We start from the raw sequence: 910276 nt of genomic DNA, 5'->3' as shown, positions 1-910276 counted from the left end.
ACTGGTGCGCCGCAACCAGATTGGTGACATCGTCCACCTGCACTCGGCGCCCACCGAGGCCGACGTGATGTTCCGCGGCGAGCTGGCCGCCCTGGCGAACGAGCACCCCGGCTATCGCCTGCAGTTGCGGGAGACCCGCACCCGCGGCCGGCTCGACCTGTCCCTGCTGGACCGCGAGGTGCCCGACTGGCGCGAGCGCCAGACCTGGGCCTGCGGTCCGGAAGGGATGCTCAACGCCGCCGAGCGGGTATGGTCGGCCGCGGGCATCGGCGAGCAGTTGCATCTGGAGCGCTTCGCGGTGTCCAAGGCCGCACCCGCCGGCGCCGGCGGCATGGTCACCTTCGCCAGGAGCGGGCGCAGCGTCGACGCCGACGCGGCGACCTCGTTGATGGATGCGGGCGAAGCCGCCGGGGTGCAGATGCCCTTCGGCTGCCGGATGGGTATCTGTCAGTCGTGTGTGGTCGGCCTGGTCGAGGGGCACGTCCGCGATCTGCGCACCGGCGCCGAACACGAGCCGGGGACCCGGGTGCAGACCTGCGTGTCGGCCGCATCCGGGGATTGCGTGCTCGACATTTAAAGGCTACTCACAGGTAACCTACGGCGTCGTAGGTTACGATAGCGTAGGTCTGGGACGGATGAACGGACCGAACAATACGACCGCAGGGAGATGACGACGATGGCGATCACAGACGTCGACGTATTCGCCCATCTGACGGACGCCGATATCGAAAACCTGGCCGTTGAGCTCGATGCCATCCGCCAGGACGTGGAGGACTCGCGCGGCGAGCGGGACGCCCGCTACATCCGCCGCACCATCGCGGCCCAGCGCGCGCTGGAGGTGACCGGCCGGCTGCTGCTGGCCGCGGGCTCGCGGCGCTCGGCCTGGTGGGCGGGGACGGTGACCCTGGGCGTGGCCAAGATCATCGAGAACATGGAGATCGGCCACAACGTCATGCACGGGCAGTGGGACTGGATGAACGACCCCGAGATCCACTCCTCGACGTGGGAGTGGGACATGAGCGGGTCGTCCAAGCACTGGCGATACACCCACAACTTCGTGCACCACAAGTACACCAACATTCTCGGGATGGACGACGACGTCGGCTACGGCATGCTGCGCGTCACCCGCGACCAGCGTTGGAAGCGCTTCAACCTGTTCAATCTGGTGTGGAACACGTTGCTGGCCTTGCTTTTTGAATGGGGAGTGGGCCTGCAGCACGTGGAGATCGGCAAGATCCTCAAGCGCCGGATGGACCACGAGGAAGCCCGGCAGCGGATCGACGAGTTCCTGGCCAAGGCGGGTCGCCAGGTGGTCAAGGACTACGTCGCGTTCCCGGCGCTGACGTCACTGTCGCCCGGCGCGACCTTCCTGTCCACCTTGAAGGCCAACGCGATGGCCAACGTGATCCGCAACGTGTGGGCCAACGCTGTCATCTTCTGCGGCCATTTCCCGGACGGCGCAGAGAAATTCACCAAGACCGACATGATCGGCGAGACCAAGGGACAGTGGTACCTGCGCCAGATGCTGGGCAGCGCCAATTTCGAGGCCGGCCCGGTGTTGCGGTTCATGAGCGGCAACCTGTGTCACCAGATCGAGCACCACCTGTACCCCGATCTGCCCAGCAACCGGTTGCACGAGATCTCGGTGCGGGTACGCCAGGTCTGTGACAAGTACGACTTGCCTTACACCACAGGATCTTTCCTGTTCCAGTACGCGAAGACATGGCGCACGCTGGCCAAGCTCTCGCTGCCGAACAAGTATCTGCGCGACGACGCCGACAACGCTCCGGAGACCCGCAGCGAGCGGATGTTCGCCGAGCTGGATCCCGATTTCCTGGGCACCGATCCGGCTACCGGCCGTCGCCGCGGGCTCAAGTCCGCGATCGCGGCCGTGCGCGGTTGGCGGCGCGGCAAGCGGGCGTCCGTGGCGCGCCGCACCGGCGGCGAGCTGGCGGCCTAACCGCCCGTTGGCTTTTAGCGCCGGCCCAGCCTTCGCCGCAGCGCGCCGAACGTGTTCTCACGGCGAATATTTCGCTGATCTGTCGCACTCAGTGCACGCTCGGCGCGACGTTGTTTGCGGGGTCCGCCGTCGAGTCCGGGGTCACGGGTGGGCGACGAGGTAGGTTTCGTTGTCCAGCCCCGCGGTGAGTTCGTCGACGTCGAAGGGTCGGTCGAGCCTGGCGCGCAACGCTTTCGGGTCGACGAGCAGGCTGATCTCGGCGGTCTGCCGCGCGAACAGCCGACCGATCAGCGGATAGAGGCGGCGCATGATCGCCCGCTCCGCGGTGCTGCAGCGCGAGGCGCAGTAGCCGACGTGCCCGATCTCGTCGGTGAGGATTTCGCTGTAGAGCAGTTCGATGCGCTCGGCGACCTGCGGCTCGTCGGCGAACAGTGCACTGCCGACCCGGCGAAGTTCGTCGAACAGGATGCAGCCGGCCATCTCGGCGGCTCCGACGAACATGAAGCCGAGCCGTTCCGGAAGAAACACTCCGGTCTTGACGAACTGGCGCATCACGAACGGCGGCGGGACCACCTGAAAGGTCAGGTCGAACACGTCCAGGGCGTACGCCAGCAGCCGAGTGTGATAGTGCTCCTCGAGTTCGAGATAGACATTCTCGGGCGGCAGGCTCTCGTCGCTGTTGCGCCCGTAGGTTTCGCCGAGCCCGACGCCGAATCGCTCGGCCTGGTTGAGCTTCGCGGTGGCCAGCAGAAACAGCATCTTGTCGTCCAGGCCGGGTTCGGGTTTCCGGCGGCGCAGGTTGCGCAGGAAGGTGGCTCGGTCGGCGGGACGCGCCGAGCGCACCGGGTTGGCTTCGATCTGGGTGAAGAACTGCTCGCGATTGGCCAGTCGCCTGTTGAGCAGGTCGGCCTCGCCGTCACGTCGCGCCAGGAAGGCTCGGTAGCCCTCGATACCGGTGGCAGTCATCGTTTCTCCATCCCTTTGACAATCGTTGTCACGTAATGACTTAACAGCGCACCGTCGTGTGCGCCGGTGGCCAGCAGCGCGAACAGCCCGGTGAGGAAGAACGTCGCGAGTTCGGCCGCGTCGACGTCGGAGGCGACCTGCCCGGCGTCCTGGGCCCGGCCGATGACGCCCACCAGGAACTGTCCGAGCGGGTGCTGCGCCAACTCGTCTTCGACCGGCCGCGTCGAGCAGAAGTGCAGTCCGAGCATGTCCCGGAAAACCGCTGGGCCCAAACGTTTTTCCGCGCTGAGCACGTGCTGCACGAGTTGGTTGAGCACCGCCGCCAGATCGCCGGTGGCGCCGCCGAGTTCGCTGACGATCCGGGTTTCCTCGGCGCGCTCCACCTCGACGAGGACGTGCTCCTTGGTCGGGAAGTGGAAGTAGAAGGTCCCGCGGGCCACGCCCGCGTCGGCGACGATGGCGCTGACGTCGGCGGCGGCCAGGCCCCGTTGTGAAATCTCGGCCAGCGCCGCGTCGAACAACCGGGCGCGGGTTTCCCGCCGGCGTGCCTCACGGACACCGCCGCCGCTCGCGGACGGCGTCGCTGGTGACTGCATGGACGCACCGTACGGCATTTCGCTGACGCTCGTCAATGACGAGTGTCAGCGAATGTCACACCATCGTCCCCGCCGCCGCCTGTTGCACCCATTGCCTGATCGCCGGGGCCAGCCAGCGTCGCAGGTAGCCGCGAAGCTGGTCCGCGTCGCGCGGCGGATCGCTGGGGTTGGCCAGAAAGGAGTGCACGGCGCGCAGCGACCATTCGACCAGTTCGTCGAGGGTCCGCGACGCCATCGGCGTGCGCTCCCAGTCGACCGAGGTGTGCTCGACCAGGACCTGTTGCCCGACGCGGCGCGCTGTCTCCGACGTGATGCTGCGCAGCAGCGCGTGGGACGGCTCCTCCAGCAGGAGCTGGAGGTAGGGCTCGTCGGGCACCGCGGTGACGGTCAGGACGACGCCCTCGACGACGGCCTCGGCGATGTCGTCGATCGTGCTCAGGCGTTCGGCCATGGCTTCCAAGAACTTTCGGGTGCCCTCGGTGGCCACCGCCCGCAGCAGCGCGGTGGTGCTGGGGAAGTATCGGTACACGGTCTTCCGGCTGACCCCGAGCTCGGCGGCGACGTCGGCGATGGTGGTCTGCCCGCCGCGGCGCCGCACGCACCGGTCGGCCGCCGCCACGATCCGCGCGACGGCATCCTCGTCGCTGCGCGGCGGCTCGCCCTGCCAGCCGTGAGTCCGCATGCCTGCAAATGTAGTCAAAGCTGGACAGTGGCGATACACATTTGTTAGACATGTATCGTCAATCTTTCGGTAAGCGCGTGCAGCTTGTGCGTGCGCCTGGAACTGAGGACGCCCGACGATGAGCGGTCAATGTAGCGACGACATCGAGCGCATCGCCAACCGGCTCGGGTTCGGCTGTGAGCACGCCGCACCGTGGGTGACGCTGAGAAACCCGTTCGGACTGGCGAATTGGACGCTGCCGGTGCTCGAGCTGCTGATGGTCGCGGGCGCGGTGCTGGCGCTGTGGTGGGCGATCCGCCGGCTGCGGCGCGACCGCGATCCCGTCAACATCGTGATCTGGTTCGCCACGGTGATCTACCTGCTGATCGTGGAGCCGCCGCTGTACTTCCCGACGGTCTTCCGCGTCGACGGCACCATCGGTGCGGTCTTCGCGCACAACGTCTTCACGGTGCAGTTCATGTACGACCGGCTGCCGCTCTACATCGTCGGGCTCTATCCCGCGATGCTGACCCTGGCCTACGAAGTGGTGCGCAGCCTCGGCGTGTTCCGGGACTGGGGCGCGATCGTCGGCGCGGTGTGCGTGGGGTTCGTGCACAACTGCTACTACGAGATCTTCGACCAGCTGGGTCCGCAACTGCGCTGGTGGGCGTGGAACGCCGACAACGCGATCAACCGCCCGATGCTGGCGTCGGTGCCGCTGAGCAGCGTCCTGCTCTTCGCCACGGTCGGGCCGGCCTGCGTTGCGCTGTTCGCCCAGCTGCTGGTGACCCGCCCGATCGAGCGGGGCCGCCGGCTGAGCCGAATTGCCTTGACCGGCCGCACATTCGGCGTGGCCGTGCTGGTGCCGGTCGGACTGGTCGTCGCCAACGTCCCGATACTGCTGACCGGCGGCCAGCATCCCGACGGTGGGTTGCGGCGGGCGCTGTACTTCGCTCTTCTGGGCGTGTTCGCCGTGGTGGCCATCCCGGTGCTGTTGCGGCAGTGGCGCAATGCCGCGTTCACACCGAGCGCGCCCAACACCTTCGTCGCGATCTTCGGATCCGCGTATTTGCTTGTTCTCGGGTCGCTGTGGGTGTCGGCCATGCCCGCCTACCTGAACGCCGCGCACGGGCTCACCCGTGACGGAACGCCGACCGGCAGCCTGGCCTACGCACTGGTGTGCTTCGTGCTCGCGGTGGCGCTGACCGTTTCGGTGACGGTCCCCGTGGGCCGTCTAAGCGCGCTCCTTCGGCGACCCGACCGGCGCGAGGTAATGCCATGACAGAACTACAGATTCGGCGCATCCGCTTCGACCTCGACGGCGAGGTCCCGTTCAATTGGAACGCGGGCAATCCCGCCTTCTCCACCTACATGAACATGGTCTCGATGATGGCGATCTGCTTCGAGAAGATGCTCGTCTCGGCGGTGCGAGAGGCCATGCCCCGCATCACCGACCCCGCGGTCGCCGACGAGGCGGAGGCGTTTCTGTGCCAGGAGGCCCAACACGCCAACGCGCACCGCCAGCACCTGCGTGCCCTGATCCGGAGCCACCCCGGGCTGCGGGAAATCCTCGACGCGGCCGTCGCGTCCTATGACCACCTCACGGAGTCCACCCCGCTGAACTTCCGGCTGGCCTACATCGCCGATCTGGAAGCAACTTTCACGCCGTTCTTCAAGATGCTGCTCGACAACGAGGCCACGCTGTTTCGCCCCGGCGACGAACGCGTGGCATCGCTGCTGATGTGGCACTTCGTCGAGGAGGTGGAGCATCGCAGCTCGGCCCTGGTCGTCTACGACGCGGTCGTCGGCGACAAGTGGTACCGGTTGCGGATGCTGCCCCGCGTCGTCAAACACCTGATGCAGGTCGCCACCAGGCTGTTCGACGGCATCGACGCCGCCGTGCCGCGATCGGAACGCGGCGTGGACGCACGGGATTTCGCCCCGTGGCGCGGCCTGACGCCGAGGCGTGATGCCGGTCCCGGTCCGCGGGTGCGGCCCGCGCTGCACACGGCGCCCTGGAAGCAGAAGCTCGGCACCGCCGCCCGCGTCCTGATGAGCCAGACGCCACTGCACGATCCCGCCAAGGAGCCACTTCCGGTGTTCGCCGATCGCTGGTTCCAGCGGTACAGCCAGGGGGATGACGTATGCCACTGGTACTCAAGCGAACTCTGATACCGAGCCGGTCACCTTGACGGCCAGCGCGGCCAATCTCTCGTCCAGCGCTTCCGCGGCGGCGAGCAATTCCGGATTGGGCGCCGGGTCCCTCTCCGGAACCATCAGTGACGACGGTTTGACGTAGGTCAGGCTGCTGCCGGAACCCTCCTCGGCGAGCAGCAGTTCGACCGGGGCGAACAACCCGGCCGTCACGTCGTGGCGCAGCATGGTGATCGCGATCAGCGGGTTGCCGAGGATCACGCGCAGCGCCCTGCGCTCGATGCCGGCCTTGGTGATCCAAGCGCCATGATCGATGAGGCCTATCAGCATGAATCCGCTTGGGCCGACGTGGGATTCGACGCGTTTGCGGTACACTCCCAGTCGCCGGTGTCGGTGGCGATGTCGTTGAGCGGCACCGGTTGCTCGCCGATGTCGGCGAGCAGCGCGGCACGCAGTTGGTCGTAGCTCTTGGCGCTGTCGTAGTGCACCCGCACGCCGTGAAAGGGGATGTACCGGGTCTCGGTCACGGGCCTAACTCAACCGCTCGATGATGGTGGCGTTGGCCATGCCGCCGCCCTCGCACATCGTCTGCAGGCCATACCTTCCGCCGCGTTGCTCCAGCGCGTTGACCAGAGTGGTCATGATGCGGGCGCCGCTGGCCCCCAACGGATGTCCGATCGCGATCGCCCCGCCGTTGACGTTGGTCTTGTCCAGATCCGCGCCGGTGTCCTGCGCCCAGGCCAGCACGACGGGGGCGAACGCCTCGTTCACCTCGAACAGGTCGATGTCGGCCAGCGTCAGGCCCGCCTTCGACAGCACCTTCTCGGTGGCCGGAATCACGCCGGTCAGCATGTAGAGCGGGTCGGAGCCGACCACGGCGGTGGTGTGGATCCGGGCCAGCGGCCGCAGACCCAGTCGTGCGGCGGTCTCGCTGCTGGTGATCAGCACCGCGGCGCTGCCGTCGGACAGCGGCGAGGAGTTGCCGGCCGTGATCTCCCAATTGATCTGCGGGAAGCGGGCTTCGGTGGCTTCGCTGTAGAACGCGGGCTGTAGTCCGGCCAGCGTCTGCACCGTGGTCCCGGGCCGGATGAACTCGTCGGTGGCCAGCCCGGCGATCGGGATGAGCTCGTTGTCGAACAGCCCGTCCTTGGTGGCGCGGGCGGCCTTCTCGTGGCTGGCGGCGGAGAACTCGTCGAGCTGGGTGCGCGAGAATCCCCACTTCGCGGCGATCAGTTCGGCGCTGATCCCTTGCGGCACCAGGCCTTCGGGATAGCGGGCGTTCATCGCCTCGCCGAACGGGTTGCTGCCGGGCAGCACCTGGGAGCCCATCGGGACGCGGCCCGTCGACTCCACCCCGGCGGCGATCACCACGTCATAGGCGCCGGCGATGACGCCCTGGGCCGCGAAGCTGATCGCCTGCTGGCTGCTGCCGCACTGGCGGTCGATGGTGACACCGGGAACCGACTCCGGGAAACCCGCTCCCAGCAACGCGTTTCGTGCGATGTTGACCGCCTGGTCGCCGACCTGGGTGACGGCGCCGGCGATGACGTCGTCGATCTGCGCCGGATCGACTCCGGTGCGCGCCACCAGCTCCCGCAGGCTGTGGGCCAGCAGGTCGGCGGGCAACACGTCGTGCAGCGCACCACTGGCCTTGCCCTTGCCGATCGGGGTGCGGACGGCTCCGACGATGACGGCGTCGCGGTTCATGGCTCCTCCTCGAGTCCAGGTCTGGATATATTCGACTATACTCAGATAAGCACCTCGGTATGCTTAAAGCAACTCAGCCGAGGAGGTGATTTGGATGACACTGCTGCAGGGGCCGCTGGCCGACCGCGATGCCTGGTCGGCGGTGGGGGAGTGCGCGATCGAGAAGACGATGGCCGTCGTCGGCACCAAGTCCGCGATGCTGATCATGCGCGAGGCGTACTACGGCACCACCCGGTTCGACGACTTCGCCCGGCGGGTGGGCATCACCAAGGCGGCCACTTCCGCGCGGCTGGCGGAGCTGGTCGAGCTCGGGCTGCTGAAACGGCGGCCGTATCGGGAACCCGGGCAGCGCAGCCGCGACGAGTACGTGCTCACCCAGGCCGGAATCGACTTCATGCCGGTGGTGTGGGCGATGTTCGAGTGGGGCCGGCGTCATCTGCCGGGGCGTCACCGGTTGCAGCTGACCCACGTGGGCTGCGGCACCGAGGTCGGCGTCGAAATCCGTTGCGCCGAAGGGCATTTGGTGCCGCCCGACGAACTGGGTATGCGGTTGGCTAAGAAGTCTGGTTGAGCGCGTCCAGCAGCCGTCGGGCGGCGGCGACGCGGCGGGCGGCGGGTCCGGTCAGCGTGTCCAGGGCGCATTCGGGGTCGGCGGGCGGTCCCATGTGCCCGCAGCCGCGCGGGCAGTCCGCGATGGCCTCCGCCAGGTCCGAGAACGCCATCACGACGTCGTCGGGCTGGATGTGGGCCAGGCCGAAGGACCGGATGCCCGGCGTGTCGATCACCCAGCCGGTGGTGCCCAGCCGCTCGGTCAACGGCAGCGCCACCGACTGTGTCGAGGTGTGCCGCCCCTTGCCGATCTCGGTCACCGCGCCGACGGCCCGGTCCGCGTCGGGCACCAGGCGGTTCACCAACGTCGACTTGCCGACGCCGGAATGCCCGAGCAGCACGGTGATCTTGCCCGCGAGCAGGTCGGCCACCGCGGGCAGGGGATCGTCGCGGCCCGCGGCCACCACGGTCAGGTCGAGGTCGGCGAACTGCTGCGCGAACGGCTCCGGCGGGGCCAGGTCGGTCTTGGTCAGGCACAGGATCGGCACCAGCCCGCCGGCGTAGGCGGCGATCAGCGCCCGGTCCACCAGGCCGGTGCGCGGCGGCGGATCGGCCAGCGCCACCACGATCAGCAGCTGGTCGGCGTTGGCGACCACCACCCGCTCGGTCGGATCGGTGTCATCGGCGGTGCGCCGCAACACCGTTCGGCGCTCGCCGCGACGCACGATGCGGGCCAGCGTGTCCGGCCGCCCGGACAGGTCGCCCACGACGTCGACGTCATCGCCGACCACGATCGGCGTGCGACCGAGTTCGCGCGCCCGCATCGCGGTGACCCGGCGGTCCGGGTCGCCGCCCAGCACGCATCCCCAGCGGCCGCGGTCGACGCTGACCACCATGGCGGCCCGCGCGTCGGCGTGCTCGGGACGGGTCTTGGTGCGCGGCCGGGAACCGCGGCCGGAGCGGATCTTGACGTCGGACTCGTCGTAGTCGCCGGGCCTCACATGCCGTGCTCTTCCCCGTCCGGCAGGCTGGTGTCCAGCATGCGGGCCCACAGCCGCGGAAAGTCCGGCAGCGTCTTGCTGGTGGCGCCGATGTCGTCGACTCGGACCCCGGCCACCCGCAGCCCGACGATCGCACCGGCCATCGCCATCCGGTGATCGGCGTAGGCGTGCCACACCCCGGAGTGCAACGGCGTCGCGGTGATCACCAGGCCGTCGGGTGTTTCGGTGCAGTCGCCGCCGAGGCGGTTGATCTCGGCGCTCAGCGCGGCCAGCCGGTCGGTCTCGTGGCCGCGCAGGTGCGCGATGCCGGACAGCCGCGACACCGATCCCGGCGTGGCCAGCGCCGCCAGGGCGGCCACCGACGGTGTCAGCTCGCCGACCGCGCGCAGGTCGACGTCGAAACCGTCATAGCTCCCGGAGCCGCGCACCTCCAGAGACGAATCAGTCCGGGAGACAACGGCATTCAGCTTGCCCAACACGCTCAGGATATTGTCGGCGGGTTGCACGCTGTCGGCCGGCCAGCCGGTGATGCGCACGGTGCCGCCGCTGACCACGGCCGCCGCCAGGAACGGAACGGCGTTGGTCAGGTCCGGTTCCACCTCCCAGTGCCGGGCCGCGACCGGCCCCGGCCGTACCTGCCAGCGGTTGGGGACCGAGTCGTCGACGTCGACGCCGGCCTGGCGCAGCATCGCCACCGTCATCGCGATGTGCGGGGCCGACGGCAGCGCCGCGCCGGTGTGCTGCACGGTCAGGCCCTCGGTGAAGGAGGCCGCGCAGAGCAACAGCCCGGAGACGAACTGCGAGGAGGCCGACGCGTCGATGGCCACGGTGCCCCCGGCGAGCGCGCCGCTGCCGTGCACCCGGAACGGCAGGGCGGTGCCTTCGATGCGCACGCCGAGCCCGCGCAGCGCGTCCAGCAGCGGCGCGATCGGCCGGGCCCGGGCCTGCTCGTCGCCGTCAAACTCCACCACCGCGTCGGCCAGCGCCGCCAGGGGCGGAACGAACCGCAGCACCGTTCCGGCCAGCCCGCAGTCGACTCGGGCGTGTGGTCCGGGCGCGATATGGCCGCTGACGGTCAGTGCCGGGCCTGTCCCGTCGACGCGCAGGCCCAGGGTGCGCAGCGCGCCGATCATCAGGTCGGTGTCGCGGCTGCGCAGCGCCCCGCTGAGGGTCGGGGTGCCCCGGCCCTGGGCGGCGGCCAGCGCCGCCAGCACCAGGGCCCGGTTGGTCTGCGACTTCGAACCCGGAACGGTCACGGTCGCGTGCACCGGTTGCGGTGCGAGGGGGGCCGTCCACGTAGTCACCGGTCCATCATCGCCTGTCACCGTTTTCGGGCCCAATAGCACTGCGTGGCTCTGCCACGGATAGCACTGCGTGGCTCTGCCACGGACCCGTACCCGGTGGCTCTGCCACCATGGGAGTCATGTGCGGACGGTTTGCGGTCACCACCGATCCGGCGCAGCTGGCCCAGAAGATCAAGGCGATCGACGAGACCACCGGCGCCGCCCCGAGCGACACGGCTCCCAACTACAACGTGGCGCCGACGTCGACCATCGCCACGGTGGTCAGCCGCCATTCCGAGCCCGAGGACGAGCCGACGCGACGGGTGCGGCTGATGCGCTGGGGATTGGTGCCGCCGTGGGCCAAAGCCGGACGGGACGGTGCGCCCGAGACCAAGGGGCCGATGCTGATCAACGCCCGCGCCGACAAGGTCACCAGCTCACCCGCCTTCCGGGTCAGCGCCAAGTCCAAGCGGTGCCTGATCCCGATGGACGGCTACTACGAGTGGCGGATCAACTCCGACGCCGCGGCCGGTAAAAAGCCCCGCAAGACGCCGTTCTTCATGTACTCCGAGGACGGCGAGCCGCTGTTCATGGCGGGCCTGTGGTCGGTCTGGAAGCCGGCCAAGGACGCACCGCCCCTGTTGAGCTGCACGATCATCACCACCGACGCGCCCGGGGAACTCGCGCAGATCCACGATCGGATGCCGTTGGTGATGCCCGAGCGGGACTGGGACCGCTGGCTCGATCCCGACGCCCCGGTCGACGAGGAGCTGCTGACCCGCCCGCCCGACGTGCACGCCATCCGCATGCGCGAGGTCTCCACGCTGGTCAACAACGTCCGCAACAACGGCCCGGAGTTGCTCGAGCCGGCCAAGCCGGAGCCCGAGCAGGCTCGGCTTCTCTAGCGCCGTCGAGCGCTACGCCGCCTCGTCGTCATCGCCGTCGTCGTCTTCACCCCCGTCCTCACCCTGTAGGAGTTTTTCGGGGTGGTGGAAGGTGTTGGTGCGGGGTTGGTTTCGGTCTAGGTGGGGTGGTGGGAGCCATTGGGTTTCGCCGCGTGTGTTTTTGTGGGTGGTCCAGGCGCCGGGTTGCAGGAGGCGGTGGTGGGGTCCGCAGGCGAAGGTCAGGTCGTTGATGTTGGTGGTGTGGCAGGTGGCGTAGTCGGTGCAGTGGTGCACTTCGGCGTAGTAGCCGGGGACGGTGCAGCCGGGGGCGGTGCAGCCGCGGTCTTTGGCGTATAACACGATGCGCTGTGCGGGGGAGGCCAGGCGTTTGGTGTGATACAGGGCCAGGGCTTTGCCGTGGTCGAAGATCGCGAGGTAGTGGTGGGCGTGGCGGGATAGCCGGATCACATCGGACATGGGCAGCAGGGTGCCCCCGCCGGTGAGGCCCCGCCCGGCGGCGGTTTCGAGGTCGGCCAGGGTGGTGGTGACGATGATGGAGGCCGGTAGCCCGTTGTGTTGGCCGAGGTTTCCTGAGGCCAGCAGGGCGCGCAGGCCGGCCAGCAGCCCATCGTGGTTGCGCTGGGCCGCCGAGCGGGTGTCCCCGTCGATGGCCTGCTCGGTAGGCGTGCCGTCCACGCACGGGTTTTCGTCGAGGGGGTTGCACATGCCGGGGGCGGCGAGTTTGGCCAGCACGGCTTCGAGGGTGGCACGTAGTTCGGGGGTCAGTAGTCCGCGGAGTTCGGACATGCCGTCGGCGTGTTGGTTGCCGAGGGTGAGGCTGCGGCGGCGGGCGCGGTCTTCGTCGCGGTAGAGGCCGTCGGGGTTGAGGCAATCGGCCAGCGTGCCGGCCAACGCGGCGAGGTGTTCGGGCCGATACCGGGTGCCTTCCCTGGCCAGGTCGGTTTCGGCGCGCTCGCGGGTTGCCTGGTCGATCCAGCCGGGCAGCTGGTGGCAGAACTTACGGATCACGGCCACCTGCTCGGGACCCAACGACCCCTCTCGTTGCCGCGCGGCGGTGGCCGCCAGCAGCGGCGGCAACGGTTCCCCGGTCAGCCCGACGCGGGGGCTCAGGTCGGCGGCGGTGTGTACCCGCCGGGCGGCCTCGGCGCGGCTGATCAGGGTGGCCTCGGCGATCGCGTGCGAAAGCCGGCCACCCAACTCCGCCGGGCTGGCGTCGCGGGCCAGCGCGTTGATCAGTGGATGCTCGACCGCGGGCAGCCGCCGGCGCAGTTCCTCGCAGCGGGTCAGCAACGCCAACTTCTCGCGCGTGGCCAACGCGGCGTAGTCGCAGTCGAGCAGATCGTCCAAGGCGGCATCGATGGCGTCGAACGCCGCCGACACCGCCTCCCGATCACTACTCATACCTCGCAAACTAGGCGAGCCCACCGACATTTAGGTTTAGTGGGCGTCCGCGGACGGCCGAGGCCACCGACCGGAACACCTGGTGATTCCTGATTTTTGAGTGGTCGTCCGCGGCGCGTCTCAGGTGCCGACCGGTGTCCCTGTTCGGGAACTTGGAGCCGCTCGGGAGCGGACTTCTGCTTGCGGAATGTCTGGGCCATGCCCGTCGGAGCCGGGGACTGACCTGGATCCGTCGAAAGGATGTGCGTGGAACTGATTTTGGGTATCGACGTGGCGTGCCGGGCTGCTCATCAAGCATCGCTGGCCCGTCCCGATGGGACGTATGTGTGGACCGGACGAAAGTTCTTCACCCGGCCCGCCGACCTCGAAAAGCTCTGGAAAGTAATCGGACTCAGCGAGCAAGACACCGTGCGGGTGGTGATGGAGCCCACCCGCAACGCATGGGTTCCGCTGGCATCCTGGTTTCGTCATCACGGCGCCCGGATCTCGATGGTGCCCACCACCCAGTCAGCAGACCTGCGCGCCTACTACTCCAAGCACACCAAAAATGACCATCTGGACTCCAAGCTGTTGGCCCGGTTGCCCTTGCTGCATCCAGAGGGGCTGCGTGACCACAGCGGCGACGGGCCCGGCGAACCGCTGCGGCGCCTGGTCAAGATCCGCTCCTCGATCGTCAAGCGCCGCACCGCAGTCTTCCAGCGCCTTGACGCCCAGCTCGAGCTCCTCGGTCCAGCCTGGTACGACGCGCTGGGATCCAACTATGGCAAGGCCGCGCTGGCACTGCTGGCCCGCTACGCCGACCCGCACAGCCTGATCCGTCTCGGCCATGCCCGCCTGACCCGCTTCCTGATCCGCCACTCCCGCGGCGCCTGGCGCGAACCACACGCCACCCTGCTGTTGACCGCCGCCCAAGAATCGCTGCAGCTATGGGGATCTGGCGCTAATGCCCGCATCGACTTCGCCGAACTGGCCGCCGACATCGCTACCGAAGCCGAGCAAGCCCAGATGCTCACCGAGCAGATCGACGACCTCGACGAGCGCGCCGCCAACCTCTACGCCGAGGCCGACCCGCGCGGCATCATCGCCTCAGCACCCGGCGTCGGGCCCGTCACCTGTGCGGTCATCGCCGGCCGCATCGGCGACCCGCACCGGTTCCACTCCCTAGCCGCCATCCGCGCCTACTCCGGCCTCGTCCCCAAGGTCAACCAGTCCGGACAAGCAGAACAGCGCCACGGACTCACCAAAGCCGGTGACCCGCTGCTGCGCGAAGCCCTCTTCGCCGCCGCTGACCAAGCCCGCAAGAGCGACCCGCAACTGGCCGCGAAATACAAACGCCTGATGAGCACCGAGCGCCACCACGATTCGGCGATCTGCCACATTGCCACCATCCTGCTCACCCGCATCGCCACCTGCTGGCGCGCCGGAGCGCACTACGTGCTGCGCGACACCGACGGACGACCCATCACCTTCGAAGAAGGACGCCGCATCGTCCGCGCCCACCACACCGTCGACAAGAAGACTCGCATCAACGCTGCCTCCAAGCGCTACTCCCAGCGCCAAAAAGGCAGGACGGGCCGGGAACAACAGGAGTCGCTACGCGCTCCAATTCACCGGCCCGTCCACCCCAGCATAAAACCCACCGAAGTAGCTTGACTCCCCTTAGGAACTCAAAAAACCCCGCAATGTGACCACAGAAACCAAAGTGACACAAGGAATTTAGGCAGCGGCAGGACGCGTGCGCCGACTGCCCGGCCGGTGCGCCGACGCCCTGAGGTTTGGCCAGCCGGCCCGCCACCAACCGGCGCGGAATCAGTTGCTCAGCACCAACTTCCAGTTGCCGTTGACGTTCCGGTCCGGAACGCACCAGAAGTTGTTCCAGTTCCCCGGCGTGGACGCCTTCACGCCCGGGCCGGCGTCTTGACATGCCTCCCGGGTGGGATAGTTGCCCTCGGTCTGAATCGTCTCGGCGGTGCTGACGCCCACGCCGATCGTCACCAGCCCGGCCAACGCCAGCACGCCGGCACCGGCAATACGCTTGGCACAACGCTTCATGTCCATCGAATCCTCCTGTGGGCGCGCGAATCGGCATCAACGGTATGCCGAAGCGGGGGACCCCGGAGCGCTTTTCGCCGCCAAGCTAACTTCGCTGCGCCCGCAGTGCCACCGCGGTGGCCACCGCCTCCAGCAGATGGGCGAGTTGCTCGGCGTCGCCGACGTTGCGGTCACCGGCCGCCAGCCGGGTGAAGACGCCGGCGATGAACGTCGTCACGGCGGTGGTCTGCGCGTCCAACAGCGCGGGGTCGCGGATGTCGGGCTGGAGGTGAGCGATGGCATCCCGGGCCATCGAGTTGATCCGGCCGGCGAAAATCTGCGAGGTTTCGGCCAGACCGGGATCGCGGGCGGCGCCCAGCAGCAGCTCGTGGCGCGCCCGGTTCAACATCAGCCCGGGCCCACTGGCCTGCATCATGGTGAGCCGCGCCAGGTGCGCGAACGGCGACAGCGGATCGAGCGGCTCGTCGATCACCGACTGCAGGTTGGCGACGTCGATCTCGGCCACCCGCTTGCCGACTCCCTGCAGCAGCGCGGCACGGGTGCGGTAGTAGTACGACGTGGTGCCCTCGGGGACGCCGGCGTAACGGTCGACCTGCCCGTGCGTCAGTCCGCGCGAGCCGTCCTCGGCGAGCACCCGGATCGCGGCGTCACACAGCTGGCGGCGGCGTTCGTCGCCGTCACGCCTGCGGGATCGGGAGTCGGATGCCATGAGTCAGCGAAGGACGGTGCCGCCGTCGATGTTGATGACCTGACCGTTGATCCAATCACCCTCGGCGGAGAGCAGAAACGCGACCAACGCGGCGACGTCGGCCGGGTCGCCGACGCGCGGCCCACGAATTCGCTTGAGCGCGGCGGCTTCCAGCTCCGGCCATTGCGGCACCGACCGGATGGTCTCGGTGGCGGTGAACCCGGGCGCGACCGCGTTGCACCGGATGTTGTCCTTGCCCCACCGCGACGCGACGTGGCGGGTGAGAGCGCCGATGCCGGCTTTCGCGGTGGCATAGGCCGGCCGGGCGGGCTCACCCTGAAACGCCGCGGCCGATGACATGTTGACGATGGCCCCTCCGCCGCGGTCCAGCATGCGCGGGATGGCGTATTTCATGGCGGCCACATAACCGCGCAGGCTGACCGTCATCACCCGGTCCCAGACGTCGAAGTCGATATCGACCACGTCGGTGTCGGCCCGGATGGTGCTCATGTCGGCGCCCACGTTGAACAGCAGGTCCATGCCGCCGTAAGTCGTTGTGGCACGGTCGATCAGGGCGGCGACCGACGCCGGGTCGGCGAGGTCGAAGGCCACCTGGGTCGCCGTGCCGCCGGCGGCGGCGATGCGGTCGGCCGTCTGCCGCGCGGCGTCGACTGCCACGTCGCCGATGATCACGCGGCAGCCTTCCCCGGCCAGCCGGGCGGCCGTCGCCGCACCGATGCCGGTGGCCCCACCGACCACGACAGCGACCTTGTCCGCCAGACCGCGAAGACCCATGGAAATCCCCTTCACCGCCGCAACCCGCCGCAACCCGCCGCAACCCGCCGCAACATATTGACTTTACCTCTAGAACTGTAGAGGATCGCCAGTCATGGCTGGGATTCACCGGGAGCGACCCGGAGCCGGCGATCTGGCGGCCGCCACCGGCGCCCCGGCGACGCCGCTGGGCGACGACGTCTGGATGTCACCCGGGGTCTCGAACTCCTATGCGGTGGCCACCGACGACGGGCGGGTGATCGTCAACACCGGCCTGGTCTTCGAAGGGCCGTTGCACCGCAAGGCATTTGCCGACGTCCCCGGTCCGGCGCGGGCCATCATCGTCACCCAGGGACACGCCGACCACTGGGGTGGCGTGAACGCGCTGCGCGACCGCGCCGACGACGGCGACGACGGCGACGACCGTGGCACCGACATCGTCATGCATCGCAACTATCGGTACTGGCGCGACGACAACGCGCTGCTGATGGGCTACCGGGTGCCCAAGACGTCGTTCGCGTTCCAGAAGTTCTCCGACGCCATGCTCGAGCACTTCAAGACCATCGAGCCCGCCGCGCTCGACTTCACCTTCCCCGAGCCGACCGTTACCTTCGACCAGCGCATGAACCTGCGTGTCGGCGGGCGCGCCTTCGAGCTGGCGTGGACGCCGGGCGGGGAGACCACCGACGCGTTGGTGGTGTGGCTGCCCGAGGAGCGAATCCTGTTCACCGGCAACCTGTTCGGGCCGCTGTTCGGCCATGTGCCGAACCTGATGACCATCCGCGGCGACCGGTACCGCGACCCCATTCTCTACATCGAGTCGTTGAACACCGTGCTGGAGTTCGGGCCGCAGCGACTGATCACCGGTCACTTCGCCCCCATCGAGGGCGCCGACCGCATCGCCGAGGAAGTCACCGCGATGCGCGACGCCATGCGGGCCGTGCACGACCGCACCGCCGAGCTGATGAATTCCGGCGCCGACCTGTACACGGCCATGCGCGAGGTCAGGGTGCCCGAGCGGTTCGACATCGGCGAGGGGTACGGCAAGACCTCGTGGAATGTGCGGGCCATCTGGGAGATGTACACCGGATGGTTCCGGCACCGCTCCACTACCGAGTTGTACGGTGTGCCACCGGATTCCGTCGCGGCCGACCTGGTCGACGCCGCCGGCGCCGAAACGCTGGCCGAGGCGGCCCGCGCTCACCTGGACGCCGGGCGGCCGGTGCAGGCGCTGCATCTCACCGACCTCGTCCTGGCCGCCGAACCGGCGCACGCCCGGGCGCGTGCGGTCGCCGCCGACGCCCACGAGGCGCTGCTGGCCGGCACCGAAAACTTCTGGGAGAAAGCCTGGCTCACCAAATCGATCCGCGAATTGAGGGACCCGGAATGAACACCGTCCACTTCGACTTCACCGACGCCCAGGTGCTGGTGACCGGCGGCACCAGCGGCATCGGCAACGCGATCGCCACCGCCTTCGCCGACTCCGGGGCCGCCGTCACGGTGACCGGAACCCGCGCCGCGGCCACCGACTATCCTGGCATCGACCTCGGTGCGTTCAGCTACCGGCAGTGCCACATCCAGGATCCGGAATCCGTTGACGCTCTGGCGAACTCACTGTCAGGTCTGGACATACTGGTCAACAACGCCGGCGGGCCCTACCCTGCGGGCGACGAATACGACCCGGACGGCTACGTCGCCTCGGTGGCGCAGAACATGTTCGGCCCGATGCGGCTGACCATGCGCTGTCATGACCTGCTCAAGTCCAGCCGGGCCGCCGGCGGCGCCAGTGTGGTCAACGTCGTCTCGATGTCGGCGTTCCGCTCGGCGGTCTTCGTCCCCGGCTACGCGTCGTCGAAGATGGGCTTGGTCGCCCTGACCATGAACCTGTCCCGCCGCTGGGCCGGCGACGGGATCCGGGTCAACGCCATCGCCCCCGGGCTGATCGACACCCGAATGACCCACCCCGCCATGGGAATTCCCGAAGTGATGGACGTCGAGATCGGCTTTCACACCCCGCTGGGGCGGCCGGGCACGCCCGCGGACTGCGCCGGGGCCACGCTGTTTTTGTGTACCGAGGCGGCGTCGTACATCACGGGCAGCACGATTGCGGTCGACGGCGGATACCTGACGGTCTAGGGCCATGAGCGACTTCGACAACATCACCACCGCCGACGACGTCTTTAAGCTGGCCGCGCAGCGCACCGGCCTCAGCGAAATCGACTCCGACTCTTGGCGAGAGGGCCTGGCGCTGATCGTCGACGAGGTCAACACCTCGCCGGTCTTCACGCCGTTCGGGCGCCAGCGAGTCCTCGACGACGCCACCAACGCGCTGGGCCGGCGCCTACAGGTGCACGCCTACATCCAGGACCACCCCGAGGTGCTCGACGCGCCGGTCGAGCGGCCGCTCATCGTGCTCGGCATGCCGCGCACCGGCACCACGGTCATCAGTTACCTGCTCGACCAGGACCCGGCCCGGCGGTCGCTGCTGCACTGGCAGTGCGTGCATCCGATCCCGCCGGCGAGCACCGAGACGCTGCGCACCGACCCGCGCTGCCTGGCCCTGCTGGACGAGCAGCGCAAGATCCTGGATGCCGTGACGCGGGCGAAAATGCCGCTGCCGCACTGGGAAGATGCCGACGGCCCGACCGAGGACATGTTCATCCACAACCAGGACTTCAAGGGCCTGTCCTGGGATTCCTTCCTGCCCACGGACCGCTACGCGCGGTGGCTGTTCGACGAGGCCGACATGAGCAGCACTTACGAGTACCAGAAGCGATACCTGCAGGTGCTGCAGTCCACCGCCCCGGGCAGCTGGAGCCTGAAGATGCCGTCGCATTCGGTGCACATCGAGGCGCTGCTCAAGGTGTTCCCGGACGCCCGGCTGATCTGGGCCCACCGCGACCCGTACAAGGCGACCGGTTCGCTGTGCAACCTGTGGCGGCTGCCGCAGAGCCTGGTGATGAACACCGAGCTTCTCGATCAGACGGAGATGGGCCGGCTGGCGATGTGGCAGATGCGCTACCACGTCGACCGGCCGCTGCGGGCCCGCGAGCGCATCGGCGACGAGCGCTTCTTCCACATGTACTACCACGAGATGATGCGCGACCCGATGGACGTCATGCGGCGCATCTACGAGTGGGCCGACGAGCCGTTGACCGCCGAAACCGAAGCGCGCATGCGCAATTGGCTCGCTCACCACCCGCAGGACCGGTTCGCGCTCAACGCCTATCGCCTCGACGAATACGGCCTGACCGTCGAAGCGCTCCAGCCGATCTTCGCCGAATACCTCGACACCTTCGACATTGAACTGGAAGGCACGCCGTGAAAGCATCCGTGGTCACCGGCCCGGACCGGGCCGAGGTCATCGACGTCGAGCGCCCCGGTGTGGGCCCGCGCGACGTCCTGGTGCGGATGCGTGCCTGCGGCATCTGCGGTTCCGACGCGTTCTACATCAGCATCGGCGGCGTCCCGCCGCGGCAGGGACACACCCCGCTCGGGCACGAACCGGCCGGCGAGGTCGTCGAGGTCGGCGCCGAGGTGACCGGGCTGGCCGTCGGTGACCACGTCGTCATCAACCCGATGGCCGCGCCCAGCGGCATCATCGGCAACGGCGGAGCCAGCGGGGCGCTCGCCGACTACCTGCTGATCGAAAACGCCGTCCGCGGAACAAGTCTCGAGGTCATTCCGGACCACATCCCGTGGGAGGTGGCGGCGCTCAACGAACCGATGGCCGTCGCGCGCCACGGCGTCAACCGCTGTCAACCCCGACCCACGGACAAGGTCGTCGTCTTCGGCGCCGGCCCGATCGGGCTGGGCGCCACGCTGGCCTTCAAATCCCTCGGCGTGCAGCACATCGTGGTCATCGATCTGATTCCCGGGCGCCTGGACAAGGCAGTGCGGATCGGCGCCGACGCGGTCGTCAACTCCGCCGAAGAAGACGTGGCGGCGCGCCTGGTCGAGCTGCACGGCCCGGGCGAGAGCATGTTCCCCGGCAAGGCCGGCACCGACATCTACCTCGACGCTGCCGGCGCGCCGGCCGTCGTCAGCACCGCGCTGGCCGCCGCCAAGAAGGGCGCCACGTTGGGAATCGTTGGCGTGCACAAGGAACCGGTGCCCGTCGACCTGATCAACGTGATGAGCAACGAGATCACCATCGTCGGGAGCATGGGTTATCCGGACGAAATCTTCGAAGTGACCGGCGATCTGGTGAGGAACTGGGAGAAGTACGCGCTGATCGTCAGCCACACCATTCCGTTCGACCGCGTCGGCGAGGCGCTCGAACTGGCCCGTACTCCCGGCGCCGCCGACAAGGTCGTCGTCACCTTCTGCTGACCGGCCTACGAACGGCCGCTCCTAGGGGCCGGTGTATCCCGGCGGGTTGACGCCGTCCACCCAAAAGTCCACGCCCAGTTGGGATCCCGGCACGCAGTTGTACACCGACAGGTCGGTGACACCGGATTCCACCAGCACGTCCTCGCACAGCAGCATGTTGCCGGTGAACTCGCGGGCCGGCTTGTTGAGGATGACGTAGGCGGCGTCCGAATACACCTCGGGCTTGCGGGCCCGGCCCATGGCCTCGTCCCCGCCGAGCAGGTTCTGCACCGCGGCCGTCGCCACCAGCGTGCGCGGCCACAGCGTGTTCGAGGCGATGCCGGCCTCGCGCATCTCCTCGGCGATGCCCAACGCGCACAACGTCATACCGAATTTGGCCATCATGTAGGCCGTCGGCTTCAACCACTCCTTGCCGAGCAGCACCGGCGGCGACAGCGTCAGGATGTGCGGGTTCTCCCGGCCCTCCAGGTGCGGGATGCACGCCTGCGACACCGCGTAGGTGCCGCGCACCTGGATGCCGTTCATCAGGTCGAACCGCTTCATCGGCACCTCGGTGATGGAACCCAGGTTGATCGCGGAGGCGTTGTTGACGCAGATGTCGATACCGCCGAACTGCTCGACGGTCTTGGCGACGGCGGCCTCCACCGACTCCGGGTCGCGGACGTCGCCCACGATCGGCAACGCCTGTCCGCCCGCTTCCTCCAGCTCCTTGGCCGCTGTGTAGACCGTCCCCGGCAGCTTCGGGTGCGGCTCGGCCGTCTTGGCGATCAGCGCGATGTTGGCGCCGTCCTGGGCGGCGCGCTTGGCGATCGCCAGGCCGATTCCGCGACTGGCGCCGGAGATGAACATGGTCTTGCCATTCAGGGACATGGCGTCACACTAACGCCACGGCGGATCCGGTCCGATCGGGGTCTGATCGGGCCCGGAAAGCCGCGGGAAATGCGGCCGGAAACCGGCGGGAAATAGCCCGGTCGCGCGCACTGTTGATCCAATCGGTCTTTGGATCGGTATTGGGATCGGTCTTTGGTGCGGTGGGCCACACCCGGGCAGACACTGTCGGGGGCAGCCTTTAGATTGGGAGGAGCAGCGTGGTGTCAACGGCGACGAGCCTGTTAGGCGAGGAGCAGTTGGCTGGCTTCCTTGCGAGTCCGGGGGCGCTTTCGGTGCTTTCCGGTGACACCGCAGCAGAAGGGACCGGGTTTATCGAAATGGCCGATTCTCCAGATGGCCCAGACGGCGTGACCAGCCCGGAAGTCCCCGAGGTGCACGCAGAACCGGCGGCGCACGAAGAGACGCGCGAAGAGGCCCACGAAGAGGCCCGCGAAGAGACCGACGCCGAATTGACGGCGCGGTTCGAGCGCGACGCGATTCCCCTGCTGGACCAGCTGTACGGCGGTGCGCTGCGGATGACGCGCAATCCGGCCGACGCCGAGGATTTGCTGCAGGAAACGATGGTGAAGGCCTACGCGGGGTTCCGCTCGTTTCGCGCCGGCACCAATCTCAAGGCGTGGCTCTACCGCATTCTGACCAACACCTACATCAACAGCTACCGCAAGAAGCAGCGCCAGCCCGCGGAGTATCCGACCGAGGAAATCACCGATTGGCAGCTGGCGTCGAATGCGGAGCATTCCTCGACCGGGCTGCGTTCGGCCGAGGTCGAGGCGCTGGAATCGCTGCCGGATTCCGAAATCAAAGACGCGCTGCAGGCTTTGCCGGAAGAATTCCGGATGGCGGTGTATTACGCCGATGTCGAGGGTTTCCCGTACAAGGAAATCGCCGAGATCATGGATACGCCGATTGGAACGGTAATGTCACGGCTGCACCGCGGCCGACGGCAGCTGCGTGGCCTGCTGGCCGACGTGGCCAAGGAGCGCGGTTTCAACCGCGGGCAGCAGACGCACGAGGAGGTGTCGTCATGAGTGAGTCATCCGGGCAAGGCGACGCCTTGTCCGAATCCTGCCCGAACGACGATTCCCACGGCGCCGTCGGCTGCGCGGAGGTGATCCGCCAGGTCTGGCTGCTGCTCGACGGCGAATGCGGCCCGGACACCCGGGAGCAACTGCGCCGGCACCTCGAGGCGTGTCCCGGCTGCTTCAAGCACTACGGGCTCGAGGAGCGGATCAAGGCGTTGATCGCCACGAAATGCAAGGGCGAGAAGGCCCCGGAGGGCTTGCGCGAGCGGCTGCGGTTGGAAATCCGGCGCACCACCATCATCCGGGGCACGCAGTAGCGTCCGTCAGGAGTTGGGCCGCTTGCCGTGGTTGGCCTTGCTGTGCTTGCGGTCGCGCTTCTTGCGGCCTCGTTTGGCCATCGGTCGAAAACCTCCGTCGATTGCTTGTCACACCGGCCGTCGCGCGCCGGTTGGCTTGCTGCACAGTGTCTCACGAGCGCCGCCGCGCACCGACTTCGCCCTCGTCGGAGCCCTCGTCGGACCCCGGTGCGAGCCTTCGCCGGGACCCGTCGGGACCGGTGTGCCGCCGTCGCGGCCGGTGCTGTGGTTCGATGTAGGTGAGCCTGACGGGGCCTGATAGAACCTTGATGAACCAGCAGCCAGCCTGCGCAGAGGCCGAAAACGAGTGGGGTGAAGATGGCCGAGGATGTGCGCGCCGAGATCGTGGCCAGCGTGCTCGAAGTCGTTGTGAACGAGGGTGACCAGATCGGCAAGGGCGACACCCTGGTGCTGCTGGAGTCGATGAAGATGGAGATTCCCGTGCTGGCCGAAGTCGGTGGCACCGTCAGCAAGGTCAGCGTGTCGGTGGGTGACGTCATTCAGGCGGGCGACCTCATCGCGGTGATCAGCTAGCCCCGGGGAACCACTCGGGAGTTATTCGATGTCCACTCTCGGTGATCTGCTCGCCGAGCACACCATGCTGCCGGGCAACGCGGTCGACCACCTGCACGCGGTGGTCGGGGAGTGGCAGCTGCTGGCCGACCTGTCCTTCGCCGACTATCTGATGTGGGTGTGCCGCGACGACGGCATGCTGGTGTGCGTGGCGCAGTGCCGGCCGAACACGGCGCCGACCGTGCTGCAAACCGACGCGGTGGGCACCGTCGTGGCCTCCGAGCGGCTGACGCTGGTCGCCGAGACCTTCGCCTCCGGCGCCGCCAAAGCCGATGACGTTGCGGCCCAACAAGATTCGTGGTTGCCCGGCACTCACGTCGAGGCGTCCCCGGTGCGCTACGGCGGGCGCGTGGTGGCGGTGCTGACCCGGCATCAGACCGCGGTGGCCGCCGACCGCGCGTCGGGCCAGCTGGAGATCGCCTACCGGGAGTGCGCCGCGGACCTCGTCCACATGCTCGCCGAGGGCACCTTTCCCGACGTGGGGGACGTGGCCATGTCGCGCTCCACCCCGCGCGCCGGCGACGGCTTCATCCGCCTCGACGTCAACGGCGTCGTCGCCTACGCCAGCCCCAACGCGCTGTCGGCCTACCACCGGATGGGGCTCACCACCGAGCTGGAGGGCCACAACCTCATCGAGATCACCCGGCCGCTGATCTCCGATTCGTTCGAGGCCCAGGAGATGGCCGAGCACGTCAAGGACCTGCTGGCCGGCGGCAAGAGCATGCGGATGGAGGTCGACGCCGGCGGGGCGACCGTGCTGCTGCGCACCCTGCCGCTGGTGGTCAACGGCGCCAGCGCCGGCGCGGCGGTGCTGATCCGCGACGTCACCGAGGTGAAGCGCCGCGACCGCGCGCTGATCTCCAAGGACGCCACCATCCGCGAGATCCACCACCGGGTCAAGAACAACCTGCAGACCGTGGCCGCGCTGTTGCGGCTGCAGGCCCGCCGCACGACCAACCCCGAGGGGCGCGAAGCCCTGATCGAGTCGGTGCGCCGGGTGTCGTCGATCGCGCTGGTGCACGACGCGCTGTCGATGTCGGTGGACGAACAGGTCAACCTCGACGAGGTGATCGACCGGATCCTGCCGATCATGAACGACGTGGCGTCGGTGGACCGCCCGATCCGGATCAACCGGGTCGGCGATCTGGGCGTGCTGGACTCCGACCGGGCCACGGCGCTGATCATGGTGATCACCGAGCTGGTGCAGAACGCGATCGAGCACGCCTTCGATCCGGCGGCCGCCGAGGGGTCGGTGACGATCCGCGCCGAACGCTCGGCCCGCTGGCTCGACGTCGTGGTGCACGACGACGGCCGCGGCCTGCCGGAGGGATTCAGCCTGGAGGCCTCCGACAGCCTCGGCCTGCAGATCGTCCGCACCCTGGTGTCGGCGGAGCTGGACGGCACGCTGGGGATGAGCGAAGCCTCCGAACGCGGCACCGACGTGGTGTTGCGGGTGCCGATCGGGCGCCGGACCAGGATGTTGCTGTAGCCGCGCGACCCGCACGCAAGAGTGCGGCCCCGACAATCGTCGAGGCCGCACCGTTTTGCGTTATCCGGGTTAAACCCCGCTGCGGGCCTTTGTCCGGGCGTTGCGACGCTTCAGGGCGCGCCGCTCGTCTTCGCTCATGCCGCCCCAGACGCCCGAGTCCTGGCCCGTGTTCAGGGCCCAACCGAGGCACTCTGTGGTCACCGGGCACCGATTACAGACCAGTTTCGCGTCAGCGATCTGCGCGAGCGCCGGGCCGCTGTTCCCCACCGGGAAAAACAGCTCCGGGTCCTCGTCGCGACAGACCGCCTTGTGGCGCCAATCCATACGTCTTTACTCCTTACTGAGTGCGCAGCAAGGCGCACGGCCATTTTCTTCGGCTGTTTAACGCGTGCAGAAGAAAAGGGGCCGTACCCCCACGAAATTTCTGCATGCAACCTTTTGATCGTTTCACAGGCTCAACAGATGTCAATAGTGTGAGTTCGCTCGTGGGCTATCTCACTTTGATCATCTCGTAGCCGAACCCTTACTCCATTGTACTACACTGACGGGCCTCTTCGCCGAAACCCCGTTTTCCGGCCGCCCTGGGGCCGAGGTGTTGTAGCTGGTCAGAGACGTTTTTGCCGCGGCGGCGCGACGACCGCCAGCGCGTCCGGAACGGACTTGAACGTCATGGTTTCGCGCACGCCGAGGTAATCGCCGTCGAACTGGCAGGCGAGGGGGCCGCCGGTCGAGGTAACTCGCAGGCAGGGCAGGTCGTCTTCGGTGATCAGTTGCTTGAAGTTGAAGGCGGGGCGTTTGGCGAACATCTGCCGGACGATCCGCAGGGTGGGAATCGGCTTGAGGGTGGTGGGCGCGAACACCCCCAGGCCGGATTCGAAGCTGCAGCCGGGGTTGGTCCACACCGGCCGCTCGTTGGCGAACGTCCACGGGCTCGAGTTCGACACGAACGCGAAGCTGACCCCGGTGATGGGTTCGCGGCCCGGCAGTTCGAGCGTCAGCATCGGTTCGCGGCGGGTGTAGCCCCACACGGCGGGCACCGCGGCGCGGATGTAGCGCCAGGCGGTCACCTTGCCGCCCTTGTCGCGTTCGGCCTCGACGGCGGCCACCACCTCGGCGTCGACGCCCATGCCGGTGTTGAACACGGCCCACCGCTCGCCGCAGTCGATAAGTCCGATGCGGCGCCAGGTGTGGTGGCGCTGGTAGTCGTCGAGCAGTTGGATGAGCTGGTTGGTGGCCGCGACCGGGTCGCGGGAGATGCCCAGCGACCGCGCCAGCACGTTCGCGGAGCCGCCGGGGACCACCGCCACCGCCGGCACCGGTCCGGTCGGCAGCGATCCGGGACGGCCGAGCAGGCCGTTGACCACCCCGCTCACCGTGCCGTCGCCGCCGTGCACGACGACCAGGTCGACGCCGTCGGCGAGCGCCTTCTGCGCGAGTTCGGTGCCGTGACCGCGGTGGTTGGTGTGCTCGACGGCGAGCTGCAGGCGGCTCTTCAGCGCGTGGGCCAGCAGATCGCGCCCGGCCGCGGTGGTCGAAGTCGCTGTTGGGTTGACGATCAGCACGGCCCGCATGAGCCACGAGCTTATGCGGTGCGACGATGCGCGCCGCAGCGCGGCGCGAGGAGGAGTGCCGCGATCGAACCGAGCGGTGCGACGATGCGCGCCGCAGCGCGGCGCGAGGAGGAGTGCCGCGATCGAACCATGCGGTGCGACGATGCGCGCCGCAGCGCGGCGCGAGGAGGAGTCGGACGGGTGTCGTGGCTACGCTGACGCTGTGACGACGCCCGCCGCCCCGACCACCGTTCGCCGTGCCGGCCTGATCGTCCTGCTGCAAGGGGTGGCCGCGCTGGTCGTGGCGGTGGTGCTGGTGGTGCGCGGGATCGCCGGCGCCGACCAGCATGTGGTCAACGGCCTGGCCACCGCGGGCTGGTTCGTGCTGGTCGGCGCCGCGGTGATCGGCGCGGGGCGCGCGTTGACCCGCGGCAAGCGGTGGGGCCGCGGGCTGGCGGTGATCACCCAGCTGCTGTTGTTGCCGGTCGCCTGGTATCTGGCGGTGGGGTCGCATCAGCCGGGCTTCGGGATCCCGGCCGGCGCGGTGGCCCTGGTCGTGCTGGGCTTGCTGTTCAGTCCGGCCGCGGTGCGCTGGGCCGCCGGCGGTCAGGACGACTCCGCCAGCTCCGCCAACCGCGGCCCGGACAGCCGGTAGGTGGTCCATTCCCGCTGCGGCCGGGCGCCGATCCCGTCGTAGAGGGCGATGGCGTCGGTGTTCCAGTTCAACACCGCCCAACTCAGCCGCGTGTAGCCCCGTCGCACGCACTCGGCGGCCAGCGCAGCCAGCAATGCCCGGGCCAGTCCGCGGCGGCGAAACCCCGGTCGTACGAACAGATCTTCCAGGTAGATCCCCGCCACGCCGTCCCAGGTGGAGAAGTTGACGAACCACAGCGCCATCCCCGCGACGGTGCCGTCTACCTCGGCCACATGCCCGTGCACCGTCGGGGCCGCATCGAAAAGCGCTGCGGCGAGCCGTGTTTCGGTGACCGTGCACTGATCGGCGGCGCGCTCGAATTCGGCCAGCGCATGGATCATTTCGGTGATGGCAGCAGCGTCGTGCGGTGCGGCGCGGCGGATTCGGTGGCTCATCGGACGTCCAGGGCGTTGAGTATGGTGGCGAATTTCGTTGTGGTTTCCGCGACTTCGTCGTCGGGATCGGATTCGGCGACGATACCGCCGCCGGCCCGCGCCAGCGCGCTGCGCCGGTCGGCCGACAACTGCGCGCAGCGGATGGACACCACCCAGCGGCCGTCGCCGCGGGCGTCACACCATCCCACCGCGCCGGCGTAGAAGCCGCGGTCGCCCTCCAGTTGGGCGATCAGCTCGACGGCGGCGTCGGTCGGCACCCCGCCGACCGCCGGTGTGGGGTGCAGCGCCAGCGCCAAATCCATTGCGGTGGTTGACCTATCGCGCAGCCGCCCGCTGATCGGCGTGCACAGGTGCCACACCGTGGCGGTGCGGCTCAGCTGCGGTTCGGCCGCGATGGACAGGTCGTCGCACAGCGGCTCCAAGGCGGCCCTGATGGTCTCGATCACCAGCTGATGCTCGTGGCGGTTCTTGGCCGACGACGCCAGCGCGGCACCGTTGGCCGCGTCGGTGTCCGGATCGGCGGCACGCGGGGCCGACCCGGCGAACGGCCGGCACTCGACCCGGTCGCCGGTGCGCGCCACCAGAAGCTCGGGGCTGGCGCCCACCAGCGCCACGCCCGCATGGTCGTGGCCGGCGGCGCTGAGGTCGACGAGATAGCCGTACGCGCCCGGGTCTGCGGCGATCAGCCGGCGCAGGATGGTGCGGGCATCCAGCGGGGCGTCGGCGACCAGGTGCAGGGCGCGGGCCAGCACCACCTTGTGCAGCGGGTTGTCGGTTGCGGCGAGCTGCTCGCGGGCCCGGCAGATCCGGTCCCGGTAGTCGATCGGCGGGGGGAGGGCGGCGGCAACCCGCATCGACGGCAGCTTCCGGGCCGGCCAGTCCGGTGGGCCGTCGCTGACGCTCACGGTATCCGGGGTCAGCAGGGCGGCCGGTCGGCGCACGTCGAAAGGCAACGCGCCCAACACAATTGACACTTCTTGGGAGCGCAGCGCGGCCTGCGCGGCGGCCACGTCGCGGTAGCTTCGCCGCACGCCGTCGGCGACCAGGGTTTGCGTCGGCCCGCACAGCGCGAACGTCGGTTCGTCGTTCACGTCAACCCGAGCGCCCGCAGTTGCCGCACCCCGTGCTCGAATCCGCAGACCGCGATCGACGCGGTGATCATGGCGAAGCGGCTGCCTTCGGCGAGCGGCAGTTCCACCCAGCGTGTCATCACCGCCCTGCAGAAGTGGCCGTGGCTGACGAAGACCACGTCGCGCGACTCCATCTGCCGCAGCGCCGCGGTGACGGCCGCGTCGGCGCGACCGCTGACCTGCGCGACGCTCTCGCCGCCAGGACAGCCGTGCATCCACACCAGCCAGTCGGGCACCGACTGGCGGATCTGCTCAGTGGTCAGGCCCTCGTAGGAGCCGTAATCCCATTCCGCGAGCTGCTCGGACACCTCGTCGACGTTCAGCCCGGCCAGCTCCGCGGTGGCCAGCGAGCGTTGCCGCGGGCTGCTGATCACCAGTGGCTCAACGAGTTTCAGCTCGCTCAGCGCCCGGCCGGCGCGCTCGGCCTGCGTCCGGCCGGCCTCGGTCAGCTCCACCTCGGTGCGGCCGGTGTGCCGACCCGTTTTCGACCACTCGGTCTCGCCGTGGCGCAGCAGCACCAGACGGTGGTTGTGCAAGCCCATGTGCAGTGATTCTGCCGGACGACATGCTGGGGCCGCTGGGCCCAAGCGTCTGGCGGGCGAACATGCCAGGATGGCACTGTAAAGGCGGGGCGATGAAAAGGGGCGGGCGCTGGTGAGTAAGACCCGGGTACTGGCGGTGGCCAACCAGAAGGGCGGCGTAGCCAAGACGACGACGGTCGCCTCGCTGGGCGCGGCGATGGTCGACGAGGGCAAGCGGGTGCTGCTGGTCGACCTCGACCCGCAGGGTTGCCTGACCTTCTCGCTGGGCCACGATCCCGACAAGCTGCCGGTGTCCGTGCACGAGGTGCTGCTCGGCGAGGTCGAGCCCAACGCCGCGCTGGTGGACACCGCGGAGGGAATGACGCTGCTGCCGGCCAACATCGACCTGGCCGGGGCCGAAGCGATGCTGCTGATGCGGGCCGGGCGCGAGTACGCGCTCAAGCGGGCGCTGGCCAAACTCGCCGACCGGTTCGACGTGGTAATCGTCGACTGTCCGCCGTCGCTGGGGGTGTTGACCCTCAACGGGCTGACCGCCGCCGACGAGGTCATCGTGCCGCTGCAGTGCGAGACGCTGGCGCATCGCGGGGTGGGGCAGTTCCTGCGCACGGTGACCGACGTCCAGCAGATCACCAACCCGGACCTGCGGCTGCTGGGCGCCCTGCCGACGCTGTACGACTCGCGCACCACGCACACCCGCGACGTGCTCGTCGACGTCGCCGACCGCTACAGCCTGCCGGTGCTGGCCCCGCCGATTCCGCGCACCGTGCGGTTCGCCGAGGCCAGCGCCTCGGGGTCGTCGGTGATGGCCGGCCGCAAGAACAAGGGCGCGGCGGCCTACGGCGAACTGGCCGCGGCGCTGCTCAAGCACTGGAAGTCCGGCAAGCCGCTGCCCACGTTCACCGTCGAGGTCTAGCCTCGGCGCGCGGCCGAGTCGCTGGGCTTTGAGTGTGCGCTGACGGCGAGCCCGCTCGGCGTGTCGCCGCCGCAGATACACACGCAAGGCCAACGATTCACACTCGACGGCCCGAACCGAAGCGACGGCCCGAACCGAAGCGACGGCCCAGATCGCGATCAGCCCAGCGCGACCACGGTGTCGCCGCGCTGCTCGAACACCCGCGACCCGGACACGGCCGGCACCACCGCGGCCCCGGGTGGCGCGCCGCCGGTCGCCCGGTCCACCGGAATGTAGCGTTCGCTGGCGCCGCTGATCGGGTCGTAGACGCCGATCGCCCCGGTGACGGGCACCAGCAACCGGCCCGCCATCATCGCCCCCGGCCCCAGCGGCGCGGTCTTGTCCCCGGCGGCGATGGTGTAGCGCAGCGCCAAGGTGTTGACGTCGAAGACCATCAGCGAATCGCCGGTCCACCAGGTCATCACGCTGCCCGCGTGCGAGACCGCCGCCGACGGCGACGGCGGTCTGGGCAGCGGCGTGCTCGACACGGTCGTCCCGGTTTCGTCGATCACGTCGACCCGCGGCCGCGGCGCCGGCAGATACACCGCGGTGGTGGCCTCCCGGACGGCCAGCACCCGGGCGCCCGAATCCGGTGCGATGCCCGGCTCGGCCACGATGTGTTGCTGGGGCTCGTCGTCGTCCTTGCCGGGCCGCAGCAGCACCAGCCGCAGGTCGGCCTGATTTGCACAGCTCTCCAGCACCGAGACCGCCGACGAGCTGGCCGCGGCGGAGATCAGCCGGCAGCCCGAGTGCAGTCCGCGCGCCGACGGTTTCACCCGGGCGTCGGTCTCGCCGTAGGTGAGCATCCGCACCATGTCCGAGCGCCAGAGCTCCAGCCGGGTGTCGCCGACCGACAGCACGGTCATGCCGTCGGAGGACAGCCGCACCCGCGGGTCGGCGTAGCCGCTGCGGGCCGGCCCGCGGCGGCCGGTGGAACCGTCGAGGGTGCTCACCTGGCCGCAGCCACGGTCGTCGCGGTACACCCCGACGGCGTAGCGGTACAACCAGGACAGTCCGCACAGGTCGGTGTCGCGGGCATAGCTCCAGCGGGACTGCCCGGTCGCGGGGTCGCGGCCGTCGATCCGCCGGCCCGCACCGGTGGCGACCACCCCACCCACCACCACCGGCTCGGTGGTGGCCGGGCTGGCCGCGGTCCACAACTGTTTGAGGCTGGCCGGCACTTGCCGGGCGGGGCTCGGGTTGGGCGCCGGCACGGCCGCCGGGCGGCTGACGGTTGCCCGGGCGTCGCTGGTCCACCAGATCAGCGCGGCGGTCGCGGCGACGACGACGGCGATGGTCGCGGCGGCCACGATGTCGCCCCTGGTCCGCCGCTCGGGTCTGACCATGCGTCGGCGCCGGGGCGTTAGTTGCTCTGCGCGGTGGCGTCCGCGGGCTTGCGACGCCGGCGTCGGCGCCGGCTCGAGCCGGGGTTGCCCGGCGGGGAGCCGGCCGGTGCGTCCGCGGCCGCCTCGCCGTTACTGCTCGCGGCTCCGTTGCCCGACGGGTGCCCGCTGACCGGCTGGCCGCCGCGGGTGCGTCGGCGCCGGGTGCCCGAGCGCCGCGTGGCTGTCTCCGACTTCTGATCCGGCTTTGCGGTCGCTCGCTCGGCGCTGCGGCGCGGGCCCTGCGGCTTGCGGGCGGCGCCCACCCGGCCCCCGGCACCGGCCGGGATGCCCAGCTCTTCGTACAGGTGCGGCGAATTGGAGTAGGTCTCGGCGGGCTCGGGAACGTCCAGCCCCAGCGCCTTGTCGATCAGCGCCCAGCGGGCCAGCTCGTCCCAGTCCACCAGGGTGACCGCGACCCCGGCCTTGCCGGCGCGGCCGGTGCGGCCGATGCGGTGCACGTAGGCCTGCTCGTCCTCGGGAATCTGGTAGTTGATGACGTGCGTGACGTCGTCGATGTCGATGCCCCGGGCCGCCACGTCGGTGGCCACCAGCACGTCGATGTCGCCGGTCCGGAAGGCCTTGAGCGCCTTCTCGCGTGCCACCTGTCCGAGGTCCCCGTGCACCGCACCGACCTTGAAGCCGCGTTCGGCCAGCTCGTCGGCGACCTTCTGCGCAGTGCGCTTGGTGCGGGTGAAGATCATCGTGGCGCCGCGGCTCTCGGCCTGCAGCACCCGGCTGACCAGCTCCACCTTGTCCAGGGCGTGCGCCCGGTAGACGTACTGGACCGTGGTGTCGTGGGTGGCCGCCGAATGCGGCGCCTCGGCCCGGATGTGGGTGGGCTGGTTCATGAAGGTGCGGGCCAGCGTGATGATCGGGTCCGGCATGGTCGCCGAGAACAGCATCGACTGCCGGTCGTCGGGGATCTGCCGCAGGATGCGCTCGATGTCGGGCAGGAAGCCCAGGTCGAGCATCTCGTCGGCCTCGTCGAGCACCAGCACGGACAGCCCGCCCAGCTGCAGGTGGCCCTGCTGCGCAAGGTCGAGCAGCCGGCCCGGGGTGCCCACCACGACGTCGGCGCCGGCGCGCAGCGCGTCGATCTGCGGCTCGTAGGGGCGGCCGCCGTAGATGGGAACCACCGACAACGGGCGGCCGCCGTCGGCGGTCAGGTGCTTGGCCGCCAGCGTGAGGTCATCGGTCACCTGCAGGCACAGCTCGCGGGTGGGCACCACGACCAGCGCGCGCGGGGTGCCGTTGAGCGCCCGCGGGGCGGTGCCGGCCGTGATGCGCTGCAGCAGCGGCACCCCGAAGGCGAAGGTCTTGCCCATGCCGGTGCGGGCCTGGCCGATCAGGTCGTCGCCGGCCAGCGCCAGCGGCAGGGTCAGTTCTTGGATCGCAAAAGAGTGTTGAATCCCTTTTTCGTCGAGCGCGCGGACGATTTCGTCGCGGACGCCGAGTTGAGCAAAAGTGAGTTCAGTTGTGCTGGTGGGTGTGGTCATGCGTGGGTAGATAGCCTCTCGGTGACGTATCGGATTGTGTCGGTGTTTTTCTGTTGCGGTCACGCGCGCACCAGTTCCGACTCCGAATACGTCGCCGAGCCGCCGGCTCCGGCTCGGGCTGGAGGAACCCAGTCCGGGCGGGCCAACTGTGCACGCACATTTCCCCGATGGTGGCAATTGAAGACAAATACAACCGCCATCTACCTACATGATAGCCGGTCGACAGCTGGCTCCCATTTTGCGCTAAGTCAGCCGACTACAGTGTTGCCATGACCCGGTCCTCTTGCCAGTCCTCCGAAGCAGCCAGAGAAGCCGACCGAGCAGCCGATTCACCCGCCCCCCGACTGTCGGCCGACCACCCGGGCGTCAACGAGCTGTTCGCGGTGCTGGCCTACGGCGAGATCGCCGCGTTCTACCGGCTCACCGACGAGGCCAAGATGGCTCCCGACCTGCGCGGACGGATCTCGATGGCGAGCATGGCCGCCGCCGAGATGCAGCACTACGAGCAGCTGCGCGACGCGCTGGAGAGCCGGGGCGTCGACGTGGTGTCCGCGATGTCGAAGTACGTCTCGGCGCTGGAGAACTACCACCGGCTGACGATGCCCAGCACCTGGCTGGAGGCGCTGGTCAAGACCTACGTCGGCGACGCGTTGGCCGCCGACCTGTACCTGGAGATCGCCGACGGGCTGCCCGACGAGGTCGCCGACGTGGTGCGCGCCGCGCTGGCGGAGACCGGGCACTCGCAGTTCGTCGTCGCCGAGGTGCGCGCCGCCGTCACCTCCAGCAGCAAGCAGCGCAGCCGGCTGGCGCTGTGGGCGCGCCGCCTGTTGGGCGAGGCGATCACCCAGGCGCAGTACCTGCTGGCCGACCACGACGAGCTGGTCGATCTGGTGGTGTCCGGCGCCGGCGGGCTGGGCCAGCTCAACGCGTTCTTCGACCGGCTGCAGCAGACCCACGAGCGGCGCATGCGGGAACTGGGCCTGGGCTGAACGGCGGCGCCGCCCTGGGGCTCAGCGGGCGCAGGTCGCCATGTTCGAGGCGTTGGCCGAGGCGACCACCCGCTGGCCGGCGGCGTTGAAGATCGAGCAGCTGAGCCGGCCGTAGAAGCTGGTCGCCACCACGGATTCGGTCTGCACGCCGGGTTCCAGCACCACCACTTTCGACCACGGCAGCGACACGTTGAACTCGGTCTGCGGCACCCCGTGCGCGTCGGTGTAGACGACGTTGACCAAATCCAGCAGCTGCTTGCTTCCGCTCACGCTGTAGACGACGGTGCGCGGATCCACCGTGACCGTCGGCGCCGCCGCCAGAGGCGGTGCGGCCGTGGGGGTTTGGGCCGGGGCGACGCCGGGGGTCAGGCTGGGCGCGACGCTGGGCGCCGCGCTGGGTGAGGTGACCGTGGTGAACGTCTCGGCCGGCAGCGGGCGCGACGGGCTGGGGGAGGCGCTGGGCGGGACGGACGCCTTGGTGGTCGCGGGCGCCGAGGTCACCGAGTGCGGAGCCGACGCCCCCACCGTGGCCTTGGTGGACGCGCTGTCCCCGCTGTTGATGATGACGGCGGTGGCGATGGCGCCCAGGGCCACCACGGCGCCGACGATCGCGGTGGCCGGCCGCCAGCGCGAGTCGGCGGGCCAGCCGGTCCAGTTGTAGTCGGCGTTCAGGTAGGGGTCGGTGTCGCAGGCGTCGTCAGCGTCGTCGTCCGGGTAACCCCGGATCCGGTCGTCGAGGTGCGGCAGTGTGGTACCCATGGGGCCGAAGTTAGCCATGTGACAACACGGATCGGGTATCGCGCGGGTGGCCGAGACAACCTGCAAGCGAATCGTTATCGCACCGCGACCGCAGTTTCGCTGACCGCGAAGTGTGGGACTGTCTCGGGTGGGGTCCGGCCGCGTCCACTAGCCTGCTGCTGACGGGGCGCGACGGCAATGTCGACGACAGACTTCGAATACCTACGGAAGGGGTGACCGTGGAGGTCAAGATCGGTATCACGGATAGTCCACGCGAGCTGGTCCTGACCAGCACCCAGACACCCGACGAAGTCGAAGAACTGGTCAGCGCCGCGTTGAGCGACGGGTCGGACCTGCTGCGCCTCAGCGACGAGCGGGGCCGCCGCTTCCTGGTGCACACCTCCAAGATCGCCTACGTCGAGATCGGCATCGCCGACGTGCGCCGGGTCGGCTTCGGGGTGGGCGCCGAGGTGGTCGGCAAGCACGCCGGCAAGGGGCGTTGAGGGGCGCCTACGAGCGGGTGAGCGGCACGTGTGACAGCCCGCCCCAGGCGAACGCGACGGTGCCCTCCACGGCGTCGGCCTTGGAGATCGGGCGGTCGGAGTCAAGCCAATAGCGGGCGCAGTCGACGCTGATGCCGACCAGCCCGACCGCGATCATCCGCGCCCGGTGCGGGTCCAGCCCGGAGTCCTCACTGATCAACGCGTAGACCGCGTCGATGCAGGATTCGGTGGCCACCCGCACCTGGGCGGCCACCTCGGGTTCGGTGACGTAGTCGTTCTCGAAGATCAGCCGGTAGCCCTGGCTGTCGTGCTCGATGAAGTCGAAAAACGCTTGCACCGCGGCGTGCAACCGCCGCCGGTTGTCCTTGGTGGTGCTCAGGGCCTGCTGCACGCCGGAGACCAGGTTCTCCACATGCCGGGCCAGCACCGCGAGGTACAGCTCAAGCTTGCTCGTAAAGTGTTGGTACAGAACGGGTTTGCTGACCCCGGCCCGGTCGGCGATCTCGTCCATGCCGGCCGCGTGGTAGCCGCGGTCGACGAACACGTCACTGGCGACGACGAGCAGCTGGCCGCGCCGCTCGTCGCGGGGCAACCGGTTGCCTCGCCGGTTGGAAGCCGCGGCGCCGTCCGTCGGCCGACCGCGGTCAGCCGATTTGACGGCACGCCGTGCCGGCATCTTGGCGAGTTCGCTCATCGAGTCCTCATCTGATCGTCACCTGATCGCCGAGGGCCGGCCGTCGGTAAACCGGGGCCAGCCGCTCGCAGCTCGTTGCACAGACCTTACTACCCGCGGGGTTGATGCGACCGTGATCGACGTCGTCGTCGCTGGCAGAAGCGGTGTCCGGCGGCCGATTCGGGCGCGCCACCGACGGCGCGGCCGGGCGGCTGTGTAATCCTGGGAAAATGACGTCGCAGCGGCCCCCGCGCAGCACGGGTCGTGTGCCGGTGCTGCGCGACGAGTGGCGCGAACCGTTGCGCGCGCTTCGCGACCCGCTGGCCCGGGAAGCCGGGCGGACCCGCGCGGACCGGGAACGGCCGCGGCAGTGGCGCAAACAGACCTGGCTGGGGCGGTTCGTCTCCACCTACGGCTGGCGCGCATACGCCCTGCCCGCGCTGGTGGTGCTCACCGCCGTGGTCATCTACCAGACCGTGACCGGCACCAGCTCGCCGAAACCGACCGCCAGCCAGCCGATCCAGAGCCCGACCGCGATCGGCGCGGTGGGCACCACGATCATCGACGCCCCGCCGCGCGGGCTCGCCGCGTTCGACGCCAACCTGCCGGCCGGCACATTGCCCGACGGCGGCCCGTTCACCGAAGCCGGCGACAAGACCTGGCACGTGGTGCCCGGCGTCACACCGCAGATCGGTCAGGGCACCGCCAAGGTGTTCAAGTACAGCGTCGAGGTGGAGAACGGCATCGACCCGACCATGTTCGGCGGCGACGACGCGTTCGCTCAGATGGTCGACCAGACGCTGGCCAACCCGAAGGGCTGGACGCACAACCCGCAGTTCGCGTTCATCCGGGTCGACGCGACCGCCGGCGCCAAGCCGGACTTTCGCATTTCGCTGGTGTCGCCGGTGACGGTCCGCGAGGGCTGCGGCTACGAATTCCGGCTCGAAACCTCTTGTTACAACCCGGTATTCGGGGCCAACCGGGAGGCGCGGGTCTTCATCAACGAGGCGCGTTGGGTGCGCGGCGCGGTGCCGTTCGAAGGGGACGTCGGCTCCTACCGCCAATACGTGATCAACCACGAGGTCGGCCACGCCATCGGCTACCTGCACCACGAGCCGTGCGAACAGCAGGGCGCGCTGGCGCCGGTGATGATGCAGCAGACGTTCTCCACGTCCAACAACGACGCCGCCCAGTTCGACCCCGACGTCGTCAAGGCCGACGGCAAGACCTGCCGCTTCAATCCCTGGCCGTACCCGATCGCCTAGCGGCCTCGTTGCCGCGCCGTGGGCGGGCTGCTGTGATGGTGGTAGACGGCTCGAATCGCTGAGCCGACCGACCTGCAGGAGACGTTTCCCGTGTCCACGCCGCTGCCGCCGCTGGTGGCGCCCGCAGACCAGCTGACCGCCGACGAGATGGCCCGCTACAGCCGGCAGCTGATCATCCCCGGCCTCGGCGTCGACGGGCAGAAGCGGCTCAAGAACGCCCGGGTGCTGGTGATCGGGGCCGGTGGGCTGGGCGCGCCGACGCTGCTCTACCTGGCCGCGGCGGGGGTGGGCACCATCGGCATCGTCGAGTTCGACGCGGTCGAGGAGTCCAACCTGCAGCGCCAGATCATTCACGGGGTGGCCGACGTCGGGCGGTCCAAGGCCGCCTCGGCGCGCGACTCGATCGCCGCGATCAACCCGCTGGTCGACGTGCGGCTGCACGAGTTCCGGCTGGACGCGTCCAACGCCGTCGAGCTGTTCGGCCACTACGACCTGATCGTCGACGGCACCGACAACTTCGCCACCCGCTACCTGATCAACGACGCGGCGGTGCTGGCCGGCAAGCCGTACGTGTGGGGGTCCATCTACCGGTTCGAGGGCCAGGTCTCGGTGTGCTGGGAGGACGCCCCGGACGGCCGCGGACTCAACTACCGCGACCTCTACCCCGAACCCCCGCCGCCCGGCGCGGTCCCGTCCTGCGCCGAGGGCGGGGTGCTGGGCGTCGTCTGCGCCTCCATCGCCTCGGTGATGAGCACCGAAGTGATCAAACTCATCACCGGGATCGGCGAATCCCTGCTGGGCCGGTTGATGATCTACGACGCGCTCGAGATGAGCTATCGCACCATCGCGATCCGCCGCGACCCCTGCGACGCGTCGCGGCCCGCCATCACCACGCTGGTCGACTACGAGCAGCTGTGCGGCGCCGCGCCGGCCGCCTCCACCGACGCCGCCACCGGCGGGGCCGAGGCGGCCATCACCCCGCGGCAGCTGCGCGAGCTGCTGGACTCCGGCGCCAAGCTGGCGCTGATCGACGTGCGCGAACCGGTGGAGTTCGACATCGTTCACCTCGACGGGGCGCAGCTGATCCCGCAGTCGTCGATCAACTCCGGGGAGGGCCTGGCAAAGCTGCCGGCCGACCGCATGCCGGTGCTGTACTGCAAGACCGGGGTGCGGTCGGCCCAGGCGTTGGCGGTGGTGCGCCAGGCCGGATTCAGCGACGCGGTGCATCTGCAGGGCGGGATCGTGGCCTGGGCGCAACAGATGCAGCCCGACATGATCCTGTACTGACCAACCTGCTTGTTGGACTCGTTTAGAGTACCGGTGTGACAGTCGAGCCACCGCCGGATCATGTGTTGTCGGCGTTCGGTTTGGCCGGCGTTAAACCCGTCTATCTGGGTGCCAGCTGGGAGGGCGGCTGGCGGTGCGGCGAAGTCGTCCTGTCACTGGTGGCCGACAACGCGCGCGCGGCCTGGTCCGCCCGGGTCCGCGAGACGCTGTTCGTCGACGGGGTGCGGCTGGCCCGCCCGGTCCGTTCCACCGACGGCCGCTACGTGGTGTCCGGGTGGCGCGCCGACACCTTCGTCGCGGGGACGCCGGAGCCCCGGCACGACGAAGTCGTCTCGGCGGCGGTGCGCCTGCATGAGGCGACGGGCAAACTCGAGCGGCCCCGCTTCCTGACCCAGGGGCCCACGGCGCCCTGGGGCGACGTGGACATCTTCATCGCCGCCGACCGCGCCGCCTGGGAGGAACGGCCGCTGGCCTCGGTGCCGCCGGGGGCGCGGGTGGCCCCCGCGACGGCGGACGCCCAGCGATCGGTGGAGCTGCTCAACCAGCTCGCCACGCTGCGCAAGCCCACCAAGAGCCCCAACCAGCTGGTGCACGGCGACCTTTACGGCACAGTGCTTTTCGTGGGTTCGGCGGCGCCGGGGATCACCGACATCACCCCCTACTGGCGGCCCGCGTCGTGGGCGGCCGGAGTGGTGGTCATCGACGCGTTGTCCTGGGGGGAGGCCGACGACGGACTCATCGAACGTTGGAACGCCCTGCCGGAGTGGCCGCAGATGTTGTTGCGCGCGTTGATGTTTCGGCTGGCCGTGCACGCGCTGCACCCCAGGTCTACCGCCGAGGCGTTTCCGGGGCTGGCCCGCACCGCAGCGCTGGTCCGGCTGGTGCTCTAAGCGCCGAACCGGTGCCGGACCTCGGGCAGCGGGATCCTGCCGTCGGTGGCCAGCACGCCTTCGGCGCGCAGCAGTTCCAGCTGCCGGGTCCGCAGATGCCGCGCCGGGCGCCCGGAGGCGGTGATCACCCGGTGCCACGGCAGGTCGGAGGAGTCGGTCCGCATGATCCAGCCGACGATGCGGGCACTGGAAAGCCCTGCGACAGCGGCGATGTCGCCGTAGGTGGCGACCCTGCCGGGCGGGATGGCCGCGACCAGCGCCCGCACCCGCTCCACCTGCTCGTCGGTCACCGGCGCCACGTCAGCGCGCCTTGAGCAGCTCGCGAGCCAGCGCGGCGACGTCGTCGGGCTTGGCGTAGGGCACCATGTGGTTGCAGTCGAAATCCAGCAGCCGGAACCGCGATCCCAGCCGGTCCTGCAGCGCCGCGATGAGTTCGTCGCCGACGTACGGCGGCGCGGTTCGCTTGGCGCGCACCAGGATCGTCGCCGTCTGCGCCGGCGGCAGCACCGGGTCGCGGGCCAACTCGCTCCAGTACGACATCATCGCCGGCAGACACACCCGCCAGCCGTACCGCCCGTTGGGCAGCTCGATCAGGTGCTCGTCGATCTCGGCGTCCAGCAGCGCGGGCTCGACATCCGACCACGAGCCGTGCAGCTTCTCCAGCCGCGCCTCCTCGGCGTCGGGATAGTCCGGCGAGGACAGCATCGCCTCGGCGATCTCGCGCATCCAAGCGCCGTCCAGCCCGATCGCCGGGTCCAGCAGCAGCAGCCCCGCCACCCGGTCCGGGCGCACGGCCGCCAGGTGCATCGCCAGCCCGGCCCCGAAGGAGTGGCCGACCACCAGCACCGGCGCGCCGGCCTGCGCGTCGAGCAGGTCGGTCAGCGCCGAGATGTTGGCGTCGATGGTCCACGGCGCCGACCAGCTGGACCGGCCATGGCCCACCAAATCCGGTGCGGCCAAAGCGAATTCGGGCAGCAAGCCGGCCAGGTGCTGCCAGCGCTGCCCGTGCCCGGTCAACCCGTGCAGCGCCAGGATCCGCGCCGGACCGGGCGGGCCGTAGCGGTGCACATGCAATGTCGCGGTCACCCGTCGATGGTGCCAGCCGCCGCGGTCGCGGTGCGCGGGCGGCCCGCCGCGGTGCCGCGCTCAGCGGTCGTCATCCCACTCGTCCTCGGTGGAGACGATGTAGGCCTGGTCGATCACGTCGGCCTCGTTGGCCTCGCGATCGCCCGCACTCACGTACTCGGTGTCCAGGCCGGTCTCGTCGTCGGTATCGACGGGCCGCTGTTGCTCGGCGACGTCGCCTTCGGGCGGCTCGTCGATGGGAAAGCCGCGTTCGTCCTTCATGGTCCTGGACCCCTCCTTCGGTTGTTGAAGCACCATTGTTCGCGCTGCGCCGCCTTCCAGGGTAGGGAGGTGGTGTCGGTGCAGGTCACGCTCGCTTGTCACACCCCGGTGATTGCATGCAGCCATGTCATTCACCTGGGATGCGCAGGCGGGCGCCGTGCTGGCGCCCGGTGTCCGCGGGACCGTCCGGGTGCTCGGCGGGCCGGGCACCGGCAAGAGCAGCCTGCTCGTCGACGCCGCGGTCGCCCAGATCGAGGCCGGCGTCAACCCGGAATCGGTGCTGCTGCTCACCGGTTCCGGCCGGCTCCCGATGGCCGAGCGCAGCGCCTTGACGACGGCGCTGCTGCGGTCGGCGGGCGCCGGCCCGGCCGTCCGCGAACCGTTGGTGCGCACCGTGCACGGTTACGCGTACGCGGTGTTGCGCCGCGCCGCCGAGCGCGCCGGCGAGGCGCCGCCGCGGCTGGTCACCAGCGCCGAACAGGACGCGATCATCCGGGAACTGCTGGCCGGGGATCTAGCCGACGGCCCGCGCGCGGCGACGGCCTGGCCGGCCGCGCTGCGTCCGGCGCTGAGCACCGCGGGTTTCGCCACCGAACTGCGAAACCTGTTGGCGCGCTGCGCCGAACGCGGTGTCGACCCTCAGGCATTGGAGCGGCTCGGCCGGCGCTGCCGACGGCCGGAATGGGTGGCCGCCGGTCAGTTCGCGCGCCAGTACGAACAGGTGATGTTGCTGCGCGCGGCGGTGGGGACGGCCGCCCCGGAGGCGACGACGCCCGCGCTGGGTGCCGCCGAACTGGTGGGTGCGGCGCTGGAGGCCTTCGCCGTCGACGCCGAGCTGCTGGCTGCCGAGCGTGGCCGGATCCGGGTGCTGTTGGTCGACGACGCCCAGCAGCTGGATCCGCAGGCCGCGCGGCTGGTGCGGGTGCTGGCCGCGGGCGCCGATCTGGCGCTGATCGCCGGGGACCCCAACCAGGCGGTGTTCGGCTTCCGCGGTGGCGATCCCGGCTCGCTGCTCGACGGCGCGGCGCCGGCGGTGACGCTGACCAGGTCGCACCGCTGCGCCCCGGCCGTCGCGCGTGCGGTCAGCGGCGTCGCGGGCCGGCTGCCCGGCAGCAGCGCCGGCCGCCGCATCGAGGGCGCCGGACCGGGGGAGGGCTCGGTCGCGGTGCGGCTGGCCGCGTCCGCGCACGCCGAGGCGGCCGCCATCGCCGACGCGCTGCGGCGCGCCCACCTGGTCGACGGCGTGCCCTGGTCGCAGATGGCGGTGATCGTGCGTTCGGTGCCGCGGGCCGGCGCGCGGTTGCCGCGGGCGCTGGCCGCCGCCGGGGTGCCGGTGACCGCGCCGGCGGCGAGCGGGCCGTTGGCCGAGCAGCCGGCGGTGCGCGCGCTGCTGACCGTGCTGCTGGCCACCGCCGACGGCCTGGACGGGCAGCGGGCACTGGCGTTGCTGACCGGCCCGATCGGCCGCGTCGACCCGGTGTCGCTGCGGCAGCTGCGGCGAAACCTGCAGCGCGCCAACGCCGGACGCCCGCCCGGTGATTTCGCCGAGCTGTTGGTCGAGGCGCTCACCGGTACCGCGCCGCCGCCCGGTGCACCGTTCCGGGCGCTGCGCCGGGTTCGCGCGGTGCTGGACGCGGCCGGGTGCTGCCACCGCGACGGTCAGGACCCGCGCTACATCCTGTGGGCCGCCTGGCACCAGTCGGGGCTGCAGCGCCGCTGGCTGTCGGTCAGCGAGCGCGGCGGCCCCGCCGCCGCCCAGGCCGGCCGGGACCTCGACTCGGTGACCGCGCTGTTCGACATCACCGACGACTACGTGTCGCGCACCTCGGGCGCGTCGCTGCGCGGGCTGGTCGAGCACGTCGCCGCGCTGCAGCTGCCCGGCGCCGGCCCCGAGTCGGTGGCCACCGCCGAGCAGGTCAGCGTGCTCAGCGCGCACGCCGCGCTGGGCCGCGAATGGGATTTCGTGGTGATCGCCGGGCTGCAGGACGGGTTGTGGCCCAACACCGTTCCGCGCGGCGGGGTGCTGGGAACCCAGCGGCTGCTGGACGTGCTGGACGGGGTCAGCGCCGACGCGTCCGTGCGGGCGCCGCTGCTGGCCGAGGAGCGCAGGTTGCTGGTGGCGGCCATGGGCCGGGCCCGGCGGCGGCTGCTGGTGACGGCGGTGGACAGCGACACCGACGGGTCGGATCGCGAGGCGGCGCTGCCGTCGCCGTTCTGCTACGAAATCGCGCAGTGGGCCGGCGAAGACGCCGAACCCGCTGCCCTGCAGCCTGTTTCGGCGCCCCGGGTGTTGTCGGCGGCCGCGCTGGTGGGGCGGCTGCGCGGGGTGGTGTGCGCGCCGGACGGCGCCGTGGACGAGCTCGAACGTCGTTGCGCGGCAACGCAATTGGCCCGACTGGCCCAAGCCGGGGTGCCCGGCGCCGACCCGGCCAGCTGGCACGGCCTGATCCCGGTCAGCACCGCCGAACCGCTGCGCGGCGGTGGCGACGTCGTCACCTTGACACCGTCGACCATGCAGACGCTCACCGACTGCCCGCTGCGCTGGCTGGCCGAACGGCATGGCGGCACCGACCCGCGCGACCTGCGCTCGGCCATCGGTTCGGTGGTGCACGCGCTGATCGCCCAACCGCACCGCAGCCCGGCCGAACTGGTGGCCGAGCTGGACCGCGCCTGGCGGCACTTACCCTTTGCCGCGCAATGGCATTCGGACAACGAGCTGGCCCGCCACCGCGCGATGCTGGAGGCGTTCGCGCAGTGGCGGGCGAACACCCGCGGCGCGCTGACCGAGGTCGGCGTCGAGGTCGAGATCGACGGCACGCTGTCCACCGGTGACGGCCGCGAGGTCCGGCTGCGCGGCCGGGTGGACCGGGTGGAGCGCGACGCCGCCGGTCGGCTGGTGATCGTCGACGTCAAAACCGGCAAGACCCCGGTCAGCAAGGACGACGCCCAGCAACACGCGCAGCTGGCGTTGTATCAGCTGGCGGTGGCGCACGGCTTGCTCGGCGCCGCCGGCGGCGACGCCGAACCCGGTGGGGCGCGGCTGGTTTACGTCGGCAAGACCGCGGCATCGGGGGTGGTCGAGCGCGAGCAGGATCCGCTGACGGCGGCCGCCGCCGACCAGTGGCGCGAGGCGCTGCGGCGGGCGGCGGACGCGACGGCCGGTCCGCAGTTCATCGCGCGGCGCAACGACGGCTGCACCCACTGCCCCCTGCGGCCCTGCTGCCCCGCCCACGCCGACGGGTCCGGCCGATGAGCGACCGCTACAGCCCCCGCGAATTGGCTTGCGCCCTGGCGCTTTTCCCGCCAACCGAGGAGCAGGCCGCCGTCATCGCCGCGCCGCCGGGGCCGCTGGTCGTCATCGCGGGAGCCGGTGCCGGCAAGACCGAGACCATGGCCGCCCGGGTGGTGTGGCTGATCGCCAACGGCTACGCCCACCCCGGCCAGGTGCTGGGGCTGACGTTCACCCGCAAGGCCGCCGGCCAGCTGTTGCGCCGGGTCCGCTCCCGGCTGGCCCGGTTGGCCGGCGTCGGGTTGGGGGCGGCGAGCCCGAACCACGGTGCCGTCGACCCCGAAGCCGCCCCGGTGGTCAGCACCTATCACGCCTTCGCCGGCTCGCTGCTGCGCGACTACGGCCTGCTGCTGCCGGTCGAGCCGGACACCCGGCTGCTCAGCGAAACCGAGTTGTGGCAGCTGGCTTTCGACGTGGTGAACCGATACCGCGGGCCGCTGCGGACCGACAAGACGCCGGCCGCGGTCACCTCGATGGTGCTGCGGCTGTGGGGACAGCTGGCCGAACACCTGGTGGACACCTCCCAGCTGCGCGAGACCCACCTGGAACTGGAGCGGCTCGTGCATGCCCTGCCCGCCGGCCCGTACCAGCGTGACCGCGGCCCCAGCCAATGGCTGCTGCGGCTGTCGGGCACCCAGTCGGAGCGGGCCGAGCTGGTCCCGCTGCTGGAGGCGCTCGACGAGCGGATGCGCGCGGTCAAGGTGATGGACTTCGGCATGCAGATGGCGTCCGCGGCGCGGCTGGCCGCGGCCTTCCCGCAGGTCGGCGCCGACCTGCGCGGCCGCTACCGGGTGGTGCTGCTGGACGAATACCAGGACACCGGCCACGCCCAGCGCATCGCGCTGTCGGCGCTGTTCGGCGGCGGTGTCGACGACGGGCTGGCCTTGACCGCCGTCGGCGACCCCATCCAGTCGATCTACGGCTGGCGCGGCGCCTCGGCGACCAACCTGCCCCGGTTCACCACCGACTTCCCCCGGTCCGACGGCACCCCCGCGCCGGTGCTCGAGCTGCGGACCAGCTGGCGCAATCCGCCCCGCACGCTGCGGGTGGCCAACGCGATCTCGGCCGAGGCGCGCCGGCGTTCGGTGGCCGTGCATGCCCTGCGCCCGCGGCCGGACGCCCCGCCGGGCACCGTGCGCTGCGCACTGCTGCCCGACGTGGTCGCCGAACGCCAATGGATCGCCGACCACATCGACGCCCACTACCGCCGGGCCCGGGCGGACGGCGTCAGCCCGCCCACGGCCGCGGTGCTGGTGCGCCGCAACGCCGACGCCGCGCCCATCGCCGACGCGCTGCGGGCCCGCGGGATCCCGGTAGAGGTCGTCGGGCTGGCCGGGTTGCTGTCCGTGCCCGAGGTCGCCGAGCTGGTGGCCATGCTGCGGCTGGTCGCCGATCCGACCGCCGGGGCGGCCGCGATGCGGGTGCTAACCGGCCCGCGCTGGCGCCTCGGCGCCCGCGACCTGGCCGCGCTGTGGCAACGCGCCCGCGCCCTCGGTGGCGCCGGGGCGGCCGGCGGGCCGGCCACGGCCGAGGCGATCGCCAGCGCCGCCGATCCCCGCAACGTCGAAGCCGACGCCGTGTGTCTGGCCGACGCGATCGCCGATCCCGGCCCGGCCGAAGGGTATTCGGCTGCGGGGTATGCGCGCATCGCCGCGCTGGCCGCCGAGCTGAGCGCTCTGCGCGCCCACCTCGACCAGCCGCTCGGCGACCTGGTGGCCGAGGTGCGTCGGGTGGTGGGCCTGGATTGCGAAGTCCGCGCCGCGGCCGCGGCGGGCTGGGCCGGCACCGAGCATCTGGACGCGTTCGCCGACGTCGTCGCCGGCTACGCCGAACGCGCCGACACCGGCGGCACCGACGCGTCGGCCTCCGCCTCCGTGGCCGGTCTGCTGGCCTTCCTGGATGTCGCCGAGTCGGTCGAAAATGGCTTGCCGGCAGCACCATTGGCGGTCGCACGTGACCGCGTCCAGGTGCTGACCGTGCACTCGGCGAAGGGGCTGGAGTGGCAGCTGGTGGCGGTGGCGCGCCTGTCGGGCGGCGTCTTTCCCTCCACCACCGCCAAGACCACCTGGCTCACCGACGCCGCGGAGCTGCCGCCGCTGCTGCGCGGCGACCGCGCCCGCCCGGGCGCGTTGGGCATCCCGGTGCTCGACACCTCCGACGTCACCAACCGCAAGCAGTTGTCGGACAAGATCTCCGAGCACCGCCGCCAGCTCGAGCAGCGGCGCGTCGACGAGGAACGCCGCCTGTTGTACGTCGCGGTCACCCGGGCCGAAGACACCCTGCTGGTATCCGGGCACCACTGGGCGGCCACCGGCATCAAACCGCGCGGCCCGTCGGACTTCCTCTGCGAGATCAAGGACGTCATCGACGCCTCGGCCGCGGCCGGCGACCCCTGCGGAACGGTGGAGCAGTGGGCGTCGGCGCCCGCCGACGGCGAACGAAACCCGCTGCGCGACAACGTCGTCGAGGCTGTATGGCCGGCCGATCCGCTGGCGTCCCGGCGCGGTGAGGTCGAGCGCGGTGCGGCGCTGGTGCGGCAGGCGATGGCGGCCGAACCGGGTGATCCGGGCGCCGACGTCGAGGGCTGGGCCGCCGACGTCGACGCGCTGCTGGCCGAGCGGGCCCGAGTGACTGGGCCGCCGCCGCAGGTCCTGCCGGGCCAGCTGTCGGTCAGCTCGCTGGTCGGCCTGGCCCGCGACCCGGCCGGGGCCGCGCAGCGGCTGAGGCACCGGCTGCCGTCCCGGCCGGAGCCGCATGCGTTGCTGGGCAACGCGTTTCACGCGTGGGTTCAGAAGTTCTACGGCGCCGAGTGCCTGTTCGAGCTCGGCGACCTGCCGGGCGCGGCGGACTCCGACGTCGGCGACACCGCGGAATTGGCCGAGCTGCAGGCCGCATTCCTCGAATCACCTTGGGCTGCAAGGACTCCCGTCGCCGTCGAGGTGCCGTTCGAAATGCCGATCGGTGACACGCTGGTCCGCGGCCGCATCGACGCGGTGTTCGCCGAATCGGACGGCGGCGCCACCGTGGTGGACTGGAAAACCGGTGCGCCACCGGACAGCCCGGAAGCGATGCGCCAGGCCGCCGTCCAGCTCGCCGTGTACCGCCTGGCCTGGGCGGCGCTGGCGAAGGTGCCCGAGTCGTCGGTGCGCACCGCCTTCCACTACGTGCGGGCGCGCACCACGGTGGTTCCCGAGGCGCTGCCGACGTCCGACGAGTTGGCCGGTCTGCTCGCACCGACCGCGCCGGTGTGACCCGCGCCGCCCGAGTATTGGGCGACCGGTTCCCGTGGTTACATAAGACCCGTGTCCCGAGCGCAGCAGTCAAGGCGATGACGGACCGCCGTGCGCAACGGTAGGTCGCGAAAGCTGAGCGGTCTGAATCAGACGCTGGCCGCCCAGCGCGGCCACCAGTTGGTCGGCGTGGTGCGCATTCCCGAGGAGCACGCCAGCCCCATCCGCGTCATCACCCGGCGCCTGGCCATCGCGCTGGTGGTGCTGTTCGCCGCCGCCGTCATCGTCTACGCCGACCGGTCCGGCTACCGGGATCTTAGGGGCGGGTCGCTGACCTTTCTGGACTGCGTGTATTTCTCGGCGGTGTCCCTGTCGACCACCGGCTACGGCGACATCACGCCCTACACCGAGACCGCCCGCCTGGTGCACACCCTGATCTTCACCGCGCTGCGGATCGCCTTTTTGGCCGTGTTGGTCGGCACCACGCTGGAAGTGCTCTCCGAGCGGTCCCGCCAAGGGTGGAAGATTCAGCGTTGGAGGAGCAGAGTGCGCAACCACACCATCGTGATCGGCTACGGCACCAAGGGCAAAACCGCCGTCGCCGCCATCCTGGGCGACGAGACCACCCAGGCCGAGGTCGTCGTCGTCGACACCGATCGCAGCACCCTCGAGCACGCCGAGAGCGCGGACCTGGTCACCGTGCACGGCGACGCCACCAAGGCCGACGTGCTGCGGCTGGCCGGGGCCCAGCACGCGGCGTCCATCATCGTGGCCACCAGCCGCGACGACACCGCCGTGCTGGTGACGCTGACCGCGCGCGAGATCGCGCCGCACGCCAAGATCGTCGCCTCGATCCGGGAGGCCGAGAATCAGCACCTGCTGCAGCAGTCGGGCGCGGACTCGGTGGTGGTGTCGTCGGCGACGGCGGGCCGGCTGCTCGGCCTGGCCACCACCACCCCGAGCGTGGTGGAGATGATCGAGGACCTGCTGACGCCCGACGTCGGGTTGGCGATCGCCGAGCGGGAGGTCGAGCAGTCCGAGATCGGCGGCTCGCCCCGGCACCTGCGCGACATCGTGCTCGGCGTGGTGCGCGACGGCCGGCTGCTGCGCATCGACGCCCCCGAGGTGGACGCGGTCGAGGCCAACGACCGGTTGCTCTACATCCGCAGCGCGGGGCATTGATGGCGATCGCGGACTTTCAGCTGCGCAGCGTTCCGCTGCTGTCGCGGGTGGGCGCCGATCGGGCCGACCAGTTGCGCACCGATGTCGAGGCCGCCGCGGCGGGCTGGGCCGACGCGGCGCTGCTGCGGGTGGACTCGCGCAACCAGGTGCTCGTCGCCGACGGCCGGGTGGTGCTGGGCGCCGCCGCCGAACTGGGTGACAAGCCCCCGCCGGAGGCGGTGTTTTTGGGGCGCCTCGAGGACGGCCGGCACGTGTGGGCCATCCGCGGCGCGCTGCAGGCACCGGATGATCCCGAGGTGCGCGCCGAGGTGGTGAACCTGCGCAGCCTCGGCCCGATCTTCGACGACACCAGCAGCCAGCTGATGTCCTCGGCCGTCGCGCTGCTGAACTGGCACGAGCGGTCGCGGTTCAGCTCGGTGGACGGCTCGCCGACCAGGCCGGCCCGGGCGGGCTGGTCGCGGGTCAACCCGGTCACCGGGCACGAGGAGTTCCCGCGCATCGACCCGGCGGTGATCTGCCTGGTGCACGACGGCGGCGACCGCGCGGTGCTGGCCCGTCAGGCGGTGTGGCCGGAGCGGATGTTCTCGCTGCTGGCCGGATTCGTCGAGGCCGGGGAGTCGTTCGAGGTGTGTGTCGCCCGCGAGGTCCGCGAGGAGATCGGGCTGACCGTGCGCGACGTGCGCTACCTGGGCAGCCAGCCGTGGCCGTTCCCGCGCTCGCTGATGGTCGGCTTCCACGCCGTCGCCGACCCGGCGCAGGACTTCGCGTTCAACGACGGCGAGATCGCCGAGGCGGCGTGGTTCACCCGCGACGAGGTGCGCGCCGCACTGGCGGCCGGGGACTGGTCGTCCGACTCGGAGTCGAAACTCCTTCTGCCCGGGTCGATTTCGATCGCGCGGGTGATCATCGAATCCTGGGCCGCGCTCGACTGACCCGGTGGTCAGTTGCCGGCTTCGGCCAGCTTGGCCTTAACCTGCGCGGCGCTGGGGTTGGTCAGTGTGGAACCGTCGGCGAACTTCACCGTCGGAACCGTCTTGTTGCCGCCGTTGACCGAGCTGACGAAGTCGGCGGCGGCGGGGTCGTGTTCGATGTCGACCGCCTCGTAGGGGATGCCGTTGGACTTGAGCACGGTCATCAGCCGGTGGCAGTAGCCGCACCACGACGTGGTGTAAACGGTGAGCGGGGCAGAGGTCATAGCCGGATAACGTAGCCCGGCGACGAAGCATTCCGCGCAGCGGGATGCGCAGGAGCGGGCCGACTCGCCGGGGCGCGATGCACCGCGTTCGTCACCGACTTGTCAGTATGGGAAGCCAAGATGGACGCCATGCCGACCCTCGCCGATCCCTTGACCGCCGGGCTGGACGACGAGCAACGCGAAGCCGTGCTGGCCCCGCGCGGGCCGGTCTGTGTGCTGGCCGGCGCCGGCACCGGCAAGACCCGCACCATCACCCACCGGATCGCCCAGCTGGTCGCGGGCGGTCATGTCGCCGCCAATCAGGTGCTGGCGGTCACCTTCACCCAGCGCGCGGCGGGGGAGATGCGCTCGCGGCTGCGGGCGCTCGCCGCCGCGGCGGGCACCGACGCGGCGGTGGGCTCGGTCTCGGCGCTGACCTTTCACGCCGCCGCCCACCGGCAGCTGCGCTATTTCTGGCCGCGGGTGGTCGGCGACACCGGCTGGCAGCTGCTGGACAGCAAGTTCGCGGTGGTGGCCCGGGCGGCCAGCCGCACCCGGATCAACGCCAGCACCGACGACGTGCGCGACCTGGCCGGCGAGATCGAGTGGGCCAAGGCGTCGCTGATCGGCCCGGAGGAATACCCGGCCGCGGTGGCCGCCGCCGGGCGGGACATTCCGCTGGACGCCGCGAGGGTCGCCGGCGTGTACGCCGCCTACGAAGCCCTCAAGGCCCGCGGCGACCACGTCACCCTGCTCGATTTCGACGACCTGCTGCTGCACACCGCGGCGGCGATCGAAAACGACCCGGCGGTCGCCGAGGAGTTCCGCGACCGCTACCGCTGCTTCGTGGTCGACGAATATCAGGACGTCACCCCGTTGCAGCAGCGGGTGCTGGCCGCCTGGCTGGGTGATCGCGACGACCTGACCGTGGTGGGGGACGCCAACCAGACCATCTACTCGTTCACCGGGGCCTCCCCGAGGTTCCTGCTCGACTTCTCCCGCCGGTTCCCCGACGCGACCGTGGTGCGGCTGGAACGCGACTACCGCTCCACCCCGCAGGTGGTGTCGCTGGCCAACCAGGTGATCGCCGCGGCCCGCGGCCGGGTGGCCGGCAGCAAGCTGCACCTGGTCGGGCAGCGGCCGCCGGGTCCGGTGCCGACCTTCCACGAGCATCCCGACGAACCGGCCGAGGCCGCCGCCGTCGCCAAATCGATTGCGCGGCTGATCGAATCGGGCACCCCCGCCTCGGAGATCGCGGTGCTCTACCGGGTCAACGCCCAGTCGGAGATCTACGAGGAGGCGCTGACCGAGGTCGGCATCCCCTATCAGGTTCGCGGCGGCGAGGGGTTCTTCAACCGCCAGGAGATCAAGCAGGCCCTGCTGGCGCTGCAGCGCGCCGCCGAGCGCGAGGGCGAGGGCGCCCGAGAAGAGCCGCTGCCGGCGGTGGTGCGCGCGGTGCTGGAACCGCTGGGGCTGACGGCCGACGAGCCGGTCGGCACCCGGGCCCGGGAGCGCTGGGAGGCGCTGCGCGCGCTGGCCGAACTGGTCGACGACGAGGTGGCGCGGCGTCCGCAGCTGGACTTCGCCGGCCTGCTGACCGAACTGCGGATGCGCGCCGACGCACGGCACCCACCCGTGGTGCAGGGCGTCGCGCTGGCGTCGCTGCACGCCGCCAAGGGACTCGAGTGGGACGCGGTGTTTCTGGTCGGCCTGGCCGACGGCACGCTACCCATCTCGCACGCGCTGGCGCACGGCGCCGACAGCGAGGCGGTCGAGGAGGAGCGGCGGCTGCTCTACGTCGGAATCACCAGGGCCAGAACATATTTGGCGCTCAGCTGGGCGTTGGCCCGCAGCCCGGGCGGGCGGCAGAGCCGCAAGCCGTCGCGATTCCTCAACGGCATCGCACCCCAGACCCGGGCCGAGGCGGCGCCGACCAGGTCCCGCCGCAACCGCAACGCCGCCACCCGCTGCCGGATCTGCAACAACAACCTGACCACCCCGGCGGCCGTCATGCTGCGACGTTGCGAGACGTGTGCCGCCGACATCGACGAGGACCTGCTGGTGCGGCTCAAGGCGTGGCGGCTGGACGTCGCCAAGGAACAGAAGGTGCCCGCCTACGTCGTGTTCACCGACAACACCCTGATCGCCATCGCCGAGCTGCGGCCCGGCGACGAACAGGCGCTGATCGCGATTCCCGGCATCGGCGCGCGCAAGCTCGAGCAGTACGGCCCCGACGTGCTGGAGCTGGTCCGCGGTCGCTGACCCGGCGAATCCGCAGGTCACAAAATCGGTTGTGGTGACCGACGGGCACCGTTTACCCTCGATACCGCAACCCGGCAGTACGGAAACTCAGCGGGACGGAAAAGAGGGCGGCCACGATGATCGGCAACGCGTTCGGCGTAGGCGTGGCTCGCGCGACCCGTCCCGCCCCGTCCGCGGCCGGCCTTCCCGCCGCGCACGCCGCGCACGCCGCCGCCCTGGCGGCCGCGCGTAAGCATCGCGCCGCCGCCGCGACCGACGCGTCCGTACGAGTCGGGGGCCCGCCGAAGGCAAGGTAAGCACCAGCCCGGTTTTCCCCAGATGGCCACGGACCCGAAGTCACCAGGATCCGTGGCCATAGTTGTTGGGTCGACCACCTTTCGACCCGGTCCGGATCACTACCAGCAGAGCAATCCGAACCAGGAAGAAGGTGATAGGACATGTCGGCACCGACGGTCCCCAGACAAGCCCTGCCGTGCCACGTCGGCGACCCCGATCTGTGGTTCGCCGAAGCGCCGGCGGATCTCGAGCGGGCCAAGCAGCTGTGCGCCGGCTGCCCGGTGCGCCGCCAGTGCCTGGCGGCCGCGCTGGAGCGCGCCGAACCCTGGGGCGTGTGGGGCGGCGAAATCCTCGACCGCGGCGCGGTGCTGGGCTTCAAACGACCCCGCGGGCGTCCCCGCAAGGACGGCCGGCGCGCCGGAGCGGCGGCCTAGCAGCCAGCGTTTCTAGACGATGGCGTTGTCGGGTTCGGCGAAGCCGGGCACCAGCTCTTCGGACAGCGCCTTGATCGGCACGTGGGCGTCCAGCTGGCACAAGATGGCGGCCACCGACATGATCACCCGCATCGGGATCACGAGCTTGGGCGGCAGGTCCATCTGCCGGGCGGTGCGGATCTGCGACACCGACCGGTCGATCTCGATGGCGGACATCTTCTGCAGCCACTTGCGGGTGTAGTGGAACACCTCGACCTCGACCGGCTCGACGTACTGACGCAGCATGTCGTCGATGTCGCGCACGGACACCTGCTGGCCCTTCTGGATGAACCCGGCCTTCTCCATCGTCGGCAACAGCAGGTCGTAGTTCTTGTCGCGGGCCAACCGGATCGTCATGCCGAGTTCGACGGGCAAGCCGTCGGGCAGTGGCGCGACGGCGCCGAAGTCGATCACGCCCATCCGGCCGTCGGGCAGCAGCATGAAGTTGCCCGGGTGCGCGTCGCCGTGCAGCATGCCCAGCCGCCGCGGCGCGTCGAAGGTGAGCTCCAGCAGCCGGGTGCCCATCAGGTCGCGCTGCTCGGTGGTGCCGTGCCGGATGATCTCGGCCATCGGGATGCCCTGCATCCACTCCTGGATCACCACCTTGGGCGCGCTGGCCACGATCCGCGGCACCGCGAAGTGCGGGTGGTCCTGGTACGCCTTGGCGAAGGCGCGCTGGTTCTCGGCCTCCAGCCGGTAGTCCAGCTCCATCTCGGTGCGCTCGATCAGCTCGTCGACCACGCCCTGGACGTCGGCGCCGGGCGCGAGCTGCTTGAACACCCCGACCAGGCGCTGCATGGTCTTGAGGTCGGCCCGCAGCGCCTCGTCGGCGCCCGGGTACTGGATCTTGACGGCGACCTCGCGGCCGTCGGACCACACCCCCTTGTGCACCTGGCCGATGCTGGCCGAGGCCACCGGGGTGTCGTCGAACGAACTGAACCGCTCCCGCCACTTGGTGCCCAGCTGCGCGTCGAGCACCCGGTGCACCTTCGCCGCGGGCAGCGGCGGGGCGTCCTTCTGCAGCTTGGTCAGCGCTTCGCGGTAGGGCTCGCCGAATTCCTCGGGAACCGCGGCCTCGAGCACCGACAGCGCCTGACCCACCTTCATCGCGCCGCCCTTGAGCTCACCCAGCACGGTGAACAACTGGTTGGCGGCCTTTTCCAGGAGCTCGGCCTGGACCTCGTCCCTGGACTTACCGGTCAGGCGTTTACCGAATCCGATCGCCGCCCGGCCGGCGAATCCGACCGGAATGCTGGCCAGCTTCGCGTTGCGCGCGGCACGTCCCCGTTTGATATCCGACACGTAACCATCATCCATGATGGCCAGCGCGATGGGGAGAGACGGCGACAACGGAGGTTGTCACACCTCGGTGGCGCAGGTCAGCGTGATAGGGCCGGCCCGAGTGCGCCCGCATCAGCAGGGACACAAGGGATGCCGGTCCCACCGGCGGGCGACGATGGCGCCGGCGTGCAGGTCGAATTCGAGGGTCGCGTTGAGCGTCTGGGGTGGGGCCGGATCGGACGCCGCCGGCTGCCCGCGCACCGCCGCGATCACCCGGTTCACCTGGCTGAGCGCCAGCGCGCCGGTCGCCAGCACGGTGGCCCGGTCGGCGACTCCGACGGTGTCGCGCAGCTGCGCGCAGATCACCGGCCAGGCCGCGTCGCGGTCCCGGCGGTGCAGATCCGCGCACGACAGGCAGCTGGTCACGCCCGGGATCACCAACGGGCCCACCAGCCCGACGCCGTCGCGCACCCGCACCGGCAGATGCGCGACGCCCTGCTCGTGCAGGTCGCGCACCAGGCGCGGGTCGGCCACCAGGTAGTCCGAGAGCACCACCAGGTCGACGTCGTCGCCCGACACCGCGGCGTGCGGCTGGCTGCTGTGCGCGATCCGGGCGCCCGAGCAGCGCAACGACTCCACCAGCAGCTCCGACAGCGGGCCGCGGCCGTGGATGCGCACCGACGGCGCCCGCCCGCCCGACCGCCCGCATTCGCTCGCCACCCCGGCGCCGACCAGTTGGGTGACGAGATTTTTCAGGCCGTCGGCGTCGGTCAGGCCGTGCTCGAGCGCACGGTGCTGCAGCTCCGACAGCGGGGTGGGCGAGCACATGGACCGCAGCAGCGTGGCCAGTTCGGCGGCGGCCAGGCCCCGCGGTGGACGCACCAGCACCGCGCGGCGGGGATCCCAGCCAACCTGCACGGCGCCGTCGGGCCGCAACAGCACCGGCATCGCCGGATCCAGCGCGTAGGTGGTTGCGGGGGTGGAAACGGCGGCTGCGGGCACCGCTGCACTGTGGCACGCCGGCAGCGACCGCGCGGCTCAGTTATCCACAGCCGAACCGACGAGACGCTGAGAACATCCGGTGCCCGCCAGGAGCGAGCCAACTGATAATCAGGCGGGTCCTTGTCATCAGTTCCGGGATATCCGTTCCGCGGTGCTCAGGTATCGCCGCCGCCGGAACCGGGGCTGTCCGGGCCCTCCTGCTCGAGCCGGGCGATCGCCTCGTCGATGCCGCTGGTGTCGCCGCCGATCACCCGGTCGATGAACGCCGCGGGGTCGTCGAGGTCGTCGGCGTCGGGCAGCAGGTCGGGGTGTTGCCAGATGCCGTCGCGGGCGTCCACCCCGGCGGCCTCGGTGAGGCGCTCCCACAACGCGGCGGCTTCGCGCATCTTGCGGGGCCGCAGCTCCAGCCCGACCAGCGTGGCGAACGTCTGCTCGGCCGGGCCGCCGCTGGCCCGGCGCCGGCGCAGCGTCTCGGCCAGCGCGGCCGCGCCCGGGATCCGGTCGCCCAGCGCGGCGGCCACCACCACCTGCACCCAGCCCTCGATCAGGGCCAGCAGCGTTTCCAGACGCTCCAGTGCCTGCGTCTGAGCCGGCGTCGCCTTGGGCTCGAAAACGCCTTGGCCGAGCAGGTTTTCGATCGCCGCGGGATCCGACAGCGACGCGGGGTTGAAGTCGCGGGCCAGCTCCTCGATGCCGGACATGTCGATCTGCATGCCCATCGCATAGGCCTCGACGGCGCCCAGCAGCTGGCTGGCCAGCCAGGGGACGTGACTGAACAGCCGGTGATGCGCGGCCTCCCGCGCGGCCAGGAACGTCAGGATCTCGCTGCGCGGGCGCTCCAGGCCGGAGGCGAACGACTCCACGGCGTCGGGCAGTATCGCGGCAATTCCCTTGGGCCCCAACGGTAAACCGATGTCCGTTGAGGTCAGCACCTCGCGGGACAAGCGGCCCAGCGCCTGCCCGAGCTGCGAGCCGAACGCCATCCCACCCATCTGCGACATCATCTGCAGCAGCGGCCCGGCCATGCTCTTGGCCTCTTCGGGCAGCGAGGCGGCCCACACCGTCGAAATCTGTTGGGCCATCGGATCGCACAGCCGCTTCCAGGTTCCCAGCGTGTTGTCCACCCAGTCGGCCGGCGTCCAACCCACCGCCTTGGCGGTGCCCGCCGGCAGCGCCGTCGCGCCGTCCAGCCAGGTTTCGGCGAGGTGCACGGCATCGGCGATCGCCGAGTTGGTGGTGGCCGGGATCGGCGCCACGAAGCCGATCGAGTTCGACGCCACCCGGCGCGCCAACTCGTAATTGACCGGCCCCGAATCGCTTCCGCCGGCCGAAGCGCTGCCGGCGCTGGAAAACATCTGACCCAGTTGGGTGAAGATCTGCCCCAGATCGCCCATGCCGAACTCGCCGCTGATGCCGAACGCGGCGAACGGGTCGGACGGGTTCGAGCCCGAATCCGGGTCTTTCTTCCCGGGCTTGTCGGGGTCCTCCCCGGAGGAGAAACCGAAAGGCAGGTCAGCCATAACCTCAACGGTACTCACCGTGGCATCGCAACGTGCGGCCTCGGGTCAGCTTGTAGCTGAACGGTGTAGCGGGCCCTTGTGGCTGACAGCGAGACGGCGGGCTCCGTCTAGTGTAATCGGCGTGAACAGGCGCATCCTGACCTTGATGGTCGCGCTGGTGCCGATCGTGGTGTTCGGCGTGTTGCTGGCGGTGGTGACGGTCCCGTTCGTGTCGCTGGGGCCCGGCCCCACCTTCGACACGCTCGGTGAGGTCGACGGCAAGCAGGTGGTGGCGATCGAGGGCACCATGACGCACCCGACCACCGGCCACCTCAACATGACGACGGTGTCCCAGCGCGACGATCTGACCCTGGGCGAGGCGCTGACGCTGTGGCTTTCGGACACCGAGCAGCTGGTGCCGCGCGACCTCATCTACCCGCCCGGCAAGTCGCGCGAGGATGTCGACAAGGCCAACAACGCCGACTTCAAGCAATCCGAGGACAGCGCCGCCTACGCCGCCCTGGGCTACCTGAAGTACCCGTCGGCGGTGACGGTGGCCAAGGTCCCCGAGCCCGGCCCGTCGGCCGGCAAGCTGAAGGTCGGCGACGCCATCGACGCAGTCAACGGCACCCCGGTTGCCACGGTCGAGGAGTTCACCGGGCTGTTGAAGAACACCAAGCCCGGCCAGACCGTGACGATCGACTACCGGCGCAAGAACGAGCCCGCCGGTGTGGCGCAGATCACGCTCGGCGCCAACAAGGACCGCGATTACGGCTTCCTGGGTGTCGCCGTGCTCGACGCGCCCTGGGCGCCGTTCGTGGTGAACTTCAACCTCGCGAACGTGGGCGGGCCGTCCGCCGGGCTGATGTTCAGCCTGGCGGTGGTCGACAAGCTCACCACCGGCGACTTGGCCGGCTCCAATTTCGTCGCCGGGACGGGAACGATCTCCGCCGACGGCAAGGTCGGCCAGATCGGCGGCATCACCCACAAGATGGTCGCCGCGCACGCGGCCGGGGCCACCGTCTTCCTGGTGCCGGCGAAGAACTGTTACGAGGCCAGCTCGGACAATCCGTCCGGGCTGCGCCTGGTGAAGGTGGAGACGCTCGCCCAGGCGGTGGATGCGCTGCACGCGATCACCGCGGGCGGGCAACCGCCGAGCTGCTAGCCGCGATCACCGGTTTTCCCAGTGCGTAGAGTTGTCACCGTCTAGCAATCGATCAGGGAGCGTAGCCAGTGGGGATGCGGCCCACCGCAAGGATGCCGAAGCTGACCCGGCGTAGCCGGATTCTGATCCTGATCGCACTGGGTGTGATCGCATTGCTGCTCGCGGGTCCCCGGCTGATCGACGCCTACGTGGACTGGCTGTGGTTCGGCGAGCTCGGCTACCGCTCGGTGTTCTCCACCGTGCTGGTCACCCGCTTCGTGGTCTTTTTTATCGCCGGTCTGCTGGTGGGCGGCATCGTGTTCGCCGGCCTGGCGGTGGCCTACCGCACCCGCCCGGTGTTCGTGCCCAGCAACGACAACGATCCGGTGGCGCGCTACCGCGCCCTGGTCCTTTCCCGGCTGCGGCTGGTCAGCGTCGGCGTCCCGGTGGCGATCGGCCTGCTGGCCGGCATCATCGCGCAGAGCTATTGGGTGCGCATCCAATTGTTCTTGCACGGCGGCGATTTCGGCATCAAGGATCCGCAGTTCGGCAAGGACCTCGGCTTCTACGCGTTCGAGCTGCCGTTCTACCGGCTGCTGCTGTCCTACCTGTTCGTCGCGGTGTTCCTGGCCTTCGTGGCCAACCTGTTGGCCCACTACATCTTCGGTGGCATCCGGCTGTCCGGGCGCACCGGCGCGCTGAGCCGGTCGGCGCGCATCCAGCTGGTCACCCTGGTCGGCTTGCTGGTGCTGCTCAAGGCGGTTGCCTACTGGCTGGACCGCTACGAGCTGTTGTCGCACACCCGCGGCGGCAAGCCGTTCACCGGCGCCGGGTACACCGACATCAACGCGGTGCTGCCGGCGAAGCTGATCCTGATGGCGATCGCGCTGATCTGCGCGGCCGCGGTGTTCTCGGCGATCACCATGCGGGACTTGAGGATTCCCGCGATCGGCCTGGTGCTGCTGCTGCTGTCGTCGTTGATCGTGGGCGCCGGGTGGCCGTTGATCGTCGAGCAGATCAGCGTCAAACCCAATGCCGCGCAAAAGGAAAGCGAATACATCAGCCGCAGCATCACCGCCACCCGGCAGGCCTACGGCCTGACCAGCGACGTGGTCACCTATCGCAACTACACCGGTGACGCGCAGGCCACCGCCCAGCAGGTCGCCGACGACCGGGCGACCACCTCCAACATCCGGCTGCTCGATCCGACGATCGTCAGCCCGGCCTTCACCCAGTTCCAGCAGGGCAAGAACTTCTACTACTTTCCCGACCAGCTGTCCATCGACCGCTACCTGGACCGCAACGGGGCGTTGCGTGACTACGTGGTGGCGGCCCGCGAGCTCAACCCCGACCGGCTGATCGACAACCAGCGGGACTGGATCAACCGGCACACCGTCTACACCCACGGCAACGGATTCATCGCCTCGCCGGCCAACACGGTGCGCGGAATCGCCAACGACCCCAACCAAAACGGCGGCTATCCCGAATTCCTGGTGAACGTCGTCGGCGCCAACGGCAACGTGGTGTCCGACGGTCCCGCGCCACTCGACCAGCCCCGCGTCTACTTCGGCCCGGTCATCTCCAACACCTCCGCCGACTACGCGATCGTCGGGCGCAACGGCGCCGATCGCGAATACGACTACGAGACCAGCACCGAAACCAAGAACTACACCTACACCGGGCTGGGTGGGGTGCCGATCGGCGACTGGTTGTCGCGCAGCGTGTTCGCCGCCAAGTTCGCCGAGCGAAACTTCTTGTTCTCCAACGTGATCGGCTCGAACAGCAAGATCCTGTTCAACCGTGACCCGGCGCGGCGGGTGGAGGCGGTGGCACCGTGGCTGACCACCGACAGCTCGGTTTACCCGGCCATCGTCAACAAGCGGCTGGTGTGGATCATCGACGGCTACACCACCCTGGACAACTACCCGTATTCCGAACTGACCTCGCTGGAGTCGGCCACCGCGGACTCCAACGAGGTGGCGTTCAACAAGCTGGCGCCCGACAAGCGGGTCTCCTACATCCGCAACTCGGTCAAGGCGACGGTGGACGCCTACGACGGCACCGTTACGCTGTACCAGCAAGACGAGCAGGACCCGGTGCTCAAGGCGTGGATGCAGGTCTTCCCGGGCACCGTCAAACCCAAGAGCGACATCAGCCCGGAGCTGGCCGAGCACCTGCGCTATCCCGAGGACCTGTTCAAAGTGCAGCGGATGCTGCTGGCGAAGTATCACGTCAACGACCCGGTGACGTTCTTCTCCACCTCGGATTTCTGGGACGTGCCGCTGGATCCCAACCCGACGGCCAGCAGTTACCAGCCGCCCTACTACATCGTCGCGAAAAACATTGCGAAGAACGACAATTCGTCGTCGTATCAGCTGACCAGCGCGATGAACCGGTTCAAGCGCGACTACCTGGCGGCCTACATCAGCGCCAGCTCCGACCCGGCGACGTACGGGCGGATCACCGTGCTGACCATCCCGGGCCAAGTCAACGGGCCGAAGCTGGCCAACAACGCGATCACCACCGACCCGGCGGTGTCGCAGGACCTCGGGGTGATCGGGCGCGACAACCAGAACCGGATCCGGTGGGGCAACTTGCTCACGTTGCCCGTGGGGCAGGGCGGGTTGCTCTACGTCGAACCCGTGTACGCCTCCCCGGGGGCCAGCGACGCGGCGTCGTCCTATCCGCGGCTGATCCGGGTGGCGATGATGTACAACGACAAGATCGGGTACGGCCCGACGGTGCGCGACGCGCTCACCGGGCTGTTCGGCCCCGGCGCGGGGGCGGCGGCGACCAACATTCAGCCCACCGAAGGCGGGGCGCCCGCGGCGAGTCCGCCGGCAAACGCGCCGGCGCCCGCTGTGGCGCCGGGATCGGCACCGCCGGTGGCCGCGCCGCCGGTTCCCGACGGTTCGGTGACGCTGTCTCCCGCCAAAGCCGCTGTGCTGCAAGAGATTCAGGCGGCGATCGGCGCGGCCAAGGACGCCCAGAAGAAGGGCGATTTCGCCGGCTACGGCGCGGCGCTGCAGCGGTTGGACGACGCGATCACCAAGTACAACAACACCAAATAGCGGCGGCCACGGCCGGGGCGGCACCGGTGCTAAATTTGGACGTCGCCAAGATTGCCGCCATCGCTGTAGGCGCGGCTCCTGTCGCAAACATGGCGGCAATCTGGCCGTGGATACCCCCGATGACCGCGCGATTTGGTCGCCGCGACTCGCGTTCGGTAACCTGGCATTTACCCGACGCGGGGTGGAGCAGCTCGGTAGCTCGCTGGGCTCATAACCCAGAGGTCGCAGGTTCGAATCCTGTCCCCGCTACTAAAGTTCGAAAGTTCGAACTTGTGTCCTGATACCAGGGACCCAGGTTCGAACTTTTCGACATTTCAAGGCCAGTTTTCCCTGTTCTGGACATCGCAGGCCCTGACGTCAGCGTTGGGTCCATCGAAGCGAGTTCGGTGTCAAGGTTGTCTTTGAGCTTCGGATCGAGCAGGCGCTCGAAGAGTTCCGTCAACGCCGAGCACGCGGGCCGCCGCGACAACGTTCCTGCGACACGCTTGCGCGGTCCGTGGAGCTCCGTTGCGGCGTACGACGACCTGATGGCTAACTGGCAACGCCTGAATGACTACGAAATCGATGACACCGAGGAGGTGGCCGCCGGAGAGGTATTCGACGGGCTGATCCCGAAAGAAGTTGCTACCTATTACGATTCGTTCGTCCGTAATGGGGCGACGGTGCGGGATAGTGATGCACTGGAGCGGCTGATGCGTCAGCCGATGAGCGACATCTTGGAGCAAGTCCAGTGGTTCAAGCGCGACGACGTATTGGAACTATCTGCAGAAGGCACGCTGCTGATTGCCCGACACGCCTGCGCCGCGAATCCCGTGCCGATCCTGGACCGGATCACCGCTGAGGAAGCCGAGATCCGGGAGCACTGCAAGCGAGGCCGGGAGTACAAAGCGCTTGACGGATCTGGCAAGGACACCTCTCCGCCCGAGAGGGAATACGAGTTGTATCGGAAGCACTACCGTCCAGTCCACGAACTGCTCCGTGGCTGGTGCGGCCACCGGTCAGTCACGTTCTGTGAGCGGCTTACTGCCGCTGACGCTGAAGTGCGTCGGCTCAATATTCTTCTTGCCGAGGTGATCGACGAGCTAAGGCAGCACAACGCGATTCACGCTGAAGGTTATGAGCGCGAGCACAACGACGAGCGCATCCGCCCCGAGACGGTTAGGCCGGTGGTCGACCGGCCCCTGGCACCGTGGGAGATACCCGCGCGGGAGGTTCGCGTGCGGGCGCCCCGCTGGTAGCGGCCAAGCCAACGCGATTACACGAGATCCGTCGGGTCGACCTGGTAGCCGGCGCAAGTGCAGTCGTCGAGGTCACCGAACACGTGGCAGCCGTCGCCATCGTGCTCAATGGCGGGGTGTTCGCAGGCCGAGCAGCAGAGGGTGCCGTGCTTGGCGCTCTGGGGACCGACCTCGGGACCGTATTGGATGACCGGGATACCGGCGATGTCGGCGCGCGTCATGCAGTCAATGGATCCGCGCGACCGCTGACCGATGAAGGCCAGGCACACATCGGCGCCGCGATCGACCATGCGCTGATTACGCGTTGCGATACCGGCGAATCCTTCGGCCCTCAGGTCGACGGGATAGCTCTCCTCGAGTTGCTGCATCAGGCGCATGTTCTCAGGATCGCAGCACGGAAGGTCGCACGCCGGATCCTCAATCGACAGCCATTCGTGGGCCAGGGCGTCAACGCCCACCGGCAATCCGCCGTGCACCAATACGAACGGGCCGTGCTCCCGTACCTGCTCCGAGAGCACACCCCACACGATATGGTCGTCGGGCCAGTCGCGCGCACCGGTCACCAACACAACGCGCATGAATAGCAATGGTGGCCGATCACGCCTTCAGGGGCAATCGGATTACATCCGTCGAGCGTCGTCATCAAAAGCGTCTGGGGTCCGACCATGTGAGGTCATCGAAGGCGTCATCGTCTCCCTGCCGCCACGGGCGGAGTGCTGCGCGCGCCGACACCCTGTCGCGCTGGCGCGCGATGCGGTTGGATCGGCGTGCTTCCCAACCCGAGTGGCACATCCAGCACGAACAGATCGCGGTGCCTGTGTAGCGAAATGTCCAGTGGCACTTTGTAGTGGGCCGCCATGGCGGACGAATGGCGGGTGGCCGCGCGGGCAGATCGCAATCAACATGGTCAGGAGACGTCGATCCGGAACTACGCACCTACATGCGCAAGCAGTCAGAGCTACTCGAACCCAACGGGCTGTTCCACACTTTGGAATATAAGCTTCTCGACGAGCTCGACGAGCGACATCCGGTGTTCGGCCGCATCAAGCAAGACGTTCCATCCGAGCCTTGTTAAATCCACCAACGCTAGACATCTAGTCTCCCAGCCGCGCAGAGTCGTCTCTACGTCTAGCTCTTGCCCCTTGTGCCCGGACGAGCTGGATACGACTATCCGCAGACGATGAGTCTGGTGTACCTCTGATGCGGAACAGGCCCGCCTCCTGGAGCGTCGTGCGCAAATCTGTCGGACCGTCCGTCTAAGCTTCGCCTCGACCGTGATTGGACGATGCAAGAAAGGGTTTTCAAGTGTTGAAAGCATATGCTTGTTTACTGCCTTCTTGCATTAGGCAGGAGAGTTTTAGGAATCGCGCCCGTCAACCAATATACTAGTATCTAAACGCAAATAAGCCGATGCAATTAATAATGATAAGAAGAAGTAGCAGTAAGCGTAATGATATTAACCGATAATGAAGTTAAGCTGATCGTCGCTGGTGCCGCAGCTGCCAGCGCCATTGTGGTGGCCCTACTGTCTGCCTTCATTGCTCGTGTATTTGTAGGACGAGATCGTCGGCGAGGGATGTATGGCCAAGCGTTTCGCGCAGCGTTGGAGTGGCAAGAAATGTTGCACAGGGTTCGGCGGCGCAACAATACGGAGGAGAACGATCGGGTCATCGTTGATAAGTTTCATGATCTCCAAGAACGATTGGATTTTCATGAGGGCTGGATCGGCAGCGAATCGAAATACATGCGTCGCAGTTACCGCAAGCTTGTGCACGCATCGAAGTCGGCCATGTTGTCCCATATCCAGGCCGCCTGGGACAAGCCGGGCAAGAACGGAAACGCTGATCCAGACGCTACCCACCCCGCGATCGATCAAGAAATGATCGATGGCTACCTGCGCGATGTACGCGCTCACCTTTCGCTCCAGCCTTGGCGCTGGGTCGCGGGCGCCTGGCGAAACCGTGAGGCAACGAAGAAATGATCGACGCGTCAGAGCAGTTTCAAGAGTTTCTGGAGGCCATCGAACTCAAGCAGAAGCAGGTGGATCGGATTCAGAGCGCACAAAAATCCCTCTCGGACCTGCTCAAGGAGTCCTATGGCCTAACTGACAACGAGGTGTTCCTGCAGGGCTCCTTTGCCAACGGGACGGCAGTTCGGCCGGTTGAAGGTGGCGAGTACGACATCGACCTTGTCGCGGTGACCGCTACCGACGATGACGGTGCCACAGACGCAATTCGAGATCTTTTCGGCACACTTGAGAACAGCCGTTACAAGAACATGATCGCAGAGCGTAAACCCTGCGTGCGCGTAACCTACGCCGACGATGAAATCGGCGGATTCCACGTCGATGTTGTGCCACTACGCGTTTCAACAACAGATGACAGCGATGCACCGTACGAGGCACCGCGCAAAGGCAGCGGCTGGCATGACACCGCGCCGACTGAGTACACCGCATGGTGTGCTGAGCAAAGCGAAGACTTCCGGCGGACGGTACGGATGTTCAAGCGCTGGCGCGATGAACAGCAAGACGTCCGAAAAGCGGTGAAGTCGATTGTCCTTCAGGTGCTGGTGTCTCAACACATGCCTGTGGGTGTCGATGACGATGCCGACCGGGTGGCGACCACCTTCATCAATATGAACGCCGACCTTGAATCGATGGATTCAGCACCCGAAGTGCTCAACCCCGTCCTGGAGTCGGAGAACCTCACGGCGCTCTGGTCCGACGGTGACTTCTCCAACTTCAAGAAAGAACTAAAGGAGGCGGCAACCCTTGCCGCCGAGGCTATCGACGCCGACAATCTCGTAGAGGCCTGCGAGAAATGGGGTGAGATCTTCGGCGATGCATTCCCGGTCGTATCAAGCGAGAAACTCAGCATGCGAGTCGCGGATCGGTCGCATGCCAAACCCCCGGAGAGCCAGGGCTGGGTTCTTAACCGTGATTCCCGTTATAGCGTGCGAATCCTCGCCCGGGAGGTACATGGGCGTAGAGGGAAGTCTCGTGAATACCCAAGCGACGGCCATGCCATCTTCGCATCGCGATTCAATAATCTGAGGTTCAAAGCTGTCGTCTCTGGTCCGTCTGGCGTCGATGTTTGGTGGCGGGTAACTAATACCGGTGAGCACGCCAGGGTCCAGTCAGGGTTGCGTGGCGATTTCTTCAAAGGCAAGGAACTTAACGGCCGTGAAACGACCGATCAAACCATCAACTTCGAACGAACCGCTTACACAGGCTCACACATTATTGAAGCCTTCGCGCTGGTCGGCGGCAATGTGGTGGCAACATCCGATCCGTTCGTCGTGAACATCTTCTCTCCATTGCGTCAGATTTGGCGCCCGTAGAAACTCCATCAACTCATCAGTACTTGCGTCCACGCGGACGGATAGGGACGCCCGCATCCTTCAAGATCCCGAGAACAGTTGTACGTCCGAGCCGGAGCGTGGCGGCGACTCGCCGCGTGCTCATGCCGGCCACATAGTGCTCTACTACCTCGACCGGCAACCGGGCGGTGATCCGTCGCCGTCGAGGAACTGGTGAGGGTAGATGGTTACGCCGACCAGTTGCAGGAGCATCATCTTGCAAGTTGTGCAACCTTATGTTCGAACTGAACTGACTGAGGGCTACCAGGTGAAACGGCCCCCGGAGGAATCTCCGGGGGCCGTTTCCATGCCGCTTGTCAACCGGTGCTGCCCTGCGGCCCGTTGGCCCACGGGCCCGTGCGGGAAGTCCGGCAAGCAGGGCCGGCGGCGCGATGGCTTATCTTTAGCTCAATTCCGTCGCATCGGTAGCGTGAGTTCTCGGGGAGGGATCCAACATGCGCAGTTTCAGCGTGGCAGCGTTCGCCGCGGCCCTCGTTCTCGTCGGCCCTGCCGGTGCCGCCGCCGCCGCGCCGAAGGACTACTGCGCCGACCTCAAGGGCGCCAACACCGGCCAGACGTGCCAGATCCAGATGGCCGACCCCGGCTACAACGTCGACATCAGCTTCCCGGCCAACTACCCCGATGAGCAGCCGGTGGCCGACTTCATCAGCAAGCAGCGCGACGATTTCCTCAACGCCGCCAAATCCTCCGCACCCCGCGATCAGCCCTACCAGCTGACCATCACATCGGCGAAGTACGGGTCGGCGATACCGCCGCGCGGCACCGAGGCGGTGGTGCTCAAGGTCGTCCAGAACACCGGCGCCGGCCCGCACACGACCTACAAGTCGTTCAACTGGGACCAGGCGTATCGCAAGGAGATCGTGTGGACCGCGGCGGCGGACGACAAGAAGAACACGCCGCTGTGGCGCGTCGACGACCCGCTGGCGACCGTCGCGCCGATCGTGCAGAGCGAGCTGCAGAAGCAGACCGCACCCCCGGCGAACCCGAACCAGCCGGCACCGCCGGCCAACCAGCCGGCGAGCCCCACGCCCACGGCACCGCCGGTGACCGTAGCGTCGGCCGCCGCCTACGACCCGGCGAACTATCAGAGCTTCGCCATCACCAACGACGGCGTGATCTTCTTCTTCGACCAGGGTCGTCTGCTGCCCGACTCGGCGGGCGCCCCTCAGGTCCTGGTGCCGCGTTCCGCGATCGACCCGATGCTCGCCTAGCGGGCGCACCGGCCGAACGCCGCGCTAGCGGGGCAGCACGGCCTCGATGGCGCTGATCACCTCGGGCGCGTCGGGTTCGGTGCGGGGCCGGAAGCGGCGCACCACCTCACCGTCGGGGGAGATGAGGAACTTCTCGAAGTTCCACTGGATGTCCCCGGCCCGGCCGTCGGAGTCGGCGGCCTTGGTCAGCTCGGCGTACAGCGGGTGCCGGTCGTCGCCGTTGACGTCGGTCTTGGCCAGCAGCGGGAACGTCACACCGTAGTTGGTCGAGCAGAACTCCCGGATCTCCTCGGGCGTGCCGGGCTCCTGACCCATGAACTGGTTGCACGGCACCCCCACGACGGTCAGGCCGCGCGCGGCGTAGTCCTCGGCCAGCTTCTCCAGGGCCGTGTATTGCGGAGTCAGCCCGCATTTGGAGGCGACGTTGACGACCAGCGTTGCGCCGTCGGACAATTCGGCCAGCGTGGTGGGCCGGCCGTCGAGTGTGGTCAGCGGGATGTTTTTCACAGTCACGCCGACGACGCTAACGCAACGCGCTACAGCCAGCCGGTGCGGGCGGCGGCAACCGGTTTTTCCGGTGCCGGCGCCAACGTCCCGTCCCGCACGCCGTCCAGCAACCGTTTCACCGCGGCGACGATCTCGGGGGCCGCGGCCGCCAGCCCCGACTGGTCGGCCCGGCTGACCTCGTCGGGGTCGACGCCGGCCCGGGCCAGCACCGCGGCCGGGTCGGCGAGCTGCCCCGCCAGCCAGGACAGCGGGTCGGCCGAGAGCTCGGGAACGAAGTGGCGGCGGCTGGGTTCCCAGCCGTTGAAACGCGGATGGTGATGGGCCCGGTCCAGCGTCCCGGGCGGGCTCTCGGTGGAGCCGAACAGGTCGACCCGCCACACCGGGCGGCCGAAGGTGATCGGGACGCCGGCGTAGATCGAACCCTGCGGCTCGTCGCGGTCCACCAGCCGCAGTTCCAGCCTGACGCCCCGTTCCGGAGTCTCCTGACCTTCCAGCGGATCGGGGTCGATGAAATACATGTCGCCGACCACCACACCCAGGGATTCGAATCCGAACGCTGTCAGCATCGCGTACCTTTCCGGGTCCTTATCGAGGCCTGTACCGAGCCTAGCCGCGGCTCAGTCGGCCGACAGATCGCGGGAACGCTTGTTGGCGTACATGTGCTCGTCGGCCAGGCGCATCAGATCCTGCGCGCCGGCGGCGATCCCGGCGCTGAAGCCGACCGGCTCGCCGAGCTCAGCCCAGCGGCCGCGGAGGCGGTCGAGCACCCGCTCCGCCTGCTCGCGATCGGCGCCGACGAGCATGATGAGGAACTCGTCGCCGCCGATCCGGAACACGGCGTCGTCGGCGCCGACCGACCAGCGCAGCGCGTCGGCGAACGCCACCAAAAGTTCGTCGCCGGCGCTGTGGCCGTGAGTGTCGTTGTAGCGGTTGAAGTTATCGAGATCGATGACGACGACGGCCGACTCGCTGGCGTGCGCCGAGAGACGGGGCCCGAGCGTGCTGCGGTCCAACAGTTGAGTCAGCGCGTCGGTGTGGGCCACCTTGCGCAGCAGCGCGCTCTGCTCTTCGAGCCGGGCGATCAGCCAGGCCGGCACCTCGGCGACGATGACCCACATTGCCGCCGCCAGCAGCACGCTGGTCGACCCGTCCGGCAGCGCCTTGGCGCCGCCCACCACGAAGGCCGCCACGCCCAGCGGGACGAAGGCCAGCGAACGCCAGCGCGGGCAGGTGAGGCCGATGTAGGCGAACGTGATCGTGATGGTGCCGGGAAAGTCGCGGGTGACCGCCGGGTCGACGGCACCGACCACGGTGGTGAGCAGCAGCGAGGCCACCGGCCATCCGGCCAGCAGCGCCCGGCTCTCCTGCCGGCCGCGCAGCCGGCCGACCAATGCGGCGGCCACCGCCGCCAGTGCCGCGCCGCCCAGCAGCCCGTACAGCCGCGGGTCGCCCGCACCGCCCAAGCGCGCCTTGACCGAGTAGATGCCGACCAGCCACAGGAATGCGATCAGGCCGATCGCATGCCAGCGCCCCGCCGACGGCTGGGACGCGAGATGGCCGGACATTCGCCAAGAATAAGGTGAGTGGGTGCCCGATGGTGGTGGCGATGACGAGAATCCGTGCCCGGCAGGCCGCGGCGTCGGCATCGCCTCCCCCTGGCCGACACGGCCCACTGGCAGTGCGAACAACGGTTCGCATGTGTGCGGCCGCCGCGGTACATTTCAGAGGTCTGAACCAGAGGTGAGGTTGCCTACAACGCGGGAAACGGGTGCGCAAAGCGAGCACAAGGGGCGGCGGTGAGGTCGAGAGACTCGAATAGCGATTCACTTGTTCAGATCAATTCCCCGCGCATCCCGCCGTACAAGTTGCTCGCCGTCGCCGTGCTGCTGGTGCTGGCGCTGATTCTGGCGCTGATCTACGGCCAGTTCCGCGGCGCCTTCACCGAGAAGACCCAGCCTGACGATGTTGGCGTCGCGGGCGGGGTTGGTGATGGATCCGGGGTCGAAGGTGACCTACAACGGGGTCGAGATCGGGCGGGTGGGTTCGATTTCGGAGACGGTGCGCGACGGCAAGCCGGCGGCGAGGTTCACCTTGGAGGTGTATCCGCGGTATCTCAAGCTGATCCCGTCGAACGTGAACGCCGACATCAAGGCGACGACGGTGTTCGGCGGCAAGTACGTGTCGCTGACGACGCCGGCGCACCCGTCGCCGCAGAAGATCACCCCGCACACCATCATCGACGCCCGCTCGGTCACCACCGAGATCAACACCCTGTTCCAGACGATCACCTCGATCGCGGAGAAGGTGGATCCGGTCAAGCTGAATCTGACCTTGAGCGCGGCCGCGCAGTCGTTGTCGGGTCTGGGCGAGAAGTTCGGCCAGTCGGTGGTCAACGCGAATGCGTTGCTCGATGACGTGAACCCACGAATGCCGCAGGCGCGCAAGGACATTCAGGGGTTGGCGGCGCTTGGCGACACCTATGCGGACGCGTCGCCGGACCTGTTCGACTTCCTCAACAATGCGGTGATCACCTCGCGCACGATCAACGCCCAGCAGAAGGATCTGGACCAGGCGCTGTTGTCGGCGGCCGGATTCGGCAACACCGGGGCCGAGCTGTTCACCAAGGGCGGGCCGTATCTGGCGCGCGGCGCCCAAGACCTGATCCCCACCGCTCAACTGCTGGACACCTACAGCCCCGAGATCTACTGCCTGATGCGCAACGAACACGACGCGCTGCCCGCCACCGGCGCGGCCGAGGGTGGTTTCAACGGCTACTCACTGAACATGAACACCGAGGCGCTCTCCGGGCTGGGCCTCATCGCGAACCCGGTGTCCGCGGTGCCCGTCATCGCCTCAATGGTGGGCGGGATCGTCGGCGTGGTCGGCGGCGCGCCCAACCCCTACATCTATCCCGAGAACCTGCCCCGGGTGAACGCCCGCGGCGGGCCGGGCGGCGCGCCGGGCTGCTGGCAGAAGATCACCCGGGACCTGTGGCCGGCGCCCGAGCTGATCATGGACACCGGCAACAGCATCGCGCCCTACAACCACCTGGACACCGGATCGCCCTATGCGCTCGAGTACGTCTGGGGCCGCCAGGTCGGCGACAACACCATCAACCCGTAGGCCGTCAGGCCTGGGAGGCCGCCTTGGGCCGGTCGGTCGGCCGCACGTCCCGCCCGGCGCCGGCCGACATGGACGCGGCCTCACCGCGGGCCAGGCCCACCGTCGCCACGATCACCACCACCGCCGTCACCGCCAGGACCACCCACTCCCAGCCGCCGGCCACCAGGGTCTCGCGCAGCACGATGATCCCGAGGATGCCGCCCACCACCGGCTTGGCCACGATGATCGTCGGCAGCGACGCGGTGAGCGCGCCGGCCCGATAGGCCGACTGGTGATAGATCATCCCGGCCACCCCGCAGAACACCAGCGCATACAACTCGAAGCTGCGCCACAACTGGCCTGGATTGTGCTCCAGGATGTCGACGACACCCTTCATCAGCACCGCGAACATCGCCAGCAACGACCCGGCCACCGCCGCCAGCAGCAGCGCCGCCACCGGCCGGTCCGCCCAGACGCGGGCGCCCAGCAAACCCAGCACCAACAGCGGCCCGATCACCGCCGCCACCACGAGCCAGGTCTGCAGCGGCGCCCGCTGCTGACCGCCGGTCGGGTCGCCGACGGCGATCAGCACCGCCAGCGCCACGGCCAGCAACAGCGCCCACGCCCACTCCCGCCCGGTGATCGGGTGATGCGTCATCCGCGCATAGATCGGCAGCGCGAACAGCAGCGCCGTCACCTGCAGCGACATCACCAGCAGCACCGAACCCCGGTCCAGGGCCGCGGCAAGCAACACATAACTGCCGATGTCGCCCAAACCGCCCAGCCACCAACGGGTGTCGCGCAGCAACATGCCGAACAACGCCAGATGGCCCACCGGTTTGTCGGTGACCTCCTGCGCCGACCGCTGCCGGACCACGTTGCCGACCGCGGACGCCAGTGCCGCGCACAGGGCAAGGACGGCGGCCAGATTCGCGTCCGACATGGCATAACCTCCTACCCCCCGCGGGGTTGCGCTCAGTACCAATTTAGTCACCGCCCCGGGCGGCCGGCGCGGCGACGGCGGCCCGGCCGCGCGCCCACGCCGCAAATCCGGGTCAGAGCGGAAACTTGGTCCCGGTCAGTTCCTCGGACAGCTCCCACAGCGCGGCGGCGGTGCCGGCCCGCTTGGCCGGCCAATTCCGCCACGTCGGCTGGGTCCGCCCGTACAGCCCGAACCGCGGGCCGACGAAGGTGTCGCCCGGCAAATCCTGCGAGACGGCGTACAACGTCTGGCGGGCACCGAAGTCGGCGTCGGTGGACACGATGCGGTCGACCGCGAGGACGGCCGCATCGCCCAGTTTGCGGCCCGAGTTCCCCTGCAGGTTGGTGTGCGACCAGCCCGGGTGGGCGGCCAGGGCGCGCAGCGACGACGGCACGGCGTCCAGACGCCGCTGTAACTCGCTGGTGAACAGCAGGTTGGCCAGCTTCGACTGGCTGTAGGCCAGCCATGCCGAGTACGGCCGCGACCGGAAGTTCAGGTCCTTGAGGCTGATGTAGCCGAAGTGGTGCATCAGCGAGGACACCGTCACCACCCGGTCGGTCAGCTTGGGCAGCAGCAGGTTGGTCAGCGCGAAGTGGCCGAGGTGGTTGGTGCCGATCTGGCCCTCGAAACCGTCGACGGTCACCGCGTGCTTGGTGGCCATGATGCCCGCGTTGTTGACCAGGACGTCGACCGTGTCGATGCCGTCGGCGAAGCGGCGCACCGACGCCAGGTCCTGCAGGTCGAGCTCACGCACCTCGACCCGGCCGGTCGCCACGCCGGCCATCCGGTCGGCGGCGGCGCGGCCCTTGTCGGTGTTGCGCACGGCCAGGATGACGTGGCCGCCGACCCGCGCCAACTCGCGCGCGGTGACCTCACCCAGCCCGGCGTTGGCACCGGTGACGATGACGGTCCGGCCGGCGAAGGAGGGCAGTTGCGCTGCGGTCCAATCGGGCATGACAGACACCCTAACTTCGCACCTGCGCAGGGCGCCGACGGGCCAACGGCCGCCCCCGCGGCGCACCGGACGCATTGCCCGCCCAGCGGTACGCGCGGGTATCGTGCCTGGGATGACCAGCGACATCCCACCGGAGCGGTCGCCGAAACGGCGGTGTTTTGTCAGGTACGCGCGGGGGATCGCCGGATGTATCTAGGCGTCATCGTCAATCCGAAAGCGCGGAGGAATCGCGGCGCGTCGCCGGCGCGCATCGCCGAGTTGCGGCGCATCGTCGGCCCGTGGGGCGAGGTGCACGAGACCGCCTCCATCGAGGAACTCCGGGACACCCTCGGCCGGATCGGCCCCCGGGTCACCCACCTGGTGGGCGACGGCGGCGACGGCGCGCTGCACTGGCTGATCAACGAGATCGAACGCGGCGTCGCCGACCCGGACAGCTGGCCGGCGTTCGTGCCGACCAACGGCGGCAGCGTCAACGCCGTCGCGCGCAAGGCCGGGGTGCGCGGACGCCCCGAGGCGATCATCCGCGCGTTGGTGGCCGCGGCCGAATCCGATCGGCCGCCGGCCGAGGTTCGGCTGGACACCCTGCGGCTCGACGGCGCCACCGCCGACGGCGCCGCGTTCCACCGGCTCTGCTTCGGGCTGGCCGCCGGGGGCGTCGGCAACCGCTTCTACGACCGCTACTACGACGCCCCCGATCACGGCCGCCTGGCCGTCGCCCGGGTGATCGCCCGCAGCTTCGGCGACTACATCACCTCCAAGGTCGCCCCGAGCCGGGTGAGGACCCCGAACTACGCCTCGATCCTGTTCACCCCGACGCTCGCCCGGGTGGTCATCGACGGCGACGAGGTGCCGTCGCGCACCCACCGGCTGCTGCACGCCGGGGCGATCGACCTGCGCATCGGCGGTCCACTGCGGCTGTTCCCCAAGGCGGCCCAACCCGGTGCGCTGCACTTTCAGGCCGGAGACCTGCGGCCGTCGAAGATCGTGGTGCAGCTGCCGCTGGCGCTGACCAACGGCATGCTGCGCGGTGCCGAGCTGCGCGACGTCACCGGCCACGAGATGATCATCGAGGCCCTCGACGAGCCGCTGTCGCCGATCATCGACGGGGAACGCTTCGTGGGCATCGTGCAACTGGTGGCCCGCGCCGGACCGCGCATCCGCATCGCCCCGGTCGGGTCGGCCACCGTCGGCCGGGCCCGGGCCGTGGCGCCGACGTGACGAGGTTCACGGCCCCGCCCGGGTCAGTAGATCAGGGGCGCGCCGGGTGGCTCACCCGTCGCCCCGCCGCGGGACCCGGACGCGCCGGCGACCCGCCGAATCCACGTCGGAATTTACAATTCCCCGCTTTGCGATTTCGTTATTGAGCGCCGCCTCCATGGCAATCGATTCGCGCCGGAACCGGAATATGAAATGCGGGAATTCGTAGATCAGCAGATCAGTATTCTCGGATCAGGGAGCGCCGTTCCTCCTGGTAAATCAGCACGTATGTACTGAAGTACGTATCGGCGTAGCTCAGGATCGGCGTATTCAATTCGGGTGCTTCAATTCAAGCTGTGAATGCAATGTGTAATGGCCATTAAGGCCCTCAACTGCTTTGCTCCGCACCGGCCGGCGGGACTACATTGGTTTCATATTCATGATTGCAAGTCGTACTCGGCTGAGCCCAGCCTGGAAAGGGGATAGCTCGACTATGGAGACGCTGATCGATTACCTGCACCTGTGGGAAGAGCGCAGGCCCGAGCAAACCCTCTTCCGGTTCGTCGACGTCGACGGCCGCGAACTCGAGCACTACACCTACCGCAGCTTCGCCGAGCGCACCCGCGAGCTGGCCGCCTACCTGTCCACCGAGGCCGGGCTGCGGGCGGGTGACCGTGCGCTGCTGGTCTACCCGCCGGGCCTGGAGATGGTGGCGGCCCTGTACGCCTGCGCCCGCATCGGCGTGATCGCCGTTCCAGTCAGCCCGCCGCTGCCGATGTCGTTCGAGTCCGGGCTGGCCAAGCTCGGCTTCATCGCGCGCGACTGCCAGGCCCGGGCGGTGCTGTCGACCAAGCAGTTCGAGTACGACTTCCGGATGCTGCTCGGTCAGCGCCACGGCGGGCAACCCTGGTCCGACGCCGGCCTGCCGGAGCTGCCCTGGTTCGCCACCGACGGCGCCCAGGAATTCGGCGGCGCCCCGGTGCCCGACACCCCTGGCGACGTGCTGTTCCTGCAGTACACCTCGGGCTCCACCAGCGATCCCAAGGGCGTCATCGTCAGCCACAAAAACGTCATCGCCAACGTCTCCGCCTTCACCGGCGGCAGCGAGGTGCTGGTCTCCTGGCTGCCGCAGCACCACGACATGGGCCTGATCTCGGCCTACATGTTCATCCTGCTGCAGGGCGGGACGACGCACGCCATGTCGCCGCTGGACTTTTTGGCCCGGCCGTCGGCCTGGCTGCGGCTGATCAGCGACGTGCGCGCCACCCACACGCCGGTGCCGAACTTCGCGCTCGAATACTGCCTGCGTGAGGACAAGGTGCCCGCGGCCGAGCTGGCCGGCATCGACCTGAGCAGCCTGGAATGCATCGTCGTCGGTGCGGAACCGTTGCGCGCCAACACCTTCCACCAATTCCGTGAGCGGTTCGCCCCGTACGGCCTGCGGCCCGAGGCGCTGACGGGCGCCTACGGCATGGCCGAATCCACCCTGATCGTGTCCATCCGCGGGCGCCAGACGCTGACGGTGAACAAGCGCGGCCTGGAAAAGAACGTCGCGCGGGTGGAAAAGGCGCTGCCGGAGAACAGTAACCAGGTGCCGCTGGTCAGCTGCGGCAAGCCCCTCGAGGAAACCGTGGTCCGGGTGGTCGACCCGCAGACGCGCCAGGCGCTGGGTGAGGGCCGAGTCGGCGAGGTGTGGCTGGCAGGACCGTCCAAGGGCCGCGGCTACTGGAACCGTCCGCAGCTCACCGCCGAGATGTTCGAAGCCCGCCTGGCCGGCGACGACGAGCACAGCTATCTGCGCACCGGCGACCTGGGCTTCCTCTACGAGGGCGAGCTGTTCGTCTGCGGCCGCAGCAAGGACCTGATCATCGTCCGCGGCGTCAACTGCTACCCCTCCGACATCGAGGCCGTCGTCGAGCGCTCGGCCAAGCAGGTCCGTGGCGGCTGCGTCGCCGCGCTGTCCGTCGAGCAGGACGACCAGGAGGCGCTGGTGGTGGTCGCCGAGGTGCGCGACGAGCACAACCTGCCGGACGCCCGGGCGTTGGCCCGCGCGATCCGCCGGCACTGCCACATCGATCCGCACACCATCGTGTTCGCGCCGCCGCGCAGCATCCCCAAGACCACGTCGGGCAAGATCCGCCGGGCCAGCACCCGTCAGCTGTGGCTGGACGGCGCCCTGCCGACGTTCTCCAGCTGGGTGAACCCGGCGGCCACCCGCGGCCACGACGGGACGGCCGCCGGGGCGGGCCCGCTGGAACGCTTCGCCAACCTCATCGAGAGCTACGACCTGACCGGCGACGAGGACTGCTCGTTCGCCGACCTGGGCATCGATTCGTTGGCGCTGGCCGAACTGCGCAACGACATGCAGGCCCTGCTGGCCGAGCACGGCGCGGCGGAGTTGGCCGACGAGGTCAACACCCGCCTGCTGCAGCGCCTGACGGTGGCCGAATTCTTCTCTCTGATAAGGCAATTCAGCGAGGGTTCCGGGCAGCCGCTGGACGCGTTGCGCCGGGCGCTGGATCAGATCTCCGCCGAGTACGAGGCGCACGAGGCCGCCCAGATGCGCGCCGACGCGGCGCTGCCGCTGCCCGACCCGGCGCCCGCCCGCGCGGGCACGCCCACCGACATCCTGCTGACCGGGGCGACCGGCTTCCTGGGGCCGTTCCTGCTGAGCAGCCTGTTGGCGCGGACGCCCTACACGGTGCACGCGCTGGTCCGGGCCACCGACCCCGGGCACGGGCTGGACCGCATCGTCGCCTCGCTGCGCAAGGCCCAGCTGTGGACACCGGCGCTGGAAGCCGAGGTGCGCGCCCGGGTGCGGGTGATCTGCGGTGATCTCGCCGAGCCCGCGCTGGGCATCGGGGAGCCGGCCTTCGCGCGGCTGGCGCGCGACGTCGACGCCGTCGTGCACAACGGCGCGTTGGTCAACTACGTGCGCACCTACGATGCGCTGCGGCCCACCAACGTGGAGGGCACCCGAGAGTTGTTGCGGCTGGCCATGACCGACCACGCCAAGACCTTCCACCTGGTCTCCAGCACCTTCATCTACGGCTGGAGCACCCAGCCGGTGGTGGGAGAGTGGGACGCCAACGAGAAGATGGCGGGCCTGGACTTCGGCTACTCGCAGACCAAGTGGGTGGCCGAGCAGTTGGCGCTGGTCGCGCAGCGGAAGGGACTCGACGTCCGCATCTACCGGCCGTCGCTGATCTCGCCGACCCGCAGCGGCTTCGGCAGCCAGGACGACATCCTGGTGCGGCTGACCGCCTTCATGATCGAGCACGGGCTGGCCGTCAACGCGCTCAACCAGATCAGCCTGCTGCCGGCGGATTTGATCGCCGATCACATCGTCGCGCTGATGGATCTGCCGGACGAGTCGGGCAGCGTGTTCAACATGACCGCCGACGACTACTACAACCTCACCGACGTGACGCGGATCCTGTCCGAGCGGTACGGGTACCGCTTCGACTACCACGACATCGATTCGTTCGCCGAGCAGCTCAACCGGCGCTGCACGCCGGAGGACCAGATGTATCCGCTGGTCGATTTCCTCACCCGCTCGGCGGACAAGATCGCCGCGATGCGCGACAAGCGCTACGACAACACCCAGTACCGGCACCGGCGCGGGCTGGTCCCGGTGCGGCTGCGGGAGCCGGCGCTGACCGAAACGGTCGACCACCTGGTGCGGTTCTTGCGCACCGAGCGGATGATCACTGAGGTGGAGGACGAGGCGCAACGCAGCGCCTGACCGGCGCGCTACTCGGAAGGGAAGACGACGATGTTCACCGTCGACGACAAGGCAACCGGCCCGCATGACGCCGCCCTCGATCACGAGCGGATCGTCCTGCAGGCCCGCGACGTCGACTTCGACTGGTCGGCGCTGCCGTTCTACTACGTGCCGGGGGAGCCCTTCACCACGCACTTCTGCAACGTGTTGCACCTGCTGCTGCCGGCCGGTGAGGAGTTCATCGTCGAGGCGTTCAAGGACACCCTGCCGCTGATCAAGGACGATCAACTGCGGCGCGACGTGCAGGGCTTCATCAGCCAGGAGGCCATGCACTCCCAGGCGCACGCCGGGGTGCTCGGGCACTTCGCGGCCAAGGGCATCGACGTGACCCCGTTCACCGACCAAATGCGTTGGCTGTTCGGCCAACTCATCGGTGACCGGCCGCGCTGGAGCCCGCGCCGACGGCAGAGCTGGCTGCTGGAGCGGGTCTCGATGGTGGCCGCGCTCGAGCACTACACCGCGATCCTCGGCGAATGGATCCTGGACACCCCGCAACACGACGCGCTGGGCACCGATCCGGTGATGCTGGACCTGCTGCGCTGGCACGGCGCCGAGGAGGTCGAGCACAAGGCGGTCGCCTTCGACACCATGAAGCACCTGCGCGCCGGGTACTGGCGGCAGGTGCGCACCCAGCTGCTGGTCACCCCCGCGTTGCTGTGGCTGTTCATCCGCGGCGTGCGGTTCATGTACTCGGTCGACCCGCACCTGCCGCCGGGCAGCAAACCGCGCTGGCGCGACTACTTCTCGGCGGCGCGCCGCGGTCTGGTGCCGGGGCCGTTCGAGTTCCTGCGGGTGATCGGCGCGTACTACACGCCGGGCTTTCACCCGTCGCAGCTGGGCGGGGTGGGGCGCGCGGTCGACTACCTGGCCCGCTCACCGGCCGCCCGGGCCGCACACTGACCATGACCACCGAAGTGGCCTCCACCACGGTCACCGCCACCGACGGCGTGCGACTGGCGGTGCACACCTACACCGGGATCGACCCCGCACGGCTGACCGTCCTGGCCATCCACGGCTATCCCGACAACCACCACGTGTGGGACGGGGTGGCCGCGGTGCTGCGCCGCCGTTTCAACGTGGTGGCCTACGACGTGCGCGGCGCGGGCCAATCGTCAACGCCGCCAGAGCGTTCCGGCTACCGGCTGGAGCAGCTGGTCGCCGACGTCGACGCGGTGATCGGCCGGCTCGGCGTGGACAGCGTGCACCTGCTGGCCCACGACTGGGGCTCCATCCAGGGTTGGGCGGCCATCACCGACGAGTCGGTGATGGGCAAGATCGCCTCGTTCACCTCGATCTCCGGCCCGCACCTGAACTACGCCGGCCGGTTCCTGCGCTCGGCGCGCACGCCGGGCGGCGTCCTCGACGTCGTCAAGCAGGTCCTGGCGTCGTCCTACATCTGGTTCTTTTTGGCCCCGGGTGCACCGGAGTGGGCGATCCGGTCCGGGGCGACCGTGAAAGTCTTTGAGGCAGTTGAACGTATCGGCGGCTCGACCGCCGGCGCCCAGCGCGGGTCCGGGTACCGGTCGACCGAGGACTACCTCAACGGGCTCAACCTGTACCGGGCGAACATGCCGGGACCGATCCTGTCGCCGCCGGCGCGGCTGCCGCAGACCTCGGTTCCGGTGCAGGTGCTCGTCGCCCGCCGGGACTACTTCGTATCGCCTGCCCTGCAACGGTTCACCGGCTCCATCCCGGACGGCAGTCGGGTCGTCCCGATCGACGGCGGACATTGGGTGGTCAACTCCCATCCCGACGTCATCGCCCGGCTCACCGGCGACTGGGTCGACCTGACGACGCGGCCGGCGGGCGGCCACCACGCGGGACAGACGTGAGGATGACTATGGCACAAGCGATTTGGGAAAGCATTCCGGCCGACCTGTACGGCCGCCGCAAACGCGACCGGATGTACACGGCGTTGTACGGCGTAGGTGCGCTGTTCGGCGGCCTGGCGTCGGCGTCGCGGTGGACACCCGCGCGGGTGGTTCCGGTGCGCCGGACCACCACCGCGGTGGTCACCCAGCGCGAGGAGCTCGCACCCGACGTGGTCGCCTTCACGCTGGCCGACCCGCACGGCGGCCTGTTGCCGTCCTGGACGCCGGGCGCGCACATCGACGTCCGGTTGCCGTCGGGCCGGCGCCGGCAGTATTCGCTGTGCGGCCCGCCGGGACGGCGCACCGACTACCGAATCGCGGTGCGGCGCATCGAAGACGGCGGTGGCGGCTCGATCGAGATGCACGACACCTTCAGGGTGGGCGACGCCCTCGAGTTCGAGGGTCCCCGCAACGCGTTCTATCTCGTCACCGACGAGCGTGACGTGTTGTTCGTGATCGGCGGCATCGGGGTGACGCCGATCCTGCCGATGATCCAGACCGCCCAGCAGCACGGGATCGATTGGCGCGCCGTGTACGCCGGGCGCAGCCGCGACTACATGCCGCTGCTGGACGAGGTCGTGGCCGTGGCGCCCGAGCGGGTCAGCGTGTGGGCCGACGACGAGCGCGGCCGAATCCCTACCGCCGCAGACCTGCTCGCCGAGGCCGGGCCGGCGACCGCCGTGTACGTGTGCGGGCCCACCGCCATGCTGGAAGCGGTGCGCACCGCGCGCGACGAACACGCCGACGCGCCACTGCACTACGAGCGGTTCGGGCCGCCGCCGGTGGTCGACGGCGTCCCGTTCGAGCTGGAGCTGGCCCGCTCGCGGCGGGTACTCACGGTGCCGGGGAACCGCTCGGCGCTGGACGTCATGCTCGACCGCGATCCGGCCACCCCGTATTCCTGCCAGCAGGGATTCTGCGGCACCTGCAAGGTGAAAGTGCTTGCCGGGCAAGTGGATCGGCGCGGGCGCACCGTCGAGGGCGACGACGAAATGCTGGTCTGCGTCTCCCGGGCGAAAAACGACCGCCTGGTCATCGACGCCTGATCTATCCGCCCGCGCCCCGGTGTTGCGCCGCCGGTTCTGCGTGGCGTGCAGAATGAGCGGGTGCAGGGATTCGGCTTCCACACCCTGGCGCTGCTGACCGCCGTCGGTTTCGCCGGTCCGTTGTTGGCTTCGGCGAAGCGATTTCGCATACCGGTGGTCATCGGTGAGCTGATCGCGGGCCTGGCGATCGGCCGGACCGGCTTCGGTGTCGTCGACGTCGCCGACCCGACGTTCCAGCTGTTGGCGAACATCGGCTTCGCGTTGGTGATGTTCGTGGTGGGCACCCATGTTCCGCTGCGCGCCCGGCTGATGCGCTCGGCGTTGCCGGCGGCGCTGGCCCGCGCCGCGCTGGCGGGCGGCATCGCGGCGGTGCTGGGTGTCGCGCTGGCGGTGCAGTTCGACACCGGGCACGCGGCGCTGTACGCGGTGCTGATGGCGTCCTCGTCGGCGGCGCTGGCGCTGCCGGTGATCGATTCGCTACGGCTGCGCGGACCGCGGGTGCTGTCGGTGACCACGCAGATCGCCATCGCCGATGCCGCCTGTATCGTGTTGCTGCCGTTGGTGATTGACATCCGACGGGCGCCGACGGCGGCGCTGGGCGCGCTGGCGGTGGCGGGTTGCGCGGCGGCGCTGTTCGTGTTGCTGCGCGCGGCCGACCGCAAGGGCTGGCGCAGACGTCTGCACGCCTACTCCGAGCAGCACCGGTTCGCGCTGGAATTGCGGACCAGCCTGCTGGTGCTGTTCGCGCTGGCGGCGCTGGCGGTGGCCACCCAGGTGTCGATCATGTTGGCGGGCTTCGCGGTGGGCCTGGTGGTCGGCGCGGTCGGCGAGCCGCATCGGTTGGCCCGTCAGCTCTTCGGCATCACCGAAGGGTTTTTCAGCCCGCTGTTCTTCGTGTGGCTGGGCGCCTCGCTGCAGGTGCGGGAGCTGGGGGCGCACCCGCAGCTGATCCTGCTGGGCGCCGGCCTGGGATGCGGTGCGGTGCTGGCACATTGCGCCGGCAGGCTGCTCGGCCAGCCGCTCACCCTGGCGGTGCCCTCGGCCGCGCAGCTCGGGGTGCCGGTGGCGGCGGCCACCATCGGCACCCAGCAGCACCTGCTGGCCCCGGGTGAAGCCTCGGCGCTGATGTTCGGTGCGCTGCTGACCATCGCCGCCGCATCGATCGCGGCCGGGCTCGCGGCGCGCCGCCAGGGTGCTCCCGAACCGGGCGAGCCCGCCGAGTAACCGCGGGCGCCACCGATTCTGTTCGAGCGCAGCCGGTCTCGATGGCCTACATCGGCCCGGGAAGCTCTCCCAAACTGGAAAGCTCGGCATGGACGGGTTCGATGGCGGCCCGGTACTGCTCCTCGCTGAGGGTTTTTGTGTAGTAGCGGTTCATGCGCAGCTGGTATTGCTGGTCGCGCAGTTGCCGGATGCGGTCGAGCCTGGCGCTGTCGGCCTCGGAAAGTTCGAGTTGCTCGATGCCGATGTGGCCGGCCATGACCTGCTCGATCGGCGAGAGCCGGTAGCCGCAATGGGCGAGCAGCTCGAGATAGGCCTTGCGGTACGGTCGTTCGCCGACGCGCCACGTGTCGCGCTCGGTTCTCCATTCGAACGCGGCCAGCACCATCGCCAGGATCACGACGTTGGGCCGGGCCTCCGCGTGGGCCCGGGCCGCGAAGTCCTCCGGAGGGGACTCGTTGACGCCCAACAACTTTGCGGCCAGAGCCATGCTGGCCGGGCAGTGCAGCTCGGTCAGGTAGTGAAAGTTGCGTGCGATGAAGACATCGATCCACGGCGGGGGAGCGGCCAGCAGGGTGCGCCGAACCCAGTCCCGGCGCGTGCCGGCGACGGCGGCGGCGCGCCGGTCCAGCTCACGCAACATCACCCAATCCCGCTTGGCGTCGGCGGCCGCCTCGGATTCCAGTTTGTCCGGTCGGCAGCCGGTGAAGGTGGGGCACCCTATGATCTCGTCGAGCGGCAAAGGCCGGGCCCGGTCGAAGGTGAGGTACGACGCATAGACGTCCAGCTCGGGTAGTCCAGTGCGTCGGGCCAACTCACCCAGCGTTGTTTTGCCGGCCGACAACCGACAGATTTGGTCCTGCTGTCCGAGGTCGTCGCGGGTGTAGATGAGGCCGATCTCCTGCTGCTCATCGCGACGAGTCCCGAGGTACACGCGCCAACCGGCCGGTCCGGCGATTCCCGGCAAGAAGTGCGAGGAAATCTCGACCAGTAGGTCGTCGACGGTGGCCGATTCGGGGAAAACCCAGAATTCGCGGTGCGACTCGACATCGTCGCCCATGGCGACCGAGCTGCGGTCCACGGACACCTTGACCGTGTCAGTCATATCTGAGCCCTCACTGCCGTTGGACCTACAAAAGTATCGAAACCGCGCCGCGTTCCGGGATCAATTGCGTGGCCGCTGCGTCATGCTTAGGCGATGCCGAAGAAATCGCTACTGGCGCAAGCGCGGCCGGAATCCGGGTCGGGGGAGTACGTGCTGGGGACGTGGCGGGCCGCCGCGCTGAGCATGGCGGTGATCGCGCCCGCGGCGTGGTACGGGCTGGGCGCGCTGCTCGGCGCGGCGGTGATGATTCCGGTGATCTACGCGCTGGCGCGGTTGCGTCGCCATGCGCCGCAGGCGCGCAGTACCGCCGAGTTGATCGGTGCCACCCTGGGCCGGAAAGCGGGGACGGCCGCGGGCATCGTTCAGTTGCTCGCCTACCTGGTGCTGGCCGCGCAATTCGCGGCCACGCTCGGATTGCAGCTGCTGCAGCTGCTTTCGCCCGGCGACGATCCCGCCGCGATCGTGTCGTGGCTGCCGGTCGGCGCCGCGGCCGCGGCGCTCGTCGTCGGCGCCGCCGCCTGTTGGGCGTCGACCCGCGCCGTGGCGTCACTGGCGATGCCGCTCGTGCTCGCGGGCCTGCTGCTCTACGTCTGCCTCGCGGTGGCGGTGACCGCCCTCGTCACGCTCAGCACCGATCCCGTCGTCATCGGGTCGGCGGCAACGCCGCGCCCGCCGTCCGGCCAGCTCGTCGGCTTCGGCCTGGGGATGGTCGGCGTCGAACTGCTCACGGTCCGCACCCCGCGCATCGCCAGGCCGGGACGGTCCATGTCGCTGGCCACCGCGGTGGTGGCAGCGGCGGCGGTCGTGTTGTGGGTGGGCGATCACCGCGGTGTGGCGGGGCCGTGGCGATGGAGCGCCACGATGCTGGCCGAGGCGGTGCCCGAGTTCTACACCGACGAGGGCCGGCGGTGGATGGCGGCGGCCGGCATCGCGTTGGCCGTGGCCGCTGCGCTGGTCACGGGATGGGCCGCGACGCGCGCCGCCGCGGGCCTGGCGGCCATGCGCGGGGCGACACCGAACGCGGGTCTGCGACTGGCGGTGATGGGGCTCGTCGCGGTGGTTGCCGTCGTGGTATCGGCGCACGGCATGCGCTCGATCGGAATGGTCATCCTGGGCGCGGCACCCCTACTCCTGATGGCGCTGTACGTGCTTGTCGCAGAGGCTAATTCGCGAATCCCCGGCGACAGCGTGGTGGCCTGGTGGGTGCGGCTGGTGATGCCCGCGCTGGCGGTGGTGGCGGTGGTCAAACCGCTGGTGGACTCCCAGTTCGCGCCGGTCCAGGTGGCGACGGTGGTCGCCGCGGCGATCGGGGTAGGCGCCGCGGGCGCGGCGCCCCTGCTGGCGCGGCACCGCGAACGCACCGCGAAATCTGAGTAGTCTTACGGATCCCCGCGGGCGGTGCGCTGCCGCAGGCTTATCGGCATGACCGTTCCCCACACCATGCCGAAAACCACCGCCGCCTTCTTCGTTCAGGCCGCCGTCGCGTTCGCGATCAGCTTCGTGGCCGCGCTCGGCGGGATCTACTTCCTCCCGCTCGACCCGTGGCCCCGGTTGTTCCTCGGCGTCACGTTCCTGTTCCTGGTGTCGAGCGCGTTCACCCTGGCCAAGGTGATCCGTGACCAGCAGGAGGCCGCCACCGTGCGGGTACGACTCGACGAGGCCCGCATCGAACGGCTGCTCGCCGATTACGACCCGCTCAACACCGCGAACTGAGTAGTACCACTGCGCCGTAACGCGTAGAACCGCGCAGGTCCGCGCCCGCGCCATCGGCGACGCTTCCCTCATTGCACGACTTGTGCTCCACCACAACGCATCCGCATCAGCAGAAGGGCATTTCGCTTCCATGACAACTCCTGTGAGATTTCCCGACGCGGCCGAGGTGGCCGCGCGCACACCGGCCGACCGCGATCGCGTGCTGGACGTCATCCGCATCGTCTCCCTGGGCGGCGTGGTGCTCGGCCATACCGTGATGGCGGCCAGCATCATTCGCGACCACGTCTTGATCTGGGACAACCTGCTCACCACCTCGGCGCTGTTCCAGGCGATGACCTGGTTGCTGCAGATCATGCCGCTGTTCTTCTTCGCCGGCGCGGCGGCCTGCGTGTCCTCCTGGACACCCGGCACCAACTGGGGAGGCTGGTTGATGAGGCGCTGCACCCGGCTGTTCCGCCCGGTGTTCTACTATCTGGCGTTCTGGGCGGTGACGCTGACGGTGCTGTATCAGGGTCTGCCGCAACACATCTACGAGCCGATCGCCGGCGTCAGCACACAGCTGCTGTGGTTCCTGGGGGCCTACGTCCTGGTGCTGGCCGCCATGCCCGTGCTGTACCGCATCACCAGCACCGGGCGCCTTGCCGCCGGCGTGGCGGCGGTCTACGGGGCTATCGCGCTGATCGACGTGATCCGGTTGCACTGGCCGGCGCTGATGCCGCTGGGTTACCTCAATCTGGCCGTCTGGCTGATTCCGGCCATGTTCGGGGTGGCCTACCGTCGCGGCCTGCTCGGTGGGCGTGCCGCGCTGGCCGTCGCCGCCGCCTTCTTCGCCGCGGATGTCGCCCTGGTGCGCTGGGGCCCGTATCAGCTCAGCATGGTCGGCACCGGCGACCACCACCTGTCCAACACCAGCCCGCCGTCGCTGCTGCTGGCCGGGCACGCAATCATCTTGAGCGCGTTGGCGATCGCGGCCGCACCGGCGATCGCGCGCTGGGCGCAGCGGCCGCGGGTGTGGTGGTGGACCGCCATCGGCAACTCCGGCGCGATGACCCTGTACCTGTGGCACATGCCGGTGCTGCTCGGCGTGCACCTGGCCTTCGATTACCTCGGCTGCCCGCGCTTTCCGGGCGCGCCGGACTTCCTCGCCATCAGCGTCGCGCAGGTGCTCCTGGTGGTCGTCGCCGTGGCGGTGCTGTTCGTCGCGCTGCGGCCGCTGGAGAACAACCCGCTGTCCGGCTGGGACGGCGCGCCCGCGGTGATGTCGCGCGGGTGGGGTGCGGCCGTCGGTGCCCTGCTGTGCGTGGCCGGCGTCGCGCTGCTCGCCGCGATCAGGTGGGGGCTCAAGGACGACGGGCTGGTCCGCATGGCCGTGGTGGTGGCCGCGCTGGTGGCCGCGCGGATCGTGGCCCAGCACGCCGGCCCCGCGGGTCACGGCTCTTCGTCGAGGCCGTGTTCGATGGCGTAGCGGGCCAATTCCACCCGGTTGGCGACCTGCAGTTTGCGAAACGTCGCCTGCACATGGTTTTCCACCGTGCGGTGGCTCAGCGAGAGCTTCTCGGCGATCTGCTTGGCGGACAGCCCTTTTGCGACATACCGCAACACCTCCGTCTCGCGGTCGGTGAGCCGGGGGCGGGTGGGGCCGTCGTCCTTGCTCTGCGCGATGCGCCGGTATTCGCCCAGCACCAGCCCGGCCAGGCTCGGGGTGAACACGGCCCGCCCGGCGGCGGTGTCCGTCACCGCCTGCGCCAGTTCGGCTTTCGAGGCGCTCTTCACCAGGTAGCCGGCCGCGCCTGCCTTGACAGCCTGCAGGACGTCGTCGCGTTCGTCGGAGGCCGACAGCACCAGCACCCGCGACGAGGCCGAGACCGCCAGCACCGCGGCGGTGGCCTGCGCACCGTCGCCGTCGGGCAGCTGCATGTCCATCACCACCACATCGGGCCTGACCACGCCCGCCGCTGGGCGGTGGCCACCCCGTCGGCGGTGGCGACCACCGCGAAGCCGCTTTCGGCCAGGTCGCGAGCCACCGCGTCACGCCAGATCGGATGGTCGTCGACCACCATCACCGTCGTGGGCGTCGCGTCATCCGTCATGGCTTCCCTCCCGGCGCGGCACGCACAACTCCCATTCGGCGCCGGCCCCGGGCTCGCTGTGCCGTTCGGCGGTGCCGCCCAGCGACGCCAACCGTCCCACGATCGATTGGGAGATGCCCAGGCGCCCCTGGCGCGCCGCTTCCTCGACCCGGCCGGCGGCGATCCCCACACCGTCGTCGCGGACACTGACCAACACGGAATCGCCGAGGTCCTCCACGAGCACGAACGCGTGCGCCCCCGGGCCGGCGTGGGCGACCACGTTGTCCAACGCGTTGCCCACCGCGGCGTCGAGTTCGGTTGCGGCCCAACGCCCCAACCTCACCGGCGTGCCGGGCAGGCTGATCGACACCCGATCGGATTCCCGGCGTCGCAGCAGCGTGCGCAGGTCGACGGTATCGCCGTCGGCGTCCCGATCGATATCCGTACACGCCAGCCAGCGCCGCAGCGCGCGTTCCTGCTCGCTCGCCAGGTCGGCGAGTTCGGTTGTGGCGCCGCCGATTTCGTGCCCCTTCTTGGCGACCAGCGCCAGCACCTGGATGGCCCCGTCGTGCACCTGGCGGGCCAGCCGGTCGCGCTCTTGCGCCGCGGCGGTCAATCGGGCCGCGCGTTGCAGCTCGTTGTGGGCGCGCCGCGCGGTCTGCGCGGCCATCCCGATCGCCATGCCGATCGCCAGTTCGATGATGACGGTGGCGTTGTGCCCGAGGTTGAGCGCGAAGTAGTTCTTGACGGCGAAATTGGCGGTCATCACCGCCAGGCCCGTCAGCATGCCGCCCACCGGGCCGAACTGGATGGCGGCCGAGATGGTGGGATTGCTGGCCCACAACGTCGTCGGCCAGGTCTGGTTGTCGGCCGCCCAGTGCGGGCTCGCAACGAGGTTGTTCGACCACATCAGCAAGACGACGACCACCAGCTCGGCCAGCACCCACGCCGGCTTGCGGCCGAAGCCCCGCAGATAGGCCAGCGCGCAGGCCGCGCTCCAGCCGATCAGCCCGGCGAAAAGCACTCAACCCAGCACGGGGCGAAGCAGATCCGGGTTGATGGCGATCTGGAAGCCGGTGGCGTAGAGGCAGCTCAGCAGGCGGAACACTTGCGCCGCGCGCCACAGCGGCGTGGTGGGATCGGGGCCGTGATTCGCCATCGTGGTCAGCATAAGGGCGGATCGGCCGGCGGCGGGCCGGCCACGGATATCGGCCGAAAGTCCCTCCGGCTAGAGCCGTCGGGCCCTCGCGGTGCCGCCGAGGACGCGTGATCGTGGATACCGCAGGGCGCCAGGCGAGAAGAGGGGGAATCTCATGAACACCGGCTTCCCGGATCCGGAAACGGTCCGCACGGCACTGGCGCTGGCGTCTCGAGCCCCCTCGGTGCACAACACCCAACCGTGGCGGTGGCGCATCGATCCGGCCGGCCTGCACCTGTACGCCGACCCCGCCCGGCAACTGCCCCACACCGACCCCGACGGCCGCGACTTGATCCTGAGTTGCGGCATCGCCCTGCAGCACTGCGTCACCGCGTTCGCCGCCGTCGGCTGGCGGTCCAGGGTGCGCAGGCTGCCGGATCCCGACGACCCGGATCACCTTGCGACGCTTGAGTTTTCGCCCCAGACCGCCGACTACGTCGACGTCGCGCTCGCCGCCGCGATCCCGCGCCGGCGCACCGACCGGCGCCACTACAGCTGTTGGCCGGTGCCGGTCGGCGACATCGCGCTGATGGCGGCCCGGGCGGCCCGCGCCGGGGTGACGCTGTACCAGGTGCAGGACGTCGGCGGCCTGCACGACATCGTCGCGCAATCGATCCGCGACCACCTGACCAAGGACTATCTGGCCGAGCTGACCACCTGGAGCGGGCGCTACTTCTCGGTGTCCGGGGTGCCCGCCCGCAACACCCCGTTCCCGGATCCGGCCGCCAAGATCCCGACCCGGTTGTTCGCCGGCGCGGCGCTGCCGATGGCGCCGGGCTCGTCGGCCGGCGACGACAACGCCGTGGTGCTCGCGCTGGGCACCCGTCACGACGACCGGCTGGCGCGGCTGCGCGCCGGCGAGGCCACCGGGGTGGTGCTGCTCACCGCCACCTCGGCGGGGCTTGCCAGCTGCCCGGTCACCGAACCGCTGGAGACGCCGCAGACGCGCGCGGCGGTGCGCGCCGACATCTTCGGTGACGGCCACCATCCGCAGATGCTGCTGCGGGTGGGTTGGGCGCCGATCAACGCGGACCCGTTGCCGGCGACCCCGCGCCGCGACCTCGCCGACTTCGTCGAGTGGGTCGGCTGATCAGCCCGCCGGTGACCTGAACCGGAAGCGGCGGCCGGTGACGCTCTCGGGAACGATGCGTACATAGTGCGTCTTCTCCGACCTGGTCCACGGCAGCACCTGCGCGCGCTCGGCCTCCTCGATCTCCTCGGTAGTGCGCAGCGAGCGGGCGATGCCCCGGATGATCACGGTCCACGCCCCGGCGACGTTGTGGTCGTCGACCTCGAACAGCACCCGGTTGTTGATCGCCGCGCTGATCAGCTTGGTGCCCTCCGCGGTGCGGAACAGCACGGTGCGGCGCTGCACGACGTAGTTGACCGGGAAGATGTCGGGCTGACCGTCGGCGTGGGTGACCAGCCGGCCCAGCGTCAGGCCGCGCAGCAGATCCCAGCACTCGTGCACCGGCAGGATCTCCACCCCGTCATCGGTCACCGGCATCGCGTCGTCCCTTTCCGCGCCCGCGGTGTTGAGCCGCAATGAATCACTGCCGCAATGGGTCACTGCCGCAACGCTATTGGCCGGCCCCGGGTCGACGCGGCGGCCGAAGGTCCTCTGCGGTCGGGACCAAAGTCGTTGAACCAGTTACGCCCCGACCCGCAGGGAGCCGAGAATGTGGGATATTGGACTGGTCTGCCGACAGGAAGGCTCGCCATGGTCAAGGTGTTCCTGGTCGACGACCACGAAGTCGTCCGCCGCGGACTGTGCGATCTGCTCTCCTCGGATCCCGATCTGCGGATCGTCGGCGAGGCCGGCACGGTGGCCGAGGCCAAGGCGCGGATACCGGCGGCGCGGCCCGACGTGGCCGTGCTCGACGTGCGGCTGCCCGACGGCAACGGCATCGAGTTGTGCCGCGACCTGCTCTCCGAGCATCCCGACCTGCGCTGCCTGATGCTGACGTCGTTCACCTCCGACGAGGCGATGCTGGAGGCCATCCTGGCCGGCGCCAGCGGGTTCGTCATCAAGGACATCAAGGGCATGGAGCTGGCCCGGGCGATCAAAGACGTGGGCGCCGGGAAATCGCTGCTGGACAACCGGGCCGCCGCCGCGTTGATGGCCAAGCTGCGCGGCAGCGCCGCGCAGGCGGACCCGCTGTCGGGCCTGACCGAACAGGAACGAACGCTGCTCGGGCTGCTCAGCGAGGGCCTGACCAACCGGCAGATCGCCGCGCGAATGTTCCTCGCGGAGAAGACGGTCAAGAACTACGTGTCCCGGCTGCTGGCCAAACTCGGCATGGAGCGCCGGACCCAGGCGGCGGTGTTCGCGTCGAAACTCAACCAGCAGGCCGGCCGTCCGCCGACCCCACCGGACTGGCCGGGGTGACCGGGAACCGGTTCGACGAACTGGCGGCCGCGCGCGATCAAACCGAGAAACTGCTGCGGGTGATCGCCGAGATCGGCGCGGGCCTGGATCTCGACGCGACGCTGCACCGGATCATCAGCGCGGCAAGGGAATTGACGTCGGCCCCGTACGGTGCCCTGGCCGTGCGCGACCGGCATGCCAACCTGATCTCCTTTGTGCACGAAGGCATGGACGCCGAGACGGTGCGGCGCATCGGGCACCACCCGGTCGGCAAGGGGCTGCTCAGTCTGTCCCTGCTGGACACCCCGGCGCTGCGGATGGACGACCTGACCGCCCACCCCGCCGCCGCCGGATTCCCCGAGCACCATCCGGCGATGCGGGCCTTTCTCGCGGTGCCGATCACCATCCGCGGCGCGGTGTTCGGCAACCTGTATCTGACCCACGTCGATGAGGCGCGGGTGTTCTCCGACGCCGACGAGATGGCCGCGCGCGCCCTGGCTTTCGCGGCGGCGGTCGCCATCGACAACGCGCAGGTCTTCGAGCGCGAGCGGATGTCGGTGAAATGGATCGAAGCCAGCCGCGAGATCACCACCGCGCTGCTGTCGCGCACCGAGCCGCACCGGCGCCCGATGCAGCTGATCGCCGAACGCGCCTGCGCGTTGACCGACGCCGAACAGGCCATCGTGCTGGTGCCCGCCGACCCCGGGGAGCCCGGCAACCCGGAGGTGGACACCCTGGTGGTCTCGGCGGCGGTGGGCCTGCCCGCCGCCGACGTGCTCGGGCAGCGGGTCCCGGTGCGCGGCTCCACCAGCGGCGCGGTCTTCAAGTCCGGCGAACCGCTGATCACCGACGAATTCCGTTATCCCATCCAGGCTTTCACCGATGCCGGGCGGCGACCGGCGATCGTGATGCCGCTGCGCGCCCGCGACGAAGTGGTCGGGGTGATCGCGATCGCCCGCGGCACCGAGCAGCCGCCGTTCGACGAGAGCTATCTGGACCTGGTGCGCGACTTCGCCACCCACGCCGCCATCGCGCTGGTGCTCGCCGCGGCGCGCGAGGACGCGCGGCAGCTGGCCGTTTTGGCCGAGCGGGAGCGCATCGCGCACGACCTGCACGACCACGTCATCCAGCGGCTGTTCGCCGCCGGCATGGATCTGCAGGGCACGCTGGCCCGGGCGCGGTCGCCCGAGGTGGCCGACCGGCTCAACCGGACGCTCGACGACCTGCAGACGATCATCGAGGAGATCCGCACCACGATCTTCGCGCTGCGCTCCCCGGCGGCCGTCGCCGGCGACTTCCGGCACCGCATTCAGCGGGTCATCGCCGAGCTGACCGAGAATCGCGACCTGGTCACCACGGTGCGCATGGACGGTCCGATGACGGCGGTCGGCGCCGAGCTCGCCGAGCACGCCGAGGCGGTGACCGTCGAAGCCGTCAGCAACGCCGTCCGCCACTCGGGCGCGTCGCGGCTGACGGTGCAGATCGGTGTCGCCGACATGTTCACCCTGGACGTGATCGACAACGGCCGCGGCATCGCGTCCGGCAACACCCGTCGCAGCGGGCTGGCCAACATGACACGGCGGGCCGAGCAACTCGGCGGCAGCTGCGAGATCAGCAGCCCGCCCGGCGGCGGCACCCGGGTGCATTGGACCGCCCCGCTGCTCGACCACTGAGCACCAAAAGCCTTGGCCCGCAACAGATCATCTGCGGGTGTCGGAGGCCTTCAGGCGTTGGTGCGCGGTCAGCAGCAGGTGGTCGAATTCCGACCGCGTGGGCAGCGGCACGTCGGCGCCGCGGAAGTCCTCGGCGATCTGCTCGGCCAGCGGTCGCAGCTTGACGTTTCCTTCCTGCGAAAGCCATTTGAGCAACTCGAAGGCCGCGCTGTCGCTGATGCCGTAGATCAGCATCAGCATGCCCTTGGTTTGTTCGATGCGGGCCCGATTCCGGCTGATCTCAGCCAGTCTCGCGCTCATCATCTCCTCCTGCACCTGCTGGTGCGGGGTGGAGACGTCGATGTAGAAGCCCTGCGCCCCGATCACCTCGCCCTGTTCGTCGGTCAGCCGATCACCGACGACGACGACGTGACGGACGTTTCCGGCGGTGTCGATGATCCGGTGCCGGGTGCTGAACGCCTGATGGTTGGTGACGATCTCATCGATCGTGGCGGCGACCCGTGCCCGGTCGTCGGGGTGCTTGTGCGAGAGCACCAGCTCGGTGGTCGGAGTGATGCTGCCCGGTTCGTATCCGTGCATGCGCTGCACCTGCTCCGACCATTCCCACCGCTGGTCGGCGAAGTAGAACCGAAACCAGCCCGCGGGCTGTGTGTGGCCGCCGGCCAGCGCCTGCTCGACGTTGGCGGTCTGGCCGTCGAGATTCCAAGTCATCGTCAATCCCTCCCTCTCACTGGGCTCACCGGGCGAGAGGTGCACGCCCGAGCCCTGGAGCCGCAGGCGGGCGACGGGCGCGCGAAAGCGCCTGGCGCGTGCGGCCGCCGCCCGCCTCCGGGCGGTCAGGCGTTGACGACCTCTCGCGCGGTTTCGGTGACGGCCCGGGGTGCCTCGCCGCGGCCGACGGCGATCTTGCGCGGCTTGGCCTTCTCGGCCACCGGGATGTGCAGGCTCAGCACGCCGTCGCGGTACGAGGCCTCGATCTTGTCGGTGTCGAGGTTGTCGCCGAGCACCAGCTCGCGGCTGAACACGCCGCGCGGCCGCTCGGTGGCCAGCATCTCGCGGTTGGGGTCGAGGGCCGGCCGTTCGGCGCGCACGGTCAACACATTGCGCTCGATGTCGATGTCGAGCGACTCGGCATCGATACCGGGCAGGTCGAATTCGACCACGAAGTGCTCGCCTTCCCGCCAGGCGTCCATCGGCATCACCGCCGGCCGGGTGGCGGTGCCCAGGACCTGGTTGGTCAGTCGGTCGAGTTCGCGGAACGGGTCCGAACGCATCAGCATGATGTTCACCCCTCAGTGTGATCTAGGTGACGTGTATGTGGTTTTCTATGTTCAACAATATAGATTTGATATATCATCCTCGACAATATGACGCAACTGTGCTAAACAGATTTTCTGGGCGTTATCAGGGCATGAGCGAGGGAGATGCGCGATGGCCGACCGCCGCGGCAACGCGGGTGCTCCGGCGTCCGACCAGGGTGTTTACGGCATCTCGGTGGCCGCCGAGCTGTCCGGGATCGCGGTGCAGTCGCTGCGGCTCTACGAACGCCACGGCCTGGTCACACCGGCCCGAAGCCGGGGCGGAACCCGCCGGTACAGCGCCGACGACCTGGCCCGGCTCAAGCGGATCAGCAAGCTGGTCGACGCCGGGGTCAACCTGGCCGGCGTGGCCCGCATCCTCGCCCTGGAGGACGACAACGCCACGCTGTCGGCGGCCAACACCGACCTGCGGTCGACCAACCGAGCGTTGCGGGAAGCCGCGAAGACCGCCGACGGCGACGCGGCCACCGGCTGAGCCGCCGTCCCGGGTTGCGCCGGTCGAGTCCGGGTACCCGACGGGCTATGCCTTCCAAGCCTCGAGGTGAAGCGATGGGTGAGTTGGCCGACACCGGCGCCCAGGTGGTCGACGGTGCGCGGCGCGAAGCGCAGGCCTACCGCGGCGACAATCCCCGCCCGCTGGGCGGCTACCTGGCGGTGCTGGTCGTCTACGGCCTGGTGGTGACGGCCGCGACGCTGGCCGCCCTGGCCAGTGGCCGCAGCCTGCCGACCCGATGGCGCGCCCAGGACCTGCTGATCCTCACCCTGGGCACCCACAAGCTGTCGCGCACCCTGACCAAGGACGCGGTGACCAGCCCGCTGCGCGCGCCGTTCACCCACTACGCGGGCACCGGCGGCCCGGCCGAGGTGCAGGAGGAGGTCCGCGAGCAGAGCCAGCTGCGGCACAGCCTGGGCGAGCTGCTGACCTGCCCGTTCTGCCTGGACATGTGGGTTGCCACCGGGTTCGCCATCGGCCTGGTGTTCGCGCCGCGCTACACCCGGCTGGTCGCGGGCGTGTTCAGCGCGCTGACCGGTGCGGACTTTCTTCAGCTCGGCTACGCGATCGCGCAGCAGGCGGCGCAGGGCTGAGCCGTCGCGCGCTCAGCCCGTCTTCGGCATCGGAATGCCCTCGCTGGCGGTGAATTGCGCGTCGTCCTCGGAGGACAGCCCGATGGATACGACGGAGCGGGCGAACAGCGCGTCGGTGAGGTAGGCCAGCGACACCGCCCACCGGTTCACGCCGCGCGGAATCGCATACAGGTGATAGCCGCGGGTGACGGCCTTGGCGGGCAGCCCCGACAAGTGAATGTTGAGCGGGTTGGCCACCGCGTAACGCGGTCCGAGGTCGACCACCAGACCCAGGTTGCGGTGCTTGTATTCCTTGGCGCTGCCGTGACCCAGGCTGGCGGCCACGTTGCGGGCCAGCACCTTGCCCTGCCGGGTCGCGTGCTGGGCGGTCGGCCGGGTGATCTTGCCGGGCTGGGTGAGGTCGGGAACCGCGGCGGCGTCCCCGGCCGCGAACACGCCGGGATGGCCGGGGACCTGCAGATCGGGCTGCACCTTCAGCCGGCCCTTCTCGGTCGGCAGCCCCAGGTCCTGGATCAGCGGCGCGCCGGTCACCCCGGTCACCCAGGCGATGGTGTGCGTGTCGATCCGCGAATCATCGCTGAGCACAACGTGATCCGCGTGCGCCTCCTTGAGGGTGGTGCCGAGCCGGACGTCGATGCCGCGGCGGCGCAGCACCTTCAGCGCGGCGTCGCCCAGCTTCTTGCCCACCTCGGGCATCACCTGCTCGGCCAGGTCCAGCAGCAGGAACCGCACCGCGCCGGGATCAAAGCCCATCTGCCGGGCCGCCGCGTCGGCCAGCGCCCGCAGCTGCGCCACCAGTTCGGTGCCCGAATACGACGCGCCGACCACCACGACGGTGCGCCGGGCCGCCGCCACTCGGGGGTCGTCCTCGATGTTGGCCAGCTCCAGTTGTTCGACGAAGTGGTCCCGCAGATACAGCGCCTCGGCGGTGGTTTTCAACCCGCGGGCATGCCGGGCCAGCCCCGGGACGTCGAACAGCTTGGTGACCGATCCCGGCGTGAGCACCAGCCGGTCCCAGGACATGGAATGGCTGCGTTCCTCGGGGTCGCGGTAGGTCAGCGTGCGTCCGGCGAAGTCGACCGCGTCCACCCGGCCGCGCACGGCGTGCACGCCGCGCAGCGAATTGGCCAGCGGCACAGCGACGAACCGCGCGTCGACCACCCCGCCGGCGACGTCGGGCAGCAACGGTGTGTACAGCATGTAGTCGACGGGGGAGATCATCGTGATGTCCACCGGCGCCCGGCGCAGCGTTTTGGCCAGCCGGCGGGCGCAGGTGAATCCGGTGAAGCCGCTTCCCACGATCACAATGGAGGTCACCGCCCCGAGTGTAGGCGCCGGCCGGCCGGGTCGGAGCCCGTGCGCGATCGGGCCGCGACCGGCCCCCGGTGAAACCCGTTGAGCAGCAATGATTTCGGACCGGCGGCCGGGGCGGAGGTCGCCGTCGGGCGCGGCCGCGCGGCCCGGCCGGCCCGGCTGGGCCGTCGTTTCCGGGGCGCCGCCCGGCCGCCCGTTTCGTTATCCGGCCTTGCGCTTCGTTGTCTGGCTCATAGACTTCTGGGGTGGGTGTTGGCAGCCACGAAAATGTCAATGCCTCCCGTGATGCCGGCAGGGAAGGGCCTTGCCGCCAGACGGCTCCGGGGGTGATGTGATGCGCGAGGCCAGCACCACGATCGTCACTCAGCTGGTGGAGCTGGTGACCAGTTTGGAGCGGGAGAACAGCGACACCGCGGCCGGGCTGCACGAACTCATCGACAACGGCGTCCACCACGTCACCGGCTCCCAGTACGCGGGGATCACCCTGGCCGAGAAGAGCAAATCGGTCAACAGCGTGGCGGCCACGCATCGCTACCCGATGGTGCTGGACGCCAGAACAAGTACGGCGAGGGGCCGTGCCTGGCCGCGGCCTGGGAACACCACGTCATGCACATCGCCGACCTGGCCGCCGAACAGCGCTGGCAGCGCTACCGGCGGCACGCGCTCGAGCAGACCCCGATCCGCTCCATCCTGTCGTTCGAGCTGTTCGTCGACCGCACCAGCATGGCCGCCCTCAACTTCTATGCCGACCCGCCGCACGCGTTCACCGAGGAGTCGGTCGAGCTCGGCACCGTCTACGCCACCCACATCGCCCTGGCCTGGTCGATGATGCGCCGCCAGGACCAGTTCCGCAGCGCCCTGGCCTCCCGCGACATCATCGGGCAGGCCAAGGGCGTGATCATGGAGCGCTTCGACCTCGACGCGGTGGAAGCCTTCGAGCTGCTCACCCGGCTCTCGCAGCAGTCCAACACCCGGGTGGTCGACATCGCGGCCGCACTCATCGACAGCGAACACCCGCTCAAGCAGCGCCGGCGCTAGCCCATCGCCACCGGCGCCGGCCGGTGCTGTGCGATCAGCCGCTCGCCCAGCTCGTAGTCGTCGTCGGCGTTGTGGGTCAGCACCCCGACGACGGGTGGTACCCGCGCTGCGCGGGCTCAACCGCGGCTGCCGTTTCGGCGCCGAGCGGGCGGGTATGCGCCCCCGGCATGAAGGCTGTCACGTGGCACGGCAAACGCGATGTGCGGGTGGACTCGGTGCCCGATCCCAAGATCGAGCAGCCCACCGACGCGATCATCGAGGTCACCTCGACCAACATCTGCGGTTCGGATCTGCACCTCTACGAGATCCTCGGGGCTTTCATGAAGCCCGGGGACATCCTGGGGCACGAACCGATGGGCGTCGTGCGCGAGGTCGGCACCGAAACAGGCGACCTGCGCGTCGGCGACCGCGTGGTCATCCCCTTCCAAATCTGTTGCGGCAGTTGCTACATGTGCGGCCAGCAGCTGTACACCCAGTGCGAGACCACCCAGGTGCGCGACCAGGGCATGGGGGCGGCGCTGTTCGGCTATTCCGAGCTCTACGGTGAAGTCCCCGGCGGGCAGGCCGAGCTGCTGCGGGTGCCGCAGGCCCAGTTCACCCACATCAAAGTGCCTGTGGGACCGCCGGATTCGCGGTTCGTCTACCTCTCCGACGTGCTGCCCACCGCGTGGCAGGCGGTGGCCTACGCCGACATCCCCGATGGCGGCACGGTCGCGGTGCTCGGCCTGGGGCCGATCGGCGACATGGCCGCCCGCATCGCCGATCACCTCGGCTACCGGGTCATCGCGGTCGACCTGGTGCCCGAGCGGCTGGGCCGGGCCGCGCAACGCGGAATCCACACCATCGACCTGGCACGGCTGGACGCCGGGCTCGGTGACGCGATCCGGGACCTGACCGACGGCCGCGGCGCCGACTCGGTGATCGACGCGGTGGGCATGGAGGCGCACGGCTCGCCGGCGGCCAAGCTGGCCCAGCAGGTGGCCGGCGTGCTGCCGGACGCGCTCGGCAAGCGGCTGATGCAGACCGCGGGCGTGGACCGGCTGTCGGCGCTGTACTCGGCGATCGATGCCGTGCGGCGCGGCGGCACGATCTCGCTGATCGGGGTGTACGGCGGGATGGCCGACCCGCTGCCGATGCTCACCCTGTTCGACAAGCAGGTGACGCTGCGGATGGGGCAGGCCAACGTCAAGCGCTGGGTCGACGACATCATGCCGCTGCTCACCGACGACGATCCGCTGGGCGTGGACGACTTCGCCACCCACGTGCTGCCGCTGGAGCGGGCCCCGCACGCCTATGAGATCTTCCAGAAGAAGCAGGACGGAGCGGTCAAAGTCATACTCAAGCCGTGATCGCTTCTGCGGCAACGCATTCCGCTTCTCACCGGCAACGCCGCCACGGGCGCCCGAGTTTGACGGGCGGACCGGCAGGGTATTGAATGCGCCATGACCTCTGCAAAGGCTGCCGCTCCCACGCCCACCGGAGAGGTGTGGCCTGGCAAGGCCTACCCGCTGGGCGCCAGCTACGACGGCGCCGGCACCAACTTCGCCGTGTTCAGCGAGGTGGCCGAGCGGGTCGAGTTGTGCCTGTTCGACGGCGACGGCACCGAGAGCCGGGTGGCGCTGCCCGAGGTCGACGGCTTCGTCTGGCACGCCTACATCCCCGGCATCGAACCGGGGCAGCGCTACGGGTATCGGGTACACGGCCCCTACGACCCGGCGGCCGGGCAGCGGTGCAACCCGAACAAGCTGCTGCTGGACCCGTATTCGAAGGCCATCGACGGCACCTTCGAGTGGAACCAGTCGCTGTTCGGCTACAACTTCGGTGACCCGGACAGCCGCAACGACGACGACTCGGCGCCCAGCATGCCCAAGTCGGTGGTGATCAACCCGTACTTCGACTGGGGCAACGACCGCCCGCCGGACCACCACTACGCCGACACCGTCGTCTACGAGGCGCACGTCAAGGGCCTCACCCAGACCCACCCCGACATCCCCGAACAGATGCGCGGCAGCTACGGCGCGGTGGCGCACCCGGTGATCATCGAGCACCTGCAGAGCATCGGGGTCACCGCGATCGAACTGATGCCGGTGCATCACTTCGCCAACGACTCCACCCTGATCGAGAAGGGCCTGTCCAACTACTGGGGCTACAACACCATCGGCTTCTTCGCCCCGGACACGAAATACTCCAGCGCCGCCACGCCGGGCGGGCAGGTGCAGGAGTTCAAGGCCATGGTGCGCTCGCTGCACGAGGCCGGCATCGAGGTCATCCTCGACGTGGTCTACAACCACACCGCCGAGGGCAATCACCTGGGCCCCACCCTGTCGATGCGCGGCATCGACAACGCCGCCTACTACCGGCTGGTCGACGACGACAAGCGGTACTACATGGACTACACCGGCACCGGCAACAGCCTCAACGTCGGGCACCCGCACGCTCTGCAGCTGATCATGGACTCGCTGCGCTACTGGGTGACCGAGATGCACGTCGACGGATTCCGCTTCGACCTGGCCGCCACCCTGGCCCGCGAGTTCTACGACGTCGACCGGCTGGCGACGTTTTTCGAACTGGTGCAACAGGATCCGACGGTCAGCCAGGTCAAGCTGATCGCCGAACCGTGGGACGTCGGGCCGGGCGGCTACCAGGTGGGCAACTTCCCGCCGCAGTGGACGGAGTGGAACGGCAAGTACCGCGACACCGTCCGCGACTTCTGGCGCGGCGAACCCGCCACCCTCGACGAGTTCGCCTACCGGCTGTCCGGTTCGGCCGACCTGTACGAACACACCGGGCGCCGGCCGGTCGCCTCGATCAACTTCGTCACCGCCCACGATGGGTTCACGCTGCGTGACCTGGTGTCCTACAACGAGAAGCACAACGAGGCCAACGGCGAGGACAACAACGACGGCGAGAGCCACAACCGGTCCTGGAACTGCGGCGCCGAGGGACCGACCGACGACGAGCAGGTCAACGCGCTGCGGGCCCGCCAGCAGCGCAATTTCCTGACCACGCTGCTGCTGTCGCAGGGCGTGCCGATGATCTGCCACGGCGACGAGCTGGGCCGCACCCAGAACGGCAACAACAACGGCTACTGCCAGGACAACGAGCTCACCTGGATCGACTGGGCCAACGCGGACGTGGACCTGCTGGCCTTCACCCGGGTGGTGTCGGCGCTGCGCGCCGAGCACGCGGTGTTCCGCCGGCGCCGGTTCTTCTCCGGCAAGCCGGTGGGCCGGCGCGGCCAGGACGGGCTGCGCGACATCGCCTGGTTCACCCCCGACGGCACCGAGATGACCGACGAGGATTGGGGCGCCAATTTCGCCAAGTCCGTCACGGTGTTCCTCAACGGCCACGGCATCCCCGACCGCGACGCCCGCGGTCAACGGCTGCTGGACGACCCGTTCCTGCTGTGCTTCAACGCCCACCACGAGTCCATCGAATTCACCCTTCCGCCAAAGGAATTCGGTGCATCATGGCAGGTCGTGGTGTACACCGGGCCGGAGGAGACCACGCCAGCCGACGAGGTGCCCGGTGCCGGCGTGCTCAACGTCGACGCCCACACCGCGGTGGTGCTGCGGGCACCCGACGGCGGCTGAGCACCTTGACACGAATCCGCCCGAACGTCACGTAGCGCGCCGCCGCCCGATACGCTGTGGCTGCAGCGGGCTCGTTACAAGAGAGGGCGAATATGTCAAGGACAGTGGTGGTCGGCGCCTCCAGCGGGTTGGGGCGCTGCATCGGGGTCGGTCTGGCGCAGCGCGGCGACCGGGTGGCGCTGCTGGCCCGGCGCCGGCAGCGCATCGAGGCCGCGGCCGCGGACGCCGGCCCGGGTGCGGTCGCCATCGAGTGCGATGTCACCGACCAGGCGTCCTGCGCCTCGGCGATCGGCGAGGCCGCCGACGCGCTGGGCGGGATCGACAACATCGTCTACACCCCCGCGGTGGGCCCGCTGGTGCGCATGGTGGACACCGACGCCGACACCTGGCGGCGCATCTTCGACACCAACGTCATCGGCGCGTCGCTGGTCACCGCCGCCGCGGTGCCGCACCTGAGCGCCTCGGCCGGCAAGGCGGTGTACCTGTCGTCGGACGCCGGCGCGTTCGGGCCGCCGTGGCCGGGGCTGGGCGCCTACGGCGTCAGCAAGGCCGCGCTGGAGCGCCTGGTCGAAGCGTGGCGGGCCGAACACCCCGACATCGGCTTCACCTGCCTGATCGTCGGGGAGTGCGCGGGCGGCGAGGGCGACGGGCAGACCGGCATGAACCAGGGCTGGGACATGGATCTGGCGATGAAGGCGGTTCCGCTGTGGTCGTCGCGCGGCTGCATGCCCGGCAAGCTGATGCCGGTGGAGGACCTCATCGACGTGGTGCACACCATCCTGCGCACCAACGCCTCGACCTCGATGCCGCTGGTGGTGGCGCGCGGCGCGCCTGCCAGCCAGGCCGCGTTCGCCGAGGCCAATCAGTCCTGAGTCAGTCGTAAGCCAGAGCTAGCCCCGGCCGGGGATCCGCTCCCGGGCCAGGTCGGTCAGGAACCGCGCGGCCGACGTGGGCCGGAAGGCCAGCGCCGCGTCGGTGAGCGCGTCCCGCGACTCGGCGGGCAGCTCGATGTCGGCGGCGGCCACGTTGAATTCCAGCTGCTCGACGCTGGAGGCGCCGGGAATGGCGACCACCCCCGGGTAGCTGATCAGCCAGGCCAGCGCCACCTGGGCGGGCTTGGCGTCGACCTGGGCCGCGACGTCGCGCAGCAGCTGTAGCAGCGGCTCGATGCGGCGCAGGTTCTCGGTGCCGAACAGCGCGTTGACCGCGCGCACGCCGCCCGGCCGGTTGTCGACGCCGTACTTGCCGCCCAGCAGACCCTGTTCCAGCGGGCTGTAGGCGATGACGATGCGGTTCTCCCGTTCGGCGAACGGCACCAGGTTCTTCAGCGCCTTGGGGTAGGCGAGCGAGAAGTGCACCTGGTTGCTGATCACCGGCCGGCCCAGCGCCGCGTCGGCCTTCCGCCAGCGCTGCAGCGAATAGTTGGAGACCCCGGCGGCGCCGATCTCGCCGCTGTCCAGCAGGTCGCGCATGCCGGGCATGATCACCGAATCGGGGAACACCGGGTTGGGCTGGTGCACCTGGTAGAGCGGGATGCGGTCCAGCCCGAGCCGCCGGGCGCTGGCCCGCGCGCGTTGCCTGACCACCGCGGGGAAGGGGGCCACCGGCATGATCTTGCTGGCCACCGCCACCTCGGCGCGCTGCTCGCCGAGCGCGTCGCCCAGGATCCGCTCGCTCTTGCCGAACCCGTAGATCTCGGCGGTGTCGAACAGAGTCACACCCAACGCCAGCGCGCGGCGCACGATGTCGCCCGCGGCACCCGCGGCGTAGCTGTCCCCGTAGCCCCACTCGCGGGAGCCGAACTGCCAGGTGCCCAACCCGATCCGGCTGAGACGGCCGACCCCGTCGACGTCGACGTATTTCATCCGCCCAGCCTACTGATCGGTGGGCGGGCCGCTCAGCCGGGAATCTTGCCGAGGATGTAGTTGGCGATGCTGACCGCGGCCAGCCGGGGCCGCTCGCTGTCGGTCGTGCCGCTGGCCGACACGTTCAGGTCGACGACGACGTTGGCCTTGGCCGCGACCGCCCGCGCGGAGCGCACCTGAATTCCCTTGGGCGTCAGGTCCAACGTGGTGATCCCGTTGCCGGCGTCGGCCGGTGTGCTCAACGCCATCGCGATCGGCTGCCCGCCCGGCGCCGTCACGGTGACCGTCGAGCCGCCGCACTGGCGCCACCCGGCCAGCAGCGCGTCCAGTTGCGCCTGCGCGCCGGGCGCGTCGCGGAACGCCGCCACGCCCTGGATGACCTGGATCGACTTCAGCATGCTGCGGGTGTCGGTGAATTCGCCGGCGTGATAGCCGGTGAAGGCGCCGGGGGTGTAGGCGTCCGGGCTGCCGGCGGCGATGCTGCCCCAGCATTCGGGGCGGTCGATGCTGCCGTCCTGCGCCGAGCGGCCCGGGCTGTTCCAGGTCGGGCCGACGTCGAGGTTGGCGTCGGCGGTGATGTTGCGCAGCGCGTCCAGCCCGGGCAGCAGGGTGGTGATGGTGTCCGGCGGCACCGTGGGCGGCGGCGGCCCGGCCGACGTGGTGGCCTCGTGCGCGGCCCGGTGGGCGGCGGTGGAACCGCCCAGCGTGGCCCACCCGGCCAGCGCGACCACCGCCAGCAGGATGAACACGTACGACAGGGTGACGCCCACCAGCGCGCGGTCCCGGCCGAGTTCGCCGGTGCGGCGGATCTGCGCCAGCCCGAGGTGACCCAGCACCGCGCCCGCGGGCGCGAACAGGAACGCGAAGACCAGCGACAGCGTCGCCAACGTGTTGACGCCCGGGCGGTACGGCGGTGCGAGCGTGGCTGGTTGCGTCGGCGGCGGGCCGACGGGCTCGGGTTCGGGCGGCGGGACCCGGCCGAGCGGGTCGTAACTCAGCGGGTTGCGCCAATACGGATCCTGCTGGTTGGTCACGCAGCGCCTCCTTAGGGGCCTCCTCGGCGGCCGAACCTGCCCGAAATGTAGCCGAGCGGGCCCGGTGCCCAAACCGAACCCGTCACAGCCGCGGCTTGGCGATGCCGACCACAAAGGGCGCCTGGGCCAAGGTCAGGTAGACCCGATGCGGCCCGACGGCCATGCCGGAGAGTGGGGCTCGGCGCGCGGACTCGGGCAGCGCCGAGCGGTAGTCGACGGTGCGCAGCACCGGAATGTGCCGGGCCGGAAACCCGGTGAAGCTCGCCGTTTCCAGGGTCACCAGCTGCCGGTCGGTGGCCGCGTAGATGCGGGTGTCGTCGGTGCCCAGCGCCCGGATCGGGGCGGGCAGCCGGGTGCTGGCCAGCACCTGTATCCCTTGCCCGCCGCGGCGCGAGTCCACCGCGTACAGCACGGCGTCGTCGTGGCCGGCCACATAGCTGCGGGTCACCGCGGTGCCGTCGCCGGCGGAGACCGCGACGTCGATGTCCAGCGAACCGCGTTGCGGCGCCGGGGAATCGGGGCCCTGGTAATGCCGGATTCCGGACGGCGCGTAGATGTGGTAGTCGATTTCGCGGCCGCGGTTGGCGCCGTCGATGACCTCGGCGGGGGCGCCGCCGATCGGCGCGGTCGCCAGCTTGCGGTAGCCGTACTGATCGACCGGGGTCACCGACCGGCCGTCCGACGACAGCGTCAGCAGCATCCGCAACCCGGCGTCCTCGGACAGGTAGGCCGGGGCGGGCCCGGCGTCGAAATCGCCCACCTGGCGCAGACTTTGCAGATCGACGACGACCACCCGGCCGCGCGTGGGCTGCGGCACGAAAACCACCGCCGGATCCTTGGTGCTGATCTGCAGATTGCGTCCCGCCGCCAGCGGCGCCGACAGCCGGGTGGTCGCCGCCGCGGCGCGATCTTCGGCGACCTCGGCCACCCGCTGATCCTCGGTGACGGCCACCAGGGCGTGCCCGCGATACGACCACACCGGCTGGTGCAGCGCCGTGCCGACCGGCCAGACCGTCAGCTCGGGCGCGCTTTCGGTCGCCGCGCCGGGCCGCGAGCAGGCCACGCTCATGACCAGCGCGCCGACGCTCACCGCCAGCACGCCCGTCAGCGCGCCACCGCGCAGCACCACACCGGAACCCACTCCCGCGCGCAACTTTTGCCTCCCGCCCTGGTTTTCCAGGGCATACCCCGCCTGGCCACCGCCACACCCGTTTGACCCCCGAGTGGCTCGGGTAGCCGCAACCAGAGCGCGCAACAGCCCTGCGCGCCGAACCAGAGCAGATGGGAGGGACAGCATGGCACCGACCGCCATCAAGTCGCCCACCGATGTGGTCGACTTTCTGGTCAGCCAGCACCAGCAGATCAAGGCGATGTTCGCCAACACGTTGGCGGCGTCCGGAAAGGCGCGCGAGGAGGCCTTCATCGAACTGCGGCGCCTGCTTGCCGTGCACGAGACCGCCGAAGAGGAGATCGTGCATCCGCGCGCCAAGCGCAAGATCGCCGGCGGGGCAGGTGTGGTCGAGGAACGGCTGCACGAAGAGCACGAGGCCAAGACCGCGCTGCAGAAGCTGGAAAAGCTCGACGTCGACAGCGAGGAGTTCACCCGCGAGCTCACCAAGCTGCGGGACGCGGTGATCGACCACGCCGAGCACGAGGAGCACGACGAGTTCGCCAAGCTGGGCCAGGAATTGAGCGGCGACGAGCTGGAACGGATGGGCCGCGCCGCCAAACTGGCCGAAGCGATCGCGCCCACCCGGCCGCACGCCGGGGTGGAATCGCAACTGGCCAACCTGGCCGCCGGCCCGTTCGCCGCGATGCTCGACCGAGCCCGCGACGTCATCGTCGGCAAGGGCTGACGGCCATCCCAGGCGAGGTACCCCCGCTCGGTGGGGGAGTGGGGGCACCTCGCCGCCCCCTACCATGACCGCGACTTCGAAGGCCCCGGGTGCCGACCGCTACCTCCCCGAGCAGCGGGACATTGAGGCGCTCAAGCATGCGGCCGAAACATGCCGCGGCTGTTCACTTTTCGCCGACGCCACCCAGACGGTGTTCGGCAACGGACATCCGGGTGCCCCGATCATGCTGGTGGGTGAGCAGCCCGGCGACCAGGAGGACCGCGCCGGTGCCCCCTTCGTCGGCCCGGCCGGGCGGCTGCTGGCCCGGGCGCTGCAGGACGCCGGCATCGATCCCGGGCTGACGTATCAGACCAACGCGGTCAAGCATTTCAAGTTCACCCGCAAGGACGGCAAGCGGCGGATCCACCAGAAGCCGGGCCGCACCGAGATCGTCGCCTGCCGGCCCTGGCTGATCACCGAGATCGAGGCGGTGCACCCCCGGATCATCGTGTGCCTGGGGGCCACCGCCGCACAATCGTTGCTGGGCACCAGCTTTCGGGTCTCCACCCAACGCGGCCAACCGCTCAAGCTGCCGGCTTCGCCCGAGGTGATACCCGACGTGTCGCCCGAGCCGGTGCTGGTGGCGACGGTGCACCCGTCGTCGGTGCTGCGCGACCGCAGCGAACGGCACGACGAGGTCTACCGGTTGTTCGTCGACGACCTGCGCAGCGCCCGCTCCGCGCTGGGCTGAACGGCCGCGGTCAGCTTTTCTTGTGCGGCAAGAACTCCTGCATCTTGGTTTTCAGGCCGACCTTGACGAAGCCGGTGCGGTCCTCGTCGCCGGAGAGCACCGCCGCGGTCGCCGACTTGAACTGCTCCCAGGTGGCGTGCGGCGGGATCGGCGGCATGTCGGGATCGGTGTAGACGTCCAGCACGGTGGGACGGTCGGCCGACAGGGCGCTGCGCCACGCGTCGGACAACTCGTCGGGATCCTTGATGGCCATCGCGTTCAACCCCAGCCCGGCCGCGAACGCGGCGAAGTCGACATCCGGAAGGTTTTGCGATTCAGCGAATTTCGGCGCTCCGGCCATCGCCCGCATCTCCCAGGTGACCTGGTTGAGGTCGTTGTTGTGCAGCACCGCGATGATCAGCCGCGGATCTTTCCATTCGTTCCAGTACCGTTTGACGGTGATCAGTTCGGCCATGCCGTTCATCTGCATGGCGCCGTCACCGCTGAACACGATGACGGGCCGGTCCGGCTGGCCGAACTTGGCGCCGATGCCGTACGGGACCCCGGGGCCCATCGTCGCCAGCGTGCCCGACAGCGAGCCGCGCATGTTGCCGCGGAAGCGCAGATTGCGGGCGTACCAGTTGGCCGACGAGCCGGAATCGGCTGTCACGATGGCGTTGTCGGGCAGCAGCGGGGACAGCTCGGAGAACAGCCGCAGCGGGTTGATCGGGTCCGCACCGACCATCGCCTCCTTGTCCATGGTCTCCCACCAGCGGGCCACGTTCTTCTCGATGCCTTCCCGCCAGGACCGGTCCTCCTTGCGCTTCAGGTGCGGAATCAGCGCGCGCAGTGCGGCCTTCGCGTCGGCGACCAGGTTCACCTCGTAGGGGTAGCGCATCCCGATGAGCCGGCCGTCGATGTCGATCTGCACCGCCCGACACTGCCCGAACTCCGGCAGGAACTGCGTGTAGGGGAAGCTGGATCCGACCGTGAGCAACGTGTCGCAGTCGCGCATCAGCTCATAGCTGGGCCGCGTGCCCAAAAGCCCGATAGAGCCGGTGACCCAAGGCAATTCGTCGGACAGCACGTCCTTGCCCAACAGCGCCTTGGCCGCGCCGGCGCCGAGCAGGTCGGCGACCTCGGCCAGCTCCTGGTGCGCCCCGCGGGCGCCGGTGCCGACCAGCATGGCCACCTTCTTGCCCGCGTTGAGGATCTCGGCCGCGCGGGCGATGGCGGCGTCCTCCGGGGCGATGGCCGGGTATTCGATGCCCAGGCTGGAGGGCACCATCTTGAACGCGTGCTCGGGCGGCGAGTACGGCAGCTCCTGCACGTCGGCCGGGATGATCAGCGCCGTCGGGGCCCGCTGGGGCATCGCGATGCGGATCGCGCGGTCAAGCACGTTGGGCAGTTGCTCGGGCACGGTGACCATTTGGACGTAGTCGCTGGCGACGTCCTTGAAAAGGCTGAGCAGGTCGACCTCTTGCTGGTAGTTGCCGCCCATCGCGGTGCGGTTGGTCTGGCCGACGATGGCCACCACCGGGACGTGGTCGAGTTTGGCGTCGTAGAGGCCGTTGAGCAGATGGATGGCGCCGGGGCCGGAGGTCGCCGCGCACACGCCCACCCGGCCGGTGAACTTCGCGTAGCCGACCGCCTGGAAGGCGCTCATCTCCTCGTGCCGCGACTGGATGAACTGCGGCTTGTTGTCGGCGCGGCCCCACGCGGCGAGCAGCCCGTTGATGCCGTCGCCGGGGTACCCGAATACATGCTCGACGCCCCACGCCCGCAAACGCTCGAGCAGATAGTCGGAAACCTCTTGTTTGGACATGTCTTCCCTCCTCGGCAAACGGCCGACCGTGCTGGCGGGTGGGTGTGTGGCTGGTGGTTGAACCAGGCAGGCTGCCACCCGCGGCGGCGGCCTCGGCACGTCCCACACGAGCCGGGTTACCCGGATTCGCCGGTGTTATGCGCTGCCGCCCGCCCGGTCAGCCGACTCCCAGCCACCTGCCAGCAACCGGCGCGGCGCCGACGGCCGCCGGCGCCCGCCACGAACAGTCAAAACCCTTGTCGCACACCGTTTCCCAGATAGCGCAGGCCGGCTTCCCGCACGGTGGCCGGGTCCAGCGAATTCCTGGCGTCCAGCACCACCGCCAGCGGCGCGTCCTGTGCGACCGCCCGCCAGTCGAGGCTGCGGAACTGCGGCCATTCGGTCAGCACCACGACCGCGTCGGCGGCCTTGGCCGCCCGGTACGGGTCGTCGACCGCGGTCACCCGGTATTGCTGCAGGACGGCGGGGTCGATGTTGGGCAACTGCGGGTCGTAGCCGGCCACCTGGGCGCCGGCCGCGGCCAGTTCGCGGCATGCCGCCAGCGCCGGCGACTCCCGGGTGTCACTGGTGGCGGCCTTGAAGGTGAGCCCCAGCGCGGTGATCCGGCAGCCCGACAACGGCCGGCCGAGGGTGTGCCGCAGCGCGGTGACGATCCGTCGCGCCTGCGCGGTGTTGGTCTGCCGGGCGGCCTCCACTTCGGCGAAGGACACCCGGTGCCGGTGCGCGATGTCCAGCAGCGCCGCGGTGTCCTTGGGCAGGCAGGAACCGCCCCAACCCGGGCCCGGGCGCAAGAACTCCGCGCCGATCCGCCGGTCGGCGCCCATGCAGCAGGTGACGTCGTCGATGTCGGCGCCCACCCGCGCGCACAGCGCCGCCAGCGAATTCGTGTAGGACAGCTTGACGGCCAGAAAGGCGTTGCTGGCGTACTTGGCCAGCTCGGCGCTTTCCGGGCTCATCCGCAGCACCCGGTGTCCGGCCAGGCCGTAGGCCTGGTGCACCAGCTGGGCCGCCAGTTCGTCGTGGCTGCCGATCACCAGCCGGTCCGGGTTGCGGAAGTCGTCGACCGCGCGTCCCTCGCGCAGGAACTCGGGGGTGGAGACGACACGAATCCCCTTGTGGCACAGCCGCTGTGCCATGGTCGACGTGGTGCCGACCGGAACGGTCGATTTCAGCGCCACCACGGCGCCGCGGCGCAGCACGCGGCCGAGCCGGTCGATCACCGACTCCACCGCGGCCAGGTCCGCGTGTCCGTCCGGGGCGCTGGGCGTGGGCACGCACACGAAGACGACGTCGCGGTCGGCCAGCTCGGCGAAATCGGCGCTGAAGCGCAGCACGCCGCCGGCCAGCCCGTCACCCAGCAGCTCGGACAGCCCGGGTTCGTCGATCACCGCCACCCCGGCGCGCAGCCTGCCCACCCGGTCCGGGTTGATGTCCACCGCAACGGTCTTGCGCCCCGCAGCGGCCACGCAGACCGCGGTGGTCAGGCCCACGTAGCCGACACCGACCACGCCGACCAGCGGCTCGGTGCTCATGCCGTCTCCCCCAGCACCCCGCGGCAGGCCGACAGCACCTGCGCGACGGTCAGCGCGAGCAGTCCGGGGTGCGGCGTCGCGGCGTGCGGGTCGCCGCTGCGGCCGGCCCACAGCGCGGCGTGCGGCGCCGGCCCGCGCGGTCCCCACCGCCGCGGGGAGGTGGGGCCGAACAGCACCACCGAGGCGGTGCCGGTCGCGGCGGCCAGGTGCGCCACGCCGGTGTCGCCGCAGATCACCATCCGGCTGTCGGCGACCAGCGCGGTCAGCGCCGGCAGGTCGAGGACTCCGGACACCACGGCGGTGCGCGGCAACCGGGCGGCGCGGGCGACGGTGTGCGCGAGGTCGAACTCGTTCGGTGATCCGGTGATCAGGATCTCGTGGCCGTCGTCGCGCAGCGCCGTGGCCACCGCCGCGAACCGGTCCGGCGGCCACTGCCGGGCCGGCGCGGACGCCCCGGGGTGGATCAGCACGGCACCGGTCTCGTCCCGCGGGATGGACGGGCGTTCAAGGAGGATATCGGTTGAGTCGCAAGGGATTCCGGCCCACTCCAACAGGGCGCACCAGCGCTGCACCTCGTGCAGGTCGGCGCGCCACCGCGGCCCGGGCAGGCCGGGATGGCAGTCGTGGCAATGGCTGATCACCGACCGGGGTTCCCAGGCCAGCAGGTGGTCGATGCTCTGCGGGCCGCAGCCGTGCAGGTTGACCGCCAGCGCCGGCGCGTCGGTGAGCGGCTGCACGTCGCCGAGTCCGGCGGTGGGCAGCAGCTCGTCCACGGCGCCGGTGAGCATGGCCAGCTCGCGGTAGCGGTCCGGAGCGGCCAGCATCACCCGGGCGTCGGGGTAGTGCCGGCGCAGCCCGCGCAGGGCGGGCACCGCGGTCAGCAGGTCGCCGAGTCCCAGGGCGCGCAACACCACGATGCGCTCCCGCGGCCCGGCCCGGGTGGCGCCGGCCGCTAGGGCCACGACGACTCCGTCGAGGCGCACACCACCATCTCGCGCACCTCGCAGCCGGCCGGTTGACAGAGCGCGAAGAGCACCGTTTGGGCGACGTCCTCGGGCTGGTTGAGTTTGGCGTCGGCCGGCGGCTTGTACTGTTCGGGCCGCCCGTCGAAGAACGGGGTGTGCATTCCGCCGGGGATGAGCAGCGTCACGCCGACCTGGCCCGCCAGCTCGGCCGCCAGCGCGCGGGTGAAGCCGACCACCCCGAACTTGGATGCGCAGTAGGCGGTGGCGTCGCTGACCGCCTTGATGCCCAGCGTCGACGCGCAGGTGACGATGCGGCCCCCGGTGGCCTTCAGGTACGGCAGGGCGGCCCGGATCACCGCGGCGGTCCCGACCAGATTGACGGCGATCACCTGCTCCCAGTCCTTGGCCGGGACCTGTTCCAGGGTGCCGCACGAGTCGATGCCGGCCGGGGTGAACACCCCGGTGATGCGGCCGCCCACCTTGCCGGCCAGCGACTCGACGGCGCTGGCCACCGCGTCGGTGTCGGCCAGATCGCAACCGACGTAGGGCACGTCGGCGGCCGGCGGTTTCCGGTCGATCACCAGCGGCACCCCGCCGCGGTCGGCCACCGCGGCCACCGTGGCCGCGCCCAGGCCGGAAGAACCGCCGGAGATCAATACGCCTTCCAGTGATTGTGCTTTCATATCAACACCTTTCGCTACTCTGGGCGGCGGGTGGCCGCCGCGGCGATCAAGCGGGACGACGAATAACCGGCCACCGTGGGCAGGATCACCACCTCGCCGCCGTGCCGGTACACCACGTCGGCCTCCGGCAGCTCGGCGGCCACGTAGTCGCCGCCCTTGACCCAGATGTCGGGACGCAAATCCTCCAGCATGCGTTCGGGGGTGAGGCCGTCGAAGACGGCCACCGCGTCGACGCAGGCCAGCGCGGCCAGGACGCGGGCCCGGTCCGCATCGCGCATCACCGGACGCCCGCTGCCCTTCAGCGCGCGCACCGACGCGTCGGAATTGACCAGCACGATCAGGGCGTCGCCCAGCTCGCGGGCCTGCCGGAGCAGCCGGATGTGCCCGGTGTGCAGCAGGTCGAAGCAGCCGCCGGTGGCCACCACGGTGCGGCCCTGCCGGCGCAGCCGCGCGGCCAGGCCAAGCGCGTCCACCGCGCTGGCGTCCGCGGGCCGCGACCGGCTGGTCAGCGGGTCGGATCCGGTGTCGGACACCGGGATCGAGACCGCGGCCGCGCCGCCGGCGGCGACGAAACGCGCCGCGTCGCCGACCGCGGCCCGCACCGCGGCGACGGCGTCGTTGCCCGCGGCCAGCGCCACCGCCGCGGCGACGGCGAACCGATCGCCGGCGCCGCAGACATCGCCGGCGGCGGGCGCGGCCCGCTGCGGGATCGCGACCTGATGCACGCCGGCCCGCGGCTCGTACACCCGGGCCCCCTGGGCGCCGCGGGTGATGCACACCGCGTCGGCGGCCCAGGTCCGCAGCAGCGCCTCACCGCCGTCACCCGAGCCGTCGTCGTGGCAAAAGCCCCGCGCCTCTTCGTGATTCGGTGTCACCAGCGCGCATCCCGGCACCGGCGGCGCGCCGCGCGGATGCGGGTCCCAGACCACCGGGACGCGACGGGCCGACTCGGTCAGCGCCGCCCGGACCGCCGGCAACGCGGTCACCCCCGCGCCGTAGTCGGCGACGCAGATCGCCCGGGCATCGGCCAGGGCGTCGGCCGCCGCGGCCGGCAGCGGCCCGTCGACCGGGGTCGCGTCGCCGCGATCGAGCCGCAGCACCGACTGGCCGCGGGCCCGGATCCTGATCTTGCACACCGTCGTTCCGCTCACCGGCAGCGCCAGCACCCGAACCCCCGAGCAGCTCAGCAGATCGTGCAGCGCCCGGCCGGCGTCGTCGTCGGCGATGCCGGTGATCAACACCACCGGCGCCTCGGTCCGGGCCGCGAGCAGGGCGGCCAGCCCCGCCCCGCCCGGCCGTTGCACGTGCCGTTCGGCGTCCACCACCGGCACCGGCGCCTCCGGGCTGAGCCTGGTCGCCGAACCCAGGATGTCGATGTCCAGCATCGAATCACCCACGACGACAAGAGGTTTCGATGTGCTCATGATGCTTCCCGTCGTAAAAGGTGGTCGTCGAGCGCCATGCACAGCCCGTGGATCAGCAGCAGATGGACCTCCTGCACCGTCGCGGTGCCGGCGGCGTCCACGCAGATCGCCTCGTCGCACATGCCGGCCAGCTCGTTGGGGGCCGGTCCGGTCAGCGCCCAGGTCACCATGCCGACGTCGTGCGCGGCCTTGACCGCCGCGATCACGTTGCGGCTGGCGCCGCTGGTGGACAGCGCCACCAGCACGTCGCCCGGCCGGCCGTGCGCCCGCACCCCGCGGGCGAACACCTCGTCGTCACCGTAGTCGTTGGCGATCGCGGTCAGCGCCGAGGTGTCGGCGTGTAAGGCGGTGGCGGACATGGGAACTCGCTCCTCGCGGAATCGGCCCACCAATTCGGCGGTGAGGTGCTGGGCCTCGGCGGCGCTGCCCCCGTTCCCGCAGGCCAACAACCGGCCTCCGGCGGGCAGCACCGTGGCCAGCCGTCCGCCCCACCCGCGCAACCGGGGGGCCTGGATGCTGGTGCGCCGCACCGCTTCCCGCAGCGCGTCGAAGTGGACCTCGATCATGGCTTCCCTCCTTCTGCCACGGCGCCTTCTGCCACGGCGGCGAGCAACTCCGCGTCGGTGATGCGGTCCAGGCAGGGGTGACCCGGCACCGGGCACACCCGGGCGCGGCTGGCCCGGCAGGGCGCGAACTGGTCGCCGAGCACGCGGACCCGCCGCCCGTAGGGGCGCCACTGGCCGGCGGGCACCACCGGGGCGAACAGCGACACCACCGGTGTGCCCACCGCGGCGGCCAGGTGTGCGGGTCCGGTGTTGGGGACGACCACGACGCGGGCCGCCGCGAACACCGCCGCGAGTTCGGCGAAGCTGGTGCGCCCGCCCAGATCGACGGCGACGTCGCCCGCCACCGCCGCGGTCAGCGCGGCCTCGTCGGGGCTTCCGGTGACGACGACCCGGTGGCCGGCGCCGGCCAGCGCGGCCACCATCGCCGCGCTGCGGGACGGGCTGGGCCGGCGGGCCGGTACCGCGGCGCCGGGGTGGAACACCACGAACGGCCGGGGCGCGAGTTGCTCGGCCAGCCGCGCCGGCAGCGGGTCGACGGCCCGGATCCGCAGCGCGCCGTCGTCGCCGGCGGGCAGGGCGCAGCCGGCGGCCTCGGCCAGCGACAGCGCCCGCTGCGGCTCGGGAATCCCGTCCGGCACCCGATGCCGCAGGTTCAGCAGCGCGCCGGGGTAGTCGACGCTGACCGCTCCCACCCAGGGCACCGCGGCCATTCGGCACAGCAGCGCCAGCGGCAGTGGCGACTGGTGAAACGACGTGCAGATGTAGACCCGGTCGGGCGCGAGGTCGCGCAGCTGTTTGATCAGCGCCTCGGCGTGCGCGGCGGTCAGCTCGGGCGCCTCGAAGTCCACCCACGGCGCCTGCCATTCGATCAGCTCGTCCACACCGGGCAGTAGCTCGGCGGCGGCCCGCCCGCGCGGGCCGACCAGCATGGTCACCCGGTCGTGCCGGGCGGCCACCGCGCGCACCGCCGGCCCGGTGATCAGCACGTCACCGGCGCTGTCCAGGCGGGCCACCACCGCGGTACTCATCGGCACTCCGAAAGCACAAGGGAGACAGCGTCGTTCAGCGTCGCGGCCACCCGGGCGTGGGCGCGCGCGTGCTCGACCTCGGCGGGCAGGATGCGGTCGGTGGGCACCAGCACGGCCGCGGCGCCGGCGGCCAGGGCGGCGCGCACGTCGGCGCCGGTGTCGCCGATCATCACGCAGCGCCGGGCCGGCACCCCCAGCGCCTCGGCGGCCGCCAGGATCAGGCCGGGCCGCGGCTTGCGGCAGCCGCAGCCGTCGGACGCGCCGTGCATGCACACCTGCCAGGAATCGAACGGGCCGAGCACCTCGTCGACCCGGTCGTTGACGGCGGCCAGCTGGCCGGCGCTGATCAGCCCGCGCGCCACGCCGGACTGGTTGGTCACCACCGCCAGCAGCAGGCCGCGGCGGCGCAGCCGGGTCAGCGACTTGGCGGCGTCGTGGGTGGGCCGCACGCCCGCGGGGTCGTTGAGGTAGGGCCGGTCGACGATCAGGGTGTCGTCGCGGTCCAGCAGCACGGCCAGTGGCGGCTCGGGACGCGCGCGCCGAAAGGTCCATTCCCCGGCCAGCCGGTGCGCCACCGCGACCGGCGGGATGAGCACGCTGCTGGCCGAAAGGCCAAGTGCCTCACGCATATTGCGTGGCCCGCTGAGCCAGCGCCGCGCCGCGAACTCGATCGTGCACAGCAGCCACAGCGCGGCGGCGCGGCGGGCGGTGGCGCGCCGGCCCAGCAGCCCGGCCAGCAGCGCGGCGGTGCCGGCCGCGGTGGTGGCGGCGTGCGCCGGCATCCGGCCTGGTCCCTCGCCGATCCGGGTCCGCCAGCGGCGGCCGTGCTTGCGCCGCATCAGCGCGTTGTCGCGGTTGCCGATCTGGGCCCGCACGCTCGAGTGCCAGGTCGCCGGCGCCACCGGGTGGGTGCAGCGACGCTCGCCGCGTAGGATGGTTCCGCCGGCCGACACGATCCGCAGCGCCAGGTCGGAGTCCTCCCGGTAGGCGCGGGGGAACCGCTCGTCGAAACCGCCTGCGGCGACCAGTATGTCGCGGCGATAGGCCATGTCCGCGGTGATCCATTGCGCGGTGGCCAGCCGCGCGGTCCGGCGTTGGTCGTCCCTGGGCCGCCGCGGTGTCGGCACCTCGAGCACCGCCTGGGAGCCGGCGGCGCCGCACGCGTCGGCGGCCTTCAGGTCGAGGCACAACGCCGATATCCAGTCGCGGTCGGGCAGCACGTCGTCGTCCAGGAAGCACACCCAGCGGCTGCGGCTGGCGCGCCAGCCGACGTTTCGGGCGGCCGCCGGTCCGCGCCCGCCGCTGCGCAACACCCGCACCGGCGGGTCGTCCGGCAGCGGCAGACCGTCGCCCGGGCGGGGCCGGTCGTCGACCACCACAACCTCCGGCGGCTGCGGACCCATGCTCGAGCGCAGCGCAATCAGCAAGCGGCGCAACGATTCCCGACCCACCGTGGGTATCACCAGCGTGTAGTCGTCGTGCCTCACTGATACCGCCTGACCAGGTAGGGGCCGACGGCCAGCACGTCGATCGGGGAGCTGCCGAACACCTCGAGGGCGTCGCGCGGGGTGTCCACCATCGGCCGTCCGGCGGTGTTGAAGCTGGTGTTGACGACCACCGGCACCCCGGTGTGCTGCGCGAACCGGTTGATGGTGGCGTGCAGCAGCGGGTCCGCATCCGCGTCCACGGTCTGGATCCGCGCCGTGCCGTCGACGTGGGTGACCGCGGGAATCCGGCTGCGCCAGTGCTCGGCGACGTCGTGCACGAACAGCATGTACGGGCTGGGAAGCGGTCCGCGGGAAAAGATCTCGGCGGCGCGCTCGGCCAGCACCATGGGGGCGACCGGCCGGAACTGTTCGCGGCCCTTGACGGCGTTGAGCCGTTCGGCGTTGGCCGGATAGCGCGGATCGGCCAGCAGCGAGCGGCCGCCGAGTGCGCGCGGCCCGAACTCGGCGCGGCCCTGGAACCAGCCGATCAACTGGTTCTCGGCCAGCGCGTCGCCGACGGCCGACGGAAGATCGTGCGGGCGTTCGTAACTGACCGCCGCGTCGTCGAGCGCCGCCCTGACCGCCGCGTCGGACCAGCCGCGGCCCAGCTGTGCGCCGGGCATCGGTGCGATCGGCTCGTCGAAGGATGCGGCCAGGTGCAGCGCCGCGCCGAGCGCGGTGCCCGCATCGCCGGCGGCCGGCTGCACCCACACCCGGTCGAAACCGCCCTCGGCGTGGATGCGGGTGTTGGCAACGCAATTCAGCGCCACCCCGCCGGCCAGGCACAGCGCGTCGCCGTCGGTGCGGTCGCGCAGCCAGCCGACCAGCTCGAGCAACACGTCCTCGACGACGCGCTGCACGCTGCAGGCCAGGTCGGCGTGCACCGGGTCGAGCGTCGCCGCGTGCGGCGGCCGGGGCGGGGCGAGTCGCTCCCAGTCGATCGGCTCGGTGCAGAACCCGCCGTCGCCGCGCGCGTACACCCGCCCGCGCAGTCGGTCGGCGAAGCGGGGCCGGCCGTAGGAGGCCATCGCCATCACCTTGTATTCGTCGCTGGAGCGGGTGAAACCCAGGTGCTCGGTGAGGCTTTCGTACAGCAGCCCCAGCGAGTGCGGCAGCTGCTGGACGGCCAGCACGTCGAGCTTGTGCTCCCGGTACACCCCGGCCAGCATGGAGGCGCGCTCACCGCGCCCGTCGACCACCAGCACCGCGGTCTCGGGATGCGGGGAGGCCAGCGCCGTCGACGCCGCGTGCGCGACATGGTGGCGCACGTGATGCACCACCGCGGGGTTGAGGCCGGGCAGCGCGGTCTTCAGAAAGCCCGGCGCCCGTTCGGCGTACAGGGTGCGCAGGTGCTCCCAGTCCCGGTCCAGCCCGGCGGGGTCGAGCGGTTCCTCGTACATCAGTGCCGGGTCGTAGGAATAGCCGACCGCGTCGATGTCCTCGGCCCGCACGCCGGCGTGATCCAGGCACCAGCGGATGGCCGCGACGGGCAGCTCCCAGGTGGCGAAGGGGACCGCCGGTTTGCCGTGCTTGCGGCGGGAGAACCGCTCTTCCTCGGCGGCCGCCACCACCCGGCCGTCGATCACCAGCGCGGCGGCCGGATCGTGAAATACCGCATTGACTCCGAGTATTCGCACTCTGCTGCCTCCTACCGGGTCCGCCGGTCAGTGGTCGCGACGAGCTGTTGCGTCGACTCACCGGTGCGCCCGGCCCGCTCGGCGAACCACGCCAGGGTGGTGCTCAAGCCGGTGCGATAGTCGACCCGCGGCCGCCAGCCCAGCCTTTGGCGGGCCAGCCGGATGTCCGGGCAGCGGCGCTGCGGGTCGTCGGTGGCCGGCGGGGTGAACTGGATGGTCGACGTGCTGCCGGCCAGCTCCCGGATCAACTCGGCGGCGGACAGCACGGTCAGCTCGGTCGGATTGCCGATGTTCACCGGGCCCGCGAAGTCGCTGTGCGCCAACGCGATCAGCCCGGTGATGGTGTCGTCGACGTAGCACAGCGACCGGGTCTGCAGCCCGGCGCCGGACACCGTCAGCGGATCGCCGCGCAGCGCCTGCAAGCAGAACGTCGGCACCATCCGGCCGTCGTCCGCCCGCATGCCGGGCCCGTACGTGTTGAAGATCCGGGCCACCCCGACATCGGCGCGGCCGAGGCGGTGATAGGCGAACGTCAACGCTTCGGCGTACCGCTTGGCTTCGTCGTATACGCTGCGCGGGCCCACCGGATTGACGTTGCCCCAATAGCTTTCGCGCTGCGGATGCGACTCGGGGTCGCCGTACACCTCGCTGGTGGACGCCAACACGAACCGGGCGCCGGCGCGCTCGGCGATCTCCAGCGCGGTCGCGGTGCCCGCCGAGCCGGTGCGCAGCGTCTGGATCGGGCGGCGCTGGTAGTCGACCGGGGAAGCCGCTGAGGCCAAATGGAATACGGCGTCGAAGCCGCTGCCGACCTCGTCGATCAACCCGGGGTCGCAGACGTCGCGCTGCACGAACCGGTATCCGGGCCGGTCGCCGAATCGGACCGCAGGCCCGCTGGTGGACAGGTCGTCCACGCTGACCACCTCGACGCCGTCGTCGAGTAGCCGCGCGCACAGGTGCGCGCCCAAAAAGCCGGCGCCGCCGGTGATCAGCACCCGGGTCAGTGATCGCATCGGGCTCTGGTACCCGTCAGGTCTGGGGTGAAACCCCGTTTCACCGTTGCCCTTCGGGGTAGTCGCCCCGGTCATGTCGACCATGCCGCGCACCTCCTTCGTCATCGCCACCCGGGACCGCTCGGCGGAGCTGACCGGCACGCTGACCCGCCTGCTGGACACCACCGGGTGCCCGATCATCGTGGTGGACAACGCATCCCGCGACGACTCGGTCGCCGCCGCCAGCCGCATCGCCGCCGCCGGCCGGGTGACCGTCATACCGCTGAGCCGCAACGCCGGCGCAGCGGCGCGCAACATCGGTGTGGCGCGGTGCGGCACACCGTACGTGGCGTTCTGCGACGACGACTCGTGGTGGGCGCCGGACGCGATCGCGCGGGCCGAGCAGATCTTCGACACGTTCGGCACCGTCGCGCTGTTGGCCGCGCGCACCGTGTTACTGCCGGCGCGCCGCGACGACGAGTTCACCGAGCAGCTCGCCCACAGCCCACTCGGGCACCGCGCGGGCCTGCCCGGGCCGTCCATTCTCGGGTTCCAGGCCTGCTCGGCACTGGTGCGCGCGTGGGCGTTCCGACGCGTCGGCGGGTTCAGCCCGATCCTGCACTTCCGCGGTGAGGAAACCCTGCTGGCCTGCGATCTGGCCGCCGACGGCTGGGACCTGTGCTTCTGCCCCGAGCTGGTGGCATACCACCGGCCGTCGCAGATCCGCTCGGCGAGCCGGGCGCAGCGTGCCCGGATCCTGCGCAACGCGCTGCTCACGGCCTGCCTGCGCCGCCCCGTCGACCGGTGCGCCCGGGCGGGTGCGGCGCTGGCCTGGGCGGCGCTGCACGACGCGGCCCACGCCAAGGCGTTGCTCGAGGCGACGGCGGCGTTGCCGGCCGCACTGCGGGAACGCCGGCGGCTGCCCGATGCCGTCGAGCGTTCGCTGCGGATGCTGGAAAGTGGTTGAGCCACAAGATCACCCGGATCGCGTGCTCGGGGTGCCGACCCCGCGCCGGGCGGGGGACAGCCGTTCGTAGATGCGTTCGGTGTCGGCCGCCACCCGGTCCCAGCTGTAGCGGGCCCGGGCCCGCTCCCGCCCGGCCTCGCCCAGCGTCCGGCCGCGGCGGCCGTCGCGCAGCAGGGCGGCGACGGCCTCACCCAGAGCGTCCGGGTCCTTGGGCGGCACCAGCCGGCCGGTGGCGCCGTCGACGACGGTGTCGCGGATCCCGCCCACCGCGGTGGCCACCACCGGGACCCCGCACGCCATGGCTTCCAGCGGCACGATGCCGAACGGCTCGTACCACGGCGTGCAGGCCACCACGTCGGCCGAGCGCAGCAACGCCGGCATCTGCGCGCGGGTGACCCCGCCCAGCAGCCGCACCCGGTCGGCGACGCCGAGCTCGCCGGCCAGTCGTTGCAGCCGCCGCGCCTGCTCGTCGCCGGCCAGTTCGGCCGCCGGCGGCCCGCCCACGATCACCAACTCGGCGTCCGGGATGCGGGGCAGGGCGCGCACGATGGTGTCAAAACCCTTGCGCGGCACCAGCCGTCCCACCGTGACAATGCGCGGCCGCGCACCGCGGGCAGCGACCGGGCCGTCGGGGGTGAACGCATCGAGGTCCACTCCGCACGGCACCACCGAGGTGCGGGATCGGGCCCGGCCCATGCGCACCAGCTCGAAGACCTCGTCGGTGCTGGTGGCCGCCACCCAGTCGGCTTCCCGGGCGACCCGGGCTTCGACGTCGATCCGGCAGTCCGGGCTGGTGTCGTCGCTGCCCTGGTGCAGCCGCTTGGTCAGCCCGAGCGCGTGGAAGGTCTGCACGGTCGGTATCGAATGCGCGCGGGCGGCCCGCTGGGTGGCCACCCCCGACATCCAGAAGTGCGCATGGGCCACATCGGGCCCGTCCGAGCACCACTGCTGGCGCAGGAACTGCGCGAAGCCGTACATGTATTGCAGCAACTCGTCTTTGGGCAGCACCCGCGCCGGTCCCGCCGGCACGTGCACCACGCTGTAGCCGTGCGGGGTTTCGACCGAGTCGGGAAGCCGCGGGTCGTCGCGGCGCGTGTAGACCACCACGTCGTGGCCGCGCCGCGCCAGCGCGCAGGACAGCTCGGCGACGTGGACGTTCTGTCCGCCCGCGTCCACGCCGCCCAAATGTGCCAGCGGGCTGGCGTGTTCGGAGATCATCGCGATTCTCATGCGGGTTCCTTCCCTGCTCATCTGCACAGCTCCCCGATCACTCGGTCCCAGTCGGCCAGAAAGCGTTTGAGTCCGAACCGGGCGGTGGCGAAGTCCCGGGCGGCCTTGCCGGCGGCCACCGCCCTGGCCTGGTCGTCCAGGAAGCCCCGCAACCCCTCACCCAGTCTGGCTGGGTCGGCGCTGACAACTCCTGCCTCGCAAGGGATTACGAACGGCGCCATGGTCGAGCCGACGGCCACCACCGGCATGCCCAGCAGCATGGCCTCGATCAGGGACAGCCCGAGTGAGGTCCAGCGGGCGGTGTGCAGGTAGACCCGCCGGCGCGCGACGTCTCCGAACAGCCGCGGGGTGGGCACGTCGCCGCGGCCGCGCACCGCGCCGCGGTTGGCGCACAACCCCTCGGTGCCGATGCCCCATACGTCGATCTGGGCGTAGGCCGACAACGGTTCCAGCAGATCGGCGCCGACGATGCGGCCGCGGCGCCCCGGCTCGTTGATCATGGTGGCCACCCGGGGAATCTCGCCGCTGTACAGCGGCCCCGGATCGGCCACCCCGTGGTCGATGACCCGGGTCGGCGCAATCCCGTTGTCCCACATCAACCGGTTGAAGTCGGTGACGTGCACCAGGGGGATGTCGGCGCGGTCGGCCAGCGGATGCCGGGTCTGTGCCGCGCTGGGGCGCGGGGTGTTGTGCTCGACGTAGACCGCCGGCACGTCGACCCCGACCCGGCGGCCCGCCCAGCGGGCGACCAGCTCGGCCTCGTGCGGGCGTTGCAGCACCACCAGGTCGATATCGCGGTCGGCCAGGTCCTCGAATGCCACCTCGCGGGCGTTGGGCCAGCACCGGCCGGCCAGTCCGATGCCGTCCGGGCCGCGGTCGGGGGCCACCGGGATCAGGTAGCGGTGCCGGCCCGCGACGAAGGACTGCGTCCACGACCCGTGCACATGCCACACCAGGACGCTCTTTGCTCGGACAGGATCCAACATGGCGGGCCAAATACCCTGTAGGTACTGGCATAAACAGCGCCGGGCCCGACGTTTTCCCCGGGCGCACGGTCCCGGCGAGGCGCAGCGAACCTCTGTAAACCGTTAGTGGGCAAGTGATTCCACGCGTAGGGAACCGATTCTCCGGCGCCCGCGGCGCGCGCCGGTTCTGTCCAGTAAGCGAATCGCCGGGGACATTTGACGAACGGTTGTCGGTGTCGAACCGGTTTGCCCGGCCGCCGGCCCCGCGCGGGTGCCGGGCCGCGCGGACAAACCTGCCGGGCGGCGCTAGGCCGATTTCGGCAGCGCGGATGCTCCGGAGGCGCTGTGGCCCTTGGCCACTCGCCGGATCAGCATCCGGGTGGCCTTGTCCAGGATCTCCTGGGCGGCGTCGGGGTCGCGGGCGCGGCCCGCGCGCCGCGTCGCCGCGCCGATGGTCAGTCCCCGCTCATACCCGGTGATCACCCGCGGGTCCACATAGGAGCCGCGCGCCACCGCCGGGGTGTTGCCCAGCTCCTCGGCCACCTCTTTCATCACCGCCGCCTCGACCCGCCTGGCGACCCGCCGCGACACCGCGGGATCGGCCTCGGCGAACGCCGCCGCCGCCAGCACCGTGCCGTGCCAGGTGCGCAAGTCCTTGACCGTGTACTGGTCGCCGACCAGCTCCTTGAACCGGTCGTTGAGGTCGTCGGCGCGCACCTCCGACCATCCGGATGCGGTGCGGCACACCAACAACCGGTCTCCGCGGTGCCGCCGTCGCATCAGCGCACGCACCGCCCTGACCACTTCGCGATCCTCGACCCGCACGGTGCGCCGGACCCCGCTCTTGGCCGGGAAGTCGAACTCCACCGCGTCACGCCGGACCGTCACGTGCTCGCACAGCAGGGTGGACAACCCGTAGGACTCGTTCTCCTCGGCGTACTGCTCGCCGCCGGAACGGAAGTAGCCGCGATCGAGCAGCCGCAGCCCCAGCGCCAGCACCCGCTCGCGGGTCAAACCCCGGGCGGCCAGGTCCTCGGCGATTCGGGCCCGCCAGGCCGGCAGCTCGGTGGACAGCTCCAGCACCCGGTCGAACTTCTCCTCCGCGCGTTCCTGCTGCCACGCGCAGTGGTACAGGTACTGGCGGCGACCGGCCGCGTCGACGCCGACGGCCTGGATGTGGCCGTTGGGGTGGGGCGAGATCCACACTTTCTTCCACGCCGGCGGAATGACCAGATCCTTGATGCGCTGCAGGGTTTCGGGATCGCGCACCGTGGTGCCGTCCGGCGCGTGATAAGAAAATCCCTTACCGCGCCGTTTGCGGGTGATCCCCGGTTTGCTCAGCACGCTGCGACGGAGCCGCATTCGGAACCCTCCAGTTTTCTTGGCTGTCCGCAACGGCCGGCCGCAACGCAATTGCGGGCCGGGGCCATTCGCCTCAGATACCCACCCGAGAAGTCGTTCACACCGCGGCGGCGCCGGCAGGCGAATGCGAAAACGACCCGCCACGGCGTTGTGGCGGGTCGTCTCCGATGGCGTCAGCCGGCCATGAACTCCTGGTACGCCGACTCCAGATACGGCGGCAGCGCGGTGACATTGCACTGCCGTTCGGTGTCGCCGATCGGCGCCAGGATGCCGCGCAGGTCGTTGTACTCCTGCGGGTGACCGGTGAAATAGCTGCGCAGGCTGGATTCGGCCTGCGGCCTCGGCTGGCCGTAGGCGGCGGTCACCACTTGGTTGGCGTCCGGGTGTGCCGCCAGGTACTGCTGGGCCGAGCCCTCCACCGCGGACACGGTGGAGTTCACACCGCTGGGACTGCAGTCGGGTGCGGCGGCCGCCGACGGTGCGCCGACGATGCCCATGGCCATTCCCCCGAGCAGACAGCCGGCGCTGACCCCGGCCACTTTCCGGCGCGCGACGATACTGCTGATTTTCATGTGCTTTGTTGTCCTTCGAATTCGAAGCGAAATGTTCTCGACTGAGGCTCCCGATCCTCGAAATCCAAAGTAGCGGAGGCCAACAGTGGCCGTGTTCGCTGACAACGAACCCACCGTGCCGGTAAGGGCCGTGGGACGGGTGTTTGCTAAGCGAATGATCAACCGAGCCGCGAATCTTTAAGAAATGGCGCCGCGCTCTTAGGCAATGGTGAGGGTGATTGTGACGGAATCGTTATCCGCGCCGGGGCTTTCCGTCCCCGTCGGGGCCCCGATGTCCGTCCCCGCCAGCGCCCCGATGGCCGTCGCCGCCGGGCGGCGCCAGGGTCTGCAGCCAGGTGTCGACGTCGGGCCCGACGACCACCGCGTGCCCGGAGGCCAGCAGCGCCCCGGCACCGAGCGCGGACACCGCGGGCTCGACACTGCGCACCGCCCGGCGATCGCCTTGCCGCACAAGCAGTTTCGAGGTCAGTTCGGGAAGCCGGATGGCGTCCGGGCCGGTGATGGTGCGCGGCGTGTGGGTCTGCGCCAGGGCAGTCTCGACCAACACGTCGGCGACGGTGTCGGCGGCGATGGGCTGGATCAGCCAGTCCTCGACGATCACCTCGTTGTCGTCACAGCTCACCGCGTCGTGGTTGGTGGCGAATTCGTACCACTGCGTCGACTTCACGACGGTGGTCGGGACCGGGCCGTCCAGCAGGATCTCCTTCGCCTCCCGTTTGGCCTGGTAGTAGGGGAATTCGTCGAACACCGGGTCCTCGATGCCGGCGATCGTCAATACCACCAGGCGCTGTACTTCCTGGGTGGCGCACGCCCCCATGATGTTGCGGGCGGCGGTGGCCAGCGTCTGCCGGATGTCGGATCGCCCGTCGGGCGGCACCGGATTGGAGACGTCGATGACGACGTCGACGCCCTCGAGCGCCCGGGTGAGCCCGGGTGCGTCGAATACGTCGACGCCCTGCGTCCGGGAGATCTCGACCACCGCGACGTCACGCGGCCTCAGCCGGGCGACGACGCGGGAGCCGGCCGTGCCGGTTGCCCCTATCACGGCGATGGTGGTCAGTGCTCTCACCTGCCTTCTGCTCCGTGCCGCGGGGGAGCTACCCAGTAACGGCCCGTTCAAACCCGCCGACCGCCGGTCCGCGGCGTGACCTGCGCCGGCCGCCGGGCCCGCGGTGACGGCCCGCACATCCGCGGGCGCGATACCGGGGCGAACCGTTTGACACCGCCCGCGGCGGGAACGCCTTGGATGCCATCGAGCGCAAGCTCACTCACCAGCTACCAGAGAGGTCGAACCCATGGGGGACCAGCAGAGCGGGCCGCAGGAAGCGGTCAAGGGCGCCGTCGAGGGCGTGAAGGGCAAGGCCAAGGAGGTCGGCGGGACCATCCTCGGCCGCGACGACCTGACCGAAGAGGGTCAGGCCCAGCAGGACAAGGCCGACGCCCAGCGCGACGCGGGCAAGAAGGAAGCCGAGGCCGAGTCGGCGCGGGCCGGCGCGGAGGCCGCCGAGGAGCGCCAGAAGAAGAACCAATAGGCTGCCCGCCAAGGGGAGGGGCCCGGTCCGATCGGCGGACCGGGCCCTTTCCGTGCGCGTGGGTTTCAACCGATCGGGTCCGGCTATTCGGGGTGCAACGGCGCTGTCGGCGTGCAGTGAGGTAGCGAGGTGAGACATGGGCCTGGTGCAGCTGGTGGGCGGCGTGGTCGGGTTTTTGCGCGCGGGCTATCCCCGGCAGGCGCCCGCCGTCGGCTACGTGCCGGCGCTGGCGCTGCTGCCGCGGCGCACTCCCGACGACGACATCGCCACCGTCGCGAGAATTCTTGCGCCGCAAGGTATCACGCGCACAGCGCGGATCGACGCGGCCGAGATCGGCGCGCAGATCGTCCGCATCGCCGACGAGCTGCCCGCCCCGGGCGACGTCGAGCGGGTGCTGGCGGCGATGAGCCGTCACACCCGCTGCAGGTCCACCACCAACGGGCGGTGATCCGAGATCGGCATCAGGTCGGCCTGCACGGCGGCGCAGCGCAGCCGGCGATCATCGGTCAGGATGTGGTCGAGCTGGCGGTTGGGGTTGTCCGCCGGAAAGGTTTTGGCGTTGCCCAGCGCCCGCATCCCCGACCAGCGGCGCACGGTCTGCGGCGTCATGTTCAGGTCCCCGGTCAGCAGCCGCGGCCCGGGCAAGCCGCGCAGGTCGCGAATCAGCCGGCGCAGCTGGCGCCGGTTCCAGCCGGGAACGAAGGACAGGTGGGTGTTGGCCACCGTGAGTTCGCCGATCGGGGTGCCCAGCTGCGCGATGACGGCGGCGCGCGGTTCCTCGTCGACGATCATCACCCGGTTGGGGCCGGGCAGGTACATCGGAAATCGCATCGGAATGCGGGGTAACCGCAGCACCTGCCAGCTGGCCACCGGATACCGGGACAGCAGCGCGATCCCGTAGGCGGCGGTGCCGGGTTGCTCGTCGCCGGTGGCCGCCATCCAGGTGGCCCCCGGCGTGCCCGAAATCGCGGCCACGAACCGGTGTTCCACCGCGCCCATGGCCTCGGCCGCCGCGCCGGTCAGATCGGCGTGTTCGGACCGGGGTTGGTCGCAGTCCACCTCCTGCAGGCTGAGCACGTCCGGATCGAGCCGGCGTATGCAGTCCCGCAGCCGCTCCACGATGACGCCGTCGCCGACGGTGCGACCGTGCAGGATGTTGAAGGTCGCCACACGCATAGCTTTTCGGCTGCTCACTTTCCCCTCGTACGGTCACCCCCCGCGCCGTGCGCCCCAGCGGGTTACCGAAAAACCACCTCGCCCACCGCCAGCAACCGCGCCAGCACGAACCCCGGCAGCGCGGGGGCCGAGCCGCCGGTGGGCTCGAATCGGCTGCGATACCGTTGCGCGGCAAGGCGTTTGCGACTCACCGCCCAGGCCGGCGCGGGCACCGCATGGGCCCGGTCCCACGGTACCGCCGGGTCGCCCGGAACGGCCCAGTGCCACATCCACACCGGATATTCCAGCAGCGCGGCCCCGGTGTGCGCGCAGGCGGCCCACGTGGCGTGTCCCACGGCCTCGTGATCGGGATGCCCGTCGCCGCGCCACGGCGCCGCACACCAGGCGCCGGGCGCGGCGGCGCGCAGGATCTCGGTCAACGCCCCGGTGAGACGTTCCTCGTGAGCGGTCAACTCGCCGCCCGGAAGGCCCAGCGACAGCGGGGGAGGAGCGTTCAATGTGTTTGTCGCCGACCGTAATTCGAATCTGCGGATGGTCTGGGCGCGAAGCCGCTCCGAGGCTGCGGAGCCGGGCCGTGCCCCGCCGTCGCTGACGCAGACCACCTGCACGCGAACGCCGATCGCCACCAGCTGGGTGATCATCGCGCCCACACCGAGTGTTTCGTCGTCGGGGTGGGCGGCGACGACGACCAGGCCGGGACAGCCGGCCAGGTTCAGGGCGGGCAGCGGCGCCTCTTGAAAAGCGGCCAGCCACAACGGGACCGGGGTGCCGCTGTGGGTCAGCGGCTTGGCGGCGAACCTGGCCCGGTTGCCCGCCGGCACGGTCGTCACGGCGCCCGCACCGCCCGCCGTCCGGCCAGCCGGCCGAGTTCGGCCAGGTCGCGCTCGGCATGGCTTTGCCGGATGTAGATGCTCAGGTCGGCGACGCGCTGGGCATGCCGGCCGTCCTGGCACAGCGGGCCGGGCCCCAGGGCCCGGCCGGTGCGGGTGATCGCCTCGTCCACGGCGTGTTCCACCACCGTGCGCACCCGGCGGGCCAGCAGCTGTGCGGTACCGGCCCGGTCGAACGGGTCGGCGTCGACCTGCGCCGCGGCCGCGGCCAGCATCGCGTCCCCCGCGGCCAGCGCGGCGTCCACGGCGCCCAGGTGCGCCAGCGAATACGCGTCAGCGGATTGGCTTGCCGCGCAACGATACAGCGGATCGGCGACCCGGCGCGCGCCGCCCAGCCAGCAGGCGGCCACGCCGATGGCGCCGTGCCAGAAGCCGGGCCGGATCAGATAGTCGCCCGGGTCGCCGACGGCGACGGCGTGGGTGTTGGTGAACTGCACCGGCCTGGTGTCGCTGCCGGCCATCCCCGCGTTCCACCAGGTGCTGGGCAACGCCTTGACGGTCGGGTCGGTCACGGTCACCGCGAACAGGCCCGGTGTTCCGTCGTCGCGGCGCGCGGTCACCAGCGCATGCGTGCAGAACCCGGCGCCCGGGCACCACACCTTGGTGCCGTTCAACAGGTACGCGCCGCGGATGTCGGTGGCGGTCAGCACCGCGTCCGGGGCCTCGGCCGCCCACACGCTCCACAACTGCCCCGGTTCCGGGGGCTTGCCGCCCAGTTCGTGCAGGATCGCGACGGCGTCGACGTGCGCCTCGGCCACCCTGGCCGCCACGATGTTCTCCGCGGCCAGCTCGGCCAGGCGTTGCCAGCGTTCGGCGGTGCGCCCCGAGGCGGGTAGCGGCAACTCGAGCCGCCCCGACTCCAGCCAGTGCTTGACCAACCCCGCCGTCACGCGCAATCACCCGCCACCGATCCCCCCAATTGGCCAAAGCGACAGACGATTCCGTCGAGCCGGCCGGCGCCGGGCCGACCGGCCAGCCAGCCCGCATCCACCCGGCTCCCGGCGCCGGTGCACGTCGCCGGCTTGGCTGCCTCGTTGTGCGCGGGAATCACCACGGCGACAGCATCATAGGCGCATGGCACAGGAGTTGACATAACCCACGATTTCCCAATCGGCCGCAAGTTAAACGGTCTTGACAACCGCGCGGCGCCGTGACCAGGGGTCAACGGGTTGGCCGCCCTGCGGGCGGGGTATGACTATGCACCATGACATCCGGCGACGCGCGCGCCGACACCGCCGCGGCCGCCCCGCGGCTGCGGGAGGCGCTGCGCGCGGCGGCATCGGCGCTCAAGGAGAAGGGCCCGCGTTTCGCCCTGGCCGGCAGCTACGCGTTATGGGCTTACGGCGCACCGGAACCCAGCCACGACGCCGACCTGGTGGTGGCCGAGGCGGACGTGGAGACCGCGGTGACCACCCTGGCCAGCGCCGGGTTCGAAATCGAACGCCCGCCGGAGGACTGGCTCTTCAAGGCCCGCACCGGCGACATGCGGGTCGATGTGCTGCACCGCCTCAACGGCGTGCCCGTCGATGCGCAGACCCTGGACCGCGCCGAGCACCACGACGTGCTGGCGATCGGCATGCCGGTGCTGCCACCCACCATGGTGCTCGTCCAGCAGCTGCGCTCGCTGGGCGAGCACCACTGCGACTTCGCCAAGCTGCTGCCCGCGGTGCGCGCCGTGCGCGAACGGCTGGACTGGGACGAAATCCGGGCTCAGACCGCCGACAACGACTACGCGGTCGCCTTCCTGGTGCTGGCCGAACGACTGCGGTTGACGAGATGACGGATCAGTGGTTGCGCAGTTTGGCGACCAGCTTGTCCTTGGTCAGGCCCGAATAGCCGGAAATGCCAAGCTCTTTGGCCCGCTTCTTCAATTCCGGCACGGTCCAGTCCTGATAGGACCCGGACTTGCCGCCGCGGCGGCCCACCGACGACTTGCCTTGGCCGGCGGCCGCATTGGAGATGCGCGCGGCCTTCTCCTTGGATTCGCCCTTCTTGCGCAGATCCTGATACATCTTTTCGTTCTTGATCGACGAGCGCGGCATGACTTGTCCTCCTGTCCACGATGACGCCTTCTGAGCCGGATGCCCGTCCCGGCGGCCGGGAAAACCTTTTGGCGGTCTTCGGCCGGCTTTCAGGCCGGCACCGCGTCGGTGCGCCGCTGCCAGCACCGGTGCTGCGCGAGCGCGGCGGCGAATTCCTCGGCGAAGCGCTCGGGCAGCTCGTCGGCGGCGGCCTTGGTGGTGACCACCGCTTGGTCGTTGAGCACGTCGGTGTCCTCGGCGAGCCGGTTGTCGATGCCGGCCTTGCGGAGCAGGTCGACACCGGCCCCGTAGGCGCCGATCGGCTTGAGGTGTTTGTAGGCCTCGGTGACGAAGTGCACGGCGTAGCCGTCGTCGGACAGCGTCGACACCGACCGCGGTCCGCACGCCACCACCACCGCGTCGTAGAGCACCGACGCCATCGTCGTGAAGGACCGGTCCACCCGCAGCTCGCCGCCGGACCCACCCGCCAGCGTGCCGCCGGCCACCGGGGCCAGCACCTCGACCACCGCGCCGCGCTGCTCCATCAGCTCGGTGAAGCGTTGCGTGCCCACCACGTCGACGCCGTCGGCGGCCAGCACCGCGATCCGGCGCGACGCGATGGTGTCGCCGCCGTCGGTGACCTGCGAAAGCGCCGGGGAAACTGGTGCCGACTCGTCCACCTGCTCCTCGGGCGGCTCGGGCAGCCCCAGTTTCGCCGCGACCTGGGCGGCCAGCTGGTCATCGACGCGGGCGAGTTGTGCCACCACCGCGGAACGGATTTCGGGCATCTCCACCTTGCCGAGTTCGAAGGCGAAGGCGGCCACGATGTGTTCGGCCTCCACCGGCGACATGCTCTTGAAGAACATCCGCGCCTGGCCGTAGTGGTTCTGGAACGCCTCGGCGCGCTTGCGCATCGTCTGCCCGTCCACCCGCTGGGTGTAGTGCCGGAACACGTCCTCGTCGGCCAGTGCGGGACAACCGCCGCCGATGCTGTTCTTGAAGTAACTGGACCGGCCCTGCGGAATCGCGTGCTGCCCGTAACCGTCGTGCTGGTTGGTCCGCACCTGCGCCACCGGGCGGTTGACCGGCAGCTGCGCGAAGTTGGGGCCGCCCAACCGGATCAGCTGCGTGTCCAGATAGGAGAAGTTGCGGAACTGCAGCAACGGGTCGTTGGTGAAATCGATGCCCGGCACCACGTTGGCGGTGTGGAACGCGACCTGCTCGGTCTCGGCGAAAAAGTTGTCGGGGTTGCGGTTCAACACCATCTTGCCCACCGGCAATACCGGAACCTGTTCTTCCGGAATGATTTTCGTCGCGTCCAGCAGATCGAAGTCGAAGCTGAACTCGTCGTCCTCGGCGACCAGCTGCACGCCCAGCTCCCACTCCGGGTACTGGCCGGATTCGATGGCCTCCCACAGGTCGCGGCGGTTGTAATCGGGGTCTTTGCCGGCGATCTTCTGGCATTCGTCCCAGATCAGCGAGTGCACGCCGAGTCGGGGCTTCCAGTGGAACTTCACGAAAGTCCCCTCGCCGCGGGCGTTCACCAGCCGGAAGGTGTGCACCCCGAACCCCTGCATCATGCGGTAGCTGCGCGGCAGCGCCCGGTCCGACATCAGCCACATGATGGCGTGCAACGTCTCGGGCTGCAGCGACACGAAGTCCCACAGCGTGTCGTGCGCCGACTGCGCCTGCGGAATCTCGTTGTGCGGCTCGGGTTTCACCGCGTGCACGAAGTCGGGGAACTTGATGCCGTCCTGGATGAAGAACACCGGGAAGTTGTTGCCCACCAAGTCGTAATTGCCTTGTTCGGTATAGAACTTGGTGGCGAACCCGCGCACGTCGCGGACGGTGTCGGCCGAACCGCGCGATCCGGCGACCGTCGAGAAACGCACGAACACCGGCGTCCTGGTGCCCGGCGAGGTCAGGAACTTCGCCGCCGTGTACTGCGCCAACCGGTCGTCGTACGGTTCGAAATAGCCGTAGGCGCCGGCCCCGCGCGCATGCACCACACGCTCCGGGATGCGCTCGTGGTCGAAGTGGGTGATCTTCTCCCGGGCGTGGAAATCCTCGAGCAGCGTCGGACCCCGCTCGCCGACGGTGAGCGCATCGTCGGTGTGGTCGACGCGCACGCCCTGCTGCGTGGTCAGGTATCCGGTGTCGCGGCGGAACCGCGCGGACTCCAGATCGCGCTGCTTGGGATCGGGCGCACCCGAAGTGTGGTCGGTGGCCATGTGTTGCCTCCTTAGGGTTGAAGGGGTCTGGGATTGGATGTCCTGGATGCCCAGGACGGTGGGGTGTGGCTAATGTGTTGTTGCAACGGTTGTTGCTTGAAAGGAATGGCCGCCCTGCCGTTTTGGACGGTCCTGGCCACTGATTGAGATCTGACGCGTACTCGATGACGCTGCTCTAAGGACCTGTTGGCGGGGTTGTCCGCGGGGACTGCGACGACAGGAGTAGCGGTATGGCCGAACCCGACCGAGTGTGGGTGGGTATCGACGTCGGTAAGTCCACTCATCATGCGTGCGCGATCGATGACACCGGAAAGGTGGTGTGGTCGAAGAAAATCCCGAACGAACAGGCCGCGATCGAAGACCTGATCGCCCAGGGCGGCCGGATTGCTAACCACGTGGTGTGGGCGATCGATTTGACCTCGCCGCCGGCGGCGCTGCTGATCGCCGTACTGCTGAGCGCGAAAGCCGAGGTGGTGTATGTGCCGGGCCGCACGGTTAACACGATGAGTCATGCGTTCCGCGGCGAAGGCAAGACCGACGCCAAAGACGCGCGGGTAATCGCCGAAACCGCTCGGCACCGACGAGATCTGTCCCCGGTCGTACCCGGCGAAGACCTGGTTGCCGAATTGCGGTCGCTGACCGCATACCGGTCGGATCTGATGGCTGACTGGGTGCGAGGCGTGAACCGGCTGCGCTCGATGCTCACCGCCATCTTCCCTGCTCTGGAAGCTGCGTTCGACTACTCCACCCGCGCGCCGTTGATCCTGGTATCCGCTATGTGCACTCCGGGCGAAATCCGGTCGGCAAAAAGAGCTGGCGTGATCAAGCACCTTCGGAAAAACCGGGCATGGCCCAACAACATCGACACGATCGCCGACAAGGCGCTCGCCGCGGCAGCAGGCCAGATAATCACCCTTCCCGGCGAAGCCGGAACCGCCGCGCTCATCAAGCAACTCGCAGCACGGCTGCTGGACTTGGATCGGCAGATCAAGGACATCGATAAGCAAATCACCAACAAATTTCGTGAGCATCCCAGCGCCGCCATCATCGAGTCGATGCCCGGCATGGGGCCACACCTGGGCGCTGAGTTCCTCGTAATCACCGGCGGCAACATGGCCGCCTTCACCAACCCCGGCCGACTGGCATCGTTCGCCGGATTGGTACCCGTCCCACGCGATTCCGGCCGTATCACCGGCAATCTGCATCGGCCCAAGCGCTACAACCGGCGCCTGCGCCGCGTGTTCTACCTCGCCGCCCTGTCCAGCCTCAAGATCGAAGGTCCCTCGCGGGCTTTCTACGACCGCAAACGATCCGAGAACCATATCCACACCCAGGCCCTGCTTGCCCTGGCACGCCGCCACGTCGACGTCCTGTGGGCACTGCTGCGCGACAACAGAACCTGGCAACCCCAGCAACCAACCGTGGCAGCTGCCTGACGCACTCACCGGGCGTCCTCACCGCTTGACACGCTCATTGAGATTCCGTTCGGCGGGTCGTTTGGTCGAAATGGCAATGCAGTACCACTTTGGCTGGCACGATGGCTACTCGTGACTGCAGCGGTTACTCCAAAAGGAGAACGCCGGCGGTACGCGCTCGTGAGCGCCGCCGCCGAGCTGCTGGCCGAGGGTGGGTTCGAGGCGGTACGGCACCGGGCGGTCGCCCGGCGGGCCGGATTGCCGCTGGCATCCACCACCTATTACTTCTCCTCCCTGGACGACCTGATCGCCCGCGCGGTCGAGCACATCGCCATGATCGAGGTGGCCCAGCTGCGGTCCCGGGTCAGCGCCTTGTCGCGGCGCCGCCGCGGACCGGAGACCATCGCCGAGGTGCTGGCCGACCTGCTGGTCGGCGACGTCTCCGGCCCGGGCCTGACCGAGCAGCTGATCTCGCGCTACGAACGGCACATCGCCTGTACCCGGCTGCCCGCGCTGCGCGAGACGATGCGCCGCAGCCTGCGCCAGCGCGCCGAGGCGGTGGCGGAGGCCATCGAACGCTCGGGCCGCTCGGTGCACATCGACCTGGTGTGCACCCTGATCTGCGCGGTGGACGGCTCGGTGGTGTCGGCCCTGGTGGAGGGCCGGGATCCGCGGGCGGCGGCCCAGGGTGCGGTGGTCGACCTCATCGAGGTGCTGGCCCCGATCGATCAGCGGCCGGTGCAGATCTGAGCGATTGCCGGCGGGCCGCCGGCAGCGACGGCGTCACGATGCAGCCGGTGCCGGGGTCGCCGTAGCTGGTTACCGCGTCCGGGCGGCGCTGGGCGAACAGCGCCACATAGGCGCAGACGACGGCGTCGACGGGATCCTCGGCGCGGCGCAGCTCGCTCTTGCGCTGCGCGCATTCGACGGCCCGGCGCAGCGCGCGCCAACCGGCGTGGCCGCCGACCCGCACCGGGACCGGGGCGTGCGCCAGCCGCTCCACGCCCGCCATCAGCAGCAGCAGCTCGGACTTGAGCCGCTCCAGGCTGCGGCCGGGCTTGGCCTTGTATTTCAGGGTTTGCTGTAACCCGAACAGGGCGACGGTCGCGGCGTGCGGGTAGACCTCGATGGCGCGCCGGGGCCGCGGCGAACGCGGGTCCAGCGCGAGGCCCAGCGCCGCGGCCAGCCGGGCCGCCCGCGGGCCGTCGGCGAATTCAGGTTTCCCGGTGTTGCACGGGTGGGTGCCGGCCTGGAACCGGCGGAAGTCGCGGTTGAGCGCGGTCTCGGCGGGACGCTGGCCGGTCGGGTTGTTCACCACCAGCGGCGCGTCGAAGGCGACCAGGCACTCCCCGCGCACGTACGGGTCGAGCGCGGCCAGGATCTCGTCGTCGTCGCGGACCGCGGCCACGCTCACCAGCTCGCCGCCGGAGTCGATGACGGCGACGCCCGTCGGGTTCCGCCCCGCCCAGGCGAGGTCGACGCCGGCGAAGTACATGGGTCCAGACTGCCGCCAAACCGCGACCGCGGACGCCGTTACCCGGTGAATCCGTTGCCCGCCGCGGTCTCGCGGTGCTCGATGAACCGTAAGCTCTATGTCTGTGAGCATTCCGAATGTGCTGGCTGCCCGGTACGCCAGTGCCGAGATGGTTGCGATCTGGTCGCCGGAAGCCAAGGTGGTCGCCGAGCGGCGGCTGTGGCTCGCGGTGCTGCGCGCGCAGCAACAGTTGGGTGTCGCGGTTCCCGCCGAGGCGATCGCGGACTACGAGCGGGTGCTCGAGGACGTCGATCTGGCCTCGATCGCGGACCGCGAACGCCTGCTGCGCCACGACGTCAAGGCCCGCATCGAGGAATTCAACGCGCTGGCCGGCCACGAGCACGTGCACAAGGGCATGACCAGCCGGGATCTGACCGAGAACGTCGAGCAGCTGCAGATCCGGCGCTCGCTGGAACTGGTCTTCGCCCACGGCGTCGCGGTCGCCGCGCGGCTGGCCGAACGGGCGGTGGCCTACCGCGACCTGGTGATGGCCGGGCGCAGCCACAACGTCGCCGCCCAGGCCACCACCTTGGGCAAGCGATTCGCCTCGGCCGCCCAGGAGACGCTGATCGCGTTGGCCCGGCTGCGCGAGTTGATCGACCGTTACCCGTTGCGCGGCATCAAGGGCCCGATGGGCACGTCGCAGGACATGCTTGACCTGCTCGGCGGCGACCCGGCCAAGCTCGCCGAACTCGAGCGGCGGGTCGCCGAATTCCTGGGTTTCTCAACGGTTTTGACCAGCGTCGGGCAGGTGTACCCGCGGTCGCTGGACCACGACGTGATCTCCGCGCTGGTGCAGCTGGGCGCGGGCCCCTCGTCGATGGCGCACACCATCCGGTTGATGGCCGGGCACGAACTGGTCACCGAGGGATTCGCGCCGGGTCAGGTCGGGTCGTCGGCGATGCCGCACAAGATGAACACCCGCAGCTGCGAACGGGTCAACGGCCTGCAGGTGGTGCTGCGCGGCTACGCCTCGATGGCCGCCGAACTGGCCGGCGCGCAGTGGAACGAGGGCGACGTGTTCTGCTCGGTGGTGCGCCGAGTTGCATTGCCGGACAGCTTCTTTGCCATCGACGGGCAGATCGAGACGTTTCTGACGGTGCTCGACGAGTTCGGCGCCTACCCGGCGGTGATCGGTCGCGAGCTGGACCGCTACCTGCCGTTCTTGGCCACCACCAAGGTGTTGATCGCCGCGGTGCGCGCCGGGATGGGCCGCGAGGCCGCGCATCACGTGATCCGCGAGCACGCGGTGGCCACCGCGCTGGCGATGCGGGAACACGGCGCCGAGCCCGACCTGTTGGAGCGGCTGGCCGCCGACGAGCGGCTGCCGCTGGACCGGGCGGCCCTGGACGCCGCGCTGGCCGACAGGCGGGCGTTCACCGGCGCCGCCGCCGACCAGGTGGACGAGGTGGCCGCCCAGGTGGACGCCCTGGTGAGCCGCTACCCGGACGCGGCCAAGTACACCCCGGGGGCCATCCTGTGACTCTCGCCGGCACGCTTTCGCAGATCGACTTCACCGATCTGGACAACTTCGCCAACGGATTTCCGCACCACCTGTTCGCCGTGCATCGGCGCGAGGCGCCGGTGTACTGGCATGAGCCGACGGACAACACCCCGGACGGCGAGGGCTTCTGGTCGGTGGCCTCCTATGCGGAAACCCTTGAGGTGCTCAAGGATCCGGCGACCTACTCGTCGGTGACCGGTGGTGAACGCCCGTACGGCGGGACGCTGCTGCAGGACCTGGCGATCGCCGGCCAGGTGCTGAACATGATGGACGATCCGCGGCATTCCCAGATCCGGCGGCTGGTCAGCTCCGGCTTGACGCCGCGGATGATCCGCCTGGTCGAAGACGACCTGCGGGCCAGGGCGCGCCGGCTGCTGGACGCGGTGGTGCCGGGCGAGCCGTTCGACTTTCTGGTCGACATCGCCGCCGAGCTGCCGATGCAGATGATCTGCATCCTGCTGGGAGTGCCCGAGTCCGAACGGCATTGGTTGTTTCAGGCGATCGAGCCGCAGTTCGATTTCGGCGGCTCCCGCAAGGCGGCGTTGTCGCAGCTGTCCGAGGCAGAAGCCGGTTCGCGGATGTACGAGTACGGCCAGCAGTTGATCGCCGCCAAGCGCGCCGAGCCGACCGACGACATGTTGTCGGTGGTCGCCAACGCGACGCTGGATGACGCTGCGGCGCCGGCCCTTTCCGACCTCGAGCTGTACCTGTTCTTCAGCCTGTTGTTCAGCGCCGGGGCGGAAACCACCCGCAACGCGGTTGCGGGCGGGCTGCTGGCGCTGGCCGAGCATCCGGAGCAATTGCGTTGGCTGCGTGACGATCTGGGGGCGCTGCCGAGGGCCGTCGAGGAGATGGTGCGCTGGACCTCGCCCTCGCCGTCCAAGCGGCGCACCGCCACCCGCGATGCCACGCTCGGCGGCCAATCGATCAAGGCCGGGCAGAAGGTGCAGATCTGGGAGGGCTCGGCGAATCGCGACGCCAGCGTGTTCGACCGCGCCGACGAATTCGACGTCACCCGAAAACCCAACCCGCACTTGGGTTTTGGTCAGGGTGTGCACTACTGCCTGGGCGCCAACCTGGCCCGGCTGGAGCTGCGGGTGCTGTTCGAGGAGTTGCTGTCCCGGTTCGGCGCGGTGCGGGTGGTCCGGCCGGTCGAATGGGCCCGCAGCAATCGGCACACCGGCATCCGGCACCTGGTCGTGGAACTCCGCGAAGAACAGTGACGGGCCGGTTCGCCGACGTCGAGGCGCGGGCGCTGCCGCTACATCCCGCGGATCGCGATACCGGCCGACTGTAATTCCAGCGCGGCCAGCGCCCGGATGGTGGCGGGATCCTCGCGTCGCCAACCGCCGACCGGGTCCGCGCTGACGGCGGTCAACTTCCGTGGCGGGCGGTTCGCCAGCGCGCGCAGCGCCAGCAATTGGGCGCCGGCCGGGGTGGCGGCCAACGCGGTGACCGTCAGCTTGCGCCGAAAGAAGCGAAGCCGCAGGAACAACCACGGCCCCACCGCGACCAGGATCGGCAGCGCCACCACTGCCATCGCCAGCAGCACCGCCAGCCAGCTCGCCGCCACGTCCAGGTCGTGACCGGCGCCGGCCATGTCCAGCGCGGCCTGGCTGGCGGAGTTGAGCGGCTTGCTGACGGTGTCGCCCACCACCGGAATGTGCTGGGCGCCGTGACCGGCGGAGGCCAGGTTGCCGGCGACGCCGTGCGCGCCGCTCTCGACCTGCCGGCCGGCGTCGGCGATGGTGGCGATGGCGTCGTAAACCGCCAGCCCGACCAGGATCCACAGTCCGGTCCAGATGACGACGGCGAGGTCGCTGAACAGCTGGGCGGCCAGCCGCCCGGGCCTGGTGGAGTAGGGCAGAAACCGCGGTGTCATAGCCTCGATCCCAGCACACGGCCGGCGTCCCGGTGCCCGATAGGCTGACCGGATGCCTGCACTGTCGGACTACCAGCATCTGGTCAGCGGCAAGGTCCGTGAGCTGTATCGCGTCGACGACGAGCACCTGCTGTTGGTCGCCACCGACCGGATCTCGGCGTACGACTTCGTGCTGGACAGCACCATCCCGGACAAGGGCCGCATCCTGACGGCGATGAGCGTCTTTTTCTTCGGCCTCGTCGATGCCCCCAACCACCTGGCCGGACCGCCCGACGACCCGCGCATTCCCGACGAGGTGCTGGGCCGCGCGCTGGTGGTGCGCCAGCTCGAGATGCTCCCGGTGGAATGCGTGGCGCGCGGCTACCTGACCGGCTCGGGGCTACTGGACTACCAGGCGACCGGCAAGGTCTGCGGCATTGCGTTGCCGCCCGGACTGGTCGAGGCGAGCAAGTTCGCCGAGCCGCTGTTCACCCCGGCGACCAAGGCCGCCCTGGGCGACCACGACGAGAACATCTCCTTTGCCCGGGTGATCGAGATGGTCGGCGGGGTGCGGGCCAACCAGCTGCGCGACCGCACGTTGCAGATCTACGTCCAGGCCGCCGACCACGCGCTACGGAAGGGAATCATCATCGCGGACACCAAGTTCGAGTTCGGCACCGACCCGGATGGCAATCTTCTGCTGGCCGACGAGATCTTCACCCCGGACTCGTCGCGGTACTGGCCGGCCGACGAATACCGGGTCGGCGTGCCACAGACCAGCTTCGACAAACAGTTCGTCCGCAACTGGCTCACCAGCCCCGAATCCGGCTGGGACCGGCACGGCACCGAACCGCCCCCACCCCTGCCCGACCACATCATCGAGGCCACCCGCAACCGCTATATCGAAGCCTACGAACGCATTTCCGGGCTGCGTTTCGACGACTGGATCGGTCCGCGCGCATGACCGAGACCCACCTGGCCACCTCCGTGCCGCCCGTCGCCAAGCGGGTGGACACCCGGCGCGAGCATCACGGCGACGTCTTCGTCGACCCCTACGAGTGGTTGCGGGAGAAGACCGACCCCGACGTCATCGCCCACCTCGAGGCGGAGAGCGACTACGCCGACCGGATGACCGCCCACCTGGCCCCGCTGCGCCAGCAGATCTTCGACGAGATCAAGGCGCGCACCAAAGAGACCGACCTGTCCGTGCCGACCCGGCAGGGCCGGTGGTGGTACTACGCCCGCACCTATGAAGGCAAGCAGTATCGCGTCCAATGCCGTTGTCCCGTAGCCGATCCCGATGACTGGAATCCGCCGAACCTGGACGAGGACACCGACATCCCGGGCGAGCAGATCATGCTCGATTCGAACGTCGAAGCCGAGGGTCACGAGTTCTTCGCGCTCGGCGCCGCCACCGTCAGCCTGGACGGGAACCTGCTGGCGTATTCCGTCGACACCGTCGGCGACGAACGTTATACGTTGCGGTTCAAGGACTTACGGACCGGTGAACTGTATCCGGACGAGATCGCCGACATCGCGGCGGGAGCCACCTGGGCCGCCGACAACCGCACCGTGTACTACCTCACCCTGGATGCGGCACACCGCCCCGACAAGGTGTGGCGGTACCGGGCAGGCTCCGGCGAGGCACCCGAGCTGGTCTATCACGAAGCTGACGAGAAGTTCTGGCTCGGCGTGGGTCTCACCCGAAGCGAGGCCTACGTCATGATCGCCTCGGGCTCCTCGATCACCTCCGAATTCCGCTACGCCGACGCCGCCGACCCGCACGCGCAGTTCACCGTGGTGCTGCCGCGCCGCGAAGGTGTCGAGTACTCGGTCGAGCATGCGGTGGTCGGCGGGCAGGACCGGTTTTTGATCCTGCACAACGACGGCGCGGTGAACTTCACCCTCACCGAGGCCCCGGTCAGCGATCCGACCCGGCAGCGCACCCTGATCCCGCACCGCGACGACGTCCGGCTCGACGCGGTGGACGCCTTCGAAGGCCACCTGGTCATCAGCTACCGGCGTGCGGCGCTGCCGCGGCTGCAGCTGTGGCGCATCGACGCCGACGGCACATACGCGCGGCCCGAAGAGATTTCGTTCGACTCCGAGCTGATGTCGGCCGGGCTGGCCGGCAACCCGAACTGGTCGGCGCCCCGGCTGCGGATCAGGGCCGGCTCGTTGGTCATCCCGGCGCGGGTCTACGACATCGACTTCGTCACCGGGGAGCGGAGCCTGCTGCGCGAGCAACCCGTACTGGGGGATTACCGGCCCGCCGACTACGTCGAACGGCGCGACTGGGCCGTCGCCGACGACGGCACCCGCGTACCGGTGTCCATCGTGCACCGTGTCGACATTGAATTCCCTTCTCCCGCACTGATTTACGGCTACGGCGCCTACGAGATCTGCATCGATCCGAGCTTCTCCATCGCCCGGCTGTCGCTGCTGGACCGCGGCATGGTGTTCGCGATCGCACACGTGCGCGGTGGCGGCGAGATGGGCCGGCTGTGGTACGAGCACGGCAAGCTTCTGGAGAAGAAGAACACCTTCACCGACTTCGTCTCGGCGGCAAGGCATTTGGTGGAGTCGAATGTCACCCGGCCGGATCGGCTGGTGGCGCTGGGCGGCAGTGCCGGCGGCTTGCTGGTGGGGGCGGTGGCCAACCTGGCTCCGGAGCTGTTCGCCGGGATACTCGCGCAGGTGCCGTTCGTCGATCCGCTGACCACCATCCTGGATCCGTCGCTGCCGCTGACCGTCACCGAGTGGGACGAATGGGGAAACCCACTGGCGGACAAGGACGTCTACTTCTACATGAAGTCCTACTCGCCCTATGAGAACGTCGAGGCCAGGCGGTATCCGGCGATCATGGCGATGACGTCGCTCAACGACACCAGGGTGTACTACGTGGAGCCGGCGAAATGGGTTGCCGCACTGCGGCATGCCAACCCGGCCGGCGGCCCGTTCCTGTTGAAGACCCAGATGAACGCCGGGCACGGTGGCGTCAGCGGCCGCTACAAGGCATGGGAGGAAACCGCCTACCAGTACGCGTGGCTGCTAGCGGCCGCCGAGGGCGACCGCTACGGCGGCGGCCAGAAAGACGATCTCCATCCCGATCCGCAGGGGTAGTCGGGTCGTCATCGATTTGGGCGGGTCGGGCATCCGCGAGGCGTGGATGTTGGCCGGGAACATGGCCAGCATCAACACCAGCAGGCAGCCGGCCGCGGCCGCCCGGGTTGCCGGCAGCAACAGGCCGAGCGCGCCCAGCAGCTCGAGCACCCCGGTGAGACTGACCAGCAGGCCGGGTGCGGGCAACCGGGGCGGAACGATGGCGACCAGGTCCGCGCGCAGTGGCGGCGCGAAGTGCGCGATCCCGGTCAGCACGAACATCGCGGCCAGTCCGACGGCCAGCGCCGGGGCCCAACCGTCGACGTAGCCCACGCCCAGTCGGCCCACCACCCACGCCACCAGGCTGCCCACCACCAGGGTGATCAACGGCGCCATCCCAACCTCCCGCAATCTAGACACTGACAAGAGCTCAGACCGCCGAAGCTACCCTCGGTATCTAGTCATTGTCAAGATAGGCGGTATGCTGGCCGGATGACTCGCCACAGCTACCACCACGGCGACCTGCCCGCGGTGATCCTGGCCGAAGCCGCGCGGCTGGTGGCCGAGCGCGGCGCCGAGCGCGTCTCGCTGCGCGAGCTGGCCCGCTGCGCCGGCGTCTCGCACGCCGCGCCGGCGCATCACTTCACCGATCGGCGCGGGCTGTTCACGGCGCTGGCCACCCAGGGCTTTGAGCTGTTGACCCAGGCGCTGGCCGACGCGCGGGGCGATTTCGCCGATGCCGCCCTGGCGTATGTGCGGTTCGCCCTCGACCACCCCGGCCACTACCAGGTGATGTTCAACAGGTCGCTGCTCGATGCGTCCGACGGCGGCCTGGCCGCCGCCGAGGCGGCGGCCGGCGCGGAGCTTTCCCGCGGCGTGGCGACGTTGCGCGACCCGCACGCCCGGGCCGACCCGGGCGGCGCCGAACTGGCGGCGTGGTCGCTGGTGCACGGTTTCGCCACGCTGTGGCTCAACGACGCCGTCGACGCCGCGGTCCGGGCGGCCGACCCGATGGACACGGTCCGGCGGATCGCGACGATGCTGTTCGCCGGCTGACCGGGTCAGTCGCCGGCGGGCGGGCTCGGCGGCTTCCGGGGGAGGAAGGACGCCGGAATGATGGTGCAGGCCACCAGCACGACGGCCAGCACGAAGACGGCCGTGTAGGCGTGCGACAAGTGGTGCGACACGTGGCCGGCCAGCTCGGGGGTCATGGCCGGGCGCGGCGCGGCCGACGGATCCACCGGCAGGCCGCGCTTGCCGGTGACCGGGTGCATCCCGGCCGCCTCGTTCGCCGCCATCAGGGCCGGATTGCGGTTGAACTGGTTGGTCAGGATGACCGCCATGAGCGCGGCCCCGATCGACCCGCCGACCTGCTGGTTCACGCTGATCAGCGTGGTCCCGCGGGCGACCTGATGCGGCGCCAGCGCCTGCATCAGCGCCGCCGACAGCGGCGTGGTGGTCAGGCCGATGCCCAGGCCCATGATCGCGAGTCCGCACACCAGGACCGGGGAATACGCGGCCTGCCTGGCCACGCCGTAGGTGAACACCGCCAGACCCACCGCCATCAGCGGCAGACCGGTCAGCACGATCTTGCCGGGCCCGTGCTTGTCCATGACGGCCCCACCGAGCGGCATGGTCAACACGGCGCCGACACCGATCGGCAGCATGTGCAGGCCCGACTGCATCGGCGTCTCATGGCCGACGATCTGGAAGTAGCTCGGGACCAGCAACCCGACGCCCACCGAGGCGGCCGCGAACACCAGCAGCGTCACATTGACCTGCGTCACCACCGGGTTCCGGAACAGCCGCAGGTCGATCAGGGGGTGCTCGGTGCGATACCAGGCGTGCAGGATGAACGCCGCGATCAAGACCAGGCCGACCAGCGCCGGCACCAGCACATAGCGGTCGGCCACCGTGTGCCGTCCCGGAATGGAACACACCCCGCATAAAAAGATCGCCACGCCCGGTGACAGCAGCAGCGCGCCGGTGATGTCGAGCGCCTCCGACGGGGCCGAGCGGTCCTTGGGGAACAAGAGCGCCGCCAGCGCGAAGGCGGTCAGCCCGATCGGCAGGTTGATCAGGAAGATCCACTTCCAGCCATAGGCCCCGATCAGCCAGCCGCCCAGGATAGGGCCCCCGATCGGGCCGAGCAGGATCGGGATTCCGCCGACCGCCATCAGCCGGCCGACCCGCTTGGGTCCGGCCTCCCGCGTCAGGATGACGAAGCTGAGCGGCAACAACATGCCGCCACCGACGCCTTGCACCACGCGAAACAGGATGAGCAGCAATATGTTTGGCGCCACCGCGCACAGCAGCGAGCCCAGCGTGAAAATCAGCACCGAGCCCATGAACAGGCGTTTGGTGCCGAACCGGTCGGCCGCCCAGCCGGTGATCGGGATGACCGTGGCGAAGGCCAGCATGTAGCCGGCGATCGTCCACGAGACGATGGCCTGGTTGGCGCCGAACTGTGCGATGAACGTTCGTTGGGCGACGGCCACGACGGTGCTGTCCAGCACGGCCATGATGCAGGCCAGCCCGCAGACCCCGGCGATCCGGAACAGCGCGGCATCGAGCTTGTCGGGGTACTCGTCGTCGCGCAGGGACGGTCCCGAGGCGGTGGCCAACGGGACGCTGAAAGCTGCAGAACGGGTCTTCTCCATGGCGCCGCTGAGCATATCCGCAGGGTTGCCCCGGCTGAGGCGTTTTACCCCTATTCGCTTATTCGCACGCGTGTAATTCGTTTTCTGTGGTTAAGCGATAAACGCGCTGGTGCTGATCCGGCGGCGCGATTATGTCATTTGCCGGCGGTTTCGGTGGCGGGCTTTTTCGGCAGAAACGACGCCGGAATGATGGTGCAAACCACCAGCACAACGGCGATCACGAATACCGCGGTATAGGCGTGCGAAAGATCATGCAACACATTGCCCCAAAAACCGGGAGCAAGCGATTGCCGGGGTATTGCGGATTGGTCGATCGGCGTCCCACCGGCGGCCGCCTTCTGGTGCAGGGCGGCCAGCTTGTTGGCGGCGACGATGTTGGGGCTGCGGTTGAACTGGTTGGTCAGGATCATCGACATCAGCGCGGTGCCCATCGAGCCACCCACTTGATGGCTGACGCTCATCAGCGTCGTCCCGCGCGCGATTTGGTGCGGGGCCAGCGCCTGCACCGACGCGACGGACAGCGGCATCATGGTGCAGCCCATGCCTAGGCCGGTGATCGCCAGCCCGGCCAGCAGCGTCGGCAGGTAGGGGGCCTGCCTGGCCACCCCGAAGGCGAAGGCGCCCAGGCCGGCGGTGATCAGCGCGATGCCGACCAGCACCACCTTGCCCGGCCCCTGCCTGTCCACCAGCGGTCCGGTCAACCGCATGGTCAGCATGGCGCCGAGTCCCTGGGGAATCATGTGCACGCCGGCCTGCATCGGCGTTTGGTGCAGCACCTGCTGGAAATAGCTCGGCAGCAGCAGCCCGGCGCCGAAGAAGGCGGTGGCGAAGACCAGCATCGTCACGTTGGCGTGGGTGAGCACCGGATTGCGGAACAGCCGCAGGTCGATCAGCGGATGATCGGCGCGATGCCAGGCGTGCCCGACGAACCCGGCGATCAGCGTCAGCCCCATCGCCGCCGGTATCAGCACATGCCGGTCCGCGACGGTGCCGCGGCCGGGGATGGAGGACACCGCGAACAGGAACGTGGCCAGGCCCGGCGAGAGCAGCAGCACGCCCACGGCGTCGAAGGTCTCCGAGCGGGCCGGGTGATCGCGGGGAAACACGACGGCGGCCAGGGCGACGGTGACCAGCCCGATCGGCACGTTGATCAAGAAGATCCACCGCCAACTCGAGGTGTCGATCAGCCATCCGCCCAGGATCGGGCCGCCGATCGGGGCGAGCAGCATCGGGATGCTCAGGATCGACATCAGCCGCCCGAGCCGCCGCGGCCCCGCTTCCCGGGTCAAGATCATGAAACCCAACGGCAGCAACATGCCGCCGCCGATGCCCTGAACCACCCGAAAGACGATGAGCTGCAAGATGTTTGCCGCTAGCGCGCACAGCAGCGAGCCCAGCATGAAGGCCAGCACCGAGCCGATGAACAGTCGTTTGGTGCCGAACCGGTCCGCCGCCCACCCGGTGATCGGGATGACGGTGGCCAGGGCGAGCGTGTAGCCGGTCATCGTCCAGGCCACCACGGCCTGCGAGGAGGAGAACTGGTCGATGAAGGTGCGCTGGGCGACGCTGACGACCGTGACGTCCAGGATCGCCATCACGGTGGCCAAGATGCACACACCGGAGATCCGCAGCAGCGCGGCGTCCAGCTTGTCGGGGTATTCCCGTTCGGTGCCGCCCGGCTGCCCGGTCGGGGCATGCGGCGGCGTTTTGGCCGCTGCGTACGGGGCCTCATCCATGGCGTTGCTTAGCATATCGAACAGACCGGATTCGCCGGCCCCGGCGGCCGCCAATTCGGTTATCGCGCTGGGTGAGCGCATATACGCCTGCTGTCTGCGTGTCCTTCACCATTCCGACACCTGAGATCGTCAAACTGCTGGTGTGTCTGGAAAATTGATCGTCTCCGTCTCGGGCATCGGCGAACGCACCCTGCCCGACGTGGAGGCGTTCTGCGCACAAATGGACGCGCGCAACGTGCCGGTGTCATTGCTGGTGGCTCCCCGGCTGTCCGGCGACTACCGGCTCGACCGCGACCCGCGAACCGTCGAATGGCTGACCGGGCGCCGGGCCGGTGGGGACGCCATCGTGCTGCACGGCTACGACGACGCTGCCACCAAGAAGCGGCGCGGCGAGTTCGCGATCCTGCGGGCGCACGAGGCCAACCTGAGGCTGATGGCCGCCGACCGGGTGCTCGAGCATCTCGGGCTGCGCACCCGGCTGTTCGCCGCGCCCGGCTGGGTGGTGTCACCCGGGGTCGTCAAGGCGTTGCCGGGCAACGGATTCCGCTTGCTGGCCGACCTGCACGGGATCACCGACCTGGTCCGGCACAGCACCGTGCGCGCCCGGGTCCTCGGCATCGGCGAGGGCTTCCTCAGCGAGCCGTGGTGGTGCCGGATGGTGGTGCTGTCCGCCGAGCGGATCGCCCGCCGCCACGGCGTGGTGCGGGTGGCGGTCGCGGCTCGCCATCTCCGCAAACCCGGCCCGTTGCAGGCCATGCTGGACGCCGTCGACCTGGCCCTGATGCACAACTGCGAACCGACGGTGTATCGCTGGCGCTCCGACCGGGCCGCCCTGGACGCCGCCTGACCAAGCGAGTCGCGCGCGGCGGCCGGGGCACTACCCTGGTCCGACATGAGCGATTCATCGGTGGCGGGTTTCGGCGCGGATGCCATTGTGGTCGGGGCCGGACTGGCGGGCCTGGTCGCCGCCTGCGAACTGGTGGACCGCGGCCTGCGGGTGCTCGTCCTGGACCAGGAGAACAGCGCCAACCTGGGCGGGCAGGCCTTCTGGTCGTTCGGCGGCCTGTTCTTCGTCGACAGCCCCGAGCAGCGCCGGCTGGGCATCCGCGACAGCCATGAACTCGCGCTGCAGGATTGGCTGGGCACCGCGGCGTTCGACCGCCCCGAGGACTTCTGGCCGCGCCAATGGGCGCACGCCTATGTCGATTTCGCCGCGGGCGAGAAACGCAGTTGGTTGCGTGCCCGGGGGTTGAAGCTTTTCCCGTTGGTCGGCTGGGCCGAGCGCGGCGGCTATGGCGCACAGGGACACGGCAATTCGGTCCCCCGCTTCCACATCACCTGGGGTACCGGCCCGGCGCTGGTCGAGATCTTCGCCCGCCGATTGCGGGATCGCTCGACCGTGCGTTTCGCGCACCGCCATCGGGTCGACGAACTGATCGTCGAGGGCGGCGCGGTGACCGGCGTCCGGGGCAGCGTGCTGGAGCCCTCCGCCGCGCCACGCGGTGTCGCGTCGTCACGAAACACCATAGCGCAGTTCGAGTTTCGCGCCGACGCGGTGATTGTGACCAGTGGCGGCATCGGCGGCAACCACGAGTTGGTGCGCAAGAATTGGCCGAAGCGGATGGGCCGCGTCCCCGAACAATTGCTCAGCGGTGTGCCGGCACATGTCGACGGCCGGATGATCGAGATCACCCAGCGGGCCGGTGCGCGGGTGATCAACCCGGACCGGATGTGGCACTACACCGAGGGCATCACCAACTACGAGCCGATCTGGCCGCGGCACGGCATCCGCATCATCCCGGGCCCGTCCTCGCTGTGGCTGGACGCCAACGGCAAGCGGCTGCCGGTTCCGCTCTACCCGGGGTTCGACACCCTCGGCACGTTGGAGTACATCACCAAATCGGGCTTCGACTACACCTGGTTCGTGTTGAACGCCAAGATCATCGAGAAGGAATTCGCGCTTTCCGGCCAGGAGCAGAACCCCGACCTGACCGGGCAGAGCGTGCGCGAACTGCTGCGCAACCGGGCGCGCTCCGGGCCGCCCGGACCGGTGCAGGCGTTCGTCGACCGGGGGGTGGACTTCGTCAGCGCGAATTCCTTGCGTGAGTTGGTGACCGCGATGAACAAGCTGCCCGACGTGGCGCCGCTGGACTACGCCACGGTGGAGGCCGAGGTCACCGCCCGCGACCGCGAGGTGGCCAACAGGTTCAGCAAGGACGGCCAGATCACCGCGATCCGCGCCGCCCGCGGCTATCTGGGCGACCGGCTGGGCCGGGTGGTGGCGCCACACCGGCTGACCGACGCGAAGGCCGGACCGCTGATCGCGGTCAAACTGCATATCCTGACGCGAAAGACGTTGGGCGGCATCGAAACCGACCTCGCCTCGCGGGTGCTGGGCGCCGACGGCACCCCGCTCACCGGACTGTACGCGGCCGGCGAGGCGGCCGGATTCGGCGGCGGCGGGGTGCACGGCTATCGCGCGTTGGAAGGCACCTTCCTCGGCGGTTGCATCTTCTCCGGCCGCGCTGCCGGTCGCGGCGTCGCCGACGACATCACCTAAGAGGCCGAGCGCTAGAAGGTGACGGCGTCCTCTTCGGGCAGCACCTGGAAGTCGGTGCTGGTCATCTCCGAGAGCCGGCCGTAGTAGATGCCGCGCGCGTCCGGGGCGATGATGCCCTGGTGGATGGGGACGGCGCGGGCGGGCGCCACGGCGCGCAGGTAGTCCACCGCCTCGGACACCTTCATCCACGGGGCCGCGGCCGGGGTGGCCAGCACGTCCACCGGCTCGTCGGGCACGAACAGCGCGTCGCCGGGATGCATCAACCGGGCGCGATGGCCGCCGTCGCCCACCAGAAACGAAATGTTCTCTATCACAGGGATTTCCGGGTGGATCACCGCATGTTTACCACCGACCGCGCGAACCGTCAGCTCGCCGATCTGCAGCTCGTCGCCGACGTGCACCGCCCGGCAGGGTGCGCCCAGTTGGGCGGTGGTCTGTGGGTCGGCGTACAGCGCGGCATCCGGGTTACCCTCGAGCAATGCCGGCAGCCGGGTGGCGTCGATGTGGTCGGGGTGCTGATGGGTGATCAAGATGGCGGTGAGGCCGGTGATGCCCTCGAAACCGTGTGCGAAGGTACCGGGGTCAAAGAGCACTCGGGTGTGGTCGAACTCGGCAAGTAGGCACGAATGGCCGAAATGCGTCAGTTGCATATCTACGATTGTGCCTTGATGGACAAGCTGCCGATGCGCGTCTTCCTGGCCACCATGGTGGTCGCCGGCAGCTTCGCGGTTGCCCTGATCGTCGTCATTCCTGCGTACGGCGAGCCCGAGACTTGCCCGGGGATATGCGACCGGATCCCCAACACCGCGTGGATCGATCAGCATGCGGTGCCGCTGGATGCGGTGTACCACTGGCCCGCGCTCGCCGGTCAGGCGGCGCACACCACCGGCGCGGCGCCCGGCCCGCGTTTCCGGTTCGAGGAGCTCTGCGGCGCGCCGGCCCTGCCGCAGGACCCGCGCGACTCGGCGGTGGTGGCGCGTTCGACGGTTGCCCATCCCGACGGGCAGTGGCAGCTGCAGGCGCAGGTGCTGCACTGGCGCGGCGACACCGCCCACGGCGGCGCCGTCGCGGCCACGGTGTTCGGCAACGCCGTCGCCGCGCTGCGCGGCTGCCAGCAGCGCGCGCCGCAGGAATCGCCGTCACTGACCAGCGACGAGCCGACCCGGATGGCCGCCGTGATCAGCGGCCCGGTGGTGATGCACACCTATCTGCTGGCGCACCCGGCCAGCAGCACCATCAGCGAGCTGACGCTGTGGTCGTCGGCGCCGCCGCAGACGCTGTGGCCGGCGATGGCGGACGACCCGGTGCTGAGCGCCATGAACGCGTCGTTGTGCGAGGCCTACATCGCCTCGTGCCCGTGATCCCGAGCTGCGCTTTCGCCGGTAGAGTTGGCGCGGAAAACGCCAACACAGGAGGAGCGCCGGTGGCCCGGGTGATCGTGAGTGTGATGCCCAAAGCGGAGATCTTGGACCCGCAGGGTCAGGCGATTGTCGGCGCACTGGGCCGGCTCGGGCATTCCGGGATCTCAGATGTGCGGCAGGGCAAGCGATTTGAGCTCGAGGTCGATGACAGCGTCGACGATGCGGCGCTCGCCGAGATCGCCGAAACGCTGTTGGCCAACACCGTGATCGAGGACTGGACGATCAGCCGGGAGACGCAGTGACCGCACGCATCGGGATCATCACCTTCCCCGGGACGCTCGACGACGTGGACGCCGCGCGGGCGGCGCGACGGGTCGGCGCGCAGCCGGTCAGCCTCTGGCACGCCGACGCCGACCTCAAGGGCGTCGACGCGGTGGTGGTGCCCGGCGGCTTCTCCTACGGCGACTACCTGCGGGCCGGCGCGATCGCCCGGTTCGCCCCGGTGATGACCGAAGTCGTCGACGCCGCCCGCCGCGGAATGCCGGTGTTGGGTATTTGCAACGGTTTTCAGGTGCTCTGCGAGGCCGGGCTGCTGCCCGGCGCGTTGACCCGCAACGTGGGTCTGCACTTCATCTGCCGCGACGTGTGGCTGCGGGTGGCCTCGACGTCGACGGCATGGACGTCGAGGTTCGAACCCGACGCCGATCTGCTGGTGCCGCTGAAATCCGGTGAGGGCCGCTACGTCGCCCCCGCCGACGTGCTCGACGAACTCGAGGGCGAGGGACGGGTGGTTTTCCGCTACCACGAGAACCTCAACGGGTCCCAGCGCGACATCGCCGGCGTCAGCTCCGCCGACGGCCGCGTGGTGGGGCTGATGCCGCATCCCGAACATGCCATCGAGGCGCTGACCGGGCCTTCCGACGACGGCCTGGGCCTGTTCTATTCGGTGCTGGACGGCGTGCTCGCCGGCTGAGCGCCGGGACGTCAGCCCGCGTCGCGCAGCAATGGTGCGTGCGCCGGCGGTGCGGCGGGGTTCAACTCCTCGAAGAGTTGGGTCGCGTCCGCGATCGTCTCGTCGAGAAAAGCGGCGAAATCGGTGAAGCCGACACCGTTTCGGATCCATTGCGACTTGCGCGCGGTGACGCCGATCCGCTGCGGATCCGACGAACCGTGCACGATCGCGGTGACGCGCCGGCCCAGACGGTTCCACCGGTCGGAAAAGTGGGTCAGCCACGGGCGGTCGGACGCGGGGAAGTAGCACCCCGGACTGACCCGGATGATCAACACGTCGTCGTGCGCGGGCGAAATCTCGAAGTGGACATGCAGCCGCCGCGGAGCGGCGGTGACGAAGAAGTATTCGCCGTCGTGGTGGCCGCGAAAATACCGCCGGCCGCGCGTGCGCAAGTAGCGCTCCACCAGGTTCGCGCAGCTCTGCTCGTTCGTCATGACGAACATGCTGCCGCCGGCGAATTTGCGGACGCTGGGAGCCAACCGGTGCGCCACCGAAGAATCTGTTGAGAATTCGCTGAGTCAGCCGCTCCGCTCCACGATCCCGGCGCCCGGTCCGGGCACCGTGCGCGGCAGCGTGACCGAAAACCGGTACCGCTCCGGGCGATAGTGGAACTCCACCACCTCAAGGGGCGTGTCGTCATGGCCGTAACTGGTGCGTTCGAGCACCAGCACCGGTGACCCCAACGGCAGGTTCAGGGCGCCGGCCACTTCCACCGAGGCGCCGGCGGCGTGGATCTCGTAGCTGGCTCGGGCGATCGGGGTGTCGAGTCGCCGCTCCCACATGGTGTAGGTGCTTTCCATCGCCCGCCCGGTCTGCGTGTCGGTCGCGCTCTTCAGCAACGGTTCGACGGCCTCGCCCAACCCCGGCGGCAGGTAGGCGATCATCAGGGCCAGCGGCTGCTCGCCGTCGCGGAAACGCCGGTGCACGCAAAGGACTTTGGTCAGATGCAGCGTTTCGGCGATGCGTTGCGGGGCGTCCTCGACGCGATGCGACAGCACGTCGACGTTCGGAGTGATGCCCGAGGCGGCCAGCACCTCGGTGATGGTGCGCACGCCGGGACCGAGTTCCTGCTTGACCGGGTTGGCCACGAAGGTGCCCAGGCCCTGGCGGCGCACCAGCCAGCCCTGGCGTTCGAGCAGCCCGACCGCCGCGCGCACGGTGACCCGGCTCACCCGGGTGCGATCGACCAGCTCTCGCTCGGTGGGCAGCCGCGCACCGCGAGGCAGCCGCTGTTTGACGATGGCCGCCTTGAGCGCTTCGGCGAGCTGGGTGCTGGCCGGCACGCTGCCCCGGGAGATCCGCAGGTCGGCGGCGTCGAGGTCGAGCTGGTCGGGGACCACGAGATGTATTAAAATGTCTCATTTGCTGGCCGTAAAGCGCGAGCACCGCAAGCACGACCGCCGTCACCAACCGACTAGGCGGAAAATATTGGCGCACAACGGGTTTCGGGTCGCCGTGGCGTCAGTCGGGATCGGTCAGCGGATACAGCGCGGGCAGGTTGACCACGATGGCCTCCTGGGTGCTGCGCGCGATCACCACCTCGGCGGTGGTGTGCGGGTCGGGGTTTTCCTCCCGGTGCGGCAGGTAAGGCGGGATGAAGACGTAGTCACCGGGCGCGGTGGCGATGCGGACTTCATGGACGCCGTCGTGAAAGACGAACTCCGGGTTGCCGGTTCGCACATAGATCGCCGTCTCGGATTCGCCGTGGTGATGGTTGTCCGACGCCGATCCGGGGAACGCGTGCGTCTCACCCATCCACAGCTTTTCCGACCCGACCGAGTTGCCGGACAGCGCGGCGAAGCGCCGCAGGCCCTCCGACTGTGCGGTATCGGAGCTGAGCTGTGACGCCTTGACGTGATACACGCGGTTGCGCGCGACGTGCGGTGTCGCGTCGTCGAAGTCCGGGTGAAATCCGTCCGCGGTGGCCATTGGTTCTCACGAAGTGAGCGGGACGGCGGCCTCGGCGGTGTAGCACAAGAAGGTCAGCGTCTCCTGCAGGTACAGCTGCACGGTGTCCGCGTCGTGACTGGTGTAGCCGATCGACACGTCGGTCCCGAGTTGCAGGTCGAAGTCGCCGCCGCGGGTGGTCAGCACGAAAGCACCGTCGATGGCCGGCGCCCAGATGATGTCGCCGGGAACCAGCCGGTCGATGTGTTCGAGGATCGGATAGCCGTGTTCGGTGGTCTCGCTGACCTTGGTGTAGACGTCGGCGGACAGCAGCACCGAGTAGGGGCCGTCGACACCGGCCAGCCGGAGTTCGGAGATCGCCTGGGTGATCACGTCCGGAATCTCGCGGGGGTCTGCCGGCAGGGCCAGCGGCTTGTTCGAGCTGGCCGAACGGATGCCGTCGATCGATGCGGCCGCGTAGCCCTCGAAGATGGCCCGGTCTTCCACGAACGCCAACTTCTTGGCGGCCTCCTTGACCGGATCCCAGTCCGAGTCGTTGGCGCCGCGCTCGACGTTGTCGATCTCGTAACGCGACAAGGTGAACGGAACCCGCAGCCGGACAAGGGGTTTGCTGGCCCGCAGGTGGGCCACCACACCGCTGGTGGGTGCCTCGACGTCGATCAGTCGGCCGGTGCTGACCGCCGCGGCGGCCGGACCGCCGGGCTCGCTCACGTCGACCACCCGCCGGCCGGCGACATGGCGCTTGAAGGTCCGGCTGGCCTCCAATTCGATTTCACCCCAAGCGGCTTCGGTGACCGGTGCCAGATCGCGGTAGAGGTTGTTCATCGAGTTGTTCCTTAGGGTTGAAGGGGTCTGGGATTGGATGTCCTGGATGCCCAGGACGGTGGGGTGTGGCTAATGTGTTGTTGCAACGGTTGTTGCTTGAAAGGAATGGCCGCCCTGCCGTTTTGGACGGTCCTGGCCACTGATTGAGATCTGACGCGTACTCGATGACGCTGCTCTAAGGACCTGTTGGCGGGGTTGTCCGCGGGGACTGCGACGACAGGAGTAGCGGTATGGCCGAACCCGACCGAGTGTGGGTGGGTATCGACGTCGGTAAGTCCACTCATCATGCGTGCGCGATCGATGACACCGGAAAGGTGGTGTGGTCGAAGAAAATCCCGAACGAACAGGCCGCGATCGAAGACCTGATCGCCCAGGGCGGCCGGATTGCTAACCACGTGGTGTGGGCGATCGATTTGACCTCGCCGCCGGCGGCGCTGCTGATCGCCGTACTGCTGAGCGCGAAAGCCGAGGTGGTGTATGTGCCGGGCCGCACGGTTAACACGATGAGTCATGCGTTCCGCGGCGAAGGCAAGACCGACGCCAAAGACGCGCGGGTAATCGCCGAAACCGCTCGGCACCGACGAGATCTGTCCCCGGTCGTACCCGGCGAAGACCTGGTTGCCGAATTGCGGTCGCTGACCGCATACCGGTCGGATCTGATGGCTGACTGGGTGCGAGGCGTGAACCGGCTGCGCTCGATGCTCACCGCCATCTTCCCTGCTCTGGAAGCTGCGTTCGACTACTCCACCCGCGCGCCGTTGATCCTGGTATCCGCTATGTGCACTCCGGGCGAAATCCGGTCGGCAAAAAGAGCTGGCGTGATCAAGCACCTTCGGAAAAACCGGGCATGGCCCAACAACATCGACACGATCGCCGACAAGGCGCTCGCCGCGGCAGCAGGCCAGATAATCACCCTTCCCGGCGAAGCCGGAACCGCCGCGCTCATCAAGCAACTCGCAGCACGGCTGCTGGACTTGGATCGGCAGATCAAGGACATCGATAAGCAAATCACCAACAAATTTCGTGAGCATCCCAGCGCCGCCATCATCGAGTCGATGCCCGGCATGGGGCCACACCTGGGCGCTGAGTTCCTCGTAATCACCGGCGGCAACATGGCCGCCTTCACCAACCCCGGCCGACTGGCATCGTTCGCCGGATTGGTACCCGTCCCACGCGATTCCGGCCGTATCACCGGCAATCTGCATCGGCCCAAGCGCTACAACCGGCGCCTGCGCCGCGTGTTCTACCTCGCCGCCCTGTCCAGCCTCAAGATCGAAGGTCCCTCGCGGGCTTTCTACGACCGCAAACGATCCGAGAACCATATCCACACCCAGGCCCTGCTTGCCCTGGCACGCCGCCACGTCGACGTCCTGTGGGCACTGCTGCGCGACAACAGAACCTGGCAACCCCAGCAACCAACCGTGGCAGCTGCCTGACGCACTCACCGGGCGTCCTCACCGCTTGACACGCTCATTGAGATTCCTTTCAAGCTGCCGATCGACAGTGAGCCGTTCCGCGCCGGGGGTGCCGCCGGCGTCCCAGGCGCGGGCAGGGGTGGCGGGTCGTCGAGGAAATCGACGGTGGGAGAGAAGAACAGTCCACCGGTGACCGCGGTGGAGAAATCGAGGATGCGATCGGTGTTGCCGGGCGGGGCGCCGAGGAACATGTTGCGGAGCATCTGTTCGGTGACTCGCGGGGTGCGCGAGTAGCCGATGAAATAGGTGCCGTATTCGCTCTTGCCGAGTTCGCCGAAGGGCATGTTGTGCCGGACGATTTTCAGCTCGGTGCCGTCGTCGTCGGTGATGACGTTGAGCGCGATGTGGGCGTCGGCGGGTTTGACGTCGTCGTCGAGTTCGATGTCATCGAGCTTGGTGCGCCCGATCACGTTCTCCTGCTCGGTGACCGACAGCGCGGTCCACGCCGACATGTCGTGCAGGTACTTCTGCACGTGGACGTAGCAGGAGCCGGCGAAGTCGGGGTCCTCGTCGCCGATCGCGGTGGAGCTGACGGCCAGTGCGCCGTCGGGGTTTTCGGTGCCGTCGACGAACCCGAGCAGGTCGCGGTTGTCGAAGTACCGGAAGCCGTGCACCTCGTCGACGACGGTGACGGCGCCGGCCATCGATTTCAGGATCCGGTCGGCCAGTTCGAAACAGACGTCCAGGCTTTCGGCCCGGATGTGGAACAACAGGTCCCCGGGTGTGGCGGGAGCGGTGTGCCGCGGCCCGTGCAGCTCGACGAAGCGGTGCAGCTCGGCGGGGCGCGGCCCGGAGAACAAACGGTCCCAGACGTCCGAGCCGATCGAGGCGATCGCCGACAACCGCTTCTGCGGCTCGCGGAAACCGATCGCGCGCACCAGCCCCGAGATGTCCTGCAGCGCCTCGTGCACGGTCGCCTCGCCGCCGTCGTCGACGGTCAGCACGAGGAAGATCGCCGCCGGGGTGAGCGGCGCGAGGATGGGCTGTGGCTGGACGGGGGGCACGTGGATGACCCTAACGTGAACGCCGTGACGGCGGACAGCCATGATGTTCACCATGTCCGGCGGGCCTCGAAACCAGACGAAGTCCTCAGCGAGTGCGCAAGGGCTCTGCGAGTTCATCGACGCCTCTCCGTCGCCGTTTCACGTCTGCGCCGCGGTGGCCGCTCGGCTGATCGCTGCCGGGTACACCGAACTGGACGAGGCTAAACACTGGCCATCGCAGCCCGGCCGCTACTTCACCGTGCGGGCCGGCTCCCTGGTGGCCTGGAATTCAACCGGCGCCGACGGCCCGTTCCGGATCGTCGGCGCGCACACCGACAGCCCGAACCTGCGGGTCAAGCAGCATCCCGACCGGACGGTCGCCGGGTGGCGGGTGGTGGCGCTGCAGCCCTATGGCGGCGCCTGGCTCAACTCGTGGCTGGACCGCGACCTGGGCATCAGCGGACGCCTGTCGGTGCGCGACGGTTCCGGGCTCAGCCACCGGCTGGTCCGCATCGACGAGCCGATCCTGCGGGTGCCGCAGCTGGCCATCCATTTGGCCGAGGACCGCAAGTCGGTGACGCTGGATCCACAGCGGCACGTCAACGCGGTGTGGGGCGTCGGCGAGTCGGCGCGGTCGTTCGTCGACTACGTCGCGGCACGGGCCGCGGTGGCGCCGGACGACGTGCTGGCCGCCGACCTGATGACCCACGACCTGACGCCCTCGACGCTGATCGGCGCCTCGGAGAACGGAACTGCCGACCTGCTCAGCGCGCCCCGGCTGGACAACCAGGCCAGCTGCTACGCGGGCCTGGAGGCGCTGCTGGCGACCGAGCCGAGCGGGCCGCTGCCCGTCCTGGTCCTCTTCGACCACGAGGAGGTCGGGTCGTCCTCGGACCACGGCGCGCAATCCGACTTGTTGAGCACCGTGCTGGAGCGAATTGTGTTGGCGGCCGGCGGTACTCGGGAGGACTACCTGTCCCGGCTGCCGGCCTCGCTGCTCGCCTCGGCGGACATGGCACACGCCACCCACCCCAACTACCCGGAGCGCCACGAGCCCGGCCACCCGATCGCCGTCAACGCCGGACCGGTGCTCAAGGTGCACCCGAACCTGCGCTACGCCACCGACAGCCGCACCGCCGCGGCCTTCGCGCTGGCCTGCCGGCAGGCCGGGGTGACGCTGCAGCGCTACGAGCACCGGGCCGATCTGCCGTGCGGGTCGACGATCGGCCCGCTGGCCGCGGCGCGCACCGGCATCCCGACGGTCGACGTGGGCGCGGCGCAGCTGGCGATGCACTCCGCGCGCGAGCTGATGGGCGCGCACGACGTCGCCGCGTACTCGGCCGCGATGCACGCGTTCCTTTCTCCCGGCTAGCGGCATAGGCTCGGCCGGTATGGGGCTCAACGTGGAGATGGTGACCTTCGACTGCCGGGACCCCGCGCGGCTGGCCGGCTGGTGGGCCGAGCAGTTCGGCGGCACGACGCACGACATCCTCGCCGGCGAGTTCACCGCGGTGAGCTTCCCCGAGGGGCTGCGGCTGGGGTTTCAGAAGGTGTCCGATCCCACGCCCGGGAAGAACCGCGTGCACCTCGATCTCGGTGTCGTCGATCTCGACGCCGAGGTGTCGCGGCTGACGGCGGCTGGAGCGAACGAGGTCGGCCGGCACCAGTTCGGTGAGAGCTTTCGCTGGGTGGTGCTGGCCGACCCCGAGGGCAATGTGTTCTGCCTGGTGCGCCCGTAGCTAGAGGCGCTTGGCCAACAACTGCTCGGCCATCTGGGCGCCCTTGCGGCTGTCCGACTGCGCTTTACGGAACAGCTCGGCGACGTCGTTGTCCCCGTCGCGCTCGGCGTCCTGAATGTAGGTTTCCAGCCGCAAGGCGTTGTCGAGACACTTCTCGGTGAACCAAATGAGGTTGTAGTTCTTGTCTTTGGTGCCGGTGACATGTCCGGTTTCGACTGTCATTGTCTCCTCCGTTTTGCGTTCGTCCTCGGACACAGGGCGGCTACCCGCCCACCCTGCGGACAAACCTTCGCCGCGGGCTGGCCCCGGCAGCGGCGCCGGCAGGGCCGGTGCGCCATAGACTGGCGGGCGTGACTGTCTCCCCGACGAGTGCGCCCACCCAGGCGATCGACACCGTCGAGCGCGCCGCGACCACCCCCGACGAGCCGCAGCCATTCGGCGAGTTGGGCCTCAAAGACGACGAATACCAGCGCATCCGCGAAATCCTGGGCCGCCGGCCCACCGACACCGAGCTGGCGATGTACTCGGTGATGTGGAGCGAGCACTGCTCCTACAAGTCGTCCAAGGTGCACCTGCGCTACTTCGGGGAGACCACCACCGACGAGATGCGCGCCGGCATGCTGGCCGGCATCGGCGAGAACGCCGGCGTCGTCGACATCGGCGACGGCTGGGCGGTCACCTTCAAGGTGGAATCGCACAACCACCCCTCCTACGTCGAGCCCTATCAGGGGGCGGCCACCGGCGTCGGCGGCATCGTGCGCGACATCATGGCGATGGGCGCGCGCCCGGTGGCGGTGATGGACCAGCTTCGGTTCGGCGCCGCCGATGCGCCGGACACCCGCCGCGTGCTCGACGGCGTGGTGCGCGGCATCGGCGGCTACGGCAACTCGCTGGGCCTGCCCAACATCGGCGGCGAGACCGTCTTCGACGCCTGCTACGCCGGCAACCCGCTGGTGAACGCCATGTGCGTCGGCGTGTTACGCCAGGAGGACCTGCACCTGGCCTTCGCCTCCGGCGCGGGCAACAAGATCATCCTGTTCGGCGCCCGCACCGGGCTGGACGGCATCGGCGGGGTATCGGTGCTGGCGTCGGACACCTTCGATGCGGAGAACTCGCGCAAGAAGCTGCCCTCGGTTCAGGTGGGCGACCCGTTCATGGAGAAGGTGCTCATCGAGTGCTGCCTGGAGCTCTACGCCGGTGGGCTGGTGGTCGGCATCCAAGACCTGGGCGGTGCCGGATTAGCTTGTGCCACTTCTGAATTGGCGTCCGCCGGGGACGGGGGGATGGAGGTCCGGCTGGAGGCCGTGCCGCTGCGCACCGCCGGCATGACGCCCGCGGAGGTGCTGTGCAGCGAATCCCAGGAGCGGATGTGCGCGGTGGTCACACCGGAAAACGTCGACGCCTTCCTGGCGGTGTGCCGCAAGTGGGACGTGCTGGCCACCGTGATCGGCGAGGTCACCGACGGCGACCGGCTGCGGATCACCTGGCACGGACAGACGGTGGTCGACGTGCCGCCGCGCACCGTCGCCCACGAAGGCCCGGTGTACCAGCGACCGCTCGCCCGCCCCGACACCCAGGACGCCCTGAACGCCGACAGCTCGGCACGCCTGCCCCGCCCGGCCACCGGCGCCGAGCTGCGGGCCACTTTGCTTGCGCTGCTTGGCAGTCCGCACCTGTGCAGCCGCGCGTTCATCACCGAGCAGTACGACCGGTATGTGCGCGGCAACACCGTGCTGGCCGAACACGCCGACGGCGGCGTGCTGCGCGTCGACGAGACCACCGGCCGCGGCATCGCCGTGTCCACCGACGCCTCGGGCCGCTACACCATGCTCGACCCCTACGCCGGTGCGCAGCTCGCGCTCGCGGAGGCGTACCGCAACGTCGCCGTCACCGGCGCCACCCCGGTCGCGGTCACCAACTGCCTCAATTTCGGCTCGCCCGAAGACCCCGCGGTGATGTGGCAATTCGCCCAGGCGGTACGCGGATTGGCGGATGGCTGTGTGGCCCTGGGGATTCCGGTGACCGGCGGCAACGTCAGCTTCTACAACCAAACCGGATCGGCGGCGATCCTGCCCACCCCGGTGGTGGGAGTACTCGGCGTCCTCGACGATGTGAGCCGACGGCTGCCCACCGCCCTGGGCACCGAGCCCGGCGAAACCCTGATGCTGCTCGGCGAGACCCGCGACGAGTTCGACGGCTCGGTGTGGGCACAGGTGACCGCCGACCATCTGGGCGGCCTGCCGCCCAAGGTCGACCTGGCCCGCGAGAAGCTGCTCGCCGAGGTGCTGCGCGCGGCGTCGCGCGACGGCCTGGTGTCCGCGGCGCACGACCTGTCCGAGGGCGGCCTGGCCCAGGCCGTCGTCGAGGCCGCCCTGGCGGGCGAAACCGGTTGTCGCATCGTGCTTCCCGAGGACGCCGACCCGTTCGTGACGTTGTTCTCCGAGTCGGCGGGCCGGGTGCTGGTGGCGGTGCCGCGCACCGAGGAGAGCCGGTTCCGTTCCATGTGCGAAGCGCGGGGACTGCCGGCGGTGCGCATCGGCGTCGTCGACCAGGCCTCCGACGAGGTCGAGGTGCAGGGGCTGTTCACGGTTCCGCTGGCCGAATTGCGGCAGACCTCCGAGTCGGTGCTGCCCCGGCTGTTCGGATGAACACCCGCCGCCAAACCTGATGCGGCCCAGTATTTTTCATCGAACCGCCGCGCTGTCGTTGGCCGGCGCCCTGGTCGGCTGGAGCTTCGCCGGCCCGCGGCTGCCGGCCGGGGCTCGCACGCTGCTGCAGGCCGGGATGGGTGCCGCGCTGGTGGCGCTGACGCGGGCGCCGCTGGGCCTGCACCCGCCGCGGCTGTGGGCCGGGTTGCGGTGCGGGGCGGCGGTCGCCGGCTGTGCGGCGGGTGCGGTCGCCGCGACCACCCTGGTGCCCGCGGTGCGCGAGTCGATGGCCGGGCGCGAGCCGCCGGCCCCGGCGCCGGACTGGCTGCTGCTGCGCATACCGGTGGGCACCGTCTGGTCGGAAGAGGCCGCCTTTCGCGCGGCGCTGACCGCCGCCGGCTCCGCCGCGTTCGGCAGACGCAGCGCAATGTTGTTGCAGGCCATAGCCTTTGGGCTCTCACACATCGCCGACGCCCGTGCCATCGGCGAGCCGGTGGCCGGCACCGTGTTGGTCACTGCCGTCGGGGGCTGGTTCTTCGGCTGGCTCACCGACCGTTGCGGCAGCCTCGCCGCCCCCATGCTGGCGCACCTGGTCGTCAACGAGGCCGGGGCGATCGCGGTGCTCGCGGTGCGGCATCGTTCCGGGCGAAACGCGGCCCCACGAATCTGAGACCCTGGGTCTATGGCGCCCCGCGACAAGCCCGACCCGGCCAAGACCCGGCACGCGGTACTGGCCGTCGCGCAGTGGCTGCGGGACGAGTCCGCTCCCGAGCCCGCCCGCGACGAGGTGGCGTCGGCCGTTCGGCTCACTGCCCGCACCCTGGCCGCGGCGGCGCCCGGCCGCAGCGTGGAGCTGCGCATCCCGCCGTTCGCCGCGGTGCAGTGCATCCCCGGGCCCGCCCACACCCGCGGCACGCCGCCCAACGTGGTGGAAACCGAACCGCGGACCTGGCTGCTGCTGGTCACCGGCAAGCTGGCGTTCGCCGACGCCAGGCGCACCGGTGCGCTGCGCCTTTCCGGCTCCCGCGCCGGTGAGATCGAACACTGCCTGCCCCTGTTCGACGTGGGCTGAACATAACCCTGAAGTGCAGGTTTACCCCGGCGGGCCGGGATTTCGCCGGTCAACACGCCCGGTGGATTCGGCGGCGCGGCCGCGCTGCCCGTAGACTCCGTTACGTCACCAACCGTTCCCCGGGGAGCCGCCCAATCGTGACCGTCGCCGAACCCGAGCAGGACTTCAACGCACCCCGCGAGGAATGCGGTGTATTCGGGGTCTGGGCCCCGGGCGAGGAAGTCGCCAAACTCACCTACTACGGCCTCTACGCGCTGCAGCATCGCGGGCAGGAGGCCGCCGGCATCGCCGTCGCCGACGGATCCCAAGTGCTGGTGTTCAAGGACCTGGGCCTGGTCAGCCAGGTGTTCGACGAGCAGACGCTGGCCGCGATGCAGGGCCACGTCGCCATCGGGCACTGCCGCTACTCCACCACCGGCGACACCACCTGGGAGAACGCCCAGCCGGTGTTCCGCAACACCGCCGCGGGCACCGGGGTTGCCTTGGGGCACAACGGAAATCTGGTCAACACCGCCGAGCTGGCCGCGCGGGCCCGCGACGCCGGGCTGATCGCCAAGCGCGCGCCGGCCCCGGCGACCACCGACTCCGACATCCTGGGCGCGCTGCTGGCGCACGGCGCCGCCGACTCCACGTTGGAGCAGGCCGCGCTGGACCTGCTGCCGACGGTGCGCGGCGCCTTCTGTCTGACCTTCATGGACGAGAACACGCTCTATGCGTGCCGCGATCCGCATGGGGTGCGGCCACTTTCGCTGGGACGGCTGGACCGCGGCTGGGTGGTGGCCTCCGAGACCGCCGCGCTCGACATCGTCGGCGCCTCGTTCGTGCGCGACATCGAACCGGGCGAACTGCTGGCGATCGACGCCGACGGGGTGCGCTCCACCCGGTTCGCCAATCCCACCCCGAAGGGCTGCGTCTTCGAGTACGTCTATTTGGCGAGACCGGACAGCACCATCGCCGGCCGGTCCGTGCACGCCACCCGGGTCGAGATCGGCCGGCGGCTGGCCCGGGAACGCCCCGTCGAGGCCGACCTGGTGATCGGGGTGCCGGAGTCGGGCACCCCCGCCGCCGTCGGCTACGCCCAGGAGTCCGGCATCCCCTACGGGCAGGGGCTGATGAAGAACGCCTACGTGGGGCGCACCTTCATCCAGCCGTCGCAGACCATCCGTCAACTCGGTATCCGGCTCAAGCTCAACCCACTTCGCGAGGTGATCCGCGGCAAACGGCTCATCGTCGTCGACGACTCCATCGTGCGCGGCAACACCCAGCGGGCGCTGCTGCGGATGCTGCGCGAGGCCGGCGCCGTCGAGGTGCACGTGCGCATCGCCTCGCCGCCGGTCAAATGGCCCTGCTTCTACGGCATCGACTTCCCGTCGCCGGCCGAACTGATCGCCAACGCGGTCGAGGACAAACACGAGATGCTCGAGGCGGTGCGGCACGCCATCGGCGCCGACTCGCTGGGCTACATCTCGCTGCGTGGCCTGATCGCAGCCTCCGAGCAGCCGGCGTCGCGGCTGTGCACCGCCTGCTTCGACGGCCAGTACCCGATCGAACTGCCCGGCGAGACGGCGTTGGGCAAGAACGTCATCGAGCACATGCTCGCCAACGCGGCCCGGGGCGCCGGGCTCGACGACCTGGCGGCCGACGAAGTGCCCGTCGTCCACTGAGCGGCTCGTTCGCCGACGTTTGATACCGGCGGTCAGCGCCGACCGGTAGCCTTTATCGCGATGACGGATCCCGGAAAAAGCCCCGGACGCCACTCGGGCAGTCAGGGCATCACCTACGCGTCGGCCGGGGTGGACATTGAAGCCGGCGATCGCGCTGTCGAATTGTTCAAGCCGCTGGCGACCAAGGCCACGCGACCCGAGGTGCGCGGCGGCCTGGGCGGATTCGCCGGCTTGTTCGCGCTACGCGGCGAATACCGCGAGCCGCTGCTGGCGGCCTCCACCGACGGCGTCGGGACCAAGCTGGCGGTCGCCCAGGCGATGGACAAGCACGACACCGTCGGGCTGGACCTGGTGGCGATGGTGGTCGACGACCTGGTGGTGTGCGGTGCCGAGCCGCTGTTCTTGCAGGACTACATCGCGGTGGGCCGCACGGTGCCGGAACGGTTGAGCGCCATCGTCAGTGGCATCGCCGAGGGCTGCGTGCGGGCCGGCTGCGCGCTGCTGGGCGGGGAGACGGCCGAACACCCGGGCCTGATGGAACCCGACCACTACGACATCTCGGCCACCGGCGTCGGCGTGGTCGAGGCCGACGACGTGCTGGGGCCGGATCGGGTCAAACCCGGCGACGTCATCATCGCGATGGGCTCGTCGGGTCTGCACTCCAACGGATACTCGTTGGCCCGCGCGGTGTTGCTCGAGATCGACCGGATGAACCTGGAAGGCTATGTCGAGGAGTTCGGCCGCACGCTGGGCGAAGAGCTGCTCGAACCCACCCGCATCTACGCCAAGGACTGCCTGGCGCTGGCCGCCGAAACCCACGTGCGCACATTCTGCCACGTCACCGGTGGGGGACTGGCCGGCAACCTGGCGCGCGTCATCCCGCATGGGCTGGTCGCCGAGTTGGACCGCGGCACCTGGACCCCTGCGCCGGTGTTCGCCATGATCGCCCAGCGCGGCCGGGTGACCCGCGAGGAGATGGAGAAGACGTTCAACATGGGTGTCGGCATGATCGCCGTCGTCGCCCCCGAGGACACCGACCGGGCCCTGGCCATCCTGACGGCCCGGCACCTGGACTGCTGGGTGCTGGGCACCGTGGGCAAAGGCGGCAAGGCGGGGCCGCGGGCCAAACTCGTGGGCCAACACCCGAGATTTTGAACGAGATTTTGCAATAGCCGCGCCGCGGTAGAACCAACGCGGCGCCGGTGCAGTACGCATCGGCGCCGGATTGTCGCTGTTAGCCTCGCCAGCCGTCCTGGTCGTCCCAGGGTTGGTCGGAGCCGTCGGTGTCCAGGTCGTTGGAGTCGTCCGAACCCGTTCCCGACAGCTCGCGCTGAAGCCGCTGGAAGTCGGTCTGCGGAGAACTGTATTTGAGTTCTCGTGCAACCTTGGTCTGCTTTGCCTTAGCCCGGCCGCGGCCCATGGGGGAACCCCCTCGCGCAATAACGGAGCGGCCTAACGAGTAGGCGGCTCCGATCTCCTGGTGTCGTATTGTCCTGTCGACAGTTTACCGTGCCTCGCCACTGGGCGTCGGCGCCCCCTGCTCGCTGTGGCGGACGTTACCGTTCATTATCCCGCACCGCCCCGCAACCGTTCAACGGCCAACCGCCCGGCGCCGATCTGCTCGGCTGCAGGCAGCGAATCGGGGTCGATCACCGCGGCCACCGCGGCCTGCGGACCGGTTGCCAGCGCGGTGTCGGCGGGCAGCCCGCGCTTGAGCAGCGCCAGGGCGATCGGCCCGAGATCGACGTGGTCGACCACGGTGCCCAGCCGGCCGACCGCGCGCCCGCCGGCCTGCACCGGATCACCCGTCGCGGGCCGATCCACCGAGCCGTCGAGGTGCAGCAGCACCAGCATGCGGGGCGGTCGGCCCAGGTTGTGCACCCGCGCGACGGTCTCCTGCCCGCGGTAACAGCCCTTGTCCAGGTGGACGGCGCCCTGGCCGGGGCCGCCGATCCAACCCACTTCGTGCGGGATCGTGCGCTCGTCGGTGTCCACGCCGAGCCGCGGCCGCCGGGCGGCCACCCGGTGGGCCTCGTACGCCCATACGCCGCCGGGGAGTACTCCGGCCTGCGCCAAGCGATTCCGCCAGTCGGCGGCCTCGGCGCGCGGAACCACGAGGTCCAGTTCCAGCCGGCCGGCGGGGCCGGCCGGCATCCGGCGCAGGAAGCCGCCGCGGGTGGGCACCGCGGCCGCCTCGGCGGGCAGCGCATCCACCCCGAGCGCGTCGAGCACGGCCCGCTCCGCCAGCTTCGGGCCGAGCAGCGAGAGCACCGCCAGATCGGCGGCGGCCGGGGTGACGTCGGACCAGAACACCATCTTGCGCAGGTAGTCCAGCAGCGGCCCGGCCCGCCACGGCTCGGTGTCGAGGTAGGTGGTGCCCGCCAGCTCGGTCTGGATCCAGTGGTCCTCGACCCGGCCCTGGCCGTCGAGGCTCAGGTTCTGGGTGCTGGCCCCCTCGGGCAGGTCGCTGACGTATTGCGTCGAGATGCTGTGCAACCAGGTCTGCCGGTCGGCGCCGGTCAGGGTGAGCACACCGCGGTGTGACCGGTCGATGACCAGCGCCTCGGTCTCGGCCGCGCGCTGCTCGCCCAAGGGGTCGCCGTAATGCCAGACGGCGCCCGCGTCGGGTCCGGTGTCGGGGGCGGGGACTGGGTGGGTCACGAGTCAACTCTACGGACCGCGCGCGGCCCGCCTCGGGTGTGCGGCCGGCTTCACACTCGGCGGGCGACCGCGAGCCGATAGGCTTCACGACCATGGCTGGCCGGACGGGAGTGATCGTCACGCTGGACGGCGAGGTGCATGCGCCGGACGCGCCGCTGCTGCACGCCGACGACCTGGCGGCGGTGCGCGGCGACGGTGTCTTCGAGACGCTGTTGGTGCGCGACGGCCGGGCCTGCCTGATCGAATCGCACCTGCAGCGGCTGACCCAGTCGGCCGCGCTGACCGAGCTGCCGGAGCCGGATCTGCCGCGCTGGCGGAGCGCGATCGAGGCGGCCACCCGGCGGTGGTGTGCGGGCGGCGCCGACGAAGGCGCGATGCGGTTGATCTACAGCCGCGGTCGGGAGGGCGGTTCGGTGCCGACGGCCTACGTCATGGTCACCGCCGTCCCCGACCGCGTCACCGCGGTCCGGCGCGACGGGTTGGCCGCGATCACCCTCGATCGCGGGCTGCCCGCCACCGGTGTCGACGCAATGCCGTGGCTGCTGGCCGGCGCCAAGACGCTGTCGTACGCGATCAACATGGCGGCCCTCCGTCACGCCGCCCGCCACGACGCCGGCGACGTCGTCTTCGTCAGCACCGACGGCTACGTCCTGGAAGGCCCGCGCTCGACCGTGGTGATCGCCACCGACTCCGAGGCGCCCGGCGGCGGCCCGTGCCTGCTGACGCCGCCGCCGTGGTATCCGATCCTGCGCGGCACCACCCAGCAGACGCTGTTCGAGGTGGCCCGGGCCAAGGGCTACGACTGCGACTACCGGGCGCTGCGGGTCGCGGATTTGTTTGCCGCCCAAGGTGTTTGGCTGATCTCCAGCATGACGTTGGCCGCAAGGGTGCACACCCTCGACGGGCGCCCGCTGCCGCGCGCGCCGATGGCGGCCGAGTTCGCCGAGTTGGTCGACGCCGCCATCGTCAGCGATCGCTGAGCGCTGAATTCTGTTGTCGGCTCGCCGATCCGCGGGTACGGTCGGCCGTACACAAGGAAGGAGGTGGTCCGCGAAATTGATAGCTTCATGGACATGTGAGGTGGCTGCGCGCTAGCTGCGCCGGCTTTCGAAGAGCCGGCGTTATTTGTGCGCTGGCGAATTCCCCGTAGTCACCCGGCCCCCGAGCTTCCGGTTTTTGTCCGACCAGGAACACGGCTCGGGGGCCGCTCCATGTTCGGGGCGGACGTGCCTGGCCCAGACAGGCCGGCCGCTACCCGGCAAACCGGGACAGTCGCGCCGACAGATGCGGCACCAGCCCGCCGTCGGCATCCACCCGTTCCTCGACGTAGGCCAGATCTCCGCCTTCGACGATGCCGTAGAGCCGTTTGGCGCCGCCCACCAGCACACCGGATCGGCTGCGGGCCAGCGCATCGGTCACCAGCTCCCACGACGACTGGGTGCGCGGGCGCCCGTAGAACAGTTCGACGTAGCCCGCCGAATGCGCCAGCAGCAGTTCGATCGCCTGGGATTCGCTGGGATCGTCGGGATCGCGGACAAACCGCCAGAAACCGGTCTCGCGCAGGCCGCGCTCCTGGTAGTCACCCGTCTCGTTCAGCCGCCAGGACCTGGCCTCCCAATTCAGGTAGTCGCCGCCGTCGTGGGAGACCACGATCTGCTGCCCGAACCGGTAGTCGCCGTCATGGCCCCGCCCCTCGCCCTCGCCGCGCCACACCCCGACCAGCGGCAGCAGCGCCAGCAGCGCGTCGCTGAGGTTGGCGCCCTCGCGCAGGTTCGCGGTGTCCGCGGGCAGGGGCAGGTCGTCGAAGGACGGGATGTTACGCCCGGCGGTCAGCTTGGCGCGCTCCGCGGCGGCGGCCACCGCCCGGTCGCCGGAGCCCGCCGGCCCCGACGGATCGTCGCCGGCGGGAGTCACGACTCGTCAGTGATGAGCCGGTACAGCGTGTAGAGCGCAAACCAGGAAATCACCACGACCGCCACGACCAGCATGATCTCGAAGAACAACACCACGGGGACAAGTCTATTCGTCCCCCGCTGTCCCGATCGGGTCAGCCGGTGCGTCAGGCGATCTTGACGTCGACCTCGTGGATGCCCGCACCCGACGGGGTGACCACGGCGTTGCCGTTACCGGCCGCCGAGAGTGCGCGCAGCGTCCAGGATCCCGGAGCGGCGAAGAAGCGGAAATCGCCGGTGGCCGACGCCACCACCTCGGCGGTGAACTCGTCGGACGAGTCCAGCAGGCGCACGAACGCGCCGCCCACCGCCTGGCCGTCGCTGTCCACCACGCGGCCGGTGATCACCGTTTCCTTCTCCAGGTCGACGCTGGCGGGCAGCGTCACTCCTTGCTTCGGTGCAGAGCACATATCAGCTTCCCAACTCGATCGGGGCACCCACCAGGGAGCCGTATTCCGTCCAACTGCCGTCGTAGTTCTTCACATTCCGATGCCCGAGCAATTCATAAAGAACGAACCAGGTGTGCGACGACCGCTCGCCGATCCGGCAGTAGGCGATCGTCTCCTTGCCGGTGTCCAGGCCGGCCGCGGCGTACAGCGCGGCCAGTTCCTCGTCGGACTTGAAGGTGCCGTCCTCGTTGGCGGCCTTGCTCCACGGCACGTTGATGGCGCCGGGGATGTGGCCGGGCCGCTGGCTTTGTTCCTGCGGCAGGTGCGCCGGCGCGAGGATCTTGCCGGAGAACTCGTCCGGGGAGCGTACGTCGACCAGGTTCTTGACGTTGATCGCGGCGATCACCTCGTCCCGGAACGCCCGGATGCTGTTGTCCGGTGCGGCCGCGGTGTAGGAGGTCGCCGGCCTGCTGACGGGGTCGCTGGACAGGGTGCGGCCGTCCAGCTCCCACTTCTTGCGGCCGCCGTCGAGCAGCTTGACCTTCTCGTGGCCGTACAGCTTGAAGTACCAGTACGCGTAGGCGGCGAACCAGTTGTTGTTGCCGCCGTAGAGGATCACGGTGTCGTCGTTGGCGATGCCCCGCTCCGAGAGCAGCTTGGAGAACTGCTGCGCGTCGACGAAGTCGCGTTTGACCGGGTCCTGCAGATCGGAGCGCCAGTCCAACTTGATGGCGCCGGGGATGTGCCCGGCGTGATAAGCGCTGGTGTCCTCGTCGACTTCGACGAAGACGACGCCCGGGGTGTCGAGATTGCTCTCGGCCCAGTCGGTGGAGACCAGGACGTCGGAGCGTGCCATGGAGTGGATCCTTTCGATCGCTTTGGTTACGGCGGGTCAGGTGGAGCGCGCCGGGCGCCGGAAGCGGGCCACCAGCGGGTAGAGCTGGCAGCCCAGGCAGATGCCGAAGGCGGCGTTGAGGAACGCGGCGGCCAGGGCGGCGGCGGTGGCGACGAGGCCGAACAGCGAAGCGCCCGCGGCGAATCCGGCGGCGCCGAGCACCGCGAAGATCAGGCCGACGAGTTGGGCGAACTTCAACGGCGGGATGGGCTCGCGCTCCCGCACCGGGCCCAGCCGCGGCGCGACGACGGCGGCGAATACCCGCCCGTAGGGGTGCTTGCGCGGTCCGCCGACCGCGCCGATCGCGAAGACGACGGCCTGGCCGGCCAGGATCACCGCCGCGGCGGGCGGACTGACCGCGGACACGGCCAGGGCCAGCACCAGCACTGCGGTGGTGACCCAAGCGGCGAATCGCGGTCCACGCACGTCGACCAGGTCGGGCTGCGTGGTGGTGTTGCTGCTCGGCAAGGTACTACTCCTCGATGCCCTGTTGCTCACGGAAACGATGATGGGAGAGACGCCACGGTCGGGATCCGGGGCCGCTCCGAGTGCTACGCGAAAGCGCGGCCACTCAGCAGCAACAGCAACAACAACAACCCGCGGTGCGGCGCAGGTCGACTGCGCGGCGCTTGGTGAGCATGGGCTCGAGGCGGGCTAACACGTCGGTCAGCTTACCTAATGACACCGTGGTCAGGCCAACAGCGGTTTCAGGGCGGAGCGCAGGTCGGCGGCGCCGGGCACTCCGGAGCTGCGGTAGCGCTGCCGGCCGTCGGCGTCGAAGATCAGCGTGGTGGGCAGCGACAGCACCGCATAGCGGCGGGCGGTGTCCGGGTGGGCGTCCAGGTCGATCTCGACGTGCGCCACGCCGCCCAGGTCGGCGCAGACCTGGTCGACCACCCGGCGCACCCGATCGCACGGCCCGCACCACGGCGCGCTGAAGTGCACGACGGTCGGTCCGTCGCGGGACAGCCCCAGCGCGGCGACGTCGTCGCCGGTGTCGCGCTGCGGCCCCGCGTCGATTTCCCGGATGCGTCCGGAGCGACGGGTCAACAGCCAGCCGGCCAGGGTTGCCGCGGCAAGCACCGCGAGGATCACGACGAGGGTGGTCATGATTGTTTGAACCCTTCGAGGGTCACGGTTACTCCGTACGTGATGCCCTCGATGATCACGTCGGAGCCGCGGGCCCCCTCGGTAGTGGGCGCGACGCCGAAGGGCAGCCGCTGATTGGGCAGCCTGCCGCTGAAGGCGTGCAGCACCGCGTCGTGCTTGTCGGCGGGCACGCTCTGGTCGGCGGTGTCCGATCCGGTCAGGACACCGGTCGGGGTGAACACCAGGGTCGCGGGGTCGTCGGGGGCGATGGACAGGTCGACCGAAACGCTCACCCGGTGGTCGAAGCCGGCCGATTTGGGGGTGCCGGTGAACACCAGCCCGTGACTGCCGGAGATGCCCGAGGCGGTGATGCCCCCGGTGGCGGTGTTGGTCTCCTTGGGCGGCGCCTCCACCATCAGGTCGCTGATGTTCAGATACCGGCCCAGGTGGGTGGAGTCGATGATGATGCGGCTCTCCAGCTTGCGCACCGCGAGCTTGGCGTCGGGTGCGATCAGCCAGGACGCCTGCGCCAGGTCCACCGAGTACATGGTGGCTTCCAGGGTGGCCTTGCCGGTCATCGCATGGCTGACGGCGGTGGCCTTGATCTCCAGCTGGTTGTAGTTGCCGCGCAGGGCCTGCGGAAGGAACGGAAACGCCACGATCGCCACGAACGGGTCGGTGCCCAGGTCGGCGGCCCTGCGCACGCTGGACGACAGCCGGTATTCGGCATAGATGCTGGTCCCGTAGTCGACGCCGATCGCGCCGAGGGCGACCACAGCCACTAGGATCGCCGTCGCGGCCACACCGATCAGCACCTTGCGCACCCGCATATTGTGGCGTAATCCCCGGGAGACGGTCGCCGGCGGACCGCCGGTGGCAGGGCTCACACCGGCTCATGTGCCACGCGAAAAAACCAGGTGACACGTTATCGTTAGATGACCTGGTCATGATGGCGTTGAGAATTGGGAGATGCCGTTCCCCCGAACTGGAGGGACTAGTTGGAGCTACTACTGCTGACCCCGGAGCTGCATCCCGATCCGGTCCTGCCGTCGTTGTCGCTGCTGGCGCACACCGTGCGAACCGCGCCGCCCGAACCTTCCTCGCTGCTCGAGGCCGGAACGGCCGACGCCGTCATCGTCGACGCGCGCACCGATTTGTCGTCGGCGCGCGGGCTGTGCCGGCTGCTGAGCACGGCCGGCCGGTCGGTTCCGGTGTTGGCGGTGGTCAGCGAGGGCGGGCTGGTGGCCGTCAACTCGGACTGGGGTCTGGACGAGATCCTGCTGCCCACCACCGGGCCCGCCGAGGTCGATGCGCGGCTGCGGCTGGTGGTCGGGCGCCGGGGCGGGCTGGCGGACCAGGAAAGCGCCGGCAAGGTCACCCTGGGCGAGTTGGTGATCGACGAGGGCACCTATACCGCCCGGTTGCGCGGCCGCCCGCTTGACCTCACCTACAAGGAATTCGAGTTGCTCAAATACCTGGCCCAGCACGCCGGCCGGGTGTTCACCCGCGCTCAGCTGCTGCACGAGGTGTGGGGATACGACTTCTTCGGCGGCACCCGCACCGTCGACGTGCACGTGCGCCGGCTGCGGGCCAAGCTGGGGCCCGAGTACGAGGCGCTGATCGGCACCGTGCGCAACGTCGGCTACAAGGCCGTGCGCCCGGCCCGCGGCCGTCCGCCGGTGGCCGAGGCCGACGACGCCGAGTCCGAGTCCGACTCCGCGTCCGAATCCGACGCCGAGGACGTCCACGATCCGCTGGTCGATCCGTTGCACACTCAGTGACCGCGGCTGACTGGCGCCGCACGCTGAATCCGCAGGAGCAGCTCGAGGTGCGCGAACTCGTCGGTGCGGCAACCGAATTCGATGCGGTGGCGCCCGTCGGCGAGCAGGTGCTGCGCGAGCTTGGGCACGACCGCACCGAGCACCTGCTGATTCGCGGATCGGTGTCCGGCGGCGCCGCCGACGCCGTCGTCGGCTACCTCAATCTCACCCCGCCCCGCGACGCGCAGCCCCAGATGGCCGAACTCGTGGTGCACCCGCGGGCCCGTCGGCGCGGCATCGGATCCGCCTTGGCGCGCGCGGCGTTGGCGAAAACCGGTGCGGCCAACCGGTTTTGGGCGCACGGCACGCTCGAGCCGGCCCGGGCGACCGCGGCGACGCTGGGCCTGTCGCCGGTGCGCGAACTGATGCAGATGCGACGCTCGCTGCGCGACCTCCCCGACAGCGTGCCCGCGGTGCCCGGGGTGCGCATCCGCACCTACGCGGGCCCGGCCGACGACGCCGAGCTGCTGCGGGTCAACAACGCCGCGTTCGCCTACCACCCCGAGCAGGGCGGCTGGACCGACGTCGAGCTGGCCGAGCGGCGCGCGGAACCGTGGTTCGACCCGGCGGGCCTGTTCCTCGCGTTCGGCGACGACGACAGCGATCGGCCGGGCCGGCTGCTGGGCTTCCACTGGACCAAGGTGCACCTCGACCAGCCCGGCCTGGGGGAGGTGTACGTCGTCGGCGTCGACCCCTGCGCGCAGGGCCGCGGGCTCGGGCAGGCGCTGACGGCCGTCGGGATCGAATGGCTGGCGCGGCGGCTGGGTGCCGGCGACTCCGCGGCCGACCCCACCGTGATGCTCTACGTGGAGGCGGACAACGTCGCCGCGGTGCGCACCTACCAGCGCTTGGGCTTCACCACCTACAGCGTCGACACCGCATACGCGGTCCCACCGGCGGCCCACTGACCGCGGGTACGAACCCCGGCCGCCCAGATCGTTAATCTGGTCCTTACTACCCAGACGTTGCTGTGCGCCGCGTCGGCGCATATTTTCGCCGCGAGTTGGCAACCTGACAGTCATGCCCGCGGCGCCCGCACGCGTCGGTGAACGTGTCAAGAAAGCGAGATCGTGAGGCTGGACAGGCAGGGCGGGGCGCTGGCCGCCGCGGCGTTGGCGACGGCACTGGGCGCCGCGGCGCTGACCGGCTGCGGGAGCGACGAGAACCACCGCGGGACCGCCGCGCCGAGCATCAGCGGGACCACCGGCACCGCGGGCTGCGGCGGCAAGAACAAGCTGACCGCGGAGGGCTCGACCGCGCAGGAAAACGCGATCACGATGTTCAACCAGGTGTGGGGCCAGTACTGCCCGGGCAAGGGCCTGGCCTACAACCCGACCGGGTCGGGCGCCGGCCGCGAGCAGTTCATCGCCGGGCACGTGGATTTCGCGGGCGCGGACTCGCCGTTGGTCGCCGACCAGATCGGCCCGGCCGCCCAGCGCTGCGGCGGCAACCCGGCGTGGGACCTGCCGCTGGTGTTCGGGCCGATCGCGATCACCTACAACCTGCCCGGCAACCCGGCCCTGGTGGTCAGCAGTGACGCGGTGGCCAAGATCTTCACCGGCAAGATCACCAACTGGAACGACCCGATCCTGGCGGCCCTCAATCCCGGGGTGGCCCTTCCCGACACAAAGATCACCCCGATCTACCGGACCGACTCGTCGGGAACCACCGATAACGTGCAGAAGTATCTGACCGCCGCCGCGCCGCAGAGCTGGGCCAAGGGCGTCGGCACCGAATTCCAGGGCGGCGTCGGCGAGGGCGCCGCGAAGTCGGCGGGAGTCATCCAGGCGGTGCGGGCCACCACCGGGGCCATCGGCTACGTGGAGAAGGGCTTCGCCGACCAGGCCGGCATGCCCTACGCCAAGATCGCCACCCGCGGTGGGGTGGTCCCGCTGACCAACGAGACCGCCGGAAACGCCGTCAACGCGGCCAAATTCCTGTCCGAGGGCGACGACCTGGTGCTCGACCTCCACGCCATGTACGCCTCCCAGGAGCCGGGCGTCTACCCGTTGCTGCTGGTGACGTACGAGATCGTGTGTTCGAAGGGGTACGACCCCGAGACGCTGGCGGCCGTGAAATCGTTTCTCGGCGTGGCCGCCACCAGCGGGCAGGACGGCCTTTCCACCGCCGGCTACATCCCGCTGCCCGATAAGGTCAGACAACGACTGGTTACCGCGATCAATGCGTTGCAGTAGCCGGCGGGCCGGGGTTTCAGGGAGCGACGGCAGGACTGTGGTGGGCGCACCGTGACGGGGTTTTCCGGGCCGAATCCCACCGACGCGGGCTCGGGCGCGGTGGTCGCCGCGCCGTTCCCGGAGCCGTCGGCGACCCCCATCAGCCCCTGGGGGCAGGGGCGACCGCATGCGGGAGACCGGATTTTCCGCCGACTGGCGCAGGCCTCCGGGGTGCTGATCGTGCTGGTGATCGCCGCGATCGCGGTGTTTTTGCTCGACCGCGCGGTGCCGGCGCTGCAGCGCAACCGCGAGAACTTCTTCGGCTACGGCGGTAACTGGGTCACCACCGACACCTCGGCGATGCATTTCGGGATCGCCAGCCTGCTGCCGGTCACCGTGTTCGTGTCGCTGTTCGCGTTGATCCTGGCGATGCCGGTCGCGCTGGGCGTCGCCATCTTCATCACCCACTACGCGCCGCGCCGCGCCGCCACCCCGCTGGCCTACGCCGTCGACCTGCTGGCCGCGGTGCCCTCGATCATCTACGGCGCCTGGGGCCTGTACGTGTTGGCGCCGCAGCTTCGACCCGTCGCCACTTGGCTCAACCACTCGATGGGCTGGTGTTTCCTGTTCGCCGACGGCAACACCTCTGCGGGCGGCGGCGGCACCATCTTCACCGGCGGAATCGTGCTCGCGGTGATGATCCTGCCGATCATCACCGCCGTCACCCGCGAAGTGTTCATCCAGACCCCGCACGACCAGATCGAGGCCGCGCTGGCGCTGGGCGCGACCCGCTGGGAAGTGGTCCGGACGGTCACGCTGCCGTTCGGCCGGTCCGGCTACATCAGCGGCGGGATGCTGGGGCTGGGCCGCGCCCTGGGTGAGACTGTCGCGCTGCTGATCATCCTGCGGGGCACCCAGTCGGCGTTCGGCTGGTCGCTGTTCGACGGCGGCTCCACCTTCGCCACCAAGATCGCGGGCGCCGCGGCGGAATTGGACGACCGCTTCAAGGCCGGCGCCTACATCGCGGCGGGGCTGACGCTGTTCGTGCTCACCTTCGTGGTCGACGCCCTGGCGCGCGGCGCCGTCGCCGGGGTGGGCAGGCGGGCGGGCCCATGACCTCGATGCTGGACCGCCCGCTCAAGTCGCGGACGTTCTCGCCGCTGTCCCGACGCCGTCGAGCCGCGAATTCCGTTGCGACCGTGCTGGTTTCGTTGTCGTTGCTGGTCGCGGTGACCCCGCTGGTGATGGTGCTGTGCTCGGTGGTCGTCAAGGGGTTCAGGGCGATCACCTCGACCGTGTGGTGGTCGCACTCGCAGGCCGGGATGACCGCGTTCGTGACCGGGGGCGGTGCCTATCACGCGCTGGTCGGCACCGTGCTGCAGGGATTGGTGTGCGCGGCGATCTCCATCCCGATCGGCCTGATGGTGGCCATCTATCTGGTCGAGTACGGCGGCGGCACCCCGCTGGGCCGGCTGGCCTCGTTCATGGTGGACATCCTGAGCGGGGTGCCCTCGATCGTGGCGGCGTTGTTCGTCTATGCGCTGTGCGTGGCCACGCTGGGGCTGCCGCGCTCGGAGTTCGCGGTGTCGCTGGCGCTGGTCCTGCTGATGCTGCCGGTGATCGTGCGGGCCACCGAGGAGATGCTGCGGATCGTCCCGGTGGATCTGCGCGAGGCCAGTTACGCGCTGGGCATCACCAAGTGGAAGACCATCGCCCGGGTGGTCCTGCCCACCGGGCTGTCCGGCATCGTCACCGGCATCTTGCTGGCGATGGCCCGGGTGATGGGGGAGACGGCGCCGCTGCTGATCCTGGTCGGCTATGCACAGTCGATGAACTTCGACATCTTCAGCGGATTCATGGGGACGTTGCCCGGCATGATGTACAACCAGGCGTCGGCCGGCGCGGGCATCAACCCCATCCCCACGGATCGGTTGTGGGGTGCCGCGTTGACCCTCATCCTGGTGATCGCCACGATCAATATCGTGGCCCGGGTGATAACCAAGTTCCTTGGCGCCAGAAAGTCATAGGCAGGAGCACGAGTGGCCAAACGGTTGGACCTCAAGGGTGTCAACATCTACTACGGGTCGTTTCACGCCGTCGCGGAGGTGACGCTGTCGGTGCTTCCGCGCAGCGTCACGGCGTTCATCGGCCCGTCGGGTTGCGGCAAGACGACGGTGTTGCGCACCCTCAACCGGATGCACGAGGTGGTGCCCGGCGGGCGGGTCGAGGGAAGCGTGCTGCTCGACGACGAAGACATCTACGGCCCCGGTGTCGACCCTGTCGGGGTGCGCCGGGCCATCGGTATGGTGTTCCAACGGCCGAACCCGTTCCCCGCCATGTCAATTCGCGACAACGTGGTCGCGGGCCTGAAGCTGCAAGGGGTCCGCAACCGCAAGGTGCTCGACGAGACGGCCGAGTACTCGCTGCGCGGCGCCAACCTGTGGGACGAGGTCAAGGACCGGCTGGACAGGCCCGGCGGCGGACTCTCGGGCGGGCAGCAGCAGCGGTTGTGCATCGCGCGGGCCATCGCGGTGCAACCGGATGTGCTGCTGATGGACGAGCCGTGCTCGGCGCTGGACCCGATTTCGACGATGGCCATCGAAGAGCTGATCAGCGAGCTGAAGCAGGACTACACCATCGTCATCGTCACCCACAACATGCAGCAGGCCGCCCGGGTCAGCGACTACACCGCGTTTTTCAACCTGGAAGCCGTCGGAAAGCCGGGACGACTGATCGAGGTCGACGACACCGAGAAGATCTTCTCCAACCCCAGCCAGAAGGCGACGGAGGACTACATCTCGGGCCGCTTCGGTTAACTGAGCCCGGCGACGAAGCAGCTCGCGTAGCGAGGTGTGAGGAGTGGGGCAATCGGACCCAGCCCGATTCGCTTACTGCGAGGCGGGTTTCGTCTCTTCCTCGGGCAGTCTGCCGGTGGCCTGGAAGATGACCCGCCTGGCCACCTCGACGGCGTGGTCGGCGAAGCGTTCGTAGAACCGGCCCAGCAGCGTCACGTCGACGGCCGCCGCGACGCCGTGCTTCCATTCACGGTCCATCAGCACCGAGAACAGATGCCGGTGCAGATCGTCCATCGCGTCGTCCTCTTCGCGGATCCGGGCCGCCTTCTCCGGGTCGCGGGACAACACCACCTCTTGGGCGCTGTTGCCCAATTCGACTGCGATGCTTCCCATTTCGGCGAAATAACCGTTCACCTCTTCGGGCAGCGCGTGCTGGGGGTGGCGTCGACGGGCGATCTTGGCGACGTGCAGCGCCAGCGCGCCCATCCGGTCGATGTCCGCCACCATCTGGATGGCGCTCACGATGGCCCGCAGATCGCCGGCCACCGGCGCCTGTAATGCCAACAGTACGAAGGCGGTTTCCTCGGCGCGCGCGCTCATCGCGGCGATCGCTTCGTGGTCGCTGATCACTTGTTCGGCCAGCACCAGGTCGGCCTGCAGCAGCGCCTGGGTGGCCCGCTCCATGGCGACCCCCGCCAAGCCGCACATCTCGCCGAGCCGCTCGGACAACTCCGAGAGCTGCTCGTGGTAGGCGGTTCGCATGTGGTCCAGCGTACGTTCTTCGCACCCGAAACAGTCGGCGGAACGCCGTCAAAACCGGTTACTCGCAGGTGGTGTCGGCCGCGTTGGTGACCGTCAGGTCCTCGGGCAGCTTGGCCGGCGCGTTGCTCGAGCCACGTTCGATCTGCAGGCTCATCGTCGAGCCGCTGGGTGAGGGAGCGGTGACCGACTTGAAATCGGGGCCCAGCACCACCTGCACGACCTGTCCGTAGCCGGACACCCGCTGCACCTTCGCGTTGGCGAACGAGGACGCCACCGTCGCCGCGGCCTCCTCGTTGCCCGGCGAGAACAACACCGTCGTCGTGTTCACCGAACTCGGATAGTCATCGGGGGTCATCACGTTGAAGCCGTCGCGCTTGAGCTGGCTGGTCGCCGTGGCCGCCAGTCCGCTCTGCGTGGTCGCGTTGGAAACCCGCACCGTCACACCGCTCGGCGAGGTCGTGGTGACCTGCTCGCGCTGCGGCTCCGGCGTCGGGGTGGGCGACTTGCGGGTGGTGGGCGCCTTCGGCGCGCCGGTGGTCGAACCGGAAGCGCTCAAATTCTGTGCGTTCTGGTCGTTTTCCTCGGGCAGCGGGTCGTCGTTGATGATGGCGTCGAACAGCGCGCGCATGTCCGACATCCGGGGCGGCTCGTCGCCGTTCTGGTCGGTGACGCCGGTCGGCACCGTCACGAAGGTGACGTGGCCGGCCGCCATGCCCTGCAACGACTGGCCGAGCTGGACGAGGTCCTTGGACTTCACGTTGTCGACGACGGTGTCGTTGATCACGAGGTTGACGACGTTGTTGAGCTTGTTGAGGTCGAGCAGGGTGTCCGCGGAGATCAGTGACCGCAGCAGCGAGGACAGGAACAACTGCTGGCGTTTGATGCGGCCGTAGTCGCCGTTGACCTCGGTGGTGACCTGGCGGGCCCGCACGTAGTTCAGGGCCGTGTCGCCGTCGAGGACCTGGCGACCGCCGTGCTCGAGCACCGTGCCCAGCTCGTAGTCGTGCAGCGGGGTGCTCGAGCACACCTCGACACCACCCAGGGCGTCGACCATCTTCGCGAACCCGGCGAAGTCGACGGCGATGAAGTGGTTGATGCTCAGACCGGAGAGCTTCTGGATTTCCTTCACCAGACACTTGGGGCCGCCGAACGCGAACGCCGAGTTCAATTTGGTCTCGGTGTAGACCATCTTCGGGCCCCAGCTCTTGGTCTTCGGGTCATAGATGGGCCCGTACTTGCCGGTGCTGGGGTCCCACGCCTCGCACTGCATCGGGGTGATCGCCAGGTCGCGGGGGAACGACACCGCCACCACGCGTTTGCGGTTGGCCGGGATGTTGACCAGCATCACGGTGTCCGAGCGGGCGCCGTCGGCGTCGTCGGTGCTGCCGGCACCCATGTTGGCGTTGTCGCCGGCGCGCGAGTCCAGGCCGACGATCAGGAAGTCTTCGTCGCCGTACTGTCCGCCCGGGTCCCGGATGTCGCTGGAATTGCGGTCGAGCGCGTTGATCGTGTTGAGCCGGGCGTTTTTCGACGCGCTCCACTGCCACGCCCCGCCGGTCGTCGCCAGGGCGAGCACGGCGGCCAGGGCCGCCACCGACCGCCCGGCCATCAGCATCGGACGGCGCCGGCGCCGGGGTTCCCCGGCGGCGTCGGCGCTCTGCTGGTCGGAGTCCCCGTCGTTCGGGTAGTCGGTGGCCATCAGCTCGCGAAGCTCGAAGACCGCGTCCACCGAGTAGGCCAGGTCGTCGATCACCTGGGTCTGCTGCAGCTCGAGCGGCAGCCCCGACGCGGGCCCGGGCGGCTCGGGCTCGGGTTCGACAGGCTCGGGTTCGAACGGCTCGGTCTCCTCCGGAGCCGCGCGACGGTGCACGGGCCGGTTCGGGGCGCCGACCTTGGCGATCAGATCGGCGACGGTGACGCCGCCGCCGGTGTGGCATCCGCCCGGCTCGTCGTCGTCCTCGGGTGCGGCGACGGGCTCGAGGGCGGCGGCGTCCGGCCGCCACCGGTGCAGGCGGTCGTCGGGCGGGGGTTCGAAGAAGCGCTCCCAGGGAGCGGCGGCCAAGCTGGGCGACGGGCCGACCGGGATCGGTTGAACGCGAGCCGCGCCCGGTCCGTGCCGACCGTTACGAGTGCCGTCGCTCTCGGCGTCACTCATGTCCTACCGGCCTCCGAAGCTCTGATGCAGACGTCAGCGTGTTGGCGTGCCCTCAGCGCGGCACCGCATCCCCGGTGCCGCCGCTGGTGCCACCCTCTTCGTCGCGTTCGCCCGGTGCGTGCCAACCTCATCCGCCACCCATGCGCATGCAACAAAGCCCACATCGTACTGAGTTCTCGGTCCGGACGCGATTCCGCGCGGTGACTCAGCCGCCGGAGTGCATGACGTCGGCGCCGGCCGGCACCGTGCAGTCGTCCGGGTCGTCGAGCCAGCCCTCCGGCAGCACCACCCGGGCGGGTGAACCCTGCCGCCCCCGGGGCCCGGTCGCCTCGTCCGGGAACGGTACCGAGCCGTCCAACCGGTCGAGCAGGCGGTCCAGCTCGTCGAGCGTCTTGACCATCGCCAGCGCGCGCCGCAGCTCGGAACCGGCCGGGAAGCCGTGCAGGTACCAGGCGATGTGCTTGCGGATGTCGCGCATGCCCTTGTCCTCGCCGAAGTGGGCGGCCAGCAGCCGCCCGTGCCGGCGCACGATGTCGGCCACCTGCCCCAGGGTGGGCGGCGTGGGCGGCGGGCTGCCGGTGAACGCGGCCGACAGCTCGGCGAACAGCCACGGCCGGCCCAGACAGCCGCGGCCGATGACCACGCCGTCGCACCCGGTGGCGGCCATCATGGTCAGCGCGTCGCTGGCGTCGTAGATGTCGCCGTTGCCCAGCACCGGAATGGTGCGCACCTGCTGCTTGAGCAGGGCGATCTGTTCCCAGTCCGCGGTGCCGGAATACCGCTGCGCCGCGGTGCGGGCGTGCAGCGCGACCGCCGCGGCACCCTCGGCCTCGGCGATGCGCCCGGCATCCAGATGCGTGTGGTGCTCTTCGTCGATACCGATGCGGAACTTGACGGTCACCGGTATCTCGGTGCCCTGCGTGGCGCGCACCGCCGCGGCCACGATCTGCCCGAACAGGCGTCGTTTGTAGGGCAGCGCCGAGCCGCCGCCGCGCTTGGTCACCTTGGGCACCGGACAGCCGAAGTTCATGTCGATGTGATCGGCCAGGCCCTCGTTGGCGATCATCTTGGCCGCCGCGTAGGTGGTGGCCGGGTCGACGGTGTAGAGCTGCAGCGACCGCGGCGACTCGTCCGGGGCGAACGTGGTCATGTGCATGGTGGCCGGGTGCCGCTCGACGAGCGCGCGTGCCGTCACCATTTCGCAGACGTAGAGTCCGCTGACCGTCCCGACCAGCTCCCGCTCCAGCTCACGGCACAGGGTGCGAAACGCGACGTTGGTGACCCCGGCCATGGGAGCCAGCACCACCGGGCTGGCCAGCTCGATGGGGCCGATACGCAACGCTGGTTACCGCCGGCTCATGGTCAGCGTGCCCGCGGTGGTGTGCAGCTCCAGCGCGGTGGTCCGCTTGCCGGTGCGGGCTTCCCGCTCGAGCTGGCGCCGCTTGGAGATCTCGAACTTGTCGCACGTCGTCTCGAGCTCCTTGATCAGCAGCGCCAGGTCGTCGCGCAGCGCGGCGGCCTCGCCGGTGAAGTCCTCGCGCTCGAAGATGCGCCACTTCTTGAGCACCGGCATGACGACGTCGTCGAGGTGGATGCGCGGGTCGTAGACGCCGCCGACGGCGATCATCACGGCCTTGCGCCGGAACTCGGGCACCTGGTAGCCGGGCATCTGGAAGTTGCGCAGCACCTTGTGCAGCGACTTCATCGCCTGGTTGGGCGCGATCGCGAAGCCGGCCTCGCTGACGTCGCGGTAGAAGATCATGTGCAGGTTCTCGTCGGCCGAGATCTTGGCCAGCATCTGGTCGGCGATCGTCTCGTTGCAGGCCTTGCCGGTGTTGCGGTGCGAGATCCGGGTGGCCAGTTCCTGGAAGGTGACGTAGATGACCGAGTCGAACAGGCTCTCGGCGAACAGGTCCTCGCGCACCTGGTGGTTCTGGCCCGGGCTGAAGCCACGGTTGACCACCTCGATGCGCAGCTTCTCCAGCTCGACCGGATCGACCGCGCGGGTGACCACCAGGTAGTCGCGCAGCGCGATCCCGTGCCGGTTCTCCTCGGCGGTCCAGCGGTTGACCCACTGCCCCCACGGGCCGTCCATGCCGAAGTTCATCGCGATCTCGCGGTGGTACGACGGCAGGTTGTCCTCGGTCATCAGGTTCTGCACCATCGCCACCTGGGCGACGTCGGAAAGCTTGGACTGGCCGGGTTCCCAGTCCTGCCCACCGAGCGCGTAGAAGTTCTTGCCGTCCGACCACGGGATGTAGTCGTGCGGGTTCCAGTTCTTGTGCATGCTCTCGTGCCGGTTCAGGTATTTCTCGACGAACGGCTCGAGCTCCTGCAGCAGCTGTAGGTTTGTCAGCTCGGCTGACATAAGGCCTCCAGTTATCTGTGTCGATGGGTAGCACTCAATATATCTGTGTACCTCAGTAGCATCAAGTTCCTCGTCCGGCGCGGCAAACGGCGATTTTGGTGCCGGTTTCCGGGCCAGTCCGGCCCCGTGCGGCCGTGCCGGACCCAGCGATACGGCTTGCCGATCCGGCCGAGATGCAAACCCGCTACTGCGATTTGCCGAGCTCGCCGGCCGACACATACGGGGCGGCGGTGATGTAGAGCATGTTGGTGCAGTAGTCGATGAACTGCTTGCGGGTGGCTCCGAGCTGACCGTGCAGGTAGGCGGTGAACAGGCTGGACAGCCCGCCCACCAGGCTGGTAGCGATCATCTTCTGCAGCACCGCGTCGCCGATCCGGGACAGCTTGCGCTGCAGCAGGTCGATGAAGTTGGGCATCCACTCCGCGCCGGAGCGGGTCAGCACCGGTTCCACCGCCGGCGCCAGCAACAACACCCGGCCGCGCACCGGGTCGTCCACCATCAGCTCGACGAACCGTTCGACCGCCTCCCGCGGGGTGGTCGCCGACGTCAGGGTGTTCATCGCGCGGGTGCACACGTCGTCGTAGACCGCGCGCACGAACTCGTCACGGTCGGTGAAGCTTTCGTAGAAGTAGCGCTCGGTCAGCGCGGCCTTGCGGCACACCGCGCGCACGGTCAGCGCCGGGCCGCCGGAACCGCCGAGCAACTGCACCCCGGCGTTGATGAGGTTGTCGCGGCGAAGCGCGAGGCGACTCTCCAGGGGCACGCCGGTCCAGCGGCCCCGTCGTTGACCCGTCTGCACATCGCTCCTAAGCTGAAAACTTGACAACGGTTGTAGTCAAAAATTCACATACCCACAGGAATCCAATAGTGACTCAAGATACGTCCGCATCGCGCCCCCTGACCAGCGACGTAACGGGCAGCGATGCGGCCGGTCGCACTGAGCAGTCGATTTCGGCCCGGCCGGCGGATGCCGGCGCCGCGCTCGCCGTCGGCTGCCCGGTTTCGCCGCTGGGCTATGAGGCCCCGCCCGCGCCGCTCGGCCCTGACTCGCTGACCTGGAAGTACTTCGGGGACTGGCGGGGCATGCTGCAGGGCCCGTGGGCCGGTTCGATGCAGAACATGCACCCGCAATTGGGCGCGGCCGTGCTGGACCATTCCACCTTCTTCCGCGAGCGCTGGCCGCGGCTGCTGCGCTCGTTGTATCCCATCGGCGGCGTCGTGTTCGACGGCGACCGCGCCCCGATCACCGGCGCCGAGGTGCGCGACTACCACACCGACATCAAGGGCGTCGACGAGCAGGGCCGGCGTTATCACGCGTTGAACCCCGACGTCTTCTACTGGGCGCACTCCACCTTCTTCGTCGGCACCATCCATGTGGCCGAACGGTTCTGCGGCGGCATCACCGAGGAGCAGAAGCGGCAGCTGTTCGACGAACACGTGCAGTGGTACCGGATGTACGGCATGAGCATGCGCCCGGTGCCCAAGTCGTGGGAGGAGTTCCAGGCCTACTGGGATCACATGTGCCGCAACGTGTTGGAGAACAACGAGGCGGCCCGGGCCGTGCTGGATCTGACCGAGTTGCCCAAACCGCCGTTCGCGCAATGGCTTCCGGACCGTCTGTGGGCCGCGCAGCGCAAACTGTTGGCGCCGTTCTTCGTCTGGGTGACGGTCGGCCTGTACGACCCGCCGGTGCGGGAGCTGATGGGCTACCGGTGGTCGGCCCGCGACGAGTGGTTGCACCGGCGCTTCGGCGACCTGGTTCGTATCGTGTTCGCCTTGGTGCCCAGCAGATTCCGCAAGCACCCGCGGGCCCGCGCCGGACTGGACCGCGCCAGCGGCCGGATCCCGCTCGACGCCCCGCTGGTGCAGACCCCGGCGCGCAACCTGCCGCCCGAGGACGAACGCGGAAATCCCAAGCACTACTGCCCGATGGTGTCGTAGCCGGGCGCCGACGGGCTTAGGCGTGGGCGTGCTGGTGCACGTCCTCGAGGCCCGCCTGATGCACGTGCCGATGGGTGTGTTCGGTGCCGTCGGTGTGCGCGTGGCTGTGCTCGTGCTCGACGTGGTCGTGCTCGTGCGTGGTGTGCGCGTGCGCGTGCGTCACGCCGCCGTGCTGATGTTCGTGCGTGTGCGGTGCGTCGTGGGTGTGCTGTTCGCTCATCATGTTCTCCGTTGCGTGAAATACCTTGCGTGATACGTTGTGCCGCCGGCTGACTCAGCGCGCGGCGCCGCGCGGCCGGTGGCGTGACGATGCGGCCACCGACTTGAGCCCGCCCTCGCCGCGGTGGTGGCCCGGCACCCCGGGACCGGCGTGCTCGGCGTTGAACACCGCGTCGATCACCAGTTGGCGAACATGCTCGTTCTCCAGGCTGTAGAAGATCGTGGTGCCCTCCCGGCGGGTGCGGACCAGACGGGCCATCCGCAGCTTGGCCAGGTGTTGGGACACCGACGGTGCCGGCTTGCCCACGTACTCGGCGAGTTCGTTGACCGACATCTCGCGGTCGGTCAACGACCAGAGCACCTGCACGCGAGTGGCATCGGCCAGCATCCGGAAGACCTCGACGACCAGACGTACCTGGTCGTCGGGCAGCCGACCTGCACTACTACCTGCATGCATACGCAAATACTAGCGAAGCTCGGCCGGTCTGCCAAGGCGCGGCTCAGTCCGACGGCACCACCGTCGACCGGCGCCGGCCGCCGTTGCGCTCGTTCCACAGCCGGTAGACGTCCACGGCGTCCGGGTGCGGCTGGTAGCGCATCGGAAGCCGGCGCTCGTCGAACGGCTTGGCGAATTCGGCGTAGAAATTCGCCAATTCGAAGTACTTGCGGTTGTCCACGTAATACGGCTCGTAGCTTTCCCGGGTGGTCAGAAAAACGACTTCTCTGGGCGAGCAGTAGTACAGCGCGCCCAGGCACATCGGGCACGGATGCGCCAGCACATAGATGGTGGCGTCGACGAGATGCTCGGTGCCCAGCTTCAGGCAGGCCGCACGGATGGCCAGGATCTCCGCGTGGGCGGTGGGGTCGTTGGTCTGGGCCGCCTTGTTGGCGCTCTCGGCGAGGACCTCGCCGTCCTGGACGATCACCGTGGCGAACGGGCGGCCGCCTTCGGCCACGTTTTGGCGGGCCAGGTCGATGGTCCGCCGGGCGAAATCGGTCACGAATTGCAGGGTAGTCCGCGCGGCCTCGTGCAATCGGCCCTGTTTTACTGACTAGATCGTCTATTCAAATCCGGGATGAGGAACACCATGGCGCGCACCGACCGTGATCGTTGGGATCTGGCGACCAGCGTCGGGGCGACCGCGACCATGGTGGCGGCCCAGCGGGCGCTGTCCTCGGATGCGAACTTGATCGACGACCCCTACGCCGCGCCGCTGGTGCGGGCGGTCGGCATCGACGTCTACGTCCGGTTGGTGAACGGGGAGATAAAGCCCGGGACGTCCGAGTTCGACCCGCATCGCATGGCGAAGGGGATGGCTTGCCGGACAAGGTTTTACGACGACTTCTTCCTTGACGCCGCCCGCGCCGGCGTCGGCCAGGCGGTGATCCTGGCCTCGGGACTGGACGCGCGCGCCTACCGCCTGCCCTGGCCGGCCGGCACCGTCGTCTACGAGGTCGACATGCCCGACGTGATCGAGTTCAAGACCCTGACGCTGGCCGACCTCGGCGCGCAGCCGACCGCGCAGCGGCGCACGGTCGCGATCGACCTGCGCGACGACTGGGCCGCCGCGTTACGGGAAGAGGGGTTCGACCCGCAGGCTCCCGCCGCGTGGAGCGCCGAGGGCCTGCTGGTGTATCTGCCGGAACAGGCCCAGGACGCGCTGTTCGACAACATCACCGCGTTGAGCGCCCCGGGCAGCCGGCTGGCTTTCGACTTCGTGCCCGACACCGCCGTTTTCGCCGACCCGCGCTGGCGCGCCCACCACGACCGGATGAGTGAGCTCGGGTTCGAGGTCGATTTCAATAACCTGGTCTATCACGGCGAGCGCAGCCACATCGTCGACCACTTGAGCGGGCGGGGCTGGCGGGTCACCTCGAGGACGATCGCCGAGCTGCATGCGGCCAACGGCTTCGCCTACGCAGCCGACGACGTCGCCGCGGCCTTCGCCGACGTCACCTACAGCAGCGCCGTGCTCGGCGGGTAATACCGAGGCCGCCGGCGTGCAACTGTCACGCATCAGCCGACGTCATATGCGTCTGGTGCCCCCACTAGGACTCGAACCTAGGACCTGCGGATTAAAAGTCCGTAGCTCTACCAACTGAGCTATAGGGGCCGCGGAGTTTCAGGATACTTGGACCCAAAACCGGGCTCGTTTGAGGATTGGGCCCACGGTGACCTAAGCTGACGTGGCTCCCAACGAAACCACGTTGCGAGTACCCCGGAGAGATTCGGTTCTGGCCCCCTTCGTCTAGCGGCCTAGGACGCCGCCCTTTCAAGGCGGTAGCGCGGGTTCGAATCCCGTAGGGGGTACGCAACGCGGCGACGCGGAGCAGCAGCAAGGCCCTGTGGCGCAGTTGGTTAGCGCGCCGCCCTGTCACGGCGGAGGTCGCGGGTTCGAGTCCCGTCAGGGTCGCCAGCGCGGCGAGGCACTCGCTGCCTTCCGGCCAGGTAGCTCAGTCGGTACGAGCGTCCGCCTGAAAAGCGGAAGGTCGCCGGTTCGATCCCGGCCCTGGCCACCATTCTTCACCTGCATCGACACGGGTCTTGCACTCGGTTGTCAGTTGGATTCGTCCGGTTCTTGTCCGGTCTTAGGTGTGTGAGTCTCCGTCGCGTGAAGCTGATCGAGGTTGGTTGCCACCTGATCCAGTTCGTCGGAGTAAAGGTCGCTGTAGATGTTCGCGGTGACAGTCGGCGTCGAGTGGCCCATCGTTTTCTGCACATATCGAAGGTCTGCGCCGGATTTGCGGGCCAAGCTGGCATAGGTATGGCGCAGATCATGGATGGTCAGCGGCGCCAGGTTGGTCTTCTTGAGGGCTTTGTTCCAGTGGGTGTGTCGACGCCAGTTGTTCGATCGGAGCATCGCGCCGTTGGGTGAGGTGACGGCGGGTTCATCAGGTGCCCGCCCGCTGATCCGTGTCTTGAAGATGTCGACGACGACTTGGGGGAGCGGGACCGTACGAATGCCCGCGCGGGTCTTGGGAGGTCCGATGACGATGCGGCCTTCGACTTCGGGTGCGGCCCGTCGGACATAGAGGCGACGAGCCACGAGGTCGATGTCCTTGACGCGGAGGCCGACGAGTTCGGACCAGCGGAGGCCCGTGTAGGCCAGGATGGTCACGACGTCGCCCTGATCCCCGCACGCGGTAGCGAGCGTCTGCACTTCCTGAGCGGTGAGATAGCGGTGCCGTTCCCGCTCAGGAATGCGACCCGCTGAGACGCCGAGGGCGGGGTTGCGGTGGATGCGGCCGTCCTGGTGTGCGACGTCGAGAATCGACCGCAGGAGACGCAGTGTCGACACCTTCGCCCACGGGCCGACCGTCAGGTCGTCAACGAAGGCTTGGACGTCGCCGCGGCTGATTTCATCTACGGGCACGTGCCCGAACCGCGGCTTGATGCGTAGCTCCCAGTGCTGGGTGTAGCCGCTCCAGGTCTTCGGCGAGACCGCCGGCTTCTTGGAGTCGGAGAACTGCACCCAGATCCGTTGCAGCGGTGTCCGACCTAGGCGAGGGTCGAACCGACGTGCGCCGAGGGCCGCTTCGTTGTCACGTTCGGACTTGAACGCCTTTGCCTCGCGCAGAGTTGGGAATGTGGCCGACGTTTCGACCCAGCCTGATGGTGCGGCCGGATCACGGATCAAGTAGCGGACTTGGTAGCGGGGCTCCCCGGCGGCGTTGAGTCGCTTTCGGATGCCGCGCGGGGTGTTGCCGGCCATTACCGACGCACCTGCTTCAGCCAGGACCGGACTTCGGCGCAGTCCCAGCGGCGTACCCGCTCTGACAGCGTGTAGCAGGGCGGGCCGATCTGCTCGCCGGTCGTTTCGCGTATCGCTGCCCAGCGGTTGAGGGTCGCGGCGGAGACGCCGAGCAGTGCTGACACCTGCTCCGCAGTCAGCAGCTCAGGGAAGTTGCCTGCGGCGACGAGAGCGTCCCGGAGGCCATGAGTGACCATCGCTTCACCTCGCTGCACGGATCGAGTTGAACCATGCGCGCGTGCGTAACAATCCGCTGTCGACCTCGGACTGGCCGCCGGTGATTCCCCACAGGTCGAATGCCCATCGCTCCAGAGCGGAGACCGTGGTTTCGCCGCAGCGTAGGAGTTCGGCGTCGTCGTGGAGGACCAACGCGGTGCCGATGACTTCGCCGCACGACCATCGATGCCGATACCCATCCCATCCGTGACTGCGGACGAGGTTGGCACGGTGGATCAGATCATCGGCATGCCGCGCCAGCTGATCCTTGTCGGGTGGTTCGAAGATGGACCAGCCGTCATTCATTTACACTGCCCTCCAGTGGTCCGTGACCTTCCGTATTGCTTTGCAGTGGAGCGGATTTGCTCGTCAGACCAGAAGTCGGATCGCACCTTGGTCACTTGCCCGTCCTCGGCGACGACGTAACCGGTACCTGGCTTTTCTGGGCTGATTCGATGCGCGGGTGCGGCATCTGCTATCCCGTCGCCGAGCACCATCGCGACTTCGTCTCGGGACCGCAGTCGAAGCGCGATGGTTTGGGTGAACAGGCCCCGCATCGGCAGGACTTCTTTGCGTGGGTCTTGAAGGAAAGCCGATACCACGATTCCCAGTGCTCGGCCCTTCGTGAGGATCCGCGATAACGAGGCAGCGGCTTCTTTGCGCAACGACGGATCGCTCATGTAAGCGGTCACGCCGGCAAGTTCGTCGATCAGCAGCACTACGAGCGGTGAGGTCTTGCTCGGACTGTGCTCGCGTGTGCGACCCGCCATCGCGTTGCCGCGCTTGTTCATCAACTTCTCCAGCGCGGCAAGGGTTTCGACGGCGTCGGACTCCGTGGTGGCGATCTTGGTGAACAAGCCGGAACCAACAGACAATTCGATGCCGTACTTCAGGTCGATTCCCACGAGGCGAACCGTTCCAGCGGCAACAGCGGGCCCGAGTCCACCAGCGATGCTCCAGAACACGGAGCCTTTTCCGGAGCCTGAACAGCCGACAGTGAGTGTGTGCCGACCAATCAGTGGCAAGCGCCAGGCTGATCCGTTTTCGCACCGTCCGAGCGTGACTCGCGTTGTCGCTACCGCTGTCGGCGGCGAGGCGTGGCCTACCGTCGACAGCTGGTCACGCATCACCAGCTCGATCCGGAGTGTCCCAGGCGAGACGACAACCGACCGCGCCGAGTGTGCCCCGGCAGCATCGCGTATCGCTGGAACGGCGCGCTCCAGGTCTTCGACCGTCTGCCCCATGCGTGCCCGCACTGTCAGTAGCAGGGTGGTGCGAGATACGTCTGTTCCCAACAGCTTTGGATGAAACCAACGTGTCGACATGACTTGACGGCCTTCGTTGTCGCGGCGCGTGACCTGCTCCGAGGCGGACAAACCGCAGCGCTTGCATAGCTTTTGCCACGACATATGCGCCCAGAAGCGCCAGCGCAGGAGCCGAGCTGGTGTCGCGAATCGTTCCTCGTACGTCTCTGGTGAGCGCAGCCGCCAGAAGATGAGGGCTGCGCCGATCGCGCCGACAGTGACAGCCACGCACAGGGCGAGGTTGGTGAGGAAGTCCAGTACATGGTCGAGCCGGAACGGGGTATCAATATCGACTGGCGCGAACGGGTCGGGATTCATGCCGATTCCCGGCTTGTCGTTGCGCCAGCGGATGACTTACCCGGTGCCCTCATGTTGGAGGCTCGAAACGACCAGGCGATCCGAGAGAAGTCGCCCGACTTCTCGACGTACGGCAGCGCCATGAGCCCATCGAAAAACACTGGGGTAAAGGGTGTCCCGCTGGAGTTGGCGGGCACAGACGGCTGCGTCGGAGAGGCGAACTTGACCGTCACCGTTCGGCTGCGCTTCGGTGCCGCCGGATCGCCGTCAAGCACTTCGACCTGCCACATCGGCAAGCCGGTATCGCGATCTCTCGCCTGCACGCGATTATCGCCGGAGGACTTGTCGAAGTCGATCATCGGCGTCACCTCGGATACGAGGAACGCGCCGAAGGAGAACACCTGGTCGTGTCCGATTTGGAGCCACTTGGGGATGGACATTGCTGAACCTTTCGAGTGGGTTGAACTAGATGACTATTTAACCTAGTCGTCTAGAGGAGTAAGTCAAGCGTTGCGCCTCAATTGGTCGCTTCGCGGGGGTTCAGCGCGCTGAAAAGTCGTATTCGAGCAGGTAGGCCGATGCCACCTTCACGGTGTCGCACACCTCGACAGCCACGTCATGAGTGTCGTAGGCCGTACGAACCACTGTCAGAACAGGAGCCCCTGCCGGGAGTTGTAAGGCGCGGCGCTCTTCAGGGGTGGGCATTCGCGCGCCGACTTCCTCGGTGAATCGCGCAAGCGTGTGGCCAGCCTCTTCGAGGCGCGCGTATATGCCACCTGGCCCGGTATCGGTCTGTTCGATCTTCGTGCCCTGAGCGAATGCGGCAGGAATATATGAGGTAGCCGTTTCGACCGGCCTTCCATCGGCAAGGTAACGCCGGGATCGAACGACAACGTCGTCCTCTGGAGTCAAACGAAGACGTTCGGCGACAGCGTGATTCGGCCTTTCTCGTGTCACGGTGATGTTGTCCACCTGCGGCGTGTAACCCGACTTCTCCGCCTCGACCGTGAACGCCGCTTTGCCGCTGGCGCGATGTCGCCCCGCAAACCGATCGGAAGCGAGCCGCCGAATGGGGGGCGCGGGGCGAACGAACACGCCGCGGCCGTGCTCGGAGATCACGAGGCCCTCTGAGCGCAGTTCCTGCACGGCCTGGCGGACCGTCATCCGTGCGACCCGGAAGTGCTCTATCAACGCGGCCTCGGAGGGCAGGCGTCCCCCTGCTTCTAACTGGCCAGAGGTGATGGCCTCACGCAACATGCTGGCGATCTGCCGATACGGCGGCTTATCGTCTGCCCGATCGATCTGGCCAAGTTGTAGCACCTGTGAGCCTTCCCTTACATGTCTAGGCGACTAGTCTAGGGAAGCGACACGCCCATGTCACGACTGGAGTCGGGCCGAGAGTAGGAGTCTCGCATGGCAGCCACACCGAAGCACTCGGTCAGCGTCGCTGGCATCGTTGTCCGAGATGACGGCCGGGTTCTGGTCATCAAGCGCGACGACAACGGCCATTGGGAAGCGCCTGGCGGCGTCTTGGAACTTGGCGAATCGTTCGAAGCTGGCGTGCAGCGTGAGGTGCTGGAAGAGACTGGCCTTGAAGTCGCCGTGGAGCGGCTCACCGGCGTCTACAAGAATCTGACCCGTGGAATCGTTGCGCTGGTGTATCGCTGTCGGCCAGCCGGGGGAAAGCCGCATTCGACCGAGGAAGCACGCGAAATCCGTTGGATGACAAAGGAAGAAGTGCAGTCAGCGATGGTGCCGGCGTTCGGGGTGCGGGTCTTAGATGCGTTTGAGGAATCACCGCAGTCGCGGGCGCATGACGGAGTAAATCTCGTATTCGGATAATGTCAGTTGTCATCACTGGGACGTCCTGGCTTGTACGCCCTCGCGAACCCGATGACATCGGCGGCAATACTGGTGTAGCTGAAACGGAATCCAGCTATCAGTTCGGGGCTTTGCTCATGGACGAGTGCTCGGGTACCGGGACGCTGCTCGAAAAGATCATCGAATTCGATTATCGTCTTGCACGCCTCGGTCAGGTCTGGATGCACGATATCGCGTAGGCTCCGGTTCGCGTCGACGAGCGGTTGGGTGATCAAGGCGAACGTCTGCTCGCCAGGTCGGATATCGCGGCTCGAAGTACTTTGTCAGCCATCTCTGCCGTGAACATGCGCGGAGTGAAGTTCTCGCGAATCTGCTGTCGTGGGTGGATGTAGTTGCGGAAATCGCGAACTGCGTCAGCGTGTTTCAGGACATCTTGACCGACAAGGCCGAGTTCACGTGACACTGCGATGAGGTTCTGTAGAGTCCACTCGGCGAATGGCCTCACTTTGCCGTCTTTGGTTGGTGCCGCAGTCGCCTGATTGAATTGCTTCGGGTTGCCCTCAGCGACGGCGAAAAGCAAGCCCTCAAGGGTGCTTCCGCACAGGAAAATCACTGCGAGAGGCGCCTTCGCCTTTAAGCATCGCTCAATCTCGTCTCGACGCTGTTGAATGACTTCCTGGAACGTCAGGGGTAGTGGAACGCAAGTCAGGTCAATATTGCCGAGATCTTTTTCCAGGAAGGCGATTTCATCAGCGGTTGGTGTCGATTCGTCGGGAATGAGTGCATTCAGCTCTGCCACGGCTTCGTCGTAAACCTGCTGGTCGGAGGGCGACGGCCCACCGCTCAGCAGTTGGTTTGTCCGCCAGCGTTCAAGCATTTCGATCATGAGTGTTGCAACGACCACATCGGCCTCACTCTGCCAAAATGATCTGAGACGAACAGCTTTCGAACCTTCTGGGTACTTCTCATCGACATCGATCCCGACACTGGTGACGATGAAGTCTTGAAACGTGGAGTTGGTGAAATCCAGGACGTAGCCAGTCCGCATGTTCAGCAGGTGCTCGAGCTTCTGCTTCGTGGGGTTCTTCAGGTTTGCCATCGGGGCTATTCCTGGTCCCGAGCTGGAGGGCGGATCATCAACACGTTCGAGATCCCACCTTGGTTTACACAGTCTTGAGCAAGGTCGTGGACATGCCAAAAGTAGTCCACGTCAGGCGCGTTGGCGTTCACGGTCATTTCGACGGGCGTGTAGTGGTGCAGCGGGGTAGACACGCCGTCGTAAGTGAAGCCCTGGTTGTCCTTCGTCAGTATCGTCAGCGGGTTACCACCCGTCCACACGATCCCCACTCGTACGTCGTACTCGTCATTGCCGGTCGCCTCTGCAGTAGTTCTGATGAGCGCCATGAGGTCTGCGATCGCGCACTCGATCGCAGAGGATTCGACCTGCCATCCTTCGAAATGGCCGGCCTGAATGCGATGTGCACCAACTGCGGTCGCCAAAGTGACCGAGCCATCATCGTGGATGCTTGCCCAGGCCTCTTTCCAGATTGTGCGATCGCTCGTGGCCGTGTTTACGGCAACCCAACGTCGCAGCCCTGGGCGCGGGTTGAGTCGGTCGACGCTCTCCAACGGATGAATGCCGCCTCTGCCCGCATATACCAATGCCAGACCCTCGGCCTCGGACAGAACGTCGCGAGCCGCCTCACGGGTCAGCCGATCGCGAAAGCGGGGCATACGTGGATGGGCAACTGCGATCATCCATGAACGGGTGTCGGTGTTTCTTCCCGCGGCCGCTTCGCTGAATAGAGCGTTCAGCACCTCGGTGGCGTGGCGCCGTTCCTCGAAGCGTGCGCGATACATGGCTTCGATCTGGCGTTCCTTCATCCACACGGTGTCGGAGTCGTTGCGGACAGGTGCGGCGAAGTAGTCATTCTTGTAGATGAGATGGGGGCCGTCGAGGCTGGAGGGAACCTCGACGATGACGGTCCGGCTTCCTGGGGCCCCCACACGGTGTACGTTCAGGCCGAACACAGGCGGTGCGATGGCGGTGATCGCCGCGTTGCGCAGGGAACGTTCGTGGGCCTCGTCGAACTTGCCGACATCTACCCGCTCGACTGCCGCTTTCTGGTCCTCACGAACGCCGTAGACGATCAGGCCGCCGCCGCTGTTGGCCATCGCCGCTACGTCCTTCGGGAAGTCAGTCTGCGGAATGCCCTTAGCGGGAGGCAACTCAGACTTCCAGTCCAAGCCATCGGTTTCCGCTACGCCGGCTGCAACTGCTTCGCTCAGTAACTCGTCGGTCAGTGGACCCGGCGCGACTCCGAGAGCACGATGGAGCTCGGTGAAGCTCACGTTTCCTCAAACCCCGACTGATCGAACTTCAGCGTCTGCGCATTTTCCGATACCGTCCGGATCTTGCCCTCGTCGAAACCGCCCGCGTCAATGGCTTCGATCTCGACCTTCACGACGAGCGTCGCGCCAGTGTCACGAAGATGGGCAAGGATTTCCTCGGCGACGTTCTTGAAATCCAGGGCGACCTTGTCGGAACTGAGAGTCTTGACCCCGTAGAAGCGGGTCTTCGGCGGGGGAAACGCGACGTCGACTGGTGGTTTCGTTGTCGTATCCACGGCCGGCGTGGTCTCGTCATCCGGATCTGATGGCGGCTTCACCTCGGTGTCGCGCTGCGTGACTGCGATGTCGGGGCGCACCAGCAGCAGCGAGTCGGTGGCCGCCGGAGCCGCGCTGCTGTCGTCGGGCGTCCACAGACCGATGTAGCGACTCGCCGCTTCATCGAAGCCGGTGGCCAGCGCGAAGGCGTCTGTCTGCCAGATCATTGGCATGTCGATGATGCCTTCGTCGAGCACCCGGCGGTCGCGCAAGCGCGGCATGTACGGATACTGGCTGTAGAGCCGCCATAGCGCTCCGAGGGAGACGTGGCCGTCCTTCCAGATCTGCGGCACCTTGCCGATCGCGAGCCGGATGGTCGCCGCGGCCTGCCCGATCGACAGGTCGCCGTCGTTGCCTAGCCGGCGGGATACCCGTTCTGCCAACGACTCCGACTGCCCCTCGACCTTGGTCTCACGCACGATGAACGGCGCCCCGGCATCGGGTTGGGAAGGCACCAGCGCCCACGTAAATGTCTGCAACAGACGCGATTTCACCGTTCCATCGGCCTGGGACTGACGTTGGGTGGCCTGATTCTTCTGATTCTGCGTCAGATCGAGATCGGCCTCGTTGTCCAGGACATGCGTCCAGCCCAGGTAGTCCCGCACCGCGGAATCAAGCTCCTGCAGGCGCGCCTCGTCGGCGGCCAGGTACACCAGCATGTTGCGGTTGGTCCGGTTAGCGGTACCGCGGTGCTCGGTGGCCTGCTTCGCGAATTTCTTTGCCTCTGAATCAGATCCCCGCTTGTGGGCGACCTTCGGGTGCAGGATCACCAGCCGTGCTTCGTCAGTGTCGGGGATGTCGGCGTTGGTCTCCGGGCACACGTGCACGCCGGCGAAATCACCGCGTATCTTGGCCTGGTTCTGCAGGCGATGCACCATCTCGGCCCACACGTCCTCTTTGTGCAGACACTCGGCCTGGTCTTTGGCGGTGCGGGTGATGTTGGCCTGCAGGTCATACCAGTACTTGCCGGAGCCGGAATAGAAGTACGTGGCGCGGTCACCGAGCTGTGTGAGAGCGGAGTGAAAGTTACCCGGCACATCACCGGGCACTGCGGTGCCGAGGAAGACCCGTTGCGTCTCGATGCCTTTGTGGGCTGACCCGATGGTCGGGGCGGCGCCGAAGAACACCGTCCGGGCCAAGCGTTTGGTCAACGACCGCTGGCCGAAGAGCGGCTTCTCCTTGTCGATGCGTGCTGGCTCTGAATGGGGTCCGTCAACGTCGGCATCGATGATTGTTTTCCACGAGTCGTGGAGGTACTGGGTGAGTTCTTGGTTCACGGTGGCGGTGGCAATCGGGATTGATCCGGGCATGATCAGCGGTGAGGCGTCTTCACCGGTCCAGAGTGCATGGATGACGGTGCTCATCAGCCGCAAGACACCGCGGGTGCGCTGGAAGCGCTCCAGCGACGACCATTCCTCGTAGAGCCGGTCGAACAACTCGGGGTGGATCGGGTACGTGCGTTTGATCCGGTCCTCGTAGGCGGTGTCTCGGGAGTCGCGGGGAAAATCATCGGCGTACTTGCGGTACATGTCGACGTAGGCCCGTGCGGTCGCGCCGATCGCGGCCAGTGCTGCCGCATCCGGTTGCTTGAATAAGCGCTGCCGCACAATCTGATACGCCTCGGTAGACGACGCTGGCCGCCACTGGTCGGCAACACGGCGCACCACATTCTGCAGCCTTTTCAGCGCTTCCAATCCGTGTGCGCCGCCGACCTCTTCGGCGTTGCCCGCGACGACCTCGGAGTCATCGCCGGACTCCGACGCGGGAATGGAGATCACCAGCAGGATCCCAGGAGTGCCCTTGGCGGCCTCGGTCAGTGATTGCGCGAAGGTGAACTGGTCATCGAAAGTTCCGCCCGCCAGGTCATCACGGCCGAGCAGCGACCGCGCATACGCCACCCATTCGTCGATGAGGATGACGGCGGGGGCGTACTTCGCCAGCAGATCGTGCAGCGCCTCACCCGGCGTGGTGCGGTCCGCATCAGCCTTGGCGACGAGCGCGAACGCTTCGGCGCCGCCCAGCTGCCAGGCCAGCTCACCCCAGATCGTGTTGATGCGGGTGCCGTCGTCTTTGGGCGGTGCCCCGGCAGGGCTGAAGTGGTTACCGACGATGGCAACCCGATTGACCTTGTGGCCGGTGTAGCCATTCTTGGTGAGCAGCTCCTGGGTGTCCTGAGGGAACTCTCCGACCGGCAGCCCGGCGGCCACATGCCACAGCGCCAGCATGGAATGGGTCTTGCCGCCGCCGAAGTTCGTTTGCAGGTTGATGACCGGGGGAGCGTTGTCATCGCCGGAGAGGCGGCGCACTGCTCGCCCAACCAGATCGGTCAGGCCTTCGGTGAGGTAGGTGCGGCGGAAAAAATCAACCGGGTCGGCGTAGTCGGCGTCCTGCTCGCCGCCGAAGGCGACCTTGTAGAGGTCGGCGGCGAACTCCGAGGCGGCGAAGTTTCCGGTGGCGACGTCATCGTGCGGCGGCAGAACTTCGCGCCACGGTTTGAGTCCGGCGGACTCGGGATTATCGACGGCGGCTTTGAGGACCTTCTTGTCATCCTTATCGGCGGTGACGCGGCGCAGGTTGAGCCGGATAGCCTGCAGCTCGGCGGCTTCGTCGGAGGCGTTGATCAGTCTGAGTAGTCGCTCGCCGGTGTCGAGGGCTCGGTAAGCGTCGTCGTCGGTGAAAGTTCCGTTGTGCGCCCAGGTGTTCCGTATCTCGCGCAGTTCGATGGCGAACGATTCACCGGCCTTGCCCAGCGTCTTGTTGAAGGGATACCAGCCCTTCCTGAATCCCGAGGTGATGTTCGACTCGGTCAGGATGCGGAACTGCACTTGGGGGTCGTGAGCGCTGTAGGTTTTCGTGCTGGATGCCCCGTCTTTGGCCTGCACGAGTTTCGGCCAGGCCGCGCCGACTGCTGGGTCGCCCTGCCCAATCACCAAGGAGATGAAGTCATCCAGCGGTGGCGCGATGATCTCGAACATCTTGTTGATGCGGTCGCGATTGCTCAGTGCCATGTCAGTCTGTGTCTTCCTCGAAATCGAATGAGCCCTGGGAGGTTGTCGGCATTTCCGACCGTGCGGCGTCAATGATCTCCGGCCAGCTGGTGACCAGGCTGTTGAAGCTCAATGCGTCCTTGGTCCAGCCGTTGGCCTCGGCGACCCGGAACAGCAGGTGCGCGAGCTCCTTGACGAGGTCGGCGTCAACCGCACCGTCCGGGCGCGACAGCGCGGTGCGCAAGAAGTCGCCAGCCGGGGTGATGCCATCACCTTCCAGACGCTGGATGAGATGGTGCAGCGCTTCCCAGTTGCTGGTGTGGAGGTCGGCGAGAACGTCGTAGTCGGCGCTCAAGTCCGACGGCTTGATGAGGTGCACCTTGCCAGCTCGGCTGGAGAGGATCCCGCCGCGATCCATCGCATCAACCGTGGTGTTGCGCGCGTTGGCAAGGTTGTTGGCATCGCCGAAAGCGCCAGTACCATAACCATGTTGGCGATACCAGGCAATCGCGAACCGGCTGGTGGCGTCGAAATCGCCCTCCTGCTCATTGAGCACCTGGTCAAGGATCTCGTTAATCCGCGCCAACGCCGATCGAACCGACATCTTCGATCCGTCCGGTTCCAATACACCCGAATATCGGGAGAACACCGCCATACCCGGACCAATCGCAGCCTGAGGCAGATCGACTGGCGCAATCGCCCCCTGCTGCAAGTCCTTAAGCGCCACAGGCAGCTCAGCCTTGAGAGTCTCGACAAACTGGCGGCGGTCAGTTGGCGGCGCGTCCGCGGGGCGGGGGCGCAGTGCCAATACGATGGACGAGGCAAGCGCATTCTTTCCCGCGCCGATCATTCGGTTGCCGAGCTCGCTCCGTATCGGCCACGTCGCAGTGACTTCCCAGCCCGAGTGAATCATGCCCTCTAACAGCGTTTCCCAGCCGGTAGACGCCTCACCGGAATCAGTCATTTCTGACTGTTTGAACGCGTAGTAGACAGTGATTGGGAAATCTGGCAGCGCAGACTTGCGTGCGCGGCGGAACACCTCTCGGAATCCGTTCTCGAAGAATTCGTGTGCGCCGTCTTTGCCGCCGTGGCGGTAAGGGTTAGCGACGAGTTCCTCTGCCTTTGGCACGAGCATTGTGCTCAATAGCCGTGGGTGGACCGAGCGTAGCGAGCGGCGTAGCCAGACGTAAAAGTAATCTGACAGGTCCGAGTAGCCGATGTTGTCGTAGTAGGGCGGATCGGTGGAGATCAGTAAGCCGGACAAACGACAGTCGTTGGCGGACGCTTGTTGCACAGCGCCGCGTAGACCACCTGTGCACCTATCCAGCACACGGCTGACCCACGCAAGATCCTCGGTGAAGTCGCCGCCGGAACCACCCCACGGGGTCGACTCGGCATAGTCCCAACTCATGGGAAGCGCTTGGCGTGCAAAGACGCTTCGAACCGCCTCCATCTTTGTGCTTGAATCCCATGAGCAGATTGTGCTTGCCTTGTTGGTCATACGGCTGATGGCGAAACCCAGATATGTTGCGACAGCGTCAGCATAGGAGGCAGCATCCGCGCCGCCGGCTTCGAGGCGATTGCCTTCTGACATACCTGCGGCGAGGGCGTTAGCCAGCACGCGTTCGTGGGCTTCACCAACAAGGTCGCTGAACGTGGTGAGTGCGGTGAGTTGCCGCGCCGTAAACAGGTCGGCGAATGTAGTCATACCGTAGTTCGGCGTTTTGAAATCGCGTGGATTGTTGGGCAGGTCTCCACCTGGCACGTTATCTGGCCGCGGAACCTGTGCAGCTGCTTCGTGTTCGGGTGTTGGTTCCAGATAGATGCGGGTTCGGTTGCCTTCAGCGACGATAGCCATGAGTTGCGAGCCCATGCGTCCGGCCCGGCCCTCGGCGCGGATATATTTCAGCTCAACGGCCGATCCGCAGCCGATGCAAGTTGCGCCAGTGCGGCCCACAGTGCCATCGGTATGAACGGTGGGTGCGTCCTTGGGGTCGCGGCCAATGCTGAATTGCACCTTGCCGTCAACTACGGATGGGACGACATACGCTTCCTTTCCCTTCTTCTTACCGAGCCACCAGGAGCGCACGAGCGGCATGGCGATACCGCAAGCAGGGTTGGGGCAGGTAACGGTGCGGGCCCAGATCCACGCGATCACTGTTGCCCGCGACCCGTCGGGCAGTGTGGCTTTCGGGTAAAGGTGCCCTATGCGCTTCTCGGCTTCGTCGCGCATCCATTGCCCGTAGCGGCGCACATCTTCGGCCAGTCCGGTGGCCCGCGGCCACGGATGGGCGAGCTGGTCCTTGGCGACATCCGGAGACACCGGCGGTTGCCCGGAGAACTTCGGCGGAATCTCGATCAGTGCTTTATTGATCAGTACCGCAACGGGATTCAGATCGGACGCGTGGGCTTCGAGTCCGAGGCGCTGAGCTTCGAGCGGGATAGTACCGCCGCCGGCGAACGGGTCGAGGATCGGTGGGGGATTGCCGTCGGTGGATTTAAGTATCTCGGCGTGCGCCTCGGCGAGCAGCTTCCCATCCTGGATGTTTTCCCACACGACGAGGCGCTCGATGAGCTTGTGCAGCCGCTCGCGTTCCTTGCGCTGTAGTTCTTCGGTGGGGAACTCTTCGGGATGTGATGAGGGATCGTCGACGAGTTGAGCGAACAGCACCGCGCGGGCGGCGGCGAGTGGTCGTCGCGCCCACCATAGGTGCAGTGTGGACGGGTGGCCGTGGCGGATCGACTTTTCACGGGCGGACTCCCGGTTGATCGCCTCCAGTGGCAGCGCCACCTCGATCAGCTTGCGTTTCTGGACCACGTCGACCCTTCTAACTAGCTCTCGGGCATGTCCACATGGCGCCGCAGCGCCATTCTTGTCGAATAGATCTATCGGGACTGCATGACAAAACCCCAGGCGTCGCGCAGGTTCGCCCCGCTGTGCATGCGAGTATCTGGCCATGGTGGCGGTCGAGACGGCGTTCAGGCGGGCGCGCGAACATTCCGTGCAACATATGGCGGCGTGTGGGCGAGCACACCTGCGGTGGGGTGAAACGGCGGTCAGCGAGATCGTGATGTCCCGCGCCGCCACAGCGGTGAGCGTGGTGCCGTTTACCCAGCGTGCCGAAGCCCTCAGTGGTGCCGACTGGGTCTGGTGGTGGGTGGACTCCACGTCGGCTTACGGGATGCTGGTGCAGGCGAAGCGCCTGATCATGCACCAGGGCAGGTGGTGCTTCGACTTCGGATATCGCGGCGGTGCAGGCAGTCAGCACGCGAATCTGAGGTCGACGGCCGCGAGCCTCGACCTCATACCGGTGTACGCGCTCTACTTGGGCACAGGCGACTATCGGAACTGGGAGCCGTGCCCCGACAACCACCGAGGTCGGCTCTGCCCCTCGTGCGTGAAGCGGTCTATTTCCCTGATGCCTGCGCTGTTGGCTGACGCGGCGATCGTCAACGATTCCGCGATCACGTACGAACGTTCGGTTGCGCTCGAAGATCTGTGGTTGCCGAGTTCGACACGGGCGTTGCTCATCCCGACGCTGACGAAGCAGATAGACCCGGAGCTCGTAGACTTTCTCCTGCGCCCGCAGAAGGGTGCTCGGGCGGTGGCGAGATCGACGATAGATCGTGTGCTCAGGGTGCGCGCGGGACAGTTCAGTGCAGTTTCGCTCTCTGATCCGAGCATGATGGCCGACGGCGGGCATGACCAGCTCGGACCCGTGTTTCCGAACCTGCCCTCCGACACCGGTCACTGGGGTGTGCCTTACTTCAATCACGCGCTCGATCCGCTGCGTCACGTCCCACCCGACTATATACTCGAAATCGAATCTGACGAATTCGATGCCGACGAGATGGCGTCGACCATGCCAGAGGATGTGGCAGGTGTCGTCGTTGTGCGGCTGCCTCAGAATGGTTGAGCCCCCTTTGCCCACATTTTCGCCCAATCCCCGCGGATACCGGTTGAGTCGAAATCGCCCAGATCTGTTGTTGCGAAAGGATTATCGAGGTAGCAGACCTCGTCGTACTGCGGCCCACGCGGGTCGACAGTCACCAGCGCGAGTCGGTAACGAGGCACCGCGTTCTTACCGACCATCACTTCGTTGTGGGTGACGAAGAAGTCCTTCGCGCCGTCGATGCGCGCCTTGACTTCGATGCGGTACGTGTCACCGTTCGGTGCGTGCGACAGGATGTCGAATCCCTTGTTGTTGAAAGGCTGCTCCACCGGGGTGCGGCCAAGCTCTCGCTCGCGAGTGAGTACCAAGTCCACGCCTCGACGTTCGACTTCCTTGGTTTCCTTGGCATGGATCGGTGCCGTCGAAGGCAGGTCTGCTTCGAGCATCCCTATCGGCAAGACGAGCGCCGCAGTGAGGATGCGCGGCGGCTTCGTCGACATCAGCGCCTGCTGATCGACAATCGCCAACCGTCTGCGCATCCGCGCATCAAGCTCGACCGCTTTTCGGTTGAGGCTCTCCGCGGACTCCTTGGGCTTGTCGCCGGCTTGTTCCTTCTCGGCGGCAACCGCCGCATCGAGGAGCAGTCGATCTCGTTCGTGCTCAAGGCGTTTCGTGACCAGTTCGCGGGTCTTGGCCAACTCTGCGGAGCGTCGGGGCTGCACCTCGGCCAGGTATTCGGGGAGCTGGTTGGCGATAATCCAACTGATCGCCCGATCCTCGGCCTCAGCCAGCCACGGCAGCTGCCGCGATGCCGTCACCGCCGGCACCTCGGGTGCGGCCACGCAGTCAAGGTAGGGCGCCGGGCCGGCAGCACTCACAGTGCCCATGCTGTCGACGTAGGCGTACCCGAACCGGCGTGACACCGTGGCCCCGGTCGCGTCGGCAACCTCCTCGATGACACCGACCAGCAGGTGCGGTTCCTCCAGCGTGGACGACACCAACACGGCGCCGCTGTTGAGGACACTGCCGTGGCGGCGGATCGCCTCGTCCATCACCGCGTCATGCAGCGGATGTCCGGGGGCGAGCAGATCAGCCCGGACCAGCCCGTCGGGCAGGACGTGGTCGAGGTCGAACGTGACTCGATCGTATTTGGTGGCGATCGGCCCGAACTTGCCGGACCGGATCTGTGCCGGAACGTTGGCGATCTCGTAGCGGCCCTGTTCACGTTTGGCGATGCGCCCGCCTAACCGGGTGAAGGCGGCCTTGAAGGCCAACTCGATGTAGTGCGGCTGCAGGCGGCGGGCTCGGGCCTCGTCCATCGCCGCGCGCAGCTTCTCCAGGTCGGCTTCGGCGAGATGCTCCGATGCCAGGGAACGTTCTTCGAGAAGTTCTTTCAGCCCTTCGGACACCTGGCCGTCGATGACCTCGTGCATCTTGGCCTTCACCTCGGGCTGATCGCCGTAGCGAATGGCGTGCAGCAGCAGATCCCGCAGCGACGTCTCGGCGAAAACTTCACCGAGGACATCGAACACCTTGCCGCCATATGCTTTTCGCTGTTCCTCGACCTTCAGCAGTAGCTGTACGAACACGTCGCCTTCGCGGGTGTTGCTCGCGACCAGGTTCCACAGTCGGCAGACTTCCTCTTGGCCGATGCGGTGGATGCGGCCGAAGCGTTGCTCGATGCGGTTCGGATTCCACGGCAGGTCGTAGTTGACCATCAGGTGCGCGGCCTGAAGGTTCAGACCTTCACCGGCGGCGTCGGTGGCCAGCAGGATCTGGCAGCCACGGTTCTTGGTGAACTCCTCGGTGATCACGCGGCGTTCCAGCCGGCGAACACCACCGTGAATGGCCTGCACCGCATCCGGTTTGCCCAGCAGCGACCGAATCCGGACGGCCAGGTAGTCCAGGGTGTCGCGGTGCTCGGTGAAGATGATGAACTTGCGCGGTACTCCGTCCTTGTCAGTGGTCAGCGCGTTGTCCTGCAGAATTTTGGACAGTTCGGTCCATTTGCGGTCGGTGCCGGCGTCGCGGACCTGCTTGGCGACCTTGATCAGCTCTGCCAGTTCGAGTAGCTCTCCGTCGAGTTCTTCGACCGTCTGGGCCGCGGTGGCGGCGTCGAGCAACTCTTCCTCGATGTCCTCGATTTCCTCGGCGTTGTATTCGTCAGCATCCAGTGCGCTGACATCGATGCTGGGCTCCTTCTCCACGTAGGTGCCGTTGAGGATCTCCTGTTTCTTGCGTTCCAGCCGCTCGCTGCGGCGGACCAGGCTGCGGTAGATGGCTTCCGGGCTGGAGGCCAGGCGGCGCTGCAACACGGTCAGGGCGAACCCGACAGTGTTCTTGCGTTTGCCGCCGATCTTGTCGGCGCGGTTCATGCCCTCGCGTACATAGGCGGTGACCTGTTCGTAGAGGTCGTATTCCAACGCCGTCAACTCATAGGGCACGGTCTCGGCGATCCGCTCCGGGAACAACTTTTTGCCCTCGAAGGTGAGCAGTTCCTCCTTGACCATGCGGCGCATGATGTCCTTGGTGTAGGCCGCCTTCTTCTGCTTGCCCTCGAAGCGATCGCGATCCAGCAGGGTCAGGAACAGTTGGAAGTCCTCTTCCTTGCCGGAATGCGGCGTGGCCGTCATCAACAGCAGGTGGCGAGTGATCGAGCCGAGCAGCTCGCCGAGCAGGAAGCGCTTCGTCTTCTCCAGCTTGGCGCCGAAGTAGTGGGCACCCATCCGGTGCGCCTCGTCGACGATCACCAGGTCCCACTCGGTGTCCTTGAGCTGGGCTTGGAGTTCCTCGTTGCGGGACAGCTGGTCCATGCGGGCGATCAGCAGCGGGTTGGTCTCGAAGACGTTGAGGTTCACGTTGGCGTCGATCAGCTGATTGGTCAGCAGGTCGAAGCGCAGCCCGAACTTGAAGAACAGCTCGTCCTGCCACTGCTCCACCAGTCCGCCTGGCGCGACGATCAGACACTGCTTGACGTCGTCGCGGAGAATCAGCTCCTTGATGTAGAGACCAGCCATGATCGTCTTACCGGCGCCCGGATCGTCGGCGAGCAGGAACCGCAGAGGGGTGCGGGGGAGTAGCTCGCCGTAGACCGCGCGAATCTGGTGGGGGAGGGGACGTACGTCGCTGGTGGCCACGGCGAGCATCGGGTCGAACAGACCGGCCAGCTGGATGCGCTGGGCCTCGGCGACGAGTTTGAAGTCTGCGGCTGGGGCGTCGAAGGCTCGGCTGCCTGTCGCGGCGATGTTGAGGCTGTCTTGATCCTTACGGAAGACAACCTGCTGGCCGAGCGCCCCGGCGGCCGTCTTGTAGGTGAGTTCAAGCGCGTCCGTGCCATGCCACTGTGCAGCGACGACGGTGACCACCGCGGCAGGGATCAACCCGTCGACACGCAGCCCCGGCTTGAGTTCCTCAAGCAGCACGTTCGCCTCCCATCTCGACAGCCAAACTACGGTAGTCGAAGGGGCCGACAGGAACGATGTCGTTTGCCGGTTTCCTGGTTTGTTGCTCGTTGACAGGTCCCAGGGCTAGGTCTATCGGACGGTGTCCATCTCCACGATGCCGCCGAAGCCGAGTTCGTCGACCGCGTGGATCACCTCGCTCGACGGGATGCCGCGATAGAAGGGTGCGGCGTTCGGTCCGGTTCCGGTCGATGGTGCTTCTGCAGAATCCTCGACCACGAGACCTATCACACGGCCATCCTGCGCAACGATCGGACCGCCACTGTTGCCCGGCCGCGCGATGGCCGAGTACAGGAAGATCTTCTGGCGGTTGGGATGGTCGTGGTGGCCGGGTTGACCACCTCGCCGGGCTGCACCGTGATTGCCATCTCCGCAGTCATCGGCACCCGCGGGTAACCGAACACGTAGACCTCATCGGCCCAGTCGGGATCACGGAACGCCAGGCCGCCAAGCCGCGGGATGTACTTGCCTTCGGGCATCTCGAATTTGATCACCGCGACGTCGAGCGTGGGGTGTGGATGAGCGGTGGCCGAGAAGTTCACCAGCTCGGCTTCATCGTGGTTGCGTGCCGGGTAGACGGACAGACCTGAGCTGGTGCCCGCGAGTCCGGTCACAACATGTTTGTTGGTGATGACGTGATTGTGGTCGACGACCAGGCCGGTCCCCCAGCTGTCGACCGGGTTACCGTCCTTATCGTGACCGGCGAGTTGAACGGTCACGGCGTTGTAGCTCGGGATGATGAGCTCGGCACCGAAGACGTCGGACAGCCATAGGTTGCCGCCGCGCTGTCCCTTCGATATCGCGCCCTGCGAGATGTACTGCTGGCCCATGATTGGCAATCGCGGGTTCCAGCCGAGTGGCAGAAGAAGCCCGGCGCGTTCCATCGAGCTGAGGATGCGGTGGAGTGTGACGGCCTCGCCTGCGGCGGGCAGGCCGAGGGTGTGCAGGTACTTGGAGAAGTCGGCGACCGACCACGGCTCGAAGGGCACGGTCTTGGGCGGGCCGCTATCCGGGTCGGCCGGTGGTGGTTCGGGTTTGCCGATCTCCGCCGCAACTTCAGGGTTGTGGACCAAACCGAAGAACTGGTGAGCACACATCGCCACGTTTACGCGCCACGCAGGAGTGCCCGGCTTTAGGTCGGCAGGTGTGAGCTGACGTGGCGACGTGGATTTGTCGTCGCCTGTGCCAACCTCTGTCATAGTCCATCGATGCTAGCGGTGGTGGGTACGGTCACCGTGATCCGACATGCTGAGTCCGTGTTCGCTTCGAGCAGACAGGGCAGGGTAGCGGGGCAGCCGTGAGGGTGTTAGCGGCCTTCGGCACGAGCTCGGGCGGCGCCGCGGATTGCGATGAGGAACGGTGCGTCTTCTTTTTGGACCGAGGGCGCCAGTTGGTCGTAGGGGCGGACTGATTCGTGGTCCGGTTCGGTGCGAGACATCCACGCCGACCAGGCGTCGTGCACATCGGATGCCTGCGTGGCTTCGCCCTTGGCACGCATAAGCACGGCGTAGAGGATGAATAGGTCATCAGCATCCCCGGGTACGCCGGTGCCAGTGGGCAGGTAGCTCCGGATCAGTTCAGCGTCGGCGTCGAGGTAACTCATGCCAGCAGTCTGCCGACCAGTAGGACGATGTACAGCAGTCCGAAGACGATTGGCACAATGCGCTCGACGCCACCCAATTCGCGGAAGGCCTTGCCGAGCCGCGCGCGGCGGGTGGTCTCCTCGTCGTCGGGCATCAGCTCTGTCCACTCGTCGGAATAGGGCCTGACCGGCAGATGCGCTGCTTCTATCTGGTTGATCACTGTGAACTTGGCGGTGTTCAGCCTGCGGTAGACGCGTAACAGGAGCCACCAGCACACCGAGACGGCGACACCGGCCAGGCACACGGCGGTGAACCGCACCGTGGAGTCCGGCTGCGTCGTGGATAGGCCCACCACTGCGACCAGTGTGGTGTTCACCGTGAGGAAGAAGGCATTGGCCACTGCGCGCCGGGCCGAGACACGGTCAGCCATCTCGACGGCCAGCTTGTAGATGTCCAGGACCCGCGGGTCAGGCAGTGCTTCGGTTGGTTCGCTCACCGTGCGCCGTTCACAAGTTTCTTGAGGTTCTCCCAGGTCCAGTCGTACATCTTGTCGGTCGCCCTCGCCGTCGTCGGGCGGGTCGAGCCTTCCTTGTATCCGGCGAGGAGGAAGTAGTCCACGCCCTCCGCCTGGGTGATGCCGAGCTCAACGCCAACACCAGTCGCAAGGTGGGTGTACTTGCCGCATAGGACGATCACCAACCCGCTCGCACGGATGCGGCGTCGGGCCTCTTCACGCCATGTCGGTGAGGCCGTCTTGATGGACCAGTCGTGCACCTCGAACGGCGAGTCGGGATTCTTCGACTGGCCGATCAGCAGGTCTTTCAACCGTGCGTCGTTGTCGTAGTCGAAGCTGATGAAGGCTCGTTGAACCACGCTGTGTGCCACCCTTGACTGGAGGTCCTCCCGGCGTCGCGGCCGGCTTACCGGAAGACACTGCCAGAGGCCCCCGACAGGTGCGGGCGTCTCGTCGCCGCTTTGTTTCAGCGACCCTATCGGTTTAGGTGCCCAGAGCGAACCGCAGTTTCTGCTCAGCCAGCGTCAGACGGCTGCCGCGGTTCGTCTCTGCGTTGCAATGCCTGAGTCGCACTTCCGAAGCGCTCGCCCAACCGGCGACGGGCGGCGCGTCGGCGTCTGCGGTTGCATATGGTCTCCGCCGGCGATACTCGGTCAGCTGCCGCGATTACCATCGCCAGGACACTTTGGTTGTACTGATCGGCGAGCACCCTGATGCCTTCAACGTAGTGCTCTATCTCCTCGGGGCTCTGCATATCGGGCGCGTCAACTCTCGCAGCCATCGTGCGGCGCAAGCTGTTGAGCGCGACGTAGGCAGCCCCCATCGCTTCCCAACACGGCGCGTCGACAATGGTCAACCTTTCAATCTGGAGTGCCCGTTCGGCGTCGAGGGTCGCTTTACCCAACGCTGCGGCGGTGGCCCAAAGCTGCCCTACGAGCTGGCCGCTAGGAAGTACGTCCTGGCGAATGTGCTGGATCATTTCGGCCTGGGCGTCCGCGATTCGAGCTCGCGCAGCATGAGTTCGTGGGTCGCGGCGACGATGTCGCCGATAGCTTGGCGCTGCGGAGCGCGGTAAGCGTCGAGGGTGCGCCGCCGTTCACGAACCCAGGTGAGCCCATACGTCACCGCAGCACCGAAAACGCCCCCGCCGACGTACGGCAGAGCAGCTGAGAGCCACGTCATCAGCTGCGAGCCTAGCGACTCATGCGACGGTTGATGCTCGGCCTCGGCGAGACGGCCGAGCCCCCGCTCGTTGATTCAACGAGCTAGCCCGGTGCCGTTTGACCGTGCCCACAGCGTGCAGGTCAGTGTCGCCGGGTGTTTTCCGCCAGCAGCGGCAGCAGGATCTCGGCAACCTCGGTCATGTTGTACCGTGTCGTCAGCAACCTGAGGATCTGCTCCGGGGTCTGCGGCGGGTTGGCTCGGCGATTCGACATCTCTCGCAACGCACGCACTCCGGCTTGCGGGTGCGCCGACACTGTGTTGGCGGCGAACTGATGTGGGTGCACGGTCTCGATATCGGCCTCCACGAGCACGCTTGCCGTACTGAACCCGGCACGCCGATCGTCAGTGACGATGGCGTCGGCTCTGCCGATGATCGCGGCGTGGGCGACGTGGCCGTCATCGGGATCGTTGAGCCCGTAGCTGTACCCCCGGTCCTTGGGGGCTTGGACCTCCGAGCCTGGAAACGCCTGCTTCAGCTGATCGAAAAGGTGCTGACGGCGACTGGCGCTATCGGTGATCCCGCGCTTGTCGTGGAGGCCGGCCAGTACGTAGTCCAGCTCGAAGAGGATCCCAGACCCCCACACGGGCGCGTACGCCTCCTCGGTGGCCAGCTGCAACAGGAAGTCGCGCTGAAGGCTCGGCACAAGGGCACAGGTGTCGAGGACAGCGCGATACACGTGGGCGAGTCTTTCAGACGCCGCGGACGGTCAACGCTTGCGTTTCGCCTCGGCGAGTAACTCGGCGACCTCGTCGGCGTCGGCGTCGGCGAACTCCGCCGAGCTCTCGGTGATGAACCGGTTGCGCCGGGCGTGAAGCTCCTCGCGGTAAGCAAGGACATCAGCAAGCCGCAGCTTGCGCCGGATTGCACCGGGCACGTGCGCGCGCAACTCTCCGTTCTCGATGAGGCGAACCACCGTGGGGCGGCTCAGGCCGAGGATCTCGGCGGCCTGCTGGGTGGAGATTTCCTGGTCGCGGGTCAGGATGCTGATCGACTGGCCGTGGCTGAGGGCGTGGGCGGCACGCTTGAGGACCTCGTGAAGCTGTTCGGTTAGTTCGACGCGGTCGTGTTCGCTCGCACCAGACAGGAAGAAAGCAGGCTCAGGAGAGGTCCCATGACGGGCTTCGTGCGCCTCGATGAAGCTCAGGACATCGGCAAGCCCATTGGCATCGGCCGGAACCGGGCTGACAATGTCCGCGGAGTCGGTGCTCATGGGTCTCACTTCCTTTCATCTCATCTCACCGCTGGAACTCGACCAAGAGTAGCAGAGTTACGAAAGTTACGAAAGGATGAGATGTCGGGCGTTGGCCGGTCGGCCTGCAACGCAGCGGCAAGCTGCACGGCAAATTCCGGTCCGTTGTTCACGAGTGCGTACCCGCCGGCCAGCCCACCTTGGTCGCAGAGCACTCGTCGTCGTCGCACTCGCCGGTGTTTCACCACATCGGTTTGGCGGTCGACGCGCGGAACCAGGCGGGAGGCCGTGCGTGGCACTACAGCGGTGGGGAAGCGGCTGTCGGAGTCGCCGTACACCGCTTGGCTGCGCGACCACCGCCGCACGATCCGACGCGCGGTCAGGTACGCATCCTGTGCAACCTCAGCGACGGCAATCGCTTTCTTGAGTCCGTACACGCCCCAGAACCGGCCTGGACCTCGTCCCGGCTGTCGCCAAAGCTCCGGCACTGCGTGTTGATATTCCTTGTCGCCGTGCATGTTTGGTGATGAGTGCTTGGTGAAGTAGATCGCCAGCCGTTTGGGATCGCAGGCCTTCAGCCCGTTCCGTACGTCGATGGCAGTGCCGGCAAGCCGGTGCCGCGCCTTATGCTCGGCGTCGGGATGGTCGACAACCTGAGCCCACGTCTCGGACAGCCACTGCGCGAAGCCGCGACCCGAGCGGCCGGGCGAGATCGGGGGAGCCATCCACAGGTGAATATGGGGCGCACCACGGCGCTGAAACTCCAGCTTCCAGATATAGCGTGCCGGTTCGCCGTACTCTCGTTGAAACCGTTTGCGCCACAACACCATATGCCGCTTCACGCTGGCGCCGTCTGGAGCGACGGTTTCCCAGTCGCCGGGGTAGGTGAGGGTGACCATGGCGGGCACGCGACCGGAGTCCACCAATGGGCTGTAATCGAGTTCGGCGAAGGTGCGGCACATCGACGAACGAGACTTTCGGGACCACTCAGTGATGACACTGCCAGTACCAGACTGGTCGCTTCCCGTAGGACTCCGTCGTGTCAAAGACGCGACGGCCCGATCACCGTGCCCGGCCTCGCATTCGAGGTCATTCCGGACATGGAACTTCGCATCGTCAACGTCACGTTGGTGATGACCAACGGCGCGTTCGGCGGCCTTCTCTACACGAACAGGATTGGTCCAACTGAGTCGCACGACCCCAGGCCCAACGGTGATGCGAAACCGTCCGGATTCAGGTTCAACACCGCGACGCCCAGAACCACAGGCCCACGACGCCGCGGGCTCGAACAGTGCCGCGGCTGCGGTGACCATCTCGGGACTCGGAAACCGCAACCCCAATGCGTCGATCGCCCGCAGCTCGCCGGTCGCGATCCCGTCGCCAACCGACTCGCGGACATTTTCGGCACATATAACAAGCCCGCCGGCCGCGGCCGGGTTGAGGCCGGGTGCCTCGGTTGACGTCCGGCCGACCGCTGGCGCTCTCCCGCCCTGCGGCCTGGCGGCCTCGGGCGCTCGCGACGTCCCGTCCACCGCGGCACCCGCGGAACCGAGCCCGAATGGCGGGACATCAGGTGCCGATGAGCCGCCCGCCGGTGATGTCGAGTCGGTGGCTTGGTTTGCGAATCTGGGCATCGGGATGCCTGCTCCCCGGAGCCCCGAGGCTGCCCACAACGCAAGCGGCAGCGCCGAAGCTCCTGGTCAGGAGCGCAAGCACCGTGTCCGGTTTATGTCCGTTCGCCGGACAGCCCTGATGCGTCAGCCCAGCTCAATGCGGCGCATACGACGCACAGAAATCAAATAACCCGCAGGTCAGTGGCTATCCCGTCCGCCTGAAAAGCGGAAGGTCGGCGGTTCGATCCCGCCCCTGGCCACCGGGACGAACTTCACCGCCGGTGAGCGAGATGCCGGCGCAGCTACTTGAGCATGCTGCCGGCGTCGACGGTGACCGGAAGACCTGTGATGTAACGCGATTCGTCGGAGGCCAGGAACAGCACGGCGTTGCTGATGTCCACCGGCTCCACCCAGCCGACCGGCAGCACATGCATGAACTGCGCGGCGACCTTCAGGTCGTCCGGGCCGGGGTTCTTCAGGTCCGGCCGGAACAGCCTCATCGTCCCCTCGTTCATGAACATCGGTGTGTTCACGTTGGTGGGGTGCACGGAATTCACCCGGATGAAGTGCTGGCCGAGCTCGACGGCGAACGTCCGCATCAACCCGACGACACCGTGTTTGGCGGCGATGTAGTGGCCGGTGTGCGGGTAGGCCTTGAGTCCGCCGACCGAGCTGGTCAAGATGATCGATCCACCTTGCCCTTGCGAAATCAGATGCGGCACACCGGCTTTGACCGTCTTCCAGACACCGGAAAGGTTGACGTCGATCATGTCTCGCCAGTCGTCTTCGCTGGTTTTGTCCAGGGTCTGGCCGCCGTTGCCGATTCCGGCGTTGGCGCAGATGATGTCCAGCCGTCCGAGCTGTTCGACGCCGCTGTCCACCGCCGCTTTCAGCGCGTCGTAGTCACGGACGTCGACCTCGGCGGTCACGATGCGCCGATCGAGCCCCTTGATGAGGTCGGCCGTCTCGGCCAGGTCGTCCGGCGTCGAGGGCGGGATCTGGCTGTTGCTGCTGATCGGGGCGCAGATGTCGACGGCGATGATGTCGGCGCCCTCCTGCGCCAGCCGTACCGCGTGACTGCGACCCTGACCCCGCGCCGCCCCGGTGATGAACGCGACCTTGCCCTCGACTCTTCCGCCCATGATTGTCCTCACTGATTTCAGAGGCCGGGATGACGATGGCCCGGCGCGCACCTGTTGGTCGACGAGAAATTATTTGTCGATCGATCAGGAGGGTGGCACCGTTTGGCCACAGTGTCAACAGATGCCGGTGCTAGCCGCTGGTGGTCGACGCGGTCGCGGGTGCGGTGAGCCGACTCAGCTGGCGTTGCACGAATGCACGCAATTCGTCGTGTCCCTGGGTGACACCGACGGCCTTCTCGTTGCACAGGCTGCGCGCGGCCTGCGCGATCAGCATGGAGATCGCGACCGGGGGATACTCCTCGAGGTCGATGCCGTTGGCGCGCAGCACCATGGTCGCCGCCGCGGTCTCAATGTCGCGGACCCGCTCCGCGTAGCCCTTGAGTTCGGCGCCAATTGCCTTGCGGTGGTTGGCCAACGCCATGAACTCGGCATTCAGCGCGGTCAGCGCCGTGTCGCTGTTCATCAGCCACAGCGCTTGCAGCGGATCGTCCTCGGTCAGTAGCGCCCGCATCCGGGTCAGCGCGCTCTCGGCCCCCGCCCGCAGCACCTCCACGAAAAGGTCGTCCATCGTCGGGAAGTAGTAATAGACCAGCGCCTGCTTGACGCCCGCCTCGGCGGCCACCCGCCGCGACGTCGCCGCGGCATAGCCTTCTTCGCGCATCAGCCGGGCGGTGGCCTCGATCAATTTGGTGCGCGCTCCCGCGTCGGTATTCCGCCGGGAGCGCCGGGTGGCCGTGCCCGTTTTGCTTGACCGGCCTGCGCGGTCCGTGGTAGGCATACCGCATCCTAGCAATTTGGTCGATCGATCAGTATCGCAGGCGGTTCGGAGGGTGAAGGGGGTCAAGACATGCGCGTTCGGGTGGATCCGCGGCTGTGTGAGGCCCATGCCCTGTGCGTGGAGATCGCCCCGGAGGTTTTCCGGCTGGACGACGACACGGCGAGCTGCGCGGACGACCCGGCCGAATCGTTGCGCCACAGCGTGCAGGCGGCGGTGGCGGCTTGTCCACGCCAAGCCATCAGCGTGCTGACCGAACAACCGCCGTACGCGCCCGACGAAGGAAATTGAGCTCATGACCGATCTCGCCCAGGTCGACTACTTCACCGACGCCGACGTCGCCCAGGATCCCTATGACTACTGGGATTATCTGCGCGAGCAGGGGCCGGTGTTCCGTGAGCCGCATTACGGCGTGGTGGCCGTCACGGGCTACCAGGAAGTCCAGGCCGCGTTCAAAGACGTCGAATCCTTCTCCGCGGTCAACGCGATCGGCGGCCCGTTCCCGCCGCTGCCGTTCACCCCGGAAGGTGACGACATCAGCGAACTGATCGAGGCGCATCGCCACGAGTTCCCGATCTTCGAGCACATGGTGGTCATGGACCCACCCGAGCACGACAAGGCGCGGTCGCTGCTCGGTCGCCTGCTCACGCCGCGCCGACTGCAGGAAAACAAGGATTACATCTGGCAATTGGCCGACCGGCAGTTCGACGAGTTCATCGCCAACGGCTACTGCGAGTTCCTCAGCGAGTACGCCAAGCCGTTCGCGACACTGGCCATCGCCGACCTGCTGGGGGTGCCCGACGAGGACCGGCCACAGATCCGCCGCAATCTGGGCGCCGGTAACGCGCCGGGCGCCCGGGTGGGCGCGCTGGATCACGAACCGGTGGGCAGCAACCCGCTGCAGTACCTCGACGACCTGTTCAGCGGCTACATCGCCGACCGGCGCGAGCGTCCCCGCGACGACGTGCTGACCGGCCTGGCGACCGCCACCTATCCCGACGGCTCCACCCCGCCGTTGTTGGAGGTGGTCAGACCGGCCACCTTCTTGTTCGCCGCCGGGCAGGAGACGGTGACCAAGCTGCTCAGCGCCGCCGTGCAGGTGCTCGGCGACCAGCCGGAGCTGCAGGCGCAGCTACGCGCCGACCGCGGCCTGATCGGCCCGTTCATTGAAGAAGCGCTTCGGATGCAAAGCCCGACCAAGGTCGATTTCCGGCTGGCGCGCAAGACGACCACCCTGGGCGGGGTGCACATCCCGGCCGGCACGGTCATCATGCTGTGTCTCGGGGCGGCCAACCGCGACCCGCGAAAATTCGAGAGCCCCAACGAGTTTCGTATCGACCGGAAGAATGTCCGCGAACACATCGCCTTCGGCCGCGGGATCCACACCTGCGCCGGCGCGCCGCTGGCCCGGGTCGAGGGCCAGATCACCATCAACCGGCTGCTGGACCGCACCAGCGAGCTCAGGATCAATGAGGCCAAGCACGGGCCGGCGTCCAGCCGCCAATACCGCTACGACTCGACGTTCTTGCTGCGGGGGCTGACCGAGCTGCACATCGAGTTCACCCAGGCCGGCTGACGGCGCCTGCGAATTCGCCCGGCAGCTGAGCCCGGTCGTCGCACACCACGACAATTCCCTTGTAGCACAACGGTTTTAGAGACGACGCGCGGTATCCGCCCCTTCGCGCCGGAGGGCGGGTAGGGTGGTGGCAACGGCGAGGAACGGATTCCATGGCAATACAGAACTGGTGCGACGCGGTCGAGATTCACCCATCGCAGATACGGGTCGGCGACATCATCGGCACGCGGCGTCCCACCGAATTGCGGCTGACGGTCCGGATGATCAGCGGTCCGCAGAGCGGTCCGGGTCAGTGGACATTTTTCAGTCGAGACGACAACGGTCAGCAGCGAACCAGTACGTTCGGAGAAGGCGAATTGGTCCGCAGGTACGCCAAGGCGTCCTGACGCCCGGGCGCTTCAAGCCGATCAGCGCCGTTGATTTGTGGATCCGCCGGCGTCGGGCCGATCGGAAAACGTCGGGTACTCGACGGGTTTCGCGGAGGTTTCCCCCGACGCGACATACTTCGGCTCCTCGGGGTGGGAAAACAGGTTCGACTGGTCCATGGTTGTCCTTCCGGATGAAGAGTTCGGCCGATACGCATCGCTGCTTGGCGTCGGACGACGATCGAATCGCACGGCGCTCTGATTCGTGGTTCGTCGGCGATTCGCGGTGACCGTAAGAATGCGGTTCCACTCCACTCTACAGGCAGCCCGAGCCGCGCCTGGCGCGTCGGGTCAGACGGAGCCCGGGCGTGGCCGCAGTCCAGGTGCACAGCTAATGAATCGGCAAGTGAGGCAACTATTTTCAATATATGGTCGGTCTCATGCTACCCTGAACCCGCACGGATGTGATTGGTACATCCGCATTTGATGAGAGAAGTAAGTAAATGGCACAGGGAACTGTGAAATGGTTCAACGGTGAAAAGGGCTTCGGCTTCATCACCCCTGACGACGGCACGAAGGACCTCTTCGTCCACTACTCCGAGATCCAGGGAAGCGGCTATCGCTCGCTCGACGAGAACCAGCGTGTTCAGTTCGACGTTGAGCAGGGAGCCAAGGGACCCCAGGCGGTAGGAGTCAGCACCGTCTGAGAACGTCACAAACGTCACGGTGGGGCTGGTGCGATTGACTTCGCACCAGCCCCACTGGTTTTTCCGACCTCTGAACGGTCGGTGGCGACAACACCCGGCGGCTGACCCCGGCGCGGCCGACCAACCGGGATAATGACCGCATGCGTCTCGCGTGGGTGCTGCGACTGACGATTGCGGCGTCGTTGGTCGCGGCGGGCGGGACGCGTACCGCCGAGGCCAGCCCGGATGTCCCGCCGGTCAGCGAGGCCGCGAAAGCGGCCGGCTTCGTGGACATCCGCAGCGTCATTCCCGATGCGGTGCTCGACCTGCGCTATGCGACGTCCAACAATTTCACCCATACGCAGCTGTATCCCTCCGACGCCAGATGCCTTGTGCACCAATCGATGGCTCCCGGCCTTGCCGCGGCCGCCGGTGCGCTGCGCCCACAGGGTCACCTGCTGGTGTTCTGGGACTGCTATCGCCCGCATGACGTCCAGGTAAAGATGTTCAGCCTGGTCCCCAACCCCGCCTGGGTGGCCCGCCCGGGCGCGTATGCCCGCAGCCACGAGTCGGGGCGTTCGGTGGACGTGACCTTCACGACGGCACAGCAGGCTTGCTCGTCCGGGTTGCACGCCGGCGGGCTGTGTCTGGCCGACATGGGCACTGACTTCGACGACTTCACCTCGAGGGCAACGGCTTTCAACACGCAGGGCATCAGTGCCGACGCGGTGGCGAACCGGGCCGCGCTGCGCAACGCCATGAATTACGGCGGATTGACGGTGTACTCGGGGGAGTGGTGGCATTTCGACGGCCCGGGGGCCGGTGTGGACCAACCGATCCTCAACGTCCCCGTCGACTAGGTGTCTCATATCCCGAGACGAGAGTTTCATTATATGGCGCGCCGTCGGTAGCCTGGCCGAACAAGGACGCGCGAGCCGAGGGGCCACAGTGAACGACCAACATCGAGCGACGTATACGCACGGGCACCACGAGTCGGTGCTGCGCAGTCACCGGCGGCGTACCGCCGAGGACTCCGCGGGTTACCTGCTGGCGCACCTGACACCGGGCCTGTCGGTGCTCGACGTCGGTTGCGGTCCCGGCACCATCACCGCCGACCTGGCCGCGCGGGTCGCGCCCGGGCAGGTCACCGCCGTCGACCAGGCGGCGGACGTCCTGGAAGTGGCCCGCGCCGAAGCCGAGCAACGGAATCTGTCCAACGTCTCGTTCGGCACCGCCGACGTGCACCGTCTCGACTTCGCCGATGATACGTTCGATGTCGTCCACGCCCATCAGGTGCTCCAGCACCTGTCCGATCCGGTCGCCGCCCTGCGCGAGATGCGGCGCGTGTGCAGGCCGGGCGGCATCGTGGCGGTGCGCGACGCCGACTACGCGGGGTTCATCTGGTATCCCGAACTGCCGGCGCTCGACCTGTGGCGAGACCTCTACCGACGGGTCGCGCGCGCCAACCGCGGCGAACCGGACGCCGGCCGGCGGCTGCTGTCCTGGGCGCGGCAGGCGGGCTTCGACGACATCACGCCCACCGGCAGCCTGTGGTGCTATGCGACACCCGAGACGCGCGACTGGTGGGGCGGAATGTGGGCCGACCGCATCCTGCATTCCACCGTGGCCCGCGACTTGGTGAGCCTCGGGCTGGCCGCCCGCGAGCAGCTCGAGGAGATCTCCGCCGCCTGGCGAGAATGGGCCGCCGCCCCGGATGGCTGGATCGCCATCCCGCACGGCGAAATCATCTGCCGCGCATAGGCCTTCAGTCGAGGAACAGGTCCGGAATCGGTTGCTCGCCGCCGCCGTAGACAGACAGGTCGTCGCCCCCGGCAGAGTGCAACACCTCCGCGTCGATGTAGCAGTCGCCGGTGGCTTCCCGCGCGGGGCGGGAAACGATCTCGACGGCCGCGTCGGCCATGATCTCCGGGCTGCGCGACGACTCGGCCAGCTTGTCGCCGTCGGCCATGTTGGCCACCGCGGCCGTCGCGATATAGGTCTGCGGCCAAAGGCAATTCACGCCGATGCCGTCGTCGGCGAACTCGGCCGCCCAACCCAGCGACAGCAGCGTCATCCCATACTTGGACAGCGTGTAGGCCGGGTGGGCGCCCAGCCAGCGCGGGTTCATGTTGATCGGCGGCGAAATGGTGAGCACATGCGGGTTGGCGGCCCGGCGCAGGTGCGGCAGGCACGCCTTGGTGAGCAGGAAGGTGCCGCGGATGTTCACCTCCTGCATCAGGTCGAACTTCTTGGCCGACAGCTCCGCCGTCGGCTCCACCGCGATGGCGCTGGCGTTGTTCACGCACACGTCGACGCCGCCGAACCGCTGCACCGTGGCCTCGACCGCGCGCCGCACGTCCTCTTCGCGGCGCACGTCCCCGATCACCGCGAGCGCCTTCCCGCCGGCGGCCTCCACGTCGGCGGCGGCGGTGTGCACCGTCCCGGGCAGGCGTGGGTGCGGGGTGTCGGTCTTGGCCAGCAGCACCACGTTGGCGCCCCGCCGGGCGGCGGCGATACCGATGGCGAGGCCGATGCCGCGGCTGCCGCCGGAGATCACCACCGTGCGGTCGGTGAGCGAGTTGTCAGCCATCTGTCTCCTTTGACCTGGTCAAGCCACCCGCTTGACCAGGTCAAACGAGTGGTATTGGCATTCTCTTTTTTTGCAAGTACGTTATTCATCGATGGATAATACGGCCCACACTCCGTCTGGCATTCCGCTGCAGCCCGTCTACGGGCCGGCGGACCGAAGCGCTGAGCCCCCGCAACCGGGCGAGTTCCCCTTCACCAGGGGTAACTTCGCCTCCGGCTATCGCGGCAAGCTCTGGACCTTCCGCCAATATTCGGGATTCGGCACCGCCGAGGAGTCCAACCGCCGCTACCGCTACCTGCTCGAGCAGGGCGGGACCGGGCTGTCGGTGGCGCTGGACCTGCCGACCCAGTGCGGCTACGACTCCGACGATCCCGAGTTCGGCGAGGAGGTCGGCCGGGTCGGCGTCGCGGTGGACACCCTGGCCGACTTCGAGATCCTGTTCGACGGCATTCCGCTGGACAAGCTCAGCACCAGCATGACGATCAACGGAACGGCGGCGATCCTGCTGGCGTTCTACGTCGCCGCGGCGGAAAAGAAGGGCATACCGCGGGCCAATCTCACCGGCACCATCCAGAACGACATCCTCAAGGAGTACGCCTCGCGCGGGACGTGGATCTGGCCGCCGGAGCCGTCGCTGCGGCTGATCGCCGACACCATCGAGTTCTGCGCGGCCGAGGTGCCCAAGTTCAACGCGATCTCGGTGGCCGGCGCGCATTTCCGCGATGCCGGCGCCAACGCGGTGCAGGAGATGGCGTTCACGCTGGCCGATGGTGTGACCTACTGCGACACGGTGGTGGAGCGGGGCCGGATAACGATCGACCAGTTCGCCCCGCAGATCTCGTTCTTCTTCTACACCCACGGGGATTTCTTCGAGGAGATCGCCAAATACCGTGCGGGACGGCGGCGTTGGGCGACGATCGTGCGGGAGCGGTACGGTGCGACGACGGCCAAGGCATCGATGTTCCGGTTCGGCTGCGTCTGCGGCGGCGCCTCCCTGTATGCGCCGCAGGCCCACAACAACATCGTCCGGGTGGCCTACGAGGCGATGGCCGCGGTGCTCGGCGGCGTGCAGTCGATGTTCACCGCCGCTTGGGACGAGCCGTTCGCGCTGCCCACCGAGGAAACCACCACCCTGGCGCTGCGCACCCAGCAGATCCTGGCCTACGAAACCGGGGTGGCCAGTGTCGCCGACCCGCTGGGCGGCTCCTACTTCGTCGAGGCGCTCACCGACGAGACCGAGGCCCGCATCATCGAGATCATGGCCGACCTCGACCGCCATGGCGGCATGGTGTCCGCGATCGAGGACGGCTACCTGCAGGGGCTGATCGCCGACGAAGCGTTCCGGCTGCATCAAGACATCGAAGCCGGGACCCGTCCCGTCGTCGGCGTCAACCGGTTCGTGACCGAGGAGCCCGAACACGATGTGGTCACCTATGAGCTCGACGCCGAAGGGCGCGACCTGCAACTCAAACGGCTGTCGAAGGTGAAGGCCGAAAGGGATTCGGCCGCAGTGAAATCCAGTCTCGCGGCGCTGTCGCGTGCCGCCGAAGGAGACGACAACCTGATGCACAAGCTCATCGACTGCGCCAACGCGTACTGCACGGTCGGGGAGATGGTCTCCGCGCTCAAGGCGGTGTGGGGCGAATTCCAGCAACCGGTGGTGTTCTAGTGGCCGTCCGGATTCTGGTTGCCAAACCCGGGTTGGACGGACACGACCGGGGCGCCAAGATCGTGGCCCGCACCTTGCGGGACGCCGGATTCGAGGTCATCTACACCGGCATCCGGCAGCGCATCGAGGACATCGCCTCGATCGCCGTCCAGGAGGACGTGGCGGTGGTCGGCCTGAGCATCCTGTCCGGCGCCCACCTGGCGCTCACCGCGCGCACCGTCGAGGCGCTGCGCGCCTGCGACGCCGCGGACATCGCCGTCGTCGTCGGCGGAACCATCCCGCACGCCGACGTCCCCAAGCTGCTCGCGGCCGGTGCCGCGGCCGTATTCCCCACCGGCACGCCGCTGGACAAACTGGTGCGTGAGATCCGCGCACTGACCGGCACCGGGGAGCCGGACGACAAGGAAGCGATCACGGAGGAACAGTGCGCGTCGGAGTGATGATCGGCGCCGAGCGCGGCGACATGGCCCGCAAGGTGAACAAGCTGGTCTCCGACATCGAATGGGCCGAGTCGGCGGGACTGGACACGGCGTGGATGCCGCAGGTGCCCAACGACTTCGACTGCCTGACCATGGTGTCGCTGATGGCCGCGCACAGCTCCCGCATCGAGCTGGGCACCGCGGTGGTGCCGTTGCAGGCCCAGCATCCGATCGCCCTTGCCCGTCAAGCGCTTTCGACGCACGCGGTGGCCCGTGGCCGGCTGGCGCTGGGTGTCGGGCCGTCGCACCACTGGATCATCCGGGACATGCTCGGCCTGCCGTACCAGAAACCGGCCGCCTACACCCGCGACTACCTGCAGGTGCTCAACGCCGCCATCGCCGGGCCGGGACCGGTTGACGTCGAGAACGATTCGTTCACCGTCCACAATCCCATGGTGATCGGGGCCGACACCCCGATGCCGGTACTGGTGGCCGCATTGGGGCCGGTGATGCTGCAGATCGCCGGTGAACTCGCCGACGGCACCGTGCTGTGGATGGCCGACGAGCGCGCCATCGGCGAGCACATCGCGCCGAAGATCACCAAGGCCGCCGCCGACGCCGGCCGCCCCGCGCCGCGGATCGTCGCCGGCATCCCGGTATGCCTATGTGCGCCAAGCCAGGTCGACGAGGCCAAGGAGCGGGCCAACCGCATCCTGGGCGAGGCCGAGGTGTCGCCCAACTACCAGCGGCTGCTCGAACGCGGCGATGCCCGCGACGTCGGCGACCTGTGCGCGGCCGGCGAACCCGAACAGATTCTGGCCCGGATGCGACGCTTCGCCGACGCCGGCGTCACGGATCTGTCGGTGCGGCTGCTGCCCATCGGCGACAACCGCGACGAGCTGGTGGCCTCCAAGCGCCGGACCCGCGAGATGATCGCCTCACTTGCCGCGGAGTTGCGTTGAGCGGCAACAACACCGGGCCGTTGGCGGGGATCCGTATTCTCGAGGTCGGCACCATGCTGGCGGGCCCGTACTCCACCATGCTGCTCGCCGATCTCGGCGCCGAGGTCACCAAGATCGAACCCGCCGGCGGCGAGATCTCCCGCAGCGTCGGCGCCACCTACTTCGCCAGCCTCAACCGCAACAAGTCCAGCATCTGCCTGGACCTCAATTCCGATGCGGGACAACGTCGGCTGGGTGAGCTCTCCGCCGAATCCCACGCACTGCTGGTGAACCTGAAACCGTCCGCGATCCGCCGGCTCCGGCTCACCTACGACGACCTGCGGCGGCACAACGAGAAGATCGTCTGCGTCGCCATCACCGGTTTCGGGCTGTACGGCGGCGACGATCCGGCCTTCGACTACGTGGTTCAGGCGGGCGTGGGCACCGCCGCGCTGACCGGCGACCCGGATGGCCCGCCGACGCTGCCCGGCTATTCGTCGGCCGACAACTCCACCGGGATGTGCGCGGCACTGGGGTTGCTGGCCAAGATCATCTCGGGCACCGGCGGCCAGGTGGACGTGTCGCTGCGCGACGTCATGCTGTCGCAGCTGAACTACCACGCGTCGGCGTACCTCAACAGCGGCGTCGAGCCGCAGCGCCGCCCACACGGGGCGCACTCCTATTACGTTCCGGCGCAGCTGTTTCCGACCGCCGAAGGGTATCTGGCGCTGTTCATCACCCACGACGGCTTCTGGAAGTCGTTCGCGGCGGAGGCGGGTATCGGGGGGTTTGAAACCATGGCGGAGCGGGTGGCCCGCCGCGACGAGGTGCTCGCCGTCGTCACCGCGATGCTGTCCACCGACAGCGCCGCCGGGTGGGAACGGCGGCTGCGTCCGCTCGGGGTGCCGGCGGCGGCGGTCAGAACACTGCCCGAGGCGCTCGAGGCCACTCCGGAAGTCGTTGTGACCGCGGGGGAATTCCGTCTGGTCGGCAGCCCGATCCACGTGTCGGGATACCAGCCCGAGTACCGTCCGCCGCCCCAGCTGCCGCAGTCGTAGGGCATCACGCCGCCGAGCGTGAAACTAAGTGCACACTCGCGCGGCGGCCACGCGCCCGCGGCGGCTGCGCCCGCCTCGCCTACGTCTGCCCCGCCAGCTGCTTCTCGTGGTAGCGCCGCGCCCACTCGGCGCGCGACCGGATGGACACGTCGACGTCAAGAGCCTTGGCGCGCAATGCTTTGACGGTCGCTTGATCGCGGGGCGTGCGGGCGAACGGGTCCCAGCTGAAGAACCGGCAGGCATTCGCCCAGGTGATCTTGTTGATGTCGGCGTCATCGGCGCCGGCGGCGGTCAGTTCGGCCAGCACCTGCTCGGGCGCATCCGGCCAGAAGCAGTCCGAGTGCGGGTAGTCGCACTCCCAGGCGATGATGTCGATGCCGATCTCGTGGCGCAGCTTCAGCGACGTCTTGTCGGTCACGTAGCAGGCCAGCGAGTGCTCCCGGAACACCTCGCTGGGCAGTTGAGAGCCGAAGTCGCGGCGCAGCCATTTCTGGTTGCTGTAGTGCCGGTCGCTGCGGTCCAAGTAGAACGGAATCCAGCCGATACCGCCTTCGGAGAAGGCGAATTTCAGGTCGGGGTAGTTGCGCATGGCCGGACCCCACAGCAGGTCCTGGGCGCACATCGCCGAGACCTGGGTGGCCAGGATGATCATGTTGTCGATCGGCGCGTTGGGGGCCATGCTGATCGCCCCGAACCCGGTGCCGATGTGCAGGCACATCACCACGTTCTCTTCGGACAGGGTGCGAAACACCGGGCCCCAATAGTCCTCGTCGTGATAGCTCGGAAGTCCTTCCAAATGCGGCAATTCCGGCATGGTGACCGCCCGGCAGCCCTTGGCCGCCACCCGGCGGATCTCGGCGCACATCGCCTCGGGATTCCACGTCGGCAAGATGGCGATCGGGATGAACCGGTCGGGATAGGAACCCGCCCACTCGTCGATGTGCCAATCGTTGTAGGCCGACACCATCACCAGCGTCACCTCTTCGCGGTGCATGTTCAGGTGCCGGGCCGAGAAGCCGGTGAACGTCGGGAAACACATCGACGCCAGGATGCCGTTGCGGTTCATGTCCCGCACCCGCTCGTGGACGTCGTAGACGCCGGGCCGCATCTCGGCGAACCCGGCCGGGTCGCGGCCCCACTCCTCGGCCGGCCACGACACCACGGCGTTCAGTCCGCTGACGCCCTGCGGCCTGCCCTGGTACATCCACTGGTCGACGCCCTTGTCGTCGGTGACGACGATCGGCGCCTCGTCCCGGTATTTGGCGGGCACGTGGCGCAGGAACATGTCCGGCGGCTCGACGACGTGGTCGTCGATGCTCACCAGGATCAGGTCATCGGCCTTCATGGGCTAGCCTCCGCACTCGGTGGTCACTTCGAGCAGTCGTGGGATCGGCGCCGGATCCAGCTGCAGGGCATCCGACATGTGCAGCTGCCCGGCGCTGGCGATCATGTTGTCCAGAATCGCCTGCAGGTCGTCGCCCTCGATCTCGTAGATGGCGACGTAGGGGCCGTCGCCGTCCACCGGCCGCAGCCGGCGCGCGGAGACGAATCCGTCCAGGGCCACCAGCTCACCCAGGTGCACCTCGTCGTACCAGGTGTTGTATTCCTGTTCCCGCTCAGGCGAACTGGGTCGACTCTCCACGAGGATGATGCCCTTGGCCATTGCCGCCACCTCTCTGGCTACTCGTAGCGCACCGTGACCGAGTCCGTGTCCGGAACGCCCTGGCACGTCAGAATGTAGCCCTCGGCGACTTCGTCGGGTTCCAGCGCGTCGTTGGCCCGCATGGTCGCGTGGCCCTCTTCGAGCTTGGCCATACACGTGCCGCAGTTGCCGGCCTCGCAGCTGAACGGCGGTTCCAGCCCGGCCCGCCGCGCGGTCTCCAGCAGGGTCTCGCCGGGCACCATGGGCACCGAGACCTTCTTGCGGTCCAGATGAATCGTCACCGTTCCGGCGCTCGAGCCGTTGGTTGCCGGATCTGTCACCCGTGGGGTCTCCTCGATGATCCGGGTGACCGTCACTTTGACCGCCCCCTCCCGTACTTGCATTCTTCAGTATAGAGAATACTATTCTCACGGAGCGATAGCATCTTCTCAAGACTGTATGGATGTCGGGTCTGCCCGGCCTGTCAGGGAAGGACGGGACGTGACCGAGCCGGCAGCGCTCGTGTTCGAGGAACGGCGATTCAGCGTGCCCGAACTCGACGCATTGGCCGACGGCTGGGCCGCCGCGCTGGCCAAAGACGGTGTCACGGCCGGTCGACGGGTCGCGGTGATGACCTCCAACCGGCCCGAATTCCTGGCCGTGCTGCTCGCCATCTGGCGGTTGGCCGCCACGGCCGTGCTCATCAGCCCGGCGTGGAAGCGCGACGAGGTCGAGCATGCGCTCGCGTTGACCGATCCCGGGCACGCCGTCGGGGACCATCCGGTGCTGGCCGGCCTGATGCCGATGCTGCACCTGGACGAGCCGGTCCCGCCCGCGCAGCCGACGGCCGGTGCACCGCCGCGCGCCGGCGACGCGGTGCTGGTGTTCAGCTCCGGCACCACCGGCCTGCCGAAGGCCGTCCGGCACACCCACGCCTCGCTCGACGAGGCGGTGCGGCACTGGCGCGAGGCGCTGCGGCTGACACGCCGCGACCGAATCCAGGTGGCGACGCCGCCGTCGCACATCCTGGGCCTGCTGAATCTGCTGACCGCGCTCAAGACCGGCGCCTGCGTGCGGCTGCACCCCCGCTTCGACATCGACAAGGTGTTGCACCACATCGAAAGTGACCGCATCACAGTCGAAATGGCGGTGGCGCCGATCGCACTGGCCATCGCCTCCCATCCGGATCTCGAGTCCTATGACCTGTCCTCGCTGCGCTACATCGTGTGGGGGGCAACTCCCGTCAACGCTGAGGTCGCCCAGACGGTGACCCGGCGCACCGGGGTGGGTTGGCTGCCCGCCTACGGGACCACGGAATTGCCGGTGATCGCGTGTAATCCGATCGAGGACGCGCGGCTGGACACCGTCGGACGGCCGGTGCCCGGCGTCGAGGTGCGGGTCGTCTCGCTCGCGAGCGGCGAGCCGGCCGGAGCGGGCGAGGTCGGTGAGATACAGGCCCGGTCGGCGTCGCTGATGGCCGGCTATCTGCCGGGCGAGGCGACGGGCGAGGCGATCCGCGACGGGTGGTACCGGACCGGAGACGCCGGCTGGCTGGACACCGGCGGGTGGCTGCGCATCACCGACCGTCTCAAGGAGATGATCAAGGTGCGCGGCTTCCAGGTGGCGCCGGCCGAGATCGAGGCGGTGCTGCAGGGGCATCCCGCCGTCGCGGACTGCGCGGTGTTCGGCGTGCCCGACGGGCTCAACGGCGAAGCCGTCGTCGCCGCGGTCGCGGTGTCCGCACCGGTGGACGTGACCGAGTTGACCGCCCTGGTGCGCCAAAAGCTGGCGTCCTACAAACATCTGAGCCGAGTGGTGGTCGTGCCCGAAATCCCCCGCCTGCCTTCGGGCAAGGTGCTGCGCCGAGTGCTGAAGGAGCGCCATGGATGTACGTCTGACAGCTGAACAACAGCAATTGCGTGATGCCGCCGCCAAGCTGGCCGACGACCTCGGCCCGGCAACGGTGCAGGATCTCGACGACCAGGGCCGAATCAGCCGGCTGGACAAGCAGATCGAGATGTCCGGCTGGCGGTCGTTGCGCTCCGACGGCGCCTCGGGTGTCGAAGTGGCCATCGTGGCCGAGGAATTCGGCCGCCGGCTGGTCGACACGCCGTTTCTGGGTCCGGCGCTCGCCGACGACCTGCTCCGCCACGTCGGCGCCGACGCGGCGGCGACGACGGTGGCCGTCGACGATCGGGCGGTCGATGCCCGGGGCGCTCGGCGCGCCGTCTCGCTGTCGGGTGGCGCGGTCCTGGCCGTCGATGTGCAGCCCGCGCCGGACAACGTCGACCTGACCCGGGCCGACGCGACGACGGTGGGCGCTCCGGAGACACTGGGGGAGGTGGGTTCCGACGTGGCCGGGCAGTGGCGGGCGCTGGCGCTGGTCACCACGACGGCCGACCTGGTCGGCGTCGCCCGGGGCGCGCACGCGCTGGCCTGCGACTACGCGAAAATCCGTGAGCAGTACGGTAATCCGATCGGGTCGTATCAAGCCATCGCGCACCTGCTGGCGGAAAGCCTTGCGCTGATCGAGGGTTCGATCAGCGTGGCCCGGCACGCCGCGTGGGCGGTGGACGCGCTGGCACCCGCCGAGGCCATCCGGGCGGCCCAGATCGCCAAGGTCTACTGTGCGCGTGCCGCCCGAACGGTCTGTGAGACGGCGATTCAGGTGCACGGCGGTATCGGCAACACCTGGGAGTGCGCGGCGCACGTCTACCTGCGCCGGGCCCTGACCTCGACCGAGCTGTGGCCGGTCGCGTTGAAGGAGATCGATCTTGGACTTTCGTGATTCACCCGACGAGGCCGCCTTCCGGGAGCGGCTGCGCTCTTGGCTTTCGGTGCACGCCAAGGAGTTTGCCAGTTCCGGTGACGACTACTGGGCCCGGCAGGCCGAGTGGCACCAGGCCCTGTACCGCGAGGGCTTCTTCGGGTTGTCGTGGCCCCGCGAGTACGGCGGCCAGGAGCTGGCGCCGGTGTACGACGTCATCGTGGACGAGGAACTGGCCCGGGCCGGGGCGCCGCCGCGGCCCAGCGTGGGCTATCTGATCTACGGCATCGGCCGGCACGCCAGCGACGAACTGCGCCGGCGCTTCCTGCCCGGCATCATCAATGGCACCGAGCGCTGGTGTCAGGGCTTCAGCGAGCCGGGCGCCGGTTCGGACCTGGCGTCGCTGACCACCACCGCCCGGCTGGAGGGCGACACCTACGTCGTCGACGGGCACAAGATCTGGACCAGTTACTCCGATGTCGCCGACTGGTGTCTGCTGCTGGCCCGCACCGATCCGCAGGCCAAGCGTCACCGCGGCCTGTCGGCGTTCATCCTCGAGATGAAACAGCCTGGCGTACAACAGCGTCCGCTCCGCATGATCAACGGGGTGACCAACGAATTCGGTCAGGTGTTCTTCGACGGCGCCAAGGTTCCCGCGGACCGGATGGTCGGTGCCCCCGGGGACGGGTGGGCGGTGGCCATGACGGTGGTCGGACACGAACGCGAGCCCTCCACGCTGGGGTATGCGGCCCGCTACGGCAAGATCGTCCGCAGCCTGTACGCGCGCACCGACGGCCCGGTGTGCGAGGAATTAGCTTGGGCGGCAGTGCAATCGGAGATGCTCACGCATCACGTCCGGCGACGGCTGTCCGAGCAGCTGGACGGCGTGTCGCACGGGCCCGAGGGATCGCTTGACAAGCTGCTGATGACCTGGGTCGAACAATCCGTCGGCCATGCCGCGCTGGCCGTCGCGGGCACCCGGGACCCCGATCTGCTCAGCGCCTACCTGTACAGCCGGGCGCAAAGCGTCATGGGCGGGACATCACAAATACAGAAGAACATCATCGCTTCACGGATCTTGGGATTGTAGGAGTGATCGCGAGCGCGGGCGAAGCCCGGGTGAAGCGGGTCACGACCATTAAACAAGGAGTGATCGCGAGCGTGGGCGAAGCCCGGGTGAAGCGGGTCACGACCATTAAACAAGGAGTGATCGCGAGCGTGGGCGAAGCCCGGGTGAAGCGGGTCACGACCATGAAACAAGGAGTGATCGCGAGCGCGGGCGGAGCCCGGGTGAAGCGGGTCACGACCATCTAAAGGAGTCTGACGTGTACGACATGCCTACCGAAATCGATGTCCGGGCCGACGGTGCGCTGCGCATCATCACGCTGAACCGGCCGGACTCGCTCAACTCGGTCAACGACGACCTGCACGTGGGGCTGGCGCGGCTGTGGCAGCGGTTGACCGATGACCCCACCGCGCGTGCCGCCGTGATCACCGGTGCCGGCCGGGCTTTTTCGGCGGGCGGCGATTTCGGGTATCTCAAGGAGCTGTCCGCCGACGCCGACCTGCGTGCCAAGACCATCCGGGACGGGCGCGAGATCGTGCTCGGCATGGCGCGCTGCCGGATTCCGGTGGTGGCGGCCGTCAATGGCCCCGCGGTAGGGCTGGGCTGCAGCCTGGTGGCGCTGAGCGACATCGTCTACATCGCCGAGAACGCCTACCTGGCCGACCCGCATGTGCAGGTGGGTCTGGTGGCCGCCGACGGTGGGCCGTTGACCTGGCCGCTGCACATCAGCCTGTTGCTGGCCAAGGAGTACGCGCTGACCGGCACCCGGATCAGCGCGCAGCGCGCCGTCGAGCTCGGGTTGGCCAATCACGTGGCCGACGATCCCGTCGCCGAGGCAATCGCCTGCGCCAAAAAGATTTTGGAGCTGCCGCAGCAGGCGGTGGAAAGCACCAAGCGGGTGCTCAACATCCATCTGGAGCGGGCCGTGCTGGCCAGTCTGGACTATGCGTTGTCGGCCGAGAGCCAGTCGTTCGTCACCGAGGATTTCCGGTCGATCGTCACCAAACTGGCGGACAAGAACTGAGTCGATCAGTCGTGCAGCCGTAGGAAGTCACGCATCACCGCGTCGAACTTCTCCGGTTCCTCGATGAACGGCATGTGGGCGCTGGACTCGAACAGCTCGAAGCGCGAGCCCGGTATGCGCCGGTGCATCTCCCACATGTGCTCCGGCACGCATTCGTCGTAGCGGCCCGCGAGTACCAGTGTGGGCACGGCGATTTCGCCCAGCCGGTCGAAGACGTCCCAGTCCCGCACCGTGCCGACGATGTGAAAGTCGCTGGCGCCGAACATCGTCTCGAACACCTCGGCGCTCATTTTGCGGAAGGCGTCCTCGAGGTCGCGCGGCCAGGGCCGCACCCGGCACAGGTAGGTTTCATTCCAGGTGCGTATCGCGGCCTGGTATTCGGGGTCATGCGTGGTGCCGGCGGCCTCGTGACGGTCGATGGCCGCCTGTGTGGCGGGGTCCAGCTCAGACTTCAAGCGCGCCACCATCTTCGCGAACTGCGGGATGGAGGCAATGCTGTTCGAGATGGTGAGGCTGGCGGCGCCGGCCGGAGCCGCGTCGAGAACGTACTGCTGGGCCAGCATGCCGCCCCAGGAATTTCCGAACAGATGGAAGCGGTCCAGCCGCAGGGCGCGCACCACGGCATCCACCTCGGCCACCGAGCGTTCCATGGTCCAAAGGCCGGGGTTCGGTGGGCATTTGGAGTTGCCGCAGCCGAGCTGATCCCAGAAGATGACCTCGCGGTCGGTGGCCAACCGCCGCAGCGACCGCAGGTAGTCGTGCGGTAGACCCGGCCCGCCGTGGATGACGAGCAGCGGAAGCCCGGCGCCGCCGCCGGTGCGCTGGAACCACACCTGGCCACCCGGGACCGCGACCATTCCCTCAGTCATCCACCCACCATCCCAAATCGGACCGATTCCCGCAGCTCCCGGGGGAGTGCGGTTCTGGCAAGATCGCCCCTGAGCGCGGCCCGCGCGGCCGGACCGAGATGGGAGGCACGACCATGACCAGCGTCGCGAACCAGATTCCCCCGCAAGACTTCTCGGGGATCGTCGGACACCGCTTCATCTACACCTACGCCAACGGTTGGCGGTACGAAATGTATGTCAAGAACGCCACCACCATCGACTACCGCATCCACTCGGGGCATGTCGGCGGGCGCTGGGTCAAAGGCCAGGAGGTCAACCTCGTCCAGCTCGACGACGACAGTTTCAAGATCTCGTGGACCGAGCCCACCGGCACCTGCGTCGCGGTCAACGTCCTGCCGTCGAAACGCCGCATTCACGGCGTCATCTTCTTCCCGCAGTGGATTCGCCAGCACGGCGAGCGCACGGTCTGCTTCCAGAACGAACACCTCGACGAGATGCGGGCCTACCGCGACCGCGGCCCGACCTACCCGATCTACGAAGTCCCGGAGTTCGCCTACATCACCCTGTTCGAATACGTCGGCACCGACGACGAGACCGTCATCGACACCGCTCCCGGCGACCTCCCGCGGGGATGGTCCGACCGCACCAACTGACCCGCCGGCCGCCACCCCGCGCTGGTTGCAACTGACGCTCTCCTGCTGCGAGAATAATATTCTCGTGAGGTGCGGATGGCGCACGGGCGCTGCACCTGCTGGTTGAACTGGAGAAGACTGTGGCTGAAGCCGTCATCGTGTCCGCGCTGCGCACACCCATCGGAACCGCCCGCAAGGGCACCCTGCGAGACACCAGCGCATTCGATCTGGCCCACCACGTCGTCAGCGAAGCGGTGAAGGATATCGACCCGACCCAGGTCGACGACGTGATCCTGGGCGAGGGCCTCTACGGCGGCGGCGTGCTGGCCCGCCACGCGGCCATCACAGCGGGGCTGACCCAGGTGCCCGGCCTGGCCAACAACCGGCACTGCGCGGCGGGTCAGGCGGCCGTACAGAGCGCCGCGGCCAGCGTGCGCGCCGGAATGGATCAACTGGTCATCGCCGGCGGCGTCAACTCGGCTTCCACGTCGCCGCGATCGCGGATGCAGGTCGACGGCGAGTGGGTCGACTGGTTCCCGCCGACCCACCCGGACCGGCCCGACGCCCCGAACATGGACATGTCGATCACCGTCGGCTGGAACGCTGCCGTCAAAGCCGGGGTGAGCCGCGAGGAGATGGACGCCTGGGCGCTGCGGTCGCACCGCAACGCCATCGCCGCCATCGACGAGGGCCGCTTCAAAGAGGAGATCGTGCCCATCGACACCCCGCACGGGCTGTTCTCGGTCGACGAACACCCGCGCCGCGACACCAGCATGGAGAAGTTGGCCGCGCTCAAGCCGTTACATCCGGAAATCGAGGGCTTCTCCATCACCGCCGGCAACGCCTGCGGCGCCAACGACGGTGCCGCGGTGCTGACGATCGCCAGCGACCGGCTCGGGCTGCGGCCGTTGGCCACCATCCGGTCCTGGGCGTCGGTCGGGGTCGACCCGGCGATCACCGGCCTGGCGCCGGTGGAGGCGATACCGAAAGCCCTTGGACGCGCTGGGCTTTCGATCTCCGATGTGGACCTCTTCGAGATCAACGAGGCCTTCGCGGCGATGTGTGTGGCCACGGTCAAGCTGCTTGAACTCGACCCCGACAAGGTCAACGTCAGCGGCAGCGGCTGCTCGCTGGGGCATCCCGTGGCGGCGACCGGGGCACGGATGCTGGTCACCCTGGTGCACGAATTGCGCCGCCGCGGCGGCGGTATCGGCGTCGCGGCGATGTGCGCGGGCGGGGGCATGGGTTCGGCGACGGTGATCGAGGTCGCGGGCGAATAATGCGCACATGACCATCGGAGAGCTGATCGACCGAGCGCGCAACGGATCTCCCCGGGCGGCCGGTCGGCTGCTCAGCCTCGTGGAGGGCGAGCAGCGCGACGAGGTCTTGACGGCGATCGGTCCCGCGCCCCGCGACACGGGCCCGGTGATCGGCATCACCGGACCGCCGGGTGCGGGGAAGTCGACGACGGTGGCCGCCCTGGTCGGCGCCTACCGCCGACGCGGATGCCGGGTGGCGGTGCTGGCGGTGGACCCGTCGTCGCCGTTCAGCGGGGGCGCGCTGCTGGGCGACCGGATCCGAATGGCCGCGCATATCAACGACTCCGACGTGCTGATCCGCTCCGTGGCGACCCGCGGGCATCTCGGCGGCCTGGCCGCCGCGGTTCCGGCGGCCATCCGGCTGTTGGCGGCGATCGGCTACGACGTCGTCCTGCTCGAGACGGTCGGGGTGGGCCAGTCCGAGATCGAGATCGCCGCCGTGGCCGACCCGACCGTCGTCATCCTCAATCCCGGTGCCGGCGACGCGGTCCAGGCCGCCAAGGCGGGGGTGTTGGAGGTCGCCGACATCGTGGCCGTCAACAAGGCGGACCGCGACGGCGCCGAGCAGACGGTCCGGGATCTTCGTGCCGAAACCAGCGCCCCCATCGTGTCGTTGATCGCCGCCCGGGGCGAGGGCATCGAGGACCTGATGGCGGCCATCGAGGACCATCGCCGCACCGACAGCCGCGCCCGTCGACTGGCGCGCGCCCGGGCCCAGATCCTGTCGCTGGCGCAGACCCGGCTGCGCACCCAGCCGGCCCTCGACCGGCTCGCCGAGGCCGTCGTCGACGGCACCCAGGATCCCTACACCGCCGCCGACCGGCTGCTCTCGCCGTCGAGGACCGAGACGGACTGACCGCCAGCGGTGTCCCCCAATCGGGGGAACCGGCATTCATCACGTTTGCGGACCGATCGGCGGAGGCGCGCCGCGGGCCATCCCCCTACCTTGAGGACCAAGCAAATCGCTTGCGACTCAGGAGGTCCGGCACATGACAGCACCCGAACACGACGACCGGCTGGAGCCCTACCGCCGGATGTGGGTCTTGCGGCTGCTCGACATGGCGCTGGACGAATCAGCCGTCGGCGCCGCGGTCGACGACGACGCGCCGGTGGACTTCGGGCAGGAGGCGGTCGCTGTCGGGGCCGTCGCCGCACTTCGACCGGGAGACCTGGTCAACGCGACCACCCCGCGATTCCGGCACGCCCAGCAGATCGGCCTGGGCCTGCCGCTGGGCCCGGCGATCGCGGAATTGCTCGGAACCACGCGCGGAGGCGCCGGCGGATCGCGGAAAAGCGGTGCGGCTGACTGGAAGCAGGCGCTGGCCAACGAAAGCGCGTTGGGGCAATCGACCCTGTTTGCGCTCGGCGACGCCAACGCTCAGCGGATGGCCGGTGACGGCAGGGTCACGCTGTGTGCCATCGCGGGTAGTGACACGCACTCCGTCGAGTTCGCCACGGCCGCAAAGATCGCCGCGTCGTGGCGGTTGCCGGTGGTGTTCGTCGTGCAGAATGTCCGCGGCGGGCCGGATGCCCGGCGGTGCGCCTACCGGTCCGAGACGATGCCCATGGCGTTGGTCGACGGCAGAGACGTTGTGGCCGTGGGTGATTCGGTGGGCCAAGCGGTACGGCACGCCAGCGCCGGCGACGGGCCAAGCCTGGTCGAGGCCATCACCTACCGGACGAACCACCCCGTCGCCATCGACCCGCTGGTCCTGGCGCGACGGCAGCTGATGGCCGACGGGGTCGACCCCGACCGGCTCGTGGAGGTCGAACGCGGAGCCCGGCATCTGGTGGCCGAGGCGATGGCGTGCGCGAAAGCGCTGGTGCGAGCGCGGCGGTCCGATGCGGTGAGCGCACCCGACCGCTGGTCGGCTGCTAGCTGAGCAGACCTTGGCGCATTGCCTCGGCGACGGCGGCCGCGCGGTCGCTGACCCCCAGCTTCTCGTAGAGGCGTTGCACGTGGGTCTTGACCGTCGACGGCGCCACGTAGAGCTCGCCCGCGATCGCGGGGATGCTTTGACCGCGCGCGATCCGGTGGAGCACCTCGCGCTCGCGCGCGCTCAGCACCGGCCCCGTCGGTTCCGCGCGCTGGCGGATCTCGGCGGCAAGACCGCCGACGAGCGCGGGTGCCACGACGTCGCGGCCCTGCGCGCAGTCGAGCACGGCCTTGACGATCTCGCTGCGCGTCGAGTCCTTCAACACGAACCCGGCCGCACCCTGCTGCAGCGCCTGGTAGACGATCGCCGATTCGTCGTGCGCCGAGATCAGCAACACCCGGGTCGCCAGCCCGTCGGCGCGCACCGCCGCGGCCACCTGGGCGCCGTCCATGCCGGGCATCCGGTAGTCGAGCAGCGCGACGTCGGGCTGGTGCGACTTGATCAATTCCAGTGCCGCAGAACCGTCTTCCGCCTCACCGACGACGTTCACCGCGCCGCTCGACACCAGCGCGCGCACCACACCTTCGCGAAACAGCGGGTGGTCGTCGGCGACGACCACCCGCACCGTCTCGCGGGTAGCCGGGTCAGCCATGGCCGACAGTGTAGCTCTTTGCCGAACAACGGCGTTCGCCACGATTGGGCGCCCCGATGAGTCGTCTTCTCGTTTGCTTGGGGTCGACCGGCGCGGATGAGTACGGTGATCGGGTGGCGGTAGCTGGGGACGCAGAGCTGGAGCGGGTACGGGCGGTTCACCAAATGCGCTCGTACCGAATCGGCTCGGTGCTGCGGGTCGGCGTGGTGGGCCTGATGGTCGCGGCGATGATCATCGGCACCGCCCGATCCGAGTGGCCGCAGGAAAGCGTGTTGATCCTGCTGTACGGAATCATCGCCCTCGGTGCTGTGGCGCTCGCGTTCGCGTCGTTTCGCCGCTGGATCAGGATCGGCAGATTGGCCGGGGTCGGCCGGCTGGAGCCGTTCGCGTTCACGGTCGTCGACATCATGGCGTTGACCATCTTTCAGCTGCTGTCCACCAACGGGATCTATCCGCTGCTCATCATGGCCATGCTGCCGGTCCTGTTGGGACTCGACGTCTCCTCCCGCCGGGCGGCCGTGGTGCTGATCTTCTCCATGCTCGGGTTCGCGATTGCCGTGCTGCAAGATCCGGTGATGTCGAGCTCGGTGCGTTTGCCGGAGGCGGGTTTTCGGTTCCTGCTCTACGGCTTTCTCTGTTGTGCGGCATTTTTGGTGGTGCGCATCGAGGAGCGCCATACCCGCTCGGTGGCCGGGCTCAGCGCGTTGCGGGAGGAATTGCTCGCCCAGACCATGAACGCGTCGGATGTGTCCCAGCGCAGGATCTCGGAGTTCATTCACGACGGGCCGCTGCAAGACATCCTGGCGGTGCGCCAAGAGCTCGTCGAGCTGGATGCGGCCGTGCCCGATGACGAACGTATCGGCCGGGCGCTGGCCGGTCTGCAGCTGGCCTCGGAGCGGTTGCGGCAGGCGACGTTCGAGCTGCATCCCGCGGTGCTCGAACAGGTCGGGCTGGGTGCTGCCGTGCAGCAGCTGGCCGAATTCACCGCGCAGCGGTCCGGGATCGAAATCTCCACCGACATCGACTATTCGGGGCGCAGCGCCATCGACGCGGTGGTGTTCGGCGTGGTGCGCGAGCTGCTGTCCAACGTCGTGCAGCATTCGCGGGCCCGCACCGCGGCGATCATGCTCGGCCGCACCGACGGGACGTGCGTCCTGCACGTCGTCGACGACGGCGTGGGCTTCAACCAGGAGACGGTGGCGCGCCGCTTGGGCGAGGGGCACATCGGGCTGGCCTCGCATCGCGCCCGGGTGGAGGCCGCCGGGGGAGAGCTGGTATTCCTGGATGTTCCGGTGGGCACACACGTGTGCGTCGAGGTACCGCTGAGAAACTAACCGCGCCGATCGCTGCTGCGGGTCACATTGGTCACGTGCGCACCAATTTGGCTGGCATGAAGTGAGTTTGGATTGCGCTAGCACCGGCGCTATCGGTTGCCGCTCACCGCACCGCGATTCCCCGTCGAGCGTGGGGCCTATGGTCGTCCAGCCGGCAGTTTCGGGACGTAAGGCCCACGCTCGGCGCGCAGCGGGGGCGCGAAACCGGGCCCACTCGCTCGGCGCGAAGCGGGGGCGCGAAGCGCCCAAGCCGCCGCTATTGCAAGTCGACCGATTTGCCGGTGGCCGCGGCGTGGCCGGCGCGGTACCCGAAAACCATTGCCGGGCCAAGTGTTCCGCCGGCGCCGCCGTACGCGCGTCCGGTCACCCCGCCCATCGCGTTGCCCGCGGCGAAGAGGCCCGGGATCGGCTCACCGCCCACATGCAGCACGCGCGCGTCGCGATCGGTGCGCGGGCCGCCCTTGGTGCCCATCGCGCCGATGCTCACCGGCACCGCGTAATACGGGGCGGTGTCGATCGGCCCGAGCGTCTTGCCCGCCTGAGTGGCCGCGCCGTCGTCGCCCCAGTAGCCGTCGTAGGCACTGGAGCCGCGGCCGAAGTCGGGGTCGACGCCGGCCGCCACATACCGGTTCCAGTTCTCGACGGTGCGGGTCAATCCGTCGGCGTCGATACCGGTCTTGGCGGCCAGCTCGGCGAGATCTGCCGACTCGCAGAACCAGTCCGGAACCGGTTGTCCCGGTTCGACACCCAGGAATCCGTAGCGCTGCAGGTGAACCGAGTCGAACACCATCCACCCGCGGTCGTTGACGTATCCGCCGCGCGGATCCAGGTAGTGGAACGCGCCGGCCATCGAGTTGTAGTCGCACGCCTCGTTGACGAAGCGGCGGCCCGCCGCGTTGACGATGATGCTGCGCGGCCGCGTCCTTTCCAGCCGCACACTGCGGCTGCGCGGCTTGCCGTCGATGGTGTCGCCCGGGATCTGGACGATGGGCACCCACCACGCTTCGCCCATGTTGGCCAGATCCGCGCCGTGCGCCATCGCCATCCGCAGCCCGTCCCCGGTGTTGTTGGGTGGCGAGACCGCGCCATGCATGGGGCCGCGCAGAAACGCCTGCACCAGAACGGGATCCCACTCGAAACCGCCCGTGCCCAGGATGACTCCGCGCCGCGCGCGAACGCCGATGCGGCCCTCGGCCGAGGCGATGCGCACCCCGGTGATCTCCCCGTCCTCGGCGACGAGCTCTTCGGCCCGCGCGTTCACCCGCGGCGTCACCCCGAGGTCCAGCAGGCCCTTGAGCAGGCCGGCGATCAGCGCGGTGCCGGCCACGCACAGGTGACCTGTTCGTTCGTCGATCGCGGTGTGCAGCCGCGCCCGGGTCTCGGCGTCGAACCCGACGTTGGACCAGTCGGCAGGGAAAGACGTTATCCGCGTTGCCCATTCGCCCAGTCGGGCAAGGTCGAAGGGCACCGCGCTCAGCGATCGGCCACCCCTGGGGCGACCTCCCGGCAGCTCGGGCCGGTAGTCGGGGAAGCCGGTCGCGATCTCGAAGTGAAGGCCGCTGTGCGCCTCGATGAAGTCGAGCATCGCCGGGCCGGTGCGCACGAACGTCTCGACCAACTCGTCGTCCATCGAACCGAGGGACTGCGCGCGCAGATACTTCAACGCGTCGGCGGCCGTCAATTCCCCGTCGGGACAACGGTTGTGGGCCGGTATCCACACGATGCCGCCGGACACGGCGGTGGTGCCGCCGACGGTCGGTGCCTTCTCGTAAACCTGCACCGAGGCGCCCGCCACGGCCGCGGTCAGCGCGGCGGTGAGACCGGCGCCGCCACTGCCGAGCACGACGACGTCGACTTCGTGGTCCCATGACATGGACTGCAATCCCTTCAGCTCAACAGCTTTGATAACTGCTCCGCGGCCCGCATGACCGCATCCTTGCCGCGCATCACGACGTCTTCGCGGTGCGAGATGAGGTTGATACAGGTGGGTGGAGACGGCGCCGGGCGGCGCACACCGACGGCCAGGCCGTAGGTGTTCGGTTCGATCTCGCCGTACGTCGTCACCCAACCACGCTCGCGTGCCCGCGACACCAGCTCACGTTCCCCCGGCCGCGGCGGCATGCACGCGAGCAGGGCGATGCCGGCGGCGCCGCGGTCGAGCGGGTACCGGCTGCCTTCGTGAAAGGACAGCTGGTAGGCGACGTGGCTGGGGACGATCACCGCGATCGCCACCTGCTGGTCGCCCTCGGCAACGAGCAGGGACACCGTGGTGCCCAGCTCGTCGGCCAGCGCGCGCAGCGTCGGCAGGCACAGCTGCCGCACGTTGCGGTCGAAGGACGCGCCGAGCACGGCCAGACCGGCCGCGGGGCGGTAGCGGCCGTCCTCGCCCTTGGCCACCAGCCGGAACTCCGCCAACGTCGTCAGCAACCGGTAGGCGATCGTGCGATGCACGCCGACCTGATCGGCAAGCTGCTGCACCGTGAGTCCGGCGGGGGCATCCGCCACCATCTGCAGCGCGGTCAGACCCCTGGCCAGGGTCTGCGAACCGGTCCCAGAATCCGTCACAGCCTTGACAGACCTTCCCGTGAGAGCGAAGCTCTATATATAGCGCACGTCACTGTGCGATATTAGCACACACGTAGGTCGAAAACGAGAACGAGATTTCCCCGATCTGGAGGCCGGACGGAACCGTGGCGGAGTTCGAGAGCATATGGAGTGACCTCCAGGGCGTCGCGTTCGAGCAGGGCTACCTCGATGCCGGCGGCATCCGGACCCGCTACCTGCGCGCCGGCGATCCCGGCAAGCCCGTGCTGGTCCTGTTGCACGGGTCCGGCGGTCACGCCGAGGCGTACGTCCGCAACCTGGCCGCGCACGCCGACCATTTCTGGACCTGGTCGATCGACATGCTGGGCCACGGCTACACCGACAAGCCCGGCCATCCGCTGGAGGTCCGCCACTACGTCGAGCACCTGATGACCGTGCTGCGCACCATCGGTGTCGAGCGCGCCAGCATCAGCGGCGAATCCCTGGGCGGCTGGGTGGCCGCCCGCGCGGCCATCGACCATCCCGACGTGGTAGACCGGCTGGTCCTCAACACCGCCGGCGGGTCGCAGGCCGATCCCGTTGTGATGCAACGGATTATCGCGCTGTCGATGGCCGCCGCCGAAAACCCCACCTGGGAGACGGTGCAAGCGCGGATCAAATGGCTGATGGCCGACAAGTCCCGCGACTACGACGACCTGGTCGCCAGCCGCCAGCGCGTCTACCGCCAACCGGGGTTCGTCGCCGCCATGCGCGACATCATGGCGTTGCAGGACCCCGAGATTCGGGCGCGCAACATTCTGGGCCCGGCCGAATACGGCTCGATCATCGCGCCGACGCTGGTGTTGTGGACAAGCGACGACCCGACCGCCGATGTCAGCGAGGGCCGCCGCATCGCGTCGATGATTCCGGGCGCGCGTTTCGAAGTGATGCCCGGCTGCGGTCATTGGCCGCAGTACGAGGACGCCAAGACGTTCAATCGGCTGCATCTCGATTTCCTGCTGGGCCGCTGATGATCGCGCCGGGGCCACGGGCAACCGACCACGACACCGACGTCCTGGTGGTGGGTGCGGGTCCGGTCGGCCTGACGCTCGCCAATATCCTTGGCCTGCAAGGCATCCGCACCGTGGTGGTCGAGGAGCGGGACACCCTGATCGACTACCCGCGCGGGGTGGGCCTGGACGACGAGGCGCTGCGCACCTTCCAGTCGATCGGGCTTGTCGAGCGGGTGCTGCCGCACACCGTGCCCAACCAGATCCTGCGGTTCATGGACGCCAAACGCCGGGTGCTCGCCGAAATGGCCCCGCCCGACGCGCGTTTCGGCTGGCCGAAGCGAAACGGATTCGTGCAACCGCTCGTCGACGCCGAACTGCTGGCCGGACTGGACCGGTTCGCGCACGTGCAGGTGCGCTGGGGCAGCCCGATGACGGGCTGCCGGGAAGACGCCGACGGGGTGAACGTCGAACTCGGCGCCGACGGCGGCAATGTCGGCGACGGCGGCGGTGACGGCCACCCCGCCCGGCTGCGCGCCCGCTACGTCGTCGGTTGCGACGGCGGGCGCAGCATGACCCGGCGGGTGATGGGGGTGTCCTTCGACGGCACGACGTCGTCGACGCGGTGGCTGGTGGTCGACATCGCCAACGATCCGCTCGGGCATCCCAACAGTGAGGTCGGCGCCGACCCCGAACGTCCGTACGCCTCGATCTCGATCGCGCACGGAATTCGCCGCTTCGAGTTCATGATTCACGCCGACGAGTCCGACGAACAGGCCGAAGACCCGGAATTCCTGACGCGGATGCTGGCCCGGATGGTGCCGCACCCCGACCGGGTCGACGTGATCCGGCGCCGGGTGTACACCCACCATTCGCGGATCGCCGGCGAGTTCCGCCGAGGCCGGCTGCTGCTGGCCGGCGACGCCGCGCACCTGATGCCGGTCTGGCAGGGACAGGGCTACAACAGCGGGATCCGCGACGCGGCGAACCTGGGCTGGAAGCTCGCCGCCGTGGTGAGCGGGCGGGCCGGCGACAAGCTGCTGGACACCTACGACATGGAGCGCCGCAAGCATGCCCGCGCGATGATCGACCTGTCCACGATGGTGGGCCGGGTCATCTCACCCACCAACCGCCGGGTGGCCGGCGCCCGCGACCTGCTGGTGCGCTCGGCGTCGATCGTGCCGACGCTCAAGCGGTATGTGCTGGAGATGCGGTTCAAGCCCATGCCGCGTTACGAGCACGGCGCCGTCGTGCACGCCAACCCCGGCCGGGCCGACTCCCCGGTGGGCACGCTGTTCATCCAGCCGCGGGTGGACACCCGCGACCAGCAGGACGTGCTGCTCGACGACGTGCTGGGCCCCTGGTTCGCCGTGCTGTGCTGGAACAACAACCCGCGCAAGATCCTCGGCGAGACGGCATTCGCGAACTGGAAAGCCTTGGGCGCCCGCTTCTTTGCGCTGCGCCCGGCCACACAGTTGCACTGGACCGGGCACGACGATCCCGACGTCGTGGTCGTCGGCGACCGGCGCGGTGACCTCAAATCCTGGTTCGACATCCACGCTGAATCGGTGCTGTTCCTGCGTCCCGATCGATGCATCGCCGGCGCCTGCATCGCACAGCGCGCGCCCGACCTGAGCGCGGCGCTGTTCGACGCGCTGACGCTCACGCCGCGAGGAGGTGATCCGCAAAGTGGCACTGGCTCTGTGCTGTATGTCGCACAGCCCGCTCCTGAATCTTCCGGGGCCGTCGCGGGACCTGCTTGACGACATCGACGCCGCCATCGCCCGGGCGCGAGGCTTCGTCGAAGACTACGACCCGCAGCTCGTGGTCATCTTTTCACCGGACCACTACAACGGGTTCTTCTACAAGGTGATGCCGCCCTTCTGCATCGGCACCAGCGCCAGCGGCGTCGGCGATTACGGCACCCACGCCGGACCGCTGGACGTCCCGGAGAAGCTGGCGGTCGACTGCGCGCAAGCCGTCCTCGACGCCGGGGTCGACATCGCCGTGTCAGCCAGCATGGACGTCGACCACGGGACCGTCCAGCCGCTGGAAAAGCTGTTCGGCACGGCCATTTCGCGTCCGGTGATACCGTTCTTCGTCAACGCGATCGGGGTGCCGCTGGGGCCGATGCACCGGTGCCGGGCGCTGGGCGCCGCCGTCGGCACCTATCTGGCCACGCTGGACAAGCGGGTGCTGGTGATGGGATCCGGTGGGCTCTCGCACAGTCCGCCGGTACCCACCCTGGCCACCGCACCCGAGCCCGTGCTGCAGCGGATCGTGCACGGCGCGCCGATGACGGCCGAGCAGCGCCAGGCCCGGCAGGCCGCGGTGATCGACGCGGCCAGGAGCTTCGCCGCCGGCGACAGTGCACTGCAGCCGCTCAACCCGACCTGGGATCACCGGTTCCTGGAAATCATCGACCGCGGCTCGCTGAGCGAATTGGACCGCTGGTCGAATTCGTTCGTGACGCACGAGGGCGGCGGCTCCGCGCACGAAATCCGCACCTGGGTGGCCGCATTCGCCGCACTGCAGGCGGCCGGTCCCTACGAGACGACCATGCGCTACTACAAGCCCGCCCCCGAACTGATCGCCGGATTCGCCATCAGAACGGCAAGACCGAAATGACCGATTTCGACCACGTCGTCGACGTACTCATCGTCGGCTCGGGCGGCGGCGGGATGACGGCCGCGCTCACCGCCCAGGCCGCCGGGCTGGATGCGCTGATCGTCGAAAAGTCCTCCCACTTCGGGGGTTCCACCGCCCTGTCCGGAGGCGGCATCTGGGTGCCCGGCGCGCCCGCGCAGCGGCGGGAGGGCTACTCGCCCTCGCCGGAAGGGGTGGTGGAATACCTCAAAAACATCACCGACGGGCTGGTCAGCGAGGCGCGGATACGGCAATACGTCGAGACCGCGCCGCAGATGCTGGCATTCTTGGAAAACCTCTCCGGATGGTTCGAATTCGTCTGGAAGCCCGGATATGCTGACTACTATCCCGAGCTGCCCGGCGGCTCCGAACTCGGCAGCACCATCAACGTGCCACCCATCGACCTGCGCAAGCTCGGGCCCGACGAGCACAAGCTGCTGCAGCCGCTGGCCCTGGCCCCCAAGGGAATCTGGCTGGGCCCCAAGGAGTTACGCACCTTCTACCGGATCCGGCAGTCCTGGGCGGGCAAAGCCGTGCTGCTCAAGCTGATCGCCCGGATGGTCAGGGCGCGGGTGTTCGGCGAGCGGATGGCCGCGATCGGGCAGTCGCTGGCCGCCCGGATGCGGCTGGCGCTGCGCGACCGCGGTGTCCCGCTGTGGCTGGACTCGCCGATGGTGCGGTTGCTCACCGACCCGCAGGGAGCGGTCAGCGGCGCGGTGGTGGAACGCGAAGGCAAGCCGCAGCGCATCGGCGCACGGTTCGGCGTGATCCTGGCCTCCGGTGGCTTCGACCACGACCTCGCCTGGCGCAAGGAGCTGCTGCCCGAGGTGGACCAGGACTGGAGCTTCGGTAACCCGGCCGCGATGGGGGACGGCATCCGGGCCGGCCAAAACGTGGGCGCCGCAACGGACTTGCTCGACGAGGCGTGGTGGTTCCCGGCCATCCAATGGCCGGACGGGCGCATGCAATTCATGCTCAACGAGCGGATGATGCCGGCGCAATTCATCGTCAACGGCGCCGGCCGACGGTTCATCAACGAGGCGGCCCCGTACATGGACTTCGGCCACGCCATGATCGAGGGCCAGCGGTCCGGTGTCACCCACATCCCGTGCTGGCTGATCACCGACCACAGGTCGTGGAACCGCTACGTCATCGGCGGGCACCTGCCGCTGCCGAAGATCCCCGGGGCGCCGGTGCCTACCGGCCGCAAGATCCCGCCGGCCTGGCTGGAATCGGGTGTCGTCAAGGCCGCGATGACGTGGGACGAGATGGCGGCGCAGATCGGGGTGCCCGCCGGGGAGCTCGCCGAAACCGCGCGACGGTTCAACGAACTCGCCCGCAAGGGCCACGACGACGACTTCAACCGCGGCGACAGCGTCTACGACAACTACTACGGCGACCCGACCCTGCCCAACCCCAACCTGTATCCGCTGGGCGATCCGCCGTATTACGCCTTCCGAATCGTGCTCGGGGACCTCGGAACCTCGGGCGGCCTGCGCACCGACGAACACGCCCGCGTGCTGCGGGCCGACGACACCGTGGTGCCGGGACTCTACGCGGTGGGTAACACCTCCGCGCCGGTGATGGGCCGCAGCTATGCCGGTGCGGGGGCCACCATCGGCCCCGCCATGACCTTCGGCTACGTCGCGGCGAAACACGTTGCGGCCCAAGTCGCCAACCGAGCCGCTAATACTCATAGGAGGTAGCACATGAAAATCTCGCTGTTCTACGAATTCGCCCTGCCGCGGCCCTGGGCCCCCGACGACGAGCACGTCCTGCTGCAGGAATGCCTGGACGAGGTGGAGGCGGCCGACAAGGCGGGTTTCTCCACCGTCTGGCTGACCGAGCACCACTTCCTCGAGGAGTACTGTCACTCCACGGCGCCGGAGATCTTCCTGGCCGCCGCCAGCCAGCGGACCAAGAACATCCGGCTCGGTTTCGGCATCATGCATCTGCCGCCGGCGGTCAACCACCCCGCCCGGGTCGCCGAACGCATCGCCATCCTGGACCTGCTGTCCAACGGCCGCGTCGAGTTCGGCACCGGTGAATCGTCGTCGGTCGGTGAGCTCGGCGGGTTCAACATCGACCCCGCCGACAAGCGGGCCCAGTGGGAGGAGGCCCTCGAGGTCGCGATCCGCTGCATGGTCGAGGAACCGTTCAGCGGATTCCACGGCGAGCACGTCCAGATGCCGGCGCGCAACGTCATTCCCAAGCCGCTGCAAAAGCCGCACCCACCGGTGTGGGTGGCCTGCACGCGGCCGGCCAGCGTACAGATGGCCGCCCAAAAGGCAATCGGCGCCTTGAGTTTCGCCTACACCGGCCCCGGCCCGCTCACCGAGCGCGTCAACGGCTACTACAAGGAGTTCGAGGAGAACGGCGTGCCCGTCACGCCGGCGATCAACCCGAACATCCTGGCCATCGGCGGTGACCTGTCGATGATGGTGGCAAAGACCGACGAGGAGGCGCTGCAGCGGCTCGGCAAGGGCGGCGGTTTCTTCTCGTTCGGGATCATGCACTACTACATGACCGGCGTGCACACGCCCGGGCGAACCGGTGTGTGGAAGCGGTATCTCGAAGAGGTGGAAAAGGATCCGACGCTGGCCTACGGCCCCGGGCGGGGCGCGATCGGATCGCCGGCCACGGTGCGCGAGTTCCTGCGCGGCTACGAGGAAAGCGGCGTCGACGAGATCATCCTGCTGCTCAACCCGCGCAGCCACGAGGGCACCATGGAATCGATCGAACTGATGGGCAAAGAGGTGCTCCCTGAATTCATCGAGCGGGATGCAAAAGCCGTGGCCGACAAGGCCACCAGGCTGGCGCCGGTGATCGAAAAGGTGGAGGCGCGCCGGCCGAAGTCTACCGCGCCGCAGTTCGACGAGAATTACTCGTTCGGTGGACTGCCCACCGGCCGGGGCGGTAAGTTCACCGCCAGCGAGATCCCCGAGGCCATGGCGGAGATCAACGAAGGCCGGGTCCAGGCCGCGCAGCGGGCGAAGGAACAACAGCAGCAGAAGAAGTAGTTCTCAACGGATTTCGGGGCGAAACGTGGCAGAGATCGACGCGCTGTGGCGCTATGACGGCCGCCGCGCGGTGGTGACCGGATGCGCGTCGGGCATCGGCGAGCAGGTGGTGCGCCAGCTCGGCCAACTCGGCGCCGACGTGATCGGGTTGGACCAGCGCCGGCCCGGCTGCGCACTCGGCGAGTTCCACGAGGTGGACCTGGCCGATCCCGAGTCCATCGATCGCGCCGCGGCCGGCATCGACGGCCCCGTCGACGCGCTGTTCAACATCGCGGGCGTGTCTTCGGGGATCGGCAACCCGCCGCTGGTAGTGACCGTCAACTTCCTGGGCACGCGCCAACTCACCGAGGCGCTGATCCCGAAGATGGTGGCGGGGTCGTCCATCGTGAGCGTGTCCTCGCTCGCCGCCGCCGGGTACCGCGAGCACCTGCGGCAGGTGGCGCCGCTGCTGGACACCGCCACCATGCGGGAGGGTATCGACTGGTGCACAAGCCATCCCGAAGAGCTGGGCACCGGCTATCAACTGTCCAAGGAAGCCCTGATTCTCTACACCATGCGCAGCGTCACCCCGCTGGGTGCTCGTGGTATCCGCATCAACTGCACCGGCCCCGGGGTCACCGAGACGCCGATCTTGGATCAGCTGCGCACCGCCTACGGGCAGGGCTTCCTGGACGACATCCCCAAACCGCTGGGCCGGGTCAGCCGGCCCGCCGAGCAAGCAGCGGTGCTGCTGTTCCTCAATAGCGATGCGGCCAGCTATATTTCGGGCCAGGTGGTGTGGGTCGACGGCGGAAACGTGGGCGCCGCGATCGCTCGCGAACTCGAGGAAGGGCGTACCCCGTGGCCAGTGTGACCGACTTCCGCCGGGCCGCCCGCGACGTCAGCAACTGGGGCCGCTGGGGCGATGACGACGAGCTCGGCACACTGAACTTCATCACCGAGGAAAAGATCGCCCAGGCCGCCAGCCTGGTACAGCACGGAAAAGTGTTTCCGCTCGGTGTGGACTTCGGCTCGTCAGGACCGCAGGGCGCCTTCGGTTTTCGGCACAACCCGATCCACGTGATGACCGTGGACGGCGGCGACGCCGCCACGCTGGCCCAGTACGGACCCGGCTGGGACCGCAACCCGACGGCGGCGCAGATGGGCCCCTACTTCGTCGACAACCTGTTCCGGTTCAACGACGACATGATCATCATGCCGCTGCAGGCGGCCACCCAATGGGATGCGCTGTCGCACGTCTACTACGACGACCTGCTCTACAACGGCGTCCCCGCCGGCTCGGTGACCAGCCTGGGCGCCCGCCGCTTGGGCATCGAGAAGGTGGACGGCAAGGGCATCACGTCGCGCGGGGTGCTGCTGGATCTGGTGCGCCATCGCGGCGCGGAGGTCTTCTTGGAGCACGGAAACCCGATCACCCCAGAGGAATTGGATGACGTCGTGCGCGCCCAGGGCGTGACGATCGAGCGCGGCGACATCCTGCTCATCCGGACCGGTTGGTGGACAAGATATTTGGAAACAGGGAACAAGACCGAACCGTATTCCGGGCTGGACTGGCGATGCGCCCAGTGGCTGCATGACCACGAGGTCGCCGCGGTCGCCTCGGACAACCTGCAGGTCGAAGACCCGGTGTCCGGCGTCGACGGGGTGTTTTTGCCCTTCCACCTGCTGACCCTGCGCGACATGGGGCTGATGCTCGGCGAGTACTGGGACCTCAGCGCGCTGGCGGCCGATTGCGCGGCCGACGGCGTCTACGAATTCCAGCTTGTCGCACCGCCGTTGAGGTTTGTGGGGGCAGTGGGTTCGCCGGTGAACCCGATCGCGATCAAATAGAGAAGGCGGGCGATGGAGATTCATCGCAAAACGATGTCGGTCGATGGCCTGGTCACCAGCTACCTTGAGGCGGGCGAGGGCGACCCGGTGGTGTTGCTGCACGGCGGGGAGTTCGGGGCCAGCGCCGAGCTCGGCTGGGAACGCAACATCGCCGCACTCGCCGCGCGCTACCGGGTGTTGGCGCCCGACCAGTTGGGCTTCGGCGGGTCCGCCAAGGTCATCGACTTCGTCGACGGTCGCGGCATGCGGATCCGGCACGTGGCCCGGTTCTGCGAACTGCTAGGCGTCGAGTCGGCGCACTTCGTCGGCAATTCGATGGGCGCCATCAATCTGCTCACCGACGCCACGTCGGACAGCCCGCTGTGGCCGGTCCGCAGTGCCGTGATCATCTGCGGCGGCGGCGAAATCCAGCAGAACGAGTATTTCGAGGCGCTGCAGAACTACGACGCCACGCTGCCCGCGATGCGCCGCATCGTCGAAGCGCTGTTCTTCGACCCGGCCTATCCTGCCGACGACGACTACGTGCGCCGCCGGCACGAGTCCAGCACCGCGCCGGGGGCGTGGGAGGCCATCGCCGCGGCCAGGTTCCGGCGGCCGGGTGCCACGCCGTCCCCGACGCCGTCGAGCGCCCGGGCCTACGAACGCATTGGTGTGCCAACGCTTGTCGTGGAGGGCGGAGGCGACAAACTCCTTCCCGCCGGCTGGTCGGCTCAGATCGCCAAGCAGATCGACGGCGCGCGCTCCGTCGTGGTGGACGATGCCGGGCACTGTCCGCAGATCGAGCAGCCGTCCGTGGTCAACCAGTTGCTGATGGATTTTCTGGCGACCGCCTGAGCGTAAGCAGTGGCGTCACAGGCAGCGTCACAGGACATAGTCCAGCCGGGTCTCCATTCCGGCGACCTGGTGATAGGTGTTGTGGCAGTGCATCACCCAGGTGCCGGGGTTGTCGGCGGACAGGACAGCGGCGAGTTTCTGCTTGGGCAGCACCATGACGGTGTCCTTGCGGGCGCCCGGGCTGCCGTCGGGCTTGATCACCTGGAATGTGTGCCCGTGCAGGTGAATCGGGTGATACATCATCGTGGTGTTCTCGAAAGAGAGGGTGGGCCGTTGGCCCTCGTGCACGAGCAGCGGATTCGTCTTGCTGTACGGCTCGCCGTTGATCGTCCAGTTGTACTGGATCATGTTGCCGCCCAACACGATCGGCAGGTCGAGACCGGGATCGGGGCGGCCCAAGTTGACCGGCGTGGTGGCGGTGAACATCTCCACCGTGCCCACCCGTTTGGTGAGTTCGCCCGGCTGGAACTGCGGGTCGGGTGTGCTGCCCGCGGCGGTGGACAGCAGGGCCCGCCCCAGCGCGTTCTTGCCTTCGGCGACGGCGACCAGTGGGAAGACACCGTCGCCCGCGGTCACCGTGACGTCGTAGCGCTCGGCCATGCCGATCAGCAGGGCATCGACCCGAGCGGGCACCACGGGATAGCCGTCGGTGTGCGTCACCGTCATCGAGTGCCCGGCCAGTGCGACCCGGAACGCGGTGTCCGAGGCCGTGTTGATCAGACGAATCCGTATCCGCTGGCCGGGCTTGGCGTTGAATATCTTGGGGGAAGCCGCAATTCGACCGTTGACCAGATAGTAGGGGTAGGCGATGTCGCCGGCGTCGCCGCCGAGCAGCTCGCTGCTGCCCACGCCGGGCGGAGCCGCGGCGGCCGTCGTCGGGGTGGTCGACGTGGTCTCGGTCGTCGTGACCGGGGATGTCTCGGTCGTGGTGGGGTTCGTCGTCGTCGTCTCGGGCGGGTTGCGTGGCGGCTTGTTCGGATTGCTCAATTCGCCGTACAACTGGGCCGGGCTCTTGCCGACGCCGTCGGTCCAGTCGTCGAGCACGACGATCCACTCGGCGTCGTAGTCGGCCTCGGCCGGGTCGTCGACGATGACCGGCAGATAAAGACCCGTGTCCTCGTCCAGGCCGGTGTGCGGATGTGCCCAGTAGGTACCGGGATTGGGCACCGAGAACCGGTAGGTGAAGTCGTGTCCGGCCGCGATGTTGGGGGTGGCGGGCTCGGCGCCGTCCATGTCGTTGCGCAGCGAGATGCCGTGCCAATGCACCGATGTCGGATGGTCAAGCCGGTTCGCCACCGTCACCGCGACCTCGTCGCCGATGGCGGCGCGGATCACCGGCCCGGGGATGGAGTCGCCGAAGGCCAGCGTGCGCACGACGGGTCCGCCCAAATCGATCTGCACCGGTTGCGGTGTCAGGTGCGCGGTTACGGTGCGGCCGCTGTGCGGCCGGGCGGCCTCGGCCGTGGCGATGGCGGCGGCCATCCGCGTGTTGCGCGACGGGTCCGGCTTGGACTGGCCGCAGCCCGCGAGCGCCAATCCGCCGGCCATACCGGCGGCCATGAAACCGCGCCTGCTGAGCCGCCTTCGTTCCGACGGGGTATCACCGGCCGGCGGCACAGGCATTGGTCGCTCCCCGTCTTCGTCGAGTGGGCCTCGGGCGCCCTAATACCGTGCTCGTGTGTCGGCCGGAATGCAAGCGCCGTCATCGATTCCGGCCGTGTCGCGCGGGTCGGGTCCGACCGATCGGCCGCCGCATTCCCGGCCACCCTTAAATCAGTTGCTTGACTTAACACCGTTGCCGCCGATTAACTCGTCGTGTGGTCAACGAACTGGCTGGCAAGGTTGCCATCGTCACCGGCGGGGCGTCCGGCATCGGTCGCGGAATCGTGGAACGTTTTGTGGCCGAAGGGGCGCGGGTCGTCATCGCCGACATCGAGACCGAGCGGGGAGAGCGGCTGGCCGCCGAGCTGGGCGGTGAGGCCGTGTTCCGCCGCACCGACGTCTCCGACATCGAACAGGTCGGGGCTCTGGTCGCAGCCGCCGTCGAGAAATTCGGCGGTCTGCACGTGATGGTGAACAACGCCGGAATCTCCAGCCCGTTGCGCCGGCTGCTCGACGACGACCTCGCCGACTTCCACCGGGTGATGGGCGTCAACGTGCTGGGCGTGATGGCCGGTACCCGAGACGCGGCGCGCCACATGGCCGACAACGGCGGCGGGACGATCATCAACCTGACCTCGATCGGAGGGATCCAGGCCGGCGGGGGAGTGATGACCTACCGCGCCTCCAAGGCAGCGGTCATCCAGTTCACCAAGGCCGCGGCAATTGAGCTGGCGCGCTATGACATTCGCGTCAACGCCATCGCGCCCGGCAACATACCGACGCCGATTCTCGGGAAGTCGGCGGGCGACATGGACCCCGAGCAGCGGGAGTGGTTCGAGGCGCGGATCCGCGAGGGAATGCGCGAGGACCGGCCGCTCAAGCGCGAGGGCACACCCGACGACGTCGCGGAGGCGGCGCTGTATTTCGCCACCGAGCGCTCGCGCTACGTCACCGGGACGGTGCTGCCGGTGGACGGCGGGACCTCGGCCGGCAAGGCGATGCGCTCGAAGCGGCAGGAATGACACCCGCCGAAATTTTAAATCAATCGCTTGACTTAAAGGCGCGGGCGCGGTTGACTGGCGCAATGACCACCATCGGACGGCCCGTGCGCACCGAGCGGGCCAGCTCCACCCAGGAGGCGATCCTGGTGGCCGCCGAGCGGCTCTATGCCGAGCACGGCATGTTCGCCGTCTCCAATCGACAGGTCAGCGAGGCCGCCGGACAGGGCAACAACGCCGCGGTCGGTTACCACTTCGGCACCAAGGCCGATTTGGTGCGCGCCATCGAGCACAAGCACCGCGGGCCCGTCGAGCAGCTGCGCGAGCAGATGGTCGCCGAGCTGCTGGAGTCCGGCGCCGGGGGCGGCCGGGACGCCGAATTGCGCAGCTGGGTGGCCTGTTTGGTGCGCCCCCTCACCGACCACCTCGAGGAGCTGGGAAATCCGACCTGGTATGCGCGGTTCGCGGCGCAGGCGATGACCGATCCCGCCTACTACAACATCATCGTCAAGGGCGCGCTCAGCTCGCCGTCGCTGGTGCAGGTCGTCGAGGGCATCAACCGCTGCCTGCCCGACCTGCCGGCCGAAGTGCACTTCGAACGCAACATCATGGCTCGAAACCTGTTGATGCACACCTGCGCCGACCGTGAACGTGCGCTCGCCGCGGGCACGTCGACCTCCCACCGTTCCTGGCGGGCCGCGGCATCCGGCCTCATCGACGCGATCGTGGGCCTGTGGCTGGCGCCCGTGACGCCGTACGAGTGAAGGACTGGGCAGATGAAAGTGACCGTCGACCAAGACCTTTGCGCATCGTCGGGGAACTGCGTGATGAATGCCCCCGAGGTGTTCGACCAGCGCGACGACGACGGCGTCGTCGTCCTGCTCAACCCCCATCCCACGGCCGAGCAGGCGCAAGGCGCGCGGCGCGCGGCGGCGGCTTGCCCCGCCCTGGCCATCCGCGTTGAAGAATGACGACACGGCGAGGAACAACACCATGTCAGACACCCTGACGAGCACCGCGACCGAGCAGACCGCCGACATTCCGGACTACCCGATGCCGCGGCAGGCCGGCTGCCCGTTCGCGCCGCCACCGGACGTCATGGCGCTGGCCCACGACAAGCCGTTGTCGCGGGTGCGGATCTGGGACGGCAGCACACCGTGGCTCATCACAGGCTATGAGCAAGTGCGCGAACTGTTTTCGGACTCGCGGGTCAGCGTCGACGACCGGCTGCCCGGCTTCCCGCACTGGAACGCGGGCATGCTGTCCACGGTGCACAAGCGTCCGCGGTCGGTCTTCACCGCCGACGGCGAAGAACACACCCGGTTCCGGCGCATGCTGTCAAAACCCTTCACGTTCAAGCGTGTTGAGGGTTTACGCCCGACCATCCAGCAGATCACCGACGAGCACATCGACGCGATACTGGCCGGACCGAAACCCGCCGACATCGTCAGCGCGCTGGCCCTGCCGGTGCCCTCGCTGGTGATCAGCCAGCTGCTCGGGGTCCCGTACGAGGACGCCGACATGTTCCAGCACCACGCCAACGTCGGCCTCGCGCGCTACGCCACCGGTGAGGACACCGTCAAAGGCGCGATGAGCCTGAACAAATACCTCGCCCAACTGGTCGAGGCCAAGATGGAGAACCCCGCCGAGGACGCGGTGTCCGATCTGGCCGAGCGGGTCAAGGCCGGGGAGCTCAGCGTGAAGGAGGCCGCGCAGCTGGGCACCGGCCTGCTGATCGCCGGGCACGAAACCACCTCGAACATGATCGGTCTCGGCGTGCTCGCCCTGCTGGAAAACCCCGACCAGCTGGCCGTCATCCGGGACGCCGAAGACCCCAAGGTGATCGCCAGCGCAGTCGAGGAATTGCTGCGCTACCTCAGCATCATTCAGAACGGCCAGCGCCGCGTCGCGCTCGAAGACATCCACATCGCCGGGGAGACCATCCGGGCCGGTGAGGGGATCATCATCGACCTGGCCCCGGCGAACTGGGATGCGCGCGTCTTCCCCGAACCCGACCGGCTCTACCTGCATCGCTCCGGCGCCGACCGCAACGTCGCATTCGGCTACGGCCGCCATCAATGCGTGGGCCAGCAGCTGGCGCGCGCCGAGCTGCAGATCGTGTTCCACACCCTGGTACGCCGCATTCCCACACTGCAACTTGCGATTCCGATCGAGGAGGTCCCGTTCAAGGACGACCGCCTCGCCTACGGCGTCTACGAACTCCCGGTGACCTGGTAGCCCACGAAAGATTGCGGATCCGAATGGAGGGTCAATGATGACGACTCAAACAAGCCCCGTTTCCCTGTACCCGCCCGGAGGATACGGCGCCCCCAAGAATCGGCGCGGTCACGCCGTAGGCAGCGATGTCGGCCTGCCGGAGGGCACGGTGGTCTTCTCGGCGGACAACCACATCTCGCTGGCCGATGACATCTTCTACCAACGCTTTCCGGACGACCTGAAGGACAAGGCGCCGCGGATCTGGTACGAGGACGGCGCCTACCAGGTCGGGCGCAAGGGACAGTCTTTCCTGCCCGGCGACTTCAGCGCCGTGCTGATGCAGTACGACGACCTCCCCGGTGCGGCGAGCACCAACATCGAGGCGCGGATTCAGGAGTTGCACGAGGACGGGGTGGAAAAGGAACTGGCCTTCCCCAACGCGGTGCTGGCGCTGTTCCACTACCCCGACAAGACACTTCGCGAGCTCGCCTTCCGCATCTACAACGAATACATCGCCGAGCTGCAGGAGCGCTCGAACGGGCACTTCTACGGCGCCGGGCTGATCAACTGGTGGGACCCGCAGGGCACCAGAAAGACCCTGGACGAGCTGAAAGCATTGGGGCTCAAGACTTTCCTGATGCCGCTCAATCCCGGCAAGGACGACGACGGCAACATGATCGACTACTCCAGCACCGCCATGAGACCGGTCTGGGACGAGATCGAGGCCGCGGGCCTGCCCGTCACGCACCACATCGGGGAAACGCCGCCGAAGAGCCCGACCGAGTTCAACAGCGTCGTCGTCGGGATGATGATCAACATCGACGGATTCCGGGAGACGTTCTCCAAATACATCTTCGGCGGCATCCTCGACGATCACCCCGGGCTGCGGATCGGCTGGTTCGAGGGCGGCATCTCCTGGGTGCCGTGGGCGCTGCAGGATGCCGAGCACCTGGTCGCGTCCTACCAACACATGTTCAACCGGCCGCTGCAGCACGACGTGCGCTACTACTGGGACACCCACATGAGCGCCTCGTTCATGGTCGACCCGCTCGGCCTGCGGCTGATCGACCAGATCGGGGTGGACAAGGTGATGTGGTCCAGCGACTACCCGCACAACGAGAGCACCTACGGCTATTCCGAGAAGTCGCTGAAGGCCGTCGTCGACGCCGTCGGGCCGGCGAACGCGGCGCAGATCGTCAGCGGCAATGTGACGAAATTCCTGGGTTTGTAGTGACGACACTCGCGCATCTGGACACCAAAACCGGTGAAGGGCTCGTGATTCCGGAGACACCGGACTTGACCCGGCTGCGCCGCGACACCGGAACCCGGCTCCGGGCGGCGATGGCCGAGCGCGGCGTCGACGCGATGATCCTGCTCGGCAACAACGCCGTCGTCTATGCCACCGGCGCCAGTTGGCCACTCGGCGACGCCGGGCTGTCCTATGTCGAACGGCCGGTGGCCGTGGTGCTCGCCGACGACGAATGGCCGCACCTGTTCCTGCCGTTCCGCGAGGGCGCCGCACACGAGTCGGACCTGCCCGCCGACCATCTGCACGGGCCGGTCTATCTCGAATTCGACGAAGGCGTCGCGGCTTTCGCGCGCACGGTCGCCGACCTGATTCCGGCCAACGCCGTGATCGCGGTCGACGAATGCACCGGCGCAATGTCCCGCGCGGCCGCGACGCTGTTCCCCTGCGGCGCCCCCGTCGACGCGGCGGCCATCGTCGGCGCCGCCAAGGCGGTCAAGACACCGGACGAGTTGTCGTGCATCCGCACCGCCATCCGGATCACCGACGAGGCGATGGTCGAGGTGCAGAAGCGGCTGGCCCCCGGTATCCGCCAAATCGACTTGTCGGCAAGCTTTTTGCGTCGCGCCTTCGAGCTGGGCGCCACGGCCAGCATGCTGGAACCGATCTGGCAGGTGATGCCGCCGAGCAAGGCCGAGGGGGTATGGACCACGCACGGCGACCTGGCGCTGCCGCTGCTGTCCACCGCGCGCGAGCTCGACGAAGGCGACGTGCTGTGGACCGACGTCAGCATCACCTACCAGGGCTACTGCTCGGACTTCGGCCGCACCTGGATCGTCGGGCGGGACCCGTCGCCGCGCCAACAGGCTCAGTTCGACAAGTGGTTCGAAATCATGACCGCGGTTCTGGACGTCGCCAAGGCCGGCGCCACCGCGGCCGATCTGGGCCGGGCCGCGATCGGGGCCAACGGCGGTGCGAAGCCGTGGCTGCCGCACTTCTACCTGGGCCACGGCATCGGCGTCAACGCCGCCGAAATGCCCATGATCGGAACCGATCTCGGCCAGGAGTTCGACGAGAACTTCGTCCTGCAAGCCGGGATGGTGCTGGTGCTGGAGCCGGTGGTGTGGGAGGACGGCACCGGCGGCTACCGCAGCGAAGAGGTTCTGGTGATCACCGAGGAGGGCTGGATCCGCTTGACCGACTACCCCTATGACCCGTATGGCCGTCATGTCAGTTGAAGTCTGCCCCGACGAGCGCACGCTGCGCTCGGGGCGCCGCCGGCGGGCGCTGGACCAGATGGCCGCCCACGACCTCGACGTGCTGGTGCTCGGTCGGCAGGCCAACGTTCGCTACGTCTCCGGGGCGCCGCAACTGTGGGTCGCGGGCACCCGGCCGTTCGGCCCGACCTGCGTGCTGGTGCGCGAGACCGGCGCGGTTCACCTGCTCAGCACCTGGGACGAGGGCGTGCCCGAGGACATCCCGCACGAAAACCTCTACGGCATCTCGTGGAACCCGGCCAACACCGTGGCGGCGCTGCGCCGCATCGACGGCACCCAAACCGCCCGGCGCGTCGGAACCGACGCACTCTCACCGGTTTTCGCGCAGCTGCTGCCCACCGTGTTCCCCAACGCGCAACTGGTCGACGGAGAACTGGCCATGCGGGCCGCCCGCCGCGTCAAGACCGCCGAGGAGATCGTGGCGCTGCGGGAATCCATCGCGGTCGCCGAGTCGGCGCTGGCGGCCGCGGTCTCGGAGTTGCGCCCCGGGGTCAGCGAGCAGGCGCTGGCCGGCGTCCTGCTGGAGGCCTCTGCGGCGGGCGGGGTGAGCACCCCGTCGAATCAGGATGTGGCGTGGGCGACCTCGCGCAGCCATCCGTGGCGGCGCGCCGACGGGGACGGTCGTATCCAGGACGGCGACCTGGTGGCATTCTCCGCCGGCGTGCTGGCCGGCGGCTACGTCGGGGAAGTGGGACGCACCTGGCCGGCCGACAAGAAGCACGCCCCCAGCGGCGCCGAGGCCCTGCACCGGCGCTGGGACGCCTTGTGGGACAAGCTGATCGCGGCCTGCCATCCGGGCGTGCGGGCGGACGAGCTGATGACGGCCTACCGGGCCGCGGGAGAGCCGGCACCGCCGATGCCGGTGGCCCGCGGACTGGGCATGGGTTTCGACCCCCCGGTGGTCTCCCAGCACCTGCCCGCGACCGCCGCCGGCGAACGGCTGGAGCCGGGGATGGTGCTCGCCGTGACGGGATATGTGTGGGAGGAAGGAGTCGGCGCGGTGTTCGGCCGGGAAGCGGTCCTGATCACCGCCGACGGACCCGAAGTGCTCACCGCGAGCCCGTTCTGGCAGCCCTGACCATGCCCCGCCCCGGCGAAGCGAACGAAGCAGTGACGCAACCCCCGCTGGCCGGCTATACGGTGATCGATCTGTCCACCGGCATCGCCGGAGCCTACTGCACCAAGCTCCTGGCCGACGGCGGCGCCGTCGTGGTCAAGGTCGAACCGCCGCAAGGCGATCCGCTGCGTACCTGGTCGGCCTCCGGTGCCCCCGTCCCGGCCGGTGGTGACGGCGCCCTGTTCAGCTTCCTGGCCGGCGCCAAACACAGCGTCGTCGCCGACCCCGCCAACGAGGACGACACCGCGCTGGTGCAGCGGTTACTGGCCGCGGCGGACGCGGTGGTCTGGTCGGGCGGGTCCACGGTGGCCGAGCACCACGACTTCACGCCGCGGGCGATCCACGCCCGCCACCCCCATCTCACCGTCACCTCGATCACCCCGTTCGGGCTGGAAGGCCCTTGGCGGGACCGGGCGGCCACCGAGTTCACCCTGCAGGCCTGGTCGGGAGGAATCATCGGCCTCGGGCGCGGCGAGCAGCACCGCCCGCCCGTCTTCGTCGGCGGTCAGGTCGGCGAATATCTGGCCGGGGCCTATGCCAGCGCGGCCACCCTGGCGTCGCGCTGGCGCCACATCCACGGCGGCCCAGGAGAATTGCTGGACCTGTCCATGCTGGAGACACAGATCCTGTGCCTCACCTACTACCCGGTCACCTACTTCGAGGTGCTCGGCCGGCCCTGGCGTGACACCCGGCGGCCGACCGTGCCGGGCGTGGCGCAGGCCAAGGACGGCCTGGTGGACGTCGGCTGCGGCACCGCCCAGCAGTGGTTCGACCTGTGCGCCATGGTGGGGCACCCGGAGTGGATCGACGAGGACTCGCCGCTGTCGATCACTGAGCTGGCCAACATCTACGCCGACGAGATCTTCGCCTGGATGGCCCACACTCCCGTCGACGAGATCCGGGAACTGGCAACGGCCTTCCGCATCCCGTACGCCCCGGTGGCCAACGGGGCGAATGTCACGTCGTTCGATCAGTTCCGTGAGCGCGGGTCCTTCGTGCGCAATCCGCGCGACGGCTTCCTGCAGCCGGCACACCCCTACCGGATGCACCCGGCGCAGCTACGCGCGCCGCATCCTGCGCCGCGCCTCGGTGAGCACACCGAGGGCTACCGCGGCGCGGAACTGACGCCACGGCCCGCACCCGACGGAGGTCGAACGGCGTTGCCGTTCAACGGACTTCGGGTGCTTGACCTCACCACATTCTGGGCGGGCCCCTGCTGCACCCACTTTATGGCCATGCTCGGCGCCGAGGTCATCCACGTCGAGTCCACCCGCCGTCCCGACGGCACCCGGCTGATCGCCGGGGTGCCCGTCAGCGAGGACCGGTGGTGGGAGAAGTCCCCCATCTTCGAGGCCCTGAACACCAACAAGAAGGGCCTGACCCTGGACCTGCAGAGCCCACGCGGCCGGGACGTGTTGCGGCGGCTCATCGCCACCTGCGACGTGATCGTGGAGAACTTCACCCCGCGGGTGCTGGATGCGATCGGACTGGATTTCGCCACCGTGCAATCGATTCGCGCCGACGCGGTCATGGTGCGGATGCCCGGCTTCGGGCTCACCGGGCCGTGGCGGGACAACCCGGCATTCGCCTACGTCATCGAATCCGCGTCCGGCTTGAGTTGGCTCACCGGCTACCCGGATCGCACCCCCTATGACCCGTACTCGATCGGCGACCCGTGCGCGGGGGTGCACGCCCTCAACGCGATACTGCTGGCGCTCGAGCACCGGCGCCGCACCGGCGAGGGGGTGTTCGTCGAGGCGGCGATGGTCGATGCCGCGCTGAGCATCGCCGCCGAGCAGGTCATCGAGTACTCGGCCTACGGCGCGCTGCTCGAGCGGGCCGGCAACCGGGGGCCCACCGCCGCCCCGCAGAACCTCTACCTCAGCGCCGACGTCGACGAATTCGGCCGGCTCGACAGCTGGGTCGCCATCGCCGTGGCCACCGACGACCAGTGGCACCGATTGTGCCGCGCGCTCGGATCCCCTTCGTGGGCAATGGATCCCGAGCTGTCGACCGCTTCGGGCCGGCGCACGCATCAGGATTTCATCGACAAGCAGCTCGCGGCGTGGTGCGAGTGCCGCGGCCGCGACGACATCGTCGCCACCCTCTGGGACGCCGGGGTGCCGGTGGCCAAGGTCATGCAACCCCACCGGCAATCCGAGCTGGAACAGCTGACGTTCCGGGGCTTTTTCGAAGAGGTCGACCACCCGGTCAACGGCCCGGCTAGGCTCAGCACCGTGCCGATGAGATCCTCCGCCGGCCCCGATCGGTTCCACACCGCACCCGCGCCGCTGCTCGGGCAGCACAACCAGGAACTGCTGTCCGGGCTGGGCTTGTCCGACGCGGACATCGCGACGCTGCGGGCCGAAGGTGTCATCGGCAGCGCGCCGGCCATGCACCCGGCGGGCTGACCGGCGATGGCCATCGATCCCTCGGACATCCTGCTCACCGACCGGGTCGCGGTGGTGACCGGGGCGGGGGCGGGCATCGGCCGCGGCATCGCCGCCGGGCTGGCCGCATTCGGCGCGCGGGTGGCGATCTGGGAGCGCGACGCGCAAACCTGCACGCGGGCAGCCGAATCCATCGGAGGACTGGGCATCGTCACCGACGTGCGGGACAGCGGCCAGGTCGACACCGCGCTGCAGCGCACCATCACCGAACTGGGCACGCCCACCATCCTGGTGAACAATGCCGGCGGGGTGTTCTCCTCGCCGCTGCTGGAAACCAGCGAGAACGGCTGGGATGCGCTCTACCGCGCCAATCTTCGGCACGTGCTGCTGTGCACCCAGCGGATCGCCCGGCAGCTGGTGTCGGTGGGCGCCGGCGGCAGCATCATCTCGCTGACCTCCATCGAAGGCGTGCGCGCGGCACCGGGCTATGCCGCCTACGCGGCAGCCAAGGCCGGCGTCATCAACTACACCAAGACCGCGGCGCTGGAACTGGCGCCGCACGGCATCCGGGTCAACGCGATCGCGCCCGACATCACGCTCACCGAAGGGCTCCAACAGCTGGGCGGTGAGGCCGCCACCACCGCGATGGGGAACATCGTTCCGCTGGGCCGTCCCGGTCATGTCGACGAAATCGCCAGTGCCGCAGTCTTTTTGGCTTCCGACATGTCGGGGTACCTGACGGGGCAGACGCTGCACGTCGACGGCGGCACCCAGGCCTCCAGCGGGTGGTATCACGATCCGCGGACCGGCGACTACCGACTGGGCCCGGCCGGTTAGCTCACCGACGCCGCCGCAACAGCCCCGAGGGCCCGGCCCCATTTATCTAGTGCGTCCAGCCCTCGGCGGCCTGCTCGTCGAAGGTCCGGTCGATGCGTTCGAACCGGCGGCGGATCGACTCCCGGGCGGCCGCGTGCGGCAGGATGTAGAGCCGATTGGCCAGGATCGCGTCGGCGGTGAGCCGCGCGACGTCGTCGGCGCTGACGCTCTCGTCCTGGGTGGGCAGCGGCCCGAAGGCCCCCTCCGGCGTCGCCGACATCCCATAGTCGGCGCCGCGAATCCGTTCCGAGTTGGAGACCAGCTTGGTCTCCACCACCATCGGGCACAACACCGATACGCCGATGCCGTTGGGCTTGACTTCGCGCGCCAACGTTTCGGCGAGCCCGACGACCCCGTACTTGGCAACGCCGTAGGTGCCGAGGCCGGCGTTGGGCACCAGACCGGCGAAGGAAGCGGTGAACGCGATGTGCCCGCCGGTGCCCTGCTCGAGCAGCCTGGGCAGGAACGCCTCGACGGCATGGATGGAGCCCCACAGGTCGATGTCGATCACCCAGCGCCAGTCGTCATGGTTCATCTGGGCCAGCGGGCCCGCGACGACGATGCCGGCGTTGCTGAAGACGACGTCGACGCCGCCCAGCAGCCGGAAGGCCTCATCGGCGAGACGGACCATTTCGTCGAGATGCCGGACGTCGCACACCACGCCGTGCGCGTCGAACCCCTGGCCGCGCAGCCCGTTGACCGCCTGTTCCAGCGCCGGCTGGTCGACGTCGGAGAGCACCAGACGCGCCCCCCGGCGGGCGAATTCGGTGGCGGTGGCCAATCCGATGCCGCTGGCGCCGCCGGTGACCACCGCCGCGCGGCCGTCGAAACCAGACAGGAATCCGTCCATGGGACGGAACTCTATTTCAGGCAGCTACCCGCATCGATGGGCAGGGTCACGCCGGTGATGTAGCGGGCTTCGTCCGAGGCGAAGAACAGCACCGCGTTGCTGATGTCGATCGGCTCGACCCACGGGATGGGCAGCGTGTGGAACATCTGGCAGATCGGCGCCATGTCGTCGGGACCCGGGTTCTCCAGATCCGGACGGAACATCTTGAAGGTGCCCTCGTTGTGCAGCATCGGGGTCTTGACGTGCGTCGGGTGTACCGAATTGACGCGAATCATGTGCTGTCCCAACTCGACTCCGAAGGCGCGCATCAGCCCGACCACGCCGTGCTTGGCCGCGACGTAGTGGCCGGTGTGCGGGTAGGCCTTGAGCCCGCCGACCGAGCTGGTCAGGATGATGGATCCGCCGCGGCCGCCGGCGATCATATGCGGCACACCGGCTTTCACGGTTTTCCACACCCCGGCCAGGTTGATGTCGATCATCTCGGTCCAGTCTTCTTCGCTGGTCTTGTCCAAAGTGTCGCCGCCGTTGCCGATTCCGGCGTTGGCCACGATGATGTCCAGCCGGCCCAGCTGCTCGACGCCGCTGTCGACCGCGGCTTTGAGCGCGTCGTAGTCGCGCACGTCGACCTCGGCGGTGACGATTCTGCGGTTGTGCCCCTTGACCAGATCGGCGGTCTCGGCCAGGTCCTCGGGCGTGGAGGCCGGGATGGCGGTGTCCACCACGCCCGCCCGGATGGGCTTGCAGATGTCGACGGCGATGATGTCGGCGCCCTCCTGGGCCAACCTCACCGCGTGGCTGCGGCCCTGACCGCGTGCCGCCCCGGTGACGAAAGCGACTTTGCCCTCAACACGTCCGGTCATGGCTACCTCAACTCCTGACTTGATCGGATCGGCGCGCCTCAGCGGAGAACACACGCGCTTCCCCGGACCGCGGGTCTTGCCGACTTTGAACTCTGTCATTCAGCCAACACGGGTGTCAACGACGAATCCGTTTCGGCTATTCGTGATTCTAGATATTAGAGAATCTCATTCTCACCGGCAAACAGCGTGCGGTATTTGCTCAACCCGGGGAGGGCGCGGGAGGGGTCCGGTCGGGAAGCTAGGCGACGAAGCCGCGCGAGCAGAAGTCCCACACCTCTTCGGCGGTGATGGGGTGGGTGGTCGCGTCGTCGGGACCGCCGCTGGATTGCGCGATGAACATGACCGTTTGCATGGTCATCGCGGCCACCCGCTTCGGGTTGATGGTGGCGCGCAGCTTGCCGGCCTCGCCGGCCGCCTCCATCAGCTCCGTCAGCAACGCGAGCAAGGGCGCATGCGCGACCTTGACCTCAGCGGGGTGTGTCACCAGCAAACGCGGTGCGAAGTCGGTGAACAGCGGCCGCTTGGCGGTCGGGTCCGGGCGGGACGCCTCGTACAGCAGCTGAACGGCGACTTGGAGCCGCTCCAGCGGATCGGTGTGGCTTTCGGTGGCGGCCCGGATCTGGTCGGCGGATCGGCTCAGCGCGTCCTCGAAGAGCGCCAGCAACAGCTCGTGCTTGCCGTCGAACTGCAGGTAGAAGCTGCGCAGCGACTGGCGGGAGCGGTCCACCACCTCCTGCACGGTAAAGTCGGTGCTGCCCTTTTCGATGATGATGGCCTGGGCCGCGTCGAGGAAACGCTGAACGCGTTGCGCCGCACGCAATTTCGCCGTTTTGATGGAGCGCTCGACGGCGCGCTGCTTCCAGGCCGGCTCTTCGCTCGGATTGGTCACGGCCGACTCGGGTGATTGCCGCGAGGGGAGAACATGATTGGACTCTACCGGAGAACGCCGTGACATCGCTGCGCTCGACCCCCTCACGGATCACGTGTCGGAGATTGTAACTTTCTTACGGCGAGAATACTATTCTCTTAGACGTGTGTAGGGAAGCGTAATCGCAAAGAGCGAACCGTGCCGTCGGCGGAAAGCATGATCTACCGACGGTGCGCGAGGCCAGTTCGGGAAGCCGGGGAAGTGCTGTGCAGCTGACGTTTGACGCCGACGTGGAGGCGTTCCGGGCCGAATTCGTCGCCTTCCTCGATGCGCATTTGCCCGCCGAGGCCGAGGCGCTGGAGCGGCCGCGGTCCAGCTCACACGTACCGGAGTGGGCGCGCCGCTGGCAACGGCTGCTGTTCGACAGCGGCTGGTTGCTGCCCGGCAATCCGCCCGAGTTCGGCGGCCGCAACGCGACGTTGCTGCAGCAGTACGTGTACTTCGAGGAGCTGGGGCGGCGGCGCATCTATCAGAGCTTCAATCCGCAGGGCGTCGGGATCATCGCGGCGTCGTTGTTGAGCTTCGGCACCCCCGAACAAAAGCAGCGTTGGGCGGTGCCGATTCTGCGCGCGGAGATGACCGCCTCGCTGGGCATGAGCGAACCGGGCGCGGGTTCGGATCTGGCGTCACTGAAAACCCGCGCCGTGCTCGACGGCGACCACTTCGTGGTCAACGGCCAGAAGGTGTGGACCTCCGGCGCCCACGACGCCGACGTGCTGCTGACATTTGTGCGCACCGATCCGAATGCGCCCAAGCACAAGGGCATCAGCGTGCTGCTGATCCCGACCGACACTCCGGGCGTGGTGCGCCGCCCGTTCGCGTCGATGTGCGATATCGACGAAATCGATTTCAACGAGGTGTTCTTCACCGACGCGCGGGTGCCGGCGGAGAACCTGGTGGGCGAGCTCAACGAGGGCTGGCGGGTGGCCACCGGTTCGCTGGGCCACGAACGCGTCATGCTGTGGATGGGTTATGTCGACCTGCTGCACGAATTGAGCGCCGACTTCCGTCCGGCCGATGCGCTGCAGCGGGACCGCTACGCCACCCTGGTGATGGACGCGCACGCCCTGCGGTTGCTGGGATCGGCGGCGCTGGCCGCCGCCGCCCGCGGCGAAGAGGACGTGCCCGCCCAGTCCGTGCTCAAGCTGCTGGGCTCCGAGGCGCTGCAACGCGCGTCCGAGGACGCGCTGGAGGCGGCGGGGTCCGCCGGGCTGGTGCGCCGGGCGGTGACCGCGCAGGTCGCGCCGCTGAATCTGGACAGCCACTACCGCAGCTGGTTCGACCGCTACGCGCGCACCTTCGCCGCCACCATCGCCGGTGGCACGTCGGAGATCCAGCGCAATATCATCGCCGAACGCGTCCTCGGGCTGCCGCGCAATTGAGCTGCGCGTCAACGGTTTTGGGCATCCATGCGGGCGTAGTAGCTGATCGCCACCAGCCCCGCAAGGATCGCGACGGCCCCTAACACGATGCCCGTCATCGCGGTTCGGGGATTGCTCGCTTCGCCGCGGGCGACTCGCCGCCGGGCGATGTCGCCCGTCACCACCGCCGCGATGCCGAAGGGCACCCCCAGCAGCAGCCAGCAGGTGACGAGCCCGACCAGACCCAGCAGCACCGACGCGACGCCGAACTCGTTTCGCGGCGGCTGCGGGTCACTCATCGCCTCTCACCTTCGCGGTTCCGCGCATCTGCGAAGCATCTCACGGCCGGCCACGGTGAGGGGGCGGGCCGGGTGCTAGAGCTGGGCGAGCCGCGGCGCCGATCCGGTCGTCACCAGCGTCTTTCCCGCTTGGCGGGTCAATTCCCGGGCGCTGCCCAGCAAGCCGTCCAGGATCAGCGAGCGCTTGATGTGGTGATGCAGCGGGTGCTCGGCGGTGAACCCGATACCGCCCAGCACCTGCTGGCAGTGGCGTGCGGTGGTCAGCGCCGCCTGCCCGGCCGCGGCCTTGGCCAGCAGGGCGGCCAGGCCCGGGTCCTCGTCGCATTCCGCGGCGGCCTGCAGGGTGGCCTCGGCGCCCTCGACCGCTACCAGGGCCTCGGCCAGCCGATGCCGGATCGCCTGGAACGAGCTGATGTGCCGACCGAACTGCACGCGGTCGACGGCGTGCCGGCGGCCCAGCGTGAGCATGGCCCGGCTGGTGCCGACCAGCCACCAGCCCAGCGCCCGCCACCCCGCGTGCAGCGCGGCGGCCGGCAATGGATCGCCCTGCGGCACACGGTGTATCGGCAGCAGCTCGTCGATCGCCGAGTCGCAGCTGTCGCGGCGCTCCCACAGCACCCAGGACCCGCCGGTGAACGGCAACGCCAGGGTGCCCCCGGGTGCTTCGCCGGCCGCGCACAGCAGCACGTCGTTGAGCAGCGGGGCGTGCGCTCCCGTCTCGCCGAGCAGTGTGAACACCAAAGGGATTGCGATGTCCGGCATTTCGTCGAGCATGTCGCGCCAGCCCACATCGGTCAGCGCGGCGTCCAGCTTGGCTCCCGAGGCGGCGCTCATCGTGGTGCGCAGCGAGTCGGTCAGCAGGCGCAGCGACTCGGCGTCAGCCGAAGGTGCCACGGTTCACTCCTTCCCGAGATCGAGCAGCCGGCGGGCGATGATGTTGCGCTGGATCTCGGCGGTACCGCCGTAGATGGTGGCCGCGCGCGAGTACAGGTATTCCGAGCGCCACGGCGTGTTTTCGAGCTCCAGGGTGCCCGGCAACAGGTCGCGCACGGTGTCGTAGAGCCGCTGCTCGGCGGTGGCCAGCAGCACCTTGTCGATCGAGGTGTCGGGCCCCAGCCGGGCCCCGTCGCGCATCCGGTGCTGGGTGGCGCGCGACCGGCAGCGCAACGTGTGCAGCGCCAAATAGGCCGCGCCCAGGGAGGATTCGTCGGGCTCCCCGGCCGCCGAGACCTCGGCGATCAGATCGTCGAAACGCGAGTAGAGGTAGGCGATGCGCTGCCAGAAGCAGGAGGACCGTTCATACGGCAGCAGATCCATGGCCAGGCGCCAGCCGTCGCCGGGCCGGCCGAGCATGCGGCTCGACGGAATCGCCACGTCGTCGTAGTACACCTCGCAGAATTCGTCGACGCCGTGCATGGTGCGCAGCGGCCGGATGGTGATACCCGGCGTGTCCAGGTCGACGAAGAAGGCGGTGATCCCGTCGTAGCCGGGCGCGGTGCGGGTCAGCAGCACGCACCGGGTGGAGAACTGCGCGAAGCTGGTCCAGACCTTCTGCCCGTTGACGATCCAGTGGTCGCCGTCCTGGGTCGCGCGGGTGGTCAGCGACGCCAGGTCGCTGCCCGACCCCGGCTCGGAAAAGCCTTGACACCAGTGCTCTTCGCCGCGCAGCAGCCGCGGCACCATCTCCGCGGCCAGTTCGGCGGGGGCGTAGTCGATCATGGTGGGGGCCAGCACCTCGAGCATCGAGTAGGGTCCGGGTTCGGCCAGCCGGCGGCCCACCACTTCCTCGCCGACGACCGCCCGCAGCACCGCGGGTCCGCCCAGGCCACCGACTTCGGCCGGCCACCCGTACCGCATCCAGTCGGCGTCGTAGAGCGCGCGGCTGACCCGGGCGAACTGCTTCATGTGGCCCTGCAGGGAATGGTCGGGCCCGGGGGTCAGATCGTTGTCGTCGAGCCACGCGCGCAGGTCGGCCCGGAACTGCTCGACATTCACACCGTCGATGGGTCGGCTCCTTAGGTCGCTGCCTGGGCCGCGGAGTCGCCGGCCGGACGCCCGATGGCGTGCGGGCGCCCGGAGTCGTGCACACCGCTGCGGCGGATGAAGGTCATGGCGCGGGTCTTGAGGCGCCAGCCGTCGGGGGTCCGCACGTAGGTGTCGCGGTAGTAGCCGATCCGCATGTCGTGCGTGGCGTGATCGATGAAGCACAACGGCTGGGTGCCGCTCGCCTGGTCGCCGTCGAGGTCGACCACCGCGGTTCCGGTGAGAAACAAGCCCTTTGGGGCCGCCGCCACCAATTCGGGGAATCGGTTCAGGCTGTACGTCTCGCCGAAGGCGCTGTAGGTTCCGTCCGGCGTGAAGACGGCGACCAGCCCGTCGATGTCTTCCTGGGTGATGGTGACCGCGTAGCGCGCGAGCAGCTGCTGGATCTCGACCAGGTCGTCAGTTCTGGTTGTGGACATAGACCTTGCCGCCTTTCATGACGAAGCTGACGTGCTGGGTTACCGTGATGTCCTCCAACGGATTTCCCGGAACGGCGATGACGTCGGCGAGGTAGCCCTCGGCCAGCCGGCCGCGGTCGCTGGAGTTGATCAACTCGGCCGCGGTGACGGTGGCGGCCCGCAGCACCGCCACCGGCGGCAGCCCCCACTCGACGAGCGTGACGAGTTCATCGGCGTTGCGGCCGTGCGGGATTGCGGGCGCGTCGGTGCCGACGGCGATCTTCACCCCGGCCCGGTGCGCGGCCAGGATCGAGGTGCGCGACTTCGGGAACATCTGGGCGGCCTTGGCCTGCAGCTCGGGCGGGGCGTGCGAGACGTCCATCCCCTCGGCCAGACGACGGGTGCTCACCAGGAAGGTGCCGTGCTCGACCATGCTGGCGATCGCCTCGTCGTCGATCAGAAAACCGTGCTCGATGCAGTCGATGCCGGCGGCGACGGCGTGCTTGACCGCGTCGGCGCCGTGGGTGTGGGCGGCGACGCGCATCCCGCGCCGATGCGCCTCATCGACGATCGCGCGCAGCTCCTCGTCCGAATAGTGCTGTGCGCCAGGCGGTCCCGTCAATGACATGATGCCACCCGAGCAGCAAACCTTGATCAGCTCGGCGCCGTGCTTGATCTGGTAGCGCACCGCCTTGCGGATCTCGTCGATGCCGTTGGCGATGCCTTCCTCGACGGTCAGTTCCAGGGCGTGCGGCGCGAACGCGGCGAACATCGTCGGGTCCAGGTGGCCGCCCGTCGGGGTGATGGCGTGCCCGGCCGGCACCACCCGGGGCCCGTCGATCCAGCCCGCGTCGATGGCCTTGGCCAGCGCCACGTCCAGTAGATATCCGCCGGTCTTGACGAACAGGCCCAGGTTGCGCACCGTGGTGAACCCGGCGCGCAGCGTGCGCCGGGCATTGCCGACCGCGCGCAGCACCCGGGTCGGCGGGTCGTCCTGCACCTGAGACAGACCGGGTTTCTCCCCGCGCCCGCCCATCAGCAGGTTGACCTCCATGTCCATCAACCCGGGCAACAGGATCGCCTCGCCCAGGTCGATCACGTTGTCGTCCGCGCCCGTCGGGCCCGAGTCCCCGACTCCGACGATCCGGTCCCCGTCGACCCGCAGAATCCCGGGCCGAACGATCTCGCCGGCGTCGACGTCGAACAGCCCGGCGGCCTTGATCGTCTGCAACGTCAGATCACCGGCTCCCTGATCAGCTCCACCCACGCGGCCCCGCTGTCGGGGACGCGGGGCTGCTTCCACGCCTCGATCGGAAACGACACCATGACCAACGACTGCATCATGTGCATGAGCGTCTTCGCGTCCTCGGGTAGGTCGTCGAGCGGGTACTGGTCACAGTAGGCGATCACGTCGTTGAGGCGCGGAAAGGCCGCGTCGTAGAACGCCTGCATCTCGCTCATGCTCGAGGCCAGCCGCTTGGCATAGCGCTCGGGCTCGGTGGCGAGGTCCCACTCCAAATACGGCTCTAAATCGGCGAATTCAGCGGGCAGCGACGTGGCCATTGTTCTGGTACTCCTTCACGTAGTCGCCGGTCGTCTTGTGCAGGTGACGGATCAGGACTTCCTGGTCGCACAGCAGGAACTCCTTGACGGCCCGGGTGCCGATCATGGTCTGGGTCGCTTCCAGGGTGTTGGCGTCCTGCAGTGCGTACTCCTTGAACGTCACCGCGGCCAGCTCCTGGGCCAGGCGTTCCCGCGCGTTGCGCGGCGGCACGAAATACAGCGTGGACTCGAAGATGTGCCGGTCCACCGCGGTGGGCCAGTAGTGGTAGGTCAAAAACCAGCCGGGCTCCCAGATCAGCAGCATGAAGTTCGGGTAGAACAGCCACGAGTCGATGCCCCACTGCGGCACCCGCTTGACGTTGACACCCGGTGGCAGGTCCAGCTTTTCGATGATCTCCGGCTTGTCCCACGGACCGAACAACCCGCTGCGCAACACCTGGTCCATCGGCTTGACCATGGACATGTCCGGGGGCGGTGCCTGACCGCCCCAGGTCGACTGCAGGCTGTGCGGCCCGGCCAGCTCGTAGTGCAGTGCCTCGTAGCCGAACTTCTGGATCTTGGCGGCTTCCTCCTTGGTGTACTGCCCCTGGTGCAGGATCGGCGCGTGGTAGAACTCGACGAACGCGTCGATGAACAGCTTCCAGTTGCTGCCCACCTCGGCCCGGTAGGAATACGTCTCGGTCATCTCCCCGAAGGGGTAGCCCTCGATGCTCTTGGCCAGCGGCCCCAGGTAGTCGGTGAGCGGGGCCGCGTTGTCGTCGAAGTTGATGAAGATGAAGCCTTCCCACACCTCGCAACGCACCGGCGCCAGGCCGTAGTTGCTCTTGTCGAGGTCGAAGAACTCCTCTTCCTGTTGCACGAAGGTCAGGTCGCCGTCCAGGCTGTAGCGCCAGGCGTGGTATTTGCACGTGAACTGGCGGCAGGTGCCGGACGTCTCCTCGTTGGGAAAGTCGTTCCACACCAACTTGTTTCCGCGATGACGGCAGACGTTGTGGTACGCCTTGACCGACCCGTCCTTGGTCTTGACGATGATCACCGAGGTGCCCTTGCCGGCCGACGGGAGCTCCCGGGTGAAGTAGCTGCCGGTGCGGGGCAGTCGATTGACGCGGCCGACGTTGAGCCAGGTCTTCTTGAAGATCGCCTCGCGTTCGGCTTCGAAGAAGGCCGGGTCGATCGAGTCGGTGTAATCGACTGGGCCGGTTCCGAGTTCGGGGTAATTCTCTGTCCAGCTGCCTGCGGCTGGCTTGGGGAAGTGAGGCACCGTTGTTACTCCTCTTTCTCAATGCTGTTCGGCATGTTCGAGCTGGATGCCAAAAGTGTTGAAGGCCATGGCCAGCAGGGTGTAGCAGCCCACCGTGAAGACGTAGTCCATGCGTTGCCGGTCGTCGAGGCGCTCGCCCAGCGCCGCCCAGGTCCGGTCGGACAGTTCCGATTTCTCGTCGAGCTCGTCGACCCCGGCGAGCACCGCGTGGTCGAACGCGTCGAATGGGCCGGCGCCGTCGCCGGCAAAACAGCGCACCGCCGCGATCTGCTCGTCCGTGATTCCCTCATCCTTGGCCATGCCGACGTGATGCGACCACTCGTAGGCGCACTGCCGGCGATGGGCCACCCGCAGGATGGCCAGTTCGCGCACCCGCGGCGGCAGCGTGGAAGCCGTCAGCAGGTGGACGTTGAATCGAAGAAACGCCTTGGCCAGCGCCGGGTGGTGGGCCAGCGTGGACAGCGCGTTGTTGGTGTCGGCTCCGCGCATCGCCGCGAGCGCCTGCCGGGTCGCCTCGTCCCACTGCTCGGCGGGGAGCGGCTGCAAGCGCATTAGCAGTGTCCTCTCGGTGGAAGAGAATCAGATTCTCATTTGCAACTAACAGACTGGCACGAAACGTGCGCTCGGTCAATGCCGGCGTGCGGGGCGGCCCCGCGGCGCTCGGCGTGCGCCTCAGCGCGTCGACCGCCGCGGGCCAGAAATTTGGTTCGCGGTCAAGGGCCTGGTCAGGCGGCGGCGCGCGGCCGGGGCAACCGCTGGATGTTGATTCTCACCTGACGAGAAGATAGTTTTCATTTTAGTGATCTTGGCACGGGACAGCGATTCGCCGCGGCCGTAATCGACCCGGCGGATCCAACGGAAGGGCAACGGCCATGAACAAAGAGGACATGATCCTGATCAGCGTCGACGACCACACCGTCGAGCCGCCCGACATGTTCAAGAACCATCTGCCGAAGAAGTACCTGGACGACGCGCCGCGGCTGGTGCACAACCCGGACGGCTCGGACATGTGGAAGTTCCGCGACACCGTCATCCCCAACGTGGCGCTCAACGCGGTCGCCGGCCGGCCGAAGGAGGAATACGGCATCGAGCCGACCGGGCTCGACGAGATCCGGCCGGGTTGCTACAACGTCGACGAGCGCGTCAAGGACATGAACGCCGGCGGCATCCTGGCCTCGATCTGCTTCCCGTCGTTCCCCGGCTTCGCCGGTCGGCTGTTCGCCACCGAGGACAACGACTTCTCGATCGCGCTGGTGCAGGCCTACAACGACTGGCACATCGACGAGTGGTGTGGGGCCTACCCGGCACGCTTCATCCCGATGGCGATCCCGGTGATCTGGGATGCCGAGGAGTGCGCCAAAGAGGTGCGCCGGGTGTCCAAGAAGGGCGTGCACGCGCTGACCTTCACCGAGAACCCGGCCGCGATGGGATATCCCAGCTTCCACGACGAGTACTGGAACCCGCTGTGGAAAGCGTTGGTGGACACCAACACCGTGATGAACGTGCACATCGGTTCCTCGAGGCGGTTGGCCATCACCGCGCCCGATGCGCCGATGGACGTGATGATCACGCTGCAGCCGATGAACATCGTGCAGGCCGCCGCCGACCTGTTGTGGTCGCGGCCGATCAAGGAGTTCCCGGACCTCAAGATCGCGCTCTCCGAGGGCGGGACGGGCTGGATTCCCTACTTCCTGGAGCGCGCGGACCGGACCTTCGAGATGCACTCCGCGTGGACGCACCAGGACTTCAAGGGCAAGCTGCCCAGCGAGGTTTTCCGCGAGCACTTTTTGACCTGCTTCATCAGCGACAAGGTCGGCGTGGCGCTGCGCAACGAGATCGGGATCGACAACATCTGCTGGGAGGCCGACTACCCGCACAGCGACTCGATGTGGCCCGGCGCCCCCGAGGAGCTGTGGGATGTGTTGTCCATCAACAACGTTCCCGACGACGAGATCAACAAGATGACCTACCAGAACGCCATGCGGTGGTATTCGTTCGACCCGTTCACCCACATTTCGCGGGAACAGGCCACCGTCGGTGCGCTGCGCAAGGCCGCCGAGGGGCACGACGTGTCCATCAAGGCGCAGGGCCACGACAAGGACAGCCGGGGCGGCTCGTCGTTCGCGGAGTTCGCGGCCAACGCGAAAGCGCTCACCGGCAACAAGGACTGAGCACCGTACTGTCGCCGAGCAGACGCAAAAGCCCCCGATCCATCGGCGTGTCGGGTGCTTTTGTGTCTGCTCGCGCTCGAGAAAGGGGCGTGGCATGGATTTCGCGCTGACCGAGGACCAGGAGCTGATCCGCCGGTCCGTCGCGGAGTTGGCCGGGAAATTCGACGACCAGTACTGGATGGAGAAGGACCAGGCGCACGAATTTCCGACTGAGTTCTACAACGCCATCGCTGAGGGCGGCTGGTTGGGGATGACCATTCCCACCGAGTACGGCGGTCACGGTCTCGGCACCACCGAAGCCACCATTCTGCTGGAGGAGGTCGCCAAGTCCGGCGGCGCCATGAACGCGGCCAGCTCGATCCACCTGTCCATCTTCGGCATGCAACCGGTGGTGGTGCACGGCTCCGACGAACTCAAGGCCCGTACCCTGCCCGCCGTCGCCACCGGTCAGGTGCACGTCTGCTTCGGCGTCACCGAACCCGGTGCCGGACTTGACACTTCACGCATCACCACGTTCGCCAAGCGGGATGGGGACCGTTACATCGTCAACGGCCGCAAGGTGTGGATCTCCAAAGCGATGGAGTCCGACAAGATCCTGTTGCTGACCCGCACCCAGGCCTACGACGAGGTCACCAAGAAGACAGACGGGATGACGCTGTTCATCACCGACCTCGACCGCAGCCGGGTCGACATCCGCCCGATCCGCAAGATGGGCCGCAACGCCGTCAGCTCCAACGAGTTGTTCATCGACAATCTCGAGGTGCCGGTCGAGGACCGAATCGGCGAGGAGGGCAAGGGATTCCAGTACATCCTCGACGGCCTGAACCCGGAGCGGATGCTGATCGCGGCCGAGGCGCTGGGCATCGGCCGGGTGGCGCTGGACAAGGCGGTGAAATACGGCAACGAGCGTGAGGTCTTCGGCCGTCCCATCGGCATGAACCAGGGCCTGCAGTTCCCGCTCGCCGATTCGCTTGCCCGCCTCGATGCGGCCGAACTGATGCTGCGCAAGGCCACCTGGCTCTACGACAACGGCAAACCCTGTGGACGCGAGGCGAATACGGCCAAATACCTGTGCGCCGACGCCGGCTTCACCGCGGCCGACCAGGCGTTGCAGACGCACGGCGGCATGGGGTACGCCGAGGAGTACCACATCACCCGCTACTTCCGCGAGGCCCGGCTGATGAAGATCGCGCCGGTGAGCCAGGAGATGATCTTGAATTTCCTGGGCGCCAACGTGCTGAAGTTGCCGCGCAGCTACTAGGCCCGGCGTCGAACGTGTACTCACGGCTGATTTTTGGCGATTTTTTCGCTACCAGTACACGTTCGGCAATGATGGGACGGTCGGGCATGAGGAATCGGAGTAACAGTTATGCGTGAAACAGTCATCGTCGAGGCCGTGCGCACCCCGGTGGGTAAACGCAACGGCGCGCTGTCCGGCATGCACGCCGCCGACCTGTCCGCGATCGTGCTCAACGAACTCGTCGAACGCACGGGCATCGGACCCGAGCTCATCGACGACGTGGTCTGGGGCTGCGTCTCCCAGGTGGGCGACCAGTCCAGCAACATCGGCCGCTACGCGGTGCTGGCCGCGGGCTGGCCGGAAAGCATTCCCGGGACCACCGTCAACCGGGCCTGCGGCTCCAGCCAGCAGGCGCTGGACTTCGCCGTGCAGGCGGTGATGTCGGGTCAGCAGGACGTCGTGGTGGCCGGCGGGGTGGAGGTGATGAGCCGCGTCCCGCTCGGTGCGGCCCGGGCGACCGGCACGCCGTACGGCCCCAAAGTGCTTGCCCGCTATGACGACTTCTCCTTCAACCAGGGCCTGTCGGCGGAGATGATCGCCAAGAAGTGGGGGTTCTCGCGCACCCAGCTCGACGAGTACTCAGTCCGCTCGCACGAGCGGGCGGCCGCCGCCCAGGACGCCGGCGCCTTCACCGACCAGATCGTCCCGGTGTTCGTCGAGGACGCCGAGAACAAGGTCGTCGCCGCCGACGAGGGCGTGCGGCGGGGAAGCAGCGTGGAGAAGCTGGCCGCGCTCAAACCGGCCTTCGCCGAGGACGGTGTGATCCATGCCGGGAATTCCTCGCAGATCTCCGACGGTGCGGCCGCGCTGCTGGTGACCACCGCCGAGATGGCCGTCGAGCTGGGACTGACGCCGATCGTGCGGTATGTGGCCGGCGCGGTCACCGGCGCCGACCCGGTGCTGATGCTCACCGGCCCGATCCCGGCGACCGAGAAGGTGTTGAAGAAGGCCGGCGTCGCGCTGTCGGATGTGGGCGTGTTCGAGGTCAACGAGGCGTTCGCGCCGGTGCCGCTGGCCTGGCTGGCCGAGACCGGGGCCGATGCGGCCCGGACGAATCCGCTGGGCGGCGCCATCGCGCTTGGGCACCCGCTGGGCGCGTCCGGGGCCGTGCTGATGACGCGCATGGCACATCACATGCGCGACAACGGAATTCGTTACGGGCTGCAGACCATGTGCGAGGGCGGGGGCACCGCCAACGCCACCCCGGTCGAGCTGGTGAGCTGACCGCGGAAAAACACCGATGGGTGACCCTTGTCGCAGCCGCCAAACTAACCTACTGTGTGTTCACTAGGTTGGTTTTCCCACGTCACCCGGCCCGAGGAGTTGCATTTGCCCGTCGCACGGCGCTACGACACGCTGCTGGCCAAGGGCGAGGACCGCAAGCAGCGGATTCTCGACGTCGCGCAGCGCCTGCTCACCCGCAACGGCTGGCGCAACACCACCCTCGCCCAGATCGCCGGGGAGGCCGGCGTCACCCCGGCGGGCCTGCTGCATCACTTCGAATCGAAGGAGCAGCTGCTGCACGCCGTGCTCGACGCCCGCGACCTCGACGACGACACCCACGCCGACCGGACCGGCGACCTGTTCGACCAGATCGCCGCGGTCGCCGACCGGTTCTACCGGGCGCCCGAACTGGTGGGCACCTTCACGGTGCTACTGGTGGAGAACATCCTGCCCGAGGCGCCGCTGCACGACCGCATGCTGGCCAGGCACCGGGCCGCGACCGACATCGTCGCCGACCTGATCCGCCGCGGCCAGGCCGATGGCCGCTACCGCGCCGACATAGACCCCGCCGTCAAGGCCGTTGAGATTCTCGCCTTCGTCCACGGAATGGAAACGACATGGTTGCTCGATCCTTCGATACCGCTGCCCGAGGTGTTCAAGCAGTACGCCGAGACACTGGCGCGGGACTTCGCGCCTCCGAAGAGGGCCGAGACGACATGAGATACCGGCTCGACGTCGTCGCCGCCACCGCCGTCGACGTGGTGCGATTCGCCGGCGGCTGGATCTTCGACCGGTCGATGGCCGGATGGGACGTCACGGTGCTGCTGATGGACCTCGCCGAGGAACCCGACCCCCGGCCGCTGCAAATCGTCGGCGCCCAGGTACTCGACCTGGAAGAGGCGCTGGCGTCGGTGCACGCGCGTCCCCGTCCGCAGGCGCTGGCGGCCGGCGCCGACCTGTTCGGCTGCGACGCACGGGTGCGTCAGGGCGTGCTGCAGGCCCTCGACCACGGCGTCACCGAGGTCACGCTGTGGGGCGAGACCTGGCCGTCCGAACTCGACGACAGCGTCGGCCTGGTGCAGCACCGGCTGAGCATGGCGGCGCAGACGTTCAAGGCCAAGGCCCTGGCGGCCGCCTCGGGCGTCGACGGGGCGCCGCAGGTGGCCGTCGATCGCGTCGAGACCTTCCGCAGCGGGTTGCTGGCCTGGCCGTCGGTGGCCGCCGACCTGGTGCCCGCCAGCTGATCCGGCGCCGGGCCTGGCTGTGACCGGCGCCGGCCGGTTCCCGCCGGGGGCCGCGTTGACGACCACCTTGGCGTATGGAAATGTAATGCTCATTCGCGAGAGGCACGTTCTCACTAGCCGAGATTCAAGGAGCAGGAGATGACGAACGAATTCTCCGAGTTGGACTTCTTCCGCGGCAGCGAGCTCATCGAGAACCCGTACCCCTACTACGAGGCGCTGCGCCAGCGGTGCCCCGTCACCAAGGAAAGCCACCACAACGTCACCATGATCACCGGCTGGGACGAGGCCTGCGCGGTGCTCAACGACGCCGAGACGTGGTCCTCGTGCATCTCGGTCACCGGCCCCTTTCCCGGCTTTCCGGTGCCGCTGGAAGGTGACGACGTCACCGAGCTGATCGAGCGGCACCGCGACGAGCTGCCCTTCAGTGACCAGCTGCCCACCCTCGACCCGCCCACCCACACCAACCACCGCTCCCTGCTGATGCGGCTGATCACCCCCAAGCGGCTCAAGGAGAACGAGGACGCCATGTGGGTGCTCGCCGACCAGGCGCTGGACACCTTCCTGGCGCCGGGGCACGGCGAGTTCATCAAGGGCTTCGCCGGCCCGTTCACGCTGCTGGTGATCGCCGATCTGCTCGGCGTGCCGGAGGAGGACCGGGACAAGTTCGTCAAGGGCATCCGCCAGCACTCGGGCGGCGGGGTCGGCGGCACCGGCGAGGAAACGCTGGCGCACAGCCCGCTGGAATTCCTCTACGGCCTGTTCTCCGACTACGTCCGCGACCGCCGTCGGCAACCGCGCGAGGACGTGCTGACCGGGCTGGCCACCGCGACGTATCCGGATGGCTCCATCCCGGAGGTCGAAGACGTGGCCCGGGTCGCCAGCAACGTCTTCTCGGCGGGCCAGGAAACCACCGTGCGGCTGTTGGGGGCGGCGCTGCAGACGCTCGGCGAGCGCCCGGACATCCAGGCGCAGTTGCGCAAGGACCGCAGCTTGATTCCCAACTTCATCGAGGAGTCGCTGCGCCACGAGAGCCCGGTCAAGGGCGACTTCCGGTTGAACCGAAGGCCGGTCACCGTCGGCGGCGTCGACCTACCCGCCGGGACCACGGTGATGGTGGTGCAGGCGGCGGCCAACCGGGACCCGCGCCGGTTCGACGACCCCGCCACCTTCGACCCGGCCCGCAAGAACGCCCGCCAGCACATCTCCTTCGGCCGCGGCATCCACAGCTGCCCGGGCGCGCCGCTGGCGCGCGCCGAGACCCGGGTGGCCATCGAACGGCTGCTCGACCGCACCACCGACATCAGGATCAACGAGAACATCCACGGCCCGGCGAATGACCGCCGCTACCAATATGTTCCGACCTACATCCTGCGCGGCCTGACCGAATTGCACCTGGAGTTCACGCTGGCATGAGGGTTTGGGTAGACGACCAGCGCTGTCGCGGCCACGGGATGTGCCTGACGCTGTGTCCCGAGGTGTTCAGCCTGACCGACGACGGCTACGCCGAAGCGATAGATGCCGATGTCCCAACGGAATTGGAGTCGGCCGCCCAAGAGGCCATCGAATGCTGTCCCGAGCAGGCGATCAGCGAAAAGTAAACGCGAGTAAGGAGATTCGAGTGGCCGACGGGCGAAAAGGCTATGTCATCCTCACCGAGGCCATCAAAGATCCGGAGGGCATGAAGGCCTACGCGAAGGCCGCCGGATCGGCGATGAGCGGCGCCACCGTGCTTGCCGTGGACACCGCGCCCACCGTCATCGAGGGCACCTGGCACGGCGACCAGACCGTCGTCCTGGAATTCGAATCGGTGGACGCGGCCCGGGCGTGGTACGAATCCGAGGGCTACCAGAAAGCCGCGAAGCTGCGCCAGGCGGCGGCCGACTGCAACGCGGTCATCCTCGCCGGCTTCTGACGGCTACTCGCCGACGATGGAGATCGCCTGCCGGGGGCATTGACGGACGGCCTCGCGCACGTCGTGTTCGTTCTCCGGGGTGACTTCTTCCTGGTGCACGGTCAGCATGTCGTCATCGCCGAGCTCGAAGATGTCCGGGTTGATGCCCATGCAGACGCCGTTGCTCTCGCAGAGCCCCCAATCGACCTCGATCTTCTTCGTCACCGTGACCCCCTTACCGAAGCACCTTGACGGGCACGTTCTTCCAGCCCGCCACGTTTTGCATGGTCACTCGTCTGCAGCCCGCCCAGTCGACCTCGTAGCGCGGCATGAAGTCGAGCAGCCGCTCCAGCGCGATCCGGCTCTCCAGGCGGGCCAGCGCGGCACCCAGGCAGCTGTGGATGCCGTATCCCAGGCCGAGGTGCTGGGCCTCGGTCTGGTCCCGCTCGATGTCGAAGGTGTCGGCGTCGGTGAAGGCCTCTGGGTCGCGGTTGGCCGCGGCACCGCACAGGAACACCGGCTTGCCCGCCGGGATCACGCCCCCGCTGACGTGCGCCTCCTTCAGCGTGTAGCGGACGTTGTATTGCACCGGGCCCTCGTAGCGCAGTAGCTCTTCGACCGCCCCGGGGATCTTGTCGCGATCGTCTTGCAGCTTCTGCCACTGGTCGGGGTGGCGGGCGAAGATCACCGCCGCGTTGCCGAGCAGCTTGGTGACGGTCTCGGCGCCCGCGCCGCCCAGCAGGGTCGCGAAGCCGGTGATCTCGATGTCGTCGAGCTTGCGCATCTGGCCGTTTTCGCCGGGGATTTCGGCGGCGATCAGCCGGCTGATCATGTCGTCCTGCGGGTTCTGGCGGCGCTCCTGGACCAGGCCGAAGTAGTACATCGCCGTGTCGATGTTGGCCTGCATGCCGGCCTCGCTGACCTCGATCTGCCCCGGCTCGTGGTGCAGGCTGGTGTCGATCCAGTGGCGGACCTGCTGGCGGTATTCCTCAGGCACGCCCGCCATCCGGGTGATGACCTCCACCGGGAACGGCCCGGAGAAGTCCTGCACCACGTCGAAGTTGTCGGGGTCGGCGGCGCTCAGATACTTGTCGACCACCTCGATGATGGTCTCGCGCTGCGACTGGATCGCCCGCGGGGTGAACGCCTTGTTGAGCAGGCTGCGCATGTGGCGGTGCTCGGGCGGGTCCATGAAGATGATGGACTTCTGTTCCGGCGAGATGCCGCGGCGCACCATCGCCAGGTCGCAGCCGCGTGCCGAGGAGTACGTCTCGTAGTCCTTGAACGCGGCCGCGACGTCCACGTGGCGGGTCAGCGCGTAGAAATCCTCTTTTTCGTCGTAATACAGGGGCGCTTCCTCGCGCATCCGCCGATAGATCTCGTACGGGTTGTTGAAGTAGTCCTCGGAGTACGGATCGAAGACGAGCTTCGGTTTGGTCACTGAATCCTCCTCAGCGGCGAGGTCGGGCTGAAACCTTTACAGCGGAGTCCCTGACTGTAACGGTAACGGTAATACCTTCATGACGAACCGAAAAGACCAAAACGCTGGTATTTCAAACCCTGTTCGCGATCATCGGCCCCACCCGGTCAACCGCTTGGTCGGGCCCAGCCGGGGAATCATCGGGGATGGCCCATCAGCGCCAGGGCCGCATCGGCCGCGTCGAGCACCGCGCCGCCGGCCGCCCCAGCCTGCTCGGCGAGGTCGACGACCAGCCGGACGTCCTTGCGCAGTAACGCTCCGGCCACGCCGGCCAGCTGATCCAGCCCGCCGATGCCGCCAAGCGCGTTGAGCGCGAAGCTGTTTCCGCTGCTGCGCGAGACGACTTCGGTGAGCCGCTCGGGGCGGACACCGAGCTGCTCGGCCAGCGACAGGGCGGTGGCCGCGGTGGCCAGGTTCGCGGTGAACAGCAAGTTGTTGAGCAGCTTGGTGGTTTGCCCGGATCCCAGCTCACCGAGGTGAACCACCGGATCGGCGTAGGTTTCGAACACCGGACGGCAGCGCTCGACCACGTCGGCGTCGCCGCCGGCCATCACCAGCAGCCGGCCCTCGGCCGCCGCGCCACCGCCGCCGCTGACCGGCGCATCGACGACCGAAACCCCGAGCGCCGCAGCCCGTTTGGTAAGTTTTCGGCAGGTGTCGGGGTGCACCGTGCTGTGCACCGCGATGACCCCGCCGGGTTGCATCGCCGACAGCAGTCCATGCTCGCCGTCGGTGAGTTCGTCGATGTCGGCGTCGCCGATGACGCACAGGCAGACCAGGTCACTGGCCGCGGCGAGTTCGGCCGGAGAGCCGGCCACCTTCGCGTCGGTGTCGGCGAATACCTCGAGCGTCGCGGGTCGGCGCGCCCACAGCGTGGTGGGGTAGCCGCCTTCGACGATCCGGCGCGCCATCGGCCCGCCCTGGCTGCCCAACCCGATGAATCCCACGCGCATCAACCCGCCTCCTCCTGCGCCGCCGTCGTTTCGTGCGCCGCCTGCTCCCTGTCCTCCGCCTGCTCCCCGTCCTCCGCCGGCTCCCCGTCGGCCGCCGGCTCCCCGTCGGCCGCCGAGCGTGAAGCTAATTTCACGTTCGACGCCGAGCGTGAAGCTAATTTCACGTTCGGCGCCGGGCCGGCGGTCGCGCAGGCGTTCGCGAAGGACAACACCGTCGCGTGATAGTCGGCCGCCGTGTACCCGAGGCTGATGTTGTGCCCGGCGCCGGGTTGCCGGTGCACGGTGAATTCCGGCGCACCGGTGAACAGCGCCGCGATCTCGTCCATCGCCGAAGCGTCGTTCTGCCAGACCTTTTCGTGTTCGGCGATGCTGAAGTGCACCGGGACACGCACGGCCGGGGCGAGCGCCGGAAAATCCCGGCGGGCCCAGTTCGACACCATCTGGTCCTCGTAGGACGGGGCGCTCGGGGAGACCGTCGCACCGCCGAGAACCTCAGGCGGATAAAGGTTTTCCGGGTGCCACAACAGTTCGCGCAGTCCGGCGGGACGACGCTCGCGCGTCGCGGTCTTGAGGATCTCCCGGGCGGCGGGGTGGTAGTGCCGACCGGTGCCGGCCAGCTCGATGCCGAGCAGGTCCGCCCCCCGCTCGTCGGCCGCCATCCGCAGCACAAGCTCGCAACCGCCGGAGTGGCCCATCAAGAACAGCCCGGCGCCGCGCGGCCGCTGCCCGAGGATGCGATCCACCGCCCCGTAGGCGAGCTCGACGCGCTGCTCGGGCCGCGTCATCGCCCCCGGATAGGGGGCCGAGCTGCCGTAGCCCGGCCGGTCGAGCGCCACCACGGTGAATCCCGCTGTGGCGCCGGCCCGCAGCAGCGAGAACGACGGGTGGCCCGGGCAGTCGAAATAGACCGCGGTGGTGCCGCCGCCGTGGATGGCCACCAGCACGGCCTTGGGATCCTCGGCCTCGGCCACCAGTGCCGACATCGGCACACCGTCCACGATGACGAGTCGGGGACGCGGCGCGGCGCCGTTCACCGGTCGGCCCGCAGCAGGATCACGCCGCTCGGGGTCAGGCCGCCGCTGCTGACGACGCCGACGCGGGCGTCGGCGACTTGGCGGTCGCCGGCCTCGCCGCGCAGCTGGGTGATGGCTTCGTGCAGCAGACCCATGCCGTGGGTGCGGCCGTGCGAAAGCTGACCGCCGTGCGTGTTGAGCGGTAGCTGGCCGTCGCGGGCGATGTTCTTGCCGCCGTCCAAAAACTCCTTCGCCTCACCGATTCCGCAGAATCCCAGCGCCTCGATCCAGGACAGGCAGTTGAACGAGAACCCGTCGTACAACTCGGCCACATCGACGTCCGACGGGCGCAGCGATGTGCGCGTCCATACGTGTGCCGCCTGGCCCAACACCTGCGGCTCGTGGGTGAGAGTGCTTTGGTCCCAATCGGTTCGCTCGATGATCTGGGTGCCCACCGCCTCCACCAGCACCGGCGGCTTAGCCAGATCGCGGGCGGCGTCGACGGCCGAGACGATGACGGCGATCGCGCCGTCGCAGGGCACGTCGCAGTCGTAGAGGCCGAAGGGCGTGGTGATGGGCCGCGCGCCCAGGTAGTCCTCCATGGTCATCGGCGAGCGGTAGATCGCGGTCGGGTTGAGCTCGGCGTTGGCCCGCTGGTTCAACGCGATCCAGCCCAGCGTCTCCTTGGTGGTGCCGTAGCGGTGAAAGTGCCGCTGGGCGTTCATCGCCAGGGTGTGCGCCGCCGAGGTGGCGCCGAACGGCATCTGCCAGCCTTGCATCCGGCCCATCGACGGGGTGATCTTGCCCTGCTTCATCAGCTCGGTGTGGGTGGCCTCCCACAGCGTGCGGAAGCACAACACGTGGCGCGCCAAACCGCCTGCGACAGCAAGCATTGCGGCGATCACCGAGCCGCCGGGCCCGAACGTCTCCATGGCGCCGTTGTGCCACGTCGGCCGGATGCCCAACGCGGCCTCCAGGGCGGTGACGCCGCCCTCGCCCATCCCGGCGACATTGATCGCGCCGGGATAGGTGGACAGGCCGTCGATGTCGGCGTACGTCAGGCCGGCGTCGGCGATGGCCGCCTCGCAGGCCTGCACGGTCAGCGCCAGCGGCAGCTGCATCAACCGGCGCCCGATCGGTGACATGCCGATCCCGGTGAGGGCGACCTTGTCCTCGAACTTGTCGGTGGTGAGCATGGGCCGGACGTGGTCGCCGAACCGCTCGGGGGCGATTTCGTCGGCCGGCAGCGGGCTCGGCTCACCATCCGCGCTAGGCCGAAACAGGGGGAACCACACGTCGTCGGCCTGTTCGAAGACGACCTCGACGGCCTGGCCGAGCTCGAGCCGGTCGGGATCGCACTCCACGATGTTGGTGGTCAGCCGGACCCGTGGGTCCTCCGCGATCGCCACCTGCGCGATCACGTACGGCGCCGGCATTCCCGGCAGGCTGAAGCGGTGGTTGACGGTGAATCCGGCCAGCGTCGCCCTGCCCGAGACGGCCCGCACCCCGATGTCGCGGGACCGGCAGTACCGGCACACCGGCGCGGGCGGGTGGATCAGCGATGCGCAGCTCCGACATTCCTGCAGGCGCAGCTTTCCGTCGGCGCCCGACGTCCAGAAGAACTCGTTCTCCTCGGTGACCAGGGGCAGTGGGCGTCCGGGTGCTGACACGTCACCTCCGCGAGTAGCACGGTAGGACCGTTATACGATTCGGAGAATCACGTTATCACTACTTGCGGACGCGCTGAATGACACCGTCAAGACGGCACCGAGGTGCCGGATCAAAATGGCACCCAGGTGCCGCCGATATAGGTGCCCCATTGGTGAAAGCGCACACTCCACATGGGTTCGTTGGGTGACCACCAGGGCCGCGGCGGCGGGGGCGGCACGTCCTGCCCGGCAAACGACGGCGCGTATGGCGGCGGGGGCCGGTACCAGTCCGGCGGCGCCGGTGGCACCCTGCACTCACCCGTCGTCCGATTCCACGACATGTTGCGATCGCACTCCGCGGAGCTGACTCCCGGCGTCGCTGTCGCCGCTACCGCCATACCGATGAACGCGACCGCAACGACAACCGTCGAACGACGGACAAACCATCTCATGGTGGGCCTCCCGTGGGGCCGTCCCGACGACGTTGGGAGTCTTAGCTTATTCCGGTGCCACCGCGACGACCAGGTTCGTTTCGCCGACGCCACGACCACCGAGCGCTGTCATGGCGTTTCGTGTCGCGCCGGGGTTATGCTCCAACCGCGATATCAAGTACTTCACATTGGGAGGTCCGTTGCTCGAGGCGGAGAAGATTCTGATCACCGGGGCGACGGGCAAAATCGCCTTTCCGATCGCGCGCGCCCTGGCCGCGGCCGGCAACGAGGTGTGGGGCGTGGCCCGGCTGAAAGACCCCGCGGCCCGCGAGAAACTCGTCGCCGCCGGTGTCAAACCCGTCTCCCTGGACGTCGGCGCGGGCGACTTCTCCGGTCTCCCTGAGGATTTCAGCTACGTCTTGCACGCCGCGGTGGACACCGGCGCGGGTGACTGGAACCGCTGCCTCGAAACCAACGCGCAGCGGTCGGGCGAGCTGCTCTACCACTGCCGCGCCGCCAAGGGTTTCGTGTTCTGCTCCACCGGCTCGGTGTACGCCTATCAGGGGCGCCGGCCGCTGACCGAATCCGACCCGCCGGGGGTGCCGCTGCGGGCCAACTACAGCATCTCCAAGGTGGCGGCCGAAGCGGTGTGCACCTGGGTCGCCCGGCATTTTCAGATTCCGCTGACCATCATCCGGATCTGTTCCACCTACGGGCCGCAGGGCGGTGCGCCCGCCGATCGTCTGGAAGCGATGCTGGCGGGCAAGCCCATTCGGTTGCACCCGGACAAGCCCAACAACTACAACCCGATCTACGAAGACGACTACGTGGAGCTGGGCATCCGCGCCATGGAGGTGGCCGCCACGCCACCGGTCGTGGTGAACTGGGCGGGAAGCGAAACGGTCAGCGTGGAGGAGTACTGCACATTCATGGGCCAATTGATCGGTGTGGAGCCGAAATTCGAGTACACCGAGCGGGCGCACACGCCGCTGTGGCCCGATGTCACCCGGATGCATGCAGTGCTGGGCCGGACGAAAGTGCCCTGGCGCGACGGATTTCGGCGCATGATCGAGGCCCGTCACCCGGAAATCACACTGCGCCAAGCCGATCCGGCAACATCCTGAGGACTGCTGCGATGCAACTTTCCGGAAGGCCATCCGACGAAGTCGCCGAGGTCCTCGCGACCGGGCGGGGCGAGATCACCACGTTGTTCGTCTCGATGGCGACCCGCCATCCCGACGGGAACGACGCCGACTACCTGCGCTGGCACACCCTTGACCACCGCCCGGAGCAGCATCGCCTGGCCGCGGTGCGGGCCTCGCTGCGGCTGGTGTCGACTCCGGCGTGCCGGGCGGCGCGCGCGGTCGGCGACGGGCCGCTGGACGCGGTCGATCACGTGATGACGTACTTCTTCACCGACGGGTCCGGGCTGCGCGGCTTCAACGAACTGTCCACCGCGCTGGGCGACGCCGGCCGCAAGGTCCCGTTGCTGCCCCCGGTGCAGCGCGGCGTGTACGACGTGGGGCGCAAGGTGGCCGCGCCGCGGGTCAAGGTCGGCGCCGATGTGCTGCCCTGGCTGCCGGTGCGCGGCGCGGTGCTGCTGGTCGAGCGGGGATCGGCGCCGGTCGATCCGCTGGTCGAGGTCGACGGCGTCGCCGGGGCGTGGTCGGCGTCGTCCCGGCGGATTTTCGCCGATTCCAGCAACGCGCAAGAAGCCCAGTCGATCACCTATTGCTTTGTCGACGACGACCCGGTCGCGACCGCCCAGCGGATGCGGCCGGCGCTGACCGCGCGCTGGGCCGATGCGGGCGTCGAACCCCTGTTTGCCGCATCGTTTTTCGCGGTGGTGCCCTACGAATGGGATCGCTATGTCCCGTAGCCGGGGGGCGGCGTGCGAATCGGATTGATGGTCGGCTCCGACAAGGAGCGGACGCGTGCCGAGCGGCTGGCCGGGCTGGTCGACGACGCGGCCGCCGCCGAACGCGGCGGTTTCACCGCGTTCTGGATGCCCCAGGTGCCCGGCTACCTCGACGCGCTCACCGCGGTGACGCTGATCGGGCAGGCCACCGAGCGCATCGAGATCGGAACGGCGGTGGTCCCGATCCAGACCCGCCACCCGATGGCCCTGGCGCAGCAGGCATTGACCACCCAGGTCGCCTGCGGCGGGCGGTTCACGCTGGGCATCGGGCCCTCGCATCACTGGATCGTCAACGGCCAACTGGGACTGCCCTATGAACGTCCGGCACGCCTGACGAGGAACTACCTGCAGGTGCTCGGCGCGGCGTTCGCCGGACCGGGCAGCGTCGACGTCGACAACGAAAGTTATTGCGTGCATTCGCCGGTCGACGTCACGGATTCATTCGGTGTCTCGATCCTGTTGTCGGCGCTGGGGCCGACGATGCTGCAACTGGCGGGCGAGCGCGCCGACGGCACCATACTGTGGATGGCCGACGAGCGGGCGATCGGCGAGCATGTGGTGCCGCGGATCACCGCGGCGGCCGGCGGTGCCGGACGGCCGGCGCCTCGAGTCGTCGCCGGGGTTCCGGTCGCAGTCTGCTCGAACAGCGAGATCGACGATGCGCGAGCCTATGCCGGCGAGATGCTCGGTCACGCGGAGTTCTCCCCGAATTACGTCCGGCTGCTGCAGCACGGCGACGCCGAAGACGTCGGCGACACCATGGCGGCCGGCGACGAGTCGGCCGTGCTGCGCAGGTTGCGGCGGTACCGCGACGCGGGCGCTACCGACCTGGCGGCGCGGATCGTGCCGCTGGGCAACGACGCGCGCGAGCGGGCCGAATCGCGGCGCCGCACTCACGAGTTCCTGTCGGCGGTGTGCCCGGCGTTGTGAGGCTCAGCGGGTGAAGCCCCACTCTGCTTCGTTCTCTTCGGTTTTCAGGTGCTCGGCCGGATCCGTCGCCTCGGCCAGCGGTGGGCGGTGGGAAGGGGCGGTGCGCTCGCCGATCTCGGCGATGGCGTGCACCGGGCAGTCCAGCAGGGCGCGCATCACCGCGTCGCGATCCGCCTCGGCCACCGTGCCGTCGCCGATCAGCGACGCGTACCCCCAGTCGTCCAGCGAGAAGTATCCCGGCGCGTGCTTGGCGCAGATGCCGAAGCCGTCGCACACGGTGCGGTCCAACCGGATTCTCATGCCTGCCTCGCAACTTCCGCCTGGTAGGGACGGTCGGCGCGGAACGCGCCGCGGGTGCAATCCGGGCACGACCCGTCGAGATGGGCCGTGACGTCGTCCGGGAACTGGTCGAGCAGGCTGGCGGCCACATTGGTGGCGGCGTCCAGCGTCGCGCAGGCGCCGCGGCCCCGCAGCAGCACCGACCAGCGCCGCAACCGGTCGACGCCTTCGGTCGTCGCGGCGCCGTCGCGCAGCGCACCGCCGGCGGCGGCCATCGCCGCCGTCCCGTTGAAGCACGACCCGCACTGGCCGGCGTTTTCGCGATCGAAGTAGGCCAGCACCGACGCCGCGACCGCGACGGGGCAGTCGTCGGTGAGGACCGAGATCGCACCGCAGCCCAGTCCACTGCCGAAGCGCCGCATCGTCTCGTGGTCCAGCGTGGTCTGCAGCACGGAGCGATTCAGTAGGCCGGCGAAGTAGCCGCCCATCAACGCGCCGCGCACTGCGTTGGCCGAGACACCGTGCAGGGCAAGGAGTTCGGTGAAGGGCGTGCCGTGGGCGAGCTCGTAGAGCACCGGTGGCCGGCCGGCCCCGCTGATGGTGGCCAGGAAGGTGCCCGGCGACAGGGGGGTGCCTTGCGCGCGGAACGCGGATGCGCCGTGGGACTGCAGGAAGGGCAGGTTGGCCAGGGTTTCCACATTGCTCACCAGGGTGGGCCGGTCGCCGACGCCGGCCTCGAAGGGGCGCGGCGGCTTGTCGGTCGGCTTGGCCGGACCGCCGTTGAGCGCGCGGACGGCGGCGGTCTCCTCGCCGGCCACGTATCCGGCCGGCACCGTCGACAGCGTGACCGTCACACCGTCGAGCGTGTCGGGATCCAGCTCGCCCAGCGCGGATTCGACGCTGTGCGCGGCTTCCGGGTCGGACACGTACACGTAGCCACGCTCGGCGCCGACCACCGCGGCCGCCAGCCGCAACCCGTCCAGCACCAGGTGCGGGCGGTTGCGCAGCAGCCAACGGTCCTTGATCGAAGCCGGTTCTCCCTCTTCGCCATTCGCGACGACGACGGTGCCGCCGGCCCCGGGCGCCGCGCGGCCGTTGTCGCGGACGGTGCGCAACTTCACCCCGAGCGGGAACGCCGCGCCGCCGCGTCCGACCAGGCCACTGGCCTCGACCTCGCTGAGCAACTGCTCGCCGTCGGCGAGCGGGCGATAGCCGCCGAGCCCGCGGTACGCGGCGAGGTCTTCACGCCCGGGCTGTCCGGTCAGCAACCGCGGCCGGCAGCTCGGCGCGATTGCGGTGACGACGGTGGTGGACTGTGTGGTGTTCACGGCTGGCCTGCCAAGGTGTTAGTTAGGCTTGCGCACATGCGAACTGCGGTGGTGCGCGTCAATGTCGACCCGAAGAGTGAGTGCACGGCTGCACAACTACGCGACGGCATGGCAGCGCTCCTCGGGCTCGCGCGCGCGGCGGGCGCCGACGTCGTCGACAACGACCTGGCCGCCATGCCGGCGAGCCGCCGCGAGGTGGAGTTGCTCATCGCCGCCGACCACGGCGATGCGGCCAGGGACGTCGCTGTCACCCTGTGCGCCAAAGCGTTTCAGTCCACTCCGGTCCCGGGGGTGGTCACCTTCATCAGCCGGGGAACCGACGACGACGCGCACGGGGTGCTGTCGGGGTTCGGGCTCACCGGGGACATCGAAAGGACCGCCGGGGACGAGGGATTCGACATCGTCTACGTGACGCTGCGCGAGCAGGACCTGGAGCGGATTCCGGAAAGCCGCATCCACACCGCCCTGGAAGCGTCGCTGAACTGCGAAGTCCACATCCGCACTCGGTAAAGCCATCACGACCCCAAAAATTCCAGGATCGCGGGTGCGGCCTGCACCCAGGTGTCGAACATGTTGAAGTGCTGCACCCGGCCCGCGGCGCGGTCCTCGGACGCGCGCTCCCATGCGTCCTCTGGCCAGGGCGGATCGATGAGTTTGGACCCCTTGATCAGGCAGCTGACTTCCAGCGACGTCCGTTTCGGGTGATCCATGTCGTTCTCGCCGCCGCGAATGATCAAGGTGGGCACCGTGATTCGGTCGAACATCTCGTCCTCGACGCCCGGGATGGTCTGGCCCGGCTTGGACACGAAAGCGTTGAGCCAGCGCAGCATCACCTTGAGGAACTCGCCGGAGTCGAAATCGAGGAACCGCTGCTTGTTGGCCGGGTTCTCCTCGATGCGTTCGCGCCATTCCTGCACCTTGATCACACCGTCCATCCCGGTGCCCCGCACCGCGAGGATGCTGGGGATGATGTAGAAGGAGCCGAGCACAAAGGTGCCGTAGATGCCGCCGACGATGTTCCACACCACGAGTTTGGTCACCATTTCGGGGTAGAGCATCGTGGTCAGCATGGAATCCCTTGCCCCACCGGAGCCTCCGGCCAGGATGCAGCGCTCGAAGCCCAGCCCGGTCACCAGCTTGTGCAGCGTTTCGGCGCGCATGTGCGATTCGCTTTGCCCGTAGAACTGCACATCGGAAGCGCCGCAATTGGGCCGGTCCCACAGCAGCACCCGATAGCCGCCGGCGACCAGCGCATCGGCGAGCGGCCGCAGGCCGGGGATCTGCATGCTGAACCGTCCGCCCGGCGTCAGCGCGATGAGATCACCTGAGTCACCGAGGATTTCGTAGACCACATTCCCGCCGTTGACCTCGATAGAAGGCACCCGATTCTCCTGTAGCTAGGCCTGCACCACGACGTCGTTGCCGACGACGCGCACCGGGTAGGTGCGGATACTCCACTCCGGCTTGACCGCGGTGGTTCCGGTCGCCAGCTCGAAACCCCATTGGTGCCAAGGGCAGTAGATGTACTCGAGGTCGCGCACCATGACCGAGTCACCGGGCGCGGTCTCGTCGACGATGGTGCGCCCCCGGGGCCGCCCCGAACACAGCGGGCCGCCCTGGTGTGGGCAGTAGTTCGCGATCGCGTAAAAGGTTCCGTTGACGTTGTACACGCCGACGCCGTGGCGACCGATCGGCACCAGTTTGTGTGTGCCCGGGGGGATTTCGTCTACCGTGGCGACGACGTGCTCGCGGCCCTGGGCGAGTCGGGGTTCGGGCCGCTTGGTCTGGGCCCCCTCGGTTTCGGATGCCAATTCAGAGCACCCGGACCTGACCCTCGAGCACCGGCACCGTCTCGGGCAGGTGATAGGTCGCGATGCCGTTCTTGTACATCACCGCGTCGCGGGCCGCCTTGGGAAGGTGCTTGACCAGCCAGCGCGGGTCGTCGAACGTCCAGTGCGGGTAGTCCGAGGAGTAGAGCAGGATCTTGTCGCACTCCATCCATTCCAGCGCCCGGGTCAGCTCGGTCTTGTCCTCGGGGTAGTCCAGCGGCTGGGTGGTGAATTTGATGTGGTCCTTGACGTATTCGCTTGGCTTGCGCTTGATCTCCACCCGCGACTTGCGGGCCTCGTAGATCGCGTCCATCCGCCACATCAGCGGCAGGATCCAGGTGAACGCGTGCTCGACGAACACGATCCGCAGGGTCGGGAACCGGTCGAAGACACCGTCGAAGATCAGGCTCATCACCTGGTTGGCGGCCAGCAGCGAGTAGGTGACCATGAAATCGTGGTTGTAGCTGGGGAATCCGACCGGAGGCGTCGGCAGCATCTCGTAATTGCTGCGCGACAGGTGGCAGCTGACCACGATGTCGTGCTTGGTGGCCGCGGCCCAGATGGGGTCGTACTTGGGGTGTCCCCAGGACGGCCGCGGTTCGGCCTTGATGAGGGTCTGCGCCATGTAGGGATGGCCGGCCCACTTCTCGATCTGCTCGACGGCGCCCTCGGGGTCCTCGATGGCGGCGCAGATCGAGCCGCGCCAGCGTTCGTGCCAGTTGTTGCGGCTGTCCAGCCAGTGGTTGGCCTGCCAGTCGTTGAGCGCGCTGCAGTACGCCTGGTGCGCCTCGCCGATCCGCGGGGTGCGCCCGGCGGGCTCGAGGATGGCGATGTCGGAGCCCGCCTCCATGATCAGCTGGCGGAAGGCCATGTCCGGGTCGCTGCCGGGGAACTCGCCGTCCGGCGGGAAGGTGTCGGTGCGCATCGCGAAGGCGTGCGCGTAGTCGGGGGCGTCGTAGTAGATGAGTTCGCCGACTCGGTGTTCGAAGAAGAATTTGCGCCACCGCTCGGGGATGTACGGGGTGATCTCGCCCCGCTTGGGCACCGGGTGCACATCCGAGTCCACGCACCGGACGGCGATGCGTTCGGCGGCGGGGACCCGCTCCTGCATGTGGGTGAGCGTCATGGCGACCTCCTCCGTATCCCTTTCCCTATTCTGCGACTAGCTCGCGGCCAGGTCGACAGAAATGTCGATCCCGTACAGATCCGCCGCGGTGCGCCAGCACAGCTTCTCGCGCTGCTCGGCGGACAGCGCCGGGGGCAGCTTGTGCACGTCGGCGCACTGCCAGTGCGGATAGCTGGAGCCGAACATCACCATGTCTTCCTTGCCGGTGAAGCCGAACCACTCCGCCGCGAAGTCGGCGTCGCCGGGCCCGTCCAGGCTGCCCTGCACGAAATACACGTGCCCGGGGATGTAATCGCTGGGAATGCGCGGTGCCCACGGTGTCTGCTCGAGGTGCGGCCGGCCGAAGGTGTCCATCCGCCACATGAACGGCGTCAGGAAGTCGGCGGCGCCGTCGGCCCACACGAATTTCAGTGCGGGGAACCGCTCGAACACGCCCTCGGCGATCATGTTCATCAGGTGGTACAGGTAGTTCAGCGCCATGAAGCTGACGTACTGCTCGTAGGTCTGGGTGTGCCCGGACGGGGTGGGCGGAAACCCGATGCCTTCTCCGGTCTCGATGTGCACGGCCACCGGAAGGTTGGCGTCGGCGGCGGCCTCCCAGAGCGGCCAGAACTGCGGTTTGCCGTACAGTTCCCGCGACTGCAGCGGGATGCCGAGCTGCACGACGCGCGGATGCGACCGCCATCTCTCCAGCTCGCGCAGCGCGCCGGCGATGTCGTCGGGGTTGACCCGGATGGTGCCGCGGAACTTCTCGCCGAATTCAGGTGAGTCCAGCCAGCGCGACACCATCATCTCGTTGTGCGCGGCGTGCAGCGCGCTGCCCAGATGCCGGTCCGGCATGATGCCGCGCCCCATCGGATGCAGCACGGCGACGTCGACGCCGCGTTTCGAAAACAGTTCCTGGGCAACGAATTCCGGGTCGGAACCGGGGTACTGGCCGTCGGGCCCGTCGGTGTTGGGCGCGTACTCGCTGCCCGGCGCGCCGTACCAGTCCATTTCGTAGTCGGGGAAACCGCGGCTCTTGAACGGCTCGCGCAGGAAGGAACGCAGGTCCTTGTTGGACGGGAAGAAGATGTGCACGCTGGCATCGCTGACGGGCGTGCGTGTTCCGTCAGCGTGTTCGATCACGAGAGCCACCCTTCGGCTCCGGCAGCCGAAGCGAGCCGGGCAAGATCATCTGATAGGCAATCTAACATTCTCGTCGGCGCCGCATCAATGGGTTTCCGGTAAGCATTTCGTCTAATCGTCTTCCCTGGTGAGAGGGCATTTATCGGCTGGCTGGGCCACTTGGGTTCTTCAATTAGGATAATAACATTCTCGTGCAGATTAGTAACGGCGCGTCGCCCCGGCCGGGCCGTCGCGGTTACCGCGCGGACCGGCCCACCGTGACGCCGGCGGCCCGCTCCAGCGGTTTGATCACCGTCGTGAAATCGGCCTCCGGCCCTTCCTCGCGCGCCGCGGTCTCCCACAGCCGCGCGATCGTCTCGGCCACCTCGGCGGGCACGCCGAGCGCCTTCGCCTCGTCGAGATAGAGGCGCACATCCTTGACCATCAGGCCGGTGGCAAAGCCGTAGTCGAAGCTGCGCGGCAGGATCGCGCGGGGGAACTTGTCGCGGCTGGCGCTCGTCGCGCCGGATCCGGCGTTGAGCACCTCGATCATCACGGCGGGGTCCAGCCCGGCTTTGACCCCCATCACGACGACCTCGGCCGTGGCGGCCAAGACGTTGGCGGCCAGCATGTTGTTGGCCAGCTTCATCGTCTGCGCCGCGCCCGGTTTGTCGCCGACGTAGAAGGGTCGGCCCAGGGCTTCGAGTGTGGTTCGTATGACGTCGAATTCGCCGCGCGGGCCGGACACCATGAGCGCCAGCGTGCCCTGCTCGGCGCCGCCGACGCCGCCGCTGACCGGGCTGTCGATGGCCACGATGTTCCGCCGCGCCAGCAGGTCGTGGATCCGCATCGCCGTCCGGCTGCCGACGGTGGACAGGTCGACATAACGCTTCACCCGCGCGCCTTCGATCACGCCCGCGGTGCCGGTGGCCACCTCGAGTGACGCGCCCGGGGTGGGAAGGCTGGCCAGCACCGTTTCGGCGCCGTCGGCCACCTCTTTCGGCGACGAGGCGGGGCGCGCCCCGGCGGCGACGAGGCGTTCGAGGGCCTCGCGGCGGCTGTCGAAGGCGACGACGTCGTGCTGTTCGCGAATGAGCCGAGATGCCATGGGAAATCCCATGTTTCCCAGCCCGATGAAGCCGATCGTCATGAGTTCTCCCGATCGAGTTCGGCGAACGCCTCGCGGGCGATGCGGAAGCTGTCAACCGCCGCCGGCACACCGGCGTAGATGGCCACCTGCAGGAACACCTCGCGGATCTCCTCGCGGGTCACACCGTTGGTCAGGGCCGCCTTGATGTGCATCCGCAATTCGTTGGGCCGGTTGAGCACCGCGATCATCGCCAGGTTGAGCATGCTGCGGGTCTTGCGGGGCAGCTCCTCGCGGCCCCACACGGCACCCCAGCAGTATTCGGTGACGAGATCTTGCAGGGGCCGGGTGAACTCGTCCGCGTCGGCCAACGCCCGGTTGACGTACTGCTCGCCCAGAACGTCGGAGCGAATTCGCAACCCCCGCTCGTATCTTTCGCGATCCAATGCACTTCTCCTTCGCTGAGGTCCTTCGCTGAGGCTCCGATTGCCTGAGCGCAGTCTTACACCGTGCCCCGGGTCCGCAGGTCTACAGTCGAGGGTCAAACGGACCGTCCCCGTCCGCGGTGGCGGACTGCCGGGCCGCATTGACGGCTAATTGGCTTGTGGGGGACGGTAATACGTTTTCGGATGACCGGGGAAAGGTGAGGAGAGGCAGTGGCTCAAGCAACCGCTGACGTCTGGGAAGTGATGTCGACCGCCCGCACCATCCGGCGCTTCACCGACGAACCGGTGGACGATGCGACGCTGGCGCGCTGCCTCGGGGCCGCCAGGTGGGCACCCTCCGGCGCCAACGCGCAGGGCTGGCGGTTCGTGGTGCTGCGCTCTCCCGAACAACGGGCGGTGGTGGCCAAAGCCGCGGCCCAGGCGCTGGAAGTGATCGAGCCGGTCTACGGAATGAGCCGGCCCGCCCCCGACGACCACAGCCGTCGCGCCCGCACCTACCGGGCCACCTACGAATTGCACGACCGCGCAGGCGAATTCACCTCCGTGCTGTTCGCCCAGGCGCACTACCCGACGGCCTCGGAGCTGCTGCTCGGCGGGTCCATCTTCCCGGCCATGCAGAACTTCCTGCTCGCCGCCCGCGCCCAGGGGCTCGGCGCCTGCCTGACCAGCTGGGCGTCCTATGGCGGGGAACAACTGCTGCGCGAGGCCGTCGGGGTGCCCGAGGGCTGGATGATCGCCGGTCACATCGTCGTCGGCTGGCCCAAGGGCAAGCACGGGCCGCTGCGCCGCCGTCCGCTCGCCGAGTTCGTCAACCTCGACCGCTGGGACGCCCCGGCCGACGGCCTGCTCAGCGGCCTCTAACGCACGGGAATTCCGGCCCGCCACCGGCGTCGCGTGAGTGCATGCCCGGATTTCGAGATTATTACTTCCGCAACCGAGAATGTTATTCTCGCCGGGACGGTCACGACGAGAGGCGGCGCCGATGCTGTTGGAATTCGATGCTGATCAGCGGCTGTGGCAGAGCACGGTGCGCGACGCCGTCACCAAGCAATGCCCGCCGTCGCTGGTGCGCAGCGTGGCCGAGGAGGGCGTCGACCCCAGCCCGCTGTGGAAGTCCTACGTGGACCAGGGCTGGACGGAGCTCAACGACCCGGAGAGCACCGTCGAGCTGGCCATCGTTCTCGAAGAGCTGGGCCACGCCACCGACCCCACACCCTTCCTGGCGACGATGAGCCAGTTCGCGCCGCTGGTGGGCGAGCACTTCGATCCGCACCAGTCCGGGACCGCCGTATACGGCGGGGTCTGCGCCTACCGGGACGCCGACGGTTGGGTGTTGGACGGCACCGCGCGCCACGTGCTCGACGGCGACCGCGTCGACCGCCTCGCGGTGGTGACCGACGCCGGGGTGTTCATCACCGCGGCCAATCAGGTGTCGGCAAGGCGCACGGCGGTGTTCGACCCGGTGCTGCACGTGGCCGACCTGTCGTTCGCCGAGGTGCGGGTGCCCGACAGCGCCCGGCTGAGCGTCGATCCCGAGCGCGCACACCATGTGGCGCTGACCGGCATGGCGATCACCATGGTCGGCGCCTGCCAGCGCATCCTCGATCTGGTGCTCGAGCACGTCAAAAGCCGTCAGCAGTTCGGCGTGCCGATCGGCTCGTTCCAGGCCGTGCAGCACAAGGTCGCCGACATGCACGTCGCCGTGCAACGGGCCCGCGCGCTGGCCTATTTCGCCGCGCTGACGATCGCGGCCGATGACCCCCGGCGCCGGCTGGCCGCCGCAATGGCCAAGGCGTCGGCGGGGGAGTGCCAGTCGCTGGCCTTCCGGCACGGCCTGCAGCTGCACGGCGCCATGGGATTCACCTGGGAGAACGACCTGCAGTTCGCGCTCAAGCGGGCCAAGGCGGGTGAGCTGATGTTGGGCGGCGCGGCGGAGCACCGGGCGCGGATCGCAGAGGAATACCGTGCAGCTGACTTTTGATCCCGACGTCGAGGCGTTCCGCGCCGAGTTCGCGGCGTTCCTGGACGAAAACCTGCCCCCGGCAAGCGAAACCCTGGAACGTCCGCGATCGGTCTCGCACATGCCCCAGTGGGCGCGCCGCTGGCAACGGCTGCTCTTCGACAACGGCTGGCTGCTGCCCAGCCAGCCGCCGGAGTACGGCGGCCGCAACGCCACGGTGCTGCAACAGTTCGTCTATCTCGAGGAACTCAGCCGCCGCCGGATCTACCACAGCTTCAACCCGCAGGGCGTGAATATCGTTGCGGCGTCGCTGTTGTCGTTCGGCAGCGACGAACAAAAGCAGCGCTGGGCGGTGCCGATCCTGCGCGCCGAGATCACCGCGTCGCTGGGCATGAGCGAGCCCAGCGCCGGTTCGGATCTCGCCTCGCTGCGCACCCGCGCGGTGCTGGACGGCGACCACTTCGTGGTCAACGGGCAAAAGGTGTGGACCTCCGGGGCGCATGACGCCGACGTCCTGCTGACCTTCGTGCGAACCGATCCAGATGCGCCCAAGCACAAGGGAATCAGCGCCCTGGTGATCCCCACCGACACCCCGGGCCTGGTCCGCCGGCCGTTCCCGTCGATCTGTTCGATCGACGACAAGGACTTCAACGAGGTGTTCTTCACCGACGTGCGGGTGCCGGCCGAGAACCTGGTCGGTGGACTCAACCAAGGGTGGCTGGTGGCCAACGGTTCGCTGGGTCACGAGCGCACCATGATGTGGCTGGGGTTCGCGGACCGCCTGGAGAACATGATCGCCGACTTCCAGCCCGGCACCGAGGTGGAGCGCGACCAGTACGCCACCACGATCATGGACAGACAGGCGCTGCGGCTGCTCGGCTCGGCGGCGCTGGCCCGCGCCGCCCGCGGCGAAGACGACGTCGCCGCCATCTCGGTGCTCAAGCTGCTCGGTTCGGAAGCCGAGCTGCGCGCCATGGAATTGGCGCTCACCTCCGCGGGCGCCGACGGACTCGTGCACCCCGGGCAGACCGGGCCGTACGCGCACATGAACCTCGACCACTACTTCGCCAGCTGGTTCGAGCGCTACGCGCGCAGCTTCTCCGGGACCATCGCCGGGGGCACCTCGGAGATCCAGCGCAACATCATCGCCCAGCGGGTGCTCGGCCTGCCGCGCGGTTAGCGCCGTCACAGCGCTTGCCGAGAGGCGTTGCCGGGCAAGGAAATCCGGCTCGCCCCCGGAGTGCCCAGCTGGCCGGCCAGCCACGGCAACGCGGTGGCGAAGGCCGTGCCGGCGGTCGGCCAGTCGTGGTGTCCGCCCTGGGCGACGACCGCGCAGTCGATGCCGTTGGCCCGGCCCAGCGCGCACAGCGAGGCGGCAGCGGCGGCCTGGTCACCCGGATCGGCGGCGGCCCGGCCCGCGACCGCCATCGCGGTGGAGTCGACGTCGCGGCGCGGTGACGGCGAGCCGGTCGAGGAGATCGCGAACCATCCGGACACGCCGGTGTAGCGGCCGTGGCGGGCGATCACCGTCGCCGGATCGAATGTCGCCCACGCGTCGGCACTGCCGTCGAACAGGTCGGCGATGGTCTGCTCCCTGGTTCCCGTGTTGGGGGTCAGGTCGCCGTCGATGTCGACGAACGCGCTGAACAGCGCCGGATGCATGACGGTCAGGTCCACCGAGCAGGTCCCGCCCATGGACCAGCCGACGATGCCCCAGCGGGACGGGTCCTTACTGACGCCGAAAGTCGAAATCATATAGGGCACAACATCTTTGGTCAGGTGGTCGGCGGCGTTGCCGCGGCTGCCGTTGACGCATTCGGTGTCGTTGTCCAACGCGCCGCCCGGGTCCGCGAACACCAGCACCGGCGAGTTGCCACCGTGGGCGGCCGCGAACGCGTCGACGGTGTCCACCGCATTGCCGGCGCGCACCCAGTCGGCGGGGGTGTTGACCATGCCGCCGATCATCAGCACCGTCGGCAGTTGCGGCGGCGGATAGCTCGCGAACCACGCCGGCGGTAGGTACACCAGCTCCTCGCGATGCTTGAAATGCGATGCGTCCTCGGGGATCTGCACCGGCACCAGGCTGCCGTGCGGCGGTTTGGCGCCCCGCGCCGCCAGTGTGGTGACGGTGGCCCTGTCGGTCTGGTCGGGCAGCGGACCGGAGGTGAACTGGCTCCACGCACTCTGCACGGTCTGGAAGTAGCCGACCCACTGGTTGAGCACCAGCAGCGAGCAGAGCAGGCACAGCGGTACGGCCAGGATGGACAGCCCGCGTCGCCACCACCGCGCACCGCGCCAGCCCAGGAGCAGGATCGCGATCGCCATGCCGGCCAACGCGATCCAGACGAACAGCGCCTGCGGGGCCCGCGTGCTGATGCAGCGGTGCGCCCCGACGGCCGTCGTCACCCCCAAAACCGCGGCGGACGGCAGCCACAACAGCCGCCAGCGCCACGACCGCCATCCGGCGGCCAGGCTCAGCGTTATCCCGGCCACGGCCTGGATCGCCACCGGCAGCCACCCATGCACCAGCGAAATGTGGTTGCTCGGCATGGCGATTCCTCCTCGGCGCATCGATGGTTCGGCTGAGAAGAGGATCGAATGCCGGCCTCGCGGAATCCTTGACGGATTCTTGGAGGCCGTCTGGGTGGCCCGCGGGCCGCAGCGCGAAGTCACCGCGTTGACTGTCACGCCACGGCGGCCGTTGTCAGCGTGTCGTCGCCGTCAGCGCACAGTGAATGCCGGCGGCGCAACGGCATTCACCGGGCGCCTAGACCGGGTCGAATTTGGTGATGAGCCACTTGCCGTTGACCTTGGTCAGACTCACCAGCACGCTGCTGGACGCCATCGCCGGGTCGGGGTTGTCCTTGCTGGTGGTGCTCTGGTCGACCAGCACCAGCACGACGGCCGAGTCCGGACGTAGATCCGAAACCGCGGCCCCCAACACCCGAGCGTTGGTTTTCAGCGATTTCTGCTTGGCGGCCGGAGCCACGATCTGCTCGGTGAATTGGTTGTAGTACGACAGGAAATCTCCGGACAGGTGCGACTTGGCGGCGGCGAAGTCCTTGTCGAGCGTGTCGGGCGAGTAGGACAGCAGCGCGACCGTTCCGTCGGACGCCGCATTGACCACCGCGCTCGCGACCCGGGCGTCAGTGCGCTTGTCCGGCAGGTACTCCTTGAAGTAGAGCCAGGCCGTCCCGGCGCCGGAAATCAGCAGAAGCGAAATCAAAACGATCGGAACAACTTTCACGTTGCGTCGCGCGCGGGGCCGACCGGGTTCGGGCCGGTCGGCAGAGTCGTCGGCGGCGTCGCTGCTGCGGTTGTCCTCGCTCATGGAACGAACTCCAGTTTGGACATCTTGTACTGTCCGCCCTCGTCGGTGACGGTCACCTTGAGCCGCCAGTTGCGCGGCTCGTCTTTGGCGCCGGCGGCGTTGGTGATCCGCGACGTCGCCGCGACGAGCACCAATGCGGAATTCCCGTCGATGGATTGCACGGCCGCCGCGTTCACGGTGCCCTGGGTGACCACCTTGGACTGCTCGACGACGGTGGTGAAATCCTTTGCACGCTGCTGGAAGTCGTCGCGGAACTGGCCGGTCGAGCTGTCGATCACCCGCTGGACGTCCTCCTTGGCCTTGTTGAAGTCCAGGGACGTCATGTTGACCACCCCTTGCCGGGCTGCCGCCAGGAAGTTCGCGATGCGCTGGTTGCGCTCGGAGGTTTGATGGCGCTCCCACATCATGTATCCGCTGGCGGCGACGAAAGCACAGATGAGGGCGATGACGGCCGCTTTCCACGCCACGGACCACGACGGCAACCGCAGGCGGCGCCGGGAGCGGGCCTTGGATTCCGATTCTGCGTCCTCTGCGGTTTCCTCGGCGGCTTCCTCGTTGGGCTCGGCTTCCTTGGCCGCCTCCTTGGTCTGCGCTTGCGTGGTCTCCGTGTCGTCGGCGTCGGTTGCTTCCACGCTGTCGGAGACCTCATCGTCGGTCTCCGCCGGCTCGTCGTCGGCCGCATGCTCGTCGGCTTCGGAGGTTTCTGCAGCGGCCTTCGCCGCCTGAGCCTGCGCTTCCCGCCGGAGCCGGGCGGCACGGGCGCGGGCGCGCGCCGCCGCGGCCAGCGCTTCGGCTTCGGCCGCTTCGGCCTCGGCCTCCTCGAGCAAGGCCTTCACGTCCTCGTCGGAGGTGGCCGAATCGTGCGGCGGCTTCTTCGCATCAGCCATGGTGCTCGCTGCCCGTCGCCCTCATGATCGACTGACTCCTATAGGTCTCACGCGGCTACCATCGCACGAGCGAGAACGGCCAACTGTTGCTGCCCCCCGGTCCGCCGCCGCAACCGGTGTCGAACGTCGAATCGACCTGACCCGACATCGTCGCCGGGTCCCACGAGTAAACATCGTGCGAGGGAAAGAACTGGACCACGCAGCGCACACCATCGGGAACGTCAACTGCCATGGTGTAGCGGCCGTTGGACAGATGTGCGTCCGACTTCCACCACGCCGCTTGTCCGTTCGGTTGCGGAATCGCTTCAACCGTCAGACATTCCGGTCCTCGATCGTAGCTGCAGGGTCTGATCGCCCAGATCCAGCTGTGGCCGGGATCCCGGGCCGTGTCCACCCGGTAGTTGCCGACCTGCATGTCGGCGTGCGCGGTCGGCGTAAGAGTCAACGCGGCGGTGGCAAGCGCAAGGCCCACGGCGAAAGGCTTCACCGATCCGTCTCCCATCTCTGCACAGGTTCGTGGCCCGAATATAAGGCGCGGTCACGCTGAACAGGGCCTACTCCGAAAAATCGCGACAGTCAACGGTTCGTCGAGACCCTAGTCGATGACGGCGGCCTCCTTGCGCTCGGTGATCGGCCGGGCGAGCTCCTGCTCGTCGCAGATGCGTTGCAGTTTCTCCAGCGTCTCGTCCAGTCCGGCGCCGATCCGGCGGCCCGGGGTGAATGTGGCCGGCAGCTTGCGCATGCCCTGGATGACGCCGATGGTCTCGTAGTGCACGGTGCCCTCGGGGTCGCAGCGGTAGTCCGGCATCCGGTCGAGCACCGCGATGAGCATCGACTTGAACACGGTGCGCGCCACGTTCGACCCGATGCAGCGGTGGATGCCCAGCCCAAAGCTGAAGTGCCGGTTGCCCTTACGGTCGAGGATCACCTCGTCCGGGTCGTGGAAGACCGCCGGGTCGCGGTTGGCCATCGCCCAGGAGATCCACAGCCGCTCGCCCTCCTTGAACACGGTGCCGTCGAGTTCGAAGTCCTCGGAGAAGGTCCGGCCGTCGCCGGGCGCCGGGGTGAAGTAGCGCAGGAACTCTTCGGTGGCGGGATCGAGCAGCGTTTTGCGTTCGTCGCTGAGCAGCTGTCGTTGTTCGGGATGCTCGGACAGCCATTCCAGCGAATGGGCGGTCAGGGCGGTCGTGGTGTCGAACCCGCCGCCGATGACCAGCCCCAGGTTGCCGAGGATTTCCAGGTCCGGCGCGGGTTCGCCGTCAATGCGCATCTGCAGCAGCGCATTCACGATGCCGGGGCGCGGGTTCTCGCGGATCTCGAGCATGTTGTTGACCATGTCGAGGCCCATCTCGCGGTGCATGGCGGTGACGCGCTCGATGTCGGGAGAGTGCTCGGGCGTGTAGACCGCGGCGTGCACCGGCTCGCTGTACATCTTCCACTTCTTCAGCGGAATGCCCAGCATCGCCAGCGTCAGGACGGCCGGCACGATGTTGGCCAGGTCGTCGACGAAGTCGATGCTGCCCTCTTCGATCTTCTCGTCCAGCGCGGCGCGGGTCACCTCGTCGATGAACGGCTCCCAGCGCTTGACCGCCGCCGGCGACAGGTACGGGTTGAGCACCGTGCGATAGATGCGGTGCTCGGGGTCGTCCATTTCCAGGATGCCGCCGCGCACTGCGCTGACGCGGCTGGCCGTGGGGATCGAAATGCCTTTGTAGCCACGGCGTTCGCCGTTGATGTCATGGTCGTTGGACACGGCGGGGCAACGGGCGAGTTCGAAGACCTCGTGGCTGCCGGCCGCCACCCAGTGCCCGCCGTAGGTGTCCGTCCACGCCATCGGGCACTTCGCGTGCATCTCCTCGGTGATCGCCTTGAACCGCGACCGATAGTCCGGGGAATGCCGGTCGAAGTGATACCGGTTCTTCTTGCGGTCGCTGTCATTGACGCCGTCGTCGACACTCAACGCTTCGTCTCCCTCGATGTCTGTTGGTCGGTGCCGGCTCAGGCGTCGTCGGTGATCATGATGGCCTGCTCCGGACACGATTGCGCGGCTTCGCGAACCTGGTCCTCGCGGTCGGCGGGCACCACTTCGTCGATCGCCGATGAACTGCCGTCGATGTCGCTGAGCTGGAACGAATCCGGGGCGATCATCGAACACAGGGTGTGGCCCTGGCATCGCTGCGAATCCACCCAAACCTTCACGGGCTGTCTCCTCTCACCTGGTGCTTGTTGCCGGGCGCCGCTGACCGATCCCCACCGCTCAGGTGTTGCGGCCGCCGTTGACGCCCAAGATCTGACCGGTGATGTAGCCGGCTTCCTCGGACACCAGGAATGCGCATGCCGCCGCGATGTCCTGGGGCGTGCCCATCCGGCGCACCGGGGTCCGGGCGATGGTCTCCTCGATGTCGCCCAGGAACCCGTTCTTCTCGGCGGCGCGCAGCATCGGGGTGTCGATGAAGCCCGGCGGCACGGCGTTGACCGTGATGCCCTTGGGCCCGTACTCCAGCGCCAACGACTTCGTGAGGCCGTTGACCGCCGACTTGGCCGCCACGTAATGACTCATGTAGGGCGCACCCGAATGGGTGCTCGACGAAGAGATGTTGACGATGCGTCCCCAGCCCGCCTCGATCATGTCGGGCAACACCGCTTGGGTGGTGTGGAAGACGCCATTGAGGTTGACGTCGATCACCCGCTGCCAGTCCTCGAACGTGATGTTGTTGAACTTCTTGAAGCCGTCCAGGCCCGCCGCGTTCACCAGCACCGTCACCGGCCCGAGTTGGGCGCGGATGGCCGACAGCGCGGCGTCCACCTGCGACCGGTCGGTGACGTCGGCGGTGAAAGCCAGCTCCGCATCCGACGGCCGCAGGTCGATGGAGGCGACGTTCAAGCCGTCGGCGCGCAACCGCTCGACGACGGCCAGCCCGATGCCGGATCCGCCGCCGGTGACCACCGCAGTCTTCATCTCGAGGCCTCTGCTCCGAAGGACGCCATTTCAGTCACAAAGAATCTCCCTTACAATTATGAGAACCTTACTCTCCGTTCGGAGCGGCGTGCAACACGCGCACAACACCGCGTCCAGCCTGCATGGAGAGGCCGGGATCCACAGCGTACGGCCGTTCGCGCCGCTGGTCAGCAGCTCGATCTCATTCCTGAGACTTTCTTGAATTATCGAAACTCGAATGTAAGATTCGCCGGGGAAGAGAATGAAATTATCGTGACCGCCACCACATCAGGGGGTACCGGAATGCCTGCCCAGGACACGGCAGAGCCCGTCACGGGGAGCTCAGCGACCGCCGCGACGGCCGACGCCGCGCCCGCCGCCCATGTCGACCGCCGGCTGTTGATCGACGGCCGGCTGGTCACCGCCGGCACGACATTCCCCTCGATCAATCCCGCGACGGGCGCGGTGATCGGGCACGCCCCCGACGCCGGCACGGCCGAGGCCGAAGCGGCCATCGCGGCGGCCCGCCGGGCATTCGACGGCACCGGATGGGCCACCGATGTCGAGCTGCGGATCCGCTGCCTCGACCAGCTGCACCGGGCGCTGCTCGAGCACGCCGACGAGCTGCGGGAGCTCACCATCGCCGAAGTCGGCGCAACCCGTGCGCTGACCCACGGCGCTCAGCTCGACGAGCCGATCGGAATCGTGCGCTTCTACGCCGACCTGCTGCGCAGCTATCCGTTCACCGAAGACCTCGGCGAGAAGGAGTCGCGCGGCCTGCGCCACCACCGCTGGGTGGAAAAGGAAGCCGCCGGAGTGGTGGGCGCCATCATCGCCTACAACTATCCGAACCAGTTGGCGCTGGCCAAGCTGGCGCCGGCGCTGGCCGCCGGCTGCACCGTGGTGCTCAAGGGCGCCCCGGACACGCCGCTGGTCACCCTGGCGCTGGGCGAACTGATCGCCAACCACACCGACATCCCCGCCGGCGTGGTCAACGTGCTCAGTTCGTCGGACCCGGCCGCGGGCGTCGCCCTGACCACCAGCCCGGACGTCGACGTCATCACCTTCACCGGGTCGACCGCCGTCGGGCGGGAGATCATGGCCGCCGCGAGCCAGACCGTCAAGCGCGTCTTCCTGGAACTGGGCGGCAAATCGGCGGCCATCATCCTCGACGACGCCGACTTCGCCGGCGCGGCCCTGTTCGCGGCCTTCAGCATGGTCACCCACGCGGGCCAGGGCTGCGCGCTCACTTCCCGGCTGCTGGTGCCCCGCTCGCATCACGACGAGATCGTCGAACTGATCGCGCAGAACTTCGCCAAGGTCCGGCACGGCGATCCGGCCGACCCCAAGACCTACATGGGCCCGCTGATCAACGAGCGGCAGCGCGACAAGGTCGACGGCATGGTCCGGCGGGCGGTGGCCGCCGGCGCCACCCTGGTCACCGGCGGCAAGCGGCTGGATCCCGGCTTCTTCTATGCGCCGACGCTGCTGACCAATGTCGACCCGGACAGCGAGATCGCCCAAGAGGAGATCTTCGGGCCGGTGCTCGTGGTGATCGCGTTCGACGATGACGACGACGCGGTGCGCATCGCCAACAATTCGATCTACGGACTGGCCGGCGCGGTGTTCAGCGGCGACCAGGAACGGGCGCTGGCCGTGGCGCGCCGGATCCGCACCGGATCCTTTTCGATCAACGGCGGCAACTACTTTGGCGCCGACAGCCCGTTCGGGGGTTTCAAGCAGTCCGGCGTGGGCCGCGAGATGGGGGTTGCGGGATTGGAAGAGTTCTTGGAGCGCAAGACCTTTGCCGTTGTCGCGGGGCCGGCCGAGGGGGCGCTCGCATGAGGCCGCTGGAAGGCATCCGCGTCCTGGAAGTCGCCATGTACGGGTTCGTCCCGTCGGCGGGCGCCGTGCTGGCCGAGTGGGGCGCCGAGGTGGTCAAGGTCGAGCACGCGGTGACCGGTGACCCGCAGCGTGGGCTCCGCCAGACCGGGATGCTGCGCGTCGAGGGCGATCCCAACCCCAACATCGAGCACGCCAACCGCGGCAAGCGCAGCATCGGGCTGGACATATCGGTGCCGGAGGGCAAGGAAGTGCTCTACGAGTTGGCCCGCCGCTCGGATGTGTTCCTCACGAGCTTCCTTCCCGCTCACCGGAAGAAGTTCGGCATCGACGTCGACGACATTCGTACGGTCAATCCGAAGATCGTCTACGCCCGAGGGAGCGCGCTCGGCCCCCGGGGCGCCGAATCGGAAAAGGGTGGCTACGACATGACCGCCTTCTGGTGCCGGGCGGGAACCGCTGCGACGATCACGCCCGCCGGCATGCCGGGAATGATCGCCCCGCCCGGACCGGCCTACGGTGACACCATCTCGGGCACCAACCTGGCCGGCGGGATCGCGGCGGCACTGCTCAAGCGGGAGCGCACCGGCGAACCGTCCGTCGTCGACGTCTCGCTGCTGGGCAGCGGTCTGTGGTCGCTGGGCCACACCGTCGCGCTGACCAATCATCTGCACCAGCGGCTGGAATCACCGCCGCCCGGAGTGCACGGCGCGCCGAACAATCCGTTGGTGGGGCTATACACGACCTCCGACGGCCGCTATATCTCCTTCGTGATGATGCAGCCCACCAAGTTCTGGGCCGACGTGTGCCGGCATGTCGACCTGCCCGAGCTGGCCGACGACCCGCGCTTCGACACGGCCGAAAACATCGCCGCCAACACGGGGGACGCGGTGGAACTGCTGACCAAGGCCATCGCCACCCGGACGTTGGCCGAATGGACCGAGCGCTTCGCCACCCTCGCCGGGCCGTGGGCGCCGGTCCAGGACACCCTGCAAGCGGCCGACGATGCCCAGATCCGGGCGAACGAGTACATCGTGCGGGCGGGCGAGCTGGAGCTCGTCGCCAACCCGGTACAGTTCGACGTCGCAGCACCGCAGACCGGGCCGGCCCCCGGATTCGCCGAGCAGACCGACGAGATCCTGATGGAGCTCGGCCTCGACTGGGACCGCATCATCGAACTCAAGACGGCCGGCGCCGTCACCTGAGCACTACCGGACTGGAGCAGCCCCTGACATGCCTGAGCGGACTGTCGCATGTGTTGGCACGCGGGTGCCTTACGCGTTTGCGCAAAGCGCCGAGCGCGCGATAACGGTTATGCATTTTTCGCTCCGCCTGGACGCGGCATGAGTCATAATCGCCGGACGCTTCAAGACGTGGAGCCCCTCGTTTTGCGGCGCCAACTCACGCGACAGAACGGAGGTCTGGCGTGAGCGAAGCAGCGGCCATCGGTGCCGAAAACCAGCTGCCCGCCGGGCATTTCGCCGTCGCCGGTACGAATTCACAGCCGTCAATTCTGCTGAATTTACCGCAGCCGTTGCCCAAGAACAAGACTGACGGTCTCGTAACGCTGGGGAGGGTCTGAGGCCGATGGCGGATTTGCGTGCCGAGCGATGGTCTACGGGGTTGCCCGCGCTGCGACTGAAGGTCGACGTGTCCGGGGCGATGCAGGCCGTCGGAGCCTTGTTCGCCATGTCGGCCGACGCGGTCAAGTACTTGTTCCGCCGGCCGTTCCAGTGGCGGGAGTTCCTGGAGCAATCCTGGTTCGTCGCGCGGGTGTCGTTGGCCCCAACCCTGTTGGTAGCCATCCCGTTTACCGTGCTCGTCAGCTTCACGCTCAACATCCTGTTGCGTGAACTTGGCGCGGCGGATCTGTCCGGCGCGGGCGCCGCGTTCGGTGCGGTCACCCAGCTCGGCCCGCTGGTCACGGTGTTGATCGTGGCCGGTGCGGGTGCCACCGCCATGTGTGCGGACCTGGGGTCGCGCACGATTCGTGAAGAGATCGACGCGATGGAAGTGCTGGGCATCAATCCGATTCAGCGCCTGGTGACGCCGCGCATGCTGGCTTCCGGTTTGGTGGCCTTCTTGCTCAACAGCCTGGTCGTCATCATCGGCGTCCTCGGTGGCTACGTCTTTTCGGTGTTTGTCCAAGACGTCAATCCCGGTGCGTTCGCCGCCGGTATCACCTTGCTGACGGGCGTGCCCGAGGTCGTCATTTCCTGTATCAAGGCCGCTCTTTTCGGCCTCATCGCCGGTTTGGTCGCCTGTTATCGGGGCCTGTCGATCACCGGTGGCGGCGCGAAGGCGGTCGGCAACGCGGTGAACGAAACCGTGGTGTATGCGTTCATGTCCCTGTTCGTCGTCAACGTGGTCGTCACGGCGATCGGCATCAAGATGACGGCGAAGTAGGAGGCTGTCGGTGGCGCTGAGGGCTGCATACCCACGACTGACCCGCCAACTCGAGCGGCCGGACGCCCTGCTGGCGGGGATCGGCGATCATGCGCTGTTCTACGGCAAAGCGCTCGCCGGGATGCCCTTCGCGGCTACCCGCTACACGCGCGAGGTCGTCCGCTTGGTCGCCGAGATCAGCATGGGCGCAGGCACTTTGGCGATGATCGGCGGAACGGTGGTGATCGTCGGCTTCCTGACGCTGGCAGCGGGCGGCACGCTGGCCATTCAGGGGTACACCTCGCTGGGAAACATCGGCATCGAGGCGCTGACCGGCTTTTTGGCCGCGTTCATCAACGTGCGCATCGCGGCGCCGGTGGTCGCCGGGATCGGGCTGGCGGCCACCTTCGGCGCCGGCGTGACGGCTCAGTTGGGCGCCATGCGGATCAACGAGGAAGTCGATGCGTTGGAGAGCATGGCAATTCGGCCGGTTGCCTACCTGGTGAGCACCAGGATCCTGGCCGGGATGCTGGCGATCACGCCGTTGTACAGCATCGCCGTGATCCTGTCGTTCGTGGCCAGTCAGTTCACCACGACGTTCCTGCTGGGGCAGTCACAGGGTTTGTACCAGCACTACTTCAACACGTTCCTGAACCCCATCGACTTGTTGTGGTCCTTCCTGCAGGCGATTTTGATGGCGCTGACCATCCTGTTGATCCACACGTACTACGGCTATTTCGCTTCCGGCGGGCCGGCCGGTGTCGGCAACGCCACCGGCAACGCGGTGCGCACGTCGCTCATCGTCGTGGTGTCGGTGACGCTGTTGGTCTCGCTGTCTATCTACGGTACGAACGGCAACTTCAACCTTTCCGGTTAGCAGAGGAGGTGAAACGGCAGTGACGCAGAATGTGCCAGCCGGTCGCGGCGCGATCGCCGGTCGACCCCCGCGGCCGGGCCATGCCCACCCGCCCGCGGGGCGGAATTACCTGCCGCCCCTGCTCGGACTGGCCACCATCCTCATCATCGGCCTGATCTTCGCCGTGGCGGTGGGCCTGTTTCAGGGTTCGTTCACTGAAACCGTTCCGGTGACGGTGATTTCGCAACGAGCCGGTCTGGTCATGAACCCGGACGCCAAGGTCAAGATGCGCGGCGTGCAGGTGGGCAAGGTCGCCTCCATCGAATCACTGCCCAACGGCCAAGCGGCCATTCACCTCGCGATGGACCCGTCGCAGATGCACTTCATCCCGAGCAACGTGCTGGTCGACATCGCGTCGTCGACGGTGTTCGGCGCCAAGTCGATCCAACTGGTGGAACCCGCCCAACCCTCGGCCCAGCGGCTGCGCGCCGGTCAGACGCTGCAGGGCCAGCACGTCATGGTCGAGATCAACACGGTGTTCCAGGAATTGGTGTCGGTGCTGTCGCACATCGACCCGCCGAAACTCAACGAGTCCCTGGGTGCGCTTGCCCAAGCGTTCAGTGGGCGCGGCCCACAGCTGGGCCAGTCGCTCAGCGACCTGGATTCGTTCCTCGCCCGGCTGGAGCCGAGCCTTCCCGCGTTCCGCCATGACCTCTCCGTCCTGCCGACGGTGTCGAACGCCTATGCCGACGCGGCGCCCGACCTGGTGAAGACCGCGGCCAACGCGACCCGGATCAGCAAGACACTGGTCGACGAACAGCACAACCTGGACGCGCTGCTGATCAGCGCGATCGGCTTGGCCGACATCGGCAATGACGTCTTGTCGACGAACCGCCAACCGCTGACGAACGTGCTGCATCTACTCGTGCCGACGACCGATCTGACCAACGAGTACGCGCCGGCGCTCACTTGCAGTTTCGGCGGGCTGATAACCATCGCGCACGGTCCGCCGCTGTCGGAACCGAGCATCAACATCTCGGCGAGCCTCACCTGGGGCGGCGAACGCTATCGCTACCCGACGAACCTGCCCAAGGTCGCGGCCACCGGCGGCCCCAAGTGCATGGGCCTGCCGACCCTGCCGTTCAACACCAACCCGCCGCAATTCATCACCGACATCGGGGCCAACCCGGTCGGATACGGAAACCCGCAGCTGCTGATCAACTCCGATCTGCTCAAACAGCTGTTGTACGGGCCGATCGCGGGCCCGCCGCGCAACTCCGCACAGGTGGGGATGCCCGGATGAGAACACGCGCCACACTGATCAAGTTCGCCGTCTTCGCGGTTGTGATGGCGATGCTGACCGCCTTCCTGTTCTTCATCTTCGGCCAGTACCGCACGGGTGCGACGAACGGCTATTCGGCGGTGTTCACCGACGTGTCGCGGCTCAAGCCGGGGCAGTCGGTGCGGGTCGCCGGGATCCGGGTGGGCACGGTCAACAGCGTTTCGTTGCAGCCGGACAAAAAGGTCGTGGTGAAGTTCGACGCCGACCGCAACATCGTCCTCACCGAGGGCACCCGGGCGGCGGTCCGCTACCTCAACCTGGTCGGCGATCGCTACCTGGAACTGGTCGACGGTCCGGGCTCGCCCAAGCGGCTGCCGGCCGGCGGTCAGATCCCCGTCAGTCGCACCGCGCCGGCGCTCGATCTCGACCTGCTGCTCGGCGGGCTCAAACCCGTTACCCAGGGCCTGAATGCGCGCGACGTCAACGCGTTGACCTCAGGACTCCTGCAGGTCTTCCAGGGGCAGGGCGGCACTCTCGACTCGCTGTTCACCAAGGCGACGTCGTTCTCGAATGCCCTGGCCGACAACGACCAAACCGTGCAGCAACTGATCGACAACCTCAACATCGTGATCGGCACGATCTCCAAAGACGGCAAACAGTTTTCCGGCGCGGTCGATCGCCTCGAGCGTCTCGTCAGCGGACTGTCCGATGACCGCAACACCATCGGTTCCGCCATCGACGCCCTGGACCGGGGAACCGCCTCGCTGGCGGATCTGCTTGCCCAGGCGCGGCCGCCGCTGACCGGAACCATCGATCAGTTGAATCGGCTGGCGCCGATTCTCGACAACGACAAGGACCGCCTCGACGCGGCAATTGGCAAGGCGCCCAAGAACTATCGCAAGCTGGTTCGGCTCGGCGCGAACGGCGCCACCATCCCCTACTACCTATGCATGTTGGAGCTGCGCGGCACGGACCTTCAGGGCAAGACGGTGCGAGCTCCCATATTCCGTTCAGATGCTGGAAGGTGCACGGAACCCTGATGCTCAAGTATCGCGGATCTGGGCTCGTCAAGGCTGGGCTCATCGGTGTCGTCCTGGCGGTGATGGTGATCCTGGTGGGACTGTCGCCGGACCGGTTCATCGCGTGGGCGACCATGGTCAGGTACCAGGCGCTGTTCACCGAGGCCGGCGGCCTTGCCACGGGCAATCCGGTGGTGGTGTCGGGAATGAAGGTCGGCACCGTGTCGGACGTGAAGCTGCATCGCGGCGACGCCCTGGTGACCTTTGCGCTGAAGGGCAACATCCTGCTCGGGTCGGAGACCACCGCGCACATCCGCACCGGGACGCTGCTGGGTGAGCGGATGCTGACGCTGGAGTCCGCCGGCACCGGCACCATGCACCCGATGGCACTGATTCCGGTGTCGCGCACGTCGTCGCCGTACTCGCTGACCGAAGCGGTCAGCGACTTGACCACCGACACCGCCGGGACGAACACCACGGCGCTGAACCAGTCTTTGGACACGCTGGCTGCGACGCTCGACCAGATCGCACCCCAGATGGGGCCGGCCTTCGACGCGCTCACCCGCTTGTCGCGAACCCTCAACAGCCGCAACAAGAACCTCGGCGAGTTGTTCAAGAGCGCCGGCGATGTCACCGGAGTCCTTTCCGAACGCAGCCAGCAGGTCAACAAGCTCATCCTCAACTCCGACGTGCTGCTCCAAGTCCTGGTGGCGCGCCGGCAGGAGATCGTGGACCTGCTGGCCAACACGTCGGCGGTGGCCAAGCAGCTGACGGCGTTGGTGCACGACAACGAAAGCAAGCTGGCGCCGACGCTGGAGAGACTGAACTCGGTCACCGCGATGCTGGAAAAGAACCGCGACAACATCAGCAAGGCGCTGCCGGGCCTCAAGAAATTCGAGATCACGGTGGGTGAGGCGATCTCGAGCATGTACGCCTACTCGGCGTTCGTCCCGAACTTCCTTGCACCGCAACTCTTCCAGCCGTTCCTGGACTACCTGTGGGGATTCCGCACCTTCGACACGGCTCGCGGTCCGGGCCACCCCTCGCCGGTTCCTCGGTCGCTGATTCCCTGGCCGTACAACGGGATTCCGGTATGCCCCGGCTGCACGTTGGGTGGCCGGGTCGGAGGGTCGCAATGAGCTCCCGGGTCCCCCGCAACAGGCTGGCGGCGCTGGCGGCCGTTGTCCTGGTCGGACTCATCCTCGCCGGCGCCGCGGTGCTCGTCCGCAACACGTTTTTCGGGCAAAAGACGATCACCGCCTACTTCACCACCGCCACCGCGATTTACCCCAACGACGAGGTGCGGGTATCGGGTGTCAAGGTCGGCAACATCAAATCCATTGAGCCCCAAGGCACCCAGGCCAAGATGACGCTCAAGGTCGACCATGACGTGCCGATTCCGGCGGACGCCAAGGCGGTTATCGTCGCCTCGAACCTGGTGTCCGCCCGCTACGTGCAACTCTCGCCGGCCTACCGCGACAGCGGGCCGGTCATGCCCGACGGCGCGGTGATCCCGGTGGAACGGACCGCCGTGCCGGTCGAGTGGGACGAGGTCAAGACCCAATTGATGAGGCTGGCAACGGATTTGGGGCCCAAGAGTGGCGTGTCGGGGACGTCGGTGGGCCGGTTCATCGACAGCGCCGCCAATGCGCTCGACGGCAACGGCGACAAGCTCCGGCAGACCCTGGCTCAACTGTCAGGCGTGGGCCGCATCCTTGCCAACGGCAGCGGCAACATCGTCGACATCATCAAAAACCTGCAGACCTTCGTCGGCGCGTTGCGCGACAGCAACGTCCAGATCGTGCAGTTCAACGACCGACTGGCCACGCTCACCAGCGTCGTCAATGACAGCAAGTCGGACCTGGACGCGGCGCTGACCGATCTGTCGACGGCGGTCGGCGAGGTGCAGCGTTTCATCGCCGGAACGCGTAACCAGACCAGCGAGCAGATTGCCCGGTTGGCCGATGTCACACAGATTTTGGTGGATCACCACATGGATCTGGAAAACATCCTGCACGCGGCGCCGAACGCGCTGGGCAACTTCTTCAACGACTACAACGCCGACACCGGAACCATCGTCGGCGGGTTCGGGATCATGAACTTCGCGAACCCGACGTTCTCGGGCCTCATGGTTCCGCTGCCCGTGCCCGGCTGCACGGCAGTCGGTGCCATCGAGAACATCACCGCGGTCGAATCGGGCAAGCTGTGCTCGCTGTTCCTCGGGCCCGGGTTGCGGGTGCTCAACTTCAACAACCTGCCGATTCCGATCAATATCTTCCTGCAGAAGTCGGTGGACCCGTCCAAGATCCTCTACAGCGAACCGCGCCTCGCCCCCGGCGGCGAGGGCCCGAAGCCCGGACCGCCCGAGATCCCGCCCGCGGTGTCGGCCTACACCGGCCTGCCCGGTGATCCCGTGGGACCGCCGGGGGCGGAGCCGCCCGCGCGGATACCGGGCGCAGCGATGCCGCTGCCGCCGCCGCCATCGACACCGATGCCGCCGCCACCGCCCCCGGAGCCGGGCGTGTCCGGCATGCTGCTGCCGGCGCAAGGGCCACAACAATGATCGCCCGAGTAGCGGCCCGCCGGGTGTTCGCCATCGGCTGTTGCGTGATGGTGACCGCCACAGGATGCGCATTCCACGGCCTGAATTCACTACCGTTGCCCGGCGCGGTCGGGCGCGGGCCGGGGGGCCAACATCTACCATGTCGAGCTCCCGAATGTCGGCACGATGGAGTCGAATTCGCCGGTGATGATCGACGACGTCGTGGTCGGCAGCGTCGGTCAGATGAGGGTGCAGGGCTGGCATGCCGACGTCGAGATCTCGGTGAAGCGCGACGTCGTCGTCCCGGCCAACGTGGTGGCCACCGTCGGCCAGACCAGCCTGCTGGGGTCGATGCACGTCGAACTCAATACGCCGCTCGGCCAGCAGGGGAGCGGGCGGTTGCAGCCGGGTGCCACCATCCCGCTCAGCCGGTCGTCGGCCTACCCGTCGACCGAGCAGACGCTGTCGTCGCTGGGTGCGGTCGTCAACGGGGGAGGGCTGGGACAGATCGGCGAGATCATCCACAACTTCTCCGCCGCGCTGTCCGGGCGCGAGGGCGCGGTGCGTGACCTGATCACTCGCCTCGACACGTTCGTCGGAACGCTGGACGATCAACGCGACAACATCGTCGACTCCATCCAGGCGCTCAACCGCCTCGCCGGCACATTCGCCGAGCAACGCGATGTTGTCAGCCAGGCGCTGCAAAAGGTACCGCCGGCACTCGATGTGCTGATCAAGGAGCGGCCACGCCTGACCGCCGCCCTGGACAAGCTGCGCGTCTTCAGCAACACCGCCACCCGGTTGGTCAACGACTCCCAGGCCGACCTGGTGCAGAACCTCAAGAACCTGGAGCCGACCATCCGCGCGCTCGCCGACGTCGGACCGGAGTTCGGCACGGCGATCGCGGCGGGGTTCGTATTCCCGTTCACCCAGAACTTCGTCGACCGGGCGGTCCGTGGCGACTACTTCAACCTGCACGTTGATTTGGACCTGTCGATCCCACGGCTCAAGCGTGGCCTGATGTTGGGAACCCACTGGGGCCAGCTGGACCAGCCGCTGGTGCCGGAGCCCGGCGACCCGTATTACCTGCAATACACCCACGATCCGCTGCACGACCCGCTGCGGCCGCCGTGGGTCGGTCCGGGACCCAGGCAGATCGTGGGTGATCCGCTGCCCGGGCCTCCGCCGGGCGCGGCTCCGCTGCCGGGGCCTCCGCCGGGCGCGGCACCGCTGCCCGACGCGGGTCTCGGCCAAACACCGCCTGCGGCAACGGCACCGACGGAAGGTGGCGGATAGATGCTGACGCGCTTCGTCCGGATCCAGCTGGCGATCTTCCTGATCGCCGGGACCATCGGCGTGATCTCGATGGTGCTCTTCTACATTCAGGCGCCGACCCTGCTGGGCATCGGCCGGATGACGGTGACGCTGGAGTTGCCGGCCACCGGCGGCCTGTACCGGTTTTCCAACGTGACCTACCGCGGGGTTCAGCTCGGTAAGGTCACCGCGGTGGGGCTGACCCCGAGCGGTGTGAAAGCGACTCTGTCGCTTAGCACTTCACCGAAGGTCCCCGCGGACCTGACCGCGGAGGTGCTCAGCGTGTCCGCGGTGGGTGAGCAGTACGTGGACTTGCGGCCGAGGACCAATTCACCGCCCTACCTGCACGACGGATCGGTGATCGCCATGCGCGACACCAAGATTCCGCAGCCGGTCGGGCCAATGCTGGATCAGGTCAATGCCCTGGTCCAGAGCATCCCGAAGACCAAACTCGGCCAATTGCTCGACGAGTCGTTCCAGGGCTTCAATGGTTCCGGTTACGACCTTGGATCGCTGATCGACTCCTCGCAGACGTTGTCCCGCGACGCCAACGGCGTCGTCGATCGCACCCGCGCCCTCACCGAAGACACCGGGCCGTTGCTGGATACCCAGGCACAAACCACCGATTCGATCCGAACCTGGGCGCGTAGCTTCGCCGGCATCTCGGATGTGATGGTGAACAACGATTCCCACTTCCGCACCATCCTGGAAAAGGGTCCCGAGACCGCGAACGAAGCGTCGCGACTGCTCGATCAGATCAAGCCGACCCTGCCGGTGCTGCTCGCCAACCTGACCACCATCGGTCAGATCGGCATCACCTACCATCCTTCGCTCGAGCAACTGCTGGTGTTGCTGCCGTCCGCGGTTGCCATCGAGCAGGCGGCCGCGGCCCCGAACCATCCCGAGGGCACCGCCCAGGGTGACTTCGCGCTGACGATCGACGACCCGCCGATCTGCACCGTCGGCTTCATGCCTCCCAACACCTGGCGATCCCCGGACGACCTCAGTGACATCGACACGCCGGACGGGTTGTATTGCAAACTCCCGCAGGATTCGCCGCTCTCGGTCCGCGGTGCCCGCAACTATCCCTGCATGGGGCACCCGGGCAAGCGGGCGCCCACCGTCGAAATCTGCAACAGCGACCAGCCTTTCATGCCGCTGGCGATGAAACAGCATGTCCTGGGTCCCTACCCACTGGATCCGAATCTGCTTGCCCAGGGCGTCCCGCCCGATGACCGGGTCACCGTCAACGACAGGATCTTCGGACCCGTCGAGGGGACGCCGCTGCCGCCGGGGGCCGTGCCGCGCGGTGCGCCGGCTGGGCCTCGAGGGGAGAATCCGCCACCGGGTTCGGTCGGGGCGGCCGTGCCGCCGGTGCCGTCGTCGGGACCACCGGCGCTGGCGCCCATGTCGAGAATGTCGGCCGACCTGCCGCCCATAGCGCCGCTCGACGTCCCGACGCCGACGGAACTTCCCCCGCCGCCCCCGCCACCGCCGGCGCCCGCGGCACCGGATCAGGTCGACGGCGCAGCGCCCCAGGCCGCGCCAAGCGCGTTCGCAGGCAAGGCATCCAAGCCGGCGCCGTCGGTCGTGGTGGCCAAATACGATCCGCGCACCGGTCGTTACGTCGGGCCGGACGGAAAGCTGTATCAGCAGTCGGATTTGGTGACCCAGAAAGCGCCCAAGACATGGAAGGACATGCTGCCCACGTAACACCGCGCAGCGGTCAAGGCGCTACGCACCAAAAGCAGTGCAGGGTAAGCGTATTGGCGCCGCGGTGCTCGCTCAGCTCAGCTTGTCCAGGCGCAGCGGCATCGCGATATCGAGCCACTGGTTTTGCCCGCACGCGCCGCTCGGGCCGACCGTCTTGTCCTTTCCGGCGAAGGTCGATGACCCGAGCTGATAGCCGCCGTATTCGTTCACCGGGTAGAAATAGAAGGTCTGCTGCCCGGTGAACGCGGTGCCGTCCTCGCACCGCTCCCAATTCGGCACCTCGTGTTTCACCTTCCACATCTGCCCGTCGCTCATATAAAGGGGGGCAGTCCATCCCAGGTCGCTGGTCACCGTGCCATGGCATTCCTGAAAGGTGTCGCACGTCGAGCTGATGGTCCAGGTCTGGACGACCGTCGGCTCTTCGAAGTACTGGTCGTTGCGCTGGGCCCAGTCGCCGATGGACGTGGCGCGGAACGTTCCGTTTACGGCCACTTCTTCCTTGGTTGTCGCCCCGGCTGTGGCCGCGGCGCCGAGACCGCCGAATGCGGTGGCAGCGACCAGCGTTGCGGTGGTGAGAGTTCGAACTGAACGCATCAGGTGCTCCTCGGCGGGAATGAACCGACAGTGCCTACGGCAGCTTTTCGGCATCGGTTGCCGGCGTTCTCGCGGGCTGAGAATAACACCGGAGCCGGCGGCGCGGAATCGATTGAGCCAAAGACGGACGCGGTCACGACAGCGGATCCAACTTCGAGATCAGCCAGGAACCCTTGACTTTCGTCAACGTCACGCGGGCGCTGCTCGCGGTCGTCTGCGGTTCGGGCTTCTGCTTGCTGGTGGCCGTCTGGTTGATGAACACCAGTACGACGGCCGAGTCCGGATGCAACTCCGAGACGGCGGCCCGCACCACCTTCGCGGTTTCGGTGACCTGCTTCTGCTGCGCCAGCGCCGCGATCTGCTCGGTGAACTTGGTGTAGTAGGCGAGAAAATCACCGGTGAGATACGACTGCGCCTTCGCGAAATCACGGTTCAAGCTTTCGGGCGCATAGGACAGCACCGCCGCGGCACCGTCCGACGCCGCTTGCACTGCCCGGTGTGCCGCCGCGTCGCCGACGCGCTGATCCGGCCGGTACAGAACGAAGTACAGGCTGACGGTGACGCCGACCGCGCCGGCGACCAACGCCGTCGCGACGATGGAACGCCACCGCGCCGCGCACCGGCCGGCCCAGAGCTTGATGGTGGCAAGCCTGCCGGCGCGAGCAGATCCCGCGGACGGCGATCCGTCCTGTCGGTGGTCTCCACGTCGTCCAGCGACGAACCATGCTCGACAGTCATTGCAGGAAATCGACTTTCGACATTTTGAGCTGACCGCCGTCGCGCGTGAGGCCAACGCTGATCCGCCACACGACGGGTGGCCGGTTCGTGTTGTCCGCGTTGGTGACATCGGTTTTCGCCGCGACCAGCACGACCGCCGAGTCGTGACTCATCGACTCGACGCCGACGGCTTCCACGGTTGCCTTGCTGCTGGCCTTCGACTCCTCTGCCTTTTGCAACATGAGGCCCGACGTCGCTTCCAATTGCTTCTTGAGATCGCCGGTGCAGGCGTCGATGACGCGCTGGATGTCCTCCCTGGCGTGCTGGGCGTTCAGCGACATCAGCAGCACGACATCTTGCCGGGCCGCGGCGGCGTACTCGTCCGACAGCTGCCGGTTGTGTGCGGCGACCCGGTGTTGCCAGACCATGTAGCCGCTCGCGCCGAGCGATGCCGAGGCGAGCAGGATTCCGGCGCCGGCGGCGATTGCCCTGCGCCCCGGAAGGCGGAGCCAGCGCGGCCGTCCGGGGCGCCGCGGGAGGCGCAGCCGGCCCCGGGCCGACTTCGTGGCACGCTGTTCGACGTCTTCGGCGGCGTCGTCGCCGCTGGTTCCGGCCGCTGCGCGCAGCCTCGACAGGCGTTCCCGCGCCGCTTCGGCGCGCGCCTCGGCCTTAGCGACTTCGTCTTCGGCGTCCACTTCCGGGGTGGGCGTCGAGGCGGCGTCGAACCGGTCGGCGTCAGTCCCCTCCGGATGGTGCACGGAGAAGCAGCTTATCACTCGGGCCTGAGCTCGACGCCCTCGTCGGCCGGCTTCCCGGGGGGCTCTCACATGCGGAAATGCGCACTGCACCGCGCGTGGGACGCACTGGCGTCGGCTGCGGCGCGACGGTGACGGCGACCGGTCCCGCGTCATCTTCTCCAAGCAGGAGAATTTTCTTTTCAGGTGTGGCAGAGTAATCGGGTGCGATCAATCGTGGCCCTGGTTGCTGCGTTGCTCTGCGCGGGCGTGCTGGCGGCGCCACCGTCCTTGGCGGGGCCGACTGTGTGCGACTACCCCGCCTGCACTCCGGGCATCATGCCGCACCAGGTTCTGGGCGCTCCATGCGATAACACCACCTATTACGTCTTCGGTGTCGATGACAGCGTCGTACCCCCCGGCGCGCAGCCGGGACGGCTGATGTTCTGCGGCTCGCCGAGGAGATACCAGCCCCGATGGTTCCGGTCACCGCCGATGGCGGGAGTCAAGGAAGAAAACACCGAGTGCCAGAACTACCAGAACTACGTCGCGCAGGCGCCCGACGGTCTGTTCCTGGTGTGTTATCCGCACGACGGCATCATGAGCTGGATCCGCGCCGACACGTAGCCGCGTTACTCGACGGGCTTGCGAGGCAGGCCGAGCAGGCGGCGGCTTAGATCGGTGACCCGGTCCAGCAATGTCTCGTCGTCGATGTCGACGACCAGCGGATGCATGACCGCGGTGCTGAGCGCTCCCGAGAACATGGCGGCCTCGATCCGCCCGTCGAGACCCGCATCGCTCAGCAGCACCCGATACAGGCGATCCATGAACCGTTGAAACGGCTCGTGCTCGGCCAGCAACCGGACGACCACGGGATCGAACTGCAGCGTGCGCACCAATCGGCGGTCACGAACCGCCATCTCGATCACCCGCACCAACAAGGCGTCCCGGGCTTGCGGCCCGTCATCGTGCGCTTCGGCCTCCTCGAGCGCCGGCACCAGCCGGCCCAGTTCTCGCTCGGTCACGGCGATGACGATCTGCTCCTTGGTTCGGAACTGGTGGTAGACAGCGGCTTTCGTGATGCCGACCGCGTCGGCGATCATCTGCAGCGACGTACCGCTGACACCGTTCGCGGCGAACAGATCCAGGGCGGCGTCGAGCACCCGCGTCCGGGCAGGGCTGTGCTCGACGAGCCAGAACTGCTCATCGCTGACCGCCTGCCGTGCTGTGCCCACGCACCGAGACTAGACGACGACTATTGACCGAGGCTAGCCGATCGGCTAGCTTCGCTGACGAGTCGAGTAATGGCCGACTTCGTCCGGGAGGGAGTACCGATGTCCGACGTCGACGGTGGCCACGCGCGGGGGCCGCGCCGGGTCGACGGCGAGTTGATCCTGTTCTGGACGCTGCCGGTGGCCCTCGTCCTGTGGATCGCCTCGTTTTGCCTCTTCCCGGGCTTCCATCCGCCGATGTCACCGTCGCTGCCGGCCGACCAGGTTGCCGCGTTCTACCGCGATCCGGCCCACCTGCCCGAAATCCGGTACAGCATGATCCTTTTCAACTGGTTCGGCGTGTGCCTGGTACCGATCCTGGCGCTGATCGTGCTGCAGATCCGCCGCATGGCGCATCGGACGCCGATCTTCTCCTACGCCATGCTCGGCTGCGCGGCCGGCGGCCCGACCCTGTTCCTGGTCGCCAACGTCTGCTGGTTGCTGGCTGCGTTCCGGCCGGAACGCAGCCCCGAGCTGACTCAGCTGCTCAACGACTTCGGCTGGATCACCTTCACCATCGTGGTGCCGTTCTTGATCGGGCAAAGCGTAATCTTCGCTCTGGCAATCTATTTCGATGACCAGCCGCGTCCGGTGTTCCCGCGTTGGGTGGCCCACTTCAACCTGCTGGTGGCCGCCGCGCTGGTGCCCGCGGCCTTCGTCGGGGTGTCGCTGACCGGCCCGCTGGCGTGGGACGGCTTGCTGTCGTTCTGGGTGAAGAACGTCGCCATCGCGGTGTGGATCGTCGTGATGGGCGTCGTGTTGGGGCGGGCGATCTACCGGGAGCGCGCCGAAAACACCGGGCGTGCAGACGAATTGGTGAGCGCATGAGCGCCGTGCTGACTCCGGCAACGTCCACAGGCCCGCTGCACCAGCGCATCTTCTGGCAGCTGAGGCATGGCCCCAAACGGGAGCTGTGGCTGGCGTGGACGGTGCTCGTCGTCTTCTACGCCGCGTTCTTCCCGATGTTCTTCATCGTGGCGCAGGTCCAGCCGCCACCACAGCCCACGTGGGACCTTGCCACCCAAGCACATTGGTTCTCCGAGCGCCGCGTCGGTATCCCGTTCGGCTTCGGCGTCATCTTCGCCATCACCGGCATGACCGCGGTCAACAACGCCCTCATCGCGTATTCCATGCGGCGCATGTCCGTCAGCCTCGCTTTCGGCTATTCGTACCTGGTCATCTACTCGCTGGCCGCGGTCCCCGGCATGTTGCTGCTGTGCATCGCGCTGATCGTCGGAACACTGCGTCCCGAGCGGAACCGCGAAGTGCTCGGCTGGCTCTACGATTTCGCCTTCCTGTCTTTCGACGGGACCATGGGGGTGTTCCTGATCGGCTCGCTCATCTGGATGGTCGCGATCCTGCTCGACAAGAACCGGGTGTTCCCCAAGTGGTTCGGCTACCTCAACCTGTGCAACGCGCTGACCGAGGTCGTCGTAGCGCCGTGCTGGATCTTCCGGCGCAGCGTGCTGGCCTGGGACGGCCAGATCGCCTGGTGGCTGGACATGGTCGTGTTCGGCATCTACCAGGTCACTTTCATCGTCATGCTGTTCCAGATGATCCGCCGCGAGGATTTCGGCACTGGCCCGCTGCCCGACGATCCGGCGCCCAGGGAAAGGGGCGTGACGTCATGACCGAGCTGGCCGAGCGGCGCGCGACAACCCGGTTCGTGCCGGGGCAGCCGGACATGTGGGCCTTCGTGCTGTTCGAAACCCTGGTCTTCACCGCGTATTTCGGTTTCTACCTGTTCTATCGCGCCCGTAACCCCGAGCTGTTTCTGCACTCCCAGGCGCACCTGGACCTGCGGATCGGCGTGTCCAACACCCTGGTGCTGCTGCTGAGCTCGTGGTCGGTGGCGCGCTGCGTGCAGTCGGCGCGGGCCGGTGTCTACCGGGCGGCGCTGCGCGACGTGTACATCACGGCCGCCTTCGCCGCGGTGTTTTTGTTCTTCAAGGTGTTCGAGTGGGCCCGGCTGGTGCGCACCGGAAACGGGTTGGACAGCAACGACTTCTTCACCTACTACTTCTTTCTCACCGGCATCCACTTCGTGCATCTGCTGATCGGGTTCGTCGCGCTCGGCGTCGTCGTCTACCAGCTGCGCAGCCCGGCCCGCTGCTCGCAGGAGCTCGTCGAAACCTGCGCGACCTATTGGCACACCGTCGATTTCCTGTGGGTACTCATCTTCGCGTTGCTGTATGTGGTGAGGTGAGCGTGAAATTCAACAAGCGGTTGATGATCGTCTGGCTGGTGCTGTCGGCGCTGACGCTGGCCTACCTGGGGATAGATCATTCCGCCGGGGGATCCCGCAAGGCCGGCGCGGTGGTCACCGCGAGCGTCATCGTGATCGCACTCGTCAAGGTGCGCATCATTTTTCGCGAGTTCATGGAGGTGCGCAACGCGCCGGTGCTGCTGTGCCGGCTCACCGATGCCTGGGTGGTGATCATGGCCGCGGCGATGCTCGGCTGCTACTTCATCGGGATGACCGTTTGATTCAGCCCACCGGCGCGACGGCGTCCGCGGTGGTGAACGTCAGGTGCAGTTCGCTCAACCCCCGCAAGATGTAGGTCGGCTCGTAGGTGTAGCGGCGGTCGCCGGCCGGACCGTGGTGAGTTTCGTTGATCTCGATGTGCGGCATCCGGTCCAGGATGCGCTCGATCGACACCCGTCCCTCGACCCGGGCCAGCGGCCCGCCCGGACAGGAGTGGACGCCACGGGCGAACGCCATGTGTTCGCGAACGTTCTTGCGCCGCAAGTCGAATTCGTGTGGGTTCTCGAACCGGCGCGGGTCGCGGTTGGCGGCCCCGGGCAGGATCATCACCACCGTGCCGGCGGGGATGTCGACGCCGCCGATGGCGGTCGCCCTGCGCGCCAAGCGGGAATCGCTTTTCACCGGGCTCTCCATCCGCAGTGACTCCTCGATGAATGCGGGGATGAGGCTGCGGTCCTCCCGAAGCTGTTGCTGGATGTCGGGCCGGTCGCCGAGCACTTGCAGGGCCGCGCTGAGCAGCTTGGCGGTGGTCTCCTGACCGGCGGCGAACAGGAACGTCGCCGAGCGGACGACCTCGATGACCGGGGGCGTGGATCCGTCCGGATATTTCGCCTCCGCCAGGAAGGTCAGCACGTCCGCGCGCGGCTCGCGCCGCCGCTCCTCGATGTAGTTGCAGAACTTGTCGTCGAGCCATTCCAGCGGGTTGATGCCGACCGTCTCGTGGTCCAGGGCGCCCACCCGCGCGCCGGGACGGTCGGCGCCCAAGACGGTGCGGAACTGGGTGTGGTCTTCCTCGGGCACGCCGAGCAGGTCGGCAATCACCAAGGTGGCGAACGGCTTTGAGTATTCGGCGATGAACTCGCATTCACCGTTGTGTAGGAACTCGTCGAGCTGGCGGTCGGCGAGGCGCCACATGAACTCCTCGTTTTGCTTCAGCCGGCTCGGGGTCAGCAGTTTGGCCAGCACCGAACGGGCCTTGGTGTGCTCCGGCGGATCCATGGTGACCATGTGCTCGAACATCGGGAACGAACTGCGGTGCGCATCGATCTGGGCGCTGATGTCGTCGCCTTCGGGCGTGAAGGGCAGCGGCGGGAAGGGCCCGCCGAGGGCGACGATGTTGGAGAACGTCTCCGGGTCCTTGTAGACCTCGGTGGCCTCTTCGTAGCCGGTGATCGCGACGACGCCGTAGTGCGGCAGCCGCAGCACCGGGTTCTGGCTGCGCAGGTAGTCGAAGTACGGGTGCGGATCTGGGACCAGCGACGGATCGGTGAAGAAGTCGATCGAGTCGAAATTGCTCATCGGAGTGCGTCCCCCTGGGCTGGGTTTTACCGGTGGTGTTCGGCGGCAAGCCGTACCGCCGCCCGATTGCGAGATCGAAAATGTGCTGAGCACCTGCTTAGCATGGCGGTAATGTCAGGGTCAAGATCGCAACGCCGCGCCACGATACGATCCGTGGGGTCGGCAGGGATGGCACACAGTACGGAGCAGGGACATGACATCGGCCTCTTCGGGAGCCTCGTCCGGGGCCTCTTCGGGAGCCCGCAGGATCGGGGCGCCGGACGCGAAAAACCGTGGTCTGCTGCTCGATGCCGCCGAGCGGTTGATGCTCGAAGAGGGTTATGCGGCGGTGACTTCGCGGCGCCTGGCGAGCCGGGCGGGATTGAAACCTCAACTGGTGCACTACTACTTCCGCACCATGGAGGAGTTGTTCCTCGAGGTTTTCCGCCGCCGTGCCGAGGAAGGCCTTGCGGTGCAGGCGCAAGCGCTGCAGTCCGATCAGCCGTTGTGGGCGGTGTGGCGGTTCGGCACGGATCCCGCCTTCACCCAGATATCGATGGAATTCATGGCGCTGGCCAACCACCGTAAAGACATGCGGGCCGAAATCGCTTACTACGCAGAACGTTTCCGCGACGAACAACAACGGGCGGTGGCCGCCGCGCTGGAGCGTTACGGGGTGCAGAACAGGGACGTGCCGCCGGTGGTGTGGACCGTGCTGATGACCAGCTTGTCCCGCTTCCTGGTGCTCGAGCAGGCGATCGGCATGTCGAGCGGGCACGCCGAAACCGTGCAGCTGGTCGAGAGTTACCTGCGCCGGCTGGAAGGTGAGCCGAAGCCGATCGCGGGTGTGCCGTCGTCCTGGACGGTTCACCAGGGCCGGATCGAGCAGAGCACGCCCTTGGGGCCGTCCTTGGATACCACGACGGCTCCGTCGACCGTCAGATCGCAGTGAAGCCCCGGCGTGCCGGGTTCGGTGCCCGTGCTGGCCACGACCATCGCGTACACCTCGGGCTTGGACAGATCCAGCTCGTAGCTCCACGGCTTGCCCGGCGCGAGGTCGACGTCGACGTGCGGCGTGAACGAATAGGGGTTGTGGCTGTAGTCGGCGAAAATGGCCGGCTCATGGTCCAGGTAATAGATGCTGGTGTAGATCGGGTTCTGTGCGGTGACGGTGTATTTGACGTGGTGCATGACCGGCGGGTCGTCGGCATGCGCCCGTCCGGCGCCCACCAGCACACCCGATGCCACTAACAGAGAAGTCAGCGACGCGACGGACCCGACGCCCATGGCCGTCCTCGGATTGATGGTCATGACGCTCCTCCGGCTGCCGGGCGAGGTTTGGTGTTGCGGGCCATGACCCGTTCCGCGGCCTGCCAGTGCGGGTCGGCAACCCATAGCCGTGCAAAGGATGCTATCGCCTCCTCGGGAGAAACCCCGCGGATTACCCGCTTTATCTCGGCCGCCGGGCGGCGCGCCAACGACCGCGCGATCGACCGCCAGCCCTGCTCCGCCGAGTCGAAGACGTCGCGCGGCAACACCCGGTCCACCAGGCCGATTCGTTCGGCCTCGACCGCGTCGAGCGCGGTTCCCGAACCGGCCAGCAGCAGCGCCCTGCTCTGTCCGACCAGCGCGGCCAGCCGCTCAGCTCCGCCCCAGGCCGGCATGATCTCCAGCGCCACTTGGTTGAAGGCGATCTTGATGTCGTCGGCCGCCACCCGAATATCGGCGGCGACGGCGACCTCGGCGCCGCCGCCGAAGGCATGGCCGTTGAGGGCGGCAACGACGGGCGCGGGGAAGTCGGCCAGCTGGTCGCAGATGGCCCGCATCCGTCGGGCCATCGCCGCGGCATCCTCCTCGGTGCGCAGCGCGCTCAGCTCCTTGAGATCACCGCCGGACACGAAAGCGCGGTCGCCGGCGCCCGTGATCACCAGCGCCTGCGCGCCCGCGGCCGCGTCGAGCGCCTTCTCCAGTTGGTCCATGGTGTCCAGCGCGATGGCGTTGCGCGCATGCGGGCGATCGATGGTGAGCACCGCCAGCCCATCGTCGATCTCGAGGTCCACCATGCGTTGTCGCTCCTTGGCACCGGCCCGATATTGGCATTCTCTTTTCGCGAGAATAACATCATCGCTGCAGGCCCAGGAACTTTCATCGGCGAGGCGGGAGGTGACTCGGTGCGGAACCGATTCGTGGCGGCCGGCGCGGCCCTCACCGTCGCCCTGCTGGGAGCATGCACGTCGCGGCCACCGGCCCAGCTCTCCAGCACGGCATCGGTGACCGTCGACGGCAAGGACCGAAACTTCCACATCGTCACCTGCCGGCAGTTGGAGTGGAGACGCATGATCGACATCGGGGCCGACTTCTCCGGCGCCAAGGTGGCCGTCGACGAAAACGCGCAGCCGCCGGTCGTCGAGTCCGTGCACATCCAGAACTTGAGTGGTTTCAGCGGCATGTACTCGCGGGGTGGCAGCGGAAGCGCCGACATGAGCATGACGGGAGACAAGTTCACCATCAGCGGCACCGCTGACGGCTACAAGACCGACAAACCCAGTGAACCGGCCACGGCCACCTTCAAGATCGTCGTGACCTGCTGACCTCGCCGAATCGTCGTCCCAGCGGGGGCCACGTTGCGGTTGGGCACCTGTAGAGAATACAATTCTCGCAAATTGCGAAGGAGGATTTCATGGGGCAACTGTCTCACCGGGAAGACGTCCCGTTTCCGATCTTTGACGCGGACAACCATCTCTACGAGCCGCCGGAAGCGCTGACCAAGTTCCTGCCCAAGGAGTACAAGGACTTCGTCCAGTACGTGCAGATCAACGGGCGCACCAAGATCGCGCTGCGCGGCGTGATCAGCAACTACATTCCCAACCCGACCTTCGAGGTCGTCGCCCGCCCGGGCGCCTGGGAGGAGTACTTCAAATACGGCAACCCCGAGGGCAAGAGCAAGCGCGAGCTGTTCGGTGAGCCGATGCGCGCGATCCCGGCCTTCTTCGAGCCCGGCCCGCGCCTGGAGAAGATGAACGAGCTGGGCCTGGACCGCACCCTGATGTTCCCGACGCTGGCCAGCCTGATCGAGGAGCGGCTGCGCGACGACCCGGTCGCCATCCACGTCCTCATCCACGCGCTGAACCAGTGGCTCGACGAGGTGTGGGGCTTCAACTACCAGAACCGGATCTTCACTACCCCGGTCATCACCCTGCCGATCGTGGAGAAGGCGATCGAGGAGCTGGAGTGGGTGGTCAAGCGGGGCGCCCGCGCCATCCTGGTCCGCCCGGCGCCGGTCCCCGGCTTCCGCGGGCCCCGGTCGTTCGCGCTGCCCGAGTTCGACCCGTTCTGGGAGCGCGTCGTCGAGTACGACGTGCTGGTCGGCATGCACTCCTCCGACAGCGGCTACTCCCGCTACACCTCCGAGTGGGACGGCGCCGACCAGGAGATGCTGCCGTTCCAGACCAACGCCATGGGCATCCTCAACGAGTGGCGGCCGATCCAGGACTCGGTGGCGTCGTGGGTGATCCACGGCGCGCTCTACCGTCACCCGAAGCTGAAGGTGGCGATCGTCGAGGCCGGTTCGAAGTGGATGACGCCGTTGCTGGACGGGCTGGCCGAGGTCTTCCGGAAAGCCCCAGAGGCCTTCCCCAGCGACCCCGTCGAGATGGTCAAGAACCGCATCCACGTCAGCCCGTTCTTCGAGGACGGCATCGACGACCTGGTCAACCTGGTCGGCGTGGATCAGGTCCTGTACGGCTCGGACTGGCCGCACCCTGAAGGGCTGGCGGAGCCGACCTACTACGTCAACGCGCTGTCGCACCTGCCCGTCGAGGACCAGGCCAAGATCATGGGCGGCAACCTCGGTCGACTCGTCACGGTGTGAGTTCGTGGCAGACCATCCCCGAGATGGTCTTGAGCGCGGCGGACCGCTTCGGCGACGCGGAAGCAGTCGTCGACGGTCCGCTGCGCTTGACTTTCCAGCAGGTTGTCGAGCGAATACGTTGCGCCGCAGGTGCTTTCGCTGAGCTCGGCGTCGAAAAGGGTGATCGCGTCGCGGTGTGGGCGCCCAATTCGGCCGAGTGGATCATCGCGGCGTTCGGATTGCTCACCGCGGGCGGCGTGCTGGTGCCGGTCAACACCCGGTTCAAGACCGAGGAGGCCGCCGACATCATCGTCCGGGCCAGGGTCAAGGCCGTATTGGTCCAAAAGGGTTTCCTCGGACAGGATTACGCCGCGCCGGCGGGGATCCCGGTCATCGACATCAAGTCCGACTTCCTGTCCAGCGGCTCCCCGTTCTCGCGGCCGGTGAACGGCACCGACATCTCCGACATCATCTTCACCACCGGCACGACCGGCCGCCCGAAGGGCGCCATGATGAACCATCGCCAGACGCTGCGGATGTACGACGAGTGGGCGACGCTGGCGGATCTGCGCGAGGGTGACCGCTACCTGCAGATCAACCCCTACTTCCACACCTTCGGTCTGAAGGCCGGGCTCATCACGTCGTTTCTGCGCGGCGCGACGATGCTGCCGGTCCCGGTGTTCGACGTCGACACGGTGGTGGATCTCATTGAACGAGAACGCATTACGATGCTACCCGGCCCGCCGACGTTGTACCACTCGTTGCTGACCGTGCCGGACAAGTCCAAGCTGGCGACGTTGCGGGCCGGCGTGACCGGCGCCGCCGACATCCCCGTCGAACTCGTCCGTCGCATCCACGACGAGCTGCCGTTCCAGACGCTGATGACCGGCTACGGACTGACCGAGGCCGGAAACGTGACATTGTCGCGGCCCGGCGATTCCTTCGAGGACGTGGCGACCACCGCGGGCGTGCCGTGCGAGGGGGTCGAGGTGCGCATCGCCGACGACGGCGAGGTGCTGGTGCGCGGCTACGGCGTGATGCAGGGCTACCTCGACGATCCCGCCGGCACGGCCGAGGCGATCGACGCCGACGGCTGGCTGCACACCGGGGACCTGGGCACCTTCACCGAGACCGGGCGGCTGCGCATCGTCGGGCGCAAGAAGGACATGTTCATCGTCGGCGGCTTCAACGCCTACCCCGCCGAGATCGAGGGCTTCCTGCTCAACCACCCGGCCGTCGCGCAGGCCGCCGTGATCGGCGTGCCCGACGAACGGATGGGCCAGGTGGGCAAGGCATTCGTGGTGGCGAACGCCGAGGTGTCCGAAAGTGACTTGCTGGCGTGGTGTCGAGATCGGATGGCAGGATTCAAAGTGCCAAGGACCGTCGAGTTTCTCGACGCGTTGCCGCTCAACGCCACCGGGAAAGTCATGAAAGACCAACTCCGTTGAACAACGGCGATATTCATTCGATGGTGATCGCGTCCGATTACCGGGTGCCGGATCCGACCCGGGTGTGGCCGCTGCTGGAACGCAACAAGGCGGCGCTCGCCGATATCGGCGCGCACCATGTGCTCGTCTACACCTCGACGCACGACTACGGCCGGGTGCTGGTGATGATCGGCGTGCACAGCCGGGAGCCGATCGTCGAACTGCTGCGGTCGCGGGTGTTCTTCGACTGGTTCGGCGAGGCCGGCGTCGACGATATCCCCGCGGTGTTCGCCGGCGAGATCGTCGACCGGTTCATCACCCAACCGCCGACGAACCCGCGGGCGCCCGGCGTCGTGGTGGCCGCGATCGCCTCGGTCAACGACGTCACCCTGCTGACCTCCGAAGTCAGTTCCGCCATCGACAGATTCGCCCAAGCCGGCATCCGGAAGACCTGGGTGTTCCAGGCCTTCGACGACGACCATGAAGTGCTGATCCTGCAGGAGTTCCCCGACGAGGACAGCGCGCGGGAGTGGATCGACCATCCCGACGCCGCGGCCCAATGGATGTCCGGGGCGGGTATCGGCGCCTACCCGCCCCTGTTCGTGGGCCGCTTCTTCGACATGATGCGTATCGGGGCGGACTGAGGATCCGCCGGTGTTCGTGTGCCTGTGCAACGGGGTCACCAGCCAGACCGTGACCGAGGCCGTGCAGTGCGGCGCGTCGACCACCAACGAAGTCGCCCGGGCATGCGGAGCCGGCGCCGATTGCGGCCGCTGCCGGCGCACCGTGCAGGCCATCCTGCGATCCTCGTCCGGCAATCGAACGCCGAACTCGATCTAGCGGCGCGGGCTGCCGTCCGGTGAGGTCGGTCGCACGAGTTCGACCAGCAGGCGCGGGATCTCGAGCCGTGGCAGCACCACCTCGACCAGCACCATCCGGTCTTGGTGCCGCGCCGCGGCGGTCAACGCGTCATCGAGTTCGCCGTAGGTCTGCACCCGGAACGCCAGGTGATCGGTGACGCCCAACGCGTTGGGGACCTCCGTCCACTTCCACCCGACGATGTCGTTGTAGGGCGCCGTCTCGCCGTGGATCGCCCGCTCGACGGTGTAGCCGTCGTTGTTGACCACCACGATGACGGGGGAAAGCCCTTCGCGGGCAAAGGTGCCGAGCTCTTGGACGGTCAACTGCGCGGCGCCGTCCCCGATCAGCAACACCGTCCGGCGGTCCGGGTGCGCCACCGCCGCGCCGAGCGCGGCGGGCAGCGTGTAACCGATTGAGCCCCAAAGCGGTTGGCCGATGAAGGTGACTCCCTGCGGCAACCGGTGGTCTGCCATGCCGTAGAAGGAGGTGCCCTGGTCGGCCAGCACCACGTTGCCCGGTGTGAGGGCCGTGCACACCCGGTCCCACACCATCTTCTGGGTCAGCGGTTGCTCGCGGGGTGGGGGCGGCGGCAGCGGCTCGGCCGGCGGCGAGGCCACCGGCGGCGAGGAGACCCCGCGCCGTGTGAGGATCGCGGTCAGCGCCTGAAGCGCTTCGCCCATCTCCAACGGCGCGAACACCTCTCCGGCCACACTGCTTTGGTACTGGCCGACGTCGATGGTCCGGGCCGGGTCGATCCGCTGGCTGAAGAAGCCGCTGACCATGTCGGTGAACACCACCCCGGCGGTGACCAATACGGGTGCCTCTTCGATCGCGGTGCGCACCGCCGGCGCGCTGGCCGAGCCCGCGTAGATGCCCAGGAAGTTCGGTGAGCTCTCGTCGAGCAGACTCTTGCCCCACATTAGCGTGGCGTGCGGCACCACGTCGGCCGCCAGCAGCGCCTCGAGCTCCTTGATCGCCTGCAGCCGGTGCACCAGCAGGTCGGCCAGCACGGTGATCCGGTGCTCGCCGATGAGTGCCGCGGCGGCGTCGGTGAACATCGCCAGTGCGCGGGGGCTGGTACCGCCGGTGTAGCGGGGCAGCGCAGCCTCGGGTGGCTCGGTGGGGAAGCGGGCCACGTCGGTGGACAGCAGAATGTAGCCGGGTCGCTTCTGCTCGCGCACCTCCGACAGCACCCGGTCGATCTCTCTGCGCGCCGTCGCGGGCATGAGATTTGCTTGAGCGCAAGTGATTTCGCGGCTGACTCGGAAGAAGTGCTCGAAGTCCCCGTCGCCCAGCGAATGGTGCAGCGCGCGTCTGGTGCCCTGCGCGTCTTTCGACGGGCCGCCGACGATGTGCACCACCGGCACCTGCTCGGCGTAACTGCCCGCCACCGCGTTGGCCGCAGACAGCTCGCCGACCCCGAATGTCGTTACCAGCGCCGACATTCCGCGCAGCCGGCCGTATCCGTCTGCGGCGTAGCCGGCGTTGAGCTCGTTGGCGTTGCCGACCCAGCGCAGCCTGGGGTGGGCGACGATGTGGTCGAGGAACTCGAGGTTGTAATCACCCGGGACGCCGAAGATCTCCGAGACGCCGAGTTCGGCGAGGCGGTCCAACAGGTAGTCACCGACGGTGTATGCGGGTTCGGTCGCAGCATCAGTCACAGGCACGACGGTACGCTCGGTCGAATCCCGTCCGGGCGCGACGCCGTCCCAGTATCGTGCGGGCCATGGCACTGAAAGAATCCCGCGACATCGTCATCGAAGCCAGTCCGGAGGAGATTCTGGACGTCATCGCCGATTTCGAATCGATGCCGCAATGGTCGGAGCCGCACCAGAGCGCCGAGGTCCTGGCGACCGGCGCGACGGGCGACCCAGCCAGGTCAGGATGAAGGTCAAGGTCGCCGGGATCACCGACGAGCAGGTCGTCGCCTATACGTGGGCGGACAACGTGGTGAGCTGGACGCTGGTCAGCTCGTCGCAGCAGAAGGCGCAGGACGGGAAGTACACCCTGGTGCCGCAGGGCGACGCGACGCTGGTCAAGTTCGAGCTTGTCGCGGACCCGAACGTGCCGCTGCCGGGGTTCGTGCTCAAGCGCGCCGTGAAGGGCACCATCGATTCCGCGACCAAGGCGCTGCGTCAGCGGGTGCTCGAGGTGAAGAAGGGGAAGTAGACGCGGTGAGCAGCGGAGGGCCGCTGGCCGGGGTGAGGGTCATCGAATTGGGCGGCATCGGCCCGGGGCCACATGCGGGGATGGTGCTCGCCGATCTGGGGGCCGACGTGGTGCGGGTGCGCCGGCCCGGCGTGGCGGCCATGCCGTCGGAGGACCGCGATCTGCTGCACCGCGGCAAGCGGATCGTCGACCTGGACGTCAAAGCCCGACCGCGGGCGCTGCTGGATCTGGCCGCCAAAGCCGATGTGCTGCTGGACTGTTTCCGCCCCGGCACCTGCGAGCGACTCGGCATCGGTCCCGACGACTGCGCGGCCGTCAACCCGCGGCTGATCTTCGCGCGCATCACCGGCTGGGGGCAGCACGGGCCGCTGGCGCAGACGGCCGGCCACGACATCAACTATCTGTCGCAGACCGGCGTGCTGTCGGCGCTGGGCCACGCCGACCGTCCGCCGCTCCCGCCGCTGAACCTGGTCGCCGACTTCGGCGGCGGCTCGATGCTGGTGCTGCTCGGCATCACCGCCGCGCTCTACGAACGGGAACGCTCCGGCCGCGGGCAGGTGATCGACGCGGCGATGGTGGACGGGGTCAGCCTGCTGGCCCAGATGATGTGGACGATGAAGTCCACTGGCGCACTGCGCGACCGGCGCGAATCGTTCCTGCTCGACGGCGGCGCCCCGTTCTACGGCTGCTACGAGACCGCCGACGGCAAGTACGTCGCCGTCGGCGCCATCGAGCCGCAATTCTTCGCGGCGTTGCTCGACGGGCTTGGCCTGTCACCGGAGGAGGTGCCCGGCCAGCTCGACCGGGATTCCTACCCACGGATGCGCGAGGTCTTCACCCAGCGGTTCGCCGCCCGAACCCGTGACGAATGGGCGCGAGTGTTCGCCGGCACCGACGCGTGCGTCACCCCGGTGCTGACGTGGAGTGAGGCGGCCGCGAGCGAGCACCTGCGGGCGCGGTCCACGGTGATCACCGCCCACGGCGTCGACCAGGCCGCGCCCGCCCCCCGCTTTTCGCACACCCGCGCCGGGCCGGTCGGACGACCGCCCGCGACAACCACGCCGCTGGACGAAATCAACTGGTAGAACGCCGGTTACGTCGAACCGTTCCGCACCCGCAGCGGCGTTGCTAAGTTCATCTCAGTGGCCGTAAAAGCATCACGCGAATTCGTCGTCAACGCGCCGCCAGAAGTGGTCATGGAGGCGCTGACAGATGTCGGCGTCCTGTCGTCGTGGTCACCGCTGCACAAACACATCGAGGTGATCGACCGCTATCCCGACGGTCGGCCGCACCACGTCAAGACCACCATCAAGATCCTGGGGCTGGTCGACAAGGAGATCCTGGAATATCACTGGGGTCCCGACTGGGTGGTCTACGACGCCAAAGGCACCTCGCAGCAACACGGTCAGCACGTCGAGTACAACCTCAAACCCGAGGGCGTCGGCCAGACCCGGGTCCGCTTCGACGTCACCGTCGAACCCGGCCGCCCCATGCCCGCGTTCATCGTCAGGCGGGCGAGCGAGAACGTCCTCGACGCCGCGATGAAGGGATTGCAGGAATTGGTGATGCGCGCCAACGATTTGAGGGATTCGGGGGAGGCGGAATAGTCGGCCGTGGCCGTGCAAGCGTCGTCGGAAATCGTCATCGACGCGCCTCCGGAGGTGATCATGGAGGCGCTCGCCGACATGGACGCGGTGCCGTCGTGGTCGTCGGTGCACAAGCGGGTCGAGGTCATCGACAAGCATCCCGACGGCAGGCCGCACCACGTGCGGGTCACGATCACGGTGGTCGGAATCCATGACACCGAACTGCTCGAATACCACTGGGGCCCCGACTGGATGGTGTGGGACGCCGACAGGACGGCCCAGCAACACGGTCAGCACGGCGAGTACAACCTGAGCCGGCTCGGCGACGACAAGACCCGGGTGCGCTTCACCATCACGGTCGAACCGTGGGTGCCGCTACCGGAGTTCTGGGTCAGGCGGGCCCGCAAGAAGATCCTGCACGCCGCGCTGGAGGGGCTGCGCAAGCGGGTGATGGTGCCGGAGGCGTTCGGCCGGGCTGACTGACTTAGCCGGTGCCGCGCAGCGCGGCCAGCCGCCGGATCGCCTCGTCGAGGGTGTCGTCGCGTTTACAGAAGGTGAAGCGCACCAAGTGATTCCACACGTCGGCCGGCCCGTGCGCTCCGGCCGGGTCGCAGAACGGCGACAACGGGATCGCGGCGACCCCCACCTTCTCCGGCAGCGCCGCGCAGAACGCCACGCTGTCGTCGTAGCCCAGCGGGCGCGGATCGGCGCACAGGAAATAGGTGCCGGCGCTGTCGTGCACCTCGAACCCGATGTCGATCAGTCCGGCGGCCAGCCGGTCTCGGCGGGCCCGCAGGCGGTCGCGCAGATCAGCCACCCAGGCGTCCTGCGTCTCCAACGCCAACGCCACCGCCGGCTGGAACGGAGCACCCCCGACATAGCTCAGGTACTGCTTGGCGGCGCGCACTCCGGCGATGAGATGTGCTGGGCCGCAAGCCCATCCGATCTTCCAGCCGGTGCAGTTGAACATCTTGGCCGCGCTGGAGATGGTGATCGTGCGCTCGGCCATGCCGTCGAAGCCGGCCAGCGGCAGATGCCGGTGGTCGTCGAAGACCAGATGCTCGTACACCTCGTCGGTGATCACCAGCAGGTCGGACTCCACCGCGACCTCGGCGATGGCCGCCAGTTCGGCGGCACCGAGCACCGTGCCGGTCGGATTGTGCGGCGAGTTGACGATCAGCGCGCGGGTGCGCGGCGTCACCGCCCGCCGCAGTGCGTCGGCGTCCAGGGCGAAGCCGCGGCCGTGGGGGACCAGCGGCACCGCGACCCGCTGGGCGGAGGCCATCGCGATCACCGGCGAGTAGGAGTCGTAGAACGGCTCGATGAGCAGGACCTCGGAGCCGGGTTCGACCAGGCCGATCACCGCCGAGGCGATCGCCTCGGTGGCCCCGACCGTCACCAGCACCTCGGTGTCGGGGTCGTACTCGATGCCGTAGCGGCGGTGTCGCTGGGCCGCGATGGCATGCCGCAGCGGGGCGATCCCGATCCCGGGCGGGTATTGGTTGACGCCGTCGGCGATCGCCTCCTGGGCGGCCTTGAGCATCTCCGCGGGCCCGTCCTCGTCGGGAAAGCCCTGACCGAGGTTCACCGCCTCCACCCGCGCGGCCAGCGCCGACATCTCGGCGAACACCGTGGTGGCGTACGGGCGCAGTCGCGAGACCGTCATGGTGGTCGAGCTTAGGCCCGGCGGGTCGCCGCCCGCCGCTTCCCCGGCGCGCGGCTCTCCTTGCGAGCGTCTCTCCCCGGCGCGCGGCTCTCCTCGGCGCGCGGCTCTCCTCGGCGAGCGTCTCTCCCCGGCGCGCGTCTCTCCCCGGCGAGCGTGAAGCTAGTTTCACGCTCGGCGCCGAGCGTGAAGTTAGTTTCACGCTCGGCGGGAAACAGCCCCAGCGGGCCGGCGCCTGGGCCTCGGCGGGAAAGAGCCCGGCCGGCGCCTGGGCCTCGGCGGGAAAGAGCCAAGGCCTCGCTGACCTGCGCGGAAGTGCCCAACCAACAGGTTGGACGGGGGCCCTGTTAGGGTGGGGCCGGAACCTTGTCTTGAAGACGGATTCGCACCCTATTCGCCAGAACAGGCCAGAACAGGAAGTCGTCATGTCCGAAGAAGCTTTTATCTACGAAGCCATCCGCACACCGCGGGGCAAGCAGAAGAACGGCTCGCTGACCGAGGTGAAGCCGCTCAACCTGGTGGTAGGCCTGGTCGACGAGCTGCGCCGGCGCTACCCCGACCTGGACGAGACGCTGATCAGCGACATGATTCTGGGCGTCGTCTCGCCGGTCGGCGACCAGGGCGGCGACATCGCCCGCACCGCGGTGCTGGCCGCCGGCCTGCCCGAGACCACCGGCGGCGTGCAGCTCAACCGGTTCTGCGCCTCGGGCCTCGAGGCCGTCAACACCGCCGCCCAGAAGGTGCGCTCCGGCTGGGACGACCTGGTGCTGGCCGGCGGTGTGGAGTCGATGAGCCGGGTCCCGATGGGCTCCGACGGCGGCGCCTGGGCCACCGACCCGGAGACCAACTACCGGATCGGCTTCGTGCCGCAGGGCATCGGCGCCGATTTGATCGCCACCCTCGAGGGCTTCTCCCGCGAGGACGTCGACGCCTACGCGCTGCGCAGCCAGCAGAAGGCCGCCGCCGCCTGGTCGGGCGGCTACTTCGCCAAGTCGGTGGTGCCGGTGCGTGACCAGAACGGTCTGGTCATCCTCGACCACGACGAGCACATGCGGCCCGACACCACGATGGAGGGCCTGGCCAAGCTGAAGACCGCGTTCGACGGTGTCGGCGAGATGGGCGGCTTCGACGACGTGGCGCTGCAGAAGTACCACTGGGTCGAAAAGATCAACCACGTCCACACCGGCGGCAACAGCTCGGGCATCGTCGACGGCGCTGCGCTGGTGCTGGTCGGCAGCGAAAAGGCCGGCAAGTCGCAGGGCTTGACCCCGCGGGCCCGCATCGTGGCCACCGCGACCAGCGGCTCGGACCCGGTCATCATGCTCACCGGCCCCACCCCGGCCACCCGCAAGGTGCTCGACCGGGCCGGCCTGACGATCGACGACATCGATCTGTTCGAACTGAACGAGGCGTTCGCGTCGGTGGTGCTGAAGTTCCAGAAGGACCTCAACATTCCCGACGAGAAGCTCAACGTCAACGGCGGCGCCATCGCGATGGGCCACCCGCTGGGCGCCACCGGCGCCATGATCACCGGCACCATGGTCGACGAGCTCGAGCGCCGCAACGCGCGTCGCGCCCTGATCACGCTGTGCATCGGCGGCGGCATGGGTGTCGCCACCATCATCGAGAGGGTTTAAGACCATGGCAGAGAACACCATCAAGTGGGACAAGGACGCCGACGGCATCGTCACGCTGACGCTCGACGACCCGACCGGGTCGGCCAATGTGATGAACGAGCACTACAAGGAATCGATGCACAACGCCGTCGAACGCCTTGTGGCAGAGAAGGATTCGATCACCGGTGTGGTGATCACCAGCGCCAAGAAGACGTTCTTCGCCGGCGGTGACCTCAAGAGCATGATCAACCTCGGCCCGGAGAACGCCGGTGAGGCGTTCGACACCGTCGAGGCGGTCAAGCGCGACCTGCGCGCGCTGGAGACGCTCGGCAAGCCGGTGGTGGCCGCCATCAACGGCGCGGCGCTGGGCGGCGGGCTGGAGATCGCGCTGGCCTGTCACCACCGGATCGCCGCGGACGTCAAGGGGCTGGTCGTCGGCCTGCCCGAGGTGACCCTGGGCCTGCTGCCCGGCGGCGGCGGGGTGACCCGCACCGTGCGGATGTTCGGCATCCAGAACGCGTTCATGAACATCCTGAGCCAGGGCACCCGGTTCAAGCCGGACAAGGCCAAGGAGATCGGCCTGGTCGACGAGCTGGTCGGCAGCGTCGAGGAACTGGTGCCCGCCGCCAAGGCGTGGATCAAGGCCAACCCCGACGCCCACGAACAGCCTTGGGACAAAAAGGGTTACAAGATGCCCGGCGGCACCCCGTCCAGCCCCGCGCTGGCCGGCATCCTGCCGTCGTTCCCGGCGCTGCTCAAGAAGCAGCTCAAGGGCGCCCCGATGCCCGCACCGCGTGCCATCCTGGACGCGGCCGTCGAGGGCGCTCAGGTGGACTTCGATACCGCCAGTCGCATCGAGAGCCGCTACTTCACCCAGCTGGTCACCGGCCAGGTCGCCAAGAACATGATCCAGGCGTTCTTCTTCGACCTGCAGCACATCAACGGCGGCGGCTCCCGCCCCGAGGGCATCGAGCCGGTCAAGATCAACAAGATCGGTGTGCTCGGCGCGGGCATGATGGGCGCCGGCATCGCCTACGTCTCGGCCAAGGCCGGCTTCGACGTGGTGCTCAAGGACGTCAGCCTCGAGGCCGCCCAGAAGGGCAAGGGCTACTCGGAAAAGCTTGAGGCCAAAGCACTTCAGCGGGGCAAGACCACCGAGGAGAAGAGCAAGTCGCTGCTGGACCGCATCACCCCGACGGCCGACGCCGCCGACTTCAAGGGCGTCGACTTCGTGATCGAGGCGGTGTTCGAGAACCAGGAACTCAAGCACAAGGTCTTCCAGGAGATCGAGGACATCGTCGAGCCCAACGCGCTGCTCGGCTCCAACACCTCGACGCTGCCGATCACCGGTCTGGCCACCGGTGTCAAGCGGCAGGAGGACTTCATCGGGATCCACTTCTTCTCCCCGGTCGACAAGATGCCGCTGGTCGAAATCATCAAGGGCGAGAAGACTTCCGACGAGGCGCTGGCCCGCGTGTTCGACTACACGCTGGCCATCGGCAAGACCCCGATCGTGGTCAACGACAGCCGCGGCTTCTTCACCAGCCGCGTCATCGGCACCTTCGTCAACGAGGCGCTGGCCATGCTCGGTGAGGGCGTGGCGCCGGCCAGCATCGAGCACGCCGGCTCGCAAGCCGGCTACCCGTCGCCGCCGCTGCAGCTGTCCGACGAGCTCAACCTGGAGCTGATGCACAAGATCGCCGTCGCCACCCGCAAGGGCATCGAGGACGCCGGCGGCACCTACGAGCCGCACCCTGCCGAGGCGGTCGTCGAGAAGATGATCGAGATCGGCCGGCCGTCGCGGTTGAAGGGCGCCGGCTTCTACGAGTACGTGGACGGCAAGCGCACCCGCTTGTGGCCCGGCCTGCAGGAGACGTTCAACTCCGGCAGCACCAGTATTCCGTTGCAGGACATGATCGATCGGATGCTGTTCGCCGAGGCGCTGGAGACGCAGAAGTGCCTGGACGAGGGGGTGCTCACCTCCACCGCCGACGCCAACATCGGCTCGATCATGGGCATCGGCTTCCCGCCGTACACCGGTGGTAGCGCGCAGTTCATCGTCGGCTACTCCGGTGCCGGCGGGACCGGCAAGGAGGCCTTCGTGGCCCGGGCCAAGGAGCTGGCCGCCCGCTACGGCGACCGCTTCCTGCCGCCGGCGTCGCTCACCAGCTAGCGCACCACCTAGCGCGAAAAGACGCAAAAGTCCCCCAAAACACCGGGTTTTGGGGGACTTTCGCGTCTGCTCGCCGGCTACCGGCGCTGGAACAGGTAGTAGCGCGCCGGGGTCTTCTCGGCGCCGTCCAGCTCGCGTTCGGGCCCGGCCGCCAGCAGCGTCCAGTCGGCCGTGAACCGGCGTTGCATTTCGGCGTCCTCGACGCCGCGCACCCCGAACCGCCCGCCCGGCACGAACGCGACGATCAGCAGCCGGGCCTGCGGCGCGGCCACCCCGGTGACCTCCCGGACATAGGCGTCGCGGTCGGCGTCGCTCATGTTGTGCAGGCAGCCGTTGTCCACGATCAATTCGAAGCCCGTGCCGATGCCGGCCTGGCCCAGCCGCGTCACGTCGGCCTGCACGAAGTCGACCGCGGCGCCGGCCGCGCCGGCCTTGGCCCGCGCCCGCTCGAGGGGCTTGGCGACGAAGTCGACGGCGGTGACGTTCCAGCCGTGCTGGGCCAGATAGATCGCGCAGTCACCGGTGCCGCACCCGATTTCCAGGGCCTTCCCGGCGGGAAGGGCCGCGGCGTCGCCGGTGCCCTCGACCAGATCGCGCAGGCTCTGCGCCAGCGGATGACCGTCCCACGGGGTGAAGCCGATGCGGTAAAAGATCCGGAACAGCGTCTGTTTGGAAGCCATAGACCACCCTAGGCCCGATCGGCACGGCCGGTCATCGGCTGTCCGGAAGTTATCGGGAGGCGGCGGCGATGCGCCGCCATTCCTCTCGCGGGAATGCCGTCGGGTCGGCCAGCAGCACCTGGACGCAGACATGGTCGGCACCGGCCGAACGATGCTCGGCCACCCGGCGCATGACGGCCTCTTCATCGCCCCAGGCGATGATCGCGTTGAAGAGCCGATCGCTCACCTGGGACAGATCGTCTTCGGAGAAGCCGCTGCGCAGCAGGTTGTTGGCGTAGTTGGGCAGCGCCAAATAGGCGCGCAGCCAATCGGTTCCGATCCGGCGCGCCTCCTCGGCGCTGTCGGTCAGGATCACCGTCTGTTCCGGCAGCAGCAGCGGGCCGTGCCCCAAAGTCGCACGGGCGGAAGCGGTGTGGTCGGGGGTGACCAGGTAGGGGTGGGCCCCACCGGCCCGGCTGGCGGACAGCTTCAGCATCTTGGGGCCGAGGGCGGCCAGCACCCGCCGCTCGATGGGAACGGGTCGCGGCGCGCCGTCCAATCCGTCCAGGAACCTCGCCGTGGCGGCCAGCGGTTTGCGGTAGCGCCCCGGCTGGCCGGCATCGATCAGCGGTGCGTGGCTGACGCCGATTCCCAGCAGGAAGCGGTCTCCGTGCTCGGCGGTCAGCGCGGCGTAGGACTCGGCGACCTCGGCCGGCGAGTGCATCCACAGGTTCAGGATCCCGGTGGCGATCACTGTCCGCTTGGTGGCCCCCAGCAGATGGCCCACCGCATCGAACACCGGCCCGCCGACATCGGGTATCCATAGCGCCGGGAAGCCCAGTTCGTCGAGTTCCGCTGCGGTGTCGGCGGATTCGGCGGGATCGCCGTAGCGCAGCTGGCTGCTCCAGATTCCAACACCGGTCAGTTCCACGAGCGGTCACCTTTCGTCGCACACCATGTTGTCAGACGTCGCTGCCGGCGTAGTCGGGCACCGGCATCGAATCGTGCATCCGGACGCCCTTGGTGTTGAGCTTGGCCAGCGCCCGGGCCAACGACGTCGGCATCGCCGAGACCAGTTGGGCGCCACGGGTTAACGCCCACACCCCGGCGCGGGAACCGGGAATGACGCCGCGGGCGGCGGCGCGGGCAAAGGATCGGCTGCGCCGCACCGATTCGCGCATCTGCAGTTCGTAGGCGGCGAAGGCGCGCAGGTGGTCGCCGTCGGCCCGGGCGAGCTCGCCCGCCAGCACGTAGGCGCCCAGCACGGCCAGGCTGGTGCTGCCGCCCACCGCCGGGCCCGGGCAGTATCCGGCGTCGCCCACCAGGGTGACCCGCCGGCGCGACCACCGGTCGGTGCGCAGTTGGGTGATCGAGTCGAAGTAGAAGGTCGGGGTGCGTTCGGTTTCGGCCAGCCACCCGTCCACCTCGTCGTGCATCCCCGCGAACGCCTCGCGCAGCAACTCCTTCTGCCGCGCCGTATCGCGGTGGTCGTAGGCCAATTCCGCTGCGCTGCGGAACAAGAACACCGCCCGGGCGTCGTCCAGATGGTCGGCGGTGTAGATCCCGGCGAAGCGGCCGACACCGACGTGGCCGACCATCTCGCCGGGCCCGACCAGCGTCTTGGGCGCCGACACCACCGACAGGTAGCCGCCCAGGAAGCGCGTCAGGCCGGCCTCGTCGCCGAAGGTCAGGCGGCGGACATTGGAGTGCAGCCCGTCGGCGCCCACGACGACGTCGAATGTGCTTGGCGCGCAATGCTCGAACGTCACGGTCCCGTCGGGCTCGATGGCGGTGATCGAGTCGCCGAACAGATACTCGACGTCGTCGCGGGCGGCGTCGTAATAGACCTCGCTGAGGTCGTCGCGCATGATCTCCACGTGCCGGTCCGAACTGGCCGCGTAGATCTTGGTCAGGTCGATCCGGCTGGGCTGGGGCCGGCCCTCGCGATACAGCGTCAGCCGGGTCGTTCCGGTGGCCAGGTCCTCGATGCGGGGCAGGACGCCCATCTTCGCCGAAATCTCCATGGCGGGGCGGAACAGGTCGACGGCATGGCCGCCGGTCTTGCGCAGCGTGGGCGCGCGCTCGACGACGGTGACCTCGAAGCCGTAACGGGTCAGCCAGTAGGCCAGCACCGGGCCGGCGATGCTGGCGCCCGAGATGAGTATCCGCATGGCCACCTCCCGGATTTACTTAACGTTCGGTAAGCCTAGCATCCGGTTTACTTATCGGTAAGTCAGTTAAGCTGGTGGGGTGGGCAGGCCCCGGTCGGACACCCGAGAGCGCATCCAACAGGTCGCTCGAGAACTGTTTTCCCAACGCGGGGTGCAGCGCACCAGCCTGCAGGACATCGCCGACCGGCTGGGCATCACCAAACCCGCGCTGTACTACCACTTTCCGTCACGCGAGGACCTGGTGCGCAGCATCCTGGTGCCGCTGATCGAGGAGGGTGAGCGGTTCGTCGTCGAGCATGAGAGCCGCGAGCACACCGAGGCGCGCGAGTTGCTGGAGGGCTATTTCGACTTCCACTACCGGCACCGCCGCGACCTGGTGCTGCTGTTGACCGAGTTGTCCACGCTGATCGACCTCGACCTGATCGACACCGTGCTGGCGTGGCGGGAACGGCTGGCCAGGCTGGTGTTCGGCAAGAAACCCACGCTCGCCCAATCCACGCGCGCCGTCGTCGCGTTCGGCGGGTTACAGGACTGCTGCGTGCAGTTCCCCGACGCGCCGCAGGCCGAGCTGCGCGACAAGTCGGTCGCCGCCGCGCTCGACGCGCTGGGAGAGCGGCCCCGGCAGTGAAAACCGTTGCGGTGCGGCCGGTGCGGCTAGAGTCCCGGGGTATGCGCTTTGGTCTTTTCATTCCGCAGGGCTGGCGAATGGATCTGGTCGGCATCGAACCCGACGAGCACTGGGCGGTGATGCGCGACCTGGCGCAGCGCGCGGACCGGGACGTCGGCTGGGATTCGCTGTGGGTCTACGACCACTTCCACACCGTCCCGGTGCCCACCGGAGAAGCCACCCACGAAGCGTGGTCGCTGATGGCCGCCTACGCGGCGGTGACCTCGCGGATCAAACTCGGCCAGATGTGCACGGCGATGAGCTATCGCAACCCGGTCTACCTCGCCAAGGTCGCCGCGACGGCCGACATCATCTCCGGCGGCCGGATCCAGATGGGCATCGGCGCCGGCTGGTACGAACACGAATGGCGCGCCTACGGTTACGGATTCCCCTCGGCGGGAGTGCGATTGGGCCGGCTGGACGAAGGCGTGCAGATCATGCGCGACGCCTGGCGCGACGGCAAGGTCAGCTTCAACGGCAGGCACTACCAGGTCGACGGCGCGATCGTCGCTCCTAAACCCCTGCAGGACAACGGGATTCCGCTGTGGATCGCCGGCGGCGGGGAGAAGGTGACGCTGCGCATCGCCGCGGAATACGCGCAGTACACCAACTTCACGCCCGAGTCGGCGGCGTTCGCCCACAAGTCCGAGGTGCTGGCAGCGCATTGCCGCGACGTGGGCACCGACTTCGACGCCATCGTGCGTTCGGTCAACGTCAACGCCGTCGTCGGCGCCTCGCGCGCCGATGTCGACGACCGGCTGCGACGGATCCGCGACCGCATGGCCGGCTACGTGGGCGAGTCCGCCGCCGATGCGATGATCGCCGGCACCAGCGGCGTGGACTCGGCGACGGGCACCACCGAACAGGTCATCGAGCGGCTGGCCAGGCTCCGCGACCTGGGCTGCGACTACGTCATCTGCTACTTCCCCGAGGCCGCCTACGACCGTTCCGGCATCGAGCTGTTCGAGCGGGAGATCATTCCCGCGCTGAGCTGACCGTCCGGCCGCGACGCGGCTGGGGTCAGATATCCGAGGTGACGTAGCGGGTCTTGACCGGGGGCGCGGCCAGCAGCGGCGGAAGCTGCGTCAGCTTGCCCTCGCCGGCGCGAAACGCGCGGTAGGCCTCGTCGTGTTCGACGGTCTCCCAGATCTCGTAGACGAGCCAGTGCGCCTCGTCGTCCTCGTCGACCAGCACGTCGGTGCGGACGTTGCCGTCGAACGCCCGGGTGTCCTGCAGCGCCCGGCCCATCAGCTCGCGCCCCGCGGCGACCTCGTCGGGCTTGAACCTGAGCTCGAGTATCACGGTGACCGTCATGGCGCCAACATATCGCTGCGCCGCGACGGCCCGTCGGACGGCCGACGGCAACCCTCAGGAGAATGAGGTTTCCACTTTTCGGAAAGCTGTTATACGGTTCGGTGAGCAAGCTTTGTTGGCGGATTCGTGCACGATCCTGGAGGACCCCTCGATGCAGAAGGCGCTCGCCCCCGAGATCTCTACCTGGCCCGACGAGAGCCCGCAGCTGATCGGCAGCCGGTGTGGCAGCTGCGCGGCCACCACCTTCCCGGTGCAGCAGTGGTGCCCGCGGTGCAGCTCCGGCGAGATGTCCGAGGTGTTGTTGCCGCGCCGCGGGACGCTGGTGGCCTGGACCACCCAGGGCTTCCCGCCGGGCGCCCCCTATGCGGGCCCGACCGGCAAGGACTTCGTGCCGTTCGGCGTCGGCCTGGTCCAGCTCGGTGACGTCATTCGCGTCGAGGGTCGGCTGACCGAGAACGACCCGGCCAAGCTGAAGTTCGGCCAGGAGGTCGAGCTCACCATGGTGCCGCTGACCACCGACGACGACGGCAACGAGGTCCTGACGTTCGCGTTCCAGCCCGTATAAGGAGTCCTGAGATGACCAACGACGTCGCCATCATCGGCGTGGGCCTGCACCCGTTCGGCAGGTTCGACAAGACCGCGATGCAGATGGGGGCCGAGGCCGTCCAGCTGGCCCTCGCGGATGCCGGCGTGGCCTGGAAGGACATCCAGTTCGGGTTCGGCGGCAGCTACGAAGTGTCCAACCCCGACGCGGTGACCCGGCTGGTCGGACTGACCGGCATCACGTTCACCAACGTCTTCAACGCGTGCGCCACCGCGGCCAGCGCCATCCAGCAGACCGCCGACACCATCCGGCTGGGCAAGTACGACCTGGGCATCGCGATCGGCCTGGACAAGCATCCGCGCGGCGCCTTCACCGACGACCCCGCCAAGCTGGCGCTGCCGCAGTGGTACGCCAACAACGGGCAGTTCGTCACCACCAAGTTCTTCGGGATGAAGGTCAACAAGTACATCCACGACCACAACATCTCGCAGGAGACGTTGGCGCGGGTGGCCAACAAGAATTTCCGCAACGGCGCGTTGAACCCGAATGCGTTCCGCCGCAAGGAGATTCCCGTCGACGAGATCCTCAACTCGGCCGTGCTCAACTACCCGTTGACGCAGTACATGTTCTGCGCGCCCGACGAGGGGGCCGCCGCGGTGATCATGTGCCGCGCGGACCTGGCGCACAAGTTCACCGACAAGCCGGTGTACGTGCGCGCCTGCGAGATTCGGACCCGGCGCTACGGCGCCTACGAGGTGCACGCCACGTCGGCGCCGCTGGACGAGGACGCCTCGCCGACGGTGTACGCCGCCAGGGCGGCCTATGAGGCGGCCGGGATCGGACCCGAGGACGTCGACGTCGCGCAGTTGCAGGACACCGACGCCGGCGCCGAGGTGATCCACATGGCCGAGACCGGTTTGTGCGCGGACGGCGAGCAGGAGAAGCTGCTGGCCGACGGCGCCACCGAGATCCACGGCTCGATGCCGGTCAACACCGATGGCGGGCTGATCGCCAACGGCGAGCCGATCGGCGCGTCGGGGTTGCGGCAGGTGCACGAACTGGTGCGCCAGTTGCGCGGCGAAGCGGGGGAGCGTCAGGTGCCCGGCAACCCGCGCGTCGGCCTGGCCCAGGTGTACGGCGCACCCGGCACCGCCTCGGCGACCATCCTGTCGCTCTGAACCGCCTGCCCGGCCGTCCACGAGCGTGCAGCCACCGCGAAAAATCCGCGAGAATCTCGCGCTCAGTGCACGTCCGGCGGTAAGGGATTAGATCGCCGGGCCCAGCAGGTCGTCGGCGTCGCGGATGATGTAGCCGTAGCCCTGCTCGGCCAGGAAGCGCTGCCGGTGTGCGGCGTATTCGGCGTCCAGGCTGTCGCGCGCCACCACCGAATAGAAGACGGCGCCGCCGCCGTCGGACTTGGGCCGCAACAGCCGGCCCAGCCGCTGCGCCTCCTCCTGGCGTGACCCGAAGGTGCCGGAAACCTGCACCGCCACAGCGGCTTCCGGCAGGTCGATGGAGAAGTTGGCGACCTTGGACACCACCAGGGTGTTCACCTCGCCGCGGCGGAAGGCGTCGAAGAGCTCTTCGCGTTCCTTGGTCCGGGTGGATCCCTGGATCACCGGGGCACCCAGCTGCTCACCGAGCTCGTCGAGCTGATCGAGGTACGCGCCGATCACCAGGGTCTGTTCCCCCGGATGCTTGTCCAGGATCGATTTCACCACAGCGATTTTCGTGTGCACCGTCGAGCACAGCCGGTAGCGCTCCTCGGGTTCGGCGGTGGCGTACATCATCCGCTCGTTGTCGGTCATGGTGACCCGCACCTCGACGCATTCGGCCGGCGCGATCCAGCCCTGCGCCTCGATGTCCTTCCACGGCGCGTCGTAACGCTTCGGCCCGATCAGGGAGAACACGTCGCCCTCCCGGCCGTCCTCGCGGACCAGGGTGGCGGTCAGCCCCAGGCGCCGCTTGGATTGCAGATCGGCGGTCATCCGGAACACCGGCGCCGGCAGCAGGTGCACCTCGTCGTAGATGATCAGGCCCCAGTCGCGGCTGTCGAACAGCTCCAGATGCCGGTACTCGCCCTTGGTGCGGCGGGTGATCATCTGGTAGGTCGAGATGGTGACCGGGCGAATCTCCTTGCGCTCGCCCGAGTATTCGCCGATCTCGTCCTCGGTCAGCGAGGTGCGGGTCACCAGCTCGCGCTTCCATTGCCGCGCCGCGACGATGTTGGTCACCAGGATCAGCGTCGTCGCGCCGGCTTTGGCCATCGCCGCCGCCCCCACCAGCGTCTTGCCGGCGCCGCAGGGCAGCACCACCACCCCGGAGCCGCCGGACCAGAACGAGTCGGCGGCCATCTGCTGGTAGTCGCGCAGCTGCCAGCCGTCCTCGGTCAGGCTGATCGGATGCGCCTCGCCGTCGACGTAGCCCGCGAGATCCTCTGCGGGCCAACCGATTTTGAGCAGCATCTGCTTGACGCGGCCGCGTTCGCTGGGGTGCACGACGACGGTGTCGTCGTCGATGCGGGCGCCGAGCATCGGGGCGATCTTCTTGTTGCGCAGCACCTCCTCGAGCACCGCGCGGTCCAGGCTCACCAGGGTCAGGCCGTGCGCGGGGTTCTTCACCAGCTGCAGCCGGCCGTAGCGGGCCATGGTGTCGACGATGTCGACCAGCAGCGGCTGGGGCACCGCGTAGCGGGAGAAGCTGACCAGCGCGTCGACCACCTGTTCGGCGTCGTGGCCGGCGGCCCGCGCGTTCCACAGCGCCAGCGGGGTGATCCGGTAGGTGTGCACGTGCTCGGGTGCGCGTTCCAGCTCGGCGAACGGCGCGATGGCGGCCCGCGCCGCACCGGCGAGTTCGTGGTCCACCTCGAGCAGCACCGTCTTGTCCGACTGCACGATCAACGGTCCGTCAGACATGTTCGGCGCCGCTCCTCCTCATCGTTGGCTCTGCTTGTCATTATCGGCCGGTGGCCGACACCACCGACGTGATGCGGTGGATGGCGAAGTCGCGCAGCCGTCCGGACGCGGAATCGAAGGCCACCAGCTGGCCGCCCCGGACGCTGATCGGCGACACCACCCGCTGGGTGGCCACGCCCGCTGCGTCTAGATAACCGATCACCAGGGTGTCTTGTTCCTTGGCGGCGCGCTGCAGCAGGGTCATGGTCAACGCCGGGTCGACGCGGACGTTGCCGAACGGTGCGGCGGTGACCCGGCGCAGCACCGCGACCACCGCGTGCAGGCTCTCGGTGTTGGGCCGGCGCACGGGCCGGTAGGCCCGGCGCTGCTGCGGCGTGGCCACCCGGGCGCCGCGCGGACGCACGTCGACGATGGCGCCGGTGGAGTCCTCGGCCGCCGGGGCGAAGCCGGCGGTCCGCAACGCGGCGAGCACCTCGCCGATGGGCGCCGGCGACACCGCGACGGTGGGGGCCAGGGTGCGCAGCGCCACGTCCTCGGTCGCGGGGGCCGCCACCGCCTGGGCCAGCAGCGCCGGGTCCTCGCAGCGCACGAACGAGGCCGCCATGCCGATCCGCAGCTGCCCGTGCCGGCGCGCGACGTCGTCGATGAGGTAGGTAAGCCCTTGGGGCACCGGTGTTTTCGAATGGTCGGCGAAGAAGGCGTGCATCCAGTCGCGGGTCTTGCCGATGTCGAGGGCATGCCGGATCGACTGCTCGCTGACCCGGTAGACCATCGCCGCGCCGGCCGATTCGACGGTGGCCACGGTGGCGAGTTCCTCGGCCAGATCCCGCTGCAGCGGCCCGGGCACGACGACGGTCAGATCCGCCTGCACCAGGAAGTGGTCGACCGGCTTGGGCAGCGCCCGGGCCATCGCGTCGATCGCGGCCTGGGGGTCGGCGTCCTCCTCCAGCAGCGCCCGGGCGGGGGTGCTGATCGCCCCGCGCCCGACCAGGCCCAGGGCGTGGGCTTCGCGGAGCAGGTCCGCGACGGGTTCGGGCTGCAACCGCTTGGCCCAGCGGGGCCGTCGCCAGATCAGCGCCGCCGACGCCGAGGTCGCGTCCACGCCGGCGCCGGGCGGCAGATCGGACAGCATGCCGAGCAGCAGCCGCCGGTCCAGCGGGGCGGCCGTGGAGTACAGGGCGTCGGTGAGCGCCCCGTAGGGTTTGCCGTCCGGCCCGCGACCGCCGATCAGGGCCGGCCGGCCGGGCAGGTCGAGCCAGCTGCCAGCCAGCAGCTGCCAGCGCTCGGCGGTCGACAGCGCGGCGAAGCGGTCGGCGGCCGTCGTCGGCGCCCAGTACGGCGCCTCGCCGGTGGCAGGCTCGGGGTCGGGCATGCCGCTGGCGATCAGCCCTGCCGCGGCCGCCACTTCCAGGATCAGGCCCAGCCGTTGCTCGTCGATGCCGGTCGTCTTGCTGAGCCGCTTGACCTCGCGAACCCCGAGCCCGCCGCTGCGCAGCTCGGAAACCGGTGCCGCGGACAGTGTTTCCAGCAGCACGTCGAGCTCGCGCAGCAGGTCGATGACCGCGCCGGCGGCCGCCGCGTCGGCGTCCTCGGCCGTCGTGGTCGACACCACCGGGTCGGGCGCACTCAGTTGCAGGGGGCCGGGCTGCTCGCCGCGCAGTACCTGCCCCACGTGGCGGGGCAGGATCACCGTCTCGGCATCGAGGCGCCGCAGCAACCCCATGGCCAGCAGCTGGGGCACCGGCCGGTCGGCGGGTGCGCCCGGCGCGGCGTCGCGGGTGCGGCCCATCGGGGAGCCCTCGAGAAGTTTCTCCAGCACATCGAGCTGCGCTGGGTCGAGGTCATCGATCAGCGCGGCGATCTGCTCGGCGCTGCGCGAGGAGTCCTTGAGGATGACCTGGCCCGGATGCCACGGCATGCCGCTGCCCGCGTCCGCGGCGACCTGCAGCGCGCCGTCGCCCCACACCAGGACGCGCTGCCGCAGGTCGTCGAGCGCGTCGAGGATCTCGGTTTCGGCGGCGCGCTCGCCGATCAGCGCCAGCAGCTTGGCGGTCGGCACCGGCTGGACGTCGGCCTGCAACACCAGCAGCGCGTCGAGCACCGCCAGCCGCAGGAAATCGAGGTCGTCGGTGGCGGCCTTGATCGACTGGCGGGCCTGGGCTCGCGCGGCCAGTGCGGCGATGCTGCCGGGCGGCGGCTGGGCCAGGTCCGGCCGCAATTCCAGCAGTCGGATCAGCCGCTCGTCGGACAACTCGGCCAGCCACGACCCCAGCGGGATATCCGGGGTGTTGTCGGTCATTGCTGACCAGCGTAAAGCAGGTGACGGGTGGCCAGCAGACCTCCGCGAGCGCCAGGCCGAGACCCGTTGGGAACCCCGAACCTGCGGTCTTGCGGCGACGTTGCCAGGCCACCTGTCAGAATGGAACCCGTGGCTGACATTGCTGAGGGCAAAGCACGCAAGAACAGGTATGTCGACAACGGCTGGCCGACCACCGACCCCGACGACCACGCGGTCAGTGAACTCGTGACCGACCGGACCGGCGCGCTGTCGCCGTTCGGCGAGCTGGTGTTCCCGCTGCCCGCCACCGAGCTGCCCTACCTGCACCCGGTCACCGTCGTCAATCGGTAGGTCGCCGGATGGCCAGGGCCCCTGAGGCCTCGACAGCCTCGGCGACCCGGGCGTCGGGAGAACCCCGCTCGGGTGCCCTGTCACACCTGGACGAGCGGGGGGCCGCGCACATGGTCGACGTCAGCGGGAAGGCGCCCAGCAAGCGCACCGCCGTCGCCGCCGGGGTGCTGCGCACCTCGGCGGACGTGGTGGTGCTGATCTCGACCGGCGGGCTGCCCAAGGGTGACGCGCTGGCCACCGCCCGGGTGGCGGGCATCCAGGCCGCCAAGCGCACCAGCGACCTGATCCCGCTGTGCCATCAGCTGGCGCTCACCGGGGTCGACGTCGACTTCGCCGTGGGCGAGTCGGACATCGAGATCACCGCGACGGTGACCAGCACCGACCGCACCGGCGTGGAGATGGAGGCGCTGACCGCGGTCAGCGTGGCGGGCCTGACGCTCTACGACATGATCAAAGCGGTCGACCCGGCCGCGCGCATCGACGACGTTCGAGTGCTCCGCAAGGAAGGCGGCAAAACCGGAATGTGGACACGGTCATGACCACCCGATCGGCCCGCGTCATCATCGCCTCCACGCGTGCGTCGTCCGGAGAGTACGAGGACCGCTGCGGGCCGATCATCACCGAATGGCTTGCCCAGCAAGGCTTTTCGTCGGCGCAGCCGGAGGTGGTCGCCGATGGGCCGCCGGTCGGTGAGGCGCTGCGCAAGGCCATCGACGACGACGTCGACGTCATCCTCACCTCCGGCGGCACCGGCATCGCGCCCACCGACAGCACCCCGGATCAGACCGTGGCCGTCGTCGATTACCTGATTCCCGGCCTGGCCGAAGCGATCCGCCAATCGGGTCTGCCGAAGGTGCCGACGTCGGTGTTGTCCCGCGGTGTGTGCGGGGTGGCCGGGCAGACCCTGATCGTCAACCTGCCGGGTTCGCCGGGCGGGGTGCGCGACGGCCTGGGCGTGCTCGCCGGTGTGCTCGACCACGCCCTCGACCAGCTCGCCGGTAAAGATCACCCGCGATGACGCTCGTTGTGCGCGCCGCCGTGACCGAGCACCCGATCGTGCTGGCCGAGCACGAGGAACTGGTCGGCCATCAGTCGGCCGGGGCGGTCGTCGGGTTCGTCGGGATGATCCGCGACCACGACGGCGGGCGGCGGGTGGTTCGGCTGGAGTACTCCGCGCATCCGAGCGCCGGCGAGGTCATGGCCGAGGTGGTGGCCGAGGTGGCGCAGCGGTCCAGCGGGGTGCGGGCCGTCGCCGCCAGCCATCGGATCGGTGTGCTCAGCATCGGCGAGGCGGCGCTGGTGGCCGCCGTGGCCGCCGACCACCGGCAGGCCGCATTCGACACCTGCGCACAGCTGGTGGACACCGTCAAGGCGCGATTGCCGGTGTGGAAGCACCAGTTCTTCGCCGACGGCACCGACGAATGGGTGGGCTCGGCCTGAGACCTGGATGCGCCGTGCCCAACACGCCCCGACAGGAGGGTTTTCGGGGCGTGTGGGGAATCCCGGTGGGGTTAGCGCGTCAGGCGCTGGGTGCGGGCTGCACCAGGGCGTCGAGCGCGTCGTTGCCCTGAACGTCTTGGGCGCGAATCGCTTCCCACAGACGCTGGGTGTAACCGGCTTCCGAGACGTGGTCGGGCATGCCGGCCGGCACGAAACCGTGGAAGTCGCCGTCCGGGGCCGGTGCGTCCGCCGGCGGTGCGGGTGGTGTGGCGTCGGCCGGGGGCGCGGGCGGCAGGTCGGCGGGCGCGGGCGGTAGGTCGGCGGGAGCCGGCGGCGGTGCGTCGGGCGCCGGCGCGTCCGGAGGTGCCGGCCGGTCGAAGGAGGCCAGCTGCACCGGGGCCGGCGGGGGCGCGTCCGCGGGCGGGGCCTGCGGGACGCCGTTGACACCGGGTGCGTCCAGACCGGCCGGGGCGGGTACGTCGCGCGGGGTCGGGCCGGACAGCGGCCCCCCGCACACCGGCCACGCGCCGCGGCCCTGGGTGGCCAGCACCCGCTCGGCGACCGCGATCTGTTGCTCCCGGGTGGCCAGCTCGGCCGACGGCGCGTACTCGCCGCCGCCGTGCGCGGCCCAGGTGCTCGCGCTGAACTGCACACCGCCGTGGTAGCCGTTGCCGGTGTTGATGCCCCAGTTGCCGCCGGACTCGCAGCGGGCTACCTGATCCCATTCGCCGTCGGTGGCCGCGGCCGCCTGGCCGGCCATGGCGATGGCGCCGCCACCAAGCACTGCGCCGGTAACGGCGATCTTGGCGACGCTGACACTGGAAGTGGTGGGCTTACGGTGACGTCCACTCATACGCGCCGATGTATTCCTCTCTCGTCACGCGCCTGCGAGGTCAGCTGTCGGGTTCGGGTTGGAGAGGCCACCCGGCCGGCGTGGTCGTCGAAGCGACGACGTCGGCTTCACCCCTAGGAGCCGCGGGCGGCTCCAGTCCGATCACGGTGGACCGGTGGGTCCCCCGTCTCCATCCATGTGGTTCGGTTGCCCCCGCCTATTGGATGGACCTCGGCGCGATAGGGAGGGGAGGTCCGCCAATCGGGATGGCTGGCGAGCCTTCGGAGACGTTAACGGTTTCTGTTGGTCTCGTCACGTCTGGCGAAACCCGGCGTTTCCCTCGCAGCCATCTGCGAAAACCGCAGGAACACAAAGCGTTTGCGCAGCTCAGAACGGGCGAGACCGGCGCGTGATCGCGCCGTTATCATTCCGTGACGTGAGATATTTCACAGTTTCAGCCGCCGGAGAACGGCGGCAAAACGTCGATCGTGTCACCGGACCGCAACGACTGGGTCTCGTCGCGGACCGCGATCCCGTCACACAGGTAGGAGCAGCGGCTCAACACCTCGGCCAGGCGGGATCCGCGCACCGCGAGCCGCTCGACCAGCTCGCCCACCGTGGTGCCGGGCCGCACCACCACCGTCTCCGACTCGGCGCCCGCCGCCGCCCGGGCGGCCGCGAAGTAGCGCACCGTCACCGAGATGCCGTTGGCCTGGACCGGGGCGCGTCCCATCGGGCTAGCCACCGATCGCGCTCATCGGGCGGTCGGGCTGGATGAAGTTCGGGTCGTTGATGCCGTGACCGGCGGGCTTGGCCCACATCGCGGCGCGCCACGCCGCCTCGACGGCGTCGTCGGCTGCGCCGCCGCGCAGCAGCCCGCGCAGGTCCGTCTCCCGCGTCGAGAACAGGCAGCTGCGGATCTGCCCGTCGGCCGTCAACCGGGTGCGGTCGCAGGTCGAGCAGAACGCGTGCGAGACCGACGCGATGACACCGAATTTCCCGCCGGGCGTTCCCGGGCCGGTGTCGACCAGCCACAGCTGGGCCGGAGCCGATCCGCGCGGTGCGGGGTCGGGACGCAGCCGAAAATGCTTGCGCAGCACCGCCAGCACCGCGTCGGCACTCAGCGCGGCGTCCCGCCGCCATTGGTGCCCCGCGTCCAGCGGCATCTGTTCGATGACGCGCAGCTGGTAGCCGTATTCGAGGCAGTACCGCAACAACTGCACGACGTCCTCGCGTCCGGTGGCGGGGTCGAGCACCGCGTTCACCTTCACCGGCGTCAGACCCGCTTCTTTGGCGGCGGCCAAGCCGGCCAGCACGTCGGCGAGCCGGTCGCGGCGGGTGATGGCCGCAAAATGTTCCCGGTCCACGCTGTCCAGCGAGATGTTGACGCGGTCCAGTCCGGCGCGGGCCAGCCCGGCGGCCCGGCGGGCCAGTCCCACGCCATTGGTGGTCAGCGAGATCTCCGGGCGGGGCCGCAGTGCGGCCGCCGCGGCCACCGCCTCTTCGAGATGGCGGGCCAACAGCGGCTCGCCGCCGGTGAACCGCACGCTGGTGACCCCCAACCGGGTGACCGCGATGCGCATCAGCCTGGTCAGCTCGTCGGAGGTCAGCAGCTGTTCGCCGGGCAGCCAGTCGAGGCCCTCGGCGGGCATGCAGTAACTGCACCGCAGGTTGCAGCGATCGGTCAGCGAGATCCGCAGATCGGTGGCGACGCGCCCATAGGTGTCGCGCAGCGGGCCGCTCGACGGCGCCGGCGCGGCAAGCGCGCCGTCGGCGGCCGGGCCGTCGAAGCGGCTCGGCATGGTCGGCAGACCCAGCGCGGTCAGCGTCATGCGGCCACCGGCGGAGCGTGCGGAACCGGTGAGCCGACCGGGACGATCTGCTTGCCCAGCGGCATCAGCGACACCGGAATCAGTTTCAGGTTGGCCAGTGCGAGCGGGATGCCGACGATCGTCAGCGCCATCGCGGCCGCGCTGAGGATATGGCCAATCGCCAGCCACACGCCGAACAGCACCACCCAGATGACGTTTCCGATCAGGGCGCCGGAGCCGGCGGTCGGCTTGTCGACGATGGTGCGGCCGAACGGCCACAGCGCGTAGGACGCGATGCGCAGCGACGCGAAGCCGAACGGGATGGTGATGATGAGCAGGAAGCAGACGAGCGCCGCCGCCAGGTATCCGACGGCCATCCACAGCCCGCCGAACACCAGCCAGATGACATTGAGAATCAGGCGCATATCTCCTCCGCGGTATTACCAAGCGTACCGAGTGACGAATAACGGGGGTGCTCGCGAGGCGCGCACCCGAGTAGGATCAGACTCTTAATACGGCGTCCTGCGCAGGCGGGACGCTTATTGTGTTGCCTATTTCATTGATTCGTCAGACAAGCAGGTGAGACCAGTGCCGACCGGCAAGGTTAAGTGGTACGACGCTGACAAGGGCTTCGGCTTCCTGTCCCAGGAGGACGGCGAAGACGTGTACGTCCGCTCGTCGGCGTTGCCCGCTGGCGTCGAGGGGCTCAAAGCGGGCCAGCGCGTGGAATTCGGCATCGCCTCCGGCCGCCGCGGACCGCAAGCGTTGAGCCTCAAGCTGATTGAGCCGCCGCCGAGCCTGACCAAGGCGCGGCGCGAGGGGCCTGCCGAACACAAGCACAGCCCCGACGAGCTGCACGGCATGGTCGAGGACATGATCACGCTGCTGGAAAGCACCGTCCAACCCGAGCTGCGCAAGGGCCGCTACCCCGACCGCAAGACCGCGCGCCGGGTCTCCGAGGTGGTCAGGGCGGTGGCCCGCGAGCTGGACGCCTGACACATCGTTTGTCAGCGCCTGTTTGCAGTTGACCGTGGTGGCGGGCCGCGCACGGGGTACTCACACCCCATTGACGGCCGGCGAGCAGGGAGGCTGCGATGGCACAGCAAACGCAGGTCACCGAGGAGCAGGCGAGAGCGCTCGCCGAGGAGTCGCGCGAGACCGGTTGGGACAAACCGTCCTTCGCGAAGGAACTGTTTTTGGGTCGCTTTCCGTTGGAGCTGATCCACCCGTTCCCCCAACCCTCGGACGCCGACGAGGCCCGCACCCGCGCGTTCCTCGACCAGTTGCGGAAATTTCTGGACACGGTCGACGGCAGCGTGATCGAACGCGACGCCGAAATTCCCGCCGAGTATGTGCGGGGCCTGGCCGACCTGGGTTGTTTCGGCATGAAAATTCCGTCCGAATTCGGCGGGCTGAACATGTCCCAGGTCGCCTACAACCGGGCGCTGATGATGATTTCGTCGGTTCATCCCAGCCTCGGCGCGTTGCTTTCGGCGCATCAGTCGATCGGAGTGCCCGAGCCGCTCAAGCTCGCCGGGACGCCCGAGCAGAAGCGTAAATTCCTGCCGCGCTGCGCCGCGGGGGCCATCTCGGCGTTCCTGCTCACCGAACCGGACGTGGGCTCCGACCCGGCGCGGCTGGCGTCGACGGCCACCCCGGTCGACGACGGCAAGGCCTACGAACTCAACGGCGTGAAACTGTGGACCACCAACGGTGTGGTCGCCGAGCTGCTGGTGGTGATGGCGCGGGTTCCCAAGTCCGAGGGACACCGCGGCGGGATCAGCGCCTTCGTGGTGGAGGCCGATTCCCCGGGCATCACCGTGGAGCGGCGCAACAAGTTCATGGGGTTGCGCGGCATCGAGAACGGCGTGACCCGGCTGCACCGGGTTCGGGTGCCCAGCGAGAATCTGATCGGCCGCGAGGGTGACGGCCTGAAGATCGCGCTGACCACCCTCAACGCCGGGCGGCTGTCGATTCCCGCGAGCGCCACCGGGTCGGCGAAGTGGGCGCTCAAGATCGCGCGCGAATGGTCCGGCGAGCGGGTGCAGTGGGGCAAGCCGCTGGCCGAGCACGAGGCGGTGGCCCGCAAGCTGTCGTTCATCGCCGCGACCGTCTACGCGCTGGACGCGGTGCTGGAGCTGTCCGCCCAGATGGCCGACGAAGGACGCAACGACATCCGGATCGAGGCGGCCCTGGCCAAGTTGTGGTCCAGCGAGATGGCCTGTGTCATCGCCGACGAGGTGATGCAGATCCGCGGCGGGCGGGGCTATGAGACCGCCGAGTCGTTGGCCGCGCGCGGCGAACGGGCGGTAGCCGTCGAGCAGGTGCTGCGCGATCTGCGGATCAACCGCATCTTCGAGGGCGCCAGTGAGATCATGCGGCTGCTCATCGCCCGCGAGGCGGTCGACGCGCACCTCGCCGCGGCGGGTGACCTGGCCAAGCCGGACGCCGGTCTGCGGGAGAAGGCCGCCGCCGCGGTCGGGGCGAGCGGGTTCTACGCAAAGTGGTTGCCGCAGCTGGTTTTCGGTGAAGGTCAGCGTCCGCGGGCCTACCACGAGTTCGGGGCGTTGGCCCGCCACCTGCGGTTCATCGAACGATCCAGCCGCAAGCTGGCGCGCAACACCTTCTACGGCATGGCCCGCTGGCAAGCCAAGCTCGAGCAGCGGCAGGGCTTTCTCGGGCGGGTGGTCGACATCGGCGCCGAGCTGTTCGCGATGTCGGCGGCCTGCGTGCGCGCCGAGGCGCAACGCAACGCCGATCCGGTGCTCGGTCAGCAGGCCTACGAGCTGGCCGAGGCGTTCTGCGCGCAGGCGACCCTGCGGGTGGAAGCGCTGTTCCAGGCGTTGTGGGACAACACCGACACCGGTGATGTCGCGCTGACCCGCAACCTGCAGCGAGGCCGCTACGCCTGGCTCGAGGACGGCATCATCGACCAGTCGGAAGGCTCCGGGCCGTGGATCGCCCATTGGGAAGAGGGCCCGTCGACCGAGGTCAATCTGGCGCGGCGGTTTCTGACGATCTGATTCGCGTCGCTCGGGTGGACATCGGGCGTTCGGGCAGTATTGGAGGTATGGCCAGCTACGTCGCCGGGTCGGGGGAGTTCACCCGCGACACCGACTACATCACCACCCGCATCACCGCCGACGGCCGCGACGGCTACCCGGTCGAGCCCGGCCGCTATCGGCTGGTCGTGGCGCGCGCCTGCCCGTGGGCCAACCGGGCGATCATCGTGCGCCGGCTGCTGGGCCTGGAAAGTGTTCTGTCCATTGGCTTTTGCGGCCCCACCCACGACGAGCGCAGCTGGACGTTCGATCTCGATCCCGGCGGCGTCGACCCGGTCCTCAAGATTCCCCGGCTGCAGGACGCCTACTTCAAGCGGTTCCCCGGCTACCCCAAGGGCATCACGGTGCCCGCCATCGTGGACGTCGGGACCGGGGCGGTGGTGACCAACGACTTCGCGCAGATGACGCTGGATCTGTCGACGGAGTGGACCGCATACCACCGCGACGGTGCGCCCGAGCTGTACCCCGAGCGGCTGCGCGCCGAGATCGATGAGGTGAACAAGCGGGTGTACACCGAAATCAACAACGGTGTGTACCGGTGCGGCTTCGCCGGTTCGCAGCAGGCCTACGAGGCGGCCTACGACCGGCTGTTCACCGCGCTGGACTGGGTGAGCGATCGGCTGGCCGATCGGCGATACCTGGTGGGCGACACCATCACCGAGGCCGACGTGCGGCTGTTCACCACCCTGGCCCGGTTCGACGCCGTCTACCACGGCCACTTCAAATGCAACCGCAGCAAGCTGAGCGAGATGCCGGTGTTGTGGGCCTATGCCCGGGACCTGTTCCAGACGCCGGGCTTCGGCGACACCGTCGACTTCGTCCAGATCAAGCAGCACTACTACATCGTCCACTCCAACATCAACCCCACCGGGATCGTGCCGAAGGGGCCCGACCTCGCCGGCTGGCTGACACCGCATGGGCGAGAAGCGTTGGGCGGCAGGCCGTTCGGCGACGGCACGCCGCCGGCCACGGCGCCTAACGCCGGCCCTTGCCGCCGAACGTCGACTTGTTGGGCGAAATCGGCTGGGTTGTGCCCAACAAGTCCACGCTGGGCGATCGAAGCGGGCACCCCGATGCGCCCAGGGCGTTGCGGGTGCGCGCCAGGATGTCGTACGGGCGGTATCGCAGCATGTCGGCGCTCACCCGGACGATCGTCCAACCACGCGCCTCGAGTTCGGCCAACCGGTCGATGTCGCGGGTCCGCTGCGCGGGGTCCGTCCAATGCTGGGCGCCGTCGAATTCCACGCCGACCTTCCATTCCTCCCATCCCATGTCGATGCGCGCCAGCACCGCGCCCCATTCGTTGCGTACTTCGATCTGGGTTTGTGGGCGCGGCAATCCGCTGCCGGCGAGGAGCAACCGGGTCTTCGTCTCGTACGGTGATTCGGCGCCGCCGTCGACCAGAGTCAGGACACGTCGCAACTGCACCAGTCCGCGGGCTCCGCGGTGCCGGTCGGCCAGCAGCTCGACGTCTGCTGTCTTCACGTCGCTCGCATGCATGAGGGCGTCGAGCCGAATCACCGCGGTAGTCAAGCCCTTTCGCCGGCCCAGGTCGAATGCCGTGCGTGCCGGCGTGGTGAGGCTCATCCCGTCGCGCATCGTCGTCTCGTCGTCGCAAAGGGTGTCACTGTGCAAGATGATGCCGCGGGCCTTGTCTCGGCCGGCGCGGTTGAGCTCGGCGGGCAGCCAGTCGTCGATCCACGCGGTGCGGTGTAGCGCCGCCGCGGACAGGCCCGCCAACGTCGCGGTCCGTCCGGACCACAGCCAGGCGGCGACGGCCCGGGTCACCGGCGTCAGCTGCTGCCCACGACGGACGTATACGTTGCGGTGAACCATCGTGAATTCGGTTCGCAACCGGTGCCGGGTGACGACCCCGGCCGCTAGTGCGTCGGTGCCTCGAAAAGGCCAGTCAGGGATTCCCATGGGGACACGGTGCCGGTGGGCACCGACACGTCCCGCCGAACGTCGAGTTGTGGCGGGAAACCGCGGCGTGTCGGCGCAACAACTCGACGTTGGACGCCAGAAGGGCTAAAAGGTCAGGCGCACAGACCATTCCGCGTGCGGGACGTCGCGCACCTCGCCCGCGGGGTCCATCGCCAACGTCAGCAGCTGCACCACGATCCCGGCCAGCCGCCCGCGATGCGGGTCGACCGACGGGATGGTCACCGCGAACCGGGTGCCCGGGCGGTAGATGGTGCTGGTCGTGTTGCCGGGATCCTCGTACACCTGCAGCAGCCGCCAGGGGGCGCGCGCGATGGCGTCGGGCACCGAGAGCTGAATCGGGTAGCGCTCGCTGACCGGCAATTCGCCCTGGCTCTGCGGTGTCTCGCAGTCTTCGAGGTTGAGCACGTTGCAGTACAGGTAGGGCCCGACCCGGGTCAGGTGGCCGTGCGAGTACGCGCTGATCTCGGGGTGTTGCGGGCCGCCGCGGCCGACCAGCAGCCAGGTGCCGACGCCGGCCCCGGCGCAGAGCACGATCATCAGGCAGGCGAGCAGCACGGCCACGCCCCGCCGGGTCTTGGGCTTCACTCGGCGACCACCGCCGGTCTGCCGACGCCGCGGCGGGCGCCCTCCTGCTCGACCATGATGGGTCTGTTACCTCCCAGGCCGGGAATCAGCGAGTTGCCGCGGAAGCTGACCAGCGTCTGCGCCAAGCCCAGGATGAGCAGGGCGGTGACCGCGGTGAACCCGACCCACAATTCGGTGTACACCAGCACGCCCAGCGCGCCGCCGAGGACCCAGGCCAACTGCAGCGTCGACTCCGAGCGGCCGAACCCCGAGGCGCGGGATTCCTCGGGCAGGTCGTCCTGCAGCGCCGCGTCCAGGGAGGCCTTCGCGATGGCGCTGGCCCCCGACGTGACCAGGGTGGCGATCACGGCCAGCATCAGGTTGCCGGCCACCGAGGCGGCCAGCGCGACGGCGGTGACCGCCACCGTGCAGCGCACCACCAGCACGGCGGGCCGGCCCAGTTTGAGTCGCGCGCTGGTGAAGTTGCCGACGAAGTTGCCGACGCCGGCCGCGGCGCCGATCATCCCGAGCATGGCGAGCTGGGCCCAGCCGTTGGCCTGATGCGCCTTGGCCACGAACGCGGGATACAGGAACAGAAAGCCCACCATCACCTTGATGGTGCAGTTTCCCCACAGCGAGGTGATGATGTTGCGGCCCAACGGTTGTCGCAGCGTGGCGGTGGCCTTTTTGGGGACGTTCTTGACTTCCTCGGGCCAGCGTCGGCGCAGCGGCTCGCTGTCGCGGCGGTAGCTCAGGGTGGCGGGCACCTCGCCCGCGGTCACCTCGACCCAGCGCGGGATCCGCATGGACAGCGACGCCCCCGCCACGGTGACGGCCACGACGACGAACAGGGCGCCGGGCAGCTTGAACAGATGGGTGCAGACGAATTCCACACCACCGGCGATGGCGCCGCCGACGATGGTGCCGCCCAGCAGACCGAACATGGTCAGCCGCGAGTTGACCCGCACCAGGTCGATGCTCGGCGGCATCACCCGGGGCGTCACCGCGCTGCGCAGCACGGAGAACGATTTCGACAGCACCATCATGGCCAGCGCGCACGGATACAGCACCATTGACGGGTAACTGCCGCTGGCGCCGTCGTAGTTCATGATCAGCACCGCCGCCAAGGCGGTCCGCAGGACGAACGAGGCGGCCAACGCGACGCGGCGGCCGTGCTGCAGCCGATCCAGCGCCGGACCGATGAGCGGGGCGATCACCGCGAACGGCGCGATGGTGATCAACAGATACAGCGCCACCCGGCCCTTGCTCTCCCCGGTCGCCGCGGCGAAGAACAACGTGTTGGCCAACGCCACGGCCATCGCGGCGTCCACCGCGAAGTTGGCCACCACCGGCCAGGTCAGCGCCGTCAGGCCGGACTTGTCGGCGCCGTCGGCGGTCGCGGCGCGCTGCACCATCCAGTACATCCGGGAACCCATCTCGCGGCTGCGCAGCGCCGCGGCGCGGGTGACGGTGATCCGCTCGCCGGCGACCGGTCCCCGCGGCGGGGCGCCGGCGCCGCGGTCCGGCTGCGGCTGGTGGCCCAGCGGCGGTAGATAGCGGTTGGCGCTGGGCATCGGCGGCGGGCGGCGCGTCCGGCGGTCGCCGGTGTCGCCGGCCGGGTAATTGGCCGCGCCGGGATGGGGTGCGGCAGCGCTGTTGCCGGGCCGGCGGCCCGGCTTGGCGGCCACCCGGCCCGGATCGCCTTGCCGCCGTCCAGACACGCCCCGATTCTCCCCTATGCCGACTCCGTGCGTCTGCAGGTAACGGGGCGTGGCTCGTCAACCTAGTATTGGAACCGCGATGCAGACACAAGACAGCGTGACCACACCTCTCGAGGAGTCCTCGATGGCGACCGCGGGCGAGTGGCCCGAAGGGTTGGCGGCGGTGCTCACCGGCGCTGCCGACCAGGCCAGGGCCGCCGTCGTGGAGTTCAGCGGGGCGGAGACGGTCGGCGACTATCTGGGCGTCGGCTACGAAGACCCGTACGCCGCCACGCACCGGTTCCTGGCGCACCTGCCCGGCTACCAGGGCTGGCAGTGGGCGGTCGTGGTGGCCGCCTATCCCGGCGCCGACCACGCCACCATCAGCGAAGTGGTGTTGGTGCCGGGCCCGACGGCATTGCTGGCGCCGGAGTGGGTGCCGTGGGAACAGCGGGTGCGGCCCGGCGATCTCAGCCCGGGCGACCTGCTGGCTCCCGCCGCCAACGATCCGCGGCTGGTGCCCGGCTACACCGCCAGCGGCGACCCGCAGGTCGACGAGACCGCCGCCGAGATCGGGCTGGGCCGGCGCTGGGTGATGAGCGCCGAGGGCCGCGCGGAGGCCGCCGAACGCTGGCACACCGGCGCGTACGGCCCCGACTCGCCGATGGCCCGATCGACCAAGCGGGTGTGCCGCGACTGCGGGTTCTTCCTGCCGTTGTCGGGATCCCTGGGCAGGATGTTCGGGGTGTGCGGCAACGAGCTGTCGGCCGACGGGCACGTCGTCGACATGCACTACGGCTGCGGCGCGCACTCGGACACCCCCGCCCCGGCGGGCACCGGCTCGCCCGCCTACGAGCCCTACGACGACGGCCTGCTCGACGTGACGCAGACACCGGTCGAGCCGACGCCGCCGCCCGAGACGCCGCAAGCCGAGCCGGAGCCCGAGACCGAGACGCCCAGCTAGCGCCGGTCCGTGTTCTCGGCGGCGGCCTTGATGCGCGCCAACGAGGCGTTCATGCCGTCGAGCAATTCGCGTTCGAAGTTGTCGGTGCCGCCGAGGAACGCCTTGACCGACAGGTTGGAGAACGCGGTGACGCCGTTCTCGGCGTGCCGGCTCTCGATCAGCCGGGTGCCGGTGTCGGTGGGTTCGAGCTCGTAGCTCCAGATCGTGTTGTTGGTGTCCACCCGGAACGCGAGTTTGCGGTCGGGGATGATCTCCACCACCGTGCAGGTGGTCGGCCAGAACAACCGGTTGCGCCGATTGAGGTTGATGGTGCGGGTGCCCTGACGCACCGGGCCCAGCGGTTTCATCCACCGGCACTGCGGGCTCCACTGCGGCATGCGGCGCAGATCGGAAACCAATTCCCACACCGTGGCAACCGGGGCGTCGATGTCGATCTGCGCTCGCAACAGCGGGGCTACCATCGCTCCTCCAACGGGTCGGCGAACTAGTCGTGCTCGAGGAAATTTTCCAGGCCGGTTTGGGCGCCGCGGGCACCGCGCCGGGCGGCGGCCAGCTGCAGCAGAAAGATGCTGGTGCCCAGCACGCCCACGCCCAGGCCGGCCAGTGTCACCGGGCGCCAGCAGTGCAGGCCCGGCACCAGGAAGGCGGCGCCCACCGCGGCCAGCCAACCCAGCGCACCGAGCGCGATGAACGGCCACACCCGCAGCAGCGCCGCCGGCAGCGGCGGCGCGGTGCGGTTCGGGCCGGATTCGGTGGACATCGCGATTAACATAACCCGCCGCCGCCGCTCGTCGGTGGCGGCCCGGTTGCGCCCGACGGGCGGTCGAAAACCGCTGAGCGCAGCGGGATACGCGGGCGGGTAAGCGTTTCGATGAAACGGCGGGCGGTTCGGCCGGGGGCGTCAACACCCGTCGTTCACCGGTTCGTGTCCCGGTTTCTCAGGCTTGCGTGTAACCTCGCGCCATGCCTGACAGCGATGCCCGGCTGGCCAGCGACCTGTCACTGGCTGTCATGCGGCTGGCCCGCCAACTGCGATTCCGCAACCCCTCGTCGCCGGTGTCGCTGTCCCAACTGTCGGCGCTGGCGATGCTGGCCAACGAGGGCCCGATGACGCCCGGGGCGCTGGCGGTCCGCGAACGCGTCCGGCCCCCGTCGATGACCCGGGTGATCGCCTCGCTGGCCGAAATGGGCCTGGTGGACCGCACCCCGCATCCCGTCGACGGCCGGCAGGTGCTGGTCTCGGTCTCCGAGGCCGGGGCCGAATTGGTCAAGGCCAACCGGCGCGCCCGTCAGGAGTGGTTGGCCAAGCGGCTGTCCACGCTGGACGACGACGAGCGCGAAACCCTGCGCCACGCGGCCGATCTGATGCTGGCCCTGGTCGACGAAGGCCCGTGAACACCGATGCGCTGGACGTTCGCGACGTTGACGACCCCGACGACCCGAGGCTCGACGACTTCCGCGACCTGAACAGTGTCGATCGGCGTCCCGATCTGCCGTCGGGCAAGGGGCTGGTGATCGCGGAAGGCGTGCTGGTGGTGCAGCGCATGCTGGCGTCCCGGTTCCGCCCGCACGCCCTGCTGGGGACCGAGCGCCGGCTCGCCGAGCTGCGCGACGACCTGGCCGGCGTCCCGGTGCCGTACTACCGAACGTCGGCCGACGTGATGGCGCGGGTGGTCGGCTTTCACCTCAACCGCGGGGTGCTGGCGGCCGCCCGGCGGGTGCCGGAGCCCGGCGTCGCCGAGCTGCTGGCCGGCAGCCGCACCGTCGCGGTGCTCGAGGGAGTCAACGATCACGAGAACCTGGGCGCGATCTTCCGCAACGCGGCGGGGCTGGGCGTCGACGCGGTGATCTTCGGCAGCGGCTGCGCCGACCCGTTGTACCGCCGCGCCGTCCGGGTGTCGATGGGTCATGCGCTGCTGGTGCCGTACGCCCGCGCAACCGACTGGCCCGCCGAGCTGAAGACGTTGAAGGAGAAGGGGTTTCGGCTGCTGGCGATGACGCCGCAGGGTTCCGCGTGCGGCTTGGCCGAGGCGATGACGGCGGCCCGCGGCGACCGCGTGGCGGTGTTGGTGGGTGCCGAGGGCCCGGGGCTGACGCCGGCCGCGCTGCGGTTGAGCGATGTGCGGGTGCGCATCCCGATGTCGCGGGGCACCGACTCGCTCAACGTCGCGACGGCGGCCGCGCTGGCGTTCTACGAGCGGTCTCGCCCGGTCGGGGGGCACCGCGCGGCGGCCGGAGGCGGAGATGGACAGTCGGGCTAGGCTGCGGCTGATGAAGGACGAGACCGTGCCCTGGGCAACGGGTTTGACGGTGACCGCGTTTGTCGCGGCGGTCACCGGCGTCGCGATCGTGGTGCTCAGCCTGGGTCTGGTCCGGGTGCATCCGCTGCTGGCCGTCGGCCTGAACATCGTGGCCGCCGGGGGACTTGCGCCGACGTTGTGGGGGTGGCGGCGCACCCCGGTGCTGCGCTGGTTCGTGCTGGGCGCCGGGGTCGGCGTGACCGGCGCGTGGCTGGTGCTGCTGGTGCTGGCGGTCGCGGGTTAGCGCTGACCGCCGGAGCGCACACCGAGCAGCACGTCTTCCCAGGCCGGGATGACCGGCTTGCCGCGGCGGGTGTGCACCGGCTTTTCCTCCGGTTCGGCGGGTTCGGCGGCCGGCGCTTCGGCGGTAGGCGGCTTGGCCGGTTCGTCGAAGTCGACGTGGGCGACCCGGGCCAGCGGCCGCAGCGGCAGCTCGAAGTTGGGATCGATCAGGGCGGTGGCCGCGTCGTCGATGGCGGTGACGGTGCCGCCGTGGGCGCCGGGGGTGAAGCAGAAGTGCGCGACGTTGTCCGAGCGGCCGACCTTCCAGGCCAGCTGCACCGTCCAGCGGTTGTCTTCGTTGCGCCACGCGTCCCAGCTGAGTTTGTCGTGGCGCAGCCCCCGGGTCACGAAGGCCGCGGTGACCGTCTCCAGCAGGGTCAGCACCGCCGGACCGTCCGCCAGCATCGGATGTGCGGCGGTTGCCAGCTCGGCGGCCCGGTAGCGCTCCAGCAGCACCGGGTGGGCGAACCGGCGCACCCGTGACACGTCCGAGCCCGATGCCGCCGCGACCTGCTCCACCGAGGCGCCGGCGCGGATCTTGGCCTGAATTTCTTTGGGGCTCAACATGTTCGTCACTTCGATCTCGAGCTGCGGCTGCTCGGGAGGCTCGGCTTCGTGGCGCAACACGGCCCGCAGGTGGTCGTCGGCGGGCAGCTTGAACTGCTCTGCGGGGTCATCACTTTCGCAGATCAAATATTTGCTGTCGGCATCGAGCCCAACCACTTTGAGTTCCCGCATGGCTATCTCCTCGCAGGCTCCGTGCAGCTCAGCGACGGACCCGTCAGGTGCGCACTTTAGTCCAGCAACCGCCCGTCACCTGTGCTGACACGCTGGGTGGTTGCGGGCTGATTGCTGTCCGGTTACAGCCGCTCGACGACCCAGTCCACACACTGGGTCAGGGCGCTGACATCGTCGGGGTCGACCGCCGGGAACATCCCCACCCGCAACTGGTTGCGGCCCAGTTTGCGGTACGGCTCGGTGTCGACGACGCCGTTGGCGCGCAGGATCTTCGCCACGGCCGCGGCGTCGACGTCGTCGACCAAGTCGATGGTGCCCACCACCTGCGAGCGCAGCTTCGGGTCGGCGACGAACGGCGTGGTGTAGTCCCGCTCCTCGGCCCAGGAGTACAGCCGCCCGGCCGAGTCGGCGGTGCGCTTGACGGCCCAGTCCAGCCCGCCGTTGCCCAGCATCCAGTCGACCTGCTCGGCCATCAACGCCAGGGTGCCGATCGCCGGGGTGTTGTAGGTCTGGTCCTTCAGGCTGTTCTCCACCGCGATGGGCAGCGACAAGAAGTCGGGAACCCAGCGGCCGGACGCGGCGATGGACTCGACGCGGGCCAGCGCGGCCGGGCTCATGAGCGCCAGCCACAGCCCGCCGTCGCCGGCGAAGTTCTTCTGCGGCGAGAAGTAATAGGCGTCGGTCTCGCCGATGTCGACCGGCAGGCCGCCGGCGCCGGACGTGGCGTCGATGGCGACCAACGCGTCACCGGAATCGGCGGGGCGGCGGACCGGGACCGCGACGCCCGTCGACGTCTCGTTGTGCGCCCAGGCGATCAGGTCCACCGACGGATCGCTCTGCGGTTCGGGTGCGCTGCCCGCGTCCGACTTGATGACGACGGGATCGCCGACGAAGGGGTTCTTGGCGACCGCGGCGGCGAACTTGGAGCTGAATTCGCCGTAGGACAGGTGCAGCGAGCGCTTGTCGATCAAGCCGAAGGCCGCGGCGTCCCAGAACGCGGTCGCGCCGCCGTTGCCCAGGATGACCTGGTAGCCGTCGGGCAGCGAAAACAGCTCGGCAAGCCCCGAGCGGAGCCGGCCGACCAGATTCTTCACCGGCGCCTGCCGGTGCGAGGTTCCGAACAGCGGCGCCGCGGTCGTGCTCAGCGCCTGCAGCTGCTCGGGCCGGACCTTGGACGGGCCGCACCCGAAGCGGCCGTCGCGGGGTTTGATGTCAGCAGGGATCTGGAGCTGGTCAGCCATGCTCATCAGGGTAGTGAGCCGACGCGGCGGGCCGGCGGGGCGGGCCGCCCGGCGGCGCGGCCGGGCCGGGCAAAACGCCTGTTCGGGCTGGTGCGAGGGTTTCGCCGGCTGTGATCCAGGGCATACCTCCAGAATGACCACTGGTCAGGTCACAGTGCCCGGGAGGGGTCTAGGAAATATCCGGTACCTCCGGTACTGTCTGGACATAGCACGTCCAAATGTAAACCTCGTTGAGGAGGCCTGGATATGGCTAGGACGCGGATGGTCCGGCGTTGGCGCCGCAACATGGAGGTGCGCGACGACACCGACTACGTGAACATGCTTGCCACACTGTCCGAGGGGTCGGTGCGGCGAAACTTCAACCCGTACACCGACATCGACTGGGATTCACCGGAATTCGCGGTCACCGAGGATGATCCGCGGTGGATTCTGCCGGCGACCGACCCGCTGGGCCGCCACCCCTGGTACCTGGCGCAGTCCGACGAGCGCAAGATCAAGATCGGCATGTGGCGGCAGGCCAACGTGGCCAAGGTGGGACTGCACTTCGAGTCCATCCTGATCCGCGGCCTGATGAACTACACCTTCTGGGTGCCCAACGGGTCGCCGGAATACCGGTACTGCCTGCACGAGTCGGTCGAAGAGTGCAACCACACCATGATGTTCCAGGAGATGGTCAATCGCGTCGGCGCCGACGTCCCGGGCATGCCGCGGCTGCTCAAGTGGATCTCGCCGCTGATCCCGCTGGTGGCCGGGCCGTTGCCGGTGGCCTTCTTCATCGGGGTGCTCGCCGGTGAGGAGCCGATCGACCACACCCAGAAAAACGTTCTGCGCGAAGGCAAGTCGTTGCACCCCATCATGGAGCGGGTGATGGCCATTCACGTGGCCGAGGAAGCCCGGCACATCTCGTTCGCGCACGAGTTCCTGCGTAAGCGGTTGCCGCACTTGACCAAGCGGCAGCGGTTCTGGGTTTCGCTGTACTACCCGCTGACCATGCGGCTGTTGTGCAATGCGATCACCGTGCCGCCCAAGCAGTTCTGGCGCGAGTTCGACATCCCCCGTGAGGTCAAAAAGGAGCTCTTTTTCCGGTCTCCGGAGTCGCGGAAGTGGTTGAGCGACATGTTCGCCGACGTCCGGATGCTGGCTCACGACACCGGCCTGATGGAGAACCGCTCGGCCCGGCTGATGTGGCGGCTGTGCAAGATCAACGGCAAGCCGTCGCGCTACCGCAGTGAACCGCAGCGGCAGCACCTGGCTGCCGTGCCGGCCGCCTAACCACGGCGAGTTCCTTTATGCCGCACGTTATTACCCAGTCGTGCTGTAACGACGGGTCCTGTGTTTTCGCGTGCCCGGTGAACTGCATTCACCCCACGCCCGACGAGCCCGGCTTCGCCACCTCGGAGATGCTCTACATCGACCCGGCGGCGTGCGTGGACTGCGGCGCCTGCGTCAGCGCCTGCCCCGTCGGTGCGATCGCCCCCGACAACCGGCTGGACGACAAACAGCTGCCCTTCGTCGAGATCAACGCGTCGTTCTACCCGAAACGGCCGGCCGGCCAGAAACTGCCGCCGACGTCCAAGCTGGCGCCGGTGATCCCGGCCGTCCCGGTGCGGCCGCGCGGCCGGCCGCTGACGGTGGCCATCGTCGGATCCGGCCCGGCGGCGATGTACGCCGCCGACGAACTGCTCACCCAGGACGGCGTGCGCGTCAACGTCTTCGAGAAGCTGCCGACGCCCTATGGGCTGGTGCGCGCCGGGGTGGCGCCCGATCACCAGAACACCAAGAAGGTGACCCGGCTCTTCGATCGGGTCGCCGGTCATGACCGCTTCCGGTTCTACCTCAACGTCGAGGTCGGCAAGCATCTCAGCCACGCCGATCTGCTGGCCCATCATCACGCCGTGCTGTACGCGGTGGGGGCGCCCGACGACCGCCGGCTCGACATCGAGGGCATGGGGCTGGCGGGCAGCGGAACCGCGACCGAGCTGGTGGCGTGGATCAACGGGCATCCCGAGTTCACTGCGCTGCCAGTCGATCTGCGCCACGAGCGGGTGGTGATCATCGGCAACGGGAACGTCGCGCTCGACGTCGCCCGAGTGCTCACCGCGGACCCCGATGACCTGGCCCGCACCGATATCGCCGACCACGCGCTGGCGGCGCTGCGCGGCTCGGCGGTGCGCGAGGCGGTGATCGCCGCCCGGCGCGGGCCGGCCCAGTCGGCGTTCACGCTGCCGGAACTGATCGGGCTCACCGGCAGCCGCGAGGTGGTGCTCAGCGCGGCCGACCGCGAGTTGGTCGCCGCCGACCTGGCGAACGCCTCGGATGCCCTGACCAAGGCCAAGCTGGAGGTTTTGAGCACGCTCGGCGACGCTGCGGCGCCCAGCGAGCGTCCGAGAATCAGGCTGGCGTATCGGCTCACCCCCGACCGGATCCTCGGCGAGCAACGCGTCACCGGTGTGCAGTTCACGCTCACCGGCACGGACGAAACACATTGCCTGCCAACGGGTTTGGTGCTGACGTCGATCGGCTACCGCGGCAAGCCGATTCGCGACCTGCCCTACGACGAGGCGGCGGCGGTGGTGCCCAACGACGGCGGCCGCGTCGTCGACCCCGCCTCGCGACGACCGGTGCCCGGCGCCTACGTCGCCGGCTGGATCAAGCGGGGACCCAGCGGGTTCATCGGTACCAACAAGTCCTGCTCGCTGCAGACCGTGCAGGCCCTGGTGGCCGATTTCAACGCCGGCGAGTTGGCCGACCCGGCGGCCAAACCCGAGGCGCTGACCGCCCTGGTGCGCGCCCGCCGGCCCGACGCGATCGACGCGGCGGGGTGGCGGGCCATCGACGCCGCCGAAATCGCGCGCGGCAGCGCGGACGGCCGACCGCGCAACAAGTTCACCGACATCGGCGACATGCTGGCGGCCGCGGCCGCCGCAGAGCCGGCGCCGCCGCCGCGACGCCGGCTCCTGGCCCGGTTGGTGCCGTCCGGGCGCGGCTAGGCCTGCCCGGCCCCCTGCTCAGCGGCCATCGCCGCCATCGCCGCCGCCATCTCCTCCGGGCTGACCTCGCGCACCGGCTGCCCCAGGGACCAGTGGTGGCCGAACGGGTCGGCGACCATGCCGTAGCGGTCGCCCCAGAACTGGTCCTCCAACGGCACCACCACGGTGGCGCCGGCATCGACCGCCCGCTGAAAGCTCGCGTCGACGTCGGGCACGGTCAGGTGGATGGTCACCGGGGTGCCGCCCAACGACGTCGGCGTCATCGACTTGCCGCCGCACACTTCCGGGAAGTCGTCGTTGAGCATCACCATGAAGCCGTTGATGCGCACTGCGGCGTGCGCCAGTTTGCCGTCGGGACGCGGCAGGCGCCCCAGCTCCTCGGCACCAAAAGCCTTGACGTAGAAGTCGATTGCCGCGGCCGCGTTGTCGACCACCAGGTGCGGGGACAGTGCGGGCTCGATGTTGATCGCCATGCTGGCACTCCTTGCTGTCGGTTCCAGACCTGCCCGCTGCGGGCAGGCTCACGACTTATGACTGCGTCGGTGACGCAAACTCATCGCGACGGCAATCATTAGATCGCCGGGTACCGACAACCGGGCCTCAGGCGTTGGTGAGGCTGCGGTCCCAACCCTCGACGGATTCCGGGCTGCGCGGGCCGGGGCCCACGTAGATCGCCGACGGGCGGACCAGCTTGCCGAGCCGCTTCTGCTCGAGAATGTGGGCGCACCACCCCGCGGTACGGCCACAGGTGAACATCGCCGGCATCATGTTGGCCGGCACCCGGGCGAAGTCCAGGATGACCGCCGCCCAGAACTCGACGTTGGTCTCGATGGCCCGGTCCGGACGGCGCTCGCGCAGTTCGGCCAGGGCGGCCTGCTCCAGCGCGACGGCGACCTCGTGCCGCGGCGCGCCGAGCCGCTCGGCGGTGGCGCGCAGCACCCGCGCGCGGGGATCCTCGGCGCGGTAGACCCGGTGCCCGAAGCCCATCAGCTTGTCGCCGCTGTCCAGGATCTTCTTGACCAGCCCTCGGGCGTCGCCGGTGCGCTCGACCTCCTCGATCATCGGCAGCACCCGCGCCGGAGCCCCGCCGTGCAGCGGTCCGCTCATCGCCCCGATCGCCCCGGACAACGCGGCCGCCACGTCGGCGCCGGTGGAGGCGATCACCCGCGCGGTGAACGTCGAGGCGTTCATGCCGTGCTCGGCGGCCGACACCCAGTAGGCGTCGATCGCCTCGATGTGCCGCGGGTCCGGCTCGCCCTGCCACCGCGTCATGAAACGTGCAGTGACGGTTTCGCATTCGTCGATGACCCGCTGCGGCACCGCGGGCTGATAGATGCCGCGCGCGGACTGCGCGACGTAGGACAGCGCCATCACCGAGGCCCGGGCCAGCTGGTCGCGGGCGGTGGCGTCGTCGGTGTCCAGCAGCGGCTTGTAGCCCCAGATCGGGGCCAGCATGGCCAGCCCGGCCTGCACGTCGACGCGCACGTCGCCGGTGTGGATCGGCAGCGGGAACGGCTCGGCGGGCGGCAGCCCGTGGCCGAACTTGCCGTCGACCAGCAGCGCCCACACGTCGCCGAACGTGACCTGCTGGCTCACCAGGTCTTCGATGTCGACACCGCGGTAGCGCAGCGCGCCGCCGTCTTTATCCGGTTCGGCGATTTCGGTGGTGAAGGCGACCACGCCTTCCAGGCCGGGGACAAAGTTCTCGGGGACAACAGTCATGGGAAAATTCTCGCACCCCGCCCTGGGGCGGACGCTACCGGCCGGTAGCAAGCGCCGGTAGCGTTGGCGCGGTGCCGGGACCAGCAGACGAGCACCTGCAGAGAATGCGTGTGGAATACGGATCGGTGGAAAAGGACGGCAGCCCGGATCTGGACGTCGACTGGCTCGACGACGGCTGGGTTGCGTTGTTGCGCAAGTGGATCGACGACGCCGAGCGCGCCGGGGCGGCCGAGCCCAACGCGATGGTGCTGGCCACCGTCACCCCCGACGGCAGGCCGGCCAGCCGAACGGTGCTGTGCAAGAGCCTGGACGAGACGGGAATCACTTTTTTCACCAACTATGACTCGGCCAAGGCCGACGATCTGGCGGCGACGCCGTACGCCGCGGTGACGTTCCCCTGGTACCAGCTGGGTCGGCAGGTCCACCTGCGCGGGCCGGTGAGCAAAGTCACGGCCCAGGTCACCGAGGACTACTGGTCCAAGCGACCGCGCGGGTCGCAGCTGGGCGCCTGGGCGTCGCAGCAGTCCCGGCCGATCGCCTCCCGCGCGGCCCTGCTGGAGCAGCTGGCGCAGGTGACGGCCCGCTTCGCCGACCACGAGCGGGTGCCGGTGCCGCCGGGCTGGGGCGGCTACCTCATCGCCGCCGACGTGGTGGAGTTCTGGCAGGGGCGGGAAAACCGGTTGCACAACCGCATCCGGGTCACCGGCAACCGGGTGGAGCGTCTGCAGCCGTAGCGCGCCGGGCCACTTGATCGATTGCGTGACCAGCGGACTCGACCCCGGGCAGGCGCCTCCTCGCCATAACGACTACCTTCAGCTGTAAGCACCTAGTCAGGGCAGCCATATCAGCCAGAGCGCAAAGGGGTTCTCGTGGCCGACACCGACGACATCGCCACTTTGAAGTACCCGGGCGGGGAAACCGACCTGGAGATCGTCAGCGCCACCGAGGGCGCCGACGGCATCGCGCTGGGTTCGCTGTTGTCCAAGACCGGCTACACCACCTTCGACAACGGCTTCGTCAACACCGCCTCGTGCAAGAGCGCGATCACCTACATCGACGGCGACGCCGGCATCCTGCGCTACCGCGGCTACCCGATCGAGCAACTGGCCGAGAAGTCGACCTTCCTCGAGGTGAGCTACCTGTTGATCTACGGCGAGCTGCCGGACAAGGACCAGCTGGCCGAGTTCACCAAGCGGATCCAGCTGCACACCATGCTGCACGAGGACCTGAAGCGGTTCTTCGACGGCTTCCCCCGCAACGCCCACCCGATGCCGGTACTGTCCAGTGCCGTCAACGCGCTGTCCGCCTACTACCCCGATTCGCTGGACCCGATGGACACCGAGGACGTCGAGCTGTCCACGATCCGGTTGCTGGCCAAGCTGCCGACCATCGCCGCGTACGCCTACAAGAAGTCGGTCGGCCAGCCCTTCCTCTACCCGGACAACAAGCTGAGCCTGGTGGAGAACTTCCTGCGCATGACGTTCGGCCTGCCCGCCGAGCCGTATCAGGCCGACCCCGAGGTGGTCCGCGCGCTGGACATGCTGCTGATCCTGCACGCCGACCACGAACAGAACTGCTCGACGTCGACGGTCCGGCTGGTGGGGTCCTCCCAGGCCAACCTGTTCACCTCCATCTCCGGCGGCATCAACGCGCTGTGGGGGCCGCTGCACGGCGGGGCCAACCAGGCGGTGCTCGAGATGCTGGAGAAGATCCGCCAAAGCGACGACGACGTCAGCGAATTCGTGCGCAAGGTGAAGAACCGCGAGGCCGGGGTGAAGCTGATGGGCTTCGGTCACCGGGTGTACAAGAACTACGACCCGCGGGCGCGCATCGTCAAGGAACAGGCCGACAAGATCCTGGCCAAGCTCGGCGGCGACGACGACCTGCTCGACATCGCCAAGCAACTCGAAGAGGCCGCGCTGACCGACGAGTACTTCATCGAGCGCAAGCTGTACCCCAACGTCGACTTCTACACCGGCCTGATCTACCGGGCGCTGGGCTTCCCGACCCGGATGTTCACCGTGCTGTTCGCGCTGGGGCGCCTGCCCGGCTGGATCGCGCACTGGCGCGAGATGCACGACGAGGGCGACAGCAAGATCGGCCGCCCGCGCCAGATCTACACCGGCTACACCGAGCGCGACTACGTCACCATCGACGCCCGCTAGTTTTCCCGCTCACCGGGAGGACAGGGAGGACAGCACCGCCATCGCGGCGTTGTGGCCGCCGATGCCCGACACCGCCCCGCCGCGCCGGGCGCCCGAGCCGCACAACATGATTCGTTCGTGAGCGGTGGCCACGCCCCATTGCCGCGCCGGGGTGTCCAGCGGGTCGTCGTCGTCGGCGAACGGCCAGTCCAGGCCGCCGTGGAAGATGTTGCCGCCACTCATGTTCAGGGTGCGTTCCAGGTCCGCGGTGGTGGTGGTCTCGATGCACGGACGGCCCCGCGCATCGGTCAGCAACAGCTCTTGAATCGGTTCGGCCAGAACGGAATTCAGTGAGGCCAGCACCCGGTCGGTGAGCCGGCCGCGCAGCGTGTCGGGGTCGGCGCCGCGCGCCAGCGCGTGCGGGGTGTGCAGGCCGAACACCGTCATCGTGTGGGCGCCCGCGGCGCGCAGGTCGTCCGACAGGATGCTGGGGTCGGCCAGCGAATGGCAATACGCCTCGCACGGCAACGGATTCGGGACCTGCCCCGCGGCGGCCCGGGCGTAGGCGGTGTCCAGCTGGGTCCAGGTTTCGTTGACGTGGAACGTCCCGGCGAAGGCCTGCTCGGGGGTGACGCCGCCGTCGGCCAAGCGGGGCAGCCGCCGCAGCGCCATGTTCACCTTGACCTGCGCGCCGGCGGCCGCCGGTGCGGGGTGTTGGCCGAGCAGGCCGGCCAGCACCGTCGGGGTCACCCCGGCAAGCACGAACCGGGCCCGAACCACGTGCTCGTCGTCGCCGCTGCGATAACGTACCGCGCCGCTCGGGTCGACGGCGAAAACCTCTGCGCCGGTGAGGATTTCGGCGCCGTGTCGGACGGCGGCGGTGGCCAGGGCGGTGGTCAGCGCGCCCATCCCGCCGACCGGGACGTCCCAGTCGCCGGTGCCGCCGCCCAGCACGTGATAGAGGAAGCAGACGTTCTGCGTCAGCGACGGGTCGTCGAGGCGGGCGAACGTGCCGATCAGCGCGTCGGTGGCGATCACCCCGCGAACCAGGTCGTTGCCCACCGCATCGGCGATGGCGGCGCCGATCGGCTCCTCGACCAGGGCCCGCCAGGCGGCCCGCGCGCCGGCACCGCCGCCGTCGACCACATGCCGGCGCGCGTGCCGGCGGCTGCGCAGCGGTTCGAGCAGCGTCGGCCACAGCCGTTCGGTCACCAGCCGGCAGCGTCGGTAGAACGCGGCGAACCCGGGCGCGTCCCCGGCGGCACCGACGGCGGCGAACGGGTTGCCGGGCGCGCCGATCAGCAACCCGCGGGCGCCGCCGGTCGCGGGGTCGGGCGTGTACGAGGAAAACCGCCGCCGGGCCAGCCGCACCCGCGCGCCCAGGTCGTCGATGATGCGTGGCGGCAGCAGACTGACCAGATAGGAGTAGCGCGACACCCGCACCCCGACACCGTCGAAGGCGTGCGCCGACACGGCCGCGCCGCCGACTTGCCCCAGCCGTTCCAGCAGCCGCACCCGAAGGCCCGCCCGGGCCAGGTACGCGGCCGCGACCAGGCCGTTGTGGCCGCCACCGATGACCACCGCGTCGACTGTTACCGGCCGGCCGCTCAGCTCAGGTAGCCCTCGACCTCGTCGGGCGGGCGGACCTGGGCCTCGCGCGGGTCGCCGCCGCTTTCCCGCAGGGCCCGGCGTTGCCGAAGCAGATCCCAGCACTGGTCGAGTTCGACCTCGACCCGCCGCAGGCGGTCATGTTCTTCGGAGGTGTCGATGTCACCGCGCTGCAGCTGGGCCCGCAACGTTTTCTCCTGGGCCACCAGGTCGCGGATGCGCGCCAGGGTGTCGTTTTCGCTCGGTTTACTGCCGTCGGTCATCGTTCCAGTGTGCCCGACTCGGCAGGGGCTAACCGCCCGCCGACCGCCGTGCGCCGAACCGCAAGCGCGGGTGAGGATTTCACCGGACGGCCGGCGTGGCTAGCTGGGCCCGGGCAGGCGCAGGACCAGCCGGGCACCGCCCAGCGGGCTGTTTTCTAGCGCGGCCGTCCCGCCGTGCAGCTGGGCCTGCTGGGCCACCAGCGCCAATCCCAGGCCCGACCCGGACTGCGAGGCCGTCGATCCGCGGGAGAACCGATCGAACACCACCTGCCGCTCGTCCTCGGGTACCCCGCTGCCGTTGTCGTCGACGGCGATCTCGACCCCGGCCCGGGAGCTGACCGCCGACAGCTGCACCCGGGTGGCGCCGCCGTGCTTGACGGCGTTGGCGATCGCGTTGTCCACGGCCAGCCGCAATCCGGCCGGCAGCCCGACGATGATGCAGGTGGGGGAGGGCACCAGCGAAACGTCGAGGCCGGGGTAGATGCGCATGGCGTCGTGGGCGGCGCGGTCGAGCAGCTCGGTGATGTCAACCGGCACATGGTCCTCGGACGTCGACAGCTCGCCCTGGGCCAGCCGCTCGAGGGCGGTCAGGGTGGCCTCGATGCGCGACTGCGTGCGGATGACGTCGCCCAGCACCTCTTTGCGTTGCTCGTCGGGCATGTCCAGGGTGGACAGCACTTCGAGGTTGGTGCGCATCGCGGTCAGCGGACTGCGCAGCTCGTGGGCGGTCACCGCCGAGAAGTCGCGGGCCGACGCCAGCGCCTCCTTGGTGCGGTCCTGCTCCTTCCAGATGCGTTGCAGCATGCCGCGCATCGCCTCGGCGATCTCGACGGCCTCGCTGGCGCCGCGCACCGCCACCTGCGGCCGCTCGTCGGCGTCGATCGAGCGGGCCTGCTGGGCCAACCGCTTGAACGGCCGCACCGCGAAAGCCGCCAGCAGCCAAGCGAATACCGCCGCCGCGCCGATCGACAGCGCGCAGATCAGGATCACCCGCCGATGCAGGTTGTTGGTCTGGGCGATGGTGTCGTCGTACGTCGCGCCCACCTCCACCGTCGCCGGCTGGGGCGTGCGGACCTCCACCGTGCGCACCCGGTAGCGCACCCCGTCGATGTAGGTGTCGGCGTAGCCCTCTTCCATCGGCGGCAGCGTGACATCCGAGTTGGACTTGACCTGCCCGTCGCGGCGCACCGTGATGACGGTGTCCTGGTCCTTGGGCGATCGCGGGATCTCGTTGAGCCCGCGGGGCAGGAAGGGAATCGCGAAGCCGGCCGTCTCGTCCAGCCGGCGATCGAGGCGCTCCCGCCACGCGCTGGTGATGCCGAACCACACCACCGCGCCGGCGATGACCACCACGATGGCGGTGCCGATGGCCGTCGCGACCGCGACCCGGGCCCGCAGCGACGGCGTGCGGGTCACGATCCGGGACAACAACTTCATGGCCGCTCGACCCGATTACTGCATGCGCAGCACGAATCCCACTCCGCGGACGGTGTGCAGCAGCCGGGGCCCGCCGTTGGCCTCGAGCTTGCGGCGCAGGTATCCGATGAACACGTCGACGACGTTGGTGTCGGCGGCGAAGTCATAGCCCCACACCAGCTCCAGCAGTTGTGCGCGGGACAGCACGGCGGTCTTGTGCTCGGCCAGGACCGCCAGCAGGTCGAACTCCCGCTTGGTCAAATCGACGTCGACGCCGTTGACCCGGGCGCGGCGGCCGGGGATGTCGACCTCCAGCGGACCCACCGTGATGGTTTCCGACGAGGAGGTGGCGGTGGCGCCGCGGCGGCGCAGCAGCGCCTTGACCCGCGCGACCAGCTCGGCCAGCACGAACGGCTTGACCAGGTAGTCGTCGGCCCCGGCCTCCAGGCCCGCCACCCGGTCGTCGACCGAGCTGCGGGCCGACAGCACGCAGACGGGGACGTCGTTGTCCATGGCGCGCAGCGCGGTGACGACGCTGACGCCGTCCAGCACCGGCATGTTGATGTCGAGCACGATCGCGTCCGGGCGTGTCTCGGTGGCGCTGCGCAGCGCCTCGGCGCCGTCGACCGCGGTGGACACCTCGAATCCGGACAGTCGCAGGCCACGTTCCAGCGACGCGAGCACATCGGAGTCGTCGTCGACGACCAAGACCCGCGGTGAGCTAGCTGCTGTGTCCATGCCGCCTATTTTGCCTGATTGTCGGCCGTGGCTGTGGGAGGAGCACCGGCCCGGTCGGATGGCGCGGCGGGCAACCGGGCCGCGCGGCGCAGCATCGGGGCGAACGCGACCCAGATGATCAGCGCGCCCAGCGACAGCCCGGCCAGCAACAAGAAGGCGGCGCGGAAACCCAGATGTTGGGCGACGGCCCCGCCCAGCACCGGGCTGAGGGCGCCGCCCAACCCCTGGGCGGCCATGACGGCGCCCTGACCGACGTTGATGTGGCCGGTGCCGTCCAGGATGCGGGCCACCAGGCCCGGCACCGCCACCGACAGCATGCCGGCGCCGATGCCGTCGAGCACCTGCACCGGGATCACCCCCCAGCTGGTGATGACGCTGGCGGCGAGCACACCGCGGACCGGCAGCGCGGTCAGCGCGATCAGGATCGCGGGCCAATAGCCGCGCGTCGCCGCGATTCTCATGGCGAGCAGCGAGGCGGGGACCATCACGGCCTGGGCGACGACGACGGTGCTGGCCACGGTGGTGAACGGGTTGGCGTGGGTAGCGACGACGGCCAGGCCGTACAGCGGCAGCATCGCCGCGTTGCCCAGGTGGAAGAGCACCATGGCCGCCGCGAGCACCAGCAGCGGGCGGGACCGCGCCAGCACCCGCATCGCCTTGACCGGGGCCTCGCCGGCGGCCCGCGCCTCGCCGCGGGCGACGTGGTGGTCGATGTCGCCGGCCGGGATGGCCAGCACCGCCGCGATGGTCGCGACCGCGAAACCCGCAGCGAGCCAGAAGATTCCGGCGTAGCCGAACACCCAGCCGGCCACCCCGCCGAGGGCGGCGCCCGCCATGTTGCCGGCATGGTTGTAGGCCTGGTTGCGACCGTTCTGCCGGGTGAACGCGGCCTGGCCGACCACCCCGAGGGTGATGCCGACCATCGCGGGGGCGATCGTCGCCCCGGAGATGCACATGACGGCCTGCGCGGTGGCGACCGTCCAGAACTGCCGGGAGGTCAGGATCACCGCCGAGGCGGCGACGGCGGCCAGCCCGACGACGATGACGCAGCCGCGTTTGTGCCGGGTGGCGTCGACGAGTGCACCCGCGGGGGCCACCGTGACCATGCCGACGATCGCGCCCAGCGTCATCGCCGCGCCGATGGCGCCCGTGGTCCAGCCGCGGCTTTGCAGCAGCACGCCCAGGAACGGGCCCATGCCGGCCTCCATGTCGGCCATGAAGAAGTGCACGGCCTGCAGCGCGACCCGGTCCCGGTTGCAGGCCCGCGGCGTCGCCGTCATGCGATCACGCATGCCTTGATTGTGGCGAACGGTCCGGCGGCTGATAACTGCGCCACACCCCAACCCCCTTGGCGGAACACACTTTAACGGTCATAATTAGCACTCGACGGATTGGAGTGCTAACGCGTGTGATGGAGTCGTAAGGAGGAAAACGTCAATGCGCGGCGCTGATTTCGTGTTGCCGACCGATGTCCCGGAAGCCGGCCGACCGCTGCGGATCGTGCTCGTCGCCCCGCCGTATTTCGACGTCCCGCCGGACGGGTACGGCGGCGTGGAGGCCGTCGTGGCCGATCTCGCCGACATGCTGGTGGCCCGCGGACACCAGGTCACCCTGCTCGGCGCCGGCGAACCGGGCACGGCGGCCAGGTTCATCCCGCTGTGGGACCGGACCGTGCCCGAGCGGCTGGGTGAGCCCTACCCCGAGATCATGCACGCGCTGAAGGTGCGCAGCGCCATCACCCGGATCGCCAAAGAGGACGGCGTCGACATCGTGCACGACCACACCTTTGCCGGGCCGATGAACGCCCCGATCTACCAGGGGCTGGGCGTGCCCACGGTGGTCACCGTGCACGGCCCGATCGACGACGACCTGCATCCCTACTACCGCGAGCTCAGTGGTGACGTCGGCCTGGTGGCCATCAGCGACCGTCAGCGGCAGCTGGCTCCGGAGCTGAATTGGGTTGGCCGCGTACACAATGCGCTGCGCATCGACGAGTGGCCGTTCGAGACCGAAAAGCATGACTACGCACTGTTTTTGGGCCGGTATGCGCCGTACAAGGGTGCGCACCTGGCGCTGCGGGCCGCGCACGAGGCCGGCATCCCGCTGGTACTGGCCGGCAAATGCAGTGAGCCGTCGGAAAAGGAGTACTTCGAGGACTGCGTGCGGCCGCTGCTCACCGACAACGACCACGTGTTCGGCGAGGCCGACGCGGTCAGCAAGCGAAAGCTGTTGTCGCGCGCCCGTTGCCTGCTGTTCCCGATCCAGTGGGAGGAGCCGTTCGGCATCGTGATGATCGAGGCGATGGTCTGTGGTACGCCCGTCGTCGCCCTGCGCGGCGGCGCGGTCTCGGAGGTGGTCGCCGACGGGGTCACGGGCGTGGTCTGCGATCACCCGGACGAACTGCCCGGGGCCATCGCCCGGGCCCAGACCCTGGACCCGCACGCATGCCGGCGCCACGTCGCCGCGAATTTCGCTGTGGCACAGTTCGGTTCGGCGTACGAAGCCATCTACCGCAACGTGCTGCAGCATGCGACGGCGGCGCCGCGCCGGATGCGCAGCACCGGCCTGGTGGAATCGATCGAAACCGGAAGGCGCGCCTGCGACTTCAGGCAGAAGGCACCGGCATGAGCGTGGCGACGGCCTTCAACGGCGGCGCGCCGGCGCAGATCGGGTCCGGCGGCGACGCCGTGACCCTGGTCGAGGGTGGAACGTTCTGCCTGTCCAACCGGCACGGCGACGTGCCGGTCGGCACCTCCTACGGCCTGTTCTTCCGGGACGCGCGGGTGCTGTCCCGGTGGGAGCTGCGGGTGGACGGCCAAGTCGCCGAGGCGTTGTCGGTGGAGGCGACGGAGGCGTTCGCCGCCCAGTTCATCCTGCGCCGGGCACCGCGGTCGGGACTCGCCGACAGCACCCTGTTGATCGTGCGCGAGCGCTTGGTCGCCGACGGGCTGCGGGAAACCATTTCGCTGCACAACCTCGACAAGGAAAGCACGGTGGTGTCCCTGGAGCTGCACGCCGACGCCGACTTCGCCGACCTGTTCGCGGTGAAGGAGGGGCGGGCGGCCACGGCCGGGGCCGACATGCACGTCGCCGACGGGGAACTGGTGTTGCGGGGCCGCGCCGACCAGGTGCGCGGCCTGGCCGTGTCGGCCAGCGGCGACCCGATCGTATTGCCCGGCTCGCTGAATTGGCGGGTGGTGGTTCCGCCGGGGGGCCGCTGGCAGACCGAGGTCATGGTCCAGCCGACGTGGTCGAATCGCAAGGTGCGGACCCGCATTCCGCGTGGCAAGGACATCGAGTCCAGCGCGCCGGCCCGCAAGATCGAGAGATGGCGGGACACCGCGACCACGGTCGAGACCGACCACGCCGGGCTGGCGCAGGTGTTGCGGCAGACCGAAAGTGACTTGGGCGCCTTGCTGATTCACGACGCCGACGGCCGGGGCCGGCCGTACGTCGCCGCCGGTGCGCCGTGGTTCATGACGTTGTTCGGCCGGGACAGCCTGCTGACCGCGTGGATGACCCTGCCGCTGGACGTGGGGCTCTCGATCGGCACGCTGCAGCGGCTGGCGGCCCTGCAGGGGCGGCGCGTCGACGCCCTCACCGAGGAGGAGCCGGGCCGCATCATGCACGAGATCCGCCGCGGACCGGCCAGCGCGGACGTGTTGGGCGGCAGCGTCTATTACGGCACGGCCGACGCCACCCCGCTGTTCGTCATGCTGCTGGCCGAGAGCTGGCGGTGGGGCGCCGACGAGGCGGTCATCCGGTCGTTGCTGCCCGCGGCCGACGCCGCGCTCGCTTGGGCGGAGCAGTACGGGGACCGCGACGGCGACGGTTTCGTCGAATACCGGCGCGCCACCGACCGCGGCCTGATCAACCAGGGCTGGAAGGACAGCTTCAACGGCATCAACGACGCCAAGGGCCGGGTCGCGGAACCGCCGATCGCGCTGTGCGAGGTGCAGGGCTACGTCTACGCCGCGCTGCTCGCGCGGGCCGAACTCGCCGAGGGCATGGGCGAATTGGCGCAGGCGGCGCAGCTTCGTGAGCGTGCGCAGGCGTTGCGGACCCGATTCGGCGAGGCGTTCTGGCTGCCCGACCGCGGCTGGTATGCCGTCGCCCTGGACGGGCGCAAGGACCGCGTCGACGCGTTGACGAGCAACGTCGGCCACTGCCTGTGGACGGGCATCGCCACCGACGAGCATGCGGCCGCCATCGTGGAACGGTTGGCCGGCGAGGCGATGGACTCGGGATTCGGGCTGCGCACCCTGGCCACCACCATGGGCGCGTACAACCCGATGAGCTACCACAACGGCTCGGTGTGGCCGCACGACACCGCCATCACGGTGTCCGGCTTGCTGCGCTACGGGCACATCCCGGGAGCACTGGCTCTGGCCGAGCGTCTGGCGACGGGCCTCCTCGATGCGGCAGCGGCGTTCGGCGGGCGGCTGCCCGAATTGTTCTGCGGCTTCCCGCGTTCCCAGTTCGCCTCGCCGGTGCCCTATCCCACGTCGTGTTCGCCGCAAGCGTGGGCCAGCGCCGCGCCGCTGCTGTTGCTGCGGTCGTTTCTGGGACTCGACCCGCACGTGCCGAACCGCGCCCTGACGGTGACGCCGCACCTGCCGGCGGAGTGGGGCCGGATCGCGTTGTCCAACCTGCGCCTCGGCGCCACCACCGTGCAGCTCGAAGCCGAGGGCGAGACGGTCAAGGTGCAGGGCCTGGGCGACGATTGGCAGCTGGTGACGCCGTAGCGCGGCTCACCGGTGACCCAGGCCGCTCAACTGGACGGCCAGCCGTCGCTGCACGCCCGGAATGCCTGCGGCCAAACACATTCCGGCGTTGCGCAGGGGCCGCAGCGGGCGCGGCAGCGTCGCGACGCGGGTGAGGCGCCCGGTGAGCCGCAGCACCCGCTCGGCGCGTTGCCGCTGGGCGTCTCCGTACGCGTCGAGCACGGTGTCCGGCCCGCCCCGGGCGATCTGCGCCAGCGCCGCGGCGAGCGAAATGGCATCGGTGATACCGAAGCTTCATGCCCTGCCCGCCGGCGGGGCTGTGCACGTGGGCGGCGTCGCCGGCGAGCAGCGCCGAACCGCTGCCGCGACGATCCAGCGCTACCTGGGGTTGGCTTAGGCGGCCGGCCCGCGTTTCGTCGCCGGCCCGCGTTGCGTCGAGACTTAAACCACGCACACCCGGCCCGGCGTGTCGTGTGCATGGTTTAAGTGTCGCGGGCGGCGAGGCGACTGATCGACAGTCAGGGCAAGCCGACGCGCCGGTAGCGCCGCAACCGGGCGGCCAGCCGCTCGTCGGCGGGTATCTCGCGCAGCGCAGCCACCTCGGCGGCGACGGCGAGCGCCAACCGTCGCGCGAACTCGACCGGCTCGTCGGCGGCATCGGGATGCTCGGGCACGATCACGTCGACGATGCCCGACGCCAGCAGATCGCGCGACCGGATGCCTTGTGCCGCAGCCAGTTCCGCGGCGTGGTCGGTGTCGCGGAAGACGATCGCGCTGGCGCCCTCCGGCGGCAGCGGGGCCAGCCAGCCGTGCAGCGCGGCCAGCACCCGGTCGGCGGGCACCATCGCCAGCGCCGGCCCGCCGCTGCCCTGCCCCAGCAGCACCGACACCGTCGGGGTGTCCAGGGTGACCAGCTCGGCCAGACACTGGGCGATCTGGCCGGCCAGCCCGCCCTGTTCAGCCTCGGCCGACAACGCCGGCCCCGCGGTGTCGATCACCAGCACCAGCGGCAGCCGCAGTTCCGCGGCCAGCGCCATGCCGCGGCGGGCCTCGCGCAGCGACGCGGGGCCCACCAACCCGCCGGTCAGGCGCTGCTGGCCGAGCACCACCACGGGCTGGCCGGCAAACCGGGCCAGCGCCAACAGTGTGGTCGCCGCCTCGCCCTGGCCGGTCCCCGACAACAGCACGGGGTCGGTGGCGCCGTGCCGCAGCAACAGCCGCACACCCGGGCGGTCCGGACGTCGCGAGGCGACCACCGAGTCCCACGCCGCGACGTCGGGTATCGGCTCGGGCGGCGGCGGCGCGGCCAGCGGCTCGGGGGCGTCGGCGATGACGGTCATCGCGCGGTCCAGCGTGCGGCGCAGCTCGTCGAGCGGGACGACGCCGTCGATCACCCCGTGCCGCTGCAGGTTCTCCGCGGTCTGGACGCCCTCGGGGAACGGCTCGCCGTAGAGCTGCTGGTAGACCCGCGGGCCCAGGAAGCCGATCAGCGCGCCCGGCTCGGCGACCGTGACATGACCCAGCGAACCCCACGACGCGAACACCCCGCCGGTGGTCGGATTGCGCAGATAAACCAGGTAGGGCAGGTGCGCCTGCTTGTGCAGGCGGACGGCCGCCGCGATCTTCACCATCTGCAGGAACGCGACCGTGCCCTCCTGCATCCGGGTGCCGCCCGAGCTCGGCGAGGCCAGCAGCGGCAGCCCCTCGGCCGTCGCCCGCTGCACCGCGGCGGTGATCCGTTCGGCCGCGGCCACCCCGATCGAGCCGCCGAGAAAGCCGAACTCGCACACCACCACCGCGACCCGGCGACCGAAGATGCGGCCCTCGCCGGTCAGCACCGACTCGTCGAGACCCGTCGCGGCGCGGGCGTCAGCCAGCTCTTGCGCGTAGGCCGCGCTGACCGGCACGGCCAGCGGCTCGCTGTCCCAGCGGAGGAAGGAATTTTCGTCCAGCACCGCATCGCGTAGTTGACCAGCCGTGATACGACTCACGAGACGAGGCTATATAGGGTGGCTGCCATGATCGGTGTTACCCGGGCCGAAGCCGTTTTGACCATCGAGCTGCAGCGCCCCGAGCGCCGCAACGCCCTGAACTCCCAGCTCGTCGAGGAGCTGCGGGAGGCCGTGCTGAAGGCGGGCGACGGCTCCACCCGCGCGATCGTGCTGACCGGCCAGGGCACGGTGTTCTGCGCCGGCGCCGACCTGAGCGGCGACGCGTTCGCCGCGGACTACCCCGACCGGCTGATCGAGTTGCACAAGGTGCTGGACGCCACGCCGATTCCGGTGATCGGCGCCATCAACGGCCCGGCCATCGGCGCCGGGCTGCAACTGGCCATGCAATGCGACCTGCGGGTCGTGTCGCCGGACGCGTTCTTCCAGTTCCCGACGTCGAAATACGGCCTGGCCCTTGACAACTGGAGCATCCGGCGGCTGTCGACACTGGTCGGCCACGGGCGGGCGCGGGCCATGCTGCTGGCCGCGGAGAAGCTGACCGCCGACGTGGCGCTGCAGACCGGGATGGCCAACCGCATCGGGACGCTGGCCGACGCGCAGGCCTGGGCCGCCGAGATCGCGGGCCTCGCGCCGCTGGCCATCGCGCACGCCAAGCGGGTGCTCAACGACGACGGCGCCATCGAAGAGGCCTGGCCGGTGCACAAGGAACTGTTCGACAAGGCCTGGGGCAGCCAGGACGTCATCGAAGCCCAGGTCGCCCGAATAGAGAAGCGGCCGCCGAAGTTCCAGGGGGCCTGACGATCATGCGGGGGACGCTTCGGCTGGTCGCCGGGACGGCGTCGCTGGCGGCCGGCGGTTGGCTGGTGCGCGCCCTGCACGGCGCCCCGGACGCCCTGGGCGCCGACCCCGCGTCCATCGCGGCCGTGACGTCCGGCTCGCCGCACTTCCGCGACGGCGCCTTCGTCAACCTCGAGCCCGCCTCCGAAATCAAGATGGACCGCGAGCAGCTGCGGCTGATCGCGTGGGAGCTGATCGCGAACCGGGGCGGCAGCCGTCCGCCGGCGGCGATCCCGCTGGCCTCACCGGGGGTCGTCGACGCCGACCCCAGCCGGTTGGCGGTCAGCTGGTTCGGCCACTCGACGGCGCTGCTGGAAATCGACGGGTACCGGGTGCTCACCGATCCGGTGTGGAGCGAGCGGTGTTCGCCGTCCGACATCGTGGGGCCGCAACGGCTGCATCCGCCGCCGATCCAACTCGAAGGGCTGCCCGCCGTCGATGCGGTGGTGATCAGCCACGACCACTACGACCACCTCGACATCGACACCGTCCGGGCGCTGGCCCGCACCCAGCGCGCCCCGTTTTTCGTGCCGCTGGGTGTCGGCGCCCACCTGCGCCGGTGGGGGATACCTGAGCAGCGCATCGTCGAGCTCGACTGGCACCAGAGCGGCAAGGTCGACGAGCTGACCGTGACCTGCGTGCCGGCGCGGCACTTCTCGGGACGCTTCCTGGACCGCAATACCACGCTGTGGGCGTCGTGGGCGTTGGCCGGCCCGACCCATCGCGCCTACTTCGGCGGCGACACCGGCTACACCAAGACCTTCGCCCAGACCGGCGCCGAGCACGGGCCGTTCGACCTGACCCTGCTGCCCATCGGGGCCTACAACACGGCCTGGCCGGACGTCCACATGAACCCCGAGGAAGCGGTGCGGGCACACCGGGACGTCACCAACGACGGACTGCTGGTGCCGATCCACTGGGGCACCTTCCGATTGGCGCCGCACCCGTGGGCCGAACCCGTTGAGCGCCTGCTCGCCGCCGCCGAGCCGGCGAAGGTGAAGGTGGCGGTGCCGGTCCCCGGTCAGCGCATCGATCCCGCGGCCCCGCAGAAACCCGACCCGTGGTGGCGGCTCTGAATCTGCCGTCGCCGCGTTAGTGTTCGCGCATGAGCAAACGCGCGGCGGTCCTGACGGCGGTGCTGCTCGGGTTGACCGGATGCGGCTCCGCGCAGCAACCGGCCGGCGCGCCGCCGCGACCGTCCGACGTCTCGCCCAACCAGGTGTCCGCCCTGGCGATCCCGGCCGGCCGTATCGACGAGGCCGTGGCGAAGGTGGACGGCCTCGTTGCCGACCTGATGAGAAGCAGCGGCATCCCCGGGATGGCCGTGGCCATCGTGCATGGCGGGAAGGTGTTGTACGCCAAGGGATTCGGCGTCAAGGATGTGACCAGCGGGCAGGGCCGGGACAACGCGGTGGACACCGACACCGTCTTCCAGCTGGCGTCGGTGTCCAAATCGGTGGGTGCGACGGTGGTCGCACACGAAGTCAGCGACCACGTCGTGGGGTGGGACACGCCCGTGGTTTCCACGCTGCCGTGGTTCGCGCTCGGCGACCCCTACGTCACCGGCCATGTCACCGTCGGCGATCTGTACTCGCACCGCTCCGGGCTGCCCGATCATGCGGGCGACAAACTCGAAGATCTGGGCTATGGCCGTCGGCAGATCTGCGAGCGACTCAGGTTGCTGCCGCTGCGGCCTTTCCGAAACAGCTACGCCTACACCAACTATGGGATCACCGCCGCCGCCGAGGCGGTGGCGGCCGCGGCCGGCAAAACCTGGGAAGAGCTCTCCGACGAGGTACTCTACCGCCCGTTGGGAATGACGTCGACCAGCTCGCGGTTCGCCGACTTCCTCGCCCGGCCCAACCGCGCGGTCAACCACATCAAGATCGGCGACAGCTGGCAGGCCCGTTTCCAGCGAAACCCGGACGCCCAGTCACCGGCGGGCGGGGTGAGCTCGTCGGTGCGCGACATGGCCCGCTGGCTGATGATGTTGCTGGACAACGGAACCCACGACGGCCAGCACATCGCATCGCCGGAGGCGCTGCTGCCCGCCCTGAGCCCGCAAGTGGTGTCCGCCCCCGCGACCACACCGAAGGCGCGCACCGGATTCTACGGATACGGCTTCAACACCTCGGTGGATGCCTCGGGCCGCACCGAATACAGCCATTCCGGCGCCTTCGATCTGGGCGCAGCCACCAATTTCGTCGTGCTGCCGTCGGAGGACCTGGCGATCATCGCGTTGACCAACGCCGCGCCCTACGGCATCCCGGAGACGCTGACCGCCGAATTCATGGACCTCGTGCAGTACGGCCAGATCCGCGAGGACTGGGCCGCCCTGTACCGGAAAGCCATTGGCTGGCTGAACAATCCGCTGGGTTCGCTGGTGGGCAAGCAGCCGCCGTCCGCCCCGGCGCCGGCCAGGCCGCTGCGCGACTACACCGGCGTCTACGCCAACGACTACTGGGGTCCGGCCGTAATCACCGAGCACGACGGCGCCCTGCAGTTGACGATGGGCCCGCAACACCGGACCGCCACCCTCACACACTGGGACGGCGACACCTTCACCTTCCCGCTGACCGGCGAAAACGCCCCGCCCGGAACCGTTTCCACGGCCACGTTTACCGGTTCGCCGGCGGCCAGGCTCAACCTGGAGTACTACGACACCGACCAGCTGGGGACGTTCACCCGATGAACACAGGCCTGACCGACGCCGAGGTGGCCCAGCGGGTCGCGCACGGCCAGAGCAACGCGGTGCGGCAGCGCGCGACGCGCAGCATCACCGACATCGTCCGGGCCAACGTGTTCACCCGGATCAACGCGATCCTGGGGGTGTTGCTGCTCATCGTGCTCGCCACCGGCTCGGTGATCAACGGCATGTTCGGCCTGCTGATCATCGCCAACAGCGTCGTCGGCATGGTCCAGGAAATCCGGGCCAAGCAGACGCTGGACAAGCTGGCCATCGTCGGGCAGGCAAAACCCATGGTGCGCAGGCAATCCGGCACTCACGCTCTGCCTCCCGACGAGGTGGTGCTCGACGACATCATCGAACTCGGGCCCGGCGATCAGGTCGTGGTCGACGGCGAGATCGTGGAAGAGGCCAACCTGGAGGTCGACGAGTCGCTGCTGACCGGCGAGGCCGACCCGATCGCAAAGGCCGTCGGAGATTCGGTGATGTCGGGCAGTTTCGTCGTCGCCGGCACCGGCGCCTACCGGGCCACCAGGGTCGGCTCGCAGGCCTACGCCGCCAGGCTGGCCGAGGAGGCCAGCAAGTTCACCCTGGTGAAATCCGAACTGCGCAACGGCATCAACCGCATCCTGCAGTTCATCACCTACCTGCTGGTGCCGGCCGGCCTGTTGACGATCTACACCCAGCTGTTCACCACGCACGCCGGCTGGCAGAAGTCCGTGCTGCGGACCGTGGGCGCCCTGGTGCCCATGGTGCCCGAAGGGCTCGTGCTGTTGACGTCGGTGGCCTTCGCGGTCGGGGTGGTGCGGCTGGGCCAGCGCCGGTGCCTGGTGCAGGAGCTGCCGGCCATCGAAGGTCTCGCCCGCGTCGACGTGGTGTGTGCGGACAAGACGGGCACGTTGACAGAGAGCGGGATGCGGGTCGCGCGCGTCGACGAGCTGGACGGGTCCGGGCACGATCGGATCGCCGACGTGCTGGCCGCGCTGGCCGCCGCCGACCCGCGGCCCAACGCGAGCATGCGCGCGATCGCCCAGACCTATTCCCGGCCGCCCGGCTGGACCGTCACGGCGACAGCACCTTTCAAGTCGGCCACCAAATGGAGCGGGGTGTCGTTCGCCGGTCACGGCGATTGGGTGATGGGTGCGCCGGACGTACTGCTCGATTCGTGTTCGGCGGCGGCCGGGCAGGCCGAACGGCTCGGGGCGCAGGGGCTGCGGGTGCTGCTGCTGGGTGCCGCCGACCGGGCCGTCGACCATCCCGACGCCCCGGGCCCGATCACCCCGGTGGCGCTGGTGGTGCTCGAACAGAAGGTCCGCCCCGACGCCCGCGAGACCTTGGATTACTTTGCGGATCAAGGTGTTTCGGTCAAGGTGCTGTCGGGTGACAACGCCGTCTCGGTCGGCGCCGTGGCCGGTGAACTGGGGCTGCACGGCGAAACGCTGGACGCCCGCCAATTACCTTCGGACCTGGCGCAATTGGCGGACATGCTGGACACCTACACCACCTTCGGTCGGGTGCGCCCCGACCAGAAGCGCGCCATCGTGCACGCCCTGCAATCGCACGGGCACACCGTGGCGATGACCGGCGACGGCGTCAACGACGTGCTGGCGCTCAAGGATGCCGACATCGGCGTGGCGATGGGCGCCGGCAGCCCCGCCTCTCGCGCGGTTGCCCAGATCGTGCTGCTGGACAACAGGTTTGCCACCCTGCCGTATGTCGTCGGTGAGGGCCGACGGGTCATCGGCAACATCGAACGCGTCGCCAACCTGTTCCTCACCAAGACGGTCTACTCCGTGCTGCTGGCGCTGCTGGTCGGCCTCGAGTGCCTGTTCGCCAAGGCGCTCAAGGCCGATCCGCTGCTGTACCCGTTCCAGCCGATCCACGTCACCGTGGCGGCGTGGTTCACCATCGGCATCCCGTCGTTCATCCTGTCGCTGGCCCCCAACAACGAGCGCGCCCACCCGGGCTTCGTGCGACGGGTGCTCAGCTCGGCGCTGCCGTCGGGCCTGATCGTCGGAGCGGCCACCTTCGCCTCGTACCTGGTGGCCTATCACGGCCGGCACGCCACCTTCCAGCAACAGGATCAGGCCTCGACCGCGGCCCTGATCACCCTGCTGGTGACGGCGCTGTGGGTGCTCGCGGTGGTGGCCCGGCCCTACCAGTGGTGGCGGGTGGCGCTGGTGATCGCGTCGGGCCTGGCCTATGTGGTGATCTTCAGTCTGCCGCTGGCCCGCAAGGCGTTCCTGTTGGATCCGTCCAATGTCGTGGTGACCTCGTCCGCGCTGGGCATCGGTGTGCTGGGCGCCGCCGCGATCGAGGCCGCCTGGTGGATCCGGGCCAAAGCGCTGGGTGTGCGGCCGCGGGTGTGGCGCTGAGCACAGCGAACTCAGCTCCGTCGGCGGCGGGCAGTACGATGCCGGGGAAAGGGAGGGCGTAATGGGATTCCTGGACAAGGCCAAGGACCTGTTGTCGCAGAACGCCGACAAGGTCGAGATGGCCATCGACAAGGCCGGCGAGTTCGTCGACGAGAAGACGCAGGGCAAGTACTCCGACACCATCCACCAGGTGCAGGAGCAGGCCAAGAAGGCCACCGGCGCCACCGAGACCGGCGACCAGCAGGGCTGAGCCGTGGCCAAGCTATCCGGATCCATCGATGTCCCGCTGCCCCCCGAGGTGGCCTGGCAGCACGCCTCCGACCTGTCCCGGTACAAGGAGTGGCTGACCATTCACCGGGTGTGGCGCAGCACCTTGCCCGACCAGAACGACAAGGGCACCGTCGTCGAGTCGATCGTCGAGGTCAAGGGCATGCTCAACCGGATCAAATGGACGGTGGTGCGCTACAAGCCACCGGAGGGCATGACGCTCAACGGCGACGGCGTCGGCGGGGTCAAGGTCAAGCTGATGGCCAAGGTGCAGCCCAAGGCGGACGGTTCCGTCGTCAGCTTCGACGTGCACCTCGGCGGTCCGGCGCTGTTCGGGCCCATCGGCATGATCGTCGCGGCCGCGCTGCGCGGCGACATCGACCAGTCGCTGGAGAACTTCGTCACGGTGTTCGCCCGATCGGATCCGAGCACCAACGGTCATCGCTGATCGCGGGCGCCACGCTGGGGACGACGTTCACTGCCGGGGCCGACGCCGCAGTCGGCTAGTCTCGCACCATGACTCGCCGACTGCGCCCCGGTTGGCTGGTGGCCCTTTGCGCCGTGCTGATTTCGGCCAGCGCGTGGCTGCCGTGGCTGCGGACGACGGTCAACGGCGGGGGCTGGGCGAACGCCATCGGAGGCGCCCACGGCAACCTGGAACTGCCGCGGGGCTTCGGCGCGGGGCAGCTCATCGTGCTGCTGGCCTCGACGTTGCTGGTGGCCGGCGCCATGATGGGCCGCGGCTTGTCGGTGAAGGTGGCTTCCGTTGCGGCGCTGCTGATTTCGCTGCTGATCGTGGCGCTCACGGTGTGGTACTACAAGCTCAACGTCAATCCGCCGGTGTCGGCCGAATACGGCCTCTACGTCGGCGCGGGCGGCGCGGCCTGCGCCGTCGCGTGCTCGATGGTGGCCATGATCGCGGTCCTGGTCTCCGGCCGGTCGCGCCGCTGAGCCGTCAGGCCGACGGGAACTCGTGGTCTGCGGGCTTTTCCCGCTCCGGTAGGGGTGGTGGTCGTCCTCGGGCGGGGTGGACAGGAATGTGGCGACGATCGTCATGCTCGGCTGCCTTCGCCCAAGGATTGCTCCGTTGGCGATGCGAGCAAAATCGTCGGGGTTAGCGCCGATAATCGGCCGACCGCTCGACCCGTGCATAGCCCGAACGCTACCCCCGGGCGGCGCCGTTGTTGAGGCCTAGCGGCGAGCCGGTGTGCTCGGTGGGGATTCGAGAGGGTGGGAAAAGGGCGGCCCCGTCGGCTCTCGGGCTGAACCGACGGGACCTAGACGGGCGCGAAGGCCGGCCGACGCGCTCGTCTCTGATGGATCATTGCCGCCGATCATGGTCGACAAACATGATGACCCAATCTCTTTGAGTGTGCCACGACGCCGGCGCCCCGTTGGGTTAACGACGATTCGTGTTTCGGCGAGGCGCCGGAAACCGTCGAGCATGCCCGCGACGGGAAGCCTGAGCTGCGACGATGTGGTGCGCTTGTACCGATGCGGAGCCGGTGGCGATCCGATGGGGTCACGCCGCGTCTCGGCGCCGCATCCGTCTGCGACGCGGGCGGGCACACGCGGGCGCCGGCCGCGCGTTCGGCAGCCGTCCAGCAAACTGTGCGACCGACGCGGGCCCGGCGCCGGGCGGGCGACCGCCGAGCGACGAAGTGCCCACCTTCTAGCGACAAACCGGCGGCCGGCGGGGCGGGCGGACGCGCCGCCGATGGGGCCCATCCTGGCACCGCTCACCGCATCGCCCGGACACCCGGCCACTCCGCTGTTGGCGAACGCTGAAAGACTCGTCACCTGCGTGGATCTACCGCTGAGTTAATGGCTAAACCTGCGTCGCGGCCGGGGAGCCGACGCATTGCGACACGGTCACGGATGCATACCTATCAGCTCATCACTGGTCACATTTGCCCCGCTGCTCACTATCGTCACAGGAGCCAAGTATGGACGTCAACGCGGTGTCCAACCCCCTCGAAAGGTGTTACATGTCGGCGTTTCTGCGAAGTGTGTCGCTATCGATGGCGTCGGCGGCCGCTGTCGGATTCGTCCTCGTGGTGGGACCCGCGCCAACCGCGAACGCCACACCGTGTGGGGCTCCCGAAGCCAACGTGGACCCGCCCGCCGCGCCGCCGGCGATGCCCGCACCGCAGCCGGTTGTGCAGCCGCCGACCGGCCGCAGGCCCACCCACACCAACGACCAGGCGCCGCTGCCCAAGCTGGGTCCGCTGATCTCGTCCTTGCTCAAGCCGAGCGCACCGGGCCGGCAGTACTCCGCACCGGTGCACCCGCGGGCCGAGGGGCCCGGGCCCGACCCGTCCGCACCGATGTATCCGCAAGCCGAGGTGTTGCCGCCGGGACCCAACCCGCCCACACCCGGCGGGGCGGTACCGCCGAATGCCAACCAGCTGCGCCCGAACGCCGCCCCGATGCCGCAGCCGCAGCCTCAGCCGCAACCCGCGCCGGGTCCGCCGCCCCCGTCGATCGCGGGCGCCCCGACGTCGCTGGTCGACTGGGTGACCGGACCCAACGGCCCGAACAAGACCCTGCAACGTTTCAGTATCTCCGGCACCGATCTCGGGATCGCTTGGGACAACGGCGATCCCGCCAACCGCCAGGTGCTGATGGCCTTCGGCGACACCTTCGGCTACTGCAAGGTGCACGGCCAGCAATGGCGCTACAACACGCTGTTCCGCAGCAACGATCACGACCTTTCGCACGGAATCCACATCGCCGACGGCGTGCCCAACGACAGGTACTCCGGCTCACCGGTGTGGGCGCCCGGGCTTTCCAAACAGGTCGTCAACACCATCCACAAGGCGGCGCACGAGACCGGCATCATTCCCACGTCGGGCATGTCGATGGGCAGAACCCAATACATGAGCTACATGTCCATCCGCCAGTGGGGCCGTGACGGCGAATGGTCGACCAACTACTCGGCGATCGCGCGGTCCACCGACAACGGCCAGAACTGGGGGATCTTCCCGACCTCGATTCGCACGGCGTCGCCGGATGCCATTCCGGGAGCCGGGTTTACGCCCGGCAACGAGAACTTCCAGATGGGCGCGTTCCTCAAGGGCAACGACGGCTACATCTACCAGTTCGGGACGCCCTCGGGGCGCGGCGGGGCGGCATTCTTGTCCCGCGTTCCGCCGAACCAATTGCCCGACCTGACCAAGTACCAATACTGGAACGGCGACAACGGTGGGCACTGGGTGGCAAACAACCCCGGTGCGGCGACGCCGATCTTCCCCGGCCCGGTGGGCGAGATGTCGGCCCAGTACAACAGTTATCTCAAGCAATACCTGGTGCTTTACACCGACGGCGGCAGCAACGACGTCGTGGCGCGGACCGCGCCGACCCCGCAGGGGCCGTGGAGTCCCGAGCAGCCGTTGGTGTCCTCGTTCCAAATGCCCGGTGGCATCTACGCGCCGATGATCCATCCCTGGTCCTCGGGGCGAGACCTGTACTTCAACCTGTCGCTGTGGTCGGCATACGACGTGATGTTGATGCACACCGTTCTGCCGTAGAGCTGTCCCGTCCGGTGGCCGAGTGAGAGGAGCGCGACGATGATCGCCTTGGAGTATCACGACGACAGTTGCGGCCTGGCCGACCCGCTCACTCCGCTCGCCGCGGCGGCGCTGCCCGACGACGTGCCCACCTCGTCGGCGGCAGACGTCACCGGGTGCCGGGACGACGACGGTGCGGAGGGCCACACGGTGTTCGACGGTCACCGCCCGGATTTCTGGACCATGGGCAGGCCAGGGCTGCGCGACATCGAGGTGTGCATCGAGAGCACCCGCGCGGACGGCGCGATCAGCCTGGGCCTGGTGGTCAACGGCCTGGATTGCAGTGGTGTTCCGATTGACCAGGCGCTTTCGCTCGCAGACGCCCGGGGGGATGCGGGCGTCTGCGGCGTCAGCTGCCGGGGAGGCGGGCACCTCAAGGCCAGTTAGGCCGCGGCGGAACGCATTTGGTGCGACGTCGCCGTCACGGCGGGGGCAACGGGATCCACCGCTTGCCGTCCGTCGTCCATCCGCACGGCAGGTAGTTCCAGTGCGCGGGCGGGCCGAAATCGAAACTCAGGCACTTCGGTGCCAGGGGTGGCGGGGTCGGCGACGGCGGTGCCGGCTGGTTCTCGGCGTGAGCAGTGGCCCCGCTGAGAGTCAAGGCCCCAACGGCGATCAGTGTCGCGACTAGCTTCCGCATCGCAGGCCCGGCAGGTGTCATGCCCGACGAGGCGACGGCCGCTACGTTTCTTCCCGCACACGCACCTCACCGATGGTAGTCCTGTTTCCCGCGGTTGGTGGGACGTGAAGTGCTTCAGACCCCCGGCTGTTGGGCGGCGGGCGGCCGGGCGAATTAACCACTTCCGCCGCCGGCAAACGATTTCCAGGATCGCCACGACGTCGCCGCAAGCCGGTCTGCGGAGCTCGCTCGTTCAGCGCCCCGGCTCAACATGGCTGCGGTGCAGCCGCGCGATCAGGTCGGGCGGCCACAACTGCGTCACCCGGTCTCGATATCTGGCGAGGTCGTCGGCGGTCATCAGCTCGCGTGCGGCGCCGGAGCTGCCCGGCGGAAAACGCCGTGCCGAGTTGGTCCGTGAGGGCCCTTCTACGCGATGGAACTCCTTGTGACGGAACGGATTACGTCTTCGTGTTACGGCGCTGGTCTAACATCGGCTGCGCCGCCCATCGGCCTTAGGTAAACCAGGCATCGTCGCAGTAGTGGATTGCATCATGTGGCGCGATGCGCGCTCAGTCTGTCGGTGTCCGGTGAGAGCATCGGGGATATGGAGGAGGAGTTTGAGCTACCCGACGGCCGGAAGGTGCGGTCCACCCAGCGGGCGCTGGAGAACCTTGAGGATCATGATGACTGCCCGTTCTGCTTGGGCCGGGCCGCGGCGCACCGCGGTGACGGCAATGATTCAAACCCGTTCCCCGAGGTCGACTTTCCACCAGGCTCGGCGCAGCGGTACGAAGACGACCACTGGCTCTGGGGCATGGGTCACTCCGTCGGTTCCACGGAACCAGGCGGACTTCTGTGGTTCGAGGAGCCGAACCGTGGTCATGACGCATAAAGCACCACGATTCGCCAAAGGGGGGATGCTGGGCCGATCGGCCGGCTGGCGATTTCGATTTGCTGTGCTTGTTATGTTTAGAGGCGTGAGCACGGTACATCGCAGGGCGCGGGACTCGGTGGAGACACCGTAGCCCCTGTCCGCCCTCACCCGGGGGTAGCGGGCAGGGGCTCAGTCCCCCGGAGGTTTTGCCTTGTCCCGCACCGATGCCCACGTTCCGCTCTGGGTGCGTCTCGCCCGTGGCGATCTTGACGCCGAAGCGCAGCACGCGTTCGATCACGCCGTTTGTGATCTTCCCGAGCGACCCCCTTCCCGGTGGGAAGGCTGGTTGCCAGCGACTCGGTGCCGTTGGACCCTGCGCTACACCGGCACCAACATCTGCTCCTGCGCTATGTGTCACGCGGGGCCGCAGCACCGTCAGGAGAATCGCAATCAACGCCATCGCGACCGCATGGCGTTGCGCGCCGCGTGTCCATGGCCATGAGAAAGTCCCCATCTGTGGCCAGTAGGAAGTCCCCACTGGTGGCCAGGTAGAAGTCCCCACTCCTTTGCGGGCTCGTCGTGTCTTTTCCGGGAGCTGAGGGCCTGGGCGGTGACGGTGATAGCGCCAACTGTCACTTGATCACCGCCCAGGGAGCTCTATTGAAGTCTGCAAGGGAGCGTATGAACATCATTTCGGCGTATCACCAGGTCGGGTCGTATCGCGGCGCGGCCGAGCTGTGCGGTACTACGCACAAGACGGTCAAGCGGGTCATCGAGCGGGCCGAGGCCGGTGGCGCGCCCCCGCGGGAACCACGGCCACGCAACCTCGACGCGTTCACCGATCTAGTCGCCACCCGAGTCGAGAAATCACACGGCAAGATGTCGGCGAAGCGGATGCTGCCGATCGCCCGAGCTGCCGGGTATCAGGGCTCGGCCCGTAACTTCCGCCGCCTGGTAGCCGAGCAGAAAGTATTGTGGCGCAACGCTAACCGGCATCAACGCCGTCCGGCGGTCTGGTCACCCGGTGACTATCTGGTGATGGATTGGGCCGAAGCTGCACCGGGGTTGATGGTGTTCTGCGCGGTGCTGGCCTATTCGCGGTGGCGGTTTGTGCGGTTCGCCGCCGACGAGAAAGCCTCGACCACGCTGGCGATGATCGCCGAAGCCCTCGAGGCGATCGGTGGGGTTCCGGCCAAGATCCTGGCCGACCGGATGGGCTGCCTCAAAGGTGGTGTCGTCGCCAATGTTGTTGTTCCAACACCGGATTATGTGCGATTCGCGTCCCACTATGGCTTCGTTCCGGACTTCTGCCACGGTGCGGATCCGCAATCGAAGGGCATCGTGGAGAACCTCTGTGGCTACGCTCAGGACGACCTTGCGGTGCCGCTGCTGACCGAAGCTGCGTTAGCCGGTGAGCAGGTCGACCTACGTGCCCTCAACGCCCAGGCGCAACTATGGTGCGCCGAGGTCAATGCCACGGTCCACTCGGAGATCTGCGCCGTGCCCAACGATCGCTTGGTTGACGAGCGCACCGTCTTGAGGGAGCTGCCCTCGCTGCGGCCGACGATCGGCTCGGGGTCGGTGCGCCGTAAGGTCGACGGCCTCTCGTGCATCCGTTACGGCTCAGCTCGTTACTCGGTGCCTCAGCGGCTCGTCGGTGCCACCGTGGCGGTGGTGGTCGATCATGGCGCCCTGATCCTGTTGGAACCTGCGACCGGTGTGATCGTGGCCGAGCACGAGCTCGTCAGCCCAGGTGAGGTGTCCATCCTCGATGAACACTACGACGGACCCAGACCCGCACCCTCGCGTGGTCCTCGCCCGAAAAACCCAAGCAGAGAAACGATTCTGCGCATTGGGAACCGAAGCGCAGCAGTTCCTCGTCGGTGCTGCTGCGATCGGCAACACCCGACTGAAATCCGAACTCGACATTCTGCTCGGCCTTGGCGCCGCCCACGGCGAACAGGCTTTGATTGACGCGCTGCGCCGGGCGGTTGCGTTTCGCCGGTTCCGCGCTGCCGACGTGCGCTCGATCCTGGCCGCCGGCGCCGGCACCCCACAACCCCGCCCCGCCGGCGACGCACTCGTGCTCGATCTGCCCACCGTCGAGACCCGCTCGTTGGAGGCCTACAAGATCAACACCACCGACGGGACGGCCTCATGACCACCGCTGCCAAGCCGGTGGCACCGTCCTCGGCGGCACCGCTGGCTGCTGACCTTGACGCGGCGCTGCGGCGGTTGAAGCTGGCCACGGTGCGCCGCAACGCCGCCGAGGTGTTGCAAGTCGCCAAGACGCAACGCTGGACACCGGAGGAGATCCTGCGGACGTTGGTTGAGGCCGAGATCGCTGCCCGCGATGCCTCCAACACCGCCAACCGTCTCAAGGCCGCAGCCTTCCCGGTCACCAAGACCCTCGACGGGTTCGACGTCACCGGATCGTCGATCACCGCAGCCACGTTCGACTACCTGTCGAGCCTGGAATGGATTCGGGCACAACAGAACCTGGCGGTCATTGGCCCACCTGGTACGGGCAAAAGTCACCTGCTCATCGGCTGCGGGCACGCTGCCGTCCACGCCGGATTCAAAGTCCGCTACTTCACCGCCGCCGACCTGATCGAGGTCCTCTACCGCGGCCTGGCCGACAACACCGTCGGCAAGATCATCGACACCCTGCTCCGCGCGGATCTGGTCATCTTGGACGAGATCGGCTTCGCCCCGCTCGACGACACCGGGACTCAACTGTTGTTCCGGCTCGTGGCTGCCGGCTACGAGCGCCGCTCCCTGGCCATCGCCTCGCATTGGCCCTTCGAACAATGGGGGCGATTCCTGCCCGAGCACACCACCGCCGCCAGCATCCTCGATCGGCTGCTGCACCACGCCAGCATCGTCGTCACCTCCGGTGAGTCCTACCGGATGCGCCACGCCGACCACAAGAAGGGAGCCGCCAAGAATTAGCCAACCACCCGCAGCGGAGTGGGGACTTCTGCTGGCCACCAGCGGGGACTTCTACTTGGCCATTGACACCGCGCTTGGCCGCTGGCGCAGCGGCGAGCAGTCGGCTTTCGACGACATCGCTCCGCCTTCGCGCGTGTATTACTGGTAGCGCCTCGGTGAGTGGCGGCCGCTACGGATTACCGCCACCAAGCAGCGTCGTGATCTCTCACAGCGTGAGCGGACGATCGACGGCTGGCAGCTATGTACGGCTTGTGTCACCGATCAGCCGAAACAACTGTCAAGCATCAGCCGAAACACTGTCAGGCATCACCCGAAGCCGAAACGTCAAGCATCAACCGAGGTCATACATACACCAAAGTGCCCCCGGCAGGATTCGAACCTGCGACACCGGCTTTAGGAGAGCCGTGCTCTATCCCCTGAGCTACGAGGGCGGACGGCCCGAGCTTACCGGGGCGGTGCGCCGAGAACCGAAATCCGCCGTCAGCGCAGTTCGGCGATGACCTTGGCGAAGTTGTCGATGTGGTTGTCCTGCACGGTGAAGGACGAGACGCCGTACTTGTCGCGGTAGGCCGACAAGGTGTCGGCGATGTCGCGCGGCGAACCGCTGAGCACCGACGGCATCGACAGGATCTGCTCGTCGGTCAGCTCGGGGGAGTAGCTGCGGGTCAGCTTGAGGTCGGGCTCGGTCTCACCGACGCGCGGCATGGCCGTGATGGCCAGATTCAGCTCGAGCAAGTCGAACCGATCGCCGGCCGCGTTGCGGACGAACTCGACGCGCTCGGCGAACGGGTCCTCGACGTCGCGCACCTTGGCGCCGGTCAGCCCGATGATGTCGGCATTGCGGGCGGCGATGGTCAGCACCCGGTCCCCGTTGCCGGCGATGATCAGCGGTGTCGACGGGTGGTGTTCCTTGAGGTACGTCGTCATGTGTTCGAGGTAGTCGACCCGCTCGCGGGCGCTAGGATACGGGATTTCGGCGGCTTCGAACTCTTCGCGGACATACCCGGTGCCCAGCCCGATCTCGAGGCGGCCGTCGCTGAGCAGATCCAGGGCCTGCATGTCCCGGCTGAGCAGGGCCGGCTTGTAGAACGCGGAATTGAGCACGTACATGCTCAGCCGCAGCGTCGTGGTGACCATGGCGACCGCGGTCAGCGTCGGGAACGGCGCCGCGGCGCCCAAATGGTCAGGTACACAAAGGATGTCAAAGCCGGCGTCTTCGGCGCGCTTGGCCTTGTCGAGCAGCGCCTCCCGCGACTTGTAGAACCGCATGCTCATTCCAAAGCGAAAGTCCTTGGCCACCAACACTCTCCGTTCAATGATCCGACATTGACCAACAACGGGCGGCATCCGCCAACCCCTGGATCAGGGCGCCGGTCACCGGCGATATGCCGTCGTCGCCGGGCAGCGGGCTGCGCGGGCTGAGCCCGCGGACCCGCGCCGAGAGCTCCAGCTGGACTCCGCCGTCACGCACCCGATTCACCGGGTTCGCCGGGTGCAGGCCGCGCAATTCGGCGGGGATGTCCTCGAGGTCGGTGATCACCCGGTAGCCGGCCAACCGGACGTGCCGGGCCAAATGATCGGCCAGCGCCCGGTTGCGGCCGCCGGCCAACAGTTGGGTGCTGCGACCGTCGCGGCCATACCCGTGCAGCGACACCGCAACGTCGACGTGGTCGAGGAACTCGGCCAGCCGCGGCGACTCGGCCGGGTCGAACCGGGCCGACGGCAGGTGATGCGGATAGGCGGCGGGATGGCGCACCACGTACACCGACGCGCCGGCGGCCGCGGCGGCGCGTTCGGCGATCACGTCGGTCATCTCTTCCAGCCCGCCGCCGTGAATGGCCAAAAACCCGAAGCCCGAACGCAATTGGCTGGACTCAGTCACGCCGGTAACACGCAGCAGTGCCGAAAGCGATTGCGGCCCAATCCCATTCGAAGGCGACGTGGCTCGCGGACTGGGCCAGCCGGCGGGCTCCCAGCGGCGCAAGAAGTCGATCCAGCGTTGCGGCAACCCGTGCTGGGTGGCGCCGTCGACGATCTTGGGCAGGTAGCCCGGCCGCGGCGGGCCCGGTGTCACCCGGTGGTCGATGTACACCCAGGCCGGCGCCGGCCCGTCATCGGTGTGCACGGTGAGCCGGTCGCGCCGGTAGCGCACCGGCACCCCCTCGGCGCTGTCCAGGGTCGCCAAGTCGCCGTCGGAGATCCGCCACACCACGCCGTGCACCTGGTTACCGGCCAGCGGTTCAACGGTGGCCACGCCGCGCTGATTGATCAGCCAATCGTGATCGGCCAGCACCGCGGGCCGCGGATCGGCCGCGTCGGGACAGCGCTGCGCCATCTGCCGTGCGCACAGGTTCGACCCGTATGCGAAGTAGAGGTGCCGGCGGGCCGGCATTCAGCCGGTCACCGTCAGCCAGATGAGCACCATGTTCAGCAGACTAATCAAGATGCCGACGCCCCAGCCAAGGATCGTCGTGATGCGGTGGTTGGCGTCGGACCCCATCAGCTCGCGGTCGCTGGTCAGCTTGATCAACGGCAGCACCGCGAACGGTATCCCGAACGACAGCACCACCTGGGACAGCACCAGGGCGCGGGTGGTGTCGTATCCGACCGCCAGGATCAGCAGCGCGGGGCACAGCGTGATCAACCGGCGCACCACCATCGGAATCGAGCGGTGCAGCAGCCCCTGCATGATCATGGCGCCGGCGTAGGCACCCACCGACGACGACGCCAGCCCGGAGGCGAGCAACCCCACGGCGAACATCACCGCGATGGTCGCGCCCAGCGTGTTGTGGATCGCGGCGTACGCGCCCTCGATTGAGGCGCTCACGTCGCGGTGCTGCAGGTTGGTGGCGGCGATCAGCAGCATCGCGGCGTTCACGGTGCCGGCCACCGCCATCGCCAGTACCACGTCCCAGCGGGTGACGCGCAGCAGCAGGCGGCGGTGTGGCCCCTCGTCGGGGTGCCCGTGCCGGTCCAGGACCAGCCCCGAATGCATGTACACCGCATGCGGCATGACGGTGGCGCCCAGGATGGCGGCGGCCAGCAGCACGCTCTCGGTGCCGCGGAACCTCGGGAGCAGCCCGGACAGCACCGCCTCCGGGGGCGCGGTCTTGACGAAGAAACTGGCCGCGAACCCGATCGCGATGACCAGCAGCAGGCCGGTGATGACCCGTTCGAAGAGGATCTGGCCGCGCCGGTCCTGGATGCCCAACAGCAGCAGCGCCACCACGCCGGTGATCAGCCCACCGGCCAGCAGCGGCAACCCGAACAGGATGTGCAAGGCGATGGCCCCGCCGACCACCTCGGCCGCGTCGGTGGCGATGGCCACCAGCTCGGCCTGAACCCAATAGACCAGCCGTGCCGGACGGCTCATTCGCTTGCCGATGGTTGCGGGCAGGGAGCGCCCGGTCACCAGCCCGAGCTTGGCCGACAGGTACTGCACCAGGCCGGCCAGGACGTTGGCGGCCACGATCACCCACAGCAGCAGGTAGCCGTATTGCGAGCCGGCGCTGACGTTGGCTGCGACATTTCCCGGGTCGACGTAGGCGATGGCGGCGACGAACGCGGGCCCGAGCAGGTACCAGTTGCCCTTGAGCGAGCCCTGGGTGCGCTGCGCCAACGTCGACCTCGATTCCCATCAGGCGAATAAGAAAGTGAGGGTAGTCGAACATTGCCGCCGTGCCGTCGGCGGCCACGGCGTTTCCGTCGTCCCGGCTTACTCCGGGCGGTAGAGGCCGCGCCCGGTGATCAGCGGCAGGTCCAGCGTCGTGACGATGCCCGGCGGGGCCGCCACCACCGCGGGGATCGCGTTGACCACCCGCATCGCGGTGGCCACCAAGCCGGCGTGGTTGTGATCGCCCTTGCGGCTGCTCAGGCAGATGTCCATGGCATACGACGGTTCGCCGGTGACCTCGATGCGGTAGGAGCCGCCGTGCTGCGCGGGCTGCGGCCAGTCGGGGCACAGGTCCTCGCGCAGCCGGGTGACGTGTTCGAGAACGACGACGGGACGGCCGTCGACCATCCCGAACACCTCGAAGCGCAGCGCCGCGGCGGTGCCCTTGGCGATGTGACCCGACGCGATGTCGAAGTCTTCGGGTGCGGGCACCCGCACGTGCTGCTGGGTGACCTCGTCGAGCGAAACACCCAGTCCCGCCGCCAATTGCCGCACCACCGATCCCCAGGCGAGGCTGAGCACGCCGGGCTGCAGCAGCATCGGGACGTCGTCCAGCGGCTTACCGAATCCCATCACGTCGAACATGACCGCGGCGCTGTCGTAGGTCGCGTAGTCGACGATCTCCATGCACCGGATCTGCTGGATGCTCTGGCAGGTGCCGGCGAGCGCCAGCGGCAGCAGGTCGTTGGCGAAGCCGGGATCGATGCCGTTGACATACAGGCTCGAATTACCTTGCTGCGCAGCCTCTTCCAGCGGTTTGATCAGCTCGTCGGGGATGACCTGCCACGGATACTGCAAGAAGACCGGACCGCTGCCGACGATGTTGATGCCGGCGGCCAGGACGCGCCGGTAGTCGTCGAGCGCCTCGGGCAACCGATTGTCGGCCAGCGCGTTGTACACCGCGCAGCGCGGTCCGGTGGCCAGCACCGCGTCCAGGTCGGTGCTGGCGAGCACCCCCGTCGGCTGCGCCAGCCCGGCAAGTTCTGCCGCGTCTTTGCCGGCCTTGGCGTCCGAGGACACCCAGACGCCGGTCAGTTCGAATTGCGGATCCGTGATCAGCGCCCGCAGCGCATGGATACCGACGTTGCCGGTGCCGAGCTGAACGACGGGTATGGGCATGACATGCTCCTCAGCGGTCGGGGGTCACAGGTCCGGGACGGGGATGTCGAGGTTGGGGTAGGTCAGCCCGCCGTCCACCTCCAGCGTCTTGCCGGTCAAAAACTCCCCGGCCGGGGACGCCAAATACACTGCGGCAGAGGCGATGTCGACGGGGTCGCCGAGACGGCGCAGCGGGGTGGCCTTCTCCATCGGCGCCCGCAGCTCGTCGTTGGAGGCCACCACGTCGAGCGCGGAGGTGAGGATCGAGCCCGGCGCGATCGCGTTGACCCGAATCCGCGGGCACAGATCCAGGGCGGTCAGCCGGGTGTAATGCGACAGCGCGGCCTTGGCCGTGCCGTAGGCCGCGAAACCCCGCCCGGCCAGCCGGCCCATGGTCGAGGTGATGTTGATGATGTTCCCGCCGCCGGAGTGCTCCAGCATCAGCGGCACGGCCGCCACGGTGAGCGCGTGGGCGGTGGCGACGTTGAAGGTGAAGGCGTCCTTGAGATCCTTCGTCGAGGTGGTCAGCAGCGTGTTGGGCATGGTGCCGCCGACGTTGTTGACGACGATGTCTAGTTTCCCGAAGGCCTCGACGGCCCGGCCGGCCAGCTCCGCGGTGGACTCGGGATGCGCTAGGTCGGCGGCCACCACATGCGCCCGACGACCGGCGGCGCGGACCTGCTCGGCGACGGCTTCTAGTTGCGATTCGGTGCGCGAGGCGATCAGAACGTCCGCGCCGGCCTCGGCGAAGGCAACCGCGATGGCCGCCCCGAGGCCGCGGCCCGCACCCGTGATGACGGCGACTTTGTCGTCGAGGCGGAACCTGTCAAGGATCATGGCGGTCTCTTTTCTTTCGGTGTCAGCCGACACGGTAGCAAGCCACGCCGTCCCAGATCCGGGCATTTCTGGAACAGGTTCTACTTTTCCTCCGGCGCCGCTCACGCGCCGCCCGGCGCTACCGCCGGTCGCGCGCGGTGCGCACCGGCGACGGTGCCGCACCCGCGGCCTCGGGAAACGGCTTGAGGGTCAACCTGTTTGGTGCCAGGGCGCCGCGTGCGGCTCCGCTCGGCGAGCCGACCGACCGCCCGCGGCGGGCCGATCCGTAACACCCTCGCTTCGCTTTGCTGTCATGCCCCGGCGATTCGGCGTCGCCGCCTGGCTTCTGCCGACGTCGACGCGGCGTGTTGCGCCGTTCAGCGAAGGCCGCCGAACAGTTTGCTCATAGTTAACCTTGTTACTGTTAGCTTCGTGGCTGCGAGACGGGCTGGTCGGCACGCGGTTGCCGGTGGACCGGCGGCGAACATGTTTCATCCCTACCGTGAGGAAGCGAATTGAAACTCAACCGATTTGGTGCCGTGCTGAGCGTCTTGAGCGCCGGCGCGCTGGTGTTGTCGGGATGCGGAAGCGATAACAACGGGGCCGGCGCCGGCGCCGGCGGCTCGTCGTCGAGCAAGGTGAGCTGCGGTGGCAAGAAGGCCCTCAAGGCCAGCGGCTCGACCGCCCAGGCCAACGCGATGACCCGATTCGTCAACGCCTTCGAACAGGCCTGTCCCGGCCAGACACTGAACTACACGGCCAACGGTTCCGGTGCCGGGATCAGCGAATTCAACGGCAAGCAAACCGATTTCGGTGGTTCCGACTCGCCGCTGGCGCCCAGTGAATACGCCGCGGCGCAGCAGCGTTGCGGCTCGCCGGCCTGGAATCTGCCGGTGGTTTTCGGCCCGATCGCCATCACCTACAACGTCGCCGGGCTGAACTCGCTGAACCTGGACGGCGCGACCGCCGCCAAAATCTTCAACGGCGCCATCACGACGTGGAATGACCCGGGGATCCAGGCGCTCAACCCCGGCGTTGCCCTGCCCGCCGAGCCGATTCACGTCGTCTTCCGCAACGACGAATCCGGCACCACCGACAATTTCCAGAAATATCTCGATGCCGCCGCCGACGGCGCTTGGGGCAAGGGCGCCGGCAAGACCTTCAAGGGCGGCGTCGGCGAGGGAGCCAAGGGCAACGACGGCACCTCGGCGGCGATCAAGGCCACCGAAGGGTCCATCACCTACAACGAGTGGTCGTTCGCTCAGGCGCAGAAGCTGAACATGGCCAAGATCATCACGTCGGCCGGTCCGGACGCGGTGGCGATCAGCGCCGACTCGGTGGGCAAGACGATCGCGGGAGCCAAGATCTCCGGCCAGGGCAACGATCTGGTGCTCGACACCCTGTCGTTCTACAAGCCCACCCAGGCCGGGTCGTACCCGATCGTGCTGGCCACCTACGAGATCGTCTGCTCGAAGTACCCCGACCCCCAGGTCGGCACGGCGGTCAAGGCGTTCCTGCAGAGCACCGTCGGCGCCGGCCAGAACGGTCTGGCCGACAACGGCTATATCCCGATCCCCGACGCCTTCAAGTCGAGACTGTCTGCTGCCATCAACGCGATCACCTAACCTGAGGTGGTCGTGACACGAGGAACAGCAACCGCGCAGCTGCCCGCACCGACGACGCTGAACGCGCGGGTATCGCGGCGGGGCGACCGGCTGTTCAAGGCGATCGCCGCCGCCGCCGGGTTCACGATCGTGGTCGCGATCGCGTTGATCGCGGTGTTCCTGTTGCTGCGTGCCGTTCCGTCGTTGCGCGTCAACCACGCGAACTTCTTCACCAGCGCCCAGTTCAGCACCAGCGACCCGCATCGGCTCGCGTTCGGCATCCGCGACCTGCTCATGGTCACGGTGCTCAGTTCGCTCAGCGCGCTGGTGCTGGCCGTCCCCATCGCGGTCGGTATCGCGGTGTTTCTCACCCAGTACGCGCCCAGACGACTGGCCCGCCCGTTCGGCGCGATCGTCGACCTGCTCGCCGCGGTGCCGTCGATCATCTTCGGGCTGTGGGGGATTTTCGTGCTGGCCCCCCAGCTCGAGCCGGTGGCGGCGTTCCTCAACCGCCACCTGGGATGGTTCTTCCTGTTCAAAACCGGCAACGTGTCGTTGGCCGGCGGCGGCACCATCTTCACCGCCGGCGTCGTGCTCTCGGTGATGATCTTGCCGATCGTCACGTCGGTGTCCCGCGAGGTCTTTCGGCAGACCCCGCACATCCAGATGGAAGCCGCACAGGCCCTGGGCGCCACCAAGTGGGAGGTGGTGCGGATGACGGTGTTGCCGTTCGGCCGCAGCGGCGTGATCGCGGCCTCGATGCTCGGGCTGGGCCGGGCCCTGGGCGAGACGGTGGCCGTGCTGATCATCTTGCGGTCGGCGGCCCGCCCGGGGCACTGGTCACTGTTCGACGGCGGCTACACCTTCGCCTCCAAGATCGCCTCGGCGGCCGCGGAGTTCAGCTCGCCGCTGCCCACCGGCGCCTACATCTCGGCGGGTTTCGCGCTGTTCGTTTTGACGTTCATCGTCAACGCGCTCGCGCGGGCGATCGCCGGCGGCAAGGTCAACGGATGACCCGGGCCGTCGACGCGCTCGACCGGCCGGTCAAGACCGAGGTGTTCCGGCCGCTGAGTGTGCGGCGCCGGATCACCAACAACGCCGCGACGATCTTCTTCCTCGGCTCGTTCGTCGTCGCGCTGGTGCCGTTGATCTGGGTGCTGTCGGTGGTGCTGGAACGGGGCTGGTACGCCGTCACCCGCTCGGGGTGGTGGACCCACTCGCTGCACGGCGTGCTGCCCGAGCAGTTCGCCGGCGGCGTCTACCACGCGCTGTACGGGACCGTGGTGCAAGCCGGGGTGGCCGCCGCGATGGCTGTGCCGCTGGGCCTGATGACCGCGGTCTTCCTGGTCGAATACGGGTCCGGCCGGCTGGTGCGGCTGACGACCTTCATGGTCGACGTGCTCGCCGGGGTGCCCTCGATCGTGGCGGCGCTGTTCATCTTCAGCCTCTGGATCGCCACGCTGGGCTTCCAGCAGAGCTCGTTCGCCGTCTCGCTGGCCCTGGTGTTGTTGATGCTGCCGGTGCTGGTGCGCTCGGCCGAGGAGATGCTGCGGTTGGTGCCCGACGACCTGCGCGAAGCCAGCTATGCGCTGGGCGTGCCGCAATGGAAGACCATCGTGCACATCGTGTTCCCCATCGCGATGCCCGGCATCGTGTCGGGCATCCTGTTGTCCATCGCGCGGGTGATCGGGGAAACCGCGCCGGTGCTGGTGCTGGTCGGCTACAGCCGATCGATCAACCTGGACATCTTCCACGGCAACATGGCCTCGCTGCCGTTGCTGATCTACACCGAACTGACCAACCCCGAACACGCCGGCTTCCTGCGGATCTGGGGTGCGGCGCTGACCCTGATCATCATTGTCGCGGTGATCAACGTCGTCGCCGCGGCCACCCGATTCCTGGCCGGTCGCCGGCGCTGACGGCGTCAGGACCTCGAAGCCGCCTTCTTGGCGGGCGCCTTCTTGGCCGCGCCCTTCTTCGCGGGTGCCTTCTTGGCGGCGGTCTTCTTGGCGGGCGACTTCCTCGCCGGCGCCTTGCCGTCCCCCGAGCGGGCCTTCACGCTGGCCTCCAGCTTGGCCAGCAGATCGGAGACGTCCTCGGTCTCGTCCAGCTGCTTGGGTTGCTCCTCGGTGGTAAACGCTTCTCCGCCTTCGAGTTTGGCCTGAACCAGCTCGTGCAGCTGTTCCTGGTAGTCGTCGTGGTAGCGGTCGGGGTTGAAGTCTTCGGCCATCGACTCCACCACCTGGCCGGCCATCTTCAGTTCGGCCGGCTTGATCTCGACCTTCTTGTCCAGGATGGGGAAGTCCGGGTCGCGGATCTCGTCGGGCCACAACAAGGTGTGGATCACCATCACGTCGCGCTTGCCGAAGTCCTTGACCCGCAAGGCCGCCAGCCGCGTCTTGTTGCGCAACGTGAAATGCACGATCGCCATCCGGTCCGTCTCCGCGAGCGTCTTGGCAAGCAGCACATACGATTTCGAGGACTTCGAATCCGGCTCCAGAAAATAGCTGCGGTCGAACAGCATCGGGTCCACCTCGTTGGCCGGGACGAACTCGAGCACCTCGATCTCGCGGCTGCGTTCTTCGGGCAAGGTGGCGATGTCGTCGTCGGTGATGATCACCATCTGGCCGTCGTCGGATTCGTAGGCCCGGGCGATGTCGCGGTACTCGACGACCTCCCCGTCCAGCTCGCACACCCGCTGGTACCGGATACGGCCGTTGTCCTTGGCGTGTACCTGGTGGAACTTGATGTCGTGGTCTTCGGTCGCGCTGTACACCTTGACCGGGACGTTCACCAGCCCGAACGCGATGGAACCCTTCCAGATGGAGCGCATGTAAGTCAGTATGCCCACACCACCCCCGGATAAGCGTCTAACGACGCAAAGCGGCCTGCACAGCGGCCCGATCCGGCAGGTCGGCCCCCGCGCGCGCGATGGTCAGCGCCGACGACAGGCTGGCAGCGTCGAGCGCCGAGGTCAGGGTGTCGATCCCGATGTCCCGCAGCGCGCCGCGCCGGTCGCCGCCCAGCAACCCCGCTTCCCACAGCGCGTCGAGCAGCCCGGCCATGAAGGAGTCGCCGGCGCCGACCGTGTCGACCACCCGCACCGCGCGGGTCGGCACCCGGGCGGTTCCGGCCGCGCAGTAGCCCACCGCGCCCCGGTCGGCCATCGTCACCGCCACGACGGCCGGACCCAGCCCCAGCCAGGTCTGCGCGAGTTGCTCGGGCGAGCGGTCGGGATCGATCCAGTGCAGATCCTCCGCGCTGACCTTCACGATGTCGCTGCGCTCGACGAGGTGCTCGATGCGCGACACTGCCAGTTCCCGGTCGGCGATCAGCGACGGCCGCACGTTCGGGTCGAACGTGACGGTGGCCGACACGCGGTAGGTGTCGATCAACGCCGCGACCGCCAGACAGCCCGGATCCCGCACCGCGGCAATGGATCCGGTGTGGACGAACAGCGGGGGTGCCACCGGCGGTATCCCGGAAAGCCGCCAGTCCAGATCGAACTCGTAGTCGGCCGAACCGTCGGCCGCGATGGTCGACCGCGCCGTCGCCGTGCGCTCGGCGGCCCGGCTTTCCGAAACCAGCTGCACCCCAGCGTCTTTCAGGTAGGCGGCGATGCGCCGGCCATGGTCGTCGTCGGCGAGGTAGGTGAGGAAGTCGACGTCGCGGCCCAGCCGGCCCAGTCCGACCGCGACGTTGAGCGGGCTGCCGCCGACATACTCGGCATCCTCGACGATGTCGATCAGCGACTCGCCGATCACCAGCCCGCGGGTCATCGCACCAACTCTTCGAGCGTCGCGCGAGCTCCCTTGCGGTGCAACGATTCCAGGGCCCAGCTGTAGGCCTGCACGAACCGGGGCTGGTGCGCCAGGTCCCCGAACACCCCCGCGATCTCGATGAACGCCGTGGGATTCTCGTACTGCGAGCGGGCGATCGGGATCAGCGAGTCCGCCAGCTGGTCCACCACCTCGAACGGCTTACCCCACTCGTCGGTGCCCTCGGCGTAGCGGGCCCAGCTGGCCACGGCCGCGGCCGCGATCCGCACCGAGCCGTCGTTGGCCAGGTTGTCGTTGATTACCGGCAGCAGCCATTTCGGGATGCGATCCGAGGAGAAGGCGCACAGCCGCGCGATGGTGTCGCGCACGCCCGGGTTGGTGAACCGCTCGATCAGCCGGTGACCGTAGTCGTACAGGTCGATCCCGGGCACCGGCGGCAGCGTCGGGATGGCCTCGGATTCGAAATAGGCCCACAGGTATTCGGCGAACAACGGGTCGCGCGCGGCTTCGTGGACGAACTCGAACCCGCACAGATGCGCGAAGTAGGCCAGGCACTGATGGCCCGCGTTGAGCATCCGCAGCTTCATCAGCTCGTAGGGTGCGACGTCGTCGACCAGCAGCACGCCGGCCCGCTCCAGCGGCGGCCTGCCGTCGGCGAACTTGTCTTCGAGCACCCAGGCGGTGAACGGCTCGGCCACCACCGGCCAGCGGTCGTTGACGCCGAAGTCCCGCCGCACCTCGGCGGCCATCTGCAAGGTGGTGGACGGCGTGATCCGGTCGACCATCGAACTCGGGAAGCACACGTGTTCGTCGACCCACGCGGCGAGTTCGGGGCTGCGGGCTTCCGCGTTCGCCAGCACGGCGCGCCGCGCGATCTCGCCGTTGTTCTCGATGTTGTCGCACGACGCGATGGTCGGTGCGGCGATCCCGCGGCGCCGGCGCCGGTCCAGGGCCTCGACGATGAACGCGAACGCCGGCCCCTCCGGGTCGCGGTAGCCGCCCTCGGTGATGGTCAGCGAGATGATCCGGGTGGTCGGCGCCGCAAGGACTTCCAACGCCGACTCGGGATCGTCGGGCGCGTAGCGGTAGTCGATGATCGAGCCGATCACGTGGGCATCGCGGCTGCCGTCGGGCTTCTCCAGGATCAGCGTGTAGAGCCCGTCCTGGTCGTTGAGCACGTCGCGCATCGTCCAGTCGGCGGGCATCACGCCCACCCCGCAGATGCCCCACTCCCGGGCCAGGCCGGCCTGCAGCAACCGGTCGATGTACATGGCCTGATGCGCGCGGTGGAAATGTCCGGCACCGATGTGCGCGATGCCGACGGTGACGCTGCCGCGGTCGTAGTTGGGCGCCTCGATGGGCAGCGTGGGCAGCGTCGCGTTGTTCAGGTTTATCCCGTCAGCCTCCATTGGCCAACTCCTCCCGGGCCGCAGCGCGGATGGTTACCGGGCTCGCAGCACCTCTCGACGGTACGACGGCCGCGGGCCAAAAGCTAAATGCCCGGCGGCGGGGACCAGTTGAGGACCAGTCGATGTCCTAGGCGAGTGAAGATCCTGCCGCCGGCACGGCCGACGAGAGCAGGACATCGGCAAGGGCGCGCCACGAGTCGGTAATCGCGACCGCCCCGGCGTCGATCAATTCCGCACGGCGGCAATCCCGTTCGTCGGGCAGCACGAACATCAGGTTGCCGACGGTGGCGTAGCCGGCGGCGACCGCGGAGCTCACGCCGGCCACCGAGTCTTCGATGGCCAGCCCTTGTTCCGGCGCGACGCCCAGCACCTGCCCGGCGTGCAGATACACCGCGGGGTCGGGCTTGCTGGTCGGCACCGGAAGGGAATCCTCCGCGCTGAACCGCACCGACGCCGGGATCAGCGGATCCAGGCCGGTGGCCGAAAAGCAGCCGGCGAGGCGCTTGAGGGCGCTGGAGCTGACCGCTGCCAGCGCGTACCGCGACGCCAGATCCTGCAGTGGCGCAAGCACTTCGGGGTCCGGTCGCAGGGTGGCGGCCAGATGCGCGGTGACCTGCTCGCGCTCCTGCAGTACCCACTGCTCGAGTTCATCGGCGCACAACGCCCGATCCGCCGCCGTGTCGTCGGCCGACGCGACGACGGCCTCGGGCCGGCCCTGCGCCAGGGTCTGGTCGATCGGCACACCGGACGCCACCGCCAGGTCCAGGGCGGTGCTGCGGAAGTTCTTGCCGACCGCCTGCTTGCGCAGCTGCTCCGCGGTGAACGGGGCGGCCACGCCGAACCGGGCCAGGAAACGGTTGATCACCTCGACGGAGGCGGCGAAAGCCGGTCTCTCGGAAGGGAACAGGTTGTCGTCGGCGTCACAGAGCAGGGTGGTGATCGGTGCCGGGTCGAATTCCCGCACCAGCGTCAGTCCCTCGGGTTTCATCGCGCCACCAACTCCCGGGAATCGTCCTGCAACGATTGGCGCAGCGTGGCAATCACGCCGTGCTCGTCGATGCTGGCGACCATCTCGCCGAGGCGCTCGGAGAATCCGGGCACCAACCGGAGATCGGCCAGGATCTCGTGCCGCAGCAACGGATCCGGGTTGTTGCCGGCCATGTTCGCCAGCTTGGTCAGCAGGTCCGCCTCCGGGTCGTCGATGCGGATCTTGCGACCGTTCAGGTCGTAGCCGCGCAGGTAGCGCGCCCAGCCGGCCAGCGCCAACATCAGCAGCGTGTGCGGTCGGTCCTGCGCGATCGCCTCGTGCAGCGACGGCAGCAGGAACGAGGCGATCTTCGTCGATCCCCGCCGCGCCAACCGGGACAACTGGTCGCTCATGCGGGGATTGCCCAGCCGGGTGAGCAACGTGTCGCGATAGTCGGGCGTGTTCATCCCGGGCACCGGGGGCAGCAGCGGCTGCACCTCGTCGCGCATGAGCCGCTCGACGTAGTCGAAGATGACCGGATCCTTCATCGCTTCGTCGGTGCGCCGGTAGCCGGCCAGCGTGGCCAGACAGGCCAGCGCGATATGGGTTCCGTTGAGCAGCCGGGTCTTGATCAGCTTGTGGTCGCTGACGTCCGTCACGAACTGGACGCCGACCTCGTCCAGCGGCGGGCGGCCGTCGCTGAAGCTGTCCTCGATGATCCACTGACTGTGCGGTTCGGTCAGCACCGGCCAGTTGTCGGCGACACCGAAGGTGCGCTCGACGAATTCGCGCTCCGAGTCCGACGTCTGCGGCGTGATGCGGTCGACCATGGTCGACGGGAACGCGACATGCCGGTCGATCCAGCGGGCCAGCCCCGGGTTCTTCAGCGCGGCGAACGACACCAGAGCGGTGCGCGCCGCCTGGGTGTTGTCGGGAATGTTGTCGCAGCACAGCACCGTGAACGGCGCGATGCCCGCGCGGCGACGCTGCTCGAGCGCCTCGGTCAGGTATCCCCACGCCGTGCCGTAGCAGCCCGACGCGACTAGGTCGGCGCGCACATCGGGGTGGTCGGCGTCGAACTCGCGGGTGACCGGATCCAGGAAGTACCCGTTGGGGGTGATGGTCAGGCTGACGATGCGGGTGCGCGGATCCGTCAGCGCCGCGCGGACCGCTGCGCCGTCATTCGGTGCGTAGTGGACAGAGCCGATCGAGCCGACGACGCGCGCGGTTTGGTGATCGTGGCCGCGCTGCACAACGGTGTAGAGACCGTCCTGGGCGGACAGCAGATCCTTCACGTCGTGCGAGCGAAGGCTGATCGCGCTGACACCCCACTGATCGGAAATGCCCGAGCAGGCAAGGTCATCGAAGTAGACGGCTTGGTGGGCACGGTGAAAATTGCCCGCTCCGATGTGCACCACACCACGTTGCAGTGCCGACCTGTCATAGGTCGGCACGTCGATTCGTTGCGAATGCAGGGGCAGGGTGGCGTTACTCAGCGGAAGAGCCCGCATGCGGCGCCGAGCGACGACTCGCGAAAAGCAGTCGATATAACTCATTGCGGGCCAAATGTACCGCCGATCAAGGGGGTCTGACCAAGTTCAGTATTCGGGGCCCGCGCCGCCGCGCGCGGCATCGCCGCCGTCAACAGCCGATTCACGGGCACAGTGAAATTCGCCACACCAGGGTGTTGGTCACCGGTACCTGCGTCGCCGCCCCGCACCTTGCGGCTCGCGTGTCGGCCGCCGATTGCACGCTGGCGTCGGCGGCACCGGCGCGTAGGTTTAGCAGCATGAACGCGCCGCGCGCTTGGCCCGCTGAGCCGACAGCGACGCCGCGGGTGAAACTGACCAACGCCGACAAGGTGCTCTATCCCGCGACGGGAACCACCAAAGCCGACGTCTTCGACTACTACACGCGGATCGCCGACGTGATGATCCCGCACATCGCCGGGCGTCCGGTCACCCGGAAGCGCTGGCCCAACGGCGTCGATCAGGAATCGTTCTTCGAGAAGCAGCTGGCCTCCTCGGCACCGGACTGGCTGCCGCGCGCCAGCGTGACCCACCGATCCGGCACGACGACCTATCCGATCATCGACAGCGCCACCGGCCTGGCCTGGATCGCCCAGCAGGCGGCGCTGGAGGTGCACGTGCCGCAGTGGCGGTTCGTCGCGGAGTGGACCCGAAGCCGGGCCGAAGAACTCAAACCCGGCCCGGCGACTCGACTGGTGTTCGACCTTGACCCGGGCGAAGGCGTGACGATGGCCCAGCTCGCCGAGGTGGCGCGCGCCGTCCGCGACCTGATCGATGGGATCGGGCTGCAGACGTTTCCGCTCACCAGCGGCAGCAAGGGACTGCACCTGTACACGCCGCTGACGGAGCCGGTGAGCAGCAAAGGCGCCACCGTGCTGGCCAAACGCGTTGCGCAGCAACTGGAAAAGACTATGCCGAAGCTGGTCACGTCGACCATGACCAAGAGCCTGCGGGCGGGAAAGATCTTTGTGGACTGGAGCCAGAACAACGGCTCCAAGACGACCATCGCGCCCTATTCGCTGCGCGGGCGCGACCACCCCACCGTCGCCGCGCCGCGCACCTGGGACGAACTCGACGACCCGGCGCTGCGTCACCTGCGCTACGACGAAGTGCTGACCCGGGTCGCCCGCGACGGTGACCTGCTCGCCGAGCTGGACGCCTCCGACAACCAGACACCGGTGCCGGACCGCCTGACCAAATACCGCAGCATGCGCGACGCCTCCAAAACGCCCGAGCCGGTTCCGGCCGCGAAACCTGCTGCGGGACGAGGCAATACCTTCGTCATCCAAGAGCACCACGCCCGGCGGCTGCACTACGACTTCCGGCTGGAGCGCGACGGGGTGCTGGTGTCCTGGGCGGTGCCGAAGAACCTGCCCGACACCCCCGCGGTGAATCACCTGGCCGTACACACCGAGGATCACCCGCTGGAATACGGCGGGTTCGAGGGCGTCATCCCCAAAGGCGAATACGGGGCGGGCAGGGTGGTCATCTGGGACTCCGGAACCTATGACGCCGAGAAGTTCCAGGACGACGAGGTGATCGTCAACCTGCACGGCCGCAAGATCTCCGGGCGCTACGCGCTGATCCAGACCGAGGGCGACCAATGGCTGGCGCACCGGATGAAGGACCAGAACGTCTTCGACTTCGACACGATCGCCCCGATGCTCGCCACCCACGGTTCGGTGTCGGCGCTCAAGGCGAGCCAGTGGGCGTTCGAGGGCAAATGGGACGGCTACCGGCTACTGGTCGAGGCCGACCACGGCACCCTGCGGGTGCGGTCCCGGCGCGGTCGCGAAGTCACCGGTGAGTACCGCGAATTACGCTCGCTGGCAAAGGCTCTCGAGGAGCACCACGCGGTGCTCGACGGCGAGGCCGTGGTGCTGGACAAGCGCGGCGTGCCCAACTTCCACGAGATGCAAAACCGCGGCAAGAGCGCGCGGGTCGAATTCTGGGCGTTCGACCTGCTCTACCTCGACGGCCGCTCGCTGCTGCGGGCCCGCTACCGCGATCGGCGAAAACTGTTGGAAATGCTGGCCTCCGGCGGTGATCTGACCGTTCCCGAGCTGCTGCCCGGCGACGGCGACCAAGCGCTGCGGCAGTCCGCCGAGCGCGGTTGGGAGGGCGTGATCGCCAAGCGGCGCGACTCCACCTATCAGCCGGGCCGGCGCTCGTCCTCCTGGATCAAGGACAAGCATTGGAACACCCAGGAAGTCGTGATCGGCGGCTGGAAGGCCGGGGAAGGCGGACGCAGCAGCGGCATCGGTTCCCTGCTGATGGGCATTCCGGGCCCGGGCGGCCTGCACTTCGCCGGCCGTGTCGGCACCGGGTTCACCGAACGCGACCTGGCCAACTTGAAGAAGACGCTGGCCCCGCTGCGCACCGACCAATCGCCCTTCGATGCGCCGCTTCCCCGCAGCGAGGCCAAGGGCGTCACGTTCGTCGAGCCGGTGCTGGTGGGCGAGGTGCGCTACAGCGAGTGGACACCGGATGACCGGCTGCGCCAATCGAGTTGGCGCGGGCTGCGGCCGGACAAGGAGGCAAGCGAGGTGGTACGCGAGTGAAATGGGTTACCTACCAAGGCGATGACGGCGAACGCGTCGGAGTGCTGCGCGACGACACCATCTACGCGATGGGTTCGGGAGTCACGCTGCTGGACCTGATTGCGCGCGGCGCCGAGGGATTGCGGCACGCGGGGGAGGAGGCGCAGCGTTCGCCGGCGGCGACGGTGCCGGCGGCCCGGGCGCGGTTGCTGGCGCCGATCCCGCGCCCGCCGTCGATCAGGGACTCGCTGTGCTTCCTCGACCACATGCGCAACTGCCAGGCCGCGCTGGGCGCCGGGCGGGTCCTCGCCGACACCTGGTATCGCGTACCGGCGTTCTACTTCGCCTGTCCGGCAACGGTTTTGGGCCCGTACGACGATGCGCCCACCGCACCCGGAAGTGCATGGCAGGACTTCGAATTGGAGATCGCCGCGGTGATCGGGACCGGCGGGAAGGATCTCTCCGTCGAGCAGGCCGAACAGGCCATCATCGGCTACACCATCTTCAACGACTGGTCCGCGCGCGATCTGCAGCAGCTGGACAGTCAACTCGGTATCGGGCAGGCCAAGGGTAAGGACAGCGGCGTCACGCTAGGGCCTTACCTTGTGACACCCGACGAGCTCGAACCCTACCGCCGGAACGGCAAACTGGACCTGCGGGTCACCGCCTCGGTCAACGACACCGTCATCGGTTCCGGGTCGACCGCCCAAATGGACTGGACCTTCGGCGAAGTCATCTCCTATGCGTCGCGCGGCGTCACCCTGGTACCCGGTGACGTCATCGGGTCCGGGACGGTGCCCACCTGCACACTGGTCGAGCACCTGGATCCCGCGGCGCTGGAATCGTTTCCGGGCTGGCTGCACGACGGCGACGTCGTCACGCTGCGGGTCGAAGGGCTGGGCGAGACCCGGCAAACTGTGCGCGCCAGCGGCGCGCCGCACCCGCTGGCCGCCCGGCCCAACCCGGACGCCCCGCCGGCCGCACCGCGGGTCAACCGGGCCGCGGCGCGGGTGCCCTACACCCGCGGGCTGCACCAGGTCGGCGACCGGGTGTGGGCATGGACGCTGCCCGACGGGGGCTACGGCTGGAGCAATGCCGGCCTGATCGCCGGCGACGGCGCCTCGCTGCTGGTGGACACCCTGTTCGACCTGGCGTTGACCCGCGAAATGCTCACGGCCATGCGGCCGATCACCGCGTCGGCGCCGATCACCGACGCGGTGATCACGCACTCCAACGGCGACCACACGCACGGCAACCAGCTGCTCGACCCTGCGGTGCGCATCATCGCCGCGCACGGCACCGCCGAGGAGATCGCGCACGGGATGGCGCCGGAGATGCTGGCCATGGCCCAAACCGCCAACCTGGGACCGGTGGCCACCCGCTACACGCGAGAACGCTTCGGGCACTTCGACTTCAGCAACATCACGCTGCGCAACGCCGACGAGACGTTCGACCGCAGCCTGGCCGTGGAGGTCGGTGGCCGGCGGGTCGACGTGCTGAATCTGGGGCCCGCGCACACCGCCGCCGACTCGGTGGTGCACGTCCCCGACGCGGGGGTGCTGTTCGGCGGTGACCTGTTGTTCATCGGCTGCACCCCCATCGTGTGGGCCGGCCCGATCGCCAACTGGGTCGCGGCCTGCGACGCGATGATCGCGCTGGACGCGCCGACCGTGGTGCCAGGCCACGGGCCGGTCACGGATCCGGACGGAATCCGCGCGGTGCGTGGGTATCTCGTGCACATCGCCGAACAGGCCGAGGCCGCCTACCGCAAGGGCCTGTCGTGGCCCGAGGCCGCGGACACCATCGACCTCGGCGAGTACGCGACCTGGCTGGACGCCGAGCGCGTCGTCGTCAACGTCTACCAGCGATACCGCGAACTCGACCCGCACACCCCGCAACTGGAAGTGATGGCCCTGCTGGTGATGCAGGCCGAATGGCTGGCCAAACGGTCCTGACCGGGTGCTCGCTGCGGTCAGGACTTGATCGCCCGCACGAAGCTGAGCGTGGCGGCCGGCCCCTGCTCGGCCTCGGTGAGTTCCGGCAGGCCCGCCGCGGCGAACAGGTCGGCCAGCCCGAACGTGGTCGTTGCCCAGCCGTCGGCGCCCAGGTGCGCGGCGACGTCGGTGTGCTTGCCCGGGTAGGTCAGGGCGGCGATGTCCATGTCCAGCCCACGCCGGCGCCAGCCCTCGGTCGTGCGCCGCGCCTGCTCCGTCGACGCCTGCGAGGCGTCGTTGAGCGACCCGTAGTCCGCGGCGAAGCGGCTGCCCTCGGCCGACAGGGGGGTGATCGAGTCGAGCAGCCGAACCTCGGCCTCCGGCGGCAGAAACCCGATGAGCACCCCCTCGGCCAGCCACGCGGTGGGCTGCGCGGCATCGAAGCCGGCGTCCTGCAGCGCCGCCGGCCAATCCTGGCGCAGGTCGATGCCGATGGTGCGCAGCTCGGCCGTCGGGGCCGCACCGATCCGCGACAGCGTCGCGGTCTTGAACGCGATCACCTCGGGCTGGTCGATCTCATACACCGTCGTCCCCGCCGGCCAGGAAAGCCGGTACGGCCGGGCGTCCAGCCCCGACGCCACGATGACCACCTGGCGTAGGCCTGCCTTGCCGGCCGCGGCGAAGTAGTCGTCGTAGAACCGGCCGCGGGCCGCGAATGTGTCGACCATGCGGGCGAATCCGACGTCGCGCTCGAGATCGTCGGGATCGAGCTCGCCGCTCGCCAACTTGGTGAACACGTCCAATCCGACGGCGCGGACCAACGGCTCGGCGTACTCGTCGGTGAGGACCGGCCGCGGACGCCGGGTCGCGGCCGCGCGCGCGGCGGCGACCATGGTCGCGGTGGCGCCGACGCTGCTGGCCAGGTTCCAGGTATCACCCTTGCTGCGTGTCATGCGTTTCTCCTATGTCAAGCCGCTGCCGTTTGGCAAGGCTGAGTTCGGTGTTGATGGTCGGTGTGGAGGTGGCCGAAGATGATGCGGGCCAGGCGGCGTTTGAGGCAGCGCAGGGCTTCGGGATTGGAGTCACCGGCTGCTAGCCGGTGACGGTAATAGGTCTGTCCGAGGCCCTCGAGGCGGATCTGGGTGATCGCGATGCGGTGCAGGGCGGCGTTGAGTTGTCGGTTGCCCGAGCGGGTCATTCGGACCCGGCCGGCGGTGTTGCCCGACCACACTGGGACAGGCGCTACGCCGGCATGCCGGGCGAAGGCGGCCTCGCTTTTGAATCGGGTCACTCCGGCGGTTTCCCCGACGAGCTTGGCTGCGGTCAGCTCGGCGCACCCGGGCATCGCCAACAACGCAGGGGCAACCGTGCGCACTCGCGAACCGATCCGCTTGGCCAGTGCGTTGATCGCTTCAGTTAGCCGGGTGATGTCGGCGAGCTCATCGCGGGCCAGCTCGGCGACCAGACCGGGAACGGTCGCCAACCAGGCGCCCAACAGGTGACGGTGTTTGCCACGATCCAATGAGGCCGGACCGGGGGCACGTTCGGGATCAAGTTCGTGAACTCGCCAACGCAGCCGATTGATCATCGCAGTCCGTTGTGCCACAAGCACTTCCCGCCGATCCACCAGCAGCTTAAGTTCGCGAGACACTTTGTCATGGGAAGCTACCGGCAGGTCGGGTTCTCGAAGGAATCCCCGCGCAACCGCTAGCGCATCGATCGGATCAGACTTGCCCCGCGTGCGCGCACTGGCCCGGGCCTGGGCCATCAACTTCGGTGGTACCCGCACCACCTGCTGGCCGGCCGTGAGCAGATCACGTTCCAACCGCGCCGACAGATGCCGGCAGTCCTCAATCGCCCACACCACCTGGGCTCCAAAGCGCTCCCGCGCCCACATCACCGCCTCGGCGTGGCCACTCGTCAGCGCTTTGACGGTCTTCTCGCCAAGCTTGCGCCCCACCTCGTCGACAGCAACAAAGGTATGGGTGTGCTTGTGGACATCGGCTCCAACAACAACCATGGTGGTTGCCTCCTTCACTGTGAGGTGACGGTTGGGCCGGTCGGCGGACAAACCTCAGTGGGGGCGGTACCACGCTCCTATCAAGTCACGCCGGCCGGTCCTTCACACCCGGTGCCGACAAAACGCATGAACGCCAACCCGAAGGCGGCAGGCAGGCTATGAGCCAGACACCAGGTGATCAGGATCCAACCACCGCAACCTCCTGCGGCACCTCACCCTGACACTGAGTGCATGCTATGCCGGGTCGTTGAACTGCCGCGGTGTCGCTTACGGTTCACCTATGCCCGCAGTGGAATTCGCGACCCTCGACGACGACATCGCCTGCATCACCCTGAACCGGCCGGAACGCCTCAACGCCATCGACGGCTCGCTGATCGACGGTGTCCACGAGGCCCTGGACGTGCTGGACACCGGTGACCACCGGGTGGCGGTCCTCACCGGCGCGGGCCGGGGATTCTGCGCCGGCGCCGATCTGAGCGGCACCGGCCGGCCGTGGACGCGGAACAAGCCGACCACCCCGGCGTTCAAGGTCAACTACGACGCCCAGGTCCGGCTGGCCAGCCTGTACACCCGGATCTACGAGCTCGATATCCCGGTGATCGCTGCGGTCAACGGCGTCGCCGTCGGCGGCGGGCTGGCGTTCGCGTTGGTCAGCGATATCCGGGTGGCCTCGGAGCAGGCCCGGTTCGGTTCGGTGTTCATCAAGGCCGGCTTCTCGTCGATGGACATGGGTACCAGCTACCTGCTGCCTAAAATCGTCGGCGCCGGCGTGGCCCGCGAGCTGATGCTCACCGGCCGCATCATCGACGCGGCCGAGGCCTATCGCATCAGGCTGGTGCACGAGGTCGTCACGCCCGATCAGCTGATGCCCGCCGCGCTGCGGCTGGCCCGCTCGATCGCCGAGAACAACGCTTATGGCGTGTGGCAGACCAAGATCGGGCTCAACGCGGCGCTCGACGCGCCCAGCCTGCGCCACGCGATCGAGCTGGAGAACCGCACCCAGATCCTGTCCGGTTTCACCAACAACCCGGCCGAGGCCGCCCTGGCGCACCGGGAGAAGCGAGCGCCGAGGTGGGACCCCCTGTAAAGCGCTGTGACGCTTGGGGTTTGGCGACGTCCGGTCAGACCTTCGCGATCACGTTCTCGGCGAACATCTCCAGATTGCGGATCTTGGTGTCCAGCGGCTCGGTGTCTTTGCCCTTGATGTAGGGAATGCGGAAGCCCACGATCACGTCGGTGACGCCCTTGTCCTCGAGCCGTTTGATGCCGTCCGGGGTGTAGGCGTCGGCGGAGATGACGTGGATCTCGAACGGCCCGGTCTTGCCGGCTTCCTCGCGGAACCGCTTGAGCTTGGCAAGGAGGTGGTCGAGCTCCTCCGGGTCCCCGCCGCCGTGCATCCAGCCGTCCAGCCGTGCGGCACGCCGCAGCGCAGCGTCGGCGTGCCCGCCGACCAGGATCGGGATCGGCTTGGTGGGCGCCGGAGTCATCTTGGTCTTGGGAATGTCGTAGAACTCGCCGTGGAATTCGAAGTACTCACCGGTGGTGAGACCCTGGATGATCTCGATGCATTCGTCCATCCGCTTGCCGCGCCTGGCGAAGGGCACGCCCAGCAACTCGTAGTCCTCGGGCCACGGGCTGGTACCGACGCCGAAACCCACCCGGTTGTCGGTCATGGCGGCCAGCGACCCAATCTGCTTGGCCACCAACGCCGGTGGCCGGATCGGCAGCTTCAGCACGAAGAAGTTGAACCGCAGCTTCGAGGTCACCGCGCCCAATGCCGATGTGAGAACGAAGGTTTCGATGAATTCCTTGCCGTCCAAGAACTCCCGGCTGCCGTCCGGAGTGTAGGGATACTTCGAGTCGGATTCGAAGGGGTAGGCGATGCTGTCGGCGATCGTCATGGCGTGGTACCCGGCCGCCTCGGCGGCCTTGGCCAGCGGGATGTAGTACCTAAAGTCCGTCATCGCCTCTGCGTAGGTAAACCGCACGTCATCTACCTTCCTGAAGGGGTCGTCACACGACATTAGAACGTGTTCTAGTTTCAGCACAACCGGCAGATCGGCGCGCCGGCTTCCCGGGAGGCCGACCGGCTAGAGCTGGTTCTCGGGGCCGATGATCGCCCACACCGTCTTGCCGGACGCCGTGGGCGTGCTGCCCCATGCGCGCGACAAGGCGTCGACGATCGCCAGCCCGGACACGTCGATGCCCTTGACCGGCGACGGCAGCCGCACGGCGGGCGTGTTGCTGGCGTCGGAGACGGCGATGGTGGCCGTGGTGCCCTGCGCCTCGACCCGCATCACCGGCACGCTCGCGGTGTGTTCCAGCACGTTCTCCACGAACACGTTGACGACCACCAGGGCGACCGGAATGAGCTTGGACTGCGACCACGTGGTGAGCCACTCGCGCACCAGGCGCCGTGACTCGCGCAGGCTGGTCAGATCGGCGGGCAGCTGGGCATCGGCGCGCCGCACGATGCGACGGCTGTTGGGGCCCAGTGCCTTCAAGGCCGCCTTCTGGCTCGAGTACACCGGCATGAAGTGGGTGATGCCGCTGCGGGCGATCGCCTCACGGGCGGCCTTCTTGGCGCACACCAACACGAGCGGAACATGCGGCGTGTTTCCCAGCTGCCAGTAGGTGGCCATGAAGGTCGACCAGGTGGATTCGGCGTTCACCTTCAGCGCGGAGACGTCGATGACCACGGCGGGGGTCTGGTCCAGCGTGGCCTTGATGATCCGGTCGCGAAGGAGGGTGGAGCTGGCGGGATCGAGGACGCCGTCGACGGTCAGCACGGTGGCCGCATCATCCGTCCGCGTCGACACGGCCAATGAGCCGGCCGACTCAGCAACCCGGCTCATCCCGGCTCGGTCCGGACGTCCGGTGTCATTTCCCGCTCCTCGTGTTCTGCCGGGTCGACTGCTTGAGTATCCGCCTTCAGGAGCAAAAGTCTAGTTCGCGATCGGCTGGCCTCAAGGCGGCGCGGAACCGCAGGTTGCGATCGGCGTGCCCGCGGGCCCGCGTCGCCGGCCCGCAACGCAAGGATCATGCGCCCCCTCCCCGCCCGCGCGGCGTCGATGCGCACTTCCCCCGAACGCGCCGTGATCAGGTGTCCAGCACGAGCTTGCCTGGGGTTACCACGCGGGTCCGGCCGTCAAACTCCCCGCGAGTCCGCAAGGCGGGAGCTCGACCAGCGCAATGGCGACGGCCGCTCAGCGGTGGCCAGGGTAGGGCGGGGCGCCGACGCCGGCGACCGTGTGCGTGCCCCACGGTGTGCGTTCGACGATGCGGGCCGGCGCGCTGCGCTGGCCCACGGTCAGGGTGGCGGCGCGGGCCTGGCCGAGCAGGTCGCCGGGCAGCGGCTGCGACGGCGACCCGAATACCGTTCCCTGCCAGTGGTATCGGCCGTCGATGGGATCCAGGTGGCCCGTCAGCCGCACCCGCACCGGATGCCGGTCACCGGCGATCTCGAGCGTGGCGGCGCCGTCGTAGGTGTCATCGCCGGCGGGCGTGCTGGCCGAAAGGTCGAAGGCGGACGCCACCGGGGGCGGCTCGACCGGGCGTAGCTGGGCGCGTTCGTTGAACACCTGCTGGCTGCTGGCGCGCACCTCGATGCGGCGGCTGCCGGTGCGCTGCATGAGCTTCAGGCACTCGACGATGTAGCGCGCCTGCGGGCCGGGATCCGGTCCGGTGGCGAAGAAGTAGTTGGGAAAGCCGCGGACCGCGACGCCGCAGAACGGTTCCGTGCCGTCGGGCCAGGCCTGCCGGAGGGGCACGCCGCCGGCGCCGGTGATCGTGTCGTCGGCGACGTGCGCGGGGATGGCGAAGCCGGTGCCGTAGATGATGGCGTCGACCTGGTGGTGGGCGCCGTCGGCGGTCTGCACGCCCGAGCGGGTCACCGCCCGGATCGGCGACGGCACGATCACCGGGCCGGGCCGTCGCGGTGTCCGCAGCAGCCGGCGTCGGGCGCGGGTGGGCCAGCGCGGTATCTCGGGCACCACCCGGCGGGGAGCATGAGCGAACACCAGGACCGACGCCGCGGTGTGCGCCAGCCGGCCGAGGTGGTGCGCGGCCGCGGCGTCGGTGCCGATCACCGCGATGCGTTTGCCGGACGGGTCGAAGCCGGGATCCCACGCCGCGGCGTGAAACGACGCGCCGCCGAACTCGTCGCGCCCGGCGATGTCGGGCAGCCAGGGCACCTGCGCCGGCCGGTATGCGGCGACGACGACATCGGCGCACCAGAGTTGGCCGTCGGTCGTGGTCAGCCGCCAGGCATCGGCGTCGTCGTCGAACCGGGACCGGCGGACTTCATGGTCGGGCCGATCCAGGGTGACCAGGTCGGCGAATCCGGCGGCGCGCAGGGCGGATCGGACGCACCGCCCGGCGGCTCCCGCGCCCACGACCGCGATGTGGCAGCGGCCCCCGGCGCCCTCGGGCGGCGCCGTCACAGAAACCTGCTGCGCTTCCAGCCGCGACGCGCGAGCGGGCCCATCAGGCCAACCTCGGTCAGGAACGCCGCCAGGGGAGCGAACCCCGCGATCTGGATCTCGCGGCGATGGGCGCTGGTGCGCGCGGTCTTTCGGGCCCGCTTGGGGTCCAGGCCGGCACGCGCATAGGGGACCGGCTTGCTGAACAGATAGTTGAAGAAGTAGCCGCCCAGCCCGTTGATGTTGGCCATGAACCAGCGGTTGAGCCGGGGCATCTCGGCGACCCGTTTGCGCGCCCCGTCGCGCGCGAACTGGATGTGGCGGGCCTCCTCGGTGACGTGAATCCGCATGAGCCGCTGGATGATCGGCTGCAGCTCGGGGTCGTCCATCATCTGTCGCTGCAGCGAGTCGAAGATCTCCTCGCCGATCAGCGCGGCCACCCACAGCATCGATCCGCGTTGGAAGGCCAGCGGCAGCGCGTTGATGATGTAGCGGTGAAAACGCTTCGGCTGCACCGGTTTTGCGCCCACACGTTCGATGGCCTTGCCGAACATGACCATGTGGCGGGTCTCGTCACCCAGCTCGGTCAGCTTGTAGTGGGTGGACCGGCTGGTCGGGTCCTCGTGCAGGATGGTGCGCAGCAGCGACTGGTTGAGCATGTTCTCGAACCAGATGCCGGCCGACAGCGTGTTGACCAATTCCTGGCGGGACAGCTCGATTTGTTGTTCGCGGGTCATCTCGTCCCACATCGGCGTGCCGTACAGCGACACCAGTCGGGGCGGCAGGAAGAACTTGTCCGGGTCGAGCGGGGCGACCCAGTCGATGTCGACGACGGGTTCGTAGGACTTCTTGACCGAGCCCTTCAGCAGCCGCTCGGAGAACTCTTCGCGACTCGGTCCGGTGGGCCTCGCGTCGCTTCGGATCGTCTCGGCGCGCGTCATGGTCGGGTCCTCCTGATCGCTTGGCATCGTCGCCTCGGGCGCTTCAGACGGTACCCATGGTACTGGGTACTTGCGGTCCCGACTAGGCCCTTGCGGTATCGATTCGGCAATGTGGGCGACAGAAGCAAGTCAGGAGGGTCGATTGGGGCGGCACATCCACGTCATCGGCATCGGCGCCGGCGACCCCGACTACCTGACCGTGCAGGCGATCGAGGCGCTCAACGACACCCAGGTGTTTTTCGCGATGGACAAGGGCGAGCAGAAGAGCGACCTGGTGGCGCTGCGACGCGAGATCTGCTCCCGGTTCATCCGTCAGCCCGGCTACCGCTTCGTCGAGCTGCCCGACCCGAAGCGGTCCGACCGCGCCGACTACCGCGACGCGGTAGCGGAATGGCATGCCGCACGCGCGCAGATCTGGGCCGACGCCATCGCCGCCGAACTCGGCCCGCACGGCGTCGGCGGCTTTCTGGCCTGGGGCGATCCGTCGCTCTACGACAGCACGTTGCGCATCCTGGACACCGTCGCCGGGCACGTCGAATTCACCTTCGACGTGATCCCCGGCATCACCGCCGTGCAAGCGCTGACCGCCCGGCATCGTATCCCGCTCAACGAGGTGGGCGAGCCCGTGCTCGTCACCACCGGTCGCCAGCTGCGCGCCCACGGCATATCCGGCTCGGCGGTGGTGATGCTCGACGCCGACTGCTCGTTCCAGCGGTGTGCGCCCGAGACCCGCATCTGGTGGGGTGCCTACCTGGGCACCGCCGACGAACTGCTGGTCGCCGGCACCGTCGGCGAGGTGGGGCCCCGCATCGCCGCGCTGCGCGCGCAGGCCCGCGCCCGGCACGGCTGGATCATGGACACCTATTTGCTGCGACCGGCACACTGAAACCGTGCCCGAACTGCCCGAGATCGAAGCGCTGGCCGACCACCTGCGGCGCCATGCCGTCGGGCTGCCGATCGGCCGGGTCGACGTCGCCGCCCTGTCCGTGCTCAAGACGTTCGACCCGCCGATCAGCGCGCTGCACGGGCAGACCGTGGTGGGCGCCGAGCGCTGGGGCAAATATCTGGGCCTGCGGACCGAGGGCCTTTTCCTGATCGCCCATCTGTCCCGGGCGGGGTGGTTGCGCTGGTCGGACCGGCTGACCGCGGCGCCGCTGCGGCCCGGCAAGGGCCCGATCGCACTGCGGGTGCATCTGGGCTCACCCGGCGCGGCCCCCGGCTTCGACCTGACCGAGGCCGGCACCCAGAAGCGGCTGGCGGTGTGGCTCGTCGACGACCCGGCGCGGGTGCCTGGGATCGCCGCCCTGGGCCCGGACGCCCTGGACCTGGACGTCGACGCGCTGGCCGACCTGCTGGCCGGCAACACCGGCCGGATCAAGACGGTGATCACCGACCAGAAGGTGATCGCCGGCATCGGCAACGCCTACAGCGACGAGATCCTGCACGTCGCGAAGATCTCCCCGTTCGCCACGGCCGGCAAGTTGTCTGACAAACAGCTGGCCACCCTGCATGACGCCATGGTCACGGTGCTCACCGACGCGGTGAGCCGGTCCGTCGGCCAGGGGGCGGCCATGCTCAAGGGCGAGAAGCGTTCCGGATTGCGGGTGCATGCCCGGACCGGGTTGCCGTGCCCGGTGTGTGGCGACACCGTGCGCGAAGTGTCGTTCGCGGACAAGTCTTTTCAGTATTGCCCGACGTGCCAGACCGGCGGCAAGATCCTGGCCGACCGGCGGATGTCGCGTTTGCTGAAGTAGCCGCCGGCCGCGGACTTGACACCTGTCGATATGCTGCCGGAGATGACTCGCCAGAAGATCCTCATCACCGGCGCCAGCTCGGGCCTGGGCGCCGGGATGGCGCGCGCGTTCGCCGCCAAGGGCCGCGACCTCGCGCTGTGCGCGCGCCGCGCCGACCGGCTCGACGAGCTCAAAGCCGAACTGTCGCAACGGTATCCGGGAATCACGGTCGCGGTCGCCGCGCTGGACGTCAACGACCACGAGCAGGTGCCCAAGGTCTTCGCCGAACTCAGCGACGAACTCGGCGGCATCGACCGCGTCATCGTCAACGCCGGCATCGGCAAGGGCGCCAAGCTCGGCTCCGGCAAACTGTGGGCCAACAAGGCGACCATCGAGACCAACCTGGTGTCCGCGCTGGTGCAGATCGAGACCGCGCTGGAGATGTTCCACAAGAACGGGTCGGGCCACCTGGTGCTGATCTCGTCGGTGCTCGGCAACAAGGGAGTGCCCGGCGTCAAGGCGGCGTACGCGGCGAGCAAGGCCGGCCTGAGCTCGCTGGGTGAATCGTTGCGCGCCGAATACGCCAAGGGGCCGATCAAGGTTTCGGTGCTCGAGCCCGGCTACATCGAGTCGGAGATGACGGCCAAATCCAACAGCACAATGTTGATGGTGGACAACGAAACCGGGGTCAAGGCGTTGGTCGCCGCCATGGAGCGGGAGCCCGGCCGCGCGGCGGTGCCGTGGTGGCCGTGGGCGCCGCTGGTGCAGTTGATGCGGGTGCTGCCGCCGCGGCTGACGAAGATGTTCGCCTGAGTCAGCTGGTGCGGCCGCGTTCGCTGCGGTAGCGGCGCACCAGGGCGTCGGTGGAGCTGTCCGACTGCGGCGCCGGCGAGTTGTCCGCGGTGATCACCGGAAGCAGCGCCTTTGCCTGGGTCTTACCCAGCTCCACCCCCCATTGGTCGAAAGAGTCGATGCCCCAGATCACGCCCTCGGTGAAGACCTGGTGCTCGTAGAGCGCGATCAACTGGCCCAGCACCGACGGCGTGAGCCGGTTGGCCAGGATCGAGGTCGACGGGCGGTTGCCGGGCATCACCTTGTGCGGCACGATGTCGGCCGGAGTGCCTTCGGCCGCAATCTCTTCGGCGGTCTTGCCGAACGCCAGCACCTGGGTCTGGGCGAAGAAGTTGCTCATCAACAGGTCGTGCATGCTGCCGCTGCCTTCGGCGGTGGGCAGGTCGTCGATCGGTTGACTGAAACCGATGAAGTCGGCCGGCACCAACCGGGTGCCCTGGTACAGCAACTGATAGAAGGCGTGTTGACCGTTGGTTCCCGGTTCGCCCCAGAAGATTTCGCCGGTGTCGGTGGTGACCGGGCTGCCGTCCGCGCGGGTGGACTTGCCGTTGGATTCCATGGTCAGCTGCTGCAGATAGGCCGCGAACCGGGCCAGGTCGTTGGAATACGGCAGCACCGCACGCGACTGCGCGCCCATGAAGTTGGAGTACCACAAGCCGATAAGCCCAAGCAGCACAGGGGCATTGGATTCCAGCGGCGCGGTCTGGAAATGCCGGTCGACGATATGGAACCCGGACAGGAAATCCGCGAAGGCCTCCCGGCCGATGACGGCCATCACCGAAAGGCCGATCGCCGAGTCCACCGAGTAACGGCCGCCCACCCAGTCCCAGAACCCGAACATGTTGTCGGTGTTGATGCCGAAGTCGTCGACCAGGCGTTTGTTGGTGGAGACGGCGACGAAATGGTGCGCCACGGCGGCGTCGCCGAGGGCGTCGGTGATCCAGCGGCGCGCGGCCGTGGCGTTGGTGAGGGTTTCCAGCGTCGAGAACGTCTTGGACGCGACGATGAAAAGTGTTGTGGCGGGGTCCAAGTCGGCCAGGGTGGCGATCAGGTCGGCCGGGTCGACGTTGGACACGAAGCGCGCCGAGATTCCCGCGTCGGCGTAGTGGCGCAACGCCTGGTACACCATGACCGGGCCGAGGTCGGATCCGCCGATGCCGATGTTGACGACGGTGCTGATCCGCTTGCCGGTCGCTCCGGTCCATTCACCGCTGCGCAACCGGTCGGTGAACTCGCCCATGGCGTCGAGCACCTCGTGCACGTCCGCGACGACGTTGCGGCCGTCCACGATCAGTTCCGCGTCCCGGGGCAGTCGCAGCGCTGTGTGCAGCACCGCGCGATCCTCCGAGGTGTTGATGTGCACCCCGGCGAACATCTGGTTGCGGCGCTCTTCGAGTTTGGCCGTGCGGGCCAGATCGACCAAGAGCCGCAAGGTTTCTCGGGTGACGCGGTGCTTGCTGTAGTCGATGTAGAGGTCACCGACGGTCACTGTCAGCTCGCGGCCACGGTCGGGGTCTTCCTCGAAGAACTGGCGAAGGTGGGTGCCGCCGATGCGGTCGTGATGTTTGCGCAGGGCGTCCCACGCCGGGGTGGCGGTGATGTCGGGCAGGGTGTGCACGGATGTCATGGGCGCCGCTCCTCCTCATCGCTTCGCGTCGCCGACGCGGCTCATGGTTCAGACCCTATGGGTTGCGACGGAACGGAGCCAGGTCGCGCGACGTGCGCGGCGCCGCCGACGTCAGTGCCCGAGCCGGCCTCGACCCAGCCGCAGCAGCAGCATGGCCAGGTCTTTGCCGTCGGGACCCAGCTCGCTGTAGCGCTCGATGACCTTCATCTCCCGGCTGTGGACCAGCCGGGTGCCGCCCGATGCCATGCGCGCCCTGCCGATCGCCTGCGACACCTCGGTGCGCCGCTTCACCGCGGCCAGGATCTCCGCGTCCAACCGGTCGATCTCCCGGCGCAACTGGTCGATGTCGGTGGCCTCACGGGGATCCACCGTTTCCGTGTTCATCTCTGCTGACTCCGCGTCGTCGTCGTCATCTGGGGATTGGGGTCTCATGCAGTATCAGGCCTCAGGAGAAGACGAGCCCCGCGCGGGGCTCTGCGGAAGCAGTCAGACCACGGCCGCCGCGGACCGGTGTCCGTGGGCGGATCGACGGCGCCATTTTGGGCTGGACAACCGCCGGTAACACTGCACGGTGAGCACCAAATGAGTGTGCCACTAGATCCGGTACGTGCGCAAAAAACCGCAGTTGAGCTGCGTCTTTTTGACTCTGGTGTAATTGTGCCGGCGGGCCGGTCGGCGGGCCGGGCCGGCCGTCGCGACACGCCGTCGCTCCCGGCGGCCCGGTCGGCCCGGCGGCGGGCGGCCGGGACACTAACCTGGTTGGACGACTGGGCGCTGTGCGTCGGTGGGCGGCGGTAAGTTTGGACTGACATGAGTGTGCACGTAACAGATGCCAAGCCGGTCTCCGAAGCCGAGCAATTGCTCGAGGGGCTCAATCCGCAACAGCGCCAGGCCGTGGTGCACGAGGGTTCGCCGCTGCTGATCGTCGCCGGGGCGGGTTCGGGGAAGACGGCGGTGCTGACCCGCCGCGTCGCCTACCTGATCGCGGCCCGGGGGGTCGGGGTGGGCCAGGTGCTGGCCATCACCTTCACCAACAAGGCCGCCGCCGAGATGCGCGAACGGGTGGTGCGGCTGGTGGGCAACCGGGCCCGCGCCATGTGGGTGTCCACCTTTCATTCGACCTGCGTGCGCATCCTGCGCAACCAGGCGTCGCTGATCGAAGGCCTCAATTCCAACTTCTCGATCTACGACGCCGACGACTCGCGGCGGCTGCTGCAGATGATCGGCCGCGACATGGGCCTGGACATCAAGCGCTACTCGCCGCGGCTGTTGGCCAACGCGATCTCCAACCTGAAGAACGAGCTGATCGACCCCGCCGCGGCGGTCGCCAACCTCACCGACGATTCCGACGAGTTGTCCCGCACCGTGGCAAGCGTCTACGGCGAATACCAGCGCCGGCTGAGGGCGGCCAACGCGTTGGACTTCGACGACCTGATCGGCGAGACGGTGGCGGTGCTGCGCGCCTTCCCGCAGATCGCCCAGCACTACCGGCGGCGGTTCCGGCACGTGCTCGTCGACGAGTACCAGGACACCAACCACGCGCAGTACGTGCTGGTGCGCGAGTTGGTGGGCACCGACACCGAGGACGGCGTTCCCCCCGGCGAGCTGTGCGTTGTCGGCGACGCCGACCAGTCGATCTATGCCTTCCGCGGCGCCACCATCCGCAACATCGAGGACTTCGAACGCGACTACCCGGACGCGACAACCATTCTGCTGGAACAGAATTACCGCTCGACACAGAACATCCTGTCGGCGGCCAACTCGGTGATCGCGCGTAACTCCGGTCGCCGCGACAAGCGGCTGTGGACCGACGCCGGCGCCGGCGAGCTGATCGTCGGCTACGTCGCCGACAACGAGCACGACGAGGCCCGCTTCGTCGCCGAGGAGATCGACGCGCTCGCACAGAAGGGCGAGATCACCTACAACGACGTCGCCGTCTTCTACCGCACCAACAACTCGTCGCGGTCCTTCGAGGAGGTGTTCATCCGCGCCGGGATCCCCTACAAAGTCGTTGGGGGAGTGCGCTTTTACGAGCGCAAGGAGATCCGCGACATCATTGCCTACCTGCGGGTGCTGGACAACCCCGGCGACGCGGTGAGCATGCGGCGCATCCTCAACACCCCGCGCCGGGGGATCGGTGATCGGGCCGAGGCCTGCGTGGCGGTGTACGCCGAGAACACCGGCGCCAGTTTCGCCGACGCGCTGGTGGCCGCGGCCGAAGGCAAAGTGCCGATGCTGAATTCGCGCGCGGAGAAGGCGATCGCGGGTTTCGTCGAGTTGCTGGACGACCTGCGCGGCCGGCTGGACGACGATCTCGGCGACCTGGTCGAGTCGGTGCTCGAACGCACCGGCTACCGCCGGGAGCTGGAATCGTCCACCGATCCCCAAGAGCTGGCGCGTCTGGACAACCTCAACGAACTCGTCAGCGTCGCACACGAATTCAGCACCGACCGGGCGAACGCCGCCGCGCTGGACGAGTCGCTGGACGCCGCGGACGACGAAGACGTGCCCGACACCGGTGTGCTGGCCGAGTTCTTGGAACGGGTCTCGCTGGTCTCCGACAGCGACGAGATCCCCGAGGACGGCGCCGGGATGGTCACGCTGATGACCCTGCACACCGCGAAGGGCCTGGAGTTCCCGGTGGTGTTCGTCACCGGCTGGGAGGACGGGATGTTCCCGCACATGCGGTCGCTGGACGATCCGGTCGAACTCTCCGAGGAGCGGCGGCTGGCCTACGTGGGCATCACCCGGGCCCGGCAGCGGCTCTACCTGAGCCGGGCCATCGTCCGCTCGTCGTGGGGCCAGCCCATGCTCAACCCGGAATCTCGCTTCCTGCGGGAGATTCCGCAAGAACTGATCGAGTGGCGGCGCACCGCGCCGGCGCCGTCGTTCAGCGCACCGGTCAGCGGCGCCGGCCGGTTCGGCACCCCGCGGGCGGCCCCGACCCGCGCCGGAATGAGCAAACGGCCGCTGCTGGTGCTGGCGCCGGGCGACCGGGTGACGCACGACAAGTACGGGCTGGGCCGGGTCGAGGAGGTGTCCGGCGCCGGCGAGTCGGCGATGTCACTGATCGACTTCGGCAGCTCCGGGCGGGTGAAGCTGATGCACAACCACGCCCCGATCAGCAAGCTCTAACCGCGCCGAGCGTGCATTCAGTGCGAGAAAATCGCCCGCGAAATCTCCGCCGCGAGTGCACGTTCGGCGACGCTCAGGCGTCCAGCCAGCGTTTGGTCTGCGGCAACAGCACCAGCACCACCGTGGCGATGGGCAATACCGGCAGCAGGTGCACCACCCAAGCCACCCGGGCGCCGGCGATGAACACGCCGATATAGGTGAGAAAAGCGACCAGCGCGCCGGCCAGCAGCAGGTACCGGCTGACCGAGCGGCGCTGCAGCAGCCCGATCACCCCCGACACCGTGGTGGCGGCGAATACCAGGGCGAGGAACCCGACCGCGATGCAGAACAGCCGGTCTGACCGCCACCACCCGGCGATCAGGTCGGTGGCCACCACCGAGGTGGCCCAGCCGCTGATGATGGCGACCGCGCAGGCGGCGACGGCCGTCCGGTCGCTGGGCTCGAGTGCCGGCAGCCCGGAGTAGCCGGTTCGTCCCGCGCGGGGGCCGCCGCGATACGACGGCGGTTGCGGGGCGAAGTGAGTGGTCGGTGAATCCGGCGTGACGGGAATCGGCCCGGTCGGCGCGCGGCGGATGATCCGGGTCCGTGTGTCGGAGGGCGGTGACGGCTCCGCAGCGGGCTCGGAGGGACGCGGACCGGAAGGTGGATCGTTCGGCGCGGTCACCTCAACCAGCGTAGTTGCCGACCATAAGGCCACGCTTAGCCAGCCACGGCACCGGGTCGATGCGCTCGGTGCCGCCCTGCAGCACCTCGAAGTGCAGGTGCGGGCCGGTGGAGTTGCCCCGGTTGCCCATGGTGGCGATCTGGTCGCCGGCCATCACCCGCTCGCCGACGCTGACCAGCGCGGTGTTGATGTGGCCGTAGAGCGTGACGGTGCCGTCGGCGTGCCGCAGCTTGACCAGCATCCCGTACCCGCCCGCCGGCCCGGCCTCGATTACGACGCCGTCGGACACCGCGTAGATCGGGGTGCCGATCGAGTTGGCCAGGTCGATGCCGGCGTGCAGCACCCCCCAGCGGTAGCCGAAGTTGGAGGTGAAGATGCCCTTGGTCGGCATCACGTAGAGCGGTTGCTGCAGGCGTGCCTCGCGCTGCGCGCGGTCGTTGGCGAAGGCGACGCCCTTGGCCAGCTCCTGGTTGTGCAGGGCGGCGGTGGCCGCCGGCTCCGCCGCGATCACCTGCGGGCCGCGGACGGTGTTGCTGCCGCCCGCCCCGCCGGTGAGCGAGGACGCGTTGGCGGTCAGCACCGCGTCGGTCTTCGGGGTGTCGGCGTGGCTGGTGGCGGTGTGGGCGGCGGCCGCGGCCGCGCCCGCGGCCATTGCCGAGATCAGCAGCCGGCCGCGGGCCGCGCTGGTCGGTTGCTTGCGATGCTGCCCGCCGCGGCGGGCCACCCCCACCACGTCGGCGCCGCGCGGGCGCTCCGGCCGCCGCTCGGTGCGGGTCGCGACGGTGGTCCGGGGCAGCACCTCGGTGACCGGAGCGGCCAGCCACAGCGGCCGCAGGTCGTCGGTCTCGTTCAGATCGTCGAGCTCGGGCGCCAGCAAGACCTGCGCCTCATTGGCGAAGGGGGAGTCGGTGCTGAAGTCCAGGTCGCCGTGATCGCCGGCGTCGTCACAGAAATCAAGGTCGTCGAAGTCGAATCCGTCCAGCGGGAGAATCTCGGTGACTTCGGTTCGATGGGGTTCCGCCGACCGGGCGCCTGCCGCGCGACCTACCCTCACGACGCCTGTTGTTACGGCAGAAGAGCGGGCAAAACGGTGCTGGGACAACCTGAAATGTCCTCGTATCGTGACCATAACGTTATCTGGACCCTAGGAAGGTATCTGCTGACGCGCGGGACTGGCAACCTCGTCGCACAAACCCGACGGAATTGTGATTTGGATCACCTAGCCGGTCTATCCGGGTCCCGTGAGCTGTGCCACATCGGCGGACGCGGCGGTAGCAGCGTTTTGGCGGGTGGATACAGTTCGTCCGTGCGAGTTGCCGAATGCGGCACCGCCCACCAAGAGGCCTAGTAGTTGAGTCGAGCGAAGACAGAGAGTCCATGGACCTTTTCGAGTATCAAGCAAAAGAATTGTTCGCCAAGCACAACGTACCGACCACGCCGGGACGGGTGACCGACACCGCCGAGGGTGCTCGGGACATCGCCGCCGAGATCGGCCTTCCCGTCATGGTCAAGGCGCAGGTCAAGACCGGTGGACGCGGCAAGGCGGGCGGCGTGAAATATGCCGCCACGCCCGAGGACGCCTACACCCACGCCAAGAACATCCTCGGCCTGGACATCAAGGGCCACGTCGTCAAGAAGCTGCTGGTGTCCGAGGCCAGCGACATCGCCGAGGAGTACTACATCTCCTTCCTGTTGGACCGGGCCAACCGCACCTACCTGGCCATGTGCTCCGTCGAGGGCGGCATGGAGATCGAAGAGGTGGCCGCCACCAAGCCCGAGCGGCTGGCCAAGGTTCCGGTGGATGCCGTCACCGGCGTGGACCTGGCGACCGCGCGGTCCATCGCCGAGAAGGGCCACCTGCCCGCCGAGGTGCTCGACGCGGCCGCGGTCACCATCAACAAGCTGTGGGAGCTCTTCGTCGCCGAGGACGCCACCCTGGTCGAGGTCAACCCTCTGGTGCGCACCCCCGACGACCAGATCCTGGCGCTGGACGGCAAGGTCACCCTGGACGCCAACGCCGACTTTCGGCAGCCCGGCCATGCCGCGTTCGAGGACCGCGACGCCACCGACCCGCTGGAGCTCAAGGCCAAGGAACACGACCTCAACTACGTGAAGCTGGACGGCCAGGTCGGCATCATCGGGAACGGCGCGGGCCTGGTGATGTCCACCCTGGACGTCGTCGCCTACGCGGGCGAGAAGCACGGCGGGGTCAAGCCGGCCAACTTCCTCGACATCGGCGGCGGCGCGTCGGCGGAGGTGATGGCCGCGGGCCTGGACGTCATCCTGCACGACAAGCAGGTCAAGAGCGTGTTCGTGAACGTGTTCGGCGGCATCACCTCGTGCGACGCCGTCGCCAACGGCATCGTGACCGCCCTGAACATGCTCGGTGACGAGGCGAACAAGCCGCTGGTGGTTCGGCTCGACGGCAACAACGTCGACCAGGGTCGCCGCATCCTCGCCGAAGCCAACCACCCGCTGGTGATCCAGGCCGAGACCATGGACTCCGGCGCCGACAAAGCCGCCGAGCTGGCGAACAAGTAAGGGAGCCAAGCCATGTCGATCTTTTTGAACAAGGACTCCAAGGTCATCGTCCAGGGCATCACCGGCGGCGAGGGCACCAAGCACACCGCGCTGATGCTCAAGGCCGGCACCCAGGTGGTGGGCGGGGTGAACGCCCGCAAGGCCGGGACCACGGTTTCGCACGTGGACCCGGTCGGCAAGGACGTCGAGCTGCCGGTGTTCGGCACGGTGTCCGAGGCGATGAAGGAGACCGGCGCCAACGTGTCGGTGGTGTTCGTGCCGCCGAAGTTCGCCAAGGACGCGATCATCGAAGCCATCGACGCCGAGATCCCGCTGCTGGTCGTCATCACCGAGGGAATTCCGGTGCAGGACAGCGCATATGCGTGGGCCTACAACGTGGACAAGGGTCAGAAGGCCCGCATCATCGGACCCAACTGCCCGGGCATCATCACGCCCGGCGAGGCGCTGGCCGGCATCACCCCGGCCAACATCAGCGGTCCCGGGCCGGTCGGGCTGGTGTCCAAGTCCGGCACCCTGACCTACCAGATGATGTACGAGCTGCGCGATTTCGGGTTCTCCACCTCGATCGGCATCGGCGGTGACCCGATCATCGGCACCACCCACATCGACGCCATCGAGGCGTTCGAGAAGGACCCCGACACCAAGATCATCGTGATGATCGGCGAGATCGGCGGCGACGCCGAGGAGCGCGCGGCCGACTACATCAAGGCCAATGTGTCCAAGCCGGTCGTCGGCTATGTCGCGGGATTCACTGCGCCGGAAGGCAAGACGATGGGTCACGCCGGCGCCATCGTGTCCGGCTCGTCGGGCACCGCGGCCGCCAAGAAGGAGGCCCTGGAGGCCGCCGGCGTCAAGGTCGGCAAGACGCCGTCGGAGACGGCCGCGCTGGCCCGAGAGATCCTGCAGAGCCTGTAGCGGCCCGCGGTTGGGGCCCCGGATTTTGCCGGGGCCCGGCCCGCGGTAGATAGTGGGTCTATGAATCTCGACCCGAACACCCCCGTCATCGTCGGGGTGGGGCAGTTCACCGAGCGCATCGAGGACTCCGGGTACCGCGGCATGTCGTCGGTGGAGCTGGCGACGGAAGCGGCGCGGGCGGCGCTGCACGACTGCGGGGCCGACGCCACCGCCGTCGCCGCGGCCGTCGACACCGTCGCCGCGATCCGGCAATTCGAGCTGTCCGGGCGCACGCCTGCGCCCATGGGTAAGTCCAACAACTACCCGCGGTCGGTCGCGCGGCGCATCGGCGCCGCCCCGGCCCGCGCCGTCCTCGAACCCATCGGCGGCCAGGGCCCCCAGCATCTGGTCACCGAGTTCGCCGGTGTCATCGCCGCGGGGGACGCCGAGGTCGTGATGATCTTCGGCTCCGAAAACACTTCCAGCATCCGGTATTTCGCCGACCGGGAGAAGCCGGACCACTCGGAGACGGTCGAGGGTTCCCTCGAGGACCGGGGTTTCGGCTACGAAGGCCTGTTCGACGACTACACCGTCGCCCACGGCCTGATCGGCGCGCCGGCCCAGTACGGGCTGCTGGAGAACGCGCGCCGCGCCCGGCTGGGCTTGAGCGTGGCCGACTACCGGCGCCGGATGGGCGAGCTGTTCGCCCCGTTCACCAAGGTGGCGGCCAAAAACCCGTTCGCGTCCGCCCCGGTGGAACGCAGCGTCGACGAGCTCATCACGGTGACCCCGTCCAACCGGATGATCTGCGATCCCTACCCCCGGCTGCTGGTGGCCCGCGACCAGGTCAACCAGGGCGCGGCCGCGCTGTTGATGTCGGTGGCCGCCGCGCGGCGGCTCCGCGTGCCCGAGGAGCGCTGGGTGTTCCTGCACGGACACGCGGACATGGTGGACCAGCCGCTGCTGGACCGCTTCGACCTGACCTACAACTCGGCGTCGGTGCTGGCGGTCCAGGAGGCGCTGGCCGGGGCGGGCATCGGCATCGACGACGTCTCGACGTTCGATCTGTACAGCTGCTTCCCGGTGCCGGTGTTCAACTTCTGCGACGGCACGGGCCTGGCCACCGACGATCCGCGCGGCCTGACGCTCACCGGCGGCCTGCCGTACTTCGGCGGACCGGGCAACAACTACTCGCTGCACGGCATCGCCGAGACGGTCAGCGAAATGCGGGACCGGCCAGGCCAGTTCGGCTTGGTCGCCGCCAACGGCGGGATCATGAGCAAGTACTCCGTCGGGGTGTACTCGACCACGCCGGTGAACTGGAAACCCGACAACAGCGCCGCGCTGCGCGCCGAGGTCGCCGCCCGTCCCACGGTTCCGGTGACCGTAAGGGCGGACGGTCGCGCGACCATCGAGACCTACACCGTGCGCTACGACTGGCCGGTGCGCACCGGCATCATGATCGGCCGCCTCGACGACGACGGCAGCCGCTTTTTGGCCTTGAGCGAGGATCCCGAGCTGGTCGCCCTGCTCAGCGACGGCGAGCCGCTCGGCGCGTCGATCGTGGTCCGGGCGACCGAGAAGGACAACCGGGCCACGCTGGCCTGATTCCGCGGCGCGTGCCTGGCCTGGGCGTCACGTCCGTGGCCTGGGTCATTGTCACACCAGGGCGGCGAGCTTGCCGGCCAGCCGCTCGACGTAGGCGGCGACCTCGTCCTCGGACTTGTCCGGCAGGCCGAACAGCACCTCGGTCACCCCGAGCTCGGCCCATCGGGCCAGCTTCTCGGCGTCCGGCTTGAAGTCGAGCGCCACGATCTGCGGGGCGCCGTCGCGGCCGGCGGCCGCCCAGGTGTCCTGCAGCAGCTTGACCGGTTCGTCGATGTCGAAATCGCGCGGCGTGGTGATCCAGCCGTCGGCGCTGCGCGCGATCCATTTGAAGTTCTTCTCGTTGCCGGCCGCGCCCACCAGCACCGGGATGTGCGGCTGCACCGGCTTGGGCCAGGCCCAGCTGGGCCCGAACTTGACGAACTCGCCGTCGTAGCTGGCTTCCTCGTCGGTCCACAGCGCCCGCATCGCTTCCAGGTATTCGCGCAGCATGGTGCGGCGCCGGCCCGCCGGCACGCCGTGGTCGGCGAGTTCGTCGGTGTTCCAGCCGAACCCGACGCCGAGGCTGACCCGGCCGCCGGACAGATGGTCAAGGGTGGCAATACTTTTCGCCAGCGTGATCGGGTCGTGTTCGACCGGCAGGGCCACCGCGGTGGACAGCCGCACCCGCGACGTGACGGCACAGGCCGCGCCCAGACTGACCCACGGGTCCAGGGTGCGCATGTAGCGGTCGTCGGGCAGCGACGCGTCGCCGGTGGTCGGATGCGCGGCCTCCCGCTTGATCGGGATATGCGTGTGTTCCGGCACGTAGAAGGTCGCAAACCCGTGGTCGTCGGCAAGCTTCGCGGCCGCAGCCGGAGAGATGCCACGGTCGCTGGTGAAAAGCACAAGCCCGTAATCCATGCAGTGAATTAGAACGTGTTCTACCTCTGCGGGGCAAGCTGTCGTGATACGGACCGTCTCGCCGCGCGGTCGTCTCCGAAGCCCGCGGGCAAGCCAATGGCGACGGCACCGGCCGTCGCACGTGCGCTAGCGTGGGCGATCGACCGTGTCGCTCGCGCAGTGACGCGCCTGCAAGCACCGCGTCGCATCGCAACCGTGGCGCCCGCTCGGCACTAAAAGGCAGTGGAAGCAACAGGAGGAGCCATGACCTACTCTCCCGGCAGCCCCGGATATCCACCGGCGCAGTCTGGCGGCACCTATGCAGGCGCCACACCATCTTTCGCCAAAGACGACGACGGCAAGAGCAAACTCCCGCTCTACCTCAACATCGCCGTGGTCGCCCTGGGTTTCGCGGCCTACCTGCTGAATTTCGGCCCCACCTTCACCATCGGCGCCGACCTCGGCCCGGGTATCGGCGGCCGCGCGGGTGACGCCGGCACCGCCGTCGTGGTGGCGCTGCTGGCCGCGCTGCTCGCCGGGCTGGGCCTGCTGCCCAAGGCCAAGAGTTATGTGGGCGTGGTCGCGGTCGTCGCGGTGCTCGCCGCGCTGCTGGCCATCACCGAGACGATCAACCTGCCCGCCGGTTTCGCGATCGGCTGGGCGATGTGGCCGCTGGTGGCGTGCGTGGTGCTGCAGGCGATCGCCGCGGTGGTCGTGGTCCTGCTGGACGCCGGGGTGATCACGGCGCCGGCGCCGCGGCCCAAGTACGACCCCTACGCGCAGTACGGCCAGTACGGGCAATACGGCCAGTACGGGCAACAGCCCTACTACGGTCAGCCGGGCGGTCAGCCCGGGGGCCAGCCGGGTGGTCAGCAGCACGGTCAGCAGCATTCGCCGCAGGGCTACGGGTCGCAGTACGGCGGTTACGGCCAGGGCGGCGCTCCGACCGGCGGTTTCGGCGCCCAGCCGTCGCCGCAGTCCGGCCCGCAACAGTCCGCGCAGCAGCAGGGCCCGTCCACACCGCCCACCGGCTTCCCCAGCTTCAGCCCGCCGCCCAACGTCGGCGGGGGATCGGACTCCGGTTCGGCGACCGCCAATTACTCCGAGCAGGCCGGTGGCCAGCAGTCCTACGGCCAGGAGCCTTCTTCACCGTCTGGGCCGACGCCCGCCTAACGTGCCCTGTCGCGCCTAGTCGGGAACGTGCCCCAGAGTGACACGGGTGGAGGACAACCGGGCAGCGGGCGCTCGCCAGGCGCGTGACCTCGTCAGGGTCGCGTTCGCCCCGGCGGTGGTGGCACTGGTCATCATCGCCGCGGTCACGCTGATCCAGTTGTTGATCGCCAACAGCGACATGACCGGCGCGTTGGGCGCCATCGCCAGCATGTGGCTGGGCGTGCACCAGGTGCCGGTGTCGATCGGCGGCCGCGAACTGGGTGTGCTGCCGCTGCTGCCGGTGTTGCTGATGGTGTGGGCCACGGCGCGCAACACCGCGCGGGCCACCTCGCCGCACTCGTCGTGGTTGGTCATTCGCTGGGTGGTTGCCTCGGCGCTGGGTGGCCCGTTGTTGATGACGGCGGTCGCGCTGGCCGTCATCCACGACGCGTCGTCGGTGATCACCGAGTTGCAGACGCCCAGCGCGCTGCGGGCATTTCTGAGCGTGCTCCTGGTGCATGCCATCGGCGCCGGGATCGGGGTGTGGTCGCAGGTGGGGCCGCGCGCGCTGGCGGCGTCGTCGCTGCCCTATTGGCTGGGTGATTCGTTGCGCGCCGCGACCGCCGGCGTCTTGGCGCTGCTCGGGCTGTCCGGCTTCGTGACCGCCGGGTCGCTGGTGGTGCATTGGGCGACCATGCAGGAGCTCTACGGGATCACCGATTCGATCTTCGGCGAGTTCAGCCTCACCGTGTTGTCAATGCTGTACGCCCCCAACGTCATTGTGGGCACCGCGGCGGTGGCCGTCGGGTCCAGCGCGCACATCGGTTTCGCGACGTTCAGTTCGTTCACCGTGTTCGGCGGGGACATCCCGGCCCTGCCGGTGCTCGCCGCCGTGCCCCGGCCGCCGCTGGGACCGGTGTGGGTTGCGCTGCTCATCATCGGGGCGTCGTCGGGCGTGGCGGTCGGGCAGCAGTGCGCGCGGCGCCCGCTGCCGCCCGTTGCCGCGATGGTCAAACTGCTGGCCGCCTCGGTGGCCGGGGCGATGGTGATGTCGCTGCTCGCCTACGCCGGCAGCGGCCAGCTGGGCAACTTCGGGCACGTCGGCGTGGACCAGGGTGCGCTGCTGGTCGGGGTCTTCTTCTGGTTCGCGGTGGTCGGCGGGGCCACGGTGGTGATGAGCGGCGGGATCCGGCGCCCCACCCGACGGCTCAAGCCTCGCCCCGCGCCCGCGGCGCCGGTGGCCGAGGAGCACGATTCCGTCTTCGGCGAGGCGGTCGGGCCCGTTGGTGACGTTGCGGGCCTCGACGAGGTTGCGGCGGAGGGTGTCGACGAGGTTGCGGCGGGGGGTGTCGACGAATCCCCGGGCGTTGCGGGCGAGCGTGAGGGTGACGCGGGTGATCCGGGGGAGCGCGGGTCCGGTGACGCGGGCGATGCGGGCGAGCGCCGGCCCGGGGAATAGGAACTTTGCCCGCCTCTGAGCGACAACGACACGTCGGGGGATCGGACTTCGGTGATTGTCGCTCAGAGGCGGGCACTTCCCATGTGCCCCGCCGGCCCGGCGCGCCGGATTGTCGGGCTCCTCAGCGTGCCGTGACGGCACGCATCGTCGCCCACGGTGTCGGATTGTCGGGCTCCTCAGTGTGCCGTGACGGCACGCATCGTCGCCCGACTAGGCTCGCCGATGTGGTCGAACCGCTGCATGTGCCCCCCAATGCGCCGGCGCGGGTGGTGGTGCTGGCTTCGGGTACCGGATCGCTGCTCAGCTCGCTCATCGACGCCGCCGTGGGCGACTATCCGGCCCGGGTGGTCGCGGTCGGGGCCGACCGCGACTGCCTGGCCACCCAGATCGCCGCGGCCGCCTCCCTGCCCTCCTTCACCGTCCGGCTCGGCGACCACCCCGACCGCGCCGCCTGGGACGCCGCGATCACCGAGGCCACCGCCGCCCACTCGCCCGACCTGGTGGTATCCGCAGGGTTTATGAAAATCCTTGGGCCGCAATTTCTTTCACGCTTCTACGGGCGGGTCATCAACACGCATCCGGCGCTGCTGCCGGCCTTCCCGGGCGCACATGGCGTGGCCGAAGCGTTGGCCTACGGCGTGAAGGTCACAGGCTGTACGGTGCACCTGGTGGACGCCGGGACGGACACCGGGCCGATTTTGGCTCAGCAATCCGTTCCGGTGCTCGACGGCGACGACGAACAGACGTTGCATGAACGCATCAAAGTCACCGAACGCGAGCTGCTGGTGGATGTGGTGGCTGCGATCGCGACCGGCGGCCTGACCCTGGTCGGGAGAAAAGCGACGATCGGATGAAAGGCGACCAACCGATGAGCACCGACGACTGGCGGGAAAACGCCAAAAGGCCGATCCGTCGCGCCTTGATCAGCGTGTACGACAAGACCGGTCTGGTCGAGCTCGCCCAGGGACTGACCGAGGCGGGCGTCGAGATCGTCTCGACCGGTTCCACCGCGAAGGTCATTGCCGAGAAAGGCATTCCGGTGACCCGGGTCGAGGAGCTGACCGGTTTCCCCGAAGTGCTCGACGGCCGGGTCAAGACACTGCACCCGCGCGTGCACGCTGGACTGCTGGCGGATCTGCGCAAACCCGAACACGCCGCGGCGCTCGAGCAACTCGGCATCGCCGCCTTCGAGCTCGTCGTCGTCAACCTGTATCCGTTCACCGAAACCGTCGACTCCGGCGCCGGCATCGACGAATGCGTCGAACAGATCGATATCGGCGGCCCGTCGATGGTGCGGGCCGCCGCCAAGAACCACCCCAGCGTGGCGGTGGTCGTCGACCCACTCGGCTACGACGGGGTGCTCGCGGCGGTGCGCCACGGCGGATTCACCCTCGCCGAGCGTAAAAGGCTGGCGGCGTTGGCGTTTCAGCACACCGCCGACTACGACATCGCGGTGGCGACGTGGATGGAGTCGACGCTGGCCCCCGAACATCCGCCGACCACCTTCCCGAAGTGGCTGGGCCGCAGCTGGCGCCGCTCGGCGATGCTGCGCTACGGCGAGAACCCGCACCAGCAGGCGTCGCTGTACAGCGACCCGGGTGCCTGGCCGGGCCTGGCGCAAGCCGAGCAGCTGCACGGAAAAGAGATGTCCTACAACAACTTCACCGATGCGGACGCGGCCTGGCGGGCGGCCTTCGACCATGAACAAACGTGTGTGGCAATCATCAAGCACGCCAACCCATGTGGGATCGCGATCTCGTCGACATCGGTCGCCGACGCGCATCGCAAGGCCCACGAATGCGATCCGCTGAGCGCGTTCGGCGGCGTCATCGCCGCCAACACCGAAGTCAGCGTCGAGATGGCCGAATACGTCAGCACCATCTTCACCGAGGTGATCATCGCCCCCGCGTATCAGCCCGCCGCCCTGGACATCCTGACCGGCAAGAAGAACATCCGGGTGCTGGTGGCGTCCGAGCCGCTGACCGGCGGCACCGAACTGCGCCCGATCAGCGGCGGGCTGCTGGTGCAGCAGCGCGACGAACTCGACGCGCACGGCGACAACCCGGCCAATTGGACGCTGGCCACCGGGGCACCCGCCGACCCGGCCACGCTGGCGGACCTGGCGTTCGCGTGGCGGGTTTGCCGCGCCGTCAAATCGAATGCCATCGTGATCGCCGCCGGCGGCGCCACCATCGGCGTCGGCATGGGCCAGGTGAACCGGGTCGACGCCGCCCGGCTGGCCGTCGAACGAGGCGGGGACCGGGTGCGCGGCGCGGTCGCGGCCTCGGATGCGTTCTTCCCGTTCCCCGACGGGCTCGAGACGCTCACCGGCGCCGGGGTGAAGGCCGTCGTGCACCCCGGCGGGTCGGTGCGCGACGACGAGGTGACCGCGGCCGCCGCCAACGCCGGCATCACGCTCTATCTCACCGGGGCGCGTCACTTCGCCCACTAGCGATTGGCCGCGCTGCCGGTGATGGGGGTCACAAACGCGTCGATTCTCAGTACGATGCGTTCGGGGGAGGACCCGACGGCCCCTGCGAGTTTCCTCCTTTCCTTTCGGGCGGTCGCGGATCGACCTACCTTCCCTTTTCGATACACGGACGGCTGGTCCCGTCCATTTTCGAGAGGAATTGAAATGCGCGAGATTACGAAACGAACGGCTGCTTTCTCCGTTGCGCTTGCGGCCTTCGCGCTGATCGGTGGGGCGTGCAGCAAGTCGAACAACGCCGGGCAGACAACCAGCTCGGCGAGTTCGTCGGCGACCTCCTCGGCGACCTCGGGAACCTCGGCGAGCGCGGCGCCGTCGGAAAGCACGGGCACCAGCGGCGCCCCGAGTTCGACGCAGATCAACGGCGCCAACGGCACCCCGTACACCGTCGAGGGGCCGATCCTGGCCAAGTACAACGCCCTCGACGACAAGGCGCGCAAGGACTTGGGCGCCCCGACGGGCAACGAGCAGAAGAACCCGGACGGCGGCGTCTACCAGCAATTCGACGGCGGCGTGATCGTTTCCAAGACGCAGGCTTACGTGGTGTGGGGCAAGATCCGCGACAAGTGGAACCAGCTGGGCGGGTCGCAGGGCCAGTTGGGTTACCCGACCAGCGACGAGGTGGACACCCCCGACGGCGCGAAGAAGTCGACGTTCGAGCACGGCACCATCACCTGGAAGCCGGGTGACGCCGAGGCCACCGTCACCACCGGTTAGGTACGCCGCGAAGGCCGGGCGTCCCCACGATGCCCGGCCTTCGTGTCGGCACGCAGTGAACGCCCTTCGGATGACGCGTCTGGGCGCTCGTCGTAGCGTGGAGTGGTGACGTCACCGAGCAACCTGCCCCGCACCGTCGGCGAATTGCGTGCCGCCGGACATCGTGAACGGGGAGTCAAGCAGGAAATCCGCGAGAATCTGCTGGCCCGCCTCGCCGAAGGCGGCGACGGTGAGGCCATCTGGCCGGGCATCCTGGGATTCGACGACACCGTCCTGCCTCAGCTGGAGCGGGCGCTGATCGCCGGCCACGACTTCGTGCTGCTCGGTGAGCGCGGCCAGGGCAAGACCCGGCTGCTGCGCGCGCTGGTCGGCCTGCTCGACGAGTGGACGCCCGTGATCGCCGGGGCCGAACTGGGCGAGCACCCGTATTCGCCGATCACGCCGGAGTCCATCCGCAAGGCCGCCACGCTGGGTGACGACCTGCCGGTGGAGTGGAAGCACCGCAGCGAGCGCTACACCGAGAAACTGGCCACCCCGGACACCAGCGTCGCCGACCTGGTCGGCGACATCGACCCGATCAAGGTCGCCGAGGGTCGCAGCCTCGGGGACCCGGAGACCATCGCCTACGGGCTGATCCCGCGGGCACACCGCGGCATCGTCGCCGTCAACGAGCTCCCCGACCTCGCCGAGCGCATCCAGGTGTCGATGCTCAACGTGATGGAGGAACGCGACATCCAGGTCCGCGGCTACACGCTGCGGCTGCCGCTGGACGTGCTGGTGGTGGCCAGCGCCAACCCGGAGGACTACACCAACCGGGGCCGCATCATCACCCCGCTCAAGGACCGCTTCGGCGCCGAGATCCGCACCCACTACCCGCTCGAGTTGTCCGCGGAAGTCGGCGTGATCGCGCAGGAAGCGCACCTGTCCGCCCACGTCCCCGACTACCTGATGCAGATCATCGCGCGGTTCGCGCGTTACCTGCGCGAGTCCAACTCCGTCGACCAGCGGTCCGGAGTGTCGGCGCGGTTCGCGATCGCGGCCGCCGAAACCGTCGCGGCCGCGGCCCGGCACCGCGGCGCCGTGCTGGGCGAGACGGATCCGGTGGCCCGGGTCGTCGACCTGGGCACGGTGATCGACGTGCTGCGCGGCAAGCTGGAATTCGAGTCCGGCGAGGAAGGCCGCGAACAGGCGGTGCTCGAGCACTTGCTGCGCCGCGCGACCGCCGACACCGCGTCGCGGGTGCTGGGCGGCATCGACGTCGGGTCGCTGGTGGCCGCCGTCGAGGGCGGCTCGGCGGTGACGACGGGTGAGCGGGTGTCGGCCAAGGATGTGCTGGCGGCGATCCCCAGCCTGCCGGTGGTGGACAAGATCGCCGACAAGCTGCACGCCCGCTCGGAGGGCGAACGCGCCGCGGCGCTCGAACTTGCGCTGGAGGCACTGTATTTGGCCAAGCGAATCGACAAGGTGTCCGGGGAGGGCCAGACCGTCTATGGCTAACAGGGGCCACTCGTCGCGATACTCGGCGTACACCGGCGGACCCGATCCGCTGGCGCCCCCGGTGGATCTGCGGGAGGCGCTCGAACAGATCGGCCAGGACGTGATGGCCGGCACCTCGCCGCGGCGTGCCCTCTCCGAGCTGCTGCGGCGCGGCACCAAGAACATGCCCGGCGCCGACCGGCTGGCCGCCGAGGCCAACCGGCGGCGACGGGAATTGTTGCGCCGCAACAATTTAGACGGCACCCTGCAGGAGATCAAGAAGCTGCTGGACGAGGCCGTGCTGGCCGAACGCAAGGAGCTGGCCCGCGCGCTCGACGATGACGCCCGGTTCGGTGAACTGCAGCTCGATGCGCTGCCGGCGTCGCCGGCCAAGGCCGTGCAGGAGCTTTCCGAATACAACTGGCGCAGCAGCGAGGCGCGTGAAAAGTACGACCAGATCAAGGATCTGCTCGGGCGCGAGATGCTCGACCAACGCTTCGCGGGCATGAAGCAGGCGCTGCAGGGCGCCACCGACGAGGACCGTCAGCGGGTCAGCGACATGCTGAACGACCTCAACGACCTGCTGGACAAGCACGCCAAAGGCCAAGACTCCCAGCAGGACTTCGACGACTTCATGGCCAAGCACGGCGAGTTCTTCCCGGAGAGCCCGCGCAATGTCGAGGAGCTGCTGGATTCGTTGGCCAAGCGCGCCGCCGCCGCGCAGCGGTTCCGCAACAGCCTCAGCGCCGAGCAGCGCGCCGAGCTGGATGCCTTGGCGCAGCAGGCTTTCGGCTCGCCCGACCTGATGCAGGCGCTGAACCGGCTCGACGCGCATCTGCAGGCGGCGCGGCCCGGGGAGGACTGGGGCGGGTCCGAGCAGTTCTCCGGCGACAACCCGTTCGGCATGGGCGAGGGCACCCAGGCGCTGGCCGACATCGCCGAGCTGGAGCAACTGGCCGAGCAGCTCTCGCAAAGCTATCCGGGCGCCACCATGGATGACGTCGATCTGGACGCGCTGGCACGCCAACTCGGCGACGAGGCGGCCGTCGACGCCCGCACGCTCGCCGAGCTGGAACGGGCGCTGGTCAATCAGGGCTTTTTGGACCGCGGGTCCGACGGCCAGTGGCGGCTGTCGCCGAAGGCCATGCGCCGCCTGGGTGAGACGGCGTTACGCGATGTGGCACAACAGCTTTCCGGCCGCCGCGGTGAACGTGACCACCGGCGCGCGGGGGCGGCCGGCGAACTCACCGGCGCCACCCGGCCCTGGCAGTTCGGTGACACCGAGCCGTGGAACATCTCCCGCACCCTGACCAACGCCGTGCTGCGCCAAGCCGGGACGGCCACTCTGGACGGACCGGACGGGCGGTTGAAGATCACCGTCGACGACGTCGAGGTCTCCGAAACCGAGACGCGCACGCAGGCCGCGGTCGCGCTGCTGGTGGACACGTCGTTCTCGATGGTGATGGAGAACCGCTGGCTGCCGATGAAGCAGACGGCGCTGGCGCTCAACCATCTGGTGTGCACCCGGTTCCGTTCGGATGCCTTGCAGATCATTGCTTTTGGCCGCTACGCCCGGACGGTGACCGCCGCCGAGCTGACCGGGCTGGAGGGTGTGTACGAGCAGGGCACCAATCTGCATCACGCGCTGGCGCTGGCGGGCCGGCATCTGCGTCGCCACCCCAACGCGCAGCCCGTGGTGCTGGTGGTCACCGACGGTGAGCCGACCGCGCACCTGGAGGACTTCGAGGGCGAGGGCACGACCGTGTTCTTCGACTATCCCCCGCACCCGCGGACCATCGCGCACACCGTGCGCGGCTTCGACGAGATGGCACGGCTGGGGGCGCAGATCACCATCTTCCGGCTGGGCAGCGACCCCGGCCTGGCTCGGTTCATCGACCAGGTGGCCCGGCGCGTCGAGGGGCGCGTGGTGGTGCCCGACCTCGACGGATTGGGAGCGGCCGTGGTGGGTGACTACCTGCGGTCCCGGCGGCGTCGATAGCGACACCGGTCGCGCGTCTGAGTTTGACTGAGAAGGAGGAAAACCGGGTGAGCAAGGTTCCGACGATCGAACTCAACGACGGTGCGCGCATCCCGCAGCTCGGCTTCGGCGTGTATCAGATCAAGCCCGACGAGACTGCCGCGGCGGTGCGGGCGGCTCTGGATATCGGATACCGCCACATCGACACCGCCGAAATGTACGGCAACGAACGGGAAGTCGCTCAGGGTATTCGCGACGCCGGGCTGGATCGATCCGAGGTTTTCGTCACCAGCAAGCTCAACAACGGATTTCACGAACCTGACGCCGCGCGCCGGGCATTCGACGCCACGCTGAAAGCCTTGGGCTCCGACTACGTCGACCTGTTTCTGATCCACTGGCCGCTGCCCACGCTGTACGGCGGCGACTTCGTTTCCACCTGGCGGGTTTTGGAGGAGTTCGCCCGCGACGGCCGCGCCCGCAGCATCGGTGTGTCGAATTTCCAAGTCCCACACCTGGAGCGGCTCGCCGCCGAAACCGACACCGTGCCCGCCGTCAACCAGGTCGAGGTGCATCCCTACTTCACCAACCAGAAGGTCCGCGGCTACGCCCGCGAGCACGGCATCGCGATCGAGGCGTGGTCGCCCATCGCGCAGGGCGACGTGCTCGGCGACGCGGTCATCAACCGCATCGCCGACGGTCTCGGCCGCACCGCCGCGCAGGTGGTGCTGCGCTGGCACATCCAGCGCGGCGACGTCGTCTTTCCCAAGACGGTCAACCCGGATCGGATGAAATCGAACTTCGAACTGTTCGACTTCGAGCTGGACGAGCGCGCGATGGAGGCGATCTCGGCGCTGGATCGCGGGGAATCCGGGCGACGCGGCCCCAATCCGGACACCTTCGACTACATACCACGCTGACGGCGCAGCATCAAAAAGACTGCGCGACAGTCCTTTTCGATGCTGCCAAAAGATGCGCTCCTAGGGCCGTGGCCGGCGCGCCTTGCGCCTGATGCCCACCCCGCCCCACAGCGAGAAGCCACGGATGTGCACCGTCGGCGCGCCCGGAGTGCCCTGGCCGGGGACGTCGCGGTCGAAGTTTCCCATCATGCCGCGGCCGTGCACCTCGACGTTGACCTCCGGCGGCAGCAAAATGCTTTGCACGCCCATGATGGACATCGCGTGGATGTCGACCTCGGTCGAGGTGAAGTCGGCGTAGCGCAGATCGACCACGCCGCTGCCCCACAGGGTGAAGGTGGTCAGCTTCTTCGGGACGTTCCACCGGCCGCGCCGCTCGAAGCCGCTCAACAAGGCCAGCAGCAGCGTCGAGGGCGCCGGATTCGGTTTGCCGCCGCGGCGCGGGCTGATCGGCGCGCCCGGTAGATCGGCCCGCAGCTGATCGAGTTCCTCGTACGTTTTGGCCGCATAAGCCCTGGTCAGGCGGTCCTCATAGTCGTTGAGCTGCAGCCGGCCCTGCTCGGCCGCATATGCCAGCAACTGTGCAATCTGTATGCGATCAGTATCGGCGGCGCGCGACGGCTCGTCGCGCGTATCCTCCGCATCCCGTTGCGTTGAGTTGCTCATCACCCACGAGCCTACGACGTCCAGCTTTTGCTGCAAGAGGATTGGCTAAACTGCAACCTTGCACCGGCCCGCGACCCCGCGCGGCCCGTCCGGCCGGATCCCCTGTTTGACATCTGGCTAACTTATCGGCTGGCTAACTCGTCCAGTTGGGTGACCGCTTCTCCAGGAACGCCAGCATGCCTTCGCGGGCTTCGTCGGACACGAACAGCCGGGCGGATTCCTCGGCCAGCCGCTCGGCGTCCCGGTCGAAGCGCTCCAGCACCGCGGCGGTGGTCAGTGCCTTGGACGCCGCGAGGCCCTGCGGCGAACCGCGGCCCACGTCGGCGACCAGTTGGTCGACCGCGGCGTCGACGTCCTCGGCGGCCATGGTGATCAACCCGATCTCCTCGGCCCGTCGGGCGTCGAACTTCTCGCCGGTCAGGTAGTAGCGCGCGGCCGCGCGCGCCGACAGCTTCGGCAGCAGCGTCAGCGAGATGATGGCCGGGGCGACGCCGATCCGCGCCTCGGTCAGCGCGAAGCTGCTGCGCGGGCCGGCGACCGCGATGTCGCAGGCGCCCACCAAGCCGAACCCGCCGGCCCGGACGTGGCCGTCGATCGCGGCGATCACCGGCAGTCGGGATTCGACGATGGCGCGCATCAGGGCGGCCATCTCCCGGGCCCGCTCGACGGCCATGTCGTAGGCCGACGAGGGCGACCCGCCGGACCCGGCCTCGCTGAGATCCGCACCCGCGCAGAAGGTGCCGCCGGTATGGGCCAGCACCACCACCCGCACCGCCGGATCCGACGAGGCGTCGCGCAGCCCCTGATGCAACTGGCTGACCAGCGCGCTGGACAGCGCGTTGCGGTTGTGCGGTGAGTTCAGCGTCAGCCGCGCCACCGGACCGCCGGTGGCGGCGGGACCGGCGTAGTCGACCAGGGCGTCCATCGTCTCAGTAGCTGCGGGGCAGGCCCAGCGAGGTCTGGGCGACGAAGTTGAGCACCATCTCGCGGCTGACCGGGGCGATGCGGCCCAGCCGGGCCGAGGCCAGCATGGCGGCCACACCGTACTCCTTGGTGAGGCCGTTGCCGCCCATCGACTGCACCGCCTGGTCGACCGAGCGGGTAGCCGCCTCGGCCGCAGCATATTTGGCCATGTTGGCGGCCTCGGCCGCGCCCATGTCGTTGCCGGCGTCATACAGGGTGGCCGCCTTCTGCATCATCAGCTTGGCGAGTTCGACCTCGATGTGGCACTGCGCCAACGGATGTGACAGGCCCTGGTGCGCGCCGACCGGGGTGCCCCACACCTGGCGGGTCTTGACGTATTCGGCGGCCCGGGCCAGCGCGAACCGGCCCATCCCGACGGAGCTGGCTGCGCCCATGATGCGTTCGGGGTTGAGCCCGGCGAAAAGCTGTGCGATCGCGGCGTCTTCGGCGCCGATGAGCGCATCCGACGGCAGCCGCACGTCGTCGAGGAAGACCTGGAACTGGCGTTCCGGGCTGATCAATTCCATCTCGATCGGCGTGGCGCTGAAACCGGGCGCATCGGTGGGCACCACGAACAGCGCGGGCCGCAGCTTGCCGGTCTTTGCCTCCTCGGTGCGGGCCACCACCAGGACCGCCTGCGCCTGGTCGATGCCGGAAATGAAAACCTTCTGGCCCTTGAGGATCCAGTCGCTGCCGTCGCGGCGGGCGGTGGTGGTGATCTTGTGCGAGTTGGACCCGGCGTCGGGTTCGGTGATGGCGAACGCCATTGTCAGCGTGCCGTCGGCGATCCCGGGAAGCCAGCGCTTCTTCTGCTCCTCGGTGCCGAACTTGCTGATGATGGTGCCGTTGATGGCCGGCGACACCACCATCAACAGCAGCGCGCTGCCCGCGGCCGCCATCTCCTCCATCACCAGCGACAGCTCGTACATGCCGGCGCCCCCGCCGCCGTACTGCTCGGGCAGGTTCACCCCGAGAAAGCCGAGTTTGCCTGCTTCGGACCACAATTCGTCAGTGTGCTCGTGGGCGCGGGCCTTCCGCAGGTAGTACTCGCTGCCGTAGTTGGATGCCCACTCGGCTACCGCCTTGCGCAACGCCTGACGCTCTTCGTTTTCGATGAAGCTGCTGTCGGTCACTGTGCATCTCCTTCTGATTGCGGCGCTTCCACTCTTGCCAGCACAGCGCCGACTTCGACTTGCTGACCGGTTTTGACATTGAGCTCGGCGAGCACCCCGTCGACCGGGGCGGCGATGGTGTGCTCCATCTTCATGGCTTCCAGCCAGATCAGGGACTGACCGGCGGTGACGGTGTCCCCGATCGCGGCACCGAGCCGGATGACGTTGCCGGGCATGGGCGCCACCAGCGAGCCCTTTTCGACGGTCGAACCGGGCTCGGGGAAGCGCGGCAGCACGGTCAGGTGCACCGGCCCGCGCGCCGAATCGACATACACGTCGGCGTCGGCGCCGTGGTAGCGGCGCACCGAGAAGTTGTGCTCGACACCGTCGGTGCGCAGCACCACGTCGTCGGCCGTGGCCGACACCAGCTGCACCGACGGGTCATCGGGCAGAACCAAACCGGTTCTGGTGAAACGATATTGGACCCGATGCTCGTGGCCCTCGTCGTCGCGGTAGTCCTTGACCTGAAAGCCCGACGGCAGGTTCCGCCAGCCGCTGGGGATGGCGCCCAGCACCGGGGCGTGAGCGCGGTTGCGCGCGGCGTCGGCGAGAGCGGCCGCGACCGCCGACAGGCGCACCGCCGCCGCGTCGCCCAGCGGCGCCGCCAGCTCGGCCAGGCCGTGGGTGTCGAAAAACGCTGTGTCGGTGGCGCCGTCGAGGAACGCCGGATGCCGCAGCACGTTCACCAGCAGATCGCGGTTGGTGCGCACGCCGTGCACCCGGGTGCGGGTGAGCGCGTCGGCCAGCACCAGCGCCGCCTGACGGCGGGTTGGCGCGTAGGAGATGACCTTGGCCAGCATCGGGTCGTAGTGGATCGACACCGCGAATCCGTCGGTGATACCCGCGTCCAGCCGGATGCCGATCCGCCGCCCCAGTGAGCCGAACTCGGCCCGGACCGAGGGCACCGCGAACGCGTGCACCACGCCGGCCTGCGGCTGCCAACCGCGGGCCGGGTCCTCGGCGTACAGCCGGGCCTCGATCGAATAACCCTGGACGGCAGGGGGTTCCGCGTCCAGGCGGGCGCCGTCGGCGACCGCGAGCTGCAGCTCGACCAGGTCCAGCCCGGTGGTCTCCTCGGTGACCGGGTGTTCGACCTGCAGCCGGGTGTTCATCTCCAAGAAGTAGAACTCTCCGTCGTCATCGGCGAGGAACTCGACCGTCCCGGCCCCGGTGTAGCCGATGGCGCCGGCGGCCAGCCGGGCCGCCTCGAACAGCTTGGCGCGCATCCCCGGTGTGCGCTCCACCAGCGGTGAGGGGGCCTCCTCGATGATCTTCTGGTGACGGCGCTGAATCGAACATTCGCGTTCGCCGACCGCCCACACCGTGCCGTGGGCGTCGGCCAGCACCTGAACCTCGACGTGGTGACCGGTGGGCAGATAGCGTTCGCAGAACACCGTCGGATCACCGAACGCGGACTGCGCCTCCCGGCGCGCGGCCTCCACTTCGCCACGCAGGGCGGATAATTCGTGCACCACCCGCATGCCGCGGCCGCCACCGCCCGCGGACGCCTTGACCAGCACCGGCAGCTGGGCCTCGGTGACGGTGTCGGGGTCGAGCTCGTCGAGCACCGGCACTCCGGCGGCGGCCATCAGCTTTTTCGACTCGATCTTGGAGCCCATCGCGCGCACCGCATCCACCGGCGGACCGACCCAAGTCAGTCCGGCGTCGGCGACAGCGGTCGCGAAATCGGCGTTCTCGGAGAGGAATCCATATCCGGGATGTAGCGCGTCGGCGCCGGCCGCGCGGGCGGCGCCGATGATGGCCTCGATGTTGAGGTAGTCGGTGGTGTTCGGCAACCGCACCCGGGCGTCGGCTTCGGCGACATGCGGCGCGCCGGCATCGGGGTCGGTATAGACGGCGACGGTGCTCACCCCCAGCCGTCGGCAGGTAGCGAAAACCCGTCGGGCGATCTCGCCGCGGTTGGCAACCAGTACTCGCGTGATTCCCATCGGGCTCACATCCGAAAGACGCCGAAGTTCGACGTCCCCTCGATCGGGCCATTGGCTATGGCGGACAAACACATTCCCAATACCGTGCGGGTGTCTCGTGGATCGATCACCCCGTCGTCGTAGAGCATTCCGGACAGCACCAGGGGCAGCGACTCCGCTTCGATCTGGCCTTCCACCGCCGCCCGCATCGCCGCGTCGGCCTGCTCGTCGAACTGCTGGCCGCGGGCCTCGGCCGCCGCGCGGGCCACGATGGACAGCACGCCGGCCAGCTGGGCGCCGCCCATCACCGCGGACTTCGACGTCGGCCAGGCGAACAGGAAACGCGGGTCGTAGGCGCGGCCGCACATGCCGTAGTGGCCCGCGCCGTAGGAGGCGCCGATCAACAGCGAGATGTGCGGCACCGTCGAGTTGGACACGGCGTTGATCATCATCGACCCGTGCTTGATCATCCCGCCCTCTTCGTAGTCCTTGCCCACCATGTAGCCGGTGGTGTTGTGCAGGAACAGCAATGGCGTGTTGGAGCGGTTGGCCAGCTGGATGAACTGGGTGGCCTTTTGCGACTCCTCGCTGAACAGCACACCGCGCGCGTTGGCCAGGATGCCGATCGGATAGCCGTGCAGCCGGGCCCAGCCGGTCACCAGCGACGAGCCGTACAGCGGCTTGAATTCGTCGAACTCGGAGCCGTCGACGATGCGGGCGATCACTTCCCGCGGATCGAACGGGATGCGCAGATCGGCGGGCACGATGCCGATGAGCTCTTCGGTGTCGAACAGCGGCTCGGTGACCGGTTTGGGTGTGGGGCCCTGCTTGACCCAGTTCAACCGGGCCACGATGCGCCGGCCGATGCGGATCGCGTCGAGTTCGTCTACGGCGAAGTAGTCGGCCAAACCCGAGACCCGGGCATGCATTTCGGCCCCACCCAGTGATTCGTCGTCGGATTCCTCACCGGTGGCCATCTTCACCAGCGGCGGACCGGCCAGGAACACCTTGGAACGTTCCTTGATCATCACCACGTGATCCGACATGCCCGGGACGTAGGCGCCGCCCGCCGTGGAGTTTCCGAAAACCAAAGCGATGGTGGGGATTCCGGCGGCGGACAGTCGGGTGAGGTCGCGGAACATCCGTCCGCCGGGGATGAAGATCTCCTTCTGGGTGGGCAGGTCCGCCCCGCCGGACTCCACCAGGGAGATCACCGGAAGCCGGTTCTCGAAGGCGATTTGGTTGGCCCGCAGGATCTTCTTCAGGGTCCACGGGTTGCTGGTGCCGCCTTTGACCGTGGGGTCATTCGCCACGATCATGCATTCGACGCCCTCGACCACGCCGATACCGGTGACGGTGCTGGCGCCGACCTTGAAGGAGCTGCCCCAGGCCGCCAGGGGGCTCAGCTCCAGGAACGGCGAGTCCTGGTCGACCAGCAGTTCGATGCGTTCCCGCGCCGTCAGCTTGCCCCGGGCGTGGTGGCGTTCAACGTATTTCGGTCCGCCGCCGGCCAGCGCGTTGGCGAGTTCGGTGTCGATCTCCTCGAGTTTCGCCATCGCCGCCGACGCCGCGTCGGTGAAGGCGGTGGCCTCGCGGTCGAGGGTGGACTGCAGCACGGTCATGATTGGAATCCCAGCAGTTTGGCGGACAACGCGGTCAGGATTTCGGTGGTGCCGCCGCCGATGCCCAGGATCCTCATGCCCCGGTATTGGCGTTCGACCTCGGATTCGGCCATGTAGCCCATGCCGCCGAACAGCTGCACGGCCTGGTTGGCAACCCATTCTCCGGCCTCCACGGCCGTGTTCTTGGCGAAGCACACCTGCGGGATCAGATTCGTCTCACCGGCCAGCTGGCGTTCCACCACGTTGCGCGAATACACCCGGGCGACGTCGATGCGGCGGGCCATCTCGGCCAGCGTGTTCTGCACCGACTGCCGGGAAATCAGCGGCCGGCCGAACGTCTCGCGGTCGCGACACCACTGCACCGTCAGGTCCAGGCACCGCTGCGCACTCGAATACGCTTGTGTGGCAAGGCCGATCCGCTCGGAGACGAAGGCCTGGGCTATTTGGGCGAACCCGGTGTTCTCGGCGCCGACCAGGTTGGACACCGGTACCCGGACGTCGGTGTAGGACAGCTCGGCGGTGTCCGAGGAGCGCCAGCCCATCTTGTCCAGCTTGCGCGTCACCTCGAACCCGGGAGTGCCCTTCTCGACCACCAGCAACGAAACCCCTGCCGCCCCAGGGCCCCCGGTGCGGACCGCGGTCACCACATAGTCGGCACGCACCCCGGAGGTGATGTAGGTCTTGGCGCCGTTGACGATGTAGTGATCACCATCGCGTACCGCGGAGGTCCGCAAATGACCGACGTCCGAACCGCCGCCCGGCTCGGTGATGGCCAGCGAACCGATCTTCTCGCCGGCCAGCGTGGGCCGGACGAACTCCTCGATGAGCCGCTGATCCCCGGAGGCGATCATGTGCGGCACCGCGATGCCGCAGGTGAACAACGACGCGAACACCCCGCCCGGTGCTCCGGCCTGATGCATCTCCTCGCAGATGATGACCGCGTCGGCGCCGTCGCCGCCCCCGCCGCCGACCGATTCGGGAAAGCCGGCGCCCAACAGCCCGGCCGCCCCGGCGCTGCGGTGCAATTCGCGCGGCAGCTCGCCGCTGCGCTCCCACTCGTCGACGTGCGGCAGGATCTCGCGTTCGGCGAACGAGCGCACCGTCTTTCGCAGTTGTTCGCGCTCGGGGGTGGTCCACAGATTCACAGCAGGCTCTCCGGGATGTCGAGGTAGCGGCCGCGCAGCCATTCGCCCAGCCCCTTGGCTTGCGGGTCGAACCGGGCTTGATAGGCGACACCCTGTCCGAGGATGCCGTCGATGACGAAGTTGACCGCGCGCAGGTTGGGCAGCAGGTGGCGGGTGACGGCGAACTCGGCGGCCTCGGGCAGCAGCTCGGTGAGCCGCTCGACGGTCAACGTGTGGGCCAGCCAGCGCCACTGCTCGTCGGTGCGGACCCAGACCCCGACGTTGGCCGAGCCGCCCTTGTCTCCGCTGCGGGCCCCGGCGATAGTACCCAGCGGCGCGCGGCGCACCGGGCCGTCCGGCAGCGGTTCGGGCAGCGCCGGGTCATCGACCGGCGCCAACTCCAAAGTATCGGTGGCGCAAGGAATGTCGACCCGGGTGCCGTCGGCGTGCACCGCGATGTGCGGCACCTTATCGGCGTCGACATAGCCGGCGGTGAACACGCCGTACACCTGGCCGTCGCCCGGCGGGGCGGTGACATGAAATCCCGGATAGCTGGCGAGTGCCAATTCGACTGCGGCCGAGGAGAATTGGCGCCCGACGTTGGCCGGGTCGGGATCGCGGACGACGCAGTGCAGCAGGGCGCTGGCGGCCTCTTCGGTGTCGGCGTCGAGATGGTCGGTGCGGGCCAGCGACCACTGCAGCTCCGCGGGTTTGACCGCCAACGCGGACTGCAGCTGCCGACGCACCAGCTCGGCCTTGGCCTCGATGTCCAGGCCGGTCAGCACGAAGGTCATCGAGTTGCGGAATCCGCCGATGCTGTTCAGCGACACCTTGTAGGTGGGCGGCGGCGGCTCACCGCGCACGCCGCTGATGCGCACCCGGTCGGGGCCGTCGGAGGACAGCTCGACGGTGTCCATCCGGGCGGTGACGTCGGGGTTGGCGTAACGCGCGCCGGTGATCTCGTACAGCAGTTGCGCGGTGACGGTGTCGACGCTGACCAGCCCGCCGGTGCCCGGATGCTTGGTGATCACCGAGGAGCCGTCGGCGTGCACCTCGGCCAGCGGGAAATCCGCGTGGGTCAGGTCGGGCACCTCGGTGAAGAAGGAATAGTTGCCGCCGGTGGCCTGCACCCCGCACTCGATGACGTGGCCGGCCACCACCGCCCCGGCGAGCCGGTCGTAGTCGCTGCGTTCCCAGCCGAAGTGCGCCGCGGCCGCCCCGACGATCACCGAGGCGTCGGTGACCCGGCCGGTGACGACGACGTTGGCGCCGTCGCCCAGGCAGTCGACGATGCCCCAGGCGCCCAGGTAGGCGTTGGCGGTCAGCGGGCTGCCCAGCCCCAGCTCGGCGGCGCGCGCCAGCAGGTCGTCGCCCTCGACATGGGCGGCCCGGACGTCGAGGCGTAGCCGGGCGGCGAGGTCGCGGATCGCGTCGGCCAGGCCGGCCGGGTTGAGTCCGCCGGCGTTGGCCACGATGCGGACCCCGCGGTCGCGGGCCTCGCCCAGGCAGTCCTCGAGTTGGGTCAGGAAGGTCTTGGCGTAGCCGCGCTCGGGGTGCTTCATCCGATCGCGGCCCAGGATCAGCATGGTCAGTTCGGCCAGGTAGTCGCCGGTGAGGTAGTCCACCTCGCCGCCGGTCAGCATCTCGCGCATGGCCGACAGCCGGTCGCCGTAGAACCCGGAGCAGTTCGCGATGCGGACCGCCCCCGGATCGCCGGGAGGACCGGGACGAGAGGCCATGCGTGTCCTCCATTCGTGGGCGTACCGGTGACCGCGAACCAACCAACCAACCGGTAGGTTATCGGGTACCGCCGGTGTCACGTCAAGGACGGTCGATCGTCGGCGGGCGTCGTTTTGGTGACCAGCAGGCCAACGACTATCCTGATGTCCAATCGTCGCACGTTCGGCCCGACCGGTCACGCCGCGCGACATGCCCGATCAAGCCCCCGACCGAGGAGTTAGGCCCGACCATGGCCGTACCCAAGCGCAGAATGTCGCGCGCGAACACCCGTAGCCGGCGCGCGCAGTGGAAGGCGGAGAAGACCGAGCTCGTCGGTGTGACGGTGGCAGGTCAGCGGCACAAGGTGCCGCGCCGGCTGCTCAAGGCGGCCCGTCTCGGCCTGATCGATCTCGACCGCCGCTGACCTTGATGGCGGCGGCCCGCGGCGCCCGGCTCTCGCCGCGCTGGCGACCGCCGCTAGCCGCAATCCCGGCGCGCCTCTCAGGTCAGTCTCAGGCGGTGGGACGAAACTAGGGGCCGTGCGAATACTGGTCGTCGACGACGATCGCGCGGTGCGCGAGTCGTTACGCAGGTCGTTGTCCTTCAACGGCTACTCCGTCGAGTTGGCCCATGACGGGGTCGAGGCTCTCGACATGATCGCGAGCGATCGCCCCGACGCGCTCGTCCTGGATGTGATGATGCCGCGACTGGATGGCCTCGAGGTGTGCCGTCAGCTGCGCAGCACCGGTGACGACCTGCCCATCCTGGTGCTGACCGCCCGCGATTCGGTCTCCGAGCGGGTGGCCGGGCTGGACGCCGGCGCCGACGACTACCTGCCCAAGCCGTTCGCCCTGGAAGAACTGCTGGCCCGGATGCGGGCGCTGCTGCGCCGCACCAAGCCCGAGGACGACGCCGAATCCGTGGCGATGACGTTCTCCGATCTGACGCTGGACCCGGTGACCCGGGAGGTCACCCGCGGGCAGCGCCGGATCAGCCTGACCCGCACCGAGTTCGCACTGCTGGAAATGCTGATCGCCAACCCGCGCCGGGTGCTCACCCGCAGCCGCATCCTCGAGGAGGTCTGGGGCTTCGACTTCCCCACCTCGGGCAATGCGCTGGAGGTGTACGTCGGCTACCTGCGCCGCAAAACCGAAGCCGACGGCGAGCCTCGGTTGATCCACACGGTGCGCGGGGTGGGTTACGTGCTTCGGGAGACGCCGCCGTGACGAGCCGCCCGCCGCGATGATCCGGTTGTACCGGCCCCAGCGCCCCCCGTTGCGCGCGCCCCTGCGCGCCACCCCCTCGCTGTCGCTGCGATGGCGGGTGATGCTGCTGGCCATGTCGATGGTGGCCATGGTCGTGGTGCTGATGGCGTTCGCCGTCTATGCCGTGATTTCGGCCGCCCTCTACAGCGACATCGACAACCAACTGCAGAGCCGGGCGCAACTGCTGATCGCCAGCGGCTCGTTGGCCGCCGACCCCGGCAAGGCGATCGAGGGCACCGCCTATTCGGACGTCAACGCGATGCTGGTGAACCCCGGCCACGCCATCTATACCGCCCAGCAGCCGGGTCAGACGCTGCCGGTGGGGTCGCCGGAAAAGGCGGTCATCCACGGCGAACTGTTCATGTCGCGGCGCACCGCGGGCGATCAGCGCATCCTGGCCGTGCACCTGCAGAACGGCACGTCGTTGTTGATCTCCAAGAGCCTCAAGCCGACCGAGGCGGTGATGAACAAACTGCGGTGGGTGCTGCTGATCGTCGGAGGTGTCGGCGTGGCCGTCGCGGCGGTGGCGGGCGGCATGGTCACCCGGGCCGGGTTGCGCCCGGTGGCCCGCCTGACCGAAGCGGCCGAGCGGGTGGCGCGCACCGACGACCTGCGGCCCATCCCGGTGTTCGGCAGCGACGAATTGGCCAGGCTCACCGAGTCGTTCAACCTGATGCTGCGGGCGCTGGCCGAGTCCCGGGAGCGACAGGCCCGGCTGGTCACCGACGCCGGACACGAATTGCGCACCCCGCTGACGTCGCTGCGCACCAACGTCGAGCTGCTGATGGCCTCGATGGAGCCGGGCGCCCCGCGGCTGCCCGAGCAGGAGATGGTCGAGCTGCGCGCCGATGTGCTCGCCCAGATCGAGGAATTGTCAACGCTGGTAGGCGATTTGGTGGACCTCACCCGTGACGACGCCGGGCAGGTGGTGCACGAGCCGGTCGACATGTCCGATGTGATCGATCGCAGCCTGGAGCGAGTCAGGCGGCGGCGCAACGACATTCACTTCGACGTCGATGTGACGCCGTGGCAGATGTACGGCGATGCCGCCGGGTTGTCGCGTGCGGTGCTCAACCTGTTGGACAACGCGGCCAAGTGGAGCCCGCCTGGCGGGCACGTCGGCGTCACGATGCGCCAGCTCGACCCGTCGCACGCCGAGCTGGTGGTCTCTGACCACGGGCCCGGCATTCCGCCGCAGGAGCGCCGGCTGGTGTTCGAGCGGTTCTACCGCTCGACATCGGCGCGGGCCATGCCCGGCTCCGGGCTGGGGCTGGCCATCGTCAAGAAGGTCGTGCTCAACCACGGCGGCATGCTGCGCGTCGAGGACACCGTGCCGGGCGGCCAGCCGCCGGGCACCTCCTTCTATGTGCTGCTGCCGGGGCGGCCGCTGCCGCCGGCCGGCCACTCGACGCCCGCCGGCGAGTCGGAAACCGACCAGGCGGAGGCCGCCACCGACCCCGCCGTACCGGTGGCCGGGGACACGGCGAACTCTCGGGAATCGGCGAACGTTATCTCAGTGGACTCTCAGTCCGCGCGGGCAAGGTAGGTCTGCGGCTACTGTTAAACCCAGCCGAGCCGAGCCCACCGCGAGCCGAAACGCCGAGATAGAGGAAGAGCGACTTAGCGACATGACGAATGACCCGAGGTATTCGCCACCGCCGCAGCAGCAGCCGGGATACCCGCCCGCGCCGAATCAGACTGCGCCCGTCCCGAGCCACGCGGGCTCCTCAGGCTATGCCCAGGGGCAGCAGCCCTACCAGCAGCAATTCGACTGGCGCTATCGGTCGCAGCCCTCGCAAACCACCCAGTTCCGCTCGCCCTACGAGCCCTTCGGCAACGCCGGGCCGGGACGCGTCCCCGGCGGCACCGGCACCGGTCCGCTGCCCGGCATGCACCCCGGGATGCCCGGGCCGCCGGAACCTCAAAAGCGTTCTCGCGCAGGGCTTTTGACGGTGGGAGCGGTCGCCATCGCGGTGGTGTCGGCCGGCATCGGTGGTGCCGCCGCAACGGCCGTCGAAATGGGCACCCACGCAACGGGCAGCGGCGGCGGGCGCATCGCCGGGGCGGCGCCCAGCGTCCCGGCGGCGAACATGCCGCCGGGCAGTGTCGAGCAGGTGGCGGCCAAGGTGGTGCCCAGCGTGGTGATGCTGGAGACCGATCTGGGCCGTCAGTCCGAGGAGGGCTCCGGCATCATCCTGTCGACCGACGGGCTGATCCTGACCAACAACCACGTCGTCGCGGCCGCGGCGGGACCGCCCAAGGGTCCCGCGGCGCCCCCGGTGGTCCCGCTGCCGCCCGGCGGCCCGGGCGGTGGTCCCGGCGCCGGCACCCCGAAGACGACGGTCACCTTCTCCGACGGCCGCACCGCGCCGTTCACGGTGGTCGGTGCCGACCCCACCAGCGATATCGCCGTCATCCGGGTGCAGGGCATGTCCGGGCTCACCCCCATCTCGCTGGGGTCGTCGTCGGACCTGCGGGTCGGTCAGCCGGTGGTGGCGATCGGGTCGCCGCTGGGTCTGTCCGGCACGGTGACCACCGGGATCGTCAGCGCCCTGAACCGGCCGGTGTCCACCACCGGTGAGTCCGGCAACCAGAACACCGTGCTGGACGCCATCCAGACCGACGCCGCGATCAACCCCGGCAACTCCGGGGGAGCGTTGGTCAACATGAACGGCCAACTGGTGGGCGTGAACTCGGCCATCGCCACGCTGGGCGCCGACTCGCCGGACGCGCAGAGCGGCTCGATCGGGCTGGGCTTCGCGATCCCGGTCGACCAGGCCAAGCGGATCGCCGACGAGCTGATCGCCACCGGCAAGGCGTCACATGCCTCGCTGGGCGTGCAGGTGACCAACGACAAGGGCACCCCGGGCGCCAAGGTCGTCGACGTGGTGTCGGGCGGTGCGGCCGCCAGCGCCGGCCTGCCCAAGAACGTGGTCGTCACCAAGGTCGACGACCGCCCGATCAACAGCGCCAACGCGTTGGTCGCCGCCGTGCGGTCCAAAGCGCCGGGCGACAAGATCACGTTGACGTTCTCCGATCCCGCCGGCGGCGGCAGCCGGACTTTGCCGGTCACCCTGGGAAAGGCGGACCAGTAGTGAGAGTGGACGAACCCTCGGCGGCGGGATTGTCGGAGCTCGGATATACGGTTGCACCCATGGAAACGGGTGCGGAGTTGGTAGTTGGCCGGGCACTGGTCGTGGTGGTCGACGATCGCACCGCCCACGGGGACGAGGACCACAGCGGGCCGCTGGTGACCGAGCTGCTCACCGAGGCGGGATTCGTCGTCGACGGTGTGGTCGCCGTCGCCGCCGACGAGGTCGAGATCCGCAACGCGCTCAACACCGCGGTGATCGGCGGGGTGGACCTGGTCGTCTCCGTCGGCGGGACGGGCGTCACCCCGCGCGACGTCACCCCGGAGGCCACCCGGGAGATCCTCGATCGCGAAATCCTCGGCATCGCTGAGGCCATCCGCGGCTCGGGGCTGTCCGCCGGCATCATCGACGCCGGTTTGTCACGCGGACTGGCCGGGGTGTCCGGCAGCACGCTGGTGGTCAACCTGGCCGGCTCCCGCTATGCGGTGCGCGACGGCATGGCGACGCTGAATCCGTTGGCGGCCCAGATCATTGGGCAGTTGTCGAGCCTGGAGATCTAGACCCGGGCTGCCCGGCGCCGGTCGTTACGACTCGGCCTCCGCGCGCGGCCCGTACTCCGGTGGGGGTGTGGTGCTCACGCTGCCGTGCTTGCCCGACGAGTCGCCGTTGGTCTGCGCGAGCAGATCGCGGATCTCGGTGAGCAGAACCACCTGGGCGTCGTCGGCCGGCTCGACCTCACCCCGCTTGCGCAGCGTCGTGTAGGGCAACACGACCAGGAAGTACACCACCGCGGCGATGATCACGAAGTTGATCGCGGCGGACAGCACGTTGTTCAGGTCGATGGTCTGCCCGCCGCCGATGCTGATCCGCAGGATGCCGATGTCGGACTTCTGGTTGACGCCGATGCGGTTGATCAACGGCTTGATGATGCTGTCGGTGAATGTCGTGACCAATGCGGTGAACGCGGTACCGATGACCACCGCTGTGGACAGGTCGATGATGTTGCCCCGCGAGAGAAACTCCTTGAACCCTTTGAGCATTGGCGATGGCCTTTCTGGGACTGGACAGAGTTTGCTGTCGGCCAGGTGATCCCCCCGCGGACAGGCGCTCAGTGCAGGGTGAGTGTCACCGTCTGGCCGAGCGCCGCGCCTGCCACCGTGTTCGCCACCCCAGCCGGTAGCGCAACCAACACTACGCGGTCGGCACCGGCGGCCTGAATCTTTTCCCGGGCCGACACCAGCACCACGACGGCGTCGGTGGCCAGCACCTTGGGCGCGGCGTGGGTCGTCTCCGCCGAGGTGTTGGCCGGCGCGGCCAGCACGTCGACCACGTCCCCGGGCCGCACCAGGTCGATCAGCGCGCCGTCCGCCGGGTGCAACGGCACGATGCGCGCGCCCGCTGCCGCCTTGGACCCGACGGCCGCCTCGGCCAGTCGACTGCCCAGCAGTCGCACGTCGGTGAGCACCTCGCCGCGTCGCGCCGGGCCGGCCAGTGTGGAACCCAGCACCGCGCCGATCTCGGCGGGTGATCCCTCGGGAACCGTTGCGGCCAAACGCTTTTCGAGACGGACATCGGCGGCGGTCAACGCGGCGCCCGGGCGCAGGTCGTGCTCGGCCACCACTACCGGCGCATAGTCGCCGGCGGGATCGGACCGCAGCGCGGCGATCGCGGCCAACACCACCAGGGCGCCGGCCGCGACCCGACGGGCCAGCACGGTACGCGTCCAGTCCGGCCGCAGCCACACCGACAGCCGGCTCAATACGCTTGGGTTCAGCGAGGATTCGCCCACGCCGCAACGGTAGGCGCGGCGCGGCGCCCGGGTCGGCGCTCGGCGGCGCCGCTGTGGATAACCGTCAGCCGGCCGCGGCGGCGGCCGGCGCGGGGCTGCTGGCGGCCTTCTCGCCCGAGCCGGACTTGGCGCTCGAGCCGGAGCTGTCGCTCGTCGACGAGCTCGAGTCGCTCGAGGAGGAGCCGTTGGTCGACCCCGCGGGCTTCTTGCCGGACTCCCGGCTATCGGTGCGGTAGAAGCCGCTGCCCTTGAACACCACGCCGACGGAGTTGAAGCGCTTGCGCAGCCGCCCGGAGCAGTGCTTGCACGTGGTCAGCGCGTCGTCGGTGAAGGCCTGCACGATGTCGAAGCGATCGTCGCACTCGGTGCACTGATAGCTGTAAGTCGGCACGTAAACCTCCGGATGGTCGCAAACCTTGTTAGCACTCTAGCGTGTCAAGTGCTAGAACCGCCAGGTGACGCGTCTCATTCCCGAGACGACCGAGACGACCGAGACGTCAGCGGGCGCCGAGGGTGACCAACCCGCGCTGCGGCGTCAGCGCGTGGGTCATCGGGACGTCGTGCGGCTCGGCCGGTAGCTCGTCGAGCAGTTCCGCGTCGCGCACCAGCGCGACCAGCCGCGCCCGCGGATCGCGGTCGCCCAGCGAGCGGTCGTAGAACCCCCGGCCCCGGCCCAGGCGCACCCCGCGGCGGTCCACGGCCAGCGCCGGCACCAGCACCAGGGCCGCGTCGGCCAGCGCCGATGCGGGCAGCCACGGCTGCGCCGGCTCGAGCAGCCCCCACCGCCCGGTGGTCAGGGTGCCGGGCCGGTATTCGCCCCAGCACAGCGGCAGCGGGGTGTCGTCGGCGGCGGTGCGGGCAACCGGCAGCAGCACCCGCCCGGCCCGCCGCAGCAACATGTCCAGCATCTCGACGGAGCCCGGCTCGGCGCCCACCGGCACGTAGGCGCACACGGTGCTGCCGCTGGTCACCATGAACTCCAGCTGTTCGCGCAGCATCCGCGCCTCAGCGGCGCGAACGTCGTCGGCAACGCGGCGCCGGGCGGCGAGCAGCCGTTCGCGCAGGGCGGCCTTGCCGGTGGTGGCCATGGGTAAACCATGACAGCCCGGTCTTCGCCTGCGCCACATCCACTCGGCAAAGTCGATGCGGGTTATCGTGTGAACGATGTCATGCCCAAACGTGGTGGTGCCACGCACGGCGATTGTGCCCGCCGCCGGCCTCGGTACCCGATTCCTGCCCGCGACCAAGACGGTCCCCAAAGAGCTGCTGCCCGTGGTCGATACCCCCGGGATCGAGCTCGTCGCCGCCGAGGCGGCCGAGGCCGGCGCCGAACGCCTGGTGATCGTCACCTCGGAGGGCAAGGACGGTGTCGTCGCGCACTTCGTCGAGGACCTGGTGCTCGAGAGCACGCTGGAGGAGCGCGGCAAAACCGCGATGCTGGACAAGGTTCGGCGGGCGCCACGGCTGATCAAGGTCGAGTCGGTGGTGCAGAGCGAGCCGCTGGGACTGGGCCACGCGATCGGGTGTGTGGAACCGCGGCTGGCCGACGACGAGGACGCGGTCGCGGTGCTGCTGCCCGACGACCTGGTGCTGCCGACCGGTGTGCTGGGGACCATGTCGAAGGTGCGGGCGCACTACGGCGGCACGGTGTTGTGCGCCATCGAGGTGACGCCCGAGGAGATCAGTGCCTACGGCGTCTTCGACGTCGAGCCGGTGCCCGACGACGATCCGGACGTGCTGCGGGTCAAGGGCATGGTCGAGAAGCCGAAGGCCGAGGACGCGCCGTCGATGTTCGCCGCGGCGGGCCGCTACGTGCTCGACCGCGCCATCTTCGACGCGTTGCGCCGCATCGACCGCGGCGCCGGCGGCGAGGTCCAGCTGACCGACGGGATCGCGCTGCTGATCTCCGATGGCCACCCGGTGCACGTGGTCGTGCACCGCGGATCTCGACACGACTTGGGAAATCCTGGCGGCTACCTCAAGGCTGCGGTTGACTTTGCATTGGACCGTGACGACTACGGCCCGGACTTGCGGCAGTGGTTGGTGGCGCGGTTAGGCCTGTCCGAGCAGTAACCGGGCCGGCAGGCGACGGCGGGTCGGCGCAACGCCAAGCGGTCCCGGGCGGGGATGCCCCGCCCGCGCAGTGGGCGGGTCGTGCGCCACGCAGCGCCCGCCGGATTTGAGGGCAGAGAGGCGCGCTGTGCGTTCGGTGGAAGAGCAGCAGGCCCGGATCACGGCTGCCGCGGTGGCGCCGCGGCCGATACGTGTGGCGATCGCCGAGGCGCAGGGCCTGATGTGCGCCGAGGAAGTGGTCACCGAACGCCCGATGCCCGGTTTCGATCAGGCCGCGATCGACGGCTACGCGGTGCGCAGCGTCGACGTGCTCGGCGTCGGCGAGGTGGGCGCCGAGGGCCTGCCCGCGCCGCTCGACGACTCGGTCGACGACGCGCGCGACGGGCTGGTGCTGCCGGTGATGGGAACCGTCGAGGCAGGGTCGCGCACCCCCAGTCGGTTGCAGCCGCGGCAGGCCGTCCGGGTGCAAACCGGCGCCCCGCTGCCCACGCTGGCCGACGCGGTGCTGCCGCTGGGGTGGACCGACGGCGGGACGCAGCGGGTGCGGATCTACCGGGGCGCGCCCTCGGGCGCCTACGTGCGCCGAGCCGGCGACGACGTCCAGCCCGGCGACGTCGCGGTGCGCGCCGGAGCGGTGATCGGGGCGGCCCAGGTCGGGCTGCTGGCCGCGGTCGGCCGCGAGCGGGTGCTGGTGCATCCGCGGCCGCGGGTGACGATCATGGCGCTGGGCGGAGAACTGGTCGACATCTCGCGCACCCCGGGAAACGGGCAGGTCTACGACGTCAACTCCTATGCGCTGGCAGCGGCGGCCCGCGACGCCGGGGCGGAGGTCAACCGGATCGGGATCGTCGGCGGCGGCCCCAGGGAACTGCGCGACATCGTCGAGGGCCAGATCAACCGCGCCGAGGTGATCGTGATCGCCGGCGCGGTCGGTGGCGCCGCGGCCGAAGCGGTGCGCCAGGTGCTGTCCGAGCTCGGGGAGATCGAGGTGGTCCGGGTCGCCATGCACCCGGGCTCCATCCAGGGTTTTGGGCAGCTGGGCCGCGAGGGCGTTCCGACCTTCCTGTTGCCCGCCAATCCGGTGAGCGCGCTGGTGGTGTTCGAGGTGATGGTCCGCCCGCTGATCCGGTTGTCGCTGGGCAAGCGCCAGCCGATGCGCCGCATCGTGCAGGCCCGCACGCTGTCGCCCATCACGTCGGTGGCCGGGCGCAAGGGCTATCTGCGCGGCCAGCTGATGCGCGATCAGGACAGCGGCGAGTATCTGGTGCAGGCGCTGGGCGGCGCCCCGGGCGCGTCGTCGCACCTGCTGGCCACCCTCGCCGAAGCCAACTGCCTGGTGGTGGTGCCCAGCGGGGCCGAGCAGATCCGCACCGGCGAGATCGTCGACGTCGCCTTCTTGGCTCAGCGCGGCTGAGCGGAACGACTGCACACATCGTGAACCTGTTGCGCAACAATTCCCGTCATCCCGGTTGGCCGATGAGTGTCGGCCCGCTGCGGGTGCCGGCCGGGGTGGTCCGGTTGCGGGCGGTCCGGCTGCGCGACGGCGCGCAGTGGAGCCGGATCCGGCTGGCCGATCGGGCGCATCTGGAACCGTGGGAGCCCAGCGCTGAGGGCGATTGGACGACCCGGCACGCGGTGGCCGCCTGGCCGGCGCTGTGCTCGGGCCTGCGCGCCGAGGCGCGCCAGGGCCGGATGCTGCCCTACGTCATCGAGCTCGACGGGCGCTTCTGCGGCCAGCTGACCATCGGCAACGTCACTCACGGGGCGTTGCGGTCGGCGTGGATCGGCTACTGGGTACCGCGCTCGGCCACCGGCGGCGGGGTGGCCACCGCAGCCCTGGCGCTGGGTCTCGACCACTGCTTCGGCCCGGTCATGTTGCATCGGGTGGAGGCCACCGTGCGTCCGGAGAACGCCGCGAGCCGGGCCGTGCTGGCGAAAGTCGGGTTCCGCCAGGAGGGCCTATTGCAGCGCTACCTCGAGGTCGACAAGGCCTGGCGGGACCATCTGTTGATGGCGATCACGGTCGAGGAGGTCAGCGGATCGGTGGCGTCGACGCTGGTCCGCGCCGGTAACGCGAGCTGGGTGTGACGGCCGGGGCCTAGTAGGGCGGCGTTACGGCGACGCGCCGGTGGCGGCCGAAACGTTGCCCATCTGGGACTAGCGCGACACGAGTGACTAGTGGTGCTTGTGAGAGGCAAATTACAGGTGTGTAATTGTCCTGGTCATCACGACCCGGCCGCGTTGGCCACCGATGGGCTTCGCGGGGGATGGGAACCGAAGAGAGCAGGTCATCATGCCAAGCATCCCGCAGTCGTTGTTGTGGATATCGCTCGTGGTGCTGTGGCTGTTCGTCTTGGTGCCGATGCTGGTCAGCAAACGCGACGCGGTGCGCCGCACCAGCGATGTGGCGCTGGCGACCCGAGTCCTCAACGGCGGGGCCAACTCTCGGCTGGTCAAGCGCGGCGGGCCGGCCGCCGGGCACCGCAGCGATCCCCACTGGACGCGACCGGAAGACTCCGACGCCGACCTCGACGAGGAGCACGACGTCGCCGCGGACGAGCCCGGTGACCAGGACGACGACGCCGACACCGACGAGCTGAGCCGCCGGCGGCCGGTGGTCATGAGGATGGCCACCGCCGAACCCGCCGAGCCCGACTATCTGGACGTCGACGTGGTCGAGGATTCCGCCGCACTTCCGGTGGGCGCCAGCGGTTCCGCGGCCGAGAACAACGACGAGCAGCCGGCCGAGGACGACGACGTCGACACCGAGGCGGTTGCCAAGGGCGGCGACGAGCAGGACAGCTATGAGTACGTCGACGACTCGTCCGGCCTGGAGGAGCCTGCCGCCGAGGGCGACGAGGCCGACGAGGAGGCGCCGGCGCCGATGCCGCGCAACGCCTCGCGGCGGCGCCGGTTCGACACCAAGACCGCCGCCGCGGTCAGCGCCCGTAAATACGCCTTCCGCAAGCGGGTGCTGATGGCGATGGCGGTCGTGTTGGTCGGCTCGGCCACCGCGGCGTTCAAGATCTCGCCGACGGCGTGGTGGGTCTGCGGCGCCGCGACCACCGTGACCCTGCTCTACCTGGGCTATCTGCGCCGCCAGACGCGCATCGAGGAGAAGGTGCGCCGGCGCCGCATGCAGCGGATGGCGCGGGCGCGGCTCGGCGTCGAGAATGCCTATGCCCGTGAGTACGACGTGGTGCCGTCGCGGCTGCGGCGCCCGGGCGCGGTGGTGCTCGAGATCGACGACGAGGACCCGATCTTCGAGCACCTGGAGTACGCGATGCCGATGCGGACGTTCGGTTGGCCCAGGGACTTGCCGCGCGCCGTCGGCGAATAGTGCTCGCGGTTTCGGCAGTTGCTGCCGCGGCTGGTAGCCTGCTTAGCGATCAGGGGCTATGGCGCAGTTGGTAGCGCGACTCGTTCGCATCGAGTAGGTCAGGGGTTCGAATCCCCTTAGCTCCACAGAGTCATCAGCGGCGCGCAGGTGTAACCCATGGCGCGACTCACCCGTTGCGGTGACTGCTCCGCCGCTTGTGGCCCGACGCGTTCTCGGCAGCAACGTGGCTAGTGACTGGCAGGCGTGAAACATCGAACCTACAGTTGCGATCGTGCAGCACATATTGCGTGTTGATGGCGCCGGTCTTCATGCTGTGGCTGCCCGGTGGGATGCTGCGGCGGGCGATCTTCTCAGTGAGACGGCGGCTCCGCCGACGCCAGGGTTGTCGTGGCAGCCCAGCTTGTCTGCCGTCAGCGCCGCCCACGGAGCTGTCGCCTCGTTCAGAGCCAAGTTGGCCATGCGCATTGGGACTCGCGCGACTAGTCTGGCCGAAGCAGATCGTCGGTATGCCTCCAACGAAGGCGCGTCGGCCGCCGAATTCGCTGCGGTCGCCGCGCCGGTAACCACCGTGTAGCAATGGCGGGCGTCGCAGGGGTGCCCGGGTTATCCGCGCTATTGGCCTGGCCGACCGACCACCTTACCGAGGCAGCAGATTACTGGGAGACCGTAAGCGAGCGCACGTTCGGGATCGCGCACCAGGTGTGGCGCGACGCGCTGTCAGCCGATTGGCGCGGCGCCGCCGCTGAAACGCTGCGCAGCGCGACGCACGCCGACATGACGAGCACCAGCGCGGTCGCTGACCAGCTGCGAGCGGCAGCCAGTGTGGCGCGTGGCGGGGCCTCGGATCTCTCTGCGGCCCGCTCCCGCGTGCGCTACGCCGTCGAAGATGCGCACAGCGCGGGATTCGATGTGGGCGAAGATCTCTCGATTAGGGATCGCACGGTTGGTGGCTCAACCGCGCAGCGGGCGGCTCGGCAAGCTCAGGCCCGGGCCTTAGCCGGCGATATCCGCCAACGTGCGGCGCAACTCGTCAGTCTGGACCAAGAAGTCGCCGGCAAAATCACCGCCGCGGTCGCCGGTGTTCGCGATACCTTCCCGCACGATCCGACCGCCAATAGGCCGTCCACGGATGGTCACGTGCGCGGCGTCGACAACCACACGTTCAAAGACGCTCCATCGTCAGGCATGTCACGCGAGCAAGCCAAAGCTGGTCTCAAAGATGTCAACAAAAGGATATGGGAGCACAACCATATCGATAAGCCGGTCATTGAGCAGCTTCCGCCCAATGACCCACGAAGGGCCGATTTTCACGTTGAGACCGAACAGCTTAACGCCGAAAAACAGCAGTATCTTGATGTTCTATTCCATCAGCATCCGCCCGAGAGTGTCGTTGGCCCGCACGGCGAGCAATTGCCGGGTGTCCCATCCGGAGAGAGCGCAATCGGACCCGCCGAATCCGGTAAGGGCTGGCAGTTTTCATTGCCACCTGGTCACGCGCGGATTGACCCACGTGTGACGACAATCCGCGTTATGGAACCGACGGCCCAATATCCAGATGGTTATGTAGTGTACATGAATGGCATGGGCCAAACGGTAAATCCTTTTACCGGGCGAACGATACCTCCGTCGGATGACTATGCGCACATACCGTTGCCGGAGTAATGAGAGGTGGTCATGAATTTTTACCCGGTTAGCGAGCTTTATGAGTTCACGCCGGACGTGGAATCGAAGTCGTCCTCGCACCGCAACCCACTGACCATTACCGGCGCGCTAAACGATGCCGAGTTCATCGACATGCGCCTGTCGCCGCAACGGTCTCGCGTCGGCATCCTCTGTGACATTCAATGGTGTTGTGGTTTCGAAGGCTCGAATACTGCACTCGTTGTCGTAACCGGTGTCGGCAACGTTGTTTGGTCGAACGACGACGCAGCGCGCCAGCTGCCCTGGCATGCGCGGTACGCCAATTGGGAGCCCAAAGGATCCGCGGGCGCAGGACCGCCGTTTCCGCTGTGGAATAGCAGCGACGAGGACATGCGGGCCCTTGACGCGTCAGACAGCTCGCGGCAGGGAAAAGGACTCAACTCGTCGGCGAGTTCGGCAGGTCTGAACCCCAGTGGGTTAGCAGAATATATTCTGAAATTTGGTCGTTTGTCGGTGTCTGGCCTGGGCGCCAGTATTTATATTGGGCATATTGAGGGGATAGACGGCGCGCCGCCTGATATGGGCGAGTTATCCGACGCTGAGATAATTGCCGGATTTCCTCAGTGGTCGTCGATAATGGAAGTGCGCGAGTATTACTCTTACGTGCCGAGTGCTGAATAGGGAATGGCGAGTAGCGCAAAAATTCAGGGCTACTATGGTCTACCGTCCGAGAATTCGTAGTCGGCGATGTCCCTACCGGGCGTCAAATCATGTGCGGCGCAATTAAAGTCGTCGGGCGCAGTACCAGCAAGCCGAGCTAGCTAGAACTCGCCACGATCACCCATGACGTCCCTTACCCGCGGGCCGCGCAGTGGGCCGTGACCGATGGTGACCGGGGGTAGTCCTGGAATCCTGACTTGCACGCCGCCCAGGGAATGGCGGTGTTCGGCGGCCATGCCGTCGGCTTGGAGTTGGTCGCCGTGACCGGAGACGATGTCGGCCATGCCATACAGGGCTTCGCTGCCGCGGTGGTAGGAGTAGGAGTGGTCGTGCGGGTTGATGCCATCGGACCCGGGCACTTCGGCGCGGAAGCGGACAGATCCGAATCCGTCGACGGCGGGGTCACCGCCGCCCAGGCCGAGTTGGGCTGGAAAATGCTCTCCGCCCTGGTGGTCTCTAGACTGGCGACTGTCGATGATTCCGAAATCGTGCAGATGATTGCCGAACATGCAGCTCTAAGCGGGCCGGAGGATGGCGATGGCGACCCGGGACGATAACCCCCAAAAGGTGGAGCAGCGGAGCCTCGCGGTGCGAAAGGCTGCCGCCAAGGCGGCCGTCGCGGCCAGCGAAAAGACCGGGCGTCCGGTGGATCCACGGGTAAAGAAGCTCGCCGAAAATCGCTGACCCACGTGATTTGGGCGGCCAGGTCCCGCTTGGCCGGCAGGCAGTAGCGGTAGTTGCGGATAAGAGGTTCGAATCCCCTGAGCTCCAACGCGTTTGGGCCCAGTCAGGCGTCAGTCGCGAGGCCCGCTCGCCGCGATGAGACCATAGCCGGATGACCACCCACACCTGCACGGGTTGCGGACTCGAAACCCGCTACTCGTATGGGCGAACCTGCCTGGGATGCGGCCAACAGACCCGCCGCCCATACGGCAGCTGGCCGGACCGTCATCCACGGGCCGCGGTAGCATTCGCGGCGCCGGCGAGGATCGTCTACCTGGGCGAGCGGAATCCGACGGCCGCGATGGCGTTGGGGGTGCCGGGCACGCTCATCGCGTTGGCCGCGGTCGCGGCATACCCGTTCGTATTCGTGCCCGCGCTGATTCTGCTGAGCGTGGCCTTGTTGGCGTCAGCCCGCTACCTGGAAACCCACAGCTCGTCGAAGTAGATCGCACGAGCCGACCAGCTTTCCCGACAACCAGCCCCGGCCGGACCGCGACACCAATATTTCAGAGCATATGCTCTGTTATCCTGTCGAAGTGCCCCGCCCCCGAGTGCTGGATTTCGACCACCTGATGGATGTGGCCGAGCAACTCGCCGCGGAATCCGGGCCGCCGGCGGTCACCATTCGTGCCCTCTCGGAGGCGACGGCCATCTCCAACGGCGCGATCTACCATGCGTTCGGGTCTCGCGGCGGACTGCTTGGTCACGTGTGGCTACGCGCTGGAAAGCGTTACCTGAGCTTCCAGCGAGCCGCCGTGGCAAAGGCGCTGTCGCGCGGCGTTTCTGGCGAGGCAGCGGTCGATGCGGTGGTCGCCGCCGCGGAGTGTCCCGCGACGTTCTCGCACGAGCACCCGGCCTCCGCCCGGTTCCTGCTCCGCGTGCGCCGCGACGAACTCCTCGGCGCCGCCGACGTCCCGGCCGAGCTGGCCGACGAGTTGCGCCGACTCGACGACGACCTCGCGCACCTATTTATCGAACTGGCCGAAAAGGTCTGGGGCAGAAGGGATCAACAGGCGGTGGGGGCCATTCGCACCTGCGTTGTCGAGTTGCCCACCGCCCTGCTGATCGATGCCGACGCCCTGCGCGACGCGGCGGCGCTGCAACGACTCGCCGCGGCGGTACGCGCGGTGCTGGCCCTCACACCACCCACCACGTCCCCGAAACCGAAACCGCGCCCGACTCAAACGAAAGGGGCACCCCGATGACGTCCAAGACCGGCTCAGCGCCGATCAGCACCAACCTCAAGATCTGGAACATGCTGCAGCGCTTGCCGTTTGGCAATCGAATCTTCAGTCAGGCGGTATGCTTCAAGGCGCCCTACTTCAGCACGGTCCATCCGGTCATCGTCGAACTGCGGCCGGGACTCTGCCGCGCCAAGGCCCCCAACCGGCGGGGTGTGCACAACCACCTCGGCTCGTTTCATGCCATCGCATCGTGCAACATGGCCGAACTCGTCGCCGGCGTGATGACGGAGGTGACCGTGCTGCCCACCCACCGCTGGATCCCCGCCGGCATGACCGTCGAATACAAGGCCCAAGCCCGCACCGCGGTGACCGCGACCGCACGCCTGGACGCCATCCCCGAGTTCACCGACGAGCCATTCGAATTGGTCGTGCCCGTCGACGTGTCGGACGCCGAGGGCAATGTCTTCGTCACCGCCCGCATCACCATGCACGTGTCACCGCGACCGCGCTGACGAAAAGCTCACCGACTGATTGCGTGCGCGCGCACTGAGGGCGCGACCCAGTCCCGCAGGAACCGTCGCAGCTCCGCGCCGGTGCGCGGCGGGCGCCCCGGATCGACGATCAGTGACTGCAGTGTGCGCAGCATGACCTCGACCAGTTCGTCGAGCCCGGCGTCGGCGAATCCTGCTGCGCCCCAATCGACTTCAAATCGCTGCAAGATCGACCTGCCGAACGAGATGGCGATGTCGGAGGTGACCCCGGCGGTGAAAGCGCTGGCCTTGCCGGGCTGGAACACCAGGCTCAGGTACCTGTCGTGCGCGAGCTGCTCGAAGGTGTAGGCGATGCCCTCCACCACCGCCTCGGTGGGATCGGTGATCGAACCCAGGTGGGCCGCAAGGCGATCCAGAAACCCCTCCACCGCGGACAGCGCCGTCGCACCCAGCAGCGCCTCGTGGGTGGGGAAGTACCGGTAGATCGTCTGCCGCGTCACGCCCAGCGTCGACGCCACCTGCGAGACGCTCACCGTGCCGCGTTCGTCGATGGCGCGTCGCGTCGCGGTCAGGATGCGCGCAACCGCCTCCTCGTCGTCGGCCGGGATGTCACCCGACCAGCCGTGCCGGCGCATGGCGTGATCGTCGCACACACCGGGCCGGGGCCTTGACAATACAAACGGTGGTGATTGTATGGTCCGGGAGGTCGACGGCGAAGGAGAAGCGAGTGGCCCCCATCAACAGCCCGGTGAGCGGCACCGACGAGGCGTTGACGCGGCGGGGGCTGCGTCACGCCCTGGACAAGACGACCGACCTGGCCGAGCGGGAACTGCGGGTGCCGCTGCACTACTACCGCGACCCCAAGATCACCGAGATCGAGGAGGGGCAGATCCTGCGTCGGGTCCCGCTGGCCATCGTCCCGTCGGCGCAGCTACCGAACACCAACGACTACATGGTGCGCTCGGTGCTGGGCGATTCCCTGCTGGTGACCCGCGACCGTTCCGGGGCCAGTCACGTCCTGCTCAACTACTGCCGGCACCGGGGCGCGATGCCGGCCTGCGGCTCGGGCAACGCCGCCCGGTTCGTGTGCCCGTACCACGCCTGGACGTACAAGAACACCGGCGAACTGTTCTCGGTGCCCGGCAAGGCCGGCTTCGACTCGATGAACACCAAGGACTACGGCCTGGTGGAGCTGCCCTCCGAGGAGCGGCACGGCTTCATCTGGGCGGTGCTGACCGCCGACGCGACCATCGACCTCGACGCGCACCTGGGCGACTTCGGAGCCGAACTGGCGCTGTGGAATTACTCCTCCTACGGCTATCACACCCAGCGCGAATTCACCTCCGAGGTGTCCTGGAAGGGCGCCCTGGAGGCATTCGCCGAGGGCTACCACTTCCCGTACGTCCACGGGCAGAGCCTGATCGGGCAGAACACCCTGGCCAACACCATGGTCTACGACGAGTTCGGCAAGCATCACCGGATCGGCTTCCCGTTCACCTGGATCACCAACGCCGCCACCGACCCTGCGGCGTCGCTGGAACCGCTGGCCAACATGGGCGTGATCTATTGGGTGTATCCGAACCTCATCCTGGCCAACAGCCCGGTCGGGGTGGAGATCATCGACATGCTGCCCGCCGGTGCGCCGACCCGCTGCACGGTGCGGCACAGCTGGATGGCCCGCGTCCCCGCCGCCGACGACGAGATGCGCGCGGCCTACGACGCGGTCTTCGAAGGCGTGCACGCCGCGGTGCGCGACGAGGACTTCGCCATGCTGCCCCAGTGCGGCGAGGGCGTCCGGCACGGCCAGCACGACCACATGATCATCGGGCGCAACGAAATCGCCGTCCAGCACATGATCAGGGTGTTCGCCCACGAGCTGGGGGTGGCACTGGCCTGAGTCGAGGCGGTTGGAGTGGCCGCAGGCCGGCGCGGGTACAGATGCTCTGAACCTGATCGAGAGGATCCGATGGCGCACCGCGACCGCGACTCGACCGACGAGCTGCTGCAAGAACTGTTGTGGACCTACGGGCCGTGCGGGCAGGAGGACGCGGTGCGCGCCGTCATCGCCCGCGAATTGGAACCCATCGTCGACGACCTGTGGACCGACGACGCCGGCAACCTGATCGGCTACATCGCCGCCGACGCATCGCGCGGCGATGCCGGGGCGCCCGACCACCGGCACCGGACCGCGGCGATCCCCGGCACCGCCACCCGGGTCATGGCCCACATGGACGAGCTGTCCATGATCGTCAAACGGGTAGAACCCGATGGCACACTGCATTTGACGCAGCTGGGCACCATGTACCCGGGCAACTTCGGGCTGGGTCCGGTCGCCGTGCTCGGCGACAACGAAACCCTCACCGCGGTACTGACTCTCGGCTCCGAACACACCACCAAGGAAAGCTCACGAATCTGGGAGACCAAGCCCGATCAGGGCGACCGATCGCTGGACTGGCATCACGTCTACGTCTTCACCGGCCGCAGCACCGACGAATTGGCCGCCGCGGGAGTGCACGCCGGCACCCGGGTGTGCGTGGACCGCAGCAAGAGATCGGTGGTCGAGATCGGCGACTACGTCGGCGCCTACTTCCTCGATGACCGCGCCGCAGTGACCGCGCTGCTCAACGCCGCCCGGATGCTGCGCGAACGCGGACAACGCCCCGCCGACGACGTGTACCTGGTGTTCACCACCAACGAAGAGATCGGCGGGGTGGGCGGCGCCTACGCCAGCGCCACCCTGCCCGGCGACCTGACCCTCGCGCTGGAAGTCGGCCCCACCGAACGCGAATACACCACCAGCGTCGGCGGCGGCCCGATCGTCGGTTACAGCGACGCGCTGTGCGTCTACGACAAAAGCGTCGCCGACCGGCTGCTGAAAATCGCCACCGACCGCGGACTGTCGCCGCAGCCGGCGGCGCTGGGCGCCTTCGAATCCGACGCGTCGCACGCCAAGGCAAGCGGGCTCACCGCCCGCGCCGGCCTGCTGTGCCTGCCCACGCTGAGCACCCACGGCTACGAGGTGGTCGCGCGCAGCGCGATCGACGACATGGCCGCCATCGTGGTCGATTTCGTGCTGCAGCCGGGCCGGCCGAACGGCTGACGCGGAGTCGGCCAAAACACCTCAACCCCGCTGGTCACCCTGTTAGTCTGGCGACGCTTCCGGACGCAGAACGATGGGGTTGGCATGTGGCACACGTGGGCTCGCGGCTGAGCGAATCACTCGAAAGACAATCCCCATGACACGCCCACGAATTCGGGCACGAGCGCCGCTGCGGATCTCGTTCGCCGGGGGCGGCACCGACGTCCCGCCGTTCCCGACGACCGAGGGCGGCTGCGTGCTGTCGGCGACCATCGACCGCTACGCGCAGGGATCGCTGGCGCCGCGCACCGACCGCCGGGTCTCCATCGAGTCGGTGGACTTCAAGACCACGCACGAGATGACGCTCGACAGCGAGATCCTCTACGACGGCAGCCTGGACCTGATCAAGGCCGCGGTGCGCAGGTTCGGCCGCGACGGCACGGACGGCTACGACCTGGTGCTGCGATCCAGCGCGCCGCCCGGCTCGGGGCTGGGCTCGTCGTCGACCATGATGGTCGCGCTCACCGGCCTGCTCGCCGAGCACTACCGGGTGCCGATGGGCGAATACGAGACCGCCCAGTTGGCGTGCGCGATCGAACGCGAGGACCTCGGCATCGCCGGCGGCATGCAGGACATGTACGCCGCGACGTTCGGCGGGTTCAACTTCATCGAGTTCACCGACCGGGTGATCGTCAATCCGCTGCGGATCCGTGACGAGACCGCCTTCGAACTCGAGCTCAGCCTGCTGCTGTGCTACACCGGCATCACCCGCGACTCCGCGCGCGTGATCGAGGACCAAACCCGCCGCGCCACAACGGGTTCGGACGACACGCTGGCCGGGCTGCGGGCACAGAAGGAGTTGGCGGTCGCGATGAAGGCGGCCCTGCTGACCGGCAAGCTGAACGACTTCGGTGCGCTGCTGGGCGAAGCGTGGACCGAGAAGAAACGAATGTCGCCCTACATCACCAATGAGCGCATCGACGACCTCTACGAGCTGGCCCTGAAAAACGGTGCGCTGGGCGGCAAGCTGACCGGCGCCGGCGGCGGGGGATACATCCTGCTGTTCTGTGACTTCGCCAAAAAGCACCGGCTCATCGAGGCGCTGGAAGGAGCCGGGGCCGCCGTCACCGAATTCGCCTTCGAGAGCAAGGGATTGACGACATGGCAGGCATGACGGGGCCCGATGTGGTGCCGCCGAGCGTGGAGTTGGTGCAGCGGCGACTGGCCGAGACCATCGCGGTCAAGCAGCAGATGCAGAACGGCGTCGTCGCCGCCCAGGCCGTCGAGGTGGCGCGCGCGATGATCGACTGCCTGCGGGCCGGCGGAAAGGTGATCCTGTTCGGCAATGGCGGATCCGCGCAGGACGCCGGACATCTGGCCGCAGAACTCATGGGCCGCTTCGCTTTCGACCGCCCGGGCCTGGCGGCCATCAGCCTTCCCGACGCCACCGCGGCGATCACCGCGATCGGTAACGACTACTCCTACGACGAGGTGTTCGCCCGCCAGGTGCTGGCCGCCGGGCGGGCCGGGGACGTGGTGGTCGGACTGACCACATCGGGCAACTCCGCCAACGTCGTTCGCGCGCTCGAGGCCGCCCGCCAGGCCGGGATGACGACCGTCACCCTCACCGGTGCGGGCGGCGGCAAGGTGGCCGACGTCGCGCAGATCTGCATCCGAATCCCCAGCGACGACACCGGCCGGATCCAGGAAGCGAGCCTGCACCTGGGGCATTCGATTTGCGAAATGGTCGAAGCGGCACTGTTTCCCCGGCCGTCCTGACCGCGACGATGCCCGCACCCGAGCTGCGCGACGTCCGCACGGTTTTCCTGGACCGCGACGGCACCGTCAACGTCAAGGCCGCCGAGGGCGAGTACATCAGGTCCCCGGCCGAGCTGGTGCTGTTGCCCGGTGCGGCCCGGGCGCTAGCCGCGCTGAACGCCGCGGGCCTGCGGACCGTGCTGGTCACCAATCAGCGCTGGCTCTCCGAGCCGACGGCGGCGCCGGCCGATTTCGCCGCCGTACACGACCGGCTGATACGACTGCTCGCCGACCGGGGCGCGCGCGTCGATGCCGCTTACCACTGCCCGCACCCCGCGAACAGCTGCGACTGCCGCAAACCCGGCCCCGGCATGCTGTTGCGCGCGGCGGCCGAGCACGACGTGGATTTGGCCGCTTCCGTCATGATCGGCGACAGCGACGTCGACATGGTGGCGGGCCGCGCGGCCGGAACGAAGACCATTCTGATCCGCCCCGGCGCTCGGCAGGCCGTCGCAGAGGCCGATTTCGTGGTCGACGACCTGGCCGCGGCCGTCGAACTCATCCTGAATGCCGGAAAAACCCCGCCTGCCGGGTGATCGGCGCTGCCTGCTTGCCGCGGTCGTGACCTGCTCATAACCTTGGCAACATCCGAGCGCGTCGGGGAGCGTGGGGCCTGGCGCAACCGACAAACGGCGGGCAGGTCATGGCATCACCGCGACAGGCAGACCGGTGCCGTGCTGCCGCGGGCGGCGGTCCCTGACGGTGGCCGGACTGACCGGCGCCCGGGCCGACGAGCTGGCGACGATGGACATCTTCGCGGGATGTCCCGCCGAAGATCTCGCCCCGTTGGCGCGCCGGCTGCGGCCGTTGCGCGCCCCGGCCGGCCAGGTGCTGATGCGCCAGGGGGAGCAGGCTGTCGAGTTCCTGCTGATCTCCTCGGGCAGCGCCGAGGTCAAACACGTCGGCGACGACGGCGTGGTGATCACCGAGCACACGTCCCCCGGCATGATCGTCGGCGAAATCGCCCTGCTGCGCGACATTCCGCGCACCGCCACGGTGACCACCGCCCAACCGCTGACCGGCTGGACCGGCGACACCGAGGCCTTCGCCAGCATGGTGCACATCCCCGGCGTCATGCCGCGGCTGCTGCGCACCGTGCGGCAGCGCCTGGCGGCGTTCATCACGCCGATCCCGATCCAGGTCCGCGACGGCACGCACCTGCTGCTGCGCCCGGTGCTGCCCGGCGACAGCGAGCGCACCGTGCACGGCCACATCCACTTCTCCAGCGACACGCTGTACCGGCGGTTCATGAGCCCGCGGCTGCCCACCCCGGCGTTGATGCACTACCTGTCGGAGGTCGACTACGTCGATCACTTCGTGTGGGTGGTCACCGACGGCGCCGACCCGGTGGCCGATGCTCGCTTCGTGCGCGACGAGAACGATCCGACCGTCGCCGAGATCGCCTTCACCGTCGCCGACGCCTACCAGGGCCGCGGCATCGGCACCTTCTTGATCAGCGCCCTGTCGATCGCCGCCGAGGTCGACGGCATCGAAAGGTTCTCCGCGCGAATGCTTTCCGATAATGTGCCGATGCGCGCGATCATGGACCGCTACGGCGCAGTGTGGCAGCGCGAGGACATCGGCGTCATCACCACCGTCATCGATGTGCCGCACCGGCGCGACCTGCCGTTCCGCAAGCACGAGGCCGACGAGATCCGGCGGGTCGCGCGGCAGGTGATCGAGACCGTCGGCTGAGCCGCCGGCGTGGTGCGCGAGCACGCCCTGTCTGCCGACCATGAGGTGACGTTCGAATCCGCTAGCGCCTGCGGTAGCGCGTTCGAAAGTGACGTCGTGCTTGCACTCGGGTGACGGCAGGCCCAGACTTTGGCGTGGCAGGGCTGGATATGGCGGCGTCCTGTGCTATCAACTCCTGATGCGGCCGTTCGGGATTGGCCCGGCGGTGACCACCGTGCTCACGCTGATGGTCGCCGGGTGCGCTCACCCGCCCGCGCCCAAACCGCCGGCCGCACCGGCACAATCGCCGCCGAGCAACACGGCCGCCGTCAACCCCGCCAACATCAAGCGGGTGGTCCGCGACCTGCCGCCGGGCTACGAGGTGACGACGGGAATTCCCGTCGCCGCCGCACCGAAGGTGATCTGGGGCCTGGCCGCCGACGCGCGGGCCAAGCCGCCCCGATGCGCCGTCCTGGCCGACCCCGGCAACGGACGCGACCAGTCGGCGCAGGGCGTGTCGGGGTCGGGCAGCGGCGGGATCGTCGACGCGGTGGTGGTGGCTTTGCCGGAGCCCGTGGACTTTCCGCGGGATCTGCTCGGCGCGTGCCAGCAGTGGTCCGAGACCGCCGGGCACACCACCGTCCGCGTCCGCCTCACCGACGGCCCACACATCGACGGCGTCGAAACCCTGGGCATGGTGGCCGACATCACCTCATCGGTCGAATCGGGCACCGAAATCGATTCGCGCAGCTACACATTCATCGCCTATCTGGGCGACTACTACGCCTTCACCACCCTGACCACCGATCCCGGCGCGGCGGTTCCGGTGCTGCCACCGCAGTTCGCCGCGGATCTGCTCGCCAAAACGGTGTCCACGTTGCGCAGCTGAGCCACCCGCTTGGGTAGATTGGCCACGATGTCCAAGCTGTTGCGCGCGGTGGCCGCTGTCTGCGTCCTGGCCGGCTGCTCATCGGCCACTCACCCGGCGAAGGTGGACATCGCCAAGGTCGCCGAGGTGAAACCCAGCTTCGGACCCGACTACAAGGTCAGCGACACCGGCGAACGCGGCATCGACCCCAAGCTGCTGGCCGGCCGCAAGCTGCCCGACGGCCTGACCTTCGACCCCGCCCAGTGCGCGAAAGTGGCGAGCGGGCCGGATCTGCCGGCCGATCTGCAGGGCAACATGGCCGCGGTGACCGCCGAGGGCCGCGGCAACCGCTTCGTGGTGATCGCGCTCGAGACCTCAAAAGCCTTGCCGTTCAACGACCCCGGGAAGGACTGCGCCAAAGTCACCTTCTCCGGTGCGCAACTGCGCGGCGGTGTGCAAGTGGTCGACGCGCCGCAGATCGACAGCGCGCGCACACTGGGCGTGCACCGGGTGCTGCAGGCGCTGACACCCGGCGGCCCGCGCACCGGCGAACTGTACGACTACTCCGCGCAATTCGGCGACTACCAGGTGATCGTCATCGCCAACCCGCTGGTGATCCCGAACCAGCCCGTTGCTCCCGTCGACACCCAACGCGCGCGCGACCTGCTCGTCAAAGCGGTGGCATCGGTGCGTGCTCAATAGTCAGCGCACGCCGCGCGGGCGGAATTGGATGCTCACCCGCGGCCCGACCGGCGCCGTCGTCTTGGGCACGGCATGCTCCCAGGTGCGCTGGCACGAGCCGCCCATCACCAGCAGGTCCCCGTGCGCCTGCGGCAGCCGCAGCGACGGGCCGCCGCCGCGGCGCCGCAGCGCGAACGCGCGGGTGGCGCCCAGGCTGACGATCGCCACCATGGTGTCCTCGGAACTGCTGCGGCCGATGGTGTCGCCATGCCAGGCCACGCTGTCCGAGCCGTCCCGATAACAGCACAACCCCACCGTGGTGAACGGCTCGCCGAGTTCGCCGGCGTAGATGTCGTTGAGCCGGCGGCGCAGCCGGGACAGCATCGGATGCGGCGGCTCGTCGACCGTGAGGTCGTGAAAGCTCACCAGCCGCGGCACGTCGACCACCCGGTCGTACATCTGCCGGCGTTCCTCCCGCCACGGCACCGTCGACAGCAGGGCATCGAGCAGATCATCGGCGTCGGTGAGCCAGCCGGCGCGGATTTCGATGAAGGCGCCGTCGCCGAGCTGCCGGCGCTCGGTGTGCTGGAACAGGGAGCCTTGAACCGCGATCTCCACGCGACCCAGTTTATCGCACATCCGTTCGATCCTGAGGCGGCGGCGGCGGGCGTGTGACGGCCCATGCCGCCCCTGCGCGCCGCTACGGTTGAACCTGTGGGCGTGGTCGAGCTGGGCACCAATTCCGAGGTGGGCGCGCTGCGGGTGGTCATCCTGCACCGCCCGGGCGGCGAGCTGCTGCGGCTCAACCCGCGCAACGTCGACCAGCTGCTCTTCGACGGCCTGCCGTGGGTGGCCCGCGCACAAGAAGAGCACGACCAGTTCGCCGAGCTGTTGCGCTCGCGCGGGGTCGAGGTGTTGTTGCTGTCGGATCTGCTCACCGAGGCGCTGACGCACAGCGGGGCCGCGCGAATGCAGGGGGTCGCCGCAGCGGTCGATGCGCGACGGCTGGGAGTGCCTCTGGCGCAAGAGCTTTCGGCCTACCTTCGCGGGCTGGAGCCGGCCCGGCTGGCCCAGGTGTTGATGGCGGGGATGACGTTCAACGAGTTGCCGGCCGATACGCGCACCGACGTGTCGCTGGTGCTGCGCATGCACCACGGCGGCGACTTCGTCATCGACCCGCTGCCCAATTTGGTGTTCACCCGCGACTCGTCGATCTGGATCGGCCCCCGGGTGGTGATTCCGACGCTGGCGCTGCGGGCCCGGGTCCGCGAGGCCTCGTTGACCGATCTCATCTATGCCCATCACCCGCGGTTCACCGGGGTGCGGCGGGCCTACGAATCGCGCACCGCCCCAGTTGAGGGCGGCGACGTGCTGCTGCTGGCGCCGGGCGTGGTCGCGGTCGGGGTGGGGGAGCGGACCACGCCGGCCGGTGCGGAAGCGTTGGCCCGCAGCCTATTCGACGACGATCTGGCGCACACCGTGCTGGCCGTGCCGATCGCCCAGCGGCGCGCGCAGATGCACCTGGACACGGTGTGCACGATGGTCGACACCGACACCGTGGTGATGTACGCCAACGTCGTCGACGCGCTCTCGGCGTTCACCATCCAGCGCACCCCGTCCGGCGTTGAGATCAGCGAGGCCCCCTTCTTGGAGGCCGCGGCCACGGCGATGGGAATCGACAAACTGCGGGTGATCGATACCGGGCTGGATCCCGTCATCGCCGAACGCGAGCAGTGGGACGACGGCAACAACACGCTGGCGCTGTCACCCGGCGTCGTCGTCGCCTATGAGCGCAACGCGCAAACCAACATGCGCCTGCAGGAGGCCGGCATCGAGGTGTTGACGATCGCGGGATCGGAGTTGGGCACCGGTCGCGGCGGCCCCCGCTGCATGTCGTGCCCGGTCGCGCGCGACCCGCTGTGACGGCACCGCGAAAGTGCAACTGGCAACGCGTTTCCCGAGTGGCGCCGTCGGTAGTTGCACTCTCGCGGCAAGGCGCAGAAGCTAACGCCAGCTGGGCAGCCAGATCTCCATGTTCCAGGTCTGCTGCGAGATCGGCAGACCGGTGAGCACCGGGAACAGCCAGGCGAAGTTGGTCACCACCAACGCCACGTAGCAGCAGACCGCGATCAGCCCCAGGGTGCGCCGCTCGGAGTTCGCCCGCAGCATGCCCGTAGCGGTGGGCGCGTAAAGAATGTCGCCGCAGATCAGCGCGATGGCCATGGCCAGGAACGGCGCCATCGTCGCCGCGTAGAAGAAATACATCTGCCGGTCGATGTCGGCGAACCAAGGCAGCCAGCCCGCGCAATACCCGACCAGCACCGCGGCGTAGCGCCAGTCGCGGCGAACCAGCATGCGCCAGAGCGCGAAAACCAGCACCGGCACGGCCAGCCACCACATCGCTGGGGTGCCCACCAGCATCTCGGCCTTGACGCACGATTGCGCGCCGCAGCCCGGGACGTTCTGCTCGTCGATGGCATACAGCACCGGCCGTAACGACATCGGCCAGCTCCACGGTTTGGATTCCCATGGGTGGTAATTGCCGGCGGAGTTCGTCAAGCCGGCGTGGAACTGAAAAGCCTTGGCGGTGTAGTGCCATAGCGATCGGATGGCGTCGGGCAGCGGCAGCACCGAACGCGGGCCGATGGTCTGGCCCACCTCGTGCCGATCGATGGCCGTCTCGGAGGCGAACCAGGGCGCATAGCCGGCCAGATACACCGCGGCGGGGATGAACCCCAGCGCGTACCCGGTGGGCAGCAGATCCCGCCGGACCACCCCCAGCCAAGGCCGGGTCACCTGGTACTGACGCCGGGCGGCGACGTCGAAAGCCAGCGACATCGCCGCGAAGAACAGCACGAAGTACAGGCCCGACCACTTTGTCCCGCAAGCCAATCCGAGCAGCACGCCGGCGCCGAACCGCCACCACCGCACGCCCAGCCGCGGACCCCACACCGTGTCGGCGCTGCGGCCCTGCAGCAGCGCGGTGTGCAGGCGTTGTCGCACTTGGTCGCGGTCGACGATCAGCGCCCCGAACGCCGCGACCACGAAGAAGGTGAGGATGCCGTCCAGCAGCGCGGTCCGCGACGCCACGAAGCTGACGCCGTCGCAGATGACCAGCACCCCCGCGATGGCACCGACCAGTGTGGAGCGGCTGATTCGCCGCACGATCCGCACCACCAGCGCCACCATGACCACGCCGAGCAGCGCGCCGGTGAACCGCCAGCCGACGCCGTTGTAGCCGAAGAGCGCCTCGCCGATCGCGATCAGTTGCTTGCCGACCGGCGGGTGGACCACCAGGCCGAACCCCGGGTTGTCCTCCACCCCGTGGTTGTGCAGCACCTGCCAGGCCTGCGGGGCGTAGTGCTTTTCGTCGAAAACCGGTGTGCCGCCGTCGGTGGGCGAGCCCAGGTTCACGAACCGGGTCACCGCCGCCACCAGCGTCACCACGCCGGTCACCACCCAGCCGCGCACGTCATCGGTGGGCCCGAAATCGGCCGCCGGAACCAACGGGCCCGGGCTGACGACGGGCACCACGCGTTCGGTCTCGGCGCCGTCGGTGTGCACGGGGGATTCGCGGGGCGGGGCGGACATCGGTGTCGATCGTAGGCTGTCGGTCATGACCACCGGCCGCCTGTTGCTGGGGGCAACGCCGTTGGGGCAGCCCTCGGACGCCTCGCCCCGGCTGCTGGATGCCCTGGCCCGCGCCGACGTGGTGGCCGCCGAGGACACCCGGCGGGTGCGCACCCTGGCCAAAGCGCTCGATGTCGCCATCACCGGCCGGGTGATCAGCATGTTCGACCGGGTCGAGGCCGCCAGGGTGGACTCGCTGCTCGAGGCGATCCGGTCGGGGGCGACGGTGCTGGTGGTCAGCGACGCCGGGATGCCGGTGATCAGCGACCCCGGCTTCCGGCTGGTGACGGCCTGTGTGCAGGCGGGGCTGCCGGTGGGATGCCTGCCCGGGCCCTCGGCGGTGATGACGGCGCTGGCCGTGTCCGGACTGCCGGCGGAGAAGTTCTGCTTCGAGGGCTTCGCGCCGCGCAAGAAGGCGGCGCGGCGCGGCTGGCTGGACTCGCTGGCCGACGAGCGGCGCACCTGCGTGTTCTTCGAATCACCGCGCCGGCTGCCGGCCTGCCTGCAGGACGCGGTGGAGCGGCTCGGCGGTGAGCGGCGGGCCGCGATCTGCCGGGAGCTGACCAAGGTGCACGAAGAGGTGGTGCGCGGCACGCTGGACGAGCTGGCGGCCTGGGCGGGCGACGGTGTGCTCGGCGAGATCACCGTGGTGCTGGCCGGCGCCACCCCGCGCACCGACCTGCCGTCGCTGGTCGCCGAGGTCGAGCAGCGGGTGGCGGATGGCGCCCGGATCAAGGACGCCTGCGGCGAGGTGGCCGCCGCCCAACCCGGCGTGCGGTCCCGTCAGCTCTACGACGCGGTGCTCAAGGCCCGCCGCGACTAGCCCGCCGAGCTCGCCGCCGCGATGGACGGCAGCCCGACGATGGGCGAGGCCTTGTGCAGGCATTCGGCCCACTCGGCGTCGGGATCGGAGTCCGCGGTGATTCCGCCGCCCACGCCCAGCACCGCGCCGCCCGCGGCGTCGAATTCGACGGTGCGGATCGCGACGTTCAGTTCACATCCGGCCACGGGTGAAGCCAAACCGATTGTGCCGCAATATATTCCGCGAGTAGCGGGTTCCCATTTCGAAAGTAGTTGGCGGGCACGGTGTTTGGGTGTCCCGGTGACCGAGGCGGGCGGGAACGCGGCGTCCAGCAGGGCCGACGTCGGCAGCTCGGTGGGGACCTGCGCCGACACCGTCGACACCAGGTGCCACACCCCCGGCGCCCGGCGCACCACCAGCAGCTCCGGCACGCTCACCGTGCCCACCGTCGCCACCCGGCCCAGGTCGTTGCGCACCAGGTCGACGATCATGATGTTCTCGGCGACCTCCTTGGCCGAGGCGCGCAGCGCCGAGGGCCAGGCGTCCAGCGGCAGGGTGCCCTTGATCGGGCTGGACGTGACGACCGTGCCGCGGCGGCGCAGGAAGAGCTCCGGGGACAGCGACGCCACCGCCCCCCACTCGCCCTCGACATAGGCGGCCCGCGCCGGGTCGGTGCGGGCGACGCCGTCGACGAAGAAGTCCAGCGGGGCGCCGCCGACCGTCCCGCGGAATTGCGTGCACACGCACGCCTGGTACACCTCGCCGGCGCGGATGGCTTCCAGGCAGGCCAGCACACCGTCGCGGTGCGCGGCCCGGTCGGCAACGTCCCAGTCGATCCGGCACGGGCGCGGCGGGCCGGCGGGCGCGGCCAGCGCGCCGGCGAGCCACCGCGGCATCGGCGCGCCGGTGAGGCTCTCGTACCACCACTGCCCGTCGCGGTCGCGGCGCAGGACGCAGTCCGTCCAGCCGCCGGCGGCCTCGGGAATCCGGTTCGGCTTGGCGTCGGCGCCGCCGTCCGGATAGGACAGGTAACCGATCCACCCGCCGCCCACATGCGGCGGCTGCGGTGTCCGCGCCGTGCCGACCGCGAACACGTCGCCGGGGGGCACCGGGCGCACCGGCAGGCTCGGCGCGATCACCGCCAGGGCGTCGAACCAGTCGCCTGTCAACGCGGCCGGCGGCGGCAGACCGAGCCGGCGGGTGACATCGCCCACGGCCCGCAGCACCTGGGGTGCGGGGCCGAGGTCGCCGAGCCGGTCGATGCGCACCGCCCTAGCTTGACAGAGCGGCGCGGGTTCGGGGCGAGTCAGCCGCGGCTGACGTCGCGGGCGGTGGCCAGCGCCGCCAGCTTGTGCGGGTTGCGCATCACGTAGAAATTGGTGATCTTGTCCGCCGCGATCTCCACCGTGATGACGCCTTCGAGCCGGTCGCCGAGGTAGAGCAACACCGCCGGGGCGCCGTTGCAGGTCACCGTGTCCACCCGCAGGGTGGCGTACTCCGCGGCCTTGCGGAACAGCCCGGTGATGGCGCGGGCCACCTTCTCGGCGCCGACCACCGGCCTGCGGGCGGCGCTGACCACGCCGCCGCTGTCGGCGGTCCAGGTGGCGTCCGGGGCCAGCATCGCCATCAGCGCCTCCACGTCGCCGCTGGCCGCCGTGGCCAAGAACTGCGCGGTGAGCTCGGCGTTGCGCTTGGGGTCGATCGCCTGCCCGGCGCCGGGGTGGCGCTTGCGCCGGGCCCGCACGTGTTCGCGGGCCCGGCGCGCGACCTGACGCACGGTGGGCGCCGGCTTGCCCACCGCCTCGGCGATCTCGTCGTAGTCGAATCCGAACACCTCGCGCAGCACGAATACCGCCCGCTCGTCGGGACTCAACGTTTCCAGCAACACCAGCATCGCCATCGAAATCGACTCGGCGAGAACGACATCGGTGGACGGATCCTGCTCGTCGAGCAGCAGCGGCTCGGGCAGCCAGGGCCCGACGTACTCCTCGCGCCGGCGCGCGCCGGCCCGCAGCGCGTTGAGCGCCTGGCGGGTGACCAGCTGAGCCAGGTAGGACTTGGTGTCGCGCACCGTGGCCAGGTCGACGGTCGACCAGCGCAGGTAGCTGTCCTGCAACACGTCGTCGGCCTCGGTCGCCGAGCCCAGCATTTCGTAGGCGATGGTGAACAGCAGCGGCCGCAGCAGGGTGAATCGGTCGGCGTGCTCGCTGCCGCTCGGTGCCTGCGTCATCACACCCCGACCCGCTCGTCGGCCGGCACCCGCTGGCCGCCCTTGAGCCAGCGGTACGAGCCGGGCTTGGCGGCCTCGCGCCGGATCGCCCACAGCGTGCCCCGGCATATCGCTTCCTTGAGCTTCGCGGCGGCCCGCCCGCCCAGGTACGCGTTGATCGGGGTGTCGTCGGTGCGCGCCAGCTGGAAGGTGGCGGCCGCCCGGCCCAGGCTGATGCACTGCCCGACGAACGCCTGGTTCAGCGGCGCCGGCTCGGTCCCGGCGATGCGGCCCAACACAGTGTTGGCGGCCTGGGCGCCCAGCGGACCGGCGGCCTGGCAGCTCATCCGCAACGGCCGCCCGGACGGCGCGGCGGCGTCGCCGGCGGCGACGATGCGGTCGTCGTCGATGCTGGTGAGCGTCTCGTCGGTGAGCAGCCGGCCCAGCGGGTCGGTGCGCAGCCCGCTGCGGGCGGCCAGGTCCGGGACGCTGAATCCGGCCGTCCACACGGTGGCCGCGCTGGGCAGCACCACGCCGTCGCTGAGCACCACCTCATTCCAGCGCACCTCGGTCACGGTGACGGACTCCAGCACGCCGACCCCGAGGCGGCGCAGCCGCTTGGCCACCGAGCGCCGGCCCCGCGGGCTCAGCGACGGGCCCAGCACCGGGCCGCAGATCAGGGTCACCGGGCGTCCGAGCTCGGCCAGCTCGGAGGCGGTCTCGATGCCGGTCAGCCCGCCCCCGACCACCGTGATCGGTGCCGGCAGCGGCAGATCGGCCAGCGCGTAGTGCAGCCGCTGCGCGCTTTCCAGGTCGGCTACCGAATGCGCGAACTCCGCGCAGCCCGGCACCTCGGCTACCGCGCCGGTGCTGCCGACGGCGTAGATCAGGTAGTCGTAGTCCAGCCCGGCGCCGGAGGTCAGCACGGCCCGGCGGGCGGTGGCGTCGATGTGGTCGACCGTGTCGACGATCAGCTCGATGCCCTCCCCGAGCAGCGTGGCGTAATCGGCGGTCGCCGTGCCGGTGTCCGCCACCAGCTGGTGCAACCGGATGCGCTCCACGAAGACCGGCCGCGGGTTCACCAGCGTGATGTCGATGTCCGGGCGCTGACGCAGATGGTTGGCGGCCAGCGTGCCGGCGTATCCGCCGCCGACGACGACGACATGTGTTTTGCTGCGGGTCACCTCGGTCATGGCTGTCTCCTGTTCGTGAGGACGTGTGCCCTTGAGACACCGCAGCCCGCTTCCGCGTGACAGGTTCGCCTGCAATTGTGACCGGCCTCACTGCCGCGGGCCCGGCCGGCCCTGCTGAGCTGCGGCGACAGCGCGGCCGAACGTGCGTGATACGCTGCGCTACGCCAATTCGTGGCCCGCCCCGAGCGGAAGACACGCACCAGAGGAACCCCGAAATCCGGGGCCACTTGCCCGCGCATCGGTGTGTATTGGGAGAAGCAAACCGTGACGACGACCATCTCTTCGAGTGGACCCGGCGCGCCGACCGGTCGCGGCGGGTGGTCGGCGGTTGTCCCCGGGTGCGATCTGACGCGCTGACGATGGTGTGCTCATCGGGGAAACGAGCGCTGGCCGCTGTCATCGGCATCGCGGCGGTGCTGAGCGGATGCGGCGGCAAGCCCGATCCGGGGCCGCTGTCGGCCATGGTCAGCCCGGCCATCCCGCCCACCGCGCAGGAGATCCCCAACCCGCTGCGCGGCCAGTACGAGCAGATGCTGAATCCCCTTTTCCCGCAAGGTAATTCGGCGCAGCAACGGTACTCTCCGTGGCCCGCCTCCTACGACGCCAGCCTGCGGGTCTCCTGGCGGCAGCTGCAGCCCGTCGACCCGCGCACGCTGCCCCCCGACGCGCCCGACGACCGCAAGTTCGACTTCTCCGCGATCGACGACGCGCTGGCCAAGCTGGGCGCCCGCAACATGCGCCTGACCCTGGGCGTGTACACCTACCGGTCCTGTTGCAACGACACCTATCCGGACAACACCGCCATCGCGATTCCGGACTGGCTGCGCCCGTCGTCGACGAGTTATCCGCCGCCGAACCAGGCCCCCGGCGTCACCCAGGTGGTGCCGAACTTCAACGACCCCGACTACCTCAACGGCGTCACCGCGCTGCTGGCCGCGCTGGGCCGCCGGTACGACGGCGACGAGCGGTTGAGCGTGTTCGAGTTCTCCGGCTACGGCGACTTCGGTGAGAACCAGCTCGGCTATCCGCGCGATTCGCTGGGCGCACCGGGCCCCGCCCCGGACGACAGCGTGGCAAAGCTGGGTTATTACAGCCAATTCCGCGACCAGAGCATCACCAAGGCCTCCATCGCGCAGCTGGTCGCGGCCAACACCAACGCCTTCCCGCACACCCAGTTGGTGGTGGCGCCGCAAAATCCGGAGATCGTGCGCCAACTGCTCGCCGACGACGTCACCAAGAAACTGTCCGCGCCGGTCGGGATCCGCGCGGATTGCCTCGGGGTGCAGTCGCCGTTGCCGGAATGGGCCGAGGCCAGCGACTCTCACTACGTCCGGTCCAACGACGCCGTCGTCGCGGCCATCAAGCAGCGGCTCGGTTCGGGACTGGTGATCAGTCAGTGGTGCCGGCCGCCCAAGGGCGCCGACTCCCGGTCGTACTACGAGAAGGGGCTGCACGACGTCATCCGCTACCACGTCTCGATGACGTCGAGCGCCGACTTCCCGGACCGGGATGCGACGTCGGCGATGGACCCCGAGCTGTATCTGCTGTGGGGGCAGGCCAATACGTCGGCCGGTTACCGGTACTCGGTGGAGGCCAAGCCCGGATCGCAGTCGATCCAGGGCAAGGTGGCCAGCATCTCGGTGGTGTGGACCAACTACGGCGCGGCGGCGGCCACCGAGCACTGGGTGGCCGGCTACAAGCTGGTGGACTTCTCCGGGGCGATCGTTCGCAGCCTGCCCGCGACGGTCAACCTCAAGACGCTGGTGCACGACGAATCCAGCACGTCACGCGAGGAACCGGTCCCGGAATCGGCCACCGAATCGGTGCACGTCGACGTGACCGGCCTGGCGCCCGGCCACTACACGCTGCGCGCCACGGTGGACTGGCAGCAACACAAGCCGGACGCCTCGCACGTCGTCAACTACGCGCCCATGGCACTGGCCCGCGACGGCCGCGACGGTGCCGGCCTGTATCCGATTGCCACACTTGACATCCCGAGCGACGCGAGCTCGGCAAGCGGTCACTGACCGTCGCGGCTTTTTCCGCAGAATCCCGATCGCCGGGCCGGTGCGTGATACCGTTTCCGCACGTATTTCGGCCCCGTGATCTGGGGTCGGCACCCAGACGGAATGTGCGCCCGTATCGGAGGACTCCGTGCCACGCAGCCTGGACCTGGTGGTCACCTCCGTCGCCACCGCGCTGATGGAGGCCACGGCGTCCACGGCACGCTCGGTCAGCGAAACGGTGCTCGCGCAGCTCGTCGAGCAGTTCGATGTGGACGCCAGCTTCCTGCACCACCACGACGCCGCGGGCCCGGTGCCGGTGGCCGAGTGGCCGCGGCGAACCGATGCCGCGGGCCCGATGGCCGCGCTGCGATCCGAGGACGTCGAATCGGTACTGGCCCAATGCGAGCGGCAGCGCCGGCCGGTGGTCAGCAGCCCGGACCAGGCCGACGGTTGGCTGCGCCGCTGGCTGCAGCGCGACAAGGCAGCCGGCGCGCCCTCGGTGGCCGCCGCACCGCTGGTGTCCGGCGACGCCACCACCGGTGTGCTCGGCTTCGTCAAGTTCGGCGCCCGCAGGTGGAAGCCGGAGGAGATCAACACCCTCGAGGCGGTCGCCGCGCTGTTCGCGCAGCTGCAGGCCCGCATCGCCGCCGAGGAACGGCTTCGCTACCTCGCCGAGCACGACGACCTGACCGGTGTGTACAACCGGCGGGCACTGGTCGCGCATCTGACCGAACGGCTGGCGGCCGGAAACCCCGGGCCGGTGGCGGTGTTCTATCTCGACCTGGACCGGCTGAAGCCGATCAACGACTACCTCGGCCACACCGCGGGAGACTGGTTCATCCGGGTGTTCGCGCAGCGCATCGAGGAATGCGCGGGCGAGCAGAGCATGATCGCCCGGCTGGGCGGCGACGAGTTCGTGGTCATCCCGCACCAGCCGATGGCGTCCGAGGCCGCCGAGGCGTTCGCCCGCCGGCTGTCGACGCTGCTGTGCGACCGGCTGACCATCGGTGGGCACGTGATCAGCCGGACCGTCAGCATCGGGCTGGCGGTGGGCACACCCGGAGCGGACAACTGCACCGACCTGCTGCGGCGGGCCGACGAGGCGGTGCTGACCGCCAAGCGGGCCGGCGGCAACCAGACCGCGGTGTCCACCGATGACATGTCGCTGAAGCGGGCCTTCCGCAACGACATCGAGCTGCACTTGCAGGGCGACATCGAAAGCGAGGGCCTGCTGCTGCACTACCTGCCCGAGGTCGACCTGTGGACCGGCGCCGTCGTGGGGGCCGAGGCGCTGGTGCGCTGGCGGCACCCGATCTGGGGGCTGCTGCTGCCGGACTCGTTCATCGGCGTCGCCGAATCGACCAACCTGGGCGCCGAGCTGGGCGGGTGGGTGATGCGCAGCGCCTGCGCCGATTTCAGCCGGTGGCGGGCCAACGGCGTGGGCCACGGCGCGATGTTGCGCATCAACGTCTCGCCCATCCAGCTGATCAGCCGGGGCTTCGTGGAAACCGTCGCCGACACGATCGGCGAGTTCGGCATCGACGCGGGCTCGGTGTGCCTGGAGATCACCGAGCGCGCGGTGGTGCACGACACCGAGACCACCCGAAAGACGTTGTCGGAGCTCAAGGAAGTCGGTGTGCAGATCGCCATCGACGACTTCGGCACCGGCTACGCCGTGCTGTCCCACCTGAAGTCGCTTCCCGTCGACATGCTCAAGATCGACGCCGGGTTCGTCCGGGAGGTGGGCACCGACGCCGGGGACCTGGCGATCGTGCGGGCCATCATCGGGCTGGCCGAGGCGTTCGGCCTGGAAGTGGTCGCCGAAGGCGTCGAAACACCTGCTGCCGCACTGACTTTGATGCAGCACGGCTGTCACCGGGCGCAGGGTTTTCTGCTGTCGCGCCCGATCCCCGGCGAGGCGATGGAAGCGCTGCTGTCCGCGCGCTGGATGCCGATGCCGTTTCTCGCCGACCGCGAGGCGTCGTCGATGGGCTCGATCTAGCCCCTCGACCCGCTCAGCGTTCGTCCGGCAGGAAGACGAAGTTGTTCACGTACGGGCCCCGGCCGGTCCAGCCGTCCTGCCGGCTGCCGGCGTTGGCCGGGTCCTGGTGCACCGCCGGGTCGAACTCCGCGATCGGCCGCCGCGCGCCGTCCAGCTCGAAGTAGCCCGAGTAGCCGAGACCGGTCAGCAGTCGGGTGATCCCGGCGACGGCGCCGCGGTGGTGGCGCTCCTCGGCTTCCACCACGATCGCCGGCCGGTTGCGCGCGAGCGTCTCTGCGGCGCCGTGCAATACCGCCAGCTCGTGGCCCTCGACGTCGATCTTGACCAGGCCGACGTCGTCGAGATTCAGGTCGTCGAGCCGCTTGACCGGCACGTCGATGACGCGGATCTGGTCCCCGGTCAAATCGCCCAGGCTGTTGTCGGTGTCGATGGTGCTGCGGCCCGGCTCCGACTCGACCACCCGCATGGCGATCGTTCCCGGTTCATCCGACAGCGCCACGGCCTCGACCCGGACCGCGGCCCCGACCGCGTCGAACATCGCCGCCAGATCGCGAGCCTGGGCCGGGCGGGGCTCGAACGCGATCACCGAGCGTGACGACGCCGCCATCGCGATCGTGAACTCGCCGAGGTCGGCGCCGATGTCCAGCGAAACCCGATGCGGGTCGCACAACGACGCCACCAGCTGCACGTCCGGGCGGGACCGGCCGAGCCGGTCCAGAATGCGGAATTTGCGCCGCCAGAACCGGCGCGGCGCGAGCCTCTTCGCCGCGGGCGCGAGCCACCGTTTGGCCGAGCGTGCCAGCGCCATCTGCGGTGATCTCCTGTCCGATTCCCGGGGAGCACCAGCTTAAATGACGCCCGGCGGTGGCGGGGCGCCGACGACGAGCTTTCGGAGAGCCGGGCGGAATCGGGCATGCGCCGCGGGCGCGGGCGCTACCCTGTTGTCACCCTTGGTATCCCACGCATGAATACCCGCGACGGCCGCCGGCCGCGAGCCGCCAGAGAGGTTGCAGCCCCATGATGGAGACGGCGTTTCGGCGAGCAATGCCCGCCGATGCCGTTCCGCAACCAGGGCGAACCGTCGCCGCCGGGCGCGGATCAGCCCGCGCCACGGCGGCGGCGAGAACGAGGAAGATCGTTCTGGTCGTCGGAGTGTGCCTGGCGCTGCTGCTCGACGGGTGCGGTCAGCGCGGCGATCTCGGTCCGCTTTCGCTGATCGTCAGCCCGGCCATCCCGTTGTCGGTGCAGGACGTTCCGAACCCGCTGCGCGGCCAGTACGAAGATCTGTTGCAACCGCTTTTCCCGCAAGGCAATCCGGCGCAGCGTCGCTACCCGGCCTGGCCGGCGTCGCAGGACGCCAGTTTGCGTGTTCCGTGGCGACAGCTGCAGCCCACCGATCCGAGCAGCCTGCCGCCCGACACTCCCGACGACCGCAAATTCGATTTCAGCGTGATCGACGACGCGCTGGCGAAGCTGGCCAGCCGCAACATGCGGTTGACCCTGCGGGTGGTCGCCTACAACTCCTGTTGCGACACCGTCTATCCGAACAACACCAACATCGCGATGCCCGACTGGATGCGCCCGGCGGCCACCAATTACACCGGTGCGCAACGGTATTGGTGGTCACCCGGGGTGACGCAGGTCGTGCCGAACTGGAACGACCAGAACTACCTCAACGCCTTCGGGCAGCTGGTGGCCGCGTTGGGGCGCCGGTACGACGGCGACGAGCGGCTCAGCGTGTTCGAGTTCTCCGGCTACGGCGATTTCAGCGAGAACCACATCTCGTATCTGCGTGACTCGTTGGGCGCGCCGGGTCCGGCGCCCGACGAAAGTGTGGCGAAACTGGGGTATTTCAGCCAGTTCCGGGACCAGAACATCACCGCCGGTTCCATTCGCCAGCTGGTCGAGGCGACCGTAAAGGCTTTTCCCCACACGCAATTGGTGACGACGGCGCTCAACCCGGAGATCGTGCGCCAGTTGATCGCCGACGACATCACCAAGCGGCTGTCCGCCCCGGTCGGCATCCGCGCCGACTGCCTGGGCGTGCAGGACCCGCTGCCGGCCTGGGCGGAAAGGGACGGCTCGCACTACGTGCAGACCAAAGACCCGCTGGTCGGCGCGCTGCGCGACCGGATGGCCGCGGCACCGGTGATCACCGAATGGTGCCAGCTGCCGGCCGGGACCGATCCGCGGTCCTACTACGAAAAGGGCCTGCGCGACGTCATGAAGTACCACGTGTCGATGACGTCGAGCTTCAACTTCCCGGCGGTGGATGCGAGCACCCCGATGGACCCGGCGCTGTACCTGCTGTGGGCGCAGGCCAACGTCGTGGCCGGCTACCGGTATTCGGCCGAGGCGCGGCAGGGATCGCAATCGTTGGCCGACGGCAAGGCGACATTGGACGTCACGTGGACCAATTACGGTTCCGCGGCCGCCACCGAGAACTGGGTCCCCGGCTACCGGCTGGTCGACTTCTCGGGGGCGGTGGTGCGCACGCTGCCCGCGCGGGTGACGCTGAAAACGCTGGTGCCGGGACCGGACGGCGCGGGCAAGGAACCCGCCCCGGTGTCGTCTGTCGAGACCGTTCACATCGACCTGGCGGGCGTGGCGCCGGGGCACTACACGTTGTGCGCGGCGGTCGGTTGGCAACAGCACAAGCCGGGCGCCGAGCACGTGGTGAACTACCCGCCCATGCGGCTGGCGCGCGACGGACGCGACGGCAACGGATGCTATCCGCTCGCCACGCTGAACCTGGCGCGCGAAGCCTCCACCGCCTGATCCCGGCGGCGCACCACCTGGCCGAACACGCCGCCGGAGCCGTGGTGAACCCGCGCAGCGGGACTTCCGATTCCGCCAAACCCCGCCTGACGATGCTGCATAATCTGCAGGAGCAGCGCGGCCGCTACCGGAAAGCCGAAGACTTCGCTTCGCGCTGAAGGCTTTAGAAAGGTTATTAGCCGATGGATTTCCGTACCTTCGTCCGGATTCTCGGCGCGCACTGGAAACTCGCCCTGACCGCCCTGCTGGCGTGTACCGTCGGCGCCGCGTTCGTCACGGCACTGCAGACCAAGCACTACCAGTCGTCGGCCACGGTACTCATCTCGTTCTCCGGTGCCACCGACCTCAACGAGGTGTACAGCGGCACGGAAACGGCACAGGAACGGCTGTCGTCCTACGCCCAGATCGCCGGCGGGCACATCGTGGCCGAGCGGGCCATCCGTCAGCTCCAGCTTCCGATGAGCGCCGACGATCTGCTGAGCCAGACCCAAGTGAAATACACCCCGAAGTCGGTGATGTTCACCATCAGCGTCAAGGACACCGACCCGGCGCGCGCCGCCGCGCTGGCGGGCGCCATGGCGAATCAGTTCAGCGCGCTGCTGCCGACGATCGCCCCGAATACCGGCCCGAACACGGTGGGCGCGCAGGCGACCGCGGGGCCACGACCCGAGGTGGCCGAAACGACACCAGCGCCGGGCCAGCCGCCGGAAGCGCCGGCGGCGGTGGGGCCGACGGGCAAGCCGTGGCCGCTCGCGCGGGCCACCATGGTCGAGCCGCCCCGGGTGCCGAACGTCCCGGTTTCGCCGGTGCCGCTGAGGAACATGGTGATCGGGTTCATCGCCGGTCTGCTGCTGGCCATCGCGGTGGCGTTGACCCGCGAGGCCGGCGATCGCACCGTGCGCACCCGCGCGAAGCTGGAAGAGCTTTCGGGCCTGCCCACTTTGGCCGAGCTGCCCGGACGGCGGGGCGGGACACCGCGGTTCGGCACCGACACCGCATTCGACGACGCGGTGCGCGGCATGCGCACCCGGCTGCTCAGGGCGATGGGCCCCGACGCCCGCCAGGTGCTGGTGACCGGGCCGTTCGGCGGCGAAGGCACGACGACCACCGCGATGAACCTGGCGCTCGCGCTTGCCGAGATGGGCGAGGACGCACTGCTCGTCGAGGGCGACAGCCGCCGGCACGTGATCGCCGGATTGCTGCGCGTCGAATCGGGGGAGGGACTCGCCAGCGCGCTGGCCAACCCCGCCGCCGCGGCCGAAGTCGTGAAGCCGACGCCGATTTCGCGGCTGTTCATCTTGGCGTCGCGGTCGGCTCGCCGCGAAAGTCTGCCTCCCAGTGCGTATTTGCCGGAAGTGGTCGACCGGGTGGTGCAGGAATTGTCCTCGCGCTTCGACCGGATCGTGATCGACGGGCCGCCGGTGCTGGCCACCGCCGACACCGGCCTGCTGTCCGGCGCCGTCCCGGCCACGGTGCTGGTGGTCCGGGCCAAGCGCACCACCGCCGACGAACTGCAGGACGCGTTGACCGCGCTGCGCGCGGCCGGGGCACACGTGGTCGGCACCGTGCTGACCGATGCCCGCCAGTCGCTGCACATCCGGGCCGCCGACCGCGCCTACCGGTCGAAGGTCAGCAGGCCGGCGTGATTCCGATTCCGTACCTGCGGGCTCGGCACCGCCTGGCAGTGGACGGCGCCCTGCTGGCGATGTTCGTGTTCGGGTGCTTCGTATTCGGGGTGCTGTCGGTGCGCCGGACCACCGAGGGGGTGCTGCTGACCGCCGCGTTGTTCTGCGTGGTGGTGTATTGGGTGAAACCCGAAGGGATGGTTGGGGTTACGCTGTTCGGGGCATTCGCGGCCCTGCCCGAAGGGTTGCACGTCGGCAAAGTCTTTGGCCCGCTGACCATTTACGCCTACCACCTGGCCGCCTTCCTGGCGATCTGCTATCTGATCCCGGCCGCCAAACCGCGGTCCTCCGATTTCCTGCTGCCCGGGATCCTGGCCGTCACCGCGGTGTGTTCCACAGTCACCGGGTTCCTGGTCGGAAACTCCGCGCTGGTGGTGACCCGCGAGTCGACCACCATGCTGGAAATGGCCCTCGGTTTCGTGCTCGCGTTGTTCGTCGTCTACAGCGGTCACGTCACCTGGTCGATCCGGGTGATGATCGCGATTCTGTGGTTTTCGGCGGGCATGGCGATCGTGAGTTCGTTGTACTCCATCCGGTTGGCGGGCCGGGCGGAGAGCCTGGAGGGCACCACGGGCGCCGGCCAGGCGATGCGCATCATTCTGTCCACCCAGACGCCGGCCACCGCGGTGCTGAGCGCACTCGTCGCCGCGCCCATCGTCGGCAGGGTGCGGCCCAGGCTGTATCTGGCGTTAGGCCCACCGGCACTGAGCATTTCGCTGCTGTCCTTCTCCCGTAACACGCTGATCTCCATGGGAGTGGCGGCCGCGGTGGCCCTGCTGGGCAGCCTGAGCTGGGCGGCGGTGCGGCGGACGATCGTGGCCGCGACGGTCGGCGCGACCCTGGTCGCGGTGACGGTGCCCGGGTCGCTGTTTTTGCTGCAGCGGTCGAAGACCGGGGCGTGGCTCGCCGACCAGTACGTCGCATTCAACCAGCGGGTGCTGGGCGGGGTGACGTCCAGCGCGCTCGCGGTGGACGATTCGGCGCTGGAACGACTGCGCGAGATCAACCTTCTCAAGGAAACCATCGCCAGCGCACCGCTTTTCGGCCACGGCCTGGGCTACGTGTACCAGCCGCCGACCGGGGACGACGAATTCCACCGATACCTCTATCCGGCGTATTCGCACAACTTCTACCTGTGGTGGTTGGCCAAGGCCGGGGCGGTGGGCATGGCCGCGTTCGTGTTGTTCGCGCTCACGCCGGTGATCCTGGCGCTGCGGTGTACGTCCGGGCCGGCCAAGATCGCGGCGGCGGTGGCCGCGGGCCTGCTGGCGATCTCCGCGGTGTGGCCGTTGCCGGAGATGCCGATGGACGCCCTGGGATTGGGCATGGCGCTGGGGGCGGCGATGGGCTACGCCGGCCTGCGCCGACGGGAGAGGCAGCTCGACGATCGCTGCGCTCCGCCCGTCCCCATCTCCAATTCCCCTGTCGGCGTGGGCACTTCCAGCTAGTCGGGGTCGGCCACGATGATCGCGGTGACACACGTAGGGCCCGACAGGTACAGCATCGGCGGCACGCAGTCCGTCATCCGGGTCATCCACGACAACAACATCGGCGCCGACCGGATTCGCGTGCTGTCGACGTGGAACGGCCCCAACCAGGTCAAGAACCTGTGGCTCACCGCGCGGGCGGGGACCACACTGGCCCGGTCAGCGGCCGGGTCCATCGTGCACTTCCACGTCTCCAACGGCGGCGCCTGGCTGCGCGAAGGACCGTTGATCAGATTGGCCAGTGCCAAGGGGTTTCGGGTGATCGTCACCCTGCACGGCTCCGACTTTCCCGAGTTCGCCCGGAGCCGCCCCCGCTTCGTGGCCGCCATGTTGCGGCATGCGGACAAGGTGATCCTGCTGTCGGAGCAGGCGCGCGCCGCGCTGCTGGAGGTGGCGCCCACGGTGCGCACCGCCGTGGTGCCCAACCCGATCGTGGTCGACGAGGAGGCGCCCGGGGCCGGCTCGACGCCGCCCGTGGTGCTGTTCGCCGGCACCGTGGGGCGCCGCAAAGGGGTGGACCGGCTGGTCGCTGCCTGGCGGCTGCTTCTCGCCGAGGGCATCGAAGGCCGTTGCCGGATAATCGGTCCCATCGACGACTACATCCCGCCGGCCACCGAGCGGCTGACCGTCGAGGGCCCGATACCTCCCGACCGGGTCCGTGCGCTGCTCCGCTCGGTCCGGGTGGTGGCGCTGCCGTCGTTCGCCGAGGGAATGCCGATGATCCTGACCGAGGCGCTGGCCGGCGCGCGGCCGTTCGTGGCGACTCCGGTCGGCGGGACCGCGCAGATCGCCCCCGACCCGGGCATGCTGGTCCCGGTCGACGACGTGCCCGCGCTGGCCGACGCGATCGGCCGGTACCTGCGCGACCCGGAGCTGGCGCAGCGGGACGGGTTACGCGGTCAACAACACATCGCGGCCACCCGCAGCCCGCGCGTCATCGACGCCGAGCTGCGCCGCATCTACCAGGGCTGCGACATTGCGGCGGGTTGAGCTCGCCGGAGGGCAATTGACGGTCAGCGCAATGGGTTTCGGGTGCGGCGCGCTGATGCAGTCGCCGTCGCGCAAGGACCGGATGGCGGTGCTCGGCGCCGCGCTCGACAGCGGCATCACCCATTTCGACACCGCACCCATGTACGGGCTGGGGCGGGCGGAGGCGGAGCTCGGGGCCTTCCTGCGCACCGTCGACCGGGACAGCGTCACCATCGCCACCAAGTTCGGCATCGACGTCGGCGGCGCGGCTCGCCGGCTCGGCCGCTTCCAGGCGCCGGCGCGCGCACTGCTGAAAAAGGCACCCACGCTGCGCCGCATCGTCAAGCGGCAGCAGGAACCCCCGGCGACCGCCCGGGTGTACGACGCCGCCGGCGCGGCGCGCAGCCTGGATCGCAGTCTGACGGCCCTCGGGGTCGATTACGTCGACATTCTCTTCGTCCATGCTCCCCGGCCCCAGGACACGGTCGCCGCCGCGCAACTGTGCGAATTCTTCGAGCGCGCCCGCGGGCAGGGCAAAATCCGCGGCTGGGGGGTTTCCCAGGACGAGGGGCTCGAGGTCGACTTCGCCCGCGCATTCGCCCCGCACGGGATCAGCCAGCTGCGCAGCGACCTGCTCGACCCCGCCCCGCGCGCGGCCGATCTCGCGTTCGCGGTGCTGCGCCGGCCGCACGCCGCCTTGTCCGCGGCCCTGCGGGCCGACCCCGAGCTGGCGGGACGTTGGCGCCGGGCCCTGCAGCTCGACCCGCTGGCACCCGGTGCGCTCGCCCGGCTGATCCTCGCCGCGTCGGCCACCGCAACCGGTTGCCGCGCAATCATTTACAGCACCACCCGGCCGCCGCGGGTGGCCGAGGCGGCGGCCGCCGTCGCTGCCCCGGACGCCGAGACCGTCGCGCGGTTCCTCGCCCTGGTCACCGAATTCCGCGAGGGGCGGGCCGGATGATCCGCGGCGCGCGGGACTTCACCCCCGGCATGACCATCACCACCGACGTGGCGGTCGTCGGGGCCGGCCCGATCGGCATCGTGACCGCGTTGGAACTCGCCGCCTCGGGTGTGCAGGTGGTGCTGATCGAAAGCGGTGCGCAGCGCCCGGACCGCGCGGCGCAGCAACTGGCCGAATTCGATTCGCGGCACGACGACTATTTCCATTCGCGCAGCGGGCTGACGGTGCGCCGGCAGGTGGGAGGAACCTCGGCGCTGTGGGGTGGGCGCTGCGTCAAGTTCGACCGCATCGACTTCGAGCACCGGCTTATCACCGAACAGGCGCCGTGGCCGATCGGATACGACGACGTCGAGCCGTACCTGCAGCGGGCCTGCGACTGGGCGGCCTGCGGCCGGGCGGTGTTCAACGCCCGCGACATCCCCGAACTCGCGCACCGGGACCTGGTCGCCGGGCTGCCCGACGGCGCCGTCCGCAGCACCGACCTGGAGCGCTGGGCGCTGCCCACCCGGTTCGGCCGGCATTATCGAAAAGCGTTGCGGCGCACCGCCGAACTGACGCTGTGGACCGGACTCACCTGCACCGAGATCGTGACCGAGCCGGCCGGCGGCCGCGTCGATCACCTGGTGGTCAAGACGTTGCCCGGCGCCCAGGGCAAGGTGGTCGCCACCGACTACGTCATCGCGACCGGCGGTTTGGAGGCCACCCGGCTGCTGCTGGCCTCCGACCGTTATCACCCCGGCGGGCTGGGCAACACGGGCGGACACCTGGGCCGCTGGTACATGGCCCACGTCGAAGGACGGGTCGCGCGGGTGCAATTCAGCACCGACCGGGTGATCCACGGATATGAACGCGACGGCGACGGCGTGTATGTGCGGCGCCGCTTCACCTTCGACCCGGGCCTGCTGCGCGAAGCCGGAATGTCCAATGCCGCAATATGGTTGGTGAATCCCCCGATCAGCGACCCGAGTCATGGCAGCGGCATCCTGTCCGGGGTGTATCTGACGCTGATCTCCCCGCTCGGCCGGTTCTTGCTGGCGGCAGCGATCCGCGAGGCGCACACCAAGACGGACGGCCCGCCGCGGATACTGGCGCATCTGCGCAACATTGCGGCGGATCTGCCCGGCTCGATCGGGTTCGCGGTCGCGTTCTGCTACGCCCGGTTCGTCCGGCGGGGCAGGAAGGCGCCGGGCTTCTTCGTGCGCAGCGCCGACAACCGGTACCTGCTGCAGTACCACGGCGAGCATCTTCCGCACTGGGAGAGCCGGGTCGAACTGTCCGACGAACGAGATAGCTTGGGCATGAAGCGGATTCGCACCCGCATGCATTTCTCCGACGCCGACTACGCCAGCGTGCGCACGGCGATCGGTGTAATCGACGAACACCTGCGCCGCCACGGGGCGGGACGGGTGGAGTGGTTGACCGACGACGTCGAGGCCTCGGTGCGCGGCTACATGCGGCGGCGGGCCGGTTTCCACCAGGCCGGAACCACCCGGATGTCGGCGTCGCCGAAAGACGGTGTGGTGGATCCCCAGCTGCAGGTGCACGGGGTGCGTGGGCTCTACGTCGCCGCCACCTCGGTGCTGCCGACGTCCAGCCAGGCCAACCCCACGCTGCTCGGGATCGCGTTCGGCGTCCGGCTGGCCGAGCATCTTGCGGCCTCGCGCGCCTACCCGGGCTAAGGGGCGGTCAATTCGTCGATCGGGCCGACACCGGCCAGAACTCGTCGATCAGCGACTTCGTCTGCCGGATGTTCGCCCCGCTGGACGCGCCGAACACGATCGACTGGATCTGCGGCTGGCGGCAGACGTACTCGATGGCCGCACGCGGCTCGATCGCGCCGGACGCCAGCACGGACATCGCGATCAGCCGGCAGCGGCGCTCGCGGATCGTCTTCTCGTACAGCTCGATTCCGCCGCACATCCGGAAGCCGATCTTGTTGAAATTGGCGCACACGATCGGGTTTTCGATCCCTTGCCCGTCCAGGGCGTCGAGCAGCCGCGGCAGGTTCATCGTGATGAAGCCCGGCTCGGCGCCGTACTTGAGCCGGACGTGGTCGGAGAAGAAGCGGAACGCGTCGTGCATGCCGAGCCCGAGCAGCAAGTCGGTGACCACGTTCTGGATGAAGATGACCGGCGTGGACAACCCGGCGAACATCTTCATCTCGGCGTCCACCAACAGCTGCATGATCGGCTCGATGTCCTTGCCGGCGAGGGCGACACCGCCCTTGAACATCGACCGGACCGCCCCGTCGTCGGGCAGGAACCGGCGCAGCGCATCGAGCATGCCGAACTCGGTCACGGCGTTGGCGTACTTGTGCGCATACGGCATGCACGGGTAGAAGACGTAATCGGGGTAGCGGGAACGGTTGGCGCGGAAGTGATCGCAGATCTCGCCGACCCGGTCGTGGGTGGTGCAGACGAAGGTGCGGATGCCTTCCCGGTAGGCGGCGTCGAGCGTGTCCAGCACCGGCCCGAGGTGCTGGAACCGGATCGCCTGGGCGCGCGCCTTCTCCTCGGACATGTGGTTGACCCCGAAGAACTGGTTGTCTCCGAACAGCACCCGGTCCATGCTCACGACGCCCTCATGGCCGCGAGTTTTTTGATGCGCGCGGCGATCTCGCGCCGAAACGCGCCGCGCGGCGACCCGTTGACCGCGGGGAGGGCCGGCGACACGGGGCGCCCGGCCAGGGCGGCGCCGGTGATCATCGCAACGACACGGTCGACGTCGAGCGCGGAGCGGAACGTGTTCTCGCCGTCGCGGCGGTTGTTCTTGACGCTCTGCGCGAAATAGTCGAGCTGCGCCGAATACTCTTCGCCCCGAAGGTAATACCAGACCTCGTCGGTGAGCTCGGTGGTGTAGCGGATCGTCCAGCCCGGCCCCAACTCGGGGAGCCCGGGGTGCGTTTCGCGAAGGTAGATCTGGCACTCCTGGCGATCGGCGACGAGGCGGCCGTTGGTTCCCCACACCGAGATCTTCGTCGACATCTTGCGGAAGCTCTCGTCGCTCCAGTTGACGCACAACTGGCCGCTGGCGCCGTTGTCGTAGCGCAGCGTGCAGTAGACCTCGTCGTCGACGTCGCGGGAGAAGACGCTGTGCCGCACCACCCCGTCGACCGAATGCGGCACACCGGCGATGAAGTTCATCAAATCGATGGCGTGGCAGGCATAGTCGTAGAGGGCACCGCCGCCTTCCTCCTTCACGCCGCGCCAGGTGCTGCCCTTCGGGCGTAGCACGACGGGCCCGTAAGCCTCGGCGCGCACGTGGTGCACCTGCCCGAGCCCGCCGGACGCGACGATGCGTGCCGCCTCCCGGAAGGCGCCGATGAAGCGGCAGTGGTAGCCGACCTGGGTGACGAGCCGATTGGTCTCCGCCAACGTCACCAGGCGCTCGCCGTCGCGGACATCGAGCACGAACGGTTTCTCGCAGAAGACGTGTAACCCTCGGGCAAGGGCCTTTTCGACCATCGGTGCGTGCAGCCGCGACGGCACGGCCACGACAACCGCCTGGGCCCGCGTGTGCGTCAGCATCCGGTCGAGGTCGTCGTAGCAGTCCAGACCCGTGTACTTGCCGAGGATGTCGCGCAGATAGCCCGCGGAGTCACACACCCCGACCACGTCGAGGTCCGGGTGGGTGCGCAGGATCGCCAGGTGCGAAAGACCCATTTTTCCCAGGCCGACCACGGCCGTTCGAATCATGCTTCGCGCCTTCACTCGCTTCCACTGCCGCATCGGCAACGGGTACGGCCCGCCAACACCGTGGACGTTAGCACCGCGGGCGGATCGTCAACGCGAAATCCGGTCGATCTCTTCGTCGTCGGTAATCCCCGAACGTGGGCGGGCGCGGGAGTTAGTCTTTTCAAGGCGATCTCGGCCCCGCCGGCCGCGCGGTGGCATCGGATCGTCGCGGCGCAGCCGGCGGGCCGGCGCGAGCGCCTCAGGTGAGGGGAGACATGGGCCGGCTGCTGCTGATCGCCTCGTCGGGCGGGCACATCTACGAGATGTTCTGCCTGCGGGAGTTCTGGCAGGACAAGGATCGGTTCTGGGTGAGTTTCGCGACCGCCGACGCCCGTTATCTGCTGCGCGACGAGCCGGAGGTCTACTGGGCGGCGCACCCGACCGTCCGTAGCGTTCCCAACCTGCTGCGCAACCTGGTGCTCGCGTTGCGGCTGTTAACCCGCCACCGGCCGGCCATGATCCTGACCACCGGTTCCGGTGTGGCGGCGCCCTTTATCTGGCTGGCCTGGCTGCTGCGGATCCCCGCCGTGTTCGTCGAGTCCGTCACCCGCATCACCGAGCTGTCGCTGACCGCGCGGATGGTCAAGCCGTTCGCCTCCCACCTTCTGGTGCAGTGGCCCGAGCTGGCTGAGAGGATCCCGGCCGCCGAATACCACGGGAGGATCGTGTGATCTTCGTGATCATGGGCATGGAGGTGCATCCGTTCGACCGGTTGGCGCGCGCGGTCGACGAGCTGGCGCGCACGGACGCGGTGGGCGAGGAGTTCTTCGTGCAGCTCGGGACGTGCCGGTTCGAGCCGCGCCACGCCCGGTTCGAGCGCTTCTTGTCCTTCGGCGACGTCTGCGAGCAGATCCGGCGCGCCTCGGTCGCGGTCACCCACGCCGGCGCCGGATCGACGCTGCTGTGCATCGAGCAGGGCAAGCATCCGGTGATGGTGCCGCGCCGTTCGTCGCGCGGCGAGCACGTCGACGATCATCAGCTGCCGTTCGCCGAGAAGTTGGCCACCGCCGGGCTGGCCACGGTGGTGCGCGAGACCACCGAGCTCCCGGCGGCCATCGTGGCCACCCGGTCCCGGTCGGCTCCCGCCGATGCGCTGGGCCGGGCCCGCGAACTCACCGGCTGGCTGGAGACGTTCTGGCGCGGACTGGCCTGAGCATCCGGTCATCCTCGCCGCGCCAGCACCTCGGCGACCACGTCCAAAATGCGTTCCGCGACAAGGTCGACCGCGCACCGGCGCTGGTAGTGGCGTGCGGCCTCGGCACCGTGCCGCGCGGCGGTGACCGGATCGGCCAGCAGGTCGAAGGCGGCCGCGAGCCCGGCGACGTCGTCGATGCCGATGGGGGCGCAGCCCGGCGGTTGATACTCGGGCAACGCGCCGGCGGTCGACACGATCGGCATGACGCCCAGCTGCATGGACAGCGATTGCACACCGCTTTGCGAGGCGCGCCGGTAATGGGCGATCGATCCCTTGGCGGCGGCCAGGGTGGGGATCACGTCGGCGTAGCGGAAGCTGCCGTTGCGCCAGCGGGTGTGTTTGGGCAGGGTTTTCACGTCGAGCGGCCCGTCGCCGATCAGCACCAGGTTGTCGCCGCGCCAGCCGCCGCCGACCACGTGCCGTTGCCAGGCCCCGAGCACCACGTCGACGTTCTTGTAGGGGTTGAGCCGGCCGAACATGACGAAATCCCGGCGCCCCTCGGGACCGACGAACGGCGGAACCCGGTCCAGGTCGAGGTCGCTGGCCAGCGGCACCACGTGCACCGGGGTGCCGGCGACGTCGCGGCGCGCCGAGATGGCCGCCGCCACATAGTCGCTGTAGGCGATGGTGGCGGCCGATCGTGCGCCCCAGCGGTCGAACACGGCCCGTTCGTAGGCCGGTGTCAGTTCGTCGGGGTCGTGCGGCCGGTCGTCGTGCACCACCTGGATGCGCGGGGCCCACCCGGCCAGCGCGATCCAGCGGGGATCGCGGACCAGCTCGGCGAGCACCACGTCCGGCCGGAACCGCCGGACGCGGCGCCAGGCGCGCAGGGTGGGCAGCCAGGTGGCGGCCGTGCGGAATCGCGGGTCGAGCACCAGCTCGTAGTCGCGCGCGGCGTCGGACTCCGGGTGCTGATCGGAGGTGACCAGTAGGACCTCGGCGCCGTGCCGCTGCAGCGCCTCGGCCTGCACCCGCACCGCCGGCCGCGTCCACGGCGAAAGCCACAGCACCCGAGGGGAATTCACAGCACGGCTCCGATCGCGTCCAGGTAGGCATCGGCCATGGCCTGCACCGTGTAGTGCTTGCGCATGCGCTGCTGGCCGCGGCGTCCCACCGCCGGCAGCGCGTCCGGGTCGGCCATGATCCGGGCCAGACATTCGCGCCACCCGGACACGGTCACCGGCTCGACGAGGAATCCGGCCCGCCCGAAATCCAGCATTTCCGGGACGGCGCAGATCGCCGACGCGGCAACGGGCACGCCGCGCGCCATCGCCTCCACGATCACCAGCGGGAACGCTTCGGAGCGGCTGGGCACACACAGCAGGTCGGCGTCGGCCAGTGCCGGGCCGGGGCCGGCCGACCAGCCATGCCAGCGCACCCGATCGCGCAGCGCCGCCGGCGTGCCCGCCTCCAGCCGCTGCCGGTCCGGACCGTCACCGAAAATCGAGAGCCGCCAAGGCATTTCGGCCAGCCCGTGCAAGGCCTCGATCAGCAGATGCGGGTTCTTGTGCTCGACGATGCGCGACAGCATGACCAGGTGCAGCGGCGCACCGTCGGCGCGCCGCCGCGGGGCCGGGTCGCCGGTGACGACCACCCCGTTGGGCGCGATGAAGTGGCGCCCCCGCAGCCGATGCTGGTCGAGCAGCATGTCCCAATGCCGTTGCGCCAGCACGATGAAACCGTCCGCCCTGCGCATCGCGGCGATCAGTGGCCGCGAGTAGATAAGCCGGTCCGGCTCCGGCGGAACATGCGGGGCGACCATCCAGCGCCGGCCGCGGCCGGCGGCCCGCCACAGCGTGGCGAACCCCACCTCGGTGTTGGTGTCGCCGGAGATCAGCACCGCCGGGCCGTCGGCGAGGTCGATGATCGGCGCCCACCACGGCTGGCGGATCACCCGCACCGTGTCCGGGATTTCGGCGATCAGCGGGCCGAACCGCTGCACGCAGACGATGGTGACCGGGTAGCCGCGCCGGTCCAATTCGGTTGCCAGAAGCGCTTTTTGCCGCTCGGCTCCGCCGTAGACCAGGCGGTTGGTGGTGATCACGACCGACGGCAGCTCGGTGCGCCGGCGGTTCGGCCGCCGCAGTCGCCCCCACGCGGCGGCCCCGGCCAGGTACGCATCCGCGCGGTGCACGCCGCGCCGATGCTCGAGCAGGAGGGCGGCGTTGGCGCGCGCCAGGTCACGATTGCGCCGGTGCGCCGCGTCGGTGAGGCGTTGCGGCCCGGTCGCCGTGTGCTCGACGCCGCGTTCGTCGACCGTCAGGACACGCCAGCCCGCCGCGTGGGCCCGGGCCTGCCAGTCGGCCGCCTCGCCGTAACCGAAGAACTCTTCGTCGAAGGCGCCGAGGGCGTTCCAGGCGGCGCGGTTGATCGCCAGGCACGGCGAGCGTCGCGTCACGAGGTTCCCCGGCGTGCGACGGGGCGCGCTCGCCTCGGGAGCCATCGGCGACACGGCCGCCACCCCGGGCCGGCGCAGCAGCTCCCGGGTCCGGGTCAGCGGCCCCAGCAGCCGGGTGTCGGCGGGCAGCAGCAACAGGTCGGCGTCGGGCGGTGCGTGCTCGGCCAGCACGTTGAAGGCGACGGCAGGGCAGACGTCCAGCGGACCCGAAACCCAGTGCACTCCAGGGTATTTCGTCGCCACCTCGGCGCCGTAGGCGTACACGGGCAGGTCGGGCAGGTGCTCGGCGACGCTGGCCAGGCACGTATTGGTGCGGTCGCGGTCGCCGTCGGTGACGACCAACAGCGCCAGCGGCCGCTCGGCCGGCAGCGCGATGGCACCGCCGGCCGGGCGCTTCAGGTATGCCCGGTCTGCCTTCGACGTCATGCCGCCGGCTGCTTCTCACGCAACGAGGCCCGCAACGAGGCCAGGCTGGACCAGGTGATGGGGCCGAACACCGCGCTGGTGGTCAGGTAGGCCACGGCCGCCGCGGTCAGCACCAGGATCACATGGTGGCCCGAAAGCAGCAGCGCCACAACGACACTCGCGCCGGTGGGAACCAGCAGCCGCAGCACGAACGCGACCGGGGTGCGGTAGCCGCAGTGGCGGCGCAGCCACCAGGTGGAGACGGCCATGTTGAACAACTCCGTGCACACCAGCGCCACGCCCGGACCGACGGCGCCGTACCGCCCCGCCAGGGCGAGGTTGAGCCCGACGTTGAGCGCCAGGGTCGCGACCGTCAACCACAGCAGCACCCGTTGGTGATGCGAGGCCACCAGGCCCTGGCCCAGCGTGCCGCCGACGAACCGCAGGGCCGCCGCGACGAACAGCAACGCCAGCGTGGGCGTGCCGCGCTCGATGAACGCGCTCTTGCCGAACAATCCGATCAGCGGCCCGGCGAGCAGCGCGCCGACCACGGCGACCGGGACCGCCACGAAGGACATCAATTCCACGCTGCGGCGCAGGAAGCCGGCGAATGCGGCGACGTCCCGCGCGAACAGCTCGGTGGCCGTCGACAACGTCGACTTGTGGAAGATCAGCGAGACCACGATCGTGTTGAACGCGATTGTCAGGGCCAGGCCGTAGACGCCCACCTCGGAGTGGGTGCTCAGCAGGGACAGGATCACGCCGTCGGCACGGCAGTACAGCAGCCCGACGATCAGAAAACCGATCAGCGGCAAGCTTTCCCGCAATAAATCGGCGGCCTCTCGCGGGGCGAACAGCGGCCGCACCGAGATGTGCCGCATCGCGGCCGCGCCCTGGATCAGCAGCTGCACGGCGGGCGGGATCAGCTGGGCGACGGCGAACCAGATCACGTTGGCGTGCGCCGCGACCAGGCAGGCGACCATGGCCAGGGTGCCCACCCGGGCGGTGACGTCGGAGATTGCCACCGCCGAGAACCGGACGGTGGCAAGGAAAACCGGCTCGAATCGCGTCGTCATGGTCTGCAGCAGCAGTCCACCCGACAGCACGACCAGCATCACCCGCACCTCGGTGTCGTGATAGATCAGCAACCCCGACCCTGCCGCCAGCGCCGCGAGCGGAACGCAGTACAGCAGGGCCAGGCCGCTGTTGATGCGCACCAGGCGCTCCAAATCGCCGCGGCCGGAGGTCACCCGTCGCACGATCACGGTGGCGATGCCCAGATCGGCGAAGCTGGTCCACATGGCGACGAACGCCACCGCGATGGTGAGCTGGCCGTAGCGTCCGGGACCCAGATAGCGTGCGGTCATCGCCACCGAAACCACCGAGGCCAGCATCCCCAGTGCGCGGCAGATCAACTGGACCGAGAACGCGTGGGCCATCCGGGCCAGCGGCACCGAGGGCACGACCGCGGCGGCTGCCGTCGGCTCACTCATGGGTGGCGAGTTTAATAGGCGCCGTGGCTCGTCAAGACGGCTTTGACGGTCTTGGCGATGATCATGAGATCGCCCGCCATGGACCAGTTGTCGACGTAGGACAGGTCCAGCCGCACCGATTCTTCCCAGGACAGGTCGGAGCGGCCGCTCACCTGCCACAGTCCGCTCACGCCCGGCTTCACCAGCAGCCGCCGCTTCACGTCGCCGTCGTAGCTTTCGACCTCCCGCCGCAGCGGGGGCCGCGGCCCGACCACGCTCATGTCCCCTTTGATCACGTTGATGAACTGGGGCAGCTCGTCGATGCTGAACCTGCGCAGGATCCTGCCGACCGGGGTGACCCGCGGGTCCTGGCGCATCTTGAACAGCACCCCGGCGCCCTCGTTCACCGACAGCAGCTGCTCGAGCTGGGTGTCGGCGCCGTCGGTCATGGTCCGAAACTTCAGCATGGTGAACGGCTTTCCGTCGAGGCCGATCCGCTCGGACGGGTAGAAGACGGGGCCCTTGCTGGTCAGCTTGATGGCGAGGGCGGCCGCGAGCATCACCGGCGCCGCCGCGATCAGCGCGGCCAGCGAGAACACCATGTCGAAGGCCTGCTTCTGGAAGCGTTGCGTCCCTTCGTATTGCGGCTTTTCGACGTGCAGCAGGGGCAGCCCGGCGGTGAGGCGCAGGGTCAATCGCGCTTCGGCGACGTCCATCACCCCGGGCGACACCACCAGGTCGACGTCCATGGTCTCCAGCTGCCACATCAGCTCCCGGATTCCGTGGACACCGAAATGCTCGGTGCGGGTGACCGCGACGGTGTCCGCGCCGGTGCTGCAGATCGCGGCCACCGCGTCGGTTTCGTCACCGAGAATCGGGACCTCGTGCCCGGCGACGGTCAGGATCTCGCCGCGGGGCGGGCCGTATCCGGGGATGCAGACGCCGACCACGGTGCAGCCGTTGCGCGGGTCGCGGACCAGTTCGTGCGCCAGGTGGGTGACGGCCTGGCGGTCGCCGATGGCGAAAACCGTTGACTGGCAATGCCCGTGGGCACGCTGACGGGAGATGTGCTGGCGCCACAGGCTGCGGCTGGCCAGCAGGCCCAGGGTGCCGACGGGTAGGGCGATCGCCAGGTAGCCGCGGGCCAGATCCACTTTGGCCAACAGGGTGACCATCGCGATGATGCCGAACGTCCAGAACGACGCACTGCCGATCCGGCGGTATTCGTCGATTCCCGAACCGATGATTCGCGTCGAGCGGGTCTGGAACACCGCCAGGGCCGACAGCCAGAGCAGCGCGAACAGCACGGAGAACAGTGTCATGACCGGGTCGGAGTAGCCGGAGGTGTTCGCGACCTCCCCGAATCGGACGTACTGCGCGAGCAGCACCGAGACGAATACGATCACCGAGTCGGTGACCCGCAGGCCCTGCGAATAGTGGTCCTGCCACCGCCGTACGGCGGTGCCGGCGGCCGGGCACCGGTTCCGTCGCGCGCCACGGCGGTGAGGGCCGCCGGCCGGTGCTTCGGCGACCACCGAGCGGGCATGGCGTCCACCGTGTTACGGATCATCACCGACTGAGGCATGGTGCCACCTGTTCCATTGGTGCCAATCTGGTCTGGGCTGAGGGCCAGCTCGCGTCCTGCTCGGAGATGACCGTGACCGGTATCGGCCAGGTGACTCCGAATTCCGGGTCGTCCCAGCGCAATCCCTGCTCTTCGGCCGCCGCGTGCCGCCCACTGGTGTGGTAGGTGACCTCGGTGTCGTCGACCAGCGTCTGGAAGCCGTGGGCGACGTAGGGCGGCAGGAACAACGTCCGGTGGTCGTCGGCGGTGAGCTCGATCATCACGTGGTCGCCGTAGGTCAGCGAGTCGGGGCGGACGTCCACCGCGGCGGCGACGATGGCGCCACGGGTGCAGCGCAGCAGCGTGGCCTCGGCGTGCGGCGGCACCGTGCGGTGCAGCCCCCGCACCGTGCCGCGGGTGTAGTTGAAGACGATATTCGTCTGCGCCACATCGAGATTGAGCCCATGAGCGGCGAAGTCGCGGGCGCAGAACGACCGCCAGGTAAAGCCGCGATGGTCGCGACGGAGTTCGAGGTCGATGATCGTCACCCCGGCGACCTTGGTGGGTGTGTACTTCACGTACCGCTCCTTCTTCCCGGCGGGGCTCAGGCGTATCCGGCGGACGGTGGGCGGGTCATCACGGTCGGGATGACGCCGTAGCGCGGGCCGAGCGTCTTGCCCGATGCGGCGGCCAGCCGCGGCAGCGAGCCCATGACGCTGGGCGGCACGTTCGCGCCGGCGAGGTTGATCGTCGGCAGCGCGGAGACGGCGCTGTGGGCGGCCGGGATCACGCTCGTCCAGCTCGCCGGCACCGCCAACGGTCCCAAGGCGGCCGCTTTACCGAGGGTGCCGAGCACGCCGGAGCCCAGCGATCCGAGTGCCCCGGCCCCGGAGCTGGCCGCACTCGCGACCCCGGACGCCGCGGCCGCCACACCGTCGCCGGCGGCCTTGGCCAGGCCCTGGGCGGTCTGGGCGATGCCGAGGATGGACGACATTCCGTACAGGGGCGTGGCCGCGGCCGAGAAGGCGCTGGGAATGGCGCCGGGTATGCCCGAAGCCAGGCCCGTCATGATCGACGACGTGGTCGAGTTGGCCGCCCCGGCCGCGGCGCCCCCGGCGGCCCCGCTGCCGGTGTCCGTGACCGTGTCCAGCCCGGCGGTCATCGGTGAGGAAAGCCCCTGCAGGGTGGCGGGGATCTTGGACACCGTGTGGTTGAGTTCGGCCTGGGTGGTGACCTGCCCGACCACCGCGGCCTGGCGGGCGACGCCGGCCTCGTCGGTGGTGTCGGGCGGCGGGGTGAACGGCGTGACCGAGCAGGCGGCCGCCGAGCCGGCGGCGTATTCGTACATCGCGGCGGCGTCCTGCGCCCACATCTCGGCGTATTCGGCTTCGGTGGCGGCGATCGCCGCGGCGTTCTGGCCGAAGAAGTTGGTCGCGATCAACGTCGCGAGCTGGACCCGGTTGGCGGCGACCGCCGGCGGCGGGACCGTCATCGCGAAGGCGGCCTCGAAGACCTCGACGGCGAGCCGGGCCTGACCGGCCGTCTCGGCGGCCCGACCGGCGGCGCCGGCCATCCAGGCCATGTACGGCGCGAACGCGGAGGCCATCGCCAGCGACGACGGCCCCAGCCAGCGTCCGGTGGTCAGCCCGGCGATCACCGAGCGGTAGCAACTGGCCGCGGCGTGCAGCTCGGCGGCCAACGCGTCCCAGGCCACGGCGGCGGCCGTCAGGGACAGCGGGCCGGGCCCGGCATACATTCTCGCGGAGTTGACCTCCGGGGGAAGCGCTCCGAAGTCGATCACGTCAGCTCCCGGCCCTGCGCAGGACCGCGGCGGCGGCGCCGGCACCGCCCCACACCGTCGATGCAGCGGAAAAGTCCTGGTCAGCCGAGGTCTGTGGCCCCTGCGGGACCGGTGATCAGCGGTTCGCCGTGACGAACGACATGTGTTTCCCCTTACGCGGAAAAGACGACCGAGACGTTGTTTAGCCCGTCTGCAAACTGACCATCACACAATAGCGTACAAAACATACTAATAGTTTGACAACACGGTGTGACCTAGACCGCAGGTATTTAAGAGCGCGTCAACCAGGACAGCCGTATGACTGCTAACCTCTGTGGTGGGCTAAATGTCTCGAGCGACGCGAATCCGTGTTCGCTCCGATCCCCTAAAAGAACCGAGGTACTTGTGCCCTGCTCGAGCAACGGCGTCGTCAACGCGACGGCCGGCGCCACGGCCCGCGGCGCCGGGCCCGGCAGGAACGCGTGCCTCATCACCGCCCCCACAGGGGAGCCGAGCTTTCGAACACGATGACCACCCATTCGACCGACGGACGAGCGGATGCGACCCGGCAACAGATCCTGCGGGCCGCATCGCACCAGTTCGCCCGGCGGCCCTACCACGACGTCGGCCTCGACGACATCCTCGCCGAGGCCGAGCTGACCAAGGGCGCGATGTACTTCCACTTCAAGTCGAAGCACGCGCTAGCGGTCGCGATCATCGAGAGCCAGACCGCCAGCGGCGCCGTCGCCGTGCAGGACCTGCTGACCCGCGGGCTCTCCGGCCTGGAGACGCTGATCGACTTCTCCTATCTGATCGCCGTCAAGGACATCAAGACGGACCTGGTCCGGTCCGGGCTCAACCTGATGGAGTCGGTCGGGCTGTCCGACGGGTTGCAGGAGAAGCTGTTCGACCGGTGGATCAAGGCCCTGGCCCGGGTGGCCGAGCAGGCCAAGGGCGAGGGCGACATCAACGAGCACTGCGATCCGCAGGACATCGGCCGGTTGATGGTGTCGCTGCACATGGGGCTGCGCAAGACCAGCAACCTGGACGACCCGGAACGGTTCCTGCGTGATCTGGAGAAGTGCTGGTCGCTGCTGCTCACCGGGATCCTGCAGCCGGACCGCACCGAGTACTTTCAACAGTTCCTGCGCAGGCGTGCTGCCCTCGCGATCAACACCAGTGCAACCGATGATGACGAGTCCTAGCAGCCGGGCCGACGCGCGGTCTGCACATCCGACGAGCCTGCGGGGGTGCGGGGGCGATGGCCCGCCAAGTTCGGTCTGAGGCCACCCGGCAGAAGATCCTGGACTCGGCGATCGAAGTCTTCGGCGAGGTCGGTTACGCCGCGGCCGGGTGGAGCACCATCATCGAGCGGACCGGCATGACCAAGGGCGCCCTGTATCACCACTTCGATTCCAAAGAATCGTTGGCGTCCAACATCATCGAGGAGGGCTCCGACCGGCTGCTCAGTGCGTTCCGCAACGTGTGCGGGTCATCGTCGCCGGGGCTGGAAAACCTGGTGCACGGCACCTTCACCATCGTCGAGGTTTTGCGGTCGGACAAAATGGTGCGCGCCGCAGCGCAATTGGCCACCGCGCTAAGCGGATTCAACGGTGCGGCATCGCGCTTCTACGCGAATTTGGTGCTGGAAACGGCGCAGGAGGCGCGGCGGGCGATCAAGGAAGGCGACCTGCGCGACGACATCGACCCCGACGTGCTGAGCGCGTCGCTGATGGGCACCATATTCGGGGCCCGGTTGATAGCGAGCACCATTTCCGGTCACGGCCGAATCGGTGACATCATCGGCGACCCCACCGCGCGGTTGCACCAGATCTGGAGCCTGCTGCTGCCCGGCATCGTCTCGCAGGCATCGCTGCCGTATTTCGAGCAATTCCTGCGCCGCGAGGGAATGCGCCACGCCACAGCCAACCCCGGCGCGGAACCGGAAGGCGAATAGCCTTCGGCGAGAGCCGTTGCCCGGGTGCCGCTTCGGTCGTCACGATCGCATTTCCGTTATTGGGGTTGAAGCGCTTTCAACAATGCATACTGTTCCGGTGAAGTTGCGGAAATCCCTCGGCCGGGTAATCGCACTGGCCGGTGTCGTCGGATTCTTGGTGAACAGTGTCCCGGAATCCTGGGCCGCGCCCGCCGATCCGAGCGCCCCCTCGGACTCGACGGCGAGCACGACCACCACCACCACGACGCTGTCGATGCCCGACCTCGGGTCGTCGTCCACCCTGGAATTCTGGGGGCTGACCAGCACCCAGCAGTTGTCGCTGCCGGTGCTGCACGGGCTGACCCCGACCGCGCTGAACGCGACGGTGGAACTGCCGATCAACCTGCGGTCCGGGTTGCTCACCGTCACCCAGGGGGAGCGCACCATCGCCAGGCTGAACCTGCCCACCACCGACCAGGCGCCGCTGGTCGTCCCGCTGAACGGGGCCGAGGTGACCGGCAATTGGCTGAACGTGACGTTGCGGGCCTACCTGGTGCCGTTGGACGGCTACTGCCTGTACCCGGAGAGCCCGCTGCGGCTGGTCAACGGGACCGTCAACTACACCGGCACCGAGCTGCCGCCCACCACGGTGTCCCACTTCCTGCCGCCGGTGCTGCGCAAGCTGACCATCTATCTGCCGCAATCGCCGTCGACGGCGGAGTCCGACACGGCGATTCAGCTGGCCACCGCCGCCGCCGCGCACTACGGCAAGCAGGCTCCCGACATCGTGGTGGTCCCATTGCAGGAAGGGCAGGCGGCTCCGCCGGCGCCGCCGCAATCGCTGGAACGCCAGGTCGTCATCAAAGAGGGCCCGGACAACGGGCTTTCGTTGCAGGGCTCCGCCGGGGTGCCGTGGTTGCTGGTCTCGGGGCCGCTGAACCGCACCGACGAATCGGACACCGCCCTGCTGTTCAGCGACCTGTCGGATATGGCCCTGGCGTCCAAGGTCGCGGTGGAATCACCCAAGCCCAAGCCCCAATTGCCTTCGGACAGCGCCACTTTGCGCGAACTGGGCCAGTCGGTCGTCAACGCGACGTCGCTGCAGCCCCGGGTCTCGATCGGGCTGGACCAGACCCGCTTCGGCAGATCCGTGCATTCGGTGCGGGTGCATCTGCAGGGTTCGTACACGCCGACGCCGAGCAACATCGCCGGCCAGATCGCCGTCACGGTCGGCCGGGAGACCATCGACCACTGGCCGACCGACGGCCACGGCACCATCGACCGCTGGGTCGACGTGCCCGATCGGCTGCTGCAGCGCTACACCAGCCTGGACCTGGTTCTCGACGTCGCGAGCAACGTCGGGCATTGCGGAGACTTCTACACCGCCGGCCCCGGCAACCAACTGCTGACGCTGAACATCAACGGCGACAGCGTCATCCAGAGCAGCCCGGCCGCGCCGCCGGTGCCGGACGGGTTCCAGTCGATGCCCCAATCGCTGTTGCCCCGCCTGCAGGTCGGCATCGCCGAGCACTCGTTCGTCGACACGGTGCGCGCGCTCGATCTCCTGGTGGGCCTGCAGCGGATCAGCGCGATACCGATCGACACCACCGTCACCACCGTCAAACAAGCGATCGACTCGTCGAATCCGGCGCTGCTGATCTCGGCCGACGGGTGGAACCAGTCCGACGTGACGCTGCCGGTGGCCGCCGGGCCCAGCGGCCCGATCACCGTCAACGCCGTCAACTCCGGCGACAAGCCCACCAAGCTCACCTTGGACCCGGTGCTGCGATTCGCTTCTCTGCAAATGGTTTTCCACCACGGCAGGTCGCTGCTGATCGCGACGTCCAACGGCGCGGCCGGGCAGCTCGACGAGCTGATCCGGTGGCTCAAGAGCGACACCGACAAGCACTGGCAGCGGCTCAACGGCGTCGCGGTGGTGTCGGTGCCCGGGCAGGATCCGGTCACCGTCGACCATCCGCCGCTGGCCGCCGGTGCGTCCGCCGCGGGCGCCGGGCATCACTCCGACCTGGACTGGCTGTGGTGGTTCGGCGCGGGCTGGCTGGCGGTGGCCGTCGTCGGCGCCGGGGTGATCCTGTGGCGGGTGCGACGCGAATCATGGCTGCGCCGCTAGGGTTTCGGCCCCGAGGGCACGCTTGAGAGCCATCGCGACGCGCGCGACCGTCAAGAACGCGGCGGCCGCATTGCTGTGCGCCGCCGGGGTCGACGCGCTGGGCCGGCGGCGACACCGCGACGCACTCGCCATCCTGATGTTCCACGGGGTGGAAGACCGACCGCCGTTGCCGCCCTGCTGGCACGTGTCGGGCGCCGCGCTGTTTCGCCGCCAATTGCGGTACGTGCGCGCGCATTTCAACGTGCTCGCCCTCGAGGATGCCCTGGACCGGCTGGCCGGCGGGACGCTGCCGCCGCGGGCCCTGGCGATCACCTTCGACGACGGCACCCGCAACCTGGCGACCCACGCGATGCCGGTGCTGCGCGAGCTGGAGCTGCCCGCGGCGGTGTTCTTGGCGACCGGCCCGATCGGCACCGACCGAACGCTGTGGCCCGACCGGCTCTGGCTGGCCATCGCCCGCAGCCCGGCACGCGAAATCGACTTGACACCATGGGGATTGGGAACCCGCCCGCTGAAAAGCAACATCGAGCGCGGCGCGGCCTATACGGTGGTGGTCGAGAAACTGAAAAACCTGCCCGACCCGCGGCGCATCGCGGCGCTGGACGAGATCCTCTGCGCGCTCGGCCATCACGACGACGGCGACGGCGGGCCGTTCCGGATGCTCAGCTGGGAGCAAGCCCGCCAATTGGCCGCCGACCCGCTGGTGACGCTGTATCCGCACACGGTGACCCACCCGATCCTGGCCCGTTGCGATGACGCCAAACTGCACCGGGAGATCACCGAGTCGTGCGCCGTCATCGAGCGTGAGACAGGCTCGCCGCCAACGGTTTTCGCCTACCCCAACGGCCGGTTGCAGGATTTCGACGAGCGGGCCAAGGACGTGTTGCGGGCCCGCGGGGTGCGCTGGGCGCTGTCCACCGCACCGGGATTCGCCGACCGGAGCTGCGACCCGCTGGCGTTACCGCGGTTGGCGGTGGGCGGCGACGCGTCGTTGAACTACTTCAAGCTGCTGGTCTCCGGCGGACTGCGGCGCCGTTAGCGCGCCTCTTCCCAAAGCTGTTCGGTCAGGTCCTGGAACGCGGCCAGGGCGAACTGGTCGTCGGCGCGCATCACCGCCGACTTGCTCATCATCGCGCGAACCACCGACCCGTCCCGGTGCGCCAGTTCGACCACCATGTTCGCCAGCGCATGCACCGTCGCCAACAGCGACTCCGACGCCGGGGCGTGATGGAAGATCTGCTCGAAGCGCAGCGCCAGTGCCTCCTGGGGCTGGTAGCCCAGCATGTCGGCAAATGCGGTGTTGGCGAACAAGATACTGCCGTCACCCGCGATGGCCAGCACGGGAACCGGGATCCGCTCCAGCACGACCAGTGCGGGCAGCTCCCTGAGGGTGGTCATCGGCGATTGGCTGTGTTGCCGGTTCTGGCGTCGTTCCACGAGCCGATTATGGTCTATGGCACAGGTTGGGTTGGAGGCTTTCGTCCAACGCCGCTCAATCGACTTTCTCCGACTCCGCCTGGTAGCGGGGAAACACACCGGTCGGAGGCGGCAGCACCGTACCCGGAGCCAGCCGCGCGCCCAGCGCGTCGAACGCCCGCCGATCTTGGCCCTGCCCCAGCAGATCCAGCAGCTTGCCGGCCGATTCGGGCATGACGGGCTGCACCAGCAGCGCGGCGATGCGGACCACCTCGCAGGTGACGTACAAGACGGTGCGGAACCGGGTCTGATCCGCCTCGGACTCGCTCTTGCGCAACACCCACGGCTGTTGCGCCGAGAAGTACTTGTTGGCCTCACCGAGCATCAGCCAGATCGCTTCCAGGCCCAGGTGCATCGCCTGCGAGTCGGAACTGGCGCGCACCCGCGGCAACAAACCGTCGGCCGTCTGCAGCAGTTCACGGTCGTCGCCGGTGAAGTCACCGGGTTCGGGCACCACCGAGTGCAGGTTCTTGGCGATCATCGACAACGAGCGCTGCGCCAGGTTGCCCAGCTCGTTGGCCAGATCGGTGTTGATCCGGGTGATGATCGCGTCCTCGGTGTAGCTGCCGTCCTGGCCGAACGGCACCTCGCGCAGCAGGAAGTAGCGCAGTTGGTCGACGCCGAAGGTGTCCACCAGCGTGATCGGGTCGACGATGTTGCCCACCGACTTGCTCATCTTCTCGCCGCGGTTGAGCAGAAACCCGTGCGCGAAAACCCTTCGGGGCAGCTCGATTCCGGCCGACATGAGAAACGCCGGCCAGTACACGGTGTGGAACCGGATGATGTCCTTGCCGATCATGTGCAGGTCGGCCGGCCAGTAGCGGCGGAACATCTCCGATTCGGTGTCCGGGTATCCCACCCCGGTCAGGTAGTTGGTGAGCGCGTCGACCCAGACGTACATGACGTGGTCGGGATGATCGGGCACCTTGACGCCCCAGTCGAACGAGGTGCGCGAGATGGACAGGTCGCGCAGGCCGCCGGAGACGAAGCTGACCACCTCGTTGCGCCGCACCTCGGGGGCGATGAAATCCGGGTTCGCCTCGTAGTGGGCCAGCAGCTTGTCGGTGTAGGCCGACAGCCGGAAGAAATACGTTTGCTCCTCGGTCCAGGTCAGCGGGGCGCCGGTTTCGGCGGCCACCCGCGTCCCGTCGTCGAGCACCTTGGTCTCCGATTCGACGAAGAACCGCTCGTCGCGCACCGAATACCAACCGGAATAGCTGTCCAGGTAGATGTCGCCGGCCGCCTGCATCCGCCGCCAGATCGCCTTGGACGCTTCGTGATGATCGGGGTCGGTGGTGCGGATGAAGCGGTCGAAGGAGATGTTCAACCGCTCCTGCAGCCGCTGGAACACATCGGAATTGCGCCGGGCCAGCTCGGCCGTGTCGATGCCCTCGGCCGCCGCGGTCTCGACCATCTTGAGGCCGTGCTCGTCGGTGCCGGTCAGGAATCGCACGTCGAAGCCGTCGAGCCGCTTGAACCGGGCGATGGCATCGGTGGCGATGTACTCGTAGGCATGCCCGACGTGCGGGTCGCCGTTGGGGTACGTGATCGCGGTGGTGACGTAGAAGGGCCTCATCGAGAGTCCACCTTATTGTGTGCGCGTGAGCTCCAACCGACGAGAACGACAAGCCCCGCCCGCCCCGGAGCCGCTGGCGCCCCTGATCGACGCCCACACCCACCTCGACGCCTGCGCCGCCGGACCGGAGACGGGAGCCGCCGGCGTGCGGGCCATCGTGGACCGCGCGGCGGCGGTGGGGGTGCAGGCGGTGGTCACCGTCGCCGACGATCTGGACTCGGCGCGCTGGGTCACCCGCGCGGCGGAGTGGGATCCGCGGGTGTACGCGGCCACGGCGCTGCATCCCACCCGCGCCGACGCGCTGGACGACGCGGCGCGCGCCGAGATCGAGCGGCTGGCGGCCCACCCCCGGGTGGTGGCGGTCGGGGAGACCGGCATGGACCTGTACTGGCCGGGGCGGCTGGACGGCTGCGCCGAGCCGCCCGTGCAGCGCGAGGCCTTCGCCTGGCATATCGATCTGGCCAAACGGTGCGGGAAACCGCTGATGATCCACAACCGGGAGGCCGACGCCGAGGTGCTCGACGTGCTGGCCGCCGAGGGTGCCCCGGACGTGGTGATCTTCCACTGCTTCTCGTCGGATGCGGCCATGGCCCGCCGCTGCGTGGACGCCGGCTGGCTGCTGAGCCTGTCCGGCACCGTGAGCTTCCGCAACGCCCGCGCCCTGCGCGAAGCCGTGCCGTTGATACCGCCCGGGCAGCTGCTGGTGGAAACGGATGCGCCGTTTTTGACCCCGCACCCGCACCGGGGGAGGGCCAATGAGCCCTACTGCCTTCCTTATACTGTTCGGGCGATCGCCGAACTGGTGGATCGCCGCCCCGAAGAGCTGGCCGCGGTGACGACGGACAATGCTCGACGGGTGTACGGACTGGCCTGACGATCAGGGCCGGCGAACGGGTGATTCTTTTAACATCGCCGCGTCGGAGTTGCCCAATATTGGCCGGTTCGTTACCGTCTTGTGATCGAACGGGTGGGCCTGCGGGCCCTTCATTTCTGAATTGCCGCTGAGTGAGTGGTTGCTGAGGTTGGGTAGCGCGCGTTGAGTGTATTGACAAAACTTCATCAGAACCCTTCGCCGATGTTGCGGCTCGTGGTCGGGGGGCTGCTGGTAGTCCTGGCATTCGCGGGCGGATACGCGGTTTCGGTGTGCAAGACGGTGACGTTGACCGTCGACGGTGTCGCCATGCGGGTGACCACGATGAAGTCCAAGGTGATCGACGTCGTCGAGGAGAACGGCTTCGTCGTCGACGACCGTGACGACCTGTACCCCGCCGCCGATGTCGCGGTGCACGACGCCGGCAAGATCGTGCTGCGGCGCAGCCGCCCGCTGCAGATCTCCCTGGACGGCCACGACAGCAAGCAGGTGTGGACCACGGCCTCCACGGTCGACGAGGCGCTGGCCCAGCTGGCCATGACAGATACCGCCCCGGCCGCGGCCAACCGCGGCAGCCGGGTGCCGCTGGCCGGCATGGCCCTGCCCGTCGTCAGCGCCAAGACGGTGCGCATCAACGACGGCGGCGCCGTGCGCACCGTGCATCTGGCGGCACCCAACGTCGCGGGCCTGCTCAGCGCCGCCGGCGCGCCGCTGGCCGAAAGCGACCAGGTGGCGCCCCCGGCGTCGGCGCCGATCGTCGACGGCATGGAGATCCAGGTGACCCGCAACCGGATTCAGCAGGTCACCGAGCGCATGCCGTTGCCGCCCAACGCCCGCCGGATCGAAGACCCGGACATGAACATGAGCCGCCAGGTGGTCGAGGATCCCGGCAGCCCGGGCACGCAGGACGTCACCTTCTCGGTGGCCACCGTCAACGGCGTGGAGACCGGCCGGCTGCCGATCGCCAACACGGTGATCACCCCGGCCCGCGAATCGGTGGTCCGGGTCGGCACCAAGCCCGGCACCGAGGTCCCGCCGATCAGCGACGGCTCCATCTGGGACGCCATCGCGGGCTGCGAAGCCGGCGGAAACTGGGCGATCAACACCGGTAACGGGTATTACGGCGGTGTGCAGTTCGACCAGGGCACGTGGGAGCGCAACGGCGGGTTGCGGTTCGCCCCGCGCGCCGACCTGGCCACCCGCGAAGAGCAGATCACCGTCGCCGAGGTGACCCGAGAGCGCCAGGGTTGGGGTGCGTGGCCAGTGTGCAGCGGAAGAGCTGGTGCGCGCTGACCATCCGGCTCCTCGGGCGCACCGAGATCAGGCGGCTGGCCAAAGAACTTGAATTTCGGCCACGGAAATCCCTCGGCCAGAACTTCGTGCACGACGCCAACACGGTGCGCCGGGTGGTGTCGACGTCCGGGGTGAGTCGCTCCGACCACGTCCTGGAGGTCGGTCCCGGGCTTGGCTCGCTCACGCTGGCGTTGCTGGACCGCGGCGCCCACGTCACCGCCGTGGAGATCGATCCGGTGCTGGCCGAGCGGTTGCCGCACACCGTCGCCGAACACTCGCACAGCGAAATCCAGCGCCTGACCGTGCTCAACCGCGACGTGCTGACGCTGCGCCGCGACGAGCTGGCCGAGCCGCCGACCGCGGTGGTGGCCAATCTGCCCTACAACGTCGCGGTCCCGGCCCTGCTGCACCTGCTCGCCGAATTCCCGTCCATCCGGACGGTGACGGTCATGGTGCAGGCCGAGGTGGCCGAACGGCTGGCCGCCGAGCCGGGCGGCAAGGAGTACGGCGTGCCCAGCGTCAAGGTCCGCTTCTTCGGCCGGGTCCGCCGGTGCGGCATGGTGTCGCCGACGGTGTTCTGGCCGATTCCCCGGGTGTATTCGGGGCTGGTGCGCATCGACCGCTATCCGACCTCGCCGTGGCCCATCGACCCGGCCTTCCGCCGGCAGGTGTTCGAGTTGGTGGACATCGCCTTCGGCCAGCGGCGCAAGACCTGCCGCAACGCGTTCGTCGACTGGGCCGGCTCGGGCAACGAGTCGGCGGATCGCCTGCTGGCCGCCAGCATCGACCCGGCGCGCCGCGGCGAGACGCTGTCCATCGACGACTTCGTCCGGCTGCTGCAGCGGTCCGCCGATCGGGGCGGGACCGACCGCGAGGGAACCAGCCCGCCGACCGCCGGACAGGGCGCCCCGGCCCGCTGACCGCGGGACGCCCCGGGTCGCGATGCGTGTGCAAGGCGGCCGGCAGCGATAGTCTGCTGCGGTGGGTAACGATGTCTGACGGCAACACCGCCGCGGCTTGGGTGCCCACCGGGTCGGTCACCGTCCGGGTGCCCGGAAAAGTCAACCTCTACCTGGCCGTCGGCGATCGCCGCGAGGACGGCTACCACGAGCTGACCACGGTTTTTCAGGCCGTCTCGCTGCTCGACGAGGTGACCGTGCGCAACGCCGACGTGCTCTCGCTCGACATCGTCGGCGAGGGCGCCGACAAACTGCCCACCGACGAACGCAACCTGGCCTGGCAGGCCGCCGAGCTGATGGCCGAACACGTCGGCCGGGCGCCGGACGTGTCGATCATGATCGACAAGTCCATCCCGGTGGCCGGCGGGATGGCCGGCGGCAGCGCCGACGCGGCGGCAGTGCTGGTCGCGATGAACTCGCTGTGGGAGCTCAACGTGCCCCGCCGCGATCTGCGCATGCTCGCCGCGCGGCTGGGCAGCGACGTGCCGTTTGCGTTGCACGGCGGCACCGCGCTGGGCACCGGCCGCGGCGAGGAGCTGGCGACGGTGTTGTCCCGCAACACCTTTCACTGGGTGCTGGCGTTCGCCGACGGCGAGCTGCTGACCCGCAAGGTGTTCGCCGAGCTGGACCGGCTGCGGCGGGCGGGCGATCCGCCGCGGCTGCCCGGGCCGGGCCCGGTGCTGGCCGCGCTGGCCGCCGGCGACGCCGACCAGTTGGCGCCGCTGTTGGGCAATGAAATGCAGGCCGCCGCGGTGAGCCTGAACCCCGGCCTGCGCCGCACCCTGCGCGCCGGCGTGCAGGCCGGCGCGCTGGCGGGCATCGTGTCGGGCTCCGGCCCGACGTGTGCCTTCCTGTGCCCGTCGGCGGCCGCGGCCGTGGACGTCGGCACCGAGGTGTCCGGGGTGGGGGTGTGCCGCACGGTGCGGGTCGCCAGCGGACCGGTGGCCGGTGCCCGCGTGGTCCCGGCACCGACCGAGGTGTGACACCCGAGCAGCGCGGCTGTGAAAAGAGCCCCAATTTCGCCATTAGTTTGGCGCTTCCCTAAGAGGAGTTTAAGATAATCCGCGGTGACGGGAAGCGTTGAGCAGAAACACTTAATCTCATCGTCCGCCGGGCGTTCCGGCGGACGATTGATGAATCGGGCCCGACAAGGTTTTTCGGGCCCGATTCGCGCTTGTCGGACGACCGGGCGCCGCGTCTTTGCCGCGGCCGGCGACGCATCACCGATCCGAGACCGAACCGCCGCCGAACTGTGCTTACCCGCCTGCGTCGCGGGGTGGCCCGGCGGGCGGAACATGAGATTTCGGGTGCTGGGGCCAGGGCTGGAACCGAGGAGGTTTTCGTGAGCAGGTTTACCGAGAAGATGTACCGCAATGTCCGGACCGCGAAGACGGGCATGGTCACCGGTGAACCCCACAACCCGGTCCGTCATACCTGGGGCGAGGTGCACGAGCGTGCCCGCCGCATCGCCGGCGGCCTGGCCGCCGCGGGCATCGGGCCGGGTGACGCGGTCGGCGTGCTGGCCGGTTTCCCGGTGGAGATCGCCCCGACCGCGCAGGGCCTGTGGATGCGCGGCGCCAGCCTGACCATGCTGCACCAGCCCACCCCGCGCACCGACCTGGCGGTGTGGGCCGAGGACACCATGAACGTCATCGGCATGATCGAGGCGACGGCCGTCGTCGTCTCGGAGCCCTTCCTGGTCGCCATCCCCGTCCTGCAGGAGAAGGACATCAAGGTCCTCACCGTCGCCGACCTGCTGGCGTCGGACCCGATCGACCCGGTCGAGGTCGGCGAGGACGACCTGGCGCTGATGCAGCTGACGTCCGGCTCCACCGGGTCCCCCAAAGCCGTGCAGATCACCCACCGCAACATCTACTCCAACGCCGAGGCCATGTTCATCGGCGCCCAGTACGACGTCGACAAGGACGTCATGGTCAGCTGGCTGCCCTGCTTCCACGACATGGGCATGGTCGGCTTCCTGACCATCCCGATGTACTTCGGTGCCGAGCTGGTCAAGGTCACCCCGATGGACTTCCTGCGGGACACCCTGCTGTGGGCCAAGCTGATCGACAAGTACAAGGGCACCATGACCGCGGCGCCCAACTTCGCCTACGCGCTGCTGGCCAAGCGGCTGCGCCGGCAGGCCAAGCCCGGCGACTTCGACCTGTCGACGCTGCGCTTCGCGCTGTCCGGCGCCGAGCCCGTCGAACCCGCCGACGTCGAGGACCTGCTGGACGCGGGCAAGCCGTTCGGGCTCAAGCCGTCGGCGATCCTGCCGGCCTACGGCATGGCCGAAACCACGCTGGCCGTGTCCTTCTCGGAGTGCAACGCCGGCCTGGTGGTCGACGAGGTGGACGCCGACCTGCTGGCCGCCCTGCGCCGCGCCGTGCCGGCCACCAAGGGCAACACCCGCCGGCTGGCCACGCTCGGCCCGCTGCTGCAGGACCTGGAGGCGCGCATCGTCGATGAGAACGGCGACGTGATGCCGCCGCGCGGGGTCGGCGTCATCGAGCTGCGCGGCGAGTCGGTGACGCCCGGCTACCTCACCATGGGCGGCTTCATCCCGGCCCAGGACGAGAACGGCTGGTATGACACCGGCGACCTCGGCTACCTGACCGAGGAGGGGCACGTGGTGGTGTGCGGCCGGGTCAAGGACGTCATCATCATGGCCGGCCGCAACATCTATCCCACCGACATCGAGCGGGCCGCCTGCCGTGTGGAGGGGGTGCGGCCCGGTTGCGCGGTGGCGGTGCGCCTGGACGCCGGCCACTCCCGCGAGACGTTCGCGGTGGCGGTGGAGTCCAACGCCTTCCAGGACCCGGCCGAGGTGCGTCGCATCGAGCACCAGGTCGCCCGCGAGGTGGTGGCCGAGGTCGACATGCGGCCGCGCAACGTGGTGGTGCTGGGCCCGGGGACCATCCCCAAGACGCCGTCGGGCAAGTTGCGGCGCTCCAACTCCGTCACCCTGGTGACTTAGTCAGGCGAGCAGACACAAAAGCACCCAAAACATCGGCGTGTCGGGTGCTTTCGCGCCTGCTCGCGGTTCCTGCGCTACCAGGCGTGCACCCGGTTCTGGGCGGGCTCGAGCCCCAGTTCGATCAGCAACTCGGTGGCGTCGGCGGCCTGCTCGCAGATGGTCGGGACGTCGGCGCGTTCGGTGCTGGTGAAGTTCTCCAGCACGAAGGCCGCCGGGTCCTTGCGCCCCGGCGGGCGGCCGATTCCGATGCGGACGCGTTGAAAGTCCTTGCTGCCCAAGGCGTTTGCCACTGAGCGCAGGCCGTTGTGGCCACCCTCGCCGCCGCCGATCTTGAGCCGGATGCGGCCGAAGTCCAAGTCGAGATCGTCGTGGATGACGATGATGTCGCCCGGCGGCACCGAATAGAACTTCGCCAGCGGGCCGACCTGGCGGCCGGATTCGTTCATGTAGCAGCGCGGCTTGGCCACCACCACGGAGCGCCCGGCCAGCCGGCCGCTGACGATCTCGGCGCCGGACCGCTTGTGCGCCTTGAACTTCGAACCCATCCGCGCCGCCAGCAGGTCGGCGACCATGAACCCGACGTTGTGCCGGGTGCGGGCGTAGTTGTCTCCGGGATTGCCCAGGCCGACCACCAGCAACGGCTCGGCCACGATGCGACCCGCCTACTCGGACTCGGCTTCGGCGGCCTCTTCTTCGCCGGCCTCTTCCGCCTCGGCCGCCGCGGGCTCCTCGGTGACCTCGCCAGCGCCCTCCTCGGCGAGTTCCTCGGCCGTCGGGGCGTTGACCACGTTGACCACCAGCAACTCCGGGTCGGAGATCAGGTTGACGCCCTTGGGCAGGGCGATCTGCCCGGCGGTGAACTGGGTGCCGGGTTCGGCGTCTTCGACCGACACGGTGAACTGCTCGGGAATCGAGAGGGCCTCGGCCTCGATCTCGATGGTGCTGGCCTCCTGGGTGACCAGCGAGCCGGGCGCGGCGTCGCCCTCGATGACGACGGTGACCTCCACGACCACCTTCTCGCCGCGGCGCACCACCAGCAGGTCGGCGTGCTGAATGGTGCGGCGGATCGGGTGGATGTCGAGCGCCTTGGTCAGCGCCAGCTGTTCCTTGCCGTCGATGTCGAGGGTGAGCACCGCGTTGGTGCCGGCGTGCCGCAGCACGGCCGCGAAGTCGTGGCCGGGGAGCTCCAGGTGCTGGGGATCGGTGCCGTGGCCGTAGAGGACGGCGGGGATCTTGCCGGCGCGGCGGGCCCGCCGGGACGCGCCCTTGCCGGTCTCGGTTCGCACCGCGGCCGTCAGTTGGTTGAGTGCTTGCTTGGCCATCGTGTCGCTCCTGTGTGCTGTTGCGCTGTGTTCGGGGCAAGGCCAGGACGCGACAGTCGTCGGTCTCCGTCGATAACGGTGCTGGCCAGCCAGCCACCCTCGCCGTGACGCCCGGCCAGGTTAGCGCATGCGCACCTCAGAGCGGAAATTCGGTCTTGGTGAGCTGCTCGGAGAGCGCCCACAGCGCCGCCGCCATGCCGGCATCTTTGGCCCGCCGGCTGCGTCCGACCGGTTGGGTGCGGCCCAGGTAACCGAAGCGGGGGCCGACGAAGGTGTCCCCGGGCAGATCCTGGGACGCCGCGTACAGGGTTTGCCGGGCGCCGAAATCGGCGTCGGTGGCGACGACCCGCGTCGCCGCCGACATCAGCGCGTCGCCCAGCTTGCGGCCCGAGGCGCCCTGCAGGTTGGTGTGCGAGTAGCCGGGGTGGGCGGCCAGCGCGCGCAGCGGGGAACCGGCGGCCGTCAGGCGGCGCTGCAGCTCGCTGGTGAACAGCAGGTTGGCCAGCTTGGACTGGCTGTAGGCCAGCCACGGCGAGTACCGGCGCGACCGCCAGTTCAGGTCCTCGAGGTTGATCCGTCCCGGCCAGTGCGCCATCGACGACACCGTCACGACGCGGTCGGTGAGCCGGGGCAGCAGCAGGTTGGTCAGCGCGAAATGGCCCAGGTGGTTGGTGCCGATCTGGCTCTCGAAGCCGTCGACGGTCAGCGCGTACGGGACGGCCATGATGCCGGCGTTGTTGATCAGCACGTCGGCCCCGCTCACCCCGTCGGCGAACCGGCGCACCGACGACAGATCCTGCAGGTCGAGTTCGCGGACCTCGACCTGGCCGGCCATCGTCCGCGCGGCCGCCTCGCCCTTGCGGGTGTCGCGCACGGCCATGATGACGGTGGCCCCCCGTCGCGCCAGCTCGCGGGCGGTCACCGCACCCAACCCGCTGTTGGCGCCGGTGATGACGACGGTTCGCTGCGCGAACGACGGTAGGTCTGCGGCGGTCCAGCCTGTCATGGCTGCTAACACTAATCGCCGCGGCCGCCGGGCGCCGGGCGGCTACTTCGCCGCCACCACGAAGCCGTGGATGATCGCCTCGATGTCGGTCGACTCCGCGGCGGCCTGATCGGCCAGGCTGGTGATCGTGAGCTGCACCAGATAGCGCTGATGCGCCGGCGGCGATCCGGTGGCGATGACGATCCGGTTCCAGCTGTGCAGCCGCATGCCGTCCAGGTCGTAGCTGCCCTGGATCATCGACGAGGGAAAGCCGTTGTACGGGGCGCCGGACGCGTCCAGCTGCTTGAAGTTCTCGAACAGCTGCGCGTCGTCGTTGCCGTGCTTGATGACTTGGGCCGGGTCGAAATCGCCGCTCAGCTTGAAGACCACCAGCCGCGCCGTGGGGAACTTGCCGCCCTTGGAGATCATCACCGTCTGCGGGCTGATGTTCGGGCTGCTGAACGGCGCCCAGCCCGGCGGGGTCGGGATCGACACCGTCAGATCCGGCAGCGACGCCGGGGCCACCTGCTGCCCGGTGACACCGATGCTCTGCAGATACTGCGACAGCGGGACCGGCTTCGCCGTGGCGCTGGTGGTGGTGGTGGTCGTCGTCGGCGTCTTCGACAGGATCGATTGGTAGTCGGGCGGTTTCGGTGCGCAGCCGGCGGTGGCCACGGCCAGTGCAACCGCCGCGGCGACGGCCGCGCAGCCGCGGAGTCGGTTCACAGAATCTCGCGGACCGCGTCGATCGGGCGGGCCAGCCGAGTGCCCTTCGGCGTGACGACGAAGGGCCGTTCGATCAGAATCGGGTGTTCGATCATGGCGTCGAGCAACTGCTCGTCGGACGCCTCGGCCAGGTTGAGCTCGTCATACAGCGACTCGCGCTTGCGCACCGCGGTGCGCACGTCGATGCCGGCGTCGCGGATCATCTTCACCAGTTCGGCGCGCGACGGCGGGGTCTTCAGGTATTCGACGATGCTCGGCTCGAAACCGTTGTCGCGCAACAACTCCAACGTCTTGCGGGAGGTGCTGCAGCGGGGGTTGTGGTAGATGGTCGCGCCCTGAGCCATCTAGGCGTCCCCGTCGAAAAGCCCTGTGACCGAACCGTTTTCGAAGACCGCCCGGATGGTGCTTGCCAGTAGCGGCGCGATGGACAGCACCGTCAGCTGCGGGAACCGCTTTTCCTCGCCGATCGGCAGGGTGTTGGTCACGATCACCTCCCGGGCGCCGCAGGAGGCCAGGCGCTCGGCGGCCGGATCGGAGAGCACACCGTGGGTCGCGGCGATGATCACGTCGCCGGCGCCCTCGTCGCGCAGCAGCTTGACCGCGCCGGCGATGGTGCCGCCGGTGTCGATCATGTCGTCGATCAGCACGCAGGTCCGGCCGGCCACCTCGCCCACCACGCGGTTGGACACCACCTGGTTGGGCACCCGCGGATCGCGGGTCTTGTGGATGAAGGCCAGCGGCACGCCGCCCAGCGCGTCGGCCCATTTCTCGGCGATGCGCACCCGGCCGGAGTCGGGGGAGACGACGACCATGTTGCCGTCGGGGTAGTTGTCGCGGATGTAGCCCGTGAGCAGGTTCTGCCCGCGCATGTGGTCGACCGGCCCGTCGAAGAAGCCCTGGATCTGATCGGTGTGCAGGTCGACGGTCACGATCCGGTCGGCGCCGGCGGTCTTGAGCAGGTCGGCGACCAGGCGCGCCGAGATCGGTTCGCGGCCGCGGTGCTTCTTGTCTTGGCGGGCGTACGGGTAGAACGGCATCACCGCGGTGATCCGCTTGGCGCTGCCCCGCTTGAGGGCGTCGATCATGATCAGCTGTTCCATCAGCCAGCTGTTCACCGGCGCCGGGGCGGACTGCAGCACGAACGCGTCGCAGCCGCGCACCGATTCGTGGAACCGCACGAAGATCTCGCCGTTGGCGAACTCGCGCGCGGTCTGGGCGGTGACGTGGACGTCGAGTTCCTTGGCCACCTGCTCGGCCAGCTCCGGGTGCGCACGACCGGAGAAGAGCATCAGATTTTTGCGGTTATCGGTCCAGTCGTGGCTCAACGCACTGCCCTCGCCATGTCGGGGTCGAGATGAGGATCAAAAGAAGGCCCCATCGTACGAAGCGAATAGTACGGAAATGTCGCCGGGTTGCCAGCTACCCAACCCGCGGTGTCTATTCGGCCTCCCCGGCGGGACGGCCCCCGGCGGCCTTCTCGGCGGCCTCCGCCGCTCGCGCGGCCGCGCTGCCGGGGCGTTTGCGGCGCACCCAGCCCTCGATGTTGCGCTGCGGACCGGCGGACACCGCCAGCGCGCCGGGCGGCACATCCTCGCGCACCACGGTGCCCGCCCCGGTGTAGGCGCCGTCGCCGACCGTGACCGGGGCCACGAACATGGTGTCGGACCCGGTCCGCACGTGCGAGCCCACGGTGGTGCGCCGCTTGGACTCGCCGTCGTAGTTGACGAACACGCTGGAGGCGCCGATGTTGCTGTGCTCGCCGATGTCGGCGTCGCCCACGTAGGTCAGGTGCGGCACCTTGGTGCCGGTGCCGATGGTGGCGTTCTTGGTCTCGACGAACGCCCCCAGCTTGCCGTCGTCGCCCAGCACGGTGCCGGGCCGCAGATAGGCGAACGGGCCGACGGTGGCGCCGGCGCCGACGGACGACCCGGTGCCGTGGGTGCGCACCACCGACGCGCCGTCGCCGACGCTGACGTCGGTCAGGGTGGTGTCCGGCCCGACGACGCAGTGGCCGCCGATCTGGGTGCGGCCCAGCAGCTGGGTGCCCGGGTGGATGACGGTGTCGCGACCGATGGTGACGTCGACGTCGATCCAGGTGGTGGCCGGGTCGACGACGGTCACGCCCGCCAGCTGATGGGCGGCCACGATGCGGCGGTTGAGCTCGGCGCCCAGCTGGGCGAGCTGCACGCGGTTGTTGACGCCGGCCACCAGCGCGCTGTCGTCGACGTGGCGGGCGCGGATGGGCAGGCCGTCGCCGCGCAGGATCGCGATGACGTCGGTCAGGTACAGCTCCTGCTGGGCGTTGTCGGCGCTCAACCGGTTCAGCGCCGAGCGCAACGCCGCCGTGTCGAAGGCGTACACCCCGGCGTTGACCTCGCGGATTTCGCGTTGCGATTCGGTGGCGTCGGCGTGCTCGACGATCGCCGTCACCTCGTTGTCCTGGGTGCGCAGGATGCGGCCGTAGCCGCTGGGGTCGCTCAGCGTCGTGGTCAGCACGGTGACCGCGGCCCGGGTCGCGGTGTGGCCGGCGATCAGGTCGGCCACGGTGTCGGCGTCCAGCAGCGGGGTGTCGCCGGAGGTGACGACCAGGACGCCGGCGTAGTCGTCGGGCAGCGCCGACAGGCCACACCGGACGGCGTCGCCGGTGCCGCGGGGCCGTTCCTGCAGCGCCACGTCGATGGGGCGGCCCAGGTCGTCGGCCCAGTCGGCGATCAGCGGGGCGATGCGCTCGTGGTCGTGGCCCAGCACCACGGCCAGGTGTTGCGGCGCCACCTTGGCGATGGCGTGCAGCAGATGGGACAGCATGCTGCGGCCGCCGAGCGTGTGCAGCACCTTCGGGGTGTCCGACCGCATCCGGGTGCCGGGCCCGGCCGCCAGCACCAGGACCGCGGTATCACCAGGAGACGACATCGACCCTCCTCAAACCCCGGCGCGACGGTGCCCGTCGGTGCGACGACACGCCGTCAAGCGTGGCACTTGCGGCACGCTCGAGGCAAAAGGGCTCGTGCCTGTTGGTGCTCCGTCGCCAGGACTCGAACCTGAACTCTCAGAACCAAAATCTGATGTGCTGCCGATTACACCACGACGGATCGCCGGGCCCCTAGGGCCGCGCCAACCCAAGACTTTAGACGCTGCGGGCCGATCGCGGCGCCGCGGGAAAGACGGGCGGCACGGCGCGGGCGACGCTATACGCTGATTGACGTGGCCGTGCTGGACTCGCAAACCCACAAGGACCCGGACAAGGAGGTGCGGGCGCCGCGCGCGCGGATGACCGGCAGCGAGCGCCGGCAGCAGCTCATCGGCATCGCGCGCTCGCTGTTCGCCGAACGCGGCTACGAGGGCACCTCGATCGAGGAGATCGCGCTGCGCGCCAACGTGTCCAAGCCGGTGGTCTACGAGCATTTCGGCGGCAAGGAGGGCCTGTACGCCGTCGTCGTCGACCGGGAGATGTCGGCGTTGCTGGACGGCATCACCTCGTCGCTGACCAACAACCGGTCCCGGGTGCGCGTCGAGCGGGTCGCGCTGGCGTTGCTCACCTACGTCGAGGAGCGCACCGACGGCTTCCGGATCATGATCCGCGACTCGCCGGCCGCGATCAGCTCGGGCACCTACTCCAGCCTGCTCAACGACGCCGTCAGCCAGGTCAGCTCCATCCTGGCCGGCGACTTCGCCCGGCGCGGCCTGGACCCCGACCTGGCGCCGCTGTACGCCCAGGCGCTGGTGGGTTCGGTGTCGATGACGGCGCAATGGTGGCTCGACACCCGCGAGCCCAAGAAGGAAGTGGTGGCCGCCCACCTGGTCAACCTGATGTGGAACGGGTTGACGCATCTGGAAGCCGACCCCCGGCTGCAAGACGAGTGAGCGTTCCGCGGGTGTAACGCCACGGCGGTCTCCGGCCGGATTCGGCCGCCGTGGCGTTACGAGCGGCGAGCCAGGGCTACCCGCGGTCGCGGGCCAGCAGGTCGGCCACGGTTTCGCGGCGGACCAGTTCCCGGGCCCGGCCCTCGCTGACCGCCACCAGCGGCGGGCGCCCGACCATGTTGTAGTTCGACGCCATGCTGTGGTGGTAGGCGCCGGTACAGGCCACGGCCAGCAGGTCACCCGGGCGCAGATCGGCGGGCAGCCCGACGTCGCGGGCGATCTCGTCGCCGGACTCGCAGTGCCGGCCCGCCACCGTGACCCGCTGCTTGAGGCCCAGCGGATGCCGGTTGGCCAGCGCGACGGCATACCGCGCGCCGTACAGCGACACCCGCGGGTTGTCGCTCATGCCGCCGTCGACGGCGACGAAGGTCCGCCCGCCGCATTGCGTCTTCACCGAGCACACCCGGTACAGGGTCACCCCGGCCCGACCGCTGATGGCCCGGCCCGGCTCCACCACGATCTGCGGGCGGGGGAACCGCTCGGCGGCGCACGCCTCGTCCAGGGCGTCCTCGATCACGTCGGCCAGCTGGTCGAGGTTCAGCTCCGGGTCGCCGGACGCATACGGAATGGCATGTCCCCCACCGATATTCAGCTCGGTCAGGATGACGCCGTGCCGGGCCCGGACATCGGCCATTGCGGCGATCATCCGGCGGATCGCCTCGCCGTACAGGGCGGGGTCGGACACCTGCGAGCCGAGGTGGCAGTGCAGGCCGACCAGGTCGAGGATGGGGTGGGCCAGCACCCGGCGCACCGCGTCGGCCGCGTGGTCGCCGGCCAGGGTGAAGCCGAACTTCTGGTCGCTGACGCCGGTGGTGACGGCGCGGTGCCCGTGGATGTCGATGTCGGGGGTGACCCGGATGAGCACCGGCTGGCGGCGACGGGCCAGGCCGGCCAGATACGCGATCTCGATGGTCGAATCCAGCACGATGCGGCCCACCCCGACGCGCACCGCCTCGCGCAGCTCCTCGGGCGATTTCGCGTTGCCGTGCATGACGATGCGGGCCGGGTCGACCCCGCCGGCCAGCGCGGTGGCCAGTTCACCGGCCGAGCAGACGTCGACGCCGAGGCGCTCCTCGCGGGCCCACCGGGCCACCGCGGTGCTCAGCAGCGACTTGCCGGCGTAGACCACCTCGACGCCGCGCAGCGCCCTGCGGTACCGGCGGGCGCGGCACCGGAAGTCGGCTTCGTCGACGACGTAGACCGGGGTGCCGAACTCGTCGGCGACGTCGCCCAGCGGCACGCCGCCGACGCACAGCCGGCCCTCCTCGTCGGGATGGGCGGTGACGGGCCAGATCGCGGGATCGAACCGTGGGGGAGCCGCGTGACCCAGCGACGGCAGGATGTCCAGCAATGTCATGCATCCAACCTGCGCGCGCGGGGCGCCGGCCGGTGCGTTTCTTACGCTCCCTTGACGGCGACGAGCTCAATATTGACGTGGTTCGCCCCCGTCCGGCGGTCCCGCCCGGCGGCGGCGAGCGCCGCGTCGGCGGGAGCAGGGAGCCGGGCGCGCCGCCCTAGAATGGAATTCATCATGACCGCACCGGGGGCTGCTCGCCCAGAAACCCCGATCGCGGGGCTCGTTGAATTGGCGCTCACCGCGCCGACCTTCCAGCAGTTGATCGACACCGCGGCCGCATCGCCGGCCGACCTGAGCCTGGTGGGTCCAGCCAGCGCGCGACTGTTCGTCGCCAGTGCGCTGGCGCGGTTGGGCCCTTTGCTGGTAGTCACCGCGACCGGGCGCGAAGCCGACGACCTGACCGCTGAACTGCGCGGCGTCGTCGGCGATGCCGTGGCCGTCTTCCCGTCCTGGGAGACGCTGCCGCACGAGCGGCTCTCGCCGGGCGTCGACACCGTCGGCGCCCGGTTGACGGTGCTGCGGCGGCTGGCCCACCCCGACGACGCGAGGCTGGGGCCGCCCCTGCAGGTGGTGGTGACCGCGGTCCGCTCGCTGCTGCAGCCGATGACCCCGCAGCTGGGTCTGGTGGAGCCGGTGACGCTGAGCGTGGGCCAGGAGATCGAATTCGAGCACGTGATCGCGCGGCTGGTCGAGCTGGCCTACAGCAGGGTCGACATGGTGGGCCGGCGCGGCGAATTCGCCGTGCGCGGCGGCATTCTCGACGTCTTCCCGCCGACCGCCGAGCACCCGGTGCGGGTCGAGTTCTGGGGCGACGAGGTCAGCGAGATGCGGATGTTCTCGGTCGCCGACCAGCGTTCCATCCCCGAGATCGCGGTCGACACCGTGATCGCGGTGCCCTGCCGCGAGCTGCTGCTCACCGAGGACGTGCGGGCCCGCGCCGCGGAGCTGGCCGCCCAGCACCCGGCGAGCGAGCCGGCCATCACCGGCAGCGTCAGCGACATGCTGGCCAAGATCGCCGACGGCATCGCGGTCGACGGCATGGAGGCGCTGCTGCCGGTGCTGCGGCCCGGCAAGCAGGTGCTGCTCACCGATCAGCTGGCCGAGCGCACCCCGGTGCTGCTGTGCGACCCGGAGAAGATCCGCACCCGGGCCGCCGACCTGATCAAGACCGGCCGCGAGTTCCTGGAGGCCTCCTGGTCGGTCGCGGCGCTGGGGACCTTGGAGAATCAAGCGCCGATCGACGTCGAGCAACTGGGCGGATCGGGCTTCGCCGAGCTGGACGAGGTGCGGGCGGCGGCGGTCCGGGGCGGGCACCCGTGGTGGACGCTGAGCCAGCTGTCCGACGAGTCGGCGGTGGAGCTGGACGTGCGGGCGGCGCCGTCGGCGCGCGGCCATCAACACGACATCGACGGCATCTTCGCGATGCTGCGCGCCCACGTCAGCACCGGCGGCCACGCCGCCGTCGTCGCGCCCGGCACCGGGACCGCACACCGGGTGGTGGAACGGCTGGCCGAATGCGACACCCCGGCCGCCATGCTGGAATCCGGCGCGGCGCCCCGGGCCGGCGTCGTCGGGGTGCTCAAGGGACCGCTGCACGACGGCATCGTCATCCCCGGCGCGAACCTGGTGGTGATCACCGAGACGGATCTGACCGGCAGCCGGGTCGCCGCCGTGGAGGGCAAGCGGCTGGCAGCCAAGCGGCGCAACACCGTCGACCCGCTGGCGCTGACGGCCGGTGACCTGGTGGTGCACGACCAGCACGGCATCGGCCGGTTCGTGGAGATGACCGAGCGCACGGGCGGCGGGGCGCGGCGCGAGTACCTGGTGCTGGAGTACGCGTCGTCCAAGCGGGGCGGCGGTTCCGACAAGCTGTATGTCCCGATGGATTCGCTGGACCAGCTGTCGCGCTATGTCGGCGGGCAGGCGCCGGCGCTGTCCAAACTCGGCGGCAGCGACTGGGCCAACACCAAGACCAAGGCGCGCCGCGCGGTGCGCGAGATCGCCGGCGAACTGGTCTCCCTGTACGCCAAGCGGCAGGCCAGCCCCGGGCACGCGTTCTCCCCGGACACCCCGTGGCAGGCCGAGATGGAGGACGCCTTCGGCTACACCGAGACCGTCGACCAGCTGACCGCGATCACCGAGGTCAAATCGGACATGGAAAAACCGATCCCGATGGACCGGGTGATCTGCGGCGACGTCGGCTACGGCAAGACCGAGATCGCGGTGCGGGCGGCGTTCAAGGCGGTGCAGGACGGCAAGCAGGTCGCCGTGCTGGTGCCCACCACGCTGCTGGCCGACCAGCATCTGCAGACCTTCACCGACCGGATGGCCGGCTTCCCGGTGACCGTGAAGGGCCTGTCCCGGTTCACCGACGCGGCCGAATCCCGCGCGGTGATCGAGGGGCTGGCCGACGGCTCGGTCGACATCGTGATCGGCACGCACCGGCTGCTGCAGACCGGGGTGCGCTGGAAGGACCTCGGCCTGGTGGTGGTCGACGAGGAGCAGCGATTCGGCGTCGAACACAAGGAGCACATCAAGAGCCTGCGCACCCACGTCGACGTGCTGACCATGAGCGCCACGCCCATTCCCAGGACGCTGGAGATGAGCCTGGCCGGCATCCGCGAGATGTCGACGATCCTGACCCCGCCGGAGGAGCGCTACCCGGTGCTGACCTACGTCGGCCCGCACGACGACAAGCAGGTGGCGGCGGCGTTGCGGCGCGAGCTGCTGCGCGACGGGCAGGCCTTCTACGTGCACAACCGGGTCAGCTCGATCGACCGGGCGGCGGCCCGGGTGCGCGAGCTGGTGCCCGAGGCGCGGGTGGTGGTGGCGCACGGGCAGATGCCCGAGGAGCGGCTGGAACGCACCGTGCAGGGGTTCTGGAACCGCGAGTACGACATCCTGGTGTGCACCACGATCGTGGAGACCGGGCTGGACATCTCCAACGCCAACACGCTGATCGTCGAGCGCGCCGACACGTTCGGGCTCTCGCAGCTGCACCAGCTGCGCGGCCGGGTGGGGCGCAGCCGCGAACGGGGTTACGCCTACTTCCTGTATCCGCCGCATGCCCCGCTGACCGAGACGGCGTATGACCGGCTGGCCACCATCGCCCAGAACAACGAGCTCGGCGCGGGCATGGCGGTCGCGCTGAAGGACCTGGAGATCCGTGGCGCGGGCAACGTGCTGGGGGTGGAGCAGTCCGGGCACGTCGCCGGCGTCGGCTTCGACTTGTATGTGCGGCTGGTGGGCGAGGCCGTCGAGGCGTACCGGGCCGCGGCGGACGGCCAGACCGTCACCACCGCCGAGGAGCCCAAGGACGTGCGGATCGACCTGCCGGTGGACGCGCACCTGCCGCCGGACTACATCGCCAGCGATCGGCTGCGGTTGGAGGCGTATCGGCGGCTGGCCGCCGCGGGCTCGGACGACGAGATCGACGCGGTGGTCGAGGAACTCGTCGACCGCTACGGGGCGCTGCCCGAACCGGCCCTGCGGCTGGTGGCGGTCGCCCGGCTGCGGCTGCTGTGCCGCGCCGCCGGCATCACCGAGGTGTCGGCGCCGTCGGCGGCCACCGTCCGGCTCTCGCCGATCACGCTGCCCGATTCGGCCCAGGTGCGGCTGAAGCGGATGTATCCGGCCGCCAGCTACCGGGCCACCACGTCGACCGTGCAGGTTCCCATCCCGCGCGCCGGCGGGGTGGGCGCGCCGCGGCTGCGTGACGTCGAGTTGGTGCAGATGGTGGCCAACCTGGTGACGGCGCTGCAGGGTAAACCGCAGACGGATGTCGGCACCGGCGCGCCGGTGGCGGCGATGGCCAGTGAGGAGGGGCGCGGGTGATTGTGATCTTGTGCGACCCGCGCCGGCCGTCGCTGGTGCCGGTCGAGGCCGTCGAGCATCTCACCGGCGAGGTGCAGTACACCGAGGAGATGCCGATCGCGGTGCCCTGGTCGCTGCCGGCGGCGCGCCCGGTGCACTCCGGCGACCCCGATGACCCGGCGCCGGTGCTGCTGTCGTCGGACCGCGACCACCCCGCCGTCACCGCCCGGCTGGCCGCCGGGGCGCGGCTGATCTCGGCGCCGGACGCCCCGCGCGGCGAACGGCTGGTCGACGCGGTGGCGATGATGGACAAGCTGCGCACCGCCGGACCGTGGGAAAGTGAGCAAACCCACGAGTCGCTGCGCCGGTTTCTGCTGGAGGAGACCTACGAGTTGCTGGACGCGGTGGCCGGCGGCAACGCCGAGGCGTTGCGTGACGAGCTCGGTGACGTGCTGCTGCAGGTCCTCTTCCACGCCCGCATCGCCGAGGACGCCCCGCAGTCGGCCTTCACCATCGACGACGTCGCCGCCGCGCTGATCCGCAAACTGGGCAACCGGGTGCCGGGAGTGCTTGCCGGGCAAACCATTTCGCTCGAAGAGCAGCTGGCGCAGTGGGAAGAGCGCAAGGCGGCCGAGAAGCCGCGGAAATCGGTGATGGACGACGTGCACACCGGGCAACCGGCGCTGGCGCTGGCGCAGAAGGTGATCGGGCGGGCCGAGAAGGCCGGTCTGCCCGCCGACCTGATCCCGCCGCAGGTCACCTCGATCGCAATATCGGCCGACGTGGACGCTGAAAGTGCTTTGCGCACAGCGGTTTTGGATTTCGTGGCAACCGTCCGCGGTGTCGAGCGCTCGATCGCGGCGGCGCGCCGCGGCACCAGTGTCCCCGACGAGTTCGACATCGCCCCGCTCGGTGAGATCTCCGAGCAGGAGTGGCGGCAGCACTGGCCGGCGGGCGACACCGATCCCGAGCCGGCCCCCGCCGAGCAGCTCACCGACGACGCCGGCGGCGACGAGAACTGAGCGGCCGGTCCCGTTGGCCATCGGCCCGTGGCGTGTTCACCGCCGCCGAGAGCGATCACCGCATTGTTTGCCGGATTTAGCACCCGCGCCTCGGTAATATCGCGGATGAGGTTGCGAATCCCCGTGGTCGGCCTCGGTCTGACCGCGCTAGCCAAGGCGACCGTCAGCTAATCGACGATTAGCTGAACGCGGCGACAAATCGGTGCCCGCGGGCCCGGCGCAACCGAGCGGTCCCGGAATGCATGGGACGATGGTGGGGCGGAAGTTGGTGCAGGCGAGTTTTAGGGGAGCTCAGGAAAGCATGGTGTCGCCGAGGCGTTGGATGCGCGCGGCCGCCGTGATCGGCGCGACCGCGATCGTGCTGGCCTCCAGCTGCACCTGGCAGCTCAGCCTGTTCATCCCCGACGGGGTCCCGCCGCCGGCCGGCGACCCGGTGCCCCCGGTGGACACCCACGCCAGCGGTCGACCCGCGGATCAGTTGCACGACTGGGCCGCGCAGCGCGCGGCCGGATTGGAGATCCCGGTCATCGCGCTCGAGGCCTACGCATACGCGGCGCGGGTCGCCGAGGTCGAGAACCCGAAGTGCCACATCGCCTGGACCACGCTGGCCGGCATCGGGCAGGTCGAGAGCCACCACGGCACCTACCGCGGCGCGCGGCTGGCGCCCAACGGCGATGTGAGCCCCCCGATTCGGGGTGTCCGCCTGGACGGCAGCGGCGGCACGCTGCGCATCGTCGACAACGACGAGGACGTCACGGACGAGGACGGCGTGACGCGCGCGATGGGGCCGATGCAGTTCATCCCGGAGACCTGGCGGCTCTACGCTGTCGACGCTCACAACGACGGCCGGGTCAGCCCGGACAACATCGACGACGCCGCGCTTGCCGCGGCGGGTTATCTGTGTTGGCGCGGAAAGGATCTCGCCACACCGCGGGGGTGGATCACCGCGCTGCGCGCCTACAACAACTCCGGTGTCTACGCCCGGGCGGTGCGCGATTGGGCGACCGCTTACGCCAAAGGTCACCCGCTGTAGCAGGATGTATCGCTGACGACGAGTGCACGCACCGGCTACGGATACAAGGAGAACTCAGTGCCGATTATCGAGCAGGTCGGGGCCCGCGAGATCCTCGACTCCCGCGGTAACCCGACAGTCGAGGTCGAGATCGCCCTGACCGACGGAACGTTCGCCCGCGCGGCGGTGCCGTCCGGGGCGTCGACCGGTGAGCACGAGGCTGTCGAACTGCGCGACGGCGGGGAGCGGTACGGCGGCAAGGGCGTGCAGAAGGCGGTGCAGGCCGTGCTGGACGAGATCGGCCCGGCGGTGATCGGGCTGAACGCCGACGACCAGCGCCTGGTGGACCAGGCGCTCGTCGACCTGGACGGCACCCCGGACAAGTCGAGGCTGGGCGGCAACGCGATCCTGGGCGTGTCGCTGGCCGTGGCCAAGGCGGCCGCCGATTCCGCGGAGTTGCCGCTGTTCCGCTACCTGGGCGGGCCCAACGCGCACATCCTGCCGGTGCCGATGATGAACATCCTCAACGGCGGTGCGCACGCCGACACCGCCGTCGACATCCAGGAGTTCATGGTCGCCCCGATCGGCGCGCCGAGTTTCGCCGAGGCATTGCGCTGGGGTGCGGAGGTGTATCACTCGCTGAAGTCGGTGCTGAAGAAGGAGGGCCTGAGCACCGGCCTGGGCGACGAGGGCGGCTTCGCCCCCGACGTGGCGGGCACCACCGCGGCGCTGGACCTGATCGGCCGGGCCATCGAATCGGCCGGCTTCAAACTCGGCACCGACGTGGCGCTGGCCCTCGACGCGGCGGCCACCGAGTTCTACAGCGACGGCACCGGCTACAAGTTCGAGGGCAGCACCCGCACCGCCGAGCAGATGGCCGAGTTCTACGCCGGGCTGCTCGGCGCGTATCCGTTGGTGTCCATCGAAGACCCGCTGTCCGAAGATGATTGGGACGGCTGGGCGGCGCTGACCGCGTCGATCGGCGACCGGGTGCAGCTCGTCGGCGACGACGTCTTCGTCACGAACCCCGAACGCCTGGAAGAGGGTATCGAGAAGGGCGTCGCAAATGCGTTGCTGGTCAAGGTGAATCAGATCGGCACGCTGACCGAGACGCTGGACGCCGTCGCGCTGGCCCACCACAGCGGCTACCGCACGATGATGAGCCACCGCAGCGGTGAAACCGAGGACACCACGATCGCCGACCTGGCGGTGGCCGTCGGCAGCGGGCAGATCAAGACCGGAGCGCCGGCCCGCAGCGAGCGGGTGGCCAAGTACAACCAGCTGCTGCGGATCGAGGAGGCGCTCGGCGACGCCGCGCGTTACGCCGGCGACCTGGCCTTCCCGCGGTTCGCGTTGGAGACCAGATAGCTTGCCCGCCAAGCCCGATCCGAAGCGCCGCTCCCCGGCATCGCGGCCGGGGAAAGCCGGCGATTCGGTTCGGCGCCGTCGCGCGGCCAAGCCGTCGCAGACCGTCACCGCCCGCAAGACCGCCCGGGCGCAGCACGAGCCGGCGGTCGAACCCATCGTGCGGCAGGCCGCCGAGTCGGTGGAGCAGCGCTCCGAGCAGCGGCTGGGTTTCACCGCCCGGCGCGCGGCGGTGCTGGCCGCGGTGATCTGCGTGCTGACGTTGACCATCGCCGGGCCGGTGCGCACCTATTTCGCCCAGCGCACCGAGATGAATCAGCTGGCCGCCAGCGAGGCGGCGCTGCGTCGCCAGATCGCCGACTTGGAGCAGCGCAAGGCCAAACTCGCCGACCCGGCCTATATCGCGGCCCAGGCCCGCGAGCGGCTCGGCTTCGTCAAACCCGGCGACATCCCGTTCCAGGTTCAGCTTCCGCCGACCGCCGCCGAACCCACCCAGCCGGGATCGCCGTCGGCGAAGCCGGTCAACAACGACCCGTGGTACACCTCGCTGTGGCACACCATCGCCGATGCTCCGCACCTGCCGCCGGCCAATCCTGCTGTCCCGCAAGCTCCGCCGGCCGAACCGGGTCCGCCCGGTCCGGTTCCGCCGCCCGCGCCGAATCCCGCGGGTCCCGGTGGTTGATCGCGCCGACCTGGATGCGGTGGCGCGTCAACTCGGGCGTGAACCGCGCGGGGTGCTCGCCATCGCCTACCGGTGTCCCAACGGCGAACCCGGTGTGGTGAAGACCGCGCCGAAACTCCCTGACGGAACACCGTTTCCGACGCTGTACTACCTGACGCATCCCGCGCTGACGGCGGCCGCGAGCAGGTTGGAGACGACGGGGTTGATGCGGGAGATGACCGAGCGGCTGAGTCAGGACGCGGAATTGGCGGCCGCGTACCGGCGTGCCCACGAGTCGTATCTGGCCGAACGGGACGCGATCGAACCCCTGGGCACCACGTTTTCGGCCGGCGGCATGCCGGACCGGGTCAAGTGCCTGCACGTGCTGATCGCTCATTCGCTGGCCAAGGGGCCGGGCGTGAATCCCTTTGGGGACCAGGCGTTGTCGATCCTGGCCGCCGATCCCGCGCTGGCCGGAGTTTTACAGGAGGGCCGATGGTGACCGGCAGGCTCGCGGGAATCGACTGCGGCACCAACTCGATCCGGTTGCTGATCGCCGACGTGCGCGACGGCCGGCTGCGCGACGTGCACCGGGAGACCCGGATCGTGCGGTTGGGTCAGGGTGTGGACGCGACCGGGGAGTTCGCGCCGGAGGCCATCGCGCGCACCCGCGCGGCGCTGAGCGACTACGCGGATCTGCTGAAACAACATGGTGTGCAGCGGGTTCGGATGGTCGCCACGTCGGCCGCCCGGGACGTCGGCAACCGGGCCGACTTCTTTTCCATGACGGCCGACGTGCTGGGCGCGGTGCTGCCCGGTGCGGTGGCCGAAGTGATCACCGGCGCCGACGAGGCCGAGCTGTCGTTCCGAGGGGCGGTCGGCGAATTGGACAGTGCGGCTGGTCCTTTCGTGGTCGTTGACCTGGGCGGCGGGTCGACGGAGATCGTGGTCGGCGGCAGTGACGGGGTGACGGCGAGCCACTCGGCCGACATCGGCTGCGTGCGGTTGACCGAGCGATGCCTGCATTCCGACCCGCCGACGCCCGAGGAGGTGGCGCTGGCCCGTCAGGTGGTGCGCGAACGGCTCGAGGTCGCGCTGGGGGTGGTGCCCGTGGAAGGGGCGCGAACCTGGGTCGGGGTGGCCGGGACGATGACCACGCTGTCGGCGCTGGCTCACGATTTGCCGGCGTATGATTCTGCGGCCATTCATCTTTCGCGGGTGAGCGGGCGGGATCTGCTGGCGGTGTGCGAACGGCTGATCGGCATGACGCGGGTCCAGCGCGCGGCGCTGCCGCCGATGCATGCGGGGCGGGCCGACGTGATCGCCGGAGGCGCGGTCGTGGTGGAGGAACTGGCGCGGGAGTTCCGTGCCCGCGCGGGCATCGACGAGCTGACGGTCAGCGAGCACGACATCCTGGACGGCATCGTGCTGTCCATCGCGGGGTAGGCCACTTCGGTCACGGGCGTCTCCGCTGGAGGTCCCTCACGGACGTCCCCGCTGGAGGTCCCTCACGGACGTCCCCGCTGGAGGTCCCTCACGGACGTCTCCGCTCGATGTCCCTCACGGACGTCCCCGCTCGATGTCCCTCACGGACGTCCCCGCGGGAGGCGAGGTGTTAAGTGCCCGCCTCTGAGCGACAACCGGGGATGTCACACCCGTGTGGGACGGTTCGGCGATGAATCGACTACTACTCAAGGGCATAGAGCTGCGCTATGTGCTGGCGATGCAGTTGGCCGTGCACGGACCGGCCGACATCGGCGAGCTGATCAAAGCGCTTGACTGGCATGGCTTTTGCGTGCAGGGCCGGCCGTCGAAGGCGGTGTCGGATGCGCTGCGTTGGGAGATCGTGCATGGGCGGGTACGCCGGCTCGGCCGGGGCCGATACGGCCCGGGCGGCATGCCGCGCTCCACCGAACACCGAATCCATCAGCGTGTCTTGGCCCTGCGTGAGGCGGCCCGTTGTCGCTGTGAGGCGGGCACTTAACCGATTGCCCGGCGCGGGGACGCGAGTGGCCGGTGGGGCTGGCGAGGCGGTAGTGCCGGCCGCAGCCCCGCACCGCAATCGCCTCGCTCACGCCTCGAATCGATACCCCATGCCCGATTCGGTCAGCAGGTGTTTGGGGTGCGACGGGTCGTTTTCCAGCTTGCGGCGCAGCTGCGCGAGATACACACGCAGGTAATGGGTTTCGGTGGCATACGCCGGCCCCCAGACCTCCTTGAGCAGCTCCTCGCGGCCGACCAGCTTGCCCCGATTGCGGACCAGCACCTCGAGCATGCCCCACTCGGTGGGGGTGAGGTGCACCTCGCTGCCGTTCTTGGTGACCTTCTTGGCGGCCAGGTCGACGGTGAACGACTCCGTTTCGACGACCGGCTGTTCCATCTCGGAGGCCGCGGTGTTGCGGCGCACCGCCGCCCGCAGCCGAGCCAGGAACTCGTCCATCCCAAAGGGTTTGGTGACGTAATCGTCGGCCCCGGCGTCCAGCGCTTCGACCTTGTCCGACGAATCGGTGCGGGCGGACAACACGATCACCGGCGCGGTGAGCCAACCGCGCAGCCCCGCCAGCACGTCGATCCCGGAGATGTCCGGCAGCCCGAGGTCGAGGATCACCACGTCGGGTTTGTGCTCGGCGGCGGCCCGCAACGCGCCCGCGCCGGTCGACGCGGTGACCACCTCGTACCCGCGCACCGACAGGTTGATGCGCAGCGCGCGCAGGATCTGCGGCTCGTCGTCGATCACCAAAACTCTGGTCATCTGCGCCGCTCCTCAGCATCGCTGCGCTCTGCATCGTCGCCGGCGCGCGTCATGCGGCGCCTTCGGATTGCGGCGCAGCCATATCCACCATCACCGTGAGCCCGCCGCCGGGAGTGTCGGTGGCCGTGATCGTCCCCCCCATCGCCTCGACGAAGCCGCGCGCCACCGACATGCCCAACCCCACCCCGGTGGTGTTGTCGTGATCGCCGAGCCGCTGAAACGCTTCGAAGATCTGTTCCTCGGCGCCATGCGGTATCCCGGGCCCTTCGTCGATGACGTTGATCAGCACCCGATCGCCGACCTGCCCGGCGTTGACCCGCACCACACAGTTGGGCGCGTAGCGCAGCGCGTTGTCGATCAGGTTGGCCAGCACCCGCTCCAGCAGCCCGGCGTCGGCCATCACCATGGCATCGCCCACATCGACCTTGACCCTATCGATCGCGGAGCGGAAGAAGCCGGTGGCGCCCTTGCCGATGCTGACCAGCGCGCGTTGCACGGCCTCCTCCAGATACACCCGGCGCAGATCGGGGTGAATCGCCCCGGCGGCCAGCCGCGACGAATCGAGCAGGTTGCCCACCAGCGCGGTCAGCTGGTCGATCGACTCCTCGATGGTGGCCAGCAACTCCGCGGTGTCGGTGGGGGAGAAGGCGACATCCTCGGCACGCAGGCTGGAGACCGCCACCTTGGCCGCCGCCAGCGGGGTGCGCAGGTCGTGGCTGACCGCTGACAACAGCGAGCGGCGCAGCTCGTCGGCCCGCACGATCGCCTCGGTGCGGCTGGCCTCCTCGGCGAGTTCGCGCTGCCGGATCAGCCCCGCCGCCTGCCGGGCCACGGCGCTGAGCACCCGGCGGTCCCGCGCGGACAGCTTGCGGCCCGCCAGCAACATCTGAAATTCGCTGGAATCGGGGCCGCCCACCTCGATCGCGGTGTCCGCGGCGTCGACGCTGACACAGGGATCCCGGCCCACGCAGGCAACCACCTGGGTCTTGGTGCCGCCGGCCCGCGCGTCCTCCGACTCGCGCAGCATGCTGACCGACCGCTGGGCGTAGGTCTCGCGCACCCGCTCCAGCAGCGTCTCCAGATCGGCGCCGCGCAGCACCGAACCCGCGAACAGCGTCAGCAGCTCGGCCTCCTGGGAAGCGCGCCGGGCCTCCCGGGTGCGCTTGGCCGCGAAGTCGACCAGCACCGCGACCGCCACCGCGATCAGCAGCAGCACCAATTCGGTGATGGCACTGTTGGGTTCGGCGATGGTGAAGCTGTGCCGCGGGGCGATCAGGTAATAGTTCAGCAGCAGCCCGGACAGCACCGCCGAAAGTGCCGCCGGCGCAATGCCTCCCAGCAGGCCCACCAGCAGCACCCCGACGAAGAACAGCGCGCTCTCGCCGCCGGTGTCCAGGTAGGGGTCCAGCCACGTGACGGTGACCGCGCAGATGACCGACGGCACGATCAGCGCCGCCAGCCAGGACGCCACCCGCCGCTCCCGCGGCGCCAGCGAGGACGCCCGGAAGCCGCGTTTGGATTCCTCGTGGGTGACCAGGTGCACGTCGATCTTGCCGGACAATTCGACGATCCGGGGGCCGATCCCCTCCTCGAACAGCCGCGCCCAGCGGGACCGCCGCGAGGTGCCGATCACCAGCTGGGTGGCGTTCATCTCGCGGGCGAACTCGAGCAGGGCCGCGGGCACCTCGTCGCCGACGATGGTGTGCAGCGACGCGTCCAGGCTGCTGGCCAGCTCCCGGATCTTGGCCATCCGCGATTCCGACAGGCCGGCCAGCCCGTCGCCCCGGATGACGTGCACCACCATCAGTTCGGCGCTGGACTTCGACGCGATGCGCGACGCCCGTCGCACCAACGTCTCCGATTCCGGACCGCCGGTGACCGCCACCACGACCCGCTCGCGGGCCTCCCACGTGTCGGTGATCTTGTTCTCGGCGCGGTATTTGGCCAGCGCCGTGTCGACCTGGTCGGCCAGCCACAGCAGCGCCAGTTCCCTTAGCGCGGTGAGGTTTCCACGCCGGAAGTAGTTGGACAGCGCCGCATCGATCCGATCCGGCGCATAGACATTCCCATGAGACAGCCTGCGCCGCAACGCTTCCGGTGTGATGTCGATGAGCTCGACCTGCGAGGCCTGGCGGACGACCGAATCCGGCACGGTCTCTTTCTGCTCGATGCCGGTGATCTGGGCGACGACGTCGTTGAGGCTTTCCAGGTGCTGCACGTTGACGGTGGAGATCACCGTGATCCCGGCGTCCAGAAGCTCCTCGACGTCCTGCCACCGCTTGGGGTTCTTGCTGCCCGGGGTGTTGGTGTGTGCGAGTTCGTCGACCAACACCACCTGGGGGTGACGGGCCAGCACGGCCGGCACGTCGAGTTCGGGGAAGCGGCCGCCCCGGTATTCGATGTAGCGCGGCGGAATGATCTCGATGCCCTCAAGCAGCTCAGCGGTTTTCGCGCGCCCGTGGGTCTCCACCACCCCGGCCACCAGATCCGTGCCGCGCTCCAGCCGCCGATGTGCCTCACCCAGCATCGAATACGTCTTGCCCACCCCCGGGGCCGCACCCAGATAGATGCGTAGTTCCCCGCGCTTGGGATGGTGGTCGCGGACGTCGGTCACGTCAACCATCATCCCCCCTCGCCGCTAGCTGGTGACCGGATAGCGGTGGTCGAGTTGCAGATTTAGCTGCAGCACGTTGACGCACGGTTCACCGAAAAAGCCCAACGCGCGCCCGCTGCTGTTCTGCGCCACCAGCTCCCGGATCTGCTCCGGGCGGACGTGGCGCACCTTGGCCACCCGCGCCACCTGGATGTCGGCGTAGGCGGGCGAGATGTTCGGGTCCAGGCCGCTGCCGCCGGCGGTGACCGCGTCGGCGGGCACGGCCGGGGCCGCCGGTGCCGCTCCGCGGATGGGCACGATCTGGCCGAGCGAATAGTCCTCCCCGGTCTTGGCGCATTCGACGCGCACCCCCTCGTAGAGGCTCACGAACGGTGTCGGGGTCGATTCGCACGGTTCGTTGACGCTGACCACCCGGGCCGGGTGGGTGACGTTGCCGCGCTCGTCGCGCGGCCCGATCACCGACAGCACCGCCCCCACACCGCCGCCGGTGCAGAACGGCCGCGACCCGTCGACGCCCTCCAGTTCGGCGACGGCGGCGCTGCGCGAGCACACCGTGGTCAGCAGGCCGGGTTTGCCGGGTGCGTCGACGATGCTCTCCGGCCCCAGGTTGCTGCCGCCGCTGGAGGTCGGGTCGTAGCCGGTGCCGGCCGCCGAGGGGCGACTCTGAAAGTACTGCGGCAACGGGTTGCCGTCCTTGTCGGTGAACAGCTGGCCGATCAGTCTGCTGCCCACCGGCTTGCCGTTGGCGGTCAGGATCGACCCCTCGGCGTGGTCGCGTAATCCGGGGAACTGCGCCACCACCCAGACGAGCAGCGGATAGGCCAGGCCGGTGATCACGGTCAGCACCAGCAGCGCCCGCAACGCCGCCCAGTGCAGGCGAATGAAGTTCGACAGTGTCATGTCAGGACATCCCGGGGACGAATTGGACGATCAGGTCGATCGCCTTGATTCCGATGAACGGGGCGACGATGCCGCCCAGGCCGTAGATATACAGGTTGCGGCTCAACAGCTTTGACGCGCTGCTTGGCGTGTACCGCACACCGCGCAGCGACAGCGGGATCAGCAGCACGATGATGATCGCGTTGAAGATCACCGCCGACAGGATCGCCGACTGCGGGCTGTGCAGCCGCATCACGTTGATCAGATCCAGGCCGGGGAACAGCGCGACGAACATCGCCGGGATGATCGCGAAGTACTTGGCGATGTCGTTGGCGATCGAGAAGGTGGTCAGCGCCCCGCGGGTGATCAGCAATTGCTTGCCGATCTCGACGATCTCGATGAGCTTGGTGGGGTCGGAGTCGAGATCGACCATGTTGCCGGCCTCTTTGGCCGCCGACGTGCCGGTGTTCATCGCCACCCCCACGTCGGCCTGGGCCAGGGCGGGCGCGTCGTTGGTGCCGTCGCCGGTCATCGCCACCAGCTTGCCGCCGGCCTGCTCCCGCTTGATCAATTGAAGCTTGTCCTCGGGGGTGGCCTCGGCGAGGAAGTCGTCGACGCCGGCCTCGTCGGCAATTGCCTTGGCGGTCAACGGATTATCGCCGGTGATCATCACCGTCCGGATGCCCATCCGCCGCATCTCGTCGAACCGTTCCCGCATGCCCTGCTTCACCACGTCCTTGAGGTGGATGACACCGAGCACCCGTGCCCGGCCGTCGACGCTCTCGCCGACGACCAGTGGTGTGCCGCCGCCGGCGGAGATGCCGTCCACGATCTCGCCGAGCTGGTGCGGGACGCTGCCGCGTTGGCTGCGTACCCATTCGGCTACCGAACTGGCCGCGCCCTTGCGCAGGGAGTGCCCGTCCAGGTCGACCCCCGACATCCGGGTGGTGGCCGAGAACGCCACCCACTGCGCCTGGGACAGCTCGCCGGGGGTGCGCGCCCGCAACCCGAAGTGCTGCTTGGCGAACACCACAACCGAACGGCCCTCGGGTGTTTCGTCGGCCAGGCTGGACAGCTGCGCGGCGTCGGCCAACTCCTCGGGGGGCACGCCGGCCAGCGGGATGAAGGCGGCGGCCTGCCGGTTGCCCAGCGTGATGGTGCCGGTTTTGTCCAGCAGCAGGGTGTTGACATCACCGGCAGCCTCCACCGCCCGCCCCGACATGGCGAGCACGTTGCGCTGCACCAGCCGGTCCATGCCGGCGATGCCGATGGCCGACAGCAGCGCCCCGATGGTGGTCGGGATCAGGCACACCAGCAGCGACACCATCACGATGCCGGTGACGCCACTTGTGTTGAGCGCCTGGGTATCCGGGACGCCCGGGTTGTTCACCTTCGAGTAGATGGCCAGCGGCTGCAACGTGGCGACGGCGAACACGAAGATGATCGTCAGCGCGGCCAGCAGGATGTTCAGCGCGATCTCGTTGGGTGTCTTCTGCCGGTTGGCGCCCTCGACGAGGGCGATCATCCGGTCGATGAAGCTTTCGCCCGGCTTCTGGGTGATCTGCACGACGATGCGGTCGCTGAGCACGGTGGTGCCGCCGGTGACCGCCGATCGGTCCCCGCCGGACTCGCGGACCACCGGTGCGGACTCGCCGGTGATGGCCGATTCGTCCACCGACGCAATGCCTTCCACCACATCACCGTCGCCGGGGATCACCTGCCCGGCCTCCACCACGACGATGTCGCCCTGTTGCAGCGCGGTGGCGGCGACGGCCTCCTCGATCCCGGTCGAGCCGGGCGCCCAGTCGCGCAGGCGCCGCGCCATGGTCTGGGTTTTGGCCCGGCGCAGGGTTTCTGCCTGGGCCTTGCCCCGGCCCTCGGCCACCGCCTCGGCGAGGTTGGCGAACAGTACGGTGAGCCACAGCCAGATCACGGTCAGCCAGGCGAACCAGGTCGGGCCGACGATCGCCAACACCGTGCTCCACGCCGCGCCGATTTCGACGATGAACATCACCGGGTTGCGCCACAGCGTGCGCGGGTCGAGTTTGCGCAGCGCGTCCGGGGTAGAGCGCCACAGCATCTTCGGGTCGAGCAGGCCGCCCTGCACCCGCTTGGTGCCGGCCGACGGCGCCGGATGCGCCTGCTCGGCCGGGTCGATCGCGGTCACGGTCATCAGTGGATTCCTTCGGCGAGAGGCCCGAGCGCGAGCATGGGCAGGAACGTGAGGGCGACGACGATCAGCGTGACGCCCGCGACCATGCCGACGAACTGGGGCCGGTGGGTGGGCAGGGTGCCCGCCGAGTCCGGGGTGCTGCCCTGCCTGGCCAGCGAGCCGGCCAGCGCCAGCACCAGCACGATGGGCAGGAACCGGCCGAACGCCATGGCCAGGCCCAGGGCCGTGTTGTACCACTCGGTGTTGGCGCTCAGTCCGGCGAAGGCCGACCCGTTGTTGTTGGCCGCCGAGGTGAACGCGTACAACACCTCCGACAAACCGTGCGGACCGCTGTTGGCCATGCCGGCGCGTTCACCGGGCAGCGCCATCGCGATCGCGGTGCCGGTCAGCACGATCAGCGGCGTGACCAGGAAATAGCTTGCAGCGAGCTTGATTTCGCGCGGGTTGATCTTCTTGCCCAGGTACTCCGGGGTGCGCCCGACCATCAGCCCGGCCACGAACACCGTGATCACCGCGAGCACCAGCATGCCGTACAGGCCCGAGCCGGTGCCGCCGGGCGCCACCTCACCCAGCTGCATATTGAACATGGTGATCATGCCGCCGAGGCTGGTGAGCGAGTCGTGCGCGGAGTCCACCGCGCCGGTGGAGGTGAGCGTCGTCGCCGCGGCGAACACGCCCGAGTCGGGGACGCCGAACCGCTGTTCGACGCCCTCCATCGCCGCGCCGACCGCGCTGGGCACCGTGCCGTGATGCTGCAGCTGGAACCACAGCATGAAGCCGGTGCTCAGCAGGTACAGCGACGCCATCACCGACGCAATCGCGTAGCCCTGCTTGGGGTTACCCACCATCCGCCCGAAGGTGCGGGGCAACGAGAAGCCGATCACCAGGATCAGGAAGATCTCCAGCCAGTTGGTCCAGGCGGTCGGATTCTCGAACGGGTGCGCGGAATTGGCGTTGTAGAAGCCGCCGCCGTTGGTGCCGAGTTCCTTGATCACCTCCTGGCTGGCCACCGGGCCGCCGGGGATGGTCTGTGCGGTGCCGCCCAGCGTGGTGACGACCTGGTCGTGCAGATGGAAGTTCTGGATCGCCCCACCGGCGACCAGCAGCACGGCGCCGACGATCGAAATAGGCAGCAGGATGCGCAGCGTCCCGCGCACCAGGTCGACCCAGAAGTTGCCCAGCTCGCCGGTGCGCCGGCGGGCGAACCCGCGCACCAGGGCGACGGCCACCGCCATGCCGACGGCCGCCGAGACGAAGTTCTGCACCGCCAAGCCGGCCATCTGCACCAGGTGGCCCTGGGTGGTTTCCCCCGAGTACGCCTGCCAATTGGTGTTGGTGACGAAGCTGACCGCGGTGTTCCACGCCAGCGAGGGCGTCATCTTGGTGGCCGGGTCATGCAGGTGCAGCGGTAGTTTGCCCTGCACCAGCTGCAGCACGAACAGGAAAATGATGCTGACCGAGGAGAACGCCAACACACCGCGGGCGTAGGCGCCCCAGGTCTGTTCCGAGCGCGCGTCGACGCCGATGAGCCGATAGATCGTTCGCTCGGCGGCGAGGTCCCTGTCGGTCGTGTAGACACGAAACATGTAGTCGCCCAAGGGAACATGGACCACGACCAACGCCGCGACGAGGACGGCGAGAAAGATCAGTCCCGCGGTTGTGCTGCTCACTTAGAACCTCTCCGGGAACAACAGCGCGCCCGCGAGAAAGAGCGCGATGAGAATGGAAAGCACCAAGCCGACCGTGTTTTGGTAGTTCATAGCCGTTCGACCAGCTTCTGGGCCACGCCGAGCGCCGCGAACACCGCCACGGTCAGCACCAGATACACCGCCACGCCCATCCTGTCTCCGTTCCGCGCCGATCACCTGCATACGAAAAGGGCTCCGTCGAGCCGGCCCGAAGCGGGGCTCTCGAGGCGAAGTCAGCTTGAAATTAATCGGGCCCGGGCTGCCAGGGCCTTTGGTTGACGGTTTCCTAACGGGGCCGTAGTGCACCTTTACGGTTTGTTAACGCCCCTTGCGGCGGGGCCGTCAAAGACCCGCTGCACCAAGGGTTCCCGGTCCGTCGATCAGCGGGAGCCGGACCCGGAACACCGTCCTGCCCGCGGTGGATTCGACGCCCACCGAGCCGTGGTGGGCCTTGACGATCGAGCTGACGATGGCCAGCCCCAGCCCGTGGCCCGAGCCGTCGGACCTCGACTTGTCGGCCCGGACGAACCGCTCGAACAGGTTGGGCAGCAGGTCCGCGTCGATGCCGGGGCCGTCGTCGGTGACGGTCAGCTCGGCGAACGGCGCCTCGCGGCCGCCGCGGTGACAGCGGATCGCGGTCGTCACCGTGACCCCGGGCGGGGTGTGCACGCGGGCGTTGCCGAGCAGATTGCTGACCAACTGATGCAGCCGGGCCTGGTCGCCGCGCACCCATACCGGTTCGTCCGGCAGGTCTTTGACCCAGTGGTGGGCGGGGGCGGCCACCATCGCGTCGTTCACCGCGTCGCTGACCACCTCGGTCAAGTCGACGTCCTCGGACTGCAGGTCCTGGCCCTCACCCAGCCGGGAAAGCAGCAGCAGCTCGTCGACCAGGAGCGCCATCCGCCGCGCCTCGGACTCGATGCGGGCCAGCGCGTATTCGGTGGTGGGCGGCAGCGCCGAGCTGTCCTGACGGGTCAGTTCGGCGTAGCCCTGAATGGCGGCCAGCGGTGTCCGGAGCTCATGGCTGGCGTCGGTAATGAATTGGCGCATCCGCAGATCGGAGTCGACCCGATGCGCCAGGGCGCTATCCACGTTGTCCAGCAACCGATTCAGCGCATGCCCGACGATCCCGACCTCGTTTTGCGGGTCGGTGTCCTGCGGTTGCACCCGGACCGTGATCCGGTGGTCGTCGTCGGTGAGCGGCATCGCGGCGACGTGGGCGGCGATCGCCGCCAGCCGGCGCAGCGGGCGCAGCGTGTAGCCGACCACCCACACCGTCAGCCCGGCGGTGAGCAGCAGCGCCGATGCGGTCAGCGCCACGGTGGTGAGTTGTTTGCGCGCGATGATCCGGTCGGCCAGGTTGTGTGACACCCCGACCACCAGCACGTCCGAGCCGTTCACGGTGCTGTTGACCCGGTACGGCCCCAGCCTGCCCAGGATTTCGGTGCGCGGCGGGCTGTCCTTCCACGACTGGGCGGCGAGGTCGCGGACGACGTCGGGGGGTGCGGGCCGGGGTTCGTCCTCGGAGAAGACCGCCGAGCCGATCACGGCGCCGTTGCGCAGCACCGCGATCAGGTTCCCCGGCGTCTGGCCGGTGAATTCCAGGATGGCCTGTTGGATCGGCGGGGTGCCCGGATGTGGCGAAACATGTTCGCCGTTGCGGTATTTGGTGTACTGGTGGCTGAACGCGTCCAACGATTCGGCGGCGTCGGCGTCGCTCATGGCGTTGACGTAGCCGCGCAGGCTCAACACCGAGACGAAGCCGACCGTCACCAGCACCACGCTGACCACCGCCAGCACGCCGAACAGCAGTTGGCGGCGCAGCGAGGAGGGAAACCACCGGGGAAATCCCCCGGATGCGGTGTCGCGGTCTCGGGTCATTCCGCCGGCCGCAGCATGTATCCGACACCGCGGACGGTGTGGATCATCGGCTCGCGGCCGGAGTCGATCTTCTTCCTCAGGTACGAGATGTACAGGTCCACGATGCTGGTGCGCCCGGCGAAGTCGTAGTTCCACACCCGGTCCAGGATCTCGGTGCGGCTGAGCGCGCGGCGGGGGTTGCGCATCAAAAAGCGCAGCAGCTCGAACTCGGTGGACGACAACGATACCGGTGTGTCGCCGCGGGTGACCTCGCGGCTGGCGGTGTCCACCACCAGGTCGCCGACCTTGAGGGTTTCGGCGGTCGGGGCGGGCTGCTGGCTGGCGCGGCGCAACAGCCCGCGCAGCCGGGCGACCAGCTCCTCGAGGCTGAACGGTTTGGTCATGTAGTCGTCGGCGCCCGCGGTGAGGCCGGTCACCCGGTCCATCACCGAGTCGCGCGCGGTGAGGAAAAGCGTTGGCGTGTAGGCGTCGGACTGGCGAACCCGCTCCAGGATCCGCAGGCCGTCCACGTCGGGCAGCATGATGTCGAGCACCAGCACGTCGGGGGCCGCCCGGTCGAACTTGGCCATGGCCTCGCGTCCGTTGTGGGCGATGTCGACCACCCAGCCCTCGTAGTGCAGCGCCATCTTCACCAGGTTGGTCAGCGCCGGCTCGTCGTCGACCAGCAAAACCCTGATCGGTGACCCGTCGGCGCGGTAGATCCTGGGCAACTGCCCCAGGATGGCCTGGCGTGGCCGCTGCGCGGCTGATTGTCCCGACATTACGGTCATGCTCCTACATTCTGGCGACGCACACATAGGACTGTCACCGAGTTCATAGAGTTCTCAAATGTGGGAGCCGGGGTGTCGCGGCCGGCGCGGCTATTTCCGCGCGGCGGCGACCGGATCTAAAAGCCTTGCCGCACAGGCGTATTAGTGTGCTCTACCGACGAAAAACGGGGCCGCGCACCAGGCGCGGCCCCGTTTGTTTCGAGACGGTTGTCAGGCCCAGCTGGACCCGACGGCGCTGTCGGTGCTGGCCATGTTGCTGCCCGCGGTCTGGACCTTCTGGCCGTGGGCGTTGGCCTGCTCGTAGATCACCTGGAAGTTGCGACCCAACTGGGTGATGAACTCCTGGCAGGCCACCGAACCGGCACCGCCCCAGAAGTCACCGGCAGCCAGCACATCACGAATGATGGCCTGGTGCTCGGCCTCCAGGGACGCGGCCTGGGCGCGGATGAGCGCACCGTGGGCGTCGACATCGCCGAACTGGTAGTTGATGCTCATAGCGATTGCTCCTTAAAAGTGTTGGACGGCAGCAGTTCTGGGCTAGCTGCTGAGGATCTGCTGCGAAGCCTGCTCTTGCTGCTCGTAGTTGTTGGCGTCGCGGATCAGCCCGTCACGCACCCCGTGCAGCATGTTGACGATGTTGCGGAAGGCCTGGTTGACCTGACCCATCGTGTCGTACGAGGTCGCCTGGGCCTGACCACTCCAGCCCGCACCGGCGATGTTCATCGACGACGCCCACATCTTGCGGGCCTCGTCCTCCACGGTCTGGGCGTGCACCTCGAAGCGGCCCGCCATCGCCCGCATTTCGTGCGGGTCAGTCATAAAACGTGTTGCCATCTCGGCTGTCTCCTATCTTGAAGCTTCAGTTCGCCGAAGTCTTAACAGTTGTAATTGATGCGGTGGTGGCCGCGTTGGAAATAGATTACGGCCTGCCGGTTAATTGCTCGCCTCAAACGGGTGACATCTACCCCCTTATTCGCCTTATCCGCGGTCTCATCGTTAGACGACGACCTGTTTGGGCATGACGATCGGCTTGAAGCCGTACCGGGGTCCGCTGCCGTAGGCGCCGGCGCCCTTGGCCGCGGCCGCCGCCCCCGGCATGCCGGGCATCGCGGTGACCGGCTCGGCCTCGGAGGCGACGGTCCAGCCCGAGCCCTCCAGCGGGGCGGCCGACGAGGCCAGCGATGTGGCCGGCGCGGCCGCCGACCAGCTGGCGGGCACCGACAGCCCGCCCACCGCGGACGCCTCGCCCACCGCCGCCGACGCACCGGCGCCCGTCACCGAGCCCACCATCATGCCCGGCGTGATGGCCGCTCCCGCCGCCGGCGCAACCGAGTCGGTGAGCGAGAACGGGATCGCCGGCACGGTCCCCAGGGTCTTGCCCAGCGACACCGCGTTCGGGATGGTGGCACAGACCCACCAGGCTGCGGTGTTGATCGCGCCGTTGGTCGCGTTGAGGAACGACGGGGTGCCCAGCAGATCGTCGATGGACTGCAGCAGGCCGTCGGTGGGGGGCGACGTGATCAGCGACGAGAGGTCCAGACCCGCCGTCTGCGCCGTGCTGTTCGTCGCGTCGAAGGCGACGGCGCCGTTGTCAACGGCCGCGGCCGCTCCGGGGTTGGTGGTCGAGGTCAGCGGCGTCACCGGCTGCAGCACTCCGGCGGCCGCCGAGGCCGCCTGGTAGGTGGCCATCATGGTGGCGTCCTGCACCCACATCTCGGCGTACTGCGCTTCGGTCGCCGCGATGGCCGCCGAGTTGACACCCAGGAAGTTGGTCGCCACCAGCGTTGCCAGCAACGACCGGTTGGCGGCGATCACCGGCGGCGGCACCGTCGCGGCGAACGCCGCTTCGTAGGCGGCCGCCGACGCGGTGGCCTGCGCGCTGGCCTGCTCGAGCGCGGCCGCCGTGGTGGTCAGGTAGGACACGATGGGCTGCGCCGCGGCCGCCGCCGCGGCCGACCCGCCGCCCGTCCACTGTTCGGTGGTCAGCAGCGAGATGATCGACTCCCATTGGCTGGCGGTGCTGCTCACCTCGGCGGACAGGTTGGCGTACGCCGTCGCCGCCGCCATCAGCGGGCCCGAGCCCGCGCCGGCGTACATGAGCGCCGAGGTGATTTCCGGTGGAACCGCCGCAAAGTCAAGAACCATTTTGTGTATCCCGCTCCTCGAATCGGTTGAAAACTGTTGCCTGGGTTGCCTAGACCGTCGCCGGCTTGGGCATGACGATCGGTTTGACGCCGTAGCGTGGCGCCCCGAAACCGGCGCTGTTGCGCGCCATGGTCCCCACCCCGGGCATGCCCGGCACCACCGTGCCGACGCCGGCCTGCGGAGCTGCGGCGGTCCAGCCCACCGTTTGCAGCGGCGCGCTGCTGGAACCGACCACCGGGGTGGCGCCGGCCCAACTCGGTGGCACGGACAGTTTGCTGACGGTGGTCGCCTGGCCCATCGCGGCGGCCGGCATCGCACCCATGCCCGCCACGCCACCGACACCGGCCCCGCCCACGCCGGTTTCCACCGGTGCGGTCGAGGTGGCCAGGTCGGCGCCGGCGGCGGCGTCGGCGCCGGAGGTGTCCAGCAGCCCACCACCGGCCAGGCCGAGCAGGTTCGAGGTGGCCGACGCCCAGTTGCCGATACCGATGTTGCCGATGTTGGCGCCGTTGCTCGACAGGCCGAACATGCCGCCCAGACCGCCGCTGGACTGGCCGTTGAAGCCCAGCAGCCACGCCAAGATGTCGATCGGGTTGGAGCCGGTGGCCGCGCTGGCGGTGGGGTCCGCGGCGCTCAGCGCCTGCATCGCGGTCTGGCTGGCGTTGACGGCCTCGGTGTCGCCGTAGCTGTTGGAACTGATGCCCAGGGTCTGCGAATACTGTTCCAGCAGCGTCTGCGCCTCGGACGCGATCGCCTGGTACTGGGTGCCGTAGGCCGAGAAGATGGCCGCCTGCTGGGCTGACACCGGGTCGGCGGCGGCGGGGGCGATGGCGGTCGTCGCCGAGGCCGCGCCGGCGTTTTGCGCCGCGAGATTGCTGTTGATCCCACTGAGCAGCGCCTCGGCGGCTAACATCTCCTCAGTCGTTGTCGTCAGAAATGACATCCATTGCTCCTCGTGCTCAAGCTGGCCGACCCCCGGTGTGGATCGACCCGTGCGCTCGCCTCGCGGCCGCTGTGCGTGGGCAAGACGCTATCGATCCACGACTCCACGTTCCCGATCGAAAGGCCTGAGATGACAGCCGTTTACGGCTTCTTAACGACGAGGGCGGCAGTTTTAACACGGTCCTGTCGGACGACATCCGCCTGTCATCTGGAGTAAACGCTCGCCGGAAGTAATCGCGCGCGGCGCGCGGATCCTAATACACGCTCAGCGGAACCGCATGTTGTACGTCTGGCAAATTGCCGACCCGACGCGGTGCGGTGAAACCAGCCGCCACGCGCTAGATTCGCCGCCGGGCCCCCATAGCCCAATTGGCAGAGGCAGCGGACTTAAAATCCGCCCAGTGTCGGTTCGAGTCCGACTGGGGGCACCGAAACTCCCGGCCGGACGCGCCGGGTCCGTGACCGTCCGGGGCGCCGCGCCGCCCGGTGGCCGAAATGAGCACCTAATCGCTTGGCGCAGAGGCGAATTCGAAGTATCCGCCCGGGTGGCCAACGACGAGCGGGCTCGCAGCCGTCCGGCCGAGTAAGTTGGTCGCGAGCGGTGCGCGACCGAGCACCACGAAGGAGCCAGCGCGACGGTGTCCGAGGATGCACGGGCCGACGGTGTCTCGCGCCAATACGATCGCTGGCAATACCCGCCGCCGGTCACCGACCTCGACGCGTGGACGACAAACCACTGGGACTGGTTCGACCCGTTCTGGGCGCATCGGCTGCTGTGGCCCGACCGCGACTACCGACCCGGCCTCGACATCCTCATCGCGGGGTGCGGCACCTTCCAGGCGGCCGTCTACGCCTACACCAATAGGGCCGCCAAAGTGGTTGCCATCGACGTCAGCCGGACGGCGCTGGACCATCAGCAATTCCTGAAGGACAAGCACCGGCTGCACAACCTGGAGCTGCATCGGCTCGCGATCGAAGAGGTCGCCGCGCTGGACCGCGACTTCGATCTCATCGTCTCCACCGGCGTGCTGCATCATCTGGCGGATCCGCTGACCGGGCTGACAGCGCTCGGTCGATGCCTGCGGCCCGACGGGGCGCTCGGCGTCATGCTCTACGCCAGCTACGGCCGGATCGGCGTCGAGATGCTGGCATCGGTGTTTCGCGACCTCGGACTCTCCCAGGACGAGGCCTCGGTGGAACTGGTCAAAGAGGCGGTGGCGGCGCTCCCGGCAGACCACCCCGTGCACACCTATCTGAAGGGGGCCCGCGACCTGTCGACCGATGGCGGGCTGGTCGACACCTTCCTGCACGCCCGGCAACGCAGCTACACCGTCGAGCAATGCCTGGAGCTGGTCGCCGCGGCCGGGCTGGCGTTCCAGGGCTGGCTTCGCAATTCGCCGTACTACCCGCACGACGCCCTCTTCGGGAGCGCCGCAACCCAATTCCAGTCGGCCCTGAACCGGTTGCCCGACACCACGTTGTGGTCGGTGATGGAGCGCCTGCAACCGGCCAACGCCACCCACTTCTTCCTCGCCTGCCGGCCGGAGCGCCCACGGGAGCGTTACAGGATCGACTTCTCGTCGCCGACGTATCTCGGCTACGTCCCCGTGCTGCGGACGGCATGCCTGCTGTCCGGTGACCAGATCCACCTGCCCGGCGCCAAACTGACGCTGACCCCGGCCCAGCTGCCCTTTGTCCAACAGGTCGACGGCCGGCGCAGCATCGCCGAGATCATCGACGGGGTGGCGGGCGCCGGCCGGGATGACCGGGCGCGGGAGTTCGGTCGTCGACTGTTCGAGTCGTTGTGGCGCCTGGACTTCCTGGCGATGGGGCTGGCCCCGGGCCGGTAGTGGACCAAGAGTTTGGGCCAGCCGCCGGCGGCGGCGCCGACGGCCACTCATACACTGACCCAGCATGGGCATGCTGTTCGGCCTCGCGCCGTGGATTGTGTATTGGGTGTTGGTCGGTAACGTTCCGTTCGTGGCGGCCGTGCTGGTCGCGCTGGCGCTCGCCGCGGTCAGCCTGGGTCTGGGCGGGGTGCTGCGCAGGCGCTGGCAGCTCTTCGACTTCGCTTCTGTGGCAGTGCTTTTGGTTCTCGCCGTGCTGGCCTTCACGCTCAGCGAGTCGTTTCTGCAGCGGTGGATCCTGCCGCTGAGCAACGCCGGGATCTTCCTGGCGGCGCTGGCGGGGATGCTGATCGGGAAGCCCTTCGTGGCCGAGTTCGCCGCCGCCGAACAGGCTCCCGACGTCGCCAAGACCGAGTTGTTCGGCCGGATCGTGAAAATCCTCGGCTGGATCTGGGTGGCGACGTTCGCCGGGATGACGGTGTCGTCGGCGATCCCGTCGGTGCTGCAGGGATCCGCCGGGGCGGCGCCCGCCTACATGCTGGACACCAAGACCCCGCTGTCGTTCCTGTGCTACTGGATCATTCCCTTTGCGCTGCTGGGCCTGGCGGCGGTGGTCTCGCGGCTGCTGCCCGACCGGATGCTGATCGGCATCGACGACCTGGAGCGGGAAACCTCGTTCGTCGCCTACGACGAGGCCACCATCGACGAGCTCTACTTCCTGGCCCAGGAACACGCCAATCGCGAGGTCGGCCCCGGCAAGGAGGCCTACGCCGTCAAGGTCGGCGGCATGGGAACTCCGTTGACCGGGGACGAATCTCGAAAGTCGTGGCCGTCCACCTACAAGGTGCGCGACAAACGGCGCTGAGGGCTACGTTGTGGTGATGGACGCGCCCAGCCCCGACGCCATCCGCGCCGAGACGATCACCATCACAGGCCGCGGCGGCGACGAGATCGAGGCCTACCGGTCGGAGGCCACGGCGATCACGAGGACGATCGCCCACGCGCCGGCCGGACTGGCCGCCAAGGACCAGTAGGGCCGACGATGCCCGCCGAACCGGACTACCCGCAGATGGCGGCCGCGCGGGGCCGGATCGAACCGGCGCCGCGGCGGGTCCGCGGTTATCTGGGCGACGTGCTGGTCTTCGACACCACCGCCGCCCGCTACGTGTGGGAGGTCCCCTACTACCCGCAGTACTACATTCCACTGGCCGACGTGCGCACCGAGTTGCTGCGCGACGAAAACCACGCTCAGCGAGTGCAATTCGGTCCGTCGCGGCTGTACTCCGTGGTGGCCGGCGACCGCACCTGTGAGTCGGCGGCCCGGGTGTTCGACGCCGACGGCGACGGCCCGCTGGCCGGTACCGTGCGGTTCGAATGGGATCCGTTGCGCTGGTTCGAAGAAGACGAACCGATCTACGGCCATCCACGCAACCCGTACGCGCGGGTGGACGCGCTGCGCTCACACCGACATGTTCGCGTCGAACATGAAGGAATCACGTTGGCGGACACCAGATCTCCCGTCCTGCTGTTCGAAACCGGTTTGCCCACCAGGTATTACATCGATCCCACCGACGTCGACTTCGCGCATCTGGAGCCCAGCGCCACCCAGACGCTGTGCCCGTACAAGGGAACGACGTCGGGCTACTGGTCGGTGCGGGTCGGCGACGTCGTGCACGAAGACCTGGCCTGGACCTACCACTACCCGCTGCCCGCGGTCGCCCAGATCGCCGGGCTGATCGCGTTCTACAACGAAAAACTGGACATCGTCGTCGACGGGACCCCGCTGCCGCGCCCGCACACCCAATTCAGCTGAGCCGGCCCCGATGTGATATTCGCCTCTCTTACCGCCGATGCTGAGAATTCCTCAGCAAAGCAGCCCGCGAACATGCGCGGGCGCGGTTAGCGGCGCGGATGAAATCCCCCGCATGCGCGTTTGCGACGGTTTCGCTGCGGGTAAGCGACTGCGATACAGCGTGATTGGAAGTCTGAGCAGAACCTGAGTGCACCGAGTGACGTAGCTAACGTCGAGCATTTTCGAGCTGCAGTGAGGCGAATTTTGGCCAGTAGACTACCGAAAACCAGTCTCGTCAGTGCCTTTCGGTGCTGAAAGCCGGTGAATCCGGGGGCCAATTCGCCGCGACCGTATCGGCGGCTACGCCACCTGGCCACCCGGGCCGACAAACACAGCAAAGGCGGTACCAGCGTGAGTGATGCAAACGGGCCTACGGCCCGATTCGGGATCGACAACACCGCGGTGGTCAAAGTCCCTGTTCACCACGGCCCGATCAGCGACATCGACGTCAGCCCCGACGGGCGCCGGCTGCTGGTGACCAACTACGGCCGCGACACCGTGTCGGTGATCGACACCCACACCTGCCGCGTCGCGAGCACCATCGCCGGTCTGAGCGAACCGTTCGCCGTGGCAATGAGCGCCGCCGACCCGAACTACGCCTATGTCAGCACCGCCACCGCCGCCTACGACGCGATCGAAGTCATCGACGTCGTCACCAACTGGCGCATCGCCACGCATCGGCTGGCGCACAGCCTGAGCGATCTGGCGGTCAGCCCGGACGGGCGGTACCTCTACGCCAGCCGCAACGCCGTGCGCGGCGCCGATGTGGCGGTGCTGGACACCACCACGGGCGAGCTCGAGGTGATCGAGCTGGCCGCCGCGGCCGGGACGACCACCGCCTGCGTGCGGGTCAGCGCCGACGGGCGCCGGCTGTTCGTCGGCGTCAACGGGCCCAACGGCGGCGGCCTGGCCATCATCGAAACCCGCACCCGCACCGACGGCCGCCGGGTCGGCGGCCGCTCCCGCCTCGTCGGCACCGTCGAGCTCGGGCTGCCCGTCCGCGATGTGGCGCTCGGCAACGACGGCAACACCGCGTATGTGGCCAGCTGCGGCCCGGTGGTGGGCTCGGTGCTCGACGTCGTCGACACCCGGGCCGCCACCATCGTCAGCACGCACAAGATCAACGAGATCACCGGGCCGCTGACCCGGATGACGCTGAGCCGCGACGGCGAGCGCGCCTACCTGATCAGCGACGACCGCGTCACGGTGCTGGGCACCCGCACCCAGGACGTCCTCGGTGAGGTCAGGGTGACCAAGCACCCGTCGGCCCTGGTGGAAAGCCCCGACGGCAACTACCTGTACGTCGCCGACCACGCCGGGGTGCTCAGCGTGGCCCGGCTCCCCTCGGGGACCGCACCGGCCGCGCCGTGCAGCGGCGCCGACGAGGACGACGACGCGACCACCGGTTGGCTGCCCGAGCTGGCGCCGTGGGAGCCGGTGCTGGCCTAGCTGCACCCACCGCCCGAGCCGGCCGCCAAAGTCGGGCCCGCCGAACGGGATCGGGGCCGTGCGGCCCGCTCGGGGTCTGCCACAATCGCCGGATCCGGGCTTAGGGTGGGAAAGCGGCCGGCGGTGCGGCGCCGTCGGCCCCGATGCGGAGGCGGTGCGCAGTGGACGGCACGATGCAGGACTTTCCGTTGACGATCACCGCGATCATGCGTCACGGCTGCAGCGTGCACGGGGCGCGCACCGTGACCACCGCGACCGGAGACGGTTACCGGCGCACCAGCTACCGCGAACTGGGCGACCAGGCCGCCCAGCTGGCGAACGCGTTGCGCGGGCTCGGGGTGACCGGGGACCAGCGGGTGGCCACCTTCATGTGGAACAACGCCGAGCATCTCGCCGCCTACCTCGCCGTGCCCTCGATGGGCGCGGTGCTGCACACCCTGAACATCCGGCTGTTCCCCGAGCAGATCGCCTACGTCGCCAACGAGGCCGAGGACCAGGTGGTGCTGGTCGACGCGTCGCTGGTCAAACTGCTCGCGCCGGTGCTGCCCGGCCTGCACACCGTGCACACGGTGATCGTGGTTGGCGACGGCGACACCGAGCCGCTGCGGGCATCCGGCAAGACGGTGCTGCGCTACGCCGACGTCATCGGCGCCGAGCCGGCCGAATTCGACTGGCCGCGCATCAACGAGAACTCCGCGGCCGCCATGTGCTACACCAGCGGCACCACCGGGAACCCGAAAGGCGTTGTGTACAGCCATCGTTCGAGTTTCCTGCACACCATGGCCGCGTGCACCGCCAACGGCATCGGGATCGGGGCCACCGACAGCCTGCTGCCGATCGTGCCGATGTTTCACGCCAACGCCTGGGGCCTGCCCTACGCGGCGCTGATGGCCGGCGCGGACCTGGTGCTGCCCGATTGCCACCTCGACCCCCGCTCGCTGGTGCGGATGATCGAAGACCTGCGGCCCACCGTGACCGGTGCGGTGCCGACCATCTGGAACGCGGTGCTGCACCACCTGGAAGACGACCCCGACCACGACATGTCGTCGCTGCGGCTGGTGGTCTGCGGCGGCTCGGCCGTACCGGTGTCGCTGATGCGCACCTTCGAGGAGAAACACGGCGTGCAGATCCGGCAACTGTGGGGCATGACCGAGACGTCGCCGCTGGCCACCATGGCCTGGCCGCCGCCGGGAACGCCGGAGGACCAGCACTGGGCGTACCGGGGCACACAGGGCCAACCGGTCTGCGGGGTCCAGATGCGCATCGTCGACGACGACGGCCGCGTCCTGCCAAACGACGGCACCGCGGTGGGGGAGGTGGAGGTGCGCGGCCCGTGGATCGCCGGCTCCTACTACCTGGGACGCGACGACTCGAAGTTCGACTCCGGCTGGCTGCGCACCGGCGACGTGGGCCGCATCGACGAGCGGGGCTTCGTCACGCTGACCGACCGGGCCAAGGACGTCATCAAATCCGGTGGCGAATGGATCTCCTCGGTGGAGCTGGAAAACTGCCTGATCGGCCACCCCGACGTGGTCGAGGCCGCGGTGGTGGGAGTGCCCGACGAGCGGTGGGAGGAACGCCCGCTGGCCGTGGTGGTGGTCAAGGACGGCGCCTCGGTCGACGCCGACCAGCTGCGAAAGTTCCTGGCCGACAAGGTGGTTCGCTGGTGGCTGCCGGAGCGGTGGACGTTCGTCGACGAGATACCGCGCACCAGCGTCGGCAAGTACGACAAGAAGGCCGTCCGCTCCCGCTACGCCGACGGCGGCTACCGGGTCATCGAAGCGCGCGACTGAAAGGCTTGGCACAGTGGCAGATTCACTCGTCGTCGCCCAATCCGTCGTCGCCCCCGTCGCCGCGCCGGACGCGTTCGGACGCACGCTGCCGATGCCGCTGCCGACGCTGTTCAACCGGTGGTACGGCCCCTTCCCGCCGATCAGGGAGGTGCGCGGACAGACCGGGGACTGGGACGCGGCGGGTCGCCAGCGCATCGTGCACCTGGCCGGCGGTGCGAGCATGCGCGAGGAACTGACCAGCGTCGACCCGCCGCGGTCGTTCGGCTACCGGCTCAGCGGCATCACCGGCCCGATGGCGCTGCTGGTGAATCATGTGCTGGGCGAATGGGTTTTCACCCCGGCGGCCGGCGGAACCGAGATCACCTGGCGTTGGGACATTCATCCCAGGTCGCCGCTGACCGCCTGGGCGCTTCCACTGCTGGGCAGGATGTGGAAGGGCTACGCGCGACGCGCGCTGGACAATCTGGTGGCCTTGCTCACCCGCTGAGTTCCCCGGCCGTTACGGTAATAGCCCATGTGTCGACTCTTCGGCCTGCACGCCGGGACACGCGCGTGCACCGCGACCTTCTGGCTGCTCGACGCGCCGGACAGCCTGGCCGAACAGAGCCGGAGAAACCCCGACGGCACCGGCCTGGGGGTGTTCGACGAGCACGCCCGCCCGCAGCTGCACAAGGAGCCGATAGCCGCCTGGCGGGACGCCGCGTTCGCGCGCGAAGCGCATCAGCTGACCGGCACCACCGTCATCGCCCACGTCCGCTACGCGACCACCGGGTCGCTCGACGTCCGCAACACCCACCCGTTTCTGCAGGACGGCCGGATCTTCGCGCACAACGGGGTGCTGGAGGGGCTCGACGTCATCGACGCGCGGCTGCGTGAGGTCGGCGTCGACGGGTTGGTGTTGGGCGACACCGACTCCGAGCGGGTGTTCGCGTTGATCACCGCCGCGATCCGGGCCCGCGACGGCGACATCACCGCGGGCCTGGTCGACGCCGTCCGATGGCTGGCCGAGCAGGTCCCGATCTATGCGGTCAACCTGCTGCTGAGCACCGCCACCGAGATGTGGGCGCTGCGCTACCCGCACACCCATCAGCTCTACGTGTTGGATCGCTCCGCCGACGCGGCCCGGCAACCCGAATTCGACTTGCACACCATACGAATTCACGCGCGCTCCCAGCAGCTGTGCACCCGGCCGTCGGTGGTGTTCGCCACCGAACGCATGGACGCCGACCCGCGTTGGCGGCTGCTCGAGCCGGGGGAGCTGGTTCACGTCGACGCCGGGCTGCGAGTCACCCGCCGCCTGGTGCTGCCCGACCCGCCCCGGCGGCTGCTGCGCCGCGACGAGCTGAGCACCCCGGTGCGGGACTCCCAGCACGCACTGCCCGACACCCGGCGGGCCGGCTGAGGCCGTTTGGCAGAGTGGTTCGACGTGACAACCAAACGCGCCCTGGTGCTCGCCGGCGGCGGGATCGCCGGAATCGCCTGGGAGACAGGTATTCTGCGGGGCATTGCGGACGAGTCGCCGGCGGCGGCGCGGCTGCTGACCGAATCCGACGTGCTGGTCGGCACGTCGGCGGGCTCGGCGGTCGCCGCCCAGCTGTGCAGCGGCCACACCCTCGACGCGCTGTTCGATCGGCAGGTCGCCGCCTCCTCGCCCGAAATCGATTCCGGGGTCGACGTCGAGGCCATCACCGAGCTGTTACTGACCGCCCTGGCCGAACCGTACGACGACTCGGAGGACAAGACCCGCCAACAATTGCGGCGCATCGGGGCGGTGGCGCTGGCCACCGACACCGTGCCGGCCCCGGTGCGCCGCCGGGTGATCGCGGCGCGGTTGCCGTCGCACCGGTGGCCGCGACGGGCGTTGCGGCTCACCGCAATCGACGTCGACACCGGCGAGCTGACCGTGTTCGACCCGGCGTCGGGCGTCGACCTCGTCGACGCGGTGGCGGCCAGTTGCGCGGTGCCCGGGGCGTGGCCTCCGGTGGCCATCGGCGGCCGCCGCTACATGGACGGCGGGGTGGCCAGCTCGGTGAATTTGGGGGTGGCCGCCGACTGCGACGTCGCGGTGGTGCTGGTGCCCTCGGGCGTCGACGCGCCGTCGCCGTTCGGCGCCGGCCAGGCCGCGGAGATCGCGGCGTTCCCCGGCCGGGCGTTGGCCGTCTTCGCCGACGACCGCTCGCTGGCGGCGTTCGGGCCCAACCCGTTGGACCCCGACTGCCGGGTGCCCTCGGCGCGGGCCGGCCGCGAACAGGGCCGCCGCGAAGCCGCGGCCGTCGCCGAATTCCTGGGTGTGTGACGAATCCCGTTGCCGGGCAATCGGTTCAGCGCTCGACCGCGGGGCGGTCGTCGTCGCCGTCCTCGAGGGCGTCGAGGGCTTGGTCGGCCAACGCCCGCCCCGCGTCGATCACCTCCACCGCCCGGTGGAATTCCAGGCCCCGGCAGATCGAGCGGGGGACCTCGATGAGCAGGTCGGGCGGGTAGACGGCCAGCGTGTGCCGCGCCAGCGCCGCCTGGGCGATGTCGATGGTGCGGTTCATCACCTCGAAGCTGCCCAGTTTGGGCACATCCGTTGCCGCGCCGGACAATTCGACGGCCTCGTCGTCGTCATCGGCGAGCACCGGCTGGTCGGGTTCCTCGGGATTGTCCGGCCAGGCGTCGGCGTCGCCGCTCGGCCCGCCCAGCCGGCTCAGCACCGCCCGCGCGGTGGGCCGATCGAGCAGCGAGCGGGCGGCGGCCGTGTCGAACAGCGCCGAGGTGCTGCGCATCATGCGGGTCAACCACTCGGCGGTGGCGGCCGGTTCGGCCTCGCGACGGGTGATCGCCTCGCTGCCGGACAGGTTCACCGCGATGGTCAGATCGGCGTTGACGGCCGAGAGCGGGGCCATCGGCAGCGGGTCGAGGATGCCGCCGTCGGCCAGCAGCCGGCCGTCGAGGGTGTGCGGGGCGATCACCCCGGGGATCGCGATGGACGCGCGGATCGCCTCGTCCAGCGGCCCGCGCTGAAACCACACCGACTTGCCGGCCAGCAGGTCGGTGGCCACCGCGGTGTAGGGGATGCGCAGGTCCTCGATGGCCACCGGCCCCAGGATGTCGCGCACCGCGTCCAGGATCTTGCCCGCCCGCATCACCCCGGCCGCGCTGATGGACGGGTCCAGCAGCCGCAGGATGGTGCGCTGGGTCAGCGACTTGGCCCACTCGGCGAACTCGTCGAGCCGTCCGGCCGCTTGCAGGCCGCCGACCAGCGCGCCCATCGACGAGCCGGCGACGCCGACGATGTCGTAGCCGCGGTCTTGCAGCGCCTCGATCACCCCGATGTGGGCGTAGCCGCGGGCGCCACCGCTGCCGAGCGCGAGTGCCACCCGAGTCGGTGCTGATCGACGTTCCTCAGGCACCCCTCCATTTTGCGCGGCCGCCGGCCGCCGGGGGTGCGCGGCGGCCGGCGGTGGGCGCTCGCGGCGGTCGGCGGGCGCGGCCCGGGCAGTTTTTTCAACCGTGATCGCAATTGTCTTTGTCCAACCGGGGTGCCGTCACCCGCATTCGCCGTTCGCGGCCGCCCGGGCGGCGACGATCACGGCCGCCTGCCGGGCCGGCGCCAACGCCGACCACGGCGTGTTCCAGCTGCCCGCGGTGCCCGACGGCGACGCCTGCACCATCGACAAGTACGGCTCGAACAGCGACGCACCCGTCTTGGGCTGGGCGTCCATCCACTCCTTGGCGGCGTGACAGGCCTGGTAGTACTCCTCTTCGGTGGAGTCCGCCGGGATGTCGATCCGGGTCGTCACGCCGCCCGGGGACAGCCCGACGGCGCCCGGCGGCGCCGCGGCGGGGCCGGCGGGGATACCCGATTGCCGCGCCGGTGCGGGCGCCGGCGCGCCGCGCGGGGCGCCGTGCGAGCACCCGGGGGCCGCCGTCACAACCCCCAGCACGATGCCCACCAGAACGACCGCGCCCCGTCGCCGGGACCGATCACCGCGCCAGCGCACGATCCCAATCTATGCAACACTGGCTGCCGTGATGGAGCGCTTCGGATTTTGCGAGTGTTGTCGGCCGTAACACGCCGCCGCCCGATCCGTTCTCGCTTCCCGGAGTTCGTTCCTCATGCCTGTGCCCGCCGCCACCCTGGCTGCCCTGCGCCCGCCTTTCCCGTCGTCGCCGTCGCCGGGTCCGACCCGGTTGCGGGTGCCCGACCTGCTCTATGCCACCGATCAGGCCGCCGACGACGTGCTCAGCGGGCGCTGCGACCACCTGCTGCCCCCGGGCGGCATCCCGGCGTCGCGGCGCTGGTTCACCCGCATCCACGGCGACGAGGAGCTCGACGTCTGGCTGATCAGCTGGGTGCCCGGCCACCCGACCGAACTGCACGACCACGGCGGGTCGCTGGGCGCGTTGACCGTCGTCTCCGGATCGCTGAACGAATACCGTTGGGACGGTAGGGCTTTGCGACGCCGCCGGCTCGATGCCGGCGATCAGGCCGGCTTCCCGCTGGGCTGGGTGCACGACGTGGTGTGGGCGCCCCGGCCGGTCAGCGGGCCGGTCAGCCGTCGGGCCGTCGCCGCCGCCCAGGCGGCGCCGACGCTGAGCGTGCACGCCTACTCGCCGCCGCTGACCGCGATGTCCTACTACGACATCACCGAGCGCAAGACGTTGCGTCGGCAACGCACCGAACTGACCGACCAGCCGGAAGGATCGTGATGAGCCGCATCGACGTCGTGTTGAGGTCCGCCCGGCGCCGGTTCCGCCGGCTGCCCGCCGTCGAAGTGCCCGACGCGGTGCGCCGCGGCGCGGTGCTGGTCGACATCCGGCCGCAGGCCCAGCGGTTCCGCGAGGGCGAGGTGCCCGGCGCGCTGGTGATCGAGCGCAACGTGCTGGAATGGCGCTGCGACCCGACCAGCGAGGCCCGGCTGCCCGAGGCCGTCGGCGACGACGTCGAATGGGTGATCATCTGTTCGGAGGGCTACACGTCCAGCCTGGCCGCGGCCGCGCTGCTGGACATCGGCCTGCACCGCGCCACCGACGTGATCGGCGGCTACCACGCGCTGGCCGGGGCCGGGGTGCTGAGCCGGCTGGCCGGCGGTCCGGCCGGCGCCCCGCTGGCCAACACCGGCGCCGGCGAGCGCCGCTGGATCTAGCCGTTGGCGTGCAGCAGCGGCCGCAGCCGGTCCGTCTTGTCGGGTGTCCACCCCGGCGGTGACAGCACCGCCGCCCAGGCGTCGGCGACGTCGGCGACGTAGTGGTGGCCGTGCCCGTCGGGCACGTTCTGGGCGACCGCCATGTCCGCCGAGACCTGCAGGAACGTCACCACCGGGATCCAGGTGGTCTCCGGCAGCACGTCGTAGCCGCGGCGCTCCTTGAGCCAGTCCGGCCGGGCGAACAACAGGTCGGTGGTCCACCAGGCGATCGGATCCGAGGCGTGCTGCAGGTAGACCACCCGCGGGTGATCCCACGGATCCTTGGGCCGCGCCAGGTTCGCCGCGCGCGCCACGAAGCGGACATTGCGGCCGTCGTTGTAGATCGGCAACCACTCCGGTGACCCGGCGTCGCGCGTCGACGTCAGATCGGTCCAGATGGTGTTGTTGAACGTCGGGCCGCTGAACAGGGCGCCGTCGGTGCGGGCCAGCACGTTGTTCAGGCTCATGAACGGCGCCTCGCCGCCGAACGAGCCCAGGCTCTCGCCGAACACCACCAGCTTGGGGCGCTGAGCCTCGGGCAGCTGGCGGACCAGCCGGTCGACCGCCTCGAACAGCGCCTGACCGGCGTGCCGGGCGTTCTCCTTGTCCACCAGGAACGACAGCCAGCTGGGCAGGAACGAATACTGCATGCTGACGATCGCGGTGTTGCCGTTGTACATGTACTCCAGCGCGGTGGCCTCGGCCTCGTTGATCCAGCCGGTGCCGGTGGTGGTGGCCACCGCGACGACGGCGCGCCGCAGCCCGCCGGTGCGCTGCAACTCCCGGGCGGCCAGCTCGGCGGTGGCGGTGATGCCGTCGGCGGAGTTCAGCCCCGCGTAGGCGCGGATCGGCTCGGTGGCCGGGGCGCCGTTGAACGCGGTCAGCTGTTCCACCCGCGGCCCGCCCTCGATGAAGACGCGGCCCTGGTGGCCCAGCGACTCCCAGGACACCAGCGACTCCGGGCCGCCGGAGCGCAGCGGGGTTTTCGGCGGCGCGGTGTCCGGGCTCATCTCGTTGTTGGCCGAGGCGAAGGTGTTGTTCATGGTGCGCATGGCGAACTTCAGCACCACACCGTTGAGCAGGGTGATGGTGAGCACCACCAGCAGGGCCACCACGATGGTCGCCGACAGCCGAAACGGCGCGATCCGGTCGAGCCGGCCGACCAGGAAGCTGACCAGCCAGCGGGTGAATTGGCCGATCTCGACGCAGGTGAACAGCACCACTAGTGACAGCACCCCCGCCACCGGGTAGTCGTACCACTTCAGGTGCGCCACACCCATCAGGTCGCGCACCTTGTCCTGCCACACGTGGAACCAGATCGCCATCAACACCATGCCGACCGCGCCGACCGGGATCAGGATCTTCCAGGCCCAGCGCGGCGGCGGGGGACTGGACGGTTTGGCCCACAGGTACCGGTAGAGCCAGACGGCGAAGACGCCCAGCCCATAGCCGATGGCGCCGGAGATGCCGCTGACCAATCCCTGGAATATCGCCCCGCGCGGCAGCAGCGACGGGGTCAGCGAGAACCAGATGAACACCAGCCCGACCGTCGTGCCGGTGAACGTGTAATGCCTTACCCACCAAGGTTTTTCGGGCTGCTGTGTGCCGGGTGCGGGCGCTTTCGGTTCGGGGTGCTCCGCGACGGCGGTCTGCGCGCCGGTTCGGGTCCCGTCCGGCGCCGTTTGCTGTTGCGCCGGCTCGTCGCCGGTGTCGGTGTCGGTCGCGGAACCCGGTTCGCTCATCGAGGCGTCCTAGCGGTGGGTGAAGTTCGGCGCACGCTTCTCGACGAAGGCCGCCATCCCCTCGGACTGGTCGGCGGTGGCGAAAGTAGAATGGAACAACCGGCGTTCGTAGAGCAGCCCCTCGGCCAGGGTGGTTTCGAATGCGCGGTTGACGGCCTCCTTGGCCATCCGGGCTGCCGACCGCGACATCTGCGAAATCGTGGTGGCGACCTTCTTGGCCTCGGTCAGCAGGTCATCGGCGGGCACCACGCGCGAAACCAGGCCGCTGCGTTCGGCTTCCGCGGCGTCGATGGTGCGGCCGGTCAGGATCAGGTCCATCGCCTTGGCCTTGCCGATGGCGCGGGTCAGCCGCTGCGAACCGCCCATGCCGGGCAGCACCCCGAGTTTGATCTCGGGCTGGCCGAATTTCGCCGTGTCGGCGGCGATCAGCACATCGCACATCATGGCCAGCTCGCAGCCGCCGCCCAGTGCGTGCCCGGCCACCGCGGCGATCGTCGGGGTGCGCACCGCGGCGAGCTTGCCCCAGGTGGCGAAGAAGTCGGCGCCGTAGGCGTCGGCGAAGGTCAGCTCGGCCATCTCCTTGATGTCCGCGCCCGCGGCGAACGCCTTGGCCGATCCGGTGATGATGATCGCGCCGATGCCGGGGTCGGCGTCGAAATCCGTTGCCGCGGTGGTGACCTCGTTCATCACCTGGGTGTTGAGCGCGTTGAGCGCCTTGGGCCGGTTCAGGGTGATGATGCCGACGCGCTCCTCGCGCTCGACGAGGATGGTTTCGAAGGTGCGGTCGGTGCTGTCGGTCATCCAAATCGCCTTTCTAGAAACTCAAGTCGTCGTCCACCGGGGCGAAATACGCCTCGACGTCGGCCGCGGTGACGTCGGCCAGCCGGGCGGGCGACCACTGCGGATTGCGGTCCTTGTCGATCAGCTGCGCCCGGATGCCCTCCACCAGATCGTGTGAGCGCAGCGACGCCGACGACACCCGATAGTCCTGCACCAGAACGTCTTTCAGTGTCGGTAGGTCGGCCGCTCGGCGCACTGCCGCCAGGGTCACCGACAGCGCGATCGGTGAGCGGGTGGCGATCAGGTCCGCGGCGTCGTGCGCCGGGCCCGCGCCATGCGCGCGCAGCGCGGCGACGATGTCCTCGACGGTCTGCCCCGCATAGCACTCGTCGATCCAATCACGTTGGGCCGCAAGCTCACCGGGTGGCGGCTCGACGGCGTATTTGGCCAGCGCGCTCTCGACGCCGTCGGCGGCCACCGCGCGGCGGAACGCCTCGACGTCGGCGTGCGGCACGTAGTGGTCGGCGAATCCCATGGCGATGGCGTCGGCGCCGGAGAACGGCGCCCCGGTCAGCGCGGCGTGCAGGCCGAGCCCGCCGGGCGCGCGGGACAGCAGGTAAACGCCGCCGACGTCGGGGATGAACCCGATGCCGACCTCGGGCATGGCGACCTTGGAGGTGTCGGTGACCACCCGGGTGTTGGCGTGCGCGCTGACGCCGACGCCGCCGCCCATCACGATGCCGTCCATCACCGCGACGTAGGGCTTGGCGAACTCCGAGATCTGGGCGTTGAGCTGATATTCGTCGCGCCAGAAGCGTCGCGCCTCGACGCCGTCCTTGCGGGCGCTGTGATAGATGGACACCACGTCGCCGCCGGCGCACAGCCCGCGCTCGCCGGCGCCGGACAGCAGCACCGCGCGCACCTTGTCGTCGCGCGCCCAGTCGGTGAGGACGGCGCTCAGCGCGTCGATCATCGGCTGATTCAGCGAGTTGATCGCCTTGGGGCGGTTGAGCGTGATCAGGCCGACGTTTCCGTCGACTTCGGTGAGAACCTCGTCGGATCCGTCGGTCACGCCTTCGCCTCCCATCGCCGGTTCAGCCTCGAGGAAGAAATCTAGATCGTCACGACCGGCGCGGTATCCGCGGGTAAGGGTTATCTTTAACGCGACGACAACGGTGCAGGCTCTCCAACTCGAGAAACGCCCAGGTCCGCTGGGAACCGGGGGGAGCCGCTGATCGTTGAGATGGTGTTCGCACAGCTCGATGCCAATCAGAGAGGATCCGACGGTGCGGGAGACAAGCAATCCGGTATTTCGTTCGCTGCCTAAGCAGAGCGGCGGATACGCGCAATTCGGCACTGGCGCGGCCCCCATGCAGGGCTATCAAGCCGACCCCTACGCGGCTCCCTACGCGACTCCGTACCAGGAGACCAGGGCGTCGCGACCGCTGACCATCGACGACGTCGTCACCAAGACCGGCATCACGCTGGCCGTGCTGGCGGCATCCGCGGTCGTCTCCTACTTCCTGGTGCTGTCGAATGTGGCCCTTGCGATGCCGCTGACCCTGGTCGGCGCGCTGGGTGGGCTGGGCCTGGTGCTGGTCGCGACGTTCGGGCGCAAGCAGGACAGCCCGGCGATCGTGCTCAGCTACGCGGTTCTCGAGGGCCTGTTCCTCGGCGCCCTTTCCTTCGTGTTCGCCAACTTCTCGGTCTCCAGCGCCAATGCGGGCGTGCTGATCGGTGAGGCCGTCATGGGCACCTTCGGGGTGTTCTTCGGGATGTTGGTGGTCTACAAGACCGGCGCCATTCGGGTCACCCCCAAGTTCACCCGGATGGTGGTCGTCGCGTTGTTCGGCGTGCTGGCGCTGATGCTGGGCAACTTCGTGCTGGCCATGTTCGGTGTCGGCGGCGGCGCCGGCCTGGGCCTGCGCAGCGGCGGCCCGCTGGCGATCATCTTCTCGCTGGTCTGCATCGGCATCGCGGCGTTCAGCTTCCTGATCGACTTCGACGCCGCCGACCAGATGGTGCGCGCCGGTGCCCCGGAGAAGGCGGCGTGGGGGATCGCGCTCGGCCTGACCGTGACGCTGGTCTGGCTGTACATCGAGATCCTGCGCCTGCTCAGTTATCTACAGAACGACTAGCTCTCTCGGCATCCGAGAAAACCGGCGCGCCCGTTGGCGCGCCGGTTTTTTCATGCGGTGCGGGTCGAGTGTGTCGAGTGTGTGGTGGTGGCGTTCGGTGTTGCACCGCGGCGCGTGTCGTCGGCGTGTCGTCTACCAGGATTCACACTCGACGACGCCGGAAAGACGGACGCCGGGAAGACGGACCCCGGAGACATCGCGACGCCTCAGCTGAGGCGCTCGATCACCATCGCCATGCCCTGGCCGCCGCCGACGCACATCGTCTCCAGGCCGAACGTCTTGTCGTGGGTCTGCAGGTTGTTGAGCAGCGTGGTGGTGATCCGGGCGCCGGTCATGCCGAACGGATGACCCAGCGCGATCGCGCCGCCGGACACGTTCAGCTTGTCCTCGTCGATGCCCAGCTCGCGGGCCGAGCCCAGCACCTGGACCGCGAACGCCTCGTTGATCTCGAACAGGTCGATGTCGCTGACCGACATCTTGGCGCGGGCCAGCGCCTTCTTGGTGGCCTCGATCGGGCCCAGGCCCATGATCTCCGGCGACAGGCCGCTGACGCCGGTGGACACGATGCGCGCCAGCGGCGTCAGGCCGAGCTCCTTGGCCTTGGTGTCGCTGGTGATCACCACCGCCGCGGCGCCGTCGTTCAGCGGGCAGGCGTTGCCCGCGGTCACCGTGCCGTTGGGCCGGAACACCGGCTTGAGCTCGCGGATCTTCTCGTACGTGGTGCCGGGGCGTGGGCCGTCGTCGGTGCTGACCGTGGTGCCGTCCGGCAGCGTGACCGGGGTGATCTCCCGCTCGAAGAACCCGCTCTTGATCGCTTCCTCGGCGCGGTTCTGGCTGCGCACCCCCCAGTGGTCCTGGTCCTCGCGGCTGATGCCGGTCAGCAGGGCGACGTTCTCGGCGGTCTGCCCCATCGCGATGTAGATGTCGGGCAGCTTGCCGTCGGCGCGCGGGTCGTGCCACTCCTCGGCGCCCTCGGCCGCGGCGGCCGACCGCTCCTGCGCCTCGCTGAACAGCGGGTTCTTGGTGTCCGGCCACGAGTCGGCGCTGCCCTTGGGGAACCGGGATACCGTCTCCACCCCCGCGGAGATGAACGCGTCACCCTCGCCGGCCTTGATCGCGTGGAACGCCATCCGCGAGGTCTGCAGCGACGAGGAGCAGTACCGGTTGACGGTGGTGCCCGGCAGGAAGTCGAAGCCCAGCTCGACGGCGACCACCCGGGCCAGGTTGAATCCGGACTCACCGCCGGGCTGGCCGCAGCCCAGGATCAGGTCGTCGATCTGGTGCGGGTTCAACGCCGGCACCTTGTCCAGCGCGGCGCGCACGATCTGCACGGCCAGGTCGTCGGGGCGCATGCTGACCAGCGATCCCTTCATCGCGCGGCCGATCGGCGAGCGAGCAGTTGAGACGATGACGGCTTCAGGCATGGTTGTTCCCTTCAGACCCCTGCGGGTCCCTCGAATGGGGCTGGCTCGCGTCACCACCGGGTAGGTCCACCCCGACGGGCGAGAACAAATCTAGTCGCTGCCGACCTCGGGGCACGACGACGGGGCGGCACCGGGCGCCGGACGGCGCCACAGCCGCGACATCACGCTGCTGCGGGTGTGCCGCTGCCCGAGCACCGGCTGCGCCGAGGGCACCGGCTGGTTCAGGGGCGGACGCTCCACCTGCTCGCCCAGCGCCTCGCACAGCGCGAGCAGCAGCGCGTCGGCCGCCAGCGCGTAGGCCGGGGCCGAGGGGTGGTAGCCGTCGGCGGAGAACATCGCCTCCGGGGTGGCCCGGAACTGCGGCGCCATCAGCTGGGCCAGCGGCACCGGCACCCCGCCGGCGGCGCGGACGGTTGCCGTCTGGGCGCGGGCGAGTTGCAGGCACCGCTCGTGCGCCAACGATCGCAGCGGTTGCGGAATGGCGCTGATGAACCCCAGATCCGGGCAGGTGCCCACGATCACCACCGCGCCGCGGTTCCGCAGTTTGCGCACGCACAACCCCAGCCGGTGCGCCGACTGGCTGACACCGTTGAGCGCCGTCACGTCGTTGGCGCCGACCATGATCACCGCCACGTCCGGCGGCGGACCGGCCACGAACATCGCATCCACTTGGCCGCACACGCCTTTCGACGTGGCGCCCACAATGGCCTTGGTGCTCAACCGGATTCGCTTGCCGGTCTGCTCGGCCAGGCCCCGCGCGATGCGCACCCCCGGCACTTCGTCGGCGCACATGCAGCCGTATCCGGCGGCGGTGGAATCGCCGAAGATCATCAGGTGCAGGTCGACGGCCATGCCGCGGTGCCAGCGCTGCACCGGCCCGCCGCCGCGGGTGTACACGCCGTCGGCGCGCGGCGGGATGTCCCACGACTTGGGGATGACGGTGCGCGCGTGGGTGGCCTGGCCGACCAGCAGACTGCGTGCCCCCAGGTAGGCGGTTCCTGTCGAGGCCAGCGCGCCCGCTGTGGCCAGGGCGATCGCCGAACGACGTGGCACCCGAATGGTTACGGCATCAAGTTTAGAGGCGCTTTGGAGTTTGCGGAGGCGGCTGAAAAACGAACTGATCACGGTGCGAAGCAAAACTGGTATCAAATCAGAGATTTCATACGTTGTGCTAAGCAACGGCTGTCAAGCTGAGAGCGAGGGGATGGCTGAGCGCCTTGGCACACGGCTGAACCAGACGCTCAACAGCCTCGTCACATGCTGTATCGCACTACAACGGCGTAGGAAGTGTTGAGCATGACCGCACCGAGCGAGGTATCGGGATCGCAGAGTCCCGTCCGTGTCCACGACGTCCTCAAGGCGCGCCGCGCGCGCATCCGCAAGTTCGCGATCAGCGACGGCGCACCGGTCGAGGTTCTCGAATCCGGACCCAGCGTTGCTGCGCGACTGGCCAACCTGACCTCACGGCTGACCATCCGGCCGATTCTGGCCGTCGGCAGCCACGCCCCCAACCTGCCCTGGCCGTGGGGTCTGATCGACCTCACCGCCCGGGTGCTGCTGCCGGTGTCGGCCACCGTGCGCGAGACGGTGGCGCTGCCGCACGCGTCGGCGCAGCTGGTCCGCGCGCCCGGGGTGCTGCCCGCCGACGGCACCCGCCGCGTCGTGGTCTACCTGCACGGCGGGGCGTTTCTGACCTGCGGGGCGAACTCGCACGGCCGGCTCGTCGAAGCCCTTTCCACCTTCGCCGACGCGCCCGTGCTGGTGGTGAATTACCGTCTGCTGCCGAAGAATTCGGTCGGCATGGCGCTGCAGGACTGCCATGACGCGTACCAGTGGCTGCGGCTGCGCGGCTACCAGCCCGACCAGATCGTGCTGGCCGGCGACTCCGCGGGCGGCTACCTGGCGCTGACGCTGGCGCAACGCCTGCAGCGCGAGGGTGAGGAACCCGCCGCGCTGGTGATGATCTCGCCGCTGCTGCAGCTGGCCAAGAAGCCCAAGCAGGCCCACCCCAACATCGACACCGACGCGATGTTCGGCGCCGGCGCGTTCGACGCCCTGGCCGAGCTGGTGGCCGGCGCGGCGGCGAAGAACATCGTCGACGGCAAGCCCGAGGAGATCTACGAGCCGCTCGAGCACATCGAGCCGGGGCTGCCGCGCACGCTGATTCACGTGTCGGGCTCCGAGGTGCTGCTGCACGACGCCCGGCTGGCGGCGAGCCGGCTGGCCGCGGCGGGCGTGCCGGCCGAGGTGCGGGTGTGGCCGGGACAGATCCACGACTTCCAGCTGGCCGCGCCGATGGTGCCCGAGGCCAGGCGGTCGCTGCGCCAGATCGGCGACTACATCCGCGAGGCCACCGGCTGAGTCCTTGTGCGCCGCGGGAAACCGCCTGAGACGATGTGACGCATGCGGATCGCGCAGCACATCAGTGACCTCATCGGCGGCACGCCGCTGGTGCGGCTGAACTCCGTCGTGCCCGACGGCGCGGGCATCGTGGCGGCCAAGGTCGAATACCTCAACCCCGGCGGCAGCTCCAAGGACCGGATCGCGGTCAGGATGATCGACGCCGCCGAGGCCAGCGGTGCGCTGAAGCCCGGCGGCACCATCGTCGAACCCACCTCGGGCAACACCGGTGTCGGGCTGGCGCTGGTGGCCCAGCAGCGCGGCTACAAGTGCGTGTTCGTCTGCCCGGACAAGGTCGGTGAGGACAAGCGCAACGTGTTGATGGCGTACGGCGCCGAGGTGGTGGTGTGCCCGACGGCGGTGCCGCCCGAGCATCCGGACAGCTACTACAGCGTCTCGGACCGGCTGGTCACCGAGATCGAGGGCGCCTGGAAGCCCGACCAGTACGCCAACCCGGAGGGCCCGGCCAGCCACTACGCCACCACCGGCCCGGAGATCTGGGCCGACACCGACGGCAAGGTCACCCATTTCGTCGCCGGCATCGGCACCGGCGGCACCATCACCGGCGCGGGCCGCTACCTCAAGGAGGTGTCCGGCGGCCGGGTCCGCGTCATCGGCGCCGACCCCGAGGGATCGGTGTATTCCGGCGGCACCGGCCGGCCCTATCTGGTCGAGGGTGTCGGCGAGGACTTCTGGCCGCAGGCCTACGACCGCACGGTGCCCGACGAGATCATCGCGGTCTCCGACTCCGACTCGTTCAACATGACCCGGCGGCTGGCCCGCGAGGAGGCGATGCTGGTCGGCGGGTCCTGCGGCATGGCCGTGGTGGCGGCGCTGCGGGTGGCCGAGCAGGCAGGCCCCGACGCGCTGGTGGTGGTGCTGCTGCCCGACGGCGGGCGCGGCTACATGGCGAAGATCTTCAACGACGCCTGGATGTCCTCCTACGGGTTCCTGCGCACCCGGCTGGACGGGTCGACCGACCAGTCCCGCGTCGGCGACGTGTTGCGCCGCAAGTCCGGTGAGCTGCCCGACCTGGTGCACACCCACCCGTCGGAAACCGTGCGCGACGCCATCGGCATCCTGCGCGAGTACGGGGTGTCCCAGATGCCGGTGGTCGGCGCCGAGCCGCCGGTGATGGCCGGCGAGGTCGCCGGCAGCGTCTCCGAACGTGAGCTGCTGTCAGCGGTTTTCGAGGGCCGGGCGAAGCTGGCCGACGCGGTCTCGCTGCACATGAGCCCGCCGCTGCCGATGATCGGCGCCGGCGAATCGGTCAGCGCGGCGGGCAAGGCGCTGCGCGATTGGGACGCCCTGATGGTGGTCGAGGAGGGCAAGCCGGTGGGTGTGATCACCCGCTACGACTTGCTCGGTTTCCTCTCCGAGGGGCCCCGCGGATCGGGCGGGCGGCGCTAGGTCGCGCGTCTCGCTCGGACGTCGAACCCTCGGGTACTGTTTCGGCCTAGTTCGACTGATGTCCAGCTGACCCGGAGTGGAAGGTTGCCCATGACCGATCAACCGCCGCCCGGCGGCGCCTACCCGCCACCTCCCTCGTCGCCCGGGTCGCCCGGCGGTCAGCCGACTCCGCCCCCCGGTGGGCAGCAGCCACCGCCTCCACCCGGCGGGTCTTACCCGCCGCCCCCGCCGCCCGGCGGGTCCTATCCGCCACCGCCGCCGCCGTCGGGGGGATACGCGCCGCCGCCCCCGGGACCGGCGATCCGCACCCTGCCCACGCAGGACTACGCGCCGTGGCTCACCCGCGCGCTGGCGTTCGTCATCGACATCCTCCCGTACGTCGTGGTGCACGGCATCGGCACCGCGATCCTGGTGGCCACCCAGCAGACCGCCTGCATCACCGACGTCACGCAGTACGCGGTGAACCAGTACTGCGCCACCCAGAACTCGACGCTTGGCCTGGTGGCGCAGTGGTTGGCGTCGATCGTCGGGTTGTTCTACCTGATCTGGAATTACGGCTACCGGCAGGGCACCACCGGGTCGAGCGTGGGCAAGTCGGTGATGAAGTTCAAAGTGGTCAGCGAGGTCACCGGCCAACCCGTCGGCTTCGGGATGTCGGTGGTGCGGGCGCTGGCGCACTTCGTCGACGCGATCATCTGCTTCATCGGATTCCTTTTCCCGCTATGGGATTCCAAGCGGCAGACGCTGGCGGACAAGATCATGACGACCGTGTGCCTGCCGCTCGACGGCTCCGAAAGCCCGCCGAGCTAGGGCCGGCGACCGCGGCCGTCCCCTAGGCTGATCGTCGATGAGCGACGACGGCAACGCACACCCCGAGTTCAGCGGACTGGCCACCAAGGCGATTCACGCCGGCTACCGGCCGGACCCGGCGACCGGAGCGGTCAACACGCCGATCTACGCCAGCAGCACCTTCGCCCAGGACGGGGTGGGCGCGCTGCGCGGCGGGTACGAGTACGCCCGCACCGGCAACCCGACCCGGGCCGCGCTGGAGGCCACGCTGGCCGCGGTGGAGGCCGGCAGCCACGGGCGGGCCTTCGCCTCCGGCATGGCCGCCACCGACTGCGCGCTGCGGGCGGTGCTGCGGCCCGGCGACCACGTGGTGATCCCGAATGACGCCTACGGCGGCACCTTTCGGTTGATCGACAAGGTGTTCACCCGCTGGAACGTCGAATACACGCCGGTGCCGTTGCATCAGCTCGACGCCGTGGCCGCCGCGATCACGCCGCGCACCCGGCTGATCTGGGTGGAAACCCCGACCAACCCGTTGCTGTCGATCGCCGACATCGCCGCGCTGGCCCAGCTGGGCCACCAGCACTCGGCAAAGGTGTTGGTGGACAACACCTTTGCCTCGCCGGCGCTGCAGCAGCCGTTGACGCTGGGCGCCGACATCGTGCTGCATTCCACCACCAAGTACATCGGCGGGCACTCCGACGTGGTGGGCGGTGCGCTGGTCACCAACGACGCCGAGCTGGACGACGCGTTCGGGTTCTTACAGAACGGGGCGGGCGCGGTGCCCGGCCCGTTCGACGCCTACCTGACCATGCGCGGGCTGAAGACGCTGGTGCTGCGGATGCAGCGGCACACCGAAAACGCCTCTGCCGTAGCGCAATTCCTCGCCGGGCACCCCGCGGTGAGCGCGGTGCTCTATCCCGGCCTGCCCGGCCATCCGGGCCACGACGTCGCCGCCCGGCAGATGTCGGGCTTCGGCGGCATGGTCTCGGTGCGGATGCGCGGCGGCCGGCAGGCCGCCCGAAAGCTGTGCGCCAACACCCGGGTGTTCATCCTGGCCGAGTCGCTGGGCGGGGTCGAGTCGCTGATCGAGCACCCCAGCGCGATGACGCACGCGTCGACGGCGGGGTCGCAACTGGAGGTGCCCGACGATCTGGTGCGGCTGTCGGTCGGCATCGAGGACGTCGACGACCTGCTGGCCGACCTCGATCGGGCGCTCAGTTGATACGCCGAGCGCTCGGACTCAGGAGTGGTAGGGCTCCGCGCTGACCAGCGTGACCTCGACGGTGCTGCCGTTGGGCACGGTGTAGCTGCGGGTCTCGCCCACCTTGGCGTCGATCAGCGCCCCGCCCAGCGGTGAATTGGGCGAGTACACCTCGAGCTTGCCGTCGTTGACGCCCTCCTGGCGGGTGGCGATGAGGAACGTCTCGGTGTCGGACTTGTCGCCGTTGTAGTAGACCTTGACCACCGAGCCGGGCAGCGCGACACCGGACTGCTTGGGCGCCTCGCCGACCTTGGCGTTGTTGAGCAGATCCTGCAGCTGGCGAATCCGGGCCTCCTGTTGGCCCTGCTCTTCGCGCGCGGCGTGGTAGCCGCCGTTCTCGCGCAGGTCACCCTCCTCGCGGCGGTCGTTGATCTCCGCGGCGATGACCGGACGATTCGCGATCAACTGATCGAGCTCGGCCTTGAGCCGGTCGTGCGACTCCTGGGTAAGCCAGGTCACGGAAGTATCCGTCATCTCGTCGTGCTCCTCGTATGTTGTTCCGCGAGTTCGCGTAAGTCCTGTTAACTCCGTCGCCCAGAGCGTGCGGGTGCCTCCCCGTGTGCTGCCGCCCCGTTTTGCTCACGGCCGCTAATGCAGCAACACGGCCCCAACCGGAACCGTGCATTCATCCATGTTACCACCGCGCAAACAGTCGATGACTCCAAATTCGCAGTTCGGCGTCGATCCGGGCCGGTCAGGACGGCCGCAGATAGCCGGGCACGTCGGTGCCGCAGCCGTAGACGTCGGCCACCACCGGCGGCTGGAAGGACTTCACCGTCGTCGTCACCTCGACGGTGGCCGCCCCGGACGGCGGGACCAGCAGCTCGCGCCGGCCGGTCTCGCCGCCGTCGTGGGAGCGGACCCGCACGATGCAGTCCACCGGGCGGGACGGATCCGATCGCGTCACGCTGATCGTGATCGACGCGGTCTGGTCGTCGAGCACCCGGTACCCGACCATCGTCGCCTTGACGTCGCTGGTGCCGAACCGGTGATAGCCGACGACGGCCACCGCCAGCCCGGCCGCCACCACCAGCACGCCCAGCGCGGCGATCACCCACCGCCGCGGAATGCGCGACAGCGGCGAACGGCCGTAGCGCTCGCTCGGGCGGGTTTCGGTCATGGTGGTTTTGCCTGGTCATCGGGCGCCGGCAGCGGCCGGCAGCGGGCACGGATGCGGAACTGGAATTATAGGGTCAGACCGGGCGACCACCGGAAGTGACAAGGGAGCACGTGAGCGAATTGCGGTTGATGGCGGTGCACGCCCATCCCGACGACGAGTCCAGCAAGGGCGCGGCCACCCTGGCCCGCTACGCCGACGAGGGCCATCGGGTGCTGGTGGTGACGTTAACCGGCGGCGAGCGCGGCGACATCCTCAACCCGGCGATGGACCTGCCCGAGGTGCACGGCCACATCGCCGAAATCCGGCGCGACGAAATGGCCAAGGCCGCCGAGATACTCGGCGTCGAGCACATCTGGCTGGGCTTCGTCGATTCGGGATTACCCAAGGGCGACCCGCCTCCTCCGCTGCCCGAGGGATGTTTCGCCCTGGTGCCGCTGGAGGAGTCGATCGAGGCGCTGGTCCGGGTGGTCCGCGAATTCCGGCCGCACGTGATGACCACCTACGACGAAACCGGCGGCTACCCGCATCCCGATCACATTCGCTGCCACCAGGTTTCGGTCGGCGCCTACGAGGCGGCCGGCGACTACCGGCGCTTCCCGGACGCCGGCGAGCCGTGGACGGTGTCCAAGCTGTACTACAACCACGGCTTCCTGCGGGCGCGGATGCAGCTGCTGCACGACGAAGCGGTCAAACACGGTCACGAACCGCCGTTCAAGAAGTGGCTCGAGCATTGGGATCCCGCCCACGACCCGTTCGAGTCCCGCGTCACCACCCGCGTGGAATGCTCGGCCTATTTCAGCCAGCGCGACGACGCGCTGCGGGCGCACACCACCCAGATCGACCCGGACCACGACTTCTTCGCCGCCCCCATCGCATGGCAGCAACGGCTTTGGCCCACTGAGGAATTCGAGTTGGCCCGCTCCCGGGTCCCGGTCCGGTTGCCCGAAGACGACCTGTTCGCCGGAATCGAGCCCGACGCGTGAACCACCTCCTGGTGCTCTCCGGTGCGGTGGCCGACGGCGCACCGCACCACACCGGACCCGACTTCGGCAAGGCCAGCCCGGTCGGGTTGCTGATCGTCGTGCTGCTGTTGATCAGCACGCTGTTCCTGCTGCGGTCGATGAACCGGCAACTGCGCAAGGTGCCCGAATCGTTCGACCCCCAACACCCCGAGCCGGATCAGGCCGCCGACGAGGGCACCGACGCGGTCGACGCGGAGGGCGCACCGGACGCCGATCCCGGCCCGGACCAGGCCAACGGGTCACCGCGACCCCCGGGATCCGGCGATGAGCCCGGCTGACCCGTCGGCCACGAATACCCTTGGGCGGGCGACCAGCCCGTATCTGCGTCAGCACGCCGACAACCCGGTGCACTGGCAGCAGTGGACCCCGCAGGCACTGGCCGACGCCGCCGCCCGCGACGTGCCGATCCTGCTCTCGGTGGGGTACGCCGCCTGCCACTGGTGCCACGTCATGGCCCACGAGTCGTTCGAAGACCCCGACGTGGCCGCGGCGATGAACTCCGGATTCGTCTGCGTCAAGGTCGACCGCGAGGAACGCCCCGACATCGACGCGGTGTACATGAACGCCACCGTCGCCCTGACCGGGCACGGCGGTTGGCCGATGACGTGTTTCCTGACACCGGACGGCCGGCCCTTCTTCTGCGGCACCTACTATCCCAAAGACGCCTTCCTGCAACTGCTTTCGGCTGTCTCGGCCACCTGGCGGGAGCGCCGCGGCGAGGTCGAGGAGGCGTCGGACCGCATCGCCGGCGAGCTGCGCAAGATGACCTCCGGGCTGCCCGCGGGCGGTGCGGACCTCGCGGCGGCGCTGTGCGACGAGGCCGTCGCCGCGATCATCGCCGACCGGGACACGGTGCACGGCGGGTTCGGCGGCGCCCCCAAATTCCCGCCGTCGGCGCTGCTGGAGGCGCTGCTGCGCAGCTACGAGCGCACCGGGTCAGCAGCGGTGCTGCAGGCGGTGGCGCACACCGGTGCGGCGATGGCCCGCGGCGGGATCTACGACCAGCTGGGCGGCGGCTTCGCCCGCTACAGCGTCGACAACGCTTGGGTGGTACCGCATTTCGAGAAGATGCTGTACGACAACGCGCTGCTGCTGCGGGTCTACGCGCATTGGGCCCGCCGCACCGGCGACCCGCTGGCGGCGCGGGTCACGGCCGAGACCGCGCGGTTTCTGCTCGACGACCTCGCCGACGGCGACATGTTCACCTCGTCGCTGGACGCCGACGCCGACGGCCGGGAGGGCTCGACCTATGTGTGGACGCCGGCACAGCTGACCGAGGTGCTCGGGCCCGACGACGGGCGTTGGGCCGCAGCTGTTTTCGGGGTCACCGAGACCGGAACGTTCGAGCACGGCAGCTCGGTGCTGCGGCTGCCCGCGGACCCGCCGGACACCCCGCGGTTCGACCGGGTGCGCGCGGCGTTGCTGGCCGCCCGGCGCAGCCGAATCCAGCCAGGCCGCGACGACAAAGTCGTCACGTCCTGGAACGGCTTGGCCATCACCGCTTTCACCGAGGCCAGCGTCGCGCTGGACGACCTCGGGCTCGCCGACGCCGCCCGGCGCTGCGCACGGTCTGTGCTCGACCTGCACGTCGTCGACGGCAGGCTGCGACGGGCCAGCCTGGGCGGGGTGGTCGGCGACAGCGCCGCCATCCTCGAGGACCACGCGATGCTGGCCACCGGCCTGCTGGCGCTGTATCAGCTGAGCGCCGAGGACAGCTGGCTGACCGCCGCGACCGACCTGCTCGACACTGCCCTGGCGCATTTCGCCGATCCGCAGCGGCCCGGCCGCTGGTTCGACACCGCCGACGACGCCGAGCGGCTGATGCTGCGGCCGGCCGACCCGCTGGACGGGGCCACCCCGTCGGGCGCGTCGTCGGTCACCGAAGCCCTGTTGACCGCCGCGCACCTGGTCGGCGGCGAGCGCGCCGAGCGGTACCTGCGCGCCGCCACCGACGCGCTGCGCGCGCAGGCGGTGCTGCTGGAACGCGCCCCGCGCACGGCCGGGCATTGGCTGGCCGTCGCCGAGGCCGCGGTGCGCGGGCCGCTGCAGATCGCGGTGGCCTGCGACCCCGCCCGCTCGGCGCTGCTGGCCGACGCGCGACGGCTGGCGCCCGGCGGGGCGATCGTGGTGGGCGGCCCGCGGGATTCGTCGGAGCTGCTGTCCGGCCGCGACCGGGTGGCCGGCGCCGACGCCGCCTACGTATGCCGCGGCCGGGTCTGCGACCTGCCGGTCACCCGCACACCCGAACTGGCCGCCGCCCTGGGTGCGCCCGCGCCCTGACCGCGAGATACCCTGCGTCGCATGCCGAATGACGCCAAGACCGACGCGATCAGGAACACGGTCCACCGCTACATCGAACTGGTCGCCAAGGGCGGCGCCGACGACTTGGTCGAGCTGTACGCCGACGACGCCACCGTCGAGGACCCGGTCGGCGGCGAGGTGCACATCGGCCGCCAGGCCATCCACGGCTTCTACTCCGCGCTCGACAACCTGCAGCGCGAATGCGAGCTGCTGACGCTGCGGGTGGCCGGCAACGAGGCGGCGTTCCACTTCCGGCTGACCGTGACCGCCGGCGAGCACCGGATGGTGATCGAGCCGATCGACGTGATGGTGTTCGACGGCAACGGGAAGGTCGCCGCGATGAAGGCGTACTGGTCCCCGGACGACGACGTCAGCCGGCCGTAACCCGGACGATCATGCCGTGGCCAGCCACGCATGGTCGCCGGTGTAGAACACGGCGAACCACATGGCGATGTAGTGCAGGATCGCCGCGATCGCGGTGAGGGCGTGGAAGAACTCGTGGTAGCCGAACGTGCTAGGCCACGGATCCGGCCAGCGCAGCGCGTAGAAGATGCCGCCCACGCTGTAGAGCACCCCGCCCACCGCCAGCAGCACCATCGCGGCCACCCCGGCCTGGTGCAGGATCGTCGGCGCATACCAGATGGCCACCCAGCCCAGCAGCAGGTACAGCGGCACCCCCAGCCAGCGCGGCGCGGTCGGCCAGCAGACCTTGAGCGCGATGCCCGCCAGCGCGCCGCCCCACACGATGCACAGCACCACCACCCCGGTGTTCTGCGGCATCACCAGCCGGGCGAACGGGGTGTAGCTGCCGGCGATGAACACGAAGATCATCGAGTGGTCCAGCCGCTTCATCCGGGTGCGGGCGGCCTCGGTCTTCCACTTCACCCGGTGATAGGTGGCGCTGACCGCGAACAGTGCCACCGTGGCCGCGGCGTAGATCAGCGTCGAATGCCCGGCGCGCGGCGAGGCGGCCGCCCACGACACCGACACCAGCGTGGCGCCGGTGATGACGGCCAGCCACGCCGAGTAGAAGTGGATCCAGCCGCGCATCCGCGGCTTGCCCAGAACCTGGGCGGCGCCTTCGACGAGCTGCTCGACGGTGTTGCCCGGGACGATCGCCTCGTGATCGGGCTCCGGGTTGGGGGCGGTGCTGGTCTGGCTGCTCATGTCTCCTGGGGGTGGTCTGCCGGATAGGGATGCAAGGGATGCGGCCGGCGGCTGCTCACCAGTCAGAGTAGCCAGGAACGGCCGCGGCGCCGTCGCGAGCTGTGCGGCGACGGCCCGCACGACGCGGCCGAAATCAGCACCGGTGAAACGATCGCCGCTGGCAGTAGGGTGTGTGTTCGTGGAAATCATTCCGCCGCGACTCAAGGAGCCGCTGTACCGCATCTATGAGATGCGGTTGCGCCAGGAGCTCGGTGCCGCGAAGGCCGACCTGCCCCGCCACATCGCGGTGCTGTGCGACGGCAACCGGCGCTGGGCGCGCGACGCCGGGTACGACGACGTCAGCTACGGCTACCGGATGGGCGCGGTCAAGATCGCCGAGATGCTGCGCTGGTGTCAGGCAGCCGGCATCGAGATGACCACGGTGTACCTGCTTTCCACGGAGAACCTGCAGCGCGACCCCGACGAGCTGGCCGGGCTGATCGAAATCATCACCGACGTCGTCGAGGAGATCTGCGCGCCGGCCAACCGGTGGAGCGTGCGCACCGTCGGCGACCTCGAGCTGCTCGGCGAGGAGCCGGCCCGCCGGCTGCGCGGCGCCGTCGAGTCCACCCCGGTCGAGGCGTCCTTCCACGTCAACGTCGCCGTCGGCTACGGCGGCCGGCGGGAGATCGTCGACGCCGTGCGCTCGCTGCTGAGCAAGGAACTGGCCAACGGGGCGACGGCCGAAGAGCTGATCGAGGCGGTCACCGTCGACGCGATCTCGGAAAACCTGTACACCTCGGGGCAACCCGATCCGGACCTGGTGATCCGCACCTCCGGCGAGCAACGGCTGTCGGGTTTTTTGCTGTGGCAAAGCGCCTACTCCGAGATGTGGTTCACCGAGGCGCACTGGCCGGCCTTCCGCCGGGTCGACTTCCTGCGGGCGCTGCGCGACTACAGCCAGCGGCACCGCCGCTACGGCAAATAACCCGCTGCCCGGAAGGCCTTAAGCACCCGTCGACCTGCGTGCCACACTTGGTGCATGGCTGCGCTGTCGGCGGTGGTGTTCACGCTGAGCGCCTGGCTGGGCCTGTATCTGGCCGCCCGCGATCCGCGCAAACCCGTCCTGGTGCTGGCGGCGATCGGACTGTGCGGGTTCGCGCTCGTGGTGGGGCTGGACGCGGTCCGCACCGCCAGTCCCGCGCACGCCCCGCTGCTGAGCCGCGTCGAGATCTACCTGACGGCGGTGCCCGGCGTGGCCTGGTTCGCGGTGCTCGTGGAGCTGTCCCGGCCCCCCGACGGCTGGCGCAGCCGCACCCGCGAGGTGCTGCTGGTGGCCGGGGTGGCGGCGCTGACGCTGCTCGGCGCGGCGCTGGCCGGCAGCGTGGACGGGCCGCTGCGGCCCGGCCACTGGCTGATGATGGCGGCGATCTCGGTGTCGACCCTGGGCGCGATGGCCGTTGCGTTGCGCCGGCCGCGGCGGCCCCGGCCGGCCGTCGGGCTGGCCGTCACCGCCACCTTGTTCTTCGCGCTGGCCAACGCGATCCTGATCATTCCGCTGGGCCTGGTGCCCAGCTGGCTTGCGCTGGCCTCGACGAGCTGCGACGTGCTGGGGCTCGGCGTCGCCGTCGCGCTGTGGGACGCGTTCGACGAGGGGCACGCGCTGCGCGCCGACATGCTGCGCTCGTTCGCCGGTTCGGTGGCGGTGGCCGTGCTGTTCGGCGGCCAGGCGCTGATCGGGCTGGCGGTGACCCGCGCCGATCCCGGCGCGCGGACCGCGCTGACCGTGCTGCTGTTCACCAGCCTGGCGATCGCGATCACCGTGCAGGTGCTCGCGGATCCGCTGGCCGGGCTGCTCGACCGGCTGGCGTTCTCGAAATCGCCTGCGCTGCGGGCGGATCGGGCCGCGCTGCGGCACACCGGCGCGGCGCTGCCGCTGCGCCAGGAGCATCCGCTGGACGGCGTCGACGACGTCACCTTCGCCAGGCTCACCCGTCGGGCACTCGGGCACTACGGGGATCTGACCAAGCTGGTCGCCAGCCCGCTGACCGCGTTGCCGGTGATCGACGAGCGGCTGGCCGCCCGCGGGGCCCCCGACCAGCCGATCGAGCGGGCCACCGAGCTCAAGGCCGTGCTGGCCGACGCCATCGCCCGGCTCAAGCCGCGCGACGGCGGCGACTTCGGGACCACCGAGGAGTGGCGCCACTACAACTCGCTGTATTTCCCCTACGTCGTCGGGGTGCGCGCCTACGCCCAGAACGCCACCGCGTCGGGCCTGGATCCGACCGCGCGGCAGGCCTGGCAGTGGTTCGTCACCGAGGTTCCCCAGCGCTCGTTGCACAACTGGCAGAACGCCGCCGCCCGGCTGATCGCCGCCGACCTTCGCGGGCGGGTCCCGGTTCCCAGCGAGTAGAACGGGTACTGCAGTCACCGCGGTCGCCGGACGGCACAGCGCTGTGCCCCGCGCCCGTGACCAGGCCACTAGCCGACACGGACTGGCGCGTGTCAAATATTTACCCGCTGACGGGAATAGCCGGGTGAACCAGCTGGTCATACAACTCGTGGCAGCAGTTGGCAGCGCCACGAGTCGATATGGCAGTGCTCCGGCGGCACGCTCAAACCTGTTCGACACCAACCCGCCATCGCGAGGAGTAATCACATGAGCACTGTTTCCGGGGTATCCGGCGTCACCGTCCGGCCCCTCTACGACTCGACCGACTCGCTGTTGCGTTTCGCGGTGCGCGCCGACGCCACGCTGACCGGATTGTGCGGTCTGGCCGTCGCCGTCGCCGCCGATCCGCTCTCGTCGCTGACCGGCCTGACGTCCTTCCAGGAGTACATCGGCGGGGCCTTCTTCGTGCTCTATGGCCTGGTGGTGTTCAGCCTGGGCGCGCTGCCGGACCTGCGCCGCGCGGGTATCAGCATCGTGGCGGCCAACGCGGTGTTCACGCTGGCCGCGATCGTGGCCGCCGGCGTGTTGCCGCTGACCGGCGCCGGAGTCGCCCTGACGCTGGCCAGCGCGGCCTACACGGCGGCGTTCGCCGCCGTGCAATACGCGGGAGTACGCCGCCTCGAGACGGCCTGACCGCCGGCCGGCGCCGGGCTCACAGCTTGCGCAGCCGCAGCCGGTTGATCGAGTGGTCGGCGTCCTTGCGCAGCACCAGGGTGGCCCGCGGCCGGGTGGGCAGAATGTTCTCCACCAGGTTGGGCCGGTTGATCGAGCGCCAGATCTCCCGGGCCGCGGCCACCGCCTTGGTGTCGTTGAGCGCCGCGTAGTGGTGGAAGTGCGACTCGGGATCGGCGAAGGCGGTGCTGCGCATCGCCAGGAACCGCGAGATGTACCACTGCTCGATGTCTTCGATCCGCGCGTCGACGTAGATGCCGAAGTCGAACAGGTCCGACACCATCAGGGTGGGCCCGGTCTGCAGGACGTTGAGGCCCTCCAGGATCAGGATGTCGGGATGGCGGACCACGTGCTTGGCCCCCGGGATGATGTCGTATTTCAGGTGTGAATACACCGGCGCGCAGGCGTAGTCCGAACCGGACTTGACCGACGTCACGAACCGCATCAGCGCCCGGCGGTTGTAGCTTTCCGGAAATCCCTTGCGGTGCATCAGGTTTCGCCGGTCCAGCTCGGCGTTCGGGTACAGGAACCCGTCGGTGGTCACCAGGTCCACCCGCGGGTGGTGGTCCCAGCGGGCCAGCAGCGCCTGCAGCACGCGCGCGGTGGTCGACTTGCCGACGGCCACGCTGCCGGCCACCCCGATGACGAACGGCACCGGCCGGTCCGGGTTTTGCTGAGGTTCGCCGAGGAACTCGGCGGTGGCGGCGAACAACCGCTGCCGGGCGGCCACCTGGAGGTGGATGAGCCGGGCCAGCGGCAGGTAGACCTCTTCCACTTCCAGCAGGTCGATTTGTTCGCCCAGACCGCGCAGGCCGACCAGTTCCTCCTCGGTGAGGGCCAGCGGCGTGGACATACGCAGCGCACGCCATTGCTTTCGGTCGAACTCCACATACGGGCTCGGCTCGCTAAGCCGCGGCATAGTGCAAGTGTGGCAGGGGCTCGCCCGCGCCCGACGGCAGGGCTGGCGAAAAGCCGGCCCTGGATAGACTGGCGCCGTGACTGCTGCACCTGACGCTCGCCCCACCGCATCCGACACGGCGTCGCTGATGTCGGCGCCGCTCGCCGACATCGACCCCGACATCGCCGGGTTGCTGGGTCAGGAGCTGGGCCGCCAGCGCGACACGCTGGAGATGATCGCCTCGGAGAACTTCGTCCCGCGCGCGGTGCTGCAGGCCCAGGGCAGCGTGCTGACCAACAAGTACGCCGAGGGGCTGCCCGGCCGCCGCTACTACGGCGGCTGCGAGTACGTCGACGTGGTGGAGAACATCGCCCGGGATCGGGCCAAGGCCCTCTTCGGCGCCGACTTCGCCAACGTGCAGCCGCATTCGGGTGCCCAGGCCAACGCGGCCGTGCTGCACGCGCTGATGACGCCGGGGGAGCGGCTGCTGGGTCTGGACCTGGCCAACGGCGGGCACCTGACGCACGGCATGAAGCTGAACTTCTCCGGCAAGCTCTACGACGTCGGCTTCTACGGCGTCGACCCGACCACGCACCTGATCGACATGGACGCGGTGCGGGCCAAGGCCCTCGAGTTCCGTCCCAAGGTCATCATCGCCGGCTGGTCGGCCTACCCGCGGGTGCTGGACTTCGCGGCGTTCGCGTCGATCGCCGACGAGGTCGGCGCCAAGCTGTGGGTCGACATGGCACACTTCGCGGGCCCGGTCGCCGCCGGGCTGCACCCGTCCCCGGTTCCGCACGCCGACGTGGTGTCCACCACCGTGCACAAGACGCTCGGCGGCCCGCGCTCCGGCCTGATCCTGGGCAAGCAGGAGTACGCCAAGTCGATCAACTCCGCGGTGTTCCCGGGCCAGCAGGGCGGGCCGCTCATGCACGTCATCGCCGCCAAGGCCGTCGCGCTCAAGATCGCCGGCACGGAAGAGTTCGCCGACCGGCAGCGGCGCACCCTGTCCGGGGCGCGCATCCTCGCCGAGCGGCTGTCGGGCGCCGACGTGGCGGCCGCCGGCGTGTCGGTGGTCAGCGGCGGCACCGACGTCCACCTGGTGCTGGTCGACCTGCGCAACTCGGAGCTCGACGGCCAGGCCGCCGAGGACCTGCTGCACGAGATCGGCATCACCGTCAACCGCAACGCCGTGCCCAACGATCCCCGGCCGCCGATGGTCACCTCCGGGTTGCGGGTGGGCACGCCGGCCCTGGCCACCCGGGGCTTCGGGGACGCCGAGTTCAGTGAGGTCGCCGACGTCATCGCCACCGCGCTGGCGGGTGGCCGCGGGGCCGATCTGGCGGCGCTGCGGGACCGGGTCACCCGGCTGGCCAGGGATTTCCCGCTGTACGAGGGCCTCGAAGACTGGTCGCTGGTCGGCCGGTAGCCGGCCGCTGGGGACCAAAGTCACCACTTTGCCCGCGGCGGCGCGGACGATTTCACGAACCTGTGTACGCAAGTTACAGTTATCTCCATGGCCGAAAGACCTGTCGCTAACGCGCTGACCCTGGAACTCGAGCCGGTTGTCGAAGCCAACATGGATCGACACCTGTCCACCGAGGAACTCTGGTTCGCCCACGACTACGTGCCGTACGACCGGGGCGAGAACTTCGCCTTCCTCGGCGGACGCGACTGGGATCCGTCGTCGGCCACGCTGCCGAGGCCGCTGACGGACGCCTGCGAGATCATGCTGCTACTCAAGGACAACCTGGCCGTACACCACCGCGAGCTCGTCGAGCACTTCATCCTCGAGGACTATTGGGGCCGCTGGCTGGGCCGGTGGACCGCCGAGGAGCACCTGCACGCCATTGCGCTGCGGAATTACCTGGTGGTGACCCGCGAGGTCGACCCCACCGCCAACGAAGAGGCCCGCGTGCAGTACGTGATGAAGGGCTACCGCGCCGACACTTACAGCCAGGTGGAGACCCTGGTCTACATGGCCTTCACCGAACGCAGCCACGCCGTGTTCTGCGAGAACCTGTCCGCAAAGCTCGAGGAGCCGATCCTGTCCGGGCTGGTCGACCGGATCTCCCGGGACGAGCGGCGCCACGAGCTGTTCTTCTCCAACCTCGTCGCGCACTGCCTGGAATACACCCGCGACGAGACGATCGCCGCGATCGCCGCCCGCGCGGCCGAGCTGCAGGTGCCCGGCGCCGACATCGACGCCTACCAGGACAAGCTGCGCAACGTCGCCGAGGCCGGCGTCTTCACCGAGAATGACCTGCGCCAGGTGATCTCCGACCGCATCCGCGCATGGGGTGTGGCCGACGAGCCCGCCCTCAAGCCGTTCGTCATCGGCTGACCCTTCTTCGCGCGCCGGCGCGCACCCGTCGGCGCGCCTGCGCTGCTGCGCAGCGGCCACGAGAGTAGCGTCGTTCTCGATGGCCAGCGTCATGCTCTGCTGCCAGGGCGGCACCTCCCGTCACCACAACGGAAGGACCGGCCCCGGTCCTGGTGCTGCGGTTCCCGTCGACATGCCTGCGCGGGTCCGCGCGGGCTCATCCCGCTCGAGGAGCGCTACGTGACCGATATCCGGACCTACGTGATCGACACCTCCGTGCTGCTGTCCGACCCGTGGGCGTGCAGCCGGTTCGCCGAACACGAGGTGGTGGTCCCGCTGGTGGTGATCAGCGAACTGGAGGCCAAACGCCACCATCACGAGCTGGGATGGTTCGCCCGCCAGGCGCTGCGTCTGTTCGACGATCTGCGGCTGCTGCACGGGCGGCTGGATCAGCCGATTCCGGTTGGGACGCAAGGCGGTTCGCTGCACGTCGAGCTCAACCACACCGACCCGGCGGTGCTGCCCGCGGGTTTCCGCAGCGACAGCAACGACTCCCGGATCCTGAGCTGCGCCGCCAATCTGGCCGCCGAGGGCAAGCGAGTCACCTTGGTGAGCAAGGACATTCCGCTTCGGGTCAAGGCCGCCGCGGTGGGGCTGGCCGCCGACGAGTACCACGCCCAGGACGTGGTGGCCTCCGGCTGGTCGGGGATGCACGAGCTCGAGACCGCGACCGAGGACATCGACGCGCTGTTCACCGAGGGCGAGATCGACCTGGCGGAGGCGCGAGACCTGCCGTGCCACACCGGAATTCGGCTGCTCGGCGGAAGCTCGCACGCGCTGGGCCGGGTCAACCCGGACAAACGTGTGCAGCTGGTCCGCGGCGATCGGGAGGCGTTCGGGCTGCGCGGGCGTTCGGCCGAACAGCGGGTGGCGCTGGACCTGCTGCTCGACGAGTCGGTGGGCATCGTGTCGCTGGGCGGCAAGGCCGGCACCGGCAAGTCGGCGCTCGCGCTGTGCGCGGGCCTGGAGGCGGTGCTGGAACGGCGCACCCAGCGCAAGGTGGTGGTCTTCCGTCCGCTCTACGCCGTGGGTGGTCAGGAGCTGGGCTACCTGCCCGGCAGCGAGAGCGAGAAGATGGGCCCGTGGGCGCAGGCCGTCTTCGACACCCTCGAGGGTCTGGCCAGCCCGGCGGTGCTCGACGAAGTGCTGTCCCGCGGCATGCTCGAGGTGCTGCCGCTGACCCACATCCGCGGCCGCTCGCTGCACGACTCGTTCGTCATCGTCGACGAGGCGCAGTCGCTGGAGCGCAACGTGTTGCTGACCGTGCTGTCCCGGCTGGGCACCGGCTCGCGGGTGGTGCTCACCCACGACATCGCCCAACGCGACAACCTGCGGGTGGGCCGCCACGACGGGGTCGCGGCGGTGATCGAAAAGCTCAAGGGCCACCCGCTGTTCGCCCACATCACCTTGCTGCGCAGCGAGCGGTCGCCGATCGCCGCGCTGGTCACCGAGATGCTCGAGGAAATCGCCGGGCCGCACTGACGGCGCCTGCTTTCGCGGGGCTCGCTCGTAACGCCACGGCGATTCCGGGGCCCGGTTTGCGCCCTGCCGTTACGAGCGGCGGCCTCGCCGCCCCGGGGTGTGCGGCCGCTTTCGATAAACTTCCACGGTGGCGAAACGACCCGACACCCTGGCCTGGCGCTACTGGCGCACGGTCGTCGGGGTGCTGGCGGCCGTCGCGGTGCTGGTGATCGGTGGGCTGACCGGCCACGTCACCCGCGCCGACGACCTGAGCTGCTCGGTCGTCAAATGCGTGGCGCTGACGTTCGACGACGGGCCCGGCCCGTTCGACGAGCGGCTGCTGCAGATCCTCAAGGACAACGACGCCAAGGCCACCTTCTTTTTGATCGGCAACAAGGTGGCCGCGAACCCGGCCGGCGCCAAGCGCATCGCCGATGCGGGAATGGAGATCGGCAACCACACCTGGGAACACCCCAACATGACCACCATCCCCACCGAGGACATCGCCGCCCAATTCACCAAGGCCAATGACGCGATCCACGCCGCCACCGGCCGCACCCCGAACCTGTACCGCCCCGCCGGCGGGCTGTCCAACCCGGTGGTGCGTCAGACCGCCGGTCAATTGGGGCTAGCCGAAATCCTTTGGGATGTAATCCCTTTCGATTGGGCCAATGACTCCAACACCGCCGCGACGCGGTACATGCTGATGACCTACATCAAACCGGGCTCGGTGGTGTTGTTCCACAACACCTACTCGAGCACCGTCGATCTGGTGTACCAGTTCATCCCGGTGCTCAAGGCCAACGGCTACCGGCTGGTGACGGTCAGCGAACTGCTGGGGCCGCGAGCGCCCGGCAGCAGTTACGGCAGCCGGGAGAACGGCCCACCGGTCAACGGGCTGCGCGACATCCCCGCCTCCGACATCCCCAAGCTGCCCGACACGCCCTCGCCGAAGCCGATGCCCAACTTCCCGATCACCGACATCCCCGGGCAGAACTCCGGCGGGCCGAACAACGGTGCCTAGCACGCGGGCAGCTACAGAGGAGCGAAAGTCCGCTCGGCGGTGGCTGTTTCGCTACGGGCTGGACATGAGCCTGTCGTATGTGCTGGCCGTCGGCGAAGCCGCGGCCATCCTGATCCCGTTGCGCGGCCACACGTCCGTCGGAGTCAACGCCGACTTCGCGCGGCAGAACACCGGGCCGGTGCTGGCGCTCATCGCGCTGGGCATCATCGGCGTCGCGGTGGCCGGCGCGCTGAGCCTGGCTCCCACGCTGCGCTGGTATGTCGCGGGCGAGGAACCCACGCCGCAGCAGCGCGACGCGGTGATGAAGCTGGCCGGCCGCCAGTCGGCGATCCTGGTGACCGCCTGGGCGGTGAGCGGTGGGATCTTCCTGCTGCTGAATCTGGCTGGGGGAGCACGACTTCTGCTGCCCATCGCGCTCGGCGCGTTGCTGGGCGGCTCGGCCGCCGCCGGCACCGGGATGCTGCTCGCCCAGCGCACGCTGCGGCCCATCATGCGGGCGGCCACGCTGGGCGCCGAGCCGCGCCTGGCGGTGCCCAGCGTGTACGCGCGGCTGGTCCTGCTGTGGTTCCTGTGCAGCGCGTTCCCCATCGCCGTCATCGCGGCCCTGGTGGTGCTGCGCTCGTACGGCTGGTTGGTCGAGAAGTCCGCGTCGCTGGATGTGCCCATCCTGGTGGTGTCGCTGGCGGCGCTGGTGCTCGGGCTGCCGACGATGATCTTGACGTCGCGCTCCATCTCCGATCCGATCGGCGAGGTCGTCGATGCGATGGCCGAGATTGAGCACGGCCGGATGGAGACCTACGTCGGCGCCTACGAGCGCTCCCAAATCGGCAGGCTGCAAACGGGTTTCAACCGGATGGTGGCCGGGCTCGCCGAGCGTGACCGGCTGCGCGACCTGTTCGGCCGGCACGTCGGCGCGGACGTCGCGCAGCGCGCCATCGAAGAGGGGGCGTCGCTGTCCGGGGACGTGGTGGAAGCGGCGGTGCTGTTCATCGATCTGGTCGGCTCCACCCAGCTCGCGGAAAGCCGCCCCCCGCAAGAGGTCGCGGAGGTGCTCAACGACTTCTTCCGGATTGTCGTCAACGCCGTCGACGAACACCACGGTCTGGTCAACAAATTCGCCGGCGACGCCGCGCTGGCCGTCTTCGGGGTGCCGTTGCCGACCAATGAGCCGGCGTCTGCGGCGCTGGCGACGGCCCGCACGCTCGGTACCCAATTACGGCAGTTGCCGGTCGATTTCGGGATCGGTGTGTCCGCGGGCCGGGTCTTCGCCGGCAACGTCGGCGCCGAGAACCGGTACGAATACACCGTGATCGGTGACGCCGTGAACGAGGCGGCGCGGCTGGCCGACCTGGCCAAGACCGCCGACCGCAGAATCCTGTGTTCGGCGGCGGCGATCGAGGCGGCCGGCGAAGCCGAACGCGGGCACTGGGCCGAATGCTATTCCACCGTGCTGCGCGGGCGGTCCGAGACCACCCACGTCTCGGCGCCCACCGGTTAGGACTTCGCGACCTTCAGCGCGGCGATGATCTTGCCGATCAGTCCGGCCGAGGCGCTGTCACCGATCGGTGTGCTGCCGATGAACACGCTGACGGGTTTGGTGTCGACCGCGATGATGGTGACCGAATCGCCCTTGACGTTGCGGGTGGGGTCGGCGATGGTGACGTCGGCGTCGGCCCGGACCGCCTTGGTACCGTCGACGGTGATCGGTGACGTCTTGATCGGGCCCAGGGTGGGCATCGCGTTCGCATAGCCGGGCCCGTTGGCCAGGCACTGCATCAGTTTGGTGGCCTGCGCGGTGAGGTCCATGCTGGGGACGAAGTTGGTGACGCCGACCTCGGCGGTCATCATCCACTGGTTGGCCCCCGGCACATCCTGGGCCACGCCCAGCGCACCGATCAGGTTCGGGCCCTGGTCGTCGGAGAACACCGTCCACCCCGACGGCGCCGCGTTGGCCGGGAACGAAAGCTTGCCCGCGGCGATGGAGTCGGACCGGGGCATGTCGCCGCCGGACACGTTCGGGGTGCAATCGGTGGCGTTCTGCGCCGAGTTCTTCGGCTGCGACACCGAGGTACTGGTGGACGACGGCGTGGCGCCGGACGGCTTGCTGCCGTGCCCGCCCTTCATCACCACCAGGGTGGCCACCAGCGCGATCACCGCCAGCACGACCAGTCCGGCGACGATCAGCCAGGGCAACTTGGAGCCGGGGCCGCCGGGCGGCGGTCCCGGCGAGTAGGGCCCGCCGGGACCGAACGGCTGTCCGGGACCGGGATACGGCGCACCCGGGTACGGGCCGCCCGGGTAGGGGCCACCCGGGTACGGGTAGCCGCCGCCCGGCGGCGGGTAGGGATACGGACCGCCGGCCGGATACTGCCCGGGCTGCGGATAGGGGCCGCCCTGTGGCTGGCCGCCCTGTGGCTGACCGCCTGGTGGCTGGCCGCCCCAATTCGGCTCCTGCCCATACGGATTGCTTCCGTAGGACCCCGGGCCGTAGGGACCGCCGGGAGGAGCCGTCATCGAAAAACCATCCTTACTGTCATCAACCGCCGTCACCGAACGGTTGGCTCAGTCCTGCGGCTTGACCTTGGCCATGGCCAGCACGTCGAGCCGGCGGTCGAGCTCCTCGAGCGACAGCTTGTCGCCGATCAGCCCGCGGTCGATGACGGTCTGCCGAATCGTCTTGCGCTCCTTGAGCGCCTGCTTGGCCACCGCCGCCGCCTCCTCGTAGCCGATCGCCGAGTTCAGCGGCGTCACGATGGACGGTGAGGATTCGGCGAGCTCGCGCAGGTGCTCCACGTTGGCGCTCAGCCCGCTGATGCAGCGCTCGGCGAACAGCCTCGACACGTTGGTCAGCAGCTTGAACGACTCCAGGATGTTGCGGGCCATCATCGGGATGTACACGTTGAGCTCGAAGGCGCCCGACAAGCCGCCGACGGCCACCGCCGCGTCGTTGCCGATCACCTGCGCAGCGACCTGCGTAACCGCTTCGGGGATAACCGGATTCACCTTGCCCGGCATGATCGAGCTGCCCGGCTGCAGATCGGGAAGGGCGATCTCGGCCAGGCCGGTCAGCGGCCCCGAACCCATCCAGCGGATGTCGTTGGCGATCTTGGTCAGCGACACCGCGATGGTGCGCAGCGCGCCGGAGGCCTCGACCAACCCGTCGCGCGCCGCCTGGGCCTCGAACGAGTTTGTCGCCGTGCGCAATTCGCTCAACCCGGTGGAGGCGATCAGCGTCTCGACCACCTTGGCGCCGAAGCCGTCGGGAGCGTTGAGGCCGGTGCCCACCGCGGTCCCGCCGATCGCCAGCTCACCCAGCCGGGGCAGCGTGGCCCGCACCCGCTCGATGCCGGCCTCGATCTGGCGGGCGTAGCCGCTGAACTCCTGGCCGAGCGTCACCGGCACGGCGTCCATCAGGTGAGTGCGGCCCGACTTGACCACGGTGTGCCACTCGCGGGCCTTGCTCGCCAGGGCGTCGTGCAGCACCTGCAGCGCCGGAATCAGATGGCGCACTGCGGCTTCCGTGGCCGCGATGTGGGTTGCGGTGGGGAAGGTGTCGTTCGACGACTGCGACATGTTGACGTCGTCGTTGGGATGCACGGTCACCCCGTTGGCGGCCGCGATGGACGCGATCACCTCGTTGGTGTTCATGTTCGAGCTGGTGCCCGAGCCGGTCTGGAAGACGTCGATGGGAAACTGGTCGTCGTGGCGACCGTCGGCGATCTCGGCGGCCGCGGCGATGATCGCGTCGGCCTTCTCCGGCGCCAGTAACCCCAGATCCTTGTTGACCTGCGCGCAGGCGCCCTTCAGCAGGCCCAGGGCGCGGATCTGGGTGCGTTCCAGGCCCCGGCCCGAGATCGGGAAGTTCTCGACCGCGCGCTGGGTTTGCGCGCGCCACAACGCTTTTGCGGGTACCCGGACCTCGCCCATGGTGTCGCGCTCGATGCGGTAGTCGGTGTCGCCGTCGTCAGTGGCCATACAGTGGCTTCCTCGTTCTCGGGTCGGTTCTCAGGGCAGGGGATAGGCGGCAGAGCTGTCGCCGGTGAAGTCGATGGCGGAGTACTCGTTGAGCTTCGACAGCCGGTGGTAGGCCTCGATCATCCGGACGGTGCCCGACTTCGATCGCATGACGATCGACTGGGTGGTGCAGCCGCCGGGGTAGTACTGCACACCCTTGAGCAGGTCACCGTTGGTGACCCCGGTGGCGCAGAAGAAGACGTTCTCACCGGAGACCAGGTCCTCGGTGGTCAGGATCTGGTCCAGGTCGTAGCCGGCGTCGATGGCCTTCTGGCGTTCCTCGTCGTCGCGGGGGGCCAGCTGCGCCTGGATGGCGCCGCCCATGCAGCGGATGGCGGCGGCGGCGATGATGCCCTCCGGGGTGCCGCCGATGCCGGCCAGCATGTCGGTGCCGGAGTGCGGGCGGCAGGCCGAGATCGCGCCGGCCACGTCGCCGTCGGTGATCAGCCGGATCCGGGCCCCGGTCTCGCGGACCTCGTCGATGAGCTTCGCGTGCCGCGGCCGGTCCAGGATGCACACGGTCATGTCGCGCACCGACAGGGCCTTGACCTTGGCGACGGCCTTGATGTTCTCGGCGATCGGCGCGGTGATGTCGAGCACGTGCGCGGCCTCGGGCCCGACGGCGATCTTGTTCATGTAGAACACCGCCGACGGGTCGAACATGGCGCCGCGGTCGGCCACCGCCAGCACCGAGATGGCGTTGGGCATGCCCTTGCTCATCAGCGTGGTGCCGTCGATCGGGTCGACGGCGAAGTCGCACTCCGGGCCGTCGCCGTTGCCGACCTCCTCGCCGTTGTAGAGCATCGGCGCGTGGTCCTTCTCGCCCTCGCCGATGACCACCACACCGCGCATCGACACCGTGTTGACCAGCTCACGCATCGCGTCGACCGCCGCCCCGTCACCGCCCTCTTTGTCGCCGCGGCCGACCCAGCGGCCGGCGGCCATGGCGCCGGCCTCGGTGACGCGGACCAGTTCCAACGCCAGGTTGCGGTCTGGTGCCTCGCCGCGCGGCCGGCCCTGCGCCGGGGGCCGGCCGGCGGCGGCGGACGAGCGGTCGCCCTCAACTGTCATGGTTGCTGATTGTCCCAGAAGCGGATCGGTCCGCGAGAACTGGGATACTTGGAGGATGACCGAGCAGCCGTCGCTGAATGCCAGCTCGCCAGGCGAGTCTGCCGCGGCGGCCGGGCCCGTTCCCAGGCCGGAGAAACCGCGGCTGCTGCAGGACGGCCGCGACATGTTCTGGTCGCTGATACCGCTGGTGATCGGGTGTGTCGTGCTGGCCGGGCTGCTGGGCATGTGTTCGTTGCAGCTGCACAACAGACCGGGGCCCATCCCGTCCTACGACGCCGCGGCGGCCCTGCGGGCGGACGCCGCGACGCTGGGCTTCCCCGTCCGCCAACCGGCGCTGCCGGCCGGCTGGCAGGCCAACTCCGGCCACCGCGGCGGCATCCAGAACGGCCGGACCGACCCGTCGACCGGTCAACGGCTCAATGCCCCCACCTCGGTGGTCGGCTACATCAGCCCGACCGGGATGTATCTGAGCCTGACGCAGAGCAACGCCGACGAGGACAAGCTGATCAACTCGATTCATCCGTCGGCCTACCCGACCGGAACGGTCGACGTCGCCGGAACCAGCTGGGTCATCTATCAGGGTTCCGGTCAAAGCGGCGCGGACGCCGAGCCGGTGTGGACGACCCGGCTGACCGGCGCGGGCGGCGCCACCCAGATCGCGATCACCGGCGCCGGAAACGCCGAGCAGTTCCGTACGTTGGCCTCGGCGACCCAGTCGCAACCGCCGTTGCCCGTGCGCTGACGAAAGGCCGAGCATGACTGCACCAGAGGCTGATCTGTCCGGCTGGTCGGTGGCACCGTTCAGCGGTGGCGGCTACACCCACGACGTCTACCGCAAGGGCGTGGGCCCGGGCGTGGTGCTGATTCCGGAGCTGCCGGGGATTCATCCCGGGGTGTTGGCCCTGGGTAATCATTTGGTGGACAACGGTTTCACGGTCGCGATGCCGTCGCTGTTCGGTGAGCCGGGCAAGCCGGTGTCGCCGGGCTACCTCGTCGCGGGCATGACGAGGGCCTGCGTGGCAAGGGAATTCGCCGCGTTCGCCACCAACAAGCAGCGGCCGGTGGCGTTGTTCCTGCGGGCGTTGGCTCGTGACCTCAACGCGTCGACGCCGGGTGACGGGGTCGGGGTGATCGGCCAATGCTTCACCGGCGGTTTCGCGTTGGCCGCCGCGGTCGACGAGAGCGTGCTGGCACCGGTGCTGTCGCAGCCGTCGGTGCCCTTCCCGCTGGGCGCGACGCGGCGCCGCGACCCCGGCGTGAGCGAGGCCGAGCTGGCCACCGTGGCCGACCGGTGCGCCAATGAGGGCTTGTGCGCCATGGGTTTACGGTTCGGCGAGGACTGGACGTCGCCGCGTGAGCGGTTCACCGCACTCAAACAGCGGCTCGGCGACGCCTTCGAGGTGATCGAGATCGACTCGCGCCCGGGCAACGAACACGGCTTCGGCAAGACGGCGCACTCGGTGCTCACCCTGGAGGTCCGCGAAGTCGACGGCCACCCCGCCTACGAGGCCCGCAAGCGGGTGGTCGAATTCCTCACCCAGCGGCTGGGCGCGCGCTAGGCGAACCGCCTCGGGCTGCGCGGCTCATCGACCATAATGAGGCGACGCCGTTTTCAGTTTCTTCCAGGAGGTTTTGTGCGCATGGCGGTCGATGACCTCGTGGTGGAAACCGGTTACGGCCCGGTCCGGGGCGTGGCAGTCGACGGTGTCAAGGCGTGGAAAGGCATTCGCTACGCGGCGCCGCCCATCGGCGACCTGCGCTTCCGTGCGCCTCAGCCGCCCGAGCGGTGGACCGAGGTGGCCGACGCCACCGTCTTCGGCCCCGCCTGTCCGCAGCCGGTGTTCCCGAACATGCCGCTGGATTTGGGTGCGCCCCAAGGCGAAGACTGCTTGCGGCTCAACGTCTGGGCATCCGCCGACACCCAACCCGGGGACGCCAAGCCGGTGATGGTGTGGCTGCACGGCGGCGCCTACGTGCTGGGGTCGAACAGTCAGACGCTCTACGACGGCCGCCGGCTGGTCAGCCACGGCGACGTCGTGGTGGTGACGGTCAACTACCGGCTCGGCGCGCTCGGCTTTCTCGACCTGTCGGCGCTGAACAGCGCGGGGCGCAGCTTCGACTCCAACGTCGGGCTGCGCGACGTGCTGGCGGCGCTGGAGTGGGTGCGCGACAACATCACCGCATTCGGCGGCGACCCGCGGCGGGTCACCCTGTTCGGCGAGTCGGCGGGGGCGGGGATCGTCACCACGCTGTTGGCCAGCCCCGCCGCCGCGGGCCTGTTCGCCGCTGCCATCGCGCAGAGTTCGCCGGCCACCTCGGTGTACGACCGTGACCGCGCCGCCCGTGTCGCCGAAGCCTTCCTGGGCAAGCTGGGCATCACCGCATCGGAGTCACGACGGCTGATCGACATGCCGATGGCGGCGATCCTGGCCGCCTCCCAACAGGTGTTCGACGAAGTGCCGGTGCGCAATCCGGGGACGCTGGCGTTCGTCCCGATCGTCGACGGCGACGTGCTGGCCGACTATCCGGTGAAGGTGGCACAACAGGGCGGCTCGCACCCGGTGCCGCTGATCATCGGTACCAACCAGCACGAGGCGGCGCTGTTCCGGCTGATGCGCTCGGCGCTGATGCCGATCACCCCGCACGCCATCGCCTCGATGTTCAACCAGATCGCCGCCGAACAACCCGACTTGCAGCTGCCCACCGAAAAGCAGATCGGCTCCGCCTATTCCCGATTCCGGCGCAGGGCAAGGTATTTGAGCATCGCCACCGACGTGGGCTTCCGGATGCCGTCGGTGTGGCTCGCCGAGGGGCACGCCCGGGTGGCGCCGGTGTATCTGTACCGGTTCGACTACTCCACCCCGCTGCTGAGGCTGCTGATGGTCAAGGCCGCGCACGCCACCGAATTGCCTTATGTCTGGGGCACTCTCGGTGCGCCCAAGGATCCCACCCTCAAGCTCGGCGGCAGCAAGACCGCCAAGGCGGTGTCCAAGCGGGTACGGACCCGATGGATCAACTTCGCCGCGCACGCGAAACCGGCGGGCCCTGCCGGCAGCCCGGAGTGGGCGCCGTATCAGGAGCAGGACCGCGCCTGCCTGATCATCGGCAAGAACGACGTGCTGGCCCACGACGTGGACGCCAAGGCCCGTGCCGCCTGGGGCAGTGAGATGGTCAGCTTCCGCTAGGCGGATGCCTTGCCCGCCAAGGCTTGTCGCTTCATCTGTTCGAACATGCCGACGTAGTACGGCAGGCATTCCGACATCGCCTGCTCGGTGGTGAACAGCGGCTGATAGCCGAGGTCGCGCGAGGCCTTGGCGATGGAGAAGAAGTTGTCCAGATACAGCCGCTCGACCGCGAGCGGCTCGAGCAGCGGCGCCGGGATCCCGAACCTGAAATGCAGCCGCTGCCAACCCGTCATCGCCGCGCGCACGATGGGGCCGTTGACCCGGACCCGGGGCCAGTTCACGCCGCAGGCCTCGACCACCGGCCGGGCGAACTCGAACATGTTGATCGGCTCGGCGTCGTTGATGAAGTACGCCTGACCGGGCGCGGTGCCGCCGGGCGTCAGGTGCTGGGCCGCCAGGATGAAACCGTGAATCAGGTTGTGCACGTAGGAGTTGTCCAACCGGGCGGATTTGCGGCCGATCAGCACCTTGACGTGGCCGGCGATCACGCTTTCGAACAGCTTGCGGAACATGGTTTGGTCGCCCCGGCCCCAGATGCCGCTGGGCCGGATCGCACACGTCAGCATGCCGTCAACGCCGTTCTGGCCCAAGACGAATCGCTCGGCGAGCACCTTGGTCTCGGTGTAGAGGTCGTTGAACCGGTCGGTGTAGGGCAAGGTCTCGTCGCCGCCGACGATGTTCTGGCCGCCCATGACGACGCTGTTCGACGAGGTGTAGACGAAGCGCTGCACGCCGGCCGCCTGCCCGGCACGGACCAGATTCTCGGTGCCGCCGACGTTCACCGCGAAGCTGCGCTGCCGGTACTCCTCGGTGACCGAGGCGCCGCCCATCAGGTCGATGATCGCCGCGGTGTGAAAGATCGTGTCGATGCCCTCGACCGCGGCGGCGCACACACCGGCGTCGGTGATGTCGCCCTGCAGCACCTCCAGGTGTGGGTGCGCCGGCAGCGGCGAGGGGGCGCGGTCGAAGGAGCGAACCTGATATCCGCGCTCGAGCAGGGTGGTCACCAGGTTGGCGCCGACGAACCCGGAGCCCCCGGTGACCAGAACGCGACCCAGTTCGGCCGTCAGCGATGGATCACCCATGGGGCCGATCATAACTGAAACGTGTTCCAGTTTCGAAAAAGTGTGGCAACGAAGCTCTCCAATAGGGTCGAATTCAGTCGTCGTCAGCCTCGCCCGCGGCGAGGGCGTCTTCGATTCTCTTGCGCGCTCCAGCTAAGTGCTCTTCACAGCGTTTAGCCAGCTGTTCGCCTCTTTCCCACAAGTTCAGCGACGCGTCCAGGTCCAGGCCGCCCTGTTCCAGTTGCCGCACGACCTCGATCAGTTCGCCCCGGCACGCCTCATAGCCCAGTCGACTAATAGGTGTAGCCGCGGCGGCCTGCTCGTCCTTCTTGTTATTCGCCATCGGTCGGTCCCTCGCTCAGCGCCGCCACGGCGCCGTCGGCGACCCGGACCCGCAGCCGGGTGCCCGCCGGCGCGTCGCCGACCGTACGCAGCACGTGGGGGCCGCCGGCGCCGACGGTCTGCACCACGGCGTAACCGCGGGCCAGGGTGGCCGCCGGGCCCAATGTCGCCAGCCGGGCGCGCAGGTGGCCGATCCGCTCGGTTTCGGCGGCGGTCAACCGGGTGACGTCGCGCCGAATCGCCGACCGGGCGCGGTGCACCTCCTCGGCGCGTGCGGTCAACGCGCGCAGCGGCTCGGCCAGCACCGGGCGGCTGCGGATCTGGGCCAGCGCGCGTTGCTCGCGAGATACCCAGTTGCGCAACGCCTGTGCGCTGCGCCGCCGCAGGTCGTCGATCAGCCGCTGTTCGGCCGCGGTGTCGGGCACCACCTTCTTCGCGGCGTCGGTGGGGGTGGCCGCGCGCACGTCGGCGACCAGATCGCACAGCGGGTTGTCGGGTTCGTGACCGACCGCGCTGATCACCGGGGTGCGGCAGGCGGCGATGGCGCGGCACAGCGTCTCGTCGGAGAACGGCAACAGGTCCTCCACGCTGCCGCCGCCGCGGGCGAGCACGATGACGTCGACCTCGGGGTCCCGGTCGAGTTCGCGCAGGGCCTCCACGATCTGCGCGACCGCGTTGGGTCCCTGCACCGCGGTGTTGCGCACGGCGAAACGCACCGCGGGCCAGCGCCCCGCCGCGACGGTTTTCACGTCCCGCTCGGCGGCGCTCGCCCGGCCGGTGATCAGCCCGATCATGTTGGGCAGGAAGGGAATTGGCCGCTTGAGGCGAGGGTCGAAAAGCCCTTCGGCGTCCAGCAGTCGGCGTAGCCGCTCGATGCGGGCCAGCAGTTCGCCCACCCCGACGGCGCGGATCTCGGACAGCCGCAGCGAAAACGTGCCCCGGCCGGTGTAGAACGAGGGCTTGCCGCACACCACCACCTGGGTGCCTTCGGCCAGTTTCACCGGGGCGTTGAGCACCAGGTCGCGCGGGCAGGTCACGGTCAGCGACATGTCGGCGGCCGGGTCACGCAGCACCATGAACACGGTTTTGGAGTCCGGCCGCAGCGACACCTGGGCCAGCTGACCCTCCACCCATACCGTGCCCAGCCTGTCGATCCAGCTCGCGACCCGAATTGCCACCGCGCGCACCGGAAATGGGTTCTCGGCGGAGTTCGGTTCGGAGGTAGCGGCCCGGGTCACTTCGCGTTCGCGCGGGTGATCCTGTTGGCCAGCAGCGTCTGAAACGGCGCCCGGCCCTTGGTGGCCTGCTCGTAGGCCAGCAGCGCCTCGAGTTCGTCCACGCTCAGCGATTGCAGCCGGGCCCGCAGCTGGGCCAGCGTCAGCGCCGAGTAGTCCAGTTCGGTGACCACCGCCGGTGTCGGGACCGACGCCTCGGCCGCCGGCTTCGCGGACGGGCGGGCCGACCTGGTCAGGGCGCTGGCGTCGTCGTGCGCGTCGGCCACCGAGTAGAGCGCGAATCGGCCCTCGGCCCGGCGCTCGCCCTCACTGCCGTCGGCCGGGTTGGCGTAGCCGTCGGCCGCGTCGTCGATGTCCTCGTCGAAGGTCGCCCATTCCGGCTTCTCGTCCTTGGGCGGAAAGATGGATTCGAGGGTGCTGTCCCCCTTGATCACCAGCTCTGCGAGGTTCTGCTGAAAGCGCATCACGATGTGGGCGGCCTGGCTGGCCAGCGTCATCGGATACATCAGGATGGTTTTCGGCAGCCGCATGGTCTCCTCAACGGCGACTGTCGCCGCGCCGACCAGCAGCCGAACTCCATACGGTGCAGTAGCCATGGGTCCAAGATTGCCTCAAGCGGCGGCTAACTCCAAGCCCGCCGGCGCGAGCTGGCAAGCCCGTGTCGGCAGAACGTACCCTGGATGCCATGCCGCCGACCGTCGACATGGGGATTCCCGGCGCATCCAGCTCCGTAGCCGTCAACCCGTCCCGCAAGCGCGTGCTCCTGGCCGAGCCGCGCGGATACTGCGCGGGCGTGGACCGGGCCGTGGAAACCGTGGAGCGCGCACTGGAGAAGCACGGCCCGCCGGTGTACGTGCGCCACGAGATCGTGCACAACCGGCACGTGGTCAGCACCTTGGAGAAGGCCGGCGCGGTGTTCGTCGAGGAGACCGACGAGGTTCCCGAAGGGGCGATCGTGGTGTTCTCCGCGCACGGCGTGGCGCCGACGGTGCACGCCGCGGCCGCCGAACGCAACCTGCACACCATCGACGCCACCTGCCCGCTGGTGACCAAGGTGCACAACGAGGCGCGCCGGTTCGCCCGCAACGACTACGACATCCTGCTGATCGGCCACGAGGGCCACGAGGAGGTGGTCGGCACCGCCGGGGAGGCGCCCGACCATGTGCAGCTGGTCGACGGGGTGGCCGCGGTGGACAACGTGACGGTCCGCGACGAGGACAAGGTGGTGTGGCTGTCGCAGACCACGCTGTCGGTCGACGAGACCATGGAGATCGTCGAGCGGCTCCGGCAGCGGTTCCCCAAGCTGCAGGACCCGCCGAGTGACGACATCTGCTACGCGACCCAGAACCGCCAGGTGGCGGTCAAGGCGATGGCGCCGGAATGCGACCTGGTGATCGTTGTCGGCTCGCGCAACTCGTCGAACTCGGTGCGGCTGGTGGAAGTGGCGCTGGGCGGCGGGGCCGGTGCGGCCCACCTGGTGGACTGGGCCGACGACATCGACCCCGCGTGGCTGGAAGGCGTCACCACGGTGGGCGTCACCTCGGGCGCGTCCGTCCCCGAGGTCTTGGTGCAAGGCGTGCTCGAGCGGCTGGCCGAGTGCGGCTTCGACGTGGTGCAACCGGTGACGACGGCGCAGGAGACCCTGGTGTTCGCGTTGCCGCGGGAGATCCGCTCAGCGCGCTGATCGCCTCAGGCTGACGTCAGGCGTCGTACTCCCAGGACTCCGCCGGCGGCCGACCCTGCGTCCGGCCCGGCGTCCGCGAACGGGTGCGGCGCTCGGTGTGCGGTTCTCGCGGCTGGCCCGGCGCGGCGGCGCCGCGGTAGCGGACCTGCGAGATGGGGTGATGCGTCCCGTTGGCGCCGGTCGACGCGGGGCGGCGGCGCCGGGGCTCATACGGCGGCTCGGGGGTGTCGTAGCGGCCCAGGTTCTCCGGCCCGCTCGGCGGGTCGTAGCCGTCGAAACGGCTGCTGCGCGGCACGGGTCGTTCGTAGGGACTGCGCCGGGGCCGCGGCTCGCGACGCGGCTCGCGCGGTGGTTGGCCGCGCAGCTCGGGGTCGGCGTCGGGCCGGGGGCGGCGGCGCGTGCGCCGCGGCGGTTCGGCGGCGTCGTAGTTGCGGCCGGCGGTGTCGTAGTTGCGGGCCGCCGCGCTGCGCCGGGCGGCGCGCCGCGGCCGTTCGGGGCGTTCGGCCGGTTCGGCGGCGTCGTCCAGCGGCGGGCGCGCATGCCGCGAGCGGGTACGCGAACTGCTTGCCGACGAGCGAGTGCTGCGCGCGGTGCGCCGCGTTCTCGACGACGAGCCCGACCGGCGGGTGCGGCGCCGCTGTGCGCTCTCCTCGGTGGTATCGCCGTCGGAGTCGGGGTGCAGCGCCGCCCGCACCTTGGCCACCAGGCCGCCGACGAGGGACTGGATGTCGACACTGGGGCCGGCGGCGGCGTCGTCGGAGCCGGCCGCCGTCGTCGACCGTTGACCGTGCCCGAAATACCAGCGGACCAAGCCGATCGCCAGCACGGCGCCGGCGGTACCCAGCATCAGCGGGAACCGCTCGATCAGCGGATAGCCGCAGTTGATCAGCAGGTCTTTGAGCCGGCCCACCTTGGCGTCGTGGAACAACCAGTAGGCCCCGGGCACCGCGCAGAACAGGATCAGCGGCGGCTGGATGATCGTGGTGAAGATGCCGTCCTGGCGCACCGCCAGCACCGCCGCCACGCAACCGGCTATATAGAAGCCCGCGAAGACGTGGGTCAGCTCCTTGTGACCAGCGTCGATTCCATAGCCGATGGCGGTCGCGGTGACGGCGACAAGCACGGCCGCGTACCAGGGGAGGCCTGGGATGTTTGGGTGGATCGAACGGTGGGCGCTCGCCACCGTCGAACTTGCCCGCTGTGCTGACACATGTAGACCGTACCGGGAATGGACCGAAAGGCTCGTAAATACCTCGTAGCGATCGCGGGCGTGCCACGGCGTGGCGCAGGAATGGTCGCCCGGATGGTCGCCGGCGCCGGGCCCCTAGACTTGATTCCCTGTGAGCCTGAGCCTGGGAATAGTGGGCCTGCCCAATGTCGGCAAGTCGACCTTGTTCAACGCGTTGACCCGGAACAACGTGGTCGCGGCCAACTATCCGTTCGCGACGATCGAGCCCAACGAGGGCGTGGTGCCGCTGCCCGACCCGCGGCTGGACAAGCTGGCCGAGATGTTCAAGTCCGAGCGCATCGTGGCGGCGCCGGTCACCTTCGTCGACATCGCCGGCCTGGTCAAGGGCGCCTCCGAGGGGGCGGGGCTGGGCAACAAGTTCCTGGCCCACATTCGCGAATGCGACGCCATCTGCCAGGTGGTGCGGGTGTTCGCCGACGATGACGTCACCCACGTCGCCGGGCAGGTGGACCCCAGGTCCGACATCGAGGTCGTCGAGACCGAGCTGATCCTAGCCGACCTGCAGACGCTGGAGCGCGCGGCGGGCCGGCTGGAGAAGGAGGCCCGCACCTCCAAGGAGCGCCGGCCGGTCTACGAGGCGGCGCTGGCCGCGCAGGAGACGCTGAACGGGGGCAAGACGCTGTTCAGCGCGGGCACCGACACCTCCCTGCTGCGCGAGCTGAACCTGTTGACCACCAAGCCTTTTCTCTATGTCTTCAACGCCGACGAGTCGGTGCTGACCGATCCCGCGCGCATCGCCGAGCTGCGCGAGCTGGTCGCGCCGGCCGACGCGGTGTTCCTGGACGCGGCCATCGAATCCGAGCTGATCGAACTCGACGACGAGTCGGCGGCGGAGTTGCTGGAGTCGATCGGGCAGACCGAGCGCGGCCTGGATGCGTTGGCGCGGGCCGGTTTTCACACGCTGAGGCTGCAGACGTTCCTGACCGCGGGGCCCAAAGAGGCGCGGGCGTGGGTGATTCACCAGGGCGATACCGCGCCGAAGGCCGCCGGGGTGATTCACAGCGACTTCGAAAAGGGTTTCATCAAAGCCGAAATCGTCTCCTACGACGACCTGATCGCCGCGGGGTCGATGGCGGCGGCCAAGGCCGCCGGCAAGGTCCGGATGGAGGGCAAGGACTACGTCATGGCCGACGGCGACGTGGTCGAGTTCCGGTTCAACGTGTAGCTCGGCGCCGCCGCCGAGCGTGGGGGATATGCAGGCAGCTGGTGCGATTTTCGTACGTTAGACCCACGCTCGACGATGCGATTGAGCAGCCGCTCGGCTGCGACGTGGTATCTCGCCAAAAGGCCGAAACCACTCGTAATGCTTTGCTACCGTCCGGTTCGCTAAACGGAAGACTCTGCAAAGGGATGCTTGACTCGGCATGGAAGCTTTCGTAACGATCGTCTTAATTGGGCTTGCGGCCATCGTCCTGTACAGGGTCATTCTGTACATCCTCAAGGAGCGGTACTTCGCCAGCGAGGAATTCCTGGCCCACAAGAAAAAGATCGCATCGGTGGTCGCCGAGCACAACGAGGTCGCCGATTACGTCTCGGAGATCCGCAGCGGTGGGTCGTTCAGGCTTGGCGCGTCATCTGCCGGCGCCCAAGCACATCTGGCGTCTTTTCAGAACACCAGCCATTGGAATTACCGCCGGGACCGGAACGTAGCGAATTACGAAGCGCCGGACGTACACAACTGTTCCCTACAGGTTGTCCGCAACGCCAAGGCCGATCCCCTCAAGTACGTGATGAAGTACTTTGGAATTAAAGCTGACGAGGCCCATCTCGCCGAGGTGGAAAACTTGGGCGATAGCATCACGCGACTGGAAGATGCGGTCAACAACCTTGCGCAGCGCGAGGCGAGCATCACCAAGTCTTTCAATCCGCCTGCGTTCATCTTGAAGCACTACTTCGGTGAGTTTATGAAACACGTCGGTGTTGAGTTGTCCCCGATCAGGGTTCCGTATCCTGTGTACGTCTTTGAGTACGTCAGTGCCGGCGGAAATAGTTCGCAGCGCACAACCGTCACGTTGGACACCCCAGCAATCGACGCGCTCATCGAGACACTGTCGCAGAAGATTCGCTGGAGAAAGAGTGCTGCCGGCCAGCGGGCGCTAATGACCTCGAGGCTGCGCAACTCCATAAAGGTGCGTGATCATTACACCTGCCGGTACTGCTCGGTGTCGCTCGCGGCTGAACCTCACCTACTTCTCGAGGTGGACCACATCGTGCCCATCTCCAAGGGCGGCATGTCTACTCCCGACAATCTTCAGACTCTGTGCTGGCGCTGCAACCGCACGAAGTCCAACAAGGTCGCGACCGCCTGACGGCTTGCTGCATACGTTCCCGGAGGCGGTGTGAAGGGACATCCGAAGCATCGTTTGGTTCCGGTTCAACATCGATCTCGATGCCTGTTCAACAGTCGTCGCGCGTCGCTATGCCGCTTAAAGTGTGGCATCATTGGATGCATCAATGATGCTCATGGAGGTGTCTAAATGAGGACGACGGTGACGATTGACGACGCCTTATTGGCAGAGGCGGCCGAACTGACCGGGGTGACAGAGAGCGTGGCGCTCCTCCGTCAGGGACTGCAGACACTCGTTCGGGTAGAGAGCGCCCGTCGGCTGGCGGCGCTCGGCGGCACGGATCGGAAGGCATCGGTCGGCCCTCGCCGGAGGACACCCGCCGATGATTCTCGTTGACACGTCGGTATGGATCGATCATCTGCACGTCGCCGACAAGCGACTCATAGAGTTCCTGACCAACGACGCAATCGGTTGCCACCAAATGGTGATCGAGGAGTTGGCATTGGGTGCGATCAGGCGGCGCGCCGATCTATTGCGCCTGCTGTCCAATCTTCGGGCGTTCCCGTTGCTGACGCATGCGGAGGTCCTTCATCTCGTCGAATGCCACCGCTTGTGGGGCCGCGGACTGAGTGCGATCGACGTCCATCTTCTCGGGTCGGTTGCTCTGGTCGACGGTGCACGGCTATGGACCAGGGACAAGAATTTAAAAGCGGCGGGCTGGGACGTGGGTATCGCGATCGTCGACGAGCTCTGATGTTGCGTCGACGCCCTCGCCGGTAGGCGTCCGACGCACTTCAGAACACCGTTGTTGGAACGCTGGATAAGTGCGACGCCACTGACGAGACTGACAGTTATGAGTTTCGTAGAGGAAAAACTGCTCCCACAGGTGCTGCGGGTGCACGACACGGTCTACCGCAAGACCAACGGCTGGATCGGTCACCGCACGCTGTGGATACCGAGCCTGCTGCTGCACACCGTCGGCGCCAAGACCGGCAAACCGCGCACCACGTCGCTGACCTACGCCCGCGACGGCGAAAACTATTTGGTGGTCGCGTCCAAGGGCGGCGCGCCCGAGGCCCCCGGCTGGTATCACAACCTCAAAGCCAAGCCGGAAGCCGAAATCAACGTGGGCCCAAAGCGTTTCGCCGTCACCGCGCGGATCGTGCCGCCCGGCGACGCTGACTATGCCCGGCTCTGGGAGATCGTGAACAAGAACAATCAGAACCGCTACGCCGAATACCAGAAGCGGACGTCGCGCCCGATCCCCGTCGTCGTCCTGACACCGAAAAGCTAGAGCGCACAGCAACATTCGGTACCCGATGCGCCCGGCGAAGCGGAGGCCGACCGCCGGCCTTCACGTCAGATGGCCGAGGTGCCGCCGTCGACGGCCAACTCAACCCCGTTGACGTAGCCCGAGTCGTCGGAGGCCAGGAACAGTGCGGCCGTCGCGATCTCCTCGGGACGGCCCATCGTACGCCGCGGAATCAGGGATTCGAACTGCCGCTTGGTCTCCGCGTCGAACATCTTCTCCTGAATCGGTGTGGCGACCTGGCCCGGGCTGAGCACGTTCACGCGGATCCGGCGGTCCTTCAGCTCGTTGAGCCACGTGCGGGCGAACGAGCGCAGGGCGGCCTTGCTCGCCGAGTACACGCTGTAATCCGGCCAGCCCTTGACCGAGGCGATAGACCCCGTCATCAGGATCGACCCGCCATCGTTGAAGAGCGGCAACGCCTTTTGCACCGTGAACAGGGTGGCACGGGTGTTCAGCCCGAAGACCGTGTCGAAGTCCTGCTCGGTGATCTCACCGAGCCTGCGCGCCTGCCCTCCGGTGCCGGCGCTGGCGAAAAGTATGTCGATGCTGCCCTTCTCCCGCTTCACCGTGTCGAACAGCCGGTCCAAGTCGTCGAGGTTGGCCGCGTCGCCCTGCACGGCGGTGACGTTGCGCCCGATCGACGCGACGGCCTCGTCCAGAGCGTGCCGCCGCCGGCCCGTGATGAAGACGTGAGCTCCCTCGTCGACGAACAGCTTGGCGGTGGCGAGCGCAAGACCGCTCGAGCCACCCGTAATCACCGCCACCTTGCCGTCGAGCTTCCCCACAACGACCCTCCGTGCCAAGATTATGCATACTGATCTGTGTACTTAAGCTACCGCACGGCGCGTGCGAACGCCAGCTAAGTACACTGAGCGTTACCATGGACGGCGTGACCGAGCTGGAGAAGGGCCCGCGCGGCCGGCGACGGGGCCGGGGTGCTCGCGAGCGCATCCTCGGCGCGGCGCAGCAGCTGTTCCGCGAGCGGGGCATCAACAACACCGGGATGGACCTGCTCTGCGCGGCGGCGCAGGTGTCCAAGCGCACCGCCTACCAGCACTTCGGTAGCAAAGACGAGCTGATCGCTGAGTACCTGCGGCGTCTTGACGTCGACACCACGTCCGAGGTCTTCGAGCGCGACGATCTCATGCCCCGCGAACGACTGCTCGCGGTATTTGCGACGCCGCCTGCGTTCACCGACGAGCCGATGCCCCTCTGCCCGTTCATCGCCGCCGCCGTGGAGATCTCCGATCCGCAGCATCCCGCGCGCGTGCGGGCCCGCGAGTACAAGACCTCCGTCGCCGCCCGCCTGAGCGAGACCGCCCGGGAGGCCGGCGCCGCCGATCCAGAACTCCTCGGTGAGCAGCTGGCGCTGTTGCTCGATGGCGCCTCGGTTCGGACCAGGGCCTTGGGCACCGACGCCTTCCCGACGGCTGCCGGGATCGCGGCCGCCCTGATCGAGCGCGCCATACCCCCGACGGCAGGGTGAATCTCGCGCCTACCGGCCCGACAAAACGGCCGCTCGGTTGTCAGAGGCAGCGCCTAATGTGCTTGGGCGACACCACATCCACCCCTTCGAGGAGCACCCGCATGAAGTTCGTATCGACCCGCATCATCACCGCCGACGTGCAGCGCCTCGTCGGTTTCTACGAGATGGTCACCCGAGTCTCGGCCGTGTGGGCAAACGAGCTGTTCGCCGAGATTCCGACACCGGCGGCCACGCTGGCCATCGGCAGCGACCAGACGGTACCCCTGTTCGGTGCCGGATCCGCCGAACCCGCGGCCAACCGCAGCGCGATTGTGGAGTTCATCGTCGATGACGTCGACGCCGAATACGAGCGGCTCCGCGAGCAGCTCACCGAGGTCGTGACGGAGCCGACGACCATGCCGTGGGGCAACCGCGCGTTGTTGTTCCGGGATCCGGACGGAAACCTGGTCAACCTGTTCACTCCGGTGACGCCGAAGGCGCGGGCCAAGTTCGGGGTATGAGCCCTAGAACCCGCGACGACTCCGAATTGCCACTTGCCCCGAACCTCGCCACGGGAAAGTCTTAGGGCATGACGACGGAAAAGCGCACGGCGGGTTGGGCGGCGAGCGTGGTGACGGGCGGCGCGTTGGCGATGTCCGTCGTCGGTCTCGCCGACGGCCCCGTCGCCGCGGCGGCCCCGGCCCCCGCACCCACCGGGCATTGGTGTCCGGGCGATCCGTGGAACCCGTCCTGGGGCAACGTCTTGGACTGGGACTGGCATCAATGCCACGATTGGCAACACCCCGGTGGCCCCACCGGCCCGGCGGGCTGGGGGCCCTGGGGACCGCCGCCGGCGTGGGCACCGCCCCCGCCACCGCAACCGGCCTGGGCGCCCGGGGCGCAAATGATGTGGAATCCGACCGGCGCCGGTAACTGGGGAATCTGGAACAACGGAGTGTGGACCCCGCTCTGAGCACCCGGACCCGGTGCCGGCGGCGCTCGACGCGTCGAACGGTCGGCCGCCGCAGGGTTAGGGTGAATTGTGGCCGCAGAACACTGGGCCGAGCCTCCCGAGGAATCCGAGCGTCGGTCCGACGCGCTCGATCAGCGCGAGAAGGCCCTGGCCCGGCGGGAGGCCGACGTCAGACGACGTGAATGGCTGGCGGGTCGACGAGACCGGGTCGCCGATCAGCGCGAGCAGATCGCCGACGAGCGCGAGCGCCTGGCCGACGAACGCGAGCAGCTCGCCGACGAACGCGAGGGCACGGTCGCCGAGCGGGAACGGGCGCGACTGCGCCGCATCGACGAACGGGTCAAGCGCACGCGGGCGCGCGCTAACCGGGAGCAAGCCGAGGTCGACCGCGAGATCGCGGAAAGCGAGCGAGACGACGCGTAAGGCCGGGTCGCCGAAGGCGTAAGCATTTTGCTGCGGCAAATATACCCGTGTGTAATATATTGGCTCAGTCTGCGGCGCACGTCATTGTCCGTTTAGCGAATGACCTGTGCCACAAATTTTGGATCGCAATAAACCTTATTGCTAGCCTCCCTGGCCATGGTCGTTATTGCAACATTGATGTCGTTGATCAATCAGGTCTCCGGCACGCCTTATATTTCGGGTGGAGATTCTCCGGCTGGGACCGATTGTTCGGGACTTGCTTCGTGGATTGCGAATGCAGCAACTGACAGGCCAGTGTTCGGAGACCGGTTCAATACCGGAAACGAGGAAGCCGCGTTGTTGGCCCGGGGCTTCCAATACGGCACCGCCCCCAACGCCTTGGTGATCGGCTGGAACGGCGGCCACACCGCGGTGACGCTGCCGGACGGGACGGCGGTGTCCAGCGGCGAGCACGGCGGCGTCCACGTCGGGGGCGCCGGTGCCTACCAGGCCGGATTCACCCACCACATGTTCCTGCCGATGCCCCCCGAGGACGGCGGCGCGCCGCCCCCGCCGGACGCACCGCCGCCCCCGCCGGACGCACCGGCTCCGCCGCCCGACGCGCCGCCTGCGCCGCCGGAAGCGCCCGCCGTTCTGATCGATGCGCCGGCGCCCGTGCCGCCGCCCCCGCCGGGCCCCTGAATTACCTTTTCCCGGCGACGCAGTAATTGCGAATCCATAACGAATAAAACGCGGCCGTACAAGTGATTGTTACCCGGTTTCGGCGCCCCGGTTCGCGACCATTCTCTGTTCCGCAAAGTGAAATAGCGCGGATATCCGTGCCCATGTGAGCTGGGCCACTACGTGTGCGACCGGGTGGCGCGCGGCAAAAGCGGGCTGATGTGTCGCCTGTGACGGATGAGCCCACTTTGCTGTGATTATTTCGCCCAAAAAAGCGACCTGCCATCGCGGCCGGGGCCGGGCCGCGGTGGCGACCCGGCCCGATAGGCTGGCGCTGCCCGCGGGCAGGGGCGGGCGTCATCCCAAGTCGTCCCAAGTCATCCAGAGCGCCATCCCAAGTCATCCCAGCAGCGAACCGAGGCGGGGCCGCAATGATCTTCATCGTCGTCAAGTTCGAGACCAAACCCGAGTGGGCCGACCGCTGGCCGGACCTCGTCGCCGCGTTCACCGCGGCCACCCGGGCCGAGGAGGGCAACCTGTGGTTCGAGTGGTCGCGCAGCCTGGACGACCCGGCCGAGTACGTGCTGGTGGAGGCGTTCCGCGACGGTGACGCCGGCAGCGCTCACGTCAACAGCGACCACTTCAAGCGGGCGATGCAAGAGCTCCCGCAGGCGCTGAAGTCCACGCCCAAGATCATCAGCCAGACCGTCGAGGCCACCGGGTGGTCGCGGATGGGCGAGATGACGGTCGACTAACCCCTCACCGATCGACCGCGATCTCGATCTCGTCGCCCAGCGCATAGCCCGGCGTGAGCGGAAGCTTGTCGCCGCTCCAGAACGAGCCCGGGTCGAACCAGTTCGAGTACTTCTCGGTGGTGAGCAGACCCATTTCCTCGTAGGTGATCGCCACGGTTTCCGCGCAGTAGGCCGCTTCCAGACCGAGCCGTTGACGTTCCTTTCGTCGGCGCGTTGTCTCCCGAATCTTCTTGTCCACCACGGGGATTCCGCGTGCCCAGTCGTAGGCGGTGGGCAGTCGGCCGCGCAGCCACCGGCCGGTGAGGCGCATGGTGGTGGGAAACGCGGTGCCGTCCATCCGGGCGATCACGCGCAGCAGCCTGTTCTCCTGCTCGCGGGTGGCCGGCGGCGTCAGCTGGCGCAGCCAGCACCGTTGGCGGTAACGCTGCGTCCACTGCAACACCGACTGGTGCAGATCGTTGAGTTGCACGCCACGATGATTCGTCCCGGTCCACAGGTCGACGAGCTTGTCACCCAGCTCGGCGTGCCAGATCAGCGGCGGCAGGTCATCGATGGCCACCGTCATGCCGACGTGATTGACGGGGCTGTTGGTCAACGTCTGGATGGCGCGGTCGGGACCCGAACCGCCGCGAAACAGCCACAGGTCACCGGTCCGGGTCTCCTCGAGCGCTTGGTTCAAGGTGAGCATCGTGTAAGCCCGTCTCCCGCTGCAGTTTTCGCCGACGTCGCCGCCGCCCCGCCCCGCTTCTCGCGGGTAAGGCCATGCGGGGATCCAGTCAATCACAACTACGCCTAGCCTGGTGGCATGCGCAGCATGTGGAAGTGGCTCGGGCTGGCCGGTGCGGCCGGCGTCGTCGCCGGCGGCGTGCTGGTGGTCCGCGACCAACGCAAACGCCGGGCCTATACCGCCGACGAGGTCCGGGATCGTTTGCATCAGCGGCTGGCCGAATACGATGCGATTCAGCCGGGATCGGGCGAGGCCAGCACGGCGAACAACCGGTAGGTGCCGGAGAATCCCTTGAGCTCGACCTCGCGTCCGTCATCGAACCGGATCCCGTCGGAGCGCGAAAGCGCGTCTCGCACCGGCTGACTCACCAGGATCTCCCCGCCGGCGGCCTGGGCGGCGACCCGCGCCGCCATCGCGACGTTGCGGCCGAACAGGTCGTCACCGCGGCGCACCGAGCGGCCCATGTGGATCCCGATCCGGACCCGAATCTCCTCGTGCCGCTTGCGGTTTGCGTTCCGGCGCAACGCGCGCTGCAACTCGATGCCGCACCGCACCGCCTGCTCGGGCCGGGCGAAGGCGACCATGAATCCGTCGCCCTGGCTCTTCACCACGTGACCGGATTGGCGCCGCACCAGATCCGAGACCAGCTTGTCGTGCGAGCTGATCAGCTTGACCCAGGCCCGGTCGCCGATCCGCTCGTTGAGCGCGGTCGATTCCTCGATGTCGGTGAACAGGATCACCACCCGGCCGTCCGGGGTCACCCGGGCCAGGTCGGGCCGCTCCACCTCAGCCCAGTCCGCGAGCTCCTCGATCGAGCTGCGCACCGCCGCGCCGAAACCCTCCTTGCGCACGAGATTGGCGGTGTTCCATACCGTCTTGACCGCTTCCCGCCCGCCCGCGAGCAGCCAGTTGCGGGCGTCGGTGCGCTGACGCAGCTCGTCGAGTTCGGCGCGGCTGCGCACCAGCCGCCGCCACAGCACGGCCAGCGCGCCGGCCTCGACGGCGGCCAGCCCGGCCAGGATGTAGACCGTGACATGCAGCACGTCACCCATGCCGGTCATCCTGTCAGGCGGCGCCGCGGTCGGGCTGGCGCCCCTGCCGGGCTGTGTCTAGTGTTGAGTCCGCCGGCCGCGGGTAGTGAGTCTCAAGGGAGCCGATCGGGTGACTTTCGGGAGGAGCGGTCTTGGCCGACGATGACAGCCATCCATCCGACCTGCTGGTGATCTTCGGAATCACCGGGGACTTGGCGCGCAAGATGACGTTCCGCGCGCTCTACCGGCTGGAGCGCCGCGAGGAGCTCGAGCACCCGATCATCGGCGTGGCCAGCGACGACATCACCCTCGACCAGCTGCTGGACCGCGCCCGGGAGGCGATCAAGGCCACCGGTGAGACGTTCGACGACGCAGTGTTCGACCGCTTGGCGGGCCGGCTTTCCTACCTGTCGGGCGACGTCACCGACACCGGGCTCTACAGCGAGCTCGCCGAGAAGATCGGTGGCGATTCGCGTCCGCTGTACTACCTGGAGATGCCGCCGTCGTTGTTCGCGCCGATCGTGGAGAACCTGGCCAAGGCCGACCTACTGGAACGCGCCAGGGTGGCGGTGGAAAAGCCGTTCGGCCACGACCTGGAATCGGCGCGCGACCTCAACGCCCGGCTGCGCGCGGTGCTCGACGAAGACCAAATCCTGCGCGTAGACCACTTTTTGGGCAAACAGCCGGTCGAAGAACTGCAATACCTGCGGTTCGCCAACAACGCCCTGGCCAAGCTGTGGGACCGCGACAGCATCTCCGAAATCCACATCACCATGGCCGAGGACTTCGGCATCGAGGACCGCGGCAAGTTCTATGACGCGGTGGGGGCGGTGCGCGACGTCGTGCAAAACCATCTGCTGCAGGTGCTCGCGCTGGTCGCCATGGAACCCCCGGTCGGGGCCGGCGCCGACGACCTCAACGACAAGAAGGCCGAGGTGTTCCGGGCCATGCCGTCGCTGGACCCGGAGCACTGCGTGCGTGGCCAGTATCGTGGCTACACCGAAGTCCCCGGTGTGGCAAAGGATTCCACCACCGAGACCTACGTCGCGTTGAGGACCGAGATCGACAACTGGCGCTGGGCCGGGGTGCCGATCTTCCTGCGCGCCGGCAAGGCGTTGCCGCACAAGGTCACCGAGGTCCGGATGTTCCTGCATCACGTGCCCGGCTTCTCCTTCCTGCCCAACCGCCGCCCGCCCGAGCCCAACCAGATCGTGCTGCGCATCGACCCCGATCCCGGGATGCGCCTGCAGCTGTCCGCTCAGGTCGGCGACTCGTGGCACGACGTCCACCTGGACTCCTCGTTCGCGGTGGACCTCGGCGAACCGGTGCGGCCCTACGAACGGCTGCTCTACGCCGCGTTCAACGGCGACCGCCAGCTGTTTGCCCGCGAGGACGCCATCGAAGAGACCTGGCGGATCGTGCAGCCGGTGCTGGACAAGCCGAGCCGCATCCACCAATACGAGCAAGGCTCCTGGGGACCCGAGGCCGCGCAGGCGCTGGTGCACGGTCGCCACGCCTGGCAGCAACCGTGGCTGCCGCAGAGCACGTCCACGAAACGATAAGGAGGCTCGAAACACGATGCAGCTGGGGATGATCGGCCTGGGCCGGATGGGTGCCAACATCGTCCGCCGGGTGGTCAAGGGCGGACACGAATGCGTTGTCTACGACCACAATCCGGACGCGGTCAAGGCGATGGCGGGGGAGGAGAAGACGACCGCGGTCTCCTCGCTGCAAGAGCTCGCCGCGAAGCTGAGCGCCCCGCGGGTGGTGTGGGTGATGGTGCCGGCCGGGACGATCACCACCGGGGTGATCGAGGAGCTGGCCACCACGCTGGAGCCCGGCGACATCGTCATCGACGGCGGCAACTCCTACTACCGTGACGACATTCGTCACTCGAAGACGCTGTCGGAGAAGGGGATTCGGCTGCTGGACTGCGGCACCAGCGGTGGCGTCTGGGGTCGGGAACGCGGTTACTGCCTGATGATCGGCGGCGACGAGGAGGCGTTCGCGCACGCCGAGCCGATCTTCGCCACCGTCGCACCCGGGGTGGACGCCGCGCCGCGGACGCCGGGCCGCGACGGCGAGGTCACCCGGTCGGAGCAGGGGTATCTGCATTGCGGGCCGTCCGGCGCCGGGCACTTCGTGAAGATGGTGCACAACGGCATCGAGTACGGGATGATGGCCTCGCTCGCCGAGGGACTCAACGTGTTGCGCAACGCCGACATCGGCAAGCACGTGCAGGAAGGCGACGCCGAAACCGCGCCGCTGTCCAATCCCGAGTTCTACCAATACGATTTCGACATCCCCGAGGTCGCCGAGGTGTGGCGGCGCGGCAGCGTCATCGGATCCTGGCTGCTGGATCTCACGGCGATCGCGCTGCACGAATCACCGGAGCTCAAGGAGTTCTCCGGGCGGGTCTCCGACTCGGGGGAGGGCCGCTGGACGTCCATCGCCGCGATCGACGAGGGGGTCCCCACGCCGGTGCTGACCACCGCGCTGCAGTCCCGCTTCGCCTCCCGGCATCTCGATGACTTCGCCAACAAGACGCTCTCGGCGATGCGTAAGCAATTCGGCGGGCACGCCGAGAAGCCGGCCAACTAGCCGCGCGGATTTCTCAGCGGCGCTTGACGAACGCCACCACGGCGTCGCTGAACGCGTCGTTGTCGTCGCCGGCCGCGGTGTGCCCGGCGTTGGACAGCTCGACGAACTCCGCGCGCGGCACGGTGGCCAAAAAGTGCCGGACCCCCTCGGGGCTCACCACATCGGAGAGCTTGCCGCGGATCAGCAGGACCGGGATCGACAGGTTCTTGGCGGCCTGCTCGAAGCTTTCGGTGCGCAGTTCGGGATCGTCGCCGGGCTTGGTCATGAACGCCGGGTCCCAGTGCCAGCACCAGCGGCCGTCGCGCAGCCTCAGATTCTTCTTCAGCCCCTCGGGGCTGCGCGGCTTGCTGCGGTAGGGCAGATAGGCGGCGACGGCGTCGGCGGCCTGCTCCAGCGAGTCGAAGCCGTCCAGGCCGCTGATCATGAAGTCGCGGATGCGGGCGCTGCCGTCCTTCTCGAACCGGGGCACCACGTCCACCAGCACCAGGCGGGTCACCTTCGCCGGCCCGGCCCGGTGCGCGGCCAGGATGCCGGTCAGTCCGCCCATGCTCGCCCCGATGATCGTCACCGGCCGCCCGATCGCGTCCAGCACCCGCAGCACGTCGGCTGTCAGCGTCTCGATCTGGTAATCGGCCTGCGGCGAGCGATCGCTGTCGCCGTGCCCCCGGGAATCCAGTGCCACCACGTGCAGCCCCTCGTCGGCCAACGTCTGCCCGGTGTTCTTCCAGGAAAAACGGTTCTGGCCGCCGCCGTGCAGCATCAAGATGCTCGGCCGGCCGGCGCCGTCGGAGCCCCGATTCCATTCGTCGGCGACCAGGGTGATCCCGTCGACGCCGGCAAACTCCACCGTCTCGGGACTGCTGCTGACGGTACTCATGGGTCCTGACGTTACATAGGTGGCATAAGCACTCTTGCGCGGGCCGACGACGCGATGAGTTTCCACGGCCGCCGGGGTCTACCCCAGCACAACCAACCAGCCGGCGAGGAGGCCCGCGGACATGCCATCGATCACCCCGTCCTTGTGGTTTGACGACAACCTGGAGGAGGCGGCCACGTTCTACACCGCGGTGTTCCCGAACTCGCACATCGAGGGGTTCAACCGGACCACCGAGGCCGGCCCGGGCGAGCCCGGGACGGTGCTGTCGGGCAGCTTCGTGCTGGACGGCTCGCGGTTCATCGGGATCAACGGCGGCCCGCACTTCCGGTTTAGCGAGGCGGTGTCGTTCACGGTGCACTGCAAGGACCAGGACGAGGTCGACTACTACTGGGACCGGTTGAGCGACGGCGGCGAGGAATCCCAATGCGGCTGGCTCAAAGACCGCTTCGGCCTGAGCTGGCAAATCGTCCCCGACCGGCTCTTCGAACTGATCGGCGACCCCGATCGCAGCAGGGCGGCGGCGGCCACCCAGGCGATGTATGGCATGCGCAAGATCGTCATCGCCGAGCTGGAGCGGGCCGCGGCATCCTCGTAGCGAAACCCGCTGACGCAGTGACGGTTTGACTTCATACTTACTGCGGTCGGTGCGTCTCGACGACACACGGGTTAGGTTGGTCCGTGCGGACGCGCCGAGCAGGGAGTGAAGATGGCTGAACCAGGCTGGATCGACGTGACCGGCCCTGCGGGGGACCTGAAGGCGCTCACCTGGGGGCCGCCCGACGGCCCGCTCGCGTTGTGTCTGCACGGCTTCCCCGACACGCCGTACGGGTGGCGCAAGCTCGCTCCCCGGCTCGCCGACGCGGGGTGGCGGGTGGTCGCGCCCTTCATGCGCGGATACGCGCCGTCGGCGATCCCGTCCGACGGCAGCTACCACGTGGGTGCGCTGATGGACGACGCGCTGCGGGTGCGCGCGGCCGCCGGCGGTACCGAGAACGACGTGGTGATCGGCCACGACTGGGGGGCGATCGCGGCCACCGGCCTGGCCGCCATGCCCGACAGCCCGTTCGCCAAGGCGGTGCTCATGTCGGTGCCGCCCTCGGCGGCGTTCCGGCGGCGCGGCGGCAGCGCGGCCGAGCGGGGCCGGCTGGCCGCCCATCTGGCCCGCCAGGTGTTCCGCAGCTGGTACATCATGTACTTCCAATTGCCTTGGCTGCCTGAGCGTTCCGCTTCCTGGGTGCTGCCGCTGCTGTGGCGGCGCTGGTCGCCGGGCTACCGCGCCGAGGAGGATCTGCGGCACGTCGACGCCGCGATCGGGGCGCCGGAGAGCTGGCGGGCGGCGCTGGGCCCCTACCGCGCCACCATCCGCAACACCGCACCGCCGGCCCAGTACGCGACGTTGCACCGACTGTGGACCGAGGAGCCGGTGCTGCCGTGTTTGTACCTTCATGGCCGCGACGACGGTTGCATGACATCGGCTTTCGCTCACCAGGTGGAAAAGGTGCTGCCCCCCCGGCAGCGAAGTCGACATCGTCGAACATGCCGGGCACTTCCTGCAGCTCGAACAGCCCGACAAGGTCGCCGGCCTGGTGCTCGGGTTCATCGGCTCACCCGGCTGAATGACGGGCCACCGGATGGCGGCCGTCGATGCGCAGTTCTACTGGATGTCGGCCAAGATCCCCAACGACGAGTTCCTGCTGTACGCCTTCGACGGCGAGCCGGCCGATTACCCGGCTGCCGCCGATCAGCTGCGCCGGCGGGCCGACGCGGAGCCGGCGCTGAGCATCCGGGTGCGCGACCGCGGCCGGCTGCGCTACCCGCACTGGGTGCCCGCGGCCGTCGCCCCCGAGCAGGTGGTCCGCCACGAGTTGGCCGAGCACAGCTGGGACGGGTGCCTGGCCGCTGTCGCCGGGCTCGCCGACGACCAACTCGACCTTCGCCGGATGGCCTGGCGGCTGCACGTTTTCGGCCCGGTCGACGGCATTCCGGGGGTCCGCGGGCCGGGCACGGTCGCGGTGCTGCAGGTCGCGCACGCGCTGGCCGACGGCGCCCGCGCCGCGGCGTTGGCCGCCCGGCTTTTCGGCCGGGCCGCCCCGGTGCCCGAGGTGCCCGTCCCGCGGCCGGGCTGGTTGCCCTGGCGGGCCGCGGTGGCCGCGCGCACCCACCGCCAACTGGTGCGCGACACCCGTGCCGGGCGGCTGGCCCCCGGGGCGGGGCCGCGTCCGCTGCTGCCGACGAACGCCCGGCCCGCCGGTGTGCGTTCGCTGCGCACCCTGGTGCGGCACCGCGCGCAGCTGCCCGGTCCGACCGCCACGGTTGCGGTGCTGGGCGCGGTGGCGCAGGCGTTGTCCGATCTGCTTGGCGATCAAGCGGATTCGCTGGGCGCCGAGGTTCCGATGGCCAAACCCGGTGCACCGCAGGCGTACAACCACTTCGGCAACGTCGTGGTGGACCTGCATCCGAGGCTGGGGGCCCAGGCCCGCGCGGAGCGGATCGCGGCCGGCCTGGCCGCCGGGCGGCGCCGCTTCGGGCACCCGGCAACCCGGGCCGCCGACCGCGCATTCGCCGCGGTGCCGGCCGCGCTGTTGCGTTGGGGCGTAGACCAATTCGACGCCGACCAGCGTCCGTACCAGGTGGCCGGCAACACCGTGGTGTCCAGCGTCAATCGCGGGCCGGCCGATTTGAGCTTCGGCGGCGCGCGGGTGGTGCTGACGGCGGGCTATCCCGCGCTGTCGCCGGTGATGGGGCTGACGCACGGCGTGCACGGCATCGGGGACACCATCGCGATCAGCGTGCACGCGGCGGCGTCGGCGGTTCCCGACGTCGACGCCTACCTGGCGTTGCTCGACGCGGCGCTATGACTATTGCGCGTCACCGGATCTGGCGGCTTCCTGCCTGGTCAGGCCGACGGCGACGATGAGCTCTTCGTGCAGTTCGAACCACACCGTGTGGTAGGAGTCGATCAGCGGCCTGGTCAGCCACGCCGTGTCGCCGGCCCGCACCTTGCCCAGGGCCGCGGCCAGTTTCGCCGCGTAGCGGTTCAGCCGCGGCAGTTGGGCGGCCGCGGCCTCGATGACCGGCGTCACCCGCGCGTGCGCGTCGTCCAGGCGGGCCAACACGGCGGCGTCGTACTCGGCCTCGTCGTGGCGGTTGGGCGCGCCGTCCTTGAGCTGCCAGTCGGTCACCAGGCGCTTGAAATCGGCGTTGATCGCCCGAAAGTCGTCATAGACGGCGGCCATCGCGGCGGCATCGATGCCCCGGCGCTCCTCGGCGAGCAGCGCCGTGAGCCGGGCGCTGCCGGCCGGGGTGATCCGCAGGGTGGCGTCCCCGGTCACCAGGCCCGCCGCGCTCAGCCGCTCGACCGTGCCGGCGATTTCGTCGGGATCCGTGCCCAGGGTGGCGGCCAGGTCGGCTCGACTGACCCGGCCCTTGAGCCGAATCGCTTGCAGCACAGCCAGTTCGGTCACGGCGCGCCCTCGCGCAGCGCGGTCAGCATGACCAGCAGTGGGGTGGGCGAGACCACGTCGGTCTGCCCGGCGGCCAGGGCCGCGCGCACCGCACTCTCGGAGTCGTCGTCCAGCCGCGGATGGTCGCCGCCGGAATGGGCGCGCAGCGGGCTGATCCGCCGCGCGATCTCGGCCAGCTCGCGCAGCTCCGGGGTATCGTTCTCGGACCACGCGGACAGGGACAATTCGCCTTCGCGCACTTCGCCTTCGGCGCCGTCCACGGTGATCCGCCGGCCCGCCAGCATCGCGGCCACCCCGGCGCCGCAACCCACCACGGCCACCCGGCCCAGTTCCCGGCTGACCACCGCCGCATGGCTGGCCGCGCCGCCCACCTCGGTGACGATGCCCCGCGCGGCCAGCATGCCCGACACGTCTTCGGGCCGGGTGTGGTCGCGCACCAGGATCACCGGTTCGCCCCGCTCGGCGGCGTGCAGCGCCTCGTCGACGTCGGCGTAGGCCGTGCCGGATACCACGCCGGGGCAGGCAGGTAGGCCCTTGGCCAGAAGTGGTGCCGCCAAACGTATTTCGGGTTGCAGAGCGGGCATCAGCAGCGGCCGCACGTGCGCCGGGGTGACCCGCCGCAGCGTCTCGGCCTCGTCGATCAGCCCCTCCCGTCGCAGCTGCAGCGCCGAGCGCACCGCCGCCTGCGCCGAGCGTTCGGCCGCCCTGGTCTGCAGCAACCACAGGGCGCCGTCCTCGACGGTGAACTCGATCTCCTGGACGTCACGGTCCAACCGCTCCAGCGTCCGGGCGGCGGCCATCAGCTGGTCGTAGACGGCCGGCTGCTCGTCGCGCAGCGCGGCGATCGGTTCCACGTCGACCGATCCCGACACCACGTCGTCGCCCTGGCCCCCGGGCAGCCACTCGCCGAACGGCTCGTCGTCCCCGGTGATCGGATTGCGCGAAAAGAACGCTCCCGCACCGGAATTGGGGCCGTGATTGCCGAACACCATGGCCTGCACGACGACGGCGGTGCCGTGCCGGTCGGCGAAACCGTAATGGGCGCGGTAGGCGCGGGCGCGCGGGGAGTTCCACGACGCGAACACGGCCTCGATGCCGGCGCGCAACTGCGTGTACGGGTCGGACGGCACCGGCCGCTCGACACCCACGATGCGCCGGTACATCTCGCGGAACCGCCGGTGGGTGTCGCGGGCGAACGCCGGGCCGTGCTCGGCGGCCAGCGCCTGCTCCACGGAGTCGTTGATGCCGAGGTTCAACAGGGTGTCCATCATCCCGGGCATCGACTGGGTGGCCCCCGAGCGCACGCTGACCAGCAGCGGGCGCGGGCCCCGCCCGAACGTGCGCGAGGTCTGCGCCTGCAGCCAGCCGATCCGGTCCAGCACGTCGTCCCAGACGGCGTCCATCGTCGCCGCGGGGTCGGCCAGATACCGCAGGCCCACCGCGGTGGTGAGGCAGAACGCGGGCGGCACCGGCAGGTGGTGGCGGCGCATCACCTCGATGCCGTGGCCCTTGTTGCCCAGCAGCTCGCGGGGGTGACTCGATGTGCCGTCCAGCAACACCACGGACTGCTCGGTCGGCGCGGCGTCCCGGTCGCGTGACGCGTTGCGGTGGGCGCCGCTACCTGGTGCGGTGCGAGCCGTGGTGCACCCCCTTCGTGGTGTCGCTGCTGATTCGGGCAACCCCGGAACGCCCGCTATGTTCCCACACGGGCCGGCGGGTGGACTCAGCCGCGCGGCGGTCCTGTCCTCCCCGGCGGCCGATGATCTAGGTTTGCACCTATGACTCCCTACGACGTCGGGTTACTGATCCTGCGGCTGGTGTTGGGCGTGACGTTGGCCGCGCATGGCTACAACAAGTTCTTCGGCGGTGGCCGTATCCCGGGCACCGCCCGGTGGTTCGAGAGCATAGGCATGAAGCCGGGCAAGTTCCACGCCACCGTGGCGGCAAGCACGGAAATGGCCGCCGGTCTGGGCCTGGCCGCCGGGTTGCTCACCCCGATCCCGGCGGCGGGCTTCGTCTCGCTGATGCTGGTCGCGGCGTGGACGGTGCACCGCCCCAACGGCTTCTTCATCGTCAAGGAGGGCTGGGAATACAACCTGGTGCTGGCGGCCAGCGCGGTGGTGGTGGCCACCCTGGGCGCCGGCCGGCTCAGCCTGGATTGGCTGGTCTTCGGCAAGAACTGGATGGACGGCTGGAACGGCCTGCTGATCTCGCTGCTGCTCGGCCTGGCCGGGGCCATCGGCCAGCTGGTGATCTTCTACCGGCCGCCCGCCAAGCAAGCCGGGTAGCCCCGGCGCGCACCGGTCCAGCGTCGACTTGTTGCGCCGACACGCCGGGTGATCGCGCAACTAGTCCACGCTCGAGGGCGCGGCCGGGGCCTCGGCCGCGCCCGGGTGTCGCCGCGTTGCCCGAGGTTGCCGGGCGTGTTCCTAGAACGCGTTCTAGTCTTTGACACCATGGGATTTCTGAAGCCCGAGCTGCCGCAGCTCGACATGGCCGAATGGAGCAAGGGCACCCGTAGCGACAAGATCCGCCCGATGGCCAAGCACTGGGCCGAGGTGGGCTTCGGCACCCCGGTCGCCCTGCACCTGTTCTACGTCGTCAAAATCCTGCTCTACATCCTGGGCGGGTGGCTGTTCGCCTCGGCCACCCGGGGTCTCGGCGGCTTCACCCACGTCGCGTCGTGGTGGTCGGAGCCGATCGTCTTCGAAAAGGTCGTGCTCTACACGATGCTGTTCGAGGTGATCGGGCTGGGCTGCGGCTTCGGCCCGCTGAACAACCGCTTCTTCCCGCCGATGGGCTCGATTCTGTACTGGATGCGCTTCGGCACCATCCGGCTGCCACCGTGGCCGGACCGGGTCCCGTTCACCGCCGGCACCAAACGCAAGCCGGTCGACGTCGCGCTGTATGCGCTGTTTCTGCTGCTGACGCTGGCCGCGCTGTTCGCCGACGGCACCGGGCCCGTGCCCGAGCTGGGCACCACGATCGGCCTGCTGCCCGCCTGGAAGATCGTGCTGATCCTGCTGGTGCTGGCGGTGCTGGGGCTGCGCGACAAGGTGATCTTCCTGGCCGCCCGCGGCGAGGTCTACGCCAGCATGGCGGTGACGTTCCTGTTCGGGGCGCCCGACATGATCGTCGGGTCCAAGGTGGTCTTCCTGGTGATCTGGATGGGCGCGGCGACATCCAAACTCAACAAACACTTTCCGTTCGTGATCTCCACGATGATGTCCAACAACCCGCTGGTGCGCCCGCGCTGGCTGAAGCGGAGGTTCTTCGAGAAGTTCCCCGACGATCTGCGGCCCGGCCGGCTGTCACGCTGGATCGCGCATCTGAGCACCGCGATCGAGATGCTGGTGCCGCTGCCGCTGTTCTTCTGTCACGGCGGCTGGCCGGTCACCGTGGCCGCGGTGGTGATGGTGTGCTTCCACCTGGGGATCCTGGTCTCGATTCCGATGGGCGTGCCGCTGGAATGGAACGTGCTCATGATCTTCGGGGTGCTGTCGTTGTTTGTGGCGCACACCGGGATCGGGCTCGGCGACCTTCGGTACCCCGTGGTGGTGGCCGTCCTGTTCGTCGTCATTGCGGGAATCGTGGTGTTGGGCAACATGTTTCCGCGCAAGATCTCGTTTCTGCCCGGGATGCGCTACTACGCCGGCAACTGGGACACCACGCTGTGGTGTATCAAACCGTCGGCCAGCGAGAAGATCAGCCGCGGCATCGTCGCCATCGCCAGCATGCCCCAGGCCCAGCTGGAGCGGTTCTACGGCAGCCCGGAGGCGGCGCAGATTCCGCTCTACATGGGATATGCGTTCCGCGGCTTCAACACTCACGGCCGGGCGCTGTTCACGCTGGCGCACCGGGCGATGGCGGGCCAGAACGAGGACGACTACGTCATCACCGACGGCGAGCGGATCTGCAGCACCGCCATCGGCTGGAACTTCGGCGACGGCCACATGCACAACGAGCAGCTGATCGCCGCGCTGCAGGAGCGCTGCCACTTCGAGCCGGGCGAGGTGCGGGTGGTGCTGCTCGACGCGCAGCCCATTCACAAGCAGACGCAGGCCTACCGGCTGGTCGACGCGGCCACCGGTGAGTTCGAGCGCGGCATCGTGCGGGTCGCCGACATGGTCGTGCGGCAACCCTGGGACGACGACGTCCCCGTGCAGGTGGTGTCGGACGACGCGCCGAGCGTCACGCCAGCGTGACGCCGAAGCCCGAGCGTCACGCTGGCGTGACGCTCGGGCTCGGCGGCTCAGACCCCGGCCCGAACCTCGTGGGCCGCGGCGACCATGTTCTTCAGCGACGCGCTCACCTCGTCGGGGTTGCGGGTCTTGAGCCCGCAGTCGGGGTTGACCCACAACCGTTCGGCCGGCACCGCCCGCAGCGCCGCGCGCAACGACTCGGCGATCTCGGCGGTGCTCGGCACCCGCGGCGAGTGGATGTCGTAGACACCCGGCCCGACGCTGTTGGAGAAGCCGACCGCGTTCAGGTCGTCGAGCACCTCCATGTGCGAGCGGGCGGCCTCCAGGGAGGTCACGTCGGCGTCCAGGTCGGCGATCGCCCCGATCACCTCACCGAACTCCGAGTAGCACAGATGGGTGTGGATCTGGGTCGAGTCGGCGACCCCGGAGGTGGCCAGCCGGAAAGCGCCTACGGCCCAACGCAAATACTCCTCCTGATCGGCCCGGCGCAGCGGCAACAGCTCGCGCAGCGCCGGCTCGTCGACCTGGATGACCGCGATGCCCGCCGCCTGCAGGTCCACCGTCTCGTCGCGGATGGCCAGAGCCACCTGGTTGGCGGTGTCGGCCAGCGGCTGGTCGTCGCGGACGAACGACCACGCCAGGATCGTCACCGGCCCGGTGAGCATGCCCTTCACCGGCTTGTCGGTCAGCGACTGCGCGTAGGTGATCCACTCGACGGTCATCGGGTGGGTGCGCACCACATCGCCGTACAGGATCGGCGGCCGCACGCAGCGGCTGCCGTAGGACTGCACCCAGCCGTTCTGCGTGGCGAAGAAGCCCTCCAACTGCTCGGCGAAGTACTGCACCATGTCGTTGCGCTCCGGCTCGCCGTGCACCAACACGTCGAGGCCGAGCTGCTCCTGCAACGTGATGACGTCGGCGATCTCCTTTTTCATCCGCCTCTCGTACTCGGCCTGGTCGATCTCGCCGGACCGTAATGCCGCACGCGCCTTGCGGATTGCCGAGGTCTGCGGGTAGGAGCCGATGGTCGTGGTGGGCAGCGGGGGCAGGTGCAGCCGGGCGTCCTGGCTGGCGCGGCGCTGGGCCGGGTCGCCGCGGTGCGAACCCGACGCGACGATCGAGTCGATGCGGGCCCGGACGCGGTCGTTGTGCAGGCGGGGGTCGCTCTTGCGGGAGGCGACGGCCGCGTTGGACGCCGCGATCTCGTCGGCGACGGCCTCGCGCCCGTCGCGCAGGGCACGCGCCAGCGTCACCACCTCGGCGACCTTCTCCCGCCCGAACGCCAGCCAGCTGCGCAGCGCGTCGTCCAGGTCGGTCTCCGGCTCCAGCGAGTAGGGCACGTGCAGCGTGGAGCACGACGTCGAAACCGCAACGCGCGCTGCCGAACCCAGCAGCGTGGTCAGCTTGTCCAGCGCCGCCGCCAGGTCGGTGCGCCACACGTTGCGGCCGTCGACCACGCCGGCCACCACGGTTTTGCCGGCCAGCTCGGGCACGGCGGCGACGGCGGTGTCGGGGCCGTACACCAGGTCGACGCCGATCGCCTCGACAGGCGTGCGGGCCAGCCCGGCCAGCGACGCCCCCGGGTCACCGAAGTAGGTGGCGACGTAGATGGCCGGCCGGTTGCTCGCCGAGCCCAGCTTGTTGTAGACCGCCTCGGCCAGGGCGGGCGCGTCGGCGCACATGTCGGTCACCAGCGCCGGCTCGTCGAGCTGCACCCACTGCGCCCCGTTGTCGGCGAGCAGCGACAGCAGCTCGGCGTAGATCGGCACCAACTCCTCGAGCCGCTCGATGGGGGCGCCCGCCCCGTCGACGCCCTTGCTGAGCAGCAGGAAGGTGATCGGCCCGATGACCACAGGCCGGGCCGGAATACCTTGTGCCAGAGCTTCTTTCAGATCCGAAAGCACCTTGTCGGGGTTCAGCGCGAACTTGGTGGTGGGCGCGATCTCGGGGACGATGTAGTGGTAGTTGGTGTCGAACCACTTGGTCATCTCCAGCGGTGCGACGTCGGAGTTGCCGCGGGCGGCGGCGAAGTAGCGATCCAGGTCGTCGGACACCTGCCGGGCCCGCTCCGGCAGCGCGTCGAGCATCACCGCGGTGTCGAGCATCTGGTCGTAATAGGAGAAGGTGTTCACCGGCACCGAGTCCAGGCCGGCGGCCGCCAGGCCCGCCCAGGTGTCGCGGCGCAGCGTCGCGGCCACCTTTTCGAGCTCGGCGCGACCGGTGCGGCCGGCCCAGTAGCCCTCGGTGGCGCGCTTGAGTTCGCGCTTCGGGCCGATGCGCGGCGATCCGACAACCGTTGCGGTGAATGCTTGAGGGGTCACGATATTCGTCCTTCAATCGGCGTGGTGGTCACCGCCCGCGGACGTGCAGCCGACCCGTCGGCGGTGGGTACCCGGTACCGACCGCAACGGCTGCAGCCAAACGCCCATTCCACGAGGCGATGAGCCGCCGGACGCGGCGCGCCCGGCACAGCTGGCAGGTCTCCGGACTCGCAGGCGCGCACCGGATGGTGCGTGCCCGGCCGACGATGCGGTCCCGAAGGGCCGCCGAGGAGCCGGGCAGTTCCTAGTGGCCGTCGCTTCCCAGTCTTGCGACCAGTGCTGGTGACGGCGGTCGTTCCTGCATACCGTTGCGGGACAGTCCCGGATTCTCACCGGGTTCCCTCTTACGAAGCGTTACTAACGTTGCTTCGCTCGATGCTCACGGCGCGGTTGCGACGCGAGCAGACCAGCTGCGTAGCGCAGCTTACCGCGCCGCCGGGCGGGCTCAGCCGGCCAGTGCGACGGCGATCGGCACGTCACCGTTGTTGAAGTCGATGGTGCGCCGGATCGTCGAGTCGTCGGCGAGGGCGGCGGCGGCGACGCTTGCGACGTCGGCGCGCGAGACCTCGCCCTTGCCGCGCCCGACGGCGATGCGGCCGGTGGGCGGGTCCAGGGTGAGCCGGCCCGGCCCCAGGATCGTCCAGTCCAGGTCGCTGGCCCGCAGGTGGGCGTCGGCCGCGGCCTTGGACTCCGCGTAGGGAAAGAACGGATCGTCTTGGGGCACACCATGATCGGGGCCGGCGCCAAAGTAGGACACCATCACGAACCGTTTCACTCCCGACCGGGCGGCGGCGTCGACCACCCGGATCGCCGCGTCGCGGTCGACGGCATACGTGCGGGCCGGGTTGCCGCCGCCGGCCCCCGCGGAGAAGACCACGGCGTCGTGCCCGGCCAGCAGGCCGGCCAGCGCGTCGGTGTCCAGCCTCTCGATGTCGGCCACCACCGGCTTGGCGCCGGTGGCGGCGACGTCGTCGGCGTGATCGGGATTGCGGAACAGCGAAGTCACCGCGTCGCCGCGCTGCGTCAGGATGGCGGACAGCTGCAACGCGACCTTGCCGTGGCCGCCGACGATCACGCCTCGTGCCATGACAGCCGACGCTACGCCGGCCCGGTCAGAGCTTCACGCGGCCCATGATGATGTCGATGATCGGCTTGCCCGGCGGGTAGGCGCCGGTCAGCGACGCCATGGTGTGGCCGTAGTCGACCAGCAGCGTGATCCCGTTGATGCCGAAGGCGGCGGCGCTGTTGAGGAACGCCATCACGTCGCCCATCTGTTCGGGCGTGTGCACCTTGGACCCGGTCTCGTCGCGGTAGTCCTGGGCGAAGGTGAGCCACAGGTCGGCGTTGGCCTGGGCCAGCGGGGTGTCGGTGGGACCGGGGCAGATCGCGTTGATCCGGATGCCCTTCTTCAGCAGCGGATAGCCCTGGGTTGCCACGTAGGCGTTGACGACCTTCTTGGAGAAGCCGTAGTGGATGATGCCTTCCGGCTCGTGTGCCTTGACCCATTCCTGCGCCGTCGCGAAGTCCGGGGTGGCCAGGAACTCGTTCAGCAGGTCCAGGTCGTTCTCCCACCCCATGCCCGCGACCGAGGAGATGAAGCAGATCGCCGAGCCCGACGGCAGCTGGTTGCGTTCCAGCAGCCGCTCGATCAGGTAGCGGTGTCCGAGGAAGTTGATCGCCATCAGGTCGGTGGTGCCCTCGGCGATGCCGGCGGCCGAGAACACCGCGTGCACCGGGCCGTCGAGCTGCTCGAGCGCGGCGTCGATGGACGCGGGATCGCGCAGGTCGACCTGGATGGACTTGGCGACGTCGTAGGTCACCGGGGCGTAGTCCAGCACGATGACCTCGGCGCCCAGCTCGGCCGCGGATTTGGCCGCCGCGGCGCCCATGCCGGTCGCGCCACCGACCACCAGCGCGCGCTTGCCGTCGTAGCGCAGCCGATCGACAATCGTCATGGAAATCCCCTTCTCGTTAATCGCTAACCCGATTCTAATTGCCCAACTGTATGGGGAACGGTTATTTGGTTTCAATACCTAGATATCGACCGAGTTGTCGACCTAGTTGTCGACGGCGGCGCCGCGGACCGCCACGCCACGCAAAACGGTGTCGCGGACATGCAGCAGAGCTGGGCGTTTGCCGATCTCGGCGAGGATGTTCTCCGGTATCCACTGCAGGGCGATCAGGCAGCGCGCCAGCATCGCGGTGGACGGCGCGGCGATGGCGATCTCACCCGTCCGGAGCCCTTCGGAGAGCAGCGATTTCATCTGCCGCAGGCGGGTGGCGTAGGACCAGCCCGGGTTGGCCGTCGGGGGAGAGAGCCGCATCCAGGCGAGCTGGATCCGGAATTCGTCGGAGAACTGGTCCAGCGCGTTGACGTTGACCCAGCTCAACGCGTCCAGCTTCTCGGTGGGTGTGGCGTCGGAGCGCAGCACGCTGACCCATCCCGCCTCCACCTTCTTGCCGAAGGAGCGCATGATCGAGTCCAGCAGCTCGTCCTTGGACCCGATCACCCGATACACCGTTCCGGTGCCCAGGCCGGCCGCCGCCGCGATGTCCCTGATGGTGGTGACTTCATAACCGCGGCGGCCGAATTCGGCGCGTGCCACCGCGCGCACCAGCGCCGCTTTGTCACCGGGATCGGCGTCGCTGTCGTCGGACCAGGTTTCGATCACCTCGTTGGCGGCGACGAAGGCCTTCGACCGGTCCAGCGCGGCGTCGCTGGGCGGCCGGCTTGCCAAGCCCTGCAAGATGATTCGGCACAGCAGTTCGGCGACCTGGTCGGCGGATGCGGTGTGCCGCATGACGTCGAGACCGACCTGCAGCATGGTTTGGCAGATGCGGTCGGCCAGCGTGGGCAGGTCGATGTCGGGTTTGATGTAGCCGCTCCACCGGCCGGCGCGCAGCGTCTGCAGCATCGCCTCCTGGATGGCCACCGGCCGCTGCCGGGTCAGCTTGGTCAGCTCCGGGTCGGTGCCCGGCCCCTCGTAGAACGACATCTGCAGGGCGGCGCGGTGCTCGACGGCGCAGTTGGCGATCGCCGAGCCGAGCTCGATGATCTGCTCCGGGACCGGACGCGAGTCGGGTTCGTCCAACCTGGCCTGGGCGGTCCGGCCGATCCGCTCCAGATCGTCTTGGTAGCGGCGGATCAGCTCGACGAGGATGGCCTCTTTGGACTCGAAGTGGTGATAGAGGCTGCCGGGAAGGATGCCGGCGGCATCGGCGATCTCCTGCAACGACGTTCGCAGGCCCGAGGACGCGATCAGGGACGCGGCGGTGGCCAGGATCTCGGCCCGGCGCGTCGGGGAATCGGCGGTGCTGCCGGTTCGGAGCGACTCGGCTTTCGCCATGGTCAGCGGTGTGCAGATCCGGACGACTGCGGGTGCGTGACCATACGCATTCGTCCTCTTTCCGCCGAACCAAATCTTTGTTAGAGGCTATCAGACCGGACCCGGTGAATGCGCTGCACAAGCCGCCGAAATCCCATCCTAGAGCGGCGGCCCGTCCCAACGGTCGCAGGCGATCACTTCCTGGATCGGCCGCCGCCGCGCGGGCCGGAAGGTGCGCCCGGCCCGCAGCCGGCCCACCGGCAGCAGACAGCCCTGGACGTAGGTCGGCGGAATGCCGAGCAGCTGTGCGACTTGATCTTCGTGATGCAGATGCAGCGTGGTGATGCACGTCCCGTATCCCCGGGTGTGCAGGGCCAGCTGAAAGTTCCACACCGGCGGGAAGATCGAGCCGTACAGCGTGGCCAGGTGGAAGGATTCGTCGCCGTCGATGCGCGGCAAGTAAGGCTCGTAGCAAGGGATTACCAGCATGGGCACCCTGGCCAGGTTCTCGACCAGCCACTCGGTCGACGACATGATGCGGCTCTCGGGTGTTCCGGCGGGCATCAGGCCGGCGAGCAACCGTCCGCCGACCCGCCGCAGATAGGCGTCGCGATACAGCTCGGCGATCCGGGCGCGCAGCGCCGGATCGCTGACCACCAGCCAGCGCCACGACTGCGCGTTCGACCCGTTCGCGGCCTGCAGGCCGATGCGCAGGCACTCGCGGATGTCGCCGGGTTCGACCGGGGCGTCCAGGTCCAGCGACTTGCGCGCCGACGGCGTGGCGGTGAGCAGGTACTCGACATTCATCACGGACTGCCTCTCTTGGCAAGGCGCGCACCGACTTCGGTGAGGTAGCGGTCGGGTCCGCCGAGAAACGCGCTGTAGCCCAGCAACCGCTTGAGATAGAGGTGGGCGTCGTGCTCCCAGGTGTAGCCGATGCCGCCGAAGACCTGGATAGCGGTGTCGGCCACGCCGGCCAGTCGCCCGGCGAACGCCTTCGCCCGCAGCGCGGCCAGATGCCGCTCATCGCCGTCGGGCGCGTCGCTAACCCACAGGGCGTGGATCACCCCGCTGCGGGCCAACTCGACGGTCTCGTACATGTCCACGCACAGATGCTGGACGGCCTGGAACGACCCGATCGGCTGACCGAATTGCGTTCGGGTCTTGGCATATTCGACGGCGAGGTCCATGACGGCGCGGGCGGCGCCGAGCGCGTCGGCGCACGCGGCGATCAGCACGTCGTCGACCACCGCCGCCACGTCGTCCGCCGACGCCGTCGCCAGCCGCCGCGCGGGGGCCGCGTCGAAGGTGACCCGCGACTGTTTGTGGGTCGGGTCGATGTGGTGTTCGGGCCTGACCGCAACCCCGGCCGATCCGGTGTTCACCCCGAAAAGCGCTGTGTCCCCGGCATCTTCGGCCAGAGCCAGCAGGACGTCGGCGGCCGCGGCATCGGGCACGGCGCGGGCCTGCCCGTGCAGCACCGTGGTCTCGCCCTCTCGGGTGGCGGCCATGGGCGGGGTGTCCAGGAAGCAGACGGCGACGTGGGTGGTCCCGTCGGCGATGCCGCGCAGCAGCCCGGCGGCGGTGTCGCCGCCGGCGCACAGCCGGATCAGTGCCCGCGGGGCGGCCACCGCCGTCGACAACCACGGACCCGGATACAGCGCGGCGCCAAGCTCTTCGGCCACGATCCCGGCCTCGACCATCGTCATGCCCGCCCCGCCGTGTTGTTCGGGCACCAGCAGCCCGGTGCAGCCCAGGTCGGCCAGGCCGCGCCATACCGCCGGCTCGATCCCGGTCGGGTCGTCGAGCAGCCGGCGCACGTGGTGTGCGATCGGGGCCTTCTCGGCGAGGAAGCGCCGCGTGGTGTCGCGCAGCGCCACCTGTTCGTCGGTGAGTTCGAGGTTCATTTGCGCGGCAACCCCAACACCCGTTGGGCGGTGATGTTCTTGTTGATCTGCGTGGTGCCGCCCGCGATGGTCAGCGAGCGCGACGTCAGCCGGTAGTTCGCCCACGCCCGCCCGTCGTCGCGGGAGCCCAGCACGTCGAAGGCCAGCGCGGCCAGGTCCTGCCCGATCTCGCCCCACACCGTTTTGGCCAGGCTGGCCGACCCCAGCGCCACCAGTTCCGACCCGCCGTGCAGGGTGGCCGAAATCGACCGCTGGCACAGCACTTCCAGATATTTGATCCGCACCGCGAGTTCGCCGAGGCGCCGCAGCGTGACCGGGTCGTCCAGCGCGCCGGTGCCGGCGGCGGCCAGATCGTCCACCAGCTCTTCCAGCCGCACCTGCATCTCCGCGTACAACCGGGCGGCCCCGGCCCGCTCGTGGCTCAGCGTGGTGGTGGCCACCTGCCAGCCCGCATTGAGCGGGCCGAGCAACGCGTCCGCCGGCACCCGCACGTCGTGAAAGAAGACCTCGGCGAAATCGGCGTCGCCGCCCAGCGTGACCAGCGGACGGGCCTCGATGCCGGGCAGCGTCATGTCGACGATCAGGCACGAGATCCCCTTGTGGTTGGGCGCATCCGGATCGGTGCGCACATAAAGCTGGCACCAGTCGGCGCGGTGGCCCAGCGAGGTCCAGATCTTCTGCCCGGTGACCACGAAGTCGTCACCGTCGCGCACCGCACGGGTGCGCAGCGCCGCGAGGTCGGACCCGGCATCGGGTTCCGACATGCCCTGGCACCAGATGTCGTCGGCGCGCATCATGCGCGGCAGCAGCCGCTGCTTCTGCGCCTCGGTGCCGTACTGCATGATTGCCGGCGCGATGTTGTTCAAGCCAATGACGTTGAGCGGCAAGGGAGCTCGCGCCCGGGTGGTCTCCTCGGTGTAGACCAGCTGCTCGAGCACCGTCGCGCCGCGGCCACCGTATTCGCGCGGCCAGGACACCGCGGCCCATCCCGCGTCGGCCATCGTCTGGTTCCACGCCCGCAGCATCTCGAACGCGGCGTCGTCACGGCCGCCGGCGCGGCGTGCTTTCACCAGCTCGTCGGTCAGGTTGTCCGACAGCCAGTCACGCAGCTCGGTGCGGAACCGTTCCACTTCCGCGGGATAGCAGAAATCCATTTTGCCGGACACTACGTCGGGGCGGATTCGAGGTCAATGACGCGACGCCGCGAGCGGCCGTCGGTGACACGGCGCCACCCGACGGTGAACTCAATCATCATGTGCTCCCGACTCATTGACTGCCGTGCAGCCGGACTCTACGGTTGGAACAGATATTTGGTCAACAAGTCGGAGGTTGAGCATGGGGGATGACGCCTGTGCCGACCAATGGCAAGCCCTGGGCATGCTCGCCTCCGCGCTCGCGGGCCGGGCCGTCGCGGTCGCCGGGCTGCCACCGGGGGAGCCGGCGTGGACCGACGGCCAGACGATCTACGTCGACGCCGGCGCGCCCGGGGCGCTCAAATCCCTAGCGGTGCAGGCGTCGATGATCGCCGCCGGCAGCCTGCGCCCCGACGTCGTGGGCCGGTTGCTGCGGCACCGCAAGCTGGCCCAGCGCTACCTGACCGTCGAAGGCCACCGCGCCCTGGTCGCCAACGCGCCGGTGCTGCCCCGCGTGTTGGCGTCCCTGGGCGACCGTGGCGTCGCCGGCCGCAGCGATTCCCCGCGGGCGTCGCTGGCGCTGGCCGCCGCACAGGTGGCGCTGCCCGACCCGGAGCCGGAATTCGGGGTGATCCGGGCGGGGAAGGTGCTTGCCGCATGCGGGCGGGCCGCCCGGCCGGACCAGCCAGACGACAAGGCGGCACCCGCGCACGTCCCGCGGCGCGACGGGGCCGCCGACCTCGCGGAGCTCGACGACGCGGCGGTCGACGACTCGGACGACCCGGACCTGTTCACCAGCCCGGTCGGCGGGGGCGGCGCCCTCGGCAAGTGGCTGAAGAAGCTGCTGTCGTCGGCGCGCAAGACCGGCAGCGGCGGCGGGCCGCCGGGCGCGGACAGCCCCACGCATCGCACCGATTCCGGAAAGCGCGGTGCCTACGCCGTCGCCTCGCTCGCGTCGGCCCCCGCCGACGAGGGGAACGACGAGGATCCCGCCGACGGGGTGCGGTATCCGGAATGGGACGTGGCGCGCGGGAGTTACCGGCCCGCCTGGTGCACCGTGCGCGAGGTCGAGCCGGCCGTCACGGCGCGGGCCACGCTGGCCGTCGACGACGCCATCGCGGTGCGCCGCCCGCTCGCGCGACTGGGCATGGGTCTGCACCGGCGGCACCGGCAGCCGCAGGGCGACGACATCGACATCGACGCCGCGGTGGAGGCCCGGGTCGAGGTACGGGCCGGGTCGGTGCCCGACGAGGCGGTGTACCTGGACAGCCTGCGGCGCCGCCGCGACCTGTCGGTGCTGCTGCTCCTCGACGTGTCGGGGTCGGCGGCCGAGCCGGGCACCGTCGGGCGCACCGTGCATGAGCAGCAGCGCGCGGCGGTCGCCGATCTCGCTGTGGCGCTTCATGATTTGGGGGATCGGGTCGCGCTGTACGCCTACTACTCGCAGGGCCGGCGCGCGGTGAGCATGGTGCCGGTGAAGCGGTTCGACGACCAGCTCAACGCCCAGGTGATCAGGCGGCTCAACAGCCTCGAGCCCGGCGCGTACTCCCGGCTGGGCGCGGCCATCCGGCACGGCTCCGCGATCTTGGAGGCGCGCGGCGGCACGTCGCGACGGCTGTTGGTGGTGCTGTCCGACGGGCTGGCCTACGACCACGGATACGAGCGGGCCTACGGTGCCGCGGATGCGCGCCGGGCGCTGACCGAGGCGCGCCGGCGGGGGACCGGCTGCGTGTGCCTGACCGTCGGCGCGGGGACCGACGTGCAGTCCCTGCGCCGGGTATTCGGCACTACCGCGCACGCGACGATCGCGCGCCCCGATCAGCTGGCCGGGGTGATCGGTCCGCTGTTCCGCTCGGCCCTGCGCGCGGCGGAGGTCCGCCGCCGCACCACCGCGAACGCGCGTGCCGGTACCGCGACATCCCGCCGGCCGCACACATCGGCGCACGTGGGCGCCGGCTAACAGAAGGGAAGCCATGGTCGACCAGTCCGGACTTGCATACGTCCATGCCGCCGAGGCGCGCCCGTACTACCGGGCGGTCGGCAGCGAGGAGGCCGTCTTCAAGGCCGCGTATCGGCAGGGCCTGGCGCTCGTCCTCAAGGGCCCGACGGGCTGCGGGAAGACCCGGTTCGTCGAAGCGATGGCCTACGACCTGGGCCGGCCGCTGATCACCGTCGCCTGCCACGACGACCTGACCACCGCCGACCTGGTCGGCCGCTACCTGCTGCGCGGCGACGAGACCGTGTGGGTGGACGGCCCGCTGACCCGGGCGGTGCGGGAGGGGGCGATCTGCTACCTCGACGAGGTGGTGGAGGCCCGCCAGGACACCACCGTGGTGCTGCACCCGCTGGCCGACCACCGCCGGCAGCTGCCCATCGAGCGACTCGGCATCACGCTGGACGCCGCGCCCGGCTTCGGGCTGGTGGTGTCCTACAACCCCGGCTATCAGAGCGTGCTGAAGGATCTCAAGGATTCGACGCGCCAGCGCATGGTCGCCATCGAATTCGATTTCCCCGCAGCCGATGTCGAGGAGGGGATCGTCGCGCACGAGGCGGGCGTGGACGCCGCCACCGCGGCCGAGCTGGTCCGCTTCGGGCAGGCCATCCGCCGGCTGGAAACCGCCGGGTTGCGCGAGGTCGCGTCGACGCGGGTGCTGATCGCGGCGGGCAGGCTGATCGCCGAGGGCCTGAGCCTGCCCGAGGCGGCCCGGGCCGCCATCGCCGGGCCGTTGACCGACGACGCGGCGGTGGGCAAGGCCCTGGGCGAGATGATCGGCATCTACTTCGGGTCGGGCGGTTCGCTCGGGTCCGATGATTGACGCTGCATACCGACCCCGCTAGGGTCTGAACAAATATTAGGTTTACAGACCGGCGCGCGCGAATTTGTCCTCGGGAGGTCAGATGTCCTACGAAAGCAGCGCTGAGCCGATCAAGGTCGGCTATCTGATGGACTTCGCCCTGCCGCCGGGGTTCCCCGAGGAGATGAAGGCCGACTTCACCCGCTGTTTCGACCTCGTCTTCGCCGAGGCCGCCGAGCAGGGCGTGCTGGACCGAGCGGTCCAGATGATCTACCGCGAGGTGGAGGGCCTGCCCAAAGGATCGGTCAAAGCGGTCATCGACGCCTTCGGCGAACTCGTCGACGAGGGCTGCCTGGTGGTGTTCGGGCCGCACATCACCGACAACTGCGTGCCCACCCGCGAGGCGATCGAAGAGCGGTTCAAGGTGCCGGCGCTCAGCGTCACCGGCACCGACGACTGGCTGGGTGAATGGACCTTCTCATTCCCGCAGGGGTCGATGACCGACGAGCCGATCTTCATCGCGGATCTCGTTGCCAAGCGCGGACTTTCCGAGATCGGAGTGCTCGTCGAGCAGAACCTGATCGGCGAAAGCTACCTGAAGAACCTGCGCAGCGCCTGCCGGCGCAAGGGCATTCGCATCGTCGCCGAGGCGGCCATCGCGCAAACCGCGCAGGACATCAACGGGGCCGTGCGCACGCTGCACGACGCCAAGTCCGAGGCGATCGTGCATCTGGGTTTCGGGTTCGGCATCGTGTTCATCAATCCGGCATTGCAGGCGGTCGATTGGGATCCGCCGCGCTTCACCACCACCGCCTTCCAGAACGCCTGGGTCAACCCGATCATGTGGAACGCCTTCATGGGCTGGGTCGGCGTCGACCAATACGACGAGGACAACCGGATCGGGCAGGACTTCCTCGACCGCTACGCCGCAAAGTACGGGGGCCGGCGGCCGGAATATTGCGTGCCGGTGGTCAACTGCGACGTCGCCGCCACCCTGGTGCGGGCCTTCGCCGATGCGCATCCGCTCAGCCCGCGCGGGGTCAAGGAGGCGCTGGAGCGGGTGAAGATGATGCCGGCGGCCTCCGGTGCGCCCGGCACCCGGGTGTCGTTCGGCAAGTGGACGCGACGCGCCTGGATGGGCGCCGGGTATCTGGTGGCCAGAACCCTCGACGCGGACGGCGTCAACTCGCATCTGGTCGATCGTTTCGGAGAGGAAGGTTGACCTGATGTCGACCGAACACACCACTTCGCCTGCGGCACAACGGGAATCGGCCGCCCCGCGGCGAACCGGCACACGCGGCTGGGGCGGCTGGGTGGCCGGCGCCGGCTTGGCGGCGTTCGCACTCTTCTTCATCGCGAACTGCCGCGTCGCGCTGGATCCGCGGGTGGCCAACCCGAACGTGCAGGGCCGTCCGCGCCCGGTGAAGTTCATCTTCGGCCTGGATTATATGACGTTCATCCAGATCTCCACCGTGGTCATGCTGATCGTGTTGGTGGTGGTCTTCGTCAGGGGATGGCGCCGCAACCCGGGCAGCCCGGCGATGCTGATGTTCCTGTGCACCACCCTGATCGTGTGGCAGGACCCGATCATGAACTGGGCGCCGTTCGCGGTGTACAACCCCGACCTGATCCACTGGCCGGAATCCTGGCCGCTGGTGTCGTTGTCGCCGACGGTGGAGCCGTTCGTCGTATTCGGTTACGTGACTTTCTATTTCGGACCGTACTTCCCGGCGGTGTGGATTCTGCGCAGGCTTCAGGCCAAGTACGGCCCGCAGTCGTTCTTGGCGCGGCACCCGCTGGTCAGCCTGGGCGTGCTGACCTGCGCGATCGGTTTCGTCTTCGACGCCTGGCTGGAGATCCAGCTGGTCCACATGGGCACGTACATCTATTCACAGGTCATCCCCTGGGGTTCGGTGTTCACCGGCACCACCTTCCAGTTCCCGCTGATCTGGGAGTCGTTCTCGGTGACCTTCGTGATGGTCCCGGCCGCGATCCTGTGCTATCGCGACGACACCGGCAAATCGGTGGCCGAAAAGCTGGCCGCCAAAGCCAAACTCTTCCCGGCGCGGCCGGTGCTCGGCACCTTCCTGGTGATGTTCGTCATCATCAACGTGTCCTACTTCGCCTACGGGGCGTGGTTCGCCGTCATCAAGGCCACCAAGGCGGCGACCTCCGTCGCCTGCCCCTGGCCGTATCCGGAAGCCAAAGTCTATGACCCACAGGGTTTTTACGAGAAGGCCGGCGCGCAGGGCCCATACTCGGTCGGCATCTGGTCGACCTGGATGAGCGGGCAACCCCACGGCCGCCCCGACGTGCAGCCGCCACCACCCGGTGCGGGCGCCTGCGCGACCACCGCGGTCGGGCATGGCTGAGCCGCGCAGCGTCGTCATCACCGGCGCATCCCGCGGACTGGGGTTCGCCTCCGCGCTGCGGATGTATCGCGAAGGGTGGCGGGTGGTCGCCGCCATGCGAACACCGGATCAGGGAATGCCCCTGTTGCGCCGGGCCATTCGCGACGGCACCGGGCAGGACCCCGACGACGATCGGTTGATCGGCGTACAGCTCGATCTGACCGACAGCGCGTCGGTCGCCGCGGCCGCCAAGGCCATCGAGGAAGCCGTGGGCGCACCGTATGCGATAGTGCACAACGCCGGAATCTCGGCCGCCGGAATGGTGGAGGAGACCGATACGGCGTTGTGGCAGCGGATGTTCGCCACCAGCGTGCTGGGCCCGGTTGCGCTCACCCAGGCCCTGTTGCCGTCCATGCGGGCCGCCGGGCGGGGGCGGATCGTCCTGGTGTCCAGCGCGGCCGGGGTTCGCGGCCAGCCCGGCACCGCCCCGTACTCGGCGGCCAAGGGCGCGCTGGAACGGTGGGGCGAATCGCTGGCGGGCGAGATCGCGCCGTTCGGTTTGGGGGTGACGGTGTTGGTGGCCGGCACCTATGACACCGAGATCATCACCGACGCCGGCACCACCGACGACCGCAACTTCAGCGGCCCCTATGCCCGCCTGCACACCACCATGAACACCCGCGGGCGCTTGGCGGTCAGTTTCGCCCGGCCGCCCGAGCGGTTCACCGACGGCCTGTGCAAGGCGCTGGACGACCGGGCGCCGTTCCGCCGCCGCGGGGTCGGCCCCGACGCGTCGATGTTGTTGGCCGCCAACAGGATCCTGCCAGCGTCGGGCATGCACCACCTGTCGCGGTTGGTGCTGGGCATACCGCGGCAGGGATCGATGCGGGACGGGGCGTGGCCGCTGACGCACGGCCAGCGGGCCATGGTGTTGGTGGCGCGGGTGCTTCCGCAGCCGGTGTTGCAGCGCCTGGCCACGCTGGCCGGGCGGTTCTCGTCACCGAAAAGCGCGGCACGTCAAGGGGATCAAGAGGGGTAATCATGGAGCAACTTTTCGACGACCTGGAAGACTTCGGCGCCTTCGACGACGCGGTCTCCGGGGACGTGCGCGACCCGTACACCGAATTGGCCCGGCTGCGCCGCGAGGAGCCGATTCAGCGATTGGACACCTCGGGCATGCCGCACGAGGAATCCAAGCCGGTGTTCATCGTCTACCGCCACGAGGACGCCCAGCAGATGCTGCGCGACAACGAGACGTTCTCCTCGGCCGCCGTCATCGCGGCGTTCGGGCCGGTGCTGGGCGAGCGCGTGATGCTGGGTATGGACGAGCCGGTGCACGGACGGCTGCGGTCGCTGGTGTCAAAGGCCTTCTCGCAGAAGGCATTGGCGCGCTGGGAGGACGAGCTGGTCGGGCGGGTGGGCAACAGCCTGATCGACAGGTTCGCCGGCAACGGCAAGGCCGATCTGGTCAAGGAGTTCACCTTCGACTATCCCAGCCGGATCATCGCGGGCCTGCTGGGCCTGCCCGAGCAGGACTACCCGCAGTTTCAGCGGTGGTCCATCTCGTTGCTGAGCTGGATCCTGAATCCGCAACGCGGGCTTGCCGCCTCGGCCGCGCTGTGCGACTACTTCGCGCCGATCCTGGCGGCGCGGCGCGCAGAGCCCAAGGACGATCTGATCAGCGGGCTGGCCCAGGCCGAGATCGACGGCGAGAAGCTGGAAGACGAGGAGATCTACTCCTTCCTGCGGCTGCTGCTGCCGGCCGGGGTGGAGACGACGTACCGGGCGCTGGGCAGCCTGCTGCTTGCGCTGCTGTCCGATCCGGAGCAGTTGGATGCCATCCGCGCGGACCGCTCGCTGCTGCCGCAGGCCATCGAGGAGGGCGTGCGCTGGGAGCCCCCGCTGCTGACCATCACCCGGGTGGCCACCCGCGACACCGAACTCGGCGGGGTGCCGATCCCGGCCGGCTCCACGGTGATGCCGATGCTGGGCGCCGCCAACCGGCAGGAGGACCGCTACACCGACCCGGACAGGTTCGACATCTTCCGCGCGCCCAAAAGTCATCTGGGCTGGGGGCACGGCGTGCACGTCTGCCTGGGCATGCATCTGGCCCGCCTGGAGATGCGCACCGCCGTCAACCTGCTGCTGGACCGGCTGCCGAACCTTCGGCTGGACCCCGACGCCGACGATCCCCACATCCGGGGCCAGGTGTTCCGGTCGCCGACGTCGGTCCCGGTGCTGTTCGACCCGCAATAACCAGCCCGGCGGCGGCCGCAGCTTGCCAATCGGCTAGTTTCCGGTAAGGCTCTCCGTAGCCCCTCCGCGACCCAGAAGAGAGTGACAGATATGACTGAGGCTGTAAAGGTCCGCTTCGAGCCGAAGATGATGATCGACGGCAAGCTCGTCGACGGGCAGGCCGGCACCTTCACCAACATCAACCCCGCCACCGAGGAGCCGCTCGGCGAGGTCGCCGACGCCTCGAAGGAGGACATGCACCGGGCCATCGACGCCGCCCGGCGGGCCTTCGACGAGACGGACTGGTCGACCAACCGGGAGCTGCGGAAGCGCTGCCTGCTGCAGCTGCACGAGGCGATCGAGTCGGAGAAGGAGGAGCTGCGCGAGGAGCTCATCCTCGAGGTGGGTTCGCCGCGGGCCATCACGTTCGGGCCCCAGCTGGACGCCCCGCTGGAAGACGGGCTCAAATATCCCGCGCGATTGATCGACGAGTACGCCTGGGAGACCGACCTGGGCGACAAGGTGATCAGCCTGACCGGCACGCTGACCACCCGCAAGGTCTGGCGCGAGCCGGTAGGCGTGGTCGGCGCCATCGTGCCGTGGAACTTCCCGTTCGAGGTCACCCTCAACAAGCTCGGCCAGGCGCTGGGCACCGGCAACACCGTGGTGCTCAAGCCGGCGCCGAACACCCCGTTCAACGCGACAAGGCTCGGCCGGTTGATCGCCGAGAAGACCGACATCCCGGCGGGCGTCGTCAACGTCGTCACCGCGTCGGATCACTTTGTGGGAGAAGAGCTCACGCTCTCGCCCAAGGTCGATCTGATCTCGTTCACCGGGTCGACGGTGGTCGGGCAGCGGATCATGGAAAAGGGCGCGGCGACCATGAAGCGGCTGTTCCTGGAGCTGGGCGGCAAGTCGGCCACCATCGTCCTGGAGGACGCCGACTTCGGGATGGCGTGCGCGATCGGCATCGCGCCGTGTATGCACGCCGGGCAGGGCTGCGCCAACCCCACCCGGATGCTGCTGCCGCGGTCCCGCTACGACGAGGGGGTGGCGATCCTCAAGGGCATCTACGAGAACGTCACCTGCGGCGACCCGCAGGACCCGGGAACGCTGTGCGGCCCGGTCATTTCGCAGGTGCAGCGCGACCGCGTGATGGGCTACATCCGCAAGGGGGTCGAAGAGGGCGCCACCGCGCTGGTCGGCGGACCCGACGCGCCCACCGGTTTCGACAAGGGATACTACGTGCGGCCAACGCTTTTCACCGACGTCGACAACTCGATGACGATCGCCCAGGAGGAGATCTTCGGACCGGTGTTGTGCGTCATCCCGTTCGACGACGAGGAGGACGCCATCCGGATCGCCAACGACAGCAGGTACGGCCTGGCCGGCAACGTGATGTCGGGTTCGCTGGAGCGCTCGCTTTCGGTGGCGCGCCGGATTCGGGCCGGCTTCATGGGCGTCAACGGCGGCGCGCCCTACGGCGCCGACACCCCGTTCGGTGGCTACAAGTACAGCGGGGTCGGGCGCCAGAACGGTGTGGCCGGATTCGACCAGTACACCGAGATCAAGTCGGTCGCCTATCCGGCCGGCTAGTAGTCCGATGCCTGGTGCCACGTAAAGGGCTGCCACGCAACGCCTTCGACGATGCGCGCCGGGCTTGGGGCTGACGGCCGTTGGCGGCCGGGCCGCGCCTGCTCAACGGGCCGGGCCTGGGCGTGCTGCGCGGGCGCATGTCCGGTCGCCGCCGGTGACGCCGTCGCCGTCCGACGTGACCTAATTTTTGTTCGACGGCGACACGTCGGCCCGCCGCCGCGCGTCGGGCGGTTCCGCCGATCGGGTGAGTGGTCCATGCGTCCCCGGCCGAATGCGCCAGCACATGCGCTGGCGGATTCGCGCGGGGTGTCATGGTCACCCGCTGGTACGCATGTGGCCGATGTGGCCATGCCGCCGGCCCCGAGCCACCCCGCCCTCCGACCTGCCAACCCCTTGGTTGACAATCGAGGCAAGACTCACTCTTCTCGAAGTCCACGTGTCAAAGGAGACAAGACCATGGCTGAAGCCGTCATCGTCGAGGCAGTGCGCTCACCGATCGGCAAGCGCAACGGCGGGTTGTCGGGGGTGCATCCGGCCGAGCTTTCCGCGCAGGTGCTCAACGGCCTGGTCGACAAGGCCGGCGTCGACCCGGGCATCGTCGACGACGTCATCTGGGGCTGCGTCATGCAGGCCGGCGAACAGGCCCTCGACATCGGCCGCAACGCGCTGCTGACCGCCGGCTGGCCCGAGACCGTGCCGGGCGTGACCGTCGACCGGCAGTGCGGGTCGAGCCAGCAGTCCATCCACTTCGCGGCGGCGGGCGTGATCGCCGGGCACTACGACGTCGTCGTCGCCGGCGGCGTCGAGTCGATGTCGCGCACCCCGATGGGCGCGTCGCTGGCCAACGGCGGGCGGCCCTACCCCCAGGCCTTCCTGGACCGCTACCAGGGCCAGATCCCGAACCAGGGCATCGGTGCGGAGATGATCGCCGAGAAGTGGGGCTTCGACCGCACCGCGCTCGACGAATTCTCCCTGGCGTCGCACGAAAAGGCCGCGGCCGCACAGGATTCCGGCGCATTCGACGACCAGATCGTGGGCATCAAGGACCAGGACGGCAATGTCGTCTTGAAGGACGAGGGCATCCGGCGCGGCACCCCGATGGAGAAGATGGCCTCGCTGAAGCCGGCGTTCAAGGAGGACGGCGTGATTCACGCCGGCAACTCCTCGCAGATCTCCGACGGTTCGGCGGCCATCCTCTTCATGTCCGCGGAGAAGGCAAAGGAGTTGGGGCTCAAGCCAATCGCGAAGGTGCACACCGCGACGCTGGCCGGGGCCGACCCGGTGATCATGCTGACCGCGCCCATCCCGGCGACGCAGAAGGTGCTCAAGAAGTCCGGCCTGTCCATCGACGACATCGGCGTCTACGAGGTCAACGAGGCCTTCGCTCCGGTCCCGATGGCGTGGCTCAAGGACATCGGCGCCGACGAGAAGAAGCTCAACCCCAACGGCGGGGCGATCGCGTTGGGCCACCCGCTCGGCGGCTCGGGCGCCCGGATCATGACCACGCTGCTGTATCACATGCGGGACAAGGGAATTCGCTACGGCCTGCAGACCATGTGCGAGGGCGGCGGGCAGGCCAACGCCACCATCGTGGAACTGTTGTGACCGACGCGCCGGGGGCCCTGGCCGAACGCCGGGGCAACGTGATGGTGATAACCATCAACCGGCCGGAAGCCCGCAACGCGGTCAACGCCGCGGTCAGCATCGGCGTCGGGGATGCGCTCGAAGAGGCGCAACACGACCCCGAGGTGCGGGCGGTGGTGCTCACCGGCGCGGGCGACAAGTCGTTCTGCGCCGGGGCCGACCTCAAGGCCATCGCGCGGCGGGAGAACCTGTATCACCCCGACCATCCCGAATGGGGCTTCGCCGGCTACGTGCGTCACTTCATCGACAAGCCCACCATCGCGGCGGTCAACGGCACCGCCCTGGGCGGGGGCACCGAGCTGGCGCTGGCCAGCGACCTGGTGGTGGCCGACGAGCGGGCCCAGTTCGGGCTGCCGGAGGTCAAGCGCGGCCTGATCGCCGCCGCCGGTGGGGTGTTCCGGATCGTCGAGCAGCTGCCCCGCAAGGTGGCGATGCGGCTGCTGCTGACCGGCGAGCCGCTGTCCGCGGCCGCCGCCCGCGACTGGGGCCTGATCAACGAGGTGGTCGAGGCCGGCTCGGTGCTGGACGCCGCGCTGGCGCTGGCCTCGGCGATCACCGTGAACGCCCCGCTGTCGGTGCAGGCCAGCAAGCGGATCGCCTACGGCGTCGACGACGGCATGGTGGTCGGCGACGAACCCGGCTGGGACCGCACCATGCGCGAGATGCGGGCCCTGCTCAAGTCGGAGGACGCCAAGGAGGGCCCGCGGGCGTTCGCCGAGAAGCGGGAGCCGGTCTGGCAGGCGCGCTGAACCCACGCCCTAGCGGGCCAGGATGTTCACCCCGGCGCGGAACGCGCCGGGCAACAGCGCGCCGGCCGGCACGATGGCGCGCCGCACCGCCCGCGGCGTGCTGGCCAGCACCAGCGCGCGGGTGAGTAGCCGATAGTCGTGGGTGATCCGGTGCCACGCGGCTTCATATGACGCCGGCCTCTCGTCGACGATGGCCCGGACCGCCGCGGCGGCCTGCTTGACCGCCAGGCTGATGCCCTCGCCGGTCAGCGCATCCTCATAGCCGGCCGCGTCGCCGACCAGCAGGACGCGCCCGGCGACGCGGCGGGAAACCACCTGCCGCAACGGGCCGCAGCCACGCGGCCGGCCACGATCGGCGGCGCGCAGTCGCGCGGCCAGCCCCGGGAACCAGCCCAGGTCGGGACGTCCGCGCGAGAGTATCGCCACGCCGACCAGGTCCGGTTCGACCGGCGTCACATACGCCTCACCCCAGCGCGACCAGTGCACCTCGACGAATTCCGACCACGCCGGCACCCGGTAGTGCCAGCGCACGCCGTAGCGCCGCGGCGTCCCCGCCGTCGCCGCGATGCCGACGGCGCGCCGCACGGTCGAGTGCAGCCCGTCGGCCGCCACCAACCACCTCGCGCGCACACCGGCGGCCGACACGCCGTGCGCATCCTGCGCGACGCTGCTCACCCGCGCCCGGATCCATTCGGTGTCTTGCTCTTTGGCGCGCGCGGCCAGTGCGGCGTGCAACGTGGTGCGACGCACTCCGCGGCCGGGCCCGTCACGAAACCGGGCCTGGGCCCGCCGGTGCTCGCTCAGGTAGGCGATGCCCTGGAACGGCATGCCGGCCGGGTCCACACCCAGCGCGGTCAGCGCGGCCAGCCCGCCCGGCATCAGGCCCTCGCCGCACGCCTTGTCGATGGGCGCCTCGCGCGGCTCGGCCACGATCACCGAAAGCCCAAGGCGGCGAGCGTGTAACGCCGTGGCCAACCCGCCCGGACCGCCGCCGACGACCAACAGGTCCGCGTCGTAGGCCATCAGCGCCGCTCCTCCTCGCATCGCTTCGCATCGTCGCCGGCGCGGTCGTTCACGTGTAACCCAAGGCCGAATTCTCCACCCGCAGACGCACTCTCAGCAGCGCGGCGTTGGCCAGCGTGAACACCGCCGCGGTGAGCCACGCCGTGTGTACCAACGGCAACGCCAACCCTTCGGCCACCACTGCAACATAGTTCGGATGGTGCAGCCAACGGTAGGGGCCGTCGCGCACCAGCGGGGCCTGCGGCAGCACGATGACCCTGGTGTTCCACCGTCGGCCCAGGGTGGTGATGCACCACCAGCGCAGCCCCTGGCTGGCCGCCACCACCGCCAGCATCGGCCAGCCCAGCCAGCCGAGGAACGGCCGGTGCAGCGCCCACGGTTCCACCAGGCAGCCGGCCAGCAGCGCGGTGTGGATGAACACCATTACCGGGTAGTGGGAGCGGCCAAACTCCTTGCCGCCCTGGGTAAACGACCAGCGCGCGTTCCGGGTGGACACCAGCAGCTCGGCGACCCGCTCCAGCCCGACCGTCAGCACCAGCAGGTAATACATGGCTACAGTCTTTACCAGTCCTAGAAGGCCAGCAGCACCAGCTCGGAGCAGAACGCCGGGCCCATCGCGATCATCAGGCCGATCGAGCCGGGGGCCGGCGGATCGGCCAGGTTGGCCGCGAGCACGTCCAGCACTGATACCGAGGAAAGATTCCCGTTCTCGCGCAACGAGTTTCGTGTGTGGTCGAGTGCGTCGGCGGGCAGGTCCAAGACGCTCTCGACGGCCTCGATCACCCGGGGCCCGCCCGGGTGGCACACCCACGTCGTCACGTCGCGAGGCGCCAACCCGTGGTCGGCGAGGAAGTCACGGACGTCCTCGCCCAGGTACTTCTCGGCGATGTTGGCGACGTCGGCGGACAACACGATCCGGAACCCGTCGCCGCCGATCTTCCAGCCCATGACTTCCTCGGTGTCGGGATAGATCCGGCTGCGGGTCGCCAGGATGCGCGGGCCGGTGTGTTCGGCGCCGGCCCGACGGGCGCCCTCGGTGATCACCGCGGCCGCACCGTCGCCGAAAAGGCTGGTGGCGACCAGGTTGGCGATCGAGGTGTCGTGCCGCTGGATGGTCAGCGAGCACAGTTCGACCGCCAGCAGCGCGGCCGTCTGGTCGGGGAACGCGCGCAGGTAGTCGTGCATGCGCGCCACTCCGGCCGCACCGGCCACGCAGCCCAGGCCGAACAGCGGGACGCGCTTGACATCCGGCCGCAGCCCCACCCGCGTGGCCAGCCGCGCCTCCAACGTCGGTACGGCCAGCCCGGTGACCGTCGTCGAGAAGACGATGTCGACCTCCGACGGCTTGACCTTGGCCCGGTCCAGCGCCGCCACCAGCGCCTGCTCGCCGAGGTCGAGCGCGACCTCGAGGTAGGCGTCGTTGGCCTCGCTGAAGCCGCTCAACTCGCGGTAGCGCGGCAGCCGCAACGCGGTGTTGCGGAACTCGACTCCGCTGCTGCGCGCGAAACGCCGAAACTCCGGGCCGGCAATGTCGGTCAGCGCCCGGATGGCTTCGCTCTGCGTGTAGCGGTTGGGCGGAAACTTGACCGCAACACCGGTGATCGACGGACTTTCCCCCACGATGTCCCCTGAAACTGTGCTCGTGCCGACGAAATCGCGGCTCCCCCTTTGATCCATGTACCGGTGACGACGGGGCCGCGCCGATGGTTCAAACGCGCCTCGCCTCGCCGCGCCCGTAACGCCACGGCGGGAATTCGACCCGAAAATCGCCCTGACGTTACGGACGCGGTGGGAACCCCGCCTCCGTACGCGGTGGGAACCCCGCCTCCGTACGCGGTGGGAACTCCGCCCACGTACGCGGTGGGAACTCCGGCCCGCCGCCGGGCTGGGCTAGGGTCGGGGGTTATGCGGGTTCTGGTCACCGGCGCCACCGGCTACGTGGGATCGCGGCTGGTCACGGCGCTGCTGGCGGGTGGGCACGACGTCTTGGCCGCGACCCGAAACCCGTTGCGGCTCAACCGTTTCGGCTGGTTCGACGAGATCACCCCGGTGCCTCTCGACGCGGCCGATCCGGCGTCGCTGCGGTCGGCGTTCGCAGGATGCGGCCCGGTCGAGGTGGTGTATTACCTGGTGCACGCCATCGGCCAGCCCGGTTTCCGCGACGCCGACAAGGCCGCGGCCGCCAACCTCGCCGCCGCGGCCAAGGACGCCGGGGTGCGGCGCATCGTCTACCTGGGCGGCTTCGTGCCCGCCGGGGAGGTGCTGTCCGAGCATCTGACCAGCCGGGCCGAGGTGGCCGAGGCGCTCGCGGTGCCGGACGGCCCGGAGCTGGTGTGGCTGGGCGCGGCGATGATCATCGGCGCCGGCTCGACGTCGTTCGAGATGATGCGGTATGTGGGAGATCGCTTCCCGCTCATGCCGATACCGAGCTGGATGGACAACCCCATCGACCCCATCTCCATCCGCGACGTGCTGCACTACCTGCTCGCCGCCGCCGACCGTGACCTGGTGCCCGCCGGCGCCTACGACATCTCCGGCCCCGACACCACGTCCTACCGGCGGCTGCTCAAGACCTACGCGCGGCTGTCCGGCCGGTGGCATACCGGGCTGCCGGTGGGTCGGGTGGACACCGGGCTGGCGTCACTGGTCACCGGCGTCGCGCTGCCGGTGCCGCCGGGGCTGGCCGGCGACCTGGTCGAGTCGCTGGACCACCCGATGGTGGCCTCCGGCAGCGATCTGCGGCAGCGGGTCCCCGACCCGCCCGGCGGGCTGCTCGGCGTTGACGACGCCATCGCCCGGGCGCTGGACGACCGGTCGTACCGGCGGCCCCGGCCGGTCAACGCGCTGGCCGATCCGCACCACCTCGCCGACACCGATCCCGGGTGGGCGGGCGGCGACGCGCGGCGCATCCGCCAGCTCGCCGGGCGGGTCACCCCCGCCATCGCACGGCCGACCCTGGGGCTGGTGAACAAGGTCCCCGGTCCGGTGGCCGGAGCGGTTCGCACCGGCCTCGACATCCTGATCGCTCTGACCCCGAAGGTGCGTCCCGCATGAGCCAGTCAACGAGCCCGTACCACACCAGCGTCTTCGCCGAGCTGCGCCGCGCCATCACCAATGTTGCTGTGCCCCACAATGAACCGCCGGCCATCGTCCGGCGCCGACGCGTCGTCGTGGCGATCACCCTGGTGCTCGGGGCCGCGGTGCTGGGCTACTCGTTGCGCCGCCATCCGGGTGAGTCCAGCTTCTACTGGCTGACACTGGGCCTGGCGGCGGTGTGGACCGTCGGGGCGCTGAGCTCCGGCCCGCTGCACCTGGGCGGCATCTGCTGGCGGGGCCGCAACCAACGCCCCGTCATCACCGGGACGACCGTCGGGCTGTTGCTGGGCGGCGCGTTCGTGGTGGGCGGGCTGATCGCCCGGGAAATCCCGGCCGTGTCCGCGTTGATCACCCGGGTGCTGCTGTTCGCCCACCACGGATGGTTACCGCTGGTGGTGGCGATCACGGTGATCAACGGCATCGCCGAGGAACTGTTCTTCCGCGGCGCGCTGTACACCGCGCTGGGCCGGTATCACCCGGTGCTGATCTCGACCCTGCTGTACACGGCGGCGACCATGGCCGCCGGCAACCCGATGCTCGGATTCGCCGCGGTCATCCTCGGTACGGTGTGCGCGCTGGAACGCCGGGCCAGCGGCGGCGTGCTGGCGCCGGTTCTGACGCACTGCGGGTGGGGCCTGATCATGGTGCTGGCCCTGCCGCCCGTTTTCGGGCTCTGACCAATCCGTTGCGCCGTTGCGGCGCAACGGGATTCAGCGATCGGTGAAGTTGGGGGTGCGCCGCTGCTGGAAGGCGGTGGCGCCCTCGACGAAGTCGGGGGACTTCAGCAGCACCGACTGTCCGTCGAATTCACGCTGCAGGGCCGGGTCCAGTTCGGTGAGCGTGGCCGCGTTGATCGCCAGCTTGGTCTTGGCGAACGCGACGGCCGGGCCGCTGAGCAACCGTGCGATCACCTTGTCCACCTCGGCCTCGAACTCGTCGGCCGGGTAGACCGCGGTGACCAGCCCCCAGGACAACGCCTCGGCGGCCGGCAGCCGTTCGGGCAGCAGCGCCATCTGCATGGCCCGGATCCGGCCCACCGCGGCGGCCACCAGCGCCGACGCGCCGCCGTCGGGCATCAACCCGATCTTGGTGAAGGCAAGCATGAAAAACGCGTTCTCCGAAGCCAATACGACGTCGCAGGCCAACGCGATGGAGACGCCGACGCCGGCCGCCGGGCCCTGCACGACCGCGACCACCGGGTGGGGCAGCGCGGCGATCGCCCGCACCAGCCGGTTGATCTCGAGGATGATCTCGTCCGGCGGGACGCCGCCGCCGTCGGAGACGTCGTCGGCGCTGATGCCCGCCCCGGAGCTGAAACCGCGGCCCGCCCCGCCGATCCGCACCACCTTGACCTCGGGGTCGGTGGCGGCGTACTCCATCGCGTCGGCGATCCCGGTGATCACCGGAACGGTCAGGGAATTCAGGCTGTCGGGCCGGTTGATGGTCACCGAGAACACGCCGTCGGACAGCGTGACGTCGAGGCCTGCGACGGGGGCGAGGGTGGCGATCGCGGATGAAGGCATGGCTCACCATAAGTGACCGGGGTGCGCGGGCTTTCGGCACGGCTGCGAAGATGTCGATCGACCGGTTGTTAGAGGCGAACGGTCGACGGCGTCAGAGCGGACGAAAGGTCGATGGATCATGGCTGGACCGTTGCAGGGACTGCGTGTTGTCGAGTTGTCCGGCATCGGGCCGGGCCCGCACGCCGCGATGATCCTGGGGGACCTGGGCGCCGACGTGGTGCGCATCGACCGGCCATCCGGCGCCCCCGGCGGTGTCGTCAAGGACGCCATGAGCCGCAATCGCCGCATCGTCACCGCCGACCTGAAATCCGACCAGGGGCGCGAGCTCGTGCTCAAACTCGTCGCCAAGGCCGACGTGCTGATCGAGGGCTACCGCCCGGGCGTCACCGAGCGACTCGGCCTGGGCCCGCAGGACTGCGCCAAGGTCAACGACCGGCTGATCTATGCCCGGATGACCGGCTGGGGTCAGACCGGCCCGCGCAGCCAGCAGGCCGGCCACGACATCAACTACATCTCGCTGAACGGCATCCTGCACGCCATCGGCCGGGCGAACGAACGCCCCGTCCCGCCGCTGAACCTGGTCGGCGATTTCGGCGGCGGCTCGATGTTCCTGCTGCTCGGCATCCTGTCCGCACTGTGGGAGCGGCAGAGCTCCGGCAAGGGCCAGGTCGTCGACGCCGCCATGGTGGACGGCTCCAGCGTGCTGGTCCAGATGATGTGGCAGATGCGGGCCTCGGGGATGTGGACCGACGCGCGCGGCACCAACCTGCTCGACGGCGGCGCGCCCTACTACGACACCTACGAGTGCGCCGACGGGCGCTACGTCGCGGTCGGCGCCATCGAGCCGCAGTTCTACGCGGCGATGCTGGCCGGGCTGGGCCTGGACGGTGCCGACCTGCCCGGGCAGAACGACGTCAGCCGCTGGCCCGAGCTGCGCGCCGCGCTGACCGAGAAGTTCGCCAGCCGCGACCGGGACCACTGGGCCAAGGTGTTCGCCGACTCGGACGCCTGCGTGACGCCGGTGCTGGCCTTCGGCGAGGTGCAGACCGAGCCGCACATCACCGAGCGCAACACCTTCTACGAGGTGGACGGGGGACTGCAGCCGCTGCCGGCGCCGCGGTTCTCCCGCACCGCCCCGGAGACGCCGCGCCCCGCGGCGCCGGTGACCGACGCGACGGCCATACTCGACGAGTGGGTATAGTCCCGACCAACCAGTTGGCTGGCTAGGGGCTCGGGATTCGAAGGGAATGCAGGAAGGACTCGCATGGAGATCAAGGACGCCGTCGCCGTCGTCACCGGGGGTGCCTCCGGTCTGGGTCTGGCCACCACCAAACGCCTGCTCGACCGCGGCGCGCAGGTGGTGGTCATCGACCTGCGCGGCGAAGACGCGGTTCGCGAGCTGGGGGACCGGGCGCGGTTCGTGCAGGCCGACGTCACCGACGAGGCCGCCGTCGGTAAGGCGCTGGACACCGCGGAGTCGATGGGACCGCTGCGCATCAACGTCAACTGCGCCGGCATCGGCAACGCCATCAAGACGCTGTCCAAGGACGGCCCGTTCCCGCTGGACGCGTTCAAGAAGGTGGTCGGGGTGAACCTGATCGGCACCTTCAACGTGCTGCGGCTGGCCGCCGAGCGGATCGCCAAGACCGAGCCGATCGGGCCCGGAACAAGCCCGGAGCGCGGCGTCATCATCAACACCGCCTCGGTCGCGGCGTTCGAGGGCCAGATCGGCCAGGCCGCCTACTCGGCGTCCAAGGGCGGCGTGGTGGGCATGACGCTGCCCATCGCCCGCGACCTGGCCCGCGAGCTCATCCGGGTGGTGACCATCGCGCCGGGGCTGTTCAAGACCCCGCTGCTGGGCTCGCTGCCCGAGGAGGCGCAGGCCTCGCTGGGCAAGCAGGTGCCGCACCCGGCTCGGCTGGGCGATCCCGACGAGTACGGCGCCCTGGCCGTGCACATCGTCGAGAACCCGATGCTCAACGGCGAGGTCATCCGCTTGGACGGCGCCATTCGCATGGCGCCCCGCTGAGCCACACCGCTACGCAAACGAATGGGCCCCCGCATCCGCGGGGGCCCATTCGGGAGAACAATGGTTACTTGCGGAACCATCGACTGACAGCGGGTTCGGCCATTAACAGCCGTGCGAGCATGCTCATGGTCGGGCTCAGCTCGCTGCTTGCAGTTCGTCGAACTGCTCCGAGGTCTCGCCTTCCACCAGCACGTCGCCGTGGTAGAGGGCCTCGAAGTCAACCTTGATGACGTCGGCACTTGTGTCGTCGATCCACATGACACTGAGCGTATGGGCCACCATTAAGGAATCCTTGAGTCACGATTCGGAAAACGTTGGCAATTTACTTCCGGGTAGGTTCGCCGCCGTCAGCGCCGCAAAATACGCCGTGAGCTGCTTAATTGCCGCATATTTTTCTGAGCGGACTCTTACTGTCGAACAGGTTTGAAAGCCGCCGTTGAACGGTGACACCGCCCGGTTGCGTCTCTAAAGAGAACACTGTTGGACGCGTGAAAATTAGCGTTTGTTAGGTTGTCGCGGACAATCCAGCGGCCAGCGCAATGGGGCGCACCGGCAGCGGAAGGGCTCACAATGCTGCAGAAAATCGCCCGAGTCGCCATCGCGGCCCCGCGTCGGATCATCGCGCTGGGCGTGCTGGTCTTCCTGGCCGCCGCCGTCTTCGGCATCCCGGTCGCCAAGAGCCTGTCACCCGGCGGGTTCCAGGACCCCGACTCCGAGTCGGCCCGGGCCATCGGGGTGCTGACCGACAAGTTCGGCCAGAGCGGCCAGCAGATGCTGATCCTGGTCACCGCCCCCGGCGGCAGCAACAGCGACCCGGCCCGCAGGGTGGGCACCGAGCTGGTCGAGCAGTTGCAGCGCTCCCCGCTGGTGTACAACGTGTCCTCGCCCTGGACCGCGCCGCCGCAGGCCTCGGCGGACCTGGTGAGCCGCGACGGCAAGTCCGGGCTCATCGTCGTCAACCTCAAGGGCGGCGAGAACTTCGTGCAGAACAACGCCCAAACCCTGGCCGACCAATTCGTCCACGACCGCGACGGCGTCACCGTCCGCGCCGGCGGCGCGGCCATGCAGTACGCCCAGATCAACACCCAGAACCAGGCCGACCTGCTGGTGATGGAGATGATCGCGCTGCCGCTGAGCTTCCTGGTGCTGATCTGGGTATTCGGCGGGCTGCTGGCCGCGGCACTGCCGATGGCGCTGGGTGCGCTGGCCGTCGTCGGTTCCATGTCGGTGCTGCGCCTGATCACCTTCACCACCGAGGTGTCGATCTTCGCGCTCAACCTCAGCACCGCCCTGGGCCTGGCGCTGGCCATCGACTACACCCTGCTGATCGTCAGCCGCTACCGCGACGAGCTGGCCGAGGGGCACGACCGGGACCAGGCGCTGATCCGGACCATGGCCACCTCGGGCCGCACCGTGCTGTTCTCAGCGGTCACCGTGGCGTTGTCGATGTCGGCGACGGTGGCCTTCCCGATGTACTTCCTCAAGTCGTTCGCCTATGCCGGCGTGGCCACCGTCGCGTTCGTGGCGACCGCCTCGATCGTGATCACCCCGGCCGCGATCGTGCTGCTCGGCGACCGGCTGGACGCGCTGGACGTGCGCCGGCTGCTGCGGCGGGCGTTGCGGCGTGCCCAACCGGTGCGCAAACCCGTCGAGCAGCTGTTCTGGTACCGGTCCAGCAAGTTCGTGATGCGCCGCTGGGCGCCCGTCGGCCTGATCGTCGTCGGGCTGTTGCTGCTGCTCGGGCTGCCGTTCTTCTCGGTCAAGTGGGGGTTCCCGGACGACCGGGTGCTGCCCCGGTCGGCATCGGCGCATCAGGTCGGCGACCGGCTGCGCAGCGGCTTCGCCCACGACTCGGCGACCTCGGTGCCCGTCGTCATCCCCGACGCCGCCGGCCTGAGCCCGGCCGACCTGGACGACTACGCCGCCGCGCTGTCCCGGGTGCCCGACGTGTCGGCGGTGTCGGCCCCGGGCGGCACCTTCACCGGCGGCACCCGGGTGGGCCCACCGGCCGGGGCCACCGGGCTGGGCGACAGCAGCGCGTTTTTGACCGTGAGCAGCACCGCGCCGCTGTTCTCCACGGCGAACGACGTCCAGCTCAAGCGGTTGCACGAGGTACCCGGACCGGCCGGCCGGTCGGTCGAGATGGGCGGGGTCGCACAGGTCAACCGGGACAGCGTCGACGCGGTGACGGACCGGCTGCCGCTGGTGCTGGGATTGATGGCGGCGATCACCTTCGTGTTGCTGTTCCTGCTCACCGGCAGCGTGCTGCTGCCGGCCAAGGCGCTCGCGTGCAATTTCCTGTCGTTGACCGCGGCGTTCGGCGCGCTGGTGTGGATCTTCCAGGACGGCCACCTCGGCGCGCTGGGAACCACGCCGAGCGGGACGCTGGTGGCCAACATGCCGGTGCTGCTGTTCTGCATCGCGTTCGGGTTGTCGATGGACTACGAGGTGTTCCTGCTGTCCCGGATCCGCGAGTACTGGCTGGCCTCCGGCGCCGCCCGGCCGGCCCGGCCGACCCCGAAGCGGGCGCACGCCGCCAACGACGAGAGCGTGGCGCTGGGCGTCGCCCGCACCGGCCGGGTCATCACCGCGGCCGCGCTGGTGATGTCGATGTCGTTCGCCGCGCTGATCGCCGCCCACGTCTCGTTCATGCGGATGTTCGGCCTGGGCCTGACGCTTGCCGTGTTCGCCGACGCCACCCTGGTGCGGATGGTGGTGGTGCCGGCGTTCATGCATGTGATGGGCCGGTGGAACTGGTGGGCGCCCAAGCCGCTGGCGTGGCTGCACGACCGGTTCGGCATCAGCGAGGCGGCCGACGAAGAACCCCGCCTCCGAGCCTGCCCTCGGACCCGTCGGATCCGTCGGATTGCCCGGCGGCGCGGTCGCCGAACCGGTGCCCAACATCGGTTGACGGCCGTTCGGCCAACCGCCCGTCGAGTGTGGCGGTCGGACCCTATTCTGAGGCTCATTCGAGGCGGAAGGTGCACACAGGCATGACAACGGTGGTCGTCGACAACCCGTTCTTCGCGCGCATCTGGCCGGTCGTCGCCACGCACGAGACGGCGGCGGTGCGGGCCCTTCGCCGGGAGAACGTGGCCGGCCTGACCGGCCGGGTGCTGGAGGTCGGCGCGGGCATCGGGACCAACTTTCCGCTCTACCCGGAGACGGTCGACGAGGTGATCGCGGTGGAGCCCGAGCCGCGGCTGGCCGACCGGGCCCGCGCCGCGGCGCAGGTGGTGCCGGTTCGGGTCGTGGTGACCGGCGAGACGGCCGAAGCGGTCGGCGGCGACGAGCCGTTCGACGCGGTGGTGTGCTCGCTGGTGTTGTGTTCGGTGCGCGACCCTCAGAACGTGTTGCGGCGCCTGTATTCGTTGCTGCGCCCGGGCGGGCAGCTGCGCTACCTCGAGCACATCGCCAGTGCCGGCGCGCGGGGTCGCTTTCAGCGTTTCGTCGATGCGACGTTGTGGCCGCGGCTGTTCGGTAACTGCCACACCCATCGCGACACCGAACGCTCGATCGTCGAGGCGGGGTTCGACGTCGACGCGTCGCGGCGGGAGTGGACGTTGCCGGCCTGGTCGCCGATGCCGGTGTCGGAGCTGTTGCTGGGCCGCGCGCACCGGCCCGCCTAGTCCGCGCTCAGTTGAGCAGCGCCGGCAACCGCTGCAGCAGCCCGGGCAAGGCCTGGCTGGCCGTCTCCCGGATGCTGAGCGTGGCGCTGGCCGACAGCGGCGTGACCTCGGGATTGACCTCGACGACGGCGGCGCCGCGGGACAACGCCAGCTCGGCCAGCCCGGCCGCCGGATACACGATCGCCGAGGTGCCCACCACCACCACCACCACGTCGGCGGACTCGGTCGCCTCGACGGCACGCCGCCACGGCTCGTCGGGCAGCTGTTCGCCGAACCACACGATGTCGGGCCTGATCAGGCCGCCGCATCCGCACACCGGGGGTTGCACCTCCAGCGCCGGTTCGGCCATCGCCGGCAGCTCGCCGGTGTAGGGCTTTGCGCAACGGGCGCAACGGAATTCGAACAGGCTGCCGTGCAGGTGGTGCACGGGCCGGCTACCGGCCCGCTCGTGCAGGTCGTCGACGTTCTGGGTGATGACGCTGGCCTCGGCGTGGTCTTGCCAGGCGGCGATCGCGCGATGACCCGCGTTCGGCGCGACGTCGGCCACCAGGTAGTGACGCCACAGATACCAGCCCCAGACGCGCTGCGGGTTGTCGCGCCACCCCTGGGTGCTGGACAGCTCGTAGGGGTCGAAGCGGGCCCACAGTCCGTTCTTGTCGTCGCGAAAGGTCGGCACCCCGCTCTCCGCGGAGATGCCCGCGCCGCTGAGCACCGCTATGCGCATCCCACCAAGATAGCCGCGGCTGAGCGATACTGAACGAGTGGAGCTGGGTGACTGGTTGCGGGTCGACATGAAGGCGGGCAAGCCGCTTTTCGACCAGCTCAGGACGCAGGTGATCGAGGGGGTGCGCGAGGGCGCGCTGCCACCCGGCACCCGGCTGCCCACCGTGCGGGAGCTGGCCGGCCAGCTCGGCGTCGCCGTCAACACCGTGGCCCGCGCCTACCGCGAGCTGGAATCGGCCGCCATCATCGAAACCCGGGGCCGCTTCGGCACTTTCGTCGCCCGCTACGACCCCACCGACGCCGCGATGGCGGCCGCGGCCCGCGAGTACGTCCGGGTGGCACGCGGCCTGGGGTTGGACAAGGCCGACGCCGTGCGCTACATCGAATCGGTGCCCGACGAGTGAGAAGCCCGGACGGGGGCTGAAAAGCCTTGCCGCCGTGGGGTTTTGCGACGGCTAGCTCAACACCTTGACCAGGGTGCGCAGATTGCGGGTGGTGGTCGACGACTTGTACCGCGGCTTGCCCATCGTCTTGCCGATGGTGCTGTCCAGGGTGCTGCCCTTGGGCACCTGCCAGTAGAGCACGCCAAGCGGATCGGGGCCGCGGCGGATCCTCTCGTCGGGCCCGGCCGGCAGGGCGGCGAGTTCGTCCAGCACGGCGGCGTCGGCCACGAACGTGACATAGGACTGGTAGCCGTCGACCTCGCGCTCGAACGGATAGCCGTCGACCACCCGGCGCACGGTGTCGAGGTCATAGACCAGCACCCAGGCGTCGTAGCCGAACCGTTCGCGCAACGCGGCTTCGGCCTTCGCGCGCACCGCCGCCGCGCCGGCCTTCGACTGCAGCAGGACGTTGCCGCTGGCCAGGACGGTCCGCACCGCGGTGAAGCCGGCGTCGGTCAGGGCCTTTTTCACGTCGGCCATCTTGAGATTGACGCCGCCGACGTTGACGCCCCGCAGAAACGCCGCGTATTCGGTCATGCCCCGATTCCACCAGCCCGGCCCGGTGACGACCATCGGGGGCCGCCGGTCGGCGTGCGACGTAGGCTTTCGGCATGGGACGCCAAGTCTTCGACGACAAACTGTTGGCCGTCATCAGTGGAAATTCTCTCGGGGTGCTGGCCACCATCAAACGCGACGGGCGACCGCAGCTGTCGAATGTGCAGTACCACTTCGACCCGCGCAGCCTGGTGATCCAGGTGTCGATCACCGAGCCGCGCGCCAAGACCCGTAACTTGCGCCGGGACCCGCGGGCATCGATCCTGGTCGACGCCGACGACGGATGGTCCTATGCCGTGGCCGAGGGCACCGCGGAACTCACACCGCCGGCGGCCGCGCCCGACGACGACACCGTGCAGAGGCTGATTGCGTTGTACCGCAACATCGCTGGTGAACATCCGGACTGGGATGAGTACCGGCAGGCGATGGTCACCGATCGGCGGGTGTTGCTGACGCTGCCGATCTCGCACGTCTACGGCATGCCGCCCGGGATGCGCTAGCCGCGCCGTCACGCTGTCCCGCCCTGCCCGCCGGGCGGTCCGGGGCTAGGCTGCCGCTATGGCTGCATCGAGTGCCCGGCAGGGTTCACAGTCGTCGAAGCCTTCGGGCGGCGCCGGATCGTCGAAGTCCGACGACGACACCAAGCGCAGATTCCGGGAAGCCCTGGACCGCAAGATGGCGAAATCCACCGGCGGCTCCGAGCACAAGGACGGCGCCGGCAAGCAGTCGCGGGCGCACGGTCCGGTGGAGAGCCGACGGGAATTCCGCCGCAAGAGCGGCTGATGCTTCTATAGCCGATCATGTTGTGCGCCAACGTGTTTCGGCGCTGATGATCGCCCAGTGCGAGACGGCCGGCGCGGCGGGGATTCCGCCGCGGCGAGCGTGCGGCCCGCCGCGTGAACGCCCTGGACGCGGGGCCCGGGGCGCGGTTCTAGACTGTCTGCGTGCCGAAACTGCAGCTTGTCCAAGAGCCGGCCGCCGACGCCCTGCTGGACGAGAACCCGTTCGCGTTGCTGGTCGGCATGCTGCTCGATCAGCAGGTGCCGATCGAGACCGCCTTCGCCGGCCCCAAGAAGATCGCCGACCGGATGGGCCGGCTGGACGCCGCGACGATCGCCGACTACGACCCGGACAAGTTCGCCGCACTGTGTTCGGAAAGGCCTGCCATACATCGGTTTCCGGGGTCGATGGCCAAGCGCATCCAGGCCCTGGCGCAGCTGCTGGTGGACCGCTACGACGGCGATGCCGCCGCGCTGTGGACCGCCGGTGAGCCCGACGGCAAGGAGCTGCTGCGCCGGCTCAAGGGGCTGCCCGGCTTCGGCGAGCAGAAGGCGCGGATCTTCCTGGCGCTGCTGGGCAAGCAGTACGGGGTGACGCCGCCCGGCTGGCGGGAAGCCGCCGGCGAGTTCGGCAAAGCCGGCACCTACCTGTCTGTCGCCGACATCGTCGACGCCCGGTCGCTCGGGCAGGTGCGGTCCTACAAGAAGCAGACGAAGGCGGCGGCCAAGGCGGCCAAGTAGTGAGTGCACGGAAGGGAAGGGCGACAACGTGAAGACACACATAACGTGTCCGTGCGGCGAAGCCATCGTCGGCAAGGACGAGGACGAGCTGGTGGAATTGACCCAGGCTCACCTCGCCAGCGTTCATCCTGGCCTCGAATACGACCGCGACGCCATCTTGTTCATGGCCTACTGAGCGCGAACGCGCCCGCCCCGGGCCGGGACGCGCGCGTTCGCGGGCGGTGCAGCGGTGACGCCGTTACGGCACCACCGTGGAGCCGATGGTGGGCATGAACTGGCACTGCCGTTCCTTGGTGGTGACCTGCCCGAAGATCGTCGACATGATGCTGCCCGAGCCGGTGTCGGCGATCGCGCTCAACGTCGTGGGCCCGTCCGGGTTGATGTCCGGACGCGGTTTCAGCGCGACGGTTCCGGATTTGCCGGTGGTCAGGTTCACCCAGGTGACGTTCAACGGCAGCTTCTGCTCCTCGGCGGGACCGGGCGTGCCGACCGCCGTGAACACGTAGGCGGTCTGGCCGGGGCCCGGGCCGGGGGCGGGGATCTTGGCCGGCCCCGCCACCGAGAGCGCGGTGGCAATGGCGCTGCTGCCGTCGGCCAGGCAGTTGGTGCCGATCGAGGGATACATGAAGTCCTGCGTGGGCGGCGCGTCGGCGCCGAACCCGGGCGCCGCCGCGGGGGCCGGCGCGGCGTCGGGTGCGCCCGGGGTTGCCGGGGCCGCGGCGGCCGGCGCCGGTGGCGGCGGAACCGGTGCGGCGGCCGGGACGGTGGCCGGCTGAACCGGCCCGGGCGCGGGAGCCGCGGCGGGTGCCGGAGCGGACGGCGGGGTGGCGGCGGGTGCCGGAGCCGACGGCGCAGCGGCGGCGGGTGCCGGGCCGGCCGCGTGCGCCGGGTCGATGCCGGTCGGCAGGTGCGCCTGCAGACCGGGTTCGATGCCGGTTGCCGGCACGTGCTGGACCGGCGCGCCGTCCCGCGGGGTCACGCCGTTGGGCACCGGCGAGCCGGGCTCGGCGACGAACTGGTTCACCGCCGCGGCCACGTTCTTCGACTCGGTGGGCGCGGTCGGGTTGTGACTGAAGGCTTGCGCGGCGGCCATCAGCAGCTGGGTGGCTTGCTGCGGGTCGGTGGCCGCTTGCTGGATCAGCGGGCTGAGCTGCGACAAGGCGGGCAGGCCCGGCAATTGCGGGGCGGCGTTGGGTGGTGGTGCCGGCTGGGGCGCCGCCGCCGGGTCGGCTGCCGCGCCCGGGCACAGCCCGAGCGCGGCAACCGATGCCGTGACGACAGCGGCCAAACCTTTGGACAGAATCCAAGTGGTTGCCACGGTGTCCTCCGGTTCTCAGTAGTGGGTTAGCCGATTGACGGTGCTGCTCAAGGCAGGGCAGCGAGCAGCGGTGCCACCGGACCGGCCGGGCTGGCCGCCGGCGCGGGTGCCGCGGGTGCGGCGGGGGCCGCCGGTGCGCCGGGGGCCTGCCCCGACGCCAGCGCCGGCAGATCCTTGGGCAGCGTCACCTGCGCGGGCACGCTGACCGGCAGGCCGGCCGGCATCGCCGGCATGTTGACCTGCGCCTGCGGCAGCTGCGGGGCGGGCGGCGTGGCGGGCGCCGCCGGTGCCGACAACCCCGGGATCGCCGGCAGGCCGGGGATCGACGAAGAGGCCGGAGCGGCGGGAGCCGCGGCCGAGGGCTGCGCGCCCGTCAATCCCTGGATCATTCCGGGGATGCCACCGGTCGCCGTCGACGGCGCCGAGGGCGCCGCCGCCTGCGGCAGGCCCGGGATGGAGGGCACGGCCGCCGGGGACGGCGCGGTCACCGGCGAGCCGGCCGCCGGAACACCCGGGAAGCTGATGCCCGGGGTGGCCGGCGGCGCCGGCGGCGTGGCGCCCAGCGCGGTCGCGAGGTTCTGCAGGATTTGCGGTGCGTTGGCCGCCGAGCTGATCAGCTGCTGCGGGATGTTGGGCACCGGCGGAGTGGGCACGGGGTCGGCGTGGGCGATTCCGCCCGTCAGTAGCGCTGCGGACGAGCCGACCACGACGGCGGCTGCACGCAAGTAAGTCCAAATGGTTGGCATGACTCTCCCTGGTTGATCGATTACAGGTCCCGCCGCCGAAGCTACTTTGATGCAGATGGGACTCAAGTGACACGTGTGGCATTTATTTGATCGTTACCGATACGAGCGACAGCGGTGACCGGACGCGCGAAAACCGCTTGAAAACGGGCCATCTGGGCACCGAGGCCACGGCCGCGCGCGCCCCGATCGCTAAAGTCGGGCGGATAGACACCACCTCGGCCGCCCCGGCGGCACCCAGCACCCGGCGTGCGGCGGACGTCCTCGCTGTGGCGGCCCCGCTGCTGCTCGTCGCGAGCGTCGCCGCGCGCCTGGCCTGGACGTACCTGGTCCCCAACGGCGCGAACTTCGTCGACCTGCACGTCTACCTCGGCGGAGCGGCCGCGCTCGACCACCCCGGCACGCTGTACAGCTACGTCTACGCCGACCAGACGCCGGACTTCCCGCTGCCGTTCACCTATCCGCCGTTCGCGGCCATCGTCTTCTACCCGCTGCACCTGTTGCCGTTCGGCCTGGTGGCCCTGGGTTGGCAACTGGCGACCATCGCCGCGCTGTACGGCGCCGTCCGGATCAGCCAGCGCCTGCTGGGCGTGGCGGCCGGCGCCCACGGCCGGCGGGTCGCGATGGTGTGGACGGCGGTCACCATCTGGATCGAGCCGCTGCGCAGCACCTTCGACTACGGCCAGGTCAACGTGTTGCTGATGACCGCGGTGCTGTGGGCGGTCTACAGCACGCGATGGTGGGTGTCGGGTCTGCTGGTCGGATTGGCGGCCGGCATCAAGTTGACTCCCGCAGTCTCCGGTGTGTACCTGGCCGGTGCCCGGCGGTGGGCCGCGACGGTGTTCTCAGCCGTCATATTCCTTGCCACCATTGGGATTTCGGTCTTCGTCGTCGGCGACCAGACGCGCTACTACTTCACCGAGCTGCTCGGTGACGCCCACCGGGTCGGCCCCATCGCCACCTCGTTCAATCAGTCCTGGCGCGGCGGTCTCTCCCGAATCCTGGGTCACGACGTGGGATTCGGCCCGCTGCTGGTGACCGCCGTCGCGGGCACCGCGGTGCTGGCCGTGCTGGCCTGGCGCGCACTCGACCGCTCCGACCGGCTGGGCAGGTTGATCGTGGTGGAGGTGTTCGGGCTGCTGCTCTCGCCGATCTCCTGGACACACCACTGGGTGTGGCTGGTGCCGCTGATGATCTGGGCGATCCACGGCCCGGTGCGCGCCTGGCGCGGCGCGCGCCTCGTGGGGTGGGGTTGGCTGGCGCTGACCGTCATCGGGGTGCCGTGGTTGTTGAGCTTCGCGCAACCGAACATCTGGCAGATCGGCCGGCCGTGGTATCTGGCCTGGGCGGGGTTGGTCTACATCGTCGCGGCGGTAGCGACGTTGGTCTGGATCGCGGCCGCCGGCCGCCGCGCCGGTCACCAGGTCACCGCGCCGAGCGTCACGCCAGCGTGACCGCCGCCGGCGAGCGTCACGCCAGCGTGACCGCCGCCGGCGCAGGCGAGGGCAGGCGAGGGCTAGCTGCCGACGATGCCGTTGATGTCGCGCGCCATGTCGACGTCGTTTTGGGTGATACCGCCCTCGGAATGCGTGACGAGCGCGAAAGTCACTGTCCGCCAATGAATGTCGATGTCGGGGTGGTGATCCTTGCTTTCCGCGTGCTCGGCTACCCGGCGCACGGCGTCGATGCCGTCCAGGAAGCTGGGAAACTTGATCGACCGCCGCAGCGCGCCGTCGGCACGCTCCCATCCGTCCAGATCGGGCAGTGCGGCGTCGATTTGCTCATCCGTTAACACAGCCATAGCTCTGTCCTCAAGGCGCTTTTGCGGTAGGGGTGCCGGGTCCACCGTCCACCACGCCCCAGCTTAGTTTCCCGTCACCAGATGTACAGGACACGTCGCGAAAGAGCGGTGAACCCCAGCGGCCGGTCGACTACGAGGCGACCGCGGGACCCGGCGCCTGATTCTTCGGGTCCAAGGGCACCACGACGCTGGCTTCCGAAGGGCTCGTTCGTTCCTGATAGGCGGATTCCAGGCTGGCCGGAAGACCTTGGAGGTCGCGGGCCACGTCCATCAGTTCCTCCAAGATCATGATGCGTTGCTGATTCGCTTCCTCGACCGTGCGCCGTGCCCGCTCATCGAGATCATCGGCCTTCTGCTTCGCCTCGGCGAGGAGCCGCGCACACTCACGCTCAGCTTCCTGGCGCGCCTCGTCGATCGCCGCTTGGGCCTCCGCACGCATCGTCGCGAGTTCGGCCTCGAGATCCTTCTTGGCTTCCTCGCGCTCCGTTTCCAACGCCTCTCGCTGTGCGGCCATGTCCGCCAACAGCTCTTGGTGCTCTCGATGCGATGCTTCGACCTGCGCCGCGGCCGCCGCGATCATCGACTCCGCCTCGGCCTGCGCCTCGGCCTGCATCCGGGAAATCTCCTCGAGCGTGCGGCGCAGCATCTTCGTCATCCGATGCTGGATCGCGTACGGTGTCGGCGAGGTGTCCGAGAGGTGGGCGACCTCGTCCTTGAGGCAGGCGACTTCGATCCGCAGCGCGGCCAATTGGTCGCCGGATTCGTTTCGCTGCGCCCTGAGGTTCTGAACTTCGTCGATCAGAAGCTTCTGCTTGGCCAGCAACGCCTCGACGTACGCATCGACCGCGGCGGGGTCATAGCCCCGGAACACGCGTGAGAACGCCGTTGCGGGTTCGGTGATCATGTGCCAACCCCCATTCTGCAAAAGTGCCTGGCAGAGGCCACACCGGCCACCGTCAAGTATTCCACGGTCTCCGCGAAACCGTAAGAGAGTTGTTGTGCGGCAAGGGAATTGGGTGTGCTGCGCGGGTAAGGCGGGCGGCGTGCGCGCCGACGGTATACCGTCACTGGCCATGCCGACCCAGATCGTGGTCGCCGGGGCCCTCATCCGCGGCTCGCGCCTGTTGGTGGCCCAGCGCGCCCGCCCGCCGGAGTTGGCCGGGCGCTGGGAACTCCCCGGCGGCAAGGTCGCGCCCGGGGAGACCGAGCGCGACGCGCTGGCCCGCGAGTTGGCCGAGGAGCTGGGTCTGCGGGTCGGCGACATCGCGGTGGGCGACCGGCTCGGCGGGGACATCGCGGTCGACGGTGGGATGACGCTGCGCGCCTACCGGGTGCGGTTGCTGCGCGGCCGACCGGACGCGCGCGACCATCGGGCCCTGCGCTGGATCACCGCGGCGCAGCTGCACGACCTCGACTGGGTGCCGGCCGATCGCGGCTGGCTGGGCGACCTGGCGCGGGTCCTTTAACCAAGTCCACAGACTTCCGGCAGCTGACGCACAGCCGTGTTGCAGGTCGTCGCAGTGAACTGAATAGAACAATATGACTTGTAATAACGACGCCACACGAGTCTGCCCTGGATGTGCGTGCCGATAGCGAGCCGAGTGCTTGTTCCGACCGTGCCGTCCCGGCTTCGGTGCCGGACCGGCAGGCTTCCCGCTGCCCGCATACCGGCGCGGCTCACCTGGTGTTTTGCCAGCCGGTCGCGCGCCCTCGCCGCGGCGGCGGCGGCCTATGCTGGGCCCGTATCGCCCCCAGCCCGCGGGCCTGAAATGCCGACGGATGAGCCGATCCGGGCTGGTGTGGACGGGTGGGTCCACCCCGCCGGTCACAACTGAGAGCGTGCCCAGCTCGCGGCGTGACGCTATCGACCAGGAGGAGTACTTCTTGACTGCCACACCCCACGTCGGTGGAGTGCTCGAGGAGCTGCTGGAGCGCAGCGGGCGGTTCTTCACGCCGGGCGAGTTCTCCGCCGACCTGCGCACGGTGACCCGGCAGGGCGGCCGCGAGGCCGACGTGTTCTACCGCGACCGGTGGAGCCACGACAAGGTGGTTCGCTCCACGCACGGGGTGAACTGCACCGGGTCGTGCTCGTGGAAGATCTACGTCAAGGACGGCATCATCACCTGGGAGACCCAGCAGACCGACTACCCGTCGGTGGGTCCGGACCGGCCCGAGTACGAGCCGCGGGGCTGCCCCCGCGGCGCGTCGTTTTCCTGGTACAGCTACTCGCCCACCCGGGTGCGCTACCCGTACGCCCGCGGCGTCCTGGTCGAGATGTACCGGGAAGCCAAGGCACGCCTCGGCGATCCGGTGCTGGCCTGGGCCGACATCCAGGCCGACCCCGAGCGCCGCCGCCGCTACCAGCGGGCCCGCGGCAAGGGTGGACTGGTCCGGATCACCTGGGCCGAGGCCACCGAGCTGATCGCCGCCGCCCACGTGCACACCATCAAGACCTACGGCCCCGACCGGGTGGCCGGATTCTCGCCGATCCCGGCGATGTCGATGGTGTCCTACACCGCCGGCTCCCGGTTCTTCGAGCTGATCGGCGCCCCGATGACCTCGTTCTACGACTGGTATGCCGACCTCCCGGTGGCCTCGCCCCAGGTGTTCGGCGACCAGACCGACGTCCCCGAATCCGGGGACTGGTGGGACGCGGCGTATTTGATGATGTGGGGCTCCAACGTCCCGATCACCCGCACGCCCGACGCGCACTGGATGGCCGAGGCGCGCTACCGCGGCACCAAGGTGGTCACCGTCAGCCCGGACTACGCCGACAACACCAAGTTCGCCGACGAGTGGATGCCCTGCGCCGCCGGCACCGACGGGGCCCTGGCGATGGCGATGGGTCACGTCATCCTCTCGGAATGCTATGTGCAAAAACAGGTTCCGTTCTTCACCGACTATGCCCGCCGCTACACCGATCTGCCGTTCTTGATCAAGCTCGAAGAGCGCGGCGACATGCTGGTGCCCGGCAAGAACCTCACCGCGGCCGACCTCGGCGAAGCGGTCGAGAATGCGGCGCTCAAGCCCGCGCTGCTCGACGAGACCACCAATTCGGTTGCGGTGCCGCATGGTTCGCTGGGCTTCCGGTACGGCGAGTCGGGCGTGGGGAAGTGGAACCTGGACCTGGGCGACCTGGTGCCGGCGCTCAGTGTGCGGGCCGCCCCGACCGAGGACGGGGAGACGGCGCTGGTGCACCTGCCCAGCTTCGACACCGTCGACGGCGAGGGGACGACCGTGGCGCGCGGCGTCCCGGTGCGCCGCGTCGGTAAACACCTGGTGTGCACGGTCTTCGACCTGATGCTCGCCCAATACGGGGTGGCGCGGCCGGGGCTGCCCGGCGAATGGCCCACCGGCTACGACGACGCGACCCAGCAGAACACCCCGGCCTGGCAGGAGGCGATCACCGGCGTGTCGGCCGCCCAGGCCACCCGGGTGGCGCGGGAATTCGCGCGCAGCGCAGAGGAATCCGGCGGCCGCTCCATGATCATCATGGGCGGCGGCATCTGTCACTGGTTCCACAGCGATGCGATCTACCGCGCGGTGCTGGCGCTGCTGATGCTGACCGGGTCGATGGGCCGCAACGGCGGCGGCTGGGCGCACTACGTCGGCCAGGAAAAGGTGCGCCCGCTCACCGGATTTCAGACCATGGCGATGGCGACGGACTGGGTGCGCCCGCCGCGCCAGGTGCCCGGCGCCTCGTACTGGTACGCCCACACGGATCAATGGCGGTACGACGGCTACGGGGCGGACAAGCTGGCCAGCCCGGTGGGCCGGGGCCGGTTCGCCGGCAGGCACACCATGGACCTGCTGGCCTCGGCGGTGGCGATGGGGTGGAGCCCGTACTACCCGCAGTTCGACCGGTCCAGCCTGGACGTCGCCGACGAGGCGCGCGCCGCCGGCCGCGATGTCGCCGACTACGTCGCCGAGCAGCTCGGCCGCCGCAACCTCAAACTCGCGGTGACCGATCCGGACAACCCCGTCAACTGGCCGCGGGTGCTGACCGTGTGGCGCGCCAACCTGATCGGTTCGTCGGGCAAGGGGGGCGAATACTTCCTGCGGCATCTGCTGGGTACCGACTCCAACGCGTCGGCGGTGCCGCCCGAGGACGGGGTGCGGCCCGTCGACGTGACCTGCGGGGCGGACATCCCCGAGGGCAAGCTCGACCTGATGATGTCGATCGACTTCCGGATGACCTCGACGACGCTGGTGTCCGACGTGGTGCTGCCGGCGGCGACCTGGTACGAGAAGGCCGACATCTCCAGCACCGACATGCACCCGTATGTGCACGCGTTCAGCGCGGCGACCGACCCGCCCTGGGAAACCCGTTCGGACTTCGACGCTTTCGGCGCTATCGCCCGCGCGTTCAGCACCATGGCCAAGGAGCACCTGGGCACCCGCACCGACGTGGTGCTCACCGCGCTGCAACACGACACACCCGACGCGATGGCCTATCCCGATGGCGCCGAACACGATTGGCTGCGCAGCGGGGCGACGCCGGTGCCCGGACGCACCATGGGCAAGCTCACCGTGGTGGAGCGCGACTACGCCGCCGTCTACGACAAGTGGCGCACGCTCGGCCCGCTGGTCGACAAGTTCGGGTTGACCACCAAGGGCGTCACCGTGCATCCGTTCCGCGAGGTCGAGGAATTGGCCGCCCGGTTCGGGGTGCTGAAATCCGGTGTGGCGGCGGGCCGCCCGGCCATCACGACCGCCGCGCGGATGGCCGACGTGCTGCTGTTGCTGTCGGGCACCACCAACGGCCGGCTGGCGGTCGAGGGTTTCCACGAGCTCGAGAAACGCACCGGGCAGCGGCTGGTGCATCTGGCCGAGGGCAGCGAGGACAAGCGCATCAGCTACGCCGACACCCAGGCGCGGCCGGTTCCGGTGGTCACCAGCCCGGAATGGTCGGGCAGCGAGACGGGTGGCCGCCGGTATGCGCCGTTCACCATCAACATCGAGAACCTCAAGCCGTTCCACACGCTGACCGGACGGATGCACTTCTACCTGGCGCACGACTGGGTCGAGGAACTCGGCGAGCATCTGCCGGTGTTCCGACCGCCGCTGGACATGGCGCGGTTGTTCGGCCAGCCGCGGCTGGGCGCATGCGAGGACGGAATCGAGCTCACCGTGCGGTATCTGACCCCGCACTCGAAGTGGTCGTTCCACTCCACCTACCAGGACAACCTGTACATGCTGTCGCTGTCCCGCGGCGGCCCAACCATGTGGATGAGCCCGGGAGACGCGGCGAAAATCCAAGTGCGCGACAATGATTGGGTCGAGGCAGTCAACGCCAACGGCATCTACGTGTGCCGGGCCATCGTCAGCCACCGGATGCCCGACGGGGTGGTGTACGTCTATCACGTCCAGGAGCGCACCGTGGACACCCCGCGCACCGAAACCAACGACAAGCGCGGCGGCAACCACAACGCGCTGACCCGGGTGCGGATCAAGCCCAGCCACCTGGCCGGCGGGTACGCCCAGCACGCGTTCGCGTTCAACTACCTGGGACCGACCGGCAACCAGCGCGACGAGGTGACGATCGTCCGTCGTCGCAGCCAAGAGGTGGTGTACTGACATGAAGGTCATGGCGCAGCTGGCGATGGTGATGAACCTCGACAAGTGCATCGGCTGCCACACCTGCTCGGTGACCTGCAAGCAGGCCTGGACCAACCGGTCGGGCACCGAATACGTGTGGTTCAACAACGTCGAAACCCGTCCGGGACAAGGCTATCCGCGCACCTACGAGGACCAGGAGCGGTGGCGTGGCGGCTGGATCCGCGACAAGCGGGGCCGGCTGCGATTGCGTGACGGCGGCCGTTTCCAAAAGCTGCTGCGCATCTTCGCCAATCCCAAGCTGCCGGTGATCGGCGACTACTACGAGCCGTGGACCTACGAGTACGAGAACCTGACCACCGCACCCGCCGGTGACACCTTCCCAACGGCCGCGCCGAAAAGCCTGATCAGCGGCGAGCCGATGAAGGTGTCCTGGGGACCGAACTGGGACGACAACCTGGCCGGGTCGCCGGAGATCCTGGCCGAGGACCCGATCCTGAAGAAGGTCAGCGAAGAGGTGAAACTCTCGCTCGAGCAGACCTTCATGTTCTACCTGCCCCGGATCTGCGAGCACTGCCTCAACCCGTCCTGTGTGGCCTCGTGCCCGTCGGGCGCGATGTACAAGCGCAGCGAGGACGGCATCGTGCTGGTCGATCAGGACCGCTGCCGCGGCTGGCGGATGTGTGTGTCCGGATGTCCTTACAAGAAGGTGTATTTCAACCACAAGACGGGCAAGGCCGAGAAGTGCACGCTGTGCTATCCGCGGATGGAGGTGGGGCTGCCCACCATCTGCTCGGAGACCTGCGTGGGCCGGCTGCGCTATCTGGGTGTGGTGCTCTACGACATGGACCGGGTACTCGAGGCGGCGTCGGTGGAAAACGACACCGACCTCTACCGGGCGCAGTGCGATATCCTGTTGGACCCCAACGACACTGACGTCATCGCGGGCGCGCGGGCGCAGGGCATTCCCGACGAGTGGATCGAGGCCGCGCAGCGTTCCCCGGTGTACGCGCTGATCCACACCTATCGGGTGGCGCTGCCGCTGCACCCGGAATACCGGACCATGCCGATGGTGTGGTACATCCCGCCGCTGTCGCCGGTGGTCGACGCGGTCAGCCGCGACGGCCACGACGGCGAGGACCTGGGCAACCTGTTCGGCGCGCTGGACGCGCTGCGCATCCCGATGCAATACCTGGCCGAGCTGTTCACCGCCGGTGACACCGCGGTGGTCGAGGGCGTGTTGCGGCGGCTGGCGGCGATGCGCTCCTACATGCGCGACATCAACCTCGGCCGCGAAACCCAGCCGCACATCCCGCATTCGGTGGGCATGACCGAGGAACAGATCTACGAGATGTACCGGTTGCTGGCCATCGCGAAATACGAAGAGCGCTATGTCATCCCGACGGCGTTCGCGCCGCAGGCCCGCGACCTCGAGCAGATGGGCTGCTCGTTGACCGGCGACGGCGGGCCGGGCATGTACGAGTCGGAGCCGGTGACCGTGGAGACCTTCCACGCCCTCAAGCAGCGCGGCGGCCCCACCGAGGCAGAGCCCGGCAGCACCCGGCCGCGGGTGAACCTGCTGAACTGGGACGGCGGCCAGGTGCCCGCCGGCATGTTCCCCGAGGCGCAGCGGCGATGAGGCTGCTGTCGGCGCTGCGGGAGCGCTCCAGCAGCCGGGTGATGCAGGATCGCCTGGTGTGGCAGGCGGCGTCGCTGCTGCTGGCCTACCCCGACGACGGGTTCGGCGGGAGGCTGGACACCGTGGAAGAGTTGCTCGGCCATGTCAGCGGCCCGGCCGGCGCGCTGCTCGGGCAGACGGCCGCGGCGCTGCGCGGCCGCGAACCGATGGCCGCGGCCATGGACTACGTCGCGACCTTCGACATGCGCCGGCGCGCCACCATGTACCTGACCTACTGGACCGCCGGGGACACCCGCAACCGCGGCCGCGAGATGCTGGCCTTCGCCACCGCCTACCGCGAGGCGGGCGTGCAGCCGCCCAGCAACGAGGCGCCCGACCACCTGACCGTGGTGCTCGAATTCGCCGCCACCGTCGACCCCGACGCCGGGCGGCGGCTGTTGATCGCGCATCGGGTGCCGATCGACGTGCTGCGCTGCGCCCTGGCCGACGCCAAGTCGCCGTACGAGCCGGCCGTCGCGGCCGTCTGCCAGACCCTGCCCGCGGCAACCGATCAGGAGGCGCGCCGCGCCGAGCGGCTGGCCCGTCAACTGTTAGAGGCCGGCCCGCCCGCGGAAGCCGTTGGGCTGCAACCGTTTACCTTGACCGTGCCACCTCGAGCCGAAGGAACCCCCGGTGTTTAGCAACGTCCTGTTCTGGGACATCTCGCCCTACGTCACGCTGTCGGTGCTGATCGTGGGCACCTGGTGGCGCTACCGCTACGACAAGTTCGGCTGGACGTCGCGGTCGTCGCAAATCTACGAGTCGCGGCTGCTGAGCATCGCCAGCCCGATCTTCCACTTCGGCATCCTGGCCGTGTTCGCCGGACACGTGATGGGGTTGTTCATCCCGCCGCGGGTGACGCACATGCTGAAGATGAGCGACCACCTCTACCACATGCAGGCCGTCATCGCCGGGTCGGCCGCCGGCTTCGCCACCCTGGCCGGCGTCGGGCTGCTGATCTACCGCCGCTTCACCCGCCCGGCGGTGTCGGCGGCCACCACCCGCAGCGACAAGGTGATGTACGTGGTGCTGGTGCTGGCCATCGTGGTCGGCCTGTACTGCGACCTGATCGGCACCGGCCCGCACGGCGGGGAGTTCCACTACCGCTACACCGTGGGGTTGTGGTTCCGCCGCATCTGGATCCTGCAGCCGCACGGCGAGGTGATGGTCAACGCGCCGCTGGACTACCAGTTGCACGCCCTGATCGGCATGGTGCTGTTCACGCTGTGGCCGTTCACTCGGCTGGTGCACGTGTTCAGCGCCCCGGTCGTCTACCTGTTCCGGCCCTACATCGTCTACCGCAGCCGCGAGGTGGCGGCCAAGGACCAATTGGTGGGCACGGCGCCGCGCCGCCGCGGCTGGTAAGACAGCGCGCCCCGGCGTTCAGTGTGCAGCCAGGTAGGCGACACGCCGATGGGGCCCGCCCAGGATGCACACTGAAACGCCCAGGATTCACACTCGACGAGCGGACCCGAGCGGCCCGGGTTATCCAGCCGGTTCGCTATCGGTGGCCCCGCGCTGCCAGAATCTCCGACGTGCCATTTCGCAACGTCGCCATCGTCGCCCACGTCGACCACGGCAAGACCACCCTGGTGGACGCGATGCTGCGGCAGTCCGGGGCGCTGCACCACCGCGGCGACGACACCCAGGAGCGCATCCTGGACAGCGGTGACCTGGAGAAGGAAAAGGGCATCACCATCCTGGCCAAGAACACCGCCGTGCACCGCCACCACCCCGACGGCAGCGTCACGGTCATCAACGTCATCGACACCCCCGGGCACGCCGACTTCGGCGGCGAGGTGGAGCGCGGGCTGTCCATGGTGGACGGGGTGCTGCTGCTGGTCGACGCCTCGGAGGGGCCGCTGCCGCAGACCCGGTTCGTGCTGCGCAAGGCGCTGGCCGCGCACCTGCCGGTGATCCTGGTGGTCAACAAGACCGACCGGCCGGACGCCCGGATCGCCGAGGTGGTGGAGGCCAGCCACGACCTGCTGCTCGACGTCGCCTCCGACCTGGACGACGAGGCCGCCAAGGCCGCCGAGCACGCGCTGGGCCTGCCGACGCTGTACGCCTCCGGCCGCGCCGGCGTTGCGAGCACCGAGCAACCGGCCGACGGCGAGGTGCCCGCCGGGGAGAACCTCGACCCGCTGTTCGACGTGCTGCTCGAGCACATCCCGGCGCCGTCGGGCGACCCGGAGGCGCCGCTGCAGGCGCTGGTGACCAACCTCGACGCGTCGACCTTCCTGGGCCGGCTCGCCCTGATCCGCATCTACAACGGCAAACTGTGCAAGGGCCAACAGGTGGCCTGGATGCGCGAGGTCGACGGGCTGCCGGTGATCACCAGCGCCAAGATCACCGAACTGCTGGCCACCGAGGGCGTCGAGCGCAGCCCCACCGACGAGGCGATCGCCGGCGACATCGTCGCGGTGGCCGGGCTGCCCGAGATCATGATCGGCGACACCCTGGCCGACCCCGACCACGCCCACGCGCTGCCCCGGATCACCGTCGACGAGCCGGCGATCTCGGTGACCATCGGCACCAACACCTCGCCGCTGGCCGGCAAGGTGCCCGGCCACAAACTGACCGCCCGGCTGGTCCGCAACCGGCTGGACCAGGAGCTGGTCGGCAACGTGAGCATCCGGGTCGTCGACATCGGCCGGCCCGACGCCTGGGAGGTGCAGGGCCGCGGCGAGCTCGCCCTGGCCGTGCTGGTCGAACAGATGCGCCGGGAGGGCTTCGAGCTCACCGTCGGCAAGCCGCAGGTGGTGACCCGCACCATCGACGGCCAGCTGCACGAGCCGTTCGAGGCGATGACGATCGACTGCCCCGAGGAGTTCGTCGGCGCCATCACCCAGCTGATGGCCGCCCGCAAGGGCCGCATGGAGGAGATGACCAACCACGCGGCGGGCTGGGTCCGCATGGACTTCATCGTGCCCAGCCGCGGGCTGATCGGCTTCCGCACCGACTTCCTCACCATCACCCGCGGCACCGGCATCGCCAACGCCGTGTTCGACGGCTACCGGCCGTGGGCGGGGGAGATCCGGGCCCGCCACACCGGGTCGCTGGTCTCCGACCGCGCCGGCACCATCACGCCGTTCGCCATGATCCAGCTCGCCGACCGCGGCCAGTTCTTCGTCGAACCCGGCCAGGACACCTACGAGGGCATGGTCGTCGGAATCAACCCGCGCGCAGAGGATCTCGACATCAACGTCACCCGGGAGAAGAAGCTGACCAACATGCGGTCCTCGACCGCCGATGTCATCGAGACGCTGGCCAAGCCGCTCGAGCTGGACCTGGAGCAGGCCATGGAATTCTGCGCGGCCGACGAATGCGTCGAGGTGACTCCGGAGATCGTGCGGGTGCGCAAGGTCGAGCTGGACGCCACCTCGCGGGCGCGCAGCCGGGCCCGCGCCAAGGCCCGGGGCTGAACCACTGGTGGTCGGACGGGCTGCTGTGCGGCTGCTCGATACCCTGATCAGCGTGCCGAGACGAGTGCGCCGGGTGTTCATGGTGCTCGGCGGCCTGGTTTCGGTGGTCGGCCTGGTGCTTTCGGCGTGCACGGTCAACCCGCCGCCGGCCCCGCAGAGCACCGACACGCCGCACAATTCGGTGCCGCCGCCGCCCCGGGTCAGCCAGATCATCATGGGCATCGACTCGATCGGGGCGGGCTTCAATCCGCACCTGCTCTCCGACCTGTCCCCGGTCAACGCGGCGATCAGCGCGCTGGTGCTGCCCAGCGCGTTCCGGCCGGTGCCCGATCCCAACACGCCCACCGGCTCCCGCTGGGAGATGGACCCGACCCTGTTGGTGTCCGCGGAGGTGACGAGCCAGAACCCGTTCACGGTGACCTACAAGATCCGGCCCGAGGCGCAGTGGACCGACAACGCCCCGATCGCCGCCGACGACTTCTGGTATCTGTGGCACCAGATGGTCAGCCAGCCCGGGGTCGTCGACCCGGCCGGCTACGACCTGATCACCGGCGTGCAGTCGCTGGAAGGCGGCAAGCAGGCGGTGGTCACCTTCTCCGAGCCCTACCCGGCGTGGAAAGAGTTGTTCAACAACATCCTTCCGGCGCACATCGTCAAGGACGTGCCCGGCGGTTTCGCCGCCGGTCTGGCCCGGGCGCTTCCGGTCACCGGCGGGCAGTTCCGGGTGGAGAGCATCGACCCGCAGCGCGACGAGATCCTGATCGCCCGCAACGACCGCTATTGGGGGCCCCCGGCCAAGCCCGGGCTCATCCTGTTCCGGCGCGCGGGAGCGCCTGCGGCCCTTGCCGATTCGGTGCGCAACGGCGACACCCAGGTGGCGCAGGTGCACGGCGGCTCGGCGGCGTTCGCGCAGCTGTCCGCCATCCCCGACGTGCGGACCGCCCGGATCGTCACACCGCGGGTCATGCAGCTCACGCTGCGCGCCACCCAGCCCAAACTTGCCGACACGCAAGTGCGTAAGGCGATCCTGGGATTGCTCGACGTCGACCTGCTCGCGGCGGTGGGCGCGGGCAGCGACAACACCGTCACCCTGGACCAGGCCCAGATCCGGGCGCCCAGCGACCCCGGCTACGAGCCGACCGCCCCGCCGGCGATGACGACACCGGCGGCGCTGGCGTTGCTGGAAGGCGCCGGGTACAAGGTGGAGCCCAACACGTCGGCCTCACCGGCGACGCCCGCCCCGGGTCCGCCCAACACCGGGCCGCCCGAGGTCATCCGGGGCCGGATCAGCAAGGACGGCCAACAGCTCTCGCTGGCCATCGGGGTGGCGGCCAACGACCCGACCGCGGTGGCGGTGGCCAACACCGCCGCCGACCAGCTGCGCAACGTCGGCATCGCCGCCACCGTGCTGGCGCTGGACCCGGTCACCCTCTACCGCGACGCGCTGAACGACAACCGGGTGGACGCGATCGTCGGATGGCATCAGGCGGGCGGCAACCTGGCCACCCGGCTGGCCGCCCGCTACGGCTGTCCGGCGCTGCAGTCCACCCAGGTGCCGGCCTCCACCGAGCCGACGCCCACGTCGCCCGCCCCGGGCGGGCCCGCCCCGTCGACCGGACCGGCCACCAGGTCGGCAACCCCCACCTCGACACCACCGCCGAGCCGGCCCGCCGACCCCAATGCCCTGGTACAGGCGCCGTCCAACCTCACCGGCATCTGCGATCGCAGCATCCAGTCCAACATCGACGCCGCCCTCAACGGCACCAAGAACATCAACGACGTGATCACCGCGGTCGAACCGCGACTGTGGAACATGTCCACGGTGCTGCCGATCCTGCAGGACACCACCATCGTGGCGGCCGGCCCGAGCGTGCAGAACGTCAGCCTGTCCGGCGCGGTCCCGGTCGGCATCGTCGGTGACGCCGGCCAATGGACCAAGACCGGGCCGTAGCTAGTCGGCGGCGCGGTCCGAACCCCGCGGCGGGATCACGGTATCGACGATCAGGGCCAGTTCCCGCCGGTTCGGCGGCGACCCGTTCAGCAGGAAATGCTGGTTGATCAACGCCGACCCGATGCGAGCGGTGAGCGGGGTGATCGACTTCGGATCGAGGTCGCCGTCCTGCACGGCGGACTGCAGGATCGACTCCACGATCTTCAGCCGCGGCCGGACCACCGCGTCGGCGAAGATGGCCCGCATCTCGGGCTCGTGCAAGAGCTGCTGGATGACCTCGATGCCGGGAAACGCGGTCTTGCCGGCCAGCAGGTCGCGCTGCGCGGTGAACATCGCCAGCAGGTTCTCCCGGGCCGACCGGCCGGACCGCAGCTCGGGCACCGGCGGCAGCGCGAAAACCAAAGCGGCGTGCACCAGTTCGCACTTGGTGTCCCAGCGCCGGTAGAGCGCGGCCTTGCCGGTGTGGGCCCGCGCCGCGATGCCCTCCATGGTCAGGCCCCCGTAACCGACTTCCGTCAGCTCGGCCAGGGTGGCCTCGTAGAGGGCGCGTTCGAGGACCTCGCCGCGCCGACGGCTTCGGCTGCCGGTCCGGTCGGTCAGCTGGGGCATTTCTTGATAGTAGCCGTGCGCGTTCCTATCTGCTGCTTCCCGGCGCAGCAACCGCACCACGGCGGCCGGTAGGGTGCGCTGCATGGCTGAGACGCCGCGGCTGCTGTTCGTCCACGCGCATCCCGACGACGAGAGCCTGGGCACCGGCGCCACCATCGCGCACTACACCGCGGCCGGCGCGGACGTCCGGGTGGTGACCTGCACGCTGGGCGAAGAGGGCGAGGTGATCGGCGAGCGGTGGGCCGAACTCGCCGTCGATCGCGCCGACCAGCTCGGCGGCTACCGGATCGGCGAACTGACCGCCGCGCTGCGGGAGCTGGGCGTCGGCGAACCGTGCTATCTGGGCGGCGCGGGCCGCTGGCGCGATTCCGGCATGCCCGGCACCCCCAAGCGGCGCCGGCAGCGATTCATCGACGCCGACGAGCGCGAGGCCGTCGGCGCGCTGGTGGCCGTCATTCGCGAGCAGCGCCCGCACGTCGTCGTCGGCTACGACCCCGCCGGCGGGTACGGCCACCCCGACCACGTCCACGTGCACACCGTGACGACGGCCGCCGTGGCCGCGGCCGGCGCCGGCGACTTCCCGGGCGAGCCGTGGGCGGTACCCAAGTTCTACTGGTCGGTGTTCGCGACCCGGCCGTTCGAGGCGGCCGTGCAGGCGCTGACGCCCGAGGACCTGCGGCCGGACTGGTCGATGCCCTCGGCGGAGCAGTTCACCTTCGGCTACGCCGACGACCACATCGACGCCGTCGTCGCGGCGGGCCCGCACGCCTGGGCGGCCAAGCGGGCGGCGCTGGCCGCGCACGCCACCCAGGTGGTCGTCGGGCCGACCGGCCGCGCCTGCGCGCTGTCCAACAACGTGGCCCTGCCCATCCTGGACGAGGAGCATTACGTCCTGGTCGCCGGCGCGGCCGGCGCGCGCGACGAGCGCGGCTGGGAGACGGATCTGCTCGCGGGCCTGGAATTCGGCGCCGCCCCCAGGCGGTAGGCTGCCAATCAGGCAGCCACGGAAGGAATTCGCATGGACCCCGACCTGGACCCTAATCAGCAGCACTGGCAGGACCGGCTCGACAGCCTGCAGTGGGTTATCGGCTCGATACTCTCCAACATCGACAGCGTTCCGACCTGACCGAAACCAAGCCGCGCGTCGCGTCCGGTGAAGACAGCGGCGCGACAGACCCCGCGATTCGTTTCGTTGTCCTGGCGCTGTTGGCGGTCGACGGCGTTCTCTCCGCACTGGCCGGGGCCCTGCTGCTGCCTTTGTATATCGGGACGGTTCCCTTTCCCATCAGCGGATTGATTTCCGGGCTGCTCAACGCGGCGCTGGTGTGGGCCGCCGGGCGCTGGACCCGATCACCGCGGCTGGTCGCGCTGCCGCTGTGGACCTGGCTGCTGACCGTCGCGGTGATCAGCATGGGCGGCCCGGCCGACGACGTCATCCTGGGCGGCCGCGGGGTGATGGCCTACGGGGCCCTGCTGCTGCTGGTGCTCGGGGTGGCGCCGCCGGTCTGGGTGCTGTGGCGGCGCGGCCGCGGCGGCTGAGTCGCCGTGTTCCGGGCCGGGATGTCGCCCGCGTGCCGGTGTGGGCGTGGCGCTACTGTTGACAGTTGCCCATCCGGGACCCGTCACGGGTGCCACGATTTCACATGTTGGGACGCGCGGATGAAATTCGATCGTGGGGAAGTTACACCAAGGTGCTGTTGACTCCGGGCGAGGAGCCTACCGCCCTACCTGATCCTGTGGTTCCGGCCAGGGCCTCATCGCGGGCCACGCCGAAGGCGACCGCCTCGGCGTTACGACGGGTGTTGCGGCGGGCTCGAGATGGCGTTGCGCTGAACATCGACGAGGCGGCGGTCGCGATGACCGCGCGCGGGGACGACCTGGCGGACCTGTGCGCCAGCGCGGCCCGGGTCCGCGACGCGGGCCTGGAGTCGGCCGGCCGGCGCGGCCCGGGCGGCGGGCTGCCGATCACCTACTCGCGCAAGGTTTTCATCCCGGTCACCCACCTGTGCCGGGACAACTGCCACTACTGCACCTTCGTCACCGTGCCGGGCAAACTGCGCGCCCGAGGCGCGGGCCTGTACCTCGAGCCGGACGAGATTCTCGACATCGCCTGCCGCGGCGGGGAACTCGGTTGCAAGGAAGCGCTATTCACCCTCGGCGATCGCCCCGAGGATCGCTGGCCCGAGGCGCGGGAGTGGCTGGAGGCGCGCGGCTACGATTCGACGCTGTCCTACGTGCGGGCGATGGCGATCCGGGTGCTCGAGGAGACCGGGCTGTTGCCGCACCTGAACCCCGGCGTGATGAGCTGGTCGGAGATGGCGCGGCTCAAGCCGGTGGCGCCGTCCATGGGCATGATGCTCGAGACGACGTCGCGGCGGCTGTTCGAGACGAAAGGCCTTGCGCACTACGGCAGCCCGGACAAGGACCCGGCGGTGCGGCTGCGCACGCTGACCGACGCGGGCCGGTTGTCGATTCCGTTCACCACGGGTCTGCTGGTCGGTATCGGCGAGACACTCGCCGAACGCGCCGACACCTTGCACGCGATTCGCAAGTCGCACAAGGAGTTCGGCCATGTGCAAGAAGTGATCGTGCAGAACTTCCGGGCCAAGGAACACACCGCCATGGCCGCGGTCCCCGACGCCGGCATCGAGGATTACCTGGCGACCGTGGCGGTGGCGCGGCTGATGCTGGGCCCCGGGATGCGGATTCAGGCCCCGCCGAACCTGGTGTCCCGCGACGAATGCCGGGCGCTGATCGCCGCCGGGATCGACGACTGGGGTGGTGTGTCACCGCTGACGCCCGACCATGTCAACCCCGAGCGGCCGTGGCCGGCGTTGGACGAATTGGCCGCCGTCACCGCCGAATCCGGCTACGAGCTGGTCCAGCGGCTGACCGCGCAGCCCAAATACGTGCAGGCGGGTGCGGCCTGGATCGACCCGCGGGTGTCCGGGCATGTCCGGGCGCTGGCCGATCCGGTGACCGGTCTGGCCCGCGACGTCAATCCGGTGGGGCTGCCGTGGCAGGAACCCGACGACGTCGGCTCCTCGGGCCGCGTCGACCTCAACGCGGCGATCGACACGCAGGGCCGCAACAGCGAGACCCGCAGCGACATCGACAGCGCCTTCGGCGACTGGGAGTCGATCCGCGCGCACGTGCACGAGCTGGCCGCGCAGGGCGCCAGAGCGCCGGAACGCCTGGACAGCGACGTGCTCGCCGCGCTGCGCTCCGCCGAACGCGACCCGGCCGGCTGCACCGACAGCGAATACCTGTCGCTGGCCACCGCCGACGGTCCGGCGCTGGAAGCCGTTGCCGCCCTTGCAGATTCGTTGCGCCGCGACACCGTCGGCGACGACGTGACGTTCGTGGTGAACCGCAACATCAACTTCACCAACATCTGCTACACCGGCTGCCGGTTCTGCGCCTTCGCGCAGCGCAAGGGCGACGCCGACGCGTACTCGCTGTCTACCGAGGAGGTCGCCGACCGCGCCTGGGAGGCGCACGTCGCCGGCGCCACCGAGGTGTGCATGCAGGGCGGCATCGACCCCGAACTGCCGGTCACCGGCTACGCCGATCTGGTCCGCGCGGTCAAGGCGCGGGTGCCGTCGATGCACGTGCACGCGTTCTCGCCGATGGAGATCGCCAACGGGGTGACCAAGAGCGGGCTGTCGATCAGGGAGTGGCTAATCAGCCTGCGCGAGGCCGGGCTGGACACCATCCCCGGCACCGCGGCCGAGATCCTCGACGACGAGGTGCGTTGGGTGCTGACCAAGGGCAAGCTGCCGACCTCGCTGTGGATCGAGATCGTCACCACCGCACACGAAGTGGGGCTGCGGTCGAGCTCGACCATGATGTACGGCCACGTCGACAACCCCCGGCACTGGGTGGGCCACCTCAACGTGCTGCGCGACATCCAGGACCGCACCGGCGGTTTCACCGAGTTCGTGCCGCTGCCCTTCGTGCATCAGAGCTCGCCGCTGTATCTGGCCGGCGCCGCCCGTCCCGGCCCCACCCATCGGGACAACCGGGCGGTGCACGCGCTGGCCCGAATCATGTTGCACGGCCGCATCTCCCAGATCCAGACCAGCTGGGTCAAGCTCGGAGTGCAGCGCACCCAGGTGATGCTCAACGGCGGCGCCAACGACCTGGGCGGCACGCTGATGGAGGAGACCATCTCCCGGATGGCCGGCTCCGAACACGGGTCGGCCAAGACCGTGGCCGAGCTGACCGCGATCGCCGAGGGCATCGGGCGCCCGGCGCGCCAGCGCACCACCGACTACACCCCGCTGGCCGCCTAGTTCGCTTTCCTGTCACAGCCGGCGGGTATACCCGAGACCGTGAAGCGACGAATTGACGACGATCGATTTCCGGAGTGGCGTCCGTTCTGCGACGCGGCGCAACGGCGCGGTCCCGACGCGGGCACCTGGTGTGAGGCCTGGACGGTGCGCGACGTCGTCGTCCACCAGGCCGGAAACGCCGAGGAGCTGGCCCGGGTGCTCGGCGCTCACCTGGCGGGCGAGCCGGTGGCCACCCGCGGTTTCGAGGAGCGGGAAGGCCCGCTGCGCGCCCTGAACGACGCCGACCTGTGGGACGCGCTGGCCGACCGGATGGCCACCCTCAACGAGGTCGCGGAGGCCGCCGAAGCCATCCCCGCCGACACCGACGTGGCCTGGACCGGCCGCACCATGAAGGTGCCGTGGTTCGCCGAGCACATGCGCGAAGAACTCGTCCTGCACGGCTGGGACATCACCGGGGACTCCGACAGCGGCGGGGCCTTCCAGGCGGGGCTGGCCGAGCCGTGGATGACCACGCACAGCGTGCTCGCGGTCGGCCGGCCGCTGCTGGTGAAGGGGGCCAGGCAACTGCAACCCGGCGAGCGGGTCGAAGCCCGGCTGCGCGTCGACGGCACCGACGACGTGGTGCTGGACGCCGATCCGGAGCGGATCAGCATCGGGTTCGCCGAGCCGCAGGGCCCGGCCACCCTGGAAACCGACGCGGCCGCGCGGGTGCTGCTGCTGTGGGGGCGCAGGCCCGCCGACCCGTCACGCATCCGCAGCCGCGTCGGACCGCAGGTCCTGGGACGGGTGCGCTGCCTGCTCGGCGGCTACTGAACGGCTTCCGGCGACCCGGCGCGCTCAGAAGTTGTTACAGGTGACCGCGACCTGGTTGATGTCGTTGATGTACTGCTGCGCGGCCGGCATGCCCTGGATCTGCTGGGCCATCTGCTGACGCTTCGCCGGCGGGGAGGCCAGGAACCGCTGGATGTAGGACTGCGCCATCGGCGACGAGTTCAGCTGCTGGGCAGCCGCCGGGTCGGACGCGTTCAGCGCGGCGATCACCTGCCCGTAGTTGCAGGTGGTGTTGATGATCGCGTCCATGGGGTCGGCGGATGCGACACCGGCCGCGGCGGTCAATGCCACTGCCGCGCTGCCCACCGCAACGCCCAATTTGCTCAACGACAGCCTCATGTGTGGACACCTTCCCCAGTCAATGCACCGCTATTCCGGCGAGAACATCTGCCCAGCGGTTGCCGTCTTTCGGTTGAGATTACCAGGCCCCGCGAGCGTGCTTGCACCGCAACAGATATCGAAGACCGCCGGGTCGACGTAACTCTGCGCAGGTCAGCGGCGTGTCGACGGTGTTCGCGCTGGGCGAAACGGGGCCCGCGCGCGGGCTGCGAGACTGTCAGTCTTAAATCGGTAACCCGAGGGGCGCGCCAAATGGTTGACCTGTATCTGCAACGTCTAGTATCAGTAACCGAAAGCTCCGCCGGAAGCGGTCTCGACGCGCCGGTGAAAGCTTGAACAGCAGCCCACGCGTTGAGCCCTAGTGCACGGACTAGAACATGGAGGAGACGTCTGTGACGTACACGATCGCCGAACCCTGTGTCGACATCAAGGACAAGGCCTGTATCGAGGAGTGCCCGGTCGACTGCATCTACGAGGGCGCCCGGATGCTCTACATCCACCCCGACGAATGCGTCGACTGCGGGGCGTGCGAGCCCGTCTGCCCCGTCGAAGCGATCTATTACGAAGACGATGTGCCGGACCAGTGGAGCCAGTACACGCAGATCAACGCCGACTTCTTCGCCGAGCTGGGATCGCCCGGCGGGGCGGCCAAGGTCGGGCTGACCGAGAACGACCCGCAGGTGGTCAAGGACCTGCCACCGCAAGGCGAAGACGACTGAGCGGCCCGGTGCCACACCAGCTCAGGAAGCGTCGCCCGGCCGTCTCGGCGGCCCTGCCGGAGTTTCCCTGGGACACGCTGGCCGAGGCCAAGGCGCTGGCCGGTTCGCATCCCGACGGCATCGTCGACCTGTCCGTCGGCACCCCCGTCGACCCGGTGGCGCCCGTGATCCAGCAGGCGCTGGCCGCCGCCGGCTCGGCATCCGGATACCCCGCCACCGCGGGCACCGCCCGGCTGCGGGACTCGGCGGTGGCCGCCCTGGCCCGCCGGTTCGGGGTCGTCGGGCTGACCGAGGCCAGCGTGCTGCCGGTGATCGGCAGCAAGGAGCTCATCGCGTGGCTGCCCACCTTGCTGGGCCTGGGGCCGGCGGACCTGATCGTGGTGCCCGAGCTGGCGTATCCGACCTATGACGTCGGCGCCCGGCTGGCCGGGGCGCGGGTGCTGCGCGCGGACTCGCTGACCCAGGTGGGCCCGCAATCCCCGGCGCTGTACTACCTGAACTCCCCGAGCAACCCGACCGGGCGGGTGCTGGGCGTCGATCATCTGCGCAAGGTGGTGGCATGGGCCCGCGACCGGGGCTGCCTGGTGGCCTCCGACGAGTGCTATCTGGGATTGGGCTGGGACGCGCAGCCGCTGTCGATCCTGCATCCGCAGGTCTGCGACGGCGACCAAACCGGGCTGCTCGCGATCCACTCGCTGTCCAAGAGCTCGTCGCTGGCCGGCTACCGGGCCGGTTTCGTCGCCGGGGACGCCGAGCTGATCGCCGAGCTGCTGGCGGTGCGCAAGCACGCCGGGATGATGGTGCCGACGCCGGTGCAGGCGGCCATGGTGGCCGCCCTCGACGACGACGCGCACGAGCGGACGCAGCGGCAGCGCTATGAACGGCGCCGGGCCGCCCTGTTGCCCGCGCTGCGTTCGGCCGGCTTCGCCGTCGACCATTCCGAAGCCGGCCTGTATCTGTGGGTCACCCGCGGCGAGCCGTGCCGGGACACGATCACCTGGCTGGCGCGGCGCGGCATTCTGGCGGCGCCCGGCGAGTTCTACGGCCCGCGCGGCGCGCAGCACGTGCGGGTCGCGCTGACGGCCGACGACGAGCGCATCGCCGCCGCGGTGCGCCGGCTCGCCTGATCGCACCGGCTCGCCTGATCGCACCGGCGGCCGTGCGGGCGTGCACAATGCTCGGAGGCGTCTCACATAAGGACGGTGCTCGTGACCAGTTCGACCGGCAACCTGCGCATCCCGCTCTCGTTCGGGGATGTGGCCAAGCGCGTGTTTCTGGGCAAGCCGCTGATCACCGAGGACATCGCGTCCGAGAAGTTGTCCAATGGTGTTGCGCTGGGCGCACTTTCGCCGGACGCGGTGTCGTCCGTCGCCTACGGTCCCGAGCAGATCCTGATCGAGCTGTTGCCGCACGCGGGGCTGGCCGCGTTCCTGTTGCTGCTGCCCATCACCGGCGTCATCCTGCTCATCCTGGTGCTGGTGGCCGCCTCCTACCGGCAGGTCGTCATGGCCTACACCCGCGCGGGCGGCTCCTACATCGTCGCCCGGGACAATTTCGGCCCCCGGGTGGCGCAGATCGCCGCCGCCGCGCTGCTGATCGACTACGTGGTGACCGTGGCCGTGCAGTCGGCCGCCGGGACGGTCGCGGTGGTGTCGGCGATCCCCGTGCTGGGCCCCTACAGCCTGGCGATCACGGTCGGCGTGGTGCTCGTCATCTGCTACGCGAACCTGCGCGGATTGCGGGAAGCGGGAATGCCGTTCGCGGTGGCGACCTATTCCTTCATCGTCATGGTGGGCCTGACCATCGTGATCGGCGTCGTGCGCGCGGTCATCGGCAACCTGCCGATCTACGATCCCGCGCACCTGGCCGGGACCGTGCCGGTCCATCAGGGCAACGGGCTGGTGCTGGGCGCGACGATCCTGGTGTTGCTGCGGGCCTTCGCCAACGGCGGTTCGTCGCTGACCGGGGTCGAGGCGATCTCCAACACGGTGGACTACTTCCGAAAGCCGCAGGGCCGCAACGCCCGTCGGGTGCTCACCGCGATGGCCAGCATCCTGGGCTTCCTGCTGGCCGGGGTCGCCTATCTGGCCCACGTCACCCACGCCACCCCGTACCTGACCGAATACCCCTCGGTGCTGTCCCAGATCGGCCACGCCGTCTACGGCGGCGGCGTGGTGGGCGACATCTTCTTCGTCATGGTCCAGGCGTCGACGGCGGCCATCCTGTTCACCGGCGCCAACACCAGCTTCAACGGGTTCCCGGCGTTGGCCAGCTTCGTCGCCGAGGACCGCTTCCTGCCCAGGCAGTTGACGAAACGCGGTCACCGCCTGGTGTTTTCGAACGGCATCATCACCCTGACCGCGCTGTCGGTGGCGTTGCTGGTCGCGACCGGTGGCTCGGTCAACGCGCTGGTGCCCTTCTACGCGATCGGCGTGTTCACCGGGTTCGCGATGGCCGGTTACGGGATGACCAGGCACCACTTGACCCATCGGGAAGCGGGCTGGCGGCACCGGCTGACGATCAACCTGTCCGCGGCGGTCCTGTCGACGATCGTGGTGGGCATCTTCGCGGTGGCGAAGTTCACCGAGGGCGCCTGGCTGGTGGTCGTGGTGTTCCCGCTGCTGGTGTTCGTGCTGACCCGGCTCAACCGCGAATACCGGGCCGAGGCAGCCATTCTCGAGATGTTCCGCACCGACCGCCCGGAGCTGGTGAAGTACGCGCGGCACAAGGTGCTGGTGTTCGTCGACTCGGTCGACCTGGCGGTGATCGAGGCGCTGCGATACGGCCGGGGCCTGCGGGCCGACGAGCTGGTGGCGGTGCACTTCATGGTCGACCCGGCGCACGCCGCGCAGCTGCGGAACCGCTGGGACCACTTCTCGCTTGACACACCGCTGCGGATCGTGGACTGCCCGGACCGGCGGATCAGCCGGTCCGCGCAGCTGATGGTCGCCAAGGTGCGCGACGAGCATCCCAATACCAACGTGACGGTGCTGCTGCCGCGACGGACCTTCGCGCGGCTGCTGGGCCGCCTGCTGCACGACCGGACCGCGGACAAGGTCGCCCGGGCCGTCAGCCAGATCCCCGACGCCGCGGCGACGATCGTGCCCTACGACGTGGAATCGCGGATCCGGGAGGCCTACCCGGACACGTTCGAGCAGCGCATCGCCAAGGAGCTCGACAAGATCCAGGCGTGGGTGTCGCAGGACGAGGACCAGAAGGTCGCGGCTTACGAGCATCCGGCGCGGTCGTCGGCGGTCATCATGGTGGCCGGCCTGATCTCCGGGCAGCGGGCCACCATCGAGGGGCGGGTCAGCGAGGTCGAGGACGTCGCCGAGCGCGGCGGCACCCGCCGGCGGATCGTGGTCGGCGACAGCAGCGGGGAGATCACGGTCATCTTCCATCACGGCCACGGCGGCGCCGACATCCAGCCCGGTCAGCTGTTGCGGATCAGCGGCAAGGCCCGCCAGGCCGGTCAGCGGGAATTGTCGATGGTTGATCCGGCATATGAGGTGATCGAGGATCCGGCCCGCGAAGCCGAGGAGTCCGGGGACTCCGAGGAATCCGGCGACTCGCAGCGGGCCGACAAGAAATAACACTCGGCGCTCCGGGCGCATGAAATGGGCTGATTTCCAAGCGGTTTCGCTGCACACGCCGGCACGTGTTCCGGCCGGCCGCTGGTGACGCGGATGCGTCGCGGGCGCGTTTCCGCTACCCCCGGGAGAAATTCTTCACTCCCGCCAAGCGGGCGTGGTTCCGCAGGTAAATTGACATCTGCACAATAACTGCTGTACGTACTTCCTCCGGCACGCGCGAAGAGACGGGCCGCGCCGGCCAGGGGAGTGGGCGAGAACAGGGGACTGCACATTGCGTGCCGCAACTGCCACACCCGTTGCCGTCATCGGAATGGCCTGCCGGCTTCCCGGCGGGATCGATTCCCCGCAACGCCTCTGGGAGGCATTGCTGCGCGGTGACGACCTGGTCGGCGAGATTCCCGCCGACCGGTGGGACGCGGACCTCTACTACGACCCCGAGCCCGGCGTGCCCGGCCGGTCGGTCACCCGGTGGGGGGCGTTCCTCGACGACGTGGGGGGCTTCGACTGCGACTTCTTCGGGATGACCGAGCGCGAGGCCACCGCGGTCGACCCGCAGCACCGGCTGCTGCTGGAAACGTCGTGGGACGCCATCGAACACGCGGGCCTGGACCCCGCGTCGCTGGCCGGATCGCAGACCGGCGTGTTCGTCGGGCTGACGCACGGCGACTACGAACTGCTGTCCGCCGACTGCGGCGCGGCCGAGGGCCCGTACGGATTCGCCGGCACCTCCAACAGCTTCGCCTCCGGGCGGGTCGCCTACACGCTGGGCCTGCACGGGCCGGCGGTCACGGTGGACACGGCGTGCTCGTCCGGGTTGATGGCCGTGCACCAGGCCTGCGGCAGCTTGGGCGGCGGCGAAAGCGACCTCACCCTGGCCGGTGGGGTGGTGGTGACCCTGGAACCACGCAAGTCGGTGTCGGGTTCGCTGCAGGGCATGTTGTCCCCGACCGGCCGCTGCCACGCCTTCGACGTGAACGCCGACGGCTTCGTCTCCGGTGAGGGATGCGTGATGCTGTTGCTCAAGCGGCTCGACGACGCCCGGCGCGACGGCGACCGCATCCTGGCGGTGCTGCGGGGCACCGCCGCCAACCAGGACGGCCGCACCGTCAACATCGCCGCGCCCTCGGAAACTGCTCAGGTCGCCGTCTACCGGAAGGCGTTGCAGGCGGCGGACATCGACGCCACCACGGTCGGCCTCGTCGAGGCGCACGGCACCGGCACCCCGGTCGGCGATCCGATCGAATACTCCAGCCTGGCCGCGGTGTACGGAACCGACGGGCCGTGTGTGCTGGGGTCGGTCAAGACCAACTTCGGCCACTTGCAGTCGGCGTCCGGGCCGCTGGGGATGATGAAGGCGATCCTCGCGCTGCAGCACGGCGTGGTGCCACGGAATCTGCACTTCACCCGGTTGCCCGACGAGATGGCCCGGATCAACACGGAACTTTTTGTGCCGCAGGAGAATACGCCGTGGCCCAGCAACGGCCATCATCCGAGACGCGCCGCGGTGTCGTCGTACGGCATGTCCGGCACCAACGTGCACGCCATCCTGGAGGAGGCCCCTGCCCCGGCGGCGGCGGGTTCGGCTGCGCCCGAAGTCGTTGGGCCACTGCTGTTTCCGTTGTCGTCCACCTCCGCCGAGCAGCTGCGGGTCACCGCCGCCCGGCTCGCGGCGTGGCTCGACGAGCAGGCCGGCGACGCGCTTGCCGGCCCAACGGGCTGGGGCCTAAGGGATCTGGGCTACACGCTGACGCGCCGCCGTGCGCACCGCCCGGTGCGCACGGTGGTGTCGGCCAGCGGTTTCGCCGAATTACGCACCGAACTGCGCGCGGTCGCCGACGGCGACATCCCGTATCAGCCCGCCGTGGGACAAGGCGACCGCGGGCCGGTCTGGGTGTTCTCCGGGCAGGGCTCGCAATGGTCGCAGATGGGCGCCGAACTGCTGGACAAGGAGCCGATGTTCGCCGCGACGATCGCCGCCGTCGAGCCGTTGATCGCCGCCGAATCGGGGTTCTCGGTCACCCGGGCGCTGTCGGCCCCGCCGGCCGTGACCGGCATCGACAAAGTCCAGCCGACGATCTTCGCGATGCAGGTCGCCCTGGCCGAGACGATGAAGTGCTACGGGGTGCGTCCCGGCGCGGTGATCGGGCATTCGCTCGGCGAGTGCGCGGCCGCGGTGGTCGCCGGCGGGCTCTCGCTGGGCGACGGCGTGAAGGTCATCTGCCGCCGCTCCCGGCTGATGGCGCGGATCGCCGGCCGCGGCGCCATGGCATCGGTGGAACTGCCCGGCCAGCAAGTGCTTTCGGAACTGTCCATCCGCGGCATCTCCGACGTGGTCCTCTCGGTGGTCGCCTCACCCACCTCGACCGTCGTCGGCGGGGACGCCGAGGCGATCCGCGAGCTGGTCGCGGCCTGGCAGCAGCAGGACGTGATGGCGCGCGAGGTCGCGGTGGACGTCGCCTCGCACTCGCCGCAGGTGGAGTCGATCCTCGACGAGCTGGTGGAGGTGCTCGCCGAGCTGGAGCCAACGGCACCCGAGGTGCCGTACTACTCGGCGACCCTGTGGAATCCGCGCGAGCGGCCGTCGTTCGGCGGCGACTACTGGGCCGAAAACCTGCGCCACACCGTGCGATTCGCGGCGGCCGTGCAGGCCGCGCTCAAGGACGGATTCCGTGTGTTCGGTGAGCTGGCGCCGCATCCGTTGCTCACCCATGCCGTCGAGCAGAACGCCGCCAGCCTGGACGTGCCGATCGCCGCGCTGGCCGCGATGCGCCGCGAGCAGGAGCTGCCACTGGGGTTGCGCGGCTTCGTCGGCGACCTGCACAGTTCCGGCGCCCTGGTCGACTTCTCGGTGCAGTACCCCGCCGGGCGATTGGTGGATGCGCCGCTGCCCACCTGGGCGCACCGGCGGCTGATGCTTCGCCGCGAGTCGGTGCAGCGGGCGCACGGCTCGTCGGTCCAGGCGGTGCACCCGCTGCTCGGGGCGCACGTGCACCTGCGGGAGGAACCGGAACGGCACGTGTGGCAGGGCGAGGTCGGCACCGATGCCCACCCCTGGCTCGCCGATCACCAAATCCACGGTGTCGCAGCGTTTCCCGGAGCCGGCTATTGCGAGATGGCGCTGGCGGCCGCCGCCGCGACGCTCGGTGAGCGCGCCGAGGTGCGCGATGTCACGTTCGAGCAGACCCTGCTGCTGGCCGGCCGGACGGAGGTCTCCTCGACGGCGACGGTGACCGGGCCCGGGCGGCTCGAGTTCACCGTGGACACCCACGAAGACGGCGAGCGCATCCGGCGGGCCGGCGCGGTCCTGCACGCCTTGCCGCCAGAGCACGGCGGCGAGACCGGGCCGCCCGCGCACGACGTGGCAACGCTGATCGCCGACCACCCGTCCCGCATTGAGGGCGCCGAGTTGCGAAAGGCGTTCGGCGCCGTAGGTATTCAGTACGGCCCGGCCTTTTCGGGTCTGGCCGCGGTGTCGGTCGGCGACCGGGACGTCGGCACCGTGCTCGCCGAGGTGGCGCTGCCGGGCGCGATCCGCTCACAGCAGTCGGGTTATGGCGCGCACCCGGCCCTGCTGGATGCGTGCTTGCAGTCCGTCATCGCCGCGCCCGAGGTGCAGCGGGCGGGGGCCGGCGGTCTGCTGCTGCCGGTGGGCGTGCGCCGGCTGCGCAACTATCACTCGACGCGCAACGCGCACTACTGCCTCACCCGGATCACGTCCTCGCGACCCGGTGAATGCGAGGCCGACGTCGACGTGCTGGACCAATCCGGGACGGTGCTGCTGACGGTCGAGGGGCTGCGGCTGGCCGGCGCGGCCTCCGAACACGAACACGCCCAACGGCTGCTCGACGATCGGCTGTTGACCATCGAGTGGGAAGCCCGGGAACTGCCCGAGGCGCCGCAGGGCGAGCCGGGATCCTGGTTGCTGCTCAGCGCGTGCGACGCGGCGTCCAACGGCGATGACGCGTTGACGACGCAACTCGCCGACGTCCTGAAAACCGATGGCGCGCAATGCCGTACCGTGTCCCTGCCGCCGGGGGCGGTGGATACCGAAGAGCTGCGTTCGCTGCTGTCCGGCGGCGAGCCGGGCGGCAACGGTCACCGGCCGCTGCAGCGGCTCACCGGTGTCGTGGTGGTGGCCGCCGCCTCCGAGGCCGACCACCCGGCCGCGCCGCGGCGAGGCCGGGACTACGTGTCGCACCTCGCGACCGTCGCCCGCGAGCTCTCGGAGCTACCCGGCGAATCGCCCCGGTTGTTCGTGCTGACCCGCAATGCCGCGGTAGTCGTCGCCGGCGATGCGCCCAATCTGACCCAGGCCGGGCTGCGCGGGATGATGCGGGTGATCGACGCCGAGCATCCGCACCTGAGCGCCACCCAGATCGACGTCGACGACGCCACCGACCCCGGACACGTTGCGCGGCAACTACAAAGCCGCTCCGGAGAAGACGAGACCGCCTGGCGCGACGGGCAGTGGTACACCGCGCGGCTGCGCCCCGGCCCGCTGCGGCCGGCCGACCGGCGAACCACCGTCGTCGATCACGGGCGCGACGGCATGCGGTTGCACATCCGCACGCCCGGCGACCTGGAATCGCTGGAACTCACCGCGTTCGACCGGGTGCCGCCCGGGCCGGGGGAGATCGAGGTGGCGGTCGCCTCGTCGACCATCAACTTCGCCGACGTCCTGGTGGCCTTCGGGCGCTACCCGACGTTCGAGGGCTACCAGCAGCAATTGGGCGGCGACTTCGCCGGGGTGGTGACCGCCGTCGGACCGGGCGTCACCGAGCACCGGGTCGGCGACCGCGTCGGCGGCCTGTCCGGGAACGGATGCTGGGGCAGCTTCGTGCTCGCCGATGCCCGGCACGCGGTCACCCTGCCGCCGGAGATTCCACTCCGGGAGGCCGCCGCGGTGCCGACCGCGTCGGCCACCGCCTGGTACGGCCTGCACGACCTGGCCCGCATCGCGCCGACCGACAAGGTGCTGATCCACTCCGGGACCGGCGGCGTCGGGCAGGCGGCCATCGCCATCGCCCGGGCGGCAGGTTGCGAGATCTTCGCCACCGCGGGCAGCCCGCAACGCCGGCAACTGTTGCGCGACATGGGAATTGAGCACGTGTACGACTCGCGCAGCCTCGAGTTCGCCGAGCAGATTCGCCGTGACACCGACGGGTACGGCGTCGACGTGGTGCTCAACTCGCTGCCCGGCGCGGCGCAGCGCGCCGGGATCGAACTGCTGGCCCTGGGCGGGCGCTTCATCGAGCTGGGCAAGCGCGACATCTACCGCGACAGCCGGCTGGGGCTGTTCCCGTTCCGCCGCAACCTCTCGTTGTTCGCCGTCGACCTGGCGCTGCTGACCCACAGCCACCCGCACACCGTCCGGCGGTTGCTGACCACCGTGTACCAGCGCACCGCGGCCGGCGAGCTGCCGATGCCGCGCACCACGCACTATCCGCTGCAGGACGCCGTCGCCGCGGTGCGCCTGGTCGCCGCGGCCGGGCACACCGGCAAGGTGGTGCTGCAGGTGCCGCGGACCGCCAGCAGCGTGGCCGCCCTGCCGCCGGAGAAGGTGCGGCCGTTCCGCGCGGACGGCGCCTACATCATCACCGGCGGCCTCGGCGGCCTGGGCCTGTTCCTGGCCGGCGAAATGGCTTCCCGCGACGGCGATGTGGGCGCCGGGCGGATCGTGCTCAACTCCCGCTCGCAACCCGGCGAACAGGCCCGCCGGGCCATCGAGCGGCTGCGCGCCGCCGGGGCCGACATCGCGGTCGAGTGCGGCGACATCGCCCAGCCGGACACGGCCGAACGTCTGGTGACATGCGCGACCGCCACCGGGCTGCCGGTTCGCGGGGTGCTGCACGCCGCGGCCGTCGTCGAGGACGCCACCCTGACCAACGTCACCGACGACCTCATCGACCGGTGCTGGGCGCCAAAGGTGTACGGCGCGTGGAACCTTCACCAGGCCACCGCGGGGCAGCCGCTGGAGTGGTTCTGCCTGTTCTCCTCGGCCGCCGCGCTGGTGGGGTCTCCCGGGCAGGGCGCCTACGCGGCGGCCAACAGCTGGCTGGACGCGTTCGCCCGCTGGCGGCACGCCCGCGGCGCACCGGCCACCGCGATCGCGTGGGGGGCGTGGTCGCAGGTGGGCCGCGCCACCGCCCTGGCCGAAGACGCCGGCGTCGCGATCACACCGACCGAGGGGTTCCGCGCCTTCGAAACGCTGCTGCGCCACGACCGCCCGTATGCGGGCTACGCGCCGATCATGGGCACGCCGTGGCTGACCTCCTTCGCGCAACGCAGCCCGTTCGCCGAGGCGTTCCGGTCGGCGGGGCAGGGCCGGCCGGACGCCGGCAAGTTCCTCGCCGAGCTGCGGGCGCTGCCGCGCGAAGAATGGCCGTCGGCCATCCGTCGGCTGGTCTCCGGGCAGCTCAGCCTCTTGCTGCGCCGCACAATCGATCCCGATCGGCCGCTGTCGGACTACGGCTTGGATTCGCTGGGCAACCTGGAGCTGCGCACCCGCATCGAAACCGAGACCGGGGTGCGCATCAGCCCCGCCACGATCACCACCGTGCGCGGTCTGGCGGAGCATTTGTGTGACGAGCTGGCCGATCTGCCAGCCGCGCCGCCGGCTGGTGCCCCGCGCTAGCCGGCCGCGCCGCGATCGCTGACGTCGTGATTGCCGGCCTGCCGGGCGCAGTGCGCGCAGCAGAACATCGCGCCGCCCGATTCGACCCCGTGACCCAGGATCCGGCACTCGCAGTGCTCGCAGGTCGGCGCCAGCTCGACCGCGGCGCATTCCACGCTGTCGAACGTGGCGCTCCTGCCGTCGGTCCAGGTCACCGTGAACGCCTTGTCGTAGTCGTTGCCACAGGTATCGCAGATCGCCATCGGCCGTGACCTCCTCGAAGCGGGCGAACAGGCTGTGGTGACGGGCTTCCCGGCGCGGGTCGCGGCAAACATCGAACACCGCGACACCGGGGCGCCGGGGGAATCGTCCGGGCGGTGATTTCGGCCACCGACGATTGGGCTTACGCCCAGGGGGTATTGCTGCCCCATGAAGAAGACGGTCGAAATCGAGGTTGACGTCAACATGATTGACGACGCCATACGCCGGTTCCATCTGGCCGACGCCCGGGAGGCCGTCAATCTCGCGCTGCGCACTCTCATCGACGACGCCGGCCCCGGCCACCACGACGGCGAATTCGGCGACCTCGGCCCCTGGCGTGGCCCCGGGGACATCGCCACCAACACCGGCTAACCGCCGTAGGCCGGCCGCGGCATCCGGAAAGCGCGACGCCCGTTGCGCAGCACCGGGACACCGGCCGAGCGATCGGCGGTGCGCAGCGCCGGCGGGATTCCGGGGCCGGCGGGCGAATCCGGTGCGGACGCCGACACCAGCCGAACCATGCCGCCCGGCTGCCGGATCACCGTCTCGCCCAGGGGCGCAACGGGATTCGCCGCCGGCCACGCCGGCGGAACGGACAGCCTGCCCACCGTTGCCGCCCGCCCCAGCCCGCCCGACACCGACGGGCCGGCGACCGCGGCGGGCAGGCGGACCGCTCCCGCTGCGGCCTTGGCCGCCTGGATGTTGGCCAGGTTGAGCCCGGTGCCGAATTGTCCCCAGCCCAACAGGGTGCGGGCCGCGGCGAAGAACGACTGCCCCGGCGTGGTGACCACGGTGTTGAAGCCGCTGACCGAGTTGACCAACGACGACCAGCCCGGTGGTTGCGAATCGGCGGCGTGGCTCACCGCGGCCGCCTGGGCCGCCCGCCCGTGCGCGGTGGTGGTGCGGGGCGGGTGGGTGAACGGGGTGAGCGTGGTCGCGGCCGACGACGCCGCGGCATAGCCGTACATGGCGGTGGCGTCCTGGGACCACATCTCGGCGTAGCAGCTCTCGGTGGCCGCGATCGCCGGTGCGTTCTGCCCGAAGAAGTTGGTCGCGATCAGGGTGGCGAGCTGAATTCGGTTGGCGGCCACCACATGTGGTGGCACGGTGGCGGCGAACGCGGCCTCGTGGGCGGCCGCCGCGGCACGGGCCTGCGCGGCGGCCTGCCCGGCCCGCGCGGCCGTGCCGGTTGCCCACGCCACGTACGGTTCGACCGCGGCGGCCATCGCGGCGGCCGCGTCACCGGACCACGCGGGGCCGCGAAGTTCGGCCAGCGTGGCCGAGTAACCGGCGGCGTAGCTCTCCAGCTGGGCGGCCAGCTCCTCCCAGGCCGCCGCGGCGGCCGTCAAGGGACCCGACCCCGGGCCGGAATACATTCTGGCCGAGTTGATCTCGGGCGGCAGCGCCCCGAAATCAAGCATCGGCGATCCTTTCTCAGCCATCGGTGACACCACCCGCACTGTGGGGGTGAATTAACCAGCGGTTCGGCGACCGGCTACCCGCCGGCGGACGGCCGCGGCATCTTGAACTGGCGCGGCGCGACCCGCAGCACGTTGTTGACCGAGGGCCGCGACAACAGCGACGACGAAGCGCCCGCCGCCGGCGCCCCGTTCCACATGCCGGCCGCCGGGCCTTCGTGCCAGGACGGCCCGCCGTCGAGTTCGGCGTCCGACAGCCACAGCGGTTCGGCGGCGGTGCCGGCCGCCGGGTTGGTCGCCGCCCAAGTCTGCGGCACGGACAGTCGGCCGACCGTGGTGGCGGTGCCCGCGCCGGCCACGGCCGGGCCGGGGACGACCGCCGCCGTCGAAGTGCCGGCCGCCGCGGCGGCGCCGGGGACGGCTTTGAAGGCTTCGCCCGCCGACTGCAGGTTCGAGCGGAACAGCCCGGTGCCGAAGGTTCCGCCGGACGTGACGGTGCGGCTGATGCCGTCGCCGAGGTTCACCGGTGCGGTCAGGGTGTTGAAATTGTCGACCGCACTCAGCGCCGACGACCCCGACGACGACGAGGAGGAGCCGGAAGACCCTGCGCCGGAAAGGGTTTGCAGCTGATGCGGGACCGCGGACATGGCCCGGGACAGCGAGGCGTGCGACTGGTTGGCCGCCGAGCCGGTGGCGGACCGGGCCACCGCGGCGGCCTGGGCGCCGGGCCCGTCGGCGTTGGTGGTGCGCGGCGGCTCGTCGAACGGCCGCAACCTGGTCGCCCCCGACGAGGCGGCGGCGTAGCCGTACATGGCGGCGGCGTCTTGGGCCCACATTTCGGCGTAGGCGCCCTCGGCCTCACCGATGGCCGCGGTGTTCTGGCCCAGGATGTTGCTCGCGACCAGTTGCGCGAACAGGGCGCGGTTGGCGGTCACCACCGCCGGCGGCACCGTGGCGCCGAATGCCGCCTCGTAGGCGGCCGCCGCGGCGCGGGCCTGACCGGCCGCCTCCTCGGCTTGTGTCCCGGCCTCGGCCAGCCAGGCGAAATACGGGGCAGCGGCGCCGGCCATCGCGACCGAGGCACTGCCGGACCAACTTTCGCCGTGCAGGCGGGTGATCACCGCCGAGTAGCCGCGCGCCGCGGTCTCCAGCGCGTTGGCCAGGACGTCCCACGCCGCGGCCGCGGCGATCAGCGGTGCCGAGCCGGGCCCGGCATACATTCTGGTCGAATTGATCTCCGGCGGCAGGGCCCCGTAGTCCAGCATGCGTGTTCCCCTCTTGGTCGAGCGATTGCCGCACCCGCCGCGAGCGATTCACTGCGGCGTGTCCGGGCCGCGCCTGGCCGGCACCGGCAACCGAGTCAATGGCTTCGGTGGTTGATGTCCTCCCGCATCACATCGCCTGCCGCGCGTTTGCCGGGCGGCTGCCGACTCGCTTCACCCGAGAGCCGCCGATCGATCGCCGCGCGCAGCGACGACGAGTCCCACCCCTGCGCGCCGGGCCGTCAGCGCACCGCAGCGGACGCGACGGCACCGTTGCGCTCCGCCTGAGTCAAACCCACCGGCGCCCGCCCGACAACCCCTGAACCGCGGATGTACAGAAGATTAACAGCTAACGCCGCCGGCGATCCAAACACCCACGGCGCTGCCGAAGTGCCCGCACCCGGCCGTGATTGTGCTAAAGGCCCCGATCGGCGCCGGCCGATCGGCAAAGCCCCGGCCGGACGGCTGTGAACCGCAGCGAACAACGGGCGGCCGGTGTGGCCGGCGCCGTTCGCCACCACCGACGGGAACGTGTTTGCTGGCGAGCCCGAGTTCGGGGCTGCCGGAGCGCTGCCGGCCCGCGGAATAAAACACCCGTAAATCGGCCATCTTTACTTGTGGGCTGGTTCTTACCCGGTTTGATTGCTAGACAATATGGTGAAGCGTGTGACCGGTGCGGCGAGGTTGCCGCGCCGCGCCGCGCGCCGGTGCCGGCAGGCCAGGCTCCACCCGGAGCGGGCGCGGCATCCGGTGACGTACAGGTGGTAAGCGGCCGTTGGGGTTTCGCTGCCGTCTGGGAATACAGGAGTCGGAAATGTCGAACAACATCACCTGGCACGAACACAAGATCAGCCGCGGCGAACGCGAGCAACTCAACGGCCACAAGGGCTGCGTCATCTGGTTCACCGGGCTCAGCGGCAGCGGCAAGAGCACGGTCGCCAACGTGGTCGAGCAGAAGCTCTACGAGCGGGGCATCCGCAGCTACCTGCTGGACGGCGACAACGTCCGCTACGGGCTCAACGCCGGCCCGGATCTGCTCGAGGAGCGGCACGGACCCGAGTTCGCCCAGCGGTTCGGACTGGGATTCTCTGCCCAGGACCGCGAGGAGAACATCCGCCGGATCGGCGCGGTGGCGAAGTTGTTCTGCGAGGCCGGCATCATCGCGCTGACGGCCTTCATCAGCCCCTACGTCCGCGACCGGGACGCGATTCGGGCCACCCTCGACGACGGCGATTTCCAGGAGATCTTCATCGACACCCCGATCGAGATCTGCGAAAAGCGGGATCCCAAAGGGCTTTACAAGAAGGCGCGGGCCGGTGAGATCAAGGGATTCACCGGGATCGACGACCCCTACGAGGCCCCGCCGCGGCCCGAATTGCGGCTCGACGGCGCCGCCAAGGACGCCGAGACCCTGGCCGAGGAGGTGATCGCCCACCTGGAGCGGGTCGGCGTGATCGCCACCGACGGTCTTGCGCACACCCGGGGACGCGACGAGGTGACCGCATGAACTACACCGGCCACAACGGCAAGCCGCTGGTGGAGCGGGTGTCGACCGAGAACGCGGCGGCCCGCATCGAGGGCCTGCCGCGGGTGCCGATCTCGAAAGCCACCGCGCACGAGGTCATCAGCCTGTCCTACGGCTTCTTCACCCCGCTGACCGGGTTCATGGGCCGGCGCGAGGTCGACGCGACCCTGGACGAGTTCGCGCTGCCGGACTCGACGTTGTGGAGCATTCCGATCGTCTTCGACATGTCGGCCGACGACATCGCCGAACGCGACGTCAAGGAGGGCGCCAGCGTCGTTCTCGACTATCTCGGGGTGCCCATGGCCATCCTGGACGTCACCGAAATCTACGAGTACGACCTGGAGCGGATGGCCGAAAAGACCTACGGCACAACCGACGCCAGGCACCCGGGCGTCAAGAAAACGTTGGGCTACCACAATCGCTTCATCGGCGGCGACATCACCCTGATCAACGAACCGGTCTTCAACGAGCCGTTCAAGAGCTTCTGGCTCACCCCCAGGCAGCACCAGGACGCGTTGGCGGCCAAGCACTGGCACCGGGTCGTCGCCCATCAGACCCGCAACGTTCCGCACACCGGCCACGAGGCGTTGATGAAGCAGGCCTGGCTGGCCGCCAACGAGGACCAGCCCGTCGACAGCCTCGACACCGGCGTGCTGGTGAACGCGATCATCGGCCAAAAGCGCGTCGGCGACTACATCGACGAGGCAATCCTGTTGGCGCAGAACGCCTTGCGAACCAGCGGATATTCCGCGAGAACGTCCACATGGTGTCGTTCACCCTCTGGGACATGCGGTATGCGGGGCCGCGCGAGGCGATCTTCCACGCCATCCTGCGCACGAACCTGGGCTGCACGCACCACATGTTCGGTCGCGACCACGCCGGCGTTGGCGACTTCTACCATCCGTACGACTCGCAGAACATCCTCAAGCAATACCGCAACCAGCTGGGCATCAAGCCGGTGTTCCTGCGGGAAAACTGGTACTGCCCGGTGTGTTTGGAGGTCACCAACTCGGCCCTGTGCGGCCACGAGGCGCAGGCGCAGAGCTTCAGCGGCAGCCTGATCCGCAGCATCCTGACCGACGAAGTCAAGCCGACGCAGAAGGTGATGCGCCACGAGGTGTTCGAGGTCGTGATGGAGTGCGCCGCCAAGCACGGTCAGGGTTCGCCGTTCGTCACCGAGGAGTATCTGGCCAACAGGCTTCCGGTCTTCACACTCAACCAGCTGGAGGGCTCATGAGCAGCGACCACGACAACAACGGCAAGGCGATCAAGATCAACGTCTGGATCAACGAGGAGAGGCTGGAGGCGCTGGCCAACGCGGGGATGGCCGAGCTGGCCAACGAGGCGTTCGCGGGCATGAAGCTGCTGGAGATCCACACCACCGAAGAGCAGAAAAACATTGTTCTGCAACGGTTTCCGGGGGCGAAGTATGACTCGTCCACCACCCGGTCCATCGAGCTGCTGCCCAAGCAGGCCAAGGACCGGCTGTTGGAGCTGTCGATCGCGATGCATTCCACCGGCCCCGACGTGATGGGCCGTTTCCTGGAGGAGACCGAGCCGGCGTAGCGCCGGACGCTCAGCCGTCCAACCGGATGAAGGCACCCCGGAGGTAGCGCTCGACGCAGGCCGCCCGCCGGATCTTGCCGCTGGTCGTGGTGGGAATCGATCCCGGGGCCACCGGCACCAGATCCGCGACGTTGAGCCCGTGCGCAATCGAGATCGCCGCGGTGACTTCGTTTTTGACCGCGTCAAGCTTGCGCCGCGCGTCCTCGTCGGAATCGCCGCGCCGCTTCAGCTCGATGATGGTGACCAATTTCTCGGTCTCGTCCGCCGGCACCGAGATGGCCGCGACCCGGCCGCCGGTGACGGCCTGCACCGTCGACTCGATGTCCTCGGGATAGTGGTTGCGGCCGTAGACGATCAGCAAATCTTTCATCCGGCCGACGATGAACAACTCCCCGGCGGAGATGAAGCCGAGGTCGCCGGTGCGCAGCCACGGCTGCCGCGGGGTGCCCGGCGACGGGTTGACCAGCACGCCGCCGAAGGTGCGTCGGGTTTCCTCCGGTTTGCGCCAATACCCCTGCGCCACGTTCTCGCCGTTGACCCAGATTTCCCCGACCGTTCCGTCCGCGCGTTCGGTGTTGGTGTCCGGGTCGACGATCCGCACCGTCGGCGACGTCGGCGCGCCGTAGCTCAGCAGCGGCGACCCGGTCTGCGCCGGGCACCGCTGCGCGCTGCCGGCCGACAGCTTTTCCGGCTCGAAGTGAACGACCTCGGGTGCGCCGGCCTCGGCGCGGCTGGCGACGTAGACCGTCGCCTCGGCCAGGCCGTAGGAGGGCTGCATCATGTGCTCGCGAAAGTTGTACGGCGCGAAGCGTTTACAGAACCGACGCAGCGTTGCCGGGTGGATGCGCTCGGCGCCGCTGACGATGCTGATGATGTTGCCCAGGTTGACGCCGGCCAGGTCGGCGTCGGTTGTCTTGCGCACGGCCAGCTCGAAGGCGAAGTTGGGCGCCGCGGAGAAGACCGGATCCGCCCGCGACATCGCCTGGATCCAGCGCGCGGGGCGCTGCAGGAACGCGACCGGGCTGGTGAGGTCGGCGGGGTAGCCGCCCAGGATCGGCGCGATGACGCCCTGGACCAGCCCCATGTCGTGGTAGAACGGCAGCCACGACACGCAGACCGTATCGCGCGGGGCCACCCCGTCGACGTCGGGGAAGAACGCGGCCATCAGCTGCTGGAAGTTCACCTGCAGGTTGCGGTGCGAGACCATGACGCCGGCCGGCAGGCGGGTGGAGCCCGAGGTGTACTGCAGGTAGGCGATGTCCGGGGCCCCGCTGATCCGGATGCTCGCCGAATTCGGTTCATCCAGGTCCAGCGAGTCGATTTCGACGACGGCCGGGGCGGGCCCGGTGTCCGGCCGACGCAGGTATTCGGTGACGGTCGCGGCGGCCGCGGCGGTGGTCAGCACCACGGCGGGGCCGGTGTCGGCCAGCACGGCGCTGACGCGTTCGTCGTGCGAACCGGGCTGGGGCACCGACAGCGGAACCGCGATCAGCCCGGCCTGGATCGCGGCCAGGAACGCCACGATGTAGGACAGGCCCTGGGGCGCGAGAATGACCGCCCGGTCGCCGGTGTCGCCGTGCCGCGCGACCTCGCGGGCAAGGTTCGACGTCCGCTGATAGAGCTGGGCCCAGGTCAGCGTCTCGGCGACGCCCGCCCAGTCCTGCTCGTAATCGGTGTAGCGGAACGCCACATCGTCGGGTTGCAGGCCGGCACGTTCCCGCAACAGGGACACCACCGACGAACCGTGCATGCGGGCTAGGTTACCGCTCCGGGGTTTTCGCGCCGGCCCGCCGCCGTGCGGGGCGGGCGTGCGGACCGGGACACCTTAGACTGGTGCACGCCAATAGCGTTGTGCACGTTACTGTTTCGATCCGTCCCAGGTGGCCGGCATCATCGGCGCGCGCGGGGCGTCGGCGAACTCGTCGAGCACCGGCGCGCTCAGTCCCGCCGGTGCGGCGGCCGCGCGGTTGGCCGCGGTTCCGGCGAACCCCAGCGTCGGCGCACCCAGCTGCGAGGCGGTCGTCGACGGCTCGGGATCCAGATACTCGTAGCCGCGGCCGAGCTGTTTGGCCGCGGCCCGGTGGCGGCGCCGCTGCGTCGACTCTTCCTCCGGCTGCGCCACCGCGGGGGCCTCGACGTTTTCGGGCGCGGCCGCCTCGCGTCTGCGGACGCCGGCGTTCGCGGCCCGCCGCGCGTCCGCGGTCAGGCCGCCGACCAGGTAGGCGAGGCTGTGCAGGGTGGCCACCGGCGGCCCCGACGGGGTGGGCGGCGGCGCGCCGGGTGCGGCCGCGGCGGGCGCCGCCGCGGACGTCGGGGCCGGCGCCGGCGCGGGGGACGGGGCCGGTGCCGGCGCGGGCGGCGGACTCGGTGCCAGCGCCACCGGGACGAGCGTCGGCGCCGGGACGAACGGGGGCACCGGAATAGCATGCAGCCCAGCCAAACCCGTCAAGCCCGCCAAACCACCCACCAGGGTGGGCACGACCAACGGGACCACCGAGACGGTCAGCAGCGGCAGAATCGCCGGGATCAGCACGATCATCTGCTCGAGCAACGTCTTGATCAACGCGATGGTGTCGGTGATGACGGTGCCGATCACCTCGATGGTGGTGAACAGCAGGGTCCACGCGATGGTCGCGGGATTGCCCGACGCGAACGCGGCGGCCAGATCCGCCGCGACGAAGCTGAACATCTGCGCCAAATAGCCGAAGTACGAACCGAAATCCATCGGGTAGCCGAGGGCGAACGCGATGTTGAACGGGTTGAGGAAGCTCAGCGGATTGCCCAGCGACGGCAGCCACGGGTCGAAGCCGGAGAACAGCGACTGGAAGAACGGGTTGTTCATCAACTGGTCGATCAGCGGCTGGATGTAGCGGTTGTAGAAGTCGACGAACCCGGTCTTCTCCAGCCAGTCCAGCCACTGGTCCTGCGTGTCGGGCGGATACGACGACGACTGCGCGGCCGTGGCCGCCGGCGCGGCGGCCGCCATCACACGCGGCGCCGGTTCGGTGTGCGGCGTGGCCGCCAGCGCGGCGGCCGCCACGTCCTGGTAGGTGCCCATCACGGTGGCCGCCTGGACCCACATCCGGGCATAGTCGGCCTCGTTCACCGCGATCGGAATGGTGTTGACGCCAAAGAAATTCGTCGCGGTCAACACGGCGTGTGCGGCGTGGTTGGCGGCCAGCTCGGGCAGCGTCGGCATGGCCGCCAGCGCCGCGGTGTAGGCGGCGGCGGCGACTTCCTGCTGGGCGGCCACGGCCGCGCTGTCGGTGCTCGCCCGCACCAGCCAGGCCAGATAGGGGGCGTGCGCGGCCAGGTAGGCGCCGGCCGTCGGGCCGTCCCAGTCGCCGGCCCGCACGGCGCCCAGCAGCGTGACCAGCTCGTCGGCCGACTCGGCGTACTGCACGCTCAGCGAGCTCCACGCCGCCGCGGCGGCGAGCAACGGCCCGGGCCCCGGCCCCGCGCTCAGCAGCGACGAATGCACCTCCGGGGGTGAGGCCATCCAGATGGGGGCGGTCATCGACCGCACCCCCGCAAAACCCTTGCCGCAGCGGGGGTATGGACGAAACGGGCGCGCCGTTGGGGCGCCGAAACGGTGGCAGCGTCGACGACGGCCACCCATGCCGGACGGGACATGGCGGTGACAGCTCTCTCGGGGTACATCCGCCCCGGGTCGCAGGACGCGATGACGCGAGTGTCCTGGCTCTCGGATCGCCGCTCGCCTCGCCTTCCAGCTTGTCAGCCGTGGCCGTTGAGGGTCGCTCCCCGATGACAGTGGCGGGACCGCGCCGGATTCGCACCGGCTTCCTGCATCGTCATCACCTTACGGGTGACATTCTTGCATCCGCCCCGGCGGACACGTCGGCGAATCGGGCGTTTGTGTCAGCGTTCGGCAGCCCGCAACGCCAGCGCGAACAGCAGCCGCACCTCGGGGTCGGCCAGCGACACCGACAGCAGCTTCTCGATCCGCCGCACCCGGTAGCGAACCGTATTGGGGTGCACGCGCAACGCGTGCGCGGCCGCGGCGATGTCGCCGAAGGCGTCCAGGTAGGTTCGCAGCGTCTGGGCCAGCACCGGTTCCCGGTCGTGCAGCGCCACGATCCGCGGATCGACCAACCGCTCGTCGCGGCCGACCAGGGTGACGATCTCGTCGAGCAGGACCGTGGTGCGCGCTTCGGCCAGCGACGTCACCTGCCCGAACGAAAGGGGATGGCGCTCAGCGCTGTCCAGCACGCGGTCCACCTCGGCGCGCGCCGCGGCGACCCCGGAAAGGCCCGGGACCGGCGCGGCGATGACCGCCCGCAGCTGCACCCCGAGCTCGGCGCGCAGCGCGGCGATGGTGCCGCGCACCCACGAGCTGACCGACCGGTTCGGCGGCTGGGGCAGCAGTACGTAGGTCCGCGAGCCGTGACCGGCGACGTGGGCGTCGTGCCGGAAAGCGCTGGCGCTCAGCGCGATCACGTCGGTCAGGCGGGTGTGGCGGGACGCACCCTCGGCCGCCGCCCAACCGACCAGGGCCGCGCAGCCGTCCGCGGCCAGACCGAGCTCGGCGGCGATCGCGGTGAGGTCCACGGGCGCAAGGGTTTCCGAGTCGGTCACACCGAGCAGCTGCTGCAGCCGCCGCGCCTGGGTGGACGGGCGGGCCGCCAGCCGCGCCATGATCCGGGCGGCCAGCACCGCGGCGCCGCGCAGTATCTGTTCGGCGTCGTCGGCCAGCGGCTGCGCGCCCTGCTGCACCCAGATGGTCCCGGCGAACACCGGCGGTCGCCGGGCATCCGGGTCGGGCTGGTGGATGCCGACCGCCAGCCGGGGTCGCAGCCCCAGCTCCGGCCGCTCGGCGACGCGCACCACCTGGGTGCCCGACCGCAGCGCGTCGAAGATGCCCCACTGGCCGATCCACTCGAGATGCTCGGGCGGGCCGGCCCGGCCCAGGATGGACAGCCGGCGCAGCTCGTCGGCCTCGTCGTTGGAGGCCGAATAGGCCAGCACCTGGGATTGGGCGTTTTCGATGCTGACCATGCCGTGGATGCGCTCGGCCAGTGACTGCGCCAACCCGAACAGGTCGGTGCCCGAGTCGTCCGCCGCGTCGGCGCGGTCGCCGTGATGTTCCAGCACGTGATTGACCAACTGGTACAGCCGTTCCCAGCGGGCCCGCGGATCGACGGCCACCACCGCCGATCCCGCCGCGACGGCCGTGCCGACCAGGGCGTCGGACGGCTCCTTGACGAAGACGGCCACCGGTACCCGGTCGCGGGCCTGGGTGTCGATCCAGCGCAGCGCCTCGTCGTCGCCGACGCCCAGCAGGAAGAACACGTCGGCGGAGCCCGCCGCCGCGGCCAGCCCGAGCCGCACATCGTCGGAGTCGATCAGCGCCGCCGACGCGACCGGTTGGTCCAGCCCACGCGGGGCGTCGACCAGGCTGACCATGGTCGCGTCCAGCGCGAGCAGCAGCTGACCCAGCCCGACACCGGCCATATTGTCCGATCTTACTACGATGCCCGGCCTATCTTGTCGGATCGGCTAAATCGCGGCGTGGCCGCCGCGAGGATCCTGGGCAGCATGGATGCGATCACTGGAATTTCCGAGGTGCCGGTGCCGGCCAACGAGCCGGTCCACGATTACGCGCCGCACTCCGCGGAGCGCGCCCGGTTACGCGCCGAGTTGGCCGCGCTGGCCGGCCACCCGATCGACCTGCCGCACGTCATCGGCGGCCGCCACCGGATGGGCGACGGTGAACGCATCGACGTCGTCCAGCCGCACCGGCACGCCGCCAAGCTGGGCACCCTGACCAACGCCGTGCACGCCGACGCGACCGCGGCCGTCGACGCCGCGATGGCCGCGAAAAGCGATTGGGCGGCAATGCCTTTCGATGAGCGGGCGGCGGTGTTTTTGCGGGCCGCCGATCTGCTGGCCGGGCCGTGGCGGGAGAAGATCGCCGCCGCGACGATGCTGGGCCAATCCAAGTCGGCCTACCAGGCCGAGATCGACTCGCCCTGCGAGCAGATCGACTTCTGGCGGTTCAACGTGGCGTTTGCCCGGCAGATCCTGGCGCAGCAGCCGATCAGCGGGCCGGGGGAGTGGAATCGCAGCGACTACCGCCCGCTGGACGGCTTTGTCTACGCGATCACGCCGTTCAATTTCACCTCCATTGCCGGCAACCTGCCGACCGCGCCGGCGCTGATGGGAAACACCGTGGTGTGGAAGCCGTCGATCACCCAGACCCTGTCGGCGTACCTGACCATGCAGTTACTCGAGGCGGCCGGGTTGCCGCCCGGGGTGATCAACCTGGTGACCGGCGACGGGTTCGCGGTTTCCGATGTGGCACTGGCGGATCGGCGGCTTGCGGGCATTCACTTCACCGGGTCGACGGCGACCTTCCAGCGGCTGTGGTACCAGGTGGGCACCAATATCGGTCACTACCACTGCTATCCGCGGCTGGTGGGCGAGACCGGCGGCAAGGACTTCATCGTCGCGCACGCCTCCGCACGCCCGGATGTGTTGCGCACCGCGCTGATTCGCGGGGCCTTCGACTACCAGGGTCAGAAGTGCTCGGCGGCGTCGCGGGCGTTCATCGCGCAGTCGGTCTGGCGGCGGATGGGCGACGAGTTTCTGGCCGAGACCGCCGCATTGCGCTACGGCGACGTCACCGATCTGACCAACTTCGGCGGCGCGCTGATCGACCGGCGGGCCTTCGTCAAGAACGTCGACGCCATCGAACGCGCGAAGGGCGCGCCGCACGTCACCCTCGCGGTGGGCGGCGAATACGACGACAGCGAAGGCTATTTCGTGCGGCCGACGGTGTTGCTGTCCGACGACCCGGCGGACGAGTCGTTCGCGACCGAATACTTCGGCCCGCTGCTGTCGGTGCACGTGTATCCCGACGACGACTACCAGCGAATCCTCGACGTGGTCGACACCGGATCGCGGTACGCGCTGACCGGTGCGGTCATCGCCGACGACCGGGCGGCGGTGCTGGCCGCGCAGGACCGGCTGCGCTTTGCCGCCGGGAACTTCTACGTCAACGACAAGCCGACCGGGGCGGTGGTGGGGCGCCAGCCATTCGGCGGTTCGCGCGGCTCGGGCACCAACGACAAGGCCGGCTCTCCGTTGAACCTGCTGCGCTGGACGTCGGCCCGCACCATCAAGGAGACGTTCGTCCCGGCCACCGACCACACCTATCCGCACATGGGGGCCGACTGATGGCCGGGCTGTTCGCCCACACCCTGCGTCCGGCGATCCTGGCCGCGGGCCGGCGACCGGGGTTGCGCCGGGCCGCCGAAGCGCTGCCGGTGACCCGCCGGGTGGTGCACCGGTTCATCGCCGGGGAGACGATCGATTCGGCGCTGGACAGCGTGACGGCCCTTCGTGATTCGGGACGCTGCGTCAGCGTCGACCATCTGGGCGAGGACGTGTCGGACGCCGACGACGCCGATGCGGCGGTGCGGGTGTATCTGGAGCTCGTCGACCGCCTGGGCTGCCTCGGCGATGGGGCGGCCGTCCGACCGCTCGAGGTGTCGCTGAAACTGTCCGCGCTGGGCCAGTCGCTGGATCGCGACGGTGAGAAGATCGCCCGGGAGAACGCGTGGGCGATCTGCGCGGCCGCGCAGCGGGCCGGCGTGTGGGTGACGGTGGACGCCGAGGGCCACACCGCGACCGATTCGACCCTGCGCATCGTGCGCGACCTGCGGCGCGAATTCGATTGGCTGGGCGTGGCATTGCAGGCCTACCTGCGGCGCACGCTCGGCGACTGCGAGGAGTTCGCCGCCGCCGGCGCGCGGGTGCGGCTGTGCAAGGGCGCCTACGACGAGCCCGCCTCGCTGGCCTACCGCGATCCCGCCGCGGTCACCGATTCCTACCTGCGCTGCCTGCGGGTGTTGATGGCCGGTTCGGGCTATCCGATGGTGGCCTCCCACGATCCGGCGATCATCGAGGCAGCGCCGTCGCTGGCCCGCGAATCAGGGCGTGGCACCGGTGAATTCGAATACCAGATGCTGTACGGCATCCGCGACGACGAGCAGCGGCGGCTGGCCGAGGCCGGCCACACCGTCCGGGTCTACGTACCCTTCGGCACCCAGTGGTACGGCTACTTCATGCGCCGGCTCGCCGAACGCCCCGCCAACCTGACATTCTTTCTGCGCGCGCTGGCCGCGCGTCGGCATTGAGTGTGCGGTCCGGGGCTTGCGGAGTTGCATCAGGTCGACGACACGCCGACGACGTCCGCCGCCGCTACACACTCAACGCCGAGGATGCACACTCAACGCCGCCGCGGGCGCTCGCTGGCGAACCCGCGTACCACATGCGCGCGTACGAATTCCGCCGTCACGTCGGGATCGTCCAGGTTCAGCGTCGGCGACGGTGTGCTGAACAACGAGAACAGGATGCGCGCGAACCATTCACCGGCCGCCTCGACGTCGAGGTCCTTGCGCACCTCACCGGTGAGCCGGGCGGCGGCCAGATACGGGGCGAAGAACTCCACGCATTCGCGCAGCAGCACGGCGGCGTCCTTGGTCAGCAGCAGGCTGATCGCGTCCTCGTCAAAGTACTTCTCCGAAGCGATGACTCGGCGGGCCTGGGTGACGAACACCGCCGCCGCGCAGAGCCTCTCCTCGAGCGTGCCGCCGCGGTCCATGGCCTTGGCCATCTCGCGGTAGAAACGCTCGGAGGCGTGTTCGGCGCAGGCCTCGACGATCGCGGCCTTGTCGGAAAAGTATTCGTAGATGGTGCTTCTCGACACGCCGGCCTGCTTGGCGATGTCGACGATGGTGGCCTTCTGCAATCCCTGCCTGCCGAAACACGTGAATGCGGCCGCGACGATCAGCTCGCGGGTGTCGGTCGCCGGGGACACGTCGGTCGACATGGAATCAGCGCGCCTTTCCCTCAGCCGGCCGGCGCGAGGATCAGACCACTCGTGGGCACGCCGGTTCCCGAGGTGACCAGCACGTGCTCGACATCGGCGACCTGGTTGTGGGAGGTGCCGCGCACCTGCCGCACCGCCTCGGTGATGCCGTTCATGCCGTGGATGTAGGCCTCACCGAGCAGCCCGCCGTTGGTGTTGATCGGGAACTCGCCGCCCAGAGACAACCGCTCGACGGTGGCGAAATCCTTGGCCTCACCGCGGCCGCAGAAGCCGAGTTCTTCGAGCTGGACGAACACGAACGGGGTGAAATGGTCGTAGATGAAGGCGGTTTGGATGTCCTGCGGCTTGCACCCCGAATCCCGCCACAACTGCCGCGCGACCACCCCCATCTCGGGAAGCCCGGTGATGTCGTCGCGGTAGTAGCTGGTCATCATCTCGCCGTCGGCCGCCGCGCCCTGGGCGGCCGCGGCGATGACGGCCGGCGGCCGGCGCAGGTCGCGGGCGCGTTCGACGCTGGTGACGACCAGCGCCACCCCGCCGTCGCTTTCCTGACAGCAATCCAGCAGGCGCAGCACCGGTTCGACGATCCAGCGCGAATTCTGGTGGTCTTCCAGGGTGATCGGTCGCTGGTAGAACCACGCGTCGGGATTGGTTGCCGCGTGCTTGCGGTCCACCACCGAGATCCGGCCGAAGTCCTCGTTGGTCACCCCATAGGTCGACATGTAGCGCTGGGCATGCAGCGCGACCCACGCCGCCGGGGTGAGCAGCCCGAACGGCGCGTAATGCGCCATGAACAATGGGGTTTCGGCCATGTTGCGGCCACTGCCGCCGAACCGGAAGCCGGAGCGTTCGTTGAAGGCGCGCCAGCACACCACCACGTCGGCGACCCCCGTCGCCACGGCCATCGCGGCGTGCACCACGGTGCCGGCCGCCGCGCCGCCGCCGTGGTGCACGCGGGAGAAGAAGCTCAGGTCGCCGATGCCCACGTTGCGCGCGATGTCGATCTCGTCGCTGGAATCCATGGTGAAGGTGACCATGCCGTCGACGTCGGCGGGCGTCAGACCGGCGTCGTCCAGCGCGGCGCTGACCGCCTCGCACGCCAATTGCAGTTCGCTGCGCCCGGATTCCTTGGAGAACTCCGTCTGGCCGATCCCGACGATGGCCGCGGCGCCGGGCAAGATGCTGCTCATGAGCCCGCACCGTCGAGCAGGCTGAGCACCGCGGTGCCGGAGACGTGATCGCCGAGGCTGTTGGACGCCTTGAAGGTCACCTCGACGAAGTTCTCAGCCGGCGGTGGCCCTGCTGGGCCACGAGTCTTGCCGGTGACGCTGCCGGTGAACCGCAGCGGGTCGTCCGGAAAGCACGGCACGCCAAGGCGAATCGACAGCTTCTTGACCATCGCCTCGGGCCCGGCCCAGTCGGTGAGGAACCGCACGCAGTAGCCGTTGGTGGTCAGGATGTTCATGAACAGGTTGGGCGAACCCTGCTTCTTGGCGTAGTCGCGGTCGTGGTGCACCGGCATGAAGTCGCGGGTGGCGATCGCGCCGGCGACGATCATCGTCGTGGTGATCGGGATTTCCAGCGGCGTGACCTCCTCGCCGACCGAAATGTCTTGCCATCGCAACGTGCGGTTGGCGGTCCTCGTCATGCGTGTCCTTCCGAATAGGTTGCGCCGAGGTGGGCCAGCTGCGCCGAAGCCGGACCGAGGGTGAGCTCGTTGTGCTTGGCCCACAGGAAATAGCGGTGCAGGGGATAGGTGACGTCGATGCCGATGCCGCCGTGGACGTGCTGGGCGGTGGCGGCCACCCGAGCGCCGGCCTCGGCGGCCCAGAACTTCGCGATGCGCGCCGCCCGGTCGGCGGGCCGGCCGTGGGCGACCAGCCAGGCCGCCTGCCAGGTGGTCCACCGGATCGCCTCGACGTCGATGAAGGCGTCGGCCATCCGCTGCTGCACCGCCTGGAAGCTGCCGATCGGGCGGCCGAATTGCTCACGGCCCGTGGTGTATTCGGCCGCGATGCGCAGCGCCCGCTCGACGACGCCGAGCTGGATCGCGCACAGCGCCACCAGCGCCCGGGTGAGCAGTGACTCGACCAGTCCCATGCCGGCGATCCGGTCCGCCTCGGAAACACGTGCGCCGTCTAAGAATACGTCCGCGTGCGGTTCGCGATTCGTGGTGGGCACCGGGCGGATCTCGACGCCGGCGGCGTCGGCGACCAGTAGGAACAGGCCCACGTCGCCGCCGTCCAGGGCGGCGGGAATCAGCATCGTGTCGGCGAGTTGGGCGGCCGGCACCAATTCCTTGGCGCCGTCGAGGCGCCAGTTCGGGCCGTCGCGACGCGCGGTGGTGGCCGGGCGGGCCGGATCCGAACGGCTGGGTTCGGCCAAACCCGCTGTCAGGATGCGCGATCCGGCGATCACGCCCGGCAAGACCCGCTGCTGCTGTTCTGAGCTGCCGTGCCGGGCGATCGAGTCGGCGCCCAACACCAGCGTGGCGTAGGCGGGCACCGGCGCGACGCCGTAGCCCACCTCCGCCAGCAGCACCCCGAGCTCCACGAAGCCGCCGCCTGAAGCACATGAGCCGCCGACCGCCTCCGGCAGCGCGGCACCGAGCAGGTCGGCGGCGGCCAGCTCTTCCCAGAGCGCGGCGTCGTGGCGGGTGTCGCCGGCCTCCAACTCGGTCAGCCGTTCCGGGGTGGCGCGGTGCTCGAACAGATCGCGGGCCAGCTTGCCGATCGTCTCCTGCTCTTCGGTGAACGAGAAGTCCATGACGGGCCTATGCGCTCGGCCGGAACTGGTGCAGCACCAGCTCTTGCGAGCCGTCGAAGGTTTGGTAATAGACCTCGACCGGCAGTCCGGGCGTCACCTCGGCCGGGTCGATGCCGGTCAGGTTGGACACCAGCCGCACCCCCTCCTCGAGTTCCACCAGCACGACGATGTAGGGGTACTCGAAGAACGGAAACTTCGGCTCGTGCGGCATCACGTAGCTGTACACGGTGCCGCGGCCCGACGACTCGATGGCTTGCCAGTCCAGCGACCGGCAGTGCGGGCACATCGGGCGGGGTGGGTGACGCAGCTTCCCGCAGCCGCTGCAGCGCTGGATCAGGAGTTTGTTCTGCCGCAACCCGTTCCAGAAGAATTCGGTGTCTGCGGTGATCGCCGGAGCCAGACGGGCCGCCATCAGCCGGCCGGCCTGAAGCGCAGCACCCGGAATCGCTGGCGCCCCAACACCTCGCCGTTCTGGTCGGTGTAGGTCGTCAGCCAGGTCAGGAAGAAGCCGGTGCCCAGGGCCGTCTTCTTCTCGTCGGAGACCGACTCGTAGACGGTCGTCGCGCTGATCACGTCGCCCAGCCTCGGGTATCGCTCGATCTCGAACTCCGAGTTCGTCGCCACCGTGCTGGTGTAGCCGGCCTCATCGAGGAAAGCCGTTGGATTGCTGTCGATTTCGACGGGCGCCCCACCGCGCTCGCCGATTCCCTCCAGCTTCGGCGACGGCATGGTCCAGGTCTGCAACATCACCGGGGGCGAGACGATGCCGCCGAACCGTGACGACGCGGCGAACTCCGGATCAAGGTAGACGGGGTTCATGTCGGCCATCGCGTACGCCCAGTGCCGGATCATCGGCTGGTTCACCGGGTCGGGTGCCAGCGAGGGTTTTCCGGTGCCGCCGGTCGGCTGGCCGACCAGGGCCCGCACCTTGGCGCTGACGGTTTCTGAGTCGGTCACTGCGGTCCTGTCCTCCTTGCTATTTCGCGGCCCGAAGGTCGCGCGGTGCGCGGGGCATGCCCAACGCGGCCATGGCGATGATGTCACGTTGAATCTCGTTGGCGCCGCCCCCGAAGGTGTTGATGACGGCCTGACGGTAGGCGGATTCCAGCGCGCCACGCAGCGGAGCCTCGGCGCCGCGCCGCACCCCGTTGCCGTCGAGCACCTCGAGCAGCTCCCGGGCGACCTGCTGCGTGAGCTCGGTGCCGAACACCTTCGCGGCCGAGGCTTCGCCCATGTTGAGCGCGCCCTTCGTCATCGCCGCGTTCACCCGCAGGTTGACGAGCTTGTAGGCGGCCACCTGCGCTTCGACCCGGGCCAGCGCCGATCGCACCCAGGGCTGGTCGATGACCCGGCCGCCGTCGAGTTCGGTGGACAGCGCCCAGTCCAGCGTCTTGTCGAACAGCGGCTCGAGCGCGCCCAGATTGCCCAGGGCGGCGCGCTCGAAGTTCAACTGCGTGGTGATCAGCTGCCAGCCCTGGTTCTCGGCCCCCACCAGCGCGCTGACCGGCACCCGCACGTCGTCGTAGAACGTGTAGAAGGTCGAGATGCCCGGCATGGTGTGCAGCGGTTGCCAGGAGAACCCGGGCGAGGAGGTCGGCACGATGAGGATGGAAATGCCCTTGTGCTTCTTGGCATCCGGATCGGTGCGCACGGCCAGCCAGATGTAGTCGGCGTAGGCGGCGCCGCTGGTGAACATCTTTTGACCGTTGATCACATACTCGTCACCGACACGCACGGCCGTCGTGTGCACCGAGGCCAGGTCGCTGCCCGCCCCCGGCTCGGAGTAGCCGATGGCGAATTCCACGGTGCCGTCCAGGATCGCCGGCAGAAACCGCCGCTTCTGCTCGTCGGTGCCGTAGTGCATCAACGTCGGGCCGACGGTGTTGAGCGTCACCAGAGGGATGGGTGCGCTCACCCGGCGCGCCTCCTCGGCGAAGATGAACTGCTCGATGGCCGAAAACCCTCGTCCACCATATTCTTTGGGCCATCCGACACCCAGCAGGTTGGCCGCCGCCAGGGCGCGGACGCATTCGCGCACCGCGGGACCGCCGTCCATCTGCTCGCTGACCGCGGCGACGCGTTCGGGCGTCATCACGGTCTGAAGCGTCGCACGGATCTCGGCGCGCAGCTGCTGTTGCTCCGGCGTGTATTCCAGATCCATCGGCTCAGGCCCCCATTCGCACCGGCATGCGTTTCACCCCGGGCACCATGGTGGCCCGCATCCGGTCCACCTCGCCCACCAGCTCGATGCGGGGATACCGGCGCAGCAGCTCCTCGAAGAACACCGTCGCCTCCAGTCGCGCCAATTGTGCGCCCACACAAGAATGTTCACCGCAGCCGAAGGCGATGTGCGGGTTCGGGTGGCGGGTCACATCGAATTCCTCGGAGTCCGGGCCGAATACGTCCTCGTCCCGGTTGGCCGACCCGTAGAGCATCACCACCACCTCGCCGGCGCGGATCCGCTGTCCGCGGATTTCGACGTCGGCGGTCGCGGTGCGGGCCATGTGTACCACGGGACTGTTCCACCGCAACATCTCCTCGACCGCAAGCGGGATGCGGGCGGGCTCCTCAACGAGCAGGCGGTATTGGTCGGGATGCGCGATCAGGGCCAGCGTCCCCAGCGCGATCAGGTTGCGGGTGGTTTCGTTGCCGGCCACCAGCAGCAGAAAGGCGAAATTGAGCAGGTCTTCGTCGGTCAACCGGTGCTCGTCGATCTCGGCCTCGGCCAGCACCGAGAGCAGGTCGGCGCGCGGCCGCGCGCGGCGTGCCGCGATCAGCCGCTGGAAGTACTCGTAGAGTTGTCCGGCCGCCACCGCCGGGTCCAGCTCGATCTCCGGGTCGGCCGTCCCGGTGGCCGCATCCGACCACGCCCGGAATTGCTCCCAGTCGTCGGGCGGGGCCCCGATCAATTCGGCGATCATCCGGGTGGGCAGGGGAGCGGCGATCTGTTCGGCGAACTCGTGCACGGCGCCGCGTTCGATGCCGTCGAGAATGCCGCGCACGATCTCGCGGATCTTCGGTTCCAGCACCGAAACACGCCGCCGGGTGAATCCGGAGTTGATCAGCTTGCGCAGCTGCCGGTGCCGCGGCGGATCGGTGAAGATCAGGCTGCCCTGCTGCACCGGGTTGGGCAGCTGCGGATCCGGGATCGTGATGCCCCGGGTCGAGGTGAACAGAGCCGGATTGCTCGACACGAACCGAATGTCCTCGTATTTCAACAGCGCCCAGAAGTTGGTGACGTCGTTCCAGCACACCGGCGCCGTCGCGCGCAGCTCCCGGTAGGCGGGATACGGGTTACCCGCGTAGAAGTCCGGGGAATGCAGCGGGAAGCTCGGCGAGCGCAGCGGCGGATGAGTCTGCACGGCAAGCCCCTCTCGCAGGACACCCGATCCGACAGATTGGCGCAATCTGTCTGCCGACTGTGTCTACTCTGCACCGCCGCGTGCTGTCAACACCGTGCCAAAGTAGAGGGATAGCTCGATTTTCACGCGAAGGACGATTGACGGGCGACACGCGGGGGTGTACACCAAGTGATCAGATGACCGGAGGAAGCAACATGGCCGATCCGCCCGCTCTTGTCCAGACCTACCAGCTCTACATCGACGGCCAGTGGGTCGAGCCGCAGGACGGTCGCTACGACGACCTGTCCCCGTGCACCGAGGCCGTCATCGCCACCGCACCCGACGCGAGCGTGGCGCAGGTCGACGACGCGATCGCGGCCGCGCGCCGCGCCTTCGACAGCGGGCCGTGGGGCCGGATATCCGCCGAGCAGCGCGCCCGGTGTCTGAACCAGCTGGGCGAGGCGCTCACCAAGCACGCCGACGACTTCTTCGCGCTGTCCCAAACGGAGTGGGGCTGCATCGGCAACGAGCGCATCATGCAGATCGACGGCGCCGGGTTCATGTCCATGCACGCCGCCCAGCTCGCGACCCAGCTGGTCGACCAGGAGGTCGCCGGCATCAGCGCCGGCACCACGTTGTTGCGCCACGTGCCGCTGGGCGTGGTAGCGGTGCTCACGCCCTGGAACTTCCCGCACTGCCTCAACGTCATGAAGCTGAATCATGCGCTGGCCGCGGGCAATACGGTCGTGCTCAAGCCGTCTCCGCTGACACCGCTGGCCGGGCTGGCGCTGGCGCGCCTCATCGACGAGCACACCGACATCCCGCCGGGGGTGGTCAACGTCGTCACGCCCTCGGGGGTCGAGGCGGCCAAGCTGCTCACCACCGATCCGCGCATCGACATGGTGAGCTTCACCGGCAGCTCGGCCGTCGGCCGCCAGGTGATGTCGGCCGCCGGCGACACGATCAAGCGAATCCTGTTGGAGCTGGGCGGAAAGTCGGCCAGCATCGTCCTCGACGACGCGAACGTCACCGACGAAATGCTGGAACAGATGCTGTTCCAATCCTGTTCGCTGCATGCCGGACAGGCCTGCATCCTGCACAGCCGGCTGCTGTTGCCCGATTCGCTGCACGACGACGTCGTCGATCGGCTGGCCGCGTTGGCCCGCGACGTCAAGGTGGGCGACCCCACCGATCCCGACGTGCAGATGGGTCCGCTGATCAGCGCGGCGCAACGCGACCGGGTCGAGGCGCACATCGCGGGCGCACGCAGCGACGGGGCCACGCTGGTCACCGGCGGCGGGCGACCCGCCGGGCTGGACGTCGGCTACTACGTCGAACCGACGATCCTGTCCGGGGTGGAGCCCAATTCGACCGTCGCGCAAGAGGAAGTGTTCGGCCCGGTGTTGTCGGTACTGCGCTACCGCGACGACGACGACGCCGTCGCCATCGCGAACAACTCCCGATACGGGCTCTCCGGTGCGGTGTGGGGTGACGACGTGGATCGCGCCGTCGGCGTCGCGCGCCGCATTCGCACCGGGCAGATCGCGGTCAACGGCATCAGCCCCGCCGGCGCGCCGTTCGGCGGCTTCAGGCTCAGCGGGCTGGGCCGCGAGGGCGGCGGAATCGGCGGGCTGCACCAGTACATGGAGCCGATGGCCATCGGGGTTCCCGCGTGACGGCACCCCTTGCGGGGCTGCACGTCGTCGAAATCGCCAGCGAGATCTCGGGTCCCTACGCGGCCAAGCTCCTTGTCGATCTGGGCGCCGAGGTCATCAAGATCGAGCCGCCCGCCGGGGACCCGCTGCGGCGCTGGGGCCCGTTCGCCTCGGGCGTTGTCGACCCGGACCGGTCGGGCCTGTTCGAGTACATCAACGCCGGCAAACACGGTGCCACGCTTGACTTCTCGGAGACCGCCGACGTCGCGGCGGCGCGGGAACTCATCGCCCGGGCGCACCTGCTCATCGACGACTCCGGATCCGCAACGCTGCAGGGATACGGGCTCGGGCCCGACGACCTGCAGCGGATCAACCCAAACCTGGTGTTACTGCGCATCTCTGGGTTCGGCCAGACCGGACCGTTCCGCCGCCGCCCGGCGACACCGCTGACCCTGCAGGCGGCATCGGGCTGGATCAGCTCCCGCGATCCGCAGCGTCCACCGGTTCAGGTCGGCGCCCGGATCGCCGAGTACGTTGCCGGCGCCTACGGCGCGCTGGGCGCACTGACCGCCCTGCGTTCACACCCCGCCGGACAGGTCACCGAAGTCGATGTCTCCCAGCTGGAATCGTTGCTGTCCACGTTGCCGTATCCGATGTTGATGGCTCAGCGGATGCGCCGGCTCGGGCTGCCCGCCAACCTGCGGTCGGCGCCCATGCTGGGCGTGGTGCGGGCCGCCGACGGCTGGGTCGGCATCAACTGCCTGACGGGCCAGCACTGGCTCGACGTCTGCGCGATGCTCGGCCTGCCCGAGTTCGGCGAGCACCAGCTCGCGATCATGCTGGGCGGCCCGGAGCGCGCCGACTTCTTCGCCAAAGCTGAGCCGGTGCTTGCCGGCCAGACCGTCGCCGAGATCGTGGAACTCGCTCAGGCGCTGCGGATTCCGGCCGCGCCCGTCAACGACGGCGCCACTGTGCTCGATTGCCCGCAATACGCCGAGCGGGGGTTCTTCGTCGACACCGGGTCGTTTCGGCGGCCCGGGCCGCCATTCCGGTTCTCGAAAACCCCTGTGCCGCAGCCACGTCCGGCGCCACTGTCTGGGGCGTCGCGAACGACGTGGACCGGTGACGGCCGAGCGCTGCACCGAGCGCCCGGGCCGCTGCCCTTCGCCGGGCTGCGGGTGCTCGACCTCACCACGTTCTGGGCCGGCGCCTACCTGACCTGCTACCTCGGGGCGTTCGGCGCCGACATCGTCAAGGTCGAGTCGATCCAGCGCCCCGACGGGCACCGCTATTCGGGGGCGTTCGCCTACGAGGGCGACGACTGGTACGAGCGCAGCCCCATCTGGCAGGGCACCAACCTCAACAAACGCGACCTCACGCTGGACCTGACGTCGCCGCGGGGCCTCGACCTGGCGCGGCGGCTGGCCGCCCGGGCCGACATCGTGGTGGAGAACTTTTCGCCGCGCGTCGTCGAAAATTTCGGGCTGGACTACGACTCGCTCACGGCGCTGAACCCCGACGTGATCGTGGTGCGGATGCCCGGCTACGGCCTGCACGGCCCGTGGCGCGACTACGTCGGCTGGGCGCTGAACTTCGAGCAGACCGCCGGAATGTCGGCCGTCACCGGCTTTCCCGACGGCCCGCCGTGCAACCCCCAGGGCCCGGCCGATCCGATCGTCGGCGTGCACGCCGGGGTCGCGCTGCTGGCCGCGCTCGAGCACCGCAACCGCACCGGCGCCGGCCAACTCGTCGAGGTGGCCCAGATCGAGGTCGCCGCCGCGGTCACCGCCGAACCGGTCATCGAGTACTCGATGACCGGTGTGGTGCGGCCGCGGGAGGGCAACCGCCGGCGCGGCTGGCTGCAGGGCGTCTACCCGACCAACGAGAAAGAAGTGTGGGTGGCGCTGTCGGTGCCCGGTCAGCCGATCGACCACGACGCCTTCGACGAGCTCGTCGCCGCCTGGACCCGCACCCAGACCGCCGCGGCGATCGTCGAAACCCTTCAGGCGCAAGGGATCGCGGCCGAGCGGGTGATCACCGGCGACCAGATGTACGATCCCGGGCTGATCGGGGCCCAGCTGGACGCGCGTGGCTACTACGAGGAGCTCGAGCACCGGATCACCGGGCCGCACCGCTACCCCGGGTGGCCCTTTCGCATCGCGCCCGGCCCGCGGCGGCACCACCGCACCGCCCCGCCGACGCTCGGCCAGCACAACGACGAGGTGCTGCGCGAGCTGGGCCTGTCCGAGGCGGAGATAGCGGACCTGCGTCAGCAGCGGGTCATCGGCGAGCGGGTGCTCAACGCATAGCCGCCGGCAACGCATGCCCGGCCCTTTGTAAACCGCGCGTGACATGCCAAGCTGCTCGACATGGCCATCGAGATCGCCCGCCCCAAACTCGAGGGAAACGTCGCCGTCGGTGAGGACCGCCAGATCGGGTTCGCCGAATTCGGCGACCCGCAGGGGCGCGCGATGTTCTGGTTGCACGGCACCCCCGGCGCCCGCCGGCAGATCCCGGTCGAGGCCCGCCTGTACGCCGAGAACCACAAGATCCGGCTGATCGGGCTGGACCGCCCGGGCATCGGGTCGTCGACGCCGCATCGCTACCAGAACATCCGGGCGTTCGGCGAGGACCTGCGGACCATCGCGGACACGCTGGGCATCGACAAGATGGCCGTCATCGGGCTGTCCGGCGGCGGCCCCTACGCGCTCGCGTCCGCCGCGGTGCTGCCCGACCGGGTCGTGGCGGCCGGCATCCTCGGCGGCGTCGCGCCCTTCCTCGGCGACGAGGGCATCACCAGCGGCCTGATGAACCTGGGCAAGCGGGTGGCTCCACTGCTGAAGCTGGGCGGCGACCCGCTGCGGATCGGCGCCAGCCTGGTCGTGCGGGCCATCCGCCCGGTCGCCAACCCCGCCCTGTACCTGTACGCGGCGATCTCGCCCGAGGGCGACCGGCGGCTGCTCACCCGGCCCGAGTTCGGGGCCATGTTCCTCGACGACCTGCTCAACGGCAGCCGCAAGCAACTGGCCGCCCCGTTCAACGACATCATCCTGTTCACCCAGGACTGGGGATTCCGGCTCGACCAGGTCAAGGTCCCGGTCCGGTGGTGGCACGGCGACAGCGACCACATCGTGCCGTTCGCGCACGGACAACACGTCGTGTCCTTGCTGCCCGACGCAGAGCTGTTCGTGCTGCCCGGCGAGAGCCACCTCGGCGGGCTGGGCCGCGGCGAGGAGATCCTGTCCACCCTGACCAAGATCTGGGACGAGCAGAACTGACCCGTGCCGGCGGCGGGTAGCCTGCTGGCGTGCTGCTGACGTCGCTGAATCCCTCGGCCGTTACCGCCACCGACATCCCCGACGCGGTACGCATCGACGGCACCGTGCTCAGCCGCGCCGACCTGCTCGGCGCCGCGACCTCGGTGGCCGAGCGGGTCGCCGGTGCAGGCCGGGTCGCCGTCCTCGCCACACCGACCGCCGCCACGGTGCTCGCGGTGACCGGGTGCCTGATCGCCGGGGTGCCGTTCGTCCCGGTGCCCGCCGACGTCGGGGCCGCCGAACGCCGGCACATGCTGGCCGACTCCGGGGTGCGGGCCTGGCTCGGCCCCCTGCCTGACGAGCCCGACGGCCTGCCGCACGTCCCGGTGCGGCTGCACGCCCGCTCCTGGCACCGCTACCCCGAGCCGTCACCGGACGCCACCGCGATGATCATCTACACCTCGGGCACCACCGGGCTGCCCAAGGGCGTGGTGCTGAGCCGGCGCGCGATCGCCGCCGACCTGGACGCCCTCGCGCAGGCCTGGCAGTGGACGGCCGACGACGTGCTGGTGCACGGGCTGCCGCTGTTTCACGTGCACGGTCTGGTGCTGGGCCTGCTGGGCTCGCTGCGGATCGGGAATCGGTTCGTCCACACCGGAAAACCGACCCCGGCCGGCTACGCGCAGGCCCGCACCGACTTCGGCGGCACCCTGTTCTTCGGGGTGCCGACGGTGTGGTCGCGGGTTGTGGCCGACGAGGCGGCCGCCCGCGCGCTGCGCCCGGCGCGGCTGCTGGTCTCCGGCAGCGCGCCGCTGCCGGTCCCGGTGTTCGACCGGTTGGCCGGGCTCACCGGGCACCAGCCCGTCGAACGCTACGGCGCCTCGGAATCGCTGATCACCATCTCCACCCGGGCCGACGGCGAGCGGCGCCCCGGCTGGGTGGGCCTGCCGCTGACCGGCGTGCAGACCCGGGTGGTCGACGACGACGGCAACCCGGTGCCGCACGACGGGGAGACCGTCGGCAAGCTGCTGGTGCGCGGCCCGATGATGTTCGACGGCTACCTCAACCGGCCCGACGCCACCGCCGAGGCCTTCGACGCCGACGGCTGGTACCGCACCGGCGACGTCGCCGTCGTCGACGACGCCGGCATGCACCGCATCGTCGGGCGGGAGTCCGTCGATCTGATCAAGTCCGGCGGCTACCGCATCGGTGCCGGCGAAATCGAAACCGCGCTGCTCGGCCACCCCGGCGTCGCCGAGGCCGCCGTCGTCGGGATGCCCGACGAGGACCTGGGGCAGCGCATCGTCGCGTTCGTCGTTCCCGCCGGCCGGGTCAACCCCGACGACCTGATCGACCATGTCGCCCAACAACTTTCGATACACAAGCGGCCCCGCGAGGTGCGCGTGGTGGACGCGCTGCCGCGCAACGCCATGGGCAAGGTGCTCAAGAAGCAGCTGCTGTCCGACGGCTGAGCGGGCGTCGTGATGCACGACACGCAGCAACTTGCCAGCTTCGGGGCCGAGCGTGGCCGCCACGCTTCACCTACCGTCGTAACCGTGCATTCAGGCAACCGGAGCGCAGGCGGCCGCCATGGGTGAGCCGTCCGCGCGCGCCACCACGCCCGGCACGCCCATGCGGCGGATAGCGGCCGCCTGCCTGGTGGGTTCGGCCATCGAGTTCTACGACTTCCTGATCTACGGGACCGCGGCGGCGCTGGTGTTTCCCGCGGTGTTCTTCCCGCGGCTCGGCCCGACGGTCGCCACCATCGCCTCGATGGCGACCTTCGCGACGGCCTTTTTGTCCCGTCCGCTGGGCGCCGCCGTCTTCGGCTACTTCGGGGACCGGCTGGGCCGCAAGAAGACCCTGGTCGCCACCCTGCTCATCATGGGCGCCTCGACCGTGAGCGTCGGCCTGGTGCCCAGCACCGCGTCGATCGGCATCGCCGCGCCCCTGCTCCTCACCGTGCTGCGGTTGCTGCAGGGGTTCGCGGTCGGCGCCGAATGGGCCGGCTCGGTGCTGCTGAGCGCCGAGTACGCCCCGACCGACCGGCGCGGCTGGTACGGGATGTTCACCCTGCTCGGCGGGGGCACCGCCGGGATCCTGGCCAGCCTGACCTTCCTCGCCGTCAACCTCACCATGGGCGAGCACAGCCCGGCGTTCATGCACTGGGGCTGGCGGGTGCCCTTCCTGATCAGCAGCGGGTTGATCGGCATCGCCCTGTACGTGCGGCTCAACATCGACGAGACGCCGATCTTCGTCGAGGAGAAGGCCCGCCACCTGGTGCCCAAGGCGCCGCTGACCGAACTGCTGCGGTTGCAGCGACGCGAGATCATCCTGGTTGCGGGCAGCTTCGTGGGCGGCATGGGCTTCATCTACCTGGGCAACACGTTCCTGGTGATGTACGCCCACAACCATCTCGGGTACTCGCGCAGCTTCATCTGGGGCATCGGCGCGCTGGGCGGGCTCACCAGCATGGCGTGCGTGGCCTGCTCGGCGTGGATCTCCGACCGGGTCGGGCGCCGCCGGGTGATGCTGTGGGGCCTGGTCGCGTGCCTGCCGTGGGCGTTCGTGGTCATCCCGCTGATCGACACCGGCCGACCCGTCTGCTACGTCGTCGCCGTGCTGGGCATGTTCGGCACCGCGGCGGTGGCCAACGGCCCCACCGCCGCCTTCGTTCCCGAGCTGTTCGCCACCCGCTACCGCTACAGCGGCGCGGCGGTGGCGATGAACCTGGCCGGCATCGTCGGCGCCGCCGTGCCGCCGCTGCTGGCCGGCACGCTGCTGGCGACCTACGGCAGCTGGGCGATCGGGCTCATGATGGCCTCCCTGGTGCTGGCCAGTTTCGTGTCCGTGTATCTGCTGCCCGAAACCCGCGGGGCCGCGCTGGACGCCGCCGCGGCCGCCGAGAAGGTCGCCGCCCGCTAGTTCAGTTGGCGTGCAGGTCCTCGTTGAGGGTGATGCCGGTGCCGCCGCGGGCCACCACCTCCACCGCCCCGGTCAGCGAATTGCGCCGGAACAACAGGTTGTTGCCGCCGGACAGCTCGCGGGCCTTCAGCTGCTTGCCCTCGGGCGTGATGACCTTGGTGCCCGCGGTGACGTACAGGCCCGCTTCCACGACGCAGTCGTCACCCAGTGAAATGCCCAGGCCCGCATTGGCGCCCAGCAGGCACCGCTTGCCGATCGAGATGACCTCGGTGCCGCCGCCGGACAGCGTGCCCATGATCGAGGCCCCGCCGCCGATGTCGGAGCCGTCGCCCACCACCACGCCCGCCGAGATGCGGCCCTCCACCATGGAGGCGCCCAGCGTGCCGGCGTTGTAGTTGACGAAGCCCTCGTGCATCACCGTCGTCCCCGGCGCCAGGTGTGCGCCGAGCCGCACCCGGTCGGCGTCGGCGATGCGCACCCCGGTCGGCAGCACGTAGTCGACCATCCGCGGGAACTTGTCGACGCCGTAGACGGTCACCGGCCCGTGCCGGCGCAGCCGGGCCCGGACCGCCTCGAATCCCTCGATGGCGCACGGTCCGCGATTGGTCCACACCACATTGGTCAATACCCCGAACAAGCCGCCGGCGTTCAGCCCGTGCGGCGCCACCAGCCGGTGCGACAGTAGATGCAACCGCAGGTAGGCGTCGTAGGCGTCGGCGGCCACGTCGTCCAGCGAGCCGATCACCGTGCGCACCGCGACGGTCTCGGTGCCGCGGTCGTCGTCGCGGCCGATCAGCGCGGTCAGCTCGGGCGGGACGTCGGACAGCGCGAGCCGCGACGTGCCGCTGGTGCCCGGCCCGGTCAGTTCCGGTGCGGGAAACCATGTGTCGAGGATCGATCCGTCGGCGGCCAGCGTTGCCAGGCCTACTCCTGCGGCACCTGCTGCTGTTGTCACGGCGGTCAGGTTACTTCCCGGGCCGCACCCGAATCCGCCCGCCCCGGCGGCGGTCGCGGCCGGCCGTGCGGTCGCGGTCCGGCCCGGCGCGCCTACACCGGCGTCAAAAGCTCACCGGTGCAAGGTAATTGAGCGACGTCGCGGCACCGGCACCGCACGGTGTGCGTCCGGTCCGTCGTCGTGCCAGGTCAACCGCGTGAACTCGGCCGTTTCGGGGTACCTCGGTCCCGTGGATCGGCCGGTCATGTCCTGGGCCTGGCGGGGGAGTCACGGTCGCGGGCCCGCAACGGGGCCGGCTCGTCGAGAGAAGGAGAACATCATGTCCTTTGTCACCACCCGGCCCGAGGCGCTGCTGGCCGTGGCCAGCATGCTCGAAGGCCTCGGCTCGTCGATGGATGCTCAGAACGCGGCGGCCGCCGCGCCCACCACCAGCATCGCGCCGGCAGCCGCCGACGAGGTGTCCGCACTGCAGGCCGCCCAGTTCTCCGCCTACGGCACCTGGTACCAGCAGGTCAGCGCCCAGGCCAAGGCGATTCACCAGACGCTGGTGCAAAACCTGGACACCAACGCCGATTCGTACGGCGCGACCGAGGCCGCCAACCGGGTGAACACCAGCGCCGCGGCGTTGCAGGGGTTGGCGCCCAACGTGATCCCCAACGCCGCACCGGCGGCCGACCCGCCGCCCGCGGGGACCACCAGCCTGGGCACCTCCATCGGCTGGGCGCAGAACGTCGGCGCGGCCGCGTCGGACTTCATCACCCTGGGCGAGGGGCAATTCGCCCCGGTGCCCGGTGCCGCGGGGATCCCGAATTTCAACCCCGGACTCACCGCGGCGACGACGGCCGGCCCGCCCGCGCCGGCGGCGCCCGCCGCCGCGGCCGGCGCCCCGGTGCTGGCCAGCATGGGCCGCGGGCCCTCGATCGGCGGCCTGTCGGTGCCGCCGAGCTGGGCGCCGGGCGGCGTCGCCCCGGCGGCCAACGCCACCCCGGCGCAGCTGGTCGGCGCCGGCTTCACCAGCGCCGCGCCCGACACCGCCCCGGTGACCGCGGTGCCGGGCGGGGTGCCCTCGATGGCCACCGCCGGCCGCGGCGGTTACGGCCTGGGCGCCCCGCGCTACGGCGTCAAGCCCACCGTCATGCCCAAGCCCGCCATCTAGAGCACCCCAGAACAGGAGCGAGACAATGACTTTCGACTTCGGAGCACTCCCCCCGGAGGTCAACTCCACCCGCATGTACACCGGGGCGGGCGCCGCGCCGATGATGGCCGCCGCGGCGGCGTTCAGCAACCTGGCCGACGAGTTGAGCACCACCGCCGCGGCCACCCAGTCGGCGATCGCGAACCTGACCGGCGAGGAGTGGATGGGCCCCTCGGCGGCCGCGATGGTCACCGCCGTCCAGCCGTATGTGCAGTGGATGCACACCACCGCCGGGCAGCTGCAGCAGGCGGCCGCCCAGGCCATGGCCTCGGCGGCCGCCTACGAGACCGCCTTCGCCATGACGGTGCCGCCGGCGCTGGTCGCGGCCAACCGCGCCCAGCTGGCGGCGTTGATCGCGAGCAACGTGCTGGGGCAGAACGCCGCGGCGATCGCGGCCACCGAGGCGCAATACGGGGAGATGTGGGCCCAGGACGCGGCCGCCATGTACGGCTACGCTGCCTCGTCGGCGACCGCGGGCAAGCTCAGCCCGCTGACCTCGCCGGCGCCCACCAACCAACCCGGCGGGCTGGGCGCCCAGGCCGCCGCCGTCTCCGGGGCGACCGCCACCAGCGCGCAGACCAGCGGGCTGCAGGGGACCGTCGCCAACGTGCCCAACGTGGTGCGCACGCTGGCGGCGCCGGCGGACCCGCCGGGGCTGAGCGCGCTGGACAACCTGCTGGGCAACCCGGTGGTGAACAACGTCGGCAACGCCGGCTTCGACGTGGTGTCCTGGAACGTGTTCAACACCATCGTGTCCAACATCCTCTACAACCACACCCTCGACACCGCCGCGGCGGCCGGGGTGGCCGGTGAGGTGGGCGGAGCGGTCGGCGGCGGCGCGCTGGTCGGTGCCGCGGCCCCCGCCACCGCGGGTGTGGGCGCCGCGCCGGTGCTGGCCAGCATGGGCTCGGCCGCCACGGTCGGCGAATTGTCAACGCCGGCAACGTGGTCCGCGCCCACACCGGAGCCCGCCGCGACGACCGTCGGCGCCACCGAGTGGGCCAGCCCCGCCGAGGAGCCGCACACCGCTTGGGCCACCGGCATGCCGGCGGTGGCCTCGGCCGGGCGCGGCGGCTACGGCATGGGGCCGCGGTACGGCGTCAAACCCAAGGTGATGCCCACCCGGTTGCCGGTCTGACCGGCGGCGCGGGGCATCGCGGCCAGGGTCCAGCCACTACCCTGGGAGCGTGCTGGACTTGACCGGGGACCCGGTTGCGCTGACCGCGGCGCTGGTGGACATCCCCAGCGAATCGCGCGACGAGGCGCGGCTGGCCGACGAGGTCGAGGCCGCGCTGCGGTCCCAGACGTCCGGTTTCGAGATCGTGCGCAACGGCAACGCCGTGCTGGCCCGCACCGACCGCGGGCGGCCGTCGCGGGTGCTGCTGGCCGGGCACCTGGACACCGTGCCGGTCGCCGGGAACCTGCCCAGTCGCCGCGAGGACGGCGACCTGTACGGCTGCGGCACGGCGGACATGAAATCCGGGGATGCCGTCTTCCTGCATCTGGCCGCCACCGTCGCCGACCCGGCGCACGATCTGACGCTGGTCATGTACGACTGCGAGGAAATCGACGCCGCCGCAAACGGATTGGGTCGCATCCAGCGCGAGCTGCCGGACTGGCTGTCCGCCGACGTCGCGATCCTGGGCGAGCCCACCGGCGGCTACATCGAGGCCGGCTGCCAGGGCACGCTGCGGGTGGTGGTCAGCGCCACCGGAACCCGCGCCCATTCGGCACGATCCTGGTTGGGCGACAACGCCATTCACAAACTGGGCGCCGTGCTGCAGCGGCTGGCCGGCTATCAGGCCCGCAGCGTCGAGATCGACGGCTGCACCTACCGTGAGGGCCTGTCGGCGGTGCGGATCGACGGCGGGGTGGCGGGCAACGTCATTCCGGACGCGGCGGCGGTGACGGTCAACTTCCGCTTCGCCCCCGACCGGTCGCCGGCCGAGGCGCTGCAGCATGTGCGCGACGTGCTCGACGGCCTCGACGTGCGCATCGAACAGACCGACGCCGCCGCGGGCGCGCTGCCCGGGCTGTCCCAGCCCGCCGCCAAGGCACTGGTCGAGGCGGCCGGCGGCCGGGTTAGGGCCAAATACGGCTGGACCGACGTGGCGCGCTTCGCCGCGCTGGGCATACCGGCGCTCAACTTCGGCCCCGGGGATCCCAACCTCGCGCACCGGCGCGACGAACGGGTGGCGGTCGCCGCCATCACCGCCGCGGCGGACCTGCTGCGCGGTTACCTGAGCGGCTGAGCCGCCGCGCCCCGGCGCGCCTGCGCGGCGGCGTCCGCGGCCGCGGCGCGCATCCCGATCGACGTCAGCTCCTCCGACACCGCCAGCAGCGCCGCTTCGTCGCCGGCCGCCAGCGCCCGCGCGTGGGCCAATGCGATTCTCGCTGCGGCGCAGTCGATCTCGTCGCACAACCGGGCCAACGGCTCGGCCGCTCGGGTGTCGCCGAGCCGCACCGCCTCATGCCAGACCCGCGCCGCCACCGCCCGCTGGCCGCCGCGCTCGGCCATCCGGGCGGCATCGCGCGCGGCGGCCACCGCGCCGTGGGCGTCACGCATCAGGGCCAGCCGATGCGCCCGCGCCACCCCGAGCTCGGGCGCGAACAGCGCCGACTTGGTGCCGTGCCGGGTTTCGGCCCGGCTCAACGCCTTCGCCGTGGCGGCGGTGTCGCCCAGCTGGGCCAGCGCGGTGGCCAGCAGGGTCAGCGACAACGGCCCCCACGAGTAACCGGTGCGCTCCAAGGTGGCCGCGGCTGGACCCAATAACGCTGCCGCAGAAGCGAATTCGCCCTCGGTGAGCAGCACGTGCGCCACCAGCACCTCGCCGATCGCGCGACCCGGCTGCTGCAGCTCGGCGAAATCGGTGAACTGCTGCGCGAGTTCGCGGGCCTGCTCGAGCCGGCCCGCCAGCAACAGCGTGGTGGTCTGCGCCAGCCCGATGGTGAAGCGCAGCAGCCCGGGATGTTCGGCGGCCAACGCGCGCCGCGCCAACGGCTCGACGTCGTCGAACCGCCCCTGCCGCGCCGCGCACAACGCGGCCGCGCTGCCCGCCCAGGCCACCGCCTGGTCGTCGGCGGCGGGCGAGCCGAGCACCTCGCCGGCGACCTTGACGGCGTGCCCGACGTTGCCCGTGTTCATCGCGAAGGTGGCGCTGAGCGCGTCCAGGGTGGTGCGCGGGCCGGGGTCCGCGACGCGGTTGCGGACCGTGCGCAGGAAGGCGGTGGCCCGCTCCGGCTCGCTGAGCATCCAGAACTGGTTCGCCGCCCGCAGCAGGGCCCAGTCCATCAGCGCCGCCTCGGTCAAGCCGGTGGAGTCGACCTCGGCCAGCAGCGCGTCGGCCTCCCGGCCGCGGCCCTGCCAGCCCAGCGCATGCGCCAGCGCCAGCCGCGCCGCCAGGCCGCCGGAGCGCCGCAGGGCGGCGCGGGCCAGCCGTTCACCCAGCGCCAGGTCGCCCAGCCGCAGCGCCTGCCGCGCGGCGTCGACGACGTCGGCGGCCCGCGGCGGCGCGTCGCTGTCCAGCGCCAGCGACACCAGCCGCAGCCGGTCGCTGAGCCGGTCGGACGGATGTCGCGCCAGCACGGTGACCAGCTCGGTGCGTCGTTGCCGGGCATCGTCGGGGTCCAGCGCGGCCCGCACCCGCTCGGCGAACAGCGGGTGCGCGGTGTACACCACCGGGTCGTCGGACGTCCCGCCGCGCATCCGGGTCTCCGCCGCGCCCCACCGTTGCGCCTCGGCCACCGCGCCGTCACCGGCGAGCGCGTTCAGGTCGGTGACCGACAGCGGCTCGGCGACGGCCAGGTATTCCAGCACCGCGCGCGCCGGCGGCGTCAGCTCGGCGAGGAAGGCGTCGATCTCGCCCGGCGAGGTCGGGGCATCGGGCGCCTCGACGTCGATCCGGGTGAGCAGGCCGTCGTCCCACAGCGCCGCGATGGCGTCCGGGGCGCCGTCGGCGCGGGCGGTGACGATCAGCCGCGCCGCGCCGGCGCGGGCCAGCTGGTACACCAGGGTGGCCGACAGCACGTCCAGCTGGTGGGCGTCGTCGACGACCAGCAGCAGGCCGGCGTCGCCGAGTGAGGCCCGGGCGGCCCGCAGCAGCGCGGCCGGCTTGCCGATCTCGGCGATCCGCACCAGGTGGCTGAACGCCCCGAACGGGACCGCGCGTTCGGTCGGCGTGCCGGTCACCCAGCGGACCCGGGTGCCGGGGTGCGCGGCGGCGAACCGCTCGGCGGCCACCCGCGCCAAGGTGGATTTGCCGATGCCGTCGGGGCCCAGGACCACCGCCCCGGCCGCGGCGGCGGTGTCGGCCAACGCCGCGTCCAGCCGCTCGGCGGCCGTCGCCTGTCGGGGGACGTTCCATCGAATCGGCACGGCCGGATTTTATGGCGCGCGGGCCCGCCGCCACGGCGAAAGCCCCAGATATGACGGGCCGCGCGGGGTTGGTCTACGTTTGTCGGATATGCCCGCAGAACGCGATTCGTCGGCCGCGTGGGCGGTGTGCGTGTACTGCGCGTCCGGCCCGCAGCATCCCGAATTGCTCGGTGTCGCTGCGGAACTCGGCGAGGCGATCGCCGAGCGGGGCTGGACGCTGGTGTGGGGCGGCGGCCGGGTGTCGGCGATGGGCGCGGTGGCCAGCGCGGCCCGGGCCCGCGGCGGGCGGACCGTCGGTGTGATCCCCACGGTGCTGATGCGCCGCGAGATCGCCGACGCCGACGCCGACGAGCTGATCGTCAGCGACACCCTGCACGAGCGCAAACAGATCATGGAGGACCGCGCCGACGCGTTCATCGCGTTGCCCGGCGGCATCGGCACCCTCGACGAGGTGTTGGACGCGTGGACGACGGGGTTTCTCGGGCTGCACGCCAAACCCATCGTGCTGCTGGACCCGATCGGCCACTACGAGGGGCTGTGGCTGTGGCTGTCCGGATTGCTGGACAGCGGCTACATCACCCAGGCGGCGATGGACCGGGTGGTCCTGGTCGACAAGGTGGGTGCCGCGTTGGAGGCGTGCGCGCCCGGCTGAGCCCGACGACCGCGCCGCCGCCCGGCTAGGCTGTCCGCCGAGCTTGCCTTCTTTTTCCTACAAGATCGAGTTCCTACAAGATCGAGTTCCTAAAAGATCGAGTTCCTACGAGATCGAGTTCCTACAGAATCGAGGGGATCAGGTGTCCGATCGTGACGGGGGAGCGCGCACGGCGGTCAAACTGACCGACATCGCAGCTCGGGTGCCGACCGTGCTGGCCGACCTGCCGGTGATCGCACGCGGCACGCTGACCGGGCTGCTGGCCCAGCCCGGCTCGCACAAGTCGATCGGCACCGTGTTCCAGGATCGGGCCGCCCGCTACGGCGACCGGGTCTTCCTGCGGTTCGGCGACCAGCAGCTGACCTACCGGGACGCCAACGCCGCCGCCAACCGGTACGCCGCGGTGCTGGCCGCCCGCGGCGTCGGCCACGGCGACGTCGTCGCCATCATGCTGCGCAACTCGCCCAACACGGTGCTGGCCATGCTGGCCGCGGTCAAGTGCGGCGCGGTCGCCGGCATGCTCAACTACCACCAGCGCGGCGAGGTGCTCGCGCACAGCCTGGGCCTGCTGGACGCCAAGGTGCTCATCGCCGAGACCGATCTGGTCAGCGCGGTGGCCGAGCGCGGCGGCTCGGGCAGCACCGAGACCCTGACCGTGGAGGACCTGGAGCGCTTCGCGGTCAGCGCGCCGGCCACCAACCCGGCGTCGGCGTCGGCGGTGCAGGCCCGCGACACCGCGTTCTACATCTTCACCTCGGGCACCACGGGATTCCCCAAGGCCAGCGTGATGACGCACCTGCGCTGGCTGAAGGCGCTGGCCGCGTTCGGCGGGATCGGGTTGCGGCTGAAGAGCTCCGACACCCTGTACTGCTGCCTGCCGCTGTACCACAACAATGCGCTGACGGTCGCGCTGTCGTCGGTGATCAACTCGGGGGCGACGCTGGCGCTGGGCAAGTCGTTCTCGGCGTCGAAGTTCTGGGACGAGGTGATCGCCAACGACGCCACGGCGTTCATCTACATCGGCGAGGTGTGCCGATACCTGCTCAACCAGCCGGCCAAGCCCACCGACCGGGCGCACCGGGTGCGGCTGATCGCCGGCAACGGCCTGCGCCCCGAGATCTGGGACGAGTTCACCCAGCGGTTCGGGATCGCCCGCGTCTGCGAGTTCTACGCCTCCAGCGAGGGCAACGCCGCGTTCATCAACGTGTTCAACGTGCCCCGGTCCACCGGGATCTTCCCGCTGCCCCTGGCCTACGTCGAGTACGACCCCGACACCGGCGCCCCGCTGCGCGGCGACGACGGCCGGGTGCGCCGGGTGCCGCCCGGACAGCCCGGGCTGTTGCTCAGCCCCGTCAACCGGCTGCAGCCCTTCGACGGCTACACCGACCCCGAATCGAGCGAAAAGAAGTTGGTGCGCAACGCTTTTCGCGACGGCGACTGCTGGTTCAACACCGGTGACGTGATGAGCCCGCAGGGGCTGGGGCATGCCGCGTTCGTCGACCGGCTCGGCGACACCTTCCGCTGGAAGGGGGAGAACGTGGCCACCACGCAGGTCGAGGCGGCGCTGGCCTCCGACGGGTCCGTGGAGGACTGCACGGTCTTCGGGGTCGAGGTGCCGCGCACCGGCGGCCGCGCCGGCATGGCCGCGATCAAACTGCGCGACGGCGCCGAGTTCGACGGGCGCTCGCTGGCCCGCACCGTCTACGAGCAGCTGCCCGTCTACGCGCTGCCGCTGTTCGTGCGGGTGGTGGACTCCATCGAGCAGACCACCACCTTCAAGAGCCGCAAGGTGGAGCTGCGCGAGCAAGGCTACGGCCCCGACGTCAAGGACCCGCTGTACGTGCTGGCCGGCCGCGACGAGGGCTACGTGCCGTTCTACGACGAATACCCCGACGAGGTCGCCGAGGGCAAGCGGCCCTAAGGCGGCGGTGCGACCTGGCCCTGCGCGCCCTCGGCCGACCAGGCACCATAGACCCGTGCAATCGACGTTCTGCGGGCGTCCGGTCGCCGGTGATCGCGCGCTGATCATGGCGATCATCAACCGCACCCCGGACTCGTTCTACGACCGGGGCGCCACCTTCAGCGACGACGCCGCCCGGGCGGCCGTGCACCGGGCGGTGGCCGAGGGCGCCGACGTCATCGACGTCGGCGGCGTCAAGGCCGGGCCCGGCCAGGACGTCGACGCCGACACCGAGATCGCCCGGCTGGTGCCGTTCATCGAATGGCTGCGCGGCGCCTACCCGGACCAGCTGATCAGCGCCGACACCTGGCGTGCCGAGGTGGCCAAGGTGGCCTGCGCGGCCGGCGCGGACCTGATCAACGACACCTGGGGCGGCGTCGACCCGGCGCTGCCGGAGGTGGCCGCGGAGTTCGGGGCGGGCCTGGTGTGCTCGCACACCGGCAACGCGCTGCCGCGCACCCGCCCGTTCCGGGTGAGCTACGGAACCAGCACCCGCGGCGTGGTCGACGACGTGATCGCCCAGGTCACGGCGGCCGCCGAGCGGGCGGTCGGCTGCGGCGTGGCCCCCGACCGGGTGCTGATCGACCCCACCCACGACTTCGGCAAGAACACCTTCCACGGCCTGCTGTTGTTGCGGCACGTCGGCGATCTTGTTAACACCGGATGGCCCGTGCTGATGGCTTTGAGCAACAAGGACTTCGTCGGGGAGACTCTGGGTGTGGAATTGACCGAGCGGCTGGAGGGAACGTTGGCGGCCACCGCGCTGGCGGCGGCCGCCGGCGCCCGGATGTTTCGGGTGCACGAGGTCGCGCCCACCCGCCGGGTGCTGGAAATGGTGGCCTCGATCCAGGGCACCCGCCCGCCCACGCGCACGGTGAGGGGGCTCGCATGACGACGTCCGACCTGGTCGCCGGGGAGCTGGCGGGCGACGGGCTGCGCGACACCCGGCCCGGCGACACCTGGCTGGCCGACCGCAGCTGGAACCGCCCCGGCTGGACGGTCGCCGAGCTGGAGGCCGCCAAGGCCGGCCGGACCATCTCGGTGGTGCTGCCCGCCCTCGACGAGGAAGACACCATCGGGTCGGTGATCGACAGCATCTCGCCGCTGGTGGACGGTTTGGTCGACGAGCTGATCGTGCTGGATTCGGGCTCCACCGACGACACCGAGATCCGCGCCGTCGCCGCCGGCGCCCGCGTCGTCAGCCGCGAACAGGCGCTGCCCGAGGTGCCGATCCGGCCGGGCAAGGGCGAGGCGCTGTGGCGTTCGCTGGCCGCCAGCCGCGGCGACATCGTGGTGTTCGTCGACTCCGACCTGATCAACCCGCACCCGATGTTCGTGCCGTGGCTGGTCGGGCCGCTGCTCACGGGGGACGGCGTGCACCTGGTCAAGAGCTTCTACCGGCGGCCGCTGAACGTCGGCGACGCCGGCGGCGGCGCGGGCGCGACCGGGGGCGGGCGGGTCACCGAGCTGGTGGCCCGGCCGCTGCTCGCCGCGCTGCGCCCGGAACTGGGCTGCATCCTGCAGCCGCTGGGCGGCGAATACGCGGCCACCCGTGAGCTGCTCACCTCGGTGCCGTTCGCCCCGGGCTACGGCGTGGAGATCGGGCTGCTGGTGGACACCTTCGACCGGCTGGGCCTGGACGCGATCGCCCAGGTCAACCTGGGGGTGCGGGAGCACCGCAACCGGCCGCTGGCCGAGCTGGGCGCGATGAGCCGCCAGGTCATCGCGACCCTGCTGTCGCGCTGCGGCATCCCCGACTCCGGGGTGGGGCTCACCCAGTTCGTGGCCGACGGGCCGGAGGGACAGAGCTACACCCAGCACACCTGGCCGGTGTCGCTGGCCGACCGGCCGCCCATGCAGGCGATCCGGCCCCGCTGACCGGCGACCGGGACGGCGGCGCTGTCGGCCCGATAGGGCAGTATCGATCACGTGGCGTTGGTGTTGCTGTACCTGGTGGTCCTGGTGCTGGTGGCGATCGTCCTGTTCGGCGCGGCCAGCCTGCTGTTCGGTCGCGGTGAGCAGCTGCCGCCCCTGCCCCGGGGGACGACGGCGACGGTGCTGCCCGCCTACGGGGTGACCGGGTCGGACGTCGACGCCGTCAAGTTCACCCAGGTGCTGCGCGGATACAAGACCAGCGAGGTCGACTGGGTGCTGGACCGGCTCGCCCGCGAGCTCGAGGCGCTGCGCGGCCAGCTGGCGGCCGCCCACGCGGCGGCGGGCGAACAGCAGACCGGGGGCCAATCCGCGGAACCCGACGACGGCGCGGATCGTCAGGACTGAATGTGAGTGACGACGAGCCGATCCGCTGCGGCTGGGCCACCGCGCGGTCCGGGCCCGATTTCGAGCTGTACCGCGACTACCACGACCGGGAATGGGGCCAAACCGTGCGCGACGGGGTGGCCCTGTTCGAGCGGATGAGCCTGGAGGCCTTCCAGAGCGGGCTGTCGTGGCTGACCATCCTGCGCAAGCGGGAGAACTTCCGCCGCGCGTTCTCCGGTTTCGACATCGACGCCGTCGCCGGGTACACCGACGCCGACGTGCAACGGCTGATGGCCGATCCCGGAATCGTGCGCAACCGCGCCAAGATCGAGGCCACCATCGCCAACGCGCGCGCGGCCGCCGAGCTGGGTGGCGCCACGCAGCTGGCCGAGCTGCTGTGGTCGTTCGCGCCGGCGCCCCGGTCCCGGCCGGCCGACGCGTCCGAAATACCCTCGGCCACTGCCGAATCGACGGCCATGGCCGGTGAACTCAAGCGGCGCGGCTTCCGCTTCGTCGGGCCGACCACCGCCTATGCGCTGATGCAGGCGACCGGCATGGTCGACGACCATATTCGCGGTTGCTGGGTGCCCGCGGCGGTGCGCTGAGAACACAGATGTGGGTCTTTGCACAAGTGGTGACCTGGATAGGGAACAATAGAGGGGTGATTAGGCAGTTCGATGCCGGGCATGGCTGGAAGTTCGCTGGCGGGGCGTGCCCGGCGCCGACCAGGCTCGCAAGGGCGGGCCAGCTCGAACCTGGAGGGAGCACTCGATGGCGGCGATGAAGCCCCGGACCGGAGACGGTCCTCTCGAAGCGACAAAGGAGGGGCGCGGCATCGTGATGCGGGTACCACTTGAAGGAGGCGGTCGACTGGTCGTCGAGCTGACACCCGACGAAGCCGCCGCCCTCCGTGACGAACTCAAGGGCGTCACGAGCTCCAGCTAGAGCGTGCCGCCGGACCAATGTCGGCGGCGCTATGCACACACTTTCCGATAGATCTCCAGGGTCTGCTCGGCGACGTGGGCCCAGGAGAACTCCTCGACGCAGCGCTGGCGTCCTGCCCTGCCGTAGCGCTGCGCCTTTTCCCGGTCGGCGATGAGCTCGTTGACCGCGTCGGCCAATCCGGCCTGATAGCCCGCCGGGTCGCGCGGGTCGTAATGCACCAGCGAGCCGGTGACCCCGTCGGCGACCACCTCCGGGATGCCGCCGACGTCGGAGGCCACCACCGGCGCTGCGCAGGCCATCGCCTCCAGGTTCACGATGCCCAACGGCTCGTACACCGAAGGGCACACGAAAACCGATGCGGCCGACAGTATTTCGCGTAGTTCCCCGATGGGAAGCATTTCCCGGATCCAGAACACGCCGGTGCGGCCGCGGGCCAGGGCGGCCACCGCGTCCGGATCTCGTCGGCGATCTCGGGGGTGTCCGGCGCGCCGGCGCACAGCAGCACCTGCGCCTCGGGGCTGAACCGGTGCGCGGCCGCCACCAGATGCGCGAGCCCCTTCTGCCGGGTGATCCGGCCCACGAACACCACCAGGGGCCGGGCCGGGTCGACGCCCAGTTCGGCCAGCATCGATCCGGTCTGCATCGGGCCGGCGGGATACCAGACGTCGGTGTCGACGCCGTTGCGGATGACGTGCACCGCACTGGGATCCAGTGCCGGGTAGACCCGCAGGATGTCCTCGCGCATCGCGGAGCTGACCGCGATCACGGCGTGGGCGGCCAGCACCGCGGTGTGCTCGACCCAGGTCGAGATCCGGTAGCCCCCGCCCAGCTGCTCGGCCTTCCACGGGCGCAGCGGCTCGAGCGAATGCGCGGTCAGCACGTGCGGGATGTCGTGCAGCAGCGCGGCCAGATGCCCGGCCATGCCGGTGTACCAGGTGTGTGAGTGCACGACGCTGGCCTGCGCGGCGGCGTTGGCCATCATCAGGTCGGCGGACAGGGTCGACAGCGCCGGGTTGGCGCCCTGCAGCCGCGGGTCGGGCTGGTGCACCTGCACCCCGGCGGCGCCCGGGCGTAGAGCGCCCATGCAGTGCACGTCCACCGCGCACAGCCGGCGCAGCTGGGTGACGAGTTCGGTGACGTGTACCCCCGCCCCTCCGTAGACCTCCGGTGGGTATTCCCGCGTCATCATCGCCACCCGCATACCCGCACCGTAGTTCGGATGCGGCGGGGCCCGCGAGTCGGGCCGGGGCCCACTTTCGCCAGTGATCCGTTTGCCGGCGCGGCCAATTACCTTGACGGACAGCCGCACAGAACATCGCCAATAGCCCGTTCCCCCTGGCAGCGCTTTGCCGCGGCCGATAGGTTTGAAGCCATGAGGGAAGCACCACACGTGCTGGGCATCGTCCTGGCCGGCGGTGAGGGCAAGCGGCTGTATCCGCTGACCGCGGATCGCGCCAAACCCGCGGTTCCCTTCGGGGGCGCCTATCGGCTGATCGACTTCGTGCTGTCCAACCTCGTCAACGCCCGCTATTTGCGGATCTGTGTTCTCACGCAGTACAAGTCGCATTCACTGGACCGTCACATCTCGCAGAACTGGCGGTTGAGCGGCCTGGCCGGCGAGTACATCACCCCGGTGCCGGCCCAGCAGCGGCTCGGCCCGCGCTGGTACACCGGCTCGGCCGACGCGATCTACCAGTCGCTGAATTTGATCTACGACGAAGACCCCGACTACATCGTGGTTTTCGGCGCCGACCACGTGTACCGGATGGACCCCGAGCAGATGGTTCGGTTCCACATCGACAGCGGGGCCGGCGCGACGGTGGCCGGCATCCGGGTGCCGCGCAGCGAGGCCACCGCCTTCGGCTGCATCGACTCCGACGAGTCGGGCCGCATCCGCAAGTTCGTGGAGAAGCCGCTGGATCCGCCGGGCACCCCGGACGATCCCGAGACGACGTTCGTGTCGATGGGCAACTACATTTTCACCACCAAGGTGCTGATCGACGCGATCCGCGCCGACGCCGACGATGACCATTCCGATCACGACATGGGCGGTGACATCATCCCGCGGCTGGTCGACGACGGGATGGCCGCGGTCTACGACTTCAGCGACAACGAGGTGCCCGGCGCCACCGACCGGGACCGGGGCTACTGGCGCGACGTCGGGACGCTGGACGCGTTCTACGACGCGCACATGGACCTGGTGTCGGTGCATCCGGTGTTCAACCTGTACAACAAGCGCTGGCCGATTCGCGGCGAGTCGGAGAACCTGGCCCCGGCCAAGTTCGTCAACGGCGGCTCCGCGCAGGAGTCGGTGGTGGGTGCGGGCAGCATCATCTCGGCGGCCTCGGTGCGCAACTCGGTGCTGTCGTCCAACGTGGTGGTCGACGACGGGGCGATCGTGGAGGGCAGCGTGATCATGCCCGGTGCGCGGGTGGGGCGCGGCGCGGTGGTGCGCCACGCCATCCTGGACAAGAACGTGGTCGTCGGGCCCGGCGAGATGGTCGGGGTGGACCTGGAAAGAGACCGGGAGCGCTTCGCCATCAGCGCCGGCGGCGTGGTCGCGGTGGGCAAGGGCGTCTGGATCTAAGGTCGCCATCGCATCGCGAGCAGACGCAAAAGCCCCCAATTCTTCGGCGTGTCGGGTGGTTTTGCGTCTGCTCGGCGACTCAGGGGATCTCGGGGATCAGCAGATGCGCGTCGCGGCGCGGACCCCAGTGCAGGCTGACGCGACCGCGCGGCGAGTTCTGGTAGGCGGCCGGGATCTGGCCGGTGAGCGGATTGGTCGGGCACAGCCAGCGCCCGGCGACCACCAGCCGCAGGTGCTCGCCGGCGCGGAACAGCGTCGCCGACGGGCCCAGCGCGACGTCGACCGCGACGACCTCGCCCGCCGCGACGGGTTGCGGATCGGTGCAGGCCGCGACGGGCTGTCCCGGCCGCGACAGCCGGGAATCCAGGGCGCGCAGCGAAACTCGTTGCCAGCCGGTGCTGACCCGGTCGCGGCCGTAGCCGTAGGACCCTTCGAACGCGACGAAGCGGTCGCGGAACCGGCCGGGGCGCCACTTCTCCACGCCGACGAACAGGTTCGCGTCGTCGCAGCCGTGCAGTTCCACCCACAGCCGGGCGGCCATCGGCCCGGTCAGTTCCACGTCGTCGGGCACCGTCCAGGTGAAACATGCTGCGCGGGAACGTGTTCCGAATGCCACCCTGCCCGGCTGTGCGGCCGGGTCGGTTCTCAGCACCCCGGCGTCACCCAGATGCAGTGCGCGCCAGCGGGTCCGGGCCAGCGGCCATTCGGATTCCTCGCGCACCGCCGTGACGGTGTCGCGGTCCTCGCGTACCTCGAGGCGTACGCTGCGCGCGGCCGGTGCCCCGTCCAGTACACCGCGAAAGAAGCTCAGCTGTTCGGCCAGCGCCTCCTCGGCGTAAAAGGTCGCCCACTTGCCGCCGCGATGGGTGTAGAGCCGGGCATGCGTCGAGCTGCTGTGCGTGAAGGCGCGCAGCGAGCCGCGGCTGTGTAAGTTGTTGTCGGAGAAGCTGCCACAGACCAGCATGGGCACGGCGATCGCCGACAGGTCGGGCACCAGCGAGCGCCAGAACTCGTCGCGCAGCGGGTGGCGGTCCTGCATGTCCTGCAAGTCGTAGGCCTGGCGGGTATCACGTCGCACATTGCGTGACCACATTCGGATGAAGCCCAACTCGCGCACGCCGCCGGGAAACATCAGGTCCCGGTAGGCGTCGGTGAAGCCCTCCCACGGGCAGATCGCCCGCAGTGCCGGCGGCTGCAGGGCGGCGACCGCGTATTGGCTGATGGCCAGGTAGGACACCCCCAGCATGACGACGTTGCCGTCGCTCCACGGCTGCCCGGCGACCCACTGCACCAGGTCGTAGGTGTCCTCGGCCTCGCGGTGCGACAACAGGTTTCCGGTGCCCTCCGAACGGCCGCAGCCGCGCGAGTCGGCGTTCACCACGACGAAGCCCTGCGCCGTCCACCAGGCGGGATCGGGCGCTTCCCAACCGGTCAGCGCCGAGAAGGTCACCGGTCGCGGCTGGCGCAGTATCCGGTACTGCGCCGAAAAGGTCCACCGGTTGCCCCGCCGCTTGGGCAGGCTGTCCTTGCCGTACGGGTGGATGCTCAGGATGACCGGTCGCGGCTCCGCGTCTGCCTTGCGAAAGACGTTGATTCGCAACACCGTTGCGTCGCGGGTGGGGACGGCGACGTCCCGTTCGACGTGCAGGTCCGCGGGTGGGTCGGTGACGGTGACGGGCGGTTTGGCGACGCCGCGAATCCTGTTCAGCGCGTAGCGCAGTGCGCCGGGGCGCCGCCAGGGACGGTCCAGCGCGGTCATCCGAGTGGGCGGCACGCCAATACCCTAGGCGCTCGGCGGCGCGCCTACCAGAGGTGGGGGGCCAGCCGGTAGCGCACCTTCTGGGTGTAGTCGGGGTATCCGGGTAGTTCCTGCAGCAGCAGCTTTTCCTCGTCGAAGATGCGCAGCGCGAGCAGCGCGGTGCCCGGGACGACGAACAGCAGTCCCCAGTACGAGCCGAGCGCCAGCGGGATGCCGATCATCATGATCACGTTTCCGGTGTACATCGGGTGACGCACGAATCGATACAGCCCGCTGGAGACCACTGTCTGGCCGGCTTCCACCGTGACTGTCGCTGCGGCGTAACTGTTTTGAATGACCACCAGCATGGCGATCCCGAGGCCGGTCGCCACCAGCACGTCGCCGAGCAGCGACAGCCAGGCCGGCACCGACGACCAGCCGAACCGGTGGTCGAGCGCGCTGAACACCATCGCCGCAAACAGGCTCAGGAACGAGCCCGTGATGATGAACTTCTGCGCGGTCCGGGGTTCGGCCCGCGGGCCCGCGCGCATGCGGCGCTGCAGGGCCGCGGGGTTGGTGCGGGCCAGGTAGGCGGCGGGCACGATGGTCGCCACCGTGAACACCGCGATGAAAACCCAGGCCTGCCAGTAGTGCAGCGTGCCGGCCGGCAGCAACAGGATCAAGATCCAGGAGAGAATTCCCCAGACGGACGTCGCCGTCACCCGGAGTCCGGTTTTCATCACGCTCTCCTAGCAACGTAGGTCGCGGCGCCGAAAAGCCATGGCACCGAGAATGGTCAACCCTATGTCGATGGCCAGTAGCCATAACAGGGGTACGGCGGTGAAATCTGCGCCGACTCTGGGAATGTGGGCGAACGGTTCCAGGTCGAGCAGCCACTGGGAGAACCCGGCCAGCGACCCGATCAGATACAGGGCGACGAAGCCGATCAGCACGCCCCAGGCCACCGGGGCGAACCGCGGCGCGACGCCGAAGACGCAGACCGTCACCGCCGACAGCAGCCAGACCGCGGGCAGCTGGACGGCCGCGCTGGCCACCACCATGGCCAGCTTGCCGCCGACATCACCGGCCGCGATGCCGTAGACCAGGCCGGCGACTGTTCCGCTGGCCAGCATCGCCACCCCGGACCCGGCCAGCGCGATCACCAAATGACTTGCCAGCCAACGGGTTCGCGACACCGCACCGGCCAACACTGTTTCGGCGCGTTGGCTCGATTCCTCCTGGTGCAACCGCAGGGTGAGCGAGACGGCGAACGCGGCGGCGACCATGCCCATCATGGCGAACGCCACGGCGATGAACGCGTCCTCGAGAGCGCTGGTGCCGCCCATCCGCGCGACGATGTCGCGCGCCTGTCCGCTGTCGCCCAGCTCGTCGCCGATGCCGTGCACCACGCTGCCGATCAGCAGGCCGTACAGGGCCAGTCCCGCCGTCCACAACAGCAGCGCGGCGCGGTCCAGCCGCCACGCCAGCCCGAAGGCGTTGCCCAACCGCGGCGCGGCGGTGGCCGGGCCGGGGCGCTCGGCGATCAGCCCGGCGCCGACGTCGCGGCCGGCGAGCAGCCGGTAGGCCAGCACGGTCAGGCCGGCCGTGGTCACCAGGTGCAGCACCAGCACCCACCAGCGATCGCCCGCATACGGTTTCACCAGCAGCGACCAGCCCAGCGGGGACAGCCAGGACAGGCCGCCCGGGCCGGCGTCGCCGACGGCACGCACGGTGAAGGCGGTGCCCAGGACGGCGAACGCGGCGCCGCGCGCGAACCGGGCGCTGGGCGACAGCTGCGCGGTGACCGCGGCCACCGCGGTGAACACCAGGCCCGACCAGGCCAAGGCCGCGCCGAAGGCCAGCGACCCGCCGGCCGGGACGTCGGTGCCCAGCAGTCCCGCCGCGCCGATCGCGCCGGTGGCGATCGAGGCGGCGAACGACAGCGTCAGCGCCGCGGTCAGGCCGGCGTAGCGGCCGATCGCGGTGGAGTCCACCAGCTCGGTGCGCCCGTTTTCCTCGTCCGCGCGGGTGTGCCGGATCACCGTGAGGATCACCGCGACGGCGATCAGCACGTGAAACATTCCGGCTTTCCAAATCCCCACGGCCCCAAGGCTGTCGCTGTACACCTGGCCGTACAGGGCGCGCTGGGCCGGGCTGGCCATGATGGAGGCGGCGAAACCGGCCCGCGCGGCGGCGGTGGGGTAGACCTTCTCGATGCTGCCGACGTAGACCGTGGACAACGGCACCGACAGCAGTAACACCCAAAGCGGCAACGAGACTCGGTCCCGGCGCAGGTAGAGCCGCAGCATCTGCAGCGTGCCGGAGAAGTGCGAACCGCCTAGCGGCGCGGGCGAGGCCGATGCGGAGGGCCGGTTCAGGGTTGTCGCGCTCATGACAGCGACACCTCGGCCTCGTGGGCTCCGCGCTGGCCGTCGGTCCCGGAGGTGTCGTAGTGGCGCAGGAAGAGCTCTTCGAGGGTCGGGGGCTGGCTGACCAGACTGCGCACCCCGGCATCCCCGAGCACCCGGATGAGCTCACCGAGGCTTTCGCTGTCGACCTGCGCGCGCAGCGTGTTGCCCTCGATGCTGATGTCCTCGACGCCCTTGATCCGCCTGAGATCACCGGGGTCACCGGTCATTTCGGCCTTGATCGAGGTGCGGCTCAGATGCCGCATCGAGCTCAGCGAACCGCTTTCGATGGTCTTGCCGGCCCGGATGATCGTCACCCTTTCGCACAACGCCTCCGTCTCGGCCAGGATGTGGCTGGACAGCAGCACCGTGGTGCCCCGGTCGCGGGCCTGCGCCACGCACTGTTGAAACACGTTCTCCATCAACGGGTCCAGGCCGCTGCTGGGCTCGTCCAAGAGCAGCAGCCGGGCGCGCGACGAGAACGCCGAAATCAGCGAAACCTTCTGCCGGTTGCCCTTGGAGTAGGTGCGTGCCTTCTTGTGCGGGTCGAGGTCGAAGCGCTCGATCAGCTCGGCGCGGCGCTTCTTGTCGATGCCGCCGCGCATCCGGGCCAGCAGGTCGATGATCTCGCCGCCGGTCAGCGACGGCCACAGCGTGACATCGCCTGGAACATAAGCGATTTGGCGATGCAGTTCGACGGCCTGGGTCCACGGGTCGCCGCCCAGCAGCCGCACCGTGCCGCCATCGGCTTTCACCAGTCCCAGCAGGATGCGGATCGTGGTCGACTTGCCGGCGCCGTTGGGCCCGAGGAAACCGTGGACTCCTCCCTCCCGCACGGTGAGGTCGAGACCGTCCAGTGCCCGCACCGCACCGAAGTTCTTGGTGAGTCCGCGGATCTCGATGGGCGCAAAACCGTCAGTTGCCATGGGAATCTCCTTGATCTTCGGCAGCCAGAAATGCGTCGTACATGGTGCGGTCCGCCATCAAGCCCTCGGTGTAGATCTCGAGGGCGGGCAGGATCATGTCGCGCGAATAGTCGCGCAACACCGCACGCAAATCGGTTGGGTTGTCATGCATTTGCAGATAGAGCAACAGTCCGCCGCCTCCGGTGATCCCGAGATATTTGGCCCTGGCCCGGGGATCGCGACTGGGTTTGATCGTCCCGGCCCGCACGCCTTCTTCCAGGTATCCCTCGGCGTTCTCGATCATCTGGCGCCACAGCATCTTCGCCAGGTCGCCGCCGGTCTGCATGCTGCGCAGCACGTAGGCGATCAGCGGTGCGAATTCCTCGATTTCGGCTAATTGCCCGAACCAGACGGCCGGGTCGTTGGTCTGCAGCGCCTCGGTCTTGCTCTCGCGGATCTGCTCGGCGATGTGGTCGTCGCACGCCTTGCGCAGGCCCTCCTTGGAGCCGAAGTGGTGGATCACCAGCGCGGCGCTCACCCCGGCCGCCTCGGCGATCCGGCGCAGCCCGACGCCGAACCCGTGTTCGCCGAATTGCTCGATAGCCGCGTCCCGGATCCGGGCGGCGGCGGTGAGGTCGGCTGAACGCATGTTCAGCAGGCTAAACGTATGTTCAGCCCGCGGTCAAGGAGGGCGCGCGTCAAGAATCGGTAAAAATGCGGCCGGCCCGGCAAAGGCCCGGCAGAGGCCCGGCAAAGGCCCCGAAAGGCCCGCCGAAGGCCCGGCAAGGGCGCGACGGGCCCCGAGGTGCCCGTGTCAGTCGCGCACCGCGGCCAGGATGCCGTCGCCGAGCGGCACCAGCGCCGGCGTGAGCCGCTCGTCCTCGGCGATCAGCCGCGCCGCCTCGCGCACCGCGACCACCTCGGCGTCGCGGGCGGCCGGGTCGCCGGCGCGCCCGCCCAGCGCGGCCCGGTGCACCACGATCACGCCGCCGGGCCGCAGCAGCCGCACCCCCTCGACCACATAGTCCGGCTGGTCGATCGGGTCGGCGTCAATGAACACCAGGTCATAAGACTCGTCGGCGAGCCGGGTGAGCACCTCCTGGGCGCGGCCGCCGATCAGCCGGGTGCGCGACGGCCCGATGCCGGCCTCGGCGAACGCCTGCTTGGCCAGCCGCAGGTACTCCGGCTCGATGTCGATCGTGGTCAGGACGCCGTCGTCGCTCATGCCCGACAGCAACCACAGCCCGCTGACGCCCGCGCCGGTGCCCACCTCGGCGATCGCCTTGCCGCCGCTCAGCTTGGTCAGCAGGCTCAACAACGCGCCGACCGCCGGCGTCACCGCGCCCGCCCCGATGTCGACGGCCCGCTCGCGGGCGGCCGCCAACAGCGCGTCTTCGGAGATCGAGGCCTCGGCATGGGCGACCAGCGATTCGGCCCGACTGGGCGCTGTTTGGCCGGGGGCTTCTGCGTCGGTGCCGTCCATGCCCGCAGCGTATTCCAATTCACCGCGCAGTCCGACAGGCGCGCCTGAACCCGATCCCGCCGACACGCCCGACCGGCGCGCCGCGTTTAAGGTCACCGGGCGATGGATATCTCCTGCACAGCGCAGGTAACGAAAAGGTTTCTCAGGCTCAGCTCAGATTGTTCATATACCGCACATACGCCGATACGCGACGGTGTCCGTATGGATCGCGGAGCGCGGGAGACCGGGAATACCGAATGGCAGCTGCCTGTTGCCGCCAATGACGAAATGCCGCTGATCGGCATGCCGAATTCGGAGGAATTGATCATCACCACGCTTTTGAGCCCGTCCAGCATGTCGCACGCGCACGACCCTTCCGCCGACGGGTGGGCGGAGCAGTCCGACGGGCTGCAGGGCACCGCGGTCTTCGACGCGACCGGTGACAAGACGGCCATGCCGTCGTGGGACGAGCTGGTGCGCCAGCACGCCGACCGGGTGTACCGGCTGGCTTACCGGCTTTCCGGCAATCAGCACGACGCCGAGGACCTCACCCAGGAGACCTTCATCCGGGTGTTCCGGTCGGTGCAGAACTACCAGCCGGGAACCTTCGAGGGCTGGCTGCACCGCATCACCACGAACCTGTTCCTGGACATGGTCCGCCGGCGCTCGCGCATCCGGATGGAGGCGCTGCCCGAGGACTACGAGCGGGTGCCCGCCGACGAGCCCAATCCCGAAGAGATCTACCACGATTCGCGGCTCGGCCCCGACCTGCAGGCCGCGCTGGACTCGCTGCCGCCGGAGTTCCGCGCCGCGGTCGTGCTGTGCGACATCGAGGGCCTGTCGTATGAGGAGATCGGCGCGACGCTGGGGGTGAAGCTGGGCACCGTGCGCAGCCGCATCCACCGCGGCCGCCAGGCCCTGCGCGATTACCTGGCCGCGCACCCCGACCACGACGCGCTGCGCGCCTCCTCGGCGTAGTCAGCGCCCGCCCGGCTAACGTTCGGGCAGCTATTCAGCGGCTTTGCGGCCTTGGCCTCGGTATCGGGCGCCCTGTCGCGCTACATTCGAAGAAGGCGAATAAGGCGGCAATAAGAATGAATGGCAAGGAGCTGGCGATGCCCGATCGAGGACATGTGTTCCGCCGCGCGTTCTCCTGGCTGCCCGCACAGTTCGCCTCGCAGAGCGACGCGCCGGTGGGCGCGCCCCGCCAGTTCGGCTCCACCGAGCACCTGTCCGTCGAGGCGATCGCCCCGTTCGTCGACGGCGAGCTGCGGATGAACGCGCACCTGCGGGCCGCGCATCACCTCTCCCAGTGCGCACAGTGCGCCGCCGAGGTCGACGACCAGAGCCGGGCGCGCGCCGCGCTGCGCGACTCGCGCCCGATCCGGATCCCCGCCAACCTGCTCGGGATGCTGGCCGAGATCCCCTACGAGTCGCCCGACACCCCCGACCGTTTGGCGGACCGCGACGCCCGCGACCGGCGCCGGCGTCCGTAGCGTCGTGCCGTCCCGCGCGTTCCCGGCGGCCACCGGTGCGCCGTGGATACTAGGGTGGACACGGACAACGCCGGTGCCGCGTAAATCGCCCGGTAAAGGCCTGTCTCGAGCGCTCAAATCGAGGATCCAAAAGGGATAACGTGACCTCCGACCCAGGCTACGACCAAGCAAAAGACAGCGCCAACCGGTTGGCGCCGCGCCCCATCTCGCGCCCGCCCGTCGACCCCGCATCGCGCCGGGAGTTCGGTCGGCCCGCCGGGCTGCGGGGATCGTTCGTGGCCGAACGCGTGCGTCCGAAGAAATACCGGGAGCAGTCGGAGTTCCGGCCGAGCGAGCAGCCGGCCGACCCCGTGCTGCAGGAGGCGTTCAGCCGGCCCGACGGCAGCCCGGAGACGCTGCAGCGCCACCCCGTCGACAGCGGCGCGCTGGCGGCCGAGAAGGACGGGGTGGAGCCCGACCACGCCGACGACCCGTGGCGTGACCCGGGGGCCCCGGCCGCGTTGGGCACGCCGGCGGTGGCGCCGTCGCCGTCGCGGTCCGCGCTAGGCTACGGCGGCAAGCTGGGTGTGCGCGACGTGCTCTTCGGCGGCAAGGTGTCCTACCTGGCGTTGCTGGTTCTGCTGCTGATCGCGCTGGTCATCGGCCTGATCGGCGGTGTGGTCGGCCGCAAGACCGCCGAGGTCGCCGAGGCCTTCACCACGTCGAAGGTGACGCTGTCGACGAACGGCAACGGCGAAGCCCCGGCCGGGCGCTTCGCGAAGGTGGCGGCGGCCACCGCGGGTGCGGTGGTCACCATCGAGTCCAAGAGCGACCAGGAGGGCATGCAGGGCTCGGGCGTCGTCATCGACGGCCGCGGCTACATCGTCACCAACAACCACGTCATCTCCGAGGCGGCGAACAACCCCAGCCAGTTCAAGACCACCGTGGTGTTCAACGACGGCAAGGAGGTGCCCGCCAACCTGGTCGGCCGCGACCCCAAGACCGACCTGGCCGTGCTGAAGGTGGACAACGTCGACAATCTGTCGGTGGCCCGGCTCGGTGACTCCGACAAGGTGCGGGTCGGCGACGAGGTGCTGGCCGCGGGCGCGCCGCTGGGGCTGCGCAGCACCGTGACGCACGGCATCGTCAGCGCCCTGCACCGGCCGGTCCCGCTGTCCGGGGAGGGCTCGGACACCGACACGGTGATCGACGCCGTGCAGACCGACGCGTCGATCAACCACGGCAACTCCGGCGGCCCGCTGATCGACATGAATTCCCAGGTGATCGGCATCGACACCGCGGGTAAGTCGTTGTCCGACAGCGCAAGTGGGCTGGGCTTCGCGATCCCCATCAACGAGGCCAAGGAGGTCGCCCAGACCTTGATCAGGGACGGCAAGATCGTGCACCCGACGCTGGGGGTCAGCACCCGCTCGGTGAGCAACGCGATCGCCTCCGGCGCGCAGGTGGCCAACGTGAAGGCGGGCAGCCCCGCGCAGAAGGGCGGCGTCCTGGAGAACGACGTCGTGGTCAAGGTGGGCAACCGCAAGGTCGCCGACGCCGACGAGTTCGTGGTCGCGGTGCGGCAGCTGACCATCGGCCAGGATTCCCCGATCGAGGTGGTGCGCGACGGCCGCCACGTCACCCTGACGGTGAAGCCGGACCCGGACGGCAGCTGATGCTCGGCAGTCTGAGCTGGGAGCACATGCTGGTCCTCGTGGTGGTGGGCCTGGTGGTGCTCGGGCCGGAGCGGCTGCCGGGCGCCATCCGGTGGACGTCGAACGCCCTGCGCCAGGCGCGGGACTACCTCAGCGGTGTGACCACCCAGTTGCGCGAGGACCTCGGGCCCGAGTTCGACGATCTGCGCGTCCCGCTCAGCGAGCTGCAGAAGCTGCGGGGGATGACGCCGCGGGCCGCGCTGACCAAGCACCTGTTGGACGGCGACGATTCGCTCTTGACCGGGGCCTTCGACCGGCCGGTCAACGGCGCCGCGGCCCAGCCGCCGCCCGCCCCGGCGCCGCCGCCCGAGCCGCACCGCCCCGGCCAGACGCCGTTCGACGCCGACGCCACCTGAACCGTCAGCGCCGGGTGGGGTCGAGCCCCAGCGACACGCCGGCCAGTCCGCGCCGGCGCGACGACAGGCTGTCGGCCACCGCGCGCAGCGCCTTGCCCACCGGCGAATCCGGCGCGCTGAGCACCAGCGGGGTGCCGGAATCGCCCGCCTCCACCAGCGCGGGGTCCAGCGGGATCTGACCCAGCAGCGGCACCTCGGCGCCGACCGCCCGGGACAGCCGCTCGGCCACCTGCTGGCCGCCGCCCTCGCCGAACACCTGCAGCGTGGAGCCGTCCGGCAGGGTGAGCCCCGACATGTTCTCCACCACGCCGACCACCCGCTGGCGGGTCTGCAGCGCGATGCTGCCGGCCCGCTCGGCCACCTCGGCGGCGGCCAGCTGCGGCGTCGTCACCACCAGGATCTCGGCGTTGGGAATCAGCTGGGCGACCGAAATGGCGATGTCACCGGTGCCCGGCGGCAGGTCGAGCAGCAGCACGTCCAGGTCGCCCCAGTAGACGTCGGCCAGGAACTGCTGCAGCGCCCGGTGCAGCATCGGGCCGCGCCACACGACCGGGGTGTTTCCCTGGGTGAACTGGGCGATCGAGATGACCCGCACGTCGTGGGCGATGGGCGGCAGGATCATCGACTCGACCTGGGTGGGCCGGTCGGTGGTGCCCATCATCCGCGGGATGGAATGGCCGTGGATGTCGGCGTCCAGCACGCCGACCGACAGGCCGCGGGCGGCCATCGCCGCCGCCAGGTTGACGGTGACGGTGGACTTTCCCACCCCGCCCTTGCCGGACGCGACCGCGTAGACCCGGGTCAGCGAATTCGGTTGCGCGAACGGGATAACCGGCTCGCGGGCATCGCCGCGCAGCTGCTTGCGCAGCTCGGTGCGCTGCTCGTCGCTCATCACGTCCAGGGTGACCTTGACCGCGCCGGTGCCCGGGACGTCGGCGACCGCCCGGGTGACCCGGTCGCTGATCTCGGTCTTCTTCGGGCACGCGGCGGTGGTCAGGTAGATCGCGACATGCACCGCGCCGTCGGGCTCGGTGTCGATGCTCTTGACCATCCCGAGTTCGGTGATCGGACGCCGCAGTTCGGGGTCGATCACCTTGCCCAGGGCGGCGCGGACGGCGGCGCTCAGGTCGGCTGCTGAGTCGGAGGAGTCATGGCGGGACATCACCGCCGAGTGTAGGCGGGTGGGCGGGTGCCGTCGGGCGGCGACCCTGCGGGCCGGCTAGGCCGGGCCCGGCTTCTTCGGCGCGTTCGGCGTGGGGCCGGCCGACTTGGGCGACGGCGCTTGCGGTGCGGCTCCGGCCGGGGGCGACGGCGCGGCTTGCGGTGCCGCTCCGGCCGGGGGCGCGGGGACGGGCCCGGCATCCGGGGGCGGCGGCGCGAATGGTGGCGGGCCGGACGGCGGCGGAGCGAACGGCGGCGGGGCGCCGAACGGCGGGGGCGGGCCGGCCGGCGGGGAGCCCTGCGAGCTGATGCAGATCACCGTGCAACCGGGAACCTGGGTCGGCGCCTGCTGCGGGGTGGGCGTCATCCACGGGAACATCGGCTGCGGGCTGCCGAGCGCGGGGCTGCTCAGGTCGATCAGCGGCACCCGGGCCAGCGGGTCGTCCAGCGGCAGGCCGTTGATGTTCATCGGCAGGTTGGGCCCGAGCCCTTCGGGGTGCTCGAGGTGCGCATCGCCCAGCGGCGGCGGCGGCCCGGTCATCGGCGGCAGGTCGACCGGGACGACGCCGGTCGCATAGGCCGCCGCCCAGCCCAGCACGTTCTGCGCGTAGGGCATCGAGTTGTTGTAGCGCAGGATCGCGGTCAGCACCTGCGACTGGTCGCGCAGGTTGAGCCCGCCGCTGCACAGGTAGCGGGCGGCCGCCAGGGTGGAGTCGAACAGGTTCTGCGGGTCGGCCACGCCGTCGCCCTTGCCGTCGGAGGCGTAGCGCGCCCAGGTTCCCGGCAGGAACTGCATCGGCCCCATGGCGCGCGCGTAGGTGACCCGGTTGCCGGCGGCGCTCTGGATGATGACCTCGTTGCCGGGCAGGGTGCCGTCCAGCGACGGGCCGTAGATCGGGGTGATCGCGGTGCCGCGCGCGTCGACCGCGCCGCCGCCCGCGTGGCCCGATTCGATGCGCCCGATCCCGGCCAGCAGGTTCCAGCTCACGCCGCAGCCCGGGGCGGCGACGGCCATCTTCTGCTCCGCATTGCGGTAGGCGGCCAGCGCGATGCTCGGAATGCCAAGCGCCCCAGGCGCGTTGACGATCGCGGCCGGCGGCGGGGCGGACAGTGCCGGCTCGGCGACGTGAAAGGCGGTGGGGCCGCGGTCGATCGCGACGACGGCGGGACCGGTGAGGTCGGGGAAGGTCGGCGAGACGGCGGCCACCGGGGTGACGGCGGCGTGCACCGGGGGCATTCGCACCGGCAGCGACGGGCCCGTCGCACTGACCGCACCCGCGAAGACCAAGGGAGTGATCATGGCGATGCCGAATATCGGCTTGCGCGTGTTCCGAAGTGCTCGCTGCCGCACAGTCGCGGCGGCCGGGTCTGCACCCCGGCTTCCCCCTATGCGCACTCGACCGTCCTAGGTGTGAGCTGGGCGTTACTTTCTGTTAGCTCGGTGAACCAGATCACCATACATAACTCTTGTGACGCGAGTGGCGCAATGGTTTGACCGGTTCTCACCTGGATTTCTTAGCCGTCTGCTCCCGGTTGTCGGCGCCGGAAACCGGCTCGCCGTCGGCGTTTTGGGGCCGCAGCTCGGCGAGCAGTTCGCGCAGGTCGTCGAGCTCGTGGCGCAGGTACTCCCGCGTCACCACCTCGCCGACGGCCAGCCGCACGGCGGCCAGCTCGCGGGCCAGGTACTCGGTGTCGGCCTTGGTCTGGGCGGCGCGACGGCGGTCCTCTTCGAGCGCCACCCGGTCGCGGTTCTCCTGCCGGTTCTGCGCCAACAGGATCAGCGGCGCCGCGTAGGCGGCCTGGGTGGAGAACGCCAGGTTCAGCAGGATGAACGGATAGGGATCCCAGCGCAGTCGCACCGCGAACACGTTCACCACGATCCACACCGCCACCACGATGGTCTGCAGCAGCAGGTACCGGCCGGTGCCGAAGAAGCGCGCGATCGACTCGGTGATCTGCCCGACGGTCTCGGGATCCAGCCGCGGCGAGTACCGGCGCGATGTCCGCGGCGTGTACAGCCGGCGCACAGCCGTGGATTTGCTCACCCGGATCCTCCCAGTCCCTCGAGCCGGCCGGCGGTGTCGAGTTCCTGCATGTCCACCCGCCAGTCCGGCGGCAGCAGGTGATCGAGCAGGTCGTCCACGGTCACCGCGCCCAGCAGGTGGTTCTCGTCGTCGACCACGGGGCCGCACACCAGGTTGTATGCGGCCAGGTAGCGGGTCACCGCGACCAGCGGCGTCTCCGGCCGCAGCGTCAGCAGGTCGCTGTCGACGATCCCGCCGACCAGCTCCGCCGGCGCCTCGCGCAGCAGCCGCTGCAACGGCACACAGCCCAGGTAGCGGCCGGTGGGCGTGGCCGTGGGCGGGCGCACTACGAACACCATGGACGACAGCGCGGCGGTCAGATCGGGATCGCGGGCCCGGGCCAGCGCCTCGGCGACCGCGGTGTCCGGGGTGAGCACCACCGGGTTGGACGTCATCAGGCCGCCCGCGGTGTCGGGGGAGTGGGTGAGTAGGCGGCGCACCGAGGCCGAATCGCCGGGGTCCATCCGTTTCAGCAGCATCTCGGCGTCGGTCGGATTGAGCACCCCGAGCAGGTCGGCGGCGTCGTCGGGATCCATCTCCTCGAGCACGTCGGCCGACCGTTCGGTCCCCAGCTGCGAGAGCACCTCGGCCTGGTCGAGTTCGGGCAGCTCCTGCAGGATGTCGGCCAGCCGGTCGTCGTTGAGCGCCTTGAGCACCTCGTAGCGGCGCTTGGGCGGGAGTCCGCGGATGGCGTCGGCGACGTCGACCGGCTTGCGGCCCTCGAACTGTTCGAGCAGCTGCGCGACGGCCTGGCCGGGCAGCGCCAGCGCCGACGGGGTCAGGCCCTGCACGTTGCGCCAGTCCACCACGTGCACCGGGCCGCGCCGGCGCAGCCGTCGCTGCGGGCGCACCGCGACCCGGGTGACCATCCAGTCCCGCGTCCGGGTCTGCTCGATGCCCAGGTCGGTCACCACCACGTCGACGCCGGCCAGCTCCGGCAGTTCGGGGTCGTTGACCTTGACCACGGTGTCGAGCACCTGACCTATCGCCAGCACCTCCCCGGGCCGCTGCTCGAAATGACGCAGCGACACGCTGCCGGTGCTCAGCGTCACGGCGTTGGGGTCGATGGCGGCCACCCGCAGGATCGGGATGAAGATGCTGCGCCGCGTCGCCAGGTCGACGACCAGCCCCAGCACCCGCGGTTGCTGGCGGACGATGCTGATGCTGATCACCACGTCGCGGACCCGGCCGACGGATTCGCCGAGCGGGCCCAGCACCAGCATCCGCGCCAGCCGCGCGATGTACACCCTGTTGACCGATCCCATGCCAGTAGAGCCTAGGCAGCTGCCGGTTCGATGGCCGAGCGCACCTAGTGGGTGTGCAAGGCGAACAGCACGACCACCAAAGTCACCACCAGGGTGGCGATTCCGATGACGATGCCGGCGACGGCCAGGCCGAAGCCGTCCTGGCGGGTCCGCTTGATCTGGTCGAGGGCGATCGCGCCCAGCACGATGGCCACGACCGAGCCGATGCCGCACAGCAGGCCGGTGAACGACGCGATGAGCGAGGCGATCGCCAAACCGTTGGTCCCGGGCTGCCCGCCGAGCAGCGGCGGCTGGGGCGGGTAGCCACCGTAATCCGGACCGGGGTAGTAGCCACCCGGGTATCCGGGCGGCCCGTAGCCCGGCGGGGGCGGCGGCCCGTACCCGGGCGGGGGCGGCGGAACCGGGGACGGAGCCGGCGGCGGGTACGGGGGCGGATAGCCGGGTGGGTAGTCGGCCGGATAGCCCGGCGGTGGGTAGGGCGGGGGCACGGAGCCGGCGGGCGGTTCCCACGGGGCCGGCTGGGCGTGCGGCGCCGAGGTTGCGTCGTCGTTGGGCTTGTCGCCGTGGGCCTGGTCGCCGTGGTGGTCGTGTTGGGCGCTCTCGCCGAAGCCGGCGCCGGGAGCCGTCATGGTGTTCAACCTAACCCATCCGCGACCGGCGGCTGCGGCGCCGAAGCCCGGGGCGCGGCGCGCGGTGTTTCCGCAGGTGGCATCCGTTGGCCGGCTGGACCGGCTGGATAGGCTGGGGAGGACCTGAGATGAAACGACGGTCGAGGCGGAGGAGAATGAGCGGCGATGACTAGTCCTTTCCAGCCCGGGCAGGTTCCCGGCGCGCCACCCCCCGGCGCGGGCGGTCGCCGCGGCGTGCCCGGTCTGCCGACACCGCCCCGGGGCTGGCCCGTCGGCTCCTATCCCACCTACGCCGAGGCGCAGCGTGCCGTCGACTACCTGTCCGACCAGCAGTTCCCGGTCCAGCAGGTCACCATCGTCGGGGTCGACCTGATGCAGGTGGAACGGGTGACCGGCCGGCTGACCTGGCCCAAGGTGCTCGGCGGTGGGGTGTTGAGCGGGGCATGGCTGGGTTTGTTCATCGGGCTGGTGCTCGGATTCTTCAGCCCCAACCCGTGGGGGGCGCTGGCCACCGGTCTGGTCGCCGGTGTGTTCTTCGGGTTGATCACCTCCGCCGTTCCTTACTCGATGGCCCGTGGCACAAGGGATTTCAGCTCGACCATGCAGCTGGTGGCGGGCCGCTACGACGTGCTCTGCGATCCGCAGAATGCGGAGAAGGCGCGGGACCTGTTGGCGCGCTTGGCGATTTGAGGCGCGCACGAGAGGTGTGAACAAGTGGTGATCGGTCGTGGGCGCGTACGCCGGGCAGGCGCGGTCGCGCTGGCGACACTCACCATCGCCGCGGCGTCGTCGGCGTGCGCCGCCGGGCCGCGCGGGCTGGTGATCAGCTTCTACACCACGGCCACCGACGGCGCCACGTTCGCCGCGATCGCCCAGGATTGCACCAGGCAGTTCGGCGGTCGCTTCGCCATTCAACAGATCAGCCTGCCCCGGGCCCCGGGCGAGCAGCGGTTGCAGCTGGCCCGTCGGCTGACCGGTCGCGACCGCACGCTGGACATCATGTCGCTGGACGTGGTGTGGACCGCGGAGTTCGCCGAGGCGGGCTGGGCGCTGCCGTTGTCCGACGACCCCGCGGCCCGCGCCGAAGCCGACGCGACCGTGGACACCTTGCCCGGCCCGCTGTCCACCGCGCGCTGGCACGACAGGCTGTTCGCCGCGCCCGTCACGACGAACACCCAATTGCTGTGGTACCGGCCGGATTTGGTGCCTCAGCCGCCGCGGACCTGGGACGCCGTGGTGACCGAGGCGGCCCGGCTGCACGCCGCGGGCCAGCCCAGCTGGATCGCGGTGCAGGCCAACGAGGGCGAAGGCCTGGTGGTCTGGTTCAACACGTTGCTGGCCAGCGGCGGCGGGCGGGTGCTCTCCGAGGACGGCCGCCGCGTCACGCTGACCGACACCCCGGCGCACCGGGCGGCCACCGTCAACGCGCTGCGCATCCTCAAGTCGGTGGCGACCGCACCCGGTGCCGATCCCTCGATCACCCGCACCGACGAAGGCACTGCGCGGCTGGCCGTCGAACAGGGCCGCGCCGCCCTGGCCGTCAACTGGCCCTACGCGCTGGCCTCGATGCTGGACAACGCGGTGAAGGGCGGCGTGCCCTTCCTGCCGCTGAACCGGGACCCGAGGTTGGCCGGCAGCATCAACGACGTCGGCATCTTCGTGCCCACCGACGAGCAATACCGCATCGCCTACCAGGCCAGTCAGAAGGTCTTCGGCTTCGCGCCGTATCCCGGTGCGGCACCGGGCCTTCCGGCCAAGGTGACCATCGGCGGGGCCAACCTGGCGGTGGCCAGCACCACCCGCCACCGCGCCGAGGCGTTCGAAGCCATCCGCTGCGTGCGCAGCCTGCAGCATCAGAAGTATGTGGCGATCCAGGGCGGCCTGCCGCCGGTGCGCACCTCGCTGTACTCCGACCCGCAGTTCCAGACCAAGTACCCGATGTACACCATCATCCGCCGCCAGCTCACCGACGCCGCGGTGCGACCGGCCACGCCCGTCTATCAGACGGTGTCCATCCGGCTCGCCTCGACGCTGAGCCCGATCACCGGGATCGACCCGGAGCGCACCGCCGACCAGCTCAGCGCCGAGGTGCAAAAGGCCATCGACGGGAAGGGGCTGCTGCCGTGACGGCCACCCTTGGCGAAACACGCCCTACCCCAACGTCTTCCGCCGCGCCGAGCGTGCTGGGCCGGACATCCGAACAGCGGCTGGCGCTTGTGCTGGTTGCGCCGGCGGCGATTCTGATGCTGGCGGTGACGGCCTACCCGATCGGCTATGCGGTGTGGTTGAGCTTGCAGCGCAACAACCTTGCGGCTCCGCACGACACCGCGTTCGTCGGCCTGAGTAACTACGCGACCATCCTCAGCGACCGGTATTGGTGGACCGCGCTGGCGGTGACGCTGGGCATCACCGTGGTCTCGGTGTCCGCCGAATTCGTGCTGGGCCTGGCGCTGGCGCTGGTGATGCACCGCACCCTGGTCGGCAAGGGCCTGGTGCGCACCGCGGTGCTGATCCCGTACGGCATCGTCACCGCGGTCGCGTCCTACAGCTGGTACTACGCCTGGACGCCCGGGACCGGCTATCTGGCCAACCTGCTGCCGCACGGCAGCGCACCGCTGACCGCCCAGATCCCGTCGCTGGCAATCGTCGTGCTCGCCGAGGTCTGGAAGACGACCCCGTTCATGTCGCTGCTGCTGCTGGCCGGTCTGGCGCTGGTGCCCGAGGACCTGCTCAAGGCGGCCCAGGTGGACGGCGCCGGCGCCTGGCGGCGGCTGACCCGCGTCACCCTGCCGATCATCAAGCCGGCGGTGGTGGTCGCGCTGTTGTTCCGAACACTGGACGCCTTCCGAATTTTCGACAACATCTACGTTTTGACCAACGGCGCCAACAACACCGGTTCGGTGTCGATGCTGGGCTACGACAACCTGTTCAAGGGTTTCAACGTGGGGCTGGGCTCGGCGATCAGCGTGCTGATCTTCGGATGCGTGGGCCTGATCGCGCTGGTTTTCGTCAAGGTCTTCGGTGCGGCAGCCCCCGGTGGTGACGTCGATGGCCGTTAACCGAACCGCCGCGCGTCGCACGGTGCTCTGGGCCGTGATCGACACGCTGGTGGTGGTGTATGCGCTGCTTCCGGTGTTGTGGATCTTCAGCCTGTCGCTGAAGCCGACGTCAACGGTCAAGGACGGCAAGCTGATTCCGTCGGCGATATCGCTGGAAAACTATCGCGGCATCTTCCGCGGCGACTTCTTCAGCTCGGCGCTGATCAACTCCGTCGGGATCGGGCTGATCACCACCGCGGTCGCGGTGCTGCTCGGCGCCATGGCCGCCTACGCCGTGGCCCGGCTGGACTTTCCCGGCAAGCGGCTGCTGATCGGGGCCACCCTGCTGATCACCATGTTCCCGGCGATCTCGCTGGTCACGCCGTTGTTCAACATCGAACGCTTCCTCGGCCTATTCGACACCTGGCCGGGTTTGATCCTGCCGTACATCACCTTTGCGCTGCCGCTGGCGATCTACACGTTGTCGGCGTTCTTCCGGGAGATCCCATGGGATTTGGAGAAGGCAGCGAAAATCGACGGCGCCACGCCGGCGCAGGCGTTCCGGAAGGTGATCGTGCCGCTGGCGGCGCCGGGCGTGGTGACCGCGGCGATCCTGGTGTTCATCTTCGCCTGGAACGATCTGCTGCTGGCGCTGACCCTGACCGCCACCAAGGCGGCCATCACCGCGCCGGTGGCGATCGTGAGCTTCAGCGGCAGTTCACAGTTCGAGGAGCCGACCGGATCGATCGCGGCCGGGGCCGTGGTGATCACCGTCCCCGTCATCTTGTTTGTTCTAATCTTCCAACGACGGATCGTCGCCGGGCTGACCTCTGGCGCTGTGAAGGGATGACTCGATGGCCGAGATTGTGCTGGACCATGTCAGCAAGAGCTACCCGGACGGCGCGACGGCGGTGCGCGACCTCAACCTCACCATCGCCGACGGCGAATTCCTGATTCTGGTCGGCCCGTCCGGCTGCGGCAAGACCACGACCTTGAATATGATTGCCGGGCTTGAAGATATCTCATCCGGCGAGCTGCGCATCGGCGGCGAACGGGTGAACGAGAAGGCGCCCAAGGACCGCGATATCGCCATGGTGTTCCAGTCCTATGCGCTGTACCCGCACATGACGGTGCGCCAAAACATCGCGTTTCCGTTGACACTGGCCAAGATGAAGAAGCCCGAGATCGCCCAGAAGGTCGCTGAGACGGCCAAAATCCTTGACCTGACCGACTTTCTGGACCGCAAGCCGTCGCAGCTGTCCGGCGGACAGCGGCAGCGGGTGGCGATGGGCCGGGCCATCGTGCGGCACCCGAAGGCGTTCCTGATGGACGAGCCGCTGTCCAACCTGGACGCCAAACTGCGGGTGCAGATGCGCGGCGAGATCGCCCGGCTGCAGAAGCGGCTGGGCACCACCACGGTCTACGTCACCCACGACCAGACCGAGGCCATGACCCTGGGTGACCGCGTGGTGGTGATGCATTCCGGTGTGGCACAACAGATCGGCACCCCCGACGAGCTGTACGAGAACCCGGCCAACCTGTTCGTCGCCGGCTTCATCGGCTCGCCGGCGATGAATTTCTTCCCCGCCACGCTGACGCCGATCGGGCTGAAGCTGCCCTTCGGCGAGGTGATGCTGACACCGGAAATTCAACAGGTGATCGCCGAGCATCCCGAGCCGGACAACATCATCGTCGGCGCGCGACCCGAACACCTGTCCGACGCCGCGCTGATCGACGGCTACCAGCGGATCAGGGCGCTGACCTTCGAGGTCAAGGTCGACATGGTCGAGTCGCTGGGCGCCGACAAGTACGTGTACTTCTCCACCGCGGCGTGGGCCGCGCACTCGACCCAATTGGACGAACTGGCCGCCGAGGCGGATGCACACGAAAACCAGTTCGTGGCAAGGGTTCCCGCCGAATCCAAAGCGGCCATCGGCCAGACGGTCGAGTTGGCGCTGGACACAACGAAGCTGATGGTCTTCGACGCCGACTCCGGGGTGAACCTGACCGTCGCGCCGTCCGGCTCGCCGTGAGCCAGGCCCTGGAGCCGGTGCGCGCGCACGTGCGGGCGCACTTCTGCGGCGACGAACCAGATTCGGCCAGCGTGACATTCCTGGGTACCGAAACCATCGAGGTGCTGCGGTTCCGCACGGCCGACGGGCTGGTGCACTACGTCTCGCTGGGCTGCTCGCGTCATCCGATGACCGAACCGACGGCCGAGATCGCCGACCCGGTGCGCGGACCGCGCGCCGAGATCGTGCTGCGGCTACGCGATCCCGGCCCGGTCACCGGCATCGCAAAGAGCCTGGCGATCCTGGCGGCATCCCCGGCCGTCGAGGGCGCGGTGCTGGTCGCCGGCGCGCTGATCGACCTGGGCTCGCCGCTGTGGGCGTCGCCGTCGGCCCGGGTGCCGTTCACGGCAGTGCTGTTGGGCCGCAGCGATATTCCCGATCTGCCGCTGCCGCCGCCGCGCGACCCGGTGCAATTCCTGTCGGCGACCCCCATCACCGCCACGGAAGCGGCGTGGGTGCGGCTGAAGGGCGCGGAGGCGATGCGGCAGGCGTGGGACAACGACGGCGTCGACGTGCTGGACCCGAATCGCCCTGCCGCCCAGCCGGGTTGACGTCTGCCGTTTCCCGCGAGCAGACGCAAAAGCCCCCGACACGCCGGGCGTCAAGGGGCTTTTGCGTCTGCTCGCGGGGGAACTCGCGGGAAATGACACCGGCGCTCAACCGGCGACGCGCGGCGCGGCCAGATGGCCGTTGATCCGCGCAATGAGGCCGACGGGGTCGTGTCGAATGTCGTCCACCGTCATCGGCACCGTCGTCCACCCACATTCCTGCAGCCGTGCGAGTTTGAGCCGGTCGTGCAGTAGGGCCTCGCGGTCCAAATGCCACTCCACGCTGTCATATTCGGCGAGAACCATCGATGCCGGCCAGGCGAAGTCGGCACGCCACCGTCGGCCGTGCCGGTCGGTGATGCTGTACTGCAGCTCCGGCATCGGCAGCCCACTGCCGATGAACAGCAGTCGTGCCTCACTCTCCATGGGCGATTCGGCGCGGCCGTCGGCGTAGGCCAGCAATTCCCGGACCTTGACGATTCCGCGACGACCATGCTGTTCGCGAGCCGCCGCGTCCAGCTCCGCTGCGGTGCATGCGCCGACACGCAGTGCCGCATCAAGCGTGGCCAGGGCACGCGCGGGCCGCAGCGCCCGGGCTACTTCTATCGCGGTCCACGCCGGCGTCGTCGCCAGATGGCCCTTCACTCGTCGCAGCGGCGCCCGAATCCGTTGGTGCACCATGATTTTCGGTGACGGGCGCATCCGGATTCCCGGATCGAGGACATGGATTCTGGTGGTGCGCTCGGTGTCGAAGCCGTACAGCGCGGCAGCGGTGCCCATGCACGCGACCACCGGCCGTCCGACCCTCAGTTGCGCGGCGTCCAGCGCATTGGACACGTCGGGAACGTTGGGTGCGTATACCCCGTGACAGACGCGGATGAGCATGCCGGACTTGACCAGACCGGCCAATTGTTTGCGCGAGACCGCGGTCAGCAGTTGGGAAGTGGTTGCCAGCCCGTCGCCGCGCAGGATGAGGCTCTCGATGTCCACAGCCGCAGACAATGCGGCAAGGTAAGTGTCGGAACCAGCCAGCTGCCGCGGCGATGTGGATAAGTCCCCCGCCCCCTCCCTCGAGCAGACGCAAAAGCCCCCGACACGCCGGGCGTCGAGGGGCTTTTGCGTCTGCTCGCGGAGGAACTCGCGGGAAAAAGCGAGCGCTAGAGCCAGTTGCGGTTGCGGAACTGGAAGTACAGCACCAGGCAGACGACGGCCATGCCCGCCATCACCGCCGGATATCCCCAGGTCCAGTTGAGCTCGGGCATGAAATGGAAGTTCATCCCGTAAATGGCGGCGATCATGGTCGGCACCGCCAGGATGCCGGCCCAGGCCGCCATCTTGCGCATGTCGTTGTTCTGCTGCATCCCCACCCGGGCCAGGGCCGCCTGGATCAGCGAGTTGAGCATGTCGTCGTAGCTGGCGATCTGGTCGGCGGCCTCGGAGTGGTGGTCGGCGACGTCGCGCAGATAGCGGCGCACCTCCTTGGAGATCACGTCCTTGTTCTCGGTCTGGATCCGGTGAAACGCCGACGACAGCGGGTTGACGCAGCGGCGCAGTTCGACGACCTCGCGCTTGAGCAGATAGATCGGTTCGACGTCGATCTTGCTGCCCGGGGCGAACGCCAACCCCTCGATGCTGTCGATGTCGGCGAGCATCAAGCTGCTCACCTCGAGATAGTGGTCCACCACGTGGTCGGCGATCGCGTGCATCACCGCGAACGGGCCCAGCCGCATCTGCTCGGGGTCGCCGTCCATCCGCTTGCGCACCTCGGACAGCCCGCCGTGTTCGCCGTGCCGGACGGTCACCACGAAATCGCGGCCGACGAACACCATGATCTCGCCGGTCTCGACGATCTCGCGGGCCAGCACCACCGATTCGTGCGGCACGTAGTTGACGGTCTTGAGCACCAGAAACAGTGTGTCGTCGTAGCGCTCCACCTTGGGCCGCTGATGGGCGCACACGGCGTCCTCGACGGCCAGCGCATGCAGCCCGAAAACGTCTGCCACTTCCTGCATTTCGGTCTGGTTCGGTTCGCGCAGGCCGACCCAGACGAATCCCTCGCGCCCCTGGGATTCGATCTCGCGGACCTTGTCCAGGGCGTCGGCGTAACCGAACACGCCGGGCAGCCGGTTCCCGTCGTCGTACACCGCGCAGTCGACCAGCGTCGCGCGGGCCGGCGGAGCCTCGGGCGCCGGCTGCGGGTGCGGTTGGTGGGCGATGGGCCGAAGCACTTCGGGCAATGCGTCGAATCCCTGGAACACATCCACCTCCCACGCAGCGCAGGTCAGACCAGGCGGTGCTCATGCTACGCGTCCCGGCGCCGGCCGGCGTGACGATCGCGCGGCGGAAAGCCCTGGTAGCGGACCGGAGATCGGCGGCAAAGAAGGGTGCGCTAGTTTCGAGCGGAACCCGAATCTGCACGAACTTCTCCACACAAGGGGTACATCGACGTGAGCGCAAGTCCTCTCAAGGTTGCCGTCACCGGCGCCGCCGGCCAGATCGGCTACAGCCTGTTGTTCCGCCTGGCCAGCGGCTCGTTGCTGGGCCCCGACCGCCCGATCGAGCTGCGTCTGCTCGAGATCGAGCCCGCGCTCAAGGCGCTCGAGGGCGTCGTGATGGAACTCGACGACTGCGCCTTCCCGCTGCTGTCCGGCGTCGAGATCGGCGCCGACCCGAACAAGATCTTCGACGGCGCCAACCTCGCGCTGCTGGTCGGCGCGCGGCCGCGCGGCCCGGGCATGGAGCGCAGCGACCTGCTGGAGGCCAACGGCGCGATCTTCACCGCGCAGGGCAAGGCGCTCAACGAGGTGGCCGCCGACGACATCCGCGTCGGCGTGACCGGCAACCCGGCCAACACCAACGCGTTGATCGCGATGAGCAACGCCCCGGACATCCCGCGCGAGCGGTTCTCGGCGCTGACCCGCCTGGACCACAACCGGGCCATCTCGCAGCTGGCCAAAAAGACCGGCGCCAAGGTCACCGACATCACAAAGATGACGATCTGGGGCAACCACTCCGCCACCCAGTACCCCGACATCTTCCACGCCGAGGTCAAGGGTAAGAACGCGGCCGAGGTGGTGGGCGACCAGAACTGGATCGAGAACGACTTCATCCCGACCGTGGCCAAGCGCGGCGCGGCCATCATCGACGCGCGGGGCGCCTCCTCGGCCGCGTCGGCCGCCTCGGCGACCACCGACGCCGCCCGCGACTGGCTGCTGGGCACCCCGGCGGGCGACTGGGTCTCCATGGCCGTCATCTCCGACGGCTCCTACGGCGTGCCGGAGGGGCTGATCTCGTCGTTCCCGGTGACCACCAAGGACGGCGACTGGACGATCGTGCAGGGCCTGGAGATCGACGAGTTCTCCCGCAGCCGGATCGACAAGACCACCGCCGAGCTCGCCGACGAGCGCAACGCGGTGACCCAGCTCGGCCTGATCTGAGACCGACGTGGGCAATTAGGACTACTTATGGGTAGCCCTTACCCTGAAGCGCGTGTCCGAATTGCTTGAATCGATACAGAGTCGCGCCGAGCAGGGCGCGATCACGGACGCCGAGATCTTCGCGGCACACGTCGGCGGCAAGCTGTCGGTCAGCCTGACCTCCCCGCTGGACACCCAGCGCGCGCTGTCGATCGCCTACACCCCGGGCGTGGCGCAGGTCAGCCGGGCGATCGCCGCCGACCACCGTCAAGCGGCGCACTACACCTGGGCTAACCGGCTGGTGGCCGTGGTCAGCGACGGCAGCGCGGTGCTCGGCCTGGGCGACATCGGGCCCGCGGCGTCGCTGCCGGTGATGGAGGGCAAGTGCGCCCTGTTCCAGGCGTACGGCGGGCTGAACGCCATCCCGATCGTGCTGGACACCAAGGATCCCGACGAGATCGTGGAGACCCTGGTGCGGCTGCGCCCCACCTTCGGCGCCGTCAACCTCGAGGACATCTCCGCGCCGCGCTGCTTCGAGATCGAACGCCGACTCATCGAGGCGCTGGACTGCCCGGTGATGCACGACGACCAGCACGGCACCGCGATCGTCGTGCTGGCCGCCCTGATGGGGGCCAGCAAGCTGCTGGGCCGGGACATGAGCTCGCTGAAGGTGGTGGTGTCCGGAGCCGGGGCGGCCGGCGTCGCGTGCACCAATCTCCTTATGGCGATGGGTGTTTCGGACATCACCGTGCTCGACTCGCGGGGGATCCTGCACGCCGGCCGCGACGACATGAACGACGTCAAGGCGGCGTTGGCGCGGCGCACCAACCCGGCCGGCCTGACCGGCAGCCTGGCCGAGGCGATCCGCGGCGCCGACGTGTTCCTGGGGCTGTCGGGGGGTGTGGTGCCCGAGGAGATGATCGCGGCCATGGCGCCCAACGGGATCGTGTTCGCGCTGTCCAACCCCGACCCGGAGATCCATCCGCAGATCGCGGCGAAGTACGCCACCGTGGTGGCCACCGGGCGCAGCGATTTCCCCAACCAGATCAACAACGTGCTGGCGTTCCCCGGGGTGTTCCGCGGCGCTCTGGAGGCCGGCGCCCGCCGGATCACCGAGAAGATGATGGTCGCCGCGGCCGAGGCGATCTTCTCCGTCGTCAGCGACGACCTCGCGCCCGATCGGATCGTGCCCAGCCCGCTGGACGCCCGGGTCGGGGACGCGGTCGCCACCGCGGTGGCGCTGGCCACAGAAGTTTCCGACGCTCCCGCCGGGTGAGAATCGGCAGGCTGGTCGCGCCGCTGCTGACCGCCCTACTCGCCGTCACCGGCTGCACGACCGACACCGGCGACCGTCGCGCCCACGCCGAGGTGGTGGTGGGCTCGCGGCCCGACGCCTCCTCGACGCTGCTGGCCGGCATCTACGTCGCCGCGCTGCGGTCCTATGGTTTCGCCGCGCGGCCCGCGACGGCCGGTGATCCGACAGCCCAACTGGATTCGGGCGCCTTCACCGTCGTCCCGGCCTTCACCGGACGGGTGTTGCAGGCGTTGCAGCCCGGCGCGACGGCCATGTCGGACAAGGACGTGTACCGCGCGATGATCGCCGCCCTGCCCGAGGGCATCGTGGCCGGCGACTACACGACAGCCGCCGAGGACAAGCCCGTGTTGCTGGTGAGCCGCGCCACCGCCCAGGCGTGGGGCGGCAGCGACGTCAGCGCGGACCTGAGCACGTTGCCGCGGCACTGCGACGGCCTGGTCGTCGGGGCCGTCGCCGGGCACCCCGCGCCGCCGGCGGTCGGCAGCTGCCGGTTGGCCGCCCCCCACGAATTCCCGGACGCCGCAACGATGTTCGCCGCTGTGCGGGCGGGGCAGCTGACCGCGGGGTGGACGACGACGGCCGATCCCGGCACGCCCGCCGACCTGGTGGCGCTGTCCGACGGCAAGCCCGCGCTGATCCGGGCCGAGAACGTGGTGCCGCTGTATCGGCGCAACGCGCTCAGCGAGCGGCAGTTGCTGGCGATCAACGAAGTGGCCGGCGTGCTGGACACCGCGGCGCTGGTCGACATGCGCCGGCAGGTGGACACCGGCGCCGACCCGCAGGCGGTGGCCGGCGGCTGGCTGGCCGAACACCCTCTCGGGCGTTAACGCTTGGGCAGCAACCGGGTCACGAACTCCTTGACCCGGCCCATCACCGGGCCGGCCAGCAGCCGCTCGTAGTTGGGGCCGGCCGCCCGCACCAGCAGGTCCATGGCCTTGACGTCGGGGCCGACCAGCACCCGGGCCTTGTTGCGGCGCACCCCGTCCAGGATGAGCTGGGCGGCGCGCTGCGGCGTCGTCTTGGCCTGCTGTTCCTCGAACAGGCTGGCCAGCTCGGCGTGGTCGAGGCCCTCGACACCGGTGGCGTTGCGGGCGAACGCGGTTTTGATGCCGCCGGGGTGCACCGTGGTGACCCGGACCGGGTGACCGGCGCGCAGCATCTCTTGATGCAGCGCCTCGGTGAAGCCGCGGACGGCGAACTTGGCCGACACGTAGGCCGCCTGCCCGGGCGCCGAGAACAGGCCGAGCGCGCTGGAGATGTTGATGACGTGCCCGTCGCCGGAGGCGATCAGGTGGGGCAGGAACGCCTTGGTGCCGTTGACGACGCCCCAGAAGTCGACGTCGACCACCCGCTCGATGTCCTTGAACCGGCTGTCCTCGATGGAGCCGATGAACGTGATGCCGGCGTTGTTGTAGATCTGGTTGACCCGGCCGTAATGCTCGTTGACCGCGTCGGCGTAGGCCAGGAACGCCTCGCGTTCGGTCACGTCGAGCCGATCCGCCTTGACCGGCGCGCCGATCGCGGCAAGCTGCTCCGCCGTCTGCGCCAGCCCCGCGGTGTCCACGTCGCTGATCGCCAGCTTGGCCCCGGCCCGGCCCAGCTCCACCGCCAGCGCCTGCCCGATGCCCGATCCGGCGCCGGTGACCACGGCGACCTTGCCGGCGAACCCTTGCATGCCACACTCCCTCGAGCAGGTTTGACCGCTTGACGGTAATCGCTGCCAGCGATGCTGGCTATAGGGGGTCTCGTGATCAGTTGGGCAGCAGCCGGCTCATGACCGGCCCGAACAGCCGCTGGTAGCCCGAACCGGTCAGCCGCACCAGGATGTCGAGCGCCTTGGCGTCCGAGCCGACCAGCACCCGCGCCTTCTTCTTGCGCACCGCGTCCAGGATGATCTGGGCGGCGCGCTGCGGCGTGGTCTTGGCCAGCCGCTTGTCGAACAGCTTGGCCAGCTCGGCCTGGTCGAGGCCCTCGGCCGCGGTGGCGTTGCGGGCGATCGCGGTCTTGATGCCGCCGGGGTGCACGGTCGTCACCGCCACCGGGTGACCGGCCGCGGCCATCTCCTGGCGCAGCGCCTCGGTGAAGCCGCGCACGGCGAACTTGGCCGAGTTGTAGGCCGCCTGGCCCGGCACCGAGAACAGGCCGAACACGCTGGAGACGTTGACGACGTGTCCGTCGCCGGAGGCGATCAGGTGCGGCAGGAACGCCTTGGTGCCGTTGACCACGCCCCAGAAGTCGACGTCCATCACCCGCTCGATGTCCTTGAACCGGCTGACCTCGACGTCGCCGGTGAAGGCGATGCCGGCGTTGTTGTAGATCTGGTTGACCTTGCCGAAGTGCTCCTTGACAGCGTCGGCGTAGGCCAGGAACGCCTCGCGCTCGGTCACGTCGAGCCGATCGGCCTTGTACTGCGCGCCGATCGCCTTCAGCTGTTCCTCCGTGTGGGCCAGGCCTTCGAGGTCGACGTCGCTGATCGCCACCTTGGCGCCCGAGCGGGCCAGCTCGACGGCCAGCGCCTGCCCGATTCCCGATCCCGCGCCGGTGACCACGGCGACCTTGCCGGCGAACCCCTGCATGAGCGGCCTCCCTCGTGTTGGTTCACGTCGAGGCTAGCCGGTACCCGGGGTACCGCTGTCCTCGGGTGCGAACGTCGCCTCCGCCCGCCTCGCCGAGCGTCACGCCAGCGTGGCGCCGGGCCCCGAGCGCCACGCTGGCGTGACACTGAGGACCCGTCGATGCCTCAGGCGAAGGCGGTGTCGATGATCTCCTGCTGCTCGACGGCGTGCACCTTCGACGAGCCCGACGACGGCGCCGACATCGCCCGGCGGGAAATCCGCTTGAGCCCGGTCAGCTTGTCGGGCAGCAGCTCGGGCAGCTCCAGGCCGAATCGCGGCCAGGCCCCCTGGTTGGCCGGCTCCTCCTGCACCCAGAAGTACTCGCGCACGTTCGGGTAGCGGTCCAGCGTCTCGCCCAGCCGGCGCTTGGGCAGCGGGGCCAGCTGTTCGATCCGCACGATCGCCACGTCGTCGCGGTTGTCCTTGTTCTTGCGCGCGACCAGCTCGTAGTAGAGCTTGCCGCTGGTCAACAGCACCCGGCTGACCTTGCCGCGATCGCCGATGCCGTCCTCGTAGGTCGGCTCCTCGAGCACCGAGCGGAACTTGATCTCGGTGAAGTCCTTGATGTCGCTGACCGCGGCCTTGTTGCGCAGCATCGACTTCGGGGTGAACACGATCAGCGGCCGCTTGATCCCGTCCAGGGCGTGCCGGCGCAACAGGTGGAAGTAGTTGGACGGGGTGGACGGCATCGCGATCGTCATCGACCCCTCCGCCCACAGCTGCAGGAAGCGCTCGATGCGCGCCGAGGTGTGGTCGGGGCCCTGGCCCTCGTGCCCGTGCGGTAGCAACAACACGACGTTGGACAGCTGACCCCACTTGGCCTCACCCGAGCTGATGAACTCGTCGATGATCGACTGCGCGCCGTTGACGAAGTCGCCGAACTGCGCCTCCCACAACACCAGGGCATCCGGGTTGCCCACGGTGTAGCCGTACTCGAAGCCGACGGCCGCGTACTCCGACAGCGGGGAGTCATACACCAGGAATTTGCCGCCGGTCGGGGTGCCGTCGGGGTTGGTCGCCAGCAACTGCAGCGGGGTGAACTCCTCGCCGGTGTTGCGGTCGATGATCACCGAGTGTCGTTGCGAGAAGGTGCCGCGCCGGGTGTCCTGCCCGGACAGCCGCACCAGCTTGCCCTCGGCCACCAGCGAGCCCAGCGCCAGCAGTTCGGCGAAGGCCCAGTCGATCTTGCCCTCGTAGGCCATCTCCCGGCGCTTCTCCAGTACCGGCTGCACCCGCGGGTGGGCGGTGAAACCCTCCGGCAGCGCCAGGAACGCGTCGCCGATGCGGGCCAGCAGCGCCTTGTCCACCGCGGTGGCCAGGCCCGCCGGCAGCATCTGGTCGGCCTCCACCGACTCGCTGGGCCCCACGCCGTGCTTCTCCAGCTCGCGGACCTCGTTGAACACCCGCTCCAGCTGGCCCTGGTAGTCGCGCAGCGCGTCCTCGGCCTCTTTCATCGAGATGTCGCCGCGGCCGATCAGCGCCTCGGTGTAGCTCTTGCGCACCCCGCGCTTGATGTCGACGACGTCGTACATGGCCGGGTTGGTCATCGACGGGTCGTCGCCCTCGTTGTGCCCGCGCTTGCGGTAGCACAGCATGTCGATAACGACGTCCTTCTTGAATTTCTGCCGGAAGTCGACGGCCAGCTTGGCCACCCACGCGCAGGCCTCCGGGTCGTCGCCGTTGACGTGGAAGATGGGGGCCCCGATCATCTTGGCGACGTCGGTGCAGTACTCGCTGGAGCGCGAGTGCTCCGGCGCCGTGGTGAAGCCGATCTGGTTGTTGACGATGATGTGGATGGTGCCGCCGACCCGGTAGCCGGGCAGATGGGTCAGGTTCAGTGTCTCGGCCACCACGCCCTGGCCGGCGAACGCGGCATCGCCGTGCAGCATCATCGGCACCACCGAGAAGGCCTTCTCGTCTCCCTGGTCGTCGGCGCCGTGGTCCAGCAGGTCCTGCTTGGCCCGGACCAGACCCTCCAGCACCGGGTCGACGGCCTCCAGGTGCGACGGGTTGGCGGTCAACGACACCTGAATGTCGTTGTCGCCGAACATCTGTAGGTACACGCCGGTGGCGCCCAGGTGGTACTTGACGTCGCCGGAGCCGTGCGCCTGCGCCGGGTTGAGGTTGCCCTCGAACTCGGAGAAGATCTGCGAGTACGGCTTGCCGACGATGTTGGCCAGCACGTTGAGCCGGCCGCGGTGCGGCATCCCGATCACCACTTCGTCGAGCCCGTGCTCGGCGCACTGATCGATCGCCGCGTCCATCATCGGGATCACACTTTCCGCGCCTTCCAGCGAAAAGCGTTTCTGCCCAACGTATTTGGTCTGCAGGAAGGTCTCGAAGGCCTCGGCCGCGTTCAGCTTGCTCAGGATGAACTTCTGCTCGGCCACCGTCGGCTTGACGTGTTTGGTCTCGACCCGCTGCTGCAGCCATTCCTGCTGCTCGGGGTCGAGGATGTGGGTGTACTCCACGCCGATGTGGCGGCAGTACGCATCCCGCAGCAGGCCCAGGATGTCGCGCAGCTTCTTGTACTCCGCCCCGGCGAAGCCGTTGACCTTGAACACCCGGTCCAGGTCCCACAGCGTCAGGCCGTGGTTGAGGATCTCCAGATCGGGGTGGCTGCGGAACCGGCTGCCGTCCAACCGCAGCGGGTCGATGTCGGCCATCAGGTGCCCGCGGTTGCGGTAGGCCGCGATCAACTCCATCACCCGGGCGTTCTTGTCGACGATCGAGTCCGGGTTGTCGGTGCTCCACCGGATCGGCAGGTACGGGATGCTCAGCTCGCGGAAGATGTCGTCCCAGAACGCGTCCGACAGCAGCATCTCGTGGATGGTGCGCAGGAAGTCACCGGATTCCGCGCCCTGGATGATGCGGTGGTCGTAGGTCGAGGTCAGTGTGATCAGCTTGCCGATGCCCAGTTCGGCGATGCGTTCCTCGCTGGCCCCCTGGAATTCGGCGGGGTACTCCATCGCGCCCACGCCGATGATTGCGCCCTGGCCGTTCATCAGCCGCGGCACCGAGTGCACGGTGCCGATGGTGCCGGGGTTGGTGAGCGAAATCGTCACGCCGGCAAAGTCTTCGGCGGTCAGCTTGCCGTCGCGGGCCCGCCGCACGATGTCCTCGTAGGCGGTGACGAACTGGGCGAACCGCATGGTCTCGCAGTTCTTGATGCCGGCCACCACCAACGACCGCTTGCCATCCTTGCCCTGCAGATCGATGGCCAGGCCCAGGTTGGTGTGCGCCGGGGTGATCGCGGTGGGTTTGCCGTCGATCTCGGCGTAGTGCCGATTCATGTTCGGGAACTTCTTGATCGCCTGCACCAGCGCGTAGCCCAACAGGTGAGTGAACGAGATCTTGCCGCCGCGGGTGCGCTTGAGCTGGTTGTTGATGACGATCCGGTTGTCGATCAGCAGTTTGGCCGGGATGGCGCGCACGCTGGTGGCCGTCGGCACCTCCAGCGACGCGGACATGTTCTTGACGACGGCCGCGGCGGCGCCGCGCAACGTCTGGAGCTCGTCACCCTCGGCCGGCGGGGGAGTGGCGGGCTTGGCCGGGCGGGTGCTCGCCCCGTTGCCCGGGGCCGCGGCGGGCTGGGGCGCGGGCCGGGCCGGCTGGGCGGTCTGAGCCGGCGGGGCCGTTTGGGCGGGCGGGGCGGGCTGGGCGGTTTGCGGGGCAGCCGGCGCCGGGGCGGACGGGCCGTCGGTGCTGGCCGGGGCGGCCAGCACCGAGTCGCCGGTGGGCTCGGGGTTGTAGTCGACGAGGAATTCGTGCCAGCTCGGATCGACCGACGAGGGGTCGTCGCGGAACTTGCGGTACATCTCCTCGACCAGCCATTCGTTCTGCCCGAATGGTGAACTTATGTTGCTCACGACCGCAGTTCGCCTCAATCCCGTTGTCCCGCAGGGTCACCGCAGCGCTGTCCCGCGGCGCCTGCCCTCTTGTCGGTCCCGGGTGCCCGAGCACCCCACACTGGTGGCGGTCCTCATTGATTCCGCCCTATAAAGGCTAACCTTTTGCCGCCGATCCGCCCACGGAGCCGGGGTTCAGCCGGCTTCGTGGATGGGCGGCACCAGATGCAGCGCCCGCGGCCAGCGCGCGGGCGGCGCGCCGAAGGCCCGGTTGGCGTTGCGGATGATCTTCTTGCCGGCCAGATAGTTGCCGACGGCGCCGACGACGACGCCGATCCCGACGGGCAGCAGTTTGCCGAACAGCAGCGCGCCCCGGCGCAGCGTGTACCTGCGCACCCACGACTTGAGCAGCCGGGAGTTCAGTCGCGACATCGACGACAGCGGCAGCGCGGCCAGGCTCTCGGAGACCCAGCCGCCCTGGGTCCGCCCGGGGCCGATCAGCTGGGCGACGGCCCGCTCGCTGTTGTCGCCGACGAGCACGGCCAGCACCAGCGCGCGGCGGCGTTCCCGGTGATCGGCCGGGATGTCGTAGACCACCGCCGCCGCCAGCACGAAGAAGGCGGTGGCCTCCAGGAAGGTCACCGTCTCGGCGGCCGCCGCGGACAGCGCGCTCAGGGTGCCGATCCCGGGGATGGTGGCCGCGGCGCCCACCGCAACGCCGCCGGCGGTCACGATGGCCAGATAGCGTTTCTGCAGCTTGGCCAGGATCTCGGCGGGGCCCGCGTCGGGGTGCCCGTTGCGCAGCCGGGTCACGTACGCCTCGGCGGCCGGGCCCTGGATCCGCGAACTGCGCTCGATCACCTGCGCCAACGCCCGCGCGGACACCTTGGGCCGACCGCTGTCGGTCCGCGCCGCCGCGCTGGACGTGCTGAAAAACCGGTTCGGAAACCTGTTCCGTCGGGCCCGCATATTTTCTCTCCTGCAAATGGCGTTCCTTCAGGCTAACGTGCCCGCGCCGCCTCCCGGCGCGTTATCCGTCCCCGGCGGATCCTTGCCTGCCGGCCCATTGCCGCGCCGGGGATAATGCAGGCTGGATGTCTGCGGCGGCCGGGCCGCCGGGTGCCCTGGTTGCGGCCGGTCGGCCAGCGCGGGCCGATCCGGCGGAAACGGCGCCGGACAGGTTCGTCGGGAGCGAAACGAGGTGGGGTGGATGACCACGGCTACGCCCCGCACCCCGGGGGGTGGGCGGCGCGCGCCGTCCGGGCCCGCTCCGGGCGCCCACCGCTGGGACCTCATCACCCGAAGCTCGGCGCACTCGCAGAACCCGTGGAACCCGCTGTGGGCGATGATGATCGGCTTCTTCATGATCATGGTCGACTCGACCATCGTCGCCATCGCCAACCCGACCATCATGGCCGACCTGCACATCGGCTACGACACCGTGGTCTGGGTGACCAGCGCCTATCTGCTGGGGTACGCGGTCGTGCTGTTGGTGGCCGGGCGTCTCGGCGACCGCTTCGGCACCAAGAACCTGTACCTGATCGGCCTGGCGGTGTTCACCGTCGCGTCGGTGTGGTGCGGGCTGGCCGGCAGCGCCGCCATGCTGATCGCGGCCCGCGTCGTCCAGGGTGTCGGAGCCGGCGTGCTGACTCCGCAGACGTTGTCGACGATCACCCGGATCTTCCCGGCGGAGCGGCGCGGCGTGGCGGTCAGCGTGTGGAGCGCCACCGCCGGGGCGGCCAGCCTGGCGGGGCCGCTGGCCGGTGGGGTGCTGGTCGACGGGCTCGGGTGGCAGTGGATCTTCTTCGTCAACGTCCCGATCGGGGTGCTGGGGCTGGTCCTGGCGTACTGGCTGGTTCCGGTGCTGCCCACCCAGTCGCACCGCTTCGACCTGGTCGGGGTCGGGTTGTCCGGGGTGGGCATGTTCCTGATCGTGTTCGGGCTGCAGCAGGGCCAGGCCGCGCACTGGCAACCCTGGATCTGGGCGCTGATCGTCGCGGGTGTCGGGTTCGTGACGGTGTTCGTGTTCTGGCAGTCGGTCAATGTCCGGGAGCCGCTGATCCCGCTGGTGATCTTCGCCGACCGCGACTTCAGCCTGTGCACCATCGGCGTGGCGATCATCTCGTTCGCCGCGACGGCCATGATGTTGCCGCTGACGTTTTACGCCCAGGCGGTGTGCGGCCTGTCGCCGACCCGCTCGGCCCTGCTGATCGCGCCGATGGCGATCGCCAACGGGGTGTTCGCGCCGTTCGTCGGCAAGATCGTCGACCGCTACCACCCGCGCCCGGTGCTCGGTTTCGGGTTTTCGCTGCTGGCGATCGCGCTGACCTGGCTCACCTTCGAGATGTCGCCGGCGACGCCGATCTGGCGGCTGGTGCTGCCGTTCTTCGCGATGGGTGTGGGGATGGCCTTCGTGTGGTCGCCGCTGACGGCGACCGCGACGCGCAACCTGTCGGCGCAGCTGGCCGGCGCCGGGTCCGCGGTGTACAACTCGGTACGTCAGCTGGGCGCCGTGCTGGGCAGCGCCGGCATGGCCGCGTTCATGACGTGGCGGATCGGCGCCGAGATGCCGGGGCAGCCCGGCGGCGGGGGTGAGGACTCGGCCGGGCCGGTGCTGCCCGAGTTCCTGCGCGGGCCGTTCGCGGCGGCCATGTCGCAGTCGGTGCTGCTGCCGGCGTTCATCGCGTTGTTCGGGATCGTCGCCGCGCTGTTCCTGGTGGGTTTTCGCCCGTGGGCGCACCGCGACGGCGGGACCGACGCGTTCGGGCCGGACGACTACGGCGGCGACTATCACGACGACTACGACGACGATGACGCGTACGTCGAACTCATCCTGGTGCGTGAACCCGAACCCGAGGCGCAGCAACGCGCCGGGCAGCCGCGACGGCCGCAGCCCACCCCGGCACCGCCCGCCGACGTGCGCCGCCGTGACCCCGTCGAGTCCCGGCGCAGCGTGCTCGACGAACGGCCCGCTCAGGTTCAGCCGATCGGCTTCGCGCACAACGGGTCTCACGTGGACGGCGGCAAGCGGCTGCGCCAGGTGGCGGTGCGGCGCGCGCCCAAACCCGGCCCGCCCGCCGACCGGTTCACCCGGCCGCCGCGCCGCCATCACCCCGGCCCGGCGGGTCACCACTTGGGCGAAGGCGAGTCGCTGCGCGGCCAGCACCACCGTCCCGACCCGGACGACGACCCCACCGGTTACGGCCGGCACTCGTCGGGCAACTAGCCGGTCAGCGCAGATCGGGCTGGGTGAGCGCCAGGAACGCGCCCAGCTCGATCAGCCCCGCCGGCGTGCCGGGCAGGTACTCCGTCAGCGTCGGCGACCGCACGATCACCGCCGCGTACTGGGCCCGGCTCACCGCCACGTTGAGCCGATTCCTGTTGAGCAGGAAGGAGATTCCGCGCGGCACCACGTCCACCGACGAGGCCGTCATCGAGATGAAGACCACCGGCGCCTGCCCGCCCTGGAACTTGTCGACGGTGCCCACCCGCACCCCGTCCAGCCCGGCCGAGCCCAACCGGCGGCGCAGCAGCGCCACCTGGGCGTTGTAAGGCGCCAGCACCAGCACGTCGGAGGCGGTCAACGCGCGGGTGCCGTGCTCGTCGGTCCACGACGCCCCGAGCAGTCCCGTGACGGCGGCCGCGATCGCGTCGGCCTCCTCGGGGCTCTCGGTCGAATTGCCTTGGTGGTCAACCGAAAGCAGCCGCACCCCGGGCGGGCACCCGTCGAGGCGTCGGGCGGCCGTGCACGCGTCGGAATGCAGCCTGCCCTCGTAGGACAACGCGGACACCGCGGCGCAGACGGCCGGGTGCATGCGGTAGGAGCGGTCCAGGAAGTAGCCGCGTTCGTCGGGCAGCGTGCGCTGCCCGTCGACCAGCCAGTCCAGCGCCGACGTGTCGACCGGCTCCGGGTGGGTGCCCTGGCTGACTTGCGGCAGCTGCTGCGGGTCCCCGAGCAGCAGCAGGTTCGCGGCGGCCGGGGCCACCGCGATGGTGTTGGCCAAACAGAATTGGCCGGCCTCGTCGATCACCAGCAGGTCCAGGCTGCCGGGTGGGATCCGGTTGGCGTTGGCGAAATCCCATGCGGTGCCGCCGATCACGCAGCCCGGCGTGTCGGCCAGGAAGGCAGCGTAGGCGTTGCCGTCGATCTCCTGCCAGCGCGGGGCCTGGCGGTCGTAGCGCTTCTTGGCGATCCGCCGCGGATCCAGTCCGGCATCGATCACGCAGTCCAGCAGGTTTTCCACCGTGGCGTGTGATTGCGCGACCACACCGACGCGCCAGCGGTGCTCGGCGACCAGGCGCACGATCACCCGGGCCGCAGTGTGCGTCTTGCCGGTGCCGGGCGGCCCGTGCACCGCCAGGTACGACGAGTCCAAATCCTTTAGCGCGGAGGCGATGTCGGCGACGGTGTCGGCGCTGCGGGGCAGCGCGGCGCCGCTGCGGGTGCGGGGCGCGCGACGCAGCAGCACGTCGACGACGGCGCTGTCGGGCAGCCGCGGCAGGCCGGCGGCCACCGCCGCGACGGTCGCCTCGATCGAGTCCCGCAGCGCGGTGGTGGGGATGGGCGGGCCCGGGGTCAGCGCGAAGGGCAACTGGTGAAAGGGCTTGCCGTCGCTGGTGACTCGTTCGAGGACCACCACCTCAGTGGGCAGTGCCGGGTCGTCGGCCTCGACCACCGTGGCCCGCCCGGCCCCCCGCCGGTCCGGGTTGTCGGTCATGCCGGGCGGCGCCGGCGGGTCGTACAGTGCGAAGACCTCGGTGCGCAGCTCGCCGCGGGCCAGCTCGCCGCGCAGCCGCACCCGGCGCTGCGGCTTGCGCGCGCGGGCGGGGGTCTGCCAGTCGACACACACCGACGCCTGTTCGGCGACGAAAACGTCGGTGTTGTCCGCCCATTCGTCGATGGGGAAGTTCAGCCGGTCGAAATGCGCCCACCAGAAGGGTTTGTCCTCGCGCCGGTGGTAGCCGCGGGCCGCCGCCAGCAGCGCCACCGCGGTCTGCTGCGGGGTGCGCTCGTCGATGCCGGCGGCCCCGGTGAACGCCGACAACGTGGCCACCAACTCGTCGCGGTCGTCGACGGTGTTGCCGTCGCCCACCGGTTGCGCACCGACGGGCAGCACGCCGGATTCGTAGGCGCGCAGCATCAGCCAGTTACGCAGCTCCTGCGTGGACCGGCAGTCGTAGTGGTTGTAGTCCTCGATCTCCTTGAGCACCGCGACCGCCTCGTCGGCGCGGCCGTCGGCCTGCAGTTCGCAGTAGCGCGCGTAGGAGGTGATCGACCCGGCGGCCGTGGTCACCTCCCCGGCGCGCAGCCGGCTGCCCATGTACAGCGGCTCGAGCGCCTTGAGGCTGAACGAGTCCGCGCCCACCCGAATGCTCCTGCGCACCAAGGGATACAGGTCGACCAGTGTCCCGCTGCGCAGCAGTTCGTCGACCTGGTCCTCGCCCACCCCGTAGCGGCCGGCCAGCCGCAGCAACGCGGTCTTCTCGTACGGCGCGTAATGGTAGATGTGCATGTTGGGGCGGCGTCTGCGCCGGTTGGCCACCAGCGCCAGAAAGTCGGTGAGCGCCTTGCGTTCCTCCGAACGGTTGTGCGCCCACAGCGGCCGGAACCTGCCCGACGGCCCGGCTTCCAGGACCCCGAACAGGTATTCCAGACCCCATTCGCGGCCGTCGGCGGTCCACAGCGGGTCGCCTTCGAAGTCGAAGAACAGGTCACCGGGGTCGGGCTCGGGCAGCAGCGCCAACGGCTGCGGATCGACGATCTCGACCTGCGGCACCCCGGTTTCACGTTCGCGGACTTGCAGTTTGGCCTGGGCGGTCAGTTTCGCGACCACCCCGGCGGCCAGCTCCGGCACCGGCCCGCGGTGCGCGGCCAGTTCGGCGACGGTGCTGATGCCGGCGTCAAAAAGCTTGTCCCGCTGGCTGACTCGCATGCCGGCGACCAGCAGCACATCGTCGGTGGCGCGCAGCTGCTCGACGCACACCGCGCAACGGAAGCACGCGGTCACGTTCTCGTCGTCCCAGCGCACCGCGGCGCCGCCGGCGCGGTGTTCGTCGAGCAGCCGCTGCAGCCGGGCCCGGGCTGAGCGGTACACCGGGACCAGGTCGCACACCCGGTGCCGCACCGCGGTTCCGTCACCCAGCCGCAGCTCGGCCTCCGGCGCGACGGGGACACCGGCGGCGGCCAGCGCGTCGGCGTAGGCGGCCAGCTGCAGCAGCGCGGTCACCTTCTCCGAGCGGGCCAGCTTGGTGTCCACCACCTGGTAGCGCTCGCCGTCGCGCACCAGGAAGTCGGCGAACCCCAGGAAGCGGCCGTCGAACATGGCGGCCTGGTAGATGACGGGAGCCCGGTCGGCGACCGCGCGGCGGGTGGCCTCGCTGGCCGCCGTCAGCGCGGCCGGCGTGTAGGCCGGGCGGCCGATGACCGCGACGGCATCGCCGAACCGCTCGCGCAGCCGCGCCAGTTCGCGCCGCTCGTGCTCGGCGCCCAGGGTGGCTGTCCGGATCAACAGGTCGTCCTCGACGGTGACGGCCGGCCCGCGGCCGAGTTTGGCGTCGAAATCGCGCAGCAGCGCGAACTCGCAGCGTGCGGCGGCGGCGAGGTCCGACGCGCTGTAAACGATGCTGTCGCCGGTGACGAACACTTCAGCCACTGTAGGTCAGGGGAGGGCAGGTAGGTCATTGAATACCTGATGTCAGGTCACGATCGCCGGCATCGAATCCCATCCCCGCACCGTCGAGGTACGCGATCGTCGCGCGTTGTCCATGTCAATCTCCCACTCGGGCCACCGGTTCAACACCTCTTCCAGCCCGATGCGTCCTTCGAGCCGCGCGAGAGGGGCACCTAGACAGAAGTGGACACCACGCCCGAACGTCAAGTGGCGGCCGGGCTTTCGGTGGATGTCGAAACGATCCGGGTGATCGAATCGCCGTTCGTCGCGGTTGGCCGAGGACAGCATCAAGAGCATCGCGCTTCCCGAGGGCACCGTTTGGCCGTGGAACTCGACATCTTCGGTGACGTAGCGGGCCACGCTGGGGCCGGGTGGCTCGTAGCGCAACAGCTCTTCGACCGCCGCGGGGATCAGTGACCGGTCCTCAGCGAGTTCCTTGCGTTGGTCGGGATGGTCGGCCAAGACCTTGCCCATCCAACCGAATAGCCTTCCCGTTGTCTCCACGCCTGCACCCGCGATGACGGCCAGAAAGATGAGCAGCTCGGGGGTTGTGAGCCTGCGTACGGTTCCGGATTGGTCTTCGAAGTCGACGCTGAGCAGTTCGGTGATCAGGTCGTCGGACGGGTTCTGTTTGCGCCACTCGACGTAATCGCTGAACATGTCGCCGTCGAAGTAGTGGTCCTTCCTGATCGGCATCGGCCCACCGGTGTCGTTCTGCAGCGTGGCCCGGGCGTGCTCGCGAACCGACGGCTGGTCGGCGTCGGGAATGCCGAGCAGCATGCCGATGGTGCGCATCGGCAGCTCGGCGCCGAGGTCTTCGACGAAGTCGAACCGGTCACTGTCGGCGACCATGTCCAGGCTGGCCACACAGAACGCCCGGATCTTGTCCTCGAGGGTGCGCATCTTCTTGGGCGTGAAGGCCCTTGCGACGAGAGCCCGGTGGATGGTGTGCAGGGGAGGATCCTCGTTGATGAAAACCCCCGGCGGCATGACCGGATCGGCCTTGACCACATCGAGGATGTCGCCCTTGGCTGAACTGAGCCGCAGCGGGTCCCGCAGGGCGGCGTCGACGTCATCGTATCTACTGAGACCCCAAAAGTCGTGGCGTTCGTTGTAGTACAACGGCGCCTCGTTCCGAAGCATCTTGTAAATCGGGTACGGATCAGCGTCGATCTCGCGGTTCCACGGGTCGTAATACAAACCGGTCATCGGGAAGCCCGTTCTCAGAAACGTGGAAATCGTTACCAGCGTTCAATGTTGGTGTCGTCCTGTGTGAGGGGTCGCGCATAGGAGACGTCGTTGGTGTCCCAGCTGCCCTTGATGAAGCCGGCGAAGTTACCCGACTTCAGTGCCGACCCGTCGCCCTGCAGGGTCCATTCCACGGTGCAGCGGCGCAGCGCGATCTTCCACGTGCCGTCGCGGCGTTCGAGGCGGTCGATGTAGCGGCCGCCCATCATGATGAGCGCGTTGCCCCTGCGCGCCTGCACGATGACGTAGCTTTCGCTGTGCGCGACGTCGCCTTCGATCTCGCAGGTGTGTGTCGTGATGTTGTGCGAGTGCTGGTCAAAGGCGGCAGAGTGCGCCGCGTTGGCCCAATCACCGTAGTCTGCAGCCGCTTTCACCGTAGGTCCGTGTTCGTCAACGCCGTCTTCGGTGTAGACACTGGTCATCAGTGAGACATCGTGGCGGTCGTGTCCACGGGCCTGGGTATGGATGAGGTCGCGGATCTCGATCTTGTCCTTGACATACTGCAGGTCGCGGCGCAGCGCTTCGAGGTCGATGTCGGTGCTTGTCATTGAGATGCTCCTTGGTTGGGGATTGGGTTTGATTCAGATGCCGGCGGGACCGGGGCCGCCGTGGATGTACAGGGTCTGGCCCGAGCAGTAGCTGCTTGCATCGGAGGCGAAGAAGAGGACGCCGTAGCCGATTTCATCGGGTTCGGCTATTCGCCCCATGGCGTTCATGGCGCCCAGCTGGTCGACGTCAAATCCGCCTTTCGCTGCGTCTGCCAGCAGTCCGTCTGTTCGGATGGCTCCGCAGGCAATGCAATTGACCCGGATGCCCTTTCGTCCCCAGGCCGCGGCCATTGACCCGGTGAGGTTGTTCACGCCGGCTTTGGCGGCGGCATAGATGGCTGCCTGCGGCATGGCGATCAGGCTCGCGCCGGAGGAGATGTTGACGATTGCACCGCTGCCTTGTGTCATCATCGGCTTCACTGCGCACCTGGACAGGAACCACACACTGCCGAGGTTGAGGTCCACGACGTCGTGCCACTCTTCTTCGGTCCATTTGGTGATGCCTTTGGTTTCACCCCCGCCCGCGTTGTTGACCAGGATGTCGAGTCTCCCGAAGTCGGCCAGGGTGGCATCGACGAGGTGTTGGCATTGCTGGGTTTCGGTGACGTCGGTCGGCACGATCAACGCCCGGCGTCCGAGCGCCTCGACCTCCTTGGCCGTCGCCCGCAAAGGATCGGGCCGCCGTCCGGCCAGCACGATATCCGCGCCGTGCTCGGCCAGGACGAGGGCGCTGGCCCGGCCGATGCCCGTGCCGGCGCCCGTGATGACGGCAACTCTGTCGGTCAGCGCGAACCGATCACTCATCGATCAACTCCTCTTGTCTGCCGCGGCAACGCCGCACGGGACGCACGGTCATGCGCCGCCGCTGTCGACGGAAAGTCCTGCCTGGGCGCGAAGTTCTCGCACGTCGTCCTCCAAGCGGACCTGGCAGGTTTTCAGCATGCGCATCAGGGCGTCGTAGCTAGTGACCGTGAACATCGTGTCGAGAAGTTGCTGGGTGCCGAATTCGCTCGACAGGGTGGCCCACGTGGCATCGCTTATCTGGCCGTCGCGGATGAGTTCGTCAACGGACCGTAGAAGCGCGGCTTCGAAGTCGCTCCAATAGGGCGCGGTCGGACCGAAGGCGATCCGCGCGACATCTTCGGTGCTGATGCCGCCGTCGGGCGCAATGAAGTTGTGATGTGTCCATTCGTAGGCGGATCCACGCACGGCGGCGGTGCGCAGGATGAGCATTTCGCGGTGCCGCATGCTCAGCGTGGTTCCCATCAGCAGGTGTCCCTGCAGCGTGCAGAACGCCCGCGCCAGGGATGGGTGGTGCGCCAACGTCCCCAGTGCGTTCTCCGCTTTGGGGCGGTCCTTGGTGACCGGAGCAGGGTGGCGCGGATTGGGTGGCATCAGGGCGGCCATCGCGTCGCGCATCTCCGGCGGCCAGTCCCGGAAACGAAGTGGTGTCACGCGTGACATGGAAGTTAGATCCTTTCGAGTTGTGTTGTACGACTACTTATTTGAGGAGGGCGCCACCGTCGACCGGTAGTGAGACCCCGGTGATGTAGCGCGCGTCGTCGGAGACCAGAAAGAGGATGGCGTTGCTGATGTCGGCAGGTTCGACGTACGGAATCGGAAGCACGTGCATCTGCCGGGACGCGACCTTGAAGTCCTCCACGGTGGGGTTTTCCAAGTCGGGCCGAAACATCCGGTAGGTCGGCTCGTTGAGCAGCATGGGTGTGGCGACGCTGCTCGGGCAGACGATGTTGACGCGGATGTTTCTTGGACCGAGTTCCAGGGCCATGGTGCGCATCAACCCGTGCAGGCCGTGTTTGGACGCGATGTAGTTGCCGATGTTCTCGGCGCCGCGGAGGCCGCCGATGGAGCTGGTGAACACGATCGAGCCGCCGCGCTTGCCGGCCATGATGTGAGGTATCGCCACCCGCGCGGTGATCCACGCGCCGTTGAGGTTGACGTCGATCATGTCGCGCCACGTCTTCGGGCCCATCCGGTTCAGCCGCGTGCCCTCACTCGCGAGGGCGGCATTGGCGAGCACGATGTCCAGGCGCCCGAGCTGTGTGACACCGTGGTCGACCGCGGCCTGCATGGCGTCGAAGTCTCGAACATCGACCTGCGACGCGATGATCCGCCGTCCGAGCACCTCGACCTGGCGCACGGTCTCCGCCAAGTCGTCGGGCGTGGACATCGGGAGTTTGACTCCGTCGAGCTGCTTGCACACATCGATGGCGATGATGTCGGCGCCCTCACGCGCGAGCGTTATGGCGTGGCTGCGCCCCTGCCCGCGCGCCGCACCGGTGATGAAGGCCACCTTGCCCTCGACCTTGCCTGCCATTGGGACGTCCATTCCCTTCGCGATTACATCCGCTGTACGAACGTACAGGTTACTAGAACGGTACAATACACCCGTACAGCGGTCGTCGGCATGTGAAAATGCTTAAACCATCAGGGAGGTGGACATGGCAGCATCGCCCCGCCGCGTAGGAGCAGAGACTTCACAGACGCGCGACGCCTTGCTCGAGGCCGTTGCGCAGATGATGCTGGAGGAGGGATATGCGAGCGTCACGTATCGCGCCTTGGCCGCGAAGGCTGGCGTGACGCCAAGCCTCGTGCAGTACTACTTCCCCTCGCTGGATGACATCTTCGTCGCCGCCATTCGCCGCTACTCCGAGCGCAACCTGCAATGGTTGACCGAGGAACTTCAGCGGCGAGCCGACGACCCACTTCATGCGCTGTGGGAGAGCAGCTGGCACGAGTCGACGAGTGCGCTGATGACGGAGTTCATGGCACTTGGCAATCACCGCAAATCGATTCGTTCCGAGATCGCCGCCGTGACGGATAGCATGCGCAGAGTCCAGGTCGAGGCGCTGGTGGCGAAATTCGGGAACGACGCCCGGCTCCTCGCTGATCTTTCGTTCGATGCCGTGGTGCTGTTGATCAACGGCGTTCCGAAGCTCCTTGGGTTGGAGGAAAGCGTGGGCGTCGATACCGCCCACGCCGAATTGATCGCCGCGTGCGAGCGCTTTCTGGACGCCGTCGAACCTCGAGCCAAGCCTCGCCGTCGCAGTAAGAAGGCTCCGACTCGCCGACGCTGACTCGTCGCGGCGGGCGCTTCACGGGAGGCCTTGTGACCGCGCTGTACGTCCGTATAGACTGGACGATCGTATAGCAGGTGCACGGCGGGTGGAAGGCGAGCATTGTGAGTCGCGTGGCGGTAGTAACCGGCGGTGGGTCGGGAATCGGGCGGGCCATCGTCGAACGACTGGCCCACGACGGCCATCGCGTCGCTGTGTTGGATGTAAACGAAGAAGCCGCCGAGAAAGTGGCGGCCCGGGTGGCGGCCGACGGCGCCCACGCCATCGCGGTACCGACCGACGTCGCCGAAAGCGCCAGTGTTGCAGCGGCTTTCGAGTCGGTGCGGCGCGCGCTCGGTTCCGTCCAGGTCTTGGTTACCAGCGCGGCGATCACTGGATTCAAGCCGTTCGCAGAGATCACGATCGAGGACTGGAACCGCCATCTCGCGGTGAACCTCACCGGCACGTTTCTGTGCCTGCAGGCTGCCCTGCCGGACATGGTCGAGGCTGGTTGGGGGCGTGTGGTCACGATTTCTTCGACGGCGGCGCAGACGGGATCGCCTCGACAAGGCCACTACTCCGCGTCCAAGGGCGGTGTGATCGCGCTGACGAGAACGATCGCGCTCGAATACGCGGCCCACGGGATAACCGCCAACACGGTGCCGCCGTTTTCCGTTGACACCCCGATGCTTCGCGCCGCGCAGGAGGCGGGAAACCTTCCTCCCGTCAAGTACCTTGCCAAGGCCTCCCCGGTCGGCAGGCTCGGCACTGGCGAGGACATCGCCGCTGCGTGCGCTTTCCTGTGCTCCGACGAGGCGGGCTACATCACGGGTCAGATTATCGGCGTCAACGGCGGCGCAGTGATCTGAACCATCGGCACATGCGGATTGGAAAGAAGCAACGATCACGGAGGTGTTCAGTGAAGGCGCGCGTTGACGCTGCCCGATGCCAGGGGCACACCCTGTGCGCGATGATCGCACCGAAAGCCTTCGAACTCGACGATGTCGATGGCCACGCCTCCGCCGTCATGGGTGAGGTAGCCGCAGAGGACGAAGCGCAACTGCTCGAGGCAGCGCGCTCGTGCCCCGAGCAAGCCATCGTGCTAATGAACGGCACCGTCGGTCAAGGGGCCGGCGAATGAGCGTCGAGGTCGCTGGTTCTGACTCCCGAAAGGCCCCGCAGTTCCACTTCGATCGCCACGCGCCGGAATATCGCGAGCGTTTCCTCGACGTCACCCAGGAGATGCATCAGCGGTGCCCGATCGCCTGGACCGACACCTACGGCGGGCACTGGGTAGCCGCCAGCGGCGACGCCGTCTTCGAACTCGCCCGGTGTCCGCACGTGTCCAACGACCACGACGTCAACAACGAACGACGTGGCTACAGGGGTGTCACCATTCCACTCACGACGGAGTCGGACCAGATCCGCGGCGGAATGCTCGAGATGGACGACCCGGAGCACCGAATCTACCGCTCGTTGCTGAACCCCTACCTTTCGCCGGCTGCGGTGAGTCGGTGGCAGCCGTTCATCGACGACGTCGTGCGGGCCTGCCTCGACGAACGCATCGAGAGCGGTCGCATCGACTTCGTCGACGATCTAGCGAACGTCGTGCCCGCGGTGCTCACCCTGGCGATGCTCGGTGTGCCGCTGAGGAAATGGACCATGTACAACGAGCCGGTGCACGCGATGGTGTACACGCCGCCGGATTCGCCCGAGGCTGCCAAGGTGCATGACATGTGGGTCTCAGTGGTGGTTGACTTGTTCGCCAACCTCACCGAGATCCGCGAGCACCCGCGACCCGGCATCATCAACGCGCTGGCACAGCTGCGCATCGACGGTGAGCCGGCGCCGGACATGGAGATCATCGGCATGCTCACGCTACTGATCGGTGGGGGATTTGACACCACCACGGCGCTGACGGCACACGCGCTCGAGTGGCTGTCCGAACATCCCGATCAGCGGGCACGCCTGCACCGCGAACGCGATGTCCTGCTGAACCCGGCCACCGAAGAATTCCTGCGGTATTTCACCCCAGCGCCCGGTGATGCGCGCACCATCTCCGCCGACATGGAACTGGACGGCATCCGCTTCGCCGAGGGCGAGCGGCTGTGGCTCTCGTGGGCGATGGCCAACCGCGATCCCAACTTGTTCGACAATCCCGATGAACTGATGCTTGGTCGGAAAGCGAACCGCCACTTCAGCTTTGGCATTGGAGTGCACCGCTGTATCGGCTCGAATGTAGCGCGCACCGTGTTCAAGTCGATGCTCACTGCAGTGCTCGAACGGATGCCCGACTATCGGTGCGATCGGGTGAATACCGTGCACTACGACACCATCGGGATCATTCAGGGCATGCGCAACCTTCCCGCTGAGTTCACTCCCGGCAAGCGGCTAGGGCCGGGCTTGGATGAGACGCTCGATCGGTTGCAGTCCGTGTGTGACAGCCAGGGCCTTGCCCGACCTATCACCGAGTACAAGGAGCAAGCGCGTATCCATGAATGACGACCACGATCACTGGCGCGCATATCCGTTGACGTGCAGAAAGTTTGGAGAGTGGCGATGCGGATCGGGCTGACCGGCGGCGCGTCATCGACCGACAAGATCGTGGAGCAGGCCCAAGCGGCTGAAGCCGAGGGCTTCACGTCCCTTTGGTACGCCAGCACGGTGGCCGGCGACCCGCTGGTGGCGATGGCCCTGGCGGGACGGGCCACCACATCCATCGAACTGGGCACCGCCGTCCTTCAGACGTATCCCTGTCACCCGCTGCTGCAGGCTAACCGGGTAGCCGCCGCGGCAAATGCCATGGGCCGCCCGGGATTCACGCTCGGGCTGGGCCCCTCGCACGAGCCGCTCGTCAGCGGCGTGCTCGGCTTGTCCTACGACCATCCCGGCAGGAACACCGAAGAATATCTGCGCATCATCAGTGCCCTGTTGCGGGGCGAGGAAGTCGACTACTCCGGTCAGGACTGGACGACCCGCAGTCCCGCCGGGGTGGTCAGACTCGACGATGAGGTGCCGCTGCTGCTGTCGGCGCTGTCACCCCGGATGTTGCGCATTGCAGGTCGTTTCGCCGATGGAGTCGTGCTCTGGATGGCGTCGGCATCGGTCATCGAATCCCGCATCGCACCCGCACTGCGCCACGCGACCGGAATGGGGTCGACCCCCGCCAAGGATCGTCGCCGGACTACCCGTCGCCGTGCACGACGACCCCGTCGAGGCCCGGGCGGCCACCGCGGCGATGTCGACGATGTACGCGGGGATGACCAACTATCAGCGGGTCATCGAGGCGGGCGGCCGCGCCACCCCTGCCGATGTCGCGATCATCGGCAACGAGGAGTCGGTGCGAAAACAACTGCAGGACCTGCTCGATGCCGGAGCCACCGACATCTGGGCACAGCCCATCGGCGTCGGTTATGAGCGAGCACAACGAACGGCATCGGCCCAACGCACCCGGGAACTGCTCAGCGAACTCGTCCGCCTGGGCTAGGACTTCTGACCACTACGCGACTATGCGTGATGAGCTGCGATAGCCGAGGGCGTCGCCGGCCTGATCGCCTCCAAGACGCGACCCGTCCCTTCGGCGAAGTAGACGCCGAGATGCCACACCCGGTTCGTATGCCGAGCGTGGGCGATCTAATCGAAAGGTAAGTGTGTGACAAAGAAATTGCGCGTCATCCAGTGGACCACCGGCAAGGTCGGCAAGCTGAGCCTGCGGGGCGTGCTGGACGATCCGCGGCTGGAACTCGTTGGTGTCTACGCATTTTCGGAGGAGAAGGCAGGCTCGGATGCGGGTGCGCTGTGTGGCCGTCCCGATACCGGGGTGTTGGCCACCACCGACATCGACGCGCTGCTCGCGTTGAAAGCGGACACCGTTATCTACACCCCGTTCATGGCCGACATCGACCAGGTAGTGCGTCTGCTCGAAAGTGGGCTCGACGTGATCAGCACCAACCTATTTCTCAATGTCGGCGGCATCCAGGGCGAGACAAAGCAGCGGCTGGCGGCGGCGTGCGAACGTGGGGGCAGCTCGCTCTACATCACCGCGGTCAACCCGGGGTGGATCAACACCATGGTCACGGCGATGACTGCGGTCTGCCGTGACGTCGAGATGGTGTCGGTTTCCGAGTCTGCCGACGTGTCGGTCTACGAGTCGCCCGAAACCTGGCAGTCGCAAGGCTTTTCACTGTCCGAGGCGCCGCCCGCCGTGATCGAGACGGCCAAGATGTGGCTGAGCACGTTTCGCGACTCGGTCCAGCGGATGGCGGTCGCCCTGGGCTTCGAGCTCGACGACATGGAATTCTTCATCGAGCACGCCACCGCGTCGGAGCGGGTCGATCTCGGCTGGTGGGTCATCGAGAAAGACACCATCGCCGCGATGCGGGCCGGCTGGAACGGCAAAGTCAACGGCAAGACGGTGGTGCAATCGAACGTCGCCTGGTACATGACCAAACTGCTGAACGAGGGATGGCAGTTCGACGACGACCACTATCACGTCGTCATCAAAGGCGAGCCCGGCGTCGACACCCGGATTCGCTTCCTGCCACCCGAGAGCTGGGGCAACCACGAATGGGACACCATGACGGCGATGCCCGCGGTTAGCGCTGCCGTCGACGTCGCCGCCGCGCCGGCCGGTATCTTGACCCTCAAGGACGTCGGGCTGCCGTGCGCGCCGGCCGGTTTATGGCTCGAGGGCTGAAGCATCTCCATGCACTGCACTTCAGCGCCGGGGCGCCGACACCGCCGCGGTGCCGGGCGAGCGTGCCCGGGGTCAGTGCGCGGGGGTGTTGCCGATCAGCTCGACGGCATTGCCGTTCCAGTGGAACTTCACGTCGGTGCTCAGGCCGGAAAGCCCGCCCGGGTAGGTCAGCGCCACCGTGTCACCGGTGGTCTGGGCCGGGTCGATGCCGTTGAACCCGTAGGTGTCGGGCACCCCCTGCGGGATGAATTGGCCGAGGTGGAACAGCACCGCCCGGGTGCTCGGGCTGATCGCGTTGGTGTTGGCCTTGACGATCACCGCCGACAGCTGCGCGCACTGGTTGTAGTTGCCGGCCAGCGGCTCGGGGTTCCACGGCTGCTGGCTGCGCGGGTCGCGTGGCAGCTCGGAGACCACCTTCACGATGGTCGGTGCGGCGAGGTTGACCGCGCACGGGTCGGCCGGCTGCCCGGCGCCGGGCTGCGCGGCGGCCGCCGACGGCGTGGCCGGTGCGGTGATCGACGGGGTCTCCGACGTCGTGCGGGCCTGCGGCGTCTTGGCGACGGTGGAGTCCCCGGAACCGCATCCGGTCAGCGTGACGGCGATCAAGGCGACAGCGGCCGAGCCGGTCAGCGGCTCGGTACGACACGGTGGCGACCACACATCGACGCACCGTACCGTCATCGCGGCCGCGGGTGTGGCAGGCGTGGCCGGGCGTCGCCCGGCTGTGCCCACGATCACGGGCCGCACCGGGCGCGGCGCGACCACTAGACTCCATGGGCGATGACCCTCCCGGACAGCTCGACTGAGGCTGCCTCCCCGACATTTGCCGACCTGCAGATCCATCCCTCGGTTTTGCGGGCGATCGCCGACGTCGGCTACGAGACGCCCACCGGCATCCAGGCCGCGACCATCCCGGCGTTGATGGCCGGTTCCGACGTCGTCGGCCTGGCCCAGACCGGCACCGGCAAGACGGCCGCGTTCGCGATCCCGATCCTGTCCAACATCGACGTCGCCAGCACCGCCACCCAGGCGCTGGTGCTGGCGCCCACCCGGGAGCTGGCGTTGCAGGTGGCCGAGGCGTTCAGCCGCTACGGCGCGCATCTGCCGAAGATCAACGTGCTGCCGATCTACGGCGGCTCCTCCTACGCCGTGCAGCTGGCCGGATTGAAACGCGGCGCCCACGTGGTGGTCGGCACGCCGGGCCGGGTGATCGACCACCTCGAGCGCGGCACGCTGAACCTGTCGCACGTCGACTACCTGGTGCTCGACGAGGCCGACGAGATGCTCACCATGGGATTTGCCGAAGAGGTCGACCGCATCCTGTCCGAGACCCCGGAATACAAGCAGGTCGCGCTGTTCTCGGCGACCATGCCGCCCGCGATCCGCAAGCTCACCGCCAAGTATCTGCACGATCCCCTCGAGGTCAGCACCAAAGCGAAAACCACGACCGCCGAGAACATTTCGCAGCGCTACATCCAGGTCGCCGGCCCGCGCAAAATGGACGCGCTGACCCGGGTGCTGGAGGTCGAGCCGTTCGAGGCGATGATCGTTTTCGTCCGGACCAAACAGGCCACCGAGGAGGTCGCCGAACGGCTCAGGGCGCGCGGCTTCTCGGCGGCCGCGATCAACGGGGACATCCCGCAGGGCCAGCGTGAGCGGACCGTCGCCGCCCTCAAGGACGGCGGCATCGACATCCTGGTCGCCACCGACGTGGCCGCCCGAGGCCTGGACGTCGAACGGATCTCACACGTGCTCAACTACGACATCCCGCACGACACCGAGTCCTACGTGCACCGGATCGGGCGCACCGGCCGGGCGGGACGCTCGGGAACCGCGCTGCTGTTCGTCTCCCCGCGAGAACGCCACCTGCTCAAGGCCATTGAGAAGGCGACCCGCCAGCCGCTCACCGAAGCCGAGCTGCCCACCGTCGAGGACGTCAACGCCCAGCGGGTGGCCAAGTTCGCCGACTCCATCACCGCCGCGCTCGGCGCTCCCGGCATCGATCTGTTCCGCAAGTTGGTTCAGGACTACGAACGCGAGCACGACGTCCCGATGGCCGATATCGCCGCCGCGCTGGCCGTGCAGTCACGCGACGGCGAGGAGTTCCTGATGGCGCCCGAACCGCCGCGGGAGCGACGCGAACGCCACACCGAACGGCGCGAGCGCACCGAGAAACCCAGGAGCACAAGGCCGTTGGCCACCTACCGCATCGCGGTGGGCAAACGGCACAAGATCGGTCCGGGCGCGATCGTGGGCGCCATCGCCAACGAGGGCGGGCTGCATCGCAGCGATTTCGGCCACATCGCCATCGGACCCGACTTCTCGCTGGTGGAGTTGCCGGCCAAGCTGCCCAAGTCGACGCTGAAAAGGCTTGAGCAGACCCGAATCTCCGGAGTGCTGATCAACCTCCAGCCGGACCGGGCGGCGGCCAAGGCGCGCGGTCGGGACGGCGGGAAACCACGCAGGAAATACGGCGGATGACGCTGTCGGAAGAACAAGACGCCCAGGGCGGGCTCGAGCAGACCTCTCGCGTCGACCGCGTCGCCTCGCTGACCGGGGTCCGTGCGGTCGCCGCGCTGCTCGTCGTCGGCACCCACGCGGCCTACACCACCGGCAAGTACACGCACGGGTATTGGGGGCTGGTCGGTTCCCGCATGGAGATCGGGGTGCCCATCTTCTTCGTGCTCTCCGGCTACCTGCTGTTCCGGCCGTGGGTGAAGTCCGCGGCCACCGGCGGCCCACCGCCGTCGCTGAGTCGCTATGCGTGGCACCGAGTTCGGCGCATCATGCCCGCCTACGTCATCACGGTGCTGTTCGCCTACGTGCTGTACCACTTCCGCGAGGCTGGTCCCAACCCCGGGCACAGCTGGCTGGGTCTGGCGCGCAACCTGACGCTCACCCAGATCTACTGCAACGGCTACCTGGGCAAGTATCTGCATCAGGGGCTGACCCAGATGTGGAGCCTGGCCGTGGAGGCGTCCTTCTACGTCATCCTGCCGCTGCTGGCCTACCTGCTGCTGGTGCTGATCTGCCGGCGGCAGTGGCAGCCGAAGCTGGTGCTGGGCGCGCTGGCGGGGCTGGCCTTGGTCAGCCCGGCCTGGCTGGTGCTGGTGCACACCGATCACTGGTTTCCCGACGGCGCCCGGCTGTGGCTGCCCACCTACCTGGCCTGGTTCCTGGCCGGCATGATGCTGACGGTGCTGCAGGAAATGGGCGCGCGCGCCTACGGTTTCGTGGCCATCCCGCTGGCGGTGGTCAGTTATTTCATCGTCTCCACCCCGATCGCCGGCGCGCCCACGACGTCACCGGCCACGCTGAGCGAGGCGTTGTTCAAGACCTGCTTCTACGCCGTGATCGCCGCCCTCGCCGTGGCGCCGCTGGCGCTGGGCGATCACGGGTGGTATTCGCGGCTGCTGGCCAGCCGCCCGATGGTGTGGCTGGGGGAGATCTCCTACGAGATCTTCCTGATCCATTTGATCACCATGGAATTCGCGATGGACTACATCGTCGGCGCCCGCGTCTACACCGGCTCGATGCTGAACCTGTTCATCGCGACGCTGGTCCTGACGATCCCGTTGGCGTGGCTGCTGCACCGGTTCACCCGGGTGCGCGACTGAGCCGGCAGGCGCCCGTCGTCGCGCACCCTTCGTCACATGGGCCACAGCAGCCTCTCCGAGAGCGGACAGGCGATATGCCCGCCTCACAGCGACAACTCGGTTACGGGTGCGAGCGCACCAACAGGTTGTCGCTCAGAGGCGGGCACTTCGAACACCGGCTGCGGGCCGGCCCGACGCGACCTGCGGGCTTAGCCGCGGGCGGACACCGGCGTCACGATCGGGACGACGAACTCTTCGATCATCGCCCGCTCGTCGGCCTCGTCGTGTCCGGGAAACAGCAGCAGCGACGTGATCACCCGGACCACCCAGCGTGCCCGGCGCTCGACGACGGCGGGCTCTTCCGGGCCCAGCGAGCCGACGAACGCGGCGGCCAGGGCGGTGATCACCTCGGAGTGTTCGGCCAGCTCGCCGGCGATGGGCGGGCGGGTGACGGCGAACCACGACGCCAGCGCGGGGTTGCCGCGGACCATCCGCAAGGTGGTGGTGATGCTCGCGGTCAGCCGCTGGCGGGGTTCGTCGATGCCGTCGATCTGTTCCATGATCGCCCGGCCCAGCCGGTTGGCCTCGCGGTGCACATACGCGGTGCGCAGCGCCTCCCGGTTCTCGAAGTACCGGTACAGTGTGGCGCGGGAACACCCTGCGGCCCTGGCGATTTCGTTCATGCCGATGGATTCCGAATCGCGCTGGGTGTAGAGCTCCTGGGCCGCGTCGAGGATCCGGTCGACGGCCGCCTCGTTGCGGTGTCCGGAAAGCCAGTCGGTGCTCCTGCGCGCGCCGGGCATCAGGACTTCACCCGGATCGGCACCGACAGCGGTCGCCGGACGTAGTTGCCGCCGGCCCACACGATGCCCGACTCGTCCACCTCGAAGTCGGGGCAGCGGGCCAGCAGCTCGGTCAGCGCGACCCGCGACTGCATCCGCGCGGCGGCCGCGCCCAGGCAGTGGTGCGCGCCGTGGCTGAACGTGAGGATGTTGCGCGGACAGCGGGCGACGTCGAGTTCGCCGGCGTCGGGCCCGTACTGGCGTTCGTCGCGGTTGGCCGACCCGTACAGCAGCAGCACCCGGCGCCCGGCCGGGATGGTGGTCCGGCCGATCGTCACGTCCCGGGTGGTGGTGCGGGCCAGCCCCTGCACCGGCGAGGTCAGCCGCAGCAGCTCCTCGACGGCGTCGGGGATCAGCTCCGGCTCGTCGACCAGCCGCTGCCTTTGGTCGGGCCGCTGGTGCAGCAAAGGCATTGACCCGCCGAGCATTCCGGTGGTGGTGTCGTTGCCCCCGGTGACCATGGTGAACGTGAAGGCCAGCACCGACAGGGTGCCGGCGATGTCGCCGTCGGCGCCCACCCCGGCGGACACCAGATGCGAGATGGTGTCGTGCCTCGGGGTCGGTCCGGCGCCGCTCGATCAGCCCGGTGAAGTAGGCCATCATCGACGTGACCGCATCGCCCGCACTGCCCAGCGCGCCGGCGACACCGCCGTCGGCCGTGTTGGCCGCCACGATGGCCTCGGTCCAGCCGTCGAATTGTGCCCGATCTTCCTCGGGCACACCGAGATAGTGGGCGACGACCATCGACGGCAGCGGTTTGAACAGCTCGGCGACGATGTCCCCGCCGCCGGCCGCGCGCAGCCGTTCGATGCGCTCGACCACGAAGTCGCGCACCTTGGGCTCCACCGCCTCGACCTGCCGCGGCGTGAAGCCGCGCGACACCAGCTTGCGAAACTCGGTGTGCACCGGCGGGTCCTGCATCACGAACGGCGGATTGTCTTGCAGCCCAATGAGTTCCAGGTCGTCATAGTTGACCGTCAAACCCTTCGCCGAGGAGAAGGTTTCGTGGTCGCGGGCCGCGGCCCACACGTCGGCGTGCCGGGACAGCACGTAGTAGTCGTGCTCCGGGCGCTTGGGCGGGACGACGTGGTGCACCGGGTCGTGGTCACGCAGCGCGCGGTACATCGGCCACGGGTCGGCCCAGGTGTCGGCGTTGGGCAACTCGAACGCCACCGGCACGTTGTGAGACACAGTCGATGTCATGTCTCATTCGTACGACAGTTACGGGCGCTGTGTCAACCCCGTCGTGGCCTCCCGTCACGCTGGCGTGACGCTCGGCGGGCGAAGCCACGCTGGCGTGACGCTCGGCGCCAACTTGGCAACAAACAGCTCAGATCCCCGAGCCGGGGTTCAAGATGCCCTGCGGGTCCAGCGCCTGCTTGATCCGCCGGTTGAGGTCCATCACCTCGGGCCCCAGGTAGCCGGCCAGCCAGGGCCGCTTCAGCCGGCCGACGCCGTGCTCGCCGGTGATGGTGCCGCCCAGGCCGACGGCCAGGTCCATGATCTCGCCGAACGCCAGGTGTGCGCGCTCGGTCATGTCGGCATCGGCGGGGTCGTAGACGATCAACGGGTGGGTGTTGCCGTCGCCGGCGTGGGCGATCACCGAGATCATCAGGTCGCGTTCGGCGGCGATGGCCGCGATCCCGGTGACCAGCCGGCCCAGCGCCGGAAGCGGCACCCCGACGTCTTCGAGCAGCAACGACCCCTTGGCCTCCACGGCCGGAATGCAGAACCGGCGGGCGACGACGAACGCCTCGCCCTCGTCCGGGTCGTCGGTCGAAAACACTTCCGTCGCAGCGTTTTCCGCGAACACCTTGGCCATGATCTCGGCGTCCTCGCTGCCGGCGCGGCCACGCTCGTCGGACCCGGCCACCAGCATCGCGGCCGCGCCGCGGTCCAGGTCCATCCGCAGGGTGTCCTCGACGGCGTTGATCGCGACGGAGTCCATGAACTCCAGCATCGACGGGCGCAGCCGCCCGGTGACGCCGAGCACAGCGCCGACCGCATCCTCGACCGTGGCGAAGCTGGCCACCACGACGCTGGAGGTGTTCTGCTTGGGCACCAGCCGCAGCGTCACCTCGGTGATGACGCCCAGGGTGCCCTCGCTGCCGACGAACAGCTTCGTCAACGACAGCCCCGCGACGTCCTTGAGCCGCGGCCCGCCGAGCCGAACGGCGGTGCCGTCGGCCAGCACCACCTGCATGCCCAGCACGTAGTCGGTGGTCACGCCGTACTTCACGCAGCACAGGCCGCCGGCGTTGGTGGCGATGTTGCCGCCGATGCTGCAGATCTCGAACGACGACGGGTCCGGCGGATACCACAGGCCGTGCTCGGCGGCCGCCTTCTTCACCTCGGCGTTGAACAGCCCCGGCTGGCAGACCGCCGTGCGGGTCACCGGGTCGACGGTGATGTCGCGCATCTTCTCCGTCGAGAGCACGATGCCGTTGTCCAGGGCGGTCGCACCGCCGGACAGGCCGCTGCCGGCCCCGCGGGTGACCACCGGGACGCCGTGCGCGCTCGCCCAGCGCAGCACGGTCTGCACCTCCTCGGTGCGCCGCGGCCGCACCACGGCCAGCGGTTTTCCGGCCGACGGGTCGAACGCGCGGTCCTGGCGGTAGCCCTCGGTCACCGTCGGGTCGGTGACCACAGTCCCGTCGGGCAGGTCGGCGATCAGGCTGGCCAAGGCTTCGGAGCTCACCGCCCGATCCTAAGCCCGCCTCACGCACCCGGGTCGTCGGCGAACTGCGGTGCCCGGTCCAGTTCGCGCAGCGACGGCAGGCCGCAGGCCACGACACCGATCGCCAGGATCGGCACCGCCAAGGTCAAAAAGGTGGCCTTCAGGCCGGCGGCGTCGGCCAGCGGGCCGGCGACCAACAGGCCCAGCGGCCCCGCCGCGTAGGTCAATCCGGCCATCACCCCGACCACCCGGCCCCGCAGGTGATGCGGCGCCCGGGTCTGCATGACGAAGTTGTAGATCGGCTGGATCGGGCCGTACACCACGCCGGTGACCGCGCACAGCCCCAGGATCACCGGCAACGGCGGCAGCACCGCGATACCGGCCGTCGTCGCCCCGAAGGTGAGCGTCGCCGTCAGCACCGCCGTCCGCCGCCGCAGCCGTGCTGACAGCACGGCATAGCCCAGCGCGCCCGCCACCCCGCCCAGCGCCAGCGCCATCAGCGCCCAACCCAACTGGGCCGGCTGGTGCTGATCGGCGAAATACTTGGGGAACAACACGCTTTCCATCGGCAGATACAGCGCGGTCACGGCCAGGTCGATCAGCCCCAGCGTGCGCAGCACCCGCAGGTTCCAGACGAACCGCACGCCCTCGGCGATGCCGGTCACCAGCCCGACCGGGCGGGTCGCCCGCGGCGGTTTGCCGGCACCTTCGAGCCGTAGCGCCCCAATTGCCAAGAAGGACAAGGCGAAACAACCCGCCGTCACCCACATCGTGTTGATGCCGCCCAGCGTGGCGATCAGCAAGCCGCCCAGCCCCGGGCCCACGATGAAAGCCAGATTCAGCATCGCCTCGTAGCTGCTGTTGGTGCGGTCCAGCGACCAGCCGGCCCGCGCGGCGGCCTCGGGCAGCATGGACTGGCGCGCCGTCATCCCGGCCGGGTCGAAAGCGGCCGCGCAGAAGGCCAATACGGCCAGCTCGGCGACGTCGATGGCCGCGGCGCCGAAGATCCAGGCGGTCAGCGGCACCGCCGTCACCGCCGCACCGGACAGCCAATCGCAGACCAGCGACACCCGGCGGCGCCCGAAGAAGTCGACCGCGGTGCCCGCGATCAATGTGGCGAGCACCAACGGCAGGGTCATGGCCGCGGCCACGATCGACGCGTCGGTGGCGCTGTGCCGGTGCTGCAACGCGAGCCACGGGAAAGCGACGATCGATATGCCGGTGCCCGCCGTCGCAAGCAGCGTTGCGAACAAGATCAAAAGGGCCGGGCCGCGGCTCGTGTCAGGCATGGGGATCGCGGGGAGAATGTAACCGCATACCCCGCGCGGCGGCCACTGAATTTCGCGGTGGCCGGCCGCGAATGCAGGATGTTGGTGTGCTCGAGCATCCGCGTACCGGCCAGGCGTTCGACTCGCCGGTGCCGGCCGGTAGCGGATGGCCGGGGGATCCGGCCACCCCGCAGACCCCGGTCGCCGCCGATGCCGATCAGGTGATCGCGTTGGCCCGCCACGCCGGCGCGATTCCCGAACTCGACGCGCTGGTCAGCGTGTGCCGGGCCTGCCCGCGGCTGGTCGAGTGGCGCGAGGAGGTCGCGGTGGTCAAACGCCGCGCCTTCGCCGACCAACCGTATTGGGGCCGGCCGGTGCCCAGCTGGGGATCGGCGCGGCCCCGGCTGCTGATCGTCGGGTTGGCGCCCGCCGCGCACGGCGCCAACCGGACCGGCCGGATGTTCACCGGCGACCGCTCGGGCGACCAGTTGTACGCGGCGCTGTACCGGGCCGGTCTGGTGAACCAGCCGACCAGTGTCGACGCGGCGGATGGGTTGCGCACCAAGCACATTCGCATCGTCGCGCCGGTGCACTGTGCCCCGCCGGCCAATGCCCCGACGCCCGTCGAGCGGGACACCTGCTGGCCCTGGCTGCAGGCCGAATGGCGGCTGATCTCCGAGCATGTCCGGGTGGTGGTGGCCCTGGGCGGCTTCGGCTGGCAGATCGCGCTGCGGCTACCGGGCGTGCCGGCCGCGCGCAAGCCCCGGTTCGGGCACGGCGTCGTCGCCGAGCTGGCGCCCGGTGTGCGGCTGCTCGGCTGCTACCACCCCAGCCAGCAGAACATGTTCACCGGTAGGTTGACACCAGCAATGCTCGACGACGTCTTCCGCGACGCAAAAGGACTGGCGGGGATCAAGTGAGTTGTCATGTCTGACGTGCTGGTGTCCGGTGCCAGCGTGGCCGGTACGGCGGCGGCCTTTTGGCTTGGGCGCCATGGCCATTCGGTGACCGTGGTGGAGCGCCATCGCGGGCCGCGGCCGGGTGGTCAGGCCATCGACGTGCGCGGGCCGGCGCTGGGCGTGCTGGAGCGCATGGGGCTGCTGGCCGCCGCGGCGAAGCGCAGGACCCAGATCCGGGGCTCCTCGGTCGTCGACCGGGACGGCAACGAGCTGTCCCGGGACACCGAAGCCGCGATTTCTGGCCCCACCGGCGGGCCGATCGAGGGCCCCGACATCGAGTTGTTGCGCGACGACTTGGTCGAATTGCTTTACGGCGCAAGCCAATGGACCGCCGAGTACCTGTTCGACGACACCATCACCGCGCTCGACGACCGGGGCGCGGCGGTCCGCGTCAGCTTCGAGCGCGCCGCCCCGCGCGATTTCGACCTGGTGATCGGCACGGACGGCCTGCACTCCAACGTGCGGCGCCTGGTGTTCGGGCCGGAAGACGAGTTCATCGAGCGGTTAGGCACGCACGCGGCGATCTTTACCGTGCCCCATTTCCTGGGCCTGGACTACTGGCAGATGTGGCACTACGGGGACTCCACCATGGCCGGGGTGTACAGCGCCCGCGACAACGCCGAGGCCCGGGCCATGCTGGGCTTCATGGACGCCGAGCTGCGCCTCGACTACCGCGACACCGAGGCGCAATTCGCCGAGCTGGAGCGGCGGATGGCCGGCGAGGGATGGGTGCGCCCGCAGCTGCTGGAGTACATGCGGACCGCGCCGGACTTCTACTTCGACGAAATGTCGCAGATCAAGATGGACCGCTGGTCGCGCGGCCGGGTGGCGCTGGTCGGCGACGCCGGGTACTGCTGCTCGCCGCTGTCCGGGCAGGGCACCAGCGTCGCGCTGCTGGGCGCCTACATCCTGGCCGGCGAGCTGAAGGCGGCCGGTGAGGACCATGAAGCCGGTTTCGCCAACTATCACCGCGAGTTCGCCGACTACGTCCAGCGCAACCAATGGCTGGTGGTGGACAACATCCCGGGCGGCGCGCCGATACCGCAGGAGGTGTTCGAGCGCATCGTCGCCTCGATCACGCTCAAGGACTACTGATCCTCGGGTGCCCGCGCGCCGGGAAGGTTTGCCGGCGCCGGCGCGTTGACGCCAGCGTGCGTCTTTCCGTCCTCGATCTCGTCCCGGTGCGCACCGACCAGACCACCGGCGACGCGCTGGCCGCCACCGTGGCGCTGGCGCAGGCCGCCGATCGGCTCGGTTTCACCCGCTACTGGGTAGCCGAGCACCACAACATGCCGTCGGTGGGCGCCACCAGCCCGCCGGTGCTGCTCGCGTACCTGGCCCCGCAGACCACCCGGCTGCGGCTCGGCTCGGGCGGGGTGATGCTGCCCAACCATGCGCCGCTGGCGGTGGCCGAGCAGTTCGCGCTGCTGGAGGCCGCCGCGCCGGGCCGGATCGACCTCGGCATCGGCCGGGCGCCCGGCTCCGATCCGGTCACCTCGTACGCGCTGCGCGGCGGCCGCGGCGACGAGGACATCCAGCGCTTCCCCGACTACCTCGACGACGTGGCGGCGTTGATGAGCGCGCGCGGCGTGGTGGTGCCGCTGCGCTCGGGGGACTACCGGCTCAGGGCCACCCCTGCCGCCGCCGGCGAGCCGCGGCTGTGGCTGCTGGGCTCGTCGATGTACTCCGCGCACCTGGCTGCCGCCAAGGGGTTGCCCTACGTGTTCGCCCATCACTTCTCCGGCAAGGGAACCGAGGAGGCGCTCGAGGTCTACCGGTCGCGGTTCCGGCCCAGCGCGCTGACGCCCGAGCCGCTCACCTTTTTGACGGTCAACGCCGTAGTGGCCGAAACCCGGGACGAGGCAACGGCTTTGATGCTGCCCAACCTGCAGATGATGGCGAAGCTTCGCACCGGGCAGCCGCTCGGGCCGGTGCCGCTGGTCGAGGAGGCCGAGCACGCCGAGCTCACCGCCGAGCAGCGGCGCATCGTGGACAGCGGGCTGCGGCGCGCGGTGTTGGGCGGCCCGGCCGAGGCCGCCGAGCAGGTTCGGGCGCTCGCCGAGCGGTTCGGTGTCGACGAGGTGATGGTGAATCCGGTGGCATCGGCCCGCCGCGGGACCGACCCCGCCACCGCGCCGGCCCGGGTCGCGACGCTGGAGTTGCTGGCCAAGGAGCTGTTCTGCCTCCCGGGCGAACTCACCCCCGGGACTGGCTGGGATCCGGCGCGTGGCTGGCGATCCAGGCCCGCAGCTCGTCGGGCGGCAGCGGCGGGGTGTGCACGAAGCCCTGGGTGATGTTGCAGCCGTAGCGTCGCAGCGCGTCCAAGGTGTCCTCGTTCTCGACGCCCTCGGCGACCAGGTCGGCGCCCAGGTTGTCCGCCAGCGCCACCGTGGACCGCACGATGGCGACCGAGCGTGCGTCGTGAGCCAGGCGCGCCACGAAAATGCGGTCCAGCTTCAACTCGTCGACCGAAACCTCCTGCAGGCGGGCCAGTGACGACCAGCCGGTGCCGTAGTCGTCGATCGAGATGCGAATTCCCAAGCGCTGCAACGCGGTCACGGTGTTGCGGGATCGCACCGAATCCACCAGCGCGCTCTCGGTGATCTCGAGGATGAGCGCGTCCGCGGGCAGGTCGTAGTTGGCGAGCAGTCTTTCCACGGTGCCGACGAGCTCGATGTCGAGCAGGTTGGTGGTGGACAGGTTGACCGCGACGGTGAGGCGCAGACCCTCTTCGCGCCAGGAGCGGACCTGTTGCAACGCCATGCTCAGCGTGCGGTTGGAGATCTTGCGCATCAACCCGGCGCGTTCGGCGACGGGCAGGAACTCCTCCGGCAGCAACGTCCCGCGGGTGGGATGCTGCCAGCGCAGCACGGCCTCGACGCTGTGGATGCTGCCGTCCCGCCCGTCGATCTTGGGCTGGTAGTGCAGTTTCAGCTCGTCGGTGTCGAACAACGCGGTGCGCAGTTCCTCGATGAGGTTGGTGTCGTTGTCGCGGTGGGCCTCGAACGCGGAGTCGTAGACCGCGATCTTGCTTCGCGCCGATTTGGCGTGCGCCAGCGCGGTTTCGGCGCGGCTCAACAGCTCCCGGGGATGGTCGCAGTGATCCGGACACAGCGCGATGGCGATGCGGCCGTCCACCTGGACGGTGATCGGATCCAGGGCGATCGGTTCGCTCAACGCCTCGAGCAGCCGGCCCGCCTGAGCGCTCGCGGCGGTGAGGTTGGCGCCGTCGGCCAGCAGCACGGCGAACTGGTCGTCGCCCACCCGGGCGAGCAGGTCGTCGCGACGGACGCTGCCGGCCAATCGATTCGCGATGTGGCACAGCAGCTCATCGCCGAATTGCCGGCCGATCGATTCGGTGATCTCGTGAAAGTCGCTCAGGCTCAACAACAACAGCGCGCGACGGGGGTTTGCCCGGCTCGGCATCGAACCGGCGCCGGGCGATGCCGAGGCGGGCAAACCCTGCAGGGCCGTCACCAGCTGGCGCCGGTTGGGCAGCGCGGTCAGCTCGTCGGTCATGGCGTGCCGGTCGTGGCTGTGCAGCAGGCTCACGTCGCGGAAGGTCAGCGAAAACCGCCCGGCTCCGACCACCAGGCTCAACGCCGCCAGGGTGGCGGCCGAACGCGAATGATGGGCCAGCACAATCACTCCCAGCGCCACAATGGTGGACGCCACCGGAGTGACATAGGGGCTGAAACGGCGTCGGGCCTGCGTCGCCGTGGCGGGCGGCGGCGCCCAGCTCGCCATCGCGATGAGCACCGACGACGCGGGCCAGCACACGTCCAGCAGGGAACCGACCCGATACGATCCGGCCGCCGTCTGGAACAGGTAGGCCCCATCGGCGACCGCGAACAAAACCAGCCCCGCCACCAGCAGCGCCCAGCGAATCTCGTTGCGCCAGCCCAAGATCGGCAGCATGCCGGCGGCCAGTGCCAGCAGCATCAGATCGCACCACGGGTAGGCCAGCCCCACCCACACCGTCTTCGGTGCGTGCACCGCCGCCTGGTGCAGTGGGCCCGCGGTCAGCGCCGCGGCCACCGCGGCCAACGTCAACGCGCACACCACCGAGTCGAGCTGGACCGCGATCGGCAGCCGCTTGAGCCGGGCCCGCATCAGCAGCAGCAATCCGGCGTAGACGAACGGGTAGTAGGCCAGATACTCCGGGTCGGCCACCGACGGTGAGCGCCCGTCGGGCACCCACACCGCGTACACGACGTCGCCCACCGCCGAGCACGCCATGCCGGCGGCGATCAGCGCCCACGCCCACCGGTCGGCCGGAATCCGGCAGGCGCGCAGCGCGATCAGCCCGGCGGCGACGGCGTTCAGCGCCGAATACAGCGCCGTCGCCGAGAAGATTCCGTGCCCGGCGTCCGGATGCGCGACGCTGGACACGCTGAAGGCGACCACCCCGATGGCCAGCATCCCGAGGGCGGCCCGAATACCCCGGGGGGCCGACGGGCGGCGTCATGCGGGGAGTGTGACGAGGTGGCCGCCGTTGCCACCTCGGGCGGCGCCGCCGGGGCGGCGCCGTTGCCCCCGGCGGCGACGGCGGCAACGGCGGTCGGTGCGGCCGAGCCGGGCGGCGGCGGGAACGCGTACGGCAGCGGCAGGTCCGGCATGAAGCTGCGAATGCATTGGCCCCCTTCGCGTTTGGCCGCATACATGGCCAGGTCGGCGTGCCGCAACAGCTGGTCGACGGTGCAGGTGGACGCGCCGGTGCACACCGTGAATCCGATGCTGGGCCGCACGGTGATCGGAATGCCGTCGATCAGGATGGCCCCGGTGAACGCCTCGAGGATGCGGTGCGCGGCCGCTTGGGATTCGTCGACGGAGGCCTCGATGACGGCCGCGAACTCGTCGCCGCCGAGCCGGGCGATGGTGCCGCTGTCGCCCAGCGCCGCGGTGAGCCGCTCGGCCACCCGGACCAGCAGCTCGTCGCCGGCGGGATGGCCCAGGGCGTCGTTGACCGCCTTGAAGTTGTCGAGGTCCAGGCACAGCACGGCGATGGGCGTGCCGTCGGGATGCCGGCGCGCGACGGCCTGTTCCAGCCGATGCACGAACAGCGCCCGGTTGGCCAGGCCGGTCAGGTTGTCGCGGAAGGCCTCCCGCGCGACCTCCGACAGCAGATTCTGGTTGTCGACCAGGACCACGAACTGCCGCGCCAGCACGGCGGCCACCAGGATTCCCAACGCGGCCAGCATGGGTTCGTGGATGGCTTTGCCCGCCGCGTGCCCCCACCCCACCGCGGCGGCCAGGATCAGCGGCAGGTAGGGCAGCCACAGCCGGGTCCGGAACTCGATCTCGTCCGGCGACCCCGGCGCCGGCTGCTCGTACACGCTGGCCAGCCCGGCCAGCGCCAAGGTGCCCACGCCGGCCACCCGGGCCAGGTCGCCGATGTCGTCGGTGTGGTAGCTGCCGATGCCGGCGTAGAAGACCATCGCGATGTCGGTGACGCTGATCGTGGCGATGCCACAGGCCAGCAGGCTGCGGCTGGGCCGGTCGCCGGGTCGCGCCCGGGACAGCATCAGGATGGCCGTGGTCATCAGCACGATGTCGTTGAAGACCTCGGCCAGCGTCGCCACCTGGGTGCCGGTGTGTTCGCGCAGCTGCGCCTCGACGACGAACACCCAGGAGATGACGAACAGCGACGTCGCGACGATGAGGCCGTCGAGCAGCAGCCGGCGGGGGCTGTGCCGGGACAGCTGGGATAGCAGCACCAACGACGTCATGGCGCCGACCGGGAACAGCAGCAAGACCATCTCGGCCGCCGCCGGGTGGGCGGCGTGTTCGAATTCGGGGCGGACGTCATAGACCGCCCAGATGATCTCGCCCACCGCCCAGCCGAGCAGCGCGGTCGTCAGCGCCAACCAGCCGTACCGGCGCCGTCCGGACGCGGCCCGGGCCGCCCGCGCGGCGCAGATCGCCGCGACGGCCAGGCACACGAACATGACGAGGTCGTCGACCGGCCGGGTGCCGTACGGGCCGCGCCACCCGCGGACGGACGAGAGCAGCACCAGCAGGGCGGCCGTGCCGTACCCGCCGGCCAGCAGCCAGCCCACGCGCGCGGGCACCCCCGACCGCCGCCACGGATTCACCGCCCAGCGCTTCATCGCCGCTCCAGCCATCCCCTAGCTGTGGTAATCGACCTCACCACGAGTTACAGGGAATTAAACCGCTGCCGACGTGCGCGGAGTGCGGCTTTGACAGGGTTGGGCGCGGCGTGCGGGCGGCCGAGGCGGGCTCAGTCCGGCTGATTGGCGTCGATGCGGGCCAGCGCCAGGCGCAGGATCTGGCCGGTGGCGTCGCGGTCGGGATCGCGGCGCAGCAGCATTCCCTTGGCCACCGACAGCTTGTCGCCGTTGCGGCGCGGCAGGACGTGCAGGTGGATGTGGAAGACCGTCTGGAAGGCGGCGCTGCCGTCGTTGATCGCGATGTTGGTGGCGTCGGCCAGCTCTGTGCTGCGGGCGGCCCGGGCGATGCGCTGGCCCAGGGTCACCATCCCGGCCAGCGTCTCCGGCGGGGTGTCGGTGAGGTCGACGCTGTGCCGCTTCGGCAGCACCAGCGTGTGGCCGCGGGTGAACGGGCGGATGTCGAGGATCGCCAGGTAGTCGTCGTCTTCGTAGATCCGGATGGCCGGAGCCTCCCCGGCGACGATCGCACAGAACACGCAAGACATGTCGCCCACGGTACTGGTTGGCCCGCGACCGCCTCGTCCCCGCCGGCGCCGGCCCGGCCGATCCGCGGGATACGCTGCGGCGGTGAACGATCTCGCCTTCGCCGGCGCGGCCGCACAAGCGCGCATGCTGGCCAACGGTGACCTGAGCGCGCCGGAGCTGCTCGAGGTCTACCTGGAGCGGATCGCGCGGCTGGACAGCCAGCTGCGCTGCTACCGCGTGGTGCTCGCCGACCGGGCCCGGCGCGATGCCGCGGCGGCGCAGTCCCGCCTGGACGCGGGCGAGCGGCTGCCGCTGCTCGGCGTGCCGGTCGCGATCAAGGACGACGTCGACGTCGCCGGGGAGGTGACCACCTTCGGCAGCGGCGGGCACGGACCCGCGGTCAGCTCCGACGCCGAGGTGGTGCGCCGGCTGCGCGCGGCCGGCGCCGTCATCATCGGCAAAACCAATGTGCCCGAGCTGATGATGATGCCCTACACCGAGTCGCTGACGTTCGGCGCGACGCGTAACCCTTGGGATCCGCGACGCACACCGGGTGGCAGCAGCGGCGGCAGCGCCGCGGCGGTGGCGGCTGGGCTGGCGCCGCTGGCGTTGGGATCCGACGGCGGCGGCTCGATCCGCATCCCGTCGACCTGGTGCGGCCTGTTCGGGCTGAAACCGCAACGGGATCGGGTGTCGCTGGAACCCCACGACGATGCCTGGTACGGCCTGAGCGTCAACGGCCCGATCGCGCGGACGGTGATCGACGCGGCCGTGTTCCTCGACGCGACCTCCACGGTGCCCGGTCCGGAGGGGGAGTTCGTCGCGGCGGCGACCCGCGAGCCCGGCCGGCTGCGAATCGCGTTGAGCACCAAGGTTCCCACCCCACTGCCGGTGCGGGTCGGCAAGCCGGAGCTGGCGGCGGTACAGCAGGCGGGTGCGTTGCTGCGCGATCTCGGCCACGACGTCGTCACGGCCGACCCCGAGTACCCGGCCGCGGCGATCCTGGGCAACTATCTGCCCCGCTATCTGCGCGGGATCTGCGACGACGCCGACTCGCTGGCCCATCCGGAGCGGCTGGAGGCACGCACCCGCAACATGGCCCGGATGGGCTCGTTCTTCTCGGACCGCCGGATGGCGGCCGTCCGGGCCGGCGAGGGCCCGCTGATCGCGCGGATTCAGGCGATCTTCGACGACGTCGACGTCGTGGTCACCCCCGGCACCGCGGCCGGCCCGTCCCGGGTGGGCGCCTATCAACGCCGCGGCGCGGTGTCCACACTGCTGCGGGTCGGGCAGTGCGTTCCCTACCAACAGATCTGGAATCTGACCGGCCAACCGGCCGCGGTGGTGCCGTGGGACTTCGACGCCGACGGCCTGCCGATGTCGGTCCAGCTGGTCGGGCGGCCCTACGACGAGGCGACCCTGTTGTCGCTGTCGGCGCAGATCGAGGCCGCGCGGCCGTGGGCCCTGCGCCGCCCACCGGTCTGCTAAGCGGAATTCCGCAGCACCGCCCAGGCCGCTAGTTTGGCGCCCGGCGCCATCACGTGCGCCGGACTGGTCGACGGCAGCCGTTGAAAGCAAACGTGATCGGGTGCCGTGGCCAGCCGACGGTACAGCTCGGCGGCCTTGGCCCCGTTGAAGTACACCCGGGTGATCCCGGGGTGTTCGGCGAAGAACTCGCCGAAATCGTTGACCACCAAGCTGTTTGGCTCGATCGCGGAGTCGGCGCTACCGGCCCGGCGGCACGCGTGCAGCACATCCCAGAGCGCGACCCGTTGGCGGCGCAGTTGCGCCAGCCGCCGTGGGTAGGGCGCGGCGGCGTCGAAGCCGAACAGCTCACCGGTGATCGACCAGAACGCGTTGCGCGGGTTGGCGTAATACTGGCCCGTCAGCAGCGATCGCGCGCTGGGGAACGAGCCCAGGATCAGCGTCCTGGCCCGCTCGTCGACGACCGGCGGAAAGCCCCGCAACAGCGGTGTGCTCATGACCTCACATGATGGCCTGCCCGCGTTGTACGTTGACGACGTGCACGACGGGGACGACCGGGACATCGAGGATCTGCTCGACGGTCTGCAGGGAACCGCGCGCACCGAACGCGCCGAACTGGTGCGGTGGCTGCTCGCACAGGGCATCACCGCCGAGGAGATCCGAACCACCAACCCGCCGCTGCTGCTGGCTACCCGGCACCTGGTCGGCGACGACGGCACCTACGTGTCGACCCGGGAGATCAGCGAGACCTACGGCATCGATATGGCGTTGCTGCAACGGGTGCAGCGCGCCATCGGCCTGGTCCGGGTGGACGATCCCGACGCCGCCGTGCACATGCGCGCCGACGGCGAGGCCGCCGCCTTCACCCAGCGGTTCGTCGACGTGGGCCTGGACCCCGACCAGGTGGTGCTGGTCGCGCAGGTGCTCGCCGAGGGTTTGTCCCGCGCGGCGGAGGTGATGCGGTACTCGGCGCTGTCGGCGATCATGCGCCCCGGCGCCACCGAGCTCGAAATCGCCAAGGCCTCAAAGGCTTTGGTCACCCAGATCGCGCCCCTGCTCGGCCCGATGATCCAGCAGATGCTGTTCATGCAGCTGCGCCACATGATGGAGACCGAGGCGGTCAACGCCGCGGAACGGGCGGCGGGCAAACCGCTGCCGGGCGCCCGCCAGATCACCGTCGCGTTCGCCGACCTGGTCGGCTTCACCCGCATCGGTGAGGCGGTCTCACCCGAAGAGCTGGGGCAGCTGGCCAACCGGCTGGCCATCCTCGCCCGGGACGTCACGGTTCCCCCGGTCCGCTTCGTCAAGACCATCGGCGACGCGGTGATGTTCGTCTGCCCCGAGCCGCGGCCGTTGCTCGATGTGGTGCTGAAGCTGGTGGAGGCCGTCGACACCGACAACGAGTTCCCCCGGTTGCGCGCGGGAGTGGCCTCCGGGACCGCGGTCAGCCGGGCCGGCGACTGGTTCGGCAGCCCGGTCAACGTGGCCAGCCGGGTCACCGCCGTGGCCCGGCCGGGCACGGTGCTGGTCGCCGATTCGGTCTGGGACGTCATCGGCGACAACGGCGAGTTCTCCGGCTCATTCGCCGGAGCGCGCCGGCTCAAGGGAATCAAGAACGAGGTCAAACTGTTTCGCGTCCGCCGCGGCGGCTGAGCGCCCGGCGCGGCAACCTGCGCACATGGGCAGGCCCGGCGCGACTCTAGGGGGCGTCTGACTCCGTCTTACGCGTGTCCTACGCGGCCGGATTCCTACCCCGTGTTCCGGCGCTTCGAATTGGTCGCTTTCCGGGCCTGCTTCGCTACTCAAAATACGCCGTCGAACAGCCCAGATCAACGGGTTCACCGGCCCCGGTATGCAGCGGTGACCGGGCCGTGACCGGCCGTCTTTCGCTGCGGGTGAACGGCCGTTCCCTTTGCACCTGTAACGGTGTAATCATGTAATTATGAAAGCACATCACGCACACCGGCGGTACGGCCGCCCCGGCGGCTGGCAGCAGGCCCAGCAGCCCGATGCCAGCGACGCTGCGGAATGGTTCGCCGGGCGTCTCCCGGAACAGTGGTTCGACGGCGACCCGACGGTGATCGTCGACCGCGAGGAGATCACCGTCATCGGAAAGCTCCCCGAGCCGGCCGACGCCGAGAAGGAGGCGAGCGAGGCCCGCGCAGCCGGCCGGGCATCGCGATTCCGCGAAGAGACCCGCTCCGAGCGAATGCGCATCGCCGACGAAGCCCAGGATCGCTACGGGCGCAAGGTTTCCTGGGGAGTCGAGGTCGGCTCCAAGACGGGCACCGAGCGAATCCTGTTCACCCACATCGCCGTACCCGTGATGACCCGGCTCAAGCAACCGGAACGCCAGGTGCTCGACACGCTGGTCGACGCCGGTGTCGCCCGGTCCCGCGCCGACGCGCTGGCGTGGTCGGTGAAGCTGGTCGGCGAACACGCCGAGGAGTGGCTGGCTCAACTGCGCGACGCCATGTCCGCGGTCGACGACCTGCGCGCGCAGGGCCCCGACCTGTAGCGCGAAAAGCGCTGCACCCCAAGGGTATTCGCGTGCAGACGACCGCTTACTCGTTGTCGATCTTGGCGACGATCTTGTCGGCGATCTGATCGCCCTGATCGGTGATGCGGTACCCGCAGGCGTTGATGTCGACGATCACGTTGTTGGCAACGCTGAGCGCGCGCTGGCACTCCCAGCCGTCGGCGCCCTCCTGGGTGTCCATCAGGGTGATCTTCGGCGGGGCGCCCTGAACCTGCGCGAACGTCCACCGGTAGGTCTTGCTCTTGTTGGTCACGGTCACCGTCTGGCCCGCGCATCCTTTCCACTTCTGCAGCGAGGTCTGCAGGAAGCTCTTGGCCTTGTCGGCGGACGGAAACAGCACCACGGCCTGGTTGACCCAGTGGTCGTAGTTGTCGCCGGCCTCCGACGACACCAGTCCGTTCACCGCCGAGTAACCGCTGCCCGCATACACCGGATCCTGGGTGGTGTACAGCGCGCCCTGGCAGTCCGGCACGGACACCGTCACCGACGAGCTGTCGGTGGCGGTGATCGGTTTGCCCGGCTCCATCGTCGAGGAGCCCATCACCGCGTTGACCTCGGACGCGCTGAGCAGCAGGGCGCCGAGCCGGTCGGAGGTCAGCGGTGCGGCCTGCGGGGGCTCCGGTTTGGGCCGGATCACCAGCCAGACGCCCACCCCGCCCGCGATGACGACGAGCACGGCGACGACCGCGGCGACGATCGGCCACACCCGCCGTTTCGGCGGCGGCCGGCCCCACGGCGGCGGCCCGGCGAATTGTGCTGGCGCAGCGGCCCAATTGGCGTTGCCGCCCTGGTAGTACGGCGGCCCGGGCTGCCCGGCGGCCGGGATCGGGCCGCTCTCCGGTGTCCAGCCCCGGCCAGCTTGTGACGCAGCGGAACCGGGCTGCCGGGTGTTGACGGCAGGCGGTGGCGCCAGCACCGTGCTGGCCCCGGCGTCGCGCTGCCCCGCGGCCGGCAGGGCGGCCTCTTGACTGCGCCGCAGGATGGTGGCGGCGCGGTCCTGGTCGGGGGTGGACAGCGCCTCCTTGGCGGCCAGCGCCAGATCGCCCGCGCTGGCGTAGCGATCCTCGGGCTTTTTGGCCATGCCGCGGGCGATCACCGCGTCGAAGGCCTTGGGCACCCCGGGCCGTCGCGCACTCGGCGCGGGAATGGGGTCCATCACGTGCGCCGAGACCAGCACCCCGGCGCTGTCGGCCCGATACGGCGCGGACCCGGTCAGGCACTCGAACAGCACGCATGCCAGCGCGTAGATGTCGGCCCGATAGGTGACCTCGGCGTCCGAAAACCGTTCGGGCGCCATGTATTTCCACGTCCCGACCGCCGTGCCGAGCTGGGTGAGCTTTTCATCGGTGGTGGCGCTGGCGATGCCGAAGTCGACCAGGTAGGCGAAGTCGTCGCGGGTGACCAGGATGTTTTGCGGTTTGACGTCGCGGTGCATCACCCCGGCGGCGTGGGCGGCATCCAGCGCGGAGGCGATCTGGGTGATGATGGCGACGGCGCGCGGCGGGGGCAGCGGGCCGAAGCGTTTGAGCACGCTGTCCAGGTCGGTGCCCTCGACCAGGCGCATCTCCAGAAACATCTGGCCGTCGATTTCGCCGTAGTCGTGCACGGGCACCACGTGCGGTTCCTGCAAACGACCGGCGGTGCGCGCCTCGCGCTTCATCCGCTCGCGAAACACCGGGTCGCTGCTGAAGCTTTCGTTGAGGAGTTTGACCGCCACCGTCCACTCCTTGACGGTGTGCTCGGCTTCGTAAACCTCACCCATCCCGCCGCGCCCGAGCAGCCGTTTCAGGTGGTAGGGGCCGAACATCGAGCCCACCTTCGAGGACCGCTCGTCGCTCATCGCGCATCCTTTCGACCCGAGACCGACAACGTGACGGTAAGCGCCCGCCCGTCGCGCCGCACGATAACGGCAACAATTGCCGCCGCCCGGTGCCGAGCTAACCGGCGTGCTGATTCTCTTCGGCCAGCCGGAAAGTGAATTCGTGCTCGCAGATCCGGATGCGGTCGCCGTCCTGCAGGACGGCGGCCGAGTGGATTCGTTGGTCTTGCACGTGCACGCCGTTGGAGGATCGCAGGTCGTTGATGATGTAGCTGGTTCCGGTGTCGACGATGACGGCATGGTGCCGGCTGACCCTGGGAGAGTCGAGGACGATGTCGTTGTCGTCCAGGCGCCCGATCGTCGTCGAGCCGCGCAGCGGAAACGCCCGCCCGGCCGCGTCGTGCAGCAGGGCTCCGGCGTTCCTGCCGGACGCCAGGGTGTAGTGCTCGAGCACGGTGACGGTGACCGCGGCGGTCGTCATGGCATTCTTCTTGGCGTCCAGCGGTTCCTGGCGCAGGATCCGGTCGTTGAGCATGCGCAGGTTCTGGCCCGGGTCGATCCCCAGGTCGTCGGCGAGTGACTTCTGCACGCGCCGATACGCGGCCAACGCGTCGGACTGACGGTCGGTGAGGTAGTACGCCGTCATCAACTGCGCCCACAGCTGTTCGCGGTAGGGATGTTCGCGGGTCAGCGATTCCAGTTCCGTGATTACGGAAAACGCACGGCCACAAGCTATTTCGGCTTCCGCTTGCGCGATGTGGGTCAGGATCTTCTCCTCCACCAGCGAGGTGGCGAAGGTGCCGACGAACCGGAACTCCGCCAGGTCTTCGAGCACCGGGCCGCGCCACTGCGCCAACGCGGCCGCCAGGTGCGCGCCGGCCTGTTCAAAGCGGCCGGAGGCCGCCGCCTGCACGCCGGCGGTCTTCTCGGTGATGAACCGACCGAGATCGCAACGGTCGTCGGGGATGTTGAGTCGGTAGCCCGGCGGCGCCGCGACCAGCACCGTGCGAGGGTCGACCCCGGCGTTGCTGAGCATCTTGCGCAGGTTGGATACGTAGGAGTGGAGGCTGGCCCGCGCCCCCGACGGCGGCGACTCGTCCCACAGTCCGGTGATCAGCCGATCGATGCCGACGGGGTTGTTGCGGTTCATCAGCAGCATGGCCAGCACCGCGCGCTGCTTGGGCGTGCCCAGGGGCACCAGGTCGCCGTCGACGGTCATCTCCAGCGGTCCGAGCAGGCCGAACTCGAGACGCTTGGCCATCATCGGGGTCGACCTGCCGTGCGGGGGGTCGGGTGGCAGGGGGGTCACAGGGGAGATTGTGACGCCCGGCGGCCGGATTCGTTGCGAATCCGAAGGGCCCGCGCGCGACCGGCTAGGCGGGCTGGCCGGAGAATTGCGGGCAGTAGGCCTGTGTCGCGGCGGTGACCAGGCCGGCCGCCTGCGGGGGAGTCAGGTTGGTCTGCCGGAAGACGGCGACGGTGACGGCGGTCGGGGTCTTGCCGGCGGACAGTTCAGCGCATACCTGGTGGCCCTCCCGCACGGCCTCCTGGGGCGACGGGAAAGAGACGCCGAGGCTTCGCATCTGGGCGAGGAACATCTCATCGCCGGTCTGCACGGCGCGGGCGGCGGCGGGTCCGGCCAGTCCGACGGCGGCGAGCCCGATGGCGGCGGCGGTGGTGAGCACGGTGATGATGCGGCGCGAGAACATTGTTGCCACCCCTTTCAGTTATCGAGTAGGACGATCCCAGCGTCGCGTTTGTTCCTTGGAAACTTCTCAATAACTTCTTGGTACCGAACGCGATTGCTTATCGATGCGCAGATCGCGGTGCCCGTCGTCGCTGTGTCCGCCCACCGCTATGCCTGGGTCATCGCGTAGTACACACCGCGCCGGGCCAGCAGTTCGGCGTTAGTGCCCTGTTCGACGATCCTGCCCGCCTCGATCACCGCGATGCGATCGGCATCGCGGATGGTCGAAAGACGGTGCGCGATAATGAAACTCGTGCGATCCCGGCGCAGTTCGCGGGTCGCGTGCGCGATCAGGGCTTCGGTGCGGGTATCGACCGAGCTGGTCGCCTCGTCCAGGATCAACAGCTGCGGACGGGCCAAAAACGCGCGCGCGATGGTGAGGAGTTGCCGTTCACCGGCGCTGAGGTTGCCGCCGTCGCCGCTCACCCGGGTGTGGTAGCCGTCCGGCAGGGTCTGGACGAAGCGGTCGACGTAGGCGGCCCTGGCGGCCGCCACGATCTCGTCGTCGCCGGCGCCGGGGCGCCCGTAGCCGATGTTCTCCGCGATCGTCCCGTCGAAGAGCCAGGTGTCCTGCAGCACCATGCCGATTCGCGACCGCAGCGCCCGCCGGTCCATCGTGGCGATGTCCACGCCGTCGATCGAAATCCGGCCGGCGTCAACGTCATAGAAGCGCATCAGCAGATTCACCAGCGTGGTCTTGCCGGCGCCGGTGGGGCCGACGATGGCCACCGTGCTGCCCGGTTCGGCCACCAGTGACAGGTCGTCGATCACCCGGATGCCCGGGCGGTAGGCGAAGCTCACGTGCGCGAACTCCACGCGTCCGACTCCTCCTGCGTCGCGGCCGGCGGGCCCCGGCGCGGCCGGCTTCTCCTCCGGCGGTGCGTCCGGCGGTTCCTCGGGCTCGTCGAGCAGGGCGAAGACGCGTTCGGCGCTGGCCACCCCCGACTGCAGCGTGTTGTACATTCCGGCCAGTTGGCTCAGCGGTGAATTGAATTGCCGCACATATTGAATGAAGGCCTGGATGTTGCCCAGGGTGATCTGTCCGGTGGCCACCTGCAGGCCGCCCAGCACGGCGACCGCGACGTAGCCGAGGTTGCCGATCACCGCCGTCGTGGGCGCCACCAGGCCGGAAAAGAATTGGGCCCCGAAACTGGCCCGATAGACCTCGTCGTTGAGGGCGCGGAAGCGGTCCCGGGCGGCGGCCCGGTGGCCGAACGTCTGGACCACCGTGAAGCCGCTGTAGGTCTCTTCGATGTGGGCGTTGAGCCGCCCGACGCTCGTCCACTGGGCGACGAACAGACGCTGCGAACGCCGCACGATCACCCGCGTCGCCAGCAGCGACAGCGGCACCGTCAGCAGGGTGATGCCGGCGAGCAGTGCTGAGATGGACAGCATCATCGCCAGCACCGTCAGCACGGTGAGCACCGACGTCAGCAGCTGGCTGATCGTCATCGACAGCGACGACTGGATGTTGTCGATGTCGTTGGTGACCCGGCTGAGTAGCTCACCGCGCTGACGCCCGTCGAAGTACGCCAGCGGCAGCCGGTGCACCTTGTCCTCGACGGCGGAACGCAGCGCCACCATGGTGCGTTGCACCGTGCGGTTGAGCAGCCGCGCCTGCACCCAAATCAACAGTGCCGAAACGAGATAGAGGAGCAGCGCCAGCGCCAGCGTGCGTGCGACCGCGCCGAAGTCCACCCCGCGGCCCGGCACCACGTTCATCCCGGACAGCAAGTCGGCGAAGGTGTTCTGCCCGCGGCTGCGCGCCGCGGCGACCGCCTGCGCCTTGCTGATCCCGGCGGGCAGTTGGCGGCCGACGACGCCGTTGAACAGCAGGTCGGTGGCGTGCCCCAGAATCCGCGGAACCATCACCCCGATCACCGTGCCGGCGATGCCCAGCGTGATCACCGCGATGGCCGTCCGACGTTGCGGCGCAAGCTGTTTGACCAGCCGGGCGGCCGAACCCCAGAAATCGCGGGACCGCCCGGCGGGAGCCGGGGGCGCCGGGCGGGTGGTCGTCGTCATGGGGTGCTCCCGGTGTGACCCGACGGCACTGCCCCCACCGACTGCGAGTCGGCGAACTCGGCGTAGACGGCGCAATCGGTGAGCAGCGCATCGTGCGTGCCGGCACCCGCCACCTTTCCGTCGTCGATCACCACCACCTGATCGACCGTCGCGGCGATCGAAACACGTTGCGTGACAACGATAACGGTGGCGTCACAGGTTATCTCGCGCAGCGCGGCACGAACCCGAGAGTCGGTGCGGGCGTCGAGCGCGGCGAACGAATCGTCGAACAGGTAGATGGCCGGGCGGCGGATGACCGCCCGGGCGATGGCGAGTCGTTGCCGCTGCCCGCCCGAGAAGTTGATGCCGCCCTGGGCGACCCGCATGTGCAGGCCGTCGGGGTGCGCACCCACGAAATCGTCGGCGGCGGCCACCCGCAACGCCTCCCACATCTGCTGCTCGGTCGCATCGGCCCTGCCGTAGCGCAGGTTGTCCGCGACCGTCCCGGAGAACAGGTAGCCGCGTTGGGGGACCAGACCGATCGCCGACCACAGCCGCTCGGTGCGGTAGTCACGCACGTCGATGCCGTCGACCAGCACGGCTCCGCCGGTCACGTCGTAGAGCCGGCAGATCAACGAGATCAGCGTCGACTTCCCCGAACCGGTGCTGCCGACGATCGCGGTGGTGGTTCCGGGTCGCGCGGTCAGCGAAATGTCTTGCAGCACCCGACGGTCGGCGCCGGGGTAGGTGAACGTCGCACGGTCCAGTCGCACGATCCCGGTGATCGCCCCCGGCGGGGACTTCGGGCTGGCCGGGTCGGCGACGGCGGCGCCGGTGGACAGCACCTCGGTGATCCGTTCGGCGCACACCGACGCGCGCGGCAACACCACCAGCGTCATCGTTGCCATCAACACCGCCATCAGGATCTGGGTGAAGTAGGCCAGGAAGGCGGTCAGCGAGCCGACATGCATCTGGCCGTGGTCGATGCGCAGCCCGCCGAACCAGATCAGCGCGACGCTGGACACGTTGATGGTCAGGGTGGTCACCGGCAGCATCAACGCCTGCCAATTGCCCGCCGCCAGCGCGGTATTCGACAGCGCGGCGTTGGCCCGGCCGAAGCGGTCCCGCTCGAAATCCTCCCGGGCGAACGCCCGCACCACCCGCACGCCGGATAGCTGGTCGCGCATCACCCGGTTGACGCCGTCGATCAGGGCCTGCATGCGGCGGAAGAGGGGAAGCATGTGCGACATCACCCAGTAGTTGGTCACCGCCATCACCGGGACGCTGATAAGCAGCAGCCAGGTCAGGGCGGCCTCTTGGTGGGTGGCCATCACGATTCCGCCGAGGCACATGATCGGGGCGGTCACCAGCACGGTGGCCGTTACCTGCACTAGGTACTGAATCTGGCGCACGTCGTTGGTGCTGCGCGTCAGCAGGGTGGGCGCCCCGAAGCGGGCGGTCTCCCGCTCGGAGAAGGTGATGACGTGCTCGAACATCGCCGCGCGCAGGTCGCGGCCGAAGCCCATCCCGGTGCGCGAGCCGAAATAGACCGCGCCCACCGCGCACAACGCCTGCACTGCGGTGACCCCGAGCATCACCACGCCGAGCCGCACGATGGTGGAGGTGTCGCCCTTGGCGACGCCCTCGTCGATGATGGCGGCGTTGACCGTCGGCAGATACAGCGACGCCAGATTGCTGATGACCTGCAGCGCCATCAGCACCGCCACCAGCCGCCGGTACGGCTGGATGTACTGGCGCAGCAGTGCCAGGAGCATGGGGTAACTGTCGCACACCCCGCGGCCGGCCGGCCGCGTCGCCGCCGGATCGTCACCGCGTCAAGGCTCGTCGCCGGCGGCGCCGAAATACCTGCTCAGGCGCGTCGGTGGTTGACCCGCTGGGCGGCCGCTACAGTGCATCGTGTGGACCAGCAGCGGGCAGAACGGAAGCAGGGTGGCGGTGCGGCGTAACACGAGGGCGCTGGCTCTCGTCGCGTCAGCCTTGACGATCCTGATCCCCGCGACCGCGGCCTGCTCCGACTCCGGCGGCTCCAAACCCGGGGCGACGACGTCGTCGGCGCCGCAGAACGGCCAGGGCAACCACGGGCCGATGTTCCCGCAGTGCGGCGGCATCAGCGACCAGACGGTCGCGGAACTGACCAAGGTGAGCGGCCTGATCAACACCGCGCGCAACTCCGTCGGATGCCAGTGGCTGGCGGGCGGCGGAATCCTCGGGCCGCACTTCTCCTTCTCCTGGTATCGCGGCAGCCCGATCGGGCGCGAGCGCAAGACCGAGGAGCTCTCCCGCGCCAGCGTCGACGACATCAACATCAACGGCCACAGCGGCTTCATCGCCGTCGGCAACGAGCCCAACCTGGGTGATTCGCTGTGCGAGGTGGGTATCCAGTTCTCCGATGACTTCATCGAATGGTCGATCAGTTTCAGTCAGAAGCCGTTCCCGCCGCCCTGCGACATCGCCAAGGAACTGGCCCGGCAATCGATTGCGAACTCGAAATGATGGCCATGATGCGTCCCGGACCGCGCCGCAGCACCGCTCGCGCCGCGGCGACCGTGTTGTTCCTCGCGCTGCTGGTGCTGACGGGCTGTTCCCGCTCGATCGCGGGCAACGCGGTCAAGGCGGGCGGCAACGTTACCCGCAACAACAATTCCCAGCAGCAGTACCCCAATCTGCTGAAGGAATGTGAGGTGTTGACCAGCGACATCCTGGCCAAGACGGTGGGTGCGGACCCGCTCGACATCCAGAGCACCTTCGTCGGCGCGATCTGCCGGTGGCAGGCCGCCAACCCGGCGGGGCTGATCGACATCACCCGGTTCTGGTTCGAGCAGGGCAGCCTGTCCAACGAGCGCAAGGTCGCCGAGTTCTTGAAGTACAAGATCGAGACCCGCAACATCGCCGGGATCGATTCGATCGTGATGCGTCCCGACGACCCCAACGGCGCCTGCGGGGTGGCGAGCGACGCCGCCGGGGTGGTCGGGTGGTGGGTCAACCCGCAGGCGCCCGGCATCGACGCCTGCGGCCAGGCCATCAAGCTGATGGAGCTGACGCTGGCGACCAATTCCTAGCTTCACCTTGGCTCGGCCGATGAGCCTCAGCGCGCAACGACGAAGTCGGTCAGCGTCGCCGCCCCGAGTTCCAGCTCCGTCCACCGGCACGGCACCGCGAGCACCGCGATCGCCGACGTCGGAAACTTGTTCGAGACACGTTCGGCCGCAGCGGGATTGGCGCCACTGCCGCCGCCCAGGCCGAGCGCAAGGGCCGACATCGTCGGCTCGTGTCCGATGACGAGCAGCGTGCTGACATCGTCGCCCACCGTGTTGATCTCGTCGATGACGATGCCCGGGGTGCTGGCGTAGAGCCGCTCGCTATATCGCACCGGCGCCTCGATGCGGGTGTTGCGTAGCGTCTCCCGGGTGCGCGTCGCGGTGGAGCACAGCACCCCATCGATGGCGGGCGCGCCGGCGCGCAGCCAGTCGCCGGCCAGGCCGGCCTGCCGGATGCCGCGCGGCGCCAACGGCCGATCATGGTCGGCGACGCCGTCGGGGTAGTCCGACTTCGCGTGCCGCATCAACAGCAGGGTGCGTCGGCCGGTCACGGCCAATCAGATTAGACGGCGGCAGGGTCGATCAGGCCGCGTGGTCGTCACCCTGGTCGGCTTCTTGTTCGCCGTCGGCTTCGTCCTCGTCGTCCTCACCCTGTAGGAGTTTTTCGGGGTGGTGGAAGGTGTTGGTGCGGGGTTGGTTTCGGTCTAGGTGGGGTGGTGGGAGCCATTGGGTTTCGCCGCGTGTGTTTTTGTGGGTGGTCCAGGCGCCGGGTTGGAGCAGGCGGTGGTGGGGTCCGCAGGCGAAGGTCAGGTCGTTGATGTTGGTGGTGTGGCAGGTGGCGTAGTCGGTGCAGTGGTGCACTTCGGCGTAGTAGCCGGGGACGGTGCAGCCGGGGGCGGTGCAGCCGCGGTCTTTGGCGTATAACACGATGCGCTGTGCGGGGGAGGCCAGGCGTTTGGTGTGATACAGGGCCAGGGCTTTGCCGTGGTCGAAGATCGCGAGGTAGTGGTGGGCGTGGCGGGATAGCCGGATCACATCGGACATGGGCAGCAGGGTGCCCCCGCCGGTGAGGCCCCGTCCGGCGGCGGCTTGGAGGTCGGCCAGGGTGGTGGTGACGATGATGGAGGCCGGTAGCCCGTTGTGTTGGCCGAGGTTTCCTGAGGCCAGCAGGGCGCGCAGGCCGGCCAGCAGCCCATCGTGGTTGCGTTGAGCCGCCGAGCGGGCATCATCGTCGATGGCCTGCTCGGTAGGCGTGCCGTCCACGCACGGGTTTTCGTCGAGGGGGTTGCACATGCCGGGGGCGGCGAGTTTGGCCAGCACGGCTTCGAGGGTGGCACGTAGTTCGGGGGTCAGTAGTCCGCGGAGTTCGGACATGCCGTCGGCGTGTTGGTTGCCGAGGGTGAGGCTGCGGCGGCGGGCGCGGTCTTCGTCGCGGTAGAGGCCGTCGGGGTTGAGGCAATCGGCCAGCGTGCCGGCCAACGCGGCGAGGTGTTCGGGCCGATACCGGGTGCCTTCCCTGGCCAGGTCGGTTTCGGCGCGCTCGCGGGTTGCCTGGTCGATCCAGCCGGGCAGCTGGTGGCAGAACTTACGGATCACGGCCACCTGCTCGGGACCCAACGACCCCTCTCGTTGCCGCGCGGCGGTGGCCGCCAGCAGCGGCGGCAACGGTTCCCCGGTCAGCCCGACGCGGGGGCTCAGGTCGGCGGCGGTGTGTACCCGCCGGGCGGCCTCGGCGCGGCTGATCAGGGTGGCCTCGGCGATCGCGTGCGAAAGCCGGCCACCCAACTCCGCCGGGCTGGCTTGCCGGGCAACGAGATTGATCAGCTGGTGTTCGGCGACGGGCAGGCGCCGGCGGGCTTTTTCGCAGCGCCCCAATAGCGCCAGGCATTCCCGCGGGGTCAAGCCGTCGAAACCGAGCGCCGCCACGCCGTCGAGCGCGGCATCGAGCGCATCGAAGGCCGCGCTGATCGCGTCCCGATCGATGATGCTGCCCGAACTCATGCCCCCGAAACTAGGGCAGCCCACCGACATTTAGGTTTAGTGGGCGTCCGCGGACGGCCGAGGCCACCGACCGGAACACCTGGTGATTCCTGATTTTTGAGTGGTCGTCCGCGGCGCGTCTCAGGTGCCGACCGGTGTCCCTGTTCGGGAACTTGGAGCCGCTCGGGAGCGGACTTCTGCTTGCGGAATGTCTGGGCCATGCCCGTCGGAGCCGGGGACTGACCTGGATCCGTCGAAAGGATGTGCGTGGAACTGATTTTGGGTATCGACGTGGCGTGCCGGGCTGCTCATCAAGCATCGCTGGCCCGTCCCGATGGGACGTATGTGTGGACCGGACGAAAGTTCTTCACCCGGCCCGCCGACCTCGAAAAGCTCTGGAAAGTAATCGGACTCAGCGAGCAAGACACCGTGCGGGTGGTGATGGAGCCCACCCGCAACGCATGGGTTCCGCTGGCATCCTGGTTTCGTCATCACGGCGCCCGGATCTCGATGGTGCCCACCACCCAGTCAGCAGACCTGCGCGCCTACTACTCCAAGCACACCAAAAATGACCATCTGGACTCCAAGCTGTTGGCCCGGTTGCCCTTGCTGCATCCAGAGGGGCTGCGTGACCACAGCGGCGACGGGCCCGGCGAACCGCTGCGGCGCCTGGTCAAGATCCGCTCCTCGATCGTCAAGCGCCGCACCGCAGTCTTCCAGCGCCTTGACGCCCAGCTCGAGCTCCTCGGTCCAGCCTGGTACGACGCGCTGGGATCCAACTATGGCAAGGCCGCGCTGGCACTGCTGGCCCGCTACGCCGACCCGCACAGCCTGATCCGTCTCGGCCATGCCCGCCTGACCCGCTTCCTGATCCGCCACTCCCGCGGCGCCTGGCGCGAACCACACGCCACCCTGCTGTTGACCGCCGCCCAAGAATCGCTGCAGCTATGGGGATCTGGCGCTAATGCCCGCATCGACTTCGCCGAACTGGCCGCCGACATCGCTACCGAAGCCGAGCAAGCCCAGATGCTCACCGAGCAGATCGACGACCTCGACGAGCGCGCCGCCAACCTCTACGCCGAGGCCGACCCGCGCGGCATCATCGCCTCAGCACCCGGCGTCGGGCCCGTCACCTGTGCGGTCATCGCCGGCCGCATCGGCGACCCGCACCGGTTCCACTCCCTAGCCGCCATCCGCGCCTACTCCGGCCTCGTCCCCAAGGTCAACCAGTCCGGACAAGCAGAACAGCGCCACGGACTCACCAAAGCCGGTGACCCGCTGCTGCGCGAAGCCCTCTTCGCCGCCGCTGACCAAGCCCGCAAGAGCGACCCGCAACTGGCCGCGAAATACAAACGCCTGATGAGCACCGAGCGCCACCACGATTCGGCGATCTGCCACATTGCCACCATCCTGCTCACCCGCATCGCCACCTGCTGGCGCGCCGGAGCGCACTACGTGCTGCGCGACACCGACGGACGACCCATCACCTTCGAAGAAGGACGCCGCATCGTCCGCGCCCACCACACCGTCGACAAGAAGACTCGCATCAACGCTGCCTCCAAGCGCTACTCCCAGCGCCAAAAAGGCAGGACGGGCCGGGAACAACAGGAGTCGCTACGCGCTCCAATTCACCGGCCCGTCCACCCCAGCATAAAACCCACCGAAGTAGCTTGACTCCCCTTAGGAACTCAAAAAACCCCGCAATGTGACCACAGAAACGAAAGTGACATAAGAGATTTAGTCGGGCGCCTCCGAGCGTGCCGGTGGCCCACGACCCCAACCGGCGATCAAGCCCGCCCCATCGAGACCCGGCGGATTCTCCCTTCGAGACCTGCCGATCGACGTCCCGCGTCTTGTCGGTGCGCAGACCTAAACTCGCGATGCCCTGATAAACACGCACTTCGAAAGGGGGTCGCCGGCATGCGATTCCTGCACACCGCCGACTGGCAACTGGGCATGACGCGCCACTTCCTCGCCGGTGATGCCCAGCCCCGCTATTCGGCGGCCCGCCGCGACGCGGTCGCCGGGCTGGGCGCGCTCGCGGCGGAGGTCGGCGCCGAGTTCGTCGTCGTGTCGGGCGACGTGTTCGAGCACAACCAGCTTCCGCCGAAGGTGGTCGGGCAGTCACTGGAAGCCATGCGCGCCATCGGAATTCCGGTGTATTTGCTCCCGGGCAACCACGACCCGCTGGACGCCTCGTCGGTGTACACCGGCGCGCTGTTCACCGCCGAACGTCCGCACAACGTGACGGTGCTCGATCGGGCCGGCGTTCACCAGGTCCGCCCCGGGCTGCAGCTCGTCGCGGCGCCGTGGCGGTCCAAGGTGCCCACCACCGACCTGGTCGGCGAGGTTCTCGACGGCCTGCCCGAGACCGACGACACCCGAATCCTCGTCGGGCACGGCGGGGTTGACGTCCTGGACCCCGATCGGGACAAACCCTCGCTGATCCGGCTCGCCAAGCTCGAGGACGCGCTGACCCGCGGCGCCGTGCACTACGTGGCGCTGGGCGACAAGCACTCGCTGACCCAGGTCGGCAGCAGCGGCCGGGTGTGGTACTCGGGCTCGCCGGAAGTCACCAACTTCGACGACGTGGAAGCCGACCCGGGCCATGTGCTGATCGTCGACATCGACGAGGCCGATCCGCGCCGCCCCGTCTCGGTGACCGCCCGGCGCATCGGATGCTGGCGATTCGTCACGCTGCACCGGCAGGTCGACAGCAGCCGCGACATCGCCGACCTGGACATGAATTTGGACCTGATGACCAACAAGGACCGAACCGTGGTGCGCCTGGCGCTGACCGGTTCGCTGACCGTCACCGACCGCGCCGCGCTGGACGCCTGCCTGGACAAGTATGCGCGGCTGTTCGCCCACCTGCGCACCTGGGACAGCCACACCGAGCTGGCCGTGATCCCGGCCGACGGCGAATTCAGCGACCTGGGCATCGGAGGCTTCGCCGCCGCGGCGGTCGAGGAGCTGGTGGCGACCGCGCGCCAACAGGATTCCGACACCGCCGCCGACGCGCAGGGGGCGCTGGCGCTGCTGTTACGGCTCGCCGATCGGGGCGCGGCGTGAAGCTGCACCGGCTGACCCTGACGAACTACCGCGGCATCGCGCACCGGGAAATCGAATTCCCCGACCACGGTGTGGTGGTGGTGTGCGGCGCCAACGAGATCGGCAAGTCGTCGATGATCGAGGCCCTGGATCTGCTGCTGGAGGCCAAGGACCGCTCCACCAAGAAGGAAGTCAAACAGGTCAAGCCCACCCACAGCGACGTGGGTGCCGAGGTTTCGGCCGAAATCAGTTGCGGTCCATACCGATTCGTCTACCGCAAACGGTTCCACAAAAAGTGTGAGACGGAGCTGACGGTGATCACGCCGTACCGCGAACAGCTGACCGGCGACGAAGCCCACGAACGGGTCCGGGCGATGCTGGCCGAGACGGTGGACAGCGACCTGTGGCATGCCCAGCGCGTGCTGCAGGCGGCGTCGACCGCCGCGGTGGATCTGTCGGGGTGCGACGCGCTGTCCCGCGCGCTCGACGTCGCCGCCGGCGACAGCGGCGGGCTGTGCGGCACCGAGCCGTTGCTCATCGAACGCATCGACGCCGAATACGCCCGCTATTTCACCCCGACCGGACGCCCGACGGGGGAGTGGGCCGCCGCGATCGCCCGGCTGGCCGACGCCGAGGCCGCCGTCGCCGAGTGCGCGGCCGCCGTCGCCGAGGTCGACGAGCGGGTGTCCCGCCACGCCGCGTTGACCGAACAGGTGGCCGACCTGTCCCAGCGCCGAATCGCCGCCGGCCCGCGAGTGACGGCCGCGCGGCAGGCCGCCGACCGGATCGCCGAGCTCACCGCCCAGCGCCGGGAAGCCCAACTGGTCGCCGAGGCCGCGGCGGCCACCAAAGCCGCGGCGGCCCAGGCCCACTCCGGCCGGCTACAACTGCTCGCCGACATCGACAGCCGGGCCGCCGCCGTCACGCAGACACAGGCTCAGGTCCAGCAGGCCGCGGCCGACCACGCGGCGGCCCGGGCCGACGCGCAGGCCTGCGACACCGCGCTGCAGCACGCCACCGAGGCCCTGGCCGAGCTGGAGCGCCGGGTGCAGGAGGCGCAGCGCACCGTCGAGCGGTTGGCCGGCCGCGAGGAGGCCGACCGGTTGGCCGCTCGGCTGGACAAAATCGATGCCATCCAGCGCGATCGCGAGCGCATCAGCGCCGAGCTGAGCACCATCGCGGTCACCGAGGAGTTGCTGCGCCGCATCGAGGACGCCGCCGCCGCGGTCGACCGCATCGGCGACCAGTTGGCGTCGACGTCGGCGGCCGTCGAATTCACCGCGGTCGCCGACATTCACCTGGTGATCGGCGACCGGCAGGTGTCCCTGCCGGCGGGGCAGAGCTGGTCGATCACCGCCGTCGGGCCCACCGCGGTCGAGGTTCCCGGTGTGCTGACCGCCCGCGTCATCCCGGGCGCGACCACCCTGGATGTGCAAGCGAAACACGCTGCGGCGCAACAAGAACTGGCCGCAGCGCTGATGGCGGGTGCCGTTGCCGACCTTGCCGCCGCCCGATCCGCCGACCAGCGGCGCCGCGAGCTGCAGGGCACTCGCGACCAGCTCGGCGCCACCCTGGCCGGATTGTGCGGCGACGAGCCGCACGACGAGCTGCGGTCGCGGCTGGCCCGGCTGCGCGCCGAGCATCCGGAGCAGCCGGCCGAGCCGACGGGTGGGGCCGCCGACCTCGCCGCCGCCCGCACCGAACTCGAAACGCTCGCGCAGGCCCGCGCCTGCGCGTCGGCCGAATGCGACACGCACCGTCAGGCCGCCACCGCCGCGGCCGCCAGGCTTGCCGAAACCGCAACGGCGGCAACGGTTCTGCAGAACAGGCTGGACACCCTGCGGGCCGAGCTGGACGCGGCCACCGGTCGGCTGGCCGCCGAGCGCGCGTCGGTCGGCGACGAGGAGTTGGCGGCGTCAGCCGATGCGGCGCTGCGCGCCGAGCAGGCCGCCGAACGTCGGGTCGCCGAACTCGCCGACGCCCTGGCGGCGGCGTCTCCGGACTCCGTCGCCGCCGAATTAGCCGATGCCACACAGGAATCCGAGTCGCTGCGGGAGCGCTACGAAGAAGCGGCCGGCGCGCTGCGCGAGGTGACGATCGAGCTGTCCGTCTTCGGCAGCGAGGGGCGCCAGGGCAAGCTCGACGCCGCGGAAACGGAGCGCGAGCACGCCGCCAGCGAGCACAGCCAAGTCGGCCGCCGGGCCCGCGCCGCCCAGCTGCTGCGCTCGGTCATGACGCGGCACCGCGACACCACCCGGCAGCGTTACGTCGAGCCCTACCGCGCGGAATTGCAGCGGCTCGGCCGTCCGGTGTTCGGCCCCACCTTCGAAGTCGACATCGACAGCGACCTGTGCATCCGCAGCCGCACCCTCAACGGCATCACCGTGCCCTACGAGTCCCTGTCCGGCGGCGCCAAGGAGCAGCTGGGCATCCTGGCACGGCTGGCCGGCGCCGCGCTGGTCGCCAAGGAGGACGCCGTCCCGGTGGTGGTCGACGACGCGCTCGGTTTCACCGACCCGGACCGGCTGGCCAAGATGGGGCAGCTGTTCGACAGCGTGGGAAGCCACGGGCAGGTGATCGTGCTCACCTGCAGCCCGGACCGGTACGACGGCGTCAAGGGCGCGCACCGCATCGACCTCAGCGCTTAGCCCGCGCGGCCGAGCCGCCGGCCGGCCCCGCCTGCAGAATGGGACCATGGCGGTCCGACCCGAATGACGATGAACGCAAAGCGGCGGCGCATGCAGCAGCGGCTGGCGAAACTGCCCGGTGTGCGCGCCGTGCGCCGGCCGATCTCGCCGGACACCGCCGACGAGTTCGACCTGTACTACGTGCGCGCCGGCCGCAAGTCCCGCCACCCGGTGGTCATCATCCCCGGCGGGCCGGGCGTGGCGTCGGTGCAGATGTACAAGGGGCTGCGCCGGCGCGCCGCTGCGGCCGGTCTCGACGTCATCATGATCGAACACCGCGGGGTGGGGATGTCGCGTCACGACGACGCCGGCGCCGACCTGCCGCCGGAGGCGATGACGGTCAATCAGGTGGTCGACGACGTGGCGGCGGTGCTCGACGACGCCCGCGTGGATTCGGCGGTGGTCTACGGCGCGTCGTACGGCACCTACATCGCGTCCGGCGTGGGCGTGCGTCATCCCGCCCGGGTGCACGGGATGGTGCTCGATTCGCCGCTGCTGTCCCGGCACGACATTGTGATCGTGCGCCGGGCGATTCGCCGGCTGCTGCTGCGCGGCGACAGCCCCGAAACCGCTTCGCTGGCACCGAAAATGCGCAAACTTGTCGACGCCGGGCTGATGACCGCGACGGCGACACAGGTGGTGGCGACGATCTACGGCTACGGCGGGGCGCGGCTGCTCGAGCGGCAACTCGACCTGCTGCTGGATGGCCGAAAACTGTTGTGGTGGACGCTTTCCCGCTTCACCACCCTGCGCAACCTGCCGTTTCGGTATGAAGAGGACCTGGTGAGCCGCATCGCGCTTCGCGAGCTGGACTATGCCGCCGAACCGGACGGTCTGCCGCTTGACCCCGCCGTGGCAGAACGCGAAGTACGCACGCAGACAGCGACTTTCGAGGACGAGCCCTACGACCTGCCGGCCGAGATGCCGAGCTTCGACTGGCCCACCGCGGTGGTGTCCGGCGGTCGCGACCTCATCACCCCACCGGCGGTCGCCGAGCGCGTCGCGTCGCTACTGCCCCATGCGGTGCTGCTGAGCCTGCCGGACATGGCGCACAGCGCGCTCGATTTCCACGAGGCCGTCGCGCTGGCCAGCGCCGACGCGGTGCTGCGCGGCGACCTGGCCGGACTCGCCGCCCGGGCCTGCACCCTGAACGCGCTTCCGCCACGCCCCGAGGTGCGGCTGCTGTGGGCCCTGATCGCGGCGGCCGCCATGATCGAGGGCGCGCTGCCGATCCCGGCGCCGCTGCGGCGCCGGCTCAGCTGCGGGTGAACCCGATCGCGGTGTAGTTCAGATCGCCCAGACCCGCGGCGCCGAAGTTCGCCAGCGTGCTGCGTACCGCGACGTCACCGGGCGACTGCGTCAGCGGCAGGCTGAACCCTTCCGCCCAGATCAGCTTGTCCAGGTCGTTGGCCAGGGCGCGCGCCTTGTCCGGATCGAGCTCTTGTAGGGTGCGTTCGATGGCGGCGTCGATCTGCGGGCTGCCGATCTTGCCGAAGTTGCTCTCCCCGTCGGACTTGTAGATCTGGGTCAGCGCCGAGAGCGGGAATGCGTCACCGAGCCAACCGAATTGGGCCATGTCGAAGGCGCCGACGTTGATGTAGTTGGTGAAGAATCCGCTGCCCGCGCGGGCGACGAGTTCGAGCCTGACGCCGATTTGGGCCAGGCTGTGCTGCGCGATCTGGGCGAACTGCCGGCTGCCCTGGGCGTCGTAGAAGAGATCGCGGATGACCAGCTGCCGCCCGTCCTTCTCGCGGAACCGGCCGTGCAGCTTCCAGCCCAACGCGTCGAGCTCCCGGCCGGCCGCGGCCGGGTCGTAGGGAACCGTCGTGCTGTTGTCCTGATAGCCCTGTTGTCCGGCGACGTAGATGTGATTGCCCAGCGCCACCGGGTTGCTGGTGAGGCCGTACTGCACCACCTTGGCGATGGTCTGCCGATCGATGCCCTTGGACACCGCGACGCGCAGCGCCCGGTCGGCCAGGATCGAGCCGGGGGCGCCGTTGAAGGTGAAGTGGGACCAGGCCGGGGCGGGGGCGCGCCGGATCGAGATGCCCGCGGTGTGCTCGGCGATGGTCAGCTGATCGAGGGTGCCGACCCCGGTGGCGTCGATCGTGTTGTTCTGCAGCGCCGGCAGCCGTGCGGCGTCGTCGAGTACCAGGTAGGTGATGCTGTCCAGGCGCGGCCGCGTCCCCCACCATTTCGGGTTGCGGCTCAACACGATCCGCTGCGTGGTGCGATCCAGTGACGACACGATGAACGGGCCGGCCGACGGTCCGGGCCCCTCGAGCTGACCCTTGTTGAACGCCTCCGGCGTGGCGGTCATGCTCTTGGGCAGCAGCATGCCGTTGCCCGCGAACATGCCGCGCCACTCGGCATACGGCTTGGCGAAGGTGACGACGGCCTGCCGGTCGTCGACGCCGCGGGTCACCGAGGCGACGCGCTCGGCCCCGCTGGACCCGGCGATCTCGAACGTCTTGTCGGCGCCGCTCAGCGCGTGGATCTGGCTGGCGATGTCCTCCCAGGTGATCGGGGTGCCGTCCGACCACACCGCCTTGGGATTGATCGTGTAGGTCACCACTTGCGGTGCGGTGCCGGTGAGTTCGACGCTGGTGAAGTAGTCGGTGTCCACCGTGGTCGAGCCGTCCGGGCCGATGACGAAGGCCCGCGGCAAGGTGGCCTTCATCATCGCCGAAACGTCGGCGGAGTTTCCGTCGATGTGCAAGATGTTGAAGTTGGGCGGGAAGTCGGTCAGCGCGAGGCGCAGGTTGCCGCCGTCCTGCAGGGTGGCCGGATCGCGCGGGTTGATGTCGCTGGTGGTGCCGATCCGCGCGTTCTGCCCGGTTTCGGGAACCAGGTTGATGGCCGGTGAGCAGCCCGCCACCGCCAGCACGACCGCGGCGACCAGCGCGGCCGGCCGAAATCCGCAGCGCCCCAAGCCAAGCCCGCTAGCCACGGCTGCCCGGATTCGGTTGTGGCACCGCGTCCAGCAGCCGCCGCGTGTATTCGTGTTGCGGGTTGCCGAAGACCTGACTGCTGTCGCCCTGCTCCACGATGGATCCGGCGTACATCACTGCCACGTCGTGGGCGAGATGCTTGACCACCGAAAGATCATGGGAGACAAACAGATAGGACAGTTGAAATTGCGCTTGCAGGTCCAGCAGCAGGTTGATGATCCCGGCCTGGATGGACACGTCGAGTGCGGAGACGGGTTCGTCGAGCGCGAGGATCTTCGGTTGCAGCGCCAGCGCTCGCGCGATACCGATGCGCTGTTTCTGCCCGCCGGAGAACTCCGCGGGGTAGCGGGCCGCGTCGGCCCGTCGCAGCCCCACAGTCTCGAGCAGCTCGGCGACGCGCGCGTTGGTGTGGTCCTTGTCGAAGCCGTTGGCCCGCAACGGTTCGGCGAGCAGCTCGAAGACCGGCAGCCGCGGGTCCAGCGACGCGACCGGGTCCTGGAAGACCACCTGGATGTCGCGTCGCAGCGAGCGTCGGCTCGCCGGGCTCAACGCGGCGACGTCGGTGCCCAACACCTCGATGGACCCCGATTGCGGCGCAACGAGTTCCAGGATCTCGTGCAGGGTGGTCGATTTCCCCGACCCGGACTCGCCGACGATGCCCAGGGTGCGGCCCTGTCGCAGCTGGAAACTGATCCGGTCCACCGCCCGCACTTCGCCGGCGCTGCGGCGTAACACGCCCTTGGTCAGCCGATAGGTCTTGGACAGCTCGCGCACCCGAACGAGGACGGGCGAGTTGGCCGGCTCGCCCGGGTGGGGTTGGGTGCGCACCCCGTAGATGTCGGCCGCGCTGCGCCCGTCGACCTGGTCGGTGCGGATGCACGCCGCCCGGTGATCGGGGCCGACGGGCAGCAATTCCGGTTCCTGTGAACGGCATTCGTCGATCGCCAGCGGGCAGCGCGGGGCGAACGGGCACCCCGGATCCAGGCCGGCCAGCGACGGCGGCGCGCCCGGGATCGGCACCAACCGGGTGCCCTGGGCGGCGTCCAGTCGCGGCACCGAGCCCAACAGGCCCACGGTGTAGGGCATTCGGCGGTCCCGGTACAGGCTCGCCACCGCAGCCGATTCGACGACCCGACCGGCGTACATCACCAGCGCCCGGTCGGCGAGCTCGGCGACCACCCCGAGGTCGTGCGTGATGATCAGCACCCCGGCGCCGGTGATGTCGCGGGCCGTCTTGAGCACCTCGAGGATCTGCGCCTGCACGGTGACGTCCAACGCGGTGGTGGGCTCGTCGCAGATCAGCAGGTCGGGGTCGTTGGCGATCGCGATCGCGATGACCACGCGCTGTCGCTCCCCGCCGGACAGCTCGTGCGGAAACGCCCGGGCGCGTCGCTGCGGCTGCGCAATGCCCACCAGCTCAAGCAGTTCCACCGCGCGGTCGCGGGCGGCCTTCCTGCCCACCCGTGGCTGGTGGATCGTGATCGCCTCGGCGATCTGATCGCCGACGGTGTACACGGGCGTCAGCGCCGACATCGGATCCTGGAACACCATGCCGACCGCCCGGCCGCGCAACCGCGACATCGCGTCGTCGCCCAGGCCCAGCAACTCGGTGTCGTGCAACCGGACCGAGCCGCGTACCCTGGCGTGCTCGGGCAACAGTCCCATCACGGCCATCGCCGAAACAGACTTCCCCGAACCCGATTCGCCGACCATGGCGACGACTTCCCCCGGTTCGATGCGATAGCTGATGCCGCGCACCGCGGTCACCGGCGCATCGCCGGCCGGGAAGGTGACGGCCAGGTCGGTCACCTGCAGCAGCGGGCTCATCGGCGACCACCGCGGGCCGGCCCGCTGCCGGGGTCCAGCGCGTCGCGCAGGCCGTCTCCGGTCAGGTTGGCGCACACCAGGATCAGCACCAGGACGCCGGCGGGAAACAGGAACACCCACGGAAAGGTGGTCGCCGACTGGGTGCCGTTGGCGATCAACGTCCCCAGCGACACGTCCGGCGGCTGGACACCGAAACCCAGGAAACTCAAACCTGTTTCGGCCAGGATGGCCGAGGCGACGTTGAGCGCGGCGTCGATGATCAGGATGGACGCCACATTCGGCACCACATGCCCGACGATGATACGACGGCTGGACACACCCATATACCTTGCCGCCCGGATGAATTCGCGCTCGCGCAAGCTCATCGTCATGCCCCGCACCATGCGCGAGCTGACCATCCAGCCGAACCCGGCCAGCAGCAGGACGAGCATCAGGATATTGGCGGAGTTCTTGGTGCGCGGCGTCACGATGGCGATGAGGATGAAGCTGGGCACCACCAACAGCAGGTCCACCAGCCACATCAGCACCCGGTCGCGCCAGCCACCGAAATAGCCGGCGATCGAGCCGACGGTGGCGGCGATGCCGGTGGAGATGACCGCGACGCAGACACCGATCAGCATCGACTTCTGCATCCCGCGCAGGATCTGCGCCAGCAGGTCCTGTCCCAACGCGTTGGTGCCCAGCCAGTGGCGCGCGTTCGGCGGCTGCAGCAGCGCGTCGAAATCGAGGTCCTGATAGGAATATGGGAGCACCGCGGGCAGCGTGTAGCAGCCGACGAACAACAGCACCAACAGCGTCAGCGAGGTCACCGCCAACCGGTTGCGGCCGAACCTGCGCAGCACCAGCGTGCGCCGCGAGGCGAAGCCCGCCACTTCGTGGCCCGAAAAGCCGTGAGCACCATCGACATTCGCCTGGGCGGTCATGACACCCGGACCCGCGGATCAAGAGCGGCGTAGAACACGTCCGAGAGCAGACCGGCCAGCAGCACCACCGCGCCGGAGAACAGCGTGATCGCCGCGACGATGTTGGTGTCCTGCGTCGCGACGCCCTGCACCAGCCATTCGCCCATGCCGTGCCAGCCGAAGATCTTCTCCACGAACACCGCCCCGGTGACCAGACCGGCCACCCCGTAGGCGAACAGGGTGGCCAGCGGGATCAGCGCGGTGCGCAGGCCGTGCTTGACCAGCGCGCGCCGGCGGGTGAGCCCCTTGGCGCGGGCGGTGCGAATGAAATCCTGGCCGAGGACGTCGAGCATCGCGTTGCGCTGATAGCGGCTGTATCCCGCCGCGGCGGCCAGCGCCAGGGTCAGCGACGGCAGCACCAGATGCCGCAGCCGGTCGAGCAGCGCGGCGGCCCCACCGGTCACGCCCGGCGACGTCTCACCGGTGTAGTCGAAAACCTGTACGCCCAGGGCCCAGTTGACTCGCAGCGCGGCGAGGATCAACAGGCTGGCGATGACGAAGGTCGGGGTGCTCAGCACCAGCAGCGCCAGCATGGTGACCACGCGGTCGCTGAGGCGGTACTGCCGAATGGCGCCCCACGCGCCGGCCGCGATCCCCGCGACGGTGCCGATCAGCGAACCAATCACCAGCAGCCGCAGCGTCACTCCGACGCGGCGCCCCAGCGAGGCGCCCACCGGCTGCCCGGTGACGGTCTTGCCGAAGTCGCCGCGGACCGCGTGTGAAGCCCAGTGCGCGTAGCGGATTGGGATCGGCTCGTCCAGACCCAGGCTGTGGGCCTTCGCATCGATGACGGCCTGCGGGGGCCGCGGGCTGCGCTGCAACAGGCTGTCCAGCGGCTTGAACGCCACCGACGTCAGGCAGAACGTCAGGAACGACGCCAGCGCCAGCAGGACGAGGTAGTTGAGCAACCGGCGCGCCAGAAAGCGAGTCATGCCCCACCACAGTGCCGCATTGGGACAGGTTAGCCAGACGAACGCGAACCTTCCGATCGTGCTGATTGCCAACGGTGAAAATCAGGTACCCGATTGTTAAGATCCGTCGCGGCGGCAGTCCGCGTAGCAAATTTTCGAGGAGACTGGCATGGCGGTTACCGATGACTACCTGGCCCACAATGCCGGGTACGCGCGCAGCTTCGAGGGACCACTGCCGATGCCACCCAGCAAACACGTCGCGGTCGTCGCGTGCATGGACGCGCGGCTGGACGTGTATCGCATCCTCGGCCTGCGCGAGGGGGAGGCCCACGTCATCCGAAACGCCGGCGGCGTCATCACCGACGACGTGGTCCGCTCACTGGCCATCAGCCAACGGCTGCTGGGAACCCGGGAGATCATCCTGATCCACCACACCGACTGCGGGATGCTCACCTTCACCGACGACGACTTCAAGCGCGGCATCCAGGAGGAGACCGGGATCAAACCGCCCTGGGCGGCGGAGGCCTTTGCGGATCTGGCCGAGGATGTCCGGCAGTCGCTGCGCCGCATCGAGGCCAATCCGTTCGTCACCAAGCACGTCTCGGCCCGCGGATTCGTGTTCGACGTCGCCACGGGCAAGCTCGACGAGGTCAAGCCCTAGACTCGTCCGGCGAGCGTGTAGTCAGCGCGAAAAAACGGCCCGAACGTCACCGTGGGTGCACGCTCGGCCGACAACTCGGGCGCCGGCCGACACAACTCGGGCGCCGGCCGACAACTCGGGCGCCGGCCGACAACTCGGGCGCCGGCCGGCTCACCCCACCTTGTAGGTGGCCAGCGCCTTGGCCACCAGCGTGCCCTGCGGGTCGACGATCTCGGCCTCGCAGTTGACCACCGACCGGCCCCGCCGCAGTACCCGGCCGACCCCGATCACGTCGCTGGCCGGGCCGGGGCCATGAAGTCCAGGGCCATCGACACCGTCACCCCGCGCAGCTGCGGCGGCGCCTGGGCGCCGCACCACGCCGCCGCCATCACGGTGAGATCGGCCAGCGTGGCGATGGCGCCGCCGTGCACCATGTCGCCGATCGTCACGTTGGAGGGATCCCAGGGCAGCCGCAGCCGGACCTCGTCCTCGTCCAGCCGCTCGGCCACTATGCCGAGCTTGACGACGAACGGCGACTGGGGCAGGAACTGGGCGATCACGTCGCGACCGCTCGGGGCGGCGGCCGATTCGGAAGCGGAAGAAGTGGAAGAAGTCATCCGCCCATGTTTTCGCACCGCGCCCCGCCGGCAAAGCACCGCGCCCACTCCGGCGTGACGGTGACGCCGCCCGCGCCGGAGTTGACAGCGCCGGCGCCGGCTGGTCTCATAGATCGTTAAGATGCCAAATATGGTCAGTTCTGCCAGGTTTTATCTCCGACGTTGCCGAAGGAAGCCATGACCGCTGATCTGCAGACGGCGCCCGCCGCCGGACAGTACGAATTGAGCCATCTGCGCTCGCTGGAGGCGGAGGCGATCCACATCATCCGTGAGGTCGCCGCCGAGTTCGAGCGCCCGGTGCTGCTGTTCTCCGGCGGCAAGGACTCGATCGTCATGCTGCACCTGGCGTTGCGGGCCTTCCGGCCCGGACGGCTGCCGTTCCCGGTGATGCACGTCGACACCGGGCACAACTTCGACGAGGTGATCGCCACCCGCGACGAGTTGGTCAAGCAGCACGGCCTGCGCTTGGTGGTCGCCTCAGTGCAGGACGACATCGACGCCGGACGGGTGGTCGAGCCGAAGCAGGGACGCAACCCGATCCAGACCGTGACCCTGCTGCGCGCCATCCGCGAGAACAAGTTCGACGCCGCGTTCGGCGGGGCGCGTCGCGACGAGGAGAAGGCCCGCGCCAAGGAGCGGGTGTTCAGCTTCCGCGACGAGTTCGGGCAGTGGGATCCGAAGGCGCAGCGGCCCGAGCTGTGGAACCTCTACAACGGCCGGCACCACAAGGGCGAGCACATCCGGGTGTTCCCGCTGTCCAATTGGACCGAATTCGACATCTGGTCCTACATCGGCGCCGAGAACATCGCGCTGCCGTCCATCTATTACGCCCACCGGCGCAAGGTGTTTCGCCGCGACGGCATGCTGCTCGCGGTCGACCGGAACATGCAACCCAATCCCGACGAGCCGGTGTTCGAGGCGACGGTGCGGTTCCGCACCGTCGGGGACGTCACCTGCACCGGCTGTGTGGAATCGCAGGCGGCCACGGTGGACGAGGTCATTGCCGAGACCGCGGTGTCCCGGCTCACCGAGCGCGGGGCGACCCGGGCGGACGACCGGATCTCGGAGGCCGGCATGGAAGACCGCAAGCGGCAGGGGTACTTCTGATGGCCGCCCCAACCACGCTATTGCGTTTGGCCACTGCGGGATCCGTCGACGACGGCAAGTCCACGCTGATCGGCCGGCTGCTCTACGACTCCAAGGCCGTGATGGAAGACCAGTGGGCGGCGGTGGAGCAGACCTCGAAGGACCGCGGCCACGACTACACCGACCTGGCGCTGGTCACCGACGGCCTGCGGGCCGAACGCGAGCAGGGTATCACCATCGACGTCGCCTACCGCTACTTCGCCACGCCCAAGCGGAAATTCATCATCGCCGACACGCCCGGCCACATCCAGTACACCCGCAACATGGTGACCGGCGCGTCGACCGCGCAGCTGGTGATCGTGCTGGTCGATGCGCGGCACGGCCTGCTGGAGCAGTCCCGCCGGCACGCCTTCCTGGCCTCGCTGCTGGGCATCCAGCACATCGTGCTCGCGGTCAACAAGATGGACCTGATCGGTTGGGACAGAGAGAAATTCGAGTCCATCCGAGACGAATTCCACGCCTTCGCCGCGCGCCTGGACGTGCACGACGTGGCCACCATCCCGATTTCGGCCCTGCACGGCGACAACGTGGTGACCAAGTCGGATCAGACACCCTGGTACGAGGGGCCGGCGCTGCTGTCGCACCTCGAAGAGGTGTACATCGCCGGTGACCGCAACCTGGTCGACGTGCGGTTCCCGGTGCAGTACGTGATCCGTCCGCACACCCACGAGCATCAGGACCACCGCAGCTACGCCGGTACCGTCGCCAGCGGCGTGATGCGTCCCGGCGACGAGGTCGTGGTGCTGCCGGTCGGCAAGCGCACCCGGATCACCGCGATCGAGGGCCCGAACGGCCCGGTGCAAGAAGCGTTCCCACCGATGGCGGTGTCGCTGACCCTGGCCGACGAGATCGACATCTCGCGCGGGGATCTGATCGCGCGCACCCACAACCAGCCCAGGATCGCCCAGGATTTCGACGCGACGGTGTGCTGGATGGCCGACAACACGACGCTGGAACCGGGCCGCGACTACGTCATCAAGCACACCACCCGCACCACGCACGCGAGGGTGACCGGGCTCGATTACCGGCTCGACGTCAACACGCTGCATCGGGACAAGACCGCGACGGCGCTGAAACTCAATGAGCTGGGCCGTATTTCGCTGCGCACCCAGGTGCCCCTGCTGCTCGACGAGTACACCCGCAACCCCAGCACCGGCTCGTTCATCCTGATCGACCCGCACACCAACGGCACGGTGGCCGCGGGCATGGTGCTGCGCGACGCCTCGGCCCAGGCCGCGAGCCCGAACACGGTGCGGCACAAGTCATCAGCGATCGCCGCGGCGCGGCCCCGCGGCAAGACGGTGTGGTTCACCGGTCTGTCCGGTTCCGGCAAGTCGTCGGTGGCCATGCTGGTCGAGCAGAAGCTGCTCGAAAAGGGTGCGCAGGCTTATGTTCTCGACGGCGACAACCTTCGGCACGGGCTCAACGCGGACCTTGGTTTCTCCATGGCCGACCGGGCGGAGAACCTGCGCCGGCTCGCTCACGTGGCGGCGCTGCTGGCCGATTGCGGCAACGTCGTGCTGGTTCCGGCGATCAGCCCACTGGCCGAGCAACGCGAATTGGCGCGCAAAGTGCACGCCGACGCCGGCTTCGACTTCATCGAGGTGTTCTGCGACACCCCGATCGAGGAATGCGAAAAGCGTGACCCCAAGGGTCTGTACGCCAAGGCGCGGGCCGGCGAGATCACCCAGTTCACCGGCATCGACAGCCCGTATCAGCCGCCGGCGAAGCCCGACCTGCGGCTCACCCCGGACGGCACCGTCGAGGAGCAGGCGCAGCGGGTGATCGACCTGCTGGAATCACGCGGGTAGCCCGCCGGGTCAGCCAGGCTGCATCGAAATCGCCGCTCCGGGTGGCACAATCCTGAGGGTGCGGATGTCAGCGAAGGCGGAGTACGCCGTGCGGGCGATGATCCAGCTCGCCACGGTGCCCGACGGGACGCTGGTCAAGACCGACGATCTGGCCCAGGCGCAGGGCATTCCGCCGCAATTCCTCGTCGACATCCTGACCAATCTGCGCACCGATCGGCTGGTGCGCAGTCATCGCGGTCGCGAGGGCGGCTACGAATTGGCCCGCCCCGGCAAGGACATCAGCATCGCCGACGTGCTGCGCTGCATCGATGGGCCGCTGGCCAGCGTCCGCGACATCGGGCTGGGCGACCTGCCCTACTCGGGGCCGACCGCCGCGCTCACCGACGTCTGGCGGGCGCTGCGGGCCAGCATGCGGTTGGTGCTGGAGGAAACCACCCTGGCCGACGTCGCCACCGGAAGCCTGCCCAAGCATGTCGCGCAGCTGGCCGACGACTACCGCAAGCAGGAAAGCCAGCGGCACGGCACCGCGCGCACCGGCGACTAGTTCGCCGCGCCCGACCCGTACGGGCGGGTGAGGATCTCCATGGCGTGGCCGGAGGGATCCAGGAAGTACACCCCGCGCCCGCCGTCGTTGTGGTTGATCTCGCCGGGACGCCGGGCGCCGGGGTCGGCCCAGTGTTCCAGGCCGCGGGCGCGGATCTTGCCGTAGATGGTGTCGAACTCTTGCTCGGAGACCAAGAACGCGTAGTGCTGGCGCGGGATGTCCGCGCCGTCGGGGGCGTCCGCGTAGTCCAGGCTGGCGCCGTGGTCGAGTTCGACGACCATGAAGTGGCCGAACGGTTTTGGGCCGGGCAGGTCGAACAACTCGGCGAGAAACTCCGCGGATTCCCGTTTGTCGCGTGAGGCGACGATGGTGTGGTTGAAACTGATGGTCATGGTTCTGTCCAGTCAACCACCGCGCGGCCGCGGCGACAACGCGCCGGGCGGCTACTTCGGGGCGGTCAGCTCCAGGGCGATGTTGTCGGGATCGCGGAACTGCAGGATGTAGGCCGGGCCGATGTCCTTGACCGGCTCGTGAGCGACGCCAAGCTCGTCCAAATGCGCTGCGGCCGCATCCAATTCGTCCCTGCTGTCGAGCCGGAACGCGATGTGGTCCAGGCCGGTGCGGTCCTCGTCGAAGCGGTCGGTGGCCACCGGCCGCAGCCCCAGCAGCGTGCCGCCGAGGTCGTAGATGACACCGCCGAACAAAAAGCTCAACTGCTCACGAGTGGACGCGTCGGCGTTGTCGGGCACCTCCAGCAGCACCGGCCAACCGAACACGCTCTCGTAGAACCGCCGTGACTGCTCGATGTCGGTCACGGTCAGGCGCACATGCGCGATGGAGGTGTTGGTCAGACCCATTCGCCCCATGGTTCCACTGAAGGGCCGAATGTTAAACATGCCAGAATCCCCATCGTGCGGGTAGCGATGACCATGCCGGTGATGGAGCCGGATCTGGACGCGACGGTGCTCGAGACCTGGGCGCGCACCATCGACGAGGGCCCGTTCTCGTCGCTGTGCTGGGGCGAGCGCATCGCCTTCGATAACCCGGACAGCCTGACACTGCTGGGCGCGTTGGCCGCCTGGACCGAGCGGGTCCGGCTGCTGACCACGGTGATCGTGCCGCAACTGCACGACCCGGTGCTGCTCGCCAAGGGACTGGCGACCGGCGACCTGCTCAGCGGCGGGCGGCTGAGCGTGGGCATCGGCGTGGGCGGTCGGCAGGAGGACTACCACGCAGTCGGCGCCGACCCGGCGACCCAGACGATGCGCGGCATGGCCGAGCGGGTGGCGGTGATGAAGCGGGTGTGGGCGGGGGAGAAGCTGACCGAATCCGTGTTGCCGGTCGGGCCGGCGCCGGTGCAGCCCGGCGGACCGCCGCTGTTCGTCGGCAGCATCGGACCCAAGACCATTCGCAGCGCGGCCGCCTGGGCCGACGGGCTGGCCGGCACCACGCTGGACCTCGACGTCGCCAAGCAGCGCGAGCTGTTCGACGTGACCCGCGACGCCTGGGCGCGGGCCGGCAAGCCCGCGCCCCACCTGATCACCTCGTTCTGGTTCGCGTTCGGCTCGCCCCGGACCGCCCGCGAGCAGGTCCACCGCCACCTGCGGCGCTACATGAACTGGATACCGGCCGACTACGTCGACGCCATGGCGCCGATGACGGGCTGGGCCGGTGACGAGGACGAGCTGGCAGAGGTGCTGCGCAAATTCGCCGGGATCGGGGCCGACGAGGTGCAGCTGATCCCGACCAGCTCGGACGTCGGCCAGCTGCGCCGTGCGGCCGACGTCGCCGCCCGGCTGTAGCCGGGTCCGGGCGCGTCGGGGTGAATTGCCGGGCCGGCGCGGCGGCGATTTGATTGGTGGCATGACGCAGCAGGAATTGCCCGCCCCGCTGGCCGAACTGACCGGGCTGTTGACCGAGTGCACGAACAAGGGCGATTTCGTGGGGGCCGCGCGACAGGCCGGTGAGCTGGTCACGCTGTGCCGGGCAACGCTGGGCGAACGCCATCCCACCGCCCTGGAACTCAAGGTGTCGCTGGCCACCCTGCGGCTGCGGGCGGGCGAGTGCGCGGTGGCCTACGAGGAGTTCGAGCGGTTGATACCCGACCTCGTCGAGGTGCTCGGCCCCGATCATCTGAGTACCCTGACCGCGCGGCACCTGTTGGCCAGTCGACAGCAGGCCGCGTTGTCGTCGCTGGCCGAATGGTCGCAGCTGTTCGCCGACGAACAGCGGGTCTGGGGCGCCGACCACGAGAACACCCTGGTGGCCCGCGAGAAGATCGCCGAGAAGCGTTGGGAGATAGGCGATTTCGTCGGCGCGATGGCCGAGGGCGAGCAGGTGCTGGCCGCGCGGCGCCGGGTGCTCGGCGCCGATCACACCGACACCCTGGGCACGCAACTGATGTTGTCGATCTGGCGGGGCCGCGCCGGCGACGTCCCCGCGGCCGTCGCCGAGCTGGAGCCGCTGATCGGTGAGCTGCGCGAGAAGCTGGGAGACGACCACGCGCACGTGCTGATGGCGCGACACATGTTCACGCTGTGGGCGCCGGAGCGGGCCGGTGTCACCGACGCGGTCGCGGCATGGGAGGCACTGGTCGAGGAGGAGAGCCGGGTGCTCGGTGACGAGCACCCGGTGACCCTGGCGGCCCGCCAGGAGCTGGCCGGATGGTGCGCCCGGCGCGACGGCCAGGCGGGCGGCGCCGGCGCCCAGGGGTCGCTGGACTGGTCGGCGTCATGACCCGCATCTGCCGTGCCGCGGCCCTCAGGTCGTCGCCTTGTCCGCGGGCCGCTCCTCGTTGGCGGGCTGCTGGGGCGGCTGCCCCTTGCGCAGCGTCTCCAGCAGCTCGCGATACGGACCCACCAGGTAGACGGTGTCGCCGGCCCGGAGCCAGGCGTCGCGGCGGGGATGCAGCTCGACGGGCGTGTCCCGACGAGTGATCGCGATGACCCGGGTCTGGGTGGACATTTCGAACATCCGCAGCCCGTCGAGCTCGCTGCCGGCCGCCACGTGCATGGCGCCGACCATGAAGGACCGCTGCCCGACCGAGAACGTGCCCAGCACCTGCAGGCCCATCGCGGTGCCGATGAACCAGGGCGCCGCCAGGTCGACGGTGGATCGGACGTTTTCGAACCCGAACCGCTTGGCCACCGCATCGCCCAGGGTGCGGTCATAGATGCGCAGCACGATCGGCACGTCGGGCCGGTTCACCTCGGGCATCACCCGCGGCCCCAGCATCTCGCGCAGCACGATCCCGATCTCGATGTTGACCATGTCGTCCTGGGTCAGCACCGCGACGGCCCGGGCCCGGTCGACCCGGGCCGACTCCAGCGTCTGGCGCAGCGTCGCATCCCCGAAGATCACCGGCACGTCGAGTTCGGCCGCGGTGGACAGGAACCGGTTGTTCTCGTCGCGCTCGATCACCGCGACGTCGTAACCGGCGGCGGTCAGGTCGGCGACGACGCGGCTGCCGAACGATCCCTGCCCGACCACGATGATGTGGTTGCGCAGGTGGCGTGCCCGCCGCAGCCCGGCCGACTGCAGAAAGCGCCGCGACAGCAGCAGGTCCGCCAGGAACGCGACGAGCAGCGCGGTGGTCGTCACGCCCGCGAACATCAGGCCCACGGCGAAGATTCGCAGCCAGGCGGACTGGTGGGCGAAGGTGAACTCGCCGTAGCCCACCGTGGTGATGGTCTCGGCGGTGAAGTACAGGGCGTCCAGCCAGGACAGCCGCGGCTTGGTGTAGGAGAAGTGCACGATGACCGTGGACACCAGCAGCAGGGTGAGTGCGAGCAGGATCGCGGGGAACAGCATCGGGTTGACGTCGTCGCGCATGGCGCGGGCGGCGTCCAACACCCGCCGCAGCCACGTCTGGCGAGAACGGGTCGCGGGGGGCCGCGGTGTTCTGATGCCGCGCGCGGCCAGTTCGTCGGCGCTGCCGATCATGGCGGTCCAGTCGCCGGCGCGCACCCGGTGGTCCCGGCCGGGACAGGGCACCACCTCGCCGGGGGTGGCGCCGTCGTTGCCGTGGATCACCGCCACCGGCGCCAGGTCGCCGTAGATCTCCCGAAGCGTCGCGTCGCGGGGTGCCTCGGCCCCCGACACCAAGAAGTCGATGCCGGCCGCCCGGACCGGGTGGGTGCTGCTCGACAAGCAGGCCTCGACGACCGAGGGGGCGGCGAGGTCGGCGACGTCGAGGATGGCGCCGGGGCCGTTGTCGGCGGCCACCGCCCCGCGCAGCACGTCGTTGCCCAACCGGGCGACCACCCGCACGTGCGGGTTGGTTTTCCTTGCCAGCAAGGCGATTTCGAGATTCTTGGCGTCGTCGCGCCCGGCGCACACGATGGCGCTGGCGCGGGCGAGGTCGGCGCCGGCGAGTTCCTCGCTGGGCAGCTTGACGATGGTGGCGCCCGCGCGGTTCAGTTCCTCGGCGATGGTGGTCGCCAGCACGTCGTCACCGCTGACGATGATGTGGCGGCGCGGACTCATCCGGGGTGAGTCGTCACGCATAACCCCACCTCTTGATGACATTGGCGCTCACGGTGTTGCTACGACTATCGGGCACCATGCCGATTGACGCCAGTGCGACGCGGTAAGGCGGTGCTAGAGGACCTGGACGTCGGTCGGGGACCAGAACGCGCGCATCGCCGTGATCTTGGCGTCCTCGTCGAACGACATCGTCGAGATGGGCGAGATGCGGGTCCGGGTGTCGCCGGCGTCGAGCGTGAGGTGCCACAGGAAGGCGGCTTCGCTGCCGGAGACCCGCAATTCGGCGAGTTCGGTGTCCTTCTTGGCGTCCTGGAATCCCGCATAGAAGGCCCGGATCGCGTCGTGCCCGCGGCGAATGTCGGCGCCGATCGGATCCTCGATGGTGGCGTCGGCCGCGTACAGGGTCACGATGTCGTCGGCGGTACCGGTGGCGACGAGCGCCAGGTAGCGATTCACGGTGTCGGTGATGGCTTCTGCGGACGGCATGAATCGGGACGCTACTCCTGGCCGTGTCGGGTGTGGTGTTCGTCGCGATACTGGGCGGCGTGACTTTCATCGAACGCCTCGCCAGCCGGGAGATCTACCGCAACCCGTGGATGGTGTTGCGCGAGGACGACATCCGCCGCCCGGACGGCAGCGCGGGCATCTACAGCGTGGTCGACAAGCCTTCGTACGCGCTGGTGATGCCCTACGACGGGCGCCGTTTCGGGTTGGTGGAGCAGTTCCGCTACCCGATCGGGGAGCGGCGCTGGGAGTTTCCCCAGGGCACCGCTCCGGAGTTGGCCGACGCCGATCCCGTCGAGCTGGCCCGGCGCGAGCTGCGCGAGGAAACCGGATTGCGCGCAACGACGTTCGAGTCGCTGGGCCGGCTCGACGTGGCCCCGGGGATGAGCAGTCAGCGCGGCTGGGTGTTCCTGGCCACCGGGATCGTCGAGGGTGAAGCCGACCGCGAGCACGAGGAGCAGGACATGCGCAGCGCCTGGTTCTCCCGCGACGACGTCGAGCAGATGATCCGGACGGGCGTCATCGCCGACGCGCAGTCGATCGCCGCGTACGGCCTGTTCCTGTTGCGCCCGGAATCAACCGGCGCGCCCGTGACGGATCAGGGGCAGTAGTTGGATTCCGCGGCGCTGACGATGGCGGTGGCGTCGGCGTAGTTGAAGGAACTGTTCAGGCCGGAATGCACATCGGCGGCCAGCTCGTCCGGGGTTTTGCCCGCGGCGCGGTCCGAGCAGATCGCGTGGCCCAGCTGAATCAGCGTGGTGTCGCCGCCCGGCTGCCAGGCGACGCCGATCTTCTTCAGTTGGGCGAGGTACCCGTCGTCGTCGGCGACGGCGATCCCGCTACCTACGGTCAACGCCGCAGCAACGGCGGCCGGAATGCATAACATGCGTAGCCCGCAAACAGACATGATGCGTGGCTCCTTCTTTCGGTGGGGTGCAACCGGCTCAGTATGCGGGCTATGACGCCGGGTTGCGCGCGGAACGGCGCAAACCGCGCAAACGCATTTATGCCCGACGACCGGCGCCGTCAGCAAGGCGAGCGTTCGGTGGTGGCAATCCCGTTGCCGCGCAACGGCTCGGCCGTTCAGTCCGGCGGCGTAGGGGTCATCGACGCGATGTAATAGGTCTCGTGCCCGCTCGGGTAACCGCCGCCGTCGGTGGCGATGTGGACATGGTCGTAGTGGTCGGCGGTTTCGGAGCCCAGGTCCGCCATCCAGTTGCCCCCGCCGACGCCCGGATAGATCTTCTGCCGCCAGATCACGTGATTGATTCCCCAGCGTTTGGCGTTCGCCAGGGCGTAGCCGGCGATCTGGTTGCCGAGCTCGATGCCTTCGGGGGTGTGGTAGTTCGGGATCATCACGTCGATCGCCAGCCCGTTGGGGTGCCACGGCAACGGGTCTTCCCGATACCCGTAGATGGTCGTGATCTGGGGGAACAGCACGCTGATGGCGCGCGCCGCCCAGATGGTCTTGACCTGCAGCCGGTCCTCGGAGCCCACGCTGTGCGGCAGTGCGAGCTGGAATTGCTGCCCCGCGGACGGGGCGGGTGGCGCCAGGGCCGTCAGCGATTCCACCTCGGCAGGACTGGCGGTGCGCGGTGCGCCGGCCGGCGGTGGGTTCGCGGCGGCGCTGGAGGCGGTGGCGCTGGGGGTGGGCGCCGCCGCCGGTGGCGCGGGGCAGCAGCGCGGCTTGGTGCCCTGGGCGTGGATCATGGCGGCGGAGATGACGAGGGAGGCCGCGACCGCCAGCCATCGGCCGGCGCTCTTCGTGACCACCCGCACGCCCACGACCAGCAGCTTAACGCCGCCTGTGACGCCTGTGGCTCGTTTTTTCGACAGCTCGCCCCGGTCGGGCCAAAACGCCCCTCGACGCCGTCCGGCGAGTCACACTGAGGCCATGTCCGGGCGATCGTTCGACGATGCGAATGCTTTTCACCGGTTGATGCGCCGCTTCGCGTCCACGACCGCCGGCGTGGCGCTGCTGCGCCCGACGGCGCATCACCTCGACCGCCTCGTCGCTAAGGCCACCGGCGGGCGGAGCAGCTTCGCCGGGTTGGCAACCGGCATCCCGGTGGTCATGCTCACCACGACGGGCGCCAAATCCGGTGAGTCGCGCACCGTCCCCGTGTACGGGATTCCGCATCCCGAGGGCCTGGCCCTGATCGCATCCAACTTCGGCGGCGCCAAGCATCCGGCCTGGTATTTCAACCTCAAGGGCCACCCGGAAGCGACGGTCACGGTCGGGCGCGACAGCTGGCATGCCACCGCGCGGCTGGCCACGCCCGACGAGCGCGACCAGATCTGGGCCAAAGGTGTCGAGCTGTATCCCGGTTGGCGAAAATACGAGGTGCGGGCTGGCGATCGCCATATCGAGGCGTTCATCCTGAGCCGGGCGCCGGCCTAATCCCTCACGGGCGCTTCGCGTTTGGTAGGCCGCCGCCGACGCTGGTTTCGTATGGCTATGCCCACGTCCCGACAACAATGACTGCCGCAGAAATCTCCAGGGCTACCGCGGTCACCGCGGTGTTGGTTCAGTGCGCGGAACCGCTGCGCTGATCGACATTGCCGGCACCACCGTCAAGCGCTTTCGCGGTGAACGCAATCGTCCACAGGAGAACGACGTAAGCGAGCGCGTAGCTCGGCACCATGACCCACAACGACTTCCCGCCCATGAACAGCCCGGCTACGCCGCTCACGGTGTCGCCTACGAATCCCGATACCGCCACTCCCGCCATGATGGCGATGTAGGCGTGCTCCCGCTTGCGTGTGACCTTGCCCGATCTTCGTTGAGTGAAGTACCAGATCCCAACGGCGACAACGACGATCGCCGAGGCGATGAATCCCGCCACGAGCCACACCGGCAGGGGCTTGCTGGGGGCTATGTGGGCTGACTTGAACACAATGTCGACGTGATCATCGCGGCGATGTACGCCGGCAAGAGTAGGACCGCGCGCTTCAGGTTGATCACGGCTTCGGCAACCCCGGTACCGGAATGTCAGCGCATTCCACTGCGCCTTCGACGGCTGACTTTACGGGCGCTTCGAGAAGGCCCTTAACGAACCCGCCGACGAAACCCGCGAGCCCCATCGCGGCGGGTCTCGCTGGAAGTGAAGTGTTTAGCGTGGGGTGCCGCTGCGGTCATCTGCGTTGCCAGCGCGACTATCCAGCGCTTTCGACGTCCACGCTATCGCCCACAATAAGACGACGTATGAGAGTGCATAGCTTGGCGCCATGGCCCACACCGACCTGCCGCCTAAAAGAAGTGATGCCATGCTACCCAGTACGTCGCCGGCAAAAAGGGACGCCATTACGCCGACGAGGAGCGCTATGTAAGCGTGCTCGCGTTTCTGTGAAATCTTGCCGCTGGCCCGTTGAGTGAAGTACCAGATCCCTACGGCAACTACGGCTATTGCAGAGGCAATAAAACCGACGACTATCCAGACTGGAACAGACTTGCTGGGGTTGACGCGAGTTGAATGGAACACCATGTCGACGGCAGTCAGCGCGGCAACATACAGCGGCAGAATGAGCACCGCCCGTTTGATGTTGATCACTTCATCCACCCCGGTATCGGTACATCGGCGCATTCGGCTGCGCCTTCTAGCGCCGCTTTGACGGGGGCTTCCTCTACACCCTTCGCGAACCCGCCGACAAAGCCGAGGACGGCCCCGGGCAACGCCCCTGCGCCGGCGAACTCGGGAGTGGCTATTCCGCCACCTGCCGCACCGACGATCGCACCCTTGATGCCTGTCTCGAATCCGCCTTTGACCATATCCTTGCCGACGTTAGCTTTCACCTGACCCCCTACGCACTGCCCGAAGCTCGGTTGAGGCGGCACGGTAGGCATCGGTCCTGGCGCCGGCTGAGGACCGGGGTCTGGTCGCGGACCGAATGCCGGCATAGGTGTGGCAGCCGGCTGCGCTGGCTGGCCGGGTGACGTGAGAGCTTGCTTGTACTGGTCTAAGAAGCTGGGCTGCTGCGCTGGCTGCGGAGCCCCAGGCTGGGGTTGCGGTTGTGGTTGTGGGCCGCCGTCCTGCTTGAAGTCGACAAGGCGCACCCCGTTGCGGTTCGAGCCAGGTGTCGTGCGGTCGGCGGCGGCTGCGCCGTGATTGGAGTTTGGACTCGAGGCTGGCGCAAAGCCGCTGCCGCCGAGACCGGCAGTAGCGGCGGTGAGCTGAGCGGCGACCTTGGTGTCGGCCCCGTCGAGTTGTTCGGCGCGCAAACGGATGTCAGCGGCGAACGCTTCGGCCTGAGCTTGGCGCGCGGCCCGTTCTGCCGGGCTGGTGCTGCGGGTGTCGGTCACTGACAAGTCTTCTCCGACAGTGAATCCCGCGTTCTGGGCGTCTTCGATGCCGTAGACGACGCGGCGCTGGGCTGCGCTGATGTCGCTGGCACCGTTGCGGGCTATTCCAGCGGCCTGCCGCAATAGATCGGCCTTGGCGCTGACGACGGACAGGTCGGCCTGGGTGCGTTCTCGCAGCGCGTCACCGCCAGCACCACGCCACGCGATGGATTGCGCCTGGTTGCGCATCGTCAAGAAGCCGTCTTCCCAGCGGTCGGCGGTTTGCGTCCAATAGCCGGCAGCCTCGATGAGGTGCTCGGTGGACCACGCCAGGATCTGCGAGAGTGTGGCGGGCATCAGACCACCCTCACGTTTGTCACGTCATTCATCGCGGCCGCCGATGTGGCCTCCTGGCTGAGGTATCCGCCGGATGCCGTGGTCACCCCGCCGACCGTTTCCTGCGTGCGCGCTACGAATGACGCCGCAGTAGCGCCGATCGCCGCGTTGAGGGCATTCACGGCCGCCGTCGTGGCCTCGAATGACAGCCCCGGCGACGGCGGCGCCCCAATGAACTGGGAACTAAGCGCCTGCCACTGGGCCGCTGTAGCGACTAGCTCGGCGGGCACGACCTGCAATGAATCTTGCCCCATAACCCCATGATTTTAGGCGGCGCACTGATCGATCGCTATTGACCAGCCGATGCGGCAACGCATTAGCGACTCTCGAGGCGCTTGGTACGGGTGAGACCGGGCCGCGAGTAACTACGGTTTCTTTGCCGAGGCCAAGCTGCACACCTGCAAGCGGCGAGCTGAATACTACGTCGTGTCACTGCGGGTCGAAGGATTGCGACGCCGTATTGAGTACCGTACCCGGCCTTCAAGGATTTGTAAGGACGGCGCTCCAACGGTTGAGATAATCGGCTGGCTGCAGCGATCCCAGGACCATGTTGTTGCTTCGCGCTAAGTCGAGTCGTTCTTTCGCGTTGCGCAGGGTCGCTGCTATGTCGGTCGGAGTCGAGCTCTCCGTTGTATCAAGCTCCCATCGCCGCGCAAGCGCGAAGTGCCTCTTGAGATCGTGGTAGGGCAGCGAGGCAATCGTTTGTCCGGTTGCTCGCCAGTCAGTGCAAGCCGAGCACGGGCATACGAAAGAATCGTCCGCGGCCACGAGTTGGGCAGCGACGGCGGGCGAAAGGAACGCGTGCAGATCCCGAACGTAATACCGCGGAGGGGCGGCACCTGTAGCATTCAGTGCAGGCCAATCGCGGAACTCGCTGTACGTCAAGCCGTTTCCAAACGCCGCCAATCCCGCGTAGCGAAGGCAAATGCTGAAGAAACCACCATACATGTTTACAAGACTTCGGGAATCTCCATTGTTGACTACGACCTGCCAGAGATGGCGTAGCTGCTCCTCGGACGCCTTGCGTTCATCAAAGTTCGTAATCCAGAAGAAGCACGCTCTCGACAGCGATTGTGGAACTAGTGGCAACAGAGCTTCAAGCGTCGTTACGCCATCAACGGCCTTCTGCGGTCGCCCATCGACGCAGAGAACCGGGATAATCTCTTTCGGCTGACGCAGCGAAGCGCAAGTACTCCAAACCGACTGCATCACTTGCCACCACGGATCATCGACCCCCGACACGGCGAAGTATGGCGCAAGAATGCAATATGGTTTCTTCGTTTCTCGTGCCGGTCGTTGCTCACCTTGCTCGGCCAAAGCCTCTGCAAGTAAAGCCGCGTACCGATCTAGCTTCGTTTGAACGAGCGGCCCGTTCTCGTCGTACTCGCGTTGGCGACGAACTACTTCCCTTACCATTTCGTCGACGACATCGGGCGACCAGAAGGCTGTATCGAAGTTGGCCCCGTCGTCACCTAACGTCGCAGCAACAGTTGACCCATGCCACTCGGCCAGAGCAAAGTGCGATGCGCGCGGGGCGTCAAGGAAGTCCTGAAAGAGCGGAGTACGCGGGTCAATCAAATAGTCGATCTGGCTCGACAGGACGAACCCGGCGGTCGCCTCGGGGTAGTAAGCCGCGATAGTTCCTGGAACTGTCATCACGTCGAACGAGTTTCGAACCTCGGCGTTACGGAAGCTCGCTTGATCGCTGTTCCCGTAGGCAAGCAGATGGCGCATCCTGTTTATCGCCCCTTCACGATTTGATTCACCTTGAGCTTTCCCCTAGCTCGCACCGGAACAAGTTGCGCGACTATTCGTGCGTGAAGGGCAGCATCCGGGCAACTTGCTGTTGCGGGAACCACAACCTCGATTGCCCGGGGCCTCAACGCGAGCACACCCACGCCGTAGTCGTCTGCGGCCCGGACGATCGTTTCGTTCAGTCGGCTCGCTGGCATGGCGATCATCGATGCATCAACCGCGTAGCGATTCAATGCAGCTTGCCGAAGTGCACGATTCCAATCTGTTAACTTCACTTCGATGCCGACAACCAAATCGCTTCCGATCGCTTCACAGAGGTCGCGAACACGGACGCATATATCGGTACGAGCCCTACCGTGCGAACGTACTTCGAGGCCAATCGCTCTCGTAGGCCAGTCATTTCGCAATCGGCGAGCCGTTACGGCGATCAGCGCCGCCTCAGACTGACGGGCGACTTGCGTGTGGTCTCGCGCGGCGGTGGCAACGGTTGTCACGATGTTTGTCCAGTCGATGCCTGCTGCGCCCGTCGAACCAATGTAGACAGGGCGTTGTTCTCGCGGTTGGCGCCCCACCACTCGCAGGCGGCCCACCCTACCGAGGCAGCGAATAACGCGACGACGAAGATAGTCAAAGCATTAGGAAACTGAACCGTGGGCAGCATCAGGTAACAGCTGATGTATAGCCATGCGACCAGGAAAAATCCCATGGCTGCTGCGCACCGCTGACTGTGGGCGACAAGTCGACCATGCACCGAACTGGCACGGTGGATCTTCCCATAGTGCTCTTCTAGAGAGCTGAGACTAGTCGCGAACGATGCGCGATAGCTCAGTATCCTCGTCGCTTCCAGTTCGGGGTCACGTCCCGGTTGGCCTCGGAGGTATTCCCTATCTTCGATGATTATTTGGGCGATTTCCTTTGGAAAGTACGGGTAGATTTTAACGACGATTTCCGCGAGAGCCGGATGCACCTCGGTAGAGAAGACAGCGTCTTTCACGGTGCCTATCTTGCTAGCACAGTTATTGCGAACCCGATCTTCGGCTGTGAAGCCACGAACTATAGCGGCAACGGCGAAAAGAGTGACTGGTGTAACCAGAAACAACCACGCGGAATCAAACTTGAAGCGATGAGGTTCGTCTTCAGCTAGCCATGACAGCGTCACGGCGATGACATCCTGACTCACCTGAACCGATGAGCGATCTTCGAATTGACCGCTGAGTCGGGATATGTGCGGTAAACGTGACGTATCAATGACGACAGTGGCCGAGCTGCGTACTGATCCTTGATGGCGGAGAGCGCGGACACGACATCGGGATGGTGGCGTCCAAGAAGGCGCGCGACCGCAGCGCCCTTTTCCGTTAGCAAGAATTGTCGCTCAACGTATTCATCGCCTTCAACCGCCCCGGTAACGTCAACATCTTCCATGCTGTCGATTGTTCTGCCGTCGACAACTCGCTCTTCTATGACCAACTCGGCCTCCTCGAGCAATTCGACGGCTTGGTAAACGTCTTTGGAGAATGGACCGTAGTCATACGCAACGAATTGTAATCTGTCTTTGCTGACGACGTTCGGAATGTCCGTCTCCTGCTGTACAAGGAACAGCAGCTTTTCAAGCCGAGTAATTCCATTTACCCGGTTAACCGCGGACGCGACTTTCGTCGGAGCCGCAAGCATGAGCAATACGAGGTCACTGCCCTCTAGCGAGTCAGCAATCCCCACCGTCACCTCCCCGTTTAAGCTGCCGAAACTGTACTTTGCGATTGGCTCCCTGTGTGGTCGTTCGGCGTCGGTTGGTGCCGCGTGTCGAGATGCCCTGAAAGCCACTCGGGAACTCATCGTAGGTACATGGTCTGACGCCTGGCCAGGTGTCGAGCCTCGGTCGGTCCGCACGCCATGACAGCTAGCGAATCCGGACTACGAGCGAAGACGGCTGAGGTTGGAAGACTGTTGGGTCCCGCCGCCAGGGCCCCATCATAACGACTATATTGGCTGGTGAGAGCACTTTTGCTTGGTGCCCCCGGCAGGATTCGAACCTGCGGCCTTCTGCTCCGGAGGCAGACGCTCTATCCCCTGAGCTACGGGGGCGCGACAACGTTGTTGTTGCACCAATGGGCCCCGACAGCCTAACGCATCCGGATGACCGCTTCGTCACCGCAATGGATTCGGGGCGCGGGCACCTCAGCCAATAGGATGGACGCTCGTGACCCCCGCTGACCTCGCCGAGCTGCTCAGAAACACCGCCGCCGCGGTGCTGGCCGAGCGTGGGCTGGACGCGGCCGCGTTGCCGGCGACGGTCGTCGTCGAGCGCCCCCGCAACCCCGAGCACGGCGACTACGCCAGCAACCTCGCGCTGCAGCTGGGCAAAAAGGTCGGCGCCAATCCCCGCGAGCTGGCCGGATGGCTGGCCGCCGCGCTGGCCGAAACCGACGGCATCGCCTCGGCGGAGGTGGCCGGCCCGGGCTTCATCAACCTGCGCCTCGAGGCGTCGGCGCAGGCCGTCGTCGTCACCAACGTGCTCGACGCCGGCGACCGCTACGGCCACTCCGACGCGCAATCCACCCACAACATCAACCTGGAATTCGTCTCGGCCAACCCCACCGGGCCGATCCACATCGGCGGCACCCGCTGGGCCGCCGTCGGCGACGCGCTGGGCCGGCTGCTGTCCACCCAGGGCGCCGGCGTGGTGCGCGAATACTATTTCAACGACCACGGCGCCCAGATCGACCGGTTCGCCAGCTCGCTGATCGCCGCCGCCAAGGGCGAGCCGACGCCCGAAGACGGCTACGCCGGCAGCTACATCAACGACATCGCCGCCCAGGTGCTGCGCCAGGCGCCCGACGCGCTGAGCCTGCCCGAGCCGCAGCTGCGCGAGACCTTCCGCGCCATCGGCGTCGACCTGATGTTCACCCACATCAAAGAGTCGCTGCACGAGTTCGGCACCGACTTCGACGTGTACACCCACGAAGACTCGATGCACACCAGCGGCCGGGTCGACCAAGCCATCGCCCGGCTGCGCGAAACCGGCAACATCTACGAGAAGGACGGCGCAACGTGGTTGCGCACCAGTGCATTTGGTGATGACAAAGACCGCGTGGTGATCAAGAGCGACGGCAAGCCCGCCTACATCGCCGGCGACATCGCCTACTACCTGGACAAGCGGCAGCGCGGCTTCGACCTGTGCATCTACATGCTGGGCGCCGACCACCACGGCTACATCGCCCGGCTCAAGGCGGTCGCCGCCGCGTTCGGCGACGACCCGGCCGCCGTCGAGGTGCTCATCGGGCAGATGGTCAACCTGGTCCGCGACGGCCAGCCGGTCCGGATGAGCAAGCGGGCGGGAACCGTGATCACGCTCGACGACCTGGTCGAGGCGATCGGCGTCGACGCGGCGCGCTACAGCCTGATCCGCTCCTCGGTGGACACCCCGATCGACATCGAGCTGGCGCTGTGGTCCTCGGCGTCGAACGAAAACCCGGTCTACTACGTGCAATACGCGCACGCCCGGCTGTCCGCGCTGGCCCGTAATGCCGCCGAACTGGGCCTCATCCCCGACACCGCGCACCTGGAACTGCTCAGCCACGACAAGGAGGGGACGCTGCTGCGCACCCTCGGCGAATTCCCGCGGGTGCTCAAAACCGCGGCGTCGCTGCGCGAGCCGCACCGGGTGTGCCGGTATCTGGAGGACCTGGCCGGTGACTACCACCGGTTCTACGACTCCTGCCGGGTGCTGCCGCAGGGCGACGAGCAGCCCACCGATCTGCACACCGCCCGGCTGGCGCTGTGCCAGGCGACCCGGCAGGTGATCGCCAACGGGCTGGCGATACTGGGCGTGACCGCTCCGGAGCGAATGTGAACGTCCACCCCGCCGGTCCTCGGCATGCCGAAGAGACCCGCCACCCTGAAAGCCCGCCGCGCCCGCAGTCTCCCGAGGAGCTGTTGGTGCTCGCGCCGAATGTGTGGCCCCGCAACGCGACTCGCAACGAGGCCGGCGTCGCGACCATCGCCGGGGTCGCGGTGACCGAGCTGGCCCGCGAGTACGGCACCCCGCTGTTCGTTGTCGACGAGGACGACTTTCGGTCCCGCTGCCGCGAGATCGCGTCGGCCTTCGGCGGCGGCAACAACGTGCACTATGCCGCCAAGGTCTTCCTGTGCAGCGAGGTGGCCCGCTGGATCGACGAGGAAGGCCTGTCACTCGACGTGTGCACCGGCGGCGAACTGGCCGTCGCCCTGCACGCCGACTTCCCCCCGGAGCGAATCACCTTCCACGGCAACAACAAATCCGTCGCGGAGCTGACGGCCGCGGTCAAAGCCGGTGTGGGGCATGTCGTTTTGGACTCGATGACCGAGATCGAGCGGCTGGACGCCATCGCGGCCGACGCGGGCATCGTCCAGGACGTCTTCGTGCGTCTCACCGTCGGTGTGGAGGCCCACACCCACGAGTTCATCTCCACCGCGCATGAGGACCAGAAGTTCGGGCTGTCCGTGGCCAGCGGTGCCGCGCTGGCCGCCGTCGGCCGGGTTTTCGACACCGAACACCTGCGGCTGGTCGGCCTGCACAGCCACATCGGTTCGCAGATCTTCGACGTCGCCGGCTTCGAACTCGCCGCCCGCCGCGTCATCGGCTTGCTGCACGACGCGGTCGAGCAGTTCGGCGTCGAGAAAACAGCGCAGATAGCCACCGTGGATCTCGGTGGGGGACTTGGCATTTCGTACCTAGCCGCGGACGAGCCGCCGCCGATGGGTGAGCTGGCGGGCAAGCTGAGCGCGATCGTGCAGCACGAGTCCGCGGCGGTGAGGCTGCCGACACCGCGGCTGGTGGTCGAGCCGGGACGGGCCATCGCCGGCCCCGGCACGATAACCCTCTACGAGGTGGGCACCGTCAAGGACGTCGACGTGAGCGCCACCGCGCACCGGCGCTACGTGAGCGTGGACGGCGGCATGAGCGACAACATCCGCACCGCGCTGTATGACGCCCAGTACGACGCCCGGCTGGTCTCCCGGGTCAGCGATGCACCCGCCGAGTTGGCCCGGATTGTCGGAAAGCATTGCGAGAGCGGCGATATCGTGGTTCGAGACACCTGGGTCCCCGGCGATCTGAGGCCCGGTGACCTGATCGGGGTGGCCGCCACCGGCGCCTACTGTTATTCGCTGTCGAGTCGGTACAACATGGTCTGCCGCCCGGCCGTCGTCGCGGTGCGTGACGGCCGCGCGCGTCTGGTGCTGCGCCGCGAGACGGTCGACGATCTACTGAGTCTGGAAGTGAGGTGAGCTGTGCCCCGTGACGAAAAGCCGGTTGGTGTAGCGGTACTCGGGTTGGGCAACGTCGGCAGCGAAGTCGTCCGCATCATCGAGGACAGCGCCGGTGACCTGGCGGCCCGCATCGGTGCCCCCCTGGTGCTGCGGGGCGTCGGGGTGCGCCGCGTCGCCGACGACCGCGGTGTTCCGGTCGAGCTGCTCACCGACGACATCGAAGGACTCGCCGCGCGCGACGACGTTGACATCGTCGTGGAGTTGATGGGGCCGGTGGAACCGTCCCGCAAGGCCATTCTGTGCGCGCTCGAGCACGGCAAGTCGGTCGTCACGGCCAACAAGGCGCTGCTGTCCACCTCCACCGGCGAATTGGCACAGGCCGCCGAAAGCGCGCACGTGGACCTGTATTTCGAGGCCGCCGTGGCCGGCGCCATCCCGGTGATCCGGCCGCTGACCCAGTCGTTGGCGGGTGACACGGTGCTGCGGGTCGCCGGCATCGTCAACGGCACCACCAACTACATCTTGTCCGCGATGGACAGCACCGGCGCCGACTACGACACCGCGCTGGCCGAAGCCAGCGACCTGGGCTACGCCGAGGCCGACCCCACCGCCGACGTCGAGGGGTACGACGCCGCGGCCAAGGCCGCGATTCTCGCGTCGATCGCGTTCCACACCCGGGTGACCGCCGACGACGTCTACCGGGAGGGCATCACCAAGATCACCCCGGCCGACTTCGCCTCCGCCCGCGCCCTGGGCTGCACCATCAAACTGTTGTCCATCTGCGAACGCATCACCGGCGACGATGGCCAGGAACGGGTTTCGGCGCGCGTCTACCCGGCGCTGGTGCCGCTGTCCCATCCGCTGGCCACGGTCAACGGCGCCTTCAACGCGGTGGTGGTCGAGGCCAGGGCCTCCGGCCGGCTGATGTTCTACGGCCAGGGCGCCGGTGGAGCGCCGACGGCGTCCGCGGTGGCCGGTGACCTGGTGATGGCCGCGCGAAACCGGGTGCTGGGCAGCCGCGGCCCGCGGGAGTCCAAGTACGCCCAACTCCCGGTCGCACCAATGGGTTTCATCTCCACCCGCTACTACGTGAGCATGAACGTGGCCGACAAGCCGGGTGTGTTGTCGTCGGTGGCGGCCGAATTCGCCAAGCGCGAGGTGAGCATCGCCGAGGTCCGTCAGGAGGGCGTCGCCGACGAGGGCGGCCGCCGGGTGGGTGCCCGCATCGTCGTGGTCACCCACACCGCCACCGATGCCGCGCTTTCCGAAACCGTGCATGCGCTCGCCGATTTGGACGTCGTGCAGAGCGTGACGAGCGTGCTGCGACTGGAAGGGACCAGCCTATGAGCGCCCAGCGCACCGCCGTCCATCAGCCCTGGCCCGGCCTCATCGAGGCCTACCGGGACCGGCTGCCGGTGGGCGACGACTGGACCCCGGTGACCCTGCTCGAGGGCGGCACCCCGCTGATCCCGGCCCGCCGGCTCTCGGAAAAGACCGGCTGCACAGTCCATCTCAAGGTCGAGGGCCTCAACCCCACCGGCTCCTTCAAGGACCGCGGCATGACGATGGCGGTCACCGACGCGCTGGTGCGCGGCCAGCAGGCGGTGCTGTGCGCCTCCACCGGCAACACCTCGGCGTCGGCGGCGGCCTATGCGGCCCGTGCCGGCATCACCTGCGCGGTGCTGATCCCGCAGGGCAAGATCGCGATGGGCAAGCTCGCGCAGGCGGTCATGCACGGCGCCAAGATCATTCAGATCGACGGCAACTTCGACGACTGCCTGGAGCTGGCCCGCAAGATGGCCGCCGACTTCCCGACGATCTCCTTGGTCAATTCGGTCAACCCGGTGCGCATCGAGGGTCAGAAGACCGCGGCGTTCGAGATCGTCGACGTCCTGGGCGCCGCGCCTGACGTGCACGCGCTTCCGGTCGGCAACGCCGGCAACATCACCGCGTACTGGAAGGGATACACCGAATATCACCACGAGGGCCTGATCGAGAAGCTGCCCCGCATGCTCGGCACCCAGGCCGCCGGGGCGGCCCCGCTCGTGCACGGCGAGCCGGTCAAAAACCCCGAGACCATCGCGACCGCGATCCGCATCGGCGCGCCGGCATCGTGGACCGCGGCCGTCGACGCGCAGCAGCAATCCCACGGCCGCTTCCTGGCGGCCACCGACGACGAGATCCTGGCCGCCTATCATCTGGTCGCCGAGTCCGAGGGCGTGTTCGTCGAACCCGCCTCGGCCGCCAGCATCGCGGGACTGCTGAAGGCGGTCGAGGACGGCTGGGTGGCGCGCGGGTCGACGGTGGTGTGCACGGTGACCGGCAACGGCCTGAAGGATCCGGACACCGCGCTGCGGGACATGCCGACCGTGACCCCGCTGCCGGTCGATCCGGTCCTGGTGGTCGAGAAGCTCGGGCTGGCCTGACGAATGGGCGCGCTCGCAACGAAAGGCTGTTGGTGACCTCCATGCTGCCCGCCGGGCTGGTGGCCTCCGCCGTCGTGTCGGCGTCCAGTGCCAATCTCGGTCCCGGCTTCGACAGCATCGGCCTGGCACTGAGCCTCATCGACGAGATCACCGTCGAGACAACCGATTCCGGCCTGGTAGTGCAGGTCGAGGGCGAGGGTGCCGACCAGGTGCCGCTCGGCCCGGAACACCTGGTGGTGCGCGCCGTGGAGTGCGGCCTGCGCGCCGTCGGCGTCCGCGCGGCGGGCCTGGTGGTGCGCTGCCGCAACGCCATCCCGCACTCCCGCGGCCTGGGCTCGTCCGCCGCGGCGGTAGTCGGCGGCCTCGCTGCGGCGAACGGCCTTGTCGCACAAGCGAATTGCCAACCGCTGAGTGATGCTGCGCTGATCCAGCTGTCCTCGGAGTTCGAGGGGCATCCGGACAACGCCGCGGCCGCCGTGTTTGGTGGCGCGATCGTTTCCTGGATCGACCGCGGCGGACAGCACCCCCGGTACGCGGCGGCGCCGCTGCGGCTGCACCCCGATATCCACCTGTACTGCGCGATTCCCCAGGAACGCTCGCTGACCGCGGAGACCCGGGTGCTGCTGCCCGCGCAGGTCAGCCACGAGGACGCACGCTTCAACGTGAGCCGAGCCGCGTTGCTGGTGGTCGCGCTCACCGAACGCCCGGATCTGCTGATGGCGGCCACCGAGGACGTGCTGCATCAGCCGCAGCGGGCGCCGGCCATGCCCGCCTCGGCGGAATATTTGCGGCTGCTGCGGCGTCATAACGTGGCAGCGACGCTTTCCGGGGCCGGTCCCTCGTTGATCGCACTGACCACAGCGTCGGCGTTGCCCCCGGAAGTGACGGAGTACGGGGCGGCGAACGGATTCACCCTCGCCGAAATGACCGCCGGCGAAGGAGTTCGCTGGAGCCCGGGAGTCACCGTCGTCGGTTGATCCACAGCGTGGCCGGAGGGTTTGCTTGCTTCCGGCAGGGATGGGGGCTATCCTCGGAGCCGTCCAGCAATCGCAGCATCTGCATCTGCATACATACTGCCTTGCCGCTAGGACAACACCAATTCTTCTTGTGGACGAGGTTCGCCGTTTACTCCGCCGATCCAGGCGATCACCGTTGCAAAGTCGATGATTGGGCGCACTCGGCAATTTGGCTGAATGCAACGAACCCCCTGTATGAGCTGATCAGCGGGGGAAGAAAGGAAATCCGTGACTGATACGGACCTGTTCACGGCTGGCGAAAACACTGACGCCAATCAACTCTCTCCTGCCGTGACCACAGACACCCCAGACGCGAAGACGCATGCGCCGGTCGGTGCCCTGACCACCATGGTGCTGCCCGAGCTGCGCGCGCTGGCTAACCAGGTCGGCGTCAAGGGGACGTCGGGCATGCGTAAGAACGAACTGATCGCCGCGATCAAGGAAGTCCGGGGGCAGGCCAACGGGGCCGCGCCCGCTGAGCAGGCCAACGGCGCCGAGCCGGCCGAGGACAGCGGCAAGCCCGACGCCAAGGACGCCAAGGACGACACCACGCCCGACACCAAGGACGCCAACGACCACACCGGCGCTCAAAGCGCCGCCGAGGCGCCGGCCCAGAACGGCGCCACCGCCGAGGCGCCGCGCCGCGAACGACGCAGCGCGTCCCGCGACGCGGGAGCGGCCGGCCGCGGCAACGACGACGCCGACCGCGAGACCGACGGCCGCGAGCAAAACAAGCAGGACAGCCGCGAGCAAAGCAAGCAGGATGGCGGCGACCAGGACCAGCAGAGCTCCGGTGGCCAGCAGGGGCGCGGCTCCAACCAGCAGGACGACGACGGCGAGGGACGTCAGGGCCGGCGGGGACGCCGCTTCCGTGACCGCCGGCGCCGCGGCGAACGGTCCGGTGAGGGCGGCGACGCCGAACTGCGCGAGGACGACGTCGTCCAACCGGTAGCCGGCATTCTCGACGTGCTCGACAACTACGCCTTCGTGCGCACCTCCGGCTACCTGGCCGGCCCGCACGACGTCTACGTGTCGATGAACATGGTGCGCAAGAACGGCCTTCGCCGCGGTGACGCGGTGACCGGTGCGGTCCGGGTGCCCAAGGACGGCGAACAACCCAACCAACGGCAGAAGTTCAACCCGTTGGTGCGCCTGGACAGTGTCAACGGCGGCTCCGTCGAGGACGCCAAGAAGCGTCCCGAATTCGGCAAGCTGACGCCGCTGTACCCGAACCAGCGGCTGCGCCTGGAGACCACGCCGGACCGGCTGACCACCCGGGTCATCGACCTGATCATGCCGATCGGCAAGGGCCAGCGCGCGCTGATCGTGTCGCCGCCCAAGGCGGGTAAGACGACCATCCTGCAGGACATCGCCAACGCGATCACCAAGAACAACCCCGAATGCCACCTCATGGTCGTGCTCGTCGACGAGCGGCCCGAGGAGGTCACCGACATGCAGCGCTCGGTCAAGGGCGAGGTCATCGCCTCGACGTTCGACCGGCCGCCGTCCGACCACACCTCGGTCGCCGAGCTGGCCATCGAGCGCGCCAAGCGCCTCGTCGAGCAGGGCAAGGACGTCGTCGTGCTGCTGGACTCGATCACCCGGCTGGGCCGCGCCTACAACAACGCGTCGCCCGCCTCGGGCCGCATCCTGTCCGGTGGTGTGGACTCCACCGCGCTCTACCCGCCCAAGCGGTTCCTGGGCGCCGCCCGCAACATCGAGGAAGGCGGCTCGCTGACCATCATCGCCACCGCCATGGTCGAGACCGGATCCACCGGTGACACCGTCATCTTCGAGGAGTTCAAGGGCACCGGTAACGCCGAGCTCAAGCTGGACCGCAAGATCGCCGAGCGGCGGGTCTTCCCGGCGGTCGACGTGAACCCCTCGGGCACCCGCAAGGACGAGCTGCTGCTGTCGCCGGACGAGTTCGGCATCGTGCACAAGCTGCGCCGGGTGCTGTCCGGCCTGGATTCGCACCAGGCCATCGACCTGCTGATGAGCCAGCTGCGCAAGACCAAGAACAACTACGAGTTCCTGGTCCAGGTGTCCAAGACCACGCCAGGGGCGATGGACAACGACTAGCCGCGCGACGCCCGGCGGGAATGCCCCGACGCATCCCACTGTTTTGGGCGGGTAGCGGTTGACCTGGCATAATCGACGCGCGACGAGATCGAAGAGGAATCATGAAAGCTGACATTCACCCCACCTACGCGGAGACCACGGTGCTCTGTGGGTGCGGCAACACGTTCCAGACCCGCAGCACCAAGGACGGTGGCCGCATCGTCGTCGAGGTGTGCTCGCAGTGCCACCCGTTCTACACCGGCAAGCAGAAGATCCTGGACAGCGGCGGCCGGGTGGCCCGTTTCGAGAAGCGCTACGGCAAGCGCAAGGCCGGCGCCGAGAAAGCCGAAAGCGCCGACAAATAGCTCGGTTCCCGACGCCCGAACTGTGCGCGCAGTCGCACAGGCCGGGCGTCGGTTCACGTTTGCGGTCGTGGCGCGGGGCAGGGCAGGAGGTGTGAGATGACGCAGCCGGTTCAGACCATCGACGTGCTGCTGGCCGAACACGCCGACCTGGAACGCCGGCTGTCCGACCCCGACCTGCACAGCAATCCCGACGAGGCCCGCAAGGCCGGGCGGCGGTTCGCCCGGCTCGCCCCGATCGTCGGCACCTACCGCAAGCTGATGGCCGCCCGAGAGGACCTCGAGACCGCGCGCGAACTGGCCGCCGACGACGATTCGTTCACCGCCGAGGTCGCCGACCTGGAATCCCGGGTGGCCCAGTTGGACACCCAGCTGACCGACATGCTGGCCCCGCGCGACCCGCACGACGCCGACGACATCGTGCTCGAGGTCAAATCCGGTGAAGGCGGCGAAGAGTCGGCGTTGTTCGCCGCCGACCTGGCCCGGATGTACATCCGCTACGCCGAGCGGCACGGCTGGACGGTCACGGTGCTGGACGAGATCACCTCGGACCTGGGCGGTTACAAGGACGCGACGCTGTCCATCCGCAGCAAGGGCGACAGCGCCGACGGCGTGTGGTCGCGGATGAAGTTCGAGGGCGGGGTGCACCGGGTGCAGCGCGTCCCGGTCACGGAATCCCAAGGCCGCGTGCACACTTCGGCGGCGGGTGTGCTCGTCTATCCCGAACCCGAAGAGGTCGCCGAGGTGCAGATCGACGAGTCCGATCTGCGCATCGATGTGTTCCGCTCGTCGGGCAAGGGCGGGCAGGGCGTCAACACCACGGACTCCGCGGTGCGGATCACCCACCTGCCCACCGGCGTCGTGGTCACCTGCCAGAACGAGCGTTCGCAGCTGCAGAACAAGGCCCGCGCGCTGCAGGTGCTGGCGGCCCGGCTGCAGGCCATGGCCGAGGAGCAGGCCTCGGCCGAGGCGTCGGCCGATCGGGCCAGCCAGATTCGCACCGTGGACCGCAGCGAACGCATTCGCACCTACAACTTTCCGGAGAACCGGATTACCGACCACCGCATCGGCTTCAAGGCGCACAACCTCGACCAGGTGCTCGACGGCGACCTGGATGCGTTGTTCGACGCGCTGGCCGCCGCCGACAAGCAGTCGCGGTTGCAGCAGGCATGACCTCCCGGCGACGATGCACACGATGAGCAGCGGGACGATCCGGCTCAGCCTGCGGCGCGCGATCGACGACGCGACGGCCACCCTCGCCGAAGCCGGAATCGCTTCCGCGCGTTGGGATGCCGAGCAGCTGGCCGCGCACCTGGCGGGCGTCGACCGAGGCCGGCTGGGCTTGCTCGAGTCGCCGGGTCAAGAGTTCTTCCAGCGGTACCGTGACGCGGTGTTGGCCCGCGCCCGGCGGGTGCCGTTGCAGCATTTGTTGGGGACGGCGGCCTTCGGTCCGGTCCTGCTGCACGTCGGACCAGGGGTCTTCGTCCCGCGTCCCGAAACCGAGGCGCTGCTGGAATGGGCCACCGCGCAACAACTTCCACCGCGGCCCGTCATCGTCGACCTGTGCACCGGGTCGGGCGCCCTGGCGGTAGCGTTGGCTCACCATCGCGCCGGCCGGGGCCTGCCGGCGCGCATCGTCGGCGTCGACAATTCCGATGCGGCCCTGGAATATGCGCGCCGCAATGCCGCGGGCACGACGGTCGAGCTGGTGCGCGCCGACGTCATCGAGCTGGCCCGTGTGCCCGGCTCGGCGCCCGACCTGGACGGTCGGGTGGATCTGGTCGTGGCCAACCCGCCCTATGTTCCCGACGGTGCCGTGCTGGAACCCGAAGTCGCCCAGCACGATCCGCACCACGCGGTGTTCGGCGGGCCCGACGGCCTGGCGGTGATCGCCCCCGTCGTCGAACTGGCCGGCCGGTGGCTGCGGCCGGGCGGACTGATCGGCATCGAGCACGACGACACCACCTCGCACCAGACCGTCGAATTGTTCGACCGCACCGGGCTTTTCGACGACGTGCGGGCGCACCGGGACCTGACCGGCCGGCCACGGTTCGTGACCGCCCGCAGGAGGAGCGGCGCTGATGTCTCGCGTCGCGACGATGCAGAGCGCAGCGATGAGGAGGAGCGGCGCTGATGTCTGACGTCTTCGACTGCGCCGACCCCGATCAGCGTTCCCGCGGCATCGCGGCGGCGGCCGCGGCCGTCAAGGGCGGCCGGCTGGTCGTCATGCCGACCGACACCGTGTACGGCATCGGCGCCGACGCGTTCAACAGCGCCGCGGTGTCGGCGCTGCTGTCGGCGAAGGGGAGGGGCCGCGACATGCCGGTGGGTGTCCTGGTCGGCTCCTGGCACACCATCGAGGGACTCGTCTACACCATGCCGGACGGCGCCCGCGACCTGATCCGCGCTTTCTGGCCGGGCGCGCTGAGCCTGGTGGTGACCCAGGCCCCGTCGCTGCAGTGGGATCTCGGCGACGCCCGCGGCACGGTGATGCTGCGCATGCCGCTGCACCCGGTCGCCATCGAGCTGCTGCGCGAGGTCGGGCCGATGGCCGTGTCCAGCGCCAACATCTCCGGCCATCCGGCGGCCGTCGACGCCGACGAGGCCCGCGGCCAGCTGGGTGATTTGGTCGACGTCTACCTGGCGGCCGGGCGGGCCGAGCGGGGCGCCGCCTCGACCATCGTGGACCTGACCGGCGCCACGCCGCGGATCCTGCGCCCGGGCCCGGTGAGCGCCCAGCGGATCGCGGAAGTGCTCGGCATCGACCCGGAAAGCCTGGCCGTCCCGGGCTGACCCAAGCGGTTGTCGAGGTCCCAGCTTTGTCCAGTACGGTCTCGTTGGTGTCCAGCGACGTAACCGACCTTGCCGGTGGTTTGCTCGCCCTTTCCGACCGCGGCGCCGGCGTTCCGCTGCGCGAGCTGGCACTGGTGGGGCTGACCGCGGCCATCATCACCTACTTCGCGACCGGGCCGGTGCGGGTGCTGGCCACCCGGCTGGGCGCGGTCGCCTATCCGCGCGAGCGCGACGTGCACGTGACGCCCACCCCGCGGATGGGCGGCCTGGCCATGTTTCTCGGTGTCGTCTGCGCCGTCTTCCTGGCCTCGCAGCTGCCGGCGCTCACCCGCGGGTTCGTCTACTCCAGCGGCATGCCCGCCGTCCTGGTGGCCGGCGCTGTCATCATGGGCATCGGCCTGATCGACGATCGCTGGGGCCTGGACGCGCTGACCAAGTTCGCCGGTCAGATCACCGCGGCCAGCGTGCTGGTCACCATGGGCGTGGCGTGGAGCGTGCTGTACATCCCGATCGGCGGCGTCGGCACCATCGTGCTGGACCAGGCCTCGTCGATCCTGCTGACCCTGGCGCTGACGGTGTCGGTGGTCAACGCGATGAACTTCGTCGACGGGCTCGACGGTCTGGCCGCCGGGCTGGGTCTCATCACCGCCCTGGCGATCTGCATGTTCTCCGTCGGGCTGCTGCGCGACCACGGCGGCGACGTGCTGTTCTACCCGCCCGCCGTGATCTCGGTGGTGCTGGCCGGGGCGTGCCTGGGCTTCCTGCCGCACAACTTCCATCGCGCCAAGATCTTCATGGGCGACTCCGGCTCCATGCTGATCGGGTTGATGCTGGCCGCGGCGTCGACGACGGCGGCCGGCCCGGTCTCGCAGAACGCCTACGGCGCGCGCGACGTCTTCGCACTGCTCTCGCCGTTCCTGCTGGTCGCGGCGGTCATCTTCGTGCCGATGCTGGATTTGCTGCTGGCCATCGTGCGGCGCACCCGGGCGGGCCGCAGCGCGTTCAGCCCCGACAAGATGCACCTGCATCACCGGTTGCTGCAGATCGGTCATTCGCACCGCCGGGTGGTGTTGCTGATCTACCTGTGGGTCGGCATCGTGGCGTTCGGCGCGGCGAGCACCATTTTCTTCCGCCCCCGCGACACCGCGGCGGTGATGCTGGGCGCCATCGTGGTCGCCGGGATCGCGACGGCCATACCGCTGTTACGCCGCGGCGACGACTACGAAGACGAAGAGTACGACAGGCAGTAGTAGTGGGCTTCGGCCTGTGGTACGGTGCAGGTAGAACCCCAAAAAGCCGCGCAGGCGACCGGTCCGTCGGAGGCTGCTCCGATCGGGCCGGTGCAAGACCGGCCCCGGGAGATACCCCTTGGGTGATTCAACTGTGACGTGCGATACGCTCGGCGGGCCACCGATCAGTCGGTCGGGGGGTTCCCGTTCCACCAACCTGGGATTGAGGTGCTGCAGTGACGACACCAGCGCAGGACGCGCCGTTGGTGTTCCCCTCTGTTGCTTTCCGTCCGGTTCGGCTGTTCGCGATCAGCGTTGCCATCACCGCGGTGGCGGTGCTCGCCGCCGGACTGTCCGGTCACCTGATGGTCGGGGTCTTCTTCGGCATCGGGTTGCTGCTGGGTTTGCTCAACGCCGTACTGGTGCGCCGCTCGGTTGACTCGATCACCGCCAAGGAGCACCCGCTGAAGAGGTCGATGGCGGTCAACTCGGCGTCCCGGCTGGCCATCATCACCGTCGTCGGGCTGATCATCGCCTACCTGTTCCGGCCCGCCGGACTGGGCGTGCTGTTCGGGCTGGCGCTGTTCCAGGTCCTCTTGGTGGCATCGACGGCGCTGCCGGTGTGGAAGAAACTGCGTGCCGGTGATTGGGCGCCGTCCGCCGACGGCGCCGCCGCGGGGTCGGACGGAACGGAAGGAAGGAACAGCACCGATGCCTGAGACGACGTTCCTGGCCGAATCCGCAATCGAGGTCGGCGAACACAACCACGCCACCTGGCTGGGCATGACCGTCAACACCGACACGATTCTGTCGACCGGGATCGCCGCGCTGATCGTCCTCGCGCTGGCGTTCTTCCTGCGCGCGAAGATCACCTCCACCGGCGTGCCCAGCGGCGTCCAGTTGTTCTGGGAGGCCATCACGGTCCAGATGCGCGATCAGATCGAGAGCGCGGTCGGCATGCGGATCGCACCGTTCGTGTTGCCGCTGGCCGTCACCATCTTCGTGTTCATCCTGATCTCCAACTGGCTGTCGGTGCTTCCGCTGCAGTACACGGACAAGTCCGGGCACACCACCGAGCTGCTGAAGTCGGCGGCCGCGGACATCAATTACGTTCTGGCGCTGGCTCTTTTCGTCTTCGTCTGCTACCACGTGGCCGGCATCTGGCGTCGCGGCGTCGTCGGGCACCCGCTGGCCGTGCTCAAGGGTCACGTGGCGTTCCTGGCGCCGATCAACGTCGTCGAGGAGTTGGCCAAGCCAATCTCGTTGTCGCTGCGACTTTTCGGCAACATCTTCGCCGGCGGCATCCTGGTCGCGCTGATCGCGCTGTTCCCGCCCTACATCATGTGGGCCCCCAACGCGATCTGGAAAGCCTTCGACCTGTTCGTCGGCGCGATCCAGGCCTTCATCTTCTCGATCCTGACCATCCTGTACTTCAGCCAGGCCATGGAGATCGAGGAACACCATGACTGAGACCACCACGAATTGCCTTGACCCACGCACGATTTCGACAAGCCTGGTAGACCCCTACCAGTTACAAGGAGGATAAGAATGGCTCTGGACCCCCAAGTCGCTGCCGCTGCGCTCATCGGCGGTGGACTCATCATGGGCGGCGGCGCGATCGGTGCCGGTATCGGTGACGGTATCGCCGGTAACGCGCTGGTTTCCGGTATCGCCCGGCAACCCGAGGCGCAAGGCCGGTTGTTTACGCCGTTCTTCATCACCGTCGGTCTGGTCGAGGCGGCGTACTTCATCAACCTGGCGTTCATGGCGCTGTTCGTCTTCGCCACACCCGTCGGCACCTAGTTCGCTGTGATGGGTGACGCGAGCCTGAGCGTGCTGGCATCCAGCCAGGTGGTGGCCGAGGGAGGCAACAACTTCCTCGTACCCAACGGCACCTTCTTCTTCGTGCTGGCCATCTTCCTGATCGTGCTGGCCGTCATCGGCACCTTCGTGGTGCCGCCGGTGATGAAGGTGTTGCGCGAGCGCGACGCCATGGTCGCCAAGACGGCCGCCGACAACCGGAAGGCGGCCGAGCAGTTCGAGGCCGCCCAGGCCGATTACGAAGAAGCCATGACCGAAGCCCGGGTGCAGGCGTCGTCGTTACGCGACAACGCCCGCGCCGAGGGCCGTAAGGTCGTGGAGGACGCGCGGGCCAAGGCCGAGCAAGAGGTGCTGTCGACGCTGCAGCTGGCCGCCCGGCAGCTGAAGCGGGAAAGAGACGCCGTGGAACTGGATCTGCGTGCCAATGTGGCGTCCATGTCGGCGACCCTGGCCAGCCGAATCCTCGGTGTCGACGTCGCCCCCGCCGCCGCGACCACATCCGCAACCAAGACATCCGGACGGTAATCGAAGTATGTCGACTTTCATCGGCCAGTTGGTGGGCTTTGCGGCCATCGTGTTCCTGGTGGTCCGCTATGTGGTGCCGCCGGTGCGACGGTTGATGGCCGCGCGCCAGGAGGCGGTGCGCCAGCAGCTGCAGGACGCGGCCGCCGCGGCCGACCGGTTGACCGAGTCGACCACCGCGCACAGCAAGGCCGTGGAAGCGGCCAAGGCGGAGTCGAAGCGGGTTGTCGACGAGGCGCAGGCGGACGCCAAACGCATCACCGAGCAGTTGGCGGCGCAGGCCGGCCTCGAGGCCGAACGCATCAAATCGCAGGGCAGCCGGCAGGTCGACCTGTTGCGCACCCAGCTGACCCGTCAGCTGCGGCTGGAACTCGGGCACGAAGCGGTGCGGCAGGCCGGCGAGTTGGTGCGCAACTATGTCGCCGACCCGGCCCAGCAATCGGCGACCGTGGACCGATTCCTGGACGACCTCGACGCGATGGCGCCCGCGGCGGCCGACGTCCAGTACCCGCTGATGACCAAGATGCGCTCCTCGAGCCGCGTCGCGCTGGTCAACCTGACGGAGCGATTCACCACCGTCGCCAAAGATCTTGACAACAAAGCACTTTCCGCCCTGTCCAGCGAACTGGTGTCGGTGGCCCAGATGCTGGACCGCGAGATCGTGGTGACGCGGTATCTCACCGTTCCCGCCGAGGATGCGGGCCCCCGGGTCCGGCTGATCGAGCGGTTGCTGTCCGGCAAGGTCGGCGACGTCACCCTCGAGGTGCTGCGGGCGGCCGTGTCGGAGCGCTGGTCGGCCAACTCCGACCTGATCGACGCACTCGAGCACCTGTCGCGGCAGGCGCTGCTCGAAGTCGCCGAGCGCGAGAACAAGGTCGACGAGGTCGAAGAACAGCTGTTCCGGTTCTCCCGCATCCTGGACGTGCAACCGCGGTTGGCAATCCTGTTGGGCGACTACGCCGTTCCGGTGGAAGGCCGAGTGGGATTGCTGCGCAAGGTGCTCGACAGCGCCAGCATCACGGTCAACCCGATCGTGGCCGCGCTGCTGACCCAGACGGTCGAGCTGCTGCGCGGCCGGCCGGCCGAAGAGGCCGTGCAGTTCCTCGCGGAAGTGGCGGTGGCGCGCCGCGGCGAGGTCGTCGCCCAGGTCAGCGCGGCAGCCGACCTGAGCGACGCGCAGCGCACCCGCCTCACCGAAGTGCTCAGCCGCATCTACGGCCACCCGGTCTCGGTACAGCTGCAGATCGACACCGAACTGCTGGGTGGTCTGCTGATCGCCGTGGCTGACGAAGTGATCGACGGGACGCTCGCGTCCCGTCTGGCCGCCGCAGAGGCCCAGTTGCCCGACTGACCGCAGCACCAACCACTGACCATCCCGACACACGCGATACCAAGATCAAGTAGGAAGACGAAAAGCCATGGCCGAGTTGACAATCTCCGCTGATGACATTCAGAGCGCCATCGAGGAGTACGTAGGCTCTTTCACCTCCGACACCTCCCGCGAAGAGGTCGGTACCGTCGTCGACGCCGGTGACGGCATCGCCCATGTCGAAGGCCTGCCGTCCGTGATGACCCAGGAGCTGCTCGAGTTCCCCGGCGGCGTGCTCGGCGTCGCGCTCAACCTGGACGAGCACAGCGTCGGCGCGGTGATCCTGGGTGACTTCGAGAAGATCGAGGAAGGCCAGCAGGTCAAGCGCACCGGCGAGGTGCTCTCGGTTCCGGTGGGCGACGCCTTCCTGGGCCGTGTGGTCAATCCGCTGGGCCAGCCGATCGACGGCCAGGGCGACATCGAGACCGACATTCGGCGGGCACTGGAGATCCAGGCGCCCTCGGTGGTGCAGCGGCAGAGCGTGAAAGAGCCGCTGCAGACCGGCATCAAGGCCATCGACGCGATGACCCCGATCGGCCGTGGCCAGCGCCAGCTGATCATCGGCGACCGCAAGACGGGCAAGACCGCGGTCTGCGTGGACACCATCCTCAACCAGCGGCAGAACTGGGAGAGCGGTGACGAGAAGAAGCAGGTGCGCTGCGTCTACGTGGCCATCGGCCAGAAGGGCACCACGATCGCGTCGGTCCGGCGCGCCCTGGAAGAGGGCGGGGCGATGGACTACACCACCATCGTCGCGGCGCCGGCCTCCGACTCCGCCGGTTTCAAATGGCTTGCGCCCTATACCGGTTCGGCGATCGCCCAGCACTGGATGTACGACGGCAAGCACGTGCTGATCGTCTTCGACGACCTGAGCAAGCAGGCCGAGGCCTACCGCGCGATCTCGCTGCTGCTGCGCCGCCCGCCGGGCCGCGAGGCGTACCCGGGTGACGTGTTCTATTTGCACTCACGGCTTTTGGAGCGCTGCGCCAAGCTTTCCGACGAACTCGGTGGCGGCTCGATGACCGGTCTGCCGATCATCGAGACCAAGGCCAACGACATCTCGGCCTACATCCCCACCAACGTCATCTCGATCACCGACGGGCAGTGCTTCCTGGAGTCCGACCTGTTCAACCAGGGTGTGCGGCCGGCCATCAACGTCGGCGTCTCGGTGTCCCGGGTGGGTGGCGCCGCGCAGATCAAGGCGATGAAGGAGGTGGCGGGCAGCCTGCGGCTGGACCTGTCGCAATTCCGTGAGCTGGAAGCCTTCGCCGCGTTCGCCTCCGACCTGGACGCGACGTCGAAGGCCCAGCTGGACCGCGGCGCGCGGCTGGTGGAGCTGCTCAAGCAACCGCAGTACCAGCCGATGCCCGTTGAGGAGCAAGTGGTTTCGATCTTCCTCGGCACCGGCGGTCACCTCGACTCGGTGCCGGTGGAGGACGTCCGGCGGTTCGAAACCGAACTGCTGGACCACATGCGGGCCTCCGAGGACAAGATCCTCGCCGGGATCCGCGACACCCAGAAGCTCTCCGACGAGGCCGCCGAGGAGCTGGAGAAGGTGATCAACAACTTCAAGAAGGGCTTCGCCGCCACCGGCGGCGCCTCGGTGGTGCCCGACGAGCACGTCGAGGCGCTCGACGAGGAGGAGCTGGAAAAGGAATCGGTGAAGGTGAAGAAGCCGGCGCCGGAAAAGAAGGCAAAGAAAGAGCAGAAGTAGCAACCGATGGCTGCCACACTTCGTGAACTACGCGGACGGATCCGCTCGGCCGGGTCGATCAAGAAGATCACCAAGGCCCAGGAGCTGATCGCGACGTCGCGTATCGGTCGGGCGCAGGCCCGGCTCGATTCGGCCCGGCCGTACGCCTTCCAGATCACCGCGATGCTGACCACCCTGGCCGCCGAGGCCGCGTTGGATCATCCGCTGCTCGTCGAGCGGCCGGAACCCAAACGCGCGGGTGTCCTGGTGGTGTCCTCGGACCGCGGTCTGTGTGGCGCCTACAACGCGAGCATCTTCCGCCGCGCCGAGGAGCTGTTCTCGCTGCTGCGTGAACAGGGCAAGACGCCGGTGCTGTACTCGGTGGGCCGTAAAGCATTGAACTACTACACATTCCGCAACTGGGACATCAGCGGATCGTGGACCGGGTTCTCCGAGCAGCCGCAGTACGAGAACGCCGCCGAGATCGCCGAGACGCTGGTCGAGTCGTTCATGCGCGGCACCGGCGGCGAGGACGAGGGTGAGTCCGACGCCGAGAGCGTCGACGAGCTGCACATCGTCTACACCGAGTTCAAGTCGATGCTGTCGCAGTCGGCGGTGGCCCACCGGATCGCCCCGATGGTGGTGGAGTACGTGGAGGAACCACCCGAAGTGCGGACCCTGTACTCGTTCGAGCCGGACGCGACAACGCTTTTCGAGTCGCTGCTACCGCGCTACCTGACCACCCGCGTTTACGCGGCGCTGCTCGAATCCGCGGCCTCGGAGCTGGCGTCGCGCCAGCGCGCGATGAAGTCCGCGACCGACAACGCCGATGACCTCATCAAGGCCCTGACGCTGATGGCGAACCGCGAGCGGCAGGCCCAGATCACCCAGGAGATCAGCGAAATCGTCGGTGGCGCAAACGCGCTCGCCGACGCCCGCTAGGCAGCACCACTAGGAAGCGAAAGAAGATATGCCTGCTACTGAAACCGCCGACAAGAACACGAAGTCGGCCAACAGCGACACCAGCGGCCGGGTGGTGCGGGTCACCGGACCGGTCGTCGACGTCGAGTTCCCGCGGGGTTCGGTGCCGGGCCTGTTCAACGCGCTGCACGCGGAGATCACGTTCGAGGAGCTGGCCAAGACGCTGACGCTCGAGGTCGCCCAGCACCTCGGGGACAACCTGGTGCGCACCATCTCGCTGCAGCCCACCGACGGCCTGGTGCGCGGCGTCGAGGTGATCGACACCGGTCGTTCCATCTCGGTGCCGGTCGGCCAGGAGGTCAAGGGCCACGTGTTCAACGCCCTGGGGCACTGCCTGGACAAGCCGGGTTACGGAGAAGACTTCGAACACTGGTCGATTCACCGCAAGCCGCCGCCGTTCGAGGAGCTGGAGCCCCGCACGGAGATGCTCGAGACGGGTCTGAAGGTCGTCGACCTGCTCACCCCGTACGTGCGTGGCGGCAAGATCGCCCTGTTCGGCGGCGCCGGCGTGGGCAAGACGGTGCTCATCCAGGAGATGATCAACCGCATCGCCCGCAACTTCGGTGGTACCTCGGTGTTCGCCGGGGTGGGGGAGCGCACCCGTGAGGGCAACGACCTGTGGGTCGAGTTGCAGGAAGCCAACGTGCTCAAGGACACCGCGCTGGTGTTCGGTCAGATGGACGAGCCGCCCGGCACCCGTATGCGGGTGGCGCTGTCCGCATTGACCATGGCGGAGTGGTTCCGCGACGAGGCGGGCCAGGACGTGCTGTTGTTCATCGACAACATCTTCCGGTTCACCCAGGCCGGCTCCGAGGTCTCGACGCTGCTCGGCCGGATGCCCTCGGCGGTGGGGTATCAGCCCACGCTGGCCGACGAGATGGGCGAGTTGCAGGAGCGCATCACCTCGACCCGTGGCCGGTCCATCACGTCGATGCAGGCGGTCTACGTGCCCGCCGACGACTACACCGACCCGGCGCCGGCGACGACGTTCGCGCACCTGGACGCCACCACCGAGCTGTCGCGTTCGGTGTTCTCCAAGGGCATCTTCCCCGCGGTGGACCCGCTGGCGTCCAGCTCGACCATTCTCGACCCGGGCGTGGTCGGCGAAGAGCACTACCGGGTGGCGCAGGAAGTCATCCGAATCCTGCAGCGCTACAAGGACCTTCAGGACATCATCGCCATCCTCGGTATCGACGAGCTGTCCGAGGAGGACAAGCAGTTGGTCAACCGGGCGCGGCGGATCGAGCGGTTCCTGTCGCAGAACATGATGGCGGCCGAGCAGTTCACCGGCCAGCCGGGTTCGACGGTCCCGCTCAAGGAGACCATCGAGGCATTCGACCGGCTCACCAAGGGCGAGTTCGACCACGTGCCCGAGCAGGCCTTCTTCCTGATCGGTGGCCTGGACGACCTGGCCAAGAAGGCAGAGAGCCTTGGCGCCAAGCTGTAACCCGCGGCTGGACCGAAAGGTATCGAAAGGTGCTGTGGCATGGCTGAATTGAACGTTGAGATCGTCGCTGTCGACCGCAAGATCTGGTCGGGTGAGGCAACGTTTCTGTTCACCCGCACCACGGTCGGCGAGATCGGCATCCTGCCCCGGCACATCCCGCTGGTGGCGCAATTGGTCGACGACGCAATGGTGCGCGTCGAAAGGGAAGGCGAAGACGATCTGAGGATTGCGGTGGACGGTGGCTTCTTGTCGGTCACCGAGGAGACGGTGACGATCCTCGCCGAATCCGCCGAGTTCTCCTCGGAGATCGACGAGAGCGCCGCCAGAGAGGCCGCCGAGTCGGACGATCCTCGTGTCGCGGCCCGGGGGCGCGCGAGATTGCGCGCCGTCGGCGCGATCGACTAGCGCCTCGGATGCAACGATGAGCGCGCCCATGGCTGGCATGGTCGTGCTCGTCGTCGTGCTGGCGGCCGCCGTCATCGCGCTGAGTTATCGGCTGTGGAAGCTGCGTCAGGGCGGCACGGCGGGGATCATGCGAGACATTCCCGCGGTCGGCGGTCACGGCTGGCGGCACGGGGTGATCCGTTACCGCGGCGGTGAGGCCGCGTTCTATCGGCTGTCCAGCCTGCGGCTGTGGCCGGACCGTCGGCTGAGCCGGCGCGGTGTGGAGATCGTGTCCCGCCGCGCGCCGCGCGGCGACGAGTTCGACATCATGACCGACGAGATCGTCGTCATCGAGCTGCGCGACACCACCCAGGACCGCAGGTCCGGCTACGAGATCGCGTTCGACAAGGGCGCGTTGACGGCGTTTTTGTCCTGGCTGGAGTCGCGTCCGTCGCCCCGGTCACGTCGCCGCAGCCTCTAGCCGGGAGCTGGCTCGCCGCCTTGTTGACCGCCCGGTTTCCACAGCACGTCACCGTCCGGGTTGGCCACCCGGGACAGGATGAACAACAGGTCCGAGAGCCGGTTGAGGTATTTCGCGGGCAGCGCGCTGACCCCCTCGGGAGCGGCGTCCACCGCGGCCCACGCCGAGCGTTCGGCGCGGCGCACCACCGTGCGGGCGACGTGCAACAGCGCCGAGAGCGGCGAACCACCCGGCAGCACAAAGGAATTCAACTTCGGCAGCGACTCGTTGTATGTGTCACACCATTTTTCGAGCCGATCGATGTAGGGCTGGGTGACCCGCAGCGGGGGGTACTCGGGGTCCTCCACCACCGGTGTCGACAGGTCCGCGCCCGCGTCGAACAGGTCGTTCTGGATCTGCCGCAACACGCCGGCCAGCTCCGGGTCGGGCCGGCCGACCGCCACCGCCACGCCGATCGCCGCGTTCGCCTCGTCACAGTCGGCGTAGGCCACCAGGCGCGGATCGTTCTTCGAGACCCGGGAGAAGTCGCTCAATCCGGTGGTGCCGTCGTCGCCGGTCCGCGTGTAGATGCGCGTCAGATGCACTGCCATGACCAAAACGGTACTGCGGCGCCCGGGTGGGACCGAGCCTTGGCTGACTGACAAAGCCGACACCGCTTCACTAGACTGACCCGGGTGGCCGAGCGATTCGTGGTGACCGGCGGCAACCGGTTGTCCGGCGAAGTCGCAGTGGGGGGCGCCAAGAACAGCGTGCTCAAGCTGATGGCCGCGACCCTGCTGGCCGAGGGCACCAGCACCATCACCAACTGCCCCGACATCCTGGACGTGCCGCTGATGGCCGAGGTGCTGCGCGGCCTGGGCGCCACCGTCGAACTCGACGGCGACGTCGCCCGCATCACCTCTCCCGACGAGCCGAAATACGACGCCGACTTCGCCGCGGTGCGACAGTTCCGGGCCTCGGTGTGCGTGCTGGGGCCGCTGGTCGGCCGGTGCAAGCGCGCCCGGGTCGCGCTGCCCGGTGGCGATGCCATCGGGTCGCGCCCGCTGGACATGCATCAGGCCGGCCTGCGCCAGCTGGGCGCCACCTGCAACATCGAGCACGGATGCGTGGTGGCGCAGGCGGATACGTTGCGCGGCGCGGAGATTCAGCTGGAGTTCCCGTCGGTGGGGGCGACCGAGAACATCCTGATGGCGGCGGTGGTGGCCGAGGGCGTCACCACCATTCACAACGCGGCCCGCGAACCCGACGTGATGGATCTGTGCACGATGCTCAACCAGATGGGCGCGCAGGTCGAGGGTGCGGGTTCGCCGACCATGACCATCACCGGCGTGCCGCGGCTGTACCCGACCGAACATCGGGTGATCGGCGACCGCATCGTGGCCGCGACCTGGGGCATCGCAGCGGCGATGACCCGCGGGGACATCTCGGTGACCGGCGTCGACCCCGCCCACCTGCAGGTGGTGCTGCACAAGTTGCACGATGCCGGGGCCACCGTGACCCAGACCGACGACAGCTTCCGGGTGACCCAGTACGAGCGGCCCAAGGCGGTTAACGTGGCCACCCTGCCGTTTCCCGGATTTCCCACCGACCTGCAGCCGATGGCGATCGCCCTGGCGTCGATCGCCGATGGCACGTCGATGATCACCGAGAACGTGTTCGAGGCGCGCTTCCGGTTCGTCGAGGAAATGATCCGGCTGGGCGCCGACGCCCGCACCGACGGGCACCACGCGGTGGTGCGCGGGCTGCCGCAATTGTCCAGTGCGCCGGTGTGGTGTTCGGACATTCGGGCCGGCGCCGGCCTGGTGTTGGCGGGGCTGGTGGCCGACGGGGACACCGAGGTGCACGACGTCTTCCACATCGACCGCGGCTACCCGTTGTTCGTGGAAAACCTGGCGATTTTGGGAGCGGAGATCGAGCGGGTAGAGTAGCCAAAGTCAGTGCCCCACAAGCGAGGTCACCAACGCGAAGGTGAACGAGATCGGGGCCTTGACTCCCTCGCCGGATTGGTACTAGCCTGGCACGGCTGCTCCCGAAAGGGTCTGCGAAGACCCGAAACTGGGAGTTGACTCCTCTGCCAGATCTGTATTAAGCTGGCAGGGTTGCCCCAAAACGGGCGAAACAAGTGTTGTTTGAGAACTCAATAGTGTGTTTGGTCTTTTTATTTGTTGTTGTTTTTGGCCATACCTAGCACTCCCCGTGTGTGGGTATGGCAATTTATGATGCCAGTTTTTGGCGTCTTGTCAGGTATCTCTGATTTGAAATTCACCTCGCTGCGCGAGGAGATTTTGTTTGGAGAGTTTGATCCTGGCTCAGGACGAACGCTGGCGGCGTGCTTAACACATGCAAGTCGAACGGAAAGGCCTCTTCGGAGGTACTCGAGTGGCGAACGGGTGAGTAACACGTGGGCAATCTGCCCTGCACTTCGGGATAAGCCTGGGAAACTGGGTCTAATACCGGATAGGACCTCAAGACGCATGTCTTCTGGTGGAAAGCTTTTGCGGTGTGGGATGGGCCCGCGGCCTATCAGCTTGTTGGTGGGGTGACGGCCTACCAAGGCGACGACGGGTAGCCGGCCTGAGAGGGTGTCCGGCCACACTGGGACTGAGATACGGCCCAGACTCCTACGGGAGGCAGCAGTGGGGAATATTGCACAATGGGCGCAAGCCTGATGCAGCGACGCCGCGTGGGGGATGACGGCCTTCGGGTTGTAAACCTCTTTCACCATCGACGAAGGTCCGGGTTTTCTCGGATTGACGGTAGGTGGAGAAGAAGCACCGGCCAACTACGTGCCAGCAGCCGCGGTAATACGTAGGGTGCGAGCGTTGTCCGGAATTACTGGGCGTAAAGAGCTCGTAGGTGGTTTGTCGCGTTGTTCGTGAAATCTCACGGCTTAACTGTGAGCGTGCGGGCGATACGGGCAGACTAGAGTACTGCAGGGGAGACTGGAATTCCTGGTGTAGCGGTGGAATGCGCAGATATCAGGAGGAACACCGGTGGCGAAGGCGGGTCTCTGGGCAGTAACTGACGCTGAGGAGCGAAAGCGTGGGGAGCGAACAGGATTAGATACCCTGGTAGTCCACGCCGTAAACGGTGGGTACTAGGTGTGGGTTTCCTTCCTTGGGATCCGTGCCGTAGCTAACGCATTAAGTACCCCGCCTGGGGAGTACGGCCGCAAGGCTAAAACTCAAAGGAATTGACGGGGGCCCGCACAAGCGGCGGAGCATGTGGATTAATTCGATGCAACGCGAAGAACCTTACCTGGGTTTGACATGCACAGGACGCGTCTAGAGATAGGCGTTCCCTTGTGGCCTGTGTGCAGGTGGTGCATGGCTGTCGTCAGCTCGTGTCGTGAGATGTTGGGTTAAGTCCCGCAACGAGCGCAACCCTTGTCTCATGTTGCCAGCGGGTAATGCCGGGGACTCGTGAGAGACTGCCGGGGTCAACTCGGAGGAAGGTGGGGATGACGTCAAGTCATCATGCCCCTTATGTCCAGGGCTTCACACATGCTACAATGGCCGGTACAAAGGGCTGCGATGCCGTAAGGTTAAGCGAATCCTTTTAAAGCCGGTCTCAGTTCGGATTGGGGTCTGCAACTCGACCCCATGAAGTCGGAGTCGCTAGTAATCGCAGATCAGCAACGCTGCGGTGAATACGTTCCCGGGCCTTGTACACACCGCCCGTCACGTCATGAAAGTCGGTAACACCCGAAGCCAGTGGCCTAACCCTTTTGGGAGGGAGCTGTCGAAGGTGGGATCGGCGATTGGGACGAAGTCGTAACAAGGTAGCCGTACCGGAAGGTGCGGCTGGATCACCTCCTTTCTAAGGAGCACCACGAAAAGCACCCCAACTGGTGGGGTGCGAGCCGTGAGGGGTTCCCGTCTGTAGTGGACGGGGGCCGGGTGCGCAACAGCAAATGATTGCCAGACACACTATTGGGCCCTGAGACAACACTCGGTCCGTCCGTGTGGAGTCCCTCCATCTTGGTGGTGGGGTGTGGTGTTTGAGTATTGGATAGTGGTTGCGAGCATCTAGATGAGCGCATGGTCTTCGTGGCCGGCGTTCATCGAAATGTGTAATTTCTTTTTTAACTCTTGTGTGTAAGTAAGTGTTTAAGGGCGCATGGTGGATGCCTTGGCATCGAGAGCCGATGAAGGACGTGGGAGGCTGCGATATGCCTCGGGGAGCTGTCAACCGAGCATTGATCCGAGGATTTCCGAATGGGGAAACCCAGCACGAGTGATGTCGTGTTACCCGTATCTGAATATATAGGGTGCGGGAGGTAACGCGGGGAAGTGAAACATCTCAGTACCCGTAGGAGAAGAAAACAATTGTGATTCCGTCAGTAGTGGCGAGCGAACGCGGAACAGGCTAAACCGCATGCATGGACAACCGGGTAGGGGTTGTGTGTGCGGGGTTGTGGGATTGATATGTCTCAGCTCTACCTGGCTGAGGGGTAGTCAGAAAGTGGCGTGGTTAGCGGAAGTGGCCTGGGACGGCCCGCCGTAGACGGTGAGAGCCCGGTACGCGAAAACCCGGCACCTGCCTTATATCAACACCCGAGTAGCAGCGGGCCCGTGGAATCTGCTGTGAATCTGCCGGGACCACCCGGTAAGCCTAAATACTTCTCGATGACCGATAGCGGATTAGTACCGTGAGGGAATGGTGAAAAGTACCCCGGGAGGGGAGTGAAATAGTACCTGAAACCGTGTGCCTACAATCCGTCAGAGCCTCCTCGTGGGGTGATGGCGTGCCTTTTGAAGAATGAGCCTGCGAGTCAGGGACACGTCGCGAGGTTAACCCGTGCGGGGTAGCCGCAGCGAAAGCGAGTCTGAATAGGGCGCATCCCCTTTGGGGTGTAGTGGCGTGTTCTGGACCCGAAGCGGAGTGATCTACCCATGGCCAGGGTGAAGCGCGGGTAAGACCGCGTGGAGGCCCGAACCCACTTAGGTTGAAGACTGAGGGGATGAGCTGTGGGTAGGGGTGAAAGGCCAATCAAACTCCGTGATAGCTGGTTCTCCCCGAAATGCATTTAGGTGCAGCGTTGCGTGGTTCACCACGGAGGTAGAGCTACTGGATGGCCGATGGGCCCTACTAGGTTACTGACGTCAGCCAAACTCCGAATGCCGTGGTGTAAAGCGTGGCAGTGAGACGGCGGGGGATAAGCTCCGTACGTCGAAAGGGAAACAGCCCAGATCGCCGGCTAAGGCCCCTAAGCGTGTGCTAAGTGGAAAAGGATGTGTAGTCGCAGAGACAACCAGGAGGTTGGCTTAGAAGCAGCCACCCTTGAAAGAGTGCGTAATAGCTCACTGGTCAAGTGATTATGCGCCGATAATGTAGCGGGGCTCAAGCACACCGCCGAAGCCGCGGCACATTCATCTTTACGGTGGATGTGGGTAGGGGAGCGTCCCCCATTCAGCGAAGCCTCCGGGTGACCGGTGGTGGAGGGTGGGGGAGTGAGAATGCAGGCATGAGTAGCGATAAGGCAAGTGAGAACCTTGCCCGCCGTAAGACCAAGGGTTCCTGGGCCAGGCCAGTCCGCCCAGGGTGAGTCGGGACCTAAGGCGAGGCCGACAGGCGTAGTCGATGGACAACGGGTTGATATTCCCGTACCCGTGTATGGGCGTCCCTGATGAATCAGCGGTACTAACCACCCAAAACCGGATCGACCATTCCCCTTCGGGGGCGTGGCGATTCGGGGCTGCGTGGGACCTTCGCTGGTAGTAGTCAAGCAATGGGGTGACGCAGGAAGGCAGCCGTACCAGTCAGTGGTAATACTGGGGCAAGCCCGTAGGGAGAGCGATAGGCAAATCCGTCGCTCACTAATCCTGAGAGGTGATGCATAGCCGGTTGAGGCGAATTCGGTGATCCTCTGCTGCCAAGAAAAGCCTCTAGCGAGCACATACACGGCCCGTACCCCAAACCAACACAGGTGGTCAGGTAGAGAATACCAAGGCGTACGAGATAACTATGGTTAAGGAACTCGGCAAAATGCCCCCGTAACTTCGGGAGAAGGGGGGCCGGAATACCGTGAACACCCTTGCGGTGGGAGCGGGATTCGGCCGCAGAAACCAGTGGGTAGCGACTGTTTACTAAAAACACAGGTCCGTGCGAAGTCGCAAGACGATGTATACGGACTGACGCCTGCCCGGTGCTGGAAGGTTAAGAGGACCCGTTAACCCGTAAGGGTGAAGCGGAGAATTTAAGCCCCAGTAAACGGCGGTGGTAACTATAACCATCCTAAGGTAGCGAAATTCCTTGTCGGGTAAGTTCCGACCTGCACGAATGGCGTAACGACTTCCCAACTGTCTCAACCATAGACTCGGCGAAATTGCACTACGAGTAAAGATGCTCGTTACGCGCGGCAGGACGAAAAGACCCCGGGACCTTCACTACAACTTGGTATTGGTGTTCGGTACGGTTTGTGTAGGATAGGTGGGAGACTTTGAAGCACAGACGCCAGTTTGTGTGGAGTCGTTGTTGAAATACCACTCTGATCGTATTGGACACCTAACGTCGAACCCTTATCGGGTTCACGGACAGTGCCTGGCGGGTAGTTTAACTGGGGCGGTTGCCTCCTAAAATGTAACGGAGGCGCCCAAAGGTTCCCTCAACCTGGACGGCAATCAGGTGGCGAGTGTAAGTGCACAAGGGAGCTTGACTGCGAGACTTACAAGTCAAGCAGGGACGAAAGTCGGGACTAGTGATCCGGCACCCCCGAGTGGAAGGGGTGTCGCTCAACGGATAAAAGGTACCCCGGGGATAACAGGCTGATCTTCCCCAAGAGTCCATATCGACGGGATAGTTTGGCACCTCGATGTCGGCTCGTCGCATCCTGGGGCTGGAGCAGGTCCCAAGGGTTGGGCTGTTCGCCCATTAAAGCGGCACGCGAGCTGGGTTTAGAACGTCGTGAGACAGTTCGGTCTCTATCCGCCGCGCGCGTCAGAAACTTGAGGAAACCTGTCCCTAGTACGAGAGGACCGGGACGGACGAACCTCTGGTATACCAGTTGTCCCACCAGGGGCACGGCTGGATAGCCACGTTCGGACAGGATAACCGCTGAAAGCATCTAAGCGGGAAACCTTCTCCAAGATCAGGTTTCTCACCCTTTTAGAGGGATAAGGCCCCCCGCAGACCACGGGATTGATAGGCCAGACCTGGAAGCTCAGTAATGAGTGCAGGGAACTGGCACTAACCGGCCGAAAACTTACCAACACACAACTCGCAACCACGATCCATTTTCGCGGCAATTCGCCGTGGAAACTCGGGCACCACACCCCCCACCGAAACAAATTTAAATAGAGTTACGGCGGCCACAGCGACAGGGAAACGCCCGGTCCCATTCCGAACCCGGAAGCTAAGCCTGTCAGCGCCGATGATACTGCCCATACGGGTGGAAAAGTAGGACACCGCCGAACATACAAAAACGCCCCCGGGAAACCGGGGGCGTTTTTACATTCGCTGTCATCGAGGCTGGTAGATCGACGGGCGGGTAACCGTGCGTGCGGGGCTTCCTGAATGCGATGACTTTAACGGCGCCGCCGGGTCTACCCTTGCGTCGAGACGAAAAGGGGAGGCGCTCATGTCGCGGACACGATCGAGGCGGGTTCGTCATGGATAGGTCCGAGATCGCGGCCGAATTGGGTGCGCCCGGGGCGCAAGAGTTGCTCGCCTCCACGTCGGCGGCGCATCTGGCGTATACGGCCAAGGACGGGACGCCGCGGGTGATCCCGGTGGGCTACTTCTGGACCGGTGCGGAATTCGTCATCGCCACCGCCGCCACGTCTCCGAAGGTCGCCGCCCTGTCCGCGTGTGCCGATGTCGCCCTGTCCATCGACGGTGGAGATACGCCGGAGACGGCGCGCGCGTTATCGATTCGCGGGCGGGCCCGTGTGCAGATCGTCGACGGCGTGGTGCCGGAGTACCTGGCTGCCGCCCGCAAGAGCATGGACGCCGACGCCGCCGCGAGGTTCGAGGAGCAGGTGCGCAAGACGTACGACCGCCAGGCGAGGATCGGGATCACACCGACCTGGGTACGCTTCTACGATTTCGGTGCGGGTCGCCTGCCGCGATTCCTCGCGGACTTGACCGAGGGCAACCGCGGTGAATGAAACCGAAAATCCTTATGCTTGCCAGTTTTACCGGCCCCGGCACCCGCTCAGTCGAATAGTGTCAGGCTCGCCGGCGAGTGGCGCCTCTCCAGTGCCAGCAGCGTTTGTTTGCGGTCCAGTCCGCCGCCGTATCCGGTCAGCTTCCCGCTGGCGCCGATGACGCGATGGCAGGGCACCACGATCGCGATCGGGTTGTGCCCGTTGGCCAATCCGACGGCGCGCGCGGCGCCGGGCGCGGCGATCTGCTCGGCGATTTCGCCGTACGACCTGGTTTCCCCGTAGGGGATGGTCTGCAGCGCCCGCCACACCCGGCGCTGAAATTCCGAGCCGCGCAGATCCAGCTCGATGTCGAACTCGGTGAGCTCGCCGGCGAAATAGGCACCGAGTTGCTCGACGGCCCCGGCGAACGCCCGCGGATTCTCCGTCCACCCGGTGCGGCTCGGTTCGTAGGTCTGGTCGACCATCCGTAAGTTCGTCAGAACCGGATCGCGCCCGGCCAGGGTCAGCAGTCCGATCGGGCTGTCGACGGTGCGGTACTCGATCATGCTGTCTCCTTCGATGGCTGCTGCGGTGGCCAATGGTTCACCGGATGCTCGAGAGTGGTCCAAAGGTATTGCGTGGCATAGGAACGCCAGGGCCGCCAGCGTGCGCTGGCAGCGGTCAGCGACCGCTGGCTCGACGGCAATCCGAGCCGTTTGGCCGCGACGCGCAGACCCAGGTCGGCGGCCGGGAAGGCATCGGGATCGCCCAGGCCGCGCATCGCAATGACTTCCGCGGTCCACGGGCCGACTCCCGGTAATGCCAGCAATTGCGTTCGGGCGCTTTGCCAGTCGCACCCGGTGTCCAAGACGATGCTGCGGTCGGCGAGGCTGGCGACCAGCGCGGCCAGCGTGCGCTGCCGGGCCTTGGGCACCGCCAGATGGATGGGGTCGACGTCGGCCAGCTGCTGCACCGACGGGAAGGTGTGGGTCAAGGTTCCCTCGGGGTCGTGGACCGCCCGGCCGTAGGCGGCGACCAAACGCCCCGCATGGGTGCGGGCCGCCCGGATGGACACCTGCTGGCCCAGCACGGCGCGCACCGCGAGCTCGGCCTCGTCGACGGTGCGCGGAATGCGTTGGCCGGGCGCCTTTCTCACCGCCGGGGCGAGCTGCGGGTCGGCGGCCAGCGCCTCGTCCACCGCTTCGGGGTCGGCGTCGAGATCCAGCAGCCGCCGGCAACGGGCGATCGCCGCCGTCAGGTCCCGGAAGTCGTCGAGCACCAGCTCGCAACGGACGTGGTCGGCGGCGGGGGTCAACGTGACGATGCCGGTGCCGAACCCCAGCCGCAGCGTGCGTCGGTAGGCGCCGTCGCGGACCTCCTCGCACCCGGGAACGACGCTCGCGGCGAGGTGACCGAAGACGCCCTGGAAGCCGAAGGGTGTGCGGACCGGCAGCCGAAGGCACACGGCGCCAGGCGAATTGGCCGTGGATGCGCAGCGCGCCGAGGCGCGCCGGCGCAGCACGCTCGGCGGGCTTTCGAACACCGCGCGCACGGTGTCGTTGAACTGACGAATGCTGGAGAAGCCGGCGGCGAATGCCACGTCGCCGAAGGGCAGCTCCGTGGTCTCGATCAGCACCCGCGCCGTCTGGGCGCGTTGCGCCCGGGCCAGCGCGAGCGGACCGGCGCCGACCTCCGCCTGCAGCAACCGCTCCAGCTGCCGGGTGGTGTAGCCCAGCCGGGCGGCCAGGCCGCCGACACCGTCGCGGTCCACCGTGCCGTCGGCGATCAGCCGCATCGTGCGCGCCACCACGTCGCCGCGCACGTTCCATTCCGGCGATCCCGGCGAGGCGTCGGGACGGCACCGCTTGCAGGCCCGGAAGCCGGCGCGCTGAGCGGCCGCCGCGGTCGGATAAAACCGCACATTACGGGCGAACGGCGGGCGCACCGGGCAACTGGGCCGGCAGTAGATCCCGGTGGTCAGCACGGCGGTGACGAACCACCCGTCGAACCGCGCATCCTTGGACTGGACGGCGCGGTAGCAGCGTTCGAAATCGTCGTGCACGCCTCAAGACTTACACCCGCCCGCCGACAAAACTAGCGGAAAAGCGACATCGTCGTCGCCGGGCGTGGAGCGGGATCGGCGGCCGGCTACCAGCCGCCGCGCCCGACGGCCGCGGCGGCCGCGATGAAGTCGCGCGCCGAGCGCGGCAACGGTCGGCCGGAATCCCAGATCATGCCGACATCGCGGTAGGCATCCGCGTCGGCCAGCGGCTTGACGGATACTCCGGACGGATAACTGCTGCCGTCGATCGGGACCAGGCTGATGCCCAGCCCCGCGGCGACCAGGCTGGCCGCGGTCGTGAGATTCGGCGCTTGCAGGGGCGACCCGAGGCCGGAATTGGGCTGCGGCGCAAAGCTCGTCGAGGAGCCGTCGCATCCCGAAACCAGGGTGCATCGTCACGAAGGGCTCGTCGGCCAGGTCCACCATGGACACCGCGGCACCGCGGGCGAATCGATGACCATCGGGCACCGCGACACCGAGGCGCTGGCGAAACAGGCTGCGCCAGGCCAGGGTTCGCTCGACCGGTCGCGGGGATACCACCCCGATGTCGACGCCGCCGGACCGCACGCGATCGGCGATCGATTCGGCGGCGCCTTCCTCCAGCGTGAAGGTCACCCGCGGAGACGACTCCTTGAACCGGGCGATCAACTGCGGAACCACGGTTGATCCGAATGAACTCAGGTAGGCCAACCGGATCTCGCCGACGGCGGGATCCGCCAGATCCGCTATCGCGCGCCGTGCCGAATCCAGCTCCAACTGCGCCCGGCGCGAGTGTTCGTAGAAGATGCGGCCGTAGGTGTTGAGGGACAGTCGCCGGCCGTGACGATCGAACAGCGCCACGCCGAGTCGCTGTTCCAGGCGCGCCAGCATCCGGGTCAACGTCGGCTGTGCGACGTGCAGCTGCTCGGCCGCCGCAGTGACGTGCTGCAGCTCGGCGAGTGTGATGAACCACTCGTAGTCACCCACTGCCATCCCGTCCACCTCTACTTATGCGCTGAACGCATCATAGGGCGGGCGAAAATTCATTTCTGTCGGGCGGTGCCGGCCCGAAGCATGGTGGTCATGCCCCACGGTCCGGTCGCGCATCAAGCAGGAACCCGCGGATACCGGCGGATGACCGCCGCGCTCTGCGGCGCCGGCCTGGCCAGCTTCGCCGCGATGTATTGCACCCAGGCGCTGCTTCCCGCGTTATCGGCGCACTACCGGATCGGCCCGGCCACCGCGGCGCTGACCGTGTCGCTGACGACCGGCGCGTTGGCGCTGTCGATCATTCCCGCGAGTGTGCTCTCCGAGCGCTACGGCCGGACCAGGGTGATGCTGATCTCAGGGGTGGCCTCCAGTGTCATCGGGCTGTTGTTGCCGTTCAGCCCCTCGCTCGGCGTGCTGGTCTTCGGACGTGCGGTGCAGGGCGTCGCGCTCGCCGGGATACCCGCGGTCGCGATGGCGCTGCTGGCCGAGGAGGTCGACGCGTCGTCCCTGGGATCCGCGATGGGGCGCTACATCGCCGGAACCACGATAGGCGGGCTGGCCGGGCGGATCGTTCCGTCGGTGGTCGTCCAGGTCGGCACCTGGCGGGTGGCCCTGCTGGCGTGCTCCCTCATCACGCTGGCCGGCACGGCGGTGTTCGCGGTGCTGGTGCCGCGGTCCCGGTTCTTCACCCCGAAGCCGGCCAGCGTGCGCGCCGCCCTGCGCAACCTCGCCGGGCATCTGCGAAACCCGGTGTTGGCCAAGCTTTTTGCGGTGGGCTTTGTGCTGATGGGTGGATTCGTGACGGTGTACAACTACCTCGGTTACCGGCTGGCCGCCCGGCCGTTCGGGCTGGCGCCGTCGGTGGTGGGCCTGCTTTTCCTGCTCTATCTCGTCGGGACGGGGACGTCGGTCGTGGCCGGACGGCTCGCCGATCGCCGGGGACGCCCCCTGGTGCTGGGGGCCGCGTTACCCATCGCGGTAGCCGGACTGCTGCTGACCGTGCCGCCCTCCCTGGCCGCCATCGTCGCCGGCGTCGGCGTCTTCACCGGGGGCTTCTTCGCCGCGCACACCGTGGCCAGCGGTTGGGTGGGCGCCGTCGCTCAGCGCGACCGCGCCGAGGCGTCGGCGCTGTATCTGTTCAGCTACTACCTGGGTGGTTCGGTGGCCGGTGCGTTCGGCGGCGTCCTGTACGGCGTGGGCGGCTGGTCGGCGACTGTCTGTTTCGTCGTCGTGCTGCTGATGGCCGGCGCCGCACTGGTCGCATTGTTGGTGCGGGACAACGGATTCCGCATCGGCCGGCGCGTGGTCGCCGGCGTGGCCAGCGTGAAGTGAGGCTCGCCCGCGGGTCCGCGGCTACGGCCCGGGCGGGGTCCCCACGCAGACACCGCCGGCGCAGGCACCCGCGCCGCCGGGCCCCGCGGATGCTCCGGCGCCCGGCACACTCGCGCTCGCGCCGCCGGGTCCGGCCCCCGCCCCGGATCCGCCGGGGCCGGCGGTGGTCGCACCGCCCGGTCCGACGATCGGGCCACCGCCACCGCCCGGCCCGGCGGTGGTCGTCGCCGCCGGTGCGGTGGTCGTGACGGTGACCGGTGTCGTGACGGTGGTGGTGACGGTCGAGGTCGTCGGGCTCTTGTTATTGCCCGAGCTGCACCCCGCGGCCAGCGGGCTCAACGCTATCGCGGCGGCCATCCCGGCGGCGACGGAAATACGGCGGGCACTTCGGCTACCGGTCACGTCGAAACCAATCTCTCGAGGGGTTAGAGTCGTTGTCCCTCTACCCATTTCTTCCGAAAATCAATCCGTTCCGGCCGGCCGGTCGGCGGCGCCGGCGGGCGAGGCCAGCCGGGTGGGACGCTCGTGGCCGCGCAGGGTCACGGTGTCGCCCAAAGACCAACGGGCCCGCTCTTTTTCGCTCGCGCCTTCGATGGCGTCGCCCGTCGCGAGCAGGCGGCCGGAGTGGGACTTGGCGAGCTCGCACAGCCGGGCCGCCTCGTTGACCGGTTCACCGATGACGGTGTACTCGAAGCGTTCCCGGGCGCCGACGTTGCCGGCGACGACCTGCCCGGCCGCCACGCCGATGCCGGCGCGACACTGCGGCATCTCGTTGGCCAGCCGGTCGGCGATGGCGCGCGCGGCGGTCAGCGCCGCATCCTCGGGGCAGTCAAGATGATTCGGCGCCCCGAAGATGGCCAGCGTCGCGTCACCCTCGAACTTGTTGACCAAGCCGCAGTGCCGGTCCACCTCCTCGACGACGATGCCGAAGAACTGGTTGAGCACCGATACCACCTCGGCCGGTGGCCGGCGGGTGACCAGTTGGGTGGAGCCGACGATGTCGATGAACACGACGGCGACGTGGCGTTCTTCGCCGCCCAGCTTCGGCCGTTCCCGCTCGGCGGCCAACGCCACCTCGCGACCGACGTGCCGGCCGAACAGGTCGCGCACCCGCTCGCGCTCCCGCAGGCCGTCCACCATCGCGTTGAATCCCCGTTGCAGCTCACCGAGTTCCGTGCCGTCGAACACCACCAGGTCGCCACGCAGGTCGCCGCGCTCCACGCGTTTCAGGGCGGCACGCACCACGCGCACGGGCGTCGCGGTGAGCCAGGCCAGGATCCACATCAGCAGGCAGCCGAAGATCAGCGCCGCCGTCGACACGATCAGCACGCCGACGGCGAACTCGGTCTCGGTCAGGTTCCGCAGCCATATCTCGAACAGCGCCAACAGGGCGATGCCGATGACGGGCACGCCCGAGCCGAGGAACCACACCGTCATGGTCCGGCCCATGATGCCCGCGGTCAGTCGCCGGGGCGGCGGTCCCGCCTCGAGGGCCTGAGCAGCCACCGGGCGCAGCGCGAACTCGGCGAGCAGGTAGCACGCGGTGGCCACCAGGACACCACAGAAGCTCACCCCGAACAGGAACCGCGGGATAAACATGGTGTCGACCAGGCCGTAGAGGACGGTCAGCAACAGCGTCCCGGCGCCCCACAACACCAGATCCACCAGCGCGATTCGCCACGGGGCCAGGAAGGTGTTGCGTTCGTCGGTGGGGGTGGGCTTGCGCTCCTCGATGGCCCAGCGCAGCGCCAGCACGGTCCGCCGGGTGATCCAGTAGGTGCCCACCGCCAACGCCGAGGCCACATAGGCCGGCCCGACCCCGAAGGTGATCCATGCCGGCGCGTCGTTGAACACGCTCGGCGCCGGAATGGCGACGATCACCAGGATCAGCGCGGCCCCGATGCCGATCAGGTTGGCGCCCAGCACCATCACGGTCATGATGATCTGGATGCGGATCCGCCGCCGGTGCTGGCTCTCGGTGACCCGCCCCAGCAGCAGGGAGCCGTAGGCGGGGGTCTCCGGCAGGCGGCCGCTTTGCCGGGTGATCTTTTCGAGCACCCGGCCGATGCGTTGTGCCGTGCTCTGCGTGGCCGACATGGTGGCGTCAGCCTAATTTGTCGGCCACGCTCTAAGGTGAGTCGGGTGCGTCTAGTGATCGCCCAGTGCACCGTGGATTACGTCGGCCGGCTCACCGCGCATCTGCCGTCGGCGCGCAGGCTGCTGCTGTTCAAGGCCGACGGATCGGTCAGCGTGCACGCCGACGACCGTGCCTACAAGCCGTTGAACTGGATGAGCCCGCCGTGCTGGCTGCGCGAGGAGGCCGGCGATGCGGCGCCGGTGTGGGTGGTCGAGAACAAGGCCGGCGAGCAGCTCCGCATCACCGTCGAGGACATCGAGCACGACTCCAGCCACGACCTCGGCGTCGATCCCGGCCTGGTCAAGGACGGCGTCGAGGCGCACCTGCAGGCCCTGCTCGCCGAGCACGTGCAACTGCTGGGCGAGGGGTACACGCTGGTCCGCCGCGAGTACATGACCGCCATCGGGCCGGTCGATCTGCTCTGCCGCGACGAGCGCGGCGGATCGGTGGCGGTGGAGATCAAACGGCGCGGCGAGATCGACGGCGTGGAACAGCTCACCCGCTACCTCGAGCTGCTCAACCGCGACAGCGTGCTGGCGCCGGTGCGCGGCGTGTTCGCCGCGCAGCAGATCAAACCGCAAGCCCGCACGCTGGCCACCGATCGTGGTATCCGTTGTGTGACATTGGATTACGACAAGATGCGCGGGATGGACAGCGACGAATACCGGCTGTTCTAGGGCCTCGCCCCTACACTGGTCGCATGGCTCGGCGCCGCACACCGCCCCGCCGGCAACGGCCGCTCGGGCCGCCACCGGCACTGCGCCGGTTGGAAGTCGGGCCCGACGGGCATGACTACGAGGTCCGTCCCATCGCGGCGGCGCGTGCCGTCAAGACCTACCGGTGCCCCGGCTGCGATCACGAAATCCGCTCGGGCGCAGCCCATCTGGTGGTATGGCCGGTCGAGCCGACGCTCGGGGGAGCCGAGGACCGCCGGCACTGGCACACCGGCTGCTGGGCGCACCGCGCCACCCGCGGCCCCACCCGGAGGTGGTCGTGAATCCGACGGCTCAGGCGGCCGGCTCGACGAGCTCGATGAGCACGCCGCCGGCGTCCTTGGGGTGGATGAAGTTGATCCGCGAGTTTGCCGTGCCGCGACGCGGTGCGTCGTAGATCAGCCGCACGCCTTGCTCGCGGAGCCGCTCGATCAGGGTGTCCAGGTCGCTGACCCGCATCGCCATCTGCTGGATGCCAGGCCCCCGCTTGTCCAGGAACTTCGCAATGGTCGAGGAGTCGTCGATCGGGGCCATCAGCTGCAGCTGTGCGGTGCCCACCGGGGCACCCCGCACGGCCAGCATCGCCTCGCGGATTCCCTGCTCCTCGTTGACTTCCTCGTGCACCAGGATCATGCCGAGGTGGTCGTGATACCAGGCGATTGCCGCGTCCAGGTCGGCGACTGCGATGCCGACGTGATCGATCGCCGTCACCAGCGCGGTGGCCAGGACCTGACGGGCGTCAACTTGATCGGTCGTCATCTCATAACGGTAACCTGACGGCAAAGATTGCGCTTCTCCGGGAGGCTCCCGGGAGGCATTAGCAGGCCTGAGGAGAGAGTCATGACGACGTCGGTGATCGTTGCTGGAGCGCGGACACCCATCGGCAAGCTGATGGGTTCGCTGAAGGATTTCTCCGCCAGCGACCTGGGTGCCATCGCCATCGCCGGCGCGCTGGAGAAGGCCAACGTCCCGGCCGACCTGGTCGAGTACGTGATCATGGGGCAGGTCTTGACGGCCGGGGCCGGTCAGATGCCGGCCCGGCAGGCGGCCGTGGCGGCCGGCATCGGCTGGGACGTGCCGGCGTTGAGCATCAACAAGATGTGTCTGTCCGGGATCGACGCCATCGCCCTAGCCGACCAGCTGATTCGCGCCGGAGAGTTCGACGTGGTGGTGGCAGGCGGTCAGGAGTCGATGACCAAGGCGCCGCACCTGCTGATGGACAGCCGCGCGGGCTACAAGTACGGCGACGTGACGGTCCTGGACCACATGGCCTACGACGGCCTGTGCGACGTGTTCACCGACCAGCCGATGGGCGCGCTCACCGAGCAGCGCAACGACGTCGACAAGTTCACCCGCGAAGAGCAGGACCAGTACGCCGCACGGTCGCATCAGCGGGCGGCCGCGGCGTGGAAGGACGGCGTGTTCACCGACGAGGTGGTGCCGGTGAACATCCCGCAGCGCAAGGGCGATCCGCTGCAGTTCACCGAGGACGAGGGCATCCGGGCCAACACCACCGCCGAGTCGCTGGCCGGCCTCAAGCCGGCGTTCCGCAAGGACGGCACCATTACCGCCGGGTCGGCCTCGCAGATCTCCGACGGCGCGGCCGCGGTGGTCGTGATGAGCAAGGCCAAGGCCCAGCAGCTCGGGCTGAGCTGGCTGGCCGAGATCGGTGCGCACGGGGTGGTCGCCGGACCGGACTCCACCCTGCAGTCGCAGCCGGCCAACGCCATCAAGAAGGCGCTCGGTCGCGAGGGCATCTCCGTCGACCAGCTCGACGTGGTGGAGATCAACGAGGCGTTTGCGGCCGTGGCGCTGGCCTCGACCCGCGAACTCGGCGTGAATCCCGACATCGTCAACGTCAACGGCGGTGCGATCGCGGTCGGGCACCCGATCGGGATGTCGGGGGCGCGGATCACCCTGCATGCCGCGCTGGAATTGTCGCGGCGCGGTTCGGGCTACGCCGTCGCGGCCCTGTGCGGGGCCGGCGGGCAGGGCGACGCGCTGATTCTGCGGGCGGGTTAGCCAGCGGGCGCGGCGTTCGCCGAGGTTGCTGGCATTCGCCCGCCGCGACGAAGTGTGATCTTCGTCATATCGGCCGATCACACCGCTTTTTCGGGGCTTTTTCGGGTGCTTTCGCCGTGGCCGGGCCAGTGCCTGAGCGCCGTCGCCACCGGGTGGAGCGGTTGCCGATGCGCATGCCAAACTTGACGACGTGACACGTCCGCGACCTTCCATCGGCCCCGCCCTGGCCGGGGCCGTCGATCTTTCCGGTCTCAAGCAGCGGGCCCAGGCGGCGAGCGGCCCGGCCGGCGGGCCCGCGCCGGCCGACGGTGGCCCCGGCATCAGCGCGGTCACCGAGGCCAACTTCGAGGCCGAGGTGCTGATCCGGTCCGAGGAAGTGCCGGTGGTGGTGCTGCTGTGGTCACCGCGCAGCGACGCGTGCGTCCAGCTGCTCGACACGCTGTCCGGGTTGGCCGCCCAGGACAACGGCAAGTGGTCGTTGGCCACCGTCAACGTGGACGTGGCGCCCCGGGTGGCCCAGATATTCGGGGTGGATGCCGTTCCGACCGTGGTGGCATTGGCTGCCGGGCAGCCGATTTCGAGCTTCCAGGGCATGCAGCCGGCCGACCAGTTGCGCGGCTGGCTCGATCAGATCCTTTCGGCGACCGCCGGGAAGCTCAAGGGCGCAACGGGTTCCGCGGAATCCGAGGCGGTCGACCCGGAGCTGGCCGCGGCCCGTCAACAGCTGGAGGCCGGCGACTTCGAGGCTGCCCGGACGTCGTATCAGGCGATCCTGGATGCCAACCCGGCCAGCGCGGAGGCCAAGGGCGCCATCCGCCAGATCGACTTCCTCACCCGCGCCACCGCGCAGCGCCCGGACGCCGTCGCCGTCGCCGATGCCGCGCCGGGCGACATCGACGCCGCCTTCGCGGCCGCCGACGTGCAGATCCTCAACCAGGACGTCGGCGCCGCGTTCAACCGCCTGATTGCCTTGGTGCGCAACACATCCGGCGACGACCGGGCCCGGGTGCGGACCAGGCTGGTCGAGCTGTTCGACCTTTTCGATCCGGCCGACCCCGAGGTCGTGGCTGGACGGCGCAACCTGGCAAACGCGCTGTATTAAGCGCGCTCGCGAAAGTCGTTGCGGGCTACTCGGGTTCCAGCCACAGCGCCGACGTCGGCGGCAGCACCAGCACCGCCGAGGCGGGCCGACCGTGCCAAGGGTCTTCGGTGGCGTCGACGCCGCCCATGTTGCCGATGCCCGAGCCGTTGTAGACCGCCGCGTCGGTGTTGAGCACCTCGCGCCAGCGGCCGGCCGACGGCAATCCCAGCCGATAGCCGCTGTGCTCGGCGCCGGCGAAGTTGAAGACGCACGCCATCACCGAGCCGTCCTTGCCGTAGCGCAGGAAGCTCAGCACGTTGTTGGCGGAATCGTTGGCGTCGATCCAGGAGTAGCCTTCGGGCACGGTGTCCTGGCTCCACAGCGCCGGGTGGCTGCGATAGATGTCGTTGATGTCGCGCACCAGACGCAGGATCCCGTTGGAGAAGCCCTGCTCGTCGAGCTGCCACCAGTCCAGGCCGCGTTCTTCGGACCACTCGGCGCGCTGCCCGAATTCCTGGCCCATGAACAACAATTGCTTACCGGGGTGCGCCCACTGGTAGGCCAGCAGGCTGCGCAGCCCGGCGGCTTTGACGTGATTGTTGCCCGGCATCCGGCCCCACAGGGTGCCCTTGCCGTGCACCACCTCGTCGTGGCTGAGCGGCAGCACGTAGTTCTCGCTGAATACGTAGAGCATCGAGAACGTCATCTCGTGGTGGTGGTAGCTGCGATAGATCGGGTCGCGGCTGATGTAGTCCAGCGTGTCGTGCATCCAGCCCATGTTCCACTTCATCGAAAATCCAAGTCCGCCAAGGTTTGTCGGCCTGGTCACGCCGGGCCACGAGGTCGACTCCTCGGCGATGGTGACGATGCCGGGCGCGGACTTGTGCGCGGTGGCGTTCATCTCCTGCAGGAACTGGACGGCCTCCAGGTTCTCCCGGCCGCCGTAGACGTTGGGGGTCCAGCCGCCCTCGGGGCGGGAGTAGTCCAGGTACAGCATCGAGGCCACCGCGTCCACCCGCAACCCGTCGATGTGGAACTCCTGCAGCCAGTATAACGCGTTGGCCACCAGGAAGTTACGCACCTCCCGACGGCCGAAGTCGAATACGTAAGTGCCCCAGTCGAGTTGCTCCCCACGCTTGGGGTCGGAGTGTTCGTAGAGCGGGGTGCCGTCGAACCGTCCCAGCGCCCACGCGTCCTTCGGGAAGTGTGCCGGCACCCAGTCGACGATCACACCGATACCGGCCTGGTGCAGGGCGTCGACCAGCGCCCGGAACTCGTCGGGCGTGCCGAATCGGGAGGTCGGCGCGTAGTACGACGTCACCTGGTATCCCCAGGAGCCAGCGAACGGATGCTCGGCGACCGGCAGCAGCTCCACGTGGGTGAAGCCGTGCGCCACAACGTAGTCCGTCAGCTCGCGGGCCAATTGGCGGTAGCTGAGCCCGGGACGCCAGGAGCCCAGGTGGACCTCGTAGGTGCTCATCGGCTCGAAGACCGGGTTGCGCGCGGCGCGCTGCGTCATCCAGTCGGCGTCTCCCCAGGTGTAGCTGCTGCGCGTCACCCGGGAGGCGGTGTGCGGTGGCACCTCGGTGGCGAACGCCATCGGATCGGCCCGCTCGGTGACCACGCCGTCGGCGCCGTGCACCTTGAACTTGTACAGCCCGCCGATCGGGAAGTCGGGCCAGAACAGCTCCCACACGCCCGATGAGCCCAACACCCGCATCGGGGCTTCGGTACCGGTCCAGCCGTTGAACTCACCGATCAGACTGATGCCCTTGGCGTTGGGCGCCCACACCGCGAACGACACCCCGGTGACGACGCCGTCGGCGGTGGTGAACGAGCGGGGATGCGCGCCAAGGACTTCCCAGAGCCGCTCGTGGCGCCCCTCGCCGAACAGGTGCAGGTCGACCTCGCCCAGGGTGGGCAGGAAGCGGTAGGCGTCGGCGACGACGTAGGGCTCGGAGTCGGGGTAAGTGATCTGTAGCCGGTAGTCGATCAGGTTCGTGAAGGGCAGGGCCACCGCGAAAAGGCCGGATTCGATGTGCTGCATCGCGAACCGGTCGCCGCCGACCAGCGCGGCGACCTCGGTCGCGTGCGGCCGGAACGCCCGGATGACGGTGTGATCGCCGTATTCGTGGGCCCCCAGAATTCCGTGCGGGTCGTGGTGGGTGCCGGCGACCAGGCGCGACAGGTCCGCAGGATCGGGCGCCAGGTGCGTCCGAGCGAGTTGATCGGCGTGGCTCATGTCCCTTTCACCTCCGGTCCGTTTCGTCGTGCGTTCAGCGCCTGCGTAGCAAGGTCATTCGAGCCTCATCGGGGATGAGCGGCATGTTGATGACGTGAGCGACCGCCTGTGCCGGGTCGATGCGAACGTAATTGGCTTGCCCCCACTGGAATTCCTGGCCGGTGATCTCGTCGCGCACCCAAAAGCGCTCGTAAGGCTCCATACCCAATGCCGCCATGTCTAAAAACAGCGTCGCTTCCTCGGGGCCGAATGCGTTGAGCGTCACCACCACCAGCACGCAGTCGCCGGTGGCCGGGTCGAACTTGCTGTAGGCGAGCAGCGCGTCGTTGTCCACGCCGTGGAAATGGATGGTGCGCAGCTGTTGCAGCGCGGGGTGGAGCCGCCGAATCGTGTTGAGCTGCGTGATGAATGGCTCGAGCGACCTTCCCTCGGCGAGCGCGCCGGCGAAATCGCGGGGCCGCAGTTCGTACTTCTCGGAGTTCAGGTACTCCTCGCTGCCCTCGCGCACCGCGCGGTGCTCGAACAGTTCGTAGCCCGAGTACACCCCCCAGGCCGGGCCCATCGTGGCGGCCAGCACCGCGCGGATGGCGAACATCCCCGGACCGTTGTGCTGCAGGATGGCGTGCAGGATGTCGGGTGTGTTGACGAACAGGTTGGGCCGGCGGAAATCGGCCAGCGCGGCGATGTCGTTGCCGAACTCGGTCAGCTCCCACTTCGCGGTGCGCCAGGTGAAGTACGTATAGGACTGGGTGAAGCCCAGTTTGGCCAGCCCGTATTGCCGGACCGGCGGGGTGAAGGCCTCGGACAGGAACAGCACATCGGGATCGATGCCCTTGACCGCGGCGATCAGCCAGGCCCAGAAGTCCGGCGGTTTGGTGTGCGGGTTGTCGACGCGAAAGAACTTGACGCCGTGGTCGATCCAGTGCCGGACCACCCGCAGCACCTCGTCGTAGAGACCGGCCGGGTCGTTGTCGAAGTTGAGCGGATAGATGTCCTGGTACTTCTTGGGCGGGTTCTCCGCGTAAGCGATGGTGCCGTCCGGCAATTCGGTGAACCAGTTGCGGTGCTCGCGCGCCCACGGATGATCCGGCGCGCATTGCAGCGCCAGGTCGAGCGCCACCTCCATGCCCAGCTCGCGGGCCCGGGCGACGAACGCGTCGAAATCCTCGATGGTGCCCAGATCCGGGTGGACGGCGTCGTGGCCGCCCTCGTCGCTGCCGATCGCCCACGGCGAGCCCACATCCGTCGGGCCGGCTGTGGGAGAGTTGTTGCGCCCCTTGCGATGTACCTTCCCGATGGGATGGATCGGCGGCAGGTAGACGACGTCGAAGCCCATCGCAGCGATGCGCGGCAGCGCCGCGGCCGCCGTCGCGAAGGTGCCGTGCACGGGGTTGCCGTCGTCGTCCCAGCCGCCGGTCGAGCGGGGGAACATCTCATACCAGGAGCCGAAGCGGGCCAGCGGCCGATCCACCCAGACCCCGTACTGCTCGCCGCGGGTCAGCAGATCGCGCAGCGGATACTCCGCCAGGATCTCCTCGATTTCCGGCGCCAGCGCCAGCGCCGTCCGGGTGACCGGGTCCCCGGCGGTGCGCAGCGCGGCCGCGGCGGCCAGCAGCGGTTCGCGCCGGGTGCGCGGCACACCCGTGGCGGCGCGCTCGAACAGCTCCGCGCCGACCAGCAGATCGTTGGACAGCTCCGTCTCGCCCTGGCCGGCGTCCAGCTTGGCGACCAGCCCGTGCCGCCAGGAGTGGATCGGGTCGCCCCAGCCGTCCACCCGGAAGGTCCACAATCCGACCTGGTCGGGGGTGAACTGACCGTGGAAGACGTAGGGTTCGGGGCCCATCGTCATCGGCAGCGACAGCGGCTTGATCCGTTGCTGGTCGACCCTGCCCTCGCGGTCGGCGACCGGTGCCTGCACCGCCTTGACCCGGCGCGTCTCGGTCACCGGCGGATAGGCCGGTCCCAGGTAGCGCACCACCAGCGTCGCGGCCACCGCCTCGTGTCCCTCGCGCCACACCGAGGCGCTGACCGGCACCACCTCGCCGACGACGGCCTTGGCGGGATATGTCCCACAGGAGACGACCGGCTGGACGTTATCGATCTCGACACGACCGGGCACCAACACTCCGTTCCGATCTGCCCGGGTCCTTCGCGCCCGCCTGGCGGTTCGCAATCGGCACCGGGGTTTTCCGATTGTGGGCGGCCCACCCGCGGTGTGCTCCGTGCGGAATGCCGCTCGTCGGGAAACTTCCTGTGGTGGGGAACTTTCTGGGTGGGGAAGCATCGTCGCGACCCCGATAACTATCCGGTACCCACCCTAGTCTCCGGTCACACCCCCGCCACTGAAAAGCAAACGCAGGCGCACGGCAGCGGTGTTTTCCCGCCGCCGTGCGCGGGCCGGGAACCTCAGTAAGGTAGGGACGCGTGAAAGCCCTCCGCCGGTTTACCGTCCGTGCTCATCTGCCCGAGCGTCTGGCCGCGCTGGACCAGCTGTCGACCAACCTGCGCTGGTCGTGGGACAAGCCCACTCAGGACCTCTTCGCAAGCATCGATCCCGAGCTGTGGCAGCGCTGCGGCAGCGACCCGGTGGCGTTGCTGGGCGCGGTCAAACCGGCGCGGCTGGACGAGTTGGCGGTCGACGAGACGTTCCTGGGCCGGCTCGACGAGCTGACCGCCGACCTGAACGACTACCTGAGCCGCCCGCTGTGGTACCAGCAGCAGCAGGACCAGGGGGCGCAGATGCCGGCGGCCATCGCCTACTTCTCGATGGAGTTCGGCGTCGCCGAGGTGCTGCCCAACTACTCCGGCGGGCTGGGGATCCTCGCCGGTGACCACCTGAAGTCCGCGTCGGATCTGGGTGTGCCGCTGGTGGCGGTGGGCTTGTACTACCGCTCCGGCTACTTCCGGCAGTCGTTGGCCGCCGACGGCTGGCAGCACGAGAACTACCCGGCGCTGGACCCCCAGGGGTTGCCGTTGCGGCTGCTGACCGACGCCACCGGCGATCCCGCCCTGGTCGAATTGACGCTGCCGGACTCCGCGCAGCTGCATGCCCGCATCTGGGTGGCCCAGGTGGGCCGGGTGCCGCTGCTGCTGCTGGATTCCGACGTGCCCGAGAACGAGCACGACCTGCGCGGCGTCACCGACCGTCTGTACGGGGGCGATCAGGAACATCGGATGCGGCAGGAGATCCTGGCCGGCATCGGCGGGGTGCGGGCGATCCGCGCCTACACCACGATCCACGGGCTGCCCGAACCCGAGGTGTTCCACATGAACGAGGGCCACGCCGGCTTCCTCGGGGCCGAGCGCATCCGCGAGCTGATGACGGGTTCGGGCTTGGACTTCGACACCGCCCTGGCGGTGGTGCGATCCAGCACGGTGTTCACCACGCACACACCGGTGCCGGCCGGCATCGACCGGTTCCCCATCGACATGGTGCGGCTGTACTTCGACGACCACGCCGACGACGCGGCGGGAGCGCCCGTGCTGCTGCCGGGGGTGCCGACCGCCCGCATCCTGGCGCTCGGCGCCGAGGACGATCCGACGAAATTCAACATGGCGCACATGGGTCTGCGCCTGGCCCAGCGGGCCAACGGTGTGTCGTCGCTGCACGGCCGGGTGAGCCGGGCCATGTTCAACGAGCTGTGGCCGGGCTTCGACAGCAACGAGGTGCCGATCGGTTCGATCACCAACGGGGTGCACGCGCGCACCTGGGCGGCCCCGCAGTTGCTGCAGCTGGGTTACGAACTGGCAGGGTCGGATTCGTTCAGCGACCCGGGCGTGTGGCTGCGGGTGCAGCAGGTCGACGCCGGCCGTCTGTGGGGGATCCGCTGCCAGCTGAGGTCGTTGCTCGTCGAGGACGTGCGGCAGCGGCTGCGCCGCTCATGGCTGGAACGAGGTGCCACGGACGCCGAATTAGGTTGGATCGAAACGGCTTTCGATCCCGACGTGTTGACCATCGGGTTCGCCCGGCGGGTGCCGACGTACAAGCGGCTGACGTTGATGCTGCGCGACCCCGACCGGCTGCAGCAGTTGCTGCTCGACGAGCAGCGGCCGATCCAGTTGATCGTGGCCGGCAAATCCCACCCGGCCGACGACGGCGGCAAGGCGTTGATCCAGCAGGTGGTGCGCTTCGCCGACCGGCCCGAGGTGCGCCACCGCATCGCCTTCCTGCCCGACTACGACATGTCGATGGCGCGGCTGCTGTACTGGGGCTGCGACGTCTGGTTGAACAATCCGCTGCGGCCGCTGGAGGCCTGCGGCACCTCGGGGATGAAGAGCGCGCTGAACGGCGGGCTGAACCTGTCCATCCGCGACGGCTGGTGGGACGAGTGGTACGACGGCGAAAACGGTTGGGAGATCCCGTCTGCCGACGGTGTGGCCGACGAGCAGCGCCGCGACGACCTGGAATCCGGCGCGCTCTACCGGCTGCTCGAGGAAGCGGTGGCGCCGAAGTTCTACGAACGCGACGAGCGCGGGGTGCCGCCGCGCTGGATCGAGATGGTGCGCCACACCCTGCAGACGCTCGGCCCGAAGGTGCTGGCGTCGCGGATGGTGCGCGACTACGTCGAGCAGTACTACACGCCGGCCGCGCAGTCGTGGCGCCGGACGATCGGACCGGCCGAGGGGGCGACCGGCGGCGCCGAGTTCGGCGCCGCCCGGGAGCTGGCCGCCTATCGCCGGCGCGCCGAAGAAGCATGGCCCAACATCGTGATCACCGACGTGGACAGCACCGGCCTGCCCGACAGCCCGGTGCTCGGCTCCAAGCTCACCCTGACCGCCACCGTGGCGCTGGGCGGGCTGGCGCCCGACGAGGTCACCGTCGAGGCGGTGGTGGGCCGGGTGGACGGCAGCGATGCACTGCTCGAGCCGGTCACCGTCGAAATGTCGTACGCCGGTACGGCCGAGGGCGGCAACCAAGTCTTCTCGACGACGACGCCGCTGCCGCTGGCCGGGTCGGTCGGCTACACGGTGCGGGTGCTGCCCCGGCATCCGATGCTGGCCGCCGGCAACGAGCTGGGCCTGGTCACCCTGGCCCGCTAGCCGTCGCGGCGGTGCGCAGCCGCTGCAGCGCCGCTCGCACCTGCGCGCCGTTGGTGGTCTGCCAGAACGGCGGCAGCGAGGCGCGCAGGTAGCCGCCGTAGCCGGCGGTGGTCATGCGCGAGTCGAGCACCGCGACCACGCCGCGGTCGCTGACCCGCCGCAACAGCCGGCCCGAGCCCTGCGCCAGCAGCAGCGCGGCATGGCTGGCGGCAACGGCCATGAAGCCGTTGCCGCCGCGCGCGGCCACCGCGCGCTGCCGCGCCCCGAGCAGCGGGTCGTCGGGCCGGGGAAACGGGATGCGGTCGATCAACACCAACGACAGCGACGGGCCGGGCACGTCGACGCCCTGCCACAGCGACAGGGTGCCGAACAGCGACGTCTGCGGCTCGGCTCTGAACTGCTCGACCAGCGCCGAGGTGCTGTCGTCGCCCTGACACAGCACCGGCGTCGACAGCCGGTCGCGCATCGCCTCGGCGGCCGCCCGGGCGGCCCGCATCGACGAGAACAGGCCCAGGGTGCGCCCGTCGGCGGCGGTGATGAGCTCGGCGATCTCGGTCAGCTGCTCGGCCGAGCCGACGCCGTCGCGTCCGGGCGGCGGCAGATGCGCTGCCACGTAAAGGATTCCGGCCTTGGCGTGCTGAAACGGCGACCCCACGTCCAGGCCGCGCCAGGGCGGGTCGTCACCGTCGGGTCCTTTCAGCCCCCACGCCGCGGCCATGGCGTCGAAGGAGCCGCCGATGGTCAGCGTCGCCGACGTCAGCACCACGGTGGAACGCGAGAACACCCGGTCGCGCAACAGGTCGGCGACCGACAGCGGGGCCACCCGCAGCACCGGGCGCATCGCGCCCCGGTTGTCCTCGTGGTCCAGCCACACCACGTCGGTGCGGTCGGGGATGGCCGGGCCGAACGATGCCAGCACCCGCGACGCGGTGTCGGAGATCTCGCTCAGTGCCGCAACCGCTTCGGCGCGCGCGGACGCCGCCTTGGGGTCGCTGGTGGTGTCGATCGCCGAGCGCGCCGCGCTCGCCGCGTCGCGCAGCGCCGCCAGGTAGGTCGCCAGCTCCTCGTCGAGGCGATCGATGCGCCCCGGCGTGCCGTCGTGGATGGCCGCGGCGAAGTTCGCCGTCGTCGCCTCCAGTCGCTGGACCAGTTCCGGGCTCACCAGCCGGCCGATCCGGCGCGCGGCGACGCCGAGGGCCGCCGACGTCAGCTCCGCGGTGGCCACCGAGGTCACCCGGTCCACCAGCTCGTGCGCCTCGTCGATGACCAGCAGCGCGTGCTCGGGCAGGATCGCCGAGTCGGACACCGCGTCGATGGCCAGCAGCGCGTGGTTGGTGACCACGACATCGGCCTGACCGGCCCGGCTGCGCGCGCGCTCGGAGAAGCATTCGGCGCCGAACGGACAGCGCGCCACCCCGAGGCATTCCCGCGCCGAAACGCTGACCTGCGACCAGGACCGGTCCGGCACGCCGGGCTTGAGGTCGTCGCGGTCACCGGAGTCGGTGCTCGACGCCCATTCGGTGAGCCGTTGCACGTCGCGGCCCAACGCGCTGACCGCCATCGGGTTGAACAGTTCCTCCTGCGGCCGGTCGGCGGCTTCCTCACCGTCGGCCGGCCCGCCATTGTGAATCTTGTTCAAGCACAAATAGTTTCGTCGTCCCTTGAGCAACGCGAACTGGGGCCGCCGCGGCAGCGCCGCGGCCAGCGAATCGATCAGCCGGGGCAGGTCGCGGTCGACGAGCTGGCGCTGCAACGCGATGGTGGCCGTCGACACCACCACCGGGGAGTCGTCGCGCAGGGCGTGCACGATCGCGGGCACCAGATACGCCAGCGACTTGCCGGTGCCGGTGCCGGCCTGCACGACCAGGTGCCGGCCGGTGTCGAAGGCCTGGGCCACCGCGGCGGCCATCTGCTGCTGGCCTTCGCGCTCGCTGCCGCCCAGCGCGGCCACGGCGGTGGCCAGCAACTCGGGCACGGAAAGCTCGGACGTGACGATCCTCTTCGCTCGGTTCTGCTCGGTCGAGCCCGGTCAGTCGATGCCGGGCGGCCGTCGCCGGTCGGCCGGGATCTGGGTGGTCGGGATCGCGGGTTCGCCGTGGGACAGGTTCAGCCCCTCCCACGGCAGACTGCGCAGCCCGGAAGCTACCAGTTCGCGCGCCGCGGCGAGGTTCGGTTTGGACACCAGCTCGCCGCCGCGCACCAACGGCACCGTCACCGCCCGGGCCGGCTCGGCGACGTCCGGCCGATGGCCGGCCGGATAGACCAGCTCCTCGGTGATGATGCCGGTGTCCCGGGAGAGCCGCAGCGCCTCCTTGCGCCCGCCCCGGGATTCCTTGTGGCTGCTGCGCTTCTGCACCGGCAGGCCGTCCACCTCGACGAGCTTGTAGACCATGTTCGCCGTCGGGGCGCCCGAACCGGTCACCACTGAGGTGCCCACGCCGTAGCTGTCCACCGGCTCGGCGGCCAGCGCGGCGATGGAGAACTCGTCGAGGTCACCGGAGACCACGATGCGGGTGCGGGTGGCTCCGAGCCTGTCCAGCTGCTCGCGGACCTGGCGGGCCAGCACGCCCAGCTCGCCGGAGTCGATGCGCACCGCGCCCAGCCCGGTGCCGGCCGCCGTCACCGCGTTGGCCACCCCGGTCGTCACGTCGTAGGTGTCCACCAGCAGCGTGGTGTCGACGCCGAGCGCCTGCACCTGTGCCCGAAACGCCGCCAGTTCAGTGGATTCCGCGGCGGCGTCGGTGCGGGCGTGCAGCATGGTGAACGCGTGCGCCGAGGTGCCCTCGGCCGGAATTCCGTAGCAGCGCTGGGCCTCCAAGTTCGAGGAGGCGGCGAAGCCGGCGATGTAGGCAGCGCGGGCCGCGGCCACCGCCGCCTGCTCATGCGTGCGCCGTGACCCCATCTCGATCAGCGGCCGGCCCCTGGCCGCGCTGACCATGCGCGCCGCGGCGGACGCGATCGCGGTGTTGTGGTTGAAGATCGACAGCGCCAGCGTTTCGAGCACCACGCATTCCGCGAAGGTCCCGGTCACCGACAGCACCGGCGACCCGGGGAAATACAGCTCGCCCTCGGCGTAGCCGTCGATGTCGCCGCCGAACCGAAAATCGCGCAGGTACCGCAGCGTGTCGGGATCGAGGAATTGCCGCAGCGACTGGCAGGCCTCGTCGCCGAAGGTGAACTGCGGCAGCGCCTCGAGCAGCCGGCCGGTTCCGCCCACCACGCCGTACCGGCGTCCCTCGGGAAGCCGGCGCGCGAACAGTTCGAAGGTGGTCCGCCGACCGGCGCTGCCGTCGCGCAATGCGGCCGCCAACATGGTCAACTCGTATTTGTCGGTCAGGAGCCCAGTGACGACCGGGTCGTTCATTCCATAACGGTATCGGCTGCGGATCGGGGCTCGGTAACGTCGTCCATACCTCGGTATCGTGGGGGCCATGGTTGTTATGTCAGCGCCCACCGAGCCGAAGTCCAGGCCGGGCACTACAGGACAACGCGAGTCCGCTCCCGAGGAGGTCACGGCCAGCCCGTGGGTCACGATCGTCTGGGACGACCCGGTCAACCTGATGACCTACGTGACCTACGTGTTCCAGAAGTTGTTCGGCTACAGCGAACCGCACGCCACCAAGCTGATGCTGCAGGTGCACAACGAGGGAAAGGCCGTGGTGTCCGCGGGCAGCCGCGAGGCCATGGAAGTGGACGTGTCCAAACTGCATGCCGCCGGTTTGTGGGCGACCATGCAGCAGGACCGCTGAGATTCGGGGCACCGGCGATTTCCTGTGCGCAAGTGGAAGCGGGTCGAGACTGCGGACGGTCCCCGTTTTCGGTCCGCCCTGGCCTCCCATGAGGCCGCGCTGCTCAAAAACCTGGCCACCGCGATGATCGGGCTGCTCGATGAGCGTGAATCCTCTTCGCCGGCAGACGAACTCGAGGAAATCACCGGCATCAAGACCGGGAACGCGCAACCACCGAAGGATCCGACGCTGCGCCGGCTGCTGCCCGACTTCTACCGGCCCGACGACAACGGCGACGAGTCGCCCGATGCCGCCGAGAGCCTGAACGCCGCGCTGCGCAGCCTGCACGAGCCCGGCATCGTCAACGCCAAACGTGTTGCCGCACAGCGCTTGTTGGACACCGTCCCCGACGACGGCGGCCGGTTCGAGTTGACCGAGGACGACGCGAACGCGTGGATCGCGGCGGTCAACGACATCCGGCTGACGCTGGGCGTCATGCTCGAAATCGGGCCGGACGGCCCGGAGCGGCTGCCGGCCGACCATCCGCTGGCCGTGCACTTCGACGTCTACCAGTGGCTGACCGTGCTGCAGGAGTACCTGGTCCTGGTGCTCATGGGGCCCCGGTCATCGTGACGGCTCGGCGATGAACGCCATCACCGACGTCGGCGGCATCCGCGTCGGCCACCACCAGCGATTGGATCCCGACGCGTCGCTGGGCGCCGGCTGGGCCTGCGGCGTCACCGTCGTGCTCACCCCGCCGGGCACCGTCGGCGCGGTGGACTGCCGCGGCGGTGCGCCCGGCACCCGCGAGACCGACCTGCTGGACCCGGCCAACACCGTGCGGTTCGTGGACGCGGTGCTGCTCGCCGGCGGTAGTGCCTACGGGCTGGCCGCCGCCGACGGCGTGATGCGCTGGCTGGAGGAACACGACCGTGGGGTGGCGATGGACGGCGGCGTGGTGCCCATCGTCCCCGGGGCGGTGATCTTCGACCTGCCCGTCGGCGGCTGGCAGTGCCGCCCGACGGCCGAGTTCGGCTACCTGGCCTGCGCCGCCGCGCGCGACGGCGACGCGCCGGCCGTCGGGACCGTCGGCGCCGGGGTGGGGGCGCGGGCCGGCGCGCTCAAGGGCGGCGTCGGGACCGCCTCGCGCAGCTTGCCCAGCGGTGTGACCGTCGGGGCGCTGGCCGTGGTGAACTCCGCGGGCGAGGTCGTCGACCGGGCGACCGGATTGCCGTGGATGACGGACCTGGTCGAGCAGTTCGGGCTGCGACCGCCGCCGGTCGAGCAGATCGAGGCGTTCGCCGCGTTGCCGTCGCCGTCGAACCCGCTGGACAACCCGCTCAACACCGTCATCGCGGTGGTGGCCACCGACGCCGCGCTGAGCGCGGCGGCCTGCCGGCGGGTGGCCGTCGCGGCCCACGACGGCCTGGCCCGCAGCATCCGCCCGGCCCACACCCCGGTCGACGGTGACACCGTGTTCGTGCTGGCCACCGGGGCGGTCGAGGTGCCGCCCGAGGCCGATACGCCGGCCGCCTTCTCGCCGGAGACCCGGTTGGCCACCGAGGTGGGCGTCGCCGCCGCCGACTGCCTGGCGCACGCAGTGCTGGGCGGTGTGCTGGCCGCCGACTCCGTCGCCGGCATCCCGAGCTACCGGGACGTGCTGCCCGGCGCGCTGGGCCGGTGAACGCCGACCGGTAGCCTTGACGATGCTGGCAGCGCGCTGGAAGGGCAGCCATGGGTAAGACCACCGGACGGGCACCTGCCGCCCAGACCAAGAAGCGGTCCACGGCGGTGGCGGGCGCCACCACCATCGTCACCTTCGTCGCGCTGCTCTACCTCGTCGAGCTGATCGACCAGCTGACCCGCCACGCGCTGGACGTCCACGGCATCCGGCCGCAGCGGCTCGACGGCCTGTGGGGCATCCTCTTCGCCCCGGTGCTGCACGAGAGCTGGCAGCACCTGATGGCCAACACCGTGCCGCTGCTGGTGCTCGGATTCCTGATGACGCTGGCCGGGCTGGCCCGGTTCGTCTGGGCGACCGTGATCATCTGGATCGTGGGGGGTTTCGGCACCTGGCTGATCGGCAACGTCGGCAGCAGCTGCGGGCCCACCGACCACATCGGGGCCTCCGGCCTGATCTTCGGCTGGCTGGCCTTCCTGCTGGTGTTCGGCATCTTCGTGCGCCGGGTCCGCGACATCATCATCGGCCTGGCGGTCATGTTCGCCTACGGCGGCGTGCTGCTCGGCGCCATGCCGGTGCTCGGCCTGTGCGGCGGCGTGTCCTGGCAGGGCCACCTGTGCGGGGCGATCGCCGGCGTGCTGGCCGCCTACCTGCTGTCCGAACCGGAACGCAAGGGCCGCTCCGGCCGCAAGACCGGCGCCGTCGCGCCGCGCCCCAAGACATGAGCTCGGCACTGGCGCCCGTCGGGATCTTCGACTCCGGCGTCGGCGGACTGACCGTCGCGCGGGCCATCATCGACCAGCTGCCCGACGAGCACATCATCTACGTCGGCGACACCGGCCACGGGCCGTACGGCCCGCTGAGCATTCCCGAGGTGCGGGCGCACGCGCTGGCCATCGGCGACGACCTGGTCGGCCGCGGGGTCAAGGCGTTGGTGATCGCGTGCAACACCGCGTCGGCGGCCTGCCTGCGGGATGCCCGCGAACGCTACGAGGTGCCCGTCGTCGAGGTGATCCTGCCCGCGGTGCGCCGCGCGGTCGCCACCACGCGCAACGGCCGCATCGGGGTGATCGGCACCCAGGCGACCATCAATTCGCACGCCTACCAGGACGCGTTCGCCGCCGCCCGCGACACCGAGATCACCGCGGTGGCCTGTCCCCGGTTCGTCGACTTCGTCGAGCGCGGGGTGACCAGCGGCCGTCAGGTGCTCGGGCTGGCCGAGGGTTATCTGGAGCCGCTGCAGCGCGCGCAGGTCGACACGCTGGTGCTCGGTTGCACGCACTACCCGTTGCTGTCGGGGCTGATCCAGTTGGCGATGGGGGACAACGTGACGTTGGTGTCCAGCGCCGAGGAGACCGCCAAGGAGGTGCTGCGGGTGCTCACCGAGCGGGACCTGCTGCACCCGCACCCCGACGATCCCCGCGCCGCCGGCCCGTCCCGGGTGTTCGAAGCCACCGGCGACCCCGAGGCATTCACCCGATTGGCGGCCCGCTTCCTGGGTCCGGCCGTCTCGGGTGTCCGGCCTGTCCATCATGTGCGTATTGACTGACCCGCGGACGAGATTCTCGTCACACCAATGCGGCAATGTTTTCGTCATGGTCCCATCGGGCATGGCACAGTAGTGTCCGTGCGAATAACCGTGCTCGGCTGCTCGGGCAGCGTGGTGGGTCCGGATTCGCCTGCGTCGGGTTATCTGCTTCGGGCACCGGATACTCCGCCCTTGGTCATCGACTTCGGCGGGGGTGTGCTGGGCGCGCTGCAGCGCTACGCCGATCCCAGTTCGGTGCACGTGCTCCTGTCGCATCTGCACGCCGATCACTGCCTGGATCTGCCCGGGCTTTTCGTCTGGCGGCGGTATCACCCGACGCGCCCGCTCGGCAAGGCGATGCTGTACGGCCCCGGAGACACCTGGTCGCGGTTGGGCGCGGCGTCGTCACCCTACGGCGGTGAAATCGATGATTGCTCAGATATTTTCGACGTTCGCCATTGGGTCGACGGCGAGCCGGTGACGATCGGAGGGTTGACGGTGACGCCGCGGGTGGTGGCCCATCCGACCGAGTCCTACGGCTTGCGCGTCACCGATCACACCGGCGCGTCCTTCGTCTACAGCGGTGACACCGGCGCCTGCGATCAGCTCGTCGAGCTGGCTCGCGGCGCCGATGTTTTTTTGTGCGAGGCCTCCTGGACGCATTCGCCCGACCGCCCGCCCGCGCTGCACCTGTCGGGCACCGAGGCGGGCCGGGCCGCCGCGCAGGCCGGCGTCCACGAGTTGTTGTTGACCCACATCCCGCCGTGGACCTCGCGGGAGGACGTCATCAGCGAGGCCAAGGCCGAGTTCGACGGCCCCGTGCACGCGGTGGTGTGCGGCGAGACGTTCGACGTCCGCCGTTCCGAGAGGGTCTGAGCCGACCGGTTCGAGGTGGCTTAGGGTTACTGGGTGACGCGACGAGAAGACGGCCGCCTGGACGACGAGCTTCGCCCGCTGGTGATCACCCGCGGGTTCACCGAACACCCCGCCGGTTCGGTGCTGATCGAATTCGGCCACACCAAGGTGATGTGCACGGCCAGCGTCACCGAGGGCGTGCCGCGCTGGCGCAAGGGCTCGGGCCTGGGCTGGCTGACCGCCGAGTACGCGATGTTGCCGTCGGCGACGCACACCCGCTCGGACCGCGAATCGGTCAAGGGCCGGCTGTCCGGGCGCACCCAGGAGATCAGCCGGCTCATCGGTCGGTCGCTGCGGGCCTGCATCGACCTGGCGGCGCTGGGGGAGAACACGATCGCCGTCGACTGCGACGTGCTGCAGGCCGACGGCGGCACCCGCACCGCGGCCATCACCGGCGCCTTCGTGGCGCTCGCCGACGCCGTCACCTACCTGTCGGCGGCGGGGAAACTGTCCGATCCGCGGCCGTTGTCGTGTGCCATCGCGGCGGTCAGCGTCGGCGTGGTCGACGGCCGGATCCGGGTCGATCTGCCCTACGAGGAGGACGCCCGCGCCGAGGTCGACATGAACGTCGTCGCCACCGACACCGGCACGCTGGTGGAGGTGCAGGGCACCGGCGAGGGGGCGACCTTCCCGCGTTCGACCCTGGACAAACTGCTCGACGCGGCGCTGGCCGCCTGCGACAAGCTGTTCGCCGCCCAGCGCGAGGCGCTCAAGCTGCCCTACCCGGGGGTGTTGCCCGAGGGGCCGCCGCCGCCGAAGGCGTTCGGCAGCTGACCCGCCTGCCGGTGACCAGCGTTTCCGTGTGATACCCGCCCGACATGCGCGTAGCGTTGTGGGCTTGGAGGTGCCGCATGAGCGACGACGCCGAACGGCGGTCCAGAGTTTCGGGAGCCGCACGTAGGTCCGCTGATGAGGCGGCCGAGCGTGTCGCGGCGGCACGCGAACGTCTGCATGCGGCCCGCCTGTCCGCCGGCGATGCCCATGAGCGTGCCGCGCAGTTGCACGACAGAGCTGCTGGGGGGGGCTTCGGTGACGTCGAAGCTCACCACAGGTCTGCCGAGCGGCATCGAGCGGCACGGGATGCGGACTACCTGGCTGCTGAGCAGGATCAATAAAGCCTGAGACGAATTTCGTTGTGGCACAGGGAAATTGGTCCTGCCTGCCGCCGGGCAGGGGTTCCCTCGCCTGGTCGCCCTGACAGATTGCCTAGAGTCGTGCAAGTGAAGCCGACGCACGTTCAGGGATAACTGTTGAGCCCGCTGCTGGTCGCCAGCCGCAATCGCAAGAAGCTTGCCGAGTTGCGCCGCGTCCTCGACGCGGCCGGTGTGACGGGGTTGACGCTGGTGTCGCTCGACGATGTGGCGCCGTTCGACGAGGCGCCGGAGACCGGTGCGGTGTTCGAGGAGAACGCGTTGGCCAAGGCCCGGGACGCGTTCGCCGCGACCGGTCTGGCGAGCGTGGCCGACGATTCCGGGCTGGAGGTGGCCGCGCTGAACGGCATGCCCGGCGTGCTGTCGGCCCGCTGGTCGGGCCGCCACGGCGACGACGCCGCCAACACCGCGTTGCTACTGGCGCAATTGCGGGATGTGCCCGACGAGCGGCGTGCCGCGTCGTTCGTGTCCGCGTGCGCGCTGGTGTCGGCGTCGGGGGAGGTCGTCGTTCGCGGCGAGTGGCCGGGCCGCATCGCCCGCGAGCCGCGCGGGGACGGCGGCTTCGGCTACGACCCGGTCTTCGTCCCCGACGATGCCGGGGGCCGCACCGCGGCACAGCTCAGCCCGGCGGAGAAGGACGCGGTGTCGCATCGCGGTCGCGCGCTGCGGCTGCTGGTGCCGGCGCTGGAAACGCTGGCCCGCGCGCGGGGTTGAATCGGCGGCCGGACTTACACGCCGAAGCGCGCCTTGACGTCCCGGGTCTGGAAGTGCTCGACGATGATGCCGAGCAGCGGGATGGTGCCGGACAGTAGCACGCCGATCGTCTTGCCGATCGGCCAGCGCACCTTGACCGCCAGGTTGAATGCGGTCAGCACGTAGACGAAATAGACCCAGCCGTGCACCACCTCGATCCACCGGATTTCGTGGTGCATGACCAGGTGCGAGACGATCTCGTAGCACAGCGCGATGAGCCACAGCCCCGTCGTCCACGCCATGATCCGGTAGCCGAGCAGCGCGGTGCGGATCTTGTCGACGGGGACCGCGGGCACGGGAGCTCCGGGCGTCTCCGGTGTGGTCATGTGGTTGTCCTTAGGGTTGAAGGGGTCTGGGATTGGATGTCCTGGATGCCCAGGACGGTGGGGTGTGGCTAATGTGTTGTTGCAACGGTTGTTGCTTGAAAGGAATGGCCGCCCTGCCGTTTTGGACGGTCCTGGCCACTGATTGAGATCTGACGCGTACTCGATGACGCTGCTCTAAGGACCTGTTGGCGGGGTTGTCCGCGGGGACTGCGACGACAGGAGTAGCGGTATGGCCGAACCCGACCGAGTGTGGGTGGGTATCGACGTCGGTAAGTCCACTCATCATGCGTGCGCGATCGATGACACCGGAAAGGTGGTGTGGTCGAAGAAAATCCCGAACGAACAGGCCGCGATCGAAGACCTGATCGCCCAGGGCGGCCGGATTGCTAACCACGTGGTGTGGGCGATCGATTTGACCTCGCCGCCGGCGGCGCTGCTGATCGCCGTACTGCTGAGCGCGAAAGCCGAGGTGGTGTATGTGCCGGGCCGCACGGTTAACACGATGAGTCATGCGTTCCGCGGCGAAGGCAAGACCGACGCCAAAGACGCGCGGGTAATCGCCGAAACCGCTCGGCACCGACGAGATCTGTCCCCGGTCGTACCCGGCGAAGACCTGGTTGCCGAATTGCGGTCGCTGACCGCATACCGGTCGGATCTGATGGCTGACTGGGTGCGAGGCGTGAACCGGCTGCGCTCGATGCTCACCGCCATCTTCCCTGCTCTGGAAGCTGCGTTCGACTACTCCACCCGCGCGCCGTTGATCCTGGTATCCGCTATGTGCACTCCGGGCGAAATCCGGTCGGCAAAAAGAGCTGGCGTGATCAAGCACCTTCGGAAAAACCGGGCATGGCCCAACAACATCGACACGATCGCCGACAAGGCGCTCGCCGCGGCAGCAGGCCAGATAATCACCCTTCCCGGCGAAGCCGGAACCGCCGCGCTCATCAAGCAACTCGCAGCACGGCTGCTGGACTTGGATCGGCAGATCAAGGACATCGATAAGCAAATCACCAACAAATTTCGTGAGCATCCCAGCGCCGCCATCATCGAGTCGATGCCCGGCATGGGGCCACACCTGGGCGCTGAGTTCCTCGTAATCACCGGCGGCAACATGGCCGCCTTCACCAACCCCGGCCGACTGGCATCGTTCGCCGGATTGGTACCCGTCCCACGCGATTCCGGCCGTATCACCGGCAATCTGCATCGGCCCAAGCGCTACAACCGGCGCCTGCGCCGCGTGTTCTACCTCGCCGCCCTGTCCAGCCTCAAGATCGAAGGTCCCTCGCGGGCTTTCTACGACCGCAAACGATCCGAGAACCATATCCACACCCAGGCCCTGCTTGCCCTGGCACGCCGCCACGTCGACGTCCTGTGGGCACTGCTGCGCGACAACAGAACCTGGCAACCCCAGCAACCAACCGTGGCAGCTGCCTGACGCACTCACCGGGCGTCCTCACCGCTTGACACGCTCATTGAGATTCCTGTTCTGTTGTGCGGCGTCCTGGGCGGCGAGCTCGGCCAGATAACGGTTGTACTCCCGCAGCGCCGGGTCGTCGGGCGGCTGGGGGGTGGGCCTGGGCCGCTCGGGCAGCAGCCCGGCGGGTATCTCCGTCACGGCGGCGGTGTCGCGCGGCCGGGGCGGTTCCTCTTCGTAGCGAACGAATTTGCGGTAGGCGTACACGCAGAACCACGCGAACAGCGGCCATTGCAGCGCGTAGCCGAGGTTCTGGAACGAGCCGGAGACGGACTGAAACCTGGTCCACTGCCACCAGCCCAGCGCCAGGCAGCCGCACGCCGCGATGATCACCAGAGCGATCAGCGCGGGCCGGCGACGGCGCTTTCGAGGGACCGGGGTGGACACCCCTCGAC

Annotated in this window: 840 protein-coding genes, 11 tRNA genes, 3 rRNA genes, 25 pseudogenes and 3 riboswitches (1 of these 882 running past the window's edge); of the genes and pseudogenes, 481 read left to right on the top strand and 398 right to left on the bottom strand. The window is 68.9% G+C overall.

Annotated elements, in window-relative coordinates; all coding sequences use genetic code 11:
• Together MAA44156_RS18100 and MAA44156_RS18095 are read left to right on the top strand one after the other, a co-directional pair.
• On the top strand, positions 1-577 hold the 3' portion of the coding sequence (locus MAA44156_RS18100; protein WP_009978714.1) for a ferredoxin reductase. The gene continues 566 nt to the left of window position 1, outside the view; only the last 577 of its 1143 coding nucleotides appear in the window; its start codon lies off the left edge, out of view; it ends in the stop codon at positions 575-577.
• A gap of 99 nt (positions 578-676) precedes the next feature.
• Positions 677-1960 (top strand): fatty acid desaturase family protein, encoded by a 1284-nt coding sequence (locus tag MAA44156_RS18095; protein WP_009978713.1) that lies wholly within the window; start codon positions 677-679, stop codon positions 1958-1960.
• A 141-nt stretch (positions 1961-2101) separates the two neighbouring features.
• On the opposite strand, the gene MAA44156_RS18090 is transcribed toward MAA44156_RS18095, so the two are convergent.
• The 3 genes from MAA44156_RS18090 to MAA44156_RS18080 are packed head-to-tail and all read right to left on the bottom strand — an operon-like array spanning position 2102 to position 4204.
• Positions 2102-2926 carry a hypothetical protein gene (locus MAA44156_RS18090; RefSeq protein WP_009978711.1) on the bottom strand — a complete coding sequence of 275 codons (825 nt, stop codon included), beginning with the start codon at positions 2924-2926 and terminating at the stop codon, positions 2102-2104.
• Complete coding sequence (locus MAA44156_RS18085; RefSeq protein ID WP_009978709.1) at positions 2923-3540, bottom strand: TetR/AcrR family transcriptional regulator; 618 nt, start codon at positions 3538-3540, stop codon at positions 2923-2925. Before MAA44156_RS18085 ends, MAA44156_RS18090 begins: the two co-directional genes overlap by 4 nt.
• A 37-nt stretch (positions 3541-3577) precedes the next feature.
• Positions 3578-4204, bottom strand: a complete 627-nt coding sequence (locus MAA44156_RS18080; protein ID WP_009978708.1) for a TetR/AcrR family transcriptional regulator — start codon at positions 4202-4204, stop codon at positions 3578-3580.
• A 118-nt stretch (positions 4205-4322) separates the two neighbouring features.
• Here MAA44156_RS18080 and MAA44156_RS18075 point away from each other — a divergent pair, with 118 nt between their 5' ends.
• Positions 4323-5465: a hypothetical protein gene (locus MAA44156_RS18075; protein ID WP_009978707.1), complete on the top strand. Its 1143-nt coding sequence runs from the start codon at positions 4323-4325 to the stop codon at positions 5463-5465.
• A complete protein-coding gene (locus tag MAA44156_RS18070) occupies positions 5462-6355 on the top strand; it encodes a metal-dependent hydrolase (RefSeq protein ID WP_009978706.1) in 894 nt (297 codons plus the stop codon). The genes MAA44156_RS18075 and MAA44156_RS18070 overlap by 4 nt, the downstream gene beginning before the upstream one ends.
• Here MAA44156_RS18070 and MAA44156_RS18065 read toward each other — a convergent pair.
• A pseudogene (locus MAA44156_RS18065) lies at positions 6341-6864 on the bottom strand (DUF302 domain-containing protein). The gene MAA44156_RS18070 and the pseudogene MAA44156_RS18065 sit on opposite strands and share 15 nt — an antisense overlap.
• A gap of 4 nt (positions 6865-6868) precedes the next feature.
• The gene (locus MAA44156_RS18060) at positions 6869-8044 is read right to left on the bottom strand and encodes a thiolase family protein (RefSeq protein ID WP_009978705.1); all 1176 of its coding nucleotides are present in this window, start codon (positions 8042-8044) and stop codon (positions 6869-6871) included.
• Between the two features lie 94 nt (positions 8045-8138).
• On the opposite strand from MAA44156_RS18060, the gene MAA44156_RS18055 reads away from it, so the two are divergent.
• On the top strand, positions 8139-8615 hold the full coding sequence (locus MAA44156_RS18055; protein ID WP_009978703.1) for a winged helix-turn-helix transcriptional regulator: 477 nt from the start codon (positions 8139-8141) through the stop codon (positions 8613-8615).
• Here MAA44156_RS18055 and rsgA read toward each other — a convergent pair.
• Both rsgA and aroA read right to left on the bottom strand, forming a co-directional pair.
• A complete protein-coding gene (gene rsgA / locus MAA44156_RS18050) occupies positions 8599-9594 on the bottom strand; it encodes a ribosome small subunit-dependent GTPase A (RefSeq protein ID WP_009978701.1) in 996 nt (331 codons plus the stop codon). The two genes, MAA44156_RS18055 and rsgA, sit on opposite strands and share 17 nt — an antisense overlap.
• The gene (aroA, locus tag MAA44156_RS18045; RefSeq protein ID WP_023879539.1) at positions 9591-10898 is read right to left on the bottom strand and encodes a 3-phosphoshikimate 1-carboxyvinyltransferase; all 1308 of its coding nucleotides are present in this window, start codon (positions 10896-10898) and stop codon (positions 9591-9593) included. Before aroA ends, rsgA begins: the two co-directional genes overlap by 4 nt.
• A gap of 119 nt (positions 10899-11017) precedes the next feature.
• Here aroA and MAA44156_RS18040 point away from each other — a divergent pair, with 119 nt between their 5' ends.
• Positions 11018-11782 carry an SOS response-associated peptidase gene (locus MAA44156_RS18040; RefSeq protein WP_009978697.1) on the top strand — a complete coding sequence of 255 codons (765 nt, stop codon included), beginning with the start codon at positions 11018-11020 and terminating at the stop codon, positions 11780-11782.
• A 12-nt stretch (positions 11783-11794) separates the two neighbouring features.
• Here the strand turns inward: MAA44156_RS18040 and MAA44156_RS18035 are convergent, their stop codons facing one another.
• Positions 11795-13183, bottom strand: coding sequence for an HNH endonuclease signature motif containing protein (locus MAA44156_RS18035; protein WP_121035709.1), 1389 nt, complete (start codon positions 13181-13183; stop codon positions 11795-11797).
• 240 nt (positions 13184-13423) lie between these two features.
• Here MAA44156_RS18035 and MAA44156_RS18030 point away from each other — a divergent pair, with 240 nt between their 5' ends.
• The gene (locus tag MAA44156_RS18030; protein ID WP_080555769.1) at positions 13424-14836 is read left to right on the top strand and encodes an IS110 family RNA-guided transposase; all 1413 of its coding nucleotides are present in this window, start codon (positions 13424-13426) and stop codon (positions 14834-14836) included.
• A 156-nt stretch (positions 14837-14992) separates the two neighbouring features.
• Here MAA44156_RS18030 and MAA44156_RS18025 read toward each other — a convergent pair whose 3' ends face one another.
• The 3 genes from MAA44156_RS18025 to MAA44156_RS18015 all read right to left on the bottom strand — a co-directional run bounded on the left by MAA44156_RS18025 (position 14993) and on the right by MAA44156_RS18015 (position 16718).
• On the bottom strand, positions 14993-15241 hold the full coding sequence (locus MAA44156_RS18025; RefSeq protein WP_023879541.1) for a hypothetical protein: 249 nt from the start codon (positions 15239-15241) through the stop codon (positions 14993-14995).
• 79 nt (positions 15242-15320) lie between these two features.
• The gene (locus MAA44156_RS18020) at positions 15321-15944 is read right to left on the bottom strand and encodes a TetR/AcrR family transcriptional regulator (RefSeq protein WP_009978693.1); all 624 of its coding nucleotides are present in this window, start codon (positions 15942-15944) and stop codon (positions 15321-15323) included.
• 3 nt (positions 15945-15947) lie between these two features.
• Positions 15948-16718: an SDR family NAD(P)-dependent oxidoreductase gene (locus MAA44156_RS18015; RefSeq protein WP_009978692.1), complete on the bottom strand. Its 771-nt coding sequence runs from the start codon at positions 16716-16718 to the stop codon at positions 15948-15950.
• Positions 16719-16812: 94 nt separating this feature from the next.
• Here MAA44156_RS18015 and MAA44156_RS18010 point away from each other — a divergent pair, with 94 nt between their 5' ends.
• From MAA44156_RS18010 to MAA44156_RS17995, 4 genes are read left to right on the top strand one after another with little or no spacing between them, the layout of a single operon-like run.
• Positions 16813-18087 (top strand): alkyl sulfatase dimerization domain-containing protein, encoded by a 1275-nt coding sequence (locus MAA44156_RS18010; RefSeq protein ID WP_009978691.1) that lies wholly within the window; start codon positions 16813-16815, stop codon positions 18085-18087.
• On the top strand, positions 18084-18833 hold the full coding sequence (locus tag MAA44156_RS18005) for an SDR family NAD(P)-dependent oxidoreductase (protein WP_009978690.1): 750 nt from the start codon (positions 18084-18086) through the stop codon (positions 18831-18833). Before MAA44156_RS18010 ends, MAA44156_RS18005 begins: the two co-directional genes overlap by 4 nt.
• 4 nt (positions 18834-18837) lie before the next feature.
• A complete protein-coding gene (locus tag MAA44156_RS18000; RefSeq protein WP_003878916.1) occupies positions 18838-20022 on the top strand; it encodes a sulfotransferase family protein in 1185 nt (394 codons plus the stop codon).
• Complete coding sequence (locus MAA44156_RS17995) at positions 20019-21029, top strand: zinc-dependent alcohol dehydrogenase (protein WP_009978689.1); 1011 nt, start codon at positions 20019-20021, stop codon at positions 21027-21029. The genes MAA44156_RS18000 and MAA44156_RS17995 overlap by 4 nt, the downstream gene beginning before the upstream one ends.
• Before the next feature lie 21 nt (positions 21030-21050).
• On the opposite strand, the gene MAA44156_RS17990 is transcribed toward MAA44156_RS17995, so the two are convergent.
• On the bottom strand, positions 21051-21899 hold the full coding sequence (locus MAA44156_RS17990; RefSeq protein ID WP_009978688.1) for an SDR family oxidoreductase: 849 nt from the start codon (positions 21897-21899) through the stop codon (positions 21051-21053).
• 338 nt (positions 21900-22237) lie between these two features.
• Between MAA44156_RS17990 and MAA44156_RS17985 the strand changes: the two genes are divergently transcribed.
• Both MAA44156_RS17985 and rsrA read left to right on the top strand, forming a co-directional pair.
• Complete coding sequence (locus tag MAA44156_RS17985; protein ID WP_227974642.1) at positions 22238-22948, top strand: sigma-70 family RNA polymerase sigma factor; 711 nt, start codon at positions 22238-22240, stop codon at positions 22946-22948.
• Positions 22945-23259, top strand: a complete 315-nt coding sequence (rsrA, locus tag MAA44156_RS17980) for a mycothiol system anti-sigma-R factor (protein ID WP_010949924.1) — start codon at positions 22945-22947, stop codon at positions 23257-23259. Before MAA44156_RS17985 ends, rsrA begins: the two co-directional genes overlap by 4 nt.
• Positions 23260-23265: 6 nt before the next feature.
• Here the strand turns inward: rsrA and MAA44156_RS23810 are convergent, their stop codons facing one another.
• Complete coding sequence (locus MAA44156_RS23810; RefSeq protein ID WP_085976515.1) at positions 23266-23340, bottom strand: 50S ribosomal protein bL37; 75 nt, start codon at positions 23338-23340, stop codon at positions 23266-23268.
• Positions 23341-23616: 276 nt separating this feature from the next.
• Here MAA44156_RS23810 and MAA44156_RS17970 point away from each other — a divergent pair, with 276 nt between their 5' ends.
• Both MAA44156_RS17970 and MAA44156_RS17965 read left to right on the top strand, forming a co-directional pair.
• Positions 23617-23832 (top strand): biotin/lipoyl-binding carrier protein, encoded by a 216-nt coding sequence (locus tag MAA44156_RS17970; RefSeq protein WP_003874604.1) that lies wholly within the window; start codon positions 23617-23619, stop codon positions 23830-23832.
• A 28-nt stretch (positions 23833-23860) separates the two neighbouring features.
• Entirely contained in the window at positions 23861-25360 is a 1500-nt protein-coding gene (locus MAA44156_RS17965) for a sensor histidine kinase (RefSeq protein ID WP_009978684.1), read from the top strand.
• Between the two features lie 69 nt (positions 25361-25429).
• Here the strand turns inward: MAA44156_RS17965 and whiB1 are convergent, their stop codons facing one another.
• Together whiB1 and MAA44156_RS17955 are read right to left on the bottom strand one after the other, a co-directional pair.
• Complete coding sequence (gene whiB1, locus MAA44156_RS17960; protein ID WP_003874607.1) at positions 25430-25684, bottom strand: transcriptional regulator WhiB1; 255 nt, start codon at positions 25682-25684, stop codon at positions 25430-25432.
• 281 nt (positions 25685-25965) lie between these two features.
• The gene (locus MAA44156_RS17955; RefSeq protein ID WP_009978681.1) at positions 25966-26931 is read right to left on the bottom strand and encodes a diacylglycerol/lipid kinase family protein; all 966 of its coding nucleotides are present in this window, start codon (positions 26929-26931) and stop codon (positions 25966-25968) included.
• A gap of 202 nt (positions 26932-27133) precedes the next feature.
• Here MAA44156_RS17955 and MAA44156_RS17950 point away from each other — a divergent pair, with 202 nt between their 5' ends.
• Positions 27134-27565 (top strand): hypothetical protein, encoded by a 432-nt coding sequence (locus tag MAA44156_RS17950; protein ID WP_009978680.1) that lies wholly within the window; start codon positions 27134-27136, stop codon positions 27563-27565.
• Here MAA44156_RS17950 and MAA44156_RS17945 read toward each other — a convergent pair.
• Genes MAA44156_RS17945 through MAA44156_RS17935 form a run of 3 tightly spaced genes read right to left on the bottom strand, consistent with a single transcriptional unit; the run spans position 27517 to position 29671 of the window.
• The gene (locus tag MAA44156_RS17945) at positions 27517-27999 is read right to left on the bottom strand and encodes a GNAT family N-acetyltransferase (RefSeq protein WP_009978678.1); all 483 of its coding nucleotides are present in this window, start codon (positions 27997-27999) and stop codon (positions 27517-27519) included. The two genes, MAA44156_RS17950 and MAA44156_RS17945, sit on opposite strands and share 49 nt — an antisense overlap.
• Positions 27996-29090: an isochorismate synthase gene (locus tag MAA44156_RS17940; RefSeq protein ID WP_009978677.1), complete on the bottom strand. Its 1095-nt coding sequence runs from the start codon at positions 29088-29090 to the stop codon at positions 27996-27998. The genes MAA44156_RS17945 and MAA44156_RS17940 overlap by 4 nt, the downstream gene beginning before the upstream one ends.
• Entirely contained in the window at positions 29087-29671 is a 585-nt protein-coding gene (locus MAA44156_RS17935; RefSeq protein WP_009978676.1) for an acid phosphatase, read from the bottom strand. Before MAA44156_RS17935 ends, MAA44156_RS17940 begins: the two co-directional genes overlap by 4 nt.
• A gap of 112 nt (positions 29672-29783) precedes the next feature.
• Here MAA44156_RS17935 and MAA44156_RS17930 point away from each other — a divergent pair, with 112 nt between their 5' ends.
• The gene (locus tag MAA44156_RS17930; protein WP_009978675.1) at positions 29784-30584 is read left to right on the top strand and encodes a ParA family protein; all 801 of its coding nucleotides are present in this window, start codon (positions 29784-29786) and stop codon (positions 30582-30584) included.
• Between the two features lie 158 nt (positions 30585-30742).
• Here MAA44156_RS17930 and MAA44156_RS17925 read toward each other — a convergent pair whose 3' ends face one another.
• A complete protein-coding gene (locus tag MAA44156_RS17925; RefSeq protein WP_009978674.1) occupies positions 30743-31969 on the bottom strand; it encodes an Rv3212 family protein in 1227 nt (408 codons plus the stop codon).
• A 17-nt stretch (positions 31970-31986) separates the two neighbouring features.
• Complete coding sequence (locus MAA44156_RS17920; RefSeq protein WP_009978673.1) at positions 31987-33504, bottom strand: DEAD/DEAH box helicase; 1518 nt, start codon at positions 33502-33504, stop codon at positions 31987-31989.
• A gap of 269 nt (positions 33505-33773) precedes the next feature.
• Here MAA44156_RS17920 and MAA44156_RS17915 point away from each other — a divergent pair, with 269 nt between their 5' ends.
• Positions 33774-34493, top strand: a complete 720-nt coding sequence (locus tag MAA44156_RS17915; protein WP_023863225.1) for a ferritin-like fold-containing protein — start codon at positions 33774-33776, stop codon at positions 34491-34493.
• Positions 34494-34514: 21 nt separating this feature from the next.
• Here the strand turns inward: MAA44156_RS17915 and MAA44156_RS17910 are convergent, their stop codons facing one another.
• The gene (locus tag MAA44156_RS17910) at positions 34515-35252 is read right to left on the bottom strand and encodes an MmpS family transport accessory protein (protein ID WP_003878903.1); all 738 of its coding nucleotides are present in this window, start codon (positions 35250-35252) and stop codon (positions 34515-34517) included.
• A gap of 212 nt (positions 35253-35464) precedes the next feature.
• Here MAA44156_RS17910 and MAA44156_RS17905 point away from each other — a divergent pair, with 212 nt between their 5' ends.
• A complete protein-coding gene (locus tag MAA44156_RS17905; protein ID WP_003878902.1) occupies positions 35465-35734 on the top strand; it encodes a DUF3107 domain-containing protein in 270 nt (89 codons plus the stop codon).
• A gap of 7 nt (positions 35735-35741) precedes the next feature.
• Here the strand turns inward: MAA44156_RS17905 and fasR are convergent, their stop codons facing one another.
• Positions 35742-36428: an HTH-type transcriptional activator FasR gene (fasR, locus tag MAA44156_RS17900; RefSeq protein ID WP_003874619.1), complete on the bottom strand. Its 687-nt coding sequence runs from the start codon at positions 36426-36428 to the stop codon at positions 35742-35744.
• Between the two features lie 209 nt (positions 36429-36637).
• On the opposite strand from fasR, the gene MAA44156_RS17895 reads away from it, so the two are divergent.
• From MAA44156_RS17895 to MAA44156_RS17885, 3 genes are all read left to right on the top strand, one after another.
• Positions 36638-37672 (top strand): DUF3152 domain-containing protein, encoded by a 1035-nt coding sequence (locus tag MAA44156_RS17895; RefSeq protein ID WP_003874620.1) that lies wholly within the window; start codon positions 36638-36640, stop codon positions 37670-37672.
• Between the two features lie 90 nt (positions 37673-37762).
• Positions 37763-38959, top strand: a complete 1197-nt coding sequence (gene moeZ, locus MAA44156_RS17890; protein ID WP_009978667.1) for an adenylyltransferase/sulfurtransferase MoeZ — start codon at positions 37763-37765, stop codon at positions 38957-38959.
• A 35-nt stretch (positions 38960-38994) separates the two neighbouring features.
• Positions 38995-39849: a TIGR02569 family protein gene (locus tag MAA44156_RS17885; protein ID WP_003874622.1), complete on the top strand. Its 855-nt coding sequence runs from the start codon at positions 38995-38997 to the stop codon at positions 39847-39849.
• Here the strand turns inward: MAA44156_RS17885 and MAA44156_RS17880 are convergent.
• From MAA44156_RS17880 to MAA44156_RS17870, 3 genes are read right to left on the bottom strand one after another with little or no spacing between them, the layout of a single operon-like run.
• A complete protein-coding gene (locus MAA44156_RS17880) occupies positions 39846-40148 on the bottom strand; it encodes an MGMT family protein (RefSeq protein WP_009978664.1) in 303 nt (100 codons plus the stop codon). The genes MAA44156_RS17885 and MAA44156_RS17880 overlap by 4 nt on opposite strands.
• 1 nt (position 40149) lies before the next feature.
• The gene (locus MAA44156_RS17875; protein WP_009978663.1) at positions 40150-40935 is read right to left on the bottom strand and encodes an alpha/beta fold hydrolase; all 786 of its coding nucleotides are present in this window, start codon (positions 40933-40935) and stop codon (positions 40150-40152) included.
• A gap of 60 nt (positions 40936-40995) precedes the next feature.
• On the bottom strand, positions 40996-41196 hold the full coding sequence (locus tag MAA44156_RS17870) for an Rv3202a family protein (RefSeq protein WP_003874625.1): 201 nt from the start codon (positions 41194-41196) through the stop codon (positions 40996-40998).
• A 124-nt stretch (positions 41197-41320) separates the two neighbouring features.
• On the opposite strand from MAA44156_RS17870, the gene MAA44156_RS17865 reads away from it, so the two are divergent.
• From MAA44156_RS17865 to nudC, 4 genes are all read left to right on the top strand, one after another.
• Positions 41321-44449 (top strand): ATP-dependent helicase, encoded by a 3129-nt coding sequence (locus MAA44156_RS17865; protein WP_065370794.1) that lies wholly within the window; start codon positions 41321-41323, stop codon positions 44447-44449.
• A complete protein-coding gene (locus MAA44156_RS17860; protein ID WP_029248580.1) occupies positions 44446-47736 on the top strand; it encodes an ATP-dependent helicase in 3291 nt (1096 codons plus the stop codon). The genes MAA44156_RS17865 and MAA44156_RS17860 overlap by 4 nt, the downstream gene beginning before the upstream one ends.
• 90 nt (positions 47737-47826) lie before the next feature.
• On the top strand, positions 47827-48897 hold the full coding sequence (locus MAA44156_RS17855; protein WP_009978654.1) for a potassium channel family protein: 1071 nt from the start codon (positions 47827-47829) through the stop codon (positions 48895-48897).
• A complete protein-coding gene (gene nudC, locus MAA44156_RS17850) occupies positions 48897-49829 on the top strand; it encodes an NAD(+) diphosphatase (RefSeq protein ID WP_009978652.1) in 933 nt (310 codons plus the stop codon). The genes MAA44156_RS17855 and nudC overlap by 1 nt, the downstream gene beginning before the upstream one ends.
• An 8-nt stretch (positions 49830-49837) precedes the next feature.
• Here nudC and mrx1 read toward each other — a convergent pair whose 3' ends face one another.
• Positions 49838-50092 (bottom strand): mycoredoxin Mrx1, encoded by a 255-nt coding sequence (gene mrx1 / locus MAA44156_RS17845; protein ID WP_003874629.1) that lies wholly within the window; start codon positions 50090-50092, stop codon positions 49838-49840.
• A 129-nt stretch (positions 50093-50221) separates the two neighbouring features.
• Here mrx1 and MAA44156_RS17840 point away from each other — a divergent pair, with 129 nt between their 5' ends.
• Both MAA44156_RS17840 and MAA44156_RS17835 read left to right on the top strand, forming a co-directional pair.
• Positions 50222-52333 carry an ATP-dependent DNA helicase UvrD2 gene (locus tag MAA44156_RS17840; RefSeq protein WP_009978651.1) on the top strand — a complete coding sequence of 704 codons (2112 nt, stop codon included), beginning with the start codon at positions 50222-50224 and terminating at the stop codon, positions 52331-52333.
• Positions 52334-52770: 437 nt separating this feature from the next.
• On the top strand, positions 52771-53043 hold the full coding sequence (locus tag MAA44156_RS17835) for a WhiB family transcriptional regulator (protein ID WP_011725907.1): 273 nt from the start codon (positions 52771-52773) through the stop codon (positions 53041-53043).
• 12 nt (positions 53044-53055) lie between these two features.
• Here MAA44156_RS17835 and MAA44156_RS17830 read toward each other — a convergent pair whose 3' ends face one another.
• From MAA44156_RS17830 to MAA44156_RS17820, 3 genes are all read right to left on the bottom strand, one after another.
• Complete coding sequence (locus MAA44156_RS17830) at positions 53056-54399, bottom strand: macrolide-binding ATPase MABP-1 (protein WP_003874633.1); 1344 nt, start codon at positions 54397-54399, stop codon at positions 53056-53058.
• A gap of 96 nt (positions 54400-54495) precedes the next feature.
• A complete protein-coding gene (locus MAA44156_RS17825) occupies positions 54496-55365 on the bottom strand; it encodes a cyclodehydratase (RefSeq protein ID WP_009978645.1) in 870 nt (289 codons plus the stop codon).
• Between the two features lie 155 nt (positions 55366-55520).
• Positions 55521-56903, bottom strand: coding sequence for a zinc-dependent metalloprotease (locus tag MAA44156_RS17820; protein ID WP_162990984.1), 1383 nt, complete (start codon positions 56901-56903; stop codon positions 55521-55523).
• A gap of 103 nt (positions 56904-57006) precedes the next feature.
• On the opposite strand from MAA44156_RS17820, the gene MAA44156_RS17815 reads away from it, so the two are divergent.
• The 4 genes from MAA44156_RS17815 (at position 57007) to MAA44156_RS17800 (ending at position 62317) form a co-directional block, all read left to right on the top strand.
• On the top strand, positions 57007-58029 hold the full coding sequence (locus MAA44156_RS17815) for a YlbL family protein (protein WP_003878886.1): 1023 nt from the start codon (positions 57007-57009) through the stop codon (positions 58027-58029).
• A 68-nt stretch (positions 58030-58097) separates the two neighbouring features.
• Positions 58098-61079, top strand: a complete 2982-nt coding sequence (locus MAA44156_RS17810) for a UPF0182 family protein (protein ID WP_009978642.1) — start codon at positions 58098-58100, stop codon at positions 61077-61079.
• Between the two features lie 175 nt (positions 61080-61254).
• Positions 61255-61328: transfer RNA gene (locus tag MAA44156_RS17805), tRNA-Met, on the top strand.
• Between the two features lie 152 nt (positions 61329-61480).
• Complete coding sequence (locus MAA44156_RS17800; protein WP_176213669.1) at positions 61481-62317, top strand: hypothetical protein; 837 nt, start codon at positions 61481-61483, stop codon at positions 62315-62317.
• Positions 62318-62334: 17 nt separating this feature from the next.
• Here the strand turns inward: MAA44156_RS17800 and MAA44156_RS17795 are convergent, their stop codons facing one another.
• Complete coding sequence (locus tag MAA44156_RS17795; protein ID WP_009978639.1) at positions 62335-62895, bottom strand: SLOG family protein; 561 nt, start codon at positions 62893-62895, stop codon at positions 62335-62337.
• 872 nt (positions 62896-63767) lie between these two features.
• Here MAA44156_RS17795 and MAA44156_RS17790 point away from each other — a divergent pair.
• From MAA44156_RS17790 to MAA44156_RS17780, 3 genes are all read left to right on the top strand, one after another.
• A complete protein-coding gene (locus MAA44156_RS17790; RefSeq protein WP_134799921.1) occupies positions 63768-64298 on the top strand; it encodes a hypothetical protein in 531 nt (176 codons plus the stop codon).
• The gene (locus MAA44156_RS17785; RefSeq protein WP_009978636.1) at positions 64295-65656 is read left to right on the top strand and encodes an SMODS domain-containing nucleotidyltransferase; all 1362 of its coding nucleotides are present in this window, start codon (positions 64295-64297) and stop codon (positions 65654-65656) included. The genes MAA44156_RS17790 and MAA44156_RS17785 overlap by 4 nt, the downstream gene beginning before the upstream one ends.
• A 473-nt stretch (positions 65657-66129) precedes the next feature.
• Positions 66130-66906, top strand: coding sequence for an RsiV family protein (locus tag MAA44156_RS17780; protein ID WP_009978635.1), 777 nt, complete (start codon positions 66130-66132; stop codon positions 66904-66906).
• A gap of 24 nt (positions 66907-66930) precedes the next feature.
• Here MAA44156_RS17780 and MAA44156_RS17775 read toward each other — a convergent pair whose 3' ends face one another.
• From MAA44156_RS17775 to MAA44156_RS17765, 3 genes are read right to left on the bottom strand one after another with little or no spacing between them, the layout of a single operon-like run.
• Positions 66931-67419 (bottom strand): glutathione peroxidase, encoded by a 489-nt coding sequence (locus MAA44156_RS17775; protein WP_023879556.1) that lies wholly within the window; start codon positions 67417-67419, stop codon positions 66931-66933.
• A gap of 23 nt (positions 67420-67442) precedes the next feature.
• Complete coding sequence (locus tag MAA44156_RS17770; protein WP_009978633.1) at positions 67443-67979, bottom strand: hypothetical protein; 537 nt, start codon at positions 67977-67979, stop codon at positions 67443-67445.
• A 51-nt stretch (positions 67980-68030) separates the two neighbouring features.
• Complete coding sequence (locus MAA44156_RS17765; protein WP_009978632.1) at positions 68031-68978, bottom strand: GGDEF domain-containing protein; 948 nt, start codon at positions 68976-68978, stop codon at positions 68031-68033.
• A 231-nt stretch (positions 68979-69209) separates the two neighbouring features.
• Between MAA44156_RS17765 and MAA44156_RS17760 the strand changes: the two are divergent.
• Positions 69210-70536: pseudogene (locus MAA44156_RS17760) on the top strand (MCE family protein).
• A gap of 4 nt (positions 70537-70540) precedes the next feature.
• On the opposite strand, the gene MAA44156_RS17755 reads toward MAA44156_RS17760, so the two are convergent.
• Positions 70541-71458: a DMT family transporter gene (locus tag MAA44156_RS17755; RefSeq protein WP_003874645.1), complete on the bottom strand. Its 918-nt coding sequence runs from the start codon at positions 71456-71458 to the stop codon at positions 70541-70543.
• 112 nt (positions 71459-71570) lie between these two features.
• The gene (locus MAA44156_RS17750; protein ID WP_003874647.1) at positions 71571-72452 is read right to left on the bottom strand and encodes an oxidoreductase; all 882 of its coding nucleotides are present in this window, start codon (positions 72450-72452) and stop codon (positions 71571-71573) included.
• 186 nt (positions 72453-72638) lie between these two features.
• Here MAA44156_RS17750 and MAA44156_RS17745 point away from each other — a divergent pair, with 186 nt between their 5' ends.
• The 6 genes from MAA44156_RS17745 (at position 72639) to MAA44156_RS17720 (ending at position 81574) form a co-directional block, all read left to right on the top strand.
• A complete protein-coding gene (locus MAA44156_RS17745; RefSeq protein ID WP_009978605.1) occupies positions 72639-73670 on the top strand; it encodes a diacylglycerol kinase family protein in 1032 nt (343 codons plus the stop codon).
• A gap of 472 nt (positions 73671-74142) precedes the next feature.
• The gene (locus MAA44156_RS17740) at positions 74143-77394 is read left to right on the top strand and encodes a thioester reductase domain-containing protein (RefSeq protein ID WP_009978604.1); all 3252 of its coding nucleotides are present in this window, start codon (positions 74143-74145) and stop codon (positions 77392-77394) included.
• Positions 77395-77424: 30 nt separating this feature from the next.
• Positions 77425-78333, top strand: a complete 909-nt coding sequence (locus MAA44156_RS17735) for a metal-dependent hydrolase (protein WP_003878881.1) — start codon at positions 77425-77427, stop codon at positions 78331-78333.
• Positions 78334-78335: 2 nt separating this feature from the next.
• Positions 78336-79265 (top strand): alpha/beta fold hydrolase, encoded by a 930-nt coding sequence (locus MAA44156_RS17730; protein WP_009978603.1) that lies wholly within the window; start codon positions 78336-78338, stop codon positions 79263-79265.
• A gap of 2 nt (positions 79266-79267) precedes the next feature.
• Positions 79268-80350: a PDR/VanB family oxidoreductase gene (locus tag MAA44156_RS17725; RefSeq protein WP_023879558.1), complete on the top strand. Its 1083-nt coding sequence runs from the start codon at positions 79268-79270 to the stop codon at positions 80348-80350.
• A 45-nt stretch (positions 80351-80395) separates the two neighbouring features.
• A complete protein-coding gene (locus MAA44156_RS17720) occupies positions 80396-81574 on the top strand; it encodes a cation:proton antiporter (protein WP_009978601.1) in 1179 nt (392 codons plus the stop codon).
• Between the two features lie 46 nt (positions 81575-81620).
• Here the strand turns inward: MAA44156_RS17720 and MAA44156_RS17715 are convergent, their stop codons facing one another.
• Positions 81621-82676, bottom strand: a complete 1056-nt coding sequence (locus MAA44156_RS17715; RefSeq protein ID WP_009978599.1) for a hypothetical protein — start codon at positions 82674-82676, stop codon at positions 81621-81623.
• Between the two features lie 93 nt (positions 82677-82769).
• Between MAA44156_RS17715 and MAA44156_RS17710 the strand changes: the two genes are divergently transcribed.
• From MAA44156_RS17710 to MAA44156_RS17700, 3 genes are all read left to right on the top strand, one after another.
• Complete coding sequence (locus MAA44156_RS17710; protein ID WP_009978598.1) at positions 82770-84053, top strand: hypothetical protein; 1284 nt, start codon at positions 82770-82772, stop codon at positions 84051-84053.
• A 45-nt stretch (positions 84054-84098) separates the two neighbouring features.
• Positions 84099-84389, top strand: coding sequence for a YiaA/YiaB family inner membrane protein (locus tag MAA44156_RS17705; RefSeq protein WP_003874663.1), 291 nt, complete (start codon positions 84099-84101; stop codon positions 84387-84389).
• 130 nt (positions 84390-84519) lie between these two features.
• Entirely contained in the window at positions 84520-85854 is a 1335-nt protein-coding gene (locus tag MAA44156_RS17700; protein ID WP_023883970.1) for an acyltransferase family protein, read from the top strand.
• Here the strand turns inward: MAA44156_RS17700 and MAA44156_RS17695 are convergent.
• Together MAA44156_RS17695 and macS are read right to left on the bottom strand one after the other, a co-directional pair.
• Positions 85818-86479, bottom strand: a pseudogene (locus tag MAA44156_RS17695) (response regulator). The gene MAA44156_RS17700 and the pseudogene MAA44156_RS17695 sit on opposite strands and share 37 nt — an antisense overlap.
• Positions 86469-87629: pseudogene (gene macS, locus MAA44156_RS17690) on the bottom strand (MacS family sensor histidine kinase). Before macS ends, MAA44156_RS17695 begins: the two co-directional pseudogenes overlap by 11 nt.
• A 142-nt stretch (positions 87630-87771) precedes the next feature.
• Here macS and MAA44156_RS17685 point away from each other — a divergent pair.
• A complete protein-coding gene (locus MAA44156_RS17685) occupies positions 87772-88746 on the top strand; it encodes an Acg family FMN-binding oxidoreductase (protein WP_009978591.1) in 975 nt (324 codons plus the stop codon).
• Here MAA44156_RS17685 and MAA44156_RS17680 read toward each other — a convergent pair whose 3' ends face one another.
• Positions 88747-89202, bottom strand: coding sequence for a pyridoxamine 5'-phosphate oxidase family protein (locus MAA44156_RS17680; protein ID WP_009978590.1), 456 nt, complete (start codon positions 89200-89202; stop codon positions 88747-88749).
• A gap of 174 nt (positions 89203-89376) precedes the next feature.
• On the opposite strand from MAA44156_RS17680, the gene dosR reads away from it, so the two are divergent.
• Positions 89377-90045 (top strand): hypoxia response regulator transcription factor DosR/DevR, encoded by a 669-nt coding sequence (gene dosR, locus MAA44156_RS17675; protein WP_009978588.1) that lies wholly within the window; start codon positions 89377-89379, stop codon positions 90043-90045.
• The gene (locus MAA44156_RS17670; RefSeq protein ID WP_009978587.1) at positions 90042-91697 is read left to right on the top strand and encodes a sensor histidine kinase; all 1656 of its coding nucleotides are present in this window, start codon (positions 90042-90044) and stop codon (positions 91695-91697) included. Before dosR ends, MAA44156_RS17670 begins: the two co-directional genes overlap by 4 nt.
• A gap of 27 nt (positions 91698-91724) precedes the next feature.
• On the opposite strand, the gene MAA44156_RS17665 is transcribed toward MAA44156_RS17670, so the two are convergent.
• Positions 91725-92408: a PAS and ANTAR domain-containing protein gene (locus tag MAA44156_RS17665; protein ID WP_009978586.1), complete on the bottom strand. Its 684-nt coding sequence runs from the start codon at positions 92406-92408 to the stop codon at positions 91725-91727.
• 125 nt (positions 92409-92533) lie between these two features.
• The gene (locus tag MAA44156_RS17660) at positions 92534-92977 is read right to left on the bottom strand and encodes an Hsp20/alpha crystallin family protein (protein ID WP_031351479.1); all 444 of its coding nucleotides are present in this window, start codon (positions 92975-92977) and stop codon (positions 92534-92536) included.
• Between the two features lie 151 nt (positions 92978-93128).
• On the opposite strand from MAA44156_RS17660, the gene MAA44156_RS17655 reads away from it, so the two are divergent.
• Together MAA44156_RS17655 and MAA44156_RS17650 are read left to right on the top strand one after the other, a co-directional pair.
• Positions 93129-93491: a MerR family transcriptional regulator gene (locus MAA44156_RS17655; RefSeq protein WP_009978583.1), complete on the top strand. Its 363-nt coding sequence runs from the start codon at positions 93129-93131 to the stop codon at positions 93489-93491.
• A gap of 74 nt (positions 93492-93565) precedes the next feature.
• Complete coding sequence (locus MAA44156_RS17650; RefSeq protein WP_009978581.1) at positions 93566-94102, top strand: DUF1360 domain-containing protein; 537 nt, start codon at positions 93566-93568, stop codon at positions 94100-94102.
• A gap of 12 nt (positions 94103-94114) precedes the next feature.
• Here the strand turns inward: MAA44156_RS17650 and MAA44156_RS17645 are convergent, their stop codons facing one another.
• The gene (locus tag MAA44156_RS17645; protein WP_009978579.1) at positions 94115-95419 is read right to left on the bottom strand and encodes an NAD(P)/FAD-dependent oxidoreductase; all 1305 of its coding nucleotides are present in this window, start codon (positions 95417-95419) and stop codon (positions 94115-94117) included.
• Positions 95420-95750: 331 nt separating this feature from the next.
• Here MAA44156_RS17645 and MAA44156_RS17640 point away from each other — a divergent pair.
• The 4 genes and pseudogenes from MAA44156_RS17640 (at position 95751) to MAA44156_RS17625 (ending at position 100919) form a co-directional block, all read left to right on the top strand.
• Positions 95751-96454, top strand: a pseudogene (locus MAA44156_RS17640) (GAF and ANTAR domain-containing protein).
• Between the two features lie 167 nt (positions 96455-96621).
• Entirely contained in the window at positions 96622-97803 is a 1182-nt protein-coding gene (locus MAA44156_RS17635; RefSeq protein ID WP_003874678.1) for a zinc-dependent alcohol dehydrogenase, read from the top strand.
• A gap of 93 nt (positions 97804-97896) precedes the next feature.
• The gene (gene glgX / locus MAA44156_RS17630; protein ID WP_023879560.1) at positions 97897-100047 is read left to right on the top strand and encodes a glycogen debranching protein GlgX; all 2151 of its coding nucleotides are present in this window, start codon (positions 97897-97899) and stop codon (positions 100045-100047) included.
• A gap of 104 nt (positions 100048-100151) precedes the next feature.
• A complete protein-coding gene (locus MAA44156_RS17625) occupies positions 100152-100919 on the top strand; it encodes an SDR family oxidoreductase (protein ID WP_009978573.1) in 768 nt (255 codons plus the stop codon).
• An 18-nt stretch (positions 100920-100937) separates the two neighbouring features.
• Here the strand turns inward: MAA44156_RS17625 and MAA44156_RS17620 are convergent, their stop codons facing one another.
• From MAA44156_RS17620 to MAA44156_RS17610, 3 genes are all read right to left on the bottom strand, one after another.
• On the bottom strand, positions 100938-101912 hold the full coding sequence (locus MAA44156_RS17620) for an aldo/keto reductase (protein ID WP_003874681.1): 975 nt from the start codon (positions 101910-101912) through the stop codon (positions 100938-100940).
• A 32-nt stretch (positions 101913-101944) separates the two neighbouring features.
• Positions 101945-102946 (bottom strand): sensor domain-containing protein, encoded by a 1002-nt coding sequence (locus tag MAA44156_RS17615; protein ID WP_009978571.1) that lies wholly within the window; start codon positions 102944-102946, stop codon positions 101945-101947.
• Between the two features lie 82 nt (positions 102947-103028).
• Complete coding sequence (locus MAA44156_RS17610; protein ID WP_023883978.1) at positions 103029-104075, bottom strand: YncE family protein; 1047 nt, start codon at positions 104073-104075, stop codon at positions 103029-103031.
• Positions 104076-104241: 166 nt separating this feature from the next.
• On the opposite strand from MAA44156_RS17610, the gene MAA44156_RS17605 reads away from it, so the two are divergent.
• Together MAA44156_RS17605 and MAA44156_RS17600 are read left to right on the top strand one after the other, a co-directional pair.
• On the top strand, positions 104242-104802 hold the full coding sequence (locus MAA44156_RS17605; RefSeq protein WP_003874684.1) for a hemerythrin domain-containing protein: 561 nt from the start codon (positions 104242-104244) through the stop codon (positions 104800-104802).
• A gap of 64 nt (positions 104803-104866) precedes the next feature.
• Positions 104867-105532, top strand: a complete 666-nt coding sequence (locus MAA44156_RS17600) for a UdgX family uracil-DNA binding protein (RefSeq protein WP_009978564.1) — start codon at positions 104867-104869, stop codon at positions 105530-105532.
• Positions 105533-105542: 10 nt separating this feature from the next.
• On the opposite strand, the gene MAA44156_RS17595 is transcribed toward MAA44156_RS17600, so the two are convergent.
• From MAA44156_RS17595 to MAA44156_RS17550, 10 genes are all read right to left on the bottom strand, one after another.
• Complete coding sequence (locus tag MAA44156_RS17595) at positions 105543-107336, bottom strand: thiamine pyrophosphate-requiring protein (protein ID WP_009978563.1); 1794 nt, start codon at positions 107334-107336, stop codon at positions 105543-105545.
• A 227-nt stretch (positions 107337-107563) separates the two neighbouring features.
• Positions 107564-108868, bottom strand: coding sequence for a UDP-glucose dehydrogenase family protein (locus tag MAA44156_RS17590; protein ID WP_023879564.1), 1305 nt, complete (start codon positions 108866-108868; stop codon positions 107564-107566).
• Entirely contained in the window at positions 108865-109830 is a 966-nt protein-coding gene (locus MAA44156_RS17585; protein WP_065371183.1) for a glycosyltransferase family 9 protein, read from the bottom strand. The genes MAA44156_RS17590 and MAA44156_RS17585 overlap by 4 nt, the downstream gene beginning before the upstream one ends.
• Entirely contained in the window at positions 109821-110516 is a 696-nt protein-coding gene (locus tag MAA44156_RS17580; protein ID WP_010949898.1) for an SDR family oxidoreductase, read from the bottom strand. Before MAA44156_RS17580 ends, MAA44156_RS17585 begins: the two co-directional genes overlap by 10 nt.
• Positions 110517-110530: 14 nt before the next feature.
• Positions 110531-111940: a PfkB family carbohydrate kinase gene (locus tag MAA44156_RS17575; protein WP_121035703.1), complete on the bottom strand. Its 1410-nt coding sequence runs from the start codon at positions 111938-111940 to the stop codon at positions 110531-110533.
• Positions 111937-112506: a D-sedoheptulose-7-phosphate isomerase gene (locus tag MAA44156_RS17570; RefSeq protein WP_009978546.1), complete on the bottom strand. Its 570-nt coding sequence runs from the start codon at positions 112504-112506 to the stop codon at positions 111937-111939. Before MAA44156_RS17570 ends, MAA44156_RS17575 begins: the two co-directional genes overlap by 4 nt.
• Positions 112503-113534 (bottom strand): glycosyltransferase family 9 protein, encoded by a 1032-nt coding sequence (locus MAA44156_RS17565; RefSeq protein WP_003874693.1) that lies wholly within the window; start codon positions 113532-113534, stop codon positions 112503-112505. The genes MAA44156_RS17570 and MAA44156_RS17565 overlap by 4 nt, the downstream gene beginning before the upstream one ends.
• A complete protein-coding gene (locus tag MAA44156_RS17560) occupies positions 113531-115021 on the bottom strand; it encodes an HAD-IIIA family hydrolase (protein WP_121035701.1) in 1491 nt (496 codons plus the stop codon). The genes MAA44156_RS17565 and MAA44156_RS17560 overlap by 4 nt, the downstream gene beginning before the upstream one ends.
• A complete protein-coding gene (locus MAA44156_RS17555; RefSeq protein WP_023885100.1) occupies positions 115018-116658 on the bottom strand; it encodes a carbamoyltransferase family protein in 1641 nt (546 codons plus the stop codon). Before MAA44156_RS17555 ends, MAA44156_RS17560 begins: the two co-directional genes overlap by 4 nt.
• 11 nt (positions 116659-116669) lie before the next feature.
• Positions 116670-117755, bottom strand: a complete 1086-nt coding sequence (locus tag MAA44156_RS17550) for an NAD-dependent epimerase/dehydratase family protein (protein ID WP_205590178.1) — start codon at positions 117753-117755, stop codon at positions 116670-116672.
• On the opposite strand from MAA44156_RS17550, the gene MAA44156_RS17545 reads away from it, so the two are divergent.
• Complete coding sequence (locus MAA44156_RS17545) at positions 117745-118617, top strand: glycosyltransferase family 2 protein (RefSeq protein ID WP_065370783.1); 873 nt, start codon at positions 117745-117747, stop codon at positions 118615-118617. The genes MAA44156_RS17550 and MAA44156_RS17545 overlap by 11 nt on opposite strands.
• A gap of 9 nt (positions 118618-118626) precedes the next feature.
• Here the strand turns inward: MAA44156_RS17545 and MAA44156_RS17540 are convergent, their stop codons facing one another.
• The 5 genes from MAA44156_RS17540 to MAA44156_RS17520 form a co-directional block, all read right to left on the bottom strand.
• Positions 118627-119847 (bottom strand): glycosyltransferase, encoded by a 1221-nt coding sequence (locus MAA44156_RS17540; protein ID WP_031353849.1) that lies wholly within the window; start codon positions 119845-119847, stop codon positions 118627-118629.
• Positions 119848-119864: 17 nt separating this feature from the next.
• Entirely contained in the window at positions 119865-120833 is a 969-nt protein-coding gene (locus MAA44156_RS17535) for a glycosyltransferase (RefSeq protein WP_023879574.1), read from the bottom strand.
• Positions 120834-121118: 285 nt separating this feature from the next.
• On the bottom strand, positions 121119-122174 hold the full coding sequence (locus tag MAA44156_RS17530; protein WP_009978530.1) for a DNA topoisomerase IB: 1056 nt from the start codon (positions 122172-122174) through the stop codon (positions 121119-121121).
• Between the two features lie 173 nt (positions 122175-122347).
• Positions 122348-122746 carry a heme-binding protein gene (locus MAA44156_RS17525; RefSeq protein ID WP_003874774.1) on the bottom strand — a complete coding sequence of 133 codons (399 nt, stop codon included), beginning with the start codon at positions 122744-122746 and terminating at the stop codon, positions 122348-122350.
• Positions 122747-122978: 232 nt separating this feature from the next.
• Positions 122979-123815 (bottom strand): SDR family oxidoreductase, encoded by an 837-nt coding sequence (locus MAA44156_RS17520; RefSeq protein WP_023879576.1) that lies wholly within the window; start codon positions 123813-123815, stop codon positions 122979-122981.
• A gap of 226 nt (positions 123816-124041) precedes the next feature.
• Here MAA44156_RS17520 and mbp1 point away from each other — a divergent pair, with 226 nt between their 5' ends.
• Positions 124042-124278, top strand: coding sequence for a microaggregate-binding protein 1 (mbp1, locus tag MAA44156_RS17515; protein WP_003874776.1), 237 nt, complete (start codon positions 124042-124044; stop codon positions 124276-124278).
• Between the two features lie 136 nt (positions 124279-124414).
• Complete coding sequence (locus MAA44156_RS17510; protein ID WP_009978528.1) at positions 124415-124726, top strand: DUF3349 domain-containing protein; 312 nt, start codon at positions 124415-124417, stop codon at positions 124724-124726.
• Here MAA44156_RS17510 and MAA44156_RS17505 read toward each other — a convergent pair.
• The 3 genes from MAA44156_RS17505 to MAA44156_RS17495 all read right to left on the bottom strand — a co-directional run bounded on the left by MAA44156_RS17505 (position 124690) and on the right by MAA44156_RS17495 (position 127234).
• Positions 124690-125454 carry an endonuclease/exonuclease/phosphatase family protein gene (locus tag MAA44156_RS17505; protein ID WP_009978526.1) on the bottom strand — a complete coding sequence of 255 codons (765 nt, stop codon included), beginning with the start codon at positions 125452-125454 and terminating at the stop codon, positions 124690-124692. The genes MAA44156_RS17510 and MAA44156_RS17505 overlap by 37 nt on opposite strands.
• Positions 125455-125516: 62 nt before the next feature.
• Positions 125517-126284: a PIG-L deacetylase family protein gene (locus MAA44156_RS17500; RefSeq protein WP_009978525.1), complete on the bottom strand. Its 768-nt coding sequence runs from the start codon at positions 126282-126284 to the stop codon at positions 125517-125519.
• A complete protein-coding gene (locus MAA44156_RS17495) occupies positions 126281-127234 on the bottom strand; it encodes an acyl-CoA dehydrogenase family protein (RefSeq protein WP_003874781.1) in 954 nt (317 codons plus the stop codon). Before MAA44156_RS17495 ends, MAA44156_RS17500 begins: the two co-directional genes overlap by 4 nt.
• Positions 127235-127548: 314 nt before the next feature.
• Here MAA44156_RS17495 and MAA44156_RS17490 point away from each other — a divergent pair, with 314 nt between their 5' ends.
• The gene (locus MAA44156_RS17490) at positions 127549-128124 is read left to right on the top strand and encodes a nucleotidyltransferase family protein (protein ID WP_009978524.1); all 576 of its coding nucleotides are present in this window, start codon (positions 127549-127551) and stop codon (positions 128122-128124) included.
• A 4-nt stretch (positions 128125-128128) separates the two neighbouring features.
• On the opposite strand, the gene MAA44156_RS17485 is transcribed toward MAA44156_RS17490, so the two are convergent.
• The gene (locus MAA44156_RS17485; protein WP_003874783.1) at positions 128129-128386 is read right to left on the bottom strand and encodes a DUF7218 family protein; all 258 of its coding nucleotides are present in this window, start codon (positions 128384-128386) and stop codon (positions 128129-128131) included.
• Between the two features lie 89 nt (positions 128387-128475).
• Entirely contained in the window at positions 128476-130596 is a 2121-nt protein-coding gene (locus MAA44156_RS17480) for a catalase (RefSeq protein ID WP_009978523.1), read from the bottom strand.
• 230 nt (positions 130597-130826) lie between these two features.
• Here MAA44156_RS17480 and MAA44156_RS17475 point away from each other — a divergent pair, with 230 nt between their 5' ends.
• Positions 130827-132032 carry an IS110-like element IS901 family transposase gene (locus MAA44156_RS17475; RefSeq protein ID WP_009974923.1) on the top strand — a complete coding sequence of 402 codons (1206 nt, stop codon included), beginning with the start codon at positions 130827-130829 and terminating at the stop codon, positions 132030-132032.
• 111 nt (positions 132033-132143) lie between these two features.
• Positions 132144-132761 (top strand): TetR/AcrR family transcriptional regulator, encoded by a 618-nt coding sequence (locus MAA44156_RS17470; protein ID WP_010948907.1) that lies wholly within the window; start codon positions 132144-132146, stop codon positions 132759-132761.
• Here the strand turns inward: MAA44156_RS17470 and MAA44156_RS17465 are convergent.
• Entirely contained in the window at positions 132715-133506 is a 792-nt protein-coding gene (locus MAA44156_RS17465; protein ID WP_009974898.1) for a DUF429 domain-containing protein, read from the bottom strand. The genes MAA44156_RS17470 and MAA44156_RS17465 overlap by 47 nt on opposite strands.
• A 103-nt stretch (positions 133507-133609) precedes the next feature.
• Here MAA44156_RS17465 and purB point away from each other — a divergent pair, with 103 nt between their 5' ends.
• Positions 133610-135028, top strand: a complete 1419-nt coding sequence (gene purB, locus MAA44156_RS17460) for an adenylosuccinate lyase (protein ID WP_009974899.1) — start codon at positions 133610-133612, stop codon at positions 135026-135028.
• Complete coding sequence (locus MAA44156_RS17455; RefSeq protein ID WP_009974900.1) at positions 135025-136272, top strand: cytochrome P450; 1248 nt, start codon at positions 135025-135027, stop codon at positions 136270-136272. The genes purB and MAA44156_RS17455 overlap by 4 nt, the downstream gene beginning before the upstream one ends.
• Positions 136273-136310: 38 nt before the next feature.
• On the opposite strand, the gene MAA44156_RS17450 is transcribed toward MAA44156_RS17455, so the two are convergent.
• A complete protein-coding gene (locus MAA44156_RS17450; RefSeq protein WP_009974901.1) occupies positions 136311-136931 on the bottom strand; it encodes a hypothetical protein in 621 nt (206 codons plus the stop codon).
• A gap of 52 nt (positions 136932-136983) precedes the next feature.
• Between MAA44156_RS17450 and MAA44156_RS17445 the strand changes: the two genes are divergently transcribed.
• The gene (locus tag MAA44156_RS17445; RefSeq protein WP_009974902.1) at positions 136984-137874 is read left to right on the top strand and encodes a phosphoribosylaminoimidazolesuccinocarboxamide synthase; all 891 of its coding nucleotides are present in this window, start codon (positions 136984-136986) and stop codon (positions 137872-137874) included.
• Positions 137871-140033, top strand: a complete 2163-nt coding sequence (locus MAA44156_RS17440) for a S9 family peptidase (RefSeq protein WP_009974904.1) — start codon at positions 137871-137873, stop codon at positions 140031-140033. Before MAA44156_RS17445 ends, MAA44156_RS17440 begins: the two co-directional genes overlap by 4 nt.
• On the opposite strand, the gene MAA44156_RS17435 is transcribed toward MAA44156_RS17440, so the two are convergent.
• Positions 139962-140408: a DoxX family protein gene (locus MAA44156_RS17435; RefSeq protein ID WP_023880347.1), complete on the bottom strand. Its 447-nt coding sequence runs from the start codon at positions 140406-140408 to the stop codon at positions 139962-139964. The genes MAA44156_RS17440 and MAA44156_RS17435 overlap by 72 nt on opposite strands.
• 96 nt (positions 140409-140504) lie before the next feature.
• Between MAA44156_RS17435 and MAA44156_RS17430 the strand changes: the two genes are divergently transcribed.
• Entirely contained in the window at positions 140505-141068 is a 564-nt protein-coding gene (locus MAA44156_RS17430) for a TetR/AcrR family transcriptional regulator (RefSeq protein ID WP_009974907.1), read from the top strand.
• 5 nt (positions 141069-141073) lie between these two features.
• Here the strand turns inward: MAA44156_RS17430 and MAA44156_RS17425 are convergent, their stop codons facing one another.
• Both MAA44156_RS17425 and MAA44156_RS17420 read right to left on the bottom strand, forming a co-directional pair.
• Positions 141074-142687 carry a DHA2 family efflux MFS transporter permease subunit gene (locus tag MAA44156_RS17425; protein ID WP_023880346.1) on the bottom strand — a complete coding sequence of 538 codons (1614 nt, stop codon included), beginning with the start codon at positions 142685-142687 and terminating at the stop codon, positions 141074-141076.
• A 119-nt stretch (positions 142688-142806) separates the two neighbouring features.
• Positions 142807-144423 carry a DHA2 family efflux MFS transporter permease subunit gene (locus MAA44156_RS17420; protein ID WP_225601178.1) on the bottom strand — a complete coding sequence of 539 codons (1617 nt, stop codon included), beginning with the start codon at positions 144421-144423 and terminating at the stop codon, positions 142807-142809.
• Positions 144424-144550: 127 nt separating this feature from the next.
• Between MAA44156_RS17420 and MAA44156_RS17415 the strand changes: the two genes are divergently transcribed.
• The gene (locus MAA44156_RS17415) at positions 144551-145255 is read left to right on the top strand and encodes a DUF2334 domain-containing protein (RefSeq protein WP_023880345.1); all 705 of its coding nucleotides are present in this window, start codon (positions 144551-144553) and stop codon (positions 145253-145255) included.
• A 45-nt stretch (positions 145256-145300) separates the two neighbouring features.
• Positions 145301-146968: an FAD-binding dehydrogenase gene (locus tag MAA44156_RS17410; RefSeq protein ID WP_023880344.1), complete on the top strand. Its 1668-nt coding sequence runs from the start codon at positions 145301-145303 to the stop codon at positions 146966-146968.
• An 11-nt stretch (positions 146969-146979) separates the two neighbouring features.
• Here the strand turns inward: MAA44156_RS17410 and MAA44156_RS17405 are convergent, their stop codons facing one another.
• Positions 146980-147618, bottom strand: coding sequence for an MBL fold metallo-hydrolase (locus MAA44156_RS17405; protein WP_009974914.1), 639 nt, complete (start codon positions 147616-147618; stop codon positions 146980-146982).
• Here MAA44156_RS17405 and MAA44156_RS17400 point away from each other — a divergent pair.
• The 3 genes from MAA44156_RS17400 (at position 147595) to purQ (ending at position 149302) form a co-directional block, all read left to right on the top strand.
• The gene (locus tag MAA44156_RS17400; RefSeq protein WP_023884595.1) at positions 147595-148329 is read left to right on the top strand and encodes a hypothetical protein; all 735 of its coding nucleotides are present in this window, start codon (positions 147595-147597) and stop codon (positions 148327-148329) included. The genes MAA44156_RS17405 and MAA44156_RS17400 overlap by 24 nt on opposite strands.
• A 62-nt stretch (positions 148330-148391) precedes the next feature.
• Entirely contained in the window at positions 148392-148631 is a 240-nt protein-coding gene (purS, locus tag MAA44156_RS17395; protein ID WP_003875786.1) for a phosphoribosylformylglycinamidine synthase subunit PurS, read from the top strand.
• The gene (gene purQ / locus MAA44156_RS17390) at positions 148628-149302 is read left to right on the top strand and encodes a phosphoribosylformylglycinamidine synthase subunit PurQ (protein WP_003875787.1); all 675 of its coding nucleotides are present in this window, start codon (positions 148628-148630) and stop codon (positions 149300-149302) included. The genes purS and purQ overlap by 4 nt, the downstream gene beginning before the upstream one ends.
• 11 nt (positions 149303-149313) lie before the next feature.
• Here the strand turns inward: purQ and MAA44156_RS17385 are convergent, their stop codons facing one another.
• The 4 genes from MAA44156_RS17385 to MAA44156_RS17370 all read right to left on the bottom strand — a co-directional run bounded on the left by MAA44156_RS17385 (position 149314) and on the right by MAA44156_RS17370 (position 152074).
• Positions 149314-149775 (bottom strand): hypothetical protein, encoded by a 462-nt coding sequence (locus MAA44156_RS17385; RefSeq protein ID WP_033712173.1) that lies wholly within the window; start codon positions 149773-149775, stop codon positions 149314-149316.
• A gap of 84 nt (positions 149776-149859) precedes the next feature.
• Positions 149860-150681, bottom strand: a complete 822-nt coding sequence (locus tag MAA44156_RS17380; RefSeq protein WP_009974918.1) for an Rv0792c family HTH-type transcriptional regulator — start codon at positions 150679-150681, stop codon at positions 149860-149862.
• A gap of 121 nt (positions 150682-150802) precedes the next feature.
• The gene (locus tag MAA44156_RS17375) at positions 150803-151270 is read right to left on the bottom strand and encodes a cupin domain-containing protein (RefSeq protein ID WP_009974919.1); all 468 of its coding nucleotides are present in this window, start codon (positions 151268-151270) and stop codon (positions 150803-150805) included.
• Between the two features lie 6 nt (positions 151271-151276).
• Positions 151277-152074, bottom strand: coding sequence for a family 1 encapsulin nanocompartment shell protein (locus MAA44156_RS17370; RefSeq protein ID WP_009974922.1), 798 nt, complete (start codon positions 152072-152074; stop codon positions 151277-151279).
• Positions 152075-152304: 230 nt separating this feature from the next.
• Here MAA44156_RS17370 and MAA44156_RS17365 point away from each other — a divergent pair, with 230 nt between their 5' ends.
• Positions 152305-153510 (top strand): IS110-like element IS901 family transposase, encoded by a 1206-nt coding sequence (locus tag MAA44156_RS17365; protein ID WP_009974923.1) that lies wholly within the window; start codon positions 152305-152307, stop codon positions 153508-153510.
• Positions 153511-153515: 5 nt separating this feature from the next.
• On the opposite strand, the gene MAA44156_RS17360 is transcribed toward MAA44156_RS17365, so the two are convergent.
• Entirely contained in the window at positions 153516-154559 is a 1044-nt protein-coding gene (locus MAA44156_RS17360) for a Dyp-type peroxidase (protein ID WP_162990997.1), read from the bottom strand.
• Positions 154560-154596: 37 nt separating this feature from the next.
• Here MAA44156_RS17360 and MAA44156_RS17355 point away from each other — a divergent pair, with 37 nt between their 5' ends.
• Positions 154597-155904 (top strand): M18 family aminopeptidase, encoded by a 1308-nt coding sequence (locus tag MAA44156_RS17355; protein WP_031351769.1) that lies wholly within the window; start codon positions 154597-154599, stop codon positions 155902-155904.
• Positions 155905-155923: 19 nt separating this feature from the next.
• Entirely contained in the window at positions 155924-156271 is a 348-nt protein-coding gene (locus MAA44156_RS17350; protein ID WP_009974926.1) for a VOC family protein, read from the top strand.
• Here the strand turns inward: MAA44156_RS17350 and MAA44156_RS17345 are convergent, their stop codons facing one another.
• Positions 156272-156493: a hypothetical protein gene (locus MAA44156_RS17345; protein WP_003875794.1), complete on the bottom strand. Its 222-nt coding sequence runs from the start codon at positions 156491-156493 to the stop codon at positions 156272-156274. It abuts the gene before it with no gap.
• A 128-nt stretch (positions 156494-156621) separates the two neighbouring features.
• Between MAA44156_RS17345 and purL the strand changes: the two genes are divergently transcribed.
• The 5 genes from purL to purM all read left to right on the top strand — a co-directional run bounded on the left by purL (position 156622) and on the right by purM (position 162810).
• Positions 156622-158919, top strand: coding sequence for a phosphoribosylformylglycinamidine synthase subunit PurL (gene purL / locus MAA44156_RS17340; protein ID WP_009974927.1), 2298 nt, complete (start codon positions 156622-156624; stop codon positions 158917-158919).
• Positions 158920-158938: 19 nt separating this feature from the next.
• A complete protein-coding gene (locus MAA44156_RS17335) occupies positions 158939-159589 on the top strand; it encodes an Rv0804 family intramembrane glutamic endopeptidase (RefSeq protein WP_065370984.1) in 651 nt (216 codons plus the stop codon).
• Between the two features lie 12 nt (positions 159590-159601).
• Complete coding sequence (locus tag MAA44156_RS17330) at positions 159602-159991, top strand: sterol carrier family protein (protein ID WP_009974930.1); 390 nt, start codon at positions 159602-159604, stop codon at positions 159989-159991.
• 137 nt (positions 159992-160128) lie between these two features.
• Positions 160129-161655: an amidophosphoribosyltransferase gene (gene purF, locus MAA44156_RS17325; RefSeq protein WP_003875798.1), complete on the top strand. Its 1527-nt coding sequence runs from the start codon at positions 160129-160131 to the stop codon at positions 161653-161655.
• Between the two features lie 60 nt (positions 161656-161715).
• A complete protein-coding gene (gene purM, locus MAA44156_RS17320; protein WP_009974931.1) occupies positions 161716-162810 on the top strand; it encodes a phosphoribosylformylglycinamidine cyclo-ligase in 1095 nt (364 codons plus the stop codon).
• A 79-nt stretch (positions 162811-162889) separates the two neighbouring features.
• On the opposite strand, the gene MAA44156_RS17315 is transcribed toward purM, so the two are convergent.
• Both MAA44156_RS17315 and ygfZ read right to left on the bottom strand, forming a co-directional pair.
• Positions 162890-163075: a DUF3073 domain-containing protein gene (locus MAA44156_RS17315; RefSeq protein ID WP_003875800.1), complete on the bottom strand. Its 186-nt coding sequence runs from the start codon at positions 163073-163075 to the stop codon at positions 162890-162892.
• 146 nt (positions 163076-163221) lie between these two features.
• Complete coding sequence (gene ygfZ / locus MAA44156_RS17310) at positions 163222-164316, bottom strand: CAF17-like 4Fe-4S cluster assembly/insertion protein YgfZ (protein WP_009974932.1); 1095 nt, start codon at positions 164314-164316, stop codon at positions 163222-163224.
• A gap of 110 nt (positions 164317-164426) precedes the next feature.
• On the opposite strand from ygfZ, the gene MAA44156_RS17305 reads away from it, so the two are divergent.
• Positions 164427-165296 (top strand): aminodeoxychorismate lyase, encoded by an 870-nt coding sequence (locus MAA44156_RS17305; protein ID WP_009974933.1) that lies wholly within the window; start codon positions 164427-164429, stop codon positions 165294-165296.
• Positions 165297-165567: 271 nt separating this feature from the next.
• Here the strand turns inward: MAA44156_RS17305 and MAA44156_RS17300 are convergent, their stop codons facing one another.
• The 7 genes from MAA44156_RS17300 to lmeA form a co-directional block, all read right to left on the bottom strand.
• Complete coding sequence (locus MAA44156_RS17300) at positions 165568-166230, bottom strand: heme-binding beta-barrel domain-containing protein (RefSeq protein WP_009974934.1); 663 nt, start codon at positions 166228-166230, stop codon at positions 165568-165570.
• A 145-nt stretch (positions 166231-166375) separates the two neighbouring features.
• Positions 166376-166678, bottom strand: a complete 303-nt coding sequence (locus MAA44156_RS17295; protein ID WP_003877205.1) for a DUF1416 domain-containing protein — start codon at positions 166676-166678, stop codon at positions 166376-166378.
• A 1-nt stretch (position 166679) separates the two neighbouring features.
• Positions 166680-167513: a sulfurtransferase gene (locus MAA44156_RS17290; protein ID WP_003875806.1), complete on the bottom strand. Its 834-nt coding sequence runs from the start codon at positions 167511-167513 to the stop codon at positions 166680-166682.
• Between the two features lie 36 nt (positions 167514-167549).
• A complete protein-coding gene (locus MAA44156_RS17285; protein WP_009974935.1) occupies positions 167550-168020 on the bottom strand; it encodes a DUF4395 domain-containing protein in 471 nt (156 codons plus the stop codon).
• A gap of 103 nt (positions 168021-168123) precedes the next feature.
• Positions 168124-168213 carry an Ms5788A family Cys-rich leader peptide gene (locus MAA44156_RS23805; protein ID WP_354000754.1) on the bottom strand — a complete coding sequence of 30 codons (90 nt, stop codon included), beginning with the start codon at positions 168211-168213 and terminating at the stop codon, positions 168124-168126.
• Between the two features lie 29 nt (positions 168214-168242).
• Entirely contained in the window at positions 168243-168662 is a 420-nt protein-coding gene (locus MAA44156_RS17280; RefSeq protein ID WP_009974936.1) for a thioredoxin family protein, read from the bottom strand.
• The gene (gene lmeA / locus MAA44156_RS17275) at positions 168659-169471 is read right to left on the bottom strand and encodes a mannan chain length control protein LmeA (RefSeq protein ID WP_009974937.1); all 813 of its coding nucleotides are present in this window, start codon (positions 169469-169471) and stop codon (positions 168659-168661) included. The genes MAA44156_RS17280 and lmeA overlap by 4 nt, the downstream gene beginning before the upstream one ends.
• A gap of 168 nt (positions 169472-169639) precedes the next feature.
• Between lmeA and MAA44156_RS17270 the strand changes: the two genes are divergently transcribed.
• From MAA44156_RS17270 to pstB, 6 genes are all read left to right on the top strand, one after another.
• On the top strand, positions 169640-170422 hold the full coding sequence (locus tag MAA44156_RS17270) for a winged helix-turn-helix transcriptional regulator (RefSeq protein WP_003875810.1): 783 nt from the start codon (positions 169640-169642) through the stop codon (positions 170420-170422).
• Positions 170419-171369 carry a mycothiol synthase gene (gene mshD, locus MAA44156_RS17265; protein WP_009974938.1) on the top strand — a complete coding sequence of 317 codons (951 nt, stop codon included), beginning with the start codon at positions 170419-170421 and terminating at the stop codon, positions 171367-171369. The genes MAA44156_RS17270 and mshD overlap by 4 nt, the downstream gene beginning before the upstream one ends.
• Before the next feature lie 162 nt (positions 171370-171531).
• On the top strand, positions 171532-172656 hold the full coding sequence (gene pstS, locus MAA44156_RS17260; RefSeq protein ID WP_009974939.1) for a phosphate ABC transporter substrate-binding protein PstS: 1125 nt from the start codon (positions 171532-171534) through the stop codon (positions 172654-172656).
• 51 nt (positions 172657-172707) lie between these two features.
• Positions 172708-173751 carry a phosphate ABC transporter permease subunit PstC gene (gene pstC / locus MAA44156_RS17255; RefSeq protein ID WP_009974940.1) on the top strand — a complete coding sequence of 348 codons (1044 nt, stop codon included), beginning with the start codon at positions 172708-172710 and terminating at the stop codon, positions 173749-173751.
• Positions 173748-174662 carry a phosphate ABC transporter permease PstA gene (gene pstA, locus MAA44156_RS17250; protein WP_009974941.1) on the top strand — a complete coding sequence of 305 codons (915 nt, stop codon included), beginning with the start codon at positions 173748-173750 and terminating at the stop codon, positions 174660-174662. The genes pstC (MAA44156_RS17255) and pstA (MAA44156_RS17250) overlap by 4 nt, the downstream gene beginning before the upstream one ends.
• Positions 174663-174674: 12 nt before the next feature.
• Positions 174675-175451 carry a phosphate ABC transporter ATP-binding protein PstB gene (gene pstB / locus MAA44156_RS17245; RefSeq protein WP_003875815.1) on the top strand — a complete coding sequence of 259 codons (777 nt, stop codon included), beginning with the start codon at positions 174675-174677 and terminating at the stop codon, positions 175449-175451.
• Between the two features lie 72 nt (positions 175452-175523).
• On the opposite strand, the gene phoU is transcribed toward pstB, so the two are convergent.
• From phoU to MAA44156_RS17220, 5 genes are all read right to left on the bottom strand, one after another.
• Positions 175524-176192 (bottom strand): phosphate signaling complex protein PhoU, encoded by a 669-nt coding sequence (gene phoU, locus MAA44156_RS17240; RefSeq protein WP_003875816.1) that lies wholly within the window; start codon positions 176190-176192, stop codon positions 175524-175526.
• Between the two features lie 58 nt (positions 176193-176250).
• Entirely contained in the window at positions 176251-178254 is a 2004-nt protein-coding gene (locus MAA44156_RS17235; RefSeq protein WP_009974942.1) for an LCP family protein, read from the bottom strand.
• A gap of 298 nt (positions 178255-178552) precedes the next feature.
• Positions 178553-179686, bottom strand: a complete 1134-nt coding sequence (gene dusB / locus MAA44156_RS17230; protein ID WP_009974943.1) for a tRNA dihydrouridine synthase DusB — start codon at positions 179684-179686, stop codon at positions 178553-178555.
• A 6-nt stretch (positions 179687-179692) separates the two neighbouring features.
• Entirely contained in the window at positions 179693-180715 is a 1023-nt protein-coding gene (locus tag MAA44156_RS17225) for an acyl-ACP desaturase (protein ID WP_003875819.1), read from the bottom strand.
• A 184-nt stretch (positions 180716-180899) separates the two neighbouring features.
• A complete protein-coding gene (locus MAA44156_RS17220) occupies positions 180900-181514 on the bottom strand; it encodes a TetR/AcrR family transcriptional regulator (RefSeq protein ID WP_023861897.1) in 615 nt (204 codons plus the stop codon).
• Between the two features lie 68 nt (positions 181515-181582).
• Here MAA44156_RS17220 and MAA44156_RS17215 point away from each other — a divergent pair, with 68 nt between their 5' ends.
• On the top strand, positions 181583-182656 hold the full coding sequence (locus MAA44156_RS17215; protein WP_009974945.1) for an oxygenase MpaB family protein: 1074 nt from the start codon (positions 181583-181585) through the stop codon (positions 182654-182656).
• Positions 182657-182672: 16 nt separating this feature from the next.
• Here MAA44156_RS17215 and MAA44156_RS17210 read toward each other — a convergent pair whose 3' ends face one another.
• Genes MAA44156_RS17210 through MAA44156_RS17200 form a run of 3 tightly spaced genes read right to left on the bottom strand, consistent with a single transcriptional unit; the run spans position 182673 to position 183909 of the window.
• Positions 182673-182879, bottom strand: coding sequence for a hypothetical protein (locus tag MAA44156_RS17210; RefSeq protein WP_009974946.1), 207 nt, complete (start codon positions 182877-182879; stop codon positions 182673-182675).
• A 51-nt stretch (positions 182880-182930) separates the two neighbouring features.
• The gene (locus MAA44156_RS17205; RefSeq protein WP_029248373.1) at positions 182931-183332 is read right to left on the bottom strand and encodes an ArsR/SmtB family transcription factor; all 402 of its coding nucleotides are present in this window, start codon (positions 183330-183332) and stop codon (positions 182931-182933) included.
• Positions 183333-183375: 43 nt separating this feature from the next.
• Positions 183376-183909 (bottom strand): nucleoside deaminase, encoded by a 534-nt coding sequence (locus tag MAA44156_RS17200; protein ID WP_009974948.1) that lies wholly within the window; start codon positions 183907-183909, stop codon positions 183376-183378.
• Between the two features lie 54 nt (positions 183910-183963).
• On the opposite strand from MAA44156_RS17200, the gene MAA44156_RS17195 reads away from it, so the two are divergent.
• Positions 183964-184860: a class I SAM-dependent methyltransferase gene (locus tag MAA44156_RS17195; protein WP_009974949.1), complete on the top strand. Its 897-nt coding sequence runs from the start codon at positions 183964-183966 to the stop codon at positions 184858-184860.
• Between the two features lie 53 nt (positions 184861-184913).
• On the opposite strand, the gene MAA44156_RS17190 is transcribed toward MAA44156_RS17195, so the two are convergent.
• A tRNA-Lys gene (locus MAA44156_RS17190) sits at positions 184914-184989 on the bottom strand.
• 124 nt (positions 184990-185113) lie between these two features.
• On the opposite strand from MAA44156_RS17190, the gene MAA44156_RS17185 reads away from it, so the two are divergent.
• From MAA44156_RS17185 to MAA44156_RS17175, 3 genes are all read left to right on the top strand, one after another.
• Positions 185114-185186, top strand: a tRNA-Glu gene (locus tag MAA44156_RS17185).
• Positions 185187-185215: 29 nt separating this feature from the next.
• Positions 185216-185292 (top strand) — tRNA-Asp (locus MAA44156_RS17180).
• Positions 185293-185318: 26 nt separating this feature from the next.
• Positions 185319-185395, top strand: a tRNA-Phe gene (locus tag MAA44156_RS17175).
• 38 nt (positions 185396-185433) lie between these two features.
• Here MAA44156_RS17175 and MAA44156_RS17170 read toward each other — a convergent pair.
• From MAA44156_RS17170 to MAA44156_RS17145, 6 genes are all read right to left on the bottom strand, one after another.
• Entirely contained in the window at positions 185434-186588 is a 1155-nt protein-coding gene (locus tag MAA44156_RS17170; protein ID WP_009974950.1) for a tyrosine-type recombinase/integrase, read from the bottom strand.
• Entirely contained in the window at positions 186588-186824 is a 237-nt protein-coding gene (locus MAA44156_RS17165; RefSeq protein ID WP_009974951.1) for a helix-turn-helix transcriptional regulator, read from the bottom strand. Before MAA44156_RS17165 ends, MAA44156_RS17170 begins: the two co-directional genes overlap by 1 nt.
• Positions 186825-186828: 4 nt before the next feature.
• A complete protein-coding gene (locus tag MAA44156_RS17160) occupies positions 186829-187149 on the bottom strand; it encodes a hypothetical protein (RefSeq protein ID WP_009974952.1) in 321 nt (106 codons plus the stop codon).
• Complete coding sequence (locus tag MAA44156_RS17155) at positions 187146-188465, bottom strand: FtsK/SpoIIIE domain-containing protein (protein WP_029248374.1); 1320 nt, start codon at positions 188463-188465, stop codon at positions 187146-187148. The genes MAA44156_RS17160 and MAA44156_RS17155 overlap by 4 nt, the downstream gene beginning before the upstream one ends.
• Positions 188462-188884: a hypothetical protein gene (locus MAA44156_RS17150; RefSeq protein WP_009974954.1), complete on the bottom strand. Its 423-nt coding sequence runs from the start codon at positions 188882-188884 to the stop codon at positions 188462-188464. The genes MAA44156_RS17155 and MAA44156_RS17150 overlap by 4 nt, the downstream gene beginning before the upstream one ends.
• Before the next feature lie 100 nt (positions 188885-188984).
• Positions 188985-189764 (bottom strand): GntR family transcriptional regulator, encoded by a 780-nt coding sequence (locus tag MAA44156_RS17145; RefSeq protein WP_023880334.1) that lies wholly within the window; start codon positions 189762-189764, stop codon positions 188985-188987.
• 93 nt (positions 189765-189857) lie between these two features.
• Between MAA44156_RS17145 and MAA44156_RS17140 the strand changes: the two genes are divergently transcribed.
• Positions 189858-190286, top strand: coding sequence for an NUDIX hydrolase (locus MAA44156_RS17140; RefSeq protein WP_009974956.1), 429 nt, complete (start codon positions 189858-189860; stop codon positions 190284-190286).
• Positions 190286-190504, top strand: coding sequence for a hypothetical protein (locus MAA44156_RS17135; protein ID WP_134799949.1), 219 nt, complete (start codon positions 190286-190288; stop codon positions 190502-190504). Before MAA44156_RS17140 ends, MAA44156_RS17135 begins: the two co-directional genes overlap by 1 nt.
• 32 nt (positions 190505-190536) lie before the next feature.
• Here the strand turns inward: MAA44156_RS17135 and MAA44156_RS17130 are convergent, their stop codons facing one another.
• The 4 genes from MAA44156_RS17130 to MAA44156_RS17115 are packed head-to-tail and all read right to left on the bottom strand — an operon-like array spanning position 190537 to position 198737.
• Positions 190537-191364 (bottom strand): hypothetical protein, encoded by an 828-nt coding sequence (locus MAA44156_RS17130; RefSeq protein WP_009974958.1) that lies wholly within the window; start codon positions 191362-191364, stop codon positions 190537-190539.
• Positions 191365-191369: 5 nt separating this feature from the next.
• A complete protein-coding gene (locus tag MAA44156_RS17125; RefSeq protein ID WP_009974959.1) occupies positions 191370-192617 on the bottom strand; it encodes an AlbA family DNA-binding domain-containing protein in 1248 nt (415 codons plus the stop codon).
• Positions 192614-195940, bottom strand: coding sequence for a DUF499 family protein (locus MAA44156_RS17120; RefSeq protein WP_009974960.1), 3327 nt, complete (start codon positions 195938-195940; stop codon positions 192614-192616). Before MAA44156_RS17120 ends, MAA44156_RS17125 begins: the two co-directional genes overlap by 4 nt.
• Before the next feature lies 1 nt (position 195941).
• Positions 195942-198737 carry a DUF1156 domain-containing protein gene (locus MAA44156_RS17115; protein ID WP_029248375.1) on the bottom strand — a complete coding sequence of 932 codons (2796 nt, stop codon included), beginning with the start codon at positions 198735-198737 and terminating at the stop codon, positions 195942-195944.
• 139 nt (positions 198738-198876) lie between these two features.
• On the opposite strand from MAA44156_RS17115, the gene MAA44156_RS17110 reads away from it, so the two are divergent.
• Positions 198877-199836 carry a DUF6615 family protein gene (locus MAA44156_RS17110; RefSeq protein ID WP_009974963.1) on the top strand — a complete coding sequence of 320 codons (960 nt, stop codon included), beginning with the start codon at positions 198877-198879 and terminating at the stop codon, positions 199834-199836.
• Here the strand turns inward: MAA44156_RS17110 and MAA44156_RS17105 are convergent.
• From MAA44156_RS17105 to MAA44156_RS17085, 6 genes and pseudogenes are all read right to left on the bottom strand, one after another.
• Positions 199824-203234 carry a DUF8742 domain-containing protein gene (locus MAA44156_RS17105; protein WP_009974964.1) on the bottom strand — a complete coding sequence of 1137 codons (3411 nt, stop codon included), beginning with the start codon at positions 203232-203234 and terminating at the stop codon, positions 199824-199826. The genes MAA44156_RS17110 and MAA44156_RS17105 overlap by 13 nt on opposite strands.
• 111 nt (positions 203235-203345) lie before the next feature.
• Positions 203346-203504, bottom strand: coding sequence for a hypothetical protein (locus tag MAA44156_RS23800; RefSeq protein WP_394818182.1), 159 nt, complete (start codon positions 203502-203504; stop codon positions 203346-203348).
• A 51-nt stretch (positions 203505-203555) separates the two neighbouring features.
• A pseudogene (locus tag MAA44156_RS23795) lies at positions 203556-204103 on the bottom strand (trypsin-like peptidase domain-containing protein); the annotation flags it as partial.
• Positions 204104-204579: 476 nt separating this feature from the next.
• Positions 204580-204876 (bottom strand): DUF7701 domain-containing protein, encoded by a 297-nt coding sequence (locus MAA44156_RS17095; protein ID WP_009974965.1) that lies wholly within the window; start codon positions 204874-204876, stop codon positions 204580-204582.
• Positions 204873-205352 carry a RipA family octameric membrane protein gene (locus MAA44156_RS17090; protein WP_009974966.1) on the bottom strand — a complete coding sequence of 160 codons (480 nt, stop codon included), beginning with the start codon at positions 205350-205352 and terminating at the stop codon, positions 204873-204875. Before MAA44156_RS17090 ends, MAA44156_RS17095 begins: the two co-directional genes overlap by 4 nt.
• Positions 205349-205729 carry a TIR domain-containing protein gene (locus MAA44156_RS17085; RefSeq protein ID WP_029248376.1) on the bottom strand — a complete coding sequence of 127 codons (381 nt, stop codon included), beginning with the start codon at positions 205727-205729 and terminating at the stop codon, positions 205349-205351. Before MAA44156_RS17085 ends, MAA44156_RS17090 begins: the two co-directional genes overlap by 4 nt.
• A gap of 326 nt (positions 205730-206055) precedes the next feature.
• On the opposite strand from MAA44156_RS17085, the gene MAA44156_RS23350 reads away from it, so the two are divergent.
• Entirely contained in the window at positions 206056-206445 is a 390-nt protein-coding gene (locus MAA44156_RS23350; RefSeq protein ID WP_134799948.1) for a hypothetical protein, read from the top strand.
• Positions 206446-206674: 229 nt separating this feature from the next.
• On the opposite strand, the gene MAA44156_RS17075 is transcribed toward MAA44156_RS23350, so the two are convergent.
• The 3 genes from MAA44156_RS17075 to MAA44156_RS23630 are packed head-to-tail and all read right to left on the bottom strand — an operon-like array spanning position 206675 to position 208746.
• Positions 206675-207271 carry a PIN domain-containing protein gene (locus tag MAA44156_RS17075; protein ID WP_009974970.1) on the bottom strand — a complete coding sequence of 199 codons (597 nt, stop codon included), beginning with the start codon at positions 207269-207271 and terminating at the stop codon, positions 206675-206677.
• Between the two features lie 30 nt (positions 207272-207301).
• Positions 207302-207805 (bottom strand): excisionase family DNA-binding protein, encoded by a 504-nt coding sequence (locus MAA44156_RS17070; RefSeq protein ID WP_009974971.1) that lies wholly within the window; start codon positions 207803-207805, stop codon positions 207302-207304.
• A gap of 20 nt (positions 207806-207825) precedes the next feature.
• The gene (locus tag MAA44156_RS23630) at positions 207826-208746 is read right to left on the bottom strand and encodes a rolling circle replication-associated protein (RefSeq protein ID WP_227974632.1); all 921 of its coding nucleotides are present in this window, start codon (positions 208744-208746) and stop codon (positions 207826-207828) included.
• Positions 208747-209592: 846 nt separating this feature from the next.
• On the opposite strand from MAA44156_RS23630, the gene MAA44156_RS17060 reads away from it, so the two are divergent.
• Positions 209593-209657 (top strand) — tRNA-Phe (locus MAA44156_RS17060).
• A 42-nt stretch (positions 209658-209699) separates the two neighbouring features.
• Here the strand turns inward: MAA44156_RS17060 and MAA44156_RS17055 are convergent.
• Both MAA44156_RS17055 and MAA44156_RS17050 read right to left on the bottom strand, forming a co-directional pair.
• Complete coding sequence (locus MAA44156_RS17055; RefSeq protein WP_009974972.1) at positions 209700-210539, bottom strand: mycofactocin-coupled SDR family oxidoreductase; 840 nt, start codon at positions 210537-210539, stop codon at positions 209700-209702.
• 130 nt (positions 210540-210669) lie between these two features.
• Positions 210670-211224 carry a TetR/AcrR family transcriptional regulator gene (locus tag MAA44156_RS17050; RefSeq protein WP_009974973.1) on the bottom strand — a complete coding sequence of 185 codons (555 nt, stop codon included), beginning with the start codon at positions 211222-211224 and terminating at the stop codon, positions 210670-210672.
• A 162-nt stretch (positions 211225-211386) separates the two neighbouring features.
• On the opposite strand from MAA44156_RS17050, the gene MAA44156_RS17045 reads away from it, so the two are divergent.
• The 6 genes from MAA44156_RS17045 to MAA44156_RS17020 all read left to right on the top strand — a co-directional run bounded on the left by MAA44156_RS17045 (position 211387) and on the right by MAA44156_RS17020 (position 215702).
• The gene (locus tag MAA44156_RS17045; protein ID WP_003873074.1) at positions 211387-211605 is read left to right on the top strand and encodes a ferredoxin; all 219 of its coding nucleotides are present in this window, start codon (positions 211387-211389) and stop codon (positions 211603-211605) included.
• A gap of 4 nt (positions 211606-211609) precedes the next feature.
• Positions 211610-212890, top strand: a complete 1281-nt coding sequence (locus MAA44156_RS17040; RefSeq protein WP_009974974.1) for a cytochrome P450 — start codon at positions 211610-211612, stop codon at positions 212888-212890.
• Positions 212891-213042: 152 nt separating this feature from the next.
• Positions 213043-213276: a hypothetical protein gene (locus MAA44156_RS17035; protein ID WP_009974975.1), complete on the top strand. Its 234-nt coding sequence runs from the start codon at positions 213043-213045 to the stop codon at positions 213274-213276.
• 482 nt (positions 213277-213758) lie between these two features.
• Positions 213759-213962, top strand: coding sequence for a cold-shock protein (locus tag MAA44156_RS17030; protein ID WP_003873070.1), 204 nt, complete (start codon positions 213759-213761; stop codon positions 213960-213962).
• Between the two features lie 140 nt (positions 213963-214102).
• Positions 214103-214801 (top strand): M15 family metallopeptidase, encoded by a 699-nt coding sequence (locus MAA44156_RS17025; protein WP_009974976.1) that lies wholly within the window; start codon positions 214103-214105, stop codon positions 214799-214801.
• Positions 214802-214889: 88 nt separating this feature from the next.
• Complete coding sequence (locus MAA44156_RS17020; protein ID WP_009974977.1) at positions 214890-215702, top strand: methyltransferase domain-containing protein; 813 nt, start codon at positions 214890-214892, stop codon at positions 215700-215702.
• Between the two features lie 4 nt (positions 215703-215706).
• On the opposite strand, the gene MAA44156_RS17015 is transcribed toward MAA44156_RS17020, so the two are convergent.
• Complete coding sequence (locus MAA44156_RS17015) at positions 215707-216531, bottom strand: SDR family oxidoreductase (RefSeq protein WP_009974978.1); 825 nt, start codon at positions 216529-216531, stop codon at positions 215707-215709.
• A gap of 91 nt (positions 216532-216622) precedes the next feature.
• On the opposite strand from MAA44156_RS17015, the gene MAA44156_RS17010 reads away from it, so the two are divergent.
• The 4 genes from MAA44156_RS17010 to MAA44156_RS16995 are packed head-to-tail and all read left to right on the top strand — an operon-like array spanning position 216623 to position 220618.
• Positions 216623-218200: a methylmalonyl-CoA mutase family protein gene (locus MAA44156_RS17010; protein WP_009974979.1), complete on the top strand. Its 1578-nt coding sequence runs from the start codon at positions 216623-216625 to the stop codon at positions 218198-218200.
• Positions 218200-218640 carry a cobalamin B12-binding domain-containing protein gene (locus MAA44156_RS17005; protein WP_009974980.1) on the top strand — a complete coding sequence of 147 codons (441 nt, stop codon included), beginning with the start codon at positions 218200-218202 and terminating at the stop codon, positions 218638-218640. Before MAA44156_RS17010 ends, MAA44156_RS17005 begins: the two co-directional genes overlap by 1 nt.
• Positions 218625-219581, top strand: coding sequence for an LLM class F420-dependent oxidoreductase (locus MAA44156_RS17000; protein ID WP_009974981.1), 957 nt, complete (start codon positions 218625-218627; stop codon positions 219579-219581). The genes MAA44156_RS17005 and MAA44156_RS17000 overlap by 16 nt, the downstream gene beginning before the upstream one ends.
• Positions 219578-220618 carry a CaiB/BaiF CoA transferase family protein gene (locus MAA44156_RS16995; protein ID WP_009974982.1) on the top strand — a complete coding sequence of 347 codons (1041 nt, stop codon included), beginning with the start codon at positions 219578-219580 and terminating at the stop codon, positions 220616-220618. The genes MAA44156_RS17000 and MAA44156_RS16995 overlap by 4 nt, the downstream gene beginning before the upstream one ends.
• A 79-nt stretch (positions 220619-220697) precedes the next feature.
• Here the strand turns inward: MAA44156_RS16995 and MAA44156_RS16990 are convergent, their stop codons facing one another.
• From MAA44156_RS16990 to MAA44156_RS16980, 3 genes are read right to left on the bottom strand one after another with little or no spacing between them, the layout of a single operon-like run.
• On the bottom strand, positions 220698-221963 hold the full coding sequence (locus MAA44156_RS16990) for an amidohydrolase family protein (RefSeq protein ID WP_009974983.1): 1266 nt from the start codon (positions 221961-221963) through the stop codon (positions 220698-220700).
• Positions 221964-221966: 3 nt separating this feature from the next.
• On the bottom strand, positions 221967-222281 hold the full coding sequence (locus MAA44156_RS16985; protein WP_003877227.1) for a DUF4286 family protein: 315 nt from the start codon (positions 222279-222281) through the stop codon (positions 221967-221969).
• Positions 222282-222298: 17 nt separating this feature from the next.
• Positions 222299-222637 (bottom strand): 2Fe-2S iron-sulfur cluster-binding protein, encoded by a 339-nt coding sequence (locus tag MAA44156_RS16980; RefSeq protein ID WP_003877228.1) that lies wholly within the window; start codon positions 222635-222637, stop codon positions 222299-222301.
• Positions 222638-222761: 124 nt separating this feature from the next.
• Here MAA44156_RS16980 and MAA44156_RS16975 point away from each other — a divergent pair, with 124 nt between their 5' ends.
• From MAA44156_RS16975 to MAA44156_RS16955, 5 genes are read left to right on the top strand one after another with little or no spacing between them, the layout of a single operon-like run.
• Positions 222762-224165 (top strand): class I adenylate-forming enzyme family protein, encoded by a 1404-nt coding sequence (locus tag MAA44156_RS16975; protein ID WP_009974984.1) that lies wholly within the window; start codon positions 222762-222764, stop codon positions 224163-224165.
• On the top strand, positions 224143-225048 hold the full coding sequence (locus tag MAA44156_RS16970) for an acyl-CoA dehydrogenase family protein (RefSeq protein WP_029248378.1): 906 nt from the start codon (positions 224143-224145) through the stop codon (positions 225046-225048). The genes MAA44156_RS16975 and MAA44156_RS16970 overlap by 23 nt, the downstream gene beginning before the upstream one ends.
• The gene (locus MAA44156_RS16965; RefSeq protein ID WP_009974986.1) at positions 225035-226117 is read left to right on the top strand and encodes an acyl-CoA dehydrogenase family protein; all 1083 of its coding nucleotides are present in this window, start codon (positions 225035-225037) and stop codon (positions 226115-226117) included. Before MAA44156_RS16970 ends, MAA44156_RS16965 begins: the two co-directional genes overlap by 14 nt.
• 2 nt (positions 226118-226119) lie before the next feature.
• Positions 226120-226341 (top strand): hypothetical protein, encoded by a 222-nt coding sequence (locus MAA44156_RS16960; RefSeq protein WP_009974987.1) that lies wholly within the window; start codon positions 226120-226122, stop codon positions 226339-226341.
• A gap of 11 nt (positions 226342-226352) precedes the next feature.
• Positions 226353-227117 (top strand): enoyl-CoA hydratase/isomerase family protein, encoded by a 765-nt coding sequence (locus MAA44156_RS16955; protein WP_003873055.1) that lies wholly within the window; start codon positions 226353-226355, stop codon positions 227115-227117.
• A 5-nt stretch (positions 227118-227122) separates the two neighbouring features.
• On the opposite strand, the gene MAA44156_RS16950 is transcribed toward MAA44156_RS16955, so the two are convergent.
• Positions 227123-227974, bottom strand: a complete 852-nt coding sequence (locus MAA44156_RS16950; protein ID WP_009974988.1) for a proline iminopeptidase-family hydrolase — start codon at positions 227972-227974, stop codon at positions 227123-227125.
• Positions 227975-228099: 125 nt separating this feature from the next.
• Here MAA44156_RS16950 and MAA44156_RS16945 point away from each other — a divergent pair, with 125 nt between their 5' ends.
• The 4 genes from MAA44156_RS16945 (at position 228100) to MAA44156_RS16930 (ending at position 231799) form a co-directional block, all read left to right on the top strand.
• A complete protein-coding gene (locus MAA44156_RS16945; RefSeq protein WP_009974989.1) occupies positions 228100-228618 on the top strand; it encodes a phenolic acid decarboxylase in 519 nt (172 codons plus the stop codon).
• Between the two features lie 119 nt (positions 228619-228737).
• Entirely contained in the window at positions 228738-229877 is a 1140-nt protein-coding gene (locus MAA44156_RS16940; protein ID WP_003873052.1) for a thiolase family protein, read from the top strand.
• 7 nt (positions 229878-229884) lie between these two features.
• Positions 229885-230772, top strand: coding sequence for a methylmalonyl Co-A mutase-associated GTPase MeaB (gene meaB / locus MAA44156_RS16935; protein ID WP_009974990.1), 888 nt, complete (start codon positions 229885-229887; stop codon positions 230770-230772).
• 133 nt (positions 230773-230905) lie between these two features.
• Positions 230906-231799 carry a thiamine pyrophosphate-dependent enzyme gene (locus tag MAA44156_RS16930; protein WP_009974991.1) on the top strand — a complete coding sequence of 298 codons (894 nt, stop codon included), beginning with the start codon at positions 230906-230908 and terminating at the stop codon, positions 231797-231799.
• Here the strand turns inward: MAA44156_RS16930 and MAA44156_RS16925 are convergent.
• Complete coding sequence (locus tag MAA44156_RS16925; protein WP_003873049.1) at positions 231792-232445, bottom strand: response regulator; 654 nt, start codon at positions 232443-232445, stop codon at positions 231792-231794. The two genes, MAA44156_RS16930 and MAA44156_RS16925, sit on opposite strands and share 8 nt — an antisense overlap.
• Positions 232446-232558: 113 nt before the next feature.
• Between MAA44156_RS16925 and MAA44156_RS16920 the strand changes: the two genes are divergently transcribed.
• A complete protein-coding gene (locus MAA44156_RS16920; protein ID WP_029248379.1) occupies positions 232559-233779 on the top strand; it encodes a sensor histidine kinase in 1221 nt (406 codons plus the stop codon).
• Between the two features lie 256 nt (positions 233780-234035).
• Here the strand turns inward: MAA44156_RS16920 and MAA44156_RS16915 are convergent, their stop codons facing one another.
• Positions 234036-235652, bottom strand: a complete 1617-nt coding sequence (locus tag MAA44156_RS16915; RefSeq protein ID WP_009974993.1) for an FAD-dependent oxidoreductase — start codon at positions 235650-235652, stop codon at positions 234036-234038.
• 14 nt (positions 235653-235666) lie between these two features.
• A complete protein-coding gene (locus tag MAA44156_RS16910; RefSeq protein ID WP_009974994.1) occupies positions 235667-236344 on the bottom strand; it encodes an IclR family transcriptional regulator in 678 nt (225 codons plus the stop codon).
• A 125-nt stretch (positions 236345-236469) separates the two neighbouring features.
• Between MAA44156_RS16910 and MAA44156_RS16905 the strand changes: the two genes are divergently transcribed.
• The 8 genes from MAA44156_RS16905 to MAA44156_RS16870 are packed head-to-tail and all read left to right on the top strand — an operon-like array spanning position 236470 to position 245642.
• Positions 236470-237333 (top strand): alpha/beta fold hydrolase, encoded by an 864-nt coding sequence (locus tag MAA44156_RS16905; RefSeq protein WP_003873045.1) that lies wholly within the window; start codon positions 236470-236472, stop codon positions 237331-237333.
• Positions 237333-239075: a bifunctional 3-(3-hydroxy-phenyl)propionate/3-hydroxycinnamic acid hydroxylase gene (locus MAA44156_RS16900; protein WP_009974995.1), complete on the top strand. Its 1743-nt coding sequence runs from the start codon at positions 237333-237335 to the stop codon at positions 239073-239075. Before MAA44156_RS16905 ends, MAA44156_RS16900 begins: the two co-directional genes overlap by 1 nt.
• The gene (locus MAA44156_RS16895; RefSeq protein WP_009974996.1) at positions 239023-239940 is read left to right on the top strand and encodes a 3-carboxyethylcatechol 2,3-dioxygenase; all 918 of its coding nucleotides are present in this window, start codon (positions 239023-239025) and stop codon (positions 239938-239940) included. The genes MAA44156_RS16900 and MAA44156_RS16895 overlap by 53 nt, the downstream gene beginning before the upstream one ends.
• On the top strand, positions 239937-241664 hold the full coding sequence (locus tag MAA44156_RS16890) for an FAD-binding protein (protein ID WP_009974997.1): 1728 nt from the start codon (positions 239937-239939) through the stop codon (positions 241662-241664). Before MAA44156_RS16895 ends, MAA44156_RS16890 begins: the two co-directional genes overlap by 4 nt.
• Before the next feature lie 3 nt (positions 241665-241667).
• Positions 241668-242978, top strand: a complete 1311-nt coding sequence (locus tag MAA44156_RS16885) for an LLM class flavin-dependent oxidoreductase (protein WP_009974999.1) — start codon at positions 241668-241670, stop codon at positions 242976-242978.
• A 25-nt stretch (positions 242979-243003) separates the two neighbouring features.
• Positions 243004-243831, top strand: a complete 828-nt coding sequence (locus MAA44156_RS16880) for a coniferyl-alcohol dehydrogenase (RefSeq protein ID WP_009975001.1) — start codon at positions 243004-243006, stop codon at positions 243829-243831.
• Complete coding sequence (locus MAA44156_RS16875; RefSeq protein WP_009975003.1) at positions 243819-244808, top strand: cyclase family protein; 990 nt, start codon at positions 243819-243821, stop codon at positions 244806-244808. The genes MAA44156_RS16880 and MAA44156_RS16875 overlap by 13 nt, the downstream gene beginning before the upstream one ends.
• A gap of 12 nt (positions 244809-244820) precedes the next feature.
• Positions 244821-245642: an alpha/beta fold hydrolase gene (locus MAA44156_RS16870; RefSeq protein ID WP_009975004.1), complete on the top strand. Its 822-nt coding sequence runs from the start codon at positions 244821-244823 to the stop codon at positions 245640-245642.
• Positions 245643-245669: 27 nt separating this feature from the next.
• Here the strand turns inward: MAA44156_RS16870 and MAA44156_RS16865 are convergent, their stop codons facing one another.
• Positions 245670-247265: a multicopper oxidase family protein gene (locus tag MAA44156_RS16865; RefSeq protein WP_023880328.1), complete on the bottom strand. Its 1596-nt coding sequence runs from the start codon at positions 247263-247265 to the stop codon at positions 245670-245672.
• A 194-nt stretch (positions 247266-247459) separates the two neighbouring features.
• Between MAA44156_RS16865 and MAA44156_RS16860 the strand changes: the two genes are divergently transcribed.
• The 9 genes from MAA44156_RS16860 (at position 247460) to MAA44156_RS16820 (ending at position 257326) form a co-directional block, all read left to right on the top strand.
• A complete protein-coding gene (locus tag MAA44156_RS16860; RefSeq protein WP_009975006.1) occupies positions 247460-248266 on the top strand; it encodes an SDR family NAD(P)-dependent oxidoreductase in 807 nt (268 codons plus the stop codon).
• 62 nt (positions 248267-248328) lie between these two features.
• Positions 248329-249006, top strand: coding sequence for a TetR/AcrR family transcriptional regulator (locus MAA44156_RS16855; RefSeq protein ID WP_009975007.1), 678 nt, complete (start codon positions 248329-248331; stop codon positions 249004-249006).
• Between the two features lie 12 nt (positions 249007-249018).
• Complete coding sequence (locus MAA44156_RS16850; protein ID WP_003873034.1) at positions 249019-249213, top strand: ferredoxin; 195 nt, start codon at positions 249019-249021, stop codon at positions 249211-249213.
• Between the two features lie 22 nt (positions 249214-249235).
• Entirely contained in the window at positions 249236-250480 is a 1245-nt protein-coding gene (locus MAA44156_RS16845; protein ID WP_009975009.1) for a cytochrome P450, read from the top strand.
• 148 nt (positions 250481-250628) lie between these two features.
• Positions 250629-251690 carry an amidohydrolase family protein gene (locus MAA44156_RS16840; protein ID WP_003877242.1) on the top strand — a complete coding sequence of 354 codons (1062 nt, stop codon included), beginning with the start codon at positions 250629-250631 and terminating at the stop codon, positions 251688-251690.
• Positions 251690-252943: a M24 family metallopeptidase gene (locus MAA44156_RS16835; RefSeq protein ID WP_009975012.1), complete on the top strand. Its 1254-nt coding sequence runs from the start codon at positions 251690-251692 to the stop codon at positions 252941-252943. The genes MAA44156_RS16840 and MAA44156_RS16835 overlap by 1 nt, the downstream gene beginning before the upstream one ends.
• Positions 252933-254060: a M24 family metallopeptidase gene (locus MAA44156_RS16830; RefSeq protein WP_029248380.1), complete on the top strand. Its 1128-nt coding sequence runs from the start codon at positions 252933-252935 to the stop codon at positions 254058-254060. The genes MAA44156_RS16835 and MAA44156_RS16830 overlap by 11 nt, the downstream gene beginning before the upstream one ends.
• A gap of 2 nt (positions 254061-254062) precedes the next feature.
• Positions 254063-256510, top strand: a complete 2448-nt coding sequence (locus tag MAA44156_RS16825; RefSeq protein WP_050427656.1) for a CaiB/BaiF CoA transferase family protein — start codon at positions 254063-254065, stop codon at positions 256508-256510.
• A 6-nt stretch (positions 256511-256516) separates the two neighbouring features.
• Positions 256517-257326 carry an SDR family NAD(P)-dependent oxidoreductase gene (locus MAA44156_RS16820; protein ID WP_009975017.1) on the top strand — a complete coding sequence of 270 codons (810 nt, stop codon included), beginning with the start codon at positions 256517-256519 and terminating at the stop codon, positions 257324-257326.
• A gap of 46 nt (positions 257327-257372) precedes the next feature.
• Here the strand turns inward: MAA44156_RS16820 and MAA44156_RS16815 are convergent, their stop codons facing one another.
• From MAA44156_RS16815 to MAA44156_RS16805, 3 genes are all read right to left on the bottom strand, one after another.
• Positions 257373-258203, bottom strand: coding sequence for an SDR family NAD(P)-dependent oxidoreductase (locus tag MAA44156_RS16815; RefSeq protein ID WP_024637094.1), 831 nt, complete (start codon positions 258201-258203; stop codon positions 257373-257375).
• A 23-nt stretch (positions 258204-258226) separates the two neighbouring features.
• Complete coding sequence (locus tag MAA44156_RS16810) at positions 258227-259075, bottom strand: mycofactocin-coupled SDR family oxidoreductase (protein ID WP_003873026.1); 849 nt, start codon at positions 259073-259075, stop codon at positions 258227-258229.
• A gap of 238 nt (positions 259076-259313) precedes the next feature.
• The gene (locus tag MAA44156_RS16805) at positions 259314-259964 is read right to left on the bottom strand and encodes a TetR/AcrR family transcriptional regulator (RefSeq protein ID WP_009975019.1); all 651 of its coding nucleotides are present in this window, start codon (positions 259962-259964) and stop codon (positions 259314-259316) included.
• Positions 259965-260209: 245 nt separating this feature from the next.
• Here MAA44156_RS16805 and MAA44156_RS16800 point away from each other — a divergent pair, with 245 nt between their 5' ends.
• A complete protein-coding gene (locus MAA44156_RS16800) occupies positions 260210-261385 on the top strand; it encodes an acyl-CoA dehydrogenase family protein (protein WP_009975020.1) in 1176 nt (391 codons plus the stop codon).
• A gap of 8 nt (positions 261386-261393) precedes the next feature.
• On the opposite strand, the gene MAA44156_RS16795 is transcribed toward MAA44156_RS16800, so the two are convergent.
• The 8 genes from MAA44156_RS16795 to MAA44156_RS16760 all read right to left on the bottom strand — a co-directional run bounded on the left by MAA44156_RS16795 (position 261394) and on the right by MAA44156_RS16760 (position 267480).
• A complete protein-coding gene (locus MAA44156_RS16795) occupies positions 261394-261663 on the bottom strand; it encodes a DUF4190 domain-containing protein (RefSeq protein WP_003873023.1) in 270 nt (89 codons plus the stop codon).
• A 75-nt stretch (positions 261664-261738) separates the two neighbouring features.
• A complete protein-coding gene (locus MAA44156_RS16790; RefSeq protein WP_009975021.1) occupies positions 261739-262557 on the bottom strand; it encodes an acyl-CoA dehydrogenase family protein in 819 nt (272 codons plus the stop codon).
• A 3-nt stretch (positions 262558-262560) separates the two neighbouring features.
• Positions 262561-263658 (bottom strand): acyl-CoA dehydrogenase family protein, encoded by a 1098-nt coding sequence (locus MAA44156_RS16785; RefSeq protein ID WP_009975022.1) that lies wholly within the window; start codon positions 263656-263658, stop codon positions 262561-262563.
• A gap of 20 nt (positions 263659-263678) precedes the next feature.
• On the bottom strand, positions 263679-264125 hold the full coding sequence (locus MAA44156_RS16780) for a nuclear transport factor 2 family protein (protein WP_003877248.1): 447 nt from the start codon (positions 264123-264125) through the stop codon (positions 263679-263681).
• A complete protein-coding gene (locus tag MAA44156_RS16775) occupies positions 264106-265335 on the bottom strand; it encodes a metal-dependent hydrolase family protein (protein WP_009975023.1) in 1230 nt (409 codons plus the stop codon). The genes MAA44156_RS16780 and MAA44156_RS16775 overlap by 20 nt, the downstream gene beginning before the upstream one ends.
• 2 nt (positions 265336-265337) lie before the next feature.
• Positions 265338-265667: a hypothetical protein gene (locus MAA44156_RS16770; RefSeq protein ID WP_003873018.1), complete on the bottom strand. Its 330-nt coding sequence runs from the start codon at positions 265665-265667 to the stop codon at positions 265338-265340.
• The gene (locus MAA44156_RS16765) at positions 265645-266928 is read right to left on the bottom strand and encodes an aromatic ring-hydroxylating oxygenase subunit alpha (RefSeq protein WP_009975024.1); all 1284 of its coding nucleotides are present in this window, start codon (positions 266926-266928) and stop codon (positions 265645-265647) included. Before MAA44156_RS16765 ends, MAA44156_RS16770 begins: the two co-directional genes overlap by 23 nt.
• Positions 266929-266946: 18 nt before the next feature.
• Positions 266947-267480, bottom strand: coding sequence for a carboxymuconolactone decarboxylase family protein (locus MAA44156_RS16760; RefSeq protein WP_009975025.1), 534 nt, complete (start codon positions 267478-267480; stop codon positions 266947-266949).
• 320 nt (positions 267481-267800) lie between these two features.
• Here MAA44156_RS16760 and MAA44156_RS16755 point away from each other — a divergent pair, with 320 nt between their 5' ends.
• From MAA44156_RS16755 to MAA44156_RS16720, 8 genes are all read left to right on the top strand, one after another.
• Complete coding sequence (locus tag MAA44156_RS16755; protein ID WP_009975027.1) at positions 267801-269099, top strand: amidohydrolase family protein; 1299 nt, start codon at positions 267801-267803, stop codon at positions 269097-269099.
• Between the two features lie 94 nt (positions 269100-269193).
• The gene (locus tag MAA44156_RS16750) at positions 269194-270360 is read left to right on the top strand and encodes an acyl-CoA dehydrogenase family protein (protein WP_009975028.1); all 1167 of its coding nucleotides are present in this window, start codon (positions 269194-269196) and stop codon (positions 270358-270360) included.
• Between the two features lie 108 nt (positions 270361-270468).
• The gene (locus tag MAA44156_RS16745; protein WP_009975030.1) at positions 270469-271623 is read left to right on the top strand and encodes a thiolase family protein; all 1155 of its coding nucleotides are present in this window, start codon (positions 270469-270471) and stop codon (positions 271621-271623) included.
• 105 nt (positions 271624-271728) lie between these two features.
• Positions 271729-272343 (top strand): TetR/AcrR family transcriptional regulator, encoded by a 615-nt coding sequence (locus MAA44156_RS16740; protein ID WP_003873012.1) that lies wholly within the window; start codon positions 271729-271731, stop codon positions 272341-272343.
• Entirely contained in the window at positions 272340-272867 is a 528-nt protein-coding gene (locus MAA44156_RS16735; protein ID WP_003873011.1) for a hypothetical protein, read from the top strand. Before MAA44156_RS16740 ends, MAA44156_RS16735 begins: the two co-directional genes overlap by 4 nt.
• A 138-nt stretch (positions 272868-273005) precedes the next feature.
• On the top strand, positions 273006-274280 hold the full coding sequence (locus tag MAA44156_RS16730; RefSeq protein ID WP_003873010.1) for a cytochrome P450: 1275 nt from the start codon (positions 273006-273008) through the stop codon (positions 274278-274280).
• Positions 274277-274465 carry a ferredoxin gene (locus MAA44156_RS16725; RefSeq protein WP_003873009.1) on the top strand — a complete coding sequence of 63 codons (189 nt, stop codon included), beginning with the start codon at positions 274277-274279 and terminating at the stop codon, positions 274463-274465. The genes MAA44156_RS16730 and MAA44156_RS16725 overlap by 4 nt, the downstream gene beginning before the upstream one ends.
• A 20-nt stretch (positions 274466-274485) precedes the next feature.
• Entirely contained in the window at positions 274486-274779 is a 294-nt protein-coding gene (locus MAA44156_RS16720) for a DUF1330 domain-containing protein (RefSeq protein ID WP_009975031.1), read from the top strand.
• Positions 274780-274782: 3 nt separating this feature from the next.
• On the opposite strand, the gene MAA44156_RS16715 is transcribed toward MAA44156_RS16720, so the two are convergent.
• The 5 genes from MAA44156_RS16715 to MAA44156_RS16695 form a co-directional block, all read right to left on the bottom strand.
• Positions 274783-274983 (bottom strand): ferredoxin, encoded by a 201-nt coding sequence (locus MAA44156_RS16715; protein ID WP_003873007.1) that lies wholly within the window; start codon positions 274981-274983, stop codon positions 274783-274785.
• 10 nt (positions 274984-274993) lie between these two features.
• On the bottom strand, positions 274994-276199 hold the full coding sequence (locus tag MAA44156_RS16710) for a cytochrome P450 (protein ID WP_009975032.1): 1206 nt from the start codon (positions 276197-276199) through the stop codon (positions 274994-274996).
• Positions 276200-276375: 176 nt separating this feature from the next.
• Positions 276376-277191, bottom strand: coding sequence for an NAD(P)-dependent oxidoreductase (locus MAA44156_RS16705; RefSeq protein ID WP_023880325.1), 816 nt, complete (start codon positions 277189-277191; stop codon positions 276376-276378).
• A complete protein-coding gene (locus MAA44156_RS16700) occupies positions 277191-278225 on the bottom strand; it encodes an alpha/beta hydrolase (protein WP_009975034.1) in 1035 nt (344 codons plus the stop codon). The genes MAA44156_RS16705 and MAA44156_RS16700 overlap by 1 nt, the downstream gene beginning before the upstream one ends.
• Complete coding sequence (locus MAA44156_RS16695) at positions 278222-279874, bottom strand: thiolase C-terminal domain-containing protein (RefSeq protein ID WP_009975035.1); 1653 nt, start codon at positions 279872-279874, stop codon at positions 278222-278224. Before MAA44156_RS16695 ends, MAA44156_RS16700 begins: the two co-directional genes overlap by 4 nt.
• Positions 279875-280415: 541 nt before the next feature.
• Between MAA44156_RS16695 and MAA44156_RS16690 the strand changes: the two genes are divergently transcribed.
• The 3 genes from MAA44156_RS16690 to MAA44156_RS16680 are packed head-to-tail and all read left to right on the top strand — an operon-like array spanning position 280416 to position 283132.
• Positions 280416-281408 carry an NAD-dependent epimerase/dehydratase family protein gene (locus MAA44156_RS16690; RefSeq protein ID WP_029248381.1) on the top strand — a complete coding sequence of 331 codons (993 nt, stop codon included), beginning with the start codon at positions 280416-280418 and terminating at the stop codon, positions 281406-281408.
• Positions 281409-281419: 11 nt separating this feature from the next.
• Positions 281420-282163: a hypothetical protein gene (locus MAA44156_RS16685; protein ID WP_009975038.1), complete on the top strand. Its 744-nt coding sequence runs from the start codon at positions 281420-281422 to the stop codon at positions 282161-282163.
• 12 nt (positions 282164-282175) lie between these two features.
• Positions 282176-283132, top strand: coding sequence for an LLM class F420-dependent oxidoreductase (locus MAA44156_RS16680; RefSeq protein ID WP_009975039.1), 957 nt, complete (start codon positions 282176-282178; stop codon positions 283130-283132).
• Between the two features lie 3 nt (positions 283133-283135).
• Here the strand turns inward: MAA44156_RS16680 and MAA44156_RS16675 are convergent, their stop codons facing one another.
• Together MAA44156_RS16675 and MAA44156_RS16670 are read right to left on the bottom strand one after the other, a co-directional pair.
• A complete protein-coding gene (locus tag MAA44156_RS16675) occupies positions 283136-283432 on the bottom strand; it encodes a ferredoxin (protein WP_003877260.1) in 297 nt (98 codons plus the stop codon).
• Complete coding sequence (locus MAA44156_RS16670) at positions 283429-284739, bottom strand: NADH-ubiquinone oxidoreductase-F iron-sulfur binding region domain-containing protein (RefSeq protein WP_009975040.1); 1311 nt, start codon at positions 284737-284739, stop codon at positions 283429-283431. Before MAA44156_RS16670 ends, MAA44156_RS16675 begins: the two co-directional genes overlap by 4 nt.
• A 36-nt stretch (positions 284740-284775) precedes the next feature.
• Here MAA44156_RS16670 and MAA44156_RS16665 point away from each other — a divergent pair, with 36 nt between their 5' ends.
• Complete coding sequence (locus MAA44156_RS16665) at positions 284776-285249, top strand: hypothetical protein (protein ID WP_003872997.1); 474 nt, start codon at positions 284776-284778, stop codon at positions 285247-285249.
• A 5-nt stretch (positions 285250-285254) separates the two neighbouring features.
• Here MAA44156_RS16665 and MAA44156_RS16660 read toward each other — a convergent pair whose 3' ends face one another.
• From MAA44156_RS16660 to pcaC, 6 genes are all read right to left on the bottom strand, one after another.
• Positions 285255-286121, bottom strand: coding sequence for an alpha/beta fold hydrolase (locus tag MAA44156_RS16660; protein WP_010948952.1), 867 nt, complete (start codon positions 286119-286121; stop codon positions 285255-285257).
• Positions 286122-286136: 15 nt separating this feature from the next.
• Positions 286137-286550, bottom strand: coding sequence for a Rieske (2Fe-2S) protein (locus MAA44156_RS16655; protein WP_003872995.1), 414 nt, complete (start codon positions 286548-286550; stop codon positions 286137-286139).
• A gap of 1 nt (position 286551) precedes the next feature.
• Positions 286552-287694 (bottom strand): amidohydrolase family protein, encoded by a 1143-nt coding sequence (locus tag MAA44156_RS16650; protein ID WP_009975044.1) that lies wholly within the window; start codon positions 287692-287694, stop codon positions 286552-286554.
• Positions 287695-287730: 36 nt separating this feature from the next.
• Positions 287731-288822 (bottom strand): amidohydrolase family protein, encoded by a 1092-nt coding sequence (locus tag MAA44156_RS16645; RefSeq protein WP_009975045.1) that lies wholly within the window; start codon positions 288820-288822, stop codon positions 287731-287733.
• Positions 288823-289057: 235 nt separating this feature from the next.
• Positions 289058-289951, bottom strand: coding sequence for an NAD(P)-dependent oxidoreductase (locus tag MAA44156_RS16640; protein ID WP_009975046.1), 894 nt, complete (start codon positions 289949-289951; stop codon positions 289058-289060).
• The gene (pcaC, locus tag MAA44156_RS16635; protein WP_003872991.1) at positions 289948-290334 is read right to left on the bottom strand and encodes a 4-carboxymuconolactone decarboxylase; all 387 of its coding nucleotides are present in this window, start codon (positions 290332-290334) and stop codon (positions 289948-289950) included. Before pcaC ends, MAA44156_RS16640 begins: the two co-directional genes overlap by 4 nt.
• A gap of 243 nt (positions 290335-290577) precedes the next feature.
• Here pcaC and MAA44156_RS16630 point away from each other — a divergent pair, with 243 nt between their 5' ends.
• The 3 genes from MAA44156_RS16630 (at position 290578) to MAA44156_RS16620 (ending at position 293474) form a co-directional block, all read left to right on the top strand.
• Complete coding sequence (locus tag MAA44156_RS16630; protein ID WP_003877272.1) at positions 290578-291195, top strand: nitroreductase family protein; 618 nt, start codon at positions 290578-290580, stop codon at positions 291193-291195.
• A gap of 121 nt (positions 291196-291316) precedes the next feature.
• Complete coding sequence (locus MAA44156_RS16625; protein ID WP_009975049.1) at positions 291317-292315, top strand: acyl-CoA dehydrogenase family protein; 999 nt, start codon at positions 291317-291319, stop codon at positions 292313-292315.
• Complete coding sequence (locus MAA44156_RS16620; RefSeq protein WP_009975051.1) at positions 292299-293474, top strand: acyl-CoA dehydrogenase family protein; 1176 nt, start codon at positions 292299-292301, stop codon at positions 293472-293474. The genes MAA44156_RS16625 and MAA44156_RS16620 overlap by 17 nt, the downstream gene beginning before the upstream one ends.
• Before the next feature lie 5 nt (positions 293475-293479).
• Here MAA44156_RS16620 and MAA44156_RS16615 read toward each other — a convergent pair whose 3' ends face one another.
• From MAA44156_RS16615 to MAA44156_RS16585, 7 genes are all read right to left on the bottom strand, one after another.
• Positions 293480-294844 (bottom strand): alpha/beta hydrolase, encoded by a 1365-nt coding sequence (locus MAA44156_RS16615; protein WP_009975053.1) that lies wholly within the window; start codon positions 294842-294844, stop codon positions 293480-293482.
• Between the two features lie 217 nt (positions 294845-295061).
• Positions 295062-295625, bottom strand: a complete 564-nt coding sequence (locus MAA44156_RS16610; protein WP_009975055.1) for a hypothetical protein — start codon at positions 295623-295625, stop codon at positions 295062-295064.
• Positions 295622-296512: an Rv1363c family protein gene (locus MAA44156_RS16605; protein ID WP_009975056.1), complete on the bottom strand. Its 891-nt coding sequence runs from the start codon at positions 296510-296512 to the stop codon at positions 295622-295624. Before MAA44156_RS16605 ends, MAA44156_RS16610 begins: the two co-directional genes overlap by 4 nt.
• Positions 296513-296567: 55 nt before the next feature.
• Positions 296568-297014, bottom strand: coding sequence for a hypothetical protein (locus MAA44156_RS16600; RefSeq protein WP_016705575.1), 447 nt, complete (start codon positions 297012-297014; stop codon positions 296568-296570).
• A gap of 93 nt (positions 297015-297107) precedes the next feature.
• The gene (locus MAA44156_RS16595; protein ID WP_009975059.1) at positions 297108-298472 is read right to left on the bottom strand and encodes a cytochrome P450; all 1365 of its coding nucleotides are present in this window, start codon (positions 298470-298472) and stop codon (positions 297108-297110) included.
• 38 nt (positions 298473-298510) lie between these two features.
• Positions 298511-298711 carry a ferredoxin gene (locus MAA44156_RS16590; RefSeq protein WP_003872980.1) on the bottom strand — a complete coding sequence of 67 codons (201 nt, stop codon included), beginning with the start codon at positions 298709-298711 and terminating at the stop codon, positions 298511-298513.
• 58 nt (positions 298712-298769) lie between these two features.
• Positions 298770-299471: an SDR family NAD(P)-dependent oxidoreductase gene (locus tag MAA44156_RS16585; RefSeq protein ID WP_003877305.1), complete on the bottom strand. Its 702-nt coding sequence runs from the start codon at positions 299469-299471 to the stop codon at positions 298770-298772.
• 252 nt (positions 299472-299723) lie between these two features.
• Between MAA44156_RS16585 and MAA44156_RS16580 the strand changes: the two genes are divergently transcribed.
• The 11 genes and pseudogenes from MAA44156_RS16580 to MAA44156_RS16530 all read left to right on the top strand — a co-directional run bounded on the left by MAA44156_RS16580 (position 299724) and on the right by MAA44156_RS16530 (position 312403).
• Entirely contained in the window at positions 299724-301295 is a 1572-nt protein-coding gene (locus tag MAA44156_RS16580; protein WP_011723851.1) for an aldehyde dehydrogenase family protein, read from the top strand.
• Positions 301292-302497: a CaiB/BaiF CoA transferase family protein gene (locus MAA44156_RS16575; RefSeq protein WP_009975061.1), complete on the top strand. Its 1206-nt coding sequence runs from the start codon at positions 301292-301294 to the stop codon at positions 302495-302497. The genes MAA44156_RS16580 and MAA44156_RS16575 overlap by 4 nt, the downstream gene beginning before the upstream one ends.
• Positions 302498-302718: 221 nt before the next feature.
• Positions 302719-302874 (top strand): hypothetical protein, encoded by a 156-nt coding sequence (locus tag MAA44156_RS16570; protein WP_155251434.1) that lies wholly within the window; start codon positions 302719-302721, stop codon positions 302872-302874.
• Positions 302875-302879: 5 nt separating this feature from the next.
• Complete coding sequence (locus MAA44156_RS16565) at positions 302880-303698, top strand: MlaE family ABC transporter permease (RefSeq protein WP_011723853.1); 819 nt, start codon at positions 302880-302882, stop codon at positions 303696-303698.
• 10 nt (positions 303699-303708) lie between these two features.
• On the top strand, positions 303709-304554 hold the full coding sequence (locus MAA44156_RS16560; RefSeq protein WP_009975064.1) for an ABC transporter permease: 846 nt from the start codon (positions 303709-303711) through the stop codon (positions 304552-304554).
• Positions 304555-304573: 19 nt separating this feature from the next.
• Positions 304574-305836: an MCE family protein gene (locus MAA44156_RS16555; protein ID WP_009975065.1), complete on the top strand. Its 1263-nt coding sequence runs from the start codon at positions 304574-304576 to the stop codon at positions 305834-305836.
• Positions 305833-306855 (top strand): MCE family protein, encoded by a 1023-nt coding sequence (locus MAA44156_RS16550; protein ID WP_009975066.1) that lies wholly within the window; start codon positions 305833-305835, stop codon positions 306853-306855. The genes MAA44156_RS16555 and MAA44156_RS16550 overlap by 4 nt, the downstream gene beginning before the upstream one ends.
• A complete protein-coding gene (locus tag MAA44156_RS16545) occupies positions 306855-307973 on the top strand; it encodes an MCE family protein (protein ID WP_011723855.1) in 1119 nt (372 codons plus the stop codon). The genes MAA44156_RS16550 and MAA44156_RS16545 overlap by 1 nt, the downstream gene beginning before the upstream one ends.
• Positions 307970-309397: an MCE family protein gene (locus MAA44156_RS16540; RefSeq protein ID WP_009975069.1), complete on the top strand. Its 1428-nt coding sequence runs from the start codon at positions 307970-307972 to the stop codon at positions 309395-309397. The genes MAA44156_RS16545 and MAA44156_RS16540 overlap by 4 nt, the downstream gene beginning before the upstream one ends.
• A pseudogene (locus MAA44156_RS16535) lies at positions 309394-310672 on the top strand (MCE family protein). Before MAA44156_RS16540 ends, MAA44156_RS16535 begins: the two are co-directional and overlap by 4 nt.
• Positions 310673-312403, top strand: a complete 1731-nt coding sequence (locus tag MAA44156_RS16530; RefSeq protein WP_009975074.1) for an MCE family protein — start codon at positions 310673-310675, stop codon at positions 312401-312403.
• A gap of 72 nt (positions 312404-312475) precedes the next feature.
• Here the strand turns inward: MAA44156_RS16530 and MAA44156_RS16525 are convergent, their stop codons facing one another.
• The 3 genes and pseudogenes from MAA44156_RS16525 to MAA44156_RS16515 form a co-directional block, all read right to left on the bottom strand.
• A complete protein-coding gene (locus MAA44156_RS16525; RefSeq protein ID WP_003872966.1) occupies positions 312476-312997 on the bottom strand; it encodes an Rv2253/PknI dimerization domain-containing protein in 522 nt (173 codons plus the stop codon).
• Positions 312998-313130: 133 nt separating this feature from the next.
• Positions 313131-313735, bottom strand: a pseudogene (locus MAA44156_RS16520) (hypothetical protein).
• Positions 313732-314472 (bottom strand): Rv1363c family protein, encoded by a 741-nt coding sequence (locus MAA44156_RS16515; protein ID WP_009975078.1) that lies wholly within the window; start codon positions 314470-314472, stop codon positions 313732-313734. The pseudogene MAA44156_RS16520 and the gene MAA44156_RS16515 overlap by 4 nt, the downstream one beginning before the upstream one ends.
• Before the next feature lie 201 nt (positions 314473-314673).
• Here MAA44156_RS16515 and MAA44156_RS16510 point away from each other — a divergent pair, with 201 nt between their 5' ends.
• Entirely contained in the window at positions 314674-315075 is a 402-nt protein-coding gene (locus tag MAA44156_RS16510) for a hypothetical protein (protein ID WP_224097168.1), read from the top strand.
• Between the two features lie 5 nt (positions 315076-315080).
• Here MAA44156_RS16510 and MAA44156_RS16505 read toward each other — a convergent pair whose 3' ends face one another.
• Complete coding sequence (locus tag MAA44156_RS16505) at positions 315081-315683, bottom strand: TetR/AcrR family transcriptional regulator (RefSeq protein WP_009975079.1); 603 nt, start codon at positions 315681-315683, stop codon at positions 315081-315083.
• A 99-nt stretch (positions 315684-315782) separates the two neighbouring features.
• On the opposite strand from MAA44156_RS16505, the gene MAA44156_RS16500 reads away from it, so the two are divergent.
• From MAA44156_RS16500 to MAA44156_RS16485, 4 genes are read left to right on the top strand one after another with little or no spacing between them, the layout of a single operon-like run.
• Positions 315783-316547, top strand: coding sequence for a hypothetical protein (locus MAA44156_RS16500; protein WP_029248382.1), 765 nt, complete (start codon positions 315783-315785; stop codon positions 316545-316547).
• A complete protein-coding gene (locus MAA44156_RS16495) occupies positions 316544-317350 on the top strand; it encodes an MFS transporter (protein WP_009975082.1) in 807 nt (268 codons plus the stop codon). Before MAA44156_RS16500 ends, MAA44156_RS16495 begins: the two co-directional genes overlap by 4 nt.
• On the top strand, positions 317347-317925 hold the full coding sequence (locus MAA44156_RS16490) for a cytochrome c oxidase subunit 3 family protein (protein WP_009975083.1): 579 nt from the start codon (positions 317347-317349) through the stop codon (positions 317923-317925). The genes MAA44156_RS16495 and MAA44156_RS16490 overlap by 4 nt, the downstream gene beginning before the upstream one ends.
• Positions 317922-318206, top strand: coding sequence for a cytochrome C oxidase subunit IV family protein (locus MAA44156_RS16485; RefSeq protein WP_009975085.1), 285 nt, complete (start codon positions 317922-317924; stop codon positions 318204-318206). The genes MAA44156_RS16490 and MAA44156_RS16485 overlap by 4 nt, the downstream gene beginning before the upstream one ends.
• A gap of 1 nt (position 318207) precedes the next feature.
• Here MAA44156_RS16485 and MAA44156_RS16480 read toward each other — a convergent pair whose 3' ends face one another.
• Complete coding sequence (locus MAA44156_RS16480; protein WP_009975086.1) at positions 318208-319503, bottom strand: cytochrome P450; 1296 nt, start codon at positions 319501-319503, stop codon at positions 318208-318210.
• A 193-nt stretch (positions 319504-319696) separates the two neighbouring features.
• Here MAA44156_RS16480 and MAA44156_RS16475 point away from each other — a divergent pair, with 193 nt between their 5' ends.
• Entirely contained in the window at positions 319697-320434 is a 738-nt protein-coding gene (locus MAA44156_RS16475; RefSeq protein ID WP_023869698.1) for a TetR/AcrR family transcriptional regulator, read from the top strand.
• Here the strand turns inward: MAA44156_RS16475 and MAA44156_RS16470 are convergent.
• Together MAA44156_RS16470 and MAA44156_RS16465 are read right to left on the bottom strand one after the other, a co-directional pair.
• A complete protein-coding gene (locus tag MAA44156_RS16470) occupies positions 320350-320718 on the bottom strand; it encodes an Rv2576c family protein (protein ID WP_016705571.1) in 369 nt (122 codons plus the stop codon). The genes MAA44156_RS16475 and MAA44156_RS16470 overlap by 85 nt on opposite strands.
• Before the next feature lie 71 nt (positions 320719-320789).
• Positions 320790-321545, bottom strand: a complete 756-nt coding sequence (locus MAA44156_RS16465; protein WP_003872949.1) for an enoyl-CoA hydratase/isomerase family protein — start codon at positions 321543-321545, stop codon at positions 320790-320792.
• 108 nt (positions 321546-321653) lie between these two features.
• On the opposite strand from MAA44156_RS16465, the gene MAA44156_RS16460 reads away from it, so the two are divergent.
• The 5 genes from MAA44156_RS16460 (at position 321654) to MAA44156_RS16440 (ending at position 325599) form a co-directional block, all read left to right on the top strand.
• Entirely contained in the window at positions 321654-322073 is a 420-nt protein-coding gene (locus MAA44156_RS16460; protein WP_003872947.1) for a lipoprotein LpqH, read from the top strand.
• Between the two features lie 89 nt (positions 322074-322162).
• Positions 322163-323353, top strand: coding sequence for an amidohydrolase family protein (locus MAA44156_RS16455; RefSeq protein WP_009975090.1), 1191 nt, complete (start codon positions 322163-322165; stop codon positions 323351-323353).
• Between the two features lie 23 nt (positions 323354-323376).
• Positions 323377-324780 carry a FadD3 family acyl-CoA ligase gene (locus MAA44156_RS16450; RefSeq protein WP_029248383.1) on the top strand — a complete coding sequence of 468 codons (1404 nt, stop codon included), beginning with the start codon at positions 323377-323379 and terminating at the stop codon, positions 324778-324780.
• Positions 324777-325403 carry a hypothetical protein gene (locus MAA44156_RS16445; protein WP_009975092.1) on the top strand — a complete coding sequence of 209 codons (627 nt, stop codon included), beginning with the start codon at positions 324777-324779 and terminating at the stop codon, positions 325401-325403. Before MAA44156_RS16450 ends, MAA44156_RS16445 begins: the two co-directional genes overlap by 4 nt.
• A gap of 10 nt (positions 325404-325413) precedes the next feature.
• Positions 325414-325599: a (2Fe-2S)-binding protein gene (locus MAA44156_RS16440; protein ID WP_003872942.1), complete on the top strand. Its 186-nt coding sequence runs from the start codon at positions 325414-325416 to the stop codon at positions 325597-325599.
• On the opposite strand, the gene MAA44156_RS16435 is transcribed toward MAA44156_RS16440, so the two are convergent.
• A complete protein-coding gene (locus MAA44156_RS16435) occupies positions 325596-327281 on the bottom strand; it encodes an alpha-keto acid decarboxylase family protein (protein WP_009975093.1) in 1686 nt (561 codons plus the stop codon). The two genes, MAA44156_RS16440 and MAA44156_RS16435, sit on opposite strands and share 4 nt — an antisense overlap.
• 65 nt (positions 327282-327346) lie before the next feature.
• Here MAA44156_RS16435 and MAA44156_RS16430 point away from each other — a divergent pair.
• The 4 genes and pseudogenes from MAA44156_RS16430 to MAA44156_RS16415 all read left to right on the top strand — a co-directional run bounded on the left by MAA44156_RS16430 (position 327347) and on the right by MAA44156_RS16415 (position 329858).
• Positions 327347-327789: pseudogene (locus tag MAA44156_RS16430) on the top strand (SRPBCC family protein).
• Between the two features lie 5 nt (positions 327790-327794).
• Positions 327795-328874 carry a CaiB/BaiF CoA transferase family protein gene (locus tag MAA44156_RS16425; RefSeq protein WP_009975094.1) on the top strand — a complete coding sequence of 360 codons (1080 nt, stop codon included), beginning with the start codon at positions 327795-327797 and terminating at the stop codon, positions 328872-328874.
• A gap of 57 nt (positions 328875-328931) precedes the next feature.
• A complete protein-coding gene (locus tag MAA44156_RS16420; protein ID WP_023869691.1) occupies positions 328932-329396 on the top strand; it encodes an SRPBCC family protein in 465 nt (154 codons plus the stop codon).
• Positions 329397-329402: 6 nt separating this feature from the next.
• The gene (locus tag MAA44156_RS16415; protein WP_009975097.1) at positions 329403-329858 is read left to right on the top strand and encodes an SRPBCC family protein; all 456 of its coding nucleotides are present in this window, start codon (positions 329403-329405) and stop codon (positions 329856-329858) included.
• A 1-nt stretch (position 329859) separates the two neighbouring features.
• Here the strand turns inward: MAA44156_RS16415 and MAA44156_RS16410 are convergent, their stop codons facing one another.
• The gene (locus MAA44156_RS16410) at positions 329860-331041 is read right to left on the bottom strand and encodes a pyridoxal phosphate-dependent aminotransferase (RefSeq protein ID WP_009975098.1); all 1182 of its coding nucleotides are present in this window, start codon (positions 331039-331041) and stop codon (positions 329860-329862) included.
• A gap of 422 nt (positions 331042-331463) precedes the next feature.
• Here MAA44156_RS16410 and MAA44156_RS16405 point away from each other — a divergent pair, with 422 nt between their 5' ends.
• Together MAA44156_RS16405 and MAA44156_RS16400 are read left to right on the top strand one after the other, a co-directional pair.
• Positions 331464-332675, top strand: coding sequence for an acetyl-CoA C-acetyltransferase (locus tag MAA44156_RS16405; RefSeq protein WP_009975099.1), 1212 nt, complete (start codon positions 331464-331466; stop codon positions 332673-332675).
• Between the two features lie 4 nt (positions 332676-332679).
• Positions 332680-334827: a 3-hydroxyacyl-CoA dehydrogenase NAD-binding domain-containing protein gene (locus MAA44156_RS16400; RefSeq protein WP_009975102.1), complete on the top strand. Its 2148-nt coding sequence runs from the start codon at positions 332680-332682 to the stop codon at positions 334825-334827.
• A 77-nt stretch (positions 334828-334904) separates the two neighbouring features.
• Here MAA44156_RS16400 and MAA44156_RS16395 read toward each other — a convergent pair whose 3' ends face one another.
• The 3 genes from MAA44156_RS16395 to MAA44156_RS16385 are packed head-to-tail and all read right to left on the bottom strand — an operon-like array spanning position 334905 to position 337657.
• A complete protein-coding gene (locus MAA44156_RS16395) occupies positions 334905-335507 on the bottom strand; it encodes a class I SAM-dependent methyltransferase (protein WP_009975104.1) in 603 nt (200 codons plus the stop codon).
• Between the two features lie 49 nt (positions 335508-335556).
• Positions 335557-336417 (bottom strand): LLM class F420-dependent oxidoreductase, encoded by an 861-nt coding sequence (locus MAA44156_RS16390; protein WP_009975105.1) that lies wholly within the window; start codon positions 336415-336417, stop codon positions 335557-335559.
• A gap of 31 nt (positions 336418-336448) precedes the next feature.
• Positions 336449-337657, bottom strand: coding sequence for an FAD-dependent monooxygenase (locus MAA44156_RS16385; protein ID WP_029248384.1), 1209 nt, complete (start codon positions 337655-337657; stop codon positions 336449-336451).
• A 79-nt stretch (positions 337658-337736) separates the two neighbouring features.
• Between MAA44156_RS16385 and MAA44156_RS16380 the strand changes: the two genes are divergently transcribed.
• Together MAA44156_RS16380 and MAA44156_RS16375 are read left to right on the top strand one after the other, a co-directional pair.
• Positions 337737-338285, top strand: coding sequence for a TetR/AcrR family transcriptional regulator (locus tag MAA44156_RS16380; RefSeq protein WP_023880313.1), 549 nt, complete (start codon positions 337737-337739; stop codon positions 338283-338285).
• A 41-nt stretch (positions 338286-338326) separates the two neighbouring features.
• Complete coding sequence (locus tag MAA44156_RS16375) at positions 338327-339319, top strand: LLM class F420-dependent oxidoreductase (protein ID WP_009975109.1); 993 nt, start codon at positions 338327-338329, stop codon at positions 339317-339319.
• 25 nt (positions 339320-339344) lie between these two features.
• On the opposite strand, the gene MAA44156_RS16370 is transcribed toward MAA44156_RS16375, so the two are convergent.
• Positions 339345-339638 carry a putative quinol monooxygenase gene (locus MAA44156_RS16370; protein WP_009975111.1) on the bottom strand — a complete coding sequence of 98 codons (294 nt, stop codon included), beginning with the start codon at positions 339636-339638 and terminating at the stop codon, positions 339345-339347.
• Positions 339639-339789: 151 nt separating this feature from the next.
• On the opposite strand from MAA44156_RS16370, the gene MAA44156_RS16365 reads away from it, so the two are divergent.
• Together MAA44156_RS16365 and MAA44156_RS16360 are read left to right on the top strand one after the other, a co-directional pair.
• Positions 339790-340203, top strand: a complete 414-nt coding sequence (locus tag MAA44156_RS16365; RefSeq protein WP_009975112.1) for a Zn-ribbon domain-containing OB-fold protein — start codon at positions 339790-339792, stop codon at positions 340201-340203.
• Between the two features lie 11 nt (positions 340204-340214).
• The gene (locus MAA44156_RS16360; protein WP_009975113.1) at positions 340215-341360 is read left to right on the top strand and encodes a thiolase family protein; all 1146 of its coding nucleotides are present in this window, start codon (positions 340215-340217) and stop codon (positions 341358-341360) included.
• Positions 341361-341447: 87 nt separating this feature from the next.
• Here the strand turns inward: MAA44156_RS16360 and MAA44156_RS16355 are convergent, their stop codons facing one another.
• Together MAA44156_RS16355 and MAA44156_RS16350 are read right to left on the bottom strand one after the other, a co-directional pair.
• Positions 341448-343097, bottom strand: a complete 1650-nt coding sequence (locus MAA44156_RS16355; RefSeq protein WP_009975114.1) for a DNA repair helicase XPB — start codon at positions 343095-343097, stop codon at positions 341448-341450.
• A gap of 40 nt (positions 343098-343137) precedes the next feature.
• The gene (locus MAA44156_RS16350; protein WP_121035691.1) at positions 343138-345396 is read right to left on the bottom strand and encodes a helicase-associated domain-containing protein; all 2259 of its coding nucleotides are present in this window, start codon (positions 345394-345396) and stop codon (positions 343138-343140) included.
• A gap of 129 nt (positions 345397-345525) precedes the next feature.
• Between MAA44156_RS16350 and MAA44156_RS16345 the strand changes: the two genes are divergently transcribed.
• Genes MAA44156_RS16345 through MAA44156_RS16330 form a run of 4 tightly spaced genes read left to right on the top strand, consistent with a single transcriptional unit; the run spans position 345526 to position 347166 of the window.
• A complete protein-coding gene (locus MAA44156_RS16345; RefSeq protein WP_011723881.1) occupies positions 345526-345726 on the top strand; it encodes a hypothetical protein in 201 nt (66 codons plus the stop codon).
• An 8-nt stretch (positions 345727-345734) separates the two neighbouring features.
• On the top strand, positions 345735-346265 hold the full coding sequence (moaC, locus tag MAA44156_RS16340) for a cyclic pyranopterin monophosphate synthase MoaC (protein WP_023866475.1): 531 nt from the start codon (positions 345735-345737) through the stop codon (positions 346263-346265).
• On the top strand, positions 346262-346744 hold the full coding sequence (locus MAA44156_RS16335; protein ID WP_009975118.1) for a MogA/MoaB family molybdenum cofactor biosynthesis protein: 483 nt from the start codon (positions 346262-346264) through the stop codon (positions 346742-346744). Before moaC ends, MAA44156_RS16335 begins: the two co-directional genes overlap by 4 nt.
• Positions 346741-347166: a molybdenum cofactor biosynthesis protein MoaE gene (locus MAA44156_RS16330; RefSeq protein WP_009975119.1), complete on the top strand. Its 426-nt coding sequence runs from the start codon at positions 346741-346743 to the stop codon at positions 347164-347166. Before MAA44156_RS16335 ends, MAA44156_RS16330 begins: the two co-directional genes overlap by 4 nt.
• Before the next feature lie 79 nt (positions 347167-347245).
• Here MAA44156_RS16330 and MAA44156_RS16325 read toward each other — a convergent pair whose 3' ends face one another.
• The 4 genes from MAA44156_RS16325 to MAA44156_RS16310 form a co-directional block, all read right to left on the bottom strand.
• On the bottom strand, positions 347246-348019 hold the full coding sequence (locus tag MAA44156_RS16325) for a transglycosylase family protein (RefSeq protein WP_029248386.1): 774 nt from the start codon (positions 348017-348019) through the stop codon (positions 347246-347248).
• Between the two features lie 13 nt (positions 348020-348032).
• Positions 348033-348217: riboswitch (cyclic di-AMP (ydaO/yuaA leader) on the bottom strand.
• Positions 348218-348452: 235 nt separating this feature from the next.
• Positions 348453-348731: a MoaD/ThiS family protein gene (locus MAA44156_RS16320; protein ID WP_009975122.1), complete on the bottom strand. Its 279-nt coding sequence runs from the start codon at positions 348729-348731 to the stop codon at positions 348453-348455.
• 4 nt (positions 348732-348735) lie between these two features.
• Entirely contained in the window at positions 348736-349830 is a 1095-nt protein-coding gene (moaA, locus tag MAA44156_RS16315) for a GTP 3',8-cyclase MoaA (protein WP_009975123.1), read from the bottom strand.
• On the bottom strand, positions 349827-350234 hold the full coding sequence (locus MAA44156_RS16310; RefSeq protein ID WP_009975124.1) for a YccF domain-containing protein: 408 nt from the start codon (positions 350232-350234) through the stop codon (positions 349827-349829). The genes moaA and MAA44156_RS16310 overlap by 4 nt, the downstream gene beginning before the upstream one ends.
• Before the next feature lie 163 nt (positions 350235-350397).
• On the opposite strand from MAA44156_RS16310, the gene MAA44156_RS16305 reads away from it, so the two are divergent.
• The 3 genes and pseudogenes from MAA44156_RS16305 to MAA44156_RS16295 all read left to right on the top strand — a co-directional run.
• Positions 350398-350805 carry a cold-shock protein gene (locus MAA44156_RS16305; RefSeq protein WP_003872914.1) on the top strand — a complete coding sequence of 136 codons (408 nt, stop codon included), beginning with the start codon at positions 350398-350400 and terminating at the stop codon, positions 350803-350805.
• A 98-nt stretch (positions 350806-350903) separates the two neighbouring features.
• Positions 350904-352832, top strand: coding sequence for an acyl-CoA dehydrogenase family protein (locus tag MAA44156_RS16300; protein ID WP_009975125.1), 1929 nt, complete (start codon positions 350904-350906; stop codon positions 352830-352832).
• Positions 352833-352879: 47 nt separating this feature from the next.
• A pseudogene (locus MAA44156_RS16295) lies at positions 352880-353836 on the top strand (glutathione S-transferase family protein); the annotation flags it as partial.
• Positions 353837-353846: 10 nt separating this feature from the next.
• Here MAA44156_RS16295 and MAA44156_RS16290 read toward each other — a convergent pair.
• The 3 genes from MAA44156_RS16290 to MAA44156_RS16280 all read right to left on the bottom strand — a co-directional run bounded on the left by MAA44156_RS16290 (position 353847) and on the right by MAA44156_RS16280 (position 357067).
• Complete coding sequence (locus MAA44156_RS16290) at positions 353847-354794, bottom strand: endonuclease domain-containing protein (protein ID WP_023880309.1); 948 nt, start codon at positions 354792-354794, stop codon at positions 353847-353849.
• A gap of 105 nt (positions 354795-354899) precedes the next feature.
• A complete protein-coding gene (locus tag MAA44156_RS16285; RefSeq protein ID WP_219727972.1) occupies positions 354900-355352 on the bottom strand; it encodes a DUF2771 domain-containing protein in 453 nt (150 codons plus the stop codon).
• Between the two features lie 44 nt (positions 355353-355396).
• Positions 355397-357067 carry an MFS transporter gene (locus tag MAA44156_RS16280; RefSeq protein ID WP_009975132.1) on the bottom strand — a complete coding sequence of 557 codons (1671 nt, stop codon included), beginning with the start codon at positions 357065-357067 and terminating at the stop codon, positions 355397-355399.
• A gap of 130 nt (positions 357068-357197) precedes the next feature.
• Here MAA44156_RS16280 and MAA44156_RS16275 point away from each other — a divergent pair, with 130 nt between their 5' ends.
• Complete coding sequence (locus MAA44156_RS16275; RefSeq protein WP_224110831.1) at positions 357198-358043, top strand: DUF3027 domain-containing protein; 846 nt, start codon at positions 357198-357200, stop codon at positions 358041-358043.
• Here the strand turns inward: MAA44156_RS16275 and MAA44156_RS16270 are convergent.
• A complete protein-coding gene (locus MAA44156_RS16270; protein WP_009975134.1) occupies positions 358040-358504 on the bottom strand; it encodes an SRPBCC family protein in 465 nt (154 codons plus the stop codon). The genes MAA44156_RS16275 and MAA44156_RS16270 overlap by 4 nt on opposite strands.
• A gap of 23 nt (positions 358505-358527) precedes the next feature.
• Positions 358528-358803: a DUF2530 domain-containing protein gene (locus MAA44156_RS16265; RefSeq protein WP_003877344.1), complete on the bottom strand. Its 276-nt coding sequence runs from the start codon at positions 358801-358803 to the stop codon at positions 358528-358530.
• A gap of 203 nt (positions 358804-359006) precedes the next feature.
• On the opposite strand from MAA44156_RS16265, the gene MAA44156_RS16260 reads away from it, so the two are divergent.
• From MAA44156_RS16260 to MAA44156_RS16250, 3 genes are read left to right on the top strand one after another with little or no spacing between them, the layout of a single operon-like run.
• Positions 359007-359438 carry an Rv0880 family HTH-type transcriptional regulator gene (locus MAA44156_RS16260; protein WP_009975136.1) on the top strand — a complete coding sequence of 144 codons (432 nt, stop codon included), beginning with the start codon at positions 359007-359009 and terminating at the stop codon, positions 359436-359438.
• Entirely contained in the window at positions 359435-360304 is an 870-nt protein-coding gene (locus tag MAA44156_RS16255; protein ID WP_009975137.1) for a TrmH family RNA methyltransferase, read from the top strand. The genes MAA44156_RS16260 and MAA44156_RS16255 overlap by 4 nt, the downstream gene beginning before the upstream one ends.
• 10 nt (positions 360305-360314) lie before the next feature.
• Positions 360315-360587 (top strand): DUF2537 domain-containing protein, encoded by a 273-nt coding sequence (locus tag MAA44156_RS16250; RefSeq protein WP_003877345.1) that lies wholly within the window; start codon positions 360315-360317, stop codon positions 360585-360587.
• Here the strand turns inward: MAA44156_RS16250 and sepH are convergent.
• Together sepH and serC are read right to left on the bottom strand one after the other, a co-directional pair.
• On the bottom strand, positions 360584-361363 hold the full coding sequence (gene sepH / locus MAA44156_RS16245) for a septation protein SepH (RefSeq protein ID WP_009975139.1): 780 nt from the start codon (positions 361361-361363) through the stop codon (positions 360584-360586). The two genes, MAA44156_RS16250 and sepH, sit on opposite strands and share 4 nt — an antisense overlap.
• A 122-nt stretch (positions 361364-361485) precedes the next feature.
• Positions 361486-362610: a phosphoserine transaminase gene (serC, locus tag MAA44156_RS16240; protein WP_011723892.1), complete on the bottom strand. Its 1125-nt coding sequence runs from the start codon at positions 362608-362610 to the stop codon at positions 361486-361488.
• 240 nt (positions 362611-362850) lie between these two features.
• Here serC and MAA44156_RS16235 point away from each other — a divergent pair, with 240 nt between their 5' ends.
• Both MAA44156_RS16235 and MAA44156_RS16230 read left to right on the top strand, forming a co-directional pair.
• Entirely contained in the window at positions 362851-363876 is a 1026-nt protein-coding gene (locus MAA44156_RS16235; RefSeq protein WP_009975141.1) for an AurF N-oxygenase family protein, read from the top strand.
• A 17-nt stretch (positions 363877-363893) separates the two neighbouring features.
• On the top strand, positions 363894-365594 hold the full coding sequence (locus MAA44156_RS16230) for an FAD-dependent oxidoreductase (RefSeq protein ID WP_029248388.1): 1701 nt from the start codon (positions 363894-363896) through the stop codon (positions 365592-365594).
• On the opposite strand, the gene MAA44156_RS16225 is transcribed toward MAA44156_RS16230, so the two are convergent.
• A complete protein-coding gene (locus MAA44156_RS16225; RefSeq protein WP_003872898.1) occupies positions 365591-366067 on the bottom strand; it encodes a VOC family protein in 477 nt (158 codons plus the stop codon). The two genes, MAA44156_RS16230 and MAA44156_RS16225, sit on opposite strands and share 4 nt — an antisense overlap.
• Before the next feature lie 127 nt (positions 366068-366194).
• Positions 366195-367316 (bottom strand): citrate synthase 2, encoded by a 1122-nt coding sequence (locus MAA44156_RS16220; RefSeq protein WP_003872897.1) that lies wholly within the window; start codon positions 367314-367316, stop codon positions 366195-366197.
• 104 nt (positions 367317-367420) lie between these two features.
• Here MAA44156_RS16220 and pdxH point away from each other — a divergent pair, with 104 nt between their 5' ends.
• On the top strand, positions 367421-368050 hold the full coding sequence (pdxH, locus tag MAA44156_RS16215) for a pyridoxamine 5'-phosphate oxidase (RefSeq protein ID WP_029248389.1): 630 nt from the start codon (positions 367421-367423) through the stop codon (positions 368048-368050).
• Between the two features lie 135 nt (positions 368051-368185).
• A complete protein-coding gene (locus tag MAA44156_RS16210; protein WP_003872895.1) occupies positions 368186-369481 on the top strand; it encodes a citrate synthase in 1296 nt (431 codons plus the stop codon).
• 9 nt (positions 369482-369490) lie between these two features.
• On the opposite strand, the gene MAA44156_RS16205 is transcribed toward MAA44156_RS16210, so the two are convergent.
• The 5 genes from MAA44156_RS16205 to MAA44156_RS16185 form a co-directional block, all read right to left on the bottom strand.
• Positions 369491-371071 (bottom strand): phytoene desaturase family protein, encoded by a 1581-nt coding sequence (locus MAA44156_RS16205; protein ID WP_181023015.1) that lies wholly within the window; start codon positions 371069-371071, stop codon positions 369491-369493.
• Positions 371068-371331: a DUF2630 family protein gene (locus MAA44156_RS16200; protein WP_003872893.1), complete on the bottom strand. Its 264-nt coding sequence runs from the start codon at positions 371329-371331 to the stop codon at positions 371068-371070. Before MAA44156_RS16200 ends, MAA44156_RS16205 begins: the two co-directional genes overlap by 4 nt.
• A 99-nt stretch (positions 371332-371430) precedes the next feature.
• On the bottom strand, positions 371431-372768 hold the full coding sequence (locus tag MAA44156_RS16195; protein WP_009975147.1) for a sensor histidine kinase: 1338 nt from the start codon (positions 372766-372768) through the stop codon (positions 371431-371433).
• A 15-nt stretch (positions 372769-372783) separates the two neighbouring features.
• Entirely contained in the window at positions 372784-373494 is a 711-nt protein-coding gene (gene prrA, locus MAA44156_RS16190; RefSeq protein WP_024637144.1) for a two-component system response regulator PrrA, read from the bottom strand.
• Positions 373491-374765 (bottom strand): MFS transporter, encoded by a 1275-nt coding sequence (locus tag MAA44156_RS16185; protein ID WP_023880303.1) that lies wholly within the window; start codon positions 374763-374765, stop codon positions 373491-373493. Before MAA44156_RS16185 ends, prrA begins: the two co-directional genes overlap by 4 nt.
• Before the next feature lie 157 nt (positions 374766-374922).
• Here MAA44156_RS16185 and MAA44156_RS16180 point away from each other — a divergent pair, with 157 nt between their 5' ends.
• Together MAA44156_RS16180 and MAA44156_RS16175 are read left to right on the top strand one after the other, a co-directional pair.
• Positions 374923-376113: a glycosyltransferase family 4 protein gene (locus MAA44156_RS16180; RefSeq protein ID WP_009975150.1), complete on the top strand. Its 1191-nt coding sequence runs from the start codon at positions 374923-374925 to the stop codon at positions 376111-376113.
• Positions 376110-378230, top strand: a complete 2121-nt coding sequence (locus tag MAA44156_RS16175; RefSeq protein WP_009975152.1) for an amylo-alpha-1,6-glucosidase — start codon at positions 376110-376112, stop codon at positions 378228-378230. The genes MAA44156_RS16180 and MAA44156_RS16175 overlap by 4 nt, the downstream gene beginning before the upstream one ends.
• 6 nt (positions 378231-378236) lie before the next feature.
• Here MAA44156_RS16175 and MAA44156_RS16170 read toward each other — a convergent pair whose 3' ends face one another.
• The 3 genes and pseudogenes from MAA44156_RS16170 to MAA44156_RS16165 all read right to left on the bottom strand — a co-directional run bounded on the left by MAA44156_RS16170 (position 378237) and on the right by MAA44156_RS16165 (position 380200).
• A complete protein-coding gene (locus MAA44156_RS16170; RefSeq protein ID WP_009975154.1) occupies positions 378237-378431 on the bottom strand; it encodes a 2-polyprenyl-6-methoxyphenol hydroxylase in 195 nt (64 codons plus the stop codon).
• A 109-nt stretch (positions 378432-378540) separates the two neighbouring features.
• A pseudogene (locus MAA44156_RS23625) lies at positions 378541-378663 on the bottom strand (FAD-dependent monooxygenase); the annotation flags it as partial.
• A gap of 64 nt (positions 378664-378727) precedes the next feature.
• A complete protein-coding gene (locus MAA44156_RS16165) occupies positions 378728-380200 on the bottom strand; it encodes a carboxyl transferase domain-containing protein (protein ID WP_003877357.1) in 1473 nt (490 codons plus the stop codon).
• A 27-nt stretch (positions 380201-380227) separates the two neighbouring features.
• Here MAA44156_RS16165 and MAA44156_RS16160 point away from each other — a divergent pair, with 27 nt between their 5' ends.
• The 9 genes from MAA44156_RS16160 (at position 380228) to MAA44156_RS16120 (ending at position 390282) form a co-directional block, all read left to right on the top strand.
• Positions 380228-380959 (top strand): enoyl-CoA hydratase, encoded by a 732-nt coding sequence (locus tag MAA44156_RS16160; protein WP_009975158.1) that lies wholly within the window; start codon positions 380228-380230, stop codon positions 380957-380959.
• A 2-nt stretch (positions 380960-380961) separates the two neighbouring features.
• Positions 380962-382074, top strand: a complete 1113-nt coding sequence (locus tag MAA44156_RS16155; RefSeq protein ID WP_029248390.1) for an MBL fold metallo-hydrolase — start codon at positions 380962-380964, stop codon at positions 382072-382074.
• A 29-nt stretch (positions 382075-382103) separates the two neighbouring features.
• Positions 382104-383690, top strand: a complete 1587-nt coding sequence (locus tag MAA44156_RS16150; RefSeq protein WP_009975161.1) for a serine hydrolase — start codon at positions 382104-382106, stop codon at positions 383688-383690.
• Positions 383687-386059: a cation-translocating P-type ATPase gene (locus tag MAA44156_RS16145; protein WP_009975162.1), complete on the top strand. Its 2373-nt coding sequence runs from the start codon at positions 383687-383689 to the stop codon at positions 386057-386059. The genes MAA44156_RS16150 and MAA44156_RS16145 overlap by 4 nt, the downstream gene beginning before the upstream one ends.
• A 61-nt stretch (positions 386060-386120) precedes the next feature.
• Positions 386121-386309 carry an antitoxin gene (locus tag MAA44156_RS16140; RefSeq protein WP_003872881.1) on the top strand — a complete coding sequence of 63 codons (189 nt, stop codon included), beginning with the start codon at positions 386121-386123 and terminating at the stop codon, positions 386307-386309.
• A gap of 3 nt (positions 386310-386312) precedes the next feature.
• Positions 386313-386774: a type II toxin-antitoxin system Rv0910 family toxin gene (locus MAA44156_RS16135; protein ID WP_009975163.1), complete on the top strand. Its 462-nt coding sequence runs from the start codon at positions 386313-386315 to the stop codon at positions 386772-386774.
• Positions 386775-386842: 68 nt separating this feature from the next.
• Positions 386843-387277 carry a hypothetical protein gene (locus MAA44156_RS16130; protein WP_023880080.1) on the top strand — a complete coding sequence of 145 codons (435 nt, stop codon included), beginning with the start codon at positions 386843-386845 and terminating at the stop codon, positions 387275-387277.
• A 995-nt stretch (positions 387278-388272) separates the two neighbouring features.
• On the top strand, positions 388273-389856 hold the full coding sequence (locus MAA44156_RS16125; RefSeq protein ID WP_003872878.1) for a glycoside hydrolase family 183 protein: 1584 nt from the start codon (positions 388273-388275) through the stop codon (positions 389854-389856).
• 39 nt (positions 389857-389895) lie between these two features.
• Positions 389896-390282: a hypothetical protein gene (locus MAA44156_RS16120; protein WP_009975165.1), complete on the top strand. Its 387-nt coding sequence runs from the start codon at positions 389896-389898 to the stop codon at positions 390280-390282.
• Positions 390283-390316: 34 nt separating this feature from the next.
• On the opposite strand, the gene MAA44156_RS23620 is transcribed toward MAA44156_RS16120, so the two are convergent.
• Positions 390317-390535, bottom strand: a complete 219-nt coding sequence (locus tag MAA44156_RS23620) for a hypothetical protein (RefSeq protein WP_016705560.1) — start codon at positions 390533-390535, stop codon at positions 390317-390319.
• 532 nt (positions 390536-391067) lie between these two features.
• Here MAA44156_RS23620 and MAA44156_RS23615 point away from each other — a divergent pair.
• From MAA44156_RS23615 to istB, 3 genes and pseudogenes are all read left to right on the top strand, one after another.
• Positions 391068-391406, top strand: coding sequence for a hypothetical protein (locus MAA44156_RS23615; protein ID WP_009975166.1), 339 nt, complete (start codon positions 391068-391070; stop codon positions 391404-391406).
• Between the two features lie 642 nt (positions 391407-392048).
• A pseudogene (gene istA, locus MAA44156_RS16105) lies at positions 392049-393549 on the top strand (IS21-like element ISMav1 family transposase).
• Complete coding sequence (gene istB, locus MAA44156_RS16100) at positions 393546-394340, top strand: IS21-like element IS1612/ISMav1 family helper ATPase IstB (RefSeq protein WP_009979999.1); 795 nt, start codon at positions 393546-393548, stop codon at positions 394338-394340. Before istA ends, istB begins: the two are co-directional and overlap by 4 nt.
• A 358-nt stretch (positions 394341-394698) precedes the next feature.
• Here istB and MAA44156_RS16095 read toward each other — a convergent pair.
• From MAA44156_RS16095 to MAA44156_RS16070, 6 genes are all read right to left on the bottom strand, one after another.
• Positions 394699-394771 (bottom strand) — tRNA-Arg (locus tag MAA44156_RS16095).
• 49 nt (positions 394772-394820) lie between these two features.
• Positions 394821-395645 (bottom strand): LLM class F420-dependent oxidoreductase, encoded by an 825-nt coding sequence (locus MAA44156_RS16090; RefSeq protein WP_009975169.1) that lies wholly within the window; start codon positions 395643-395645, stop codon positions 394821-394823.
• A 7-nt stretch (positions 395646-395652) separates the two neighbouring features.
• A complete protein-coding gene (locus tag MAA44156_RS16085; protein WP_009975171.1) occupies positions 395653-396732 on the bottom strand; it encodes a poly-gamma-glutamate hydrolase family protein in 1080 nt (359 codons plus the stop codon).
• A complete protein-coding gene (locus tag MAA44156_RS16080; protein ID WP_003877474.1) occupies positions 396733-397959 on the bottom strand; it encodes an Nramp family divalent metal transporter in 1227 nt (408 codons plus the stop codon).
• A gap of 96 nt (positions 397960-398055) precedes the next feature.
• The gene (locus tag MAA44156_RS16075) at positions 398056-399132 is read right to left on the bottom strand and encodes an NAD(P)H-dependent amine dehydrogenase family protein (RefSeq protein ID WP_009975173.1); all 1077 of its coding nucleotides are present in this window, start codon (positions 399130-399132) and stop codon (positions 398056-398058) included.
• A 24-nt stretch (positions 399133-399156) separates the two neighbouring features.
• The gene (locus MAA44156_RS16070; RefSeq protein ID WP_009975177.1) at positions 399157-399948 is read right to left on the bottom strand and encodes an SDR family oxidoreductase; all 792 of its coding nucleotides are present in this window, start codon (positions 399946-399948) and stop codon (positions 399157-399159) included.
• A gap of 494 nt (positions 399949-400442) precedes the next feature.
• Here MAA44156_RS16070 and pstS (MAA44156_RS16065) point away from each other — a divergent pair, with 494 nt between their 5' ends.
• From pstS (MAA44156_RS16065) to pstA (MAA44156_RS16055), 3 genes are read left to right on the top strand one after another with little or no spacing between them, the layout of a single operon-like run.
• The gene (pstS, locus tag MAA44156_RS16065; RefSeq protein ID WP_010949005.1) at positions 400443-401552 is read left to right on the top strand and encodes a phosphate ABC transporter substrate-binding protein PstS; all 1110 of its coding nucleotides are present in this window, start codon (positions 400443-400445) and stop codon (positions 401550-401552) included.
• A gap of 39 nt (positions 401553-401591) precedes the next feature.
• Positions 401592-402545 carry a phosphate ABC transporter permease subunit PstC gene (gene pstC, locus MAA44156_RS16060; protein ID WP_029248391.1) on the top strand — a complete coding sequence of 318 codons (954 nt, stop codon included), beginning with the start codon at positions 401592-401594 and terminating at the stop codon, positions 402543-402545.
• Positions 402542-403450: a phosphate ABC transporter permease PstA gene (gene pstA, locus MAA44156_RS16055; protein WP_009975179.1), complete on the top strand. Its 909-nt coding sequence runs from the start codon at positions 402542-402544 to the stop codon at positions 403448-403450. The genes pstC (MAA44156_RS16060) and pstA (MAA44156_RS16055) overlap by 4 nt, the downstream gene beginning before the upstream one ends.
• 5 nt (positions 403451-403455) lie before the next feature.
• Here pstA (MAA44156_RS16055) and ku read toward each other — a convergent pair whose 3' ends face one another.
• The 5 genes from ku to MAA44156_RS16030 form a co-directional block, all read right to left on the bottom strand.
• Positions 403456-404364, bottom strand: a complete 909-nt coding sequence (gene ku, locus MAA44156_RS16050) for a non-homologous end joining protein Ku (RefSeq protein ID WP_009975180.1) — start codon at positions 404362-404364, stop codon at positions 403456-403458.
• 37 nt (positions 404365-404401) lie between these two features.
• A complete protein-coding gene (locus MAA44156_RS16045) occupies positions 404402-405310 on the bottom strand; it encodes a carbohydrate kinase family protein (RefSeq protein WP_009975181.1) in 909 nt (302 codons plus the stop codon).
• Positions 405307-406719 carry a mannitol dehydrogenase family protein gene (locus tag MAA44156_RS16040; protein WP_009975183.1) on the bottom strand — a complete coding sequence of 471 codons (1413 nt, stop codon included), beginning with the start codon at positions 406717-406719 and terminating at the stop codon, positions 405307-405309. Before MAA44156_RS16040 ends, MAA44156_RS16045 begins: the two co-directional genes overlap by 4 nt.
• A gap of 127 nt (positions 406720-406846) precedes the next feature.
• The gene (locus MAA44156_RS16035) at positions 406847-407707 is read right to left on the bottom strand and encodes an HAD family hydrolase (RefSeq protein WP_009975185.1); all 861 of its coding nucleotides are present in this window, start codon (positions 407705-407707) and stop codon (positions 406847-406849) included.
• Positions 407704-409197 carry a mannitol dehydrogenase family protein gene (locus MAA44156_RS16030; protein ID WP_009975186.1) on the bottom strand — a complete coding sequence of 498 codons (1494 nt, stop codon included), beginning with the start codon at positions 409195-409197 and terminating at the stop codon, positions 407704-407706. The genes MAA44156_RS16035 and MAA44156_RS16030 overlap by 4 nt, the downstream gene beginning before the upstream one ends.
• Before the next feature lie 278 nt (positions 409198-409475).
• Here MAA44156_RS16030 and MAA44156_RS16025 point away from each other — a divergent pair, with 278 nt between their 5' ends.
• Both MAA44156_RS16025 and MAA44156_RS16020 read left to right on the top strand, forming a co-directional pair.
• A complete protein-coding gene (locus MAA44156_RS16025) occupies positions 409476-411776 on the top strand; it encodes an ATP-dependent DNA ligase (RefSeq protein WP_011723912.1) in 2301 nt (766 codons plus the stop codon).
• Positions 411773-413710 carry a fumarylacetoacetate hydrolase family protein gene (locus tag MAA44156_RS16020; protein WP_009975191.1) on the top strand — a complete coding sequence of 646 codons (1938 nt, stop codon included), beginning with the start codon at positions 411773-411775 and terminating at the stop codon, positions 413708-413710. Before MAA44156_RS16025 ends, MAA44156_RS16020 begins: the two co-directional genes overlap by 4 nt.
• A gap of 17 nt (positions 413711-413727) precedes the next feature.
• On the opposite strand, the gene MAA44156_RS16015 is transcribed toward MAA44156_RS16020, so the two are convergent.
• Positions 413728-414642: an SAM-dependent methyltransferase gene (locus MAA44156_RS16015; RefSeq protein ID WP_023884559.1), complete on the bottom strand. Its 915-nt coding sequence runs from the start codon at positions 414640-414642 to the stop codon at positions 413728-413730.
• A 14-nt stretch (positions 414643-414656) separates the two neighbouring features.
• Positions 414657-415727 carry an IS110 family RNA-guided transposase gene (locus MAA44156_RS16010; RefSeq protein ID WP_023863965.1) on the bottom strand — a complete coding sequence of 357 codons (1071 nt, stop codon included), beginning with the start codon at positions 415725-415727 and terminating at the stop codon, positions 414657-414659.
• 271 nt (positions 415728-415998) lie between these two features.
• Here MAA44156_RS16010 and MAA44156_RS16005 point away from each other — a divergent pair, with 271 nt between their 5' ends.
• Positions 415999-416796: an enoyl-CoA hydratase/isomerase family protein gene (locus MAA44156_RS16005; protein WP_009975195.1), complete on the top strand. Its 798-nt coding sequence runs from the start codon at positions 415999-416001 to the stop codon at positions 416794-416796.
• A gap of 34 nt (positions 416797-416830) precedes the next feature.
• Here MAA44156_RS16005 and MAA44156_RS16000 read toward each other — a convergent pair whose 3' ends face one another.
• The 4 genes from MAA44156_RS16000 to MAA44156_RS15985 form a co-directional block, all read right to left on the bottom strand.
• A complete protein-coding gene (locus MAA44156_RS16000) occupies positions 416831-417697 on the bottom strand; it encodes an LLM class flavin-dependent oxidoreductase (protein WP_003872844.1) in 867 nt (288 codons plus the stop codon).
• 102 nt (positions 417698-417799) lie between these two features.
• Positions 417800-418564: an STAS domain-containing protein gene (locus MAA44156_RS15995; protein ID WP_023861842.1), complete on the bottom strand. Its 765-nt coding sequence runs from the start codon at positions 418562-418564 to the stop codon at positions 417800-417802.
• Positions 418565-418915: 351 nt separating this feature from the next.
• A complete protein-coding gene (locus MAA44156_RS15990; RefSeq protein WP_227974643.1) occupies positions 418916-419902 on the bottom strand; it encodes a DUF4873 domain-containing protein in 987 nt (328 codons plus the stop codon).
• Positions 419903-420147: 245 nt separating this feature from the next.
• Positions 420148-421098, bottom strand: coding sequence for an AurF N-oxygenase family protein (locus MAA44156_RS15985; protein ID WP_023880295.1), 951 nt, complete (start codon positions 421096-421098; stop codon positions 420148-420150).
• A gap of 115 nt (positions 421099-421213) precedes the next feature.
• On the opposite strand from MAA44156_RS15985, the gene cobF reads away from it, so the two are divergent.
• The 4 genes and pseudogenes from cobF to MAA44156_RS15970 all read left to right on the top strand — a co-directional run bounded on the left by cobF (position 421214) and on the right by MAA44156_RS15970 (position 423617).
• Positions 421214-421957 carry a precorrin-6A synthase (deacetylating) gene (cobF, locus tag MAA44156_RS15980; RefSeq protein WP_009975202.1) on the top strand — a complete coding sequence of 248 codons (744 nt, stop codon included), beginning with the start codon at positions 421214-421216 and terminating at the stop codon, positions 421955-421957.
• A 4-nt stretch (positions 421958-421961) separates the two neighbouring features.
• A pseudogene (locus tag MAA44156_RS23610) lies at positions 421962-422204 on the top strand (DNA-formamidopyrimidine glycosylase family protein); the annotation flags it as partial.
• A 153-nt stretch (positions 422205-422357) separates the two neighbouring features.
• Entirely contained in the window at positions 422358-422825 is a 468-nt protein-coding gene (locus tag MAA44156_RS23605) for a zinc finger domain-containing protein (RefSeq protein ID WP_033722008.1), read from the top strand.
• A 42-nt stretch (positions 422826-422867) separates the two neighbouring features.
• Complete coding sequence (locus tag MAA44156_RS15970) at positions 422868-423617, top strand: SDR family oxidoreductase (protein ID WP_033715738.1); 750 nt, start codon at positions 422868-422870, stop codon at positions 423615-423617.
• Position 423618: 1 nt separating this feature from the next.
• Here the strand turns inward: MAA44156_RS15970 and pgi are convergent, their stop codons facing one another.
• Entirely contained in the window at positions 423619-425283 is a 1665-nt protein-coding gene (gene pgi, locus MAA44156_RS15965) for a glucose-6-phosphate isomerase (RefSeq protein WP_009975207.1), read from the bottom strand.
• Between the two features lie 111 nt (positions 425284-425394).
• Positions 425395-425715 (bottom strand): chorismate mutase, encoded by a 321-nt coding sequence (locus MAA44156_RS15960; RefSeq protein WP_010949011.1) that lies wholly within the window; start codon positions 425713-425715, stop codon positions 425395-425397.
• A gap of 378 nt (positions 425716-426093) precedes the next feature.
• Between MAA44156_RS15960 and pcrA the strand changes: the two genes are divergently transcribed.
• Complete coding sequence (pcrA, locus tag MAA44156_RS15955; protein WP_023884556.1) at positions 426094-428418, top strand: DNA helicase PcrA; 2325 nt, start codon at positions 426094-426096, stop codon at positions 428416-428418.
• Positions 428419-428491: 73 nt separating this feature from the next.
• On the opposite strand, the gene MAA44156_RS23465 is transcribed toward pcrA, so the two are convergent.
• Both MAA44156_RS23465 and MAA44156_RS15945 read right to left on the bottom strand, forming a co-directional pair.
• On the bottom strand, positions 428492-429082 hold the full coding sequence (locus MAA44156_RS23465) for a hypothetical protein (protein WP_009975214.1): 591 nt from the start codon (positions 429080-429082) through the stop codon (positions 428492-428494).
• A 1-nt stretch (position 429083) separates the two neighbouring features.
• Positions 429084-430136 (bottom strand): M23 family metallopeptidase, encoded by a 1053-nt coding sequence (locus MAA44156_RS15945; RefSeq protein ID WP_009975215.1) that lies wholly within the window; start codon positions 430134-430136, stop codon positions 429084-429086.
• Positions 430137-430459: 323 nt separating this feature from the next.
• On the opposite strand from MAA44156_RS15945, the gene sucC reads away from it, so the two are divergent.
• The 3 genes from sucC to MAA44156_RS15930 are packed head-to-tail and all read left to right on the top strand — an operon-like array spanning position 430460 to position 434125.
• Entirely contained in the window at positions 430460-431623 is a 1164-nt protein-coding gene (gene sucC, locus MAA44156_RS15940) for an ADP-forming succinate--CoA ligase subunit beta (protein ID WP_009975218.1), read from the top strand.
• Positions 431624-431635: 12 nt separating this feature from the next.
• Complete coding sequence (gene sucD / locus MAA44156_RS15935) at positions 431636-432538, top strand: succinate--CoA ligase subunit alpha (RefSeq protein WP_009975220.1); 903 nt, start codon at positions 431636-431638, stop codon at positions 432536-432538.
• 60 nt (positions 432539-432598) lie between these two features.
• The gene (locus MAA44156_RS15930) at positions 432599-434125 is read left to right on the top strand and encodes an acetyl-CoA acetyltransferase (protein WP_009975221.1); all 1527 of its coding nucleotides are present in this window, start codon (positions 432599-432601) and stop codon (positions 434123-434125) included.
• Positions 434126-434176: 51 nt separating this feature from the next.
• On the opposite strand, the gene MAA44156_RS15925 is transcribed toward MAA44156_RS15930, so the two are convergent.
• On the bottom strand, positions 434177-435025 hold the full coding sequence (locus tag MAA44156_RS15925; protein ID WP_003872829.1) for an LLM class F420-dependent oxidoreductase: 849 nt from the start codon (positions 435023-435025) through the stop codon (positions 434177-434179).
• A gap of 243 nt (positions 435026-435268) precedes the next feature.
• On the opposite strand from MAA44156_RS15925, the gene MAA44156_RS15920 reads away from it, so the two are divergent.
• The 8 genes from MAA44156_RS15920 to MAA44156_RS15885 all read left to right on the top strand — a co-directional run bounded on the left by MAA44156_RS15920 (position 435269) and on the right by MAA44156_RS15885 (position 445191).
• The gene (locus MAA44156_RS15920) at positions 435269-436177 is read left to right on the top strand and encodes a DUF5336 domain-containing protein (protein ID WP_009975222.1); all 909 of its coding nucleotides are present in this window, start codon (positions 435269-435271) and stop codon (positions 436175-436177) included.
• Between the two features lie 46 nt (positions 436178-436223).
• On the top strand, positions 436224-437615 hold the full coding sequence (locus MAA44156_RS15915) for a cell division protein PerM (RefSeq protein WP_023885726.1): 1392 nt from the start codon (positions 436224-436226) through the stop codon (positions 437613-437615).
• A 224-nt stretch (positions 437616-437839) separates the two neighbouring features.
• Positions 437840-438469, top strand: a complete 630-nt coding sequence (gene purN / locus MAA44156_RS15910) for a phosphoribosylglycinamide formyltransferase (protein ID WP_009975225.1) — start codon at positions 437840-437842, stop codon at positions 438467-438469.
• Positions 438470-438483: 14 nt separating this feature from the next.
• Positions 438484-440067: a bifunctional phosphoribosylaminoimidazolecarboxamide formyltransferase/IMP cyclohydrolase gene (gene purH, locus MAA44156_RS15905; RefSeq protein WP_009975227.1), complete on the top strand. Its 1584-nt coding sequence runs from the start codon at positions 438484-438486 to the stop codon at positions 440065-440067.
• Between the two features lie 183 nt (positions 440068-440250).
• Positions 440251-440820: an LGFP repeat-containing protein gene (locus tag MAA44156_RS23460; RefSeq protein ID WP_003872823.1), complete on the top strand. Its 570-nt coding sequence runs from the start codon at positions 440251-440253 to the stop codon at positions 440818-440820.
• Between the two features lie 102 nt (positions 440821-440922).
• On the top strand, positions 440923-442317 hold the full coding sequence (locus MAA44156_RS15895) for a sigma 54-interacting transcriptional regulator (protein ID WP_003872822.1): 1395 nt from the start codon (positions 440923-440925) through the stop codon (positions 442315-442317).
• Positions 442310-444295: a vWA domain-containing protein gene (locus MAA44156_RS15890; RefSeq protein WP_009975229.1), complete on the top strand. Its 1986-nt coding sequence runs from the start codon at positions 442310-442312 to the stop codon at positions 444293-444295. Before MAA44156_RS15895 ends, MAA44156_RS15890 begins: the two co-directional genes overlap by 8 nt.
• Positions 444296-444342: 47 nt before the next feature.
• Positions 444343-445191 (top strand): aldo/keto reductase, encoded by an 849-nt coding sequence (locus MAA44156_RS15885; protein ID WP_009975230.1) that lies wholly within the window; start codon positions 444343-444345, stop codon positions 445189-445191.
• Between the two features lie 60 nt (positions 445192-445251).
• On the opposite strand, the gene MAA44156_RS15880 is transcribed toward MAA44156_RS15885, so the two are convergent.
• The 7 genes from MAA44156_RS15880 to MAA44156_RS15850 all read right to left on the bottom strand — a co-directional run bounded on the left by MAA44156_RS15880 (position 445252) and on the right by MAA44156_RS15850 (position 454402).
• Positions 445252-445854, bottom strand: coding sequence for a DUF1707 SHOCT-like domain-containing protein (locus MAA44156_RS15880; RefSeq protein WP_009975231.1), 603 nt, complete (start codon positions 445852-445854; stop codon positions 445252-445254).
• A 133-nt stretch (positions 445855-445987) separates the two neighbouring features.
• Positions 445988-446779, bottom strand: coding sequence for an enoyl-CoA hydratase family protein (locus MAA44156_RS15875; RefSeq protein ID WP_003877495.1), 792 nt, complete (start codon positions 446777-446779; stop codon positions 445988-445990).
• 4 nt (positions 446780-446783) lie between these two features.
• Positions 446784-447950 (bottom strand): acyl-CoA dehydrogenase family protein, encoded by a 1167-nt coding sequence (locus tag MAA44156_RS15870; protein WP_009975232.1) that lies wholly within the window; start codon positions 447948-447950, stop codon positions 446784-446786.
• Positions 447947-449938 (bottom strand): acetyl/propionyl/methylcrotonyl-CoA carboxylase subunit alpha, encoded by a 1992-nt coding sequence (locus MAA44156_RS15865; protein ID WP_009975234.1) that lies wholly within the window; start codon positions 449936-449938, stop codon positions 447947-447949. Before MAA44156_RS15865 ends, MAA44156_RS15870 begins: the two co-directional genes overlap by 4 nt.
• A gap of 5 nt (positions 449939-449943) precedes the next feature.
• Positions 449944-451533: an acyl-CoA carboxylase subunit beta gene (locus tag MAA44156_RS15860; protein WP_085988239.1), complete on the bottom strand. Its 1590-nt coding sequence runs from the start codon at positions 451531-451533 to the stop codon at positions 449944-449946.
• A 2-nt stretch (positions 451534-451535) separates the two neighbouring features.
• Complete coding sequence (locus MAA44156_RS15855; RefSeq protein ID WP_009975236.1) at positions 451536-452684, bottom strand: acyl-CoA dehydrogenase family protein; 1149 nt, start codon at positions 452682-452684, stop codon at positions 451536-451538.
• Positions 452681-454402 carry an acyclic terpene utilization AtuA family protein gene (locus tag MAA44156_RS15850; protein WP_009975237.1) on the bottom strand — a complete coding sequence of 574 codons (1722 nt, stop codon included), beginning with the start codon at positions 454400-454402 and terminating at the stop codon, positions 452681-452683. Before MAA44156_RS15850 ends, MAA44156_RS15855 begins: the two co-directional genes overlap by 4 nt.
• Before the next feature lie 230 nt (positions 454403-454632).
• Between MAA44156_RS15850 and rpmF the strand changes: the two genes are divergently transcribed.
• From rpmF to MAA44156_RS15820, 5 genes are all read left to right on the top strand, one after another.
• Positions 454633-454806: a 50S ribosomal protein L32 gene (gene rpmF / locus MAA44156_RS15845; RefSeq protein ID WP_003872812.1), complete on the top strand. Its 174-nt coding sequence runs from the start codon at positions 454633-454635 to the stop codon at positions 454804-454806.
• A gap of 115 nt (positions 454807-454921) precedes the next feature.
• Positions 454922-455608: a two-component system response regulator MprA gene (mprA, locus tag MAA44156_RS15840; RefSeq protein ID WP_003872811.1), complete on the top strand. Its 687-nt coding sequence runs from the start codon at positions 454922-454924 to the stop codon at positions 455606-455608.
• Positions 455609-455624: 16 nt separating this feature from the next.
• On the top strand, positions 455625-457193 hold the full coding sequence (locus MAA44156_RS15835) for a HAMP domain-containing sensor histidine kinase (protein ID WP_009975239.1): 1569 nt from the start codon (positions 455625-455627) through the stop codon (positions 457191-457193).
• Between the two features lie 82 nt (positions 457194-457275).
• Positions 457276-458742, top strand: coding sequence for a S1C family serine protease (locus MAA44156_RS15825; RefSeq protein ID WP_029248394.1), 1467 nt, complete (start codon positions 457276-457278; stop codon positions 458740-458742).
• 59 nt (positions 458743-458801) lie between these two features.
• Complete coding sequence (locus MAA44156_RS15820; RefSeq protein ID WP_008254072.1) at positions 458802-459299, top strand: MogA/MoaB family molybdenum cofactor biosynthesis protein; 498 nt, start codon at positions 458802-458804, stop codon at positions 459297-459299.
• A gap of 24 nt (positions 459300-459323) precedes the next feature.
• On the opposite strand, the gene mscL is transcribed toward MAA44156_RS15820, so the two are convergent.
• From mscL to MAA44156_RS15800, 4 genes are all read right to left on the bottom strand, one after another.
• On the bottom strand, positions 459324-459779 hold the full coding sequence (gene mscL / locus MAA44156_RS15815) for a large-conductance mechanosensitive channel protein MscL (protein WP_003872807.1): 456 nt from the start codon (positions 459777-459779) through the stop codon (positions 459324-459326).
• 68 nt (positions 459780-459847) lie between these two features.
• Complete coding sequence (locus MAA44156_RS15810; RefSeq protein ID WP_009975242.1) at positions 459848-460528, bottom strand: SAF domain-containing protein; 681 nt, start codon at positions 460526-460528, stop codon at positions 459848-459850.
• Between the two features lie 64 nt (positions 460529-460592).
• The gene (locus MAA44156_RS15805) at positions 460593-460919 is read right to left on the bottom strand and encodes an FmdB family zinc ribbon protein (protein ID WP_003872805.1); all 327 of its coding nucleotides are present in this window, start codon (positions 460917-460919) and stop codon (positions 460593-460595) included.
• Positions 460920-461025: 106 nt separating this feature from the next.
• Positions 461026-461616 carry a 5-formyltetrahydrofolate cyclo-ligase gene (locus MAA44156_RS15800; protein WP_011723942.1) on the bottom strand — a complete coding sequence of 197 codons (591 nt, stop codon included), beginning with the start codon at positions 461614-461616 and terminating at the stop codon, positions 461026-461028.
• 76 nt (positions 461617-461692) lie between these two features.
• Here MAA44156_RS15800 and MAA44156_RS15795 point away from each other — a divergent pair, with 76 nt between their 5' ends.
• The 7 genes from MAA44156_RS15795 to MAA44156_RS15765 all read left to right on the top strand — a co-directional run bounded on the left by MAA44156_RS15795 (position 461693) and on the right by MAA44156_RS15765 (position 468263).
• A complete protein-coding gene (locus MAA44156_RS15795) occupies positions 461693-462601 on the top strand; it encodes a UTP--glucose-1-phosphate uridylyltransferase (RefSeq protein ID WP_009975245.1) in 909 nt (302 codons plus the stop codon).
• Between the two features lie 127 nt (positions 462602-462728).
• Complete coding sequence (glp, locus tag MAA44156_RS15790) at positions 462729-464015, top strand: molybdotransferase-like divisome protein Glp (RefSeq protein WP_003872802.1); 1287 nt, start codon at positions 462729-462731, stop codon at positions 464013-464015.
• A gap of 20 nt (positions 464016-464035) precedes the next feature.
• Positions 464036-464689, top strand: coding sequence for a GNAT family N-acetyltransferase (locus MAA44156_RS15785; protein WP_009975246.1), 654 nt, complete (start codon positions 464036-464038; stop codon positions 464687-464689).
• Positions 464690-464894: 205 nt separating this feature from the next.
• Positions 464895-465941, top strand: a complete 1047-nt coding sequence (gene sepX, locus MAA44156_RS15780; protein WP_050427660.1) for a divisome protein SepX/GlpR — start codon at positions 464895-464897, stop codon at positions 465939-465941.
• A gap of 52 nt (positions 465942-465993) precedes the next feature.
• Positions 465994-466066: transfer RNA gene (locus MAA44156_RS15775), tRNA-Ala, on the top strand.
• Between the two features lie 451 nt (positions 466067-466517).
• Positions 466518-467603: a hypothetical protein gene (locus MAA44156_RS23600; protein WP_023880280.1), complete on the top strand. Its 1086-nt coding sequence runs from the start codon at positions 466518-466520 to the stop codon at positions 467601-467603.
• A 12-nt stretch (positions 467604-467615) separates the two neighbouring features.
• Positions 467616-468263 carry a hypothetical protein gene (locus MAA44156_RS15765; RefSeq protein ID WP_128971828.1) on the top strand — a complete coding sequence of 216 codons (648 nt, stop codon included), beginning with the start codon at positions 467616-467618 and terminating at the stop codon, positions 468261-468263.
• 191 nt (positions 468264-468454) lie between these two features.
• On the opposite strand, the pseudogene MAA44156_RS15760 reads toward MAA44156_RS15765, so the two are convergent.
• Positions 468455-468712, bottom strand: a pseudogene (locus MAA44156_RS15760) (putative alpha/beta hydrolase); the annotation flags it as partial.
• A 127-nt stretch (positions 468713-468839) separates the two neighbouring features.
• On the opposite strand from MAA44156_RS15760, the gene MAA44156_RS23330 reads away from it, so the two are divergent.
• The 4 genes from MAA44156_RS23330 (at position 468840) to MAA44156_RS15745 (ending at position 470721) form a co-directional block, all read left to right on the top strand.
• Complete coding sequence (locus MAA44156_RS23330) at positions 468840-468986, top strand: hypothetical protein (RefSeq protein ID WP_003872798.1); 147 nt, start codon at positions 468840-468842, stop codon at positions 468984-468986.
• Between the two features lie 151 nt (positions 468987-469137).
• Positions 469138-469470, top strand: coding sequence for a hypothetical protein (locus MAA44156_RS15755; protein ID WP_023861826.1), 333 nt, complete (start codon positions 469138-469140; stop codon positions 469468-469470).
• Between the two features lie 106 nt (positions 469471-469576).
• Complete coding sequence (locus tag MAA44156_RS15750) at positions 469577-470230, top strand: TetR/AcrR family transcriptional regulator (RefSeq protein ID WP_009975253.1); 654 nt, start codon at positions 469577-469579, stop codon at positions 470228-470230.
• A complete protein-coding gene (locus tag MAA44156_RS15745; RefSeq protein WP_009975255.1) occupies positions 470227-470721 on the top strand; it encodes a hotdog fold domain-containing protein in 495 nt (164 codons plus the stop codon). Before MAA44156_RS15750 ends, MAA44156_RS15745 begins: the two co-directional genes overlap by 4 nt.
• Positions 470722-470729: 8 nt before the next feature.
• Here the strand turns inward: MAA44156_RS15745 and MAA44156_RS15740 are convergent, their stop codons facing one another.
• Entirely contained in the window at positions 470730-471335 is a 606-nt protein-coding gene (locus MAA44156_RS15740; protein WP_029248395.1) for a TetR/AcrR family transcriptional regulator, read from the bottom strand.
• Positions 471336-471427: 92 nt separating this feature from the next.
• Between MAA44156_RS15740 and MAA44156_RS15735 the strand changes: the two genes are divergently transcribed.
• From MAA44156_RS15735 to MAA44156_RS15700, 8 genes are all read left to right on the top strand, one after another.
• Complete coding sequence (locus tag MAA44156_RS15735; RefSeq protein ID WP_009975257.1) at positions 471428-472597, top strand: aromatic ring-hydroxylating oxygenase subunit alpha; 1170 nt, start codon at positions 471428-471430, stop codon at positions 472595-472597.
• 69 nt (positions 472598-472666) lie between these two features.
• Positions 472667-473800, top strand: coding sequence for a M42 family metallopeptidase (locus tag MAA44156_RS15730; protein WP_009975258.1), 1134 nt, complete (start codon positions 472667-472669; stop codon positions 473798-473800).
• Positions 473801-473936: 136 nt separating this feature from the next.
• Complete coding sequence (locus MAA44156_RS15725; RefSeq protein ID WP_003877509.1) at positions 473937-474953, top strand: GHMP family kinase ATP-binding protein; 1017 nt, start codon at positions 473937-473939, stop codon at positions 474951-474953.
• On the top strand, positions 474941-475558 hold the full coding sequence (locus MAA44156_RS15720; RefSeq protein WP_011723954.1) for a D-sedoheptulose-7-phosphate isomerase: 618 nt from the start codon (positions 474941-474943) through the stop codon (positions 475556-475558). The genes MAA44156_RS15725 and MAA44156_RS15720 overlap by 13 nt, the downstream gene beginning before the upstream one ends.
• An 8-nt stretch (positions 475559-475566) precedes the next feature.
• Positions 475567-476133, top strand: a complete 567-nt coding sequence (locus MAA44156_RS15715; RefSeq protein ID WP_009975260.1) for a D-glycero-alpha-D-manno-heptose-1,7-bisphosphate 7-phosphatase — start codon at positions 475567-475569, stop codon at positions 476131-476133.
• Positions 476134-476341: 208 nt separating this feature from the next.
• A complete protein-coding gene (locus MAA44156_RS15710) occupies positions 476342-477292 on the top strand; it encodes an acetyltransferase Pat (protein WP_085978452.1) in 951 nt (316 codons plus the stop codon).
• A 178-nt stretch (positions 477293-477470) separates the two neighbouring features.
• The gene (locus tag MAA44156_RS15705; RefSeq protein ID WP_009975262.1) at positions 477471-478160 is read left to right on the top strand and encodes a DUF5642 family protein; all 690 of its coding nucleotides are present in this window, start codon (positions 477471-477473) and stop codon (positions 478158-478160) included.
• Positions 478161-478187: 27 nt separating this feature from the next.
• Entirely contained in the window at positions 478188-478841 is a 654-nt protein-coding gene (locus MAA44156_RS15700) for a DUF5642 family protein (protein WP_009975263.1), read from the top strand.
• Here the strand turns inward: MAA44156_RS15700 and MAA44156_RS15695 are convergent, their stop codons facing one another.
• Positions 478842-479438: an alpha-ketoglutarate-dependent dioxygenase AlkB gene (locus MAA44156_RS15695; RefSeq protein WP_011723956.1), complete on the bottom strand. Its 597-nt coding sequence runs from the start codon at positions 479436-479438 to the stop codon at positions 478842-478844. It lies immediately after the preceding gene.
• 63 nt (positions 479439-479501) lie between these two features.
• Between MAA44156_RS15695 and arcA the strand changes: the two genes are divergently transcribed.
• Positions 479502-480743, top strand: a complete 1242-nt coding sequence (gene arcA, locus MAA44156_RS15690; RefSeq protein ID WP_263424812.1) for an arginine deiminase — start codon at positions 479502-479504, stop codon at positions 480741-480743.
• Positions 480744-480824: 81 nt separating this feature from the next.
• Here arcA and MAA44156_RS15685 read toward each other — a convergent pair whose 3' ends face one another.
• Positions 480825-482354, bottom strand: a complete 1530-nt coding sequence (locus MAA44156_RS15685; protein WP_162151417.1) for a dolichyl-phosphate-mannose--protein mannosyltransferase — start codon at positions 482352-482354, stop codon at positions 480825-480827.
• Positions 482355-482436: 82 nt separating this feature from the next.
• Here MAA44156_RS15685 and rsmI point away from each other — a divergent pair, with 82 nt between their 5' ends.
• Positions 482437-483273, top strand: a complete 837-nt coding sequence (gene rsmI / locus MAA44156_RS15680; protein ID WP_003872782.1) for a 16S rRNA (cytidine(1402)-2'-O)-methyltransferase — start codon at positions 482437-482439, stop codon at positions 483271-483273.
• Here rsmI and MAA44156_RS15675 read toward each other — a convergent pair.
• Genes MAA44156_RS15675 through MAA44156_RS15665 form a run of 3 tightly spaced genes read right to left on the bottom strand, consistent with a single transcriptional unit; the run spans position 483270 to position 486654 of the window.
• Positions 483270-484520, bottom strand: a complete 1251-nt coding sequence (locus tag MAA44156_RS15675) for an aminodeoxychorismate synthase component I (protein WP_009975267.1) — start codon at positions 484518-484520, stop codon at positions 483270-483272. The genes rsmI and MAA44156_RS15675 overlap by 4 nt on opposite strands.
• Positions 484521-484558: 38 nt before the next feature.
• Positions 484559-485482, bottom strand: a complete 924-nt coding sequence (locus MAA44156_RS15670; protein WP_009975269.1) for an RNA polymerase sigma-70 factor — start codon at positions 485480-485482, stop codon at positions 484559-484561.
• The gene (locus MAA44156_RS15665; protein WP_009975270.1) at positions 485482-486654 is read right to left on the bottom strand and encodes an NAD(P)/FAD-dependent oxidoreductase; all 1173 of its coding nucleotides are present in this window, start codon (positions 486652-486654) and stop codon (positions 485482-485484) included. Before MAA44156_RS15665 ends, MAA44156_RS15670 begins: the two co-directional genes overlap by 1 nt.
• A gap of 359 nt (positions 486655-487013) precedes the next feature.
• On the opposite strand from MAA44156_RS15665, the gene MAA44156_RS15660 reads away from it, so the two are divergent.
• Together MAA44156_RS15660 and MAA44156_RS15655 are read left to right on the top strand one after the other, a co-directional pair.
• Positions 487014-488681: a hypothetical protein gene (locus MAA44156_RS15660; RefSeq protein ID WP_024637236.1), complete on the top strand. Its 1668-nt coding sequence runs from the start codon at positions 487014-487016 to the stop codon at positions 488679-488681.
• A gap of 127 nt (positions 488682-488808) precedes the next feature.
• Positions 488809-490662 (top strand): putative bifunctional diguanylate cyclase/phosphodiesterase, encoded by a 1854-nt coding sequence (locus MAA44156_RS15655; protein ID WP_009975272.1) that lies wholly within the window; start codon positions 488809-488811, stop codon positions 490660-490662.
• Between the two features lie 13 nt (positions 490663-490675).
• On the opposite strand, the gene MAA44156_RS15650 is transcribed toward MAA44156_RS15655, so the two are convergent.
• Complete coding sequence (locus MAA44156_RS15650; RefSeq protein ID WP_009975273.1) at positions 490676-491470, bottom strand: FkbM family methyltransferase; 795 nt, start codon at positions 491468-491470, stop codon at positions 490676-490678.
• Between the two features lie 209 nt (positions 491471-491679).
• Here MAA44156_RS15650 and MAA44156_RS15645 point away from each other — a divergent pair, with 209 nt between their 5' ends.
• The 6 genes from MAA44156_RS15645 (at position 491680) to MAA44156_RS15620 (ending at position 500221) form a co-directional block, all read left to right on the top strand.
• Positions 491680-493440, top strand: coding sequence for a hypothetical protein (locus MAA44156_RS15645; protein WP_023871342.1), 1761 nt, complete (start codon positions 491680-491682; stop codon positions 493438-493440).
• A 182-nt stretch (positions 493441-493622) separates the two neighbouring features.
• Positions 493623-495086, top strand: coding sequence for a tyrosine-protein kinase domain-containing protein (locus tag MAA44156_RS15640; protein ID WP_009975323.1), 1464 nt, complete (start codon positions 493623-493625; stop codon positions 495084-495086).
• Complete coding sequence (locus MAA44156_RS15635; protein WP_009975321.1) at positions 495083-496573, top strand: O-antigen ligase family protein; 1491 nt, start codon at positions 495083-495085, stop codon at positions 496571-496573. The genes MAA44156_RS15640 and MAA44156_RS15635 overlap by 4 nt, the downstream gene beginning before the upstream one ends.
• Before the next feature lie 15 nt (positions 496574-496588).
• Entirely contained in the window at positions 496589-497602 is a 1014-nt protein-coding gene (locus tag MAA44156_RS15630) for a glycosyltransferase family 4 protein (RefSeq protein WP_009975320.1), read from the top strand.
• 31 nt (positions 497603-497633) lie between these two features.
• Positions 497634-498542: an aldo/keto reductase gene (locus MAA44156_RS15625; RefSeq protein ID WP_009975319.1), complete on the top strand. Its 909-nt coding sequence runs from the start codon at positions 497634-497636 to the stop codon at positions 498540-498542.
• Positions 498539-500221 carry an FAD-dependent oxidoreductase gene (locus tag MAA44156_RS15620; protein WP_009975318.1) on the top strand — a complete coding sequence of 561 codons (1683 nt, stop codon included), beginning with the start codon at positions 498539-498541 and terminating at the stop codon, positions 500219-500221. The genes MAA44156_RS15625 and MAA44156_RS15620 overlap by 4 nt, the downstream gene beginning before the upstream one ends.
• 7 nt (positions 500222-500228) lie before the next feature.
• On the opposite strand, the gene MAA44156_RS15615 is transcribed toward MAA44156_RS15620, so the two are convergent.
• Both MAA44156_RS15615 and MAA44156_RS15610 read right to left on the bottom strand, forming a co-directional pair.
• Positions 500229-501116, bottom strand: a complete 888-nt coding sequence (locus MAA44156_RS15615; RefSeq protein ID WP_010949041.1) for an aldo-keto reductase family protein — start codon at positions 501114-501116, stop codon at positions 500229-500231.
• Entirely contained in the window at positions 501113-502237 is a 1125-nt protein-coding gene (locus MAA44156_RS15610; protein ID WP_029248398.1) for a Gfo/Idh/MocA family protein, read from the bottom strand. Before MAA44156_RS15610 ends, MAA44156_RS15615 begins: the two co-directional genes overlap by 4 nt.
• Before the next feature lie 254 nt (positions 502238-502491).
• Between MAA44156_RS15610 and MAA44156_RS15605 the strand changes: the two genes are divergently transcribed.
• Entirely contained in the window at positions 502492-502947 is a 456-nt protein-coding gene (locus MAA44156_RS15605) for a glycosyltransferase family protein (RefSeq protein WP_003872765.1), read from the top strand.
• Positions 502944-503429: a glycosyltransferase gene (locus MAA44156_RS15600; protein ID WP_009975316.1), complete on the top strand. Its 486-nt coding sequence runs from the start codon at positions 502944-502946 to the stop codon at positions 503427-503429. Before MAA44156_RS15605 ends, MAA44156_RS15600 begins: the two co-directional genes overlap by 4 nt.
• A gap of 8 nt (positions 503430-503437) precedes the next feature.
• Here MAA44156_RS15600 and MAA44156_RS15595 read toward each other — a convergent pair whose 3' ends face one another.
• From MAA44156_RS15595 to MAA44156_RS15570, 6 genes and pseudogenes are all read right to left on the bottom strand, one after another.
• Positions 503438-504481, bottom strand: a complete 1044-nt coding sequence (locus MAA44156_RS15595) for a glycosyltransferase family 4 protein (RefSeq protein WP_009975314.1) — start codon at positions 504479-504481, stop codon at positions 503438-503440.
• An 11-nt stretch (positions 504482-504492) separates the two neighbouring features.
• On the bottom strand, positions 504493-506295 hold the full coding sequence (locus MAA44156_RS15590; protein WP_009975313.1) for a glycosyltransferase: 1803 nt from the start codon (positions 506293-506295) through the stop codon (positions 504493-504495).
• The gene (locus MAA44156_RS15585) at positions 506292-507767 is read right to left on the bottom strand and encodes an oligosaccharide flippase family protein (protein ID WP_003872761.1); all 1476 of its coding nucleotides are present in this window, start codon (positions 507765-507767) and stop codon (positions 506292-506294) included. Before MAA44156_RS15585 ends, MAA44156_RS15590 begins: the two co-directional genes overlap by 4 nt.
• A gap of 11 nt (positions 507768-507778) precedes the next feature.
• Positions 507779-509331 (bottom strand): annotated as a pseudogene (locus MAA44156_RS15580) (sugar transferase).
• Positions 509316-509888 (bottom strand): dTDP-4-dehydrorhamnose 3,5-epimerase family protein, encoded by a 573-nt coding sequence (locus MAA44156_RS15575; protein ID WP_009975311.1) that lies wholly within the window; start codon positions 509886-509888, stop codon positions 509316-509318. Before MAA44156_RS15575 ends, MAA44156_RS15580 begins: the two are co-directional and overlap by 16 nt.
• Positions 509889-509914: 26 nt before the next feature.
• Entirely contained in the window at positions 509915-511111 is a 1197-nt protein-coding gene (locus MAA44156_RS15570) for a PPE family protein (RefSeq protein WP_023869599.1), read from the bottom strand.
• 506 nt (positions 511112-511617) lie between these two features.
• Here MAA44156_RS15570 and MAA44156_RS15565 point away from each other — a divergent pair.
• The 4 genes from MAA44156_RS15565 (at position 511618) to MAA44156_RS15550 (ending at position 516196) form a co-directional block, all read left to right on the top strand.
• Positions 511618-512295: a TetR family transcriptional regulator gene (locus tag MAA44156_RS15565; RefSeq protein ID WP_009975308.1), complete on the top strand. Its 678-nt coding sequence runs from the start codon at positions 511618-511620 to the stop codon at positions 512293-512295.
• Positions 512296-512351: 56 nt separating this feature from the next.
• On the top strand, positions 512352-513047 hold the full coding sequence (locus MAA44156_RS15560) for a TetR family transcriptional regulator (RefSeq protein ID WP_009975307.1): 696 nt from the start codon (positions 512352-512354) through the stop codon (positions 513045-513047).
• Between the two features lie 97 nt (positions 513048-513144).
• Entirely contained in the window at positions 513145-515157 is a 2013-nt protein-coding gene (locus MAA44156_RS15555) for a hypothetical protein (RefSeq protein WP_009975303.1), read from the top strand.
• A 22-nt stretch (positions 515158-515179) separates the two neighbouring features.
• A complete protein-coding gene (locus MAA44156_RS15550) occupies positions 515180-516196 on the top strand; it encodes a polysaccharide deacetylase family protein (RefSeq protein WP_009975301.1) in 1017 nt (338 codons plus the stop codon).
• On the opposite strand, the gene MAA44156_RS15545 is transcribed toward MAA44156_RS15550, so the two are convergent.
• Both MAA44156_RS15545 and metG read right to left on the bottom strand, forming a co-directional pair.
• Positions 516193-516555 (bottom strand): PAS domain-containing protein, encoded by a 363-nt coding sequence (locus tag MAA44156_RS15545; RefSeq protein WP_009975300.1) that lies wholly within the window; start codon positions 516553-516555, stop codon positions 516193-516195. The genes MAA44156_RS15550 and MAA44156_RS15545 overlap by 4 nt on opposite strands.
• A gap of 94 nt (positions 516556-516649) precedes the next feature.
• Positions 516650-518209: a methionine--tRNA ligase gene (metG, locus tag MAA44156_RS15540; protein WP_009975299.1), complete on the bottom strand. Its 1560-nt coding sequence runs from the start codon at positions 518207-518209 to the stop codon at positions 516650-516652.
• 19 nt (positions 518210-518228) lie between these two features.
• Here metG and MAA44156_RS15535 point away from each other — a divergent pair, with 19 nt between their 5' ends.
• From MAA44156_RS15535 to MAA44156_RS15515, 5 genes are all read left to right on the top strand, one after another.
• Positions 518229-519083, top strand: a complete 855-nt coding sequence (locus tag MAA44156_RS15535) for a TatD family hydrolase (RefSeq protein ID WP_009975298.1) — start codon at positions 518229-518231, stop codon at positions 519081-519083.
• A gap of 162 nt (positions 519084-519245) precedes the next feature.
• Positions 519246-520373, top strand: coding sequence for a resuscitation-promoting factor (locus MAA44156_RS15530; protein WP_033716354.1), 1128 nt, complete (start codon positions 519246-519248; stop codon positions 520371-520373).
• Complete coding sequence (rsmA, locus tag MAA44156_RS15525) at positions 520337-521293, top strand: 16S rRNA (adenine(1518)-N(6)/adenine(1519)-N(6))-dimethyltransferase RsmA (protein WP_009975296.1); 957 nt, start codon at positions 520337-520339, stop codon at positions 521291-521293. The genes MAA44156_RS15530 and rsmA overlap by 37 nt, the downstream gene beginning before the upstream one ends.
• Before the next feature lie 71 nt (positions 521294-521364).
• Positions 521365-522315, top strand: a complete 951-nt coding sequence (locus MAA44156_RS15520) for a 4-(cytidine 5'-diphospho)-2-C-methyl-D-erythritol kinase (protein ID WP_205590177.1) — start codon at positions 521365-521367, stop codon at positions 522313-522315.
• 359 nt (positions 522316-522674) lie between these two features.
• Complete coding sequence (locus tag MAA44156_RS15515) at positions 522675-524309, top strand: fatty acyl-AMP ligase (RefSeq protein WP_009975294.1); 1635 nt, start codon at positions 522675-522677, stop codon at positions 524307-524309.
• A gap of 74 nt (positions 524310-524383) precedes the next feature.
• On the opposite strand, the gene pth is transcribed toward MAA44156_RS15515, so the two are convergent.
• The 8 genes from pth to MAA44156_RS15475 form a co-directional block, all read right to left on the bottom strand.
• Positions 524384-524959 carry an aminoacyl-tRNA hydrolase gene (pth, locus tag MAA44156_RS15510; RefSeq protein ID WP_003872744.1) on the bottom strand — a complete coding sequence of 192 codons (576 nt, stop codon included), beginning with the start codon at positions 524957-524959 and terminating at the stop codon, positions 524384-524386.
• Between the two features lie 12 nt (positions 524960-524971).
• Positions 524972-525631, bottom strand: a complete 660-nt coding sequence (locus MAA44156_RS15505; RefSeq protein WP_003872743.1) for a 50S ribosomal protein L25/general stress protein Ctc — start codon at positions 525629-525631, stop codon at positions 524972-524974.
• 136 nt (positions 525632-525767) lie between these two features.
• Positions 525768-526637 carry an oxidoreductase gene (locus MAA44156_RS15500; protein ID WP_009975293.1) on the bottom strand — a complete coding sequence of 290 codons (870 nt, stop codon included), beginning with the start codon at positions 526635-526637 and terminating at the stop codon, positions 525768-525770.
• 42 nt (positions 526638-526679) lie between these two features.
• Positions 526680-527342, bottom strand: a complete 663-nt coding sequence (locus tag MAA44156_RS15495; RefSeq protein ID WP_009975292.1) for an LpqN/LpqT family lipoprotein — start codon at positions 527340-527342, stop codon at positions 526680-526682.
• On the bottom strand, positions 527339-527686 hold the full coding sequence (gene arsC, locus MAA44156_RS15490) for an arsenate reductase (glutaredoxin) (protein ID WP_009975291.1): 348 nt from the start codon (positions 527684-527686) through the stop codon (positions 527339-527341). Before arsC ends, MAA44156_RS15495 begins: the two co-directional genes overlap by 4 nt.
• Positions 527687-528667 (bottom strand): ribose-phosphate diphosphokinase, encoded by a 981-nt coding sequence (locus MAA44156_RS15485; RefSeq protein ID WP_003877535.1) that lies wholly within the window; start codon positions 528665-528667, stop codon positions 527687-527689.
• A 112-nt stretch (positions 528668-528779) separates the two neighbouring features.
• Positions 528780-530252 (bottom strand): bifunctional UDP-N-acetylglucosamine diphosphorylase/glucosamine-1-phosphate N-acetyltransferase GlmU, encoded by a 1473-nt coding sequence (gene glmU, locus MAA44156_RS15480; protein WP_011723975.1) that lies wholly within the window; start codon positions 530250-530252, stop codon positions 528780-528782.
• Between the two features lie 107 nt (positions 530253-530359).
• Positions 530360-530431, bottom strand: a tRNA-Gln gene (locus MAA44156_RS15475).
• Between the two features lie 178 nt (positions 530432-530609).
• Between MAA44156_RS15475 and MAA44156_RS15470 the strand changes: the two genes are divergently transcribed.
• Positions 530610-531203, top strand: coding sequence for a TetR/AcrR family transcriptional regulator (locus MAA44156_RS15470; RefSeq protein WP_003877537.1), 594 nt, complete (start codon positions 530610-530612; stop codon positions 531201-531203).
• A gap of 76 nt (positions 531204-531279) precedes the next feature.
• On the opposite strand, the gene lysA (MAA44156_RS15465) is transcribed toward MAA44156_RS15470, so the two are convergent.
• Entirely contained in the window at positions 531280-532620 is a 1341-nt protein-coding gene (gene lysA / locus MAA44156_RS15465) for a diaminopimelate decarboxylase (protein ID WP_009975288.1), read from the bottom strand.
• Between the two features lie 174 nt (positions 532621-532794).
• Between lysA (MAA44156_RS15465) and mfd the strand changes: the two genes are divergently transcribed.
• The 8 genes from mfd to MAA44156_RS15425 all read left to right on the top strand — a co-directional run bounded on the left by mfd (position 532795) and on the right by MAA44156_RS15425 (position 542477).
• Positions 532795-536454 (top strand): transcription-repair coupling factor, encoded by a 3660-nt coding sequence (mfd, locus tag MAA44156_RS15460; RefSeq protein ID WP_162990982.1) that lies wholly within the window; start codon positions 532795-532797, stop codon positions 536452-536454.
• Positions 536451-537455 carry a nucleoside triphosphate pyrophosphohydrolase gene (locus MAA44156_RS15455; protein ID WP_009975286.1) on the top strand — a complete coding sequence of 335 codons (1005 nt, stop codon included), beginning with the start codon at positions 536451-536453 and terminating at the stop codon, positions 537453-537455. Before mfd ends, MAA44156_RS15455 begins: the two co-directional genes overlap by 4 nt.
• 304 nt (positions 537456-537759) lie before the next feature.
• Complete coding sequence (locus MAA44156_RS15450; protein WP_009975285.1) at positions 537760-538488, top strand: lytic transglycosylase domain-containing protein; 729 nt, start codon at positions 537760-537762, stop codon at positions 538486-538488.
• A gap of 57 nt (positions 538489-538545) precedes the next feature.
• On the top strand, positions 538546-539835 hold the full coding sequence (gene eno / locus MAA44156_RS15445; protein WP_003877542.1) for a phosphopyruvate hydratase: 1290 nt from the start codon (positions 538546-538548) through the stop codon (positions 539833-539835).
• Between the two features lies 1 nt (position 539836).
• Positions 539837-540514 carry an FtsB family cell division protein gene (locus MAA44156_RS15440; RefSeq protein WP_009975284.1) on the top strand — a complete coding sequence of 226 codons (678 nt, stop codon included), beginning with the start codon at positions 539837-539839 and terminating at the stop codon, positions 540512-540514.
• Positions 540507-540995: a DUF501 domain-containing protein gene (locus MAA44156_RS15435; RefSeq protein ID WP_003872730.1), complete on the top strand. Its 489-nt coding sequence runs from the start codon at positions 540507-540509 to the stop codon at positions 540993-540995. The genes MAA44156_RS15440 and MAA44156_RS15435 overlap by 8 nt, the downstream gene beginning before the upstream one ends.
• Positions 540989-541939, top strand: a complete 951-nt coding sequence (locus MAA44156_RS15430; RefSeq protein WP_029248396.1) for a Ppx/GppA phosphatase family protein — start codon at positions 540989-540991, stop codon at positions 541937-541939. Before MAA44156_RS15435 ends, MAA44156_RS15430 begins: the two co-directional genes overlap by 7 nt.
• Positions 541940-542150: 211 nt before the next feature.
• The gene (locus MAA44156_RS15425; protein ID WP_003877544.1) at positions 542151-542477 is read left to right on the top strand and encodes a hypothetical protein; all 327 of its coding nucleotides are present in this window, start codon (positions 542151-542153) and stop codon (positions 542475-542477) included.
• A gap of 87 nt (positions 542478-542564) precedes the next feature.
• On the opposite strand, the gene MAA44156_RS15420 is transcribed toward MAA44156_RS15425, so the two are convergent.
• The 13 genes from MAA44156_RS15420 to MAA44156_RS15360 form a co-directional block, all read right to left on the bottom strand.
• Complete coding sequence (locus tag MAA44156_RS15420; protein ID WP_003877545.1) at positions 542565-543245, bottom strand: response regulator; 681 nt, start codon at positions 543243-543245, stop codon at positions 542565-542567.
• A gap of 49 nt (positions 543246-543294) precedes the next feature.
• Positions 543295-545871: an ATP-binding protein gene (locus MAA44156_RS15415; RefSeq protein WP_009975281.1), complete on the bottom strand. Its 2577-nt coding sequence runs from the start codon at positions 545869-545871 to the stop codon at positions 543295-543297.
• A gap of 12 nt (positions 545872-545883) precedes the next feature.
• Entirely contained in the window at positions 545884-546759 is an 876-nt protein-coding gene (locus MAA44156_RS15410; RefSeq protein WP_009975280.1) for a potassium-transporting ATPase subunit C, read from the bottom strand.
• Between the two features lies 1 nt (position 546760).
• Positions 546761-548911, bottom strand: coding sequence for a potassium-transporting ATPase subunit KdpB (kdpB, locus tag MAA44156_RS15405; protein ID WP_009975279.1), 2151 nt, complete (start codon positions 548909-548911; stop codon positions 546761-546763).
• On the bottom strand, positions 548911-550581 hold the full coding sequence (gene kdpA, locus MAA44156_RS15400) for a potassium-transporting ATPase subunit KdpA (protein WP_009975278.1): 1671 nt from the start codon (positions 550579-550581) through the stop codon (positions 548911-548913). Before kdpA ends, kdpB begins: the two co-directional genes overlap by 1 nt.
• Positions 550582-550671: a hypothetical protein gene (locus MAA44156_RS23595; RefSeq protein WP_003872722.1), complete on the bottom strand. Its 90-nt coding sequence runs from the start codon at positions 550669-550671 to the stop codon at positions 550582-550584.
• Positions 550668-550751 carry a hypothetical protein gene (locus tag MAA44156_RS23590; RefSeq protein ID WP_011723982.1) on the bottom strand — a complete coding sequence of 28 codons (84 nt, stop codon included), beginning with the start codon at positions 550749-550751 and terminating at the stop codon, positions 550668-550670. The genes MAA44156_RS23595 and MAA44156_RS23590 overlap by 4 nt, the downstream gene beginning before the upstream one ends.
• Positions 550752-550941: 190 nt before the next feature.
• Positions 550942-552480, bottom strand: coding sequence for a sensor histidine kinase (locus tag MAA44156_RS15385; protein WP_009975277.1), 1539 nt, complete (start codon positions 552478-552480; stop codon positions 550942-550944).
• Positions 552477-553250, bottom strand: a complete 774-nt coding sequence (locus MAA44156_RS15380) for a response regulator transcription factor (RefSeq protein WP_009975275.1) — start codon at positions 553248-553250, stop codon at positions 552477-552479. Before MAA44156_RS15380 ends, MAA44156_RS15385 begins: the two co-directional genes overlap by 4 nt.
• Positions 553251-553460: 210 nt before the next feature.
• Positions 553461-553745, bottom strand: a complete 285-nt coding sequence (locus MAA44156_RS15375; RefSeq protein WP_003874405.1) for a WXG100 family type VII secretion target — start codon at positions 553743-553745, stop codon at positions 553461-553463.
• 42 nt (positions 553746-553787) lie between these two features.
• On the bottom strand, positions 553788-554084 hold the full coding sequence (locus MAA44156_RS15370) for a WXG100 family type VII secretion target (RefSeq protein WP_003874404.1): 297 nt from the start codon (positions 554082-554084) through the stop codon (positions 553788-553790).
• A 162-nt stretch (positions 554085-554246) separates the two neighbouring features.
• Positions 554247-555395 (bottom strand): PPE family protein, encoded by a 1149-nt coding sequence (locus MAA44156_RS15365; protein WP_003877554.1) that lies wholly within the window; start codon positions 555393-555395, stop codon positions 554247-554249.
• 49 nt (positions 555396-555444) lie between these two features.
• A complete protein-coding gene (locus MAA44156_RS15360) occupies positions 555445-556338 on the bottom strand; it encodes a PPE family protein, SVP subgroup (RefSeq protein WP_024637733.1) in 894 nt (297 codons plus the stop codon).
• Between the two features lie 353 nt (positions 556339-556691).
• On the opposite strand from MAA44156_RS15360, the gene MAA44156_RS15355 reads away from it, so the two are divergent.
• The 10 genes from MAA44156_RS15355 to MAA44156_RS15315 all read left to right on the top strand — a co-directional run bounded on the left by MAA44156_RS15355 (position 556692) and on the right by MAA44156_RS15315 (position 565574).
• Positions 556692-556765: transfer RNA gene (locus tag MAA44156_RS15355), tRNA-Leu, on the top strand.
• Between the two features lie 210 nt (positions 556766-556975).
• A complete protein-coding gene (locus tag MAA44156_RS15350) occupies positions 556976-558187 on the top strand; it encodes a class I SAM-dependent methyltransferase (RefSeq protein ID WP_009975332.1) in 1212 nt (403 codons plus the stop codon).
• Between the two features lie 64 nt (positions 558188-558251).
• On the top strand, positions 558252-559049 hold the full coding sequence (locus MAA44156_RS15345; RefSeq protein ID WP_003872717.1) for a hypothetical protein: 798 nt from the start codon (positions 558252-558254) through the stop codon (positions 559047-559049).
• 16 nt (positions 559050-559065) lie between these two features.
• Entirely contained in the window at positions 559066-559218 is a 153-nt protein-coding gene (locus tag MAA44156_RS23325; protein ID WP_162990975.1) for a hypothetical protein, read from the top strand.
• Between the two features lie 8 nt (positions 559219-559226).
• A complete protein-coding gene (locus MAA44156_RS15340) occupies positions 559227-559997 on the top strand; it encodes a DUF427 domain-containing protein (RefSeq protein WP_009975336.1) in 771 nt (256 codons plus the stop codon).
• A gap of 390 nt (positions 559998-560387) precedes the next feature.
• Complete coding sequence (locus MAA44156_RS15335; protein WP_179143953.1) at positions 560388-561485, top strand: YncE family protein; 1098 nt, start codon at positions 560388-560390, stop codon at positions 561483-561485.
• 161 nt (positions 561486-561646) lie between these two features.
• Positions 561647-563278 (top strand): fatty acid--CoA ligase, encoded by a 1632-nt coding sequence (locus MAA44156_RS15330; RefSeq protein ID WP_009975341.1) that lies wholly within the window; start codon positions 561647-561649, stop codon positions 563276-563278.
• 13 nt (positions 563279-563291) lie between these two features.
• Complete coding sequence (locus MAA44156_RS15325) at positions 563292-563765, top strand: SRPBCC family protein (protein WP_009975342.1); 474 nt, start codon at positions 563292-563294, stop codon at positions 563763-563765.
• A gap of 27 nt (positions 563766-563792) precedes the next feature.
• A complete protein-coding gene (locus MAA44156_RS15320) occupies positions 563793-564680 on the top strand; it encodes a class II glutamine amidotransferase (RefSeq protein WP_009975343.1) in 888 nt (295 codons plus the stop codon).
• 24 nt (positions 564681-564704) lie between these two features.
• A complete protein-coding gene (locus MAA44156_RS15315) occupies positions 564705-565574 on the top strand; it encodes a patatin-like phospholipase family protein (protein WP_029248401.1) in 870 nt (289 codons plus the stop codon).
• A gap of 25 nt (positions 565575-565599) precedes the next feature.
• Here the strand turns inward: MAA44156_RS15315 and MAA44156_RS15310 are convergent, their stop codons facing one another.
• Both MAA44156_RS15310 and lpqV read right to left on the bottom strand, forming a co-directional pair.
• Positions 565600-566670 carry a patatin-like phospholipase family protein gene (locus MAA44156_RS15310; RefSeq protein ID WP_023880257.1) on the bottom strand — a complete coding sequence of 357 codons (1071 nt, stop codon included), beginning with the start codon at positions 566668-566670 and terminating at the stop codon, positions 565600-565602.
• Between the two features lie 135 nt (positions 566671-566805).
• Positions 566806-567261, bottom strand: a complete 456-nt coding sequence (gene lpqV / locus MAA44156_RS15305) for a lipoprotein LpqV (RefSeq protein WP_196770379.1) — start codon at positions 567259-567261, stop codon at positions 566806-566808.
• 115 nt (positions 567262-567376) lie between these two features.
• Here lpqV and MAA44156_RS15300 point away from each other — a divergent pair, with 115 nt between their 5' ends.
• Positions 567377-567970 carry a cupin domain-containing protein gene (locus MAA44156_RS15300; RefSeq protein ID WP_003872707.1) on the top strand — a complete coding sequence of 198 codons (594 nt, stop codon included), beginning with the start codon at positions 567377-567379 and terminating at the stop codon, positions 567968-567970.
• Positions 567970-568407, top strand: coding sequence for a rhodanese-like domain-containing protein (locus MAA44156_RS15295; RefSeq protein ID WP_009975353.1), 438 nt, complete (start codon positions 567970-567972; stop codon positions 568405-568407). The genes MAA44156_RS15300 and MAA44156_RS15295 overlap by 1 nt, the downstream gene beginning before the upstream one ends.
• Here MAA44156_RS15295 and MAA44156_RS15290 read toward each other — a convergent pair.
• The 3 genes from MAA44156_RS15290 to MAA44156_RS15280 are packed head-to-tail and all read right to left on the bottom strand — an operon-like array spanning position 568404 to position 572040.
• Positions 568404-570188: an alpha/beta hydrolase gene (locus MAA44156_RS15290; RefSeq protein WP_009975354.1), complete on the bottom strand. Its 1785-nt coding sequence runs from the start codon at positions 570186-570188 to the stop codon at positions 568404-568406. The two genes, MAA44156_RS15295 and MAA44156_RS15290, sit on opposite strands and share 4 nt — an antisense overlap.
• Positions 570189-570197: 9 nt before the next feature.
• Entirely contained in the window at positions 570198-570989 is a 792-nt protein-coding gene (locus MAA44156_RS15285; RefSeq protein WP_009975355.1) for an enoyl-CoA hydratase, read from the bottom strand.
• Between the two features lie 13 nt (positions 570990-571002).
• Positions 571003-572040, bottom strand: a complete 1038-nt coding sequence (locus MAA44156_RS15280) for an enoyl-CoA hydratase/isomerase family protein (RefSeq protein ID WP_009975356.1) — start codon at positions 572038-572040, stop codon at positions 571003-571005.
• Positions 572041-572254: 214 nt separating this feature from the next.
• On the opposite strand from MAA44156_RS15280, the gene MAA44156_RS15275 reads away from it, so the two are divergent.
• Positions 572255-573106 carry a Bax inhibitor-1/YccA family protein gene (locus tag MAA44156_RS15275; RefSeq protein ID WP_023880255.1) on the top strand — a complete coding sequence of 284 codons (852 nt, stop codon included), beginning with the start codon at positions 572255-572257 and terminating at the stop codon, positions 573104-573106.
• A gap of 206 nt (positions 573107-573312) precedes the next feature.
• Here the strand turns inward: MAA44156_RS15275 and MAA44156_RS15270 are convergent, their stop codons facing one another.
• Together MAA44156_RS15270 and MAA44156_RS15265 are read right to left on the bottom strand one after the other, a co-directional pair.
• Positions 573313-574530, bottom strand: a complete 1218-nt coding sequence (locus MAA44156_RS15270) for an acetyl-CoA C-acetyltransferase (protein WP_003872701.1) — start codon at positions 574528-574530, stop codon at positions 573313-573315.
• A gap of 90 nt (positions 574531-574620) precedes the next feature.
• Positions 574621-575583, bottom strand: coding sequence for an SGNH/GDSL hydrolase family protein (locus tag MAA44156_RS15265; protein ID WP_009975361.1), 963 nt, complete (start codon positions 575581-575583; stop codon positions 574621-574623).
• 243 nt (positions 575584-575826) lie between these two features.
• Between MAA44156_RS15265 and MAA44156_RS15260 the strand changes: the two genes are divergently transcribed.
• The 4 genes from MAA44156_RS15260 to MAA44156_RS15245 all read left to right on the top strand — a co-directional run bounded on the left by MAA44156_RS15260 (position 575827) and on the right by MAA44156_RS15245 (position 580354).
• The gene (locus MAA44156_RS15260) at positions 575827-576891 is read left to right on the top strand and encodes an alpha/beta hydrolase (RefSeq protein WP_009975362.1); all 1065 of its coding nucleotides are present in this window, start codon (positions 575827-575829) and stop codon (positions 576889-576891) included.
• Positions 576892-576933: 42 nt separating this feature from the next.
• Positions 576934-578340, top strand: a complete 1407-nt coding sequence (locus tag MAA44156_RS15255) for a cystathionine beta-synthase (protein ID WP_003872698.1) — start codon at positions 576934-576936, stop codon at positions 578338-578340.
• A 90-nt stretch (positions 578341-578430) separates the two neighbouring features.
• On the top strand, positions 578431-579150 hold the full coding sequence (locus MAA44156_RS15250) for an RDD family protein (RefSeq protein ID WP_011723999.1): 720 nt from the start codon (positions 578431-578433) through the stop codon (positions 579148-579150).
• A gap of 37 nt (positions 579151-579187) precedes the next feature.
• Positions 579188-580354 (top strand): cystathionine gamma-synthase, encoded by a 1167-nt coding sequence (locus tag MAA44156_RS15245; RefSeq protein WP_003872696.1) that lies wholly within the window; start codon positions 579188-579190, stop codon positions 580352-580354.
• 18 nt (positions 580355-580372) lie between these two features.
• Here the strand turns inward: MAA44156_RS15245 and greA are convergent, their stop codons facing one another.
• Positions 580373-580867: a transcription elongation factor GreA gene (greA, locus tag MAA44156_RS15240; RefSeq protein ID WP_003872695.1), complete on the bottom strand. Its 495-nt coding sequence runs from the start codon at positions 580865-580867 to the stop codon at positions 580373-580375.
• Positions 580868-581087: 220 nt separating this feature from the next.
• A complete protein-coding gene (locus MAA44156_RS15235) occupies positions 581088-581513 on the bottom strand; it encodes a DUF4307 domain-containing protein (protein ID WP_009975363.1) in 426 nt (141 codons plus the stop codon).
• A gap of 110 nt (positions 581514-581623) precedes the next feature.
• Between MAA44156_RS15235 and mca the strand changes: the two genes are divergently transcribed.
• From mca to MAA44156_RS15215, 4 genes are read left to right on the top strand one after another with little or no spacing between them, the layout of a single operon-like run.
• Positions 581624-582496 carry a mycothiol conjugate amidase Mca gene (gene mca, locus MAA44156_RS15230; protein WP_009975365.1) on the top strand — a complete coding sequence of 291 codons (873 nt, stop codon included), beginning with the start codon at positions 581624-581626 and terminating at the stop codon, positions 582494-582496.
• A complete protein-coding gene (locus MAA44156_RS15225) occupies positions 582493-582813 on the top strand; it encodes a hypothetical protein (protein ID WP_009975366.1) in 321 nt (106 codons plus the stop codon). The genes mca and MAA44156_RS15225 overlap by 4 nt, the downstream gene beginning before the upstream one ends.
• A complete protein-coding gene (locus MAA44156_RS15220) occupies positions 582800-584815 on the top strand; it encodes a thioredoxin domain-containing protein (RefSeq protein WP_029248402.1) in 2016 nt (671 codons plus the stop codon). Before MAA44156_RS15225 ends, MAA44156_RS15220 begins: the two co-directional genes overlap by 14 nt.
• 21 nt (positions 584816-584836) lie before the next feature.
• Complete coding sequence (locus MAA44156_RS15215) at positions 584837-585220, top strand: nuclear transport factor 2 family protein (protein WP_003875365.1); 384 nt, start codon at positions 584837-584839, stop codon at positions 585218-585220.
• Between the two features lie 9 nt (positions 585221-585229).
• Here the strand turns inward: MAA44156_RS15215 and trhA are convergent, their stop codons facing one another.
• Positions 585230-586003, bottom strand: coding sequence for a PAQR family membrane homeostasis protein TrhA (gene trhA, locus MAA44156_RS15210; protein WP_009975371.1), 774 nt, complete (start codon positions 586001-586003; stop codon positions 585230-585232).
• A gap of 178 nt (positions 586004-586181) precedes the next feature.
• Here trhA and MAA44156_RS15205 point away from each other — a divergent pair, with 178 nt between their 5' ends.
• From MAA44156_RS15205 to MAA44156_RS15195, 3 genes are all read left to right on the top strand, one after another.
• Positions 586182-586970, top strand: a complete 789-nt coding sequence (locus MAA44156_RS15205; RefSeq protein ID WP_029248403.1) for a (2Z,6E)-farnesyl diphosphate synthase — start codon at positions 586182-586184, stop codon at positions 586968-586970.
• A 54-nt stretch (positions 586971-587024) separates the two neighbouring features.
• Positions 587025-588395, top strand: a complete 1371-nt coding sequence (locus tag MAA44156_RS15200; RefSeq protein ID WP_003875368.1) for a hypothetical protein — start codon at positions 587025-587027, stop codon at positions 588393-588395.
• A 246-nt stretch (positions 588396-588641) separates the two neighbouring features.
• On the top strand, positions 588642-589067 hold the full coding sequence (locus MAA44156_RS15195) for a hypothetical protein (protein WP_003875369.1): 426 nt from the start codon (positions 588642-588644) through the stop codon (positions 589065-589067).
• Between the two features lie 19 nt (positions 589068-589086).
• Here the strand turns inward: MAA44156_RS15195 and coaA are convergent, their stop codons facing one another.
• Positions 589087-590025: a type I pantothenate kinase gene (gene coaA / locus MAA44156_RS15190; RefSeq protein WP_003875370.1), complete on the bottom strand. Its 939-nt coding sequence runs from the start codon at positions 590023-590025 to the stop codon at positions 589087-589089.
• 127 nt (positions 590026-590152) lie between these two features.
• Here coaA and glyA point away from each other — a divergent pair, with 127 nt between their 5' ends.
• The 5 genes from glyA (at position 590153) to MAA44156_RS15165 (ending at position 596370) form a co-directional block, all read left to right on the top strand.
• The gene (glyA, locus tag MAA44156_RS15185) at positions 590153-591433 is read left to right on the top strand and encodes a serine hydroxymethyltransferase (protein WP_009975374.1); all 1281 of its coding nucleotides are present in this window, start codon (positions 590153-590155) and stop codon (positions 591431-591433) included.
• A gap of 87 nt (positions 591434-591520) precedes the next feature.
• A complete protein-coding gene (locus MAA44156_RS15180) occupies positions 591521-592348 on the top strand; it encodes an acyl-ACP desaturase (protein WP_009975375.1) in 828 nt (275 codons plus the stop codon).
• Between the two features lie 219 nt (positions 592349-592567).
• On the top strand, positions 592568-593869 hold the full coding sequence (phoH2, locus tag MAA44156_RS15175) for an RNA 5'-3' helicase PhoH2 (RefSeq protein ID WP_009975376.1): 1302 nt from the start codon (positions 592568-592570) through the stop codon (positions 593867-593869).
• A 127-nt stretch (positions 593870-593996) separates the two neighbouring features.
• Positions 593997-594872, top strand: a complete 876-nt coding sequence (locus MAA44156_RS15170; protein WP_003875374.1) for a polysaccharide deacetylase family protein — start codon at positions 593997-593999, stop codon at positions 594870-594872.
• A gap of 64 nt (positions 594873-594936) precedes the next feature.
• Positions 594937-596370 carry an adenylate/guanylate cyclase domain-containing protein gene (locus tag MAA44156_RS15165; protein WP_009975377.1) on the top strand — a complete coding sequence of 478 codons (1434 nt, stop codon included), beginning with the start codon at positions 594937-594939 and terminating at the stop codon, positions 596368-596370.
• Here the strand turns inward: MAA44156_RS15165 and MAA44156_RS15160 are convergent.
• From MAA44156_RS15160 to glpX, 3 genes are read right to left on the bottom strand one after another with little or no spacing between them, the layout of a single operon-like run.
• Entirely contained in the window at positions 596367-597386 is a 1020-nt protein-coding gene (locus tag MAA44156_RS15160) for a hypothetical protein (protein WP_029248404.1), read from the bottom strand. The genes MAA44156_RS15165 and MAA44156_RS15160 overlap by 4 nt on opposite strands.
• A 48-nt stretch (positions 597387-597434) precedes the next feature.
• Positions 597435-598847 (bottom strand): class II fumarate hydratase, encoded by a 1413-nt coding sequence (locus MAA44156_RS15155; RefSeq protein WP_003875377.1) that lies wholly within the window; start codon positions 598845-598847, stop codon positions 597435-597437.
• A gap of 30 nt (positions 598848-598877) precedes the next feature.
• A complete protein-coding gene (glpX, locus tag MAA44156_RS15150) occupies positions 598878-599957 on the bottom strand; it encodes a class II fructose-bisphosphatase (protein WP_029248405.1) in 1080 nt (359 codons plus the stop codon).
• A gap of 55 nt (positions 599958-600012) precedes the next feature.
• Here glpX and MAA44156_RS15145 point away from each other — a divergent pair, with 55 nt between their 5' ends.
• The 3 genes from MAA44156_RS15145 to MAA44156_RS15135 all read left to right on the top strand — a co-directional run bounded on the left by MAA44156_RS15145 (position 600013) and on the right by MAA44156_RS15135 (position 603142).
• Positions 600013-600699 (top strand): DUF4245 domain-containing protein, encoded by a 687-nt coding sequence (locus MAA44156_RS15145; RefSeq protein WP_009975379.1) that lies wholly within the window; start codon positions 600013-600015, stop codon positions 600697-600699.
• Positions 600700-600712: 13 nt separating this feature from the next.
• Entirely contained in the window at positions 600713-601516 is an 804-nt protein-coding gene (locus MAA44156_RS15140; RefSeq protein WP_023879730.1) for a dienelactone hydrolase family protein, read from the top strand.
• Between the two features lie 81 nt (positions 601517-601597).
• Positions 601598-603142, top strand: coding sequence for a carboxylesterase/lipase family protein (locus MAA44156_RS15135; protein ID WP_009975381.1), 1545 nt, complete (start codon positions 601598-601600; stop codon positions 603140-603142).
• Here MAA44156_RS15135 and MAA44156_RS15130 read toward each other — a convergent pair.
• The 4 genes from MAA44156_RS15130 to MAA44156_RS15115 all read right to left on the bottom strand — a co-directional run bounded on the left by MAA44156_RS15130 (position 603139) and on the right by MAA44156_RS15115 (position 606379).
• Positions 603139-604239 carry a 3-beta-hydroxysteroid dehydrogenase gene (locus tag MAA44156_RS15130; protein ID WP_009975382.1) on the bottom strand — a complete coding sequence of 367 codons (1101 nt, stop codon included), beginning with the start codon at positions 604237-604239 and terminating at the stop codon, positions 603139-603141. The genes MAA44156_RS15135 and MAA44156_RS15130 overlap by 4 nt on opposite strands.
• A gap of 61 nt (positions 604240-604300) precedes the next feature.
• A complete protein-coding gene (locus tag MAA44156_RS15125; RefSeq protein WP_009975383.1) occupies positions 604301-604549 on the bottom strand; it encodes an exodeoxyribonuclease VII small subunit in 249 nt (82 codons plus the stop codon).
• A complete protein-coding gene (gene xseA / locus MAA44156_RS15120) occupies positions 604539-605786 on the bottom strand; it encodes an exodeoxyribonuclease VII large subunit (RefSeq protein ID WP_009975385.1) in 1248 nt (415 codons plus the stop codon). Before xseA ends, MAA44156_RS15125 begins: the two co-directional genes overlap by 11 nt.
• Positions 605783-606379 (bottom strand): lipid droplet-associated protein, encoded by a 597-nt coding sequence (locus tag MAA44156_RS15115; RefSeq protein ID WP_011724015.1) that lies wholly within the window; start codon positions 606377-606379, stop codon positions 605783-605785. The genes xseA and MAA44156_RS15115 overlap by 4 nt, the downstream gene beginning before the upstream one ends.
• 89 nt (positions 606380-606468) lie before the next feature.
• Here MAA44156_RS15115 and MAA44156_RS15110 point away from each other — a divergent pair, with 89 nt between their 5' ends.
• The gene (locus MAA44156_RS15110) at positions 606469-607467 is read left to right on the top strand and encodes a 4-hydroxy-3-methylbut-2-enyl diphosphate reductase (RefSeq protein WP_009975388.1); all 999 of its coding nucleotides are present in this window, start codon (positions 606469-606471) and stop codon (positions 607465-607467) included.
• A 16-nt stretch (positions 607468-607483) separates the two neighbouring features.
• Here the strand turns inward: MAA44156_RS15110 and MAA44156_RS15105 are convergent, their stop codons facing one another.
• Entirely contained in the window at positions 607484-608677 is a 1194-nt protein-coding gene (locus MAA44156_RS15105; protein WP_080516334.1) for a DUF6542 domain-containing protein, read from the bottom strand.
• Positions 608678-608807: 130 nt separating this feature from the next.
• Between MAA44156_RS15105 and ychF the strand changes: the two genes are divergently transcribed.
• The 5 genes from ychF (at position 608808) to MAA44156_RS15080 (ending at position 612298) form a co-directional block, all read left to right on the top strand.
• Complete coding sequence (gene ychF / locus MAA44156_RS15100; protein WP_009975391.1) at positions 608808-609881, top strand: redox-regulated ATPase YchF; 1074 nt, start codon at positions 608808-608810, stop codon at positions 609879-609881.
• Between the two features lie 199 nt (positions 609882-610080).
• Entirely contained in the window at positions 610081-611025 is a 945-nt protein-coding gene (locus MAA44156_RS15095) for an HNH endonuclease (protein ID WP_003875389.1), read from the top strand.
• A gap of 168 nt (positions 611026-611193) precedes the next feature.
• A complete protein-coding gene (locus MAA44156_RS15090) occupies positions 611194-611400 on the top strand; it encodes a type II toxin-antitoxin system VapB family antitoxin (protein ID WP_011724021.1) in 207 nt (68 codons plus the stop codon).
• Positions 611387-611758: a type II toxin-antitoxin system VapC family toxin gene (locus MAA44156_RS15085; RefSeq protein ID WP_003875391.1), complete on the top strand. Its 372-nt coding sequence runs from the start codon at positions 611387-611389 to the stop codon at positions 611756-611758. Before MAA44156_RS15090 ends, MAA44156_RS15085 begins: the two co-directional genes overlap by 14 nt.
• Before the next feature lie 99 nt (positions 611759-611857).
• The gene (locus MAA44156_RS15080; protein WP_003875392.1) at positions 611858-612298 is read left to right on the top strand and encodes a nitroreductase family deazaflavin-dependent oxidoreductase; all 441 of its coding nucleotides are present in this window, start codon (positions 611858-611860) and stop codon (positions 612296-612298) included.
• Positions 612299-612363: 65 nt separating this feature from the next.
• Here MAA44156_RS15080 and MAA44156_RS15075 read toward each other — a convergent pair whose 3' ends face one another.
• Complete coding sequence (locus MAA44156_RS15075) at positions 612364-613101, bottom strand: SDR family NAD(P)-dependent oxidoreductase (RefSeq protein WP_009975393.1); 738 nt, start codon at positions 613099-613101, stop codon at positions 612364-612366.
• Positions 613102-613196: 95 nt separating this feature from the next.
• Between MAA44156_RS15075 and MAA44156_RS23685 the strand changes: the two are divergent.
• The 7 genes and pseudogenes from MAA44156_RS23685 to MAA44156_RS15045 form a co-directional block, all read left to right on the top strand.
• A pseudogene (locus tag MAA44156_RS23685) lies at positions 613197-613391 on the top strand (helix-turn-helix domain-containing protein); the annotation flags it as partial.
• A gap of 129 nt (positions 613392-613520) precedes the next feature.
• Positions 613521-613802, top strand: coding sequence for a hypothetical protein (locus MAA44156_RS23580; protein WP_029248407.1), 282 nt, complete (start codon positions 613521-613523; stop codon positions 613800-613802).
• Positions 613803-613903: 101 nt separating this feature from the next.
• Positions 613904-614302, top strand: coding sequence for a VOC family protein (locus MAA44156_RS15065; RefSeq protein WP_009975395.1), 399 nt, complete (start codon positions 613904-613906; stop codon positions 614300-614302).
• A 68-nt stretch (positions 614303-614370) separates the two neighbouring features.
• Entirely contained in the window at positions 614371-614754 is a 384-nt protein-coding gene (locus tag MAA44156_RS15060) for an Mtp family mycobacterial-type pilin (protein WP_023884114.1), read from the top strand.
• A 69-nt stretch (positions 614755-614823) separates the two neighbouring features.
• A complete protein-coding gene (locus MAA44156_RS15055; RefSeq protein ID WP_003875396.1) occupies positions 614824-615177 on the top strand; it encodes a hypothetical protein in 354 nt (117 codons plus the stop codon).
• Positions 615178-615333: 156 nt separating this feature from the next.
• The gene (locus MAA44156_RS15050; protein ID WP_033713819.1) at positions 615334-615858 is read left to right on the top strand and encodes a glycoside hydrolase; all 525 of its coding nucleotides are present in this window, start codon (positions 615334-615336) and stop codon (positions 615856-615858) included.
• Between the two features lie 410 nt (positions 615859-616268).
• Complete coding sequence (locus MAA44156_RS15045; protein ID WP_009975396.1) at positions 616269-616592, top strand: putative quinol monooxygenase; 324 nt, start codon at positions 616269-616271, stop codon at positions 616590-616592.
• A 4-nt stretch (positions 616593-616596) separates the two neighbouring features.
• Here the strand turns inward: MAA44156_RS15045 and MAA44156_RS15040 are convergent, their stop codons facing one another.
• The gene (locus MAA44156_RS15040) at positions 616597-617280 is read right to left on the bottom strand and encodes a hypothetical protein (protein ID WP_009975397.1); all 684 of its coding nucleotides are present in this window, start codon (positions 617278-617280) and stop codon (positions 616597-616599) included.
• Between the two features lie 117 nt (positions 617281-617397).
• Between MAA44156_RS15040 and MAA44156_RS15035 the strand changes: the two genes are divergently transcribed.
• The gene (locus MAA44156_RS15035; RefSeq protein ID WP_009975398.1) at positions 617398-617595 is read left to right on the top strand and encodes a hypothetical protein; all 198 of its coding nucleotides are present in this window, start codon (positions 617398-617400) and stop codon (positions 617593-617595) included.
• On the opposite strand, the gene MAA44156_RS15030 is transcribed toward MAA44156_RS15035, so the two are convergent.
• Positions 617553-618380, bottom strand: coding sequence for an adenylate/guanylate cyclase domain-containing protein (locus MAA44156_RS15030; RefSeq protein WP_009975399.1), 828 nt, complete (start codon positions 618378-618380; stop codon positions 617553-617555). The genes MAA44156_RS15035 and MAA44156_RS15030 overlap by 43 nt on opposite strands.
• 122 nt (positions 618381-618502) lie before the next feature.
• Here MAA44156_RS15030 and MAA44156_RS15025 point away from each other — a divergent pair, with 122 nt between their 5' ends.
• A complete protein-coding gene (locus MAA44156_RS15025; RefSeq protein ID WP_009975401.1) occupies positions 618503-619912 on the top strand; it encodes a glucose-6-phosphate dehydrogenase in 1410 nt (469 codons plus the stop codon).
• Positions 619913-619928: 16 nt separating this feature from the next.
• A complete protein-coding gene (gnd, locus tag MAA44156_RS15020) occupies positions 619929-620951 on the top strand; it encodes a phosphogluconate dehydrogenase (NAD(+)-dependent, decarboxylating) (RefSeq protein ID WP_009975403.1) in 1023 nt (340 codons plus the stop codon).
• A 13-nt stretch (positions 620952-620964) separates the two neighbouring features.
• Here the strand turns inward: gnd and MAA44156_RS15015 are convergent, their stop codons facing one another.
• A complete protein-coding gene (locus MAA44156_RS15015) occupies positions 620965-621828 on the bottom strand; it encodes an alpha/beta fold hydrolase (protein WP_009975405.1) in 864 nt (287 codons plus the stop codon).
• A 121-nt stretch (positions 621829-621949) separates the two neighbouring features.
• On the opposite strand from MAA44156_RS15015, the gene MAA44156_RS15010 reads away from it, so the two are divergent.
• The 3 genes and pseudogenes from MAA44156_RS15010 (at position 621950) to MAA44156_RS15000 (ending at position 624686) form a co-directional block, all read left to right on the top strand.
• Positions 621950-622423 carry a VOC family protein gene (locus MAA44156_RS15010; protein ID WP_009975406.1) on the top strand — a complete coding sequence of 158 codons (474 nt, stop codon included), beginning with the start codon at positions 621950-621952 and terminating at the stop codon, positions 622421-622423.
• A 111-nt stretch (positions 622424-622534) separates the two neighbouring features.
• A pseudogene (locus MAA44156_RS15005) lies at positions 622535-623444 on the top strand (alpha/beta fold hydrolase).
• Complete coding sequence (locus MAA44156_RS15000; protein ID WP_065370749.1) at positions 623445-624686, top strand: WS/DGAT domain-containing protein; 1242 nt, start codon at positions 623445-623447, stop codon at positions 624684-624686.
• On the opposite strand, the gene MAA44156_RS14995 is transcribed toward MAA44156_RS15000, so the two are convergent.
• Together MAA44156_RS14995 and MAA44156_RS14990 are read right to left on the bottom strand one after the other, a co-directional pair.
• Positions 624687-625292 (bottom strand): hypothetical protein, encoded by a 606-nt coding sequence (locus MAA44156_RS14995; protein WP_009975413.1) that lies wholly within the window; start codon positions 625290-625292, stop codon positions 624687-624689.
• Positions 625289-626854, bottom strand: coding sequence for a pyruvate, phosphate dikinase (locus tag MAA44156_RS14990; RefSeq protein ID WP_009975414.1), 1566 nt, complete (start codon positions 626852-626854; stop codon positions 625289-625291). The genes MAA44156_RS14995 and MAA44156_RS14990 overlap by 4 nt, the downstream gene beginning before the upstream one ends.
• 216 nt (positions 626855-627070) lie before the next feature.
• Here MAA44156_RS14990 and MAA44156_RS14985 point away from each other — a divergent pair, with 216 nt between their 5' ends.
• Positions 627071-627580: a DoxX family protein gene (locus tag MAA44156_RS14985; protein ID WP_009975416.1), complete on the top strand. Its 510-nt coding sequence runs from the start codon at positions 627071-627073 to the stop codon at positions 627578-627580.
• A gap of 168 nt (positions 627581-627748) precedes the next feature.
• Positions 627749-629497, top strand: a complete 1749-nt coding sequence (locus MAA44156_RS14980) for a DUF3556 domain-containing protein (RefSeq protein ID WP_009975417.1) — start codon at positions 627749-627751, stop codon at positions 629495-629497.
• A gap of 47 nt (positions 629498-629544) precedes the next feature.
• Here MAA44156_RS14980 and metE read toward each other — a convergent pair whose 3' ends face one another.
• The 7 genes from metE to MAA44156_RS14945 form a co-directional block, all read right to left on the bottom strand.
• Positions 629545-631815 carry a 5-methyltetrahydropteroyltriglutamate--homocysteine S-methyltransferase gene (gene metE, locus MAA44156_RS14975; RefSeq protein ID WP_009975418.1) on the bottom strand — a complete coding sequence of 757 codons (2271 nt, stop codon included), beginning with the start codon at positions 631813-631815 and terminating at the stop codon, positions 629545-629547.
• 154 nt (positions 631816-631969) lie between these two features.
• A riboswitch (cobalamin riboswitch) is annotated at positions 631970-632187 on the bottom strand.
• A gap of 73 nt (positions 632188-632260) precedes the next feature.
• On the bottom strand, positions 632261-632902 hold the full coding sequence (locus MAA44156_RS14970; RefSeq protein WP_031351540.1) for an SDR family oxidoreductase: 642 nt from the start codon (positions 632900-632902) through the stop codon (positions 632261-632263).
• Between the two features lie 25 nt (positions 632903-632927).
• Positions 632928-633770, bottom strand: a complete 843-nt coding sequence (locus MAA44156_RS14965; RefSeq protein WP_009975421.1) for an SDR family oxidoreductase — start codon at positions 633768-633770, stop codon at positions 632928-632930.
• 102 nt (positions 633771-633872) lie between these two features.
• Positions 633873-635162 (bottom strand): TetR/AcrR family transcriptional regulator, encoded by a 1290-nt coding sequence (locus MAA44156_RS14960; protein ID WP_009975422.1) that lies wholly within the window; start codon positions 635160-635162, stop codon positions 633873-633875.
• Positions 635163-635300: 138 nt separating this feature from the next.
• A complete protein-coding gene (locus MAA44156_RS14955) occupies positions 635301-635948 on the bottom strand; it encodes a nitroreductase family protein (protein ID WP_009975423.1) in 648 nt (215 codons plus the stop codon).
• Positions 635948-637048 (bottom strand): acyl-CoA dehydrogenase family protein, encoded by a 1101-nt coding sequence (locus tag MAA44156_RS14950; RefSeq protein WP_009975442.1) that lies wholly within the window; start codon positions 637046-637048, stop codon positions 635948-635950. The genes MAA44156_RS14955 and MAA44156_RS14950 overlap by 1 nt, the downstream gene beginning before the upstream one ends.
• Positions 637045-638202 carry an acyl-CoA dehydrogenase family protein gene (locus tag MAA44156_RS14945; protein WP_033716372.1) on the bottom strand — a complete coding sequence of 386 codons (1158 nt, stop codon included), beginning with the start codon at positions 638200-638202 and terminating at the stop codon, positions 637045-637047. Before MAA44156_RS14945 ends, MAA44156_RS14950 begins: the two co-directional genes overlap by 4 nt.
• A 181-nt stretch (positions 638203-638383) precedes the next feature.
• Between MAA44156_RS14945 and MAA44156_RS14940 the strand changes: the two genes are divergently transcribed.
• The 9 genes from MAA44156_RS14940 (at position 638384) to MAA44156_RS14900 (ending at position 649551) form a co-directional block, all read left to right on the top strand.
• Positions 638384-640141, top strand: coding sequence for a nitric oxide reductase activation protein NorD (locus tag MAA44156_RS14940; protein ID WP_009975446.1), 1758 nt, complete (start codon positions 638384-638386; stop codon positions 640139-640141).
• 13 nt (positions 640142-640154) lie between these two features.
• Positions 640155-640997, top strand: a complete 843-nt coding sequence (locus MAA44156_RS14935; protein ID WP_009975448.1) for a CbbQ/NirQ/NorQ/GpvN family protein — start codon at positions 640155-640157, stop codon at positions 640995-640997.
• A gap of 82 nt (positions 640998-641079) precedes the next feature.
• Complete coding sequence (locus tag MAA44156_RS14930; RefSeq protein ID WP_009975450.1) at positions 641080-642198, top strand: ABC transporter substrate-binding protein; 1119 nt, start codon at positions 641080-641082, stop codon at positions 642196-642198.
• A 4-nt stretch (positions 642199-642202) separates the two neighbouring features.
• Positions 642203-643348: a spirocyclase AveC family protein gene (locus MAA44156_RS14925; protein ID WP_009975451.1), complete on the top strand. Its 1146-nt coding sequence runs from the start codon at positions 642203-642205 to the stop codon at positions 643346-643348.
• A complete protein-coding gene (locus MAA44156_RS14920) occupies positions 643341-644366 on the top strand; it encodes an SDR family oxidoreductase (protein WP_009975452.1) in 1026 nt (341 codons plus the stop codon). Before MAA44156_RS14925 ends, MAA44156_RS14920 begins: the two co-directional genes overlap by 8 nt.
• A gap of 2 nt (positions 644367-644368) precedes the next feature.
• The gene (locus MAA44156_RS14915; protein WP_009975453.1) at positions 644369-645583 is read left to right on the top strand and encodes a cytochrome P450; all 1215 of its coding nucleotides are present in this window, start codon (positions 644369-644371) and stop codon (positions 645581-645583) included.
• Positions 645584-645673: 90 nt separating this feature from the next.
• Entirely contained in the window at positions 645674-647158 is a 1485-nt protein-coding gene (locus MAA44156_RS14910) for an aldehyde dehydrogenase family protein (protein ID WP_023861242.1), read from the top strand.
• Positions 647159-647614: 456 nt separating this feature from the next.
• Positions 647615-648763: a thiolase family protein gene (locus MAA44156_RS14905; protein WP_121035684.1), complete on the top strand. Its 1149-nt coding sequence runs from the start codon at positions 647615-647617 to the stop codon at positions 648761-648763.
• Positions 648760-649551, top strand: coding sequence for a crotonase/enoyl-CoA hydratase family protein (locus MAA44156_RS14900; RefSeq protein ID WP_009975457.1), 792 nt, complete (start codon positions 648760-648762; stop codon positions 649549-649551). The genes MAA44156_RS14905 and MAA44156_RS14900 overlap by 4 nt, the downstream gene beginning before the upstream one ends.
• A 9-nt stretch (positions 649552-649560) precedes the next feature.
• On the opposite strand, the gene MAA44156_RS14895 is transcribed toward MAA44156_RS14900, so the two are convergent.
• From MAA44156_RS14895 to MAA44156_RS14885, 3 genes are read right to left on the bottom strand one after another with little or no spacing between them, the layout of a single operon-like run.
• The gene (locus MAA44156_RS14895) at positions 649561-650577 is read right to left on the bottom strand and encodes an NAD(P)/FAD-dependent oxidoreductase (RefSeq protein WP_031354700.1); all 1017 of its coding nucleotides are present in this window, start codon (positions 650575-650577) and stop codon (positions 649561-649563) included.
• 46 nt (positions 650578-650623) lie between these two features.
• Positions 650624-651124, bottom strand: a complete 501-nt coding sequence (locus MAA44156_RS14890; protein ID WP_009975458.1) for an isoprenylcysteine carboxyl methyltransferase family protein — start codon at positions 651122-651124, stop codon at positions 650624-650626.
• Between the two features lie 20 nt (positions 651125-651144).
• On the bottom strand, positions 651145-652194 hold the full coding sequence (locus MAA44156_RS14885) for a type III polyketide synthase (RefSeq protein WP_009975459.1): 1050 nt from the start codon (positions 652192-652194) through the stop codon (positions 651145-651147).
• 285 nt (positions 652195-652479) lie between these two features.
• On the opposite strand from MAA44156_RS14885, the gene MAA44156_RS14880 reads away from it, so the two are divergent.
• Together MAA44156_RS14880 and MAA44156_RS14875 are read left to right on the top strand one after the other, a co-directional pair.
• Positions 652480-653628 carry an NAD(P)H-binding protein gene (locus MAA44156_RS14880; protein WP_009975460.1) on the top strand — a complete coding sequence of 383 codons (1149 nt, stop codon included), beginning with the start codon at positions 652480-652482 and terminating at the stop codon, positions 653626-653628.
• Positions 653625-654347 carry a CPBP family intramembrane glutamic endopeptidase gene (locus MAA44156_RS14875; RefSeq protein ID WP_009975461.1) on the top strand — a complete coding sequence of 241 codons (723 nt, stop codon included), beginning with the start codon at positions 653625-653627 and terminating at the stop codon, positions 654345-654347. Before MAA44156_RS14880 ends, MAA44156_RS14875 begins: the two co-directional genes overlap by 4 nt.
• A 33-nt stretch (positions 654348-654380) precedes the next feature.
• Here MAA44156_RS14875 and MAA44156_RS14870 read toward each other — a convergent pair whose 3' ends face one another.
• Positions 654381-655193, bottom strand: a complete 813-nt coding sequence (locus MAA44156_RS14870) for an enoyl-CoA hydratase (protein ID WP_009975462.1) — start codon at positions 655191-655193, stop codon at positions 654381-654383.
• Between the two features lie 118 nt (positions 655194-655311).
• On the opposite strand from MAA44156_RS14870, the gene MAA44156_RS14865 reads away from it, so the two are divergent.
• Both MAA44156_RS14865 and MAA44156_RS14860 read left to right on the top strand, forming a co-directional pair.
• Positions 655312-656394, top strand: a complete 1083-nt coding sequence (locus MAA44156_RS14865) for a CaiB/BaiF CoA transferase family protein (protein WP_009975464.1) — start codon at positions 655312-655314, stop codon at positions 656392-656394.
• Positions 656395-656457: 63 nt separating this feature from the next.
• Positions 656458-657222, top strand: a complete 765-nt coding sequence (locus tag MAA44156_RS14860) for a 3-hydroxyacyl-CoA dehydrogenase (protein ID WP_003878507.1) — start codon at positions 656458-656460, stop codon at positions 657220-657222.
• Between the two features lie 135 nt (positions 657223-657357).
• Here the strand turns inward: MAA44156_RS14860 and MAA44156_RS23680 are convergent, their stop codons facing one another.
• Positions 657358-657480 carry a hypothetical protein gene (locus MAA44156_RS23680; protein WP_003878506.1) on the bottom strand — a complete coding sequence of 41 codons (123 nt, stop codon included), beginning with the start codon at positions 657478-657480 and terminating at the stop codon, positions 657358-657360.
• Between the two features lie 312 nt (positions 657481-657792).
• On the opposite strand from MAA44156_RS23680, the gene MAA44156_RS14850 reads away from it, so the two are divergent.
• Together MAA44156_RS14850 and MAA44156_RS14845 are read left to right on the top strand one after the other, a co-directional pair.
• A complete protein-coding gene (locus MAA44156_RS14850; protein ID WP_009975469.1) occupies positions 657793-660219 on the top strand; it encodes an MMPL family transporter in 2427 nt (808 codons plus the stop codon).
• The gene (locus MAA44156_RS14845; RefSeq protein WP_009975471.1) at positions 660216-660851 is read left to right on the top strand and encodes a class I SAM-dependent methyltransferase; all 636 of its coding nucleotides are present in this window, start codon (positions 660216-660218) and stop codon (positions 660849-660851) included. Before MAA44156_RS14850 ends, MAA44156_RS14845 begins: the two co-directional genes overlap by 4 nt.
• A gap of 7 nt (positions 660852-660858) precedes the next feature.
• On the opposite strand, the gene MAA44156_RS14840 is transcribed toward MAA44156_RS14845, so the two are convergent.
• Positions 660859-661575 (bottom strand): NAD-dependent deacylase, encoded by a 717-nt coding sequence (locus MAA44156_RS14840; RefSeq protein ID WP_009975473.1) that lies wholly within the window; start codon positions 661573-661575, stop codon positions 660859-660861.
• A gap of 37 nt (positions 661576-661612) precedes the next feature.
• Here MAA44156_RS14840 and MAA44156_RS14835 point away from each other — a divergent pair, with 37 nt between their 5' ends.
• Positions 661613-661978: an Rv1152 family transcriptional regulator gene (locus MAA44156_RS14835; protein WP_009975474.1), complete on the top strand. Its 366-nt coding sequence runs from the start codon at positions 661613-661615 to the stop codon at positions 661976-661978.
• 51 nt (positions 661979-662029) lie between these two features.
• On the opposite strand, the gene MAA44156_RS14830 is transcribed toward MAA44156_RS14835, so the two are convergent.
• Positions 662030-662554 carry a DUF1697 domain-containing protein gene (locus MAA44156_RS14830; RefSeq protein WP_085978475.1) on the bottom strand — a complete coding sequence of 175 codons (525 nt, stop codon included), beginning with the start codon at positions 662552-662554 and terminating at the stop codon, positions 662030-662032.
• Between the two features lie 74 nt (positions 662555-662628).
• Here MAA44156_RS14830 and MAA44156_RS14825 point away from each other — a divergent pair, with 74 nt between their 5' ends.
• The 4 genes from MAA44156_RS14825 to MAA44156_RS14810 all read left to right on the top strand — a co-directional run bounded on the left by MAA44156_RS14825 (position 662629) and on the right by MAA44156_RS14810 (position 664267).
• Positions 662629-663072 (top strand): PPOX class F420-dependent oxidoreductase, encoded by a 444-nt coding sequence (locus MAA44156_RS14825; protein ID WP_009975477.1) that lies wholly within the window; start codon positions 662629-662631, stop codon positions 663070-663072.
• 58 nt (positions 663073-663130) lie between these two features.
• Positions 663131-663355 carry a DUF5302 domain-containing protein gene (locus MAA44156_RS14820; RefSeq protein ID WP_009975478.1) on the top strand — a complete coding sequence of 75 codons (225 nt, stop codon included), beginning with the start codon at positions 663131-663133 and terminating at the stop codon, positions 663353-663355.
• Positions 663356-663516: 161 nt separating this feature from the next.
• Positions 663517-664092, top strand: a complete 576-nt coding sequence (locus MAA44156_RS14815; RefSeq protein WP_009975479.1) for an HhH-GPD-type base excision DNA repair protein — start codon at positions 663517-663519, stop codon at positions 664090-664092.
• A 28-nt stretch (positions 664093-664120) separates the two neighbouring features.
• Positions 664121-664267 (top strand): hypothetical protein, encoded by a 147-nt coding sequence (locus MAA44156_RS14810; RefSeq protein WP_003875447.1) that lies wholly within the window; start codon positions 664121-664123, stop codon positions 664265-664267.
• A gap of 63 nt (positions 664268-664330) precedes the next feature.
• Here the strand turns inward: MAA44156_RS14810 and MAA44156_RS14805 are convergent, their stop codons facing one another.
• Both MAA44156_RS14805 and MAA44156_RS14800 read right to left on the bottom strand, forming a co-directional pair.
• Positions 664331-665410, bottom strand: a complete 1080-nt coding sequence (locus MAA44156_RS14805) for an Rv1157c family protein (protein ID WP_121035680.1) — start codon at positions 665408-665410, stop codon at positions 664331-664333.
• A gap of 47 nt (positions 665411-665457) precedes the next feature.
• A complete protein-coding gene (locus tag MAA44156_RS14800) occupies positions 665458-666156 on the bottom strand; it encodes a hypothetical protein (RefSeq protein WP_156649250.1) in 699 nt (232 codons plus the stop codon).
• A gap of 137 nt (positions 666157-666293) precedes the next feature.
• Between MAA44156_RS14800 and MAA44156_RS14795 the strand changes: the two genes are divergently transcribed.
• The gene (locus MAA44156_RS14795) at positions 666294-667607 is read left to right on the top strand and encodes a mannosyltransferase (RefSeq protein ID WP_009975490.1); all 1314 of its coding nucleotides are present in this window, start codon (positions 666294-666296) and stop codon (positions 667605-667607) included.
• Positions 667608-667669: 62 nt separating this feature from the next.
• On the opposite strand, the gene MAA44156_RS14790 is transcribed toward MAA44156_RS14795, so the two are convergent.
• A complete protein-coding gene (locus MAA44156_RS14790; protein WP_009975492.1) occupies positions 667670-667954 on the bottom strand; it encodes a 4a-hydroxytetrahydrobiopterin dehydratase in 285 nt (94 codons plus the stop codon).
• 130 nt (positions 667955-668084) lie between these two features.
• Positions 668085-668858: a F0F1 ATP synthase subunit B gene (locus tag MAA44156_RS14785; protein ID WP_009975493.1), complete on the bottom strand. Its 774-nt coding sequence runs from the start codon at positions 668856-668858 to the stop codon at positions 668085-668087.
• 169 nt (positions 668859-669027) lie between these two features.
• Between MAA44156_RS14785 and MAA44156_RS14780 the strand changes: the two genes are divergently transcribed.
• From MAA44156_RS14780 to MAA44156_RS14750, 7 genes are all read left to right on the top strand, one after another.
• Positions 669028-669420 carry a (deoxy)nucleoside triphosphate pyrophosphohydrolase gene (locus MAA44156_RS14780; protein ID WP_009975494.1) on the top strand — a complete coding sequence of 131 codons (393 nt, stop codon included), beginning with the start codon at positions 669028-669030 and terminating at the stop codon, positions 669418-669420.
• A gap of 418 nt (positions 669421-669838) precedes the next feature.
• Positions 669839-673531: a nitrate reductase subunit alpha gene (locus tag MAA44156_RS14775; RefSeq protein WP_009975495.1), complete on the top strand. Its 3693-nt coding sequence runs from the start codon at positions 669839-669841 to the stop codon at positions 673529-673531.
• A gap of 1 nt (position 673532) precedes the next feature.
• Positions 673533-675149, top strand: coding sequence for a nitrate reductase subunit beta (gene narH, locus MAA44156_RS14770; RefSeq protein WP_009975496.1), 1617 nt, complete (start codon positions 673533-673535; stop codon positions 675147-675149).
• On the top strand, positions 675146-675829 hold the full coding sequence (gene narJ, locus MAA44156_RS14765) for a nitrate reductase molybdenum cofactor assembly chaperone (RefSeq protein WP_009975497.1): 684 nt from the start codon (positions 675146-675148) through the stop codon (positions 675827-675829). The genes narH and narJ overlap by 4 nt, the downstream gene beginning before the upstream one ends.
• On the top strand, positions 675822-676553 hold the full coding sequence (gene narI / locus MAA44156_RS14760; protein ID WP_003875458.1) for a respiratory nitrate reductase subunit gamma: 732 nt from the start codon (positions 675822-675824) through the stop codon (positions 676551-676553). Before narJ ends, narI begins: the two co-directional genes overlap by 8 nt.
• 170 nt (positions 676554-676723) lie before the next feature.
• On the top strand, positions 676724-678613 hold the full coding sequence (gene typA, locus MAA44156_RS14755; protein WP_009975500.1) for a translational GTPase TypA: 1890 nt from the start codon (positions 676724-676726) through the stop codon (positions 678611-678613).
• Positions 678614-678659: 46 nt separating this feature from the next.
• Positions 678660-680564 carry an ABC transporter family substrate-binding protein gene (locus MAA44156_RS14750; RefSeq protein WP_162151413.1) on the top strand — a complete coding sequence of 635 codons (1905 nt, stop codon included), beginning with the start codon at positions 678660-678662 and terminating at the stop codon, positions 680562-680564.
• Here the strand turns inward: MAA44156_RS14750 and MAA44156_RS14745 are convergent, their stop codons facing one another.
• Positions 680565-681173: a TetR/AcrR family transcriptional regulator gene (locus MAA44156_RS14745; RefSeq protein WP_009975502.1), complete on the bottom strand. Its 609-nt coding sequence runs from the start codon at positions 681171-681173 to the stop codon at positions 680565-680567. It lies immediately after the preceding gene.
• A gap of 82 nt (positions 681174-681255) precedes the next feature.
• On the opposite strand from MAA44156_RS14745, the gene mshB reads away from it, so the two are divergent.
• The 4 genes from mshB to MAA44156_RS14725 all read left to right on the top strand — a co-directional run bounded on the left by mshB (position 681256) and on the right by MAA44156_RS14725 (position 686281).
• Complete coding sequence (gene mshB, locus MAA44156_RS14740) at positions 681256-682158, top strand: N-acetyl-1-D-myo-inositol-2-amino-2-deoxy-alpha-D-glucopyranoside deacetylase (RefSeq protein WP_009975503.1); 903 nt, start codon at positions 681256-681258, stop codon at positions 682156-682158.
• 92 nt (positions 682159-682250) lie between these two features.
• The gene (locus tag MAA44156_RS14735) at positions 682251-682712 is read left to right on the top strand and encodes a hypothetical protein (RefSeq protein ID WP_003875463.1); all 462 of its coding nucleotides are present in this window, start codon (positions 682251-682253) and stop codon (positions 682710-682712) included.
• Positions 682713-682816: 104 nt separating this feature from the next.
• Positions 682817-685468 carry a bifunctional FO biosynthesis protein CofGH gene (locus tag MAA44156_RS14730; RefSeq protein WP_080555729.1) on the top strand — a complete coding sequence of 884 codons (2652 nt, stop codon included), beginning with the start codon at positions 682817-682819 and terminating at the stop codon, positions 685466-685468.
• A 39-nt stretch (positions 685469-685507) separates the two neighbouring features.
• On the top strand, positions 685508-686281 hold the full coding sequence (locus MAA44156_RS14725) for a maleylpyruvate isomerase N-terminal domain-containing protein (protein WP_003878493.1): 774 nt from the start codon (positions 685508-685510) through the stop codon (positions 686279-686281).
• A gap of 24 nt (positions 686282-686305) precedes the next feature.
• On the opposite strand, the gene MAA44156_RS14720 is transcribed toward MAA44156_RS14725, so the two are convergent.
• Complete coding sequence (locus MAA44156_RS14720; RefSeq protein ID WP_003875466.1) at positions 686306-686638, bottom strand: hemophore-related protein; 333 nt, start codon at positions 686636-686638, stop codon at positions 686306-686308.
• Positions 686639-687030: 392 nt separating this feature from the next.
• Between MAA44156_RS14720 and fdxA the strand changes: the two genes are divergently transcribed.
• The 4 genes from fdxA to pks2 all read left to right on the top strand — a co-directional run bounded on the left by fdxA (position 687031) and on the right by pks2 (position 697584).
• Positions 687031-687357, top strand: coding sequence for a ferredoxin (gene fdxA, locus MAA44156_RS14715; protein WP_009975510.1), 327 nt, complete (start codon positions 687031-687033; stop codon positions 687355-687357).
• Positions 687358-687365: 8 nt separating this feature from the next.
• Entirely contained in the window at positions 687366-688484 is a 1119-nt protein-coding gene (gene dapC, locus MAA44156_RS14710) for a succinyldiaminopimelate transaminase (RefSeq protein ID WP_009975512.1), read from the top strand.
• 81 nt (positions 688485-688565) lie between these two features.
• Complete coding sequence (locus MAA44156_RS14705; RefSeq protein WP_009975513.1) at positions 688566-690950, top strand: APC family permease; 2385 nt, start codon at positions 688566-688568, stop codon at positions 690948-690950.
• A 271-nt stretch (positions 690951-691221) separates the two neighbouring features.
• Positions 691222-697584 (top strand): sulfolipid-1 biosynthesis phthioceranic/hydroxyphthioceranic acid synthase, encoded by a 6363-nt coding sequence (pks2, locus tag MAA44156_RS14700; protein ID WP_029248412.1) that lies wholly within the window; start codon positions 691222-691224, stop codon positions 697582-697584.
• Here the strand turns inward: pks2 and MAA44156_RS14695 are convergent.
• The gene (locus MAA44156_RS14695) at positions 697581-697826 is read right to left on the bottom strand and encodes a metallothionein (RefSeq protein ID WP_009975516.1); all 246 of its coding nucleotides are present in this window, start codon (positions 697824-697826) and stop codon (positions 697581-697583) included. The two genes, pks2 and MAA44156_RS14695, sit on opposite strands and share 4 nt — an antisense overlap.
• 166 nt (positions 697827-697992) lie before the next feature.
• On the opposite strand from MAA44156_RS14695, the gene MAA44156_RS14690 reads away from it, so the two are divergent.
• Positions 697993-698196, top strand: a complete 204-nt coding sequence (locus MAA44156_RS14690; RefSeq protein WP_009975517.1) for a type II toxin-antitoxin system VapB family antitoxin — start codon at positions 697993-697995, stop codon at positions 698194-698196.
• On the opposite strand, the gene MAA44156_RS14685 is transcribed toward MAA44156_RS14690, so the two are convergent.
• Both MAA44156_RS14685 and MAA44156_RS14680 read right to left on the bottom strand, forming a co-directional pair.
• Entirely contained in the window at positions 698193-699245 is a 1053-nt protein-coding gene (locus MAA44156_RS14685) for a PPE family protein (RefSeq protein ID WP_009975518.1), read from the bottom strand. The genes MAA44156_RS14690 and MAA44156_RS14685 overlap by 4 nt on opposite strands.
• Before the next feature lie 74 nt (positions 699246-699319).
• Positions 699320-700507 (bottom strand): PPE family protein, encoded by a 1188-nt coding sequence (locus MAA44156_RS14680; RefSeq protein ID WP_009975519.1) that lies wholly within the window; start codon positions 700505-700507, stop codon positions 699320-699322.
• An 811-nt stretch (positions 700508-701318) separates the two neighbouring features.
• Between MAA44156_RS14680 and cysC (MAA44156_RS14675) the strand changes: the two genes are divergently transcribed.
• The 3 genes and pseudogenes from cysC (MAA44156_RS14675) to MAA44156_RS14665 all read left to right on the top strand — a co-directional run bounded on the left by cysC (MAA44156_RS14675) (position 701319) and on the right by MAA44156_RS14665 (position 703595).
• Positions 701319-702011 carry an adenylyl-sulfate kinase gene (gene cysC, locus MAA44156_RS14675; protein ID WP_003875476.1) on the top strand — a complete coding sequence of 231 codons (693 nt, stop codon included), beginning with the start codon at positions 701319-701321 and terminating at the stop codon, positions 702009-702011.
• Positions 702008-703266 (top strand): annotated as a pseudogene (gene sat / locus MAA44156_RS14670) (sulfate adenylyltransferase). The gene cysC (MAA44156_RS14675) and the pseudogene sat overlap by 4 nt, the downstream one beginning before the upstream one ends.
• Positions 703263-703595: a DUF6955 family protein gene (locus MAA44156_RS14665; RefSeq protein WP_003875478.1), complete on the top strand. Its 333-nt coding sequence runs from the start codon at positions 703263-703265 to the stop codon at positions 703593-703595. Before sat ends, MAA44156_RS14665 begins: the two are co-directional and overlap by 4 nt.
• 10 nt (positions 703596-703605) lie before the next feature.
• Here MAA44156_RS14665 and fadD21 read toward each other — a convergent pair whose 3' ends face one another.
• From fadD21 to MAA44156_RS14650, 3 genes are all read right to left on the bottom strand, one after another.
• Positions 703606-705345, bottom strand: coding sequence for a fatty-acid--AMP ligase FAAL21/FadD21 (gene fadD21 / locus MAA44156_RS14660; protein WP_009975522.1), 1740 nt, complete (start codon positions 705343-705345; stop codon positions 703606-703608).
• 108 nt (positions 705346-705453) lie between these two features.
• The gene (locus MAA44156_RS14655) at positions 705454-707112 is read right to left on the bottom strand and encodes a PPE domain-containing protein (RefSeq protein WP_033725933.1); all 1659 of its coding nucleotides are present in this window, start codon (positions 707110-707112) and stop codon (positions 705454-705456) included.
• A 152-nt stretch (positions 707113-707264) separates the two neighbouring features.
• Positions 707265-707445: riboswitch (cobalamin riboswitch) on the bottom strand.
• 29 nt (positions 707446-707474) lie between these two features.
• Entirely contained in the window at positions 707475-709067 is a 1593-nt protein-coding gene (locus tag MAA44156_RS14650; RefSeq protein ID WP_009975528.1) for a PucR family transcriptional regulator, read from the bottom strand.
• 84 nt (positions 709068-709151) lie between these two features.
• On the opposite strand from MAA44156_RS14650, the gene pruA reads away from it, so the two are divergent.
• Positions 709152-710792, top strand: a complete 1641-nt coding sequence (pruA, locus tag MAA44156_RS14645) for an L-glutamate gamma-semialdehyde dehydrogenase (protein ID WP_009975529.1) — start codon at positions 709152-709154, stop codon at positions 710790-710792.
• Positions 710792-711754, top strand: a complete 963-nt coding sequence (locus MAA44156_RS14640; protein ID WP_009975530.1) for a proline dehydrogenase family protein — start codon at positions 710792-710794, stop codon at positions 711752-711754. Before pruA ends, MAA44156_RS14640 begins: the two co-directional genes overlap by 1 nt.
• 92 nt (positions 711755-711846) lie before the next feature.
• Here the strand turns inward: MAA44156_RS14640 and MAA44156_RS14635 are convergent, their stop codons facing one another.
• Genes MAA44156_RS14635 through MAA44156_RS14600 form a run of 8 tightly spaced genes read right to left on the bottom strand, consistent with a single transcriptional unit; the run spans position 711847 to position 718577 of the window.
• Positions 711847-712449, bottom strand: a complete 603-nt coding sequence (locus MAA44156_RS14635) for a TetR/AcrR family transcriptional regulator (RefSeq protein ID WP_009975531.1) — start codon at positions 712447-712449, stop codon at positions 711847-711849.
• Positions 712450-712469: 20 nt separating this feature from the next.
• Positions 712470-713639: a lipid-transfer protein gene (locus tag MAA44156_RS14630; RefSeq protein ID WP_009975532.1), complete on the bottom strand. Its 1170-nt coding sequence runs from the start codon at positions 713637-713639 to the stop codon at positions 712470-712472.
• Positions 713636-714097: a MaoC family dehydratase gene (locus MAA44156_RS14625; RefSeq protein WP_003875486.1), complete on the bottom strand. Its 462-nt coding sequence runs from the start codon at positions 714095-714097 to the stop codon at positions 713636-713638. The genes MAA44156_RS14630 and MAA44156_RS14625 overlap by 4 nt, the downstream gene beginning before the upstream one ends.
• Positions 714094-715215, bottom strand: a complete 1122-nt coding sequence (locus tag MAA44156_RS14620) for an acyl-CoA dehydrogenase family protein (RefSeq protein WP_009975534.1) — start codon at positions 715213-715215, stop codon at positions 714094-714096. Before MAA44156_RS14620 ends, MAA44156_RS14625 begins: the two co-directional genes overlap by 4 nt.
• A 7-nt stretch (positions 715216-715222) precedes the next feature.
• Positions 715223-715627: a Zn-ribbon domain-containing OB-fold protein gene (locus MAA44156_RS14615; protein ID WP_009975535.1), complete on the bottom strand. Its 405-nt coding sequence runs from the start codon at positions 715625-715627 to the stop codon at positions 715223-715225.
• The gene (locus MAA44156_RS14610) at positions 715627-716172 is read right to left on the bottom strand and encodes an FAS1-like dehydratase domain-containing protein (RefSeq protein WP_009975536.1); all 546 of its coding nucleotides are present in this window, start codon (positions 716170-716172) and stop codon (positions 715627-715629) included. The genes MAA44156_RS14615 and MAA44156_RS14610 overlap by 1 nt, the downstream gene beginning before the upstream one ends.
• Before the next feature lie 19 nt (positions 716173-716191).
• The gene (locus tag MAA44156_RS14605; protein WP_009975537.1) at positions 716192-717376 is read right to left on the bottom strand and encodes an acyl-CoA dehydrogenase family protein; all 1185 of its coding nucleotides are present in this window, start codon (positions 717374-717376) and stop codon (positions 716192-716194) included.
• A 4-nt stretch (positions 717377-717380) separates the two neighbouring features.
• Positions 717381-718577, bottom strand: a complete 1197-nt coding sequence (locus tag MAA44156_RS14600; RefSeq protein ID WP_009975539.1) for a cytochrome P450 — start codon at positions 718575-718577, stop codon at positions 717381-717383.
• Positions 718578-718771: 194 nt separating this feature from the next.
• Here MAA44156_RS14600 and MAA44156_RS14595 point away from each other — a divergent pair, with 194 nt between their 5' ends.
• The 5 genes from MAA44156_RS14595 to MAA44156_RS14575 all read left to right on the top strand — a co-directional run bounded on the left by MAA44156_RS14595 (position 718772) and on the right by MAA44156_RS14575 (position 726393).
• Positions 718772-720232 carry an aldehyde dehydrogenase family protein gene (locus tag MAA44156_RS14595; protein ID WP_011724079.1) on the top strand — a complete coding sequence of 487 codons (1461 nt, stop codon included), beginning with the start codon at positions 718772-718774 and terminating at the stop codon, positions 720230-720232.
• The gene (locus MAA44156_RS14590) at positions 720229-722520 is read left to right on the top strand and encodes a CaiB/BaiF CoA transferase family protein (RefSeq protein ID WP_009975542.1); all 2292 of its coding nucleotides are present in this window, start codon (positions 720229-720231) and stop codon (positions 722518-722520) included. Before MAA44156_RS14595 ends, MAA44156_RS14590 begins: the two co-directional genes overlap by 4 nt.
• A 60-nt stretch (positions 722521-722580) precedes the next feature.
• Positions 722581-723489, top strand: coding sequence for an alpha/beta fold hydrolase (locus MAA44156_RS14585; RefSeq protein ID WP_009975543.1), 909 nt, complete (start codon positions 722581-722583; stop codon positions 723487-723489).
• 29 nt (positions 723490-723518) lie between these two features.
• Positions 723519-724940, top strand: a complete 1422-nt coding sequence (locus tag MAA44156_RS14580; protein ID WP_009975544.1) for an acyl-CoA synthetase — start codon at positions 723519-723521, stop codon at positions 724938-724940.
• A 118-nt stretch (positions 724941-725058) separates the two neighbouring features.
• A complete protein-coding gene (locus MAA44156_RS14575; protein WP_009975546.1) occupies positions 725059-726393 on the top strand; it encodes an MFS transporter in 1335 nt (444 codons plus the stop codon).
• A 1-nt stretch (position 726394) separates the two neighbouring features.
• Here MAA44156_RS14575 and dapD read toward each other — a convergent pair whose 3' ends face one another.
• On the bottom strand, positions 726395-727348 hold the full coding sequence (gene dapD / locus MAA44156_RS14570) for a 2,3,4,5-tetrahydropyridine-2,6-dicarboxylate N-succinyltransferase (RefSeq protein WP_003875497.1): 954 nt from the start codon (positions 727346-727348) through the stop codon (positions 726395-726397).
• 319 nt (positions 727349-727667) lie between these two features.
• Between dapD and MAA44156_RS14565 the strand changes: the two genes are divergently transcribed.
• The 3 genes from MAA44156_RS14565 to dapE are packed head-to-tail and all read left to right on the top strand — an operon-like array spanning position 727668 to position 730795.
• Entirely contained in the window at positions 727668-728504 is an 837-nt protein-coding gene (locus tag MAA44156_RS14565; RefSeq protein WP_010949655.1) for a PPE family protein, SVP subgroup, read from the top strand.
• A gap of 25 nt (positions 728505-728529) precedes the next feature.
• Positions 728530-729681, top strand: a complete 1152-nt coding sequence (locus tag MAA44156_RS14560) for a PPE family protein (protein WP_065370742.1) — start codon at positions 728530-728532, stop codon at positions 729679-729681.
• Positions 729682-729730: 49 nt separating this feature from the next.
• Positions 729731-730795: a succinyl-diaminopimelate desuccinylase gene (dapE, locus tag MAA44156_RS14555; protein WP_009975554.1), complete on the top strand. Its 1065-nt coding sequence runs from the start codon at positions 729731-729733 to the stop codon at positions 730793-730795.
• Here the strand turns inward: dapE and MAA44156_RS14550 are convergent.
• Positions 730780-732918, bottom strand: coding sequence for a hypothetical protein (locus MAA44156_RS14550; protein WP_011724081.1), 2139 nt, complete (start codon positions 732916-732918; stop codon positions 730780-730782). The genes dapE and MAA44156_RS14550 overlap by 16 nt on opposite strands.
• Before the next feature lie 88 nt (positions 732919-733006).
• On the opposite strand from MAA44156_RS14550, the gene MAA44156_RS14545 reads away from it, so the two are divergent.
• The 7 genes from MAA44156_RS14545 to MAA44156_RS14515 all read left to right on the top strand — a co-directional run bounded on the left by MAA44156_RS14545 (position 733007) and on the right by MAA44156_RS14515 (position 738734).
• Entirely contained in the window at positions 733007-733570 is a 564-nt protein-coding gene (locus tag MAA44156_RS14545; protein WP_003875507.1) for a cytokinin riboside 5'-monophosphate phosphoribohydrolase, read from the top strand.
• 142 nt (positions 733571-733712) lie between these two features.
• Positions 733713-735491, top strand: coding sequence for a long-chain-acyl-CoA synthetase FadD6 (gene fadD6 / locus MAA44156_RS14540; protein ID WP_009975559.1), 1779 nt, complete (start codon positions 733713-733715; stop codon positions 735489-735491).
• Positions 735492-735546: 55 nt separating this feature from the next.
• Positions 735547-736422: a dihydropteroate synthase gene (folP, locus tag MAA44156_RS14535; protein ID WP_009975560.1), complete on the top strand. Its 876-nt coding sequence runs from the start codon at positions 735547-735549 to the stop codon at positions 736420-736422.
• Positions 736419-737408 (top strand): glucosyl-3-phosphoglycerate synthase, encoded by a 990-nt coding sequence (locus MAA44156_RS14530; protein ID WP_003878473.1) that lies wholly within the window; start codon positions 736419-736421, stop codon positions 737406-737408. Before folP ends, MAA44156_RS14530 begins: the two co-directional genes overlap by 4 nt.
• Before the next feature lie 51 nt (positions 737409-737459).
• Complete coding sequence (locus MAA44156_RS14525; RefSeq protein ID WP_009975561.1) at positions 737460-737810, top strand: DivIVA domain-containing protein; 351 nt, start codon at positions 737460-737462, stop codon at positions 737808-737810.
• A 2-nt stretch (positions 737811-737812) separates the two neighbouring features.
• The gene (locus tag MAA44156_RS14520; protein ID WP_009975562.1) at positions 737813-738394 is read left to right on the top strand and encodes a DNA-3-methyladenine glycosylase I; all 582 of its coding nucleotides are present in this window, start codon (positions 737813-737815) and stop codon (positions 738392-738394) included.
• 166 nt (positions 738395-738560) lie between these two features.
• Complete coding sequence (locus tag MAA44156_RS14515) at positions 738561-738734, top strand: DUF3117 domain-containing protein (protein WP_011724083.1); 174 nt, start codon at positions 738561-738563, stop codon at positions 738732-738734.
• Positions 738735-738763: 29 nt separating this feature from the next.
• Here MAA44156_RS14515 and glgA read toward each other — a convergent pair.
• Positions 738764-739935 (bottom strand): annotated as a pseudogene (glgA, locus tag MAA44156_RS14510) (glycogen synthase).
• A gap of 171 nt (positions 739936-740106) precedes the next feature.
• Between glgA and glgC the strand changes: the two are divergent.
• Positions 740107-741321 carry a glucose-1-phosphate adenylyltransferase gene (glgC, locus tag MAA44156_RS14505; protein ID WP_003875515.1) on the top strand — a complete coding sequence of 405 codons (1215 nt, stop codon included), beginning with the start codon at positions 740107-740109 and terminating at the stop codon, positions 741319-741321.
• A 79-nt stretch (positions 741322-741400) separates the two neighbouring features.
• Here glgC and MAA44156_RS14500 read toward each other — a convergent pair whose 3' ends face one another.
• From MAA44156_RS14500 to MAA44156_RS14475, 6 genes are all read right to left on the bottom strand, one after another.
• Entirely contained in the window at positions 741401-743080 is a 1680-nt protein-coding gene (locus tag MAA44156_RS14500) for a CocE/NonD family hydrolase (protein ID WP_009975565.1), read from the bottom strand.
• A gap of 44 nt (positions 743081-743124) precedes the next feature.
• A complete protein-coding gene (locus tag MAA44156_RS14495; protein ID WP_009975566.1) occupies positions 743125-743799 on the bottom strand; it encodes a methyltransferase family protein in 675 nt (224 codons plus the stop codon).
• A gap of 9 nt (positions 743800-743808) precedes the next feature.
• Positions 743809-745452: an ABC transporter permease gene (locus MAA44156_RS14490; protein ID WP_121035674.1), complete on the bottom strand. Its 1644-nt coding sequence runs from the start codon at positions 745450-745452 to the stop codon at positions 743809-743811.
• Positions 745449-746393: an ABC transporter ATP-binding protein gene (locus MAA44156_RS14485; RefSeq protein ID WP_009975568.1), complete on the bottom strand. Its 945-nt coding sequence runs from the start codon at positions 746391-746393 to the stop codon at positions 745449-745451. The genes MAA44156_RS14490 and MAA44156_RS14485 overlap by 4 nt, the downstream gene beginning before the upstream one ends.
• Positions 746383-747021 carry a TetR/AcrR family transcriptional regulator gene (locus MAA44156_RS14480; RefSeq protein WP_009975569.1) on the bottom strand — a complete coding sequence of 213 codons (639 nt, stop codon included), beginning with the start codon at positions 747019-747021 and terminating at the stop codon, positions 746383-746385. The genes MAA44156_RS14485 and MAA44156_RS14480 overlap by 11 nt, the downstream gene beginning before the upstream one ends.
• 165 nt (positions 747022-747186) lie before the next feature.
• A complete protein-coding gene (locus MAA44156_RS14475; protein ID WP_003875521.1) occupies positions 747187-747855 on the bottom strand; it encodes an O-methyltransferase in 669 nt (222 codons plus the stop codon).
• A 201-nt stretch (positions 747856-748056) separates the two neighbouring features.
• Here MAA44156_RS14475 and sigE point away from each other — a divergent pair, with 201 nt between their 5' ends.
• From sigE to tatB, 4 genes are all read left to right on the top strand, one after another.
• Positions 748057-748812, top strand: a complete 756-nt coding sequence (sigE, locus tag MAA44156_RS14470) for an RNA polymerase sigma factor SigE (RefSeq protein ID WP_009975574.1) — start codon at positions 748057-748059, stop codon at positions 748810-748812.
• A 137-nt stretch (positions 748813-748949) separates the two neighbouring features.
• On the top strand, positions 748950-749330 hold the full coding sequence (gene rseA / locus MAA44156_RS14465) for an anti-sigma E factor RseA (protein WP_033715400.1): 381 nt from the start codon (positions 748950-748952) through the stop codon (positions 749328-749330).
• A gap of 140 nt (positions 749331-749470) precedes the next feature.
• Positions 749471-750985: a serine protease HtrA gene (gene htrA, locus MAA44156_RS14460; RefSeq protein ID WP_003878463.1), complete on the top strand. Its 1515-nt coding sequence runs from the start codon at positions 749471-749473 to the stop codon at positions 750983-750985.
• The gene (gene tatB / locus MAA44156_RS14455) at positions 750985-751380 is read left to right on the top strand and encodes a Sec-independent protein translocase protein TatB (protein WP_009975577.1); all 396 of its coding nucleotides are present in this window, start codon (positions 750985-750987) and stop codon (positions 751378-751380) included. The genes htrA and tatB overlap by 1 nt, the downstream gene beginning before the upstream one ends.
• 4 nt (positions 751381-751384) lie before the next feature.
• On the opposite strand, the gene MAA44156_RS14450 is transcribed toward tatB, so the two are convergent.
• From MAA44156_RS14450 to MAA44156_RS14430, 5 genes are all read right to left on the bottom strand, one after another.
• Complete coding sequence (locus MAA44156_RS14450) at positions 751385-752542, bottom strand: Mrp/NBP35 family ATP-binding protein (RefSeq protein ID WP_003875526.1); 1158 nt, start codon at positions 752540-752542, stop codon at positions 751385-751387.
• 57 nt (positions 752543-752599) lie between these two features.
• Positions 752600-753937, bottom strand: coding sequence for a lytic transglycosylase domain-containing protein (locus MAA44156_RS14445; RefSeq protein WP_176470775.1), 1338 nt, complete (start codon positions 753935-753937; stop codon positions 752600-752602).
• Between the two features lie 106 nt (positions 753938-754043).
• Positions 754044-754586, bottom strand: coding sequence for a DUF1003 domain-containing protein (locus MAA44156_RS14440; RefSeq protein WP_009975579.1), 543 nt, complete (start codon positions 754584-754586; stop codon positions 754044-754046).
• A complete protein-coding gene (locus MAA44156_RS14435) occupies positions 754583-755890 on the bottom strand; it encodes a magnesium transporter MgtE N-terminal domain-containing protein (RefSeq protein WP_009975580.1) in 1308 nt (435 codons plus the stop codon). Before MAA44156_RS14435 ends, MAA44156_RS14440 begins: the two co-directional genes overlap by 4 nt.
• A 44-nt stretch (positions 755891-755934) precedes the next feature.
• On the bottom strand, positions 755935-756519 hold the full coding sequence (locus MAA44156_RS14430) for a DUF4190 domain-containing protein (RefSeq protein WP_009975581.1): 585 nt from the start codon (positions 756517-756519) through the stop codon (positions 755935-755937).
• 165 nt (positions 756520-756684) lie between these two features.
• Between MAA44156_RS14430 and MAA44156_RS14425 the strand changes: the two genes are divergently transcribed.
• The 6 genes from MAA44156_RS14425 to MAA44156_RS14400 are packed head-to-tail and all read left to right on the top strand — an operon-like array spanning position 756685 to position 762180.
• Positions 756685-757209 carry a YflT domain-containing protein gene (locus tag MAA44156_RS14425; protein WP_003875531.1) on the top strand — a complete coding sequence of 175 codons (525 nt, stop codon included), beginning with the start codon at positions 756685-756687 and terminating at the stop codon, positions 757207-757209.
• 24 nt (positions 757210-757233) lie between these two features.
• Positions 757234-758646 carry an extracellular solute-binding protein gene (locus MAA44156_RS14420; protein ID WP_009975583.1) on the top strand — a complete coding sequence of 471 codons (1413 nt, stop codon included), beginning with the start codon at positions 757234-757236 and terminating at the stop codon, positions 758644-758646.
• Positions 758647-758699: 53 nt separating this feature from the next.
• A complete protein-coding gene (locus MAA44156_RS14415; RefSeq protein ID WP_009975585.1) occupies positions 758700-759578 on the top strand; it encodes a carbohydrate ABC transporter permease in 879 nt (292 codons plus the stop codon).
• Entirely contained in the window at positions 759568-760407 is an 840-nt protein-coding gene (locus tag MAA44156_RS14410; RefSeq protein ID WP_031351550.1) for a carbohydrate ABC transporter permease, read from the top strand. Before MAA44156_RS14415 ends, MAA44156_RS14410 begins: the two co-directional genes overlap by 11 nt.
• Positions 760408-760411: 4 nt before the next feature.
• Positions 760412-761590: an ABC transporter ATP-binding protein gene (locus MAA44156_RS14405; RefSeq protein WP_009975588.1), complete on the top strand. Its 1179-nt coding sequence runs from the start codon at positions 760412-760414 to the stop codon at positions 761588-761590.
• A complete protein-coding gene (locus MAA44156_RS14400; protein WP_009975589.1) occupies positions 761587-762180 on the top strand; it encodes a suppressor of fused domain protein in 594 nt (197 codons plus the stop codon). The genes MAA44156_RS14405 and MAA44156_RS14400 overlap by 4 nt, the downstream gene beginning before the upstream one ends.
• Before the next feature lie 105 nt (positions 762181-762285).
• On the opposite strand, the gene MAA44156_RS14395 is transcribed toward MAA44156_RS14400, so the two are convergent.
• Positions 762286-763179 (bottom strand): type IV toxin-antitoxin system AbiEi family antitoxin domain-containing protein, encoded by an 894-nt coding sequence (locus tag MAA44156_RS14395; protein ID WP_227974633.1) that lies wholly within the window; start codon positions 763177-763179, stop codon positions 762286-762288.
• Positions 763180-763334: 155 nt separating this feature from the next.
• A complete protein-coding gene (corA, locus tag MAA44156_RS14390; protein WP_009975593.1) occupies positions 763335-764435 on the bottom strand; it encodes a magnesium/cobalt transporter CorA in 1101 nt (366 codons plus the stop codon).
• Positions 764436-764624: 189 nt separating this feature from the next.
• Between corA and MAA44156_RS14385 the strand changes: the two genes are divergently transcribed.
• The 3 genes from MAA44156_RS14385 to MAA44156_RS14375 are packed head-to-tail and all read left to right on the top strand — an operon-like array spanning position 764625 to position 767735.
• Positions 764625-765614 carry a malate dehydrogenase gene (locus MAA44156_RS14385; RefSeq protein ID WP_009975594.1) on the top strand — a complete coding sequence of 330 codons (990 nt, stop codon included), beginning with the start codon at positions 764625-764627 and terminating at the stop codon, positions 765612-765614.
• Positions 765615-765666: 52 nt separating this feature from the next.
• Positions 765667-766869, top strand: coding sequence for an NAD(P)-dependent malic enzyme (locus tag MAA44156_RS14380; protein WP_009975595.1), 1203 nt, complete (start codon positions 765667-765669; stop codon positions 766867-766869).
• Positions 766866-767735, top strand: a complete 870-nt coding sequence (locus MAA44156_RS14375) for a glycine betaine ABC transporter substrate-binding protein (protein ID WP_009975597.1) — start codon at positions 766866-766868, stop codon at positions 767733-767735. The genes MAA44156_RS14380 and MAA44156_RS14375 overlap by 4 nt, the downstream gene beginning before the upstream one ends.
• On the opposite strand, the gene MAA44156_RS14370 is transcribed toward MAA44156_RS14375, so the two are convergent.
• The 4 genes from MAA44156_RS14370 to MAA44156_RS14355 form a co-directional block, all read right to left on the bottom strand.
• The gene (locus MAA44156_RS14370; RefSeq protein ID WP_003878447.1) at positions 767732-768583 is read right to left on the bottom strand and encodes an SDR family NAD(P)-dependent oxidoreductase; all 852 of its coding nucleotides are present in this window, start codon (positions 768581-768583) and stop codon (positions 767732-767734) included. The genes MAA44156_RS14375 and MAA44156_RS14370 overlap by 4 nt on opposite strands.
• Before the next feature lie 76 nt (positions 768584-768659).
• Positions 768660-769484 (bottom strand): SDR family NAD(P)-dependent oxidoreductase, encoded by an 825-nt coding sequence (locus MAA44156_RS14365; protein WP_009975598.1) that lies wholly within the window; start codon positions 769482-769484, stop codon positions 768660-768662.
• Positions 769485-769648: 164 nt separating this feature from the next.
• Positions 769649-773392: a multifunctional oxoglutarate decarboxylase/oxoglutarate dehydrogenase thiamine pyrophosphate-binding subunit/dihydrolipoyllysine-residue succinyltransferase subunit gene (locus MAA44156_RS14360; protein WP_065370740.1), complete on the bottom strand. Its 3744-nt coding sequence runs from the start codon at positions 773390-773392 to the stop codon at positions 769649-769651.
• Positions 773393-773566: 174 nt separating this feature from the next.
• On the bottom strand, positions 773567-774340 hold the full coding sequence (locus MAA44156_RS14355) for a hypothetical protein (RefSeq protein WP_009975605.1): 774 nt from the start codon (positions 774338-774340) through the stop codon (positions 773567-773569).
• Between the two features lie 241 nt (positions 774341-774581).
• Between MAA44156_RS14355 and MAA44156_RS14350 the strand changes: the two genes are divergently transcribed.
• The gene (locus MAA44156_RS14350; RefSeq protein WP_033716394.1) at positions 774582-776597 is read left to right on the top strand and encodes an MFS transporter; all 2016 of its coding nucleotides are present in this window, start codon (positions 774582-774584) and stop codon (positions 776595-776597) included.
• Between the two features lie 4 nt (positions 776598-776601).
• Here MAA44156_RS14350 and MAA44156_RS14345 read toward each other — a convergent pair whose 3' ends face one another.
• From MAA44156_RS14345 to MAA44156_RS14320, 6 genes are read right to left on the bottom strand one after another with little or no spacing between them, the layout of a single operon-like run.
• A complete protein-coding gene (locus tag MAA44156_RS14345) occupies positions 776602-780015 on the bottom strand; it encodes a TM0106 family RecB-like putative nuclease (protein ID WP_009975609.1) in 3414 nt (1137 codons plus the stop codon).
• Positions 780016-780066: 51 nt separating this feature from the next.
• Positions 780067-781251, bottom strand: coding sequence for a cytochrome P450 (locus MAA44156_RS14340; RefSeq protein ID WP_009975611.1), 1185 nt, complete (start codon positions 781249-781251; stop codon positions 780067-780069).
• A gap of 32 nt (positions 781252-781283) precedes the next feature.
• Positions 781284-781838, bottom strand: a complete 555-nt coding sequence (locus MAA44156_RS14335) for a nuclear transport factor 2 family protein (protein ID WP_009975613.1) — start codon at positions 781836-781838, stop codon at positions 781284-781286.
• A gap of 33 nt (positions 781839-781871) precedes the next feature.
• Complete coding sequence (locus tag MAA44156_RS14330) at positions 781872-782642, bottom strand: SDR family NAD(P)-dependent oxidoreductase (protein ID WP_009975615.1); 771 nt, start codon at positions 782640-782642, stop codon at positions 781872-781874.
• Between the two features lie 48 nt (positions 782643-782690).
• Positions 782691-783302 (bottom strand): carboxymuconolactone decarboxylase family protein, encoded by a 612-nt coding sequence (locus tag MAA44156_RS14325; protein ID WP_023879785.1) that lies wholly within the window; start codon positions 783300-783302, stop codon positions 782691-782693.
• A 37-nt stretch (positions 783303-783339) separates the two neighbouring features.
• A complete protein-coding gene (locus MAA44156_RS14320; protein ID WP_009975619.1) occupies positions 783340-784176 on the bottom strand; it encodes a mycofactocin-coupled SDR family oxidoreductase in 837 nt (278 codons plus the stop codon).
• 118 nt (positions 784177-784294) lie between these two features.
• Between MAA44156_RS14320 and MAA44156_RS14315 the strand changes: the two genes are divergently transcribed.
• From MAA44156_RS14315 to MAA44156_RS14290, 6 genes and pseudogenes are all read left to right on the top strand, one after another.
• Complete coding sequence (locus tag MAA44156_RS14315) at positions 784295-784936, top strand: TetR/AcrR family transcriptional regulator (protein WP_016706084.1); 642 nt, start codon at positions 784295-784297, stop codon at positions 784934-784936.
• 104 nt (positions 784937-785040) lie between these two features.
• The gene (locus tag MAA44156_RS14310) at positions 785041-785784 is read left to right on the top strand and encodes an SDR family NAD(P)-dependent oxidoreductase (RefSeq protein WP_033712058.1); all 744 of its coding nucleotides are present in this window, start codon (positions 785041-785043) and stop codon (positions 785782-785784) included.
• A 50-nt stretch (positions 785785-785834) separates the two neighbouring features.
• Positions 785835-786056, top strand: a complete 222-nt coding sequence (locus MAA44156_RS14305) for a ferredoxin (protein ID WP_009975626.1) — start codon at positions 785835-785837, stop codon at positions 786054-786056.
• On the top strand, positions 786053-787417 hold the full coding sequence (locus MAA44156_RS14300) for a cytochrome P450 (protein ID WP_009975628.1): 1365 nt from the start codon (positions 786053-786055) through the stop codon (positions 787415-787417). Before MAA44156_RS14305 ends, MAA44156_RS14300 begins: the two co-directional genes overlap by 4 nt.
• A gap of 57 nt (positions 787418-787474) precedes the next feature.
• Positions 787475-788402, top strand: a pseudogene (locus tag MAA44156_RS14295) (TIGR03564 family F420-dependent LLM class oxidoreductase).
• A gap of 165 nt (positions 788403-788567) precedes the next feature.
• Complete coding sequence (locus tag MAA44156_RS14290; RefSeq protein ID WP_009975630.1) at positions 788568-789611, top strand: NAD(P)H-dependent amine dehydrogenase family protein; 1044 nt, start codon at positions 788568-788570, stop codon at positions 789609-789611.
• A 72-nt stretch (positions 789612-789683) separates the two neighbouring features.
• Here the strand turns inward: MAA44156_RS14290 and MAA44156_RS14285 are convergent, their stop codons facing one another.
• Positions 789684-790292 (bottom strand): LppP/LprE family lipoprotein, encoded by a 609-nt coding sequence (locus MAA44156_RS14285; protein ID WP_033716395.1) that lies wholly within the window; start codon positions 790290-790292, stop codon positions 789684-789686.
• Positions 790293-790391: 99 nt separating this feature from the next.
• Here MAA44156_RS14285 and MAA44156_RS14280 point away from each other — a divergent pair, with 99 nt between their 5' ends.
• Positions 790392-792092: a DEAD/DEAH box helicase gene (locus MAA44156_RS14280; protein WP_029248416.1), complete on the top strand. Its 1701-nt coding sequence runs from the start codon at positions 790392-790394 to the stop codon at positions 792090-792092.
• Positions 792089-793228 (top strand): acyltransferase family protein, encoded by a 1140-nt coding sequence (locus MAA44156_RS14275; protein WP_009975634.1) that lies wholly within the window; start codon positions 792089-792091, stop codon positions 793226-793228. The genes MAA44156_RS14280 and MAA44156_RS14275 overlap by 4 nt, the downstream gene beginning before the upstream one ends.
• Before the next feature lie 188 nt (positions 793229-793416).
• Here the strand turns inward: MAA44156_RS14275 and MAA44156_RS14270 are convergent, their stop codons facing one another.
• From MAA44156_RS14270 to tap, 4 genes and pseudogenes are all read right to left on the bottom strand, one after another.
• Positions 793417-794010, bottom strand: coding sequence for a TetR/AcrR family transcriptional regulator (locus tag MAA44156_RS14270; RefSeq protein WP_003875562.1), 594 nt, complete (start codon positions 794008-794010; stop codon positions 793417-793419).
• Positions 794010-795252, bottom strand: a pseudogene (locus MAA44156_RS14265) (cytochrome P450). The gene MAA44156_RS14270 and the pseudogene MAA44156_RS14265 overlap by 1 nt, the downstream one beginning before the upstream one ends.
• 127 nt (positions 795253-795379) lie before the next feature.
• A complete protein-coding gene (locus MAA44156_RS14260; RefSeq protein ID WP_003878433.1) occupies positions 795380-796747 on the bottom strand; it encodes an FAD-binding oxidoreductase in 1368 nt (455 codons plus the stop codon).
• 20 nt (positions 796748-796767) lie between these two features.
• Entirely contained in the window at positions 796768-798015 is a 1248-nt protein-coding gene (gene tap / locus MAA44156_RS14255; protein WP_023879791.1) for a multidrug efflux MFS transporter Tap, read from the bottom strand.
• A gap of 71 nt (positions 798016-798086) precedes the next feature.
• Here tap and MAA44156_RS14250 point away from each other — a divergent pair, with 71 nt between their 5' ends.
• Genes MAA44156_RS14250 through MAA44156_RS14240 form a run of 3 tightly spaced genes read left to right on the top strand, consistent with a single transcriptional unit; the run spans position 798087 to position 801247 of the window.
• A complete protein-coding gene (locus MAA44156_RS14250) occupies positions 798087-798914 on the top strand; it encodes a uracil-DNA glycosylase (RefSeq protein WP_011724119.1) in 828 nt (275 codons plus the stop codon).
• A gap of 6 nt (positions 798915-798920) precedes the next feature.
• Entirely contained in the window at positions 798921-800048 is a 1128-nt protein-coding gene (locus MAA44156_RS14245) for an FAD-binding protein (protein WP_029248417.1), read from the top strand.
• A 56-nt stretch (positions 800049-800104) separates the two neighbouring features.
• Positions 800105-801247 (top strand): LLM class flavin-dependent oxidoreductase, encoded by a 1143-nt coding sequence (locus MAA44156_RS14240; protein WP_023879792.1) that lies wholly within the window; start codon positions 800105-800107, stop codon positions 801245-801247.
• Here MAA44156_RS14240 and MAA44156_RS23735 read toward each other — a convergent pair.
• Together MAA44156_RS23735 and MAA44156_RS14225 are read right to left on the bottom strand one after the other, a co-directional pair.
• Positions 801150-805063, bottom strand: a pseudogene (locus tag MAA44156_RS23735) (diguanylate cyclase domain-containing protein). The gene MAA44156_RS14240 and the pseudogene MAA44156_RS23735 overlap by 98 nt on opposite strands.
• A 131-nt stretch (positions 805064-805194) precedes the next feature.
• The gene (locus MAA44156_RS14225; protein ID WP_003875571.1) at positions 805195-805629 is read right to left on the bottom strand and encodes an HIT family protein; all 435 of its coding nucleotides are present in this window, start codon (positions 805627-805629) and stop codon (positions 805195-805197) included.
• An 82-nt stretch (positions 805630-805711) separates the two neighbouring features.
• Between MAA44156_RS14225 and MAA44156_RS14220 the strand changes: the two genes are divergently transcribed.
• Positions 805712-807097 (top strand): amidase, encoded by a 1386-nt coding sequence (locus MAA44156_RS14220; protein WP_009975643.1) that lies wholly within the window; start codon positions 805712-805714, stop codon positions 807095-807097.
• Here MAA44156_RS14220 and MAA44156_RS14215 read toward each other — a convergent pair.
• Positions 807094-807591 carry a DNA-deoxyinosine glycosylase gene (locus tag MAA44156_RS14215; RefSeq protein WP_009975644.1) on the bottom strand — a complete coding sequence of 166 codons (498 nt, stop codon included), beginning with the start codon at positions 807589-807591 and terminating at the stop codon, positions 807094-807096. The genes MAA44156_RS14220 and MAA44156_RS14215 overlap by 4 nt on opposite strands.
• Here MAA44156_RS14215 and MAA44156_RS14210 point away from each other — a divergent pair.
• A complete protein-coding gene (locus MAA44156_RS14210) occupies positions 807590-808747 on the top strand; it encodes an adenylate/guanylate cyclase domain-containing protein (RefSeq protein ID WP_009975646.1) in 1158 nt (385 codons plus the stop codon). The genes MAA44156_RS14215 and MAA44156_RS14210 overlap by 2 nt on opposite strands.
• 289 nt (positions 808748-809036) lie before the next feature.
• Positions 809037-809612: an ATP-binding transcription factor AbmR gene (locus tag MAA44156_RS14205; protein WP_003875575.1), complete on the top strand. Its 576-nt coding sequence runs from the start codon at positions 809037-809039 to the stop codon at positions 809610-809612.
• 46 nt (positions 809613-809658) lie between these two features.
• Here MAA44156_RS14205 and MAA44156_RS14200 read toward each other — a convergent pair whose 3' ends face one another.
• From MAA44156_RS14200 to MAA44156_RS14180, 5 genes are all read right to left on the bottom strand, one after another.
• A complete protein-coding gene (locus MAA44156_RS14200; protein WP_009975647.1) occupies positions 809659-811473 on the bottom strand; it encodes a serine/threonine-protein kinase PknH/PknJ in 1815 nt (604 codons plus the stop codon).
• A gap of 97 nt (positions 811474-811570) precedes the next feature.
• Positions 811571-812716 carry a BTAD domain-containing putative transcriptional regulator gene (locus MAA44156_RS14195; RefSeq protein WP_009975649.1) on the bottom strand — a complete coding sequence of 382 codons (1146 nt, stop codon included), beginning with the start codon at positions 812714-812716 and terminating at the stop codon, positions 811571-811573.
• A gap of 109 nt (positions 812717-812825) precedes the next feature.
• On the bottom strand, positions 812826-813161 hold the full coding sequence (locus tag MAA44156_RS14190; protein ID WP_009975650.1) for a DUF732 domain-containing protein: 336 nt from the start codon (positions 813159-813161) through the stop codon (positions 812826-812828).
• Positions 813162-813307: 146 nt separating this feature from the next.
• A complete protein-coding gene (locus tag MAA44156_RS14185) occupies positions 813308-815224 on the bottom strand; it encodes an ABC transporter ATP-binding protein (protein ID WP_009975651.1) in 1917 nt (638 codons plus the stop codon).
• Positions 815221-816978: an ABC transporter ATP-binding protein gene (locus tag MAA44156_RS14180; protein WP_009975652.1), complete on the bottom strand. Its 1758-nt coding sequence runs from the start codon at positions 816976-816978 to the stop codon at positions 815221-815223. The genes MAA44156_RS14185 and MAA44156_RS14180 overlap by 4 nt, the downstream gene beginning before the upstream one ends.
• A gap of 181 nt (positions 816979-817159) precedes the next feature.
• Here MAA44156_RS14180 and MAA44156_RS14175 point away from each other — a divergent pair, with 181 nt between their 5' ends.
• Positions 817160-817717 carry a DUF3558 domain-containing protein gene (locus tag MAA44156_RS14175; protein WP_003875581.1) on the top strand — a complete coding sequence of 186 codons (558 nt, stop codon included), beginning with the start codon at positions 817160-817162 and terminating at the stop codon, positions 817715-817717.
• Positions 817714-818283 carry a DUF3558 domain-containing protein gene (locus tag MAA44156_RS14170; RefSeq protein WP_023879800.1) on the top strand — a complete coding sequence of 190 codons (570 nt, stop codon included), beginning with the start codon at positions 817714-817716 and terminating at the stop codon, positions 818281-818283. The genes MAA44156_RS14175 and MAA44156_RS14170 overlap by 4 nt, the downstream gene beginning before the upstream one ends.
• A gap of 26 nt (positions 818284-818309) precedes the next feature.
• On the opposite strand, the gene MAA44156_RS14165 is transcribed toward MAA44156_RS14170, so the two are convergent.
• Together MAA44156_RS14165 and MAA44156_RS14160 are read right to left on the bottom strand one after the other, a co-directional pair.
• Positions 818310-818813: a SixA phosphatase family protein gene (locus MAA44156_RS14165; RefSeq protein WP_029248423.1), complete on the bottom strand. Its 504-nt coding sequence runs from the start codon at positions 818811-818813 to the stop codon at positions 818310-818312.
• Positions 818814-818844: 31 nt separating this feature from the next.
• Positions 818845-820263, bottom strand: coding sequence for an HNH endonuclease signature motif containing protein (locus MAA44156_RS14160; protein WP_121035666.1), 1419 nt, complete (start codon positions 820261-820263; stop codon positions 818845-818847).
• 240 nt (positions 820264-820503) lie between these two features.
• Here MAA44156_RS14160 and MAA44156_RS14155 point away from each other — a divergent pair, with 240 nt between their 5' ends.
• The 4 genes from MAA44156_RS14155 to MAA44156_RS14140 all read left to right on the top strand — a co-directional run bounded on the left by MAA44156_RS14155 (position 820504) and on the right by MAA44156_RS14140 (position 827249).
• On the top strand, positions 820504-821916 hold the full coding sequence (locus MAA44156_RS14155; RefSeq protein ID WP_080555769.1) for an IS110 family RNA-guided transposase: 1413 nt from the start codon (positions 820504-820506) through the stop codon (positions 821914-821916).
• A 246-nt stretch (positions 821917-822162) separates the two neighbouring features.
• Positions 822163-823314, top strand: a complete 1152-nt coding sequence (locus tag MAA44156_RS14150) for a metallophosphoesterase family protein (RefSeq protein WP_009975661.1) — start codon at positions 822163-822165, stop codon at positions 823312-823314.
• On the top strand, positions 823311-825941 hold the full coding sequence (locus tag MAA44156_RS14145) for an AAA family ATPase (RefSeq protein ID WP_009975663.1): 2631 nt from the start codon (positions 823311-823313) through the stop codon (positions 825939-825941). The genes MAA44156_RS14150 and MAA44156_RS14145 overlap by 4 nt, the downstream gene beginning before the upstream one ends.
• 63 nt (positions 825942-826004) lie before the next feature.
• Positions 826005-827249: an alpha/beta hydrolase gene (locus tag MAA44156_RS14140; RefSeq protein ID WP_011724138.1), complete on the top strand. Its 1245-nt coding sequence runs from the start codon at positions 826005-826007 to the stop codon at positions 827247-827249.
• Here MAA44156_RS14140 and MAA44156_RS14135 read toward each other — a convergent pair.
• Genes MAA44156_RS14135 through MAA44156_RS14120 form a run of 4 tightly spaced genes read right to left on the bottom strand, consistent with a single transcriptional unit; the run spans position 827236 to position 832652 of the window.
• Positions 827236-828912 (bottom strand): ABC transporter family substrate-binding protein, encoded by a 1677-nt coding sequence (locus MAA44156_RS14135; protein WP_009975665.1) that lies wholly within the window; start codon positions 828910-828912, stop codon positions 827236-827238. The genes MAA44156_RS14140 and MAA44156_RS14135 overlap by 14 nt on opposite strands.
• Positions 828913-828922: 10 nt before the next feature.
• On the bottom strand, positions 828923-830758 hold the full coding sequence (locus MAA44156_RS14130; RefSeq protein ID WP_023879803.1) for a dipeptide ABC transporter ATP-binding protein: 1836 nt from the start codon (positions 830756-830758) through the stop codon (positions 828923-828925).
• A complete protein-coding gene (locus MAA44156_RS14125; protein ID WP_024636893.1) occupies positions 830755-831630 on the bottom strand; it encodes an ABC transporter permease in 876 nt (291 codons plus the stop codon). Before MAA44156_RS14125 ends, MAA44156_RS14130 begins: the two co-directional genes overlap by 4 nt.
• A gap of 47 nt (positions 831631-831677) precedes the next feature.
• Positions 831678-832652, bottom strand: a complete 975-nt coding sequence (locus MAA44156_RS14120; RefSeq protein ID WP_009975670.1) for an ABC transporter permease — start codon at positions 832650-832652, stop codon at positions 831678-831680.
• 148 nt (positions 832653-832800) lie between these two features.
• Between MAA44156_RS14120 and MAA44156_RS14115 the strand changes: the two genes are divergently transcribed.
• Positions 832801-833292 (top strand): beta-class carbonic anhydrase, encoded by a 492-nt coding sequence (locus MAA44156_RS14115; RefSeq protein WP_009975672.1) that lies wholly within the window; start codon positions 832801-832803, stop codon positions 833290-833292.
• A 150-nt stretch (positions 833293-833442) separates the two neighbouring features.
• On the opposite strand, the pseudogene MAA44156_RS14110 reads toward MAA44156_RS14115, so the two are convergent.
• Positions 833443-833831, bottom strand: a pseudogene (locus MAA44156_RS14110) (PaaI family thioesterase).
• Positions 833832-834065: 234 nt separating this feature from the next.
• Between MAA44156_RS14110 and cysD the strand changes: the two are divergent.
• Genes cysD through MAA44156_RS14095 form a run of 3 tightly spaced genes read left to right on the top strand, consistent with a single transcriptional unit; the run spans position 834066 to position 837389 of the window.
• Entirely contained in the window at positions 834066-834995 is a 930-nt protein-coding gene (cysD, locus tag MAA44156_RS14105) for a sulfate adenylyltransferase subunit CysD (protein ID WP_003875596.1), read from the top strand.
• Entirely contained in the window at positions 834995-836845 is a 1851-nt protein-coding gene (cysC, locus tag MAA44156_RS14100; protein ID WP_009975676.1) for an adenylyl-sulfate kinase, read from the top strand. The genes cysD and cysC (MAA44156_RS14100) overlap by 1 nt, the downstream gene beginning before the upstream one ends.
• A gap of 58 nt (positions 836846-836903) precedes the next feature.
• Complete coding sequence (locus MAA44156_RS14095; RefSeq protein WP_009975678.1) at positions 836904-837389, top strand: Rrf2 family transcriptional regulator; 486 nt, start codon at positions 836904-836906, stop codon at positions 837387-837389.
• Here MAA44156_RS14095 and MAA44156_RS14090 read toward each other — a convergent pair.
• Positions 837386-837781 carry a VOC family protein gene (locus MAA44156_RS14090; protein WP_003877279.1) on the bottom strand — a complete coding sequence of 132 codons (396 nt, stop codon included), beginning with the start codon at positions 837779-837781 and terminating at the stop codon, positions 837386-837388. The two genes, MAA44156_RS14095 and MAA44156_RS14090, sit on opposite strands and share 4 nt — an antisense overlap.
• A 51-nt stretch (positions 837782-837832) precedes the next feature.
• Positions 837833-838246: a VOC family protein gene (locus tag MAA44156_RS14085; RefSeq protein ID WP_009975679.1), complete on the bottom strand. Its 414-nt coding sequence runs from the start codon at positions 838244-838246 to the stop codon at positions 837833-837835.
• Positions 838247-838312: 66 nt separating this feature from the next.
• On the opposite strand from MAA44156_RS14085, the gene MAA44156_RS14080 reads away from it, so the two are divergent.
• Both MAA44156_RS14080 and MAA44156_RS14075 read left to right on the top strand, forming a co-directional pair.
• A complete protein-coding gene (locus MAA44156_RS14080) occupies positions 838313-839191 on the top strand; it encodes an LLM class flavin-dependent oxidoreductase (RefSeq protein WP_009975681.1) in 879 nt (292 codons plus the stop codon).
• A 61-nt stretch (positions 839192-839252) separates the two neighbouring features.
• On the top strand, positions 839253-840125 hold the full coding sequence (locus tag MAA44156_RS14075; RefSeq protein WP_009975682.1) for a tetratricopeptide repeat protein: 873 nt from the start codon (positions 839253-839255) through the stop codon (positions 840123-840125).
• 24 nt (positions 840126-840149) lie between these two features.
• Here MAA44156_RS14075 and MAA44156_RS14070 read toward each other — a convergent pair whose 3' ends face one another.
• Positions 840150-841895 carry an NAD-binding protein gene (locus tag MAA44156_RS14070; RefSeq protein WP_023879807.1) on the bottom strand — a complete coding sequence of 582 codons (1746 nt, stop codon included), beginning with the start codon at positions 841893-841895 and terminating at the stop codon, positions 840150-840152.
• A 93-nt stretch (positions 841896-841988) separates the two neighbouring features.
• The gene (locus MAA44156_RS14065; protein ID WP_009975685.1) at positions 841989-842360 is read right to left on the bottom strand and encodes a nuclear transport factor 2 family protein; all 372 of its coding nucleotides are present in this window, start codon (positions 842358-842360) and stop codon (positions 841989-841991) included.
• Positions 842361-842383: 23 nt separating this feature from the next.
• Here MAA44156_RS14065 and MAA44156_RS14060 point away from each other — a divergent pair, with 23 nt between their 5' ends.
• Positions 842384-842989 (top strand): NUDIX domain-containing protein, encoded by a 606-nt coding sequence (locus MAA44156_RS14060; protein ID WP_009975686.1) that lies wholly within the window; start codon positions 842384-842386, stop codon positions 842987-842989.
• On the opposite strand, the gene MAA44156_RS14055 is transcribed toward MAA44156_RS14060, so the two are convergent.
• Entirely contained in the window at positions 842977-843264 is a 288-nt protein-coding gene (locus tag MAA44156_RS14055) for a DUF732 domain-containing protein (RefSeq protein WP_023879808.1), read from the bottom strand. The genes MAA44156_RS14060 and MAA44156_RS14055 overlap by 13 nt on opposite strands.
• Positions 843265-843461: 197 nt before the next feature.
• Positions 843462-844163, bottom strand: coding sequence for a VldE C-terminal domain-containing protein (locus tag MAA44156_RS14050; protein WP_009975687.1), 702 nt, complete (start codon positions 844161-844163; stop codon positions 843462-843464).
• A gap of 109 nt (positions 844164-844272) precedes the next feature.
• Here MAA44156_RS14050 and MAA44156_RS14045 point away from each other — a divergent pair, with 109 nt between their 5' ends.
• Entirely contained in the window at positions 844273-844779 is a 507-nt protein-coding gene (locus tag MAA44156_RS14045; protein ID WP_009975688.1) for a nitroreductase family deazaflavin-dependent oxidoreductase, read from the top strand.
• Positions 844780-844906: 127 nt separating this feature from the next.
• Here the strand turns inward: MAA44156_RS14045 and MAA44156_RS14040 are convergent, their stop codons facing one another.
• From MAA44156_RS14040 to MAA44156_RS14005, 8 genes are all read right to left on the bottom strand, one after another.
• Positions 844907-845224, bottom strand: a complete 318-nt coding sequence (locus MAA44156_RS14040; RefSeq protein WP_227974634.1) for a hypothetical protein — start codon at positions 845222-845224, stop codon at positions 844907-844909.
• 267 nt (positions 845225-845491) lie between these two features.
• Positions 845492-845962, bottom strand: a complete 471-nt coding sequence (locus tag MAA44156_RS14035) for a hypothetical protein (RefSeq protein ID WP_023879809.1) — start codon at positions 845960-845962, stop codon at positions 845492-845494.
• The gene (locus tag MAA44156_RS14030; RefSeq protein ID WP_009975692.1) at positions 845926-847014 is read right to left on the bottom strand and encodes a hypothetical protein; all 1089 of its coding nucleotides are present in this window, start codon (positions 847012-847014) and stop codon (positions 845926-845928) included. Before MAA44156_RS14030 ends, MAA44156_RS14035 begins: the two co-directional genes overlap by 37 nt.
• Positions 847014-847307: a hypothetical protein gene (locus MAA44156_RS14025; RefSeq protein ID WP_009975693.1), complete on the bottom strand. Its 294-nt coding sequence runs from the start codon at positions 847305-847307 to the stop codon at positions 847014-847016. The genes MAA44156_RS14030 and MAA44156_RS14025 overlap by 1 nt, the downstream gene beginning before the upstream one ends.
• A 226-nt stretch (positions 847308-847533) precedes the next feature.
• The gene (locus tag MAA44156_RS14020) at positions 847534-848787 is read right to left on the bottom strand and encodes a hypothetical protein (protein ID WP_134799933.1); all 1254 of its coding nucleotides are present in this window, start codon (positions 848785-848787) and stop codon (positions 847534-847536) included.
• A gap of 511 nt (positions 848788-849298) precedes the next feature.
• On the bottom strand, positions 849299-849988 hold the full coding sequence (locus MAA44156_RS14015; RefSeq protein WP_128971810.1) for a hypothetical protein: 690 nt from the start codon (positions 849986-849988) through the stop codon (positions 849299-849301).
• A complete protein-coding gene (locus MAA44156_RS14010) occupies positions 849985-850524 on the bottom strand; it encodes a hypothetical protein (RefSeq protein WP_128971811.1) in 540 nt (179 codons plus the stop codon). Before MAA44156_RS14010 ends, MAA44156_RS14015 begins: the two co-directional genes overlap by 4 nt.
• A gap of 290 nt (positions 850525-850814) precedes the next feature.
• Positions 850815-850890 (bottom strand) — tRNA-Arg (locus MAA44156_RS14005).
• A gap of 115 nt (positions 850891-851005) precedes the next feature.
• Here MAA44156_RS14005 and argS point away from each other — a divergent pair.
• The 21 genes and pseudogenes from argS to MAA44156_RS13900 all read left to right on the top strand — a co-directional run bounded on the left by argS (position 851006) and on the right by MAA44156_RS13900 (position 872640).
• The gene (argS, locus tag MAA44156_RS14000; protein ID WP_009975697.1) at positions 851006-852658 is read left to right on the top strand and encodes an arginine--tRNA ligase; all 1653 of its coding nucleotides are present in this window, start codon (positions 851006-851008) and stop codon (positions 852656-852658) included.
• Positions 852655-854073, top strand: coding sequence for a diaminopimelate decarboxylase (gene lysA / locus MAA44156_RS13995; protein WP_009975699.1), 1419 nt, complete (start codon positions 852655-852657; stop codon positions 854071-854073). Before argS ends, lysA (MAA44156_RS13995) begins: the two co-directional genes overlap by 4 nt.
• Positions 854074-854076: 3 nt before the next feature.
• Positions 854077-855402 (top strand): homoserine dehydrogenase, encoded by a 1326-nt coding sequence (locus MAA44156_RS13990; RefSeq protein WP_003873236.1) that lies wholly within the window; start codon positions 854077-854079, stop codon positions 855400-855402.
• A complete protein-coding gene (gene thrC / locus MAA44156_RS13985) occupies positions 855399-856481 on the top strand; it encodes a threonine synthase (protein WP_009975701.1) in 1083 nt (360 codons plus the stop codon). The genes MAA44156_RS13990 and thrC overlap by 4 nt, the downstream gene beginning before the upstream one ends.
• A gap of 41 nt (positions 856482-856522) precedes the next feature.
• A complete protein-coding gene (gene thrB, locus MAA44156_RS13980) occupies positions 856523-857458 on the top strand; it encodes a homoserine kinase (protein WP_033711766.1) in 936 nt (311 codons plus the stop codon).
• Between the two features lie 267 nt (positions 857459-857725).
• Positions 857726-859579, top strand: a complete 1854-nt coding sequence (gene rho, locus MAA44156_RS13975) for a transcription termination factor Rho (protein ID WP_029248424.1) — start codon at positions 857726-857728, stop codon at positions 859577-859579.
• Positions 859580-859680: 101 nt separating this feature from the next.
• The gene (gene rpmE, locus MAA44156_RS13970; RefSeq protein ID WP_003873232.1) at positions 859681-859923 is read left to right on the top strand and encodes a 50S ribosomal protein L31; all 243 of its coding nucleotides are present in this window, start codon (positions 859681-859683) and stop codon (positions 859921-859923) included.
• Positions 859924-860019: 96 nt separating this feature from the next.
• Positions 860020-861093, top strand: coding sequence for a peptide chain release factor 1 (gene prfA / locus MAA44156_RS13965; RefSeq protein ID WP_003873231.1), 1074 nt, complete (start codon positions 860020-860022; stop codon positions 861091-861093).
• A 13-nt stretch (positions 861094-861106) separates the two neighbouring features.
• Positions 861107-862054, top strand: a complete 948-nt coding sequence (gene prmC, locus MAA44156_RS13960) for a peptide chain release factor N(5)-glutamine methyltransferase (RefSeq protein ID WP_019732347.1) — start codon at positions 861107-861109, stop codon at positions 862052-862054.
• On the top strand, positions 862054-862713 hold the full coding sequence (locus tag MAA44156_RS13955) for an L-threonylcarbamoyladenylate synthase (protein WP_009975706.1): 660 nt from the start codon (positions 862054-862056) through the stop codon (positions 862711-862713). The genes prmC and MAA44156_RS13955 overlap by 1 nt, the downstream gene beginning before the upstream one ends.
• A gap of 28 nt (positions 862714-862741) precedes the next feature.
• A pseudogene (locus MAA44156_RS13950) lies at positions 862742-863963 on the top strand (glycosyltransferase family 4 protein); the annotation flags it as partial.
• 215 nt (positions 863964-864178) lie between these two features.
• Positions 864179-864661 (top strand): ATP synthase subunit I, encoded by a 483-nt coding sequence (locus MAA44156_RS13945; RefSeq protein WP_003877292.1) that lies wholly within the window; start codon positions 864179-864181, stop codon positions 864659-864661.
• Positions 864654-865412, top strand: coding sequence for a F0F1 ATP synthase subunit A (gene atpB / locus MAA44156_RS13940; RefSeq protein ID WP_003873226.1), 759 nt, complete (start codon positions 864654-864656; stop codon positions 865410-865412). The genes MAA44156_RS13945 and atpB overlap by 8 nt, the downstream gene beginning before the upstream one ends.
• Before the next feature lie 84 nt (positions 865413-865496).
• A complete protein-coding gene (locus tag MAA44156_RS13935; RefSeq protein ID WP_024636915.1) occupies positions 865497-865745 on the top strand; it encodes a F0F1 ATP synthase subunit C in 249 nt (82 codons plus the stop codon).
• A 9-nt stretch (positions 865746-865754) separates the two neighbouring features.
• Entirely contained in the window at positions 865755-866288 is a 534-nt protein-coding gene (locus tag MAA44156_RS13930) for a F0F1 ATP synthase subunit B (protein WP_003873224.1), read from the top strand.
• Between the two features lie 7 nt (positions 866289-866295).
• The gene (locus MAA44156_RS13925; protein ID WP_009975711.1) at positions 866296-867636 is read left to right on the top strand and encodes a F0F1 ATP synthase subunit B/delta; all 1341 of its coding nucleotides are present in this window, start codon (positions 866296-866298) and stop codon (positions 867634-867636) included.
• A 67-nt stretch (positions 867637-867703) separates the two neighbouring features.
• Positions 867704-869368, top strand: a complete 1665-nt coding sequence (atpA, locus tag MAA44156_RS13920; RefSeq protein WP_003877295.1) for a F0F1 ATP synthase subunit alpha — start codon at positions 867704-867706, stop codon at positions 869366-869368.
• A 6-nt stretch (positions 869369-869374) separates the two neighbouring features.
• Entirely contained in the window at positions 869375-870289 is a 915-nt protein-coding gene (locus MAA44156_RS13915) for a F0F1 ATP synthase subunit gamma (protein ID WP_003873221.1), read from the top strand.
• 28 nt (positions 870290-870317) lie between these two features.
• Positions 870318-871775, top strand: a complete 1458-nt coding sequence (gene atpD / locus MAA44156_RS13910) for a F0F1 ATP synthase subunit beta (protein ID WP_009975712.1) — start codon at positions 870318-870320, stop codon at positions 871773-871775.
• Between the two features lie 39 nt (positions 871776-871814).
• Positions 871815-872180 carry a F0F1 ATP synthase subunit epsilon gene (locus MAA44156_RS13905; protein WP_003873219.1) on the top strand — a complete coding sequence of 122 codons (366 nt, stop codon included), beginning with the start codon at positions 871815-871817 and terminating at the stop codon, positions 872178-872180.
• Positions 872181-872196: 16 nt separating this feature from the next.
• Positions 872197-872640 carry a DUF2550 domain-containing protein gene (locus MAA44156_RS13900; RefSeq protein ID WP_003873218.1) on the top strand — a complete coding sequence of 148 codons (444 nt, stop codon included), beginning with the start codon at positions 872197-872199 and terminating at the stop codon, positions 872638-872640.
• Here the strand turns inward: MAA44156_RS13900 and MAA44156_RS13895 are convergent.
• Positions 872637-873230: a cob(I)yrinic acid a,c-diamide adenosyltransferase gene (locus MAA44156_RS13895; protein ID WP_019732348.1), complete on the bottom strand. Its 594-nt coding sequence runs from the start codon at positions 873228-873230 to the stop codon at positions 872637-872639. The two genes, MAA44156_RS13900 and MAA44156_RS13895, sit on opposite strands and share 4 nt — an antisense overlap.
• A gap of 84 nt (positions 873231-873314) precedes the next feature.
• On the opposite strand from MAA44156_RS13895, the gene murA reads away from it, so the two are divergent.
• From murA to MAA44156_RS13870, 5 genes are all read left to right on the top strand, one after another.
• The gene (gene murA, locus MAA44156_RS13890) at positions 873315-874568 is read left to right on the top strand and encodes a UDP-N-acetylglucosamine 1-carboxyvinyltransferase (protein ID WP_009975717.1); all 1254 of its coding nucleotides are present in this window, start codon (positions 873315-873317) and stop codon (positions 874566-874568) included.
• 358 nt (positions 874569-874926) lie between these two features.
• Positions 874927-876459 (top strand): 16S ribosomal RNA (locus tag MAA44156_RS13885).
• A 280-nt stretch (positions 876460-876739) separates the two neighbouring features.
• Positions 876740-879852: ribosomal RNA gene (locus MAA44156_RS13880) — 23S ribosomal RNA — on the top strand.
• Between the two features lie 90 nt (positions 879853-879942).
• Positions 879943-880055, top strand: a 5S ribosomal RNA gene (gene rrf, locus MAA44156_RS13875).
• Together the 16S, 23S and 5S rRNA genes form the textbook arrangement of a ribosomal RNA operon.
• 195 nt (positions 880056-880250) lie before the next feature.
• Positions 880251-880748, top strand: a complete 498-nt coding sequence (locus MAA44156_RS13870; RefSeq protein ID WP_003873214.1) for a pyridoxamine 5'-phosphate oxidase family protein — start codon at positions 880251-880253, stop codon at positions 880746-880748.
• A gap of 47 nt (positions 880749-880795) precedes the next feature.
• On the opposite strand, the gene MAA44156_RS13865 is transcribed toward MAA44156_RS13870, so the two are convergent.
• The 3 genes and pseudogenes from MAA44156_RS13865 to MAA44156_RS13855 all read right to left on the bottom strand — a co-directional run bounded on the left by MAA44156_RS13865 (position 880796) and on the right by MAA44156_RS13855 (position 883761).
• Positions 880796-881293 carry a methylated-DNA--[protein]-cysteine S-methyltransferase gene (locus MAA44156_RS13865; RefSeq protein ID WP_009975719.1) on the bottom strand — a complete coding sequence of 166 codons (498 nt, stop codon included), beginning with the start codon at positions 881291-881293 and terminating at the stop codon, positions 880796-880798.
• Positions 881290-882789: a DNA-3-methyladenine glycosylase 2 family protein gene (locus MAA44156_RS13860; RefSeq protein WP_009975720.1), complete on the bottom strand. Its 1500-nt coding sequence runs from the start codon at positions 882787-882789 to the stop codon at positions 881290-881292. Before MAA44156_RS13860 ends, MAA44156_RS13865 begins: the two co-directional genes overlap by 4 nt.
• Positions 882790-882875: 86 nt before the next feature.
• Positions 882876-883761 (bottom strand): annotated as a pseudogene (locus MAA44156_RS13855) (LysR family transcriptional regulator).
• An 81-nt stretch (positions 883762-883842) separates the two neighbouring features.
• Between MAA44156_RS13855 and MAA44156_RS13850 the strand changes: the two are divergent.
• The gene (locus MAA44156_RS13850; RefSeq protein WP_019733946.1) at positions 883843-885090 is read left to right on the top strand and encodes an MFS transporter; all 1248 of its coding nucleotides are present in this window, start codon (positions 883843-883845) and stop codon (positions 885088-885090) included.
• Between the two features lie 21 nt (positions 885091-885111).
• Here the strand turns inward: MAA44156_RS13850 and MAA44156_RS13845 are convergent, their stop codons facing one another.
• Together MAA44156_RS13845 and MAA44156_RS13840 are read right to left on the bottom strand one after the other, a co-directional pair.
• The gene (locus tag MAA44156_RS13845) at positions 885112-885492 is read right to left on the bottom strand and encodes a hypothetical protein (RefSeq protein WP_175417506.1); all 381 of its coding nucleotides are present in this window, start codon (positions 885490-885492) and stop codon (positions 885112-885114) included.
• 60 nt (positions 885493-885552) lie between these two features.
• The gene (locus MAA44156_RS13840; protein ID WP_009975725.1) at positions 885553-887187 is read right to left on the bottom strand and encodes an adenylate/guanylate cyclase domain-containing protein; all 1635 of its coding nucleotides are present in this window, start codon (positions 887185-887187) and stop codon (positions 885553-885555) included.
• Between the two features lie 45 nt (positions 887188-887232).
• On the opposite strand from MAA44156_RS13840, the gene nucS reads away from it, so the two are divergent.
• Together nucS and MAA44156_RS13830 are read left to right on the top strand one after the other, a co-directional pair.
• Positions 887233-887904 carry an endonuclease NucS gene (gene nucS, locus MAA44156_RS13835; RefSeq protein ID WP_003873208.1) on the top strand — a complete coding sequence of 224 codons (672 nt, stop codon included), beginning with the start codon at positions 887233-887235 and terminating at the stop codon, positions 887902-887904.
• A gap of 23 nt (positions 887905-887927) precedes the next feature.
• Positions 887928-888224: an Rv1322 family protein gene (locus MAA44156_RS13830; protein ID WP_009975727.1), complete on the top strand. Its 297-nt coding sequence runs from the start codon at positions 887928-887930 to the stop codon at positions 888222-888224.
• Between the two features lie 10 nt (positions 888225-888234).
• Here MAA44156_RS13830 and mce read toward each other — a convergent pair whose 3' ends face one another.
• Entirely contained in the window at positions 888235-888699 is a 465-nt protein-coding gene (gene mce, locus MAA44156_RS13825; RefSeq protein ID WP_009975729.1) for a methylmalonyl-CoA epimerase, read from the bottom strand.
• A gap of 81 nt (positions 888700-888780) precedes the next feature.
• Here mce and MAA44156_RS13820 point away from each other — a divergent pair, with 81 nt between their 5' ends.
• Together MAA44156_RS13820 and MAA44156_RS13815 are read left to right on the top strand one after the other, a co-directional pair.
• A complete protein-coding gene (locus MAA44156_RS13820) occupies positions 888781-889962 on the top strand; it encodes an acetyl-CoA C-acetyltransferase (RefSeq protein ID WP_009975730.1) in 1182 nt (393 codons plus the stop codon).
• Between the two features lie 190 nt (positions 889963-890152).
• A complete protein-coding gene (locus tag MAA44156_RS13815) occupies positions 890153-891064 on the top strand; it encodes a tetratricopeptide repeat protein (protein WP_009975731.1) in 912 nt (303 codons plus the stop codon).
• A 25-nt stretch (positions 891065-891089) separates the two neighbouring features.
• On the opposite strand, the gene glgB is transcribed toward MAA44156_RS13815, so the two are convergent.
• A complete protein-coding gene (gene glgB / locus MAA44156_RS13810; protein WP_009975732.1) occupies positions 891090-893285 on the bottom strand; it encodes a 1,4-alpha-glucan branching protein GlgB in 2196 nt (731 codons plus the stop codon).
• Between the two features lie 34 nt (positions 893286-893319).
• Entirely contained in the window at positions 893320-895404 is a 2085-nt protein-coding gene (locus tag MAA44156_RS13805; RefSeq protein ID WP_198801502.1) for an alpha-1,4-glucan--maltose-1-phosphate maltosyltransferase, read from the bottom strand.
• A gap of 305 nt (positions 895405-895709) precedes the next feature.
• On the opposite strand from MAA44156_RS13805, the gene glgP reads away from it, so the two are divergent.
• Positions 895710-898325 carry an alpha-glucan family phosphorylase gene (gene glgP, locus MAA44156_RS13800; protein ID WP_009975736.1) on the top strand — a complete coding sequence of 872 codons (2616 nt, stop codon included), beginning with the start codon at positions 895710-895712 and terminating at the stop codon, positions 898323-898325.
• Here glgP and MAA44156_RS13795 read toward each other — a convergent pair.
• On the bottom strand, positions 898309-900321 hold the full coding sequence (locus MAA44156_RS13795) for an ATP-dependent DNA helicase (protein WP_033716399.1): 2013 nt from the start codon (positions 900319-900321) through the stop codon (positions 898309-898311). The two genes, glgP and MAA44156_RS13795, sit on opposite strands and share 17 nt — an antisense overlap.
• Positions 900322-900354: 33 nt before the next feature.
• Complete coding sequence (locus tag MAA44156_RS13790; protein WP_156649249.1) at positions 900355-901689, bottom strand: nicotinate phosphoribosyltransferase; 1335 nt, start codon at positions 901687-901689, stop codon at positions 900355-900357.
• A 67-nt stretch (positions 901690-901756) separates the two neighbouring features.
• Here MAA44156_RS13790 and clpS point away from each other — a divergent pair, with 67 nt between their 5' ends.
• The 8 genes from clpS to rdgB all read left to right on the top strand — a co-directional run bounded on the left by clpS (position 901757) and on the right by rdgB (position 908042).
• Positions 901757-902074, top strand: coding sequence for an ATP-dependent Clp protease adapter ClpS (gene clpS, locus MAA44156_RS13785; protein ID WP_023881213.1), 318 nt, complete (start codon positions 901757-901759; stop codon positions 902072-902074).
• Between the two features lie 24 nt (positions 902075-902098).
• Positions 902099-902686, top strand: coding sequence for an oxidative stress transcriptional regulator AosR (gene aosR, locus MAA44156_RS13780; RefSeq protein WP_009975741.1), 588 nt, complete (start codon positions 902099-902101; stop codon positions 902684-902686).
• A 10-nt stretch (positions 902687-902696) separates the two neighbouring features.
• The gene (locus MAA44156_RS13775) at positions 902697-903737 is read left to right on the top strand and encodes a P1 family peptidase (RefSeq protein WP_009975742.1); all 1041 of its coding nucleotides are present in this window, start codon (positions 902697-902699) and stop codon (positions 903735-903737) included.
• Positions 903738-903787: 50 nt separating this feature from the next.
• Positions 903788-904459 (top strand): rhomboid family intramembrane serine protease, encoded by a 672-nt coding sequence (locus MAA44156_RS13770; protein ID WP_009975744.1) that lies wholly within the window; start codon positions 903788-903790, stop codon positions 904457-904459.
• Positions 904456-905283 carry a glutamate racemase gene (gene murI / locus MAA44156_RS13765; protein WP_009975745.1) on the top strand — a complete coding sequence of 276 codons (828 nt, stop codon included), beginning with the start codon at positions 904456-904458 and terminating at the stop codon, positions 905281-905283. Before MAA44156_RS13770 ends, murI begins: the two co-directional genes overlap by 4 nt.
• Before the next feature lie 72 nt (positions 905284-905355).
• Positions 905356-906138 carry a cyclic nucleotide-degrading phosphodiesterase gene (locus tag MAA44156_RS13760; protein ID WP_019684009.1) on the top strand — a complete coding sequence of 261 codons (783 nt, stop codon included), beginning with the start codon at positions 905356-905358 and terminating at the stop codon, positions 906136-906138.
• A gap of 33 nt (positions 906139-906171) precedes the next feature.
• Positions 906172-906951, top strand: a complete 780-nt coding sequence (gene rph, locus MAA44156_RS13755) for a ribonuclease PH (RefSeq protein WP_003873193.1) — start codon at positions 906172-906174, stop codon at positions 906949-906951.
• A 473-nt stretch (positions 906952-907424) separates the two neighbouring features.
• Positions 907425-908042 carry an RdgB/HAM1 family non-canonical purine NTP pyrophosphatase gene (gene rdgB / locus MAA44156_RS13750; protein WP_196770390.1) on the top strand — a complete coding sequence of 206 codons (618 nt, stop codon included), beginning with the start codon at positions 907425-907427 and terminating at the stop codon, positions 908040-908042.
• A gap of 14 nt (positions 908043-908056) precedes the next feature.
• Here the strand turns inward: rdgB and MAA44156_RS13745 are convergent, their stop codons facing one another.
• A complete protein-coding gene (locus MAA44156_RS13745) occupies positions 908057-908407 on the bottom strand; it encodes a DUF3817 domain-containing protein (RefSeq protein ID WP_003873191.1) in 351 nt (116 codons plus the stop codon).
• Positions 908408-908636: 229 nt separating this feature from the next.
• On the opposite strand from MAA44156_RS13745, the gene MAA44156_RS13740 reads away from it, so the two are divergent.
• Complete coding sequence (locus MAA44156_RS13740; protein ID WP_009974923.1) at positions 908637-909842, top strand: IS110-like element IS901 family transposase; 1206 nt, start codon at positions 908637-908639, stop codon at positions 909840-909842.
• Between the two features lie 18 nt (positions 909843-909860).
• On the opposite strand, the gene MAA44156_RS13735 is transcribed toward MAA44156_RS13740, so the two are convergent.
• Complete coding sequence (locus MAA44156_RS13735; RefSeq protein WP_080555730.1) at positions 909861-910268, bottom strand: hypothetical protein; 408 nt, start codon at positions 910266-910268, stop codon at positions 909861-909863.
• Between the last annotated feature and the right edge of the window lie 8 nt (positions 910269-910276).

It is taken from the genome of Mycobacterium avium subsp. avium, from assembly GCF_009741445.1.
GTDB classification, from domain to species: Bacteria; Actinomycetota; Actinomycetes; order Mycobacteriales; family Mycobacteriaceae; genus Mycobacterium; species Mycobacterium avium.
This window is presented reverse-complemented; position numbering and strand designations above follow the sequence as displayed.

What these genes read in the sequence shown, in the direction of transcription:
- MAA44156_RS15000 (WP_065370749.1), top strand. Translation starts at nt 623,445, where the DNA reads ATGACGGGCCACCGGATGGCGGCCGTCGATGCGCAGTTCTACTGGATG.
- fasR (WP_003874619.1), bottom strand. Translation starts at nt 36,428, where the DNA reads ATGAGCGAACTCGCCAAGATGCCGGCACGGCGTGCCGTCAAATCGGCT.
- ku (WP_009975180.1), bottom strand. Translation starts at nt 404,364, where the DNA reads ATGCGCTCCATCTGGAAGGGTTCCATCGCGTTCGGGCTGGTGAACGTC.
- MAA44156_RS15800 (WP_011723942.1), bottom strand. Translation starts at nt 461,616, where the DNA reads ATGGCCACCACCGGCAAGGCCGCCCTGCGCGAACGGCTGCTCGCCGCC.
- MAA44156_RS14925 (WP_009975451.1), top strand. Translation starts at nt 642,203, where the DNA reads ATGTCGACCGAACACACCACTTCGCCTGCGGCACAACGGGAATCGGCC.
- MAA44156_RS15625 (WP_009975319.1), top strand. Translation starts at nt 497,634, where the DNA reads ATGGGTTTCGGGTGCGGCGCGCTGATGCAGTCGCCGTCGCGCAAGGAC.
- MAA44156_RS23460 (WP_003872823.1), top strand. Translation starts at nt 440,251, where the DNA reads ATGCGCGAGATTACGAAACGAACGGCTGCTTTCTCCGTTGCGCTTGCG.
- MAA44156_RS17970 (WP_003874604.1), top strand. Translation starts at nt 23,617, where the DNA reads ATGGCCGAGGATGTGCGCGCCGAGATCGTGGCCAGCGTGCTCGAAGTC.
- MAA44156_RS16175 (WP_009975152.1), top strand. Translation starts at nt 376,110, where the DNA reads ATGAGCGTGGCGACGGCCTTCAACGGCGGCGCGCCGGCGCAGATCGGG.
- MAA44156_RS14910 (WP_023861242.1), top strand. Translation starts at nt 645,674, where the DNA reads ATGACTGAGGCTGTAAAGGTCCGCTTCGAGCCGAAGATGATGATCGAC.
- MAA44156_RS15795 (WP_009975245.1), top strand. Translation starts at nt 461,693, where the DNA reads ATGTCATGCCCAAACGTGGTGGTGCCACGCACGGCGATTGTGCCCGCC.
- MAA44156_RS14625 (WP_003875486.1), bottom strand. Translation starts at nt 714,097, where the DNA reads ATGACGAGGACCGCCAACCGCACGTTGCGATGGCAAGACATTTCGGTC.
- MAA44156_RS17490 (WP_009978524.1), top strand. Translation starts at nt 127,549, where the DNA reads ATGACATCCGGCGACGCGCGCGCCGACACCGCCGCGGCCGCCCCGCGG.
- arsC (WP_009975291.1), bottom strand. Translation starts at nt 527,686, where the DNA reads ATGGCTCAGGGCGCGACCATCTACCACAACCCCCGCTGCAGCACCTCC.
- MAA44156_RS14640 (WP_009975530.1), top strand. Translation starts at nt 710,792, where the DNA reads ATGGCCGGGCTGTTCGCCCACACCCTGCGTCCGGCGATCCTGGCCGCG.
- MAA44156_RS16375 (WP_009975109.1), top strand. Translation starts at nt 338,327, where the DNA reads ATGCGCTTTGGTCTTTTCATTCCGCAGGGCTGGCGAATGGATCTGGTC.
- atpA (WP_003877295.1), top strand. Translation starts at nt 867,704, where the DNA reads ATGGCCGAGTTGACAATCTCCGCTGATGACATTCAGAGCGCCATCGAG.
- pcrA (WP_023884556.1), top strand. Translation starts at nt 426,094, where the DNA reads ATGAGTGTGCACGTAACAGATGCCAAGCCGGTCTCCGAAGCCGAGCAA.
- MAA44156_RS17605 (WP_003874684.1), top strand. Translation starts at nt 104,242, where the DNA reads ATGGCACCGACCGCCATCAAGTCGCCCACCGATGTGGTCGACTTTCTG.
- MAA44156_RS17860 (WP_029248580.1), top strand. Translation starts at nt 44,446, where the DNA reads ATGAGCGACCGCTACAGCCCCCGCGAATTGGCTTGCGCCCTGGCGCTT.
- MAA44156_RS13740 (WP_009974923.1), top strand. Translation starts at nt 908,637, where the DNA reads ATGGCCGAACCCGACCGAGTGTGGGTGGGTATCGACGTCGGTAAGTCC.
- MAA44156_RS16310 (WP_009975124.1), bottom strand. Translation starts at nt 350,234, where the DNA reads ATGCGCCTGATTCTCAATGTCATCTGGCTGGTGTTCGGCGGGCTGTGG.
- MAA44156_RS16040 (WP_009975183.1), bottom strand. Translation starts at nt 406,719, where the DNA reads ATGGAGGCTGACGGGATAAACCTGAACAACGCGACGCTGCCCACGCTG.
- whiB1 (WP_003874607.1), bottom strand. Translation starts at nt 25,684, where the DNA reads ATGGATTGGCGCCACAAGGCGGTCTGTCGCGACGAGGACCCGGAGCTG.
- MAA44156_RS15260 (WP_009975362.1), top strand. Translation starts at nt 575,827, where the DNA reads ATGACCGCACCGAGCGAGGTATCGGGATCGCAGAGTCCCGTCCGTGTC.
- MAA44156_RS16755 (WP_009975027.1), top strand. Translation starts at nt 267,801, where the DNA reads ATGAACAAAGAGGACATGATCCTGATCAGCGTCGACGACCACACCGTC.
- MAA44156_RS17600 (WP_009978564.1), top strand. Translation starts at nt 104,867, where the DNA reads ATGACCGCGACTTCGAAGGCCCCGGGTGCCGACCGCTACCTCCCCGAG.
- MAA44156_RS13790 (WP_156649249.1), bottom strand. Translation starts at nt 901,689, where the DNA reads ATGAACGACCCGGTCGTCACTGGGCTCCTGACCGACAAATACGAGTTG.
- MAA44156_RS14650 (WP_009975528.1), bottom strand. Translation starts at nt 709,067, where the DNA reads ATGGCCGGTGTCGGGCTGGGTCAGCTGCTGCTCGCGCTGGACGCGACC.
- MAA44156_RS15010 (WP_009975406.1), top strand. Translation starts at nt 621,950, where the DNA reads ATGCCATCGATCACCCCGTCCTTGTGGTTTGACGACAACCTGGAGGAG.
- MAA44156_RS17525 (WP_003874774.1), bottom strand. Translation starts at nt 122,746, where the DNA reads ATGAAAATCAGCAGTATCGTCGCGCGCCGGAAAGTGGCCGGGGTCAGC.
- MAA44156_RS14055 (WP_023879808.1), bottom strand. Translation starts at nt 843,264, where the DNA reads ATGTTATGCATTCCGGCCGCCGTTGCTGCGGCGTTGACCGTAGGTAGC.
- MAA44156_RS15710 (WP_085978452.1), top strand. Translation starts at nt 476,342, where the DNA reads ATGGACATCTTCGCGGGATGTCCCGCCGAAGATCTCGCCCCGTTGGCG.
- MAA44156_RS16085 (WP_009975171.1), bottom strand. Translation starts at nt 396,732, where the DNA reads ATGCCGGCCCGCCGGCACCTCTACTTCGCATACGGGTCGAACCTGTGC.
- MAA44156_RS14840 (WP_009975473.1), bottom strand. Translation starts at nt 661,575, where the DNA reads ATGCGCATAGCGGTGCTCAGCGGCGCGGGCATCTCCGCGGAGAGCGGG.
- prmC (WP_019732347.1), top strand. Translation starts at nt 861,107, where the DNA reads ATGCACACGATGAGCAGCGGGACGATCCGGCTCAGCCTGCGGCGCGCG.
- MAA44156_RS17120 (WP_009974960.1), bottom strand. Translation starts at nt 195,940, where the DNA reads ATGGCACTGAGCAATCGCGACCGCATCAACAAGATGTTCGAGATCATC.
- serC (WP_011723892.1), bottom strand. Translation starts at nt 362,610, where the DNA reads ATGAGCATGGCTGACCAGCTCCAGATCCCTGCTGACATCAAACCCCGC.
- MAA44156_RS16365 (WP_009975112.1), top strand. Translation starts at nt 339,790, where the DNA reads ATGCAGAAGGCGCTCGCCCCCGAGATCTCTACCTGGCCCGACGAGAGC.
- MAA44156_RS17655 (WP_009978583.1), top strand. Translation starts at nt 93,129, where the DNA reads ATGGCCGACCGCCGCGGCAACGCGGGTGCTCCGGCGTCCGACCAGGGT.
- MAA44156_RS16360 (WP_009975113.1), top strand. Translation starts at nt 340,215, where the DNA reads ATGACCAACGACGTCGCCATCATCGGCGTGGGCCTGCACCCGTTCGGC.
- MAA44156_RS15235 (WP_009975363.1), bottom strand. Translation starts at nt 581,513, where the DNA reads ATGACCGAAACCCGCCCGAGCGAGCGCTACGGCCGTTCGCCGCTGTCG.
- MAA44156_RS16890 (WP_009974997.1), top strand. Translation starts at nt 239,937, where the DNA reads ATGACCGATTTCGACCACGTCGTCGACGTACTCATCGTCGGCTCGGGC.
- MAA44156_RS14970 (WP_031351540.1), bottom strand. Translation starts at nt 632,902, where the DNA reads ATGGCACGAGGCGTGATCGTCGGCGGCCACGGCAAGGTCGCGTTGCAG.
- MAA44156_RS16605 (WP_009975056.1), bottom strand. Translation starts at nt 296,512, where the DNA reads ATGGCTGATGCGAAGAAGCCGCCGCACGATTCGGCCACCTCCGACGAG.
- MAA44156_RS16500 (WP_029248382.1), top strand. Translation starts at nt 315,783, where the DNA reads ATGTCCGACGTCGACGGTGGCCACGCGCGGGGGCCGCGCCGGGTCGAC.
- MAA44156_RS14800 (WP_156649250.1), bottom strand. Translation starts at nt 666,156, where the DNA reads ATGCCAACCATTTGGACTTACTTGCGTGCAGCCGCCGTCGTGGTCGGC.
- MAA44156_RS14515 (WP_011724083.1), top strand. Translation starts at nt 738,561, where the DNA reads ATGGCGGCGATGAAGCCCCGGACCGGAGACGGTCCTCTCGAAGCGACA.
- MAA44156_RS17755 (WP_003874645.1), bottom strand. Translation starts at nt 71,458, where the DNA reads ATGTCGGACGCGAATCTGGCCGCCGTCCTTGCCCTGTGCGCGGCACTG.
- MAA44156_RS16235 (WP_009975141.1), top strand. Translation starts at nt 362,851, where the DNA reads ATGGCTAGGACGCGGATGGTCCGGCGTTGGCGCCGCAACATGGAGGTG.
- MAA44156_RS14410 (WP_031351550.1), top strand. Translation starts at nt 759,568, where the DNA reads ATGGCCGTTAACCGAACCGCCGCGCGTCGCACGGTGCTCTGGGCCGTG.
- MAA44156_RS14405 (WP_009975588.1), top strand. Translation starts at nt 760,412, where the DNA reads ATGGCCGAGATTGTGCTGGACCATGTCAGCAAGAGCTACCCGGACGGC.
- glgB (WP_009975732.1), bottom strand. Translation starts at nt 893,285, where the DNA reads ATGAGCCACGCCGATCAACTCGCTCGGACGCACCTGGCGCCCGATCCT.
- MAA44156_RS16845 (WP_009975009.1), top strand. Translation starts at nt 249,236, where the DNA reads ATGTCAGACACCCTGACGAGCACCGCGACCGAGCAGACCGCCGACATT.
- MAA44156_RS17865 (WP_065370794.1), top strand. Translation starts at nt 41,321, where the DNA reads ATGTCATTCACCTGGGATGCGCAGGCGGGCGCCGTGCTGGCGCCCGGT.
- MAA44156_RS17450 (WP_009974901.1), bottom strand. Translation starts at nt 136,931, where the DNA reads ATGACACCGCGGTTTCTGCCCTACTCCACCAGGCCCGGGCGGCTGGCC.
- cysC (WP_003875476.1), top strand. Translation starts at nt 701,319, where the DNA reads ATGTCGAACAACATCACCTGGCACGAACACAAGATCAGCCGCGGCGAA.
- MAA44156_RS15995 (WP_023861842.1), bottom strand. Translation starts at nt 418,564, where the DNA reads ATGAGCCGGGTTGCTGAGTCGGCCGGCTCATTGGCCGTGTCGACGCGG.
- MAA44156_RS15215 (WP_003875365.1), top strand. Translation starts at nt 584,837, where the DNA reads ATGCCGAATGACGCCAAGACCGACGCGATCAGGAACACGGTCCACCGC.
- MAA44156_RS14820 (WP_009975478.1), top strand. Translation starts at nt 663,131, where the DNA reads ATGGCTGCATCGAGTGCCCGGCAGGGTTCACAGTCGTCGAAGCCTTCG.
- mshB (WP_009975503.1), top strand. Translation starts at nt 681,256, where the DNA reads ATGGCTGAGACGCCGCGGCTGCTGTTCGTCCACGCGCATCCCGACGAC.
- MAA44156_RS16565 (WP_011723853.1), top strand. Translation starts at nt 302,880, where the DNA reads ATGGCGGATTTGCGTGCCGAGCGATGGTCTACGGGGTTGCCCGCGCTG.
- MAA44156_RS15135 (WP_009975381.1), top strand. Translation starts at nt 601,598, where the DNA reads ATGGCGGTCGATGACCTCGTGGTGGAAACCGGTTACGGCCCGGTCCGG.
- glgX (WP_023879560.1), top strand. Translation starts at nt 97,897, where the DNA reads ATGACCTCTGCAAAGGCTGCCGCTCCCACGCCCACCGGAGAGGTGTGG.
- MAA44156_RS15500 (WP_009975293.1), bottom strand. Translation starts at nt 526,637, where the DNA reads ATGACAGGCTGGACCGCCGCAGACCTACCGTCGTTCGCGCAGCGAACC.
- MAA44156_RS15620 (WP_009975318.1), top strand. Translation starts at nt 498,539, where the DNA reads ATGATCCGCGGCGCGCGGGACTTCACCCCCGGCATGACCATCACCACC.
- MAA44156_RS18025 (WP_023879541.1), bottom strand. Translation starts at nt 15,241, where the DNA reads ATGGACATGAAGCGTTGTGCCAAGCGTATTGCCGGTGCCGGCGTGCTG.
- MAA44156_RS15850 (WP_009975237.1), bottom strand. Translation starts at nt 454,402, where the DNA reads ATGGCCTCTCGTCCCGGTCCTCCCGGCGATCCGGGGGCGGTCCGCATC.
- MAA44156_RS23680 (WP_003878506.1), bottom strand. Translation starts at nt 657,480, where the DNA reads ATGTGGATCGACGACACAAGTGCCGACGTCATCAAGGTTGACTTCGAG.
- mfd (WP_162990982.1), top strand. Translation starts at nt 532,795, where the DNA reads ATGACCGCACCGGGGGCTGCTCGCCCAGAAACCCCGATCGCGGGGCTC.
- MAA44156_RS14530 (WP_003878473.1), top strand. Translation starts at nt 736,419, where the DNA reads ATGACGACGTCCGACCTGGTCGCCGGGGAGCTGGCGGGCGACGGGCTG.
- MAA44156_RS15670 (WP_009975269.1), bottom strand. Translation starts at nt 485,482, where the DNA reads ATGACGCAGGCACCGAGCGGCAGCGAGCACGCCGACCGATTCACCCTG.
- MAA44156_RS14185 (WP_009975651.1), bottom strand. Translation starts at nt 815,224, where the DNA reads ATGACGACGACCACCCGCCCGGCGCCCCCGGCTCCCGCCGGGCGGTCC.
- MAA44156_RS14980 (WP_009975417.1), top strand. Translation starts at nt 627,749, where the DNA reads ATGGGATTTCTGAAGCCCGAGCTGCCGCAGCTCGACATGGCCGAATGG.
- MAA44156_RS17685 (WP_009978591.1), top strand. Translation starts at nt 87,772, where the DNA reads ATGAACACCGGCTTCCCGGATCCGGAAACGGTCCGCACGGCACTGGCG.
- atpD (WP_009975712.1), top strand. Translation starts at nt 870,318, where the DNA reads ATGCCTGCTACTGAAACCGCCGACAAGAACACGAAGTCGGCCAACAGC.
- MAA44156_RS15505 (WP_003872743.1), bottom strand. Translation starts at nt 525,631, where the DNA reads ATGGCCAAGCAAGCACTCAACCAACTGACGGCCGCGGTGCGAACCGAG.
- MAA44156_RS15345 (WP_003872717.1), top strand. Translation starts at nt 558,252, where the DNA reads ATGGGCATGCTGTTCGGCCTCGCGCCGTGGATTGTGTATTGGGTGTTG.
- MAA44156_RS16900 (WP_009974995.1), top strand. Translation starts at nt 237,333, where the DNA reads ATGATCGCGCCGGGGCCACGGGCAACCGACCACGACACCGACGTCCTG.
- MAA44156_RS15865 (WP_009975234.1), bottom strand. Translation starts at nt 449,938, where the DNA reads ATGGGAATCACGCGAGTACTGGTTGCCAACCGCGGCGAGATCGCCCGA.
- MAA44156_RS14130 (WP_023879803.1), bottom strand. Translation starts at nt 830,758, where the DNA reads ATGAGCCCGCTGCTGCAGGTGACCGACCTGGCCGTCACCTTCCCGGCC.
- MAA44156_RS16610 (WP_009975055.1), bottom strand. Translation starts at nt 295,625, where the DNA reads ATGAGCGAGGACAACCGCAGCAGCGACGCCGCCGACGACTCTGCCGAC.
- MAA44156_RS14115 (WP_009975672.1), top strand. Translation starts at nt 832,801, where the DNA reads ATGGCGGTTACCGATGACTACCTGGCCCACAATGCCGGGTACGCGCGC.
- MAA44156_RS16200 (WP_003872893.1), bottom strand. Translation starts at nt 371,331, where the DNA reads ATGACCGACGGCAGTAAACCGAGCGAAAACGACACCCTGGCGCGCATC.
- MAA44156_RS17095 (WP_009974965.1), bottom strand. Translation starts at nt 204,876, where the DNA reads ATGAGTTACCTCGACGCCGACGCTGAACTGATCCGGAGCTACCTGCCC.
- MAA44156_RS15340 (WP_009975336.1), top strand. Translation starts at nt 559,227, where the DNA reads ATGCCCGCCGAACCGGACTACCCGCAGATGGCGGCCGCGCGGGGCCGG.
- MAA44156_RS15250 (WP_011723999.1), top strand. Translation starts at nt 578,431, where the DNA reads ATGACCGATCAACCGCCGCCCGGCGGCGCCTACCCGCCACCTCCCTCG.
- MAA44156_RS13770 (WP_009975744.1), top strand. Translation starts at nt 903,788, where the DNA reads ATGGGTAAGACCACCGGACGGGCACCTGCCGCCCAGACCAAGAAGCGG.
- MAA44156_RS17705 (WP_003874663.1), top strand. Translation starts at nt 84,099, where the DNA reads ATGACCGTTCCCCACACCATGCCGAAAACCACCGCCGCCTTCTTCGTT.
- pstA (WP_009974941.1), top strand. Translation starts at nt 173,748, where the DNA reads ATGACCTCGATGCTGGACCGCCCGCTCAAGTCGCGGACGTTCTCGCCG.
- MAA44156_RS14565 (WP_010949655.1), top strand. Translation starts at nt 727,668, where the DNA reads ATGTCCTTTGTCACCACCCGGCCCGAGGCGCTGCTGGCCGTGGCCAGC.
- MAA44156_RS14425 (WP_003875531.1), top strand. Translation starts at nt 756,685, where the DNA reads ATGACTAGTCCTTTCCAGCCCGGGCAGGTTCCCGGCGCGCCACCCCCC.
- MAA44156_RS14160 (WP_121035666.1), bottom strand. Translation starts at nt 820,263, where the DNA reads ATGAGTTCGGGCAGCATCATCGATCGGGACGCGATCAGCGCGGCCTTC.
- MAA44156_RS14480 (WP_009975569.1), bottom strand. Translation starts at nt 747,021, where the DNA reads ATGCGTTCAGCCGACCTCACCGCCGCCGCCCGGATCCGGGACGCGGCT.
- MAA44156_RS16540 (WP_009975069.1), top strand. Translation starts at nt 307,970, where the DNA reads ATGAGCTCCCGGGTCCCCCGCAACAGGCTGGCGGCGCTGGCGGCCGTT.
- MAA44156_RS15930 (WP_009975221.1), top strand. Translation starts at nt 432,599, where the DNA reads ATGAATCTCGACCCGAACACCCCCGTCATCGTCGGGGTGGGGCAGTTC.
- MAA44156_RS15820 (WP_008254072.1), top strand. Translation starts at nt 458,802, where the DNA reads ATGGAAACGGGTGCGGAGTTGGTAGTTGGCCGGGCACTGGTCGTGGTG.
- MAA44156_RS13870 (WP_003873214.1), top strand. Translation starts at nt 880,251, where the DNA reads ATGGATAGGTCCGAGATCGCGGCCGAATTGGGTGCGCCCGGGGCGCAA.
- MAA44156_RS15645 (WP_023871342.1), top strand. Translation starts at nt 491,680, where the DNA reads ATGATGGAGACGGCGTTTCGGCGAGCAATGCCCGCCGATGCCGTTCCG.
- MAA44156_RS23600 (WP_023880280.1), top strand. Translation starts at nt 466,518, where the DNA reads ATGGCGGGCGTCGCAGGGGTGCCCGGGTTATCCGCGCTATTGGCCTGG.
- MAA44156_RS17510 (WP_009978528.1), top strand. Translation starts at nt 124,415, where the DNA reads ATGGGCCTGGTGCAGCTGGTGGGCGGCGTGGTCGGGTTTTTGCGCGCG.
- MAA44156_RS14365 (WP_009975598.1), bottom strand. Translation starts at nt 769,484, where the DNA reads ATGCAGGGGTTCGCCGGCAAGGTCGCCGTGGTCACCGGCGCGGGATCG.
- phoU (WP_003875816.1), bottom strand. Translation starts at nt 176,192, where the DNA reads ATGCGAACCGCCTACCACGAGCAGCTCTCGGAGTTGTCCGAGCGGCTC.
- MAA44156_RS14745 (WP_009975502.1), bottom strand. Translation starts at nt 681,173, where the DNA reads ATGCCCCAGCTGACCGACCGGACCGGCAGCCGAAGCCGTCGGCGCGGC.
- MAA44156_RS14825 (WP_009975477.1), top strand. Translation starts at nt 662,629, where the DNA reads ATGGGACGCCAAGTCTTCGACGACAAACTGTTGGCCGTCATCAGTGGA.
- MAA44156_RS13915 (WP_003873221.1), top strand. Translation starts at nt 869,375, where the DNA reads ATGGCTGCCACACTTCGTGAACTACGCGGACGGATCCGCTCGGCCGGG.
- MAA44156_RS14780 (WP_009975494.1), top strand. Translation starts at nt 669,028, where the DNA reads ATGCCGACCCAGATCGTGGTCGCCGGGGCCCTCATCCGCGGCTCGCGC.
- MAA44156_RS17665 (WP_009978586.1), bottom strand. Translation starts at nt 92,408, where the DNA reads ATGACTTGGAATCTCGACGGCCAGACCGCCAACGTCGAGCAGGCGCTG.
- MAA44156_RS14030 (WP_009975692.1), bottom strand. Translation starts at nt 847,014, where the DNA reads ATGCCCGCCACACTCTCGCAGATCCTGGCGTGGTCCACCGAGCACCTC.
- MAA44156_RS17010 (WP_009974979.1), top strand. Translation starts at nt 216,623, where the DNA reads ATGGATAATACGGCCCACACTCCGTCTGGCATTCCGCTGCAGCCCGTC.
- MAA44156_RS15925 (WP_003872829.1), bottom strand. Translation starts at nt 435,025, where the DNA reads ATGGATTACGGGCTTGTGCTTTTCACCAGCGACCGTGGCATCTCTCCG.
- MAA44156_RS14170 (WP_023879800.1), top strand. Translation starts at nt 817,714, where the DNA reads ATGATGGCCATGATGCGTCCCGGACCGCGCCGCAGCACCGCTCGCGCC.
- MAA44156_RS16140 (WP_003872881.1), top strand. Translation starts at nt 386,121, where the DNA reads ATGGGATTCCTGGACAAGGCCAAGGACCTGTTGTCGCAGAACGCCGAC.
- MAA44156_RS17740 (WP_009978604.1), top strand. Translation starts at nt 74,143, where the DNA reads ATGGAGACGCTGATCGATTACCTGCACCTGTGGGAAGAGCGCAGGCCC.
- nudC (WP_009978652.1), top strand. Translation starts at nt 48,897, where the DNA reads ATGGCGATCGCGGACTTTCAGCTGCGCAGCGTTCCGCTGCTGTCGCGG.
- MAA44156_RS15835 (WP_009975239.1), top strand. Translation starts at nt 455,625, where the DNA reads ATGATCCGGTTGTACCGGCCCCAGCGCCCCCCGTTGCGCGCGCCCCTG.
- MAA44156_RS16780 (WP_003877248.1), bottom strand. Translation starts at nt 264,125, where the DNA reads ATGTCCACAACCAGAACTGACGACCTGGTCGAGATCCAGCAGCTGCTC.
- pgi (WP_009975207.1), bottom strand. Translation starts at nt 425,283, where the DNA reads ATGACATCCGTGCACACCCTGCCCGACATCACCGCCACCCCGGCGTGG.
- MAA44156_RS17405 (WP_009974914.1), bottom strand. Translation starts at nt 147,618, where the DNA reads ATGCAACTGACGCATTTCGGCCATTCGTGCCTACTTGCCGAGTTCGAC.
- MAA44156_RS17025 (WP_009974976.1), top strand. Translation starts at nt 214,103, where the DNA reads ATGCGTCTCGCGTGGGTGCTGCGACTGACGATTGCGGCGTCGTTGGTC.
- MAA44156_RS14935 (WP_009975448.1), top strand. Translation starts at nt 640,155, where the DNA reads ATGGTCGACCAGTCCGGACTTGCATACGTCCATGCCGCCGAGGCGCGC.
- MAA44156_RS17730 (WP_009978603.1), top strand. Translation starts at nt 78,336, where the DNA reads ATGACCACCGAAGTGGCCTCCACCACGGTCACCGCCACCGACGGCGTG.
- clpS (WP_023881213.1), top strand. Translation starts at nt 901,757, where the DNA reads ATGGTTGTTATGTCAGCGCCCACCGAGCCGAAGTCCAGGCCGGGCACT.
- MAA44156_RS15590 (WP_009975313.1), bottom strand. Translation starts at nt 506,295, where the DNA reads ATGACGTCGAAGGCAGACCGGGCATACCTGAAGCGCCCGGCCGGCGGT.
- MAA44156_RS17045 (WP_003873074.1), top strand. Translation starts at nt 211,387, where the DNA reads ATGCGCGTTCGGGTGGATCCGCGGCTGTGTGAGGCCCATGCCCTGTGC.
- MAA44156_RS16230 (WP_029248388.1), top strand. Translation starts at nt 363,894, where the DNA reads ATGCCGCACGTTATTACCCAGTCGTGCTGTAACGACGGGTCCTGTGTT.
- MAA44156_RS17700 (WP_023883970.1), top strand. Translation starts at nt 84,520, where the DNA reads ATGACAACTCCTGTGAGATTTCCCGACGCGGCCGAGGTGGCCGCGCGC.
- MAA44156_RS17955 (WP_009978681.1), bottom strand. Translation starts at nt 26,931, where the DNA reads ATGCGGGCCGTGCTGATCGTCAACCCAACAGCGACTTCGACCACCGCG.
- MAA44156_RS16145 (WP_009975162.1), top strand. Translation starts at nt 383,687, where the DNA reads ATGAACACAGGCCTGACCGACGCCGAGGTGGCCCAGCGGGTCGCGCAC.
- MAA44156_RS15295 (WP_009975353.1), top strand. Translation starts at nt 567,970, where the DNA reads ATGAGCCGCATCGACGTCGTGTTGAGGTCCGCCCGGCGCCGGTTCCGC.
- MAA44156_RS14350 (WP_033716394.1), top strand. Translation starts at nt 774,582, where the DNA reads ATGACCACGGCTACGCCCCGCACCCCGGGGGGTGGGCGGCGCGCGCCG.
- MAA44156_RS16730 (WP_003873010.1), top strand. Translation starts at nt 273,006, where the DNA reads ATGACGAACGAATTCTCCGAGTTGGACTTCTTCCGCGGCAGCGAGCTC.
- MAA44156_RS17040 (WP_009974974.1), top strand. Translation starts at nt 211,610, where the DNA reads ATGACCGATCTCGCCCAGGTCGACTACTTCACCGACGCCGACGTCGCC.
- MAA44156_RS18080 (WP_009978708.1), bottom strand. Translation starts at nt 4,204, where the DNA reads ATGCGGACTCACGGCTGGCAGGGCGAGCCGCCGCGCAGCGACGAGGAT.
- MAA44156_RS23325 (WP_162990975.1), top strand. Translation starts at nt 559,066, where the DNA reads ATGGACGCGCCCAGCCCCGACGCCATCCGCGCCGAGACGATCACCATC.
- MAA44156_RS16735 (WP_003873011.1), top strand. Translation starts at nt 272,340, where the DNA reads ATGAGATACCGGCTCGACGTCGTCGCCGCCACCGCCGTCGACGTGGTG.
- MAA44156_RS16990 (WP_009974983.1), bottom strand. Translation starts at nt 221,963, where the DNA reads ATGAAGGCCGATGACCTGATCCTGGTGAGCATCGACGACCACGTCGTC.
- MAA44156_RS14065 (WP_009975685.1), bottom strand. Translation starts at nt 842,360, where the DNA reads ATGCCGTCCGCAGAAGCCATCACCGACACCGTGAATCGCTACCTGGCG.
- mscL (WP_003872807.1), bottom strand. Translation starts at nt 459,779, where the DNA reads ATGCTCAAAGGGTTCAAGGAGTTTCTCTCGCGGGGCAACATCATCGAC.
- MAA44156_RS14575 (WP_009975546.1), top strand. Translation starts at nt 725,059, where the DNA reads ATGGGTGAGCCGTCCGCGCGCGCCACCACGCCCGGCACGCCCATGCGG.
- sepH (WP_009975139.1), bottom strand. Translation starts at nt 361,363, where the DNA reads ATGCGGGAACTCAAAGTGGTTGGGCTCGATGCCGACAGCAAATATTTG.
- MAA44156_RS14355 (WP_009975605.1), bottom strand. Translation starts at nt 774,340, where the DNA reads ATGCGGGCCCGACGGAACAGGTTTCCGAACCGGTTTTTCAGCACGTCC.
- MAA44156_RS17750 (WP_003874647.1), bottom strand. Translation starts at nt 72,452, where the DNA reads ATGCCCGATTGGACCGCAGCGCAACTGCCCTCCTTCGCCGGCCGGACC.
- MAA44156_RS18055 (WP_009978703.1), top strand. Translation starts at nt 8,139, where the DNA reads ATGACACTGCTGCAGGGGCCGCTGGCCGACCGCGATGCCTGGTCGGCG.
- MAA44156_RS14210 (WP_009975646.1), top strand. Translation starts at nt 807,590, where the DNA reads ATGACCTCACATGATGGCCTGCCCGCGTTGTACGTTGACGACGTGCAC.
- MAA44156_RS15725 (WP_003877509.1), top strand. Translation starts at nt 473,937, where the DNA reads ATGACACGCCCACGAATTCGGGCACGAGCGCCGCTGCGGATCTCGTTC.
- MAA44156_RS15730 (WP_009975258.1), top strand. Translation starts at nt 472,667, where the DNA reads ATGGCGCACCGCGACCGCGACTCGACCGACGAGCTGCTGCAAGAACTG.
- MAA44156_RS17535 (WP_023879574.1), bottom strand. Translation starts at nt 120,833, where the DNA reads ATGTTGGATCCTGTCCGAGCAAAGAGCGTCCTGGTGTGGCATGTGCAC.
- MAA44156_RS15605 (WP_003872765.1), top strand. Translation starts at nt 502,492, where the DNA reads ATGGGCCGGCTGCTGCTGATCGCCTCGTCGGGCGGGCACATCTACGAG.
- MAA44156_RS15825 (WP_029248394.1), top strand. Translation starts at nt 457,276, where the DNA reads ATGACGAATGACCCGAGGTATTCGCCACCGCCGCAGCAGCAGCCGGGA.
- MAA44156_RS17770 (WP_009978633.1), bottom strand. Translation starts at nt 67,979, where the DNA reads ATGCTGACAGCGTTCGGATTCGAATCCCTGGGTGTGGTGGTCGGCGAC.
- MAA44156_RS16575 (WP_009975061.1), top strand. Translation starts at nt 301,292, where the DNA reads ATGAGGCCGCTGGAAGGCATCCGCGTCCTGGAAGTCGCCATGTACGGG.
- MAA44156_RS16285 (WP_219727972.1), bottom strand. Translation starts at nt 355,352, where the DNA reads ATGATCGTGCTCTGCGCCGGGGCCGGCGTCGGCACCTGGCTGCTGGTC.
- pstA (WP_009975179.1), top strand. Translation starts at nt 402,542, where the DNA reads ATGACCCGGGCCGTCGACGCGCTCGACCGGCCGGTCAAGACCGAGGTG.
- MAA44156_RS16925 (WP_003873049.1), bottom strand. Translation starts at nt 232,445, where the DNA reads ATGGCTGACCCGGCTACCCGCGAGACGGTGCGGGTGGTCGTCGCCGAC.
- MAA44156_RS15160 (WP_029248404.1), bottom strand. Translation starts at nt 597,386, where the DNA reads ATGACGGCTCCTCCCGGCGGTCCCTACGGCCCGGGGTCCTACGGAAGC.
- MAA44156_RS17110 (WP_009974963.1), top strand. Translation starts at nt 198,877, where the DNA reads ATGGTGGCGGTCGAGACGGCGTTCAGGCGGGCGCGCGAACATTCCGTG.
- MAA44156_RS16320 (WP_009975122.1), bottom strand. Translation starts at nt 348,731, where the DNA reads ATGGGACGCGCCCCGGTCCAGGCCAACGGCATCTCGGTGACGGTGCGC.
- MAA44156_RS17745 (WP_009978605.1), top strand. Translation starts at nt 72,639, where the DNA reads ATGTATCTAGGCGTCATCGTCAATCCGAAAGCGCGGAGGAATCGCGGC.
- MAA44156_RS14965 (WP_009975421.1), bottom strand. Translation starts at nt 633,770, where the DNA reads ATGACGATTGTCGATCGGCTGCGCTACGACGGCAAGCGCGCGCTGGTG.
- MAA44156_RS16405 (WP_009975099.1), top strand. Translation starts at nt 331,464, where the DNA reads ATGTCCGAAGAAGCTTTTATCTACGAAGCCATCCGCACACCGCGGGGC.
- MAA44156_RS16260 (WP_009975136.1), top strand. Translation starts at nt 359,007, where the DNA reads ATGCCTGACAGCGATGCCCGGCTGGCCAGCGACCTGTCACTGGCTGTC.
- MAA44156_RS14635 (WP_009975531.1), bottom strand. Translation starts at nt 712,449, where the DNA reads ATGTCGACCGACGTGTCCCCGGCGACCGACACCCGCGAGCTGATCGTC.
- MAA44156_RS16270 (WP_009975134.1), bottom strand. Translation starts at nt 358,504, where the DNA reads ATGGTAGCCCCGCTGTTGCGAGCGCAGATCGACATCGACGCCCCGGTT.
- MAA44156_RS16675 (WP_003877260.1), bottom strand. Translation starts at nt 283,432, where the DNA reads ATGAGAATCCGGTTGGACCGCACCGTGTGCGACGGCTTCGGCATCTGC.
- MAA44156_RS15285 (WP_009975355.1), bottom strand. Translation starts at nt 570,989, where the DNA reads ATGACCGACAGCACCGACCGCACCTTCGAAACCATCCTCGTCGAGCGC.
- MAA44156_RS15415 (WP_009975281.1), bottom strand. Translation starts at nt 545,871, where the DNA reads ATGATGGTTGACGTGACCGACGTCCGCGACCACCATCCCAAGCGCGGG.
- MAA44156_RS17385 (WP_033712173.1), bottom strand. Translation starts at nt 149,775, where the DNA reads ATGACGAACGAGCAGAGCTGCGCGAACCTGGTGGAGCGCTACTTGCGC.
- MAA44156_RS17315 (WP_003875800.1), bottom strand. Translation starts at nt 163,075, where the DNA reads ATGGGCCGCGGCCGGGCTAAGGCAAAGCAGACCAAGGTTGCACGAGAA.
- MAA44156_RS17580 (WP_010949898.1), bottom strand. Translation starts at nt 110,516, where the DNA reads ATGAAAGCACAATCACTGGAAGGCGTATTGATCTCCGGCGGTTCTTCC.
- MAA44156_RS14485 (WP_009975568.1), bottom strand. Translation starts at nt 746,393, where the DNA reads ATGGCAACTGACGGTTTTGCGCCCATCGAGATCCGCGGACTCACCAAG.
- arcA (WP_263424812.1), top strand. Translation starts at nt 479,502, where the DNA reads ATGCCGCCCCTGCGCGCCGCTACGGTTGAACCTGTGGGCGTGGTCGAG.
- MAA44156_RS15660 (WP_024637236.1), top strand. Translation starts at nt 487,014, where the DNA reads ATGGTGTGCTCATCGGGGAAACGAGCGCTGGCCGCTGTCATCGGCATC.
- MAA44156_RS15565 (WP_009975308.1), top strand. Translation starts at nt 511,618, where the DNA reads ATGACCACCCATTCGACCGACGGACGAGCGGATGCGACCCGGCAACAG.
- MAA44156_RS16760 (WP_009975025.1), bottom strand. Translation starts at nt 267,480, where the DNA reads ATGCGCTTGCAGCCGCTCCCCGCCGAGCAGTGGGACGAGGCGACCCGG.
- MAA44156_RS17895 (WP_003874620.1), top strand. Translation starts at nt 36,638, where the DNA reads ATGACGTCGCAGCGGCCCCCGCGCAGCACGGGTCGTGTGCCGGTGCTG.
- MAA44156_RS16725 (WP_003873009.1), top strand. Translation starts at nt 274,277, where the DNA reads ATGAGGGTTTGGGTAGACGACCAGCGCTGTCGCGGCCACGGGATGTGC.
- lmeA (WP_009974937.1), bottom strand. Translation starts at nt 169,471, where the DNA reads ATGCGGGTGCGCAAGGTGCTGATCGGTGTGGCCGCGACGGCGATCCTA.
- MAA44156_RS14850 (WP_009975469.1), top strand. Translation starts at nt 657,793, where the DNA reads ATGCTGCAGAAAATCGCCCGAGTCGCCATCGCGGCCCCGCGTCGGATC.
- MAA44156_RS14960 (WP_009975422.1), bottom strand. Translation starts at nt 635,162, where the DNA reads ATGGCGAAAGCCGAGTCGCTCCGAACCGGCAGCACCGCCGATTCCCCG.
- MAA44156_RS14490 (WP_121035674.1), bottom strand. Translation starts at nt 745,452, where the DNA reads ATGAGCGCGACAACCCTGAACCGGCCCTCCGCATCGGCCTCGCCCGCG.
- MAA44156_RS16970 (WP_029248378.1), top strand. Translation starts at nt 224,143, where the DNA reads ATGGATGTACGTCTGACAGCTGAACAACAGCAATTGCGTGATGCCGCC.
- trhA (WP_009975371.1), bottom strand. Translation starts at nt 586,003, where the DNA reads ATGAGCAGCCAGACCAGCACCGCCCCCAACCCGGAGCCCGATCACGAG.
- moaC (WP_023866475.1), top strand. Translation starts at nt 345,735, where the DNA reads ATGGCCAGGGCCCCTGAGGCCTCGACAGCCTCGGCGACCCGGGCGTCG.
- MAA44156_RS17575 (WP_121035703.1), bottom strand. Translation starts at nt 111,940, where the DNA reads ATGAGCACATCGAAACCTCTTGTCGTCGTGGGTGATTCGATGCTGGAC.
- MAA44156_RS16850 (WP_003873034.1), top strand. Translation starts at nt 249,019, where the DNA reads ATGAAAGTGACCGTCGACCAAGACCTTTGCGCATCGTCGGGGAACTGC.
- MAA44156_RS14275 (WP_009975634.1), top strand. Translation starts at nt 792,089, where the DNA reads ATGACGCTGTCGGAAGAACAAGACGCCCAGGGCGGGCTCGAGCAGACC.
- MAA44156_RS14045 (WP_009975688.1), top strand. Translation starts at nt 844,273, where the DNA reads ATGTCCGGGCGATCGTTCGACGATGCGAATGCTTTTCACCGGTTGATG.
- MAA44156_RS16615 (WP_009975053.1), bottom strand. Translation starts at nt 294,844, where the DNA reads ATGCCGAGCAACCACATTTCGCTGGTGCATGGGTGGCTGCCGGTGGCG.
- MAA44156_RS15650 (WP_009975273.1), bottom strand. Translation starts at nt 491,470, where the DNA reads ATGGCGCTGGCACGCTCGGCCAAACGGTGGCTCGCGCCCGCGGCGAAG.
- MAA44156_RS14450 (WP_003875526.1), bottom strand. Translation starts at nt 752,542, where the DNA reads ATGTCCCGCCATGACTCCTCCGACTCAGCAGCCGACCTGAGCGCCGCC.
- MAA44156_RS15245 (WP_003872696.1), top strand. Translation starts at nt 579,188, where the DNA reads ATGAGCGACGACGGCAACGCACACCCCGAGTTCAGCGGACTGGCCACC.
- MAA44156_RS15985 (WP_023880295.1), bottom strand. Translation starts at nt 421,098, where the DNA reads ATGCCAAGCGATCAGGAGGACCCGACCATGACGCGCGCCGAGACGATC.
- MAA44156_RS17370 (WP_009974922.1), bottom strand. Translation starts at nt 152,074, where the DNA reads ATGAACAACCTCTACCGCGATCTGGCACCGGTCACCGAAGCCGCTTGG.
- MAA44156_RS16160 (WP_009975158.1), top strand. Translation starts at nt 380,228, where the DNA reads ATGATCGGTGTTACCCGGGCCGAAGCCGTTTTGACCATCGAGCTGCAG.
- MAA44156_RS14790 (WP_009975492.1), bottom strand. Translation starts at nt 667,954, where the DNA reads ATGGCTGTGTTAACGGATGAGCAAATCGACGCCGCACTGCCCGATCTG.
- MAA44156_RS17140 (WP_009974956.1), top strand. Translation starts at nt 189,858, where the DNA reads ATGGCAGCCACACCGAAGCACTCGGTCAGCGTCGCTGGCATCGTTGTC.
- MAA44156_RS14075 (WP_009975682.1), top strand. Translation starts at nt 839,253, where the DNA reads ATGACGCAGCAGGAATTGCCCGCCCCGCTGGCCGAACTGACCGGGCTG.
- murI (WP_009975745.1), top strand. Translation starts at nt 904,456, where the DNA reads ATGAGCTCGGCACTGGCGCCCGTCGGGATCTTCGACTCCGGCGTCGGC.
- MAA44156_RS15745 (WP_009975255.1), top strand. Translation starts at nt 470,227, where the DNA reads ATGACGTCCAAGACCGGCTCAGCGCCGATCAGCACCAACCTCAAGATC.
- MAA44156_RS16745 (WP_009975030.1), top strand. Translation starts at nt 270,469, where the DNA reads ATGCGTGAAACAGTCATCGTCGAGGCCGTGCGCACCCCGGTGGGTAAA.
- MAA44156_RS16180 (WP_009975150.1), top strand. Translation starts at nt 374,923, where the DNA reads ATGCGCGGCGCTGATTTCGTGTTGCCGACCGATGTCCCGGAAGCCGGC.
- MAA44156_RS15960 (WP_010949011.1), bottom strand. Translation starts at nt 425,715, where the DNA reads ATGAGACCCCAATCCCCAGATGACGACGACGACGCGGAGTCAGCAGAG.
- MAA44156_RS14880 (WP_009975460.1), top strand. Translation starts at nt 652,480, where the DNA reads ATGCGGGTTCTGGTCACCGGCGCCACCGGCTACGTGGGATCGCGGCTG.
- purM (WP_009974931.1), top strand. Translation starts at nt 161,716, where the DNA reads ATGACGGATCCCGGAAAAAGCCCCGGACGCCACTCGGGCAGTCAGGGC.
- meaB (WP_009974990.1), top strand. Translation starts at nt 229,885, where the DNA reads ATGACCATCGGAGAGCTGATCGACCGAGCGCGCAACGGATCTCCCCGG.
- MAA44156_RS16630 (WP_003877272.1), top strand. Translation starts at nt 290,578, where the DNA reads ATGTCGACCGCCCGCACCATCCGGCGCTTCACCGACGAACCGGTGGAC.
- MAA44156_RS16530 (WP_009975074.1), top strand. Translation starts at nt 310,673, where the DNA reads ATGCTGACGCGCTTCGTCCGGATCCAGCTGGCGATCTTCCTGATCGCC.
- MAA44156_RS18000 (WP_003878916.1), top strand. Translation starts at nt 18,838, where the DNA reads ATGAGCGACTTCGACAACATCACCACCGCCGACGACGTCTTTAAGCTG.
- MAA44156_RS17945 (WP_009978678.1), bottom strand. Translation starts at nt 27,999, where the DNA reads ATGAGCCACCGAATCCGCCGCGCCGCACCGCACGACGCTGCTGCCATC.
- MAA44156_RS14035 (WP_023879809.1), bottom strand. Translation starts at nt 845,962, where the DNA reads ATGCGCCGATGTACCGATACCGGGGTGGATGAAGTGATCAACATCAAA.
- MAA44156_RS16820 (WP_009975017.1), top strand. Translation starts at nt 256,517, where the DNA reads ATGGCCATCGATCCCTCGGACATCCTGCTCACCGACCGGGTCGCGGTG.
- MAA44156_RS14655 (WP_033725933.1), bottom strand. Translation starts at nt 707,112, where the DNA reads ATGACCGCCCCCATCTGGATGGCCTCACCCCCGGAGGTGCATTCGTCG.
- MAA44156_RS17545 (WP_065370783.1), top strand. Translation starts at nt 117,745, where the DNA reads ATGTCGACCATGCCGCGCACCTCCTTCGTCATCGCCACCCGGGACCGC.
- MAA44156_RS16015 (WP_023884559.1), bottom strand. Translation starts at nt 414,642, where the DNA reads ATGACACGCAGCAAGGGTGATACCTGGAACCTGGCCAGCAGCGTCGGC.
- MAA44156_RS17435 (WP_023880347.1), bottom strand. Translation starts at nt 140,408, where the DNA reads ATGGCGCCGTTGATCACCCTGGTGGTGGGCAGCCTGGTGGCGTGGGTG.
- MAA44156_RS14020 (WP_134799933.1), bottom strand. Translation starts at nt 848,787, where the DNA reads ATGCGCCATCTGCTTGCCTACGGGAACAGCGATCAAGCGAGCTTCCGT.
- MAA44156_RS17165 (WP_009974951.1), bottom strand. Translation starts at nt 186,824, where the DNA reads ATGGTCACTCATGGCCTCCGGGACGCTCTCGTCGCCGCAGGCAACTTC.
- MAA44156_RS16475 (WP_023869698.1), top strand. Translation starts at nt 319,697, where the DNA reads ATGACATCGGCCTCTTCGGGAGCCTCGTCCGGGGCCTCTTCGGGAGCC.
- MAA44156_RS17170 (WP_009974950.1), bottom strand. Translation starts at nt 186,588, where the DNA reads ATGGCCGGCAACACCCCGCGCGGCATCCGAAAGCGACTCAACGCCGCC.
- MAA44156_RS16545 (WP_011723855.1), top strand. Translation starts at nt 306,855, where the DNA reads ATGCTCAAGTATCGCGGATCTGGGCTCGTCAAGGCTGGGCTCATCGGT.
- pdxH (WP_029248389.1), top strand. Translation starts at nt 367,421, where the DNA reads ATGCGTGTGGAATACGGATCGGTGGAAAAGGACGGCAGCCCGGATCTG.
- MAA44156_RS17715 (WP_009978599.1), bottom strand. Translation starts at nt 82,676, where the DNA reads ATGACTGACACGGTCAAGGTGTCCGTGGACCGCAGCTCGGTCGCCATG.
- MAA44156_RS14330 (WP_009975615.1), bottom strand. Translation starts at nt 782,642, where the DNA reads ATGAGTGATCGGTTCGCGCTGACCGACAGAGTTGCCGTCATCACGGGC.
- MAA44156_RS17195 (WP_009974949.1), top strand. Translation starts at nt 183,964, where the DNA reads ATGGCGCGCACCGACCGTGATCGTTGGGATCTGGCGACCAGCGTCGGG.
- MAA44156_RS14695 (WP_009975516.1), bottom strand. Translation starts at nt 697,826, where the DNA reads ATGGCGATCTGCGATACCTGTGGCAACGACTACGACAAGGCGTTCACG.
- MAA44156_RS15705 (WP_009975262.1), top strand. Translation starts at nt 477,471, where the DNA reads ATGCGGCCGTTCGGGATTGGCCCGGCGGTGACCACCGTGCTCACGCTG.
- MAA44156_RS17055 (WP_009974972.1), bottom strand. Translation starts at nt 210,539, where the DNA reads ATGGGCGGAAGAGTCGAGGGCAAGGTCGCGTTCATCACCGGGGCGGCG.
- MAA44156_RS16950 (WP_009974988.1), bottom strand. Translation starts at nt 227,974, where the DNA reads ATGGTCGCGGTCCCGGGTGGCCAGGTGTGGTTCCAGCGCACCGGCGGC.
- MAA44156_RS17920 (WP_009978673.1), bottom strand. Translation starts at nt 33,504, where the DNA reads ATGACCACACCCACCAGCACAACTGAACTCACTTTTGCTCAACTCGGC.
- MAA44156_RS15145 (WP_009975379.1), top strand. Translation starts at nt 600,013, where the DNA reads ATGACCGAGCAGCCGTCGCTGAATGCCAGCTCGCCAGGCGAGTCTGCC.
- MAA44156_RS15370 (WP_003874404.1), bottom strand. Translation starts at nt 554,084, where the DNA reads ATGGCAACACGTTTTATGACTGACCCGCACGAAATGCGGGCGATGGCG.
- MAA44156_RS16120 (WP_009975165.1), top strand. Translation starts at nt 389,896, where the DNA reads ATGATCGCCTTGGAGTATCACGACGACAGTTGCGGCCTGGCCGACCCG.
- tap (WP_023879791.1), bottom strand. Translation starts at nt 798,015, where the DNA reads ATGCCTGACACGAGCCGCGGCCCGGCCCTTTTGATCTTGTTCGCAACG.
- MAA44156_RS14605 (WP_009975537.1), bottom strand. Translation starts at nt 717,376, where the DNA reads ATGGATCTGGAATACACGCCGGAGCAACAGCAGCTGCGCGCCGAGATC.
- MAA44156_RS16400 (WP_009975102.1), top strand. Translation starts at nt 332,680, where the DNA reads ATGGCAGAGAACACCATCAAGTGGGACAAGGACGCCGACGGCATCGTC.
- MAA44156_RS14955 (WP_009975423.1), bottom strand. Translation starts at nt 635,948, where the DNA reads ATGAATGTCGAGTACCTGCTCACCGCCACGCCGTCGGCGCGCAAGTCG.
- MAA44156_RS17540 (WP_031353849.1), bottom strand. Translation starts at nt 119,847, where the DNA reads ATGAGAATCGCGATGATCTCCGAACACGCCAGCCCGCTGGCACATTTG.
- MAA44156_RS14195 (WP_009975649.1), bottom strand. Translation starts at nt 812,716, where the DNA reads ATGATGGCCAAGCGTCTCGAGTTCGGCCTGCTCGGACCGCTGGAGATG.
- MAA44156_RS18075 (WP_009978707.1), top strand. Translation starts at nt 4,323, where the DNA reads ATGAGCGGTCAATGTAGCGACGACATCGAGCGCATCGCCAACCGGCTC.
- tatB (WP_009975577.1), top strand. Translation starts at nt 750,985, where the DNA reads ATGCTCGGCAGTCTGAGCTGGGAGCACATGCTGGTCCTCGTGGTGGTG.
- MAA44156_RS14920 (WP_009975452.1), top strand. Translation starts at nt 643,341, where the DNA reads ATGGCTGAGCCGCGCAGCGTCGTCATCACCGGCGCATCCCGCGGACTG.
- MAA44156_RS13745 (WP_003873191.1), bottom strand. Translation starts at nt 908,407, where the DNA reads ATGACCACACCGGAGACGCCCGGAGCTCCCGTGCCCGCGGTCCCCGTC.
- MAA44156_RS13930 (WP_003873224.1), top strand. Translation starts at nt 865,755, where the DNA reads ATGGGTGACGCGAGCCTGAGCGTGCTGGCATCCAGCCAGGTGGTGGCC.
- MAA44156_RS17280 (WP_009974936.1), bottom strand. Translation starts at nt 168,662, where the DNA reads ATGACCACCCTCGTCGTGATCCTCGCGGTGCTTGCCGCGGCAACCCTG.
- dosR (WP_009978588.1), top strand. Translation starts at nt 89,377, where the DNA reads ATGGTCAAGGTGTTCCTGGTCGACGACCACGAAGTCGTCCGCCGCGGA.
- MAA44156_RS14025 (WP_009975693.1), bottom strand. Translation starts at nt 847,307, where the DNA reads ATGGGGCAAGATTCATTGCAGGTCGTGCCCGCCGAGCTAGTCGCTACA.
- MAA44156_RS17925 (WP_009978674.1), bottom strand. Translation starts at nt 31,969, where the DNA reads ATGGTCAGACCCGAGCGGCGGACCAGGGGCGACATCGTGGCCGCCGCG.
- MAA44156_RS16325 (WP_029248386.1), bottom strand. Translation starts at nt 348,019, where the DNA reads ATGAGTGGACGTCACCGTAAGCCCACCACTTCCAGTGTCAGCGTCGCC.
- glpX (WP_029248405.1), bottom strand. Translation starts at nt 599,957, where the DNA reads ATGACAGTTGAGGGCGACCGCTCGTCCGCCGCCGCCGGCCGGCCCCCG.
- MAA44156_RS14280 (WP_029248416.1), top strand. Translation starts at nt 790,392, where the DNA reads ATGACCCTCCCGGACAGCTCGACTGAGGCTGCCTCCCCGACATTTGCC.
- kdpB (WP_009975279.1), bottom strand. Translation starts at nt 548,911, where the DNA reads ATGACCGTGACCGCGATCGACCCGGCCGAGCAGGCGCATCCGGCGCCG.
- MAA44156_RS15130 (WP_009975382.1), bottom strand. Translation starts at nt 604,239, where the DNA reads ATGATCGGCCCCATGGGTGATCCATCGCTGACGGCCGAACTGGGTCGC.
- MAA44156_RS23590 (WP_011723982.1), bottom strand. Translation starts at nt 550,751, where the DNA reads ATGGGCGTGGCGGTGTATCTGGTGCTGACCGTGGCGGTGTTCGCGGCG.
- MAA44156_RS17425 (WP_023880346.1), bottom strand. Translation starts at nt 142,687, where the DNA reads ATGCTCAGCGGCGCCATGGAGAAGACCCGTTCTGCAGCTTTCAGCGTC.
- MAA44156_RS15880 (WP_009975231.1), bottom strand. Translation starts at nt 445,854, where the DNA reads ATGAGCAACTCAACGCAACGGGATGCGGAGGATACGCGCGACGAGCCG.
- MAA44156_RS17870 (WP_003874625.1), bottom strand. Translation starts at nt 41,196, where the DNA reads ATGAAGGACGAACGCGGCTTTCCCATCGACGAGCCGCCCGAAGGCGAC.
- MAA44156_RS15560 (WP_009975307.1), top strand. Translation starts at nt 512,352, where the DNA reads ATGGCCCGCCAAGTTCGGTCTGAGGCCACCCGGCAGAAGATCCTGGAC.
- MAA44156_RS14080 (WP_009975681.1), top strand. Translation starts at nt 838,313, where the DNA reads ATGACCATGCCGGTGATGGAGCCGGATCTGGACGCGACGGTGCTCGAG.
- lysA (WP_009975288.1), bottom strand. Translation starts at nt 532,620, where the DNA reads ATGACATTGCTGGACATCCTGCCGTCGCTGGGTCACGCGGCTCCCCCA.
- MAA44156_RS14180 (WP_009975652.1), bottom strand. Translation starts at nt 816,978, where the DNA reads ATGCTCCTGGCACTGCTGCGCCAGTACATCCAGCCGTACCGGCGGCTG.
- MAA44156_RS14085 (WP_009975679.1), bottom strand. Translation starts at nt 838,246, where the DNA reads ATGGGTCTGACCAACACCTCCATCGCGCATGTGCGCCTGACCGTGACC.
- MAA44156_RS15095 (WP_003875389.1), top strand. Translation starts at nt 610,081, where the DNA reads ATGGAAGCTTTCGTAACGATCGTCTTAATTGGGCTTGCGGCCATCGTC.
- MAA44156_RS16495 (WP_009975082.1), top strand. Translation starts at nt 316,544, where the DNA reads ATGAGCGCCGTGCTGACTCCGGCAACGTCCACAGGCCCGCTGCACCAG.
- MAA44156_RS17505 (WP_009978526.1), bottom strand. Translation starts at nt 125,454, where the DNA reads ATGCGTGTGGCGACCTTCAACATCCTGCACGGTCGCACCGTCGGCGAC.
- MAA44156_RS16030 (WP_009975186.1), bottom strand. Translation starts at nt 409,197, where the DNA reads ATGCGGGCTCTTCCGCTGAGTAACGCCACCCTGCCCCTGCATTCGCAA.
- MAA44156_RS18085 (WP_009978709.1), bottom strand. Translation starts at nt 3,540, where the DNA reads ATGCCGTACGGTGCGTCCATGCAGTCACCAGCGACGCCGTCCGCGAGC.
- MAA44156_RS23630 (WP_227974632.1), bottom strand. Translation starts at nt 208,746, where the DNA reads ATGTGCCGCACCTTCGCCGAACTCGATTACAGCCCATTGGTGGACTCC.
- cysC (WP_009975676.1), top strand. Translation starts at nt 834,995, where the DNA reads ATGGCCGCCCCAACCACGCTATTGCGTTTGGCCACTGCGGGATCCGTC.
- MAA44156_RS16465 (WP_003872949.1), bottom strand. Translation starts at nt 321,545, where the DNA reads ATGGTGGACCTCGAGATCGACGATGGGCTGGCGGTGCTCACCATCGAT.
- moaA (WP_009975123.1), bottom strand. Translation starts at nt 349,830, where the DNA reads ATGACGCTGACCGCGCTGGGTCTGCCGACCATGCCGAGCCGCTTCGAC.
- MAA44156_RS17410 (WP_023880344.1), top strand. Translation starts at nt 145,301, where the DNA reads ATGAGCGATTCATCGGTGGCGGGTTTCGGCGCGGATGCCATTGTGGTC.
- MAA44156_RS14370 (WP_003878447.1), bottom strand. Translation starts at nt 768,583, where the DNA reads ATGCAAGGGTTCGCCGGCAAGGTCGCCGTGGTCACCGGCGCCGGATCG.
- MAA44156_RS17365 (WP_009974923.1), top strand. Translation starts at nt 152,305, where the DNA reads ATGGCCGAACCCGACCGAGTGTGGGTGGGTATCGACGTCGGTAAGTCC.
- MAA44156_RS17205 (WP_029248373.1), bottom strand. Translation starts at nt 183,332, where the DNA reads ATGCATGCAGGTAGTAGTGCAGGTCGGCTGCCCGACGACCAGGTACGT.
- metG (WP_009975299.1), bottom strand. Translation starts at nt 518,209, where the DNA reads ATGAGGCCCTTCTACGTCACCACCGCGATCACGTACCCCAACGGCGAC.
- mce (WP_009975729.1), bottom strand. Translation starts at nt 888,699, where the DNA reads ATGACGACCGATCAAGTTGACGCCCGTCAGGTCCTGGCCACCGCGCTG.
- MAA44156_RS17830 (WP_003874633.1), bottom strand. Translation starts at nt 54,399, where the DNA reads ATGGATGATGGTTACGTGTCGGATATCAAACGGGGACGTGCCGCGCGC.
- MAA44156_RS17710 (WP_009978598.1), top strand. Translation starts at nt 82,770, where the DNA reads ATGCCGAAGAAATCGCTACTGGCGCAAGCGCGGCCGGAATCCGGGTCG.
- MAA44156_RS16665 (WP_003872997.1), top strand. Translation starts at nt 284,776, where the DNA reads ATGCGAACTGCGGTGGTGCGCGTCAATGTCGACCCGAAGAGTGAGTGC.
- MAA44156_RS13900 (WP_003873218.1), top strand. Translation starts at nt 872,197, where the DNA reads ATGAGCGCGCCCATGGCTGGCATGGTCGTGCTCGTCGTCGTGCTGGCG.
- MAA44156_RS17355 (WP_031351769.1), top strand. Translation starts at nt 154,597, where the DNA reads ATGTTCACCATGTCCGGCGGGCCTCGAAACCAGACGAAGTCCTCAGCG.
- narH (WP_009975496.1), top strand. Translation starts at nt 673,533, where the DNA reads ATGAAGGTCATGGCGCAGCTGGCGATGGTGATGAACCTCGACAAGTGC.
- MAA44156_RS18020 (WP_009978693.1), bottom strand. Translation starts at nt 15,944, where the DNA reads ATGGCATCCGACTCCCGATCCCGCAGGCGTGACGGCGACGAACGCCGC.
- MAA44156_RS14250 (WP_011724119.1), top strand. Translation starts at nt 798,087, where the DNA reads ATGCAGGATGTTGGTGTGCTCGAGCATCCGCGTACCGGCCAGGCGTTC.
- MAA44156_RS16525 (WP_003872966.1), bottom strand. Translation starts at nt 312,997, where the DNA reads ATGCGTTCAGTTCGAACTCTCACCACCGCAACGCTGGTCGCTGCCACC.
- MAA44156_RS13830 (WP_009975727.1), top strand. Translation starts at nt 887,928, where the DNA reads ATGGCTCGGCGCCGCACACCGCCCCGCCGGCAACGGCCGCTCGGGCCG.
- MAA44156_RS14585 (WP_009975543.1), top strand. Translation starts at nt 722,581, where the DNA reads ATGGCCATCGAGATCGCCCGCCCCAAACTCGAGGGAAACGTCGCCGTC.
- MAA44156_RS17570 (WP_009978546.1), bottom strand. Translation starts at nt 112,506, where the DNA reads ATGATCGAGGTCCACTTCGACGCGCTGCGGGAAGCGGTGCGGCGCACC.
- sepX (WP_050427660.1), top strand. Translation starts at nt 464,895, where the DNA reads ATGCCAAGCATCCCGCAGTCGTTGTTGTGGATATCGCTCGTGGTGCTG.
- MAA44156_RS14435 (WP_009975580.1), bottom strand. Translation starts at nt 755,890, where the DNA reads ATGGGATCGGTCAACAGGGTGTACATCGCGCGGCTGGCGCGGATGCTG.
- MAA44156_RS14225 (WP_003875571.1), bottom strand. Translation starts at nt 805,629, where the DNA reads ATGTCTTGCGTGTTCTGTGCGATCGTCGCCGGGGAGGCTCCGGCCATC.
- MAA44156_RS13775 (WP_009975742.1), top strand. Translation starts at nt 902,697, where the DNA reads ATGAACGCCATCACCGACGTCGGCGGCATCCGCGTCGGCCACCACCAG.
- MAA44156_RS15220 (WP_029248402.1), top strand. Translation starts at nt 582,800, where the DNA reads ATGAGCCCGGCTGACCCGTCGGCCACGAATACCCTTGGGCGGGCGACC.
- MAA44156_RS16480 (WP_009975086.1), bottom strand. Translation starts at nt 319,503, where the DNA reads ATGAGCAATTTCGACTCGATCGACTTCTTCACCGATCCGTCGCTGGTC.
- MAA44156_RS14300 (WP_009975628.1), top strand. Translation starts at nt 786,053, where the DNA reads ATGAGCGTCGAGGTCGCTGGTTCTGACTCCCGAAAGGCCCCGCAGTTC.
- MAA44156_RS15045 (WP_009975396.1), top strand. Translation starts at nt 616,269, where the DNA reads ATGATCTTCATCGTCGTCAAGTTCGAGACCAAACCCGAGTGGGCCGAC.
- MAA44156_RS15970 (WP_033715738.1), top strand. Translation starts at nt 422,868, where the DNA reads ATGACTCGCCAGAAGATCCTCATCACCGGCGCCAGCTCGGGCCTGGGC.
- MAA44156_RS17485 (WP_003874783.1), bottom strand. Translation starts at nt 128,386, where the DNA reads ATGCCGCGCTCGTCGATCAAGAACGAAAAGATGTATCAGGATCTGCGC.
- MAA44156_RS15765 (WP_128971828.1), top strand. Translation starts at nt 467,616, where the DNA reads ATGAATTTTTACCCGGTTAGCGAGCTTTATGAGTTCACGCCGGACGTG.
- MAA44156_RS14830 (WP_085978475.1), bottom strand. Translation starts at nt 662,554, where the DNA reads ATGACCGAATACGCGGCGTTTCTGCGGGGCGTCAACGTCGGCGGCGTC.
- MAA44156_RS14870 (WP_009975462.1), bottom strand. Translation starts at nt 655,193, where the DNA reads ATGCCTTCATCCGCGATCGCCACCCTCGCCCCCGTCGCAGGCCTCGAC.
- MAA44156_RS16450 (WP_029248383.1), top strand. Translation starts at nt 323,377, where the DNA reads ATGGTCTTGAGCGCGGCGGACCGCTTCGGCGACGCGGAAGCAGTCGTC.
- MAA44156_RS16045 (WP_009975181.1), bottom strand. Translation starts at nt 405,310, where the DNA reads ATGACCCGCGGGCTGGTGATCGGCGAGTCGCTGATCGACATCGTCGAG.
- MAA44156_RS15200 (WP_003875368.1), top strand. Translation starts at nt 587,025, where the DNA reads ATGGCTGCGCTGTCGGCGGTGGTGTTCACGCTGAGCGCCTGGCTGGGC.
- MAA44156_RS18010 (WP_009978691.1), top strand. Translation starts at nt 16,813, where the DNA reads ATGGCTGGGATTCACCGGGAGCGACCCGGAGCCGGCGATCTGGCGGCC.
- MAA44156_RS18015 (WP_009978692.1), bottom strand. Translation starts at nt 16,718, where the DNA reads ATGGGTCTTCGCGGTCTGGCGGACAAGGTCGCTGTCGTGGTCGGTGGG.
- MAA44156_RS14905 (WP_121035684.1), top strand. Translation starts at nt 647,615, where the DNA reads ATGGCTGAAGCCGTCATCGTCGAGGCAGTGCGCTCACCGATCGGCAAG.
- MAA44156_RS16895 (WP_009974996.1), top strand. Translation starts at nt 239,023, where the DNA reads ATGTCGCACAGCCCGCTCCTGAATCTTCCGGGGCCGTCGCGGGACCTG.
- MAA44156_RS15430 (WP_029248396.1), top strand. Translation starts at nt 540,989, where the DNA reads ATGGTGACCGGCAGGCTCGCGGGAATCGACTGCGGCACCAACTCGATC.
- MAA44156_RS14335 (WP_009975613.1), bottom strand. Translation starts at nt 781,838, where the DNA reads ATGACAAGCACCGACATCGACCTCGAAGCGCTGCGCCGCGACCTGCAG.
- MAA44156_RS17475 (WP_009974923.1), top strand. Translation starts at nt 130,827, where the DNA reads ATGGCCGAACCCGACCGAGTGTGGGTGGGTATCGACGTCGGTAAGTCC.
- MAA44156_RS14090 (WP_003877279.1), bottom strand. Translation starts at nt 837,781, where the DNA reads ATGACCATCAGTTTCAACCACACCATCGTCGCCTCACGCGACAAACGG.
- MAA44156_RS14630 (WP_009975532.1), bottom strand. Translation starts at nt 713,639, where the DNA reads ATGAGCAGCATCTTGCCCGGCGCCGCGGCCATCGTCGGGATCGGCCAG.
- MAA44156_RS15030 (WP_009975399.1), bottom strand. Translation starts at nt 618,380, where the DNA reads ATGACCGGCATGGGTGACGTGCTGCATGTCACGGTCTACATCCTGGCC.
- MAA44156_RS16070 (WP_009975177.1), bottom strand. Translation starts at nt 399,948, where the DNA reads ATGATCCTTGACAGGTTCCGCCTCGACGACAAAGTCGCCGTCATCACG.
- MAA44156_RS14860 (WP_003878507.1), top strand. Translation starts at nt 656,458, where the DNA reads ATGGAGATCAAGGACGCCGTCGCCGTCGTCACCGGGGGTGCCTCCGGT.
- MAA44156_RS23620 (WP_016705560.1), bottom strand. Translation starts at nt 390,535, where the DNA reads ATGCGGAAGCTAGTCGCGACACTGATCGCCGTTGGGGCCTTGACTCTC.
- MAA44156_RS15050 (WP_033713819.1), top strand. Translation starts at nt 615,334, where the DNA reads ATGGTCGTTATTGCAACATTGATGTCGTTGATCAATCAGGTCTCCGGC.
- MAA44156_RS14845 (WP_009975471.1), top strand. Translation starts at nt 660,216, where the DNA reads ATGACAACGGTGGTCGTCGACAACCCGTTCTTCGCGCGCATCTGGCCG.
- MAA44156_RS14875 (WP_009975461.1), top strand. Translation starts at nt 653,625, where the DNA reads ATGAGCCAGTCAACGAGCCCGTACCACACCAGCGTCTTCGCCGAGCTG.
- MAA44156_RS15060 (WP_023884114.1), top strand. Translation starts at nt 614,371, where the DNA reads ATGACGACGGAAAAGCGCACGGCGGGTTGGGCGGCGAGCGTGGTGACG.
- MAA44156_RS17030 (WP_003873070.1), top strand. Translation starts at nt 213,759, where the DNA reads ATGGCACAGGGAACTGTGAAATGGTTCAACGGTGAAAAGGGCTTCGGC.
- MAA44156_RS15140 (WP_023879730.1), top strand. Translation starts at nt 600,713, where the DNA reads ATGACTGCACCAGAGGCTGATCTGTCCGGCTGGTCGGTGGCACCGTTC.
- MAA44156_RS14680 (WP_009975519.1), bottom strand. Translation starts at nt 700,507, where the DNA reads ATGCTGGACTACGGGGCCCTGCCGCCGGAGATCAATTCGACCAGAATG.
- MAA44156_RS16830 (WP_029248380.1), top strand. Translation starts at nt 252,933, where the DNA reads ATGTCAGTTGAAGTCTGCCCCGACGAGCGCACGCTGCGCTCGGGGCGC.
- MAA44156_RS16225 (WP_003872898.1), bottom strand. Translation starts at nt 366,067, where the DNA reads ATGGCGATCAACATCGAGCCCGCACTGTCCCCGCACCTGGTGGTCGAC.
- MAA44156_RS15360 (WP_024637733.1), bottom strand. Translation starts at nt 556,338, where the DNA reads ATGTCATTTCTGACGACAACGACTGAGGAGATGTTAGCCGCCGAGGCG.
- MAA44156_RS16410 (WP_009975098.1), bottom strand. Translation starts at nt 331,041, where the DNA reads ATGACGGTCTCGCGACTGCGCCCGTACGCCACCACGGTGTTCGCCGAG.
- thrC (WP_009975701.1), top strand. Translation starts at nt 855,399, where the DNA reads ATGAGCGCCCAGCGCACCGCCGTCCATCAGCCCTGGCCCGGCCTCATC.
- MAA44156_RS17935 (WP_009978676.1), bottom strand. Translation starts at nt 29,671, where the DNA reads ATGGGCTTGCACAACCACCGTCTGGTGCTGCTGCGCCACGGCGAGACC.
- MAA44156_RS15085 (WP_003875391.1), top strand. Translation starts at nt 611,387, where the DNA reads ATGATTCTCGTTGACACGTCGGTATGGATCGATCATCTGCACGTCGCC.
- MAA44156_RS17965 (WP_009978684.1), top strand. Translation starts at nt 23,861, where the DNA reads ATGTCCACTCTCGGTGATCTGCTCGCCGAGCACACCATGCTGCCGGGC.
- MAA44156_RS16075 (WP_009975173.1), bottom strand. Translation starts at nt 399,132, where the DNA reads ATGCCCATACCCGTCGTTCAGCTCGGCACCGGCAACGTCGGTATCCAT.
- MAA44156_RS16870 (WP_009975004.1), top strand. Translation starts at nt 244,821, where the DNA reads ATGGAGATTCATCGCAAAACGATGTCGGTCGATGGCCTGGTCACCAGC.
- MAA44156_RS18035 (WP_121035709.1), bottom strand. Translation starts at nt 13,183, where the DNA reads ATGAGTAGTGATCGGGAGGCGGTGTCGGCGGCGTTCGACGCCATCGAT.
- MAA44156_RS16290 (WP_023880309.1), bottom strand. Translation starts at nt 354,794, where the DNA reads ATGGGAATCCCTGACTGGCCTTTTCGAGGCACCGACGCACTAGCGGCC.
- MAA44156_RS16395 (WP_009975104.1), bottom strand. Translation starts at nt 335,507, where the DNA reads ATGGCTTCCAAACAGACGCTGTTCCGGATCTTTTACCGCATCGGCTTC.
- MAA44156_RS14430 (WP_009975581.1), bottom strand. Translation starts at nt 756,519, where the DNA reads ATGACGGCTCCCGGCGCCGGCTTCGGCGAGAGCGCCCAACACGACCAC.
- MAA44156_RS17765 (WP_009978632.1), bottom strand. Translation starts at nt 68,978, where the DNA reads ATGTCCGGCCATCTCGCGTCCCAGCCGTCGGCGGGGCGCTGGCATGCG.
- MAA44156_RS16455 (WP_009975090.1), top strand. Translation starts at nt 322,163, where the DNA reads ATGGGGCAACTGTCTCACCGGGAAGACGTCCCGTTTCCGATCTTTGAC.
- MAA44156_RS16750 (WP_009975028.1), top strand. Translation starts at nt 269,194, where the DNA reads ATGGATTTCGCGCTGACCGAGGACCAGGAGCTGATCCGCCGGTCCGTC.
- MAA44156_RS14155 (WP_080555769.1), top strand. Translation starts at nt 820,504, where the DNA reads ATGTGCGTGGAACTGATTTTGGGTATCGACGTGGCGTGCCGGGCTGCT.
- MAA44156_RS16300 (WP_009975125.1), top strand. Translation starts at nt 350,904, where the DNA reads ATGGCACAGCAAACGCAGGTCACCGAGGAGCAGGCGAGAGCGCTCGCC.
- MAA44156_RS14205 (WP_003875575.1), top strand. Translation starts at nt 809,037, where the DNA reads ATGAAAGCACATCACGCACACCGGCGGTACGGCCGCCCCGGCGGCTGG.
- MAA44156_RS23580 (WP_029248407.1), top strand. Translation starts at nt 613,521, where the DNA reads ATGCCCCTCTGCCCGTTCATCGCCGCCGCCGTGGAGATCTCCGATCCG.
- MAA44156_RS16195 (WP_009975147.1), bottom strand. Translation starts at nt 372,768, where the DNA reads ATGAAGTTGTTGTCCCGGATCGTGACCCGCACGCCGTCGCTGCGGGCC.
- MAA44156_RS17350 (WP_009974926.1), top strand. Translation starts at nt 155,924, where the DNA reads ATGGGGCTCAACGTGGAGATGGTGACCTTCGACTGCCGGGACCCCGCG.
- MAA44156_RS14215 (WP_009975644.1), bottom strand. Translation starts at nt 807,591, where the DNA reads ATGAGCACACCGCTGTTGCGGGGCTTTCCGCCGGTCGTCGACGAGCGG.
- MAA44156_RS15015 (WP_009975405.1), bottom strand. Translation starts at nt 621,828, where the DNA reads ATGAGTACCGTCAGCAGCAGTCCCGAGACGGTGGAGTTTGCCGGCGTC.
- MAA44156_RS17330 (WP_009974930.1), top strand. Translation starts at nt 159,602, where the DNA reads ATGGCGCCCCGCGACAAGCCCGACCCGGCCAAGACCCGGCACGCGGTA.
- MAA44156_RS13820 (WP_009975730.1), top strand. Translation starts at nt 888,781, where the DNA reads ATGACGACGTCGGTGATCGTTGCTGGAGCGCGGACACCCATCGGCAAG.
- MAA44156_RS16915 (WP_009974993.1), bottom strand. Translation starts at nt 235,652, where the DNA reads ATGTCATGGGACCACGAAGTCGACGTCGTCGTGCTCGGCAGTGGCGGC.
- MAA44156_RS14620 (WP_009975534.1), bottom strand. Translation starts at nt 715,215, where the DNA reads ATGGACTTCTCGTTCACCGAAGAGCAGGAGACGATCGGCAAGCTGGCC.
- MAA44156_RS15115 (WP_011724015.1), bottom strand. Translation starts at nt 606,379, where the DNA reads ATGGCTACTGCACCGTATGGAGTTCGGCTGCTGGTCGGCGCGGCGACA.
- MAA44156_RS14070 (WP_023879807.1), bottom strand. Translation starts at nt 841,895, where the DNA reads ATGCGTGACGACTCACCCCGGATGAGTCCGCGCCGCCACATCATCGTC.
- MAA44156_RS16250 (WP_003877345.1), top strand. Translation starts at nt 360,315, where the DNA reads ATGAAGGACGAGACCGTGCCCTGGGCAACGGGTTTGACGGTGACCGCG.
- MAA44156_RS17035 (WP_009974975.1), top strand. Translation starts at nt 213,043, where the DNA reads ATGGCAATACAGAACTGGTGCGACGCGGTCGAGATTCACCCATCGCAG.
- MAA44156_RS18070 (WP_009978706.1), top strand. Translation starts at nt 5,462, where the DNA reads ATGACAGAACTACAGATTCGGCGCATCCGCTTCGACCTCGACGGCGAG.
- rpmE (WP_003873232.1), top strand. Translation starts at nt 859,681, where the DNA reads ATGAAAGCTGACATTCACCCCACCTACGCGGAGACCACGGTGCTCTGT.
- MAA44156_RS14545 (WP_003875507.1), top strand. Translation starts at nt 733,007, where the DNA reads ATGCCCGCAGAACGCGATTCGTCGGCCGCGTGGGCGGTGTGCGTGTAC.
- MAA44156_RS15195 (WP_003875369.1), top strand. Translation starts at nt 588,642, where the DNA reads ATGAGCACTGTTTCCGGGGTATCCGGCGTCACCGTCCGGCCCCTCTAC.
- MAA44156_RS17480 (WP_009978523.1), bottom strand. Translation starts at nt 130,596, where the DNA reads ATGGCCACCGACCACACTTCGGGTGCGCCCGATCCCAAGCAGCGCGAT.
- MAA44156_RS14720 (WP_003875466.1), bottom strand. Translation starts at nt 686,638, where the DNA reads ATGAGGCTGTCGTTGAGCAAATTGGGCGTTGCGGTGGGCAGCGCGGCA.
- MAA44156_RS18095 (WP_009978713.1), top strand. Translation starts at nt 677, where the DNA reads ATGGCGATCACAGACGTCGACGTATTCGCCCATCTGACGGACGCCGAT.
- MAA44156_RS16600 (WP_016705575.1), bottom strand. Translation starts at nt 297,014, where the DNA reads ATGGGAGACGGATCGGTGAAGCCTTTCGCCGTGGGCCTTGCGCTTGCC.
- MAA44156_RS17130 (WP_009974958.1), bottom strand. Translation starts at nt 191,364, where the DNA reads ATGGCAAACCTGAAGAACCCCACGAAGCAGAAGCTCGAGCACCTGCTG.
- MAA44156_RS15410 (WP_009975280.1), bottom strand. Translation starts at nt 546,759, where the DNA reads ATGACACTGTCGAACTTCATTCGCCTGCACTGGGCGGCGTTGCGGGCG.
- MAA44156_RS15740 (WP_029248395.1), bottom strand. Translation starts at nt 471,335, where the DNA reads ATGCGCCGGCACGGCTGGTCGGGTGACATCCCGGCCGACGACGAGGAG.
- MAA44156_RS15035 (WP_009975398.1), top strand. Translation starts at nt 617,398, where the DNA reads ATGCGCAGCATGTGGAAGTGGCTCGGGCTGGCCGGTGCGGCCGGCGTC.
- MAA44156_RS16795 (WP_003873023.1), bottom strand. Translation starts at nt 261,663, where the DNA reads ATGAGTGACCCGCAGCCGCCGCGAAACGAGTTCGGCGTCGCGTCGGTG.
- MAA44156_RS14120 (WP_009975670.1), bottom strand. Translation starts at nt 832,652, where the DNA reads ATGACTCGCTTTCTGGCGCGCCGGTTGCTCAACTACCTCGTCCTGCTG.
- rsmI (WP_003872782.1), top strand. Translation starts at nt 482,437, where the DNA reads ATGACCACCGGCCGCCTGTTGCTGGGGGCAACGCCGTTGGGGCAGCCC.
- MAA44156_RS13925 (WP_009975711.1), top strand. Translation starts at nt 866,296, where the DNA reads ATGTCGACTTTCATCGGCCAGTTGGTGGGCTTTGCGGCCATCGTGTTC.
- MAA44156_RS16650 (WP_009975044.1), bottom strand. Translation starts at nt 287,694, where the DNA reads ATGACGCTCACCCACATGCAGGAGCGGGTCCCCGCCGCCGAACGCATC.
- MAA44156_RS15320 (WP_009975343.1), top strand. Translation starts at nt 563,793, where the DNA reads ATGTGTCGACTCTTCGGCCTGCACGCCGGGACACGCGCGTGCACCGCG.
- MAA44156_RS17790 (WP_134799921.1), top strand. Translation starts at nt 63,768, where the DNA reads ATGATATTAACCGATAATGAAGTTAAGCTGATCGTCGCTGGTGCCGCA.
- MAA44156_RS17345 (WP_003875794.1), bottom strand. Translation starts at nt 156,493, where the DNA reads ATGACAGTCGAAACCGGACATGTCACCGGCACCAAAGACAAGAACTAC.
- rsrA (WP_010949924.1), top strand. Translation starts at nt 22,945, where the DNA reads ATGAGTGAGTCATCCGGGCAAGGCGACGCCTTGTCCGAATCCTGCCCG.
- MAA44156_RS16350 (WP_121035691.1), bottom strand. Translation starts at nt 345,396, where the DNA reads ATGACCGACAACACCCCGGATATCCCGCTGGGGTCGTGGCTGGCCGAG.
- MAA44156_RS16125 (WP_003872878.1), top strand. Translation starts at nt 388,273, where the DNA reads ATGGACGTCAACGCGGTGTCCAACCCCCTCGAAAGGTGTTACATGTCG.
- MAA44156_RS14595 (WP_011724079.1), top strand. Translation starts at nt 718,772, where the DNA reads ATGGCCGATCCGCCCGCTCTTGTCCAGACCTACCAGCTCTACATCGAC.
- MAA44156_RS16640 (WP_009975046.1), bottom strand. Translation starts at nt 289,951, where the DNA reads ATGACGATCGGCTTCATCGGGCTGGGAAACATGGGATTTCCCATGGCA.
- pruA (WP_009975529.1), top strand. Translation starts at nt 709,152, where the DNA reads ATGGATGCGATCACTGGAATTTCCGAGGTGCCGGTGCCGGCCAACGAG.
- MAA44156_RS17650 (WP_009978581.1), top strand. Translation starts at nt 93,566, where the DNA reads ATGGGTGAGTTGGCCGACACCGGCGCCCAGGTGGTCGACGGTGCGCGG.
- MAA44156_RS15080 (WP_003875392.1), top strand. Translation starts at nt 611,858, where the DNA reads ATGAGTTTCGTAGAGGAAAAACTGCTCCCACAGGTGCTGCGGGTGCAC.
- MAA44156_RS14915 (WP_009975453.1), top strand. Translation starts at nt 644,369, where the DNA reads ATGGAGCAACTTTTCGACGACCTGGAAGACTTCGGCGCCTTCGACGAC.
- MAA44156_RS17840 (WP_009978651.1), top strand. Translation starts at nt 50,222, where the DNA reads ATGCCGACCCTCGCCGATCCCTTGACCGCCGGGCTGGACGACGAGCAA.
- MAA44156_RS23330 (WP_003872798.1), top strand. Translation starts at nt 468,840, where the DNA reads ATGGCGACCCGGGACGATAACCCCCAAAAGGTGGAGCAGCGGAGCCTC.
- MAA44156_RS16945 (WP_009974989.1), top strand. Translation starts at nt 228,100, where the DNA reads ATGACCAGCGTCGCGAACCAGATTCCCCCGCAAGACTTCTCGGGGATC.
- MAA44156_RS16265 (WP_003877344.1), bottom strand. Translation starts at nt 358,803, where the DNA reads ATGTCCACCGAATCCGGCCCGAACCGCACCGCGCCGCCGCTGCCGGCG.
- MAA44156_RS15470 (WP_003877537.1), top strand. Translation starts at nt 530,610, where the DNA reads ATGACCGGCAGCGAGCGCCGGCAGCAGCTCATCGGCATCGCGCGCTCG.
- MAA44156_RS17465 (WP_009974898.1), bottom strand. Translation starts at nt 133,506, where the DNA reads ATGTACTTCGCCGGCGTCGACCTCGCCTGGGCGGGGCGGAACCCGACG.
- greA (WP_003872695.1), bottom strand. Translation starts at nt 580,867, where the DNA reads ATGACGGATACTTCCGTGACCTGGCTTACCCAGGAGTCGCACGACCGG.
- MAA44156_RS17335 (WP_065370984.1), top strand. Translation starts at nt 158,939, where the DNA reads ATGCGGCCCAGTATTTTTCATCGAACCGCCGCGCTGTCGTTGGCCGGC.
- MAA44156_RS13905 (WP_003873219.1), top strand. Translation starts at nt 871,815, where the DNA reads ATGGCTGAATTGAACGTTGAGATCGTCGCTGTCGACCGCAAGATCTGG.
- glmU (WP_011723975.1), bottom strand. Translation starts at nt 530,252, where the DNA reads ATGTCGTCTCCTGGTGATACCGCGGTCCTGGTGCTGGCGGCCGGGCCC.
- cysD (WP_003875596.1), top strand. Translation starts at nt 834,066, where the DNA reads ATGACCGCTGATCTGCAGACGGCGCCCGCCGCCGGACAGTACGAATTG.
- MAA44156_RS17780 (WP_009978635.1), top strand. Translation starts at nt 66,130, where the DNA reads ATGCGCAGTTTCAGCGTGGCAGCGTTCGCCGCGGCCCTCGTTCTCGTC.
- MAA44156_RS15040 (WP_009975397.1), bottom strand. Translation starts at nt 617,280, where the DNA reads ATGCTCACCTTGAACCAAGCGCTCGAGGAGACCCGGACCGGTGACCTG.
- sucC (WP_009975218.1), top strand. Translation starts at nt 430,460, where the DNA reads ATGGACCTTTTCGAGTATCAAGCAAAAGAATTGTTCGCCAAGCACAAC.
- MAA44156_RS17225 (WP_003875819.1), bottom strand. Translation starts at nt 180,715, where the DNA reads ATGTCAGCCGAGCTGACAAACCTACAGCTGCTGCAGGAGCTCGAGCCG.
- MAA44156_RS16985 (WP_003877227.1), bottom strand. Translation starts at nt 222,281, where the DNA reads ATGGCCAAGGGCATCATCCTCGTGGAGAGTCGACCCAGTTCGCCTGAG.
- MAA44156_RS14945 (WP_033716372.1), bottom strand. Translation starts at nt 638,202, where the DNA reads ATGGATTTCTGCTATCCCGCGGAAGTGGAACGGTTCCGCACCGAGCTG.
- MAA44156_RS17835 (WP_011725907.1), top strand. Translation starts at nt 52,771, where the DNA reads ATGTCGGCACCGACGGTCCCCAGACAAGCCCTGCCGTGCCACGTCGGC.
- MAA44156_RS17290 (WP_003875806.1), bottom strand. Translation starts at nt 167,513, where the DNA reads ATGGCACGCTCCGACGTCCTGGTCTCCACCGACTGGGCCGAGAGCAAT.
- mrx1 (WP_003874629.1), bottom strand. Translation starts at nt 50,092, where the DNA reads ATGACCTCTGCCCCGCTCACCGTTTACACCACGTCGTGGTGCGGCTAC.
- MAA44156_RS15665 (WP_009975270.1), bottom strand. Translation starts at nt 486,654, where the DNA reads ATGACCGAGGTGACCCGCAGCAAAACACATGTCGTCGTCGTCGGCGGC.
- MAA44156_RS14475 (WP_003875521.1), bottom strand. Translation starts at nt 747,855, where the DNA reads ATGGACGGCACCGACGCAGAAGCCCCCGGCCAAACAGCGCCCAGTCGG.
- MAA44156_RS14985 (WP_009975416.1), top strand. Translation starts at nt 627,071, where the DNA reads ATGACTCCCTACGACGTCGGGTTACTGATCCTGCGGCTGGTGTTGGGC.
- fadD21 (WP_009975522.1), bottom strand. Translation starts at nt 705,345, where the DNA reads ATGCACGGTTCGTCGGTGGTGTCCCTGTTGCGGGAACGTGCCGGCCTG.
- MAA44156_RS14190 (WP_009975650.1), bottom strand. Translation starts at nt 813,161, where the DNA reads ATGTTCTCGCGCCGCATCATCACCGTGCTCACCACCGCCGCCGCCATC.
- MAA44156_RS13955 (WP_009975706.1), top strand. Translation starts at nt 862,054, where the DNA reads ATGTCTGACGTCTTCGACTGCGCCGACCCCGATCAGCGTTCCCGCGGC.
- MAA44156_RS16025 (WP_011723912.1), top strand. Translation starts at nt 409,476, where the DNA reads ATGAACGCGCCGCGCGCTTGGCCCGCTGAGCCGACAGCGACGCCGCGG.
- MAA44156_RS17910 (WP_003878903.1), bottom strand. Translation starts at nt 35,252, where the DNA reads ATGGGTACCACACTGCCGCACCTCGACGACCGGATCCGGGGTTACCCG.
- MAA44156_RS17660 (WP_031351479.1), bottom strand. Translation starts at nt 92,977, where the DNA reads ATGCTGATGCGTTCGGACCCGTTCCGCGAACTCGACCGACTGACCAAC.
- MAA44156_RS15155 (WP_003875377.1), bottom strand. Translation starts at nt 598,847, where the DNA reads ATGGCCACTGACGACGGCGACACCGACTACCGCATCGAGCGCGACACC.
- MAA44156_RS14495 (WP_009975566.1), bottom strand. Translation starts at nt 743,799, where the DNA reads ATGAAAACCGGACTCCGGGTGACGGCGACGTCCGTCTGGGGAATTCTC.
- gnd (WP_009975403.1), top strand. Translation starts at nt 619,929, where the DNA reads ATGCAGCTGGGGATGATCGGCCTGGGCCGGATGGGTGCCAACATCGTC.
- rpmF (WP_003872812.1), top strand. Translation starts at nt 454,633, where the DNA reads ATGGCCGTACCCAAGCGCAGAATGTCGCGCGCGAACACCCGTAGCCGG.
- MAA44156_RS15375 (WP_003874405.1), bottom strand. Translation starts at nt 553,745, where the DNA reads ATGAGCATCAACTACCAGTTCGGCGATGTCGACGCCCACGGTGCGCTC.
- MAA44156_RS15755 (WP_023861826.1), top strand. Translation starts at nt 469,138, where the DNA reads ATGACCACCCACACCTGCACGGGTTGCGGACTCGAAACCCGCTACTCG.
- MAA44156_RS15890 (WP_009975229.1), top strand. Translation starts at nt 442,310, where the DNA reads ATGGCTAACAGGGGCCACTCGTCGCGATACTCGGCGTACACCGGCGGA.
- narJ (WP_009975497.1), top strand. Translation starts at nt 675,146, where the DNA reads ATGAGGCTGCTGTCGGCGCTGCGGGAGCGCTCCAGCAGCCGGGTGATG.
- MAA44156_RS17595 (WP_009978563.1), bottom strand. Translation starts at nt 107,336, where the DNA reads ATGTCCAAACAAGAGGTTTCCGACTATCTGCTCGAGCGTTTGCGGGCG.
- MAA44156_RS16825 (WP_050427656.1), top strand. Translation starts at nt 254,063, where the DNA reads ATGCCCCGCCCCGGCGAAGCGAACGAAGCAGTGACGCAACCCCCGCTG.
- MAA44156_RS17530 (WP_009978530.1), bottom strand. Translation starts at nt 122,174, where the DNA reads ATGCGGCTCCGTCGCAGCGTGCTGAGCAAACCGGGGATCACCCGCAAA.
- MAA44156_RS14930 (WP_009975450.1), top strand. Translation starts at nt 641,080, where the DNA reads ATGTCCTACGAAAGCAGCGCTGAGCCGATCAAGGTCGGCTATCTGATG.
- MAA44156_RS15255 (WP_003872698.1), top strand. Translation starts at nt 576,934, where the DNA reads ATGCGGATCGCGCAGCACATCAGTGACCTCATCGGCGGCACGCCGCTG.
- MAA44156_RS17620 (WP_003874681.1), bottom strand. Translation starts at nt 101,912, where the DNA reads ATGAAATACGTCGACGTCGACGGGGTCGGCCGTCTCAGCCGGATCGGG.
- MAA44156_RS17915 (WP_023863225.1), top strand. Translation starts at nt 33,774, where the DNA reads ATGACCCGGTCCTCTTGCCAGTCCTCCGAAGCAGCCAGAGAAGCCGAC.
- MAA44156_RS14560 (WP_065370742.1), top strand. Translation starts at nt 728,530, where the DNA reads ATGACTTTCGACTTCGGAGCACTCCCCCCGGAGGTCAACTCCACCCGC.
- MAA44156_RS17590 (WP_023879564.1), bottom strand. Translation starts at nt 108,868, where the DNA reads ATGAGCACCGAGCCGCTGGTCGGCGTGGTCGGTGTCGGCTACGTGGGC.
- MAA44156_RS14270 (WP_003875562.1), bottom strand. Translation starts at nt 794,010, where the DNA reads ATGCCCGGCGCGCGCAGGAGCACCGACTGGCTTTCCGGACACCGCAAC.
- MAA44156_RS18005 (WP_009978690.1), top strand. Translation starts at nt 18,084, where the DNA reads ATGAACACCGTCCACTTCGACTTCACCGACGCCCAGGTGCTGGTGACC.
- MAA44156_RS15300 (WP_003872707.1), top strand. Translation starts at nt 567,377, where the DNA reads ATGCCTGTGCCCGCCGCCACCCTGGCTGCCCTGCGCCCGCCTTTCCCG.
- MAA44156_RS14200 (WP_009975647.1), bottom strand. Translation starts at nt 811,473, where the DNA reads ATGAGCGACGAGCGGTCCTCGAAGGTGGGCTCGATGTTCGGCCCCTAC.
- MAA44156_RS17440 (WP_009974904.1), top strand. Translation starts at nt 137,871, where the DNA reads ATGACCGAGACCCACCTGGCCACCTCCGTGCCGCCCGTCGCCAAGCGG.
- MAA44156_RS17735 (WP_003878881.1), top strand. Translation starts at nt 77,425, where the DNA reads ATGTTCACCGTCGACGACAAGGCAACCGGCCCGCATGACGCCGCCCTC.
- MAA44156_RS15125 (WP_009975383.1), bottom strand. Translation starts at nt 604,549, where the DNA reads ATGGCGAATAACAAGAAGGACGAGCAGGCCGCCGCGGCTACACCTATT.
- MAA44156_RS16385 (WP_029248384.1), bottom strand. Translation starts at nt 337,657, where the DNA reads ATGCGGATACTCATCTCGGGCGCCAGCATCGCCGGCCCGGTGCTGGCC.
- MAA44156_RS16810 (WP_003873026.1), bottom strand. Translation starts at nt 259,075, where the DNA reads ATGACCGGACGTGTTGAGGGCAAAGTCGCTTTCGTCACCGGGGCGGCA.
- MAA44156_RS17990 (WP_009978688.1), bottom strand. Translation starts at nt 21,899, where the DNA reads ATGTCCCTGAATGGCAAGACCATGTTCATCTCCGGCGCCAGTCGCGGA.
- mbp1 (WP_003874776.1), top strand. Translation starts at nt 124,042, where the DNA reads ATGGGGGACCAGCAGAGCGGGCCGCAGGAAGCGGTCAAGGGCGCCGTC.
- MAA44156_RS15630 (WP_009975320.1), top strand. Translation starts at nt 496,589, where the DNA reads ATGATCGCGGTGACACACGTAGGGCCCGACAGGTACAGCATCGGCGGC.
- MAA44156_RS14940 (WP_009975446.1), top strand. Translation starts at nt 638,384, where the DNA reads ATGGGGGATGACGCCTGTGCCGACCAATGGCAAGCCCTGGGCATGCTC.
- MAA44156_RS15700 (WP_009975263.1), top strand. Translation starts at nt 478,188, where the DNA reads ATGTCCAAGCTGTTGCGCGCGGTGGCCGCTGTCTGCGTCCTGGCCGGC.
- MAA44156_RS17795 (WP_009978639.1), bottom strand. Translation starts at nt 62,895, where the DNA reads ATGCGCGTTGTGTTGGTGACCGGTGCGCGCGACTGGCCCGACGACCAT.
- MAA44156_RS17155 (WP_029248374.1), bottom strand. Translation starts at nt 188,465, where the DNA reads ATGAATCCCGACCCGTTCGCGCCAGTCGATATTGATACCCCGTTCCGG.
- MAA44156_RS14285 (WP_033716395.1), bottom strand. Translation starts at nt 790,292, where the DNA reads ATGACGGTACGGTGCGTCGATGTGTGGTCGCCACCGTGTCGTACCGAG.
- MAA44156_RS17295 (WP_003877205.1), bottom strand. Translation starts at nt 166,678, where the DNA reads ATGTGCTCTGCACCGAAGCAAGGAGTGACGCTGCCCGCCAGCGTCGAC.
- MAA44156_RS15585 (WP_003872761.1), bottom strand. Translation starts at nt 507,767, where the DNA reads ATGAGTGAGCCGACGGCAGCCGCCGCGGTCGTGCCCTCGGTGCCGCTG.
- atpB (WP_003873226.1), top strand. Translation starts at nt 864,654, where the DNA reads ATGCCTGAGACGACGTTCCTGGCCGAATCCGCAATCGAGGTCGGCGAA.
- MAA44156_RS15165 (WP_009975377.1), top strand. Translation starts at nt 594,937, where the DNA reads ATGAGCCTGTCGTATGTGCTGGCCGTCGGCGAAGCCGCGGCCATCCTG.
- MAA44156_RS17135 (WP_134799949.1), top strand. Translation starts at nt 190,286, where the DNA reads ATGTCAGTTGTCATCACTGGGACGTCCTGGCTTGTACGCCCTCGCGAA.
- MAA44156_RS16930 (WP_009974991.1), top strand. Translation starts at nt 230,906, where the DNA reads ATGACAGCACCCGAACACGACGACCGGCTGGAGCCCTACCGCCGGATG.
- MAA44156_RS18060 (WP_009978705.1), bottom strand. Translation starts at nt 8,044, where the DNA reads ATGAACCGCGACGCCGTCATCGTCGGAGCCGTCCGCACCCCGATCGGC.
- MAA44156_RS15545 (WP_009975300.1), bottom strand. Translation starts at nt 516,555, where the DNA reads ATGACCACCCTCAGGGAGCTGCCCGCACTGGTCGTGCTGGAGCGGATC.
- MAA44156_RS14690 (WP_009975517.1), top strand. Translation starts at nt 697,993, where the DNA reads ATGAAGAAGACGGTCGAAATCGAGGTTGACGTCAACATGATTGACGAC.
- MAA44156_RS15720 (WP_011723954.1), top strand. Translation starts at nt 474,941, where the DNA reads ATGGCAGGCATGACGGGGCCCGATGTGGTGCCGCCGAGCGTGGAGTTG.
- MAA44156_RS13865 (WP_009975719.1), bottom strand. Translation starts at nt 881,293, where the DNA reads ATGATCGAGTACCGCACCGTCGACAGCCCGATCGGACTGCTGACCCTG.
- MAA44156_RS14500 (WP_009975565.1), bottom strand. Translation starts at nt 743,080, where the DNA reads ATGACCGCGCTGGACCGTCCCTGGCGGCGCCCCGGCGCACTGCGCTAC.
- MAA44156_RS17150 (WP_009974954.1), bottom strand. Translation starts at nt 188,884, where the DNA reads ATGTCCATCCCCAAGTGGCTCCAAATCGGACACGACCAGGTGTTCTCC.
- MAA44156_RS17445 (WP_009974902.1), top strand. Translation starts at nt 136,984, where the DNA reads ATGCCTGCACTGTCGGACTACCAGCATCTGGTCAGCGGCAAGGTCCGT.
- MAA44156_RS15520 (WP_205590177.1), top strand. Translation starts at nt 521,365, where the DNA reads ATGTCTGACGGCAACACCGCCGCGGCTTGGGTGCCCACCGGGTCGGTC.
- MAA44156_RS15090 (WP_011724021.1), top strand. Translation starts at nt 611,194, where the DNA reads ATGAGGACGACGGTGACGATTGACGACGCCTTATTGGCAGAGGCGGCC.
- MAA44156_RS16185 (WP_023880303.1), bottom strand. Translation starts at nt 374,765, where the DNA reads ATGACGGCGACGCCGCGGGCCTGCAACCGGGACCGGGTCGCGCTGCAG.
- MAA44156_RS17985 (WP_227974642.1), top strand. Translation starts at nt 22,238, where the DNA reads ATGGCCGATTCTCCAGATGGCCCAGACGGCGTGACCAGCCCGGAAGTC.
- MAA44156_RS18040 (WP_009978697.1), top strand. Translation starts at nt 11,018, where the DNA reads ATGTGCGGACGGTTTGCGGTCACCACCGATCCGGCGCAGCTGGCCCAG.
- rseA (WP_033715400.1), top strand. Translation starts at nt 748,950, where the DNA reads ATGCCCGATCGAGGACATGTGTTCCGCCGCGCGTTCTCCTGGCTGCCC.
- MAA44156_RS14615 (WP_009975535.1), bottom strand. Translation starts at nt 715,627, where the DNA reads ATGGCGGCCCGTCTGGCTCCGGCGATCACCGCAGACACCGAATTCTTC.
- MAA44156_RS17550 (WP_205590178.1), bottom strand. Translation starts at nt 117,755, where the DNA reads ATGGTCGACATGACCGGGGCGACTACCCCGAAGGGCAACGGTGAAACG.
- glyA (WP_009975374.1), top strand. Translation starts at nt 590,153, where the DNA reads ATGTCGGCGCCGCTCGCCGACATCGACCCCGACATCGCCGGGTTGCTG.
- MAA44156_RS16685 (WP_009975038.1), top strand. Translation starts at nt 281,420, where the DNA reads ATGCAACTTTCCGGAAGGCCATCCGACGAAGTCGCCGAGGTCCTCGCG.
- MAA44156_RS14785 (WP_009975493.1), bottom strand. Translation starts at nt 668,858, where the DNA reads ATGATCACCGAACCCGCAACGGCGTTCTCACGCGTGTTCCGGGGCTAT.
- MAA44156_RS16865 (WP_023880328.1), bottom strand. Translation starts at nt 247,265, where the DNA reads ATGCCTGTGCCGCCGGCCGGTGATACCCCGTCGGAACGAAGGCGGCTC.
- MAA44156_RS17210 (WP_009974946.1), bottom strand. Translation starts at nt 182,879, where the DNA reads ATGATGAGCGAACAGCACACCCACGACGCACCGCACACGCACGAACAT.
- MAA44156_RS16550 (WP_009975066.1), top strand. Translation starts at nt 305,833, where the DNA reads ATGAGAACACGCGCCACACTGATCAAGTTCGCCGTCTTCGCGGTTGTG.
- MAA44156_RS16625 (WP_009975049.1), top strand. Translation starts at nt 291,317, where the DNA reads ATGCTGTTGGAATTCGATGCTGATCAGCGGCTGTGGCAGAGCACGGTG.
- MAA44156_RS17375 (WP_009974919.1), bottom strand. Translation starts at nt 151,270, where the DNA reads ATGGCCACCGCGGACGGATTTCACCCGGACTTCGACGACGCGACACCG.
- MAA44156_RS16705 (WP_023880325.1), bottom strand. Translation starts at nt 277,191, where the DNA reads ATGCGCGTGGGATTCATCGGGTTGGGCAGCCAGGGCGGGCCGATGGCG.
- MAA44156_RS14325 (WP_023879785.1), bottom strand. Translation starts at nt 783,302, where the DNA reads ATGTCACGCGTGACACCACTTCGTTTCCGGGACTGGCCGCCGGAGATG.
- MAA44156_RS16355 (WP_009975114.1), bottom strand. Translation starts at nt 343,097, where the DNA reads ATGTCTGACGGACCGTTGATCGTGCAGTCGGACAAGACGGTGCTGCTC.
- istB (WP_009979999.1), top strand. Translation starts at nt 393,546, where the DNA reads ATGACCACCGCTGCCAAGCCGGTGGCACCGTCCTCGGCGGCACCGCTG.
- MAA44156_RS16690 (WP_029248381.1), top strand. Translation starts at nt 280,416, where the DNA reads ATGGCGTTTCGTGTCGCGCCGGGGTTATGCTCCAACCGCGATATCAAG.
- MAA44156_RS15065 (WP_009975395.1), top strand. Translation starts at nt 613,904, where the DNA reads ATGAAGTTCGTATCGACCCGCATCATCACCGCCGACGTGCAGCGCCTC.
- MAA44156_RS16335 (WP_009975118.1), top strand. Translation starts at nt 346,262, where the DNA reads ATGACCACCCGATCGGCCCGCGTCATCATCGCCTCCACGCGTGCGTCG.
- MAA44156_RS17070 (WP_009974971.1), bottom strand. Translation starts at nt 207,805, where the DNA reads ATGAGCACCGACTCCGCGGACATTGTCAGCCCGGTTCCGGCCGATGCC.
- MAA44156_RS16370 (WP_009975111.1), bottom strand. Translation starts at nt 339,638, where the DNA reads ATGACGGTCACCGTGATACTCGAGCTCAGGTTCAAGCCCGACGAGGTC.
- MAA44156_RS14150 (WP_009975661.1), top strand. Translation starts at nt 822,163, where the DNA reads ATGCGATTCCTGCACACCGCCGACTGGCAACTGGGCATGACGCGCCAC.
- prfA (WP_003873231.1), top strand. Translation starts at nt 860,020, where the DNA reads ATGACGCAGCCGGTTCAGACCATCGACGTGCTGCTGGCCGAACACGCC.
- MAA44156_RS17725 (WP_023879558.1), top strand. Translation starts at nt 79,268, where the DNA reads ATGACTATGGCACAAGCGATTTGGGAAAGCATTCCGGCCGACCTGTAC.
- MAA44156_RS16855 (WP_009975007.1), top strand. Translation starts at nt 248,329, where the DNA reads ATGACCACCATCGGACGGCCCGTGCGCACCGAGCGGGCCAGCTCCACC.
- MAA44156_RS14730 (WP_080555729.1), top strand. Translation starts at nt 682,817, where the DNA reads ATGTTGGGACGCGCGGATGAAATTCGATCGTGGGGAAGTTACACCAAG.
- MAA44156_RS15920 (WP_009975222.1), top strand. Translation starts at nt 435,269, where the DNA reads ATGACCTACTCTCCCGGCAGCCCCGGATATCCACCGGCGCAGTCTGGC.
- MAA44156_RS18030 (WP_080555769.1), top strand. Translation starts at nt 13,424, where the DNA reads ATGTGCGTGGAACTGATTTTGGGTATCGACGTGGCGTGCCGGGCTGCT.
- MAA44156_RS14685 (WP_009975518.1), bottom strand. Translation starts at nt 699,245, where the DNA reads ATGCTTGATTTCGGGGCGCTGCCGCCCGAGATCAACTCGGCCAGAATG.
- MAA44156_RS17420 (WP_225601178.1), bottom strand. Translation starts at nt 144,423, where the DNA reads ATGCTAAGCAACGCCATGGATGAGGCCCCGTACGCAGCGGCCAAAACG.
- MAA44156_RS16220 (WP_003872897.1), bottom strand. Translation starts at nt 367,316, where the DNA reads ATGACTGTTGTCCCCGAGAACTTTGTCCCCGGCCTGGAAGGCGTGGTC.
- MAA44156_RS14950 (WP_009975442.1), bottom strand. Translation starts at nt 637,048, where the DNA reads ATGAACCTCGAACTCACCGACGAACAGGTGGCGCTGCGCGACACCACG.
- MAA44156_RS16585 (WP_003877305.1), bottom strand. Translation starts at nt 299,471, where the DNA reads ATGAAGACTGCGGTGGTCACCGGCGGCGGATCCGGCATCGGGCTGGCC.
- MAA44156_RS15180 (WP_009975375.1), top strand. Translation starts at nt 591,521, where the DNA reads ATGGCCGAAAGACCTGTCGCTAACGCGCTGACCCTGGAACTCGAGCCG.
- MAA44156_RS14865 (WP_009975464.1), top strand. Translation starts at nt 655,312, where the DNA reads ATGGCTGGACCGTTGCAGGGACTGCGTGTTGTCGAGTTGTCCGGCATC.
- MAA44156_RS17430 (WP_009974907.1), top strand. Translation starts at nt 140,505, where the DNA reads ATGACTCGCCACAGCTACCACCACGGCGACCTGCCCGCGGTGATCCTG.
- MAA44156_RS13895 (WP_019732348.1), bottom strand. Translation starts at nt 873,230, where the DNA reads ATGGCAGTGCATCTGACGCGCATCTACACGCGGACCGGCGACGACGGC.
- MAA44156_RS15610 (WP_029248398.1), bottom strand. Translation starts at nt 502,237, where the DNA reads ATGATTCGAACGGCCGTGGTCGGCCTGGGAAAAATGGGTCTTTCGCAC.
- MAA44156_RS16490 (WP_009975083.1), top strand. Translation starts at nt 317,347, where the DNA reads ATGACCGAGCTGGCCGAGCGGCGCGCGACAACCCGGTTCGTGCCGGGG.
- MAA44156_RS15385 (WP_009975277.1), bottom strand. Translation starts at nt 552,480, where the DNA reads ATGACCCGAGACCGCGACACCGCATCCGGGGGATTTCCCCGGTGGTTT.
- MAA44156_RS17400 (WP_023884595.1), top strand. Translation starts at nt 147,595, where the DNA reads ATGGCCGAAATGCGTCAGTTGCATATCTACGATTGTGCCTTGATGGAC.
- MAA44156_RS13850 (WP_019733946.1), top strand. Translation starts at nt 883,843, where the DNA reads ATGGTGGTCATGCCCCACGGTCCGGTCGCGCATCAAGCAGGAACCCGC.
- MAA44156_RS16035 (WP_009975185.1), bottom strand. Translation starts at nt 407,707, where the DNA reads ATGAAACCCGAGGGACTGACGCTGGTGCGGGAATTCGACCCGGCACCG.
- MAA44156_RS14245 (WP_029248417.1), top strand. Translation starts at nt 798,921, where the DNA reads ATGTCTGACGTGCTGGTGTCCGGTGCCAGCGTGGCCGGTACGGCGGCG.
- MAA44156_RS14320 (WP_009975619.1), bottom strand. Translation starts at nt 784,176, where the DNA reads ATGGCAGGCAAGGTCGAGGGCAAGGTGGCCTTCATCACCGGTGCGGCG.
- MAA44156_RS17015 (WP_009974978.1), bottom strand. Translation starts at nt 216,531, where the DNA reads ATGGCTGACAACTCGCTCACCGACCGCACGGTGGTGATCTCCGGCGGC.
- MAA44156_RS14340 (WP_009975611.1), bottom strand. Translation starts at nt 781,251, where the DNA reads ATGACCGGTTTGTATTACGACCCGTGGAACCGCGAGATCGACGCTGAT.
- MAA44156_RS16330 (WP_009975119.1), top strand. Translation starts at nt 346,741, where the DNA reads ATGACGCTCGTTGTGCGCGCCGCCGTGACCGAGCACCCGATCGTGCTG.
- MAA44156_RS17785 (WP_009978636.1), top strand. Translation starts at nt 64,295, where the DNA reads ATGATCGACGCGTCAGAGCAGTTTCAAGAGTTTCTGGAGGCCATCGAA.
- MAA44156_RS15640 (WP_009975323.1), top strand. Translation starts at nt 493,623, where the DNA reads ATGGATTTCCGTACCTTCGTCCGGATTCTCGGCGCGCACTGGAAACTC.
- MAA44156_RS17635 (WP_003874678.1), top strand. Translation starts at nt 96,622, where the DNA reads ATGAAGGCTGTCACGTGGCACGGCAAACGCGATGTGCGGGTGGACTCG.
- MAA44156_RS14140 (WP_011724138.1), top strand. Translation starts at nt 826,005, where the DNA reads ATGACGATGAACGCAAAGCGGCGGCGCATGCAGCAGCGGCTGGCGAAA.
- MAA44156_RS16885 (WP_009974999.1), top strand. Translation starts at nt 241,668, where the DNA reads ATGAAAATCTCGCTGTTCTACGAATTCGCCCTGCCGCGGCCCTGGGCC.
- MAA44156_RS15290 (WP_009975354.1), bottom strand. Translation starts at nt 570,188, where the DNA reads ATGAGCGAACCGGGTTCCGCGACCGACACCGACACCGGCGACGAGCCG.
- MAA44156_RS15715 (WP_009975260.1), top strand. Translation starts at nt 475,567, where the DNA reads ATGCCCGCACCCGAGCTGCGCGACGTCCGCACGGTTTTCCTGGACCGC.
- MAA44156_RS16150 (WP_009975161.1), top strand. Translation starts at nt 382,104, where the DNA reads ATGAGCAAACGCGCGGCGGTCCTGACGGCGGTGCTGCTCGGGTTGACC.
- MAA44156_RS14890 (WP_009975458.1), bottom strand. Translation starts at nt 651,124, where the DNA reads ATGTATTACCTGCTGGTGCTGACGGTCGGGCTGGAGCGGGTCGCCGAG.
- MAA44156_RS16770 (WP_003873018.1), bottom strand. Translation starts at nt 265,667, where the DNA reads ATGGCCACGTCGCTGCCCGCTGAATTCGCCGATTTAGAGCCGTATTTG.
- purH (WP_009975227.1), top strand. Translation starts at nt 438,484, where the DNA reads ATGAGCACCGACGACTGGCGGGAAAACGCCAAAAGGCCGATCCGTCGC.
- MAA44156_RS13840 (WP_009975725.1), bottom strand. Translation starts at nt 887,187, where the DNA reads ATGTCGGCCACGCAGAGCACGGCACAACGCATCGGCCGGGTGCTCGAA.
- coaA (WP_003875370.1), bottom strand. Translation starts at nt 590,025, where the DNA reads ATGCCGCGGCTTAGCGAGCCGAGCCCGTATGTGGAGTTCGACCGAAAG.
- MAA44156_RS15365 (WP_003877554.1), bottom strand. Translation starts at nt 555,395, where the DNA reads ATGGTTCTTGACTTTGCGGCGGTTCCACCGGAAATCACCTCGGCGCTC.
- MAA44156_RS15380 (WP_009975275.1), bottom strand. Translation starts at nt 553,250, where the DNA reads ATGACCGTAATGTCGGGACAATCAGCCGCGCAGCGGCCACGCCAGGCC.
- MAA44156_RS17565 (WP_003874693.1), bottom strand. Translation starts at nt 113,534, where the DNA reads ATGAGTACCGCGGTGGTGGCCCGCCTGGACAGCGCCGGTGACGTGCTG.
- MAA44156_RS15420 (WP_003877545.1), bottom strand. Translation starts at nt 543,245, where the DNA reads ATGACCAGAGTTTTGGTGATCGACGACGAGCCGCAGATCCTGCGCGCG.
- sucD (WP_009975220.1), top strand. Translation starts at nt 431,636, where the DNA reads ATGTCGATCTTTTTGAACAAGGACTCCAAGGTCATCGTCCAGGGCATC.
- MAA44156_RS16130 (WP_023880080.1), top strand. Translation starts at nt 386,843, where the DNA reads ATGACTCGCCGACTGCGCCCCGGTTGGCTGGTGGCCCTTTGCGCCGTG.
- MAA44156_RS23595 (WP_003872722.1), bottom strand. Translation starts at nt 550,671, where the DNA reads ATGAACTACCAAAACACGGTCGGCTTGGTGCTTTCCATTCTCATCGCG.
- MAA44156_RS18090 (WP_009978711.1), bottom strand. Translation starts at nt 2,926, where the DNA reads ATGACTGCCACCGGTATCGAGGGCTACCGAGCCTTCCTGGCGCGACGT.
- glgC (WP_003875515.1), top strand. Translation starts at nt 740,107, where the DNA reads ATGAGGGAAGCACCACACGTGCTGGGCATCGTCCTGGCCGGCGGTGAG.
- MAA44156_RS15110 (WP_009975388.1), top strand. Translation starts at nt 606,469, where the DNA reads ATGCCGCCGACCGTCGACATGGGGATTCCCGGCGCATCCAGCTCCGTA.
- MAA44156_RS17160 (WP_009974952.1), bottom strand. Translation starts at nt 187,149, where the DNA reads ATGAATGACGGCTGGTCCATCTTCGAACCACCCGACAAGGATCAGCTG.
- MAA44156_RS15270 (WP_003872701.1), bottom strand. Translation starts at nt 574,530, where the DNA reads ATGCCTGAAGCCGTCATCGTCTCAACTGCTCGCTCGCCGATCGGCCGC.
- MAA44156_RS14665 (WP_003875478.1), top strand. Translation starts at nt 703,263, where the DNA reads ATGAGCAGCGACCACGACAACAACGGCAAGGCGATCAAGATCAACGTC.
- sigE (WP_009975574.1), top strand. Translation starts at nt 748,057, where the DNA reads ATGGATCGCGGAGCGCGGGAGACCGGGAATACCGAATGGCAGCTGCCT.
- MAA44156_RS15875 (WP_003877495.1), bottom strand. Translation starts at nt 446,779, where the DNA reads ATGGACGCCCTGGTCGACTACGCCGGTCCCGCCGCCACCGGCGGTCCG.
- thrB (WP_033711766.1), top strand. Translation starts at nt 856,523, where the DNA reads ATGCTGCCCGCCGGGCTGGTGGCCTCCGCCGTCGTGTCGGCGTCCAGT.